The following is a 914,992-nucleotide window of genomic DNA, read 5'->3' as shown; positions in this document are numbered from 1 at the left end:
GCGACGAACCACTCGGTGGTGGACTGTCCCAGGCCGCGGGCTCTGGCCAGCCAAGCCAGAGCCTGGCGCAGAGGTGCGGTAGCGCGCCCAGCAGCGGTGGCATCAGGCAGCCCACATGCGTCGAGCCACAAAGCCACGAGATCGCGCTCGAAGTTGTCGAGCGAGTCCAAATCGTCCGGGCCTTGACCGCCTTGTCGGCGCAGTAAGTCGGCATAGTAGGTAACTGCCACCTCATGCCGTTCCTGTGCCTGGCCGGGCTCTTTGGGCTCGCTACGTGACAGTGCCCCGGTCCAGATGCCCGCCAGTTCTCCGGCCGCCTCGCTCGGGAGCTGTGCAGCGCGGAAGTTGCCCACGCCGTGAATACCGAGGATTTTCATCCGCTGAGTTCCGTTTCCTGGTCCATCACCATGACCTCGGTGCCGAGTCCCAGTACGAGAGCGCCATCTGGTGCAGCTGCTACCGCACTGACCTGAAGGCTCACGGCCACGACGACACAGGCACCGCCAACCAGGTCCCATACCCGCACCGTCTTGTCACTGCTGCCGGTGACCGCGACCGGCCGACCGTCCAGGCTCGTGCACGCCACCGTGTTCACCAGCCAGGTATGGCCGGTGAGGGGCTGCCCGACCGGCTCACCCGAGCGCAGATCCCACACCCGCACCGTTCTATCGGTGCTGCCGGTGACCGCGACGGGCCGACCATCCAGGCTCGTGCACGCCACCGCATCCACCCAGTGGGTGTGGCCGGTGAGGGGGTGCCCGACCGGCTCGCCCGAGCGCAGGTCCCACACCCGCACCGTTGTATCGGTGCTGCCGGTGACCGCGACGGGCCGGCCCTCCAAAACCGTGCACGCCACCGCGAACACCCAGTGGGTGGGACTAGTGAGGGGGTGCCCGACCGGCTCACCCGAGCGCAGGTCCCACACCCGCACCGTTTTATCGTTGCTGCCGGTGACCGCGACGGGCCGACCATCCAGGCTCGTGCACGCCACCGCGTTTACCGATTCGGTGTGGCCGGTGAGGGGGTGCCCGACCGGCTCACCCGAGCGCAGATCCCACACCCGCACCGTGTTGTCATCGCCGCCGGTGACCGCGACGGGCCGACCATCCAGGCTCGTGCACGCCACCGCGAACACCGATTCGGTGTGGCCGGTGAGGGGGTGCCCGACCGGCTCACCCGAGCGCAGGTCCCACACCCGCACCGTTTTATCGTTGCTGCCGGTGACCGCGACGGGCCGACCATCCAGGCTCGTGCACGCCACCGCCTGCACCCACTCGGTGTGGCCGGTGAGGGGGTGCCCGACCGGCTCACCCGACCGCAGATCCCACACCCGCACCGTTGCGTCGTTGCTGCCGGTGACCGCGACGGGCCGACCATCCAAAACCGTGCACGCCACCGCATCCACCGATTCGGTGTGGCCGGTGAGGGGCTGCCCGACCGGCTCACCCGACCGCAGGTCCCACACCCGCACCGTTGCGTCGTTGCTGCCGGTGACCGCGACGGGCCGACCGTCCAAAACCGTGCACGCCACCGCATCCACCGATTCGGTGTGGCCGGTGAGGGGCTGCCCGACCGGCTCACTCGACCGCAGATCCCACACCCGCACCGTTCTATCGGTGCTGCCGGTGACCGCGACGGGCCGGCCCTCCAAAACCGTGCACGCCACCGTGCGCACCGATTCGGTGTGGCCGGTGAGGGGCTGCCCGACCGGCTCACTCGACCGCAGATCCCACACCCGCACCGTTCTATCGGTGCTGCCGGTGACCGCGACGGGCCGACCATCCAAAACCGTGCACGCCACCGCGAACACCGGCCCGATGTGGCCGGTGAGGGGCTGCCCGACCGGCTCACCCGACCGCAGATCCCACACCCGCACCGTTCTATCGGTGCTGCCGGTGACCGCGACGGGCCGACCATCCAAAACCGTGCACGCCACCGCATCCACCGATTCGGTGTGGCCGGTGAGGGGCTGCCCGACCGGCTCACCCGACCGCAGATCCCACACCCGCACCGTTCTATCGGTGCTGCCGGTGACCGCGACGGGCCGACCATCCAGGCTCGTGCACGCCACCGCATCCACCCACTCGGTGTGGCCGGTGAGGGTGTTGTGCAGTGCTGGGGTGAGGGAGTTGCCTGTTGCCCAGCGGGGTCGCCATGTTCCGTGAGGCAGCGGCCGGGTGAGTTGCTCTTGCAGTTGGGTGGCGCGGTGGCGGGCGGCGTCGACAGCCAGGATGGAGCGTCGGGTTTCGGGGTGGGTGGGTCGGTGCTGATGCAGGGACGTGCGGTAGACAGCGGCTGCCAGTACCGCGGGCCTTGAGGCGACGGTGGAAAGCGCTGGGGTGAGGGTGTACGAGTCGGCGTACACGAGGAATTCGGGATCGGTGATCAGAATTTCTGTGTTCTCGGCGTCGATGGCGTGCTCGATGGCGTGGCGGAGCAGGTAGGGGGCGGCGTTGGCCCACACAAGGTGGTCGGCCTGGGTGCGGGGGGTGAGGAGCGTGTCCAGGACACGTTCGGCCGCGGGGATGCTGCCGCGCAGCATGCGGGCAGGGGCCCGCTGGTAGGGGTGGGCGCGGAGGTGGTCGGCGAGTCCTTGGTGGAAGGGGCGGTAGAGGGTGGTGCCGTCGGTGTCGACGTGGGTGCGCAGGTAGAACATGGACTCGTCGAGTACCTGGGGCAGGCTTGTCGGGTCGGCTGTGGGGTGGAGAGATTGGGCGAGGGGGTAGGCGAGTTCGGCGGGGATGCCGTTGCCTTTGGCGTGGGCGATCGCGACCAGGAGGGCGCGGGCAGTGGCGGGGGCGGAGCGGGCGGCGAGATCGAGTTCGAAGACGTCCGGCAGCGTGACCGGCACGTTCTCGCCCAGGTGCCGCGCGGAGGAGAGATTCTCGGCTGCCGGGGTGGAGGCGAGGTAGCTGCTGTAGACCGAGGCGACCAGAAAGGCGCCCCACCTCTCGCCCTGTTGGGGGGTGTGGGCCAGGCGGGCGGCGGCGGTGCGGGCGAGCAGGTCGCGGACCGGGCGGGCCGGTCCGGTGCGGTAGCCGTCGAGGTGGGTGAGGACATCGTCGAGGTAGTCGGCCAGGTCCTCTTCCAACTCGCCTGTGGGGGATCGGTCGAGGTCGATGAGGAGGCCGGTGGTTTCGGCGCGGGTTTGAAGTTCCTGGAACTGCTCCCAGGGGCGCATGCCGAGCAGCATCCTGCACGCCGGTCGCCCATCGGGGCGGCAGTCGTCCGTTAGCGGCAGGAGTAGCCTTTGCGTGAGGTGGCCGGGGTCGACCGCTTCATCGAGTGCGTCGACCACCAGCACCGGCGGTTCCGGCAGCGCCCGTACCGCGTGCATGAAGGCTTCTGGGGTCCACTCGTCGGCCGACGCCGGCAGGTGTAGCTGGCGTGCGAGTGCGCGCAGGACGGCGGGCAGGCTGCGCTGTCGGGCTTGGACGGCTGCCAACTGCTCGTGGAAGGCGGGCCGGCAGGCGCCGGGCAGGCGTTCGCGGATGTGTGCGGCCTGTTCGGCCAGCTGCGGGTGCGCGGCGCACATGAGGGCGCCGAGCAGGGCGGACTTGCCGGTGCCGGGGCTTCCTGTGACCACGCACAGCCGGGCGGCTCCGGGGTCGTCCAGCCAGGGGGCGAGCAGGCGGAGTTGGCTGCGGCGGCCGGTGAAGTGCCGGCCGGGCCGGTCGGTGAAGTGCCGGGCATCGACCGGGTCGAGCTCTTCGACGAAGTCCCTGACCGGCGGGTCGAGGACGCCGCGTTGTGCGCGGACGGGATCACTGGCGAAGGCGGGATGCGCAGGGTTGGGGAAGAACGGCAGGTCCGGTTTGGGAGCACTGGGGTCCATCAGCGTGGCCCGCACGGTCTGCACCCGGCCTCCCGCCTTCTCCAGCCGCATCCCGATGTGCCGGGCCACCAGGTCGAAGTCGACGAACTCCTGCGAGGGGTCGCTGCCGAGTCCCGTTCGGGCGAGGTCGTGGAGAACGTCGGCGACCGCGATGCTGAAACGGCCGTCGTAGGCTTCCTCCCGGCTGTCGGAAGCGGCGATAACCCAGGCGTAGGTCGGCAGCCCGGCCTCGTGCACCGAGGACGAAAGCCTGGCCGCCACGCCCGAGCCGCACAGATCGACCAGGAACAGCGAAGGCCGCTGTTCGGCGTCGCTGTCGGAGATCCACCCAGCGACGTTGGTGTCACGGCCGATCCGCCCGTCGGCAGGCACCATGTCCAGGCGCTTCCGATCGACGTCGGCCTTGCCATGGGAGATCACGTGCACGATCCGGTGCCCGCCGACGGTCTCCGCATCGGCGGGGGAAGGCAACAGAGCATCCCGCAATTCGGTCTGTATGGGGTCGAGGTGGCACCGCACGCGGTAGCCGAGCTCGCTGAGCGCGTCCTGGACGCGAGGGACCACGCAGTCCACGAACTCCAGCGCATCCCAGGTCTGCGTCCCGACCGGCAGCTCCTCACCGTCGGGTAAGGGGCTGCGGAAGGTACCCACCCCGATGATCACCGCATCGCCCTTTTCCATGCGCCCCCCTTATGGCGCTAGCCAGCATGACCTCAAGCGGCACGCGGACTACAGGAATGCAGCATCTCAGGGTTCCCGAAGGCAGGTAAGGCCGTGGCACTGTCGAAGGACGCGTGCGAGCTCCCCTCGATGATGACGCGCCCTGGTTCCACGAGCACATACTGCTTCGGGCGATGCGTCTATGCGTTACGGGCGGTCCTTGTCGCAGTCTTGGGCGATGCCGGGTTCGTGCCTCGGGGCGGGGAGCGGAGTGATGTTCCGGCCCATCTGGCGTAGTTGCTGGAGGAGTTGGGTGTTGGCGGTTTTGAGGTGGGCGTTGTGCAGGGTGAGGGTCTGGATGTGGTCGGCGTAGGTGGCGACGAGGGTTCTCAGCTCGCCGACCGCGGCTGCGTGTTCGCTGCGCAGATGTCGCTCCCGGCGCTTGAGTTGGGCGTTTTCGGCCTTGAGAGTGTCGGTGTCGGGTCGGTGGACATCGGGCTCCGCCAGGATGTCCTTGATGGCTTTGGCGGCTGGCGAGCGGTAGTAGGTGGCGCGGGAGATGCCCGCTTCGGTGCTGATGTTGACGGCGGTGAGTGTTCCGTCGGTTACCTCCGGGCGGCCGGCCATGATGCGTTCGAAGGCGTGCAGGATGGCTTGGTCGGCGGCGGAGGGCGCGATGCCGTTGCCGTGTCGTTCGTAGGCGTGGCGCAACCGCAGCGGGGTGTCAGTCATCGGTTTGGTCCTGTGTGGCTGGGCTGATCTCGGTGATGAGGCGGTCAAGGGTGGCGGTGTAGTCGGTGAGGGCTGCGGTTTGCAGCGGTGGGAGGGGTGTGCCGGAGTTCAGCGGTTTCTGGGCTTGGTCGCGGGCAGCGGTGAGGCGAGGCACATGGCTGGTAGAGCGGCGGGCGTTGGGGCAGGACAGGCACATGTTGAGCAGTGGCAGGGGGCGGCCGAGGGGCTGGGCCCGTTTGGCGCAGACCGCGGCGGCCTCCTGATAGAAGCAGTCGTTGAGCACACCGGGGTGCAGGGTCTTGGTCAGGTGCTGGAGCATCGCGCGCAGCCGGGCGGGACTGGCGATGAGGCCGGGCAGGTCGCCCAGTTCCCGGCGGATGCGTGCGAATTCCGCGTTCACCCGCTGGGCCGCGCCACCGCTGGCTTGGTGTCCCTCGTGCCAGTCGCGGTAGAGCTCCTCGACGTAGTCGAGTTTCGCCACGGCCTTCTCGGAGGCGACTTCGGCGGCGAAGCCGGAGGCAGAGGTGCCGGCATAGCCTTCGAAGACGGCCAGCTCGGCGTGCTGGTACTGCCGTGAGCCGGCCACGATGCCGAACGGCTGGTGGGCGATGTGCCAGGCCAGCGTGCGGCGGAATTGGGAGGTGGTCAGCCGCCAGGGCAGTGGATCGGTGTCCTCGTCGGCGCTGAGGTCGGGGAGGAACTGTTCTTCGGGGGTACTGAAGAGCGTGTTGAGGTGGTCGCGGAATCTGTTCAGCCGCAGGTTGACGGAGCCGAAGACCACGAGGCGGTTTCCGGTGCTGGAGGCACCGCGGTGTCCGAACAGATGGGTGGGGTCGTTGTTGAGCTCGCGGAGTACGGTGACGGCCTGGTGGACGATGTCCAGGACTACCCATTCGGCTTCTTCCCCCGAGAGCTGCTTGCCCTTCCAAACACGTCCGCGGAGCTTGTGGCGCGTCCGCACTCCCCGCTCGGTTTCGGTGAAGGCGCAGTCCGGGGCGAGTTCACGGACCTCCGCGTCGCGCATGCCGGACAGATAGGCGATCACGATCCAGGAGGCGACACGCAGGTACGTGGTCTCGATGCCGAGTTCGCCGGCATCGAGCCGGGGACGCCAGGGACGTCCGCTGTCCGGCCAGATGTTCAGCGGGGCGCGCAGGCCACCGGATTCGTACCCCAAGCTGTGGGCCGCCTCGGCGATCGGGCGTCTGATCTCGGCACTCGGGGCGACGCCCGTCAGCAGGGCGATCAGTGCGACGTTGGGAGCCTGCAGTACACCGTCGATGAGAGGGATGTGCGGGTGTTGGTGGGCCATGTGCGCAGGGAGGGCGGGGATGCCCTGGCCGGCGGTGCGCAGCTCCTCGAGGTAGCGCTCGACTTTCGCCTGGGCCTGCCCGCTGCTGTGGCGGGTGCGGGCAGGTGCTGCGGACTTGAGCGTGGTGAGTTCCCGGCGGGCGGCGGCAAGGTCGCTGCTGGCGGTCTGGACGTAGAAGACGGCCGCTTTCAGGAGGGGGCGGATGATCTCTTCGGGGATGCGGGCGGTGGAGTTCTCCCGGTCACGAGCGACGCCGGCGACTGCATGGCTGGAGCGCCCGTGCCAGGGGTTGATGCCGAGCCGGTCCGCGGTGAGGAACGGACCGTGTGCAAACAGGTACTTGACGGCGGTGACGTGCTGCGCCGCGTTGTCGGCCGAGACGCGTTTCCAGCACGCCAGTGCGGCGTGCAGGTGGTCCGGGGTGACGTCAGCCAGCCGGGGTGCCCCGACTTCCTTCAACGTCGCGAGGGCACTGCGCGCCTTCATGAACACCCCGAAAATCGAGGTGAGTTTCATCGGTCCCCGCCGTTGGGTGGCGGGATTGCCGCGGCGTAGCCGTGAGTAGAGGTACTCCTTGAGTACCAGCGTGGTGACAGGATCCTCAATGGCAGTGAAGACCACCCGTGACATGGGGGCGGTGCGCGGCAGGAACGGCTTGAAGTTCCAGACCATGTCGCCGAAGCGGGGACCGTGCAGGTCACTGCGCTCGCGCAGACGGTCGGGCAGGACCGGTGCGTCGTCCGGGACGGCCTGGGGCGGTGCGGGAGGTGTGCCGGGCAGTGTCATGTCATCAGCTCCAGGATCTGGCCCGGCAGGGACAACCGCGCTCCGCTGTGTTCGGCGATGGCGCGGGCCGTGGCGAGTTGGTCGGCGGTGAACTGCGGAAAGACGCCGGTGGTGAGGCGGTCGAAGGCCAGTCCGTAGCGGGCCTGCCACTCCGGCGCGAGCATCTCCTCACGCTGCTTTCCGAGGAAGTCCAAGAAAGTGATGAGGCTGGGCAGATGGCGCGTGGTGAACACCGCGTTCGGGCACTCCAGACAGCCCCAGAGGGCCACCGGGCAGCCGCTTCCCTGCTTGAGTGCGAACGGTGAGGCATAGAAGTCGGAACAGGAGGCGAGCCACACGTCGCTCTCCCCGCTCAGCGCGGTCTCGACCGTGGCCGGAGCTAGCCCGATCTCTCCGTTGTCGAGCCGGCTGCCGTCCTCGGCCAGCACCACAGGCGGGGCCAGGGCGGCATCCAGGGCCTGTCGCAGGCCGTTTTCGACGGCGTCCTCGTGCACGGTGCGGTGCGCCTCGATGTCGGCGTAGTGCCGGGCGGCCACCCGTTTGCTGTGACCTTCGGTGAAATCCTCCAGCAGCCCTGAAGTCTGCAGGTAGCGACGTGACTTATAGGTCTTGCGCAGCCGCCGCAGGTCGAGCCGCAGACCGCCCTCGGCCAGGGTGTCGAGGTGGTGGCGTTCCATCCACCGGGGCTTTTCGTTCTCCAGCACCGTGCTGTGGAAGGCACCGTAGCTGGCCTTCACCACGCCGTTCCGGTTGACGTGCGTCCACAGCAAGTCGGTGACGGCCACCTGGCGGCCGTAGGCGGTTAGCCGCAGAGCGAGCCGGAGCAGTCCGCCGGGGGTGTGCAGGTTCCCGCCATCCGCGACCCGGAGGGTCTTGTGCGAGTGCCCGTGCGCCCGGTTCTTGGTGTAGGCAATACTGACGTAGCCGCGGGCGGGGTTGACCAGGCAGTCGGCTCGCAGCCGCGCGGCAACATCGGGCTCCAGACCGGTCTTGCCCACCAGCAGCACCAGTAGCGGGACCAGATCGTTCGGCGTGAGGAAGAGGCGGGCGTTGAGCCGGCCCACGCCGCCCAACTCCTGGATACGGTCTCGGACACCGGGCTGGTTTCTGACGTGGGCGGTCAGCGGACCGTGGTGGACGATGTACCAGAGCGCGGACTCCAGGTTCCAGGTGTGCCCGCCGCCCGCGCCCGGGCCCTGGCCGCGGGCGGCGAGACGCTCGCCCTCCAGGATCCGGTCGCGCAGCGCGCGGACATCGGTGAGGGCCGCGGCTTGCATGGCCTCGAACACGGCGTCGGGGTAGGCGTCCAGCCGGTGGGTCCGGTCGTTCGTGGTGCGGGCGGAGGTGAAGGCCAACCGTGCCTGCATCTCCGCGCTCAGTAGCGTGGGCTCCGCCTCGTGCACGATCCGCAGCAGCCGGATGATGTGCTGCATGTGCACGTACGGGACGGTGCTGCGGGTCCGGTAGGCGGCGGCGAGCCGGTGTTCATGGGCGTCGAGCAGCTCCGGCGTCAGCTTCTCGATGCCGAACGCCCCAGCCTCCGGCGCAACCTGGGCGAGGAAGGCTGCCAGGGAGCGGATGGAACGCACGTAGGCGGAGGTGGTATCCACATACGTCTGCCCGTTCTCGGTCCCTGCCAGAGTCGACAGTGCCTGCGTCAAACGCCGCACCAGGCGGGGGCACGGCAGATCGGACAGGTCGAAGTGGCGCTCGCCGCCGTGGGCGAAGTGCGCGGAGAAGGCCACCGGTCCGAGCGTCGGCACCGGCTCCGGTTCAGAGGGCAGATCGTGCGGGGCGGGGAAACGGACACGGCGCGGGCTCATCCGGCCATCTCCAACCCCGGTTCGGTGAGGCGTTCCAGGGCGTCCGCCTGGGCCTCCCACTCGGTCAGGGCTGCCAGCACGATCTCCTGGGCCTCATCCAGCACGTCCAGATAGATATAGACCGTCGACTCCTGGGCGTGGCCCAGGAGTAGCTGCAGCTTGCGCAGCGGATTGCCGATCAGCAGCCGCCGCAGTTCAGCACGGGCCAGCGGAGCGTTCTCCGGCCGCCCCAGGGCGCGGATGGTCTGCCGCAGCAGCAGGCCCAGCATGTGCACGGCGAAGGTATGGCGCAGCGTGTGCGGATGCACCTCGATGTCGATACCGAAGCCCCGGCAGCGCTCGTTGGCGCGGCGGAAGGCGGACTGCCAGGTCGAGGGCGTCAGCGGTGCCCCGTCATCGCCCAGCCACAGCCACAGTGGCCCAACGGGCTGGCCGTCCTGACCGCCATGGACCAGCCGCAGGCGATCGGCGGGCCCGATCCTGGAGTAGGGCCACCGGCGGCTCCCGCCCTCCAAGGTCAGCCCGCTCCGCCCGGTCCTCGCGACCATGAGGACATCCTCGCCCCCCACGCACCTGTCACCCGCCCGGCAGCGCTCGATGATCGCATCTCGCTCGATGGCGACGAAGTGGTGCAGGGCCCGCAGTTTGCGCCGCGGCAGGAAGACCGTGCGGGCCTGGCGGCGCTTGGTCACCGCCGCCGCCAGGCGCACATCTCCCACCATCCGCCGCTCAGTCAGCGGCGGGACCTCAGTGACCAGAAGCGTCCCGCCCTCGCTCAACCGCATTCCGGAGTGGACCAGAACATCGGCGAACAGCCCGTTACGCTCGCCGTGCCGCCCGCGCCATGCCGGGTCCGGGCCCCCTTCCGGCAACTCGCCCCGCAGCCCCACGTTCCGCCACAGCAGGTAGTCCTCGAAGGAGACGAAGCCCACCGGCCCGTCCTCGGGATCGGCGGCGAACTCGGCGTTCACCCGCAACGTCCGCACCCCGTGTGGCGTCGTCACCGTCTTGTCCACATACCGGAACGGCGCGCGGTCCAACAGCCCCTCGTACAGCGACCATTGCACCCACTTGTCCAACGCGGCGATGGACCGATTCCACGTGCCCACCGACACTGTGCCGGGCCCCTCGGCCAGCAGCCGGACCCGCTTGTAGGCGCGGAGGTCCTCCCCCTCGCATTCCCAGATGGACTTGCCGCCCCGCGACTCGGCCAGGAACCGGCAGAACAGCATCAGATCACGGGAGTACCCCTCGACACTGTTGTCTGCTGGCACGCCCCAGCTCGGGAGCTCGCGCAGAAACCGGTTGAGCTCCAGGTCGTAGCTGCCGTCGCTTCCCAGGATGAACGGCTGCCCCTCACGCACTCCCAAATTCTGCAAGGTGCCCTGCAGTTCCGAGCTCGCTCCCGGGCACGAACGCGCTCGGGAGTGGCTGGTGCGGCTCAGTAGAACGGGTGCTGTTCTCGTCATATGGCTCCTCATCCAGTCGTGAGACAGCCCTCACGCGTGGATAACGAGAGAGCCGGTGAGACGGAGTGAACAGCTCACATAAACGGCGAGTTGGTCGTCCCCGTTGCGGGGAGGCTCGACTTCGCCGCGCTGCAGACCCGCGCCCGCTACCGGGGCCGCCGGGCCGAAGGAGCAGCCAGCGCCCAGCCCGCCCAGCTGATCCTTTTCGACCTGCTGGAGCTCCGCGAGAAGGAGCTGCTGGCGCTGCCGTATACGGAACGGCGCGCAGCGTTGGAGGAATTGGCGATGCGCCGCGGTCTGACCGCCCCGTGGGCACTGTCGCCGCACACCACACACCCCGATGAGGCGCGCGAGTGGCTGTCCCCGCAGTGGGGTGCCATCGGCGTGGAGGGCACGGTCATCAAGCCCCTAGCCAGCCGATACCGTCCGGGCGTTCGGGGATGGTCCAAGCTGCGTGCATATCGAACATCGGAGGCCGTCATCGGCGCGGTCACCGGCAGCGTCGACCAGCCGAGCACCACGCTCCTCGGCCGCTACGACAAGACAGCCCGCCTGTGGCTGGTGGCACGCAGCACACTGGTACCCCGCCTGCTTAAGCGGGAACTCGCCGACCTCCTGGTTCCAGCCAGTGCGGAACATCCCTGGTGGAGTGCCCAGTTCTCGGCCGGCTGGGGCACCCGCAACATCCTCGACCATCGCTGTGTACGCCCTGACCTGGTCGCCGAGTTCGAGGGCGATACAGCTGTGGACGCGGGCCGTTTCCGGCACCCGGTGCGCCTGCTGCGGGTGCGCTACGACCTCACGCCGGAGATGGTGTCGCCGCTCGAAGGCTGGTGACGCGGGACCCCGCCGCGTGCCACGGGGGTGAGCTCGCGACGGGGCTGCCGGGACACTACGCGATCAAGATCATCTTGGCTACGCTGCGAGTTTCACGGACAACGCTGATGAACGCTGGGTTTCGGGGCGCGGAGGCACGCCGTTGTACTTGCGTACGGTGCCGATACCCGCGCTGTAGGCGACCCCGGGAGAGCGGACACAGCGCGTTCGGTGGCGCTACTCCACTGTCACGTACCGCCTCCCCGAGGCAGCGCCTTATCGGGGCGGCATACGTCGCACACCGCTGCCGCCCGCCTGCGCTGCAGCTCGACTGCGTGCTCGGTAGTGATGTGCTGCTGCTCCCCACGGGCACCGGCTGGACGAGAACGTCGGCAAGCTGATGCGACACTTCGGCATCGAGTGAAGAGAAGCCCCCGGGGATTTCCGGGGGCTCTTCTCTTTGCCCTTGATTTGTCATGCACAATATGCTTACTCGCGACGGGTCATAGCCTGGAATCCACGACATTAAATCCGGTGTCGGCTGCTTCGTTTTCAAGAACGGCGATGTTAGGCGGTTCCGGTATCTCAGTGAATTCACTCAGAAGACTGTCGTACAGCGTCTCGCATGCCTGAATGTAGTCCGTGGCGGAGGCACGCGTTACGCTGAACTCATCGTCCCATGACTTAGCGTAAATGCGCTCGATGTGGCGAAATGTTTGCCTCATGCGTACGTCGACCCAAAAGTCTTGGGTGGCGAAGTGATAGAGGTGGTGCGTCACTCTGTAGGCGAAAAAGATGGCTAGCCGCGGGTTGGAGAAGACTGCATCCCACGCCGCCTCGAAAGCGCGCTCCGAGACATCGTGGCGCCTTGGCTGCACTGGAGGTTCAGGGCTCTCTGTGCCTGGGTGTGGGGTTCCATCGCGAGGGGGCGAGCCGATGGAGGGTCGCAGGTGAAATGCGTACTCCGCTTGTTCCCGCACTGCGCTGGCCTCAGCCGCGAACTCAACCGACCCGGCCGGCGTCTCCAAGCGGGTCATGCGCTCGAAGGCTCTGTATAGGTGGTTACGCAGGAACCAGGCGAGGACCGCCACCGTCGCTGGCCAGACAGCCGCCTTGAAGAACTCCAACACCAACTTCGCGATCTCCATCAGCCCATCCTGGCACGGCACTTGGGGGCAGTGAAGCGCAGATTGTAGTTGTCATGCCCATAACGTCACTTTGGACACTTTGGTGTAGACGCTCATGGGAAGGCGTCGTTGCTCCCCATCTGCTCTACGCTGGTGTCGCCAAGGGGGTGACTCATGGCCACGAAGGTTATTGAACACCGGAAGACGACATGGGAATACTCGATCCTCACCGCGAGTGCCCCGTCGGCCTCGGAACTGGGGTACGAGGATTTCAACAGCCTCTGCCCCCGTTTCGTGGAAGCGCTGAACAAATGGGGTCAAGATGGTTGGGAGCCCGTAAACATGGCTATATCTCATGCCTTCCCGTCTATGAAGAACGGTCAGCGTTCGGTCGCGATCTTGTTGCGTCGCGAAGTCACCTCATGATCTCTGGCCCACCGCCTCGCCACTCGATCATGGGGGACTGAGCTATCCACTCCTCGTCCACATCTAGACCAGTTCGGCGCAGGAACTCGACAAGATCCCGCATGCCGTAGGCGCGGCCCAGGATCTCGTCGCCCCCGCGAACCCGCCGACCACCTTCCTCGTCGGGCGGGTAGATCACTATGACAGCCATGGGGACAGGCTCACCTTGTGCGGGACCTAGGGCGTTTCTTCTGGATCACCTCGCTGACCAGATGAGGATGCCTGCGATGTGGAGTGCGGCGAGGTAGACGGTTGCGGTCTTGTCGTAGCGGGTGGCCAGGCCGCGCCATTGTTTGAGGCGGTTGATGCAGCGCTCGACGGTGTTGCGTTGCTTGTAGGCGTCGCGGTCGAAGGCGGGTGGTCTTCCCCCGAGGCGACCGCGGCGCTTGCGGTGCGCGGTCTGATCCGCGGGCTGTGGAATCACCGCCCGGATGCCCCGTCGGCGCAGGTGTTCGCGGATGGCGCGGGAGGAATACGCCTTGTCCGCGAGGATCATCTGGGGCGTGATGCGGGGCCGTCCGAGGGGCCGGGGAACCCGCAGACGGGCCATGACCTGTGTGAACGCGGGTGCATCGCCGGCCTGTCCGGCCGTGAGATGGATGGCCAGGGGCCGGCAACGGCTGTCGGCGGCCAGGTGGATCTTGGTGGTCAGTCCGCCGCGGGACCGTCCGAGGGCATGGTCGTGCGGCTCGCCGGCCGGGGCCCCTTTTGACGGGCCCCGGCGGCGTGCTGGTGAGCGCGGACGATGGTGGAGTCCACCGCGACGACCCAGTCCAGGTCGCCCGCGGAGTCCGCCTGGGTCAGCAGGGCGGTGAAGACCTTCTCCCATGTGCCATCGGCGGCCCACTTCCGCAGCCGGTTGTGGACGCCTTTCCAGGAGCCGAACTCCTCGGGCAGATCCATCCACGGACAGCCGGTGCGGTACTTGAACGCGATCGCGTCGATCACCTGCCGGTGATCCCGCCACCGACCGCCCCGCCGGGGCGCCCGGTCCGGGAGTAACGGCTCAATTCGCTGCCACTGCACGTCAGTTAAGGCCACACCTGAACCAACGATCAGATGATCCGAAGGAAACGCCCTAGTAGTGCTTCGTTAGGTGTGCCGTTCATGTCCGGTGCGGAGCATGCTGGCTGGTATGAAGCTGGGGGAAGTGGACGGGCTCCGGGGTGAGTTGGCGGAGTTCGTGGCCGATGTCTTCGGTTCGCTGCCGCGGCGGGATCAGCGGCGGTGGGGTGAGTGTTATCTGCGCGGTTTGATGCTGGAGGGGCGGCGCAAGTCGATCCAGCCGATGGCCGCGCGGTTGCCGGACGGGAACATGCAGGCTCTGCAGCAGTTCGTGAACCAGTCGCCGTGGGATCCGCTGCCGGTGCGCCGGCGGATCGCCCGCCGGCTGACGGACGCAGTCGGCCCGGCAGTGTGGGTGATTGACGATGTCTCGTTTCCCAAGTGCGGCACCACCTCGGTGGGGGTGGCCCGGCAGTACTGCGGTGCGCTGGGCAAACGGGCCAACTGCCAGGTGGCGGTGAGCGTGCACGCGGCCACCGACCAGGCCTCGTGCCCGCTGCAGTGGCGGCTGTATCTGCCGCTCGAGTGGACCGGAGACCGGGCCCGGTGCCGGGCCGTGGGGATCCCCGATCAGGTCATGCCCGCGACCAAGACCCGCCTCGCCCTGGACATCGTGGATGAGCTGGCTTCCTGGCAGCTGACGGCACCGGTGATCGTCGCCGATGCCGGTTACGGTCGCAGCGTCTCTTTCCGACAGGAGCTGGAGGAACGCGGCCTGTCGTATGTGGTGGCGGTCGAGCCCAAGGAGACGGCCCGGCCCGCCACGGCCGTGCCCCACCTGCCGGACTACGGTGGTCTGGGACCGCCCGCCCTGCCGCGTTATCGCGACCGGCACCGGCCGCTGCCCGAACTCCTCGACGAGGACGTGCCGTTCGCCGAGGTGTCCTGGCGCGAGGGCAGCAAGGCAGTCCTGGCCTCCCGGTTCACGGTTGTGGAGATCCGGCCGGCGGGAAAGCTGGCCACCCGGGCCGCGCAGGAGGCCGGCGGCGGCCGCAACCAGTGGGACGGCGTGCTGCCCACCCGCACCCTGCTGGTCGAATGGCCGCAGGCCGCGCCGGCACCCACCGGCTACTGGATCTCCAACCTGCCCGCCACCACCCCCGTCGCGGACCTGGTGCGGTGGGCGAAGATGCGCTGGCGCATCGAGCACGACTACCGCGAGCTGAAACACGGCCTGGGCCTGGACCACTTCGAGGGCCGCAGCTGGCGCGGCTGGCACCACCACGTCACCCTCGTCACCGCAGCCCAGGCCTTCCTCACCATCCGGCGCCTGGACCCAAAAGTCCGCACACCGGCCTGACCCTCTACCAAGTCCTCGATGCTCTGCAGGACCTGCTGAGGTGCTGGACCGGCATCTGCACCACCTGCGGTCGACCCCTCACCCGAGCCAGAACCTAACGAAGCACTACTAGCCCAAGTTGGTGAGGCCGCCGAGGACGTCGCCTACGCCGCCGGCCGCGGGCGGCTGCTGGGGGATGTTCGGGAGGCCGGGGTCGTCTGCTGTGGCCATTCCTGCGCTGCCGAGCAGAGCCAGAGCGGCCAGAGCGACAGCAACCGCAGCGTTACGGATACGCATAGGGACCTCCGGGTTTCGTGGTCTCGTTCGTGCGTCACCACGCTGCCCCGGGCACTCCACACCCACGACGGGAGATGAGCCAACCGAGTGACCGCTCACAGCGGCCCGCCGTAGCGGCCCAGCAGCAGCCACGGCTCCCCATCACGCCCCGCACCGGGCGGCTGCCCTTGTGTGGGCTCGCTCGCGAGGTACAGCCATCCGCCGTGCTCGGCGTATGCGCCCTTAGCATAGATCTCGTCCGGGTCCCACGGTTCGTGTGGCTCCATGATCAGGACTTTAGGGCGCCGGACTGCACAGCTCCATGTTCTCGGCGGGAGTCCGCACGATCGGGTGGATCAGGCTCTAACGGAGCAGGTCAGGGCGCGTTCCTGTCGATGCTCGGGTTCGCTGGCTCCTGTAGGTGATCTCCACTGACGGGAGAAGGACCGTGCGTATCCGATCCGTACTTGCTGCCTCAGTTCTGGCTGGCGTTGCTCTCCTAGGCGGGGCAGCCACCGCCGCCGCTGATCCCGAGCCGCCGTCTTCCACGCCCGATAGTTGGCAGTCTCCCTCCGACTCGACGACCCCCGTCAAGCTCGATGTCCTTGACCACGGCTGGGTGATCTGAAGGAGAGCACCATGCGTATCCCAACTGCTCTTGCAGCTTTGGCCTTGGCCGCTACTGCGGCACTCGGTGGGGCTGGCGCTGCCGCGGCCGACCCCCCGCCGCCTCCGAACCACACCGACATCGTCGAAGTGCCGGTCAACGCTACGGGCGGCTTTCTGAACACCTTCCACCCCCCGAATCACCCGACCGCTAACCAGTAGCTGGCAACGAAAAGAGCCCCCTGCCGAGCCCGAAGGCCCGACAGGGGGTTTCTCTATCTCTCTTCACCAACCGCCTTCTCACGGGCGGAAGTCATGTCACACGAGGTGGCCGCACTGTTCGTCGTGAACGTGCTCAACCGGCTCGGACAGAGCCTGCTCGGTCTTGCGGTCCTCGGTGCGCTGGACGCCCTCACCGATGCCCAGGATGGCAGCGGCAAGGCCCAGCACCAGCTCGACGGGGATGGACGGGACGAAGTGCACCAGCAGCGCCAGGGCGGCGCTGACGACGGCGTACAGACGCGCGGGGTTGGTCGTGATCAGCTCCATGTCAGGGCCCTTACCTGTCGGTTGGTGACCTTCACGGTCTTGTTCTTGGGGTCGTTCACGGCCAGCTCGAACCGGAGGTCTCCGTCCCACGGGGCCTTGGCCTGCGTCGTGAAGTCGACGTACGAGGCGCCCGACGTGGCGGACCGCTCGGCCGAACCGACAAGGAGAGGAACATGGGCCGCAACCCCGGCGACGACGACTACGAGGTGAACGGCTACGACCTCAGCGATCAGGAGATCGTCACTGAGCCCGCGCCCAAGTCGGACGACGAGGACTACGACGAGGATTGATCATGGGCACACGCGACACGGTTCGTGAGTTCCTGAAGAGGGACTTCCCAGACAGGCAGCAGCTCTCTCAGTGGTGCGGCAAGCACGACAAGGCCAAGACACGGCTCATCGGCCGACACTCCTGGGTATGCCTAGCCTGCGTCCGTGACAGGAGCAACGGCGCGTCCTAGCCTCACTGGTCCGCCCCCGCTGTTCGGAGCTCTCCCCCCTAGCCCCGACGGCGGGGGCTTCTCTGTGCCCGGAACCCCCAGTCGTGGCCGAAGTCGCGCTGAGCAAGGGGGTCTCCGCCGACCTGCCGCGCCGGTGCACATGGCCTGTGCTCAGCGCGTGGTCGCGGTGGTGGGCACTGCGTGCGGAGTTCGCGGCGCCGGGATCCGACAACTTCCTGAGTGCTGAACGGTGTTGCGGGGGGGGGGTGCGAGTGCCGTGCTCGCCGACAGCCTCGGGACGCACCTGATCGAGCGGTACGGCAGCGCCGCACGTGACTGCGATCCGCACCAGGCATGGGCCTGGCCCGGCGGTGACAGCGGCGGTTGGCCGTAACGAGAGCGAATACGGGCTCGGCACTCGGTACAGCCAGGGCTCAGCGGGCGCGCCCACCGCCGCGGGTGACCGACGGGGAGGGAGCCTTGTGAGCGGTGCGGCCAGCAGCGCGGCTCGGTGCGGGCGCGGTCCAGGCGCCGGGGAACCAGACGGCGGTGTATTGCTCAATGGCATCGCGCAGTCCAGTGGTCACAGCTCCCTCCCAGGGCGGCCGGCCGGGCCGGAGAGAGGTGTCGATCGTTCCGTACTGCCTTGTGTTCAGGCGGGTGTTGCGGGCTTCGTCACGACGGTGGAAGGTGCCGTGATCCAGGAAGCTGAGTGCGACCGCGTCGATCTCACCGCGGTCCGGGTGGATGACCGCCACGCGAAGTCCCCCGTAGGTGTGCGCATCGATGGTGCGGCTGAAGTCGATCCGCAGCCGCAGCGGTAGATGTCGGTCCGGGGTGGCGTAGTAGGTGTTGCCCACGACGGTGCTGTCGTGGAAGGGCAGGCACAGCTCGGCGAAGAACTCGGGGGCGTGCAGGGACACGAAGGGTCTCCACTCAGAGTCGAGTTGGCGCTATCGGCGCGGGCCGGGCAGGGCCGGTCGGCTGGTGGCACTCCAGCGCGGGACGCTGGGCGTGAGGAGCGCGGTCGGGCGGCGGGCCGCGGCCCGCTGCACGTCCAGTGGGGTAGGTGTCGGCGGTTGCGGCGGGCGGATGGGGGTGAGCTGGGCCCTGTCCTTGATGTAGCTGAAGGTTTCCTCCTGCCAGCGGGGCAGTGGGGCCGGGTCGGCGACGCACTGGGTGAGGACAGCGAGCAGGGCGATGGGGGTGTCGGTGCTGGCGGTCGCGTACCAGACGGTCCGATCGATGGAGTTCCCCGCCCACAGATGCCAGCGGGCGTCACGTGTGGTCAGCTCGGCTTCCGGGTCGAGGTCCCCGCTGGTGAACTCCATGCCGGCGAGTCCGTCCGGGGCCTGGATGGCGAAGACGTCCCGGCGGGGGCGGTCGAACTTCCAGCCCTGTGTGAGGAGCGGGGCGACGGCCAGAAAGGGATCGTGCTCATCAGTTCCAGCTACCGGTCTGGCCAGGTAGGCGTCGGGACCGTGCTCGTACGCCGAGGCGAGAGCGGTGGTGAACGCACGGACAAACTCCGTGGGGGTGCGGTCGTTGAAGCAGGCGCCCCAGATTGGCGGACCGAACGGGTCCTTGTAGGCGTTGATTCGCCAGAGCCCGTCATCCTCGCCCTCGGGTAGATATCCCAGGCGCACCCGCCGGTCGGGAGCGTTCACGTACACGTTGGCGAGGTCGTCGTGCTGCAGGTCCCATCCGAGGTCGAGGAGTGGGGCGAGGGCGGGGTCCCCCGTCCCGGTGGTGGAGGCGAGGTAGCGCGGGGAGACGTAGACGTCCCCGTCGATGTCGTGGCGCGGATCGGTCTGGCTGCTCATCGGTACGTCTCGGTGGTCAGGGTGATCTCGTCGGCGGCGGCGTCGAGACGCGCGTTGACTTCTGCGGTGTCACAGCCGGTGACGATGTAGCACCCGGCTCGGGCAGTGAACAGATCGCCCTCGGGCGGGAGTACGAGCCGGTCGAGGGGGCGAGCAGGCAAGAAGAAGGTTCTCCGAATCGGTGGACGGCAGGGCGCGGCAGGGAGCTGTCAGTCGGCGCGGCGGCGGCGCAGCTCGAAGACGCCGCCCCAGTGGGGGTGCGCGGCGATCATCTTCCGGGCGTAGAGAGCCGTGAAGTCGTTATTCAGCCCGACGACACCGTGCGGGAGTTGGCGACGCAAGTCCTCGAAGAGGTCCTTGAGGCTGATGCGCGTGGCGCCAGCGGCAAGGCGAGCGGCCGTCATACGCTCCAGCGCGCGGTAGATGTGCGGGTTGTGCGCGTCAAAGGCGCGGAACCGCTCGGTGATGGTGCAACCGCTCGCACGGTCTGCCCCGGGAAAAGCAGTGGGCATGAGGAGTTCTCCACAGGCGGGGGAAGCGAAACGGGGGCAAGTGCGCAGGGCGGGATCGGTACGCAGGCAGGCGAAGGCGAGGAACGGTCATCGGGCCGGCAGGGCCGACGGGCTGCTGCGCAGCATCTGCCTGCCGTGCGCGGCGGACGCCCTCGCCTCGCCATCTCCACCTACGGCATCCCGCTCCTGGCGCCTGCGCTCACGCGGCCAGCTCGAGCTCGGAGAGCCGGGCGACCTGCGGATTGGCGGCCAGCCACTGGACCAGAAGGGAACGCGGTCGGGCCAGCTCCGTCTCGGCTCCGGTACTGGGCAGATCCGCGCCCGCCGGGCGGTGGGAGCCCTCGGCACAAGCGGCGACGAGTGAGGACTCCAGAAGGTCCAGGGTGTGCCGTAGGCGCTTGGTGAAGTCGCAGACCCGCATCGGGTAGGCGTGGCGCCGGGCCCACCGGCCGATCGCGTCGTAGACATCGGCCAACTCCGAGCCGGACGCGGTGAGTTCCAGGCCGACGCCGGGCGCGACGTGGGCGAGACCGTGGTCGCGGGCTGCTTCGGTAGCGCGTCGGAGGTGGTGCTCGGAGAGGTCGGGGAGGGTGCCGGCCAGCCGCATTGGCGGTATCGCCCCGTTGTCATCGATCTCGGTGATCAATCGGATCAGGCCGGGCGAGGACAACACGGTGAAAGCGGTGCGGAGTTCGGCGGAGGTGAAGGCGGCAGTCATCGGCGCGGACCTCCCGTCGCGAGCGCCGCCTTCGGCGGTGCGGTCGTGAAGTGGGAGAACAGGTCGTGGTTCTGCCAGGCCGGGCTGGAGGTCCCGCCGTCCTGGGGCGACGCAAGCCGGGTGGGGGCAGGCCGGGACTGGTTGCTCACCCATGGTTTCGGCGTGGGCGCGGCCTGCGGATCTCCCCAGACCGGGTGCTGGGCAGCTCGGGTGAGGGGGTGGCCGGCGGACCATGCGGACAGGGCGCTGAAGACGGGTGCCAGCGCGTCGCCGGCTGCGGACAGGCGGTAGGGCCGGCCGGGTCCCGCGCTATCGACCAGGCCGTCGGCCGTGAGTTGCCTGAGCGGCGGGTAGATGTTGGTCAAGTCGCTGCTGGGCATCACGGTCCTCGCCAGGGCCCGGCCACTGACCTGTTCGCGGGACTTGAGCACCCACAGGATGGCTGCGGCGTGCCGCCGGGTGAGCAGGGTGAGGCTGTCCTCGATCTGCTCGATCGCGGGCAGCGGACGGTCCGCCTGTTCCAGATGCGCCTCGGCCCAGGTGGCGAGCATCGGCAGGACCGGCAGCAGGGCTGCGCCGCGGTCGGTGTGGCCGTAGGTGACGTGTCGCGAGGTGCGTTCGGTGCGCTGGACGAGGCCGGCGTCGCACAGGGATCCCAGCTTGGGGTGGAGCTGGCCGGTGTGCAGCCAGGGCATCTTGGCCGCCAGTTCGCTGTAGCGCTGCGGCGGCCCGGACAGGGCCAGCAGGATCCGCGCGGTCCAGCGCGGAGTGATCATGGCGAGTGCCTCGGTGACCCGGGCGATGTCGGCGTCGGTGTCAGGGGGCAGACCGGTGGGGGCCAAGGGAGGAACTCCTGGATAGGTGGAGTGCGTTGCCGGTGCTTCAGCGGCTTCGCGTGGTGCTCTCGGCAGCGGCGGGCGGAGCCGGTACAGGTGGCGAAGGCTTCGGTGGCGACGGTGCGGGGACGCGGACGAGGCTCTGCAGCACGGCGGAGACCGAGGTGGCCTGGATGTCGCGCACGGCGACCGCTTCGGCGAGCCGGCGGGCGCCGTCGAGCAGGCGGGAGACCTCGTGCCGGCCGATCTGCCGCTCGGGGTGCATGAGTTGGGCCAGGTGGTCGCGGTGGACGTCGATGCTGCGCTCGGCACGCGCGAGGTTGTCGTGCATGCTGAGGAGGGCGGAGAGCATGCCGGGCGGCTGCTCCTGGGCGCGGGCTTCAAGGCCGGCGAGCGGCGCGCCGTACAGGTCCTCGATCCGTCCGGCTATTTCGGTGGACGTGGGGTGGGGCAAACGCGGGCTTTCACGGTCGGCGGGCCCGGGCCGCCCCGGCATGCAGCGGTGCCGGGGCGGCGACGGACGGGGGCGGGGCGGTGACCGGCCTCGACTGCGTGGTGTGGGCGGCGCGGTGCTGCTGGTCGGGCGGGGGCATGGTGCGCAGCAGTTCGCCCAGCGCGGCGCGGTAGCCGTCGCGGGCATCGAGCGCCGCCTCCAGCCACTGCGCGTCCATGCGCAGAGCATCGGCTGACAGCTCGGCCATGTCCCGGTCGGATGCCATCGCCTCGTGTACGCGGTCACGGACACCGGCTACCTGCTCCTCAGCCAGGGCGAGGAAGGAACGCAGTTCCAGAGCGCGGGTCAGCGCCGGTGAGGCGTCGGGTCCGGTCGCCGCCTCATACAGCGCGGCGACCGGCGCGCCGAAGCCCTCCTGCAACGCGCCGTCCGCGGTGCTGGACTTGAGCCGGGCGCTCACAGGGCTGGCCTTCCCGCTCCGGGCACCGACGCCGGCGCAGGTGCAACCGCCGGACGGTGGGGTGCGCTGGTCTGCACCGCCGGGCCCTTCCGAACTCCGCTGAGGCGGGCGAGGCGTTCGGCGGGGAGGCCCTTCTTCCCCGGAGCGTCGGGGTCGAGGAGCCATCGCATGACCAGGGCCCGGCCATCACGAGCAGCGACGGCCGCGTTGACGCGCTGGGCGAGGTCCATCGTCGGGTCGTCGACCTCGCTGGGCTGCGTTTCCAGCGCAGCGAGGAGGTCGTCCTCCGCGCGGTCGAGCACCGACTGGGCGTCGAGGAGGAGACCGTGCCACTTGACGACCCCGGTGGCGTCCGGATTCGCGGTCGGCGCGGCGGCGGCAGCGGCCTTCAACTGATGTATTCCCATACCGAATTGGGCTTCGACCTGTTCGGTGAGCACGCCCACGACATCCTCAGGGCCAGCGGCTATGTCGTCGGACAAAGGAGAACTCCTTATCGCGGAAGGGTGATTGCTGGGCCGAGCGGGGGGTCTTCCGTCGCACCGGTGACTCGGCCAGCTGAAGGGGCGGGGCCGTGCGCCGGTCAGTCCAGGCACATGCGGACGTCGCGGTAGACGTACTTGGCGGAGACCCAGCCCTTGACGCCGGTGGTCTTGTCCTTGATGTAGAGCCAGTTGCCGCTCTTCTTGGCCACGCTGAACTTGTGGCTGCGGGGGAGCACTCCGACTGCGGTGGACTTCGTGGTGGCCTGGGACCGGATGGTCACGGCCTTCGTGTGGACCTTGTACGGCAGCGGCGGCTGAGAATGGCAGCTGCTTGCGGGGGCCGCGGTCGCGGCGGGTGCAGCACTCGCGGTGGTGGCGGACAGCACCGGCAGCGCGAACGCGCCGAGCATCGCCGCGGATACGGCAATTCGGGTGGAGCTCATGCGGATTAACCCTCCGGACAGACGCAGGTATTGCGTGAAAGGCGCCGCGGGCTTGCCCCGGCGGCTGTATAAGAGTCCGGAGAATCGCCGGTTTGGCTAACCGGCGATCGTGGCCTATGTTTCGCCGCTCCCTCCGAATTGGCGCCTACCGCGAGCGGCCGGGCGGGCGCGGGGCAGGGGCTTTCGGCGGGCCGGCCGGGCGGGTGGCTGCCGCTGCCGGGCGGGCCGGAGGGAGGGGGCCGGCCTCGCCGGTGAGCCGGTCGTCGCACCACTGCAGGGCCCCCTCGACCGTGGTGAAGCCGCCCTCGCGCAGGGTGTGGGTCCACGCGTCGGTGTCGACCTCCTCGACCACGACGCGGAACGGCGAGGGGTCTCGCTCGTCCAGGGCGCGCATAGCCACGACGGTGACCATGTCGTCCGGGTCATCCCGGGTGTAGGAGTAGCCCATCGCGTAATGGTCACCGTCGCCGGCGAGGCGCTTTTCCAGCGCCCGCGTCGCCTCATCGGCCGCCGGTGGCCCCAGCTCGGGGTTGAGGCCGATGGAGTCGTGTGGGCAGCCGCGGTGGATCAGCCAGGACTGTGCCATCGCGGGCAGCGGCAGCCCGGCCCGCTCGAAGTCGAAGGTCCGCTTCTCCTGGTCCCGTTGCAGGTGCAGGGCGACGTATTGCGGCATGCCGGGGTGGCCCCAGGTGGCAGATCTGTCGAACAGCACGTAGTAGCTGTTCACGCCGCCGGCACTGTGGTGTTCGGCGAGGGGGACGAGCATGTCCGCCAGGACGTCGACCTGCCGGAAGAAGGCGAGGGAGACGTCCTCGTCGGCATCGAGCTCGTCCACTTCGAAGTCGGCTTCGGGCAGGCTCGGTTGGGTTGGGGACAACAAGGGCCTTTCGGTGGTCAGGGCCGGGGTGCGGGGACGGGCGGCCAAGCCCCGGGGCGTACGGGCGACTTGGCATCGGAGCCGTGGTGGGACGGCGGCGGGCGGCGAACAGCGCGGCACGCCCGGCATCCGTCAGTGCGACGGGCTACCCTGCGTCAGGCTGGCGGGCTCGAACTGCTGCAACACGGCGCAGGGGATGCGGGGGCCGGTGGCAGCGGTCACGCACACCCGGCCGGCCAGCAAGTGTTCGTAGAGCTTGGCTCCGCCGGCGATGGCCAGCAGCACCGCCTGGTCGTGCCGAGAGCGGTCGCCCGACCGGCGCCGGGGCGGTGGCCTCGATGGGCTCCAGGGCGCGCGCGGACCTTCCGTGCAGCGGCGCCGCGTACGCCGGTTGCCTCCTCCAGCTGCTCCACGGTGCGGTCGATGCGCTCCAAGAGGGCGCCCTCGACGGGAAACTCGCCGCTGGAGAGGCGGTGGAGGAGCCGCAGGTGGAAGGCCACGCCCCGCTCGGTTTTGGCCAGCGCGCGGTGCTGGTCGGCCAGGTGCGCATGCGGTGCGTCGAGGACACCGCGGTCGCGGCATGTCCACAGGATGTCCACGTCATGGCCGGTGGCGGCTTCGAGGCGCTGGTCGAGGGAGGATGCCGCGCGCCGGGCCGGGGCCGGCGCGGGGTCAGGGGTCATAGGCGGCTCCGTGTGTTCAACGGGTGTGACGGTGTGCGGAGTTGGGCGCGGGGCGGGGCAGACCCGGCGGCGTGGAAGGCGGCGGACCGGGCCGTGGCACCGGAGCGCCGGTGGTCAGCTGCGGGGGGCGCGAGCGCGCGGCGTGGGTGCGGGCGCTCAGCGGTCGGCGGGCCATCCCCAGGCGCTGGCCGACCTCGTCGTAGACGTCGTTGCCCGCACGCGGCCGTACCGCGACGACGTGGATCTCCCGCTGGTGGGTGGACGCCTCGGGGGCGGAGCGAAGGCCGTAGACGACGCGCCATTCCTTGCGGGAGTCCACGAACAGCTTGCGGTAGCCCTCCAGATCGCCCGTGAGGTGCAGTCCGAAGCACTGCGCATTCACGACTTCCTGCAGGTGGGCGAGGGTGAGGTCGCGGATGTCGGTGGGGGCTTGGAGGAGGTCGGTCAGGGCACGGGGATCGAAGCTCAGGCCGAAGGCCGGCTGTCGTCCTCCGGTCATGACGCCGGCTCGTCCGGCTCGGCGGGTCCGTCCGCCTCCGTGGTCGTCTTCTCCGTACGTACGGACGGCGGCGGGCCGGGCAGGATGCGGTGCGCGGGCCGGTCGGGGGTGGTCATGCAGGCCGACAGCGGTCCGCCCGGCGCGCGGATCGCCGCCATCGCGTGGGTGAGGAAGTCGCGGTGCCACACGAACATGCCGCTCAGGCCGGCCTCGGGGTCCTTGTGCTGCTGGTAGGCGAGCCACAGGGCATGAAGCCAGGCCACGACGTCGTCGTGCTCCTGCCACTGCAGGCACCAGGGCGCCGCGGTGGTGACCTCCGCCCCGTAGACCGGGAGGAGGAAGTCATCGACCCAGTCCGACAAGGCGTCGAGTTCGTCCTCGCGTGCTTCTCCGTCCAGTTCCAGAATGGGGCGCGGCTCCGGCGGCGCAGCAGGGGGCGCTCCGCCGGGCCCCGGCATGCCGAACGCCGCGAACGGCGATGCGCCCGGAGCCGGGGCGGATGCGAGATGGTCGAGCTGCTGGGCCTGCTGCGCCGACTGGTCCATCAGCCTGCGGACGCTCGCCTCGATTCCCTCCAGCTGCGGGTCCGGAAGACGAACCGGCTCCAACTCCCCGCCGTCCGGGGGTTCTACGGATTCAGACATGAAAAGTACGGCCTCCTACGAGACGCGGAAAGGCAGGAAATCGGAAGCGGTGACGCGCGGACCGGCACACGAACCACCGGCGCTCTTCGGCGGGACTCCACCCAGGACTGGAGATGCCGGAATCCGGCACGGGAAGCGCGGTAGCGCGTCAGGCGGTGAGATCCACGTCGTCTTGCGTGAGGGTTTCGCGGACCGTTTCGGTGAGCCGGTCGGCCGCTACGGACGCGTTACGTTCGGTCTTCTCCACGCCGATAAAGTCGCGGCCTTCCAGCAGGGCGGCAACGCCCGTGGAGCCGGAACCGGCGCAGAAATCGAGCACCGTGCCGTGGTCGGGGCTGATCTTGACCAGCTCGCGCATCACGGAGACCGGCTTCTGGGTGATGTGCCGGCGCTTCGCGCCTGAGGGCTGCGACGCCGAGTACATGCCGGGCAAGTAGACGGGGTTCCTAGAACCATCGATGGCCCCCTTCGAGGCCCAGACGATGAACTCGCAGTTCTGGGTGAACCTTCCGCGCTGGGGCCTGGCCTGCGGCTTGTGCCAGGCCAGCACCCCTCGCCACAGCCAGCCTGCGGCCTGAATGGCATCCGTCGTGGTGGGCAGCTGGCGCCAGTCGGTGAACAGCAGCGCCGTGCCGCCGGTCTTCGTGAGGCGGTGGGCCTCGGTCATGATCTGCGTCAACCAGAAACCGTAGCTGCGCTGGTCCATGTTCTCGCCGGTGAAGTCCGGCAGATCGTTCTTGGCGTCGGCGGAGGTGTACTTCTGCTTCGCGGAGCGGGTAGTGCGCTCCTTCGCGGTCCGGCCCCCGCTGTTGTACGGCGGGTCGGTGATGACGGAATCGACGCAGTCGTCCGGCAGGCCGGCGAGGACGGTGAGGGCGTCGCCCTGGTGCAGGGAAAACGGCAAAGAGGAACCCCGATTCGGGTGTGAGAGCAGAGGGAATTGGCCGTCGCGCATACGAGTCCTCGTGGGCCGGAATGGGGGCATGCAGAAGCCCGGGGCCGCAGACCGAGGAGGGCGAGGGAGTCCAAAAACTGTAGACGCGGATGCGCCGACGACCAAGAAGTCCCTTGCGGGTGTGCCGGATTCCGGCACCTCACGCCGTCTTTTTGGTCAACCGCCATTCCGGACCTACTGTTTTTGATCTGCCCGGCGCACACCGCCGCTGGCCACTGCCCCACGCCTCCGGAGGTCTCCCCTGCCCCGGCGCTCCTGATTCACGGCCCGGCCGCGCAGAGCGGGCGGCAACTCGTCCGCGCCCGGCCCATCTTGATTGCCCGCCCCGGCTGCCGTGCCCTTCCACCCCGCCACGCGCACGCGGCACGCCGGACACTGCTCCCGAAGGACACGTCCATGACGTCTCGCTACCCGCCCCTGCCCGAAATTGCTGCTGATGCCTGTGCGGTCCGCTCCGGTTGAAGGCGCTCGCCGCCGGCATCGGCGTCGTCTTCCTCTCCCCGCTCCTGCTCGCCGGCACCGGCATGATGCTGGCCGCCTCCGCCGACGCCGTGCAGAACACCGCCTCCGTCAGCGGCTGCCGGACCGACATCGACTCCGGCAAGGTCGCCAAGCAGGTCGCCAAGATCCTCGACGGGGCGTCCGGCAAGGACGTCCACATCGAGGGCCTGGACCTGCCCGCCGAACAGGTCCCCAATGCCCAGAAGATCGTGGCCGCCGGCCGCTCGCTCGACGTCCCCAAGAAGGGGCAGATCGTCGCACTCGCCACCGCGATGCAGGAATCCCGGCTGCGCAACCTCAACTCGGGCGACCGCGACTCCCTGGGGTTGTTCCAGCAACGCCCCTCCCAGGGCTGGGGCACCACCCAGCAGATCCGCGACCCGGTCCACGCCTCCGAGCAGTTCTACAAGCACCTGCTCGCGATCGACGGCTGGCAGCAGATGACCATCACCCAGGCCGCGCAGGCCGTCCAAAAGTCCGGCTTCCCCGGCGCCTACGCACAGTGGGAGGGCCTGGCCACCGCGTTGCAGAAGGCCGTCACCAAGACCTTCCCCGGCCACGGCAACGACAAGGACACCGAGAAGCCGGACCAGGGTGAAGAGCCTGCGACGGGCGCCACCGGCTGCGCTCCGGCCAAGGACGGCTCCGGCTTCGGCCACATCCCCGAGGGAAGCGTCCCCAAGAGCTACGCCATCCCCAAGAGCACCGACCCGAAGGCGCGCAAGGCCATCGAGTGGGCCATGCACCAGCTTGGCACGCCCTACCAGTGGGCCGGATCCTGCACCGACGCGCACGGACCCGACCCGATGCGCCGCTGCGACTGCAGCTCGCTGATGCAGCAGGCGTACAAGCACGCCGGCGTCACGCTCACCCGCACCACGTACACGCAGGTCAACGAGGGCAAGGAAGTCTCGCCCCGCCAACTCCAGCCCGGTGACCTCATCTTCAGTCGCGGCACCGCGAGCCGTCCCGAACATGTCGCCATGTACATGGGCGAGGGCCTCGTGATCGAGGCCCCGCGCACATCGAAGCCGGTCCGTATCGCCCCCCTTCAGGACACGGACGTGCTCGGCGTCCGCCGCGTCCTCTGACGCCGCCCGCCCGGGACGCCCCGGGCGATCCCCACCGCGGCCATCTGGCGCACCCCGCACCCCTCCCGCCTGTTTCCCTCTCCCGCCGGCCTCTCGGCTGGCCTGCGTATGCAAGGAGCCCCGCCACACCCATGCCCCTCCCCCTCACAGACCGCGTCCTCCAACTCGCCTACGACCCGGGCATCTCACCGAACGGCGGTGGGCTTCCTGGCCTGAGCGTGCTGAAGAACGTCGTCAACTCGATCAATCTCTTCGGAATCGTGGCCGTCGTCGGCGCTCTCGCCGTCTCGCTCGGCGTGTGGGCCTGGGGCCACCACACCGGTGGCCACCAGGCCGAGGCCAACGGCAAGAAGGGCGCCACTGTCTCCGCGGGCGCCGCCCTCGGCCTCGGCGCCGCCAACGGAATCGTCGCGTTCTTCTCGGCCCTCGGCTCCCAAGTCCACTGATGCGGAAGCGATCCCCCTCCCTCAGCCTGTCCTCCTACGGCACCAGCTGGTCGGCCAACAGGCGCATCGCGCTCGTCGCCCTGGTCATCGCCGTCCTGCTCGCCCTCGCCGCCACCGTCGCCTGGCTGTCCGGCAGCGGGAGCGGCCACCAGGACCCGGACCGCCCCTCCCCGGCTCCAACACACAGCCCGTCCGTCCCCAAGGCCGCCGGGTCCGTGCCCAAGCCCCCGCAGACCTCCGAGCCGGTCGCCTACGCCAAGGCCGCAGCCCGGATGCTGTGGTCCTACGACACCCGCGACACCAGCCGGCACCAGCAACTCGCCGGTGTGCGGGCGTGGATGACCGAGGAGCGCAAGTACGCCGACTGGGCGTCCGTCTCCGGTCAGATCCCCGATCCGGTGCTGTGGTCGCGGATGGCCGACCAGGCCCAGCACGCGAGCGCCAAGGTCACCGAAGGACATTTCCCCGGCGCGTTCAAGCAGGCCCTGGCTGACGATCCGTCCGCGATCACCAAGGCGTACATCTACGCCGTCACCGTCAACGGCAAGCAGCAGATCAAGTGGAAGAAGGGCGGCGGCGGAGCCGAGGAACGCGCCGTGACCCTCGCCGTGCAGTGCCGCCCCGGCCACCACTGTTCCCTGGCCGCCATTGCTCCGAACGTCACGCAGTGACCCGCGACTGAGACAAGAAAGGAGGGGCAACTCCCCGTGGGTTTCTGTGATTTCCCCCTGGCCGACAAGCTGTGCACCGTAGGCGACGCGGTCGACTTCGCCTCCGACCCTGGCAAGGCCATCGGCGACTGGATGGCGAAGTCGGCAGGTGAACTGGCCGCTGCGGCAGCCGACTTGGCTGCCAAGGCGGTCGATACCACCACGAAGGTTGACCTGAACGCGGCGTGGTTCCGCGACAACTACGAGATGCTGCTGCCGCTCGGCCTGGTGCTGATCGTTGCGACGTTCTGTGCGCAGCTGGTGAGGGCTGCCGTCCGACGCGACGGACAAGCGCTGACTCAAGCGTTCACCGGCACTGCGTCCGGCGTTCTGTTCGCCTTCTGCGCCATCGCCCTGACCACGGTCGCCGTCGAGGTGGTCGACGCCATCTCCGACGGCCTGTTCAAAGCCGCGCACCTGAGTATCCAATCGGCCGTACGCCGCATCGTGAAGGTGGATCAACTCGCCGCCCTGTCCAGCCTGGGCTGGCTGGTGCCGGTCGTCGTCGGTCTCGGCGCCGCTGCCGGCTCCTTCCTCTACTGGTGCGTGATGATGGTCCGCAAGGTCGGCATCCTCGTCATGGTCACCCTGGCCATCTTCGCCTCGGCCGGCGGCGGCTGGGAGGTCGCCCGGCGCTGGCGCAAGGGCTGGATCGAAGCCACCGCCACTCTCGTGGTCAGCAAGCTGTTGATGACCATCATCTTCGTGCTCGGCATCGCCGCCATGGGCAAGACCGAGGCCAAGGACGGCATCGGCGCCCTCGCCGACGTCATGTCCGGCGTCGTGATCATGGTTCTGGTGCTGCTGTGCCCGTACGCCACGTTCAAGTTCGTGCACTGGGCGGCCGACGGCACCGACGGCGAATCCGTCCACCGCGCCGGCGGCGCCGGAGCGCAGATCGCCAAGGGCCATGCCGAGAAGGCCGCCCGCAAGGCCACGGCAACAGCGGCCACCGCCGGAGCCGGCGGCGCGGCAGCCGGAGCGGGCGCCGCCCCGCAGGGCCCCGACGCCACCGGCCCAGACGGTTTCCCCGGCGATATCGCCGCTGCCCCGACCGCCGGGGGCGGAAGCGGAATTGGCAAGGACGATGCGCAAAGCGGCGGCACAGGCGGCTCACCCGGTGACGAGGCCATCAAGCCCGGCCTGGAGAAGGCCGTCCAGCCCGCGCCGACGAGCGTGTCCGAGAACACCAGCGGCCAGGTGGGCGGCAGCCCGCCGCCGGGCGGCCCCGGAGCGAGTGCCGCATCCGGCCAGGGTGGTGGATGGCAGTCCGTTCCGCCGATCACGGCCCCGCCGCCGCAGGGCGCACCGCCGTCCTCCGATTCGTCGAACGCCACGGCCAGCGGAACGACCGCACCGCCGCCGCCCCCGACCGGCCCCTGACCCTCTGCCCGTCTTCCGGGGCGGGAGGTGCTCTGCGCCTCCCGCCCCGGGGTCCACCCGCGTCTCCAGGACCCGCCCCTTGACTGAACTTTCCGTCGCGCCGGTCACGGTGAAATTCCCCCACCGCTCCCGCCGCGGCATCCTCCTCGGGCTCTCCCTGCCCCAACTCGTCCTCGTCTCCTGCACGCTGGCGCTGCTGCTGATGACAGTGGTCTCCACCGGCCTGCTCGGCGCCCTCGCCCTGACCCCGCTGTGGGCGGCCTCCGGCGCGCTTATCGTGGTCCGCCGGAACGGCCGCTCCCTGATCGACTGGACGCCGATCGTCGCCCGCTACGCACTGCGCCGGCGCACCGGCCAGAGGCTCTGGCTCGCCCGCCCGGTTGCCCGGCCCCGGCAGGACGGCGTCCTGCACCTGCCGGGGACCGCCGCCTCGCTCAAAGTGGTCACCCCCGGCGACTCCTCCCACGGCGGCGCGGCCGTGCACGACCCGCACCGGCAGACGTTGACCTCCGTCGCCCGCGTCACCTCCCGTGCCTTCGCCCTCCTCGATCCCGCCGCCCAGAACCACAACGTGAGCAGCTGGGGACGGGCGCTGGCGGGCATCGCGCGCACCGGGCACATCGCCACCGTGCAGGTGCTGGAGCGCACCGTCCCCGACTCAGGTGACACCCTGGCCCGCCACTGGGCTCAGAACGGGGAGCCTGAGGCCCCGGTCGCCGGGCAGATCTACTCCGAACTGGTCGCCTCGGCCGGCCCGGCCGCCGCCCCGCACGAGACCTACCTCGCCATCTCCCTCGATCTGAAGGCGGCCAAGCGCCTCATCAGTCAGGCCGGCGGCGGGCTGCCGGGCGCGTTCACCGTCATGGAACAGACCACCGCGTCCATTGCCCAAGCCGCCCGCAACGCCGGGCTCATGGTCACCGGCTGGCTGACCTCACAGGAGATCGCCGCCGTCATCCGCACCGCCTACGACCCCAAGGCGCTCGCCGCACTCCAACAGTGGTCCGAGACCGGCCGCGCCGCAGCGGACCCCGCCGCCGCCGGGCCCGTCGTCCAGTTCGAGGAGTACGACCGGCTGACCACCGACTCCGCCCGCCACGCCACGTACTGGGTGGAGAACTGGCCCCGCACCGAGACGCCTACCGGTTTCCTCCACGGGATCATGTTCACCGCCGGAGTGCGCCGCAGCCTCTCGCTCATCTACGCGCCGCAGGCCCTCGATTCGGCGCTGCGGGACGTGCAGCGCAAGAAGGCACAGGTCATCGCCGACGCGAACGAGCGGGCCCGTCGGGGACAGGTCGACCGCGAGGAAGACTCCGTCGAGTACGCCGACGTGAAGACGCGAGAGCGCCAGCTCATCGCCGGACACGCGGACGTGGCCCTGACCGGCCTGGTCACCGTCACGGCCGAGACCGACGACCAACTCGACGCCGCCTGCGCGCAGATCGAAACTCACGCCGTCACCTCGGGCGTCGACCTGCGCCGGCTCACCTACCAGCAGCCCGACGCCTTCGCCCTCACCGCGCTGCCGCTCGCCCGCACCGCCCTGTGACGCCTCCCCGCGCCGCTCCCGCCGGCCCTCACCCTTGCCCGCTGCCCTTCGATCACCCGCGGCGGAGCCACCGTCGCCGCCCCTGCCTCCCGGCAGGAAGGACCACCACCGTTGACCTCTCGCACGCGCCCGGACGAGGCGCACCCCTACCTCCGCGCCGCGAGCGCCGGAGTCCGCCATCACACCCGCGCACTGGCGCGACCGGACCCTCCCGTGCCGGCAGACCGTGCCCACCTGGACGTGCTGCATGCCCACCTCACCGCCCTGCACCAGCTCCTGGATCACCTCGCCGGCAGCACCCGGCCACCGCACCCCGCCGCCGGCCGCCACCTGGCCACCGCACACACCCGCCTCTGGCAGGCCACCAGCGAGATCCACTCCGCCTTCCACCTGCTGTCCAGCACCGCAACGGCTGACGGCGCTGAAGCGAGCGCGTGCCATCCGGAGCGGCTGCCCGAGGGGCCGCCCGTGCTGACCATCTGTCAGCGCCACCTCGCCGCCGGGCACAGCATCCGGCGCAAGACCACCCCCACCGACCTCCGCGCGCACACCACGGCCTGCGTGCGATGAGCACCACCCGCAGAATCGAGGGCCCCCGATGAACCACCGGCCCGCCCGCCGCGCCCGCCGCGCCTCCGCGTCTCCGCTGTTCACTCCCCACGGCACCGACCGGGCCAGTCGCAAGGCCGCCCGCCGCCGGCTCGCCCAGGCCACCGCCAAGGCCCGCGCCGACGCCAGTTCCCACCGGGCGATGGGCACACAGGCCGAGCACGCGACACCCGCCGCGCTGTACCCCGTGAGCGGGCGCCCCGGGCCCGCTTCCGCCCGCAAGAACCGGCTGAAGCTGCCCGCCCACCGCATGACGACCGCCGTGGCCGCCGGCGCTTACCCCTTCCTGGCCGAGGGCGGCCTCGGGGCAGAAGGCATCTACATCGGCCGCGACGTCCACGCCGAAGCGTCCTTCGTGTTCGATCCGTTCGCGCTCTACGGCCGCATCGAGGGGTTCACCAACCCCAACATCTTGTTGGCCGGTGTGATCGGCCAGGGCAAGAGCGCGCTCGCCAAAAGTTTCGCGCTGCGCTCGGTCGCCTTCGGATACCGCGTCTACGTGCCGTGCGACCCCAAGGGCGAGTGGACACCGGTGGCAACCGCCCTGGGCGGACGGTCCGTTGCTCTCGGCCCCGGGCTGCCCGGCAGGCTCAATCCCCTGGACGCCGCCCCGCGCCCGGAAAGTGTCTCCGAGACCGACTGGGCCGGCGAGATCCGCAAACGGCGTCTGCTCCTGGTGGGCTCCCTGGCCCGGACCGTCCTGGGCCGGGACCTGATGCCCATGGAGCACACCGCCCTGGACATCACCCTGGACACCGTCGTCACCCGCGCCGCCGAGACGGGCCGCACCCCGCTCCTCGGTGACATCGCCGCCACCCTCAACAACCCCGGCGCGCTCGACGAAGCCGCGGGGAGGATGTCGGGCCAACTCGGTGACGCTGCACGCGACTTGGCCCATGCCATGCGCAGGCTGGTTCACGGTGACCTGGCCGGCATGTTCGATGCCCCTTCCACCGTCGAGTTCGACCCGAGCGCGCCGATGCTGACCATCGACCTGTCCCGGCTCGGCGGCGCGGGGGACGACACGGCACTCGTCCTGGCGATGACCTGCGCCTCCGCGTGGATGGAGTCCGCCCTCTCCGACCCGCACGGCGGCCGACGCTGGGTCGTGTACGACGAGGCGTGGCGCCTGATGCGGCACGCCGGCCTGCTGCAGCGCATGCAGGCCCAATGGAAGCTGAGCCGCGGCCTCGGCATCGCCAACCTGATGGTGATCCACCGGCTCAGCGATCTGCTCACCGCGGGCGACGCCGGTTCACAGGGCCGTGCTCTGGCCGAGGGCCTCCTCGCCGACTGCAGCACCCGCATCATCTACCGCCAGGAGACCGACCAACTCCACGCCGCTGCCTCGCTGCTGGGCCTGACCTCCGTCGAGATGGACGCCATCGCGCACCTCAACCGCGGCCGGGGCCTGTGGAAAGTCGCCGGACGATCTTTCATCGTGCAGAACCTTCTGCACGGCCGCGAGTTGGCGCTCTTCGACACCGACGCCCGTATGCACTGAACCCCGAGAGGCTCGCGAAACCCGACATCCAGCGCGAACTGATACCGCGCAACGTCACCGTCGACCTTATCGGCGCGTTCAATGCGATGAAGGACAAACTGCTCGCTGCCGCCCAGCAGTGGGAGCTGCTGGATGAGAGCGGACACGTGCCGGCCGCGCCGTCCTACACCGCCTTGCTCCAGCACGCCGCCGATGCGCAGGACCTCTCCCGCGACGTCCTCCGGCTGACTGCTGATTTCGCCCGGAGCCCGCACAGCACGACCCGCGCCGGCGGCGCTGTCCTCGCCCACCTCGCCACGGCGGCCACCATGGCGAACCACGCAGCGCCGCACTTCGCGGAGACCGCGGAGTGCGGCCTTTCTCTGAACTGAGCCCTCGCAGACTTCCAAGTTGGGGAGCTTGCGCAGTCCCTATTCACGCGATCAGACTAACCCGCGTGGCCGGCGGCCCACTTCAAGATGGAGCCTGGCGATAAGGGTTGCGATCCCAAGCAGGCGCCAGAGATAGGTGCAAGGTATGCCAAGTACATCGCCGCCTAGAAGGAATCGCGTCGCAAACGTCGTTTTCCTTAGCGCTGTGGGTATTTTCATTGTGGCGCCTTTGTGGCTCTTGGCGATAACTGTGGCCATTCGATCAAGTCTTTTTGATTTCGATAACGGCGCTCTCAACGCAGAGGAAACCAAAGCCCTATGGGTCTTCATTGCATCCGGCCTAACCGCGGCGGCCACACTAACAGGCATCCTCCTCACTGCGAATCACAACCGCCAATCGGAGAGGCGTCTTGGCTTGGATACAGCCGTGAAAGGGATCGCTCTGACGCATACAGCTGACGGGTCCTACGCAAAGAAGGCAGTGGTTGCCGGAGCTCTCTCGACTCTGGTCCACCTCTACCATCCTGTTATCGCTATGCGCATGCTCGCGGCTATGTGGGAAGAGGGCGCGGTGGACGAAGCAAGCGCCATCTGGCTCCTTGACGAAGCGCTGGAACGCGGAACGCCCGAAAGTAAAATAGAAGCAGCGCGGCTTTTCGATAGGCATGCCGATAAATTGTGCGACACCACTCACGGACAGTACGGGTTTCCTGCAATCCTGGAGAGAGAGTGGCCTTCTGAACTTCCTTACGAAGCACGCTTGGCAATCATATTCGGTATACCTAAGTTGTTGACATCCAAGCCCATGTCATGGTGGGTCAATGGCCACCATTGGGTATGTCCGCTTCTTGAAGCCGCAGTAGAAAATGACAACGATAAGAACATCCAAGCATTCGCCGCAAGGATGCTTGAAATCCTATTGCAGGATGTTGATGAAGAATCGAATAACGGTCACCGTATTGGCGACAAGACGAGAACCCTTGGGGAAATCAAGATCACCCTCAAAGAATATTCGAAGCCAGAGAGGGGATTTAATGACCCTGAGACCAGTGGTCTTTTGGAAAAGTTGGAGGCATGGGGAAAGAAGGATGAGCCTACCACTGGTTCAACCGAGAAGTGAGCTGAGCGAGCTCCCTTCCGCTGCCGCAAGGCTGGCAGAGGGTTTCGACCTCAGCGAAACGAGGTCAACCCTTATCTCTATCCCCGCTGCTGCGGGAGATGACCTGATCAAACCTCGGAATTCCCAAGAATACGCCCGACTCTCTCTGTTGTTTCCGCCTATCGAGTTGCGAAATTTTTTCGTTGGCGGCTGCAGGAGTAGTACAGAGTCCTTCAACTTCGCCTAGCCACCCTTCTCGTTTTGCTTCCTCAATGCGAGCGGTGAGGTTATCGCGGATTTCCACGAGTCGTGGCAGCTCGTCGGGGTCAACAATGAGGACGGGGAATCGAACGCAGGCGTGCTCGTGACCACAATCAACGCCATAGGCGCGTCCGCATTCCCCGAGGGCCAATTTTCTACGCTCGAAGTGGGCGAGGAACTCCTCCTACTCTTCCGGGGTGACCGAACGGTATTCTTCGGGCGGCCTAGTAGACCGTCGGCGGATGAAGGCGCGATGGGACTCGATGGCATCGGCAGGATAGATGGCCGCGTATCCCATGGTGGTACTGATGCTGTCGTGGCCCGCGATGACCTGGGCAACTCCCCGGTCTCCCGTAACCCACCGATCTCGGGCAAGACAAAGCCCTTCAGATCCCTTTCGGGACGTTGTTCATCAGGCATGGCGGGAAGCTAGCAGATAGAGCTTCTGACCTGCACGAATACTCAAATTAGTTCGGTCAACACACCGTCCCTGCTCTGGTCCTCCACCCCGACCGACCGGCACTACCTCAAGAACCGCATGGTCATCGACCACGCCTCGGCGCGGGCCTTCCTGCGGCGCACGTCGGAATCCCTCCGCGACGCGGCCAAGGACCTCAACGACCACCTCGACTTCCACCGCTCCTCACCACGCTCGCCCCTCGGGAAAGCCCGGCGCCTCCGCGCCCCGGCCAAGCGGGCGCCACCGCTAGCCCACACCGCGGCATCCACGCCAGATCCCTCACTAGGAGTTCCCCTGAAACCCGCCCACTTCAGCGACACCGACTGGGCCGAATACCAGCAGCGCCAGGCCGAGCACGACGACTCCATGGCACAGGTCGCCGACCACGAAGCCCTGATGGAACAGGAGCTGATCGGCACCTGCGACGTGTACGAACGCGACGTCGCCCTCGATCCGGAGACCCAGCACCGGACTCCGCCGCCGCACCATGCCCCCACCGCGCGCAGGACAACCCGTGGCCGCTGACGGCAAGGCCACCCTCGATGCCCGCCGAGAGTCTGCGCTCGCGCCGCTCCCCGACCACCGTGACGTGAACACGCCGTGGTGGCAGGAGCTTTGGCGCCGCCACAGCCACATCACCACCCCACTGCGGCAGCACGGGCTGGAGTGCGACATCGAGTTCGGCCTCAGCGCCTACATCGTGCGCCTGTCCCTCCCCGACGCCAGTCACCTGATCATCAGTCCGCCGCAGGAGCCCCCTTCCCAACGTCCTCCCGGGGATCCGATGGGATGGCTCGTGACCCTCGAACACCCGGATGAGCAGGCTCCCTTCGAGGTCGTCTACGACTCGACCCCGTCCACCGACGGCCGTACTCCTGCGCGGCCCGAAGCACGCCACCGGGGCAGCGCGACGCATCTGATCGAGGCGACCGTCCAACGGCTCACCCAGCTCGGGCTGCTGCCCGCCCCCTCACCGGCGCCGCCCCGTACGACACGGCTTCCGCCCCCGCCCTGCCGGCAACGCAGCCGCGACACACGCACTGACGGCCTCGCCACCGCTCGCCAGGACTCCATGACTTCATCCCGAACCGATCTGGCCGACTTCACCCGTGCTGTGGCCGCCCGGCTGCCCGGCAACTGGACCAGCGAGTACCAGCGCCATGCCCGGTACGCAGACCAGATCCATCGGGCAGAACAGCTCTGGGACGTCGGCCACATCCAGCACGTCGTCAGCCAGTACGTCCTTACCCACGACGCCGTCCTCCACGGTCCGGGCAACAGGCGGCTCTACGTCACCGACCGGCCCCGCTACCCGGACCAGTTCGTCGTCGCCCCACTCGCCCCCGACGCGAACGACATCAAGTCCCACCACTTCGACGGTGTAGCAGAGCCCAACGGCATCGCCGTCCCCCACGACCCCGCACGGGCGGCAGCCCTTGTCACCCGGCGGGTACTGCCCCACTACGAGCGAGCCCTGGAAGCGGTATTCGCCAACGCGGCGCACGCACCCGATCCCCCGCACCGGCCCGCCCCACCGCAGGCCGAGCGGATCCTGACCCTGACGTGGTACGGCGACGGAGCCCTGGGCGCGCCGTACGAGAGCGTGCCCCCGGACGCCCGCGCGACACTGGTCGCCCGCGGTTTCCAATACCACCCGCTTCAGGCGGCGTTCCTCCTGCCCACCGCCTACGGGGAGAGCGGCCAAGCACTGCGCGTCCAGTCCGTGGCCCAGCAGCTCGCGGCCCAGGGCATCGGCGTGAACCTGCGACACGCTACGCCCACCACCGCTGCTGGCCTTCCGCCTACACCGCCGAAGTCCGCCCCCGCACACCGCCGTTGACCCCGCCCTGTGCCCCACGGAGCTTTCCTGATTTCCGACTTCGACGGCCTGAGCCAGCTGCGGAGCCTGGCCGAACATATCCACCGCGCAGCCGACGACATGCCCCTCACCGACGCACGGCACTCCGTCAGCGACAACCTCGACGAACTCGAAGACCGGCTCCGCGACATCACCAGACTGATCATCCACGTCACCGGTGCCGCCGCCGTCGCCGACCGCGAAGCCAGCAGCCATACCGGCACGCAGGCTGAAGCGACCCGCCGTCGCGCCACCGCGCTGACGCACACCGTGCGCACCCTCGGCCGCGCCCTGGCTGCCCTCACCGAAGCTGTCGCCGACGCCGGGCTGCTGCACCACGATGCCGCGCTGTCCCGTACGCCGGGCCGTACCCACGAGGCCACGCGCTCGGCACTCGAAGGCCGGCTCAACGCCGCCCGCCGCCAGCTGAACGAGGCGGGCCGCCAACTCCAGCTCGACGCGCACCAGCTCACCCCTCCCGCGATCACCTGGGCACCCGCTGCCGCACCCACCGCCCCGCGGCCCGCCGGCCCCGCGCCCTCATCTCCCCGTACACGCTGACCCGCCCACCTGAAGAGCATTGGCCCCGTCCGCACACGCCGCACTGACCGCCGAGCCCCCTCCGCGACCTGGAGATCTCCCTGTCCACACGTTCCTTCCTCGCCCGGCCCACCGGCACGGGCTACAGCGGTATCTATGTCCATTTCGACGGCGTGCCCAGCCACCACCTGCCCCTGCTCCTGGCCGCGTACCAGCACCGGTTCGGGCCCGATCTGGAGGCGATGTCGCGGCATCTCATCGACGATGTCGCCGTCGGCTGGGACGAGTTGGGCACCGATCTGCTCGACGATGCCCCATCCCCGCTGGTGGCCGCGCTGACCGGCGGCGAGCGCTGGCCCAGCCGCACACTCGACAACCTGATCACCCCGGACGGCTCCCCACCGGCACGCATGACAGTCACCGACGCGACCGCCGATGACCAGGACCTGCAGTGGGGCTACGTCCTGCACCCGCAGGGCATCGAGGTGATCAGCCTGTTGCATGAGGACATCGGCCCGGTCATCGGCTGGGACACCGACCCGCGCACCGCCTTCACCGATCGCCCGGCGGCCTGGCCCTGCGCCCCCGCGCCTGCCATCCGCCGTACCCCGCCCCACAGCGCTCCCGCCGCGCCCCCGACACAGGCCGGCAGCCGACGTCCCGTGCCGCGTCGCTAGCGCCCCTCCCGCACCACCGCCCACACCCCAAGCCTCGGCGAAGCACCGCTGACGGCGCGCAGAGAGGATCCGTCACTGTCTGACCGCTTCCACTTCGGTACCCACCCCGACCACGGCTTCGTGGCCGCCGCCGCGGGGAAGATCCCCGCACACCTTGCCGACTGGTTCCTGGGCCGCGTCCAGTTCGAGCCCGTCCCCGAAACTCCTGGCCTGTACCGGCTCACCGACCCGGCGCAGGACGGAGCCCGCCGTACCCGCCAGGCCGTCCTGGACCTGCGCCGCCAGGGCTACCAGGTACTAGCCGACTACTCCCTCGACCCCGCTCTCGACATGGGTACGCCTCAACCAGCCGAACCAGGCCGGCCGTTGGAGCGCTACAGCCGTCTCGCACAGGCTGCCACCTGCCGCACGACGCAACGTCGCACAGCGCCCACCACCTCGCCGTCGTCCGTCCGGCCAGCCCCTCCACAGCCCACTTCCGCACCTGCCACCCATCTCGCGGCTTCGGAAGGCAGGCGACCGCGTTGACGCCCGGCAGTGATCCCATCTCGGAGACTCTCGATCCACAGCGGCCGAACTCGCGTGCCAGGCACGTGAATTCCGGCTGCGGATGTCGGTCCTCGACGCCGAGACCCAGACCGCGCTCGACGCCACCCGCGACCGCTATGGCCGCACCGTGCAGCCCGGTGCCGCGACGGCCGCCCTCGCGCGCCGCAACCAGGCAGCCGTCAAGGCGTACACCGCGTACCTCGCCCCGTACGCCGAAGCCGTGCTCGATACCGCCGGCCGCGCCCTCGACACGCTGCCGCCGGCCCGGCACACCGCCGGATGGCGGGCCGTCCTGGGGGACTCGGCGCCTCCGCCGCCGAGATCCGCCGGGCCCTGGAGCGGCCCGCTGCGCCCGGTTCGACAGCCGAACGCGCCCAGCACGCGGCCCTGTGGCCCCACTTCGCCGCCTGGGCGGACCACAGCTCGATCCTTAGCAGCCTCGCCGACCAGCGCCAGCGGCCCCAACCCCCGCTGACCGGCGCAGAAGAGCAGCGGTGGACCGCGGCGGCCCAGGCCGCGCAACGGCGGGGTGAACTGGAGCCGACCGAATCCTGGTACGCCGCGTACGGCCAGCAGATCACCCTCGCCCACCTGATCGAGGACGACGACTCGACACTGCTCGCCCTCCACGGCGACCTGGACGCGCCGGACTGGCAGGTGATCGGGCGCTTCGACCACGAGTACGAGGCCGGGCAGGCCCTGCCCGCTCCGGTCCCGCCCGGCGTGCTGCGCGCGGACGTCTCCCGCTTCAACCGCCCGGAGCTGGCCCCCGAGGTGTCGCTGCAAGAAATCATCCGGGACGTCGTCGAGGGGCAGGCCGCGGCGGATGTCTCCAACGCGCTGTTCACCGCCACCCAACGCGGCTACGACGCGGGCCCGATGGCCCGCCTCCAGGCACTCCTGGAGACCACTGGGCAGTTCGCTACCGCGCTGGAGACCGTGCAAGGCCGTCAGCTCGCCGCACGGTTTGCCGCACTCGGCCGACAGGTCGACTTCCTCACCCGCGAAGTCCACGAGGCGGCCGAGGATCTCGGCGCAACCGTCGCCGTTCTGCCACCGCACCGAACCCCACAGCCGCAGGCCCGACCACGCCCCGCCGTGGACACGACACCGCCCCCTAGTCCGCCTCCCACTGCCGCAAGCACGCGGCGCAAAACCTCCTGATCAGGACCTCAAGTCCCCACTCTCACACCGCTTTGAGGAGATTCATCTTTGACTGTCCGTACACAGTGGACCGTCGAGCATTCCTGCTCCCACCCGGTCGTCCACGACCTGTCCAACCGTCCCGCCGACAAGCGGGCCGGATTCGCCCGCTGGCTCGCCACCCGCGACTGCACCGAGTGCTGGAAGGCGGCGCGCGACGCCGACTCGGAGTCCAAGGAGGAACAGCAGGCCGCAGCCGCATGGGCGCAGCAGTTCGCCATGCCGCCGCTGGAGGGCCCGCACAAGACCCTGGACTGGGGTGAGCGATCCCGGCACCAGCTGATGAGCGCCGCGCACACCGCGCTGGTCATCGAAGGGTTCCCTGCCAAGTTCCGCGTGTTGATCGACCGCGCCCTCGATGGCGCTCAGCTTCAACAATTCAAACGACTTCGAAGCCGCTACGAATGCTGAGCAGCCCTCCAGCAAAGCCTTATCGAACTCACCTGCAGCATCATCTGCCTCCGACGACTCATAACCAACTGCCAACTCAACTAACTTCGTTAGCCGCTATAACACCTACACGCAGGCTGCAGGATGTGGGGATCTCCTAGAAACCGACACCGCTCTCATGATGATACGTCCGCAGAGAAACATTGACATATTCGTAGTTTTGGACGAGGCTGTGAGCGATGGCAGCGGTGAGCAAATTCGATCAGCCCAAGCTCGCCGTGGTCGATCTCATCTCGGTGCTTCGATTCACTTACGGTCACATGCTTATTCAACGCGCCCGCTATCAACAACGGCAAATGTGAACGCGTGCTCAATCAGTGAGTGGAGGGGTTCATGCCAACCATTAATGACGTCTACCAGCAGCTCGTGGGCCTCAACGCGAAATTTGGCCAGCTTGTCGATTCTCAGAACGCAACTTTGGCCGTTAATATAGAGATTCGCGATACCGCTGTCGAGGCCAATGCCATGTTGCAGGCTAGCTTCGCTGCGCTGACCGCGGATCTTAAAATGCATACCACCCTTCAGCGGCAGAATCTGGTCGCTCTCGACCATCTGATGAGGCAATCCGAAACACAGATTTGCGCCGCCGAGCACATCTCGGAAAACACGTGCGCAATACGGAACATGGCTACTGATATAGCCCGGGCCGCCTTGGCTGCGGCGTCATCAACGCAGGCCACCAAAGATCTGCTGGAGTTCACTCATCCGGAAGCAGCACTGGCCCTGAGGCGCTCCAGCGAGCTGGAAGCAAAGATTGAAGCGTGCTGTCCTACCCCGGAACTCCCGGTCGAATGTGAGTACCAGCCGTGCCCCTCTCCTGGGCGTCGTCCGGATATCGGAAAGGTCGATCAAAGGCTGGATCTTCCGGAACGGGACACACGATGACTGTCGCGCTGGACATAACGACGATGTACACGCGCTTGGTAACCGATCTCGCTGCGATCGACGGATCAATCGGCGGGCTAGGCGAGAGGGCAGTCCCTGGCAATAACCAGATTGCACAGCTAATCTACTCGCCACCAGCCGGCGTAACGTTACCGCCGACCAGTCAACGATTGAACCTGCTGGCCAACACCGACACCATTCCCGTCCTCGTGTCTGCAGTTCCAAGCAACTTCTACCTCGACACCTTAATTGGAGGACGACCCGAACGGCTTACGTTTAACGGCAACGGCCACACGTGGCGTGGCCTTAACAACGGCAAACCGGTAATCTGGTGCGTCTATGACGGTGGGGACTGTGGTGGCAACGGGATCTGCGTGGAAGCGAACGCCGGGTGGGCGGATACGCCGTACGGCGTATTACTGTATCACGAACTGTCCCACGCCTGGCGCGAGACTCAAGGAACGGCACTTCCTGGACTTGGCGATGAACCCCCCGCAATCGCCGACGAGAATGTGCTCAGGGCTCAACTAGGTGCACAATTGCGGACCGGCATTGGGGCCACCTGCGGAAGCTGCTCCGGACCGTCCCAGTGCCTCGTGGTTACCGCAGCCTACGGATCTGAGCACGAGGCAGAGGTACACAAGCTGCGGAAGATTCGAGACAGTATCGTCCGGCGAAACACCCTCGGACGCCAGCTCCTGGATGAAATCTACCGTGAGTACTACCGCATCAGCCCTGCGATAGCCGCCGAAATGCGCGCCGATGCCCGACTCAGGAACATCATGCGAGATCTGATCGTGCGGCCAATACTCAGCTATTTCCACTTGGTGGAGAGGTACGCACACGGCGGCTGGATGAACGAGGCTCGGTTCGCAACGTTAGCAGAATCAGCCTTGATAGGGTTGCGTAATGAAATATTTCGTGCGACGAATCTCAAGACGTCAGATCTTGAATGGGTCGCTCTGTGGATCCAGGAGACCCTATCCGGGGCGAAAGAAAGGCCACTCTCACCACCAGCGATACCTTCGGCGTCGACCGATTACATCGTGGATTCCCTAAGGGGAATTCCGGTCGACAGTCCGCTGCACTGGGCTCTACTGAAGCCGTTGATGTATCAATGGCAGGTAATTGCGCAAATCGACGATTTCCACAGTGAATCACCGGGCACCCGGAGCCTCACGTTTATCGAGGAGTGGCTGGTGGCAGCACCGCTCGAAACACATGCGCTGGATGCGTGCAAAGGTAGAGACCTTGCGGAGCTAATAGATGCCTTGGTAAACCTGAAAACCAGCGTCTTCGGCAGCCCGGACGTACGCGCTCGGTTCGGATCCCGCATTTCATCTACCGGGCCGTTCCTCCAGGCCCAGGCGCGCGACGCACTCGCGCGAGCAGGATACCTGTAGATTTGGAAGGAGGGCCGTCATGGAGATCGAACTGGTCCAGGCGCAGATATCGGCACCGGCCGAGGCCGTTAGCGAACAATTGCGCGATCAGTTACCCCTGGCTGTCCCGCTGCGACGCACCGTCACCCTCACCATGCGTAACCCAACCAGCTGCACCGCCCATATCTTTGCCAGTCCAAAGAGTGTTGACTTTGACGTAGGTGCTCGACAGCTTTTCCTCGACTTCACCGAGGAGGTGTCCGGGCCAAAAATAGCGCCGCTACTTATCGGGTACTGGGTAAAGATTCGAAGCCAAATAGCCATCCCTGCAGGGGAGACCGCCACCGTAGAATTCACAGTACCCGCGACCATCCACTTTGCCAGACTGACGTCTGAGGAAATTGCACCCCCGGCCGGAGAAGATCCTCTCGGCTCGTTGGCCGGGCTGTCCGCCACGCCGAGACAGATGGAGCTCGACCTCGTCAACAGTGTTCGAGCACGCATACCCGTGAACGACGTACCATTCCAGTTGGGAGAAGACCTCGAAGCGGCGATCGACTCGTGGTCTCAATCCGGCGACGTCATTGAGGCCACCGTAAATGTACCGCCTATCCCCTGACCCGGACAGGTACTTGCGCCTGTTTGTGAATTCTCGGGACCGCTGTTCGGAACCGCTGTCCCGAATCTGCGGAGCCGATCTCCCCGGCACTCGCTTGTCGCTGCCTGAGCCTCAATGATCCGGCGGCCGGGGCTGGGTAGGCAGGATGCGAACAACGAGGTCGGGAGCCGTCAGCTCCTGACGGACCTGACGGTTCTCCACGGTCAACTGGTTGACGACCCTGATCAGGGTTTCGCAGTCTCCCCTCAGTTCGGTCAGCACTTCCTGGTCCGCCCGCCGCAGTTCCTTTAGCTTCACGATCTGCTTGCGCAACCGCACTTCGACGTCGGTCGGCTGCCCTCGCTCCCTGGGCGTAGAACTTGTTCTTCAGGTCCAGATGGCGTTGGGTGAGCGCATTGCGCGGGACATCCGCCTCAGCGGCCAGGGCCACGATGGTCAAGGCACCGTTCGAGCGCTCGGGGGTGCCGGACAGGATGCGAGTCATGGCCGCGCGGATGCGGTCGCGTTCGCCGGAGGCGGAACTCACTGATCAGCCCCCTCTTCGAGAGTGACGCGGTTCTGGTAGTGCCGGTCAAGGGCTTCCCGCAGGCGGGCGGCATTTGCCCGGAGTCGCCTGCCCAGTCCGGCAGGCCGGCCTGAAGACACACAGCAGCAGTGCATGCGGGTTGTCGTGGACGGCGACGTCAGGGTTGGCCAGCATGGCCGCACGGATGCGGTCGCGTTCATCAGGGGCCGGGGTCACGAGCTGGTCTCCTGGTGGGGTGTGATGCGTGTGTTCTCGTGCTCGGAAGCCAGAGCCTTGAGACGTGCTGCGTGACGGCGGAGCCGGTCGGTCAAAGGGCCGGGGGCTGTCTCCGCGTCGGCTTGTTCTTCGAGGGCGGCTGCTCGGTGCATGAGTTGGGCGGCGTGGTCGTCGGTGCGGGCGATGTTCGCGCACGACGGACGGCACCGGTCAAGGCTCGGGCTGTCGGTGGTGTCCAGACGATGGCAGAGGGCTCTGTCGCGGTCGTAGACGCACATCACGAAGGCGTGCGGGTTGTCGTAGACGGCGAGCAGGGGGTTGTCGAGGATGTCGCGGGCCTGCCTGCGGGTGCGGATGGCCCCGGTGAAGGCCGGGGCCTGGCCGGCTGCCCGGATGGCGCGGCGGGCGGCCGGCCCGGAGATGCTGGCGCCCGCTTGGAGATCGCTGTGGAGGACGGCGAGGGTGTCCGCGGTTGCTCGGGCAGTCTCGATGTCCAGGAGTTCGTGAATGCCGTCGCGACTGCGGGAGGCGTAGCCGGCACTAACGGCCGTGCGCATGTGGCCGCACTGGATCGCGAGGGCGACCAGTCCCCCGGGGCGCCGGGCGATGTGACAGGCCAGCGTGCGGCGGAACCGGGCGAGGCCGAGGTCGCCGTGGGGATCGTCGGGGACGGTCTCGTGCGGGCGGCCGAGCCCGGTGGCCAGGTCAGACACCCAGCGGGCGAAGTCCTCGATGCGGGTACGCAGTCCTTCGCAGCCGAGCGAGGTGGCGGTGGCCGCGCGGGTCCGCTGGAAGGTGTGGGCGGCGGAGTCGAAGAGCAGACTTCCTCCTGGCACGAGCGTCTCCAGGACGCGGATCGCTGAGACCACGGGTGGGATGGCCACCCAGGGAACGTCGCGCATCTGTCCGGCGGTTTGGCGACAGAAGAATCGGGTCCCCCACATGAATCCCGGCACGTTCTTCTCGCCCGGCCAGGTCCTCCAGGCCCCTCAGAACCGGCAGCCGCTCCGTCTGCACACTCCGGTCCCGCGGCACCCAGTACGTACGCTACCCAGGCACGACCCCACCCCTACTCGATCCGCTTCAACACGCAGATCAAACAGGGAAGACAACGCCTGGGAAGAGGCGGACTGGGCGGAGCTGGAGGAGAAAGCCCGCTCCATCACCCGCGCCGGATGGTGGATCGACCAGCGGGACGCAGAGGGCACCGACCTGCCCGAACTCCTCGACGCCGCGGGCGAGGGCGACCGCGGCACAGAGAACCCGTTCCGCTGACGCAGGCGCAGGCGCAGGCGCAGGCGCAAAAAAGCGGAACATAGACGGTGTTCGCCGGTTAGCCAAACCGGCGATCCTCCGGACCATTGTTCCTTCACCGCCCGTCCCGCGTGGAAGGAACCGCATGTCCCCGCCCCCCACCACCCCGGTGTTCGCGCCGGCACCCGACCCGCTCACCCCCGACCGGGATGTCACCCACAGCCACTTCCAGGCCGGCGACACGGTCGTCGTCCTCAAGGGCGTGGCCCGCGCAGAACTGTGGGGTGACGCCTTTCGCGTGGTCGCCCCGTCCTGGCACACACCGACCGACGAGGACGGCTGGCGGCTGCGCAATGCGAACGGCGGCGCCCAGTCCTTCATCACCGCCCACCCCCGCTACCTCATGCACCTCACGCGCCGCTGCCCGGACTGTCTGATCCACCTGCGGGCCATGGAGGATGCCCTCCTGCCGAAGTACGTCGGCCGTGACGAGCTGATCGACTGCTGCTGGTACACCATCACCGCCCTCAACCAGCTGGTGCACAACGCCGATGTCCGGGGCGGCCGGTGATCCCCCGCCTGAACGAGCGCACCCACTCCCCGCACGGTCCGCTCACCGAGGCGCTGGGACGTCCGGTGACGGCGGATGAGGGATTGACCGAGCACACCGTCGTCGCCCACTGGCCGGGGCTCGACTACTTCACCCTGGACGATGAGCAGAAGACCTGGGCTTCCGCCCAGTGGGCCGAGCACCTCGAAGACCCCTACCTGGAGCACCCGTTCGCCGCCGGCCCGGACGGCGACCGGCGGGCGATCCTCCACCTCGACGTACGGCTCCACCCCGACGACCGCGAGCTGACCGGTGTCGAATGGTCCGAGGCCGCCCACCGGCTGGCCCGCGCCGCCAGCATCGAAGTCCCCGGCGAGGAGCACGTCTGCCAGTGGATCGCCGTCCAGGCCCGGCCTGGACGCCTCAGCCTGATCGCCAACATGATCCGCTCCGACGGCACTTGGCACACCCCGCCCGCTGACGTCCTGCGTCGCCTCTCGGATGAGTCGCGCCGCATCGAGCAGGACCTGCGTCTGGTCCCCGTACGTAACGCTCCCGGTCAACGGGCCGCCACCCGGCCGGTTCCCATGGCTTCCGCACAGCTCGCGACCGTCCTCACGCAGCTCGCCGACGAGCAGGCCGGCCCGCTGGCCACGGTGCGCGGACTCGTCGAGCACGCCGCCCACCGGATCGCCCGCCAGCCCGCCGACGCGGACACGGCGCACCGCCTGGAGCTGATCGCCCGCCGCCTCCACGCCCTCCAGTACGACCTGGAAATCACGGCAGCCCGCCTGCGCACCTCGGCCCACCTGCGTGTCGCCGCCGCACCGCCCGCTGCCTCGCACGCCCCTCACCGATCGCTGTAGGAGAAACGTCTCTTTGCCCCTCACCGACCGTCACATCGACATCAGCCGCGACCCGCACGCCGATGAACTCCTCGCCCGCGGCGGTGACTCCGAGGCGCACAGCGTCCTGCAGCGCACCGGTTTCGTCGCCGTCGTCCGCGTCCACGAGACCTATCACCGCGCCCCCACCGGTCTCACCGAGGACGCCGAGACCCGTCTCGCCACCGAAGCCGTCGCTCGGCTCCGTTCCGCCGGATACCACGTCGGCTGCGACGAGGACTTCAACACCGCCTCCCGCCCGGCCCGTTACCTGCCGCTGGGCGCCTCCGTGGCCCGCCTCGCCGAGCACATCCGCGAAGCCACCACCACCGAGGAGGCGGCTGAGGTCCTCACCGAGCTGACCGCCCCCAACGACGGCATCCTCGCCGCCCTGGACGTCCTCGCCGCCACCGCCGAACTCCACGACGGACTCGGCGAGGCATCCGACCCGCACACCGCCCGGCGGCTGCACTACCTCGCCGAGGAGCACCTCAACACCATCCGCGCCGACCTCGCCTACACCCGCAACGCCCTCGCCGACCGGCACGCCCCGCACCCCGGCCGCAGCACCTGCACCGCACAGGTCCCCGCCACCGAACGCGAACGCTCCGCCAGGTGCGCCTGCCCGCCCCCGCCGCGCACGCCGCCGGCCCCGCCGCCCCCGGTGGCCGCCGGACTGCGCCACTGACTTCTCTCTCGCCCAAGGACGCCATGCACGACCACGACACCAGCGAGCACCTCGCCACGTACGCCGATGTCCTCGCCGGTCAACTCCCCGACACCTGGAGCAACTCCCACCTCCCGCCGGAGGCCAAGGACGACCTCGCCGACCTGGCCGACCGGATCTGGGGCCTAGACCTGATCGCCGCCTCCCTCGTCGAACACCCGCTCCAGCAGGCCGCCGTCCTGCGCCGCCCGGACGGAGCCCAACTCGCCGTCCTGGACCGGCACCACGAGGGCGACCGGTTCCTCATCGCCGCCGTCGCCCCTCGCGCACTGCCCGACGAGGCATACCGCGCAGTCCCCGAACCCCACGGCATCGCGCTGACGGACGACCCCTTCCTGGCCGCCGAGCAGGTCGCCGGCGACCTGCTCCCCCCGCTACGACACCGCGCTCGCCCAAGTCCGGCACACCGCCCTGGACGGCATCCAGCCCTCCCAGCCGGACCGGACCGTCCTGACCTGGCAGCCCGACGGCAGCATCGCCGCCGTACCCGTCGGCAACAGGGCCGGCGCCGTACTGGAGGCCCACGGCTTCCTCAACGACCCGCACACCGGCATCTACCGCCTCGACGCCGACGACACCAGGGCGCAGGCGCGCGCCCTGCGTGAGATCGGCCCGCAGCTCGACGCGCTCGGCATCGGCACGGCGCTCCAGCACCCCTCAGGCCGGAACACACCCGCCTCCGCCCCGGCTGCCGTACCGCCCGCGGCGGCGCCCCGCACTACCGCCACCAGGGTCCTGTAAGGAACCGGGCCCCCGCAGTACCCCGAAGGAGCCCTCTCATAATCGGCATGCATCACGACAAGGCCGAGGGCGCGCGGCAGACCATGCTGCACCGGGCCGAGCAAATCGACCGCGAACGCACGGAGTTCACCCTCCCGCACGTCTCGGAGGACCTGCCCGCGCTGCGGCACGCCTCCAACGGCCTGTCCGTCCTCAACGACCTGGTCCAAGACGTGTGCGAGGACCTCCATTTCCTCTCCCAGGCCCCTGAACCCACGCCGGCGCTGGACGCGGCCGTCGAAGCCAACTCCCGTGCAGCCGGGCACCTCAGCCAAGCGGTGGGTCACTACGGCGCGGCCCTGCGCCAGTTGGGCTTCCTGCGCCGCCACTCCCAGAGCTGCGAACATCCCCAACTGCGCGAGGCGCGCAGCGCTGCCTTCGCCACCGCCCAGCAGCGCATCGCCGAGACCCGCGACAGCCTCGCCGGCGCACATGCCACGCTCCTCGGCGGCGCCACCGACCTGGAAGACGCACCATCCCTCTCCCAGACAGCCCGCTCCCGCTCCACGCAGCCCGAACACGCCCGCTCTCAGGCCACCGCCGAGGTTGAGCCTGCCGCGGCGCCGAGCCCCGCCCCGGCACCGCTGGCTTGGAGGGATACCCATGGCCAACCTGGCCGACGAATGCGGCACTGACGTCGAGATCTACATCAAGGCCCTGACCACCACCGTCCACGCCGACACCCCCACCGGCGCCCCCGCCACGCTCCACGACCTACTGGAGCAACTCGGCCTGGAGCGCCAAGAAATCCGGACCACCGGCCCCGTCTACGTCTGGCACACCGTGCCCGAACACCTCGGCGCCGACGAGCAAAAGCGCCTGGCGACGCGCGTCATCCCTTCCCTCCTCCTGGCCGGGTACGAGGTCAACTGCAGCCCTGACGTCTTCGACGAGTCCGCCTACCAGCACGCCGTACGCGAGGTCCGGGCCCGCACGCCCCGCCCTGCCGCGCCATACCCGGCACCAGCTCCGTCCCCCTCGTCCCAGGCGCCAGCCCGGCGCTCCCCGTAAAAAGCCCCACCGGGCGGCCCCGGCACCGCGGCCGGGGCCGCCCTCCCCGGACCGCACGACCCATCGGAGAAACCCGTAGCGCCCCGCACACCCCCACCGATTGCCCGGCACCTCACGCCCCGCCTCGCAACAGCCCTGTTCCGCCGCTACTTGCGCACCTGTATCCCCACAGGCCCCGACCGACCCTCCCCACTGGCCGGCGCCCGCCCGGAGGCCGTACTCGCCGAAACACAGCGGACCGAACACCGCGACACCCGTCTCAAGGTCGCTACCGAGCCCGCCACGGCAGCAAAGCCGCCTACTCCCTCACCGCTCGTCGTCCGGCGACACCCATGAAGAAGACGAACGGGTGGTCGGGTTGGAGTACGGGCGAGCAGGCCGAGCAGCACTACCTCGTCCAACCCCGTGCCCTGGCCGGCGGAGGCGACGTCCGGCACATCTCGGAATTCCTGCGCGCCTCAGGATGGCGAGACAGAACCAAGACAGGCGGCCCGCTGGCCATGGAGAGCCCGGACCGCGCGATCCGTATCACCTACGACCCCTACCTCCTGCCCGGCGGCTGGACGCTCCACGGCGCCGCGACCGGCCACAACGACGAGTGGGCGGCGCACCTCGACCGGCAGACACCGGTAGAGATCGTCGCCGGGCTGACCGATGCCCTCACCCGTCCCCGCTCCGCCCACGCCCCCAACGTCTGGGCGCCCCTGGAAGAAGCGCGCTGGCACGCGCACTCCGAGACCGAGCGCTCCACCGCGACCAGCCCCGACCGCAGCGCCTGGCTGCAGTACCACCAGAGCCCGGACGGCGCGGCAATGTGGTGGTCCGGAGCGCAGGACAGCCAAGGCAACGGGTGGAGCGCCCAGTTCACCCCCAGCACCCCGATGCACCTGGTAGCCGCCTTCTCGGCCGAGCTCGCCAGCCCCGACCCCGTGATGCGCCCACGCGGACACGTTCCGCTGAGCGCACAGATCCGCACCCGGTCCGTCTCCGTCCTGCCCTCCCAGCTCCGCGCGTGGCAGCAGGCCCGTGTCACAGCCGCCCGCGCCGCCACCTGGGCCCGCAACAGTGCCCCACACTCCCAGCCGCGCACCACAGCCCGACCCCTCCATCGATTCGGCGGCGCCCGCACCCGCCGCTGACCCCCACTCCCTAAGGAGCTTGATGCCCGCACCCACCCCGGATGCCCTCCGCACCGCAACCGAGACGCTCTCCCGCCTCACCGAATACCTGCGCGAGAACCCCGCACCGGACGAAGTCCTCGACCTGGTCGAGCCGCTGTTGGATGAGGACACGGGCCTGCCCGTCCATCTCGGCGACGCTCTGCGCGCCCTCGCCCGCGCTGTGCAGGTCCATCCCGAGATCCCGCGCACTGCGGAAGTGCGCCGTCTGATCGCGGAACTGCGCGCCGCCGCTTGGGAGCAGAACGACCAGCACTCCCTCCACTACGTCCTGGCCGACCTGCGCGCCCTCTCCGGCAAGGCGCCCGCGAGCGCGCCGGGGCGCGCCTGGTGCTGAACGAAGGGCAGCTTGCTTCCTTCGCGATGCTCACCTTCGGCAGATCCCGCTCGACACCAGCCCTCGCCACCGTCCAGCCGGCAGCGCGCCGCTGATCCGACAGGACCTCTCCCCATCTGCGCCGATCACACCGCACACCGCGACTTCCTCCGCCACCTCGACGGCTACCTGCGCGACAGCAAGCACATCCTCGACGCCTGGGACGCCTACTCCGACGAGCACACCGATCCCGACGGCTGGCCCTACGACGACCGCGCCTACGGACAGCGCGCCAGCCAGCGCGACGCCGACACCCACACGGCGTTCGAGACGCTCCGCACCAGCATCCGTCGCCTGCTGGGCACGGCCGAGACGCAGCTGGCCCACCTACCGCCGAGCACCGTGCAGAGCCGATGGATCTACCAAATGGGCATCCTGCGCAATGCGCTCGACCGGCTCGACGATCTGCACGAGCAGTGGTTGGAGACCCGCGACGCCTTGCCAGCCACCGGCCAGCCCGGCACCCCCGCTTTCGACGACGCCCTCGCGGAGTATCACGCCGAATCGTGGAGCTACCTCGACGACTGGGCCACCCACGGCGGCGCCCTCCGCGAGATCAACTCCACCGCCCGCACAGCGCCGTCGCCGCTGGCCCCCTGACCGACCGCGGCTCCCGCACCCGGCCGGCAAACCCCGGCCAAAACCAGCCGCAGCCGCTGCCCCCTCCCTCCCCTCCCGGAAGCACGATGCCCTTGCCTCCCTCCTCCAACAGCTCCACCGACGGGTACGACCTCGTCCTGCGACTCCTCTTCGGAGCGCTCGCCATCGTCGTGCCCCTGGCTCACCTCGGCTGGCTGTGCGGCAACGCCACCGCGTACGCCACCGGCACCAGCCAAGCGTCGTACGAGCCAACCGACGCCCTGCTCCACCCCGAACAGCTGTGGCCCCAAGTGGGAGAAACGGCCCTGCTGATCGGCGCCCGCGTCGTCCCCGTTCTCCTACTCCTGGCCCTCGGAGCGGGGGTGGGCGTCCTGTGGGCCCGGTACAAGAACCGCGGCGGCCGGAAGAAGAAGATCACCGACATGGCCAAGGCCCGGGACATCGAGCCGCTGATGGCCAAGGCGGTCACCGACAAGGCCCGCTCCCTGCGCCCGAGCCTCAAGGACGCCAAGCACCTCGACGCGAAGGACACCGGCATCCTGCTCGGCAACCTTCAAGGCAGCCGCCACGAAGTGCGGATGGGGTTCGAGGACGTCGCCGTCGCGATCATGGCCCCCCGTTCCGGCAAGACCACGAGTCTCGCCATCCCCTCCATGCTCAGCGCGCCCGGCCCGGTCCTGCTCACCTCGAACAAGGCCGCGGGCGACGCCTTCACCACGGCCTACGAGGCGCGTGCGAAGGCGGGACGGGTGTGGACGATGGACCCGCAGCAAATCGCCCACGCCGCCCGCGAAATGTGGTGGAACCCCCTCGCCAGCGCGAAGACCCTGGACGGAGCCAACCGGCTCGCTGGCCACTTCGTCTCCGCCGCGGTGGACGCATCCCAGCAGGGCGACTTCTGGTCCAAGGCCGGCAGCAACATCCTGAGCCAGTTGCTCCTGGCGGCGGCGCTCGACGAGCGGCCGATCACCGACATCATGCAGTGGCTCGCCTTCCCGGCCGACCGCACGCCCCTCGACATCCTCCGCGACCACGGTTTCGCCGCCGTCGCCGCCCAGCTCAAGGGCACCGTCGAGGGACCGCCGGAAACGCGCGACGGCATTTTCGAGACCGCGCGACAGTTCGCAGCCGCGCTGCTCAACGCCGAGATCGCCGCCTGGGTGACACCGCAGAAGGATGTCCCGGAGTTCCAGCCCGCACAGTTCGTCACCTCCACCGACACACTCTTCCTGCTCAGCAAGGACGGCGGAGGCGGAGCCAGCGCACTCATCGCAGCCTGCGCGGACTCGGTGATGCGCGCCGCCACCGCGCAGGCCGAGCGCGCCGGCGGGCGCCTCGACCCCCCGATGCTGGCGATCCTCGATGAGGCCGCCAACGTCTGCAAGATCAGTGACTTGCCGGACCTCTACTCCCACCTCGGGTCGCGCGGCATCATCCCGATCACGATCCTGCAGTCCTACCGACAGGGACAGAAAGTCTGGGGGGAGACAGGCATGGACGCCCTGTGGTCCGCCGCCACCGTCAAGGTGATCGGCTCCGGCATCGACGACCCGGACTTCGCGGACAAGCTCTCCCGCCTGATCGGCGACCACGACGTGGAGACCACCTCCACCTCGCACTCGGAGTCCGGCAAGTCCACCTCGGTCAGCATGCGCCAGGAACGGATCCTGCCCGCCGACACCATCCGCGCCCTCCCCAAGGGCACCGCGCTCTGCTTCGCTACCGGCATGCGCGCCGCCATGCTCGACCTGCGCCCCTGGTATCGGGAGACCGGCGCTGCGGAGCTGTCCTCTGCGTCCGCTCGCGCATCCCAGGCGATCACCGACCGGGCCGTCGCCAAGCACGCGCCGCAGCAGTCCGACTTCGGGACGGCAGCGTGAGCCAAGACCAACCGCCCAACGCCACTGGCCCAGCCCACCGGAGCCACACCGCCCCCAGGCCCCGGCTCCCTCTGGCAGAACAAGCGCAGCAACTCCATTCCCTGGCAGACGCGTTCGACTCCACCCGGACCCGAGTCCGGAACGTCGGGTACACCCCCGGAAGCGATGCGCTGCGCCAGCTCACGCCGCTCCTGCTCACCGTCCAGGACCTGACGACCACCGCCCTGATCCGCCTCCGCGCGCTCGACAACACTCCCTTTCCCGGCAGCGCTTGCAGCAGCGCCAGCGTGGAGCGTCTGGCCTCGCTCGTGGCCGGTTCCTCCCTGGCCGGCAACGCCCTCGCGAATGCGCTGTACGCCAACCCGTACGGATGCGAGCCGTTCCCCGGCCACGCGGCAGACGACGAGCCGGTACGCATGGCCCGCCGCGCCGCAGCCATCCCGCGGGTGACCGGCCATCTCGCCGACGCCGAAAATCAGTTGGACCTGTGCGCAACCGAATGCCACTCCGTCGCCACCGGCATCACCCGTGTCCTCGCCCCCGCACGTGCTCAAGCGGCGCCCGTGCACGGGCCGTCCAGTCCTCCACCGCCCGGCGCCCCGGCCGCTCGGGCGCCCGCCGACAGAGCTCGCTGACCACCAACTCGTTGGAGTTTCCCGCGTCTTCCGATACCCCCACGGCGCATGACCTCGCCCGCGCTCTGGCCGCCCAGCTCCGACCCGACGCCGCTCCCCGGGACGTGACCGTCGCCTTCAGCGTCCGCCGGCAGGCCGCCGCCGCGTACGACCACCGCTCGCGCGGCGGCCCCGTCACCGTCTTCGCCCAGGCCATGCACGCCCACCTCTTCGGCCTCCCCGAAGACGATGCCCCGCTGCCCGCCGCGCTCGATGCCCTGCTGCAGTCCACCGTCACCGCCATTGGGCCCGAGCAGCACACCGCGATCCTGCAGCAGGTCGCCGACCAGCTGCGCGACGCCACCGAGATCCTCCGCCGCTACCAACACCGGGCGCACTGGGAGCGGTTGCCCGACGAGATCGTCCAACAGCTCCACCACGCCCACGACCAAACCCACCAGGTCGCCCAGGCCCTCGACCGCGTCGCGCCCGCCTTCAGCAGCCGCCCCGACGCGGAACCGCCACCCAGACCGCAACCGCGGAACACCCAGGGCCCGATCCCCCACGGCGCGCCTACGGCCCCGACCGCGCCGGCCGGACGCCGCCGCTGACCAAGACCCTTCGGACCGACCACTTGATACTCGATCTTTTCGCAGGACCGGGTGGCTGGAGCCGCGCTCTCGCCGTGCTCGGAGCACGCGATGTCGGCCTGGAATGGGACCCGTGGGCGTGCAAGACCCGCGCCGCGGCTGGCCAGTTGACAATCCGCACCGACGTGGCCAGGTATCCGGTAGACCCGTTCGTGGGCAAGGTCAGCGGGCTGATCGCGAGCCCGCCCTGTCAGGCATGGTCCATGGCCGGAAAACGCCTCGGCCTGCTCGATCAGCCCCTGGTCCACCAAGCCGTCGCCGACCTCGCCCAAGGCCACGACACCCGCGAGAAGTTGCTCGCCTCATGCCGCGATGCACGCTCGCTCCTGGCCGCGGAGCCCATGCGCTACCTCCACGCCCTGCACACCATCGACGCACCGGAGTGGGTCGCCATGGAGGAAGTCCCCGACGTCCTCCCGCTGTGGCGACAGTACGCCGCGACCCTGCGCGCCTGGGGCTTCTCCACCTGGGCCGGAGTCCTCAACGCCGCCGACTACGGCGTCCCGCAGACCCGGAAGCGCGCGATCCTGCTCGCCTCCCGTACCCGCACCGCCGCTCCGCCCGAGCCCACCCACGCCCAAGTCGCCGAGCCTGAGACCCTGTTCGGCCCCGGACGGCCACAGTGGATCTCCATGGCCCAGGCCCTGGGCTGGGGCGCCACCGACCGCCCGGTACCCACCGTCTGCGCGGGAGGCGGACCCGGCGGCGGGCCCGAGCCCTTCCCCTCCGGTTCCCGCACCACCCTCCACCACGCCCGCGACCGCGGCACCTGGGCACCCCACCCCGCCGCAACCCCGCCCGCACCCGCCCACCGTTGGGTGCTGCGCAGCAACAACCAGGCCCACGCCACCATCCGCTCCCTCGATGAACCCGCCGGCACGCTCTTCTTCGGCCACCGCGCCAACGAATGCGTCTGGAGCCCCGACGCCGCCGCCGAGAAGGCAGCGGCAGGCACCCGGGAGTCGATCAAGATCACCGCCCGCGAAGCCGGCATCCTGCAGACCTTCCCCGCCGACTACCCCTGGGCCGGCAACAAGAGCCAGCAGTTCTCCCAGATCGGCAACGCCGTCCCACCCCGGCTGGCCGCCCACCTGCTCGCCCCGCACCTGGGCAAGACCCTCACCCGCGACGACTTCGACCTGGCCGCCTGATGCCCCACACCCCCGAGCCGCACGACGCCGGGCCCGAAGACCCGCCAGCGCCGGAACCGGCGCACTACGCCGAACAGGCGCTGCTCGGCGCCCTTCTCCTCGAACCACACCGCCTGCCCGCCCTGGGCTCCCTGCGCGCCGAGGAGTTCGGCAGCCACGCCCACCAGGCCCTGTACACGGCGATGCGCGCCGTTCCCGCCCCCGAGCCCGCAGTGCACCGCAAAGACCCGGCATGGCTGGCCACCGTCCTGGAGGCCGCGCTCCCCCACGCCCCCGGCCTCTCCCACGCCTACCTCCACACCCTGGTCAGCCACTGCCCCAGCCCCCAACATGCCGCGGCGTACGCGCAGTTGGTGCGGGCAGAAGCCGCTCGCCGCGTGTTGCGCCGGCACGCCCAGCGCCTCGTCCAGCACGCCAACGACACCACCCACCCGAACCCGGCCGAGCCCACCCTCGAACAGACCGACGCCCTCGGGCAGCACCTGGAGCAGACGGCTCCTCAACTCCCCACGCGCACCGGGGCGCTCCCCCACACCGCGCCGTCACCCCTGCCGCGGGATGCGAGCGCGGAGGCACTGGAGGAAGAACGGCAGCTGCTCGCCACAGTGACTCAAACCCCCGCCGCCCTCGCCCGGATGCGCTGGCTGCACGCCGACGACTTCGCCCTTCCGCTGCACGGGCAGATCTTCCGCTGTCTCACCCAGCTCGCCCGCCGCGGCCACCCCATCGATCCCGTCACCGTGCTGTGCGAGGCCCCGCACCACGGCATCGACACCAGCACGATCGCCCCGGCCGAGCTGATGAACCTGGTCTCAACGCCGGTCGGTGAACCGGAGCACTGGGGCGAACGCATCGTCCAACGGGCCCTTCTCCACCAAGCCCGCGCCACCGGCCGGCACATCGAAGCCCTCACCGAAGACCCCGCCAACACCCCCCAACAACTCCTCCTCGGAGCCCGCCGCGCCCTCGCCCACCTCACCGCCCTGCGCGCCCGGTGGCAGCACAGCACCCGCCCACCCCGGCCACCCACGCACCCCACCAGACCTCGACCACGGCCCACCACCCACGCCAAGCCCGCCCCTTCAACCGCAGCACCCACGGGACACAGCCCGCCCCGAGTCAGAAACTAGAGCCCCGCCATGCCGCACCCGCCACGGACACCCAGATCCGCCTCGATCAGCATCCCGAGCACGCCAGCGCCGTGACCGCCACCGTCACCGGGCCCGCCGCCCACGTGGCCCGCGCCGTACTCACCAGCCACGGCTTCCGCCCCGTTGGAGAACGACTGGTTCTCGCCCGGATCGACCGCGAAGAACCCCACTACGCCGCCCGGGCCGCCGAAGCCCTGCGCACCGACGGCCTGCCCGTCGAGATCGCCCCCGCCCTGCAGGAGGCCATCGAGACCGAGTGGACCTGGGCCAACTACCCCATGCCCTGGCTGACTCGGGTAGAGATCCGCGACGTCTCCGCCGAGGCCCAGCAGATCCACGACGACATCGCGGCCGGCAGGCTCACCATCCACTTGCACGCACACGACGGCTGGACCACCGTGGCCGTCGGCACCTACACCGACGGCCAGAGCGTTCACCTGCACGGCGAGAACCACCTGCGGGTCATCGCCTCCACCTTCACCAGCCCCCGGACAGCCATCGAGAGGTTCCAGCACCTGCACAGCGACGCCACCCGCCCCGGCCCCGCACCAGCCACCGACACCGAACGCGAAGCAGCCGAAGCGCTCACCGAGATCGCCCCACCGACTTCAGCACTCGAGAGCCCCCAGTCGCCCCGACCCCAGGTAGAGACCGTGCCGGTGTATGCGGCCGATCCCGGCGACCACGAGGCGCTGCTCAACGCCTTCCTCGACGCCCACGGCGAGTGGGAGAAGTACCGCACCTGGTCGGACGACACCACCCACGCCAGCCACGAAGACCTCACCCTGCGCGCCGAGTTCGACCACGACGCGGGCCCGCGCGATACCCGATGGACCATCGCCGCCTACGAATCTCCCGTCGGCGACCGGCTCTGGCACGCCACCGCAACCGCCGCCGTACCCCGGCAGCTGATGAGCGCCTTCCTCGAATCGCTCGCCGCCGGCCACGCACAAGAGGACGCACCGCTCACTCACGTCACCGAGCAGACCATCGCCGAAGCCACCCGCCCACTGGCCGACGCCGGCTGGCAAGCCACCGCCGACGGCCGCCACCTGCGCTGGGAAGCCCCCAACGGAGATGCCGCCGGCGCCCTGTTCGACACCTACGCCGCCCAACGACACGACAGCCTGCTCCCCACCTGGACACTTTGGGGCGGCAACACCCCACACCACCCCGACTGGACCATCCAGCTCTCTCGCCACACACCAACCGCGGTACTCCACGACCTCACCGCCGAGACCGCCCTCGGACTCACACAGCGCCCCAAGAACGCCACACCCAGCCCCCTTCAACGGGATTCCATGAAGCCAACTCCCCCTCTCCCCAGGCACACCGCCAACACGGCACCCCGCAGATAGCCGAGTGCGGGAGCCTCGATTGAACCGGCAGAACCGTCTCCTATCGCTTACCTGCACAGGAGCCGGCAGAGCCCAGCTCTGCATGCGCGGGAGGCAAGTTCACGGCGCAGGCCGAGCTCAAGCCCCCGCGACTCCATCCCCGCGTGTGCGGGGAATCGCCGCCCGCCTTGGCCGCCGCCGCGCGGGTCGAGGGTCCGTCCCCGCATGCACGGGGAGCAGGCGGCCGCCACCGCCCGAAAGTTCGCCTTGCTGGGGCCATCCCCGCCTGTGCGGGGAGCAGACGCGGTAGTTGTGGCGGCCGGTGCAGGGGGAGGGTCCATCCCCGCGTGCGCGGGGAGCAGTCCGGGTCCAGGAGGAGGGAGTTGACGTCTTCGGGTCCATCCCCGCGTGCGCGGGGAGCAGCCACGTACACCGGCCCCCGGTGCCGTCGAGGGGGGCCATCCCCGCACGAGCGGGGAGCAAAGCAGCCGCCGCTCGGGGAAGGCCCAGGCGTCGGGTCCATCCCCGTATGCGCGGGGAGCAGTACGACTCGTGGGCCGCGTTCGTTGAAGCCGAGGGTCCACCCTCGCATGCGCGGGGAGCAGGCGACGCAGCCGCTCGTCGATGGGGCGTCGGTGGGTCCATCCCCGCATGCGCAGGGAACAGACGAGGTCGAGGGCGACGTAGCTGTCGTTGATGGGTCCATCCCCACATGCGTGGGGAGCAGTACTGGTGTGTGTCGCCAACCTCGCTAGTCAGGGGTCCATCCCCGCATGCGCGGGGAGCAGCCGCACGCCTTCGCCCGTATCTGCCGGGGGTTGGGGCCATCCCCGCATGCGCGGGGAGCAGCGGTACCAGCGCCGCTCTGCGGGGCGTCTTTCGGGTCCATCCCCGCATGGCGGGGAGCAGGGGCGGGACTCCGCCGGCGCGTTTGTGACGGCGGGTCCATCCCCGCATGCGCGGGGAGCAGGCGACCGCCCAAGCACTCGCGCTGGATGAGGAGGGTCCATCCCCGCGTGCGCGGGAGCAGCAGAGCCTGCTCGCGACCGCCCCGTCGGTCGGAGGTCCATGCCCGCGTGCGCGGCGGGGAGCAGAAGTCGGCGATCCAGTGTTCGGGGTCGGGGTGGGGTCCATCCCCGCGTGCACGGGGAGCAGGTGAGGGCGGCCCATACGGCGGTGCCGGTCCGGGGTCCATCCCCGCGTGTGCGGGGAGCAGCTGACGGAGCTGCGCCGGCGGTTCACCGGTCTGGGTCCATCCCCGCATACGCGGGGAGCAGACGACGAGCACCGCGGTGCGGAACCAACTCCAGGGGCCACCCCCGCGTGCGCGGGGAGCAGAATGTTGCTCCGATCCACTTCGTCCTGCCGAGTCACTCGCACCCCGGGCCCCGCGTCGCATCGCCAACTCGCCTGGCGGGGCACGGTGCTGGGCAGCTGCCCGGAAGCACTCTGCGCCGACGAGGCTGATGGCCAGCAACCCATCTTTGGTCGCTGTCGCTACACGCTGGGCGCGCGATACGCGTCAGTCGGCCAGCACCTCCTGCAGGTGCTGCCTCAGTGCCTGCGCGATGGCGTCCCGGGAACCGGTGGCGGGCACCTTCCAGTCGCGTTCGTCACCCTGTTCGACGGCGTCTTCGGTGCTGAAGCGGATGAGATCCGGAGAGGGGAGGTAGGAGTCTCGCAGCCAGATAATGAAGGCTGCTGCCTCGTCGCTGTTGTTGTCGCTCAGGACGATGCTGTCCCGTCCCTGGGTCATGGCCTGCCCGTCGAGCACCAGGTCGTCACTGATCTCCGCGGAGAACGCCAAGTAGGTGTCGGGGCCGACGGGAGCGTCCTCGTGGATCGCGTAGGTCAGCTCGGGAAAGCCGTCCTGGAGCGCGGCACCGAGGCGTGCAAAGTCAAGGTCCCAGCCGTGCGGGAGTTCTTCGGGCGCGTAGAGCAGGAACGTGGTCTGGTGGTCCTCGAAGTCCATGTGGCGATTCCTTGGGTCGGGCTAGGGGACGTAGCGGCTGTTGCCCTTGGTCCCGTGGAGGGCCATGAGCGTCTGCCAATAGGCTGCGGAGTCCTCGTCATTGGTCATGATCTCCAGGCCGCGGATCTGTTTGTGCTCCGCCATGGCCCCGTTGTATTCCTTCAGCTCTTTGGCGTCCTTGGCAACGAGGATGTCCTTCTTGCTCCACTTCTTCTCCCCGTTGTCCTTGTACTCGTCTTCCAGCTCCAGTGTCGACGGCTTGCGGAACGTGTCGCCCTTCTTGGGCGCCTCGCACTCGGGGTCGGAGTTCTGAACATACTTGGCGTCGATCATGTAGCCGTCCGCGGGCCGCATCCCATCCGCCGCGATGGCCTTCTTCCCCATGCCCTCCGGCAGCGGGATGCGCCGCTCGGGATAGCCGGCGGTGCGGTGCTGGTAGCGGTTCGCCGGGTTGTCCGGGTCTTTCGACCCGCCGAAGTCCAAGGGCCGCAGGCTGTTGACCCAGGTGCTGAACTGCCCCCGTTCCGCCGGCGTCAGGTACTTGGGCGGCGGAACGGGGCCGGGATCGAGGGGGTCCTTCACCGCCACGTTCGGGTTGGGGTCCCGGTAGGCCGCGGGCACGATCGCGGGGGCGCTGCCCGCGAGGGCGACCGGGACCGGAGCCGGCACCGGGACGGGGACCGGCAGGAACGGGATGCCGGGTGGATCGTCCGAGCCCTTGGGGAGCTGGATGCGCCGCTGCGAGGAGTCCAGGGCGTGTGCCACGTCGCCGAGTTGATGTATGTGCGGGTCGCCCAGCACGGCGTCGTTGAGACCGCCGTCGAACCCGTTGCCGCCCCATCGCGGGCTGTCGAAGGGGTTGTCGACGGCGAACAGGTCGACCTTGTGCAGGCTGATCTTCTCGTAGGCGTCATCGACGTGCCCGGCGTAGGTATCGCACGCCTTGGCCAACTGGCCACACGCGGCAGCCAGGTTCGCCACCAGCGTCTCGTCCCCCTGGGCACGGGCGGGCGGGTCACCGAAGCCCACACACCGCTTGAAGTACCGGTCGAAGGCGTCCGCTGCCTCACCTCCGTGCGCGTGGTTCGCCGTACGGGCACACCCCTGCGCCATGCCGAGCAGCCGGTCCAGAATCGTGTGCGCCCTGCGCCAGGAGCCGGCCACATCGCGGGCCTTGTCAGAGTCGCCCCGAAACCGGTCCGCGCCGCCGTACTGCTGATACCAGGCGGTGTCGCCGACAACCTCCGGCAGCTGCCGCCCCTTGCCGAGGAAGGCTTGATCGCAGCCGTCGGAGGGGTCACCCATGTTCTGCGTGAGGTCTTGCTGCTTGCCCAGGAGCGAGGCCGCGGTGTGGCTGTCTTGCGCCATAAACTCCCGCGAGGTGCGCATCAGGCCGGCGCCGGACTGTCCCAACACATAGGCGCTGAAACCGAGTTGATCGAGAGTAGTGCGGGCTGCTGAGGTATAGACCTTGGAGAAGTTGCGGCCGGCGTCGTCGTCACCCGCCATCCCGCCCTGGCGTTCCAGCTCACTGGAGAGAGCGATGGTGGTATCCCGGGCACCCTTCATCACATCGATCAGCCCCATGGACCCTTTGATCATCTCCGACGCGTACAGGTGCATACGGTCGCCCACACTCTCCCCCTCATCCCCGGCCCCCATATAGCAGGCCACTACACCTACCGTATGGCGATCACAAGCGTCGAGGCGAACTCGTGGAGCCAAGACGGGAGTAGAGAAGTGGGCGCCGCCTCAGCCCATTAGGGCGTTTCTTCTGGATCACCTCGCTGACCAGATGAGGATGCCTGCGATGTGGAGTGCGGCGAGGTAGACGGTTGCGGTCTTGTCGTAGCGGGTGGCCAGGCCGCGCCATTGTTTGAGGCGGTTGATGCAGCGCTCGACGGTGTTGCGTTGCTTGTAGGCGTCGCGGTCGAAGGCGGGTGGTCTTCCCCCGAGGCGACCGCGGCGCTTGCGGTGCGCGGTCTGATCCGCGGGCTGTGGAATCACCGCCCGGATGCCCCGTCGGCGCAGGTGTTCGCGGATGGCGCGGGAGGAATACGCCTTGTCCGCGAGGATCATCTGGGGCGTGATGCGGGGCCGTCCGAGGGGCCGGGGAACCCGCAGACGGGCCATGACCTGTGTGAACGCGGGTGCATCGCCGGCCTGTCCGGCCGTGAGATGGATGGCCAGGGGCCGGCAACGGCTGTCGGCGGCCAGGTGGATCTTGGTGGTCAGTCCGCCGCGGGACCGTCCGAGGGCATGGTCGTGCGGCTCGCCGGCCGGGGCCCCTTTTGACGGGCCCCGGCGGCGTGCTGGTGAGCGCGGACGATGGTGGAGTCCACCGCGACGACCCAGTCCAGGTCGCCCGCGGAGTCCGCCTGGGTCAGCAGGGCGGTGAAGACCTTCTCCCATGTGCCATCGGCGGCCCACTTCCGCAGCCGGTTGTGGACGCCTTTCCAGGAGCCGAACTCCTCGGGCAGATCCATCCACGGACAGCCGGTGCGGTACTTGAACGCGATCGCGTCGATCACCTGCCGGTGATCCCGCCACCGACCGCCCCGCCGGGGCGCCCGGTCCGGGAGTAACGGCTCAATTCGCTGCCACTGCACGTCAGTTAAGGCCACACTCGAACCAACGATCAGATGATCCGAAGGAAACGCCCTAGGTGGGTCCATCCCCGCACGCGCGGGGAGCAGCGTGCGGAGCCGGGCGACCATAACAAGGAAGAGGGGCCATCCCCGCATACGCGGGCAGCAGTCACGGCCGACCCCCTCCGCGCAGTATGCGCAGGGTCCATCCCCGCATACGCGGGGAGCAGTGCGGCGTCCTCAACCGGCGCGATGAGGAACGGGGTCCATCCCCGCATGCGCGGGGAGCAGGTTGCTGGTCAGAGGATCGTTACAGGCGCTGAGGGTCCATCCCCGCGTGCGCGGGGAGCAGGTCGCTGCTGCGGTCGGTCGGATCGATCTTCGGGGTCCATCCCCGCATGCGCGGGGAGCAGCTGCCAAGCGAAGGCGTAGCCCAGGTTCTGGGGTCCATGCCTGCGTGCATCGGGAACATCACCAGCACCAAGCCGCCCCACCGGCACCGGAACCCATTCTCGCGTGCGTGGAGAACAGGCCGCCACAGCCTTAGCCCGACCCGCAGTCCTGGGTCCATCCCCGCATGCGCGGGGAGCAGATGATGATGTCGCTAGTTTTGCCCGCGGCCTTGGGTCCATCCCCACGTGCGCGGGGAGCAGGGCAGTGCGGTACTGCCTAGCTCAGAGACATCGGGTCCATCCCCACGTGCGCGGGGAGCAGGCAAGACGGTTCCACCTCGCCACGTCGATTACGGGTCCATCCCCACGTGCGCGGGGAGCAGCATGTGCGCACTCCTTCGGTGGTGGGCGTGGGGGGTCCATCCCCACGTGCGCGGGGAGCAGTCCGTCCTGCCGCCGATGCGCAGCGGGTGGGCCGGTCCATCCCCGCATACACGGGGAGCAGCCGGTCGGCGCTGGCATGGCCGCAGTAGTGCAGGGTCCATCCCCGCATGCGCGGGGAGCAGTTGCGGGCGGTGATGCTCCAGCGGTCGCAGTAGGGTCCATCCCCGCACACGCGGGGAGCAGCCGGACTCCGTCACCCTCGTCTGCGCCTTCTTGGGTCCATCCCCGCACACGCGGGGAGCAGCCCTTTGCGACGGCCCGCGTGACGGTGTCGAGGGGTCCATCCCCGCATACGCGGGGAGCAGCCGCACAGCTCGCCCAACTTCTCCTGCGTGAGGGGTCCATCCCCGCATACACGGGGAGCAGCTTGGTGCCGGCCCGCCGGTGGCACGGTCGAAGGGTCCATCCCCGCATACGCGGGGAGCAGCAGCGACGCCAACCACGATTCATGACGCCGTCGGGTCCATCCCCGCATACGCGGGGAGCAGCACCAGAGGTTGCGGGGTTCGAGGTGGGGGTGAGGTCCATCCCCGCATACGCGGGGAGCAGCTCGTGCCGCACCTCCTGCTGCGGCTGGTGCTGGGTCCATCCCCGCATACGCGGGGAGCAGACTTGCCGACCTGGGCGTTTACCGGACGAGAATGCCCTTCTGAGCAACTATCAGAGATTCGGACATTTCCACCGGTCGGTCGCGCGAGGTGTCGGCGTGCTTCTCGCCGGGGCAGCGTACGCACCGCAAGGCCACCTGAGCGGATACCTCCTGGCAGCGCGTGGAGCCGCCGCGACCCAGGGGTGGGATCCAGCCACTCAAAAGGGTCATAACTCCAACAAACCGCTGAGTAACGGAAGTTATCAGCCAGACAAGATCAGAGGAACGGCGCCTCTCTGCCGTCAGACGATCTAATCATCGGCATGAACGACAGGTGGCCGGACCCGGCGCGACTAGGCGAAGGGCTGTCGCTGCCCGCACGGAAAGTCTGGGCGAAATCCGACCAGCGCGAGGGCGGCAGGAGCGGCGCGTGGTTACCGCTGTGGCGGCACATGGCGGACAGCGGCGCCGTGGCCCAGCGGCTTTGGGACAACTGGCTGCCGCGGCAGGTGCGGCAGACGGTGGCCGAGGCGTTGCCGGCCGGGGAGGCGGACGCGCAGCGGCTGCTGGTGTGGCTGGCGACGGTGCACGATATCGGCAAGGCAACGCCGGCCTTTGCCTGCCAGGTTGAGGATTTCGCCGCTGTCATGCAGGACCACGGGCTGGAGATGCCCACGCGACGGCTGCTCACCGAGCGCAGCGCGGCGCCCCACGGTCTGGCCGGGCAGATCCTCCTGGACGAATGGCTGGACGAGCACGGCGGGCTGTCCAAGGGGGCGCGAGGACAGTTCACCGTGATCGTTGGAGGGCACCACGGTGTCCCGCCCGACGCCGGGCAGGTGAGGCTGCTGCGTGGCAGGGGCGAACTGCTGCGTACACGTGGGGCGAGTGAGGCGAAGTGGAGGGGCGTCCAGACGGAGTTGCTGGACGCCGCCGCAGCGGCGTGTGGCGTGGTGGAGCGGCTGCCGGCTTGGAGGGAGGTACGTCTCCCCCAGCCCGTTCAGGTGCTGTTGTCGGCGGCAGTGATCGTGGCGGACTGGATAGCGAGCAACACCGAGCTCTTCCCCTACTATCCCGACGCGCAGGAGCAGACCTCCGCTGAGCGGATCGGGGCGGCCTGGCGCGGGCTCGATCTCCCGGCGCCCTGGGCGGCAGTTGACCCGCCGCCAGACGCCGATGCCCACTACGGCGCCCGGTTCGCCCTCCCGCCCGGTTCCCAAGTACGCCCGGTCCAGGCCGCGGCGGTGCAGCTGGCCCGCGAACTGCCGGCGCCGGGCCTGTTGATTGTCGAAGCGCCGATGGGTGAGGGGAAGACGGAGGCGGCTCTCGCCGCGGCGGAGGTGTTGGCCGCGCGCTCCGGCGCGGGCGGGTGCTTCTTCGCGCTGCCGACCCGGGCGACCGGCGACGCGATGTTCCCCCGACTCCGGGACTGGCTCGGCCGGTTGCCGGACGAGGATGGGCAGCGGGGCGCGCAGTCGGTATTTCTCGCACACGCCAAGTCCGCACTCAACCCGCACTACACCGCGCTGATGGGTGCCCCCTCCGGCCCGATGGGCGTGGAGACGGACGACCAGCACACGCGAGGCTCGGACCGGGAGGGCGAGCACGTCCGACACACCGCGGAACTCGTGGCGCACCACTGGCTGCGCGGCCGGAAGACGGGGATGCTCTCCTCCTTTGTCGCCGGCACGGTCGACCAGCTTCTGTTCGGGGCGTTGAAGACGCGCCATCTCGCCCTGCGCCACCTGGCGTTGGCCGGCAAGGTGGTCGTGATCGACGAGGCGCACGCGTACGACGCGTACATGGACACCTATCTGGACGCAGCGCTGGCCTGGTTGGGCGCCTACCGGGTGCCGGTCGTGGTGCTCTCGGCGACACTTCCGGCGGCGCGGCGGGAAGAACTGGCCCGTGCCTATGCGGGCCCGCAGGCGTACCCGAAGTCGTTGCGACCGGACGGAACGCCGCACCCATACCCTCTGCTCACAGCGGTCGCACCGGGCGGAACGGCCATCGAGCGGACTCCGGCCGCCTCTGGGCGGGCCACAGAGGTCTACGTCGAAGCAGGGGCGGATGCCCCGGAGTCGCTCGCCGACCGTCTCGTCACCGACCTGGCCGACGGCGGCTGCGCACTGGTCATCCGCAACACGGTCAACCGGGTACGAGAAACAGCGGCCGTTCTGCGGGAGCGCTTCGGTGCGGATGCGGTGACGGTCGCGCACGCGCGCTTCGTGGACTTGGACCGTGCGGCCAAGGACACCGATCTCCGGGAGCGCTTCGGCCCGCCGGAGACCTGCGCCGGGCGACGGCCCGAGACCACACACATCGTGGTGGCCAGCCAGGTCGCCGAGCAGTCGCTGGACGTGGACTTCGACATCCTGGTCACCGACCTTGCCCCGGTGGATCTCCTCCTCCAGCGGATGGGTCGTCTCCACCGCCACCGGCGCGAGCGCCCGCCGCGGCTGAGGACCGCCCGCTGCGTGATCACCGGCATCGAAGCGGATGACGGAAGCGGGGAATGGACTGCCCCTGACGGGCCGCCGCCGGTGCCGGTCCGCGGTTCCACGACGGTGTACGGGGCGTGGCCACTGCTGCGCGCTGCGGCGGTGCTCCGCCCGCACCTGGACGACGGCGGTGAACCGGTCGGGCTTCCTGCGGATATCAGTCCGTTGGTGCAGGGGGCATACGGGGATGCCGTGCAGGGACCTGACGGCTGGCAAGAAGCCGTGGTGGCGGCGGAGCAGACCGACAAGGCCCATCGGGCCGCGCAGCAGAAGAAGGCCGGCGCATACCGGCTCACCGCTCCCAAGCCGCCCGGCCGCTCGCTGTTGGGGTGGCTCGACGCGGGGGTCGGCGATGCCGATGACACTCCGGCCGGCCGGCAGCAGGTGCGCGACGCCGAGGACCCCGTGGAGGTGTTGGTCATCCAACGGACCGCCGAGGGCGCTTTGCGCACACTTCTACATCTGCCGCCGGACGAACACGGGCGGCCCCGTGGGGGCTTGGAGCTGCCTACCGAGGTCCCGCCGGACCCGCACCGCGCCAGAGCGGTCGCGGCCAGCGCCCTGCGGCTGCCGCACCACTTCTGCTTCGCGACCGCGGACCGCGCGGTGGCCGAGCTGGAGGAGCTGTACATCGAGGCATGGCAGGGGCGCGAAAGTCATTGGCTGGCAGGGCAGTTGATTCTCGCGCTCGATGAGGAGTGTCAGTGCTCTCTGGCAGGCTACGAATTGCGCTACTCGTCCGACGATGGTCTGGAGGTGACCCGTGCCCCATGACGCCCCTGCGTCCCCTGCAGACGAGGCGGTTCCCCGCTTCGATCTGGCCTCGCAGCCATGGCTACCGGTGCTGCTACGCGACGGTGTGGAGAAGGAACTGTCGCTGATTGAGGTCTTTGATCGGGCTGACGAGATCCGGCGGGTGACCGGTGACCTGCCCACCCAGGAATTCGCCCTGGTCCGGCTGCTGTTGGCGGTGCTCTACGACGCGCTGGACGGCGATCCGGCAACCCGGGACGCCTGGGAGGAGTTGTGGCAGGCGGGCCCGGAAGGCTTCCCGGCCGGGCAGGTGGCGGCGTATCTCGCGCGGCACAGGGAGCGGTTCGACCTGTTGCACCCGGAGCGCCCCTTCTTCCAGGTGGCGGATCTGCGCACGGCCAAGGACGAGGTCTTCTCGCTGGACCGGATCGTCGCAGACGTTCCCAACAACGACCGCTTCCTAAGCATGCGGGCCCACGGGGCGCAGCGACTCACCTTCGCCGAGGCGGCCCGCTGGGTGGTGCACGCGCACGCCTGGGACGTCTCGGGGATCAAATCCGGCGCCGTGGGCGACAAGGACCGGATCAAGGCGGGCAAGGTCTACCCACAGGGTGTCGGATCAGCGGGAATGCTCGGGGGCGTACTCGCCGAGGGCAACAGCCTGCGCGAGACGCTGCTGTTGAACCTGATTCCCCGTGAGGACGACGATCTGCTCCAGCACGAGGATGCGGACATGCCCGTCTGGCGGCGTCCCCAGCCGCTCGGGGCGGCTCCGCTGCCGGAGACTGAGGCCGCACCGTGCGGACCGCGAGGTCTGTATACCTGGCAGGCCCGGCGGGTGCGGCTGCACCACGACGGCGAGGCGGCGTACGGCGTCGTGCTCGCGTACGGGGACCCCCTCCCCTACCGCGACATGCACGGCAGCGAGCCCATGACCGGCTGGCGGCGCAGCGAGCAACAGGAAAAGAAGCTGGGCAGGAGCCCGGTCTACCTCCCCCGCACTCATGACCCGACCCGCACCGCATGGCGGGGCCTGGCCTCGCTCATCACCGGCTATCCGCCCGCGGCAATGCAGAAGGCCGGCAAGGACGCGGCCCCCGGCATCACACCACGGGTACTGGAATGGCTGGGCCGCATGGCTGAAGACAGCGAAGCTCTGGATCACGATCACCTGGTCCGGGCGCGCCTGTTGGGCTGCGAGTACGGCACCCAGCAGTCGGTGATCGCGGATGTCGTGGACGACAGCCTCAGCCTGTCCGTGGCGCTGCTCTCCCCGCACGACACCGCGCTCCGCGACACCGCGGTGCAGGCCGTGCAACTTGCAGAGACCGCGGTCTGGTTGCTGGGCAACCTCGCCGCGGGGCTTGCCGAGGCCGCCGGCGCTAACCCGGCAACGCCCCGGACGGAGGCCCGCGACCGGGGCTTCGGCGAGCTGGACGGTCCGTTCCGCCAGTGGCTGGCCACGCTGAAATCCGGCGTGGACGCGGATGAGCGGCTGGAGAGCTGGCGGCGCATCACACACGACCGGGTGCGCGCACTCGGCGTGGAGCTGGTGGCCTCCTCCAGCGAGGCCGCCTGGGAGGGCCGCGTACTCCCGACGGCGAAGGGCGGCACGTACTGGCTGAACTCCGCGCACGTGGAGCGCGCATTCCGCGGCGAGTTGCGCAAGCGCGTGCTGGCACCGGCCGATGACGGCCCGCCTGGTTCTGCTGGCGAAGATCCGACACCGAGCCGTCCCGAGGAGCCCACCCCATGACCTCCAGCAGTCCGGCACCCGCCCCCGTCTGGCGAAACGCGTACGAGCCAAGGCTCGTGGGCCGTACGGTGCACGCGTTCCTGGAGCCCCTCCAGCGCGGCTATCTGAAGGCGAACGACGAGGCGTGGGCCGTCGCCCGCCTCGCCCAGCTCCGGCGCGGAGCGGGCAAGGCACCGGAGGAGATCCCGGAGCTGTTCGGCCTGACCGGCACCGAAGAGCTCTACACCGACAACGGCCACTTGAACAGCAGCGAACACGGTCCCACCGCCGTCCATCTGGCGATCACCTTGTACGCGCTGCACCAGCAGTCCCAGCGCACCGACCGGATGCACGTCCCTGGTCGCCACCTCGGCGGCGCTGTCCGCGCGCTGATGCCACAGGGCGAGATCGACGAGGCACTGCGCCGGCGCTTCGTCCGAGTCGCCGGGGCCACCTCGGCGAACGTACTGGCCTACCGGCTGCGCGAGTTGGTCCTGCTGCTGCGCCGTGAAGGCGAGCCGCTGGACTACGCCCGGCTCGCCGACCAGCTCGATCAGGCCCTCGACCCCGGCCGGCGCCTGCAGGTCCGGCAGGAATGGGGGCGGGAGTTCCACTCCGGCCGCCCACGCAAGCACTCCGAAGATACGCCTCCGTCCGACGACAGCGGTTCGTCTGCCACCGACCAGCGCACAGAATGAGGAAGTCCCGTGAGCCGTACCATCGTTGACATCCACGTCCTGCAGACGGTGCCGCCGAGCAACCTGAACCGGGATGACACCGGCACCCCCAAGACCGCCGTCTACGGCGGAGTACGCCGCTCCCGCGTCTCCAGCCAGGCATGGAAGCGCGCCACCCGCACCGGGTTCAAAAGCCTGCTGGATCCTGCCGAGTTGGGGGTGCGGACCAAGAAGGTCGCCGAGCTCATCGGCGACACGATCCGGGAGCTGGATCCGGAGGTGACGCCGGAGGCGTCCTGGGAGCTGGCCAGGGCGGTGGTGGAGGCCGGCACCGGCTCCAAGCTCGTCGTCCCGGAGCGCAAGACGAAGAAGGACAAGGAGGCCGCCGCCGATGCCGAGGAGGCTGGGCCGCAGCCGCCGGAGTCGAAGTATCTGATGTTCCTCAGTGCCCAGCAGCGACGCGGGCTGGCAGAGTTGGCGATCGAGGGCCATGCAGACATCGCCAGCTTCCTCAAGGTCAAGGAGAACAAGGAGCGCGTCCGGGAGATCGCCGACACGCGGCACTCCGTGGACATCGCCCTCTTCGGCCGGATGGTCGCCGACGGCGCCGACATCAACGTGGACGCCGCCGCCCAGGTCGCACACGCCATCAGCGTCCACGCGGTGGAGAACGAGTCGGACTACTACACCGCGGTGGACGACGAGAACACCGACGAAGAGACCGGTGCCGGAATGATCGGCACCGTGGAGTTCAACTCTGCGACGCTGTACCGCTACGCGGCTCTGGACGTGAACCGGCTCGCCGACAACCTCGGACAGGGCCTGGAAGAGAGCGCCGATCCGGCCACGCCGGTGCGCCGCGCGGTGGAGGCGTTCGTCCGCAGCTTCGTCTCCTCTCTTCCCACCGGCAAGGTCAACACTTTCGCCCACCACACTCCGCCGGACGCCGTCGTGGTCAAGCTGCGTGCGAGCCGCCCGGTCAGTTTCGTGGGGGCGTTCGAGGAGCCGACGATGGCCGAATCCGGCAGCGGACACGTGCGGCAGGCCAGCGAGCGGCTGGCTGAGCAAATCACCGATGTGGAAGAGGCATTCGGTGAAGAGGCTCTGTCCAGCTGGGTCGTCCGCGCCGGGCGGAACACCGCCAAGCTCGCCGACGTCGGCACCCCGGTCACGCTCGACGAGCTGGTGGCGGCCGTCGGCGCGGCGGTCGCGGAGCGGCGGGGCGGCACGCAGTGAGTGTGCTGCTGCTCCAACTCGCCGGCCCGCTCCAGTCCTGGGGTGCCGCCTCCCGCTATCCCCGGCGCTCCACGGAGTCCGCACCGACCAAGAGCGGGGTGATCGGGCTGCTCGCTGCCGCCCAGGGCCGCCCCCGCACCGCCGACCTGTCCGATCTCGCCGCACTGCGCTTCGGCGTACGCATCGACCAACCCGGCACCCGCGTACGGGACTTTCAAACCGCGCACCACCAAGTGAGCGACAAGGCAATGCCGGTCACCGAACGCTTCTACCTGGCCGATGCGGTGTTCCTAGCCGCTGTCGAGGGCGAGCGCCCGATGATCGAGGAGCTGCACGCCGCTCTGCGTACACCGCATTTCCTGCCTTTCCTCGGACGCCGTGCTTGCCCGCCCGCACGACCGCTCGACCGGGGTGTACTGCACGAGACAGGGCTGGAGACGGCGCTGCGGGAGCATCCGTGGCTCGCCGCATCCTGGTACCGGAGGCAGACCGCCCGCACCGCCCCCAAGCATCTCCCCGTGCTGCTGGATTCCGCGGCCGACGATCCGCCTGGCGATCTCGTCGCGGATCTGCCACGCAGTTTCGACCCGCGCCACCGTCGCTACGCCCACCGGTCGGTGCGGCACGACACCGTCCCCCGGCCGGGCGCAGAGCCCGCCCCCGCGGTCCCGCTACACGACCCGATGCAGCCGCTGAAGGACGACGACTGATGTACCTCACCCGCTTCCGCGTCAACACCGCACGCACCGGGGCGCGTTTCCTGCTCTCCTCCCCCCAGCGCCTGCACGCGGCGGTGCTCGCAGGTTGCCCCGGCCTGCCTACTGACCCTGCCGAACGGCCCCGTATCCTCTGGCGGCTCGACCACGGCACCCGCACTGAGGTGCAGCTGTACGTCGTCAGCCCCGACCGTCTCGACCTCACGCACATGGTGGAGCAGGCCGGCTGGCCCGCGCTGGCCGAGCCCGGCAATCCCGGCTGGGAGAGCCGCCACTACCGGCCGTTGCTGCAACGCCTGGCCAAGGGCGACCGATGGGCGTTCCGGCTCACCGCCAACCCGGTGCACTCCATCCGCCGCAAGGACGGAGAACCGACCAAGCGCACCGCACACGTCACCCCGCGCCATCAGCTCGGCTGGCTGCTGGAACAGCAGTCCAGGCACGGCTTCGAGCTGCTGCCAGGGGCGGTGCCCGACGCCGAGGACCCGCTGGAGCGGTACGCCACGGTCGTCCACGGCCGCCGCGACCTCGCCTTCCGCAAGCGCCCCGACGATCCCGCACCGGGCACACCTCCGAAGAAGGGGAGCCGACGCGCCAACCCGGTCAACCTGGTCACCGCCGTTTACAGCGGCCGGCTGGAGATCACCGACCCCGACGCGCTGCGAACCGCCCTCACCCAGGGCATCGGCCGCGGCAAAGCTTACGGCTGCGGACTGCTCACACTGGCGCCGGAAGGCTAGACAGGTGACCACCATCAGCAAGCGGGGCGCTTCCTCCCCACGCGAACTCACCCGCATCGGGGACCGGTTGTCCTTCGTCTACCTGGAGCGCGCCGTCATCCACTGCGCTGACAACGCGATCACCGCCGCCGACGGCGACGGCGTACGGCACCTCCCATCCGCGACCATCGGCACCCTGCTACTCGGACCGGGCACGAAAATCTCCCAACAAGCCATCCGGCTGCTGGGCGAGAGCGGCGTGGGCATCGTGTGGGTCGGCGAGCACGGCGTGCGCTACTACGCCGGCGGCCGAGCGCTCTCCCGCTCGGCTGCCCTCTCCGAAGCCCAGGCCCGGCTATGGGCGAATCCGCGGACACGGCTGGACATCGCCCGGGCGATGTACTCGCTGCGTTTCCCCGACCAGGATCCAGCAGGGTGCAGCCGTCGGAAGCTGCTCGGCATGGAGGGAGACAGGGTCAAGGCGTGCTACCACGCCGAAGCTGCACGTACCGGCATCCGATGGCGCGGACGCCGGTACGTCCAGGGCGACTTCGCCTCCGGCGATGCCCCCAACCAGGCGGTCACGGCCGCCGGGCAGTGCATGTACGGCATCGCGCAAAGTGTGGTGGCCGCGCTCGGCTGCATCCCGGGGCTCGGCTTCGTCCACTCCGGGCACGAACTGTCCTTCGCCCTCGACATCGCGGACCTCTACAAAACCGAGATTGGCATCCCGGTCGCCTTCGAAGTGGCAGCCGAAAGCGAGGAGGATGTCGGCGCCCGTGTTCGCCGAGCGCTGCGCGACCGCGTACATGCCGCGGGACTGCTGGACCGCTGCGTCAGCGACATCAAGACGCTGCTCGCCTCCGGGATGGCTGCACGGGTCACCGAGGAGCGCGATGATCCGCTACGCGACCGGGTGACACTCCAGTCCGACCGCGGCGAGGAGCTTCAAGCCGGCCACAACCTCGGCGAGGGACTGATCTGGTGACAGTGATCGTCTTGTCCAACTGCCCTACCGGCCTACGAGGTTTCCTCACTCGGTGGCTCCTTGAGATCTCCCCCGGCGTCTTCGTCGGCAACCCCTCAGCCCGCATCCGGGACGCGCTCTGGGCGGAGGTACGCGAATACGCGCGCGAAGGCCGCGCCATTCTGACGTACAGCACCGACACAGAGCAGGGCTACACCTTCGAGACCCACGACCACCACTGGCACCCCGTCGACCACGAGGGCGTCACCCTCATCCGCCGCCCCTCAGAACAGCCCACCAACCCGAACACCACCACGCGCCCGCCGCGTCAGGGCTGGAGCACCACCGCCAAACGCCGCCGCTACGGTCGCTGAGGGCAGGCCGCACAACCATCTGGCGTGCCCGCCATTTACCCTGGAACTGCCTGCTGCCTGGCAGGTGGAGAAGTTCTGACGTCAGGTTTTTGCTCCCCGCGCACGCGGAGATGGCCCCTACGTGAGGGCTATTGCTGGCTACGGCTTCTCGATGCTCCCCGTGCATGCGGGGATGGTGTGTTCGGCAGTCGCGTCCAGTGCAGTAGCCACGTGGCGCGGCTGCTACTCCTTCTGCTTGTTGGACGACTTCGAGCGGAACACGAAGCGGATGCCTCTCGCCTTCCCGCAGCCATCGCAAACTACGGACAGGCTCACCGGCCTGAGCCACTTGGCCAACCGTCTGCCGCCCTCCGCTAACAGTATGAGCAGCACCGAAGCCACGATCAGCAATTCCATCACTCACTCGCTCCTCATGCTGCGATGAAGTGCGTGCGACGCGAAAGCCGCACCCTGAAACTAGGATGGCCCATCGGACTCATACCGCACAGCGATATCGCCAACTACGTGAGGACAGAAGGCCCGTGGCCCCGATGCCGGCCGCAGGAACAACCTCCGTAAGCCAGCCCACGAAACTGTTGGGTTTGTACCGGTAACGGCAATGAGGCATCGATCCCGGACGCGGCAGCTGGGCCCATGCCGAGGGGCAGCCGAGCACTACGCGACGAACCCGAGCCGGGGCCCATCACCGCGCGCGGGGAGCAGACCCCAACTTCCGTACTGTGCCCCGTTTTCGGGCCTGTCCCCGAATTCGTGAGGAGTAAGTCTCCATCTGCGAGCCGGCCACCTCCGACCGAGATCCTCCCCCGCGTGCGTGGGGAGAAGTCACCGCCGGGCGGACGCGGGTTCCACGCCTCGGGTCCATCCCGCGTGCGCGGGGAGCAGCCGTCGGCATGGGCGGGCGGACGCAGGGTGCCGGGTCCATCCCCTCGTGCGCGGGGAGCAGCGAAGCGGCGGACCGACTCGCGGACCGCGCGGGGGTCCATCCCCGCGTGCGCGGGGAGCAGTCCTCCTGGTCGCGTGCGTTGATGCGGTGCTGGGGTCCATCCCCGCGTGCGCGGGGAGCAGAGCACTGCCCGACGGCGAGCCTTGGGTGCACGGGGTCCATCCCCGCGTGCGCGGGGAGCAGCCCTCGGGGAGGTATCCGCCCTGGTCATACCAGGGTCCATCCCCGCGTGCGCGGGGAGCAGATGTTCTTCAGCAGCGCGAGCAGGTCACCTTTGGGTCCATCCCCGCGTGCGCGGGGAGCAGATCTCTTCGGCTGGAAACTCATCCCAGTTGTCGGGTCCATCCCCGCGTGCGCGGGGAGCAGTGGACTGACACCCCCTCAAGAGCGGTTCCCTGGGGTCCATCCCCGCGTGCGCGGGGAGCAGCCGCCGTCGCCGCCGTTGATGATCCGGGCGTAGGGTCCATCCCCGCGTGCGCGGGGAGCAGTCAACTCGGTTGACCCCGGTTCAGCGGGGTGGGGGTCCATCCCCGCGTGCGCGGGGAGCAGCGTCGAGCCGCGGTGGACCAGCGACGCCAAGCGGGTCCATCCCCGCGTGCGCGGGGAGCAGGGCTGCGCTCGAAGCCATCGAGAACACCGTGGGGGTCCATCCCCGCGTGCGCGGGGAGCAGCCGTTCACGGCCGGAGCGCTCACGCGCTCACGGGGTCCATCCCCGCGTGCGCGGGGAGCAGGACTGGGTGCACTCCTCTCCTGCGTCCAACGAGGGTCCATCCCCGCGTGCGCGGGGAGCAGCCTCTCCGACCTGGGAGTTTTCCGGGAGGAGATGCCGTTCTGAGCAACTATCAGCGATGCAGACATTTCAACCTGCCGATGGGGCGAAGCGTCGGCGTACTCCTCACTGGGACAGCCTAGGCCCAGTTATCCACCCGCCGGGTACCAGGCAGAGGGTGGGGTCGCTGAGTGCTTTAGATCGCACTCTAGTCACTGCAGTATTGGCAACCTCAACAAGCCACCGCATAAAAGGAGTTATTAGAAAGGACTCGCCCGCAGCGTCGCGATTCTCGACCATCACAGGGTCCAGTCGTCGCATGCCGGCAGGTGACCATCGAGTGGTTACGTGACTGCATAGCTCGCGCGGAAGAGGTCTTGCGCTCGCTCCACATCTCTCGGCGTGCGGAGCTGCACCTCCAGGTCGCCCGTCCCGTGGTGGCCGAGTCCGGTCACGTCCCGTGTGAAGCCGGGCACGATATCGACGTGCTTCGGGTCGACCTTCAGGTAGACCAGCAGCTTGCTCCGCTGGGGCGTGCACACGCACGCGAAGTTCCGCAGGCGCTGATATGCCCGGTACTGCTTGCGCTCGACGCGGTTCACGCCGTCGCCAAGGCCCAGCAGCACCTCGTCGACCACGCTCGCCAGCTCCATAATCGGTGCGCCCTGGGCATCGGCCGCGGTTCGCGCGACAGCCTGCCGGCCCGCCGGACGGATGGCCTGCATGCCGCCGCTGACGGACGCCACGGTCTCAAGCCCGAACAGGTCGTCGCCAAAGAGCCGGTAGCGGACCAGGTCGATCGACCGCCTGTGCTCGCTTACCGCGTGCACGTCGTAGCGCGTGAAGTCGCCGGCGATGCAGATGAGGCGCGGCGCGCTCCACAGCACTTGGGACGCGGCTGTCACCCCGAGCCGGTCGCGCACCAGATGTTCGAACTCGGCGCGATGGTCCATCAGCCATGAGAGGTAGAACAGGCCCTGGTTGATGACGCCTGCGTCGGTGCCGCGTTTGTACTCGACGATGACCGGCGATCCGTTCTCGTCCAGGCCGAGTGAGTCGATCCGGCCTCCGTGAACCGGGCCTGTGCCGTACTCACTCGCCAAGAAACGGACGCCAAGCAGCGTTTCCATGTGCGTCTCGACCAAGCCCTGCACGTCCGCTTCGGCCTCAGCAAGACGCGACGTTACCTCGGTAAGGCCGCTAGTCGTCGTATTCGCGCGGAACAACTTCAGGCCCGACACCTGCCCCCTCCTCGACTCAAGGCGCACCAACGCCGAGGAGGGCCAGAATATTTCCGCCGGGTGCGAGAGGCGATTGCCGCCGACCGGCAGCACTCATGTCCCCCTGTTCCCGGGAGTGGCAGAGTGTCGGGCCAACGCCCTTCGCCCCGAGCCTGGGGTGGCGGAGTGGGCCTCTCTCACTCTCGCCACCCCAGCATGCGGGATACGCTGCGCGCCGTCCGGCGTAACTGCAGTCGGTCTCGCTGGGCAGCCACTTTCCCTGGGGAGGCCCTGGGGAGTTTCCGCCTCTCCGGGGAGCGCATGGGGAGTTCCGGCGCCATAACTGCGCACGAACGTGAAACGCCGTGAAAGAAACATTCGCGCAGGTCAGCTACGTCTGCTTCGTCATCTGCGCAGGTCGGCGCCACCTACTGGACGTGTACATCGGTTACTCCATGGGCAGTGCGTTCAGCGCGACCGTCCTCGCCGCCGACACCGACGCGCAAGGGCTGCCCGCCGACAGCGGCTACCAACTGGCCGCGCTGTGCGGCTGCGTGGTCTGGGTGGTCACCGCGCTGGCCGGCTGGCTGCTGGCGCGTACGCCGCGCTCTTCCGGCGCCGCGCGACAGGCCGTTCCGGGCCCCGGGGCGGAACCGGCCGGCAAGTCACGTACGGTAGCCGTGACGGAGAGTGAGAACACATGAGGGCGGAGACGGAGGAACGGTGAGCGGGAGCAGCACGTCGCGCCGCAGGGATTCCGCGCAGAGCCGTGAGCTGCTGCTGCGCGCGGCGGGCGAACTCTTCACCGAGCACGGCTTCGACCGCACCACCATCCGCGACATCGGCCGGCGCGCGGGCGTCGACCCCGCCCTGATCGCCCGGTACTTCGGCGGGAAGACGCAGCTGTATCTGGCCACCGTGGAGACCGAGCGGGGTGAAATCCTGCGGGGCGACCTCCTGGATCCGGACCGGCTGCTGCAGGTCCTCGAACGGGTCGACCGGCGCGGGTTCGTACCGATCCTCCAGGTCGCCGTGCAACGGCTCAGCGATCCGGACGCGGACCGGGCCGCCCGTGCCGAACTGCACGAGCGGATGGTGAAGCCGCTGCACCGGCGCTTCACCGCGGAGGGCCGCGAACGGCCGCTGCTGCACGCCGAGTTGGTGGCCGCGGCCGTGGTGGGGATCGTGCTCGCACGGCGCAGCGGTTCCTTCGAGGAGCTCGGCAAGGTGCAGCCGGAGGAGCTGTCCGGGCTGATCCGGTCGCTGCTCGGCGACGGATACTGACCGCGCCGGATACTGACCGCGCCCGGGACCGAGGTGGGCAGGCCCGCGTCGAGGGCGACGACGCGGCCGGTGGGGGTACGTACGGGCTCACAGATGACCGCTTCACGCATGGTTGCCGCCTGCCTCACGGGGTTCCGTCTCCGTCGTCGAGAGGGAGGTGGCGCCGGGCGCCGGGCGCCGGTTTCCGAGGACGCCCTTGTCCCGGAGCCTCGCGATGTCCGTGGAGTCCAGGCCGAGTTCCGAGCCGAGCGTCTCGTCGGTGTGCTGGCCGATCCGTGGTGAGGGGGCGGGCGGTGCCTGTTCGCCCGCCATCACGACGGGTGAGCCGGGGGCCCAGTGCCGGCCGACGCCGGGCTGCCGTACCTCCGCCATCAGCGGGTTCTCGCGCAGCAGTTGGGCGTCGTCGGCGGCCAGGTCGGCGAAGCTGCGGTAGCGCGACCACAGCACCCGGGTGGGCCGCAGGGCTTCCTCGGCCTCGGCGAGCGTACGGCTCTCGAACCAGCCGGCGACGAGGTCGCCGAGCACCTTGCGGTGCCGGTAGCGCGCCGATTCCTGTGTGAAGTCCTCGCCGAGAGCGGCCGCCAGCGCGGTGACGGCGTCGGTGAGTCCCGTCGCGGCGAGCAGCTCGCGCCAGTGCCGCGGGGTGAGCGCCACGAGCATCAGGTGTCCGCCGTCGGAGGTGGCGACGTCGCGGCCGAAGGTGCCGTAGACGTGGTTGCCGTCGCGTTCCCTTACGGTGCCGGACAGTTGGGCCTCGGCGAGGTAGCCGAGGTTGCCCGCGGTGGCCATGGCGACGTCCTCCAGCGCGACCCGTACCTGCTGACCCTCGCCCGTCAGTCGGCGGTGGCGTTCGGCGGCCAGGAGACCGGTCGAGAGGTAGAGCCCGGCGGCGATGTCCCAGGCCGGCAGCAGGTGGTTGACCGGCCGTACGGAGTCCTCGGGGCCGGTCACCAGCGGGAAGCCGGTGCCTGCCTGGACCGTGTAGTCGACCGCGGTGCCGCCGTCGCGGCGCCCGGTGAGCAGTACGTGGATCAGGTCGGGACGGCGTTCCCGCAGAGTGTCGAAGGTGAGGTCCGCGTACCGTTCGGAGTTGCTGACGACGATGCCGCCACCGTCTCCCCCACTGACGATCAGGTCGCCGACGAGCCGGCGCCCGTCGGCGGTGGACAAGTCGACTTCGACGGCCCGTTTCCCCTTGTTGAGGCCCGACCAGTACAGGCTGGTGCCGCTCTCCGCGAGCGGCCAGCGGGTGCGGTCGGGTGCGCCGCCGGCCGGTTCGACCCGGATGACGTCGGCGCCGAGCTGCGCGAGCGTCATCCCGCACAGCGGCGTCGCCACGTAACTGGAGATCTCCACGATCCGCAGGCCGCGCAGCGGCCGGGAGGGGCCGCCCGCCGCCCCGCTCACAGCCGCTCCCGGGAGCAGCAGGGGCCCGTCATCGGCCGGCCCCCTTGAGCAGCTGCTTGGCGACGATGACGCGCTGGACTTCGCTGGTGCCCTCGTAGATACGGAACAGCCGGGCGTCCCGGTAGAAGCGTTCGGCGGCGACCGAGCGCATGTAGCCCATGCCGCCGTGGATCTGCACCGCCCGGTCGGCGACGCGGCCGACCATCTCCGTGCAGAACAGCTTCGCGCAGGACGGCGCCATCCTCCGGTCGGCACCGCTGTCGTAGTCGCGTGCCGCTTCCAGCACCATCGCGCGGCCCGCGTACGCCTCCGTCTCGCTGTCCGCGAGCATGGCCTGCACCTGCTGGAACTCGGCGATGGGGCGGCCGCCTTGGCGCGTGCCAGCGGCGTGCCGCACGCTCTCCTCGATGAGCCGCTGCGCCATGCCGACGCTGAGCGCGGCGATGTGCACCCGGCCCTTGACCAGCGAGCGCATGGCGGCCGGGAATCCGGCGCCTTCGACGCCGCCGACGAGGGCCGCATGCGGGACCCGTACCTCGTCGAAGAACACCTCGGCGGTGTGGGCGCCGCGCTGGCCCATCTTCTCGTCGGGCGGCCCCACGCTGAGCCCTTCGCTCGCGGCGTCGACGACGAACACCGAGATGCCCTTCGTACCCAGCTCCACGTCTCCCGTGCGGGCGAACACCATGAAGACGTCGGCGACGTCCGCGTTGGTGATGAACCGCTTCTGACCGGTGAGGACGTAACCGTCCTCGGTGCGGGTGGCGCGGGTCCGCAGTCCGCTGGGGTCGGAGCCGGCCTCCGACTCGGTGAGGGCGAAGGAGGCGACTTTCGCGCCACTGGCCAGGTCCGGCAGATACCGCTTCTTCTGTTCCTCGGTGCCCGAGGCCACCAGCACCTGGCCGGCGATGCCGTTGTTGGTGCCGAACATCGAGCGGAACGCGGGCGCGGTGTAGCCGAGTTCCATCGCCAGCCGCACCTCCTCGCTCATGGAGAAGCCGAGCCCGCCGTACTCCTCGGGCAGCGCGTACCCGAACAGGCCCATCTCTGCGGCCTTCTGACGGAGCATCGGCGGGATCTCGTCGGTCTCCTCGATGGTCTCCTCGGCCGGGACGACCTCCTTGCGCACGAAGGTTCTGACGGCGTCGAGTATGTTCTCGAAGTCCGCGGTGTCCATGGTCTTCTCCTCTCCCGGGCTCAGGCGCCCGCGGCGGGGCCGGTCGGGACGGCGGGCTGGGCCGGGGCGGCGGGGTCGGTCGGTACGGCGGGCCGGGTCAGGACGGCCAGGGCGTCCACGGCGACGGCGCCGTCCCCTTCCGCGCCCAACAGCAGGGGGTTCACGTCGAGTTCGGCGATGTCCTCGGACAGGTCGGCGGCCAGCCAGGACAGCCGGACCAGCGCTTCCGCCGCGGCGTCGACGTCGCGTGCGGGCTTGCCACGCACCGCTCCGAACAGCCTGCTGCCGCGCAGGCCGAGGAGCAGCCGCCGCGCTGTCTCCATGTCGACGGGGGCGACGGCGACGCGGCTGTCGGCGAGGGCTTGGACGAGTACGCCGCCCAGGCCGGCCACCACCACGGGACCGAACACGGGGTCGCGTTTGATTCCGGCGATCAACTCCGTTCCGGAGGCGGCCATTTGCTGCACGAGCAGCCGCGCTTCGTCCACGTTCTGCTCGCGGGCGATACGGAACAGGTCGTCGGCGGCTTCCCGTACGGCATCGGCTTCGGTGAGGCCGAGTCGTACGCCGCCGATGTCGCTCTTGTGGCCGACCTGTTCGCTCAGCAGCTTCACGGCGACGGGGCCTTCGAGTTCGTCCGCGGCGGCGACCGCTTCATCGGCGGACCCGACCGGGCGGGAGGCGGCGCAGGGCACGCCGTACGCGGCGACGAGGCGGGTCGCCTCGTGCTCGTCGAGCCGCGAACGACCGGCGGCCCGTACCCCGTTCAGGAGCGTGCGTGCGGCGGCCGCGTCGATGCCGGTGGGCCGCTGCGGCCGCGCCAGTGGGGGCCGCAGGCTGAAGTCCGCGAGCAGTCCCAGGGCGGCCGCGGCCCGCCCCGGGTCTGTGTAGCAGGGGATGCCGAGGTCGCGCAGGCGCTGCCGGGGGCGGCCGCTGCCGCCGGTCCACACCACGACGACGGGCCGGTCCGTGGAGCGGTGTGCCTCGTCGATGGCGTCGATGAGTTCCTCGGCGCAGTTGTCGGCGCAGCCCAGCAGCACGGTGATCATGTCGGTGTCCGGGTGCCGGGCCGCCACCCTCAACGCGCGGCGCAGGATGTCCGGTTCGGCGACGAGCGTGCCGGTCAGGTCGATGGGATTGCGCGGCGATCCGTACGCCGGTATCACGTCGGCCATCGTCCGCTGCCACGTCTCGTCCCACGCCGGGACCTCGATGCCGTACGCGGCCGCCGCGTCGGCCATCAACGCTCCGGCGCCGCCGGAGACCGACAGCGAGGTCAGCCTGCGGCCTCTCACGCGCCGTCCGGTGGCGAAGATCTGCGCGGCGTCCAGCATCGGTTCGGGCCCGTCGACGCGCAGAATGCCGAACTGCCGGGCCGCGCCGTCGAATACGGCGTCCTCCCCGGCCAGCGACGCGGTGTGCGAGTGCGCGGCGCGTGCGCCCGCCGCCGAGCGCCCCACCTTCACGGCGATGACGGGCTTGTCCCGCTCGTGCGCCTCGCGCGCCGCCTCCAGCAGCTTCCGGCCTCCGGTGACGCCCTCCAGATAGGCGAGCACCACTTCGGTCTGCTCGGTACGCACCAGCCCGTCGAGCAACTCGGCGACCGACAGGTCCACTTCGTTGCCGGTGTTGAAGTAGTGCGAGATGCCGATGCCCAGGTTCTGCGACTCGTTGAAGACGAAGCCGCCGAACGCGCCGCTCTGGCTGAGGAATCCCACAGGACCGTCGTGCAGCGGTACGTCCTCGTCCAGCGCGGAGCTGAACGTGGGCACCGCACCGCTCCGTACGCCGATCATGCCGAGGCAGTTCGGACCCAGGACGCGCACCCCGCTCTCCGCGATCGCCGCCTCCAGGTCGCGCTGCAACTCCGCGCCCCTGCCACCCACTTCGGCGAACCCCGAGGCTCCGACGATCGCGGCGGGGATGCCGCGCTTCCCGCACGCCCGTACCGCACCGGCCGTCTGCTCCGCCGACAGCATGATCATCGCCAGGTCGATCTCGCCCTCGATGTCGTCGAGCGCGGCGTACGCGGGCAGGCCCTGCACCTGCCGGCGCTTGGCGTTGACGGGGAGGATACGTCCGGCGAACCCGAAGCGCTTCAGATAGTCCACCGGCCGCCCGGACAACTTCGTCGGCGTATCGGAGGCGCCCAGGATCGCGATCGACTGCGGGTGCAGCAGTCTCCGGAGGGCGTCGTCGTCCCCGTCGGGGTTCACCTGGGAGCTCGGCTCGGGGTGCGGTTCACGCGCGGACACGATGGCAACTCCTTTTCGCAGCGGGACAGTTGGGCTTCTCGCGGCGGTACGGGCGCTCCTCTCGCAGGGGGTACGGACGCTCGCGCGGCTGACCCCGTCCACCGCGAGCCCCGTCCGGGGCGGGGCCCGCGGGCTGATGTGTGAAGGCGGACACGGAAAGACGGGAGGCGGGGCGACGGGGAGAACCCGCCGGTTCTCACAGGTCGGCGGCGGGGCACAGGACGCGCGGTCGGGCCACCAAGGAAGCTAGATCAGCCCATCGGGTCCGTCCAACACCAAAGCCGTGCATGATTGAGTCGCCCACACGTCACAATCGCCTGTGACCTGCGGCGATGTCGGCCGTCCCGCCGGGGGCCGACTATGCCTGTGCCCGCGGCTCCTGCGCCGGAGCGGCGCCGCATTCGCCCGGAGTGGCGCGGTATTCACCCGGAGCGGCGCGGTATTCGCGGGGAACGGGCCTGTATTCGCCCGCCACCTCGGTGGCCACCTCGACGAGGGAACTCAGCGCCGGATTGACGTCGTCGTCCCGCCACACCAACGCCAGCGGCAGCGGCGGGATTTCGGGAACGGGCACCAGCACCACGTCGAGTACGCGAATGTGCCGGGCGGACTCGGGAACGATGCCGATTCCGGCGCCCGCGCCCACCAGCGCCATGATGGCGTGCGTATCGGGCGCTTCCTGAACAATGTTGGAGCTGAGCCCTTTGTGAAGGAACGCGCTCTGGATGTACGGGGTGATGATGGATCCCCGCGACGCCGGATGCCCGATCAACGGCTCGTCCTGGATGTCCTCCAGCGCGATCTGCTCCCGCTCTGCGAGCCGGTGCGCGGCCGGCAGCGCGACGACGAGCGGGTCGCGGGCGATCTCGTGCAGCCCCAGACCGGGCGTCGGGACGGGACACCGGATCAGCCCCGCGTCCACTTCCTCGTTGCGGATCCGCTGCACCATCTCGTACGCGAGGTGCGGGCCCACCGCCTCCAGCCGTACGTTCGGCCGCGACTCGCGGAACTTCCGCACGATGCGCACCATCACCTCCGACGAGGTGGGTCCGCTGTAGCCGAGCCGCAGGGTGCCGATCAGCCCCTCCATGGCCTGACGTGCGACGCGGGGCGCGGCCTGCGCCGCCTTGAGCGCGCGGCGGGCTTCCAGGAGGAACTCCTCACCCCCGGCGGTGAGGACGACCTGCCGGGTCGTACGGCGGAACAGTTCGACGCCCACTTCCCGCTCCAGCCGCTTGATCTGCTGCGACAGAGGGGACTGCGACATCTGCAACCGCCCTGCCGCACGGCGGAAGTTGAGCTCCTCGGCGACGGTGACGAAAGCCTCCATGTGCCGCAACTCCACGGCCGCCGCCCTTCTCGCCGCTCACACGGCACAGTGTCGATTCAACGACTCAATCGTGTCTCCGATTGGTGTTGGACAGCCCACAGTTTCTCTCCGTACCGTCACAGGGCCAACCCCCGTGAACACACCTGTGGTTCGCGGACCTGGGACGGAAGGCCGCAACCGGCTCGACTGGAGTGAGGAAGCGTTGCCCGAGGCAGTGCCGTCAGATGGAGAGTTGTCAGAGGCCGTGTCGTCCGATGGAGAGTTGCCCGAAGCGGTGCCGCCGGCCGACAGCACCACCGGGCTGGTCCGCGTCGACCGCGTGAAGTCCGCCTGCGTGCTGACGATGAACAACCCGGCCAAACGCAACAGCATCGGCATCGGCATGCGCCATCAGCTCACCGACGCCGTACGGGCGGCAGTCGCCGACGACGACTGCCGCGTCCTCGTTCTCACCGGCGCGGAGGGCCACTTCTCGGCCGGTGGCGACTTGTCGGCCCCGTACGTGTCCGGCCGGGTCAACCGCGAGCGCATGCACGCGATGAACGACACCGTCCGCGCCCTGGCGGGCTCGACGAAGCCGGTGATCGCCGCCGTCGAGGGCGCCGCGTACGGCGTCGGCCTCTCCCTGGCCGCGGTCTGCGACCTTGTCGTCGCCTCGGACACCGCGCGGTTCTGCGCGCCCTTCACCGGGGTCGGCCTGACAGCGGACGGCGGCCTGCACCACACGCTCCCCCGCCGCATCGGCGCGGCGCGGGCCCGCCGCATGATCCTCACCGGTACGGTCGTCGACGCCCAACTCGCCGCCGAATGGGGACTGGTCGACATACTCGCGGGCCAGGACGCCCTGGCCGGCGGCCTCGAACTCGCCGAGGAGCTGGCGGCGCGGGCACCCCTGGCGCTCGCCGCCTCCCGGGAGATCCTCGCCCGCCCCGGCCAGTCCCTCGACGACGTCCTCGAAGCCGAACTCGCCGCGCAGGTCTCCCTCATGGACAGCGAGGACTTCCAGGAGGGCAAGGCCGCCTTCTTCGCGAAGCGTCCGCCTCGTTTCGGCGGGAAGTAGCGGGCCTTGACGACTCAGCGCCCGTACGCCCGTGCACGATCGAGGGGAAGTTCACGATGCAGATCACCGAGATCGAGGCGGTCCCGTACTCCGTCCCGTACCGGCACCCCCTCGCCTTCGCCACCGGGGAACTCACCCACGCCCAGCACGTCCTCGTCAGGGTGCACACCAGCGACGGGGTGACCGGCATCGGCGAGGCCGTCGAACGCCCCATGATCTACGGGGAGTCGCAGGCCTCCATCGTCGCGGCGGTACGCGACTGGCTCTCGCCCGCGCTGAGCGGTCTCGACCCGTTCGCGGTCGAGAAGGCCCAGGCGCGCATGGCGGCGGTCGTCGCCAACAACACGGTCAAGGGCGCCATCGACATCGCCCTGCACGACATCCGCGGCAAGGTCACGGGCCAGCCCTGCTGGCGGCTCTTCGGCGGGTCGGGCGAGGCTCTGCGCGTCACGGCCATGCTGTCGCTCGGCACACCCGAGGAGGTCGCCGGGCAGGCGCGCGCGGCCCGGGAGCGCAGCGGGGTCACGGCGTTCAAGCTCAAGGTCGGCCTGGATCCCGCCACCGATGTGGCGGTGGTCGCAGCCGTACGGGAAGCGGTGGGCGACCGGGCGCTGCTGTACGTCGACGCCAACCACGGCTACACCGCCGAGCAGGCCGCGCAGGTGCTGCCGGTGATGGCAGGGCACGGCATCGAACTGGCGGAGGAGCCCAGCCCGGCCGGGGACTTCCTGGGCAGGCAGCGCCTCGCCCGGCAGATCAGCATCCCGGTCATGGCCGACGAGAGCGCCACCACGCTGGCGGACGCCACCCGGGAGGTCTCCCAGGGCGCGGCGCGGGTTCTGAGCATCAAGACCACCCGTACGGGTTTCACCGAGAGCGGCAAGATCGTGGCGATGGCCCAGGCGCTGGGCGCGCGTGCCCTGTTGGGCAATCAGGCCGACAGCGTGGTGGGCACCTCCGCCTCGCTCCACTTCGGGGCGGGGCATCCGTGGGTCGGGCGGGAGGCGGGAGAGCTCGACCTGTTCACTCTCCTGACCGACCAGATCACCGAGCAGCGGCTGACGGTGGAGGACGGGCTGCTCGCCGTACCGGCGGGGCCGGGCATCGGCGTCGACATCGACGCCGCCAAGCTCGACCGCTACCGGGTCGACAAGAGCTGACCGTACGGGCGGACTCTCCGGAACCGTCGTCGAGGCGCTGGTTTCGACCACAGATGCCCGGTATGTACGACGCGGCTAGGGTCGGAGACGGTGCCGCGTGGCCGGGCGCGCCCCCTCCGTATGCGGGGCCGCGCCGCCGGCGCCGGTCGTGAAGGAGTGTGGTCCGCGTGTCCCGTACCCGCCGTCTGATCCTGAGCCCGCCGTCCGAGGTCTGGAGTCTGCTGTCCGACGGCCACCGTTACGGGGAGTGGGTGACAGGCACGCAGCAGATCCTCGCCGTGGACCCGCACTGGCCCGGGGTGGGCGCCCGGCTGCGGGTCAGAGTGGGATTCGGCCCGGTGACCGTCGACGACACCTGCGTCGTGCGCATCTGCGAACCGGAGCGCCGTCTGGAGCTGGAGGCGAAGGCGGACCCGTTCGGCGCGGCCCGGATTGCCATGAAGCTGGTCCCCTGGGGCGAGCACACCCTGATGATCCTCGACTGGCATCCCCTCCGGGGTCCCGGCATCAGGATGCACGGGCTCCCCGTGGACTACGTCGTCGCGGTACGGAACGGCATGATGCTCACGAAGCTCGCCCGTATCGCGGTGTGCGAGCAGCAGGGCGTGCGGAGTTGAACAGCTGAGCGGCCGGGTCGGGAACGGATCAGGAACGGGTCAGGAACCGTTCACGGCTCGCGCGTGACGGGGGCCTGCCACAGGGCGACGATCGCGTCGATCAGGCCCGTCGCGGCGTCGTGCCAGGTCGCGCGGAAGGTGGGGGCGCCGTCGGCGAGGGCGCGTTCCCGCTCCACGGCCATCTGCGTGATCAGGTGCCGTGTCATGGCGGCGCGCTCGGCGTGCACCTCGGCGGGCAGGTCGGGCAGGCACCGGTTCATGCCCTCCTTCAGCGGCTGCATCGACGGCGCCGCTTCGGAGAACTCCTCCCACGTGGCGGCGTGCAGCGCGGGGTCGGCCGAGACCTGGGCGATGAACCGCGCGTACCAGCTGGGGCGGCCGAGGGCTTCCAGGTGCTCGGTCATCGGGCGGACCGCGCAGGCCACCCAGTCCCGCAGATCGGTGGAGTCGCCGATGCCGGCCATCATGTCCGCGCGGATCCGCTCCATCTGCTCGGCGTGCCGACGCGTGATCGCACGGATCAGGTCGGTCTTGGTGCCGAAGTGGTAGCTGACGGCCGTGTTGTTGCCCTGGCCGGCGGCCTCGCTGACCTGACGGTTGGCGACCGTGTGCACGCCGCGTTCGGCGAACAGCCGCTCCGCGGCCGCCAGAAGGGCCTCCCGCGTCGCGCTGACCTGCTCGTCCCGCCTCGTCCTGCCTGCCATCTTCTCCACCACTTCGGGACCTCTCACAGCTCTGCGGCGGCCGGCCCCACGGGACGCCGCAGCTCCCCGGCCGGGCCGGGAAGGCCGAACCACGGAAGCGTACGCAACGAGCGGCGGTGCGCGGCGCACCACCCGACGCCGCTCACCGACGGCCCGCTGGATTCGCCGCCCGAATGGCAACCGCCCGAACGGAAGCAGCTGCGCCGGGAGTGCCCGGCCGCCACCGTCGGCCCGCCCACCGGGGACACCGGCCCGATTCCGAGCCGCTACGACGCGGTCCGGACGCTGCTGACGGACTCCCGCTCCACGCGGCCCACCGTCGAGGACAACGGCGCACGGATCGCCCCGAGGGGCGGGCGGCGTGGCCGCCGACGGTGACGAGTCGCCGGCCGCACCCGGCAAGGGAGAGGAACGCCTGCTCCGACGGCGGCAGATGGGCAAGCACTTCACCGCGCCGGCCCTCGAACTGACCGTACCCGTCGCGGAGTTGGAGCAGGTCGAGGGCCTCAGCGTCGGCGGTCTGCGCGCGGTGCCGGTGCGGTGGTGATCCGGCCCGTACGTCCGGTACCGCGCGGTGGTCCCACAGCATGATCCGGCCGCCGTGCCGTACGACTTGCGAGCGAGTCCGCCCGGGAGGAAAGGGTGATGTGGCGCGGGTGACGGCCGGGACAGGATCGACGGCGTCGGGTCCGGCCGGTCCCGATGTGGCTGTGGGGCCCCGCAGGGCCCAGGGGACACAGGAGGACAGATGGTCAAGCGCGGCAAGGCGGCACTGTGCACGGTGGGCGCGGTGGCGGGGGCGATCGCGCTCACCGTGACGGTGACACCGTCGGCATCGGCGATCATCGGAGGGCACGACGCCACGTCGCCGTACTCGTTCATGGCGAGCCTGCAGAAAGACGGCAAGCACTACTGCGGAGCCTCCCTGATCAAGCGGGACTGGGTCGTGACCGCCGGGCACTGCGCGGTGAACATCGAGGCGAAGCAACTGTCCGTGCGGGTCGGCGACCACGACCGTACGAAGGGCGCCGCGGCGAAGGTCACCAAGGTCGTCGCGCACCCGAAGTTCTCCTACGAGCCGTTCCGCAACGACGTGGCCGTCATGAAGCTGGACCACCCCGTGGATGCGAAGCCCATCAAGGTGGCCGCCTCATCCACGCCGACAGGGACCCGCACCCGGATTCTCGGCTGGGGCATGACCTGCGAGGACGGCAGCGAATGCCCGGATCCGCCGCGGAAGTTGCAGGAGCTGGACACCAGGATCGCCCCCGACGCGCGGTGCAGCGAGAACTACGACGCGGACAACGAGCTGTGCACCGGCAGCACCGAGAAGAACGCGATGGCCTGCATCCTCGACTCCGGCGGCCCGCAGATCAAGGGCCGCCCCGGGAAGTGGGAACTCATCGGGGCCACCAGCCGCGACGGCGACTCCGACCCGAAGTGCGCCACAGGACCCGGCATCTACACCGACCTGACCGCCCACCGCGACTGGATCGGGCAGACCACCGCGAAGTGATCGCCCGCTCCGGTGGCCGCCCTGGTCAGGGGCGGCCACCGGAGCGGCGGCGTACGGCGCCGAGCTGGGCCCGGTCCAGGTCGGTGTCGGTGAACTGGCGTGCCACAGCCCGCAGTACGCGCGCCATCGCCTGCGCGGTGGGAGTGGCCGCGCGCCGCCGGTGCCGGGCCAGCTGAATGTGCCGTACGGGGGCCGGCACGTCCGAGGCGAACGGCAGCAGGCGTACATCGCTGCGCCGGTTCGTCAGCGCGAGGCGCGGCGCGAGCGCGATACCGAGGCCGGCGGCGACCATGGCCTGCGCCTCCTGGTAGTCGTGCGACTCGTAGGCGATGCGCGGTTCGAAGCCGGCCTGGTGGCAGCTGCGCCTCAGCACGTCGGCCACCGGGTGCTCGTCGGCGCGCGTGATCCACTCGTGCTCGTTCAGGGAGGCGAGCCGGACCTCGTCCCGCTCCAGCAGCGCGGAGTCGGCGGGTACGACGAGGACGGTCGGGTCGTCGAGCAGCGGGGTGACGGCGAGTTCGGCGTCGTCGACGCGATTCCAGTCGTACTCCCACATCAGGGCCATCTCGACCTCGCCGGTGTGCAGCATGTCGCGCAGCCGGTCCAGGACTCCGGCCCGTACGACGGTGCGGATCTCCGGGTGCCGCCGGCTGAAGCGGGTCAGCGCGGGCGGCAGCAGCGACGCACTGGCCGTGGGAAAGGAACCGAGCCGCAATGTGCCCCGGTCGAGATGCGCGAACGCCTCCAAGTCGGCCTGAGCGGCGTGCAGTTCGCGGCGGATCGTACGGCCGCGTTCCGCCAGTTCCGCGCCCGCCGCGGTCGGCCGTACGCCGCGCGGCAGCCGCTCCAGGAGGGGCTGACCCGCCTCCCGTTCCAGCTGGGACATCTGCTGGGAGGCGGCGGAGATCGTCATACCGAGCGCCTCGGACGCCGCCGTGAGCGAGCCGCGCTCGGCGGCCTCGGTGAGCAGCAGCAGCCGTCGTACGTTGAGCATGCCCCCGACTTTAGCTCCACTCAAGACCTGTGAAGAACAGAGACATTGTGCTCAACCCTGTGCCCTGCGAAGGTCTACGCAATCCGCCGGACGCCTTCCGTCCCCCGCACAGAAAGACCCTGCTCACATGCACATTCCCGCGACGCTTGTCCGCGGCGGCACCAGCAAGTGCTGGCTGTTCAACCAAGTGCACGTCCCTGCCGAACGCGCGCTCCTGGAGCGCGTACTGGTGGGCGCGTACGGCGCGTCCGACCCGGTCCAGCTGGACGGCGTCGGCGGCGCGACCCCCACCACGTCCAAGGCCGCCGTCGTGGGTGCCAGCCCGCGCCCGGACGTGGATGTCGACTATCTCTTCGCCCAGGTGGGCATCGGCACCGGCACGGTGGAGTGGGGCAGCAACTGCGGAAACTGCGCCACCGCGATCGCCCTGTACGCCGTCGCCAAGGGGCTCGTCCCGATCACCGGGGACCGCACCCGGGTGGTCATGCACAACACCAACACCGGTTCCGTCCTGGAGGCCGAAGTCGACACGGCGGGCGGGGTCGTGCACGAATTCGGCACCCGTACGGTGCCCGGCACGCTCTCCGGCGGAGTCGCCGTCGACCTCACCTTCCGCAATCCTGGCGGCGGCACCACCGGAGCCCTGCTGCCGACCGGCGCGGCCGCCGAGGAGCTCCCCGCCGAGGAACTGCCCGCGGGCGACGGGCCGTTGCGGGTCAGCATGGTGGATGCGGGGGCGCCCGTGGTGCTCGTCGACGCGTTGCGGGCCGGGCGTACCGGCGCCGAGACGCTCGACCGGATGCGTGCCGACGTGCCCTGGCTGCGGGGGGTACGGCATGCGGCCGCCGCTCGTATGGGGCTGCTCCGGCCCGGCCAGGAGCCGGGGGACGCGGCGCCGAAGGCCGGACTCGTCGGGCCGCCCCACCCGTACACCACCACCCTCGGGGAGCACGTCGCCGCCGAGGACCACGACGTGTCCGTCCGCATGCTGTCCATGAACTCCCCGCACCCGGCGATCGGCCTCACCTCCGCCGTCGCCCTCGCCGCCGCCAACTCCCTTTCGGGGACGGTGGTTTCCGAGGCGGTCGCTGCTGGGGCGGTGGCCGTTGGGGTGGGCGCTGGTGAGGTGGGCGCTGCCGGGGCGGTCGCTGCTGAGGCGGTGGCTGCCGGGGCGGTTGCGGCTGAGGCGTCAGGTCGCGTCGGCGGGTTCACGCTGCGCATCGGCACTCCGGCCGGGGTCCTCGCCGTCCGTTCCGAGGGCATGACGGCTGACGGGCCCGCCCGCGTCACCGTCTGCCGTGCCGCCCGCATCCTGTGCGAAGCGGCGATCCTCGTCCCCGACGTGGCCACCACCGCCGCCGCCTGACACCGGGCGACGTCACTCGCGCGGAGGCCCCACCCACAGGCCGCCGCACCCCGGACACGCGCAGGGCCCACCCGCCCCGTGCGCGGTCCGGCCCGGCTTGGGGCCGGACCGACTCGGGGTCGCCCCAACTCGGGGGCCTGTCCCGCCCGTACGGCGCGTCCCCGGCTCGGGCGGCTCCGCCGGCGAGTCCCCGACGTACCCCGCCGCCCCCCACTTGCCGTTCCGTACCCGCCGCTCACGAAGACGTCCGGCGGGCCCGGCCGGCGTCCGCCCGGCGGCCGTTGAGTGCCGCACCCACCCCGCTTCCCCTTCCCCTAGGAGGACGAAGATGTCCCCTGAGCTGGTCTCCATCGGGGCACTGCTCGTCATGTTCGTCGTCGGCACCGTGCTGCCGATCAACATCGGCATCCTCGCGTTCGTCGCCTCGTTCGCGGTCGGCACCGCGTCGCTCGGCCTCACCGAGGAAGAGATCTTCAAGGGCTTCCCGGTGGATCTCTTCATCACGATCGTCGGCGTCACGTACCTGTTCGCCATAGCCCGCCGCAACGGCACTGTGGACCTTCTCGTCTCCGCCGGGGTCCGGTTGGTGCGCGGCCGCATCTCGCTGATCCCCTGGGTGCTGTTCCTGCTGGCCGGGATCCTCACGGCCCTGGGCACCTTCACGCCGGCGGCGGTCGCCATCCTGGTGCCCATCGCGATGAACTTCGCCTTCCGCTACGGCATCAACCCGCTGATGACCGGCATGCTGGTGATCAGCGGCGCGCACGCGGGGGCGTTCTCACCGCTCGCCGTCTCCGGTGCGCTGGTGCTGGGCATGGTCAAGGACACCGATCTCGTCGTCGCCCCGGCAACGCTGTTCTTCGCCAGCTTTGCGGTCAACCTGCTGCTCTCGCTGGTCACTTTCGCCGCGCTGCGCAACCGGACCCTGCCTGCCGACACCGAGGAGGACGCCGAACCGGAGGCGGAGACCACGACACGGCTGACCTGGCATCAGGGGCTCACCCTGGTCGCACTCGCGGCGCTCGTCGTGGGTGCCCTCGGCTTCCAGCTGGAGATCGGCGTACTCGCCCTCGCGGCGGGCGCGGTCCTCGCCCTGCTCGACACCAAACGCCACGAGAAGGCGGTCGACGGCATCAGCTGGCACACGCTGCTGCTGGTCGCCGGCATGATGACGTACATCGCGATGCTGGAGCACGCCGGGATCATCGACAAGATCTCCGAACACGCGGCCGGGGTCGGCACCCCGCTGGTGGTCGCCCTCCTGCTGTGCTTCACCGTGGCGGTCACCTCCGCCTTCGCGTCCTCCACGGCGATCCTCACCGCGATCATCCCCATCGCCGTACCGCTGCTGTTCTCCAGCCACTTGAGTGCCGCCGGCATGATCGCCGCGCTCGCGGTCTCCACCACGATCGTCGACGTCTCCCCGTTCTCCACCAACGGCGCCCTGGTCCTCAGCAACGCGCGCGGCGTCGACCGCAGGCGCTTCTACCGCCAGATCATCGGCTACACCGCCGGCATCGTCGGCGCGGGCCCCCTCCTCGCCTGGGGAGCCCTGGTCGTCCCCTGGTCCTGACGGGCCGTCAGGGGGCGGGGCCTATACGGGAGGGGCGACGCGGCCGGCGTCGCCCCTCCCGTCGCGAACCACACAGGCGCACGGTCACTCGTCGCCCCATGTCCCGCCGCGCCGCTCGCCCTCGGCCTGCTCCACGTCGAGTGCCCGACGACAACGGCGCTCGTCTCGCTTCTTCCACCAATGGAGCCACCATGCGAGGCCCCACTGGGCGGCGAACATGACCGCCAACTCGACGGGGCCGACAGCCGGATCCCTCCAGTCCATGAGAAACGCGAGACCGATGTAAGCCGCCACAACCGTCAACGCGACACGCACTCCCCGGCTCACCGGACGCCGGATCACAGCCCGCCTTCCTCACCGTCGCGCCGCTCTCGTCTCCAGTCGCGGCACATCCGACGGAACCCATGCGCGTAGCTGCCCGCATCCGCCGCATGTGCGTCGACGTCCATGTACCTGCTCAGATACCGGACGATGCGTTCGCCCAGGTAGTACCCGACAGCCCCGCCGGCCACGAGCCCGCCCCCTCCGACGGCCAGCGGATCCAGCCCGAGATGCGCGTACGAGCCGACCACCCCGCCCAAGCCCGCACCGATACCTATGGCCGCAAACATCACCACATCGGACAGGCTGCGGTGGTGCGGCGGTATGAACGGCGGAGGAATCACAAACCGCCCCGGGCAATCACGACGGCAGCGAACACACACAAGCCGACCCCGTACACACCCCACCGCGTATTCCGCCGCGCCCCGGACTCGTAGTCACCCTCGGCCACTTCCGCCGACACGAAGCGCCGCACGACGCCATGCCAGACAACCCATTCGGCCCCCGCCAGGACGACCGCGAAGGCGAGACAGAAGAAGAACGACGACCAGCTTTCGTGACGGTGGTAGGCGGCGATTCCGGGCATGGGCTGACGCTCCATCACGCTTTGTCCGCCCGCGCGCGGCGTATTCGCTGGACGGAGAGGACCACGGCCGCGCCGGAGAACGCGGCATGCCAGAGCGCGGCCCTCAACGGCTCGCCCGTGGCGATGTCCCCGACCAACACGGGCACTGTGATGACGGCCAGGCCGCCCGGCACCAGCCACGCCTTCCAGCCCCGTGAACGCACGGAGGCGTCATGACGCGCCTCGGCCTCCGCCATACGCATCTCCACTTCCTGCGCCGACGGATCGCGCCGCACGATCGTCACCGCAGAGAGAAGGCACAGTACGAGCAGCGCCGACCCGAAAAAGATGTCGTCCGTGGCCTTCGCCTGAATCCCCCTGGCGAGAAGCAGCGCGGACAGAACCGTCACCACGGCAACGGTGATATAGATCTTTCTCTTTTGCTTCACGACTCGACGTTCCTTTTCGCTTCCGGTGGCAGGCCGGCCGTGCGGAGCTCCCGCTGAATACGCCGGATCTCCCGGCCATTACCGACGACAAGCATGGGAACGCAGACGACCCACAGCGCGAACAGCCACACATCGCCGTTGTCCGCAGCGGCCATCAACGCCCCGGTCCCACCGAGCACGCAGCCGACTGTTGACGCCCACAGCGCGCGGACTCTCCGGCGAGGGTTCGCGGGCGGCGGGTTCCACCAGACGTGCCGCCACCAGGCCCGCAGACCGGCCCGTATCCCCGGTGGGCGGCGGTGTCGTCTGCCCATGTCGTCCGTCTCCGATCGGTCCCGTTTGATTGGCCCGGGGACGCTAGGGGACCTGTCGGCACGGCGGAAAACTGATCAAGGTTCCTGTTGCACGGCTCACGCCCGTGGCCACACACAGGCGTACGGGCAGCCTGCCGTGCACGTCTGACACGCTTGGCCGGCGCGGCCTGGAGCATGGGCATCACCGACAGCCCGCAACCTCGGGGAAATCCAAGCGACTTGGCGGGCGACGCACTTCGCGACGGCTGAGTGTGCGCCCACCAGGTGAGCGTCTCGTCGAGGCAGCTCATGGTCGCGTAGCGGAGCGGCGAAGCGTCAGCCCTGGGCCGTGGGGCGGACGACGATGTCGCCGACGTCGACGTTCGACGGCTGCTCGATCGCGAAGGCGATGGCGCGGGCGATGTCGTCGGGGCCGAGGGCGAAGTCGACCGTCGGGGTCTGCGACTTGACGGTGGGGCTGGTGACCGAGTCGGCGAACTCCGTCCCGACGTAGCCGGGCGAGACCATGGTGACCCGCAGGTCGGGCCCGGCTTCCTGGCGCAGTCCCTCCGAGAGGGTGCGGACCGCGTTCTTCGTCGCCGCGTAGACAGCCTGGTTCGGCACGATGCGCAGCCCGGCGGTAGAGATGACGTTGACGAACTGCCCCTTGCGCTGCTCGCGGAAGACGGGGAGTGCTGCGGCGATCCCGTACAGCACGCCGCGGAAGTTGACGTCGATCATCTGGTCCCAGTCCTCGACGCGTAGCTCGTCGAACGGGGAGATGGGGCCGATCCCGGCGTTGTTCACGAGGACGTCGAGCGCGCCGTAGCGCTCGCGGGCGCACGCCACCAGGTCCGCGAGGTCGCCGCGGCGACGCACGTCCGTCGTCGTCCAGGCAGCTGTGCCGCCCTTGGCCTCGATGCGGGCGGCGAGCGCTTCCAGCCGGTCGCTACGACGCCCTCCGAGGACGAGCTTCGCACCGCGCGATGCCAGCAGTAGCGCGCTCGCCTCGCCGATCCCGCTGCCCGCGCCCGTGATGGCCACCACTTTGCCGTCTATCCCTGTCACGCGCGGCCTCCAGCACTAGAAGTAAGAGGGCTATCACTTTTAAAGTAAGAGGTCTCTTACTTCTCGTCAAGGCAGGTGGATGGAGTGGCCGAGGCCGCAGTGGGGGCGGGCATGGAGCGTCCCGCCCGGGGACAGCTCCGCTCGGCGCTGATCGCCGAGAGTTTCGCGCTGCTCTCCGAGAAGGGGATGGCCGGCTTCTCCGTCGCCGAACTCGCCCGCAGACTCAAGGTGAGCACCGCCGCCCCGTACCGCCACTTCCGCAACCGGGAGGCGCTGCTCGCTGTCGTCGCGGCACAGGCCGCCGACGAGCTCACCCACGCCATGGAGACCGCCGCACAGGCGGCCGGCCCCGACCCGGTCGACCGGCTCGCGGCCACCGCAGGGGCATACGTGCGGCACGTGTCCGACCGCGGCGCCGGTCTTGACGTGATCTTCGCCCGGGAGCTGAGGCCGCTGCGCGACGCCGAACTGGCCCGGGCCGGCCGCGACTTGATGACGCTGCTGCTCGACCTCGCACGGGAGGCGGGCCACACCGATCCTGCCCGGGCGCTACTCCTGCTCGAACAGCTCTTCTCCCTGGCCCACGGCTACATCACCCTGGACGCGGAGGACTTCCTGACCCGCTCCCGCCTTTCACCCGAGGATGTCGCCACCCGCGCCACGCACGCGGCCACGGCGCTGCTGCGCGGCAACGCGACGTGAGCACCGGCCGGAAGCGACTCCGCCGTTCGATGGCGGGCAGGGCCGTCAGCCACGTGCGGGGGGGTAGCCCAGTGCCGATGCAGAGCCAGGCGAGGAGAAGCGAGGCGGGGCGACACGGTCCGGCGTCGCCCCTTCGGGTCGGACTACCGTTCTGCGGCGGGGCGTTGTGCGTCGGCCGGCCGGTTCGGCTCCTGTGGGAGGTTGCCGGTCTGCGACGGGGCGAGGTCCGTCTCCAGGGCGGAGGCCTTCATCGGTTCGCGGACGCGGAGGGTGGCGAAGAAGGTCAGCGCGAGGCAGCCCGTCACGTACCAGAAGAACAGCGTCTCGTTGCCGCTCTGCTTCAGGGCGAGGGCGAGGGGCTCGGTGAGGCCGCCGAAGAGCGCGGTGACCAGCGCGTGCGGGAGTCCGACTCCCAGCGCGCGCACCTTCGTCGGGAACATCTCGGCCTTGATGATGGGCGCGAGGGCCGAGTAGCCCGTCACGAAGAACAATCCGAGGGTCATCAGGGCGAACGCGATCCACGGGTTGCCGTTGCCGCCGAGGAAGGTGAGGAGCGGCACGGTCAGCAGCATCAGGCCGATCGAGAAGACGAACATGACCGGGCGGCGGCCGACACGATCGGACAGGGCGCCCACCAGCGGGTGCAGGAGCATGTAGAGGAACAGCGCGGCGAAACCGATGACCGAGACTGTGGACTTGGGGATGCCCGCGGTGTTGACCAGGTACTTCTGCAAGTACGTGGTGTACGTGTAGAAGGTGACGGTGCCGCCGATGGCGAGACCGAACACGGCGATCAGCTCGCGCGGGTACTCGGTGCACAGTGCCAGCAGGCCCCTCCGCTTCCGCGAAATGCCGCCCTGCTCGGCCGACTTGGCCCTCTCCTGCTCGAAGTGTTCCGACTCCGTCATCGAGCGCCGCAGGTATGTGACCACGAGGCCGGCCACGGCGCCGATGACGAACGGAACGCGCCAGCCCCAGCCCTCCATCTGCTGTTCCGTCAGCAACTGCTGGAGCACGATCATCACGACGAGGGCACACAGCTGGCCGAGCACGATGGACACGTACTGGAAGCTGGAGTAGAAGCCGCGCCGGCCCGGCGGGGCGATCTCGGCGAGATACGAGGCGCTGGAGCCGAACTCGCCGCCCACGGACAGCCCTTGGACGAGCCGGGCGAGGACCAGGATCGTGGGCGCCAGCAGGCCTATGGAGCCGTACCCGGGAGCGACAGCGATGGCCAGCGAACCGGCGCTCATCATGGTGACGGACAGGGTGAGCGCGGCCCGGCGGCCGAAGCGGTCGGCGTACAGGCCCAGCAGCCAGCCGCCGAGCGGTCTCATGAGGAAGCCGACGGCGAAGACCGCCGCCGTGGACAGGAGTTGAGCTGTCTGGTCGCCCTGGGGGAAGAAGACGGTCGCAAAGTAGATGCTGAACGTGGCGTAGGCGAACCAGTCGTACCACTCGATCAGGTTTCCCAGGCAGCCGCGGACGACGTTGGACACGACGGCGGGTTTGGCGGGGGCGGGTGTGGGGTGCTGCGACATGGAAAGCTCCGTTGCTCTGGTCGCTGGGGCTGCGCGCGCCGTCCCGGAGCGCGGGCAGGGCGAAGCCGCTCTCCTTCCGGTACGCCGGCTTCGGAGGTGCGGGCCAGGAGGCGCTCATCCGGTCACGGGGCGGCATCCGGGCTCGGGCGGCCCTCATCATGTGGCCTGGGGGCGGCGGCTGAACAATAGAAAGCCGTGATGGCCGAATGCGTGGACGGCATCACGCGTTTCCGCTGCGGTGAACAGCCTCGCGGGGGCGTGAGCCGGGCGGTGGTGGGGCGGCCGGGCGAGACGACGTCGACATCGCCGCGGCCTGACGGGGCGTCGTACGGTGCGGCCCGCCCGGGTGTTCAGCTCGGTGGGGCCGCGCCGCCGCGGTCACCGGGCGCCGGCCGGGAGGGTCACGTTGACCTTTGCCGCGCCGTTCGCCTGGGTGCGGGCGGCGGTCAGGGCCTGGGCTGTGTCCTCCAGCGGGTATGCCGTACCGAGGCAGTGGTCCACGGCGATCTCGCCGCGGCGGATGAGGTCGAGGGCCTCGCGGAAGGAGGCCAGGCCGGGTTCGGACTGGGTTCCGCTGAGCCACTCCATGGTCAGCCGCTTGCGGAAGGCCTGAAGGACCGGGAAGGGGGCCGGGTCCTGCCGTTCCGGATAGCCGAAGAAGCCGATGGTGCCCTGGTCGCGTACAGCTTCGACGGCGGCGGCCCGGCACACGTCGTAGCCGGCGGCCTCGATCACCAGGTCGGCGCCCGCGCCGGCCGTGGCCTCCGACACCGCGTCCACGACGGACTCCTGAGGGCTGCGGACGGTACGTGTGGCGCCGAGCTCGGACGCGTGCCGCAGCCGGCCGGGGTCGAGGTCGGACACGACGACCGTCTCGTAGCCGCGGCGCAGCAGTTGCTGGAGGAAGAACAGCCCTGCCGAGCCGGCGCCGATGATCGCCGCGGTGGCGCCGTCGCGGGCCTCCGGATGCCGGAGGAACTTCTTCAGGGCGTAGACGGTCGTGCCCAACTGCTGTGCCGGGAGCAGCCGTTGAAGGCTCTCGCCGGGGGCCAGCGGGATCACGTAGTCCCCGCTGACGACCTGGAATTCGGCGAAGCAGCCGCCCAGCCGGCCCGGAGGGACCGTCAGCACGCCGGTTCCTTCAGGCAGTCCGGGTACGCGGCTGTCGACGATCACGCCTACGCCCTCGTGTCCGGGATAGCCGGGTGTGCCGAGCCGTTCGGGGCGGTGGAATCCGTCGAAGACGATGTGGACGTCCGACCCGCAGACCGAGGCGTGGTGCATCTCCACCAGGACCTCCCCTGCGGCCGGGGACGGTACGGGGAACTCCCCCACGTCGATCGCGCCCGCGGTGGGCATGAACGCGGCACGCATGTCGCTGGCGGAGCCGGACATCGGCATCACTCCCGGAGTGTCTTGTGGGGCCTCTGCGTGAGGCTGCGGTCAAGTGTCGAGGCCGCCGCGCTTGACGAGTTGGCTTGCGATGACGTTGCGCTGGATCTCGTTGGTGCCCTCGCCGACGATCATCAGGGGGGCGTCGCGGAAGTAGCGTTCCACGTCGTACTCGGTGGAGTAGCCGTAACCGCCGTGGATGCGCACCGCGTTCATGGCGATCTCCATGGCGGTCTCGGACGCGAAGAGCTTGGCCATGCCCGCCTCCATGTCCACGCGGCGTCCGGCGTCGGCCTCGCGCGCTGCGTGCAGGGTGAGCTGGCGGGCCGCGGTGAGTGAAGTGGCCGAGTCGGCAAGGTAGTTGCCGATGGACTGGTGCTTCCAGATGGGCTTGCCGAAGGACTCGCGTTCCTGCGCGTACGCGAGGGAGTCCTCCAGTGCGGCCCGGCCGACGCCGAGGGCGCGGGCGGCGACCTGGAGGCGGCCGGTCTCCAGGCCCTTCATCATCTGCGCGAAGCCCTTGCCCTCGGTGCCGCCGAGGACGGCGCCGGCGGGTGCACGGTAGTCGTCGAAGGCGAGTTCGCAGCTCTCGACGCCCTTGTAGCCGAGTTTGGGCAGGTCGCGGGAGACGGTCAGGCCGGGGCCGTGCTCGACGAGGAGGATGGAGATGCCGCGGTGGGCGGGCTCGGCGTCCGGATCGGTCTTGCACAGCAGGGCGATCAGCTGCGAGCGGCGGGAGTTGGTGATCCACGTCTTCGAGCCGTTGACCACATAGCCGTCGCTCTCGGGCCGGGCGGTGGTGCGCAGGGCCTGGAGGTCGGAGCCGCCGCCCGGTTCGGTCAGGGCCATGGTCGCGCGGATCTCGCCGGTGGCCATCTTCGGCAGATAGTGCCGCTTCTGTTCCTCGGTGCCGAAGTGCAGCAGCAGCTTGGCGACCACGGTGTGCCCGCCCATGGCGCCGGCCAGGCTCATCCAGCCGCGGGCGAGTTCCTCGGTGATGAGGACGTAGCAGGGGGTGGAGACGGGGGTGCCGCCGTACTCCTCGGGGACGGCCAGGCCGAAGATGCCGAGCTGCTTCATCTGCTCGATGAGCGCCTCGGGGTAGGTGTTGGCGTGCTCCAGTTCCCGCACGACGGGCTTGACGTCCTTGTCGATGAAGTCGTGCACCGTGCTGACGATGAACTGTTCGTCCTCGGACAGGATGTCGAGGGTGCTCATGCTGTGCGGCTCCTTGCGGGTGGGGGCGGCGTCCCAGGTGGCGGGCGTGCTCGGATGACGGGGCTGGTTCAGATGACGTGTCCGGCGCGCAGGGCTTCGATCTCCTCGGCGGCGTGGCCGAGTTCGGCCAGCACCGCCTCGGTGTGCTCGCCGGCGGCGGGTACGGGGTCCATGCGCGGCGGCGTGCCGGCCAGGTCCGCCGGCGGCCGGAGTGCGGGTACGGCGAAGCCGCCCGGGATGTGTACGTCCTGCCAGCGGTTCCGGCCGCTGAGCACGGGGTGGGCCAGGAACTCCTCGACATCGTTGACCCCGGCGTTGGCGATGCCCGCCCGGTCGAGGAGTTTCATGGCCTCCTCGCTGTCCGAGGCGCGGAACCGCTCGGCGACGAGCGCGTTCAACTCCTCGCGGTGCGCCACCCGGTCGGCGCCTGTGGCGAACCGCGGGTCGGCGGTGAGGCCGGGGTCGCCGAGGAACTGCTCGCACAGCGCGGCCCATTCGCGTTCGTTCTGGATGGAGAAGAGGACGTCCTTGCCGTCGGACGCGGTGTAGGCGCCGTACGGGGCGATCGTGGCGTGCTGGGTGCCGATGCGCGGAGGCTGAATGCCGCTGTGGCGGGTGTAGTTGGCGGGCTGGCTCATCCATTCGGCGAGCGCCTCGAACAGGGAGACCTCCACGGCGCGGGCCCGGCCGGTCGTCGCCCGGGTGAACAGGGCGGTGAGGATGCCCGAGTAGGCGTACATGCCGGCGGCGATGTCGGCGACGGACACGCCGGCGCGCGCCGAACCGTGTTCGTTGCCGGTCAGCGAGACCAGGCCGGTCTGGCACTGGACGAGCAGGTCGTACGCCTTGCGGTGGGCCCACGGGCCGGTGGAGCCGAAGCCGGTCACGGCGCAGGCGATCAGTGACGGATGCCGCCGCGCGAGCGCGTCCGCGCCGAGGCCCAGCCGGTCCGCCGCTCCCGGTGCCAGGTTCTGTACGAACACGTCGGCCTCGCCGAGGAGTTGCTCCAGGATGTCCCGGCCGCGTTCCGATTTGAGGTCGAGTGTCACCGACTCCTTGGACCGGTTGAGCCACACGAAATAGCTGGACTCGCCGTGCACCGTCGTGTCGTACCGGCGGGCGAAGTCCCCGCCTCCCGGGCGCTCGACCTTGATGACCCTGGCTCCGAGGTCGGCGAGCTGGCGGGTGGCGAAGGGGGCCGCGACGGCCTGTTCGACACTCACCACGGTGATGCCGGCGAGCGGCAGTTCCTCGGTGTGTCCGTCTCCCGTGCGCTCGTCTCCGGCGTGCTGGTCATCGGTGTGCTCGGGGGTGTGTTCGGCAGTGTGCTCGGTCATGCGGACCTCCAGGAGCAGGCGTGTCCCACGGCGAAGTACCATCATGAACACTCATTGATATGCGCGGGAAATAGCAATCACTGATGGCACCATGCGTGGTGCGGATGGAGTCGGGACTGTGGACGTCAAACAGCTCAAGGCGCTCGTCACGGTGGCCGAGGTGGGCAGTGTGACGCGGGCCGCCGAGCTGCTGCACCTCGTACAGCCCGCCGTCACCCGGCAGATCCGCACCCTGGAACAGGAGCTCGGCGCCCCGCTCTTCGAGCGCACCCGGCAGGGCATGCGGCCCACCGATGCCGGCGCGATCGTCGTCGACCGGGCCCGGCGCGCCCTCGGCGAGCTGGAGCGGGCCCGCGCCGAAGTGCAGCCCACCCCCGGCGTGGTGTCCGGCATCGTCACCGTCGGCCTGCTGGAGAGCGCGACGGACCTCCTCGCCGAGCCGCTGGTTTCGGCCGTCACACGCGACCACCCGGGCATCGAACTCCGGCTGATGACCGCCTACTCGGGCTATCTGCAGCAGTGGCTCGACGACGGCGACCTCGACCTGACTCTGCTCTACAACTTGAACAGCACACCCTCGCTCAATGCCCGCCCGCTGGCCCGCGAGCACTTGTGGGCCGTCGCGCCCGCCGACGCCGGGCTGCGGCCCGAGCAGCCGGTGCCGTTCGCCGAGGCGGCGGCGCACCCGCTGGTGATGCCGGCGGCAGGGCACGCGCTGCGTACGCTCATCGACGCGGCAGCGGTGCGAGCCGAGGAGGAGATGGACGTCGTCGTCCAGACCAACTCCATGCGCGTACAGAAACAGCTCGTGGAAGCCGGACACGGCTGGACCATCCTGCCCGGCCTGGGCATCGCCGACGACGTCACCCGCGGAACGCTCAGCGCCGCGCCGCTGTGCGAGCCGGACGTGTGGCGCTCGATCGTGCTCGGTACCGCGCGGGCCGGCCGTACGCCGCCCGCCGTCGAGGTCGTCGCCCGTGAGCTCGTACGGCAGGTCGACTCGGCGGTGGCCGACGGCAGATGGCCCTCGGCGCAGACACAGAGCCCGGAACCCTGGAAAGCGGAGGAAGCCCCATGAGGGAGAGGGCCCGCTGACGGAGAGGGACCGATGACGGAGAGGGAGCGATGGCCGAGAGGCAGCGCGACCCCGGCATGCCGCCGCACGCGCGGCGCGGCCACCTCGTCGCGAGCAACGGGCACGACGCGTGGGACGCCCTCCCCCAAATCGGCGCGCCCACCCTGGTGTTGCACGGCGACCAGGACCGGCTCACCCCGCCCGACAACGCGCCACTGCTCGCCGGACGCATCCCGGGCGCACGGGCCCACCTCTTCCCGGACGCCCGGCACGCGTATTTCCACGAGTGCCGGGAGGAAGCGGGCGCGCTCGTACGGGGCTTCCTCGCGGAAGAGCAGTGAATCCGCCGCCCACTTGCGCCGTCCCGCCGCCGGGCGGCATGACGTCGCCGGGCGGCATGACGGCGGCGCATGAGGCCATCACGGATCGCTCTTGTTCAACGTCATCCATCAGCAGCCATGATGAACAGGACAGTGCGCCGCAGACTGTGAGGACGGAGAGACGATGACGCACGGAACGGCATCCCTCAGCTCGTACGTGGAGTCGTGGGCTCCCGGCCCGGTCAGGGACGAGGATCCGCTGTCGCCCGGCCCGGCCGCGGCGCTGTCCGCGGTCCTGGACCAGCCCGGTACGGTCGCGAAAGCCGGCGATCCGCTCCCGCCGCTGTGGCAGTGGCTCCACTTCCTCACCTGGCCGGCGCAGCGGGAACTCGGCGCCGACGGACACCCGTTGAACGGCCACTTCCTGCCTCCGCTCCCCCACCGGCAGCGCATGTGGGCCGGCGGCCGCTGCGAGATCACCGAACCCCTCGTCCTCGGTACGCCCACCGAGCGCGTCAGCAGCCTGAGTTCGGTGACGGCCAAGCAGGGCCGCAGCGGCGAGATGCTGTTCGTCACCGAACGCCGCGAGTTCCGGCAGCACGGCCGCACCTGCCTCGTCGAGGAACAGGACATCGTCTACCGGTCGGGGCTCAACTCCGGGCAGCAGCCCGCCCTCACCCTCGACGAGGACACCTCCCCCGCCGCCGACGCGCCCTGGCAGCTTCCGCTGCGGCCCGGCCCGCCACTGCTGTTCCGGTTCAGCGCGCTCACCGCGAACGCGCACCGCATCCACTACGACGCCCCGTACGCGCAGGCCCAGGAGGGCTACCCCGGTCTCGTCGTCCACGGCCCCCTGCTGGCGCTGCTCATGCTGGAACTCCCCCGCCGCAACTCCCCCGAACGGCAAGTGCGTTCACTCTCCTACCGGCTGCGGAAGCCCGTGTTCGCCGGGGAGCGGCTGGTGGCCTGCGGTACGCCCTCCGGGGGCGGCCCGGCATCCGGAGGCGGTGCGCCCGTCGGGAACGGTGCGCCCTCCGTGGACGATCCGGCCTCCGGGAACGGTGCGCCCTCCAGGAACGGGCGGACTGCCGAACTGCGCGTCGCCACGCACCGGGACGACCGGCACGCCACCGCGGAGGTGACCTTCGCGTGAGCGATGAACATATGGGTGCCCTCCGCGACCGTGTCGCCGCCGCCCGGAGCCTGCTGTTCGTACCCGGGCACCGGCCTGACCGCTTCGGCAAGGCGGCCTCCTCCGGCGCGGATCTGGCCATCATCGACCTCGAGGACGCCGTCGCCCCCGAGGACAAGGGCCGGGCACGCGACCACGCCGCCGCCTGGCTGGCCGACGGCAACCAGGCGGTCGTACGGATCAACGCGCCCGGAACCCCTTGGTTCGAGGCCGACTTGAGGGCAGCGGCCGACCACGGCGCTCCGGTGATGGTGCCCAAGGCCGAGGATCCGGTCGTCCTCGCGGACCTCGCCTCCCGTACGGCGGGACGCTGCGCCCTCCTCGCGCTGATCGAGACGGCCCTCGGGGTGGAGCGGGCCCACGAGGTGTGTGCCACGCCCGGCGTGGTCCGGGCCGCCTTCGGCAATGTCGATCTCGCCGGGCAGCTCGGCGTCGCCCACGACGACCATCTGGCGCTGGCCACGGCCCGCTCCCGGGTGGTCCTCGCCTCCGCCGCGGCGGGCATCGCCCCGCCGGTCGACGGCGTCACCACCGCCGTACGGGACGACACCGCGCTCGCCACCGACATCGCGCACGCCCGCCGCCTGGGCTTCGGCGGCAAGCTGTGCATCCACCCAACCCAACTCCCGCCCGTCACCGAGGGGTTCGCGCCCTCGACGGAAGAGCTGGAGTGGGCCCGTACCGTTCTCGACGCCGGCGACGCGGTCACCACCGTCGACGGCCAGATGGTCGACAAACCGCTACTGGCCCGAGCCCGCCACCTCCTGGCGAGGGCCGACGGGGCGGCGTGAAAGCGGGGCGACGGCCCGGGAGTTCTAGTCCTCGATCACCAACCCCTTCGCGGTCAGGAGGGGTTCGAGACCGCAGATCTCGGTGACGGTCTTGCCCGCCCGGTATGCGGCGATGAAGTCCGCCTCGGTGTCGACCCGTTCCCGGGACGCGGCTGCCACCTCGGCGGCGTCCTCGCGGCGTACGACGACAGCGCCGTCGGCGTCCGCGCGCATGACGTCGCCCGGCCGGACGAGTACGCCTCCGACGGTGACGGGCTCGCACAGGGGACCGACGGTCTCCTTGACCGTGCCCTTGATGCAGACACTGTGCGAGAAGACGGGGAAGCCCAGCGCGCGCAGTTCCTCGGTGTCGCGGACGCCGGTGTCGGTGATCAGGCCGCCGAGCCCTTTGGACTGGCAGGCGTTGGCGAGGACGTCGCCGAAGGAGCCCGCCTCCTCGTAGGCGCCGGCGGAGACGACGATGACGTCCCCGGGCCTGGCGTGGGCGATGGCGGTCTGCAGCATCAGGTTGTCCCGCGGTGCGCACTGGACCGTGAAGGCGGGCCCGCACAGGGACATCCGGTGGTCGACCGGCTTGATGGTCGAGTCGAGGGCGCCGAGCCGGCCCTGTGCCTCGTGGACGGTCGCCGAGGAAAAGGCGCGCAGCCGCTCGACGAGGGCGGCGTCCGGCCGTTCGAACTTCGTACTGACGCGGATCATGAGGGACCTCTCGGGTGGAGGAGCGGGGTCAGGGTGCCGGTGTCAGCGCTGCGCAGGCCGTCGCGATGCGCGCGCAGGCCTCGGTGAGGATGTCGGCCGACGTGGCGAAGGAGACGCGGAAGTAGCCGGGTGCGCCGTACGCGGCTCCGTGGATCACCGCGACCTGCCGGCTGTCGAGCAGGTGCCGGGCGAAGTCCTCGTCGTCCGCGATCCGGTGCCCCTCCGGGGTGAACTGCCCGATGAGGTCCCGGCAGTTGACCAGGAGGTAGAAGCCTCCGCCGGGGGCCGTGCAGCTCAGTCCGGGGACCTCGTTGAGGAGCTTCACCGTGGCGTCGCGGCGTTCGCGGTAGACGCGCACGGTCTCCGCGACGAAGTCCTGCGGTCCCGTGAGTGCGGCGGTGGCCGCCGCCTGGCTGACGGAGGAGGGGCAGGAGGAGATCTGGGACTGGAGCGTGTTGACCGCTGTCACCAGGTCCGCCGGGCCAGCCCCGTAGCCGAGGCGCCAGCCGGTCATGGCGTACGTCTTGGACACGCCGTTGGTGAGGAACACCCGGTCGGCCAGGCGCGGTTCCACCGCGGCCAGAGAGCGGTTGTTCTCGGGGCGGAACCAGATCTCATCGTAGATCTCGTCGGTGAGGACCCGCACGTGCGGATGCTCCAGCAACACCTGGGCGAGTGCGCTCAGTTCGTCCTCGGTGTAGGCGGCCCCCGTCGGGTTGCCCGGCGTGTTGAGGACGACCCAGCGCGTACGGGCGGTGAGCGCGTCCCGCAGGCGCTGCGGGGTCAGCTTGAAGCCGTCCGCCTCGGGGCAGTCGACGAGGACGGGGGTGCCGTCGTTGGCGCGGACCATGTCGGGATAGGACACCCAGTACGGGGCGGGGACGACGACCTCGTCGCCCTCGTTCAGGGTGGCCATCAGGGCGAGGAAGATGACCTGTTTGGCGCCGCCGCCGACTGTGATCTGCGCGTCGGAGACGTCGAGTCCGTGACGCTCCTTGAGCTTCCCGGCGATCGCCGCGCGCAGCCGCGGGGTGCCGTTCACGGGGGTGTATTTGGTCTCCCCCGTCTCGATGGCCTCGATGGCGGCGTCCTTGACGTGGCCGGGGGTGTCGAAGTCCGGTTCGCCGACGGTCAGATCGAGGATGGTGTGGCCCTCGGCCTTGAGTTCGCGCACGCGCTGCGCCGCGGCCGTGCTGGGCGAGGGCTTGATGCGGCGTACGCGGTCGGCCGTCGTGGTGTCGGTCATCGTGTTCAGCCCTCGCGGCGTTCGAAGTTGAGGCCGCCGGGGACCTGGAAGGTGGGCAGGATCTCGACGTGGCCGATGTTGACGTGCCGGGGCGAGTCGAGGGCGAACTCGATGGAGTCGGCGATGTCCTCGGGCTTCAGCGACTCGTAGCCGTCGTAGAACTGCCGCTGGGCCTCCTCCATGTCGCCGAGGAGCCGGCCGAAGATCTCCGTCTCCACGCGGCCGGGGCAGATCTCCGTGACACGGACCCGGCGGCCGTAGCCGTCGACCCGCAGCTGCCGGGAGAGGGTGTGCACCGCGGCCTTGGTGGCGTGGTAGATCGTGTTGCCGCCGAAGTTGTACACGCCGGCGATGGAGCTGATGTTGACGATGTGGCCCAGGTCCCGCTCGACCATGCCGGGCATGACCAGGCGGACGAGGTGCAGCACGGCCTGGATGTTCACGGCGACCTGCTCGTCGACGGCGAACTCGTCCGCGGTGAGGATGTTCCCCGTGCGTGAGACGCCGGCGTTGTTGACGAGGATGTCGACGTCCAGGCCCGCCAGTTCGGCCGTGAGCGCGTCGGTGTCGGTGATGTCGACGACGTGCGGGATGCAGCCGGTGGTGCGGGCGAGCTCTTCGAGCCGTTCGGCGTTGCGGGCCACGGCGTGCACTTGGAGGCCGCTCTTCGCCAGGCGTTCGACGACGACGGCTCCGATGCCGGTCGAGGCTCCGGTGACGAGCGCCGTCCTGTAGTCGGAAATGGGCATGCTGGAGTGCTCCTTGGTGCGGTCGCGGATGCGGTGCGGGGTTTGCGGGGTTCTCGCGGGTGAGGGCCGGAATCAGGCGTCGCGCAGCGGCTGATGGGCGCGGTCCTTCACGCGGGACACGGCGATGAGCGTGCCGAGAGCGGTGAGGGCGGCGTAGAAGGCCGGCATGTTCACGTTGCCGGTCTTGGCGATGAGGAAGGTCATCAGCATTGGTGCGGCGCCGCCGAAGAGCGCGGAGGAGATGTTGTAGCCCAGGCCGTAGGCGGAGTAGCGCACTCGGGTGGGGAAGAGTTCGACGAGCAGGATGTGCAGGACGCCGGTGTGCCCGGCGAACACGACGGCCATCACGCAGGCTCCGATGACGGCGAGGGCCACGTCGCCGGTGCCGATCAGCAGGTAGCAGGGGATACCGAGGACGGTCATGGCGATCGCGGATCCGGCGATGACCTTCTTCCGGCCGATGCGGTCGGACAGCCGGCCCATGTACGGGATGGCCACACAGATCGCCACCAGGCTGGAGGCGGTGACCAGGAGGCTGTCGACCATGCTGAAGTGCAGTTCACCGCTCATGAAGGTCGGCATGTAGGTGAACAGGACGTAGTAGCCGGAGCCGTTCATCAGGGGGATGAAGAGGGCCAGCAGCATGGCGCGGCGGTGCTCGGCGGAGGTGAAGGCTTCCTTGAGGGGGTTGCGGGACAGCCCGCCCTCTTCTTTCAGCCGGTTGAAGTTGGGGGTGTCGCTGATGGTCTTGCGGATGTAGAGGCCGGCGATGCCGAGGGGGACGGCGAGCAGGAACGGTATGCGCCAGCCCCAGGACTCCATGCGTTCCGCGCCGAGTCCGCTGTTGAGCCCTGCGGCGATCAGCGTGCCGGTGAGCAGGGAGAGGAACGAGGCGATCTGGGCGTAGCTGGTGTAGAGGCCGCGTTTGCCCTCGGGGGCGTGCTCGGCGAGGAAGCTCATGGCGCCGGAGGCCTCGCCGCCGACGGAGAAGCCCTGGGCGATGCGCAGCAGGATCAGCAGTGCCGGGGCGGCGATGCCGATGCTCGCGTACGACGGCAGGATGCCGATGGCGCCGGTGGCGACGCTGATCAGCAGGATGACGAAGACCAGCATCCGTTGGCGTCCGACGCGGTCCCCGAGGTGGCCGCAGATGATGCCGCCGAGGGGGCGGAAGAAGAAGGACACGGCGTAGCCGAGGAAGACCAGTTGGACGGCATCGCCGGAGTCGGGGAAGAAGACGACGGCGAGCGTTCCGGCCATGAAGCCGAAGATGCCGTTGTCGTAGAGCTCGGCGAAGATGCCGACGCACCCGGCGAGGGTGATCTTTCGTGCTGCTCTCGGTGTGACGGTGTTGGGTACCGGGTCTGCGGCCACGGTGGTCATGACGACTCCTGTCGTGCGGCAGGCGTGGGATGAGGGGCGCTGGACTCCGTGCGGGCGGAGAGGGGCGGTCGGGTGGGGTCAGCTGCCGGCGGGCAGGGGGATGCGCAGCGCGTCGAAGGCTGCACGGACACGGATCTTCAGTGCGTCGACGGCGTGCCGCTGTGCGCGGTGTGCGGCGACCGCATGGTCGAGGGGCCGGTGCCGGAAGCGGAGGCTCTGCCCGGGGCGGACCTGGCCGAGGGCGGAGAGTCCGGTGGCGGTCACGACGGCGAGTACGGGGTAGCCGGCCGTCACGCCGCGGCCGCGGTGCAGCACCAACAGCTCGTCGCCCGCGGGTACTTCGACGGCACCGATGGGTACGCCGCGGGAGAGGATCTCGTCCTGGGTGAGGCGACGGGGTACGTGTCCCTGCAGCCGGAGCCCGACATGGTTGCTCTGCGGGCTGACGGTGAAGGGCGCGTCGAACAGTCGGGCTGCGGTGTCGCCGAATTCGGCCCGGTCGGGTCCTTCGGTGACGTCGATGGCCGGGGTGTCGGCGAAGGTGGGCACGGGTGCGTGCAGCCGGAACAGCGGGATCCTCGAGAAGGGGTGGTCGAGGGGCGGGCAGGCGGCGTGCAGGGCGAGTTCGTCTCCGTTCCGCAGGGCGGGGCCGAAGCCCAGGATGGTGTCGGGCGCGCAGCTCCCCTGGAGGTATTCGGCCGCGAAGGAGCCGAGCACACCCAGGTAGACGCGCAGCCCCTGGCGGATGCCGGTGATGCGGACGGTCTCCCCTGCCCGTACGGGCACGGGCTCCCACTGCGGTCGGGACACGCCGTCGACGGTCAGGTCGGCAGGGGCTCCGGCCACGGCGATGAGGGTGTCGCCGGAGGCGCGGCAGGCGAAGTCGAAGGCGGTGATCTCCAGCAGCGGGGCGCGTTCGCCGTTGCCGCACAGGACGTTGGCGACGCGTGCGGAGTGCTGGTCGGCGGCGCCGTTGGCGGGCAGGCCGTAGCGGGAGCTGCCGACGCGGCCGAGGTCCTGCACGGTGGTGAGGCCGGCCGTCAGAATCGTCAGGGTGTCAGCCACGGCAGTCCGCCAGGGTCATGTCGGCGTGCGCTTCCCACTGTTCGGCTCCGATCGGGACGAACCGGAACGTGTCACCGGGCCGGTAGCAGGCGATGGGGTCGCTGTGCAGGTCGAGTATGCGTACGGGCGTGTGTCCGAGGAGTGGCCAGCCGCCGGGCGAGGGCATCGGGCAGATCACCGCCTGGCGTCCCGCGACGGCGATGGCGCCCGGTTCCACGCGGGTGCGCGGCGATGCCAGGCGCGGTACCGGCTTCGGGAAGGCGGGCCCGTCCATCATCGGTGCGCCCGCCGGTGCGCCCATGCAGCGGACGGTGAGGTCGGCTCCGGTGTGGAGGCCGATCACTTCGGCCTCGGTCAGGTCCAGTTGGCCGGCGACTTCGGGCAGGTCGGGCCCGTACGTGCCGCCGTAGACGACGGGGACGACGAAGTGCTGTGCCGGTGTGGCCCGTACGGGGTCCTGCCCGATGCGCGCGGCTTCCTGCGACAGGACACGCCGGAGGGTGTCGTGGTCGGTGCCGGTGCAGTCGAACTCGACGAGCAGGGCGTCGTAGGTCGCCACAAAGCCCTGGACACCGGGGAGTTGCCGTTCGTGCAGTACGTCGGAGAGGGCGTGGACGAGCCGCCAGTTCGTGTCGGCGTCCGTATCCGTGGCCCGGGCGACCAGTGCGGAGTCCCCGCAGTCGGTGAGGGTGAGGGTGAGGGTGCCGTCCATGTCAGGCACCCTTGCCGCTCAGCACCTTGTCGAGGGAGGTGATCTGCACACCTGCGTCGAGGAGTTGCTCCCGGATGCGACCGGCCAGCTCGATCGCTCCTGGGGTGTCGCCGTGCAGCAGGACGGTGTCGCAGGCGACGTCGATGTCCTTGCCGCTCGCGCTGCGGATCACGCCGTCGGTGACCATCCGCAGGGTCCGGCGGGCGATCTCGTCCGGATCGTGGAGCACTGCTCCGGGTTCGGAGCGGGGGACGAGGGTGCCGTCGTCGCGGTAGGCGCGGTCGGCGATGCCGACGATGCCCACGCGCAGGCCGCGGGCGCGGGCGGCGTCGGCGAGTTCACCGTCCTGCGCGAGGACCACCAGCGACTCGTCCAGCGCCGCGACGGCGTCCACGACGGCGCGGGCGTAGTCGGCGCGTACGGCGACCAGGTTGCCGAGGCGTCCGTGCGGGGCGACGTGCCGCACCCGGGTGCCGTGCGCGACGGCGAACGCCTGGAGGGCCCCGACCTGGTAGAGAACGTCGGTACGCACCTCCTCCGGCGTGAGGTCCATCGTGCGGCGCCCGAAGCCGACCAGGTCCGGGAAGCCGGGGTGCGCGCCGACCGCCACTCCGTTGCGCACGCACTCCCGGACGGTGGCGTCCATGATGCGCGGATCGCCCGCGTGGAATCCGCAGGCGACGTTGGCCGAAGTCAGCATCTCCAGAAGGGCTTTGTCGTCGCCCATCGTGTAGGCGCCGAATCCCTCGCCGAGATCGGCGACGAGGTCAACCATGTGCGTCATGACGTCCTCCGGGAGAAGAGCGGAAGCAGGAAAAGGTGGCACGTCGTCGTGCGGCCGGAAACCGGCTCACTGTCCGTCGGCGAACTGCCATACGCCGAAAGGACATTTCCCCGGAAGGGCGCCGAGTCACCATTGCTGCGGGGAATTCCGGGTGCCGATGTGCCAGTCAACTTAATGCGCCGTTCGCAGGACCGCCAATACGCGTTCGCTGTGGCGTTATCGCGAACGACGATGACCTGGCTCACATCTGGGCCCGGGACCGGCTCTGTGCACCCCCGCCACGTCTCCCTACGATGAGGCTCCGCGCCGAGGGAAGGCTCCGCATGGACACCAGACGTCTGTACGCGTTCATCAAGATCATCGATGCGGGGAGCATCACGCGCGCGGCAGACATCCTGCACATCGCACAGCCCGCCCTCAGTCAGCAACTGTCCTCGTTGGAGACCCAGTTCGGGCAGCAGTTGCTGATCCGCAGCAAGCGCGGGGTGGCCCCGACCGAGGCGGGCCGTGCGCTGTACCGCAACGCGCAGCTGATCCTGCGGCAGGTGGACCTCGCGCACGCCGCCGTCGAGGTGTCGGGCAGGGCGCCGGCCGGCAGCGTCTCGGTGGGCCTCGCCCCTTACAGCCTGGGCGCAGCGCTCGCATTGCCGCTGCTCAAGAGCGTACGTGAACGCTGTCCGGACATTCTGCTGCACATCAACGAGAACTTCGGCGGCGTGATCAGCGAGGCCATCATGACCGGGCGGATGGACATGGCCTTCATCTACGGCGCGGGGCCGCTGCGGGGTGTCCAGTTCGACCCCGTCCGCACGGAGGACCTGTTCCTGATCGGCGCGCCGGGCGGAGCGGCGCCGCCCGGCGAGGGCGAGGTGAGCCTGGAGGAGCTCAAGACCGTGCCGCTGCTGCTGCCCAGCCGCATCCATACCATCCGGCAGGTGGTGGACGCCGCCTTCCAGCAGGCGTCGCTCAAGCCGAACGTGGTGGGCGAGGTCGAATCAGCGCTCACGCTCGTCAACGCCGTGGACGCCGACCTCGGTGCGACGGTGCTGCCCTGGTCCGCCGCGCACGCGACCCTCGACGTCCATGCCCTGTCGGTGCGCCGCATCGTGGATCCGGTGATTCCGGTGAAACTCTCCCTGGTGACATCGGACAATCAGCCCCTCTCGGAACCCGCTCAGGCCGTGCACGACATATTCCTCGAACTCGTCACCACCTTCGACGAGTCGGCAGCCGGCAATAAGATTTCGCAATAGCGTCAGAAGAATCCTCTCTTTGTTTCCGGTACGGAGCCACGGCTAGCGTTCCGCACATCCGCCGCCCGGTCGGCACCGCACAGTTCGGCACCGACACCGCACAGTTCGGCACTGGAGACATCGATGAAAACGCGCGTTCTCAGCACTCGTGACCATCTGCCGGGGCAGGGCACGGACCGCCTGTCCGAGGCTGCCGAGGTGGTGTCCTGGTCCGGTTCGGACAAGCCCGCCGCCGGTGAACTCGCCGCGCTCGCGCCCGGCGTACACGGCATCCTGGCGCTGGGCAACGACCCGGTGGACGGCGCGCTGATGGACGCCGCAGGCCCGTCGCTCCAGGTCATCGCGCTGGCGAGCATGGGCTTCGACAACGTGGACCGGGGCGCGGCTGCCGCGCGCGGCATCGTGGTGACCCACACTCCGGGCGTCCTGGCGGAGACCACCGCCGACCTCACGTTCGCTCTGATCCTCGCCGCCCGCCGCCGGCTGGGTGCCGCCACCGCTGCCCTCACGGAGGGGTCGTGGGACGTGTTCCGGATGCACGACCACCTCGGCCTGGACATCCACGGCGCCACCCTCGGCCTGATCGGCTACGGCCAGATCGGCCGCGCGGTGGCCCGCCGTGCCCAGGGGTTCGGCATGCGCGTCCTCCACCACGACCCGTACGCGGCGGAGGACGAACTGTCGTCCGCGGTCGAACTGGCCACGCTGCTGGCGGAGTCCGACATCGTCTCGCTGCACGTACCGCTCACCGAGGACACCCGGCATCTCATCTCGGCCGGCGAGCTGGCCGCCATGAAGCCGACCGCCACCCTCGTCAGCACCTCGCGCGGCGGCGTCGTCGACGAGGAGGCCCTGCTGCACGCCGTACGGGAGGGACGTCTGCACTCCGCCGGGCTCGACGTCTACGAACGCGAACCGATGGGCACCCAACTCTCGCCCCTGGCCGCGGAACCCCACGTGATCACGCTGCCCCACGTCGGTTCTGCCACCGAGGCAACCCGCGCCGCCATGGTCGACCTGGCCGTCGACAACATCCTCGACGTCCTCGCCCGGCGCCCCGCCCGTACACCGCTCCCCCATTCCCCGGCCGTGCCCGGCACACCGGCCGCCACCGCGGAGGCTCCCGCATGAGTCACCCCCTGTTCGACATCAGCGGCGAGACGGCCCTGGTCACCGGCTCCAGCCGAGGCATCGGCAAGGCCCTGGCCCAAGGGCTGCTGGAGGCCGGCTGCACGGTCGTGCTCAACGGCCGGGACGCCGAGACCCTGGAAAAGGCCCGCGCGGAGTTCGCCGGCTCCTTCGGGGACCGTGTCCGCACGGCCGCCTTCGACGTCACCGACTCCTCCGCGGTCGCCGCCGGTGTCGCCCGCATCGAGGAGGAGACCGGACCGATCGGCATCCTCGTGAACAACACCGGGGTCCAACACCGCGCTCCCCTCCTGGAGTTCACCGACGAGGACTGGCACCGGCTGCTCGACACCAACCTCACCAGCGCCTTCTTCGTGGGGCGCGAGGTCGCGCGGCGGATGGCGCCCCGGGGGCGCGGCAAGATCGTCAACATCTGCTCGCTGCAGAGCGAAGCCGTCCGGCCCGGCATCGCCCCCTACTCCGCCACCAAGGGCGGACTGAAGATGCTGACCAAGGGCATGTGCGCCGATCTGGGCCCCTCGGGCATCCAGGTCAACGGCATCGGCCCCGGCTACTTCGACACCGAGCTCACCTCCGCCCTCGTCGACGACGAGGAGTTCAGCGCCTGGGTGCGCCGACGGACACCGGCGGGACGCTGGGGCGACGTCGGCGACCTCGTGGGCACACTCATCTATCTGGCCTCCCCCGCCTCCGACTTCGTCAGCGGACAGGTTCTCTACGTCGACGGCGGCATGCTCTCCGTCCTGTGACGGACGCCGTATACGGAAGCCGCGCACGGAAACCGCGTACGGAAGGAAATCCCCACCATGCGAGCCTGCGTCGTCCACCGGGCAGGAGACCTCCGGGTCGAGCACCGCACCCCCGCCGCACCGGAGCCGGGCCAGGCGGCCGTCACCGTCGCCTTCGGCGGCATCTGCGGCTCCGACCTGCACTACTACCAGCACGGCCGAGTCGGCGACTTCACCGTCCGGGAGCCGATGGTGCTCGGGCACGAAATCGTCGGCCATGTCTCGTCCCTCGGTAGCGACAACGACGGGCCGACCCCCGGCACCCCGGTGGCCGTACACCCCGCCACACCCTGCGACCACTGCCCGCACTGCGCGGAGGGCCGGCGCAACATCTGTTCCGACACCCGCTACCTGGGCAGCGCTGCCCGCACCCCGCACGTCCAGGGCGGCTTCGCCCAGAGTGTGACCGTACCGGCGGAGCAACTGCGCGTTCTTCCGGCAGACTTGAGCCTGCGGCGGGCCGTGCTGGCCGAACCCCTCGCGGTGGCCGTACACGCCGTGCACCGGGCCGGCGAGGTGCACGGCAAACGCGCCCTGGTCACCGGAGCCGGACCGATCGGCTGCCTGGTCGCGGCGGTGCTGCGGCACAGGGGCGCCGCCGAAGTCGTGGTCAGCGACCTCCTCGACATGCCCCTCCGCATCGCCGCCGCCTCCGGAGCCACCGGCACGGTACGCGCCGACGACCCCGAAAGCCCGGCCTGGGGCGGCCCGTTCGACATCGCGGTCGAGGCTTCCGGAGCCCCCGCCGGCCTGCGCAGCTGCGTGGAACGGGCGCGCCGCGGAGGCACCGTCGTCCTCCTGGGCCTGCTGCCGCCCGGCGAAGTCCCCCTGCTGGGCAACGTCGCCGTCACCCGGGAACTGGAACTGCGCGGCGCCTTCCGCTTCGACACCGAGTTCGACGAGGCGCTCGCTCTGCTCGGCGAGGGCCTGCCCGTCGACGCGATCGTCACGCACTCCTTCCCCCTCGCGGACGCCCGGGCGGCCTTCGACATCGCCCACGACCGGACAGTGGCCTCCAAGGTCCTGCTGGACCTGAGCTGATGGCGGGCGCGAGACGCATCACCGGGCCGCAACGTACCGGGGAACGAACTCCTCCTCGATGAACCGTTCGATGGAGGTGGGAGTGGAGGTGCGGACCGTACGCGGCTGCTCCGTCCGCATGTGGCGGGAGTTCACGGCTTCGCCGACTTCGGCCATCATGTCCGCGACGCCGGCGGACACGCCGCTGCCACGGAGTTCCGCGTGGAATTCGGCGAGGCTGGTCCACTCATAGGTGAAGTCGTCCGCACTCACGGCTTTCGCGATCACGCCCACGGCTTCCCGCATGCTCACGTCGCGTTCCCCCTGGAGCTCCAGGACCTCCGTACCGTGCCAGGTGCCGGCGGCGAGTTCCTCCCCCGCCCGTGCCCCGACGTCGGAAGTGGCGACGAAGGGCAGGGGAACGTCGGGATCGAAGGGGGCGCTGACGCGGTGGTGGGCCCTGGCCGCGTCGATGTGGTCCAGCAAGTTCTCCATGAAGTAGCCGGCCCGCAAGAACAGCGTGTCGACACCGGGGACAGCCGAGAGGCGCCGCTCGAAACGGTGGAGCCCTCTGACCGGTCCGGTGCCTTCGGGGTGTCCGGCGCCCCAGCTGCTGAGGCCGACGACGCGGGTCACGCCGGACTCGGCGACCGCCGTGGCCAGGGAGTCCGCCACCTGGTCCTGGAAGCCGCCGAAGTCGGGGTGATCGGCGATGTAGTTGGGCTGGAGCACCGCGTAGACGCCCTCCGCGCCCCGGAAGGCATCCGTCAGCGCGGCCGGGTCGAGGGGGTCGGCTTCCCACACCTCGGCGCCCCGCGCGGCAAGGTCGGCGAGCCGCCGGGCCGACCGGCCGACGACTCGGACGCGGTGTCCGGCCGCGAGCAGGTGTACGGCAGCGGCACGTCCGGTACGGCCATTGGCGCCGGTGATGACGAACATCGATGTATCTCTTTTCCTCGGCGTTCTGTACTGGCTCCGGAAAGCCGGCCGCGGTCGCACGGCGTCCTGCTGCCTTTCCCGGCACGGGCAGGGCAGGCGAGGCCGTGGCTCGGCTGGGATCCGGACCTTTCGGTGAGCGTTCGGCACGCTAGCCAGCCGACGAACGGGGCGGGTAGGAGCGCTGCACCCACCCCCGAGGGTGAGCCCGGCGCCGGTGAACGCCTGGTCCGTACGCTGGCGGTATGAAGGTTTCCGGGCGACACGGCAGAGACGAGCCGCTGGCGGCGTTCCTGCGTGCCAGACGGAGTCGGGTGCGGCCCGAACAGCACCGGCTGGCCGCGGGGCCACAGCGCCAGGTGCCCGGACTGCGGCGGGACGAAGTGGCATTCCTGGCCGGCATCAGCACCGACTACTACGTACGCCTCGAACAGGGAAGGGAACGCCGACCGTCCCGCGCAGTGCTGGAGGGCCTGTGCGAGGCGTTGCTGCTGGACGCCGTATCGGCACGCCACCTGTGTGAACTCTCCGATACCTCCGATACGGGGGCTGCCGTGGACGGCGGCACACCCCGCATGGACCCGGATCGTCTGCGTTCCGTCCGCCGGCTGCTCGACTCCATGACAGTCCCCGCTCTGCTGGTCGACCGATGTCTCGACATCGTGGACAGCAATCCCCTCGGCGATTCCCTCCACGAAGGGCTGGAACCCCGGGACAATTACGCCCGCCTGGTCTTCCTCGCCCCCGGCGCACAGGATTTCTTCACTGAGTGGCCCGAACTCGCCCGCTGCATGGTGGCGGCCCTCCGATCGCAGGCCGGCTCACGTACGGAGCCGGCCCGCCTCACACAGCTCGTGAAGGAACTGTCCGCGCACAGCGACGTCTTCAGAACCGCCTGGGACGAGCACCATCTCTACGAGAAAGCGATCGACAGGAAACTCCTCCGACATCCGAGGGCCGGCACGCTCGCACTCGACCAGCACGTCCTGGACCTGCCGGGAAGCGAGGGCCACAGGATCTGGGCCTTCCACCCGGCGAACGACGCGACCTCGACCGCGCTGCACCGCCTGGCAGCACCCCCGGAAAGCGACCACCCGAACCCGAGGGACACCAACAGACCGCTGCACGCCCCGGGTTGAGCCGCCTCCGGCGCTCATACCCCGCGGCGTGCTGCCCTCCGGAGACATCGGGCACACGGCTCGGCTCCTGCCCGACCGCCCTCACCCCTACTTCGGCCCCACCGTCACCTTCACGCTGTCCGCTCCCGGCTCCAGCGCGAGGGTGAGTGTGGAGGCGTCGGCGTCGGAGGTGACGCGGGCGCCCTCGGCCCGCACCGTGTAGCCCTCGGGGTACTTGTGCGCGGGGACGCGGACCGTGGTGACCGAGCCGGGACCGAACGTGCCACCGCCCGCCTTCTGCGGCGTGTAGCGGAGGCTGAGCGTACGGGCGTCCCGGTCGTACGCGTACGGTCCTGGCGTGCCGGCCACCCTGTTGGGGTGCGGGACGGCCACGGCGTCGAGCTTCTTCCAGTCGACGTTGGCGTCGGCGGGCTTGTGCTTCGGGTTGAAGACCAGGGCCTGTTCGTCACCGGGGCCCGCGGTGGTCGGGTCGTTTCCGGTGTAGGCCCAGTACTGGTGGCCGACCTTGTTCTTCATCGCGAGGTCGGTCTGCGAACGCAGCACGTCCTGCGCGGTGATGGCGCCGAACTCGGTGAGCAGCAGCCCCTGTTGATGTTCGGCCGCCTGCTTCTCCGCGTTGGCGAACACCTGCGCATCGGGGACCTTGCAGCCGAAGTAGTTGTGCAGCACGGCCTGCGAGGTGCAGTAGTCGTGGAAGGACATCGCCAGGTTCCGGCCCGTGAGCTTCACCCGGGTCGGGATGCCGATGTTGAAGAACATCATCGGCTCGTAGTAGATCGTCGTCTCGGAGTCGACGCGGCGGATCGCGTCAACAGCCTTCTGCTGTACGGCGGACAGCCGCGCGTCCTGCTTCCTGCAGCCGGTGGGCAGCATGCAGCCGAGGAAGTCGTTGCCGGGGTGGGGCTCGTTGAACAGGTCGAAGCCCATCACCCCCGGTGTGCCGCGGAAGGTCTCGGCGACGTGTGCCCAGGCGGCGGCGTAGTGGTCGGCGAGGCCGGTGCCGTCGGCGGCGGGGCGGTTCTCGTAGAAGCTGTCGTAGGAGTTCTTCACCCCGAGGTTGAGGAAGTAGTTGGCGGGAAAGCCGGCTTTGATGACGTTGGGCGCGCCCTTGTCGAGGACCGCCCAGTCGGGCCAGCCGTTGCCCTGGAAGCGGGGGTTGACCATGTCCTGGTGGAAGTCGAGCAGCGCGGCGATGCCGTGCCGGTGCAGGATGTCCACGGTCTTCCGGATGCGCGCCAGATAGGCGTCGTCGTACTTGCCGGGCTGCGGCTCCACGCCGGCCCAGATCACCCCGAGGCGTACGGACGTGAAGCCCTCGCGCTGGAGGAAGGCCGCGTCGTCCTCGCCGAAGCCGATGGCGTCGGGGGCGTAAGGGGCGTTCTTCTCCACCTCGTTGATGCCCTGGGTGAGCACCACCCGGCCCTGCTCGTCGGTGAGCCAGCGCCCTTCCGTCCCCCAGCGGGGCGCGGCCTCGCCCGATGGCGCTCCGGGCGGTGCGGCGGACGCGGTGCCGGGCGGGGACGCCGACGCGGTGCCGGGCGCGGCGAGCAGCGCGGCGGTGGCGGTGGACAGGGCCAGGGCGAGCAGACGAGCACTGCGGGCAGCGCGCATGGGGGGCGGCTCCAGAGGTCGGTTCACGCGTTACCCAAGAGTAAGCACGAGTCACTCCCCGGAGTAGACCCCTGTACCGGCCAACTCTCGGACCCCACAGCTCTCCTGAGGACCCGTCAGCTCCGACCGCGGTGGGTCCGTCCCGGCATGTTGATGTTGTACTGCACCATCTTCCGGTAGACGGTCGCCCGGCTCATGCCGAGGCTGTCCGCGGCCTGTGCCACGGTGGTCGAGGGTTCGGACAGACAGCGCACGATCTCGTCGCGTTCCAGGGCCTGCATGCGGCTGAGCCGCCGCCCCGAGCCCGTGAAGACCTCCGCCGGGAGGTGCCGGACGTCGACCACGTCCGTACGGGAGGACGCGTCGCGCACGACGCTCCGCAACTGCCGTACGTTTCCCGGCCAGTGATGGTCCGTCAGCGCCCGGGACGCCGCCGGGGAGAACGAGACCGTACGGCCGCGGTGCTGTCGCGCGAAGTGCCCGGCGAGCGGGAGGACGTCGTCGGGGCGGAAGCGCAGCGCCGGTGCCTCGGCCACGGCGCCGACCAGGCATTGCAGCGGTTCCGGTACGGCCGCGTACTCCTCGGCCGTGACCACGAACGGCTGCAGTCCCCCGGCCTCCCGGCCCGTGCGCAGGCTGGCGGTGAACAGCCGGGCCAGTTCCTCGGCGGCCCACGCGGGCAGCCGGTCGACTCCGGCGACGATGACGCAGGTGTCGTCCTTGGCCAGTTCGGGCGCCCACAGCGTCAGCCATTCGTCGATGCCCTCCGGACCCGGGGGCCGGGCGCACAGGATGCGTTCGCGCAGTCTGATCTCCCGGCGTGCCGCGGAGGCGAGGGCCGCTTTGCCCGCTCCGGCCTCGCCCACGACGGCGAGCGCCTGCCCGCGGGCCATCGCCGTACGGGCCTCCGCGACCGCGTCGGTCCAACGAGCCGAGAGGGACGGGGACTTGTGCACGCCCTCGGTGCGGCTCGCGTACACCTGGAACACCTCGCCGCGCGGAGCGGGCCTCGCCCGCCGGCCGGTGCCGCGCGTCAGCATGAGCGCCGAGGTGTTGGACGCGGCGGCCTGTGCGAGGGCCAGCAGCAGGTTCGGTGAGGAGTCGGACCAGGTCGTCAGGTTCACGCTGCCCGCCAACTCGCCCGTGACGGGGTCGAGTACGGGGACGGCGGCGCAGGTGTAGCCCTTGAGGTCGGTGCAGTAGTGCTCGCCGGCCCGTACGAGGGAGGGCGCGCGGTCGGCGAGGGCGAGGCCGAGGCCGTTGGTGCCCGCGTTGCTCTCGGCGAAGTAGAAGCCGGGCGCCAGATGGACCCGGTCGAGCGACCGGTTGATGGAGGTGTCGTCGCACAGCCGGCACAGCACGAGCCCGTCGCTGCCGGTGATCATCATGCTGACGGGTTCCTCGGAGAGGGTCGTCTGCAGTCCGCGCAGCACCTCGTGCCCGCATTCGTACAGCAGCGAGTCGGTGTCCACGGAGCCGGTGAACACCGGCCGCATCTCCTCCGGCGTCACCCCGTACCGCCGGCTGCGCTGCCAGGAAGCGCGCAGCCGCGGGGCCAGGGCGACCGCTTCGCCGGCTGCCGGGCCCCGCCGGGCGGCCTCCGGTGGCCGCGTGCTCCGGTGTTCCTCCACGGCGACCTCCACTCAACGCGTCGTTGCGCCGGTCCGTGGCCGAAAGACTACTGCGGGCGCGGCCGGGAGCCACCGGTCGCGGTGTCTCAAAGTGAGACACCGGACGGCTCCCCCGTGAACGTCCGTGTGCCTAGCGTCACTGGACAGCAGCCCGCAGTCCCGGCAGCCCGTACTGCCGGCAGTCAGCGATGACGGGCCCGCAATGACGCACAGGGAGGCCGCACATGTACAGCAAGGACGGCGAGAGCTACTTCATCGTCGACGCCCACATCGCCCTGTGGGACGCGCGCCCCGACAACCAGCTCAACATCCACGGAAAGCAGTTCATCGACTGTTTCTACGACTACCACCGCAACCTCAGCCCGGAATCCGAGCTGTGGCCGTACGAGGAGTTCCTGCACTACGGCGGCGACCGGCTCATGAAGGACCTGTTCGACAACGGGTACGTCGATCACGCCATCTTCCAGCCCGCCCGGCTGGCCGCCTTCTACCGCAACGGTTTCGGCCAGACGGAGGCGTCCTTCGCGCTGGCGAGCAAGCACCCCGACAAGCTGACGTACAACCACTGCTGGGACCCGCGGTACGAACAGTCCGGCCTCGACCAGCTGCGGCGGGACGCCGAACGGTTCCAGCTGAAGGGCGCCAAGCTCTACACCGCCGAGTGGTACGGCGACTCCCGCGGCTACAAGCTCGACGACCTGTGGTCGTACCGCTACCTGGAGGCCGCGCAGGAGCTCGGCATCAAGAACATCCACATCCACAAGGGCCCCACCATCCGCCCGCTGGACCGCGACGCGTTCGACGTCGCCGATGTCGACAAGGCGGCAACGGACTTCCCCGACCTGAACTTCGTCGTCGAGCACTGCGGACTGCCGCGGCTGGAGGACTTCTGCTGGATCGCCACCCAGGAGCCGAACGTGCACGCCGGGCTGGCAGTCGCCATGCCGTTCATCCACAGCCGCCCGCGGTACTTCGCCCAGATCATCGGCGAACTCCTCTACTGGCTCGACGAGGACCGCATCCAGTTCTCCAGCGACTACGCGCTCTGGACCCCGCGCTGGCTGATCGAGCGATTCGTCGACTTCCAGATCCCCGAGGACATGACCGAGTATCCGCCGCTCACCGTGGACCAGAAGAAGAAGATCCTCGGGCTCAACGCGGCCGCCATGTACGACATCCCCGTACCCGCCGCCCACACCGCCGGCCGGACCGTGGAGGTGTGACATGACCTCCCCCTCACTGCACGCACGCGCCCTGCGGGCACTCGACGGCGTGTACGACCCCGAACTCGACGAACCGGTCACCGACCTCGGCTTCGTCCGCTCCCTCGAAGCGGACGAGACCGGCGGCGTCACCGTGCACCTCCGGCTGCCGACGTCGTTCTGCAGCCCCAACTTCGCCTATCTGATGGCCTCCGACGCCAAGGACGTCCTCACGGCGCTCCCCGGCGCGGGCCCCGTCACGGTGGTCCTCGACGACCACCACGACTCCGACCTCATCAACCGCGGACTGGCCGCCGACGCCGGCTACGTCGGCACCTTCGGCGCGGAAGCCGACACCGATCTCGACGCGCTGCGGCTCACGTTCCGCCGCAAGGCACACGCCGCCGCCATGGAACGCTCCCTCACCGCGCTGCTGCGCCAGGACTCCCGGCTCCGCGAGGAAGAGCTGCACACCGTGGTGCTGGGCGATCTGCCCGAGGTGGCAACGACCCGCGCGCTGCGGCGCCGTCGGGCAGCGCTCGGATTCGGTACGGAGGCGTCCGCGCCCGTCCTCGTCGACGACCACGGGCAGCCCTTCCCGCCCGGCGAGGCCCCGCTGCGGCTGCGGTTCGCCCGCTCCGTACGGGTCTCGATCGACGGCAACGCCCACTTCTGCCGCGGCCTGCTGCGCACCCGCTACCCCGACTCAGCCCCTGACCAGACCCCACGCGCCGAGGACCCCTCGTGCGCCCGCCCGCCGCACAAGGAGAACGCATCATGAAGGCAGTCCAGGTCGTCGGATACCACAGGAAGCCGGAGTTGACCGAGCTCCCCGTGCCCTCGGTCACCGGACCGTACGACGTGGTCGTGAAGATCGGCGGCGCGGGCGTGTGCCGTACGGACCTGCACATCCTCGAAGGGCAGTGGGCCGAGAAGTCCGGTGTGACCCTGCCGTACACCATCGGGCACGAGAACGCCGGATGGGTGCACGCTGTCGGCAGCGCCGTCACCAACGTCGCCGAGGGCGACAAGGTCATCGTGCACCCGCTCATCACCTGCGGACTGTGCCGGGCCTGCCGGTCCGGCGACGATGTGCACTGCGAGCAGAGCCTCTTCCCCGGCATCGACACCGCCGGCGGCTACGCCGAGTACCTCAGGACCTCGGCGCGCAGCGTCGTCCGCATCGACGACTCCCTGGAGCCCTCCGACGTCGCGGCCCTGGCCGACGCGGGCCTGACGGCCTATCACGCGGTGGCCAAGGCAGCGGGACGGCTGCGGCCCGGCGACACCTGCGTGGTGATCGGCGCGGGCGGGCTCGGACACATCGGCGTCCAGGTACTGCGGGCCCTCACGGCCGCCACGATCGTCGTCGTCGACCGCCACCCCGACGCGGTGAAGCTCGCGTCCACCATCGGAGCCGACCACGGCATCGTCGCCGACGGCCAACAGGCCGAGCATGTACGGGAACTGACGGGCGGTCACGGAGCGGAAGTGGTGGTCGACTTCGTCGGCGAGGGCGGGGCGACGCGCGACGGAGTGCGGATGCTGCGGCGCGCGGGCGACTACTACGTCGTCGGCTACGGCGAGAACATCGACGTGCCGACCATCGACATCATCTCCTCGGAGATCAACTTCATCGGCAATCTCGTCGGCACCTACAACGACCTGTGCGAGCTGATGATCCTCGCCGCGCAGGACCGCGTACGGCTGCACACGGCCACGTACCCGCTCGACCGCTTCCAGGAAGCCCTCGACGACCTCGACGCGGGCCGCGTCCGGGGCCGCGCCATTCTCGTCCCCTGATCCGGACCGGCCGGGAGAAGTCTGTGCCGCGAGAACACCATCCGCACGAAGAATCACAACCCAGTGGAGGAATCATGGCCAGTTCACCGCGAGTTGCGCTCGTCACCGGTGCGGCACGAGGGATCGGCAAGAGCATCGCCCTGCGGCTGGCCGACGACGGCCTCGATGTGGCGGTCAACGACATCGAGGCCAACAGCGGACAGCTCAAGGAGGTCGCCGACGAGATCGCCGCGAAGGGCAGGCGTTCCGCCGTCGTCGTGGCGGATGTGTCCCGGCCGGACGAGACACAGGGCATGGTCGACGGGACGGTGGCCCAGCTCGGGCACCTCGACGTGATGATCGCCAACGCCGGGATCGCCAACGTGAAGCCCCTACTGGAGGTCACGCCCGAGGAATTCGACGAGGTCATGTCGGTCAACGTCCGTGGCGTACACCTCTGTTACACCGCAGCGGCCAAGCAGATGATCAAGCAGGGTGGCGGGGGCAAGATCATCGGCGCGGCGTCGATCGTGGCGTACCGGCCCTTCCCCCTGCTGGCGTCCTACTCGGCGTCGAAGTGGGCGGTCCGCGGGCTCACCCAGGCCGCGGCGATGGAATGGGCGCAGCACGGCATCACCGTGAACGCCTACTGCCCCGGCATCGTCGGCACAGCGATGTGGGACTACATCGACGAAAAACTCGCCGACAACGAAGGGCTGCGCAAGGGCGCGGCGATCCAGAAGTACTCGGAACTCATCCATCTCGGCCGGGTGTCCGTGCCGGAGGACGTGGCCTCCTTCGTGTCGTACCTCGCCTCGCCGGACTCCGACTACATGACCGGCCAGTCGGTGATGATCGACGGCGGCATCCAGTTCTCCTGACTCGCCCCCGGTGGAACGGGGGCGCCGCACCGAGGACAGGACGGCTGGAGGAGAACCGTCGCACGGTCACCTCGGGGAGGCAGTCCATGGCTGCCTCGCCGAGGGCGTCCTCGTCCTCCTCGGTACGGGCCTCCCACGCCGCCCCGGACCGCCCGTCACGCAGCACACGCGCCTAACTCGGACCTGTATTTGCCTAAAGGTATTAGGCACCCGCATAATCGACTTAGCTGAAGGACTCAGCTGAACGAGAGGATGCGGACATGGTGCGCGCGGGGCTGAGCGCGGAGCGGCTGACGCGGGCGGGCGCGGAGCTTGCCGACGAGGTGGGCTTCGGGGACGTGACCGTCTCGGCGCTGGCCAGACACTTCGACGTCAAGGTCGCGAGCCTGTATTCGCACGTGAGGAACTCGCAGGACCTCAAGACCCGCATCGCCCTGCTCGCCCTCGAAGAGCTCGCCGACCGTGGCTCGGCCGCGCTCGCCGGGCGGGCCGGCAAGGACGCGCTGACCGCCCTGGCGAACGTCTACCGCGACTACGCCCGCGAGCACCCGGGCCGCTGGGCCGCGGCCCAGATCCGGCTCGATCCGGAGACGGCGGCCGGCAGCGCCGGAGTCCGGCACGCGCAGATGACGCGCGCGATCCTGCGCGGCTACGACCTGACGGAGCCCGACCAGACCCATGCGGTACGGCTGTTGGGCAGCGTCTTCAACGGCTACGTCAATCAGGAGCTGACCGGCGCGTTCAGCCACAGCGCCCCCGACTCCCAGGAGACGTGGGACCGCACGATGGACGCCCTCGACGCGCTGCTGCGCAACTGGCCCACGGCGTAACGGAGTCCGGCGCGTGACGGCGGAGCCCGGCGCGTAACCGAATCACTGTGACCGACAGTCTGAGGCACTGAACACCATGGACAACTGGACCACCACCCCCCTCACCGCGGACCTGCTGCGCGGCGCGCTCGACGTGGAGCACACCGGGCGCGGCATCCTGCCGCACCGGCTGCCCGCGTGGGCCCGCGCCCAGAACAGCGACGGACAGCTGGCGATGGCGGAGGCCCAACCCTCGGGCGTACGGCTGGCGTTCCGTACCCGGGCGACAGCCGTCGAGCTGGACACCGTCGCCACCAAGCGGGTGTACGTGGGCGCGCCGCCCCGCCCGGACGGCGTGTACGACCTGCTCGTCGACGGTCAACTGGCCGGGCAGGACAGCGTGACCGGCGGCAACACCCTGACCATCGACATGACCGCGGGAACCGCCGAGACCCAGGCCGGGCCGGGCGGCACCGTACGCTTCACCGGCCTGCCCGACCGCCCCAAGGACGTCGAGATCTGGCTGCCGCACAACGAGAACGCCGAACTTCTCGCGCTGCGCACCGACGCCCCCGTCGAGCCCGCGCGCGACCCGGGCCGCAAGGTGTGGCTGCACCACGGCAGTTCGATCAGCCACGGCTCCGACGCGGCGAGCCCGACCACCACGTGGCCCGCGCTCGCCGCGTCGCTCGGCGGGGTGGAACTGGTCAACATGGGCTTCGGCGGCAGCGCGCTGCTCGACCCGTTCACCGCCCGGGCCATGCGCGACACGCCTGCCGACCTGATCAGCGTCAAGCTCGGCATCAACCTCGTCAACGCCGACGTGATGCGGCTGCGGGCCTTCACGCCCGCCGTCCACGGCTTCCTCGACACCCTCCGCGACGGTCACCCCGACACCCCGCTGTTGGTCGTCTCCTCCATCCTGTGCCCCACCCACGAGGACACGCCGGGCCCGCTCGCCCCGGACTTCAGCGGGATGAGCGAGGGCCGGATCGCGTTCCGGGCCACGGGCGATCCGGCCGAACGCGCCGCCGGGAAGCTCACGTTGAACGTCATCCGCGACGAACTGGCGCGCATCGTGGAGCAGCGCGCCGCACAGGACCCGAACCTGCACTACCTCGACGGCCGGGAGCTCTACGGCGAGGCCGACTACGCCGAACTCCCCCTGCCCGACGAGGTCCACCCGGACGCCGCGGCCCACCGCCGCATCGGCGAGCGCTTCGCCAAGCTCGCCCTCACCCCCGACGGCCCCTCCCCACAGCCTGATCCAACCCCACCGCGGCGGCACGGAGTTGGGCGGCGGCTGGCGTCAGCCGTTGCCGTCCATGTCGTCAGCCGTTGCCGTCCGTGAGGTCCTCGGCGAGGAAGGTGTCGCGGCTGGGGCAGGTGGTGTGCGGGACCCAGAGGGCGTGCACCGGTACGAGGACCGCCGGTTCCAGGTCGAGTACGTGGGCCGCGCCGCCGGCCGCCGGGCCCGCGGGCGCCGTCACGAACGCGACGTGGCCGGTGGCGATGACGGCGGTCACCGGAGGCGTGCCCTGAACGGGATTGCGTTCGGTGTCGGGCTCGAAACCGGCCTGCCGGCACAGGCCGATCAGCAGATCCGTATAGCCGGAGCGCCCCGGCTGCCCCCACACCATGATCTGTTCGTCGCGCAGGTCGGTGAGCTGTACGTGGGACCGTTCAGCAAGGTGATGGCCCGCGGGGACGGCGACGCGCAGCCGGTGGGAGGCGATCTGGGCGCGGGTGAGTCCGGCGGTGGGCGGCACGGCGCGGGCCAGCCCGATGTCGCTGGCCCCGCTGAGGAGTTGCTCGCGCAGCTCGTCGGGGAACAGCTGCTGGGCCTGCGCGTGGATGCCGTGCGCCTCGACCCGGGCCCGGGCGAGCAGCCCGGCGACCTCTTCCGCGGTGACGGCCGGCGTGTGCGCGATGCGCAGCCGCTCCTGTTCGCCGCGGCCGATACGGCGGGCCCGCTCCTGAGCGGCCTGCGCCTGCGCCCGCAGCGCACGCGCGTCGTCGACGAGCGCCTGCCCGGCGGGGGTGGGCTCCACGTGCTGGTGCGACCGGTCGAGAAGCCGTACGCCGACCTGCCGCTCCAGCGTACGGATCGAGGTGCTCAGCGCCTGCTGACTCAGATGCAGCCGGGCCGCGGCCCGCGTGAACCCGGCCTCCTCGGCCACCACGATCAAATGCTCCAACCGCCGCAAATCCACGCTCCGGCCCTCTCCCTCTCGTACGCATACGGCCCCGCCCGACGCGACCCACCACCGAAGCGACGCCCAGCGGAGGCCACCGCGACGCCGCGACGCCGCGACGCCGCGACCAGGATGCCGCCTGGCCGCCCGGCGAACGGACAGGCGTCGCCGGTCCGGGGGCCGGGGCCCGGGGCCAGGGGCACCTGGCCGGTCCGGGCGAGCGCGCTCCGGAACCGTACGGCCCGCCCGGGCCGCAAGGGCGCCGGCCCTCAGCGCGACCGCCCGAGGCCCCGCCGTGCCGCCCTCCCCCGTGGGACGGCACGGCGACGCGCCCCGGCCACACGGCGACTCCCGCGACAGCGGATCACCGCGTCGTGTAGCCGCCGTTGGCGAAGATGGTCTGGCCGGTGATCCAACCGCCCTCCGTGGCGAGGAACTTGACCAGCGGGGCGATGTCCTCGATCTGCGTCAGGCGGTTGCCGAGCGCCTGCGACTTGTGGAACTCCACCCGCTGTTCGGTCTCCTGGGGGTAGAAGAAGGGGGTGTCCATCGGGCCCGGGGCCACGTTGTTCACGGAGATGCCGCGCTCCGCGTACTCCTTCGCCGCCGCCCGCGTGAAGTGCTCCAGCGGGGCCTTCCCACCGGCGTACGTCGAGTAGCCGTCGGTGAATGCGGCGAGCAGCGAGGTCACGAGGCTGATGATGCGGCCGTTGTCGTTGAGCCGGTTGCCCGCTTCCTGGAGGAAGAAGTACGCGGCCTTCGAGTTGATCGCGAACATCCGGTCGTACTCCTCTTCCGAGGTGTCCGCGATGGGCTTGCGCAGCACCATGCCGGTGGTGTTCACGGCGACGTCCACGCCGCCGAACGCGTCGACCGCCTTGTCGAACAGGCTGCGTACGCCCGCGACTCGGGTGAGATCCTCCTGCACGAGGGCCGCCTGCGAACCGGCTTCCCGTACGGCCTTCGCCGTGCTCTCCGCGTCGGAGGCGGAGGAGTCGCCGTGGTAGTGCACGACCACGTTCGCCCCGGCCTCGGCGAGCTGTGTGCTGATGAGGCCGCCCAGGTTCTTCGCGCCTCCGGCGACGACTGCCGTCTTGCCCTCGAGCTGCTTGTCACTCATGCCTCTCGGCCCTTCTGCGTGGTGGATGCGCCCGGCACGACCGAGCACCGCCTTGCACCACTCACGCTAGGAACGGCCCGGCCCCCGGCGGAAACAGAAAGATCGAGTAGCCCTACTCGTCACACGGATAACCGCAGGTCACGCACGGTACGAAGCGGGGAACGGGCGACGGGACCGGTTGGTCCGTACGGGCCACCGGCCGGCCCACGCACACCCGGCCCCACACGACACGGGCCCCCACCGGCCCCCAGCCCCGCACCGCGCCGACCGTCACCGAACACCAAGGTCCCACCCCCGGTCCACACCCCAGGCGTAACCTTTCTGCACGATCATCCGTTGTTCCGGTCAGCACGCGCGATGCCGGATCCCTCCGAACTCCCGCTGTTCGAGGGCCTGATCACCCCGCCTGGCGGTCAGGTTCTCGCGTGACGGAAGCGACGTTCCCGGAGACGGACACGGAAGAGAGCGGGCCCATCAGGCGGGGCGGACACCTTGCGAGCGGTGTCCGCCCCGCCCCTCGGCCGTGGCGACACCGACGGGTCAGCCGTGGCGACACCGCCGGGGCCGGAGCCCCCAAGCCCTGGCCGCACCCGAATCCGCAGCCGGATCAGGAGCCCGAACCGAAGCCGTACGCGGCCCAGTTGTCGAGGACGTGCTGCTGGAGCGCGGCCGGGTACGAGGTGCGGAAGGACGCCGTCGTGCCTCGCGTCGTGCCGCGGAAGTTCTCCGGCTGCAGGCAGCTCGTGACGGACTTGCCGCCGCGGCCCGCGGCCGCTTCCTCCGGGGTCAGATAGGGGACCATCGGGATGCCGGGCGCCTGCGGGAAGCAGTGCTCGTTCTCGCCGGGCCGGTAGCGCGTCGCCATCGCCCACACGACCTGGTCGATGTCGGTGATGTCGATGTCGTCGGCCACGAGGATCACCTTGGGCACCAGCCATCCGGTGTGCGAGCCGAACAGGACGTCGGCCACCTGCCGCACCAGTTCACTCTCGGTGGTCCGCATCCGGCCCAGCCGTTCGAGGTCGACGGAGACGACGATCCAGCAGGTGGCCGCCTCGTACGAGCACCAGGCCATGTCGACGGGCAGTCCGGCCGAGCGCAGCACGTCGAGGCTGGTGGCGGAGATCATCGTGCCCCAGATCGTGTGGTTCTCCTCCGGAGGCAGACCGGCGGCGCAGACGGGCAGCACAGGGTCGTCGCGGTGGGTCACCGCCTCCACGTGGAAGAGGGGCTGAGGCTTGCTGTGCGCGAAGGAGTAGCCGTGGTACTCGCCCATCGGCCCTTCCGGCGCGGTCTGTTCGGGGCTGATGTGCCCCTCCAGGACGATCTCCGCGGTGGCCGGTACGTACAGGTCGCTGGTCTCGGCACGGGTCACCTCGACCGGGGTGCCGGTGAGCGCGCCGACGTACCCGTCCTCGTCGACCCCGGCCGGCAGCGGCATGCCCGCCGCCGCGAGCGCCGCGGGCGGCGCGCCGAGGACCATGGCCCACGGGGTCGGCAGCCCCTGCTCGCGCCACATCTGGTGGATCATGCCGATGTGCTGCTGCGGCATGGCGGGTCCCGCGAGGGTGTTGCGGCCGTTCAGCATGGTGCGCGCCACCGACCAGCTCGTCCACTGTCCGTCGGGGCTGCGCACGATGTGGAACCCGTACGTGCCGAAGTAGCGCCCGCCGTCCTCCTGGTGGAGCAGCGGTACGGGGAACTCCTCCAGGTCGACGGCGTCTCCGGTACGGACGTTCTCCTTGCAGGGCGCGCCGGTTCCGGGGACAACGACGGGCGGCAGCGGATCCGCGTGCATCGCGGTGATGAGGTGCTCCAGGATGTCCCGGGGTGTGCTGCGGCGCGGCAGGCCGAAGTGTGCGGCGATCCTGCCGTACGTGCCCCGGTCGGGTGTGCTCAGTCCTGCGGGCGCGCCGAGGATGCGGTGGCCCGGCGCGGATCCGCGCAGGGAGCCGAACAGCGGGGCTGCCGCCCGGGTTTCGTACGCGCGGCGGGTCACCGCGCCCACCTCCAGGTGGGGGTCAACGGTCTGCTCGACGGTGACGGCGTCCCCGGCGGCGTGCAGCTCGTCGACGAAGTCGCGGAAGTTGAGCGCGGGGCCTTGCTGGGTCATACGGGTTCCTTCTCTCGTGTCCCGGCCGGGCCCGGCGGACCGGACCGCTTGGTGCGGCGTACGGGCGCTTTCGGTCACGGCGCCCGCCGGCCGTCGACGGCGCGGGACGGCACGACACGGCACGGGCGCCGCACCACGCGCGGCCGAAGAACGGCTGGCCGTAGCCCTCTTGTCCGCACGCTATGCACGGAATCCGCGGGGTAAGGTGCCGCTGGAGGACATCGAATGAGCAAAAACGGACAGCTTGCGGTCACGGACCTCGCGTTCCCCGCCACGCCGGGAGGCCCGCCCGGTGTGGAGGTCCTCGATTTCGCGGGCCTCGTCGCCGCGGCGCGCGCCCGCGGCACCGACGAGTACGCACCGGTCAGGCCCGCCTTCCACCAGCTGCTCACGGTGCGGTCCGGCGTGGTGTTCTGCGTGGTGGACTCCACCGAGTGCGCGGTCGGCGAGGGCGCGTGGCTGTGGGTCCGGCCGGGCCAGATCCTGCGCTTCACCTCCGGCCCCACCGCGGCCGAGGGAACGGTCGTCCTCTTCCAGCCGAGCTTCCTCGGCGGAACCACGGTCGACCTCGCCCGGCTCGACCGGCGCGCCTGGCGGCTGCCGTTGACGCCCACGGGGCCGGCGGGCGCCGCGGTGCGCCGCACCCTGGAGATGCTGGAGAGCGAGTACCGGCGGCTGGCGGACCTGCCGCTGGAAGTCCATGTCGAAGTGGTCCGGCACCTGGTGGAGATCCTCGTGCTGCGGCTGTCCCACCTGCCGGGCGGACACCGGAACCCGGCGGCCGGCAGCCCCGCGTTCCACCGCTTCCAGCAGGCAGTGGAGGAGGACTTCGCGCGCCGGCACCGCGTGGAGGACTACGCGTCGGCCCTCGGCTACAGCATCCGCACGCTCACCCGGGCCACCCACGCGGCCGTCGGCTGCGGCGCGAAGCGCTTCATCGACGACCGTCTGGTGCTGGAGGCCAAACGCCTGCTGCTGCACACCGACTTGTCCGGTACGGCCGTCGGCGAACGCCTCGGCTTCCCGGAGGGCACCCTCTTCACCCGGTTCTTCCGCCGGCGCACGGGCGAGACCCCGACGGCCTTCCGCCGCCGCGCGACGGGCGCGCGGACGTGAGCGCACGGCAAGGGGCGGGCCAGGCCGGGCCCGTACGGCAACGTCCCCGGAACCGGCGCCAAGTCCCGCCGCCCCGCCCGGCCGTCACCGGTTCGGGGTGTCCCGGGCGGTCGGGCGTGACCTTTCTGCGCGGCCGTACGTTGTTCCGGTCAGCACGCAGGTTCCCGGTTCCTCCGGACACGCGTCGACGAAGGGCCTGACCACCCCGCCTGGCGGTCAGGCCCTTCGTGACGTGGAGCATGCGCCCCGGGCGCGGCCCGTTCAGGCGGCCGCCGCCTCCCGTTCCCCGCCGTCGCGGTGGATCGGCGCGTCCGAGCCGGTCAGCGCGGCCCCCGTACCGCCGCGCCGGGCCGCGACGATCTCCGCCGCGATCGACAGCGCGGTCTCCTCGGGCGTACGGGCGCCGAGGTCGAGGCCGATCGGGGACCGCAGCCGGGACAGCTCACGGTCCGTCAGACCCGCTTCGCGCAGCCGCAGTTCGCGGTCCTCGTGGGTGCGGCGCGAGCCCATCGCGCCGACGAAGGCGACCGGCATCCGCAGGGCCTCCGTCAGCAGGGGGACGTCGAACTTGGCGTCGTGGGTGAGCACGCACAGCACCGTGCGCGGATCCGTCTCGGTACTCCGCAGATAGCGGTGCGGCCAGTCGACGACGATCTCCTCGGCGTCCGGGAACCGGGCGCGGGTGGCGAAGACGGGGCGTGCGTCGCACACGGTGACGCGGTAGCCGAGGAAGCCGCCCGCGCGGGCGAGCGCCGCGGCGAAGTCGATGGCACCGAAAATGATCATGCGGGGTGGTGGCACGCTCGCCTCGACCAGCAGCGTGAGACCGCCGGGGCAGCGCGAGCCGTCCTCCGACAGTTCGACCGTGCCGGTGCGCCCCGCGTCGAGCAGCGCCCGGGCCTCCCCGGCCGCCGTACGGTCCAGCTCCGCGGAACCGCCGAGCCCGCCCTCGTACGCCCCGTCGGGGCCCAAGTAGAGGGCTCCGCCGAGGAGTTCGGCCGGGCCGCGGGCGACCCGGGCCAGCGCCGCCGGCGCGCCCCGCAGGGCGGCCGACAGCGCGGACCGGAACACTGCCCGGGCCGGTGACTGCTCGCGGACCGGCGTGACCAGGATGTCGATGACGCCGCCGCAGGTCAGTCCGACGGCGAAGGCGTCCTCGTCGCTGTAGCCGAACCGCTCGATTGCGGGCTCGCCGTCCCGGAGTGCCTGCTCGCACAGTTCGTACACCGCGCCTTCGACGCAGCCGCCGGAGACCGAGCCGAGGGCTGTGCCCTCGCTGTCGACGGCGAGGGCGGCGCCGGGACCGCGCGGTGCGCTGCCGCCGACAGCGACGACCGTGGCGACGGCGAAGTCCCGGCCCTCCTCGGCCCAGCGGTCCAACTCCCGTGCCAGGTCAAGCATCGCGGGCTCCCGCGCCCGCTCCCGTGCCTCCCTGCAGCACGCGGTCGGGGCGGATGGGCAGGCTGCGGTGGCGTACGCCGGTGGCGTGCCACACGGCGTTGGCGACGGCAGCGGCGGCGCCCACGATGCCGATCTCGCCGATGCCCTTGATGCCGACGGGGTCGTCCGGGTCCGGGTCGTCGATCCAGTCCGCCTCGATCCGCGGTACGTCGGCGTGGGTGGCGACGTGGTAGCCCGCGAGGTCGGCGCCGTAGAGCCCGCCCGAGTTCTGGTCGCGCGTCGCCTCTTCGTGCAGGGCCATGGAGATGCCCCAGGTCATCCCGCCGACGAACTGGTTGCGTGCCGTCAGCGGGTTGACGATGCGGCCCGTCGCGAAGATGCCGAGCATGCGCCGTACGCGGACCTCGCCGGTGGTGATGTCCACGGCGGTCTCCGCGAACTGCGCCCCGAAGGAGTGCCGTTCCTTCTGTGCGAGCGCGCCGATGGCCTCGGAGGTGTCGGACCGTACGGTGATGCCCTCGGCCGGGATGTCGGAGCCCAGGGCGAGCCGCTCGCGCAGTTCGCCGGCCGCGACGTTGACCGCCCACGCCCAGGAGCGAGTGCCCATCGAACCGCCGGCGACCATGGCGGGCCCGAAGTCGCTGTTGCCGATGCGCACATGGACGCGTTCCGGTGCGACGCCGAGCGCGTCTGCGGCGACCAGCGTGAGCGCGGTACGTGCCCCGGTGCCGACGTCCGCCGCGGTGATCCGCACGGTGAACGTACCGTCCGCCTCCGCGGTGACGGCGGCCGTCGACGGCATGGCGTTCGACGGGAAGGAGGCGGCGGCCGTACCGGTGCCGATCAGCCAGCGGCCGTCACGGCGCACCCCGGGCCGCGGGTCGCGGTCCGCCCAGCCGAACCGGCGGGCGCCCTCCTCGAAGCACGTGAGGAGCCTGCGGGTGCTGAACGGCAGCCCGGACACCGGGCCCCGGTCGGGCTCGTTGCGGACGCGCAGCTCGATCGGGTCGATGCCGCACTTCTCGGCCAGCTCGTCGAGTGCCGACTCGATCGCGAACGAGCCGGGTGCCTCGCCCGGCGCGCGCATGAAGGTGGGGGTGGGCACGTTGAGCCGTACGACCCGGTTGGCGGTGTGGTGGCCGTCGGCGTCGTACATCACCCGGCCGACTCCGGCGCTGCCCTCGACGAACTCGTGCACGGTCGAGCTGAGGCTCGTGTTCCGGTGCGCCAGGGCGCGCAGCCGTCCTTCGGCGTCGGCGCCCAGCCGGATGTGCTGGCTGGTGGGGCTGCGGTAGCCGGTGAGGGAGAACATCTGACGGCGGGTCAGCACGACCCGGACCGGGCGCTGCAGCTCGGTCGCGGCCATCACGGCCCCCACCTGGTGTGCGCGCAGGCCCTTGCTCCCGAAGGCGCCGCCGACGTGTTCGGAGCGCACCCGCACCGAGGCCGGGTCGAGCGAGAACAGCTTCGCGAGCTCGTCCGCGACCCACATGCTGCCCTGGTTGGAGTCGACGAGTTCGAGCCGGCCCTCGTCCCAGCGGGCCGTGGCCGCGTGCGGCTCCATCGGGCTGTGGTGCTCTTCCGGAGTGGTGTACTCCTCGTCCACGACGACGGCGGACGCGCCGAGTTCGGCCTCCGGGTCGCCCTTGTCCGTCGTGCCGTCCACCTCGTACGCGTCGGGGTGCGCGGCGGAGAACGCGACGTCGTGCGGCTCGGTCTCGTAGCGCACGACGAGCGCCTCGGCGGCCTCGCGGGCCTGCTCGGAGGTCTCGGCGACGACCAGCGCCACCGGCCAGCCCATGCTGGGCACGCGGTCGTTCTGGAAGACGGCGGCCGTCGGGTCGGGCGCGCCGAGCATGCCCACGTAGTCGGTGTCGACGCGCGGGGCGTTGCCGTGGTGCAGGACGGTGAGGACGCCGGGCATCTCCAGGACGGGCGCGGCCTCCACCGAGCGGATGCGGCCGCGGGTGACGGTGGACAACACCAGCCAGCCGTGCGCGAGTTCGGTGAAGGGGAGCTCTCCGGCGTAGCGGGCCGCTCCGGTGACCTTGTCGCGGCCCTCGATGCGGGTGTGCGCGGTGCCGACGGACCGTACGGCGGCGGAGCTGGTCGTGGTCGTCGTCATCGGGCGTCCTCCTCGGCGAGTCGGGTCAGCTCGGCCACCACGAGGTTGCGCATGAGGTCCACCTTGTATCCGTTGTGCGGCAGGGGCCCGGCGGCGGCCAGTTCGGCGTTCGCGGCCGCGGCGAAGGTCTCCGCGTCGGCCGGCGCGCCGGTCAGCACGCGTTCGGCGGCCAGGGCCCGCCACGGCCGGGAGGCGACCGCACCGAAGGCCAGCCGTACGTCGTGCACGGTGCCGTCCCGTACCTCCAGCGCGGCGGCGATCGAGCCGATGGCGAAGGCGTACGAGGCGCGCTCGCGCACCTTCCGGTAGCGGGAGCGGGCGGCGACCGGTACGGGCGGCAGGGTGACGCCGGTGATCAGGGCGCCGGCCGGCAGCGCGGTCTCCAGGTGCGGGGTCTCCCCCACCGGCAGATAGAACTCGGCGAACGGCAACTCGCCCTGGCCGTCGGCCGTTTCGTAGTGCACGGCCGCGTCGAAGGCGGCGAGCGCCACACCCATGTCCGAGGGGTGCACTGCGACGCAGTGGTCGGAGGCGCCGAGGATGGCGTGGTTGTGGTGCTCGCCCTCGATGGCGGGGCAACCGCTGCCGGGGACGCGCTTGTTGCAGGGCTTGCTGACGTCGGCGAAGTAGCCGCAGCGGGTGCGCTGGAGCAGATTCCCGCCGACGGTGGCCATGTTGCGCAGCTGCCCGGAGGCGCCGGCGAGCACAGCCTGCGCCAGCGCCGGGTAGTTCCGGCGCACTTCGGGGTGCGCGGCAAGGTCGCTGTTGGTGACGGTCGCGCCGATGCGCAGTCCGCCGTCCTCCGTGGACTCGATGCGGTCCAGGGGGAGTTCGCGTACGTCGACGAGCCGCGCGGGCCGCTCGACGCCGGTCTTCATCAGGTCGACGAGGTTGGTGCCGCCGCCGAGGAAGCGTGCGTCCGGGTCGGCGTCGAGGAGCGCGACGGCTCCGGACACGTCGGCGGCACGCTGGTATCCGAACTCTTTCACGCTGCAGCCTCCGTGCTGTCGGTGGATTTCGCCTTGTCGGCTGCCTGTACGGCGGCGGCGCGGCCGACCGCTTCGACGATCGACACGTACGCGCCGCAGCGGCACAGGTTGCCGCTCATCCGCTCCCGGATCTCCTCGGCGGTCAGCGCCGGCGGCCCCGCCTCGGGCCGTACGTCGTCAGTCGCGGCGCTCGGCCAGCCCGCCGCGTGTTCCTCGATCACCGCGACGGCCGAGCAGATCTGGCCCGGCGTGCAGTAACCGCACTGGTAACCGTCCAGGTCGAGGAACGCCTGCTGTACGGGGTGCAGTTCCTCGCCCTCGGCCATGCCTTCGATGGTGGTGATCTCACGCCCCTCGGCGGCCACCGCGAGCTGCAGACAGGCCACGGACCTGCGGCCGTCGAGCAGGACGGTGCAGGCACCGCACTGCCCCTGGTCGCAGCCCTTCTTGGTGCCGGTCAGATCGAGCCGCTCGCGCAGGGCGTCGAGCAGGGTGGTGCGGTGGTCGACAGGCAGCGTGTGCTTCTCGCCGTTGATCTTCAAGGTCACGGCGCTGGACGTCGATTGGTCCATGATCGGCCTTCTTTCGGGTGTCCCGGGCACGCCGGACGGCGTTCCGGCAGACAGACGCGGGGGACGCGGCAGCGGGCGTATCAGGGGAAAGTCGCAGGAGAGCTCATCGGCACGATGTATCGGACAAACAGGGAGGCGGCGCTGTACGCGGCGGCGGGGGCTCGGGAACATGCCGGGTACGGAGGACGGCCCACCGGTCACGGACGTCCCCCACCACCCCCGTCGACCGCTAAGGTAGACCTAAGCGGACAGCTGTCCGCCCACAGGGAAACCTAGCGGACAGTTGTCCGCTTAACAAGCTCGTTCCGGCCAACACCCGGAAAGGAGGACGAGTGCAGGAGAAGAAGGACGCCCCGCAGAAGGACGCGCCGCTGCGCTCGGACGCGCAGCGCAACCGCGAGCGCATCCTGGAAGTGGCGCTGGCCGAGCTGACGCGCTCGGAGGACGTGCCGCTGAGCGCGATCGCGAAGAAGGCATGCGTCGGGCAGGGCACGTTCTACCGCAACTTCCCCGACCGCGAAGCACTCGTCCTCGAGGTCTACCGCTACGAGGTGCAGCAGGTCGCCGACACCGCGCACCAGTTGCTCAACACCCGCGAGCCGGACCGCGCGCTGCGCGAGTGGATGGACCGCCTCGCCCAGTTCGCCATGGCGAAGGCCGGGCTCGCGGACGCGATCCGCAAGGCCACCAGCGGCCCGGGCCACCCGGAGAAGCCCGGATTCGCCCCGGTGACCTCCGCCGCCGAACGCCTGCTCCGCGCCGGCGAGGAGGCCGGCACCATCCGCCCCGACGTGACGGCGGACGACTTCTTCCTGGCCATCGCGGGCATGTGGCAGGCCGTCTCCCAGGACGACTGCGGAGCCCGCCTCACCCGCCTCCTCGATCTCGTCATGGACGGCCTCCGCACGGGAGCCCCCAACCCCCGCTGACACCCGCCCCACCGGCGCCCGACCCCGCCCGGCCCGGGTGGCCGGGCGGGTCCTGCTGTATCCGGACCCGGACGGGTCAGCGGGTGGCGCCTGCCGTGGGCAGGTAGCGGGGCGCGCGCCAGGCGTCGAGGCGGTGTTCCACTGCGGCTCCCAGGGAGAGAAGTCGCGCGTCCTGATGGTTGCCGGCCATCAGGAGGACGCCGACCGGCAGTTCACCCACGGAGCCCGCGGGCACCGACAGGGACGGGTAGCCGGACACGGCCGCGGGCGTGGACGAGGGGATCACGTCGTTGTCGCCGCGCGCGCAGTCGGTCGTCCACGCGGGCGGGTTCGTCGGCGAGGCGATGGCGTCGAGCCGGTGCTTCGCCATGGTCTCGTCGATTGAGCGGCGGGAGAGGTCCTTCAGCTCCGCGCGCTTGGCCTTGTATCCGGGGTCGGTGGTGGGCGGCGCCTTCAGGGCCTGCTCGAACAGCTCCTGGCCCGCGAAGCAGGTCCGCTCCTCGGGGTGGGTGCGGTTGAGCTGGATCAGCGCTTCGAGGTTCCGGGGCCCCTCGCGGGTCGCCAGGTACTTGTCGATGTCCCGGTGGAACTCGCTGAGCAGCGCCGGGAATTCGAGGTCGGCGAGCCGCTTCTGGTACGGCGGGGTCACCTCGACGACCTCGGCGCCGGCCGCCCGCAGCTTCTTCGCCGTACGCGTCATCACCGCGTCGGTCTCCTTGCCGAGCGAGGGCAGCCGCCACAGACCGATCCGCTTGCCGTGCAGCTTGCCGGGTCCGTGCAGGCTGCCGGCGGCGCTCTTCCCCGCGGCCTCACCGCCGCCGATCGCCGAGAGGGTGAGCGCGGTGTCAGTCACGTTGCGGGCCATAGGTCCCGCGGTGTCCTGCTCGGCAGAGATCGGCACCACGCCGGACTGGCTCACGAGACCGAGGCTGGGCTTGTGGCCGACCACCCCGTTCATCCCGGCCGGGCACACGATGGAGCCGTCCGTCTCGGTGCCGATGGCCACTTGGGACAGCGACGCGGCGAGGGCCGCACCCGAACCGGCGGACGAGCCGCACGGATTGCGGTCCAGTACGTACGGATTATTGGTCTGCCCGCCCACCGCGGACCAGCCCGAAGTCGGCTTCGCCGCACGGAAGTTGGCCCACTCGGACAGATTGGCCTTGCCGAGGATCACCGCGCCCGCCTTCCGCAGCCGCGTCACCAAGGCCGCGTCGGTCTTCGGCGGCGCACCGGCCAGCGCCGTCGAACCGGCGGTCGTCGGCATGTCCCGGGTGTTCACGTTGTCCTTGAGCAGCACGGGGATGCCGTCGAGCGGGCCGCGCGTACGGCCGTGCCGGTGCCGGACGTCACTGGCCGCCGCCTGCCGCAGGGCCGAAGGGTCGGTACGCAGCACCGCGTTGATCTTGGGGTCGACGGCCTTGATCCGCCCCAGATAGGCGGCGGTCAGCTCGGACGCGGTCAGCGAACCGTCCGCCATGCGCGCCTGCAACTGCGGGATCGTCACGGTATCGAGGTCGACGCCCAGCCCCGACGACGAACCGGCCCCCGCCGTACCCCTGTTGCCGGATCCGGCGGCTTCCGCCCGCGGCTCCGGCACACTCGTCAACAGGGACCCCACCACCAGCGCGGCGGCCACCGCGGCAACGCATCTCTTCGTCATGAAGGCCACCGCACTACAGTCCAGGCCCCGTGCACAAGAGCGCCGTACGCCACATACGTACCGTAGGTACGCTGACGCCCCGTCAGGACAGCGCATACGCGCGGCAGTTGCTCACTCGCCGGGGGCACCGTCCGCGCCCATGCCGCGGAGCAGGAGGTCCAGGCCGCCGTGGAACTCCTCCTCCGCGCCGACGTTCCGGGCCTGCCGCGCGGTCTCGGCCATGTACGGGAAGTCGCCTGCGGGCAGCTCGGCGAGGGCGACCGTGCCCTCCCCCGAGAGGGGGCCGAGGTGTTCGAGCTGGATGGCCCCGATGACGTAACTGAGCAGCCCCCGCAGGGCGATGACCCGCTGCTCACCCTCGATGCCCGCCTCGGTGAGCACCGCGAGCACCGCTTCCGACCAGCGCAGTACGCCGGGTGAACGGTGCCGGTGGGTGAGGGTGAGCGGTACGGCCGAGGGGTGGGCGCCGACGGTGTCGCGCAGACGCGTGACGAGAAGCCGTACGCGGTCCCGCCACGGCGCCTCCGCGTCCGGCCCGGTGGTGTCCACGGAGCCCAGGACCCGTTCCACGACGAGCCGTTCGAGCTCGTCGCGGTCCCGTACGTACCGGTAGAGGGCCATCGTGGTCAGGCCGAGTTCCTTGGCGGCGGCGCGCATCGACAGCGCGGCGAGCCCGTCGCGGTCGATGACGGTCAGCGCGGCGGAGGCCACCTGGTCGGAAGTGAGGGAACGGGGACGTGGCATGGCGATTGACAGGGTACGTGCCGCACCCGAGCCTGTAGGTGTATGTCGTACACCTACGAGGGAGGCTCCGATGCCCGCACCCGCAAAGCACCTGGAACCCGGCACCGTCGTCCAGTCCCGCCAACTCGCCACGGTCACGGGCGATCCTGTGACCGTCCCCGCCGAAGGCCGCCTGACCCACCTGCAGTTCAGGCGCTTCGCGGGCTGTCCGGTGTGCAACATGCACCTGGCATCCGTCGCCCGCCGGCACGCGGAGATCGAGGCGGCGGGCGTACGCGAAGTCGTCGTCTTCCACGCGCCGGCCGATGAACTCGCCCCGCACACAGGCCATTTACCGTTCCCGGTCGTGCCCGATCCGGACAAGCGGCTGTACGCCGAGTTCGGCGTGGAGAGCTCCCCGCGCTCGCTGCTCTCCCCGCGCGCGTGGCCGGCGATCGCCGCCGCGGTGCTGCGCGGCGTGCGCGACCTCGCCCGCGGGCGCGCCCACCTGCCCGCGCGGCGCCCCACCGGGGGACGGCTCGGCCTCCCCGCGGACTTCCTGCTCGCGGCCGACGGGCGCATCCTCGCCCGCAAATACGGCGAGCACCTCTACGACCAGTGGCCGGTCGACGAACTGCTCGCCCTGGCAGCCCACTTGCAGCCCGTGGGGCAGCCCGGCGCGTAACAGTGGGGCGGCCCCGTACGGCGAACTTCACCGCGAGCGCGGGGCGTTCACCGTACGGGCCTCACCGCGCGGCGGCCGTCACCACCAGCGGACCGGCACCTCGTCGACGCCTCCGGTGACGCGGTCCTCGCGGAAACCGATCTCGTCCACCCCGGCGGCGAGGCGCAGCCCGGGGAAGCGGGCGAACAACGAAGTGAAGACGGTACGCAGTTCGGTCCTGGCGAGGCTGGCGCCGATGCAGAAGTGGGCGCCGTGGCCGAAGGCGAGGTGCACGTTGGGTTTGCGCTCCGGGTCGAACGTGTCGGGGTCGGTGAAGGCCGTCTCGTCCCGGTTGGCCGCCCCGGGCGGGATGAGGACGGCGTCGCCGCGCGGGATGACGGTGCCGCCGTCGAGGGTGATGTCCTCGTGCGCGTAGCGGAGGATGCCCAGCCCGCCGGGTGAGGCGAGGCGGAGCACTTCCTCGACCGTGCTGTTGACGCGGCCCTCGGTGTCGGCGACGAGCGCGTCGCGCCGCGAGAGGTCGGTGAGCAGCATCAGCACGCCGAGGTCGATGCGGTTGACGGTGGTCTCGTGCCCGGCGAAGAGCAGCCCGGCGGCGAGACGGGTGAACTCGTCGTGGGTGAAGGTCGGATCGTCGCGCTGGGCCTGCGCGAGGTCGGTGATGACGTCCTCCCCCGGCTCGCGCAGCTTGGCGGCGGCCAGGACGCCCATGTAGTGCCGGAACTCGTCCATGGCGTCCTGCGCGTCGCTGCCGGTGTCCATCCGGCCGACCCGGTCGGACAGGCCGTGGAAGTACGTACGGTCGCCGTACGGGATGCCCAGCAGTTCGCAGATGACCAGCACCGGCAGCGGGAACGACAGATGCTCGTGCAGGTCGACGGGCGCTTCCGGGTTCCGCGCGTGCGCCTCCTCCATGGCGTCCAGGCAGCCGTCGACCAGCTCCTGTACGTGCTCGGTCAGGCTGCGCATGCGGCGCGCGGAGAACGCCGGGGTGAGCAGCGTCCGCATGCGGGTGTGGTCGGCCTTCTCGGTCGCGTGGTCGCCGCTCGGGCCGCCCAGGATCGCGGCGTCGGAGACGGCCGCGGCCTCTTCCGGGGCCGGATGGGAGCGGCCCAGGCGGGTGTCGCCGAAGAGTTCACGGGCCTCCTGATAGCGCGTCACCAGCCAGGCGTCGTCGCCCGCGGGCGTGCGGACGGGCACCAGCGGGGCCGTACGGCGCAGCACCGCGTACAGGGGCGCGATCTCCAGTGCGTCGGGGCGCTCGAAGGGCAGTCGGGGCGCCTCGTGGAGAACGTCGGTCATCGTTCTTCCTCCTCGCTGTCGGTGATCCCGGCCCGCACGGTCCCGAGCCACTCCAGTTCGGCGCGGATCCGGCGGACCACTTCGTCCAGGGCGGTGCGGTGCCAGCTGCCTTCCTCCTGGGCGGCGCCGAGCGTGTCGATCCGCTCCTGCCGGCGCAGCAGGGCGCGGTGGCGCGCGTCCAGGACGTGCAGCTGCTCACCGGTGTCGAGCCAGCCGAAGTGGCCGAGCCGGGCGAGGAACTCCGCCTCGTCCCCTGCCAGTTCGTCCGGAAGCTCCGCGAGCATGTCGTGCAGCAGCTCACGGCCGACGTCGGTGAGGGTGTAGACGTGCCGGGGCGGGCGGCCGGGCAGCTCCTGGGGGTATTTCTCCACCGCGCCCGCCTCGGCGAACCGGCGCAGCGCCGGGTACAGCGAGTTGTTCGAGAGCGCGTATCCGGTGCGCTCCTCCACCCGTTTCCGCAACTCGTATCCGTGCGACGGCTGTTCCGCCAGATTCGCCAGCAGCACTACATCGACCCACACCTATGTCACGCTAACCTAGGGCACCGTGACACACCAGAGGGCACACGTGTCCCCGGACAAGTGCCGCTCTGTGAGCTGGAGTTACGCCCCCACCGGCAGTGACGGAGAGGCGCACGAGAAGGGCCGCGGGGTCGGAACCCCGCGGCCCTCAGAGCCCGCCCCGTCGGGGCCGTGCCGTCAGCGGACCTCCAGCAGGAGGTCGCCGCCTTCGACCTGCTGTACGGAGTTGATGGCCAGGCGGGTGACGGTGCCGCCCTGGGGTGCCGTGATGGCGGCTTCCATCTTCATCGCCTCGATGGTGGCCACGGTGTCGCCCGCCTCCACCTTGTCGCCCTCGGCCGCCGCCAGGGTGACGACGCCGGTGAACGGGGCAGGTACGTGGCCCGGGTTGGTCCTGTCGGCCTTCTCGGTGACGGGGATGTCGGAAGCCACGGAGGTGTCGCGTACCTGGAGGGGCCGCAGCTGGCCGTTCATGGTGGACATGACGGTGCGGATGCCGCGTTCGTCCGCCTCGCCGATGGCCTCCAGCTCGATGAGGAGCCGTACGCCGGGGTCCAGGTCCACGGCGTGCTCGCGGTCGGGGCGCAGCCCGTAGAAGAAGTCGGCGCTCTGCAGCACGCTGGTGTCGCCGTAGAACTCGCGGTGGGCTGTGAACTCCTTCGTCGGGCCGGGGAACAGCAGCCTGTTGAGGGCCGCCTGACGGTTCGTCCGCAGTTCCTCGCGGTCCTCGGCGGTCAGTTCCTGTACGGGCTTCGGCTCGCTGCGGCCCTGGAGGGCCTTGGTGCGGAACGGTTCGGGCCAGTCGCCGGGCGGGCGCCCCAGCTCGCCGCGGAGGAAGCCGATCACGGAGTCGGGGATGTCGAAGGCCGCCGGGTCGGACTCGAAGTCCTCCGGGGAGACGCCCGTTCCGACCAGGTGCAGCGCCAGGTCGCCGACCACCTTGGAGGAGGGGGTGACCTTCACCAGGTGGCCGAGGATGCGGTCGGCCGCCGCGTACATCGCCTCGATCTCCTCGAAGCGGTCGCCGAGGCCGAGTGCGACGGCCTGGGTGCGGAGGTTGGACAGCTGCCCGCCGGGGATCTCGTGGTGGTAGACGCGCCCGGTCGGCGCGCTGAGGCCGGCCTCGAAGGGCGCGTAGATCTTGCGGACGCTCTCCCAGTACGGCTCCAGTTCGCCGACTGCCTGCAGATCCAGGCCTGTTGGCCGCTCGGAGTGGTCGGTGGCGGCGACGATCGCGGACAGCGAGGGCTGCGAGGTGGTGCCGGCCATGGAGGCGACCGCGCCGTCCACCGCGTCGGCCCCGGCCTGGACCGCGGCGAGGTACGTGGCGAGCTGGCCGCCCGCGGTGTCGTGGGTGTGCAGGTGCACCGGCAGGTCGAACTCGGCCCGCAGCGCGGACACCAGCTTCGCCGCGGCCGGCGCGCGCAGCAGGCCCGCCATGTCCTTGACGGCGAGGACGTGCGCGCCGGCCTCGACGATCTGCTCGGCCAGCTTCAGGTAGTAGTCGAGGGTGTAGAGCCGCTCCGCCGGGTCCGACAGGTCGGAGGTGTAGCAGAGTGCCACTTCGGCGACGGCGCTGCCGGTCTCGCGGACGGCCTCGATGGCCGGGCGCATCTGGCTGACGTCGTTGAGCGCGTCGAAGATGCGGAAAATGTCGATACCGGTCTTTGTCGCCTCCTCGACGAAGGCGTGCGTCACCTCGGTCGGGTACGGCGTGTAGCCCACGGTGTTGCGGCCCCGCAGCAGCATCTGCAGACAGATGTTGGGCACGGCCTCGCGCAGTGCGGCCAGCCGCTCCCACGGGTCCTCGGCGAGGAAGCGCAGGGCGACGTCGTACGTGGCGCCGCCCCAGCACTCCAGGGACAGCAGTTCCGGCAGCGTGTGCGCGACGGTCGGCGCCACGGCCAGCAGGTCCTTGGTGCGGACGCGGGTGGCGAGCAGCGACTGGTGCGCGTCGCGGAAGGTGGTGTCGGTGACGCCGAGCGTCGGGGCGCCGCGCAGCCAGCCGGCGAAGCCCTCCGGGCCGAGTTCGGTGAGCTTCTGCTTGGAGCCGTCCGGCGGGGAAGTGCGGGGCAGCGGGGACAGCTTGGTGGTGGGGTCGATCAGCCGGGGCCGCTCGCCATTGGGCCTGTTGACGGTGACGTCGGCCAGGTAGCTGAGCAGCTTCGTACCGCGGTCGGCGGGGTGCCGGGCGGTCAGCAGGGCCGGGCGCTGCTCGATGAAGGACGTGGTGATGCGGCCCGCGCGGAAGTCCGGGTCGTCCAGCACCGCCTGCAGGAAGGGGATGTTGGTGGCGACGCCGCGGATGCGGAACTCGGCCACGGCGCGGCGGGCCCGGCCGATGGCGGTGTCCAGGTCGCGCCCCCGGCAGGTGAGCTTCACCAGCATCGAGTCGAAGTGCGCGCTGATCTCCGTACCGGCGCTGACCGTTCCGCCGTCGAGGCGGATGCCCGAGCCGCCCGGCGCCCGGTAGGCGCTGATCATGCCGGTGTCCGGGCGGAAGCCGTTGGAAGGGTCCTCGGTGGTGATGCGGCACTGCAGCGCGGCCCCGCGCAGGTACACGTCCTCCTGGCGCAGGCCGAGGTCGGCGAGCGTCTGGCCGGAGGCGATCCGCAACTGGGCCTGTACGAGGTCGACATCGGTGACCTCCTCGGTCACCGTGTGCTCGACCTGGATGCGCGGGTTCATCTCGATGAAGACGTGCCGGCCCTCGCGGTCGAGGAGGAACTCCACGGTGCCGGCGTTGCGGTAGCCGATCTGCCGGGCGAACTTCACCGCGTCGGCGCAGATCCGCTCGCGTACGTCCGGGTCGAGATTCGGCGCCGGGGCCAGTTCGACGACCTTCTGGTGGCGGCGCTGCAGCGAACAGTCCCGCTCGTACAGGTGGATGACGTTGCCGTCGGCGTCGGCGAGGACCTGCACCTCGATGTGGCGCGGCTCGACGACCGCCTGCTCCAGGAAGACCGTCGGGTCGCCGAAGGCGGACTCGGCCTCGCGCGAGGCGGCCTCGATGGACTCGCGCAGCGCCGACGGCTCCTCCACGCGCCGCATGCCGCGCCCGCCGCCGCCGGCGACGGCCTTCACGAACACGGGGAAGCCGAGCTCCTCGGCGGCGGCGGTGAGTTCGTCGATGTCGGTGGAGGGCTGCGAGGAGCCCAGCACCGGTACGCCGGCCTCGCGCGCCGCGGCCACGGCGCGCGCCTTGTTGCCGGTCAGCTCCAGGATGTCCGCGCTGGGGCCGACGAACGTGATGCCCGCTTCCTCGCAGGCGCGGGCGAGATCGGGGTTCTCGGAGAGGAATCCGTAACCGGGGTAGACCGCGTCCGCCTGCGCGGTGCGCGCCGCGTTCACGATCTCGTCGATGGAGAGGTAGGCCCGTACGGGATGTCCGGGCTCTCCGATCTGATAGGCCTCGTCGGCCTTCTGCCGGTGGAGTGAATTGCGGTCCTCGTGCGGGAAGACGGCGACCGTCCCCGCGCCGAGTTCATAGCCGGCGCGGAACGCGCGGATGGCGATCTCGCCACGGTTGGCGATCAATACCTTGCGAAACACGGCTCATCGCTCCTTAGACCCCAACGGCTGCCCGGCACGGTCCCGGCTCCTGCGGCAAGGAAGCAGGAGCCCGCCCGGGGAGGTGTGTGATCGGATCCCACTACCCTCGGTGCATCCGAACAAGTCGTCGTCGTACGTGCGGTTCGTCACTCGTGCGCTGCGCGGACCCGCGTCCACGGGCCGCCGCCGCGCACTTTACGGGGGTCAGGGGCGCGTACGGCTCACCTTGTCGCACGCGTCACACGGGGGCCGCCGCGGGCTGTCCCGGTACGGGCGGCGGCGCCCCGTTGGTCACGCTCAGCTCCCGGTACGCCGGGCCGCACGCCGTTCCGGACATCCCTCACTGAACGCGCCGGCACGGGGCCCGGGCGGGCGGCGCGGGTCCGGAATGCGGGCCGGGGATCCTGTGTTGGCAGGAGATGAGCAATTCGTCCGACGGCGCCGCGAGCGGCGCCCGCGCGTCCGTGCGCGAGCGGCTGGCGGCCGAACGGGCCGGGACACACGCGCAGATCACGGCGCTGAGCCGCGACTTCGACCAGATCGTCGAGGCGAACGAGCTGGTGGCCGTGGACGACGAGCACGACCCCGAGGGGTCGAGCACCGCCTTCGAGCGGGCCCACGTCGCCTCCCTGCTGGCGCGGGCGCGGGAACATCTCACCGAGCTGGACCGGGCACTGGAGCGGCTGGAGCGCGGCGACTACGGCCGGTGCGACGTGTGCGGCGGCCCGATCCCCGCGGAACGCCTGGAAGCCCGCCCGGCCGCGACGACGTGCGTCCCCTGCGCCGGAGCCGGGACCGGCACCGGCGCAGGGGCTCGCTGAGAGCCATCGGGCGGCAGGGCTGCCCGGCCGGTCAAGTACCAGGCGCACAGGGCGAGTTGGGCGCCCGTACGGGTCACGCCCCCGGTTACGTGTCCGTACCGGCCTCGTCCGCCCAGCGCTCGCTCCACGCGTTGAGCGGCTGGAGCGCGTCGACGAGGTCCACGCCCAGCGGCGTGAGGTGGTAGCCGTCGTCCTGCAGAGCGAGCAGGCGCGCGTCGGTGAGCTCGCCGAGCCGCGTACTGAGCACGCTGGACGACATGCGCGCGCATCTGCGCTGCAGTTCGCGGAAGCCGGCCGGACTCTGACTCAGCTCCCACAGGATGCGCAGCGCCCAGCGCCGCCCGAGCAGGTCGAGCGCGGCCATGACCGGCCGGCCCGACTCCGACCCCCGTACCGGTGCGCCCGGTCGCGGCTTCCTCGCTGCCATACCCCACTCCTTGCGCTTCGCCTTCCGAAGCATCATAGTGATGCGAAAATCGAAGCAGGAAGAGGCAGAAGCAGGAAGAGTCAGGGAGGCCGGCATGCCGCGCATCGAACCGCTCAGCCCGCCGTACACCGACGCCATCGACCGGGCGCTGCACCGGTGGATGCCGCCGGGCGTCGCCCACGAGCCCCTGGAGCTGTTCCGGGTGCTGCACCGTCACCCGGAGCTCGCCTCCCGGATGTTCGCCCTGGGATCCGGCCTGCTCGCCCACGGACTGCTCCCCGACGTCGACCGCGAGATCGTCATCGCCCGGGTGACGGCGCGCAGCGGCTGCGCCTACGAGTGGGGCGTGCACGCCGCCGTGTACGCCGACCACGTCGGCCTCACCCCCGCACAGGTGCGGGCGACCGCAGCCAACGAGCCTGCGGACGGGGCCCGTTGGCTGCCTCGGCACACGGCGCTGCTCGCCGCGGTCGACGAACTGCACGACACCTCGCGCCTCTCGCAGCCCGCCTGGGACGCGCTCCGCGCGCACTACGAGGAGGATCAGCTGATCGAGTTCCTCGTGCTGGCCGGCTGGTACCGCACCATCAGCTACCTGGCCAACGGGCTGCTCCTGGACGGGGAATCCTGGGCCGCGCCCTTCCCGGCCCACTGACCCGGCGTACGCCCGGGCTTCGGGCTCAGCGGTAGCCGCTCGCGTCGGCGGGCTTGCCCGGGTCCTGGACCTCGACCATGTACCGCCAGAAGTCGGGGCGGCTGCCGTCGGTGTCGGTGAATCCGTACTCCTGCGCGGCCTGCCCGCTGGACAGCGACTGCCCGTTCCAGCGCGCCACTTGGGGGTCGGCGGCCAGCGCGGCGACGGCCCGGCCGACGTACGACGGCGACTCGGACATGCAGAAGTGCGGTTCCGCCTCCACTGCGTCGCGCCACGTCGCCTCGGTCACGCCGAAGTGGTCGAGCATGATCTCCGAGCGCATCCATCCCGGCGTCAGCGCCACCGCCGTACCGCCGCGCGGCCCCAGTTCCCGGCCGAGCGCGAAGGCCATGCGGAGCACCGAGGCCTTGGCGAGGTCGTAGAAGAACGACACCCGGTAGGTGTCCTTGTTGTACTCGGCGGTGCCGTCGGTCATCTCGACCACCAGGCCGCCCGGGTGGCGCAGCAGCAGGGGCAGGGCGTGGTGGCTGGTGACCGCGTGCGTCTCCACGGCGAGCCGCAGCAGCCGCAGCCCGTCGTCCAAGTCGTGCTCCCACAGGGGCGCTTCCCAGTCGAAGAGGTTCTCGCTCCCCCAGATGTCGTTGACGAGGACATCCAGCCGGCCCTGCTCGGAGGCGATACGGTCCACCAGGCTGCGGACCTGTGAGGGCTCCAAGTGGTCGGTGGGGACGGCGATTCCGTGCCCGCCCGCCGCGGTCACCAGGTCGGCGGTGTCCTCGATGGTCTCCGGACGGTCGTACTCCGAGCGCTGCCCCCGGGTGCTGCGTCCGGTGACATAGACGGTGGCCCCGGCCGCGCCGAGTTCGACCGCGATTCCCCTGCCCGCCCCGCGTGTCGCCCCGGCGACGAGTGCGACCTTGCCCTCCAGTGCTCCGGCCATGTGTGCCCTTCCCTCTCCGCGTACCGCGCCACGTCGCCGCCCGGCCGGACGGCGACGACACGAGGATGGCGCAGATACCGGACAGGTCCCGTCGTGTTTTCCGGGGGTGTCGTCTTTCCAGGGGTGTCGTCTCTCCCGGGGCGTCGTCAGGATTCGCTGCCGGCGGGGCGGCGGGCGATCCAGAGCTGGCGCTTGGAGCGCACCACGAGGTCGTCGCGGTGGCGTACGTCCTGCGCACCGCCGTCGAGGAGCGTGTCCAGCGCGGCGAGATCGGCCGGGTCGACGCGGTCTTCGACGGCGCCACGGATGCGGACGAGGGTGCGGTGCGCGTACAGCCCGGCGCTCTCGGGCAAGGGGGCGCGCACTTCGAGCTGTTCGGTGCGCTCGTGCTCGACGGTGAACCCCGCCGTGGTCAGCAGCGCGCCCCAGTCGGCTCCCAGGTGGGGCACCTGTTCGGCGTGGAGCGCGCTGAGCGCGTCGCGGCAGCGGGCTTCCAGCCCCGGCCGGTCCGGTACGGCGTCGTCGGGCAGGAAGCGCGGCATCCCGTCCAGGTCGGCGACGGCCAGGACACCGCCGGGCCGCAGCCCGGCGAAGACGGCGTCGAGCGCCGCGGCGGGATCGTCCAGGTGATGCAGGGAGGCCGAGGCCCAGACGAGGTCCACGTCGGCGACGCCCGGCAGCCGCTCCCCCGCGTCGGCTTCCAGCGTCTGTACGCGCGCGGCGAGCTTCCGGTCGGCGGCGGTACGGGCCAGCTGCTCCAGCATGGCGGCGTCGCTGTCGACGGCGGTCACCCGGGCGGCGGGGAACCGCTCCAGCAGGGCGAAGGCACCGGTGCCGCTCCCGGCGCCCAGATCCACGATGTGCCGTACGTCGTCCCCGGCGCGTTCGACGACGCTGCGCAACACGGAGTCGAGGTAGGGCGCGAACAACTCGGCGTCGAGGTCGAGCAGTTCGGCCAGACCACCGTCCTGCGGGTCCGTGCCGTGGGCGTGTTCGCCGTGGGAGTGGTCGCCGTGCGAGTGGTCACCGTGGGAGTGGGAGTGGCTGCCGTGGGGTGCGGGTGCGGAGTGCGTCATGGATTCGACGGTACGTGCACCTTGCCCGTACAGCATAAGGTCTTGCTCATGACGCAAGACGCTTCCGATCTCGACAGCCTGGTACGCAAGAGGATCCGCGCGCTGCGGGCCGCCCACGGGTGGTCGCTCGACGACCTGGCCTCCCGCGCCCACCTCGGCCCGTCCACGCTCAGCCGCATCGAAACGGGCCACCGCAGAATCGCGCTCGACCAGCTCACGGCCATCGCCCGCGCCCTGGGCACCTCGCTGGACCAGCTCGTCGAGACCGACGTCGACGACGTCGTCCACAACGCCACCTACGACCCCGGACGGCAGATGAGCATGTGGGCACTGCGCGGCGAGCCGGGCGTCACGGTCGCCCGCATGCGGGTCACCGACCCCCCGCCCGAAGGCCCCACCGCGCTCAAAGCACACCCGGGGCGCGAGTGGTTCACGGTCCTGTCCGGCACAGCCGAACTACTCCTCGGCGAACGCCGGCTGCGCGTCGAACGGGGCCAGGCGGCCGAGTTCCCGACCATGCTCCCGCACGCGGTCGGTGCCGCCGGAGGCCGCCCGGCCGACCTGCTCGGCATCTTCGACCGCGAAGGCCGCCGGTCCCACCTGCGGGAGGGCGACTAACCGGTGGCCCGAGGGCCGGTGGTCCGAGGTCCGGTGGTCCGAGGTCCGGTGGTCCGACGAACAGTCAGGCCGGGGGCAGTCGGGTCGACGGGGGCGCCGGGCGGTCGGGTGCGGATGGCGGCTCGGGGGGTCAGGCCGCCAGACCGACGGGCCGACGGGCCGACGGGCCGACGGGCAGTCAGATCGACGGGGCCGCCAGGCCGTCAGTTCACCGGCCCGCGTTGTGCACGCAGACGAAGAGTACGGCGGGCTTCTCGGACACGACCGGGCCTCTCTTCTCGGGTTTTCTCGGGTTCCTCGGGGACGGTGCCGTACGCCGGGACCGGCGGGCGTCAGTCACGGGTGACATCAGCGGCCGCTGGCGTCAGTCGGCGGTGACGTGAAAGTATCAGCGCATGATGACGTCAGCCAAACCTGAAGCGACGCCGGAAGGCGTCGACCTGATCCGGGTCATCGCGGACCCGCTCAGGTTCCGGATCGTGACGCTGCTGGCCCACGAGACGCTGTGCACCACGCATCTCGTGGAGGAGACCGGCGCGCGGCAGACCAACCTCTCCAACCACCTGCGGGTGTTGCGGGAGGCGGGGGTCGTGGACACCGAGCCGTGCGGCCGCTTCACGTACTACCGGCTGCGGCCCGACGTCCTCACCGCGCTCGCCGGCTCCTTCACGGAGCTGGCCGGGACCGCCCGTACGACCATCGAGACAGACCGGAAGAGGCCCTGCCCGTGACCAGCACGGAATCCGACGCGCCCGCGAGAAGCGCTCCCGGCCGGGATCCGGCCGAGGCGGGAGTCGTCGGCAAGCTCTCCACGCTCGACCGCTTCCTGGCGGTGTGGATCCTCCTCGCCATGGCCCTCGGCCTCGGCCTGGGCCGCGCGATCCCCGGCCTCGGCGACGCGCTGAGCAAGGTCGAGATCGGCGGCATCTCGCTGCCGATCGCCCTCGGCCTGCTGGTCATGATGTATCCGGTGCTGGCCAAGGTCCGCTACGACAAGCTCGACACCGTCACTGGCGACCGGAAGCTGATGATCTCCTCACTGGTCATCAACTGGGTTCTGGGCCCTGCCGTGATGTTCGCGCTGGCCTGGATCTTCCTGCCGGATCTGCCGGAGTACCGCACCGGGTTGATCATCGTCGGACTCGCCCGCTGCATCGCCATGGTGATCATCTGGAACGACCTGGCCTGCGGCGACCGCGAGGCGGCGGCCGTCCTCGTGGCCCTCAACTCCGTCTTCCAGGTCATCGCCTTCGGCGCGCTCGGCTGGTTCTATCTCGACCTGCTGCCGCAGTGGCTGGGCCTCGGCAACGGCGAGGGGCTGGACGTCCCGGTGTGGCACATCGCCCTCAACGTGATCGTCTTCCTCGGCGTACCGCTGCTGGCCGGCTTCCTCACCCGCCGCATCGGCGAGCAGAAGCTGGGCCGCGAGCGGTACGAGAACCGTTTCCTGCCCCGCATCGGCCCGTTCGGCCTCTACGGGCTGCTGTTCACGATCGTGATCCTCTTCGCGCTGCAGGGGAAGACGATCACCTCGCAGCCGCTCGACGTCGCCCGTATCGCGCTGCCGCTGCTCGTGTACTTCGCCGTCATGTGGGCCGGTACGTTCCTGCTCGGCAAGGGCATCGGACTGCCCTACGACCGCACCGCGACCCTCGCCTTCACCGCGGCAGGCAACAACTTCGAACTCGCCATCGCGGTCGCCATCGCCACCTTCGGCGTCACCAGCGGCCAGGCCCTCTCCGGCGTGATCGGCCCCCTCATCGAGGTCCCGGTCCTGGTCGCCCTGGTCTACGTATCCCTCGCCTGGCAACGGAAGTTCACCCCCCAGCCCCTCACCGGCTGACGGGCCCGGCACTCCCCCACCCCCGAACCCAGCGCCCCAGCGGCGGCGTAGCCACCCGGCGACGCCGCCGCTGCGTGCGTGAGGCCCTCACCAGGGCCCACCCCTGTGAGGGGCACACCTTTTACCGGGGCGCGGGCCCTGTGCGGGGCAACCTCTCACGGGAGCGCGTGCGTTGAGTGCGTGGGGATAGACCTCGCGGGTGCGGTCCGGTGGGGGCTGCTGCAGGTCAACCTGTCACCCCAAGCTGCATCAGCCCCTTCGAGTTCGCGCACCAGACATCGGCCTGGCATCACCTTCCGCTCACACTTCGCCCCCACTCACCTCTTGACGTCGCCACACGTCGAGTTGTGCAATCGTTCCCGTAACCGATTGCACAGAGGAGTGTGTGTCATGAATCCCATGGATCTGCGCGGCCTGGTCCCGGCCCCGGTCACCGCGTTCACGCCGGACGGCGAGGTGGATCACGTGGCCAACGCCGAGCTGGCCCGTTGGCTGGTGGCGGTCGAGGGCGTGAAGGGGCTGGTGTGTCTCGGGCATGCCGGCGAGGGCACCTATCTGACAGCCGAGGAGCAGGTCGCGCTGATCCGCACCCTCGTGGAGGCGGTTGGCGACCAGGTGCCGATCATCGCGGGCATCACCGGCGAGGGCACGAGGACCGCAGCACTGGAGGCCCGGCGGGCAGCGGAGGCGGGAGCGATCGGCGCGCTCGTCTACCCCTCGCACGGCTGGCTGCGGTTCGGCTTCCAGCCCGGAGCGCCGCAGGAGCGCTACCAGGCCATCCATGAGGAGTCGGGCCTGCAGTGCATCCTCTTCCAGTACCCGGATGCCACCAAGGCCACCTACGACCTCCCCACCCAACTGGAGATCGCCGGACAGCCCGGAGTGGTGGCCACCAAGAACGGGGTGCGCAACATGCGCCGCTGGGACACCGAAATCCCAGTACTGCGGGAGAACTTCCCGGAACTGCAGATCCTCACCTGTCACGACGAGTACCTGCTGCACACCATGTTTGACGTGGACGGCGCCCTGGTTGGCTATGGCGGCCTGGCCCCCGAGCCGCTCGTAGAGCTGATCGCGGCGGGCAAGTCCAAGGACTATGCGAAGGCCCGCGAGGTCCACGACCGCCTTCTTCCGGTGACCAAGGCGGTCTACCACCGCGGCTCGCACATGGAGGGCACCGTCGCACTCAAGTTGGGCCTGGTCGCCCGGGGCGTACTCAAAGATGCCACTGTCCGTCCGCCGCTACAGCCGCTGGGCGAGGAGGCCGCCGCCGAAGTCGAGTTCGCTCTCAAGCAAGCGCGCCTCGTCTGAATTCACCGGGCGTGCGGCGCCGTCGGCGCCGCACGCCGCGCCTTGCTGCGCCAGCCGCGCCCCGCCCAGGGACGGCCTGCAGGGGGCGCCGACTCCAGCCACAGCGGCCCAGCGGTACGTACGCTGACTCCGTGGCTCGACCTCCCTCTCCCCACCTCAACGGCGAGGAACGACCCATGACGACTTCTGTAACAGACGGGAGCGGTGCGCCCACCGTCAATGCCCAACTGGTCGCCCGTCTAGAACGGATCCCGATCACGCGCCGGTTGCTGCTCATCCGCATCATCATCGGCAGCGCCACCTTCTTCGACGCCTACACCGTGCTGGCCATCGCCTACGCCATGCCACAGCTGGTGGACGAGTGGCATCTCAGCGCCGGCCAGGTCGGCATGATTCTCTCCGCCGGATATGTCGGGCAACTGGTAGGCGCGCTCCTCTTCGGCGCGCTCGCAGAGAGAATCGGGCGTCTGCACACCCTGCTGATCACCATCGTGCTGTTCGTCGCGATGGACATAGCCTGCCTGTTCGCCTGGAGCGGCAGCTCAATGATGGTCTTCCGCTTCCTTCAGGGCGTGGGCACGGGCGGTGAAGTCCCGGTGGCCAGCGCGTACATCAACGAGTTCATCGGGGCCCGCAAGCGTGGCCGGTTCTTCCTGCTGTACGAGGTCATCTTCCCGGCAGGGCTGATGTTCGCGGGCATCGCCGGCTACTTCCTGGTGCCCGTCTTCGGCTGGCGCGCACTGTTTGTCCTCGGCATCATTCCCTGCCTGCTGCTGCTTCCGCTGCGATTCGCGATGCCGGAGTCCCCGCGCTGGCTAGCGGCTAAGGGGCGCTTCGAGCAGGCCGAAAAGGTCGTGGCCAAGCTGGAGAACGATGCGATCAAGCAGGGTCTGCCCCTGGAGGAGCCGGTTACGCGTCCGGTGAGCCCCAAGGCCACGTCGCGTTCCACAGTTCGGGAGCTGTTCCAGGGCATCTACCTCAAACGCACGCTGGTCATCTGGGCACTGTGGTTTACCGCCTATCTGATCAACAACGGCCTGATGACCTGGCTGCCCACCCTTTACAAGCAGGTCTTCGACGTCTCGCTGAAGACCAGCCTGGCCTTCGGCTGGATCACCTCCGCAGTAGGCGTGATCGCTTCGGTCATGTGCGCACTGTTGATCGACAGGGTCGGGCGCAAGCGGTGGTACGCGGCGGCGTTCCTGACAGCTGTCGTGCCACTGGTTGCCCTGACGGCGCTGGGGGCGACGGGCGCGGTACAGGTTCTGATCTTCGCCACGCTGGCCTACGCGATCATCCAGACCATCACGTTCTCGCTGTACCTCTACTCCTCCGAGCTGTATCCCACCCGTCTGCGAGCGCTGGGCACCGGCTTCGGCAGCGCCTGGCTGAGGGCAGGATCCTCCGTCGGGCCCATCCTGGTGGGAGCGGTCGTCTCCGGACTGGGCATCCGCTATGTCTTTACCGTTTTCGCAGCCGTCGCTCTCCTCGGAGCCCTGGTCACCACCGTCTTTGCCATTGAGACCAAGGGCCGTGTCCTGGAAGAGCTCTCCCCCTGAACAGCAGCTGCCGATTCCGCCCCTGCCCCATCCGGTGACCACCCCCTGCACCGGATGGACGGGTGATCAGTGGCCAGGGGCGGGATCACAGCGTGCAGCGGTGCCGGAACAGGTCCCGATGCAATCGATTCCGTCAGTGTTGCACAATGGGTGGCGTCCAGCAGTCAGCACAGGAGGAATGGGGGCGGGATCATGAGCGGGCCGGAGCGTAAACAATCCAGGCAAGCAGTATCCGCAGAAGGCGCACGACCGACCATCATGCACGTGGCTGAGGCCGCTGGCGTGAGCCGCTCGACCGTCTCTCGCGCTCTCAATCGCGAACACCGCTTCTACCGCAGCCCCTCGGCCGCGCGCATTCGCGAAGTCGCCGCCGAGGTCGGCTACGCGCCAAACCCCGTGGCAGCCAATCTCCGGCGCCAGCAGACCAACACCCTCGGCGTGCTGGTGCCCCGCCTGACCGACACGGTGATGGCGACCCTGTACGAGGAGATCGCCTCCGCAGCCCTGGCACGCGGCTACCACGCCCTGGTGGCCACCACCCACGACGACCCTGAACGCGAGTCCGAGCACGGACGGATGCTCCTGGAACGCCGCGTCGACGGCCTGATTCTCACCACGGCCCGCACCGACGGCGGCTTCTGCCAGGAGTTGGCGGACAAGAGCATCCCGCACGTATCAGCTCTGCGTACCTACGGAACCAGCGCGGCCGCTGTTGGCGACGACCGCCTGGGCGGCTACCTGGCCACCCGCCACCTCATCGATCTCGGACACCGGCGCATTGCCCTGGTCAGCGGCCCCACCTATGCTTCCAGCGCTCTGGGGCGCCGAGCCGGCTACGAAGACGCCCTCGCGGAAGCGGGAATTGCCCTCACCGAGGCCCTCGTGCTTCCTTCCACCTTCAGCATGGAAAGCGGCGAGGAGGCAGGTCAGCATCTGCTCTCCCTCGCCACTCGCCCCACGGCCGTCTTCGCCGTCAACGACAACACCGCCATCGGTCTACTCGCCGCCGCCCAGCGCGCCGGAATGCGCACACCCGAAGACCTGTCCGTGGTCGGTTACAACGACATTCCTCTTGCCGCCCGGCTGCCGCGCCCCCTTACCAGCGTGCGTGTCCCTTTCGACACGATCGCCGCGGCGGCTGTCGACCAGCTCATCGACCTCATCGCCGGGGCCCCCGGCCGCATCCGAACGTACGCCCCCACCCTCATCCCGCGCAGCACCACGGCACGGCTCGTCAGCTCATGACCCTTGCAGGCAGGCTCAGTTCGCGCGACCTGGCAGTGTTGCAGCCTCAGCCGCGCTTCCCCAACGCCTCGCGCCGGCGGATCGCGAAGGCGGCCATGGAGAACCATGGGCGCCTCAGGAAGCCGTACTCCCCAGCCGCCTCCTGGGGAGTGGCTAGGGAGTCCGAGCCCCGCCTGGGAGTCTTCCCCGCCGGGCCTGCCGTTGGCGGGCAGCAACGGCTCGACCTTCTCCCACTGCGCGCCCGTCAACTCATGCCGTCGCACCATGCAACACGCCTGCCCAGCCCCAGAATTGATCCACCCACCCCAGCAAGAGCCATCAGAAACGACCTAGGTGGGCCGTTGCCCACACCGAGGCGGAGGGCGAGCCCCACAGCGCAAAACGGCCCCAACTCCCCCCACCACCCTCACCGTTTGCGTGGTCGCGGGTGGGGGTGGGGGCGCAGGGGGCGCCCCGGGACACTACAGCGTGATTTTCGGGCCGTGCACAGCCAATGAGGGCCCAGCCCGAACATGACCGGGGGCGCGGCCCGTAAATCATGCGTCCCGGGGTCCCCCGGAGCCACCACCCCCACCCCCGCACACCGGCAAACCCGCACCCCACCCCGCCCCCCAACCCCCGCCTCACACCGCCGTCGCCGCCGCGGCATCAGAGCGCTCCGCGCTCGACGCGGACTCCTCCCGGCGCCCCGGGAGGAACGCCGCGACGGCGAGGGCGAAGAGGGCGGCAAGGGCACCGATGGCCAGGACGACGCGGAAGCCGTCCTGGGAGGGGACCGAAGCGGAGCCGAGGGTGACGGTCATGCCGGCGAGGACGACGCCCGCGACCGCGCTGGAGAGCGACGTACCGATGGACCGCATCAGGGTGTTGAGGCTGTTGGCCGCCCCGGTCTCGGACACGGGCACGGCCGCCATGACGAGCGCGGGCATGGCGCCGTACGCGAGGCCGACCCCCGCGCCGATGACGCTGGAGGCGATCATGAGCTCCCAGACGCTGGACATCATCACGAGGCTCATGCCGTACCCGGCGGCCACCACGACCGCGCCGGTCATCAAGGTCACCTTGGGTCCCATGGTCCGGGAGATCCTCGCGGACACCGGCGCCATCGCCATCATCACCAGGCCGTTGGGCGCCATCACGAGGCCCGCGGCGAGGATCGTCTGGCCGAGCCCGTAGCCGGTGGACTCGGGCAGTTGCAGCAGTTGCGGGACGACCAGGGACATCGCGAACATCGCGAAGCCGAACACGACGGAGGCGATGTTGGTGAGCAGCACCTGACGTCGCGCGGTGGTGCGCAGATCGACGAGCGGCTGCCGCGTACGGAGTTCCCACCGGCCCCACACCAGCAGCACGACGAGTGCCGCGCCGAGCAGGCCCAGGGTGAGGCCGCTGGTCCAACCCCAGTCCGCGCCGCGGGAGATGGCGAGCAGGAGGCACAGCAGCGCGGCCGACAGGCCCGCCGCGCCGAGGAGGTCGAAGCGCCCGCCGGTACGGACCTCGGACTCGGGGACCATGGCGAGCACGAGAACGGCGGCTGCCGCGCCGAGCCCGGCGGAGGCCCAGAACAGCATGTGCCAGTCGGCCTTGTCGGCGATGAACGCGGCCGCGGGGAGGCCGAGCGCGCCGCCGACGCCGAGCGAGGCGCTCATCAACGCGGTGGCGCCGCCCAGCCGTTCGGGCGGCAGTTCGTCGCGCATGATGCTGATGCCGAGCGGGATGACGCCGGCGGCCAGGCCCTGCAGGGCCCGTCCCACGATCATCGGCGCGAGGGTGTCGGACAGGGCGCAGAGGACGGATCCGGCCACCAGCATTGCGAGGCTGAAGAGCAGCATGCGCCGCTTGCCGTACATGTCGCCGAGCCTGCCAACGGTCGGCGTCGCGACCGCGGCGGCCAGCAGTGTGGCGGTGATCGCCCAGGCGGCGTCGCCGGCCGGGGCGTGGAGGAGCTCGGGCAGCTTGGGCACGAGCGGTATCACCAGGGTCTGCATGAGCGAGACCACGATCCCGCCGAAGGCCAGCACCGGGACGACGGCGCGCGATGCCGTCCGCGCGGTGGCGCCCTCGCCGGGCGGGGTGGTGGGTGCGGTCATGGGGAGAGGGCTCCTGTCGTCGGAGGACGCCGGCTGTCGCCTGAGGGCGTCGAGGCGACCCTGATTAAGTCAGTCGCTTGACTGAAGAGACTAGCGGCCGTTTAACTGATCGGAGTCCGGCAGCGGAGAAGGAGGCGTGTGCGGTGAGTCACACGGACCGGCAGTGCGAAACGGCGCGGTGGTGACCGTGGCCGGCGGAACGGCGCGGGCCGAACGGGCCGGCGCGACACGGGAGTCGATCCTGTCCGCGGCGGAGCGGCTGTTCGCCGAGCACGGTGTGGCGGCGGTCTCCAACCGTCAGGTGAGCGAGGCCGCGGGACAGGGCAACAACACCGCCGTCGCCTACCACTTCGGCTCCAAGGCCGACCTGGTCCGCGCGATCGTGCGCAAGCACCACGAGCAGATCGAGCAGGTGCGCGGCCGGATGGTGGACGACGCCGGCGAGTCCGCCGACGTACGCGACTGGGTGGCGTGTCTCGTGCATCCCACGGCGCGGCATCTCGCCGAACTCGGCGCACCCACCTGGTTCGGCCGCTTCTCCGCGCAGCTCAGCACCGACCCCGCGTACCGGGAGATCATGGCGGACGAGTCGCTGAACTCGCCGTCGCTGGTCCGGGCGCTCGACGGCCTCAACAGGTGCCTTCCCGACCTCCCGCCCCAAGTGCGGGTCGAACGGGGGGACATGGTGCGTCAGCTGATGGTGCACATGATCGCCGAGAGGGAACGCGCGCTCGCCGGGAACGACCCCACTCCGCGCGACACGTGGCAGCAGGCCGCGACCGGGCTGACCGACGCGATCGCCGGCCTGTGGTTCGCGCCCGTCACAGAGCGGCCCTGAGGGCCGGGCCCCGCTCATCGATCCCGAACCGTCCGTATGTGTAAGGAGAACGCACGATGAAGGTCGCCGTCGAAGAGGACAAATGCTGTGGCGCGGGAGCGTGCGTGATGGCCTCCCCCGAGGTGTTCGACCAGCGGGACGAGGACGGCATCGTCGTCCTGCTGGAGGCGCAGCCCTCCCCTGACCTGCACGGAACCGTCCGTGAAGCCGCCGACATGTGCCCCACCCGGGCGATCGGCCTGACGGAGGACTGACCCGGCAGCCGGGCACCTCCGCACTGAACTCCCCCTGCGCAACCACCCTTTGAGGTGCGTGCCGCCCCGCACCCGTGCGGCGGCATGCCCTCCCCCGGAGAAACACAAAGGAAGAGGGACACCCATGTCCTCCCCCCACATCTCGTCCGGACCGCCCGAGGACCCGGAGGACCTCGGGTTCGACCCCGAGGCGCTGCGGGCCCGCTACCGGGCCGAACGGGACCGCAGGATCCGGCCGGAGGGCAGGGAGCAGTACCAGTCCGTCACCGGCCGGTTCGGCTACTACGACGAGGACCCGTACGCGGAGGGCGAGTCCGCCCGGGAGCCGCTGCACGACCGGGTCGAAGTGGCCGTCGTCGGGGGCGGGTTCGGCGGGCTGCTCGCGGGGGCGCGGCTGCGGCAGGCGGGTGTGGAGTCGGTCCGGGTGATCGAGAAGGGCGGCGACTTCGGCGGCACGTGGTACTGGAACCGGTATCCCGGCATCCACTGCGACATCGAGTCGTACATCTACATGCCGCTGCTCGAAGAGGTCGGCTACGTCCCCGAGTGGAAGTACGCGCCGGGCGAGGAGATCCGGCAGCACGCGCAGGCGATAGGCCGGACGTTCGGCCTGTACGGGGACGCCGTGTTCCGTACGCAGGTGACGGGGCTGCGCTGGGACGACGGCGCGGACGAGTGGCTGGTGAGCACCGACCGGGGCGACCGGATACGGGCGCGGTACGTGGTGACGGCCAGCGGCACGCTGAGCGAGGCGAAGCTGCCGGGCATCCCGGGCATCGAGAGCTTCCGGGGGCACACGTTCCACACCAGCCGCTGGGACTACGCGTACACCGGCGGCGACGCGGACGGCGGCCTCGACCGACTCGCGGACAAGCGCGTCGCGTTGATCGGTACGGGCGCGACGGCCATCCAGTGCGTACCGCATCTGGGGGCCGACGCACAGGAGCTGTACGTGTTCCAGCGCACGCCCTCCTCGGTGGACGTACGCGGCAACCGGCCCACGGACCCCGGCTGGGCCGCCTCGCTCTCCCCCGGCTGGACGCGGCGCCGCCGGGACAACTTCCTCGCGCTCGTCACCGGCGGGCAGGTGGACGAGGATCTGGTCGACGACGGCTGGACCAGCAGCGCACGGCTCCAGCAGAAGCTGATCCCGAGCGACAGTTACCGGGACGTGCCGCCCGAGGAGCGCGAACGGGCCTACGAGATCGCCGACTTCCAGAAGATGAACGAGATCCGGGAGCGCGTCGAGGACATCGTCACGGACGCGGAGACGGCGGAGAAGCTCAAGCCCTGGTACCGCTACATGTGCAAGCGGCCCACGTTCAGCGACAGTTACCTCCAGACCTTCAACCGGCCGAACGTCACGCTCGTCGACACGGCCGACAGTCACGGCGTCGAACAGATCACGGAGAACGCCGTCGTGGCGGGCGGCGTGGCGTACGAGGTCGACTGCATCATCTTCGGCACCGGCTTCGAGGTCGGCGTCTCCGGCATCACATCGGGCCGGCTGCCGGTGTACGGCCGCGGGGGCGTCTCCCTCACCGACACGTGGAAGCAGAGCGGGCCCCGTACGCTGCACGGCTTCTACAGCCACGGCTTCCCCAGCCTCTTCCAGCTCGGGCCGCTGCAGAACGCCGCGGCCGTCAACTTCGTGCACATCCTCGATGAGCAGGCGACCCACGTCGCCGAAGTGATCGCCGCGGCGCGGGCGAAGGAGGCCCGGTACGTGGAGCCCGCGCTGGAGGCCGAGGCGGCGTGGGTCGCGACGATCCGCGAGAAGGCCCCCGACCTGCACGCGTTCCAGGCCGAGTGCACGCCCGGCTACTACAACAACGAGGGCATGCCCCGGAAGCGCAGCGAGTCGTTCGGTGACGGGCCCGTCGCCTTCCACGCCCTGCTCCGCGACTGGCGCGAACAGGGCGGCATGGACGAGGTCCTGGTCACCGACGGACAGGGCGGAGCGTGACCATGACGGAGCAGCACAGCCGGTACGGCGGGCCCTCGTACGGGCCGACGGCGCACTCCCGTTGGGAGGCGAGCAGGCTCAACTCTCCCAATCCGCTGTGGGGTTCGAACGGCGTGTCCTTCGGGCCGGACGGGCGGCTGTACGTCGCCCAGTTCCTCGCGGGCCGGATCAGCGCCGTGGACACCGCCAGCGGCGACATCGAGACGGTCGTGCCGATGGACGGCCCCGTACAGTCCCCGGACGACCTCGCCTTCGGTGCCGACGGCTCCATGTACATCGCCGACCTCGTACCGGGGCTGGTGTGGCGGCGCAGTCCGCAGGGCGAGTACACCGTCGTCTCCGACGAGGTGAAGGTGCCCAACGGCATCACCTGCGTGGGCAATCGGCTGTTCGTCAACGAGATGCGGCCGGGCGGCCGGCTGCTGGAGCTGTATCCCGACGGCAGCGGCCCCCGTGTGCTCACCGACGGGCTGGCGCTGGGCAACGCGATGCAGCTCGGCCCCGACGGGCACCTGTACTACCCGCACATGATGACGGGTCAGGTATGGCGCATCGCCCCCGACGGCGGGGCGCCCGAACTCGTCGCGGAGGACGTGCACGAACCGGTCGCTGTGCGCTTCGACCGAGGCGGTGTCCTACAGGTGCTCTCGCGCGGCGAGGCCGGCATCGTCACCCGTATCGACCTGCACGGCAGCGGCTCCCGGACCCTCGTCACCAGCGGGCTCACCAGCCTGGACAACGCGGCGTTCGACGCGGAGAACAGGATGTTCGTCTCCAGCTTCGCCGACGGCGGTGTCACCGAACTGCACCCCGACGGCCGCACCCGCGACATCGTGCCGCGCGGCCTCGGCGGCCCGTACGGGGTGACCGTCGACCTGGCGGGCACGGTGTACGCGGCCGACCACTACCGCGTGGCGGGGCCGGCGCCCCGTACGGCGGACGGTCCCGCTGAAATGACCACCCACCTGCTGCGGCCGTTCGCCCACGGCATCGCCGCCGACGGTCAACTGCTGCATCTCACCTCGCAGTACGGCGAGGTGCGGACGTACGACCCCACGGACGGGACCACCCGCGTACGGGCGAGCGGTCTGCGCGAGCCCACCGGCCTCGCCACCGGCCCGGACGGCACGCTCGTCGTCGCCGAGGCGGGCGCAGGACGGGTGCTGGCACTCGACGCGGACGACACCGTCACCGTGCTCGCCGAAGGACTCGACCACCCCGTGGACGTGGCCCACGACGCCGACGGGCGCTGCTATGTGAGTGACGATCAGCTCGGGGCGCTGCTCAGGATCGACGAGGGGAAGGCCGTCACCGTCGCCGAAGGACTCGACGCGCCGCAGGGTCTGACAGTGCTCGGCGACGAAATCTTCACGGTGGAGACGAGTGCGCGGCGCCTGCGGGCCGTCTCCCTCACCACGGGCGAGCACAGAATCGACGCCGAGGACCTGGCGGTCGGCCTCCCGCCGGGGACCGCCGCCCGTACGCGCCCGGCGCTGTTCACCAACGGCATGCCGGGCGTGGCGAGTTCCTTCGCCGGCCTCACTGCGACCCCCGACGGCTCCCTACTCCTGTCGGCCAACGGCGAGGGAACGGTGCTGCGCCTGACGCCCCGGCGGTGAACTGCCCGGCTGTGAACTCCCCGGCTCACAGCGGGTGGCCGGTGTCCGCTGCGGGGAAGCCGGGGCCCGGGACGGTCCTCGGGCCGGGGACCGGTTCGGGGCCCGAACCGGGTTTCGAGGCGGGCCCCGGTGCCGGGGCGTTCACAGCTCCACCCCGGCCGCGTCGAGGAACGTGCTGAACCGGTCGCCGGTCTCGGCCGCTTCGGCCCAGGGCGAGGACGCGGCGACGACGCCGGCCCCCGCGTACAGCCGCAGGTCGCGTTCGCCCGCGTCGGCGCAGCGGTCGGCGACCACCCACTCGCCGTTGCCCTCGATGTCGCCCCAGCCGACGAAGCCGGTGAACAACCCCCGGTCGAACGGCTCCAGTTCGTGGATGAGGGCACGCGCGTCGGGGGTGGGCGTGCCGCAGACGGCGGGCGTCGGGTGCAGGGCCATGGCGAGTTCGAGCGCGGACGCGGCCGGCTCGGCGAGGTCGCCCGTGACGGTGGTCGACAGATGCCACATCGTCGACGTACGGACCAGGGTGGGCTCGGCGGGCACGTCGAGAGTCGTACAGAACGGTTCCAGGTTCCTGCGCACGGCGTGGACGACGAGGGCGTGTTCGTGCCGGGCCCTGGCCGACTCCAGCAGCCCGGCCGCACGCCGCGCATCCTCGCCGAGGTCGTCTCCGCGCGGTACGGAGCCGGCGAGCGGGTTCGCCACGAGCTGTCCACCGCTGCGGGCGACGAGGAGTTCGGGGCCGGCGCCGAACAGCGTCCGGCCGGGGGCCGAGGGGACGGCGAAGGTGTAGCCGTCGGGGTCGCGGCGGGCGAGCCGCTGGAGCAGCGCCGGCACGTCGACCGGGTTCTCCTGGGCGATCTCCAGGGTGCGGGCCAGTACGGCCTTGCTGAGCTCCCCGGCCCGCATGCGCTTGACAGCGGTGAGGACCGCATCCCGGTACTCGGAGGTCTCCGGCACCTCGCGGATGCGGGTCCCCCCGGTGGCGGGGCCCGGCACGGGCAGCACCGTCAGCGGGTCCTGCGCGAGCGGGGGCGCCGTCGCCACACTCTCCGGCACGGCGAGCGCCGCGGGTGCGGTGCTGTCGAAGGGAACGGCACCGATGACCATCGGATGTTCCTGACGTCCGGTCTCCCGCTGCTCGCACAGCGTGGCCTCGACCCTGTCCGCCAACGGGCGTGCGCCGTGCGGCACTCGGGCCGCGGTGCCGGTGGTCAGGAGGGTACGGGTCGGCCCGGCGAAGAACCGCGCGTGATCCCCGGGGACGTACGAGCCGAGCAGATCGGTCGCGGCACCCGCGTCCCGGTCCGGGTCGGGCAGGCGTGCGATACCGCCTGCGAGTTCGGTTGACTGTGTGGGCAACACGCACACCTCTCCCCAGGGAGATACAAACAATTAGGTAAGCCTTACCTTACCCGACTGTGTGTGGCTGCTTTCCCGGAGGCGCCGGAGGCGGCCCACGCAGCGATTTACCTGCCCAGTACGGGATTTCACGGCCCGCCGAGGGAGACAGGCCGGCAGCCGGCGGCGTCCGGCCCCGCCGCGGCGAGCCCTGACGTGACCCGGGTGGCGACCGTACGGGTGTGGTGGCGCGCCGATCCGGATCCGGCTCCATGCCGGATCCGCATGGAATCGCGCGTACCCGTATTGGACCGCATGACGAGCAGGGAGTGAAGCTGTCGCCGACACCATGGCCATGCCCCGGGAGGGGCCCGGTCACCTCTCCCCCGGTGCGCCCTGCGCGCCGGGGACGACCAGGAGGTTCGGCCCATGCAGCACGCCCGCGCCCGGCGCGCCGTCATCGGCGCGCTCACCGCGTTCACCCTCGTCCCGCTCGCGGCCTGCGGCCAGAGCGCGCCCCCGGCCGCGGAGACCCCGTCCGCCACGAAGACGACCGCCGGAGCGGCGAAGGGCGAACCGGCGAAGCAGCCCACCGCCCAATTCACGGCGCTGGAGCGGAAGTTCGACGCGCGGCTGGGCGTCTACGCCGTCGACACCGGTACCGGCCACGAAGTGACCCACAACGACAACGGACGGTTCGCGTACAACTCCACATTCAAGGCTCTCGCCGCAGGAGAGATCCTGCGGAAGTTCTCCCTGCGCGGGATGGACCGGAAGATCGAGTACCCCAAGGACGACCTGGTCGCCAACTCGCCCGTCACCGAGAAGCACGTGGCGACCGGCATGACCCTGCGCGACCTGTGCGACGCCGCCGTCCGCTACAGCGACAACACCGCCGCCAACCTGCTCTTCGACCAACTCGGCGGCCCCGAAGGCCTCGACGCGGCGCTGAAACGGATCGGCGACGACGTCACACAGATGAACCGCATCGAGCCGGAACTGAGCCGCTGGACCCCGGGCGAAACCCGCGACACGACCACACCCCGCGTGATGACGAAGGACCTGCGCGCGTACGTCCTCGGCGACGTCCTCCACAAGGCCGAACGTACGCAGCTCACGAAGTGGCTCCGCACCAACACCACGGGAGACGGACTCATCAGGGCGGGCGTGCCGAAGAGTTGGAAGGTCGGCGACAAGACGGGGTCGGGCAGCTACCACGGCGCGCGCAACGACATCGCCGTGCTGTGGCGCCCCGGCGGGGCACCCGTCGTCATGGCCGTCATGTCCAACCGCCCCGCGAAGAACGCCGAGTTCGACAACAAGCTGATCGCGGAAGCGGCGTCCGTGGTCGCCGGCTCGCTGAAGTGATCGGTCGACCCGGGGCCGGCACGTGGCACGACATGCCCGCCATCCCGGCGTACGGGGTGGCGGGCATGGCCGATGGAGCGGTGCAGACGGCCGCGTCAGGCGTCCTTGATCGCGGAGATGTCGAAGGTGAGCTTGATCTTGTCGGAGATGAGGACGCCGCCGGTCTCCAGCGTGGCGTTCCAGGTGAGGCCGAAGTCGGAGCGCAGGATCTCGGCCTTGCCCTCGAAGCCGACACGCTCGTTGCCGAACGGGTCCTTCGCGACGCCGTTGAACTCCAGGTCGATGGTGACCGGGCGGGTGGTGCCCATGATCGTCAGGTCGCCCGTGATGCGGTAGTCGTCCCCGCCCAGGGCCTCGGCGGCGGTCGAGCGGAACGTCATCGTCGGGTACGTCTCGACGTCGAAGAAGTCGGCGCTCTTGATGTGCCCGTCCCGGTCGGCCGAGTTGGTGTCGACGCTGTCCATCCGTACGTCGAGGGCAGCGGTGGAACGCGCCGGGTCGGCGCCGTCGAGATGCAGCGAGCCGGAGAAGTCGAGGAAGGCGCCCTTGACGTTCGTGACCATCGCGTGCCGCGCCACGAAGCCGAGCGCGGAGTGCGAGGGGTCGACGGTGTAGTCGCCGGTGAGCGCGGCGAGCTCGGGGTTCGCGGCAGCCGGAGCGGCCGAGGGGGCGGGAGCGGAGGCGGTGGCGGTGGCGGTGGCGGTGTTCTTGCGGCCGAAGAGACCCATGACTGACTCCTTGGGGACGTGGATGCGGCCCGACGCCGATCCTTGTTGAACGTTAAACAACATAGCCCACGAGATATTCCCCCGCATCCTGACTGCTCCGAAAGGCCCGCGCCGCGAGCCTCCGCATGCCCTCCCACCAGGCGGAAGGCACTCGGAGGGCACGCAGCACTGCCGCTAAGCGGAGACCTCCAGGCACTTCCCCGACCGGGTCGACGCGGCCAGCGAGAGCTCCGGCCAGTGGGCGGTGTCGCGGCGCAGTTGCCGGTCGTGGGAGGCGATCACGATCGCCGCCGGGGTCGCCTCCAGCGCCTCGGTGAGTTCGTCGACCAGGGCGATGGAGAGGTGGTTGGTCGGCTCGTCGAGCAGCAGAACGTGCGGACGGGAAGCCAGCGCCAACGCCAGGTCGAGCCGCCGCTGCTGTCCGAGGGACAGCTGCCGCACGGGCTTGTCCAGATCGTGCCGGGGCAGCAGCCCCAGTCCGCCCAGCCCCACGACCTTGTTCTCGTCGAGCCGCCCCGCGGTGACGAGCGCCGCCAGGTGCTCCTCGTACACCTCCCGCGCCCGGCCGCGCGCGGAGTGCGCCGACTCCTGACTCAGCAACGCGACCCGCGCGTGGCGCGCGTGACGCACGCGCCCCGTGTCGGCTTCCAGCTGCCCGGCCAGCACGGCGAGCAATGTGGTCTTGCCGGCCCCGTTCGGCCCGGTGACCACGAGACGCGACCCGGACTGCAGCGTCACGTCCGCGGGTTGGTGCAGGCGCCCACCGACCGCGACACCCTCGGCCCGTACGAGAGTGACCCCCGTACGCGCGGGCAGCTCGGGCGCGCCCAGACTCAACGGCGGCTCGGGCAGCGCCACTTCGTGCCGGGCCAGGTCCCCCCTCCGCCGGTGCACCGAGCGCACCAACCCCGGTGCGCGGGTGGCCCGTTGATGCTTCCCGGTGCCCTTGTCGGGCCGCCAGCCGGTGACCAACCGGCTCTGGGCCGCGGCGAGTTCACCCTCCAGCCGGGTGTGTTCGGCCTGCTGACGCTCGTACTCCTCCTCCCAGCGCTGCCGACTTGCGCGACGACCGGCGACGTACCCGTCGTAGCCGTCCCCGTACACCGCCGGACGGCCGTCCCGGCTCGGATCGAGGTCGAGGACCGTGGTGGCGACGTCCCGCAGTAGCGCCCGGTCGTGGCTGACCACCACCACTCCCCCGTCCCACTCCCGCAGCCGGCGGGTCAGATAGTCCAGGCCCGCCCGGTCGAGATGGTTGGTCGGCTCGTCCAGCAGCAGAAAGTCGTACGCCGCACCGAGCAGACACGCCAGCCGCGCCCGGTAACGCTGCCCGACCGACATCCGCGCCAGCGGCCGCGACCGGTCGCCCACCGCACCGAGCGCTTCGAGCGCGACATCGACACGCCGGTCCGCGTCCCACGCCTCCAACGCCTCGGCGGCTTCGAGCGCCGCCTGGTACGTCTCAGCCGCGCCGTCCCGCTCCTCAGCGAGCGCCTCCGCGCCGGCATCGAGTGCGGCCAACACGGCGCGCGCGTCGGCGAGTTGGGCATCGACGACGTCGCCGACCGTACGTCCGTCGTCGGCCGCCATCTCCTGTTCCGCGACCCCCAGCGTCCCGACCCGCTGCACGGATCCGGCATCGGGAGTCAGCGCCCCGGCGAGGGTGTGCAACAGCGTGGACTTCCCACGCCCGTTCTCCCCGACCACGCCCCAACGCGAGCCGGGCCCAACGGTCATGTCGACACCGGCGAGGACCGGCCGACCGCCACGGGCGAGGTGGACATCGGTGGCGATGAGCTGCGCACGGGCGCGCGCAGGCACAACAAGGCTGTTCATGACGCTCCAAACGGAGACGCTCAACCCGCACAAAGACGGGGAGCGATCTCTTCCTATAGGCGAGAGGACGGCCGAGAACCGGCCAATGAACACGACCCGCACCCCGCACCGCGGATACCTCACGCGGCACGGGCTACGGCAGTCGCCCTCACAGGAAGAAGTAGAAAGTCACGCGCAAACAGTAGCACGAGCCGAACCGCACCGTCTCGCCGCTCGCCCTCTCCCCCGGCGACACTCCTGCCGACCCGGCAGCCGGTGCGTCGTTCGGCGTCCTCGGGGGAATCTCTTGGTCGGGGGTGACGCGTCCGTGCTAAACCGGGCCGCCGGTTTCAGCTACCAGGAGGTCCCCATGCGCCGCCTTGCCGTCTTCCTCGCCTCGTCCGACGGGAACGATCCCGCGCACGCCGAACTGGCCGCGGCGGTGGGCACGGAGCTGGCCCGGCGCGGAATCGGCCTCGTCTACGGCGGCGGCCGCAAGGGGCTGATGGGAGCCGTGGCGGACGGCGCACTCAACGCCGGCGGCGAGGTCATCGGCGTCATGCCGCGCGACATGGTCGAGCGGGAGTGGGCGCACAAGGGCGTGACGGAGCTGCTCCTGTGCGACTCGATGCACGAGCGCAAGGCGATGATGGCCGAGCGTGCCGACGCCTTCGTCGCCCTGCCCGGTGGCCTCGGGACACTGGAGGAGATCTTCGAGGTGTGGTCGTGGCGCCAACTCGGCTTCCACACCAAGCCCGTCGGCTTCCTCGACGCCGGCGCCTTCTGGACGCCCACGCTCAAAGCGCTGCGCGGCATCGCCGCCTCCGGCTTCCTCCCCGCCTCCACCCTCGACGACCTCGCCATCGCCCCCGAACTCCCCGCCCTCCTGGAAGCGTTGGAGGAGCGTCTGCGCCGCGCCCCACAGCCGGCCCACGGAGGCTGAAACCGGTATGCACACGGCGTTCCCTGCTCTCCCGGGATCCATCGCATCGACGCCAATCCGCGAGGGCGAAGGGCCAGAACACGACAGGGAGCCGTCAAGAAGTCCGATCAACATTGCCGTGGTGAGCGCCGGTTGTTATCGGATCGCGTCGGCCCCGGCCGGGTCGGGTACGGCTTGCGGGCCGTTCTGCCGGGACGGCCGGAGCAGCAGGCGGCAGAAGAGCATCGGGAAGATCGTCGGGGCGAGACTCATCGGCCAGATAAGCGCCGTCAGCTCCGCGTGCCCGATCAGCAGGATCGCGCACCCTGTCACAAGGACCGCGCACGCCAGCGCCAGGACCAGGCGGCTCGCGCCCGCGAGGGACGGACGACGCGTCTCCGTCCTGCCCGCGAAGGCGAGGGCGGCCCCGCAGAAGGAGAGCACCGCCAGGAGCGGGGAGCAGTACGTCATCGCCCGGAGCAACTCGGTCATCGGGCCGCCGCCCGTCTCACCCGACGTCAGCGCGAGGACAGTGAACCCGACGTGCTGCAGCACGCAGAAGAGCTCGAGGACGCCGCAGCCTGTCAGGAATCGTCTGACGGTGGCCTCGGTCAGGTGGGTCTTCCCTCTGGTGGTCATCTGCATACCGTGCCTTATCCGCCGGGGGCGACGCCTGGGTGTTCGGTGCTCGCAAGTCGGGCCCTCCGACGTCCTGTCGGGATCGTGGCCGTGTGACGGGGTCTCAACTGGTCGTCCTGCGGGGGCTTCCGCGGAAGGCGACGGAGCTTCAGGACGCGAAGGCCGTGGCGGCCGTGTCGGGCTGACGGCGACACCCGTCGCGACATGGCCTTTTCGTTGCCAACGCGTCTCTCCCGTGACAGGCGGGGAACGGTGCGGACGATCTTTGTCACCGTTCGGGAACAGGGGTGAACCGGTGTGCGAGGGGCTCCGTACAGTCCGGTGCGGCATGACGATCACCGCAGTGATTAGGAACGACGGAAGGAACCCCACATGTCTGGCGGCAACCTGAACATCAGCCCGGACGACATCCGGGACGCGGCGACCTGGCTGCAGAACCAGAAGGAGCAGATGCAGCACAGCCTGCAGGAGGCCAACACCAAGATGGACGAGGTCGTTTCGGCGGCCTACGCGACGCCGGGTTCCGAGACCAAGTTCCGCCCGTTCTGGGAGGAATACAAGAGCGGGACCCACGACGCGATCGAGGGCCTGCACGGCGTCAGCGAGTTCCTGAAGCAGGTCGCCGACGCGTTCGTCGACACCGACGACCAGACGTCCGGCTCCATCGGCTGACGTGTCCCGCACTGTCCGGCCCCGCCCTTTCCGTGAGGGCGGGGCCGGACGGCGGAGCAGGAGGAGGAGAGACCGATGGGTCGCATCAGCGTTCCCGTACAGGACCTCAAGGACACGGCCAACGAGCTCAAGCACGTCGGGACCCTGATCGAGGACACCGCACGGCTCGCCAAGGTCGGGGGCAAGGACATCGTGGGCGACGACGCTCTCGCCGACGCGATCGACGGCTTCGACAAGGCCTGGTACGCGGGCCACGAACGCGTCAAGGACAACGTGAAGAAATTCTCCGAGACCACGGACACGGTCGCCGAGAACTTCACGAAGACGGACGACGACAGCGCCAACGCGCTGGAGGACTCCGGCAAGGACGCCTGACAACAGGCGTCGTACAGAAGGGAAAATGCGTCATGACGCATCCGGTCACGGACGGGCCGCCGGCCTCGCCCGTGGGCTACACACTGCGGTTCCCCGGGTCCTGGTGGCACCTCGATCTCGACCCGAACACCCGGGACGCGTCGATCCGCCGCCGTATCGAACATCAGGTGAAGGGCACGGGCCTGCCCCGCGAGCAGGTGGACCGACTGATCCGCAGTACGCGCGAGACAGCCCGGGACGCTGGCGCGCAGGGGGCACTGCAGGCGGCCGGGATGGTCCGGATCCTCAGCGAGGACCTGGTGTTGAGCGCCACGTCGGTTCTGCTGCGGGTGTCCATCCCCGAGGATGAGTCGGAGGATCTCGCGGACCTCGTCGTCTCGGCCGGCGTGCAGATCGGAATGGACGCGGAGGGCACGGGACTGCCCCCGGGAGAGGTGGAGGTCCTGGACCTGCCCGAGGTCGGTCCGGTCGGCCGGATCACCCGGGTGCAGGACCTGGATCACCGCGGCACGTCCGTCCGGACGGCCATGCGGCACACCCTGATTCCCATGCCGCACAGCAGGACCTATCTGGTGCTCGCCAATTCCACGCCCAACATCGAGCACATGGAGCATTTCTTCGACGTCTTCGACGCGATCGCCGAGTCGTTCCGCTTTGAAGACACGTCAGGCCGGACCCGTCCCTCGACGGCGACCGGCGCGGACAACGCAGCCCCCGCGGGCGAACGAGACAACGGGAAGTGAGGTCGCGGCCATGGTGCGGCCAGCGGTGTCCGAATGGGAAGACATCTTCGGGTTCTCGGACGACCCGACTCCGGGCGACGCGGACACGCTTCAGCAGCTTGCGCGGAACTACCGCTCCGTGGCGAACGACGCGGAGTCGGCTCTCCCCACTGTCACGGGACTGGAGTCCAAGGAAGTGGGCGAGGGCAAATCCATGGAGGCGCTCCGGGAGAAGCTCGGTGATCTCGCCAAACAGGTACGCAAGCTGAACAGTTCGTACGATCAGGCGGCCGACGCCCTCGACGCGTATCAGGGGCATCTGCGCGACGCGCAGAAAGACGCGGACGACGCCCTCGAGAAGGGCAGGATCGCGAAGGCGAAGCTGGCGGACGCCACCGCCGCGGCCCTCACTGCCAGCATGGAGATCGGCACGCTGGACGGCGCCGACCCGCCCCCGCCGGACGACAAGGCGGCGCGGGACAGTGCGCGGAAGGCGATGGAGAAGGCGCAGGACGCCAAGTCCAGTGCGCAGACCAACGCCGACAATGCACAGGCGGATCTCGACGCGGCCCGGATGCTCGCCGAGGACGCGCGGGAGCTGCGCGAGACGAAGGCCGCCACCGCCGCACAGGCCCTGGACGACGCGAAGGGCGAGGCGGTCGAGGGCTACAGCACGCTGGAGAAGATCGGCAAGAAGCTGGGCTTCATACTCGGCATCATCAGCGGCATCCTGGGCATCATCGCCTTCTTCATCCCCGGGCTCCAGGGGCTGGGCCTCGTCCTGTCCGTCGGCAGCTTCCTGACCGGAGCGGCGGCCCTCGGTGTGAACGTGGCCTATATGTCGGAAACAGGGGAATGGGATATCGCCGATATCGTCCTCAGTTCCGCGGGACTTCTCCTCGGCGGGTTCGGGCTCTTGAAGGCCTTCGGCAAGGGCATGGGCGGGCTCATCAAGTCGGTGCCGAAGGATTTGAAGGACCTCGGCGGGACGATCAAGTCCCTTCCGAAGGACATCCGTCTGAATGTCCCCGACGCCATCAAGGGAGACATGTCCACCATCTGGCGGGGCATGAACAAAATTCCGGGTTTCAGCGCGCTTCCCGACACCCTCAGCGCGGCCGGAAAGAACCTCAATACCGCGTTCCAGACCTGGAAGAATCCATCGAACGTGCTGGCGTCCATGATCAACCAATTCAAGGCAGTCAACACCATCAAACTGGGCGCCCCCGGAGCGAACGTCCGGGCGTGGTTCAACAACCCGGCCTTCGACGTGGTCGACCGGTATCTGGCGTTCCCGATCGGCCTGGCCGGGTTCGGCTACGGCATCAGCGGCTACGTCAGCGACTAGTCAGTCGGGCAGCGACTTCCCGCTCCTCCCCATGAGGACGAGGGCCGCACACAAGAGGGCTCCCGCCGAACGCATCGGCGGGAGCCCTCTGTTGTACGGGTCGGGGTCAGGCCCTCACGCGGGGGCGCCCGGCTCCGCGATGACCGTTTCCGGGACCTGGACGGTGCGCAGGACGCCGTCGGCCACGTGCAGGATCGCGCGGCCCGTACGGTCGCCGCCGAGGCGGCTGCGGGGGACCTTGACGCCGATGAGTTCGCCGTCGCTCATGTTCTGCGGCTTCAGCAGCAGACCGCAGCGGTTGCGGCGTGCCTCGGTGTGCCAGCCGGAGTAGCCGGAGGAGAGGCGGTCGGTCTGGCCGGCGATGACCAGGCCCCGGCCGTTCTGCGCACCGGTCTTGGCGATCTCCGTGAGGACGGGCTCGGCACGGGACTTGAGCAGCAGGTCCGCGTCGTCGAGGAGGACGACCGCACCCTCGGGCGCCTTGCCCAGCGCGTCCTCCAGGGCGTCGGGGGCGATGTCCGGCTCGTCGAACACGGCGAGCACGCCCGGCTGTCCGGCGAGGGCGCGCAGCGGCGAGCGGGCCGGGGCGCCGATGACGACCGGCGTGCCGGCCGACAGCAGCGACAGCGCCAGTGTCGAGAGGACGGTGCTGCGTCCCGAACGGGCGGGCCCGGCGACCATGAAGGTCGACGTGGCCGCGAAGTCCGGCCCGTACGCGGTGAGTTCGTCGCCGCCGACACCGGCCGGCGCCCACAGGGCGTGGGGGCGCGGCTGCGGCGCGTACTGCCAGGCCTCCTCGAAGGAGAGCCGGTCCGGCAGGGTGTCCACGCGGAACGGCCGTGGATACTCCGGCAGTCGGGCCACGCCTTCCCGGCACGCGGCGGCGATCTCCTGCAGGGCCGCGGCCTGCGCCTGGCCCTCGGGGTCCGGCGCGAGGAGAGCGATCTGCACCTCGGCCTTGTCGGCGGCGCGCAGTGCCCGGCCCGGGGGGATGTCGTCGGGCACGGCACGCTGCGTCACGCCGATCATCCCGTACTCGGACTTCTCGTTGAGCTTCAGTACGAGCTTGTCCTCGGTGGAGCTGTTGACCCGGCTGGAGAAGAGCGCGCGGTCGCCGCTCATCACCAGGTGGATGCCGGCGCTCGCACCGTCCCGGAGCAGGGCCAGCACGCCGTTCAGCAGATTGCCCGCGTCGTACTCGCCGAGGGTCTTGTCGAAGACCTCCCAGCGGTCGAGGAACACCACGATGTGCGGCGGCCGTTCCTCGGCCGGCAGGGCGCGGCGCAGCTCGGGCAGGTCGGCGCTGCCGCGTGCGGCGAGCAGCTCCTGGCGCCTGCCGAGTTCCTTCGTGAGCCGGGCCAGCAGCCGGGCGATGCGGTCGGGCTGGGTGCGCTGGGTGACGGCGCCGGTGTGCGGCATGCCCTCCAGGGCGAGCAGCGCGCCGTTGCCGCAGTCGATGCCGTACATGTGCAGCTGCGCCGGCGTGTAGGCGCGGGCCATGGTGCCGGCGATGGTGCGCAGCGTCTGCGACCTGCCCTGCCGGGGCGAGCCGATGAGGTGCAGGTGCCCGAGGGTCGCCGGGTCGATGGTGAGCGCGCGGCGTGCCTGCTCCGCGGGGAGGTCGACGACGCCGTACGCGACGGGCGCGAGGTCGTAGCCGTCGGAGGGCGGGGGTGCGGGCAGGTCGCCGAGCACCATCTTCTCCGGCAGCGGGGGCAGCCAGGGGCTGTGCTGCCGGGGGATGTTCATCTCGCGGTCCGCGCCGCGGATCGCCTCGACGAGGCCGGTGAGGTCGGTCTCGACCTCACCGCGGCCCTGGTCCGCGCCGCGGGGGCGCGGCGGGAGCGGTTCGCCGAGCCGGTCCCAGCCGACGGCGACGGCCCAGGGCTCGGGGAGCGTGGAGGCGGAGGCGCCGGGCCGGCGTCCGCCGACCCGCCCGGACTGGAACGGTACGAGCGAGGTCTGCCCGAGCCGTACGTACGCGCGGCCGGGGGTGCCCTGCGAAATCCCGGCGGCCTCCGGCGAGTTGAGCACGTCCTGGCTCTCGCCGGAGTCCGTCACGCGCAGCGCGATGCGCAGGTTGGTGTTGGCGCGGATCTCGGAGGAGACGACGCCGCTGGGGCGCTGTGTGGCGAGGATCAGGTGGATGCCGAGGCTGCGGCCCCGCTGTGCGATGTTGACGAGGCCCTTCACGAAGTCGGGCAGGTCGCGCACCATCGAGGCGAACTCGTCGATGACGATGAGGAGTCGGGGCATCGGCGGGCGGCCCGCCGGCTCCCGCTCCAGCAACTCCACATAGTCCTCGATGTCCTTGGCGCCGGCCGCGGCGAGGATGTGCTCGCGGCGGGTGAGTTCCGCCGTCAGCGACACCAGGGCGCGCTCGACGAGGTGCGCGTCGAGGTCGGTCACCATGCCGACGGTGTGCGGCAGATGCTCGCAGTCCTTGAAGGCGGAGCCGCCCTTGTAGTCCACGAGGACGAAGGTCATGGCGTCCGGCCGGTTGGCGACGGCGAGCGAGGCCACGAGGGTCTGGAGCAGTTCGGACTTGCCGGATCCCGTGGTGCCGGCGACCAGTCCGTGCGGGCCGTCGCGCCGCAGGTCGAGGTAGAACGGGCCGTCGAGGGAGACGCCCACGGCGGCGCGGGTCGAGCGGCCGCCGGCCATCCAGCGGGTGCGTACGTCGGAGGGCTGCGGCGGGTCCATGGCGAGGACGTCCAACAGCCGTGAGGAGGACGGCAGTACGGCGTTCTGTCCGTCCTGGCCGCCCGGGTCGCGCAGCGGTCCCATCGCGCGGGACAGCGAGCGGCACCAGTCGAGGGAGACCGCGTCGGGCCGGATGCCGCGTACGGTGCCGAATCCGGAGCGTCCCACCCGCAGGGTGCCGCCGGGCTCTTCGGCGACGACGGCCAGGCACTCCTCGGGCAGCAGCCGTTCGTCCTCGTCCAGGCAGATGGCGCGGACGCCGACGGCGGGACCGTCGCGCAGGATCTGCACCACGCCGGGGAGGGAGCGCAGGCGCCGGGCGCCGTCGAGGACCACGAGTACGTCGGGTCCCGCGGGCCGCTTGCGCTGTTCCGCCAGTTCGGCGCGTTCCGCGATGAGCGACAGGATTTCCGCGACGCGGCGGGCCGCGGTCTCCGTACCGATGCCGACGTGTGCCGGGGTGTCGCCGGTCTTCCTCCGTACGTGCGGCAGCCACCGCACCCACGACCAGCTGTCCTGCTCGGCGCCGCCGGCCGTGAGCAGGTGGATCTGGAGGTCCCGGGGGCTGTGCAGGACGGCGGCCTGGGCAACTGCCCAGCGGGCCACGGCCCGTGCGGCGGGCCCCTCGCCGGCGATGCCCAGCACGTGGTGCTTGCGCAGCGGCACGGTCACGGGGACGTCCAGCGCGGTCCAGGGGTCCTGCTGCCGGTGCTCGTCCTTGGTGGGGTCACGGAGTACGACGTCGGAGTCCTGGTCGGCGGTCCCGACGCGCAGTTCGAGGAAGTCGCCGTCCGAGGTGCGGCGCTCCCAGAGGCGGCGGCGCGGGCCGACGGCGATGAGTACGACCTCGGCCGGGTCGGGGAACCCGCTGCGCCGCGCGGACCGTTCGGCCTCCAGCGCGGCCTGCGCGTCGCCCTCGATGCGCTCCTTCTTCTCCTCGTGCGCGGCGACCGCCTCGGCGTGCGACTGGCGTCCGCCGCGGCGGTTCGTCAGGAAGTTGCCGATGACGGCCACCGGGGAGAGCAGCCCGAACAGCAGCATCTGCCAGCGTTGCCACAGCAGCGCGCCGGCAATCGCCATCACCAGCGGGACGATCGCCGCGATCCACGGCAGCGGCCGGGGCCTCGGCGCCTCGGGCGGTGCGGGGAGGGTGAAGCGGGTGGCGCGCTCGGCGGGCTGGAGCCGCGGGGGACGGTTGTAGTCCCAGCCGGTGCCGTCCTCGGAGGGCTGTACGGCGGCGTCCGGCTGCTGGGGCGGGGAGAGTTGGAGCAGGCACTCGCCGACGAGGAGCTGTGCCCCGGCCGGCCACGCGGTGTCCTCCTCGATCTCCTCCCGGTCCAGCTGCGGTGTGAGGCCGCCGGTCCGGGAGGCGTCGGGTACGACGTGGCACCGCCCGGCGGGCCCGACCCGCAGGATGGCGCTGGGCTGGTCGGGCAGGGTACTGAGCACCTGCGGGGTGCCGTCACGGCCGAGGCCGATCCGGTACTCACCCATGTCGAGCCGGTGCACGGCGCCGGCCCCCGGCCCACCCACCGCGCGGATCTCCACCAGGCCGGACGGCTCGGTGGACGAGTCGCCGGCCGGGCGGCCGAGGCCCACGACGGAGGCGTTGTGCAGCGGCGAGTCCCGCAGCGTCATGTCCGCGGGCAACAGCCGGTCCCCTGCGTACAGTCCGGATCCCTCCGGGGGCAGCGGGACACCGCCCGCCCGGGCCAGCGATGCCGCTACGGCACCCACGGGAGTGCCGGGGTCGGCATCGAGGTGGACGTCGAACGCGTCACCGCCTCCCTCGACCACGGTCAACATCAACGACACAGAACGTCCTCCAGCCGGGCGTGAATTGGGGGGCCACGGGAGCTCTTCCGCCACTCCCGGCCACTGCTGGGAGCTACGGGCCCCGGCCACGGATGGTTCACACAAAACACAGGTGAACCATCCGGGCTGCCGGTCCGTAGACGTCGTCGGGTGCGAAGGCGCCGCGGTGTGCCGCGGTTCCCGTGCCCGTTTCCGAACTTCCCGGTCTCCGGTCTCCGGTGGCCCGACAAGGAGTCAGCAGATGATGTGGTTCGTCGCTCTGGCAGTGGTGCTGGGGCTGGCGCTCGTCGGCGCCGTGGTCGCGCTGATCGTCACCGAGCGGCGGAACCGCCCGCCGAAGCCCGTCGCCCCGGCGCCCGCCGTCGTGGGACGGGAGTCGCTGGACGTCATCGACGCGGGCCTGAAGAGGCTGACGGGCGAGTGCGTACGGTCCGGCCGTTCCCTGCCCGACCTGTACGCCGTCGTCTACTCCGAGGAGCGGCTCGGCCTGCTGCTCGCGGGTGCCGAGAAGGACGCGCCGCGGCCCTGGACGGTGGAGGAGGACGGCGAACGCTGGTCCACCCCGCCGAAGGCGCTGGAGGGGCGCGGCATGGACGAGCAGGCGCTGCCGTACGCGCTGACCGTGACGGTGGGTCTGGGCGGGCCCGACCGGGTGCTGGTGGACCTGTCGCGGGCCGCGGCAACGATCTCGGTGGCTGGTCCCGACGAGGAAGTGCGCAGCTTCGCGCGGGCCGTCATCACGGAGGTGGTCACCGGGCCCGTGGGCGGTTCCGGCGAGGTCACCCTGGTGGGGTCGCTGGCCGGCGACACGAGGCTGAACGGCAACGGGATGTTCCCCTCGGGTCTGCACACGGCGGCCGACCTGGAGGAGGGCTTCGCCCGTACGGCCGGAGCGCGCGACACCCAGGCTCCCGAAGCGGCCGATGTCACCCAGGTGTTCCGGCTCATCGAGGGACACAGCCAGGCGTCGGTACCGGGCGAGGCGCCGCAGCTGTTCGTCATCGAGGCCACTCAACTGCCGCGCCGCAAGGAGGCGTTGGCCGGTCTGCGGCGCGGGGACGCGCTGCTCGTGCTCGGCGAGGCGCCCGCCGGGTGGCGCTGGCGGGCCGGTGAGGACGGTTCGCTCGACACCGGCCCGCTCGGGCTGGACATCAACAAGCATGCGGGGCGGATGTGATGACGCCCCGTCGGCATGCGGAGGGGTCAGGCCGCGTCCAGGCCCCGGTTGCTGAGGGCTTCGCGCAGGGCGCGGGCCGCGTAGTACGTACGTGACTTGACCGTTCCCGGAGGTACGCCCAGGGCCGCGGCGGTCTGGTTCACGCTGCGGCCCATGTAGTGCACGTGCAGGAGGATCTCCCGCTGGGGCGGGCGGAGGTCCCGGAGCGCTTCGACCACCACCTGGGAGGTGAGGAGCCGGTCCACACCGTCCGAGACGGGGAGATGGACGAGTTCCGGATCGCCGGTCTCGGGTGGCCGGGCCTGGCGGGCCCGGTGGCCGTCGATGACGAGATTGCGCAACACGGTGAACAGCCACGGGCGTACGGATTCCGCGGCCGGGTCGAGGTCCGCGGCATGGTGCCAGGCGCGGATGGCGACTTCCTGCAGCACGTCCTCGGCGCGGTGCCAGTCGCCTTCCAGGCGGCGTGCGGCGAACTGCAGCAAAGCGCTGCCGTGGCATTGGTAAAGAGTTCTCAGGAACTCCTCGGGCTCGGGCGCGGGTTCCTTCGTCCGTTGGCGCGGTATGTGGTTCTCGGGTGAAACCCTTGCCGACAAGGGCCCGTTCCTCTCGGGTCGTGGGGGGCGTTGGGTACGGCCGTCGGCGGTGGCGACCGCGTGCGGGGCGGCGAGACCGGCCGTCCGCACGGAGGGTTCATTTCTACCGGTGCCGTTGCATGGTGAACGCACCCGGGTCCGACTTCCGTTGCCTTCGGAAACGCCTGTAACCGCACGTACTGGGCATAATACGGCGGCGGTTGACGTCCCACGCCGCGCGCGAGCCCCCGTCCGCACTGCCCGTCCGCACGACGTGAGGCCGGGGCGTGCTTCCTCGCACGCCCCGGCCTCACCGGTTCTTCCCCGCCCTCGGGCGGTTCTGCCGGACGCCGGGCCGTACCCGGCGCCCCCGCTCATTCCGCTTCGCCTCCGGTCACTCCGGTTCGCCGCCGGAGAGCGTCTTCGCCTCGTCCGCGTTCAACGCCCGGTCGTAGACGTGCACATCGGCGATGTCGCCCTTCCAGAAGTCGACGGGCTTGCCGCTGCTCATCCCGCGCCCGATCACCAGCGGACCCTCGGGCTTGTTCTGGTTGGTGGCCTGCCTGCTGCCCGCGAGTTCACCGTCCACGTAGATCCGCATCTGCTTGTCCTGCTGGCTGTACGTGGCGGTCAGGTGGTACCAGCGGCCGGCTTCGGGCTTGCCGGCCTTGTCGGCCAGCGCGCGGGCCCCGCTGAAGCTGAACGCGAACCGCTCGTCGGCGCCCGAGTACTGCAGGAAGAAGGCGCTGACGCTCTTGCTGTCCTGGGAGACCGCGGTGCGGAAGTCCTTGAGGTCACCGGAGAGACGCACGCGGGCGGCGACCGAGTAGTCCTTGCCCGCGGTGTCGATGACCTTGTCACCGGCGTTCCCGTACGACTTCTTTCCGTTCAGCCGCAGGGCACCGCCGTTGGGCCCGTCGGTCCACTCCGTGCCGCCGCTGAACACCACGTCGTGCTCGCCGGCCCGGCCGGTGCCCGACTGGTGCAGCGGCCACCAGCCCGTCCCCTGCAGCCCCGGGGTGCCGTCCTTCTCGGGTTCGGTCTTGCCGCCGCCCGGCGCGGCGGACTCGGTGCCGGACGCCTTGTTCTCGCTCTCTCCGCCACCGATGACGATGTAGGTGACGACGAGGGCCAGCGCGACGGCCAGCACGGCGATCAGGGTGATGAGCGACCATCTGCGCGTCATGAGTCTCCCAGGAAGTGCGTGACAAAGGTTTCGCTAGTGATCACGCACGTGATCCGCATACGGTTCACCCCGCCCCGGAGCCCGTCGCCGCCAACCCGCGTCGGCGCGGCGGGGAGCAGACTCACCCCCTCACCGCGCCACCGTTCGGCACGGCTCAGTCCGTGGTCCGCTCCACGGGGATCCACAGTTCGGCCTCCGCCTGTGCCCCGTCCTCGGAGAGCCGGGTGCGCAGGATCTCCGGACCCGGCCTGCTCCGGTACGGGTTGGACGGGAACCACTGCGTGAACACGTCCCGCCACAGGTACTGCAGCGCCTGCGGGAACGGGCCCGAGCTCTCGAAGACGGCCCACGTTCCCGCCGGGACGGTGAGCGTGTCCAGGTCGTCCGACACCTGACGGCTCGTCACCACACCGTGGTAGTAGTCGAGTTCGGTGCCCTCGGCGCGGCTCGGGTCGAGGTCGTCGCTCACCGCGACGAGCCCCTCCGGCTCCTGGTCGGAGAGTGCGGTGATGCGCCGCACCGTCTCCTTCCCGAGACCCCGGACGAACTCGGCGATCGCCGGGTTCACCCCCTCGTGCACGAGCGGGACACGGGCCTTCTTGCCGGCCACGCGGAACTGTTCCCTGTCGATGACCCGGTACTTCATGCTGCTGTTCCCTTCCACGACAAGGCGGAAGGAGATCCGCTGCTGGGAGCTGAGCGCCGCACCGGTACGCCGGGCCTCGCCCGGTCCCACACCGTGCATGGCGCGGAACGCACGCGCGAACGCCTCCCCCGAGCCGTAGCCGTGGCGCACCGCGATGTCGAGCAACGTCCGCTCCCCCGCGAGGACTTCGGCCCCCGCGACGGTGAGCCGCCGGCGCCGGACGTACTCCGACAGGGAGACCCCGGCCAGCGCGGAGAACATGCGGCGGAAGTGATACTCCGACGTCATGGCGATCCGCGCCAGTTCGGCCACGTCGATCTGCTCGTCGAGATGCGACTCGACGTGCTCCAGGGCCTCGTTCAGCCGCTCCAGCACCCCGTTCTCCTTCCTCTGACGCCTCACACGCTAGGGACGCCGCACCCCGCGGGACCCGACATCCTGTGCCCGGTCCGGTCGGGTCGGGCGGTACGGGTCGGGCACGGGCGGTACGGGTCGGGGCGAGGTCACAGGGCACGAGGCCACAGAGCGCGAGGTCACCGGGGTGCGTCCGGCGTTCCGGCGACGTCCCGCGGCTCCAGGCCGGAGGCCCAGACGCGCCCGTGGACCGACAGGTCCCGCAGATGCGCGGTGACTTCCTGCGCCGTGTAGCCGGTGTCGTTCTCCACCCACCACGTCAGCACGCCGGTCAGTTCGCCGGTCCAGGCGCGGGCGATCACATCGAACGGGACGCGCGGCGTGACGCCGAGATGCGCGGCCCGCTCGCGGAAGACCTGCTCCACCCGCTCGCTGATGATCGTCGTGAACTCGCGCAGGGCGCGGCCGTCGCCCTCGCCCCGCAGGATGACCCGGTAGACGGGCTTCTCCTGCTCGGCGTGCTGGAAGATGTAGAGCACCGGCAGCCCGGTGAAGCCCTGCGTCTGCGCCTGTTCCATGGCCGGCAGCAGGCGCTCCCTGTCCTCGGTGAGGTCCCGGACGACGCCGACGAGCAGATCCTCCTTGTCGCGGTAGTGCGTGTAGAAGGTCGCGCGGGCGATGTCGGCGCGGTCGATGATCTCCTCGACCGTCAGCGCGTGGAATCCCTTCTCCAGGACGAGTTCGACCAGCGCTGAGCGCAGCGCGTGGCGGGTGCGGCGGACGCGGCGGTCTCCTGCGGACTTCATGGCCGGATTATTTCCTCTCGCTCCGGACCGTTGACCTGGCGGCTCCCCCAGACTACGTTTCCGAACACTCAATCCGTAAACAGACACAGTGTTCAGTAACTCGGTTGGAGCTCCCATGAACCTCGGCCGGTTCGTACGCCGGACCCGCGCCCACCAGCCCGACGCGGAAGCCGTCGTCTGCGGCGGGACGCGGCTGACGTACGCGATGCTCGACGACGACAGCGACCGGCTCGCCACCGCGCTGCGGGCGCTCGGGCTCCGCGAGGGCGACTGCGCGGCCACCCTCGCCGGCAACCGGGCGGAGCTGGTCGTCACCGAAGTCGCCCTCTACAAGGCCGGGTTGACCCGCGCACCGGTCAACGCCCGGCTCGGCGAGCAGGAAGTGGCGCACCTGCTGCGCGAGTCGGCGGCGCGCGTACTGCTCGTCGACGCGGCCCACTTGGCGGACGCCGCCTCCGCCGTACGGGGCAGCGACGTCACCACCGTCATCTGCTTCGACCCGCCCGGGGACGGGGAACACGACGCGGACCTACAGCCGCGGGGACTCCTCACCTATCGAGGCCTTCTCGACTCCACGCCCGCCGAGCCCGTCGACGTGGACTGCGCGGACGGGGCCGTCGCCGTACTGCACTTCACCTCCGGCTCCACCGGCAAGCTCAAGGCGGCGACGCAGACGTACGGCAACCGCCTCGCGCTGATGCGCAAGACCGTGATGAGTCCCGACACCCGTGTCGGGCCGGGCGACCGGCAGATACTCGCCGGGCCCGTCACACACGCCTCGGGCATGCCGCTGATGGGCATCTTCTTCGCCGGGGGCTGCGCGGTCGTCATGGAACGGTGGGACGCGGAGGCCTTCCTCTCCACCGTCGAACGGGAGCGGGCCACCCACGCGTTCGTCGTCCCGACCATGGTCAACACCGTTCTCGCGCTGCCCCACGCACGCGATTTCGACGTGTCCTCGCTGCGGCAGCTCATCTACGGGGCGGCGCCCATGTCACCCCAACGCATCAGGGAGGCCTGGGAGTTGTTCGGCCCGGTCCTCTCCCAGGGGTACGGCTGCGGCGAGACGACGTCGGGCGTGCTGTTCCTCTCCGCCGAGGACCACCGGCGGGCGCTGGAGGGAGTGGACGAGGAGCTGCTGCTCTCCTGCGGCCGGCCGCGGACCGAGGCGGACGTCGCCGTCGTCGGCGACGACGGGCGGCCGGTGGCCGACGGGGAGATCGGCGAGATCGCCGTACGCGGCCCTGACGTCGTGCCCGGCTACCTCAACGAACCGGACCTGACCGCCGCGTCGTTCCGCGACGGCTGGTTCCTCACGGGTGACCTCGCACGCAGGCGCTCCGACGGCTACGTCTTCATCGTCGACCGCAAGAAGGACATGATCATCTCGGGGGGCTTCAACATCTACGCGGTGGAGGTCGAATCGGTCCTCCACCAGCACCCCGACGTGTACGAGGCCGCCGTCGTCGGCGTGCCCGACGAGCAGTGGGGCGAAGCCGTCAAGGCGGTCGTCGTCCCGCGCGAGGGGGCCGCGCTCACCGAGAGCGCGCTGAGCGACTTCTGCGCCGAGCGGCTGGCCCGCATGAAGAAGCCCCGCTCCGTCGACTTCGTCGACGCGCTCCCCCACAACCCCAACGGCAAGATCGACCGCCGCGCCCTCCGGGACCCGTACTGGGCCGGCGCCGAACGCCGCGTCCACTGAGGCACGTTGCGCCCCGCCGAAGTGTCTTGCCCCGGCTGAGGCGCACGCGTCCGCCCGAAGCCCGTCGCGTACGCCGCACCCCGCGCACGCCGGCCCCGAGCTCCCCGAACAGGAACCCGCCATGACCTTCACCCTCGAACCCGTCCACGACGACAACCCGCGCCTCCAGGACCTGGTGACCCGCCTGCGCGGCTTCCTCCACGACGAACTCGTCCCGTACGAACGCGAACGCGGCATCACCCCCGAGTCGAAGCTGGAGCGGGCCACGCTCGAACACGTCTGGAAGCGCAGCCGCGAACTGGGCTTCTACGGCGTCAGCCTGCCCGCCGAACTGGGCGGCGAGGATCTGAGCCTGGTCGAACTGTGCGCACTGAAAGAGGAGTTGACGGCCTCCGGCGCAGCGCTCTCGCACTCCGTGCTGGGCGACATGGGCGGCCCCCTGCGGGCCGGCGCGATCGCCCGCTACGCCACCGCCGACCAGATGGAGCGGTATCTGATGCCGGTCATCCGGGGCGAGCGCGCCTGCTGCTTCTCCATCACGGAGGAGGACGCCGGCTCGGACGTACGCCGCATGTCCACCACCGCGACCGAGGACGGCGACTCGTACGTGCTGACCGGGCGCAAGGTGTTCAGCTCCGCCGCGCCGTTCGCCGACTTCGCGATCGTCGTCGCCCGCATGGCCGGGACCGAGGAGGTCTACAGCGCCTTCCTCGTCGACCTCGACAGCCCGGGCTGCGAGGTCCTCGACGGTGAAGTCCCCATGTCGGGGCAGCAGATGGAGGGCGACCTCGCCTTCGACGGCTGCCGCGTCCCCGCCGGGAACCTCCTCGGCGAGATCGGCCAGGGTCTGCGCATCGGCATCGGACGCATCACCCTCAACCGCCTCCTGCACTGCCCCTCCCTCATCGGCGCGGCCCGCCGCGCGTGGAACCTGTCGGTGGCGTACTCGAAGGACCGGGTCGCCTTCGGACAGCCGCTCCTCGGGCTCCAGGCCATCCAGCACAAGCTCGCCGAGATGGCCACCGACCTCTACGCGGCACACTCGACCGTCATGGCCACCGCGGCCCGGGGCGACCGCGGCGACAACATCTCGACCGAGGCCAACATGTGCAAGCTGCTCACCGCCGAGTCCTGCTTCCGCGTCGCCGACCAGGCCGTGCAGATCCACGGCAAGGCCGGGCTCACCCGCGGCCACGAGGTCGAGCGGATCTTCCGCAGCCTGCGCATGTTCCGCATCGTCACCGGCACCAGCGAGATCCACAAGAACGCCATCGCCAAGTCCCTGACGTGAACAGGCGTGCCGGGCACCGCAGTTGAACGGGTGTCGTACGCGGCGCTGAAGGTGGCCCCGGGCATTCCGCACGAGCCCGGCACGCCGCGGCCCGCGGCCGGCCCTCCTGCCGCTCCTCCCCACTCTCCCCGGGAGTCCCCATGACCAGCAGCCGCACCGAGCCGGCCCCCGCCCGCCCCGTGAACCCGGCCGGTACGGCCGTCGTCCGGCGCCGGGCGTGGCTGGTCACCGCCATGATCGTCGCCTTCATGGTGCTCAACTTCGCGGACAAGGCCGTACTCGGCCTCGCCGCCCACCCGATCATGGAAGAGCTGGACCTCAGCAAGAGCACGTACGGTGCGATATCCAGCTCCTTCTATCTGCTCTTCAGCCTCTCCGGGCTGGCCGTGGGCTTCGTGTCCACCCGTGTCTCCAGCCGGGTGCTCCTGTGCGTGCTGACCGCGCTGTGGGCGGTGGCCCAACTGCCCGTACTGATCGTGGCGACGGTGCCGACGCTCATCGCCGGGCGGGTCCTGCTCGGGGCCGCCGAAGGGCCCGCGGCGTCGATGTCCATGCACGCCCTCTACAAGTGGTTCCCCGCCGAACGGCGCGGCCTGCCCTCGGCGTTGCAGATCAGCGGCGCCGCGCTGGGCACGCTCATCTCCGCCCCGCTGCTCACGTGGATCATCACCGCGTACGGCTGGCGCTCGGCGTTCACCGTTCTCGCCGCGGCCGGCGCCGTCTGGTGCCTGCTGTGGCTGAAGGTCGGCCACGACGGCCCGTACGGCGAACAGCCCGCACGGCGTGGGAAGTCGACGAAGGATGACCACACGGCCGACGCGGGGCCCGGGCAACGGCTGCCGTACCGGCGGCTCCTGCTCAACGGAACGGTGCTGGGCGGCATTTCGAGCGCGTTCGCCGCCCACTGGGCCCTGTCGCTGAGCAGCGCCTGGCTGCCCGTCTATCTGAGCACCCAGCTCGGCATGTCCCCGGCCCGTACGGCGACCGCCATCAGCGTCATCTCCGGCTGCAGCCTGGCCCTGCTGCTGACCGTCTCCCCCGTCGTGGACGCCCTCAAGTCCCGTGGCGTCAGCAGCCGTTGGTCGAGCGGTGCGCTCCAGGGGGCGGCCGTCATCGTCGCCGGCTGCGCCATGGCCACGTTCCCCTTCGTCGAGGGGGCGGCGCGCCTCGTACTGATCGCCGTGGCCTTCGGCGCGCACGCCATCGCCATTCCGCTGCACTATGTGACCACGGCCGAGGTCACCCCGGCACGGCAGCGCGGCGCGGTCTTCGGCATCGTCGCCGCCACCGGCACCCTCCCCGGCCTGGTCGCCCCGTTCCTCAGCGGCCGCCTCATCGACGGCGCCGCGACCGAACAGACGGGCTACACCACGGCGTTCCTCATCACAGCGGCCATCATGCTGGCCTGCGGCGCCTACGCGACAACGGCCATAAGCCCAGAACAAGACGCCCACCGCCTCCACCCCCGATAAGGGCGCGGGGACCAGCCCCGACAAGGGGCGCGGGGAACTGCGCAAACCCCAGCGCCAACCGCAGCCGCCCACCACACCCACGGGGCACACGAGGCGGCGCAAACACGCCTACGCCCCGCGCAAAAGCTCCGCGATCCGCGCGAAACCACGCCGCTCCGCGTGCCCCAACGCCGTAACCCCGTCCTTATCCGCGATGCCCGCATCCGCCCCGTGGTCCAGCAGCAGCGCGACCACCTTCTGGTGGTCCCGCCCGCCGTCGCCGAGGATGACGGCCTCCAACAGGGCGGTCCAGCCAAGCCTGTTGACGTGGTCGACGTCGACATCGGTGCTGCGCAGCACCTCCCGCACGTACGCGACGTGCCCGTGCTCGCCCGCCGGAATCAGCGACGTACCGCCGTACCGGTTGGTGAGCGTGTAGTCCGGCTTCGCCGGAATCAGCACGCGCGCCATCGCGGCGCTGCCCGTCACCCCGGTGACGAGCCAGGCGCTGTCGTCGCGCTCGTCCCGCGCGTCCGGGTCGGCGTCCGCCTTCACCAGGGCGCGGGCCGCCTCCACGTGGTCGCCGAGGGAGGCGAGCAGCAGCGGCGTACGGCCCCGGCTGTCGCGTGTCTCCGTGTCGGCGCCGGACTTCAGCGCCGCCTCGACGGCCTCGCTGTCGCCCTTGCCCGCCGCGTCGAGCAGCTCCTTGTTCGCCGCGGCGGTCGCCGCCCGGGAGGACGACGACGAGGACGGCGACGAGGAGGACGACGGGGACGAGGTCGCGGAAGGGGACGACGGGGCGGACGACGAGGAGTGCGCCGCCCCACCCCCGCCGTCCCGGGCCGCGCAGCCCGCGAGGCTCACCGCTGCGAGTACGGCGGCGAGAGTCATACCTGCTGTCCTCCTGGCCATCGCCCGGTCCTCACGTGCCGGTCGCGTCACTTGCCGAGCGCGTCGGCGCCGGCCTGCGCGAACTTCTCGTCCAGGTCGCCGCTCGGCGCGCCCGCGACGCCGATGCCCGCGACCGGCGCGCCCTCGGCCTCCACCGGGGCGCCGCCCGCGAGGAACAGCGTGCCGGGGATGTCCTTCAGGTTCGGGGTCTTCTCCAGCCGCTCGGACAGTTCGGAGGTGGGCGCGTTCCAGGAGACCGCGGTGTAGCCCTTCTTCTCGGCCGACTCGTACGACTGCGGGCCGGCGCCGTCGCCGCGCAGTGTCACGAGGGTGTTGCCGTTGCGGTCGACGACGGCGACCGACACCTTCTGGTTCTCCTTCTTCGCGGCGTCGAGCGCGGCCTGCGCGGACTTGGCGGCCGCGGCGACCGTCAGGTGGCTGGAGGTGGTCAAGTCGCTGCTCTGCGCGGCCTGTTGGGCGCCGGCCGGCTGCGACGCGGCGGGTGACGCGCTGGCCGACATGGCGCCGAACGTGCCGACTCCGGCGAGGGCCACGGCGCCGACGGCCGTGCCCACGACGGTCCGGGTGCGGCGGGAGGTGTTCTTCGGGCGGGCGTTCCGCATGGTCGTACTCCTTAAAGAGGCGGTGAGCGGTGCGGACTCGGTTGCCGGCCCGCTGTGTGTCTCCCATCCTCCGGAGCCGGGAGCCCCCGCCGGGTCGCCGTACCGGCTGCCGTCGCGGCGCCCTACGGCTGACACGGGGGTAAACCGATCGGATGATGCCCGGCCCGTGGAGCCCGTGCTACGACTGCTGGAGAGGAACCTCCGCATACGCTCCGACCAGCGGAAACCGTACGCGCTCGACACACAGGAAAGGGGGTGGGCAGTGCCCGCGGAACCGGCCCCGCCCGGCCCGCACCCCGAGGTGCGGCGGCTGGCCCCCGTCATCAATGCGGCGTTCTTTCTGCTGCTCGGCGCCTCGCTGTGGCGGTATCTGCTGCGCCATCCCGACCAGCCGCGCATTCCCTGGATCATCGCGTTGAGCATCGTCCTCGCGCTGCTCCACCTCCTCGGCCCGGTGCTCGGACAGACGACGGGGCCGGAGGCCGGTCCGGGGCGCGGCAGCGTGCGGACCCTGCGTCAACGGGCCTGGCTGGCCGCGGTCGTGGGTGTCTGGGTGCTGCTCGTCCTGCTCGCGCCGAGCTTCGCCTGGTGTGCGGTGCCGCTCTTCTACACGGGGCTGCGGACGCTGCCGCCGCGCGCGGCCGTACCGCTCGTCGCCCTGCTGACCGTCTTCGTCGTCCTCGCCCAACTGCGGCTCGCCGGCGGCTTCGACCCGGATCTCGTGCTCGCGCCGCCCGCCGTCGCGGCGCTGGCCACGGCGGTGTTCCTGCACATGGAGCGGCAGGCCGTACGGCAGCGCGAGCTGATCGACGATCTGCTGCGTACCCGCCGCGAACTGGCCGCCACCGAACGGCGTGAGGGCGTCCTCGCCGAACGCCAGCGGCTCGCGATGGAGATCCACGACACCCTCGCCCAGGGCCTGTCCAGCCAGCAGATGCTGCTCCAGGCCGCGGACCGCACCTGGGACTCGGCGCCCGGTACAGCCCGCGAGCACGTCCGTACGGCCACCGCCATCGCCGGACGCGACCTCGCCGAGGCGCGCCGTTTCGTGCACGACCTCGCGCCGTCCGCGCTCGCCGACGGCACTCCGCTGGAGACGGCGCTGCGCGAACTGGCCGCGGGCGAACGGGAACAGGGCAGCGAAGTCCGCTTCCACCTGGAGGGCACGCCCGTTCCGCTGCCCGAGAGCGTCGCGGCGGCGCTGCTGCGCATCGCGCAGGGTGCCCTCGCGAACGTACGGGAGCACGCGGGCGCCCGCACCGCCGCGCTGACCCTCAGCTACCTCGGGGACCAGGTCGTCCTCGACGTGGCCGACGACGGGCACGGCTTCACCCCCTCCGACGTCCCCACCGGCAGCGCGCGCGGGCACGGACTGCCCGCCATGCGGGCGCGGCTGCGGCGCCTCGGCGGGACGTTCACCATCGAGTCCACGCCCGGAGAGGGCACCGTACTGTCCGCCGCCGTCCCCCTGGAGCCGACACCATGACGGAATCCGCCGCTGCCGCACCCGTACGGCTGCTGCTGTGCGACGACCACGCCGTCGTACGCGCCGGGCTGCTCGCACTGCTCGGCAGCGCACCCGGCGTCGAGGTCGTCGGCGAGGCGGGGACCGGCGAGGAGGCGGTCGCCATGGCCGCCAAACTCCGGCCCGACGTCGTCCTGATGGACCTCCAGCTCGGCGAGGGCATCGACGGCGTGGAGGCCACCCGGCGCATCGTCGCCGCCGGCCCCTCGGAGGCCGGGTCGGTGCCGCGGATCCTCGTGCTGACGACGTACGACACGGATGCGGACATCACCCGCGCCATCGAGGCGGGCGCGACCGGCTATCTGCTCAAGGCGGAGCGCCCCGAGGAGCTGTTCTCCGCGATCCGGGCCGCGGCGGAGGGACGTACGGCACTCTCGCCGCCCGTCGCGCAGTTCGTGATGGACCGGATGCGCGCCCCGCGGCCGACCCTCACCGACCGGGAACGCGACATCCTCGGCCAGCTCGCCCACGGCCTCGGCAACCGCGACATCGCCCGCGCCCTCTTCATCAGCGAGGCGACCGTCAAGACCCACCTGGGCCGCATCTACGACAAGCTCGGCGTCGAGACCCGCGCCGGCGCCGTCGCGGTGGCGAAGGAACAGCGGCTGCTGCCGTAGACGTCCCGAACTTCCGTACAGGACACGGATCGTGACGGTACGTCAGCTGTTGCGCGCTGCGACAGCCGCGGCCCGGCGGTCCGGGTCCGCTGCCAGGTCGAGGCCGGTCCAGGCCATCGCGAGGGCGCCGTCGAGCACCGCGTCGTCTCCCGCGGGGCTCGCGACCTCTTCGGCGAACTGCCGTGTGTGCGGCATCCCCTGGGCCCCCGCCACGCCCAGCCCGGGGTGGATGGCGGGCAGCGCGTGGGTGACGTTGCCCATGTCGGTGGAGCCGCCGGTGCCCTGGGGCAGCGGCCCCGGCCCGGGAACCTCCCGGCCCGCCGCGCGCAGATTGCGGGCGTAGCTCTCCATCAGCGCGGTGTCGTGGCGCAGTTCGAGGTAGTCGGGCTGGATTCCCCCGAGATCCATGGTGGTGCCGGTGGCGAGCGCGGCGCCGCGGAAGCAGTTCAGCACCCGCTCCTTGAGTTCCCCGAGTTCCGCGCCGGTGGGGGTGCGCACCTCGTACTCGAGGACCGTCCGCTCCGGGATGATGTTCGTCCGCTCCCCTCCGTGCCGGACGATGCCCGCGACCCGGTAGCCGTCGCGCAGTTGCTGGCGGAGCTGGCCCACGGCGACCTGCGCGACGACCGCGGCGTCGGCGGCGTTCAGCCCGCCCTCAGGTGCCGCGGCGGCGTGCGAGGAGCGGCCCGTGAAGGTCACCTCGAAGCGGGCCACCGCGTTGCTGGAGCCGCGCGGGTCGACCACGTCGACGGGCGCGGGGTGCACCATCATCGCCACCGTCACATCGTCGAAGGCGCCGCGCTCCAGCATCAGCACCTTGCCGCCGCCCTCCTCCTCGGCGGGCGTGCCCAACAGCTTGATGCGGAAGCCGAGTTCGTCTGCGGCGACCGTCAGCGCGATGGCCGCGCCCGCCCCGGCGGCGCAGATGATGTTGTGCCCGCAGGCGTGCCCGATGTCCGGCAGCGCGTCGTACTCCGCGCACACCCCGACCGTCAGGTCCCCGCTGCCGTACTCCGCGGTCAGCGCCGTGGGCAGCTCGCACGCCCCGCGCTGTACGGAGAAGCCCGCACCGTCGAGCAGGTCCGCGAGCCGGCCGGCGGCGCGGGTCTCCTCGAAGGAGGTCTCCGGGTCGGCGTGCAGATGGTGGCTGAGCTCCAGCAGCCGGTCCTTGTACTCGTCGAGCCGGGCGGCGACACGGTCGCGGAGTGACGGGTCGGCTGCGGGCATGAGGTCCTCCACTCGGACGGCAGCACAGGGTTAAGGAAACGGACCGTTCCCTTTTCGAGGAGGCCCATGTGTACCCGCTCTCCCGGCGTTTGACCAGGGTCCGGTCACGGTGGAACTCCCGGTGTCACGGACAGGTGACTTCTCCCGGGAAACTTGCCGTTCCCTCTTGACGTACCGGCCCGCGTGCCCCCGAATGGGTCCCCATGCCGAACAGCACAGGACGGCGGCCCGCCGGCCGGCCCCGCAGTGACGAGGTCCGTCAGCGGGTCATCGGCGCCGCCTCCGAACTGCTCGCCGAGAGCGGCTATCTCGGCATGACGATGGACGAGATAGCCGTCCGCGCCAACGTGTCCAAGAAGACCCTCTACCGGTGGTGGCCGCACAAAGCCGCGGTGACCGCCGAGGTGCTCGTCGCCCGCGCCGACGTCCGCACCGTGCCCGACCTCGGCGACACCCGTGCCGAACTCCTCGTCGTCTGCGACTACATCGACGACTTCACCCGTCACCACGACGCCTTCACCGTGCTGTGCCTGACCGAGGCGGCAGCCGAGGAGTCAGCGGTCCTGCAGTCGTTCCTCGACATCGTGCTGCACCGCCGGGACCACGCCCGGGCCGCCGTGCAGCGCGGCATCGCACGGGGCGATCTGCCCGCGGACGTGGACACCGACGCACTGCTGGACCTGTGGAACGGCTTCTTCGCCTACCGGAGGTCCTTCCGCCCGGCGCCCGTCGGCGACAGGACGGTCCGTCAGCTCATCGACCTCGCCCTGGCCGGACACGTGCCACGCCTGCCGGTCGGCGGTACGGACACCGGCCCGTCCCCCGCCTGACCTCCGCCTCCCTCCCTTTCCGAACTCTCCGTCCACCGTCCCGGACCGGGCACGCCGCGCCCGGCCCGTACCCCAGCACGCCTTGGAGACCGCCATGTCCCGAAGCGCCTCCCCGGGCAGTACGCCGACGTCCACCGCGTCCGTCGTCGGCTTCCTCGTCTTCATCGAACTGTGCAGCGGCATCCTCCAGGGAGCCGTGCCGGTCGTCCTGCCCCTCATCGGCAGCGAACTCCGCGTCAGCGCGGGCGACTTGAACTGGGTCAACAGTGTCTTCCTGCTCGTCGCGGGCATCTCCGTGCCGCTGCTCTCGCGCCTCGGCGACATCCACGGACACCGCCGGATGATCCGCATCACGATGGTCGCCGTCGCCGCGGGCTCGATCGTCGTCGCGACGGCCGACAGCTTCGCCGTGCTCCTCGTCGGGCGGGCCCTGCAGGGCCTGTTCGCCTGCTGGCTGCCGCTGGACTTCGCGATCGTGCGCGACCGCGTACAGCCCGAACGGGCCGGTGCCGCCATCGGCATGCTCGTCGGCGCGCTCACCCTGGGCGCGACGCTCGGGACGATGGGAGCGGGACTGCTCTCGCAGGCCGTCCAGGACATGCACGGGCTGCTGATGTTCCCGGCCGTCGCCATCCTGCTGTGCCTGCCCGTGGCCTTCCGGCTGATCCCCGAGTCCACCACCCGGGCCGTCTGCCGCATCGACTGGGCGGGTGCCGCCCTGCTCAGCACCGGACTCGCCGCCATCATGATCGGCATGGCGGGCGCGAACAGCGCGGGCCCCGCGCCCACCGCCGCGATTCTCGCCCTCGGCGCCGTCCTCATCGCCCTGTTCGTCCGCACCGAACTGCGGGCCCCGCAGCCCCTGGTGGACGTACGGCTGATGGCCGGGCGCAGCATGGCCCTGCTCTACGTCCTGAGCTTCCTCACGGGTTGCGTGCTCTACGGGGCGCAGACCGCCAACCCGTCCTTCTTCGCCACGCCCGCACGGCTCGGCTTCGGTTTCGGCATGGACACCCTCGGCGTCTCCCTGCTGAACGTCAGCGCCGCCGTGTCCATGGCGCTCGGCGGCACCTTCGCCGACCGTGCCGTGCGCCGGTTCGGCGACCGGCGCACGCTCGTCGGCGGATTCGGCCTCGTGGCCGCCGCGTATCTCGGGATGGCTCTCGTCCACAGCGCGCCGTGGCACATGGCCGTGCTCGGCGTCGTGTTCGGTACGGGGGTCGGCACCGCCATCGCGACCCTGCCGTCCCTGCTCATGCGCCATCTGCCCGCCGACCAGACGGGCATCGGCACCGGCATGTACAACACCCTCAAAACGCTGGCCGGTTCGGTGGCGGGCGCCGTCTTCGCCGCCATCATGAACCGCCTGCTGCTCGACGTACCCGGCGAACACATCGCCTCCGAGGGCGCGTACGTCACCGTGTGGCTCTGCTGCGGAGCGCTCGCGCTGCTGGGCGTCGGCATCGCGTGGCGGCTGGGCGCCGAACACGAGCAGCCCCCGACCCCCGCACAACCCCTCACCGCCACCAAGGACTGAACCGCCCACCCCGGCCCGCCCGGACCGAGCGCGCCGCTCCGTTCCCCGCCGCCCTCAACTCCCCCACCGGCAGGTGGATGCGTCACGCCCGGGATGTAGTTTATGGTTCAACTACAGCCCCGCAAGGGGCCTTGTACCGACGCCACCTACGGAACGGAGGTCGCAGCCGTGACCGCACCCGTCAAGCTCGCCGTCGTCTACTACTCCTCCACCGGCACGATCGCCGAGATCGCCCGCGAGATCGGCCAGGCCGCCGAGAAGGCCGGCGCCGAGGTCCGCCTCCTCAAGGCCGCCGAACTCGCGCCGCAGTCCGCCATCGACTCCAACGAGGCGTGGGCCGCCAACCAGGCCGCCACCGCCGGGCTTCCCGAGGCCGGCCCGGCCGACATCGAGTGGGCCGACGCGGTCGTCTTCGGCACGCCCACCCGCTTCGGTAACGTCGCCTCCCAGCTCAAGCAGTTCATCGACACGCTCGGCGGGCTGTGGGCGGAGGGCAAGCTGGCCGACAAGGTCTACAGCGGGTTCACGTCCTCGGCCACCACGCACGGCGGCCAGGAGTCCACGCTGCTCGCCCTGTACAACACCATCCACCACTTCGGCGGGCTCCTGGTCACCCCGGGCTACACCGACCCGTCGAAGTTCGCGGACGGCAACCCGTACGGCACCTCGCACGTGGACGCGCAGGGCAACAACCCGGTCGACGACCAGACCCGTACCGCCGCAGCCGTCCAGGCCGCGCGCGTCGTACGGCTCGCCGAGGCCCTCAAGAAGGGCTTCGAGGCCTGACACCTCAAACGGGCACGCCTCATACAGGCACGCCTTGAACGGGCACGCCCAGAGGCACGCCCCATACGACGGTGCGCTCACGTGACCCCTCACCGTGAGCGCACCGTTGGGCTCCCGAGCGCGGACCCGCCCGTACGCACGCCTCGTGCGCGTACGGCAAGTCCCGCTGCCCGCCGACCGCCTGACGTCACGTCAGGCCCGTACCGGCGGCAGGCAGTTCGAACGCCGCAGGCGTCAGTTGTTCGAGGACAGGGCCTCGACGAGCGAGCCTGTCGTGGCGTTCGGCAGCGAACGGGCCACGTCCGCGATGGCGACCATGCCGACGAGCCGGTCACCGTCGATCACCGGGAGCCGCCGCACCTTGTGCCGGGTCATCGTCGCGAGGATCTCCTCGGTGTCGTCGTCGGCGCCGATGGTGACCGCTTCCGTCTGATTGAGGCTGCCGGCGGGGAAGGTCCCCGGATCGCGGCCGGGAGCCAGGACCTTGACGACCAGATCGCGGTCGGTGACCACGCCCTTGATCTTGCTGTCCTTCCCGCAGATGGGCAGCGCCCCCACGCCCAGTTCCTTCATGAGCCGCGCCGCGTCCGCGGCCGTCTGGTCGCTCTGCACACAGTCGGCTCCGCTGGTCATGACGTCACGTGCGGTGGTCATCCGGTACTCCTCACTTCGGTCGGCTCGCTTACGGTCCGGCCGCCACGCCCCGCCGCGTTCTCCGCAGGGAACGCGCGCGTGCCTGGCCGGCCGGGTAGCACTGCCGCACCCGCCGAAACCCGCTCCCCGCTCCCGGCCCGTCGCCGGAGACCCTCGCCGGCAACGCGCCGGGGCGCTCTTCGCTGCCATCCGATATGTGCGCAAAGTACAGTTCTGCGCGTATCGTGCCCACCACCGGGAAGGGAACGTGCCATGGCAGGTGGGGACGACACCGAAATCGCCGAGCTGCTGACCGCGACGGCGCAGGAGTCGCCGGTCGAGTCCGTCGACATGATCACCCGGGACCTCGCATGGCGCTTCGGCGCGAGCACGGTGTCCTTCCTCATCGTCGACCTGACGGGGAAGGCGCTGGTACGGGTCAGCGCCGTCGGACCGGCCGGAGAGACCGGACAGAACGGGGAGGCGGAGCGGGTCGAGCTGCACGGCAGCGTCTACGACCAAGTGGTGCGCGCGCAGCGGCCGTTGCACGAATCGCTTCCGGACACCGGCATGCTGCGGCTGATCCTTCCCGTGACGAACCGCGGCGACCCCATCGGTCTGCTCGAACTGACCCTGCCGCCCGACCCCGGCGAGCAGGTGCTGGCCTCGCTGCGCGAGACGGCACGCGTCCTCGCGTACATCGTCATCGCCGACCAGCGCTTCACCGACCTCTACACCTGGGGCAAACGGACCGCCCGGCTCACCCTGCCCGCGGAGATCCAGCACCAGCTGCTGCCGCCGTCGATGTCGTGCGAGGTCGCCGAGTTCGCGCTGTCCGGCGCGCTGGAGCCCTCCGGCGAGATCAGCGGGGACACCTTCGACTACGCCCTGGACCGCGACTGCCTGCACCTGTCCGTCACCGACCCCATGGGCCACGACATCGACGCCGCGCTGCTGGCCACGGTGCTGGTCGGCGCGTTGCGCGGCGCACGGCGCGCCGGGGCCTCGCTGGAGGAACAGGCGCAGCAGGCCCACCGGGCGCTGTGCGCCAACGGCCGCGGACACGCGACAGGTCAACTGCTGCGCATCGGACTGCGCGAGGGCACGGCCGATTTCGTCAACGCCGGCCACCCCCTCCCGCTGCGCCTGCGGGGCGGGACGGTCGAGGAGATCGGCTGCGAGGCCGACCCGCCCTTCGGCTTCCCCTTCCCCCACGACTACCGCGTACAGCGCCTCGACCTGCGCTCCGGCGACCGGCTCGTCCTGCTCACCGACGGCATGCTCGAACGCGGCGCGGAGAGCGTGGACATGCCCGCCATGGTCGAACACACCCGCACCCTGCACCCGCGCGAAGCGGTGCGGGTCCTGACCAACGCCGTGGAGGAAGCCAGCGGAGGCCGGCTCCAGGACGACGCCACGGTAATCTGCCTCGACTGGCACGGCCCCCGAGCAGGCCGCCCTCCGTACACGGCGGGGTGAGCCCCACCGTCAAGCGGGGCCCGGGGGCAGCAGCCCTCCCACCCACCACCAGGCGGGACCCCGGAGCAGCAGCCCTCCCACCCACCGCCAGGTGGAGCCCCGGGGCGGCAGCCCTCACTCCCACCACCGGGTGGGACCCGGGAGCGGCAGCCTTCCCACCCATCACCAGCTGGGGCCCGGGGCGGCAGCCCCGGAAGAAACGGGTAGGGGCGGGTCCGGGGCCAACTCCTCACCGCGGCGCGTGCGTTGCATGCGGGGAGACGCGGCCTCGCGGCTGGCGATGCCCGACATCACCGCGCTGCACGTCCCCGCGGCCGAGGCGGGACGCCGCGCGGTGGAGCGCCTCCTGGCCCTGGCCGACGGCCGCCCGACGGGACCGCCCCACCATCTGCTGCCCGTGGAACTCCTGACCGCCCCCTCCACAGGCACCCCGCCCGCCCCGGGCGACGGTGCCTGATACGTACCCGCTTGCGCGGTCCTCCCGCTTTCGGGCCCGGAGGAGGACACTGAAGGTATGGCCCACCATGCCGCAGGTTCCGGAGCTCGCCGTCCGCGCAGTGCTGGACCGCTCGCGGCGTTGCTGACAGTTCTCGCGCTCGTCGTGGCGCTGCTCGTCGTGGCAGCGCCGGCGCAGGCCGCAGGCCCCTCCACGCCCGAGGAGATCGGCAAGGGACTGCGCTCCCAGCCGGTCTACGTGGACGAGGGGGCGCGCGACCGGCTCAGCACCTCCGAGCAGGACACGCTCTCCAAGAGCATCACCGCCAAGGGCGAGCCGGTCTTCATCGTCGTGCTCCCGGAGGACTCCGCCTACAACAAAAGCACCGTGATCTCCGACATCCGTGAGGCCACCGGCCGCGCCGGCGTCTACGGCGTACTTCTCGGCAACGACTTCGGCGCCAATTCCGACCGCGCGCTGATGCCCGGCAGCCAGGCGCAGAACCTCGCGCAGCAGGCCGACCGGCAGAGCGGGGCCGTCGGATACAGCGCGATGAGCACGTTCGCCGACAAGGCCTCCGACGCGATTGAGAACGGCGGCTCCGACGGCTCCGGCACCGGCCAGCAGAGCACCGGTACGGGCGGTCTCGTCCTCGGCATCCTGATGCTCGGCGGTCTGGCCCTCGCGGTGTTCTTCGTGGCCCGCAGCTCCGTCCGCGTCCGCAAGGAGGCCGCGGCCGACCTGCGGCGGGTGAAGGCCACCGTCGACGAGGACGTCACCTCGTACGGCGAGGAGCTGGACCGGCTGGACTTCGATCCGGCGGCGCCCGGCGGCTCCTCGGAGGAGGAGAACGAGGCGCTGGTCACCGAGTACGGCGAAGCCCTCGACGCCTACGAGGAGGCCAAGCGGGCGATGAACAAGGTGCGTTCGCCCCGCGACGTGGAGGCGGTGACCAGCGCCCTGGAGGGCGGCAGGTTCGCCGTGGCCACACTCCGCGCCCGCCGCGCGGGCAAGCCGCTGCCCGAGCGCCGCGCCCCCTGCTTCTTCGACCCGCGGCACGGTCCTTCGGTCGAGAACCGCCTCTGGCACCCGCAGGGCGGCGAAGCCCGCGACATCCCCGTCTGCGCCGCCGACGCGGCCCGCATCGACGACGGCGAACAGCCGGCCGCCCGCGAGGTCGAGACGGCGACGGGCCGGCGCCCCTACTGGGAGGCGGGCCCGGCGTACGGTCCGTGGGCCGGCGGCTTCTACGGCGGGTTCGGCGGCTCCCTGATGTCCGGCATGCTCATCGGCACGCTGCTCGGCTCCTCGATGGGAACGGGCGGCGCCTGGGCGGGAGACGGCGGCATGGGCGGCGACGGCTTCGGCGGCTCCGGCATGGACGGCGGCGGCGGGTTCGGCGGCGGCTTCGACGGAGGAGGCTTCGGCGGCGGCTTCTGACGGCCCGTCGTCCGGTCACCCGGCGGATGACGGACTGCGCGCCGGCCGGTAACCGAACCGGCCGGCGCGTCCGCGTCGCACGGCTCCCCGCACCGGAGGACCCGTCGTACGGAGGGCCCGCCGTGCCGATCGGCCCCCTCCGAGTGGACAGGCCGTCCCGGGCGCAGGGAAGTGGGAAGTGCGGCTCCGTCGCCCGGACGGGGCCGCTGACCCACGGAGGACCCCATGCAGCGCACCGCCGCGGCGACCACCTGGGCGGTCGCCGTCACCCTGCTCGCCACCGTCACCGCCGGCTGTTCGGACGGCTCGGGCGGCGAGCCGAGTCCCTCGCAGAGCGGACAGACCCGTACGGCCTCCCCGAGCAGCCCGCCGAAGGGGCCCGCCACCGTGGCGGTGAAGTCCACCGGTCTCGGCAAGGTCCTGGTGGACGCCGAGGGCCGCACGCTGTACCTCTTCGAGGCCGACACCTCCGCGAAGTCAACCTGCGACGGCGACTGCGCGACGGCGTGGCCTCCGCTCACGACCAAGGGAAAGCCCAAGGCCGGCAAGGGAGTCGAGGCCGGGAAGCTCGGCACGGGCGCCCGCTCCGACGGCACCAGGGGCGTCACGTACAACGGGCATCCGCTCTACCGCTACGAGAAGGACGAGAAGCCCGGGGACACCAAGGGCCAGAACGTCGACGCGTTCGGCGCCGAGTGGTACGTGCTCGGCCCCGACGGCAAGAAGGTCGAGGGCGGCGGGGGCGACAGCGGTGGCGACAGCGGCGGAAGCGGCGGCTACTGACGGACCGCCGGACACACCCCTGCGACGGCCGTCCTGCGTACGAACGTCAGCCGTGCGGCGGCCGGTTGGTGAGCCGGTGGTCGGCCAGGCTGAGCGCCTCGTCGACGACCCGGCGCAGATGGCCGTCGCGCAGTGAGTAGATGACCCGGCGGCCGTCCTTGCGGGTGTCCACCAGTCCGGCGAGCCGCAGCCGCGCCAGGTGCTGGCTGACAGCCGTACGGGCGGCCCCGCACTGCTCGGTCAGCGTGCTCACGTCGGCCTCCCCGTCACCCAGCGCGTGGAGCAGCGCGAGGCGGGTGCGGTCGCCGAGCAGGGCCAGCAACTCGGCGGCGAGGGCGAGGTGTTCCTCGCCGGGCGTGTGCGGGTGCGCCTCGTGCGCAGATGACAGGTGCATGCGTGCGCTCATACGCACATAATGGAGCCGGGGCGCGGCCGTGTCCACATCCGGGACGTCAGCGGGCCGCGCCGGAAGGAGCCCCGCATGAGCGACCGGCACACCGCCCAGTCCGGCCACATACAGCACGGGCACGATCAGCACGGGCACGCACAGCACGGGCACACGCCGCATGACCACGAGCGGCACGAGCAGCCCGACCACCACCACGGGCACGAGCACGGGCACCCTCCCGTGCGCCGGTGGGCGCGGTGGCGGCACCGGGCCGCGCATCTCGTGCGGCCGCACTCCCACGAGGCCGCCGACAAGACGGACTCCGCGCTGGAGTCCTCGGCGCGCGGCATGCGCGCGCTGTGGATCTCGCTGGGCGTACTGGGCCTGACAGCCTTCGCACAGGCGGCAGTTGTCGTCGCCTCGGGTTCGGTGGCGCTGCTCGGCGACACCGTGCACAACGCGGCGGACGCGCTGACCGCGGTGCCGCTCGGGATCGCGTTCGTCCTGGGCCGCCGCGCGGCCACCCGACGGTTCACGTACGGGTACGGCCGCGCCGAGGACGTGGCCGGTCTCGTCATCGTGCTGACGATCGCTGCGTCCGCGGGCTTCGCCGCCTGGGCCGCCGTCGGGCGGCTGGTCGAGCCGCGGGACATGGACCACGTGGGGGTGGTGGCGGCCGCGGCCGTGCTCGGCTTCCTCGGCAACGAGTGGGTGGCCCGCTACCGCATCCGTACGGGGCGGGAGATCGGTTCGGCGGCGCTCGTCGCCGACGGGCTGCACGCGCGTACCGACGGATTCACCTCTCTCGCCGTGCTGTTGGGCGCGGGCGGCGCGGCGCTGGGATGGCGGTGGGCCGACCCGGTGGTGGGGCTGCTGATCACGGCGGCGATCCTGCTGGTGCTGCGGGACGCGGCCCGCGAGGTGTTCCGGCGGGTCATGGACGCCGTGGACCCGGCGCTCGTGGAGGCGGCGGAGCGGGAGCTGCTGACGGTTCCCGGCGTACGGGAGATCGGCGAGCTGCGGCTGCGCTGGATCGGGCACCGGCTGCGCGCCGAGGTGGCGGTCGTGGTGGACGGGGAGTTGACCGTACGGGCGGCGCACCGGGTGGCAGTGGATGCCGAACACGCCCTGCTGCACGCGGTACCGAAGCTGACGGCGGCGCTGGTGCACGCCGATCCGGCACCCGTACCGGGCGAGGACGACCCGCATCTGACGCTCGCTCACCATGCGGCGTTCTAAGCTCTGTTGCGCTCCCGGGCGCCCCATCTGCCACTGTCAATCGATCCGGGTGGATTCCACCCCATCGGGTTAACTCTGCCTGTGGACAATCGTTCATTCGTTGTGCGCACCACTTCATGCGGTCCTTAATGGACAGCGAAGGCCGTTGCCCCAGACCCCGGTGACATCCCACCACTTGCCACCGGCCGGCTCTGTCAGCGGCCGTGACGACTCCACGGTGATGCCACGATGTCCCTGCACCTCCCGCCTCCCGTACGGACCCGGTTTCTCCGGATGTACCACGTCGACGAGCACGTCGTGCTCGAACTGCACGACGAGATCGACATCGCCGCCGCCCTTCAGGTCCGCCCTCATCTGGACGACGCCACCCGGCACGACCGCCCGTCGCTCGTCATCGACCTGACCCCCGTCACCTTCATCGACTGCGCGGGGCTTGGACTCCTCGCGCACGCGCACCAGCGCGTCACCGAACGACAGGGAAGAATCCGGCTCGTGTGCCCGCATCCGCGGGCCCTCTGGCTCCTGCGCACCACGGGCCTGCACCGCGTCGTGCCGCAGGCCCCGGACGTGGCGACAGCGCTCGGACGGGACGGCCGCGGCGCTCCGCCGCGCGCCGGCGTGTGACGCGCGTAGCCGGCCGCCCGGCGGCCCGACTGCCCGCCGTGAGCCAGGAGTTCAGACTCCGGCCTCTTCGCCGTCCGCCCACCGGATCCTGCCGTCGATCACATCGCGCGCCACCTCGGCGAGCACCCGGCGCCGCGAGCGCGCATGGCTGCGCAGCAGTACGAAGGCCTCGTCGGGCGAGATGGACTTCCGGGCCGCGAGCACGCCCTTGGCCTGCTCGATGACCGTACGGCTGTCGAGGGCCCGCTGCAGCTGCTCGGAGCGGGTCCTGCTCTGCTCCAACTCCCGCACCAGCAGCAGGGAGTTCGCGGTGAAGTCGGCGAGGGACTGCGCCAGCACGAGGGCGTAGTCGGACACGGCGCGCCCCGACCCGTACAGCAGCACCAGCGCCCCGAAGGCGACGTCGCCGTCGCGCAGCGGAAGGGCCGCGGCGCGCGCGAAGTCCAACTCCTGTGCCCACGGGACGTAGCGGGGCCAGCGCTCCTCCGCCGCGGGGTCCGTGAGGTCCGTGGCGGGCAGTGCGGCACCGCCGGCGCGGCACTCGTGGCCGGGGCCCTCGCCCCAGTCGGACGCGGCGAGTTCGAGGGCGCTCACTTCGGGTCCGGATCCGGCCACATGGGGCGGGCCGTCCTTGCCGGGGGCCGCCGTCACGCTCGCGGCGTCGGCGCCCAGCAGTTCGCCGCTGCGGTCCGCGAGGGTGGAGAGGATCCCCGGGACTTCGAGGGAGTTGTCCCGGGTGTCCGCCGCGAGCTCCACGAAGACGTCGGCCAGCCGTTGTTCCCGCGTCGTCATCACATTTCCTCAGGAGTGAGTGCTACGTCTCGTCACATCATGCGGGGTACAGCGGATTCCGGGGAGACCCCCTCGAAAGGGTGTCCGGATCAGTCCCGTACCGGTGCCGTGTCCAGCTGCGCCTCGGCCGACGCCTGGGCGGCGGCCGCCACCCGTGCGTCGGCGCGGCGGAACACGTCCTGCGCACCGGCCGCGGGCCAGTCGTGGGGCAGATGCCGTACGGGCAGGTACGGGTCGGAGCGTACGAGATGCAGCCATTCCGTCAGCAGGCGGAGTTTCACGGCCAGTTCGTCCAGGCCGGGGGCCGCGGCGCCGTCCGCGAAGGCGGACCAGCGGTCGCGGAAGGCGGCGTACCCGGCGGCCTGCGCGGTCAGGTCCCAGGTGTCGCGGACCATGCGGTCGACGTCGGTCGCGGGGTCGGCGGTGGAGCGGAACACCGTGACATGCGGGCCCAGTTCGGGGTCCGCGCCGATGGCGGAGATGTCGGCGTGGCCGGGCGCGATCCACAGGCCGCCGATGAGCGGCGCGAAGCCCGCCCAGGTCAGCTGGGACCGCAGGTCGTGGCGGCGGCGCTGGGCCGCCTCCGGGAGGGAGAACGCCAGCAGGGTCCAGGTGCCGTCCCAGTCGTCGTTGACGGCGCCCTGTTTCCAGATGCGGTCCTCGCCGTCGCGGAGGATGGCCGCGGCCCGGTCGGTGAGCCCGAAGTACACGCGCCGGCCCTCGCGTTGGCGGCGCAGCAGACCCCGGTCGGCCATCCGCGCCAGGGTGGAGCGGGTGGCGTGCTCGCCGACGCCGGTGCGGCCGAAGACCTCGATGATGCTGCCGGAGTAGACGCACAGCCCGGCACCCAGGACGAAGTTGCCGAGGAACGTGAGCATGAGGGACTGCGGCCGGAGCGCGCCTCCGCCGGCCGGTTCGCCCTCCCCGTCCCCGGGGATCTCCTGCCCGCCGGCTCTGCCGTGCCTGCCGTTCTCCGTCACCACGTTCCGCTCCCTCCGTCCGTCCTGCACACGTCCACCATGCCTGGTCCCGGCCGCCGTCCGGCCAGGCGGGCGCCCTCCCGAACATTGTGCACTCCATTGACCACGATGACAGATGTGCATAACGTCGTCGGTGCTCGCAGCGATCACCGGCACCGGCCGGTGCAACCGGCACAAGGAGCGTCACCCATGGATCTATCGGGCAAGGCTGTCGTCGTCACCGGCGCGGGGCGCGGACTCGGGCTCGCCTACGCCCGCGCGCTCGCCGCGGCCGGCGCCTCCGTCGTCGTCAACGACGTGGACAGCGAGGCCGCCGGCGCGGCCGTCAAGCAGATCACCGAGGCCGGCGGCACGGCCGTCGCCGACTCCTCCGCGGTCGGCACCAGCGAGAGCGCCGAGGCGCTGGTCGCCCGCTCCGTCGGCGAGTTCGGCCGGCTGGACGTGATGGTCACCAACGCGGGAGTGCTGCGCGACCGGGTGCTGTGGAAAATGTCCGACGAGGACTTCGACACCGTGCAACAGGTCCATCTGCGCGGCACGTTCACCTGCGCACGCGCCGCCGCCGTCCACATGCGGGAGCGGGGCGAGGGCGGCCGCATCATCGTCGCCGGGTCCCCCGCGGGCCAGCGCGGCAACTTCGGCCAGACCAACTACGCGGCGGCCAAGGCCGGCATCGCCGCCATGGTGCGCACCTGGGCGATGGAGCTGGCCCGCGCCGGGATCACCGCGAACGCCGTGGTGCCCAACGCGGCCACCGAGATGACCCGCACCATGCCGCTGTTCGCCCCGCACATCGACGCGTACGAGAGCGACGGCACACCCTTCCCCGACACGCTGCGCAAGGGCCTCGCGTTCGGCACCGCCGAGGACTGCGCGGGTCTCGTCGTCTTCCTCGCGTCCGAGGCGGCGAAGGACGTCACGGGACAGTGCGTCGGTATCGGCGGCGACAAGCTGTCGCTGTGGTCCCACCCGCAGGAGATCTCCGCCGCGTACACCGACGGCGGCTGGTCGGCCGAGGAAATAGCCGCGGCCTGGCCGGTGTCTGTGGGACAGCACCCGGAAACGTACGGCATACCCGCCCCGACGCTGTGACGGAGGCCCGCCCCATGAGCACCGGTATCGACATCGACGCCGTGACCGCGATCGACGTGCACACCCACGCGGAGGTCTCCTCGCGCGGACAGAGCTCCCTCTCGCCCGAGCTGGAGGCCGCCTCCGCCGAGTACTTCAAGGTGTCCGGCGCACAACGCAAGCCGACACTCCCGGAGATCGCGGCGTACTACCGCGAACGGAACATGGCAGCCGTCGTCTTCACCGTCGACGCCGAGGCCGCCACCGGCACACCGCCCGTCCCCAACGAGGAGATCGCCGAGGCGGCGGCCGAACACCCCGACGTCCTCATCCCCTTCGCCTCGGTCGACCCCGCGAAGGGCAAGGCCGGCGCACGCGAGATCACCCGCCTCGTACGGGACTTCGGAGTGCGCGGCTTCAAGTTCCACCCGAGCGTCCAGGCCTTCTACCCCAACGACCGGTCGGCGTACGTGCTCTACGAGGCCGCCCAGGAGGCCGGGGCGATCACCCTCTTCCACACCGGGCAGACGGGCATCGGCGCGGGCGCGCCGGGCGGCGGCGGCATCCGGCTGAAGTACTCCAACCCGCTGTACCTCGACGACGTGGCAGCGGACTTCCCCGACATGCCGATCATCATGGCCCACCCGTCCGTCCCCTGGCAGGACGAGGCGCTCTCCGTCGCCGTGCACAAACCGCAGGTGTACATCGACCTGTCGGGCTGGTCGCCGAAGTACTTCCCGCCGCAGCTCGTCCAGTACGCCAACTCGCTCCTCCAGGACAAGGTGCTGTTCGGCACGGACTATCCGCTGCTCACCCCCGACCGGTGGCTGTCCGACTTCGAGAAGCTCGACATCAAGGACTCCGTCCGGCCGAAGATCCTCAAGGAGAACGCGGCCCGCCTGCTCGGCCTCGCCAACCCCTGAGCGTCCCGGCCCCGGCATCCCGCGGTCCACACACAAGCAGTCAGCAGGCCGGCCGCCCGGCAGCCCCGGCACCGCGGCTTCCGGCGATGCGAAGGAGCGCCCATGCGCAACCACGGCATCGGTTCCTGGACCCTGCGACGGGCCCGCAAGACCCCGCACCGCACGGCCGTCGTACACCAGGACACCTCGTACACCTACGCGCAGCTGCACGACCGCACCACCCGCCTCGCCCACCATCTCCACGCGCTCGGCGTGCGGCGCGGCGACCGCGTCGCCTTCCTCGGGCCCAACCATCCCGCGTTCCTGGAAACCCTGTTCGCCGCGGGCCACTTGGGCGCCGTCTTCGTGCCGCTCAACACCCGGCTGGCCGGACCGGAGCTGACGCACTGCCTCACCGACTCCGGCGCCTCCGTCCTGATCCACACCCCCGCGCACGCCACCGCGGCGCAGGAGGCCGGCGCCGGGGTGCGGCATCTGCTGGAGACCGGCGAACCGTACGAGAAGGCCCTCGCCCTGGCCGGTACGGACCCGCTCGACGAGCCGGTCACGCACGGCGACCCGGCAATGATCATGTACACCTCGGGCACCACCGGCCGGGCCAAGGGCGCGACCCTCACCCACGGCAACCTCACCTGGAACAGCGTCAATGTGCTCGTCGACAGCGACGTCGCCGCCGACGAGGTGACCCTGCTGTCCGCGCCGCTGTTCCACACCGCCGCGCTCAACATGACCTGCCTGCCCACCGTTCTGAAGGGCGGCACCCTCGTCCTGGAGGAGTCCTTCGACCCGGTCCGCACCCTGGAGCTGGTCGAGGCGCATCGGGTCACGGTGATGTTCGGCGTGCCCGCGATGTTCCAACAGATCGCCACCACACCGCAGTTCGCCTCCGCCGACCTGTCCTCCGTACGCCGCATGATGTGCGGCGGCTCGCCCGTACCCGGCTCGCTGATCCGTACGTACGAGGAGCGCGGCCTCACCTTCATCCAGGGCTACGGCATGACCGAGGCCTCCCCCGGCGTACTGCTGCTCGACGCGGAACACGCCCTGGACAAGGCGGGCAGCGCCGGGCTGCCGCACTTCTTCACCGACGTACGGATCGTCGACGCGGACGGCCACGACGCACCGCGCGGCGAACTCCTCGCCGAGGGCCCGCATGTGATGACCGGTTACTGGGGCCTGCCCGAGGAGACGGCGGCGGCGTTCACGGACGGCTGGTTCCGTACCGGCGACGTCGCCCAGGCCGACGAGGACGGCTATGTCACGGTCGTCGACCGCGTCAAGGACATGATCATCTCCGGGGGCGAGAACATCTACCCCGCCGAGGTCGAGAACGCCCTGCACCGGCACCCCGCCGTCGCCGACTGCGCGGTCCTCGGCGTCCCCGACCCGGACTGGGGCGAAGTGGGCCGCGCCGTCGTCGTCCTCGCCGCCGGCGCGACGGCCGGCGCCGAGGAGATCCTGGCGTCCCTCGACGGGCAGCTCGCCCGCTACAAGATTCCCAAGTCCCTCGTCTTCACCGACGAGTTGCCCCGCAGCGCCGCAGGCAAGCTGCTGAAGTCCCGCATCCGCGCCGCCCACGGCACGGATTAGGGGCGCGGGGAACTGCGCAAAAAGGGGAGCGGGGAACTGCGCACACCACACGCGAACCGCACCCGCACCACACACGCAGGGTCACACGACGCGGCCCCGCACCGACCCGGAGGAAACGCATGACAGCCCACCGCACCGTCACCGGACTCGCCGAGCTCCAGGCCCTCGCGGGCGCCGACTTGGGCCACACCGACTGGATGGAGATCACCCAGGAGCGGATCGACACGTTCGCCGAAGCCACTGGCGACCACCAGTGGATCCACACCGACCCGGAACGCGCCGCGCAGGGCCCCTTCGGCGCCCCCATCGCGCACGGCTATCTGACGCTCTCGCTGATCATCCCGCTCTTCAACGAACTGCTGACCGTCGAGGGCCTCTCCATGAGCCTCAACTACGGCCTGGACAAGGTCCGTTTCCCCAGCCCCGTCCCCGTCGGCGCCAAGCTCCGGCTGCACGGCACCGTCGACTCCGTCACGGAGATCAAGGGAAACGGCGTGGAGATGCGACTCACCTTCACCGTGGAAGCAGAAGGCACCCAAAAGCCCGCCTGCGTAGCCACAACGGTCTACCGCCACTACGCGTGACCCATAAGGGGCGCGGGGAACTGCGCGAAAAGGGGCGCGGGGAACTGCGCAAACCACACGCGAACCGCAGCCGCCCAACAAGTCGACGGGGGCACACAAGTCGGCATGCGGCGACACCCGCCGCTCAAGCGGCGTCCCGCTCGCCACCAAACCGCTCACGATAACCAACAAGGTCATCCTCGGTAATCTTCTGAAAAAGGACCGGCGGCACAACAAACCCCGTCCCCGCCGGCACCGCATCCAGCGCCCGCGCCTCCGCGGCACTCACCCAACGCGCGTCATCCCCCGGAAGGGCAAACGCGCGGCGCATGGCGGCCGCGGAGGCCGGGATGAACGGCTCGGAGACGACGGCGTAGAGATGGATCAGGTTCATGGCGGTGCGCAGCGTGAGCGCCGCCGCCTCCTGGTCCGTCTTGATCTCCAGCCAGGGCGCCTTCTCCTCCAGGTACGTGTTGCCCGCGCTCCACAGCCCGCGCAGCGCGGCGGCGCCCTTGCGGAACCGCAGCCCGTCCATGTGCTCCTGATACTCCGTCAGCAGCTCGGCGGTCTCCCGGCCCAGCCGCTCCTCGGCCGGGCCCGGTGTGCCGCCGGCCGGCACCGTGTCGCCGAAGCGCTTGCGGGAGAAGGACAGGACGCGGTTCACGAAGTTCCCGAGCGTGTCGGCGAGGTCCTTGTTGACCAGGGAGGAGAAGAACTCCCAGGAGAAGGACGCGTCGTCGGACTCGGGGGCCGCGGCCATCAGGAAGTACCGCCAGTAGTCGGCGGGCAGCAGCTCCAGCGCGGCGTCGGTGAAGATGCCGCGCTGCTGCGACGTGGAGAACTTCCCGCCGTAGTAGTTCAGCCAGTTGAAGGACTTGACGACGTCGACCTTCTTCCACGGCTCGCGGGTCCCCAGTTCGGTCGCCGGGAACATCACGGTGTGGAAGGGCACGTTGTCCTTGGCCATGAACTCGGTGTAGCGCACCGTGTCGTCGGCCTCGTACCACCAGGACTTCCAGTCCCGGCTGTCCGGCTGCTCGTCCGCCCACTCCTTTGTCGCGCCGATGTACTCGATGGGCGCGTCGAACCAGACGTAGAACACCTTGCCCTCGGCGGCCAGTTCGGGCCAGGTGTCGGCGGGAACGGGCACTCCCCAGTCCAGGTCGCGGGTGATGGACCGGTCCTGGAGTCCCTCGGTGAGCCACTTGCGGGCGATGGAGGAGGAGAGCACGGGCCACTCGTCGGCGTGCGCGTCGACGAACGCCTCGACCTCACCGGCCAGTTGCGACTGGAGCAGGAAGAGGTGGGTGGTGGACCGCACTTCCAGTTCGGTGCTGCCGCTGATCGCCGAACGGGGCTCGATCAGGTCGGTGGGGTCGAGCACCCGGGTGCAGTTCTCGCACTGGTCGCCGCGGGCCTTGTCGTAACCGCAGTGCGGGCAGGTGCCGATGATGTAGCGGTCGGGCAGGAAACGCCCGTCCACCGCCGAGAACATCTGGCGTACGCCGCGCGCCTCGATGAAGCCGTTCTCGTGCAGCTTGCGGGCGAAATGCTGGGTGATCTCCACGTTCTGCGGCGAGGAGCTGCGGCCGAAGTGGTCGAAGGCGAGGCCGAATCCGTCGTAGATCGCACGCTGTACGGCGTGCTGCTCGGCGCAGAACTCGGCGACCGGCAGCCCGGCCTCCTTCGCCGCCAGCTCGGCGGGCGTACCGTGCTCGTCCGTCGCGCAGATGTAGAGCACCTCGTGTCCGCGCTGCCGCAGATACCGCGCGTACACGTCGGCCGGGAGCATCGACCCGACCATGTTCCCCAGGTGCTTGATCCCGTTGATGTACGGCAGCGCGCTGGTGATGAGGTGTCGAGCCATGCTCGGACGCTCCAAGGGTTCGGGCGGCCCTCCCGGGCGGGCCCGGAGCGCCGCGGCGGTGCGGTCGGCCGGACCGCGGCGGCACCGTCCGCGCCGCCCGCGGCCCCCTTCATCGTAACGATCACCCCGCGCCCGCCCGGAACGCTTTTCCGCCCGTACGGGCCCCGAACTCGGCGGCCCGTCACCGCGCCGCGACGGTCAGCCCGTCACCCGCCGAGCGCGTCCCGTACCGCCTCGTCCGTACGGGCAACCGTCGCCGTTCCGTCGTCCGCGGTGATGATGGGGCGCTGGATCAGCTTCGGATACTCCGCCAGGGCCTTGATCCACCGGTCGCGCTCGGCGGCCTCCCGCGGCCACTCCTTGAGGCCGAGCTCCTTCGCCGCGGCCTCCTGCGTCCGCACGATGTCCCACGGTTCGAGGTCCAGCCGCCCCAGTACGTCCCGCAGTTCGTCCTCGCTCGGCGGGTCGTCGAGGTAGCGGCGCACCGTGTAGTCGGCGCCCTCCTCGTCGAGCAGCGACACGGCGCTCCGGCACTTCGAACACGCGGGGTTGACCCAGATCTCCATGCGTACAGCCTAGACGGCGGGCGTCCGGGGCCGGTCAGAACGTACCGGCGTGCGCCATGTTCTCCATCGTGAGTGTGAGCGTCCTGCTCAGCGCGGCCTTGGTCCGCCGGGCCTGCGGGGTGTCGGCGTAGAGGGTGTTCACGTACAGCCCTGTGGTGTCCCGGTTGAAGAGGAGGCACAGGCCGTTGCTCTGCGGTACCCAGGTGTGTCCGCGCGCGTTCCACCCGGCGCCGGCCTCCCCTCCGGGCGAGTCCCGTGTGTCGACGTACGAGAAGAGGTTCACCGCGTACGGCCAGGAGCTGATCGCGGCGTACTCGGGGGCGAGCAGCTGCCACGCCTTCACGAAGGGCACGCCGGCGTGCCGCATCATCGTCCTGGCGGCGGTCCGTACGTTCCCGAGGGTCGCCTCGAAGTCCCCGGGGTCCAGGGCGAATTCGACCGGCATCGGGTTGACGAACCAGCCCAGGGCCCGCGTGTAGGGTCCGCGGCCGCGTTCGCTGACCGGGACGATGCCCCGGTAGACGTCCGGCCCGCCCTCCGCCCGCAGCGACACGCCGACGGCGGCCAGCGAGGCCAGGAAGAGGCTGGCGTCGGCCGTCTGGCAGCGTGCCTCCAGCGTCTCGGCGTCCTCTCGGGCGAGCAGCAGGTCCGTCTCGTTGACGGCGGGGTACATCCGGCCCTGCTCCAGGCCGAGGTCCAGCGGGAAGGGCGGGAAGAAGCCGCCGTTCCGCTCCATGAACCCCTTCCAGTGGTCCAGCCGGCTGTCGTCGGCGTCCAGCGCCTCGTTCCGCTCCCGCTGCGTACGGCTGAAGGCGAGATAGCTGCCCGCCTCCGGCAGTTCGGGCTCCTCGCCGCGCTCGTACGCCGCGTACGCGGTGACGATGTCCTGCACGGCCACCGGCGCCGACATGCCGTCGTACACGATGTGGTCGAAGGCGAGATACACGGTGCTCGCCTCGTCCCTGACCACCGCGCCCATCACGAACAGCGGGCCGGTGAGGGTGTCGATCTGCCGGAAGAACCGGTGCAGGCAGGACCGGAGTTCACCGGCGGACGCGAAGTAGCCGACGTCGGTCTGGTCGAGGGCGACGTCGTCCGGGTCGAGCGTGTCGCACGTCAGATCCCCGGCGAGCTGCTGGAAGGCGCAGCGCAGCACCTCGTGCCGCCGGACGAAGTGCAGCAGCGCCGCTTCCAGCGCCTTGCGGTCCAGCGTGCCCGGGAGTTCGAAGGTGACCGCCAGCCACGTCGCGACGGACTCGTCCGTACGCTGCGCCTCCCGCGCCGTGCTGAAGTGCTTCTCCTGGTTGTACGAGGTCACGCCGCCGCCCGGCTGCCCGGGCCCGCCGGCGGTCTGCTCTCCCGCGGACCGCATCGTCCAGGTGACGAAGTGCCCGGGGGTGGCGTCCAGTTCCTCGATGGGAAGCTGCAGCACCGGTGAACGTCCTTTCCCTGATGAGTGGTTGCCCTGCCGTGTGCGCCGCCGATTCAGAACGTGCCGCGGTGCACCATGGCGTCCACGGTCCGGTTCAGCGTGCGCACGAACGCGGTCTTGGTGTGCCGCGCCTCCGGTGTGTCGACATAGACGGAATTCACGTACAGGCCCGTGTCGTTGCGGTGGAACCAGAAGCAGATGCCGTTCGTGTGCGAGGCCCAGATGTGCTTCCTGGCGTTCCACTCGACGTGCCACGGCGCGCCCGGCGTTCTGCGGAAGTCGAGGTACGAGAAGAAGTTCACCGCGTACGGCCAGGTGCGCATCTGGTGGTACTCCCTGGGGGCCAGCAGCTGCCACGCCTTCACGAAGGGCACGTCGATGTTCTTCTGCATCTCGGTCGACGCGGTCCGTACGTTGGCCATCACGTCCGCGAACCCCTCGTCCTCCGCGACGGAGAACTCGATGGGCATCGTGTTGATGAACCAGCCCATGGTGTGCGCGTAGGCGCCGCGGCCGCGTTCGTTGACCGGCATGATCCCGCGGTAGACGTCGGGCCCGCCCTCCTTGCGGAGAGTCACGCCGACGGCGGCGAGGATGCCCGCGAAGAGGCCCGCCCCGTGCTCCCGGCAGCGGGACTCCAGCGCCTCCGTCTCGGGGACGGCGAGCAGGGGTTCCATCTCGTTGGCCGAGGGGTGCAGTCCGCCCTCCTCGATCCCCAGGTCCAGCGGGAACCGCGGGAAGAACTCGCCCCGCTCCATGAACTCCCGCCAGTGGTCCAGCCGGCTGTCGCCGGCCTCCATGTCCCGGTAGCCGTCCCGCTGTTCGCGGCTGAAGCGGAGGTAGCTGCCCACCTCGGGAAGCTCCGGCTGTTCGCCGCGGGACAGCGCCGCGTAGGCCGTGGCGATGTCGCGTACGGCTACGGGGGTGGAGATCCCGTCGGTGACCAGGTGGTCGCAGGCGAAGAACACCGTGGTCGTCTCGTCCCGCACCACGGCGCCCATGACGATCAACGGCCAGACCAGCGGGTCGATCCGCTGGAAGAAGCGGTGCAGATACGAGGTGACCTCGCCGGCGGTGCCGATCTCCCCCATGTCGACGAGCTTCAGGGCCACGTCGTCCGGTTCGAGCACGTCGCAGTTCAGGTCGTCGTCGGGCTGCCGGAACTCGCTGCGCAGCACCTCGTGCCGGCGGACGAAGAACAGCAGCGCGTCTTCCAACGCCTGCATGTCGAGGGGCCCTTGGAGGTCGAACGTTCCGGCCACGTACGCGGACACGTGCTCGTCGTCCGCGCTGCGGGCCTCCTGCGCGACGGCGAAGTGCTTCTCCTGGTTGTACGTCGTGGGGTCGTCCGGCTGCCCGTCGTCGGAGTCACGCATCGTCGTCGTGACGAGTCTCCACTCGAAGACGTGTCCGGGAGCGATGTCCACGTCGTCGATGGGCACCTGCAGCATGCTGACTCTCTCTGTTGTCGGGAGCCGTGCCGCACCCGGCCGGTGCGGTCATGGGCAGACGGCAGCGGTGACGAACGTGGTACGCGCGTCGGCTCACGGGCCCGCGCGCGTCACCACGTACCCACCTTCTTCACCCCAACGAGTCAACAGACGTGGGGAAACGGCCGCGATCGACGGATCACCGCACCCTCCGCCGAGAAGGGCAGGCCCGGACCGCGCCCCACCCGCACGTCAACGGCGCACCGCATGCGACAGGCAGCGGTGCGCCGTTGACGGACGATCACGGCGCGGCGTGCCGCCCGTGGCGTTGAGGATCTCGGGGTTCATCTCTTCGGCCGGGCTCGGTGCAGGGGGTGCGGGGCGGGGGGCCGGGTCAGGGGCGCAGGACGACCTTCACCGCTCCGTCGCACTTCTTCTGGAACATCTCGTACGCGCGCGGCGTCTCCTCCAGCGGCAGATGGTGTGTGGCGAAGTCGTCGACGCCCAGCACGTCCTCGTCGGTGAGCAGCGGCAGGATGTCGGGCGCCCAGTGGCGGACGTTGGCCTGGCCCATGCGCAGCCGTATCTGCTTGTCGAAGAGGGTGAGCAGCGGCATCGGGTCGGCCGCGCCGCCGTACACGCCGCTGACCGAGATGGTGCCGCCGCGCCGTACGAGGCCGATGGCCTGGTAGAGGGCGGAGAGCCGGTCGACGCCCGCGGTGGTGGCGGCCTTCTCGGCCAGTTTGCCGGGCAGCATCGCGCCGAGTGCCTGCATGAGTTTGCCGCCGGGGCTGCCGTGCGCCTCCAGCCCTACGGCGTCGATGACGGAGTCGGGGCCGCGCCCGTCGGTCAGGCCGCGTACGGCGGCGCCGAGGTCCTCGTGGTGGGTGAGGTCGAGCACCTCCACGCCCCGTGCCGCGGCCCGTTGCAGCCGTTCGGGGACGAGGTCGACGCCGATGACTCGGGCCACGCCGCGCTGCAGGGCGACGCGGCAGGACATGTCGCCGATCGGGCCGAGACCGAGCACCACGAGGGTTCCGCCGTCGGGAATCTCCGCGTACTCGACGGCCTGCCACGCGGTGGGCAGCACGTCGGAGAGGAACAGATAGCGGTCGTCCGCCGGACCCTCGGGCACCTTGAGGGGCCCGTAGTGCGCCTGCGGTACGCGGAGATATTCGGCCTGGGCGCCGGGTACGGCCCCGTACAGCTTGGTGTAGCCGAACAGCGGGGCGCCGCTGCCGTGTTCCCGCACCTGCGTGGTCTCGCACTGGGTCTGGAGGCCCCGGTCGCACATGAAGCAGGAGCCGCAGGCGATCTGGAAGGGGACCACGACGCGGTCTCCCGGCGCGAGGTGCGGCACGTCGCTGCCGACCTCCTCGACGACGCCCATGGGCTCGTGCCCCAGAATGTCACCCTCGGTCATCAGCGGCGTGAGCACCTCGTACAGGTGCAGGTCGGAGCCGCACAGCCCGGTCGAGGTGATCCGGATGACCGCGTCCGTGGGGTCGCGGAGCTCGGGGTCGGGGACCTCCTCGACCCGTACGTCGCGCTTTCCGTGCCAGACGGCTGCCTTCACTGGTGTCACCTCCGGTCGGGACCCCGCCGGGTACCCACGAGCCGCAGGTCATACGTACGGACCCGGCGGCCGCCCGCGTCCCGGCCGTGCACCCCGTCACCCTCGGTGCACGCGGAAGCGGAGCGTGAAGTGGTCGAGGGTTGCGGGCACGGCCCGTGTCGGGTGGAGGGTCGGCGTGGAGGCGAGCGAGTACGTGTGCCGGTGCAGGAGCGCGGCGAGCAGGCTGCTGACGGTGAGGAGCACCAGGTTCTCGCCGGGGCAGCCCGCCGGGCCCGAACTGAAGGGCACCAGCGCGGGGTTGGTCCGCGCCTCGCCGTCCCGCCAGATGTGGGGCACGAAGCTGTCGCTGTGCGGGGCGGCGGGCTCGGCCCGGTGCAGGTAGGGGGTGTAGAGGATGAACGTCGTGCCGGCGGGCAGCGGTTCGCCTCCCCACCAGGTCTCCTCGGTGCTCTCGCGCAGCAGCAGCGGCGTGGTCGGGAAGAGCCGCACCGACTCCAGGGCGCAGGCCCGCAGGAACGGCAGCTCCTGCGGGGTGCCCGGCTCGTACCCGGCGAGTTCGCCGCGCGCGAGCGCCGCCTGGTCCGGGTGCGAGGCCAGCAGTGCGAGGGCGCGCAGGGTGGCGATGCCGGCCGCGTCGTACGCGAACAGCCAGTGCGGCACCTGGCCGACGGGGTCGGTGCCGGGTTCGGCGGGCATCCGTGCCACCTCCGCCGCGAGGCTGCCGGACTCGGCGCGCCCGAGGTGGTGGCGCAGCCGGTCCATGAAGGCGCCCCGCAGCTCGTGGCGGCGGGAGCTGAGGACGGACCAGTTGGCGGCGGAGCGCAGCCGGTCCAGCTGCGCGGTGAGGACCGTGTCGTCGCGTGCGCCGTCGCCGAGCACGATGCGGCGTACGAGGCGCCACCACGCGGCGTGGAACTCCTCCCAGGCCAGCTCGCCCGACTGCTCGGCGCCGTGCAGGAGTTGGTCCGCTTCCTCGGCGGCCTTGCGGGCCACGTCGCCGGCCATCCGGTGCAGCGGGTGCGGGGTCTGCAGCACGCCTTCGTGGAAGGCGCGGCGCCGTTCCCTGTCCCGGCCCGAGCTGATCAGGACGCCGTGCGGCTGGAACTGCGCCAGGGAGCCGATCTTCTCCTGGCTGGCGGGGGTGAAGGGCTCCGGGGTCTCGGTGAGGATCCGGTGCGCGTCGGCGGGGTCGAGGACGAGGGCGGCCGGGCGGCCGCGTGCGGTGATGTAGAGCGGCCCGGGCCCGTGCCGGTCCCGCAGCGTCCGGGCGAGGTCGATGCCGCGCCGGTCCCACTGGGTGCGCTCGACCAGGTGCATGCCGCGGGGGCGCCGGACGATGACGCCGCCGGCGAGTACGGGGAGCAGCACGTGCGAGGCGACCGACGCGATCTCGGTGGCGCTCGCCTTCGACGGGGTGCCGGACATCCGTTCCGCCGCGTTCATGGTCCGCATGACAACTCCTGCCGGTGGGGGTGAACCAGCGCGGTACCCGCCCCACAAACCCCCAAACGGGATCAATCAGACGCCGGGCGGCACCCCGGCCGGCCCCGTTTCCCGCTGTGACCTCCGGGGCTCCCGGGAAAACAGGAAGAGCAGGTTTGGGAAACGTGCACCGGGGACTCGGTGCGGTCAGCGCATCACCGTTCAGGAGAGGAAGTGAGGTACTGCGACCGACCAGTTGTAGTGAGGAGAGGGATCCGGCCGCGGACACACGGTGCTCCGCGGCCGGAACTCGCTCCGGACGACGGCCCGTTCAGCGGTCGCCCCGGTGGTCGTCTCAGTGGTCGTCGTCGAGTCAGTGGTCGTCGTCGAGGAGGAGGCGCCGGGCGAGGATGTCGTCGGCGACCTGGACGAGGGGCCTGCCCCGCTCGAACGCGTGGGCCCGGATGCGCAGTTGCGCCTCGACGGGCGCCACTCCGAGCTGGGCCGCGACCATGCCGACGGCCTGGTGGAACGCCGAACGGCGGGTGAGCCGCGGCGGCAGCAGGCCCGGCACGCCCTCGCCGCGCCCTTCATGCCCGTCGCATCCGTCGCGCTCGTCGCGTCCGTCGCGCCCGTCGCTGAGGAGCCGCAGGGCCAGTCCGGCGGCGAGGTGACGTGCCGCGTGCAGCCGCTCGGCGTCGGGCAGTCCCGTCGTGGCGCGGTGACCGGTGAGGGCGCCGAGGCAGACGCCGCCGACGAGCAGCGGGAACGCGAGAACGGCGCGGACGTCCAGGGCGAGCAGGTCCAGGGGCAGCGGCACCCAGCGTGAGCACCGTACGAGATCGGACACCAGGACCAGGGCGCTGCGCACGGCGGCCTCCCGGGTGGGTCCCTGGCCGTGCACGTACTGCAAGTCCTCCAGCGCGGCGGTGCGTTCGTCGCTGTACTGGACGAGTTCGGTGGAGCCACCCGGGAGGACGAGGCTCAGCGCGAGCCCGTCGAGCTCCAGCGCCGCGAGGGGTGGCGGCCAGACCGTGTCGGCTTCTCCGGAGCCCCGACTGCTGTCGAGGGTGTGCAGAAAGGCGTCAACAGCGGCGCGCGGCACGGCTACTGCGCCCCTGATCCCTGTCGGACAGGTCCCTGGTGTGCTGTCACAGTCCTCCCCCACTCGCCGGGCGCATCCGCTCCTGGACACGCCTGCCTGCAAGTAGGGACCGTTGGCAGCCGGTGGCTGCGGTTTCCGTCTGGTGGGCCCCTCCACCACGCGGCGAACACTTCGCCCGCCGCGTTTCCCGACTGTACTCCCCACCGGCGACGCTCCGACACCCCGCGCCTACGCGTTGTTCGACAGGGTGTCAGTTCGCGTACGCAGGCGCCCCGTTGGGAATGAGCCCGGGCCGCCGTCCCCGCGGGGACGGCGGCCCGGGCCGGAGTATCCCGGCACGCGGTCCGGGAGTACCGGATCAGTCCACCGCGTAGTCCGCGCCCCTCACCCGGGGGCGAGCGGACCTGGCACCGGGCCGGTCACGGAGTGCACCGGCGAGCGCCGCACAGCAGATGATCGCGGCGAGCACCGCCACGACCGTGGCGAGGACGGGAGGCCCGCCCGCGCCGTCCAGTGCGCGGGTGACCTCCGGCGCCCGGAGTACGTCGCCCAGCAGGTGCCCCGCCGCCAGCATGCCGGGCACCAGCACCCCCGCGACGAGCGCGGGAACGCTGCTCCTGACGCACAGCAGGACCGCCAGCAGCGCGCACAACACGGCCGCACCGGCGGTCAGTCCGTACGCGAGGGACGACGGCGCGCCTCCGAACGGGAAGTGCGCCAGCCCGCACAGCAGGAGGGCCACCGCGGCGGGCCAGCGCAGCCACGCGATCGGAATGACGTCCCCTTCCGCCTCGCGCCCGTCCGGCATGGAAACGGCCGCAGAGGTGAAGTCCTCTGCGGCCGTTGCCGGTTGGCGGGAGTCGGTACTGGCGCCGTCACCGGTGCCGGTACTCGTGGTGCCGCCGCGTTCCTCTTCGAGCCGGGCGATGAGTTCGACCAGATCCTCCACGGGACGACTGGTCGCCGCCGCCTGTACCGCCTGTTCTCCCGCGTGCGCCACGTGCGGGGCGCGGTGCAGGAGCGACATCAGCCGGCTGACTTCCTCGACGGGCCGGTGCTCGGCCGCCGCGCGGATCGCCTCGTCCGCGCTGCCCCCGTGCTCCGGGAGCCGGGCGAGCAGCGCCACCAGTTCGGTGACTTCCTCCACGGGCCGGTCGACGGCTGCCATGCGCAGTGCCTCGAGAGCGACGCGCGCGCCGTCCGGCGACTGTTCCAGCAGGGTGATGAGACGGGTGACCGCGTCCAGCGGCCGGGAGACGACGGCGGTGCGCAGCAGCCCGTCGACGGGGTCGGCGTAGGGGCCCTGGAGGCGCCCCTCCGGCGGGAGTTCACCGTCCGGGGACGGGGACGGTCCGGGGGCCGGGCCGGGCGGCGATTCGGGCGATGTGCCCTGCGACGCGGACGAGGGGGTCTCCCCCGGAGGCGCCGACGATGTCGGGGGGTGAGGGGTTTCCTCGGACGGTATTTCAGGTCTCGCAGAGACTGGGTCGAGCGTCATGTTCCTCTCCACTCCAGGGGCACTGGGCCTCGGTTGGGCCGCCTGACAGTCGTGCGCCCGGACGGTGTTCATTCGTATCCCGGCCCCTCGCGCCTCGCGAGTCGGATCCGCCGCCCGCGGGACCCGCCCCCGAACCCCTTGCGGGGCCCGTGCGGCGCGCCCGTCGGGGCCCGTACGGGACACGCCGCCGGCCCGCACCCGTACGTCCGGCCGCTCCCCTCAACGGGTGACGCCGCCGGCTGACCGGCCGTCACGCGGTGACGAGGCGGTCCAGGAGCGCGTCGAGTCCGGCGGTGAGCTCGTCGGAGGCGTCGTGCTCGCCGGCGAGGGCCGGAGCGGCGGCCCGCAGCAGGGGCAGTTCGCGGGCGGGCATCCGGTGCAGGCCGAGCCGGAAGGAGGGGTCGGTCTCGTCGGGTTCGTCGTCCAGTGCCTGGAGTTCGACGAAGAGGGAGCCCAACAGCCAGGCGGTGAAGGCACGGTGGGCGGCAGCGGTGGCCTCCTCCGTCAACTCGGCCCGGGACAGCAGCTCCAGGATCCGCTCCTGGTGCCGCAGCACGGGCAGCGGCCGGCGTGCCAGCGGCACGGCGAGGAGCCGGGTGGCCAGCAGCGGCACGAGCTGCGGATGCCGCATCGCCGTCCGGCGGGTCTCCCGCGCGATGCGGTGCAGCCCGGCGCGCCACTCGGGCATCCGCGCGGCACGCTTCCGCCCCGGCCCGGCGGCCTTCCCGGAGCCCGCCCCGGGAGCCTTCCCCGGTTCCGGTCCGGCGGCCTCGTCCGGGTCGCCGGCCAGCTTCTCCTCCAGCTCGATGTAGAGGGCCTCGACGAGTCCGTCGAGGAGCGCGTCCTTGTTCTCCGCGTAGCGGTAGAGCGCCATCGCCTCGACGTCCAGCTCGGCCCCGAGCCGGCGCATGCTCAGCGCGGACAGGCCCTCCCTGTCGACGAGCTCGACGGCGGCGGCCAGCATCCGCTCCCTGCTCAGCCTTCCGTAGCGGCCGCGGTCCGCGGCCCGCCGGCCCTCACTCGCGGCTGCGTCGTCGTGCGGCATAGCCGCCTCCCATCGGGACTTCATGTCCGTTTTCTATGAGCTCTTGACGTTATGCGATTCTAGGCGGACTCTGTACGTATACGCCGTAAACGTACGGCATCAGGATACAGCGAATGGCGCTGTCGGGCCCCCGGCCCTGCGCCCCCTTTCCCCTCCCGCCACACCGGGCGGCCCCGGCCTCCTCAAGGACGGTCACCATGCGTATCAGCGTCATCGGCACCGGGTGCGCCGGCCTCGTACACGCCCTCTCCCTCGTCCGCGGCGGACACGAGGTCCTGGGTCTCGACAGGGACGGCGAACGCATCGCCGCCCTCACCCAGGGCCGCTCCCCCGTCCGCGAGCCCGGCCTCGACGAACTCCTCTGCCACGCCCTCGACTCGGGGCGGCTGCGCTTCACGACCTCGCTGAGCGAGGCCGCGTGGTTCGCCGGCATCCACTTCGTCTGTCCCGGCACGCCGCGGCAGCCCGGCCCGTACACCGCGGCCCTGCGGTACGTGGAGGGCGTCATCGACGCACTGGCCCCGCTGCTGCTGCCCGGAGACATCGTCGTCGGCAGGGCAGCCGTGCCCGCCGGTGCCACCACCCGGCTCACCCGGCAGCTGCGCGAGCTCGCCCCCGACGCCGAACTCGCCTGGAACCCGGACTTCCTGCGCGAGGGCTCGGCCGTGGCGGACGCCCAGCGTCCGGAACGGATCCTCCTGGGCGTCTCCTCGCAGTACGCCGAGGACGTGCTGCGCGAGGTGTACGCACCCGCCGCGCACGACGGCGTACGGATCGTCGTCACCGACCCGTCCACCGCCGAACTCGTCGAGGCGGCCGCCAACTCCTTTCTGGCCACGGAGATTTCGTTCGTCAACGCCATGGCCGAGGTGTGCGAGGCCTCCGGTGCCGACGCCGTCGCCCTCGCCGACGCCGTCGGCGCGGACGCCCGCATCGGCCGCCCCTTCCAGGAGCCCGGCCTCGGCTTCGGCCCCGGCCGTCTCCTCCACGACCTGCACGGCTTCACGGCCCGGGCCCGGGAGCTGGGCGCCGGTGACGCGGCGGACCTGCTGCGGCAGATCGACGGCATCAACACCCGGCAGCGCGCCCGCACCGTCACACTGGCCGAGCGGATGCTGGACGGTTCCTGCGCGGGCCGGCGTGTCGCCGTACTCGGCGCCGCGACCGAGCCCGGCAGCGACGACGTACGCAGCTCGCCGGCCCTCGTTGTCGCCGAAGCGATCCGGCAGCGGGGAGCACGGGTCATCGTCCACGACCCCGCCGCGCTGGAGGCCGCACGCGCCGTCGCTCCCGATCTCGAATACGCACCCGACCTCGAAAAGGCCTGCCAGGACGCGGACTTGGTGCTGCATCTGACGGCATGGCCCGTCTACGCGCGCACCGACCCGGCCGCCCTCGCCGCCCGCGTCCGCAGCCCCCGGCTCCTCGACGCCCGCAACACCCTGGACCCGCAGGCCTGGCGCCTGGCCGGCTGGACGGTGTGCGCGCCGGGCCGCCCCCTCCCCGCCGCCCTGTCCGACAGCGCCGCACAGCTCCCCGCCCCCGTGGCGGCCCCGAGCCCGGCGCCGGCCCCGGAACCGGCGGAGGAACGGGCACCCGCGCTTCTCGTGCTCGTGCCCGCACACAACGAAGAGGACTGCATAACCGACGCGCTGGCCGCTCTGGCACGGCAGACCGTACCGCCCGACGACGTGGTCGTCGTCGCGGACAACTGCACCGACCGGACAGCGGAGTTGGCCCGCGCCGCGGGTGCCCGCGTCTTCGAGACGCAGGGCAACACGCACAAGAAGGCCGGCGCGCTGAACCAGGCCCTCGCCGTCCACCTGCCGATGCTCGCGGACGGCGACTGCGTCCTCGTCACCGACGCCGACTGCCGGCTGGACGAGGGATTCGCCGAGCACGCCAGGCCGTACGTACAGGACCCCAGGTACGGCGCGGTGGGCGGCATCTTCCGGGGCGACGCCGGCGGCGGGTTCGTCGGCCACCTCCAGCGCAACGAATACGCCCGCTACCGGCGCGACGTGGAACGGCTGCGGGGCCGCTGCCTCGTGGTCACAGGGACGGCCGCCATGTTCCGCGCCGGCGTCCTCAAAGCGGTGGGAACGGCGCGGCTTTCGGGAGGGCTGCCTCCCGGGAACGGCCGCGGCGGCATCTACGACACGTCGGTGCTGACCGAGGACAACGAACTCTCCTTCGCCGTCCTGACACTCGGCTTCAAGATCATCTCCCCGAAGCAGTGCACCCTCGTCACGGAGGTCATGCCCACCTGGCGGGACCTGTGGAAGCAGCGGCTGCGGTGGAAGCGGGGAGCGGTCGAGAACTGCCTCCAGTACGGCCTGACCCGCGTCACCTGGAAGTACTGGGGCCGCCAACTCCTCGCCATGGCAGGGCTGATCGTCACCACGCTCTACCTGTCCACGATGGCCCTGGCGATCGCCACGGACACGCTGAACATCGCCCCCGTCTGGTTCGCCGTCTCCGGAATCTTCGTGGTGGAACGTGCCATCACCATCAGCCGGCTCGGATGGCGGCAGATGCTTCTCTCCGCCTGCATGTACGAACTCAGCGTCGACTTCTTCCTCCAGGCCTGCCACGCAAAGGCCTATACGGACACGCTGTTCGGAAGGAAAAAGTCATGGTGAACCACGGAATCCGGTACGCCGCGCTCGTCCTTTTCGCCGCAACCTCCTTCGCGGCAGCGGGAATCGTACTTCCGCAGGCCCTGGGGCAGGAGTCCGGAGAATGCACCGGACGGGTGGCCCTGACCTTCGACGACGGCCCGACCGCCGAAACCCGGGGCATCGTGGACACCCTCCGCGAGCACGGGGCGACCGGCACCTTCTACTTCACGGGAAAGTCCGCCGAGGCGGACCCGGCATCGGTGAAGTACGTGGCGGAACACGGAATGCAGACCGGGAATCACTCCTACTCCCACAGAGACCTGTCCGGGCTGAACAGCGCGCAGGTGCTCGCGGAGATCGTCGGCACCAACCAGATCATCGAGCGGCAGACCGGTGAGGCCCCCTCCACCTTCCGGCCTCCCTACGGGTCGCTGAACGGCAACGTCATCGAGCAGGCCCGGAAGACGGACATGATGCCCATGGTGTGGACCGTGGACACCCACGACTACGCGGGGGCCACCGCGAAGGAGATCGTCCGGCAGGCGCAGGTCTCCCGCGACGGCGACGTTCTCCTGATGCACGACGGGAACGGCACCACCACCGACGCGCTCCCGGAAATCCTGGAGGGGCTGAGCTCCCGTGGCCTGTGCACGGGTTCCATATCCGCAGTGAGCGAGAGAGGAGGTGAGAATCATGTATGACAACGCTGGACCGGCAATCGGTGCGGCCACCGGAGGTGGCGCACTCGCAGTAACCGGCATGGGCTTCGTCTGGATCACGCTTGCGGCATTCGCCGTTCTTGCGGTGGGCCTGGCCGTCACCCGCATCGCGCCGAAATTCCGTAAGCACTGAGCACTACGCACAATGGGAGTTGCTCACCCGCAGGGCCCGGAGACCGCCGTGAAAGGCAGCCCCGGGCCCTTTCCCTGCCCGCGGCCACGGGCCCGGCAAGCGGAGCGACCGTACCGCGCCTAGCATGCGAAACCGGACCGGACGATCTCCGCTGCCCGGATCTTGGGGCGCAGGCGAGGAGGCGGTCAATGTGACCCGACCGCACAGGCTGACGGCCGTTCTCCTCGTGCTGGTGGTCCCCTTGACGGCGCTCTATCTGACGGCGCCCGAACGACACACCTCCGCCTGGGCCGCCATCGGCGTCTGCGGGGTCGTCGCGATCCTCCACGGGGTACGGCTGCACCGGCCCGCGCACCGCTGGCCCTGGTTTCTGCTGGCCGCCGCGAACCTGACGTTCACCGCCGGGGACACCGCGTACAACGTCCTCAACAGCTTTCTGGGGCAGGCCAATCCGTTCCCCTCCGTGGCGGACGGCTTCTATCTGGTGACCTATCCGCTGTTCGCCGCCGGGCTCTTCGGCTTCGTGCGGTACAGAACGGCGGGGCGCGACCTCGCGGGGCTGCTCGACGCGCTCGTCCTCACCCTCGGCCTGGCCCTGCTGTCCTGGGTCTACCTCATCAACCCGGTCGCCCAGGCCGCGGAGATGACCTGGGTGCAGCGCACCATCTCGCTCGCCTATCCGCTGGGCGACGTCCTGATGCTGGCGATGCTGGCCCGGCTGCTCACCGCGGGCGGACTGCGCAGCCCCGCGGTCCGCTTCCTCACCGTCGGCACGCTCGGCATGCTGACCTCCGACGCCGTGTACGGCATGCTCCAGCTGCAGGGCACCTGGCAGGTCGGCACCCCGCTCGACCTGGGCTGGGTGGTCTTCTTCACCGCCTGGGGCATGGCGGCCCTGCACCCCTCGATGCGGCAGCTGACGGCGCCGGTGCCCCAGCACCGTACGGGCGTCACCCCCGTCCGGCTGGCGCTGCTGGCCGCGGCCTCGCTGGTGGCTCCCGGCGTACTGCTGTGGCAGGCGCTGCGCGGCGACGCACGCGACGCGTCGGTCATCGCCGGCTTCTCGGCCGCGCTGTTCCTGCTGGTGATGGTGCGGCTGACCGGCATCGTGGCGGCCCACCGCAGGATCCTGGCCCGCGAACGGGCCCTGCGGATGACGGCGGCGTCCCTGGTCGCGGCCGTCACCCCGCAGGACGTGGCCACCGCCGTACGGTCCGCGGTGACCGTCGTTCTCGGCAACGCGGAGCGGCACGACTCGGCCGTACTGGTCGTCGACGCGGACGGCGCCCTGCGCCACGTCGGCAGCCGTACCGGCGACCGCAGCCCGCGCGGCCCGTGGCCCGAGCAGTACCGGGGAGCCCGCTCGCCCTTCCTGACGCCCCGCCGCACCCGGGTGGTCAGCGCCGCGGGGCTGGGCCTGGACGGGGAGACGGCCCTGCTCTGCCCGCTGACACTGCGGGCCTGGCCGGACGGCGCACCGCAGGTCGGTGCGCTGGCGGTGGCCGGACCCGAGGCGCGTCTCGCGGAGCTGTGGGAGCCCTTCGAGGCGCTCGCCCACCAGACGGCTCTCGCGCTCGAACGGGTCGGTCTGAGCCGGGAGATGCTGCGCCGCAACAGCGAGGCGTACTTCCGCACCCTCGTGCACAACGCCTCCGACGTGATCCTGATCCTCGACGACGACGACACCGTCCGGTACGCCAGCCCCTCGGCCGGCGCCCTGCTCGGCGACCGGCCCGTGACCGGCGCGCCGCTGTCGGAGATCGTCGACCCCAGGGACCGGGAGCGGGTCGCGGCCGTACTGCACCGGATGCGGGAGGACGCCGGGCCCGACGGCAAGGACGACTGGCGTATCGAAGGGCCCGCGGGCAGGCCGCTCGACGTGGAGGCGCGCTGCAGCAACCTCCGGCACGACGAGACCGTGCACGGCCTGGTCCTCACGCTGCGGGACGTGACCGAACAGCGGCAGCTGGAGCGCGAACTCGTCCAGCGCGCCTTCCACGACGCGCTCACCGGGCTGCCGAACAGGGCGCTGCTCCTGGAGCGCATCGAGCACGCGCTGCTGCGCGGACGACGCGAGAACTCCCTCACCTGCGTGCTCTTCATCGACCTCGACGACTTCAAGATGATCAACGACACGATGGGGCACTCGGTCGGCGACGAGCTGCTGGTCGAGGTCGCACGGCGGCTGTCGGCCCCGCTGCGCGCGGGCGACACGGCGGCCCGGCTCGGCGGCGACGAGTTCGCCGTACTGGTGGAGGACGCCGCGGAGCCGGCCGACGCCGCCGCCCTCGCCGAACAGCTCGTGCGGGAATTCGACCGGGAGTTCCGGCTCCGTGACGGCGTGGTGTACGTGAACGCCAGCGTCGGCATCGCCACCAGCCGGGACAGCGCCGACGGCGAGGAGCTGCTGGGTCATGCGGACCTGGCGCTGTACGCGGCGAAGACCGCGGGCAAACGGCAGTGGCGGCACTACCAGCCGGTGCTGCACGCGGGGATGCTGGAGCGGCACGAGCTGCAGTCCGGGCTGGAGAACGCCCTGGCGACCGATGCGTTCGCGGTGCGCTACCAGCCCTTCGTGGAGCTGTCGGGCGGCGGCGTCGCCGGCTTCGAGGCGCTGGCCCGCTGGCCGCACGCGCGGCGGGGGCTGGTGCCGCCGGACGAGTTCATCGCGCTGGCCGAGGAGACCGGGCAGATCGTGCCGCTCGGCGCGTGGATGCTCCGCAACGCCGCCGCGGACGTGGCCGGTTGGCAGCGGGCCGCCGGGCCGGAATCCGATCCGCTGTACGTCAGCGTGAATGTGTCGGCCCGTCAGTTCTCCGATCCGGGCTTCCCCGACCTCGTACGGGAGGTGCTGGAGACGTCGGGGCTCGTCCCGCATTCGCTGGTGCTGGAGCTGACGGAATCCGTACTGCTGCGCGGGGACCAGCAGATCCGGACGACGATGGAGGCCCTCAAGGAGCTCGGTGTCCGCATGGCCATCGACGACTTCGGCACCGGCTTCTCCTCGCTCAGCTATCTGCGCGAGTTCCCCATCGACATCCTCAAGATTGACAAGTCGTTCATCGACGGGATCACCGTCGACGAACAGCAAGTGGCGCTCGTCTCGGGCATCGTCGGCATCGCGGACACGCTCGGTCTGCACGTCATCGCCGAGGGCATCGAGGACACCCGGCAGCGCGATCTGCTGCGGGCGATGGGCTGCCGGTTCGGCCAGGGCTATCTGTTCGCGCGGCCCCTGACGGCGGCTCAGGCGGCGCAGTCGCTGCGCGCGGGGCACAGCACCCACCTGCCGCAGCTGATCCGCGCCGCGCCGCAGCCCTCCCTCACGGTCGCCGGCCCGGACGCGGGGGGACATGGCCCGGACGCGGCGGCGCACGGCGCGGACGCAGGGGTGCACGGCCCGGGCCCGGGTGCGCACGGCCCGGGCCCGGGTGCGCACGGCCCGGACGCCGGCGTGCGCGCGAGAGCGGGGGCCGGGCACCCCGTACGGGCCGCGGCGTCCCCGCCGTCCGCAGGTGACGGAGCGCCCTCGGGGCAGGGGGACCCCGAGAGCCGGCACGATCCGCGCTGGGGCGACCTGGAGCGGCTGCGTCGGGCCAGCCCGATGTCGGACGCGGTCATCGACGAGGTGCGCGGCCGGCACATCCGGGTGGGCCGTCACTGGCTCGTCGACTTCGCGTCCTGCAACTACCTCGGCTTCGACCTCGACCCCGAGATCATGGACGCGGTCGAACCGCAGATCCGCCGCTGGGGCACCCATCCCAGCTGGTCGCGGCTGCTGGGCAGCCCCCGGCTGTACCCGGAGATCGAGGAGCGGCTGACCGAACTGCTGCGGGCGCCCGACACGTTGGTGCTGCCCACCATCACGCTCATCCACAACTCCGTCATCCCCGTCCTCGCCGGGGAGGGCCACGTCTTCGTGGAGGCCACCGCGCACCGCACCGTGTACGACGGCAGCATCGCCGCCCGTGCCCAGGGGGCGAGCGTGCACCGCTTCCACGCGGAGCGGCCCGGCGAACTGCAGGCCATGCTGGCGCGCGTGCCGGGCAGGAGTTCCCGCCTCGTCTGCCTAGACGGGGTCAACAGCATGACCGGGAACCTTCCCGATCTGCCCGAACTGGCCGCCGTCTGCCGGGACAACGGGGCGCTGCTGTACGTCGACGACGCGCACGGCTTCGGCGTGCTGGGCGAGCGGGCGGCGGACGAGCCGTGCCCGTACGGCACCCGCGGCAACAGCATCGTGCGGCACCTGGGCGAGACGTACGACGACATCGTCCTGGTCGGCGGCTTCTCCAAGGCGTACTCCTCGCTGCTGGCGTTCCTCGCGCTGCCGACCTGGCTCAAGGAGCATCTGAAGGTCGCCGCGGCGCCCTACCTCTACTCGGGACCGTCGCCGACGGCCTCCCTGGCCACGGTGCTGGCCGGTTTCGACGTCAACCAACAGCGCGGCGACACCCTCCGCGCTGATCTGCACCGCAAGACGGCGCGGCTGCTCGACGCGGTGCGGGAGCTGGGGGTCAGCACCCCGAACACGGCCGAACTGCCCATCGTCGAGCTGCCGTTGGCGGAGGACGCGAATCTGGAGGAGGTCGGGCAGTTCCTCTGGGAGCGGGGCATCTATGTGACGCTGGCCGCGTATCCGCTCGTCCCCCGGCACAGCGTCGGCTTCCGCGTGCAGCTGACGGCGGCCAACTCCGACGAGGACGTCGACCGGCTCATCACGGTGCTCACCGAACTGGACGCGCGGTCCGCGCTGCGGAAGCGGACCTGATGCCGCCGCCCGTACGCAACGACGACGCGGACTGGGACGCCTGGCCGGTGCGGGACTATCTGGCCGAGAACTACCGGGAGCTGCACCCCTCCGATGCCGCGGTCATCCGCCATCACACCGCGTTCTACCGGCAGTTGGGGCCGGACAGCGTCGGGAGGTCCCTGGAGTTCGGCGCGGGGCCCAACCTCTATCCGCTGATGCTCGCGGCGGCGGCCTCCCGGCACATCGACGCGGTCGAGGCCGGTGCGGGAAACGTCGCCTATCTGGCCGGGCAGCTCGACCCGGAACAGGGACCGGACATGTCCTGGCAGCCGTTCTACACGTACTGCCGCAGGCACAACCCCGCGCTGCCGCCCACACTTCCGCAGGCACTGGCCCGCGTACGGGTGGTGCACGGCGACATCCGCGGTGTGCCGGCCGGCCGCTACGGGCTGGCCTCGATGAACTTCGTCGCGGAGAGCGTCACGGAGGACGCGGACGAATTCGCCGCGCTGTGCCGGGTGTTCATCGAGTCCGTACGGCCGGGCGGGCATCTGGTCGCGGCCTTCATGGAGAACATGCCCTCCTACCGGATCGGCCGGGCCGGCCCGGCGCCCGGCTCGCGGCCACTGCGCTGGCCGGGCTTCCCGGTGGACGGGGAGGCGGTACGGGCGGCGTTCGCCCCGTACACCGACGGGCTGCGGATCGGCCGGATCGCCGCCGATCCGACGCTGCCGGACTACGGGGACACCGGCATGGTGGTGCTGGCCGGCCGGCGCGCCGCCTCCTGAAGGGTGAAGGCGGTGTTCACCAGCGCGATATGGCTGGACGCCTGGGGCGTGTTGCCCAGTTGACGGCCCGTCACCGGGTCCCACTGCTCGGAGAGCAGCCCCACGTCGCTGCGTACGGCGAGGACCCGCTCGAAGATCTCCCGCGCCTCCCCCAGCCGCCCGTCGAGGGCCAGCGCGTCCGCGTACCACAGGGTGCAGGCGACGACGGTGCCCTCCCTGCCGCGCATCCCGTCCACCGGATGCCTCCCGTCCGCGCCGTCGGCGCCCGCGTACCGCCGCAGGAAGCCGTGCTCCTCCAGGGAGCGCAGCGCCCCGACGGTGGACCGCACCCGCGGGTCGGCGGCGGGCAGGAACCCCACCTGGGGCATCAGCAGAGCGGAGGCGTCCAGTGCGGGATCCCCGTACGACTGCGTGAACGCCCCCAGGCCCGGGTCCCAGCCGGAGGCGCAGACATCGCGGTGCACTTCTTCGCGCAGGGCGCGCCAGCGGGCCGTCTCGTCGTAGAGCCCGCCCGCGCGCGCCATCCGCATCGCGCGGTCGGCGGCCACCCAGCACATGACCTTCGAGTGCACGAACTGCCGCCGGGGGCCGCGTACTTCCCACAGCCCCTCGTCGGGTTCGCGCCAGCGCGCCTCGACGTCGCTCATCAACTGCCGTACGAGGCTCCACGCGTGGCGCTCCAGGGGCACGCCGGCACGCAGCGACATGTAGAGGGTGTCCAGCACCTCGCCGTGCACGTCCAGTTGGAGCCGGTCCACCGCGGCGTTGCCGAACCGTACGGGCTGCGCCCCCTCGTAGCCGGGCAGCCAGGGCGCCGTGGTCTCGCGCAGCCGCCGCTGCCCGGCCGGGCCGTACACGCTCTGCAGTCCGGTCGGGCTGCCCGCGATGGCCCGCAGCAGCCAGTCGCGCCAGGCCAGCGCCTCGTCGCGGAAGCCGCTACGCAGCAGGCAGGAGAGGGTCAGCGTGGAGTCGCGCAGCCAGCAGTAGCGGTAGTCCCAGTTCCGTTCGCCGCCGGGGCACTCGGGCAGCGAGGTGGTGGCCGCGGCGACGATGCCGCCGGTGGGGGCGTACGTGAGCGCCTTGAGAGTGATGAGGGAGCGCACGACGGCCTCCCGCCAGGGTCCTTCGTACCGGCACTTGGCGGACCAGCCGCGCCAGAACTCCAGTGTCCCGTCGAGGGCTTGGGCCGGTTCCACCGGTTCGGGGGCCGGCAGGTGGGAGGGCGCCCACAGCAGGACGAAGGCGTAGGTCTCGCCCTGCGACACGGTGACGTCGCAGCGGATGTGGTCGTCGGCGGCGCGTGTCCGTACCCGTTCGTCGGCGGTGAGCCACACGGAGTCCGGGCCCGCCGTGGCGACGGAATACGCGCCGCTGGGGTGCACCCACGGCACGACGCGCCCCTGGTGGAAACGGAGCCGCAGGTCGCCGCGGACGGGGACGGCGCCGGAGAGCCCTTGCACGATGCGGACGAGGTACGGCAGCCGGGCGCGCGGCGGCATGAAGTCGGTGACGCGTACGGTGCCGGCGGAGGTCTCCCAGTCGGTGTCCAGCACCAGGGTCCCGCCGCGGTACGCGCGCCGCGTGCACGTGCGGCGCCCCACGGGGGCGAGCCGCCAGGACCCGTGTTCCTCCGTGCCGAGCAGCGCGGCGAAGCAGGCCGGGGAGTCGAAGCGGGGCAGACACAGCCAGTCGACCGACCCGTCGCGGCCCACCAGCGCGGCCGTCTCCAGGTCGCTGATGAGCGCGTAGTCCTCGATCAGTCCGGCCATGGCCCGGCCATGCTAGGCAGCCCGCCCGGCCCCCGCATGCGCGCCGCGCGGGGGCACCCCGTCCGGGCTCGGCGCCGGCCGGGTCCGGCCCGGCCGGCACGGCGGGCCGGCTCAGCGCCGCCTGTCGCCCCGACTGCCCGCGCACGGCGCGCTGTTGGCGGCGCGCGGCGCCTCGTCGACGGGGCGCGGAGGCCGTCCGCGGGCGGTCACGGTCACCCCGTGGGCGGTCTGCTGCCGTGCCTGGAGGGAGCCGCAGGGGCAGCGGACCCACACGGTGGCGCCGCCGCCGGTGGCGTGCCGGGAGACGGTGGAAACGGGCCGGTCGTCGGGGCGGCCGCAGTACGGGCATGCGGACATGACGGCTCCTCGGAGCAGTAGGGGTGGTTGCGGGGGTGAAGTACGGGATCCGGCGGGGCTTCCGTAGGGGATCCCGTGCGGGTACAGCCAGCATCGCCGCCTTCACCGTGCAGGTCCAGGTTCTCTTTCTGCAGACGACCGTGTACAACAGCTTCATGATTGACCTGCGCCGGCTGGCCGTTCTCCGCGCGGTCGCCCACTACGGAACCGTGACCGCCGCCGCCGAGGCGGTGCACATGACGCCGTCCGCGGCCTCCCAGCAACTGCGCCGCCTGGCACGGGAGTTGGACGTACAGCTGCTGGAGCCGAACGGGCGCCGCGTACGCCTGACGCCGTCCGCGCGCAGCCTGCTGCGGCACGCGGACCGGATGGAGACGTACTGGCAGGAGGCGGAGGCCGAGCTGCAGGCCGCCGCCTCGCCGAGGCTGCGCGGAGTGCTGCGCATGGCCGGCATGCCCACAGCCGTCTCCGCGCTGCTGGCCCCGCTCACCACCCGGCTGCGGCGGGACGAGCCCGAACTCACCGTGGCGCTCCGCGAGGCGGAGCCGCGCGAATGCTACGACCTGCTCTTCTCCGGCGAGACCGATCTCGCCGTGGTGGAGGCCACCGAGGAGAGTCCGCCGCTGAACGACGGCCGTTTCGACCAACAGCCGCTGCTGGACGACCCGTACGACCTCCTCACGCACGCCGAGCATCCGCTGGCGGGCCGGCCGGGTACGACGCTGGGCGACCTCGCGGGCGAGCAGTGGATCGTCGGCATGTGCGGCACGGCCTGCCGTCAACTGGTGCTGTCCGCCTGCAATGCCGCCGGCTTCACCCCCGAAGTGGCCCATCAGGCGCGGGAATGGACGCTGGTCGCGACGCTCGTCGCCCACAATCTGGGCATCGCCCTGGTGCCGCGGGTGACGCAACTGCCCCCGCTGCCCGAGACGGTGCGCACACCGCTGACCGGAGCGACCTGCCCTTCCCGGCGGTTCCTGTCGGTCATCCGCAGCGGCAGCGGAGACCACCCGGCACTCTCCACGGCCCGCTCCCTTCTGGACACGCTCGCCGCGGACGTACTGTCAACCCACGGTTGACGCTCGGGGCGTGTCAACCTACGGTTGACACATGACGAATCCGCGCGGCATGACGCCGTCACCACGCCTCGACGACCTGATCGACGCCATCAAGAAGGTGCACACCGACGCACTCGACCAGCTCTCCGACGCGGTCCTCGCCGCCGACCACCTCAGCGAGATCGCCGACCACCTCATCGGGCACTTCGTGGACCAGGCCCGCCGCTCGGGCGCCTCCTGGACGGACATCGGCAAGAGCATGGGCGTCACCCGGCAGGCGGCACAGAAGCGCTTCGTCGCGAAGGACCCCGGAGAGGCCCCGGACCTCGACCCCTCCCAGGGATTCAGCCGCTTCACCGAGCGCGCGCGGAACTCCCTGATGGCCGCGCACAACGAGGCCCACGCGGCGCGGCACACCGAGATGCGTACAGGACATCTGCTGCTCGGCCTGCTCAGCGAACCGGACGCGCTCGCCGCGCAGGCACTGCTCGCCCAGGGCGTCTCCCTGGAGTCCGTACGGGAGGCGGCAGGTGCCGCACTGCCGGAGGCCGCGGACGAGGTGCCCGAACTGATCCCCTACGACGCGGAGTCGAAGAAGGTCCTCGAACTCACCTTCCGGGAAGCGCTGCGCCTGGGGCACAACTACATCGGCACCGAGCACATCCTGCTGGCCCTCCTGGAGTTCGAGGACGGCACCGGCGTCCTCGGCGGCCTCGGCGTCGACAAGGAGGCCGCCTCGGCCACCATCGGCGAGGCGGTCGCCGCGATCGCCGCGGCGGCGGCACGGGAGAACGGGGACGGCGACGGGGGCTCCTGACGGGGCATCAGCGTCCTGCGTACGGACCCGGCACCCCGTCAGAAACGGCGGGGCGCACGGGTGTTGTCGGATAGTCGGCTCCGCACCGGCACCCCCCCCGCCTCACTCGAAGGGATTCCCCCCGGCGTGCCGTCCGGGGCCCGCGTTGACCAGTGTGGTCTGGTCGGCTTCCGGCAACGCACCAGGAGACGGACATGACGGAAACGGCCTTTCACGACAACGCGGTACCGGGGAACCCGGCCGGTGAACCCCTCCCCGAGCTGGACATCCCCGAGCCGGACAAGCAGAACCGGCTCACCGTCCTGCTGCGACTCCTGCTGCTGATCCCCCAGTTCATCGTCCTCTGGGTGCTGGGGATCATCGCCTTCTTCGTGACGGTCGCCGGCTGGTTCTCCGCCCTCGTACTGGGACGGCTGCCGGAACCCATCGAGCGCTACCTGACCAACTACCTCGGCTACACCACCCGCCTGGACGCGAGCTCGATGCTGGTGACGGACCGCTACCCGCCGTTCAGCTTCGGCGGCGCCCCGGACTACCCCGTACAGATCGAGCTGGTGCCGCACGTCCGGCTGAACCGGCTCGCCGTCCTCTTCCGCATCATCCTGATGATCCCCGCCGGGATCGTCACCTACGTCATCGGGACCGGCTGGTGGGTCGTCGCCTTCCTGACCTGGCTGGTCGTGCTCATCATGGGCCGCATGCCGCGCCCGCTGTTCGAGGCGACGGCGGCCGTCCTGCGCTACCGGATGCGCATGGGCGCGTACACGATGATGCTCACGTCCTCGTACCCCAAGCGGCTGTTCGGCGATCAGTCCGCCACCCCGGCCGGTACCGCACCGCGCTCCGCGACCCGCCCGCTCCTGCTGGAGACCGGCGGCAAGGTGCTGCTCGTCATCTTCATCGTGCTGGGCGTGCTCGCCGCCGTCGGCAACGGAGTCCAGTCCGGCACCGCCGACTACGACTACAAGAGCCCCGACACGGTCTCGACTCTGCGCTGACGGCACCGGTCCTGGCCCTGCGTGCCCGGCACCCGCCCGCCACCGAGCGCCCCTTTCCGGACAGCTTCTCCCTCCCCGTCGCCGGAGAGCCGTCGTCGTGACCGGCTACGGAGCGGTCCAACGCGCGGGGATCCGGGCGGGATTCGGGCGGCGGACACCACCGGGAGTGACCGGGTCTGTCTGAATTCCCTTCCGGGCAGATCGACTTGGTGACCGTTCAACCACAAACCGTGACCGATTCGGAGCCCCGCACTCTTCCGGGCCCCCCTTCGGTGATCTATGGTGAAACCCGGAACGCGCCACTTCACATCCCTTTGACGTGCGCTTTCCCCGGCCCCCCAGACCCCGGTGCCGTGACGACCATCCGGCACACAGGCCGGCTGGGCCGCCGCCACCGTGGGCAGTCCAGCCTCGCCCTCCCGGCGGCGATCAGGCGGGGCCCGCGAACACCCCGCCGCCGCAGGAGGGCTGGACGCGAGGGAAGGGGGGAGCCGCCCTCGCGCCCCGGACGGCCGCCTCCGATCCGCAGCGGAGGCGGCCGTCCTCGAACGTTCCCGCCGCCCGGGTCAGGCCTCCAGCCGCGCGGCCGCCGCGTCCCAACGGGCCGTTCCCGTACGCGGCTCGTAGTGCCCTACGTCCTGGGTCTTCGCGACCAGCGCCCGCATCCCGGCGAGGTCTCCCACCAGCCCGTGGGCCCGCGCCTGCAGCAGGATGTTGCCCAGTGCCGTGGACTCGGCCGGGCCCGCCGTGACGGGCAGGCCCGTCGCGTCGGCCGTCCACTGGCACAGCAGCTCGTTGCGGGAACCGCCGCCGACCATGTGCACCCGCCGGATGTCGCGCCCCGACAGCCGCGCCGCGTCCCGCAGCGTACGGCGGTGCGCCAGCGCGAGGCTCTCCAGGACGCAGCGCACCGTGCCGCCGCGCGTCGCGGGCGGACGCTGGCCCGTACGGACCAGGAAGTCCGCGATCCGGCCCTGCATGTCGCCCGGAGCGAGGAACACCGGGTCGTCCGGGTCCACCAGCGCGGCGAACGGCTCGGCGTCCGCGGCCTGTTGGAGCAGCGACGGCAGGTCCGTACGGTCGCCCTGCTGCTCCCAGCCGCGGCGGCACTCCTCCAGCAGCCACATCCCCATGATGTTGCGCAGATAGCGGACGGTGCCGTCGACGCCCCGCTCGTTGGTGAAGTTGGCGGCGCGGGACTCGGCGCTGCGTACCGGCGCGTCCAGCTCCAGACCCGCCAACGACCAGGTGCCGCACGAGATGTAGGCGGCGTCCTCGCCCTCGGCGGGCACCGCGGCCACCGCGGAGGCCGTGTCGTGCGAGGCGACCGTCGTCACCGGCGTCGACTCCGGCAGCCCCGTGGCCGCGGCCACGTGCGGCAGCAGCGTGCCCGCCGGATCGCCCGGCGCGCGCAGCGGCGGGAACAGCGAACGGTCCAGCCCCAGCCGGGAGATGAGCGCGTCCGACCACGTACCGCGCTCCGCGTCGAACAGCCCCGTCGTGGAGGCGTTGGTCTCCTCCGCGCCCACCGTGCCGGTCAGCCAGTGCACCAGCAGGTCCGGTACGAGCAGCAGCGTGCGGGCCGCCGGCCAGGAAGCGGACCGGCGGGCGGCGGCGAGCTGGAACACCGTGTTGAACGGGAGGTGTTGCAGCCCGGTCACCGCGTACAGCTCCTCCGGGCCGCACACGGCGTGCACTTCGGCGGCCGTACCGTCGGTGCGCGCGTCCCGGTAGTGGTACGGCTGGCCGAGCAGCGCCCCGTCGGCGTCCAGCAGGCCGTAGTCGACGGCCCATGTGTCGATGCCGACGGAGACCGGCGGCCGGCCCGAACGGGCCGTCTCCCGCAGCCCGTCGAGGATCCCCTGGTACAGGGCCGCCACATCCCAGTGCAGCCCGGTCGGCAGCCGGACGGGCGTGTTGGGGAAGCGGTGGGCCTCCCGCAGCTCCAGTGTGCCCGGGCCGACCGTACCGGCGATCACGCGCCCGCTGGTCGCGCCCAGGTCGACGGCGGCGAACGTGGCGCCGTCCCCGGCGTCAGCGTCAACTTGCGGCATTCCGGCCCCCGTTCAGCGCAGGAACGCGGCGGCGACGCCGGCGTCCACCGGCACGTGCAGGCCCGTCGTGTGCGTCAAGTCGCCGCCGGTCAGGGCGAAGACGGCGTTGGCGACGTGCTCCGGCAGCACCTCCCGCTTCAGCAGGGTGCGCTGGGCGTAGAACTCGCCGAGCTTCTCCTCCGGCACGCCGTACACGGCGGCGCGCTGCGCGCCCCAGCCGCCCGCGAAGATGCCCGAACCCCGCACCACACCATCGGGGTTGACGCCGTTGACGCGGATACCGTGCTCGCCGAGCTCGGCGGCCAGCAGCCGCACCTGATGCGCCTGGTCGGCCTTGGTCGCCGAGTACGCGATGTTGTTCGGGCCGGCGAACACCGCGTTCTTGGACGCGATGTAGACGATGTCGCCGCCCAGACCCTGCGCCTGCATGAGCCGCGCCGCCTCCCGGGACACCAGGAAGGAACCGCGCGCCATGATGTCGTGCTGCAGATCCCAGTCGGCCGCCGTGGTCTCCAGCAGCGGCTTCGACAGCGAGATGCCCGCGTTGTTGACGACGAGATCGACGCCGCCGAACGCGAGCGCGGCGGCGTCGACGGCCGCGGCGATCTGTTCCTCGCTGGTCACATCAGCCGTCACCGCGATCGCCCGGTCGGGGCCGCCGAGTTCGTCCGCGACGGCGGCGGCGTTCTCCGCGTTCATGTCGGCCACGACCACGCACGCGCCCTCCGCGGCGAGCCGCTGCGCGATGGCCTTGCCGATGCCGGAGCCCGCGCCGGTCACCAGCGCCACCCGGGTGGCGAGCGGCTTCGGCTTCGGCATGCGCCGCAGCTTGGCCTCCTCCAGCGCCCAGTACTCGATGCGGAACTTCTCCGCTTCCTCGATCGGCGCGTACGAGGAGACGGCCTCCGCGCCACGCATCACGTTGACCGCGTTGAGGTAGAACTCCCCCGCCACGCGCGCCGTCTGCTTGTCCTTGCCGAAGGAGAACATGCCCACGCCCGGCACCAGCACGATCGCCGGGTCGGCGCCGCGCATCGCCGGCGAACTGTCGTCGGCGTGCCGCGCGTAGTAGGCGGCGTACTCCTCGCGGTATGCGGCGTGCAGCTCCTTCAGCCGCGCGATCGCCTCTTCCAGCGGGGCGGCCGCCGGCAGGTCCAGCACCAGCGGCCGGACCTTCGTCCGCAGGAAGTGGTCCGGGCAGGAGGTGCCCAGCGCCGCCAGCCGCGGGTGCTCGGCCCGGGCCAGGAAGTCCAGTACGGGCTCGCTGTCGGTGAAGTGCCCCACCTGCGGCCGGTCGGTGGACGCCAGCCCCCGCAGCACCGGCGCCAGCGCCGCGGCCCGCGCCCGGCGCTCCGCCTCCGGCAGCGCGCCGTAACCGTCCAGCAGCGGGCCGAACGGCTCGGCCCTGCCCCGCTCTTCGAGGAACCTCTCCGCGGTACGGATCATGTGCAGGGAGTTGCGCTCGCACTCCTCGCTGGTCTCGCCCCACGCGGTGATGCCGTGCCCGCCCAGAACGCAGCCCACCGCCTGCGGGTTGGCCTCCTTCACCGCGGCGATGTCCAGCCCGAGCTGGAAACCGGGGCGCCGCCAGGGCACCCACACGACGGTGTCGCCGAAGCACTCGGCCGTCAGCTTCTCGCCGTCCGCCGCGCAGGCCAGCGCGATGCCCGAGTCCGGGTGCAGATGGTCCACGTGCGGCGCGTCGACCAGCCCGTGCATGGCCGTGTCGATGGACGGGGCCGCGCCGCCCTTGCCGTGCAGGCAGTAGTCGAAGGCGTCGACCATCTCGTCCTCGCGGTCCACGCCCGGGTACACGTCCCGCAGGGCCCGCAACCGGTCCAGCCGCAGCACGGCGAGCCCGGCCTCGGTGAGCGTGCCGAGATCGCCCCCGGAGCCCTTGACCCACATCAGCTCGGCGTCCCGGCCGGTGACGGGGTCGGTCTCCGTACCCTTCGCGGAGGCGTTGCCCCCGGCGTAGTTGGTGTTACGCGGATCGGAACCAAGAGTGCGCGCCCGCCCCAGAAGATCGGCGACGGCGGGGTGAACGGAGGACATGACGGATTCCTTCGGTGAGAGACGGGACGGGGTGACGGGGGGTCAGGAGGATGGAAGGCCAAACAGGGGCGCGGGCAACGGCACACGAATAAGGGGCGCGGGGAACTGCGCAAAAAGGGGCGCGGGGAACTGCGCAACCGCGCGGCACGCGCGGCCCGCGGGCGCGGCCCGCACGCAAGCCCGCACAGCGGCGCGAGACCCGCGGGGAACCGCACCCCGCACGGGGTTCGTTTCGCGGAACACAGCGCGCGGACACGCGCGTTACGCTCCCCAGCCGGCCTGCTCCCCGCCGACCCGCTCCTTCGCGATCCGCTCCTGGTTGCCGGAGGCGAGGTAGGCCCGCACCGGGTCGCGGCCGAGGCCCGACTCCTCGCGCACGTCGGCCAGCAGCGGCCGTACGTCCGTGTTGTACGCGTCCATCAGCGCCTCGTTGGCGCCGAGCACATCGCCCTCGTTCTGCGTGGTGCGCAGCGCGTCGCGGTCGACGAGGAGCGCCTTCGCCGTCGCCTCCTGCACGTTGAGCACGGAGCGGATGACCGCGGGGATCTTCGCCTCGATGTTGTGGCACTGGTCGAGCATGAACCGCACGTCGTTCGCGGGGTCCAGGCCGCCGTTCCTGACCACCTCGTGCATGATCCGGAACAGCTGGAACGGGTCGGCCGCGCCGGCCATCAGGTCGTCGTCGGCGAAGAAGCGGGAGTTGAAGTCGAAGGCGCCCAGCTTCTTCTCGCGCAGCAGCAGCGCCACGATGAACTCGATGTTCGTACCGGGCGCGTGGTGCCCCGTGTCGACGCACACCCGCGCCTTCTCGCCGAGCTTGAGGCAGTGCGCGTACGAAGTGCCCCAGTCCGGAACGTCGGTGGCGTAGAAGGCCGGCTCGAAGAACTTGTACTCCAGCACCATCCGCTGCTCGTCGCCCAGCCGCGCGTACACCTCGGACAGCGCCTCGGCGAGCCGGTCCTGCCGGGCCGTGATGTCGTCCTGGCCGGGGTAGTTGGTGCCGTCCGCGAACCACAGCTTGAGCGCGTCGGAGCCGGTGGCGTCCATGACGTCGACGCAGTGCAGCAGATGGTCCACGGCCTTGCGGCGCACCGCCGGGTCCGGGTGGGTCACCGAGCCGAGCTTGTAGTCGTCGTCCTGGAAGACGTTCGCGTTGATCATCCCCAGGCGCACTCCACGCTCGCGCGCGTACGCGGCGAGGGCGCCGTAGTCCTCGACGCGGTCCCACGGGATGTGCAGCGAGACGACCGGCGCGATGCCGGTGTACGCGTGCACCTGCGCGGCGTCCTCCAGCTTCTCGAACGGGTCGCGGGGGACGCCGGGCTGGGCGAACACCTTGAACCGGGTGCCGGAGTTCCCGTATCCCCAGGACGGCGTCTCGATCACCTGGGACTTCAGTGCTTCCTTCACGGCCGCACGGGTGGGCTCGGTCATGTCTCTCCCAACGTGAATCGATTCAAACAGACGCTAATGCGTGCCCGAGGGGCTGTCAACGGCCCCTCGGGCACGCGTACTTCATCCCTGGGCCGCGGCCCGCTCCGGCTGCGCGCCGCCCGCCTGCGGAACGGCCTTCCCGGACCGCTCGGACTCGATCAGCTCCAACGACTTCCCCGTGGTGTTCGGCATGAAGAAGCCGAGGACACCGCAGAAGAGCATGCAGGACGTCAGCACGATGGCGACGGGCACGATCCCGTTGGACGCGAGCACCGGCACGAAGAACGACCAGATCCCGAGGATCACCCGGGCCACTCCGAACGAGATGCCCTGCGCGGTCCCCCGCAGCATGGTCGGGAACAGTTCCTGGCTGACGGTCTTGTACACGCCCTCGCCGGCCATGGTCTGCCCGATGCCGAACAGCAGCACATTGAAGATGATCACCGGCACGGTGAACGGCAGGACCACGAACAGCCCGAAGGCGACGACCTGCATCACGGAACCGACGACCCACATCACCTTCCGGTGCCGGTGCCCCCGGTCGGAGAACCGCATGTAGATCGTGACCGTACCGACGATGGCCAGCGCGAAGCCGGCACAGGACAGCGCCACACTCGTGGCCTGACCGCCGGCGCCCAGCGTCCTGACCATGTACGGCGTGAAGATGCCGTTGGTCCCGGCGACGAGGTTCCACGTCAGATAGATGCCGGCGGTCCACAGCAGCGCCCGCAGATTCGGGCCGCTCAGCAGGTCCCGCAGCTTCGCTCGGGCGGCTTGGCCGGACTGCGAAGCGGTCTTCCACACGGCGGACTCGGTCATCCCGCGGCGCATCGCGTACGTCACGATCGCCACCAGGAAGAGGTGCAGGAAGACGATGCGGATGCCGAGCAGATCGAGCGGCGCCAGTGCCCAGGCCAGCAGCAGCACGATCACCGGCCCGAGATTCCAGGTCACTTGGGTGAGCCCGAGCAGTTTCCCGCGTGCCTTCGCCGGCGACAGTTCGCCGACGAGCGCCAGCGAGGTGGGCACGTCCGCGCCCACGGCGACGCCGACCATGAACGTGCCGACGAACAGCATCAGCGGGCTCACCGCGAACGCGATCAACAGGATCGCCGCCGCGTAGACCAGCAGGTCGTACTGGTAGATGCGCTTGCGCCCCAGCTTGTCGCCGAGCCGCCCGCCGATGAACGCGCCGATGGCGGCGCCGATCGCGTTGGGCCCGATGGCGGCGAGCGCGCCGACCCCGCCGTCGGAGAGGCCCAACTCCTTCTGGAACAGGGCCAGTCCGGACCCGAGCGCGACGATGGACCCGGCATCCAGGTACGAGGCCATCCCGGCCAGCGCTGTCCACTTCCACTGCTGCCGCGAGACCCCGCCGCCGTCGGGCGGCGCGGCCTGTGTGCTGTCCGCAGACATCACCGGGACTCCTTCGTCCAGTACGGAACACAACTTGAAACGTATAAAACATGAGGGCCTCGCGGCCCGTCGTCAAGAGGTGTGCGCGAACTCGCAGCGCGCATACGGAGGGTCGCCGAGTGCTTGCACCGAACGGGGTTGACGCCTCCGTTCCGGACACGGTCTACTCGGCGGGCGCCGTATATGAATCCTTTCATTTCCCTGGTGAGGAGCCGGATCCGTGCAACGCGTCTGCTTTCTGCTCAAAGTCCGCGAGGACCGGCTCGAGGAGTACCGGCGCCGGCACGAGTCGGTGTGGCCCGAGATGCAGGACGCCCTGTCCGCCGCGGGGTGGGGCAACTACTCGCTCTTCCTCCGCGAGGACGGCCTGCTCGTCGGCTACTTGGAGACCGAGGACTTCGCCGCGGCACAGGCCGCCATGGAGGCCACGGCCGTCAACGCGCGCTGGCAGGCGGAGATGGCGGAGTTCTTCGAGGGCCTCGACGGCGGCAGCCCGGACGCCGCGATGACCCCCTTGACGGAGGTCTTCCACCTCGCGTGACCCTGCGCGGGCGGCGACTCCGGGCGCCCGGGACCGAACCCGGGGAACGGGTCATGTTCAAAGCCCTAGCGTGACCGACATCGTGCGTCGTGGCGCTCGTTGAACGAGCGGTACGACGCACCACCCTCGGGGGCGGCTCCGCCGCTACTTCTTCCAGGGCCTCGGTTCGTAGAACTTGATGTTCTCGTTCGCGAAGAGGTGGACGTATCCGCAGTGTCGGCAGATCAGGCCGGTGGCGGCCTCGTTGGCCCAGCCGAGGTTCATCAACTCCATGCCGGCGCTGTTGAGTTGCACGGAGCGCTTGCGGAACTCCTCCCCCTGGCAGAACAGACAGCGGATCCACTTGTCCCCGATCGCGGCGAACACCGGCTTGGCCATGCCCCTCCCCTTTCCCGCGTCACCGCGCGGCACAAAAATGCGGTCGGCGCCGGGCCGTACCCGGCGCCGACCGCACCGACGTTAGCGGAAGCACCGCAGACGGGAGCGGCGGGGACACACAGTCGGCGGCCCCGGCCCGGGTCAGGCGTCGATGAGGGAGTCGTCTTCGGTACGGGCCCCGGGGAGATGGAGGCGGGCCGCGATCAGGGCCGCGTCGGCGTCGCTCGTACCGGTGGCCACGCACAGGCTGTACGCGACGTCGTCGAAGCGGCGGCGTACGTCGGGGCTGCCGTTGACCGCGAGCAGGGCCTGCAGCGACTCGTACTGGTCGACGAGGTTCCGCAGAATTGCGGGGTGAGCCATCAGCATGAGTGTCTCTCCTTCCCTCTCGGCGCAGCGGGTGCCTCCGCCGCCCTCACGTAAACACCTGCGCCACACGACGATTCCCGCACGCCGGGCCCAACGGGGGTGATTTCCCCCACCGTTGACCGGCCCGTCGCGCGCGATTCACCCACGTCACAGGCCCGGAGCCGTGCGTCACCGGCCCGCGAGCCGTACGCCCCGGGCCCGGAATCCCGTACGCCCCAGGCCCGAGGGCCGGAGCCCGTACGTCACCGGCCCGCGAGCCGTACCGACGTCTCCAGCAGCAGGGCGTGGACGAAGGCCTGGGGGAGGTTGCCGCGGAGTTGGCGCTGGGCGACGTCGTACTCCTCGGAGTACAGGCCGGGAGGCCCCGTGGCGGCGCGGTTGCGCTCGAACCAGCGGTGCGCCGCGATCTCGCGGCCCTGCTGGTGTTCGGCCAGGGCGACGATGAACCCGCAGAGCAGGAAGGCGCCTTCGGCTTCGGCCAGGGGACGTTCGTCGTGCCGGAAGCGGTAGGCGTGGAAGTCCTCGGTGAGGTGCCGCGTGTACGCGTCGAGCGTGGCCCGGGTGCGCGGGTCTCCGGGCGGAATCCCGCCGCGTACCGCAGGCAGCAGCAGCGCCCCGTCCAGCCGCGGGTCGCCGGGCGAGCGCTGCCAGTGGCCCGCGGGGTGCAGGCTGTGTGCGGCCGTGTCGGCGACGAGCCGGTCGGCGAGGGCGAGCCATTCGGCGGTGCGGGAGGCCGGCGCGGCGCCGCGGTCCACGGCCGCCGCGGCGGCCATCGCGCGCAGGCCGGCGACGCAGATGAGGCGGCTGTGCGCCCACAGCCTGTCATCCAACTCCCAGATGCCGGCGTCGAGTTCGGTGTGCCGCTGGGCGACGGCGTCGGCGGCGGTACGGGCGGCCTGCCAGCCCTCGGCGTCCAGTCGGCCGTGCCGGGCCGCGGCGGCCAGCAGCAACAGGGCCTCGCCGAACACGTCGAGCTGGAACTGTTTGGTGACCCTGTTGCCGACTTGGTCGAACCCGCCCGGGTAGCCGGGCAGTTGGAGTGGCCGCTGGTCGGGGATGCGGCCGCCGTCGACGGTGTACGCGGGGGACAGCCGGGGCCCGTCCTCGTGCAGCCGGGCGGTGACGAACCGTACGGCCTCGTCGAGGAGTTGGCAGTGTCCGGCGGCGGCCGCGGCCTGCCCGGCGAAGCACTGGTCGCGGATCCACACGTACCGGTAGTCGTAGTTGCGGCCCTCCTCGGCGCGTTCCGGGAGGCTGGTGGTGGCCGCCGCGACCATGCCGCCTCCCGAGCCGGTCAGCCCGCGCAGCACCGCGTACGCGTGGCGCGCGTCGCCGGGGGCGATGCTGTCCTCGACGGGCGGTACGGCATGTGCCCACGCGGACCGGGTGGACGCCCACAGCCGGCCGGCGTCCGGCGCCGGCCCGGTCAGGGGCCGGGCTGAGAGCTCCAGTACGAGGTCGTGACGGGCTCCCGCCTCCAGCGTGATCTCGAATTCGAGCCGGGCCCCGTCCGTGCCGGCCGGGCGGGCCCGCCCGCCACCGGTCCAGCGCAGCCGCAGGTCCCCGGCCCGCGCGGTCCACACGCCGTCCTCGTCGCTGCTCCACTCGGTGAACGGCTGCGTACCGAACCCGGTGCGCGGTTCCAGCGTCACCCGCAGCCGGGCGGGCGCGTCGCGGGCGACGAGGCGCCGCAGCACCACGGCGCGGTCCGGCTCGCCGGGGTACGCGAGGGCTTCGTGGCACTCGACGACGCCCTCCTCGGTGACCCAGCGGCCGCACCACACGAGCGAGCCCGGCTCGTACGAACCGCCCCACACGAACCGGCCGGCCGGTGTGACGGCGTAGGTGCCGGAGCCGCCGATGAGGGTGGAGAACACGGCGTCGGAGTCCCAGCGCGGGGCGCACATCCAGGCGAACTCGCCGCGCGGCCCGACGAGGGCGCCGCGTTCCCCGTCGGCGAGCAGCGCGTACTCGCGCAGCGGCTGCGGCATGCACGTGGCTTCCGGCGACAGGCTGTCGCTCATCGGCTGGTCCCCTCTTCTCGCGTGGCCGGCGTGTCCTGCCCCCGGAGCCGGCTCCGGCGCTCACCGGTTTCCCGCACTGCCGCTCTCACTCACGCCCGACCGGGCAACTCCTCGCCGCGGCGGGCCCGATGCGCCGGGCCGCGGGTCCCGGCGGCGCTCCCGCGTGTCCCCGCCCGGCGGCTTCCGTACGCCACCCGCCCGCCCGTACGCCGCCCACCCGTTCGCCGTCGGCACCCGTGCCGACAGCCCGCGTGCCGCCGCGGCTCACTGCTTCCGGTGGCGGACGGTGAAGAGGGCGCCGTCGGGGTCGCTGAGGGTGACGGCGTGTCCGTCGACCGGGGCGGGCTCGGTGAGGGCGCGGCCGCCGGCCGCTTCCGCGGCGGACGCGGCGGCGTCCGGGTCGGCGGCGTAGAAGGAGACGTTCCAGCGGGGCCGCACCCGGGGGTCCGGGGCCGTCTCGACGGCGCCGCCGCTCATGGTGGCGGCGAGGTGGCCGCCGGCCCGTACCTCGACGGTTCCGGCCGTGTCCGCCGCGAAGGTGACGTCGCAACTGCCCGTCCCCTGGCCCCAGTCGAGGACCTCTCCGTAGAAGATGGCGGCGGCGAAGGCGTCCCGGGTGCGCAGGTCGAGCCGTCCGGGAGGCGCCTGCTGCTCGGCGTGCCAGCTGGGCAGTACGGGCCCCTGCCACAGGCCGAACCGGGCCCCGTGCGGGTCGGCGGCCATCAGCGCACGTCCGCCGCCGAGGCGCAGCGGGCCGACGGCGACGGTCGCGGCGCGTTCCGCGATGCGGGAGGCCGCGGTGTCCACGTCGGGGACGGAGAAGTACGGGGTCCAGGCCACCGGGATGTTCAGGGCCCCGGCGATGGCGCCGAGCCCGGCGACCGGTACGCCGTCGCCGTCGTGGGCGACGGTGAAGTCGTCACCGAGGGAGCCGGGACGGAACGTCCAGCCCAGCACCTTGCCGTAGAACTGCTGTGCGCGGTCCAGGCCGTTGGTCGTCAGACTGACCCAGCAGGGGGCGCCGTGGACCGGCTCGATGTGCGCACACATGTCACTCGCCTCGCTGTTCAGGGGGCCGCGGCGGCTCAGAAAGGACCCTGTCTCACTGTGGCCCCACCCACGGGGTGCCTCGCCGCCGGAGCCCCAAACGTCACTCTGCCGAGGGGCATGATCACCCCGCGGAACGGCCGTACGGTGCGGCTCCGCACCCGGTCGGACGGCTCACGCGGCCTCGGGCGGCGGGTGCAGGGCGCCCTGGGAGTGGGCCTGTCCGAACTCGGTCAGCAGCCGTTCCGCGTCGGTGAGCAGCACCCCGTACGTGGGCCACGCGTCGGCGCCGTCGCAGGCGCGGCAGAGGGCGTGGTGGCGGGCCCGGCCGTCCCGCAGGGTGCGGCCGAGCGGTCCGTGGCCGTCGCCGTCCTCGGCGGCGGCGCCGACGGAGCCGGGGGCGCGGCAGACGACGTCGAGGAGCTCGGCGTACGCGCGGAGGAACTCGTCGGAGGGGGCCGCGGTGTCCTCGTCGTCGATGATGCGCAGCAACGCGTAGCAGATGCTGCGCAGTTGTTCGCCGGCGCGGGTGAGGGCGGCCACGAGGGTGCGGTATCCGGTGAAGCTCGTCGGGGTGCTGCCGGGGCGCAGCAGCCTGCGCGGGTTCCAGATGACGCTCTCGTAGCCGGACTCGACGGCCTGCCGGGCGGTGGCGGCGCTCTGGTCCAGCTGTCGTGCGCGCTGGAGCCAGTCGGCGACGGTGTCGCGTTCGGGCATGCCGTCGCGCAGCCCGTCCGCCATGTCGTCCAGCAGGGAACACAGCGTCTGCGAGACCTGGTTGAGGCCGCGCGCGGCGGCACGGTAGTGCAGCGGCGGCATGACGAACAGGGCGACGGCGAGGCCCACGGCGGCGCCCAGCAGCGCCATGAGGACGATCTGCCCGAGCATCGACTCCTGCGTGCCGGACACCGCGTGGTACGCGAAGACGGCGGCGACGGCCACCTGCATGCCCTGGCTGCCCAGCCGCTGCCAGCGGCCGATGACGAGGGCGACGCCGAGCATCACCGCGAAGGCGGCGGCGTTCTCGCCCAGGAGCGGCCCGGCCGCGCCGGCGGCCAGCACCCCGAGCACGACGGCGCCGACGTACCGTACGGACTGCAGCAGCGACCGGTACGCGGTGGACTGCACCACCAGCAGCGCGGTGAACGGGGCGTACGTCGGCTGCGGCGAGGCCGCCACGTAGGTGGCGAACCCCCAGGACAGGGTGCCGGCGAGTCCGCTCTTGAAGAGCAGGGCGAGGGTGTCCCGTTCGGGGCCGCTGTGCCCCTTCGCCCTGCGGAACGCGTCACGGACACGCCGGACGGCGCGGCGGAGCCGCCCCGGGGAGCGTGCTGTGTACTGCCGGCTGTCCGTCGTCTCGGCCGTCTCCCGGCCCATCACACACCGCCTTCGCCTCTCGGACCGACGGGTACGCCGCACGCCGCCGCACGCCGGCGACCGGACCCCGGACACGGATGCCATGCGGCCGGGCGCGTAAACACCGTCCGCCGGCGCGCGGTTGGCGCGCGGCGTTGTTTCCCGCGCGCTTCACCGGAGCGACACCCGGCGGTACGGCGGTGGCAGTCGGGGCGTCGGGAGGCGGCCGTGTCACATCCGCGGGGCGCGGTCCGTCGTGTCGGTGACGGCGCGATCCGGCGCCGAGGCGGTCAAGAGGGCGCGAACAAGAGGGAGATCAACGATGCAGGCACGCATACAGAATCCGGCCACTGTCCTGTCCGGGGTCATGGAGCCCATCCAGGAACTGGTGAAGGTCACGCGGAGCGGCGGCGTTCCGGAGACCACGCTGGAGCTGGTCCACATGCGCGCGAGTCAGATCAACGGCTGCAGCGCCTGCGTGGACTTCGGCGCCCGCACCGCGCTGAAGGCGGGCGAGACGGCCGAGCGGCTCATCGCCGTCTCGGCCTGGCGCGAGGCGCCGTACTTCACCGACGCGGAGCGCGCCGCGCTGGCGCTCACCGAAGCGGCGACGCGCCTCGCGGACAGTTCGGACCCGGTGCCGGACGCGGTCTGGGACGAGGCGGCGGAGCACTTCGACGAGAAGGGCCTCGCAGCGCTGGTCCTCATGATCGGCATGACGAACATGTTCAACCGGTTCAACGCCACGACCCGTCAGCCCGCAGGACAGAACTTCTGAGCCGTACTTCACACGCAGTACGACGGCGCGGTCACCGCTCAGTGCGGTGGCCGCGCCGTTCGCTGTCGCGGGCGGCTCACGCCGTGGCGTCGAGGGTCTCCAACGCCTGGACCAGCGGGGCCAGTACGGGATCGCGGGACGCCTCGTCGAGGGCCTCGCGGAGCGCCGCCGCGTTGGTGGGGCGGGCCTCGGCGAGGAGGGTGTGCCCGGCGTCCGAGACGTTGGTGTAGATGCCGCGCCGGTCGGTCGGGCACAGGTAGCGGGCCAGCAGGCCGCGGTCCTCGAGGCGGGTGACCAGGCGGGTCGTGGCGCTCTGGCTGAGCGTGAGCGCGTCCGCCACCTGCCGCATCTGCAGATGACCGCCGTCCCCGTCGTGCTGCCTGCTGAGGACGTCGAGCAGGGAGAACTCGCGTGCGCTCAGGCCGTGTCCGGCCTGGAGGGCGCGTTCGATGTGCGCCTCGATGCGGCCGTGCAGCAGGGACAGCGCGCACCAGCCCTGGGCCAGGGCGGCGGTGGACGGGACGGTCGCGGTCACAGGTCCTCCTCGGATTGCGAACCGGCTCTCTCTATAGTTGCACATGAGCACAGTCGCGCAGTGCTTATACCCGCGCTTGCATTTATCCCGCGTCTGCAATTATTGTCGTCGCTCGTAAGGCGCACGGTGCTCGTGAAGCACACCAGCACCTGTCAGACGCACTCGCGCCGGCACGGCGCACTCGCATTCCTCTGGAAGGTTCCGCTCATGCCTCTCGCGCTCCTGGCCCTGGCCATCGGGGCCTTCGGGATCGGCACCACCGAATTCGTGATCATGGGGGTACTCCCCGAGGTCGCGGGCGACTTCGGGGTCTCCATCCCCTCCGCAGGATGGCTGGTCACCGGCTACGCCCTCGGTGTCGTCGTCGGCGCGCCGCTGCTGACCGTCCTCGGCACCAAGGTGTCCCGCAAGAAGATGCTGCTGATGCTGATGGGCCTCTTCATCGCCGGCAATCTGCTCTCCGCCGTCGCCCCCGTCTTCGGCGTCATGCTCATCGGCCGCGTCGTCGCCTCGCTCGCGCACGGCGCGTTCTTCGGCATCGGCTCGGTCGTCGCGGCCGGACTGGTGGCACCCGAGAAGAAGGCCTCGGCGATCTCCATGATGTTCATGGGCCTGACCGTGGCCAACGTCATCGGCGTCCCGCTGGGCACGTACGTCGGGCAGGCCGCCGGCTGGCGCGCCACGTTCGCCGGTGTCGCGGCGCTCGGCGTCATCGGCTTCCTCGGCGTGGCGAAGCTCGTCCCCGAGACGGGAAAGCCCGAAGGCGTCCGTATCCGCACCGAGTTCGCGGCCTTCCGCAACGCGCAGGTGTGGCTCGCGATGGCGATGACCGTCCTCGGCTACGGCGGGGTGTTCGCCGCCATCACCTACATCAAGCCGATGATGACCGGCGTCGCCGGATTCGCCCCAACTTCCGTCACCTGGCTGCTGGTGCTGTTCGGCATCGGCATGGTGCTGGGCAACGTCCTGGGCGGCAAGTTCGCCGACCGCGCACTGATGCCCATGCTGTACGTGGCGCTCGGCGGACTCGTGCTGATGCTCGTGCTGTTCACCGTGACGGCGCACAACAAGCCGGCCGCCGCCGTCACGCTGATGCTCATCGGCGGGCTGGGCTTCTCCACCGTGCCGCCGCTGCAGAAGCGGATCCTGGACGAGGCGCCGGCCGCGCCGACCCTCGCCTCCGCCGCGAACATCGGCGCGTTCAACCTGGGCAACGCGCTGTCCGCCTGGCTCGGCGGCCTGGTCATCGCCGCGGGACTCGGCTACACCGCGCCCAACTGGGCCGGTGCGGTGCTCTCCGGCAGCGCCCTGCTGCTCGCGGCGCTCTCCGCGCACCTCGACCGCCGCGCCGCTCCCCCGCGACCCCGGCACCCCGGCACCGTCGCCGCGTCCTCGGCGGCACCAGCCGAGCAGACCCCGCCCGCCCGCACCTGACCCACACCCCGCGTAACCGGCCCCGCCCCGGTGTGGGCACGCGGTCCGCCCAGGGGCGGCTGCGTTGGATGTGCGGCTCCGCCGCGCGGGACGGGCACACCTCCGAGGTGTGGGCAGCTGGTCCGCCCAAGGGGCGGAACGGGTGGGCACACCGGACCGCCAGCCGCGAGGCCACGTCCCCACGCACGCAACGCCCGCGCCGCGGTGAGGGCTTGGCCCCGGCCCCGCCCCTACCCGTTTCTTCCGGGGCTGCCGCCCCGGACCCCAGCCCCGCCCTGCGGGCGGGGAAGAGGGGGAACCGGGGCTACGCCCCGAACCCCCGCCGGGGGGCGGAAGGAGCAACCGGGGCTGGCGCCCCGGGCCCCGCGCGGGGCTCCGCCCCTGCACCCCGCCGCGCTCCGCGCGGAAAGAACGGGGCTATGCCCCGGACCCCAACCCACCGGGGAGGGAGAGAGAAAGAGGGGCTCCCGCCCCGGCCCCCAGCCCCGCCCTGCGAGCGGGAAGAAGAGGGCTGCCACCCCGAACCCCAGGCGCGCCGAGCGCGGAAGGAGGGGCTGCCGCCCGAGCCGCGCTGCGCGCGAGGAGGGAGGGGCCTCCGGACCCCACCGCTCAGGCCGGGAGGAGGACCTGGGGCTACGCCCCAGACCCCGCGCTCCGCGCGAAAGACGCCGGGGCTCCGCCCCGGACTTCCGTACGGGGAACGCCGTACGCCCCGCCTGCCGCGAAGTGCGGCGACGGGGCGTACGCGCGATGTCCGTCAGACCGTGGCCGGTTCGCGCGGGGCCCCGTCCGCGGGGGCCGCTTCCTCGGGGGGCGGCTCCGCTCCGCGGAGGGGGACCTCCTTGATGAACCAGGCCGCGACGAAGCACAGCACCGTGAGACCCGCGGCCACCAGGAACACGGTGTGCGTGCCGGACGCGACGGCGTGCCGGTACAACTCACGGGCCGCGTCGGGGAGTTTCGCCAGCGAGGCCGCGTCGAGCTGCGCGGCGCCCTCGGTGGCCTTGCCGGCCGCGCCGCCCTGGCCGCCCATGGTCTCCTGCACCCGGCTGTTGAAGAGCGCGCCCATGACGGCGACGCCGAACGAGCCGCCGATGGTGCGGAAGAGGGTGGTCGTCGAGGAGGCGACGCCCATGTCCTTGAGCTCCACGCTGTTCTGCGCGATGAGCATGGTCAGCTGCATCAGGAAGCCCATGCCGGCGCCGAAGACGGCCATGTAGAGGCCGGAGGTGAAGCGGCTCGTGCCGACATCCATCTGCGCCAGCAGGAAGAGGCCCACGGGGATCAGCACGCCGCCGGCGATGGGATACATCCTGTACCGGCCGGTCTTCGTGGTGGCCGCGCCGACGATCAGCGAGACGACCATCATCGCCAGCAGCGTCGGGAGCAGCAGCAGGCCGGAGTTGGTGGCCGAGGCGCCCTGCACGGACTGCTGGTAGAGCGGCAGGAATGTCATCGAGCCGAACATCGCGAAGCCCAGCAGGAAGCCGATGCCGGTGATGAGGGAGAAGTTCCTGTTGCGGAACACGCCGAGCGGCAGCACCGGTTCGGCGGCACGGCGCTCGACGAAGAAGAAGCCGAGGAGGGAGGCCACGCCGACGGCGATGAGCCCCAGGATGACCGTCGAACTCCAGGCGTACTCGGTGCCGCCCCAGGTGGTGACGAGCACGGCCGCGGTGATGCCGACGGTCAGCAGCCCCGCGCCGAGGTAGTCGATCCGTCCCGTGGCCTTCCGCTTGGGCAGGTGCAGTACGGAGGTGACCATGACGAGCGCTATCGCGCCCAGCGGGAGGTTGATGTAGAACGCCCAGCGCCAGCCGAGGTGGTCGGTGAGGGTGCCGCCGACGAGCGGCCCGCCGATCATCGCGACGGCCATGACGCCGGCCATCATGCCCTGGTACTTGCCGCGCTCCCGCGGCGGGATCAGCTCGCCCATGATGGACATCGCGCCGACCATCAGGCCGCCCGCGCCCAGCCCCTGGAGTGCGCGGAAGCCGATGAGCTGCCCCATGTCCTGTGCCGCGCCGGAGGCGACGGAGCCCAGCAGGAAGATCACGATCGAGGTGAGGAAGGCGCCCTTCCTCCCGTACATGTCGCCGAGCTTGCCCCACAGCGGGGTGGAGGCGGCGGTGGCGAGCGTGTACGCGGTCACCACCCACGAGAGATGTTCCAGTCCCCCCAGCTCTCCCACGATCGTGGGCATCGCGGTGCCGACGATCATGTTGTCCAGCATGGCGAGCAGCACCGCGACCATGAGCGCGAACACGACCACGTACATGCTGCGCGGTTTGGGGCCGTCCCCGGCCTCCCCCGATATCGCCTGCTGTTCCTTCTGCACCATCTACCTCTCCCCCTGTCTTACTTGCCGACCGGCAAGTGCGTACGATGGAGACAGTAGAGCGACCACTAGCCGGTCGTCAAGCAAGTGCGGGAGGAGCCGTCATGGCCAGGGGAAACCACCGGGGCAACACACGTCAGCGCATCCAGGACGTGGCTCTGGAGATGTTCGCCGAGCGGGGGTACGAGAAGACCTCGCTGCGCGAGATCTCCGAGCACCTCGGGGTGACCAAGGCCGCGCTCTACTACCACTTCAAGACCAAGGAGGACATCCTCGCGGGCATCGCCGAGGACCTCACCCGGCCGGTCACCGAGCTCATCGAATGGGCCGAGGCCCAGCCGCGCACGCTGGAGACGAAGCTGGAGATCCTCCGCCGTTACGCGGCCGCGCTGGACGGGGCCGCGCCGCTGTTCCGCTTCATGCAGGAGAACCAGGCCGCCGTGCGCGAACTCCGCCTCGGCCAGGACATGAAGGACAAGATCGTCGCGCTGTCCGGGCTGCTCCGCGAGGAGGACGCCCCGATGGTCGACCAAGTGCGCGCCCTCACCTCGATGTTCACCATGCACGCCGGCATGTTCTTCGCCCACCACCAGCTGGAGGGCGAGTGGGAGGAGAAGCAGAAGGCGGTCATGGAGGTCGCGCAGGAACTCATCACCCGCGCCGAACTGGGCCGCGGCACAGGCGAGTCGGCGAGTACGGGCGAGTCGGCGAGCGCGGGCGGCGCATAGAGCGAGTCGGCGGGCACCGGCGACGGAACGGCCTGGCTCCGGTCCGCCGCGCGCGGCGGACGTGGCCGCAGACGGGCCGTACGGCGCGGCCGCGCTGTCCGGGAAACGCCTCCACGCCCCGCGCCCCACGCCGGAATACGGTGGAGCCCGGCAGGGATGCCGATACGGCCGGACGTCCCTTGGGGAAAAGGAACACGCTGTGGAGCTCCGCCATCTGAGGTGCTTTCTGGTGCTCGCCGATTCCGGGCAGTTCACCCGTGCGGCGCAGCAGCTGCGGATGGCGCGGTCCGGGGTGTCGGCCGCGGTGAGCCGGCTGGAGGAGGAACTGGCGGCGGAGTTGGTGGTCCGCACCCCGTCCGGGGTCACGCTGACCGCGGCCGGCCGGGCGATGCGCCCCTTCGCGGAACAGGCCGTACGGGCGGCCGCCGCGGGGCGCAGCGCGGTCGCCGACACGCAGGCGCTGCGGACGGGCACGTTCACGCTGGGCGTGCCCCGCATGCTCGGGCCGCACGGCGGGCTCGACCGGGCACTGCCGGAGTTCCGCGCGCTGCACCCCGGGATGGCGGTCCGCGTGCGCGACGGTCACTCCGGCGATCTGCTGGCGCTGCTGCGGGACGGTGAACTCGACCTGGCTGTCGTCTCCTTGCCGCCGGACGCCGTGACGGGCTGCGTGCTCGACGTACTGGAGACGCTGCCGCTGCGGCTGCTGTGCGCGGCGGGGCACCGTCTCGCGGACCGGCCGAGCGTGGCGCTGGCGGAGCTCGCCGGGGAACCGTTCATCGACTTCGGGACCGGCCTCGGCGTACGGCAGTGGACGGACGCGCTGTGCGAGCGGGCCGGCCTGCGCCGCACGCAGGCGTACGAGGTGAGCGACACGCGGTCAGCGCTCGATCTGGCGGTGCGCGGCATGGGCGTCACGCTCGGCCCGCCGCTGCCCGCGACGGAGGTGCCGGGTCTGGCCCGCGTACCGGTCCGGGAGGGCGACGACGCGTTCGCGATCCAGCTGGCGCACCGCGCGGAGGGGCCGCTGTCCCCGGCTGCCGCGGCCTTCCGCACCTGCCTGTCCGCCGAGGCCGGGGCGGCCGTCTGAGCCGGTCCGGTGAGACGGTCCGATCCGAGGGGCGCCGGGAGACCGGGGGACGTTTTCACTCGGCGCGAGACAGGGCACGCAAATAGGATGTGCGGGCGGATCGCCGCTGCGGGGCCACCCGGAGCGGTTCGGACACTTATACACCTCGGAGCGGCTCATGGCCCGGCGTCGTCCCCCGCGCCCGGTGAGCGCCGACGACCTGCTGGTCAGGCTGGGGCGGCTCACCGCGCAAGCGCGTGAGGGGATAGAACTGCAGCAGGCCCGGGTGGAGCTCGCCGAGGCGCTGCAGCGGGAGATGCTCCCAGTGGCCCTGCCGTCCGTGCCGGGCCTGCGGATCGCCGCGCGGTACGCGCCGGCCCGCGACGGGCTGGACATCGGGGGCGACTGGTACGACAGCTTCCGGCTCCCGGACGGTTCGCTCGGGATCTCCATCGGCGACGTTCAGGGGCACGACGTCGAGGCGGCGGCGTTCATGGGGCAGGTCCGCATAGGGCTGCGGGCCGTGGCCGCGACCGCCGTCGGCGCCGATCCGGGCGAGGTGCTGAGCCGGGCCAACGACCTGCTGCTGTCCACGGATTACGACCTCTTCGCGACCTGCGGCTTCTTCCGCTTCGACCCGGTCACGTGGGAGCTGCAGAGCGCCCGCGCCGGACATGTGGCCTCGGTGTGGGCCACTGCCGACGGGCGGGCGTCCATCGCCGAGGACGAGGGCGGGCTGCCGCTGGGCATCCAGGCCGCCGAGGAGTATCCGGTCACCCGCAGACGGCTGACCGCGGAGGGGGCGTTCGTACTGTTCACGGACGGCGTGGTGGAGGGCCCCGCGTTCCCCATCGAGGAGGGGCTGGAGCGGGTGGCGCGGGTGGCCCACGCCTCCGTCGCCGCCGGCGCGGACCCGGGAGACCTGGCGGCCGACGTGATGCAGGTCGCCGAGCTCACCGGCCACTCGGACGACGCGGCCGTGCTCGTCCTCCAGCACGACGGGTCTCCCCCGGCGGACGCCCCGCCGGACCGGGCCGGCTGACGCCCCGAGCCGTACGCCCGCGCGCGAGCGGCGGCTTCCGTACGGGCGGTCTGCGGCTTTCCGGGCAGTACGGCGACTTCCGGCCGGGCAGGGGATGACTTCCGGACGGATCCGGGGAACGCGCCGGGCGGCCGGATAATCCGAGCGCCGGACCAGCGCGTGTCAGCTCCGCCTCCGACCGCGGACGTTGTCTGATGGCTGCTGTGGTGCGCTCAGAACGACTCCGACATCTCTGCGCGACGGGACTCCGTATCCTCGTCGTCGCTCTCCTCTACTACGCCGCCGGGCGGATCGGCCTGGTCAAGCAGGTGCATGTGGAGAGCGCCGTGGTCACGCCGCTGTGGCCGGCCACGGGCGTCGCGCTGAGCTGCCTGCTGTACCAGGGGCTGCGGGTGTGGCCGGGAATCGCCATCGGCGCGCTGCTCGTCGTCATCACGCTCAGCCCCCTGCGCCCCTCCACGCTTCCCGTGGTGGCGGGCAACACCCTCTCACCGGTCTGCGCTTACCTGATGCTCCGTCAAGTGGGCTTCCGCAACGAGCTGGACCGGCTGCGGGACGGGCTGGCGCTGGTGTTCCTCGGTGCGCTGGGCGGCATGCTGATCAGCGCGACCGTCGGGCCCTGCCTGCTGCTGTTCACCGGCAAGATGCCGCCGGCGGAGTTCTGGCCGGTGTGGACGGCGTGGTGGGCCGGGGACGCGATGGGGGTGCTCGTCTTCACGCCGCTGCTGCTCGTGCTGACGCGGATCCGGATGCCGCAGTACTGGTACCGGTGGGCGGAGGCGGCGGCCCTCGCCGTCACCGCGCTCGTCGTCGCCCCCCTGGTCACCAGGGGCGCCCTCGACGTGCTGTTCCTCGTCTTCCCGCTGCTGATCTGGGCGGCACTGCGCTTCCAGCTCGCGGGCAGCGCCCCCTGCGCGGCACTCGTGTCCGTGGCGGCGACGGCGGCGGCGACCGACCAGGTCGGACCGTTCCAGAACCACTCACTGATACACGCCATGGTGAAGCTCCAGGCGCTCAACGGGTCGGCGGCGCTGACCGCGCTGCTGCTCGCGGCGATGGTCACGGAGCAGCGGAACGTCCGCCGCAAGATCGAGCAGGTGTGCCAGGAGCTGGCCGAAGTGGTGGACCACCTCGCTCCCGAGTCGTCGGCGAGGAGCCGCTGGCCGCTGCCGGACGCCAACAAGCGGCGGAACCCGTGACTCCCCTGCCCGTCGCCGCGGTCCACGCGTGACGGCGGGCCGCACCGGTACGCGAACGCTGCGAGCATGGCAGACGGTCCGGAACAGCCCGTGAGAGAGGACGCATGATGAGCAGTCACACGCGGAGCGACGGCGGCCCGGCGGAGCAGGACGGCAACGCCACGTACGGCAAGAAGGCGTTCAAGCGGTCCAAGAGCCACTTCGCCGACCGGATCACCGCGGACGGCCGGGACGGCTGGCCCGTCGAGCCGGGCCGCTACCGGCTCGTGGTCAGCAGGGCGTGCCCGTGGGCGAGCAGGGCGCTGGTGTCGCGGCGGCTGCTGGGCCTGGAGGACGCGGTCTCCCTCGCCGTCACCGATCCGCTGCAGGACGACCGGAGTTGGCGCTTCACGCTGGACCCCGGCGACCGTGACCCGGTGCTCGGCATCCGCTACCTCAGCGAGGCGTACGACGCCCGCGAGAAGGACTACCCCGGCGGGGTGAGCGTGCCCGCGATCGTGGACGTGCCCAGCGGGCAGCTGGTGACCAACGACTTCCAGCAGATCACCCTGGACTTCGCCACCGAGTGGACGGCACTGCACCGCACCGGCGCCCCCGACCTCTACCCGCGGGCGCACCGGGACGAGCTGGACGAGGTGATGGAGGGCGTGTTCCGGGACCTCAACAACGGGGTGTACCGGGCCGGGTTCGCCACGAGCCAGGACGAGTACGAGACGGCGTACGCGGACGTGTTCCGCCGTCTCGGCCTGCTCTCGGACCGGCTCGCGGACCGCCGCTACCTGGTGGGCGACTCCATTACGGAGGCCGACATCCGGCTGTTCACCACGCTGGTGCGGTTCGACGCCGTCTACCACGGCCACTTCAAGTGCAACCGCTCGAAGCTGGCCGAGGATCCGGTGCTGTGGGCGTACGTCCGCGACCTGTACCAGACTCCGGGCTTCGGCGACACGGTCGACTTCGACCACATCAAGCGGCACTACTACATGGTCCACACGGGCATCAATCCGACGGCGATCGTGCCGGCCGGCCCCGACCTGTCCGGCTGGCAGACGCCGCACCACCGCGAACAGCTGGGCGGCAGCCCGTTCGGCGACGGCACTCCCCCGGGGCCGGTGCCGCCCTCCGAAGCGGTACCGGCAGCGCACCGCCCCTGACGCGGCGTCAGGGTCACGCCGTGCGACGGCGCTCAGCCCGCGGCGAGGGGCCGTTCGGCGGCGAGGGCCATGTCCCACGCGTAGTGTGCCGCGCGCATCACCGTCTCGAAGTGCTCGCCGCTGAGCAGGATTTCGAGTCCCAGGACGAAGGCCCACATCAGGTCGGCGGTGTCCGAGGGCTCGGCGCCGTACGCCTCGTCGAGGGTCCGCGCGAGGTACGTGCTGTACGGGCGGGGGACGGCGAGGGTGCTCTCGTCCTTGAGGCGGAACGCCTCGTTGGCGCAGTGCAGGAACTCGCCGTACGTGGTGTCGTCGGTGAGCTGATTCAGCGTGCGCAGCTGGCAGCAGGCCGCCTTGACCTTGAGGGACCAGGCGTCGCACGGGCCGAAGTGCGCTTCCAGCGCCTCGGTCAGGTGGGCCTGACGGGAGAGGTCGTCCACAACGTCGATCATGTTCCATCGCTAACCGCTCGCACGGGTGACACCGGGGAGGCGCGCGGTTTTCCGAACTGGTGTCATCCGGGTGGCGGCCGGAGTGCAGGGCCGGACGGGCGGTCTTCCCGTACGAGTGGAACCGGACGCGGTCCCGCCTCCGTACGGGCGGAATCCCGTAACATCCCTGCTAATGTGTATACAGCTCGTATGCAGTCTATGTGTGCACTGCTCGTGTGCAGTTCTGCGGCGCGTCGGAGCGCCGGTGGGGAGAGAGGTTCGTGGAGTCGGGGCGGCAGAAGGCGTACACCTTCCTCAAGGAGACCGTGCTCACCGATCCCGCCATGCAGGGTGAGTTCCTCTCCGAGCAGATGATCGCCGACCGGATCGGCGTCTCCCGTACACCCATCCGCGAGGCACTGCTGCTGCTCGCCGCCGAGGATCTGGTGTCGCTGGTGCCCAAGCGCGGCGCCTACATCGCGCCGCTGTCGGGCCGGGAGATCGGCGAACTCATGGAGATGCGCGGCCTGTTGGAGCGGTACGCGGCGGAGCGTGCCGTCGCGAACGACTCCGTGCCCGCCGCCGGGATGGGCCGGGTCCTGGACGAACAGGCCGGCCTGCGCGGCGAGGAGAACGCCAAGGAGTTCATCGCCGCCGACCACCGCTTCCACGCCACGCTCGTGGCGTCGACGGGCAACGAGCTGATCACCAAGCAGTACGACGCACTGCGCAGCCGCCAGATCCGCGCGGGCGTGGTCGCCCTCTACCGGTCCGGCGGCCGGCAGGACGAGGTCATCGCCGAACACCGGCGCATCGTCGAGGCGTTGGAGTCGGGCGACGCGGCCGCCGCGTGCGCCGCGATCGACGCGCACATCACGGCGACCCGCCGCATCCTCGCCGAGGGCTGAGCGGGTCGGCCTGACGGCCGGACAGCCGGGCCGGGGGCCGAGCCGGGGCTCCCGCCCCCGCTGCCCGTACGACTCGACGCTGCCCGTACGGCTCGACTGCCGCGCGACCGGCCTGCCCGGACAGCCTCCGATCGGCCGGCCCGGCCGGGCTTTCCGTACGCCCGTCTGCCCGACGGCCCTGCTACAGCCGCCGGTTGTCCAGTACGGCGACGGCCTTGCGGGTGCGCTCGACCTCGTCCGTGTCGACGTCGGCGATCAGCAACTCCGGTGCCGTACCGGCCTGTTCCCTGATCCGGCCGTCCGGGCCCACCAGCACGCTGTGCCCGATCCCGGTGGGGGCCTTGGTCCGCTCCTCGATGTCCGCCTCCGGGTCCGGCGGCGCCTGCCCCGCGGCAGCCAGCCAGATCGTCGCGTCCAGCGCGCGGGCACGGGTCAGCAGCTCCCACTGGGCGAGCTTGCCGGGGCCCGCGCCCCAGGACGTCGGCAGCACGGACAGTACGGCGCCGTCATCCGCGTGCGCGCGGAACAGTTCGGGGAACCGTACGTCGTAGCAGGTGGCCAGGCCCACGCGGACGCCGGCGACCTCGATGGTGACCACCTGCGAGCCGGGGGCCACGGTGTCGGACTCGGAGAAGCCGAACGCGTCGTACAGGTGGATCTTGTCGTAGGAGGCGTCCACGCCGGGCCCGGTGGCGAGCAGCGTGTTGGCGACCCGGTCGTCGTCGGCGGGAGTGAACATCCCGGCCACGACGGTCAGTCCGTGCCGCCGGGCGATGTCCCGCACGCCGTCCGCCCACGGGCCGTCCAGCGGCTCGGCGACCGGCCCGAGCGGGATGCCGAAGCGGGCCATGGCCGCCTCGGGGAAGACCGCGAGCTGGGCGCCCTCACCGGCGGCCCGCTGCGCGAGCGCGTCCATGGAGCGCAGGTTCTCCTGCGGGTCGGTACCGGATGTGAACTGGCACAGTGCGGTGCGCAGCGTCGTCACAGCCACTCCCTTGTCTCTGTCGGATGGTGCGCGGCCCGTACGGTACGCCGCGGCGATCGCGTTCCTCGACACCGGCCGCGCGTCGCCGGTCGCGCGTCACCGGCCGTACGGATGTCGGGGGTTCGGCGTCAGCGGTACTGCTCGGCGGCTGCCGGCGTGGCGGCGGACGTCTGCGCGGCGGAGTCGTCGAGCAGCCGGGTGTACTCCTCGTCCTCGGCGTGGTCCGCGTCCCGGCCCAGCAGCACACCGGTGACCGTCAGCACGGCGGTCAGCACGATGTAACACGCGAGCGGAACCCAGGTACCGAAGGCGCCGAGCAGTGCCGTGAACACCAGCGGGGCGACGGCGCCGCCGATGACACCGGCCAGCGTGTAGGCGAGGGAGGAGCCGGTGTAGCGCAGGCGGGGGCTGAACTGCTCGGCGACGAAAGCGGCTTGCGGCCCGTACATCACGGAGTGGATGACGAGGGCGCCGATGACGCCGAGCACCAGCAGCGCCCACGAGCCGGTGTTGGCCAGCGGGAAGAACACGAACGGCCAGATGCCGGCGGCGACGGCGGCGCCCAGGTAGAGGCGGCGCCGGTTCCAGCGGTCGGAGAGCGCGCCGGCGAGCGGGATCAGGAAGATCTGCAGCGCGGAGCCGACGAGCACCGCGGTGAGGGCCTGGCCGCGTGCCATGCCGAGCTGTTCGGTGGCGTACGTGAGGACGAAGACCGTGAACATCGCGTAGAGCACGTCGGGGGCGACGCGGCACAGGATCGCGGCGATCAGCTGCCGCGGCTGGGTGGTGAACACCTCGCGGATGGGCGCCTCGGAGCGCTCCCCGCCGGCTTCCATCGCCTGGAAGACGGGCGTCTCCTCCAGGTGCACGCGCACCCACAGGCCGAAGGCGACGAGCACGCCGGAGAGCAGGAAGGCGATGCGCCAGCCGAACGAGAGGAACTGATCCTCCGTCAGCAGCGCGCCGAGCGCGGCCAGCGCGCCGTTGGCCATGAGATTGCCGGCGGGCGGGCCCACCTGGGCCGCCGAGGCCCAGAAGCCGCGTTGTCGCGCGTTGCCGAATTCGCTGGTGAGCAGGACGGCGCCGCCCCACTCACCGCCCACGCCGACGCCCTGCGCGAAGCGCAGCAGGACCAGCAGGACGGGAGCGATCGCGCCCACGCTGGAGTGCGTGGGCAGACAGCCGATCAGGAACGTGGCCGCGCCGACGAGGACGAGCGTGGCGACCAGGACGCGTTTGCGGCCGATAACGTCGCCGAGCCGTCCGAAGACGAAGCCGCCGAGCGGCCTGGAGACATAGCCGACGGCGTACGTGGAGAAGGCGAGCAGCGTTCCCGTGAGCGGGTCGTCGGAGGGGAAGAAGAGCTTCCCGAAGACCAGCGCGGACGCGGCGGAGTAGACGGCGAAGTCGTACCACTCCAGAGATGTGCCGGTCAGGCTGGCGGTGAACGCCTTGATCAAGGTCTTGCGGTCCGGGTTCGCCGGTGGGCTCTGCCCGCCCTCCGGCGCCGGGTGCGTCTGCTGGTCCTTCACGGGTGGCCCCCTCGTCGTCGGCCCTTCCTCTGCGGAGCATACTTGCTGTATACAGCTCGTATGCGCAAGCCTGGTGCGCGGAATTTACTTCCGCGCAACCCAGTCCGACCGGAAGGGACCCCCACCATGCCGAGCCTCTCGTTCGCCCTGCCCGACGGCACCAGCCGCACCGCGACCGTGACCCGCCTGCTGAACGCCGGGTACGCCGGCCGCAGCCAGGACGATGTCGCCGCGCACGTGGCGGAACTGTCGGAACTGGGCGTACCGGCCCCCGCCGTCATCCCGGCGCTGTACCCCGTCTCGCCCTACCTCGCACAGCAGACGGAGGCGGTCGCCGCACAGCACGGGAAGACCTCGGGCGAGGCCGAGTGGGCGCTCGTCGTCGACGACACCGGGGAGCTCCTGCTGACCGCCGCCTGCGACCACACCGACCGCGCCCTGGAGGCGCACGGGGTGGCCTGGAGCAAGAACGCGGGCCCCGACGTCCTCGCGGACCGGGCGTGGCGGCTCGACGACGTGGCCGGGCGGCTCGACAGCCTGACCCTGCGCGCGTGGGTGACCGGCGCCGACGGCGCGGAGCAGCTCATTCAGGACGGTACGGCGGGCGAGCTGCTCACGCCCGGCTACTGGGCCGATGTGCTGCGCGGGCGGGGCGAGTTGGAGCCGGGCACGGTCCTGATCTCGGGCACGATCCCGATGCGGCACGGCGTGGACCAGTTCGCCGGGCGGTGGCGGGTCGAGCTCGCCGACCCGGAGACCGGCAACGTGATCGCCCTGGCGTACGACGTGGTGCCGATGCCGGAACCGATCGGCTGACGACGCGGGGCTCCGGGCGTGGCGCCGGCGGCCGCGGGTCAGTCGCCGGTGTCCCCCGGGGCGTCGTACGTGTCCCCCGGCTTGTCGTAGAGGGCGTCCAGCAGACCGTCGAGCGCCGCCATGTCGGGGTGCCGGTGGGCGAAGCGGAGGCCGCGTTCGTGGTCGCGGATGCCGTCGCGGGCCTCGGCGGCCGCCGTCACGTCCACGGCCTCGGCGACGGGGGCCAGCGCCGTGCAGGCGGCCCGCGCGGAGGCGGCCATCCGCTGGAGCAGCGGCTCGTACGCGTCGAGCGCGGGGCGGACGGCCTCCTCGTACAGCTTCCGGAACTCCTCGTCGACGACGGCGAGATGCTCGCCGCGCCGGACGCGGGCGTCCTCGACGGCCTCCGCGGCGTCCGCCGGGGAGAGCCCCGTACGGGCCGCGACGCGGCGGATGAGCTCCTCGATGATGCCGTTCGGGCGCTCGGTCACGTCTCCTCCTCGGCAGCGGGGACGTCGTCCACCTGCAGCCAAGCAAGCCCGGGCGCCCACCGCAAGGGTGCCCGGGTCGGCGTCAGCTCCGTGTCACCTCGCCGTGGCCCCTCCAGGGGCGGGCGAGGGCCGTCAGGGCGAGGCCGGCGCCGGCGACGGAGACCAGCATGATGCAGGCCATCGGCCCCGAACTGTCGTCGCCGAACACCCCGACCAGGGGCGAGGCGACGGCACCGAACAGGAACTGGAGACCGCCCAGCAGGGCGGAGGCGGCACCGGGCGCGGCCCGCCCCAGGGTCTGGCCGAGGCTCATCGTCGCCGGGAAGATCACGCCGATGCCGCACAGGGTGACGAACAGCGACACCCAGGTACCGGCGACGGACTCCCCCACGGCGGCGAGCAGGACGAGTTGCAGCAGCGTGCCGAGGCCGGCGAGGCAGACGAGCGAGAAGAGGGTGAAGCCGGCGGCGCCGGATATCTACGAGGGCGCCCCGTTGACGGCGCCCGAGGTGGATCTGCTCATCCCGCTGCGGCACGCCACCGAACCGGTCATCGCCCGCCGGCTCGCCGACGACCTGGGCCTCTCCCGGGCCGGCATCAGCAAGGCGCTGGCCAAGCTGGAGAAGCGGGGCTTCATCGGCCGCTCTCCCAGCCCCGCCGACCGGCGGGCCGCGCTGGTCACGATCACCGAGGCGGGCAAGGAAGCCGTCGACGCGCTGTTCCCGCGTCAACTCGCCGCGGAGGCCGAGCTGTTGGACGGCCTCGGCGAGGACCGGCAGCGGGTGCTCGACGCGCTGTCCCGGCTCGTCGAGGTGATGGAGAGCCGCTGAGTCCCCGCTGGTAGGGCGCGGGGACGCGAACGCGGGGCGGATTCCCGGGTGTCAGGCGCGTACGGCGCCCGCGTGTTCAGGCGCGTACGGCGGAGGTGACGATTTCGCGGCTCTGCGGGGTCAGCGGGCCGCGTTGCCAGTCGCCGTACTGTGCCTCGACCTTGAGGCCCGCTCCGGTCAGGAACTCCGCGAGCGTGTCCGGGTCGAGGAAGCGCAGCGTGCTGGTGCTCACCAGCGGGCCGTCCCAGCCGGGTCCGGTGAACGTGCTGGAGAACCGTACGAGCCCGCCCCGCACCGGCAGTTCGGTTTCCTGGCTGACGCGCACCACGCCGCCGTCGGGGTCGGGCACTTCCCGCACGTCGTCCGGCCGCCAGCGCTCCCATTCCCGTACGTCCGGGTTCCGCGTCTCGAAAACGAACCGGCCGTCGGCGGTGAGCGCCGAGCGTACGGACGCGAGCGCGGCATGGAGCTGGTCGTCCCCGGTGAGCACCTGGAAGGCGTTGCCGGTCATGACGACCAGGTCGAACTCGCCGTCCCAGGAGGCCGATTCGAGGTCGCCGGGGACCCATTCCACGTCCGGCTGCCGCCGCCGCGCCACATCGAGCATCGCCGGCGCCGGGTCCAGCCCGCACAGCCGGCCAGTGTGGCCGGCCTTCCGGGCGAGGTGCAGCAGCTCGCCCGTTCCGCATCCGGCGTCGAGGACGGACTCCGCCCGCATCACCAGCGGCAGATAGAAGCCGAAGTCGTCCCGCCCGGCGCACACCGCGTCGTAGAGCGCGGCGAGCCGTGCGTCCGTGAAGAGGCGGTCCACCATCCTGTCTGTCTACCAGGATGCGCCAGTGGCCTCCACCGGTTAACTCCCGTCCACTGGCGGCCTGTTCGCGTACGGGCCCCGGCCGCGCGCCGTCAGCGGCGGTCGCGTGCCAGGAGGCTCGCCGCGTTCGCGCCGACGATCGCGGCGATCGCCAGCCATTCTGGGGCGCCGAGTGCCTGGTCCAGTACGAGCAGGCCCACCACTGCGGCGAGGACCGGGTTGAGGCTCATGAAGACGCCGAAGAAGCGGGCGGGGACGCGGCGCAGCGACAGCAGGTCGGAGAGGAAGGGGACGGCGGAGGAGAGGACACCGGCCGTGGCCGCGCACGCCAACGCGCCTGCGGACGGGGTGTGCTGGACGAGGACGACGATGCCGATCGGCAGGAACAGCAGGCCCGACACTCCGGCCGCGGCGGCCGAGCCCTCCGCGCCGGGGAGGCGGCGGCCGACCGTGCGGTTGAGCAGGATGTACGACGCCCAGCACAGGGCCGCCAGCAGTCCGAGGCCGATGCCCGCGTAGTCGGTGGTCGGCTGCGGGCGGGCCAGCACGACCACGCCGAGACCGGCGACCACCGCGCAGATCAGGTCGCGGGCCCGCCGCGAACCGACCAGCGCCACCGTCAGCGGGCCGAGGAACTCCAACGTCACGGCCAGGCCGAGGCCGATGCGGTCGATGGCGCTGTAGAGCGAGAGGTTCATCGTGCCGAACACGGCCGCCAGCAGCAGCACCGGCCACCACTGCGCCCAGGTGAAGGAGCGCAGGCGCGGCCGCCCCACGGCCAGCAGCACCACACACGCCACCCACTGCCGTACGGCCACCACTCCGGCGGGGCCGAGCACGGGGAAGGCCAGCGCGCCCACGGCCGCGCCGGTCTGGTTGGACAGGGCGCTGCCGGTCATCAGCGCGATGCCCGTCAACTGGCCGCGCCCGCCTTCGTGTTCAGGGGGGCCGTCATGTCCGGAGGAGCCGCTGCCGGAGGAGCCGCTGCCGGGGGTGCCGTGGTCGGTTGCTGTGGCCTGCCCCGCACCGGGCCGCCGCGTACGTGCCGTCGTCTGCATGCACCGAGCGTGCGGCGTTCCTGCGGGTGCGCAAAATGCATGGATCGCGTTATCGATACGCTGTGGTTATGGATGTGGAACTGCGACAGCTGCGCTGTCTCGTCGCGATCGCCGACACGGGCAGCTTCACGGACGCGGCGATCGAGCTGGGCATCTCCCAGGCCGCGGTGTCCCGTACGGTCGCCGCACTCGAAACGGCCCTCGGGGTGCGGCTGCTGCGCCGTACCAGCCGGCAGGTCGCGCCGACGTCGACCGGCACACAGGTGCTGGCGCGGGCGCGGCGGCTGCTGGCGGAGGCCGAGGACCTCGTCCGCGAGGCCACCTCGGGGCACTCGCGGCTGCGCATCGGGTACGCCTGGTCGGCGATGGGGCGGCACACGCTGGAGTTCCAGCGGCGCTGGCCCACGCGCTGTCCGGACGTCGAACTGGAGCTGATCCGCACCAACTCGCCCACCGGCGGGCTGGCCGAGGGCGCCTGCGACACGGCCGTCGTCCGTACGGCGCCCGAGCAGCAGCACATCGAGAGCGCGATCGTGGGCCTGGAGCGGCGCTACTGCGCCCTGGCCGCCAGTGATCCGTGGGCCCGCCGCCGCTCCCTCACCCTCGCGCAGCTCAGCGAGCGCACCGTGCTCATCGACCGGCGCACCGGCAGCACCACGACGGAACTGTGGCCGTCGGGGAACCAGCCGGCGATCGAGTACACGCAGGACGTCGACGACTGGCTGACCGTCATCGCGACGGGCCGCAGCGTCGGCATCACGGCGGAGAGCACCGTCGCCCAGTACCCGCGCCCCGGCGTGGTGTTCCGGCCGCTGCGCGACGCGCCGCCCATACCGGTGCGGCTCATCTGGTGGCGCGACGAACCGCACCCGGCCACGTCCGCCGCGGTCGCCCTGCTGACGGAGCTGTACGGGGCGGACGCCAACTGACCTGCGGGGCAGGCCGGTTGCGTACGGGGCACGTCAGCCCACCATGGCGCCCATGGCGGTGAGCACGCCCGGGGCGACGCGGTAGTACACCCATGTGCCGCGCCGGTCGGAGAGCACCAGGCCGGCGTCGCGGAGCTTCTTCAGATGGTGGGAGACGGTGGGCTGGGAGACGCCCAGGTCGCCCAGGTCGCACACGCACACCTCGCCGTCCCCGTGGGAGGCCACCCGGGAGAACAGCAGCACCCGCACCGGGTCGGAGAGCGCCTTGAACATCGCGGCCATGGTCTCCGCGTCCTGCTCCGACAGCTCCGGCGAGGTGATCGGCGGGCAGCAGGGCACGGCTGCCTCGTGGTCCGCGGTGCGCGCGGTCTCCGGTGATTCCTTCAGCTTCGACACTCTTCTATATTGACATCCTTCGATGCCGAGTGCCAGAGTGCGGGACACTGAATAGACAAACTTCGAAACAGGACGAGGGCGGCCCTCATGAGCGAGCACAGCACGAGTGAGCGCAGCGTGAGCGAGCACGGCATGGGCGAGCACGGCATGGGCGGGCAGGACCGGGCGCGGCTTCCGGTGGCCGTGATCGGCGCGGGTCCGGTGGGGCTGGCCGCGGCGGCGCACCTCCTGGAGCGCGGGCTGGAGCCGCTGGTCCTGGAGGCCGGTCCCGGCGCGGGCACGGCCGTACGGGAGTGGGGTCACGTACGGCTGTTCTCGCCCTGGCCGGAGGTGGTCGACCCGGCGGCGGAGAAGCTGCTCGCGCCGACGGGCTGGTCGCGCCCCGAGGGGCCGGCGTGCCCGACGGGCGCCGAGTGGGCCGAGCAGTATCTGCGGCCGCTGGCCGAAGTGCTGGGCGCCCGCGTTCAGTTCGGCGTCCGGGTGACCGGCGTGTCGCGTGCGGGGCGGGACCGTGTGGTCGACGCGGGGCGCGACAAGCGGCCGTTCACCCTGCACGTGACACGCGGGGACGGCGCGGAGGAGCGGCTCCTCGCGCGCGCCGTCATCGACGCCTCGGGCACCTGGTCCTCGCCCGCGCCGCTGGGCGGCGACGGGCTGCCGGCGCTCGGGGAGCAGGCCGCGGCCGGGCGGATCACGTACCGCGTGCCGGACCTGGCCGACCCCGCGGTGCGGGCCCGTTACGCGGGGCGGCGCACCGCCGTACTGGGCTCCGGCGCCTCGGCGTTCACCGCGCTGGCGGGCCTCGCCTCGCTCGCGGACGGGCACCCCGGCACGCACGCGGTGTGGGTGCTGCGGCGCGGTCTGGGCACGGACACCTTCGGCGGCGGCGAGGCCGACCAGCTGCCCGAACGCGGGGCGTTGGGGCTGCGCGCCAAGGCCGCGGTGGAGGCGGGGTACGCGAGCACCGTGCAGGGCTTCCGTACCGCGGCCGTCGAACGGGACGGGGAGCGGCTGGTGCTGGTCTCCGAGGACGGGCGGCGCGGCGAACCGGTCGACGAGGTCATCGCCCTCACCGGCTTCCGTCCCGACACGGCGGTGCTGGACGAGCTGCGGCTGGAGCTCGACACGCGGCTGCAGGCGCCCGTGCGGCTGGCGCCGCTGATCGACCCGAACGTGCACTCCTGCGGGACCGTCTACCCGCACGGCGCCCACGAGCTCGCCCACCCCGAACAGGACCTGTACGTGGCGGGCATGAAGAGCTACGGGCGGGCGCCGACCTTCCTCGCGCTCACCGGCTATGAGCAGGTGCGCTCGATCGCCGCCGCGCTCGCCGGTGACCAGGAGGCCGCCGCACGGGTCGAGTTGACGCTGCCGGAGACCGGAGTGTGCGGCGGAGCCGGGCTGTTCGACGAGCCCGGCGCCGCCGAGCAGGACGAGGGCGGCTGCTGCGGCCCGGGCCCGGGGGTGACGCAGCCCGCCAACGTGCCTGCCGGCGCCGGCTGTTGACCCGTAGGGCCGGGGTCAGCGGGGCCGTGGGGAGAGCGGCTCGGACGGCGGGGCCCGTACGGCGAGCCGGCGGCCGGCACGCCTCACGGACTCCCGCCGTGGGCCCGCCGCGACCGGCGGGAGGCGGGCGCGGCGGGGCCATGGCCAACCAGCCGCCCGTCAGCGCGCGTTCACGCCCGACACGGCTCCCGCTCAGCGCACGCGTTCGGGTCAGCGTGTGTCGCGGCGCAGGAAGTCCGACAGGCCCTCCAGGAGTCGGTCCACGTCGTCGGTGGTGGTGTACGGGGCGAGGCCGATGCGGAGTCCGCCCGTGTCGCCGAGGCCCAGATGGCGGGAGGCCTCCACGGCGTAGAAGCTGCCCGAGGGCGCGTCCACTCCGCGCGCCGCCAGATGCCGGTAGGCGTCCTCGGTGCTCGCGCCCTCCAGGGTCAGCAGCAGAGTCGGGGTGCGGTCGGCGGCCCGCGAGTGCAGGATCACGCGGTCGAAGCCGGCGAGTTCCTTCTCGATACGGCGGCGCAGCCCCTCCTCGTGCTCCTCGATGGCGGCGAACGCGGCCACCAGACGAGACCTGCGGCTGCCCTCCTCGCTGCCGCTGATCCCGGCGAGGAAGTCGACGGCCGCGCGGGTGCCGGCGAGGAGTTCGTACGGGAGAGTGCCGAACTCGAAACGTTCCGGCACGGCGTCGCTGGACGGCAGCAGCTTGTCCGGGCGCAGCGTCTCCAGCAGCGCGGGACGGCAGGCGAGGACGCCCATGTGCGGGCCGAGGAACTTGTACGGGGAGCACGAGAAGAAGTCGGCGCCCAGCCGGTCCGCCGCGACGGTGCCGTGCGCTGTGTAGTGCACCCCGTCCACGTACAGCAGGGCGCCGGCGGAGTGCACCCGCCGGGCGATGTCCGCGACGGGCGGGCGGGTGCCGATCAGGTTGGACGCGGCGGTGACAGCGACCAGCCGGGTGCGGGACGAGAGCAGCGCGCCGATGTGCTCGGACGTCAACTCGCCTGTCCCGGCGTTGAATCCGGCCCACCGCACGGTGGCGCCCGCCCGCTCGGCGGCCTGCACCCAGGGGCGGATGTTGGAGTCGTGATCCAGCCGGGTCACGATGATCTCGTCGCCGGGCGACCACGTACGGGACAGGGTGCGGGAGATGTCGTACGCCAGCTGGGTCGCGCTGCGGCCCAGCACGATGCCGCGCGGGTCCGCGCTCAGCAGGTCGGCCATGGCGCGCCGGGCCTCCAGGACGGACGCCTCCGCGTTGCGTTCGCCCTGGGTCTGCGTACCCCGGTTGGACAGCGGCTGGGCGAGGGTCTCGGCCATCGCTTCGATGACGGGCAGCGGCGTCTGCGTGCCGCCGGGTCCGTCGAAGTGGGCGCAGCCGGCCCGCAGTGCGGGGAAACGGGCACGCAGAGCGGCGATGTCGTACGTCACGGGCAACTCCTCCGGACCGGCGCAGAGATGTGCTGCGGTGACGAGATCTACCCCTCGTACGGCGCCGGTTCAAGACCGCCGACGAGTGCGCCGCCACGGTGTGCGGCGGCGCACCGTGCGCGCTTCAGTCGGCGTAGTCCGGGGCGACGCGGGCGGCGAGCCGCAGCATCGCGGGCCAGGCGAGCTCCACCGCGTCCTCGTTCTCCAGGTCGGTGGCGGCGCCCTCGTTGTTGAGCTGCTTCGCGGCGTACTCGCTGACCTTGTGCGGCGGGACCGTCAGCGGGCCGCCGCCGGACTGTGCCGAGATCTGTATCTCGCACGCCTTGTCGAGGTAGTACATCCGGAGAAAGGCGTGTGCCGCGGTGTGCCCGACGGTGAGCAGCCCGTGGTTGCGGAGGATCATCGCGTGCCGGCCGCCCAGGTCCTCGGTGAGCCGGGCCTGTTCGTCGAGGTTGAGGGCGACGCCCTCGTAGTCGTGGTAGGCGACGCGGCCGTAGAACTGCATGTTGATCTGGTTGAGCGGCAGCAGTCCGCCCTCCTGCGCGGCGACGGCGCAGCCGGCCTTGGTGTGGGTGCGCAGCACGCACTGCGCGTCGGGCCGCGCGGCGTGCACGGCGCTGTGGATGACGAACCCGGCCGGGTTGACCTTGTACGGGGTGGGCTCCACCGGGTTGCCCTGCATGTCGATCTTCACGAGGGAGGAGGCGGTGATCTCCTCGAACAGCAGCCCGTACGGGTTGATGAGGAAGTGGTGTTCGGGGCCGGGCAGCCGCAGGGATATGTGCGTGAAGATGAGGTCGGTCATGCGGAAGTGGGCGACCAGCCGGTAGACGGCGGCCAGTTCGCGCCGCAGCCGCAGCTCTTCCCCTTCCGGGGAGGGGGCCGCGTCGGGGGTCGGGGCCGGGCTGTCGTACGTCTGGGTCATGGGGTCTCCTCGAGCGCAGCGCCAGTGGTGCCGGACTCCCCCAGGATTGATCACCTGACGCCGGATGCCAACGGGTCGGAAGGCTTGCGGGGGCAGAATTCCGACCGGTCGGCATGTCCGTTTGCCGGGGCCTGACGGGTGCCGCGTACGTCAACTGCCCGGCGGGGAGGGCGGGTCCGGGCCTTCCCCGCCGCCTCTCACCCCTTGACGCTGCCGTCGGTCAGGCCGGTGCGCCAGAAGCGCTGGAGGACCAGCATGGCGACGGCCAGCGGGACGACGGACACGAACGCGCCGCCGATGGTGAGGGGATACAGCTCCGGGTACCGGTCCGCCGTCGAACGCCACGTCGCCAGCCCGAGGGTGATCGGATACTTCGTGTCGTCGGCGAGCATCACCAGCGGCAGGAAATAGTTGTTCCAGATGTGCACGAATTGGAAGAGCAGCACGGTCACCAGCGCGGGGCTCATGATGCGCAGCACCAGCGTGAAGAAGATCCGCCCCTCCCCCGCGCCGTCCATCCGGGCCGCCTCCAGCAGCGAGTCGGACACCGCCGACTCCGCGTAAATCCGGCACAGGTACACGCCGAACGGGCTGACCAGCGACGGCAGAAGGACCGCCCAGTAGGTGTTGGTGAGGCCGAGCTTGCCGAACAGCAGATAGAGCGGCAGCGCGAGGGCCGTAGACGGGAGCAGCACTCCGGCGAGGACGCTCTTGAAGACGGTTTCCCGGCCGCGGAAGCGGTACTTGGCCAGGGCGAAACCGGCCGCGCCCGCGAGCAGTGTGGCCAGTACGGCGCCGACTCCCGCGTACAGCGCCGAGTTGAGGGCCCAGCGCAGGTAGATGTGGCCGTCGTAGGCGAACAGGTTGCCGATGTTGTGCAGCCACTGCGGGCGGGAGAACCACAGGCCGAAGCTGCCGAAGAGGCGGTCGGAGTTCTTGGTGGAGGCCACCAGCAGCCAGTAGACCGGCAGCAGGAAGTAGCAGGCGGCCAGGGCGAGGAAGGCGGTCAGCAGGACGCGGCCGGGCCGCAGCCGGCGTTTCGGGCGGCCGGCGGCGGGAGGCCTGTCGCCGGAGGCGCTGTCCGTACGGCCGCGGCCTGCCGGGGGCGCCGTGGTGGTGGAGGTCATCGGCTGCTCTCCTTCGTACGGTCCCGCCGTCGGGCGCGCGTCTCCTTCTTCCGCGGGCCGTCCCCGCGGTTGACCATGCCGAGGAAGCCGAAGGAGAGGGCGCAGGCGACGAGCGCCAGGAGCACGGACTTGGCGGCGGCGAGGGAGATGTTGTTGTTGGCGAACGCGTCGTTGTAGGCGCTGAGGTTGGGCGTGTAGTCGGTGGTGATGCTGGAGGTCAGCGGCTTGAGGAGGAGCGGTTCGGAGAACAGCTGCAGGGTGCCGATGATGGAGAACACCGCGGTGAGCACGAGCGCCGGGCGGATCAGCGGGATCTTGATGCGCAGCGCCGTCTGCCAGGGACCCGCGCCGTCGATCTTCGCGGCCTCGTACAGGTCCTGCGGGATCGACTTCAGCTGGGCGACGATGACGAGCATGTTGTAGCCGGCGAACTCCCAGATGACGATGTTCGCCAGGGACCACAGCACGGTGTCGTACGAGAGGAAGTCCGGGGCCGCGCCGACGCGTCCGAGCAGGTCCGTGATGGGGCTGACGCCCGGGATGTAGAGGAAGCCCCACAGGATGGACGCGATGACGCCGGGCACGCCGTACGGGAGGAAGAACGAGGCGCGCAGCAGGCCCGCCCACCGGTCGCCGACGTGTTCCAGCAGGAGGGCCAGCACGGTGGCGAGGACGAGCATCAGCGGCACCTGGACGACGCCGAACAGCAGCACCCGTCCGAAGCCCTCCAGAAAGTCGGCCTCGCCCAGCGCCAGGGTGTAGTTCTCCAGCCCGGCGAAGCCGGTGGTGGCCCGGCCCAGGCCGAGCGGGCCGTGCCGTTCGGTGCTGAGGAAGGACTGGTAGAGGGCGTAGACGATGGGCGCGGCGAAGGTCAGCACGAAGAGGCCGACGAAGGGCCCGAGGAACCACCAGGCGGCGCGGTCGGGCCGGGTGCCGCGGCGGGCCGTCGGAGCGGGCTTCCCGGACGGGTCCTGTGAACGTGCCGTCTGTGTCCGGGTGTTGGCGGCGGTGTCCGTGGTGCTCATCGCGCGCTCCTTGCCTTGAGGCCCTTGGCCAGCAAATCGTCGACGACGCGTTCCTGGCAGTCGTGCAGCGCCTGGACGAGGGTGCCGCCCTGGGCGACGGCCCGTCCGAAGGTGTCGCTGATGTGGGCGAAGGTCTGGTCGACGGTCGGCGCCCACCGCCAGGAGGTGTCGACCTGCCGGTCGGAGGCGGCGAACACGTCGTTGTACCGCTGGCCGCCGAAGAACGGGTCGGCCTTGTCCAGTGCCGAGCCCTGCGCGGCGTCGCGTGCGGCGGGCCAGCCGTAGCCGGCCTGGACCAGGAGGTCGATGCTCTCCGGGTCGGTGTTGAGCCAGTGCGCGAACTCCAGGGCCTCGCGCGGGTGTTGGCTCCCCTGTAGGACGGCGGTGGAGGAGCCGCCCCAGTTGGCGGAGGTGGAGACGCCGGTCTCCCAGCGGGGCATGGGCGCCACCCGCCAGGTGCCCTTCGTACGGGGCGCGTTGCCGCGCAGCAGCGCGTCGCCCCACTGGGGGCCGACCCAGGTCGCCAACTGGCCGGTCTGCAGGGCCCGATACCAGCCGCTCTGCTGGTCGGCCATGGTCGATACGAGCCGGTCGCGCAGCATCCGGTCCCAGTATTCGGCGACTTCGAGCGAGGCGGGGTGGACGAGGTCGACGATCCACTCGTCGCCCTCGGTGCGGATCCAGCGGGCGCCGTGCTGCCACACCAGGGCGGTGAACCACTGGGACTGGTTGGGCGGGAAGGCGGTGATGAGGGAGCCGCCGCCGCGCCGCTTGATCTTCCGCGCGGCCTGCTCGAACTCGCCCCAGGTCTCCGGGACTTCGACGTCCCAGCGCTCGAAGAGGTCGCGGCGGTAGAACATGCCCATCGGCCCGGACGCCTGCGGCAGCGTGTAGACCTTGCCGCTGAACACGCCCTGGTCCCACTGCCAGGGCACGTACGCGTCACGCAGCTTGTCCGCGCCGTACGCGGAGAGGTCGGTGAGGCCCTGGACGAGCATGAAGTCGGCCAGTTCGTAGTACTCGACCTGCGCGAGGTCGGGCGGTGTCCCGGACTTCAGCGCGGCGTGCATCTTCTGGTAGCCGCCGTTGATGTTGGCGGGGATGATCTGCAGTTCGACTTCTATGTCGTCGTGGGTGCGGTTCCACAGGTCGACGGCCTTGTGCAGCGGGACCCACGTCCAGAAGACCAGTCTGACCTTCTCGCCCTTGCGGACGGTGGCCTGACGGGTCGTCCGGGCGGGACCCTGCGCCTCGCCGCAGCCCGCGAGGGCGGGTGCGGCGAGAGCGGAGGCGGCCGCGCCTTTGAGGACACCTCGGCGGGTCGGGGTCACCCCTCGGACCTCCCCGGGTTTCCGCGCAGGACGGCGACGCCGCGGGCGGGAAGCGTACGGGCGGCCGTCGGGGCCGCGTCCGGGTCGAGAGCGTCGGACAGCGCCTCGGGCAGGGTGACTTGGGCGCTCTCGTCGGTGTGGTTGAGCAGGAAGACGAAACGCCCGTCCTCGCTGCCGCGGACGGTGGCCTGGACACCCTCGGGCAGCCCGGGGAGCACCGGTTCGACGCCGGCCCGCGCCCGTACGGAGTCCGTCAACTGCCGCATGGCGGCGGGCTCCAGCCGGGTGCCCGCGTACCAGACGGTGCCGGCGCCGAAGGTGTGCCGGGTCACGGCGGGACGCCCTGCGAGGTCGGGGTGGCTGTCGTCGAACTCCGCGACGGTTTCGGCCCCTTCGGGCTCGATGGCCTCCGACCACAGGTCCGCGCTGCCGGCGAGCTCGCCGCGTACGCCCACTCGGACCCCGTCCTCCAGCGGCCAGAACTCCTCGACGCGCAGGCCCAGCAGTTCGCGCAGGGGCGCCGGGTAGCCGCCGAGGTGCACGCGGTCGCAGGCGTCGACGATGCCGGAGAAGAAGGCCACGAGGAGGTGCCCGCCGCCGCGTACGTACGCCGTCAGCCATTCCGCGTCGTCCTCGCTCAGCAGATACAGGTTGGGGACGACGACCAGCTTGTACGCGGACAGATCGCGGTCAGGCGGCAGGATGTCGCAGGCGACGCCCGCCTCGAACAGCGGCCGGTAGTGGGCGAGGGACAGCTGCGTCTGGCCGAGCGCGGTGGAGGGGTGCGAGTCGAGCTCCAGCGCCCACCAGCTGTTCCAGTCCACGAGCAGCGCGGTGTCGGCCTGCGAGCGGGTGCCGGCGAGCTCGGGTACGGAGCCCAGCTCCCGCCCCAGCTCGGAGACTTCGCGGAAGATGCGGGTGTCGGTACCGCCGTGCGGCAGCATCGCGGAGTGGAACTTCTCGGCGCCGCCGCGCGACTGGCGCCACTGGAAGTACAGGATGGCGTCGGCGCCCTGCGCCACGGCCTGCCAGCTCCACAGCCGCATCCGGCCGGGCTGCTTGGGGCTGTTGCGGGCCCGCCAGTTGACCGCGCCGGGCGCCTGTTCCAGCAGCATCCACGGCTGTCCGCCGCGGGCGGAGCGCATCAGGTCGAAGTTGTAGGCGGCCTGGATGTGGGTGAGCGGGTCGTACGGGTCCTGGTAGAAGTCCAGCGACATGACGTCCTGGTGGCCGGCCCATTCGAAGGCGTTCACCGGCTTGTGATTCGGCATCAGGTTGGTCGTGACGGGGATGCCGGGGGTGACGCGGTCGAGCACCTGCTTCTCGGTCAGATAGCACTGGAGCAGCGCGTCGTTGCCGAAGCGGCGGTAGTCGAGCTGGTGCGCCGGGTTGGGGAAGGTGGGGGCCTTCCGCGGCGGCAGCACCTCGTCGAAGGAGGTGTAGGCCTGCGCCCAGAAGGCCGTCGACCAGGCGTCGTTGAGGGCCTCGACGGTGCCGTACCGCTCGCGCAGCCAGCGCCGGAAGTCCTCGGCCGACACATCGCAGAAGCACTCGTACGTGTGGCAGCCGTACTCGTTGCCGACGTGCCACAGGGCGAGTGCGGGATGCTCGGCGTAGCGGGTCGCGAGCTTCTCGACGAGACGGGCGGCGTGCTCGCGGTAGACGGGTGAGGAGGGGCAGTAGTGCTGCCGTCCGCCGGGCCAGCTGCGGGTGCCGTCCGCGGCCTCGGGCAGCACCTCGGGGTGCCGGTGGGAGAGCCACGGGGGCGGTGAGGCGGTCATGGTGGCCAGGCACACCTGGATGCCGGCGGCGGCGAGCCGGTCCAGCACGCGGTCGAACCAGCCGAAGTCGTACTCACCCGGGCGGGGTTCGACCTTCGCCCAGGAGAAGATGCCAGCGGTGACCATGGAGACGCCGGCCTCCTGCATCAGCTTGGTGTCCTCGGCCCACACCTCCTCGGGCCACTGCTCGGGGTTGTAGTCGCCACCGAAGTGGATGCGGGACGTGCGGCCTGCGTCTCCAACTGCCATGTGCGGTGCGCTCCTTGACGACGCCGTACTCCGTTGTGACCGGCGAAAAATGATGAATTAACAATTAACCGGAGCGACGGCAATATAAGGAGGCCCGAGATCGGGGGTCAACCCCTTGAGGCGGGTGTTGCGCGGGGGTTCGGAAAGGGTCTCTCGCAGCGTTCTCCGTCACTACGACACCGGTGACGTTTGACGCGCGGAAACATGGGATGTTCCCATCATGGGCGTGATCGCGCCCGGTGGGGCGCGCCGGAGCGGGCCGGAGCGGGCCGGGGACCGGCCGGGGACCGGCCGGGGACCGGCCGGGGACCGGCCGGGGACCGGCCGGGGACGACGGGACAGGGAGAGACGCATGCCGTTGCGGGAGACGCCGCGGATGAATCTGGTGGGCTCCGTCATCGAGCAGATGGAGGAGCTCATCGCCGGGGGCGAGTGGCCCGTCGGCGAGAAGATCCCGCCCGAGCCGGTGCTCGTGGAGCAGCTCGGGGTCGGCCGGAACACCGTGCGCGAAGCCGTACGGGCCCTCGTGCACACCGAGATGCTGGAGCCGCGGCAGGGCGACGGCACGTACGTCCGCGCCTCCAGCGGATTCGGCGCCGCCGTGCAGCGCAGGCTGCGGCACGCGGAGGAGCTGGAGGCGTACGAGGTGCGCGCCTCGCTGGAACGGGACGCCGCGCGCTATGCCGCGCTGCGCCGTACCGACGAGGACCTGGCCGCGCTGCGCGCCGCGCTCGCCGCGCGCGACGGGGCGTGGAACGACCGGCGGGCGCACGACGGCGCCGACGTCGGGACGTTCATCGAGGCGGACATGGAGTTCCACCGGGCCGTCGCCGCCGCGGCGCACAACACCGTACTGGCCGATCTGTACGACCAGTTCAGCGACGGGCTGCGCGCCACGCTGCAGTCCGTCATCGGCGCGCCCGTGCCGGAGGCCGTACAGCACCAGTTCGACGCGCACGGCGCGATCGTCGCCGCCATCGAGGCCGGCGACCCGGACGCCGCCGAACAGGCCGCGCTCGCCCACCTCAACGAGGCGATGGACGCGCTCCGCGGGCTCGGCCCGGACACCCGCACAGGGGACGCAGAGGAACCCCGCACAGGGGACGCAGGAGAAGAGGGAAAGTGACCACACCGCAGACCGGCAGCGCGACCCCCGACGGGGACGCGCCGGCCGACCAGGACGCGATACCTGACCTGGAACGGCAGGCGCCGCCGCCCGCCGGCTCCGCGCCCCCGGGCGCCGTCACGGGGCGGCGCGCCTTGTGGCTCGGCGCGGGCATCGTGCTGCTCGCCCTCAACCTCCGGCCGGCGCTGGTAGCCGTGTCCCCGCTGATGCCGTCCATCCGTACCGACGGCATGTCCGCCACCGCGGCGTCCATGCTGACCTCGCTGCCGCTGCTGTGCTTCGGCCTGCTGGCGCCCGTCGCGCCGCGCGTGGGGCGGCGGTTCGGCATGGAGCGGTCGCTGCTCGGCGCCATGCTCCTCGTCGTCGTCGGCACCGCGGTACGGCTCGTGGACTCGACCCTCGCCCTGTTCGCGGGAAGTGTCGTCATCGGCGCGGGCATCGCGGTGGGCAACGTGCTGCTGCCCAGCCTCATCAAGCGGGACTTCCCGCACCGGGTCGGGCTGATGATGGGCCTGTTCTCCATGACGCTGTTCACCGGCGCGGCCGCCGCTGCCGGACTGACCGTGCCCCTGCAGAACGCCTCCGGCTTCGACTGGCGCACCATGCTGGCCCTTTGGGGCGTGCTCGCCGTCCTGGCGCTCGCGGTGTGGCTGCCGCAGCTGCGCTCCCGTACGCGCGTATCCGCGGACGCGGCCCGACAGGCGGCGCACCCGGTGCGCGGCCTGTGGCGGTCCCCGCTGGCCTGGCAGGTCACCGCCTACATGGGCCTGCAGTCCCTCTCGTACTACGCGGCGACCGCATGGCTGCCGAGCATGCTGGAGGACTCCGGGCTGAGCACCGGCACGGCCGGCTGGATGCTGTCCTTCTCCTCGCTGCTGGGCATCGCCGGCTCGTTCCTCGCGCCGGTCCTCTCCGAACGGCGCATGCGCCCGGCCACGGTCATGGTGCTCGGCACCGTGCTGGTCGCGGCCGGCTTCACCGGCATGCTCGTGGCCCCGGCGGGCGGCGCGTACCTGTGGATGCTGCTGCTCGGCCTCGGCCAGGGCGCGGCCATCAGCCTCGCGCTGCTGTTCATCGTCCAACGCGCCCCCGACACCCGGCACTCGGCGCAGCTCTCCAGCATGGCGCAGTGCTACGGGTACGTGCTCGCCGCGACCGGGCCCGCCGTGCTGGGCGCGGTGCACGACGCCGTGGGCAGCTGGACCGTTCCGCTCGTCGTACTGCTCGTCCTTCTCGTGCCGCAACTGCTCGCCGGTCTCGGCGCGGCGCGGAACCGTCATGTCGCGGGGTACGGCGTGGTGTGAGCACCGGCGCGGCGGAATACTGGCATCGTGCCCGGCGTCGGTATTCCGTAAAGAGCGCTGGGAGCTCTGCATGGCGTCTGTGGGCACTTCTCCGCATGTGCAGCCGGAAGAGAACGAGGCACCGAAGAGACAGAAGAGTCCGGGGTCGGTGGTCATCGACTGGGTGACGACCACCGACCACAAGAAAATCGGAACGCTGTATCTGACGACCTCGTTCATCTTCTTCCTCCTCGGCGGTGTCATGGCGCTGTTCATGCGCGCCGAACTCGCCCGCCCCGGCATTCAGATCCTCTCGAACGAACAGTTCAACCAGGCGTTCACCATGCACGGCACGGTGATGCTGCTGATGTTCGCCACCCCGCTCTTCATCGGTTTCGCCAACTGGGTCATGCCGTTGCAGATCGGTTCACCCGATGTGGCCTTTCCGCGGCTGAACATGCTGTCGTACTGGCTGTTCCTCTTCGGTTCGCTGATCGTGATGAGCGGCTTCATCACCCCCAACGGGGCCGCCGACTTCGGCTGGTTCGCCTACTCGCCGCTCACCGACGAAGCGCACTCACCGGGCGTCGGCGGCGACCTGTGGGTGATGGGCCTGGCGCTGTCCGGCTTCGGCACGATCCTCGGCAACGTCAACTTCATCACCACCATCATCTGCATGCGGGCCCCCGGCATGACGATGTTCCGCATGCCGATCTTCACCTGGAACGTGCTGCTCACCTCGGTGCTCGTGCTGTTCGCCTTCCCGGTGCTGGCCGCCTCGCTGTTCGCGCTGGAGGCGGACCGGAAGCTCGGCGCGCACGTCTTCGACGCGGCCAACGGCGGCGGCCTGCTGTGGCAGCACCTCTTCTGGTTCTTCGGCCATCCCGAGGTCTACATCATCGCGCTGCCGTTCTTCGGCATCGCCTCCGAAGTGATCCCGGTCTTCGCCCGGAAGCCCATCTTCGGCTACATCGGGCTGGTCGCCGCCACCATTTCCATCGCCGGGCTCTCGGTGACGGTCTGGGCGCACCACATGTTCGTCACGGGCGGCGTACTGCTGCCGTTCTTCTCGTTCATGACGTTCCTCATCGCGGTGCCGACAGGAGTGAAGTTCTTCAACTGGATCGGCACGATGTGGAAAGGGTCGCTGTCCTTCGAGACGCCGATGCTGTGGACCGTCGGATTCCTCGTGACGTTCCTCTTCGGCGGGCTGACGGGTGTCATTCTCGCCTCGCCGCCGATGGACTTCCACGTCTCCGACTCGTACTTCGTCGTCGCGCACTTCCACTACGTGGTGTTCGGTACGGTCGTCTTCGCGATGTTCTCCGGATTCCACTTCTGGTGGCCGAAGTTCACCGGAAAGCTGCTCGACGAACGGCTGGGGAAAATCACCTTCTGGACGCTGTTCGTCGGTTTCCACGGCACGTTCCTCGTACAGCACTGGCTGGGCGCGGAAGGCATGCCCCGCCGGTACGCCGACTATCTCGCCGCCGACGGCTTCACCGCGCTCAACACGATCTCGTCCATCAGCTCGTTCCTGCTCGGCCTGTCGATCCTGCCGTTCCTCTACAACGTCTGGAAGACCGCCAAGCACGGCAAGAACGTCGGCGTCGACGACCCCTGGGGCTACGGCCGTTCGCTGGAGTGGGCCACGTCGTGCCCGCCGCCTCGGCACAACTTCGTCACCCTGCCGCGGATCCGCTCCGAATCCCCCGCCTTCGACCTCAACTACCCGTCCGTCGCCGCCATCGAGCAACACGGCCACACCGGGGACAGCGTGACCGTGGCCCCGGCGAGCGGCAAGGAGTGACCCGTGGAGACCGGAGAGGACAACGCCCGCGGTCTCGCCCAGCTCGAGGGATACCTGCTGTGGAACGCGGAGGTCGCCGAAGCCCACCGGCAGGCACGCGCCTTCGCCGACCAGCTGCCGTGGCTGACCGCGGCGCAGCGGGCCGAAGTCGAACGCGTCTACACCGCCGACCGGCTGACGCTGGCCCGTACGACCCTGGCCCGCATCGCGGACCGCGCGAAGGAACTACGGGCCGAATACACCGACCGCTACCGGCAGTTGCGCCTCCGCTGCGTCGTGGCGGTGACCCTCACCACGGCGGGACTGGCCGGAATCACCGCGGCGGTGGTCACGGCGACGGCGCGCGGCTGAGCCCCGAACAGGGGCGCGGGGAACTGCGCGAACGACGACGCGGGACGCGAGTCAGCCCCGAAAAGGGGCGCGGGGAACTGCGCGAACCACAGCGCGATCCGCAGCCGCCCGACACACCCTCGGGGCACCCAACGCGGCACGGGCAAGGAGCCGCTAGACGCACACCGTGCCGACGACGACCGTCGCATACAGCTCGTCGTCGGCGACGACCCGCGCATCCAACCCGTGCCCCGCGAAAGCGGAAACCGCGTCGACCGCCTGGTGTTCGCTCGTCTCGACGAGGAGGCTGCCGCCGGGCGCCAGCCAGTCGCGCGCTTCGGCCGTCACCCGCCGCAGTACGTCGAGACCGTCCGCGCCTCCGTCGAGCGCCACCAGCGGCTCGTACACGCGGGCCTCCTGCGGCAGCAGGCCGACCGAACCGCTCGGCACGTACGGCACGTTGGCGACGAGTACGTCGATCCGGCCGCGCAGGCCGGCGGGCAGTGGCGCGAACAGGTCGCCCTCGTACACGCGGCCGCCGGCCGGGGCGAGGTTGCGGCGGGCGCAGGCCACCGCGGCGGGGTCGACGTCCGCCGCGTACAGCTCGGCACACCCGGGGGCCGCGGCGAGGACGGCCCCGACCGCGCCCGTACCGCAGCACAGGTCGACGGCGACGGCTGCGGGGGTGCGCGTGAGGGGGTCCCTTACGGGGGCTTCCCGTATGAGGGCCGCGGCCTCGCGGGCGAGGAGTTGGGTGCGCCGCCGGGGCACGAACACGCCCGGGTCCACGGCGATCCGCAGCCCGCAGAACTCCGCCCAGCCCAGGACGTGTTCGAGGGGCAGACCCGCGGCGCGGCGCTCCACCATCGCGTCGAGGGCGTCCTCGTCGGGGGCGGTGGCGCTGAGCAGTTCGGCCTCGTCCTCGGCGAACACGCAGCCCGCGGTGCGGAGTCGGGACACGAGCGCTGAACGGAGAACGGGTGAGGGGGAAACCGGCATGGAAGCCTTTCGGGATGCCATCGGCGCTCCCCGGCCGGCTATGCCGTGCGGACCGTGCGTCCGCGCGCGCGTCCGGGGAGAACCCTGCCTGATCGGGCGGTAACGGTTCTCACCTCCTCGGACGTCCCTGCGTGAGACGGTCACCCTACATCGGAGCGCGGGGCGGTGTGACCCTCCTGGCGATCACTGGTGGCGGCCGGAACGTGGCCCGCGACCGTACGGTCGTCGCGGTCGCTCCCCGTGTCCGTGCCACTCGGCGCCCCCTCCTGCTTCATGGCCTTCGCCTCGCTCTTGAGGATCCGCAGGGACTTGCCCAGCGAACGGGCCGTGTCCGGCAGCTTCTTGGAGCCGAACACCAGGACCAGCACCACGGCCACGATCAGCAGATGCCAGGGCTCCAGCCCATTGCGCAGGAACATCGGACGTCCTTCCCTTGTCGAGGGCCGGCGGCATCCCTTGACGACGGCCACCGGCGACTCTCGGCCACGTACATAGTTGCTATATTGCGCAACTATACAACTCCGTACACGGGTGAAGAGGCACATGACAGGCAGTCACAGGCGCGGCAGCCGAGGCAGGAGCGACGGGGCGGACGTACGCCGCCGTCGCGGGCGCCGCAGCCGCGGGCGGATCGCCGGGGCGACGGCGGTGTCGCTGCTCATCCTGGCCACGTCGGGCGCCGGCTGGGTCTACCTCCGGCTGAACGGCAACATCAGTACGTTCGGCACGGACGGCATCAGCGGCGACCGTCCGGACGACGGGGAGGGCGGCCAGAACGTTCTGGTCATCGGCTCCGACTCGCGCGCGGGCAACAACAGTTCGCTGGGCGGGGGCGAGGGATCGGTGGGCCGTTCCGACACCGCGTTCCTGCTGCACGTGTACGGCGACCGCAAGCACGCGGTGGCCGTCTCCTTCCCCCGCGACGCGCTGGTCGACATCCCGTCCTGCAAGGCGCCCGACGGCAGTTGGACCGCGCCGCAGAGCAACGAGATGTTCAACTCGGCCTTCACCGTGGGCAACACGGCCAAGGGCAATCCGGCCTGCACGCAGAACACCGTCGAGAAACTGACAGGCCTGCGCGTCGACCACACGGTCGTCGTCGACTTCAACGGCTTCGCCAAGATGACCTCCGCCGTCGGCGGCGTACCGGTCTGCCTGCCCAACGACATCTACCAGGGCGACATCAACCCGAACCGGGGCTCGCGCGGCGCGCGCGTCTTCACCAAGGGCAAGCAGGAGGTGTCGGGGCAGCAGGCACTGGATTACGTACGGCTGCGGCACGGCATCGGCGACGGCTCGGACATCGGCCGCATCCAGCGCCAACAGGCCTTCGTCTCCAGCCTGATCAAGAAGATCAAGGACGAGGGCTTCACCCCCACGAACCTGCTTCCGCTCGCGAACGCGGCCACCGAGTCGATGACCGTCGACGAAGGGCTGGGCTCCGCCGACAAGATGATGTCGTTCGCGATGTCGCTCAAGAACGTCGACCTGCACAACACCAAGTTCGTCACCGTCCCCTGGCGCTACCAGGGCGCACGGGTCGCCGTCGTGAAACCGCAGGCGGACGCGCTGTGGTCGGCGCTCAAGGCGGACCGCGCGCTGCCGTCGGATGCTCCGAGCGGCGGCGGCAAGTCGTCGTCCCCGTCCCCTGCTTCCCGGTCCGTCTCGGGGGACGGCATCACCGTGTCCGTCACCAACGGCACGTCGGTCACCGGCCTGGCCGCCCGCGCCTCCGACACCCTCACCCAGCGCGGCTTCACCGTGACGGGCACCGCCACGGCCCCCGACCAGAACACCCCCACCACCCACATCACTTACGGGCCCGGGGAGCACGCCCACGCCAAGACCCTCGCCCGCCTCTTCCCCGAAGCGGACCTCCACTCCGGCCCCGCCCCGGGCATCACCCTCACCCTCGGCCAGGACTACGCCAACTCCCCCACCGGCTCCACCCCCGACCCCCCGACCAAGAAACCCCGAGCGGCTTCGGACGACCTCTGCGAGGGGCTGTCGTACGGGTGAGGTGCGGCGGCCCGTACGGGGCGGGCCCGGGTGAGATCGCCTTCGGCGCGCATACCGCAGTATGCTGCACTCATGGCCTCCACGACGCGCATCACGGTCACTCTCCCGACCGAGCAGGTCGAGGAGCTCCGGAACCTGACGGACAACATCTCGGGCTATGTGTCCGAGGCAGTGGCCCGGCAGATCAGACACGAGCTGCTCGGCGAGGACCTCCGGCACCACCAGGAAGAGCACGGCGACTTCACCGAGGAGGAACTGGCGGCCGCCCGGGCCAGGATCGGCTCCGGCCCGCACCACCAGACGGATGCCGCGTGAGCACTCACGTCGAGACAGTGGTCCTCGACGCGGAGGGGCTCTCGGCCTGGGTCGCCCAGGACCGGAAGCTGCTCGCGATGCTGCACGTGTTCCACGCCATGGGGGCCGACGTGGTCGTCGGAGCCAACACCATCGTCGAGGTCAGCCACTCACGGGTAAATCTGCCGCGGCTGAACTGGGTGCTCTCCCGCGTCAAGGTGGAGGCGGTCACCGCGGAGGCGGCGAAGGCGGCAGCGGCTCTGCTGAAGGCGGCCGGGCTTCATGGCCACAAGTACGCGATCGACGCGACGGTGGCGGAAGCCGCCCTCCGCCAGCCCGGCCCCGTCGCGGTGCTCACCTCCGACGCGGACGACATGACCAAGCTCTGCGGAAACCGCGTACACGTGATCGGCCTCTGAACCGCCTCGCCCAGTCCACGGGCCAGTATCCGCAGCTCCTCAAACCTGTGACGCAACTGCCGCTCGGGGGCCGGCCGTACGCCGTCGGCTCGTAATTCGACATTCCTCTATATTGACGCGCTGCCGTCCGAGGGGCACGCTGCTTACATCGACAGATGTCGATACAGAGGAGCCCGGGCGCCGGCCCGGACCCGAGAGGGGGAAGTGCCATGAGCGATCAGTCCACCGATCTGCGGGAGGCCGTCCGCCGCAGCTATGCCGCGGCGGCGACGCAGGTCACCGATGGCGGCACGGCCTGTTGTGGCGAGCAGCGCGTGGAAACCGACGAGAACTTCGGCCGGACGCTCTATGCGGAGGGCGACCGCGAATCGCTGCCCGCCGAGGCCGTCGCCGCCTCGCTCGGCTGCGGCAACCCCACCGCCGTCGCCGAGCTGCACAAGGGCGAACGCGTACTGGACCTCGGCTCCGGCGGCGGCATCGACGTGCTGCTCTCCGCCCGCCGGGTCGGCGCCACCGGCAAGGCGTACGGGCTCGACATGACCGAGGAGATGCTGGCGCTCGCACTGGCCAATCAGAGGAAGGCCGGCGTGGCCAACGTCGAGTTCCTCAAGGGCACCATCGAGGACATCCCCCTGCCCGCGGACACGATCGATGTGGTCATCTCCAACTGCGTCATCAACCTCTCCACCGACAAGCCGCTGGTCTTCGCCGAGATACACCGTGTTCTGGTCCCCGGGGGCCGGATCGGCGTCTCCGACGTACTCGCCGAGGACGCCCTCACCCCGGCGGAGCGGGCCGAACGCGGCGGCTACGTCGGCTGCATCGCCGGGGCGCTCTCCTTCGCCGAGTACCGGCAGGGCCTGCGGGACGCCGGTTTCACCGACGTCGAGATCACGCCGACCCATGCAGTCGCGGACGGCATGCACGCCGCCCTCGTCCGCGCGGCGAAGCCCGCCGGCACGGCAGAGAGCGGCGCCGTGGCGGATGCGGCAGACGCCTGCTGCGGCGTTACCGCCTGCTGCACCTCCGCCGAAGAAGCCGTCGACCCGAACACAACCGTTGCCGGGGCCAAGTCCGCTTCCGGCTGCGGCTGTCAGCGCTGAGGACAGGGCCGTTGACGGTGTCCGGCCGCGCAGACGCGCGTGCCCGCTGCGTTCCGGCGAGGGTGACAACCGGTGTGCGGGCACCGTCAGTTGGTGTGCTGTGACGTGCGGCGGTCATGGTGGCGGCGGGCCCCAGTGAGGGCCGCTCCGTAGAGGGTGAGGATCAGGGCCAGGAGGGCGTAGTACGTCGCGGGGAGGGCGGTCATGCCGAGGAGGGTGCCCAGGGGTGAGAGGGGGAGGAGGATCCCTGTGGTGGCCAGGCCGGCCACCGCGAGGCGGATGGGGGTGGGGGTGCGGCGGTCCGCGGATTCGCGGACGGACCCCTGGGTGCCTCCCTTTGTGGCTCCGCGCATGAGGAGTCGGGCGCCGACCCCCCTGGCTCCGTGTTTCGGGGTTGAGGTGCCGGCCTCCACTGCACCGTGGTCGAGGGGGCCGGCCTCGGCCGTGCCGCGTGTGGTGCGGAGGAGGATCATGACCATGGCCTGGGTGAGGAGGTTCTCCGTGAACCAGCCTGCGTGGAAGGCGTGTTGGCCTCCCGTACCGGAGACGCCGTGCACGGCGAGCGCCAGGAGCGCGAACGTGGCCAGGTCGGCGGTGGCGTTCAGGAGGCCGAAGCCGGTGATGAAGCGCAGCAGGGCGCGCGGGTGGAGAACGGTGGGGCAGCGCAGGGCCGTGGGGGCCGGGCGGTCGAAGGCGAAGGCCAACTGGGCCGCGTCGAAGCACAGGTTCTGCACGAGGACCTGCGTGGGGAACATCGGCAGGAACGGCAGCAGCAGCCCGGCGACGAGCATCGCGATCACGTTGCCGACGTTGGAGGAGAGCGAGATCCGCAGATAGGTCGCGATGTTGGCGCTGCTGCGGCGGCCCGTGGTGACGGCCTCACCGATGGCCGTCAGGTCCTTCGCGGCGAGCACCACGTCGGCGGCATCGCGGGTGACGGGCGCGGCGCCGCGCGGCGCGAGGCCGATGTCGGCCGCCTGGACGGCGGGCAGGTCGTTGACGCCGTCGCCGAGGAAGCCCGTGGTGTGGCCCCGGGAGCGCAGGGCGGCGACGATACGGGCCTTGTGTTCCGGGGTGCAGCGGGCGAACAGCGTGGTACGGGCGGCGAGTTCGGCCAGCGCGGTGTCGCCGAGTGTGTCGATGTGGTCGCCGGTCACGGCGGCGTCGCCGTCACCCGCCTCCGATCCGACGTCCAACCCCAGGTCGCGGCATACCCGCGCCGCCGTGCCGGGGTGGTCGCCTGTGAGGACCTTGACCGTGATGCCGCGTTGGGCGAGGTCGGTGAGGGCTTCGGTGGCGGTGGGGGTGAGGGCGTCTCGGAGGCCGGTGAAGCCGCGGAAGGTGAGGCCGTGTTCGTCGGCGGGCCCGTACGGGGTGAGGCGCGCGGGGCGTTCGGCGAGGGCGACGGCGAGCAGGCGCAGCCCGTCGTCGGCCAGGGCGGTGGCGCGGCGGCGCAGCGTTTCCCGTGCGGCATCGTCGAGTTCGACCCGCTCGCCGTCGGCGCCCCGTACGTGCGTACAGCGGTCCAGTACGTCCTCCGCCGCGCCCTTCACGACGAGCGTGTGCCGGCCGGGGCGGTCCGGGCGGCTGACGACGGCGCACGAGCTGCGGCGTACGGGGTCGAAGGGCAGCGCGCTCACACCGTCGCACGCCCAGGGGTCGGAGTCGGGGGTCGCAGGCGCGCCGCCGGCGTCGACGGCGGAGAGGCCCGCCGAACCGGGGGAACCCCCAACCCCGTCAACGGAACCCGCCGCTTCACCGAGCGCGCCACCCGCGCCGACGGCAGCGGCGCCCGCCACGCCTGACGAACCGTCCAGCCCACCAACGGAATCGACCGTCCCATCGCCCGCCTCCCCCAACACCCCACCCGGCTCCGTAGCCGCCAGCAGCGCTTCGTCCAGGGCGTCCGGGGCGGGGAGTTCGGCGAGGTGGAGGGTCCAGAAGCTGTTGACCGCGGCCCAGTGGGCCACGTGCGGGTCGGGGCGGCCCAACGGGTCGAGGGAGCAGTCGAGGACGGGGGTGCCCTGGCTGAGGGTGCCGGTCTTGTCGGTGCACAGGACGTCGACCGCGCCGAGGTCGTGCAGCGCGGGCAGCCGTTTCACGATGACGTCGCCGCCGCGGGCGAGGAGCGCCGCGCCGCGGGCCAGTGCGGTGGTGACGACGACGGGCAGCATTTCGGGGGTGAGGCCGACGGCGACCGCGACGGCGAACGGCAGGGTTTCCAGGCCGCGTCCGCGCAGTGCGGCGTTGGCCAGCAGGACGAGGGGCGGGGTGAGCAGCATGAAGCGGATGAGGATCCAGGCGATGCCGTTCACCGACCGGTCGAAGGCGCCGGGCCGCAGGTGGCGTGCGGTGGTGTCGCGGTAGGCGCCGGCGAACCGGGTGTCCGCGCCGGTGGCGACGACGACGGCCGTACCGCTGCCGGAGGCGACACTGCTGCCCTGGAAACAGAGGTGCGGCTGGTCGAAGAGGCCGGTGTCCGGGTCGCCGGGTCCGTCGGCGGGGTGTTTGGCGACAGGCGCGGACTCCCCGGAGAGCGCGGCCTGTTCGACGCGCAGTCCGGTGGCGCGGAGCAGGCGTACGTCGGCCGGTACGAGGTCGCCGGGGCCGAGCCGGAGGACGTCGCCGGGTACGAGCTGGTCGACGGGGAGTTCGCGGGTCTCGGGCGGCATGCCCGGTGAGGTGCGCCGTTGCGCGGTGGCGGTGGTGGCGACGAGTTCGCGGAGGGCCGCCGTGGACCGGTCGGCGCGGTGTTCGCCGCCGGCGCGCAGTACGCAGCTGACGCCCACCAGTACGGCGATCACGCAGGCCGTCCCCCAGGAGGCGATGAGGGCGGAGACGAGGCCGAGGGCGAGCAGTACGGAGGTGAACGGGTCGCGCAGGCCGCGCAGAAGGCGGCGCGGCCAGCGGGCGGAACGCTGTGCGGGCAGCACGTTCTCGCCGTACCGGACGAGGCGTTCGTCGGCCTCGGTCTCGGTCAGTCCGCGCGGTCCGCTGTCGAGCCGGCGGAGGGTTTCGAGGAGCGATTCGCGCGCGGTGCGGTGTACGGGGCCGCGGTCGGGTGCGGGGGCGGGGGCGGGCGGTGCGCCGCCCGTACGGGTGCCGTCTGCCGTACGGGTGGTGCCGGTGACTGCCGTGCCCGTGTCAGGCGACGGTGCCACTGGCGCTCCCCCGCGACGGCGCGTGTGACGGGTCCGCGGGCTGTGCGGCGCGGTCGGTCATGCGGTCGACGAGCAGCTGCACCACGTTGACCACGTCCGGATCGTCGACGAGGTAGACGACACGGCGGCCCTCGCGGCGGGAGCGGACGAGTCCGGCGAGCTTCAGTTTCGCCAGGTGCTGGCTGACGGCGGGGAGCGCGCCGCCGACGCGTTCGGCGAGGTGGCTCACGTCGCTCTCGCCCCGCGCCAGGGCCCAGACGATGTGCAGCCGTGCCGGGGAGGCCAGCAGGCCGAAGGCCGCGGCGGTCTCCGCGAGTACCTCCGCCGGCGGGTCGCCGTAGTCGCTCGCGTCCACCGCGGCCCCTCACTCTCCCGTTCGTCCGTTTTCGCGGGACCCAGTGTAGGCGTGGGAGTTGAGCCCTTCGGGCGTCGGGAACGGTCATACACCTGCTAACTTCTACACTGTTGTAGATATCCGCCCGAGCGAACCGGGAGTACGCCATGGCCCTGTGGGACCGCCTCAAGGAATCCGCCCAGTCGATGCAGAGTCAACTGGAGGCGAAGAAGAACGACTTGAAGAGCGGCGCGTTCCGCGACTCCAGCATGGCCATGTGCGCCCTGGTCGCCGCCGCCGACGGCAGCATCGACCCGACGGAGCGGCAGCGGGTCGCGCAGCTGATCACCGCCAACGAGGTGCTGCAGAACTTCCCCGCCGACGATCTGCGGCAGCGCTTCGAGGAGTACCTGGGCAAGCTCATCGCCGACTACGACTTCGGCAAGGTGAGCGTCCTCCAGGAGGTCGCGAAGGTGAAGAAGAAGCCGACCGAGGCGCGCGCCGTGATCCAGATCGGCATCGTGATCGGCGGCGCGGACGGCGACTTCGACGCCACGGAGCGCGGCGTGGTCCGCGAGGCCTGCCACGCCCTCGACCTCCCGCCCGCCGAGTTCGACGTCTGACTCGACGGCTGGCGTACGACCGGGAAGCGGGCGACGACCGGGGCCCCGTGCACCCACCCGCAACGCCCCACCGCCCGGCCGGAGTTCCCGTACGTACGGACAGCCGTCGCCCGCCCCGGACCTGAAAGCCCCGGGGCGGGCCGGGCCCCGTCACCACACGGTGTAGCCGCCGTCCACGACCAGATCCGTGCCCGTGCAGTAGCTCGCGGCGTCGGAGGCCAGGAAGAGGACGGCGGGCGCGATCTCGCGCGGCGCGCCGACCCGGCCCTGCGGGGTGTTGTCCAGCCAGGCCCGGCGCCACTCCTCGTTGCCCATGCCGCGCTGGGTGAGCTCCGTGCCGACGTAGCCGGGCGAGACCGAGTTGACCCGTACGCCGCGGCCCGACCACTCCCCCGCCAGCGATTTCGTGAGGTGGATGACGCCGGCCTTGGACGCGTTGTAAGCGGACTGCGGCTGCGGGTGGTTGGCGATGTGGCCGCTCATGCTGCCGGTGTTGACGATGCTGCCCGAGCCCTGGCGGAGCATGATGCGGCCGGCGGCGCGACAGCAGTAGAACACTCCGTCGAGGTTGACCGACAGCACGCGCCGCCACTCGTCGTCGTCCAGGTCCTCGCTCGGCTTGTTCTGTACGACGCCCGCGTTGTTGACGGCGATGTCCAACGAGCCCGCTGTGGTGGCCACATGGGTGAAGGCGGCGTCGACGCTCGCCGAGTCGGTGACGTCGGCGGCGACGAACTCCACGCCCAGCCGGTCCGACGTCGCCTTGCCGGCGTCCTCGTTGCGGTCGCAGATGAACACCCGGGCCCCGGCATCGCGCAGCACGGTGACGATGGCCTCACCGATGCCCTGCGCGCCGCCGGTCACCAGCGCGGTCCTGCCGTCGAGCGTGAACAGGTCGTTCATGCGGTCTCCGTTGGTTGTCGTGCGGCCCGGGAGAATCGGACCGTACGGCGACCCTCCCCACGCGGCAGCCCCGACACGCGCCGGTACGTGGCCCGTTCACGGAGACCCCCGCGCCCCGGGCCCGGGGCCGTTACGCGTCGTCGGCCGCGTACACCCGCTCGCCGCCCACGTACGTCTGCAGCACGCGCGCCTCCGCGATCGACTCCGGCGGCCCCGCGAACAGGTCCCGGTCCAGCACGGTCAGGTCGGCGAGGTGACCGGCGCGGAGGGTGCCGGTGTCGTCGGCGTGGTTCACGTACGCGCTGCCCGCCGTGTACGCGGCGAGCGCCGAGCCGAGGTCGAGGCACTGTTCGGGCAGGAAAGCGGGAGCGTCGGCGCCGGGGATGCGGCGAGTGACGGCGACCTGCAGCGCGGCGAGCGGGTCGGGGCTGCTGACGGGCCAGTCGCTGCCGGCCGCGAGGGTCGCGCCGGTACGCAGCAGATCGCCGAACGGGTACTGCTGCGCGGTCCGTTCGGGCCCGAGGAAGGGGATGGTGAGGTCGTCCATCTGCGGTTCGTGGGCCGCCCACAGGGTCTGCATGTTCGCCGTCGCCCCGAGTCGGCGGAAGCGGGGTACGTCGTCGGGGTGGACGATCTGGAGATGGGCGAGGTGCGGGCGGGTGTCCGTCCAGCCGTTGGCACCGCGCGCGGCCTCGACCGCGTCGAGGGCTTCGCGGACCGCGCGGTCGCCGAGGGCGTGGAAGTGGACCTGGAAGCCCTCCGCGTCGAGGCGGGTGACGGCCTCGCACAGCGCGGCCGGCTCGACGAAGGAGATGCCGCTGTTGTCGGAGGCGCAGCCGCAGCCCGTGAGGTAGGGGCCGAGGAGTGCCGCGGTGTGGTTCTCCGCGATGCCGTCCTGCATGATCTTCACGGTGTGCACGCGCAGCCGGCCGCCTGCCAAGTCCTTCGCCTTGGCGGCGAGTTCCGGGATCTGCTCGGGGCCGCGGGCCCGGTCCCACCACAGCGCACCGTTCACGCGCGCGGTGAGCAGACCGTCGCGTACGGCCGCCGCGTACGCGGGTGACGGGTCGCTCATGCCGCCGAGCTTCCCGAGCAGCGCGTCCTGCCAGGAGGTCACCCCGTACGAGTGGAGCAGTTCCTGGGCGCGGAGCAGCCCCGCGGTCTGCTCGGCGAGGGTGGGTTCGGGGATCAGGGAGGCGACGAGGCTCATGGCGCCCTCCTGCAACGTGCCGGTGGGGACGCCGTGTTCGTCGCGTTCGACGCGGCCGTCGGCCGGGTCGGAGGTGCCGGCGGTGACGCCGGCCAGGTCGAGGGCGCGGGAGTTGGCCCAGCCGCCGTGGTGGTCGCGGTTGACGAGGTAGACGGGCCGGTCCGGCACGAGCGCGTCGAGGAACTCCCGGGTGGGGGTGCCTCCCGGGAACGCCTCCATGGACCAGCCGCCGCCGGTGATCCACGGCAGGTGCGGGTTCGCGTCGGCGTACGTACGGATGCGTTCGCGGTACGCGTCGGCGGTGACGGCGCCGGACAGATCGCACTGGCCCATCTCGACGCCGCCGCCGACAGGGTGGATGTGCGCGTCCTGGAACCCGGGGAGCAGCAACCGGCCGCGCAGGTCGACGACTTCGGTGCTCGGGCCGATGAGGTCGCGCACCTCGTCGTGGCCGACGGCGACGATGCGTTCGCCGCGTACGGCCAGGCTGCTCGCGCGGCTGCGGGCCGCGTCGGCGGTGTGCACCGGGCCGCCGGTGAGGACGAGGTCGGCGGGACGGTCGTGCTGCATGAGGGGACCTCCGGTAGGGGACTTTCCGAACGGGGCGTCGGGGGCGGGCAATTCAGCGGACAGGGCAGCGGCGGGGAGCGCCCGGACAGCTGACGCGGGCCCGAAAAAGGCTCACCGCCTCAGCCTCCCGCTTGAAGCTCAGCCCTCCCGTTTGAAGAACTCCGCGAGGAGGCGGGCCGTCGCGGCGGGGGCCTCTTCGGGGACGTAGTGGTCGCAGGGGAGGGCCTGGCCCGTCACGTCGTCGGCGTATTCGCGCCACGCTTCGAGAACGTCGTAGTGGCCGCCGACGAAGCCGTGTTCGCCCCACAGGGCCAGCAGCGGGCTCGTCACACGGTGGCCGCGCGCCGCGTCCGCGTCGTCGTGGATCAGGTCGATGCTCGCGGCGGCCCGGTAGTCCTCGCACGAGGCGTGGATGGCGGCCGGGTCGGAGAAGCAGCGCACGTACTCGTCCATCGCCTCGGGCGCGAAGGGGGTGCCGCCGTGGTGTCGGGAGCCCATCCGCGCGCGGATCCAGAACTCCGGGTCCTGGCCGATGAGATGTTCGGGGATGCCGTCGCCGGTGGCGAGGAAGTACCAGTGCCAGTAGCCGAGTCCGAAGGCCGCGTCCGCGTGCCGGAAGGCGTGCCGGGTCGGCACGATGTCGAGCACGGCCAGCGCCGAGACGGCCTCCGGGTGGTCGAGGGCGAGCCGGTGGGCGACGCGGCCGCCGCGGTCGTGTCCGGCGACGGCGAACCGTTCGAAGCCCAGTTCGCGCATCACCAGCAGCTGGTCGCGGGCCATGGCGCGCTTCGCGTACGGGGCGTGGTCCGCGTCCGACTCCGGCTTGTCGCTGTCGCCGTAGCCGCGCAGGTCGGCGAGGACCACGGTGTGCTCCGCGGCCAGCAGCGGCGCCACGTGGTGCCAGATGACATGGGTCTGCGGATAGCCGTGCAACAGCAGCACGGGCGGCCCGTCCCCCGCGACGCGCACGTTGATACGGACATCGCCGGCGGTCACGGTGCGGCGGGCGAACTCGGGCGGCAGCAGTTCCGTCATGCTCCGATCCCAGCACCGGCACCGCGCCCCGTCCAAGTCCCGTTACCGACAATCCTTATAGGCTGCGCTTATCGAGGCTGCGCTTGTCGAGCACCGGCTCGTCGAGGCCGCGCTCACCGAAGACTGCGCGGCACGCGGCGGCCGGTACGCGGCAGCCGGTACACGGCGGCGCGTGGGAAGGCGGGACCGTGGACGTCAGACAGCTGGAGTACTTCCTCGCCGTGGTGGACCACGGCGGCTTCAACCGCGCCGCCTCCGCGCTCTATCTCTCCCAGCCCTCGCTCTCCCAGTCGGTGCGCTCCCTCGAACGGGACCTGGGCAGCGAGCTGTTCCACCGCATCGGAAGGAGAGCAGTGCTCACCGAGGCGGGCACCGCTCTCATCGAGCCGGCGCGGACCGCCGTCCGCAGCCTGGAACTGGCCCGGGCGAGCGTCGAGTCGGTGCACGGACTGCGGAGCGGCCAGGTGGACATCGCCGTCATGCCCACCCAGTCCATCGAACCGCTCACCGGCATGATCCGCCGCTTCGCCGAACGGCACCCGCAGGTGACGCTCTCCGTCCAGGCGGCCTTCACCCCGCGGGACGTGACGGAGCGGGTGCGTACGGGGGTGGCCGAGCTGGGCCTCATCGCCTCGCCCACGCCGTTGGAGAGTGCCGAGGTGGCCGTCTATCCCGTGGTGGAGCAGCAGTTCGTGCTGCTCGCGCCGCCCGGCGGGCCCTTCCGGCGGGGCGAGACGGTGCGGCATGGGCAGTTGAGCGGGCAGCGGCTGATCGTCGGGCAGCACGGTACGGGCATGCGCAAGTTCGTGGACGATCTGCGGGCCTCCGGGGTGGACTGCTCCATCGCGGTGGAGACCGAACACCGGGTGGCGATCCTGCCGTTGGTGCTGGGCGGCGTGGGGCTGGCCGTGGTCACCGACTCCTGGCGGGAGTTCGCGGAGCAGGCGGGCGCCCTCGTGCTGACGGTCGAGCCGACGACAAGCCTGCACATCGCGCTGGTCACCCGGCACACCGCGCTCACCCCGGCGGCAACCGCGTTCCTCGCCTCCGCGAGGGAGCCCGCGTCGACCCGGGACCCGGACCCGGCCGACCTCCCGACTCCCTGAGCGCCTCCTCCCGAGCGCCGCCCACGGCTCTGAGCGATGCGGACCGGCGCACCGCCGCCCCGAGCAGGGCCGTTCCCCGCCACACCCGCACCGCCCGCTCCCTCCCCCGCCCCTTCGCCGCCGGCCGCCCGACCGCCCGATCACGGCCGCCCGACCGGCCGACCCGCTCCCCCACCGATAACCCCCGCCTATAAGCCACATGGGATCTGGGACTTGGACGCGGTCCACCGCGCATTGCTGCAATTCCCGTATGACGACGACCCACCGCATAGCCCTGATCCCCGGCGACGGCATCGGTACCGAGGTGCTGCCGCCCGCCTGCCGCGTGCTGGACACCGTCGGTGCCCGGCACGGGGTGTCCTTCTCGTACGAGAGTTTCGACTGGTCCTGTGAGCGCTATCTGCGCGAGGGCGCGATGATGCCCGAGGACGGGCTCGACCGGCTGCGCGGCTTCGATTCGGTGCTGCTGGGAGCCGTCGGCTATCCCGGCGTTCCGGATCATGTGTCGCTGTGGGGGCTGCTCATTCCGATCCGCCGCACGTTCCGCCAGTACGTCAACGTGCGGCCCATCCGCGTCTTCGACGGCATCGAGAGCCCGCTGCGGAACGCGGCGGCGGGCGAGGTCGACTTCGTCGTCGTACGGGAGAACGTCGAGGGCGAGTACAGCGAGATCGGCGGCCGGCTCAACCGCGGTTTCCCCGAGGAAATGGCCGTACAGGAGGCCGTGTTCACCCGGCAGGGCGTGACGCGGGTGGTGGATCACGCCTTCGGTCTCGCCGCACGGCGCGGCGGGCGGCTGACGTCCGCCACGAAGTCCAACGGCATCGTGCACACGATGCCGTTCTGGGACGAGCTGGTGGCCGAACGTGCGGCACACCACCCGGATGTGACGTGGGATCAGGAGCACATCGACGCGCTGGCCGCCAAGTTCGTGCTGGACCCGGCGCGGTTCGACGTGGTCGTGGGGTCCAATCTGTTCGGCGACATCCTCTCCGACCTGGCGGCCGCCGTGGCGGGCAGCATCGGCATCGCCCCGTCGGCGAACCTCAATCCGGAACGCGACCACCCGTCCATGTTCGAGCCGGTGCACGGTTCGGCGCCGGACATCGCCGGGCAGGGCGTCGCCAATCCGCTCGGCGCGATCTGGTCGGCGGCCATGATGCTCGACCACCTCGGCCACCCGGAGGCGGCGGCCGACGTCACCGCCGCGATGCGCACGGTCCTCGCCGAGACCCCGGTCCGCACACCCGACCTCGGCGGCTCCGCCACCACCACAACCTTCACCGACGAACTCCTCACCCGCCTCTGACCTATGACAGCCCGTCACCCTGCTCCGGCGCACCCCACCCGCACACGTGGAACCTCGCCGGCGCTACGCGCTCAGTTCGGCGATGAGGGTGCGGTAGGTGTCGAAGGCGGGCTTGGGGGTGTAGTCGTCGTGGAGGAGGCCGAAGCGGTCGAAGGTGCCGTCGCCGGCACTGTTCGCGTCGCGGAGACTGAACAGCGAGTAGCCGGTGAGGTGGAGGGATTCGCGGAGCCCGTGCAGGGTGCGGACGATCTCGTCGATGACGGCTGCCTGCCGCTGTTCGGTGCGCCCGGGGCCGGTGGGCCAGCCGTTCTCGCAGACGCGTACGGGTACGTCGGGCCCGATGCCCGCCTGCGCGAGGCTGTCCTCCCGGAACGCCCGGACGACCGCGGCCACCACCTCCGCCAGCTGCCCGTCGGGCACGGGCCGGAAGACGTCCGGGAAGAAGTCGAGCCCGACGTAGTCCAGCGCCCGGTGGAAGCGGTCGTCGGCGAGCGCGCCGAGGTCGCGCCAGAAGGTGTCGGCAGGGTCGAAGGCGAGGACGGCGTTGAAGCCGACGGCGACGTCGTGGCCGTGGGCGCGCGCCTCCTCCTTGGCGGCGATCACGCCCTCGACGAGGGCCTGGAGCACGTTGGGCGTGGACCCGTCGAGCACGGGGAGGTCGGCGTTCGGCTCCTCGCACAGCTGCAGTGACGCCAGCCTGTGCCCTTCCGTACGCACGGTCTCGCGGACGAAGTCCAGCCAGCCGTCGAGGGCGCCCGTCGGCTCACGGTAGTTGAGCACCAGGTCGAGCCGCCGCCCCTCACCCAGCAGCCGCTCCGGGCGGGCCGGGGTGGGCGGCGAGTCGGCGGGGACGGTGGCGGCGAACGGCCGGTACGCGCGCACCAGCAGCGGCGCCGCGGCCTGCCCCTGGAGCTGCCGCAGCGCGTCGGTGATCCGCTCCGGGTCGTCCGGCGTGACGGGGTGGACGGCGCCGGTGTCGGAGCCCAGGAGCGCGCCGGGATACACGCCGAAGGTGAAGGTCATACGGCCCACCCTAGCCGAAATTCTTGGGGTGACTCCAATTTTTCATCTCGCCCATTTTCCCGCCCGACCCCTCCCCCGGGAGCCCGAAGCCCCGAAGCCTCCCCGGCGTCGGGTCGCCACGCCCCACCCCTGACACCCCGTCACCTCCTTCTCGGGGAAGACTGGAAGGGAGCCCGGAAACGGAGGACGCATGCTTGCTTCGGGCGCGTAACGACGATACAAATCACATAGCTTTGTTGCAGCGTGCCGTTGGGGCTGACGGCGCGGCGCACCCCGTCTCGCGCGCCTCGGAGGGCACGATGAGCGACACCGGAACGGAACCCGAACTGTCCGAGCAGGCACCGGAGTTCATGCGCTCACTCCTCGGCGCCACCGCACTGGCCGCTGCCGGGGCGAACGTCATCATGGAGCTGGCGCAACTGCCCGTCGGTCACGGCGTCGCGCTCAGCAAGGTCGAGAGTGGCCGTGCCGATCTGCACCCCCTCAAGCGCGGCCGGACCACCCTCAGTTACATCATGATCGCGATGTTCGGCACCGACCACGAACGGGTCGTCATGCGCGAGGAGATCAACGGCCAGCACCGGCAGGTACGTTCGGAGCCCGGCGCGCCCGTCCGCTACAACGCGCTCGACCGGGACCTCCAACTGTGGGTCGCCGCCTGCCTGTACGTCGGCATGGACGACGTGGCGGAGATGATGTACGGGCCGCTGCCGCCAGGCGCGAAGGACCGCCTCTACCGCGAGTGCTCCCGCCTGGCCACCACCCTCCAGGTGCCCGCGGACATGTGGCCGGCGGACCGCGCCGCCTTCGAGGCGTACTGGAACGAGGGCCTGAAGAAGGTCGAGTTCGACGAGACCACCCGTACGTATCTGTACGACCAGATCGCCTCGTTCGGCATCCTCCCCTTCCCCCTGAACCGGCTCCTCGGCCCGCTGCACCGGCTCATCACGGCCGGCTTCCTCCGCCCGCCGTTCCGCGACGGCATGGGCCTGGCCTGGAACAGGCGCCGCGCGTTCGCGTTCCGCGCCCTGATGGGGACGGTCGCCCGTACGAGCCGCTTTCTGCCGCGCCCCGCCCGCGAGTTCCCCTGGAATCTGTGCCTGTGGGACGCGCGGCGGCGCATCCGCCGGGGCACACCGTTCGTGTGAGGAGCTGCGGGGTACAGATGCGCGTGAGGCGGCTCCGGGGGCAGCGGCGGCGCGCCGCCGGATCACACCGACCCGTCCATATGTCTTGACATGAAATGCGGCCGCCGCACAGACTCACTGACGCACCGCAGCAAGCACTGTCCAGTGAGAGGGATTTCCGTGCCCGTCCAGCCGCTGGCGCTCCACCATGTCACCGTGCTCGTCACCGATGTCGAGAAGTCCGCGGACTTCTACACGCGCCTGCTCGGCCTGGCGCGGCTCCCCGGACGCCCCTCGGACCTCGGGCCCGGCGCCTGGCTCGCGGCGGGAAACCAGCAGCTGCACCTGTCGCTCGGCACTCCGCCCGCTGCCGGCGGCCAGCATTTCGCGCTCCAGGTCGCCGACTTGGACGCGGCGTCCGACGAACTGCGCGGCGAGGGCGTCAAGGTGAGCGCGCCGGTGCGGATCGCCTCCGCGCGCCAGGCGTTCCTCTCCGACCCGGACGGCAACGCGATCGAACTGCACGAGGCGGGGGCCGCGACCTGAGCCGGCGGCCGGAGGCGAGAAGAGGGTACGGCGGCGGGGCGGCCCGTCACTTCCCGGCGTCCTGGACCTGATCGGCGCCCTGCCTCTGATCCTGCCCCGCGTCCTGGCCCTGACCGGCATCCTGGCCCTCGCCCTGGCCTGAGGTCTCCCCGTCGGGATCCTCCGTGCCGCCGTTGTCGTCCGGCTTTTCGACGTCGTTCTTCAGCCGGTCCGTGGTGTTGCCCAGCGTGGTCCCGCTCCCCGGCTCGTTCTTGACGACCGCGGAGATCGGCTTGCCCTGCTGCTGCTCGAAGACTCCGGCCCCCACGAACGGGATGACCAGACCGATCAGGAAGACCAGCAGCGTCAGCCGCACATCGGTCTGGACGAGCAGCACCGTCACCGCCATCAGGGCGCCCGTGCCGGTGAGTCCGGCGAACGTCCCCGTGTCGCCGTAGCGCGCGAGGAACCATGTCGCCGCGGCCCCGATCAGCGCCTCAACCATCCAGCTGAGCAGGATCTTCCCCATCGCGACCCCCGCAGACGCCCTACGCGGCACGGTACTCCGCGGCGCGGTGCCCGTACCCCGCCACGACCAGGGGACTTCACGGGGCGGCGGGCCCCGTCAGACGGTGGCGCCCGCCTTCCACGCGTACTCGAACTCGTGGAGTTCGAAGCCCTGTTGGAAGCGGGCCACGCCCTCGCCCGTACGACGCGCCCCGTGCCGCTCGTAGAAGGCGATGGCGCGGGTGTTGTCGCGCAGGACCTCCAGGAAGACGTCCCGGCCGGGGTGTTCGTCCGCGGCCCAGGCGAGCGAGTGCCGCAGCAGCAGTCCGCCGATGCCGCTGCCCGTACGTCCCGGCCGGGCGTGCAGGTTCTCCAGGAGGATCCGGCCGTCCTCGGCCGGCGCGAGATAGGCGAAGCCCTCGATCGTCTCCCCGTCCACCGCCAGGAACAGGCCCGCGCCGTCCTGCGGTTGGGCGAGCCGGCCCCGCCAGACGGCCAGCCGGTCCTCGTCGAGCGGCCCTTCGAGGAAACTCGGCGGCATCATTCCCGCGTACGCGGTGCGCCAGCTCTCGGCGTGCAACGCGGCGATCTGCTCCGCATCGTCCCGGGTACCTGTTCTGATCTGCATGCCGCCGAGCGTCTCCGATCACACGGACGTTGTCACTTTCACACGCCAACCATCGCTGCCGCCGCCCCGTAAGGCCCCGCGCCAGGCGTCCCGCCTCACGCGTCATGTGTCCCGCGTCAGGCGTCCTGCGGATACCAGCGGAGCTCGACGGTGTTCCCGTCCGGGTCCTCCACGTACAGCGACTGGGCATTGCCGCGTGCCCCGAACCGCTCGCCCGGCCCGTCGAGCACGGTGAACTCGCCGGAGTCGACGACCTTTTGCCAGTCCAGGGGCTCGACGACGAGACAGATGTGGTCGACGTTCGACCCGCTCGCCGCCTCCCCCTCCTGCCGCGCCGCACGATCGGGCTTCCGCTCCACAAGGTCGATGATCGTCGTATCGCTGATCCGCACGGACGCGAACGGCACCTTTCCCGCCCGCCACTCGTCGACCCGGACGGGCTCCAGCCCGAGCGGCCCGCAGTAGAACGCGAGAGCACGCTCGGTGTCGGCGACGTTGAGCACGAGATGGTCGAAGTCGATCACACGCATGAACTCTCCCCGGAAAATCGCCACTTCACAGGACCGGTCCCAGACCTTACCGGCGGCCTCCGACACTCGGCGCCGGCCGGCGCCGCGCCGCAGGTCACATGCCGTCCAGGGCCTTCTCCAGGCCGCGGAGGACCGCCGTGCGCCAGCCGCCGCCCATGATCGTGCGGGCCTTCTGCTGCAGCGGGTCGTCCGGGTCGAAGCCCTCGTGGGCGAGAAACAGGCGGGTGCCGGTGCCCTCCGGCTCCAGCGTCCAGGTGATCGTCCAGTCCACGTCGGCACCGCTCGAAGGGTCGGCGTCCTGCCAGCCGATGCGGAGCATCCGCCGCGGGGTGAAGCCGAGGACCTCCGCCCGGACGGCGCCGGAGAACCCGGTCGCGGGGACGGCCTGCGCCTGGAGGGTGTAGCGGTGGCCGGTCTCCAGGCGGAAGTCGCCGGGCATGAACCACCGCGCGATCAGCTCGGGTTCGGTCAGCGCGCGCCAGACCTTCTCCGGCGGGTGCGGCAGGAACTGGTCGACGTGGACGGCGGTCCGGTCGTCATCGGTCATGGTGCCTCGTCATCCTTCTCGCGCCCGGCGTCGCGGGGCGCACCGGTGCCGTACGTGTCGTGGGGGTCGTCGTCCATGTCGTCGAGCACGTCCCGGAGCCCGGTGAGCTTGCCGCGCCAGAACCGCTCGAAGGGGCTGAGCCAGTCGTGCACTCCCGACAGGGGTCCCGCCTCCAGCCGGTACAGCCGCTGCCGGCCGGCTTTGCGCTCGCTGACCAGGCCCGCGTCCCGCAGCACCCGCAGATGCTCGGAGAGGCTGGGCCGGGCCATGTCGAAGCGGCTCGCCAACTCGGCGACGGGCTGCGGCCCTTCGTCCCGCAGCCGGCGCAGCACCTCACGGCGTGCGGGGCTGGCGAGCGCGGCGAAGATCCGGTCGTGCTCGCGGTCGTGCGCGCTGTTCATGACCCTGAATATACGTAGGGGATTCCCTACCTGTCATCTGGATCTTGAGTCGGCGGCCACGGAGTGATTTGCCTCGTTCGCGGGGGTACGCGCCGCCTGTGGATACGTTGCCGGAGCTCCGGACGGCCGGCGATTTCGAACGAGAGGGTGAGCAGTGATGGCCATCGGTGCGCAGGACGCGGCAGCTGAGGTGTCCGTACAGCTCAGCGGGTGCGAGAAGGAAGACGCGCGGGCTCTGTTCACCGCGCTGGGCAGTGCGTTCGCCTGCGACAGGGAGCCGTCGGAGGTGGCGAGGGCCGCGGGCGGCGGGCATCCCACCGTGTGGTCGTCGGTCTTCGACGTCTCGCAGTCGCGCGGAGAGCCGGGCACCGCCGTGCTGCACGGCTCCATGACCGCGGACGTCCAGGGCACGCCGGGTTCCGTGGCCAAGCTGAAGAAGACGCTCGGCGAGGTGGTCTCGGTCCGCGTGGAGAGCCTGGCGGCCGGCGATCAGGAGCAGGAGGTCCGGCTGCGGCTGGAGAACCGCTGACCGTTCCCCGCCCCGGACCGGCGGCCGGCTGCACGGCAGGGTCCCGCACCGCTGCACCGCGGTGAGGGGCCCTGCCGTGTGGAACGGGGAGACGGGGCGCGTACGGTCAGCGCTCCCGGCCGGCGCCCGCCGTCGCGACGGGCCGGCCATCGGCCTCATCGGCCTGCTCGCCCGGCTGGTCCGTCTGCTCGCCGGACGCCATGTCCGGCGTCCCTTCCGTCTCCGTCGCCGGCCGCGCGGGCGACTGCGGCGGGGTCAGGCCCTGTTCGGCGGCCATCTCCTTGGCGATGCGGGGCGCGGTCCAGAGCGTCGGGAGCATGAGGAAGCCGACGGGGACCGCGGTGACGACGATGAAGGACTGCAGCGCGGTGATGCCGCCGTCGCCGACGACGATCAGTACGGCCGCCGCAGCACCCATCAGCAGGCCCCAGAACGCCCGTACGCCGACGGTCGGTTCGCCGGACTTCGTGCCCGCCGCGGCGATGCTGTACGACATCGAGTCGGTCGTCGTGACGACGAACGTGAGCGTGAGCAGCAGGAGGGCGATGCCGATGACGCCGCCGAAGGGGAACTGGTCGGCGATGGAGACGACCGCCGCGTTGATGCCGGAGGACTTCAGCGGCCCGGAGATGGAGCCGGGGTCCTGCTGCTCGAAGAAGATGCCGGTGCCGCCGAACACGGTGAACCAGACCATCGTCGCGACCGGCGCCACCAGCGAGGAGGAGACGACGAGGTCGCGCAGGGTGCGGCCGCGGGAGATCCGGGCCACGAAGATCGCCATGAGCGGGGCGTAGCCGAGGAACCAGCCGAAGTAGAAGACGGTCCACTGGTTGAGCCAGGCGTGGTCGGTGCGGTTGAGCGCGAGCGGAATGAAGTCCCGTGCGTACTGGCCGAATCCGCCGAGGAACGAGTCCATGACGAAGCCGACGGAGCCGAGCGCCAGGAAGGCGGCCATCAGGGCCACGGCGAGCCAGATGTTCAGCCGGCTGAAGAACTGGATGCCCCGGTCGATGCCGGTGATGACCGACAGTACGGCGATGGCGGTGAGCACGAGGATGACGGACAGCTGCACGGGGTAGCCGTCGGGGATTCCGAAGACGTGCGACAGCCCGTACGAGACCTGGAGTCCGAGGAAGCCGATCGGCCCCACCGTGCCGGCGACCACGGCGATGATGCAGATGATGTCGACGACGGCGCCCAGCTTGGAGTGCCGGATGCGCTCGCCCATCAGCGGGTGGAGCAGCGTACGGGGGCGCAGGGGCATGCCCTTGTCCCGGCCGCGCATCATGACGATGGTGCCGAGGGTGCCGAGGACGGCCCAGGCGAGGAAGCCCCAGTGGGCGAAGCTCTGCGCGAGCGCGTCGCTGCCCGCCTCCTGCGAGCCGGGGGTGACGCCCTTGTAGAGGGGCGGCGTTTCGGCGAAGTGCTGCACCGGTTCACCGGCGGCGAAGAAGACGCCGCCGCCCGCGAGCAGGGTGCACATGACCATGGCGAGCCACTGGAAGCGGCCGTACTCGGGGCGGTCCGTGCCGCCGAGCCGGACCTTGCCGTACCGGGAGAAGCCCAGGAAGAGGGCGACGCCGAACGTGGCGAGCAGCAGCACCTGCCACAGCGGGCCGAACCAGCGTGCCGCGGCGCCGGAGGCGGCGGTGACGGCCTCCCCTGTGGCGGTGGGTGCGACAAGGGCGGCGATGACGAACGCGGCGAGCAGTCCGCCGCCGACCGCCAGTACGGGCAGGTCGGTGCGGCGTCTGCCGTCCCCTGCGGGGGCGGGTGCCGGATCGTGTGCTTCGTCGTCGTCCGGGGCCTCCGCGTCGGTGACGGCGGGGGCTTCAGGGCTGGGCATGGTGTTCCTCGGGTCGTACGGGCGCGCCGCCGGCACAACCGCAGGGCACACCATCGAGCCCAGGACGTCGGCATGCGCACAGGGGCCGGTCCATGTCGCTGCGGTGCTTCGGTTCTGCGGACGGCCGCCGTGTGCGCTGGTCGGAGGGGAGCTTGCTAGGTGTGACCCGATTCGGTCAAATTTTCCCCAACTCTCCGCCCGTGCGGCCGGCCCGCCGCTCACCCCCTGCGAGCTGCCCTTTCGTCAGTCCGTGAGAGTGCCCTCTCAGGCGAACAGGTCGTCCGCGGGCGGGAGTCCGGCGGGGGCGTCGCGGCGGAGGTAGTGCTCCGTGGCGAGCAGACGGGCGCGGGTCTCCTCGGGGAGGGCCGTGAGCATCGAGACACCGGCGCCGCGTTCGATCTCGGAGACGTGCGCGTGCAGGGCGTCCCATTTGCGGTCCGCCCAGGCGGCGACGTCGAGGACGGTGCCGAGCTGCTCGTCGGGTACGCCGGGGACGGGTGTGCCGTGCGCGGCGCCGAACAGGCCGCGCCAGAGCGGTTCGGCGAGAGAACGGGGGAACGTCACCAGCTGGAGGGAGCGGGGCCGCCACGGCTCCCCCGCCTCCGGGTACAGCTGGTCGTGTCCGGCGGCCTCGACGGCGAGGGCCGTGACACGGTGCGCGTGAACGTGGTCCTCGTGCCCGTACCCGCCGTAGCCGTCGTACGTGATCACGACATCGGGCCGGAACTCCCTGATGTGGGCGACGAGTTGACCCACCGCCTCGTCCAGCGGGACGTCGAGGAAGCGCGGGGCGCCGGGCGCGGACTCCGGCACGCGCGCGTCGGCGTGGCCGAGGAGCCGCGGCTTCCCCGCGCCGAGGATCTCCAGGGAGCGCGCCAGTTCGCCGACCCGCCGGGTGCCCTCGGCCCAGGTGCAGGTGACGACGGCCGTTCTGGCCCCGGCTTCGGCGTAGCGCGCGAGGGTGCCGCCGGTCCACAGGGCCTCGTCGTCGGGGTGTGCGTGGACGCACATCAGGCTGGGCTCGGCCACGGTTCCTCCTCCTGGGAATACCTGCACGGCTCGTCGCGTCCGCACCTTAGCGGGACTTGAACGCATGCCCGGGTGGGCGGGGCCCGCCCCTTCCGGGGGACGTTCCGAACCCGCTATCGAAACGTTTGCGTTTCGATTCGGAGTGTCCTAGCCTCTACGAAGAGAACGAAACCGTTTCGGTTCTCTCGTCAGTTTCGCTTCTCCTCAGCACAGCCCTCTTCGCACACCCCCAGGTCAGCAAGGAAGAAATGCCCTCTGCCATGCCCGCTTCCGTACCTCCCCCGGCCGACGAGCCGCGCTGCGGCGCGCGCCGCACCCGGCTCACCGCGGAGCGCGAGAGCGAGCTGTTCACCGCCGTCCTGGACCTGGTCCGGGAGGACGGGTACGAGGCGATGACCATGGACGCCGTGGCCACGAGGTCGCGGTGCAGCAAGGCCACCCTCTACCGGCAGTGGCAGGGCAAGCCCGGCCTCGTGTCGGCGGCCCTGCGGCACATGCGGCCCTTCACCCTCGACGGCCTGGACACCGGATCCCTCCGCGGCGACCTGTACGAACTGGCGCGAAGAATCGGCGGGGTGAAGAAGGACATCGACCTGATGCGCGGCATCGTCCTCGCCATCCGCAAGGACGCGGAGCTCGAGAAGGCCATGCACGCGGCGCTCGTCCAGCCCGAGATCGACGTGATGAACGCGATGCTGGAACGGGCCGTCGCACGCGGGGAGACCGAGCCGGACAATCCGGCCGCCGCGTTCCTCCCGCACATGTTCAGCGGAGCCGTCTTCTCCCGGCCGATGCTGGAGGGACGCGAAGCGGACGCCGCATATCTGACGCGCTATCTGGACGCCGTCGTCCTGCCGGTGCTGCTGCGGAACACCGCCTCGTAACGCGCCACGGCCTCCCGGCCGTACGGAACGCCCCGCGACGACGCGGGGACGGACGTACGCCACGGGGCCGTACCGACACACCACCGCACCGGCGCGCCGGCGCGGAGCCGCTTCGTCACGGAACCGCGGCACCACAGAACCGCCGCGTCTCAGAAGCGCTGTAGCTCAGAACCGCGGCACCACAGAACCGAGTTGAACCGACGCGGACTGACCGACCGCCCGGCCCAGCGGGCCGCCACCACCCTCCGGGGCCGAACCAGAACGAGCAGGACTACGCATGTCAACGACTTCCCTCGACACCCGCGCCGACGGCGCTCCACCGCCCGGCCCGGCACCCGCCGCGAAGGCGGAGCCGGCCCCGCACCACGTGCCGCACCGCTGGTGGGTACTGGTCGTGATCGGCCTGGCCCAGCTGATGGTCGTCCTCGACGCCACCATCGTGAACATCGCGCTGCCCTCGGCACAGCAGGACCTGGGCTTCAGCAACGACGGCCGGCAGTGGGTCGTCACCGCCTACTCGCTCGCCTTCGGCAGCCTCCTGCTGCTCGGCGGGCGGCTGGCCGACCTGCTCGGACGCAAGACCACCCTCCTCATCGGCCTCATAGGCTTCGCCGGTTCCTCGGCGCTGGCCGGAGCAGCCGGTGACTTCTCGGTCCTGGTCGCGGGACGGGCACTGCAGGGCATCTTCGGTGCCGTGCTCGCGCCGTCCGCGCTGTCGCTGCTGACGACGACCTTCACCGACCCGAAGGAACGCGCCAAGGCCTTCGGCGTGTTCGGCGCCATCGCCGGTTCCGGCGGTGCGCTCGGGATGCTGCTGGGCGGTGTGCTCACCGAGCACCTCGACTGGCGCTGGACGCTGTACGTCAACCTCGTCATCGCCGCCGTCGCCATCGTCGGCACGCTGCTCTTCGTCCGCAGGCCCGCCGCCGCGCAGCGGCCCCGGCTGGACCTGCTGGGCACACTGCTGATCTCCGTCGGTCTGTTCTGCGTCGTCTTCGGCTTCTCCAACGCCGAGACGCACTCGTGGGGCAACTGGATGTGCTGGGTCTTCCTCGCGGCCGGTGCCGTGGTGATCCTGCTCTTCGGTGTGTGGCAGACCCGTGCGAAGAACCCGCTGCTGCCGCTGCGGGTGTTCGCCGACCGGAACCGCGGCGCGTCCTTCGCCTCGGTGTTCATCTCCGGCGCCGGCATGTTCGGCGTCTTCCTCTTCCTCACCTACTACCTGCAGCAGATCCAGGGCTACACGCCGGTCAAGACCGGCCTGTCGTTCCTGCCGATGATCGGCATGCTGATGGTGGTCGCGCAGATCGCCACGACCGTGCTCGTCCCGAAGATCGGCCCCAAGCCGATCGTCCCGGTCGGCATGGGCCTGGCGGCCGGCGGTCTGGCCCTGCTCACGCAGCTGGACCTGCACAGCTCGTACGCGCCGCACATCCTGCCGTCCCTGCTGCTGCTCGGCGCGGGACTCGGCCTGGTGATGCCGCCGGCGATGAGCCTCGCCACCCTCGGCGTCGCGCCGAAGGACCAGGGCGTGGCCTCGGCGGCCATCAACACCATGCAGCAGGTGGGCGGTTCGATCGGCACCGCGCTGTTCAGCACCGTGGCCTCCAGCGCCGTCACCAGCTACATGGACGGCCGCGCGCCGACGAAGCTCAACATGGCCAACGCGAGCCTGCACAGCTACTCCACCGCGTACTGGTGGGCGGCCGGGTTCTTCGTCGCCGGTCTCCTCGTCACGCTGTTCCTCTACCGGCGCGGCAAGCCGTACGCCCAGCAGGCCGCGGCTCAGCAGTCCGAGGAGTCCGCGGTGGCCGCTCCGGCTGTCGAGCAGACGGCCACGACGGCCGTGCCGGCGCAGGCCGGGCCTGTCCCGGCCGGTGCCTCCGGTCCCGGCATCCGCGGCCGGGTCGTGGACGAGGGCGGCGCGCCCGTGCCCGGCGCGGCGGTCACCCTCATCGACCCGACGGGCCGTCAGCTGGCCCGCGCCGCGACCGGCCAGGACGGCCGGTACGGGGTGGACGCGCCGGACGCCGGCAGCTACATCCTGGTCGGCTCCGCCACGGGGCGGCAGCCGCGGGTGGCCACGCTCAGCGTGGACGTGACGCCGCTGGACCACGACGTGGTGCTGGCCGGCAGCAGCGGGTTGAGCGGTACGGTCCTCGCCGGCTCCGAGCCGGTCGCGGGCGCGCTGGTCGTGGCCACCGACACCCGCGGCGAAGTCGCCCAGGCGGCCACGTCCGGCGACGACGGCGCGTACCGGCTGACCGAACTGGTCCCGGGCGGCTACACGTTGACGGCCAGCGCGGCCGGCTTCCAGCCCTTCACCAGCTCGGTGGAGGTCGCCGGCGGCGGCCTCACCCACCAGGACGCGCAGCTGCGCTCCGCGGCGGTGCTGCGCGGCACCGTACGGGGAGCGAACGGTTCGCCCCTGGAGGACGCCCGGGTCTCCCTCCTGGACGCGGCGGGCAACGTGATCGCGCTGCGCACGACGGGCAGCGACGGCGCGTACGCCTTCACCGACCTGGCGGAGGCGCAGTACACGGTGGTCGCCAGCGGCTACCCGCCGGCCGCCACGCCGCTCACGGTCACCGACCAGGGCGCGGACGCCTTCGACCTCGCCCTGGAACACACCGACTGACCCCACCGGTCACGAACAAAGGGGCGGCCCCGGCCATGGGAACACCATCGGCCGGAGCCGCCCCCGGGCTTTTCCCGGCGGCAATCGCCCCGCTTACTAGGTGATTTCGCGGACCACGTGGGAATCCCACGGACACCAGTGGCACCCGGGCAGGAACGCGCCGCATGCCTCGTCCAGATGATCCTCGACATACTGCATGTTCGCGTCGCAGACCTCGATCGCCATCTCGAAGAACCGGATGGTCGCCGGGTCGAGGTGGAAACTCCACGTCGGGTTGTACGGCTGCGTACGCTTTATGAGCCTGCCGTGCACGTGGACCTGGGTCTTCTCCTCACCGGAGACGATCCTGCGTGCATGCTTGATCAATTCTTCGTCCTGGACCTCGAAAACGAACTCCTGCCCCGGCTGCTGCATGAAAGCGAATCGTGCCGACATGTTTCCCCCTCCAAGTTCCGTTCGGAACCACTGAGTCGAAGCTATGTCGGCCGAACATGACGGGCCATCACCCGTACGGGTGAACAGAATTGATCAGAGCCTTTTGCGCCAGCCGAAAATGAGCCCGCCCCCGCAATTGACGGAACCACCCCCGCGTGGACGGAACACACAATTCTATTGCGCCGCCCCGACACGGCCTGCCCCACGCCGAGTTCGCATTTCTCCCGACGCACCGCTCCCCCACCCGCCGCCGACGGCACCCCGACGCATCCGGCCTCAACTCGCCGTCGCCGCACCGGCTTCGGGGCAATCAGCCTCCGGGGGCCTTGCCGCCGGGGGCGGGAGGGCTGAGGGTGGGCGGGTGTAGTCCGCCTATCGTGCAGGCGAGCCGGAAGAGGTCCCGTTGAAACCTCCTGTGTTCGAGTACCTGGCACCGCGAAGCCTCGATGAGGCGCTGGAGTTGACGGCCCGGGCGGGTGACGGGACGGTGCCGTTGGCCGGCGGGCAGAGCCTGTTGCCGCTGCTGAACCACCGCAGAGTCCGGCCCGCCACTGTCGTCGACCTCAACGGGCTGCCCGGCCTGGACACCGTGGAGTACACGGGCAGTTCGGTCCGCATCGGCGCGCTCGCCCGGCTGCGCGCTCTGGAGCGGGACACCGCGCTGGCCGCGGCCCTGCCGGTGCTGCGCGAGACCGTACGGCTCGTCGCGCACCCGCAGATCCGCAACCGCAGCACCCTCGGCGGATCGCTGTGCCATGCGGATCCGGCGGCCGAACTGCCCGCCCTGGCCGTCGCGTTGGACGCCCGGCTGCGGCTGCGCTCCGTCGACGGGGAACGCACCGTGGAGGCCCGGGACTTCTACCGGCCCGGTGGGGCGACCGCGCGGCGGCCCGGTGAGCTGCTGGTGTCGGTCGAGCTGCCGCTGCACGACGGGTTCCGGTTCTGCTTCACCGAGGTCACCCGCTCGGGGCAGGGCGGATTTCCGCTGGTGGGAGTCTGCGCCGGCGTCCGGTGCGACGCCACCGGCCGGGTGACCGAGGCACGCCTCGCCGGGGCGGGCGTCGCGGACCGGCCCCTTCGGCTCACCGCGACGGAAGAGGCCCTGACGGGACGGCAGTTCACCCCGCTGCAGGACGACGTGGACGAGGTGGTGACCGCGGCGCGGGGCGAGGCCGACCCGCCGCCGGGCCCGCACGGCAGCAGCGCCTACCGGACGGCCCTGCTGGGCACGGTCGTCCGCCGGGCGCTGGCCCGCCTGACCGGCGAAGGCGACGGCGACGACAGCGAAGGCCGCAAAGGCGACGGCGGAGGGGGCGCGGCATGACCGGGGCACAGATGCGCGAGATCGGCGTGACCGTCAACGGGCAGACGCATACGGCCCGTACGGAGGTGCGTACCCTCCTCAGCGACTTCCTGCGGCACGGGCTGGGCCTCACCGGCACCCATGTGGGCTGCGAGGAGGGGGTGTGCGGCGCGTGCACCGTTCTGCTCGACGGCGTACCCGTACGCGCGTGCCTGCTGCTGGCCGTCCAGGCCGACGGGCACAGCCTGGAGACCGTCGAAGGGCTCGCCGACGGCGGTGAACTCACCGGGCTGCAGGACGCGTTGCGGACCGAGCACGGACTGCAGTGCGGCTTCTGCACACCCGGCATCCTCATGAGCCTCACGGCAGCCGAACGCGAGGGGATGTCCGCGGCGGAGGCCGGTGGCGAGGTGCTGGCGGGCCACCGCTGCCGCTGCACGGGCTACGCCGGCATCCGCGCCGCGGTCGAACGCCGCTGGAAGGAGCGCGCACGGACCGAGGGAGGAACCCGGTGAACGCCCGGCAGACTGCGGGGAGTTCACGTCCCCGGTACATCGGCCGGCCCATGCCGCGTCCCCACGATCCACGGCTGCTGCGGGGCGACGGACGGTACGCCGACGACATCGACGACGCCGCCGCGCTGCACTGCGCCGTCCTGCGCAGCCCGGTCGCGCACGGCCGCATCACCCGCTTCGACGCGTCCGCGGCCCTCGCCGACGGGGACGTGCCGCTCGTCATCGGCCCGGACGACATCGAACGGCACGTGGGGACGCTGCCCACCATCTGGCACATCCCAGGGCAGCGACCCGGCATCCGTCCCGCCGTGCGCACCGTGCGCTACGTGGGCGAGCCGATCGGACTGGTGGTGGCGCGCAGCCGCGCCGCGGCCGAGGACGCCGCCGAACGTGTCGAGATCGCCGTCGAGCCACTGCCCGCCGTGGCCGGCGTCCCGGCAGCGCTCGCCGCGGGGGCACCGCTGCTGTACCCGGAGAACGGCACCAACATCGCGGGCGAACTGCGCCTGGGCGACCCGGAGTCGGAGGTGGAGGCCGCCATGGCCGGCGCCGCGCACATCGTCTCCCGCGAGTTCACCGTGCAGCGGGTGAGCTTCTGCTCCCTGGAGCCGCGCGGCCTCCTGGCCGAGTGGGTGCCGGCTGTGGGACAGCTGTCGGTGTGGAGCAGTACGCAGGTGCCGCACGCCGTACGGTTCGGGCTCGCCACGGCGCTGGGGCTGCGGGTGGACCAGATCCAGGTACGGGTGCCGGACGTCGGCGGCGCGTTCGGCGGCAAGTCCACGCTCTACATCGACGAACTGCTGGTGTGCCTCGCCGCGAAGCTCCTGGGCCGCCGCGTGAAGTGGACCGAGGACCGCACGGAGGCGCTCACCGCGAGCTACCAGGGGCGCGGCCAACGCTCCACCGCACGGCTGGCGTTGGACGATGAGGGGCGCTTCCTGGCGGTGGAGGCGCGGGTGTACGGGGACCTCGGCGCGTTCGCCACCCAGGGCGGCTCGGGCCCGTTCCAGGTGACGGGGCAGACACTGGAGGGCCCGTACCGGTTCGGGCGGGCCGGTGCGACCGTCACCGCCGTCTACACCAACACCGTGCCGACCGGGGCCTACCGCGGCTACGGCATGCAGGAGTCCGCCTGGATCCGGGAACGGCTCGTCGAGGAGGCCGCACGTGAACTGGGCCTGCCTTCAGCCGAGTTGCGCGAACGGAACCTCGTACGCGCCGCGGACATGCCGTACACGACGCGCTCCCAGCTCACGTACGACACCGGCGACTATCCGGCCGCCGTACGCCGCGTCACGGACCTCGTGGGGCGCGCCGCGCCGACGCCCGGTGGCGACGCGCCGCCGTCCGGCCGCGACGCGCCGGGGACGCGTGTCCGGCGCGGGATGGCGGTCACGCCGAGCGTCGAGATGACGGGCTTCGCGCCGACCGCGCTGCTGGAGATGGTCGGCACGGAGGCGAGCGGCTGGGAGGGCGGACGGATCCGTGTCAACGAGGACGGCACCGTCACCGTGTTCGCCGGGGTCGTCTCCATGGGGCAGGGCATCGAGACGGCGCTGACGCAGATCGTCGCCGAACAGCTCGGTGTCGCCATGGAGTTGGTGTCCGTGCAGCTCGGCGACACCGCCACCTGTCCGCACTCGGAGATGTCCTCCCAGGCCAGCCGTTCGGTGGTGCTCTCGGGCGGCGCGCTCCTGCAGGCGGGGGCCCGGATGCGGGAACGCATGGACGGGCTCGCCGCGCGCTATCTGGGCACGGCGACCGAGGACATCCGCCTCGCCGACGGCGTGTTCACCGCGGGCAAGACCGGCGGCACCGCCACCTGGCGGGAGATCGCGGAACGCGGCTGGCTGGGCTGGGGGCGCGCCGAGCACGACCGCATCCAGCTGGAGGAGACCGTCGACTTCGACACGCCGGCGCTCACGTTCGCCTACGCGGCGCACGCCGCGGCCGTGGCCGTCGACCTCGACACCGGAGCCGTCACCGTGGAGGGCTACTGGACGGTGAACGACAGCGGTGTGCTGGTCAACCCGCTCATCGCCGACGGGCAGATCACGGGCGCCGTCGCCCAGGGCCTCGGCCTCGCCCTCCTGGAGGAGTGCACCTTCGACCCGGTCACAGCCCAGCCGCTGGCCACCTCCCTGTGGGACTACGCGCTGCCCGGACCCGCCGATGTGCCCACGGTGGAGGTCGAACACACCGAGACCCGCAGCCAGTTCACGCCGGGCGGCTTCAAGGGCCTCGGTGAGGGCGGCTGCCTCCCGCCGCCGGTGACGGTCGCCAACGCCGTGGCGGACGCCGTACCCGAGATCGCCCCGCATCTGACCGCGACCCCGCTGACGCCGGAGCGCGTGTGGGAGCTGCTGTCCGCGGCGGGGCTCACCTGAGGGGTACGGGGCCGTCCCGCTGAAGCCCGCCCGCCGGGCTCGGGATCCGGCGGGCGGGAGGGTCAACGTGCTGATGGTCAGCGGGAGTTGGGGACCGTCGCGCAGTTGGACAGGGCCGGCTTGCCCGAGAGGCGGTCGGTCAGCCAGGAGATCGCGTCGCCCTGGTCGGTGAGGAGCGGCGCGAGATGGTTCGTGAGGATCTTGTCGCCGAGGTTCGGCAGCTTCAGCCCTTCGTACGTGACGTCGCCGCCCTTGCGGCACCAGTCCACGGCCAACTGGCGGGCCTGCGCGTGCGGAACGATGTCGTCCTCGATGCCGGTGGCCAGCCGTACCGGGCCCGCGGGCTTCAGCTTCCCGATGCGCTGCTTGTCGAGCACTGCCTGGGCGCGGGGCTCGGCGGCGATGATGTCGCCGAGGGACTTGCCGCTGTTGGTCCACTTGGTGCTCTTGGTGAAGCCGTAGCCGAGGATCGCGTCCCCGACGCACATGGTCGACGTGTCCTTCAATGCCTTCCGGCCTTCGGCGTTGACGTTCTCGTCGACGACGTCCTTCAGGTCCGGGTCCGACTGGGCGAATCCGTTGATCGACCAGCCCAGCGCGCCGGCCAGCGCGCTGCCGTCGATGCCCTTCATCACGGCGGTCAGATCGGCGGGCGGCGCCCCGGCGTACGTACCGGCCAGCTTGACGTCCGGCGCGTACGAGGGCTGCAGTTCGGCGGCCGAGGCACCGGCGCCGCCGCCCTGGCTGTAGCCGTACAGGCCGACCCGCGAGTCGTCCCTGATCGACGCCCCGGGTACGGAGCGCGCCGCGCGGACGGCGTCCAGCAGCGCGTGCCCCTCGTCGACGCGGTTGACGTACGTGTGCAGCCGGTCGGTCGCGCCCAGGCCGGCGTAGTCGGTGACGACCACTGCGGCGCCCTTGGCGAGAAGGCGATAGATCGACAGATTCTCGTAACCGACGGACGTGGTCTTGCCGTTGAGTGTCAGCGGGTGCTCCAGTGCCAGGGACGGGGCGCACTGGTCGCCCTGCCCCATCGTGCCGGAGGCGACCGCCACCAGAGGGCGGGGGCCGTCACCCTTCCACTTCGCGGAGGGCTCGATATAGGAGCCGGTCACCGCGACGGGCTTCCCGTTGGAGTCTGTCGACTTGTACATCAGCCGGGTCGCGGTACCCGGCATCGGACGCCCGTCCAGACCGGGAAGGCTCAGCCCGAGGGGCAGCGGCTCCTTGCGGATCAACTCGCCATTGGCGGCGGGCAGTTCGAACGGCGGATCGTAGAATGCGGGGATCGGCACCCCGCGCGACTCTCCCGCCTCCGGGTCGGCGTCGGGTTGACCGGCGTCAGGTTGACCGGCGGCGGGCTCCGCGGTGGAGGCCGGCGTCGTGGCGAAGGCCGACGACGCGGACAGCCCCACACAGGCGGCCGCGGCCACGACGGTGGCCAACAGCCGTACGCGGTCGGGTCTGTGGCGCGGGGCATGCGCGCGGTCGGTCTCGCTTTCCGACACGACGGCGATGGAACGCGAACGGGTTCTCGTGCGGCTCACGACTCACTCCTCGCTCTGCTCCGATGCAGGTGAGCGCAAGCTAGCAGCGGGGTCTTACCGTAGGTAACTCCCCAGTAAGTTACGTTGCGGTAACTATTGCCTCGGGCAACCGTACAGGGGCGGCTGCTCTCCAACTTCCGTCCAGATGCCCCGGCTCACACACCCCCGGCCCGCAACGGCAGTGAAGTGAAGGCGCGCAGCGTGTTGTTGAGGTGGCGGCGGGGCGGCGCCGTCGGCGTGAGCGTCGGTACGCGCGCGGCCAGCGCGGTGAGCAGTGTCTCCGCTTCCAGGCGCGCCACGTGCTGTCCCACGCACTGGTGGATGCCCATGCCGAAGCCCACATGCGCCGACGCGTCCCGGCCGAGGTCGAAGGTGTCGGGGTCCGCCCAATGACGCGGGTCGCGGTTGGCCGAGCCGAGCAGCATCAGGATCTTCCCGCCGCCGGGAACGGTGCACCCGCCGAGGTCGACATCCCGCACGGCGGTACGGAAGAAGGTCTGCACGGGCGACTGCCACCGCACCGCCTCGTCGAACGCCATCCGGGCGAGCCGGGGTTCGGCCCGCAGCCGCTGCCACTCGCCGGGGTGCGTGGCGAAGGCGTGCAGTACGGCGGCCAGCCCGTGCACCGTCGTGTCCACACCCGCCGTGAGCAACGACCGTACGACCAGCGGCGCCTGTTCGTACGTCAGCTCCCCGCGGTCCGCTGCCGCCCAGATCGCCGCCCCGAAACCGTCCCCGTCCAGCGCCTCCCGTGCGCACTGGGCGTTCACCCACGCCGCATGCTCTCCCGCGTGCGCGGCGCCCCGTTCGACGAGGCCGTTACGGGGGCCGAAGGCGTTGAACGCGAAGTCCCCGTACGGCAGCAGGTGTTCGCGCCCCTCAGGCCGCAGGCCGACCGCGTCCGGGAAGACCCGCAGGGGGAACGCCTCGGCGAGCGCCGGTACGGCGTCGAACTCCGGGCCCTGTGCCAGTACCGAGTCGACAAGCTCCTCGGCTGCCGCCGACCACCGTTCGCGCAGCCGCCGCAGCGCTCGCGGCCCGAGCAGGCCGGACAGCACCCGCCGCGGTGCGTCGTGCAGCGGCGGATCGGCTTCGAGCAGCAGACTCGGCGGCCGCCACGGCTGCTCCGTACGGAAGTCGGCGAGGCCGACGCCGGCGGAGGACCGGAGGTTCTGCCAGTCGGTGAGGGCCGCCCGTACCTCCGCGTACCGGGGCAGGGCGTGCACGTCGTACCGGCTCAGATACACAACCGGCCCGGCGGCGCGCAGTTCGGCCTGCAGCGGCAGCGGATCCGACAGGTGGCGGTCCGCGAACGGGTCGGCGTCGTGCACAGGTGAAGCGGATTTCCGTACGGCCGGCATCGGCATCAGGTCTCCCGGGGCAGTCAGAAGTCACAGCACGGTCAGAGGTCGCAGCGCGGTCAGAGGTCGCAGCACGGTCGGTCGGTGGCAGTGCGGTCAGTGGTCTCAGCGCAGTCGGTGGCAGCGCGGTCGAGGTCGCAGCGCAGTCGGTCGGTGGCAGCGCGGTCAGAGGTCTCAGCGCAGGCGATGGCAACGCGGCCGGTGGCAGCGCGGTCGGATCGCCACAGTCAGAGGTCGAGGACGAGGCGGTCGGTGCGGGAGCGGGAGACGCACACGAACATGCAGTCGCCGGCCTCCCGTTCACGGTCGGTGAGGACCGCGTCGCGGTGGTCGGGGCGGCCCGCGAGCACCCCGGTCTCGCAGGTCCCGCACGTGCCCTGCCTGCAGGACGAGAGAACGTCGACACCCGCGCCCCGTACGGCGTCCAGCACGGACACCTCCGGCGGCACCGTGACCGAGGTCCCGGTCCGGGCCAGCTCCACCTCGAACGGCGCGTGCCGTACGGGCGCCGCCGCGGGGGCCGCCGTGAACCGCTCCGTGCGCACGGAGTACGCGGGCCATCCCGCGGCGGCCCCGTCCAGGGCCGCCAGCAGCGGGGCGGGCCCGCAGCAGTACACCTTCGCGCCGGAGCCGGGCCCCGGTTCCGCGAGCCGGCCGGCCAGGTCGAGCAGCCCGTACTCGTCCTCCGGCACGACCCGCACCCGGCCGCCGTACGGGGCGAGTTCGTCCAGGAACGCCATGGAGCTGCGGGTCCGGCCCCCGTACAGCAGCTCCCAGTCGGCCTCCAGCAGGGCCGCCTGACGGATCATCGGCAGCAGCGGTGTGATGCCGATGCCGCCGGCGATGAAGAGATATGTCGAGGAGGGGACGAGGGGAAAGTGGTTGCGCGGCCCGCCGAGGCCGACCGTGTCGCCGGGGGCCAACCGGTCGTGTACGTACGCCGATCCGCCGCGGCCGTCCTGCTCGCGCAGCACGGCGATGCGGTACGTGTGCGCGTCCCAGCGGTCGCCGCACAGCGAGTACTGGCGCGTCTCCCCGTCCGTCAGGAAGAGGTCGATGTGCGCGCCGGGCGTCCAGTCGGGGAGCCGCTTCCCCTCCGGGTGGGCCAGGGTGAGCGCGACCACCCCGTCGGCCACGGTCTGCTTCTCCGCCACTCGCACCGCCGTGGCCTGCCGCGTGACTCTTGTGTCCGCCAACTGCCGCCTCCCCTCACCGGGTTGCCGGCTCCGTCACCGGCTGCTCCGCCGGAAGCATGCGGGGGTGCGCGGCCCGGCCGCGACGGGGTTCTCACTCAGTGGAAGGGGCCGTCGGCATTCGCCGCCGGAGTACGGGACGCGGCGAGTACGCGGGAGATGCCGCGCGCTGCGGCCGTCACCACGGGCACGACCGTACGGGCCGCCGTCCGCTGGTCGTTGGGCACGATCGCGGAGAGCGCGGCCACGACGGTGCCGCGGCCGTCCCGTACGGGGGCCGCGATGCCGAGCACGTTCTCGTGCACGTATCCGGGGCACATCGCGTAGCCCCGGCGGCGGATGTCGTCGAGCACGCCGCGCAGCCGCGCCGGATCGGTGGGGGTGTGCCGCGTACGGGCGGGCAGCGGAGCCCGCAACGTACGTTCCCGCAGGTCGTACGTGCCGTGGGCAAGCAGGACGAGTCCGCTGGAGGACACGTGCAGCGGCATCCTCCCCGCGATGCGGGTGTAGTTGAGCACGGCTCCCGGCGCGGAGAGCCGCTCCAGGAACAGCACGTCGTCGCCGTCCAGTACGCCCAACTGCACGTGGTGGCCGACGCTTTCGTGCACCCCCTCCATGAGGGGCATCGCCGCGTCCCGCAGCCCCAGCGTGGGCGAGGCCCGCATGGCCAGCTCCCACATGCGCACGCCGACCCGCACCCGCCGGTCCGGGCCGCGCGCCAGCAGTCCGTGCCCGACCAGTTCGGCCACCATCCTCGACGCCGTGGCCAGCGGCAGCCCCGAACGGCGGGCAACCTGCGACACGGTCAGACTCGTGTCCTCCGGCGTGAACACGTCGAAGATCCGCACAGCCCGCGACAACACGGACTCCCCACCACGGCCCGTCTCCCCACTCCCCGCACTCACCACCCCATCCTGCGGCACGCTGCCCCGCCCCTCCAGAGCCATGCGCCTGCCGTGGCGGCGCGGGACTTACCGGCCGTGCTTGCGTTTCCAGTCACACCAGAGCTGACGGAACCCCTGTTTCAGGTCGCCTGCTTCACGTACGGGGACGTCAACTTCCATGTACGCGCTGAGGAACTTCACGACGCGCTTGCCCAGGTAGTACCCGGCAGCCCCCGCACCCACGAAACCGCCCCAGCCGAGGGCCATGGGATCCAGGCCGAAGTGCGAGTACGAGCCCACGATGCCGCCGAGGACGGCACCGACAACGGTCATCACAAACCGCACCCCGTCGGAAACACTGCCGGACCCTGAGTACACGTCAGCCCGCCGCCCTCGTTCTTCTGGGCCTTCTCGCCGCCGCTGTCGGACTCCGAACGGGCCCGCGTGATCCGTCGGACGGTCAGGGCGCCGCCGACCACGAGGCCGATCGCAGCCGCAATGGGCCGTGGGACGTCACCTCCCGACATCGCCAGCACGCAGTTCGCAAGAACCAGCCCGGTCCAGACGCCGTACACGACCGCGACGAACGTCCGGACACGACGCTTATGACGCCATGCGACGTCTGCCCAGTCGAGCGCGTAGGCGAAGCACGCGAAGCCGAACACCAGGAAAAAGACGCCGAACAGCCCCAGGACGTCGGAAACAAATACGACGCCGCACACGACGACGGCCGCCAGATAGAGACGAAACTTCCCTTTGGCTGACATCTCATTCGAGCCGTCGAGACTCGCGTCACTCATGACTCACCGTCCTGCTGCGGATCGCTGCCGTCGTCGTCGCTGTAGCCGTACTCCGCGCGGAGCCGCTGAAGCCGCTTGTCTTCCGTGTCGCGTCGTGCGAACCGCCACGTGACCCACGCGGCGCCGCAACCGCTGACGGCCGGGGCCGCATGGGCCAGGGGGCCGGTATGTGGCCCATGGATCGGTCTCCGTTCGGTCTCGTCCTCGGCGATGAATCCGGGGGACCCTAGGAGACCGCGAAGCGACGCGGAAAATCGATCAAGGGATCTGTTGCACGACTCACGTACGCCGACCGACAACCGGCGGACTGTCACCGCAATGACGCCGATTCTGCCTATGCCGCCACCCCACGCACCAGACCCTCAACTCTCCCGCCAGGTAGACGTTTTACTCCCCCGTGAATCCCCCGGCAGGGGCCATTAGCAGAGCCTTTTCGCGAAGCACGGCTTGCCCATGATGGTGGCGAGGTGCCACACGATGAGAACGGTCATAATCACTGAGCCGATCAGGAAGCAGTAGCCGCCGGTCCGGGTGGTCAAGAAGCGGCCGACGAGGCCCAGTTCATCGTCCGGGGTTCGCGTGATGATCCGCGTGACGTTCCATGCGATGCACGCGCACGCGAACACGGCCGCAGCGGATACGGACAGTACGAAGACACCGAACAGCGCCTGCGTGACGCCTCCGGTAAGGGCTGCGCCAAGCACGAGGTACATGATCCGGGTCAGCGTGACCGTGACCTTGCCGGGCTTCTCATCACTGGCACCGGCACCGGGCCCCTGGATCGGGTGGTGGGACATCATGGTTCGGCGGTCCCCTCCGGTCCCGTCAACGTCAGGCCCGCCTTCCGGCGGCGCTCGCGGTGGATTCCGCAGATCTGCCAGAGATTGCTCACGGTCATCGCGCCGTAAAGGGCGGCCGCCAACACGGCCTTCCACGGAGCGCCGTTCACGGAGAATTCCACCACCAGGTAAACCGTGCAGAGCACGAGGATGACCGTGGACGTCCACAGCAACTGCAGTCTCCGGCGGGGCGACATGCGCCGCCAGAGTGGTGTTCTGCCCATGGTTGCGTCTCCGTCTGGTCCGGTCCTCGGTGATGAATCCGGGGGACCCTAGGAGACCGCGAAGAGGAGCGGAAAATCGATCAAGGGACCTGTTACACGGCTCACGTGGTTCAGCAGGCGGATACCCCTCACAACTCGTCCTCCGCGTCGTCGTTGTAGTACTCCGCGCGGAGCTGTGCGAGTCGCTTGTCTTCCGCGCCTCGCCGCGCGATCCGGCGGGCGGCCCATGCACCGCCTACGCCGCCGACGAGCAAAGCCCCACCGGACAGAACGTCGCCGCCTGTTGGGGACAGCCGGAGGACTGCCGACAGCCCCGGCCCAAGGAGTCCACCCAGGAGCACGCCCAGAACGCCGTACACGATCGTGATGCAGCCCGTCGCCTGTCTTTCCGAGAGGTCGCTCCGGCCGAAGGGGTCCTGGAAGAAGCCGTGCGGGGTACCTCCGCCACCGCCACTGTCACTCACAGCTCGCCCTCCCGGAGTTCCCGCTCTCTCAGCTCCCGTTTCATGCGCCGGATGGAGATGACGTTCGCGGTCGACGTCATGCCCAGGGACAGGAGCGGCAGCGCGAAGATCCATGGGCTGTCAGCGAAGAGCGCCGTCACCCCTCCGGTGACCATGAATGCCGCCGAGCTCAGCCCGAGCACCTGCGCGGTACGTATCCTCCGGCGGGTCGGCGGGCCCAGGGGATCCGTCACGAGAGACCTCCTGCACCCTCGGCTGCGCGCTTGCGCCGCTCACGCAGCACCATGACGAACCAGCAAACGAACAGGACGCAGGCTGCGGCACGACCGACCACCTGCAGCACCGAAGCGCCGTCAATGATGTCGAAGACAAACGCGGTCGCGGTCAAAACAATGAACGCTCCGTGTGCCCACTGCGCCCACCGCAGAGTGCGTGGGGAATGCCGCCCGTCATACACGCTCTGGCCACTCACTTTCGCGGTCGCGTTCGGTCTGGTCCTCGGCGATGAATCCGGGGGACCCTAGGAGGCCGCGAAGAGACGCGGAAAATCGATCAAGGGGCCTGTTGCGTGGCTCACGTGCGTCGGCCCTGCGCCGCCGGGATCAATTGGAGCGGCCTTTCCGCCCCTCCCCCGCCGCGAGCCGCGCTCCCCTGCTCTCGGCAATGCGCAGGGCGTCCTCGAGGGCCTCGCCGAATCGCGCGACAAGAAAACGTAGTTCGCGTGTCGACACCGTCGGCTCGTCGAGCATGTGCGCGCCGTGAGTGAGGAGTTCGGCGCCCATGGTCAGTTGCACGGCTTCCAATTCGTCGGCGAGGCGGGCGATGTACCCGCCGTCGCCGGCGGCCGACAAGTAGCACGGTTTGCCGTCCTGGCCGCTCCACGGGAGCAGCCGGAGTGGTGACGCGGCGCGCGCACCCTCCGACCGCTCACAGTCTTCCGCTCGCCATCCGTTCATGTCGGTTCTCCCTGTCCGGAATCGGTGATGCCGTCCAGGCTTCATGTGGGTCGGCGTATCCGGGAGTTGACTGACGGTGACTAGAATCGTTGTCAACGGTCACCACTCCGGAGAGGCAGCGATGGCCGACTTCGCAGAACGGGTCCGTGCCGCCCTCGCCGCACGCCGGCAGACGGTCCGCGGAACCGCCCGTGCCCTCAATTACGACCCGGCCTACCTGTCGCGGGTCCTCAACCGCAGGCAGCTCCCCTCCGCGCAACTCGTCGACGCACTCGACGAGTTCCTCGGCTGCGACGGCTCGCTGCGCGCCGACGTACGGCCGGAACCCCTCGCCGGGCCGGACCGCTCCGCACCGGGCAGCGAAGCCGACCTGGCGTATCTGCGGGAGACCGCCCGGCATCTCCTCGACCACGACAACCGTCACGGCGGCGACCATGTGGCTTCCGTTGCCGTGCAGGTGTGGCAGTCGGCGCAGCGGAAGCTCGACACGGGTGCGGTTCCCGAACGGCATCGGCGCTCGTACGCGTCGGCCGTCGCCGAGCTGGCCGAGATCGCCGGATGGCTCCTGTACGACGCGGACCGGCCGGAGGCGGCCCGTACGGCGACGCTGGAGGCGCACATGCTGGCCCGCGGGGCCGGGGACCGGCCCGCGCAATGGTTCGCGCTGACCAACCTCGCCATGCAGGACGTCGAATACCGCAGGCCGGCGGAAGCACTGCGCATCGCGGACGACCTGCTGTCCGGGCTGCGTGTGCCGCCCCGCGTCGCCCTCCTCGCCCGCGTGCGCCGGGCCAGGGCCCTCGCCCTCACCGGTGAGAGGCGGCGCGGGCGCGACGAACTCGCCGCCGCGCGCGGTGCGCTGGACGACTCGTACACGGCCCGCGACCCGGCTTGGACCCACTGGGTCGACGCGTGTGAACTCACGGGCCACGAAGGCGATCTGCTGCTCGACCTCGGTGAACCGGACGCCGCGCTGACCCGCTTCCGGCAGGGCTTCGACACGCTGGCGCAGTCCGCGGGGCCGAACGGCCGCAGACTGCTCTTCTACACCCTCGCCCTCGTGAAGGCCTCGGCCGCGTGCGGTGCGTGGCAGGAGTGCGAGGCGGCTCTCGCAGAGCTGCCCGCGCAGCTGGAGGAGGTGAGTTCCGGGCGGTTCCGGCGGAGGCTGGGGCCGGTGCTGCGGGACCTTTCGCGGGACCCCGGCGCGCCGGCCGGGGTCGTGTACGCGGCGTGCGATGTGGCACGCCTGGTCCGGGGTGCGCCGCCCTCCGGGGAGGGCGGGGACGGCTGACCGGGCCCGGCCCCGCGCGGGCGTGCGCGGGGCCGGAGTGGGGGTGGGTCAGAGGGAGTTGTGGAGGTGCTGGAGGTGGTTGATCTCCTTGGACTGGGACTTCGCGACGTCGGAGGCGAGCTTCTTGGCCGTCGCGTTGCGGCCCTTGCCGCTCTCCTCCTCGGCCATGTCGATCGCGCCCTTGTGGTGGTCCACCATCAGCTTCGTGAACCGGCGGTCGAACTCCTTGCCGTCGGCCGCCTTCAGGGCCTTCATGTCCTTGTCGGACAGCATCCCGGACATGCTGTGGTCCATTCCGCCGTGGCCGGCGGACGTGGGCTTGCCCCACGACTTGAGCCAGGACTTCATCGTCCTGATCTCCGGACCCTGCGCCTTCTCGATGTCCGCGGCCATCTTCCGGACCTCCTTGTCGGAGGCCCGGTCCGCGGCCAGTTCGGACATCTTCAGCGCCTGCTCGTGGTGCGGGATCATCATCTGCGCGAACATCACGTCCGCGTCGTTGAAGGCCCCCGGCGCCGGGGACTTGCCGGACTTCGGCTGCTGCGAGGAGCCGGAGCCGTGGCCGCTGTGGCCGCTCCCCTTCTCCGTACCGGACTGGGATCCGGACTGCGTGCCGGAGTCGCCGCATCCGGCGAGGACCAGCGCCCCCGCGGCAACGGCTCCCGCGACGGCGAGCAGGCGGCGGTGGGCAGACTTGTGGGCGGTCATGGTGAGACCTCGTTCTCTGTGCTGTCGGTGCTGTGGACGGTCGAAGCGCGCACGCGGAACGGACGCACGTGTGGCGTGCGAGGCGCGTGCGGGCAGCGCGCGGACACGCCCGTACGCAACGGGCGCCCGTACGCGAGGAGTTCGGCCTAAATCCGCAGGATCGACAGCTGAGCGAGGGTGGGCGGACGCGGCGGCGGGTCGGTACGCAGGAGGCGGACCGCGTACGCGAGCAGGTTCGTCGGCAGGCCGCGAAGCCGGACCAGGGCCGCACACAGCAGGCCGGCCAAGGCCCACACGCTGAGCACGGCCAGGCACAGGCCGGTCATGTCCATTCCCTCACCGGGCTCGTGCTGCGCGGCGACCCCGGCGGGGTCGTCGGCGACCGGGCCGGGCGGAACGTCCATGTGCGCGCCGCCGTCGAGCGCGTGGCCGGTGGAGGTGTGGGTTGCGGGGGCGTGACCCGCCATTGCGTTGCCCGCCGCCGAGTGACCGGCCGCGGCGTGTTCCCCAGGGGCGTACGCACCGGATCCCGCGTACGTACCGCTGGCCACGTGCGAACCGGACCCCGCGTGCGTACCGCTCCCCGCGTGCGAACCGGACCCCGCCTCCGCGCCGCTCGCCGCGTGCGCGCCCCCGTGGCTTCCGGAGCCCGAAGAGCCGTCGGGGTGGCCGAGGGTGTGCATCGTGAAGATGCCGAGGACGAGCGCGACAACCAGCAGGAGACGCCGCACGGCGCCGCCCTCCTGTGCGCTTCCGCTCATCCTCATTCCGGTACCTCCCGCCCCGACCCTACCTACCGGGGAGGGGTATCAGCACACACCCCCTCCCGGAACCGGAGCGAGTCCCCCGAGCGCCGCCGACCCGCAGACCCGCCGGACGGCACGGCCCACCAACGGACCAATCACACCGGTTCGGGGCCCGCCCGGCGGAACCTGTAGCACGTTCGTGAGCTACCGCACTACCGGAGGTTTCTGTGCGTCCTTCCCGTGTTTCGGCCGCGCTCGGCGCAGCCGCCGCGTCCCTGCTGCTGGCCGTCACCGGCGTGGCTCAGGCCACGCAGTCCGCGCCGCCCGCCAAGCCGTACGGCACCGTCATGGCGTCGCCCGGCGTGAACGCCCGTCAGTATCTGAGTACCGACTCCTCGGTGCGTGCCGTACTCAAGCACCGCCAGCAGGTGGGGCTGGACTGCAAGGTCCGCGCGCAGAGCGTCGAGGGCAACACCGTCTGGTACAAGCTGCGGGGCGGCCAGCGCTGGGTCCCGGCCCGGTACATCGCCAACACCGGCGAGGTGCCGCTGTGCAAGACCAAGCACCCCGCCAAGCTCTCGCAGAAGGAGAGGAAGCTGTCGGGTCTGGCCAAGGGCTGACCTCCGCCGCGGACCGCCGCCGCGGACCGCCGCGTTCCCGCCACGGGCCCGCGCGTCCGCCGCGGACCGCCGGGTGCGTGACGGCTCCGGCCACGGCTCCCTCGTCCCCGTCCCCTCCCCTCGGGACGGGGACGAGGGCTGTACGGGCCCCTCCCACGGGCGCCCCCTCTCACGGGTGGCCGCTCTCACGGGCCGCCCCTCTCACGGGCGGCCCCTCCCACGGGCGGCCCCTCTCACAGGCGGCCCCTCTCACGGGCGCCCCCTCTCGCGGGCGGCCCGTCACACTCCGGACCCCACCGGGGTGAACCGCACCGGCAGCGAGGCCGGGCCGCGGGTGAACACGCCGCGCTCGACCGGCACATGGTCCTCCTCCAGCCGCATGTCCGGCATGGTGTCGAGGAGTTGACCGACTCCGACCTCGACCTCCGTCTTGGCGAGCAGGGCACCGACACAGAAGTGCCGGCCGAGGGCGAAGGCGAGGTGTCCCGCGGCGGCGGAGAACGCCGTGTCGGCGTCCAGGTCGTCGCGGAACAGGTCGAACGTGTCGGGGTTGCGGAAGCGGCCGCCGTCCCGATTGGCCGCGCCGATGAGGCAGTTGACGGTCGCACCGGCCGGCACCACACCGCCGGAGAGCTTCACGTCCTCCGACGGCTCACGGTTGATCATGTGGACGGGCGGTGTGTAGCGGAGGGTCTCGGCGAGCGCTCTGCCGATGAGTTCTCGGTCGGCCCGTACGGCGGCGAGCTGCTCCGGGTGCTCCAGCAGGTTCCGCATGACGCTGGCGATGGCCTTGTCCGTGGTCTCCCCGCCCGCGGCGAACAGCAGGCTGATGAACGCCTTGATCTCCTCGTCGGTCATGCGCGTCCCGTCGATCTCCGCCTCGCACAGCGAGGACAGCAGGTCGTCGCCGGGGTGTGCGCGGCGGTCGCGGATGACGGGGATCATGTACGCGGCCAGCTCGTCGCGCGTACGGAGGCCGGCAGCGGCGACCTCCGGGTTCTGGGAGAGGTTGGAGAAGAACGCGACGATCGCCGTGTACCAGGCGTGGAAGCGCGGATGGTCCGCCTTGTCGAGGGCGAGCATGTCGACGATGACGTTGATGGGGAACCGGGTGGCGAAGTCGCCGACGAGGTCGGCGCGGCCCAAGTCCCGTACGTTGTCGAGGAGTTCGCGGGCGTTCCGTTCGATGACGGGCCGGAACCGCTCCTCCAGCATCCGCCCGCGGAAGGCGGGCGCCACCAGGGCCCGGCGTACGGCGTGTTCGCGGCCGCTCATCTGGACCATGGTGCGGCCGTGTACGGGCTCCAGCTGCCAGTCGTAGTTCCGCGTCGTGAACACCGGGTCGCGGAAGGCGCGTTGGACGTCCTCGTGCCGGGAGATCAGATAGCTCCCGGTGCCCTCGTGCCAGTGCAGCGGGTACTCCTCCCGCAGGACGCGGTAGGCGGCGTACGGATCCGTCATGAAATCCGTCGAGAGGATGTCGGGCGGGACGGGCCGCGGGGAGGCCGGTGTGGGGGCAGGGGTGGAGGCCATGACGCTCCTCGGCAACTGGAGAGCACGCAGGGGGCGTTGCTCTGACGCCCGCTTACGCTAGGGACCCCCGGCCCCCCGGTCCAGGGCGCGGGCCCGCCTCCGGCCACGCGCCCCTCGCCCCCTCACGCCCCTCGGCGTCCCGCGCCCCCGCGCCCCCTCCGCGCGGCACGGCGGGCCTGGCGGCGCGGCACGGTCAGGGGGCGTCGACGGACTCCCGGGCGTGGGGCTTGGCCGCGGCGACGAAGCCGCCGATCAGCGCACGCGTGCTGTCCCTGCGGGCCTCGAACGCGGCCCGGTCCGACACCTTGTGCATGCCGTCGATGGCCTGGAAAACCTCCTCGGCCTGCGCGACCAGACCGGAGTCGTCGGTGACCATCTGCACGCGGAACAGGGCCTCTTGGGCCTCGGCCCGCAGGTCGTACGAGCGGACGCGGGCCTCGGAGGACTGGTCGCGCAGGGTGTCGCTGTTCTCGCAGAACCAGCGGTGCACCATGCTGCGCCGGAAGTTGACGAGGGTCCCGGCGAAGCCGCTGTAGACGTCGAGGCGCTCCTGGCGGAGCCTCTCGTCCCGGGTGAACGTCTCGCTCCGGGCGGCGGCCCGCTGCTGGAAGCGGTGTGTGAGGCCGGCCCCGAGGAGGGTTCCGAGGACGGCGACGATGCTGGCGGCGAGGGCTTCCACGGGGTCAGTCGAGCACACGCGAGGGAACGGCCGCCAGCCGTCCCCGGTTTCGGCACGGAAGGGGAACCGACGGGTTCCGGTTGCCGTCTTGAGGGGTGGCGGGCCCGCATCAGCCCCGTTGCGGGGGCGGCGCCCGTACGAATCGGGGGATTCGCATGGTCAAGATCCGCTCTTGGGTGGCCGCGGGCGCGGTGGCCCTGTTCTTGTTCGGGGCGACGGCGTGCACCGACGACGTACCCGACCCCGTCCCTTCCATCACCACCTCGGTGCCGGACAGCTTCGACCCGGAGACGTTCGACCCGGACGACCTCGACACCGACGTCCCGCTGCCGGACGATCTCGACACGGACGTTCCGCTGCCGGACGACCTCGATACGGAAGTCCCGCTCTCCGACGACCTCGACACCGACACGTCGCTGCCGGACACCTTCGACCCGGACACCGCACTGCCCGACACCGGCGGCGTGGAGCCCACGCCGGACTACGAGCACGACTGCGGGATCTCCGGCAACCCGGACTGCAACATCACCGTCCCGCCGCCGGACATCGGCCCGTGGGACTGACGACGACCGGACCGTAGGGCCGGACCGTACGCACCACCGGATGCCGCGGGAGGCAGCGTCACGAGCGGGAGTTCTTGTCTACTGGGGCCATGATCTCAACCGGCAACTCCCTCCCCGTTCTTGACGGCGCCGCGCTCGACCGGCTGCTGCCTGTCGGAGACGCCGTCGCGGCGCTGCGCTCGGCCCTGACCGGCGGGCTCGACGTGACGGCCACGCCCGCGCGTACCCAAGTACCGCTCTCGGCAGGGCACTTGCTGCTCATGCCGGCCGAGCACGGTGCGTACGCGGGCGTGAAGGTGGCGGGTGTCGCGCCCGGCAATCCGGAGCGGGGGCTGCCCCGCATCACCGGTACGTATCTCCTGCTGGACGCCGCGTCGTTGCAGCCGCTGGCCGTCCTCGACGGTCCGGAGCTGACGTTGCGCCGTACGTCGGCCGTGTCCGCGCTGGCCGTCGACTGCCTGGCGGAGAAGGACGCGGACCGGCTGCTGCTCTACGGCACGGGGCCGCAGGCGTTCGCGCACGCGACGGCGATCCGCCACGTACGCGAGCCGGCCGTCGTCGACGTGGCGGGCCGGCGCCCGGAGGCTGTCGACGCGCTGGTGAACCAGTGCCGGGCGGCAGGACTTCCGGCCCGCGCCGCGGGACCGGAAGCGCTGGAAGAGGCGGGCATCGTCGCGTGCTGCACCTCCGCGCAGGAGCCGCTCTTCGACGGGCGGCGCCTCGCCCCGCAGGCGACGATCGTCGCCATGGGCTCGCACACGCCCACCGCACGGGAGGTCGACACGGCCACCGTCACCCGCTCCACGGTCGTCGTCGAGGACGCCGCCACGGCCCGGCGGGAGGCGGGCGACATCGTACTGCCCCTGGCAGAAGGCCTCCTGACGGAAGATCAGCTCCTGCCCCTGCAGGACATTGTCCGGGGTACGCACACCGCCGCCCCGGACCGCCCGCGCCTCTTCAAGTCGGTCGGCATGGCCTGGCAGGACCTCACCCTCGCCGCACAAGTGCACCGCGCCGCGTCGTAGCCGCGTTCGCCGCCTCGTAGCCGTGTTCGCCGCGTGCGGGTCGCGCGGATCCGGTCGCGACAGGACATCTCGTTCGGCTCGCCGCCCCCTCAAAAACACGTTGGGCGCACGGCTGATGCCCGGCACCATGGGGAAATGCACACCAGCGAGGACGAGCCCGCGGTGGCCGCCGCGCTGCGCGGCGCCGCGTCGGAAAAGTGGGCGGTCCGCGCCGCCGCCGGACGACTGCTGGCCGCGTGGGTGGAGCACGACGGGGTCTCGCCGGCCCTGGACCGGCTCCTGTTGGATGCCCACGACACGGGCGTCACCCAGGCGACGGCAGAGGCTCTGCTGGAACGGGGCGACCTCGCCGGCTTGCGCGCGGTGCTGTCCGCGCTGTCCCGGGCCGGGCAGTGGTGCACAGTCGATCAGCTCAGCGGCGCGGTGTACTTCCATCAGGATCGGATGCTCGCCCACGGCCGGGCGGACGAGTTCGCCGGGTTCCTCGCGACACTCGCCTCGGACGAGGACCCCGGCGTTCGCGCCGAGGCCGGCATGCTGCTGCATCCCCGGCAGACCCACGACTGAGACATGCGTCCCCTGCACCCCCGCGTACAGCGCTGGGAGTTGTTCCGTACTGGGGTGTTCTGCTGCGTACGCAGTACGGGAATCCGGTGGGGTCGGCCGGTGGAACGATATGCGGAAAGGGGGGCGTCCCGGCGCGGATTCTGGTTCTTCCGAGGTGTACCGTCGCCGGCGAATGCCCCTTTCCCGGCGTGCGTAACGTACTGCCGAACGCATACGCGCGTACGCCGGACTCGCGATCTGGAGGCCCGTCATGAGCCAGTACCTTCCGGAATTCGATGCCGCGTACGCGGGAGAGCCGATGATGGAGGGGCTCGACCACGTTCCGTGGAACATCGGTGAACCGCAGCCGCCCATCGCGCGGATCGTCGACTCCGGTGACGTGCGCGGTCCCGTACTGGACGCGGGCTGCGGCGTCGGGGAGACCACGCAGTACCTCGCGGCGCGCGGATTCGAGGCGGTGGGGGTGGACGCCTCGCCCCACGCGATCGAGCAGGCCCGGGAATCCGCCGGCTCGCGCGGAGGCGCCGTGGAGTTCGAGGTGGCGGACGTGACCGAACTCTCCGGATACGACGGCCGGTTCCGTACGGTCATCGACAGCACCCTTTTCCATTCCATGCCCGTCGAGGCCCGTCCCGCCTATCTCGCCGCCATTGCGCGGTCTTCCGCTCCCGGTGCCGTATTGCACGTACTGGTTTTCTCGAACGCGGCGCAATTCCCCACGGATCAGGGCCCCAACACCGTCGGCGAACAGGAACTCCGGGACGCCGTGGGCGCGTTCTGGACCGTGGACGACGTACAGCCCTCGCACATCACGGCCGTGCTGCCGGAGGAGATCCCCGTCCCGCACGAACGTGACGCGCGGGGCCGCGCCCTCCTCCCGGCGTTCCTGCTGCGGGCACACCTCCCCGGCTGACACCGTCACCCCGCGCCCCGAAAGGGGCGCGGGGAACTGCGCAACGATCAGGGGCGCGGGGAACTGCGCAAACCCCAGCGCGAGCCGCACCCGCCCAGCACCTCCCCGGGCGCACGAAACGGTGCATGCGGCTCGCCCCGGCGGGTTATCCGCGCGGCGTGACCCGTACGCGTGCGGGACCGGTGGCCTGGAGGGTGATGCCGGCGGACAGCGGCACCTCGTGGTCCACGGCCTCCAGGTCGTACGCACGCAGCAGCACGGCCAGGGCGAGGACGGACTCCAGCATCGAGAAGTGCTGGCCGATGCACGCGCGCGGGCCGCCGCCGAAGGGGAACCAGGCGTACCGGTGGCGTTCCGCCTCGCGGTCCGGGGTGAACCGGTCGGGTTCGAACCGGTCGGGGTCCTCCCACAGACCCGGGTGCCGGTGGGTGACCCAGGGGGCGACGACCACGTCGGCGCCCGCGGGAATGAGGTGGCCGTCGATCTCGCAGTCGGCGACGGCACGGCGGCCGATGACGGGCGCGGCCGGATAGAGCCGCATGGCCTCTTTCAGGCAGCGCGTCAGATAGGGCAGCCGCTCCATGTCGGCGGCGGTGGGGTCGCGGTCGCCGAGGACGCGGGCGATCTCCTGCTGGGCGGTGCGCTGTTGTTCGGGGTGCCGGGCCAGCAGGTGCAGGGTGAAGGCCATGGAGGTGGCGGTGGTCTCGTGGCCTGCGAGGAGGAAGATGAGGACCTGGTCGCGGAGTTCGTCCGCGTCCAGTGCGCGGTCCTCGTCGCTGCGGGCGCGGGCGAGCAGCGCGAGCAGGTCGTCGCCCTTGTCGCCGTCGGCGCGGCGTTCGGAGATGATGCGGTCGCACACCCCGTACACCTCGCGGGTCGCCGTCTCGGCGCGCCGGTTGGCGGGCAGCGGCCAGCTGCGGGGCGGGTTGAGCGGGGAGTAACCGCGGCGCAGGACATAGTCGTTGATGACGGGGAAGCAGCGGTGGATGACGTCGACGGCGGCCTCGACGTCGGTGCCGAAGAGGATGCGGGCGACGGTACGCAGCGCGAGCCGGCTCATGTCGCCCACGAGGTCGGTCGTGCCGTCCGGGGTGCGGCTCCAGCGGGCCGCGGCGGCCGAGGCCTCCTCCGCGACGGCCTCGGCGTAGCCGTCGACGCGGCGCTTGGTGAACAGGGGCTGTACGAGGCGCCGTTGGCGCATGTAGTCGCCGTCCTGCGCGGTGAGCAGGCCGTTGCCGAAGGACTCCCTGACCTCGCCGTAGAAGGGGTTGTCCTTGCGGAAGTTGGCGGCTTCGCCGGCGAGGACTCGCTGTGCGCCTGCCGCCGAGAACACTCCGTGGATGACGGTGCGCAGCCCCGGTGGTCCGCCCCACACGCGCACGATGTCCCCGTAGTCGTGCCGTGCGCGCAGGAAGGTATCGAGGGAGTCGCGCTGCAGCGCGAGCATCGAGCCCACGACGGGGAGGCCGGCGGGGCCCGGTATCTCGGTGATGGTCATGAGCGCGATTCTCTCCCGGTCGGCCTCAACGGGCCGTCCACCGTGCGCGGTTGAGCCGCGATACGGCCGGATCCCGACGGGCGGCGGGGCCCGGCACGGTGCTCCGGGGGGCCTGCGACGCCGCTCCGGGTCACCGCTTCCGGGGCTCCTTCCCCGTGCCTGAACCCGTGCCTGAGCCCGCGCCTGAGCCCGTGCCCGGAGCCGTACCCGTGCCCGTTCCGCTGTCCGTACGCGGGGCCGTCCCCGTACGCGTGCCGGTACCCGTACGCGTGCCGGTACCCGTACGCGTACCCGTCCCGTCCGCCGGCACCGACGGCGTACGGACCGCGGTCGCGGCCGCGTGCAACGAGTGCAGCGCGACGAGCAGTACGCCGACGTCGTCGAGGTAGACGGGGTCGGGGATCAGGTCGACGGGCGAGACGGTGTAGATCACGGCGGCCCAGAACAGCGCCTTGTGGCGGAGCGGGATCCCCGCGTCGAGCAGCAGTTTCCTGGCCCGCACCACGCGGACGAGGAGAACGGCCGCGAGAATCGCGACGAGCAGCGCGACGACTGCGGCGACCACGAGCCACGCCTTGGTGTCCATGGCGTCAACCCTGTACCCGGGACGGCCCGTTCGCCCGTATGACGCGCGGCCTCGCCCGTATGAAGTGCGGCTCCGACCGTACGGAACGCGGTCCGGGTCCCGCCCGCTGATGCGCGCGGGTCACGGGAGGAGCCAGCGCTGGTTGTCGCCTCCGTTCCACGGCCACTGGACGATCTGCGCGCCGCCGTCCAGGGAGGCGCCGGACACGTCGAGGACCTGGCCGGAGTGCTTGGCGGTGAAGCGGATGTACTTGTCGCCCGTGTCCTCCATGCGGAAGCGCTGGTTGTCGCCGCCGTTCCAGTCCCACTGCACGACGTGCGCGCCGTCCGCGCCGGACGCGCCGAACACGTCGAGGACCTTCCCGGAGTGCTTGGCGACCAGCCGTACGTACCCGTCGGGCAGCGGCTGGACGAGGAACTCCTGGTTGTCTCCGGTGTTGTTGCGCCACTGGATGAGGTCGGCGCCGTTGTCGTACGAGGCTCCCCGCACGTCGAGGACCTTGCCCGAGTGCCGGACCTGCACCGCCGTTCCCCGGTATCCCCAGCGCTGGCCGGCGTCGCCGGTCCACATCCGCTGCACGAGCGCGGCGCCGTCGTCGGCGGAGGCGCCGAGGACGTCGAGGACCTTCCCGGAGTGCCGTGCCGTCAGCCGTACGTCGTGGCCGCCGACGTCCTCCATCAGGAAGCGCTGGTGCTCACCGCCGTTCCACACCCACTGCTCGGCGGGCGTCCCGTCGTCGGCGGAGGCGCCGCGTATCTGGAGGACCTTGCCCGAGTGCCTGGCGACGGCACGCAACAGGCCGTCGCCCACGGCCTCCAGGCGGAAGCGCTGGTGGAAACCGCCGTGGAAGGGGCCCTGCGTGACGGCGGCCCCGTCGCCCGTCGACGCGCCGGCGACTTCGGCGACCTTGCTGACGTTGCGGTTGACGAGCGGGGTGTCCAGCCACAGCCCGAGGTGCGCGGGCGTGAACTGGCAGAAGGCGAACTCGTTTCCGCGCATGAGACACGTCGTGCCGCCGCCGGGCGCGCAGTTCTGACAGTTGCTGTTGGGCAGTTGGAACCGGCCCCACCTGCCGTCGCACGAACAGCCGCTGCTCGCGTACTCGTCCGGAGCGCCGAAGACGTGCCCGGTCTCGTGCGCGAACACCCGGTCCATATTGTCCGGGCCCCAGCCGTCCAGGGTGTAGTCCATGACCATGTACGGGCCGCCGATGAACGCGTAGGCGAAGTGGTTCAGCGGGTACTTGGAGAAGAACGCGACGTACGTCCAGCGGGTGCCGAGCGTGGTGCGCAGCTGCTCGGCGTACGCGGCGGCACCCGCGCCGCCCGCCGAGTGGCCGAGTGCGGCGAGCGCCGGGTCGCGCCAACGGGCCTCCAGATCCTCGGCGTCGGGATCGGCGGTCACGGTGACGGGCGCGAGGCGGATGTCGTAGTGGAACTCCAGCCGGGCCTGCGGGGCGACGCTCGCGTACCAGCCGAGGCCGTTCTGCACCTCGGCGACCACCTTGTTCTGCTCGGCGCCGCTGAACCGCAGCTCCTCCGTGGGCCCTTGGACGAGAACGATGCCGACGGCGACGCTGCCCTCCAGCCACGAACTGGTCGGCCCCGCGCCGGCGGGCACGGCGGCGAGCCCCTGCGGCGGGGGTACGACGGTCGTGCAGCCGGTCATGTCCCAGCTCTCGCCGGAGCGCGGCCGGGCGTCCTTGCGTGTGCGGTACGCCTCGGACTGGCGGAGCCGCAGTGCCGCGGCGCCCAGCCGCTCCGTGTCGTCCAGCCCTTCGAGTTCGACGGCGCTCAGGTCCGTGGCGGCGCGCAGCGCGCCGGCGGTCTCGGCCGCCGGCGCTGCGGGGTCGCGCTGTACGACGCCGACCCTGCCGTAGCGGTGCACGATCCGGTCCGCGCCGTCCGCCGTCGGCCCGACCGCCCTGCTTCCGAGCGTGATGCCCTCCAGGACCCGCAGATCACCAGCCATCGCCCTCCCCTTCCCTCCGCGGCCGCCCGGCCGCCTTCCGCAGTGAACTCACGTTCCCCGCCCCGGCCGGCCGGGCGCCTCGAACCCGCCCGCATCCCAGTCCAGCCCGTCCCCGGCCCGCGACTTCCGGCTGCGCCGGGCCAGCCACGCGGCAAGGAACTGCCGCTCCCGGGCGTCGAGTTCGACGGCGGGGCGGGTGTCGCTCCCGCGACAGGGGTCAGTCGTGGTTCCGTCCGCGCGGGCCTCGTCGTCGGCCTCGTCCCGCGCGTAGACGCGGGTCACGCCCGGGAGGGCCGCCAGTTCCGTCTCCTCGCCCGCCAGCACCACGGCCAGCCGTGGGGGCAGGACCTGCGTCACGCGGGCTGTGTCGCGGAGCGTGCGGAGCGCGGTGTCCGGGGTGGTGTCGTCGAGGACGACCAGGAACTCGGCTTCCTCCATGGGCACTCCCCTCCACCGCTGCCGGAAGCGCGCCGCGAGTCCGCGCCGGGAATCCGCCCGGGAATCGGAGTCTGCTCCCGCCGCACCGCCCCGGCAATCGGCCGATCGGCGCAGGCGGGGCGGCCGTCGCGGGCCGGGAGGGGCGGGGGCCTGGCGTGGGGCCGGTTGTATCGTGAGGTCCTGGTGAGGGCCCCGGTGAGGGCGGGCGGACAGACGGAGGCGCCGAGGCATGACGGACGACAGCCGCCCGGACGGCGCTGCCCCGGTGCCGGTGCCCGAGGCCCTCGCGTTTCTGGCCGGTACGTGGCACGTGGAGCGCGAGTTGCGCGACGGCGACCGTACGGGGCACTTCACCGGAACCGCGGAGTTCCGCCCGGAGAGCGACGGCAGCGACAACGGCGGAACCGGCAACAGCGACGGCGCCTGGCTGCACGTCGAGGACGGCGTCATGGACTGGGGCGAGGTGTCCCGCGAGGCGGGCCGTACGCTGCGGATGACGCCGCACGCCGACGGCACGGCGGACGTGTTCTTCGCCGACGGCCGGCCCTTCCACACGCTGGACCTGCGCGCCGGACGGTGGACGGCGGTCCACCCGTGCGCGGCGGACCACTACGAGGGCACGTTCACCGTCGTCTCGCCGGACGAGTGGCACCTGCGCTGGGACGTCCGCGGCCCCGCGAAGGACCAGCTCCTCGACTCGGTCTACACCCGCGTACGCAACTGACACCCGCGTACGGCACCGGCCCTCGCGTACGGACCTCACACCCACGTACGGCGCTGACCCCCGGTCGCGTTCGACCGTCTGCCGGCCGGCGACTTCGCTCCGGGGCCGGGCCGTGAACAGGGCGACACCCCGCGGGGGTTGCCCGACCGGCGGCAGCGGGCGGTGCTGCGGCTGCTCGCCGAGGAGCCGGCGTCCCGGGGCGCGCGCCCCCCGTCGTCGACCCCACCGCGGCGCCGGCACGGGCGGCCGTACGCGGGGCCATGGCGCCGGCCACTTCCTGAACGGCGCCGCTCTGTCGCCCCTCCCCTCCCGCGCGGACGGCGAAATACGGGGAGGGGAGGTCGCATCGGGCATTCCTGCGACACACTGCGGCGAAGGGGCCGCCCACGGCGGCCCGGGACGGCCGTGAGGGCCGCCGGGTTTACTTCTACAGTGATGTAGATTTAATGGCCCGGCTCACCGAACACAGCAGGAGGAGAACGTGGGAGTCTCACTCGCCAAGGGCGGCAACGTCTCGCTCAGCAAGGAAGCACCGGGCCTCAACGCGGTGCTGGTCGGACTCGGGTGGGACGTCCGTACGACCACCGGCGCCGACCACGACCTGGACGCCAGCGCGCTGTTGTGCGACGCGAACGGCAAGGTCCTCTCCGACCAGCACTTCGTCTTCTACAACAACCTCGTGAGCCCGGACACGTCCGTGGAGCACACCGGCGACAATCTCACCGGTGAGGGCGAGGGCGACGACGAGTCGGTCAAGGTGAATCTGGCCACCGTGCCCGCGCAGGTCGCGAAGATCGTCTTCCCGGTTTCCATCCACGAGGCCGAGCAGCGCGGCCAGAGCTTCGGCCAGGTCCGCAACGCCTTCATCCGTGTGGTGAACCAGGACGGCGGAGCCGAACTCGCCCGCTACGACCTGTCGGAGGACGCCGCGACCGAGACGGCGATGGTCTTCGGCGAGCTGTACCGGCACGGGGCCGAATGGAAGTTTCGCGCCGTCGGACAGGGTTACGCTTCCGGACTGGCCGGAATCGCGCAGGACTACGGCGTCAACGTCTGACACACCGTCCGCTCCGGCCGTACAGGCCCGGAAAGCACGACTGTTGGGGGACGCCAGCGACATGGGGGACGACGTGACCGGCACCGGCGGCATCGCGGCACGGGACATGCCGGACTTCGAGAGAGCGCTCAACACGGCGCTCAACTCGCCGCAGATCCACGACGCGCTGCAGCGCGTCCCCGAGGCGCCCGGCATCGCCGGACTGCGCACCCGGGCGCGGGACGCCGCCGACACGGTGAACCTTCCGGCCGGCGCCGCGTACGACGCGTACCTCGCGGCGCGGGAGGCGGCCCCCGCGCCGCGCCGCCCCCGGCCGAAGTCCGGCGGGCGGCTGCTTCCCGCGCTCGGCGTGCTCGTTCCCGCCGTGTCGGCGACCGCCGCGGTGGCCCTGCTGCTGCTCGGCCCGGGCCTCGGACTGACCGGTGCCCAGCCGGAGTTGGCCGATTCGCTGACGTCCATGGGCTGGGCCTGTGCCGGCCTCGCCGCACTGTCCGCCGCCGTCGGGCTCACCGCGGTCGTGGTGACGGCGCTGCGCAACCGCGCCGCACCGCCCGGCCGCCCTCCCGGCCCCCGCGATCCGGCCGTACGGCGTGCGCGCGAGGAGTGGATGACGTCGCTGCTGGACGACGGCATGCTGCCCTTCCTGCACGGCGTCATCCGGGAGGCGGCGATGGCGCCCGAAGAGCCCGACGAGGACCAGAGCGCCCAGCCGGGCTACACGGGCCCGGACTTCGCCAGCCCCGACTACGCGGGCCCCGAACTGGGCGGCCACACGAACGAACCGGCCGAACGCGACAGCTGAACGTACCGGCCGGACACGGCAATTGACCCGTACGGGCGGAGCGAGCGGCCCCGCCCGTACGCCCGCCGCGCTCGGTGCCCGCCGCCGCACCCGTACGCCCGCGGCGCGGGATGACGGCATGCGGAACGACCGGCATGCGGGACGGCCGGCGCACGGGAAGACCGGGAAGCCGACACACGGGGAGCCGGTCACCGGCCGGGCACGGTACGGAAATACGGTGGCACCTGTCGTGCCGCCGAACCGAACGGTCTGCCCATGAGCTTTGTCGTCGTCGCCCGCTACCGCACCGTCGCCGGCCGCGAGCAGGACGTACTGTCCCTGCTCGGCACCGCGGCCGAGGCGTCCCGCAAGGAACCGGCCTGCCGCCGCTACCGCGTACACCAGGGCACGGAGGACCCGCGGACCGTGCTGCTGTACGAGGAGTACGACAACGAGGACGGCTTCGCGGCCCACTGCGCCTCCCCGCACTTCAAGGACATCGTGCTCGACCAGGTGCTCCCGCTGCTGGAGGAGCGCGACGTGCTCCGCTGCGCCCCGCAGGGCGAGGAGCCGGACGAGTCCGGCGAGGGGGCCGCGGCGTGAAGACCACGGCAGCCGTCCTCCGCGAGACCGGCACCCCGCGCCCCTACCAGGACACCCGCCCCGTCACCGTGGAGGAACTCACCCTCGGCGGGCCCCGCGAGGGCGAGGTCCTGGTACGGATCGCCGCCGCCAGCCTGTGCCACTCCGACCTGTCCGTGGTCAACGGCGACCGCGTCCGGCCGATGCCCATGGCGCTCGGCCACGAGGCCGTCGGCGTCGTCGAGGAGACCGGCCCGGGCGTACGTCGCGTCGCCGAAGGCGACCACGTGTCCCTGGTGTTCGTGCCCAGCTGCGGCTTCTGCGAACGCTGCGCCGAGGGCCGCCCCGCCCTGTGCCCGGCGGCCGCCGCCGCCAACGGCTCCGGCGGCCTGCTGCACGGCCCGCCGCTGCTCACCGACTCGGCCGGCCGTACGGTCCACCACCAGCTCGGCGTCTCCGCCTTCGCCGAACGCGCCGTCGTCGCCCAGGAGTCGGTGGTGCCCATCCCCCGCGACGTTCCCTTCTCCGTCGCCTCGCTCTTCGGCTGCGCCGTCCTCACCGGCGCCGGCGCCGTCATCAACACCGCGGCGCTGCGCCCCGGTCAGTCCGCCGTGGTGTACGGGCTGGGCGGCGTGGGCCTGTCCGCCGTGCTCGGCGCCCGCGCCGCCGGGGCCTGGCCGGTCGTCGCCGTCGACCCCGTCGAGAGCAAGCGGCAGCGGGCGCTGCGGCTGGGCGCCTCGCACGCGTTCGCGCCCGAGGAGGCGGAGGAGGCCGTACGCGATCTGACCGCGGGCGGCGCCGAGTTGGCCGTGGAAGCGGTGGGCAGTCCCGCCGTCACCGCCGCCTGCCTGCGCGCAGTGGGCCGCGGCGGGCGCGCCGTATCGGTCGGACTGCCCGCGCCCGACCGTGCGTTGGAGGACGTTCCGGCGCTCGCCTTCGCCGGTGAGGGCAAGTCGCTGCTCGGCTCGTACATGGGCGACGCGGTCCCGCAGCGGGACATCCCCCGCTTCCTCGCCCTGTGGCGGTCGGGACAGATGCCCGTCGAGAAGATGCACACCGGAACGGTCCCCCTCACCGGCATCAACGACGCCCTCGAAGCCCTCGCCGACGGCACCGCAGTACGCCAACTCCTAGACACCACCGGCACACTCTGACGCATGAGCTGCGCGGCACTGCGCTGCGGGCGGCCCCCGCCGAGGTGTGGGCACGCGGTCCGCCCAGAGGGCGGCTGCATTGGATGTGCGGCTCCGCCGCGCGAGGCGGGCACACCCCGGTGTGGGCAGCTGGTCCGCCCAAGGGGCGGAACGGGTGGGCACACCGGACCGCACCTGCGCAGGAAACGCACCCCGCACCCAACGCAGGCGCCCCGCGCTGGGGGCGGGCACCGCCCGGTGTGGGCAGCGGTCCGCCCAGAGGGCGGAACGGGTGGGCACACCGGACCGCACCCGCGCAGGGAACGCAACCCCGCACCCATACACAGGCGCCCCGCAGGGACCCCGCCCGCCCACCCCGCAACCGGCGGTGATGTGATGACCCGAAGCGGCGCAAGGAGGCGGACCCCATGGACAACGGACCGGCAAAGAACGAACCGGAGGACAACGGCCCGTCACACGGTGCCAAGGCGGAACTGACCGCGGACCTCACCACGGCACTCCCCGCCGGCCGCGTACTGACCGACCCGGACTCCACGGCCCGGTACCGCCAGGACGAGGCCGAGTGGGCCCCGCACGGGCAGCCCCTCGCCGTGGTCCGCCCACAGTCCGCGGACGAGGTCCGGGATCTCGTGCGGTACTGCGTCGAACACCGCCTGCCCCTCGTACCGCGCGGCGCCGGAACGGGCCTGTCCGGCGGAGCCAACGCCGTGGACGGCTCGGTCGTCGTGTCCTTCGAGGACATGAACCGCGTCCTGGAGATCAACCCGGCCGAGCGGCTGGCCGTCGTACAACCCGGCGTCGTCAACGACGACTTGCGCGCCGCCTGCGCCGAGCACGGGCTCTGGTATCCGCCGGACCCGGCCAGCTCGCCGTGGTCGACGATCGGCGGCAACGTCGCGACGAACGCGGGCGGCATGTGCTGCGCCAAGTACGGCGTCACCCGCGACTACGTGCTCGGCGTCCGCATGGTCACCGGCGAGGGCGAGGACGTGACACTGGGCCGGCGGACCGCCAAGGGCGTCGCCGGGTACGACCTGTGCGGGCTGATGGTGGGCTCCGAGGGCACCCTCGGCGTCCTCACCGAGATCACCGTGCGCCTCCTCCCCCAGCGCCCGCCGGAACGCACGGTCGTCGGCTACTTCGACACGGTCGTCGCCGCGGGCGAGGCCGTCAGCGCCGTCGTCGCCGAAGGGGTCATCCCCTCCGCGCTCGAACTCGTCGACCGGCACTGCCTCGCCGCCGTCGACAAGTGGAAGAACATGGGCCTGTCGACGGACGCGGAGGTCGTCCTGCTGGGCCGCAGCGACGCGCTGGGCGAGGCCGGGGACGCCGAGGCGGCGCGGATGCTGGCCTGCTTCGAGGCGGCGGGCGCGACGTTCGCGGCACAGTCCTCCGACCAGTACGAGGCGGACGCGCTGTTCCAGGCGCGCCGCCTCGCGTACCCGGCGCTGGAACGGCTCGGACCCGTACTGACGGAGGACGTGTGCGTACCCCGCGCCCTCATCCCCGACATGCTGGCCCGCGTCGAGGAGATCGCCGCCCGCCACGACATCCTCGTCGCCAACATCGCGCACGCCGGCGACGGCAACCTGCACCCGCTCATCATCACGCAGCCCGGCGACGACGCCGCCCGCGCCCGCGCGCAGCTGGCCTTCGAGGAGATCCTCGACGCGGCGATCGCGCTGGGCGGCACCGTCACCGGCGAACACGGCGTCGGCGTCCTCAAGATGCGCGGCATGAACGAGGAACTCGGCCCGCAGGCCCTCGCGTTGCAGCGCTCCGTGAAGCAGGCCCTGGACCCGTACGGCATCCTCAACCCGGGCAAGGTCGTGGGCCCCGGCCCGGACTCCCGCACCGGGGCGCCCGCCTGACGGCGGCTCAGCAGAGGATGACTCAGGAGAAATACACCGACCGCACCTTGAGGTCGGCGCTGCCGTAGCCGGTGACGGGCCGGTGCGTGAAGGCGTCGCCGGTGCAGTCGGTGCCGGAGAACACCGTCGCGCTGGATGCCGTCCGGTTCCGCGTGGAGTCCGCCGGTTGCGCCCACGCCTGCCGCGCCTCGGGCAGGTTGATGCACTCGCCGCTCGGCGGGTTCTCCAGCACGCCCCGCTGCGCGCCCGCGACCCCGTGGTACGTGTAGAAGAACTGGCCCTCCGCCGCGGACGACGCGGTGGGCAGGCACAGCACGAGGGCGAGGGCGGCGAGCGGGACGGCGACGACGGAACGCAGACGCATGAGGTGATCCTTCCGAGGGGAACGGGCACTTGCCGTGATCACCTTAGAGCGGAGCGTGACTGGCAGAACGTTTCGCCGCGTACCGTCCCGTGTGTCGCGTCCCGCCGCGCGAACGGCCGCTCCGCCGTACGCCCCGCCACCCCTCCGCCCGTGCCCTGCCCGGCACTTGAGAGTCCTGCCCCCGGTCACTCCAGCGGCAGCCCGACGCCCCGTTCCGCCTCCGGCCGCGGCCCGGTGATGCGGCGCTCGGACTGGTCGATGGCCACGTCGTTGATGCTGGCCTCCCTGCGCCGCATCAGCCCCTCCGCGGTGAACTCCCACAGCTCGTTCCCGTAGCTGCGCCACCACTGGCCGCCCGCGTCCCGGCACTCGTACTGGAACCGCACCGCGATCCGGTCCCCGCCGAAGGTCCACAACTCCTTGCGCAGCGCGTAGTCCAGCTCCCGCTCCCACTTCTCCGTCAGGAACGCGACGATCTCCGCCCGCCCGGTGACGAACCGGTCGCGATTCCGCCACACCGAGTCCTCCGTGTACGCGAGAGCCACCCGCTCCGGCTCACGCGTATTCCACGCATCCTCGGCGGCCTGCACCTTCTGCACCGCACTCGCCTCATCAAACGGCGGAAAAGGGGGCCGTGCTGCCGTCATACATCCGCTCCTTCACTCAGGGCTGACCCGTGTCGTACCACACCCCAACCCGCCCACACGACAAGCCCGTTGCCGTACATACGAGGCGCCGAACAGGGGGGCGCGGGGAACGGCGCGAAATCAGGGGCGCGGGGAACGGCGCAAACCCACAGCGCCACCCGCACCCAAGCACGCCACGCACGAAGAGCGAAACCCGACAAGGGGCGCGGGGAACTGCGCAAACAGGGGCGCGGGGAACGGCGCAAAACCACGACGCCCCGTCAGATCCGATACCGCCGCAACGCCGGCCGCGCCACCGCAAGGCCCAGCATGGCGACAGCCACCAACACGCCGCCCGCCACCGTCGCCCCACGGGCCCCCACCGCCGAGCCCCCCACCCCGTGCAGCAGGTCGGCCAGCCGGGGCCCACCCGCGACGACCACGGTGAACACGCCCTGCATGCGGCCCCGCATCTCGTCCGTCGCCGCCGACTGCAGGATCGCGCCGCGGAACACCATGGACACCATGTCGGCCACGCCGCCGACGGCGAGGAACAGCGCCGCCAGCCACAGATTCCCGCTGAGCCCGAACGCGGCGATGGCCAGGCCCCATACGACCACGGAACCGATGACCATCCGACCGTGCGCGCGGGCACGCGAGAACGTGCCGGACAGCAGTCCCCCGGACACCGCGCCGATGGGGATGGCCGCGAACAGCAGGCCGAGCGCGAAGCCTTCGCCCCACGGCGCGTACGTGGTGGCCGCGAGCTGCGGGAACAGGGCCCGGGGCATACCGAACACCATCGCGATGATGTCGGCGACGAAGGACAGCAGCAGCACCTGGCTGGACGCCATGTAGCGGAATCCGGCGGCCACTTCACGCCATCCCGCACGCTGCCGCCGGGCCGCCCCCGTACCGGCGGTCTTGTTGAGCGGCGGCAGTGCGGGCAGCCGCCATACCGCCCAGACGGCGGCGCACAGGGCGAGGCTGTCGATCAGATACAGCTCGGGCAGCCCGATGACCGGGATGAGCGCCCCGGCGAGCAGCGGGCCGACGATCATGCCGGTCTGGGCGACGGTGGAGCCCAGCGCGTTGGCGGCGGGGAGTTCGGCCTCGGTGACGAGACGGGGTATGGAGGCCTGCCGGGTCGGGGAGTTCATGCCGAAGAAGGCCTGTTGGAGGGCGAGCAGCACCATCAGCAGGACGACGGACTCCGCCCCGGCGAGGGCCTGGATCCAGAACAGCAGCGAGGTGACGGCAATGCCCGCGTTGGTGACGAGGAGCAGTTTGCGCCGGTCCACGGTGTCGGCGACGGCGCCGCCCCACAGGGCGAAGACCACCAGCGGCACCAGCCCGGCGAAGCTGGCGTAGCCGACCCACGCCGAGGATCCGGTGATGTCGTAGATCTGCTTCGGTACGGCGACGGCCGTGAGCTGGCTGCCGACGGCGGTGATGGTGGTCGAGGTCCACAGCCGGCGGAAGGCGGGGTGCCGCAGCGGACGGGTGTCCATCGCCCAGCGCCGCCATCCGCGGCCGCGGCCTTGCACGGGCCCGTCCCCGTCCGGCACTTCTCCGCCCGGCGCCTCCCCGTCCGGCGGCCCGGCAGACTCCCCTTCCGGCGCCCCACCGCCCGGCACCGCACCGCCCGGCACCGCACCGTCGGGCACGGTCCCGTCCGGCGCCTTCCGGCCCTCCGGCACCGTCCCGTACGGCGCTTCCCCGTCCCCCACGGACGGACTGTCGTCGGCTGCTGGTCGCGAGTGGTCCACGGCGTTCCCGGTCCTCCCCGATTTCGTTGTACACGTATCCGGTCGGCCCCCATTCTCGCCATCGCGCCGCACGCGTCCGGAACCGGGACGTACCAGGTCCGGGCGTGATCTCATGGACCCGCACGTCCGCGAGGGGTGGCCCGCAGGTCTCCCCCGTTTTGCGAGGAGGTCGCGAGCATGTCGCAGGAAGTACGCGGGGTTGTCGCTCCGGGGAAGAACGAGCCGGTGCGGGTCGAGACCATCGTGATCCCGGACCCGGGGCCGGGCGAGGCTGTGGTGCAGGTGCAGGCCTGCGGCGTGTGCCACACCGATCTGCACTACAAGCAGGGCGGCATCAATGACGAGTTCCCCTTCCTCCTCGGCCATGAGGCCGCGGGAGTCGTGGAGTCGGTCGGCGAGGGCGTGGACGAGGTCGCCCCCGGCGACTTCGTGATCCTCAACTGGCGTGCGGTGTGCGGGCAGTGTCGTGCGTGTCTGCGCGGCCGCCCCTGGTACTGCTTCGACACCCACAACGCCGAGCAGAAGATGACGCTCACCGACGGGACGGAGCTGTCGCCGGCGCTGGGCATCGGCGCGTTCGCGGAGAAGACCCTGGTCGCCGCCGGACAGTGCACCAAGGTGGACCGGCAGGCGCCCGCGAAGGTGGCCGGGCTGCTGGGCTGCGGCGTGATGGCCGGTATCGGTGCCGCGATCAACACCGGCAGCGTGGGCCGCGGCGACTCCGTCGCGGTCATCGGCTGCGGCGGCGTCGGCGACGCGGCCATCGCCGGGGCCCGGCTGGCGGGCGCGGCGAAGATCATCGCGGTCGATGTGGAGGACCGGAAGCTGGAGACGGCGAAGAAGATGGGGGCCACGCACACCCTCAACTCCCGCTCCACCGACCCGATCGAGGGCATCCGGGAGCTGACCGGCGGCAACGGCGCCGACGTCGTGATCGAGGCGGTGGGCCGCCCCGAGACGTACGAACAGGCCTTCTACGCCCGCGACCTGGCCGGCACCGTCGTCCTTGTCGGCGTGCCCACGCCGGAGATGAAGCTGGAACTGCCGCTGCTGGACGTCTTCGGCCGCGGCGGCGCGCTCAAATCGTCCTGGTACGGGGACTGTCTGCCCTCACGGGACTTCCCGATGCTCATCGACCTGTATCTGCAAGGCCGCCTGGACCTGGGCGCGTTCGTCACCGAGACGATCGAACTCGACCAGGTGGAGAAGGCTTTCGAGCGGATGCACCAAGGCGATGTGCTGCGTTCGGTGGTGACGCTCTGATGGCGGCGCGCATCGACCACCTCGTCACCTCCGGCACCTTCAAGCTCGACGGCGGCGAGTGGGAGGTGGACAACAACGTCTGGATCGTCGGCGACGACCGCGAGGCCCTCGTCATCGACGCCGCGCACGACGCGGACGCCATCGCCGAGGCGCTCGGCGACCGCCATCTGCGGGCCATCGTGTGCACTCACGGGCACAACGACCACATCGACGCGGCGCCCGCGCTCGCGGACCGTACGGGCGCGCCGATCGTGCTGCACCCGGACGATCTGCCGCTGTGGCGGCAGACCCACCCCGACCGCGACCCGGACGGCGAGCTGAGCGAGGGTCAGGCGATCCCCGTCGCCGGTACGGTGCTCACCGTCCTGCACACGCCGGGCCACGCGCCGGGCGCGGTGTGTCTCCACGACGCGGGGCTGGGCACGGTGTTCAGCGGGGACACCCTCTTCCAGGGCGGCCCGGGCGCCACCGGCAAGTCGTTCTCGCACTTCCCGACCATCATCGAGTCGATCAAGACCCACCTGCTGACACTCCCCGAGGAGACAGTCGTACGCACCGGCCACGGCGACTCGACAACAATCGGCGCGGAGGCCCCACACCTACAGGAGTGGATCACCCGAGGCCACTGAAAAGCGCGAACCGCCGTTCCCCACGCCCCAACAGGGGCGCGGGGAACGGCGCAGATAAGGGGCGCGGGGAACTGCGCAAACCCCAGCGCAAACCGCACCCACCAGGGAAACGCAAGAAACAGCGCAAACAGGGGGCGCGGGGAACGGCGCAACCGCCCTCACGGCGCGGCGCCAACCCCCACCCGTCCCCCAACAAGCGCCGCAACCTCCTCCGCACAGCCCCAGGACAACGTCACACCCGACCCCCCGTGCCCATAGTTGTGCACGAGGAGCCCTCCCCGCCCCGTGGTGACCGCCTCCAGCCGTACACCCTCGGCCCGTACGGGCCGCAACGCCGCCCGGTGTTCGAGCACCGGCATGTCCGGCAGCCGCGCGTCGAGCCCGGCGCAGCGCGCGACGATCGCCGCGGCGGTCTCCGCACCGGGCTCGGTGTCCCACGCGCCCTCCTCGGCGGTGCCGCCGAGGATCAGGCTGTCCTCGTGCGGAATGATGTACGCCTCGCCGTCCGGGTGCCCGAAGTCGGCGACGACGCGGTCGATTCCGGGGTTCGCGACGCGCACCCACTGGCCGCGTACGGGGACGAGCCCGGGGTCGTCGGCGAGCTCCCTGGCCGCCATACCGGTGCAGTTGACGACCACGTCGGCCTCGGCCGCGGGCTCGTCCAGTGAACTGACGGTCCGGGTGAGCACGGTGCCACCCCCGTCAAGGAAGCGCCGCATCAGATAGGGCAGATGGACGGGCATGGTGAGGACGGGCTGTGTGAAGACGTACGCGCTGCCGTAGCCTGCCGGCAGCCGGTCCGCCGGGCAGCGGCCGAGGTCGGGCACGGCGCTCGCCCACCAGGGGTCGTCGAGCTCGGTGTCGCGCCAGAGTTGGAGCGAGTCGCGGATGCGTACGCCGGTGCGTTCCGGGTCGTGCGCCATCGCGTCGAAGTGCGTCTTGCTGACGCCGGTCCAGCGCAGCACCCGGTCCACGGGGAAGGCGCGGTAGGGGAACCAGGTGGCGCCGGCGACCGACGACGTGGTGCGTTCGGGCGGTTGGGCCGCCCAGACCGTGACGGGGAATCCCGCCTCCTGCAGGGCGATGCCGGTCGTGAGGCCGATGACCCCCGAGCCGACGACGATGACGTGCGGACCGTCCGACCGGTTCATGTTCACCCTTCCGTCCGTGCGTGTGCCATCAGGGCCGGCGGCTCTCCGTCGCCTTCGGCAGCGGGCCGCGCGCCGGCCCGGCCCCGCATGGCGATCCAGTAGGCGATGCCGGAGACGATCGCGCCGACGACCCACGACACGTCTCCCTGGTGCAGCATGCGGGCGACGGGCCCCTCGTACAGCGCGTTGCTCATGAACGGTATCTGTACGACGAATCCGATCGCGTACGCCGCCATTCCGGGCGCGCTGATCCGCCCGTAGATTCCCCTCGGTTTGAACATCTCCGCGACCTCGTACCGGCCGTGCCGTATCGCGTAGTAGTCGACCAGATTGATGGAGGTCCAGGGAATCATCAGGACCAGCGTGAGGACGAGGAACGTCTCGAAGGAGGAGAGGAGATGGTCCTTCGAGAGGAACGACATATAGGTGGCGAGCACGGCCACCGGGATGATGAAACACAGCCGCAGGACGAGTCCGGTGCGGAACTTCCGGTAGAACGTGCTCGCGAAGGAGAGCGCCGACATGTAACCGCCGTAGATGTTCAGCGCGTTGATGCTCAGCACGCCGAGGATCAGGGCCAGATACGTGAGGTCGGCGAACCAGCCCGCCACACCGTTCGCGACGGTGCCGATTCCGGCGATGGGGCCGCCGGGAAGCTGTTTCTGGAGTGTTGCGCCGAAGACCATCAGCCAGACCCCGCTGATTCCCACTCCGGCGTAGGTGTACCAGAAGACACTGGAGATGGAGGTCTTTTCGGGAAGGTAACGGGAGTAGTCCGCGACGTAGGGCGCGTAACCGAGCTGTGAGGTGGCCGATACGGACACCGCGAGCAGGAACGGGCCCAGCAGGAACCCCTTGTCCGCGTGGGGCGCCGCCGCGGCACCCGCGTGGTGGCCGAGGAACAGCGCCGCCGTGAGCACCAGGAAGACGGCGGCGACGAGCACCGTCAGATACTTCTCGAACTTGTGGATGAGGTTGTAGCCGAAGACCGCGACCAGCGCGCTCAGCGCGGAGAGCACGACGATGCTCGCCGATATGGGAAGACCCGTGAGCGCGGTGAGTGCCTGTGCGCCGAGAACCGCTCCGGCGGCGTAGAAACCGAGATACATGACGACGACGAAAACCAGCGGGAACGCGGCGCCGTAATAGCCGAATTGGGCTCTGCTCTGAATCATCTGGGGCAGTCCCAGATGGGGCCCCTGGGCCGAATGACCGGCCATCAGGAGAGTTCCCGCGGTCACGCCGATGAGGACCGCGACGATCGCCCACGGGAGGCTCATGCCGCTCGCCACGGTGGCGGCTCCGGCCGCGACGACGGGCAGTTCCATGTTGGCGCCGAACCAGACGAAGAGCAGGTCCGACGGTTTTCCGTGTCTGAGTGCGTGCGGTATGAACTCGATGCTGTGCTTCTCGACCAGAAAATTCGCGCGTTGCCCGCTTCCGGGACCGGCATCCATGGCCGGAAGCTAGCAGCCGGATTTCCTCAATACAATGCTTGACCTTCCTGGTTGGGGCGTGGTCCGCTGTGCGCAGACCCTGTCCGGGTGGAGGTTTTCCGAGGAGAGGATGGTGGCCGCGTGGCCGCAGGAGCTGACCCGGTATCGGAGAAAAACCTGGTGGGACTCGGCGACGCGCCGATTCCCCGCTGGCTGACACCGGATCGCACGGGCACGGTGCAGAGCGCCGAGCAACTTCCCTTCCCCGCCGAGGAGTACGCGCTGCGCCTGGCGAAGGTCCGCGAGCGGCTCGACGCCCTCGATGTGGCGGCCCTCATCGTGTTCCGGCCCTCGGCCGTGGAGTATCTGTGCGGGTATCACACGGCGGAGACCGCGCCGCAGCCCCTGCTCGTCACCCGCGACGCCACGTATCTGTACGTGCTCGACCTGGAGATCGGCCGTGCGCTGGCCAGTTCGACCGCGCAGCACGTGCTGTTCTGCAGCTACGCGAATACCCGCAGCAAGGCGGAGCTGATCGCCGAGCACGTGAGCCGTACGCTGCCGCAAGGTGCCCGGCTCGCCATCGAGTTCGGCGGCGCGAGCACCCCGCCGCAGATGATCGACCTGCTGGGCGGCGGCCATCTGACGCTCACTGACGGCGGGTTCCTCGTCGAGAACCTCAAACTCGTGCTGTCCCCCGCCGAGATCGCCCGCATGGAGGAGGCCGCGGCGGTCACCCAGCGTGGTGTCGACGCGGGCGTCGCCGCCGCAGGTGAGCAGGGAGCGAGCGACTCCTCGGTGGCCGCGGCGATCTCCTCGGCCCTGCTGTCCGGCGCCAACTCCGCCTCGGCGTGGGGCCCTCTGGTGGTGACCGAGCCGCGCAGCGGCATCCCGCACTCCTCGTGGAAGGGGGACACGCTCAGCGACACCACGACCTTCCTGGAGTTCGCCGGCACGTCCCACCGCTACCACACGCCGGTCATGCGGACCCTCGTACGCGGCCGTCCGACACCGGAGGTGGACCGCCTGGCGGGGCTGGCGAAGACGGCGCTCGCGGCCGTCCTCGACAACGCCCGCCCGGGCGTGCCCTGTTCGGACGTCGCCCGGCAGGCCCTCAAGGAGCTGGGGCCGCTGCGCGACGACGAGGTGTTCCACCACATGCTCGGCTACCCCGTGGGGCTCGCCCACCCGCCGCACTGGATGGACACGGGCAATTTCTACATCACGGCCGACAACCCGGAGCCGTTGCAGGCCGGCATGGCGTTCCACGTACCGGCGTCGTTCCGCTCGTTCGGCGTGCGCTGCGTCGGCCTCAGCCACACGTTCCTGGTCGAGGAGAACGGCACCCGCCCGCTGACCCACGGCGAGGCCGAGCTCATCAGGATCTGACCAGCACGGTCGGATCCGACCGACGAGCACAGGCCCCAACTACCCTCACCCGCCCGGCTGTTACCGCGCCGCGCCGTCGCCCTCCACCTCGCGTACGAGGTCCAGGGCGCGGCCGAGCGTGGTCAGCCGGGCGTCCAGGGTGTCGCCCGCGGGGTAGAGCCGTACGGTGTCGACACCAGCGTCCTGCCAGACCCGCAGCCGCTCGCGCACCATGTCCTCGGTGCCGATGAGCGTGGTGCCCAGCACCATCTCGTCGGTCACCAGCGCGGCCGCGCCGTCCCGGTCGCCGCCCTGCCAGCGCTCGCGGACGGCCGCCGCGGTGTCGGCCCAGCCCTGCCGGCTGTAGGCGTCGTTGTAGAAGTTGGTGGTGGCGGAGCCCATGCCGCCCAGGCTGAAGGCCAGTTCGCGCTTGCGTCCTGCCACCATCGCGCGCAGCGCGTCCTCGTCCTCCGCGAACGCCACCTCGGCGCCCTGGCAGATGTCGAAGCCGGCGCGGGTACGGCCCGCGGCGGCCAGGCCCGCGTCGAGATGGTCGAAGTAGGCCACCTGGGCGCCCTCGGGGACGAAGCTCGTACCCAGCCAGCCGTCGGCGATCTCCCCGGTGAGCCGGAGCATCTTCGGCGAGAGGGTGGCGAGATAGACGGGGATCTCGTGCTCGGCACGGATCCCCAGCCGCATCGGTTTGGCGTCCCCGCCGGGCAGCGGCAGCGTGAACTCCCGCCCGGAGTAGGTGAGTTTCTCCCCCGCGACGGCCTGCCGCACGATGTCGACGGTCTCCCGCATCCGCGTGAGCGGCCGGGCGAACGGCACCCCGTGCAGCCCCTCGATCACCTGCGGCCCGGACGGGCCGAGCCCCAGCAGGAAGCGGCCTTCGGAGATCTGCGACAGGGTGACGGCCGCGCGGGCGATGGCGGCGGGCGTACGGGTGGCGAGCTGGATGATGCCGGAGCCGAGCAGCATCCGGTCCGTACGGGCCGCGAGATAGCCGAGCGGTGACGGGGCCTCGGCTCCCCACGCCTCGGCCACCCAGCAGATGTCGAGGCCCAGCCGTTCGGCCTCGGTGACGAAGCCGACGGTCTCCTGCCAGTCGGGCCCGGAGGCCTCCACGGTGGTCGCGGTCCGCATCAGTCCGCCTTCTCCGCGCGCTGCTTGAGGGCTTCGAGGGTGCGGGTCATGCCCTGTTCGAACTCCCGCAGCCGCACGTGGACGATCTTCTGTTCCTTGTCCGGCATCCGGTCGATGGCGAGGCACAGCCCCGAGCGCGCCGGACCCATCCGCATCCACTGCCGCAGCACCGTGCCGCCGTCCTTCTCCTCCAGGGTGAACCGCCAGAGCGCCGTGGGGTGTTCGGCATCCTCCACAGCCCAGGCGAACGCCTGCGACGGTGCGCACTCCACGACGTACGAGGTGGTCTCCCACTTCCCCAGCGCCTCGTGCTCGCTGCACCCGAGAAAACGTGCCCCCACGGCGGGCCCGGTCGCGTCGTCGAGCCACTCCGCGGCCGCCAGTTCGGGGCTCAGCTCGGGCATCAGCGCGATGTCGGAGACCAGCTCCCACACCCGTCCCGGCGGGGCCGCGATCCACGTCTCCACCTCGACCGTCGGCTGGTCCACGTAGCGCGCACCGGTCCACTCCATCGGCTGCCTCCTCGCAAAGTCCGTGTCGACCACCAAAGTTGCGTAGATGGACTCACAAGTCAAGATCATGCACAGCAAGAACGCGCGCAGGCATCCTGGGGCCGATCGTGCGCAGGCATCCAGGGCCGAGGGTCAGCTGTTGAACCGCGCCTGGACGTCGGGCCGTTCCGCCAGCCGCTCGGGGTAGCCGGGTCCCTGCCGCGGCCGCGTGTTGTCCGCCGTCATCGGCTCCCCGCAGCCGGCGCACACGACCTGCCCCGCGCTCTCCTCGCCGCAGGTGTCGTGGTGGAAGACGACGGGCGGCCCCTCCTCACCGGCGAGCCAGCGGTCGCCCCACCGGTTCATCGCGACGAGCACCCCGAAGAAATCCCGCCCCTTCTCCGTCAACACGTAGTCGTAGCGCACCGGTTCGTGCTGGTACGGCTGCTTCTCCAGCAGCCCCTCGTCGACAAGTCGACGCAGCCGGTCGGAGAGGGTGTTCCGCGCGATGCGCAGCGACTCCTGGAACCCGTCGAACCGGCGCACCCCGTAGAACGCCTCCCGCAGCACCAGCGGCGTCCACCAGTCGCCGAGCAGGTCCATGGTCCGCGCGATCGAACACGGCCAGTGCGCAAAGGAAGTCCGCCTCATGACCGCCAGCATACGAGGGCGCACCCTGCGCCAACGTCTCCTCCAGGCTGGACAGTTCCACGGGCTACGCTGTCCGGATCGTCGGGGTCACGGAAGTGGACAGAGAGGCCACGGTGGTGCTCCGACTGCACCACAGCACCAGTTCCGAAGGGCTCCATGTCCGAGATATCCGCCAACTCCCCCACCCACGACGCCGGCAGCGACATGGCGCCCGACCCTGCCGTACGGCCCGGCGTCACCGAGGTCGAGACCCACGGCATCGCGCCGATCCCGCCCGAGGCGCAGACCTCCCGCCCGCTGGATCTGTTCCGGCTCGTCTTCGGCGGCGTCAACACCTTCGCCACGATCATCCTCGGCACCCTGCCCATCGCCTACGGCCTCGGCTTCTGGGCCGCCGCGACCGCGACCGTCGCCGGCGTCGTGACCGGTGCGCTGATCCTCATGCCGATGGCGCTGTTCGGACCGGCCAACCACACCAACAACGCGGTGTCCTCGGGCGCCCACTTCGGCGTGGTGGGCCGCTGCGTCGGCTCGTTCCTCTCGCTGCTGACCGCCATCACCTTCTTCTCCATCTCGGTCTGGGTCAGCGGCGACGCGATCGTCGCCGCCGCGAACCGGCTGTTCGGCGTGGACGGCGGCGACACGCTGCGGTCCGTCGCGTACGCGGTGATCGCCCTCGCGGTCCTGGCCGTCTGCCTGTACGGCTTCGCGTTCATGCTGCTCGTCAACAAGATCGCCGTGTTCGCCGGAACGGCCGTGATGCTGCTCGGAGTCGTCGCGTTCGCGGGCGACTTCGACCCCTCGTACGGCGGCACGGGCCACTACGCGCTCGGCGAGTTCTGGCCCACGTGGATGCTGGCCGCGCTCACCGCACTCGCCAACCCCGTGTCCTTCGGCGCCTTCCTCGGCGACTGGTCCCGCTACATCCCCGACCGCTACAGCGCGCGGCGGCTCATGGCCGCCCCGTTCCTCGCCCAGTGCGCCAGCCTGCTGCCGTTCCTGTTCGGCGTCGCCACCGCCACCCTCGTCGCCGACCCGAACGACTACGTGACGGGCCTCGCCCGCATCGCGCCGTTCTGGTACGCGCTGCCGCTCATCGCCATCGCCCTCATCGGCGGCCTCTCCACCGGCACCACGGCGCTGTACGGCACCGGGCTGGACTTCTCCTCGATCTTCACCCGCCTCAGCCGGGTACGGGCCACGGCCCTGATCGGCAGCCTGTCGGTGGCGTTCATCTTCGTCGGCAACTTCGTGTTCGACATCGTCTCCAGCATCAACGCCTTCGCCACCCTCATCGTCATGTGCACCTCCCCCTGGATGGCGATCATGATGATCGGCTACTTCGTCCGCCGCGGCTTCTACCTCCCCGACGACATCCAGGTCTTCAACCGCGGCGGGAAGGGCGGCGCCTACTGGTTCACCGGCGGCGTCAACTGGCGCGGCATGGCCGCCTGGATCCCCGCCGCCGGCTCCGGCCTGATGCTCGCCAACACCCCGCTCATCAGGGGCCCCTGGAGCGGCGTGGCCGGCGGCGTCGACATCAGCCTGCCCGTCACCCTGGCCGTGGCTGCGCTGCTCTACACCGCGCTGCTGTGGGCGTTCCCCGAACCCCGCGCCGTCTTCGGCCCCGCCGGCCCGCGCCTCGTCCCCGCCAAGGACTCCTCCGTCACCCCCATCACCCCCATCACTCCCGTCGCTCCCGTCACCCCGGCCCCGGAACACCGCTGAACTCCCGCCCCGGAACACCTCTGACCGGCGGCGCACACCCCCGGCGGACCCGCCGCGGCGAACCTCCGCGCACGACGCGTACGGAAAACCGCCGGGGGCACTGACAGGGAGGCGGCCATTCCGTGAGAGGTTGCGTCCAACAGCAGTGTCGGCGCTCGAACGGCGCAGGCCGCGCAAGATGTGCGGCTCCCCGCCCGCCATGCCCTGCTGAGAGGTCCACAGGAAGGGAACGAGAGTGAAGCCCTCGGCAGTCCGGCGCTGGCAAGAGCGTCTGCGCTTCGTCCAGGCCATCGTCCGAAAACCGAAGCAGACCGGCGCGCTCTCCCCGAGCTCGCGGAGCCTGGCCCGGGCCGTGGTCGCTCCACTCGCCGGCCACCGCGGGGCCACCGTCGTCGAGCTCGGCGCCGGAGCGGGCGCCCTCACCAGCGACATCCTGGAGCGGATCGGCCCCGAGGGACGGCTGATCTCCCTGGAGGTCGACCCGGACCTGGCCGGCTATCTGCGCCGCTGGAACCCGGAGGCCGAGGTGTGGGAGGCGGACGCCGCCGATCTGACCGAGGTCCTGGAGAAGGCCGGCGTGCAGGAGGTACGGGCCATCGTCAGCGCCCTCCCCTGGTCACTCCTCCCGCCGGACAAGCAGCGGCTGATCCTGGAGCAGACCCGCGCGGCGCTCGCCCCCGACGGCACGTTCGTCAGCATCACCACCGTCACCGCCGGCATGACCTCGGCGGGCCGGCTCTTCCCGACGCTGCTCCCCGAGTTCTTCACCCGCACCTCCCGCCGCTTCGTTCCCGGCAACCTCCCCCCGGCATACGTGAACATCGGCCACCGCCCCATCGCCCCCTCCCCCAACGGCGCCCCCACCGAACACCCCCAAGCCCACCCCGACGCCCTCCCCTGACAACCGCGCCCCGGCCGCGCGGCCGAACCCCGACCCCACGCAAGCCACGGCCTGAGCCCGGGACGCACCGGGTTCCCGCACGCAGCGGGGGGTGCAGGGGCGGAGCCCCGCCGGGGCCTGGGACGGAGCCCCGTCCCCCACGCGGTGCGCGACTGGGGCGCGGGGCGCAGCCCCATGGCGCCGTCCTCTTCTCCGCCTCGCCCGCAGGGCGGGGCCCGGGCGCAGCCCCTCTTCCGCGCACCGCGGTGGGGTCCGGGGCGGAGCCCCATTCTCTTCGCGCGCCAGCGCGGCGGGGCGCAGGGGCGGAGCCCCGCCGGGGTTCGGGGCGGAGCCCCGTTTTCTTTCGCGCGCCAGCGCGGGTGGGGCCCGGGGCGGGAGCCCCGGAAGAAACGGGTAGGGGCGGGTCCGGGGCCAAGCCCTCACCGCGGCGCGGACGTTGCGTGCGTGGGGACAGACCTCGCGGCTGGCGGTCCGGTGCGCCCACCCGTTCCGCCCCTTGGGCGGACCAGCTGCCCACACCTCGCGCGGACCGCGTGCCCACCCCGCGCGGCGGAGCCGCACATCCAACGCAGCCGCCCCTTGGCGGACCGCGTGCCCACACCGGGGCGCGGGCACGGGCCGCAACGGAAATTGCACCCGTTAGCATTGGCGCAACCCCACCCCGCATCACACCCCCGCGAGGAGCCCCCCGTGCGCGCCCACACCCAAGAGCAGGAGTGCGCCGGCCTGAGATGGCTCGTCGTCAGCGGCGACCGCGCGAACGCGTTCCGCGCCCTCGGCGCCGCCGCCCGCGACGACATCCACGCCGTCCAGCAGGACCTCCCGGAAACGGAGTCACTGCGCCGCTGGGCGGCGACCACACACGGCAGGGAGCGGCTCAAGGCGCTGCACCGCGCGACCGCCACGCAACACGCGCCGCAGCTCGCCGAGCTGAACGCACTGGCCGAGGGCGCCGGAGCGGACGCGGACCAGCTGCTGCTGGCCAACCTCCGCGGCGACCTCGGCGGCGACCTCAGCACCGGCGACGGTACGGGCTGCACGGATCTCGCCTGGCGCCGCGAACGCTCGTACGTGGCGCACAACGAGGACGGCGCCCCCGCGCTCGCCGGCCGGCTGTGCCTGCTGACGTTGCGCATCGAGGGCGAGGCTCCGGTGACCGTCCAGTGGTATCCGGGGTTCCTGCCCGCGAACACGTTCACCGTCACGGGGCACGGCCTGGTGTGGGGCATCAATCACGTACAGGCGACACGTCCGGCCGCCGCCGCGGGACGGCACTTCGTCGCCCGCGGGCTGCAGCAGGCGCCGACCCTCGACGCGGCGCTGGCCTACCTCCGGACGCACCCCTCCGCGGGCGGCTTCACGTACACGATCGGCGAGCAGGCCACGGGCCGCGTCGCCGTCGTGGAGGCCGTCGCGGGGCGGACTGCCGTCGTCGAGCCGGGCCCCGGCGACCCGCTGGAGTGGCACACCAACCACCTGCGCCGCCTCCCCGAGCTGGACACGCCCGGCACGCCGACCGCGCCCGACGCGACCGCCGGCGACGCCGCACAGGCCGGCCGCAGCCTGGGCCAGTACGAGGAGAGCGCGGCCCGCGGCACCGTGCTGGACCGGCTGGAGCCGCCGCGAGAGGAGCCGGACACCGGCTGGTTCACGCAGGCGCTGACCGGCGCACCGCTGCCGAGAGGCGTGCACCGCACCGCCGCGGGGTCCGACCCGCTGATGACGCTGTGCACCGCCGTCGCCGACCTCACCGCGGCACAGGTCACGTTCCGCGGCGCCGACGGCACGACCGCCGCGATGTCCCTGCGGGACTGCGCACACGGCGAACCCGCCAACTGAGCGGCGACCCCCGGCACCCCACAGCACCGCACCGCACGCACCGGCCCCGCACCCCAGCCCCCGCACCGCACACACCGACCCCGCGCCCAAGCCTCAGCCCCGGCCCCGCGCACCGGCCCCCGTCCCGACCCCCGGGAGAGAATCCCCGTCATGGCTTCCGCACCCCAGACCTACGACGAGCTGCTGGCCGAGCTGCGCACCCGCGGGTCCACACTCACCCCCTCCCAACGCCTGCTGGCCGACCGCCTCATGGCCGATCCCGAAGGCGTGGCCTTCATGACGGTCTCCGAACTGGCCTCCGCCGTCGGCGTCAACGAGGCCACCGTCGTCCGCTTCGCCGGCAGCCTGGGCCTCGACGGCTATCCGGGCCTCACCCGGCTGTGCCGCGAACGGCTGCGCGAGCAGGCCCAGTTGCTGCGCCGCTACGACAGCCTCGAACAGCTCGGCGCGGAGGGCGGCGACCCCCTGGAGCGGGCCGCGGCCCTGGACCGCGCCAACATCGCCCGCAGCTTCGCCCGGATCGACCCGGACGAGTGGAAGGCGGCCGTCGCCGCGCTCGCCGAGGCGCCGCGCGTGCACGTCATGGGCCTGCGCAAGTGCCATGCCCCCGCGTATCTGCTCGGCTATCTGCTGCGGATGCTGCGCGAGGAGGTGGAGACCCTGACCGCGGGCGCCGGAACGCTCACCGACGAGCTGCGCCGGATCCGCGAGGGCGACTGCTTCGTCGCCCTCTCCATCCACCGGTACGCGGCGGAGACGGTCCGCGCCGCCTCCTGGGCCCACGGCCGGGGTGCCCGCTGCGTGGCCCTCACCGACAACCCGTCCTCCCCGCTGGCCGCCTCGGCCGACCACGTCTTCTACGTCGACGCGGCCGGCCCCTCGGTGCTGCGCTCCCTCACCGCGTTCACCTCGCTCGTCCAGGCCCTCGCGGCCGGAGTCGCCGGATTGCGCGGTCACGACGTCCGCTCGACGCTCCATCAGGAGGAGGAACTGCTCCGCGAGTTCGGTACGTACGACAACGGGGACCGCTGACGCGCCCCGCCGCACAAGGCGCCCCGCCCACCCCGCGAGCCGCCCCTCAGCCGGCGCGGGTGAGGTCCGTGAGGGCGCCGCGCAGATGTGCCAGCGCGTCCCGGATCCAGGGCAGGGCCACGGGGTCGGCGCTGCTCAGGGCCGCCCGGCGTTCCTCGTCTCGCTCCCCGTACAGCAGGCTCGTCGCCACCCGCGCCCGCAGCCCCTCCTCCGTGTCGCCGAACGCCTCGCCCGCCAGCACGCCGACGCCGTACCGCTCCAGCAGCGCGGCGGCCAGTCCGGCCCCCGTCGTGATGCCCTGCCGGGCCAGTACGGGGCGGAGCGGCTCGAAGTCCGGGTAGAGGTAGAACCCGGCCTCGGGCGCCCAGCACACGGCGCCCGCCGCCGTGAACTCGGCGTGCACCGCGGCCGCGACGGCCGCGTGCAGCCCGCGCGCGCTCTCGACGTGGGCGCGTACCTCGGGCGGGTCCCGCAGGATATGCGCGGCCGCCGCCTGCATGGGCGCGGCGAGGCTGGACCACACCTCGCTGGCGACGCCCGTCAGATCCCGCAGCAGCCGCTCGCCCCAGTCGCCCGCGGGAACGCGTGCGAAGCCGACACGCCAGCCGCCGAGCGCCATCGACTTGCTCAACCCGCTGGTGACGACGGTCCGTTCGGGCAGATACGTGCGAGCGCTCGGCGCCTCGCCGGCGTGGCACAGCTCGGCGTAGATCTCGTCCGCGACCACGGCGAGCCCGTGCCGCTCGGCCAGCGCGCAGACCTCCCGCAGATGTTCCGCGCGCGCGACGGTCCCGGTGGGGTTGTCGGGCACGGTGAGTACGAGGATGCCGGGCTCCGCGCCCCCGGCCCGGGCCCGGCGCAGCGCGTCCTCCAGCAGCGCCGGATCGGGTACGCCACCGGCCTCCGCGGGCACCGGCACCGTGACGGTCCGCTTCCCGGCCAAGGCGCTCTGCGCCGCGTAGCTGACCCAGGCGGGACGGGGCAGCACCACGTCGCCGGGCAGGCACGTGAGCAGCGCGAACAGCAGCGCCTTGCTGCCGGGCGCGAAGAGCACCTGGTCCGCGTTGGTTTCCGCGCCGCGCCTGCTGAACCAGCCGGCTGCCGCCTCCCGCGCCTGCGGTGAACCGGCCACCGCGCCATAGCTGTTGAGCCCCGCGGCGTCCGCGAGCATCTCCGCGACCGGCTCGGGTACGGGCAGCCCCGCCTCGCCGAAGCCCAGGTGCAGCACCTTCTCGCCGGCTGCCCGCCGGGCCCGCAGCGTCTCGTCGATGGCCAAGGTCGCCGAATGCATGGTCACGGCGCCCCACTCTCCTCACGAAGGTCGGGAACAGCGCAGATGCAACCGCACCTGCCTTCGCCAGGCTAACTGCAACGAAATTTGCAGAGTCGCGCCGCCCCGCAATCCGCCCCCACGGCCAGGCCCGCGAGGGCGCTCAGCCGCCGCGGACCACCAGGGAGCGCAGCAGCTCCTCGGTCGCCTCCGTGACACGGTCGACGGCCTGGTCGAAGGCGGCGGAGTTGTGCGGCGCGGGCTGCCGGAAGCCCGAGATCTTGCGGACGTACTGCAGCGCGGCGGCACGCATGTCGTCCTCGGTCACATCGTCGGCGTAGGGCGGACGCAGAGTCTTGATGCTTCGGCACATGCCCTGACGGTACGGCGCGGCACGGCGCCCGGCGCGCCGTTCCCGCTCACTCGTTCGGCCTAACCCGGCCGCGCCCGGCATCCCCTTCCCCGGCGGGCACACCCTCGGCACACGGGGGACTCCGGAACGCTCCATCACGCGCGGTGGAGCGGTGCGGGGCGGCGCGCGGTTGCGACGTCGGCGCAGCCGGAGCGTGATGGGTGCTGCGGGTGCCAATCGACAGCGGCTCATGGCTGTCGGCGCTCAACGACAGAGGAGTGGTCTGCATGACAACCGACGGTGAGCTGCAGGGCCTCACGGTCTTCGACAGCGACGGCAGCAAGATCGGGAGTGTCGGTCAGGTGTATCTCGACGACCGCACCGGCCAGCCCGAATGGGTCACGGTCAAGACGGGCCTCTTCGGCTCCAAGGAGAGCTTCGTGCCGCTCGAGGCGGCGCGCCGTCAGGACGACGGGCTGCACATCCCGTACTCGAAGGAAACGGTGAAGGACGCGCCGCGGATGGAGGCGGGCGAGCATCTCGACCAGCCCGACGAGGCGCGGCTCTACAGCCACTATCAACTCTCCGGCTCCGGCAGCCGTGACATGGCGAGCGACACGTCGTCCGACCGGGGCGGCAGGGAGCAGACCTCCGGCATGGCCGGTACGACGGGCACGGCGGGGATGGCCGGTGCCGCCGGCACCGCCGGTCTGGCGGGCGGCGCGATGACCGGGGGCCGCGACACCACGGACCGCGACATGGCGGGCCGCGACACCGCGGGCATGCGGTCCGGCATGGACCGCGACACCGGGGACACCACCGGGCTCGGCCGCCGGAACACGGGGGCGGAGGCCGGTACCGAGGACGGCGAGAGCATGATCCGCTCCGAGGAGCAGCTGCGCGTCAGCACCGAGGAGCAGGAGACCGGCCGCGCCCGGCTGCGGAAGTACGTGGTCACGGAGCATGTGACGACGACGGTTCCGGTGACCCACGAAGAGGTCGAGGTGATCCGCGAGCCGATCAGCGAGAGCGACCGGACCTCGTACAACCGGCCCATCGGTGAGGGCGAGGTCGAGGTGACCCTGCACGGCGAGCAGGCGATGGTGCGGAAGGAATCCGTACCGGTCGAGCGGGTCAGGCTGCACACGGAGAAGGTCACCGAGCAGCAGGAAGTCTCGGCCGATGTCCAGAAGGAGCAGGTGGACTACGAGAACGACGCCGACGCGGAGCGGGGCGGCAAGCACGGCCGCGGCCGGAACAGCTGACCCTTCTCCCGCACTCCGGAATGGCAGGTGGCGCACGGCGTCACCTGCCATTTCCGTGCGCGCGCCCGCAGTCGGGGCCGACGGAAAATAAAGGTGCATCACCCACGCACCAGGGGTGTGCCGCGGGCCGGACAGCAGGGATCATGCTCCGGGCGGGGACCGCAGGCAGCCGACTGTGCGGAGGGTGTGGGCGTGGACTTCGAGTTGACCGGGGATCAGGAGACGATCCGGAGCGCCGTGCGCGAACTGGCGGCGCGCTTCCCCGACACATACTGGGCGGAGCAGGACGAACGGGCCGCGTTCCCGCACGAGTTCTACGAGGCGTTCGCGTCCGGCGGCTGGCTGGGGATGGCCGTGCCGGAGGAGTACGGGGGCGGCGGGCTCGGCATCCTGGAGGCGTCGCTGCTGCTGGAGGAGGTCGCCGCCTCGGGGGCGGGGATGAACGGGTGCAGCACCATGCATCTGACGATCTTCGGGCTCAACACCATTGTGAAACACGGGAGTCCTGAGCTGCGGAAGGAGATCCTGCCGCGTGCGGCCGACGGTTCGCTGCATGTGTGCTTCGGCGTCACCGAGCCCGACGCGGGCACCGACACCACCCGGATCTCGACGTTCGCGCGGCGCGACGGGGACTCGTACGTCATCGACGGGCGCAAGGTGTGGATCACCAAGGCGGGGCAGTCGCAGAAGATGGTGCTCATCGCCCGCACCACACCGCGCGAGGAGGCGGCGAAGCCCACCGACGGGATGTCGCTGTTCCTCGTCGACATCGAGTCGGACGCGGTGCAGTTGCGCGCGATTCCCAAGATGGGCCGCAACGCCGTCCCTTCGTACGAGGTGCTGATCGACGGGCTGCGGGTGCCGGTCTCCTGCCGGGTCGGCGAGGAGGGGCAGGGCTTCCGCTGTCTCCTGGACGGGCTCAATCCGGAGCGCATCCTGCTCGCGCACGAGGCGCTGGGGATCGGGCGTGCCGTGCTGGGGCGCGCGGCGCGGTACGCCGGTGAGCGGGTGGTCTTCGGCCGGCCCATCGGCGCGAACCAGGGCATCGCCTTCCCCCTCGCGGAGGCCGCGACGCGGCTGGACGCCGCGGAGCTGATGGCCCGTCAGGCGGCGTGGCGCTACGACCGGGGGCTGAGCTGCGGCAAGGAGGCCAACATGGCCAAGTGGCTCTGTGCGGACGCCGGTTACCAGGCGGCGGACGCGGCGGTGCAGACGCACGGCGGCATGGGATACGCACGGGAGTACCACGTGGAGCGGTACTTCAGGGAGGCCCGGCTGCTGCGGCTGGCCCCGGTCAGCCAGGAGATGGTCCTCAACTACGTCGCCACTCACGTGCTGGGGCTGCCGAAGTCCTACTGACCGGGGCCGCGTACCGCAGCATTGGGCCTCACTGCTGGGAGCCGATGCGTTCAGTGACCCAGTCGTGGAAGGCGCCGATGTGGTGTTCGCTCGGCACGAGGACGCCGCCCGCCTGATAGGCGCGGGAGGCCATGGCGGGCTGGGTGCGCTCGCAGGCGGCGAAGTCCTGCGTGTTGACCCGGTGGAACAGTTCCACCGACTTCTCCACCCCGGCGCCGGACTCGACGACCTCCGGGGCGTACAGCCAGTCGCACTCGACGACCGTACGGTCGTGGGCCATCGGGAACATGCGGTGCACGATCACGTGGTCGGGGACGAGGTTGACGAACACCTGCGGTTTGACCGTCATGGCGTAGTAGCGGCGGTCCTGGGTGTCCTCCAGGCCGGGGAGCCGGCCGAAGCCCTCGCTGCCGTCCACCGTGAAGCCCGCGGCCTCCTCGGCGAAGGCGGCGCCGTGCCCCACGTAGTACTGCGCGGCCAGGCCGTTCTCGAACTCCGGGAGTACCTCGGTCAGTTCGGGGTGGATGGTGGCGCAGTGGTAGCACTCCATGAAGTTCTCGACGATGAGTTTCCAGTTGGCCCGCACGTCATAGGTGACGCGCTTGCCCAGCGCCAGGCCCTCGGTGCGGTAGCGCTCGATGGAGGCGGTGTCGCCGAGCCGTTCCACGGCCGCGCCGGTCACCGTCTCCTCGAAGTCCGGGGGTTCGGGCGCGAGGCACACCCAGGCGTAGCCGAGCCACTCGCGCAGGTGAACGGGCCGCAGTCCGTATGCGGTGCGGTCCACGTCCGGCATGCCGTTGAGGTTGGGCGCGGCGACGAGCCGGCCGTCGAGGTCGTACGTCCAGGCGTGGTACGGACACTGGAGGTTGCGCCGCACCTCGCCGGTCTCCGCGGTGCACAGCCGGGCGCCGCGGTGCCGGCAGACGTTGAGGAAGGCCCGCAGTTCGTGCCGCCGGTTCCGGGTGATCAGGACGCTCTCCCGGCCGACCTGCACCGTGCGGAACGCCCCCGGTTTGTCCAGGTCGGCGGCGCGTACGGCGCAGAACCAGAGCGACTCGAAGATCTTCTCCTGTTCCTGCCGGAAGACGCCGGGGTCCGTGTAGAAGCGGCCGGGGAGGGTGGAGAGGAGGCTGGTCGCCTCGGGCGTCATCGTCATGGTGCGCTCCGTGCTTCCTGGGCCGCGAGGGCCGGACAGCGGGGGTCGAAGAGGCCGATGGGGGCGTTCCGGGGACGGAGAGGACGCGGGAGTCAGCGGCGGATCCGTGTCATCTTCGGGTCGACGAGGGGCTCTTCGGCGACGGTGGCCTGCACCTTCTCCCCGAAGTATTCGATGTGCACGGCCGTGCCGGGCACCGTGGCGCGGGCCGGCAGCCAGGCGTAGGCGATGCAGCGGCCGATCGTGTAGCCGTACGCGGCGCTGGTGACGCGGCCGACGGCCGAACCGTCCGCGTACACCGGCTCGTTGCCCATCACCACGGACGCCGGGTCGTCGACGGTGAGGCAGGTCAGCCGGCGCGCCGAGGTCTCCTGGCTGCGGCCCTCGATCGCGTCCCGGCCCACGAAGGAGCCCTTGCCGGGGCGTACGGCGAAGGCCAGCCCGGCCTCGTACGGATCGTGCTCGGTCGTCATGTCGGCGCCCCAGGCGCGGTAACCCTTCTCCAGCCGGAGGCTGTTGAAGGCGCTGCGGCCGCCGGCGGTGACGCCGAGGTCGCGGCCCGCCTCCCACAGCGTGTCCCACAGGCGCAGCCCCAGGTCGGCGGTGGTGTACAGCTCCCAGCCGAGCTCGCCGACATAGCTGACGCGCAGCGCGGTGACCGGCACATGGCCGATGTGGGTCTGCCGGGCCTTGAAGAAGCCGAGGCCCTCGTGCGAGAAGTCGTCCCGGGTGAGCGGCTGGACGAGGTCGCGGGCGAGCGGGCCCCACACGCCGACGCAGCAGGTGCCGGCGGTGATGTCGCGGACGCGGACGCCCGGCGGCGCGTTGCGCACCAGCCAGTCGAGGTCGGCGGGGCTGTTGGCGCCCAACTGGAAGCTGTCGGCGGCCAGTCGCGTCACGGTGAGGTCGCTGCGGATGCCGCCCGAGGGGTCGAGGAGCAGCGTGTACGTGACCGAACCGGGCTTCTTGGCAAGCTGGTTGGTGGTCATGAACTGCAGGAAGTCCAGCGCTCCGGGACCGCTGACCTCCAGCCGGCGCAGCGGCGTCATGTCGTACATCGCGACGCGTTCCCGCGTCGCCCTCGCCTCGGCGGCGGCGATCGGCGACCAGTAGCGGGCCGACCAGGCGTCCCGTTCGGGCAGTTCGATGCCCTCGGCGAGCGCGGCGTTGGCCTCGTACCAGTGCGGGCGTTCCCAGCCGCCCGACTCCAGGAAGTACGCGCCGAGTTCGCACTCGCGCGGATAGAACGGGCTGGTGCGCAGCGGGCGCGGGTGCTCCTTGGGCTGGAGCGGGTGGATGACGTCGTACACCTCGACGAAGTTCTGCGCGCCGCGGTCCTCGACGTACGCGGGTGAGCGCTGCGCGTCCTCGAAGCGGTGCAGATCGCACTCGTGAAGGTCGGTCCCGGTGTGCCCGTCGGTCATCAGCTCGGCGACGGCCTTGGCCGCGCCCGCGGCGTGGGTGATCCAGACGGCTTCGGCGAGCCAGAAGCCGCGCAGCGTACGGGACTCGCCGAGCACCGGCATGCCGTCGGGGGTGAAGGAGAAGACGCCGTTGAAGCCGTCCGCCACGCGGGAGTCGGCCAGCGCGGGCAGCAGTCCGACGCTGTCCTTCCAGCTCGGCGCGAAGTCCTCCTCGGTGAAGGGCAGCGAGGACGGCATGACCGGCGCCGCGTCGTAGGCGGGCACGGTGTGCGGGTCGACGGGCAGCGGCCGGTGCGCGTACGAGCCGATGCCCAGGCACTCGGCACCCGGCGTGAGGTGTTCGCGGAAGTACAGGTCGCGGTCCTGGAAGCGCAGGACGGGCCGCCGGGCCTCTTTCAGTCCGTCGCCCTTCCCGTCGAGCGCGGGCAGCGGCGCGGTCGTCGCGTACTGGTGCGCGAGCGGCAGCAGCGGGACGTCGACGCAGGCCATCGCGCCGATGACGGGCCCCCAGAACCCGGCCGCCGACACCACGTGGTCGGCGGGGAACGTGCCCCGGTCGGTGACGACTCCCGTGACCCGGCCGTCCTCCTGCTCGATGCCGGTGACGGTGTGCCGGCCCAGGAAGCGGGCGCCGTGCGCGGTGGCCCGCTCGATCTGCGCGCGGCACGCGGGTACGGCGCGGGCCAGCCCGTCGTCGGGGGTGAACAGGCCGCCCAGCACCGCGTTTTGGTCGAGCAGCGGCCACATCTCGGCGCACCGCTGCGGCGTGAGGAGCTCGGCGCGCCGGCCCCAGGAGGTCGCGAGTCCCGCCTTGCGGTGCAGGTCGGACCAGCGGGCCGGAGTGGTGGCGACCTCCAGGCCGCCGACGGGCAGGAAGCAGGAGTGGCCGTCGGCCTGCAGGGAGCGGAACTTCTCCACGGTGTACGCGGCGAAGTCCGTCAGCGTCTTGGAGGCGTTGGTCGAGAACACCAGGCCCGGCGCGTGCGAGGTCGAGCCGCCGGGGGCGGGCAGCGGACCCTGTTCGAGGACCGTCACCCGGTGCAGGCCGCGTGCGGTGAGTTCGTCCGCGAGGGAGCAGCCGACGATGCCGGCGCCGATGACGACCACGCGGGAGTGGCGTGCGGAAACAGCAGACATACCGCATCTCCTGCAGGAAACGGGGGAGTTCTGTCCTGTGCGGCGGTGCCATGTGCGGAGGAAGCCGGGGTACGGGTGACGCCTGTGTGCGGGTGAAGCCTGTGTGCAGGTAAAGCCTGGTGCGGATGGAGCCTGTGTGCGGTTGTGCGGCGGCACGGCTGCCGTGTGGGGCACGGCCCGGAGGGTCAGGGGACGACGACCGAGCGCAGTACCTCGCCTGTGTGCATCTTGGCGAAGGCGGACTCCACCTCGTGCAGGGTGATCTTCTCCGTGACGAACGCGCGGAGATCGAGCTTGCCGCGGAGATAGCGGTCGATGAGCACGGGGAAGTCCCTGCTGGGCAGGCAGTCCCCGTACCAGGAGGGCTTGATGGCCCCGCCGCGCGAGAAGAGTTCGAGCAGCGGGAGCTCGATGGTGGCTTCCGGTCCGGGCACGCCGACCTGGACCAGGACACCGGCGTGGTCCCGCATGGCCAGCGCCTGGCGGAACGTTTGTGCAGTGCCCACCGCGTCGATGACGACATCGGCCCCGTAGCCGCCGGTGAGCTCCCGTACGGTGTCGACCGGATCGCCGCCGAGTGCCGACACGGCACGCGAGTTGACGGTGTGTGTGGCGCCGAAGCGGGAGGTCACATCCAGCTTGCCGTCGTCGAGGTCGACGCCGATGACCCGCCGGGCCCCGGCGTGCGAGGCACCCGCGATGGCGGCGCAGCCCACCCCGCCGCAGCCGATCACGACGACGGTGTCGCCGCTGCCGACCTGCCCGGTGTGCGTTGCCGCGCCGTACCCGGCCATCACGCCGCAGCCGACGAGGCCCGCCGCCTCGGGGCGCGCCGCCGGGTCGACCTTGACCGCCTGACCCGCGGCGACCAGGGTCTTCTCGGCGAACGCGCCGATGCCCAGGGCCGGGGTGAGCGGGGTGCCGTCGAGCAGCGTCATCGGCTGGGCGGCCTGCGGCGAGGTGAAGCAGTACCAGGGGCGGCCACGGCGGCACGAGCGGCAACTCCCGCACGGCGCACGCCATGCGAGGACCACGAAGTCGCCGGGCCGCGGGTCCTCGACCCCGGGGCCGGTCTCCTCGACGATGCCGGCGGCCTCATGGCCGAGCAGAAAAGGGAAGTCGTCGCTGACGGCGCCTTCCTTGTAGTGCAGGTCGGTGTGGCAGACTCCGCACGCCTGCACGGAGACCAGGACCTCTCCGGGCCCGGGATCGGGCACCGTGATGGTCTGGACTTCGACCGGGGCTTCTCTCTTCGCAGCGATGACAGCACGAACGTCGTGTGGCATGTGCTCACCTCTCGCTGTTGCGCAATGCACTACTGGTTGCGCTATGAGAGACATCGTGAAGAGCACCCAGGGTCACCGTCAAGTGCTGTGGGTTAACCCGTCGTAAAAGCCAGGGCCGCTTTTGGCAAGCCCCCGGCACACATACGGCGCGGGACCGGATCACTCCGGCCCCGCGCTGTGTGACAGGTGCTCAATTCTCTTTTGCGACAGATGGGTTGCCCCAGGTCAGAAGGCGTACCCCATCCGCCGGGAGAGTTTCTCGGCGGCTGCCATCGTGCGCTTCGCCAAATGGGGCAGCCGCTCCTCGTCCAGACGGTACGCGGGGCCCGACACGCTGATGGCCCCGATCACGCCTCCGTCGTGCGCGTAGACGGGAGCGGCGACGGCGTGCAGGCCGACCTCCAGCTCCTCGACGGCGACGGCGAACCCTCGCTCGACGACGACAGCCAGCTCCTCCCGCAGGTCGGCGGCGGAGGTGACGGTCCGTTCGGTGAAGCGCGGCAGCTTCCGCGCGAGCACCCGGTCCTGGCCCGCAGCCGACTCGTACGCCAGCAGAGTCTTCCCGCTGGATGTGGCGTGCAGCGGGGTACGGCGTCCGAACCAGTTCTGCGCGGTGACCGATGAAGGCCCCCTGGCCTGCATGATGTTGACGGCCGCGTCGTCGTCGAGCACTGCGATGTTGGCAGTCTCGCCGAGCTCTTCGGCGAGTTCGCGGCAGACCGGCGCTCCGGCCTGCGAGATGTCGAGCCGCACCGCGGCGGCACCGGCGAGCCGCAGGATGCCGGCTCCCAAGTAGTACTTGCCGCGCTCCTGCTCCTGGGCAATGAGCCCGCGGTTCTCGAGTACACCGATCAGCCTGAAAGCCGTCGATTTGTGTACACCGAGCTCGTCGGCCACTTCCGTGACACCCGCCTCGCCCCGTTGGGCGAGGATCTCCAGCACACTTACCGCACGGTCCACCGACTGCACTGAACCTGCAGGTCCTCGCTGCGCCTTCTCCTCGGTGCCGTCCTCCGTCTTGTTCGTCATACGTCAGTTCTCACCACCCGGCGGCCTGGTGAGGGCCGATATCGCTGGGGACCGCTTGACGCAAGCCTCCCCTATATGGATTCTGTTGCGCATCGCGCATCGGTGCGCGTCATACGAAACTCAATGATACTGAGGAGTATGAGGGGGCCCAATGATTGCCGCTTGCCACCTCGACGACCTGCCCGAGGGCGAGTCCGTACGTATCGCCACAGAACCTCCGATCGCTGTCTTCCGCGCCGAGGGCGAGCTGTTCGCCATCGACGACACGTGCACCCACCAGGACGCCTCGCTCTCGGAGGGGTGGCTGGAAGGCTGTCTGGTCGAATGCCCGCTGCACGCGGCTTCATTCGATCTCCGTACCGGCGCCCCCACCTGCCTGCCTGCCCGCCGGTCTGTGCGCACCCACCCCGTGACCGTCGCGGACGGCATGGTCTACGTCCACCAGAGCGTCGCCGCCCAGGAAGGTTCAGCCGCATGAGGACCGTCACCATCGTCGGCGCCTCGCTGGCTGGACTATACGCCGCGACAGCGCTGCGCTCCCAGGGCTACGACGGCCGGCTGGTCATCGTCGGGGACGAACAGCACCGCCCCTACGACCGCCCCCCGCTCTCCAAGAACTTCCTCACCGGCGCCGCGACGGAGCACCAACTGGCCCTCGCGGACCAGGAGGAGACCGACGAGCTCCGTGTCGAATGGCGGCTCGGGACCCGTGCGACGGGGCTCGACCCCACCGGGCGCGCCGTGCTGCTCGACGGCGGCGGCTCCGTGACCACGGACGGCGTGGTCATCGCGACGGGTGCCACCCCGCGTACGCTCCCCGGGCCCCCGCTCGCCGGCGTACACACTCTGCGCACCCTCGACGACGCGCGGGCACTGCGGGCGAGCCTGTCCCGCGGACTGGCGCGCGTGGTCGTGATCGGCGCCGGCTTCATCGGCGCCGAAGTGGCCTCGTCCTGCTCGACGATGGGGCACCACGTGACGGTCGTCGAAGCGGCCGGGCAGCCGCTCGCGCCGCAGCTCGGCGAGGAGATGGCGGCACACTGCACCGCGATGCACGCCGACCACGGGGTGACGCTCCTGGCCGGTACGGGTGTCGCGGCGCTGCACGGCGACGGCAATCCGCCGGGCGAGGAGGGCGAGCGCGTCGGCTGGGTGGAGCTCGGCGACGGCCGCATGCTGCCCGCCGACGTGGTGGTCGTGGGTATCGGCGTACGGCCCAACACCGACTGGCTGGAGGGCTCCGGGCTGCTGGTCGAGGACGGTGTGGTGTGCGATGCCGGGTGTGTGACCGCGCTGCCGAACGTGGTGGCCGTCGGTGACGTGGCCCGTGTCGGCGGATCGCGGGCCGAGCACTGGACCAGCGCGTCCCAGCAGCCGGAGACCGCCGCGCGGAACCTGCTGGCCGGGGAGACGGTGACGGCGCATCAGGGCGTGCCGTACTTCTGGTCGGACCAGTACGGGGTGCGGATCCAGTTCGCCGGGCGGCGCCAAGCCGGCGACACGGTACGGGTCATGGAGGGTTCGCCGGACGACCGGAGCTTCCTCGCCGCCTACGAGCGCGACGGGCAGACGACGGCTGTGCTCGCTCTCAACCGCCCCCGGCCCTTCACCCGCCTCCGCCGCCAGCTGGGCCGTGCGGCGCAACCTGCCACGGCCTGACAGCTTCTGACGGGGCCTCGTGTTCTGACAGAGCCTCAACTCGCCGCGTCTGTACGTCGCGTCAGCCGGCCCGCCGGCTGACGTGCCGCTCACGCAGCCCCGCCTCGATCTCCTCCAGGGAGCGGCCCTTCGTCTCCGGGACGCACTGCACCGCGAACAGCGCCGTCAGCGCGCACAGACCCGCGTAGAGCCAGAACGTGCCGGAGGCGCCCATGGCCCGCAGCAGGGTGAGGAACGTGAGCGAGACGAGGAAGTTCATCGTCCAGTTCGAGGCCAGCGTCACGCTCATCGCCGTCCCGCGGACCTCGGTCGGGTACAGCTCGGCCGGGATCACGAAGACCACCACGCACAGCGCCGCCGCGGACGCCGCGATGTAGACGGCGACGCAGGCCACGGCCAGCGGGCCGCCGAGCGCGCCGCCGCCGGACACCGCCGTGGCGAGTACGGCGAGCGAGGCCGCCATCACCGAAGTGCCGCCGATGAGGAGGGACTTGCGGCCCACCCGGTCGACGAGGCTCATACCGACGAGCGTGAAGACCACGTTGACCACGCCGACCCCGACCGTCGCCAGTACGGAGCCCGAGGCGCCGATGCCGGCCTCCTCGAAGATGACCGGCGCGTAGTAGATGACCGTGTTGATGCCGCTGGCCTGGCCGAGGATCTGCAGGCCGACACCGGCCACCAGGGCGGGACGGAGCCAGCGGGCGCGCAGCGCCCCCAGTCCCGCGCGGCGGGGTTCGCGGGCCGCGCGGATCGCCGCGAGTTCCTCGTCCGCGTCGGTGCCGGGCCGCAGCCGTTCCAGTACGCGCCGGGCTTCCTCTTCCCTGCCGTGCCCGGCCAGCCAGCGCGGCGTCTCGGGGAGCTTCGCCATGCCGGCCAGCAGCACGAGGGACGGGATGACGGCGAGGGCGAACATCGCCCGCCAGTTGCCGCTGCCGCTGAAGGCGTAGCCGGCGGCGTAGGCGCCCACGATGCCGATGGTGATGAGCAGTTGGTTCACCGAGACGAGCCGGCCCCGCAGCCGGGGCGGGGCGGTCTCGGCGATGAAGACGGGGACGAGCGAGGAGGCGGCGCCGACCGCGATGCCCAGGACGACGCGGGCGCCGGTCAGCATCGGCGCGTTGACGGACAGCGCCGCGAGCACCGATCCGGCGGCGAACAGTACGGCGGCGGCCATGATGAGCCGGCGGCGGCCGAACCTGTCGGCCAGCGGACCCGAGCCGAAGGCTCCGATCATGGCGCCGACCAGGATCGAACTCACCACCACACCCGAGGTGAACGGGGTGAGGCCGAAGTCCTCCGTGAGGTGCGGCAGGGCTCCCGCGATCACGCCGGTGTCGTAGCCGAAGAGGAAGCCGCCGACGGCGGCGGCCAGCGTGATCCCGTACACGACGGGAGGCACGGGCGGCGGCGCCGCGCCGTCGCGGGCCCCGGTCGCGGTGCGTCGGGTGAGAGCCATGCGCGCACTCCTGTCCCTCGGTGAGGTGCCTCGGCGGGTTGTCTCCCTGAGTTCCCGTCGAGGTAATTGGTTCGAACCCTTTTGGCTTCGCGACCGACACTCTGCGCCAACATTGCCAGCATGACAAGAGGTGTTCCGAGCGCCGGACTTTACGATCGCCCCATTGGTTCGTACCCTTCTGAGGAGATCAGGGTGACGACGGTGTGGAGCGGAGCGGCATGGCGGAGCGGAAGCACGACCACGTGCGGGAGCTGCTGGAGCGGGAGGTCGCGGACGCGGCCCCGCACAGCCCGCTGCCGACCGAACGGGAACTGGCCGAGCGGTACGGGGTGAGCCGGTCCACCGTCCGGCAGGCACTCGCCGCGCTCCGCGACGCCGGGCGGGTGTACCGCGTACAGGGCGCCGGGACGTTCACCGCGGACACCGCGATCGCCAAGTCCCTCTCCCTCACGTCCTTCAGCGAGGACATGACGGAGCGCAACCTCACCCCGGGCAGCCGCATCCTCGCCGCCGAACTCCGGCCCGCGGGCGCCGAGACGGGGGCGCGGCTGCGGCTCAGCCCCGCCGACGAGGTCGTCGAACTGCGGCGGCTGCGGCTCGCCGACGGGGTGCCGATGTGCATGGAGACCGTACGGCTGCCGAGCGCACGCTTCCCCGGACTGCTCGACCACGGCCTCGACGGCTCGCTGTACGAACTGCTGCACGCCGAGTACGGCACCGTGCTCTCCCGCGCCGAGCAGGTGATCCGCTCGACCGTCCTCACCCCGGAACAGGCCGAGCTGCTCCAAGTGGCCCCGCACTCACCCGCGTTGGAGGTCGACCGCACGGGCCTGGACCAGCGCGACCGGCCCACGGAGCACACCCTCAGCCTCTACCGGGCCGACCGGTACGAGATCCGCTTCACCGCGCGCCGGGACCAGCCGTGACCGGGCCGTGGCTGCTCGGCGCCGACGTCGGCGGCACGAAGATCGCGACCGGACTCGTACGCCCGGACGGGACGCTGTACGCACGAACGACCGTACCCACACCGGCACATGAGGGACCGTCAGCGCTCCTGGACGCGATTGCCGCGGCGCTGGGCACCGTACGGGCCGCGGCTCCGGACGGGGTGACCCCGGCCGGGATCGGCGTGGGCACCGGCGGGGTGGTGGACCACGCCGCGGGGCGCATCGTGTCGGCCACCTCGCTCCTGGCGGGCTGGGCCGGCGTACCGGTCGCGGACGAGCTGGAGGCCAGGACGGGGCTGCCGGTCCGGGTCGACAACGACGCGAACGCACACGCCCTCGGCGAGCTGCGCTTCGGCGCGGCGGCCGGGCTCGGTTCGGTGCTGTTCGCCGCGGTCGGCACCGGCATCGGCGGCGCCGTCGCCCTGGGCGGCGAACTGCTGCGCGGGCCCTTCCACTGCGCGGGCGAGATCGGACACCTGCCCGTCGCCGAAGCCCGCGGTATCGCGTGCAGTTGCGGGCGTACGGGGCATGTCGAGGCCGTCGCCTCGGGGCCCGGCATGGCCCGTACGTACGCACGCTCCGGCGGTGCGCCCGGTGCGGACCTGCGCGCCGTCGTACGCCGCGCGGAAGCCGGGGAGGAGCCGGCGCGGCGCACAGTCGCGGAGGGCGCGCGGATCCTCGGCTCCACGCTCGGCGGGCTGGTCAACGCACTGGGCCCGCAGGCCGTCGTCGTGGGCGGCGGTGTCGCCGGTATCGGCCCGCTGTACTGGGACGCGCTGGAACCCGCGCTGCGGGGCGAATTGCTGCCGGCCTGCGAGCAGGTCGCCGTCACCCCGGCCCGGCTCGGCGACGGCGCGGCCGTCGTCGGCGCGGCCGCGCTGTGGGCGTGACCGCCCGTACCTCCGCGCGGGGCCGGCGCCCTCGCGCTGCCTCCATGCGGGGCACCCATGAGCGCTCAACCCGCCTTCTCTCGCGGGGAGTTGACCCCGCACCCGCTCGGGGGCCGCTCGGGGCACTCCCCCCGGTGCCGCCCCGGCAGACATGGACATTCGTCGACTTGGAGGATCCGGAAACCTGATGCGTGACAACGACACCCCCCACAGCCCCCGCCCCGGACCTGCCGCCGTCCCGGCGGACACATCGCCCGTGGAGCTGATACGCGGCGGCCTCGTCGTCTCCTGCCAGGCCGACCCCGGCACCCCGCTGGAGGGGCCGGCGCACATGGCGGCGATGGCCCGTGCCGCGGCGGAGGGCGGGGCCGTCGGCATCCGCGCCGAAGGGACCGACGACGTGGCGGCCGTACGGGAAGCGGTCACGCTCCCGCTGATCGGCCTGTGGAAGGTGGGGCGCGAGAGCGTCTACATCACGCCGACCGCCGAACACGCCCTCGCCGTACACCGGTCGGGGGCCGGCATCGTCGCCGTCGACGCCACGGCGAGGGAGCGTCCCGACGGACGTACCTTCCGCGACACGGTGCGTGCCGTGCACGGGGAGGGCGGACTGGTGATGGCCGACGTGTCCACGTACGAGGAGGGTCTGGCCGCCGCGGACGACGGCGCGGATCTCGTGGCGAGCACGCTGTCCGGCTACGCGGGCGGGCTCGCCGCCGGGGACGGCCCCGACGTGGAACTCGTCGCGCGGCTCGCGGCGCGGCTGGACGTGCCCGTCGTCGCCGAGGGACGCGTACACGCACCGGAACAGGCGCGCCGCCTGCTCGACAGCGGTGCCTGGTCGGTGGTGGTCGGCACGGCCATCACCGCGCCGACGTGGCTCACCCGGCAGTTCGCGTCGGCGCTGGCCTGAGGGCGGACCGGCTTTCCGGGCCGCTCCGACGGCGCGGCTGCGCGCACGGCCGGCCGGCCCGTACGGGCTCCGGGCCGGCGGGCCGTGCGCGGCCGGGTCAGGCCGGCGCCGGTTCCGCGGCGCCCTCCGGCACCGCGTCCCACTGGCTCTTGCCGGTCGGGTACCAGCGGCCGTCGCGCTGTTCGGCGAGGCCGTACCGCTCCAGGCCCGTCAGGTGCTTGCGGATGGTGGCGGCGGTGAAGCCGGCACTGTCGCTCAGCTCCCCGACCTCGGCGCCCTTCTGACGGTGCGTCTGCAGTTCGTCCCAGGTGCGCGCAGCGGGCCGACCGAGGCCGCCGTCACGCGCCGCCCGGGTGAAGACCGGCGCGTGTGCCTCCTCCGCGCCGCTTGTCCCCGGCGGGGCCGCGGGGGCTTTGGACGCGGGCGTCGGGGTCTTGGCGGCGGGGGTCTCGGCCGCGGAAGCCTTGGGCTCGGAAGTCTTGGACACGGGAGTCTTGGCCGCCGGGGCCGGGGCCGAAGCCGTCACAGGGGCCGGGGCCGTTGCCGCGGGTGCCTTGGTCACGGGGGTGGCGGCCCGGTCGTGCCGGGCCGGGCCGACGGGACGCGGGGTCCGGTTGACCGTACGGTGCTTGCGCCCCTTCTGCCGCTTGCTCATCGGGCCTCCTCAGGAGTCTCACTGGTGATCACACCGTGCCAACGAGACCGGGGCGTCCGGGGCGCTCCCCCAATCGGTGGTTGCGGCCCCCGCGGGCCGGTGCGGGCGCAGCAGCATCCAGAGGCTGCACAGCACCGTGACCGCCTGAGTACCGATCAGCAGGCCGTAGCCGGCGGCGAATCCGCGCCCGCTCAGCGCGATGGCCAGGCCCATGGCGGTGGGCATGAAAGCGGACACGAGATTGCCCGCGCCGTTGACGATGCCGTACGCCGTACCGACAGCGATTCCCCTGGTGTGGTGCTGCACGAGGGTGGGGATGGCCGGGCCCTGCAGCCCCCAGAAGCCGTTGGCGAGGATCAGCCCGGTGGCGGCGAGCCACACGGAGTCGGCGGAGATCACGAGGGCCACGCACGTACCCGTACCGACGCCGCCGACCGCGAAGAGCAGCGGCACCCGGTGCGCGGGCAGCCGGTCGATGACGAATCCGCCGAGGAAGCCGGAGGCGAGGCTCATCAGGAAGGGCAGGGCCGAGACGGCGCCCATCTGGGCGAGCGAGAAGTGCCGTTCGTCGATGAGGTAGCTCGGCAGCCAGGAGCTGCTGCCCCACAGATAGGCGAGGGTGGCGATCTCGATGAGGAGGATGCAGCCGAGCCGCGGGGTGCGCAGCGCGGCGCGGACGGTGGCCAGGTTCCGGGAGCGGGGTACGGGGCGTTCGGCGTCGGCCGGTGCGGCGGGCGCGACGGGGCCGCCCTGCCGTTCCCGCAGGCCGCCCTGCCGTTCACGGAGACAGAAGAAGATGAGGGGCAGGCCGACGCTGGCGTTGAGCAGCGCGAGGATGAGGAACGACGCGTGCCAGTCGTACTGGTGGACGAGATAGGTGACCAGCGGCAGCCCGACGGCCGTGCCGAGGGAGACGCCCATGGAGCTGACCGCGTTCGGCTTGCCGACCTCGTGCGGCGCGAAGCGGTCCTTGATGTACATCGTCTTCAGCGAGAACAGCGGCCCCTCGGCCGCGCCGAGCAGGAAGCGGCAGACCACGAGGGTGAGCGCGCCGAGCGCGTACGGCGAGACCAGCGTCAGCAGCGACCAGCTCAGCACGGACGCGAACAGGCCGCGCCGTACGCCGAGTACGGACTCGTAGAACGGGGTCAGCGCGAACGCGGCGATGCCGTAGCCGACGAGGAACACCGTCATCAGGGCGCCCTGCACGGCGCGGTCCCCGGTGATGCCGAAGTGGTCCGTGAAGCCCTTGTCCGTGATGAGGACGGAGACGTTGACCCGGTCCACGTACGAGATCAGCACGATGACGAGCAGGGCGAGGACACCGAGCCAGCGGTTCGGCACCGGCTTTCCCGTACGTGCCGGCGCGCTCGTACTCGTGCTGTCCGGGGCCGGTTCGCCCATCGTGTCCGCTCCTCCGCGTGTGCCCCGTCGTCGAGGAGCGACCCTAGGCAGAGTTACTTAAGCGGTCAATGGTTAATTGCTTAGGCTTTAACGACCCGCGTCCGGGCGGAGCAGGGTCCAGGGCAGCCCCGCGCAGTCCTCCCAGCCGGGTCCACTGGGCAGCCGCGTACCGGCGGAACGGTCCGCGGGCGCGAGGGAACCGGCAATGGCTGTCGGGGTGTTGGAGGCGATGACCCGGCCCGAGGCGTTGACCAGCAGCACCGGCGCTCCGTCGGCGGAGTCCAGCAGCGGCAGGACCGCGCGTTCGAAGTCGGTGGCGCGGATGTCCGCCGCGGCCACCCCGAAGAACCCGGCGTCGCCGGCCACCGGGGCCGCGAAGGTGAGGATGTACTCGTCGGTGCCCGCGTAGTCGACGTACGGGCCGACGACCGCGCGACGGCCCGAACTCCGGGGAATCTCGAACCACTCGGCGGCCGGATACTCGTACGCACCGACGCTGTCCGGGTCCAGGTCGACGCAGAGCGGGCACAGTTCCGCACCGCGCGCGGGCCTGCGCCACCACTCCAGCCAGCGCGGCGCGTCCCCGAGCACGCCCGGTGCGGCGATCACGCCGGTGCCCGCACGGAGACCGTCGTCGGCGTCCAACTGACGCAGCACGGTGGGCCGGATCCCGGCGAGGTCGGCCGTCGTCGGCGCCCGCCCCGCGGCGCGGGCGCGCGCGTGCACACCGGCGGCCAGCTCCCGCAGTTCCGCGATGCCCTCGAACACGGCCCGCAGAGTGGCCTCCACACCGGGCGCCGCACGGTCCACGGTCCTCTTCGTTCCGTCCACGGCTCACCCCTTACCCGAGCACCGGTGCGCCACCCCTGCGCGGGGAGCGTACAACGCGCGTTCCCCCGTCAGGTCTTGGCGAGTTGGAGGTGGAAGGCTATGAGGCGGGTGAGGGCGTGTTCTATGTGGGTCTCGGTGAGGGTGCGGGCGCGGGGGGCGTCGCCCGCCTCGATGGCGGCGAGCACCGCGCGGTGCTGCCGCACGGTGTCGGACTGGCCGACGGCCTCACCGAAGGGGATCCACAGCAGTTCGCCGATCTCGCCCTGGAGGTCGATCTCCTGACGGGTCAGCCGCGCCGACTGCGCCGCCGCGGCGGTCTCTATGCGGAACCTGCCGTCGGCCCTTCTGCGCTCGCCCGGTGTGCCGGCCGCGGCGAGTCTGTCCGTCAACTCCCGTAGCCGGGCCAGGTGTTCGGACGAGGCGCGGGCGGCGGCGAGCGCGGCTGCCGTACCCGAGACGGCCAGTTGCTGGTCGCCGATCTCGCGGAGCTCGTGAACGCCGGTGTCCCGCAGCAGCGTCCGCAGCCGTTCCACGGACGCGTCGACGGGCGCCCGTACGAAGCTGCCGCCGCCGCGGCCCCTGCGGGTCTCGATCAGGCCGCGCTGGCGGAGCAGGGCGAGCGCTTCGCGCAGGGTCACCGTCGACACCTGGAGGGCGCCCGCGAGGTCGAGTTCGCTGGGCAGCTGCTCGCCGTCGGCTATCAGGCCGAGGCCGACGGCCTCGCTGATCCTGCGGGCCACGACGTCCACGCGGCCGGCCTCTTCGAGCGGCGCGAAGACGAGGCTGCGTGCCGCGCCGGACACGCCGCTCCCGCTCACAGCGTGCTCCCGTGCGGAGCTTCCGGAGTCCGGGGAGTCAACCCGACCCGCCCCCTTGTCACTTGACATATGAAGTCATATGTTATCGCGCACTCGCCGTAGTACCAGTGGAGGCATCCCAGATGACCGACCCTGACTCCGCCCCTGACGCACACGGCACAGAGCACGGCACCGGGACCGGGACCGGGACCGGTGCAGAGAACGGCGCGGGCCACTCCCCCGTCACCGTCGAGTTCCTCTCCGACTGGCGGAACGCCGCCTACAACTGCTTCTCCTCCGGGCACAAATTCTGCCGGGAGGTCTGCCCCGTCATGCAGGTGACCCGCAACGAGTCGTGGACGCCGACCGCGTTCCACGCCGATGTGGTGGCCATGGAGCAGGGCGAGCTGTCCGTGGAGGACGTCGCCGAGGACTTCGTCAACTGCACCCAGTGCGGCGCGTGCGAACTCCGCTGCCCCAACACGCTGTTCACCGGCGACTTCTACCGCTTCCGCACCCGCACGGTCGACCTGGTGAAGCAGATGCGGGCGCTCGCCGTCGACAACGACGTGCACCAGCCCGGCTATCAGCGCTGGAATCTGCTGACCGACGAGCGCTCCCACGAGCCGGTGCTGGGCGATGTGCCGGTCAGCCAGGAGAACGTACGGGACTGGGCCGCGGGCCTGGACCTGCCGACCGGCGGCGAGACCGTGCTGTTCGTGGACTGCGAGGCGGCGTTCTACCGTACGTCGGTGCCGCGCGCGGTCGCGCAGATCCTCCAACAGGCGGGCGTGGACTTCGGGTTGATGCGGGAGCAGTGGTGCTGCGGCGGCCCGGCCGCCGAGATGGGCTACCGCGAGCAGTCCCGCCGGTTCGCCGAGCACAATCTCGCCGACTGGCGGGCGAGCGGCACCCGCCGGATCCTCGTGCTCGACCCGCACGACTACATCACCTTCACCGAGGACTATCCGGCCTATTTCGGCGAGGACTTCGACATCGAGATCGTGCTCGTGGTGGAGCTGCTGGCCGGGCTCATCGCGGACGGCCGGCTCACCCCGAGCGTCCCCGTGGAACGTGCCGTCACGTACCACGACCCGTGCCGGCTCAACAAGCGCAAGGGCGTGTGGGAGGAGCCCCGCGCGATCCTGAACGCCATCCCGGGGCTGGACTTCCAGGACGTGGACCGGGTGACCCAATGGTCGTACTGCTCGGGCGCCGGCGGCGGACTGCCCGTAGAGAAACCGGAGTTGACCGCGAAGATCAGCGGCAGCCGGATGGACAAGGCCTCCGAACTCGGCGTGGACACCCTGGTGTCGGCCTGCCCCTGGTCGGAGCGGCCCCTCGCGGAAGCCGGCGAGGCGCGGTCGATCGACGTGGTGGATCTGCACGAGCTGCTCGCCGAGTCGCTCGGCATCGAGGTGGGCGGGAGTACGGGAGCCGGTACGCGGGACGGCGCGGAAGGGGGCACGGGCCGATGACGACAACCGCGCCGCAGCTGTCCGACCGGGTGCTCGCCGAACTCACCGACGCGCTGGGCGGCGAGCACGTACTGACGTCGAAGACCGCCCGGATGAACCGGGCCCGCGTCCCCGCCCCGTTCCCCGTGCACCGCTGGCGCGAGCGGGTGCCGGATCTGGTGGTGCTGCCGGGCTCGTCGGAGGAGGTCGCGGAGGTCGTGCGGATCGCGAACGCGCACCGCGTCCCGATCGTCCCCCGCGACGGCGGTACGGGGCTGACCGACGGCGCCGTCCCGGAGCGGCGCGGCATCGTCGTCGACGTCAAGCGGATGAACGCCGTCAAGGAGATCGACACCGACAACCGCACCTGCACGGTGGGCGCGGGCATCAGCATGCTGAAGCTCAACGAGGTGCTGGCGCCGTACGGGCTGATCTATCCCGACGACCCGGCGTCGTACCCCTGTTCGCTGGTCGGCGGGCGGATCGGCACGAGCGGCTGGTCGCTGGTCGGCTCGCGGTACGGGCACTCGCGGGACCTGGTGCTCAGCTTCGAATTCGTGCTGCCCACGGGCAAGTTGATCCGTGTCGGGGACGGCGGCGGACGCAAGGTGTCGAAGAGCTCCAGCGGCTATCAGCTGAAGCATCTGTTCATGGGGCACCAGGGCACGCTGGGCATCGCCACCGAGGCGACGCTGAAGCTGTATCCGAAGCCGGAGGCGGAGTTCTCGCCGTTCTGGGCGTTCCCGGACTACGACAGCGCGCACACGTGCGTGCAGCGGCTCGCGCAGGCCGGTGTGGCGACGTTCGCCGGGGCCGTGCTGTTCGACGAGTGGAAGGTCGCGTATCTGCGGCGGGACGACGAGGCGTACATCCCGCAGCCTGCCGACGTACGCGCCCTCGTGTGCGCCGTCGCGTACGGCAACGAGGACGAAGTCCTCGCCGGCGGGCGGCGGTTCATGCGGATCGCGAAGGACTCGGGCGCCCGCTATCTGGGCGACGAGATCTCGCACGGCGACTGGGCGGCCCGCCACGACCGGTACGCGACGCCGCTGCACGGGCGGACCCGCGAGGGCCAGGTCGCGCCGATGAGCTGGCACTGCGAGGACGCGGCGATCAACTGGACGGAGCTGCCCGCCGTACGGCGCGAGTGGCACGCCATCGTCGAGCGGCTGCGCGAGCGGCACGGGATCTTCGACGACTGGGGCATGTTCTGCTACACGAGCGCCGACACCGGCGTCGACTATCTGACGGAGATCGACGTCGGCATCTGGGAGCAGGAGCTGGACGACACGGCGTGGGCGGCGTGGGTCGACGCCAAGCGGGACATCGCCGCGGTGTCGCTGGCGCACGGCGGTTCGATCAGCGCCTGTCACGGCTCGTGCCGGGAGGGCGAGGTGGACCTCGTACCGCTCGAACTCGGCGGCGGCTACGACGTGATGCTGGACGTGAAGCGCGCCCTGGACCCGAACAACGTGATGAACCCGGGCAAGTACGGGCTGCAGCGGGCGTACGAGGGTGAGCGCGCGGGCGAGGGCGGGCGCACGGGCGAGGGGGACGGCCGATGAGCGGCTACCGGTACGAGGAGGAGCACACGCCGCCGCCCCCGCGCCGCGCGAGCGAGGTCGCGGTGGAGCGCTTCCCGCACATTTTCGAGGTCGATCCGCGGCTGATGACCGTGCATGTGGCGCAGCAGCTCTTCCCCAACTGGGACACGCTGCGGATCGCCGCCTCGCGCGCGGACCATCTGGAGTGGATGCACCGGCACTGGACGGACAAGGTGCTCTCGGGGCAGGCCCTGCTGGACGAAATCGACGCGCTGGACGAACTCGACCCGCTGGACGAACTGGGCGGGCCGAACGGGCAGGACGAGCTGAACGGGCCGCCCCGTGACGGGCGTTGAGCGTCCGGCCGGCGACGGGGCGGCGCGGCGGGACGCCGACGGGGAGCAGCTCGCCGCGCTGGGCTACACGTCGGAGTTCCGTCGGGACATGAGCCTGTGGGCGAACTTCTCCCTCGGCTTCACGTACCTCTCCCCCGTCGTCGGCATCTACACGCTGTTCGCCAGCTCCCTCGCGCTCGGCGGCCCGCCGATGATCTGGAGCCTGCTGCTGGTGGGCGCCGGACAGCTGCTGGTGGCCCTGGTGTTCGGGGAGATCGTGTCGCAGTACCCGGTCGCGGGCGGGCTGTACCCGTGGGCGCGCCGGCTGTGGGGCCGCAAGTGGGCGTGGCTGACGGGGTGGGTGTACGCGATCGCGCTGCTGGTGACCATCGCCAGCGTCACGTACGGCTCCGGCCCGTACCTCGCCGCGCTACTGGGCCTCGACCCGTCGGTGAACACCACGATCCTCTGCGCGCTGGTGATGATCGCGCTGGCCACGCTCATCAACCTGGGCGGCACGAAGGTGCTGGCCCTCGCCGCCGTCATCGGCTTCTCCACGGAGATCCTGGGCGCGCTGGCCGTGGGCGGCTGGCTGCTGATCTCCGAGCGGCACCACGGGCTCGGAGTGCTCTTCGACAGCGCGGGAACGGCGGGCGACGGCTCGTACTTGAGCGCCTTCCTCGCGGCGAGCCTCATCGGGATCTTCCAGTACTACGGCTTCGAGGCGTGCGGCGACGTGGCGGAGGAAGTGCCCGACGCGGGCCGCCGCATCCCCCGCGCCATGCGGATGACGCTGTACGTCGGCGGCGCCGCGGCGACCTTCGTGTGCCTCGCCCTGGTGCTGTCCGTACGGGACTTCGGCGCCGTCGTGTCCGGCGACGACACCGACCCGGTGTCGCACGCGCTCAACGCCGCGTTCGGCGAGTGGGGCGCCCGCGCGGTGCTCGGCGTGGTGCTGGTGTCGTTCCTGTCCTGCGCGCTGAGCCTGCAGGCCGCGGCGAGCCGGCTGATGTACTCCTACGCCCGGGACCGGATGCTGCCGGGCAGCGGGTGGCTGTCCACGTTCTCGCCCGTACGCGGCGTCCCGCCGTACACACTGCTGCTGGCCGCGCTCGTACCGGCGTTGGTGGTGCTCGCGTCGCGGGTGTCGACGGACGCCATCACGAAGATCATCTCCTTCGCGGTGCTCGGCATCTACCTCGGCTTCCAGATGGTCGTCCTCGCGGCACTGCGCGCACGCCTCAAGGGCTGGGCGCCGTCCGGGAGTTTCACCCTCGGCCGCTGGGGCCTGCCCGTGAACACCGCGGCCCTGGCGTACGGGGTGGCCGCCATGGTCAACCTGGTCTGGCCCCGCACCCCGGGCGCCGCCTGGTACGACAACTACCTCACGCTCCTGTCCGGCATCGTGGTCATCGCCGCGGGCCTCCTCGTGATGACCCTCCTCCGCCCGTACCGCCACGGGAGCACCGCGTCAGGCGACGCAGTCCGGCCGACGTCGGAGCCCAAATCCTCCTGACTCGCAGCCCGTTCGGAGCCTCGCCCGCTCAACTCCCGCGTACCACACAGTCCTCGTCCTGCTTCTTCCCCAGCGGCCACGCCAGGCCGACATACCCCAGCCGGCTGGAACCCGCCTTCTCGTCCGGCTGCAGCTTCACCACCGCCAGGGGCTTGTTGTACGGATTGCCCACCGGGGTCAGGCAGATGCGGCCACTGGTGCCGTCGACGCGGTTCTTGGCCTGCATGGTGGCCCAGCGGTTCCCCACCTGCTCGGGGGTCGGGGCCTCCTCGCCGGGGAGCTTGGCACCGCGGATGGCCTCGACCGCCGTACGGACGCCGTCGTGGACCATCATGGTGCGGGAGTCGGCCCTGTCCATGGGGCCGATACTGCCCGCCTTCCGGGCGTTCTCGTTCAGCGCGGCCAGCTCGTTCAGCGGGTCGCGCAGGGAGGCGGGGGCCTGTGCCGCGTCCGGCCGGCGCTTGGTCCGCTTCTCCTCGGCGTCCTGCCACTTCCGCACCTCGGTGCGCCAGGCAGCGGGGTGGGCGGGCGCCGCGTACTGCACGGTCATCTTCGGTGCCCTGGCGTCGTCCAGGAGCTGCGCCCAGTCGTCGTCGGACATCTTGTTCTTCAGCGACGCCGCGTCCGAGCCGGACACCACCGTGAACTGCGTGTCCTCGCACCTGTCCTGGGCCAGGCGCTTCAGGAACAGCCGCAGATGGGTGGAACGCCCCGCGAAGTAGACGGTGTTCGCGCCGGAGCTGCAGATCGTGTCGACCGTCGGGCGGAACTGGTTGTCGACGTCGCCCTCTTCGGCGATGCCGGGAGAGGAGAAGGTCATCGTGTCGGGGCCGTCCGGCCCCGTCTCGTCCTTCTCCAGCTCCTGGAAGGCGTCGGCGAGGGAGTCGACGTACGGATCGGACCTGGTGTCCCGTACGACCACCGTCTGCTCGTTCCTGCGGCTGCCGTTGAAGTCCGCGAGCGCGCGGGCCTGGTCGTCGTTCGTGGGGAGGATGCGGGCCAGCCCCTTGAACCTGCGCTCCTTGCCCTCCTCGTTGGCGAGCGAGCCCGCCGAAGCGCGCGCCACCAGCACCGGCACCTGCTGCTCGGTGAGGCTGCGTATCGCCGCCCGTGTGGAGTCGAGGGACAGGTTGAAGCCGGTCACCGCGCCCAGCCTGTCCTGCGTGGAGTGGGACATCCGGACGAGCTCGGGGACCACCTCGTCCTGCTCCTCGTAGTCCTTGCCGGGGTTGGCGAGGACCAGCCGCACCTTCGGCGCGCCCTCCTCGCGGTTGGCCCGGTACTGCGCGATGTAGGCGCCCTGCAGTTCGCTGCGCAACTGCTGCTTCTCGGCCGTCGACTCCGGCTGCAGCGGGAGCATCATCGCCACGGTGACGTACGTCTTGCCGAGCCTGCCGTTCTCCTCCTTGATCCGGTCGACGACGGGGCTGATCTCCTTGACGCCCCAGTCGTAGCCGGAGCCGTTGATGCCGACGCATTCGTCGCCGGACTCGGTCACGCCGTCGGCGCAGCTTCGCGACTCCTCGAGGAGTTCCTTCACGCCGATGTATCCGCCGACGAGGACGACGACCACCACGGCGCAGGTGATGATCCGCCTCAGCAGCGTCTCCCACGTCTTCTCGTACAGCCAGTTGCCGAAGGTCCGGGACATCTGCTCAGCTCCCCCAACTGATATGGGACGTACAGGCGCAGGGCTGCAACGGGCGCCTGCCGCCGGCGCGTTTGCCCCACTCCCTGGCCCGGTTCGCGAGCACGGGTGCGGCATCGGGGTACGCGAGCGCCAGATCGCCGAGCAGATCCTCCATCTTCTCGGCGGCCGCGGCGTCCGCCGGCCGGGTGCGCTCCTCGCACAGCCACACGGCGTGCAGCAGCTGGTCCAATTGCCGCTCGAGTGTGGTGCCCACGATCTCCGCCACGTTCATCCGGGCATGCCGTACGTCGGGGCCGTCCAGTAACGGGGCCTGGGCGATCGCCAGCAGCTGCTCGCACCACTCCTCGGCCCTCGTGCCGCTCGCCGGGAACTCCGCGGCCAGGTGCCGTATCGCGCGCTCGGGGCCGCCGCCCGCGACCAGGTCGTGGTTGAGGCCGTGCGCGGCGGCGGTGCCGAAGGCGCGGTCCGGGGCCTCGGAGTGGACGCGGTAGTGCGCGTACAGCAGGCTGTGGTTGCGGTGCCAGTCGGTGTGGCCAGGCCCGTACAGGCGGCTCATCAGCAGCTGCCGCAGGCCGAAGTCGCCGATGAAGTGCCGCTCGCAGGCAGGCCAGCCGCTCTCCAGCAGATACTGCTGCACCTGGTCCGCGGTGAGTCCGTCGGCCAGCTGTGCCGGCTCGTCGCTGCGCAGCAGCGTGCGGGCGCAGTCTCCGCTGTGGGCGACCGACAGCTGCGTGAGCAGGTCGAGCCAGTGGCCGGTGTGTCCGACGGGCAGCCGCTCCGGCAGCTGCCGCAGCACCAACTCCTCCAGCAGCACGTCCCGTACCGCCGCGGGGACACCGTCGAGGAGGACCCGGTGGTCCAGCAGGTCCCGGTCGTTGTCCAGCCGGGGCAGCTGAGCGGCCGCCTCCGCCAGCCGCTGCACCATCCGGGGCCGGTGGCCGGAAAGCCGCCGCACCGCGGCCTGGGACCGGAGCAGCAGACCCGCGTTGTCCGCCACGCCCGCCTGATCGAGCACCTGCTGTTTCACCTGTACGGAAGTGAGCGACGGCATGCGCAGCAGCAGCACGGCCTGCCCGAGCTGTCCGCGCGCGGGCGTCTGCTCCCAACTCCCGGGCGGCGCCTGCTCGTCCGGCCGGTAGACCGCGAGCTCCTCGGTGCGCTGCTCCCCCGCCAGAAACAGCGGCTCGGCCATCCGCTCGGTTGCCACGAGCACCGTGCGGCCCCGGTGGCCCTCGGCCCGGTCGTCGAGGGCGGCCGCCAACAGCATTCGTCCCACCGGCCAGTTGGAGTGCTGCAGCAGGATGGCGGGACGGCCGACGCGCCGGAGTCTGCCGCCGGTACCGGAGTAGGCAGCGTCGACGTCCTCCCGCAGGGCGCGGAAGAGGAAGCCCTCGGCGAACCGGCGTCCCTCCTCGTCCCTGCGGAAGCTCTTGGCGAGCAGCCGCAGCCCGGTGGCGGCGACTCCGGCAGCACCCGGATAGCTCCTGTACGTGCCCTGCACCGGCTCGTCGCCCTTTGCCGCCAGCATCTCCAGGAACTCGGTCAGCGCCGCGCCCACCAGCGGCATCGCCGCCGGCGGGGCGACGATCCCCGCCAGCGCGACCAGATACCCCTGCGCCAGGTTCCTGACCATCCTGGCGCCCCACGTCTGCGGGGCGTGCAGCAGCCGGCGGTACCGGGTGAGCTCCTCGTCCAACTCCTGCTGCCGCAGGCCCTGACCGGCCGCCACCGCGGCCATCCCGGCGAAGAACCGGGGAGTGGGCACCGCCCCGCCCGGACCGTCCCACTCCTCCATCCGCTGCGCGACGTCGTACAGCGTCTCCGTCGCGGCGGACCGGCAGGAGGGGCGCTCGCCGGCCTCCCGCTCGTACTGCGGGTCGGCGCAGTTCACCAGGACCACCGGCGCCTTCCCGGCGAACCGGTCGCGCAGCTCCTCCAGCAGTTGCTGCTTGCCCATGCCGGGGCCGCCGGTGAGCAGCACGACGGGGAGGTCGGGGCCGTACGGCTGCGCGCTCATGTGGCCGTGGGCGTTGCGGTCCAGCAGTCGCGGGAAGAAGCGCTCGTCGCCGATCAGCTCCTCGAAACCCAGCGTGGTCGCCATCGGTTCACCCCCGTACCGTGCCTCGTGCCGCGGTTGTCGCACGGCACGAGGTCAACGTCGCGGTGAGTGTAATGGCGTTGCGGGCGGATTCCAGGTCAACTTTCGGAATTCCGCGACGAGTTGGGACGGGGTCAGTACGGTTCCTCGGGGTCCGGGGTGTCGCGTACGGAGTTGACCGTCACACCCGGGCCCAGCCGTCCCTCCGCCACCCTCAGGGCGATGAGGGCCGGGGTGCCGGCCGCCGTGGCGGTCAGCGCGCGCGTCAGGGCTGGGCCAAACTCGCCCGTCTCCGTGACCGTTTCGCCGTGGGCGGCGAAGGAGCGGGCGTACGCGGCGAAGTCGGGGTTGACCAGGCGGGTGCCGCTGACGCGGCCCGGGTAGTGGCGTTCCTGGTGCTGGCGGATCGTGCCGTAGCCGCCGTTGTCGAGGACGAGGATCAGCGGCGCGGCGCCTTCGGCGACGGCGGTGGCGAGCTCCTGGCCGTTCATGAGGAAGCAGCCGTCCCCCGCGACGGACACGACCTGGCGGCCCGGGAACAGTGTGGTGGCGGCGACGGCCGCGGGGATGCCGTAGCCCATCGAGCCGTTGCGCGGGCCGAGTTGGCGCATGCCGTCGCGGTAGGTGAGGAAGCGCTGCGCCCATTTGGCGTGGTTGCCCGCGCCGAACGTGACGACGGCGTCGGCGTCCAGCCGGGAGTCCAGGGCCGCGAAGACGGCGCCCAGGTCGAGGGGGTCGGGGTCGTGCAGCGGGGCGCGGAAGTCGCGGTACGCGGCCCGGTCCCGTTCGGTGCGCTCCGCCCAGCGCGCCGCCCCGGCGGGCTTCAGCGCCCGTACGGCGTCGGCGAACGCCTCGGGCGCGGCGGTCAGGGCGAGTTCGGGCGTGTAGAGGGCGCCGCGCGGCAGGGGTTCGGGGAGTGCCTGTACGAGCCGCGGCCCGTCCCTGCCGGGCCGCCCGAGCAGGGTGAAGCCGTCCGTGTTCACGTCGGAGGGGCCGGTGCCGACGCAGATGAGCAGGTCCGTCTCGCGCATCCGCGCGGCGAGCGCGTCGGAGCGGCCGTAGCCCAAGTGGCCGACGTACACCTCGCAGTCGGACGGTACGAGGTCCTGGCAGCGGAAGTCGACGGCGACGGGCAGCGACCACTCCTCCGCCCAGGCACGGACACCGGCGCGGGCACGGTCCGTCCAGCGGCCGCCGCCGAGCAGCACCAACGGGCGTTCGGCAGCCGCCAGAAGCGAACCGAGCCGGTCCAACTGGCCGTCGGACACGGCCCCTTCGGCAATGGGCAGCGGCGGCGCGTCGGGCACCCGGACGAGGTCGGTGAGCATGTCCTCGGGCAGCCCGAGCACGACGGGCCCTGGCCGCCCCGAGGCGGCGACGGCGTAGGCGCGGGCGACCTGTTCGGGTATCCGCTCGGCGTCCTCGATGGTCTCGACGAGCTTCGCGGTCGCGCCGAACGTGCCCCGCAGGTCCAGCTCCTGGAAGGAGTTGCGCCCGGTGTGGCCGCGCGGCACCAGCCCGACGAAGAGCACCAGCGGGGTGCCGTCCTGGTCGGCCGTGTGCAGGGCCACCAGCGCGTTGGCGGCGCCCGGGCCGCGCGTCGTGAAGCACACGCCGGGTCGCCCCGTGAGCTTGCCGTACGCCTCGGCCATGTAGGCCGCGCCGCCCTCCTGACGGCAGACGACCATCCGTACGGGCGCGTCGTGCAGGGCGTCCAGCACCGCCAGATAGCTCTCGCCCGGCACGCCGTACACCAACTCGGTGCCGTGCCGCAGAAGTTGAGCGGTCAGCACCTGGCCGCCGGTACGGGGCGCGGGGTCGTGCGGGGTGCCGGAGTCGGTCGGGCTGCCCGGATCAGTGGGGGTGGCGGGAGGGAGCGGAGTCATACGGTCGCCTTCGCGGAGTCGGAGCCCGGGTCCGAGTCGGAGCCGGAGCCGGAGTGTGCGGTGCCGGTACGGTCGCCGGGGCCGGTGCCGGTGCCGCGGCGCAGCAGCCGTCCGGCGGCGTACGAACCGGCCGCCGTACAGGCGGAGATGAGGATCAGCAGCAGGACGACGCTCCACGAGCCGCCGCCGGAGAGGTCGAGCAGCGAGGCCGCCACCAGGGGCACGAAGCCGGACAGCACACCGGCGATGTTGTACGACATGGCGACCGCGCTGTAGCGGAACGTCTCGGGGAACAGGCCGGAGACGACGGCCCCGATCGGCGCGTACGGAATGGACAGCGCGGCGATGGCGAGGGTGACGCCGAGGATCACCAGCCCTGTCCGCGCGGTGTCGATGAGCCAGAACGCGGGGAACGCGGCGAGGACGGAGACGCAGGCGCCCACGGTACACACCTTCCAGGCGCCCACCCGGTCCGCGATGCGGCCCGCCACCACCAGGACGACGATCTCGGCGACCGCTCCGACGAGCGTGGCGTTGAGCATCACCGACTTGTCGACACCCAACTCCCCCGTCCCGTACGAGATGATGAAGGTGGTCATCAGGAAGAAACCGCCGATGCCGAGCAGTGCCGCGCCCACCGCCACGAGCATCCGGCCCCAGCTGCGGCGGAACGCCTCGAAGAGCGGCACGGGCGGCGGCCCGTTCCGTTCGCTGTCCTCCAGCATCGCCTTGAAGACCGGGGACTCCTCGACGCGCAGCCGCAGATAGAGCGCGACGAGCAGCAGCACGAAGGCGGCGAGGAACGGCACCCGCCAGCCCCACGAGTGGAACGCGCCGTCCCCCAGTACGCCCGCCAGCGCGAAGGCACCACTGGAGAGCAACGTGCCGACAGGCGAGCCGAGTTGGGGCACCGTGGAGTAGCTGCCGTGCTTCTCGCGCGGGGTGTGTTCCAGGGTGAGCAGCATCGCGCCGCTCCACTCGCCGCCGACCGACACGCCCTGGAGGAAGCGGAGCGCCGCGAGCAGCACCGGCGCCCAGATGCCGAGGGTGGCGTAGCCGGGCAGCAGCCCGATACAGCCCGTGGAGACGCCCATCAGGACCACGGTGATGATCAGCGCGGTCTTCCGGCCGTACCGGTCACCGACGTGCCCGAAAATGGCGGCGCCGACAGGCCGGGCGATGAAGCCGACGGCGAAGGTCATGAACGACGCGATGGTGCCGACGGCCGGGTCCAGGCCGGGAAAGAACAGCTTGTTGAAGACGAGGGCGGCGGCGGTGCCGAAGAGGAAGTAGTCGTACCACTCCAGTGCGGTGCCGATGAAGGCGGCGGAGAGGAGGCGGCGGATGTCGGCGGGGGCGGCGCCTTCCTTGGCGGGGCCGTGCGCTGGGGCCCCGCTCTGTGGTGGGGTTCCTGGTGCTGGTGGGGTTGGTTCGTGGCTCATGCGGTTCTCCTGGGGACGGGGGCGGGGCCTGGCGGGGCGGCCCCTCAACTGCGGCGCGTGCGTTGCGCTGTGGGGTGCGTTGGCCTCGCGGCTGGCGGTCCGGTGTGCCCACCCGTTCCGCCCCTTGGGCGGACCAGCTGCCCACACCTCGCGCGGAGCGCGTGCCCGGGGTCAGGCCAAATGGTGAAGTTGGGCCAGGGGTAGGTCAGTTGCCGGGGCGGTGGCGGTGGGGTGGCCGTCTACGAGGACGGGGCCCGGCTCGCGCGGCACCTCGACGCGCGGGGTGGCGGTGTTGTGCCGCATGTCGGCGCGGGTGAGGCCACGCGTGCCCCGTACCGCCGCATAGCTCAGCCCCTCCGGCAGCGCGCGCCGCGCCGCGGAGTCCTCCAGGGCCTCCCCCGCGACGAAGACCCGGGAGAGCCGGGCCGGCGCGTCACCGAGCGCCCCGTAGTACGGGCGGTACGAGCGCGGCTGCGTGAGCCTCGTGGAGCCGGACCCGGAACCGGTGTTGCCCCAGGCCACGAAGCCGCCCTTCACGACGAGTTCGGGCTTCGTGCCGAACCAGGCGGGGTGCCACAGCACGAGGTCGGCGAGCCGCCCCGGCTGCACGGTGCCGACCTCGTGCGCGAGGCCGTGCGCCACCGCGGGGTTCAGCGTGATCTTGGCGAGGTAGCGCAACACCCGCTCGTTCGCGGGGTGTTCGACGCCGCTCTCCCCCGTCCGCAGGGCCTGTACGTGGGCAAGCTGCCACGTACGGCGCACCGTCTCGGCGATCCGGCCCATGCCCATGGAGTCGGAGTTGACGATGCTGATCGCGCCGAGGTCGTGCAGGGAGTTCTCGGCGGCGATGGCGTGCCCGCGGATGCGGCTGCGGGAGATGGCGACATCGCTCTCGCTGTGGTGGTTCTGCCGGTGCACGGTCATCGTCATCGGGAACAGCTCGTCGACGGTGTTCACGGTGTACGGCACGGTCGGCGTGGTGGAGGACGGCAGGATGTGCGGCTCGGAGAGGATCTCCAGCAGGTCGGGGTGCCCGCCGCCGCCCTCCACGTGGTACGCGTGCACCGTACGGCCGCGCGTCGCGCCGACGGTGTCGGCGAGGTAGCCCGACTCGTTCATCGAGTCCGTGTGCAACGCGACGGGCAGATCGGCGTGTTCGGCCGTACCGAGGCAGGTGTCGACGATGCGCGGCGTAGCCCCGAAATCCTCGTGGATCTTGAAGCCGCCGGCCCCCGCGAGCACCACGTCGTCGAGCAGCGCGCGCGAACTGGACGAACCACGCGCCAGGAACGCCACGTTGAGCGGCGTACCGCGCCAGGCGCTCATCAACGTACGGAGGTTGTGCGCCGGATTGCAGCCGATCTCCCACATCCCGCCGAGGCCCATGCCGACGACGGTCGTCACACCGGAGGAGAGCGCGGCGGGCGCGATCTCCGGGGAGGACAGGTGCACATGGCTGTCGACGATGCCCGGGGTGGCGATGAGCCCTTCGCCGGGGACCATCGAGGTGTGCGAGTCCACGGCGAAGTCGACGGACAGCACATCCGGGTTGCCGACGCCTCCGACGGCGACGACGCGGCCGTCCTTCACCCCGATGTCGGTCTTGCGCACGCCGAGCACCGGGTCCAGCAGCAGCACGCTGGACACGACCATGTCGAGGGCCGAGGCGCGGTCCGAACGGGGCGACGCGAGCAGCCCGTCCCGTACGGTCTTGCCGCAGCCGCCGAGGAGTTCGTCCCCTGCCGTCCCGTCGTCGGCCTCCACCTCCACCCACAGTCCGGTGTCGCCGAGCCGCACCCGGTCGCCCGTGGTCGGCCCGTACAGCGCGTTGTACGTACGGCGGTCGACGTCCGTCATGCGAGCTCCTCCCCCTCTGCCGTGACTCCGGGCGGCCCGGCCCGCAGGCCCGCGTTCTCGTGCCGGGCCGCCACCAGGTCCACCTCGCGCTCCGTGCCGGGTGCGAAGACCAGCGCTGTGCCCGCCGCCACGTCCAGCCGCATGCCGGCCGCCGCCGAACGGTCGAACTCCAGCGCCGTGTTGGCCTCGGCCAGCGGATAGTGCGAGGAGACGTACACCGGGCGGTCGCCCGTGTTGCGTACGGTGAGCCGCATCCGCCGGCGGCCCTCGTTGATGCGTACGGGCTCCGTACCGGTACGCACCTCACCCGGCGCCGGGCCCTCACTCGACGCGGAGCCGGACACGGAGCCCGACGCGGCACCGGACACGGCGATCGGCGTATCCACCGCGACGAGCGCCGTCCCGCTGGGGAACATGGCCTCCACCTGGACGGTGGGCACCATCGCCGGTACGCCTTCCAGCACGTCCCGTTCGGTGAGCACGGAACGCCCCACGGCGATGACGTCGTCCATGCTCATCCCGTCCCAGGCGGCCTCCAGCACCTCGTCGCAGATGAGCGCGATGGCTTCGGGCGCGTTCAGCCGCCGCCCGCGTGCCCTGCGCCGCCGGGCCAGTTCGGCCGCGGTGAACAGCTGGAGTCGTTCGTTCTCGCGGGGAGTCAGATGCACTGTGGGAACCTCCCGGGTGTCCCGCCGGAGCAGGGTCCGTCCTGCGTCGCCCCCAGGATTCCCGGCGTTCGCCCACCCGCCAACGTTGAAATATCGCGGGTCCGTTGACCAGGATTGTGCAGATGCACCCTGCCCTCTCCGTCCTGCCGCCCTCGTCGCCCCGCGTGGCGGAACTCGCCGTCGAGTGCCTGGAGGACATCGGCGGCGTCATCGACGACTGGCTGGAGGCGGTGCGCCCCGTACGGGCCCACTACGCCGACGACGTCCCCGACGACGACTTCCGCACGACGGCACGGCAGGCGTTCGAACTGCTGCTGCGTACGGTCGCGGACCTGCCCGTACCCGACGAACTGGCCGCCGTCTCCGAGCGGATCGGGGAACGCAGGGCCCGCCAGGGCGTGCCGATGGACTCGCTGCTGGCGGCGGCCAGGCTGGACTTCCGCGTGGTGTGGGCCGCGCTGGTGGCACGCGCAGACGACGGCGACAAGGTGCTGCTGGTGGCGTCCGCGTACCACGTGTGGGAGGCCGTGGAACGGCACGTCACCGGGATCATGACGGGCTACCAGCGCACGGTGCTGATGGGGCGGCAGCGGGAGGACGAACGGCGCCTGTGGTGCGCGCGCTTGCTGGAGACCGGCGGCCACAACCCGACCGTGGTCCGCGACGCCGGGCTGGCACTCGGCTTCCGGCAGGGCGCGGAGTTCCTGTGCGCGGCTGCGCTGCCGGAGGCGGGTGCCGCGCTGCGAGACGCCGCGACGGCGCTGCGTACGGCCGGCGCCGCCGTGCAGCAGCAGACCGTCTCCACCGACGCGCTGCTCGTCGTGGAGCTGGGCCGCCGCATGGCGCCCGACGCGGTCCTCGACCGGCTCGCCGGGATCCCCTGCGGGGTGTCACCCGCGGTGTCGGGCCTGGCCGCGGTGCCGCGCGCGGCCGAACTGGCCACGGCGACGGCACACGCCCTCCCCGAGGGCACGGCGCAGCCCTGCCGGCTGGAGGACTCCTGGCTGGACGTCCTGGTGCACCGCGCCGACTCCTTCGGCCGGCACCTCGCGGACGACATGCTCGCCGGGCTGTTCGCGCCGGGCGTGCCGGAGGCCGAGTCGGCGCGGCTGCTGGAGACGGTACGGGTGCACCTCGCCGGGTCCGGGTCGATCGCCGACACCGCCGAGGCGCTCTACTGCCACCGCAACACGGTCCAGCACCGGTTCACCCGGTTCTCAGCGCTCACCGGGCGCGACGTACGCAGGCCCGGCGACGCCACCCTGGTCACGCTCGCCCTGCGGGTCCACGACCGGAGCGCGGAACGGGGCTGACGGAACGGGCCTGACGGAACGCGCCTGACGTACCGCGCCTGACGCCCCGTCAGAGTGCCCCTCACGTACGGCCCGCCGGCTCCTCCGCCGTGAGCGGCAGCGAGATGGCGACGCGGAAACCGCCGGCCGGCCGGGGCCCCGACTCGATGGTGCCGCCCGCCAGCCGGACCCGTTCGCCGAGCCCGATGAGCCCGTGCCCGCCGCTGGGCAGCAGCGGCCCGTCGCCGTCCGCCGCGCTCCCGCCGGGCCGGGGGCGGGAGTTGACGACGCTGACGCTCAGGCCGCCGGCGCCGTAGTCGAGCCGGACCTCCGTGGCCGCGCCCGCCGCGTGCTTGTGCACATTGGTCAGCGCTTCCTGCACGACGCGGTACGCGGCGCGCTCCGCGGCGTCCGGCAGCGGACGCCGCTCCCCCTCGACCGTCAGCTCGACGGGCAGCCCCGCGCTGCGGGAGGAGTCCACCAGCGCGGGGATCTGGTCCAGCCCCGGCTGGGGCCGCTGGTCCTCGGCCCGCTCCCCGTACGCGCCCTCGCCGAACCCCGTGCCGCCGGCCGCACCGTCACCGGAGGCGCCGGACGCAGCGCCGCCGTCACGGGGGCCGCCGTCCTCGTCGGGCGTGCGCCGCAGGACGCCGATCATCTCCCGCAGCTCGTTCAGCGCCTGCCGTCCGGCAGTCCGGATGGTGACCGCGGCCTGCGCCGTCGTGTCCGGGTCGTGGGCCATCGCCTCCAGCGCGTTGGCGTGCACGACCATGAGGCTCACCTGGTGGGAGACCACGTCGTGCATCTCCCCCGCGATACGTGTGCGTTCCTCGACCCGGGCCGCCTCGGCGATCAGCAGCTGCTCCCGCTCGGCGCGTTCGGCACGCTCCACGAGGCCCGCCATCACGGCGCGGCGCGCCCCCACGTACAGCCCGACGAGCAGCGGCGTCAGCACCTGGAGCGGGAAGTTGAACAGGAGCCACCGCATCAGCTCGGACAGGCCGAGGTGCGGCAGGCTGCTCCACGGCGCGAGCACGACCAGGCCGACGGCGGCGGTGCCCCAGGTGAGGAGGCGGTTGCGCGGCCCCCGGTAGGCGCCCACCGCGTAGAAGGCGAACAGGGTGGTGAACACCGCCGCGTGAGCCACATATCCGGCGAGCGCCACGAGGGCCGCCACCTCCGGGAAGCGGCGCCGGACGAGCAGCGGCAGGGGGACGAGCGCCGCGAGGACGTGGTTCATCCACGGTGTGTCCGCCGGGCCGAGCAGCGGGTTCTGGAGACTGCTGGTGAGGGACAGGAACAGCGAGAGCGCCGTCACCAGGATGTCCGCCACCACCGGCCGCCGAAGCCACCGCCAGGCCTTCAGCACCACCGCCGGCACCTCGCCCCGGACTCCTGCCGGCACCTCGCCCCGGCGGTCGTCCGCCGCTTCCCCCGAGTTCCCCGCGTCCCCCGCTGTCACGTCCCGCTCCGTTCCGGCGCTGCCCGTCCGGCTGCTGTTGCTGGTCACCCCTCGAGGGTAGGCAACGGTTCCGTGGCGGCTGCACGCGCGTGGCGGGCACGTCCGCACAGCGGTCCCCGTATTCCGCTCTCCGAATCTCGGACCGCCTTTCATGAACGGCGTTTTGCAATGTCACGTAGTTCTCGCTGCAACGGGTTCGGAGACCGGGATCAGGGTGATCTCGTGGGTCGGGCACACCTTTTCCCGCCACCTCTGGAGTTCCGCCATGACCGATCCCGCTGCGTCCGCCGCCCCACCCGCACGGTTCGCCTACTGGGTGCCCAACGTCAGCGGCGGCCTGGTCACCAGCACCATCGAAAAGCGCACCGACTGGAGTTACGAGTACAACCGCGAACTGGCCGTCCTCGCCGAGAACAACGGCTTCGAATACGCCCTCAGCCAAGTGCGGTACATGGCCAGTTACGGCGCCGAGTACCAGCACGAGTCGACGAGCTTCAGCCTCGCGCTGCTGCTGGCCACGCAGCGGCTGAAGGTCATCGCCGCCGTGCACCCCGGCCTGTGGCACCCCGGCGTGCTGGCCAAACTGGGCGCGACGGCCGACCAGTTGTCGGACGGACGGTTCGCCGTGAACGTCGTCAGCGGCTGGTTCAAGGGCGAGTTCACCGCGCTGGGCGAGCCGTGGCTGGAGCACGACGAGCGCTACCGGCGCGCCGAGGAATTCATCGGGGCGCTCCGCGAGATCTGGACGAAGGATCACGCCGAAGTGGCCGGTGACTTCTACCGGATCCGCGATTTCTCCCTCAAGCCGAAGCCGCTCAATACGCCGGAGCGCCCGCATCCGGAGATCTTCCAGGGCGGAAACTCCACCGCGGCCCGGGAGATGGCGGGCCGGGTGTCCGACTGGTATTTCAGCAACGGAAAGGACTTCGACGGCGTCACCGAACAGATCCGGGACGTACGCGCCGCCGCCGCGGCCGCGGGCCGTACCCCGCCGGGATTCGGCCTCAACGGATTCCTCATCGCCCGCGACACGGAGGCCGAGGCCCGCGACGTCCTGCGGGAGATCGTCGCCAAGGCGGACACCGAGGCGGTGCACGGATTCGAGGCCGCCGTGCAGCAGGCCGGCAAGTCGGCGTCCGACGGCAAGGGCATGTGGCAGGACTCCTCGTTCGAGGACCTCGTCCAGTACAACGACGGCTTCCGTACGGGCCTCATCGGCACCCCGGAGCAGATCGCCGAGCGGATCGTCGCGTACAAGCGGCTCGGCGTCGACCTCTTCCTGCTGGGCTTCCTGCACTACCACGAGGAGGTCGAGTACTTCGGCCGCCGCGTGCTGCCCCTGGTGCGCGAGCTGGAGGCCCAGCAGGCCGCGACCGCCGGCGCCGCCGCACCCGCCCGCGTCTGACAGCCCCGCGACCTCCCCCGTCCCCCGCATAGACAGCAACGCCCACAGCAAGGAGCACCGTCATGAGCGTCACCACATCCACCGACTGGTCATCCCGCCCCGCGCCCGCCGACGCCGAGGGCTGGGTCGAGCGCGCCGCCGAGGTGTCCGCCGTCCTCGCCACCGACGCCGCGTCCCGCGACCGGGCCGGCCGCACCCCGTACGACGAGGTGCGGCTCCTCAAGGACTCGGGCCTGGTCACGCTGCTCGGCCCGGTGGAGCACGGCGGCGGGGGCCAGGACTGGCCCACCGCGTACCGCGTCGTCCGCGAAGTCGCCAAGGCCGACGGCTCCATCGGCCAGCTGCTCGGCTACCACTACCTGTGGAACTGGGCGGCCCGGCTCGTCGGCACCCGCGAACAGTGGGAGGCGGTCGAGGCCCAGGCGGCCCGCGAGCGCTGGTTCTTCGGCGGGGCCGTCAACCCGCGCGACAACGACGTGTCCGTCCGCGACGACGGCGACGAGCTCGTCTTCACCGGCCGCAAGTCCTTCTCGACGGGCAGCAAGGTCTCCGATGTGACCGTCCTGGAGGGCGTGTTCGAGGGCGCCGACCCGGCAGAGCCCGGCAATCACGTGTTCGCCATCGTGCCGTCCGACAGCGCGGGGCTGACCTTCCACGACGACTGGGACAACATCGGCCAGCGCCTCACCGAGAGCGGCAGCGTCACCCTCGACGGCGTACGTACGCCGTGGGCCTCGGCCGCGGGCTTTGTCGACAAGACGTTCCAGCCGCGTGTCTACAACACCCTCAACGTGCCCGTGATCCAGCTGGTGTTCGCGCACTTCTACCTGGGCATCGCCCGCGGCGCCCTGGAGACGGCCAACACCTACACCCGCAACCGGTCGCGGTCGTGGCTGCACGGCGGGTACGAGCGGGCCGTCGACGAGCCGTACGTCATCGACATCTACGGCGATCTGACGGCCAAGCTGTGGGCCGCCGAGGCGCTCGCCGACAAGGTGGCCGAGGAGGGGCAGCGGCTACACGACGACCCGGACGCGGTGACGGAGCAGGACCGCGGCGAGCTCGAGGTGCGGGTCGCCGCGGTGAAGGCGAGGGCGACGGACGTGGCGCTGGAGACCGCGAACCGGGTCTTCGAGGTCACCGGCGCACGGGCCACCGCCACCACCGAGGGACTCGACCGCTTCTGGCGGAACATCCGTACGCACACGCTGCACGACCCGGTCGCGTACAAGCGCCGGGAAGTCGGCCGCTACGTCCTCACCGGTGAACTGCCGCAGCCCACCTGGTACTCCTGACAGCACCCGGCCCGCGCCCGCCTGCCCCGCACCGCCCGAACGCCCGTCGTCCGCCGCTCATCCGCTGCGGTCGATGAGGAACGGGATCAGCGCCAGCATGTCCCGTACGGCCGTCGGCGCCAGTGGCAGTTCGGCCAGGCAGGCGCGGGCCGCGTCGAGTTGGGCGCGGGCCTCGCGCAGTGCGGCGGTCCGCCCGCCCGCCTCCTCGACGAGCCCCGCGGCGGTACGGGCGCCGGCCGCGTCCAGCGGCCGCGGGCCGGTCAGCAGCGCGGCCAGGTGGTACGCGGCGGGCCCCTCGCCGGCGAGCGCGGTGAGCAGCGGGTAGGTTTTCTTGCCCTGCCGCAGGTCGTTGTGCACGGGCTTGCCGGTGGCGGCCGGGTCGCCCCAGATGCCGAGCAGGTCGTCCACCACCTGGAAGGCGACGCCGAGATGGCGGCCCGCACGGTCCAGCCCGTCCACGAGCATCCCCGGCGCGCCGGCCAGCACGGCGCCCAGCGCGAGGGAACAGCCCAGCAGCGCACCGGTCTTGGCCTCCGCCATGGCGCGGTACTCGTCGGGCTCTACGGCGTCCGGGCCCGTCCAGGGGCGGTTCTCGTACCGCAGATCGTCGGCCTGTCCGCGCACGAGGTCGCCGAGCGCACCCGCCAGGTGCCGGACCGCGGTGCCGCCGTGCGCGTGCGGCGTCTCCGCGAGGATCTCCACGGCGAGCGCGAAGAGCGCGTCCCCGGTGAGCACGGCGGGTCCCGTGCCGTACGCCTTCCACACGGTCTGCCGCTGCCGGCGCGTCTCGTCGCCGTCCATGATGTCGTCGTGCAACAGCGAGAAGGTGTGCACGAGTTCGACGGCGACGGCCCCGGCCGCCGCGGTCTCGCCGGGCGCCCCGGCGGCCTCGGCGCCCAGGACGGCGAGCGCCTGCCGTACGCCCTTGCCCGTGCCCTGCGCGGACGGTTCCGGGCTGCCGCCGACCTCGCACCAGCCGAGCGAGAAGCCCGCCATCTCCCCGGTCCACGGGTGCAACCGCCTTACAGCGGAGGCGAGTTGGGGCCGCACCAGTTCCCGGCACCGCTCCAGCACGGCGTACGCGTCGGGCCCGCGGTCACCGCCCTTGAGGTCACTGCCGCCGTACTGGCCGTCGGGGTACTGCTCTTCGATGTGCTCGCCGCCGTACTCGTCGTCCGCCTGCATCGTGTCGCCGGCCGCAGCGTACGCGGTCCGGTCCGTCCCGGACAGCGCCGTCATCGCAGGACCTCCGCGCCCCGCCCGGCCACCGCGCCGACGACGGCGCGGGCATCGAACTCCCCGCCGCCCTCAGGCTGTTCACGACCGCCGGACTGTCCGTCACCGTCGGCGAGCCCCAGCTCCTCCCGGGCCTTGTCGACCATCGCGCACGCGTGCCGCAGCCCGATCGCCTCCAGGGCGACGCGCAGTTCCGCCAGGTCGGCGGCCGTCCGCGCCGCGTCCCTGCCCAGCCGGGCCCGGGACTTGGTGAGACCCAGCCGGGACAGCGCCTCGCCGCGCGGTTCGCCCATCGCGCGGAATTCGGCGAGCGCCCCCTCGTAAACGGTCTGCGCCTCCGCGTAACGCCCGGCGCGGTAGAGGACGTTGCCGCGCATCTTGTGGTTGTAGGCCAGCGCGCTGGACAGGTCCATCGCCCGGCACAGCTCCTCCGCCTCGGACAGCAGCCCGAGCGCGCGCTCCGGGTCGTCGCCGCGTACGGAGAGGATGTCGGCGACGCCGCGCAGCGCCCACGCCCGGCCGCGCCAGTCGTCGGCGTCGCCGGATATCTGCGCCGCCTCGTCGAACATGGCGAGCGCGAGGTCGTACGAGCCGGTGTTGCGGTGCATCTGCGCGATGCCCTCCAGCGCCCACACGGTGTGCCGGGCCTCGCCGCGCCGCCGTGCCTCGGCCAGCAGTTGCTCGTGCAGTTCGCCCACGGCGCGGTAGTCGCCCTGGATGCGGCCGGTCTCCGCCATGCCGGCGAGGGAGTAGCCGCGGGCGACGATGTCCTCGCCCTGTTCGGCCAGTTCGGCCGCCAGGCCGAGGAGCCGGAAGGCCAGCCGCAGCGCGCCCCGCTGCCGCGCCAGCGTGCCGCCGCTCCACACCGCCCAGGCCATCGCGCCCGTGTCCCCGGCGTCCCGCGCCGCGCGGTAACTGGCCTTCCAGGCGCGGTCCGCCTCCTCGACATGGCCGAGCCTGCGGTGCGCCTCGGCGACGGCGAGCCCGCAGCGGGCGGCCTCCCGCCGGTCCCCGGCCCGCTCTGCCTCGCGTACCTGCTCGATCCCGTGAGCGAGTACGTCCTCCACCGAGGAGTTCACCGACAGCGTGCCGAGGGAGCCCTGGTATTCGGGGGCGAATGCCTTGCTGTACATGCGTACCTCTCTGTCTCCGTGCCCGGCCGGACCGCGCCGCTTCACTATACACACGACGTATACACGCAGTGCATAGTTCCCTGGAGTCCACCCCGGATCTCCCGGAGCACGTCCGTGGTCCCTGCGTGTACGCGCCGCGTGCGGAGGTCAGCCCGCGCGGCGAAAGCCACCGTTCTCCGTCAATGACGCACCGTGTGCCTCAGGGGTTGCCTGCTCCCCCAGAAGAATCCGAGTGCACAGGACGCCGGGCCCGGCGGCAGGAAGGATGGGACGTAGCCCCGCAGAGCGGGCAGTCGCACGCGTCACCGATCCGGAGGTCCCGATGAGCCGCTCCGACGCAACACCCGACACCGCCGGCACGTACGACGTGATCGTCCTCGGCGCGGGCCCGGTCGGTGAGAACGTCGCCGACCGCGCCCACGCCGCCGGACTCAGCGCCGTGATCGTCGAACGGGAACTCGTCGGCGGCGAATGCTCGTACTGGGCCTGCATGCCCAGCAAGGCCCTGCTCCGCCCGGTCGCCGCGCTGGCCGACGTGCGCCGCGTCGCCGGTGCCGCGCAGGCCGTCACCGGCAGGATCGACGCGCAGGCCGTGCTGGAGCGGAGGGACGGCTTCGCCTCCCACTGGAAGGACGAGGGCCAGGTCGACTGGCTCACCTCGGCGGGCATCGACCTCGTACGCGGTCACGGCCGGATCGACGGCCCGCGCCGCGTCGTCGTCACCGGCCCCGACGGCAGCCGCACAGCCCTGGAGGCGAGGCACGCCGTCGCCGTCTGCACGGGCAGCCGGGCCGCGCTCCCCGGTACGCCCGGCATCGACAGCGCGCAGCCGTGGACCAGCCGCGAGGCGACCTCCGCGAAGGAGGTGCCGGGCCGGCTGGCCGTCGTCGGCGGCGGCGTGGTCGGCGTGGAGATGGCCACCGCCTGGCGGGCACTCGGCGCCGAGGTCACGCTGCTGGTCCGCGGCGAGCGGCTGCTGCCGAAGATGGAGCCGTTCGCGGGCAAGCTCGTCGCCTCGTCCCTCGTGGAGGCCGGGGCGAACGTCCTGACCGGCGTGTCGGTGGAGCGCCTGGACCGCCCCCTGCCGGACCGCCCGCTCACCCTCTCCCTCAGCAACGGCCGTGAACTCGTCGCCGACGAGGTGCTGTTCGCGACGGGCCGGGCACCCCGCACCGACGACATCGGCCTGGACACGGTCGGTCTGGACGTCGGCACCTGGCTCACGGTGGACGACAGCTGCCGCGTCGACGGCGTCAAGGGCGGCTGGCTGTACGCGGTCGGCGACGCCAACGGCCGCGCCCTGCTGACCCACCAGGGCAAGTACCAGGCGCGCATCGCCGGCGCCGCGATCGCGGCGCGCGCCGCTGGCGTGCCGCTGCTGGAGACCGACCGCTGGGGCGCGCACGCCGCCACCGCCGACCACGACGCGGTGCCCCAAGTGGTGTTCACCGACCCGGAGGTGGCCGCCGCCGGACTCACCGCGGAGGAGGCCGAGGCGCGCGGCCTGCGCGTCCGCGTCGTCGACCAGGACCTCGGCGGCGTCGCGGGCGCGGCCCTGTACGGCGACGGCTACCGGGGCCGCGCCCGCATGGTCGTCGACCTCGACCGCGGGACCGTCGTCGGCGTCACCTTCGCAGGACCCGGCGTGAGCGAGCTCCTGCACTCGGCGACCACCGCCATCGCCGGCGAGATCACCCTCGACCGCCTCTGGCACGCGGTCCCCGCGTACCCCACGATCAGCGAGGTCTGGCTCCGCCTCCTGGAGGCGTACCGGGGCTGAACCCCCGTGTCCCGCGCCCCCGTCCGGCCCCGTACCGGGCGGGGGCGCGGTGCGGGCGGGACGCCCGTGGTGCGGCCCGGATGCCCGCGGGCCACCCTGGAAGTCAGCCCGGACACCGCCGGACCGTCCGGGCGGACGACCCGGTGAGGAGGCCACAGGCCATGGTGGGCACGGAAACAGTCGCCGAGGGAACCGTGAGCGACCTCGTCCGCGCGGCGTCGGCGGCCCCCTCCCTGCACAACTCCCAGCCGTGGCGGTTCCGGTACGCGCGCGGCACCCGCACCCTGTCGCTGCGCGCCGACCCGGAACGGCTGCTGCCGCACACCGACCCCGAGGGCCGCGGCCTCCATCTCGGCTGCGGCGCCGCCCTGTTCAACCTGCGCGTGGCCGCCGTCGACGCGGGGCACCACCCGGAGACGGTGCTCTTCCCCGAGCCGGACGACCCGGACCTGCTCGCCACCGTGCGGCTCGGCGGCCGCGTGGAGGCAGGTGAGACGCGTGGCCTCGGCGCGCTCCGGACCGCCGTGTACGAGCGGCACACCAGCCGCCACCCGTTCTCGCCCCACGGGCTCCCCGCCGCGGCGCAGGCCGCGCTGCGCGACGCGGCGCAGCGCGAGGGCGCCGGGCTGTCGTTCCCCGTGGGCTGGCACCTCCGGCTCGTCCTGGACCTCGCCCAGGAGGCGGAGACCCGCAACCTCTCCGACAGCGGCAGCGAGGCGGAGCTGGCCTCCTGGACACACGCCGCTCCCGCCCCCGGCGAGGAGCGGGGCCCGGCACCGGACGAGGGGGTGCCGGAGTCCGCGTACGGGCCCCGGCGGGGCGGCGGCAAGGCGCCCGTACGGGACTTCGCGGGCGGTCACGCCGTACCGGGCCGCGAGACGGCCGAGTTCGAGGAGACACCGCATCTCGCGCTGCTGAGCACCACCCGCGACAAGCGGGAGGACTGGCTGCGCGCGGGTCAGGCGATGCAGCGGGTGCTGCTGCTCGCCTGTACGAAGGGGCTGTCCAGCTCGTTCGTCGCGCAGGCCCTGGAGTGGCCCGACCTGCGCTGGCCGCTGCGCGAACCGCTGTCCGCGTACGGGCACATCCAGATGGTGCTGCGCTTCGGGTACGGGCCCACCGGGACGGAGACGCCGCGCCGCCCCGTGGAGGAGGTGCTCACGGTCGCACCGTGAGCACCTCGCGTACGGGGCCCGCTCGCGTACGGGGCCCGGATCCTCAGGCGTGCCGCGGGGTGAGCTCCGCCATCTTCGAGAAGCCGTCGCCCGGGATCTCGACGTTGATGATGTCGGGAGTGGTGGCGATGTACTCCGGGATGCTCGCCATGGCGGCCTGGAAGTGCGCGGAGTTCACGTGCTCCTCGCCGGCCTGCGGGGAGGCGAAGCCCTCCAGCAGCACGAACTGGTTCGGGTCGTCCACGCTCCGCGACCACTCGAAGAACACGTTGCCGGGCTCGTTCCGGGTGGCCCGCGTGAAGTCCTCGACGTGCGCGAGCCAGTTGTCGCTGTGCTCGGGACGAACGGTGAACTTGACGGTAATGAAGATCACGACGGCTCCTTGTCGGCCTGGCTGTTCGTGGTGGACGTCAGCCATGGTGGCCTCCGCGCGCGGCATCCGGCGCATGCGGCGCGGCGGATTCCGGCGCTGCCGGAAAATCCGTGCGGCGGCACCCGGAGCGCGCCGTCACGCGTGCCGCGCCGCGGCCTCCGACAGGGCCGCGACCAGCTGCGGGCCGCGCGCGTGGAACTCGCCGGTGGGGACGGAGACGGACAGCGCCCGCGCGCTCTCCCCCTCGCCGTCCCCGGACAGCGGCACGGCCACGCAGGTCAGCGCGAGGTCGAACTCGCCGACGGAGACGGCCACTCCGTCCCGCCGCACCCGTACCGCCTCGCGCTCGAAGCGCGCCGCGTCCGTGATGGTGCGTTCGGTCATCCGCGGCAGCCCGTGCGCGTCGAGGTAGCGGCGCCGCGCGGCACCCGGCAGCGAGGCGAGCAGCACCTTCCCGTGCGCGGTCGCGTGCGCGCGCAGGTCCCGGCCCACCGCGAACGGGTCGCTGCCCTCCACGGCCGGCGCGGTGCTGTCGAGTACGGCGACCTCGCCGCCGCTGTAGGTGCTGAAGTACGCCTCGGCGCCCGTCGTGTGCCGCACCCGCGCGAGCAGTTCCCGTACGTCCTGGCCCACGGACATGTGCCGCTGGTAGGCGCGGTGCAGCGCCGGCACGCGCGGCCCGAGGATGTAGCCGCCGTCGGTCCGGGCGAGATGCCCGCGCTCGGTCAGCGCGCCGAGCACGCTGTACGCGGTCGACAGGGCGCAGCCCAGCTGCCGGGCGAGCGCCTTGGCGGTGACCGGGCGCGGCGAGTGGGCCACGGCGTCGAGGGCGTCCAGGGCGCGGTCGACGGACTGCGGCCCTGTGGCGGGGGTGGACACGGCCGGTTCCTTCCACAAGGGCGAACGGTTCGGACAGGGGCGAGAAACTCGCAGGTTACTGCGTTCTCCCGGGGGATGACCCCCGTACCCCCAGCCGGAAATGCAGGCCCAGGCAGGGCGGCAGGCCCGGACATCACGCGGTGAACCCGAGTAAACGGTCGCACATCTCCGGCCGGTGGCCGCCGCCGGCGAGTGGCGGCCCGGGACGCACGACGGCCGGCGGAGCCCCCTCGGGTCTCCGCCGGCCGCTCCGGTCTCTGCGCCGGCTTCCACGCCGGCTCCCGCGCCGGGCTGCCGTCACTTGCCGACGGCGCGGGCCAGTTGCTGCTTGGTCATCTTCGAGCGGCCCTCGACGCCCCGCTGCTTCGCCTCGTTGTAGAGCTGCTCGCGGGTGGGGCCCTGCGGGCCCTTCCTGTTGCCGGACCGTTCGCCTCCGCGCTTCGGCGCGGGCTTGTCCTGGACGGACGTCTTGCCGGCCTGCCGGGCCTCCCCCTTCTGCGCCCGCTCCTTGTTCACCGTGCGGGATGCGATCTCCTCGGCCCGCCCCTCGGAGGCGCCGCGCTTCTTCTGCCCCTCCTTGATGTGCTCGTACTGCCGCTCACGCTTGGCATTCGCTCCTGCGGGCATCGTCTCTTCCTCCACTGTCGTAGGGACTCGTCCCATGGTTGGACGGCTGCCGCCGCTCAGCCACTCGGCACCGCAGCGCGGGCGCCGGGTACCCGGCGCCCGCGTACGGACACCCGCCCGGAACCGCGCCACCCGGCCAGTCAACGCCCCTGCGCCTCCCGCGCGTTGAGCCGTTCGCGCTGCGGCAGCACCGTGTACTTCGGGTCCTCGGCGGAGGCGATGCCCGCGTGGAACACACCCAGCCGGGTGCACGCCGACGCGGCGAGCAGCGCGGCCCCGCTGACGGCGGCACCCGTACGGCTGCGCCCGCCGCACAGGGCCGCGCCCCCGGCGCCCGCGGCCGACAGCCACCGTGCTGCCCGCATGAGACGCCCGGCCCTGCCCTCCTCGTACACCTCGGCGACCACTCCGAGGCGCCGTTCCATCGCGCGTGCCGTCGCGTTCTCCAGCGCGGCCCCGAACAGGGCCGCACCGCGCGCCGGCGCGTTCTCCGAAAGCGGGGAGGCGAGCAGCGCCAGCCCCGAGGCCGCCTGCGCCGCCGACCCGGTGAACACGTACGGCAGTTCGCGGTGTCCGTCGTGCCAGGCCGGTACGGCGGTGTCGGCGGCCAGCACCGCGGTGTACGCGGCGACCGCCGGGCCGAGCAGCGCGGCCCCTCCCGTGGCGGCGGCGCCGGCACGCGGCAGCCGACCGGAGAGGTCGGCGAGGGCGGCGGCGCCTGCCGCGGGACCGTACGCGGCGAGCAGCCACGAGCCGACGCTCATCGGCGAGGTCGGCTTGATCACCCGCAGCATGTTGGCGAACCGCGAGGGCCTGCCCAGGTCGTGGATGAGCGCGGCCGTGGACCCGGCGACGGCGGCGGTGGAGGAGATCTTGAGCGCCCTCGCCATGGCGGGCCGCCCGGTGAGCTGCGCCCCCGCGGCGAGCACGGACCCGGCTCCGGCGAGCCCGCCGAGGAAGAAGTACCCGGCGATGTTCAGCGGCTGCCAGGCGGGCACGTTGAGCACGGGCCTGCCGTAGTACGAGGTGAACTCGGCCTCGGGTACGACGAGTTGCTCGCCCTTGCCGCGGCCGGAGCGCCGCTTGCCCCGGCGGTGCTTCCCCGGCCCGTGCCCGCCGTTCGCGCCGGGGCGGTCCGGTCCGGCGGCCGCGGGCCGGATGCCCGGCACGTCCGGCGTCCCGTGCCGGCCCGTCACCGCAGCCCCCTGGACGGCAGTCCCCGTCCCGCGCCCCGGCGCCCTGTGCCGCTCGCCGCGACGGCCGCGGCGATGCCGCCCAGCAGAGTCAGCGCCGCCGCCCCCGCGTGCTTCCACATCGCCGGCAGATCGCGGGTGGTGACGACCGGGTCGGGCGGCAGGCCGTACACCTCGGGGTCGTCCAGCAGCAGGAAGAACGCGCCGTCACCGCCGACGCCGTCGTCCGGGTCGTGCCCGTACAGCCGCGCGCCCTCCACGCCGGCCCGCCGCAGCTGTCCGACCCGCTCCTCGGCCTCCTCACGCAGCTCGTCCAGCGGGCCGAAGCGGATGGACTCGGTGGGGCACGCCTTCGCGCACGCCGGCTCCCGCCCCTGGCCGAGCCGGTCGTAGCACATCGTGCACTTGAACGCCCGCCCGTCGTGCGGGCGTTGCTCGATGACGCCGTACGGGCAGGCGGGCACGCAGTAGCCGCAGCCGTTGCAGATGTCCTCCTGGACGACGACCGTGCCGAACTCCGTACGGAAGAGGGACCCGGTCGGGCACACGTCCAGGCAGGCCGCGTGCGTGCAGTGCTTGCACACGTCGGACGACATCAGCCAGCGCATCTCCCCCGGCTCCGCCGCCCCGTCCCCCGACCCCTCCGAGGCGAGGGCGAGGACATCCGTACCGCTGTGATCCACCGGGACGCTCTGCTCAATAAAAGCACTCTGCTCGATAAAGGCCACGTGCCGCCAAGTCGACGCACCGAGCCCCTGGCTGTTGTCGTAGCTCATCCCGGTCAGCTCCAGGCCGTCCTCCGGGATCGCGTTCCACTCCTTGCAGGCGACTTCGCAGGCCTTGCAGCCGATGCAGACCGAGGTGTCGGTGAAGAAGCCGACGCGCGCCGGGTGTTCGCCGGATGTTCCGTGCCCGGCGTCGCCCGCCGGATCGTCCTCGGGTCCCGCGAGCAGATTGCGGCCGACGAGGGAGCTCATCCGCGGACCTCCGTTCCGGTGTCTTCGGTGATGCCCGCGCGTTCCCGGTACGCGGCGAGCAGTTCGGTCAGCGCGGAGCCGCGCGGCCGGCGTCCGGGCACGATGTCCGCGGTCAGCGCCTTGACTTCCTGGATGTGCACGTTCGGGTCGAGCGCGATGGACGTCAGCTCGTTCGCCGAGTCGCCGCGTACGTAGCCGTTTCCGCCCCAGTGGTACGGCAGGCCGATCTGGTGCACCCATCCGCCGCCCACCCGCAGCGGCGCCATCCGTTCGGTGACCAGCACGCGCGCCTCGACGGCGCCGCGCGCGGTGACGACGGTGGCCCAGCCGGTGTGCTCCAGACCGCGCTCGGCGGCCAGCCGGGGCGAGACCTCGCAGAAGAACTCCGGCTGCAGTTCCGCCAGATACGGCGACCAGCGGGTCATGCCGCCCGCCGTGAAGTGCTCGGTGAGCCGGTAGGTGGTGACGACGTACGGGTAGACGCCGGAGCCCGGATCCCGCGCGCCGGGGTGGTAGCGGTTGCCCTCGCGGGCGAACATCTGGCGTACGGGGCTGCGTTGCTGTCCCGTGTGGAGGGGGTTGCGGACGGGCGAGTCCTGCGGCTCGTAGTGCGTGGGCATCGGCCCGTCGACCAGTCCGGCGGGTGCGTACAGCCAGCCCTTGCCGTCGGCCTGCATGATGAACGGGTCGGTGCCCGCGAGCGCCTCGGGTCCCGTCGCGTCGGGGCCGGGCCGGTAGGACGGCGGCCGGTCCGCGATGAAGTCGGGGATGTCGTGCCCGGTCCAGCGCGCGGCCGAACTGTCCCACCACACAAGGGACTTGCGGTCGCTCCACGGCGCGCCGTCCGGGTCGGCGGAGGCGCGGTTGTAGAGGATGCGCCGGTTGGCGGGCCACGACCAGGCCCATTCGGCGGCGATCCAGTCCTGCTCGGTGTGCGGCTTCTTGCGTGCCGCCTGGTTGACGCCGTCCGCGTACACGCCGCAGTAGATCCAGCAGCCGCACTGTGTGGAGCCGTCGTCCTTGAGCTGCTGGTAGCGGGTGAGCGGACTGCCGTCCGGGCCACGCCCGTTGATCTCCGCCAGCACCGCCTCGGCGACCGGCTCCTCCAGCGGCCCCTCCACGGGGTAGTCCCACGTCAGATCCAGAACTGGCCGGTCCCTGGGGTCAGTTGAACCGTGCAGCCGCTCCCGGATGCGCCTGCCCAGGTGGTACATGAACCACAGGTCGCTGCGCGCCTCGCCGTCCGGCTCCTTCGCCGGCCAGTGCCACTGCAGCATGCGGTTGGTGTTCGTGAACGAGCCGGCCTTCTCGGTGTGCGAGGCCGCGGGGAAGAAGAACACCTCCGTACCGATGTCCTCCGTACGCATCTCGCCCGTGTCGGTCTCGGGCCCGTCCCGCCACCAGGTCGCCGACTCGATGAGCGAGAAGTCGCGGACCACGAGCCAGTCCAGGTTCGCCATCCCCCGGCGCTGCAGACGGGAGTTGGCGGAGCCGACGGCCGGGTTCTCGCCGAGCAGGAAGTAGCCCTTGCACTCGCCGTCCAGCTGCGAGAGGACCGTGTCGTACGTACTGTGCGAGCCGGTCAGACGCGGCAGATGGCCGAAGCAGTAGTCGTTGTCCTCGGTGGCGGCCTCGCCCCAGTAGGACTTCAGCAGACTGACCAGGTAGGAACGCATGTTGCCCCAGTAGCCCTTGTCCGTCCGCACGGCCTGCACGAAGGTGTCGAGGTCCTCGTGCTTGTGCGCGTGCGGCATGGGGATGTAGCCGGGCAGCAGGTTGAACAGCGTCGGGATGTCGCTGGAGCCCTGGATGCTGGCGTGCCCGCGCAGCGCCTGGATGCCGCCGCCGGGCCGGCCGATGTTGCCCAGCAGCAGCTGGAGTACGCAGGCGGTACGGATGTACTGCGCGCCCACGGTGTGCTGGGTCCAGCCCACCGCGTACGCGAACGCCGAGGTGCGCTCCCGGCCGGAGTTGGCGGTGAGCGCGCGGCACACCTTCAGGAACGTGTCCCGGGGGATGCCGCAGGTCTCCTCGACCATCTCGGGCGTGTAGCGCGCGTAGTGCCGCTTGAGGATCTGGTAGACGCAGCGCGGGTGTTGGAGCGTCCGGTCGTGCCGCCGCTCCCCGGAGATGGCGGGCCCGCCCGAGCCGTGCGACTCGGCGTGCCCGGTGGTGGGCGGCGCGTGCCGGGTGCGCTCCTCGTACAGTTCGTCGCGCTCCCCCGCCGCCGCCTGCACCAGGCCGCCCTCGTACTGCCAGGACTCGACGTCGTAGTGCCCGGTCTCCTCGTTGAGCCCGGAGAACACCCCGTCGAGGTCCTCGGTGTCCTGGAACTCCTCGCTGACGATCGTCGACGCGTTCGTGTAGTCCAGCACGTACTCGCGGAAGTCCGAGCCGGTGCTCAGCACGTGGTGGATGATGCCGCCGAGGAAGGCGATGTCGGTGCCGGCCCGGATGGGCACGTGCAGATCGGCGAGCGCGCTGGTCCGGGTGAACCGCGGGTCCACATGGATCACTTGGGCGCCGCGGGCCTTCGCCTCCATCACCCACTGGAAGCCGACCGGATGGGCCTCGGCGAAGTTGGAGCCCTCGATGACGATGCAGTCGGCGTGCTGAAGATCCTGCAGAAAGGTGGTCGCGCCGCCGCGCCCGAAGGACGTGCCGAGCCCGGCGACGGTCGAACTGTGGCACACCCGGGCCTGGTTCTCGATCTGCACCATGCCCAGCGCCGTGAACAGCTTCTTGATGAGGTAGTTCTCCTCGTTGTCGAGGGCGGCACCCCGAGCGCCGCGAGCCCCATCGTGCGGTTGACCCGCACCCCGTCCAGCTCGTCCTGCCAGCCCTCCCGCCGGGCGCTCAGCACCCGGTCGGCGACCATGTCCATCGCCGTGTCCAGGTCGAGCCGCTCCCAGTCCCTGCCGTACGGACGCCGGTACAGCACCTCGTGACGGCGCGCATCGCCCGTGGTGAGCTGCAGCGTCGCCGCGCCCTTCGGGCACAGCCTGCCGCGGCTGACAGGAGAGTCCGGGTCCCCCTCGATCTGCACGACCTCGTCGTCCTTGACGTACACCTGCTGCCCGCAGCCGACGGCGCAGTACGGACAGACCGACTGCACGACCCGGTCCGCCGAATCCGTACGCGGCCTCCCGCCGGAGTTCCCCGAGGCGGCAGCGGCGCCGCGGCCCAGCGGATCGTCACCGGTCAGCTGCCGGTAGACGGGCCAGTCCCGGATCCAGGTTCGGACGCCCATTTCGCCGCCTCCCAGCGAGCGCGCGGTGACATGTGCGCGGGACCGGTTCCCCGCTCCCGGCGGCCGACACCTGTCAGGCGGCGGCCGGCTCGTCGTCGGGTGCGGCGTACGGCACGGGCGTGCCCTTGTCGGCGGCCTCGATCTCCTCGCGGATCCGCCGGCAGGACTTGCTGATCAGACGCGACACGTGCATCTGGGAGATGCCCAGCTGGTCGGCGATCCGGGACTGCGTCATCTCGCAGAAGAACCGCAGATAGAGGATCCGCCGCTCCCGCTCCGGCAGATGGCACAGGCACGGCTTCACCGCTTCGCGGTCCACCACCTGTTCGTAGCCGGGTTCTTCGCTGCCGAGGGTGTCCAGCAGCGTGGCGCCGCCCTCCCCGCCCTCGGAACCGCCGGCCATCTCGGCCTCCAGCGACAGCGAGCTGTAGCTGCGCAGCGCCTCCATGCCGAGCTGCACGTCCTCCTCGGCCAGGCCGGTCTGCGCGGCCAGTTCGGACACCGTGGGCGAACGCTCGTCGATGCCGTCGCTCAGCTCCCGGATCCCCGCCCGCACCCTGATGCGCAGCTCCTGTACGCGGCGGGGCACGTGCAGATCCCAGGAGTTGTCGCGGAAGTGCCGCTTGAGTTCACCGGTGATGGTGGGCACGGCGTACGACTCGAAGGCGTAGCCGCGCGACGGGTCGAAACGGCTGACGGCCTTGACCAGGCCCAGCGCGGCGACCTGCTCCAGATCCTCGACGGCCACCCCGCGGTTGCGGAACTTACGGGCCAGCCGCTGTGCCATCGGCAGCCAGGCCGCCGCGACCTCCTGCTGCAGGGCCCGTTTCTCGGGGCCGTCGGGCAGGGTGGCGAGCCGCTGCATGGCGGCAGCCGTGTCGGGGGCGTCGTCGTGGGGGTGACGTGAGCGCTTTTTCGTGCGAGCGGTGTCCATGAGCGTGGCTCTTTCCAGGTCGCCGGCGGGTGGGGCCGGACCGGCGTCGACGGAGGCACTGCGCCCGGCCGTTCAACGGGGGAGAGACCGGGGCCGGAACTCTTGTCCGACGTCTTTCCAACGTGGCAGCTCTCCCGCGGAACGGCATCCGGGCCCGTCGCGCCCCGTCACCGCTTGCGCGGGCAGCCCTTGCGGGAGCGGTCGTTCAGGGCGTGCTCGACGCGCCAGGCGACGCTCGGACGGCCGTGCGCGTCGCCCATCACGCCGACCAGCCCGCCGAGGACTCCGGCGTTCTTCAGGAACTGCGTCTTGTGCTGCGCGCGGACGGCGGGGTCCTCGTTCTGCCACCAGGCGTGGCCCGCGTACGTGGTGGGCACGAGCGACGCGGCCAGCGCGAGCGCGGAGAGCCGCGGGGCCTTGCCGAGGGCGAGCATGCAGCCGGCGGCGAGCTGCACGGCGGCGTTCGCGCGGACGATGATCACGGGGTCCTCGGGGAGGCCCGGGACCATCTCCTGGATCCGCCGCAGGGTGGGGATGGCGAGCTCGGCGGCCGGTTCGGGGTTCTTCAGTACGTCGTAGCCGCTGATGATGAAGACGGAGCCCGTGAGCGGACGGGCGGCCAGGCTGAGAAGTCGCATGGGGGACATGCTCGGCGACGCCCGGCGTGCCCGCGCGCCGAGTACGGGCGGGGCGCGGCGGGCGGCTGACAGCACTGGGCCGAGGGGAGGTCTCCCCTCGGCCCGGTGCTTCGTGGTGCCCTGTGCGCTACTTCGTGTCGGGCGGCGGCGGGGGTGCCGGGGCGCCGGCGGGCGGGCTGATCTTCGCGTACGCGGTGCCGGTTCCGGCCGGGGCCGCGGCCGGCTCCGCCCCGTCCTCGTCCTCGTCGCGCGGGAGCAGCGCGTCGCGGCGCGCTCCGGGGTCCCAGCCGGTGTCGACGACCCGCTTCTGCATGAGGATCGCCGCGGCCAGCACCACCGCGCCGGTGATCAGCATCAGGACGACGCCGCCCGCGCCGCCGGCCTTCGCCGCATAGCCGATGAGCGTGCCGAACCAGCCGAAGTCGGCGTCGCCGAAGGTGGTGTTCTCCTCGCCGAAGGCGCCCAGCACCTTCAGCAGCAGCGCCGGCAGGAAGGTGATCAGCACACCGTTGAGGAACGCGCCGACGGCGGCGCCGCGCCGGCCGCCCGTCGCGTTCCCGTATACGCCGGCCGCGCCGCCGGTGAAGAAGTGCGGGACGAGGCCGGGCAGCACGAGCGCCAGCCCGAAGAGCGGGCCGAACACGGCGGACAGCAGTCCGAGGCTGACCAGGCCGCCGATGAAGCTGGAGATGAAGCCGATCAGCACGGCGTTCTGCGCGTACGGGAAGACGATCGGCGCGTCCAGCGAGGGGACGGCGCCGGGCACGATCTTCGCGGCGATGCCCTGGAAGGCGGGGACGAGTTCGCCGAGGATCGTGCGGACACCGAACAGGATGACGGCGACGGCGATACCGAACTGCAGGCCCTGCATGACGGACGTCATCAGGTAGTTGCCGATGTCGGTCGCCGGGGTGCCGCCGTCCACCGCGAACGCCTTGAACGCCACCGCCTTGCCCGCCTTCCCGAGGAAGATCAGGGCGAGGATGAAGTAGATCAGCACCATGGACAGCGCGGTGGCGACCATCGAGTCGCGCAGGAAGCGCAGTCCCTCGGGCAGCTTCATGTCCTCGGTGCTGCGGCTGCGTTTGCCGACGACCTGGCCCGCCGCGCCGGACAGGATGTATCCCGCGGTGCCGAAGTGCCCGATGGCGACGGTGTTGTTGCCGGTGATGCGTTTCGTCCAGGGGTGCGCGAACGCCGGCATGGACACCAGCATGATGCCGAGCAGCACACCTCCGACGATCACCACGATCACCGACGACTGGCCCGCGATGGCCAGCACGATCGTCAGCAGGGTGGACATGAACAGCATGTGATGGCCGGTCAGGAACACGTACCGGAGCGGCGTGAAGCGGGCCAGCACCAAGCTGATCGCGAAGCCCACGATCATCAGCCAGGCGACCCGGGCGCCGTACTTCTCCTGGGCGATGCCCACGATCGCCTCGTTGGTGGGGATCACTCCGTGTGCGCCGGTCGCGCCCTGCACCATCTCGCCCAGCGGGGCGAGGGCGGCGACGACCAGTCCGGCGCCCGCGGTGATCAGCAGCAGTCCCAGACATGCCTTGATGGCGCCGCCGATGACCTGCCCGGCGGACTTCTTCAGCGCGATCAGACCGGCGGCCGTGATGAGGCCGATCAGATACGCGGGTTGACTGAGCACCTCGTTGACGAGGAACTCGGCGATCGACGCGAGCCAGCCCATGGTGACTTGAGGTTCCCTTCGTCAGACGTCGTAGGTGTCGCGCAGCACGGCGTCGGTCTGGGCGGTGCTCGTGAAGTCGTCGACGACCTTCACGGGCACGCCCACGTCGCCGAGCGTCCGGGCGATCTCGCGGGAGGTGAGGATGGCGACGGCCTCGGAGGCCTTGCCCTTCGCGGAGATCGTGTCGGTGGCCTCCACCGTCACGTACTTCGACCAGCCCCAGCGGTCCAGGACCTGTTCGAGGGTGTTCTTGAGGAAGAGGCTGGTGCCGACGCCGTTGCCGCACACGGTGAGGATCTTGTGCATGCCGTGGCCGCCCCCGCCGGACGCCTTGCCCGCGGACGCCTTGCTCGCGGAGGCGGACGCCTTGCTCGCGCCCTCTGTGCCGGCGCCCTCCTTGCTCGCGCCCGCGGAAGCGGCGGCCTTGTTCGCGTCCTTCCGCTCCTCCGCCTGCTGCCGGCCCTCCAGTACGGCGTGCAGCGCCTCCGGCGTCGGCGCGTCCTCCAGCGACTGCGCCGTGTCGGGGTCGGCGAGCAGCCGGGCGAGGGCCGCCATCGCCGCCGTGTGGTCGCCGGCGTCCTGCGCGGCGAGGGCGACGACGAGGTGCACCGGGTCGTTCGACTCGTGGCCGAACTCCACCGGTTCCACCAGCCGCACCCAGGACATGCCGGAGTGCAGCACCGCGGGTGAGGGGCGGGCGTGGGCGAACGCGAAACCGGGCGCGACGACGATGTACGGCCCGTTGTCCTCGACGTTCCGGAGCATCTCGGCCGTGTACTCGTCCGTGCTGCTGCCCGTCGCGACCAGCAGGTCGCCCGCGGTGCGCACGGCCTCGCGCCAGTCGGCGCACGGCACGTCCAGCCGGACGGCCTCGACGGGGAGGAGCTCGCTCAGTGTCGCCATGGGAAGGATCTTGACATGTTTCCGGCCATCCAGCCGCCGGGAGGTGCCCGCAAGGCCGGTCCGACGGTCCGTCAGTGGTACAGCACTTCTTGGATCTTGGGGTCGTGGAGGGTGCGCTTGTCGTACCAGTAGTAGCCGGTGTCGATGACCTTCGGGAGCTTCTCGCCCTTCCTGGCCTTCAGTGCGGCGGCCACGACCTGCTCCCCGATGGCGATGGGGTTCTGGGTGATCGCGCCGGTCATGCTGCCGTCCTCGATCGCGTTGATCTGCCCCTGCCCGGAGTCGAATCCGACGGTCTTGATGCCTTCGCGGCCGCTCTCCTTGACGCCCTGGATGACGCCCATCGCGGAGCCCTCGTTGGCGCCGTAGATGCCCTTGACGTCGGGGTTGGCGGCGATGATGGCCTTCGTGATGTCGGCGGACTTCGTCTGGTCGCCGCCGCCGTACTGGACGGGCAGCAGCCGCACTCCGGGCGCGTGTTTCCTCATCCACTGCGTGAAGCCGTCGCGTCTGTCGATGCCCGAGCCGCTGGTCTGGCTGTGCACGACCAGGGCGACCTTGCCCTTGCCGCCGACGGCCTTCGCCATGTGCCGGGCGGCCTCGGCGGCTGCCGCCTTGTTGTCGGTGGCGGCCGTGGTGACGGGGATGTCGCTCTCCACGCCGGAGTCGAAGGCGACGACGGGTGTGTCGCGGCGTTCGGCCTTCCGCAGCATGGGTCTGACGGCCTGTGAGTCCAGCGCCGCGAGACCGATGGCATCCGGTTTCCGGCCCACGCTGTTCTCCAGCATGGTCACCTGCGCCTCGACCTCGGTCTCCGTGGCGGGCCCCTGGAAGCTGATGGTCGCGCCGCGCTTCTTCGCCTCCTTCTCCGCGCCCTCCTTGACGGCCTGCCAGAACTGCTGCTGGAAGCCCTTGGAGACGATGGCCACGTACGGCTTGCCGTCGGCCCCGTTCCCCTGGCCGCCGCAGCCGCTCAGCGCGAGCGTCGCGGAGACCAGGACCGCCGCGCCCGTGACGGCGGATCGCCTTGACTGCATCTGCTTCCCACTCCCTTGTCGCGCCTGGGCTGCCTGGTCGCGCGGTGCTGTCTTGTCGCGCGGTGCTGTCGGCGGTGGCGCGGTGTCAGCGTGTGCGTTTCCTGGCCTGGTCCGCGTAGACGGCGAGGACGATGACGCAGCCGAGGATGACGTTCTGCCACTCCTGCGGCACCGAGGTGATCTGCAGCCCGTTGTTGAGCACGGAGATGATGAGGGCGCCGATGACCGTGCCGACGAGGGAGCCCTTGCCCCCGGACAGCGACGTACCGCCGATCACCACCGCGGCGATGGCCTGGAGTTCGTACCCCATGCCGGTGGCGGGCTGGGCCGAACCGAGCCGGGCGGAGATGAGCACGCCGGCGAGGCCGATGAACAGGCCGGACACCACGTACACGGCGATCTTCCACTTGCGGACGTCGACGCCGGAGAGCGCGGTGGCCTCCTCGTTGCTGCCGATGGAGTACGTATAGCGGCCCAGCACCGTCCTGTTGAGGACGATGCCGGCGAGTACGGCGGCCGCGGCGAGGATCAGCACCGCGTTGGGGAAGTCGGCGCCGGGGATGATGCTGCCCGTCGATATGCCGGCGTAGCCGGAGTCCTCGGAGAAGTAGATGGGGGCGCTGCCGGAGATCACCAGGGCGAGTCCCTGCGCGACGAGCATCATGGCCAACGTCGCGATGAACGGCGGCAGTTTGAGCACCGTCACGTTCACCCCGTTGACCAGTCCGACCAGCCCGCCGAAGAGCAGGGTGCCCAGCACACCGAGTGGTACGGGCAGTCCCCATTCGACGATCAGCACACCCGACATGACGGCGCACAGGGCCATGCCGGTGCCCACGGACAGGTCGATGCCGCCCGACACGATGACGAAGGTGGCACCGAGCGCGAGGGCGCCGATGACGACCGTGGAGAACAGAATCGACGTGATGTTGCTGTAGTTGAGGAAGTTCGGGCTGGCCGCCGAGAAGAAGACGAAGACGGCGATGAGGCTCGCGAAGGCCAGCAGCTGCTGGAACCTGTTCATCACCGTTCCGCGGACCCCGGTGCCCGCGGAGTCGTTCCGCTCCTGCCGCTGCGGAGCGGTGGTGGAGGCTGTCATCTCTCTCCTGCCGTCGGATGGCTGGGACCTGCGGTGTTGGTGGGACCTGCGGTGGTGGCGCCGGGGCCGTACTGCCGCCGGGTGGTGGGGAGTTCAGGGCCCGTCGGCGGGGCGCAGGGTCGCGTGGTGCATGACCCGCTCCTGGGTGGCCTCCGCCGCCGTGAGCCGGCCGGTGACGCGGCCCTCGCTCATCACCACGACCCGGTGCGCCATGCGCAGCACCTCGGGCAGCTCGGAGGAGATCATGATGATGGACTTGCCCTGCGCGGCAAGGTCGTTGAGGAGCTGATAGATCTCCTCCTTGGCGCCCACGTCGATCCCGCGGGTCGGTTCGTCGACAATGAGGACATCGCAGTCCTTGACCAGCCAGCGGGCGAGCACGACCTTCTGCTGGTTGCCGCCGGACAGATGCTTCACCGGCTGGTCCACGGACGGCGTACGGATCCGCAGCGACTTCACCTGCTCTTCCGAACGCGCCCTCATCTCCCGGTCCTTCACGAAGCCGAGGGACTGGAACAGCTCCCCCACCGAGCCGATGCCGATGTTGGCGTTGACGTCCCGCTCCAGCATCAGGCCCAGGTTCTTCCGGTCCTCGGAGAGATAGCCGACGCGGTGCCGTGCCGCGTCCGCCGGGGTACGGATGGAGACCTGGCGGCCGTGCAGGGTGACGGTTCCGGCGGTGACGGGGTCGGCGCCGACGAGGGCGCGGGCGAGCTCCGTACGGCCCGCGCCCATCAGTCCGGCGAGGCCCAGTATCTCGCCCTTCTTCAGGTCCAGGCTGACGTCGCGGAGCAGGGCCTTCGTCGTCAGACCGGTCACCGACAGGACGGTCTCGCGGTCCTCGCGGACGCCCTCCGGGCGGGCCCCGGTGGCGAGTTCGCGTCCGACCATGCGCGCGATGACGTCCTGCATCGAGGTCGCGGCGGTCTCCAGCGTGTCGACAAAGCGCCCGTCCCTGATGACGGTGATGCGGTCGGTGAGCGCCTTGAGCTCGTCCATCCGGTGCGAGATGTAGATGACGCCGGTGTCCTCGCCGCGGAACCTGCGGATGAGCCCGTGCAGCACCTCCACCTCTGCGTCGTTCAGCGCCGCGGTGGGCTCGTCCATGATGAGGATCCGCGCGTCGTACGACAGCGCCTTGGCGATCTCGACCATCTGCTGCTGGGCGACGGTGAGTTCGCCGACCCGCCAACGGGGGTCGAGCGGCAGCCCCAGGCGGTCGATCAACTCCCGCGCCTTTTCGTTCAGTTCACGGTCGCGCAGCAGGAGGCGGCCGCGGGGTTCGCGGCCGATGAAGACGTTCTGCGCGACCGTGAGGTCGGGCATCAGGTTGAACTCCTGGTGGATGACGCTGATACCCAGCTCCTGGGCGTGCCGCGGTCCGCGGATCCGGACCGGGCTGCCGTCGAGGACGAACTCGCCCTCGTCCGGAGCGTAGATGCCGGACAGCAGCTTCATCAGCGTCGACTTGCCGGCACCGTTCTCCCCGACGAGCGCGAGGACTTCGCCGTGCCGCAGGTCGAGATGCATGTCCTGGAGCGCCTGCACCCCCGGGAAGCGCTTGGCGGCACCCCGCACCCGCAGCAACACCCCTCCGCCCCCGGCCACCGCACCGTGACCGTCCGCCGCGTCTGCCATGCTTCAGCGCCTCCCGGGCCGTACGGACAAGGACAACGACAGGAACAGCGACCGGCTCCACGTCGAAGAAATCGATTTCGAAGCGCGCTGCGAAGAACGTAAGGAGGCGTTGCCCAGCCGTCAATGACCTTCGCAGCGACGGCTGTTCGGGCCCCGCCGCGGGCCGCGCTCCCGCGCGAGGTGTGGGCAGCTGGTCCGCCCGAGAGGGCGGAACGGGTGGGCACACCGGACCGCACCCGCGAGGTCAACGTCCCCCGCGCACCCAACGCACGCGCCCCCATGAGGGCTTGGCCCCAGACCCGCCCCTACCCGTTTCTTCCGGGGCTGCCGCCCCGGACCCCAGCCGCGCTCCGCGCGAAAGAACGGGGGCCGCGCCCCCCTGCACCCCACCGAGGTGTGGGCACGCGGTCCGCCAAGGGGCGGAACGGGTGGGCACACCGGACCGCACCCGCGCAGGGAACGCACCCCGCCCCCAACACACGCGCCCCGGCAAGGGGTTGAGCCCCGGACCCCACCCGAGGTGGGTGGAGAGAGAACCGGGGCTCCGCTTCAAGCCCCAGCCGCGCTCCGCGCGAAGAACCGGGGCCCACCCCGGAAGGCGGAACGCCCGGCCGACCACAAGGGGCGCACCCCTCCCCGAAGAGGGGAACGCGAAGGGGCTGGTCGCTGAGACGTTTCGGTAGCAGACTCCGGAGTTCGCGCACGAGCCGAGCCACCCCCCGCGCACTGACCGACCGAAGGGACGGCGTGCCATGACAGGCAACAGGGCAGTCGCGTATCTCAAACCGGGAGCCGTGGAGGTCAGGACCATCGACCACCCGACACTCGAGCTGAAGGACGGGCCGGGTGTCGCCCAGGACAACGTGGGGCGCACGTGCCGGCACGGAGTGATCCTCAAGGTGCTCGCCACCAACATCTGCGGCAGTGACCAGCACATGGTGCGCGGCCGGACCACCGCGCCGGAGGGCCTGGTGCTCGGGCACGAGATCACCGGTGAGGTCGTGGAACGCGGCCCGGACGTGGAGTTCGTCGAGGACGGCGACATCGTCTCGGTGCCGTTCAACATCGCGTGCGGCCGCTGCCGGAACTGCAAGGAGCGGCGTACCGGCATCTGTCTGAACGTCAATCCGGCCCGCCCCGGGGCGGCTTACGGATATGTCGACATGGGTGGCTGGGTGGGCGGCCAGGCCGAGTACGTCATGGTGCCGTACGCGGACTTCAATCTGCTCCGCTTCCCCGACCGGGAAGCCGCACGGGAGAAGCTGCTCGACCTGACGATGCTCTCCGACATCTTCCCGACCGGCTTCCACGGCGCGGTGACGGCCGGTACCCAGGTCGGCTCCACGGTGTACGTCGCCGGCGCGGGCCCGGTCGGGCTCGCCGCCGCCGCTTCCGCGCAGCTGCTGGGCGCGGCGGTCGTGATCGTCGGGGATCTGAACGCCGAACGCCTCGCGCAGGCCCGGAGTTTCGGCTGCGAGACGATCGACCTGACCAAGGGTGAGGCCGGCGAACAGATCGCGGAGATCCTGGGCGTACCGGAGGTGGACGCGGCAGTCGACGCGGTCGGCTTCGAGGCGCGGGCACACGGACGGGACGCTCCGGAAGCCCCGGCGACCGTCCTCAACTCGCTGATGGGGATCACCCGTGCGGGCGGCGCACTGGGCATTCCGGGGCTGTACGTCACCGACGACCCCGGCGGTGTCGACAAGGACGCACGGGCGGGAACGCTGAAGGTGCGGCTGGGGCTCGGCTGGGCCCGGAGCCACACGTTCACCACGGGACAGTGCCCGGTCATGCAGTACCACCGGGGTCTGTCGATGGCGATCCTGCACGAGAAGGTGCACATCGCGAAGGCCGTCAACGCCACGGTGATCGGCCTGGAGGACGCGCCGCGCGGCTACGCGGAGTTCGACCAGGGCGCGAGCCGCAAGTACGTGCTGAACCCGCACGGCGCGCTGGACGGGGCACGGGCCGTCTGACCCCTCCCTGTCCGTCCCCGCGCCGGAGGCCGGCGGCATTCCGCACCCCCAGTGCGAGTCGCCGGCCTCCGGTCCGCGTTGGCGCTCCACGAGAGCGCCGTAGGCGCGGCTGTGTGTGCCCCGTACGGCGAGTGAGCGGGTGCGGGTCACGTACGGGTTCGCGCAGTTCCCCGCGCCCCTGTCGGGGCGCGGGTCTTCCCACCAGGCGAAAAGGGCGGAACGCGATCTTCTCAACGGGCCGTGGGCGTGAGAGACATGAGGCGGAGCCGTTCCGCCGGGCGGCTCGCTGAACGCCCTGCGCCCATGAGGGAGAGCCCGTATGACCGAACTCGTACGCCGTGTTCCGCGCCCCCGGGACCTCGCACCGCTGCTGCGGCTCAAGCGGCGGGAGTCCGGCGCGACGCGCCGCAGGCTCGCTGGGGCGCACACGATCCAGGACCTGCGGCGCATCGCCCAACGGCGCACTCCGGCCGGGCCGTTCCACTACGTCGACGGTGCGGCCGACGAGGAGATCGGCATCCGGCGGGCCCGACAGGCCTTCGCCGACCTGGAGTTCCAGCCGGGCATCCTGCGGGACGTGGCGAAGGCCGACATGTCGGTGAACGTACTCGGGGAGCGTTCGGCGCTGCCGTTCGGCATGGCGCCGACCGGCTTCACCCGCATGATGCACGCGGAGGGCGAGCGTGCCGTCGTCTCGTCCGCGGCGCGCGCGGGCGTACCGTACACGCTGTCGACCATGGGCACGACGTCGATCGAGGACGTCGCGGAGGCCTCTCCGCAGGCCCGCAAGTGGTTCCAGCTGTACCTGTGGAAGGACCGCGAACGCTCCCTCGAACTGGTCGCGAACGCGAAGGCGGCGGGCTACGAGGCGCTGCTGGTCACCGTGGACGTGCCGGTCGGCGGCAACCGGCTGCGCGACGTACGGCTGGGCATGACGATCCCGCCGCAGCTCACGCTGAAGACGTTCCTCGACGCCTCGTACCGCTGGGAGTGGTGGTTCAACTTCCTGACCACCGAACCGCTTTCGTTCGCGTTCGACAAGAGCGGCGAGGGCGCGCTGGAGGACGTGATCGGCAAGCTGTACGACCCGACCGTCACCTTCGAGGACCTCGCCTGGATCCGCGAGGCCTGGGACGGGCCGATGCTCGTCAAGGGCATCCAGACCGTACGCGACGCCCAACGGGCCGTGGACCACGGCGCAGACGGCGTCATCGTCTCCAACCACGGCGGCCGCCAACTCGACCGCGCGCCAGTGCCGTTGCACCTCCTCCCCCAGGTCGTCGACGCCATCGGCGAGACCAGCACGGTCATGCTCGACACCGGCATCCTCAACGGCGGCGACATCATTGCAGCCCACGCCCTCGGCGCCGACTTCGCCCTCATCGGCCGCGCCTACCTCTACGGCCTGATGGCCGGCGGCGAGGCGGGCGTAGACCGCGCCGTGGAAATCCTCACCGCCGAGGCCGAACGCACCATGAAACTCCTCGGCGTCACCACGATGGACGAACTCACCCCGGACCACGTGAAGTTGATGACCCGCAGGACTCCACTACCCCTCGGCGACAACTAGGGCGTACGGGCCGCCGGTTCGCATGACGCGCGTCCGGGCCAGGACGGGCCTAACCGCCCACGGTCAGTGATCACCGACAGGGCGACGAAGAGCCTGAGCTTGGGAATCACAGACGATCCAGCTTCGCTGGACTTGATGCTCAGCAACAACGCCTGCTGCAGGGGGCGCTGGACTGGCTCATTTCGCCGCTGTTGACCGCGACTGACTGGCCCACCTGGCATGCATCCGGCACGACTGTGGCACGTGGGCTGCCTCTCTCCTGGCGAACTTGTGGCGAGATACCAGGGAACCGGCTTGGGAGGGTCATCGCGGCTACGCGTCCCCCTCTGGGGAGCCGTCATCGCTACTGCGGGGGAAGAAGCATCGTGCGATCTGGGAAGCGATCCACTGCCCGGCGCCTTGCGCTGCGGCTCCGGCGCATATGGCCAGAGCTAGACGGTCCCACTGCATGCCCCACCGGATGCCGAAGGCCTGAATGGCCATCCCCCCGCAGGAAACGCCGATGGAGGAGACAACGATTTCCCGGGGCGTCTGCTGGCGATGGTGGTTCTTGACCTGCTGTGCGGCCCACCATTCGGCCAGCCACGAAGACAGCCGTGTCTTCTTGGGGTTCACGATGCGGTCTCCGTCCGATCAGTCCGGGCTTCCCCTGTCGATTGGCCTGGGGACGGTAGGTGATGGCGGTGACCTGCGGAAAATCGATCATGGGATGCGCTGAGGCCGGTGGAGCTGCTTCGAGGCGAGAGATCGGGGCCGCTGAGCTGCCTGCGGCTCGGGCAGCACTTCACCTGCCCGGAATTGTCCGAGCGTGGCCCCCGATCTCAGAGGACCGACCACAAGGCAGAGGGTCTGGTTGTTCAGTGCGGGATGCCGTCGATGATGTCGCGGGCACCCTGGCGCAGGAGTTCGGCGCTTACGCGGGAGCCGAGGGTGCCGGGGTCGTTGTCGGTCTCGCCCCAGATGTGGGCGTGGGCGAATTTGGAGCCGTCGCGGGAGAAGACCATGCCGCGTAGGGAGAGTTGGCCGTCCGGTTCGGTGGTGCAGTAGCCGGCGATGGGGCTGTTGCAGTGGCCGCGCAGGCCGTGCAGCATCACCCGCTCCGCCGTCGCCTCGGTCTGGGTGCGTTCGTGATTGAGCTGCTCCAGCAACCCGGCCACAGGGGCGTCGTCACGGCGACACTCCAGCGCGAGCACGCCGGAGCCGACCGCGGGCAGGATCTCGTGCGGGGAGAACTCGTACACGATCCTGTCGGTGAGGCCGATGCGCTCCAGCCCGGCCCGCGCCACGATCATCGCGTGGGCGTCGAGGTCGCCCTTCTTTCCGTCCAGCTTCTCCAGACGGGTGCCGATGGCGCCGCGCACCCGGATGACGTTCAAGTCAGGGCGTACCGCGAGGATCTGCGCCTTGCGCCGTACCGAGGTGGTCGCCACCGCCGCGCCCGACGGCAGATCGGTCAGCGACCACGCGGACGAGCCGTCGGGCACGACCATCACGTCGCGGACGTCGTCGCGCGGCAGCATCGCGGCGAAGACCAGACCCTGCGGCATCGGCTGATCGCCGGGCACGTCCTTGAGACAGTGGATGGCCATGTCGATCACGCCGCGCTGCAGCTGCTGGTCGATGGCCTTGACGAATAGTCCCTTGCCGCCCAACTGGGCAAGGTCACCATGCCATTTGTCGGCCTCGGTCGTGGTGGCCACGACCTCCACCTGCAGCCCAGGGCCGAGCTTCTGGAGCAGGGCGGTGACGAGCTCGGTCTGGGCGAGCGCCATCGGGCTGGAGCGGGTGCCGATGCGCAGGGTGCGGTCGGCGGGGAATTCAGTCACAGCTAAGCCTCTCGGTTTCCAGGTAGTGGCGGCGGTCGGTGTGCGTGAGGACGGGGCGAGGCGGGCGGCGGCCCGCTGGTGCAGCACGAGCGGACCGGGAACTCCCGGCGCCAGGCGGCCAGTTCGCTCTCCTGAAGCTGGATACGGATGCCCGGCCCCGGACGGGGCCCGCGAAGGCGAGCCGCGGCCGGCGGGCGGCTGTGCGCGGTACGACCCCACGGCCAGCAGCCGCCCGGCAGTCACCACAAGCCCCAGTTCTTCGTGGACCTGGCGGCGAGCGGCTCGGCACGGCGACTCCCCCGGTTCAACGAGCCTGCCAGGCAATTGGCCACCCACAACCGGGGACCGGACGTGATGCCGAACAGCTCGCCGCGTCGCCACGCCGCCCGAGCAGCGGCCGGGTTCATCGCGCACGAAGCCAGCCAATCCAGACCATCGCTGCTCATGCCGCACGGTGCACGGGCCGGGCCGCAGCGAGTGCCTGCCGCAGCCGTGCCGGCGAGATCAACGGCGGTTCGGGGCACGGCCGGGGCGGCACTTCCCACCGCACGGGCCACATGTCCGAGATGGGGCTGTCCGGCAGGCCGATATAGACGCCGGCCCCGAGCCCCAGCGTGCCCGGCTCACACCACTGCACAAGCGAAAAACCGAAGCCGGCGCGCGGCTGCCGGCGATCCGCTGAATGGACGCGAGGTGTGGCAGAGCCGCGCGGCGCCCGGGGAGGATGGGCCCGCCCGGCCGGACAGGCGATCGCGCCCCCGGCCGCTTGTCTTTCGCCTGGGACAGGAGCTGCCGTGCCCCTTTCTGAGGCCGCCTTCGCTCTGCGGCCATATACCGAGCAGTGCCGCAGTATCGCCGCGGAGGGCGCCCACGCGATTATCGGTGTCTCTCCGGGAAACAGTCATTTCTCCGCCCAGCGCCTTGTCGCCCTGGCGCATTGGAGTCAGGCCCGCTTCGATCAAGTCGACCTCGTCTACACCGACCTGCACGTGGCCGAGATGCATGAGGCTCTGGGCTACGGTTCCGTCGAGGCACGCCGCAAGGCGGCGAAACAGCTGCGCGGGGTGCGAGCCAAAGTCCATAGAGCCGTCCAGTCGGCCGATCCGGGCGGCCGACGCATCAGGGCCCGACCCATCTCCGAATTCACCGCTCTCCCTGCCTACCGTCAGCTCCACCAGCAAACTCGCGACGCCCTCGCGGCGGACCGGGACGTACGGGCATGTTGCGACCGGCTGATGGAAAGGTTCCTCGCGTCCCGGATCGCGCCGCGCGGGACCATCACGGTTCGGCAGCGGCAGGCGTGCTTGGACTACGTCTGCGCCGAGGTGCCCCTGTTCCTCGACACACCAGCGCTCCTCGGTGTGCCCTCTTCGCTCAACTGCTACCACGAGGCTCTGCCACTGGCCGAGCTTCTGTACGCACGCGGCCCCGGACTCCGCGCCTCGCGCAATCAGGGCCACGGCATCCTCACCCCCGTGCAAGGAGCACCATGACGGCCACGCCCGCCGCAGCCCTGCTCAGCTTCCCCTTCGACTGCAACGGCCTCGCCCTTCCAGCGCCGGTCGAGACGCTGCACGAGCAACCGGTGACGAAGGTTCGTACCATCGCCGGTGCCGAAGCCTGGCTGGTCTCCTCCCACCACCTGTGCAAGCAGGTCTTGGAGGACTCCCGGTTCTCCCTCAAGGACACCGCGGCACCCGGCGCCCCGCGACAGTACGCCCTGACCATCCCGCCGCACGTGGTCAACAACATGGGCAACATCACCGGCGCCGGGCTCCGCCAGTGCGTGATGAAGGCGCTCAACCCCAAAGCCCCAGGACTCCAGGAGTGGATGCGCCGGACGGCCGGGCAGCTCCTGGACGACCTCGTCACCGAGGGGGCGCCCGCTGACCTGCGCAACGGGTTCGCCGAACCGTACTCGGCGCAAATGCACTGCCACATCCTCGGCCTCCCCACACAGGACGCTCCGAGGCTCCTGCGCAGCCTGGACATCGCGTTCATGAACTCGCCCCGGCCGATCGAGGCGGCCCGCCTCAACTGGGACCGCGACATCGCCCACCTGACGGGGCGTTTGGACGACCCGGCCACCACCGGCCTCCTGGCCGACCTCGTGACCCTGCGCCGTGACCCGGACTACGCCCATCTCACCGACGAGATGCTCGCCACCGTCGGCATCACCCTCTTCGGTGCCGGCACCATCTCCACCTCCGCCTTCCTCACCATGGCCGTCGTCGCCCTCATGACCCGCCCGGACGTCCGCCAGGCCCTCACCCACGAGTCCGTCGCCGACGCGCTGGAGGAGCTGCTGCGCATCAACCTCTCCATCGGCGACGGGCTGCCCCGCATCGCACTGGAGGACGTCCGGCTGGGAGACACCCTCATCAAGGCCGGCGAGCTGGTCCTGGTCCTCGTCGAAGGCGCCAACCACGACCCCCAGCACTTCGGAGACCCCCACACCTTCCGTGCCGCACGCCCCAACGCCGCCGACCATCTCTCCTTCGGCGGCGGTGCGCATTACTGCCCCGCCACCGCCCTCGCGAGGAAGCACGCCGAAATCGCCCTGGAAACGCTGCTGGAGCGCCTGCCCGACGTACGCCTGGCGGTGCCGGAGGAACAGCTCGTATGGCGCACGAACTTCATGAAACGTCTGCCCGAACGCCTGCCTGTCGCGTGGTAGCCGCACGATATTCAGCGACGTCGCAGACCACCCCTGCGCTCGGGCCGCAGCGGCCGGCCGTCGTCCGCTTCGCCCGCCCCAGTGGGTCAACCCATGGACCCGAAGGAAAACTGGGCCTTGTACTGCGGTGATGGCCTCTCCGGTGCGCAGAACAAGTCCTACGTGGAGTCCCGGGAATGCTCGCGGTTCGTACTCTTGGACGCGTGCCCGCCAACACCAAGACCTGGTGCTCACCTGCGCCTTCACCGAACTACTGGCCGACGGGGTACGCGGCGTGATCTCCTTCGCCGCCCCCGTGCCATGCCGCAACGCCGCGGGAGAACTGATCGCCGTGGGGCACGTCGGCACGATCTGCCAGGCAGCGAACGCGGTCTACACCGGCCGGGCCACACCCCGGACCTTGCAACTACTGCCGGACGGCACGGTGTTGCACGGCCGGGCCGCACAGTTCCCGTGCGTCTCGATCAGCACTGACGCTGTGGCTATGGGGCAGGTGAGGTCTGAGTTCGAGTTTGCGAGCGACTTCGGGTTCCGGGGTCGGATTCCGAGCTGAGGGTGAGGCTGAGTGCTCCGGCCAGCAGGTAGAGGGCGACGAAGGTCCAAATGATGGCTGTCATGTGGGCGGTGCCGCCCAGCAGGCCGACGAGGGCGGGGCCGACGAAGGCGGAAAGCCCGGCGGCGAGGCTGTAGACGGCGAGTGCGTTGGGGCTGTCGGAGGTGCGGACCATGCTGGGCATGAGGGCGGTCAGGGGTACGAAACCGGCGAGGCCGATGCCGAAGACGGCCCAGCACAGCAGTGTCACGGTGAAGTTCGGGCCGACCGCCTGCGGCACGTAGTAGAGGAGCAGCATGCCCACCGCGCACATGACGCAGCCGAACCAGGTGACGGTGCGCCGCCAGCCCAGCCGGTCTCCGACGATGCCGAACAGCAGGTTGGCGAAGATGTTCGCGGTGTAGACGCAGGTGACCAGGAGCAGGTAAGTGCCCTGGGAGAAGCCGATGGTGCGGGTGAAGTAGATCGGGGCGATGACGAACAGGGCGAAGTTCGGCGCGGTGTTGACGAGGCGGACGAAGGCGCCGACGCAGATGCGGGGATCGCGCAGGATGGTGACGCCCCGGGCGAGTTCACGCAGCGAGGAGCCGTCTTCCGCTCCGGTGGGGCCGGAGTGGTCGAGGTCGCGGATGCCGAGCAGGGCGCAGGCCGCGCCGAGTACGACGAGTGCGGTGGCGACCCAGAAGGTGGCGTATTCACCGATCAGCGGGATGGTCGCGCTGGCGACCAGGGAGCCGAGGGTGGGCAGACCGGCGCCGAAGACGAACCAGAACCACCCCACGGAGGTGCCGCGTTGGTGTGCGGGCGTGGCGCGGGTGAGCCAGACGAGGAAGGCGAAGGCGAAGAACGGATAGCCGATGCCGCGGAGTCCGTAGAGGACGGCCACCAGGGTTCCCGAATGGCTGGGTATCGCGAGCGTGAGGAGCAGGGCTTCGAGGAGGGTCCAGGTGACGGCGCCGATCAGCATGACCCGGCGGGGGCCGAGGACGGCCGAGAGGGCTCCGGCGAGCCAGGAGCCGACGGCGACGAAGATGCCGTAGACGCTGATGGTGGTGGCGACGTGTCCCGGAGGGAAGCCCTGGTCCTCCAGGAAGGGTGAGAGGTAGTTGCTCTCGACCCCGTCGCCGATCATGAAGAGCAGGACACCGACGTAGCCGAGCAGGAGCGGGGCAGGAAGTCCCAGCTTCTCCAGCACACGGGATGAAGGCGCAACTGTCTTGCCGGCAGGGTTCGATGACATGGTGCTTCCTTCGACGTTGAAGGGAAGGGCGGTGCGTGGGGTCGGCTGCGGCTCGCGCCGTGCGATGTCGCCTCCGGCGGCCTGGAGCATCGGCAGCAGTAGTGCTGCTGCCCGTGGAAGCCGGTGGAAGCCGGTGGAGGAGAGTACGGGCGGGTGTGCGGTCAGCTCCTGGTGAGCGGCGTGCCGGGGCGCCGGTTCGAGACCGTTGGGGCCAGGGCTGTGGTGGCGTCGATGTCCCAGCCGATGGCCGTGGCTGCAAGCAGTGCCGCGCCGACGGCGGTGACTTCGGGTTCGGAGATGACCGTCACGGGGTCGCCCGTCACGGCCCGTTTGATGTCGATCCATCCGGCCGAGCGGGCCCAGCCGCCTGCCGTGTAGACCTTGGCGTCGGGGGAACCGAGAGCGGCGACCGTTCGCACTGCCTGCCCGCCCCGCTTGGCCAGTGCCCAGAGTACGGCGGAGGCACGGGAGACGGGGGCTGTGGGGGCGTCCGCGGTGTAGGCGGGTTCGGCGCCGCCCGCGGCGCCGGGCAGGAACGTGTCGGTCAGCAGGTGTTCGTCGGGAACCAGGTCGCCGGAGATGAGGCGCTGCAGGGCCTCGGCGACCGCGGGGTCCTGAGAGGCCCATTCGACGTTCCGGGCCAGTTCTTCCACGCGCAGGACCGTCGTGCCGGTGTTGCGGATTCCCGGGGCTGTATCGGTTCCCGCAGCCGGACGCCCAAGTGTGCCGGGCGACTGGGTGACGACGACTTCGGCGGTTCCCATGGAGTCCAGCACGGCGCCGGGGTGGAGCCGGTCGACGCCCCAGCCGCCCACCGGATGGTCGTGGCCGCCGGCGACGACCACAGCGTCAGGGGCCAGCACCCCGGCTCTGCCCAGGCGTTCGGAGCGCAGCGGGCCGACGAGCGCACCGGTGGGCAGTACGTCGGGCAACAACTCCTGTGTCCCCAGGGTGAGTTGTACGCGTTCGTCGATCCAGCACCGGCCGGCGGTCCGCCAGGCCGCGGTGCGGGCGGCCAGGGTGTCACTGAGGAAGGGAGAGGCGGACCAGCGGCAGGAGGCGTAGTCGGTCAGGGACAGCCACGCTGCCGCCCGGTCCGCCCCGGCCTGGCGGCGGGCCCACGCCCAGCCGACGAGAGTGCGGGCCGGGTCGGGGGCCGTACCGGTGTCGTCGGCGGGCGCGAGGTGGGGCCGCAGTTCCTCGAACAGCGCGGGGCGCCGCGGGTCGAACCAGGCCAGAGCAGGCGTGAGCGGCCGGAGCGCGTCGTCGACGAGCACCCCGTCCTCCCCCACGCCCGCCACGCAGATCGCCCGTACCGCCAGCCGGCCTCCGCAGACCTCCAGGACCAAGTCCTCGATGAGGTCGAAGAGTTCGGCGGCGTCGACGGAGGGGGCGGCGTCACGGCGGGGCGTCGCGCGACGGGCCCGGGCCACGACGCGCCCCGCGGTGTCCAGCGCCGCGACCTTGGTGTTGGTGCTGCCGATGTCGACGCCGAGTACGGCGTCCACCCGTGCCGACGGTGTTCCCACGTGCCGTTCTCCTTTGACCGACGCTGGCGGTGGCTGTCCCCGGTGCGGATCAGTCCGTGAAGCTGACGCTGCGGGTCAGGGAGGCGACCTCGGCCATGACCTTGTCGGCCTCTTCGCGTTCGCGCTGCCAGATGTTACGGCCGACGATGACGCCGCGCGCACCGGCCCGGATGGTCTCGCCGATGGCGTCGACGGTCTCGGCGGGCTCGCCGCTGAGCGGGCCGCCGGCGATCACGAGCGGGACCTGAAGCTCGTCGACGAGGCGGCGGGTGCGCTCCTCGCCCGGGAACGCGATCTTGATGATGTGGGCGCCGAGGTCGTAGGCGATGCGGGCGACCTTCTCCTCTTCCACGATGACCTCTTCGGTGCGGGGCGCACCCATGAGGACGGGCTCGAGGACCAGCGGGATGTCCCAGGCGTCGCAGGCGGTGACGACCTGGCCGACGCGGGTGCACATGGCCGCGCGCTCGGCCCGGGACATGTTCCAGGGGAAGAGCATCTTGACCGCGTCGACGCCCATGCGCACGGCCTCTTCGACGGTGGTGATGAGGCTGTGCGAGCCGCCGCCGTCGAGGTTGTCGAACTCGTAGTAGGTGTCGATGGTCAGCACGCGGGTCAGGTGCGGGTTGCGGGCGAAGAAGCCCTCGGTCTGCTTGACCTGGCCGGGGGTCATCATGAAACCGGTGACGTCGCTGTTCGCCCAGTCGGCGAAGGGGGCCGAGGGGGTCTCCAGGCCCTTGATGCGGTTGAAGATCAGGCCGTGGTCGACGGGCATGATGATCGCGGCACGGTCGCTGGGGAGGGTACGGCGCATCCGGTATTCCATGGACATTGGCTGTCTCGGCCTTTCGTCGAACGCCTCGCAGGCATCTCCGCGACACCCGGACGGCTACTGGTACGTCTTGTACGTACAGTCTGTACTAGGTGAACACTAGGCAGTAGCGTGTGAGGGCGTCAACACCTGCGAAGGGAACAGCCCCGTGAAACGCCACCTGTTGAATCAGCCGGAGAACGCCGTCGCAGAGGCCCTGGAGGGCTTCGCGCTCACGCATCCTTCGGCCGTCACCTACGACCGCGAGGCCGGGATCGTCACCCGGGCGACACCGGCCCGGAACAAGGTCGGCCTGGTCTCGGGCGGCGGATCCGGACACGAGCCGCTGCATGCCGGGTTCGTGGGCACCGGCATGCTCGATGTCGCCGTGCCGGGAGCGCTCTTCGCCAGCCCGACCGCGCTGCAGGTGCAGCAGGGCACCGTGGCGGCCGACTCCGGCCGCGGTGTGCTGCAGATCGTGAAGAACTACACCGGCGACGTGCTCAACTTCCAGATCGCCGGCGAGCTGGCGGGCGACGACGCCGTGAAGACGGAGAGCGTCCTGGTCGACGACGACCTGGCCACCGACACCGAGGAGGACGGGCCGGGCCGCCGCGGCACCGCGGCCGTGCTGGCGGTGGAGAAGATCTGCGGCGCGAGCGCGGAGGCCGGCGCGGACCTCGCCGACGTCGCCGAGCTGGGGCGCCGGGTGGCCCGCAACGCCCGTACGCTCAGCCTGGCGCTGGAGGCCGGCACCCACCCCGGGGAGACCGAGCCGGCCTTCACGCTGCCCGAGGACGAGGTCGAACTGGGCGTGGGCATCCACGGTGAACGCGGTACGGGCCGGGTGCCGTTCGCCTCGGCCGACGCCCTCACCGACCAGCTCATCGATCCGCTCGTCGCCGAACTCGGCCTGCAGCGGGGCGCGTCGGTCATCGCCATCGTCAACGGCCTCGGCGGCGCCTACCCGATGGAGCTGAGCATCGGCGCCCGCGCCCTGCACCGCCGCCTCGACGGCCTCGGCATCACCGTCGCCCGCTCCCTGGTCGGCAGCTACGTCACCTCCCTCGACATGCACGGCCTGTCCGTCACCCTGCTGCCCGCCGACTCCGACCTGCTCCCGCTGTGGGACGCCCCCGTGCGCACCCCCGCCCTGACCTGGTGAAGGACTCCCCCATGGACACCACTTTGACTCCTGATCTCGGCCGCCACTGGGTCGAGGCCCTCTTCGAGGCGATCCTCGACCGCGGCGCCTCGCTCGGTGACCTCGACCGGCAGTCCGGCGACGGCGACTTCGGCACCAACATCACCTCGGCGCTGGACCGCGCCCGCGCGGACATCGACGCCAACCCGCCGCAGGACTACGCGGGTTGGCTCACCGCCGTCTCCCGCGGCTTCCTCGGCACCGGCGGGACCAGCGGCCCGCTCTTCGGGATGTTCTTCCGGGAGCTCGCCCGCTGCGCCGCGGACGGGCAGCCCACCCTCGCCGAGTTCTCCCGGGGGCTGACGGCCGGGCTCGCGACCGTGCAGCGCTACGGCAAGGCCGAGGTCGGCCACAAGACCATGGTCGACGCGATCGCTCCGGCCGCGGCCACCCTGGAATCCCTCGACCTCGCCGCCGTCGCACCGGCCGACGCCCTCACCCAGGCCGCGCAGGCGGCGGTGGACGGCGCCCGCAGCACGGCCGAGCTCGTCGCCCGCCGCGGCCGCGCCAGCTACGTCGGGGAGGTCGCCCGCGGCGTCCTCGACCCCGGCGCGGCGGCCGCGGCGATCGTCGTACAGGCTGCCGCTGCCGCCCAGTCCGGCACCAAGGCCGACACCGACTGGGTGAGCAGCTGAGGGGACAGCCAAGCTGACGTCTCGTGGGCAGGGGCGCGGCGGGGCGCAGTCCAGTTGTGGGATGCGCCGTCAGCCGCCCCCTGCCGTGTCCCGCGGGGCGGTCCCGGCACTCATAAACGGTCGAACTGTTCGTCCGTACAGTACGGACGAATTACGATGGCTCCCATGCTTTGGTCACCGCCATCGCCGGCTCAGCGGAGGGAGCACGCAGCGTGACGACAACCGCGGTCATCGACCGCCAGTCCTCGATGCCGTACTACCAGCAGCTCGTCAGCGTGCTCGAACAGCGCCTCGGCACGGGCACGATCGCGGCCGGGGACCGGCTCCCGAGCGAGAACGAGCTGTGCACCGAGTTCGGCCTCTCCCGGGCGACCGTGCGGCAGGCACTGCGGGAGCTGGAGACCCGGGGCCTGGTCTCGCGCGTCGCGCGCCGCGGCGTCTTCGCCACCGAACCCGCCACCGAGCGGGGCTGGGTCATCCAGGAACGCGAGGGCTTCCTGGAGAACGCCATCGGCCATCAGAACGCCTCGGTCACCACCAAGGTCCTCAGCCACGGCCCCGCCCTGCTGCCCGCATCGGTCTGCCGCGACCTGCACGTGCAGGAGAACACCGCCGGCTTCGAGCTGATCCGGCTGCGCCTCCTCAACGGCGCCCCCGCGCTCTACAGCATCAACTACAGTCCCCCGGCCCTGGTCCCCGTGGTCGCCGGCATGCAGGAAGTGCTCGACGGACGGGCCTCGTTCAGCGAGGCGCTCGCCGGCGCCGGGTACGTCCTGGGCGGCGCCCACCGCGCGATCCGGGCCGTGGCACCGTCCCGCGAGATCGCCGAGGCCCTCGAAGTGAGCCCGACGGCGCCGACGTTGCACATCCGCTCCACGTCCTGGACGCCGCAGGAGGAGCGCTTCGACGTGTACGACACGTGGGTGCGCAGCGACGTCGTCCCGCTGGAGGTCAACGTCGACGCCACCTCCCCCGCCGGGAACTGACGCGGCCCGCGCCACACGTCGTCTGCCGCGCACACCTGTGAGTTGGCCCCGTCCGGAACACCGGGCGGGGCCAACTCACAGGCGCGAGCCTGCGGTTGATCAAGGTCCTGTACTGCCCGCGGGGGTCTCCATCAGCGGCTTGCCCTCCTCGACCGCGTGCTGGGAGGCGTCGGGGATCTGCAGCCGGCGGACACCGACTGCCGCCAGGACGTACATCGCGGCGAAGATGACCGTGACCCCGCCCGGGCCGAGCAGGCCGAGGAACGCGGAGACCACCAGCGGTCCCACGAACGTGGCAGCGCCCGCACCGAGGTTGAGGACCGCGATCGCGTTCCCCTTCTGTCCGGGCGCCATCAGCGACATGAGAACCGAGATGGGCGTGAAGCCGGCGAGTGTCACGCCGAAGAACGCGGCACAGAGCACCGCGACCCAGTACTCGTCGCTCACGTACCGCGGCACGAAGTACAGGCACAGGGCGCTGATCGCCGAGGCGACACAGCCGAACCAGCGCAGCGTGCGGTGCCAGCCCAGGCGGTCGCTGAGGACGCCGAAGAACAGGTTGGCGAAGATGTTCGCCGCGCCCAGGATGAACACCAGCCGCAGCCACCTCGCGGTGCCGAAGCCGAGGTCGTCGGCGAAGACCGTCGGCAGGAACACCAGGAACCCGAACTGCGGCGCGGTGTTGGCGACCCGCACCAGACAGCCGATGGCGATCCGGGGCTGCGAGAACGCGATGGCCACGCTGTTGAAGATGCTGCGCCCGGTGGAGACCTCGGGCGGCGCGAGGCGGTCACCGCCGCTCGCGCCCCGGATGCCGGCCAGGGCCGCGATGCCACCGACGATCACCAGCGCGAGGGACAGCCACAGCGTCTGGTACTCGTTCAGCGGGGGCTGCACCCCGCTGGCCAACAGCGAGCCCAGAGTGGGCAGTCCGCCGGTGAAAGCGAAGTAGAACCAGCCCACTGCCGAACCCAGCCGGTGGGCCGGACTGGCAGCCAGGATCCACACCAGGAACCCGTACGCGAAGAACGGGTAGCCGAAACCGCGCAGGCCATAAGTGACCAGCAGCAGCGTGTAGTTCTCCGACGGCAGGGCGACGCCCAGGAAGACGACTTCCAGTACGCCCCAGATGGCCAGCCCCAGCAGCATGACCCGCCGCGGCCCCCATACGTCGGAGAGCGCGCCGGACAGCCACGAGCCGGCCGTGACCATCGCGCCGTACACCGTGATGATCACAGCGGCCCCGGTGGGCCCGCCGGCGCCGTGTTCCGCGAGGTAGGGCGAGATGTAACCGGACTCGACGCCGTCCCCGATCATGAACAGCAGGAGGCCGACAAACCCCCAGACCAGCGGGCGCGGCAGGCCGAGGCGGTCTATGACCCCGCGCCGGCCGTCAACTTCGGTCGTGGCTGCAGACATTCGGAAATTCCAATCGTGAACTGCGCGGCGTCACTGCTGCGGCAGGATGTGGACCTTGCGCGCGCTGTCGGAGCGCGCCGTCTCGAGCGCCTCGGCGTACTCGGCGAGCCCGAAGGTGTGCGTCACCATGCGCGTGGCGAGGTCGGGGAGCCCGGCGATGGCGTGGACTCCCTCCGCGAAGGAAGCGGCGAGGGACTGGGATCCCACCAGCGTCAGCTCACGGTCGAACAGGTCATAGGGATGCAGGTCGATCGCGGCCTCGGGGCTCACGACTCCCATCTGCAGGAGCGTTCCGCGCTTGTCGAGGCGCGCGAGCGCATCGGACACCGCCGAGGGGTGGCCACTGGCCTCGATGACGAGGTCGACGTCGCGGGCGCCGGGGCGTTCGCCCGGCCCGTGTACGACGTCCGCTCCGAACTCGACCGCCGCGTCCCGCCGGACCGCGCTGGGCTCGACGACGCCGACCGAGGCCGCTTTCTGGGCGCGGGCGTAGGCGACGGCCAGCAGCCCGATGGACCCCGCGCCGTAGACGAGGACCCGCCGGCCGGTCAGCGGACCAATGCGCGATGCGGCGTGCAGGACGCAGGCGAACGGCTCGATCAGAGCGCCGGTGCCGGCATCCAGCGCGTCGGGCAGGTCGTGGACGACCTTCTCGGGCACCCGCACCAGTTCGGCACACGCCCCGTCCGCAGCCACCCCGATCGGTACCAGGTTCGGGCAGAGATTCACGGCTCCGGCGAGGCACTGCGTACACGAGCCGCATGCCACGTTCGGGTCCACGCACACCCGCCGGCCGGGGGCGAAAGCTGTCACGTCGGAACCCACCGACACCACGGTTCCGGCGAACTCGTGACCGGGGACCACCGGAAAGCGCCCCGTCGGATAGTCCCCCACGGCCAGGTGCAGGTCGGTTCCGCAGATACCCACCGCCTCGGGCGCGATCACCACGTCCGAGCGGCCCGGCTCGGGATCGGGCACTTCACGGACCTCCGCCGCTCCGCGCCCGTCCAGGACTACAGCACGCATCCTCGCGTCCTTTCCTCGTCCCGGCCGGGCGCGGATGCCCGGCCGGGGAGTCAGCTGGCCCAACCGGCGGCCGCCCAGCGCTTACGGCACGAAGGTAAGACGATTGGTAGACCCTGTCCATACATTGCGGTCTGTACGTACAAGAAAGTTCGATGTGAATCCTGCGTCGATACCCGCGATGCGCGAGCGTGTACGGCGGGTGTTCGCCGAAAGGCGGTGGTCCCAGGGCGTCTCTCGCACGCGCTGGGCCCGTTCACCCCTGCAGGGATGAACGGGCCCAGGTGCCGTGGTGTTGACGGTGTATCAGGCGGGTGCGGCGCTCTCCTTCTCCTCGGTACGGGCGCCGGGGACGGGAGTGCGTGCGCGGCGGTACTGCGGGTCGTCGGGACTCTTGAGTACGTGGGTCATGGCGGCTGCCGCGAGGTAGAGCAGGGTGAAGATCCACACCAGACCGTGTACTCCCACCAGCGGGCGGAAGACGGTGACCAGGGCCGGGCCGACGAAGGCGGCCAGCCCCGCGCCGAGGCTGTAGATGGCGAAGGCGCTGCCCCGGTCCTCGGGGCGGCTCATGGAGAGCAGCAGGGCCGGGATGGGGGTGAAGCCGGAGAGGATGAAGCCCCACAGCATCGCGCACACGGCGGCGACCAGGAAGTTGTCGCGGATCGCCAGGGGGCCGTAGTAGAGGGTGAGGGTCGCCACGGCGCAGCCGACGCAGCCGAACCACATGACGGTGCGGCGCCAGCCGACGCGGTCGCCGAGGGCTCCGAAGATCAGCCCGGCGGGCAGGTTCGCCGCGTACATGAGGGTGACCATCAGCAGGTACTGCGACAGGGACAGCCCGATGGTCTTGGTGAAGAAGGCGGGCAGGAAGACGAAGAACCCGTACTGCGGCGCGGTGTTGATGATGCGGACGATGCCGGCGACCGCGGTCTTCGGACTGCGCCACAGGATGTCGATGCCGCTGATCATCTGGCCCTTGAAGGTGGCGTTCTCCACCATCGGCTTGCTGCCCGTGGGTTCCTTCAGCCCGATGCCGCAGATCAGGGCACCGGCCACCACGAGGGCAAGGGCCACCCACAGCGTGCCGTACTGGCCGACCACGGGGATGGATCCGCTGGCCACGAGGGAGCCGAAGGTGGGCAGGCCGCCGGTGAAGCCGAACCAGAACCAGCCGATGGCCGTGCCCACGCGCTCCACGGGTGCGACGGCGATGACCCAGATCAGGAAGCTGAAGGCGAAGAGGGGATAGCCGAACCCGCGGACGGCGTAACTCAGCATGACGACGGTGTAGTTGTCCGTCGGCAGCGCCACCGTGAGGAAGACCAGCTGGAAGACGGCCCAGATGCCGGCGCCGAGCCACATGACGCGCTTGGGTCCCCACAGGGCGGAGAGGGTGCCGGAGAACCAGGCGGCGATGGCGGCGGCCACGCCGTAGGCGGTGATGACCGAGGCCGCCTGGCCGTCGGTGAAGCCGCGGTCGGACAGGAACGGTGAGAGGTAGTTGGACTCGACCCCGTCGCCGATCATGAAGAGCAACAGGCCGATGTAGCCCCACATGAGGGGGCGGGGCATTCCCAGCCGGGTGGTCCAGTGGGGACGGACACCGGGAGATGCGTCAGTGGATGGTGCGGCAGGTGGTGTTGGAGTGCTGGACATGGCGGTCCTAAGCGGCTCGGAGGGGGTGGTGAGGGTGTGCCGGGGGACCCCGTGGCAGGCGCGGTGCGGACAGTGCGCGTACGACGGGGGCCGGGGCAGCGGGTAAGGCGGGGCCGGTCACCAGCAGACGTAGCCGCCGTCGACGATCAGGTCGGCGCCGGTGCAGTACGCCGCGGCGTCGGAGGCGAGGAACACGGCGGGCCCGACCAGGTCCACCACCTCGGCGTTCCGCCCCAGCGGGGTGTCCTCCGCGTACCGGGCCAGCCGTTCGGCGACCTCGGGGCGGGCGTTCATGGGGGTGTAGGTGTTGCCGGGGCTGATCGCGTTGACGCGGATGCCCCGGTCCGCCCATTCCGTGGCGAGGCTCTTCGTCAGATGGACGACGCCCGCCTTGGAGGAGTTGTAATGCGCCTGCAGCAGACCGCGGTTGGCGATGGTCGCGGACATCGAGGCGACGTTGACGATGGAGCCGCCGCCGTGCTCCAGCATCACGCGGGCCTCCGCCTGGGCGCTGAGGAAGACGCCGGTGAGATTGACGTCCACGACGCGGCGGAACTCCTCGGCACTCATCTCCTCGGCGGCTGTCGCTCCGGCGACACCGGCGCAGTTGACGGCGGCCCGGAGGGGGCCGAGTTCGTCCACGGACCGCTGGACGGCGGCTGACAGGGCGTCGGCGTCGGTGGTGTCGCCGCTGACGGCCACCGCGCGGCGCCCGGTGGCGAGGATCTCCTCGGTGGTCTCCTTGGCGGCGTCCTGGTTGCGGTCGAAACAGGCGACGTCCGCGCCGCAGGCGGCGAGGCCCAGGGCGATTCCGCGGCCGATGCCGCTGCCGGCGCCGGTGACGAAGGCCGGCTTGCCGTGCAGGGAGAAGAGGTCGGGGCTGAAGGTGTTCATGAGCGGTTCTCTTTCGTACGGAGTGGGTCGGACGGGCGCGTTCCTCAGCTCATGAACATGCCGCCGTCGATGTTGAGGGTCTGCCCGGTGACGTACTCGGCCGCGTCGCTGGCCAGGAAGAGCAGCACGTTGGCGATGTCGTCCGGGGTGCCGGGACGTCCGGCGGGGATGCCCTCGACCCACTCGGCCATCAGCTCACCCGGCTTGTAGTCACCCAGCAGGGCGCCCCAGTGCCGGTCGTTGTAGTCCCACATCTCGCTGCCGACGATGCCGGGCGCGTACGCGTTGACGGTGATGCCTTCGGGCGCCAGCTCCTTGGCGAGGCTCTGGGTGATCCCCATGACGCCGAACTTCGATGCCGCGTAGTGCGGGGTGTAGACGAAGCCCTGACGGGACTGTCCGGAGGCGGCGTTGAGGATCCGGCCGCGTACGCCGTGCCGGCGCATGGCGGCGGTGGCTTCCTGGGCGCACAGGAACACGCCCTTGGTGTTGACCGCCATCACGCGGTCCCAGTCCTGCTCGGACAGGTCGGCGAGCCTGCTGATGCTGATCACGCCGGCGTTCTGCACGGAGACGTGCACCGCGCCGAACTCCCGCTCCGCGGCGGCGTACAGGGCCTTCACCTGTGCGGCGTCGGTCACGTCGGTGGGTACGGCGAGCGCTGTGCCGCCGTCCTTGCGTATGAGGTCGGCGGTCTCGTGCACGGCCTCGTCCAGGTCGGCGACGACGACTCGCGCGCCCTCGCCGGCGAAACGTGTCGCGATGCCGCGGCCGATGCCGCGGGCCGCGCCGGTGACCACGACGGTCTTTCCGGCATAGCGCTGTTCAGTCATGGGTCCTCCAACTTCGTTGTTGTAAGGGGGTTTTCCGCTGTTGAGGGAGTTGCCGGGTCAGGCGGCGTCGCCGGACCCGCTTGCGCGGGAGCGGGCGACCGCGTCGCGCCAGCCCCGCATCCGCGCCTCGCGCCACTGCGCGTCGTGGGTGGGGGCGAAGGGCGTACGGGGCGGGCAGAGCGCGTCGAGATCGCCCGCGCTCCACAGCCCCAGCGCCGTACCCGCGAGCTGCGCGGCGCCCAGCGCCGACGTCTCGGGGCGTCCGGCGCGCTGCACCGTGCGACCGATCAGGTCCGCCTGGAAGGACATCAGCAGGTCGTTGCCGGTCGCGCCGCCGTCGGCGCGCAGCTCGGAGACCGGCCCCAGCGCGGTGTCGAACCGGCTGAGGGTGTCGGCGACTTGGTACGCGACGGATTCCACGGCAGCGCGTGCGACCTGGGCGGGTCCGCTGTCCAGGCCGAGCCCTACGAGCAGGGCACGCGCCGAGCGGTCCCAGTAGGGCGCGCCGAGCCCGGAGAACGCGGGGACGAGGAACAGGTCGCCGGCGGCGGCCTGTTCCGCCAGGCGTGCCACGCCCGCACTGTCGGTCCCCAGCAGCGTCGCCGCCCAGCGCACGGCCGTGCCGGCGGCGGCGATGTTGGCCTCCAGGGCCTGTTCCGGTTTCTCACCGGCGCGCTGCCAGGCGAGGGTGCGGCTGACTCCCTCGGGCGTGGTGGCGCCGGGCGGGCACAGCACCATGAGCGAGGAACCGCTGCCGTACGTCGCCTTGACCACGCCCGCGTGGCCGTGGCTCTGGGCGAACAGTGCCGCGTGCGAGTCGCCGAGCACCGCGCCCACCGGGAGGCCGTCGGGCAGCCCGGGTACGTCACGGACGCGGCCCAACTCGCCGGTGGAGGGCACCACATGGGGCAGTGCCGCGCGGGGGACGCCGAACAGCTCCAGCAGTTCCTCGTCCCAGTCGGCCGTGTCCAGTGCGAGCAGCTGCGTACGGGCGGCGCACCCCGCTTCGATGGCGCCGCCGCCCTCGGGTCCCGCGGTGCCGCCGGTGAGGCGGTGGAGCAGCCAGGAGTCGACGGTGCCGATGCGGATGCGGCCGGCGCGGGCCAGCGCACGGTCGGGGTCGAGGTCGTCGAGCAGCCGGGCGGCCTTGGTCGCCGAGAACATCGGGTCGACCGGCAGCCCGGTCCGCTCGGTGATCAGCTCGGCCTGCGGGCCGGCGGCCAGTGCACGGCAGCGTTCGACGGTGCGCCGGTCCTGCCAGCTGACGAGCGGGCTCAGCGGCTCACCGGTGACCGGGTCCCAGGCCAGGACCGCCTCGCGCTGGGCGCTGAGGGAGAGCCCGGCGAGCGGTCCGGCCGAGGGGTCCGCGGCCAGGTCGGCGATGGTTCCGAGGATGCCGCGCCAGATCTCCTCCGGGTCCTGCTCGACGTGGTCGGGCAACGGGTAGTGCTGGTCGAGCGCGCGGTGGGCGGTCGCCGTCACCGAGCCGTCCTCGGCCACCAGGAGCGCCTTGGTGCCGCTGGTGCCCTGGTCGAGGGCGAGCAGCGCTCCCCTGCCGTGGGACGGCGCGCCGCTCATGCGAGGGCCGCCGCGGTCTGGTCGGTGCCGGTCTCCAGCAGCTCGTCCGCCGCCCGCAGCACTCCCTCGGCGGTGATGCCGAAGTACTCGGCGAGGAAGGCCGCGCTGCCGGTGGGGGTGAACTCGTCGCCGACGCCCAGAAGCCGCATGGGCACCGGGTGGTGCGCGACGACGGTCTCGGCCACGGCGCTGCCCAGGCCGCCGTGCACGTTGTGCTCCTCGATGGTGATGATCCGGCCGGTCTCACGGGCGGCGGCCAGTACGGCGTCCTGGTCGAGAGGCTTGATGGTGGACAGGTTCAGCACGCGGGCCCGTACACCTGCCGCCGCCAGTTTGTCCGCTGCTTCCAGCGCGGTGGGCACGGTGGTGCCCGCGCACACGAGGGTCAGGTCGTCGCCGTCCCGCAGCCGCGCGGCCTGCCCGGCGCGGAAGGGAACGTACGGCTGGGTCTCGGGCACCTTGGTGCGGCCGATGCGCAGGTACACGGGGCCGTCGTACTCGTGCGCCCACAGCAGCGCCTCACGGGTCTCGGCCGGCCCCGAGGGCACCAGCACCGTCAGCTCCGGAAGGGTGCGCAGCCAGGCCAGGTCCTCCACACCGTGGTGCGTCGGACCGAGCTGGCCGTAGGCGAATCCGGGGCTCATGGAACACAGCTTCACATTGGTGCGCGAGTAGGCGACATCGGCCTTGATCTGTTCCAGGGCGCGGCCGGTGAGGAAGGGGGCAGCAGCGCACACGTACGGGATGCGTCCGCCGTTGGCCAGGCCGGCGCCCGCGCCGACCATGGTCTGCTCGGCGATGCCGACGTTCACCAGCTGCTGCGGGAAGCGGGCGGCGAAGTCCTTGAGGTTGCTGGAGCCGACCGAGTCGTTGCACACGGCGACGGTCCGCGGGTCGCTCTCGGCGAGTTCCTGGAGGGTCTGCGCGAACGCCTTGCGGCAGTCGTGCAGTTCGGCGGCGGCGTTCGCGGTGGTCATCAGGCAAGCTCCTGAAGTGCTGCGGTGGTCTGTTCGGCGGTGGGGACCTTGTGGTGCCACTCGACGCGGTCCTCGATGAAGGACACGCCCTTGCCCTTGAGGGTGTCGGCGATGAGGCAGGTGGGGCGGCCCGGCTCGGCGGGGCCTGCGGAGAGCGCCTGGTAGAGGGCCTCGTGGTCGTGGCCGTCGACGTGGCGGACGGCGAAGCCGAATGCGGCCCACTTGTCGGCCAGCGGCTCAAGACCGGCGGTCTCCTCGGTGCCCGCGCCCTGCTGGAAGCGGTTGCGGTCGACGATGACGGTGAGCCGGTCGAGCCCGTACTGGGCGGCGGTCAGCGCGGCCTCCCAGTTGCTGCCCTCCTGGAGTTCGCCGTCGCCGGTGAGGACGAAGGTGCGGCGCGCGGAGCCGTCCAGCTTGGCGGCGAGCGCGGTGCCCACGGCGACCGGCACGCCGTGTCCGAGCGGCCCGGTGTTCGTCTCCACGCCCGGCACCTTGCGCCGGTTGGGGTGTCCGTTGAGCGCGGACAGCGGCTCCATGTAGGTGTCCAGCTCGGCGTCGGCGAAGAACCCGGCGTGCGCCAGCGTGGAGTAGAGGATCCCGGAGGCGTGCCCCTTGCTCTGGATGTAGCGGTCGCGTTCGGCCCACTCGGGCTGCTCGGGGTCCACGTCGAGGACGGCCAGGTAGAGCACGGTGAGGATGTCGGCCGCCGAGAGGTCGCCGCCGATGTGGCCCTGCCCCGCCCCGCTGATCATCTTCAGGTCGCGGCGCCGGACGGCGTCGGCCTCCGCGTGCAGGGCATGGGCCCGTTCCGCGGCCGGGGCGGCGCGCAGCGCGGCGCGGCGCTCACGCAGCCGGGAAGCGGCGCCCGGCTCGGCAACAAGTCCGCCCGGTTCGACAAGTGGCATGTGAATACCTATTCAGCTCGGAATTTCTATTCAGCAGCAGTAAAACCGCAGCCCCGGCGGCCGTCAACCCCCCTTCCTCGGCGCAGACATCGCGCGCTCCCGCCGCCGTGTCCACACCGCTGCTGCCGTACCGTTGCCCGGACGACACCCGAGCCCACGAGGCCGGGCGGTGCCGAAGGGGAGATGGATGACCTCGCGCGAAGAGCTGCGGATCATGACCCGCGTAGCGCGCATGTACTACTCGGAGCAGGTGCGCCAGCCCGAGATCGCCGCGCGCCTGGACCTGTCGCAGGCGAAGGTCTCGCGGCTGCTGAAGAAGGCGCAGCAGGAGGGCATCGTGCGCATCACGGTGGCCGCGGCGCCGGGCACCAACCCCGAACTCGAACACCGCCTGCAGGAGTCCTACGGCCTGCGCCTCGCCCTGGTCATCGACACCGACCCGGAGGACGAGAAGACCCTGATGGCCGATCTGGGCGCGGCCGCTGCCTACTACCTGCAGACCACGCTGCGCTCCGGCGACGCGGTGGGCATCTCCTCCTGGAGTGCCTCCCTGCTGGCCACCGTCGAGGCGATGCAGCCGGTGCCGGGCCTCAGCGGCGTCCGCGTGGTCCAGGCGGTCGGCGGCCTCGGTGACCCGTCGACCGCCGGGCACGCCTCCCGGCTCACCGGCACCCTCGCCGACCTGGTCGGCGGCGAGGCCGTCTACCTTCCCGCACCGGGACTGGCCGGCTCCCCCGAGAGCGCCCGGGCACTGCGCGAGGACCCGTTCGTCGCCGAGTCCCTCGCCGTACTCGACGAACTCACCCTCGCCCTCGTCGGCATCGGCGAGGTGGAACCCTCCAGCACTCTCGCCCGCAGCGGAAACGCCTTCTCCCGCGAGGAGTTGGGCTTTCTGGAGCAGCAGGGAGCCGTGGGCGATGTGTGCCTGCGCTTCTACGACGCGGCCGGCACGCCGTTGCGCACCGAGCTCGACGACAGGGCGGTCGGCATCAGTGCCGACCAGCTGAAATCCGTACACCGGACCGTCGGTGTGGCGGGCGGCCGACGCAAGGAAGCCGCCATCCGCGGGGCGCTGCGCGGCGGCCTGGTCCACGTCCTGGTGACCGACCGCGCCACAGCGGAGAACCTGCTCGGCCAGTAGCGGCCGGACGCACCGCCACCGACCCGGAACGCCGCGAACGTGCCCCGCCCCGCGCATATGTGACCGCCACTCAGGTCGGCGGCGGCCCGACGCGAGCCAGCAACTCGGCCTCGTACCGCACCTGTTCCTCGGTCATCCCCAAGGCGGTGCCACGGCGAGTGGGCCGCTGGCGCGGCATCTGGGTGCGATCGCGTGGGGTATCCGCGGGGCCCGCACGCGGCCCGTGGTGCTTCAGGGTGGGCCCGGGTGGGCCGGGCGGCCGCGCGCGATCGGCCGCGGGGGCTGCGGGAGGCGGTGGAGATCCTGAGCGGATGCGTTTGCGCCTGACGGCCGCGCCCCGTTTCGCGCAGTTCCCCGCGCCCCTTATCTTGCGCAGTTCCCCGCGCCCCCTTCTTCGCACCGTTGTCCGGGTCCCTCTAACAGGTCCGTGGGCCTGGCGGGACTCGGGGCTTCTGGTAGATTGGTCTAAACCACTGTTGAGGACTCGAGATCGGCAGGACCGCGTGGAAGTTGTCATCGTTCCCAACGCCGTCGCTGGCGGCGAACTCATCGCCGAGTCCCTTGCCGGGCTGCTGCGGCGCAAGCCCGAGGCACTGCTCGGCGTGGCCACGGGCTCGACCCCGCTGCCGGTCTACGAAGCGCTGGCCGGCAAGGTCCGCAGCGGCACGGTCGACGCGTCGCGTGCGCGCGTGTGCCAGCTCGACGAGTACGTCGGCCTGCCCGCCGGGCACCCCGAGTCGTACCGCTCGGTGGTGCTGCGCGAGGTCGTGGAGCCGCTCGGGCTCACCGAGGAGCGGTTCATGGGTCCGGACGGCTCGGCCGAGGATGTGCAGGCGGCCTGCGACGCGTACGACTCGGCGCTGGCCGAAGCGGGCGGCGTGGACGTGCAGTTGCTCGGCATCGGCACCGACGGGCACATCGGCTTCAACGAGCCGTGCTCCTCGCTCTCCTCCCGTACCCGGATCAAGACGCTGACCGAGCAGACGCGGGTGGACAACGCGCGCTTCTTCGACAGCCTCGACGACGTGCCGCACCACGTGATCACGCAGGGCATCGGCACGATCCTGGAGGCCCGGCACCTGGTGCTGCTGGCCACCGGCGAGGCGAAGGCGGAGGCCGTGGCGCAGGCCGTCGAGGGCCCGCTCGCCGCGCTCGTCCCGGCCTCGGCGCTGCAACTGCACCGGCACGCCACGGTAGTTGTGGACGAGGCGGCGGCGTCCAAGCTGAAGCTCGCCGACTACTTCCGGGCCACCTACGCCGCCAAGCCCGCCTGGCAGGGCATCTGACGGACCATCGGCGGACGCGTCGTCCGCCGCGAAGAGGCCGCCGCGAAGGGGCCGCCGGGCACTCGCCCGGCGGCCCCTTCGGCTTTCCGCGCCTGTCCATACGGCCCGCCCGTACGGCCGCCCCGCTCAGGTCTCCGTGGCCCGTTCGCGGGTGAAGTCCTCCAGGGTGCGGGGCGGTTGGCCGCCGTAGCGGAGGATCGTGCCGGTGACCTCGTACAGCTCGTGGTGGCTGCCGATGGTACGGAAGAGCTCCCACAGCTTGTCGAGGTGGGCGACGGCGTGGGCGTCCTGGTAGAGGTCCATGGCGCGCCGGCGCCACTCCTCCGGGGGCGCGTCGGTGTACTTCAGGCCCTGTCCCGTGGCCCGGCCGTACGTCTCGGCGACCTCTCCGACGGTGCGGATCTCGCCGCAGAGCAGCACCACCGGCGGTGCGGCGGGGGCCGGTTCCGCGAGCAGTCCCGCGGCGACGCGTGCCACGTCGGAGCCGGCGACCAGCGGCAGTACGGTGTCCTGCGGGCCGAGCGGGACGGTGAGTTCGCGGCCCGCGCCGGCCCGTACCAGGAAGTCCAGGTTCTCGAAGAACACCCCGGCACGCAGGTGCACCGCGCCGACGCCGGCCCAGTCGAAGACCTGCTCGGACACCCAGTGCAGACGCATCCGGGGCGTGCCGGCCTCCGGGTCGGCGGCGAGCTGCGACACCTCGACGACGCGTTCCAGCCCCTCTTCGCGGGCCGCGGCGGCGAAGGCTCCGGTGGCTTCCAGCAGTCCGTCGGTGACGGGATACGTGAAGTAGGCCCGGCGGACGCCCCGTACGGCCGCGCGGACGTCGGTGATCTCCCGCAGGTCGCCGGTCACGACCTCGGCGCCGAGTGCGCGCAGCTCTTCGGCCCGGGCGTCGTCGGTGTGCACGAACGCCCTTACTGGCTCGCCCCGTTGGCGCAGCAGCTCCACCACGTGCCGCCCGGTGGAGCCCTGTTGGCCGCCCGCGGCACCGGTGACGAGGACGGGTGCGGTCATGGCGGTCACCTCTCCTGGCCGTGTGCGGGCTGCGGAAGGGTGACGGTGAAGGCGCCGAGCTCCTGCAGGGTGTGCAGGAACGGGCCGGCGGCGAACGCCTCGGCGGGTGCGAGCACGCCGCTCTTCGACGGGCCCCGCCCGTCCGTGAGCCGCACCGCGCCCTCGACCGAGGCCAGCGCCCCGGCCCGCCACAGATCGTTGCCCGTCAACTGGCCCGCGCCGCCCCCGCCTTGGGAGCCGGACCGGCCGGCGATGGCCTGCACGGCGATGGTGAAGTCCGTACGGGCCCGCTCCGCGGGTCCGGCGTCCTCCGCCTCGAAGACGCCCTCCTCCTCGAACGTACCGGCCGTCAGCAGCAGTTCCACGTTCCGGGCCGGCACGTGCCGGGGAATGGTGACGGCCTCGCAGGACGGCAACGGCTTGATCATGGTGCGCGGGCCGAGCGGCGGCGGGAAGGCGAACACCACATTGGTGGGTTCGAGGTACTCCACCCGCTGCGCGCCGTCAGTGAAGGTGATCCGTTCCGTCTCGGCGAACAGCTGGGCCGCGGTCTTCTTGGCGCCGGGAGTGAGCCGCCAGCCGCTGACCGCGTACGCGACGACGATCCGTTCCAGCGCGCCGAGTCCGTCGGTGACGGCGGAGGCGAGGAGGTCGCCGAGGCCGCCGTAGAAGCTCAGCCCGGGGACCATCACAGCCCCGGTGCGCTGCGCGGTCGCCTGCTGGGTGTCGAAGACGTGCTTGACGTGGTGGGCCTCGATGGCGTGGTCGATGTAGTGGCAGCCGGACTCGGCCGCCGCGGCGGCGACCGGCGCGCCCGTGACGGAGAACGGGCCCGCGCAGTGGATCAACACGGCGGCGTGCGCGGTGAGTTCGCGGAGCCCCGCCGTGTCGTCGACGGACACGGTGTGCGTACGGATCCGGTCGGGCGCGTCGAGTTCCGCCGCGAGCGAGCCCAGGGCCGCGCCGTCGCGGCCGGCGAGGACGACATCCCGGCCGCGGGCGAGGAGTTCGGCCGTGACGAGCCGGCCCGTGTGGCCGTACGCGCCGTAGACGGCGATGCGCGGTGCCGTCACGGCCGGACTCCGTGCGGCAGTTTGTGCTGCGCGTGCTTGTGGGCCTTCGGCGGTTTCGGCGCCTTCGGGAGCTTCGCCGGCTTGCCCATGTGGGCGTGCTGTGCCGGTGCCGACCGGCCACGGGCGCGGAGCAGCCGCGGCACGACCGTGCCCAGCAGCAGCCCGGTCAGCGGCACGATGAGGTCGGTCCAAGGGCCGTGGATGGGCTTGAACTCGGCGCTGCCGTCCTTCACTTCGATGAATCCGAGCGGCTTGGCGCCCGCGCCGCCCCCTCCCCCGCCGCCTTCGCCGGTCTTGGCCGCGGACTCCTCGCGGCCGGTTCCGGCGCCGAAGCCGAAGCCCGTACGGGCCACGGGGATGAGGGTGACGCCGTCGCAGTGCACGGGTTCGCCGTACACGGAGGTCACCGAGGCCCTGCCGCCGAGCCGGTCGGCGAGGCGTTCCAGCAGGCTCGCGGCGGCGTCCGCTGCGGCCCCCGCGGGTGCCCGTACGGCCGCCGCGGTCTCTGTGCCGTGCTCTTCCTTCGTGCCCTTCTCGTTCGCGGGCACACTGTCCTGAGCCTTCTTCGAAACGGTCATGGGTGTCCTGTCCGTCCTGGTAGGGGGACGACGGAGAGCGGTGGAGGGCCCAGTGTCGCAGTGCCCGTCCCGGGGCTGAACGCCCCGCGCGTGCCTGCCGGTTCGAACGGTCCCCGTGCCGGGGCGGGGGTCAGCCGCCGTACGTAGGCGGCACGCGCAGCCAGGTACCCAGGACACGGATGTGCCGGATGTGCCGCGGGCCCACGACCCGTGCTGCCGCGGCGAGTTCGCCCCGGGACAGCGGCGTCGGGGTCATACGGCGCGTTCCGCGTCGGTGGTCGTCAGCCGTGCGTAGGCGGCCGGGTCGCGGCGGCGGATGCGCAGCGCGCGCAGGACGCCGACGGCGAACAGCACGGGAAGGGGCGCCACCAGCGCCGCGTTGACGCCCGGCGAGGCGGCGGTCAGCAGGTCGAGGTTGGCGCACACGAGCACGATGAGCACCGCCAGTCCGGCGCAGGCCACGAGCGGCGCCGCCGTCACCCGCCAGTGGGGCATGCCGCGCCGGTCGCGGCGGAAGAAGCCGTACACGGCGAGCGCGGTGAGCGCCTGCAGCAGCATCACGCCGAGGATGCCGGAGCCGTTGGTCCACAGGAAGGTCACCGCGTACGGGTCGGTGCCGGCGGCCAGTGTCACCAGGACCACCACGAGCGCGAGGGCCGACTGGAGGACGACCGCCGCCGCGGGCGAGTCCGTACGGGCCGTGACCGTGCCGAGGCGGCGCGGCAGCAGCCCCTCGCGCCCGAGGGCGTAGAAGTAGCGTGCCGCGCCGTTGTGGAAGGCGAGGGTGGCGGCGAAGGCGCTGGTGATGAGCAGGACATGCATCGCGTCGGAGGCCCAGGCGCCGGTGAACCGCTCGGTGGCGGTGAACACCATGGCGTCGCCGCCCCCGGCGTTCGCGACGGACTGCGCGCGGTCCGCGCCGTACGCCGTGATGACCGTCCAGACGGTGAACGTGTAGAAGAGCGCGAGGAATCCGACCGCGATGCACGTGGCGCGCGGCACGGTGCGTTCCGGGCGGCGGGCCTCCTCGGCGTAGATCGCGGTGGCCTCGAAACCGATGAACGCGCCGATGGCGAGGACGAACATGCCGCCCACGCCCGGGTTCAGCAGGTGGGAGGGCGAGAGCACGCCGAGGTCGGGGCCGTGCGGGCCGCCGCCGTGCGCGAACACGCCCGCCTCGAACACCAGCAGTACGAGCACTTCCAGCGCCAGTGCCACACCGAGCACCTTCGCACTGAGGGTCACCTGGAGGTAGCCGAGGACACCGATGGCCGCGACGCCCGCCAGCGCCCAGATCCACCAGGGGGCGCTCACCCCGGCGACCTCCTGGAGGCCGGACTCGGTGAACCAGCCGAAGGCGACGAGCAGTCCCACCTCGATGGCGTTGTACGAGAACAGCGCCACGTAGGCCGCGCCCGTACCGGCGGGACGGCCCAGACCGCGGCCGACGTACGCGTAGAACGCGCCGGCGTTGCGCACGTATCTGCTCATCGCGGTAAACCCGGCGGCGAACACGAGCAGCAGCAGGCCCGACACCAGATAGCCCAGCGGCGCGGCCTCCCCTGCCATGCCGATGGCCAGCGGGGCGACGCCCGACATCACGGTGAGCGGAGCCGCGGCGGCGACGACGAAGAACACGAGGTCGCCGGTGCCGATGGCGCCGCGCCGCAGCGCCGCCGGTTCACCGGAGGGGCCGCCGCCCGGAGACGGGGAGGTGGTGGTCGCGGCGGACCCGGACTGCTCCGGCTCGGTCACGTGTGCGTCCTCCCTGGTCGGGGCTGCGCAGGACCGTAACCTGACGCGGCTGGGCGTGTGAAGGGCGCACGGGAGTACGCGCCCGCGGTCGTCGGCGCCTCAACTCCCGTGACATGACCGGACGTTCGGGGACAGACTGGGGCGGAGCGCCCGGGTACCGGGCGCCAGGGGAGGGAGACCGGCATGACTGTCGAGTACATCCGTTACCGCATCCCCGGGGACCGGACCGCCGAGTTCGAGGCGGCGTACGCCCGCGCCGCCGCCGCGCTGGAGCGGGCACCGCAGTGCGTCGACTACGAACTGGCGCGCTGCGAGGAGGAACCCGTCTGCCACACCCTGCGGATCACCTGGACCTCGACCCGCGACCACCTGGAGGGCTTCCGCACCAGCGAGCCGTTCCGGGCCTTCTTCACGGAGATCCGGCCGTACGTCGAGTACATCGAGGAGATGCGGCACTACGCGCCGACCGCCGTCCGCGGTACGGGCGGTTCGGTGCCCACGCTGTACGAATGGGCGGGCGGGGAAAGGGCGTTGGCGCGCCTGACGGAGGCGTTCTATCTGCACGTACGGAAGGACGAGCTGCTCGCCCCGCTGTTCGCGGAGATGTCCCCCGACCATCCGGAGCACGTCGCGGTGTGGCTGGGCGAGGTGTTCGGCGGTCCTGCCCGCTACACGGAGGAGCACGGCGGCTATCCGCACATGGTCACCCGCCATCTGGGCCGGGCGATCACGGAGCCGCAGCGCCGCCGCTGGGCCGCGCTGCTGATGGACGCGGCGGACGAGGCGGAGCTGCCGGACGATCCGGAGTTCCGGTCGGCCTTCGCCGCGTATATCGAGTGGGGGACGCGGCTGGCGCTGGCCAATTCCCGGCCGGGCGCGGAACCGCCCGCCCGGGCACCGGTCCCGCGCTGGGGCTGGGGCGTGGCGCCGCCGTACGCGCCCCGCTCCGCGGCGGACAAGCCCTGACACACGAAACCGCGCCGGGACGGAAGTCCCGGCGCGGCATCAGGGGCGCGGCCTCAGGGGCTCGGCATCAGGGGCGCGGTCTCAGGGGCGCGGGGAACCGCGCGGATAAGGGGCGCGGGGAACTGCGCACACCACAGCGCAAGCCGCACCACCCGCCCCTGACGGAACACAGCCGCACCCGGGACGCGCGAACCGCGTCAGCGGCGCCCGCTCTTGGCCCGGTCGACGGCTCCGACGCCCACCGCGGCGAGGACGACCTGGATCAACAGCTCGATCCAGTCGATGCCCCTGGTGTCCGCGACACCGAGCCCTACGGCGATCGCGGTCCCGACCAGAGCGGCGACGATGCCCACGACGACGGTCAGGATCACGCCGATGCGCTGCCGCCCCGGCAGCACGAGCTTGCCGAGGAGGCCGATGACGATACCGATGATGATCGCGCTGATGATGCCCGTGATCTCCATGACTGCCTCTCTTCGTGTTGTTCCTCCCCCTCATGGTTGCTCACGGATACGCAGATCGCCTGATTGCGTGCCGCCCGGTGGGTGCCGTTGGATACGGCTCACCCCTGGAGTGGGGGAACAGCACAAATGAATACTGTGGGGGGACATATGACTGTGCGTCTCAGACGGCTCACCGGGGCGGCCGTGGTGCCCGTGTGCGCGGCACTGTGCGCCGGAGCCCTGTTGGCGGCGCCCGCCCAAGCGGCGCCGGACGAGGGCAAACCGGGCCAGGGGAAGAGGGCCTCCGTCGAACGGCTGAGTGTGACGGCGGACGGGGCGCAGGCGGACGGCCCGTCGTCGGACGCCGCGCTCAGCGCTGACGGACGGTACGCGGCGTTCTCGTCGAAGGCGCCGAACATGGGCGCCGACTTCTTCCACACGCTGCTGCTCAAGGACCTGCGGACCGGCGAGCTCGGCACGGTCCCCCTCGCAGCCGGCTACTACGGCGACACGGTGGCGCTGAGCGCCGACGGCCGCCGGCTCGGATACAGCGCGGGCGCCCGCTACCCGAATCCGTACGTGCTCGACCGCGTCACCGGTACGACGCAGCGGCTCAACCCCGCCGATCCGCCCGGCGGTTCGGAGATCAGCAGGCTCGTCTCGCTCAGCGCCGACGGTGGGCACGCCGCCTACACGGCCACGAACCGGCACCCCAACTCGCCGGTCGCGCTGTACGTACGGAATCTCGTCACCGGCACCGACGTCCTGGTCAACCCGCCGGACGCGCAAGGCTCGTACGACAGGCCCACCGGCGGCTCGCTCACCGCGGACGGCGGAACGGTGCTGTACGGCGTGGTGAAGCGGGACGGCGGCCCGTCCCCGGTGTTCACGCGTGACACCACGACCGGCACGGTGGAACGGGTCGACGTCGCACCCGACGGCTCCCCCGCCGACGCCTCGTCCTCGCCCGTGCAGCTGACCGCCAACGGCCGCTACGCGGTGTTCAATTCGGCGGCCGGCAACCTGGTGGCGGACGCACCGTCCGGCTGGAACGCGTACGTACGGGACCTGCGTACGGGCGAGACCCGGCGGGTCGGCGAGGCCGGTGCGGCGGCCCGTGCGGTCAGCGGCGACGGCAGGAAGGTGCTGCTGCGCGAGGCGGACGGGCTGCGGCTGCTGGATCTGCGCAACGGCAAGCGGACACCCGTCGGCCCCGCCGAAGCGCAGGCCGGGACCGGCTCCTTGGACACGCGTGGCCGCTCGGCCGTCTTCAGCACCCCTGACGCGACGCTGGTCCCCGACGACACGAACGCGGAGTCCGACGTGTTCCTGCGCCGCAAGTGAACCCCGACGGCCGGGCCGCGGGCGGAACGCACCCCCGCGGCCCGGCCGTCCGGCAGGACGTGGCGTTCAGGCGGCAGGGGCATCGCCGGAGAAGTAGCGGCGGGGCACGTGGACGAGCATCTCGTCGATCTGCTCCTCCGTGACGCCCTGTTGGCGTACGTAGGGCAGCACGTCGTTGTGGATGTGCAGGTAGTTCCACTGCGGCAGCGCGGCCTCGGCGAGGCCCGGTTCCAGCCAGTCGTTGTAGCAGGACGCGTCCTGGGAGAGCACCATCTGACCGGCGTGGCCGCGGCGGCACATCTCCACCAGCGTGTCGGCGCGCGCTTCGAAGGTGGTGTCGACGTTGATGCCGAACCGGTCCATGCCGAGCACGAATCCGGCCTCGGCGAGCTCCGACAGATGGTCCACGTCCGTGGTGTCGCCGCTGTGCCCGAGCACGATCCGGCCCGGCGGTACGCCCTCCTCCTCGCACAGGACGCGCCGCACTTCGAGCCCGGCGCGGGTGCCCGGGTGGGTGTGCACGGTGATGGGCGTACCGGTACGGCGGTGGGCCGCCGCCACGGCGCGCATGACACGTTCCACGCCGGGCCGCAGCCCCTCGCTGTCGATGGCGCACTTGAGCAGCCCGGCCCGTACGCCGGTGTCCCCGATGCCCTCCTCGATGTCGCGGACGAACAAGTCGACCATGGGCTCGGGCTGTTCGGCGCCGAGCACCTCGTCGAGCGCGGGGCCGCGGTGCTTGAACCAGAACGGCAGGTCGTTGTAGGTGTACAGGCCGGTCGCCGCCACGATGTTGAGCTCCGGCACCTGCTCGGCGACGCGCTGGACGCGCGGAACGCACCGGCCGAGTCCGACGACGGTGGGGTCGACGACGGTGGTGATCCCCTGCGCGGCGAGTTCCTTGAGTCTGCCCACCGCGTCGGCGACGCGCTGTTCCTCGCTCCCCCACTCCTCGGGGTAGTTGGCCTGCATGTCGGCGCTCAGCACGAAGATGTGCTCGTGCATGTACGTACGGCCGAGTTCCTCGGCGCCGACGGGCCCTCGGACGGTTTCCACCTGGCGCATTGAATCTCTCCTCCCACGCACCGGCGGTCACAAGCGGAACCACCTTCGGCACAGGTGACAGTGACGTCAATATTGCGCTCGGGCCACGGGCGTGTTTCCTTGCCGGTTGCAGGTACCGAGCAGAGAGGCTCCAGCATGGTCAGTGTTCTCGACCCGGTCCGGCACCACGCCGACACCTCGCCCGATACCCCCGCACTGCGCGGCCCCGGCGGCCCGTGGACATACCGTCAACTGCTCACCTCCGCCCGGCAGTACGCGGGCGCGCTGCGTTCCGCCGGCCTGTCCACGGGCGACCGCGTTCTGCTGGTGGCCCCGTCCACACCGGAGTTCGTGGTGGCCTATCTGGGCATCCAGGCGGCCGGCTGCGTCACGGTGCCGGTCAACACCATGTCGACGGAAGCGGAGCTCGACCATTTCCTCGGCGACGCGGGCTGCAAGCTCGCCGTCGTGTGGCACGAACTGTCCGGCGCCACCGAGGAGTCGGCGACCCGGTACGGCATCCCCGCGTGGACGCTGCACCCGGGCGCGGACGCCGGGAGCACGTACGGACAGGGCGCCGCGGACGCCGCACTGCCCGCGGTCGTCGAGCGGGATCCCGGCGACACGGCGGCGATCCTCTACACGTCGGGCACCACGGGCCGCCCCAAGGGTGCCCAGCTGACCGTCGGCAATCTGCTGGCCGGCGGCGAAATCGGCGCCTCCGTCAGCAGGGTGACGAGTTCCGACCGGATGGGTACGGCGCTGCCGCTGTTCCACGTGTTCGGCCAGGCGGTCGTGATGATGGCGGCCTTCACCGGCGGCGGTTCGCTGTCCCTGCTGCCCCGCTTCGAACCGGCGGCGCTGCTGGAGATGCTGCGGCGCGACCGGCTCACCGTCATGGCGGGCGTGCCGACCATGTGGAACGCCGTGCTGCACACGCCCAGTTCGGCGGTCGGCGACGGAAGCGACACCGAAGGCTTCGGACAGCTGCGGATCGCCATCTCCGGCGGCGCCTCCCTTCCCGAAGAGACGGCCCGCGCCTTCGAGGCGCGGTTCGGCTGCTCCCTCCTGGAGGGGTACGGGCTCACCGAGACCTGCGGCTTCGGTACGTTCAACGATCCGGACCGCGGCCCGGTGAGCGGCTGGACCGGGCGGGCCGTACCGCGGCTGGAGGTGCGGGTCCGCGACGAGCACGGGGCGCCGTGTCCGCCCGGCACGGTCGGCGAGGTGTTCCTGCGCGGCGCGACGGTGATGAAGGGGTACTGGCAGCGGCCCGGTGCCACGGAGGGGGTGCTGTCAGGGGACGGCTGGTTCCGTACGGGTGACCTCGGCGAACTCTCCGCGGAGGGCGACCTCCGCATCGTGGACCGGCTCAAGGACCTGATCATCCGCGGCGGTTACAACGTGTACCCCCGGGAGGTCGAGGAGGTGCTGTACGAGCACCCCGACATCGTGGAGGCCGCGGTCGTCGGGGTCCCCGACAGCCACTACGGGGAGGAGATCGCCGCCGTCGTGGCGGTCAGGGCCGGCGCGGAACTGGACGCGGCGGCGGTCACCGCGTGGGCCAGGGAACGGCTCTCCGCGTACAAGATCCCCCGAGTGGTCCGGTTCACCGACGCACTCCCGAAGGGACCGAGCGGCAAGATCCTCAAACGCTCCCTGGACCGCGAGGCGCTTGTACGGGCCCCGGCCCCCTGAGCCCCGACAGGGGCGCGGGGAACTGCGCAAACCCCAGCGGAACCGCACCCGCCCTCTCCCGGACCACACGAAGCGGCACACGCGGATCGGCACACGCGGAGCGCCCCCGCACAGGCCGCGTCAAGACGGGACCCGTACTCGTCAACGGCACGTCAGCGGACGGTCCCCCACGCGCTGCTCAGGCATAACGTCGGCTGAGCCAACTGCGCACCGCGTCAGGAAGGACCCGCACCATGAGTGCAGACCCGCTCCAGGAAGACCCCGAGCCCGGTGAACGCGCCCCGGCCGGGCCGCTGTTCGTACCGGTACGGGCGGGCGCGGCGGGCGACGCCGTCCGCCTGTTCCGTACGCCGCTGGGCGAGCGCACCGCCGTCGGCTTCACGTCCGTACAGCGGCTCACGGCAGCACTCGGGCCGCGGCAGCGGTGGACGCGGATCTCGGAACCGGCGCTGCGCGCACTGGTCGCGCCGCTGGGGGACGTGTGCCTGACGGTCGATCCGCGGTTCACCGCGCCGTCGCCGTCCGGGGTGGGCGCGTTGCGTGCCGCGGCGGAACGCTCGGCGGACGCCGTCGCGGCCGGTCTCGGCCTGCGTACGGTCTGAGGGGCGGCCGTCATGACCACAATTCCCCTCGGTACGGCCGGAGTCGGGACCACGGACGCGGAACTGCCCCTGTGGCCCGCGTCCACCGGACATGCCACCGCACACGGCGGACTGCGCGTCGGCGGTGTGGCGCTGACCGAGCTCGCCGGGCGCTTCGGCACGCCCTGCTATCTCCTCGACGAGGACGAGGTGCGCGGCAGGTGCCGCACCTACCGGCACGCCTTTCCCGAGGCGGAAGTGCTGTACGCGGCCAAGGCGTTCCTGTGCCGGGCCGTCGCGCGCTGGGTCGCGGAGGAGGGGCTGGGGCTCGACGTGTGCTCGGCCGGTGAACTGGAGACGGCGACCGCCGCGGGGTTCCCGATGGACCGGGTGCTGCTGCACGGCAACGCCAAGAGCCCGGAGGATCTGCGCGCCGCCATAAGGCACGGGGTGGGCCGGATCGTCATCGACAGCACCTCGGAGATCGCCAGGATCGCCGCGGGCACCCCGCCGGGGCAGCGGCAGAAGGTGCTGCTGCGGGTGGTGCCGGGGATCGCGGCGGGCGGGCACGAGAAGGTGCGTACGGGCGTCGACGGGCAGAAGTTCGGCCTGTCGGTGGCGGACGGCTCGGCGCAGCACGCCGTCGCCCGCATCCTGGACCAATCCCGTCTCGAACTGGCCGGGCTGCACTGCCACTTGGGGTCCCAGATCACCTCCGCGCAGCCGTATCTGCGGGCCGTGCGGCGGCTGGTGGGGCTGCGGGCGCGGATACGGGAGACGCACGGTGTCACGCTGCCGCAGCTGGACATCGGCGGCGGGCACGGCATCGCGTACCGCGTGGGCGATCCGGCGCTGGATGTGACGGCACTGGCCGCGAAGGTGCGGGCCGAACTCGTCGAGAGCTGCGCGGCGAACGGGATGCCCGTACCGCGCCTGGTGATCGAGCCGGGCCGGGCCCTCACGGGTCCCGCCGGAGTGGTGCTGTACCGGGTGCTGTCGGTGAAGCGGAGCGGCGGTTCGGTGTTCGTCGCCGTGGACGGCGGCATGAGCGACAATCCGCGTCCCGCGCTGTACGGGGTGCGGTACGAACCGCGCCTGGTGGGGCGGGAGACGGCCGCGCGGCGGGAGCGGGTGACGGTGGTCGGCCGGCACTGCGAGGCGGGCGACGTGCTGGCCGAGGACGTGCCGCTGCCGGGCGACGTACGGCCGGGTGATCTGCTGGCGGTGCCGGTCGCGGGCGCGTACCAGGTGTCGATGGCGTCCGGCTACAACCAGGTCGGCCGGCCTCCGGTGGTCGCCGTCGGGGACGGCTGTGCGCGGCTGTTGGTGCGCCCGGAGTCGCAGGCGGATCTGCGGGTGCGGGATGTGAGCGGGTAGCGGGCCGTGCCGCCCCTGTCGGGCCTCCGGGCCCGGTCCTGCCGCGGTGCGGACAGGGCCGGGCCCGGAGGGTGCTCGCCGGTGCTCACCGGTTCCGGTGCGTACCGGTTCCGGTGTTCACCGGTGCCGGTGGTTACCGTGCCAGCGGCGCGGTGACCCACTGCCGGGCCACGTAGCCGTCGGCGTCGACGACGTCGATGAGCTTGCGGGCCACGAGGTAGGCCTCGTTGCCCTCGATCTCGTAGCCGACCTCCATGCTGTCGGGCACGTCACGGACCTCGCCGCGGATGCCGTCGGAGTTGGTGCGGATGTCGAGTTCGGCCACCACCCGCTGCTGTGCGGCGGTGAGCGCCTCGGCGGGCGGGGTCATCGGCGGGGTCGCCGGCGGCTCGCCCGCGCCACCCGGCTCGGAAACGTTCGACCGCATGTCGTTGCTGGTGCGCACGGCCTCGCGGGTGGAGATGTTGGCGGAGACGACGGTGCCGTCGTTGTCGACGGACACCCGGATCTCGCCGCGTCCCGGGGTGATGACCGGCAGACCGTCGAAGGTCTGACGGAACGTCACCAGGGTTTCCAGGCTCTGCGGCTGCTCGGCCTCGCCGTCCTTGGCGCCACAGCACTGCATGAGCTCGTGGACGCTTTCCAGCACCATGTCGCCGTCATGCTGCCGGCCGGCGAAGTCGCGGGCGATCTCGACCGCGCGGTCGTTGCTGATCGGCTCGGTGTTGCCGTGGTTGGCGTCGGCGAGCTTCAGATGGCGGTTCGCCTGCGGCCCTGTGGCGATGTGCCGGTCGTCGTGTTCGGCGCTGACGACGCCGAGCGCGTCGACGCGTACCTCGGACAGCGCGCGCTCGCCGATCCCGGCCGTCTCGCCCAGCTTCGCCATTTCCTCACTGGGCGTACGGGGCAGGAGCTGCACGACGGAGGGGCGGTCGGGTACGCGCATGGACGGTGCGCGGTCCATGTCGGCGGCGGCGTTGTACCAGCGCCACGCGTACCAGTCGTCCGGCACGTGGTCGGCGGACATCAGCCGCTCGGTGTTGAGCCGGTTCACGGCCTCGTCGCGGGTGGCGCCGCAGGCGGCGACGGACGGGGCCTGCTTGGTGTAGATGCGCCAACTGGCGTCCAGCCAGGCGGTGCTGAAGGTCTTGTTCTTCCGCCACTCCTCCCAGAAGAACTTGCCGTAGTTCGGGTCGTCGATGCTGACGGTCTCGAAGCCGAACAGCATCCGGAAGCCGAGGTTCGACCCGCCCCAGGTGCGCGTGGGGGTGTGCCCCGCGAGGACCCGGCAGGACAGACAGGTCGAGAAGAAGACGTAGTTGACCTTCTCGTTGCCCAGCCGCATGGTGGTCGACCGCGCTTCGGTGCGGTTGTCCCAGCTGGCACCCATGGGGGCGACGAAGGTGCCGTCGTTCAGCATGGTGCCGTGGCCCGAGTGGTAGGCCGCCATGACGGCGTCCATGCCGTAGCGTCCCTGCCAGTTGTCGTACGTCTCCTCGTACGCCCACACGGCGACGCCGGAGTCGGCGAACCAGAAGTTCCGGTCGTCGAACTGCACCAGGTAGGCGAGCCAGCCGGTGGCGTCCTCGTGCGTATAGCGCAGTGAACTCGCACTCGCGAACGTCTCGATGCTGAAGGCACCCCACTTGCCGGCGGTGCCGTCGCGGGTCAGGTCCCCTTCGGGCTTCTGGACATCGAGTGGTGAGGGGCCCCTGTCGTGGTAGATCATGCGCATGTGACTCTCCCCCTGAGGTGTGGAGAACCGGTGGGTCCCCATGCCCACCGAGCGGGGGCGTAGCGTGTCACCGGCCCAGATACCCGACAAGGGCGACTTCCGGCGCTCTTCCCCCAACTCTGGTGAAACGTCCGCCTCATCCGTACGAGATCCCCGCGGGCCGGCGCGGGTCCGTGCCACGTCGGAGGCTCGCGGGGGCGTTCGCCGGTCGCGGCAACTCCCGTTCGCGGATGGCCGGTTCCGCAAATCGGCGGTAAAGATCGCGTCATCACTGAGGCTTGACTCACCGGGAAACTAGTTGCCTTGGGATACCACCTTGTAGCGTGCGGCACAGGAGCGCGGCGTTCCGGTTTTCCGGCGCCGCGCCCCTTTCCCTGACCGCACCAACAGCACGGAGGTGCCCGTGACGGACCAGCAGTGGGACATCGTGACCGGAGTGGGAGTGACGGCTCTGGCGGTCGCCGCGGGCAGAGCGATCGAGTCGGGCCGGCCCGATGCCCTGATGAACGATCCGTACGCGGCGCGCTTCGTCACCGAGGCCCAGGCGGACGCCCCCTTCCCCGCACTGCCCGGGGACCTCGACGGCTCCGGCGCCGGGGACGAGGAGTCCGATCCGACCGGCATATGGTCGATGACCTCGGAATACATGGGTGTCCGGTCCCGGGTCTTCGACGACTTCCTCTCCGGTGCCGCGGCCGAGGGCGTCGCCCAGGTGGTGATCCTCGCCTCGGGTCTGGACACCCGCGGCTTCCGGCTGGCGTGGCCGGCCGGCACCCGCTGCTTCGAACTGGACCAGCCGGCCGTGCTCGACTTCAAGCTGCGCGTCCTGAAGGAAGAGGGCGCGGAGCCCTCCTGCGACCACCACCCCGTCGCCGTCGACCTGCGGGACGACTGGGCGGCCGCACTGGAGGCCGCGGGCTTCGACCGCACCCGGCCCACGGCCTGGCTGGCGGAGGGACTCCTCCCCTATCTGCCGCCGGAGGCCGAGACCCGGCTGTTCTCCGAGATCACCCGGCTGTCCGCGCCGGGCAGCCGGTTCGCCGTGGAGCAGATCAACGACATGACCGCCTCGCTCGAGGACCCGATGATCCAGGAGAGCCAGGAGGCCCTCGGCGTGGACCTCCCGTCGCTGTTCCCGGACGGCGAACGGGAGCCCGTGGACACCCAGCTGACCGCACTCGGCTGGGCGCTGCGGCACGTACAGGCCGAGGAGTCCGCCACCGCGTACGACCGGACCCTGGAGTCGGCGCCGCTCTTCGCCCGGCACATCGTGCACACCTTCGGCGTCCTGTCCTGACCTCCGCCGCACCGGCCCGGGAGCGCCGCGCGTCCGCCCTGGTGCGGCGCGCGGCGCTTCGGGACGCCTGAGCCCCGCGCGGCTCTCCCGGCCCCTCTGTTTCATGTCGCACGCTCCGGAAACCCGGGCGCTGCCGTACGCCAAGGAACCGAGGTGAGCCGCCGGCCGGGACGAACCCGGCCGGCGGTCAGGGAGGTGGCAGCGCATGACCACCGGACAGCCGGGCCCGGGGGGCTCCGGCGAGGACCCGCTGGAGGAGTTCCTCGCCCGCTTCCTCGGGGCGAAGGCCCCCGGGAAGCCCCGCCCCGACACGCACTACTTCGACTTCCTGCGGCTGATGAGCGAACCGGCGCGGCGTCTCGTGTCCAGCGCCGCCAGCTACGCGGCGCAGCACGGCAGCCCGGACCTGGGTACCGAGCATCTGCTGCGGACGGCGCTCATCACCGAGCCGACCCGCGGCATGGTCGCCGGCGCGGGCGCCGATCCGGACGCCATGGCCGCCGAGATCGACCGGCGGATGCCGCCGGAGGGGAAGCCGAGCTCGGCACTGAACATCAGCCCCGCCGTGAAGCGGGCCCTGCTGGACGCGCACGAGTGCGCGCGGGCGAACCGCGCCCCGTACATCGGGCCCGAGCATCTGCTGACGGCCCTGACCGGCAACCCGGACTCGGCCGCCGGGCAGATCCTGGACGCCGCGCACTTCGACCCGGGGGCCGGACGGTCCTCGTGGACGCAGCGGGGCAACGGCTCGGGATCCCATCAGGGCACGGGCCAGGAGCAGCCGGGCGCGCCCCAGGGCAGCGAGCTGCGGACGCCCCAACTCGACAAGTACGGGACGGACTTGACGGAGCGGGCCCGCGAGGGCCGGATCGACCCGGTGATCGGCCGGGAGGAGGAGATCGAGCAGACCGTCGAGGTGCTGGCCCGCCGCGGCAAGAACAACCCCGTACTGATCGGCGAGGCCGGCGTCGGCAAGACCGCGGTGGTGGAGGGCCTCGCGCAGCGCATCGCGGACGGCGACGTACCGGACAATCTGCTGGGCCGGCACGTCGTCCAGCTCGATCTGACCGGCGTCGTCGCCGGCACCCGCTACCGGGGCGACTTCGAGGAGCGGATGAACGCGATCGTCGAGGAGATCCGGCGGCACTCCGACCAACTGATCGTGTTCATCGACGAGTTGCACACAGTCGTCGGCGCCGGCGGCGGCAGCGAGGGCGGCTCGATGGACGCGGGCAACATCCTCAAGCCCGCGCTGGCCCGCGGCGAACTCCACGTGATCGGCGCGACCACGATGGAGGAGCACCGCCGGTACATCGAGAAGGACGCGGCCCTGGCCCGCCGATTCCAGCCGATCATGGTGCCGGAGCCGTCCGTCGCGGAGGCGGAGGAGATCCTGCGCGGGCTGCGCGACCGGTACGAGGCGCACCACCAGGTGCGCTACACCGACGAGGCGCTGACCGCCGCTGCCGAGATGTCGGAACGCTATCTGACCGGGCGCTATCTGCCGGACAAGGCCATCGACTTGATCGACCAGGCCGGCGCCCGCGTACGGCTGCGGAACACCACACGGGACTCCGGCGTACGCGCCATGGAGCGCGAGGCCGAACAGCTGGAGCGGGACAAGGCGCAGGCCGTCGCCGACGAGGACTACGAACAGGCGCAGCGGCTCCGCGACAGGCTGGCGGACCTGGCGCGGCAGATCACCGAACAGCAGGGCGGCCAGAACCCGCTGCCGGTATCGGAACGCACCGCGGAGGTGACCGTCGCGGACATCGCCGACGTCGTGTCCCGGCAGACCGGCATCCCCGTCAGCAACCTCACGCAGGAGGAACGGGAGCGGCTGCTCGGCCTGGAGGAGCATCTGCGCGAACGGGTCGTCGGCCAGGACGAGGCCGTCACCGCCGTCGCGGACGCGGTGCTGCGCTCGCGCGCCGGACTGTCCAGCGGGGAACGGCCGATCGGCAGCTTCCTCTTCCTGGGGCCGACCGGCGTCGGCAAGACCGAACTCGCCCGCGCCCTGGCCGAGTCGCTGTTCGGCAGCGACGACCGCATGGTGCGCCTCGACATGAGCGAGTTCCAGGAACGGCACACCGTCTCCCGCCTGGTGGGCGCCCCGCCCGGCTACGTCGGACACGACGAGGCGGGGCAGCTCACGGAGACGGTGCGCCGCACCCCGTATTCGCTGCTGCTGCTCGACGAGGTGGAGAAGGCCCACCCGGACGTCTTCAACATGCTGCTCCAGGTGCTGGACGACGGGCGGCTGACGGACGCTCAGGGCCGCACGGTCGACTTCACGCACACGGTGATCGTGATGACCAGCAACCTCGGCTCGGAGGCCATCACCGGCCGGGGCACGTCGCTGGGCTTCGGCGGCGGCGCGGACGACGAGGCCGACGAGAAGGAGCGCCGGGAGCGCGTACTGCGGCCGCTGCGGGAGCACTTCAAGCCGGAGTTCCTCAACCGCATCGACGAGATCGTCATCTTCCGCAGGCTGACGGACGAACAGCTGCGGCGGATCACCGACATGCTGCTGGACGAGACCCGGCGGCGCCTCGCCGAGCAGGACGTGGAACTCACCTTCACGGACGCCGCCGTGGACTGGCTGGCCCACCGCGGCTACCAGCCCGAGTACGGGGCCCGTCCGCTGCGCCGCACCATCCAGCGCGAGGTCGACAACCGGCTGTCGCGAATGCTCCTGCGCAACGAACTCCCCGCGCACTCGGAGATGGTGGCGGACGTGGCCGACGACGAACTCACCTTCACACCCGCCGGCGGCGCGGGCAGCTCCCCGGCAGAACCGACCACCCCATAGGGGGGCGCGGGGAACGGCGCGGTCTTCAAGGGGCGCGGGGAACGGCGCGACATATGGGGCGCGGGGAACTGCGCAGAGGGGCGAAGCCCCGACAAGGGGCGCGGGGAACTGCGCGAACCCCGACGAGGGCCGCGGCCACCACGCAATCGCGCGGGGCAACCAAGCCGACAACGGCACTACCGCGCGGAGCCCTCCCGCAACCGCCGACACCGCTCCATACACCCCGAAAGCGCCATCTCGAACGCCGCGTCCGCCCGCGCCGGCCCCGTCCCGGCGAGGGCGGACGCGAGGTTCGGGGTGGCCGACTCGTCGGGAAGTTCCCACATCTGCTCCGGCGCCGCCATGTCGAGCGCCGAGCCGAGCACGACGTTCTCCACCGCGGTCAGCACACTCATCACGGAGCCGCTCGGGAAACCCGCGCCGAGCAGTATCTCCACGGCCCGTTCGTACTGGGACAGCACCTTCGGCGTGCGCACCGGTGAGGTGGTGAGCAGCGGGATCGCACGGTGGTGCGCGGCGAACGCGGCGCGGTAGGACCGGGCCCAGCCCTCCAGCGCCGTGTCCCACGGAGCCGCGTCGAGCGTCGCGGTGTCGATGCCTTCGCTGATGCGCTCGCGGAGCAGCTCGATGATGCCGGCGCGGCCCTCGACGTGGTGGTAGACGGAGCCGGTCTGCACGCCGAGCCGGCGGGCGACGGCGGGGACGCTGAAGTCTCCGGTGGCGTCGACCAGTTCCAGCGCGACGGCACCGATCCGCTCGCGGTCCAGCAGGGCCTTACGCGGCCGTCCCATCGTTCACTCCCACCGTTCCTATGGTGATTGGCCGGGGTTGGCCAATGCTGGCATTCCGGGTAGCGGGGGTTGCTGGCCGGGGATGCTGGGCCCCCGAACGGTCTTGGGGCCTGCGGACGGGTGCTTTCCGGGCCGGGCGGCCTGCGTCTGACGCGCTGCCGCACCCGGTGGTGCGGCAGCGCTGCGCGGGGTCCTGGCCGGAGCTGCCTGCCGCGCGCGGAGCGGGGGGCGGTGACTCGGCGGTGTGGGGGCGGTTGGCCCGGCACGATCCTCTGGTCGTGCGGCCCCCACCGCTGCCCGCGCACGTATCGTCGCGGGGGCGGTGGGGGTTTGGCGGGCTCCGTCATTCCTGCGCCGGGCCGTGCATCCCAGGCCCCGCCTGCCGATCACGACCGCGGCGGCATGATGCCCCGTGATGGCGGTCGTGTCGGAAGTCTGTGTGGTGTGCTCCTGCAGGGGGCGTAGCCAGTGCTGCGCACCCCAGCTGCTGCTGTACGCGGGGTCGACCGCGATCACCGAGAGCCCGGCGTGGTGTGCCATGCCGGTGAGGCGGTCGCGGAACCGGGCGGTCGGGATGCCCGCCACCGTGCGGCGGAAGGACTTGCCGCGTCTGCCGCGGCCGAGTTTCTCCCGGCCGGTGGCGCGGGCGTCGGCGAAGTCCAGGTTCTCGATCACGATCGCCGCGCAGCCGTGGAGGTGGGCGAGGCCGATCAGTTGGGTGACGGCTTCGCGGAGGCGGGCATCACGGGTGGAGGAGGGCAGCCCGTCCAGCTCCAGCGGGAGAGTGTGAGGGCTGCCGGCGGGGTTGCCGTAAATGTCGAGGCGCCAGACGGCGAGGTGGCCGGCGTTCAAGTCGACGGCGAGGACGGGGTGTTGCCGCAGCGCCTGCAGCGTCGGCGCCGGGCCCTTCACCGTCGCCCACGAGGCATCGATGTACCACCTGCCGCGCTCAGGGGCGTAGTGGATGTCGTAGCGCACCGATCCGCCCGCGGCGATCCGGTCCGCCCACTCCCGACCCTGGTGGGTGAACTGAGCCCGGGCGTCCAGGACGTAGCGGCCGCGCGGGGCATTCGCGAACCGGGCGCGCAGCGGTTCGGGCAGCACCATCGCGACGGTGCCGTCGACCGGGTCGACGTTGAGGGTGTAGTTGCCGAAGGGGGCTCCGGCCTCGCCGTCGGCGGTCAGAAACCAACGGCGCGCCTGCCACCGCTCCCGCCAGGCAGCGTATTCGGCCTGCCAGGTCTCCTCCGTCAGCGGCCTGGGTCCCGCGGCCGTCTCGTAGAGGTGGTGGCGGGTATTCAGTAGGTGGCGCCCGCCGCGGGTGATGCGCACCGCACCATCGGCCCACTCCCGCAACGCGTTGCGCAGCCGGGCCTGAAGGATCTGCAGGCGCTGCTGCTTGGCGTAGCGCTCGGCCCGGTCGGCATAGCCGCGCACCATCCGCCGCCCTTGCCGCACGGCAGTTCCGGCCGGGACGGCGAGGCGGGCCTGGATGGCTTTGACCGCGCGGCGCAGCGAGGCGATGTGGTCGTGCAACGCCCGCCGGGCCAGCCGGTATTGGTCCTCTGAGGTGCGGGTGATACTCCCGGCCCAGCGCGAGGAGGAGTGGCGGGTGAGGGCCTTCTTCCGCTCCGCCCGCCGGTTCTGCGCCGCCGGGACGTCACCGATCCGCACCCGGGCCGCCACATCCGCCCCCGCCAGCGCCCCCAGATGCTCCCCCGCTGCCTGCAGCACCACCTCGTCGACGGCGGACAGCCGCAGCCGGGTACGGATACGGCAACCGGCGGGCGGCGCGACCACGAACGGATCCGCCAACGAACGCCAGGGACGCACCGGGCGCCTCATCCCGCCCCGCACCGCTGCGGCCATCACCCGCCACCCCGCTCCTCGACCGTTCATCCGTCGATCACACCAACGAGCCACCCCGCCCGACGTCACACCCGAACCCCGAAAAAACCTTCCCAACACCCCACCCCGGCACGGAGGTTGTCCGATATGACCCACCGTGACCAACGACCCCGGGAGCCGTTGCCAACCCGTTCGAGGTCTTCCGTGATCGTACGGGCGGGGGATACATTGCCGAAACCGAAAGGCTTTAGGTTTACGCGTTCCGGTCCCGGCAGCCAGTCCCACCCCTTCGCTGCGCCGGGCCCGTGCTCCCCTCCCGCCGCAGAAGGGCACCGCCTCATGACCGCAGAGCCCACGACGTACGACCCAGGCGCCGGCGGCAGCCCGGCCGCCGCGCCTCCGGGAAGTCCCGCCCCCGACGGGGATGCCGGCGCCTCCGGGCTGCGACGGGGCACGCTCGGCGTCGCCGACATCGCCTTCTTCGTCGTCTCCGCCGCAGCGCCGCTGACCGTCATGGCGGGCGTCGCCCCGCTGGCCATCGGCATGGGCGGCATCGGCGCGCCCGTCGGCTATCTGCTCGCCGGCGCGACCCTCGCCCTCTTCGCCGTCGGCTTCACGACCATGTCCCGGCACGTGCGCAACGGCGGCGGTTTCTACGCGTACATCGCCCGCGGCCTCGGCCGGCCCGCGGGGCTGGGCGCCGCACTGCTGGCGCTCCTCGCGTACAACGGCATGCAGATCGGTGTGTACGGACTGCTCGCGACCGGCACGCAGGACGCCGTGCGGGCGCTGTGGGGCGTGCACATACCGTGGCAGGCCATCGCGCTCGGCGGGGTCGTCGTCATCTGGTATCTCGGCTTCCGCAGCATCGACTTCGGCGCGAAAGTCCTCGGCATCCTGCTCGTCGCCGAGACCGGGATCCTGGTGCTGCTCGCCGGCGGCGTGCTGCTGGACGGCGGCGCCGACGGGCTCGCCCTGGACTCGTTCACCCCGGGGAACGTCCTGGTGCCGGGCACGGGAGCGGTGCTGGCGTTCGCGTTCGCCGCGTTCACCGGCTTCGAGTCCACGGCCATCTACCGGCGCGAGGCCCGCAGGCCGAGCCGCACGATCCCGCGCGCCACCTACATCGCGGTCGCCTTCCTCGGGCTCTTCTACGCGTTCGCCGTCTGGATCGTCATCCAGGCGTACGGGACGGACGTCATGCGGGCGGTCGCCGCGGACCCGGCAGGACTGTTCTTCGACGCGACGACCGAGTATGTCGGCGGCTGGGCCGCCGACTTGATGCACATCTTCATCGTGACCAGCATCATCGCCTCGCAGTTGGCCTTCCACAACGCCATCAACCGCTACGGCCTGGCCCTCTCCCACGAGGGCGTGCTGCCGCGCGCCGTGGGCCGGGTGCACCCGCGCCACCAGTCGCCGTACGTCGCGGGGATCCTCCAGAGCGTCCTCGCCGTGCTCGTCGTGACGGGCTTCGCGCTGGCGGGGGCCGATCCGTACCGGCAGCTGCTGCTGTGGGTGAACACCCCGGGAATGGTCGGCCTGTTGGTGCTCCAGGCGGTCACCGCCGTCGCCGTCGTGCGGTACTTCCGGCGGGTCCAGCACCACGAGGGCGCCTGGCGTACCCGTGTCGCCCCCGTGGCGGCCATCGTGCTGATGGCCGGTGCGCTGTGGCTCGTCGTCAGCAAGATAGGGCTGATGACGGGGGCGCCGTTCGCCACGAACGCCGCGCTGGTGCTGACCGTTCCGGCCGCGTTCCTGGTCGGCATGGCGTACGCGCGACGGCTGCGCAGGCACCGCCCCGGCGTCTACGCGGCCTTCGCGGAGGAGCCGGTGGGCGCGGAGGATGCGGACGACCCGGAGGGCGCGGAGAGCGCGGACGAGGAGGCCGCTGCCGGTCACCGGGGCGCGGGTCCGGCTGGGAGCCACGCTGACGAGCCGGCCGGGAGCCCCGCCGGAGAGCCTGCCGGGGCTGCCGGGGAGCGTGCCGCGCCGGCCCGGGAGTGACCGTCCCCCTGAGAACGACCACCGCCGGGAGCCGTCCGTGACGCGGCGCTCGGCCCCGCAACAAAGCCCCCACGAAGGAGAGTTCACGTGTCCGCTGCCGACATCATTCTGACCGGCGCCCACATCCGTACCCTCGATCCGGGCCGCCCCACGGCGGGCGCCGTCGCCGTGCGCGACGGGCGGATCGCCGCGGTGGGCGACGCGGCGGACGTACGGGACTGGCGCGGACCGCACACCGACGTGCTGGACCTCGGCGGGGCCACCCTCACCCCGGGGCTGACCGACAGCCACAGCCACCCGGTGTGGGGAGCCGAAATGGCCACAGGCGCCGACCTGTCGGGCTGCCGCGACCTGGCGGACCTGCGCGCCGCGCTGGACCGGGCCGTACGGGCGGCCGCGCCCGGGGAGTGGGTGCTGGGCTGGGGGCTCGACCACAACGTGTTCGGCGGGGCGCCCGTGCACCGCGACCTGATCGAGGAAGTCCTGGGCGGCGCACCGGCGTTCCTCCGCCTCTACGACGGCCACTCCGCGCTCGTCAGCGGCGCCGCGCTGAAGGCCGCCGGCATCGAGGGGCCGCGCCGCTTCGAGCAGCACGCCGAAGTGGTCTGCGACCCGGACGGCAGGCCCACGGGTCATCTCGTCGAGCACGCCGCCATGGACCTGTTCGACGGCGTTCTCCCCCGCCCCGCCGACACCGAACGCGCGGAACGACTGCGGGCCGTCCTGGCCGGCATGGCCGCGAATGGGCTGACGGGCACTCATGTCATGGATATGGACGACACGTTCGTGCCGGCGCTGCTGGCCGGCATGGAGGAGGACGGGGAGCTGCCGGTACGGCTGCGACTCGCGCCCTGGTGCATGCCCGGCGACGGTGAGAAGGAACTCGACCACCTCGTCGAGCTGCAGGAGCTCGGCGGCCGGCACTGGCGGGTCGGCGGGGTGAAGTTCTTCATGGACGGCACGGTGGAGGGCGGCACCGCGTGGCTGGAGCACGCCGACTGCCACGGCCAGGGCACGGACGCGTTCTGGCCGGACCCGGCCGAATACACCCGCGCCGTACGGCACTTGGCGGCCGCCGGCGTCCGTACCGCCACGCATGCCATCGGTGACGCGGCCGTCCGGCACGTCCTGGACACCGTGGCCGGGCTCGGCGCGGACCAGCGCGGCCGGCACCGCATCGAGCACATCGAGACCCTCCCGTCCGACCAGATAGCCCGCTTCGGCCAGTTGGGCGTCGCCGCGTCCATGCAGCCCACGCACACCGCGTACACCCGCGCCGACCACACGGACGAATGGTCGAAGCGCGTCGGCGACGAGCGGGCCGCGCGGGCGTGGCGCTGCCGTGACCTGCGGGACAGCGGCGCGGTGCTGGCGCTCGGCTCGGACTGGCCGATCGCGCACCACGACCCGCGCTCCGTGCTGGCCGCCGCGCGGCTGCGGCGGCTGCCGGGTGCGGTGTCCACCGAGCCGGTGACGCCCGGTCAGGCGCTCACCGGGCTGATGGCGCTGGAGGGCGTCACCTCGCACGCGGCGCTCGCAGCGGGCGAGGCCGCGGAGGCGGGCCGCATCGCGCCGGGCTACCGCGCGGACCTCACGGCCCTCGCCGTCGACCCCGTCACAGCCCCACCCGACGAACTCGGCGACGCGCCGGTCCGCCTCACGATGACGGGCGGGCACGTGGTGCACCGCGGCTGACCTGCCTCGCGCACGAGGGGGCCCGCCCCGGGTGAGGGGGCGGCCAGGCCGCGGCTCCGCAACGCGGGATGAGCCCCGCCCCCGGTGTGGGCCGGCGTCCGCCGAGGTGTGGGCAGCTGGTCCGCCCTTGGGGGCGGGACGGGTGGGCACACCGGACCGGCACCCGCCAGGTCTGTCCCCCGCGCACCCAACGTCCGCGCCGCGGTGAGGGGTTGGCCCCAGACCCGCCCCTACCCGTTTCTTCCGGGGCTGCCGCCCCGGACCCCAGCCCTGCCCTGCGGGCAGGGAAGAGGGGGAACCGGGGTCCCGCCCCGGACCCCGCCACCGCGCTCCGCGCGAAACAACGGGGCGCAGCCCCCGGACGCGGGAGGAACGGGCTGCGCCCGGACTCCGGTGTGCCCACCCTCCCCCAGCCACCGCTGGGAGGTGCCCCCTCCACCCCAAGGGCGGACCAGCTGCCCCACCCGGAGGCGCGGGTCCGCGGGCCCGTGGGGGTCTTGACCGCGGCCGACAGGGCGCCTAGCTTCGGGGCGCAGCGCAGACATCAGACGTCTGATGCCCCCGCAGGGAGGTGGACCGTGCCGCTGTCCGAGGAGATCGCCGAGCGTCTGCTGACGTCGGTCATCGACGGTCACTTCCCGCCGGGTGCGGCGCTGCCGCCGGAGGGGGTGCTGGCGGAGGAGTACGGGGCGAGCCGGCTCACCGTCCGCGAAGCGGTGAAGGTGCTGCGCTCGCAGAACGTCGTCCGTATCCACCGCGGCCGCGGCACCTACGTGAACGCGCCCGACCAGTGGACCGCGCTGGAGCCGATGATCCGGGCCGCCGCGACCTCACCGGCCGCCACCTCCCCCACCGGCGGCTCCCCCGCCGGCGGTTCGGTCTCCGAGAAGCTCATCGAGGCCCGCGAACTCATCGAGGTCGGCGCGGCCCGGCTCGCCGCGTCCCGTCGTGGGGAGGCCGACCTCGCCGAACTCGCCACCGCACTCGACGAGATGAGAGCCGCGGCGGACGCCGCCGACACCGACGCCTTCGTCCACGCCGACATCGCCTTCCACGAAGTGATCATGCGCGCTTCGGGAAACGCCTTCGTGCCGCTGCTCTTCGAACCGTTCGGCCGGCTGCTGATCGACGCCCGCCGGGAGACCTCCGCCGTACCGGAGATCCGCCGCAACGCCCTCGCCCACCACGAGGCCCTCCTGGACGCCCTGCGCGCGGGAGAGCCCGACCGCGCGGGCCGCGCCATGGAGGGGCACATCGCCCAGACCGCCGACGATCTGCGTACCCACGTCCTCGGAGCGGACGACGGAACCGAAGGGACCTGACCGGCCCCGCCCCTCTTCCGCCCGCCCCTGATCCGTTCCCGCCCGTACGCGCCCACTCCGTACGGGCCGTCCTCCCTGCCGCGCACAGGAACCCGCACAGAAACCCGCACACAGGAAGCAGCGTCGCCATGCCGCAAACCCCCGTTCCCGAGAGCGAGTTGCTCGCCGGACTGCCGCCCGTACGGGAGGTGGCGGCCGCCGAGGTCGCCGCCGCCGTCGCCGGCGGGCCCCGCCTCGTACTCCTCGACGACGACCCGACCGGCACCCAGACCATCGCCGACATCCCGGTCCTCACCTCCTGGGCCGTGGACGACCTGCGCTGGGCGCTGCGCCAGGACAGCAACGCGTTCTTCGTCCTCACCAACACCCGCAGCCTCGCGGCCGACGACGCCGCCGAACGCAACCGGCAGATCGTACGGGCGCTCGCCGAGGCCGCCCGCGCAGAAGGCACCGAGTACGTCCTCACCAGCCGCAGCGACTCCACGCTCCGCGGTCACTTCCCGCTCGAAATGGACGTGCTTGCCGAGGAGTTGACGGCGGTCGGCGCCGGGGAGACCGACGGTGTGGTGCTGGTGCCGGCCTATATCGAGGCGGGCCGGTACACGGTCGACTCGGTGCACTGGATGCGCACAGCGGACGGCATGCTGCCCGTCGGCGAGAGCGAGTTCGCGCGGGACGCGACCTTCGGCTATTCCGCCTCCCGGCTCCCCGAGTGGGTCGAGGAGAAGACCGGCGGACGCGTCTCCGCCACGGACGTCCTGCGCATCACCCTCGACGACCTGCGCACCGGCGGGCCCGACCACGTCGCGGACCTGCTCGGCAGGCTGACGGGCGGGCGTACGGCGGTCGTTGACGCCGTGTGCGACGACGACCTGCGGGTGCTGGCGCTGGCCCTGGCGCGGACGGAACAGCGCGGGGTGCGGCTGCTGTACCGGTGCGGGCCCTCGTTCGTACGGGCCCGCACCGGACAGCCCGCCCATCCGCCGCTCACCGCCGCCACCCTCGGGGCGCGGTCCGAACGGCACGGGCTGGTCGTCGTCGGGTCTCATGTCGGCCTGACCACACGGCAGTTGGACCGGTTGCGGGAACGGGGCGGCATCGCCGAGTACGAGCTGGATGTGCACGCGCTGCTGGACCCGCGGCGGCGCGACGCGCACATCGCGGACGTGGCGCGGGCCTGCGCCGACGCGATGGCGTCACGCGACGCCGTCATCCGTACGAGCCGCACCGTCGTCACCGGCAAGGACGCCGACGACTCGCTCTCCATCGCCCGCAGCGTGTCCTCGGCGCTGGTCGAGACGGTCCGCGCGGTCACCGCGGCGCGCACGCCCGCGTTCGTCGTCGCCAAAGGCGGCATCACGTCCAGCGACACGGCGACGGAGGGCCTGGAGATCCGGCGGGTGTGGGCCCGCGGGACGCTCCTCCCCGGCATCGTGTCCCTGTGGGAGCCGGTAGACGGGCGCGTGCCGGGGGTGCCGTATGTGGTCTTCGCGGGGAATGTGGGGGACGACTCGGCGCTGGTCGCTGCGCTTGCGGTGCTTCGCGGGTCTTGAGGGCCAAGTCCTCGGGGCGGCGCGGGCGTTGTGTGCGGGGCCCCGTTCTTTCCCGCGGCGAGCGGCCCAGCGCCCTTCCCTTCGCGCGCAGCGCGTGGCGCGCAGCGCCCTGCTTTCGCGCGCAGCGCGTGGGGCGGAACCCCCAGTTCCCCGCGGCGTGTGGGGCGGAGCCCCCTTCCTTCGCGCGCAGCGCGTGGGGCGGAGCCCCTTTTTTCGCGCGGCGAGCGGCCCAGTCCCCTTCCCTTTGCGCACAGCGCGCAGCGCGTGGCGGCCTTCTTTCGCGCGCAGCGCGGTGGGGGCCGGGGCCGGGCCCCGGGAGAAACGGGTAAGGGCGGGGCCGGGGCTCAACCCCTCACGGCGGCGCGTGCGTTGCGTGCGCGGGACAGATCTCGCGGGTGCGGTCCGGTGTGCCCACCCGTTCCGCCCCTTGGCGGACCGCCTGCCCACACCTTGGCGGATGGCTGCCTACACCTTGTTAAGGAGAGTTATGTCTGACTCAAGTGCACTGCCTCGTACCGCCGTTGTTGGGTTGGGGGCCATGGGGTTGCCTATGGCCTCGTGGTTGGGGGTGGGTGGGTTTTCACTTGGCGTGTTCGATGTCGACCCCGCTCGGCGTGCGCAACTCGCCGACAGTGCGGGGGCGGTGAGCGCCGCCACCCCCGCGGAGGCCGCGCGCGACGCGGACGTCGTCGTACTCGCGGTGCGCGACCAGGAGCAGGTGGATGCCGCCCTGTTCGGCGAGGGCGGCGCCGCTGCCGCGCTCAGCGAGGGGGCCGTGGTCGTGCTCACCAGCACCGTCGGCCCGGACGCGGCCCGGGCCACCGCCGCCGCACTCGCCCCGTACGGGGTGTCCCTCGTGGACGCGCCGGTCAGCGGCGGGCCGGCCCGCGCCGGCAGCGGCGATCTGCTGATCGTCGTGGGCGCCGAGGAGGGTCCGCTGGCGGCGGCCCGCCCCGTACTGGACCGGCTGGCCTCCACGCTCACCGTCATCGGCGGCGCGCCCGGCGACGGCCAGTCGCTGAAGGCGGTCAATCAGCTGCTGGCGGGTGTGCACATTGCCGCGGCGGCGGAAGCGGTGGCGCTGGCGCGGGAGTTGGGGCTCGATCCGCAGACCGTCATCGACAGTCTGGGGCAGGGTGCGGCGGGTTCGTTCATGTTCTCGGACCGCGGTCCGCGGATGGCGCAGGCGTACCGCGACGAGGAGGTCGAGGTCCGGTCGCGGCTGGACATCTTCGTCAAGGACATGGGCATCGTCACGGGTGTCGCGAAGGGTGCGCACGTGCCGGTGCCGTTGGCTGCTGCGGCGGAGCAGTTGTATGTGCTTGGTGAGCGGGCGGGGTTGGGGGCGTGTGATGACTCCAGCGTGGTGACGTTGCTTTCGCCTGTGGGCCGGGAGGCGCGGGAGGCGCGGGGCTGACGCGGAGCCGTACGGGGGCGCGGGCGTTGCGCGGGTGGGGACAGACCTCGCGGCTGGCGGTCCGGTGTGCCCACCCGTTCCGCCCCTTGGGCGGACCAGCTGCCCACACCTCGGCGGGACGCCGGTCCACACCTCGCGGTTAGCCCTCCTGGCGGTCCGCTGCGTCTAGGACCGCGTCGAGGAGGCCCGGGAAGCGGGTGTCGAGGTCGGCGCGGCGGAGGCAGTTGAGTTTTGACGTGCCGCGGTAGCACTGGTTGATGACGCCGGCCTCGCGGAGCACGCGGAAGTGGTGGGTGCTGGTGGAGGGGGAGACGGGGATGTCGACCTGGGAGCAGGTGGCGCCCTTGCCCTCCCCCTCGCCGTAGGCGGAGAGCTTGCACACGGCGAGCAGCCGCATGGGGTCGGCGAGTGCGTGCAGCACCGCCTCCAGCCGGATCTCGTCCCGCGCCGGGTGCGGGAGTTCACGTACAGCGGTCGTCGTCGGCACGGCTGCGGCTCACTCTCCCTCTGCTTTCCCTGACTTGCCCTGACTGTCCCTCAGTGCGGCGGCTTGCCCCTCCGCTGCGGGCTCCATCTTACGAGAACCATCGTAGTTTGACACGCGCCGTACTACGAGGGTTATCGTACTTCCCGTTCCGCCCTACCCGGACCATGGATTGGAGCGCGCCGTGAGCGCACTGTTCGAGCCCCTGACGCTGCGGTCGGTGACCGTCCCGAATCGCGTGTGGATGGCCCCCATGTGCCAGTACTCCGCCGCGCCGGACGGCCCCGAACAGGGCGCACCGACGGACTGGCACCTGGCACACCTCGGCGCGCGTGCCGTCGGCGGTGTGGGCCTGGCCCTCGTCGAGGCGACCGGCATACGCCCCGACGGCCGGATCAGCCCGTACGACCTGGGGCTGTGGAACGACCGCCAGCAGGAGGCCTTCTCCCGCATCACCCGCTTCCTGTCCGAGCACGGCACCGTGCCGGGCATTCAGCTCGCGCACGCCGGCCGCAAGGCGTCGACCGAGCGCACCTGGGTGCGCCGCGGCGCGCCGATCGCCGCCGGGGACGAGCACGGCTGGCAGCCGGTCGGCCCGAGCCCGCTGCCCTTCGACGGGGCCTCGACGACGCCGGACGAGCTGACGAAGGACGACATCCAGGTCCTGGTGCGGCAGTTCGCGGACGCCGCGCAGCGCTCGTACGCCGCCGGCTTCAAGACCGTCGAGATCCACGGCGCGCACGGCTACCTCATCAACGAGTTCCTCTCGCCGTTCACCAACCACCGCACCGACGAGTACGGCGGCTCCTTCGAGGGCCGTACGCGCTTCGCGCTGGAGGTCGTCGACGCGGTGCGCGCCGTGTGGCCGGAGGAACTGCCGCTGCTGTTCCGCATCTCCGCGACCGACTGGCTGAGCGAGAACCCGGAGGACGGCCGCGAGGGCTGGACCGCCGAGGACACGGTCCGCATCGCCAAGGAGCTGCAGGCCCGCGGCGTCGACCTGCTCGACACCTCCACCGGCGGCAACGCCCCCGACGCGAAGATCGTCCCGGCCCCCGGCTTCCAGGTGCCGTTCGCCGAGCGGGTGCGGAACGAGACGGGCCTCGCGGTCGGCGCCGTCGGCGAGATCACCGAGGCCCGCCAGGCCGAGGAGATCCTCACCTCGGGCCGCGCCGACGCGGTGCTGCTCGGCCGCGAGCTGCTGCGCCGTCCGTACTGGACGAACGAGGCGGCCCGCGAACTGGGCGCCGAGGCCCGCTGGCCCGACCCGTACCACCGCGCGGTCTGAGACCGCACGGCCTGGAAGCCGACGGCCTGAACTCCCGTACGCCGGCGGCCCGTTCACCGCGAGCGGCCCGCCGGCGTACGGCCCGGGTCTCCGCGCGTGCGCTCCTCCCCCTGCGCCGGGAGCGCACGCGCGGACGTGCGTCCGCGGGCTTGTGGACGGTGGCCGTAGCGGCGTTGTCATCTCCGCTTGCTAGCGTCTGTCGCGGCCGTCCGACCGTGATCGAGGAGCTTCCGCCGTGATACGCGCCCGCAGTCCCCGCGTCGCCCTGGCCACCGCCAGACCGAGGCCGGACATCAGCACCGACCACGACCTGCCGCTGCTGCGGGACGCCGTCACCGGCGCCGGAGCCGAGACGACCGTCGCGTTCTGGGACGACCCGGACGTGGACTGGGCCGGTTTCGACCTGGTCGTGGTGCGGTCCACCTGGGACTACGTACTGCGCGCCGGGGAGTTCCTGGACTGGGCCGACCGGTGCGGCGAGCGGACCGTGCTCGCCAACCCGCCGTCGGTGCTGCGCTGGAACGCCGACAAGCGCTACCTCGGCGAGCTCGCCGCACACGGCGTGCCCACCGTGCCGACGCGGTACACCGCGCCCGGCGAGCCGGTGGAACTGCCGCTCGACCACGAGTACGTGATCAAGCCGACCACCGGGGCCGGCGCCCGGTACGCGGGCCGCTACCGGCCCGACGGCAAGGACGACGCGCTGCTCCACGTACAGCGCATGCACGCCGAGGGCATGACGGCCATGGTGCAGCCGTACCTGCGGCAGATCGACACCACGGGCGAGCGGGCGCTGGTCTTCTACGGCGGCCGGTTCGTGCACGCCATCCGGAAGAACGCCGTGCTCGCCCCGGACGTCGCCTACGACGAGAAGAAGAACGCCCATCCCGGGAAGCAGCCGTGGACCCCCACCGCGGCGGAACTGGCCGTCGCCGAACAGGCCCTGGCAGCCGCCCCGGACGCGGACCGGCTGCTGTACGGGCGGGTCGACCTCGCCGATGACGACCTGGGGGAACCGCAGGTCATGGAGCTCGAACTGATCGAGCCGAACCTCTTTCTGACAGTGAACGACGACGCGCTGCCCACGGTGGCCAAGGCGATCGTGCGTGCCGCGGAGGCCCCCGTACGGGGCGAAGCCCGCTGAGCACCCCGCCCCGCCGACCGGCCCGCACGGGCGGCGGGGCACCATGTGATCCACACTTCGCACACCAGTGTCCGGGCAGCGGGGACGTCGTTGGGCCCGTCATGGGCCATGCACCTCCGCTCCGACGCGGGCCCACGGGCCCGTGTCCGCCGCTCCCGGACGGAAGGAGGTCCGGATGACGGCGCGGCCGGTGACGATGCTGCGCGACCGCCTCGGCGGATGGCTCGGGCGCAGGTATCTCGCCCGGGTGGGGCGGCGGGGCATCGACGCCTCGACCCTCGCACTGGTGCCGGAGGAGGTTCTCGCGCATTTCCGGCGCGACGGCCTCGACCCCGTGCACGGTGCCGCCGGGGACGCGGCCGCGGAGCCCATGACGAAGGTGTCCCTGCCGTTCGGCGTGGACGCCTGGCTGGTGACGGGGTACGACGAGGTGCGCCAAGTCCTCGCGGCCCCGCGGTCGTTCAGCAACGACTTCACGACCCTCGCGGGCACCCCCGAGGCCGTGCAGAAGCCCAACCCGGGCGGGCTCGGCTTCAGCGACCCGCCCGCGCACAGCAGGCTGCGGCGCATCCTCACCCCCGAGTTCACCGTGCGGCGGCTGCAGCGCCTCGCGCCGTGGATCGACGACATCGTGACGCAGCAGCTCGACGCCATGGAGGCCGACGCCAGGGCCGGCCGGCCCGTCGACCTGGTGTCCTCGTTCGCCTGGCCCATCCCGTCCCTGACCATCTGCGAACTGCTGGGCGTGCCGTACGAGGACCGCGAGGAGTTCCAGCGCCTCAGCACCCAGCGCTTCGACCTGCTGGACGGGGTGGACGCCGCGTTCGGCGCCATGTCGTCCTCGTCGGACTATCTGTACGAAGTGGTCCAGCGGCAGCGGAAGTCCCCCGGCGACGGGCTGCTCGGCATGATCGTGCGGACGCACGGCGACGAGGTCGACGACCACGAACTCGCCGGCCTCGCCGACGGCGTCCTCACCGGCGGCCTGGAGACCAGCGCCAGCATGCTCGCCCTCGGCTCGCTCGTGCTGCTCCGCAACCCGGAGGCGTTCCGCACCCTGCGCGACGAGGACGGCGCGGCCGACGACATGGTCGAGGAACTGCTGCGCTATCTGTCCGTGGTGCAGATGGCCTTCCCCCGGTTCGCCGTCGAGGACCTCGACATCGGCGGCAACCGCGTCGAGACCGGCGACATCGTGCTCTGCTCCCTGCTGCGCGCCAACCGGGACGCGGGACTCGCCGGCGGCCCCGGCGCCCCCATGGGCGAGTTCGACCGCAACCGGGGCAAGCTGCCGCACCTCGCGTTCGGGCACGGCATCCACCGCTGCATCGGCGCCGAGCTGGCCCGCATGGAGCTGCGCGCCGCCTACCCGGCACTGGTCAGGCGGTTCCCCGACATGCGGCTCGCCGCCGGCCCCGAGTCGCTGAACTTCCGCAAGCTGTCCATCGTGTACGGCCTCGACGCGCTCCCCGTCACCCTCCGCTGACCCTCGGCACCTCTCTGCCCCGTCACCCTCCGCCGGCCTTCGACCCGTTTCCCGTCGCGCTCCGCTGACGGCTCGGCGCCTTCCTGCCCCCCGCTCCGGGAATCACGCCCGTCCGACCGGGGCACTCGGCGAGGACGCCCGGCCCCGCAGGGCACAGGCTGGGCGGGGCAAGCGTCGAAGGAGGTGCGTCCGTGGCCGGCACCGGCGGCAAGCAGGCGCGGGGAACCGCGGCCCAGCAGCTGATCGCGTCCCATCTCGTCGAGGGGACGGCGGAGCCCGGCGAGGAGATCGGGCTGCGCGTCGACCAGACCCTCACCCAGGACGCCACCGGCACCCTGGTGATGCAGGAGCTGGAAGGGCTCGGCCTGGACCGGGTACGCACCGAGGTCAGCGTGCAGTACGTGGACCACAACATCCTCCAGGCCGACGAGCGCAACGCGGAGGACCACACGTTCCTGCGGTCCGCCGCCCGCCGCTTCGGCGTCTGGTACTCCAAGCCCGGCAACGGCGTCTCGCACCCCACCCACATGCAGCGGTTCGGCCTCCCCGGCCGCACCCTCGCGGGATCCGACTCGCACACCTGCGCCGCCGGCTCCCTCGGGATGCTGGCCATCGGCGTCGGCGGCCTGGAAGTCGCGCTGGCCATGGCGGGCCGCCCGCTGTACGTACGGATGCCGCACCTCTGGGGCATCCGGCTGACCGGTGAACTGCCGCCGTGGGTCAGCGCCAAGGACGTCATCCTGGAACTCCTGCGCCGGCACGGGGTGAACGGCGGCGTGAACCGGATCCTGGAGTACCACGGCCCGGGGCTGGACTCCCTGACCGCCATGGACCGGCACGTCATCGCCAACATGGGGGCCGAACTCGGCGCCACGGCAAGCGTGTTCCCCGCCGACGACGCGGTGCGCGCCTTCCTGCGCACCGAGGGCCGCGAAGACGACTTCACCCCGCTCGCCGCCGAACCCGACGCCGTGTACGACCTGGACGAGGAGATCGACCTCGGCACCCTGGAGCCGCTGATCGCCAAGCCCTCGTCGCCGGGCAACGTGGTGCCCGTACGGGATGTCGCCGGCGAACCCGTCGACCAGGCCGTCATCGGTTCGTCCGCCAACCCCGGGCTGCGGGACTTCGCCGTCGCCGCCGCCATGGTGCGCGGCCGGACCACCGCCGACGGGGTCAGCTTCGACATCAACCCGACCTCCCGCGAGATCCTCCAGGACCTCACCCGCTCCGGCGGCACCTTCGACCTCGTCGGCGCCGGCGCGCGGCTGCACCAGAGCGGCTGCCTGGGCTGCATCGGCATGGGCCAGGCACCCGCTGCGGGCCGCAACTCGCTGCGTACGTTCCCCCGCAACTTCCGCGGCCGCTCCGGCACCGAGGACGACGCGGTGTGGCTGTGCTCCCCGGAGACCGCGGCGGCCTCCGCGCTGACCGGCGTCATCACCGACCCCCGCGACTGGGCCGCCGACGCCGGCATGGACCCGCCGGCCCTGGAGCTGCCGGACCGGGCGAGCGTCAACACCGGCATGCTGGAGGCTCCCCCGCCGCCCGAGGAGGCCGCGGGCGTACGGCTGGAGCGCGGGCCCAATGTGTCGGCGCTGCCCGAACTGGACGCGCTGCCCGACGAGTTGGAGGGACCCGTCCTGCTGAAGGCCGGGGACAACGTCTCCACCGACGACATCTCCCCGGCCGGTGCGCGGGCCCTCCCGTACCGGTCGAACATTCCGAAGCTCGCCGAGTTCACCTTCACCCGCCTCGACCCGGACTATCCGAGCCGTGCCGCGGCGCACGACGGGCCGCACTTCGTCGTCGGCGGCGACAACTACGGGCAGGGCTCGTCCCGCGAACACGCCGCGATCACCCCGCGGCACCTGGGGCTGCGGGCCGTACTCGCCAAATCGTTCGCGCGCATCCACTGGCAGAACCTCGCCAACTTCGGTGTGCTGGCCCTGGAGTTCGAGAACGCGGACGACTGGGAGCGGATCGACGCCGGTGACACGCTGCGGCTCGAAGGGCTGCACGCGGCGCTCGACGGTTCCGCCTCCGTCGACGGCTCCGGCGACGACGGTGGGGCGCTGCGCGTACGGAACGTGACGCGGAACGAGGAGTACGCCGTACGGCACCGGCTCTCGCCGCGGCAGCGTGAGGCCGTGCTCGCGGGCGGCATCATCCCCGCGCTGGCGTCCGAGACCGTGTCCGCGTCCGGCCGGGAAGGCACCGGCGGCCCCGACGGCCGCTCCGCGACACCCCGTTGACCCGCACGACCGCTCACCGAGGAGGCATCCCGATGGCCATCGCCACCGTCAACCCCACCACCGGAGAGACGCTCCGGACCTTCGACGCGCTCACCGACGCGCAGGTCGAGGAGCGCGTCGCACGCGCCCACGAGGCGTTCCACCGGCACCGCAGGACGGGCTTCGCGCACCGTGCGGGGCTCATGCACCGCGCCGCGGAACTCCTGGACGAGGACCAGGAGGAGATCGCCCGCACCATGACCACCGAGATGGGCAAGACCCTCAAGGCGGCCCGCGCGGAAGCGGCCAAGTGCGCGAAGGCGATGCGGTGGTACGCGGACCGCGCGGAGGGTCTGCTCGCCGACGAACACCCCGACCCGCTGGACGTGCAGGACAGCGGCGGCGCCCGCGCGTACGTACGCTACCGGCCGCTCGGCGTGGTGCTCGCCGTCATGCCGTGGAACTTCCCGCTCTGGCAGGTCGTCCGGTTCGCCGCGCCGGCGCTGATGGCGGGCAACACGGGGCTGCTGAAGCACGCGTCGAACGTGCCGCAGACCGCGCTGTACGTCGAGGACCTGTTCCGCAGGGCCGGGTTCGAGGAGGGCTGTTTCCAGACCCTGCTGATCGGTTCGGGCGCGGTGGAGAACATCCTGCGCGACCGCCGGGTCGCCGCGGCGACCCTCACCGGCAGTGAGCCCGCGGGGCGTTCGGTCGCCTCCACGGCGAGCGACGAGATCAAGAAGACGGTGCTGGAGCTGGGCGGCAGCGACCCCTACCTCGTGATGCCGTCCGCGGACGTCGCGCGCGCCGCGGAGGTCGCGGTCACCGCGCGGGTGCAGAACAACGGGCAGTCGTGCATTGCCGCGAAGCGGTTCATCGTGCACGAGGACGTGTACGAGGAGTTCGCGCGGCGCTTCACCGAGGGCATGAAGGCGCTGGTCGTCGGCGATCCGATGGCCGACTCCACGGACGTCGGCCCGCTCTCCAGCGAACAGGGGCGGGCCGATGTCGAGGAGCTCGTCGAGGACGCGAAGAAGCTCGGCGCGGACGTGCTGTGCGGGGGCGGGCGGCCCGCGGACCGCGGAGCGGGGTGGTTCTACGAGCCGACGGTCCTCGCGGGGATCACCCGCGACATGCGGATCCACCAGGAGGAGGCGTTCGGGCCCGTCGCGTCGCTGTTCCGCGTCGCGTCTCTCGACGAGGCGATCGAGCTGGCCAACGACACGCCGTTCGGGCTGAGTTCGAACGTGTGGACGCGGGAGCCCGCGGAGCAGGCGCAGTGCGTGGCCGACGTGCAGGCGGGCGGCGTCTACTTCAACGGCATGACGGCCTCCCACCCGGGCATGCCCTTCGGCGGCGTCAAACGCTCCGGCTACGGCCGCGAGCTGGCCGGCCACGGCATCCGCGAATTCTGCAACGTGACCACGGTGTGGCTCGCCCCGTAAGCCCGTGGGGCGCGCCCCTCACGTGACGGCCGCACCCCACGGCGCCTCCACCCCGCGCGGGGCACGCCCCCGCTCCGATCCGCCGCAGCGGCGGGCGAGTTGCGCGGGGCCGCTCGGCGGTGAACGCGCGTCGCGCCCACACCGCCGGGCAGCCCCGCGGGCCTACTCGCCGTCGCGGCGGAGAAGGAGTACGGAGCGCTCTCAGTGTGGGAGTTGCGTCGCGTTGTTGCGTAGGTCGTGGATGGTCGGGGACGTGGAGTGGGGTAGCAGGTTTTGGGGGTCGGGTGGGGTGTGGAGGTGGACTTGGACGTGGTCCGCGAAGCGGTAGGGGCGGTGGGCCAGGAGGCCGCCCAAGTGGCGTCGCAGGCGGGAGAGTTCGGCGCGGACCGTCACCGTACGGGCCGCGTCCCCGAACAGGTCGAGGGCCAGCTGCGCCGCCGTACGCCCCTCGGGGTGCGCCGCGAGCAGCAGCAGGAGTTCCGCGTGACGGGGGCTCAGGTCGCGGGACCAGCCCGCGTGTTCGCCGGTGACGGTGAGGGTCCACGTACGCGGGCCGCTGAGGTCCAGGACGGCGCGGCCGGGCGCCGGCACCTCGCCGGCTTCCGCGCCGGGCCGGATGAGCCACCCGCCGGGCAGCGGTTCGAGCGCGCAGAGGCCGAGGGAGGGGATCCACACGCGTTCCGCGCGGGGCTCCTTGGGCAGCGGTACGCGGTCGAGCGGCGGCATGCCGGAGACGGCCGCCGTCCAGCCGTGCCCGTCCACGACGAGGGCCCGCCCCGGCATGCGGCTGAGGAGCGGCGCGGCGAGGGAGCGGAGCCGTTCGAGGCCGGCCTGGTGCGCGGTGCGCAGTTCGGATTCCATGAGCCGGGTCACGGCGGTGACGAGCGCGAGGGTGGCGGGGTGCGCGGTGGCGGTCGGCCCGCTGACGTCGACGGCGCCGAGGAGCCGGCCGTCCTTGGGGTCGTGGACGGGCGCCGCCGCGCACGTCCAGGGGTGGTGGGTGCGGACGAAGTGCTCGGCGGAGTACACCTGGACGGGCCGCCGGGCGACCAGCGCGGTGCCGATGGCGTTGGTGCCGACGAGGTCCTCGGCCCAGCCGGCTCCCTCGGCGAAGCCGAGTCCGTCGGCGCGGCGGCGTACGGCGGTGTTGCCGTCGCGCCACAGCACGTGCCCTTCCGCGTCGGTGACGACGGTGATGGAGCAGCCGGGGTCGGCGACGGGCAACAGGCTGTCGCGCGCGGTCTGCAGGACGTCGACGAGGGGTGACACGCGGCGGCGGCGCTCCAGTTCGTCGACGGGCAGCGGCCGGGTGTCCGCGCCGCGGTCGGGGTCGAGTCCGGCGCGCAGCATGCGGCGCCAGGAGTCCCCGATCACCTGCCGGGGCGGTACGGGCGGGCGCTGTCCGGAGAGTGCCGCCTCGTGGGCGTGCGCGAGGAGCCGCGCGTAGCGGCGCGGGTCGTCGCCGGGTCCGGGCGTACCGCTCTCGTCGTGCGGCGCCGCAGGAAGGGGTACGGCGCGGCGGCCCGTACCCGCGCCGTGCGCGCCCGCCTCCCGCGTCGTCTCCGGCGTGTACGTCTCCTGCGTCCCGTGTGTCTCGCGCACGCTCGGCTCCCGGTCTCGTCCGGCGCGGGAACCCCGTCGTCCCGCCCCAGGGCCGATGGTGCGCGTCCCGGCGCGGGCGGTAAAGGCCCGCGCCGGGCGGGCGGCCGCGGAGGCCGCCGTGCGCTGACCGCGTGCGCCGTCCACACGCGGTCAGCGTGCTCGGGCGAGGGCCCGTTCGACGGCGGCCCTGACCTGGCGCGGTGCCTCCATGTGCACCATGTGCCCGGCCCCTTCGGCGTACTGGATCACGGTGTTCCCCGGTGGCACGGACGCCCCGTTGGCGGCGGGGAGGATCCGGTCCTGGCTGCCCCAGACGACTTCGACGGGGACGTCGGTTCCCGTCAGCAGCGCTGCCGCGTCGAGGGCTTGTACGTTCCCGTCGCCCTCGCCGCCGAGGAGCGTGCGCAGCAGGGTTTCCAGCGCCTCCCCCACGCCGTCGAGGCGTTTGTACCTGAGCAGGTCGTCGGCGAGCTGTCGGGTCGCGAGCTGCTCGTCGGCGAACAACTGGGCGAGGTGCGGCCGCAGTTCGCGGCGGGACGTGGCGTGCGCGAAGCCGCGGAGGTAGCCGCCGTTGACCTCGGTGCCGTAGCCGGCGGGGGCCAGCAGGGTGAGCGACCGTACGCGTGCGGGGGCCGCTGCCGCCGCGGCAGTGACGACGGCGCCGCCGAGCGAGTGGCCGACGAGGTGGGCCCGTTCGACGCCGAGCGTGTCGAGCAGGCCGAGGACGGCGCGGGCGAGCGTGCCGAGGCTGCCGTCGCCCACGTCCTTGCCCGAGGTGCCGTGCCCGGGCAGGTCGAGGGCGACGGTCGTGGCGTGTGCGGCGAGGGGTTCCTGGACGAACAGCCAGGAGTCCTTGTCGCCGCCGTAGCCGTGCACGAGCAGAACGGTCTCCTCGCCGTCGCCGAGGCGGGTGTAGGCGAGGGTGCGGCCGTCCACGTCGGCGAACTGCTCCGGGTCGGGGGCCTGTTCACCGCCGCCGGTGTCCGCCGCGGCGAACTCCTCGCGTACGCGCGCCGCGTAGGCGTCGACTTCCTCGTCGGGCACGTCGGCGGGGGCCAGTACGGCGAGCGGGGCGCCGACGGCGACCTGCGTTCCGGGTCCTGCGACGATGCGGCGCAGCAGCCCCTCCTCGGGGGCCTCCAGCACCCCGGCGATCTTGTCGGTGTCGATCTCGGCGAGGTCGTCGCCCTTGGCGATCTCGGTGCCTTCGGGGACGTACCACTCGAGCACTTTTCCGCTCTCCATGGACAGCCCCCACTTGGGCATCACGACCGCGCGCAGCCGCGCGCCGTCGGACTCGTCGGCGGACTCGTTGCCTGTCATGCGGGGACGGCTCCTTTCCCGGCGGGGGCGCTGTCGGTGACGGCCTGCACGGCGTTGACGACGCGTCGGGCGTCGGGAACGTAGAGGTCTTCGAGGACCGGGCTGAACGGCACCGGCGTGTGCGGTGGGGTGACCGTCTGTACGGGCGCCCGGAGCGCGGAGAACGCCTCGCGTGCGGCGAGCGCGGCGATGTCGGCGGCGAAGCCGCAGCGGGGTGACGACTCGTCGACGACGACGAGCCGGCCGGTGTTCTCGATGCTCTCGACGATCGTCTCGGTGTCGAGGGGGCTGGTGGTGCGCGGGTCGACGACCTCGCAGGAGATGCCGGCGGCGGCGAGTTCGGCCGCGGCCTCCTCGGCGACGCGCACCATCCGGCCGAGCGCGACGACGGTCACGTCGCTGCCGTCGCGCACGATGTCGGCCTCGCCGAAGGGCAGCGTGTAGCTCTCCTCGGGGACGTCGCCGACGGTGTCGTACATGGCTTTGTGCTCGCAGAAGATGACGGGGTCGTCGTCGCGGATGGACTGGAGCATGAGCCCCTTGGCCGCGTACGGGGAGGATGGCACGGCGACCTTGAGACCCGGGATGTGGGTGAACACCGGGTACAGGGCCTGCGAGTGCTGTGCGGCGGCGCGCAGTCCGGCGCCGTACATGGCGCGGATGACGACGGGGGTGACGGCCTTCCCGCCGAACATGTAGCGGAACTTGGCGGCCTGGTTGAAGATCTGGTCCAGGCAGACGCCGAGGAAGTCGATGAACATGAGCTCGACGACGGGCCGCATGCCGCGGGTGGCCGCGCCGATCGCCGCGCCGATGAACGCCGATTCGGTGATGGGGGTGTCCAGGACGCGTCCGGGGAAGCGGTCGTAGAGCCCCTTGGTCACGCCGAGGACGCCGCCCCAGGCGTCGCTCGCGCCGGGCGCGCCCGCGCCGCCGGCGTTGTCCTCGCCGATGACGAGGACGTTCGGGTCGCGTTCCATCTCCTGCGCGAGTGCCTCGCCCAGCGCCTCGCGGTAACTGATGCTGCGTGCCACGGAGTTCGCCTCCTTGCGGTCTGCGGATGCGCGGTATGCGGGTGCGCGGTCAGCGCGTGCGCCTACGGTCTGCGGATGCGGTCTGCGGGTGCCGGGGTTCAGTACGTGACGTAGACGTCGGTCTCCAGGTCCGCCGCGGTGGGCAGCGGGGCCGCTTTGGCCTCGGCGACGGCCTCGTCGACGAGCCGGGCCGTCTCCTCGTCGACGCGGTCCATCGCGGACACGTCCAGCAGGCCCTCGCCGGTGGCGCGTTCGCGGAAGCGGGTGAGGCAGTCGGTGGTGCGCTTGGCGGTGGCGACCTCGTCGGCGCGGTAGGCCTGCTGGTCGCCCTCGAAGTGGCCGTAGTAGCGGGTGAGTTCGACTTCGAGGAGGGTGGGTCCGCCGCCGGTACGGGCGCGTTCGACGGCCTCGCCCGCGGCGTCGTACACGGCGAAGAAGTCGAAGCCGTCGACGGTCACGCCGGGCATGCCGAAGCCTGCGGCACGGTCCGCGATGTGCTCCGCGGACACCGACCAGGAGGCGGCGGTGGCCTCGGCGTACCCGTTGTTCTCGGCGACGAAGACGGCGGGCAGCTGCCACACGGAGGCGAGGTTCAGCGCCTCCAGGGTGGTGCCCTGGTTGGAGGCGCCGTCGCCGAAGAAGGCGACGCCCACTCCCCCGTCGCCGCGCACCTTCGCGGCGAGCGCGGCCCCGCAGATCAGCGGCGGCCCGCCACCCACGATGCCGTTGGCGCCGAGCATGCCCTTGCTCAGGTCGGCGATGTGCATGGAGCCGCCCTTGCCGCGGCAACAGCCCGTCGTACGGCCGTAGATCTCGGCCATCATGGCCTTCACGTCCACACCCTTGGCGATGCAGTGGCCGTGGCCGCGGTGGGTGCTGGCGATGCTGTCGCGGTCGTCGTCCAGGTGGGCGCAGACCCCGGCGGCCGACGCCTCCTCGCCCGCGTACAGGTGGACGAAGCCGGGGATGTCGCCGCTCGCGAACTCGTCGTGCAGCCGGTCCTCGAAGACACGGATCGTCCGCATGGTCCGGTAGGCGTCCAGCAGTGCCGCTTCGGTCAGCTTCATGGGCGGCCCTTCCGTGAGGGTTTCCGGGCGATGTCAGCCCCGCCGCACGCGGGTCCCGTTGTGCGTGTCCCGCTGCTCCGGTCCGTTGCGCTGGTCCCGTCGCGTGCACGTGAACGGGGCTGCTGCCATGCGACCGCGCGGCGCCGCGCCGGGCCAGAGTTGCGGAGAGTTGCAGTGCGGGAAACGGCGGATGACGGGCGGTGCCGCCGGGCCGTACGGGAAGCGGCGGCCTGGTGCGTCAACAGGGAGCGCGACCAGGGGAGTTGGGCCGCACGGCGCGGAGTGGGAGGCGCGTTGCGGGGCCGGCGAGCGGGCCGCGCGCTCGGCCGTCCGGGTGATTCCGGGGGCCGGGCGGCCGCCGCCGGGTGAGGACTCCCCGGTTCACGGCCCGCGCTGTGGTCTCGTAACGCCATGTCTCACAGCAATTCAGCCGACAGTTACGCGGCGATGACCGCCGTACTCTCCGAGACCTTCGGGCTGAGCGAGGAGTATCTCCGTTCGGGGACCACGCTGGCCTCCCTCGATCTCGACTCGCTCTCCGTGGCCGAGCTGACCGTGGTCATGGAGGAGAGAGCAGGCGTACGGATCGACGACCTCGACCCGTCGACGACTCTCGACGAGGTCGCCCAGCTCCTGGACGAGGCCCTCATCGACGACGATCCGGCGGACGAGCCGGTGTAGGCCCCCCGTTCGTACGACGGAGGGCCCGCACCGGCGTCCCGTTACGGCTGTCAGGCGCCCGTCCAGTGCGGGGCCCGCTTCTCCGCGAAGGCGCGCGGCCCCTCCTCCGCGTCGGCGGAGCGGAGCATCGCGGCGTACCGCGGCAGGCCGCCGTCCCGCATCCGGGCGTACCCGTCGGCGATCCCCAACTGCTCCGTCTCGCGCAGCACTTCCTTCACCGCGGCGAGGGCCAGCGGCGCGCCTTCGCACATGGTGTGGGCAAGGGCGAGGGCCCGTTCCAGAGCCGACTCGGTCCCGTCGGCGACCTCCGTCACCAGCCCCCAGCGCGCGGCCTCCGCCGCGCCCATCCGGCGCCCCGTCAGCAGCAGCTCCGTCGCCACGGCGCGCGGCAGCCTGCGCGGCAGCCGCAGCACTCCCCCGGAGTCGGCGATCATGCCGACCTTCACCTCGGGCAGCGCGAACTCGGCGTGCGCGTCGGCGACGATCAGGTCGGCGGCCAGGGCGAGTTCGAAGCCGCCGCCGAGGGCGAGCCCGTTCACCGCGGCGATCACCGGCTTGTCGAGCGTGAACAGTTCCGTCAGCCCGGCGAAGCCGCCCGGGCCGTGGTCCGCGTCGATGGCCTCGCCCTCCGCGGCGGCCTTCAGGTCCCAGCCCGCGGAGAAGAACCGGTCCCCTCCGCCGGTGAGCACCGCGGCGCGCAGCGTGTCGTCGCGGCGCAGCCGGTCGAAGGCCTCGTACAGGGCGTGACTCGTGGGCGCGTCCACGGCATTGGCCTTCGGCCTGTCCAACGTGACGACCAGCACGCCGTCGCGGACTTCCTGCCGTACGGGGCCGTCCTCGCTTACTGGACTGTTCTCGCGTACCGGACTGTCCTCGCGTGCGGCCCCGTCTTCACGAACCGGATGCATGGGGCTCCTCTCCTACTGTGGCGCGGCGCGCCTGATGAGTACGTCCGCGGCGACGGCGCCCCGTCCTTCGGGCAGCACCAGCAGCGGGTTGACGTCGAGTTCGGTGACCGCGTCGTGGTCGCGTACGTACGTGGCGACGGCGTGTACGGCGTCGACGGCGGCCGGTATGTCGCCGGCGGGGCGGCCCCGGAAGCCGCGCAGCACCGGCCAGATCCGCAGGGACGCGAGCGCCGTCTCGATCTCCGTACGGTCCGCGGGCAGCAGCAACGTGGCCGTGTCCCGGACGAGTTCGACGAGGACGCCGCCCGCGCCGAGGGTCAGCGCGGGCCCGAACCGGGCGTGCCGGTGCACGCCCACGATGAGTTCGGCGACGGCGTCCGGGACCATCTCCTCGATCAGGAACCGGTCGGCGAGCCCGGACATCGCCGACACGGCCTCGTCCACGGCCTGTTCGCTGTCGAGCCCGAGGCGGACACCGCCCGCGTCGCTCTTGTGGGCGAGTCCGGGGGCGAGGGCCTTGGCGACGACGGGGAAGCCGATACGGCGTGCGGCCCGCGCCGCCTCGCCAGGCGGAACGGCGGCCCCTTCGGGGATGCGCGCGCCGTATCCGGCGAGCTCCAGCTTCCCGGCCCGCTCGTCGAGCACCTCGCCCCCGGCTGCCGTGCGTTCGGGTACTGCGTCGAGCGGGAGCCGCCCCTGCGGGGCGTGCCGTGCGGCGCCGATGCGCCGGGCCGCGGCGATGGCCCGTACGCAGTCCGCCATGCCCTGCATGGGTGCGATGCCCGCCGCGAGCAGCTCCCGGGCCTCCGGTTCCGGCACCCCCTCGGGCAGTGAACTGACCACGCACGCGGGCGCTTTGGTGTCGTCCTGTGCCGCGGTGAAGGCGCGCAGCGTCGTGGTCCACGGGTCGCCGTCGCACCGGTCGGCGCGCGGCATGTCGAGCAGCAGCACGTTCATGTCGCAGCCCGCGCCGAGCAGCGCCGTGAAGCACTCGCGCTGCGCGGCGAAGTCGCCCCAGATGAACGTGTGATAGTCGAGCGGGTTGCGGACGTGCACCCGGTCGCCCAGCACGTCGTGCAGCCGGGCCGCGGATTTCTCGGGCAGTGGCGGCAGTTCGACGCCGTGCCGCTGTGCCGTGTCGGCCAGCAGGGCCGCCTCGCCGCCGGAGCAGCTGGCGGAAGTGATGCGCGCGCCCTCCGGGGCGCAGCCGCCCAACGGGCCATGGACGTGCAGCAGTTTGAGCGTCTCCACGAAGGTGCTCACCTCGTCCACCCGTGCCACGCCCGTCCTGCGGAACAGCGCGTCGCACAGCACGTCCGATCCGGCGAGGGAACTGGTGTGACTCATGGTGGTCTGCGCGCCGAGCTCCGAACTGCCCGTCTTGAGCGCCACGACGGGCACGCCGCGGCGCAGCGCGGACAGCGCGGCGCGGGAGAACGCGGGGGCGTCCGCGATCCCTTCGAGGTGCAGCCCGATGGCGGTGACCCGCGGGTCCTCCAGCAGCGCCTCGACGAGCTCCGGTATCCCCGTCACGGCCCCGTTCCCCGCTGTGATCATGTAGGCGAGCGGGAGGGCGCGGCGCTGCATGGTGAGGTTCTGGCCGATGTTGCCGCTCTGCGTGATGACGGCGACGCCGCTGTCCGTACGGGCGCCGCCGTGCTGGTCGGCCCAGAGTGCCGTGCCGTCCAGGTAGTTGAGGACGCCGATGCAGTTCGGGCCGATCACCGGCATGTCCCCCGCGGCATCCCGCAGCCGGTCCTCCAGCGCGGCGCCGCGCGGCCCGTCCTCCGCGAAGCCCGACGCGTGGCACACCGCTCCCCCGGCTCCACGGGCCGCGAGTTCGGCGAGGACGGAGACGGTGGCCTCACCGGGTACGGCGAGGAACGCGGCGTCCGGCGCCGCCGGCAGCGCGGCCGTGTCCGGGTAGCAGGGCAGCCCCTCGATGTGCTCCCGCTTCGGATTGACGGGCCACAGCTCGCCCTCGTAGCCGACGGCACGGCACTGGCGTACGGCCTCGGCAGCGGACTCGCCGCCGTACAGGGCGATGTGACGGGGTGACAGCATCCGCGCCAGGTGGTGGGCGCCCGCCATCAGGAGCCCAGGGGGCGCAGCAGGGAGCGCGAGATGATGTGCCGCTGGATCTCGCTGGTGCCGTCCCAGATGCGTTCGACGCGGGCGTCGCGCCAGTAGCGTTCGATGGGCAGCTCCTCCATGAGGCCCATGCCGCCGAAGGTCTGCAGCGCCTGGTCGGTGATGCGGCCGAGCGCCTCGGACGCGTACAGCTTGGCCATCGCCGCGTCCCGGTCGGTCATGGTGCCCTGGTCCTGCTTCCAGGCGGCGCGCAGCGTGAGCAGTTCGGCGGCCTCCAGCTCCGTCGCCATGTCCGCGAGCGGGAAGCTGACGCCCTGGAAACGTCCGATGGGCTGCCCGAACTGCTCGCGTTCCGCCGCCCATTCGAGGGTCAGGTCGAGAACGCGGCGGGCCCGCCCGATGCTGGTCGCGGCGACCTGGAGGCGGCTGGCGCCCAGCCACTCCCCCATCAGCTCGAAGCCGCGCCCCTCCTCGCCGAGCCGCTGCGCGACGGGCAACCGTACGTCGGTGAAGGTCAGTTCGCACTGGTGGTAGCCGCGGTGCGACACGCAGCCGGAGCCGCGCCGCACCTCGACGCCCGGCGCGTCGAGGTCCACGAGGAAGGCGGTGATCAGGTTCTTGGTGCCGCGCTGCGTCTCCTCCGTGCCGGTGGCCGCGAACACGATGGCGAAGTCCGCCATGTCGGCGTGCGAGATGAAGTGCTTGGTCCCGCTGAGGAGATACGCGTCACCGTCGCGTACGGCACGGGTGCGCATCGACCGTACGTCGGAGCCCGCGCCCGGCTCGGTCATGGCGAGGCAGTCGTGCCGTTCGCCGCGGACCGTCGGGTACAGGTACCGGGTGCGCTGCTCGCCCTCGCACGCCTCCAGGATGTTGCTGGGGCGGGCGACGAGCATCTGCAGAGCGAAACTGGTCTTGCCCAGCTCCCGTTCGACGAGCGTCATGCTGACCGCGTCGAGTCCACCACCGCCGATCTCCTCGGGCATGTTCGCCGCGTACAGCCCGGCGGCGAGGGCCTTCTCGCGGATGCCGCGGGCCAGTTCGGGCGGTACGTCGTCGAGTTTCTCCACCTCGTCGGCGTGCGGGTCCAGTTCGGTCGTCACGAACTTGCCGACCGTGTCCACGATCATGCGCTGCTCGTCGGTGAGCTCGAACTCCATGGTCTTCTCTCCTCAGTTCGTGCGGGGGCTTGTACGGGGGGCCGTCCGGCGGCTGCGGTCGGCGGGGATGCCCATGGGCCGGCCCGCGCTCTCCGGCATGTCCAGGACGTCGTGCGCGGTCTGGATCGCGGCGAGCCGGTGCAGCAGCGTGTCCGGCAGCGGGCAGGCGCGCCCCTTTGCCGTGTCGACGTGCAGCAGCATCTGTTCGGCCGTGGCCAGCAGGGTGCCGTCGGCCGCGTGCCACATCTCGTGGAAGACGTGCACCCGCTTCGCGTCGTGGTCGAGGAGCCGGAGCGTGAGCCGCAGCGGCTCGCCCTCGGCCACTTCGCGCTTGTTGTGGAGGTGGGTCTCCACCGTGTAGAGCGAGCCGCCGTTCGCCCGGTACTCCTCGTCGATGCCGAGGTAGCGGAAGAACGCGTCGGAGTTGTCGCCGAAGACGAGCAAGTAGCACGACTCGCTCATGTGCCCGTTGTAGTCCACCCATTCCGGCTTCACCGGTGTCGCGTGCAGGGCGAGCGGCGCCGGTACGGGCGCCTCGTCGTCCCATGCCCGCCGGCCCGTCCCCTCGTACGGGGTGACCACGCGTGCCGCGTTCTCTGCCATCTGCCCACCTGAGCTGTCGTCGCCCGGCGGCAAGCCGCCGGGCTGGTGTCGCGTACCTCTGTCGCGTTTCGCCGTCGCACAATGTGCGTCGCTTGTTCGCGATGCGCGACGCTACGGGGGCGGGCTTCGGCGCGTCAAGACGCGTGCCGGACCCGTACCGGACCTCCGGCGCACGCGCGGACCTGCGGGTACGTGGGGGCGGGCCGCGAGCCGCGGCTAGGCTGCCGGGAGCGGAACGGCACGGCGGAACAGCACGGCGGAGGGAACGGAATGGACGCGGCACACGCCCCGGACGAGCAGGACAGGGCGCGGCCCGGCGGGGGCCGGGTGCAGTCACTGGAGCGGGCGATCGCCCTGCTCAACGCCGTCTCGGACAGTGCGCCCGAAGGCCGCCCCGTGGCCGAACTCGCCGCGTCCTGCGGCCTGAACAGGGCCACCGCGTGGCGGCTCCTCGCCACGCTCGAACACCACGCGCTGGTCGAGCGCGACCCCGTGGCCAACCGCTACACGATCGGTTCCGCGATCAGCCGGATGGCCTCGACGGCGGGCGTGGAGGGTCTGATCCGCCGCTCGCACGACGTACTGCAGCGGCTGTGCCGGGAGACCGGCGAGACCGCGAACCTCGCCGTCGCGCAGCGGCTCGGCCTCACGTACGTGGACGAAGTCGTGCCGCCCACCGTGCTCAGCGCCCGCTGGCTGGGCCGCCAAGTCCCCGTCCACGCCTCCTCCGCCGGCAAGGCGCTGCTGGCGTGGCAGTCGTCCGACGAGGTGGACGCGCTGCTCTCCGGGCCGCTCGCCGAGTACACGGAGACCACCCGCACCGACCGGCAGGCCCTGCACGCGGAACTCGCCAAGGTCCGCGCACAGGGCTACAGCGTCAGCGTCGGCGAACTGGAGCCGCAGCTGTACGGAGTGGCCGCGCCGGTCCTCGACGCCGGTGACCGGCCGGTCGCCGTGGTCAGCGTGTGGGGCCCGCGCGACCGCGTACCGGAGTCCCGCTTCGCGGAGTTGGGCGCGCAGGCGCAGCAGGCCGCCACCGACATCCGGGCCCGCATCACCCCGGGCGCGGAGCCGCCGGCGGCGGGGTGAGACCGCGCGGCGCGGGCTTTTCGGGACCGCGGGTCGGTGAGGGGCTTGGGTCCTTGGAGGTCAGCTGCCGGTGACGGCGCGGTCGAGGGCGTGGCTGTCCTCGTACATGTGGTACCGCACGACGAGCCCTTCCTCGACGGTGAGGTGCAGCGCGAACTGCCCTTCGAAGGGGCGGCCGTTGGACCGTACCGTGTAGGCGAACCGGCCCAGCGCGACACCGTCCGCGCCCTCCACGACCAGCTTCGTCAGCTCGAACGACCGGGGCGCCAGATGGTCGCGCAGCATCGCGAAGAACTCGGCGACCTCAGCGCGGGTGGAGCGGCGGCCGGTCCACGGCACGGCCTCGGAGCCCGGCACGTAGTGGTCGACGGCGTCGGCGAACATGTCGCTGATGTCCTCGCCGGCGCCCAGCCTGCGGAAGAAGGTCTCGATGGTGTGGCGGGTGGACTTCTCCTCGGTCATGGTGCCAACTCCCGTTCCCGCGTCGCCTGTGGTCTCGCCGCGCCGGGTGCCCGGCGGCCGGCGGTTCCAAATCCGCGCGAGGCGCCCCACCGGGACGGCGGCGAGTCGGACCGGGGCTCAGCGCAGCACGCTCAGCGTCGCACGCTCAGCGTCGCACGTTCAGCGTCGTACGTTCAGCGTCGTACGAGGCCGAGTTCGAGGCCCTCGGGCATCAGGGTGAGGCGTTCGGCGACGCGCAGCCCGTAGCCGGGATCGGGGATCAGGTCGTACCGGCGCAGCAGCAGACCCAGCACCAACGTGGCCTCGTGCAGGGCGAATTGACGCCCGATGCACGCGCGCGCTCCCGTACCGAACGGCTTGTAGACGTGCGCGGGACGGGCCCGTACGGCGGCCGGCGCGAACCGGTCCGGGTCGAACGTCTCCGCGTCCTCGCCCCACGCGGCCGGATCGCGGTGCAGCATCAGCGTCAGCACGAGCGCCCACGCGCCCCGCCGCATCGGATGCTCGCCGCCGAGCGTCGTGTCGGCGACGGCCTCGCGGGCGAACGCGGGGGCCGTCGGCCACAGGCGCAGCGCCTCGTCGAGCACACGGCGTACGTAACGGAGCTTGGCGACCTGCGCGTACCCCGGCTCCTCCGTGCCCCACACGCGGTCCACTTCCTCGCGGGCGCGGGCCAGTACGTCGGGGTTGCGCGAGAGGTAGTGCAGGGCGAACGACAGGGCGCCCGAGGTGGTTTCGTGCCCGGCGACGAGGAACGTGATGACCTGGCGGCGGATGTTCTCCGTACTCATCCGCTCCCCCGTCTCCGGGTGCGCGGTCTCCAGCATCCGGTCCAGCAGATCGCCCTGCCTGCCGGAGTCGCCCGCGCCGCGACGGGCCTCGATCACCTCGTCGACGGCCTGGTTGAGGTACGCCATGTCCGCCGCGTTCCGCCGGGTGGCGCCGCGCAGCAGTACGGGAGCCAGCAGCGGCGGCACAGTGTTGCGGCGCTGCGCGAAGGACAGCGTGCCGACCATGGCGGTCACGAACGGGTGCGGCCGGGCGCGCTCGAAGGACCCGAAGTCGTGCCCGAACCCGGTACGCGCGATGGTCTCCAGCGTCAGCTTCGTCATGTCACCCGGCACGTCGACGCGGGCGCCCGCGGCCTCCCGCTCGTCCCAGTGCGCCATCAGCCGGCGCGCCACGTCGAGCATCAGCGGGTGGTAACCCTCCATGGCCGCGCGGCTGAAACCCGGCGCCAGAATGTCGTGCGCCAGCTGCCAGTTGGGCTCGTGGTTGTACGCCGTGAACAGGCCGTCCCCGGCGACCGGCCGCAGATTGGCCACCCCCAGCCCCACGTGCTTCGCGAACCGCGACTCGTCGGCAAGCTCCGCCGCCGCCTCCGCGCCCCACACGAACACGATCTCCTTGCCGAACCCCTTCCGCCGGAACACGGGCCCCAGCTTCCGGGCCAGCCGCATCGAATCCTGCACAGGCGTCCGGACATTCGCCCCCACAACGTCCCCAACCACCGGCACCCGGTACGGCGGATGCGGGATGCGATGCAGCTCCGGCCAGCCGTGCTCCGCGCTGCGGAAGCCCTTGGGGAGGGTGGGGGCGGCGGGGTCCGCGGGGGCGCGGTCGGCGGGGGCGTCGCTGCGGTCGGCGGGCGGGTCGGTGCGGGTGGGGGCGACGCCCTCGGCGGGGGCGGACCCGTTGGCGGTCGCCGGCCCGCCGGCCTCGCTCCCCGCCGTCGTCGCCGCGCTACCCCTCGCCCCGCCGGTCCCGCCACTCATCTGCCGTACCCCGCCCGTCCGTTGAAGGCCCCCAGCACGCCGCCGCACACCGACCGACGCCTGTTACACATGGATTCAATAGCGCTCCCAAGTCTGCGACCCCTATTGAACCCACGTCAACCAATCCGCCCCGGGGTTCGAGTCGGGGGTGGTGCGTCGTACCGCTCGTTCAACGAGCATTACGACGCACCACCCCGCCTACGGAGAGCCCCGGCACCAGCCCCGCGGGGGTCACGTACGGTGTGGCGCATGGTCGTTGGGGAGGGAGAGCGGGTCGCGGCGGGGCGGAAGCGGCGGCGGTTGAGTACCGGGGAGCGGCGGGAAGAGCTGCTGGCGGTGGGCGCGAAGCTGTTCGCGCAGGGGCCGTACGACGACGTGTTGGTCGAGCGGGTCGCGGAGATTGCCGGGGTGTCCCGGGGGTTGATGTACCACTACTTCCCCACGAAGCGGGACTTCTTCGCCGCGGTCGTGCAGCGCGAGAGCGAGCGGATGCTGCGGCTGACGGCCGCCGTCCCGGGCGTACCGCTGCGGGAGCAGATCGGCGCGGGGCTGGACACGTTCCTCACGTACGTGGAGACGCACGCGCAGGGGTTCCGGGCCTTTCACGGGGCGGCCGCGGCGGGCGATCCGGCGGTGCGGACGGTGTACCGGGAGGGGCTGGCCGCGCAGGAGCGGCAGATCCTCGACGCGCTCGCGGCCGACCCGGAGTTCGCGGCGCGCGGCGAGAGCACGGCGACGCTGCGGCTCGCGGTACGTGGGTGGTTGGCGTTTCTGGTGTCGGTGTGTCTGGAGTGGCTGGACGAGCCGGACATGCCGCGCGCACAGGTACGGGACCTGTGCGCACGGGCCCTCCTCGGAGCGGTGGCCCCGCAGGGGCGCGACTGACCCATGCGGCGTGGGCGCCGCGCACGGTAACGCGACGCCCAGCCCTGCCGGTTCACCGTCACGCGGCGCCCCGCCTCACTCCGACGCCATCGCCCCTCCCCGGCGCTCCGCGGAGCCGGCGCGCAGCCGCCCCGCCGTGCCGAGGACGAGCAGGATCAGGACCGTGCCCAGGGTGAACACCTCGAAGGTGGTGCGGGAGACGCCCCACGTGCCGCGGAAGTCGTACGCCACGCCGAGCAGCCACTCCAGCGTGCCGGGGAACAGCGCCGACCAGGATCCGACGAGGATCCAGGCGTAGACGAGGACCGCGCTTCCGTAGAAGCCCGCGTCGCCGAACGGCACCCGGTAGGGCCGTACGGTCGACCGGTCGCGGCGGCGGAGCGCCACCAGCGCGGGCACGACCACGAGGTAGGAGAGCAGGAGGGTGGTGACGGCGACGGTGAGGACCACGCCGAAGACCGCGCCCGCTCCCCCGCCTCCCGCGAGGTTCATCGCGGCGAGCATGAACACGGTCGCGGTCACGCCGGACAGCAGGTTCATGCGTACGGGGGTGCCGAGCCGTTCGTGGAAGGCGCCGAGGCCGCGGCTGAAGAAGCCGCCGTCGGCCGCGACCATCGCCTGCATCCGGTCGCTGACGATCATCCAGGCGCTGCCCTGGGTGAGCAGCGCGAACACGAACATGACCGCGGCGGTGGTGAGCAGCGGGCCGCCCCAGCCGCCGTACACGCCGAACACCAGCCGGGCCGCGTCCATGAAGCCGCCGATGCCGGTGACCTTTCCGGGCGGGGTGACGGCGAGGATCGCAGCGACGGGCAGCAGATAGCAGCAGGCGGCGACGAACGCCGAGACGCCGACGGAGACGGGGATGTCGCGCTGCGGATCGTGCATTTCGTCGCCGGCCGCGTTCGGCGCCTCGAAGCCGACGAACGCGAACAGCAGGACGGGTACGAGCGCGAGGAAGCCCGCCGTGGTCGGCGCGAGGTGCGCGCCGCCGAGCCCGGCGAAGCCGTGCTGCATCCCGTACGCGAGGGCTGTGGCCGTGAATCCGGCCATGGAGCCGACCTTCACGACCGCACCCGCCGTCGTGATCCACTTTCCGCGGCGCAGGGACACGACCGCGGTGAGGATCGACGCCCAGATGAACAGCAGCTTGAACGTGTAGTCGGCGACGGTGCCGTGGCCGAGCGGGGAGATGAAGCCGTCCCAGGTCTCGGCGGCGAGGAAGACGAGCGAACCGCCCAGCCACACGGGGTTGGTGACCCAGTAGAAGAGGGTGGTCAGCGCGGCGGCGAAGCGGCCGAAGGCGAGCTTCACCCAGACGTACGGGCCGCCCTCCTGCGGGTACGCGGCGCCGGTCTCGGCGAACAGCAGCGCGTACGGCAGCAGGAACAGCACCGCGATGACGGCGGTCCAGGTGACGGCCTCGCCGCCGCCGGTGGCGATCTGGCCGAGCACGTCGAAGGAGATGACGGCGGCGATGCCCATCGCCATGATGTCGAAGCGGCGGAGGCTGCGCTTCAGTTGGGGAACCGGTGGGGAGTCCGGGTCCGTACCGGGTGCTCCGGGGGCGCCGGCCGGGGGTTCGGCCGGCACCCCGCTCCCGGTTCTGCCTGGTGGAGCGGGGTTGGCTGGCACGAGGGCCTCCAGAGTGCGTCAGCGGCGGATCTCGCCGGTGGGCAGGGTGCGTTCGAGGACGGAGCGGAGGGCCGCGCCGATCTCCTTGGCCTCGCCGTCGCCGAGGATCAGCGGCGGCGACAGCACAATGCTGTGCGCGGAGTCCCGCACGATCACGCCCGACTCGCGGCGGATCACGTCGTGCGGCATCTGCTCGGGGCGTACGGGCAGCGGGGTGCGGCTCTCCTTGTCGGTGACCAGCTCGACGGCGAGCATCATCCCCACCGACCGCACCTCGCCGACGATGTCCAAGTCACCCAGCTGCGCCTCCAGTTCACGGTGCAGCGCGGCACCGCCCGTGACCGCGCGGGCCAGCAGCCCCTCGCGTTCGATGACGTCGAGGTTGGCGAGGGCCACGGCGGCGGCGACGGGGTGCCCGTTGTACGTGTAGCCCATCGGGAAGCCGTGGTCGGCCAGCAGCCGCTCCGCGACGTGGTCGCCGACGAGCAGCGCGCCGAGGGGGATGTAGCCGGAGGTGATGCCCTTGGCGGTGACGATGATGTCGGGGGTGACGCCGAAGTGCTGCGCGGCGAACCATTCGCCGGTCCGCCCGTACGCGGTGACGACCTCGTCGAAGATGAGCAGGATGCCGTGCCGGTCCAGGACCTCGCGCACGCGCGGCCAGTAGTCGTCCGGCGGGACGAGCATGCCGCCGACGCCCATGATGGGCTCGCCGATCATCGCGGCGATGTTGCCGGGGCCGATCTCCGCGATGCGCTCCTCCAGTTCGCGGATGAGGAAGTCGCAGGGGTCCTCGCCGCCGTACAGCTCGGTGCGGTACGGCCACGGCGGGGTGAGGTGGCTGACGTGCGGCATCATCGGCGCGAAGCCCTCGTGGTACACCGGGAATCCGGTGGCGGAGCCGCCGCCGTAGGCCACGCCGTGGTACGCCTTGTCGCGGGCCAGGATCCACGTGCGGTCGGTCTCGCCGCGCCGGTGGTGGTAGTAGCGGGCCATCTTGATGGCCGCCTCGTTGCCCTCGGAGCCGCCGGACGTGAAGTAGACGTGCCCCATGCCCTCGGGCGCCAACTCCGTGAGGCGCACGGCGAGTTCGACGGCGCGGTCGTTGGAGAACTCCCAGAAGCTGGTGAAGTACTCCAGCCTGCCCATCTGTTCGGCCGCGGCGCGGGCGATCTCCTCGCGCCCGTGCCCGATCTGGGCGAGCCACAGGCCGCCGGTGGCGTCGAGGTACGAGTTGCCCTCGGCGTCGGTGAGCCGGCAGCCGGAGCCCTCGGTCATCACGACCCGCTCCTCGGCGGTGCCGGGCAGATAGGGGTGGATGATCCGCGCACGGTCGGCGGCGGCGAGCTGCGCCGCGGTGGAGAGATCGGGGGTCATTCGGGGTTCCTTTCTGAGCAAATGTCGGTCATGCGGGTGCAGTTGAGTCGTACGGAGTACGTGCCGGCGTTGGTTACGGGGACGTCAGGGAGACCGCCGCCAGGGCGAGGGCCTTGGCGGTGTCGGTGAGGTCGGTGACGGTGACGTACTCGTCGACGGTGTGCAGCGTCGCCGAGCCGTCGGGCCGGGTCGCGGTGGGGCCGAGGCACACCGCGGGGGTGCCGGCCAGCCGGGTGAGGGTGGCCGCGTCGGTCCACGAGGGCTCGCCCAGGGGCTTCGAGACGCGGCCGGCCCCCGCCGCCGCGACCGCCATGCGGCGTACCAGTTCGTGCTCCAACGGCACCTCGGCCGGCGGAAGTTCGGTCTCCCAGCGGAAGGTCGGCGGGTGCGCGGCGAGCCAGCCGTCGCCGGCGACGGCCGCCCGTACCTCCTCCTCGATCTCGCGGCGTACGGCCGAGGCGAAGCCGTCCGCGTCCGCCTGGACGGGCAGATACGTGACGTCCAGATCGACGGAGCAGGACGCCGGATACGTCACCCACCACTCCCCGCCGCGGATCATCGTGGGCACGAGGGACGGCACCGGCAGCAGCGGGTGGGCGTGCTCGGGGTCGTCCGCCCAGCGTTCGCGGAGCGCGCGGAGGGCCGCGAGGACGGGGACGGTCTGCTCGATGGCGTTGACGGCGCCGCCGTGGCGCCAGTCGCCCGGCGGGTATTCGGCGTGCCCGGGGCGGCCCTCGACGGTGACCGTGCCGCCGAGGATGCCGCGTTGGGAGACGACGGTGTCGAGGTCGGTGGGCTCCGGTACGACGGCGGCGTCGGCCCGTACGCCGTGTGCCACGGAGGCGAGCGTGCCGGCGCCGTTCCACTCTTCGTCGGTCACGGTGTTGAGCAGCAGGTCACCGTCGAGGGCGATGCCGAGGGAGGTCAGCGCCTCCACCGCGATGACGGCGGCGGCGATGCCGCCCTTCATGTCGCAGGTGCCGCGCCCGTACAGCCGGCCGTCGCGCACCTCGGCGCGGAACGGGTCGCTCGTCCACGCCGTACGGGGTTCCGCGGAGACCACGTCGATGTGCCCGTTGAACAGCAGGCTCGGCCCGCGGCCCGTGCCGGGGATCCGCGCGGCGAGCTGGGGCCGCCCGTCGAAGCCGAGCCCCGGCGGCGTCTGCGGCGACGCGGGCAGATCGCCCGGGCGCGGCGTGAACACGTCGACGGTGGCTCCGGCGGCGCGCAGCCGCCCGGCCAGATACTCCTGGAGGTCCGCCTCGTCGCGCGGCTTCTCGTCCGCGTCGCCGCGCACGGTGGTGTCGAACGAGACGAGCGCGGCGGTGAGTTCGACCAGCTCGTCGGTGCGGCGCGCGATCTCGTCGGTGATCCGCCGCGCGGTGTCCGGTGGCCGGTCCGCCATGGGGTGCGCGCCCATCAGTAGCTGATCCAGGTCGTCTTGAGGCCGGTGTACTTGTCGAAGGAGTGCGCGGAGAGGTCCCGGCCGTAGCCGGACTGTTTGAACCCGCCGAAGGGGGTGCGCGGGTCGAGGGCGTCGACGGTGTTCACGGAGACCGTTCCGGCGTGCAGCGCGTCGGCGACGCGGTGGGCGCGGGACAGGTCGCGGGTCCACACGGAGGCGGCCAGCCCGTACGCGGAGTCGTTGGCGATCTGTACGGCCTCGCTCTCGTCGGTGAACGGCAGCACCGTGAGGACGGGCCCGAACAGCTCGTGCTGCGCCATCCGGTCACGGGCCGTCAGCCCTGTGACGACGGCCGGCTCCACGTACGCGCCCTCCCGCGCGGGGCGGGTCCCGCCGTGCACGGTGCCGCCGCGCTGCCGTGCGCCGTCCAGTTCGGCGGTGAGCCGGTCGACCTGCGCGGCGTCCACGAGGGGGCCGAAGGCGGTGTCCGGGTCGAGCGGGTCGCCGGGGGCGATGGCCGCGGCGTGCCGGACGACCTCGGCGGTGAACTCCTCGGCGATGTCCGCCTGTACGAGCAGCCGGGTGTTGGCCGAGCAGATCTGCCCGCCGTTGTACGTGAAGCCCCAGGCGGCACGCTCGGCGGCGGCCTCCAGGTCGGCATCGGCGAAGATCACGTTGGGGCTCTTGCCGCCGCATTCGGGCCATACGGCCTTGAGGTTGGACTCGCCCGCGTAGCCGAGGAACAGCTTGCCGACGTCCGTCGACCCCGTGAAGGCCAGTACGTCCACGTCGGGGTGCAGGCCCAGCGCGCGCCCGGCCGTCTCCCCGTACCCGGGCACGACGTTCAGCACCCCGTCGGGGATGCCTGCCTCCAGGGCCAGTTCGGCCAGGCGCAGCGCGGAGAGGGGTGACTGTTCGGCGGGCTTGAGGACGACGCTGTTGCCGGCGGCGAGGGCGGGCGCGAGCTTCCAGGAGGCCATGTCGAGGGGGAAGTTCCACGGCACGACGGCGCCGACGACACCGAGCGGGACCCGCCGCACGAGGGCGAGTTCACCCGGCGGCAGGGGCGCGGTCTCGCCGTACATCTTGTCGGCGGCCTCCGCGTGCCAGGCGAAGCAGGCGGCGGCGCCCGGCACGTCCGCGCCGTACGTCTCCGAGATGGGCTTGCCCATGTCGAGGGTGTCGTACAGGGCGAGTTCGGGCCCGTTCGCCTCGATGAGCGCGGCGAGCCGCAGCAGCCGCGCCTTGCGCTCGGCGGGCGCGAGCCGCGACCAGCGGCCGTCGTCGAAGGCGGTGCGCGCGGCCCGTACGGCGGCGTCGACGTCGGCGGTGTCGCAGGCGGCGACCTCGGCGGTGGTCTTGCCGGTGGCGGGGTCGACGGTCGGGAAGAGGGCGCCGGAGACGGCGGTACGGGGCGCGCCGTCGATGAACGCGCGGGTACGGGGGCTCAGTTGGGCTGCGGACTGCTGCCAGTCCGCCAGGGTGCGGCGTGTCATGCTGCGGCTCCGGTACGGGGCGGGGTGGGCGTCTTGGGTGCGGTGGAGGTGCGGCGGCGCGCGGAACGGCGCACCGCGAACAGGTAGGCGGGCAGGGAGAAGAGGAGTCCGGCGAGCCACCCCAGGTCGGTGCCGCCGAGCGCGGCGGCGACGGGGCCCGTGTACATCGTCTGCGCCATGAAGGGGAACTCCACGGCGACACCGAGCAGATACACGGTCAGCGCCGGCCAATTGACGCGGCCGTAGCGGCCTCCGTCGCGGGCGAAGAAGTCCGCGACGTCGTAGTGGCCGCGCCGGACGAGGTAGAAGTCGGCGAGGTTGATGGCCGTCCAGGGGACGAGCAGGTACTGCAGGACGTAGAGGAAGTTGAGGTAGCTGTCCATGAAGCTGCCCGCGAAGGCCAGCGCGAGGACGGCGGACAGCGCGCAGAGCCCGGCCCCCAGCAGCGCGCGGCCGAGGCTGCGCGGGAACCAGCGGGTGGCGAAGGTCTGCACGGTGGTGACGACGCACAGGACGGCGCCGTACAGGTTCATCGAGTTGGTCAGCATCGTCACCAACGCGAAGCACCAGAGCGTGAGTTGGGCGAGCGGACCGCCCAGCAGCTGGCTCTGCGCGGCGACCGGATCGGTGCCCGTCATGGCGAGTCCGACGGCCGCGCCGACGGTCATCGGCAGCAGGCTCCCGAGGACCGTGCCCCAGTAGGTGCACCAGAAGGTGGAGCGGACGCCGGCCGTGGAGGACGGCATGTAGCGGGAGTAGTCCGAGACGTAGGGCGCGTAGGCGATCTGCCACAGCGCGCCGACCGACACCATTCCGAGGAACCCGCCGAGGCTGAACCCGCCGCGGGTGAGGAAGTCGTGCGGCAGCCCGCCGAACAGCAGCCATGCCGCGCCGGCGATCTGCACGGCGCCGAACAGCCAGCTGGAGACGGCGCCGACGCGGTGCATCAGCCGGTATCCGACCACGGCGACGGCGAGGCTGACGGCGGCGCCGAGCGCGATCCCCGCGTCCAGGGACACGGCCGGGACGACCTCGCGCAGCGACTGGGCGCCGACGACGAGGTTCGACGCGAAGAAGCCCTGGTACATCACGATCACCGCGAGGACCACGACGAGCGCGCCCACGGTGCCGAACTGGCCCCGGCTCTGGATCATTTGGGGTACGCCCAGCCTCGGCCCCTGCGCGGAGTGCCCCGCCATCAGGACGCCGCCGCCGAGGTGCCCGACGAGCAGCGCCGCGAGGCTCCACCAGAAGGACAGCCCGAAGGCGGAGGGCCCGAGCGCTCCCGTGACGAGGGTGAGCGGGCCCAGGTTCGCCGAGAACCAGATGGTGAACAGGTCCCGGGTCCGTCCGTGCCGCTCGCTCTCCGGGACGACGTCGATGGTGCGCTGCTCCACCACGCCGCCGGGGGCCGGTGGTGGTGCCGGAGTCTCGCTCATGCCACACCCTTCGCCAGTTCTTTGAGCCGAGATTCAAACAACGGCGACAGGGGTCGTCAATGGGGTGGACGGAAAGAACTTGCTTTCCTTGATGCCGGTAACAGAGAATTAACCGCATGGGGAGACCGAAGAACCAAGGCGCCAGGCGCGAGGCCCTCGTCGACGCGGCGGGGCGCGCGATCTCGGTGCGCGGGCTGGCCGGGCTGCGCATCAAGGACATCGCGGCGGAGGCCGGGGTGTCCGCGGGCTCGGTGCTGTACTACTACCCGGAGCTCGACGAACTCGTTCTGGAGGTCCACCGGGGCGCGGTGGACCGCTTCCTGGCGGACCGTCACGCGTGCACGGACGGCGTGGCGGACCCCGTGGAGCGGCTGCGCGCCGCCGTCGGGTCGGGCCTGCCGTCGGGCCCGGATGACGCCGGGCACGGTCTGCTGTACGAGCTGCACAGCCGCGCGGACCGCAGCGCGGGGCACGCGGCGCTGATGGCCTCGCTCTTCGCGCGGGAGGTCGCGCTCTACACGACGGTGCTGGAAGTGGGCGCGGCGACGGGCGAGTTCACGCTGGCCGCGGCGGTGGGCGAGGTCGCCCGCAATCTTGTGGCGCTGGAGGACGGGTACGGGTTGCACATCGTCAGCCGTAATCCGGAGATTACGCCGGGGGCGGCCCGCGACCTGCTTCTTGGCTTCGCCCGCGCCGCGACGGGGTGTGCGCGGCTCTGAGGGCAGGAGCTTGCGCCGTTCCCCGCGCCCCTTGGTTGCGCCGTTCCCCGCGCCCCTTACCGGTACCCGCTGTGCCTCGGCGGGTGTCTGGCCGCTGCGGTGCCGCTGGGGTTTGCGCCGTTCCCCGCGCCCCTTATTCCGCGTCGTCGTCCGGGACTCGGTAGCCGGCTACGGACGGCCAGCGGACTGTGAGGACGACGGACTCCTCCTCCGCCGTCCACGAGTGGTCGACGCCCTTGCCCCACACCACGTAGTCGCCCTGTTCGCTGAGGACCACGTCGCCGTCCGGGAACTCCATCCGGAACCGGCCGCTGATCAGCACCAGGAGGGCCGTACGGACCTCTCCCGTGGCCCACTGGGCACGCGTGTCGCCGGGCGGGTGGACACCCCACTTGATCTCGACGTCCTCGCTGTGCCGGGGGTCGTCCACGTCCTTGAAGTGGCCGAGCAGCCAGCCCCGGTCCAGCGCCGCGTCCTTCGCGGCCCTGCCCACGTACACGTTGTCGTTCATGCCAACGGACGCTAGCAGGCACGCGGTACGCCCCAGCCGCGCGGTCACGCCGGGTGACCGCGGTCACGTCGCATTCCCGGTCACATCGCGTTCGCGGTCACGTCGCGTTCGCGGTCATGTCAGATCGTCGATGATCTCCTTGGCCGCCCGCTCCCCCTCCACGGCGCCGCCGTTCATGAAGCCCTGGAAGTCGTACGAGGTGTGCTCGCCGCCGAGGTGGATGTTGCCCTGCCGGGTCCCCTCGTAGCCCGCGTAACGGTGCAGATAGCCGACGGGCCAGTACGAATAGGCCCCGTACGCATACGGGTTGAGGTGCCACGCGGACAGCTGGGCGCGGCCCGTCCAGGCGGCGCGGGTGCCGGGGAAGAAGCGGTCCGTCTCCATGAGGCGCCGCTCGGCGAGGGCGCGGACGTACGGGTCGGACTCGGTGGCGAAGGGCGCGCCCGGGGTGAGGGACCGGGCGAGGGATCCCGCGCCGTACTGGATGAGGATGCCGCCGGTGCCGGGCTGGGCCTTCGTGGTGTCCCAGGTCTGCTGTACGTCGAGGTCGGTGAAGCAGTCGCCGGCGCTGACGCCGGGCCAGGGGCCGCTGCCGCGCCAAGGGCGGGACGCGCACTGCATGTTGAGCTTGGTGCAGTGGCCCATGCGGGCGTCCCGCAGCAGGGCCGTCATCCGCGGGTCGAAGCCGGCGCCGGAGAGGTCGAGGCGCTGCAGCACGCCCAGCGGCACGGTCAGGACGGTGTGGTCGGCGGTGACGGTCCGGGTCGCGCCGCCCTCGGTGAAGGTGAGGGCCTGGGTGCCGTCGGGCCGGGCGCGCACGGCGTCCAGGGACCAGCCGTGGCGCACGGTGCCGGCGGGCATTGACGCGGCGATGGCGTGCGGGAGTTGATCGTTGCCGCCGGTGATGTGGTACCGCTCGTCGGACTCTCCCCACACGCTGAAGTGGCCGGGCCGGGGCTGGTAGCCCATGAGCAGGACGAGCGCGAGGGCGGACTGTTCGGCGGTGTCGGCGCCGTACTCGACGGTGTAGGCGACGTCGATGAACCGGCCCAGCGGGGAGGCCGTTCCGCCCGGGACGCGGGATTCGATCCACTCCCGCAGCGGCATGTTGTCGAGCACAGTGCCGGCCGGGGTGGTCTTCTTCCACGTCACCTCGCCGGCGCCCTTGAGGTCGCGGTGCAGCGCCTGGAAGACGTCCTTGAAGTCCTCGTCGGCCTTCTCCCGCGGGTAGTAGGCGCCGCCGAACCAGAGTGTCTCCTCGGCCCCCTTGGGCCCGGCGGCGGCGAAGTCCTGCACGGGGAGGCGGAATCTGCGGCAGAGTTCGAGGATCTTCTTGTGACTGGTGTCGATCAGTTCGCCGCCGATCTCGGACGTCTGGCCGTCCGCCCAGTGGTCCCGCTGGGTCCACATGCGGCCGCCGGTCCGCTCCGGGTCCGCCTCGTAGAGGGTGCAGCGCAGCCCGGCGTCCTGGAGGGTGAGCGCGGTGGTCAGGCCCGCGATGCCGGCGCCGACGACGGCGATACGGGGTGCGGCGCCGGACGGCCCCGACCGTACGGACGCCGCCGCCGGCGCGGCACCCGCCGCGGCGGCGGGTCCGGCCGCTCCGACGGCGATCCCCAACGCGGCGGCCCGGCGCAGCAGTTGACGGCGGTCGAGGGAACGTACGGCGTCCGGGGGCAGCCGCAGGTCCGCGGCAGCACGGTGCTCGGCGGCCATCCGGCGCAGCGCGCGCATCATCGGCGTACGTGCCATGGGGGTCTCCTCGGGGAAGGGGCAGGGGGCAACGGGGCCGGGAACAGGGGGTGTTCAGCCGGGGCCGGTGGGGCGGAGGCGTCAGCCGGGGCCGGCGGATACGGCGCCCGGCGACGGGTCGCCGTCCGGAGCGGCACCGGACCCCGCCCCACCGTCACCGTCGGAACCGGAACCGGACTCAGGATCGGAACCGGCCTCCGACTCGGAATCGGCGCCGGGCCCCGGCCCGGCCTCGCGTTCCGCCGCGTCCTCCAGGACGATGCGGCCGATCACCTCGTAGCGTGCGGGGCGCCGGGCGCGGAGGTAGAGGGCCAGTCCGAGTCCGCCGAAGAAGACCAGCCCGACGATCCACGGGATGAGCGGGAAGAAGGGGGAGCCGGCGGCGTCCCCGGCGGCGGTCCGCATGTTGACGAGCAGCAGCACCACGACGGCGATCATGCCGATGCCGCCCAGCAGCGGCGCCGTGAACGTGCGGAACCAGTGCCGGTCCTCGGGATGGTTGCGGGCGAAGTAGCCGATGACGGCGAAGGAGCAGAGGGTCTGGACGATGAGGATCGCCATCGTGCCGAGGATGGCGAGCAGTGTGTAGAGGTGCACGTACGGGTCCTGCCCGGTGATCCAGAAGCCGCCGACGAGGAGCGTGGCGATGCCGGTCTGGACGTACGAGGCGAGGTACGGGGAGCCGTGCCGGGCGTGCGTGCGGCCCAGCGCCGGGTGCAGGAAGCCCTCCCGGCCGATGGCGTACAGATAGCGCGAGGCGCACTGGTGGAAGGCCATGCCGCAGGCGAACGAGCCGGTGAGCAGCAGCCATTGGAAGGCGTCGACGGCCCAGCCGCCGATGAAGGTGTCCGTGGGCGCGAAGAACAGGTCGAGCGGGTTCGCCGACTGCGAGATCTTCTCGGACTGTGCCAGGCCGTTGCCTGCGATGGTCATCCAGGAGACGGCGATGTAGAACAGGCCGACGCCGACGACGGAGATGATCGTGGCGCGCGGGATGACCCGCTTGGGGTCGCGGGACTCCTCCCCGTACATGGCGGTCGACTCGAAGCCGACCCACGACCAGAACGCGAAGAACAGGCCGAGTCCGGCGGAGGTGCCGGTGAAGGCGTTGAGCGGGTTGACCGGTTCGGCGGGGATGCCGTCGGGGCCGCCGCCGTGCACGGCGACCGCCACCGCGACGGCGGCCAGTACGGCGATCTCGGCGACGAGCATGACGCCGAGGGCCTTCGCCGTGAGGTGGATGTCGAAGTGGGCGAGGACGGCGGTGACGGCGAGCATGGCCGCCGCGTACACCACCCACGGGACGTCCAGGCCGAGTTGGTCGGACACGGTGGTCTTCGCGAAGTACGAGAAGACGCCGACGATCGACGCCTCGAAGACGATGTACGCGAGCACGGCGAGCATCCCCGAGGCCATGCCGGCGATCCGGCCGAGGCCGTGCGAGATGAAGCCGTAGAACGCGCCGGCGGCGGTGATGCGGCGGGCCATCGCCACGTAGCCGACCGAGAAGATGGTGAGGACGGCCGTCGCGAAGAGGTAACCGGCGGGCGCGCCCGTGCCGTTGCCGGAGCCGACCGCGATGGGGAGGTTGCCGGTCATCGCGGTGATGGGGGCCGCGGTGGCGACGGCCATGAAGACGACGCCGACGAGCCCGACGGACCCGGCCTTGAGCCGGTGCACCTCCGGACGCGCGTCCTGCTGGCCCTCTGGTGTACCCGTGTCGCTCATGCCACCCCTCGCCTGTGGTCCGGCCTGCGGTTCGGTGAAGGCGTCAGCCTCGCCGCAGGAAGGTGCAGCCCACAACCGTCGTGGGGGCACGTCTTGCCGGGCGCGGGCCGACGGTGTGTCGGGGAGCACGCGGGACAATCCGGGCACGGACGGTCCGGCCGGACCACTTCGGCGGATCCCCTCGTCGGATCACCTCGGCGGATCACCTCGCCCACCGAGACCTCGGAGACCTCCGAGACCTCCGAGACCTCCGAGACCTCCGAGACCTCCGCGACCTCCGAGACCTCCGAGACCTCCGCGAGACGTGCAACAGGCCTGGCTGTGGGTAGCGTTCGCCGCTATGGCAGCGGAAACGGGCAGGGCCCCGGCGGAGCGCCGCGGGCCCGCGGAGAGCACCGGGAGCGGGCACGGAGCGGGGGAACGGGACGACGCGGAGGTGACCGTGCGCGGCGCCCTCGCGCTGCCCTCACTGCGGCGCGGCCTGCCGGAGGTGCTGGTCGGCGAGGACGATCTGGAACGGACCGTCCGCTGGGTGCACGCCGGCGAGGTGCCGAACATCGCCTCGCTGCTGAAGGGCGGCGAGCTGCTCCTGACGACGGGGCTCGGGCTCGGCGTACGCCCCGCGGAGCAGCGCGCGTTCGTCCGCAGGCTCGCGGACCGCGGCATCGCCGCGCTCGTCGTGGAACTCGGCGCCCGCTTCGACGCGTTGCCGCCCGCTCTCGTCGACAGCGCCCGCGCGCACGGACTGCCGCTGATCCAGCTGCACCGCGAAGTGCCGTACGTGGCCGTCACCGAGGAGATCCACACCGAGATCGTCAGCCGGCACTACACACGGCTGCGCCGCGCCGACGACGTGCTGCGCCGCTGTACGCAGACGCTGGTGCGGGGCGGCGGAGCGCCCGAAGTGCTGGAGCTGCTGGCGGAGTTCACCGGCAGCCCGGTCTGTCTGGAGGACCCCGAAGGGCGTCCCCTGTACGCGGCGGAGCCCGGCGGACGGGCGGCGGACGAGGCCGGGCCGCTCCGGGTGTGGGAGGGGCTGCGCGGCACCGGGGTGCGGCTCGACGTGCCCGGCGGCGGGCACGGCCCGGACGCGGTGCGCGCCCGGATCGTCCTGCTGCCGGCGCACGGCGCCCCCTCCTCCGAACACCGGATGGTCGCCGAACGGGCCGCCAATCTGCTCGCCGTCGTCATGCTCCAGTCCCGGCAGGAGGACATGCTCGCGGCGCGCGGCCGGGGCGACTTCCTCGCCGGCCTCGCGGAGGGCCGCATCACGGCGGAGGAGGCCCCGGGGCAGGCCGCGCTGCTCGGCTTCCGGCCCGGCGCGGGCCCCGACCGGGTGCTGCCCGTCGTACTGCGGCTGCCCTCCGGGCCTCCCGCCTCGGGCAGTTGGGGCGTGCTCGCCCGGGCCCTGCGCGAGGGGCTCACCGCGCGCTGCGGCCGGCCGCTGCTGCCGGGCGTGCGGCCCCTGGAGGGGCAGATCGTGCTGCTGGCGGGCCTGCGGGACGGTGCGGAGCGCGAGGCCGTGGCCGACGAGGTGGCAACCGCGCTGCGCGACGCCGTCGTCCGGGCCGGGCTGGTGCGTGCGGCAGGACCGGAGCCGCTGGTCGTCGTCGGCCCGCCGGGCGACTGGGCCGCGGCGGGGCCGGGCCTGCGGCATGCGGCGGAGGCCGCGGAGGCGGCGCGGGGACTGCCGGGCGCGCTCTGGTACGACGCGCACGGTCTCGACGTCGAGCTGCTGCTGTGGCGGATGCGGGAACGCGAACAGGACGGCCTGGCCGCCTTCGTGGACCGGGCCATCGGCCCGCTCCTCGACCACGACCGGACCGCGCGCCAGCCGCTGCTGCCCACCCTGGAGGCCTACCTCTCGCATGCGGGCGGCAAGGCGGAGACGGCCCGCGACCTGCGGCTCAACCGGCAGACCCTGTACGACAGGCTGTCCCGCATCGCACAGCTCCTCGCCGTCACCCTCGACGACCCGCAGACCGGCCTCGCACTACGGCTCGCCCTCAAGGCCCGGCGCCACACAGGCGGTTGAGCTCCAAAGGCCCCTCGCACCACCAGAGGCGCGATATCAGGGGCACGGGGAACTGCGCAAAGAAGGGGCGCGGGGAACTGCGCAAGGGGCGAAGCCCCGAAAGGGGCGCGGGGAACTGCGCGAACCACAGCGCGGGCCGCAGCCGCCCCGCACCCGCAGCAGGGCGCACAAGGCGGCGCCCCCACACCGAGGTCACTCGCACCGAAGCACCGTATGGACCGGCGCCCGCAGCGAAACGCGCCGCGTGCTCCCGTAGCCGAGCCGCAGCAGCATCTGCGGATGCCGCGGGCCGCCTCCGGGGCGGCGCAGCGATGCCCGCAGGTCGGGCCACTCCAGCGCCTGGTGGAACAGGGAGGCGCGCAGTCCGTCGGCGGTGGCCGTCAACAGCACGTGTTCCAGGGCCTGTCCGGCCCGCAGCCAGTCCACCGGCCGGTCGTGCTCGGTGGCCAGCGCCGCGACCAGCGGCCGCTCCTCGAACGGTTCGGCCTCCGCCTGCCGTGGCGGCTCCGCCGCGGTGAAGTCCCGTACCGGCAGGCGGCCTCCGGCGTCGGCCGGGCCGAGGGTCTCCGGCGGCAGCCCGAACCTGCCGCCGTGCGCGCCCTGTTCCACCCACCGGCGGCTCTCCCCGCTGCGCTCCGGGTCGGCCGCCGTACGCTGCTCGCCCGCCGCCGTCACGGCCAGCAGTCGTGCGGTCTCGCGCGGCGGTGTGAACGTGAGCGCCGCGCCCTCCACCCGCGCCGCTTCGGCCAGTCCGGTCCGTACGGACGCCGGGACGGGGGTGCCGGAGAAGGGCCGTCTGCTGGAGTGCCGGCGCCACAGCGCCTCGTACAGGCCGGGCCGGTAGGCGGCCGAGCGCCGCGCCGTCCGCGGGGCGAGCCGGACTGTGGCGAGTACGGGGCCGTGCGGGTCGGCGCGCTGCTCGCGGGGCAGCAGCCGTACCACCGGCGCGAAGCCCGCCCGGTGCGCTGCGACGCGCAGGTTGAACAGGGCGGCGCCGACCGACACGTGCAGCGCCCGGCCCGACGGGTCGGTGGCGGGCAGCGCCCGGCCCCGGGCCGCGTACACGCGCAGCGTCCGGCTCTCGTCGTCGAAGCGGAACGACCACGGCTGGGTGTTGTGGACGGACGGGGCCGCCGCCGCGGCCGCCACGAGGGCGGACACGGCGGCCGCGTCCAGCGGCCTGTCGGCGGGTGCGGCAGGCGCGGGCATGGAGGCTCTCCTGTCGGTGGGCGCGGACGGTCGACTCAATGTTCCGTCCACCCGCCGCCCACCGGAGGGGACCAACGTCACCCGTCGCCGGGACTTCCGTCCCGCGGGACAGCGCCCCAGCGACCCGGCCGGCCCGGCCCGGAGCCGGACGCCCCTCAGGAGCCGGACGCCGCTCAGGAGCCGGCGAACGCGTTCAGCAGCGGCTCGCCCGCGGCGTGACGCCGCACCTGCTCGACGACGAGACGTTCCGCGCGCGGCCCGAACGCGTCGGAACCGCCCGCCACATGCGGGGTGACGAGCACTCCGGGCGCCTCGCGCAGGGGGTGGTCCGCGGGCAGCGGCTCGGGGTCTGTGACGTCGAGCGCGGCGCGCAGCCGGCCCGTCCGGGTCTCCGCGAGCAGGGCCTCCGTGTCGAGGGTGCGGCCCCGTCCGACGTTGACGACGAGGGCGCCGTCGGGCAGCGCCGCCAGGGCCTCCTTGCCGAACAGGCCCACCGTGCCCGGGTTCTCGGGCAGCACCAGCACCGCGATGTCCGCATCGGCGAGCAGCCGCGGCAGTTCGTCAATGGGGTGTACGTCCTGCTCGGGACGCGCCCGCCGGGCGATCCGTACGACCTCGGCCTCGCACGCCACGAGCCGCTGTTCCAGCGCGGCGCCGATCGACCCGTACCCCACGACAGCAACACGGCAGTCGGCCAGTGAGCGGGTGAAGTGCGGCTGCCAGCGGCCCTCGTGCTGGTCCGTCACCCACTGCGGGATGTCGCGCTGCGCGGCGAGGATCAGCCCGAGCGCGTGCTCGGCGGCACTGGCGTCGTGCAGGCCGCGGCCGTTGTGCAGGCTCACGCCCGCGGGCAGCTTCGGCTGGAGCTTCTCCACGCCCGCGCTCAGCGACTGCACGGCACGCAGCGCGGGCAGCCGCGGCAGCAGCCGGTCGGCGTCCGGCACGGCGTACGGCATGACCCACAGGCCGACCCGTTCCAGCGCCTCCTCCGGCAGGGTGTCCGGGTCGGTGAGCCCGTCCCACACGTGGACGCGGACGCCGTCCGGCCACGGCCCGTGCCGCTCGTCGAGTCCGGCCCAGGGAACGAGCACGTCCAAGGCCCCCTCCGCGACCGCGTTCTCCCCGTACGGGCTGCTGTCCGTCATCGCACGCCTGCCTCTCCTCAACCGGTCGCCGGCGTCGCCGTCGGCCATTGACCGGACCGGCGCACGCTCGTAACGTCTTCCCGCCCAGTGAAACACTTTCCATGTCACGGAAATAAGGGGGTCAGGGAATGACAGAGCCGTCATCGCCCACCCGGACCGCAGCCGCAGCGGGAGGCTTCTGGTCCTCGTCCCGCGCGCGCTACTTGATGCCGATCGCGTTCGTCACGTACTCGCTCGCCTACCTCGACAAGTCCAACTACTCCATCGCCTCGGCGGGCGGCATGGCCGAGGAACTGCACCTCTCGGCCGGCCTCGACTCGCTCATCGCGGCCTCGTTCTTCCTCGGCTACTTCCTCTTCCAGATACCCGGCACCATCTACGCCGAGCAGCGCAGCGCCCGCCGCCTCGTCGCCTGGTCCACCGTCGCGTGGGGCTTTCTCGCCGTACTCCAGGGCCTGTTGAGCAGCCCGGGCCAGCTGATCGCGGTGCGCTTCGCACTCGGCGTCGTCGAGGGCGCGGTGCTGCCGTCGATGGTGATGCTGCTGGGCCGCTGGTTCACCAAGGGCGAGCGCGGACGCGCCAACACCCTGCTGATCCTGGGCAATCCGGTCACCGTGATGTGGCTGTCCGCCGTCTCCGGCTGGCTCGTGTCGGCCTCCGACTGGCGGGTCATGTTCATCGTCGAGGGCGCCCCGTCCATCGTGTGGGGGCTGCTCTGCCTGCGCCTCATCAAGGACCGCCCGGCCGATGCCGGCTGGCTGGGCACGGCCGAACGTACGGACCTGGAGAGCGCCCTGGAGGCCGAACGGGCCGCGCAGGGACGCGCGTTGGGCAAGCCCCGCGACGAGTACCGGAAGGTGCTGCGGTCCCGCCCGGTGCTGCTGATGTCGGCCCAGTACTTCTTCTGGTCCTTCGGCATGTACGGCTTCGTCTTCTGGCTGCCCGCCATCGTCAAGCAGGGCTCCGGTTCCGGCATCGGCGCCACGGGCATGCTGTCCGCCGTCCCGTACGCCTTCGCCGCCGTCGCCATGCTGGTCAACTCCCGCCTCTCCGACCGTGCCGGGCGGCGCAGGGCCGCCGTGTGGCCGTGGCTGGGCGCGGGCGGGCTCGCCCTCTTCGCCTCGTACGCGGCCGGCGCGAACTTCCCGCTCGCCTTCGTCCTGCTGGTGATCGCCGGCCTGTGCATGTACGCCCCGTACGGCCCGTACTTCGCGCTCGTCGCCGAACTCGCCCCGGCCGGTGTCGCCGGCGCGGCCATCGCCTGCGTCAACTCCTTCGGCGCGCTCGGCTCGTTCGCCGGCACCTACCTCGTCGGCTGGATCCGCGGCACCCCGCTGGGCTCCGCCGGCGCCTTCGCCCTCATGGCGGTCTGCGCGCTCGCCGCGGCCGGACTGACCCTGACCGTACGGGAACCGCGCGCCCCGCTGCCGACGGCCGCGGATACGGTGGAACCGGCAGACACGACGGAATTCCCGGCAGACACCGGGGAACCGGCAGACGAGGGAACGGCGAGCGGATCCGGGGCCGCGGCACAGGCACCGGCCGGGACCGGCGCGAGCGCCTCGACCGGCGCCAAAGGGAGCGAAGTGCGGTGAGCGGAGCGACCGGTGACGACATGCTCGGCAGGGGGCTGCGGCTGCTCACCGTGCTGGCCGACCACCCCTCGGGCCTCGGCGTCAGCGCCGTGGCCCGGGCCGCCGCGCTGCCCGTGAGCAGCGCGCACCGGCTGCTGGGACGGCTCGCGGAGGAACGCTTCGTGGCGTACGACGAGGACACCCGCCGCTACGCGCTCGGCGTCCGCGTCCTCGAACTCTCCCGCGCCTTCCAGCGCTCCCCCACCGGCTATTCGGCCGCGTCCGGGCCGATGCGGCAGCTCGCCTCCCGCACGGGACTGCCCGCCATCGCGGGCATCCTCGACGGCAGCGACGTACTGCTCGTACTGACCGTGCAGGGCACCCAGCACCTCCAGCTGCGCAGCGCCGAGGGCACCCGCAACCCGTGGCACGCCACCGCGCTCGGCAAGGCGCTCGCCGCGGCCCTCCCCGAACACGAGCGGGAGGCCCTGCTCAAGGGGCCGCTCCCGCGGGCCACTCCGCGTACGCTCACCGACCCGGACGCGCTCCGCGCCGACCTGGCGCGCATCCGCGAACGGGGCTGGGCCGAGGTGACGGAGGAGAACGAGGCCGGGGTCCGCGCCATCGCCGTCCCCGTCCCCGCCGACCCCGACCGGGGCCGCCCGCACCTCGCGGTCTCCCTCGGCGCGACGGTCGTCCTCACCACGGACGACGAACTGCACACGCACGTTCCCGCGCTGGTCGCCTGCGCGGAGCACATGGCTGCCCGGCTCGACTGAATGCGACGGCGTACAAGGGGTACCCGGACGTCTCAAGGCACCCTCGTACGTGAGGAGGCGCCCATGAGCAGCGACAGTGCCATGGACAAGATCAAGGGCAAGGTCAAGGAGATGGCCGGCAAGGCCACCGGGAACGACCGGATGCGGGCCGAGGGCCGTACGGACCGTGCCAAGGGCACGGCCAAGCAGGCCCCCGAACAGGCCCGCGGGATCAAGGACTCCCTCACCGGCGGACGCTCCCGCCGCGAGCCCTGACCCACCGCGACACGGAGCCCCCCGCCCCCTCCCCCGGGCGGGGGGCTCTGTGCGCGGTGCGGGCCGACCCCGCCAAGGTGTGGGCAGCTGGTCCGCCCAAGGGGCGGAGGGGGCACCTCCCAGCGGTAGCTGGGGGAGGGTGGGCACACCGGACCGCACCCGCGCAGAGAACGCACCCCGCACGCAAAGCAGGCGCAGCCGTTGCGTACAGGGCGCGGACCCCTTCGCGGGTGCGGTCCTGCGCTGTGCCCACCCTGCGCCCCCGGCGCAGACTGCCCACAGCGCAGTTGCGACTCGGCGCACGTCCACGGCAAGGTCAACGAATGCCCACACTCCTGATCGTGCACCACACCCCCTCCCCCAACCTGGAAGCAATGTTCGACGCCGTCGTCAACGGCGCCACCACGGACGAGATCGAGGGAGTAGAGGTCGTACGGCGCCCGGCACTCGGCGCGACCGCCTCCGACGTCCTCGCCGCCGACGGCTTCCTGCTGGGCACCCCCGCGAACCTCGGCTATATGTCGGGCGCCCTCAAGCACTTCTTCGACCAGGTCTACTACCCGTGCCGGGACGCGACGCAGGGCCGCCCGTTCGGCTACTACGTGCACGGCGGCAACGACGTGACCGGCACCGTACGCGGCATCGAATCCATCACGACAGGCCTCGGCTGGACGCAGGCCGCGGAGCCCGTCACCCTCACCGGCACCCCCGACAAGGCGGGCCTGCAAGCCTGTTGGGAACTCGGCGCGACGCTCGCCGCGGGCCTCATGGACTGACCCTGCCCGGCTGCGGCCCGGAGGCGCCGGGCCGCGCGGGCGACTTCGTCAGAGCAACCGCCGCGTCACAGCGTCCGGGTCATGAACGCGCTGTTCGGGTCGGGCCGGTAGTCGGCGAACGGCTCGCAGTAGCCGAAGCCGAACTTCTCGTACAGCTTCCGCGCCGGCAGGAAGAACTCGTCCGAGCCGGTCTCCAGACTCACCCGCGTACAACCGGCGCTCCGCGCCTCGTCGAGGATGTGCTCCAGCAGCAGGGACGCGACGCCGCCGCGGGCACGCCGCGGCGCGGTGCGCATCGACTTCAGCTCCGCGTGGTCCGGGTCCAGCCGCTTGAGCGCGCCGCAGCCGACCACGGTGCCCCCGTCCAGGACGGACCAGAACGTGACGTCCGGCTTGCGGAGCCCGTCCAGGTCCAGGGCGTGCTTGCTCTCCGGAGGGGAGACGGAGCGCATCTGCCGCACGTGCTCGGCGAGGAATGCGGCGATTTCCGGCCCGGACAGGTCGTCCACCACGATCTTCACGTCGCGCTCCTCGTCTGCGGGCCCCGGTGGTGTCCACGGTGGTCCCGCCCCTGCCCCGGGCACGTACAGCCCGGAACGTCACCCGTTTTGTGCGATGACCCTGCCATGTACGCACACCCGCCCCACGGGGGCAACTCCCTTTCGCGCGCGCTCCGCCGGCTGCCCCGCCCCCTGTGATGGGATGCGGATCATGGCCTCTCGCGTGCTGTACCTGTTCGGCTCCGCCGCCCCGCCCGTTCTCGACCTGCCCGGCGTCGTACGGGACGCACAGCAGCGGGGCTGGGAGGTGTGCGTCGGCCTGACCCCCGCCGCCGCGCTCTGGCTGGAGGATCAACTGGCCGCACTGGAGGACCAGACGGGCCGCCCCGTACGCAGCGCGCTGCGCATGCCCGGCGAGACGGACCCGTGGCCGCCGGCCGACGCGGCGGTACTCGCCCCGGCGACGCTCAACACGGTCAACGCCGCGGCCCTCGGCCTCACCCACGGCTTCGTGACCGGCTACATCGCCGAAGCCATCGGCAAACGCCGGCCGTTGACCGTCATGCCCTGCGTCAACGCGGCCTACGCCACGCACCCCCAGTTCCCCCGCAGCATCGACACCCTCCGCGCCGCGGGAGTCCAAGTCCTCTACGGCGAGGGCGGCTTCCGCCCCCGGCCCCCGGGCCAGAACCCCCGCGAGGACTACCCCTGGCACCTGGCCCTGGACGCGGCCGGCGCCGCCCGCGCTTGAGGTCCGGCCCCGGACAGCAGCCGAGCGCCTCCCGGGCCAACGGGGTTGGGCCGGGAGGCGCGGGGCTGTTGCCGTGGGGGATGGGGTCAGCGGATGTGGTGGCCCGATATGGCGCGGGCTATGACCAGGCGTTGGATCTCGCTGGTGCCTTCGAAGATGGTGTAGATCTTGCTGTCGCGGTACATGCGCTCGACGGGGTGCTCGCGGCTGTAGCCCGCGCCGCCGAGGACCTGGATGGCCTTCTCCGTTGCGCTGACGGCGAGTTCGCCCGCGCGGAGCTTGGACATGGAGCCCTGTCCCGCGTCGAACTGCTTGTCGTTGCGGGCCATCCACGCGGCCTGCCAGATCAGCAGCCGTACGGACTCGATCTCAGTACGGAGGTCGGCGAGGGCGAAGGCGATGGCCTGGTTCTCGATGATGGGGCGGCCGAACGCGACGCGTTCGCGGGCGTAGTCGAGGGCGTACTCGTACGCGGCCCGTGCGATGCCCAGCGCCTGCGCGCCGACGGTGGGGCGGCTGACCTCGAACGTCGCCATCGCCGCCTGGCCCTTGGCCTTGCCGCCCTCGCGGGCGCGGGCGAGCCGCGCGTCGAGCTTCTCCTTTCCGCCGAGCAGGCAACTGCCCGGCACCCGCACCTCGTCGAGGAAGACGTCCGCGGTGTGCGAGGCCTTCAGACCCAGCTTCTTGATCTTGCGGTTGCCCTCCAGGCCCGGCGTGCCCGGCGGCACGATGAAGGCGGCCTGGCCGCGGGAGCCCAGCTCGGGGTCGACGGAGGCGACGACGACGTGGATGTTGGCGATGCCGCCGTTGGTGATCCACGCCTTCTGGCCGTGCAACACCCACTCGTCCTTGGCCTCGTCGTAACGGGCCCGCGTACGCATCGCCGACACGTCGGAACCGGCCTCGGGTTCGGACACGCAGAACGCCGCCAGCTTCGGGTCCGTCTCGTCGCCGAAGCACTGCGGCACCCATTCGGCGAGCTGGTCCGGCGTACCGGCCGAGAAGATCCCGGCGACGGCGAGCGAGGTGCCGAACAGGGACATGCCGATACCGGCGTCGCCCCAGAACAGCTCCTCGTTGGCGATCTGCAGGGAGAGTCCGCTGGGGTCGCCGAACATGTCGGCCAGCGACTCGAATCCGTACAGGCCGATCTTCGCGGCCTCCTGGATGACGGGCCAGGGCGTCTCCTCCCGCTCGTCCCATTCGGCCGCGGCGGGGCGTACGACGTCGGCGGCGAAGCCGTGCACCCAGTCGCGCAGGTCCCGCTGGTCCTCGGAGAGTTCGAGTGAGAATCCGGACATGTGGCAGCGCTCCTCAGACCTTCGGGAGGTCGAAGTACCGGGTGAGCCCGGAGGCCAGCGCGACGTCGCCGGCGACCTTGAGCTTGCGGGTCATGAACATCGTGACGGGGTTGGCGTTGCCGGAGACCAGCTTGAGGAACTCGGCGTCGGCCATCACCAGCGTCACGCGCGGCTCGCCGTCGCTGCGGCCCTCCCGTACGGTGCACTCGCCCTCGGATATCCGGGTCTCGTACACCGCTTCGCTCTCGCCGGTCACCTTCCAGCGGATCAGCGCTTCCAGCGAGCCCGCGGCGTCCGGGCGGAACTGGCGCTCCATCCGCCCGAACACCTCGCCCAGCACGCGCTCGCGCAACTCGCCCTGCATGACGCGGGACAGGTCCTTCGCGGAGACCTTCTTCACGATCCGCGCGAACTCCTCCGGGGAGACGGACGCGAAGTCCAGCTCGGCCAGCTCTTCTGCCAGGTCAGCCATCAACTGCTCCTTCGGCGGTTGCGCCGTGGCCCCTTGGCGTTGGGCGGTGGGCAACCTTCTTACTGAGAAGTAAACTTACTAGAGGGTAAGATAATCGCGCACGGACGGGACAGGCAAGAGTGGACGCTCACGGCGAGGACAGGAACGGGCCGACGGGGAACGGGCGGGCCGGGGACGGGCCGCCCGGAGACGAGCCGGCCGGGAACGGGCCGACGGGGAACGGGCCGCCCGGGAACGGCGGGGCGCGTCGGCGGCGGATGCCGCGCAGGGAGCGGGAGCGGCAGATCGTCGACGTCGCGGTACGGGTCTTCGCGCAGCGCGGCTACCACGCCGCGTCCGTCGACGAGATCGCCGAACTGGCGGGCATCTCCAAGCCGATGGTGTACCTGTACCTCGACTCGAAGGAGGGGCTGTTCCTCACCTGCGTACGCCGCGAGGCGGGGCGGCTCACGGCCGCCTTCCAGGACGCCGCGCGCGAGGCGGACGCGGCGGCGCCCGAACTGCGGCTGCGCGCCGGGCTGTCCGCGTTCTTCGCGTTCGTCACGGAGCACCGCGACGCGTGGGTGGTGCTGCACCGGCAGGCCGCGCGGCTGAGCGACGCCGCGACGGAGGAACTCGGCAGCGCGCGGCGCGCCGTGATGGGCGAGGTGGCGGGGCTCGTACGGGACAGCGTGCCGGCGCGTACGGGCACGGTCGAACTGGACGCGACCGAAACGGACTTCGTCGCCCACGCGCTGGTCGGCGCCGCCGACACCCTCACCGACTGGATGGACAACCACCCCCGGGAAACCCCGGACCGCGTCACACTCCGCCTCATGAACATGCTCTGGATAGGCATGCGCAACGTCCTCCGGGGCGAAACCTGGCCGTCCTGACGGCCGGGGTTCCCCGCGAAGCCGCCAGTCCCCTGCTGCGCATGGGTCGCGCCGATACCTGCGGTCCCGCTGTGGTGTGCGCAGTTCCCCGCGCCCCTACAGGCGGGCGGTCGCGTTCCGGACGAAAGGCGTCAAGTGGCGGCGGGGTGGAGCGCGGGAGCGAAATTCGTGGGTGCGGGGGATTGATTTCGGCTTACGCATAAGTAAGTTGACCCGAGAGTAAGTTCCCGGGCCCGCGGCCCGGCACCGCATCGGCATCAGGAGTGGCACCCATGGCATCGGCCGGGCGACGCGTCGCCATCGTCGGAGGCAATCGCATCCCCTTCGCCCGTTCCGACGGGCCCTACGCCACCGCGTCCAACCAGGAGATGCTCACCAGCGCGCTGGCCGGGCTGACCGGCCGGTTCGGACTGGACGGGCAGCGCGTGGACGAGTTCGTCGCCGGCGCCGTGCTCAAGCACAGCCGCGACTTCAACCTCGCACGCGAAACGGTGCTCGGCAGCCCCCTCGACCCGCGTACTCCCGCGTACGACATCCAACAGGCCTGCGGTACGGGCCTGGAGGCGGTCATCCTCGTCGCCAACAAGATCGCCCTCGGCCAGATCGAGGCCGGCATCGCGGGCGGCGTCGACACGGCGAGCGACGCACCGCTCGGCGTCAACGACGAGCTGCGCAAGGCCCTGCTGGCCGCGCGCCGCGCCAAGAGCCTCCCGCAGCGCCTCGCCGCGCTCGCCAGGGTGCGGCCGGCACACCTCGTACCGGACATCCCGCGCAACGCCGAGCCCCGCACCGGACTGTCCATGGGCGAGCACGCGGCACGTACGGCACGCGAGTGGGGCGTCACGCGCGAGGCGCAGGACGGGCTGGCGGCGGCCAGTCACCGTAAGCTGGCCGCGGCGTACGAACGGGGCTTCCTCGACGATCTGTTGACAGCCTTCCGGGGCCTGGAGCGGGATCAGAACCTGCGTCCTGACAGCTCTCCGGGAAAGCTCGCCCGGCTCAGGCCGGTGTTCGGCGCCCGCGAGGAGGGCGCCACCATGACCGCCGGCAACTCCACGCCGCTGACCGACGGCGCCTCCACGGTGCTGCTCGCGAGCGAGGAGTGGGCCGCGGAGCGCGACCTGCCCGTCCTCGCGTATCTGACCGCCTCCCGCACGGCGGCGGTCGACTACGTGGACGGTCCCGACGGGCTGCTGATGGCGCCCGCGTACGCGGTGCCGAAGCTGCTCGACGACGCGGGCCTCCAGCTCGGCGACCTCGATCTGTACGAGATCCACGAGGCGTTCGCCTCCCAGGTGCTGGCCACCCTCGCCGCCTGGGAGGACCCGGACTTCTGCGAACGGCGGCTCGGCCGGGAGAAGCCGCTGGGCCCCGTGGACCGGGACCGGCTCAACGTCGCCGGGTCCTCGCTGGCCACCGGCCACCCCTTCGCGGCCACCGGCGGCAGGATCGTCGCCACCCTCGCGAAGCTGCTGCACGAGCGGGCACGGCGGCGGGACGACACCGAGGGCGACGGCGGCCCCGTACGCGGCCTGGTATCGGTCTGCGCGGCGGGCGGCCAGGGCGTGACCGCTCTCCTGGAAACCCCTTGAGACACCCCAACTCCGGTACGGAACACCGGAGTTGGGGTCACGCACTCCTTGACACCCCGCCCGCCGGGCACCGCACCGTTCCCGTACCACTCCCTCTCCCAGCGCGAGCCGTGAACAGGAGCCGAAAATGGGCGTACGGAAGGACCTCAAGACCGCGCAGCGGCGCACCGACCTGGCCGGTCGGGTCTCCGTCGAACTGACCCGGGAGGAGGGGGTCGTACGGGAAGTGCACACATCCGTCCTCGTGAAGCCGGAGGGTTCGGGCTCCCTCGCCGACATCCCGTTCACCAACGCGTCGGAGGCGCCGACGGACGTGGTCATGCGCCGCAAGGAGGGCGACGTCTGGCGTCCCGTCACCGCGGCGGCCTTCGCACAGGAAGTCACCTCCGCGGCGAAGGGCCTCATCGCGGCCGGGCTCGAACCGGGCGGCCGGGTGGGCCTCATGTGTCGCACCCGGTACGAGTGGTGCGTCCTGGACTTCGCGATCTGGGCGGCGGGCGGCCAGAGCGTGCCCGTCTACCCGACCTCGTCCGCCGGCCAGATCAGCTGGATCCTCGGCGACTCGGGCACCCGCTTCATGCTCGTGGAGAACGCCGAGAACGCGCGGACCGTCCGGGAGGGCAGCGCCGCCCTTCCGGAACAGCCGCGGCTGTGGGAGATCGACGGCGGCGCGCTCGCCGAACTGACCGCGCTGGGCCGGGACATACCGGATGAGGACGTCACCAAGCGGCGCGCCGCCCTCACTCCGGACACGGTCGCCACGCTCTGCTACACGTCCGGGACGACGGGCCGCCCCAAGGGCTGCGTCCTCACGCACGGCAACCTCCAGGCGGAGGCCGGCAACACCATCGAGCTGCTGCACCCGGTCTTCACCGAGATCACCGGACAGACGGCGTCCACACTGCTGTTCCTCCCGCTCGCGCACGTACTGGGCCGCACCATCCAGATCTCCTGCATGCGTGCCCGCATCGAGTTCGGCCACTGCCCCAGCATCAAACCCGACGAGCTGCGGCCCGAACTCAAGAGCTACAGGCCGACGTTCATCGTCGGCGTGCCGTACCTCTTCGAGAAGATCCACGACACCGGCCGGGCCATGGCGGAGAAGATGGGCCGCGGCTCCTCCTTCGAGCGGGCCGACGGGATCGCCGTACGGTACGGGCAGAAGCTCCTGGACCGGCTCGACGGCAAGGGCCCGGGGCCGAGCGCCGGCCTCTCCCTCGCCCACGGCCTGTACGACCTGCTGGTGTACCGGCGGATCCGCAACGAGCTGGGCGGACGCCTGCGGTACGCGATCTCCGGCGGCTCTCCGCTGGACAGCAGGCTCAATCTGTTCTTCCTGGCCAGCGGCATCATCATCTACGAGGGCTACGGGCTGACGGAGACGTCGGCCGCCGCCGTCCTCAGCCCGCCGCTGCGGCCCCGGCCCGGCACCGTGGGCCAGCCCGTCCCCGGTACGACGGTGCGGATCGCCGACGACGGAGAGGTGCTGCTGAAGGGCGGGGTGGTGTTCACCGCGTACTGGAACAACACCGCCGCGACCGAAGAGGTCCTGGACGACGGGTGGTTCGCGACGGGCGACCTCGGGGAACTCGACGACGAGGGCTATCTGCGCATCGTCGGCCGCAAGAAGGACATCCTCATCACCAGCGGCGGCAAGAACGTCTCCCCCGCGCAGCTGGAGGACCAGCTGCGCAGCAGGCCGCCCGTGGGCCAGTGCATGGTCGTCGGCGACGGCAAGCGGTACGTGTCCGCGATCATCACCCTCGAACCGGACGCCGTGGAGCACTGGCTGGCCGTCCGCAAGCGCCCCGCGGACACACCGACGGCCGAACTGTGCACGGACCCGGAGATGATCGCCGACGTGCAGAAGGCCGTCGACTACGCGAACCAGTCCGTGTCGGCCGCCGAGTCGATACGCAAATTCCGCCTCGTTCCCGGCGAGTTCACCGAGGACAACGGGCTGCTCACGCCCTCACTGAAGATCAAGCGCACGGCCGTGGCCGACGCGTACGCCGACGAGATCGAGGCCCTGTACGCGAGCTGAGGCACCGTCACACGAACAAGGGAGTCGGCACTGCAATGGCGCACTACGACTACGACGTGATCGTGATCGGATCCGGCTTCGGCGGCGCGGTGTCCGCGCTGCGGCTGTCGGAGAAGGGCTACCGGGTCGGGGTGCTGGAGGCCGGCCGCCGCTTCACCCGCGACACCCTGCCCAGGAACTCCTGGGACCTGCGGAAATACCTGTGGGCACCGCGTCTTGGCCTGTACGGGATCCAGCGCATCCACACGATGAGCAATGTCATGATCCTGGCAGGCGCGGGGGTGGGCGGCGGTTCGCTGAACTACGCCAACACGCTGTACGTACCGCCGCCCGCCTTCTTCCAGGACCCCCAGTGGGGCCATATCACCGACTGGCAGGAGGAGTTGAAGCCGTACTACGACCAGGCGCAGCGGATGCTCGGCGTACGGCTCAACCCGACCACCACCGAAGCGGACCGCTATCTGCGGGACACCGCGGAGAGGATGGGCGTCGGCGACAGCTTCCATCTCACCCCGGTCGGCGTGTTCTTCGGCGACGGGAAGGACGCGGGCGGCGCGGTGGAGGGGCAGGCCGGTGAGGCCGTGCCCGACCCGTACTTCGGCGGCGCGGGCCCCTCCCGCACGGCGTGCACCGAGTGCGGGAGCTGCATGACGGGCTGCCGGCTCGGGGCGAAGAACACCCTCAACGAGAACTATCTGTATCTGGCGGAGCGGGCCGGCACCGTCATCCACCCGCTCACCACGGTCACCGGCCTGGAGGAGCACGGCTCCGAAGGCCGGGACGGCTTCACCGTCACCACCGTGCCGACGGACAAACGGCGCCGGGGACGGGAGAGAACGCTGCGCTGCCGCAAGGTGATCGTGGCGGCCGGTACGTACGGTACGCAGACGCTGCTGCACCGGATGCGGGACGAGGGCTGGCTGCCGCGGCTGTCGCCGAAGCTCGGCGAGCTGACCCGTACCAACTCCGAGGCGCTGGTGGGCGCGGTGACCTTCCCGCACCGCTACCGCAAACGGGCCGGCAAGGGCGCGGAGCTCGACTTCACCAAGGGCGTCGCCATCTCCTCGTCCATCCACCCGGACGAGAACACGCACATCGAGAACGTGCGGTACGGCAAGGGGTCCAATCTGATGGCCCTCATCTGCGTGCCCCAGTACAAGGTGGACGGCAAGCTGCCCAAGTGGATGGCGGCGGCAGGGGCGTTCCTGCGGCATCCGGTGCTGGTGGCGCGGGTGGCGACCACGTACCGCTGGTCGGAGCGGACCATCATCGGGCTCGTCATGCAGTCCCTGGACAATTCGCTGACCACGTTCCGCAAGGAAAAGGGCCTGGGCAAGGGCCTTCTGTCGGCCCGTCAGGGGCACGGCGCGCCGAACCCGGTGCACATCCCGGAGGGCGCGGAGGCGGTGCGGCACCTCGCGGACCGCATCAACGGCTTCGCCGGCACGAACCTCGGGGAGCTCTCCAACCGGCCGCTCACCGCGCACTTCCTGGGCGGCTGCCCCATCGCGTCGGACGCCGACCACGGCGTCATCGACCCCTACCACCGCCTCTACGGCCACCCCGGCATCTCCGTCGTCGACGGCTCCGCCGTCTCCGCCAACCTCGGCGTCAACCCCTCCCTCACCATCACCGCACAGGCCGAACGCGCCCTGTCCCTGTGGCCCAACAACGGCGAGGCCGACACGCGGCCCGCGCAGGACGCGGAGTACGTACGCCTCGACCCCGTCCCGCCCCGCCAACCGGCCGTCCCCGAGGGCGCGTTCGGGCAGCTGCTGCTCCCCGTACCGAAGGTGCCGCGGCGGGGGTCCGAGGGCGTGTGATCCGGATGCGCCGTGACGGGGCGTCGGCGGGTGCGGTTTCGCCGGGGGTTCGCGCAGTTCCCCGCGCCCCTTATAGGGGTCAGGTCTGTCGGGCGGTGTAGAGGTCGCGCAGCAGGCAGATCTCCGCGCCGTGGTGGAACACCTCGCGCTGGATGTGCAGCACCAGCGCGGCCATCGGCCGCTCCCCGTACGGCTCTTCGGCCGCCCCGCACGGCTCGGCGAGCCCCGCCTCACCGAGCCCGCGCACCCCGTCGGTCCAGCGCGCGTACGCCTCGCCGAGCCGCGTCAGGGCCTCGGCCGCCGTGGTGGCGTACACGGCGCTCTGGTAGTCGACGGGCGGCCCGCCGAAGTGGCCGGCGTTGCGGATGCCGAACACGCCCACCTCGAGGTGCGCCATCCGCCACGCGATGGTGGTGAACGGCGCGGGCACCGGCTCCGGATGGGCGAAGTCCACCAGAAGCTCCCCTGCCCCGGCGGCCATCGGCGTCTTCGCCTCCGCCCGGGGCCGCAGGCTCCAGCAGCCGGGCACGGGCTCCCAGAAATACTCGTCGTCGGTGAGCCCTTCGAGGCGGGGCCACAGCAGATGCTCCCAGTACCACTCCAACTGGTCCCGCAGCCGCGCGTTCCAGCCGAGCGCTTCGGTGTTCACGGTGCCGACCGGGTTGCCGGGGTCTGAAGCCATGCGCCCACGCTAGGCCGTCCCGGGTGGGCGGGACGGCCTTACGCGCGGAACGGGCCGGGTCAGAACGGGTAGTGGGGCTGTTCCGTGTGGAGGGTGAGCCAGCGGGTGTCGGTGAAGGACTCGATGCCCCAGCGGCCGCCGAACCGCCCGTAGCCGGAGGCCTTCACGCCGCCGAACGGCACCTGGGGTTCGTCGGCGACCGACTGGTCGTTGACGTGCACGATGCCGGTCCGTACGCGGCGGGCGACGCGCAGCCCGTGCGTGCCGTTCTCGGTGAGGATGCCGCAAGTGAGGCCGTGGTCGGTGTCGTTGACGAGGCGGACGGCCTCGTCGTCGTCGGAGAACGGGACGACCGTGCACACGGGCCCGAAGGCCTCCCCGTAGTAGAGGTCCATCTCCTTGGTGACACCGGTGAGGACGGTTGCCGGGTAGACCGCGCCGTCCGGTTCGCCGCCGCCCGTCAGGGCCTTGGCGCCCTTGCCGGTGGCGTCCTTCACGAGTGCGGCGACGCGCTGCGCGGCGGACGCGTTGACGAGCGGGCCGATCACGGTGTCCGGGTCGGTGGGCGCGCCCTGCGGCAGCGCGGCGACCTTCGCGGTGAAGCGTGCCGTGAACTCCTCGGCCAGCGACTCGTGGACGAGGATCCGGTCGCCGGACATGCAGATCTGGCCGGCGTTCATGAACACGCCGAAGGCGGCGGCGTCCACGGCGTGATCCAGGTCGGCGTCGTCGAGGACGACGATGGAGTTCTTGCCGCCGAGTTCGAGGACGGCGGGCTTCAGATGCTGCGAGGCGAGGTTGCCGATGACGCGGCCGACGCCGGTGGACCCGGTGAAGTTGACGGCCCGTACGCGCGGATCGCCGACGAGGGTCTCGGCGACGGTTGCCGCATCGTCCGGGGCGTTGCTGACGACGTTGAGCACGCCGGCCGGCAGCCCGGCCTCGTGCAGCACATCGGCGAGGAAGTAGCCGCAGGCCAGCGGCGCGTCCTCGCTGGGCTTCACCACGACGGTGTTCCCCGCGGCCAGCGGCGCGGCGACGGCGCGGATGCCGAGGATGAGCGGCGCGTTCCACGGGGCGAACGCGGCGACCACGCCGACGGGTTCACGTACGGCGAGGCTCAGCGTGCCGTCCTCGGACGGGGTGAGCACCTCGCCGCGCGGCGCGGACACGGCGGCGGCCGCCTCGCGCAGGATGCCGGCGGCGAGCGCCACGTTGAACAGCGCCCAGGGGCGGGTGCCGCCGGCTTCCGCCGCCATGAGCGCGGCGGCGTCCTCGCCGCGCCCGTCGAGGAGGTCGGCGGCCTTCAGCAGGATCGCCCTGCGGGCCCCGGGCCCGGTGGCGGCCCACGCCTCACGCGCTTCCTCCGCGGCGTCGACCGCCTTCGTGACATCGGCCGCTCCGGCGGCGGCGACGGTGGCGTACACGTCACCGGTGTACGGGTTGACGTCCTCGGTCGTGCGCGCGGACTCCGCGTCCACGTGCGCTCCGCCGATGAACAGCTTCCGCTGTACGGTCACTTCTTCTCCTTTTGAGCGTGTTGTTCCACCCTCACACGGCGCTGGTCTCCCGCGCGGAAGGGGTGGCTCCGGAACCGTCGCGGGTGCCGCGCCGGGCCCGGACCGCCAGGGGGACGAGGGCGATGGTGAAGGCGCCGAGCAGACCGGCGGCGGCGAAGGCGGTGAAGCCCCAGCCGGCCGTGCCGTTGGCGAGGACCGCGCCGCCCAGCCACGGCCCCACGATGGCGCCCGCGCGGCCGACTCCGGTCACCCAGCCGAGTCCGGCGGCCCGTTCGGCCACCGGGTAGGTCGCGTTGCTCGCCGCGTACACCATCACCTGCGCGCTGAACAGCCACACTCCGGTGATGAACACGACGGCGTAGGTCAGGCCGACGGGCATCTGTTCGCGCAGCAGCAGCGCCCCGCCGGCGGTCAGGACGAACCAGATCGCGGAGACCCGTACGGCGCCGAACCGGTCGGCGGTACGGCCGGCGACGAGCATGCCGAGGATGCCGCCCGCGTTGATGACGAGCAGGAAGCTGACCGACGAGGTGAGCCCGTAGCCGGAGGCGCGCATCAGCTGCGGCAGCCACGTGCTGACTCCGTACACGAGCAGCAGTCCGCAGAAGGACGCCGCCCACAGCAGCGGGGTCGCCCAGCGGGTCTCGCCGCGGAACAGGCCGAGCACCGCGGCGACGGTGCCCTTCGCGCTACCCTCGGGGGCCTCGGCGGGGGCCGGGCGGGACAGTCCGTACCGGTCGGCGACGGCGTACGCGGCGTCCGTGCGCCCGCGCGCGAGGAGCACGGTGGGCGATTCGGGCAGCAGCTTCAGCAGCAGCGGTACGGCGATGACCGCGGGGAGTACGCCGGCCCAGAACACCCAGCGCCAGCCGGCGGAGGGGCCGAGCAGCATGCCGATGCCCGTGGCCGCCATACCGCCCGCGTGGTACGAGGTCATGAGCAGTCCGGTGGCGAGCGCGGCCCGCTTCGGCGGGGCGAACTCGGCGACCATGGCGAGGCAGATGGGCATCAGGCCGCCCAGTCCGAGTCCGGCGAGGAAGCGTCCGCCGCCGAACACGGCCGCGGACGGCGCGAGGGCGCACACGGCGGATCCGGCGGAGAAGAGCAGCACGCTCCACACGAGGATGGGCCGGCGGCCGAGCCAGTCGGTGAGAGTGCCGCCGGCGAGCGCGCCGATCAGCATGCCGAAGGTGGTCCAGCTGCCGACGGTGCCGGCGGAGGACTCGGTGAGTCCGAGGTGCGGGTCCTCCAGGAGGTGCGGCATGACGGCGCCGTAGATGTTGACGTCCATGCCGTCGAAGAAGACGGCCAGCCAGCAGAGCGCCAGGACGGGGCCGACGGTACGGAAGCTGCGCGCGGCGGGCGGGATGGACGGTCTCGCGTCGTTGGGAGACATGGAGCGGTATTCCGTTCTGCGCGGGGGCGGTCGGGCTGTCAGTCGAGGGGGAGGCCCGTGTAGTTCTCGGCAAGGTCGGCGGCGGCGTGCCGGGACGTGGCGATGCGCTCCAGCTGGGCGACGCTGAGCCGGTCGTCGAAGGGAGTGGCGTCGGGGTGCCGGTGCAGCATGGTCGTCATGAAGTAGCTGAACCGTTCGGCCTGCCAGACCCGCCGCAGACAGGTCGCGGAGTACGCGTCGAGCAGCTCGTCGGAGCCGGTCCGCTGCCGGTGTACGAGGGCGCGGGCGAAGGTGACGGCGTCGCTGACGGCGAGGTTGAGGCCCTTGGCGCCGGTGGGCGGCACGATGTGCGCGGCGTCGCCGGCGAGGAACAGGCTGCCGTGCCGCATGGGCTCGTGCACGTAGGAGCGCATGGGTGTGACGGAAGTCGACGTGATGGGGCCGCGTTTGAGGCTCCAGCCGTCGTCGGTGGCGAGCCGGCGGTCCAGTTCGTCCCAGATCTCGTTGTCGCTCCAGTCCTTCGGGTCGGTGTCCGAGGGCACTTGGAGGTAGAGCCGGGAGACCTGGTGGCTGCGCATGCTGAGCAGGGCGAAGCCGCGGTCGCTGCGGTTGTAGACGAGTTCGTCGTGGGAGGGCGGCACGTCGGCGAGGATGCCGAGCCAGCCGAACGGATACTCGCGCTCGAACACGCGCGACAGCTCCGCCGGGACGGCCTCGCGGGAGACGCCCCAGAATCCGTCGCAGCCGACGACGTAGTCGCACTCCAGGGTCTGTTCGGTGCCCTCGTGGGTGAAGTCGACGCGGGGCCGGTCGGATTCCGCGTCGCGCACGGCGTGCGCCTTCGCCTCGAACAGCACCGGTACGCCGTCCTGCGCGTGCAGCGCGACGAGGTCTTTGACGACCTCGGTCTGCGCGTAGACCATCACGGACCTGCCGCCGGTCAGGCCGGGGAAGTCGATGCGGTGCCGGCGGCCGTGGAAGCGCAGCTCGATGCCGTCGTGCGGGATGCCCTCGCGGTCCATCCGCTCCGCGGCGCCGCATTCGCGCAGCACGTCGACGGTGCCCTGTTCGAGGATCCCGGCCCGCTGCCGCTGCTCGACGTACGCACGGTCGCGTGCCTCGAGGACGGTGCAGTCGATGCCCGCGGTGTGCAGCATGCGCGCGAGCAGGAGTCCGGCGGGACCGGCCCCGATGATGCCGACGGTGGTGCGCATCGGTCTTCCCTTCGTGCGTGTGCGCCGTACGGCGCTTTTCCCTTTGTCGCGCTGTCCGGCCCTGGCGTTGCCGGGCTTGTCGTCCGGTCTCGGCGTCATCCGGTCTGGCGTTGTTTTCGGTGGGGCTCTTCACACAGGCCTGTTCGCCTGGTGAACTTTCGTTCATAATGTTCTTGGCGGGAGTCTCCGGCTGCCGGGAGCCGGTGTCAACGGTCTTGCGGGGTCCGGTTTTCCGGCGCCCCTGCCGGCCGGCAGCGGAGGCGTGCCCCGGGGCGAGCGAGGAGATGCGGAACGGATGACGGCACAGCAGGGGCGGAACGGCCGCGGCAAGGCGTCCGGCGCGGCGGACTCCGGTACGGCAGAAGATCCCGCGGCGGAGAGCGCGGCGGTGTCCGTACGCCCGCTGGAGCGCGGGCTCGCGGTGCTACGCACCATGTCCTGGCCGGGCTGGGAGAGCGCGCGCCCCGGGGAACTGGCCCGCGAGACGGGCCTGGCCCGCTCGACGGTGGACCGGATCGTCGCGACCCTGGACCGGCTCGGCTGCCTCCGCTTCGACGGGCGGCAGGCGGAGCTCGCCGTGCCGCTGATGGAGCTGGGCAACGCGTATCTCGCGGCGAGCGGCCTCCCGGACGCGCTCGCCGCCGATGTGGAGGAACTCGCCGACCGGTTCGACGAGTCGGTGTCCCTCGCCGTGCCGGACGGTGACGGGGTGCGGTTCATCGCGCAGGCGACACGGCGGCGTTCGATGTCGCTCGCGTTCCGCATCGGCGACGCGCTGCCGGCCGAACGGTGCGGCCCCGGCGCGGTGTTCGCCGCCACCTGGGGTACGCCGGAGTGGGCGGCGTGGCGGGCCCGGCACGCGGCGGACCCGCACGACACGGGGTTTCCCGCGGTGCCGGCCCGTCAGGAGCCGGAGTGCGAGCAGGACTTCGCACGCCGCGCCGCGCACGCCCGCAGCGAGGGCTGGGCGCCGGACGACCAGCTGATCGAGCCGGGCCTGGTGGCGGTCGCCGTGCCGGTGCACGCCCCGGACCGCACCGTGGCGTGCGCCCTGAGCACGGTCAGCCATACGAGCAGGCACTCGGCGGAAGGCCTGGCCGAGGCGGTACTGCCGGCGCTGCGACGCGCCGCGGCGACGATGGAACGCACCCTCGCGGAGCGGGCGGGCGAACAGGCCGACAGGGCAGGCGACTTGGACTCCGCACAAAGCCTCCCCCTGGACGGAAAGGCCGAGTTGGGGGCCGGGTTCCTGCAGTCGCTCGCCCGTGGACTCGCGGTCCTGCGCGCGCTGGGCGCCGCGCGGGGCGGCGGGATGCCACTGACGGCCGTGGCGGAGGCCACGGGGCTGCCGCGGGCCACGGCACGCCGAGCCCTGCACGCGCTGCGGGGGCTGGGCTATGTCGCCTCCGACGACGGCCTGTTCCGGCCCCTCCCCCGGGTGCTGGAGCTCGGCTACGCCCATCTGACGGGCCTGCCGTTCCCCGACATCGTGCAGCCGCACCTGCGCGAACTGGTCACCCGCGTCCACGAGTCGGCCTCCGTGACGGTCCTCGACGGGACGGACATCCTGTACGTGGCGCGGGTGCCCACGATCCGCATCATGAGCGCCAACATCACGCTCGGCACCCGCTTTCCGGCGTACCCGACCGCCATGGGCCGCGTGCTGCTCGCCGGGCTGCCGCCCGCGGAGAGCGCCCGCCTCCTGAAGGAGTCGGAGCCGCGGCCCGTGACCCGGCACACCGTGACGTCGCTGCCGGAGCTGCGCCGCATCGTGGCGGACACCGCGGCGGCCGGACACGCCGCCGTGGACGAGGAGTTGGAGGAGGGCCTGCGCTCGGTCGCCGTCCCCCTGCACGGCGCGGACGGCCACGTGGTGGCCGCGCTCAACGTCGCCGGCCACTCCGGAACGGCCCCCCTGGACACGACCCGCGAAGCGCTCCTTCCCGCGCTTCGTGAGACGGCCACGGCGATCGAGACCGACCTCCGGACGGCGTCCCGCCATCACCGTCTGCGGATCCCCTGACGGGGGCGCGCCCCCTGTGCGGGGCAACCCCCCTCAGCGGGGCGCGGGCCCTGTGCGGGGCAGCCCCTTAGCGGGGCGTGGCTGCGCCTGCTTTAGGTGCGGGGGACGTTGACCTCGCGGGTGCGGTCCGGTGTGCCCACCCGTTCCGCCCCCAGGGCGGACCAGCTGCCCACACCGGGGTGGGGCACCGGGCCCACACCGGGGTGGGGCGTTGGTCCGACAGCGCAGAGCGGGCCGGCTGCCCACGCCGGGGCGGGAGGCGGGCCCCACAGCGCAAAGCGGGCCCCAGCCCCCCTCCCACCCCCACCTTTGCGTGACCGCGGGTGGGGGTGGGGGCGCAGGGGGCGCCCCGGGACAATAAAGCGTGATTTTCGGGCCGTGCACAGCCAATGACCGGCCGGCCCGAACATGACCGGGGGCGCGGCCCGTAAATCATGCGTCCCGGGGTCCCCCGGAGCCACCACCCCCACCCCCGCACACCGCAAACCGCCCCCACCGCCGCACCCCAACCCCACCGCAACCATTGACAAGCTTGTGCAACACTGCGAATCATGACGCCCGTTGCCCCACCAACCCGCCCCACCCGCACCGCGAGGGGAGTGTCATGACGGCCACGCTCACCGATGTCGCCAAGCGCGCCGAGGTCGCACTCTCCACCGCTTCCCGCGCGTTCAGCGAACCCCGCAGACTCGGCCCCGAGACCTTGCGCAAAGTCCTCACCGTTGCACAAGAGTTGGGCTACGAGCCCCCCGCACCCCGCGCCGCCGAACAGCGCGCCGAGACCGCGACGACCGCGACGGCCACCGTCGCGGTCGTCGTCCCGGACATCGCCAACCCCGTGTTCGGCGCGTTCGTCCAGGCCGCGCAGAACGAGGGCTGGTACCGGCGGCAGACCGTCGTGCTCGCCGCCACGGACTTCAGCCCGGACCGCGAGCGCGAAGTGCTCACGCATCTGCGTGACCAGGCGGACGGCCTCGTGGTGTGCTCGCCCCGGCTCGACGCCGACGAGGTGCTCGCCCTGTGCGGCCGTACGCCCGCCGTCCTCGTGAACCGCGAGACCGGCGGCGCCGACTGCGTGATCACCGACGCGGCGGACGGGCTGCGCCAGACGGCCGACTATCTCGCGGCGCTCGGGCACCGGAGAGTCGCGTACGTACAGGGCACCCCGCACTCGTGGTCCAACGCGCACCGTGTGGAGCTGCTGCACGCCCAGGCGGAGCGCTCGGGGCTCGAACTGGAGCTGCTGGGCTGGCAGTCGGAGACCGTGGCCGGCGGTACGGCCGCGGCGGCCGGGGTGCTGGCCTCCGGCGCGTCCGCCGTCATCACGCACAACGACCTGGTCGCGCTCGGCGTGATCTCCGGGGCGCGGGCGCTGGGCGTGAGCGTCCCGGACGACCTGAGTGTTGTCGGCGTGGACGACATCCCGTTCGCCGAGGTCTCGCATCCGGCGCTGACCAGCATCGCGGTGCCGATGGGCCGCGCCGGCTCGCTCAGCCTCGACTTGCTGGGCCGCTCACTGTCCGGCGACCGGCACACTCCGCGCACGCTGCGGCTGCCGACGCAGCTCGTCGTCCGCGGCTCGACGGGGCCCGCAGCGCCTCAACTTCCGCAACAGACCCGCGTATCCGCAGGAAGGAAGTGACGTGCAGAACGCACAAGGGAGTCCAGCGACAGACGGCGGCGGCATACGAACCAACGGCGGCGAAAGCTCCGATCCCCTCCACGTGGTGGTCACCGACTCGAATCTCGCCCCGCTGCGCGAGGAGTTCGAGGCCGCACTGCCCGCGGGCACCGCGACAAGCTGGCCGGACACGCGGGACACCGCGGCGGTCGAGGCCGCACTGGAGGACGCGGATGTCCTCGTGTCGAGCGTGTGCACGGCCGCAACGGCCGCCGCGGGCAAGGGACTCCGGCTGGTGCACGCCGCAGGCGCCGGCACCGACAAGATCGACGTCGCCGCGCTGCCCGCCGGCACGCAGGTCGCCAACACCTTCCACCACGAGGACTCGATCGCCGAGTACGCGCTGTCCGCCGCCGTGCTGCTGCGCCGCGGCTTCCTGCGGCAGGACGCGGCGCTGCGGCGCGGCGAGTGGGACTCTCCCGCGTACGACCCGAGTTCGCCGTGGCGGAATTCGCTGGCGGGGGCAACGGTCGGGTTCGTGGGCTTCGGGCACATCGGTGCCCGCGCCTGGGAACGGTTCCACGCGTTCGGCGCGCGGGGCGTGGCCGTCACAGGCCGCGGCGGCACCGACGCCGAGGCGCACGGCCTGGACTGGTCCGGCACGACGGACGACCTCGGAGCGCTGCTGGAGTCCTCCGACGTGGTGCTGGTCTCCGCGCCGCTCACCCCGGCGACCACGGGCCTGCTCGGCGCACCCGAACTCGCCCTGATGAAGCCGGACTCCGTACTCGTGAACGTCGGCCGGGGCCCGCTCGTCGACGAGGACGCGCTGTACGCGGCGCTCCGCGACCGCACGCTCGGCGCCGCCGCGATCGACGTCTGGTACGGCTACCCGGCCACAGGTCACACGGCAGCCCCCAGCCGGCACCCCTTCGACCAGTTGGACAACGTCCTGATGACACCGCACTCCTCCGGGCTCACCCGGCAGACCTTCACGGGCCGTGCCGCCGACATCGCGGCGAACATCACCCGGCTCGCCGCCGGCCGGCAGCCGCACAACGTGGTGGCGGTGGCCCGATGACCGGCCAGGACACGATCGTCTCGGCCGAGGTGCTGGTCACCAGCCCGGGCCGGAACTTCGTCACCCTCAAGATCACCACAGCGGACGGTGTCGTCGGCTGGGGCGACGCCACCCTCAACGGGCGTGAACTCGCCGTCGCCTCCTACCTCCGCGACCACCTCGCGCCACTGCTGACCGGCCGCGACCCGGCCCGTATCGAGGACACCTGGCAGTACCTCTACCGGGGCGCGTACTGGCGGCGCGGGCCCGTCACCATGACGGCGATCGGCGCGGTCGACCTCGCCCTGTGGGACATCAAGGGCAAGGTCACCGGGCAGCCCGTCTATCAACTGCTGGGCGGCGGCGTACGGGACCGCATCCTGTCCTACACGCACGCGACCGGCTGGGACGTACCGCAGCTCCTGGACTCCATCGACGCACAGCGCGAGCGGGGCTTCCGGGCCGTACGGGCACAGTCCGGGGTGCCGGGCCTGGACAAGGTGTACGGGGTGAGCAAGGGCGCGAAGGGCTACGAGCCGGCGGGCCGCGGAGCAGCGCCCGTCGAGGAGACGTGGGACACCGACGCGTATCTGCGGCACGCCCCGCACGTACTGGCCGCCGCGCGTGAACACGTGGGCCCCGAGCTGAAGTTGCTGCACGACGTGCACCACCGGCTGACCCCGAACGAAGCGGCGCGGCTGGGCCGCGATCTGGAGGACGTGCGGCTGTTCTGGCTGGAGGACGTCACCCCGGCGGAGAACCAGCAGGTGCTGCGGCACGTACGGCAGCACACCACCGTGCCGCTCGCGATCGGCGAAGTGTTCAACACGGTCTGGGACTTCCAGTCCCTCATCACCGAGCAGCTCATCGACTACGTCCGTGCGTGTGTCTCGCACGCCGGCGGCATCAGCAACCTGCGGCGCATCGCGGCCCTCGCGGACGTGTGGCAGATCCGGCTCGGCCCGCACGGTCCTTCGGACGTGTCGCCGGTCGCGCTCGCCGCGTCGCTGCACACCGGGCTGGCCACGCCGAACTTCGCGATCCAGGAGTACATGGGCTACGAGCCGCTGGTGCACGAGGTGTTCCGGCACGCCTGGAGCTTCGAGGACGGCCATCTGCACCCCGGGGACGCGCCCGGCCTCGGTATCGAGGTCGACGAGGAACTGGCCGCGCGCCACCCGTACGAACCCGCCTACCTGCCCGTGGCGCGCCGCCGCGACGGCTCGATGACGGACTGGTGACCGCGACCGTGCGACAGACCCAGCAGACTCAGCACGCTCAGCAGCAGGCAGGGCAGCAGGCCGCCCTCCCCCGCCTCGGTGCCGTCACCGTGCCACCGTCGGCACTCACCCAGCCGCACGTCCCGGAGCGCACCGGCATCGTGCACCTCGGCCTCGGCAATTTCCACCGCGCCCACCAGGCCGTCTACACGGCCGAGGCACTCGCGCACGAGGACGGCCCCTGGGGAGTTCTGGGAGTCGCCAACCGCTCGGCCGGTATCGCGACAGCGCTGCGCGAACAGGACATGCGCTATGCGGTGGTCGAGATCTCCCCCGAGAACACCCGCGTCTCCGTTCCGGCCGTGCACACGGACGCGCTCGTCGCCGCACAACAGCCGGACGCCGTACTGGACGCGATCGCGGCCCCGGACACGGCGATCGTCTCCCTCACGGTGACCGAGCACGGCTACACGTACTCGCCGCGCACCCACGGACTCGACCTCGACTCCCCTGCCGTGCAGGCGGATCTGCGCGGCGACGGGCCGCCCGGCACCACCATCGGGCAGATCGTCCGCGGTATGCAGCGCCGACTGCGCTCCCACGCACGGCCGGTCACCGTGCTCAGCTGCGACAACCTGATGAGCAACGGAGCTCAAACACGCCGTCTGGTACGGGAGTTCACGGCCGCACTGCCCAGGGCCGAAAGGGATGAACTGGCACGCTGGCTGGACAGCGAGGTCACGTTCCCCAACTCCATGGTCGACCGGATCGTGCCCGCCACCACGGACGCCTACCGCGACGCCGTCGCGGAACACCTGGGCGTACGGGACGCGGTGCCGGTGCCCGCGGAACCGTTCACCATGTGGGTCATGGAGGACCGGTTCGCCGCGGGCCGGCCCCCATGGGAGCACGGCGGCGCGGTGTTCACCGACGACGTCGAACCGTACGAACTGCTCAAGCTCCGCCTGCTGAACGGCACGCACTCGCTCATCGCCTACCTGGGCGCACTGGACGGCTGCGGCACCATCCCGGAGTCGGTCCACCGTCCGTTCGTCGCGGACGCGGCACGCCAGGTCCTGTACGGCGACTACCTGCCGACGCTCACCGTGCCGGACGGCGTCGAACTCGACGCGTACGTACAGCAGTTGTTCGGCCGCTGGGCCAACACGGCGCTCGGGCACCGCACCCGGCAGGTCGGCTCGGACGGTTCGGTCAAGCTCCGGCAGCGCGTACCGGAACCGGCACTGCTCCACCTCCGCAACGGGCGGATGCCGCACCATCTGGCGCTCACCGTGGCCGCGTACCTGTGCTGTGTGGCGCCGCCGGACGGCTTCGAACCCGGCCCGCACGCGGCCCAGATGGAAGATCCGGCACGCACCGCACTGGCGGCGACAGCGGGCCGCGACATCCGCACACACGTGGACGCGGCGCTCAGCACCGGACTGCTCGGCGACGAACTGCCGCACCGCCCCGAGTTCACGGCCCGCGTGGCCGAACTCGCAGACGTCATCGTGCGCCACGGCCCCGCAGCCGCGGCAGCCGAGGCCGCCCAGGCATCCGAAACGGGGTCGCAACCGGCCCACTGACCCAGCCCCTCCCCGGCAAGCTCCCCTCCCCTCACAAGGACGTGAGACTGTGACAGCTCCCGCCACCACCCGAGCCGCCGTCCTGCACGCCGCCGGTGAACTCCGCGTGGAAGACGTGCCGTTGAGGGCCCTCGGCCCGGACGACGTCCTCGTCGCCGTCGACGCCGTGGGTGTCTGCGGCTCCGACATGCACTACTTCCACGACGGCAGGAACGGCCAGAACGTCCTGCGCACGCCCACCGTCCTCGGCCACGAGGCGTCCGGCACCGTCACCGCCACCGGCCCCGGGGTGTCCCTGGACGTCGGTACGCGCGTCGCCGTGGAACCGGCCGTGGGCTGCGGCACCTGCGCCGTCTGCCGCTCCGGGCGCTACAACCTGTGCCCGGACGGCACGTGCTACGGCTCGCCGCCCACCCACGGGGCGTTCTCCGAGTACGTCATCGCCCCCAGCCGCGCCGTACATCCGCTGCCGGACTCCGTGTCCCTCGAACTCGGCTCCCTCATCGAGCCGTTGGCGGTCGCGGTATGGGCGGTCCGCCGGGCCGAAGTGAGCTTCGGCGACCGTGTGCTGGTCACCGGCGCGGGGCCGATCGGCATCCTCGTCACCCAGGTGGCCCGCGCGGCCGGCGCCACCGAAGTCATCGTCACCGACGTCAACGACGCGCGGCTGGCACGCGCCCGCGAACTGGGCGCGACCGACGTGGTCAACACGGCCGATCACGACCTCGAACTCACGGGCATGGACCGCCTCCTGGAGTGCTCGGCCCACCCGGCCGCGCTCTGGCAGGGCCTGCGCACACTGCGGCCCGCGGCCCGCGCCACCGTCGTCGGCCAGGCCCCGCCCACGGTGGACGGGCTCCCCCTGGCCCACCTCCAGCGCTGGGAGATCGACCTGGTCACCGCGTTCCGCTACGCGCACGCGTTCCCCGCTGCGCTGGCGCTTGCCGCGGACGGCCGTGTGGACCTTGCCGGCGTCCTCACCGGCCGTTTTCCGCTCTCCCGCACGGTGGAGGCGCTGCGCGCGCCCGCGGAGGACCCCACCCACCTCAAGGTCATCGTCCGCCCCTCCGACGCAACGACCTGACACCGAGGTGTGGGCAGTCGTTCCGCAGGGGCGGAACGGGTGGGCACACCGGAACCGCCAGCCGCGAGGCCACGTCCCCACGCACCCAACGCCCGCGGCACAGCCGCACACCGCGCAGCGTCCCCGCACCGAGGTGCGCCTGCTTTGCGCGCGGAGGACAAATCTGGCGTGTGCGGTCCGTGTGCCCGCCCTCCCCCAGCTACCGCTGGGAGGTGCCCCCTCCGCCCCCAGGGCGGACCAGCCGCCCACACCGCGTCCCAACACCTTCAAGGAGGAATGTGTCATGGACAGCACAGGTACATCCACCCAACCCCCACCCGTCCCCGACTCCCACACCCCCGCCGACCCCCGCGCCGTACGCCGCGCCGCCTGGGCCGGCCTCATCGGAACCGCTCTGGAGCAGTACGACTTCGTCATCTACGGCACGGCCTCCGCGCTCATCTTCAGCGAGCTGTTCTTCCCCAATGTCTCGCCGGCCGTAGGCATGCTGGCCAGCTTCAGCACGTACGCGGTCGGCTTCGCCGCGCGCCCGCTCGGCGGGCTGTTCTTCTCCCGCTTCGGCGACCGGCTGGGCCGCAAGTGGGTGCTGGTCACCACGTTGCTGCTGATGGGCGGTTCGACCCTGGCGATCGGCCTGCTCCCGACGTTCGGCCAAGTAGGGCTGCTGGCACCCGTACTGCTGCTGATATGCCGAATGGCGCAAGGCTTCGGCGCCGGCGCCGAACAGTCCGGCGGTGCCACGCTGCTCACGGAGACGGCGTCGCTGGGCCGCCGCGGCAGACTGTCGTCCCTCGTGATGACCGGCGCGGCGCTCGGTACGGCGCTGGGCGCGGTCGCCTGGGTGCTGGCCCAACTCCTGCCCGAGGAGCAGCTGATGAGCTGGGGCTGGCGGCTCGTGTTCGGCAGCAGCCTCTTCGTCACGGTCATCGCGATGGTCATCCGGCGCAGGCTGCACGAGAGCCCGGTCTTCCAGGAGCTCAAGGAGCAGCAGGAGGAGCCCAAGTCGCCGGTGAAGGAGGTGTTCCGGCACGGGAGGAGGCCGCTGCTGCTGGTGCTCTTCATGAACATCGGGGCCAGCGCGCAGTCGTACACGTACCAGGTCTTCATGGCGTCGTATCTGGTGTCGTCCGTGGGCGTCGACAAGGATCTCGTGCCGAAGGTGCTGCTGATCGGCGCGCTGTGCGGCGGTGTCGCGGCGTTCGGTTTCGGCGTGCTGTCCGACCGGCTCGGGCGCAGGCCGGTGTACTCCGCGATCCTGGCGGCCATGGTGCTGATGCCGGGCCCGGCCTTCATCGCGATGAACACCGGCTCGACCGTCGCGATCGTCGTGGTGATCGTGCTGGGCTTCGTCACGGCCTGTCACGGCTGCGTGGGCGTGCAGATGAGCTATTTCCCCGAACTGTTCGGCACCCGCTACCGGTACGCGGGCGTCACTCTGGGCCGCGAGTTCTCCTCCGCGCTCGGCGGGGGTGTCGCGCCGCTGCTGTGCTCGGCGCTGCTGACGGCATTCTCCGGCTCCTGGATCCCGGTGGCCGCCTACATGTCGCTGATCACCGCGGTCAGCCTGGTCGCGACGCGGATGAGCCCGGAGACCCTGGACCGCGACCTGACGACCGCGGACGACGCGGGCGCGCTGTCCGCCATCACGGCGGACAGCACTGCCAAAGCAGCGACGGGCTCCTGACGCAGGGTCACCGGGCCGTACCGAGGTACCCGTTCCGCGCGGCCGGGCCGACCGGCCCGGCCGCGTGCGCACCGTCTGCCCAATCTCCGTCCGGTGCGCTAGAACGGCGCGGAGCACACCCGCGGGGCGCGCCGCGGACCGAAGGCGTGCCCGACTCGCGGGCCGATACGAGGAGTTGAACGCTGTGTCCGACCCGGCCACGCCGCTGACCCGCGACATCCCGACGGTCCCCGTCACACCAGGCGTTCCCGCGCCCGCGACGGGGGCGCTCGGCACCGGCGCGTGTCCGCGATGTCCGGCGTCCACGCTGTGAGCGGGGCCGGTGGGGCTGTCCTGCTGGTACTCGGCATACTCGCGGGGGCCGGCAGCCAGCGGGTGACGGGGCTCGGGTTCGCGCTGGTGAGCGCGCCGTTGATGGCGCTGGTGGTGGGCCCGTACGACGGGGTGCTGCTGGCGAATCTACTCGGCGTCGGCGTGGCCGCGAGTACGCTCGCCGCGACGTGGCGTGCGGTGGAGGTACGGCGGGCGCTGTCGCTGGCGCTGCCGGCGCTCGCGACGGTGCCGCTCGGCGCGTTCACCGCGCAGACGCTGCCGGAGCCGCTGCTGATGACGGTCGTGGGCGGGGTGACCGTACTGGCCCTGTGCACGGTCGTGTTCAGCGGACGGCTGCGCATCCCGGGCGGTCCGATGGGCACGATTACCGCGGGCGGGGCCAGCGGCTTCATGAACGCCGCGGCCGGCGCCGGCGGCCCGCCGCTCGCCCTGTACGCGGTCGGCACCGACTGGGAGCACCACCGCTTCGTGCCCACCACCCAACTGTGCATGCTGATGGTGAGCACGGCCTCGGTGACGGTGAAGGGCCTGCCGAGCCTCCCGGGTCTCGAACTGGCCCTGGCCTTCGTCGCGTTGGCAGCAGGCATCGCCGCAGGCCACGTACTCGCGGCCCGCATCCCGACGTCCGCGGCCCGTAAGGCAGTAATCGCCATAGCCCTGGCAGGCTCCACCCTGACCACACTAAAGGGCGTCCTGGCCTGGTAGCCCCCACCCAGGTGTGGGCAGTCGTTCCGCAGGGGCGGAACGGGTGGGCACACCGGAACCGCACCCGCGCAGGGAACGCACCCCGCACGCAACGCCCGCGCCCCGCAAGGGGGTTGGCCCGTCAACCGTGGGCGCACCGCGCCCCGCGTCACGTCATCGCGTCAACCCCCGTAAGCGCCCGCCCAATAATCAGCTTCTGCACCTGACTCGTCCCCTCATAAAGCGTCAACACCCGCGCATCCCGCAGATACTTCCCCACCGGATACTCGTCGATGAAGCCGTAACCCCCGAACGCCTGCAGACAGTTGTTGCTGACCCGCACAGCCGCCTCACTCGCGTGGTACTTCGCGATGGACGCCTCCGTCGCGTACTCCTTCGGGGAGACGCCCGCGTCGGCCATCCGCGCGACCTGGTGGGTGAGCAGCCGCGCGGCCCGTACGTCCACGGCGGAGTCCGCGAGCAGCTCCTGCACCAGCTGGAACGAGGCGATCGGTTTCCCGAACTGCTCGCGTTCGCCCGCATATTGGACGGCCGCGTCGAGCGCGCCCTGGGCGAGTCCGACGGAGCCGGCGGCCACCGAGATCCGGCCGCGCGACAGTGCGCCGAGGGCGATGCCGAGGCCGCGGCCGGTCTCGCCGAGGCGGGCGGAGTCGGGCACCCGTACGCCCTCGTAGGTGAGTTCGGCGGTGGCCTGGCCGCGCAGGCCGAGCTTGCCCTTGATCTCGGTGGCGGTGAAGCCGGCGCTGTCCGTGGGCACGAGGAAGGCGGTGATGCCGTCCTCGCCGGTGCGGGCGAAGGTGAGCGCGACGTCGGCGACGTTGCCGTTGGTGATGAACATCTTGCCGCCGTCGAGGATCCAGTCGTCCCCGTCACGGCGGGCGCGGGTGCTGAGCGACCCGGCGTCGGAGCCGGTGCCCGGTTCGGTCAGCGCGAAGCACCCGAGCGCGTCGCCGCTGGTCAACTGCGGCAGCCAGTAAGCCTTCTGCGCGTCCGTGCCGTACGCGTTGATGGTCTTGGTGACCAGGCCCAGGGAGACCGAGACGATGCCCCGCACGGAGGAGTCGCCGCGCCCCAGCTCCTCCGTGGCGAGGATGTACGACAGCATGTCGGCCTCCACCCCGCCGTACTCCTCGGGGAGTGTGAGGCCGAGGAAGCCGAGTTCGCCTAGGCGCTTCACGATGCCGGGGTCGACCTGTTCGGCCCGGTCCCAGTCGCGGATGTGCGGCACGATCTCCGCGTCGACGAAGTCCCGCGCCATGTCGCGGACGTCGCGCTGGGTCTCGGTGAGCCCGAAGTCCCGTATGTCCATGGGGTGTTCCACTCCTCGTGTGCTGAGTTCCTCGTGTGCCCGGGCCGTACGGGCGGGTCAGTGCCGTACGGCGACCCGGCGTCAGGCCAGGTCCGGCATCGGCGCGGTCAGGGGCAGCCCGAGCCGGGCGCGTTCGGTGACCCACCGGGTGGGGCGGTAGCGGGGGTCGCCGGTCGTGGCGTACAGGTTCTGGTGCAGCGTCAGCATCCGTGCCGGGCCCACCCGTTGGCCCCAGGCGAGCGGCCCGTACGGGTAACCGAGGCCCGCGGTGACCGCGAGGTCGATGCCCTCGGGTGTCGCGATGCCGCGCTCGGCGATGGACGCGGCCACCGACACGACGGACGCCAGCAGCCGCTGCGCGACGGACCCCGGGCCGTCCCGTACGACGGTGACCGCCGCTCCGCCCCGCGCGAGGACGGCCGCGGCATCACGCCGTACGTCCCCGTCCGTCGCCGGTGTCACGGCGAACACCCGGCGCCCCGTGCCCGGTTCGGCCTCCGCCGACAGGGGGTCGACGCCCACGGTGCGCTCCGGTGGCAGCCCCTCCGAGGCGACGGCGTCGGCGACGGTGCCGCCCCACACGGGCGCGAGCACCAGCGCCTCCGCACTTCCCTGCGGGGCGAACTGGACGCCCTCCGCGCGCAGTACGTGCCGCAGCCGCTCGGCGTCCGGCCCGTCGCCGGCCACCGTGACGGCCCGCCCGGCGTCGCCCGTCACGGCCGGTTCGGCGGGCACGTCCTGCCGCCCGTCAGCGTCGTACGCGTACCAGCCGCGGCCCGTCTTGCGGCCGTGCAGGCCCGCGGTGACGCGGTTCGCGGTCAGCGAGGAGGGCCGCAGCCGGTCGGAGTGCCGGAAGCCCCGCCACACGGTGTCGGTGACGGAGGCCGTCACGTCGAGCCCGGTGAGGTCCATCAGCTCGAACGGGCCCATGCGCAGCCCCAGTACGTCGCGGGCGACCCGGTCGATCGACGCGGCATCGGCCGTGTTCTCCTCCAGCAGGGCGAGGGCCTCCGTGACGAGTCCGCGGCCCGCGTGGTTCACGAGGAAGCCCGGCGTGTCGGCGACGGTCACGGCCCGGTGCCCGCACCCCTCCACGAACTCGGCGAGCAGGTGCGGCAGTTCGGCCCGGGTGTCCGCTCCCGGCACCACCTCGACGATCTTCATCAGCGGGACGGGATTGAAGAAGTGCAGGCCCGCGAGCCGCCCCGGATCGGCCAGCCGTGCGCCGATCTCCGTCACCGACAGCGAGGACGTGTTGGTGGCGAACAGGGTCCGCACCGGCAGCACTTTCTCCAGCCCGGTGAAGACCTCCGCCTTGGTGTCCAGGTCCTCCCGTACGGCCTCGATCACCAGCTCCGGCGCTGACTCCCCCGCCGCGTACGGCGAGTCCAGCGGCACCAGCCGGGTCCGCGCGGCCTCCGCCTCCGGCGCGGTCATCCGGCCCTTCGCCACGGCCCGCTCCAGCATGCCCGCGACGAAGTCGCACGCCTCGCCGACCGACTCGGGGCGCGCGTCGGCCAGTTCGACGGTGTGCCCGCCCGTCACGGCCCACTGGGCGATCCCCCGCCCCATCACGCCCGCCCCGACAACCCTGACCCGCATAAGGCCTCCCGCCCTCTCAACCAGACACCGTCAAGAAACCGCGCCCCGACAGAGACACGGGGAACCGCGCACCAATAGGGGCGCGGGGAACTGCGCAAACCCACAGCGTGAGCTGCACGCCCCGACAGGGGCGCGGGGAACTGCGCAATCCACACGCGGACCGCACCCGCCCACCCGTGGCAAGGGGCACACGACGCGGCACACACGACACACCTACCGCAGGTAGACCCGTTCCGGATCCACCGACTCCCGCAGCAACCGCAGTTCGTCCGCGCCCGGCGCGCCCACCGCGCGAACCGTGTCCGCGACGGCAAGCTCCCACCCGGTCGCTTCCCGTACCTCGTCGGCGGTCACGCCGGGCTGCACGGCGACCAGCCGCAGCTCCTCCCCCACCCCCTCGCGGGCGAGGACGCCGAGCTCCGTGATGACGCGGGTGACGCCGGCCCCCAGGGGGCTGATGCCGTCCTCCAGCGCCCGGTCGGGCCCCGGCGACGTACAGAAGTCGAGCTGTCCGGTGAGGGATCGCGGGGTGTGCCGGCGCATGACGACGAACACTTCCCGCGAGTTGGCCATCACCTCGGCGGCGCCGCCGGAGCCGGGCAGCCGGACGTCGGGGCGTTCCCAGTCGCCGATGACGGAGGTGTTGAGGTTCCCCCACCGGTCGATCTGCGCCGCGCCGAGGAAGCCGACGTCGATGTGCCCGCCCTGGAGCACGGAGCCGAACAGCGTCGGCATGGACAGCACCGCCTCGGCGCCGGTGATCAGGACCGCGTCGGCGATGGTCTCCGGCAGCCGCTCCGGGTGGGCGCCGCACACCCCGGACTCGTACACGATCTCCAGCCCGGGCGCGACGGTCAGATGCGCGAGGGAAGCGGCCAGCGTCGGCAGCCCGATCCCGGCGAACACCGTGCGCCGGCCCGCGAGTTCGCGGGAGGCCACGACGGACAGCAGCTCGGACGAGGTGACCGAGCCCCCGGCCGCGCCCTCGACCGCCCCGGCCCCGTCCCCGGCCGCACCCCCGCCGGGACCCACAGCCGGACTCGCCCCCGTACGCGCCTCCGCGCTCATATCCGCCTCCCGTAGTTCACCGGCAGGCTCATCGCCTCGCCGACGGCCAGCCGCTCCCATTCCGCCTCGCCGAGCTTGTCCACGTACGCGGCGTGGTCCTCCGTCCCGTACACCCACTCCGCCAGCCACGCGTCCAGCCGCTCCTTGTCGCGGCTGATGCCCGACCAGGCGCGGTAGAAGGCGTTGTCGCGGTCGTAGTAGCCCTGCGCGAAGGACGGATGGGCGCCGCGCGGGCAGGCCACCACGGCGTCCACGGCGTGCGCGGGGATCACCGTACGGTTCGGGTCGGAGCGCACGACGTCGTCGTCGACGATCTCCTCGACGGTCACCACGGCCCGCCGCGCCGCGAACACGGCCTCGGCCTGTACGCCGGTGAGGCCCCAGATCTGCGTGTTGCCGCGCCGGTCGGCGCGCTGCGCGTGCACGATCGTCACGTCGGGGGTGACGGGCGGCACCACGTAGATCTGCTCCTCGCCGCCGTCAGGGCCCGGATAGGGCGAAGTGACCTTCCGCAGCGCCGGGTTGACCTGCGGCAGATCGCTGCCGCCGTACGAGCGGAGCGGGTAGAAGGGCAGCCGCTGCGCCCCGGCGAGGTAGCGGCACAGCAGCCCGTAGTGGCTGTACTCCTCGAACTCCAGCGGTTCCGGATCCGCCCGCTCCACTCTGCGGCGCAGCTCACCGAGCGCACCCGCCGAGGAGTTGCCGACGAAGGACGAGACCAGCCGGCGTACGCAGCCGGCCGCCAGCATCTGGTCGACGACGATGTCGGCGGTCATCCGGACCACGGTCAGGTCGCGGCGGCCCTGCCGGATGATCTCGTGGCCCGCGGCGACGGGGATGAGGTGGGTGAAGCCCTCCAGGGCAACGGTGTCACCGTCCCGCACGTACGCGGCCACGGCGTCCCGCATGGTCATCGTTTTGTCCACAGCCGCACGCTGTCAGCACCCATTGATCCGGGTCCAATACCGAATTAGGGTCAGTTTGAGACGCCCGGCAGCTCAATCGGCTCCCGCCGGGCCTCTTTCACATCCAGACCGGCTCGACGAGGAGCGGACCTGCCGTGGAACTGCGCCATCTGTCCTCCTTCGTCGCCGTAGCCGAGGAGCTGCACTTCGGGCGCGCGGCGAAGCGGCTGCACATGGCGCAGCCGCCGCTCAGCCAGCAGATCCGGCAGCTGGAACGGGGCCTGGGAGTGCAGCTCTTCGAGCGCAGCACCCGGTCCGTACGGCTGACGAGCGCCGGCGAGGCCTTCCTCCAGCCGGTGCGTACGGTCCTGGAGGACCTGGAGATCGCCACCCGCGTCGCGCAGGCCGCGGGCCGCGGCGAGTACGGGCGGGTCAGCGTCGGCTTCGCCGGGGCCTCCAGCCACACCACGCTCCCGCTGCTCACCCGCGCCGTACGGGCCGCGCACCCGGGCATCGAACTCGTCATGCAGGGCCAGACGTACGCGAACAGGGCGCTGGCCCGGGTCGCGGACGGCTCCCTCGACCTCGGCTTCGTCCGCATGCCGGCGCCCCAACCGGGCGTCGCGACACGGGTGATCGACCAGGAGGAGCTGGTCTGCGCGCTGCCCGCCGATCACCGGCTGGCGCAGCGCGACCGGATAGCCGTAGCCGACCTGGCGGGCGAGCCGTTCGTCAGCTTCCCGTCCAACGCCGGTTCCAGCCTGCGCGACTGCATGCTCCAGGCGTGCGAGGACGCGGGACACAGCGCCCGCATCGTGCAGGAGGCGCCCGACTCGTACACGATCCTCGCGCTGGTCGCGATGGGCGTCGGCGTGACGCTCACCCTCACCTCCTGTATGCACATCCAGCAGACGGGCCTCGTCTACCGGCCGCTGTCCGGCCCGCCGGTCGTGCAGGAGGCCGCGCTGGCCTGGCGTACGGACAACCCGTCCGCCGCACTGCGCGCCGTCCTCGCCGTCGCCGAGGAGGCCCTGCCGACGCCCGAGAACTGAACTGCCGCGCTCCGTACGCCACTTGCCGGGATGCGGCTTGGCGGGATGCGGCTTGGCGGGATGCGACTTGCCGGCGGGCTCGCGGGCCGACGGACTCGCGGGTCGGCCGCTCCCCGGCGTGCGCCGCAGTGCCCGTCCGCTCGCAGTCCGGGAGCCCGCGGGAAGGGCGTTCACGGGCCGGGCGGTCGCGGTCCGGGCGCTCGCAGTCCGGGCTCCCGCGGTCCAGGCTCTTGAGGTCGGGGCGCTGGGGGTCCGGGCGCTCGCGGGATGCGTCCCCATGCTCGTCCGCCGCGCGGCCCGGGCGCTTCCGGAACGCGTCCCGGCACCGTCCGCGCGCGATCGCCCCCGCACTCGCCCCCCCCCGCTCGTCTCAGTGCGATACGGAACCGGTATTGGACCCACCGCACCGTACGGTGCCAGGGTCGGCGCGTCAGCAACCCCGCCGTCGAAGGGCTCCGACCGTGGACTCGGGCGACATCGTCATCAGCCACCCGCTGCGCACCCCCATCGGCCGGTTCGGCGGCGCCCTCTCCGGACAGCGCCCGGCCGCGCTCGCCGCCCTGGTGATCGCCGGGATCGTGGAACGCGCGGGGCTCGACGGGCACCAGGTGGACGAGGTCATCCTCGGCCAGGCGTACCCGAGTTCGGACGCCCCGGCCATCGGCCGGGTGGCCGCGCTGGACGCCGGGCTGCCGCAGACGGTCACGGGCACGCAGGTCGACCGCCGGTGCGGGTCCGGACTCCAGGCGGTGCTGGACGCGGCGATGCAGATCAGGTCCGGGTTCAGCGAAGTCGTCATCGCGGGCGGCGTCGAGGTGATGAGCGCCGCGCCCTACTACACGCACGAGGGCCGCTGGGGCATCAAGGGCCCCGGCCTCCAGCTGCACGACTCCCTCGCCCGCGGCCGCGTCACGGCCGGCGGCATGCACCACCCGGTGCCCGGCGGCATGCTCGAGACGGCGGAGAACCTGCGCCGTACGTACGCGATCTCGCGCGCCGACCAGGACGCGCTGGCCCTGCGCTCGCAGCGGCGGGCCGGACAGGCCCTGGAAGAAGGCCGGTTCGCGGAGGAGACGCTGCCGGTCACCGTCCACGGCCGCAAGGCGGACACCGTCGTGGACACCGACGAACACCCGCGACCCGGCACCACGGCCGAGCAACTCGCCGCGCTGCGCCCCGTACTGGGCAAGGAGGACCCGGAGGCGACGGTCACCGCGGGAAACGCCAGCGGCCAGAACGACGCCGCCGCGGCCTGCCTCGTCACCAGCGCGGAGACGGCCCGCCGCCTGGGCCTCACACCCCTGCTGCGGCTGGTGTCCTTCGCCCGGGCCGGTGTGCCCGCCGCGACGATGGGCCTGGGCCCGGTGGGCGCCACCCGCTGGGCGCTGGACCGGGTCGGACTGTCCGTCGCCGACCTCGACCTCATCGAGCTCAACGAGGCCTTCGCCGCCCAAGTCCTCGCCTGCACACGGGAACTGGGCCTCACCGACGACGACCACGAGAAGCGCGTCAACGTGAACGGCTCCGGCATCTCCCTCGGCCACCCGGTCGGCGCCACCGGCGCCCGAATCCTCACCACCCTCGCCCACGAAGTACGACGCCGAGAGGCCCGCTACGCCCTGGAAACCATGTGCATCGGCGGCGGCCAGGGCCTGGCCGCAATCTTCGAACGAGCAGAAAACTGACAACGAGCACCGAGACCCGGGGGCGCGGAGAACGGCGCAAATAAGGGGCGCGGGGAACGGCGCAAACCCGAGCGCAACCGCACCCGCCCGCTGATCCTGCACGCCGGCGACGAACTCGTGATGCGCTGCGCCCTCGGCGGCCTGCCGGGATAACAGCCGGCCCGGGCCCGAGGCCCCGTCGGGCGGGGCCGCACCCCGGGGAAATCCGGCGACATGGCACGGCTCCCATGCGAAGCTCCCCGCATGTTGGACCACTTCGGCATCCCGGTACGGAATGTGGCCGCCGCTGCGGCCTTCTACGACATCGCCCTGGCACCGCTGGGCGCCAAACGCGTGAAGGAGTTCGGCGAGCTCGTCTGTTTCGGCACCACGGCCCACACCCTCTGGCTGGTCCCGGCCACAGAGGAGGACAGCCGCCCCGAGCTCCATGTCGCTTTCGCGGCACCCGACCGCGAGACGGTCGACGCGTTCTACGAGGCCGCGGTGGGCGCCGGATACGAGTCCCTGCACGCGCCGGCCGTGCACCCCGAGTATCACGAGACGTACTACGGCGCGTTCGTCCGCGACCCGGACGGCAACAACGTGGAAGCGGTCTGCCACACACCCCCTCAAACCACGTAACGCCACCAATCGGACCCGGGCCCCGAGAAAGGGGCGCGGGGAACTGCGCAGAGGGGCGAAGCCCCGAGAAAAAGGGGCGCGGGGAACTGCGCAGAGGGGCGAAGCCCCGAGACAAGGGGCGCGGGGAACTGCGCAAACCCAAAGCGCAACCGCAACCGCGCCCCTCAAGTCTCGTAACGCCACAAGTCGCGTCCGGCCTCAACCGCACGCGCCAGCAACGCCGCCGCCTCGTCCACGGCCGCGGTAAGCGCATCGGGGCCCGGGCCGAGACCCGCCAACACCCCGTCGACAGCGCGCAGCCCCGCCCGGTCGACGAGCTGCTTCTCGTTGGTGACCCACTCGCCGCGCGCCGCGAGCACCGCGTGCGCGGCCTGGCAGGCGGCGGTGGCGATCGCGCCCGCCGTGTCGGAGAGACGGCCGCGTTCGGCGTGGGCCGCCCGCGCGTAGTCGAGGGTGAAGCGGGCGTTCCCCCACCACACGTCCGTGGCGGTGCGGCGCAGCGCCTCCGGGTAGTCGGGGCGGGGCATCTCCCCGTACAGCACGCGGTTCACGGCGAGTTCGGCCACCACGAGGTACGTGGGGATGCCGGCGAGGTGGAACATCAGCCGTTCGATGCCGAACCGCCCCTCGCGGGCCTCCGCCAACTGGTGCTCCACGTCGGCGAGATCGCGGTAGTGGACGTCGATGTGCCGTCCGTCTGCCGTGAGCCACGCGCCGCCGTTGAACACGCCTCCGCCCCACTCGCCGATCCCGGAGACCTCGCCCTCCCAGCCGACGGCGCGCAGCGCGTCGGGCGAAAAGCCGTCGCGGTAGTAGACGGCGAAGTCCCAGTCGCTGTCCGGCCGGTGAGTGCCGGCGGCGCGTGACCCGCCGAGCGTCACGGCCTCCACTCCGGGGAGGGCCGCGAGGCGGTCCACGACGTGGTACGGGAAGTCGTGGTCGTCGTAGGCGTTCATCACCGCGAGCATAGGCCGCCCCGGCACTCGGCGGCCCGAGGGGCCGCACGGCGCGCGAGGGTCTCGCCCCGGCACGGGGCCGCGCACACGCACAGCACCCGGAGGACCCCGCCCGACAGCAAGAGTTCCCGGCGCACAGCCCCCGGAGGGCCCCGCGCGGCACGCGAGGATTCCGCTCCGCCGCACGGCGCCGCCCGGAGGGCCCACGCGGCGCGGGAAAGTTCCCGCGCCGACAAGCAGCACCCGGAGGGCCCACGCGACACGCGAGGGTTCCGCCCCGCCGCACGACGCCCGTAGGGCCCGCGCGGCGCGGCAGGGTTCCGCTCGCACCACGCCGCCCCGCGGCGTCCCGCGCGGCGCGGGAGCCTACACCCGCGGCACCCGCCCGTCCCCCGTATCGCGCGCATCGTGAGTGCTCCTCACCGGGCAACTGCCCCGCCCTGTACTCCTGTTCGGCGAGGCACGGCGTGCGGTCGCCCCGGTCACCCCCTGCGGCCGCACACCCCTCACCGGTAGGTCCCGAACACGTACGCCCCGGATACGCCCCCACACACGTACGCCCCACGGGCACGCAGCACAGGAGGCAGCAGTGACGCACCGCCGGAAGAGCAAGAGGCCCTATGTCATGGCCGGAGCCAGCGCTGCCGCACTCGCGGCGGCGGTGATCATGCTGCCGTATGCGAATGCCGGGCCCGGCGGCCCCGGGCCGGACCGCCGGACCCTCACAGTGCGGGATGCTGCCACCCTCGGCAGCGGGCTCACCTCGGAGCTCGGTGCCAAGGGTGCGGGCTGGTACTTCGACGGTGACCGCGGCCGGCTGGTGATGAACGTCCTCGACGACGAGGCGGCCGACCGGGTACGCGAACAGGGCGGCACCGCACGCGTCGTCCGCAACAGCAAGGCCGAGCTGACGTCCGCCGCCGGCACCCTCTCCGCGAAGGCGGCCGTACCCGGCACCGCCTGGTCGGCCGACCCGAGAACCAACAAGGTCGTCGTGCTCGCCGACCGTACGGTGGACGGGGCCGGAATGGCCGAACTGCGCCGCACCACAGACCGGTTGGCGGAAACCGTCACGGTCAAACGCTCCCGGGGCGAGTTCCGCCCCTTCCACGACAACGGCGGCCAGGGCGACGGCGGCAGCCAGAGCGGCGGGCAGGACGGCAGCGGGGGCCAGGGCGGAAGCGGCTCCCAGGGCAGTGGCGGCCACGGCGCCGGCACTCCCGCCGCGGGCGAGGGCCCGGCAGGCGGTGACGCCGTCTTCGGCGGCGGCGCGCGCTGTTCACTCGGCTTCAACGTGTCCCTCGACGGCGCCCCCGCCTTCCTCACCGCGGGACACTGCGGCAACGCCTCCGCCGCCTGGACGTCCGACGAGCAGGGGCAGACGCCGCTGGGCACCGTCGCCGAATCCCGGTTCCCCGAGAGCGACTTCGCGCTCGTACGGTACGACGACCCGGCCGCGGCCCCGCCCAGCGCCGTCACCGTGGGCGACGCACAGCAGGAGATCACCCGCGCCGAGGAGGCGGCCGTCGGTATGAAGGTGCAGCGCAGCGGCAGCACCACCGGAGTGTCGGACGGCACCGTCACCGGGCTGAACGCCACCGTCAACTACGGCAACGGCGACATCGTCGACGGCCTCATACAGACCGACGTGTGCGCCGAACCGGGCGACAGCGGCGGCGCGATGTTCTCCGGCGACGCGGCGGTCGGCCTCACGTCCGGCGGCAGCGGCGACTGCACCCAGGGCGGCGAGACGTTCTTCCAGCCGGTCACCACGGCCCTCGAAGCGACCGACGCACAGCTCGGCACCAGCGGCCAGTGACCAGTGACTGGGCGCCCCGGGTACGGGGAACTTCCCCTCCCGTACCCGGGGCCAGGTGTGACAGGCGCGGCGGTCAGCCGACCTGGACGTCCGTACAGGCGTAGAAGGCGTTGGAGGTGTCGGCGATGTTCCACACCGCGAGCACCTTCTGCTTGCCGGACAGGTCACCGAAGTTGACCGAGTGGGTGACGGTCTCGCCCGGCTTCGCGCCGTTGTCGTTGAACTCGGCGATCTTCTTGCCGCCGGCGAAGTACTGCCAGGTGCTGGTGGCGTGACGTGCCGTCAGCTTCCACTGGAAGTTCGCCGTCTTGCCGACGGGGGTGACCTTCCAGCCCTTGCTGTCGTCGTCGAGCTCCTTGTAGCCCTCGTTGCCGCCGCTGCAGCTCGTCAGGCCCTTGGGCCCTTCGACGGACTGCGGTTCGTACTTGATGGAGCCGCACTCGACGGTGCCTGCGGCGCACTGGGCCTGACGGCTGGGCGGGTTCGACACGTACCCGTGCGCGCTGGCCTGCGCTGCGGGGAGGGTGAGGACGAGAACCGGGGCCATGCCGGCCCCGAGGAGAGCGGCGATCCTGCGCTTCTTGTGCATGCCAACTCCTTCACGGTGAGCCGCCCGGGGAGGGGCGTCTCGTGTATGGGGGGTGTGCTGCGTCACCGCGGGAACGACATCGCGGGGACGAGCGGTGGAGCCGTGCGTGAAGCCGTACGTGAAGCCGTGCGGAAGAAGGTGCCGCAGCGCCGCGAGGGCACCGTGCGCCGACTGGTCCAGACTTTAGCGCTCCCCCGGAATTGGTCAAGACCAGCGGCAGACACGGGAGTTGGCACGCGTCGCAGGAACGGGCGGGGCCGCAGGTCGCACAGGGCCGGTACGCGGAAGGACCGGTACGCGAAGGCGCGGAGCCGCGCCGGGTCGCACCGCGGCGGACCCCGGAAGGCCGGACCCGCGGCGGTCACGGAGAAGCAGCGGTCACACGGGAACAGCGTCACAGGGGAACGGCGTCACACGGGAACGGCATCACAGGGGAACGGCGTAACGCCGGGGCCGCGTCACGCCGGCACGGCGTCCCAGCGGGGCCGGGTCCACTCCAGGGTCTCGCGGTACGCGGCGTACCCGGCCTCGTACAGCGCGCGGTGCCGCGGATCCGGCTCGATCACCTCGTGCCCGGCGTGCCAGCGCTCCTCGTCCACGGGGTCGCCCAGGAAGCTCCGCGCGACGAGGGCCGCACCCTTCGCGCCGACCTCGGCCTCCGCGGGGATCCGTACGGGCCGGCCGAGGATGTCGGCGAAGGTGCGCATCCAGCCGCGGGAGCGCGTTCCCCCGCCGCACGCGGCGAGTTGGCCGGAGAGACCCGCGGCCTCCAGGCAGTGCCGCGCCGCGTAGCCGACGCCCTCGCACATGGCGCGCACCAGGTCGGCGGGTCCGTGCGCGAGGCTGATGCCGTCGAATCCGGCCCGGGCGCCCGGCGCGACGAACGGCGCCCGCTCCCCCGCCTCGGAGAGGAACGGCAGCGCGGTGACGCCGGAGGCACCCGCGGGGCTCCGCTCCAACAACCCTTCCAGGTCGGCCGTTTCGGCCCCCACGGTGGCCAGCGCCCAGTCGATGCCGGCCGTACCGGTCATGGCGGGCATGGCCCGCAGCCACCTGCCGGTGTCGGGGGTGCACAGCCACATGCCGGCGGGTTCGGCGCCCGGTCCGCGCGCGGCGGCGCCCGGTATCCGGTCCGTGAGCACCTGGCAGGCCAGGGTCGTACCGACGGTGAGTAGCCCCTCGCCCACCTCCCGCACTCCGCTGCCGAGGGCGCAGGCGGGCAGGTCGTACGGGCCTGCGGTGAGCGGCAACCCGGCGGGCAGGCCGAGGAGTTCGGCACCGCGCGGGCCGAGGGCGAGGACGGTGCCGGGCGCGGCGGGCTCGGGCAGCAGCCGCGCCAGGTCGGCGATGCCGCAGGCGTCGAGGGCCGCGGCCGAGTAGGTGCGCGTCGCGGGGTCGAGGAAGGGGAGGGTGGCGTCGGAGGCGTCGACTCCCGTGGTGCCGGTGAGGTGCTGGGCGACAGCGTCCACGCAGTATCCGGCGACGGCGGCGCGCTCCAGACTGTCCGGTTCGTGTTCCTTCAGCCAGCGCAGCAGCGGGGCGTGACAGCCGGGGAACATGCCGGATCCGGTGTGCCCGTACACCTGTTGGACGGTGCCGTCCTGCTGCCAGGCGGCGACGGTGTCCGCGGCGCGGCCGTCCATCCAGGAGATCATCGGGCGTACGGGACGCCCTTCGGCGTCCCGCAGCCACAGCCCGTCGCCCTGTCCGGTGAGGGCCAACGCGACCGGGTCACAGGGGAGTTGCCCCGCGACCTCGCGGACGACTTCGCCGACGGTGCGCAGGACTTCACCGAGGTCCTGCTCGACGATGCCGCCGGGGGCGCGGGCGAGGGTGGAGCGGCGGGCCGCGGAGTGCAGGGCGTGTCCGTCGCGGTCGAAGGCCACGGCTTTCGTGACGGAGGTGCCGATATCGACGCCGAGAATGACCGTCATGTCCTGTTTCTCCGTTTCGCCGTAGCCTCGTTGCCACACAGATGCTGTTAGATTTAACGTAGTTGACGTGAAGAGGCAAGGGAAGGACAGGCCACGATGACCGCCCGGCTGCTGCTCGTACGCCATGGACAGACGACATGGCACGCCGAGAACCGCTATGCGGGGATCACCGACGTCCCGCTCACCGACGAGGGCGCACGGCAGGCGCGCGAGCTGGCCGCCTGGACGGTGCGCAGGGGCGGCGTGGACGCGCTGGCCTGCTCCCCGCTCAGCCGCGCCCGGCTCACCGCGCAGCCGGTCGCCGAGGCGCTCGGTCTGGAGCCCGAAGTGGCCGAGGGGCTGCGGGAGGTGGACTTCGGCTGGGGCGAGGGCCGTACGACGGCGGAGATGGCGGCGGAGGACCCGGAGGTGCTGCGGGCGTTCCGGGAGGACGCGGAGCTCGGCGCGTTCCCCGGCGCCGAGCCGGTACGGGACGCGGCGGCCCGGGTGTGCGGAGCCCTGCGCGAGCTGGCCGGCGGCCACCCGGACCGTACGGTGCTGGTCGTCGCGCACAACTCCGCGCTGCGCATCGGCCTGTGCGCACTGCTGGGCATCCCCCTCGGCCGGTACCGGCTGGTGCTGCCCCGGCTGGACAACGCCGCGGTCACCGAGCTGGAGCTGGACAAGGAGGAGGGCGGCCGCGCCGCGCTGCGCTCCCTCAACGTGCCGACGGGGAGCGCTTCATGACGGCCCGTCAGGCGTCCGGTACGGACCGGTCCGCGCCCGCCGGTTCGGCGCGCTCGCAGGAGCAGCGCCGCCAGGCCATCTCCGAACACGTCCTGGACCAGGGCACGGTGACCGTCACCGAGCTCGCGTCGCTGACCGGCGTCAGCGTGATGACCGTCCACCGCGATCTGGACGAGCTGTCCCGGCGCGGGGTGCTGCGGCGCTTCCGCGGCGGGGTGTCGGCGCTGCCGTCCAGCGTCTTCGAGAGCAACCTCGACTACCGGCTCGGCGTGCACATCACCGAGAAGGAAGCCATCGCGCGGGAGGCCGCGCGGCTGGTGGAGCCCGGCATGTCGGTGATGATCGACGACTCGACGACCGCGCTCGCACTGGCCCGACTGCTGCCCGGTACAGGCCCGTTGACGGTGCTGACGAACGCGCGCCGGGTGGTCGACGTGTTCGCCGGGCACGAGGAGATCCGGCTGATCGCCCTGGGCGGCGAGTATTCGCACACGCACGACTCCTATCTGGGCGTGCCCTGCGTGGAGGCGGTCGAGGCGATGGCCGTGGACCTGGTGCTGGTGAGCACCTCGGCCATGAACGCGCGCATGACCTACCACCAGGAGCAGGACGTGGTGCTGGTCAAGCGGGCCATGCTGGGCGCCGGTACGCGCACGGCGCTGCTGATGGACCACTCGAAGACGGCCCGTACGGCGCTCCACCGGCTGTGCCCCGTCGCCGACTTCGACCATGTCGTGGTCGACGACCGGATCGACGAACCCCTGCTGACCGAGCTGCGCGAGCAGACGGACGTACGGATCGCACCCGGCGCGTGAGCCCCACCGTATAAACCCCTGCGTGTGAAGTTCACAGACACGATGAGCCTCACCGCACACGAGAAGGGAATCGCCGCAGCATGAGCCCCTCGTCCCCCGCCCCCTCCGGCACCCCGGTCGTCGCCGGCATCGACGTCGCCACGGCCCACGTACGGGTGCTGTGCGCCGACGCGCACGGCCGTGTCCTCGCGGAGGGCGGCGCCGAACTCCCGCAGCCCGTACGGAACGAGGGCGGCCGCAGCGAACAGGACGCCGCTACGTGGTGGCCCGCCGCCGCGAAGGCGCTGCGCCAGGCGACGTCCGCACTGCCCGGACAGGGCCGGGAAGTCGTCGCGGTGGCCTGCTCGGCGACCTCCGGCACGCTGGTGCTCACGGACCCGGACGGACGCCCGCTCGGCCCGGCGCTCATGTACGACGACCGGCGCGGTGCTCAACTCAACGCCCGCGCACAGGAGTCCGGCGCGGAACGCTGGGCCGCGCTGGGGCTGACGGTCGGCCCGACGGCGGCCCTGGGCCGGGTCGCCTGGTACGCGCGGGAGTCCGGCGCGGCCCCCGGCCGGCGGGTACTGCACACCCCCGACGTCCTCGGCCGCGCACTGACGGGCGGACCGGTCGCGACGGACTGGAGCCACGCGCTCAAGACGGGCTACGACCCGCTGCGCGGCGAGTGGCCCGGCGAGGTCCTCGACGCGCTGGGCATCCCCGCGGAGTGGCTGCCCGCCGTACAGGCCCCCGGTACCGAGTGCGGCACGGTCAGCGCGGAGGCCGCTGCCGAGACGGGCCTGCCCGAGGGCTGCTCGGTACGGCTCGGCATGACCGACGGCTGTACGGGCCAGCTCGCCACCGGCGCTGTACGGCCGGGGCAGTTCGTGGGCGTGCTCGGCACCACGTACGTACTGAAGGGCGTCGCCCGCGAGTTGCCCGTCGACCCGGCGGGCGCCGTCTACAGCCACCGGCACCCGGACGGCTGGTGGCTGCCGGGCGGCGCGTCCAACATCGGCGGCGAAGCCCTCGCCGACGTGCCCCGCGACCGGCTGGCAGCCCTCGACGCGGCGGCGGCCCGCCGCGGCCCCGCCTCCCATGTGCACTATCCGCTGCGCCGCGAGGGCGAGCGCTTCCCCTTCCTCAGCGGCGAGGCCCGCGGCTTCACCCTGGGTGAGCCCGCCGACGAGGCGGACCGGCACCGTGCCGCGCTGGAGGGCGTCGCCTTCGTGGAACGCCTCGCGCTGGAGCGCGTACGGGAGTTGGGCATCCCCGTCACGGGCCCGCTGCACGCGGCGGGCGGCGGCAGCCGCAGCCCGCTCTGGACCCGCATCCGCGCCACGGTCCTCGGCCTACCCCTACGGGTCGCGCCGCGCGCCGAAACCGCGTTCGGCGCCGCACTCCTCGCCGCCGCCGACACCCTGCACGGCTCCCTGGCGGAGGCGGCGGAGGCCATGACGGGCAACGGCGACCAGATCACCCCCGTGGAGACAGAACGCGCCGCCCTCGACGCCTCCTACACCCGCTTCACCACCGAACTCCGCGACCGAGGCTGGCTGCAGGGCTGAACCAGGGGCCGGGGGGAGCGCCAATAAGGGGCGCGGGGAACGGCGCAAAGAAGGGGCGCGGGGAACTGCGCAGGCAGCAGGGGCGCAGCCCCGCCTCCCTCCCCGCGCGGAGCGCGGAAAAGGGGCCCGGGCACCCCCGAAAGAAACGGGTAGGGGCGGGACCGGGGCACCCGCCACACAGGGCGCACCCCGCAAGGCCCCCGTCCCCACCCGATACCGAAGCGAGACCTCCCCCACCCTGGACCGACGGCCCCACCCACGCCACACTCCGTGTCCGACTCACCACGGACCCCGGACGCCCGGGGAGGGCCCGGGCACCCGGGGAGGGGACGGACTCGTGCGGCACACACGACAGCGGCACACACGGCAGAGGCACACACGGCAGAGGCACACACGGCAATGGGCACTGCTCGCAGCGGCATTCACCCTCACCGCCGCACTGACCGGCTGCGGCACGTCCGCCACGGGTAACGGACCCGGCACGGCGACACTGCGGCTCGTCGTAGCCGAGCACGGCGACCGCTCCGGGAACAGCTCGAAACGCTACTGGGACCGGATCGCCGGGGAGTTCACCCACCGGCACCCGGGCATCACCGTCGACATCGACATCTACGACCGGGACGAGGTCGACGAGAAGGTCGCCGCCATGGTCGCCGACGGACGGGCCCCCGACCTCGCCCAAATCGGCGGCTCCTACGCCCCGTACGCCACCCGCGGCAAGCTCTACAGCGCCACCGAGGTGCTCTCCACCCCCACCCAGGCGTCGTTCGTGCCCTCCCTAGCGGACGCCGGAACGGTACGGCGCGTGCAGTACGGGCTCCCGTTCGCCGCGGCCACCCGCGCGCTCTTCTACAACAAGAAGCTGTTCGCCCGCGCGGGCCTCACCTCCCCGCCCCGCACCTGGGACGAACTGCACGACGACGCGCAGGCGTTGCGCGCCTCGGGCGTACGTACGCCGTTCAGCCTGCCGCTCGGCTCCGAGGACGCCCAGGCCGAGGCGCTCAGCTGGATCCTCGCGGGCGGCGGCAGCGGCTACACCGACGACGCCGGCGGCTACACCATCGACACCAAGCAGAACCGCACCACGTTCGCGTGGCTGCGCGACAAGCTGGTCGGCGAGGGCCTCACCTGCGAGGCGCCCGCCGCGACGGACCGCGAGGAGGCGTACGGCGACTTCGTGCACGGCAAGGCGGCCATGGTCAACGGCCACCCCACGCTCATGGAACGCGCCCTGGAGAACGGCGTCGACTTCGGCACGGCGCCCCTGCCGGGCCGCACGGGCCCCGCGGCGGAAACGGCGGGCGTCACGGACTGGCTGGTCGCCTTCAAACAGCGCGGCCACCGCGAACAGGTGCGCTCTTTCCTGGACTTCGTCTACCGCGAGAGCCATGTGCGCGACTACGCCGAGCAGTACGACCTGCTGCCCGTCACAGTCCCCGCCTCCGACGCGATGCGCGCCGCGCCCGAACAGCGCGCGATGCGGCCCTTCCTCGACTCCCTGGACTCCGCGGTCTTCTACCCCCTGGGCAGCCCCTCCTGGCCCTCGGTCTCCCGCGAACTCCGCCTCACGATAGGCGAAGCGGTAACCCCCACCGGCAACCCCGCCAAGGCCCTGGCTCAAATCCAACACAAAGCAACCCAAGCCGAATCCAAGACAGCACCGTCCCCCTGACCACCCCGAAGCGCGGGGGCACAGCCCCGCCTCCCTCCCGCGCGAAGCGCGGGCCGCCGGACGCCGGGCTCAGCCCAACAGGCCGCAACACCCGGGACGCAGGAGCGCTCCCCTCCCCGCGCGAAGCGCAGGGGCGCCGCTGCGCGGGGCGGCGGTGCGCCGCTGCGCGGGGGCGCAGCCCAACGGGCTGCAAGGCCCGGGCGCAGGAGCGCTCCCCACCCCGCACGAAGCGCAGGCGCAGGGCGCAGGGGCACGGCCCTCCCCGTCCCGCGGGGCGCGGGGCGCAGCCCAACGGGGCCGCAAGGCCCGGGCGCCGCCCCGCCTTACCCTCCCGCGCGAAGCGCGAATATGGGCCCCGGGGACCCCCGGAGAAACGGGTAAGGGCGGGACCGGGGCACCCAACAGGCGCGAACCCGCACCCCAACAGACCGCAACGCCAGAGGCGCAACCCCACCTCCCTTCCCACCCGGAGCGCGGGCCGCAGGGGCGCAGCCCCGCCTCCCTTCCCGCGCGAAGCGCGAAAACGGGGCCCGGGCACCCCCGGAAGAAACGGGTAGGGGCGGGACCGGGGCACCCCAACAGGCGCAAGCCGACAGCCCAGCCGGGGGCAAAGGGGCACCACCCCGGGGCGCGGGGCACAGCCCGCCAAAGGGACCAGGGAGCAGGGGACCAGGGACCGACGGGACCCGGACCCAAGGGGACCAGGGCCCAAGCGCCGGGGCCCAACACGCCGCGCCCCGAGCCGGCGTCAAGAACGCGCCCCGTCACCGCCCGCCCCCAACACCGCCCCCAACGAATACCGCACAGGAATCTCCAGCTGCCCATACCCGCAAGAGCCCGCCGCCCGGTCGAACCGCCACCGCCGAAAGACCACCGTGTGCCGGAACCGCCCACCCTGCACATGGTCGAAGGCGACCTCACACACCCGCGAGGGCGTCAACGGCACCCACCCCTGGTCCTTGCCCGCGTTCCAGCGGTGCGGCGCCCCGGGCAGCCGCGCCGTCTCGTGGGCCGCCGAGTCCCGCCACGCCGCCCAGGGGTGTTCCTCGACCCGAGCCACCAACGGCCGCAGCTCGTCGAGCAGTTCACGCCGCCGCCGGTCACTGAACGCGCCGCATGCTCCGACGTACTGCAGCGTGCCCTCGTCGTCGTACAGCCCCAGCAGCAGCGAGCCGACGCCTTCACCCGTCCGGTGCGGCCGCAGACCGGCCACCACACAGTCCGCCGTGCGTTCGTGCTTGACCTTCACCATGGCCCGCTCGCCCGGCCGGTACGGCAGCCCGAGCGGTTTCGCCACGACCCCGTCGAGCCCCGCCCCTTCGAACCGGCCGAACCACTCGCGCGCCACCTCGATGTCCCGCGTCGCGGGCGCGAGGAACACCGGATCACCGGAACCGCTCATGACGTCCTCCAGCGCGGCCCGCCGTTCGCTCAACGGGCGCTCCAGCAGGCTCTCCTGACCGGACGCCAGCAGGTCGAAGGCGACGTACGACGCCGGAAGGGCGGACGCAAGCTTCCGTACGCGGGATTCCGCGGGGTGGATCCGCTCCTGCAGCGCGTCGAAGTCCAGCCGCCCGTCGCGCGCGACGACGATCTCGCCGTCCAGGACACAGCGTTCGGGGAGCCGTTCCCGGAGCGCGGCGACGAGTTCGGGGAAGTAGCGCGTGAGCGATTTCGTGCTGCGGCTGCCGAGTTCCACCTCGTCGCCGTCCTTGAAGACCAGTCCGCGGAAGCCGTCCCATTTGGCCTCGTACTGCATGCCGTCGGGGATCCGCGCCGCGGCCCGGGCGAGCATCGGTTTCACGGGCGGCATCACGGGAAGATCCATGTTCGCGATTCTGCGTCCCCTGCCCGCGGACCGCCCGCCGGAGCGGGCCCGCTAGGGTACGGGGGAACGCATGTGCCACAGGGGGAAGCGGAGTTTCGTGGAGACCGACGGGGACCGGCTGGTGGCCGGAAGGTACCGGCTCACCGAGCGCATCGGCCGCGGCGGCATGGGCACTGTATGGCTCGCCGAGGACGGCCTGCTCGACCGCCTCGTCGCGGTCAAGAAGCTGCGCCTGCCACCGCAGTTGGAGGACGACGAGCGGTCGCGGATGCTGGAGCGCACCCGCCGCGAGGCACGCAGCGCGGCCCGCATCAGCCATCCGAACGTCATCGTCGTGCACGACGTCGTCGAGGACGCCGGGCTGCCGTGCATCGTCATGGAGTACGTGCCGGCCCGTTCGCTGAGCGACGTCATCAAGGAGGACGGTCCGCTCTCCCCGCAGGCCGCGGCCCGTACGGCGCTGGCGATGACCGCCGCGCTGCGCGCCGCGCACGAGGCGGGCGTGCTGCACCGCGACGTGAAACCCGCCAACGTGCTGATGTCCGACGACGGACGGCGCACCGTCCTCACGGACTTCGGCATCGCGGCCGCTTCCGGCACGGCCACACTCACCCGCACCGGTGAGTTCGTCGGCTCCATGGCGTACACCGCGCCGGAGCGTTTCCGCGGCGGCGATTCGAGCCCCTCGACCGACGTGTGGGCGCTGGGCGCCACGCTGTACGAGGCGGTGGAGGGCCGGTCGCCCTTCCAGCGGGACACCTGGGTGGAGACCGCGTACGCCGCGGCGGGCGAGCCCCCGCACCCCATGCGGCGCGCCGGCCGGCTGGCGCCGGTGCTGGAGCGGCTGCTGTCCAAGGATCCCGCCGGCCGTCCCGCGCTGGACGAGGCCGAGCGGCTGCTGCGCCAGTCGGAGGAGCACGGCCCGGACGCGGAGCAGACGGAGCGTCAGCGTCCGCGCCCCGCTCCGCTGGAGACCACGGCCGGCGCCACCGCGGTACGGCACACCCCCGGTCCCGAGCCCGCCCCGCGTCCCGGGTACGAAGCCGACACCCGCTCGGGTGCCGTACCGGAACCGCCGCGCCGCCGCCGGGGCGCCCGCGTGCTGGCCTGGACAGCCGCGGCGCTGATCGTGACCGGCTCGGCAGCGGCCGGCGGCTGGTGGCTGGCCCGCGACGACACGGCACGCGCCGACTCCCCGTCCGCCAACTCCTCGCCGTCGCCGGACGCTTCGGCCTCGCCCCGCCCGGCGACGCCCGCGGGCTATCACCGGGTGAAGGACCCGCTGGGCTTCTCCGTGGACGTCCCCGACGGCTGGAAGCGGCAGCAGAACGCGGCGGGCACCGACGTCGACTTCATCTCCCCGTCCGGCAGGACCGGACTGAAGTTCAGCGTGCTGGACTTCGCGGACACCAGCCCCCTGCGGCACTGGCGCCAACTGGAGCCGGAGGTGCGGAAGTTGTCGCCCGGGTACGAGCGGCTCCGCATGAACTCCACCCGCTACCAGGGCCGGCCCGCCGCGCTGTGGGAGTACAAGTGGCAGGGCAGGGTGCGGGATTACCGCGCGATAGACCTCGGCTGGGGCAAGGCGGGAGAGCGGCAGTACGCCGTCTATCTGTCCGCGCCGGAGGAGGCGTGGGCCGCGTCCAAGCCGTTCTTCGACACGGCCACCGCGTCCTTCCGCGCCACCGGCGACTGAGCCCCGCCACCCGAAGACCGAGCCCCGCCCTCCGACGACTGAGCCCCGCCCTCCGCGGACCGGGCACACCGCCGGGCCGGCACCCGGGTCAGCTCCCCGCGGAGCCCTCCCCGCCGGCGTCGGTCCAGTGCTGCCGGCCCACGCTGATCAGCCGCATCTGACGGCGCGCCGTACGGGCCACGCTCTCCTCGTCGGGCCCCTCCCCCTGTGCCGCCTCCAGGAACGCGGAGGCGGTCATCACCATGTGGTCGACGTACAGTTCGCCGAGCATCCGCATGTCCTCCGCGCTCCACCCCTGTGACGCCTTGTCGGAGGCCAGCGCCTGCACCACCTCGCCCGCGAATCGGTCCAGTTCGACACCGATCGCCGCCCGTACGGCCGGCACCCCGCCGTGCCGCTCGCGCGCGAAGAAGCGGATGTGGGCCGGGTGGTCGCGTACGTACGCGGCGATGCTGCCGACCGACTCGTCTATCCGCTCCCCGTCCTCGCCCCCTTCGGCGAGCACGGCCCGGATCACCGCGTGCAGGCTGCCGAGGGACTCCTCGACGAGGGCCACTCCGAGGTCGCTCATATCGCGGAAGTGCCGGTAGAACGCGGCCGGGGCGATGCCCACGGCGCGGGTGAGCTCGCGCAGTCCGAGGCTGCTCAGGCTCTGGTGCTCCAGCAGTTCGAGGCCCGCGTCCAGCAGGGCACGGCGGGTTCTGGCTTTCTGCGTCTCGCGGAGTGTGGGGGTGCTGCTCATGAACTCCAGTAAACAGTTGTGCACCCGGCCCTCGCAATGGTGTAGCCTCGATCTCAGTGAACAGTTGTCACACCAACTGTTCACTGAGATCCGATCATTGGCCCCATCGGACCGCACTGGGAGACCCCACCGGACCGAGTGGGGGGAAAGGCCAGAAATGATCTTCCTCGTTGCCGCGTTTCTGCTGCTGGGGGTATTCGTGGGCACCGCAGCCCACCTGCCCCTCCCGGCGACCGCCCTCGCGGCCACGGTCATCGGAGCCTGGCTGCTCGTCTTCGCCATCCGCGAGCGCAAGCACCGGCAAGGGAGCTGACCATGAACGCGATGAACACCCTGACCCATCCGGGCACTTCGGACAACCGCGACACGGGTGAGCCGCACGGCAGCGACGCCGTGCGGGAACAGACCCGGACAGAGCGGAAGCCCCGGGGCCTGCGCGACACCGACGGCATGGCCGTCGCCTCGTTCGTGCTCGGCCTCGCCGGCCTGCTGGTCTTCAACCTCGTGCTGGGCCCGTGCGCACTCGTGCTCGGCGGCCTGGCCCTCAGCCGCGGCACCGCACGCCGCGGCCGCGCGCTGCTGGGCATGGCCCTCGGCGCGGCCGACCTGATCGTCCTCGCGGCCGTCGTGACCGCGAGCGGCAGCTCGGTCTGGAGCGTCACCGGCTGACCACGCGTCACCCGGAGCACACAACGGGCGCGGCCGGTCCCCCACTCGGGGAACCGGCCGCGCCCTGTCGTCCGTACGGGAGCCGTACGCGCCGGAACCTGCCCGGCCCGCGGCCCGCGCTCCGGGTCAGCCGCGTACTGCGGCGTCCTCCTTCGGACGCTCCTGCTCACCGGCCGGCACGCCCGCGCCCTCGCGCGGCCGGGGCAGCACCGCGTGCAGCGCCGCGGCGATCAGGATCGTCGCCAGCCAGCCGAGCCCGTTCCGCCCGATCCACGTCGTGGCCAGCGGCCCCGTGAACCAGTCGACCGTCGTGCAGCAGATGCCGAACACCAGCGCCACCGCCCAGGCCGTCATGGCCTGCCAGCAGAAGCCGCCCACGTACCAGTAGCGGCTGGTGCGGCTGGTGTCCATCAGCCCCTCCGGGTCGTACGGCACGTCCATGTGCCGCCGCCGGAACATGTCCACCCCGTACACGCCGACCCAGGCGGAGAAGGACACGGCGAGCAGCGTGAGGAAGGTGATGAAGGAGCCGTAGAAGCTCTTCGCGACGATCATCAGCAGCAGCCCGCCGACCAGGCTGATCACGGCGTTGATACTGACGGCGTACGCACGGCGCAGCTTGACGCCCATCGTCTGCGCGGTGAAGCCGGCGGAGTACATGGAGAGGCTGTTGATCAGCAGCATGCCGACCAGCGCGGTGATCAGGTACGGCACGGAGAGCCACATCGGCAGCGCGTCGCCGAGAAAGGAGACCGGGTCCTTGGCCTCGGCCAGGTCCGGAATGCCCACGGCCATCACGCCGCCCATCATCACCATCGGCACCATGACGAGCCCGGCACCGGAGACGGTGGCCGTGACGATCCGCCCGCCGCGCGCACTGTGCGGCAGATAGCGGGCGAAGTCCGGTCCGGTGGGGATCCAGCTGATGCCGCCGGCCGCGATGGTGCCGATACCGGCGATCATCAGCGCGGTGCTGCCGGCCGGCTTCCCGAAGACCGAGCCCCAGTCCGTCGAGCCGATCAGATAGACCAGCACGAGCACGCTGAACAGCCCGAAGAGGTACGTCGACCACCGGTTGCAGAGGTTGAGCACCTTCCGGCCCATCCCGCTCACCAGGAAGGTGGTGCCGACGAAGGCCAGCAGCGTCACGATGACCAGCGGGGTGCTGCTCTCGATCCCGAACAGCAGCTTGAGCACGGTCAGTACGGCGTACGCGCCGGTGACCGCGTTGATGGTCTCCCAGCCGAAGCGGGCGACCCAGAGGATCATGCCGGGGAAGTAGTTGCCGCGGACGCCGAAGGCGGCCCGCGAGAGCATGGCGCCGGGGGCTCCGCCCCACTTGCCGGAGACGGACAGCACCCCGCAGATCCCGAACGAGATCGACGCGGCGAGCGCGGCGACGATCAGGACCTGCCAGAAGTTCAGCTTGTTGAAGACGACCAGGCCCGCGCCCATCGTCAGCAGCAGCACGCTGATATTGGCGGCGACCCAGGTGGGGAACAGCTCGCGGACCCGGCCGCGGCGTTCCTCGTCGGGCACCGGTTCGATGCCGCGGGTCTCGATGGTTTCGTCCGGCATTGCGGGCGCGTCGGTGGCGTCTGCCATGGAAGGGGCTCCGTGCGGTGGTTACAGGCGCTGAGATGCGTCTTTACGCGACATGGGCATGCCCCTGATCGAGGAGCGAGTGGGACTCTACGCGCGTTGAGGGACGCCCTTCCATCGTACATTGATCCAGTGGCGCCCCTCCCGTTTTTGGAGCTTCGTCCAAGTGCGCAGGGCAGGACCGGTCGGCTCCGCGGAGACGACCGGAACCGCCGTGCGCAGCCCTCTGTTTGCCCCGCGGGCGCCCGGCTACCCGGGGCGCCGTGAGGGACATCGAGATCACCCGGCCGGAGAAGGTCCTCTTCCCCGACGACGGCATCACCAAGGACGAACTCGCCAAGCACTACCGGCGGGTGGCGAGCCGCGCCGTACCCACGCTGCGCGGCCGGCCGCTGATGATGGAGCGGCACCCGGACGGCATCGGCGGCGAACCGCTGATGCAGAAGAACGTGCCCGACTACTTCCCCGACTGGATCCGCACCGCCACCCTCCCCAAGGAGGGCGGCAAGGTGCACCACGTGATCTGCGAGAACGCGGACACCCTGGTGTATCTCGCGGGCCAGGCGTGCATCACGCTGCACCGCTGGCTCTCCCGCGAGGACAAGCCCGAGCACCCCGATGTCCTCGTCTTCGACCTCGACCCGAGCGGCAAGGCCGGCTTCGACGACGTGCGCTACGCGGCACGCTGCGTCGGCGGACTGCTGGAGGAAGTCGAGCTGCCGACCCGGCTGATGACGACCGGCTCGCGCGGACTGCACGTCCTGGCGCCGCTCGACCGCGGCGCCGACTTCGACACGGTCCGGGAATTCGCCCGGCAGGTGTCCACCGTGCTCGTCGAGCGGGAGTCCGACCGGCTGACGGACGAGCCGCGCAAGAACAAGCGCGGCGACCGCGTCTATCTGGACATCCAGCGCAACGCCTACGCGCAGACCGCCGTCTCCCCCTATTCCGTACGCGCGAAGCCGGGCGCTCCCGTCGCCACCCCGGTCTCCTGGGGCGAGCTGGACGACTCCGCTCTCGCCCCGGACCGCTGGACGGTGCGGAACATCGAGGACCGGCTGCGGGAGACCGACCCCTGGGCACGCGCCGACACCCGCGGCCGCTCGGTCCGCGCCGCGCACAAACGGCTGGACACCCGGGTGAAGCGGCGCGGCTGACCCACCGGCCCGCCGCCGGTCAAGGAAGCGGATTCGAGGGGGACTTGGGGCACCCGTGACGGGTGCCTTCCGCTGTGATTCGATGCTCTGTCATGACCATCGAACGGCGGGGAATTCTCAGAGGTGCGGTGGCCGTCTCCACGGCGGGCCTGCTCGGCACGGGGGCCGTGGCGGCATGGACGGCGACGGCGAAGCCGCTTCCGGGCCCGGAGCAGTGGCTGTCGGGCCTGCCCGACAGCACGCGCCTGCAGCAGCTGACGCTCCCGGGCACGCACGACTCCGGGGCGCGGCACGGGGGCCCGTGGACGGAGTGCCAGAACACCTCGCTCGACGCCCAACTGGCAAGCGGCATCCGCTTCCTGGACATCCGCTGCCGCGCCTTCGAGGGCGCGTTCACCATCCACCACGGCGCCTTCTACCAGCACCTCAACTTCGACGACGTACTCCGCTCGTGCCAGGGCTTCCTGCGCGCCCACCCGTCGGAGACGGTGCTGATGCGCGTCAAGCAGGAGTACTCGGACGAGAGCCCGGCACGCTTCCGCGAACTGTTCGACGGTTATCTGGACGGCAAGGGCTGGCGCTCGCTGTTCCACCTCGGCACGGCGCTCCCCGCGTTGGGGACCGCACGCGGCAAGGTGGTACTGCTGGGCGACTCCGACGGCCTGCCCGGTGTGCGCTACGGCAACGCCGAACTCTTCGACATCCAGGACGAGTTCATGGCCCAGCCGGGGCACAAGCTGGAGCTCGTCGAGGCCCAGTTCCGCAACGCCGTGAAGACGCCGGGAAAGCTGTTCACCAACTACGTGAGCACGGCGGCCCTGTGGCCCCCGCACGCCACGTCCGACTGGCTCAACCCGCGGGTGAAGCGGCTGCTGGGCAGCGAGGCCAACCGGGAGTGGCGCGGCCTGGGCATCGTGCCGATGGACTTCCCCAACGAGCACGGCATGGCCGCGGCCCTCATCCGGCACAACGCCGCACTCGCGGCCTGACACGACTCGCGGCCCGACACCGCTCGCGGCCCGGCACACGAACGTCCCGCCCCTCCGGGGGAGGTGAGGGGCGGGACGAGTCCGGTGGACGCCCTGCGGTCAGACGGTGGTGGGCACCATCACGACGGGGCAGTGCGCGTGGTGCAGCACGGCGTGCGCGGTCGGCCCGATACTCATGCTCATGCCGAGCTTGTGCTGACGCCGGCGCGCGGTGAGCACCAGTACGTCCGCCGCGCGGCTCGCCTCGATCAGTGCCCCCGCCGCCGAACCCGGCTGGGCCTCTTCGGACACGCTGACGCCGGGGTGGCTCTTGGCGAACGGGGCGAGCTCCCTGCGCATCTCCGCGCGCGCGGCCTCGGCGCCCTCGGAGTCCTCGTGCGGGGGCCGCTGGAGCACGCCCGGCATCCGCGGCGGCGCCCACGAGTGCAGCACCCGCAGCTTGGCGTCGGCGCGTTCGGCCTCCTCGAAGGCGTACCGCACCGCTTCCTTGTCCTTGTCCGACGCATAGCCGACGAGGACGGTGCCGCGGTGCGCTTCCTGACCCCCGGAGTGGTCGGCGCGCACGACCATCAGCGGCCCCTCGCAGTGTGCGGCGACGCGCAGGCTGACCGAGCCGACCAGCAGCCCGGCGAACCCGCCGTACCCGCGGGTGCCGACGACGGTCAGCGCCGCGGTACGGGTGGCCCGCACCAGCGCGTCGGCCGCCGACACCTGGACCTGGGTGGAGGGCACGATGCGCAGGTCCGGAGCGTACTGCCGGGCACGCTCAGCCGCCTCGTCGACGATCCTCGCCGCCTGCTGGAGCATCCGCTCCTGGTCGGACTCGGTGATGGGAACAGCGGAGCGCTTCGGCCACACCCCGCCGCACAGGATCTGGAGTTCGGTGCCGCGCCGGTGCGCCTCCTGCGCCGCCCTGTCGAGTGCCCGCAGCGACTGCTCGGACCCGTCGACACCGACGACGACGCTGCCCTTTGCGGCCGGGGCCGCGGACTGCTCGTTCATGTCAGCCAACTCTCCTTCGTCTCGCCCGGATCGCCCCGGGTTCCCGTGGGCCTGCCGCTCACTCCTGCTCCCGCCCCGCCGACTGCTCGGGGGTCGCGCCCGCTCCGCCCGAGTGCCGTACGGAGCACACGAGGGAATTGTCCTCGACGTCGGCGACGATGGTGTCCCCTTCGCCCACTTCGTCGCTGAGCAGCAACGACGCGATGCGGTTGTCGAGTTCGGTCTGGATGGTGCGGCGCAGCGGGCGGGCGCCGAACTCCGGCTGGTGCCCGTGCACGATGAGCAGCTTCCTTGCCGCCTCCGTCACCTCCAGGCCGATGTCCTGGGCGCGCAGCCTGCGGACGCTGCGGTCCAGCATCATGTCGAAGATGCTGCCGAGGTCCTTCTCGCCCAGCCCGTGGAAGATGATGATGTCGTCGATCCGGTTGAGGAACTCCGGCAGGAACCGGCCGTGCAGATCCTCCATCAGCTGTCCCCGGATGTCGTCGACGCTGCCCTGGTGGGCGAGGATCCGCTGGGCGCCGATGTTGCTGGTCATGATGACGACGGCGTGCCGGAAGTCGACGGTGCGGCCCCGTGCGTCGGTGAGCCGGCCGTCGTCGAGCACCTGGAGCAGCGAGTTGAAGACGTCCGGGTGCGCCTTCTCGATCTCGTCGAAGAGCAGCACACTGTACGGCTGGCGGCGCACCTTCTCGGTGAGCTGCCCGGCCTCCTCGTGGCCGACATAGCCGGGAGGGGCGCCGACGAGGCGGGAGACGGTGTGCTTCTCCTGGAACTCGCTCATGTCGAAGCGCACGAGGCGGTTCTCGTCGCCGAACAGCAACTCGGCCAGTGCCTTGGCGAGTTCGGTCTTGCCGACGCCGGTCGGGCCGAGGAAGAGGAAGGAGCCGACGGGCCGGTTGTCGTCGCCCATGCCGGCGCGGTTGCGGCGTACGGCCTGGGAGACGGCGGTGACGGCCTCGTCCTGGCCGACGACGCGGCTGTGCAGTTCGGACTCCAGCTTCAGCAGCCGGGCCCGCTCGCTCTCGGTGAGCTGTGCGACGGGGATGCCCGTACGGCGGGAGAGCACGTCGGCGACGTCGTCGACGGTCACCGACATCACGCCCTCGCGACGCTCCTCGACCCCGGCGAGTTCGGCCTCGACCTCGGCGATCTGCTTCTTGATCTCGGAGGCCTTCTCGAAGTCCTCGCGGGAGACGGCCTGTTCCTTCTCGCGGTCGAGCCGTTCGATGCGGTCCTCGCGGGAGACGACCTCGGTGGACCGGCCCAGGGACCGCAGCCGCACCCGGGCGCCGGCGGTGTCCATCAGGTCGATGGCCTTGTCGGGCAGGAAGCGGTCGCTGATGTAGCGGTCGGAGAGCTCGGCGGCGGCGCGCAGCGCCTCGTCGGTGAAGCGGACCTGGTGGTGCGCCTCGTACGAGTCGCGGAGCCCGTCGAGGATCTGCACGGTCTCCTCGACGGTGGGTTCGGGGATCATGACGGGCTGGAAGCGGCGTTCGAGCGCGGCGTCCTTCTCCACGTGCTGCCGGTATTCGTCGAGCGTCGTGGCGCCGATGACGTGCAGTTCGCCGCGGGCGAGCGCGGGCTTGAGGATGTTGCCCGCGTCCATCGAGCCGTCGCCGCCGGACCCGGCGCCGACGACGGTGTGCAGTTCGTCGATGAACAGGATCGTCGAGTCGGTGGCGTTCCTGACCTCGTCGATGACGCTCTTCAGCCGCTCCTCGAACTCGCCGCGGTACTTGGATCCCGCGACGAGTCCGGTGAGGTCGAGGGCGACGACCCTCTTGCCCTCGAGGGTCTGCGGCACCTCCCCGGCGATGACGCGCTGCGCGAGGCCCTCGACGATGGCGGTCTTGCCGACGCCGGGTTCGCCGATGAGCACCGGGTTGTTCTTGGTGCGCCGGGAGAGGATCTCGACGGTCTGCTCGACCTCTTCGGCCCGGCCCACGACGACGTCGAGTTTCCCGGCCTTCGCCTCCTCCGTGAGGTCGCGGCCGTACTCGTCGAGGGTCGGTGTGGCCGAGGCGGAGCCCCCGCCGGCCCCGCCTCCCTGGCCTCCCGTACCGCCCTCGCCGCGGGCCGCGCCGGAGGCGTCGCGGAGCACCCGGTCCGGGTCGGCGCCGAAGGAGTCCAGGGCCCTGCGCGCCGCCGAGCCCGGGTCCTCCAGCAGCGCGGCGAGGATGTGCTCGGGGCCGATGTAGGAGACGCCCGCCGCCTGGGAGTGGGCGTGCGCGGACTTCAGCACCCGTTTGGCGGCGGGGGTGAGACCGGGCTCCGCCGACGGCGTGCCGCTCTCGCCGGGCAGGGCCTTGGCGAGAGCTTCGGCGAACGCGTCGGGGTCGGTGCCCGCCCGGTCCAGCAGGCTGCGGGCCGGCTCCACCTGGGTGCACGCCCAGAGCAGGTGCGCGGTGTCCAGGTCGGGACTGCCGTCCTGCTGGGCCCTGTTGGACGCCTGCGCGATCAGTTCCCTGGACGCGTCGGTCAGCAGGCGTCCGATCGGTACCCGCTGCATCGCGGGCGGCGACGACATGGGGGACATCCCGAAGAACCGGTTGAGCAGGTCGGAGAACGGGTCGGACGCGGAGCCGTACGGGGGCATCGACATGTGGAGACTCTCCGGCGAAGGGCACCCATCGGGGTCGTACGGGCCCACTACACCAGCAGCCGAAATAACCCGCAATTGCTCAGGAAAGGGGCTATTGCGCCTGGAATGCGGGGTGCTGCTCCAGGTTCCGCAGATGCGCGCCGACGTGCGGACCCGGCGCGGCGGACCCTCCCGTACCGGCCCTGCCGCCGGCCGCGCAGTGGGCCCACAGCCGGATGTCGGCGGTGGTCAGGTCGGAGCCGAAGAGGTGGGTACGGGCGCCGAGGCGGGCCTCGGCGAAGGCGAGGGCCTCCTCGGGCCGCAGGTCGAGCAGCTCCTCGAACGCGTCGATGTCCGGGCCCAGCCGGGCCGGACAGAGGTCGGGGGCCACGGGCGGGCGGAAGCGCAGGACGAGGTCCCGGACGATGTCCGGGGTGTGGTTGCTGACGATGCGGCCCGTCCAGTCGTCGCTGAGTACGGGAGCGATGAAGGGGCCGGGGTGCCGGTGCCGGGTCGCCTCGTACAGGCCGTGCAGCGCCGGGTGGCCCCGGCCGTCTCCGGGGGCCGGGGGCAGCGGCACCACGGGGAGGACGGCGGCGAGGCCCAGCAGCCGGTGGACGACGGCGACGGTCGCGGAATCCGGACAGCCGTCGGCGAGATGCAGCCGGTAGCGGTGCGGGGCGGCGGGGAATCCGCTGCCGGGGCTGCGGCCGATCCGGCCGCGCAGGGCCTCGGCGGGGCGGGACGGAGCGGAGGGCAGGGGCAGGGTCGCGGACATGGCTCTCCTCGGGTGCGAACGGGGCTGGAGCACTGGTCGCCGCGGTGCGGCGGACGTCAGTGGCTCGCGCTGCACACCCGGAGCAGGTCGATGTGCCGGCGGCAGGTCAGAAGCCAGCCGCGGCGGACCACCGGGGAGAGGGAGGAGCGGAGGAGAGAAAGGGTGGAGAAGCGGGCCGGACAACCGGCCGCGGGTCCTGCGCCGTTCATGACACCCACCCCCTCACGGGGATTGTGCTGCGGCGCGGAGGGAGGCGTCAACGGCGCATGGGCCGGATCGTCACTGCGGAAGGTCTGTTCACCGCTGACCGCGGCGTGGAATCTCGCCGCGCTGCCAGTCGTCCGCGACATCGCGGAGCCATGCCGGCTTGTCGGCTATCTCCAGCAGCAGGAGGAGCCGCGTGAGCGGATCGTCCCACGTCGTCTCCGCCGGCCCGTCGAGCGCGTCGAACGCTTCGGGGACGGTGGGTCGTTCGGTGCCTTGTGCGGTCACGGGGGCTCCAGGACGCGAGGTGGGAAGGATCACTGACTCCGCTGTCTCGCCTACGAGTTGGGGCCGTTGCTCTGGCGGGGTCATTCTGGCGGATGCGTTCTTACGGATGCAAGCACATCTGCAATTGCATCCGTAAGAACGCGTCACGTGAGAAGGTGGTCAGCCATCGGGGCCGGAACACCCCTGTACGGCCTGCAAGTTGCGGACGGTGACGGAGAGGGCATATGCACATCGACAACGGCGTGGAGGCCACCCGACTGCGCGGCGTGACCTGGCGCAAGAGCGCGCGCAGCAACCCCAACGGGAACTGCGTCGAGCTGGCCGGGCTGCCCGACGGCGGATTCGCCGTGCGCAACTCCCGCCACCCTTCGGGCCCCGCGCTCGTTTACACGGCAGCCGAGATGGCGGCGTTCCTCCAGGGTGCGAAGGACGGCGACTTCGACGATCTCGTGCCCGCGGAGTGAACAGTTGACGGGTAATGACGCCGTACGGCGGTAACTGCGCACATCCCGGCCATACTTGGCGCCACACTTGGCCCTGGCACATGGCCGGGGTATGTGCACTCTGCATGACTGTACGAGCGGCTCGACGGGTGGGACACTGAGCGCCCGACTGGCTACTCAGGGGAGCAAGGGCAGGCGTGATGTCAGCACAGCCGCAGCGCGAATCGGTCAGGCGTTTCCTCGACCACCCGCGGGGCGGGCCGACGATTCTGCGTATCGTGCTCGGTACGCAGCTGAGGCGGCTCCGCGAGGACCGCGGTATCTCGCCCACGGCGGCGGGTGACGCGATCCGCGGCTCGCACGCGAAGATCAGCCGACTGGAGCTCGGCCGGGTCGGCTGCAAGGAGCGGGACGTCGCAGACCTGCTCTCGCTGTACGGAGTGCACGACGAGGACGAGCGCGAGGCCTATCTCGCGCTGGCCAGGCAGTCCGGCACGCCCGGCTGGTGGCAGAAGTACAGCGACGTGATGGCGCCGTGGTTCGACAGGCTCCTGGGCCTGGAAGAGGCCGCGGCCATCATCCGTACGTACGAGGTGCAGTTCGTACCCGGTCTGCTGCAGACCCCCGACTACGCCCGCGCCGTCGTCCAGTTGGGCAACCCGCGCGCCTCCGTGAAGGAGATCGAGCGCCGCGTCAGTCTGCGGATGGAGCGGCAGCACATGCTCACCGCTCCGCACTCCCCCAAGCTGTGGGCGGTCGTTGACGAAGCCGCGCTGAAGCGTCCCCTGGGCACGACGGACGTGATGCGCGGCCAGGTCAGGCATCTGCTGGACATGGCGGAGAACTCCAATGTCACCATCCAGATCGCGCCGTTCGAGCTCGGCGGGCTCGCCGCCGCCGGCGGCCCCGTGACGATCCTGCGGTTCCTGGAGCCGGACCTGCCCGACGTGGTCTACCTGGAGCAGCTCACCAGCTCGCTCTACCTCGAGAAGCGCGAAGAGGTGGAGAACTACATGGTGGTCATGGACCGGCTGTGCGCCACGGCGGAACCGCCGGACAAGTCGGTCAGGTTCCTGAGGTCACTGCTGGAGGACACGCCCGAGCCGGCGTGACCGGCCCGGGCGCCGCCCGCTGTTCCGTTCCGGAAGCTCCGGACCCCGCTCGTCCGGAAGCCGCGGACCCCGCGCGCTCACAGCTCGCGGGGTCCTTTCGTGCGCTCAGCTCTTGCGGGCCACTCCGCCGAACTCCCACCACTCCTCGGTGAGCTGACGGGGGCCCAGGTCGCTCTCACGGTGCCAGTCGTCGATCCAGCCGAGGCCCGGCTCCAGCACGTCCAGCCCCTCGAAGTAGCGGGCGACCTCGAACTCCTCGCGCACCCGGCCCCAGTTGCCGTGGGTGCTCTCGTCCATGAACTCCGTGACCGAGTCCCGGACTTCCTTGTGGGGGCTCACCAGCTGGTTGACGACCACGTAGCTGCCCGACGGGATGCGGTCCAGGACCCGCTCCAGCAGCTCGACGGGGCCGCCGCGGTCCGAGTCGTCGGGGATGCAGTGCATCACGGAGACGAACAGCACCGCGACGGGCTCCGACAGGTCGATGAGCCGCTGGACCTCCGGGTTGCCGAAGATCCCCTCGGTGTCCCGCATGTCGGCCGTGATGACCGTGGTGTTGTCGTTCTCCTGCAGCAGGGCGCGGCCGTGCGCGAGCACGATGGGGTCGTTGTCCACGTAGACGACGCGCGAGGCGGGGTCCACACGCTGCGCGACCTGGTGCACGTTGTCCTGGGTGGGCAGGCCTGACCCGTGGTCGAGGAACTGCCGCACGCCGTGGTCCTCGGCCAGCACGCGCACCACGCGCTGCAGGAACCGGCGGTTGTTCAGCGCGAGCGGCCGGGTGCTGGGCACCACTTTGTCCAACTCGGCGACCGCTGCCCGGTCCACCTCGTAGTTGTCCCTGCCGCCGAGGTAGTAGTCGTACATCCGCGCGACGCTCGGGACATTCATGTCCACCCCTTGCCCCGCCGCGAACTGGGTCTCCCGGTCGTCCCGCATCCGTGCCTCACCGTCTCACCGCGTGTGTTCCGTCGCGCTGAAGCATCCCACGGTCAGGTCACATGAATCCACGTCAAGTGCACTACGGGATAAGGAAATTCGGGCTCACCGGCGCACGCCGCCGGCGCCTCAGGTGGTGCCGCGCAGCTCCGCCCAGACGACCCTGCCCAGCGGTCCGCCGTCCCCCAGCACGCCCCACTGCTCCGCCAGCGCGCTGACCAGGTGCAGTCCGCGGCCGTCGGTGTCGTCCCCGGCGGCCTCGCGGGGCGTGACCTCGCCGCTCCCGCCGCCCTCGTCGGTGACCTCTATGCGCAGCATCTCCCCGTCGGCGTGCAGCCGGCAGCGGACCTGGCCGCTCTCGGTGTGCACCACGGCGTTGGTGAAGAACTCGGAGATCACCAGCTGTGCCGTGTGCCCGAGCTCCTCGGGGAGATTCCAGCGTCTCAGCTGCCCGCACACCCGCTCCCGCGCCTGGGCGACGGCCGAGGCATGCGCGGGGAGCTCAAAGTCCTCCCGGCGCACATCTGGCCCCCGCTCGGGAGCGGGGCCGTGCTCGGACGAGGACGACGAGAACTGAGTCACAGCACTCACTATGCTCGCCGCACATCACACATGGCAAGGCTAGTTCTGCAATTCGCAGAATCGGAGCCGCACTCTGGCCGCCACAATACGTGCATGGCACACTGCTCCCCCGGGAGAGCAGCAGAGGAGGAAGCCGTGGCGGAAAGCCGGTCCGCGCCGACCGTGGGACAGATGGTCCTCGGGCTCCGGCTCCGCGACCTGCGCGAGAAGGCCGGGTGTTCCTTCACGGACGCGGCGCACGCGCTCAGCGTCAACACGACGACGGTGCGGCGCATGGAGAAGGCCGAGGTCGGCCTCAAGCCGCCGTACGTCGAGAAGCTGCTGCGCACCTACGGCGTGCCCGCGCAGGAGGCGGACGCCTTCATGACGCTGGTCGACGAGGCGAACCGGCCCGGCTGGTGGCACAACTTCCGCGACGTACTGCCCCCCTGGTTCAGCCTCTACGTCAGCCTGGAGGGCGAGGCCAGCCTGATCCGCGCGTACGAGCCGCACTGCGTGCCCGGGCTGCTGCAGACCGCCGACTACGCGCGCGCTCTGCTGCGCACCGGCTTCCCCGGCGCGGACAAGCGGGAGCTGGACCGCCGGGTCGCGCTGCGGATGGAGCGCCAGTCGCTGCTGGAACGTTCGAATCCGCCGAAGCTGTGGGCGGTGCTGGACGAACAGGTCCTGCGCCGGCACATCGGCGAGCCGGCGATCATGCGCGGCCAGCTGGACCGGCTCGCCGAGGTGTGCGCGCTGCCCCATGTGACGCTGCAGATCATCCCGTTCACGGCGGGTGCGCATCCCGGCATGTTCGGACCGTTCCAGCTCTTCCGGTTCGACATCCCCGAACTTCCGGACATCGTCTACTCCGAGAGTCTGACGGGTGCCGTCTATCACGACGAACGTCCGGACACAGCGGCCTATCTGGAAGTCCTCGACCGCATGGGGACACAGGCCGCGCCCGCACAGCACACCGAGGCCCTCCTCGGTGAGATCCGCAAGGAGTTCTGAGCACATGGACCAGCACACCGGCCACGTCTACAACGGCATGCCCGCGGCCGAACTCGGCACGGACGGCTGGCGGAAGCCGTGGAGCGGCCCCAACGGCGGCAACTGCGTGGAAGCGCTGCGGCTCGCCGACGGCCGGGTGGCCCTGCGCCAGTCCACCGATCCGGACGGCCCCGCGCTGATCTACACCTCGCGCGAGATCGAGACCTTCATCCACGGGGCCAAGCACGGGGCAGCGGACTTCCTGCTGCACGGGAGCGGCCGATGACGGAGCAGTGCCAGGCGCCGGCGGACATCTCACCGGCCCGTGAGGCGGACCGCGCCAACCGCGACTTCCTGCGGCGCGCGGTCCGCTGGCTGACCGCGGAGGCGGGCGTACGGCAGTTCCTCGGCTTCCGCTCGGGCGCGTCCGCCGAGCCGGATCTGCGGGAGCTCGCCGGCGCCGCCGCGCCCGACGCGCGGGTCGCGTATCTGCGGCGCGAGGTGACCTGCCCGGAGAGCGTCCTGGACGCGCCGGAGCTGAGCGACGCGCTGGACCTCGGGCGGCCCGTCGCGCTGGCGGTCAACGCGCTGTTCCCCTTCGTGCCGGACGGGCGCGACCCGTACGGGATTCTCCGGGAGCTGCTCAACGCGCTGCCCGCGGACAGTTATCTGGTGCTCACCCATGGTGGCCGGGCCGAGGTGGCGCGGTTCTTCGAGGGGCTGGAGCCGGTGGAGCCGGGCATCGTCGTGCCGCAGCACTGGCGGGCGGACGCCGTGCCGCCGCGGCAGCTGGGCGACAGCGACATTCCGGGTTACGCGGGGGTCGCCCGCAAGCCCTGATCCGACGACGGTGTGCACACCTCTTCCCGGTGCGGCTGGGGCTGTTGATACTGAGCGGACTGCTCAGTGACTGGCCCTGCCAGTTGTTCCCCGGAGCGGGCCCCGGAGCGAGAGAGGCGCGTGTCGTCGCATGTACCAGCCGGATCTCTCCCCTGTCGGGGACAGTCTGGGACTGTCCTCCCTCGTGGCGGCGCTGCCGCTGCTGACCCTGTTCGTCCTGCTGGGCGGGCTGCGCTGGAAGGCGCACTGGGCCGGTCTCGCGGCGCTCGGCGTGTCCCTGGCCGTCGCGGTCGCCGCGTACGGGATGCCGGTGGATCTCGCGCTGCTGGCCGGTACGGAGGGTGCCGCCTTCGGGCTCTTCCCGATCATGTGGATCGTGCTGGCCGCGCTCTGGGTGTATCAACTGACCGTCGTCAGCGGCCGGTTCGAGGATCTGCGGCGGGCCTTCAACCTGGTCAGCGACGACCCCCGGGTGCAGGCGCTGATCATCGCGTTCTGCTTCGGCGCGCTGCTGGAGGCGCTGGCCGGCTTCGGCGCGCCCGTCGCCATCACCGGCGTGATGCTGATGGCGCTCGGCTTCTCCCCGGTGCGCGCCGCGGTGACCGTGCTGGTGGCCAACACCGCGCCGGTGGCCTTCGGCGCCATCGCCACTCCCATCATCACCGCAGGCAGCCTCACCAGGATTCCGTACGAGGACATCGGCGCCTACGTGGGCCGGCAGACGCCGCTGCTCGCACTGTTCGTGCCGTTGGTGCTGGTCGCCCTCGTCGACGGGATCCGCGGGATACGGCAGACGTGGCCGGTGGCGCTGGTGTGCGGCGGCGCGTTCGCCGTGGCGCAGTTCGTCAGCTCCAACTACGTGTCGGTGGAGCTCACCGACATCATCGCCTCCCTCGTCGGCCTGGCGGCCGTGGTGCTGTTCCTGCGCGTGTGGCAGCCGCAGGAGAGCGAGCGGGTGCGGGGCGCGCTGCGGGCCGCGGCGGCGGCCGAGGCGGCCGGGTCTTCTGGAGAGACCCCTGCCGGAGGAGCCGCCGGGGCCGGGGCTCCCGCGGGCGGGTCCTCCGCGGGTGCGGCGCCCGAGGGGAGCGTGCGTACGGACTCCGAGGGGGCCCAGCCGGCCGACAGGGCACGGATTCTGATGGCCTTTCTGCCGTACCTCGTCATCATCGCGGTGTTCTCGGTGGCCAAACTGTGGGACCCCGCAAAGGAGTTCCTGGCCGGCACCGACGTCGAGGTGCACTGGCCGGGGCTGGACGGTCAAGTCCGCACGGCCGACGGGGAGATGGCGAGCACGACCGTCTACCTCTTCCCGTGGCTCTCCTCCCCCGGCTCACTCCTGCTGCTCTGCGGGATCGCCGTGGCCGCCGTGTACCGGGTGCGGCCCGTGGCCGCGGTACGCGAATTCGCCGCCACCGTCGTCCAGTTGCGCTGGGCCCTGCTGACGGTCGGCTCCGTACTGGCCCTGGCGTACGTGATGAACCTGTCCGGGCAGACCATCACCATCGGCACGTGGATCGCCGGTACGGGCGCGGCGTTCGCCTTCCTGTCGCCGATCCTCGGCTGGCTGGGCACCGCCGTCACCGGCTCGGACACCTCGGCCAACGCGCTGTTCGCGACCCTCCAGCAGACCGCGGCGGGCAAGGCGGGGCTGGACCCGACGCTGCTGGTCGCCGGCAACACCTCGGGCGGCGTCGTGGGCAAGATGATCAGCCCGCAGAACCTCACCATCGCAGCCGGCGCCGTCGGCCTCCTGGGGCGCGAGGCGGTGCTGTTCCGCAGCGTGTTCAAGTGGAGCGTGCTCCTGCTGCTCGTGGTGTGTGTGCTGGTGTTTCTCCAGTCGCACGTCCTCGCCTGGATGCTGCCCTGACGATTGACAGCGCCGCTGACCACTGCGAGGTTCCAGACACGGAAAGCTCTCGGAAGTCCTCCTGGCCGGCCAGGTGCCCACGGCGGCGCGCCCGCACTTCGCGGACGCAGCGCCGCCATCCGGAACACGCGTTTGGCGAGCAGAGGACGATCCACCATGTCGTCAGCCATCGAAGACCCCACGGCCGGTGCAGGCGAGAGCACCAGCATCCCGCCGGCAGGTGCCGACTTCGGCGAGATCCCCGGCTCCGAGGCCGCCGAGACCGCCGATTTCACGCTCCCCGGGCAACAGAGCTCCGGCCGCCAGGGCCAGCAGAGCCCAGGCCAGCACAGTACGAACCAGCCGTCGGCCGTCCGGCAGACGCGACAGGACGGCAGCCTGGAGGAGCCGGGCGCCGGACACAACGGCACGTTGCAGGGCCTGCCCGGCGACGAACGCGCACTCGCCTCGGAGTCCGAGGCGGCCGCGTACCAGCTCACCTACGGGCGCTACCGCAGCGGCGGCACCACCGGCTATCAGCTGGAGCTGCGCGTCGACACCGACGGGTACCGTCCGCTGCGCAAGCTCAGCGCCGACTTCTTCGCGATCAGCGGCGGGACGACGAGCTACTACGGCTCGTTCGTGGTCAACACCGTGACGATCAGTCAGACCGCGGCGTACACCGTCATCCGCGGCGTCGGCGCGTTCACCTGGGCGGCCAGCTATCCGATCGTCGAGGTCAGCATTCCGCGGCTGGCGGTCACACAGCCGCACGCCGCCGCGACGCTCACGTTCTACAAGTCGGCGACCGAGAAGGGCGCGAGCTATCTGTGCCCCTTCACCTCGCCGTACTACCGCACAGTGACGTGGGAGCAGGACTCGGTCGCCGGCAAGGTGCCGTTCGTGTCGTACAACACCGGTTCCCTGCCGCAGCCTCCCGGCTCCCCCGCCCGCATCCTGACCGTGCCCGGCGCCTTCGCGGAGAACGGTGTGGAGCTCCAGGTCTCCGGTGCGGCCAACGTGCTGGCCGACAACGCCAACGGCTGGACGGACAGCGAGCTGCACGGCGCCATGCAGACCAACTTCAGCCTGTGGAAGGACATTCCGCAGTGGAAGGTGTGGCTGCTGGTCGCCAGCAAGTACGAGGGCCTGGCAGGCGTGCGCGGCATCATGTTCGACTCGAGCGACGCCTACCAGCGGCAGGGCTGCGCGGTCTTCTACGACATGATCGGCGGCAATGACGCGGTACGGCAGCGGTCGGCGCTCCGTACGTACGTGCACGAACTGGGCCACGCCTTCAACCTGTTGCACTCGTGGCAGAAGAACCTGGCCACTCCCCCGGCCCCGCTGGGACCCAACCAGGGCTTCGCCGACCTGTCGTGGATGAACTATCCGCAGAACTACAACCCGGGCGGCGGCGCACCCTCCGGCGAGACGGCGTACTGGGCGAACTTCCCGTTCCAGTTCACCAACAACGAGCTCCAGCACCTGCGGCACGGGTTCTACAAGAACGTGGTCATGGGTGCCAACGCCTTCACCAAGGGCGCGGCGGACATCGACGCCGAGCAGTTCGACGAGCCGGTACGGGACCAGTCCGGGCTGCGGCTGGAGCTGCGCGGCAAGCGGGCCTACGAGTTCGGCGAGCCGCCTGTCATCGAACTCAAGCTGGAGACCACGGATCTGCGGGGCACGCAGACGCACAGCTATCTGCACCCGCACAACGACCTGGTGAGCATCGCGATCCGGCAGCCCTCGGGCCGTACGGTCGTCTTCCGGCCGCTGTTGCGGCGCTGTGTCGACGAGACGCGCAGCGTCCGGCTGGACCGCGGCAAGCCGGCGATCTACACCAGCGCGTACATCGGGTACGGCAAGGAAGGGCACTACTTCCAGCAGCCCGGCACGTACGAACTGCGGGCCATGTACCTGGCCTCCGACGGTTCGCGTGTGGTCTCGCCGGTCATGCGCACCACGGTGCGGCACCCGATGAGCCGTGCGGACGAGCAGCTGGGCGAACTGATGATGGGTGAGGAGCAGGGGCAGCTGTTCACGCTGCTGGGCTCCGACTCGCCGCATCTGAAGGCCGGCAACGACGCGCTGCAGCAGGTCATCGAGCAGCACGGCAAGCACCAGTTCGCGGTGTTCGCGCGGATGGTGAAGGGGCTCAACGCGGAGCACGAGTTCAAGAGCCTGAGCCCGGAGAAGGACGCGCTGGCGGTGCGTCCGGCCGACACGAAGGAGAGTGTCCAGCAGCTGAAGCCGGTCGTCGACGCTTCCATGCAGGGGACGGGCGTGGACAACGTGACGCTGAACATGGTGACGCGCAGGCTGGCGCGCGCCGAGGCGAAGCAGGGCGACCTGGAGCAGGCCACGTCGGTGCTGGACCGGATGGTCGGGCACTTCGAGGAGCAGCGGCTCAACCAGCACGTCGTGGACACCATCCGCGACGAGGCCGAGACGGAGAAGGCCAAGCTGACCACGGAGTACGGCAGCTGACCCGGCACGCCCGGCTGCCCTGAGAGCAGCACGCCGCGCCGGTCCCTCACGGTCTGAGGGACCGGCGCAGCACCTTGCCCAGATGGTTGCGGGGCAGCGGGGTGGTGCGGAACTCGACGATGCGGGGCACCTTGTAGGCCGTCAGATGGCGGGCGCAGTGGGCGAGGAGGCCGGGGACGGTGAGGGTGGCTCCGTCCCGTACGACCACGCACGCCTTGACGGTCTCCCCGCGGTACGGGTCGGGGGCCGCGACGACGGCGGCCTCGGCGACCGCGGGATGCGCCTGGAGCACCTCCTCGATCTCGGAGGGGAAGACGGAGAAGCCGCTGGCGTTGATGACGTCCCGTTTGCGGTCGATGACGGTGACGAAGCCGTCCGGGCCCATGACGGCGATGTCGCCGGTGAGCAGCCAGCCGTCGCGCAGGACGCGCGCGGTGTCGGCGGGGTCGCCCCAGTAGCCGGCGAAGAGCTGCGGGCCGCGTACGGCCAGTTCGCCGGCCTCGCCGCGGGGCAGCGTCCGGGCGGGGTCGTGTTCGTCGACGACACGTACGTCGGTGCCGGGGAGCGGGATGCCGACGGTGCCGGGACGGGCGTTGGCGTTCAGCGGGTTGGCGAGGACGACGGGGGACGCCTCCGTCAGTCCGTACCCCTCGACGAGGTGGCCGCCGGTGGCCGTACGGAACCGGTCGACGGTCTCGGGCGGCAGCCGCATGGCGCCGGACAGACAGCTGCGGAGTGTGCCGAGGGCCTCCAGCTCTTCGGGGGTGCGCTCCAGCAACCGGTCGTAGAGGGGCGGCACTCCGGGCAGCAGGGTGGGTTTCCAGCGGCGCGCGGCGCGCAGCAGCAGCCGGGCGTCGAAGACGGGCAGCAGGACGGTACGGGCGCCGGCGAGCAGTCCGACGTTCAGGCCGAGGGTGAGCCCGTAGATGTGGAACAGCGGCAGCACGCTGATGCCCGTCTCGCGGCCCTCGCGCAAGTCGGGGTACCAGGCGCGCAGTTGGTGGGCGTTGGCGACGAGGCCGCGGTGTGTGAGGACGGCGCCCTTGGGGGTGCCCGTGGTGCCGCCGGTGTACTGCAGGAGGGCGGCGCCGGCCGGGTCGAGGCGCGGGCGGGGCGCGCGGCGCGGCGGGTGCCGGGAGAGCAGCCGCCGGTACTCCTCCGTGTGCGCGCCGGGCGGCAGGCCGGGGTCGAGGCGGGCGCGCAGTGCCCGCGCGCGGGTCAGCGGTGCGCGCAGGAAGAGCCGCAGCCACCACGGGAGTTCGTGTGCGAGGGCTGTGGTGACGACGTGCCGCAGTGCGGTGTCGTCGCGCACGGCGGTGACGGCCGGACAGCCGCCGTCGTGCACCACGGCGACGGTGGCGCCGGAGTCGGCGAGTATGTGGCGCAGTTCGCTCTCCGTGTAGAGCGGGTTGACGGGTACGGCGATGGCTCCGGCGCGCAGAGTGCCGTACAGGGCTGCCACGAACTGCGGGCAGTTCGGCAGGATCAGCGCGACCCTGTCACCGTTCCGCACCCCGAGCGCGTACAGGGCCGCGGCGAATCTGTCGGCGGTGCGGCGCAGTCGGCGGTAGCGGGTGCGGCGGCCGAAGAAGACGAGGGCGGTACGGCGGGGTCTGCGTGCGGCCGCCTCGTCGAGCAGCGCGGTGAGCGGAACGGCGGGTATCCGCAGGTGCCGTGGGACGCCGGGCGCGTAGAAGCGGTGCCAGGGGCGGTCGCTGTCCGTCCGGTACGTCCGTGTCCGCACTCCGCCCTCGTCTCCGCAGGGGATCGGCCTCAGGACGTACCGTGCTCGACTGCGCGCGCCGGCGTCTTGTTCTCCGCGGACAGCCCGGCTGTGCGGATGTGATAAACAGTCACAACTTAACTCGTCGGTAATGCAGGGGAAACGGCATTCTCCCGGCGGTATCTTCCCACGCATCAGGAGAGCTCCCCCGTATCGGAAGGAGCGTCAGAACCGGTGAGTGACAGTCATCTTCCCTATGATCCCTTCACCGATTTCCCCCCGGAACTCCCCGGCCAGCTGCGGCCGTACCTGTCCGATCTCGTCGACGACGTCGTGGCGGAGATCCAGCAGGGCATCCCCGAGTACGCACGCCCCCAGGACGACACGTACATGCGCACCCTGCGTACGGGTGCCGAACAGGCGCTGGGGCTGCTGCTCGACAGGATGACCAAACCGCAGGAGGGCTGGGAGGCGGTGGCGCAGACCTATCACAGCATCGGCCGCGGCGAGGCGAACGAGGGCCGCAGTCTCGACGCCTTCCAGCAGGCCATGCGGATGGGTGCGCGGATCGCCTGGCGGCGCATCAACTCGCTCGCCGACGAACAGGTGCTGCCGCGGGGCGTACTGGTGTCGCTCGGCGAGGCGATGCTCGTGCACCTCGACGAGATCATCGAGGCGACGGCGAGCGGCTATACGGAGGCCCGGCTGCGCGCGGCAGGTGAACTGCAGCGCAGACGCGACCGGTTGCTCGACCTGCTGACGGCCGATCCGCCCGCGTCCTGCGAGGCGATCTCCGACCTGGCGCGCGCCGCGCAGTGGACGGTGCCGCGCAGGCTGGCGGTGGTGCTGGTGGACGCGCCCCCGGGCGAGAACGGCGCGGAGCCGGAGCGGCCCATCACCCCGCCCGACGTCCTCGTACGGACGGACCGCCTGCCGGTGTGCATGGTGGTGCCGGACCCGGACGGACCGGGGCGCGCGCGGTCGGTCTCGCTGGCGCTGCGCGGACAGCGGGCGGTGATCGGGCCGACGGTCGGCGTCTCGGACGGCAGCAGGTCGGCGCGGCTGGCGGCGGAGGCCCTGGAGCTGGCGCAGCGGGGCATCATTCCGCGCCGGGAGGTGATCCGCTGCGAGGACCACCTGTCGACGCTGCTGCTGTTCCAGGACGAGACGCTGCTGGACGTGCTGGCGGAGCGGCACATGGGCCCGCTGGAGCAGGTGCGCGCGCCGCACCGGCACCGGCTGGCGGAGACGCTGCTCGCCTGGCTGCGCAGCGGCCACAACACGATCGAGGTGGCGAAGCGACTGGCCGTCCACCCGCAGACGGTGCGCTACCGGCTGCGTCAGCTCGACGAGCTGCTCGGCGACCGGCTGCAGGACCCGGACACGCTGTTCGAGATGGAACTGGTGCTGCGGGCACGGCAGCTGGCCCGTCAGGGGCAGGAGCTGTCCGGACCTTCCGCCGCCGGCCCGGCGGCCGCGCTGAGACCGACGGGGACGTAGTCGCCCGGTCCGGGGCGTTGACAGCCGCGGCCGTACCGAACCAGGATAAGCAAGCGCTTAGTCCTCGACCGGGATCGGATCACCGCCATGGCCTCACGCTCGCTCCTGCTCTCCCGCCGTGACCTCGATTTCCTGCTCCACCAGTGGCTGGACACCGGGGAGCTGCTGCGCAGGCCGCGCTTCGCCGAGCACAGCAGGGAGACGGTCGACGCCGTGCTCGACCTGAGCGAGCAGCTGGCCGAGCGGCACTTCGCCCCGCACAACAAGAAGAACGACCAGGAGGAGCCGTCCTTCGACGGGGAGCGGGTGCACACCATCCCCGAGGTGAAGGAGGCCCTGGAGGCGTTCGCCAAATCGGACCTGCTGACCGCGTCCATGGACGCCGAACTCGGCGGCGCGCAGCTGCCGCAGACCGTGGCGACGGCCTGCTTCGGCTTCTTCCAGGCGGCCAACGTGGGCACCTCGTCGTACCCGTTCCTGACCCTGGGGAACGCGCGGCTGCTGTGTGCCCACGGGTCGGCCGAACAGATCGACACCTTCGTCCGGCCCATGCTGGAGGGGCGGTTCTTCGGCACGATGTGCCTGTCCGAACCGCAGGCCGGCTCGTCCCTCGCGGACGTCGCCACCCGCGCCGAAGCACAGGACGACGGTACGTACCGGCTGTTCGGCAGCAAGATGTGGATCTCCGGCGGGGACCACGAACTGTCCGAGAACATCGTCCACCTGGTGCTCGCCCGCATCCCCGGAGGCCCGCCCGGGGTGAAGGGCCTCTCGCTCTTCATCGTGCCCAAGTACCTGGTACGGCCGGACGGTTCGACGGGCGAGCGCAACGACGTCGTCCCCGCGGGCCTCAACCACAAGATGGGCTACCGCGGCACCACCAACGCACTGCTCAACTTCGGCGAGGGCCAGCACACCATCGACGGTGCGCCCGGCGCCGTCGGCTATCTGGTGGGCGAACAGCACCGCGGACTCGCGTACATGTTCCACATGATGAACGGCGCCCGCATCGGCGTCGGCGCGGGCGCCATGGCACTCGGCTACACCGGCTACCTGAAGTCCCTGGAGTACGCCCGGGAACGCCCGCAGGGTCGGCCGGTCGCCACCAAGGACCCCTCGTCCGGCCAGGTGCCGATCGTCGAACACGCCGACGTGCGCCGCATGCTGCTCGCGCAGAAGTCGTACGTGGAGGGCGCGCTCGGCCTGCTGCTGTACTGCTCGCGGCTGGTCGACGAACAGCGCACCGCCGAGTCGGAGGAGGACCGGGAGCGGGCCGGACTGCTGCTGGACGTGCTCACCCCGATCGCCAAGAGCTGGCCGTCCCAGTGGTGCCTGGAGGCCAACAACCTCGCCATCCAGGTGCACGGCGGCTACGGCTACACCCGTGAGTACGACGTGGAGCAGCACTACCGCGACAACCGGCTGAACCCCATCCACGAGGGCACCCACGGCATCCAGGCCATGGACCTGCTCGGCAGGAAGGCCGTCATGGGCGGCGGCGCAGGACTGCTGGCGCTCGGCGAGGCCGTCGGCGAGACGGTGGAGCGGGCCTCCGCCGCCGGCAGCGAGGCCGCCGAACTCGCCGCCACACTGCGGGACACCTGGAACCGGGTGACAGCGGTGACGGCCAAACTGTGGGAGACCGGCGACCCGGAGACGGCCCTGGCCAACGCGTCGGTGTACCTGGAGGCCGTCGGACACACCGTCCTCGCCTGGATCTGGCTGGGCCAGTTCCTCGCGACCGGCGACGAACAGGACGCCTTCCACCAGGGCAAGAGGCAGGCGGCGCGGTACTTCTTCCGGCACGAACTGCCCCGGACCGGGCCGCAGTTCGACCTGCTGGCCAGCCGGGACGTGACCACCCTGGAGACGGACCCCGACTGGCTGTGACCCCACCCGGCCGCGGCTCAGGAGCTGCTCGTCTGCTCCTTACAGCCGCCGACACGGTCCCCGGTGAGCGCCGCGCCCTCCACGCTGTTGCGGTCCTCGACGACCTTCTTCGCCTCGGCGCCGCGCTCACCGGGCCACACCGTGGCGTTCACCGAATGACCGGGCACCAGGCTCATCTTGGCGCCGGGCAGCGCCGTCGCCACGACCTGCGCCTGCGGCTCGTTGGCGGGGTTGTACGTGATGCGGGTGCGGCCGTCGGGCGACTGCGCGGCGGCCGGCACCGGGCCCTCGACGATGCGGAACCCGTTCTTGCGCAGGCCGTCCTCCAGCCGCTGTGCGCGCGCCCCAGTGCCCGCCACCTGTACGGGAACGGTCGAGGGCGGCAGGGACACGGCCCGTACGCCGGGCGGCGGCCGGTGGTGCGGATTGGCCGTCAGCGACCGGTCCTCGCGCAGGTCGCGGAAGAGCTCCGCGGCGCGTTTCCTGTCCCACTTGAGGGAGGACCCCCACCCCGGCACGCGCAGGTCGAAGTCCGCCATCGGCACAGTGGCGAACTCCGTCCGACGGGCCGTCAGCCCGTGCAGCTCGCTGCCCAGTTCGGCCATCCTCGCGGCGGTCAGCGTGCCGTCGGTACGTACGGACTTGCGCAGGGCGTTCACCGTACGGGCCATCGCCGCCGGGTCGGACTGTGCGCGGTCTCCGGTGAGCGCGGTCAGCATGGAGGTCAGCACGTACTGCTGACGCCGGTTGCGCCCCAGGTCACCGGGCGGGGACACATGGCGGGCACGCACGTACCGGAGCGCCTTCTTGCCGTCCAGGTCGTGATGCCCCGCCTTCAGGTCCAGCCCGGAGTTGAAGTCCCACAGCGGCTGGTCGGTGCACACTTCGGCACCGCCCATGTCGTCCACCGCGCGGACGAAGCGCGAGAAGTCCACCTGCGCGTAATGGTCGACGTGCACACCGGTGTTCAGTTCCACCGTGCGCTTCGCCAGCTCGGGCCCGCCGTGCTTGAACGCCGCGTTGATCTTTCCGCGTTCCGGCGCTCCCTTCTGCCGGGCGAAGGGCACGTACGAGTCGCGCGGGATGCTCACGCCGGACACCCGCTTACGGTCGCCGGACAGATGCAGCAGCATCATCGTGTCCGTGCAGTTGCACTCTTTCCCGTTGACGTGCAGCCGGTCCTTCTCCGCGCCGGACATGCCGCGCCGCTGGTCGATGCCCGTCAGCAGGATGTTGACGCCCTTGTCGTCAGCGGAACCGGACCCCGCACCGTTCCCCTCCCCCGAGCCCGGCAGCAGGCCGCACGACGGCACGGCGCCGCACAGCAGCGCACCGCCGACCGCTGTCGCGCACAGCCCGCGGCGCAGCCGTGCCCTTCCGGAGAACACGGACAGCCCGGGGAACACGCGCAGTCTGGAGAACGCGGACGTCCTGGGAAACGCGGACAAGAACAACACCTCCGGCGGAACAGTCCGTTCGGAGGCTAGAGGCGGTGCACGGTCACGTACGGCTCATCGGCGGCCGGCCCCGCCGTGTCCACCCGTCAGGCCCAATCCCCCTGCTGGTCGCCCTGTGGCACCTCGTGCTCGGGGCGCCGTTCCAGCGGGCGGGTCGCGGGCCCCTGTATGACCTCGCCCTCCGTGCCGAAGCGCGAACCGTGGCAGGGGCACTCCCAGGCGCCCTCCTCGTCGTTGAACCGCACCAGGCAGCCCAGATGGGTGCAGCGCGGCGACACGGCGCGGAGCTCGCCCTCGGGCGTACGGTGCACCGCCGAGCGCCGCCCCTCGATGCGGACGATCGCCCCCGTGCCCGGCGCGATCTCGTCCACGCTGTCCACGTACGACGAGCGCAGTCTGTCCGCCACGAAGCGCCGTGCGACGGCCGACTGGAACCGCAGCATCGCCGGCGCCTCCCGCGGGCTCAGCCGGCGCGGCTCGTACAGCCGGGCCCAGGAAGGGAGTTCACCGCCGGTGATGTGCGCGGCCAGCAGCTGCCCCGACAGCACACCGCTCGCCATGCCCCAGCCGCCGAACCCGGTGGCCACCCACGTGTGCTGGGCCGCGGGGTGGAAGCGGCCGATGTACGGGACGCCGTCCGTGGTGTCGTTGTCCTGGGTGGCCCAGCGGTGCACCATGCGCGCGTCGGGGAAGCGCTCGTACATCCACGCCGCGAGCCGCTCGTACCGCGCGCCCACGGAACCTATGCCCGTGGTGCCCGGCGTGAACTTCTCGCCGGTCACGATGAGCAGCCGCTGCCCGTCCCGGAAGGGGTACGGCGCGGTGCGCACCGAGCGGGTGCGGCGCTCCGGGGTGAGGTAGCAGCCGCCCGGATCCTGCTCCTCCGGCAGCAGCGCGGAGACGACCAGCTCCCTGCGGGGTTCGAGCCGGGAGAACATCAACGCCCGGTCGAAGACCGGGTAGTGGGTGGCCACGACTACGTCGCGCGCGACGACCTCCGCGTCGTTCTCCGTGCTGACGCGGCACGGGTCGCCCGCGTCCAGCCCGGTGACACGCGTGCGTTCGTGGATGACACCGCCGCGCCGGCACAGGTCGGCGGCGAGGGCGAGGAGGTACTTGCGGGGGTGGAACTGGGCCTGCCCTGCCACCCGTACCGCCGCGTGCACCGGGAACGGGAGGCCGGTGCGGGTGACGTACGAGGCGGGCAGGCCGGCCTCCTGGGCCGCCTCCGCCTCGGCGCGGATCTCCGCGGCGTGCCGGGACGACTCGACGAACGTGTAGCCCGGAACGCGCTCCAGTTCGCAGTCGGCGCCCAACTGCCGCGCCGTGTCCGCGAGATGCTCGACGGCCTGCTGCTGGGACAGCGCGTACTGGCGGGCCGCCTCGGGCCCCTGGGCATCGCGCAGTCTGGCGTAGATCAGCCCGTGCAGGACCGACACCTTCGCGCTCGTGTGGCCGGTCACCCCGGCGGCGATCCTGTCGGACTCCAGAACGGCCACCGTCTGGCCCGCACAGGTGAGTTCCCACGCGACCGACAGTCCGGCCATACCGCCGCCCACGACGACCGTGTCCACCTCCAGGCGGCTGCCCGGCGCGAGGGGCGGATGGGGCGACCCCGCCGCGGAGAGCATCCAGTACGACTCGTAGCCGACGGGCAGTGTCGTCACGACCGCGCTCCCTCCTCGGCCTCCCCCACGCGGTGACACACGCCGACGGACCGGTCTCTTGTTCGTCTCCACTCTGTCGTTCCCTTTTGCACGCGAGTCATCCACATTCCGCATGGGCCGGTGAGCGGGGGATTTCGCCCGGCGGCCCGGAGTTTCCCCCGATCCGCCCCGCGCGGCGTACCGGCGGCGCTACCGTGGCTGCCCGCGGGGATCAGTCGGTTGAAGTGTGCCGGGAGGGATCCCAGATGCGTGAGGAAACAGAGCTGACGCCTGCTCAGCGACTCCAGGGACTGCTGGCCAGGTCCCGCAATCCGTTCGACGTGTCCGACGCCATGCTGGAACGCCTGGAGCGGTCCGTCGTGCACGAGGTCGCGCCCGACCACGGGCAGCCGCAGTACGCACGGCCCTGGGACACCGGGGAGGCGTGGTGGGGCTGCTTCCGCCACGTCTTCCTGCTCAGGGACGGCAGCAGCGAACTGCTGTGGGAGCTGTGCTACGAGGACCAGGACGGCGACGGACAGCTGGTGTCCGAGGTGTACGAACGCGAGCACGAGATGCGGCAGTCCGAGCGGCGCGTTCACGGCGGCGTCGGGTCCGGCGGTGAAGTCCTCGCGGACGGCGGCACGCACGGGGAGCTGTACGGCGGCGCCCGCGACGACACGTACGGCGAGGACGCCGGCGCCGCCGGGGAGGCGGACATACAGGGGGAGCCCGAAGTGCCAGGCGGTGCGGCCCCGTTCGGGCTCGTACCGCAGGCGGCCTGGCTGCCCCGGCAGCGCGGCTACGTACAGCACGACTCCCCCGACCACGCCCGCCGGCTGCTGCGCCGCGCGGAGAACGAGGACCGCCCCGGCGAGGACGTACTGCGCCTGCTGTCCGGCGCACAGGGGCACGAGATCGTGCACGTGCCCCGGCCGCACGCGCTGGTCCGCGAGTGGCACATCTGGTGCTCGCTGTACCAGCACGCCTTCCTGCTCGCCGACGGCAGCGAACTCAGCCTGTACGAGCTGGAGCACGATCTGACGGGTTCGGGGCGGCTGGTGTGCGAGGTGTACCTGGACGAGGCACACGCCGACCGGGCCGCACACCGGCACGCCCGTGAACACGGATTCGAACTGTGACCTTGTGACCTTCGGAGGGGTGCGCCTATCGTGGGCGCGCTCGGCAGCAACTCCCCGCAGTGTGTGTCCACTTACGCAGTGTCTCCACTCGACCGGAGGAACGGCTATGTCCGCACGGGGCCGCCACCGCCGCCACAAACCCGGCTCCGTCGCCCGGGCCTCGCTCCGCGTCACCGTCGGCGGGGCGGGCATCGCCATCCCGCTGGCGAGCGTGAACTTCGCGCACGCCGCGCCGGAGGACACCTGGAACAAGGTCGCGGCCTGTGAGAGCAGCGGCTCCTGGAACGTCAACACGGGCAACGGGTACTACGGCGGGCTGCAGTTCACCCAGAGCACGTGGCAGGCGTACGGCGGGACGGCCCACGCGCCGCGCGCCGACCTGGCGACGCGGGACGAACAGATAGCCGTCGCCGAGAAGGTGTTACGGGCCCAGGGCCCCGGCGCCTGGCCCCAGTGCGGCCCCCGGGCCGGACTGTCGCGCACGGCGGCGGACCCCGGCCCGGCCCCCGCCGCACGCCCGGCCGCACAGGAGCGGGAACGCGCACAACGGGACGACGGCGACAGGGACAACGTCAGCCGGGACAGCGGCAACAGGAATGCCGGCGGTGACAGCGGTGACGAGGCGCGGAAGCGCGCCGAGCGGGCCCGGCAGGCCAAGGCCGACCGGGCGAAACAGCCGACGACGTACGAAGTGGTCGGCGGCGACAGTCTGTCCAGCATCGCGCAGCGGCGGGACGTGTCCGACGGCTGGCGAGGGCTGTACGAGCGCAACCGGCCGGTCGTCGGACGCGACCCCGACCTGATCCGCCCCGGACAGCAGCTCGACCTCCGCGGGAAGGCCGCCCGGAGCGAGGCGAAGGCGCCGTCCCGGGCGAAACAGCCGTCGACGTCCCGTTCGGCACCGGAGAAGAAGCGGACCGCACCGGAGAAGAAGCGGGCAACGCCGGAGAAGAAGCGGGCCGCGTCACAGGGCACCGCCGGCAAGCCGGCCTCGTACACGACGCCCGTCCAGGGCGCGGACACGGGGACGGGCTACCGGGTACCGGGCAGCAGCTGGTCCTCGGGCTACCACACGGGCGTGGACTTCCCCGTCGCCACGGGCACGGCCGTACGGGCGGTCAGCGGGGGCACCGTGGTGTCGGCGGGATGGGCCGACGCGTACGGCTATCAGGTGGTGCTGCGGCACACCGACGGCAAGTACAGCCAGTACGCGCACCTTTCGGCCATCGCGGTACGGGAGGGCGCGCAGGTCGGCAGCGGGCAACGGCTGGGCCGATCCGGCGCGACGGGCAATGTGACCGGCCCCCACCTGCACTTCGAGATCCGTACGGGGCCGGCCTTCGGCACGGACATCAACCCCCTCGCCTACCTGCGCGAGCGCGGCGTCTCCCTCTGAGGGGTTCCCGTCAGAGGGCGCTCCCGTCTGCCGGCGGTCAGCGTCGGCGGCGCATGCGCATCCGGATGACCAGCAGGTCGGCCACGGCGAACGCCGTCAGTGCGCCGCAGAGCACGGTCAGCAGGAGCAGCGTGTCGCTGGTGGGGACGTTGTCGGGGCCGGCCCGCACCGTCCAGTACCAGAGCAGCCCGGTGCCGAGGGCGAACAGGGGCGTGAACAGCAGGGAGAGGGCCAGCCGCAGCCGGAGGTCGCTCCGGGCGGTGAGCGGCTCGGTCCCGGAACGTTCCACGGGAGCCGGACGCGGCCCCTGTGTGCCCGGCTCCCCCGGCCGGCGGGCGTGTGCCCACGAGTGACGCGTCCACCAGTGGGACGCCTGCGGGTGATGCATCTGCGGGTGACTGGACATGATGCGGTCACCTCCTCCCGCACTTCCAGTGTCCCTCAGCCGGCGCCTTCGGCGCGGCCCGTCACAGCTCCGCGTGCTCGAGGGTCCGGTCGCACCAGCGGGTGAGAAGGGGCCGGTCATGGCCGACGGCGAGGAGTGCCGCGCCGGTCGCGTCCCGGTACGCCTCGACCGCGGCGACCAGGGAGGCCGTCGTCGACGCGTCCAGCATCGCCGTCATCTCGTCGCACACCAGGACCCGCGGCCGCAGCACCAGCGCGCGGGCGAGGCACGCCCGCTGCAGCTGTCCGTCGCTCACCTCGTGCGGTCTGCGGGTGAGCAGGTCGCCGCCCAGGCCGACGGTCTCCGCCAACTCGCCGACCCTGTCCGGGATTCCTGCGGCCGGCTGCCGTGTCGCCCGCAGCGGCTCCGCGATCAGGTCGGCCAGGACGAGCCGCGGGTCGGCGGCCATCCGCGGCTGCTGGAAGACGACGCCGACGGCGGTGCGCTGCGCGCGGGGCGCACGGTGCCGCCAGCCGCGTACGGGTTCGCCGGCGATGCGGACGCTGCCCGCCGCGGGGCGGTGCAGCAGCGCCGCGACCTTCGCGAGGGTCGACTTGCCGCAGCCGCTCGGACCGAGCAGCCCCACCGCCTCCCCCTCGCGCACGGTCAGGGAGACGCCCCGCAGCACAGGGGTGCCCTTGTCGTATCCGGCGGTGATGTCGTGCAGCTCAAGCACGGTCGGCGCCCCCGTGGTCCGCGCCCGGCCCGCCCGGCACCCCGACCGGCGCTCCGAGCGGATGGTGGCAGGCGGCGCCGTCACCGAGCTCCGGCACGGCGTCGCACTCGTTGCTCGCACGCTCGCAGCGCGGCGCGAAGGCGCACCCCTCGGGCAGGGCACCCAGCTCCGGCGGCATGCCGGGGATGGGCCGGAAGGCACGCTCGGGCAGCGCCTCCAGCAGCCCGCGCGCGTACGGGTGGCGTGGTCCCGGTTCGCCGAAGAAGCCCTGTGCCCCGGTGAGTTCGACGATCCGTCCGGCGTACATGACGGCGACCCGGTCGGCTATGCGCTCGGCGGCGGCGAGGTCGTGGGTGATGATGAGCAGCCCGCGGCCCTCGCCGGTGTGGGAGCGCAGTTCGTCGACGGTGCGCTCGACGAGGTCCCGGTCCAGGCCCGTCGTCGGTTCGTCGGCGATGAGCAGGGGCGCCTCGCCGACGAGTGCCATCGCGGTCGCGGCGCGCTGGGCGAGGCCGCCGGACAACTCGTGCGGGTAGCGGTCCAGATGGCCGGCCGGGAAGGCCGCGCGTTCCGCTGCCTCGACGGTGGCCCGGTCGAGCCCGTCGCGGCCGGTGCCGGTCAGCTCCCGTACGGTCTCGGCCAGTTGGGACCGTATGGTCCGCACGGGCGTCAGATGGGCGGCCGGGCTCTGCGGTACGAGGCCCACCTGCCGGCCGCGCACCGTACGGGCGAGGGTGCGCTCGTCGGCGGTCAGCAGGTCGAGGGGGCCGGACCCGCCGTCGCCCGCGAGGGCCGTGCCGCGCGTCTCCGCGTTGGCGGGGAGCAGCCCGAGCAGCGCGGAGGCGAGCACGGACTTGCCGCAGCCGCTCTCCCCCACGAGCGCGAGACACTCGCCGGCCGCGAGGTCGAACGACACGTCGGTGACGGCGGCGACGGACGCGCCGTGCCGCATCCGGAACCGTACGGACAGCTCCCGCACGGACAGCAGCGGTGGTGCGGGGGCGCTCACAGCATCAGCTCCGATCGGCGGCGCGGGTTGATCCGCTCCCGCCAGGCTCCGGCCAGTCCGGCGACGGCGAGGGTGGGGACGATGATGAACAGCCCGGGGAAGAGCGTGGGCCACCAGTCGCCCGCCAGCAGGGTGCTGCGTGCGTCCTGGACCATGTTGCCCAGGCTGGCCCGGTGGGTGGGCAGTCCGAGGCCGAGGAACGACAGTGCGGACTCGTGCCACACGGCGTGCGGCACCATCAGTACGGCGGCGAGTCCGGCCTGCGGCAGCACGCCGGGTACGAGATGCCGAATGGTGACCCGCCAGCGGGAGGCTCCTCCGGAGACGGCGGCGTCGACGTACGGGCGTGCGCGCAGCGACAGCACTTCGGCCCGCACGATGCGCGCGGTGGAGAGCCAGTGGGTGAGCCCCACGGACACGATGACCGGCCACACTCCGGGCCGGAACATGGCCACGATGAAGATGCCCAGCAGCAGGTGCGGTACGGAGGAGAACACGTCCACGACGCGCATCACCATCCGGTCGGCACGTCCGCCCAGCGCGCCCGCGCACGCGCCGACCGCCGTCCCGATGACGGTGGCCGCCAGGGCTGCCACGACGCCGACGAGCAGGGAGACGCGCAGCCCGTAGACGCAGCGCAGCAGGACGTCGCGCCCGTTGTCGTCGGTGCCGAACAGATGGGCCGTCGAGGGGTGTTGCAGTTTGGCCGCCAGGTCGACGGCCTGTTCGTCCAGTGGGAAGAACAGCGGTACGAGCAGCACGGTGGCCACGACCGCGGCGACGAGTACGCCGGACGCCCACACGCGCAGGGCGCGCGGGGAGCGGCGCCCCCCGGCGCCGCTCCCGGTCGCGCGCGTGCGCCGGCCGGCCCGCACAGGCCGAACTGTCCTGTCGTTCGGTGCAGTTCTGACGTTCCGTGCAGTGCTGCCGTTCTGTGCGCTGCCGTTCTGTGTGGCCGTCACATCTCCTCCAGCGGTACGCGCGGGTCGGCCAGTCCGTACAGCAGGTCGGACAGCAGATTGCCGGCGAGGACGGCTGCCGTGGCGAGGGTGGTGAGCGCGGCCAGCAGCGGGAAGTCCACCGAGGTCGCGGCCTCGACCGTCGCGGAGGCGATGCCGGGCCAGCTGAAGACGGTCTCCACGAGCAGCGCGCCGGTGATGAGTTCGGGCACGCGGGAGCCGACCAGGGTCAGTACGGGCAGCAGTCCGAACCGCAGGGCGTGCCCCAACAGCACGGTGCGCTCCCGCAGTCCGCGCGCGCGGGCGCCGCGTACGGCGTCCTCTTCGAGCGCGTCGGCGACGCCCTGCCGTACGTACAGCAGGAACCACGGCAGCTGAGACACCGCCAGCACCGTTGCGGGCAGGGCGAGATGACGTACGAGTGCGCCCGCCGTGACGACGTCGCTGCCCGTGTCGGTGAGGCCCCCGGCGGGCAGGACGCCCAGTTTCAGCGCGAACAGCCAGACGGCGAGCAGGCCGAGCCAGAACGGTGGCGCGGCCTCCAGCGTGTAGGCGGCCGAGGTGACGGTGCGGTCGAACCAGCCGCCCTGCCGGCGTGCGGCGAGGATCCCGAGCACGGTGCCGGCCAGCACGGCGAGCGTGAACCCGACGGCGCACAACAGCACGGACCAGCCGAGCCGTTCGCCGATGACCTGCGACACGGGCTGCCGCAGTGCGGTGGAGTCGCCGAGGTCGCCCTGCAGTGCGTTGAGCGCCCAGTGCCACCAGCGTTCCGGGAACGGGCCGTCGACGTGGAGGTTCTCCCGCAGCTGGTCCAGGGTCCGCTGGGAGGCGTTCAGTCCGGCCGAACCGGCGTACTGCTGCACGGGGTCGAAGGGCGAGGCGGCCGCGATGGCGAACACGCCGAAGGTGACGGCGGCGAGCACGGGGACGGCGGCCAGCAGCCGGCGGCCCACGAGCCGGGCCGCCGGGACCCACAGGGAGCGGCGGCCCGCGCGCGGGTCGCCACGGGGCGGTGCGGGTGCTGCGGTGGTCACTTGGACGGCTGCCAGTCCTGCACGTTCCACCAGGGGCCGGCGCCGATGCCGTGGTCGTGCGGCTCGGTCTGGGTGGTGAGGTCCTTCCAGCCGTCGTCGACGACGTACACGTGGTCGATGTGGTCGAGGAAGGTGTAACCGGGGTCCTTCTCCAGTTCCTTCTGGACCGTGTCGTACGCCTTCTTGCGCACGTCCTTGTCGCCGGTCCTGCGGCCCTCGTCGAGTGCCTTGTCGACGGCCTTGTTGTCGTACTGCGCCATGTTGTTCCAGCCGTCGCCGGCCTGGGACGAGTGCAGCGCCGGGTAGAGGTCGAAGTCCGGGTCGGCGGGGAAGCCGTTGCCGGCCAGCAGGGCGTCGTGCTTGAGCTTCGGCTGGATGACCTCGCGGCTGCCGGCCTGCACCTTGACGTCGATGCCGGCCTTCTTCGCGTCGGACGCGTAGGCGAGCGCGTGGTCCTGGCGGAGCTTGTCGCCGGAGAAGTACCAGAGGGTGAACGAGGCGCGCCTGCCGTCCTTTTCGCGGATGCCGTCCTTGCCGGGCTTCCATCCGGCCCTGTCCAGGATCTTCTTGGCGGCGGACAGGTCGTGCTCGCGCTCGGTGCCCTTCGCGAACCAGGGGCTGTCGGTGGCCAGTGGCCCGTACGCGGGCTTGCCGGCGCCGTTGAGGATGGACTTCACCATGGCCCCGCGGTCGACGGCGACGTCGAGGGCGCGGCGTACGTCCTTGTCCCCGGTGACCTTGTTGCCGGACGGCAGGGTGACGGCGCGGTAGTCGGCGGTCTTGGCGCGCAGGGTGCGCTTTCCGCTGTCGCTCCGGAACGGCTCGGCCAGGTTGGGCGGCAGGATGGCGCCGTCCAGGTCGCCGGAGCGCAGCCGGGTGGCGCGCACGTCGTCGTCCTCGATGACCGCGACGGTGAACTTCTTCACCGCGGGTTCGCCACCCCAGTAGTGCGGGTTGGCCTTGAGGCTCAGCTTCTCGCCCTTGCGCCAGTTGGTGAGGACGTACGGGCCCGTGCCGACCGGCTTGGTGTTGTACGGGCCGGTGTTGACGTTCTGGCCGCCGGCGTCCTCGTGGGAGGCGATGGGCAGGACGGTGCGCTCGGCGAAGGGCGCGTAGGGGTACTTGAGCTTGAAGACGACCTTGTGGTCGCCGTCGGCGCGCACGCTGTCCAGTGCGTCGAGTTCGCTCTTGGAGGCGTTGTTGGTCTTCTTGTCGAGGATGGTGCGGTAGGTGAACACCACGTCCTCGGCGGTGAACGGCTTGCCGTCGCTGAACTTCACACCCTTGCGCAGCGTGTACGTGTAGGTGGTGCCGCCGTCGCCGACCTCGGGGAGCTTCGTGGCGAGCGCGGGTCTCAGTCTCATCCGCGCGTCGTGGGTGAGCAGCCCGTCGAATATCTTCGAGTTGCCCTCCTTGCCGTACCCGAGCAACGGGCTGAGGGTTTCCGGTTCCTGGGCCACGCCCACCGTCACGGCGTCCTTGCCGCCGCTGCCTCCCGCGCCCTCACCGCCGGGTGCCGAACAGGCCGCGGCGCCGGTCAGCACCGCCGCTGTCGTCGCCGTCGCCGTCAGCGTCCGTACCGTCCGGGCAGCCATGCGTTCCCGTCCTCTCCCACTCTGCTGAACATCAAGCGTTCTTGCGCCCTGCTGAACATCAAATGTTCTTGCGAACGGCTCGCAATTAAACCGCACGGGGGTGCCGCCCCGTCCACCCGGCCCGGGTCCCGGCGGACGGGTGGCCGGGAAGGTCGGGCAGTGACTGAAGTGACGGTTTTCTGGGCTTCCGTGCTGTTTTCCCGTTACCGGCCCGGGTACCTCGGCGGCGTCGCCCCCGGGAGGCGGACCCGTACGCAGGACCCGAGGCACGACCGAGGAGGGACCTCAAGTGGCAGACAGCGACGGCGATGTGGTGACCCTGCTGCTCAAGCAGCACGAACTCATCCGTGAGCTGTTCGGCGAGGTGACACGTCAGGAGGGTGAGGCACGCCGCGACGCCTTCGAGCGTCTGGTGCGGACGCTCACCGTCCACGAGACCGCCGAGGAGGAGATCATCCACCCGTACGCGCGGCGCCATCTGGAGAAGGGCGAGCACGTGGTCGGGCAGCGGCTCGAAGAGGAGAAGCAGGTCAAGGAGGCGCTGAGCGCGCTGGAGCGGATGGACCCGCACGACCCGGACTTCACGACCCGGCTGGAGGCGCTGCGGCAGGACGTGGAGGCGCACTCGGCCGCGGAGGAACGGGACGAGTTCCACTGCCTGCAGCAGATCACCGACAACCGTGACCGCCGGGCGCTCGCCGCGGGCATCAAGGCGGCGGAGAAGATCGCGCCGACCCATCCGCGGCCGGGCACCGAGTCCGGCGTGAAGAACGCGGCGCTCGGCCCGCTCACCGCGGTCGCCGACCGTACGCGCGACGCGATACGCGGCGCGGTGCGCTGACCCGGACAGCACCTCCCCGCACGACCGGGCCCAACCCGCGCCGTACGACGCGGGTTGGGCCCTTCGTACAACGCCGCCGGGGTGCCCCGGGCGGGCCGGCGGAAAGGACCGGGCCGTCCGGGGCACCCCGGAGCTCCTCGCAGCACACGCTTGCGACGCCTTCGCCGCGGCACCCGCCCTGCTGGTGCGGGTACGCGGGCCGCGGCCAGGAGAGGGGTGCAGGTCCTCTCCGGCCGCTCCCAGCTGCCGTGCGCCTGCTCGCAGTTGCTCCGAGGGCGCCGGGGAGGCCCACTCTGGGTCTCCCCTCGTGTGCGGTGTGTCAGGAGGGCCGGGTTTCACACTGTCCCCGGCGTAAACAACACAGACCCCGGTCACTCAGAGCAGCGAAGTCACCGTGAGGACCGCCCCGGTGGCGGCGGCGCGCAACACGGAGGGCGCATTCGGGTCGCGGGACCGGCGCGCCGCACTCCGCGCGCGGGTGGACTGCCCCCGGCCGTACTGCCCGCGGGCGGCGGCCAGTTGCCGCGCTCCGCGTACGCCGGGCGCGGCCGGGCAGGGGACACCGTGGACGGGACCGGGCGCATGCCGGGGTGCTATGCCCGGAACCTCCCGCACCGGAGGACAAGATCCGGCCGCAGACTTCCGGATTCCTTCCTTCTGCCGCAGCCGGGTCAGTAGCCTCATGCCCGAAGGGGAGCCGCCGCGAGCTGAACGAAGCCTGGAGAGCACTGGATGGAACGTCCCGCCTGGGCCCCACAGGGCATAGACCTGAACGTGCCGAGCGTGTCCCGGATGTACGACTTCTACCTCGGCGGGTCGCACAACTTCGAGGTGGACAGGGACGCGGCACGCAGTGCGATCGCGGCCTGGCCCGGACTGCCGAAGATCATGCAGGCGAACCGCGCCTTCATGCGGCGCGCCATCCGGTACGCCGTCGGCGAGGGCATCACGCAGTTCCTGGACATCGGTTCGGGCATCCCCACCTTCGGCAACGTCCACGAAGTGGCGCAGGCTCTCGATCCGTCGGCACGCGTCGTGTACGTCGACAACGATCCGGTGGCCGTCGCGCACAGCCGCGCGGTGCTGGAGGGTGACGAGCGGACGGACATCGTGTCGGCCGACTTCCGCTCCCCGCAGGACATCCTGTGCAGTCCGGAGGTCCGCAGGGTGCTCGATCTGGAGCAGCCGGTGGCCGTCATGGTGGTCGCCCTGCTGCACTTCGTGGAGGACAAGGACGACCCGGGGAAAGCTCTCAAGGAGCTGTCCGACGCGTGTGTGCCCGGCAGTCTGCTGGTGCTCAGCCACGCGTCGACGGAGCACGGTCCGGGCCGGGACGGAGGAACCGGGATCCAGCGGGTCTACCGCAAGGCGAGCGCGCCGCTGGTCATGCGCTCGTACGCGGACATCGAGAAGTTCTTCGAGGGGTTCCCCCTCGTCGAACCCGGCGTCGTGCCGCTTCCGCAGTGGCGGCCTGACGGCTCACCACACGTGGAGGATCCCGTGGTCTTCAGCGGCTGCGCCGGCGTGGGACGCAAGACGGCACAGGGGCCCGTGGGGTGAACTCCGGCCCGAACGAGCACTCCAGGCTCGACAAGACCCCCGCACCGCACGACGGGCTGCGCCGCTTCGCGACCATCTGGAGCCGCGCCGTCTACCCGGCGACGCAGACGTCGATGAGCCGGGCCGAACTCGCGGACTATCTCTACCCGTTGGCCTGCCGGCTGAGCGAGGCGCTGCACTCCCAGCCGTTCTCCCCCGCGGCCGGACGGGACGTGGGCCACGCGCTCGTGGAGGCGCACTGCACGAGCCCGGACGCGCTGCCGCACCTGCTCGGCGTCATCGAGTCGTACCTCGTGCTGTACGGCACCGCGCCGGACAGTGAGCGGGCGTTGCCCTCCGACGAGGCGCGCGCCCGCTGTTCCCGTCTGCAGCACGCCATTTCGGCCGGCTTCTCCCGTGCGCTGCGCGACCGTACGCTCGCCGAGCAGGAGTCGCTCTCGCGTGCCGCGCTGGCCGCGCAGAGCGCCGTCGAGGAGGCGCTGCACGCGAGCGAGACGCGGTTCCGCGCGGTATTCAAGGACGCCACGATCGGCATCGGCATCGCGGACATGGACGGCCGCATCCTGGACGCGAACGGGGCGCTGGCCCGGATGTTCGGGCGTTCCGAGGAGGAGATGCGCCGCCGCAACGTGCACGACTGGGTGCACCCCGACGACTCTCCCGAAGTGTGGCGGCTGCACCGCGAACTGGTCCGCGGTGAACGGGACCATCTGCGCGTCGACAAGCCGTACCAGCGGCCCGACGGCACCGTGCTGTGGACCAATCTGACGATGTCCCTGCTGCGGGACGCCGAGGGTGCGCCGCGCTATCAGCTGGCGCTCATGGAGGACATCACCGAGCGCAGGCTGCTGCATCTGCGGCTGCGCTACGAGGCCACACACGACGAGCTGACGGGCCTGCCCAACCGCACGCTGTTCGCCGAACGCCTGGACCGCATCCTGGCGTCGGGCAGCGGTGTCAGCCGGTTCGGGCTGTGCTACCTGGACATCGACGGCTTCAAGGCGGTGAACGACAGCCTGGGGCACGCCGTGGGCGACCAGTTGCTCATTTCGGTCGCCGAGCGGCTGCAGTCCTGTGCGTCGGCGCCGGGTCATCTGGTGGCCCGGATCGGCGGGGACGAGTTCGTGGCGCTCATCGCCGACCCCGCCGGCAGCGAGGAGGTCACCGATCTGGCCCGGCAGGCCCTCGCGGCGCTGGCAACGCCGATAACGGTCGACGGGCGCGACCTGTCCGTACGGGCCAGCATCGGCATCGTCGAGGGCGCCAGCGGGGAGCTCCGTCCCGAAGAGGTGTTGCGCAGCGCGGACATCACGATGTACCGGGCGAAGGACGGCGGCGGGAACCGCTACGAGCTGGCCGACCCCGACTCGGACGCGCGTGCCATAGACCGGCACAGTCTGACCAACCATCTGCCGGCGGCGCTGGAGCGGGGCGAGTTCTTCCTGGAGTACCAGCCGCTGATCCGGATGAGCGACGGCACGGTGGACGGCGCCGAGGCCCTGGTGCGCTGGAAGCACCCGGTGCACGGCAGGCTCGGCCCGGACCGGTTCATCCCGCTCGCCGAACACACCGGTCTCATCGTGCCGTTGGGCCGGTGGGTGCTGGAGCAGGCCGTACGGCAGGCGTGCGCGTGGCACGATCAGGAGCACGGTCCGGGCGGGGCCGCGCGGCGTCCTCTGCGCATGAACGTCAACCTGTCGCCGCGTCAGCTGCACCATCCGGATCTGGTGCAGGACACCGTGGCCGTGCTGGAGGCGGCCGGTGTGCCGCCGTCCTCGCTCTGCCTGGAGGTCACCGAGAGCGCGCTGATAGGCGCCGACGAGGACGAGCTGAAGCCGCTGCGCCAACTGGCCGAACTGGGCGTGGACATCGCCCTCGACGACTTCGGCACCGGCTACTCCAACCTCGCCAACCTGCGGCGGCTGCCGGCGACCACCCTGAAGCTCGACCGGTCCTTCACCCAGGGGCTGCAGCAGCATCCGGCCGACCCGGTGGACGTGACGTTCGTGGAGGGCATCGTGTCGCTGGCGCACGCCCTCGGCCTCGCGGTCACCGTGGAGGGCGTCGAGACGGAGCACCAGGCGGACCAGCTGCGCGAGTTGGGCTGTGACACGGCTCAGGGCTGGTTCTACGCACGGCCGGTGTGCGCGGGGGAGTTCGCCGACGAGTGGGCGGCGCGGCCGGCCTGAGGAGGGCCCGGCGCCCCGGGCCGCCCCTCGAACCGCCGCCCGTGGCGTGTCAGACGTGCTTGCCGATCCACTGGAGCAGGTCCGTCTGGACCTCGTCCCGGTTGGTCTCGTTGAGGATCTCGTGCCGGGCGCCCGTGTAGGCGCGCCAGGACAGCTCGCGCAGGCCCAGGTAGCGGAAGTCCTCCAGGAGTTCGTACACGAGCGTCATGCCCTGGTTGCACGGGTCCTGGTCGCCGACGGCGATGTGCACGGGCAGGTCGCGGGGGATCCGTTCCAGCTGCGCGGGATCGTTGATCTTGCGGGAGCCGCGTACCCAGTCGAGCGACAGGCCCGCGCTGAACGGGAAGCCGCACGCCTCGTCGTGGACGTACGTGTCGACCTCGTCGCCGTCCCGCGAGAGCCATTCGAAGCCGGTGCGGTGCTCGTACGGGTCGTTGAAGGCGCCGAACAGTTCGGGCACGAAGTCCGACAGTGCTTCCCTGCCGCTCTTCGCGATCTCCCCCTCCAGCCGCCGGATGTCGGTCTCGGCCTCGCTGCCGGGCAGCGAGCGGAAGGTGCCGGACAGTACGAGGGCTGCCAGCCCGCTCCCGTACTCCTGCGCGTAGTCACGGGCCAGCTGTGAGCCCATGCTGTGACCGAGGAGCACCAGCGGGGTACCGGCGGGCAGTTCGGCCCGTACGCGGTCGCCCACGGCCTTCAGGTCGGCGACCGTGGCGCGCCAGCCCTCCTCGCCGACGACGCCGTACCCGCCCGTGTGCTGAGCCGTACGGCCGTGGCCGCGGTTGTCGGAGGCCGCGACGGCGTAGCCGTGACCGGTGAGGAAGCGCGCGAACCGGTCGTAGCGCAGGCCGTGTTCGGCGGCGCCGTGTGCGATCTGCACGAGGGCGCGTGGGGCTCCCCCGGGGAGCCATGTGTACGTGCCGACCTGTGTGCCGTCCGCCGCTGTGGTGAAGTCCTGCCGAACGCCGCTGTCCGCCGCCACTTCGCCCGCCTCTCTCTTGTGCCCCGGTTCTCTTGTGCCCGGTGCCGCGCCTCGTGCTGTGGGCCGGCACCGTGCGTTGATCCGCAGCCGGTAACCGTAGCGGTGCGCACGGTCCGCGTGAAGCAGGTGCCCGCCCGCCGTGGCGGTCCCGCCGGTGACGTTCCGGCCGTCGTGAGCGCTCGGTTCACGCCAAGCGCGACCCGGCCGGCCGCCGCCCGTGCGCCCGTGCAGATGGCCCGTGCGCCTGCAACGGGGGCGGGTGCGTACCGGTGGACGGCGTACAGTCGCGCCTCCTCCGGGAGGCTCGTTCACTGTTCACCCACATGAAGACACCGGCTTTCACACCTCGCGAGGAGATGAAGTGTGGGCGACCCCGCGTCGGCCGCCGGGAGACGGTGCGGCCGGGACGGGAGGAGGCCACGGGGCCGCAGGGGCGCGGCACGTCCGGCGACGCCGGCTTCCCGTGGCCGGCGCCCGGGTATTTCTCTCTTCGCACGGGTGGATGTGCGGTAGCCACCCGACTGCCAGTCGGCGGGTGCGGGGGTACGGTCGGGCCGGCGCTCCCGTAGCCGGGACGGTGAAGCGCCAGGGGCCCGCTGCCGGGGCCCGAGGGCCGACGGTAGCGCCAATTCCCCTTCAGCGTCCGGCAGTACGGCGAGTCGTCGCGGTTCCCCCGCAGCGCGTAAGCGGAGGCACGGAACGATACGAGAGCCGCGCACGCGGGCGCTTGGTTGATCGCAACGGCGCACAACTCGGCGTCGCACGCCCTCACTTCGACGGCGCCGTGCGCCGCCTCCCGCCCGCCGGCGACGGCCCCGCCTGCGAGAACTCCCCCGCCGGCAGCCCGAACTCCGCGCTGCGGCAAGGCCCTCACTGCCATACCCCACCGCACGCCACAGACACCAAGAGCCTTCAACGGCTCCACACGGCTACTCTCACCACTCGGGTGTCGAACAGGGCGGAATGTCCGCACGAACTCCACATCCTCGTGCGGTAGTTCGGCTATGCCAGTGGGTAATGCTGCTCGGGTACCGAACGGGGTCAGGTCGGCGACAACGCCAACTCCCGCCCTCACACAAGCGGGTCGTGATTGCAAGAAGAGAGAGCGAATCAGCCAAAGCCCCAAGGTGATCTTGAAGTAACGGCAGGCTCGGTCCATATTTGCTCACGGCCAGACCAGGGACGGGACCGCAACCGAGAAAGGCCCCCCACAGGGCGGCCAAGCGGAAGCAACCGCGGAGGAGGGCTCGTCATGGATCGCTACTTCACGGACCATCGGCACAAGCAGCTGCGCACCGTCGTACGTGACTTCGCCGAGCGCGAGGTCAGGCCACGGATACCGGAGATGGAGGCGACCCGGGCCGCCTCCCTCGGGCTCTCCCGGCTGATCGCCCGTCAGGGGTGGATCGGCGCCACTGTCCCGAGCGCATACGGAGGCATGGGCGCAGGCCATCTGGCCAAGACCGTCATCATCGAGGAACTCTCCCGGGTGAGCGGCGCGATGGGCGCCATGGTGCAGGCCTCACAGCTCGGCGTCGCAAAGATCATTCACTTTGGCAACGAGGAGCAGAAGAAGACCTGGCTCCCCGCAATTGCCTCCGGCGACTGCCTCCCGACCATAGCGGTGACAGAACCCGGCTCCGGCGGCCACGTCCTCGGCATGACGAGCTCAGCCGTCAGAGACGGCGACAGCTACATCCTCAACGGCAGCAAGACCTACGTCGGCAACAGCCATGTCGGCGATCTGCACGGCGTCGTCGTGCGCACCGGAGAGGGCTCCGGCGGGCTCTCCGCTTTCCTCGTGGAGGCCGGGCGGCCCGGCTGCCATCTCGCCGAACAGCGCCCTTCCATGGGCCTGCACGGCTTCAGCTTCGGTGAGCTCGTCTTCGACAACTGCCGGGTCCCCGCGGCGAACATGCTGGGCGGCGAGGGAGACGGACTGCCTGTCGCCTACTCGTCCAGCGTGCTCTACGGCCGTGCCAACCTGGCAGCGGTCTCGCTCGGCATCCACCAGGCCATTCTGGACGAGACGACGACGTTCTGTGCGGAAAGGCAGCGATACGGCGCACCGTTGGCCGACCTGGGAGCCGTGAAGCTGAAGCTCGGCCAGATGCAGTCCCGGCTGATGACGGCCCGGCTCGCCCTGTACCACGCGGTGCGTCTGCTCGACGAGGGACAGCCCTGCGACGCGGAACTGATGAACGCCAAGCTTGTGAACGTCGAGTACGCCCTCGACTCGGCGCGCGAAGCGATGGAAGTTCACGCCGCCTGCGGCCTGTTCACCGACCGGCCCGTGGAGCGCTACCTGCGCGACGCGCACCACATCTTCGCGCCGGCCGGCACCTCCGACGTACAGAAACTGCGGCTGGGCGAGGTGGCCCTCGGCAGGGCCAAGGGCTCGTGGTCGCACCGGCTCTCGGAGCTGGTGCAGACGGAGGAGCCCAGCCCCGTACTGTCCTGACGGCAACTGCCGGGGTCCGGACAGCACTCGGCCCCGCCGGACCCTGGGGATCCGGCGGGGTCTGCTGCGGTGACCCCGCACCCGGCGTACGTGCGTACGCGGCGCTCCCGCGTACGCCGGGCGTCAGGAGCCTTCGCGCTCCCGGCGGTGGATGCGGTCCACCATGTCGGCGGCCATTGACTTGATGGTCTCCAGGCCCTGCCGGCCCCACGGCCGCGCCTCCTGGTCGACCACGCAGACGGTGCCCAGCGCCATCCCGGTGTGGTCGATCAGCGGGGCACCCATGTAGGAGCGGATGCCGATCTCGTCCACCACGGGATTCCCGGCGAACCGCGGATAGTCGCAGACGTCCTCCAGCACGAGGGCCTTGCGCCGTACCACGACGTGCGGGCAGTACCCGTGGTCCCGGGCCATCACCCGGCCCGGCTGGGCGGCCGAGGGAGCCGTCGGGTCCAGCTCCACCGCCTGGTCGGAACCGGGCGTGTAGAGCCCGGCGAAATACTGCCGCCGCTCGTCGATGAAGTTCACCATGGCGTACGGCGCTCCGGTGATCCGCGCCAGCTCGCGCGCGAACTCGTCGAACTCCGCGACCGGCGCGTCGCCGATCCCCAAGTCCCGCAGCCGCACGACCCGGTTGGGCGCCTCGGTGTCCTCGGGAGTGAGCAACAGGTGGCTGGTGGGGTCAAATGACATCGGTGCCATGGGCGCTCCTTGAATCGAGCAGATGCTGTACGAGGGAAACCAGGACCTGAGTGCCGGAGCTGCCGTGCCGGGCGTCGCAGAGCACCACCGGCACCTCAGGTTTCAGATCTATGGCGGCCCGCACCTCGTCCGGGTCGTACCGGAAGGAGTCGTCGAACTCGTTGACCGCCACGATGAAGCCGATACCGCGGCGCTCGAAGAAATCGACGGCGGCAAAACAGTGTTCGAGGCGCCGGGTGTCGGCGAGCACCACGGCCCCCAGCGCGCCCGCGGACAGTTCGTCCCACATGAACCAGAAGCGCTCCTGTCCGGGCGTGCCGAACAGATAGAGCACGTGGTCCGCACTGAGACTGATCCGTCCGAAGTCCATGGCGACGGTGGTGGTGGACTTGTCCTCCACTCCCTCCAGGCTGTCCGTCGCCGCGCTGACCTGGGTCAGCAACTCCTCTGTGCTCAACGGCTCGATCTCGCTGACGGCGCCCACGAACGTGGTCTTGCCGACCCCGAAGCCCCCCGCGATGAGGATCTTCAGCGCGGTCGGAAAGGGATCGGCGCCGTGCGGCTGCGAGTGCCGCGGTTCCAGGGGGACGCCCCCGGTGCTGCGCAGCGTCTCAGAGTCGTTTACGGAGCCCATCCAGCACCGCCTCCAGCAGGTCTCGGTCATTCGGATTCGGCCCCAGCGGCGCGCGCGGTGCCCTTGCGGCGACGGCCCCGCAGTCGACCAGGTCCGAGAGCAGCACCTTGGTCACCACAGCGGGCTGACGTATCTGTGCGGCGAGTTCGGCAACCGACACCGGCGGGCCGCCGCACAGGCCCAGCACGTGGTTGTGGTCCGGGCCCAGGTAGCCCTGCGGCCGGCTGCCGGTTGCCATCACGAGCGTCAACAAGTCGAATTTCGCCGTGGGTTCGGTCCGCCCGTTGCTGACGGTGTACGGACGGACCAGACGCCCCGCGGCGTCGTCGAGCCACGGACCTTCGACGGGACCCTCTGCGGGGTCGGATCGCATGGGCAGGGACCTCAGTGTCCCGCCGGCTGCCGGGCCGGCGTCGCGAGGTACGGCCGCACACTCTTCACCAGCATCGCCATCTCGTACCCCAGCACGGCAGCGTCGGCCTCACGCCCGGCGATCACGGCCAGGCAGGCGCCCTGCCCGGCCGTGGAGACGAAGAGGAGCGAGCTGTCGAGCTCGACCACCACTTGACGCACCTCGCCGCCCTCGCCCAGCCGTACTCCCGCGCTGCGCGCCAGGGAGTACAGCCCCGAGGCGAGGGCCGCCATGTGGTCGGCGGTGTCGGGCTCCAGGCCGTGCGCGGACTTCACCAGTCCGTCCGAGGACAGCAGGAGCGCGCTGCTCGTGTGCGGCACACGCTGGACGAGTCCGGACAGCAGCCAGGAAAGGTCGGTCGGCTGCCCGATGGGTGCTTCGCTCACCATGATCGCGTTCTTCTCCTTGGGGACGGGGCCGCACTACTGGGCCGGCCGGGCACCGGGCTCCGAGCCGGCTCCCTGGCCCTCGTTGCCATCGGTCTCCTCGGCGAGGCTGGTGCCACGCCGGAAGGCCGCCATCAGTCCGGGGTCGTGCCCCTGGTCCGCGTCGTCCGCCGAGCCGCCGTCGCTGCCGGCGTGCGGGGGCGTACGGGGCGCGTCGCGCAGCTCGGGCACGAGGTGCTCCTGGCGCCTGCGCTTGGGAAGCAGGGGCCGTTCGCTGTTGGGCACTTCGGCCGCCGGCCCGGCTGCCGCCTCGGGAGGTTCGCTGTCGGCCCGCACGAAGGCGCGGGGGCGGTCCTGCCCGTTCCGCGGCTCACCGTGCTGCGGCTCGCCCTGCGGCACGTGGCCGTGCTGCGAATCGGCGTGCTGCGACTGCCCGTTGGCCACGTGCCCGTTCGAGGGCACCGCGTTCCACTCCGGCGCGGACTGGCGCTGCTGCACCGGTATGGACGGAGCCGCGGGCGGAACCTGCGCCGGGGCCTGCCGGCCGCCGCCCGCCGCGGGGGTGGGGATGTCGCGCTCGGCCCGGACCCGGGCGGCCTGCGCGGCGGCGCCTGCGGCCGTGGCCTGAGCCTGCGATCCGCCCGCCGGCTGGACCGCGGCGCGGGGCGCGGACTCGTTGCCGTGCTCGGGCTCCTCGCCGAGCAGCCCGCCGGGCAGGACGAGGACGGCCTGGATGCCGCCGTAGATGTTGCTCTGCAGCTGGACCACGACGCCGTGCCTGCGGGCCAGCGCGGAGACCACGAACAGGCCGATGCGGCCGTCCTGGAGGAGCTCGCCGACGTCGATCCGCTCGGGGTCGGAGAGCACGGCGTTCATGCGGTTCTGCTCGGCGGCGGTCATGCCGAGGCCGCGGTCCTCGACCTCGATCGCCAGACCGGCCGTCACATACTGGGCGCGCATCAGGACCTGGGTCTGCGGCGCGGAGAAGATGGTGGCGTTCTCCACGAGCTCGGCGAGCAGGTGGATGACGTCGGCGACGGCGTGCCCGCGCAGCGTGCCCTCGACCGGCGGCACCAGCTTGACCCGGGGGTACTGCTCGACCTCGGCGATGGCGGAGCGCAGCACCTCGGTCATGGTGACCGGGCGGCTCCACTGCCGGCGGGAGACGGCGCCGCCGAGGACGGCGAGGTTCTCCGCGTGCCGGCGGATGCGGGTGGCGAGGTGGTCGACGTGGAACAGGCCCTTGAGCAGGTCCGGGTCCTCGACCTCGTTCTCCAGCTCGTCGAGCAGCTCGATCTCGCGGTGCACCAGGGACTGCAGCCTGCGGGCGAGGTTGACGAAGACCTCGACCTTCTCCTCGCTGCCGCTGGAGCTGCTGCGCATCAGGGCCGCGGTCTCGGTGACGGCGGTCTCGGCGGCGCGCTGCGAGAGGGTGAGCTCGTGGGCGAGCAGTTCGAGTGCGTCCGCGTCGGCCGAGGGCTCGGGCAGCGGGGGCTGGGGGCGGTTACGGGGCCGCTCTCCCTGCTCGAACCCGCGGACCAGCGTACGGATTTCGGTCTGGCCGCGGTCCACGGTGCGGCGCAGCTGCGCGTACCGCTCCACCGTGCTGCGGGCCTCCGAGGTGGCGAACAGCGCCGCGGCGACGACGGCCCCGCACACGAGCAGCAGGGCTGCGCCGAGTATGACCCACAGGGTGGCGCCGTCGGCGCCGGGAGCGGGGGCCCCCGCGGCGTCGACGGCTCCCCTGGCCGTCATCACATAGGCCACGACGGCGGCGGCGACCACGGCGACCGCCCCCGCGGGCAGCACCGCGAGCCGCACCATGCGGTGGCGCACCACCGTGTCGCTCGGGCTCTCGGGGACGGGCGCCCTGCCGTGCCGCCGCCGCGTACCGTTCGCACCGTTCACGGTGGGCGGGGCGGGCGTCTCCGCGGGGCGGGGCCCGGGGGGACGCGCGGGAGCGGACGTTCCCCTTCCTGTCTGCACCGCATGGCTCGGGGGTTCAGGCATCGGAATCCTCGGTCGAGTTGGGCGGGTTGACGAAGGCGACGGGCGCGCGCACGGCATGCCGTCCGGGCTCAGCGCGTGGCCACGCTATGCCTCGGGACAGCCGGGCGCAGACGCGGATGACATATTCGCCACCCCTCGCCAGCTCCCATCGAGTGAACCCACCGCTCGTGTGTTCGACAGCTTCACGCGGGGGCAACTCCCGGGCGGAGTACGGAAGTTATCACTCCGCGGGAGTGCGTTTGTCCCCGCGTTCACCTTGCCGGGACCCCCGGGAAACGGTGTTCGCGCTGTACAGACCGGTGCCGGACGGGGCTGTCGGTGATCGCGAGAACGACCGAAACGGAACGTGGGGCCCCGGATGACGGCGGGAGAAACACCGGCACTTCCGTGCCTTCGGCAGGATCCCGGCACATACCGGCTCGGCATATGCGCAAGCGTCACGCCCGAGGTGCGACGTCGTACGCCACGGCGCGGGGTGGTACGCCACCGGGTGCGCGTCACGGCCGCGCGCCCCACGCATGCCACCCCGCCCGGCTCCGTACATCCGACCCGGACGGCCTTGCTGATTCTCAATTCAGTACGGCCGTGATCAGGGGCGATATTGACATGCTGTTCGGCGCCTCACGATACTGACTGGAGATTCAGTTGCCGTAGCGTTCCAGCACCCTGGAGGGTCCGTGCCCGTCGTCAGTTCCGCGTCAGCAGCCCGCGCCGCGCCCCGTACGGGCGGGGAGGCGCTCGTGCGGGCCCTCGCCGCGCACGGCGTCGAGCAGGCCTTCGGCATCCCCGGCACGCACAATCTGGAGATCTACCGCCACCTCGCGGCGCACGGCATCCGGCACACCGCCCCGCGCCACGAACAGGGCGCCGGCTACGCGGCCGACGGATACGCGCGGCTCACCGGCCGCCCCGGCGTCGCCGTCACCACCACGGGTCCGGCCCTGCTCAACATCGCGGCAGCGGTGGGCCAGGCGTACTCGGACAGCGTGCCGCTGCTCGTGATCTCACCCGGCATGCCCCTGCGCCACCCCGTGCTGCCGACCGGCCTGCTGCACGAGATGCGCAGCCAGACCGAAGCGCTGCGCGGGGTCGCCGCGTTCAGCCACCGGGTGTCCACCGTGGCGGAGATCGGGCCCGCCGTGGCCCGCGCCTTCGCCCTGTTCGGCGGCGGACGGCCGCGCCCCGCGCACATCGAGATCCCGCTCGACCTGCTGGAGGCGGCGGAGCCCACGGGCCCCGTACCCGTCGCTCCCCCGCTCCCGCCGGCCCGCCCGGGACCGGACGCCGTCGCACGGGCCGCCGACACGCTGGCCGCCGCGGGCCGTCCGGCGCTGGTGCTCGGCGGCGGCGCGCGCGGCGCGGCGGCCGAAGTGCGGGCGCTGGCCGAGCAGTTGGGCGCCCCCGTCGTCACCACGGCGAACGGCAAGGGCGTCCTCGACGAGCGCCACCCGCTCTCCCTCGGCGTCTCCCTGCACAGCCCCGCCGTACGCGACTGGCTGGCGGACCGCGACGCGGTCCTCGCCGTCGGCACGGAACTCGCCGAGGCCGACACCTGGGTGGACCGGCTCACCCTGCGCGGCGCGCTGCTCCGCGTCGACGTGGACCGCGACCAGATGTACGCGGGACAGCCCGCCGATCTGCCGCTCGTCGGCGACGCGCAGCAGACCCTCGCAGCACTGCGCGACGCGGCCGGCGCGCTGCGCTCCCCCGCGGGCCCGGACACCGAGGCGCTGCGCGCCGTGCACGCCGAAGTCGCCCGCGTACGGGCCGGCCGGGACGCGGAGACCGCCGCGCGGGACAGCCGCTGGCTGCCTCAACTGGCCGCGCTGCGCGCCGTACTGGACGACGACGCGGTCGTCACCTCGGACAGCGCACAGTGCTGCTACTACGGCGCGCTCCCCCACCTGCCCCTCGGCCCCGAGGGCCGCTATCTGCACCCGACGGGCTTCGGCACGCTCGGCTACGCACTGCCGGCCGCCGTGGGCGCCAAGGCCGCGGCACCGCACCGGCAGGTCGTCGCCCTCAGCGGCGACGGCGGACTGCAGTTCAGCGTGCAGGAGCTCGGTACGGCCGCCGCGCTCGGACTGCCGCTGCCCGTCGTGGTGTTCGACAACGGCGGCTACGGGGAAATCCGCGACGGCATGCTCGCCCGGGGCGACACCCCGGAGGCCGTGGACCTGCCGGCCGTCGATCTGCCCGCGCTGGCCCGCGCGTACGGCGGTCACGGCAGCCACGCGGACACCGCCGGGGAGCTCGCCGCCTGCCTGCGCCGGGCGCTCGTCACCCCGGGCCCCACCGTCATCACCGTCCCCGAGACCGCCACACCTCGGACCGCCCCACAGGACACCCGGCACGGCGGCACCGCCGCCGGTACCCGTCAGGAGACCACCGCATGACCACCGCACCGCTCCTCTCCACCACCTGGACCGACCCGGTCACCGGCCGCCGCGGCCACCTCGTCGTCGACCGCCTGGTACGCGGCGTCGCCAGCGGCGGGCTGCGCATGCGGGCCGGCTGCACGCTGGACGAAGTCGCAGGCCTCGCGCGCGGGATGACGGCCAAGGAAGCCCTGCACTACGACCCGGAGGCCCGCTACATACCGCTCGGCGGCGCGAAGGGCGGCATCGACTGCGACCCGCACGACCCGGAGGCGTACGGCGTGCTGGTGCGCTTCCTGCGCGCGATGCGGCCGTACGTGGAGAACTTCTGGACCGTCGGCGAGGACCTGGGACTCACCCAGGACCTCGTCGACAAGGCGGCAGCCGAGGCCGGACTGGTCTCCTCCATCCAGGCCGTGTACCCGCTGCTGGACGACGAGGCGGCAGCCCGGCAGCGGCTCGACGACGCGTTCCGGGTCGAGGTCGACGGCCTCGGGCTCGACGAACTGGTCGGCGGCTGCGGCGTCGCGGAAGCCGTACTGGCCACGCTCGACCGGGCCGGCGTCGAACGCGCGGGCGCGCGCGTCGCGTTGCAGGGGCTCGGCACCATGGGCGGCGCGACGGCGCGCTTCCTGGCCCGGGCGGGGCTCAGGGTCGTGGCGGTTGCCGACGTGAAGGGCACCATGGCGAACCCGGCCGGGCTGGACGTCGAGGCGCTGCTCGCCGCGCGGGACGGGCACGGCGCGGTGGACAGGTCGGCCCTGCGGGACGGCGACACCCAACTGCCGGGCGACGCCTGGCTGTCGGCGGAAGCGGACGTGCTGGTGCCGGCCGCCGTGTCGTACGCGATCGACGCGGACAACCAGCGCGAGGTGACCGCGCGCTGGATCGTGGAGGCCGCGAACATGCCGGTGCTGCCCGAGGCGGAGACGCTGCTGACGGCGCGCGGCGTGACCGTGCTGCCGGACGTGGTCGTCAACTCCGGTACCAACGCGTGGTGGTGGTGGACGCTGTTCGGCGATGTCACCGCCGACGCGGACGACGCGTTCGCGCACACGCGGCGGGCGATGCGGAAGCTGATCGACGCGATGCTGGCACGGGCGGAGGCGGACGGCTCCACGCCGCGCGCGGCGGCCCAGGCCCTCGCCGCGGACCGCGTGCCGCTGCTGGAGGCCCGCTTCGGCACGTACCGCTAGCCGCGGGGGCGACGCCACGCTGAACTCCGGCCCGGCACCTGCTCTCCCCGAGCGGGCGCCGGGCCACACGCATGCGCCCACGCACGCTGCGCCAACGCCCGGGCCGCGTCCCGCTGTCACCGCCGGGCGGTAGCCGTGGGGCTGGCCGCCGCTGCGGCGGGAAGGGGTGCACGGTGTGTCAGTCCTCGGGATCCGCAGGCTCCGGCGGGCCGGAAAGGTGCGGGGTGTGGAACGGACAGGGCCCCGGAACGGAAGCCGTTCCGGGGCCCTGTCGTGTGGGTCTCAGGCGCCGAAGCGGCCGGTGAGGCCGTTCACGTCGCCGGCGACGCCGCTGACGCTGTCGGTCACGCCACCGACGCCGGCGGTCACGCCGCTGACGCTGTCGGTCACGCCGCCCACGCCGGACAGCACGCCGCCCGCGGCGCCGACGGCGGAGCCGACGCCGCCGCCGATGCCGCCGGCCACGTTGTCCAGGTCGGCGTCGGTGAGCTCAGCGGTCTCGATACGAGTCTCGTTGATCATGGGGGGATCCATTCCTCAGTGTGAACCAACTGGCCGGAACCACCAGTTGTGATCGAATCTGATCACGTCGGCAGGATCGGTGGCCACTTGGGACCGGGCTCTTCGCGAGATCCTCACAAGATCTGAAGAGTTGAGTGCGAACCAAGCGGGAACCGACGGCGTCTCCCGCACGAGGGACTACTCCGTACCGGACCCTGTACCGGACCCCGTACCGGCTTCCCTCCGGCGCGCGGCTGCCCGCGTCTTGCGGCCCAGGGCGTAGAACAGCAGCCCCACCGCCAGGAACAGCGCGAGCGGCAGCACTTGGCTGAGGGTGTAGGCGAGACGCTGCCCCTCGAAGCCGGCCGGAAGCGAGTCGGCGGGGTCGCCGTCCGTGCCGAACCAGCCCACCCCGAAACCGGGCCAGAGCAGCACGATCACGGTGAAGAAGACAAAGCCTGTCGCCAGGGCCGTGACCACCCACGCACCCACGCGTCCGCCCGGTACCGCGTAAGGGCGCGGCGTGTCGGGGAACTTGCGCCGCAGCACCACCAGCGACGGGAACGTCAGCACGTACGAGATGAAGGTCGTGCAGATCGTCAGCGAGATGCCGGCGGCGAAGTACTTCTCCGCGTCGCCGCTGGTGAGGTTCAGCGTGACGACGAACAGGATCGAAGCGAGCACGGCGGACAGCAGGTTGACCCGCACCGGGGTGCCGTGCCGTTCGGAGATCTTGCCGAGCCACGCGGGCCCCGCACCGTCCGCACAGGCGACGGCCTGTGCGCGGTGTGCGCCCATCGCCCAGGTGACGCCGCTGGTGAGCAGCGCGACGATCAGCCCGGCCGCCGCGATGCCCCCGAACACCGCGCCGGCGCCGGTCAGAGTGACGGTCCCGTCGGCCGCGATGTGGCCGCCGTACACCGTGAAGGCCGCCTTGCACGCGTCGATGAACCCGCCGAGGCTGCCGATCGCCTCGGACGGCAGGACGAACAGGATGCCCAGGATGGGGCCGCCGTAGAGCAGGAACGACGCGCAGCCGGCGCGCAGAATGGCCAGCGGGATGTCCTTCTTGGGGTTCTTGACCTCCTCCGCCGCCGTGCTGGGCAGTTCGAAGCCGACGTAGTTGAAGATGAGCACGGGGACGAGCGCCACGAACCCGCCGTACGTGGGCACGAACTCGCCCGCGGGCAGCGAGTGCACACCGTTCCGCACCGCGTACACGACGACCGAGACGAGGAAGAAGCCGAGCAGCACGATCCGTGCGACAGCGCCGGCGATGGGCACCCACTTGCCGACCCGTACGGACTGCACGACGCACAGTGCGCCCAGCCAGATGAAGGCGAGCCCCGCCACGTACCGCGTCGCACCCGGCAGCGCCGTGAAGAACTGCTCCCACGTGGTGAGGGCGACGATGCACAGACTGCCGCCCACCCAGACGGGGTTGGTGATCCAGTAGAGGATCTGGTTGACCCCGGCGGCCATCCTGCCGAAGGCGAGCCGCGTCCAGACGTACGGTCCGCCCTGCACGGGAAACGCGGAACCCAGTTCGGAGACCAGCAGCCCGTACGGCAGGAAGAACACGAGCGCGAGGATCAGCATCCAGGTGAGCCCCTGCGGGCCCTCCGCGGCGACCGAGCCGATGGTGTCGATGCCGACGAGGGTGCACAGCAGGAAGAAGAAGACGTCGGTGCGCCGCAGATCCTTGCGGAGGCTGCCGCGCTGCTCGCTCCAGCCCCGGTCGAGATCGGGCGCGCCGCCGGGCTCCTCCGGCGCCGCGGTACGCCGCGGGCGCGCCTTCTGCTCCGGTATCGCTGTCGTCGGCTCTCCGGCAGGATGTACGGCCGTCACAAACGCGCTCCTTCTTCGGCTGTCGGGTGCGCCGCCGGGGCGCGGCCCCGGTCGGACTGTCGATCCGCTGCTGCCCGGTTACTTACCGGTCAAACAGTTACTACTGATCGGCGGATCAATAGCGCTCGACCTTTCACCAGCAAGGAGAGCCCGTCAAGAGGCCGTTGCACGGCCGTGACCAGCGCAGCCACGGGTCCGGTGTGTAGGGTGACGGCGTGGCAAGGGTGCGGTTGAGCGTGGCGGAGCGGCGCGAGGAACTCCTGCGGGCTGCTGTACGACAGTTGGAGGAACGCGGCGTCGCGGCACTGCGCATCGCCGACGTCGCGAAGGAGCTCGGCATCAGCAACGCCCTGGTGCTGTACCACTTCGACACCAAGGAGAAGCTGGTCTCCGCGGCCTTCACGCACGCCGCCGAGAGCGACCTGGCCACCCTGCGCACCCTCCTCGACCGGCGCGGCAGCGCCCTCAAACGGCTGCGTGCCGCGGTGCGTTGGTACGCGCCGACCGGCCAGGCCAAGGGCTGGCGGCTGTGGATCGAGGGCTGGGCGGCATCCCTGCGCGAGCCCGAGCTGCGCGCGGTCAGCGAGAAGCTGGACAAACAGTGGAAGTCGGCACTGGCCGAGGTGATCGCGCAGGGTGTGGCGGACGGCGAGTTCCAGTGCGCCGACCCGCGGGGCGCGGCCTGGCGGCTCACGGCACTGCTGGACGGTCTGGCCGTCCAGATGACCGCGTACCCGCGCGCTCTGGGCCGGCGCCGGATGGAGGGCTGGGTCGACGAGGCGCTCATGCGCGAACTCGGCCTGGACGGGCCCACAGGGTAGGCGGCGGCCCGTACAGGGTACTGATTGCCTACGGCACCCATGTCGTATGGTCGACAGGGACGGATCCCCCGCACGAGGAGCGCCCGTGACCCAGCAGCAGTCCGCCGAACCCACGCTCACCGGCGTACGCAACTTCCGCGACGTCGGAGGGCTGCCGACCTCCGACGGGCGCCGCCTGCGGCACGGTGTGCTGTACCGCAGCGGCCACCTCGCCCACGCGAGCGAGGAGGACGCCGCCTTTCTCGGCGAGCTCGGACTGCACACGGTCTTCGACTTCCGGAACTCCGCCGACCAGGCCCTGGAGGGGCCCGACGTGGAGATTCCCGGCGTGCGGAACGTCAACATCCCGCTGACCGACCCGGCCGACGGTGCGGAGTTCTGGCGGATGGTGCGCGAGGGCGAGCTGGACCAGCTGCGCGCCGCCCTGTCCGACGGCCAGGCCGCGGACCGGATGATCTCCTCGTACCGGGGCATCATCCGGCACCGCACCGCCGAGCACAGCCGGCTGCTGCACGCGCTCGCCGAGGACAGCGTGCCGGCGCTGATGCACTGTGCGGCGGGCAAGGACCGTGCGGGCCTGTCGGTCGCCGTCACTCTCCTCGCCGTCGGCGTGGACCGGGAGGCCATCGAGACGGACTATCTCGCCTCCAACTCCCCGCACCGCCGCTACAAGGTGCACCGCAGTTCGTCCTCGCAGGCCGGCATGTCGCCCGAGGTGCTGGAGCTCCTGGCGCCGCTGTTCGACGCGCGGACCACCTACCTGGACGCCGCCTTCACCGCCATCCAGGAGACCTGGGGCGGAGTCGAGACGTATCTGACGGACGGCCTGCAGCTCAGCACGGCGACGCGGGAACAGCTGCGCGACCGCCTGCTGGAGGACTGAGCTCCGGCCGGCGGGCCGGCGTCACTGCCGGCCCGCCGGGTCTTGCTGCCGCGCCGGGGGATGCGGCTGCGGCCGCGCTGTGGGTCTGCGCAGTTCTCCGCGCCCCTGTACGGCGCAGCCGCGCCGCTAGCGGGCGGCCATCGCCTGTTTCACGAGGGTCCGGCCGAAGTCCCAGATCAGGCCGCCGCCCTGGTGTGCGTCGTCCATCACCTCGGTGAAGGCGTCCACGAACCGGTCGACCTCCCGCTCACCGATGATCAGCGGCGGGATGAGCTTGATGACCTCCAGTTCGTCGCCGGAGACCTGGGTGAGGATGCGGTACCTGTGGAACAGCGGCGCCACGACGAGCTGCGCGAACAGGCCCTTCCGCGCGGTCTGGAGCATCGTCCAGCGGCCGCGCAGCGCAAGGGACTTGGGCCGGCCGAACTCGATGCCGACCATCAGCCCCCTGCCCCGCACCTCGTGCAGCAGTTCGTACTGGGGGACGAGCGCCGAGAGCCGGTCCCGCAGCAGATCGCCGGTGCGCCGGGCGTGCGCCGTGAGGTCCTCGTCCTCCATGACGGCGAGTGTCGCCAGACCGGCGGCCATGGCCTGCGCGTTGGCGCCGAAGCTCGCGGAGTGCACGAGCACCTTGTCCATCGAGGAGTAGACCTTCTTGAAGATCCAGTCCTTGCCGAGTGTCGCGCCGACGGGCACATAGCCCCCCGACAGCGCCTTGGCCACACAGACCAGGTCGGGGTCGACTCCGTCCTCCCACTGGTAGGCGAAGAAGTCGCCGGTGCGGCCCAGCCCGGTCTGCACCTCGTCGACGACGAGCAGCGCACCGTGCCGGTGCAGCAGCTCGCGTGCCTCCCGCAGATAGCCGGGCGGCGCGGCGTGCACACCCTTCCCCTGGACGGGTTCCACGATCAGCGCCGCCACGTCGCCGCTCCGCAACTCCCGCCGCAGCGCGTCCAGATCGCCCAGCGGTACGGGAGTGTCGGGCAGCAGCGGCCCGAATCCCTTACGGAAACCGTCCTCCCCGTTGACCGACAGCGAGCCGGTGGTCAGACCGTGGAAGGAGTGGTCGCAGTGCAGTACGCGCGACCGTCCTGTGGCCCGGCGGGCGAACTTGAGCGCGGTCTCCACGGCCTCCGTGCCGCTGTTGCCGAAGAAGACCCGGTCCAGTTCCGGCGTGTGGGAGAGCAGCTTCTCGGCGAGGAGCCCGGGCAGCGGCGGACAGTCGAACCGCGTCAGGTCGGCCAGTTGGGCGTCGAGCACGTCGTGCAGGGCGCGCCGTACGACGGGATGGTGGCGCCCGAGTCCCATGACGCCGAAACCGGCGAGCATGTCGAGATAGTCGTTGCCCTCGGTGTCGTAGAAGTAGGCGCCCTCGGCGCGCTCGTAGACCTTGTCGAAGCCGATGGTGTGCAGCATGCGCGGCAGTTGGTGATTGAGATGGCGCGTGTGCAGGTCGTACCGCTCGCCGCCCCGTTCGGTGAGCAGTTTCGCCAGATCGAAGTCGGTCACGCGGTGCTCTCCTCACTGGCCTCGACGGCCCGCGTACGGTCGACGGTCCGCGTACGTCCGATGGTGCGTTCGGCGGGCCGCGTACGCAGGAGGGTCGCCGCGACGCGCCCCGCGACCTCCGCCGGGGTGAGGCCGAGGTCGGCGAGCAGTTCGCTCCGTTTGGCGTGCGGCTGGAAGGCCGCGGGGATGCCGAGCGAGCACAGCGGCATGTGCACCCCGGCGTCGCGCAGCGCCTGGTCGACGGCCGAACCGACGCCGCCCGTACGGCAGTTGTCCTCCACCACCGCGACGGCGCCGAAGCCGGAGGCGAGCGGCGGCAGTTGTTCGTCGACGGGCTTCACCCAGCACGGATCGACGACTGTCGCGCCGATTCCGCGTCCCGCGAGCAGGGCTGCGGCCTCCATGCAGACCTGTGTCATGGCACCGACGGCGACGATCAGGACGTCGCGGTCGACGTCCTCGTACAGCACATCCATGCCGCCGATGCGCCGCAGTGCCGGAATCTCCTGTCCGACGGTCTCCTTGGGGAAGCGCACCACTGTCGGCGCGTCGTCGACGGTGACGGCTTCGCGCAGTTGCTGCCGGAGCCGGTCGGCGTCGCGCGGGGCCGCGATGCGCAGTCCGGGGACGACCTGGAGCATGGACAGGTCCCACATGCCGTGGTGGGAGGGCCCGTCGGGTCCGGTGATGCCGGCCCGGTCGAGGACGAACGTGACGCCGCAGCGGTGCAGCGCGACATCCATCAGCACCTGGTCGAAGGCCCGGCCGAGGAACGTGGCGTACACGGCGACGACCGGGTGCAGCCCTCCGGCCGCCATGCCGGCGGCGCTGACGGCCGCGTGCTGTTCGGAGATGCCGACGTCGTACACGCGGTCCGGGAAGGACTCCGCGAAGCGCGTCAGTCCGACCGGGTCGAGCATGGCCGCCGTGACGGCGACGATGTCGTCCCGCTCCGCGCCGAGCCGCACCATCTCGCCGCCGAACACCGAGGTCCAGGACGGCCCGTGAGAACCGCCCACCGGTTCGCAGGTGGCCGGGTCCATCCGGCCCACCGTGTGGAACCGGTCGGTGTCGTCCGCGAGCGCGGGCCCGTATCCGCGGCCCTTCTCGGTGCGGCAGTGCACCAGGACAGGACCGCGGAACCGTTTGGCGCGGCACAGCGCCGACTCGACGGCTGCGACATCGTGCCCGTCGACAGGGCCGATGTACTTCAGGCCGAGGTCCTCGAACATGCCGCGCTGCGGCGCGACCGCGTCCTTGAGTCCCTTCTTGGCGCCGTGCAGCGCCTCGTAGAGCGGCGGGCCGACCACCGGGGTGCGCTGCAGCAGCCGTTTGCCCCACGACAGGGTGCGCTCGTAGGCGTCGGTGGTGCGCAGCGTGGCCAGATGGTCGGCGAGACCGCCGATGGTGGGCGCGTACGAGCGCCCGTTGTCGTTGACGACGATGACCAGCGGCCGGTCCTTGGCCGCCGTGATGTTGTTCAGCGCCTCCCAGGCCATGCCGCCGGTCAGCGCCCCGTCGCCGGTGACCGCGACGACGTGCCGGCGGCTGCCGCGCAGCGCGCCGGCCTTGGCGAGACCGTCGGCCCAGCCGAGCACGGTCGAGGCGTGACTGTTCTCGATCACGTCGTGCTCGGACTCGTCCCGCGACGGATAGCCGGACAGGCCCCCCTTGCCCTTGAGCTTGGAGAAGTCCTGCCGCCCCGTGAGCAGTTTGTGCACGTAGCTCTGGTGCCCCGTGTCCCACAGGATGCGGTCGGCGGGCGAGTCGAACACCCGGTGCAGTGCGAGGGTCAGTTCGACCACACCCAGGTTGGGCCCGAGATGACCCCCGGTACGGGACACCGCGTGCACGAGGAACTCGCGGATCTCCGCGGCCAGTTCCGCCAGTTCGCCGGGGGTCAGCGCGTCGAGATCGCGCGGCCCGTTGATCTTCTCCAGCAAGGACATGAGCGTCCCCCTCTTCTCGGCTCGGCCTCGCCCGCTCGTTTCCCGAACAGCAGCTCTCTCCGGACAGCTGCCCTCTCCGGACAGCCGCCTACGCCGTCGTGGTCACTTGCCGCCGCTGATGACGGTCTCCCGGGCGGCCCGCAGGGACTCCTTGAGGGAACCCATGGTCGCCAGGACAGCGGTCGGCTCGTAGCCGCAGTGCGCCATGCAGTTGGCGCACCGGGGGTCCTTGCCGCGCCCGTACTTGCTCCAGTCGGTGTCCTCGATCAGTTCCTTGTACGTGGCCACGTAGCCGTCGCTCATCAGGTAGCAGGGCCGCTGCCAGCCGAAGAGCGAGTAGTTGGGGATGGCCCAGGCCGTGCACGCGAAGTCCGCCTTGCCCTCGAGGAAGTCGAGGAAGAGCGGGCTGTGGTTGAGGCGCCAGCGGGCGCGGTTGCCGCCCGCGAAGGACTTCTTGAACAGCTCCCTGGTCTGCTCGACGCCGAGGAAGTGCTCCTGGTCGGGCGCCTTCTCGTAGGCGTAGGCGGGCGAGATCATCATCTCGTCCACCTTCAGCTCGTCATTGAGGTAGTTGAGGACGTCGATGACGGTCTGCGGGGTGTCGGTGTTGAAGAAGGTGGAGTTGGTGGTGACGCGGAAGCCGCGCCGCTTGGCCTCCTTCATCGCCTCCACCGCCTCGTCGAAGACGCCTTCCTTGGCGACGGACTCGTCGTGCCGCTCGCGCAGTCCGTCGATGTGCACGGCGAAGGCGAAGTAGGGCGACGGCGTGAACTCGTCCATCTTCTTGCGCATCAGCATCGCGTTGGTGCACAGGAAGACGTACTTCTTCCTGGCGACGAGCTGCCGCACGATCTCGCCGATCTTCGGGTGCATCAGCGGTTCGCCGCCGGCGATGGAGACCATCGGCGCGCCGGACTCGAGGACGGCGCCGACCGCTTGTGCGACCGGCATCCGCTGCTTGAGCACCCCCGCGGGATGCTGGATCTTGCCGCAGCCCTCACACGAGAGGTTGCAGGCGTACAGCGGCTCCAACTCCACGATGAGCGGGAACTTCTCGCGGCGCTTGAGCTTCTGCTGGAACAGGTAACTGCCGATGCGGATCGTCTGGCGCAGAGGCATGGCCATGTCGAGTTCTACCTCCGTGGGAGCAGAATTGCGTGCTGCCAATTGATGAATGCCGGTACAGCACTACGAAGCACGTTGAATGCTGATATTCCACCGCGAAAGGTGCCAAACCGGATCAGTTCGTGCCCTGGAGCGTCCACCACCACCCGTACGGCCGCAACCGGGCGGCCGACGGCGGTACACGTTGCGGTCTCCAGGACGGCGGCCGACTCCATGTCGACCGCGAGGGCGCCGGTCGTCTCCCGCAGGGAGGCGCGTTCGGCGTCCCGGACAATGTGTCCCGACCCCGCGAGCAGGCCGGTGTGCACGGTGCGGGCACTCTTGTGCCCGGCGAGCGCCCGCATGAGCACGCCGGTACCGGCGCACTCCGTACGGACATCCGCGGCCGCCTCTCCCCCGTCGTCGCCGAGGGTGGCCTCCGCGACGACGAGGTCACCGGGGCGCATGCCGGGGACGAGCCCCGCGCAGAAGCCGGTGGCCAGGACGGAGGTCCGCCCCGGCTCCGGCTCCGTACACAAGGCGCGTGAGACCGCGTCGCGCGCCGCGTCCGGGCCCATGCCCGTCCGCAGCACCGTGACAGGTCCCGGTGCGGAGCGGCCCGCCCGCCGTGCCGGGGCCCCGCGCAGCGCGAACCGCTCGATGCCCAGCGCGCAGGCGAGGAGCAGCGGTGCCCCGGCGGCGGACGGGCCGCTCACCGGAGTTCACCCCGCGCGGGCGGCCCCGGGTACGGCACCCGCCCCCGTGACCGCTTTCTTCCGGCGCCGGCCGGCCCCCCGTGACGGCGCATCAGGCGCCCTTGCGGGGCAGCCCGTCGCCGTGGAGATAACGGCCCAGCGCGGTGACGGGGAAGACCATCCGGTACAGGTGGTAGTTGATGGAGAAGTCCCAGGGGAAGCCGGTCCCGGTGAACCAGGGCTCGTCCCAGGAGCCGTCCTCCTGCTGGGTCCCGGCGAGCCACTCGATGCCGCGGGACACCGCTTCGGAGTCCCGCTCCCCCGCCGCGAGCAGCGCGAGCAGCGCCCACGCGGTCTGCGAGGCGGTGGACGAGCCGTTCGCCGCCCATTCGGAGTCGATGTAGGAGCGCAGGTCCTCGCCCCAGCCGCCGTCCTCGTTCTGCACGTTCGCCAGCCAGTCGACCGCGCGCCGCAGTGCCGGATGGGAGACGGGCAGTCCCGCGGCGACCAGCGCGGGCACCACGGACCCGGTGCCGTACAGGTAGTTGACGCCCCAGCGGCCGAACCAGGAGCCGTTGCTCTCCTGTTCGGCCAGCAGCCAGGCGACGGCCTCGCGGGTGCGCGGGTCGTTCTGCATGCCCTCGGCTGCGAGCATCTCGACGACGTGCCCGGTGACGTCCGCCGACGGCGGGTCGATGACCTCGCCGAAGTCGCAGAACGGCAGCCGGTTGGGGAACGGGCTGGTGTTGTCGACGTCGAAGGCGCCCCAGGGGCCGCCCTCGGACTGCATGCCCAGCGTCCAGCGGGCCGCGCGCGCGACGGCCTCGTCCACCCGGCCGGTGTCGGGGTGCTGTACGCGGCGCAGCGCGAGGGCGACCTCGGCGGTGTCGTCGATGTCGGGGTAGTTGTCGTTGTGGAACTCGAACGCCCAGCCGCCGGGCGGCAGTTCCGGCCTGCGCACGGACCAGTCGCCGGGGCGGTCGATCTGTTCGCCGAGCATCCATTCGGCGGCCTTCACCAGTGCCGGATGGTCGCGCGGCACGCCGGCGTCGGCGAGTCCGATGACGGCGAGGCAGGTGTCCCACACCGGGGACTGGCAGGCCTCGATCATGCGGCTCTCGTGCTTCTCGTCCCACACGGTGTACCGGTCGAGGGACTCCAGCCCGGCCCGCATGACGGGGTGGTCGAGGTCGTAGCCGAGCAGCCGCAGCGCGATCAGCGAGTAGACGGCGGGCGGCTGGATGCCGCCCCAGCAGCCGTCGTTCTCCTGCCGTTCGATGATCCAGCGCGCCGCGTCCTTGAGCGCGGACCTGCGCAGCGAACGGACGGCGACCTTGCGGTACTTGTGCAGCATCCGGTCGAGCCGCTGGAAGACGCCGTCCCAGCTGTTGACCGGGGCGAACCGCTGCGGCGGGTTGGGCCGCACCGGGTCGCGGTGCAGTTCGTCGAGGAGGAACGGCGCGGGATGTACGGGCCGCAGCGCGGAGACCACGGTGAGCGGCACGATCGTCTGCCGCGCCCAGCACCCGAAGTCGTAGATGTTGAGCGGGAACCACTTCGGGAAGTAGATGATCTCCGGCGGCAGTTCGGGCAGATCGTCCCACTTCCACCAGCCGAACAGGGCGAGCCAGATACGAGTGAAGACCCGGCTGGACGCGACACCGCCGCGCTCGCGGACGAACGCGGCGGCGCGGGCCATGTGCGGCGCGTCGGGCGCGTCCCCGGCGAGCCGCAGCGCGACGTACGCCTCGATGGTGGTGGACAGATCGCCCGGGCCCCCGAAGAAGGTGGCCCAGGTGCCGTCCTCGCGCTGCTGTGACCGTACGAACCGGGCGGCCGCCTGCGTGGTCTCCTCGTCGCGGATGCCGAGGAACTCGCGCAGCAGCAAGTCCTCGGCGTCCATGGTGACGTTGGTCTCCAGGTCGCCTTTCCACCAGCCCTGACCGTCCTGCCGGGCGAGCAGGTTCTCGACGGCGCGGTCCGTGGTCCGCTCCGCGAGGGTGGTCAGGCCCTCAGGGGTGCCGAGGAGAGCACCGGAGGCGGCCGCTCCGGCGCCCCCGTCGGTCGTGGCTGTCATCTCTTCCCCTTTCCGACGTGTCCGACGTACTCGAAGTGTCTGGATTCAGCGAGTCTGCCCCCATGCGGGCGGTCCGGCCAGCCCCCTGCCGTACAGCGTTACGGCGTGTTGCCCTACGGCGTCAGTTCTGCCGCACCACGACGAAGTCGGCCAGCGCGACGAGTTGGTCCCGCACCCGGCCCGGCATGTCGACGGTGTCCAGCGCGGCGATGGCGGTGGTGTGCTGCCGTTCCGCCTCCTGCGAGGTCCACTCGCGGCCGCCGGCCTCCTCGATGAGCGCGGCGCGGGTGGCGAACTCCGCCTCGTCGAAGTCCTCGAACTCGGCCTGGGTCTTCTTCGCGTCGGTGGTCATCAGCTCGGCCAGCTTCTGCGCGGCGGGCCCCTGTCCGTCGAGCGCGGCGACGACCGGCAGGGACTTCTTGCGCTGCCGCAGGTCGCTCCACGCCATCTTGCCGGTGGCCTCCGGGTCGCCCCAGATGCCGAGCAGATCGTCGACCGCCTGGAAGGCGAGGCCGAGGTGGTAGCCGTACGACTCGAGCGCGTCGGCCGTACGGTCGTCGGCACCGCCGAGGACGGCACCGATGGACACGGCGCAGGCGAGCAGCGCGCCCGTCTTGTTGCCCTCCATCTCCAGGCACTCGCTGACGGTGACGCGTTCGCGGTGCTCGTAGGAGATGTCCTGCGCCTGCCCGTCGATGAGCCGGCGGGTCGCGGTGGTCAGCCTGCGGGTGGCGCGGCCGGCCTCCACGGTGCCGAGCTCCAGGAGGAGTTCGTTGGCGAGGGCGAAGAGCGCGTCGCCGACGAGGATGGCCTGCGCGGGGCCGTGCACCTTCCAGACGGTGTCCCGGTGCCTGCGTTGTTCGTCACCGTCCATCAAGTCGTCGTGCAGCAGCGAGAAGTTGTGCACCAGCTCGACGGCGACGGCACCGGGGATGCCGGTCTCCGGCGCCGCGCCGGCGGCTTCGGCGGAGAGCAGGGCGAGCGCCGGGCGGACGGCCTTGCCGCCGTCGCCCTCGGAGGGCCTGCCGTGCTCGTCGATCCAGCCGAAGTGGTACGCGGCGACGGTGTCCATCGGGGGCGCCAGCCGGTCGACTGCGGACCGCAGCACCGGCATGGCGAGCGTACGGCCGCGGTCCAGCAGCGTCCGTACGCTCGCGGTGTCGACGGTGCGCTGGTTCGCCGGGATCACAGGGTCTCCTCTGCGTTCTGTGCTGGCTGCCTCTAGCGGGCTGTCGATGGTCATGCCATCGCCCTTCCTTCCGTGCCGGGCACCGGGTCGTCGTCGTACGGGCGGCCCACGGCGACGAGGGCCTCCCTTGCGGCGGACGCCCCACTGCGAACAGCGCTTTCCATGGTTGCCGGCCAGCCAGTATCGGTCCAAGCTCCCGCGAGGAAGACACCGGGCACCCCGGTACGGGCGCCGGGGCGCAGCCGTCCGACGCCGGGCGCCGGGTCGAAGGTCGCGGTGCGCTCGCGGGTGACGAAGAAATCGCGGACGACGGCGTCGCGTGCGGCGGGCAACAGCCGTGCCAGTTCCGGAAGATAGCGCTCGCGGAGCGCGGCGACCGGCTGGTCGATCTCCTCGCCCGCCGCGGACTGGGACAGCGCGAGATACTGCCCGTCGGTGAGCCCGGAGGGCTCCGTACGGTCGAACACCCACTGGACGGGGCTGCCGAGCGCGGCGAAGAAGGGCCGGCGCAGCACCTTGCGGTCGTAGACCACGTGGATGTTGAGGATCGGTGCGGTGCCGATGTCCAGCAGCCGGTCCGGGTGCTCCAGCGCGCCGTCGGGCAGCAGGCCGTGGGCCTCCGTCTGCGGGACGGCGAGCACGACGGCGTCCGTCTCCAACTGCTCGGCGGGTCCCGTCCCGTTCTCCAGGGAGACCTGCCAACCGCCGCCCGGCAGCGGGGAGATGGAGCGTGCGCGGGTGCGCAGCAGGGTGCGTACGCCGGCCTTGTCGAGGGCTGTGCGGGCGAGCGTGTCGTGCAGCTCGCCGAGCGGCACGCTGGAGACGCCGATGTCGGCGGCGCCGGGGTCGGACAGCAGCCCCGTCTTGAACACCATGGCGGCGAGCCCCATGGAGGCGTGCGGGGCGCGCGCGTTGAGCGTCGCGGTGCCGACGAGGTCCCACAGGGCCTCGATGGCGCGGTCGGACTGTCCGTTGCGGTGCAGCCAGGTGGCGAAGTCGATGCCGTCGAGCGCGGGGTCGGCCGGGTCGATGTTCTGCAGCGCGAGCGCGGCACGCCCCACGGCGACGCGTTCGGACAGCGACAGGTGCGGATAGGTGGCGAGGCTGCCGAGCAGGTGCAGCGGGACGGGCAGCGCGGTGCGCCGCAGCCTGCCCAGCCGCGGCCGGTCCGGGGCCACGTCGAGGACCGGTACGTCCAGCCTCCGCTGGAGCGGGGCGAGTCCGGCGCCGCCGACCCGGTCGAGGAACCATTCGTACGCGGTGCAGCACCGCAGGTGCACATGCTGGCCGTTGTCGATGGTCAGGTCGCCCGCCGGGGAGTTGCGCCGGAAGGAGAAGGCGAGGCCGCCGAGCCGCGGCCGGGTCTCGGCGAGGGTGACGGACACACCGGCGTCGGCGAGCCGCAGGGCCGCCGTGGTGCCGGCGAGTCCTCCGCCGATGACCAACGCGCCCGTGCGCCCCCCGGGTTGAGCCTCAGACAAGGTCACGGCACCACGCTCCGGCGGGCCGCCTGCCGCGCGTCCAGGCCTGAGAGGCCGCGCGCCGCGACGTACGCCTTCTCGCGGGCGGGGAGGCTGACGCGCTGCCGCAGCACCGCGTACGGGTCGGCGGCGATCCTGCTGAGCAGCCGGTGGTAGATGCCCGCCATCGCGGCGACGCAGGCGCCGGATCGGCGGTCGAGCATGGGCAGCAGCTGGAATCCCTCGGCGAACAGGGCGCGGGCGCGCCGTACTTCGAATTGCACCAGGCCGGTGAAGTCCGCTCCGGCCTGCGGCACGCCACCGGCGAACCCGGTGGCACAGCCGAATTTCTCAAGGTCCTCCGTCGGCAGATACGTACGTCCGTTGTCGGCGTCTTCCCGAACATCCCGGAGAATATTGGTGAGTTGGAGGGCGAGTCCCAATGTATCGGCGTATTCAGGGGCGCGCGAAGCATCGCGCACGCCCGGTAGCGTACCGAATACACCGAGCGAGAGGCGGCCGATCGCGCCGGCCACACACCGGCAGTAGTCCTGCAGGTCCTCCCAGGTCGCGTACGTGGCGCCGTGCACGTCGAGCAGCACGCCGTCGATGAGTTCGTCGAGCCCGCCGAGCGGGATCGGGAAGTGCCCCGCCGCATGACTGAGGGCGACAGCGACCGGGTCGGTGTCGCCCTCGGTGACATCGCCGGCGCGGATGCGGACGAGGAGCGCGCGCGTCTCCTCCAGGCGCGCCTCCTTGGCGGCCTGCTCCAGCGCGCCGTCACCGATGTCGTCGACGCGGCGGGAGAAGGCGTACAGCGCCGACATGGCCTGCCGCTTGGCGGTGGGCAGGAGCCGGATGCCGTAGGCGAAATTGCGGGCCTGCTGACCGGTGACGGTCTCGCAGTAGCTGTACGCGGCTGTCACCGAGGGAGGCAGCTGCGCCGCCGGCCGGGGTCTGTCCACTTCTCAGTCACCCCTCTCTGCGCAGGGTCGCGACCACCTCGCGCACCAGGGCGCGCTTGGTGGGCCGGGGAGTTCCGGTCAGTACGTCGAATCCGGCGTCCCGCAGGGCGCGCACGGCGGCGCGGCCGCCGCCGGTGAACCCGGCGAGCAGCAGCCGGAGTCGTCCGCCGACGCTGTGCGCCAGCGGAGTTCCGTGGTGCAGCAGCCGCAGCGCCTGGTCCGCCTCGTACGCGACGAGCGCGCGCAGCGAGGCACCGGCGTACGGTGCCGCGAGATCGGCCTCGGACACCCGGAATCTCTCCATGTCCTCGGCCGGCAGGTAGATGCGGTCCCGGACGAGGTCCTCGGCCACGTCCTGGAGGTGCTCGACGATCTGCAGTCCGGTACAGACGGCGTCGGAGTGGCGCACGCGTTCCGGTGTGGTGGTGCCGGTGATGGCCAGAACCAGACGCCCGACCGGGTTGGCGGACAGCTCGCAGTAGGCGAACAGGTCGTCGCGGCCGGCGTAGCGGCGGACCTTCTGGTCCTGCCGGTTGGCCTCGATGAGCCCGAGGAACGGTTCGGGAGTGAGGGCGGCCCGGCGCACGGTGGGCACCAGCGCGGTGAGCAGCGGGTGTTCGGGCGGACGTGCGCCGTGTTCCGCGGCGTCGAACGTACGGCGCAGCTCCGTCTCGAAGGCGTCGAGGACGGCGAGCCGGTCGCCGGCCCGCTCCGGTGGGACGCCGAGCAGTGCGGCGTCGCGCCCGCCGGGAGGCAGGTCGCCGTCGCCGATGTCGTCGACAAGGCGCGCGTAGCCGTAGACCGCCATCAGGTCGTCGCGCCAGGCCCGGGGCAGGAAGCGCGGTGCGACAGGGAAGTTCTCCCGCGCGGCCTTGGCAAGAAGTGCGCGCGCGTCCGCATCCGCCTCCGCGGTCACCACGTGCTGCCAGTAGCCATTGCCGTCACAACTCCGTTTCTACACTGTCACCCCATAACAGCCTATTTCGGACACGCCGCACGAAGTAGGCTTACGGTTCCCCCCAGCGACAAGGCAGCACACGGGCCGCATCCGCTGACATCTCCCCGTCCAGTACGCGCACAGCCTACGCCGTAGGCCATGACGCCGTACGGGCAGGGAGAGTTGAAATCTGGTCAAGGTGCGGTAAGCCCGGCAATGGTCACGGACAGGGCGTGTTCCACCATCACGTCGATCTGATCACCGGCGAAAGCGGAGAGCGGGCCGTCGAGAAGGAGCACCGACATTCCGTGCACCGCGGCCCAGGCGGTGACCTCCGCGCCGGGCCGGCGCGCGGGCGGCATGGCGCCGGATTCGACGAGCGCGTCCAGCGCCTCGATCAGCAACACGAAGGAGTTGTCCGCCCATTCGGCGCCCCCGGGGAGTGCCCCGTCCCCGCCGAGCTCGGACCCCTCGGCCAGCGGCGTACGGCAGAAGGCGACGCGGAAGAGCCCCGGCTCCGCGCGGGCGAAGGCGACGTAGCCCCGCCCGATGGCGCGCAGCCGCTCGGCCGCCGCCTCGCGCGCGCCGCGGTTCCCGCGGGAGCGGCCGGCCCGGCCCCCCGTACGCCGCGCGGCTTCTGACGCGGCGTCGGCCGCCTCCATGGAGCGCACCAGCCACTGCTGCCCGCACTCCTTCACGGCGCCCAGCAGGTCGGCCTGCCCGGCGAAGTGCCGGTAGGCGGCCGTGGGCGACACTCCCACCCGGCGCGCCGCGGCGCGGAGCACGACCGCCTCGGGGCCGCCCTCGCGGGCCAGCACGACGGCGGCCTCGACCAGCGCGTTGCGCAGATCGCCGTGGTGATAGCCCTCCTTGGTGCGCCGCCCCGCGCCGTCACCCGCGTCCACGCCCGCTCCCTTACTCGTCGCCATACCTTCATCCTGCCCGATGTTGACAGGATTAACATCCCCTGGAACAGTCCAAGTTGACGCTGTTCACATTGGATCGCGTCCACGCACTCTTCCAGGGGGGACGACGTGCTCACGCGTATCGCTGAACTGGCCCTGCACCGGGCCCGCACCCTGCTTCTCCTCACCCTCGCCGCCGTGTTCGCCATGGCGGCCGTCGGCTTCGGCGCCTTCGACAAGCTCCAGGGCGGCGGCTTCGAGGACCCCTCCGCGCCCTCGACCCGCGCCGAGGCCCTCATCGACCGCGAGTTCGGCGGCGAGAGCGACCTCGTCCTGCTGGTCGCCGCCGACGGCGGCCGCGACCTGGGCTCCCCCGCCGTCGACCGGGCGGGCCGGGACCTCACGGCGGAGCTGAGGAAGGACTCCCGGCTGGAGCACGTCACTTCCTACTGGGACACCGGCAGTTCGGCCCTCACCTCGCGGGACGGCACCCAGGCCCTGATCGTCGCGCACGTCAACGGCGACACTCCCGCCGTCGCCGAGGAGATCAGCGACGAACAGGGCGGCGACCGCGGCGCGGTCACCGTACGGGCCGGCGGCCCCGCGGCACTCGACATGGACGTGACCGAGCAGGTCACAGAGGACCTCGCCGTCGCCGAGATGATCGCCGTCCCGGTCACCCTCGTGCTGCTCGTCCTCGCCTTCGGCAGCCTCGTCGCCGCGCTGCTGCCCCTGGCCATCGGACTGATCGCCATCCTCGGCACCTTCGCCGAGCTCTATGTGCTCGGCAGCGTCACCGACGTGTCCGTCTTCGCCATCAACCTCACCACCGCACTCGGCCTCGGACTCGGCATCGACTACGGGCTGCTGCTGGTCAGCAGGTTCCGCGAGCGCCTCGCCGAGGGCGACGAAGTCCCCGACGCGCTGCGCACCACCGTGCGCACCGCCGGCCGCACCATCGCCTTCTCCGCCGCCACCGTGATCGCCGCGCTCGCCGCACTGCTGGTCTTCCCGCTCTACTTCCTGCGCTCGTTCGCCTACGCAGGCATCGGCGTCGTCGCCATCGCCGCCCTGTCCGCGCTCCTCGTGGTCCCCGCGCTGCTGGCGCTGCTCGGCCACCGCGTCAACGCGGGCAAACTCCCGTGGGCCAAGGCCGTACGCCGCGCCGACGCACCGCTGTGGGGCCGTCTCGCGAGCATCGTCATGCGCCGCCCGGCGCTGACCGCGCTGCCGGTGCTCGCCCTGCTGCTGCTCGCCGCGAGCCCGCTGCTCGGCGTCACCTTCGGCACACCCGACGAGCGGGTACTGCCCGAGGAGCGGGAGAGCCGCCAGGTCGCGACCGCGCTGCGGGACGGCTTCAGCGGCAGCGACACGGACGCGCTCCAGCTGGTCACGACGGGACCGGCGGGCCCCGCCGCGGTCGGCCCGTACGCGGACCGGCTCTCCCGGCTCGACGGCGTGACCCGCGTACAGGCCACGACCGGCACGTACACCGACGGACAGCGCACACCGGCCGGACCGGCGAACACCGCGCTCGGCAACGGCGACGCGCAGCGGCTCACCGTCACCGCGTCCGCCGCGCCCAAGTCGGAGACGGCGCAGGAGCTGGTGCGCACGGTCCGCGCGCTGCCGCCGCCCGGGGGCACCGACGTGCTCGTCGGCGGTACGGACGCCCGGCTCGTCGACTCCAAGCAGTCCATCGGGGACCGGCTGCCGCTCGCCATCGGCATGGTCGCGGTGACCACGTTCATCCTGCTGTTCCTCTTCACCGGCAGCGTCACCCAGCCGCTGCGCGCACTCGTACTGAACGCGGTCAGCCTGTCCGCGTCGATCGGCATCATGGTGTGGATCTTCCAGGACGGCCATCTGGCCTCGCTGCTGGGCTTCACGCCGATGCCGATGGACACCTCGATGACGGTGCTGATGTTCTGCATCGCCTTCGGACTGTCCATGGACTACGAGGTGTTCGTCACCAGCCGGATGAAGGAGCTCCACGACGCCGGGGCGGACCACCGCACCGCCGTCGTCCAGGGCCTCTCGCACACCGGACGGATCGTCACCATGGCGGCCGGGCTGCTCGCGGTGAGCTTCTTCGCCTTCGGCACCAGCGGCGTCAGCTTCCTGCAGATGTTCGGCCTCGGCAGCGGCCTCGCCATCCTCATCGACGCGGTCGCCGTACGCGGCGTCCTGGTCCCCGCGGCCATGCGGCTGCTGGGCCGGCGCGCCTGGTACGCGCCGAAGGCGCTGCGGCGGCTGCACAGCACGGTGGGTCTGGCCGAGAAGACGCCGGAGGAACGCACCTCCGCCGGGGTGTGAACCCGCCTGCCGGAGTCTGAACTCCCGTACGCAGAACGGCTGCCCCGGCGCTGAGCGCCGGGGCAGCCGTCGTACGTCAGGCGCGGGCTACTTGCCCGTGAACTTCTCGTACTCCTTGAGGACTTCCTCCGTCGGGCCGTCCTGCACCAGCTCGCCCTTCTCCAGCCACAGCACCCGCTCGCACGTGTCACGGATGGACTTGTTGTTGTGGCTGACGAGGAAGACGGTGCCGGCCTCCTTGCGGAGCTCCCGGATGCGCGCCTCGGAACGCTTCTGGAACTTCTTGTCGCCGGTGGCCAGCGCCTCGTCGATCATCAGCACGTCGTGGTCCTTGGCCGCCGCGATCGAGAAGCGCAGCCGCGCCGCCATGCCGGACGAGTACGTCCGCATGGGCAGGGTGCTGAAGTCGCCCTTCTCGTTGATCCCGGAGAACTGGATGATGTCGGCGGCGCGCTCGTTGATCTCCTCGCGGGACATGCCCATCGCGAGACCGCCGAGCACCACGTTCCGCTCGCCCGTCAGGTCGTTCATCAGCGCCGCGTTGACACCCAGCAGCGAGGGCTGCCCGTTGGTGTAGACGAGCCCCGACTCCGGCGGCAGCAGCCCCGCGATGGCGCGCAGCAGCGTCGACTTGCCGGAGCCGTTGGTGCCGATCAGGCCGATGGCCTGGCCCTTGTACGCCGTGAAGCTGACGCCCTTGACCGCGTGCACCTCGCGCACACCGCCGCCCGGCTTCCGCTTCACAATGCGGTTGAGCGCGGCGGTCGCGCTGCCCTTGCCCTTCGCCCCGCCGTACACGCGGTAGACGATGTGCAGGTCCTCCGCGATGACGGTCGGCACCCACGGACCGGCCGGCGTCTCCCCGGCAGCCGGCCGCGGCGCGTCCTCGGCCTTCTTCGTGTCCTCAGCCACGGCCATAACGCTCCTCCGCCTTCCAGAAGAAAACAAATCCGCCGATGCCGAAGATCAGCGCCCAGCCGACCGCCAGCGTCCACACGTGCGGCGGGAGGTCGCCCCGCTGGTATCCGTGGATGAAGGCGAAGCGCATCAGGTCCATGTACACGGCGGTCGGGTTGGCCTGCACGAGGTCGGTCAGCCAGTCCGGGGCGTGGGCCCGCACCGTCAGCATGTAGTGCAGCGGGAACATCACGCCGGACGCGTACATCCACGTACGCGTGACGAAGGGCATCAGCTGCGCCAGGTCGGGAGTCTTGCTCCCCATCCTGGCCATGATCAGTGCCAGCCCCGTGTTGAACAGGAACTGCATGGCCAGCGCCGGGACCATCAACAGCCAGGACCACATGGGGAAATGGCCGAAGCAGAGGAGGATGACGACCAGGACGATCATCGAGTACAGCAGCTGCTGGAGCTGCTGCAGGCAGATGGAGATGGGCAGCGAGGCCCGGGGGAAGTGCAGGGCCCGCACGAGGCCCTGGTTCCCGGAGATGGCGCGCACACCGTTCAGCACCGAGGTCTGGGTGAAGGTGAAGATGAAGACGCCCGTGACCAGGAACGGCACATAGTTTTCCTTGCCGCCCGGGACACCGGCCCGGCCCCCGAGGAGCAGGCCGAAGATGAAGTAGTAGACCGCCGCGTTCAACAGCGGGGTGGCGACCTGCCAGAGCTGGCCCAGCTTGGCCTGGCTGTACTGCGCCGTCAGCTTCGCCCGGGAGAAGGCGAGGATGAAGTGGCGACGGTCCCACAGCTGTCGTACGTATTCGGTCAGTGTCGGCCGCGCTCCGCTGACCGACAGGCCGTACTTGGCCGCGAGTTCGGCCGGTGCCAGCCGGTCGTCCGATGACGGCGGCGGCGCCACGCCGACCGCACCGCCGTTCGTTGTCTCGCTCACGTTGGAAACTTTCGTCCTCACACTGCGCAGGTGGGCTGTGTCAGTTGTGCCGTCGGATCTGGACCGATGCTCTCAGATCCGAGCCTGTCAGATGACCGGAGGCCGACCGAGCCGGGTCAGCCGCCATACCGTACGCCACCGCATCGGCCTGCGCGGTCCACAGGGTGTCGTCCAGCCCTCCTTGAAACCGCCCAGCCACGCGCGCAGCGCGGGCCGCGACGGACGGCGGGCCAGCGTGAGCAGAAGCCACACACCCAAGTACACCGGGACCAGCGGCGCGGGCAGGTTGCGGCGGGCGAGCCAGACGCGGTTGCGGGCCACCATGCGGTGGTAGACCGCGTGCCGGCTCGGCGCCGTCGTCGGGTGGTTGAGCACCATGTCCGCGCGGTAGTCGATGGCCCAGCCCGCGTTGAGCGCGCGCCAGGCCAGATCGGTCTCCTCGTGCGCGTAGAAGAAGTCCTCCGGCAGCCCGCCGACCTCCGCGAACACCTTCGTGCGCACCGCGTTGGCGCCGCCCAGGAAGGTGGTCACGCGGGAGGAGCGCAGCGGGTCGGAGGCCCGCAGCCGCGGCACGTGCCGGCGCTGCGTCTCGCCCGTGTCCGGGTCCGCGATGCGGAAGCTGATGATGCCCAGCTCCGGGTCCGCCTCGAAGGCCGCCCGGACCAGCTCCGCCGTGTCGTTGCCCGGCAGCAGCCCGTCGTCGTCGAGGAAGAGCAGCCCGTCGACCTCGGCGCCCGAGGGGCCGAACGCCTCGATGCCGACATTGCGGCCGCCGGGGATCCCGAGATTTTCCGCAAGTTCGACCGTCCGTACACCTTCGGGCAACGCGGGCAACGGCGCGCCGTTACCCACCACGACGACCTCGACCGGGTCGCCGTCCTGCTTGGCCACGGAGTCGAGCAGCGCACGGAGTTCCTCGGGGCGGTTGCCCATGGTCAGGATGACCGCGCCCAGCTTCATGGCCGTACCGGGCCCCGAGCCCCCGGCGCCGGCGGCCATCGCCGCCTTCTCGGCCTGTGCCGCGCGGAGCGCCTGCTGCGCCCTCGCGGCGTCGTCGCCGTCCATCTTCCGTACTTCCTCCCTCACTTGAGCCTGCTCGAGACGAGTACGGACACCAGGTGCAGCAGCGTCTGCAGGACCGCGATGCCCGCGAGGACCGCGACGCCGAGGCGCGAGAAGAACAGATCGCCGCGGACCGTGTCGAGCACGGACAGCAGCAGGATCAGCAGCGAGGCCTCGATGCCGAGGATCAGCCGGTGGAACTGCAGCGCCGCGGCGGCCTTGCGGGCCAGCGCCATACCCGACGAACGCGGTACGGCCGCCGCCTCCTTGACCGGCGGCAGCCCGCCCTGGTGCCGGGCGACCCCGACGAGGTCGGTCTCGGCCTTGATGAGGACGGCGCCGAGGGCCGCCAGGGTTCCGAGGAAGGCCCACATCCAGTCGATGCGCCCCTCGCCCCACAGGTCGGCGGCCCGCATTCCGAAGCCCAGCAGGACCGCGGCGTCGCACAGGTAGGCGGCGACCCGGTCCAGGTAGACCCCGGACAGCGAGAACTGCTTCTTCCAGCGGGCGACTTCGCCGTCGACACAGTCGAGCAGCAGATACAGCTGCACCGCCAGCACGCCGAGCACGGCGCCCCAGATGCCGGGTACCAGCAGGGCCGGCGCCGCCAGGGCGCCGGCCACCGTCATCAGGTACGTCAGCTGGTTGGCCGTGACCCGCGTGTTCACCAGGTGCCGGTCGACACGCAGCGAGAGTTCGCGCATGTAGAGACGTCCGGCCCAGTGCTCACCGCTGCGCCTGTCCTTCACGCCCTCGGGGTGAACGACAGGGCGGAGTTCAGCTACTGACGGCTTGTGCATAGTCGGCGTACGCGTCCCTGATCTGGTCTGCGGACAGGTCGAGGTGTTCCAGGATCGTGTACCGGCCGGGGCGGGTCTGCGGCGCGTACTCCACCACCTTGACGAACTCCTCGACGGAGAAGCCCATGTCGGTGGGCAGCACCGGCAGCCCGTGCCGGCGCAGCACCTGCGCCATCAGGAGCGAGGTCTCCCTGTCGCCGCGCAGATGCGTGGCGAACGCCGCCGCCATGCCGCACTGTTCGCCGTGGCTGGCCGCACGCTTCGGGAAGAGCAGGTCGAAGGCGTGGTTGATCTCGTGGCAGGCGCCGGAGGCCGGACGGCTGTCGCCGGCCACCGACATGGAGATGCCGGTGAGCACCAGACCCTCGGCCAGCACCTGGAGGAACGCGTCGTCGCCGACGCCTCCCGGGTGCCGCAGCACGGCCTCGCCGGCCTGCCGGGCGAGGGCGGCGGCCAGGCCGTCGATGTCCTCGCCGCGCACCTCGTGCGCCAGCTCCCAGTCCTTGACCGCGGAGATGTTGGAGATCGCGTCGCCGATGCCGGAGCGCACGAAGCGCACCGGCGCCTCGCGGATCACATCGAGGTCGATGACGACCGCTATCGGGTTCGGCACCCCGTACGAGCCGCGGCCCGCGTCGTTGTCCAGGGTGGCGACCGGCGAACACAGGCCGTCGTGCGAGAGGTTGGTCGCGACGGCGACCAGCGGCAGGCCGATGCGCGCCGCGGCGAACTTCGCACAGTCGATGATCTTTCCGCCGCCGAGGCCCACGACCGCGTCGTAGCGCCCGGACTTCATGGCGTCGGCGAGCTTGATGGCGTCGTCGATGGTGCCGCCGCCGACCTCGTACCAGTCGGCGTTGGGCAGCTCCGGGGAGAACCGCTCGCGCAGCGCGGCACCGGAGCCGCCGCTGATCGCGAAGGCCAGCTTGCCGTTGGAAGAGATCCGCTGATCAGCCAGCAGGCCCGCCAGGTCGTCCAGGGCGCCGCGGCTGATGTCGACGACAACCGGGGACGGGATGAGGCGGGTCAGTACTGGCATGCGATCTCACGGCCCTTCGCGAGGTCGTCGTGGTTGTCGATCTCGACCCAGGAGACGTCGCCGATGGGCGCCGTGTCGATCTTGAAGCCGCGGTTCACGAGCTCCTGGTAGCCGTTCTCGTAGAACTCCTGCGGGTCCCGCTCGAAGACGGCCTGCAGGGCGTCGGCCAGCTCCTCGGCGGCCTCGGCCTCGATGAGGGTGACGCCGATGTACTCGCCGTCGGCCTCGGACGGGTCCATCTTCTTCGTGATCCGGGTCATGCCCTTCTCACCCTCGACGACGACCTTCATCTCCTCGTCGGCGAGGTCCTTCACGGCGTCCACCGCGAGGATGATCTTCTGGCCCTTGCCGCGCTCGGCGAGCAGAGTCTTCTCGACGGAGACCGGGTGCACGGTGTCGCCGTTGGCCAGCAGCGCGCCGTTCTTGATGACCTCACGGGCGCACCACAGGGAGTAGGCGTTGTTCCACTCCTCGGCCTTGTCGTTGTCGACGAGCGTGAGCTTGACGCCGTGCTTCTGCTCCAGCGCCTCCTTCCGCTCGTACACGGCCTCCTTGCGGTAGCCGACGACGACGGCGACATCGGTCAGACCGACCTCGGCGAAGTTGCTGAGCGCGATGTCGAGGACCGTGGTGGCCTCCTCGCCCTCCTGCTCGGGGCCCACCGGCACCAGGGCCTTGGGAAGGGTGTCGGTGTAGGGGCGCAGACGCCGTCCGGCGCCGGCGGCCAGCACGAGGCCGATCATTGGGGTTCTCCTGTTTCGTCGTGTACGGCGGGTGCTTGCGAGGACACCCAGAAGCGGATGCTCTCGAAGAGCACCGCGGCCGCGATGACCACGGCGAATGCGGTCAGCGCGATGGTGAAAATCTGCCCGGGGCCGCTCTCGCCGCCGAGCCACAGGGCAGCGGCGGCAGTGACCACCAGGGTCCGTCCTTCGTGCCCCCCGATCGCCTGCACCAGCCGGTGCGGAGGCGCTCCGGTGCCGCCGCGGATGCGGTACACCGTGTCGTAGTGATGGTAGGCGACCGCCGCCACCAGCCCGAACGCGGCGGGAACCGCGCCACCTGCCCCGGAACGGGCGGCGATGACCAGAATGACGGTGTATTCGGCCGCCCGGAAGAGGGGCGGAACGAGCCAGTCCAGCGAGCCCTTGAGGGGGCGCGCGACGGCCAGCCCGGACAGCACGGCCCAGCCGAGCGCGGCCAGACACAGCCAGGGGGTGCCGACGGGGGCCCAGTACGCGGTGGCGAGCAGCCCCGCGGCGCCCAGCAGCGCCACGGCGGGCGCGCCGAAGCGCGGCAGCCGGACACGGTGGAAGGCGCCGGAGAAGCCCTGCGCGAGGGGACCGGAGTCGGCGAGGTCGGCGAGCGCGACGGCCGCCCGGTCCGTACGCCGGGCCCGCCGGGTCAGCGAGCGCAGCAGCCGGCCCGCCGTGGTGTAGCAGCCGGCCAGGGCGCAGCCGATGAGCAGCACAGTGAAGGTGACGCGCGGCGTGGTGCAGGCGGTGAGCACGGCGATCAGCGCCCAGCGCTCCCCGATCGGCAGCACGATCATGCGGCGCAGCCACACGGTCCAGCCGACACGGTCCAGCCGCCGGGAGAGCGCCGCCGTGGGGCTGCCCTCCTGAGAGTTCGCTGCCGCGGTGGCGTCGTGGTTCGCCTCGTTGAAGGAGAAGTCGACGATGTGCCGTACGGACTGCAGCACCATCGCGCCGAGGGCCAGCGCCCACGCGTCGTCGCCCGTGCGGGAGGCGCCGAGGGCGAGGCCCGCGTAGAAGGAGTACTCCTTGGCGCGGTCGAAGGTGGCGTCCAGCCAGGCGCCGAGGGTGGAGTACTGGAGGTCGTAGCGGGCCAGCTGTCCGTCCGCCGCGTCCAGCACGAAGGAGGCGAGGAGCAGCACGCCGGCCGCGATGAAGCCGCCGCGCGTGCCGGTCGCGGCGCAGGCCGCGGCGATCAGGGAGACCAGCAACGAGGCCGTGGTGACCTGATTCGGCGTCAGGCCGCGCCGGGCGCACCAGCGGGCGACGTACTTGGAGTAGGGGCTGACGCAGAAGGTGGTGAAGAACCCGTCGCGGGACTTCACGGCGGAGCGCAGCCGTACGGACTCGTCGTCGACGGCGGCGGTCGCCGCCTCGGCCTCGGCGCGCGCCGCGTCGTCGGCCGGTACGGCGGCGACGAGCACGCCGAGTTCGGGCCGCTGCACGGTGACGCCCGCGGCGTCGAGGGCGGCGGTGACCGCGTCGGGCAGTACGGCGTGACCGGCCTCGCACACCGGGGCTGCCGTACGCGCCGCCGCGGCGGGGGCCGTCGCGGGGTCGTCGGAGCGGTCGAGCTCGTCGAGCGAGACGGAGAGGTCCTCGGTGGCGGCGGTGGCCGCGCCGCGGCCGGCGGCCCGCGCGGAGGTCGCGCCGCTGGGGGTACGCCCTGCCGCGGTCCGCTCGGGCTCGCCGGCGGCGGCGGACACGGCGCGGGTCAGCGCGGCGCGCGCCTCCGGCTGCGCGGTGACCGCGCCGGGAGCGGCGGCGGCGGGGAACCGGGGGTCGGTCAGGGAGAGCCGGAGGCTGTGCACATGGCCGGTGAAGCGGGGGTCGACGAGGGCGACCCGCTCGCGCGCCGGTACTCCTGCGAGCAGACCCGGCACCTCGGCGGCCTCCGCCGCCACACACACGTCGAACCCGAGCGACCGCAGGTCGCCCTCCAGTGGCGACCCGGCGACCGGCGGACCGGTGAGAATGGCGGTCGACAGAACGAACTCACTCCTTGGAAGCTTCGCGCGTCCGCGGAACCGGGCCTGGGGAAAGGGCCGGGCAGCGGATCAGAACACACCGTCACCCGGTCGGGTGGGGGTGCGTCGGCTGAGGCTATCCGATCGACGGAGCGAGCTTTCACTACGCGTTCACCGGATCAGTGTTGCTCGGCCGGAGCACAGCATGGTCGATCATGGCCATGGCGCACAAACCTGCAATCCGCCGGTGCCGTGCGCGGCGCCGGATAGGGTGCCGATATGACGTGGTTGATCACAGGTGGGGCGGGTTACATCGGCGCGCATGTGACGCGGGCGATGGTCGAGGCCGGTGAACGGGCCGTCGTGCTGGACGACTTCTCCAGCGGCGTACCGGAACGGCTGGAGCGGCTGAGGGGATTGGGGGCGCATGAGGGAGATGTCACGCTGGTCCGCGGCTCGGTGGGGGACCGCGAGCTGCTGGACCGTACGTTCGCCGCGCACGAGATCGACGGAGTGATCCATCTCGCGGCGAAGAAGCAGGTCGGCGAATCCGTCGAACAGCCGCTGCGGTACTACGAGGAGAACGTGCACGGTCTGACCGTGCTGCTGGGGGCGGTCGTGGCCGCGGGCGTACGGCGGTTCGTCTTCTCGTCGTCCGCCGCCGTCTACGGCATGCCGGATGTGGACCTCGTCACGGAGGACACCCCCTGTGTGCCGATGAACCCGTACGGCGAGACGAAGCTCGCCGGCGAGTGGCTGGTCAGGGCAGCGGGGCGGGCGCACGGGCTGAGCACGTCCTGTCTGCGCTACTTCAACGTGGCGGGCGCGGCCGAGCCGGAGCTGTCCGACACCGGGGTGTTCAACATCATCCCGATGTTCTTCGACGCGCTGACCCGTGGCGTACCGCCGCGGATCTTCGGTGACGACTATTCGACACCGGACGGCACCTGTGTCCGGGACTACATCCATGTGCAGGACCTCGCCGAGGCGCACGTGGCCGCCGCGCGGCGGCTCGACGGCGCGGGCACGTCCGGCGACCTGACGTTCAACATCGGCACCGGGACCGGCGTCTCCGTACGGGAGATGGCGGACCTCGTCGCGGAGATCAGCGGAAAGCGGGAGCCGGCGGCGGAGGTCTCGCCGCGCCGCGCGGGCGACCCGGCGCGGGTCGTGGCCTCCGCCGAGCTCACCGCGAAGGAGCTCGGCTGGAGCGCCCGGCACGACGTGCGCGACATGGTGGCCTCGGCCTGGGAGGGCTGGGTCCGGCGGCACCCGGAAGCGGACTGACGGACTGTGGAATCCCCTGACCTGCGGGGACGAAACCGCAGGTCAGGGGAATGACAACGGTATTCGGCTTCGCGTTGCCAGATACCGCCGGGCCCTAGTTCACTGATCTCGTCGGACGCGGTCGGGACGAGGGAGGGGCAACAGCGATGGGTGCCGGACACGATCACGGCGGACCGCCGCCCGCGGGCGGCGGAACCGCTGCCGCCGCGTACCGCACGCGGCTGCGCACCGCGCTGTGCATCACCCTCGGGGTCCTCGTGCTCCAGGTGGTCGGCGGCGTCCTCGCGGACTCGCTGGCGCTGCTCGCCGACGCGGGGCACATGGCCACCGACGCGCTGGGGCTGGGCATGGCGCTGCTGGCGATCCACTTCGCCAACCGTCCCGCCACCGAGCGCCGCACCTTCGGCTTCGCCCGCGCGGAGATCCTCGCCGCGCTCGCCAACTGCCTGCTGCTGCTCGGCGTCGGCGGCTACATCCTCTTCGAGGCCGTGGACCGCTTCCTGCATCCCGCGGAGACCGACGGCAAGCTGGCGATCGCGTTCGCCGCTGTCGGCATGGTCGCCAACATCGTGTCCCTGTCGCTGCTGATGCGCGGGCAGAAGGACAGCCTCAATGTGCGCGGGGCGTTCCTGGAGGTGCTGGCCGACACCCTCGGATCGCTGGCGGTGCTGGTCTCCGCGACCATCGTGCTGGCCACCGGCTGGCAGCAGGCCGACCCGATCGCCTCTCTCGTTATCGGCTTGATGATCGTGCCGCGTACGGTACGGCTGGCGCGCGAGGCCCTGGACGTCCTGCTGGAGTCCGCGCCGAAGGACGTCGATCTGAGCGAAGTCCGGTCGCACATCCTTGCCGTCGACGGGGTGCAGGATCTGCACGATCTGCATGTCTGGACGATCACTTCGGGCATGCCGGTGCTCTCCGCGCACGTCGTCGTCGCACGTGAGGCGCTCAACTCCCGCGGCCAGGAACGGATATTGCACGAGCTGCAGGACTGCCTCGGCGGCCATTTCGACGTCGAGCACTGCACGTTCCAGTTGGAGCCGCACGGACATGCGGCGCATGAAGCGAAACTGTGCCACTGAGGTACGGCAGACTGGGGAGCATCCGGCCCTCCCCGACTGAAGGATGCACATGGCGAACAGCGCAGCGGCCCCGATCATGCTCGAACTTGTCGACGAGGACGGCAGGACGATCGGCACCGCCGAGAAGCTCTCCGCCCATGTCGCCCCGGGCAGGCTGCACCGCGCCTTCTCCGTCTTCCTCTTCGACACGGAGGGACGGCTGTTGCTCCAGCGGCGCGCCCTGGGCAAGTACCACTCCCCCGGCGTCTGGTCGAACACCTGCTGCGGGCATCCGTATCCGGGGGAGCCGCCGTTCGTGGCCGCCGCGCGGCGCACGGGCGAGGAGCTGGGGGTGACGCCGGCGCTGCTGCGCGAGGCGGGCACGGTGCGCTACAACCACCCGGACCCGGAGTCGGGGCTGGTGGAGCAGGAGTACAACCATCTGTTCGCGGGCCTGGTGACGGCTCCGCTGCGCAGTGACCCCGAGGAGATCGCCGAGACGGCGTTCGTGACGCCGGGTGAGCTGAAGGAGCGTCAGCGGGAGAGCACGTTCTCCGCGTGGTTCGACACGGTGCTGGACGCGGCGCGCCCTGTGGCGCGCGAGGTGACGGGCAGCGCGGCAGGCTGGTGAGCCGCGCCGGCCGTTGAGCGGGGAGAGTTGCGCGGACGGGTCGTACGGGCGGGTCAGGCGGACGGGGTCATGCGGGCAAGGGGCCCGACAGGGGCAGTGCGGCCCAGATCACCTTGCCTCCCGCGCCGGTCGGTTCGACGTCGCACACGCCGCCCGACTCGATCGTGAGCGTCTTCACCAGCAGCAGGCCGCGGCCTCCGGTCTCCTCCTGGTCCGGGTCGGAGATCAGCGCCTTCGGCCGGTACGGATGGCTGTCCTCGACGGACACCTTCAGCCAGCCGCCGGCCAGCGACACCTCGACCCCGATCTCCGGTGACAGCAGTGCCGCGTGCCGCACGGCGTTGGTGACGAGCTCGGAGAGGATCAACAGGGCGTTGTGCAGCACGTCGTCGGGCAGCAGGTCGCCCTGACGGCGCAGCAGATCCTTGACGACATGGCGCAGTTCGGGCACCGAGCGGTCGTTCGCGGGCGCCGTGAATCTCCACGCGCCCTCCTGCGCGCGCTGCGGCTGTGCGGCCTGGGGCTGGGCGGCGTGTGCGGCCTGGGGCTGTGTCGTCTGGGACTGGGCGGTCTGGGACTGGGCGGCTTGAATGCGTGGAGCGGTCTCCAGCAAGCCGGTACGTTCCTGCACCGGTCTGACCGCAGGGGTCACCACCGGTGTGGCCACCGGCGCCTGTCCGCCCGCGTCCGGCGGGAAACTCCCGCGGCTCTCCATGTCTCCTGGCACCCCGCTCTCTCGGTGTACTTGCATCTGTACGTGCACCGAGTGTTGTGTTGCGAAGCCCCTGGTCCGGTCCTCTGACTGCAAGTCGGCACTTATCGATGGCATTTGACAACAGATTTACGCACCGATCAGTTCTGTGACTGATCTTGCATCGCTGTTGTCACTCTCGAAGCACCCTCGCTGGATACGATCCGGCCATGGAGCCCGACCTGCTCAGTGAGCCGCCGGCCGACGGTATCGCCACCGTCACCATCCGGAACCCCGCCAAGCGGAACGCGATGACACCGGACATGTGGCGCCGGCTGCCCGTGCTGCTCAAGGAGCTCGCCGCGGACACCTCCGTACACGTGCTCGTGCTCGCCGGGGACGGCGGCACCTTCTGCGCGGGCGCCGACATCTCCTCGCTGCGCGAGTCGACGGGCCCCTCGCAGGGCCTGGCGGTCGCGGCGGAGGAGGCCCTGGCGGCCTTCCCCAAGCCGACACTGGCCGCCGTACGCGGGCACTGCGTCGGCGGCGGCTGCCAGCTGGCCGTCGCCTGCGACCTCCGGTTCGCCTCCGAGGACGCGCTGTTCGGCATCACCCCGGCCAAGCTCGGCATCGTCTATCCGCGCTCGTCCACCGAGCGGCTGGTACGGCTGACGGGCCCGGCGACGGCCAAATTCCTGCTCTTCTCCGGCGAACTCACCGGCGCGGACCGGGCCCTGCGCACCGGACTCGTCGACGAGGTGCACCCGGAGGACCAACTCGACGCCAGGGTCGCGGAGTTCGCGCACACCCTCACGCAGCGGTCCCGGCTGACGCAGGCGGCGGCGAAGGAGTTCGCCGACGGACGGGCCGACGCCGGGCGCACCGCGCACTGGGAGCGCGAGGCCGCGGCGTCCGGCGAGGCGGCGGAGGGAATCGCCGCCTTTCTGGAACGCCGGGGTCCGCGGTTCCCCTGGACGACCTGAACTGCTGTGGACCGCCTCTTCAGACCCGGATTACCGAGGGGTAGCGTTCGGGCATGACGACTCTCCCGGAGCGCGCCGGGCGCCGGTGCCACAACGTGATCAATCCCCTCCACTCCACGGTCTACTTCTCCCCCGAGCTGGGCAAGGAGCTGGCCCCCTACGGCATCGAGGACCGGAGCGCCGTCTACCTGGCGGGCCGGGCGGCGCCGCTGGGCGCGGTCGGCCCGGGCGCGGTGACCGCGACCTTCTACAACTTCAGTCACGCCATGGTGGCCAGCGCCCTGCCGGGCGTGTGGGAGCACGCCTCCCCCGACACCGTGATCGCGGCACGGCTGCGCGCGGTGGACGCGACGCTGCGCCGTCTCCTGGGCGAGGAGCACCTCTCCTCCCCCGAACTCGCCGAGGCCGCCCGGCTCGCGCTGCGCGCGGCGGAGGGCTGCGACCGCCCCGGGCGCCCGCTGTACGCCGCCAACGCCGACCTCCCCGTACCGGACGCGCCGCACCTCGCCCTGTGGCACGCCGCGACACTGCTGCGCGAGTACCGCGGCGACGCGCACATCGCGGCGCTCCAGCGCGCCCGGCTCGACCCGCTGGAGGCGCTGGCCAGCCACACCGCGAGCGGCCGCGGCATGGCGCCCAAGTGGGTGCTGGAGACCCGCGGTTACAACCAGCAGGACTGGGCCGCGGCACAGCAGCGGCTCCGGGACCGCGGGCTGCTCGACGAGGCGGGCGAGCTCACCGAGGCCGGTGCGGCGCTGCGCAAGGAGCTGGAGGACGAGACGGACCGGATGGACACGGCACCGTACGAGCACCTCGGCGCGGAGGGCGTCGCGCGGCTGACCGAGCTGGGCACGCGCTTCACGGGCGCCGTGCTGGAGGCGGGCGCGTTCCCCGCCGACCTCTTCGGCAAGGGCTGAGGCCGGCGAGGGCTGAGTTCCGCTCCGCCGGGTACGGGAACCTCACCCGCGGGACCACCACAGCACGCCGGAACGGTGGTGGTCCCCCGGGTGTCGGCGCCACCTGCCAGAATGCAGGCGCACGGGGGACAACCAGCACCGAGAAGGCGGAACGAACCATCGTGACGACGACCATCGAAGGCAGGATCGCCGAGGAGCTCGGCGTACGCGAGCGGCAGGTCAAGGCCGCGGTCGAGCTGCTCGACGGCGGGTCGACCGTGCCCTTCATCGCGCGCTACCGCAAGGAGGCGACCGAGACTCTCGACGACGCCCAGCTGCGTACTCTCGAGGAACGGCTGCGCTATCTGCGGGAGCTGGAGGAGCGCCGCGACGCGATCCTGGAGTCCGTGCGGTCGCAGGGCAAGCTCGACACGGAGCTGGAGGCCCGGATCCGGGCGGCCGATTCCAAGGCCCGCCTCGAGGACATCTACCTCCCGTACAAGCCCAAGCGCCGGACGAAGGCGCAGATCGCCCGCGAGGCCGGTCTGGAGCCGCTGGCCGAGGGCCTGTTGAGCGATCCGTCCGTCGAACCGCAGGCCGCTGCCGCCGCGTTCGTCGACGCGGACAAGGACGTCAAGGACGCTGCCGCCGCGCTGGAGGGCGCCCGCGCCATCCTCGCCGAGCGGTTCAGTGAGGACGCCGACCTGATCGGCGAGCTGCGCGAGCGCATGTGGACGCGCGGCCGGCTCGCGGCGAAGGTGCGGGACGGCAAGGAGGAGCAGGGCGCCAAGTTCAAGGACTACTTCGAGTTCGCCGAGCCCTTCACCGCGCTGCCCTCGCACCGCGTGCTGGCGATGCTCCGCGGCGAGAAGGAGGAGGTCCTCGACCTCACGCTGGAGCCGGAGCCCCCGGAGGACGTGACCGAGGGCGTCCCGTCGGCGTACGAGCAGTCCGTGGCCCGGCACTTCGGCGTCAGCGACCAGGGCAGGCCCGCCGACGCGTGGCTGGCGGAGACGGTGCGCTGGGCGTGGCGCACGCGGATCCTCGTGCACCTCGGTATCGACCTGCGGCTGAGGCTGCGCACCACGGCCGAGGACGAGGCCGTGGACGTCTTCGCGTCGAACCTGCGCGATCTGCTGCTCGCGGCCCCCGCCGGTACGCGCGCGACGCTCGGCCTCGACCCGGGCCTGCGTACGGGCGTGAAGGTGGCCGTCATCGACGCGACGGGCAAGGTCGCCGCGACGGACACCATCTACCCGCACGCGCCGGCGAAGAAGTGGGACGACGCGCTGGTGAAGCTGGCCGCGCTGGCGAAGGAGCACCAGGTCGAGCTGATCGCCATCGGCAACGGCACGGCCTCCCGGGAGACGGACAAGCTCGCGGGTGAACTCATCGCGAAGCAGCCCGAGTTGAAGCTGACGAAGGTGATGGTCTCGGAGGCCGGCGCGTCCGTGTACTCCGCCTCCGCCTACGCCTCGCAGGAGCTGCCGGAGCTGGACGTGTCGCTGCGCGGCGCGGTGTCGATCGCGCGGCGCCTCCAGGACCCGCTGGCCGAACTGGTGAAGATCGACCCGAAGTCGATCGGCGTCGGGCAGTACCAGCACGATCTGGCCGAGGTGAAGCTGTCGCGTTCGCTGGACGCGGTGGTCGAGGACTGCGTGAACGGCGTGGGGGTCGACGTCAACACCGCGTCGGCGCCGCTGCTTTCGCGGGTCTCCGGCATCGGTTCGGTGCTCGCGGAGAACATCGTCGCGCACCGCGACAGCAACGGCCCGTTCGGCAACCGCAAGGAGCTCAAGGACGTCGCGCGGCTGGGCCCGAAGGCCTTCGAGCAGTGCGCGGGCTTCCTGCGCATCCGCGGCGACGACCCGCTGGACGCGTCCAGCGTGCACCCCGAGTCGTACCCGGTGGTGCGGGAGATGGTGCGGGCCGCGAACACCGAGGTGCCGTCCCTCATCGGCAACACGGCGGTGCTGCGCACCCTGAAGCCGCAGGACTTCGTCGACGACACGTACGGGCTGCCGACGGTCAGCGACATCCTCAAGGAACTGGAGAAGCCGGGGCGCGACCCGCGGCCGGGCTTCAAGACGGCCAGCTTCAAGGAGGGCGTCGAGAAGCTCGCCGACCTGACGCCCGGCATGACCCTGGAGGGCGTCGTCACGAACGTCGCGGCGTTCGGCGCCTTCGTGGACGTCGGCGTCCACCAGGACGGCCTGGTGCACGTGTCCGCGATGTCCAAGCAGTTCGTCAACGACCCGCGGGACGTGGCGAAGCCGGGCGACATCGTGAAGGTGAAGGTGCTGGACGTCGACGAGGGCCGGAAGCGGATCTCGCTGACGATGCGGCTGGACGACGAGGCGGGCGCCGAGCCCGGGGCCGGGGCCTCCGGTGAGGGGCGCCGTGCTCGGGGTGGCGGTGGCCAGCGTGGGGGCGGTGCGCGTGGGGGCGGTGCGCCGCGGCAGCGTGGTGGCGGGTCCGGGGCGTCCGGTGGGTCCGGAGCGGCCGGTGGGTCCGGAGCGGCCGGTGGGTCCGGTGGCAAGGGCGCCAAGGGTGGCTCGGGCAAGGATGCCCAGGGTGGTCAGCGGCGGGACAAGTCGCCGGGGAACAGTGAGATGGCTGATGCGTTGCGGCGGGCGGGGCTTGCCTGACGGCTGCGTGTTGCGCGTGTATGCGTGAGGGCGCCCGTCCTGTGCCGTGTGTTGGTGCGGGGCGGGCGCGTTTGCGTGTGCGTCTGCGCGTGCGTTGGGTGCGGGGTGCGGTTCCCTGCGCGGGTGCGGTCCGGTGTGCCCACCCGTTCCGCCCTCTGGGCGGACCGCCGCCCACACCTCGGTATTTCGTTTGCCTGGTCCCTGCGCGGGGCGTAGCTTCTCAGTGGTTCTGTTGTCTGCGTCTGGAAGTCCATTGCGCATCTGAGGTCCGAGACACCGTGTGCCCTACGGCAGTGCGTGCCGCACTGTGCCGTGCCGCGAGTGTGACCTCATGAGGCGAGCGGCTTCCGTCCTCTCCCCTTCCGCCCCTGCCGGGGGCGCGGTGTCTCCACGTGTAGCTGGTCTGTCACATCCACCACGTACACGGGGAGGCCCCATGTCCACGTCCTTTTCTCCCGCCCCCTTCATCACCTGCCGCGGGCTCACCTTCGGCTGGCCGGACGGCACCGGCGTCTTCGACGGCTTCGAGATGACCGCCGGCCCGGGCCGTACCGGTCTGATCGGTCTCAACGGCACAGGAAAATCCACCCTGTTGAAGCTGATCGCCGGAGAACTCACCCCGTCCGACGGCTCGGTCCGGGTCACCGGCGAGGTCGGCTATCTGCCGCAGAACCTCACCCTCGACACGGGGCTGCGCGTCGACGAGGCGCTGGGAGTGGCCCGTACGCGGGCCGCGCTGCACGCCATCGAGGCGGGCGACGTGTCCGAGGAGAACTTCGCGGCGGTCGGCGACGACTGGAACGTGGAGGAGCGCAGCCGCGCCACTCTCGACCAGCTGGGCCTCGGCCACGTCTCCCTGGACCGCACCATCGGCGAGGTGTCCGGCGGCGAGTCGGTGCTGCTGCGGCTGGCTGCCCTGCTGCTGCGCCGTCCCGACGTACTGCTGCTCGACGAGCCGACGAACAACCTCGATCTGTACGCGCGGCAGCGGCTGTACGACGCCGTGTCCGCGTGGACCGGCATGCTCGTGGTCGTCAGCCACGACCGTGAACTGCTGGAGCGCGTCGACCAGATCGCCGATCTGCGGGGCGGCACGGTGCGCTGGTTCGGCGGCACTCTCTCCGCGTACGAGGAGGCCGTCGCCGTCGAACAGGCCGCGGCGGAGCGGATGGTGCGGGTGGCCGAGGCCGATATGAAGAAGCAGAAACGCGATCTGCAGGAAGCACAGCAGAAGCTGGCCGCACGGGCCCGCTTCGGGAAGAAGACCGAGGCCAGCAGGAGCCAGCCGAAGATCGTCATGGGCGGCAAGAAGCGCGCGGCGCAGGTCTCGGCAGGCAAGCACCGCATCATGCACGAGGAACGCCTGGAGGAGGCGAAGGAGCGGCTCGGCGAGGCGGAGGAACACGTCCGGCAGGACGACGAGATCCGCGTCGACCTCCCCTCGACCGCTGTGCCGCCGGCCCGGCAGGTGCTCACGCTGCGCGGGGTGGAGCTGCTGTACGGGGCGCGGGCCACGCTCGATGTGCACGGTCCCGAGCGGATCGCGCTGGTCGGCCGGAACGGCTCGGGCAAGTCGACGCTGCTGCGGACGATCGCGGGCGAAGTGGAGCCCGTTGCCGGGGAGTTGCTGGCCCATGTGCCGCTGCGCCACCTGCCGCAGCGGCTGGATCTGCTGGACGACGAGTTGTCGCTCGTACGGAACATGGCACGGTTCGCGCCGGGTGCGAACGGTCAGCGGGTGCGGGCGCAGCTGGCCCGCTTCCTGTTCCGGGGCGCGCGTGCCGATCAGATGGTGGGCACGCTCTCGGGCGGGGAGCGGTTCCGGGCGACGCTGGCCGCACTGATGCTGGCGGAGCCGGCGCCGCAGCTGCTGATGCTGGACGAGCCGACGAACAACCTCGATCTGGCGAGCGTGCGTCAGCTGCGGTCGGCGCTGGCGTCGTACCGGGGCGCGCTGATCGTGGCCTCGCACGACATGCCGTTCCTGCGGGGTATCGGGGTGACGCGGTGGTTGCGGCTGGACGGTGAGCTTGCCGAGTTCGACGGCGACGAGACGCTGGGCTGAGTGCGCCCTTTCGTGTGCGGCAGGTGGGGCGGGGCGCTGCGGATCCGTTGTGGGTTTGCGCAGTTCCCCGCGCCCCTTGTTCGCGCCGTTCCCCGCGCCCCTGACTGGGAGCGGGCGGGTGCGGTTCCGCTGTGGTTTGCGCAGTTCCCCGCGCCCCTTATCTGCGCTGTTCCCCGCGTCCCTTAGTCGGGTGCGGGTGTCGTAGTCACTCGTACGCTGCTGGTCGTGCGGGCGACCACGAACGCCTGGCCGCGCGCCGCCTTCCCGTCGAGGGCGAGGGTGTGCGTGCCGGCGTCCAGCGTGTCGTCCAGGATTTCGTGGGCGTGCGTGCGGTGGAACCGGTCCAGCCGGTACGCGGTGATCCGTACCCGGCACGCGGCGCCGACCTCCACGGTCACCTTCCCGTCCGTCGCCGTCAGGTCCGCCAGCTGCCGCTGCGCGAACCCGCCCGGTTCCAGGGCCTGTTCGATCTGCGCCGCCAGGACCGGGACGACGGGCGCGAGCCCGGACACGAAGACGGCGCGGGACCCGGCGGACGCGCAGGCGGCCCGTACGGCCTGCCGGTCCTCCTCGGGGATGCCGCGGCCGAAGGCGACCGCATCGTAGCCGCGCAGTTCCTCCGGCAGGGCGCCGGCCGCGTCGTGGGTGGTCTCGGCGGCGATGCCCATCTGCCGCAGCGCCTTGGCCAGTTGGGCGAGGACGGCGGCGCGGGCGCCGACCAGCAGCACCCTGCGCGGCGCGGCGTCCGTACCGCCCGTACCGAGGGCCTCCCGCAGTGCCGCGCGGTACTCGTCGCCGCGGAAGCGGAAGGGGCCGATGCCGGGGTAGCCGTCCCGTTCCGGGTCGGCGACGACGTCCGTCTGCCAGGCGAAGTCCCGCCAGATGACGTCCTGTCCGTCCTGTTCGAGCACGGCCGTGACGGCGCCGCAGTCGAGTCCCTCGCACTCGGGACAGCCGTAGAGGACGTACCGCCCGTCCGGCAGTGGCGGCTCGGTCTCCAGGAGCAGCCGGCGTACGTGCGTCGTGAACACCGTGGGGCCCAGATCTGCGGCGAGCGGGGAGACGCCGTCGACATCGTCGAGCCGCAGCAGCAGCGGACGGCCGTCGACGATGAAGTCGAGGAACTCGCGGTGCGCGTCGTACTCGCCGCCGGGCAGCACTCCCCCGGTGCGCACGGCCGGGGCGAGCGCGAAGGACGCGTACTCACCGGGCCGTTCCGGCGGTCCCGTGCGCGGTTCCCCCGCCGGTCCGCCGCTCGGGCCGGGGGGCCGGGGGTCGTCCCCCGAGAAGACGCGGTCGGCATGCATGGTCCGAGTATTCCCATGAGCGGCCGGTTCTGTGCCCGGCGGCGTGTATTCCGGATCTCTGTGCGGTTAGCGTCGTGTGCATGGTTGAGACGATCGTGGTGGGCGGCGGAGTCATCGGGCTGACGACGGCAGTTCTGCTCGCGGAGCGCGGGGATCCCGTACGGGTGTGGAGCCGCGACCCGGCGGCCGACACCACCTCGTCGGTGGCGGGCGGGCTGATCTGGCCGTACCGGATCGAGCCGCGGGAGCGGGCACTGGACTGGGCGGTGCGCTCGTTCCCCGTCTTCGCGGAGCTGGCGACCCAACCGGAGCGCACCGGTGTGCAGTTGATGCGCGGCACGATGCAGGAGGACGGCGGGACGCCGCCGGAGTGGACGGCGCTGGTCGGCAGCCCGCCGCGCACCCCGCTCGTCGACATGCGGACATATCTGCCCTATCTGCGGGACCGGCTCGAAGTCGCGGGCGGCACGTACGAGCAGCGCACCCTCGGGTCGCTCACCGAGGCGGCGGGAGAGGCCCGCACCGTGGTCAACTGCACCGGGCTGGGCGCCCGCGAGCTGGTCCCCGACCCGGAGATGCGGGCGGTGCGCGGGCAGCTCGTGATCGTGGAGAACCCCGGTCTCGAGGAGTGGTACGTGGCCAAGGACGAGGGTCCCGGCGAGAGCACGTACATCCTGCCGCAGCCCTTCGGGGCGATCCTCGGCGGCACCGCGCACGAGGGCATGGAGATGCGGCAGCCCGACGCGGCCGTCGCGGAGGGCATCCTGCGCCGCTGCACCCGCATCCGGCCGGAGCTGGCGCAGGCGCGGGTGCGGGAACACCGGGTGGGGCTGCGTCCGTACCGCTCCAGCGTCCGGCTGGAGGCGGTGCCGCAGCCGGGCGGCGGGCTCCTGGTGCACAACTACGGGCACGGCGGGGCGGGGGTCACGGTTTCGTGGGCCTGCGCGGAGGACGCGGTGCGGTTTGTGCCGCGGGCGGAGGCCGAGGCGGTCTGAGCTTTCGCGGGACCGGGGGGGCTGCGGTTCGCGTGTGGTTCGCGCAGTTCCCCGCGCCCCTTATTCGCGCCGTTCCCCGCGCCCCTTTCGGGGCGCGGGAACGCTCAGGCGCAGGTCTTTGCCGGGGTGGCTGGGGTCAGTTTGTATTGGGCGTTCTCGTCCAGGAGGAGGGGGATCAGGTTGCGTTGGGACTGGCGGAGGGGGACGAGGGCTCCGTCGTTGGCGGCCGGCTCGGAGCGGACGCCGTGCAGGGCGAGTTCGTCGCGTACGTCGTCGTACTGGGCGGCGGTCAGCCGGTAGCCGCAGGGCGGGTCCTGGAGGATCTGGTCCTTCGCGGGCGCGTCGTTGTCGGCGCCGCCCAGATAGACCGGGCCGCGGTCGGCGAGTCCCTTGGTGCGGGCCGCCGTGGTGGCCGCCTCGATGCGGGCGCGGTGCCCGTTCGCGAAGTCGAACGCTCCCTTGAGGCCCGCGAGTTGCGAGTCGACGCGGCGCTTGTTGTTGACTGCCGGGTCGGCCTTCTCCTCGTCGGTGAGGGGGTCGGTGCGGGTCTCGACGAGCTGCCCGACGGAGTGCTTGACGCCGACGGTGTTGCGCATGATCCGTTCCTGGCCGTCACCGGCGACCTGCTTGATGGGCTCGCCCGTCTGCGGGTCCGTCCAGATGCCGTAGATGCCGGTGCTGAAGCCCGCCTTCTCGGCGTACGGGCGGACGAACTGCTCGGACAGCGCCTCCGATTCGCGGTGCACGCCGTCGGCGGTGTTGAGGTTCCGCGGCCACAGTGACAGCAGGTCCTTCACGTAGTACGGCTTCTGCGCGCCGTACTCGTGCAGGTCGTAGACGGTGTCGGGGCGGTAGTCGCGGAAGAGTTTCGCGAAGGTGCGGGCCTCGCGGGTCTTCAGGGCGATGTGGTCGCGGTTGATGTCGACGCCGTCGGCGTTCTCGCGGGTGTCCGCGGCGCGCCCGTCGGGGTTCGCGGTGGGCACGACGAGCACGCTGGTGTGCGACAGGAACCGCTGGGTTTTCGCGTCCCGGGCGAGCGCGAGGTCCCGCACCGTGGACAGACACGCCTCGCGGCCAGAGGGTTCGTCACCGTGCTGGGAACAGGTGAGCAGGACGGAGTTGCCGCCGCGTACCCGGTCGGCGGTGGGCGGTGCGGTGGCGCCGATCCGGACGAGTTGCAGCGGGCGGCCCTGCCCGGTGGTGCCGACGGTGTCCACTGCGGTCCGCCCGCTGGCGCGGTCGACGGCGGTGAGGAACTTCTGCTCGTCGGGCTGGGAGGTCCACTCCTTGCCGCCGCTGCGCTCGAATCCCGTACGGGGCCCCTCGTCCTGGGTGCCGGCCGCGCCGGCGGGAGCGGCGAGGGCGAGCGGCACGAGGACGGCGCCCGCGGCGCCGAGGACGGCAGTTCTCCACGAAGTGCGGTTGTACCGCGCAGGTTTCGGCATGCGGAGGACGCTATCCACGGCGACTCCGGCGGGGAAGAGCGCGGAACGGATCTTCACTTCTCGGGCCGGCGCCACGAAACCGGCTGATGACAGTCCCGTGCTGCCGCCTGATGACAGTTCCATGAAGGGATGCACTGTGGACATGTCAGGCGATGCAGGAGTACATAACCTTCGTGGCAGGTGACACCTGACATCTTGTGAGGCACCGCGACACCGCGGTGCCGTAAGGGGGTTGGATTCGTGAGGTACAGATACGCGGCACCGGTCGCGGCCGCCGCCGCGCTGATGCTGGCGGTACCGGCGTCGGCGGCGCAGCCGTCCCCGGGCGCTCCGGGTGCGGGAGATCCCTACTACCCGGACTACGGCAACGGCGGGTACGACGTCTCGCACTACGATCTGCGGCTCCGCTACCAGCCGAAGACCGACAGGCTGGAGGGGACCGCGACGCTGCTGGCGACCACCACGCAGGAACTGTCCCGGTTCAACCTGGACTTCGCGCTCGACGTGAGCGAGATACGGGTCAACGGGCAGAAGGCGTCGTTCCGTACGTCCGGCGCGCACGAGCTGGAGGTGACGCCCGCGGCGCCGCTCGCGAAGGGGCAGCGCGCGACCGTCGTCGTGCGGTACGCGGGCACGCCGTCCAAGGTGAAGGTGAACGGGCTGACCTCCTGGCACCGCACCAAGGACGGCGGGGTGGCCGCCAACGAGCCGGAGGCGGCGTGGTGGTGGTTCCCCAGCAACGACCATCCGTCGGACAAGGCGACGTACGACGTGAGTGCCGCCGTACCGGACGGCAATCAGGTCATCAGCAACGGCACGCTCCGCTCGAAGCGTTCGGAGGCGGGCTGGACCCGCTGGCAGTGGCGGTCCGCGTCACCGCAGGCGACATACCTGGCGACGCTCGCCGCGGGCAAGTTCGACATCTCCGAGGGCAAGACCGACAGCGGCGTGCCGGTCCTGAACGCCTACAGCAAGGACCTCGGCGAGAACGAGGGCGCGGCCCGCGCGAGCATCGACCGCTCGGGCGAGGTCACCGACTATCTGGAGAAGTACCTGGGCAAGTACCCCTTCGAGTCCGTGGGCGGCTATGTGCCCAACGTGGACGCCGGGTTCGCGCTGGAGACGCAGACCCGGCCGTTCTACGGGACGGGCGCGTTCAGCCGGGGAGCCAACGTGTCGGTCGTCGTCCACGAGCTGGCGCACCAGTGGTACGGCGACAGCGTGTCGGTGCGCGGCTGGAAGGACATCTGGCTCAACGAGGGTTTCGCGTCGTACGCCGAGTGGCTGTGGTCCGAGGACCAGGGCGAGGGCACGGCGCAGGAGTTGGCGGACTACACGTACGCGCAGCACCCCGCCGACGATCCGTTCTGGAAGGTGGCGCCGTCCGACCCCGGTCCGGAGAACCAGTTCCACGCGGCCGTCTACGACCGCGGTGCCATGGCGCTCCAGGCGCTGCGGAACCGGATCGGCGACAAGGACTTCTTCGAGATCCTGAAGGGCTGGCCCGCACGGCACGCCGGCGGGAACGCGACGGTCGGCGAGTTCATCGCGTACGCGGAGCAGGTGTCCGGTGAGCAGCTGGACGGTCTGTTCGACACGTGGCTGAACCAGAAGGCACGGCCGGCGTCGCCCGCGGCGCAGGCCGCCGGCTTCGGCAAGAGCGAGAGCGAGAGCAAGGCGGAGCGGCCGAAGTCCTGGACGGCGATCCAGGACGCGCACCGGACGCACAAGCACTGAACGAGCGCCGTACCGCCGCCCGTTGACCACGGGCGGCGGCACGGCGGTGCGTCAGAGCCCCCGCGGAGGCGACCCTCCACAGGGCAGCCCTCACGGTGTGCCGAGGGGCTCGCGGGCGGCCGGGTCGGTGCCGGGCTTGTGGGTGTTCCAGTACGCGATGAACATCGCCAGTGCGAGGCGCAGCGGCGGCGGCACCAGCGTGATGAGGACGCGCGTGAGGCGGGCGAAGCGACGCAGGGCGCGTTCCTGCCGGGCGGTGAACTCCAGCCCGAAGCGTTCGCGGAGCACGGGCGGCAGGGAGCCGACGGTGACCAGCAGCGCGTAGTGCGCGGCGACGGCGGCGAAGGGCCGCCACAGGAGCTTCGGCATCCACCACACCGGGGGCTTCTGCGGCCGGGAGAGTTCGTCGAGCACGTCCCGCACTGACTGGTTCATCTCCAGTCTGTCCGCGACCATCCCGTCGTAGTAGGTCTCGAACGCGGCCCAGTCCGCGGGCAGATGGTGGTCCTTGAGCCCCCAGACGCGGCCCACGTCGCGCATCTCCCGGTAGTAGTCCTCGCGTTGGGCCGGAGTCAGTCCCTTGCCGAACAGCCGGTGCGCGTCGACGGCTCCCTTCACGAGGGTCGCGTGCACCCAGTGGTACGCCTCCGGGTTCAGCGCGTGGTAGCGGCGGCCCTGGCCGTCCACGCCCTTCATCGGCTTGTGCAGCCGCAGCAGGCGCTCGGCCTCGGCGGTGGCGGCGCGCTGCCCTCCGTAGACGACCGTGCTGAGCGAGCTCAGGGTGCGCCACAGCCGCTGCCAGGGCTCGGCGCGGAAGTCCGAGTGCTCCTCGACCCCGGCGCCCACCACGGGGTGTGCGACCTGGAGCAGCAGCAGCCGGGGCGAGATCAGCGTGCAGCGGGCGTCGCCGAAGAAGCGCCAGGCCGTGCCGCCGCGCCGGGGCGCGCGGACGGCCGACGCCTGGGTACGGTCCGCGCCGCGGGCCGTGCGGGGTGCCGGTGTCGTCGTCATCCCGGGCCTCCGTTCCTCTCCGTCTGCCGGGGAATTCCTGCCAGTTGAATCTCTGTCAGGAGTGTTGACGCCGCCAGAGAAACAAGTCAATAGTCTGTGTAACTTTGATTCACCCTGCTCGTGAATCACCCGGCCGGGTCCAGCGCACTCACTCGATGAAGAGGAGCCGTCATATGGCCATGGGGACACAGGAGTTGACGGAGACGGAGGCCGCCGCGAGAGCGGGCGGACCGCCCGAGGGGCGCATCCGCTGGAAGCGCACCGCGTGCATGCTGGTGCCCGGGGTGCTGTGCATCGGCGCCGTCGGCGTGGCACTGGCGCAGGGTGCGGTGGCCGCCTCGTTCGCCGTCTCCGGGAAGAACGTGAAGGCCAGCGTCAAGGAGCTGAACGGCTCCGGCATCACCGCCTTCCCCACCTCCACCAGCGGCAAGGGCGGCAAGGCCCACCCGGTGATGCTGGCCACCGTCAAGGAGGGCCGGGCCAAGGGCGTCTGCGCGTCGATGGTGCAGAAGGTGCCGGTCCTCGGGAACATCTCGATCGTCGTACGGGCCGCCGAGAGCAAGCCGGCCCAGGCGAACAACGTCATCGTCAACGCCGACGCGCTGCTCGACGGCGAGGGCGAGGTCTCCGGGGCGCAGGTCGGCAAGGACGCCTCCAGCCTCTCGGGCATCCCCGGAAGCGCGGGCCCGCAGGGCCTGTTCGGCATCCAGGCGGACCACGCCGTCGCCAAGAACATCAAGGGCACCGCCTGGGCCGCGAACGGGGGTTCGCTCAAGGCGAGCGGACTCAAGGTGGAAATGCGCCAAGACGGCGCCGAGTGCTACTGATCTGCCGGAGAGGAACGACCCGTGCTCACCTTCGTCTTCGGCTTCCTGGCCGAACTGCGGCGGGAGACCGGCTCCTGGCTGGACCGCGTTCTCCCCTTCCCCCACCTGCGCGGGCCCGCGCGCCGCTGGCGCCGCAGCCGCCCGCTGTGGCCCGGGCTGCTCACCGTTGTCGCGGGCTGTGTGCTGATCGCGCCGCCCATGGCGCCGCTGCCGCTGATGCTCCAGGTCGGCATCGGTGCGATGTCGGGCGTCGGGATCGGCGCCGTACTGATCGCCGGCGGCATCTGCTTCGTCGTCGCGCCCAGCCAGCGGCTGTTCGCCTCGGTGGTCACCGCCATCGCCTCCATCACCTCACTCGCCACCAGCAACCTCGGGGCGCTGGGCGTCGGTTGCGGCCTGGGCCTGCTCGGCTCGTCGCTCGCCTTCGGCTGGACCCCGGACCCGCCCGGCGCCGCGGCAGCGCAGCCGCCAGCGGACCGCGGTACGGGCACGGCCCTGGCGGACGAGGCGGACGAGGCTGACGAACCGGACGAGGCGGATGAGCCGGACGGCGCGCACACCACGGAGTCCGGGTCCGTACGGGACGAGGCAGCCGTACACACGGCGGGCTCCGCGACGCCGGACGGGCCCGAACCGGTCGGCGCCGTACAGGAGTCGGGGGTGAACCGCCCAAAAGCGCGCGGGGGCAGCGGTAGGCGGGGTATGACGGCGCTGTCCCTCGGCATGCCCCTCGTGCTGGCCGTCGGCCTCACCGCCGCGCTGCCCGCGCACACCGCGACCGCCGACTCCTGCTCGGACCGCCCCACTTGGCCGCTCACCGACGTCCCCCTCCCCGGCCTGTCCGGCGACTGCGAGGACAGCGGTACGGGCGGCGGATCCGGCGACAACGGCGGGGGCGGCAAGGGCGGATCCGCCGGCCTGCCGCTGCCCGGCACCGGGTCCGGCAAGGGCCGCGACGGGGAGGAGAAGCCCGGCAAGGACGCCTCCGACAGCCACGACAGCACCGACAAGGACGACCCCCGACAGGGCCCGGCCCGCTGGCAGGTGCCGTGCGGGCCTGACGTCGAGACGGGCGGCGCGAAGAACCCGCCGACCGGCGAACCCCCGTCCGGGGGAGGCAAACCGCAGGACCCCGAAGTCGCCGAGCGGGGCGAGATCAACGATGACGACGACTACACGCCGCGCCGCCCGCCGCTGGTCCTCGGCGACCAGCCGGGCCCGGGCCGCGCGCAGTATCCGGTCTCCCCGCGCTATCCGGAGGTACGGGCCGACCGGCTCACCGCGTACAACGCCGTCATCCACGGGTCGACCTATCTGAAGACCGCCAAGGGGCGGATCAAAGTGCTGTGGGTGCACGCAGACCGGCTCGTCGCCAAGAACTACCACCTCGAAGTGCGCGGTTCCGACGGCACCAAGCACGTTCTCGACACTCAGCTCGACATTCCCAACGTCGATGTCTACGCGACCTATCTGAACGGTTCCGTCGAGATTCCCAAGCTGAATGTGAACACCCCGAAGATCTGCATCGGCGCGAACGCCCTCCCGGCGAATCTGCCCGTCGCGGCCCAGCTCCCCGTCCTGACCATGGACCCGGTACGGGCAGGTCAGGTGCTGGTCGACGCCGGCCGGGTCGGATTCTCCGGGATGAAGACGCGCCCCGAAAAGAAGTGAGCAGCCGAGCGGACACCTCCGCCAGGGAAGGGAGCCGACCCGATGGGCCGCTACAGCCGGATGCGCCGGATCCAGCGGATGGACCCGGAACGCGACTACGAGGAGATCTTCCGCATGATCTCCCTCTACGAGTTCCCCTGGGACTATCAGCAGGGCGTGAGCATCGCCTTCCTGCGCGACTACGGCATTCCCCGGATATCGGAACTCCTCGACCGGACCCAGGAGTTCGAGAAGGCGGGACAGAAGCGGTACGACGACACGCTGCTCTTCGCCTACGAGATGTCCATCGACGGCTTCGGCTCCGAGCGCGGCCGGGACGCGGCCCGGCATCTGAACCGGATCCACGGGAAGTACCGGATACCCAACGAGGACTTCCTGTACGTGCTGGCCACCACCGTCGTCGGGCCGAAGCGCTGGCTGGACAGGTTCGGCTGGCGGCCGCTGTGCGCCAACGAGAAGGCCGCCATCGCGCTCGTCGGTCACAGGATGGCCCTCTCCATGGACATTCACGGCGCACCGCGCACGATGGAAGGGTTCGAGCGGCTCCTCGACGACTACGAGGCGGAGATGTTCGCCTATCACCCGGCCAACAGGCGCGTCGCCACCGCGACGTTCCGCGTGATGGCCCACTGGTATCCGGCGCCGCTGCGCCCGCTCGTGGGCAGGTTCTCGCTGGCCCTGCTCGACGAGCCGCTGCTGCGCGCGCTCGGCTTCCCCGTACAGCCCGCCTGGCTGCGCTCCGCGGCGGCTGCCGCGCTGCGGCTGCGTTCCGCGCTCGTACGGCTGGGGCCCGCGCGTCCGAAGCGGCGGCCCGCCCAACTGAAGCTGCGGTCCTACCCGTTCGGCTACACGCTCGACGATCTCGGGCCCGCCTGGGCGCACAACCGTCCGCTCAAGCCGCTTCCGGAAGAGGAGCCGGACGGCACCGCTTCCGCATCCCGCGAGGCATCCCGCACGGCATCCCCGGAGGCGGCTTTCCCCAAGGCAGCGTTCCCCAAGGCCGCGTCCTCCGAGGCCGCGTCCACCGAAGGAGAGGCCACATGACCACGACCGGGTCCACGAGCGGCGGCACCTTCACCTCCCTCTCCCCCGTCACCGGCGGGCAGTTGGGCGACTATCCCGTGCACGGCGCGGAGGACGTCCAGGAGGCGGTGGCCGCCGCGCGCGCTGCGACGGCCGGCTGGGCCGCCGCCGGATGGAAGGGGCGGAAGGCGGCGCTGCTGTCCTTCAAGCGGGCGCTGGCGTCCCGGATGGACGAGTTCGCGCGGACCGTCTCCGACGAGACCGGCAAGCCGGAGCACGACGCGCGGGCCGAGGTGCTGCTGGCCGTCGTGCACCTGGACTGGGCGGCGCGGAACGCTCAACGTGTGCTGCGCAGGCGGCGGGTGGCGTCGGGGGCGCTGTCCGTGCACCAGCGGGCCCTGGTGGCGTACCGGCCGCTGGGCGTCGTCGGGGTCATCGGGCCGTGGAACTATCCGCTCTACACCCCCATGGGCTCCGTCGGCTACGCGCTGGCGGCCGGCAACGGCGTGGTCTTCAAACCGTCCGAACTCACCCCGGGCGTCGGCGTGTTGCTGGCCCGGGTGTGGCGGGAGACGGTGCCGGAGCACGCCGGTCTGCTGCGGACCGTCACCGGCATGGGCCCCACGGGCGAAGCGCTGGCCCGCTCGGGCGTCGACAAGGTGGCCTTCACCGGCTCGCCCGGCACGGCCCGCAAGGTGGCGGCGGTCTGCGCGGAGTCGCTCACGCCGATGGTCGCGGAGGGCGGTGGCAAGGACGCGGTCCTGGTCGGCGCGGACGCGGATCTGGACGAGGCCGCCGACGCGGTGGTGTGGGGCGCGATGTCCAACGCCGGGCAGACATGCGCGGGCGTGGAGCGCGTGTACGCCGTCGCCTCCGTACACGCGGAGCTGTGCGAGCGCATCGTACGGCGCGCCCGTGACCTGCGTACCGGGAACGATCCGCGTCCGGGGGCCGATCCGCGTCCCGCCGGCGAGCAGAGCGGCGAAGTGCCGGGCCACTACGGCCCGTTGACGCTGCCCTCGCAGGTCGGCACGGTCGAGTACCACGTCAAGGAGGCGGTGAGCGCGGGCGCGCGGGCGCCGCTGGGCGGCCCGGAGTCCGTACGGCCGCCGTACGTGCATCCCATCGTGCTGGTGGACGTGCCGGAGGACTCCCCCGCGATGCGCGAGGAGACCTTCGGCCCGGTGGTGGCCGTGAACGCCGTACGGGACCTGGACGAGGCGGTGTCGCGCGCCAACGCGTCGCGCTACGCGCTGGGCGCCGCGGTGTTCACCGGGACCCGGAAAGAGGGCGTCGCCGTGGCCGAACGGCTGCGCGCGGGCATGGTGTCGGTGGGTTCCGTACTCGGTTTCGCGGCGATCCCGGCACTGCCGTTCGGCGGCTCGGGAGAGTCCGGCTACGGGCGCGTCCACGGCGACGAGGGCCTGCGGTCGTTCGCGGCGCCGCGGTCGCTGACGGTGCGCCGGATGCGGCCCCTCGTGGACCTCACCTCGTACGCCACACCGCCCGCGACGGCGGCCCGCGCGGTGGAGCTGGCGCGCCGCCTGCACACGCGCCGCTGACGGACGTGGCCGGCCGCCGCGGCCGGCCCTGTCACCGGCGCAGGCCCGGTCACTGGTGCAGGAGCGGTCACTGGTGCAGGAGCGGTGCCAGATAGCGGCGGACGAACGTACGGGCCTGGTCCGCGTCGTCGAGCTCGAACACGCTGACCGGGTTCAGCAGGAAGGACACCGTGATCCGCACCATCAGCTCCGCGACGGGGGTCGGGTCGCTCTCGGTGAGCCCCTCCTCCCGCTGCGCCCGCCGCAGCCGTGTCGCCAGATACTCCCGCATGGCGACGAAGGTCGGCCCGGACTCGACGGTGAGGAACGGCAGCATCGTCTCCGGCTCCAGGTGCAGCAGGCCGCCGATGAGCGGATGGTCGCGGAAGTGCCGCAGCAGGAGGACGAAGCCCTCCTCCATCCGCTGTTCCATGGTGGGCAGTCCGGCGACCGCGGCGTCCACCTCGGCGGTGAAGCGCCGGTATTCGCGCATCAGGCACTCCTGGACGAGCTCGTCCTTGTTGCCGATGCGGCGGTACACGGTGACCCGGGAGACCCGGGCCCGCTTGGCGACGTCGTCCACGGTGGACCGGCGCAGTCCGAAGGTCATGAACTGCTCGCGCGCGGCGTCCAGGATCTTCTCGCGCAGCTCGTCCCCTTCGGGCGCCGGCGCGAGCGCCCGCGCGAAGAGCGACCCGTCGCCGCCAATCTGACTGTCCTGAACCGCCATCGGCCCTCCCGAACTCTTCCCACAACTCAACCACACACCCGAAGCTACATGGATACTATCTCCATCACTTTGTTTCTCACCCCAGTGCAGGAGGCTGCAGTGCCGATCGCCCTCACTCCCGAGCAGCACGAATTCGCCGCCGCCGTACAGGACTTCGCCCGCCGCGAGTGCGGCACCCGCGCCCAGCGCGACGCGCTCACCGCCGAGGCGGGCGGTCCGCACAGCCCGGAGCTCTACCGCAAGCTCGCCGCGCTCGGCTGGCTCGGCGTGTGCCTGCCCGAGGAGTTCGGCGGCGGGGGCGGCGGCATGACCGACGCCTGCCTCTTCCTGGAGGAGACAGCCCGCGGCCTCGTCCCCGCGGGCGGCTTCGTCACCTCCGTCATCACCGCCAAGGCGTACGACCGGTTCGGCAGCCCCGCGCAGCGGAAGGAGGCCGTCGGCGGCGCCGTCGCGGGGCAGGTGCTGTCCATCGCCATGTCCGAGCCGGAGGCCGGCTCCGACGTCGCCGCGCTGCGCTGCGCCGCCGTGCGCCGCGAGGACGGCGGCTGGACCGTCGACGGGCACAAGACCTGGATCTCCAACGCCCATATCGCGAGCCACATTCTGCTCGTCGCCCGCACCGACTCCTCGGGCGGGAAGCACGAGGGGCTGACGATGTTCCACGTGCCGGCCGACACCCCCGGACTGGACATCCGCGGCATCGGCACCATGGCCGGACGCGAGGTGAACGACGTGTACCTCACCGGCGTGCGGCTGCCCGTCGACACCGTCGTCGGCACCGTCGGCGAGGGCTGGAACCAGCTGATGGCGGGCCTCAACGCCGAACGCCTCTTCCTCGCCGCGAACATGCTCGGCCTCACCCGCCGCATCTTCGACGACACCGTCGAATACGTCCGCAACCGCGAGCAGTTCGGCCGCCCCGTCGGCTCCTTCCAGGCTCTCCGGCACCGCCTCGCCGACCTGGCCACCGAGCTGGAGTGCGCCCGGCTGCTCGTGTACGACGTCGCTGCCCGGTGCGACGCGGAGCCGGAGAAGCTGTTCCCCCGCGAGGCGTCCATGGCGAAGCTCAAGGCCACCGAACTCGCCAAGCAGGCGGCCCTGGAGGGCATGCAGATGATGGGCGGCTACGGATACGCCACCGAGTACGACATGGAGCGGCACCTGCGGCAGGCCGTCGTCTCCACGGTGTACGGCGGCACGAGTGAGATCCAGCGCGACATCATCGGCAAGACGTACGGGCTCTGACGGTCCGGCCGCCTGTCCGGGTGCTCCGCGCCGTTCCCCGCGCCCCTTGTCGCGCAGTTCCCCGCGCCCCTGATTCGCGCCGTTCCCCGCGCCCCTCACCCGTCTCTTCGTCCGGCCCGGTGTGCGTACGTCGCATCGGGCCGGACGCCTGCCCGGACCTGCGCCGGGGCGCCGTTCCGGGATCCCACCCACCCCACCGCCCACGCGTGTACCTCAACTCACATATATTGGTCAGGCGTTCATCGGACCCTGCGGCCCTTCCTCCCCCCCCCTGCCCGGACCTGACCGTCCCCGAGGACCCTGATTGATGACCCCCGACATATCCGCGCCGCGCCAGCCCCCGCCCACCGGCCCGGCCGGCGGGCGGTCCCCGAGGCCCGCGACCGCGGCCGCCGTCGCGCTGCTCGCCACCCTGGCGGTGACGGCCACCGCGTGTCTCGTCACCGTCTCCAGTGCGCCGCTCGCCCAGCGCGCAACCCTGGCCTGGTACGGCTCCGTTACCGCCGTACTGCTCTGCGCGGCCGTCACCACCGCCGCCTACCACCATTACGGGGCGCGCCGGCTGCGTACTCTCCTCGCCGCCAAGGACGCCGAGATCGCCTCCCGGGACGCGGCGGCCGCCGAACGGGAGGCGGCCGGCGAGCGGTTCGCCCGTACCACCGTGCCGTTCGTCGTGGAGCGGCTGCGCCAGGGCGCCTCCGCCGAGACCGCGCTCGCCGCGGCGCCGCCCACCGAGAACGGCGCCCAGCGCGGCGTACTGACCACCCTCGCCACCGAAGTGCACCGCGGCGAGGGGCTGCGCGCCTCCGCGATGTCCGCCTGCGCCAACGCGGCGGGCCGGGTCCAGGCCCTCGCCACGAGCATGGCCGCCGACCTGCGCGACATGGAGCACCGGCACGCCGACGAGGACGTGCTCGGCGACCTGCTGCACCTCGACCACCGCACCGCGCAGGCGGGCCGGCTGGCGGACAGCATCGCCGTGCTGACCGGGGCCCGTTCGGGGCGGCGCTGGGCGAAACCCATCGTCATGGAGAGCATCCTGCGCGGCGCGCTGGGCCGGATCAGCGGCTATCAGCGCGTACGGCTGCACTCCACCAGCACGGCCGCCGTCGCGGGGCACGCCGCCGAGGGCGTCATGCACCTGCTGGCCGAACTGATGGACAACGCCGCGAACTTCTCCCCTCCGACGTCCGAAGTGCACGTGTACGTCGAGGAGGTGACGGCCGGTGTGGTCGTCACCGTCGAGGACGGCGGCCTGGTGATGGGCGAAGTCGCGCTGCGCCGCGCCCAGCAGGCCGTGTCCGGCGAGGCGTTCGACCTGTCCGCGCTCTCGGGCTCCCGGCTCGGCCTCGCGGTCGTCGGCCGCCTCGCACGCAAGCACGGCCTGTCCGTGTCGTTCCGGCCGTCCGCACACGGCGGTACGGGGGTGGTCGTGATGCTCCCGCAGGAGCTGATCACCGAGATCCGCAGGCCGGACCGTACGCCGGCGCCCGACACCGGTTCGGACACCGGCCGGGGGAACGGCTCGCGCACCGGCTCCGGCACCGCGGACGGTCAACGCCCCGACAGCGCACGGGAGAACGCGGCCATTCCGCTGCCGCCGCAGACCCCGCCGCCCCGGCCGAAGTCCACATCCGAGGGCACGTCCGAGGGCAGGGCCGAGGCCACGTCCGACGCTGAACCGGCCCCGGAGGGGCGGCAGAAGCCCGCGGAGCAACCGCGGTCCGCCGAGCACACGGCCACCGCCGACAGCACCGCCGAAGCGACCCGCCCGGCGCCCGGGGACCCGGCGCCCGCGACGTCCGGCGCCCCGGCCCGAGAGGCCCGGGACGCCCAAGAGGCCGCCCCCGAGCCGGAGTACGGCGAGAGCGGGCTGCCGAAGCGGCGCCGCGGCCAGACCCTCGCCTCGGCACAGCGGCAGCGCGCCGCCGGGGACGGCGGCCGCCCGGCGGCACCCCGCCGTACGCCGGAGCAGTCCGGTTCCCGCCTCGGCGCGTTCCGCCAGGCCGTACAGGGCGCGCAGCAGGCCCGTACGGGTCTGGCCCGGGACGGCGGCGATGGCGACGGCGCGGCGGGGACGGACGCGCAGGACGCGCCGCACACCGCGGATGCCGCGGACCCACCGGCCAGGGACGCCCCCGCGGAGCGCCCCGACTCCCCCACGACCGCCTCGCCCCGCCCGGAGGACACCCCCGAATGATCACCGACAGCAAGCTCGACTGGCTGCTGGAGAACCTGCTGGAGCGGACGCCCGGCACCCGGCACGCCCTCGTGCTGTCCCGCGACGGACTGAAGCTGTGCCGTACGCCCGAACTCACCGAGGACCAGGCCGACCAGCTGGCCGCGATCTCCGCGGGCATCCAGAGCCTGTCGCACGGCGCGTCCGTGGAGTTCGGCCACGGCGACGGCGGAGTGCGGCAGGCCATGGCCGAGTTCTACGGCGGCATCCTGTTCGTCGTGGAGGCCGGGGCCGGCGCGCATCTGGCGGCCGTCGCGGACGAGGACTCCGACGTCGGCCTGATCGGGCACAACATGAACGAGCTCGTGGAGCAGTTGAGCGAGCATCTCAGCGCGCCGCCGCGGGGCGACGGCGCCGGCGGCGGCGCGGCATGACGCGCCCGGGCCGGGACGACGACCCGGACCGGCTGTACACCCTCACCGGGGGCCGCAGCCGGTCCGACGCGGACACCTTCGACCTGGTCACGCTCGTGGTCGGCGAGTGTGACCCGGCCCCCGGAATGCAGTCGGAGCACGCGGCCATCCTGCGCATCTGCCGGCACCCGACGGCGGTCGTGGAACTCGCCTCCGACCTGGGCCTGCCGGTGAGCATCGTCCGCATCCTGCTGGGCGATCTGCACGCCACGGGCCGGATCACCGCCCGCCATCCGCGCGTTGCCGAGGCGGCCGACAGCCTCCCCGATCCCGACGTCCTGAAGCAGGTGCTCGTTGGACTCCGCAACATCTGAATCCGAAGCCGCCCCCGTACCGGCGTCCGGACACGCCGACGACCGCCCGCCGTTGACCGACGCCGCCGTCAACGGCCTGAAGATCGTGATCGTCGGGGGCTTCGGCGTCGGCAAGACCACGATGGTCCGCTCCGTCAGCGACATCCGTCCGCTGAGCACGGAGGAGACGATGACCCGCGCGGGCGAGGGCATCGACGATCTGACCGATGTGTGGGGCAAGTCGACGACCACCATCGCCTTCGACTTCGGCCGGATCAGCCTCAGCGAGGAGACCATCCTCTATCTGTTCGGCGCGCCGGGTCAGGAGCGCTTCTGGTTCCTGTGGGACCGGCTGTTCAGCGGCTCGCTCGGCGCGGTCGTCCTCGTCGACACGCGGCGGCTCATCGACTCCTGGTACGCCATCGACCGGCTGGAGCAGCACGGCACGCCGTTCATCGTCGCGCACAACGACTTCGGCGGCCCCCGGCACACGCCCGCGCAGATCCGCGAGGCGCTGGACCTCTCCGACGACGTCCCCCTCGTCAGCTGCGACGCGCGCTCCCGGCCCTCCAGCAGGGACGTGCTGATCGCGCTCGTGGACCATCTGTACGCCCTCTCGACCGCCGCCGCGGGAACCGCCGGCACAGCCTCCCCGGCAGCGGGGCCGCCGGCAGAGCCGCCGCTGCGGGGGGCCACCCCCGCGGTCGCCCCCACCGCCGGCACAGCCGCCGGCTCCACCGCCGAAAAAACTGCATCCTCCGCGTCCGCCGACCGGGAGACCACACCGTGACAACGCCCCGCCCGCAGCCCGCCGTCGACGTCTCGCAGACAGCGCAGGATCCACAAGAGGGACACGAGGCGCAGGCCGCGCCCCCGGGCTGCCCCGCGCACGCCGGTTTCGAGGGCGCCGAGCCGATGAGCGGCCCGCGCTTCCAGAACGACCGCGCCGACCTCTACCGCGACCTGCGCCGCGAGCACGGCGCCCTCGCCCCGGTGACGCTGCCGGGCGACGTACCGGGCTGGCTGGTCCTCGGCTACCGGGAGCTGCTCCAGATCACCAGCAACCCGCAGCTGTTCAGCAGGGATTCGGACCTGTGGAACCAGTGGCCGCGGATCCCCGCCGACTGGCCGCTGATGCCGATGGTCGGCCGCCAGCCGTCGATCCTGTACGAGGTGGGCGAGCGGCACGCCAGGCGGTCCGCGCTGGTCAGCGACTCGCTGGAAGCCGTCGACCCGTTCGAACTGCGCCATCACGCCGAGTACTTCGCCGACCGGCTCATCGACGCGTTCTGCGGCCGCGGCGACGCCGACCTGATCGGCGAGTACGCCAAGCTGCTGCCGGCGCTGGTGCTCGGCCGGCTGTACGGCTTCCCTGACGAGGAGACGCCGGCCCTGGTCCGCGCCGTCAACGACATGATCGACGGCGGCGCCGACGCGCTGGCGGGCCGGGACCACAACATGGCCGCCATGCGGCAGTTGCTCGACACACGGCGGGAGCAGCCCGGCGCCGACGTGGCGACCCGCATGCTGCTGCACGAGCACTCCGGGGAGTTCTCCGCCGAGGAGATCCTCGAGGACATGATGGTCAACATGGCGGCCGGTCATCAGCCGACCTCCGACTGGATCGGCAACTCGCTGCGGCTGATGCTCACCGACGACCGGTTCTCCGCGTCCCTGACCGGCGGCCGGCACAGTGTCGGCGAGGCCATGAACGAGGTGCTGTGGGAGGACACCCCCACCCAGAACATCGCGGGCCGCTGGGCCACCCGTGACACGCAGCTCGCGGGCCGCCGCATCCAGCAGGGCGACCTGCTCGTCCTCAGCTTCGCCGCGGCCAACGCCGACCCCCAAGTGCGCCCCGACCAGTCCGCGTTCACCGGCGGCAACAACGCGTTCTTCTCCTTCGGCCACGGCGAGCACCGCTGCCCCTACCCGGCGCAGGACATCGCCGAGGGCATCGCCCGTACGGGCATCGAGGTGCTGCTGGACCGGATACCCGACGTGGACCTGGGCGTGGCGCCCGGCGCACTCGTGTGGCGCGCCTCGCCCTGGCTGCGTGGACTGGAGTCGCTGCCCGTCGAGTTCACCCCGACCGCCGCCGTGGGAGGACGTTCATGACCGGATGCCCCGTGACCGGGCAGGCCGCAACCGTGCCCGACGAGGACCGCATCGTGCTCGACCCGCTCGTCCGCGACCTCGTCGGCGAGGGCGCCCGGCTGCGCGCCGCGGGCCCCCTCGCGGCCGTCGAACTCCCGGGCGGGGTCACGGTGTGGGCGGTGACCCGGCACGCGGAGGCACGCCGGCTGCTCACCGACTCCCGGCTGGTGAAGGACATCGGCCGCTGGGACGCCTGGAACCGCGGCGAGATCCCCAGGACGTGGCCGCTGATCGGGCTCGCCGACCCGGGCCCCTCCATGCTCACCTTCGACGGCCCGGAGCACCGCAGGCTCCGCACGCTGGCCGCGCAGGCGCTGACTCCGCGCCGGGTGGAGCAACTGCGGCCGCGCATCGAGGAGATCACCGCCGAGCTGCTGGACGCGCTCGCGGCGGAGGCGGCTTCGAGCGGCGGGCACGTCGACCTCAAGAGCAGCTTCGCCTACCGGCTTCCCATGAACGTCATCAGCGAGCTGATGGGCATCGACACGGCGGACCATCCGCGGCTGCGGGAGCTGTACGACGGCTTCTTCTCCAGCGTCACCCCGCCGGAGAAGGTCCCGGATATCATCGCCGAACTGTTCGGGTTCTTCACGGACGTCGTACGGCGGAAGAAGAGCGCGCCCGGCGACGATCTGACCAGCGCGCTGCTCGAAGCCGCCGAGGACGGCGACCAGTTGACCGAGGAGGAGGTCGTCGCCACCCTCCAGGTGATGATCGCCGCCGGTCACGAGACGACGATCAGCCTCATCGTGAACGCCGTCGTCGCGCTGCTGACCCATCCGGAGCAACTCGCCCTGGTCCGCTCCGGCGAGGTGGACTGGGACGCGGCCATCGAGGAGACGCTGCGCTGGAACGCGCCCACGACCCATGTGCTGATCCGCTTCGCGACGGAGGACGTCGAGGTCGGGGACGCGGTCGTCGGCAAGGGCGAGGCACTGATCGTCGCGTACGGGGCGATCGGCAGGGACGAGGAGCAACACGGCGCGGACGCCGAGGAGTTCGACGTCACCCGCTCCCCCAACCGGCATCTGTCCTTCGGCCACGGCCCGCACGTCTGCCCCGGCGCGCCCCTCTCGCGGCTGGAGGCGCGCGCCGCGCTGCCCGCGCTCTTCGACCGGTTCCCCGGGCTGTCCCTGGCGGTCCCGGCCCCGGAGCTGCGCAACAAACCGGCCATCACCCAGAACGAGCTGTACGCGCTCCCGGTGCGGCTGGGCTGATCGCCCCGCGTACATACGCCGTGTGCCCGGCCGGTCCGTGACGGACCGGCCGGGCACACGGCGGAGAGCCTGCCGGGCGTACGGCAGGAGGGGGTCAGCGCTCCAGCGGTTCCTTCTCGCCGTCGGCGATCTCCCGGACCCGGCCGCGTACGAAGTACCAGCCCACGACCAGGGCCACGGCGATGAACGGGATCAGCATGACCGTCTTGCGGCCGACCTCCGGATCGGCCCACATCAGCGCGATGATGCCGAGCAGGAAAGCGATCGTGACGATCTCGGTGACCGGGGAGAACGGCAGCCTGAAGTGCGGCCGCTCCAGCAGGCCGGCCTTGGCCCGGCGGACGAACACCAGGTGACAGAGCATGATCGTGCACCAGACGGCGATGATGCCGAGCGAGGCGATGTTGAGGACGATCTCGAACGCCTTGCCGGGCACGACGTAGTTGAGGCCGACGCCGAGCACGCACACCGCGGAGGTGAGCAGGATGCCGCCGTACGGCACCTGGCTGCGGTTCATGCGCGCGGTGAACTTCGGCGCCGAACCGGCCATCGCCATCGACCGCAGGATCCGGCCCGTGGAGTACAGGCCGGAGTTGAGGCTGGACATGGCGGCGGTGAGCACCACGAGGTTCATCACGTCGCCCGCGCCCGGCACGCCGACCTTGGAGAGGACCGTCACGAACGGGCTCTGCCCGTCGGTGTACTCGCCCCACGGCAGCAGCAGCGCGAGCAGCAGCACCGAGCCGACGTAGAAGATGCCGACCCGCCACATGATCGCGTTGACGGCCTTCGGCACGACCTTCTCGGGTTGGGCGGTCTCGCCCGCGGTGACGCCGACGAGCTCGACGCAGGAGTATGCGAAGACCACGCCCTGCATGACGATCACGACCGGCATGACGCCCTTGGGGAAGAACCCGCCGTGGTCGGTGAGCATGTGGACGCCGGGTGTCTCGCCGCCCACCGGGTGCGCGGTGACGATCAGGGCGATGCCGATCAGCATGAAGATCACCAGGGCGGCGACCTTGACGATGGAGAACCAGAACTCCAGCTCACCGAAGATCTTCACGGAGATCATGTTGATCGCGAGCACGACGGCGAGCGCGATCAGCGCCAGTGTCCACTGCGGGATGTCCGTGAACAGACTCCAGTAGTGGGTGTAGAGCGCGATGGCCGTGATGTCCGCGATCCCGGTCGTCGACCAGTTGAGGAAGTACATCCAGCCGGCCGCGTAGGCGCCCTTCTCGCCGAGGAACTCCCGCGCGTACGACACGAAGGAACCGGACGAGGGCCGGTGCAGCACCAGCTCGCCGAGGGCCTTGACGACGAAGAAGGCGAAGAGGCCGCACACGGCGTACGCGACGGCGAGCGCCGGCCCCGCGGAGGCGAGTCTTCCGCCCGCCCCGAGGAACAGCCCGGTGCCGATCGCGCCGCCGATCGCGATCATGTTGATGTGGCGGGCTTTCAGGTCCTTGCTGTAGCCGGTGTCGCCGGCGTCCTTCGGGACCTGCGAGGTTCCCGACGCCGACCCGCCGGATGGCGGCGGGACATCGGCCTGGAGAGTCTCTTTGCTCACAGCTGGTTCAACTCACTCTGGAGGGGCCTGGACTCGGCCGTTACCTCCCGTAAGGGCGGCGTAGACCGAGCGGACACCTTTCCGTGCGTTGACCAACTACGCGGTGGCGTACATCACATCGCGGCTCATCTCACATACCGGAACGCCCCGCCATCGACCCCGCGTCACCGCACACCACCCCCGTGTCACGACGGGCCGGCTCCTTCCGCGTACAAGCCGTCGATGACGGGCGAGTATTTGTCGCGGATGACGCGGCGGCGGAGCTTCAGGGACGGGGTGAGCTCGCCGGTCTCCGGGCCCCACTCCTCGGCGAGGAGGCGGTACCGCTTGACCTGTTCGGTGCGGTTGAGGCGGGAGTTGGCGGCCTCGACGGCGCGGGTGACCTCCTCCCGTACGGCGGGGTGCTCCGCGAGCCCCTCCGGGCCCGCCTCGACGCCCCGGGCGCGCGCCCACGCGGGGGCCATCTCGCCGTCCAGCACCAGGAGGGCGACCAGATACGAGCGGCCGTCGCCGTGCACCAGGGCCTGGCCGATGAGGGGGTGCTCCTTGAGGGTGTTCTCGACCAGCGCGGGCGAGACGTTCTTGCCCGAGGAGGTCACGATCATTTCCTTCTTGCGGTCGGTCAGCCAGAGGTAGCCGTCCTCGTCGATCCGCCCGATGTCGCCCGTCGGGAACCAGCCCTCGGCGTTTGTGCCGGGCGCCAGCGAACCGTCGCCGAGCAGATAGCCCTCGAAGACGGTCCGGCCGCGCACCTCGATCTCGCCGTCGTCCGCCGTACGGATCTCCAGACCGTCGATCGGGCGGCCGACCGAGCCGAGCCGGAACGCCTGCGGGCTGTTCGTCGTGGTGACGCCGACCGTCTCCGTCAGCCCCCACGCATCCATGATCACGATGCCGAAGCCCGCCCAGAACCGCACCACGTCCTGCGGCATCGGCGCCGACGCGCTCGCCGTCCACACGAGACGGTCGAACCCGGCCATGGCCAGCAGCGGTTCGAGGACCTCGCGCCGCGCCCTGCGGTAGGCCTCCTCGATCTCCGCGGGCGGCTCCTCGCCGCGTTCGCGGTAGCCGACGTGGGTACGGGCCGTCTCGCTGGCCTCCTCGACCGCCGCCTGCCGGTCCGAGGGCAGCATCGCGAGACCGGCCCGTACGGAGGCGGCCAGCTTCTCCCACACCCGGGGCACGCCGAAGAACTGCGCGGGGTGCAGCTCCCTGGCCGTCTCCGCGACCTGCGCCGGATCGGCGCAAAGATGGATGTGGGAGGCGCGGAAGACGGAGAGGTAGATGCCGAGCATGCGCTCGGCGATGTGCGCGAACGGCAGGTAGCAGATGTGCTCGACGTGGTCGGGGAGTTCGACGGCGGCGTCCAGGGAGATGCCGTTGAGCACGACGTTGCGGTGGCTGACCACGACGCCCTTGGGGTCGCCTGTGGTGCCGGACGTGTAGACGACCGTGACCGGGTCGGTGGCCCGGATGCCGCGCCAGGTCTTCTCGAAGGACTCCGCGTCGTACGGCCGGGCGATCCCCGCGTACGGGGTGTGCCCTCCGACCGCGTCCGGCTCGACGACCACCAGCCGCTCCAGCCGGCCCTCGTGCTCCAGCATCGGCTCCCAGCGCGCCACTTCGCCCGCGCCCTCGATCACCGCGATACGGGCGCGGCTGTGCCGGACGATGTGGGCGATCTGCTCCGGCGCGGCGGTGCCGTACACCGTGACGGGCACCGCGCCCAGGTGCACGAGGGCGAGGTCGGACAGCCAGTGCTCGGGGCGATTGCCCATCATCAGCAGCACGTGCTCGCCGCTCTCGACGCCCAGCGCCGTGTAGCCGGCGGCCAGTTCGGCGACGCGCTCGCGCACCTCGGCCCAGCTGAGCGTCGACCAGCCGGCCGCGTCCTGCGTACGCCAGGAGAGCGCGGGGAGCTCGCCGTGGTCCTCGGCGTTGCGCAGCAGGAGTGCGGGGACGGTGAGTTCGGCCGGGTCTTCCCCGGGCAGTCGCAGAATCGTGGTCATGGCGGCCTCCGGACGAGGGGCGGGCTGGTGCCGTGCACGGTGGAGCTGCAGATGCGGGAAGCCGGGCGACCGGACGGGGCCGGGGACTTCCCCCGGGAGCATTGGATTACAAGAATGGTGCGACAGCAATACTGTTGAACACGATTCGATGCGCCGGAGAGGCCGAGCGAGAGGGAGCCGCAGCCGATGGAGCAGCAGCAGGGGGAACAGCAGGAGGAGCGGGAGTCGCTGACGGTGGACCAGCTCGCGGCGCGGGCCGGGGTCACCGTCCGGACGGTCCGCTTCTACAGCACCCGCGGCCTGCTGCCGCCGCCCGACATCGGCCCGCGCCGGGTGGGCAGGTACGGCCCGGACCATCTGTCCCGGCTGGCGCTCATCGAGGAGCTCCAGAACCAGGGCATGACGCTGTCCGCCATCGAGCGCTATCTCCAGCGGCTGCCGGACGACATGACGCCGCACGATCTGGCCATCCACCGTGCCCTGGTGGCCTCCTGGATGCCGGACACCGTGGACGAGGCGACCCGTACGCAGCTGGAGCGCCGCGTCGGGCGGGAGCTGACCGACGAGGACCTCAAGCGGCTGGAGGCGATGAGCGTCCTCGCCGCTACCGAGGACCCGGAGGTCTTCCGGATCGACCCGAGCCTGGTGCACCTCGGGGTACGGCTGCTGGACGTGCCCATCTCGCAGGAGACGCTGCTGGCGGCGCGCGAGGTGATGATGGAGCACACGCGGTCGGCGGCGCGGGAGTTGAGCCGGCTGTTCAAGGACGAGGTGTGGGAGCCGTACCGGGACGGGGAGGCCGACCCGGAGCAGGTCGAGCAGATGAAGGCCCTCTCGGCCCATATGCAGCCGATGGTGCTGCAGGCCCTGGTGACCGCCTTCCAGCGGTCCCTGAATGAGGAACTCCGGGGCGCCTTCCCCGAGGAGAAGGCGCCCCGGCTCACGGGCTGACGCACGCCCGGCGGCGGCCCGGCGGCTCCGGTACCCGGGCCGCCCTCCGCCCGGCCCGGGCCCCGACTCCCGCCGCACCGCGGGCAGTTCCGTACGGGCCGCCGGGTGTGCGCCCCGGCGGCCCGCACATCCGAACGGCGGCCCGCGTCGGACCGGCTTCGGCCCCGTGTCCTCAGACGTCGCGGAAGGTCTCGCCCTGGCGGGCCTTCTCCTCCAGCAGCGCCGGGACGGCGAACCGGTCGCCGTACCGGTCCTGGAGCTCACGGGCGCGGGCGATGAAGCCCTGGAGGCCGCCCTCGCCGCCGGTGATGCTCTCGTAGCCGTTGATGTACTGGATGACGCCGCCGGTCCACGGCGGGAAGCCGATGCCCATGATGGAACCGATGTTGGCGTCGGCGACCGAGGTGAGCACGCCCTCCTCGAAGAGCCGGACGGTGTCCAGCGCCTCGGAGAACAGCATCCGCTCCTGCATGTCGGCGAACGGGATACCCGGGTCCTCACTCTTGGCGAAGTGCTCGCGCAGGCCCGGCCACAGCTTGCCGCGCTTGCCGTCCTCGCCGTAGTCGTAGAAGCCCGCGCCGCCGCTGCGGCCCGTCCTGCCGAACTCGTCGACCATCCGGTCGATGACGCCGTCCGCCGGGTGCGCCGGCCACGCGACGCCCTCCGCCTCCAGCGCCCGCCGCGTCTCGTCGCGGATCTTGCGCGGCAGGGTGAGGGTCAGCTCGTCCATCAGGGAGAGCACCTTCGCCGGGTAACCGGCCTGGCCCGCCGCCTGTTCGACCGTGGCGGGCTCGACGCCCTCACCGACGAGCGCCACGCCCTCGTTGATGAAGTGGCCGATGACGCGCGAAGTGAAGAAGCCGCGCGAGTCGTTGACCACGATCGGGGTCTTCTTGATCTGCTGCACCAGGTCGAAGGCCCGGGCCAGCGCCTCCTCGCCGGTCTTCTCCCCCTTGATGATCTCCACCAGCGGCATCTTGTCGACCGGCGAGAAGAAGTGCAGACCGATGAAGTCCCCGTCCCGCTTGACCCCTTCGGCGAGCGTGGTGATCGGCAGGGTGGAGGTGTTGGAGCAGAGCAGCGCGTCCGGCGCGACGACGTCCTCGATCTCCTGGAAGACCTTGTGCTTGAGCGAGGGGTCCTCGAACACCGCCTCGATCACGGCGTCACAGCCCGCCACACCCTGCGGGTCGGAGGTCGCGGTGATGCGCGCGAGCAGTGCGTCCTTCTTCTCCTGCGTGGTGCGGCCGCGCTGCAGCGCCTTGTCGAGCAGGCCCTCCGAGTACGCCTTGCCCTTGTCCGCGGCCTCCTGCGAGACGTCCTTGAGGACGACGTCGATCCCGGCCTTCGCGCAGGAGTACGCGATGCCGGCGCCCATCATGCCGGCGCCGAGCACCGCCACCTTCTCCACCTTGCGCTGCGGCACGCCCTGCGGGCGGCTGCGCCCCGCGTTCACCGCCTGCATGTCGAAGAAGAACGCCTGGATCATGTTCTTCGAGATCTGGCCCGTGACCAGCTCCACGAAGTACCGCGCCTCGATGACCTGCGCGGTCTCGAAGTCGACCTGGGCGCCCTCGACGGCGGCGGCGAGGATGTTGCGCTGCGCCGGGTACGGCGCGCCGCCGGTCTGCTTCTTCAGGCTCGGCGCGAAAGCGGGCAGCGTACCGGCCAGCTTCGGGCTCGCCGGAGTGCCGCCGGGGATCTTGTAGCCCTTGACGTCCCAGGGCTGCTGCGACTCGGGGTTCGCGTCGATGAAGGCGCGGGCCGCGGCCAGCATCTCCTCGCGGGTGTCCACGACTTCGTGGACGAGACCGATCTCCTTGGCCTTCGCCGGGAAGTACTGCTTGCCCTCCAGCAGCACCTTCATCAGCGCGTCGGCGATGCCGAGCAGCCGCACCGTACGGGCGACGCCGCCGCCCGCGGGCAGCAGGCCGAGCGAGGACTCGGGGCAGCCGATCTTGCTGCCCTTGGCGTCCAGCGCGACGCGGTGGTGACAGGCGAGGGCGATCTCCAGACCGCCGCCCAGCGCGGCGCCGTTCATGGCGGCGACGACGGGCTTGCCGAGGGTCTCGATGCGGCGCAGATCGCGCTTGATGCCCATGCCGGCCTCGAAGACCTGCTCGGCCTGCTCGGGGCGGGCGGCGATGAGGTCGTTGAGGTCGCCGCCGGCGAAGAAGGTCTTCTTCGCGGAGGTGACGATGATGCCGCGGATGGAGTCCCGCTCGGCCTCGGCCCGGTCGGCGATGGCGGAGAGCGAGGACTTGAACGCCGCGTTCATGGTGTTGGCGGACTGGTTCGGATCGTCGAGCGTGAGGGTGACGACGCCGGTGTCGTCCTGGTCCCAGCGGATGGTCGTGGACTCGGGCATGAGGGGTTCTCCAAGAGGTCTTTCAGGGCGAGTGGACGCGGCTTCGGCCGTGCGGGCCCGGGGCCCGGGCCGTGCGGCCTACAGGCGTTCGACGACGGTGGCGATCCCCATGCCGCCGCCCACGCACAGCGTGGCCAGCCCGTACCGCTGGTCGCGCCGCTCCAACTCGTCGACGAGGGTGCCGAGGATCATCGCGCCGGTCGCGCCCAGCGGATGACCCATCGCGATGGCGCCGCCGTTGACGTTGACCTTCTCCAGCGGAAGGCCCATGTCCTTGACGAACCGCAGCACGACCGCGGCGAACGCCTCGTTGATCTCGACGAGGTCCATGTCGTCGACGGTCAGCCCGGCCTTGGCGAGTGCCTTGCGGGAGGCCGGCGCGGGACCGGTGAGCATGATGGTCGGGTCGGCGCCGGAGACGGCCGCCGAGACGATCCGGGCGCGCGGCCGCATCCCGTACCGCTCCCCCGCCGCGCCGCTGCCGATGGCGACCAGCGACGAACCGTCCACGATGCCCGAGGAGTTGCCCGCGTGGTGGACGTGGTCGATCTCCTCGACCCAGTGGTACTTCTGCAGCACCGTCGCGTCGAAGCCGCCCATCTCGCCGATGCCGGCGAAGGAGGGCTTCAGGCCGGCGAGGGAGTCCGCCGTCGTACCGGGACGGATGTGCTCGTCGCGGTCGAGCACGGTCAGACCGTTGCGGTCGGTGACCGGGACGACGGAACGCTCGAAACGGCCGGCCTTCCACGCCTCGGTGGCCAGCTCCTGGGAGCGCGCCGCGAACTCGTCGACGTCGCGGCGGGAGAAGCCCTCGATGGTCGCGATCAGGTCGGCGCCGATGCCCTGCGGTGCGAAGCCGGTCTCGAAGCTGGTCATCGGGTCCATCGCCCAGGCGCCGCCGTCGGTGCCGAGCGGCACCCGCGACATGGACTCGACGCCGCCCGCGAAGACCATGTCCTCCCAGCCCGAACGGACCTTGGCAGCGGCCAGGTTGACCGCTTCGAGGCCGGAGGCGCAGAAGCGGTTCTCCTGGACGCCGGCCACCGTGTCCGGCAGCCCGGCGGCGATCGCGGCGATCTTCGCGATGTCGGAGCCCTGATCGCCGATGGGGCCGACGACGCCGAGGACGATGTCGTCGATGGCGGCCGGGTCCAGATCGGGGAACCGGCGGCGCATTTCGTGGATGAGCCCGACGACGAGGTCGATGGGCTTGGTGCCGTGCAGGGCGCCGTTGGCCTTGCCGCGCCCGCGCGGGGTGCGGATGGCGTCGTAGACGTACGCTTCGGTGCTCACGGTCAGCAGCCTTTCGGGGTGCGGGGATTCGTACGGAGCCGGCGGGGCGGCCGGGGCCGCGGGGTCAGCCGAGCAGCGAACGGCCGATGATCTCCTTCATGATCTCGGTCGTGCCGCCGTAGATGGTCTGGATCCGCCCGTCGGTGAAGGCGCGGGCGACCCTGTACTCGTTCATGTACCCGTATCCGCCGTGCAGCTGGAGGCAGCGGTCGGCGACGCGCTTCTGCAGCTCCGTCGCCCACCACTTGGCCATCGAGGCGTGCACGGCGTCGAGTTCGCCCTTGGCGTGCTCCTCGATGCAGCGGTCGAGGAAGCTGCGGGTGACGGCGCACTCGGTGGCCATCTCGGCGATCTCGAAGCGGATGTGCTGCAGCTTGGCGAGCGGACGGCCGAACGCTTCGCGCTCCTTGACGTAGTCCTTCGTGAGCTCCAGGACATCCTCGGCCGCGGCGATGGCCGCCACCGCGATGGCCATCCGCTCCTGCGCCAGATTGGTCATCAGATGGAGGAAGGCGCCGTCCAGTTGGCCCAGGAGGTTCTCCTTGGGCACCTTGACGTCGTTGAAGAACAGCTCCGCCGTGTCCTGCGACTTCTGGCCGATCTTGTCGAGGTTGCGGCCGCGCTCGAAGCCTTCCGCGCCCCGCTCGACGACGATCAGGCTCAGCCCCTTGGCGCCGCCGTCCGGCGTCGTCTTGGCGACGACGATCACCAGGTCGGCGAGGATGCCGTTGGAGATGAAGGTCTTCGCGCCGTTCAGCAGCCAGTGGTCGCCCTTGTCCTCCGCCGTCGTACGGATGCCCTGCAGATCGGAACCGGCGCCGGGCTCCGTCATGGCGATCGCCGTGATCGTCTCTCCGGTGCAGAACCCGGGCAGCCAGCGGCGCTTCTGCTCCTCGGTGCCCAGGCCGGTCAGATAGGGGCCGATGATGTCGTTGTGCAGGCCGACGGCGAGCCCGGAGGCGCCCGCACGGGCGAACTCCTCGTGCAGCACGGCCGCGTAGCGGAAGTCCTCGACACCTCCGCCGCCGTACTCCTCGGGCACGGCCGTGCCCAGCAGCCCCTGCCGGCCGGCGGCGCGCCAGGCGTCACGGGAGACGATGCCGTCCTTCTCCCACTGCTCGGCGTACGGCTCGACCTCCTTGGCGAGGAAGGTGCGGACGGTCTGCCGGAAGGCCTCGTGGTCCTCCGTGAAGATCTGACGCTTCATGTGACGGGTGCTCTCCTTCGGGGACAGAGCTGTAACGGCATGGCTCAGAGCCAGCCCTTGACCTTCTCGATCAGCGCTGCGGGATTGTCGTCGACGGGAGTGACGTTGAGCATGGTGACGCCGGCCTCGCGGAACGCCTCGATGCGCTCGCGGACATAGCCCTCGGGCCCGCAGAGCGAGACCAGTTCGCAGAACTCGTCGGGGACGGCGGCCTCGGCCTCCTTCTTCTTCCCCGCGAGATACAGGTCCTGGACCTTCTCGGCGGCCTCCTCGTATCCGTAGGCGCGGGCGACGTCGTTGTAGAAGTTCTTGCCCTTGGCTCCCATGCCGCCGATGTAGAGGGCGATCATGGGGCGCATGAAGTCCCGGCAGGCCTCGGTGCCTTCGCCGACGGCGATGATGGTGCCCGCGGAGATCTCCAGCGGGCCGCGCTCCGGACCGCGCTTCGCCGCACCCTCCGCCAGCGGGGTGCCCCACACGTCGTTCGCCTTCTCCGGGATGAAGAGGTGCGGCAGCCAGCCGTCGGCGATCTCGGCGGTCATCCGCACATTGGCGGGCCCCAACGAGGCGATGTACAGCGGGATCTCGTCGCGCACCGGCTGGGTGAGCATCTTCAGCGGCTTGCCCAGCTTGCCGCCCTTCTCGGCGGGCAGCGGCATGTCGGTGATGCCGTGGTGGTCGATGCGCTCGCGCCGCCAGATGCGACGGCACAGCTCGACCGTCTCGCGGGTGCGGCCCAGCGGCTTGTCGTACGCCTTGCCGTGCCAGCCCTCCACGACCTGCGGTCCGGAAGCGCCGAGGCCGACGATCGCGCGGCCGTCGGAGAGGGCGTCGAGTCCGGCGCCGGTCTGGGCGATGAGGGCGGGAGTGCGCGAATAGACGTTGAGGATGGCGGAGCCGATCTGCACCCGTTCGGTGCGGGCGGCCAAGTAGCCCATGACGGTGGGCGAGTCGAAGCCGTATGCCTCGGCGACCCAGACCGCGTCCAGGCCCGCGGACTCCAGCCGGGCGATCCGGTCGGCGGCCTCGCGGGGATTCTCCGCGTACTGCAGCGAGGTGGAGATCTTCATGCGTCGGCGTCCTCGGATTTCTGGTCGGCGGTGGCGGGGTGCTCGGCGGAGGCGGGGTCGAGAACCGGCAGATTCCAGTCGCGCGCGACCTCCGCGCCGTCGGCGCCGGGCAGCGCCGGGGGCCGGGTGACGGCACCGGGGGTGACGGAGAAGCGGGGGGCGGGAGCCGGCTGGGTGATGCCGCCGTGGTCGGTGAAGGTGCCGCGCGCTGCGAGATGCGGATGGTGCGGGGCCTCGCGCAGGGAGAGGACCGGGGCGACGCAGGCGTCGGAGTCCTGGAAGATCTCCGTCCACTCGTCACGCGTACGGGACGCGAAGCGCTCGGCGATCGCGGTGCGCAACTCGCCCCACGCCGCGAGGTCGTCACGGCCGGGCGCCGTCTCCCCGATGCCGAGCAGCCGGACGAACTCGGCGTAGAACTGCGGCTCCAGCGCGCCGACCGCCATGTACCCGCCGTCGGACGTCTCGTACGTGCCGTAGAAGGGGCTGCCGCCGTCCAGCAGATTGGCGCCGCGCCGGTCCTGCCAGCCGCCGGCGGTCATCATGCCGTGGATCATCGCGGTGAGATGGCTGGTGCCGTCGACGATGGCGGCGTCGACGACCTGTCCCTCCCCGCCGTCGGTGCGGGCGTGCTGGAGGGCGGCGAGGATGCCGATGACGAGGTAGAGCGAACCGCCCGCGTAGTCACCGAGCAGGTTCGCGGGAACGGAGGGCGGGGCGCCGGGCGCGCCGATCATGCCGAGCGCGCCGGTCAGCGCGATGTAGCCGATGTCGTGTCCGGCGCGCTGGGCGAGCGGGCCCTCCTGGCCCCAGCCGGTCATACGGCCGTAGACCAGCTGCGGATTGCGGGCGAGACAGTCGTCGGGGCCGACCCCCAGCCGCTCGGCGACGCCGGGCCGGTAACCCTCGATCAGGACATCGGCACGCTCGACGAGTTCGAGAACGGTGTCCCGCTGGGCAGGATCCTTGAGATCGAGGACGACGGACCGCTTGTTGCGGTTGGTGACGTCGTACGCGGGGTCGATCCCGAGCACCGGTTTGCCGGGACGGTCGACGCGGACGACGTCGGCGCCCAGGTCGGCGAGGACCATGGCCGCGAAGGGGCCGGGGCCGATGCCCGCCAGCTCCACCACCCGCACGCCGTGCAGCGGGCCGCCGTTTCCGTGCCCCTGCGCACTCGTCCCCGTCGTCGGTGATGCCGCCGTTGCCATCGAGCCCCCAGCCGTGTGACACAACTGATGTAACACCAAGGATGCTAAGAACGCGTTTCACTTTCCACAAGCCCCTCCGTCCGGGCCGCTTGCCGCGTTCCGGAGTGGCGTCCGCCACAACACACCCCCGCGACGGGGCACTTGGGGCAGGACGAGTGCCGTGTCCGGAATCCGCCGACCCGGGGCCGGGCGGACGGCGCAGCCTGACGACATGGACACACGCACCCCACACGAGCGCAGGGCGTCGACAAGGCACTGGCCGGCATCTTCGCCGACCCGCTTGTGGCGGCCGTGCACGTGCGGGCCGTCGGCTTCGGCTGCTTCCACCTGGAGACGCGGCGCCGCTGACCGTCGGCGCCGCGGCACCGGCGGTCAGGGTATGGACTCTCCCGCGGAGCCGTGACCGGTCTCCGATGCGGCCCGCTGGCGGGGGAGTTCGGGCCAGCGGCCGCCGTTGCGCCAGTAGCCCTGGATCTCCTCCAGCTGACGGCCCTTGGTCTCCGGCGCGGTGACCGCGGTGAACAACAGGGCCAGCAGCGCCAGGACGCCCAGCCCGGCGAAGGTCACGGAAGCCCCCGCCCAGGACATCAGAGAGGGGAAGAACTGGGCGATGAGCATGTTCGCCACGAGGTCGGCGGTGAGCATCACGGACGCGCCGACCGCCCGGTACCGCGCGGGGAACGGCTCGCTGGCGTAGACCCAGATGAGCGAGCCGAAGCCGAAGTTGTACGCCGCGGTGAACAGCAGCACGGCGGTGAAGCCGAGCCAGGTCGCGGATCCGCTGACCGCGCCGGTGCCGAAGACGGCCGTGAGCACGGCGAGCATCGCCAGCATCGTGGCGATCCCGGACAGCAGCACCCGGCGCCTGCCGAGGCGGTCGATGATGAGCACGGCCAGCACCGCGGCGGCGAGCCCGGCCAGTTGGACGAAGGCGGGCAGCAGGAAGCTCTGCCCGGCGCCGGTGAAGCCCATCTCCCGGAAGATGGCCGGGCTGTAGTAGGTGACGGCGTTGATACCGGTGATCTGGCAGAAGAAGCCGAGCCCGACGACGAAGACCGCGGCGCGCGCGTACGGCCTGCGCAGCAGCGCGAGGGCTGATCCGCCGCTCTCCTCGCCCAGCGCCGAGGCGATCGCCGCGACCTCCGCGCGCGGCTCCACGTCGGGGTCGGTTCTGGCGAGCACCCGTTCCGCCTCGCTCGTACGGCCCTTGAGCACGTACCAGCGGGGAGTGTCGGGCAGTCGCAGCAGGGGGACGACGAGGAGCGCGGCCGGGACGGCGGACAGGCCGAGCATCCAGCGCCAGTGACCGCCGTCGGACAGGCCCCAGTTGACGAAGTAGGTGAGGGTGATGCCGGCGACCGTCGCCACCTGGTAGGCGGCCACCGAGGCGCCGCGGATCCGGGCCGGGGTCGACTCGGCGATGTAGAGCGGCGCGGCGACGATCGAGATGCCGATGGCGACACCGAGCAGGAACCGCACGAGATCGAGGACGAGCACGTTCGGCGCGACCGCGGAGAGCGCGACGAAGACGGCGTAGGACCCGGCCACGGTGAGCATGGCGGCCCGGCGACCGAAGGCGTCGGCGAACTTGCCGCCGACGAGGGCTCCGAGGATCGAGCCCAGCACGAGAATGCTGTTGACCAGGCCCTGTTCGGTGGAGCTGAGGCCGAAGTCCTTGCTGAGGAAGACCAGGGCTCCGGAGATGCTGCCCGTGTCGTATCCGTAGATGACGCCGACGACGGCGCCGGTGAGGGCGAAGAGGCGGCCGGTCCGGTAGTCCCCGGATGCCGGCGGCGCTGCTGGCATTGCTGTGGTCATGGGGGGCTCTCAGGCGTGGATCAGTGCTGCGGCTGATGGAGTCGACTGATTGATCACGTCACTATTCGCTCGGCTTAACGCAGCTGTCAACACCCCTCTTCCGGGCTCCGCGCAGGCATCGGGCCATGAGAAATCGCCCTCAATCGCCATGAACCGTCCGCACCGCAGCGGAAATCGCTCACCCGCACGAGGGATGGACCGCCTCGGGAATCTGCGTACTATTGATTGCAGCGAAGCAGATCGAAGCATTTCCCGTCACTGCCGAGGAGGCCCCGTGAGCGAGACCGTGCACATGGAGGAGGAGCTGCGCAGCCAGCCGGAGACCTGGCGCGAGGCGGCCGGGATGGCGGCGGCCGCGCCGCTGCCCGGTCCGGGCCGGCGCGTCGCGGTCGTCGGCTGCGGCACCTCGTGGTTCATGGCGCAGGCGTACGCATCGCTGCGCGAGACCGCCGGGCTCGGCGTGACCGACGCGTTCGCCGCGTCGGAGGCCGCGCTGGGCGCCGCCCGCGGCTATGACGACGTCGTCGCCATCACCCGCTCCGGCACGACGACCGAGGTGCTGCGGCTGCTCGGAGAGCTCCGGGGCCGGATCCCGACGGTGACCGTGCTCGGCGATCCGGACACGCCCGCGACGGAACTGTCCGGATCGGTCGTCGCGTTGCCCTTCGCCGACGAGAAGTCCGTCGTCCAGACCCGCTTCGCCACCACGGCACTCGCCCTGCTCCGCGCCCACCTCGGCGAGGACCTCACGGCAGCGGCGCGGGACGCCGAGGAGGCGCTGACCCGCCCCGTGGAGCAGGCGTGGGTGGACGCCGAGCAGTTCACCTTCCTCGGCACGGGATGGACGGTCGGTCTGGCCAATGAGGCGGCGCTCAAGATGCGGGAGGCCTCGCAGAGCTGGACCGAGTCCTACCCGGCCATGGAGTACCGGCACGGTCCGATATCCATCGCCGCCCCCGGCCGTGTCACCTGGGCCTTCGGCCGCGTCCCCGAGGGGCTGGCGGAGGAAGTGGCCCGCACCGGGGCGCAGTTCGTCCGGCACGACCGCGATCCGATGGCCGATCTGGTGCTGGTCCAGCGGGTCGCCCTGGAGCGGGCCCGCGCCCGCGGACTGGACCCCGACAGCCCGCGCAGCCTGACCCGTTCGGTGATGCTCGACGGCTCCTGACGCCCCGCTCCCCCGCCTCATCCGCCCCTCGCACAAGGGAGTTCACGGCTCATGCCCCTTGTTCCCACCGCATCCGTCGTCGACGCGGCCCGGACCGCAGGCTCCGGGGCCGCCGCCTTCAACGTCATCCATCTGGAGACCGCCGAGGCGCTGGTCTCGGCCGCCGAGCGCACCAACAGTCCCGTCATCCTCCAGCTCAGCGAGAACTGCCTCGCCTATCACGGCAGTCTGCTGCCCCTCACCCGCGCCACCCTCGCGCTCGCCGAGGAGTCCACCGCCGAGGTCGCGGTCCACCTCGATCACCTCACCGACGCGGCGCTGGTCCGTGAGGGCGTGGCGGCCGGTGCCCGCTCGGTGATGTTCGACGCCTCCGCCCTGCCCTACGAGGAGAACGTCGCCGCCACGGCGGAGCTCACCTCCTGGTGCCACGAGCACGGCGTCTACGTCGAGGCCGAGCTCGGCGAAGTCGGCGGGAAGGACGGCGTCCACGCACCCGGCGCCCGTACGGACCCGGCGGAGGCGCTCGCTTTCGTGGCGGCGACGGGCGTGGACGCGCTCGCCGTCGCGGTCGGCTCCTCACATGCGATGCGGGAGCGGACCGCGGTCCTCGACAAGGAGCTGATCCGCGCGCTGCGCCGGCAACTGCCCGTTCCCCTGGTGCTGCACGGCTCGTCCGGGGTGCCCGACGACGAGCTGCGTGCCGCGATAGCCGCGGGCATGACGAAGATCAATATCTCCACGCATCTGGTGTCGGTCTTCACCCGGGAGATACGCGGGATCCTCACCGAGGATCCGCTGCTGATCGACTCGCGCAAGTATGTGGGCCCGGCGCGCGAAGCGGTGGCGCGGGAGGCGGCGCGGCTGCTGGGGGTGGTCGGGGCGCCGGGCCTCGCCGGATAGGCTCCGGGCAGGATCAACGGACACGGGAGAAGACGACGTGCTGCACTTCCCGGGGGACAGCCCCCGGCCCTCCGGCCGGGCGAGCAGGCCGGCACACCGGACCGGCACGCCGGCGCGGGGAGCAGTCCAGTGAAGCGCCACGAGCGGATGAACGCGCTGCTCGAACTCCTCGGGGAGCGGGGGCGGGTCGAGGTCGAGGAGGCCGCCACCACCCTGGAGGTCTCGGCGGCCACCATGCGCCGCGACATGGACGCGCTCGCCGAGCAGCAGCTGCTCACGCGCACCCGGGGCGGGGCGGTGCTCAGTTCCGTCACCTATGACCTGCCCCTGCGCTACAAGCGCGGCCATCACTCCGCGGAGAAGGAGGCCATCGCCCAGGCGGCGGCCAGGATGGTGGAGCGGGGCGACGCGGTCGGCCTCTCCGGCGGGACCACGACCACGGAGATCGCCCGGGCGCTGGCCACCCGCCCCGAGTTCGCCGAGCCGGCGCCCGAGCCCCATCTGACGGTGGTGACCAACTCCCTCAACATCGCCAACGAGCTGGCGGTGCGCCCGCAGATCAAGATCGTGCTGACCGGCGGGGTGGCGCACTCCCGCTCGTTCGAACTCATCGGCCCCTACAGCGAACTGGTGCTGCAGCAGATCTCCATGGACATCACCTTCATCGGTGCCAACGGCATGGACCCCGCGATGGGGGCGACCGTCCACGACGAAGCGGAGGCGCGGATCAACCGGCTGATGGCCGAACGCGCCGCCCGCTCCGTGGTGGTGGCGGACTCCTCGAAGGTCGGCACCCGCTGTTTCGCCCGTGTCGGCGATGCCGATGTGTTCTCCACCTTCATCACCGACAGCGGTATACGGGAGCCGGCCCGCAGGGAGTTCACGGAACGCGGTCTGCGGGTGGTGACGGCGAAGCCGTCTCCGGAGGACGACTGACGGCCAGATGGTCCTCCGTGCCGGTGTCGGCGTTCCGGTTGACGAGCCGGTTGAGGCGGACGGGCACGTTGAAGCCGACGAGCACGATCACGACCGCTGTCAGACCACAGGTGAGCAGGGCCAGGGCCTGGCCGAGCGGCATGCCCTTGGCCAGGCTCGCCCCCAGCACCGGGGCGACGGCCCCGCCCAGCGCGCCGACGTTGTAGACGAAGCCGAGTGACGCCGCCCGGGTCTCCACGGGGAAGTGCCCGGCGATGTACTTCGGCAGGATCCCGGAGATGCCCTGGCTCAGCGCCAGCAGTCCGAACAGGAGGAGCCCCAGGCCGACCAGACTGTCGCGCACCCCGAAGACGGGGAAGATGAACGCGAGCGAGGCCAGCAGAGTCCAGGCGTACGCCCGCCGGGTGCCGAACCGGTCCCCCACGAACCCGGCCAGCCAGCAGCCGAACATGGTGCCGAAGCCCGCGTAGTACATGACGTCGGCGACTTCCCCCGGCGCATAGCCCAGTTCGGTCTTCAGATACGTCGGCAGGAGCGACTGGATGGGCCACGAGTAGAGGAAAGCGCAGAAGACCGTGACCATCAGCGCCACATACAGCATCCAGTGCCGCCGGCCGCCCAGTTGTGCGGCGAAGGCGACCAGACATCCGGTGGCGACGAGCGCCAGCGGCCAGATCATCCCCGCGCCCAGCGGGGTGAAGACCACGAACAGCGCGACCGTGGCAGCCGCCGCCAGAAGGCAGTTGACCGTCGCCCTGCGCCGCCCGGCGAACAGCTCGCGGAACGGGTTGGGGCGGACGGGGGCCTCCGCCATCTCGGCGTTCCAGTCGTCCGCTTCGGGCAGTGCACGGCGTACCCACAGCGCCACCAGAACCGGCAGCACACCGATCCAGAACATCCACCGCCAGCCGAGCGCAGGCACGACCCACTGGTAGACCTCGGCGGCGAGCACCGTCCCCGCCGCGTAGCCGGAGATGAGGAAGCCGGAGGCGCGGTTGCGTACGCGGGTGGGCCAGCTCTCCAGCACATAGGTGGCGCTGGCGCTGTACTCCCCCGCCATGCCCATCCCGATGGCGAGGCGGGCGGCGAACAGGCTGTGGTAGTTCCAGGCGAAGCCGCAGGCGAACGTGCCGAGCGAGTAGAGGAGGATGCTGGCGACCATCGCGGGCTTGCGGCCGTACCGGTCACCGAGCGCGCCCAGCACGGCCCCGCCCAGCCAGCGGGTGATGAACGCGCCGGAGACGAGGCTCGCGGCCTCCACGGTGCTGAGCCCGAACTCGTCGGCGATCTCGGTGAGGACGAGGGTGATGAGGACGAAGTCGAAGCCGTCGAGCAGATAGCCGAGCCAGGCGGCGAACATCGCCTTCCAGTGGGAGACCGAGACCTCCCGGTACCACGGTATGGCGGAGCCCCGGGACGGGCGGGCGGCGTTCACAGGAGTCCCGCCTCCTCGAGGAGTTCGCCCACCCGCTTCACCGAGCTGTCGTCGAGCGGCACCTGGGGAGCGGCGGTGGTGCCCTCGGCGATCGTGCCCAGCAGCCGCAGGGCCGCCTTGAAGCCGCCGATGGCGGACGAGTTGCGGCCCATGACGTCCTCGGGCCCCGTGTCGACGAGGGCGAACAGCGCGGCGAGCCGGTCCTGTTCGGCTGCTGCCTCGTCCCAGCGGCCGGCGCGTGCGTGCTGGTAGAGCCGCACATAGCCGTCCGGGTCGACGTTGCCGAGGCCGGGCACCACGCCGTGCGCACCGGCCAGCAGGGCGCCGTCGACGGCGAGTTCGGAGCCCGTCAGCACGGAGAAGCTCTCCAGCAGGCCCCGTCCGCGCAGCGTCACGAGCAGCCGCCGCAGCGCCCCGTCGTCCCCGCTGCTGTCCTTGAGGCCGGCCAGTGTGCCGTCCTGGGCGAGCTCCAGCACCGTGTCGCCGGGCAGCTTGCTGTGGACGGACACCGGGATGTCGTACGCGAAGAGCGGCAGCGGGACGGCGGCGCGCAGCCGGCGGAAGTGGGCGGCGATCTCGACGGGGTGGGTGCGGGTGTAGAACGGCGCGGTGGCGACCAGCGCGTCGGCGCCCTCCTCGGCCGCGGCGCGGGCGTGGTCGAGCACCCGCGCCGTGGTCATGTCGATGACGCCTGCCAGTACGGGCACCCGTCCGTCCGCCGCTTCGACGACCGTGCGCAGCACGGTGCGCCGCTGGGCGTCGTCGAGGTAGGCGGTCTCGCCGCTGGAGCCGAGGGCGAACAGCCCGGCGACACCGGCGTCGGTCAGTCGTTCGACGAGTGCGCTCAGGGAGCGGGTGTCGACGTCCCCCTCGGCCGTCAGCGGAGTGCACAACGGCGGGACGACGCCGGTGAACGGGACAGGAAGCTGACGCGGCATTGCGGCTCCAAGAGAGGGCGAAACAGCATGAGTTGGACATGGGACGTCCTATGTCCAACGGTGAATCTGCCCGTGGCCGGCAGACCTGTCAAGGGTTGGATTCCGTCGCGGAGTCAACAGACGGGAAGTGAACAGACGGTTGCGGAGGGCGGATTCACCCCCGCACGGCCTCCGCACGGGGCCACCTCTCAGCGGCGGCCCGCGGGAAGCGCTCGCGCGGTCGCAGCGCCCGCGCGGCCCCGTTCTCCGGCGGCGGCCTTCACCCGAATCTCACCCGTCAGGTGTCAGAATGCCCGATATGGAGCGAGCTTCAGTACAGGCGGTGACCAGTCCGGACGGCACGGCCGCAGAAGGAGCGGGCAGTACGGGCGGCGGCAGCACACAGCACACCGGCGCGCGGCACAGTGACACGGCGGGCACGAGCGCGGAGGGTGGCGGCACGGCACACGCGTGGCGTGCGCTCGGCGGGGAGGAAATGCTGCTGGAGCGCGTCCTGCACACGTACAGGGAGGGGACGCTGCCCGCACGGCTGCCGGTGAGAGAGCTGGCCCGTTCCACCGTGGCCGCATGTGCTCTGGCGGCGGCCGAACTGTCCGCCGTCCGCGCGTCCAGCAGTCGTGTTCCGGCGGTCCGTGTGGACGACGGTGCTGTCGCCGCCGCGTTCACCAGTGAACGGCACCTGCTCATCGACGGGCGCGCTCCCGTGAACTTCGCGCCCCTGTCGCGCTTCTGGCGCACCGCCGACGGCTGGGTGCGCACACACGCCAACTACCCGCATCACAGGGCCCGGATGCTCGCCGCCCTGTCACTGCCCGAACGGGGCGAGGACAGCGACACGCTGTCCCGGAAGGTCGGCGCACTGCTGGCGGAACGCCGGGCCGAAGAGGTACAGGAGTCCGTACAGGCGGCAAGAGGGCTCGCCGTCGCCGTACGGTCACCGGAGGACTGGACACGTCATCCGCACGGCGCGGCGGTCGCGAAGCGGCCGCTGCTCTCCGTCGACGCGCTCGACTGTGCGCCGCCGCTGCCCTGGGCGCCGGATGCCGGCAAGGCAGGGCTGCCGCTCGCCGGTGTACGGGTGCTGGACCTCACGCGGGTCATCTCCGGCCCCGTGGCCACCCGCACGCTGGCGCTGCTGGGTGCCGATGTGCTGCGCGTCGACTCGCCCACGCTGCCGGAGTTCCCGCACGCGCACGCCGACACGGGGTTCGGGAAGCGGTCGGCCGGACTGGACCTCGACAGCCGTTCCGGGCAGGCGGCGTTCGAGGAGCTGCTGTCCTCCGCTCACGTGGTGCTCACCGGCTACCGTCCGGGGGCACTCGACCGGTTCGGCCTGGCTCCGGAGTCACTGACGGACCGTCGGCCGGGCCTGGTCGTCGGACAGTTGAGCGCGTGGGGCTGCCACGGGCCGTGGCACCGCAGGCGCGGTTTCGACAGCATCGTCCAGGCGGCGACGGGCATCGCGCTCACCGAACAGGGCGCGGACGGCTCCCCGGGAGCACTGCCCGCGCAGGCCCTGGACCACGGCACCGGCTATCTGCTGGCCGCCGCTGTGCTGCGGTCGCTGACGGACCAGCAGCAGGGCCGGCCCGGTTCGCGTGTCGTACGGCTCTCCCTCGCACAGACGGCGCACTGGCTGCAGCACGTCCTCCCACACGGCGAACAGCACAACGAACAGCAGACCAGCACACAGCTCCGCGCAGACAGCGGCCCGCAGGACGGCAGGACTGACGACGAGCAGCAGGGCGACACGTACGATCCGGCGGACTGGCTGACGGAGAGCGACAGTGCGCTGGGCCGACTGCGGCACGCCCGGTCGCCCGTCGGCTTCGAGGGCGGCCCCGTCAACTGGCAGCGGCCTCCCGGCCTTCCGGCCACGGACGCCCCCGTGTGGTGAGGGGCCCGGGCTATTCGGAGCCGTGCCACCGCTGGTGGGGCAGGTGCGAGGACGGTGCCGTACGGTCGCCGTCCGTCTTGCGGGCCTTGCGTTCGTCCCGCAGGCGCTTCTTCTCGGCGCGGGTGGGCTTGCGTTCGCTGGCCACACCGCCCCACACGGCGACACCTGTGACGACGACACGCGGTGCGCCGGGGACGCCCGTTCCGCCGGCGTCGGCGTCGAAGCCGCCCATGATGCCGATGCCGCGGACCTCCAGCTCGACCTCCGGGGGCACGATCACATTGATGCCGCCCATGAACACGAAGCACCGGATCTCGACCACCTGTTGCTCGAACCGCGCCTCACGCAGGTCGAGTTCGCCGCCTCCCATGACGGCGATGCCTGTGAAGACGCGGGGCGCCGTCCAGTGGCCCTTGCGGCCGAAGCCGCCGAGCAGGGCGATGCCCCAGCGGGAGGTCGCCGTGCCGCCGATGCGGTCCTTCCAGGAGCCGCGGAGGGCGGGCGCGGACTCCGGTCCGCTCGCGGGCCCTTCGTCCGCGACGGCGGGCAGGTCCCGCACGAGCGGCAGCAACTCCCCGCGCGTCCGGGCCCGGTAGGCGCTGTCGAGGCGTTCCTGGAACTCCTCGAGGCCGAGCCTGCCCTCGCTCACCGCGTCCTTCAGCACTTCGGCGACCTGTTCGCGCTCCGCGTCCGAGGCCCGCATGTCCCGTACGGGTAAGTCCTCCGTCATGGCGGCAGCCTACGCCGCCCCCACGGCGAACGGGCCCGCCGCGCGGGCCCGTTGCGGCGCTCCCGTCCCGTGCGTCCCGCGGGCCCCGTCAGGCGGCGGACAGCATGCGTTCGGCGAGTACGACGGCCCCGAAGCCGAGCACGAGCACGCCCGTCGCCACCCTGGTGCGTCCGCGGCGGCTGAGCACGATGGCCGTACCGGAGAGCACGAGCGCCATGCCGTAGAAGCCGACGGTGAGCACCGAGGGAGCGGTGCCCAGCCGGATGACGAGCGCGACGGCCACCGCCGTCATCACGACGGCCGAGACGACTATCCGTACGCGCCGGGCCTGTCGCGGTGTGAGACCGGGTCGGTCCGCAGGGCTGTCGTCCGTGCGGTTGTCATCGGATGTGGCGTCGTCGGATGTGGCGTCGTCGGGTGTGACGTCGACGGCTGTGGCGTCGGGTCTGTCGTCCGCGTCGGTGAGTTCGTCGGTGTCGGTGTGGTCCTCGGTGCCGAGGTCGTCGGTGTCGGTTCCGGTACGGTTTCCGGCGCCGGAGTGAGCGGTGGTGTCCGGTTTCGGGACGGAGTTGGCTTCGGGCATGCCCCGGAGAGTATCCGTCCGGGACGGAAAGTGCCGGAGCCGTCCTGTGCGACGGCTGCGCGGGCGGCGCGGGCGAGAGTGCGCCGGCCCGCCCGGTCGGCGGCCGGGAGGGGCGGCAGCACGGTGACCTCCGCGACGAGCCCGCGTGCCGCGACCACCCTGCGCAGGGAGGCCGCGAGGGTGTCCGCACCGACGAACGCCGGTGTGACAGTGGGCAGTCCGGAGCCGCGGACGTAGCGGACCGCGACCGGCCGTACGGGCACTCCCGCGTCCAGTGCCGCCTGGAACAGCGCGGGCCGGAAGGCACCCTGCCCTCTGCCGCACCAGGTGCTGCCCTCGGGGAAGACCACGACGGACGTCCCGTCGCGCAGCTGTGCCGCAATCCGGTCGACGGTCGCGGGCAGGGTGCGCAGCCGCTCCCGGTCGATGAAGACGGTCCCGCCGCGTGCCGCCAGCCGGCCGAGCACGGGGTAGGCGGCGACCTCCGTCTTGGCCACCATGTGTGCGGGCCGTACGGCGGCCAGCAGGGGCACGTCGAGCCAGGAGATGTGGTTGGCGACGAGCAGTTCGGGCCCCTCGTCCCTCCCGCACACCCACGTGATCCGCACCCGTACGCCGGCCGCACGGACCACTGTGCGCGCCCACGCCCGTACGGCCCGGTCGTACCGGCGGCCGACTGGTGCGCACACGATGCCCGTCAGCAGGACGGCCGTCAGGGCCGCCCAGCGGGCCGCACGCAGTACGGGCCCGGCCTCGGACCTGCCGCCGGGCGGCGGCAGGCAGCGCTCCGTCGTGCAGGGCGAACCGGGCATCCAGGCGTGCGTGCCCTCCCCCGCGGCGGGGCCGGACATCAGGCGGACGCGGGGGCGAGGGACAGGAAGTGCCGCAGGTAGCGCGGGTCGGTGTCGCGCAGCGACAGCAGTACGTACAGGTCGGCGACGCCGAACTCCGGGTCGTGTGCGGGCGCCCCGCAGATCTGCGCGCCGAGCCGCAGGTAGCCGCGGAGCAGCGGCGGCAGGGTGTAGCGGGGGACGGTGACGGTCCGGGTGACGTCCGCGGGCGGGTGCCAGCGGTGCAGCGGCTGGACGCGGTGCTGTTCGGGTGCGAGGTGCCGTGCTGCGACGGTCTGCCAGATGTGTGCGGCCAGTTGTCCGCCGTCGGCGAGCGGTATGGAGCAGCATCCTGCCAGCCAGTTGTGGCCGGTCTTCTCCAGGTAGCGGGCGATGCCGGCCCACATGAGCCCGATGACGGCGCCGTCCCTGTGGTCGGGGTGCACGCAGGAGCGGCCGACCTCGACCAGGTCGTCCCGCAGCGGGGCGAGGCTGCCGAGGTCGAACTCGCTCTCCGCGTAGAGCCGTCCGGCGGCCCTGGCGCGGTCGGGAGGCAGCAGCCGGTAGGTGCCGACGACGTGTCCCGTACGGTCGTCGCGGACGAGCAGGTGGTCGCAGTGGACGTCGAACGGGTCGATGTCCAGGCCGGGTTCGGGGCTGTGCAGGCGGGCGCCCATGCCGTCGGCGAAGACGGTGTGGCGCAGTCGCTGTGCCGCGCGCACCTCGTCCTCGTCGCGGGCGAGGGACACCGTGTAGCGGGGCGCCGGGGCGGTGGGCCGGGCGGGTGCGGGAGCGTGGCCGATGGACACGGGATGTTCTCCTGAACGGCGGGGACGGACTGTCACTGCCTGGATGTCCGTCCCGGCTGGACTGGAGTTGACGCTGTCGGAGAGCGCGGATGTGCGCTCCCTTAACGTCTGCGTCCCCTGTGGCCGGATCTCGCGGTGTCCCCGGGGCCCGTACCGGTCCGTGCGGTGCCCCGGCCGCCGCCCGGCCCGGGGTTCACTCGGCTCCGGCCCACTCCTTCAGCGCGGCGCGGCTGTCGAAGGCGCCGGCGTTCTTGTCGATCGGGTGGTTCGTGTACTGGTGGAACTTCCAGGGGTGCTGGATGCCGGGGTGACCGGGATTGCCGTTGTAGCGGGCGATCCACAGGCCGTCGCCGGCGAAGGACGTGGTGTCCCTGTTCAGCCAGAAGTTCACGTTGCAGTACAGCAGGACCTTGTGCGAAGGGCGCTGCTCCTGCACGTACTTGATCCAGGAGTCCTTCTGTCCGTTGCTGACGGAGCCGTCCTCCCAGTCGAGGACGAGCATGTCGCCGGCCACCAGATTGACCTTCGAGAGGAAGTAGTCGGCCTGTGTCTTCATGTCGCCGGAGCGGGCGAAATGGTAGAAGCCGGTGGCCAGTCCGGCGTCCCGTGCGGTCTTGCGCTGGCCGACCCATTTCGGGTTGGTGTACGACTTCCCCTCAGTGATCTTGATGAAGACGAAGTCGAGTCCCTTCGTGCTGTAGTTCTCCGGCTGGTACGAAGCGACATCGATACCCCAGATCATGACCTTCCCCGCTTCCCTCTCTCGGCTCCCGGACCCACCCGGTGCTTCTCGTACGGCTACCGGACCGATACCCCGTGCGGGTCCGCGGGTACCGAAGACCGCGCACATGTCCTCTCCGCACTCTCCCCTCGCGCACCGCCAGTTGGCACAATCCCACGCAGACCGGCGACCGGCCTGCTCCACCTCGACCCCCTGAGGGAACCTCGAACGGAAGGTGGCAACCGTGCGGTTCAGCTACGCAATGCTTCCCGACTACCCGCTGCAGCAGTCCCTGGCGTCCATCAGGCTCGCGGACGAGCTCGGATTCCACGCCTGCTACGCGGCGGACGAGACGTGGCACAAGGACATGTGGCTGCTGTTCGCGGCGGCCGCGGGACAGACGGAGCGGATCCGCTTCGGCCCGAGCGTCACTCCGGTGACGCTCCGCGAACCGAGTCTCATCGCGCAGGCGCTGGCGACCCTGGACGAACTGTCGGACGGGCGGGCCGAAGGAGTGCTGTCCAGCGGCAACTTCGGACTCCTCGCGCAGTACGGCATCGACTGGGCGCGCAACCGGCCACTGTCCCGCACCAAGGAGGCACTGGCCGTCGTGCGCACACTGCTCGACGAGGGGACCATCACGCGCCAGGGCGAATTCTTCTCGTACGACGGCCTGTTCACGTTCGCCCGGCCCGTGCAGGAGCGGCTGCCGCTCAAACTGGGCGCGATGCGCGGCCCGAAGTCCTTCGAGGCGGCGGGCGAACTGTCCGACGGCTGCCACCACGCGCTGAGTTACACGCCCGAGGCGTACGACTACGCCGTGCGGCACATCCGCGCGGGCGCCGAGCGGGCCGGGAAGGACTGGCGCGACCTCGACATCGGGGCGTGGGTGGTGTTCGCGACGGGCCGGGACGGCGCGAAGGCGAAGGAGGCGGCACGCAGCATGGTCGGCATCTACGCCTCGTCCATGCCGGCCGAACAGCTGCTGCGCAACGGCGTCGACCCGTCCGAACTCAAGCCCGTCATCGACGCGATCGGCGCGGGCGACCTGGCCCGCGGCGTCGAGCTGACCACGCCGGAGATCGCCAAGCGGCTGTCCGTCGCGGGGACTCCCGAGGAGTGCGCGGAGAAGATCCGCCGCGACATCGCCCCCAGCGGCGTCAACCACATGATCTGCGCGATCACCGACCGCGATCTGGTGCGTACGTTCACCGGCCGCGACCTGGAGGGCGCGGCGGACGTCAACACGCAGCTGCGGCTGATCCACGACGAGGTGATGCCGGCCTTCGCGTGAGGGCCGCGGCCGGCAGGACTGCTAGCAGCTCTGCCGCCAGACACCGAGGGGCAGCCGCTTGCGCAGGGAGCTCAGCCCGAGCTTGCGGGACGTGGGGCAGAACTCCGCCGCGGGTACGGCGTATTCGACGTGGAACACGGCCTTCTCCCGTTCGATGAACGGGGTGAGGGCCGCGCACTCGCCGAATTCGGCGCACTCCTCGTTGACGGCGAAGTCGAAGTCGCCGACGAGCTGCGGGATCTGGTCGAGGTCGTTCTTCAGACCGATGGCCAGACCCCGCTGGTGCGCGAGCCGGGCCAGCATCCGGTTGTAGGCGAGCTGGTGCGCGGCGGTGAGCGGGAAGCCGGTGCGGTTGCGGTAGGCGTCGAGCAGGTCGGGTTCCACGGCGTCGAAGCCCTTCTTGACGCACATGTCCATCCGGGCCGCCATGAGCGGCCGGAGCGTGCCGCGGCGGCGGATGTCCAGCCAGCGTTCGCCGGCCCAGCCGTTGCCGCGGCCCCGCAGCTCCCGGGGGAACTTGTGGGCGTCGGGCCGGTAGCTCTCCCAGGCGCCGGTGTTCAGATAGCAGATGACCTTGCGCCCGCGCGCGTGCAGCCTGTCCACGGTGCGGGCGGTGTTCTCGAAGCCGTCGATGTCGTAGACGGGGACGTCCACGCTCATGTCGATCCGGCCCGACAGCTGCCACTGCCAGTCCGTTCCGGGGCGCGGCTGCCAGCGCGGACCCGGACGTCTCTCCTGCCGGTCGTCCTCGTCGGGCTGCAGTGCGGTGCAGCCCGTCAGCAGAGAGACCAGAACGAGGAGGAGTACGCCTACACGCCGAGCGGTGCGTGCTGCCACGGGTTCGCCCCCTCTCCGGGGACGGCGCAGTGCACTGTCGCGCCGCGGTCCCCCGCCAGCAGGGACACCTCGGTGCCGTGCCCCTGCGGCACGGCGTACACCAAGTGGCAGGACACGCCCGTGCGGTGGGCCGGCGGACTGCCTGCACTGTCCTGCGCCCACGGCGGTACGGCGCCGGCCGGCCGGTAGGTCTGCCAGGTGCCCTCGAACGTGACCACACAGTCGGCGATCTCCGCGTACCCGGGGTCCGGGGGCGTGCCCGGGTTGAGGACCACGGTGCGCGCGCCCAGCAGCCGGGCGGCGCGCGCCAGGCGTGCGTACCGGGGCAGCAGCGCTCCCCCGGCCGGCGTCTGGTCGAAGAACACGCCGTCGGTGCCGTACCAGCGCCGGTGGCGTGCGACGTCCCGCAGGACAGCACGCCGTTGACGCCGGCCGTAATCCGTGTCCACGTAGCCGAGCAGGGGCACACCCTTCTCACGCAACTGCCGTGCCGCGACCCGGAGTTCCGGGTCGGGTCGCGGGCCGGGGCCGTTCGCGCTGTTGAGCACCACGCCGTACAGCCGGTCGGCGGCGCGCAGCAGTGCGCGCCACGCGTCCGGACCGACGGCAGGATGGACGTACATCGGTACCAGCAGCCGCCGTTGGGAGCCGCTCACGTGCGGGTGGTTCACCGGGCCGCATCCAGCAGCACCTTGGCGGTGTCGGACTCCCACAGGTCGGCCAGGGAGCGCTGCAGCCCGTGCACCGGTTCCCAGCCGAGCGCCGTACGCGCCGCCGTGATGTCGGCGCACTGCCAGGAGACGGCGGCGGAGCGTGCGGAGCCCTCACCGCGCTCCAGCACGCGCCCCGTGTAACCGGAGGCGCGCACCAGGCCGTCGGCCACCTCGCGCACCGGACGGACTGTGCCGCTGCCGATGTTGAGCACCGGCGGCACGCGGGTCGCCTTGCCGGGCTTGCCGAGGGCGGCCAGCGCGGCGGCCTCGGCGACATCGCGCACGTCGACGAAGTCCCGGTACGAGGAGAGGTCGCCGACCTGCACGACGTTTCCCGGCTCATCGGGCCCGCCGCCCAGCGCGAGGGCGCGGCGCAGTGAGCCGGCCAGCCGGCCGGGCAGCGACTCGCCGGGCGCGCCGGGGCCGACGGGGTTGAACACCCGCAGTACGACGGCCTGCAGGCCGGATCCGGTGACGGCCAGAGTGCCCGCCAGTTTGGTCGCGCCGTACATGCTCAGCGGCGCCGCGGGGGCGTCCTCCCGCACCGGTTCCCGCGCCTCGTTCGCCCCGTACTCGGCGGCCGAGCCGAGGTGCACGAGCCGTGCGGTGGGCGCGGCGCGGCGCAGCGCCTCGCACAGTACGGCGGGTCCGCGGGCGTTCACGGAGGCGAGGGTGGCCGCGCTGCCGCCCACCACACCGGCGCAGTTGACGACCACGTCGGGGCCGATGGCCCGCAGCGGACGCGCGAGTTGCGCGGGGTCGGCGGTCGCCAGGTCGACGTGCAGGGAGGCACCCGGCGAGCGGCCGCCGAGGACCGCCCGCACGCCGTGCACGTCCCGCAGGACGCGCACGACGTGCCCGCCCAGATAGCCGCTTGTTCCCAGTACGAGAATGCGCACGGTACCGCTCACGCTCCCTTGATCAGTTGATCGCGCAGGGTGGTGAATTCGGCGTTCGCCCGGTCGTAGTCGTCCGGGCGGCCGATGTCGAGCCAGTAGCCGTCGAAGTCGTAGGCGTTCGGCGGTGTGCCGGCGCCCAGCAGATCGAGCACCAACTCGTCGAAGCCCAGCGGAAGTCCGGGCGTGTAGCGCGCCAGCGCGTCGCGGGAGACGCCGTAGACGCCCATGGACACCCGGTAGTCGATGTTCGGCTTCTCGGTGAAGCCGGTCACCCGACCGTCCTCAGTGGTGAGCACGCCGAAGTCTATGTTCACCTGGCGGGCGTAGGTGGCGATGCTCAGCGGCGCCTTCGATTCCTCGTGGCTGCGCAGCACGTCGCCGAAGTCGAGGTCGGTCAGCACGTCGCCGTTCATGGCGAGGAAGTGCTCGGGCAGCCGGTCGAGCATGGTCAGCAGCGGCCCCATGGTGCCGAGCGGGCTGTCCTCCGTCGCGTAGCCGACGCGCAGGCCCCACTGGGAGCCGTTGCCGACGTAGGCGCGGATGATGTGGCCGAGGTGGCCGATGGCCAGCGTGACACTGGTGAACCCGGCGCCGGCGAGCTGCCGCAGCACGATCTCGAGGATGGCGTGCTGGTCGCCGATGGGGACGAGGGGCTTGGGCAGCGCGGTGGTGTAGGGGCGCAGACGTACGCCCTTGCCGCCGGCGAGGATGACTGCGTGCATGCGGAGTGCCGTCCTTCGGAAGATGTCGGTGAGGTGGCGGTGCGCGGAACTGTCAGACGGTGCGGATCTGTCGGACGTGCGGAACTGTCGGACGTGCGGAACTGTCGGACGTGCAGGGCAGTCGGACGGTGCGGAACTGTCAGACGTTGTAGATGCCGGTCTTGTAGCGCGCGAGGTTGGCCGGGTCGCGGAAGAACGCGATGGTGGCGAGCAGACCCTCCTCGAGGCTGTGCGCGGGTGCCCAGCCGGTCGCGGCGCGCAGCCTGCTCGCGTCGCACACCAGCCGCATCACTTCGGAGTCGGCGGGACGGATGCGCTGGGTGTCCTCGCGCACGTCGACGTCCGTCTCCATGAGCTTGCCGACGAGTGCCACCAGGTCGCCGACTGAAATCTCGCCGCCGGTACCGGCGTTGAACGTGCTCCCCGTGACCTGCTCGGCGGGCGCGGTGCCGACGGCGAGGAACGCCGCGGCCGTGTCCTTGACGAAGCAGAAGTCGCGGGTGGGCCGCAGGTCGCCGAGGGTGACGGTGGTCTCCCCCGCGGCCAGTTGACCGATGACGGTGGGGATGACGGCCCGCATGGACTGCCGCGGCCCGAAGGTGTTGAAGGGCCGCAGGGTGACCACGGGTGTACCGAAGCTGGCGTGGTAGCTGTCGGCCAGCCTGTCTCCGCCCGCCTTCGAAGCGGCGTACGGCGACTGGGTGTTGATGGGGTGGTCCTCGGAGATCGGCACGGTCTGCGCGGTGCCGTACGTCTCGCTGGTCGAGGTGTGCACCAGTCGCGGGATGTCCAGATGGCGCACGGCCTCCAGGACGTTGAGCGTCCCGGTGACGTTGGTCTCGATGTAGCTGTGCGGCGCGCGGTACGAGTACGGGATCGCGATCAGCGCGGCCAGGTGGTAGACGGCCTCGGTGCCCTTGACGAGCCCGGTGACGGAGCCGGGGTCGCGCACGTCGCCCAGCACGACCTCCACCTGGTCCATGACGTCGGCGGGCAGGTTCTCCAGCCAGCCGTACGAGGAGAAGGAGTTGTACTGCACCATGGCGCGGACCGTGTGGCCGCGGGCGACCAGCGCCTCGACCAGGTGCGAGCCGATGAACCCTTCGGCGCCGGTGACGGCGACGGTGCCGCTGCCCGGGGCGGGTGCGGTGGCGGGAACGGTGGATGCGGTCATGCGGGGTTGCTCCGTTTCTGGCTGTTTTCCGGACGGCTTCCGGACGGCGTCCGGACAGCGGTGTGCGGGTCTGCGTGTGGTGCGGAATGGTGCGGCGGTGCGTACGGCGGGTCAGCGGTGCGTGGTGACCCGGCCGAGCAGGAAGGCGGCGGTCACGGCCAGCACGGCCGATGCGGCGCCGCAGACGGCGAGTTGGGCGAGGGCCGGTACGAGGGTGTCCCGTACGAGGAGCGCCGCCTGGCTCCCGGCGGCGGCCAGGACCAGCAGCGCGGGCCACCAGGCGCCGCCGAGGGCCTGCAGCAGCAGACCCGTCCACAGCGCGGCGCCCAGCGCCAGCACTCCCGCTGCTCCGGTGGTGCCCAACTGCGGCGCGTCCGGCCACAGAAGTGTTCCGGCGGCCAACAGGACGGCGAGCGCGACGAGATAGCCGCCCAGGCACAGCGCGAGGACGCCGGCGGCACGCAGCCGCAGTCCGTACGAGGAGCGGCTGCGGGCCAGTGCGGACAGTGCCGTGCCGCGGCAGCGGTACAGCAGCCATTCGGCGACGCCCATGCTGAGCGTCAGCGCCACCACGACGGGCCCGGCCACTCCCGCCGACGTGCCGTACTGCAACACCTCGCCGAGCGTCGCGGCTGCCGTCAGGACGGCGCAGCCGATGCCGAACAGCCCGTACGGCAGGGACGCGACGAGCCGCACACGGTCCGTGCCGGACTGTGCGCCGGCTGCCTTGTCCTGTGCCGCGCGACGGCCGGACGGGGCTCCGGTCTGCCGGGCCTTCCGCGCCCGGCGTGCACGTTTGCCGCGCCGCCGCACGCTCCCTGACGGTCCGTCGGTGTGCGCCTCGCCGTCTGCTGCCGTGCCCGCGTTCCGTGGCGCTGCGGTCTCCCGTACGGCGGCGGTCACCACTGCGGTCAGGGTGCACAGCAGCAGCACGCCGCGTACGGCGGGCGGCATTCCGGTCACCGGCAGCAGGGCAGCACCGGCGGTCATGGGCAGCAGCGTGTACAGCAGCAGCCGTTCCCGGCCGAGTACCAACAGGGCTGTCGCGGCGGCCAGATAGCAGACCTGCCCGGCGGCGAAGCCGAGCGCGCCGGCGGGACCGCCGCCCGCGGGCAGCAGCAGTGTGCTGCCGAACGCGAGGAGCACGCCGAACGAGCCGCCCCACCGCAGGCACCGGCCCGCCGCCGTGCGGCCGCCCGCGGCGAGCACGCTGTAGGCGCGGTGCGCGAGGGCCTGGTTCCAGCCCCATGCGACGAGCGCGGACAGTACGAGCGCGGCGGTGCCGGGAGGCAGCCCCCAGATGCCCGCCGTGCCGGGGGCGCCCGTGAGGAAGGGTGCGGCCAGCGCGTAGGCGAGTCCGGGGAGGGTGAAGACGAATCCGCGCAGCAGACACGTGAACACGCTGATCCGCCACGGTCCCGCGCCGCGCTGTCCCTCGGGGTGGGTGCGCGGCACGCGCGCCCACAGTTCCTCGGCGACCTCGAACACGTCGTTCAGGCCGTACCGTCGTGCGATCTGCTCGCCGGTGAGCCCGTCGGCCTCCAGTACGGCTGCTATCTGGTCGGGGTGGACGGCCTGCGCGCACAAGTCGGCGTGCTGGCGGGCGAGTTCGTCCAGCGGTCCGCTGCCGGGCACCGGGCGTACGCGCAGTGCCATGGTGGCCGTCGGGTCGCCGGGTGCCGGTTCCGGGGCGCCGGGTACGAGGCGCAGGGTGCCGCTCATCGCGCACCGCCGGCGTACTGCCGCAGCGCCATGGTCTCCGTGACGCCGTACTGCTCGCCGGCCAGGGTCGTCTCCTGCCGTACGGTGCCGAGTTCGTGGTAGATGTCGCGGAAGGCGGTGATGGTCTGCCGCAGGGTGAACTGTTCGATGACGCGCAGCCGCGCCTCCTCGCCCATGCGGGCGCGCAGGGGGGCATTGCCGAGCAGCGTCAGGGCGGCCTCCGCCATGCGTTCCGGGTCGCGGGGCGGGACGACGAGGCCCGCGTCGCCGACGGCTTCGCGTACTCCGCCGACGTCCGTGGAGACGGTGGGCCGTCCGCACGACATGGCTTCGATCAGGGTGAAGGGGAAGCCCTCGCTGATGCTGGACAGCATGACGACGGAACCCGCCGCGTAGGCGTCACGGATGTCCTCGACGCGCCCCTCGAAGGTGACGGCGTCGCCGGCGCCCAGGCTGTCGGCGAGCTTCCGGCAGTCGTCGCGGTAGTTCTCCGCACCGCGCGCGGTGCCGCCGAACAGCCGCAGCCGGGCGGCGGGTTCGCGCTGCCGCACGAGGGCGAAGGCGCGGATGAGGGTTTCCAGGTCCTTGATGGGGTCGATGCGTCCGGCCCAGCTGAGCACGGGCCCCTCGGGCTCGGGTCCCGCGGGCGGGAAGGCGGCGGGGTCGACGCCGTTGTAGACGGTGCGGATGCGGTCGGCGGGGGTGCCGCCGTGCTCCTCCCAGCGCCGGTTGTAGCGGTTTCCGGGGGTGACGAGCGCGGCGGTGCGGTAGGTCTCGTGGGCCAGTTCGCGGAAGAAGCCGAGCATCAGCGCCTTGACCGGCCAGCCGTACGGCTCGGCGCGGAAGCCGAGATAGCGCTCCCGCAGATAGACGCCGTGCTCCGTGAGCAGCAGCGGCGTGCCGTGCTGCTGGTACGCCAACAGGCCGGGCAGGGCCGCCAGTCCGCCGCTGACGGCGTGCACGACTCCGTCGGCGGGCGGCTCGGCCGCGAGCGGGCGGAGGGCGTGCTCCAGCAGGTCCGTCGCCTGCAGTGCGTCGAGCAGGGTGGGGCGCGCCGCCGCGGTCGGGAGGTCCGGACTGTTCCACACGCGCACCAGCAGCCGTGCGGCCTCTTCGGTGCGCAGCGCGGCCGACAGCGTGCGGCCGGGCCCGTAGGAGGCGAGCTGGTGGAACGCCGCCGGGAACGCCTCGTGGCCCGCGGGGTCGATGACGGCGTGCAGGAAGCGTTCGTAGCGGGCGAGGAAGCGGCGCAGCGGGCGGCCGCGCAGGGCGCGCCCCTCGGGCGGCGGGCCCCACATCGGCAGCACTTCGAGGTCGCGCACGTTGGCGGGCAGGGTCCAGGCGAGCGGTTCGCGCCCGGTGCCGGTGACGGCCAGGACGCGGAACGGGATGTCCGGCATGCCGCGCACCAGTTGGTCGCACCAGACGCTGACCCCGCCGGGGCCGTGCGGGTAGGTGCCCTCGGTGAGCAGGGTCACCGAGGGGGAGCCGGGCTCGTGCCCGACAGCGAGTTCGTCCATGACGATGGTCGTGTCTCCGGGAGAGAGGGTGGGGTGCGGGCGGCCGTGCGGAACGAGGTGGTTCAGCGCGCGGTGCCGGCACCGCCCGTCTGCGGGAGCGTGAAGACGCTCTGCTCTCCGGCGGCCGTGCGTGCCGTCCATCCGGACTGCCGTCCGGCGTACGCGCTGCCGAACTGTGCGCTGCCGCCGCCCTGCTGGAGGGTGGTGCCCGTCGGTACGGTGGCGGGCGCCTGTGCGCCCTCGGGTGCGCTGACGGTGACGGTGTCGCCGATGCGGTAGGCGGTGACCTCTCCCGCGTCGAGCGCCTTGTCCCAGGCGGCGCGCCGCCGCAGCTCGTCCCCGGTGTCCTTCATGCGCATGTTGACCAGGGGCGCGCTGTCGTCGAACAGGGCCGCGTAGTCGTCCAGGACCTTCTCCACGACCGGGTAGGCGATCCGGTCCTCGGCGAGGTTCGACTGGTGGATGAAGTGCGGCCGCGGGTCGTTGCCCAGGGCGTGCCGGAGGGCGATGCGGGACTCCAGCGGCACGATGTACGAGGTGTAGCCGGTGGCGGGGTCCAGCGGTTCCTTCAGGCACGTCGTGTTGGTGGAGGTCTCGCAGTGGCCGCTGCCGCCGTCGGCCTTCGTGCCGTAGATCCAGTTGTACTCGTCGACCTGTTCGGAGGCGCGGCCCGCGTTGTAGAAGACGTTCATCGGGTAGCGCGGGACGGTCAGCGCCTGCCCGACGGTGCGCTGTCCGTACTCGCGGGAGGTGTCGCTGGCGAGCGACGTCACTCCGGTGTCGACGAGCGCGGGGGCGAGCTCCGGGTTGTCGGTGGGCTGCTGGGGCGTGGTGACGAGGCCGGAGTGTTCGCCGGTGACGAGTTCCTGTGCGTCCAGGGCGAGTTCGTTGCGCTTGGCCCAGTCCAGGTTGTCGCGGATCTGTGCGGCGATGACAGTTTTGCTGACCCAGACGGTGTTGCCCAGTCCGTCGGTGGCGCACTTCCAGGGCACGACGCTGGTGTCCTGCTCGCAGCCGAGGAAGGGGTGGTTGTAGGTGTGGTTGATCCAGCGGAAGTCGCGCTGATCGGCGAGCAGCCGGTCGGCCAGCGGGTCCTTCCCGCCGTTCTCGTCGCGGAAGGCCTCGCTGCCGCCCGCGTTGTAGGCGAAGTCGAGGGGGAAGCCGTGCGAGCGCGACCAGTCACGGGCGTACGCGGCGTCGGCGTCCGTCATCCGGATGGGGTCGCTCTCCACGCCGTTGCCGGCTTCTCCGCAGTCCACGTCGCCGGGGGTGCAGTTGAGTTCGCTGTCCCAGCGGTCGTCGGCGGCCAGTACGTCGTCGACGTGGACGGCGAAGTAGTTCCGGGCCGCGCCGAGATGGACACCCTGGGTCGCCCAGTCGACGATCCCGCGGGCCAGCTGCCGGAAGCTGCTCTGCCACTTGTTGTAGACGAAACTGACGACCAGTTCGCGGCGGCCGTCGTGTGCGTACTCGCCCACCAGTGAGCCGCGCCCGCCGCCGGGCAGCGGCGCTTCGACGTAGGTGGTGTACGCGGCGCCCTCGGCCTGCTTCTCCAGGGGCACCGCGATGTGGCCGTAACTCTCGCTCACCTGAGGGTCGTTGTCGTCGAACGGCACCTTGCCGTCGAGATAGCCGAACGGTCCCGCGGTGCCCTCCGCCGTGACCTGTGCCGTGCTGCCGTCGAGGGTGCCGGAGTGCCCCACGGTCTCGGTGGTCTGCAGTCCGACCGCGGGACGGGCGTACGTGTAGGCGTCGACCTGCGGGATGGCGAAGCGCTTCTCGTACGCGGCGAGCGCGTCCGCCTCGGCGGAGCCCGCGCCGAACGGTGCGTCGTCGGGCAGCACGACAGCCTGGAACTTGGCGCGCGGGCGGCCGTCGACAGTGTCGCTGAGGAACTCCGCGTCGAGCACGGGACGGTCGTCGTCCGCAAGCTTGACGGTGGTGTACGGGGTGCCGGAACCGCGCAGTTCGTCGGCGATCGCGGTGGTGGCGGGGCCGCCGTCGTCGACGACGAGCACGCGCAGGTCGATGCGCGGCGGTCCGTCGGCGGCCAGGGCCGGCACGGCGCCCGCAACGGACAGCGGCACGATGAGCAGAGCCGCTGCGGCACAGGCCACGGCGGCGCGGGTCGGTCGACCCATGAGTCTTCTCCCCCCGGGACAGCGCGCGGATGGGCGCGACAGTCCGGACACGGCAGTTGCGGCGGATACAGCACGGTGGTGCACAGAAGCGCGGCGCTGCGCTCGGCGGAACTGTCACGCGTCGGCGGGGATCCGGCCGCGGACACCGGCCGGTACGGGGCTCCCCCACCCCCTACCGACAGGCACTGCAGTCGTACGACGGTTTCCGGAGGAGCCGGAGCGTCTCCGGAAGCCCTCCATATCTTGCGGCATGTCCGGACCTTACGGACGCCATACGCTTCAGATTTCCGGCCGAACAGGCGTGTCGATGACCGGATTTGATCGCTCACGGACGCCTTCCGTCCGCTTCGCCCCACCGTCGGACACCTCGGACAACGGGCAGGTCAGACCCGTGGGAACCGCACCACTGGTGCGCGTCTCCCCCACCCGGCCGCCTGCCACCAACGGTCCCGGACGCGCTCACACGGCAGTGAAAATTCCGTGAAGACGGCTGAATCCCCACCGTCCGGCATGCGAGACATCCTCCGTTCCGCACTTCGGCGCGTCGCCCTGTGCCCTGCGGCGTCCGGGGCGGAGGATCGGAGAGGCGGCCCGGGAACACACCGTGCCCGGCATCCGTCCCCCTCAGACGTACCGCACACCCGAGACAGAGAGAGGGTCAGCATGGCCACCACGCGCACAGCGCACACCGTATGGAGCGGCAACCTCATGGAGGGGACGGGCACCGTCACCTTCGACTCCTCCGGTATCGGCGACTTCGCCGTCTCGTGGCCCGCCCGGGCCGAGGAGCCGGAGGGCAAGACGAGCCCCGAGGAGCTGATCGCCGGTGCGCACTCCAGCTGCTTCTCCATGGCGCTCTCCAACGGCCTGAACAGCGCGGGCACTCCGCCCACCCGGCTGACCACGCAGGCCCAGGTCACCTTCCAGCCGGGCACCGGCATCACCGGCATCCACCTCACCGTCGAGGGCGAGGTCCCCGGGCTGGAGGACGCGGACTTCCGGGCCGCCGCCGAGGACGCCAAGGCCAACTGCCCGGTCAGCCAGGCCCTCACCGGCACCACCATCACGCTGGACGCCAAGCTCGCCTGACACGGGCCGCGGGCGACGAGGAGGAGCGAAGCCGTGCCGGAACTCCCCGAGGTGGAGGCCTTGCGGGCCTTCCTGGACGGGCGGCTGTCGGGCCGCACTGTGGAGCGGGTACTGCCGGTGGCGGTCAGCGTGCTGAAGACGTTCGACCCGCCGCCGGACGCGCTGCACGGCCGGACGGTCACCGGTGTCGCGCGGCACGGCAAGTTCCTCGACATCACGACGGGCGGCGACGTCACGGCGGGCGGCCCGGCCGGAGCCCCGGAGGGCGACCCTCTGCACCTGGTCGTCCATCTGGCCCGGGCGGGCTGGCTCCGCTGGCAGGACGCGCTGCCCCAGGCCCCGCCGCGGCCCGGCAAGGGGCCGCTCGCCCTGCGCGTCGCCCTGGGCGAGGGGCGCGGGGACGGCTTCGACCTGACGGAGGCCGGTACGCAGAAGCGGCTCGCCGTGTACTGCGTGACCGGCCCCGCACAGGTGCCGGGCATCGCACGGCTGGGCCCCGACCCGCTCGCCGCGGACTTCACCCCCGAGGTGTTCGCGGGACTGCTGCACGGCCAACGCCACCGCATCAAGGGCCTGTTGCGCGATCAGAGCGTCATCGCGGGCATCGGCAACGCGTACTCCGACGAGATTCTCCACGCGGCACGCATGTCGCCGTTCCGGATGGCGGGCGACCTGACGGACGGCGAACTGGCAGCCCTGTACGACGCCACCACCGCCACCCTGCACGCCGCCGTCGAGCGGGCACACGGGCTGGCGGCAGGAGAGCTGAAGGCCGGCAAACGGTCGGGTATGCGGGTGCACGGCCGCACCGGCGAACCGTGCCCGGTGTGCGGCGACACCATCCGCGAGGTGTCGTTCAGCGACTCGTCCCTGCAGTACTGCCCCACCTGCCAGACAGGCGGCAGGCCCCTCGCGGACCGGCGGATGTCCCGTCTGCTCAAATAGCCCGCATGGCTGAAACCGACACCGCCCGTACCGCGGAGGACGCAGCACAGGAACGCCCCTACGACATCGTGCTGTTCGGTGCGACCGGCTTCGCCGGCGAGCTGACGGCGGACTATCTGGCCGCCCACGCACCCGCCGGCTGCCGCTGGGCCGTGGCCGGGCGCGACCGTCACAAGCTGGAGCGGCTGCGCAACCGCCTCGCCGCGGACAGGCCCGAGCTCGCCTCGCTCCCCCTGCTGCACGCCGACGTGCGCGACCCCGGCTCGCTGCGCGAACTGGCCGCCCAGGCCCGCGTGGTGGCCACGACCGTCGGTCCGTACATCCGCTACGGCCTGCCCCTCGTGGCCGCGTGCGCCGAGGAGGGCACCGACTATGTGGACCTCACGGGCGAACCGGAATTCATCGACCTCGTCTACCTGCGCCACCACGCGCGCGCCCGCGAGACCGGCGCCCGTCTGGTGCACGCCTGCGGCTTCGACTCGGTGCCGCACGACCTCGGCGCACGCTTCACCGTCGAACAGCTGCCGGAGGGTGTGCCCCTGCGTGTCGACGGCTACGTCCGCACCAACGCGGCCTTCTCCGGCGGCACGTTCGACAGCGCGCTGACCGCCTTCTCACGGGCCGACCGGATGATCCGGACCGCCCGTGAACGGCGCCGCGCCGAGCCGCGCCCCGCGGGCCGTACGGTGAGCACCCCGCTGGACCGGGTGCGCCGCTCCCGGGACACCGACAGCTGGGCGGTGCCGCTGCCCACCGTGGACCCGCAGATCGTGGGCCGTTCGGCGGCGGCGCTGGAGCGGTACGGACCCGACTTCCGGTACCGCCACTACGCGGCCCTCACCAGCCTGCCCCTGGTCGCGGGCGGACTCGTGGGTGCCGGCGCGGTGTTCGCGCTCGCGCAGGTCCCGGCCACCCGCCGGCTGCTGGCCTCCCGCGTCAGCCCCGGCCAGGGGCCCGACGCGGAGCGCCGCGCGAAGAGCTGGTTCTCGGTCCGCTTCGTCGGTACGGGAGGCGGCCGCCGTGTGGTCACCGAGGTGTCCGGCGGCGACCCCGGGTACGACGAGACGGCCAAGATGCTCGCCGAGTCGGCGCTGTGCCTGGCCTCCGACTCGCTCCCCCGTACGGCGGGCCAGGTGACGACCGCCGCCGCGATGGGCGAGGCGCTCACGGAGCGGCTCGTGCGGGCCGGTCTCTCCTTCCGGGTGCTGGAGGACTCCGCCGCCGTCTGACGGGGCCGCCCCTCGAAGAGGGGTGCCCCCGAGGAGCCCCCGAGGAACCGCCTGAGGGGTCGTCAGACACTCCCGGCAGAGGCCGTGTTGCGCCCCCATGTGCAGCCATCCGTTCACTCTCCCGGCGCCATTTCCCCGCAGGACCGCTGACAGCGGTGACTGCGGTGGAAGCACTGCATCAAGCCGCGAGGACAGCGATGCGGAGGCGGAACGCCATGGCACGTCAAACGACGCGCAGAACGGTACTGCTGGGGGCGGCTGTGCCCCTGATCGCAGTGACGGGATGTCAAGTACGGACGGGGCTGGCCGATTCGGCGGCCGCTCGGTCCCCGTTCACCGGACAGGACGGCAAGGGCGGCCACGTGCTCGCCGTCAAGATCGACAACATTCCCTCGGCCCGCCCGCACACCGGGCTCGAACAGGCCGACATCATCTATGCCGAGCAGGTGGAGGCGGGGCTGAGCCGTCTGATGGCGGTCTACTCGTCACAGCTCCCGAAGTCCGTCGGCCCGGTGCGCAGCGCACGCGAGTCGGACCTCGAACTGCTGCGCCAGTTCGGCAAACCGGCGCTCGCCTACTCCGGCGTGCAGTCGAAGCTCCAGCCGGCGCTGGACAAGGCACCCCTGACGCCCCTCGTTCCGGAGCACACGAAGGGCGTCTACGAGCGCCGTTCGGACCGGGTGTCCCCGCACAATCTCTTCCTCCGCCCGGAGAACGCCGTACGGGCCGCGCCGGGCACCGCCGCGCCGGCCGACATCGGCTTCCGCTTCGGTGCCGCGCCGGCGGGCGGTACGCCGACGACGCACCAGAGCGTCCGCTTCCCCGACGCGCGCTTCGACTTCGACTGGTCGCCGCGGGAGAAGCGCTGGCTCGTGTCGATGGACGGCGAACCGGCGCGCAGTTCGGAGGGCAACAGGCTCGGCGCGCCGACCGTCGTCCTGCAGCACGTGACGGTCCGCGACTCCTCCCTGCACGACGTGAACGGTGAGATCTCGCCGTACACCGAGTCGGTGGGCGCGGGCACCGCGACAGTTCTGCGGGACGGCAAGGCACACACCGCGCACTGGTCGCGGCCCTCCCCCGCCACCGGCACCTCGTTCACCACGCCGAAGGGCGAGCGCATGACCTTCGCGCCGGGGCAGGTCTGGGTGGTGCTGGCCCCCAAGCGGTGACACGTTCGCCGTCGGTGACACGCCGCCGTTCGGTGGCACAGGGCCGCCGGAGCCGCACGTACGGGACCACATGTGCATCACAGGTCCCGTACGGCGACTCCGGCGGCTTCTGCAAACTCCGGGCAAATTCCACAACGTCCGGCACGGAAAGCCCTGTTGACTCATTGTCAGCTCAGTCGCAGGGCTGACATTCTCTCCTCGCCGTCACCGCCGCCTGGCAGCCCGAGGAGTGCGCATGACAGACACCACCTCCCGCAGAACCGTGCTCCGGGCCGGAGCGGGAGCCGGGCTCGCGGGCTGGGCGGCGGCCCACGCGGACACCGCACAGGCCCGCCCTCAGCAGGGCGCACAGGAGCCGGACGCGTCGCGGGAGGTCGGCCCGTACCTCGTGGGCCGGGGCGTCGCCGACGCCACGGGCGAGGTGGCCGAGGTCGGCATGATGGGCTACGGGCGCGTCGACCAGCAGGCCGAGGGGCTGCACATACGGCTGCGCGCGCGGGCGTTCGCCATCGTGGATCAGCACAGCGTGGATCAGCACAGCGCCGAACAGCACAGCGCCGAACGGGACAGCGGCGAGCGGGACAGCGCCCCACAGGACGGCAGCGACCGGGTTCTGCTGATCGTCGTCGACTCCCCGATGATCTTCGAGAGCGTACGGCAGGAAGTGCTGCGACGGCTGACGGACCGTTATGGCGGCCTGTACACCTCCCGGAACGTGCTCATCAGCGCCACCCACACACACGCGGGCCCCGGCGGCTACTCCCACCATCTGCTCTACAACCTCACCACCCTCGGCTTCCACCGCGGCACCTTCGACGCCATCGCCGACGGCATCACGGAGGCCGTCACCCGCGCACACGACGACCTCGCGCCCTCCGGACTCACCCTCACCCACAGCGAGTTGCACGGCGCCAGCGTGAACCGCTCGCGTACGGCCTTCGCCCGCAATCCGGCCGACATCCGGCAGCACTTCCCCGACGCCGTCGACCCGCAGACCACCGTGCTGCGCATCGAACGGCAGGGGCGCGCGGTGGGCGCCGTCAACTGGTTCCCTGTGCACGGCACCAGCATGTCCGGCGACAACCACCTCATCAGCTCCGACAACAAGGGCTACGCCGCGCTGCACTGGGAGCGCGAGGTCGAGCACGTCGACTATCTCGATGACGCGGACGGTGCGGGCCCCGCCTTCATCGCCGCCTTCGCCCAGACGAATTCGGGCGACATGTCGCCCAACCTGGACCTCCAACCGCCCACCACCCCGCAGGACTTCGCGCACACGCGGACCAGCGGACTGCGGCAATACAGTGCTGCGGCCGGACAGCTCGACCAGCGCGGTACCGAGGTCACCGGAGGGGTGGACGCGCGGCTCGTCTACATCGACCTGTCCGACGTCACCGTCCGGCCGGAGTTCACGGGCGACGGGCGCACCCACGGCACCTCAAAACCGGCCATCGGCGCGTCCATGGCGGCGGGCAGTCTGGAGGACGGTCCCGCGTTCCCCGGGTTCAAAGAGGGCGATAACCCGCTGTGGGACACCGTCTCCGACTCGGTGCTCTACAAGGCCTCGCCCGAACTGCGCGCCGCGCAGGCCCCCAAGGGCATCTTCGTGCCCGTGGGCGAGATGAACCACCTCTACCCGTGGGTGCAGGAACAGGTGCCCGTCCAGCTGCTGCGCATCGGCGGGCTGTACCTCGTGGGCATCCCCGGTGAGGTCACCATCGGCGCCGGGCTGCGGCTGCGCCGTACCGTCGCCCGCATCACAGGCGCCCCGCTGCGCGACGTACTGGTCGCCGGATACGCCAACGCCTACTTCCACTACGTGACCACGCCCGAGGAGTACGACGCGCAGCAGTACGAGGGCGGCAGCACCCTGTTCGGCCGCTGGCAGCTGCCGGCGCTCCAGCAGACGGCCGCGCAGCTCGCGGAGGCCATGCGGGACGGGCGGGAGCTGCCGCCGGGCCCAGTGGCGCCGGATATCGCGGACAAGACGCTGTCGTTGCAGCCCGGCGTGGTGCTCGACGCGCCGCCCCCGGGACGGCAGTTCGGCGACGTACTGACACAGCCGCGTGCCGCGTACAGACCGGGCGAGCGGGTCACCGCGGTGTTCGCCGGCGCCCATCCGGGCAGCGCGCCGCACCGCGGCGGCACCTTCCTTCAGGTCGAACGGCGCGAGGGCGACGGCAGTTGGCGGCGGATCGCGGACGACGGCGACTGGGCGACGGCCTTCCGCTGGAAGCGCGACGGCGTCGCCGCCTCCCGCGTGACCCTCACCTGGGACGTCCCCGAGGACACGGCGCCCGGCACGTACCGGATCGTCTACACGGGGCACGCGAAACGGATCGCCGGCGAGGCCCGCGCCGTGTCGGGCACGACGCGCGGCTTCACGGTGCGCGGGAACGCCGCCCGCTGACCGGAGGCCGCGCCCTGCCGCTGCCGCGTGCTCCGGCGCCGGTAACGTCGAAGCTGCCGGTAACGTCGGGCGGGGCCCGGACCGGGTCCTGTGCCGAAGCCCGTACCGGGGCCGGAGTGAAGGTGGTTGAGGGATGCGGCTGACCGTGCTGGGCGGCGGAGGATTCCGGGTGCCGCTGGTGTACCGGGCACTGCTGGAGGACAGCGAGCGGGGCCGCGGCGCCTGCACGGAGCTCGTGCTGTACGACACCGACGCGGCGCGCCTCGACACCGTCCGCGCGGTGCTCGCCCACCAGTCGGCGCGCAGCAGCGCGGACCGTCCGCACGCGGCAGGCCCCTCCGTACGCACCACCACCGACCTGGACGAGGCCCTGCGCGGCGCGGACTTCGTGTTCTCCGCGATCCGCGTCGGCGGGCTGGAGGGCCGCGTCCGTGACGAACGGATCCCCCTCGCGGAGGGCGTGCTGGGGCAGGAGACCACGGGTGCGGGCGGCGTGCTGTACGGGCTGCGCACCCTGCCGGTCGCCATGGAGATCGCGCACCGTGTGGCCGCCGTGGCGCCCGACGCGTGGGTCATCAACTTCACCAATCCCGCGGGCATGGTCACCGAGGCGATGAGCCGCGTGCTGGGCGACCGCGTCATCGGCATCTGCGACTCGCCCGTCGGACTGTGCCGCCGTGCCGCACGCGCGGTGGGCGCCGACCCCGACCGGGCCTCCTACGACTATGTGGGCCTCAATCACCTGGGCTGGCTGCGCCGGCTCACCGTCGACGGGCACGACATGCTGCCCGGGCTCCTCGCCGACAGCGACCGGTTGACGTCCTTCGAGGAGGGCAAACTGTTCGGCGCCGACTGGCTGCGCACGCTGGGCGCCGTGCCGAACGAGTATCTGCACTACTACTACTTCCAGCGGGAGGCCGTCGCCGCCGTGCGCGAAGCGGACGCCACCCGCGGGGAGTTCCTGCACACACAGCAGGCACGGTTCTACGCCGGACCGCACGGTGACGTGCCGGAGGCGGCGTTCGCGGCGTGGGAGGGCGTACGGCGCGAGCGCGAAGAGACGTACATGGCGGAGAACCGTCAGGCCACCGGCGGCTGGGAGCGCGACAGCTGTGACCTGGACGGCGGCGGCTACGACAGGGTGGCGCTGGCCCTCATGCGTGCCGTGCACCACAACGAGCGCACCACCCTCATCCTCAACGTCCCCAACCGCGGCGCCGTACCGGGCCTCGACGACGACGCGGTGGTCGAGGTGCCCTGCCTGGCCGACGCCGGGGGCGCCCGTCCGCTGGCGGCCGGGCGCGTCGCACCGGACCAGCTGGGCCTGATGCTCTCCCTCAAGGCGGTGGAGCGCGCCGCCATCGAGGCGGCCGGGACGGGGTCGCGCAGTGCGGCGGTCCGGGCCCTCGCCCTGCATCCGCTGGTCGACTCCGTGCACACTGCCGAGCGCGTCCTGGCGGCGGCAGGCCCCCTCTGACACCCGCCCGCCGGCGTGCGCGGGCGCCCGCCTAGAATCGCCTCTCGGCCGCGTCGGCGCGCCCACGCACCGAGCGCACAGCCGCCGTCAGCCGACGTACGGTCCCGTCTCTGCCCGACCGTACGGAAGCACAGCTCTGCCATGCCCACGCAGCACGCCCCCACCCCGCAGGCGCCCGACGCCGCGGGCCACCGTCTCGCCGAGCCCGACGCCTACGCCCGCAAGGCGGTCCTCGCCTCGGCGGTCGGCTACGGGCTGGAGGGCTTCGACCTCCTCATCCTCAGCTTCGCGCTGTCCGCCGTCGCCTCCGGACTGCACCTGAGCACCGCGCAGTCCGGTTCGCTGACGACACTCACGCTCGTCGGCTGTGTCGTCGGCGGGCTGCTGTTCGGCATGCTCGCCGACCGGCTCGGGCGGATACGCGTGCTCACCTGGTCCATCGTCGTCTTCGCCGTCTTCACGGGACTCACCGCGCTCGCGCAGGGCTACGCGGATCTCGCCGTGTACCGGTTCGCGGCCGGCATGGGCATCGGCGGCGAGTTCGGCATCGGCATGGCGCTGGCCACCGAGGCGTTCCCCAGCCGCAAGCGGGCGCGCGGCTCCTCGTACGTCGGGCTCGGCTGGCAGGCGGGCGTGCTCGCCGCGGCACTGGTGTCCGCGCCCGTGCTCGAATCGTGGGGCTGGCGCGGCCTGTTCGCGCTGGGCGTGCTGCCCGCGGTGTGCGCGTTCCTCTTCCGGCGGACCATGCACGAACCGGCTGCCTTCGCCGAGAGCGCGTCCCGCGGCCGCTCCGCCTCGGCGCCGCTGCGGGAACTCGTGGCCACACCGGCCGCCCGGCGCGCGTCGCTGGGAGTGCTGGTCCTCACCTCGGTGCAGAACTTCGGCTACTTCGGCATCATGACGTGGCTGCCGACCTATCTGTCCAAGAATCTCGGCTACAGCCTCACGCAGTCCGGTACCTGGACGGCCGTCACCGTGCTCGGCATGGCCGCCGGCATCCTCGCCTTCGGACAGCTCGCCGACCGCCTCGGCCGCCGCCCCACTTTCTGGCTCTTCCAGGCGGGCGCGGTGCTCTCCGTCCTCGCCTACAGCCAGCTGACGGGCCCCGCCGCGCTGCTCGTCGGCGGGGCCGTGATGGGCGCGTTCGTCAACGGCATGACGGGCGGCTACGGGGCGCTCATCGCCGAGCTCTACCCGACGTACGCGCGCGCCACCGCACAGAACGTGCTGTTCAACCTCGGCCGCGCGGTCGGCGGTCTGGCGCCACTGGTTGTCGCTCTGGTGGCCGGCACGTACGGCTTCCCGAAGGCGATCGGGCTGCTGGCCTTCATCTACGTGCTCGACATGGCGGCCATGCTGCTCATCCCCGAGCGCAAGGGCGCGGAGCTCGACCAGCAGCTGTGAACCGACGGCCGTGCGGTCCGCCGGTTCAGGCGGCCGCGGTCCATTCGTCGACGACTGTCAGCACGTCCTTCAACGAGGCGACCGTGGCGTCCGGTTCGGCCGAGTTGGCACCCCGCTCGTCGTCCGGGATCGCACTGTGCGGTACCCAGACCGTGCGCATGCCGGTCTCGCGCGCCCCGTAGATGTCCTCGAACAGCCGGTCCCCGACGAACGCGCAGGACTGTGGGTCGGTGGCGCCCAGCCGCTCCATCGCCAGCCGGAAGATGTCCGGATGGGGCTTCGTCCACGGCACGTCGCTGGAGTACACGGAGGCGTCGATCAGGTCGAGCACGCCGTCCCGTTCGAAGATCTCGTGATGCCAGTCGGCCTCCCACAGCGTGTTGGACAGGATGCCGACGCGCAGACCGCGCTCACGCAGACCGCGCAGCAGTCCGGCCCCGTCGGCGTCCAGATAGGTGTGCGCTTCCCAGGCACGCCGGTACGCCGCGAGCACATCCGCGTCCGGTACGACGCCGGCCGCGCGGAACACCTCGTCGAGCGTGCCGGAGCACTGGGTCTCCCGGCAGCGGGCGGCCAGTTCACGTTCGGCCTCGAACAGCCGCTCCCCTGTGCGTACCGCGTCGTCGGGCGCCGCGGCCCGTGCGGTCTCCTCCCAGATGCCGGGCACGTCCACGGTGTGCCACGGGGTGAGCGTTCCCGCCCAGTCGAAGATGACGTGCTGTACGTGCGGTGCGGACATGCGGGATCTCTCTCCTGCGTGCGTGGTGTGTGCGGTGCTGAAAGGCGACGCGGGCGGTACGCGGGTGTCATGTCCTGTCGCGGCTCACGGCCGTGAGGAACTCCCGCAGCGCGGCGGTGAATTCGTCCGGCCGTTCCAGGTTCGGCATGTGCCCGGCCCCCTCGATCACGACGAGGGTGGAGTCCGGCAGCTGTGCGTGCAGGAACTCCGCCTCGGCGACCGGCGTGTACGTGTCGTCGGCGCCGACCGCCACCAGGGCCGGCACCCGTGCCTGCGCCAAACCGGCGCAGTAGTCGGGCCGTTCGGCCCGGCCGCGCAGTGCCGCGGCCGCTCCCTCGGGTGCCGTCGTGCGCATCATGGTGAGCACGGCGTCGGCGACGTCCGGCAGTCCGGTGACGTTGTACGGGGCGAGCATCTTGCCGATCACTTCGGAGGCGTAGCCGCCCATGCCGTCGGCGAGCAGCCGGCCCGCCATCGCGTTGCGCACCGCCTTGCCCTCGTCCGTCTCGGCGCGCGGCGACGTGTCGGCGAGCAGCAGTCCGGTGACCCGTTCCGGGAACAGCCGGTGGAACTCCATGACGATCTGTCCGCCCATGGACAGCCCGCCGAGCACGGCCTGCCGGACGTCCAGGTGGTCCATCAGGGCCGCCACGTCGCGGGCGAAGGTGTCGAACGCGGTGACGCCGGGCACGACGTCGCTGGCGCCGTAGCCGCGCAGGTCGGGGGTGATGACGCGGTATCCCTCGCGGGCCAGTTCGACAGCCTGCGGGGCCCACATGCTCCGGTTGAACGGATGTCCGTGGACGAGTACGACGGGGAGTCCGCCGGCGGGCCCCCGCACGGTGTAACCGACCGTGATGCCGTTCAGCACAGCTGAGTTCATACCCGAACCCTAGGTGTGCGTCGGCCACAGCTGTACCGGATATCGCGGTGGCCGGACTCCCCGTCGTAGCTGTCATACGGACTGCCGGTGCCTGTCCCACGGACTGCCGTCCGGCTACGGGACGAGCAGCACTTTGCCGGTGGTGTTCCGGTTCTCCAGGTCCGTGTGCGCGGTGGCCGCGCGCGACAGCGGGTACGTCTGGATGCCGGGAGTCAGGCTGCCGTCGGCGGCCGCCGCGAGGGCCCTGCGCTGGAGGGCGGGGGCGTCCTCGGGGTGGTCGAGCATCCGCAGCAGCGCGCTCGTCGAGGTGATCCGGCGGCTCTTCAACTCCTCGGGGCCGGGCTCGAATCCCGTCCCCGAGGTGCTGCCGATGGTCACGTACCGGCCGCCGTCGGCCAGCAGTCCGAACGCCGCCCTGCCCTTGTCGCCGCTGACACCGTCGAGCACGACTGTGGCCCGGTTTCCGCCGAGGGCCGCGCGGACCGACTGCTCCCAGTGCGGCTCGTCGTAGTCCACGGCGATCTGGGCGCCGAGCGCGCGGACGGCCTCCGTCTTGACGGGTCCGCCCGCGGCTACGACGACCCGTGCGCCGGCATTGCGCGCGTACTGCACGGCCAGCCGGCCGATGCCGCCCGCGGCCGAGGTGATCACCACAGTGTCGTCGGCGGTGAGCCGGGCGACGTCCAGCAGCCCGAGCGCCGTGGCCCCGGTCATGACCATGGCGGCGGCCGTCTCGTGGGACAGGCCCTCGGGGACGGGGTGCAGCGAGTCGGCGGCGGCGAGCGCCAGTTCGGCGTAGCCGCCGGTCGTGGCGGCGGTGGTCACCACGTCGCGTCCGGTCCATGAGGGGTCGGTTCCGGGGCCGACGGAGTCGACGGTGCCCGCCACTTCGACGCCGAGGACAGCGGGGAGCTCGGGCGGCGGCGGGGCGAAGCCGCTGACGGTTCCCGTCCGCATCACGGTGTCCACGTAGTGCACCCCGGTCGCCTTGACGACGATGCGCACCTGGCCGGGACCCGGTTCGGGATCGGGCACCGTTTCGTACCTGAGGTTCTCGGCGGGTCCGTGAGTGTGCAGAACAACGGCGTGCATGAGCGCTCCCTGGGGACGTGCCGGACTGACACTCGAAGCCTCTTACTTAAACAACACTTCAAGTCAACCGGACCGAGCCTCCGAGCGGCTGATGACAACGATTTTCATCTGACGGCTTTCGTGGCTAGGCTGCCGCCATGACTGCGACCGACGACAAACGGCTGCCCGTCACCGTGCTCTCCGGTTTCCTCGGAGCGGGCAAGACGACGCTGCTCAACCACGTGCTCCACAACCGCAGCGGCCTGCGCGTCGCGGTCATCGTGAACGACATGAGCGAGGTCAACATCGACGCGGCACTGGTCCGCGGCGGCGAGGCGGCACTGTCGCGCACGGAGGAGCGGCTGGTCGAGATGACCAACGGGTGCATCTGCTGCACCCTGCGCGACGACCTGCTGGAAGAGGTCGAACGGCTGGCGCGCGAGGGCCGGTTCGACTATCTCCTCATCGAGTCGAGCGGCATCTCGGAGCCGATGCCGGTCGCGGCGACGTTCGCGTTCCCGCAGGACGACGGCGCCACTCTCGGCGAGCTCGCGGAGCTCGACACGATGGTGACCGTGGTGGACGCGGCGAACTTCCTGCCGGAGCTCGCGGGCGGCGACGAGCTGGCGGCCCGCGGCCTCGACCAGTACGAGGACGACGAGCGCACCGTCAGCGATCTCCTCATGGACCAGGTCGAGTTCGCCGACGTGATCGTGCTGAACAAGCTCGACCTGGTCGACGAGGAGCAGCAGGCGCGCCTGGAGGCGGCGCTGTCCCGGCTGAACCCGGCGGCGCGCGTGGTGCCCGTCCTGCACGGCCGCGTCGACCCCGCCGACGTACTGGGCACCGGCAGCTTCGACCTGGAACGCGCACAGCAGGCGCCGGGCTGGGTCATGGAGCTCAACGGCGACCACACGCCGGAGACCGAGGAGTACGGCATCTCCGGCACGGTCTTCCGGTCGCCGCTCCCGTTCCACCCGGGCCGGCTCTGGGAGTTCGTGAGCGAGGGCCTCGACAGCGGCGCGTACGGGGAGGTGCTGCGCTCGAAGGGCTTCTTCCGGCTGGCGTCGCGCCCCGGCGTGACGGGGCTGTGGTCCCAGGCGGGCGCGGTCGCCCGCTTCGAACCGTCGGAGGCGCACGGCCCAGGCGCGGACCACGGACAGGAGCTCGTGTTCATCGGCACGGGCCTGCGGTCCGACGCACTGCGCGAGGCCCTGGAGCGGTGCCTCCTGTCCCCCGGGGAGCCGGCTCCACCGGCGGCCGACGACCCGTTTCCCGCGTGGGACACGTACGGACTCGACGAGGCCTGCGACCACGAGCCCGCACTGCAGGGCTGACGCGGCGCACGGCTGACGTCGCGCAGGGCTGATGTCGCGCAGGACTGCCGACCGTGACGCAGGGCTGACCGCCCCGCGGAGAAGACCGATCACCCCTCGCGGCGCGCGGACTTGGCCTCGATCCGGCGCGCGTCGGGCCAGCGCACCTCGGTGGCCCAGCCGCGCTTCTCGAAGAGGCGGATGAGCCGGGCGCTGGAGTCGATCTGTCCGCGCAGCACGCCGTGCCGGGCCGACGTCGGGTCCGCGTGGTGCAGGTTGTGCCAGGACTCCCCGCCGGAGAAGGGCGCGAGCCACCACACGTTGCCCGACCTGTCGCGCGACCGGAAGGGCCGCGAACCGCTCACATGGCAGATGGAGTTGACGGACCAGGTGACGTGGTGCAGCAGCCCGACCCGTACGAGGCCCGCCCAGAAGAACGCCGACCAGGCGGCACCCGCGTCCCACAGACCGTCGCCCCACAGACCGCCCGCGACGGCCGGCGCCGCGTACGAACAGAGCACGATCAGCCCCTGCCACTGTCCGACCCGCACCAGGTCACGGTCGGCGAGGAGATCGGGCACGTAGCGCTGCTGGTTGGTCTTCTCGTTGTGGAAGGTCCATCCGACGTGCGCCCACACCATGCCCTTCAGCACCGCCGGTACGGAGGTGCCGAACCGCCACGGTGAGTGCGGGTCGCCGGGGCGGTCGGCGTACTGGTGGTGACGTCGGTGGTCGGCGCACCAGGTGACCGGGTCGCCCTGGACGGCCATCGTGCCGGCCACGGCGAGGGCCACCTTCAGCGGCCGTGCGGCCCGGAACGCCCTGTGGGTGAACAGCCGGTGGAATCCGACGGTGACGCCGTGCATGGTGACCGCGTACAGCACGGCGCCGATCACCACGTCGTGCCAGGTGATGCCCCAGCCCCACAGGGCGACGGCGGACACGAGGACCGCGGCGAACGGCACGCCGACGAACACGCCGACCACCACACGGTCCGCGGTCCCCATCGGCTCGCCCCACGCGGCGTCCTGATTGCCGGCCGGCGCTGCTCCGGTCTGTGCCATACGGCCCTCCTCGGTCGGTGCGAGTGCGCCGGACACTACGGACGGCTCCGCACCGCCTCTACGCAACACCCGCACACCTGCGCCCCCTTGCCTCCTCACCGCACTGACAAGGCCCCTCCCGTACGCGGCACCGGGAGCCGTCCTGCCGGTCACAGTGAGCCCCGTCTCCTTCTTTTGCACATAGTTGCAAAAGGGTGTGGCGGCCCGCTACAACTGACCCGACGACACCGCCAAGGGAGGCGCCGCATGAGCCCCGACAGCCCGTATCCGCACCTGCTCAGCCCCCTCGACGTGGGCCCCTTCACCCTGCCCAACCGGGTCCTGATGGGCTCGATGCACGTCGGGCTCGAAGAGGCCGAGCGCGGATTCGAGCGGATGGCGGCCTTCTACGCGGCGCGCGCCCGCGGCGGCGTGGGCCTCATCGTGACCGGCGGCTTCGCGCCCAACGCGGAGGGCGCGGTCATGGACGGCGCGGCCAAACTGACCACCGAGGCCGAGGCCGGACAGCACACCGCGGTGACCGAGGCCGTGCACCGCGAGGGCGGCAGGATCGCCCTCCAGGTCCTGCACAGCGGCCGCTACGCGTTCTCCGAGAGCCTGGTCGCTCCGAGCGCGCTGCAGGCTCCCATCAACCCGTTCACCCCGCACGCGCTCACCGACGACGAAGTCGAGCAGACCGTCGAGGACTTCGTCCGCACCGCGGAACTCGCCCAGCGGGCGGGCTACGACGGCGTCGAGATCATGGGCTCCGAGGGCTACCTCATCAACGAGTTCATCTCCGCCACGACCAACCAGCGCACCGACCGCTGGGGCGGCACGTACGAGAACCGGACCCGCTTCCCGCGCGAGATCGTGCGCCGCGTACGCGAGCGCGTGGGCCCCTCGTTCCTCGTCATCTACCGGCTCTCCATGCTCGATCTGGTGCCGGGCGGCTCCACGCTGGACGAGGTCGTCACGCTCGCCAAGGACATCGAGGCGGCCGGCGCGAACGTCCTCAACACCGGCATCGGCTGGCACGAGGCCCGCGTGCCGACCATCGCCACCTCCGTGCCGCGCGGCGCGTACACCTGGGTGACGCGGCGCCTGATGGGCTCCGTCAGCGTCCCTCTGGTCGCCGTGAACCGCATCAACACCCCCGAGAAGGCCGAGGAGTTGCTGGCCGAGGGGCACGCGGACATGGTGTCGATGGCCCGCCCCCTGCTCGCCGACCCGGAGTTCGTCGCCAAGGCACAGCAGAACCGCAGCGCGGCCGTCAACACCTGCATCGGCTGCAACCAGGCCTGCCTGGACCACACGTTCGCCGGGAAGATCACCTCCTGCCTGGTCAACCCGCGCGCGTGTCACGAGACCGAACTGGTCCTCTCCCCCACCCGCCGCGCCAAACGCGTCGCCGTCGTCGGCGCCGGGCCCGCGGGTCTGGCCTGCGCCGTCTCCGCCGCCGAACGCGGCCACGCCGTCGCCCTGTTCGACGCGGCCGACGAGATCGGCGGCCAGCTGAACCTGGCCCGCCGCGTGCCCGGCAAGGAGGAGTTCGACGAGACACTGCGTTACTTCCGCACGCGCCTGACGGAACTCGGCGTGGACGTACGGCTCGGCACCCGCGTCACGCCGGAGGACCTCACGGAGGAGGCGTACGACGAGACCGTCATCGCCACCGGCGTCACCCCGCGCACCCCCGCCATCCCCGGCGTGGAACACCCCAGCGTGGTCAGCTACTTCGACGTGCTGCGGCACGGCGCCGAGGCCGGCGAACGGGTGGCCGTCGTCGGCGCGGGCGGCATCGGCTTCGACATCGCCGCCTATCTGACCGATCCGGGCGACCGCGCGAGCCTCGACACGGAGACGTTCGCGCGCAACTGGGGCATCGACCTCACCCACTCCTCCCCCGGCGGCCTCCGCGCCCCCGAACGCGCCACGCCGGCCCGCACCGTACAGCTGCTCCAGCGCAAGACGAGCAAGGTCGGCGCGGGTCTGGGCAAGACCACCGGCTGGATCCACCGCAACGAACTGCGGCACCGCGGCGTCACGATGACCAACGGCGTGACGTACGACCGGGTGGACGACGACGGACTGCACGTCACCGTCGACGGCGAACAGCAGGTGCTCCCCGTCGACACGGTCGTCCTGTGCACCGGGCAGGAGCCGCGGCGCGACCTGTACGACGCGCTGGTGGCGACGGGCCGCGAAGGCGTCCACCTGATCGGCGGGGCCGACGTCGCGGCGGAGCTCGACGCCAAACGGGCCATCCTCCAGGGCACGGAACTCGCCGCGGCACTGTGACGGTCTCCGTCAGCGCGGTCCTGTGCGATGCGGCCGGGTGCGGTGCGGTCCGGTGCGCCGGGCCGTACCGGCCGGTCCGTCCCTAGGATGCTGGCATGTCACTGCCGCACGCGATCCTCACAGCCCTGCTCGAGAAGCCGTCGTCGGGGCTGGAGCTGACACGGCGGTTCGACAAGTCCATCGGCTACTTCTGGTCCGCCACCCACCAGCAGATCTACCGCGAGCTGAACAGGCTGGAACAGGCCGGACACGTCCGCACGCTGCCCACCGAACGGCCGGCACGCGGACAGAAGAAGGAGTACGAGGTGCTGCCCGCCGGACAGCAGGAGCTCGCACGCTGGACGGCCGAACGGCAGGACCCCAAGCCCGTACGGGACGCCCTCCTGCTGCGCATGCGGGCCGCCGCGGTCGTCGGCACCGACGGCCTGGAGGCCGAACTGCGACGCCATTTGGAACTGCACCGGCAGCAGCTGGCCGAGTACACGGCCATCGAACAGCGCGACTTCCCCGCCGGGCGCGACGGTACGGAGGGAGACCGGCTGCGGCACCTCGTCCTGCGCGGCGGGATCGACATGGAACGGTTCTGGGAGGCCTGGCTCACCGACGCGCTGACGGAGCTTCAGGACCTGCGCGGCAGCGGCTGAACGGCGACCGTCCGGCCCCCGGGGCACATACACGCACAACAGTGTGAGCAACAGCACAGCTCCGCCGGACCGGGGAATCCGGCAGGCTGCCGTCGTGCCGTACGGCCGCATCGGCGGTTCCGGCTGCACGCTGAGGGGGACACACGCCGCCAGCAAGGATCGGGAAGCCATGCCCAAAGCCATTGCCTTCACGGAGTACGGTCCCGCCGACGTGCTCCACCCCGTCGACACCGACCAGCCGCAGCCCGGCCCGGGCCAGGTGCGGATCGCCGTCCGTACGGCCGGAGTCAACCCGATCGACTGCAAGATCCGCAGCGGTGCCATGCAGCGGGCGTACCCGGTGGAGTTCCCCTCCGTGCCGGGCAGGGAGGCCGCCGGCGTCGTCGAGGAGCTCGGCGAAGGCGTCACCGAGCTGCTGACCGGCGACGAGGTGCTCGGCCCCACCCTCACCGGGGCGTACGCGGAGAGCGCGCTCGCCGACGCGAACTCCCTCGTGATCCGGCCCGGTTCGCTCTCCTGGGAGGAGGCGGCCGCGATCCCCGTCGCGGCCCGCACCTCCTACCGCATCCTCGACATGCTGAATCTGCACCCCGGCCAGACCGTCCTGCTGCACGGCGCGGCGGGCGGAGTGGGCACCGTGGCCGTCCAGTTCGCACGCGCGCGCGGGCTGCGCGTCATCGGGACCGCCAGCGCCGCGAACCACGACTATCTCCGCTCCCTCGGCGCCGTACCCGTCGAGTACGGGGACGGGCTCACCGAGCGGGTGCGCGCGGCGGCCCCCGAGGGCGTGGACGGCGTGCTCGACCTGGCGGGCAAGGGCAACGTGCTGCCGCTCTCCGTCGAACTGACGGGCAGCGCCGACCGGGTGGTCACCATCGCCGACCCGCTGGCCGAGCAGTACGGCGTCCGCTTCTCCGGCGGCGAGGGCGAGATCGACCAGACCCGCCGGGCGCTCACGGCCGCCCTCTCCCTGCAGACCGCCGGCACGCTCCAGGTGCCGGTCCACCGCACGTACCCGCTCGCGGAGGCGGCCGAGGCACACCGCGAGAGCGAACAGGGCCATCTGGCCGGAAAGATCGTCCTGACGGTCTGAGACCACCGCTCCCGGCAGCCCACCCCGAGAGGCCGCCGGGAGCGGTTCACACGGCGCACGGTCCGGTGCACCGGGCCGTCCAGCGCGCGGCACCCACATCGGCGTACAGTCCGGCACCCGCACCGCGGGACCGCGTGCGGCAGAAAGGCGAGCCGGTCCACGCCCGCACCGGCCTCGCGTACCGGCCTCCCGTACCGCGGCGGAACACGGCCGGACAGCACGCCGGACAGCAGGCGGGGGCGCGCACCGCCCCGTTCGGCAGCCGGCACGCCCACGTCTGCTTTCAACACGTTCAACATCCCTCACCCGCACACAGGATGTCGCTGCGGCCCCGCGCCGGGGCCCAATGGACGTACCCGCTCCGGTTCCACGGACCCTCCGGCCGTACCGCCGGAGCGGGCCGCGGCACCGCGGGAGGGCGGCGATGGACACCTCACAGCACAGCAGTCTGCGCGAGCTGGCGGGAGTCCGGGCCGCCCGGGAGCACGGGCTGACCCTCCACCCGCTCTTCCGACGACTGGCCGACAACCGGACGCCGGCCACCGAACGGCTCGCGGTGCTGCGCCCCCTCGCGCCCCTCGCGATGGGCTTCACGGACGTCGCCCGCTGGGTGCTGCCCTTCACCCGGCCGCGCGGCGCCCTCGAACTCGCCGCCACCGCACGGGCGGAGGAGAACGCGGCACACGCGTCCCTCTATCTGTACGACTGGCGTGTGCTCGGTTTCGACGAGGTGCCGGGCTGGGACGCGGCCGGCGCCCTCTCGTGGACGCTCCGCGACCCGCACACGCTCCCCGCACGCCGGTGCCTCGCCCAACTGGCCCGCATCCCCCGCACGGACCACGGGGACCCCGCCCTGCGGCTCCTCCAGTGCGCGGTCCTCCAGGACGCCTGCGCCGTCTTCTGCACACACTGCGCACCCCTCGCACAGGCGCACTATCCGGAACTGCTGTACGCGGGACGCCACCATCTGGAACAGGAGACCACGCACACCGCCGCCGAACAGGCCGTCCAGGACGTGCCCCTGACGCTGTGGCAGACCGCGCGCGGGACGCTGCTCGTACACCGCCTCTTCGACCGGTTCGAGGACCTGTTCACCGGTCTGCTGTCCTGGCTCGACGGTACGAACGGCAGCGCAGGCCCGCCGGTGACCGGCGGGCCTGCGGGCTGGACGTCCTCCTGGACACTGCAGCGGTGCTACGCGGACCCGGCGATGGCGCCACTGCGCTGGCAGCACCTGTCCGGCCTGGCCGGCGCCGCACTGCCCGTACCGTGCCCGGGACCGCCCGACACGGAACCGTCCGACCCGGACACCGCCGAACTCGCCCGCCTGTACCGCGGCATGACGGAGCGCCGGCTGTGACGATCCCCGGCAGTGAGCGGTCGGCCGGACTGACCGGTCCGTCGGACTGTGTCCGGTCAGCCTGTGCGACGGCCCATCAGATCCGCGAAGGACTCCGGATCGCTGTCGAAGGTCCGGAAAGCATCGCGGAACTCCCACTGCCCGCCCTCGCTCCGTACGAACTCCGCGACGGTCGCCGCCGTCGCGCCGGAGGCCGCCCCGAAGTCGTTCCGCGTCAACTCGGTGATCCCCTCCAGGATGCGCACCTGCGTGTTCGTCACCTCACCGAAGGTCTTGCGGCCCTCGCGCTGCTGGATGGCGACACCGACGACAACGCGCGCGTACGACTCCGCCAGCCGGTCCAGCTCCAGCGTCATCACCTCGTCCGCACCGAACCCCTGCCCGGTGCGGCTGTCCCTGTTGAGGGTGATGGTGCCGTCGGGCGCACGGGAGTCGAAGTGCACCAAGTACACCGGCTCACCGTACGGATCGGCCGCGTCGTACGTCCCGGCGACGATGTCGAGATCGTTGGTCGGCTGCCCCGCGGGGCTCGGGTCCCACTTGAGTGACACCTCGACCTTCCCGATGCCCTTGTTGACCGTGCTCACTACCGGCTCCCCTCCTGCCGCGTTCACCCTCTTCCACGGCCAACTCTATTCCCTGCGCGCCCCGTTGCCCCGGCTGCCATGCGCGAATCCGGACGGCGGCCGCCCCGGAAGACGGCCAGATCAGGGGGTGGCGGGGTCGGGAGGCGGGTCGCAGGCGGGGCTCAGTCGCAGGCGGGGCTCAAAGGGGCAGGCAGCTCAGCAGGCGGCGGTCAGGGCGCTGCCACGTCGCCGTCGACGTACACCCAGGCGCCGTCGTGGCGTGCGAACCGGCTGTGCTCCTCCAGCACTCCCGTGGAGCCGCCCTCGGTGTAGTGCGCGCGGAACGTCACCGTGCCGGTGCTGTGGAACGCGCTGCCGCCGTCGGTCGCCACGATCTCCAGGCCCGTCCAGCGGGTCCCGCCGTCCAGGCCGAGGCGCGGCGGACGCGTGTCGGGGTGCCACGTACGCAGCAGATAGGCCTCGTCGTGCACGGCGAAGGCGCAGTAGCGCGAGCGCATCAGTGCTTCGGGCGAGGCGGCCGCCGACTCACCGGAGTGCAGCCTGCCGCAGCACTCCCCGTACGGGGAGGCCGAGCCGCACGGGCACGGCGCGGCGGCGTCGGGGGCCGAGGGGACGGCCCGGGACGGCGTACGGGAAGGGCCCTTCCGGGAGGTTCCCTTCTGGGAGGGGCCGGAACGGGAACGGGGGCGGGGCCTGCGCGACGACATGCCCCCATGATCCCCGAAGGCCCCGCACACAGCGGACGGGGCCCGCACCGTGAGGTGCGGGCCCCGTCTCAGGGCTGTGCCGAGCGTCAGGCAGGCAGAATGTTCTCGGCCTGCGGGCCCTTCTGGCCCTGCGTGACGTCGAAGGTCACCTTCTGGCCCTCGTGGAGCTCACGGAAGCCAGAGGTGGCGATGTTCGAGTAGTGGGCGAAGACGTCCGCGCCGCCACCCTCCTGCTCGATGAAGCCGAAGCCCTTTTCCGAGTTGAACCACTTCACGGTGCCGTTAGCCATAACGTTCCTCCATATCGGGGGTCGTGCGAAGCCCGCACCCTGCGGACTTCAGGTCGCTGCAATGCCCCCATCCGGAAGGACCGGAAAAACAAAAACGCGCCTGATGATCATCTCGTCAGGCGCTCACTAAGTTCCGTGGGTACCAAAACCGCAACGTCACCTACCGTAGCACGCTCATGCCGCAGCACGAGTGACGCGCGACACGGAAGTTGCCCGGCACCGGCATCTCCCGCCCCACGAACACCCTGCGCACCGCGACACCGAGCACCAGTTCGGCTTACCCGGCCCCGCCCACGCGCGAGATCTTGACAGCATGCTGTCGCTTCGACAGCATGCTGCATATGGAGCCCCGCGAGCACGGCCACGCGCACGCACCGGAGACAGTCCGCACCGTCTATGCGGCGGTGTACGACACCTGGGCCGACTGGGAAGCCGGTCACGCCCTCGCCCACATCAACGGCCCGCAGTGGCAGCGCCGCCCCGGCCGCTACCGGGTCCGCACCCTCGGCGCGGACCAGAGCCCCGTGACGACTGCCGGCGGCGTACGGATCACGCCCGACGTCACCCTGGCCGACGTCTCGCCGCAGGACGCGGCGCTGCTGATCCTGCCGGGCGCCGGGCTGTGGGACGCCGAGGGCGACCCGCTGGCCGAGTTCGCCGTCCTGGCACGGGACTTCCGCGCCGCGGGCGTGCCGGTCGCGGCGATCTGCGGGGCGACGGCGGGCCTCGCCCGCGCGGGCCTGCTGGACGAGCGCCCGCACACCAGCGGCGCCGCGGAGTACCTCGCCGCCACCGGATACCGGGGCGGCGCCCACTACCGCGAGGCGGACGCCGTCACCGGCGACGGTGTGATCACGGCGGGTCCGACCGCGCCGGTCGGCTTCGCCCGCGAGGTCTTCGCCGAGCTCGATCTCTACGAACCGCACGTGCTCGACGCCTGGTACCGGCTGCACGCCCACTCCGACCCGAGCGCCTACCCGGTGCTGATGGCTGCCGCGTGAGCGAGGAGCACAAGACCCCGGATCTGCTCTCCGGTACGGCCCTCGCCGTGTTCCGGCTGAACGGCCAGTTCCTCGAGGCCTCCGAACGCATGGCGCGGCCCGCGGGACTCACCGCCGCGTGGTGGCAGGTCCTCGGCGCGGTCCTGCACGGACCGCAACCCGTCTCCGGAATCGCCCGCACGATGGGCATCACCCGGCAGAGCGTGCAACGCATCGCGGACCTGCTGACCACAAAGGGCCTCGCCGAGTACGTACCGAACCCGGCACACCGCACCGCCAAACTGCTCCGCCCCACGGACGCGGGCCGGGCCGCCGTACGCCGCATCATCCCCGCCCACGCGGAACTGGCCGAAGCCCTCCTCGCCGAACTCGGCGAGGAGGGCTTCACCGACACGTTGCGCACCCTGGAACGCCTCTCGAAGGCGATGGACGCGATCCGCGAACAGAGCGACACCGCTTCCTGACACGCCACCGCCACCCGGCCGCCCGGCCACCCGGCCACACGCAGAACGGCCGTTCATGAACGGCACGTTGCCCCGCATTGCGATCACATGGCGCACCCCCGCGCGCCCTTCCACCAGCACGGCGCGCCTGCCTAATGTCGAACCAGTCAGTCACGTTGGCCGTGTGCCCGAGTGGTTGAGGGGCTCGCCTGCAAAGCGAGTTACGCGGGTTCGATTCCCGCCACGGCCTCTTTCAGGACAGCCGCGCCGGTTCGCCGGTGCGGCTGTTTGCGTGGGGCGCGGTGCGGGCGGGTCAGCTGTCGGCGGGGTGGGGGTCGTTTGTGGCGGTGGCCGGGGTGGGGGCGGTCCAGCTGGCCAGGAGGCGGAGGGATTCGGCCGAGGTGGAGCCGGGTTCCGCGTGGTAGGTGAGGAGCCGCTGGCCGGGGTCGCCGGGGAGAGAGAGCATCTCGTACGCGAGGGTCAGCGGGCCGACGACGGGGTGGTGGAGTTCCTTGACGCCGAAGCTCTTCTCGCGGACGTCGTGCGCGGCCCACAGGCGGCGGAAGTCGTCGCTCTTGACGGAGAGTTCGCCGACGAGGGAGCAGAGCCGGGCGTCCTCCGGGTAGCGGCCCGCGTCCCAGCGGAGGCTGGCGACGACGTCGGCGGCCTTGGCCTCCCAGTCGGCGTAGAGGTCGCGGGCGTCCGGGTCGAGGAAGACGTGCCAGGCGAGGTTGCGCTGTTCCGGGGGCAGCGCGGCGAGGTCGCCCATGAGGGCGCAGGCGAGGCGGTTCCAGCCGATGATGTCGAGCCGGCGGCCCACCACGTAGGCGGGGATGCCGTCCATGGCGTCGAGCAGGTGCTGGAGTGCGGGCCGTACGCGCTGCGGGCGCTGCGTGGCGCGGCGGCGCCGGGAGACGGGGCGTACGAGGTGGGTCAGGTGGTCGCGCTCGGTCTGGTTGAGCCGGAGCGCGTTGCTGATGGCGTCGAGCACGGCGGTGGAGACGTTCTGGCCGCGCCCTTGTTCGAGCCGGGTGTAGTACGCGACGCTCACTCCGGCGAGCTGGGCCAGCTCCTCGCGCCGCAGCCCCGGTACGCGGCGGCGGCCGCCGTGCTCGGGCAGGCCCACGTCCCCGGGCTGCAGCCGTCCGCGGCGGGAACGGAGGAACTCGCTCAGTTCGGTGCGCTGGTCCATGCCTTCCATGATGCGGGCACGGGGCAGGGGGCCGGACACCGTGTGGGTGGTACTGCCAGTGGTAGGCACGGCAGTCGTACGTTCAAGGGGGATCTGGCTGGCACGGCCGCTGACCGGCACGGTTGCCCGTATGACGCACAACTCTGTCCCCGCTTACGCAGCACCCGCACCGAAGGCTCCGCTGGAGCGCACCACCATCGAGCGCCGGGCGCTGGGTGAGCACGACATCCTCATCGACATCAAGTACGCAGGCATCTGCCACTCCGACATCCACACTGTGCGCGCCGAATGGGGCGACGACGCGCAGTTCCCGATCGTGCCGGGGCACGAGATCGCGGGCGTCGTCTCCGAGATCGGATCCGGCGTCACGGCGTACGCGGTGGGCGACCGGGTCGGCGTCGGCTGCTTCGTCGACTCGTGCCGCGAGTGCGACAACTGCCGCGCCGGTCTTCAGCAGTACTGCACCGGCGAGACCGGCATGATCGCCACCTACGCGGGCACCGGCCGGGACGGCGAGCCGACGCAGGGCGGCTACTCCACGCACATCGTCGTGGACGAGAACTACGTGCTGGGCATCCCCGAGGGGGTCGGGCTGGACGCCGCCGCGCCGCTGCTGTGCGCGGGCGTCACGGTCTACTCGCCGCTGGCCCACTGGGGCGCGGGCCCGGGCAAGCGGGTCGCCGTCGTCGGCCTGGGCGGTCTCGGCCACATGGCCGTGAAGATCGCGCACGCGATGGGCGCCGAGGTCACGGTGCTCAGCCAGTCGCTGCGCAAGAAGGACGACGGGTTCCGGCTCGGCGCGGACGACTACCGCGCCACCTCCGACCCGGCCACCTTCGAGGAGCTGGCAGGCCGCTTCGACCTGATCCTCAACACGGTCTCCGCGGACCTCGACATGAGCGCCTACTTCGGGCTGCTGCGCACCGACGGCACGCTCGTGCAGCTCGGTGTGCCGGAGAACCCGCTGCCGGTCGTCCCGTTCTCCCTGATCGGCGGCCGCCGTTCGTTCGCCGGGTCGCTCATCGGCGGCATCCCGGAGACGCAGGAGATGCTGGACTTCTGCGCCCGGCACGGCATCGGCTCGGACATCGAGGTGATCGACGCCGCGCAGATCAACGAGGCGTACGAGCGGGTACTCGCCAGCGACGTGCGCTACCGGTTCGTCATCGACACGGCGACCATCTGACGCCGGTCAGCAGGTGACCCGACGCACCATCTGACGCGGTCAGCATGTGCACCGGTCCGCACTCTGACGCGGTCAGCATGTGACCCGGCCCGCAGTCCGACGCGGGTCAGCGTGTGACGCGGTTCGGCCGTCGTCGTGGAGCTCAGTGCTCCGCGGCGGCGGCCTTTCTGCGTTCCAGGACGTCCGCCGCGCGCAGGCACCACGCGCGGGTCTCGGTCTCGTAGCGGTGGCCGCGGTCGCAGGTCAGATAGGGGCCGACACGGTCGCCGGCACGGAGGAACTCGTCCTCGTCCAGGTCGCCGCGCAGATGCCGGAGGATCTTCTCGAAGAGCTCCACCTTCGCGCCGGCCACCTCGCCCCGCTCCCGCAGCTGCTCGATGACGGGGCCGGCGCCGACGTGGTCGACGGCGTACACCTTGACCAGCAGGTCGTCCCGGACGAACGACGGTTTGGCAGAGCCGGCCGCGAAGCGTTCCAGTTCGGCGAGTCCGTCGTCGGTGACGGTGAACAGCCGCTTGTTGGGACGGCCCTCCTGCACGACTTCCCTGCCCCGCACCAGGCTGTCCTTCTCCAGTTTGGAGAGCTCCAGATAGAGCTGCTGGGGCTGCGCGTGCCAGAAGTTGGCGACGCCGATGTCGAAGTCCTTGGCCAGTTCGTAGCCGCTGCGCTCCCCGTCGAGGAGCGCGGTCAGCACCGCGTGGCGCAGCGCCATGCCCCAACTCCCTGTCCGTGCCGTGTCCGTCAGCTGTGCGAGTCCATCTTAGTCACAGTCTTGAGTAGTCATAATATTGACTATGAAGTGGCGGGGCGCCCACACTGCGGAGCAGTAGCCCGACGCACTCCAACTGCCCTGCGGGGCACGACGTCTGGAGCACACCATGGCCCGGAAGAACGCCTATCTCGGCGGCTTCGCACCTGTGCGCGAGGAGGTCACCGCCTTCGGTCTGCCGGTGACCGGGCGCATCCCCGACGAGCTCAACGGCCGCTATCTGCGCAACGGTCCGAACCCGATGAACGCCGACGACGCCCGCCTGCACCTGTTCCTCGGCGAGGGCATGGTGCACGGCGTACGACTGCGGGAGGGCCGCGCGGAGTGGTACCGCAACCGCTGGGTGCGCTCCGACGACGTGGCCACCGCGCTCGGCGAACAGCCGCGCGGCGGCGCCCCCGTGAACCTCGCCGACTTCGCGAGCAACACCCACGTGATCGGCCACGCGGGCCGCACGCTCGCGCTGGTGGAGTCCGGGCCGCGGCCGTACGAGCTGACGTACGAGCTGGACACCGTGGGGCGCTGCGACTTCGGCGGCACGCTGCCCGCCGGCTTCACCGCGCACCCGAAGCTCGACCCGGAGACGGGCGAACTGCACGCGGTCACCTATCAGTTCGGCGACGCGACCGTGCGCTATCTCGTCGTGTCGCCCGAGGGCCTTGTCACGCGCGCGGTCGACATCCCGGCGCCGCACCTGCCGATGATGCACGACTTCGCCCTCACCGGACGGTACGCGGTGCTGTACGACCTGCCCGTCACCTTCAGCGAGGAATCCGTACAGGCGGGTGCGCAGTTGCCGTACGCATGGGAGGAGGGCCGCGGGGCGCGGATCGGGCTGCTGCCGCGGAACGGCACACAGGTGCGCTGGTTCGAGATCGACCCGTGCTGGATCTTCCACACGCTGAACGCGTACGACGACGGGGACACGGTCGTCATCGACGCCGTGCGCTACCGGCACATGATGCGCGGCGCCCAGTTGGAGGACAGTCCGCTGCCCACCCTGGAACGCTGGACGCTCGACACGGTGACCGGCAAGGCCACCCAGTCGCGCATCGACGACAGGCCGCAGGAGTTCCCCGTCGTCAGCCCGCGGCAGGTCGGCGCGGCGCACCGCTACGGCTACGCGGCGGTCACCCCGGACCTGAACGCGCATCTGGGCACCGAGGAGGAGCTGGAGTCGCTGCCGGACTCGGCGTTCGGCAACACGCTGCTCAAGCACGACCTCGTGAACGGCACTGTCGGGGAGCAGCAGTTCGCGCGCGGCGCGTACGCCGGTGAGCCCTTCTTCGTGCCGGCGGAGTCCGGCACGGCGGAGGACGACGGGTACGTCCTCTCGCTCGTGCACGACCCGGAGCGCGGCGCGAGCGATCTGGTGATCCTCTCCGCGCGGGACTTCACGGCGGCACCGCTCGCGCGGGTGCACCTCCCCGCCCGGGTACCGCTGGGCTTCCACGGCAGCTGGATCCCGGACGAGGCGTGACTGCGGCCCGGCCGGGCGCGACAGATGGACGAGCGGGCGTCGGTCTGCGCGCAGAAAGGCGTCAACCTGCGCACCGAACGGGCGTCAGCCTGCGCGCAGTTCGCGGTCGACGGCGCGCAGCAGGGTGAGCAGCATGCGGTTGAGCGGTACGTCGATTCCGTGCCGTTCGGCCGCGCGCACGACGGCCCCGGTGATGTGCTCGTGTTCCAGGGGCCGGCCGGACAGCCGGTCGTACAGCATGGACGTGCCGCCGTCGGACGGTACGGAGGTGTTCTGCCGGAGCGCGCGCTGCACGTCCTCCTCGCCGACGTCGGCGCCTTCGGCGCGGGCGACGACGGCGGCCTCGCGCAGGATGTCACCGGCGAGCGCCAGCATGTCGGGCTCGCGGAACAGGTGCATGCGCTGCTGCAGCAGGGCGGTGACCGGGTTCGCGGCGAGGTTGGTGAACATCTTGCGCCAGGCCGCGGTGGTGAAGTCGGCGACGGGCCGTACGTCGAGCCGGCTGCCCTCCAGCAGGGTGCGCAGCCGTTCGCCCGTGTCCCCCTCGGGGACGTGGAGCTGGTTGGCGGTGTGGTGCACGATGCGGCCGGGCGCGGTGCGTTCGACCGCCATGTAGGCGAGGGTCGGCAGGACCGGGGTGCCGGACGGCAGCAGCGGGGCGACACGGTCCGCGTGGTCGACGCCGTTCTGCACGACGGCGACGGACGTGTCAGGGCCGCACAGGGCGGTCAGCCACTCGGCGGCGCCCGCGGTGTCCTGGGCCTTGGTGGTGAGGAACACCCAGTCGACGGGCGTCACTTCGAGGGGCTTGGCCGCGAACCGGACGCCGGCGTGCAGGACTTCGCCGTCCGTACGGACTGTCAGCTCGTCGATGGGGGTGCGCACGCACAGGGTGACGTCGTGCCCGCTCTCGTGCGCGAAGGCGGCGAGGAGCCCGCCGATCGCTCCGCCACCGATGACCGCTATCCGGGCGGGGGAGGTGGTTGCAGGGTGCATGCGGGAATCCTATGGGCCCTGTACGGCAGGGGGAACGACGCTTCGGCAGCCCGTCCGCACAGCGGGGCCGCGACTCCGAACGGGTGATCCTGAGCGACGGCTGCAACCCCGCTCCGTGCACGCGTCGTGACAGAGGGCAGCACATCAGCTGCTTCCGCCGGTCGCGGCGGAGCGAGAGGAGACGGTTCCCATGACGGAGTGCCACGTCCCGACGAAACGATTCGCTACGGAGTACGCGTCCGCCCCCGAACGTGCTCCGGGGCTGCGCGCCCGCGACGCCCACCGGCTCACGCTGCAGACGAAGCTCACCGAGTTCGGCATCCCGCCGGCCCCCGAAGACCGCGGCGCGCTGCGGCAGTTGGCGGAGCTGGACGAGGGGTCGATCGACGCCGTGGTCCGCTGGCTGACCTGCGCGGCCACGACGGCGGCGACAGCGCGCGCCGCCCGCGCCGCCGTCGCGGCGCCGTACTCCTCCGCGCCGGAACCGGAGTGGCAGCCGCCGGCCGAACCGTGCCCCGTGCCCGACCGGCGCCCTGTGCCCGAGCCGTGCCCGGTGGCCGAGCGGCAGCCGGTGCCGGACCCGGAACCGGGCACCGACCCGCGGCTGGTCGCCTGGTGAGCGCGGAACACGGCCCGGCAGGCCGGTGCCCGTCCCGGCGCCGGCCCGGCCCGTACGCGGGACGGACCTGCCGTCCGGCGCTCGACGCGCGGCGCCCGGCGTACGGAACCCGCTGTCCGCCGCTCAGGGTTCGACGACGTCCGCGGCCGGGCCGTCGGTGAGCGGGCTCTCCAGGGCCGGGCCGCCCACGGCGTCGCCCTCCCAGGTGAGGGCCTTCCAGCCCTGGTCCGGTGCGCCGTCGAGGACGACGACGCCGGTGTTGCTCAGCGGGTGCGTCGCCGCGAACTCCACGTCCAGGTTCTGCGCGCGGGCCGCCGTCCACATACGGATCACCGCGCCGTGGCTGACGAGCGCCACGGTCTCCTCGTCCGTCGCCGCGGCCTCCGCGACCACCGCGTCGAAGCGGGCCAGCGCCTCGTCGCCGCTCTCGCCGCCGGGCATCCGCAGCTGCGTGTTCCCCTCCGACCAGGCGAAGGCCGTCGTCATGTAGGTCTGTGCGGCCTCGTCGTCGGTGCGCATCTCCATGTCGCCCGCCGACAGTTCCCTGATGCCCGCACGGACCGCGACCTCCAGCCCGAGCGCGGACGCCAGGGGCGCGGCGGTCAGCTGGGTGCGGACCAGCGTGGACGCGTACAGGGCGCCGATCCGCTCGTCGGCCAGCGCCGCGGGGAGGGCCGCGGCCTGCTGCTCGCCCAGCTCGGTCAGGCCGGGGCCCGGCGTCCCGGTGTCGAGCGCGTGGACGAGGTTGGAGGGGGTCTGGCCGTGGCGGATCAACAGCAGGCGCATGGTGCGGGAAGGACTCCGGTCTCATAGGGGACGGGCGCGTACGGGTGTACGACACCGCCCTGTCGACTCTAACCGGAGGTCACAGCGGACCTCCCCCACCGCCCGCGCCCCTCAGAAGAACCCCGTCAGCGGTGGCCCTTCGCCGTTCAGCAGGAAGTCGCCGACCACTCGCGCCTTGTGCGGAACGGGGTTGTGGCTCGCGAGGGTGCGGGCGTTGCGCCAGTGCCGGTCGAGGTTGAGGCCGCCGCGCGTGGCGGAGGCGCCGCCCACGTCGTACAGCCGCTCGGCGGCCCGCAGCGAGGCCTGCGCGGCGATCACCTGTGCCTGGGAGACCTCGACGGACGCGGCGCGCAGCCCGTCGTCCTCGCCGGCGATCCCGTCGGCGGCCGTCACGGCGATCGCGTCGTCGATGGCGGAGGCGGCGCGCAGTACCGCCGCCTCCGCTCCGTAGCCGAGCGCCGCGATCTCCCCGACGGCGTGCTGCACCAGCGGGTCCTGCACGGCGGTGTCGACTCCCGCGTGCTGTACGGCCCGTGCGCGGTCGCGCGCGTACGCCGTCGCGTCGCGCAGGGCGTCCTTGGCGATGCCCACCTGGACGGCCGCGAGATAGAGCTGGTGGTACGGGCCGAGATGGGTGCGCCGGTCCCGTACGGTCCACTCGACCGTCACCTCTTCCTCGGCGACCGGCACCGCGTCGAGCACGGTGGTGCCGCTGGCGGTGGTGCGCTGGCCCATGCCGTCCCAGTCGTCGAGCAGCCGCACCCCGTCGCGGTCGACGGGCAGGACGACGCGCACTCTGCGGTCCTCCTCGTCGACGGCCGCGACGACGACGAAGTCCGCGAACAGGCTGCCGGTGCTGTAGAACTTGGTGCCGTTCAGCCGGTAGCCGGGCGCTCCCCCGGTCCCGGCCGACGGGTCGCGCGTCAGCAGGGTTTCGATCTGGCCCGGGTGCTTGGTGCCGGTCTCCCCCGTGGCGTTGCCGAACAGGGCGCCGCGCAGCACCACTTCGTACCGGCGCCGCCTCTCCTCCTCGCCGGCGCCGCCGATGAGTTTCTCGACGTAGCCGAAGTGCGGGCGCAGCGCCTGCGCGACGTTGGAATCGGCCTCCGCGAGGTCGACGACGAGCTGGAACAGGTCGCGCAGGCGGGCGCCGGGGCCGCCGTACCGCTGCGGTACGCGGAGGGCGCCGAGGCCGCTGTTGCGTACGCGTTCCACGGAGCCGTACGGGAGTTCGCGCTCGGCCTCCCGCTGGGCCGCGCCGTCGGCGAGCCGGGCGGTGAGGCGCGGTACGCGGGCGAGCAGTTCGTGCAGTGCGGGGGTGTGCCGGCCCGGGGTGCCGTTCCCGGCGGGTGCCTGTGTGGTGAGCGGCATGGCGGTCATCCCTTCTCGCTGCCGGCCGCGGCTCCGGCCCCGGCCACGGCGGTCTCCGGCGCGCGGTCGGGCTGCGGGAGGCCCAAGTGGTCGCGGAGTGTGCTGCCTTCGTAGTCCTCGCGGAAGGCGCCGCGGGCGCGCAGCAGCGGCACCACGTGGTCGACGAAGGCGTCCAGGCCGTCCGGCAGCGCGTCCGGCACCAGCGTGAAGCCGCTCACGAGGCCGGCCTCCCACCAGCCGGTCAGGTCGTCGGCGAGCTGTTCGGGGGTGCCGGTGACGACGCGGTGGCCGCCGAGGGTGCGCGCTGCGAGCCCGGCGAGGGACAGCCCTTCGCGTCGGGCGAGGCCGGTGAGGGCGTGGAAGAACCCGGTGGGCAGCCGGTCCGGCGGCGGTCCCGCGAGCTGAGCGTCCGTCAGTGGCGCGTCGGGGTCGGTGTGTTCGGGGTCGAGGCCCAGGGTCCGCGCGGTACGGGCCAGTTGGCGTGCTCCGTCCCGTACGCCGTCCTCCAGGCGGGCGAGGCGGGCGCGTGCTTCGGCCTCCGTACCGCCGAGGACGGGGACGACGCCGGGCAGCAGCCGGATGTCATCCAACGACCGTCCGGCGCGGGCCGCGTGGGCGCCGAGCCGGGTGCGGTAGTCGCGTGCGGCGTGCTCGTCGAGCAGCGGCGCGTAGACCGCCTCGGCCCACTTGCCGGCCAGCGCGATGCCCCGTTCGGAGGCGCCGGCCTGGAGCTGTACGGGGCGGCCCTGCGGGGAGCGGGGCAGGTTGAGGGCGCCGTCGACGCGGAAGAACTCCCCGTCGTGCGCGGCCGGACGGATACGGGACGGGTCGGTGAACTCGCCGCTCTCCACGTCCGCGAGGAGTGCGCCCTCGTCCCAGGAGTCCCAGAGACGGTGTACGAGTCCGGTGAACTCATCAGCCCTGCGGTAGCGCTCCCCCGGCTCGTACGCCGCGTCGCGGCCGAAGTTGCGGCCCGCCTCGGGGAGGAAGGTGGCGACGGCGTTCCAGCCGGCCCGGCCCTCGGAGGCGTGGTCGAGGGAGAGGATCCTGCGGGCCAGGTTCCAGGGCTCGTTGAAGCTGGTGGAGGCGGTGACGACGAGTCCGGTGCGCTCGGTGGCCGCGGCGAGGTAGGAGAGCAGGACGGAGGGTTCCAGCGCCTGACCGGGGCCGTCGCCGACCCCGTCGAGCAGTGCGGGGATGTCGGCGAGGAACACCCCGTCCAGGGCGCCGCGTTCGGCGGTGCGGGCGACGGCGGCGTGCCGGTCCGGGTCGACGTACGCGCCGGGTTCCTGCCCGGGGAGGGTCCAGCCGCCCGGGTGGTGCCCCGTGCCGGTGATGTTGACGAGGAAGCTGAGCTTCCGCGGGGGTGTGGCGGGCATCAGGCGGCGGCCTCCGTCCGTACAACCGGTGCAGTGCGGGCCGGGCGGTGCAGGCCGAAGTGCGAGCGCAGCGTGGCCCCTTCGTACTCGGTGCGGAACAGGCCGCGGCGGCGCAGCTCGGGCAGGACGTGCTCGCAGAACGCGGTGAGCCCGGAAGGCACCACGTCCGGCATGAGGTTGAAGCCGTCGGCGGCGCCCGCGGTGAACCACTCCTCGATGCTGTCGGCGATCTCCTGCGGTCCGCCGACGAGGAGCCGGTGCCCCGAGCTGCCGCCGAGCCGGCCGATGAGCTGCCGCGGGGTGAGGCGTTCACGGCGGGCCAGTGCAGTGGCGGTGGCGTAGAAGCCGTGCGAGGCGCGCTGTTCGTGGACGGGCCCGAGGAGGTGCCAGGGCAGTTCGGCGTCCGGGTCGAGGTCGGCGGGGTCGAGCCCGAGCATCCCGGCGAGTCTGCTCAAGCCGAGGTCGAGCGGGACGAGGGAGGTGAGCTGGTGCCACCGTTCCAGTGCCTCGTCCCGGGAGCCGGCCACGACCGTGGACAGGCCGGGCAGCACCCGGACTTGGGACGGATCGCGGCCGAGCTCTTCGGCGCGGGCACGCAGCGAGCGCGCGTACTCCACGCCCTCCTCAATCGTCTGCGCGGCGCTGAAGACGGCTTCCGCGTGCCGTGCGGCGAGTTCGCGTCCGCCCGCCGAGCCGCCGGCCTGCACAAGGACGGGCCTGCCCTGCGGCGGGCGCGGTGTGTTGAGGGGGCCGCGTACGCGGAAGAACTCGCCGTCGTGGTCGACGGGACGGATGCGGCCGGTGTCGGCGAAGCGGCGGCCCCGTACGTCGCCGACGAGCGCGTCGTCGTCCCAGCTGTCGAAGAGCGCGGTGACGACCTCGGCGAACTCGCCCGCGCGGCCGTACCGTTCGTCCCGGTCCGGCTCCCGGTCGAGGCCGAAGTTGCGGGCCGGTGCGGGGCCCGCGGTGGTGACGATGTTGAGTCCGGCGCGGCCGCGGGAGAGATGGTCGAGCGCGGCGAAGCGGCGGGCGATGTTGTACGGCTCGTTGTACGTGCTGGACACGGTGCCGATGAGGCCGATCCTGCTGGTACGGGCGGCGACGGCGCCGAGGATGACCGTCGGCTCCAGCGCGTACTCGGGGCGCTGCCGGATGTCCGGCCCCAGGACCGGGGTGTCGGCGAGGAACAGCGCGTCCAGCTTCGCCGCCTCGGCGATGCGCGCCGCGGTGATGTAGTGGCCGATCGAGAAGGCGGCGTACGGGTCGCCGTCGGGGGCGCGCCAGGCGCTGTTGAACAGGCCGGACTGCAGCACGTTGACGTTGAGTTGGAGCCGTCGGCCGGGTGTCCCTGTCATCGCTGCGCTCCGTCCTTTCCGTGCGAGGTTCCGTGCGAGGTTCCGTGCGGGATGGTGTGGCGGGCCGGACGGGTCTCGGCGTCCTGCTCGCGCTCGATGTACGCGTCGAGCCGCGGGTCGGAGAAGGCGCGCCGCAGACTGCGGACGGCGCCGTCACCGGCGTGTGCGTCGGCGACGACGAGCTGGATGGCGAACCGCGGGTCCGCGGGGGGCGTCACCAGCCGCTGCCGCGCGGGGATCTTGGCGACGCGGAACTTGTAGGCGTAGTTGACCGCCGCGTCGACGTCGGCGAGGGAGCGGGAGACCGCGTCCAGGCCGACGGGGTGCCAGGTGAGGTGCCTGGGGTTCTTCTCGATGTCGTCGGTCTGCGCGGTGAGCGGATCGATGTCCTTGTCGAGGGTGATCAGACCGAGGCGCTGGAGTACGAGCAGCGCCTGGGTCTGGTTGGCCGGGTCGTTCGGCAGGGTGACGGTGGCACCGTCGGGCAGATCCCGCAGGCTGCGGTGCTTGGCCGAGTAGAGGGCGAACGCCTGCGTGAAGACGGGTTCGACGGCCCGCACCTTGTAGCCCTCGTTGGCTTTGATGACCTTGAGCCATTCGGCGTGCTGGGTGATGTTGGCGGCCAGATCGCCGTCCTGTGTCGACCCGTTGACCTGGTTGGCGTCGTTGACGGGCACGGGGACGACGCGGATGCCGTACCGCTGGTCGAGGTGACGTGCGACGTACTTGACGACGCCGCTCTGCGGGATGCTGCCCTGGTTGTAGCCGACCCGCAGGGTGTTGCCGAGCGGCTTCTCCGCGGGCCCGCCGGCGAGCCGTACGGCGGCGAAGCCGGTGGTGAGCAGCACGACGGCAGCGGCGGCCGCGGTCAGCGCGATACGGCGGGGCCGACGGTTCTTCAGCTCGAAGCCGTGGTCGTGCGGAAAAGACATGGTGGTCCTCACGGGGCGTACGGGCGCGGCGAGTTGGCGTACTGCGCCGCGGGGCGGGCGGACCGGTGGGCGGCGCGCGAGGGGGCAGTGGCTTCAGTGGGTGAGGCGGCGTACGACGCGGTCCCCGGTGAACTGCACGGCCAGCACCAGCAGTACGAGGGTGACGATGGTCGCGGCCATCACCGTCCCGTCGAAGCGCTCATAGCCGTAACTGATGGCCAGATAGCCGATGCCGCCCGCGCCGATGGTGCCCGCGATGGCGGAGAACTCCAGCATGCCGACCACCGCGATGGTGAGGCTGCCCACCAGCGCCGGCAGCGCCTCTGTGAGCTGCACGGATCCGATCACCTGGAGGCGTGAACCCCCGGCGGCGCGGCCCGCGTCGGAGGCTTCCGGCGGTACGTCGCGCAGGGCCCGTTCCACGAGGCGCGCGAAGTACGGGATGCCGGCGAGGGCCATGGGGACGATGGCGGCGGCCACGCCGATGGTGGTGCCGGTCAGCAGCCGGGTGAAGGGGATGACGGCGGCCATCAGGATCACGAACGGCAGGGACCGGCCGAGGCTGACGACCCAGCTGACGGCGGCCTGCGGTCCGGGGCGCGGAAAGAGGCCGCCCGGCGCGAGGTTGTGCAGCAGGACGCCGAGCGGGGTGCCCGCGACGAGGACGATCAGCATCACGACGCCGACCATCTGCAGCGTCTCGGCGAGTGCGGGCAGCAGCAGCGGCCACAGCTCCCCGAGGGGGCGCCCGGCGGCGAGCTGCGTCCCACCGGTGGCGGCCGTGGTGTGCAGGTCTGCGGCGTACAGGGTGGCGGCGCTCATGCGGCGGCCTCCGACGCGGCGGCGGCCGGCAACTTGCCGCCGGCCAGGGCCCGTTCCGGCGTGTGCGCGTCCCCGTGGGCTGCCGCTTCCGGCGCGGCCCGTTCCGTGTCCAGCCCCCAGCCGTGCAGGGCCCGTTCGAGGCGTGCCGTGTCGTGTTCCGGTACGGCGACGAGGGCGCGGCCCGCGGCCCGTCCTCCGAGGCCCTCCACCGTCGCGGACAACAGCCGTACGGACAGGCCGTGTTCGGCGCCGAGCCGGGACAGCCAGTCCAGCGGCGCGTCCGGGTCCCGGTACGTGACGCGGCGCAGGGCGAGCCCCTCGGCGGGCGCGGCGGGCGGCCGGTCGGGGAACAGTTCCCTGCCGAGCGCCGAATGCGGGTCGGACACCAGGCCGGCCACGGGGCCCGATTCGGCGACGCGGCCCTCGCGCAGCAGCACGGCGGTGTCCGCGATCTCCCGTACGACGTCCATCTCGTGGGTGATGAGCAGCACGGCCAGGCCGAGGTCGTCGCTGAGTTCGCGGAGCAGCGCCAGTACGGACCGGGTGGTCTCCGGGTCGAGACCCGAGGTGGCCTCGTCCGACACCAGCGCGGTGGGCCGGAGCGCCAACGCGCGGGCGATGCCGACCCGTTGGCGCTGCCCGCCGGACAGCTGCCGCGGATAGTGGTCCGCCTTGCCGGCCAGGCCCACCCGTTCCAGCAGCTCCGCGACGCGTGCCCGCACCTGCCGGTCGGTGACGCCGAGGAAATGGAGCGGCAGGGCGACGTTCTCGGCTGCCGTACGGCGATTGAGGAGGTTGGCGGACTGGAAGACGGTGCCGATCGCCCGCCGTGCGTGCCGCAGTTCGCGTTCGGGGAAGTCCGTCACGTCGATGCCGGCGAGATGCACCCGCCCGCCCGTGGGGCGTTCGAGGAGGTTGACGCAGCGGGCCAGGGTGCTCTTGCCGGCGCCGCTGCGGCCGACGACGGCTCCGATGGTGCCCGCCTCGATCTCCAGATCGACGCGGTCCAGGACACGGTGTTCGGCCGCGCCCGTATGGAAGGTCTTGCTGAGCTGCTCGGCTCGTATCACGGAGGCTCCATGACGCTCGGGGTGACGCTCAGGGGAAGAGACGGCGAGAGTCAGGGCGCCGGACAGCCCGCGCTGGTGATCACCATGTGATCCACGGCGCGACGGCGGGTCAGGGAGCGGCTCCTCAGCATGGCCACGATGCTCACCCTCCACGTCACCGCAGGTCAATGGCTTACGGGGCACCGCAGCACGGCTGTAGGACGCCGGTCACACGCCCGCAATGCCCGTTCATGGAACGGGGCTCGGCGAGGGCGCGGCACGCGGACCGCTTGACGACGGCGCGAGGCACGCGGCGCTCTCGCGCTGAGCGCGCGTGCGGCCGGTGCCGCGTTGTGTGCCCCGCGCGTTTGCCGGGCGGCTGCGGTTCGCGTGGTGTTCGCGCAGTTCCCCGCGCCCCTATCGGGGGCGGCTTGACGCCGGCCCAACTGCCCGGGACGCAGCACCCGGTGCGCCTCCCGCAGCGCCTGTACGGGGTCGGCCAGGTGGTAGAGCATCCACAGGGCGGCAGCGCCGTCGAACCGGCCGTCGCGGAACGGCAGTCGGAGCGCGTCCGCGCACACCGCGGGGCGGGGCGCGTCGGCGAGGCGCCGGGCCCGGTCGACGACCACGGCGCCGACGCCCTCGTCGGCCGGCAGCGCGGCGAGCGTGCCGTTGCCGCCGCCGATGTCGACGGCTCCGGGGCCGGCTCCGGGGGCCTTGCCGGGGCGGCTCATGGACCGGGTCTGTCCGCGACCGCCGCTCTCCGCACGCGCGACGCGGCGGCTTGACCGTAACGGGTCCCGTACGGCGGGGAGTTACTCCCCCAGCGCCGCGGCGAGGCGGTCGAGGGACGGGAGGGCGCGGTTGATCGCGGCGCGGTCGGCGGACGAGAGCGTGGCGAGCGCGTCGTCGAGGGTCTGGCTGCTGGCGCGGTCGTAGCGCTCCAGGAGTTCGAGAGCGGCGGGTGTCGCCGAGAGGCCGACGGCGCGCAGGTCGGTCTCCGAGGCGTGCCGTTCGACGAGGCCCTGCGCGGTCATCGCGCGGACGAGATTGCTGACCGTCGACGGGGACACCCGCAGCTGTGCCGCCACGGCGCGGGTGCCGAGCGGGCCCTCGGCGGAGAGCACCCGCAGCAGTTCGATGTGCGCCTCGGGCAGGTCCGGGAGGTCCTCGGCGGCGCGGGTCGCGCGCAGCACGGCCCGGCGCAGGGGGCCGAGCAGGCGGGAGAGGTCGGCGGCGGTGTCCATGGGGCGATTCTGTCATCGTGATCGTTTTGTCACGCAGTTGTTTTGTCTCACATCTATTTTGCTGCACACTTGTTTTGCTGCAAACTATGTTTGTGGCAAAATGAAAGTGCGGTCGCAGCCGGCGGCCGCACACAGCACAGAAGGAGGCACCCCATGACCGTCATGACCCCCACCACCGTGGCGAACCCCGTTCCCCCGCAGGACCTCTCCGGCCTCGCCGGGAAGCGGTTCATCTACACGTACGCCAACGGCTGGCAGTACGAGATGTACGTGAAGAACGCCCGCACCATCGACTACCGGATCCACACCGGCATGGTCGGCGGGCGCTGGGTCAAGAACCAGGCGATCGACCTGGTCCGGCTCGACGAGGATGTCTACAAGGTGTCGTGGACCGAGCCGACCGGCACCTCGGTCAGCGTGAACGTCTCCCCCGCCAAGCGGCAGCTGCACGGCGTGATCTTCTTCCCGCACTGGGTCGAGGAGCACCCCGAGCGCACCGTCTGCTTCCAGAACGACCACCTGGCCGAGATGGCCGCGTACCGCGACGCGGGCCCCACCTACCCGCTGTACGTCGTCCCGGAGTTCGCGAAGATCACCCTGTTCGAGCACGTCGGCGAGGACGACGAGAACGTCGTCGCCACGGGCCCCGCCGACCTCCCGGCAGACTTCGCAAACCGCACCAACTGAGCGGCCCCGTACACCCGTACGCCTGTCGTGCGCTGAGCGGTCGTAGGGTGAAGCGCGGCCGGGCGGGGTGCCGTTCGTACGGGGCACAGTTCGTACGCCGGAACGGCAACCCGCCCCGGCGTACGGCCTGTTCGTGGAGTGAGGGGACTGGATGCGGTACATCGTCATCGGGGCGGGAGCTGTCGGCGGCGCCGTCGGGGGGCGGCTGCACGAGAGCGGGCACGAGGTGGTGCTGGTCGCGCGGGGCGCGCACGCGCAGGCGCTGCGGGACGGCGGACTCTCACTGACGACGCCCGACGGGACGCTCCGGTTGGACGTGCCCGTCGCCGAACGGCCCGAAGAGGTCGCACTGCGCGAGGGCGACGTGCTCGTCCTCGCGGTCAAGACGCAGGACAGCGTGGCCGCGCTGGACGCCTGGGCGTGCCGCCCGGTGGCCGGCGGCGGCACGGCGGCCGAACGGCTGCCGCTGGTGTGCGCGCAGAACGGCGTGGAGAACGAACGGCTGGCGCTGCGCCGCTTCCGCCACGTGTACGGGGCGTGCGTGTGGCTGCCCGCGACGTATCTCACGCCGGGCGCGATCGTCGCCCCCTGCGCCCCGTACACCGGCGCGCTCCTCCTCGGCCGCCACCCGGCAGCGGGCGGCGACGGGAACGGGGACGGCGACGACGGGACCGTGCAGGAGATCGCCGCCGGGCTGCGGAAGTCGCGGCTGATGGCGCCCGTCGTGCCGGACGTGATGCGCTGGAAGTACGGCAAGCTGGTCGGCAATCTCGTCAACGCCGTCGAGGCCGTGTGCGGCCCGGACGCCGGACCGGGCGCGGCCGGCTTGACCGCGCGCGCCCAGGCGGAGGCGGCCGCCGTCCTCTCCGCGGCGGGCATTGCATGGACAAGTCCGGACGAAATGGCTGAACTGCGCGGCGATTCCATCGACGTTCAGCCCCTGGAGGACGCCGGTCCGCGGCTCAGCTCCTCCGCGCAGAGCCTCGTCCGCGGCGCGGGCTCCATCGAGACCGACTATCTGAACGGGGAGATCGTGCTGCTGGCCCGCGAGTGCGGTGTGCCGGCCCCGGTCAACGAGACGCTCCAGCACGCCGCGAACGAGAGTGCCCGTACGGGCCGCGCACCGGGCGGTGTGACGCCCGAACAGATCCTCGCGCTCGCCGACGGCGAGGCGGCCACCACTCCCTGAACGCCTGCCCCTCCCCCTCCGCCGGGGTGCCGCCCGTCACAGAAACGTGACGGGCGGCACCCCGGCGACACGTGTCATGCACGCGGACTGGCAGGATCCGCGTAAGACACAGGTGTAGAGCGGCGTCCGCGCCCGGCGGACGCCGGCACGACCGACAGACACGAAGACCGACAGACACGAAGGGGGAATCGTGGCGCGGGCCGAAAAGGCGAAGCAGGCCGCGAGGACGGCCGCACGGGACGTCGCGGAAGGAGCCGATCCGCGGGCCGCCGCGGAGGAGGAACTCCGGCGGCGCACCGGCAGGGACGCGGGACGGCAGCAGCCGGAGGACGAGGGAATGGACCCCTCCGACTTTCCCGCGGCCCGTGAACAGGGCGGCAGCATCGACACGTTCATGGCGGAACAGACCGTCCCCCTGGACGAGGCCGGCGAGGAGCTCAACCGCAGCGACCAGCGGCGGGAGGACGGGCAGATGGTGCACGCCATCTGCCCGATGGTGATCCCGAAGGGCCGCTCGTTCGTCCGAATGCTGCCCGTGCTGTCGCTGCTGGTCATCGGCGCGATCGGCGGGTCCGTCGTGGGCGCGACGGGCAGCGACGTGGTCACCAATCCGCTGTTCGGCGTGCACTACTGGGTGTTGTCCGTGCTGGCGGTGGCCTTCGTGTGGTGGCGGCAGGGCATGGTGATGGTGCCGGACGGCTGCCAGGCGCTGATCACACGCTTCGGGAAGCTGGAGCAGGTCGTCGGCCCCGGCCGGGTGATCCTGCTCAACCCGTGGAAGCGGGTCTCGTACATCGTCAACACCACCCGCGAGTACCCCTTCAACGCGCCCGTGCGGGAAGCCCCGACGAAGGGCGGCGTGAAGGCGTCCATCGATCTGTTCATCCAGTTCCGGATCAGTGACCCGGTCGAGTTCGTGTACACGCTGGGCGCGGTGCGCGGCTTCCAGGAGAAGCTGAACAACGCGGTGAGCGAGACGATCCGCAGCCTCATCTACGAGCAGCAGGCCGCCGCGATCTACGACATGGTCGGTGAGGACACGAGCCGGCTGCTGGAACAGCTCAACAGCCAGTTCCGCCCGGCGGTCGAGCTGACCAACGCCAACATCACGCACGCCGAACCGTCCGACCGCAGCTACCGGATGGACCTGGCGGCCCCGGAGATGGTGCGGGTCGCGAAGGAGGCGTACACCCACGAGTACGCGCTGCAGCTGCGCAAGGAGCAGGACGAGGGCGACCTGACGAAGGAGCTCGCGTCCCAGCACGAGGAACTCTCCGCGATCCAGGCGGACATCGCGCAGTACCAGGCGCAGATGGACACCGCCGTCGAGCGGGAGACGAACCGCGCGGAGGCGCTGGCCCGGCAGCGGTACGTACAGGCCGAGTCGGAGGCGAACGCCAACGCGGCACTGCTGGAGGCGCAGTCGCTGGACATCCGCGCGGTGACGGCGGCCGAGGCGCCGGAGATCCTCGAATACCGGTACCAGCAGCAGGTGCTGGACACCCTGGAGCAGGTCGCCGACCATCTGCCGCGGCTGGTGCGGATCGGCGGCTCCGGCGAGAACGGCGCCGCCGGCGTCGACTTCCTGGCGCTGGCCCGCGAGTTGGTGGGCGAGCACGGCACGGAGCTGTTCAGCGAGGCGGACATGGCGGCGGTACGGGACCGGCTGCCGGAGGTGTCGGCGCGGATCGCCGAGCGCGAGCCGCAGATCAGCGCCCTGCTGGAGGCGGAGCGGCCGACCGTTCCCGCCACGCGGGACACGGCGGAGAACGCGGAGGCCGGCGGTGTGCCCGGCGGCGCCCGCGGTGAGGACGACGAGAACGAGGAGGCCGGTCAGTGAGCAGCACCCGTATGAGGTCGGTCATCTCGGAGAAGGTCGCGCCCTGGAGCGACGTGGCCCAGCTGCTGCGGGCCGGCGAGTCCGGGAAGCTCGTCCCGGTCATCATCCCCAAGCACCGGCGCAGGGTCTGGTGGATGCTGCCGCTGTGGCTCGGCGTGTTCGCGCTGCTGTGCGGCGTGCTGCTGAACGCCGGGCCCGACGACGGTCTGACGGCCGCCGTACAGGGCACGTTGGCGGTGGTCGCCTGGTGCGCCGGGATCGTGCTGCTGGCGGTCGGCGCGCTGTGGTGGTGGCGGTCGTCCATCATCGAGATCGAGCAGGGCACGGTCGGGATCCTCACCCACTACGGGGCGATCTCCCGCACCCTCGACCCGGGCCGGCACTACCTGTGGCACCCCTGGTCCCGGGTGGACTTCGTGGTGGACGTCGCCACCGAGAACCCGTACTCGGCGCCGGTGGTGGCCTGCCCGACGCGGGAGAGCGTGCCGCTGCGCTCCATCGAGTTCTTCCTCAAGTTCCGCATCACGGACGCGGTCCAGTTCGTACGGACCATCGGCGCGGGCAACTTCGACCTGGTGCTGTCCAGCGCCGTGCAGGACGCCATCCGGCAGCGGGGCCGCCTCGTGCAGACGGAGCGCGCGTACGACCTGCGCGGCTCGGACGTGGCCGACATGCAGGACCTGCTGAACCGTCAGCTCGAACGGTACGGGGTGCGCGTCACCGGCTCCAACATCCCCGATGTGCAACTGCCCGCGCAGTACCAGCAGCACCTGGCGACGCAGGAGCGGGTCGCGAAGGAGCGCACCGCGTACGAGCAGGAGTGGGGCCTCACGCGCAAGCGCCGCATCGACGGTCTGACGATGGACATCGAGCGGGCGAAGAAGGTGCGGGACGCCCGCATCGTCGAGGTGAAGGCCGCGCTCAACAAGGCCCGTGAGGACGTCGCCCAGCTGCTGGAGCGGCAGGAGACGCAGGCGCAGCGGGTGCGGTTCGAGATCGAGACCCGCGGCCGCAGTGGGCTGATCTCCGCGGAGAACGAGGCCCGCGCGCAGCGTGCGCTGGCGCAGGCGTACCGCGACAACCGTGCGGTGCTGCAGTACGAACTGGCCCGCAAGCGGCTGGACGTCGGCGCGGCGCTCGCGGGCAAGGCCCCGCAGCCGGTCGTCGTCCGTACCGACGGCGGACCGGGCGGCAGCGACACCTCCGCGCTCTCCACCCTGCTGGCCGCGCAACTCCTGCCGGGCATCACGTCCGGCGGCTCCGGCGCGGTCTCCATGGACGGCGAGCAGGCGCGGCGCGCCGCGGAGCGGCTGGTCAACGGCAACGCCGACGCGCAGGCATGACGCCGCGGGCCGTACGGGCGGGGGCGACCCCGCCCGTACGGCCCGCGTTTCGGCGTCTGCCGACGCGTTTCAGCGTTTGGCGACGGCTCAGAGCTTGCTGACGACTCCGCGCCAGGTCCAGCCCGCCGTGAGGACCGCGTCCCGCAGCGGGTCCTTCAGCTCGGCGCTGTCGAAGCGGAAGGTCTCCTCCACCTCGAAGCCGCCTTCTTTCCCGCGCCCGACGGTCCACCGCACGGACTTCTGGTTCACCGGGCCGCGTCCGTACTCCTTCGACACCGGTACGCCCTCGACCCAGTCGACCTTCCACTGTTCGTCGAGCGCGCGGACCACGTGCTCCTTCGGCAGGAACCGCATCCGGATCCGGATCCGGCGGCTCAGCTGCGAACGGGCGAAGAAGGACTGCCAGGCCGGCTCCATGAGCCGCCACTCGGCCACCAGATCGACGCCTTCCGGCGCACCGTCCCGTACGACGTACGGCACGTCCGGCCCGTTCAGCCCGAGCAGCGCGGCCCGCAGATCCGCCACGGACTGCGCCGGAACGTCGCTCCCGGGCCGCTTGGTGCCGGTCAGTTTGTCGAAGATGCCCATGGAATCCGCTCGCTTGTCTCCAGCTCCCCGCGTCGGCTCAGAGCTTGCCGGCCACCACTCCGCGCCAGGTCCATCCGGCCTTGAGAACCGCGTTCTGCAGGGGGTCCTTCATCTCCGAGCTGTCGAAGCGGAACGTCTCGGTCACTTCGAGCCCGCCGCCCTTCCCGCGGCCGATCGACCATTCCCGGGAGAACGTCTTCGCCGGCCCGCGGCTGTACCTCTTCGACATCGGCTTGCCCCCGGTCCAGCCGATCTCCCACTGCTCCTCGACGACCCGGACCTCGTGGCTCTCCGGAACGAATCGCATCCGGATCTCCAGGGCGCGGCCCAACTGGGAGCTGGCGAAGACGCCCTGCCACGCCGGTTCCTCGAGCCGCCACTCCGCGACGAGATCGACGCCTTCCGGCGCGCCGTCGCGTACGAGATAGGGCACGTCCGGCCCGTTCAGGCCCAGCAGCGTGGCCTGCAGATCCGCGCGAGGCTGCGCCGGGACATCCCTGCCGGGTCGTTTCGTGCCGTTGAATCTGTCGAAGAAGCCCATCGGATCAACCTAATCGAGTGTCTGGTCGTCGGAACACGTCCTCCCGCCGCACTGGGACGTGTCAGGAGGCCGCCTCGCCCTCCGGGCGGACAGTGCGTACGAATTCCCGGAAATCCACCAGAACGGTGTCATGTTGGGCCGTGGTCGCGGTCAGGGACAGCCGGATCACCGCGCGGCTGCCGGGGTCGGCGTCCGGCATGGAGAGATACACCTGGGACTGGACGAGGTCCCGGTGCTCACCGCCGGCGCCGGAAGAGAAGGTCAACTCCTGCGTCAGGCCGGGCGCTTCGGCGGAACCGACCTCGTTGCGGCCGGCGACCGCCACCGACTCGGCGACCTCGCGCATACGGTCCACCGATTCGTCGGCGATATCGGCCAGCGTGGTGGCGTGCGGCCGGCTTTCGCCGTCGATGGTGATGTTGGCGGTGAACCCGGCCTCCGGCTGAGGGTGCAGTGCGACGAAGGCCACACCTGGAGCACCCACTTCCTCGGGAGGCGCCGGACGCCAGCCTTCCGGCAACCGGAATTCGATGGGCACCGGCAATGTCGTGGGCATCCCGGCCCCTCCTCTCGTCACGTGGCAGCTTGAATCAGCGCGTCAGCACAGTACGTCAGAACAGGCCGACGACCGCGTCCTTGGCCGACCCGGCGGCGTCTCCGATACCGCCCGCCACATCGCCCACCGCGTCGGCCGCGTCGCCCGCGGTGTCGGCCACCTTGCCCGGGTCGATGGTGAACTCCATGCCGATGGCACCGCCAAGGCCGGGGGCCACGCCTCCCTTGGCGCCGATATGGAACTTGCCGTCCTCTTTCTTCCCGAAGGTGAAGTCGGCCTCCGCGCCCGCGCCGGCCCAGCCCTCGGCCGTCACTCCGGCGCCGATCCCGCCGGCCTCCGCACCGCCGGTGACGCTGCCTTTCGCTCCGGCGAACGCCTCGGCGCCGGAGTGGAACCCGTCGGCACCGATCCCCGCGTTGAGCCCGGCCTCACCACCGGCGAATCCGGTCGCCCGCCCGTAAGCAGAGGCGACGTCGGTGCCGGCGCGCCCCTCGGCCATGGCCCGTCCGCCCGCGGACACTTCGGCGTTGCCGGAGATGCCCTCGTCGGTCATGCCGGCACTCGCGGTGCCGCGCGCACCCGCGTAGGCATCGGCGATCCCCGACAGTTTCATCGATCCGTTGGTCATCGAGCCCTGTGCCGTCGCGTGGCCGAGGTCGGCGTAGGCCTTGAGCATGCCCTGCTTGCCGTAGCCGAGGCCGGTGGCGGAGGCGCCGACGTCGGGGCCGTTGGCCTTGGCGTCGCCCTCGCGCTTCCAGCCGTCGGTCTGCGTCTTGACCTGGGAGTCGGGGACTCCGGCCTTGGCCAGGTCGCCCTCGGCGTGCGCGTTGAAGCCGCCGAAGCCGCTGCCGTCCAGTGAGACGTCGGCCACCGCGCGGGACAGCGCACGCTTCACGCTCTGGTCGGCCTCGTCGACCGCCCGCACCGCTTTGGCGATCTTGCTGGTCCACTGCCGCTCGGCCTCCGCGGTGGCCTCCGCGTAGCCGGGGTCGTGGCGGGCGGCCTGCTTCTCGTCCTCGGAGAGCTTGTCGAAGCCGACGTACTTCGCCCTGCCGGCGTCGTCGACCTTGTAGTCCTTCTCCTCCGCGTCGGCGACGAGGTCCTTGACCTCTTTCTGCAGCCGCGTCAGCTCGGTGTGCCCCTCGCGCAGGATCTGCGCGACGGCCAGCGCCTCCTTCTTCGCCGCCTCGTACTCGTAGGCGGTCGCCTGGGAGGTGTTCTGGTGCGCGCCGAAGGCCAGACCCTGCCAGTTCCCGTTGTCCAGCGCGCGCGGTACGTGCGTCGTGTAGTCGCCCTTCAGCTCACCGAAGCGCTCGCCCATGGTCTTCCAGGCCTTGGAGACGTCCGACAGCGACGACAGATCAGCGGTCAGCACGTTCTGGTAGCTCAGTGGCACGTCAAGTCCCCCGGAATCACATGCGGTTGAGGCGGCTGGGGTACAGCGGCGGCTGTCCCGGCCCCGTCGGGCCGAACTGCGAGCCGGTGGTGAGGTCCTGGCCCTGGAAGAGGGTGTTCGTGCCGCGCAGGGCCTTCAACTCGCCCTGCAGCTTGCCCATGAGCCGGCCCACCTGGCCCTGCCACACGGGCATCGCCTCGGACAGGCCCGCCTCCGTGGCCCAGCCGGAGAGCTTTTCCAGACCGGTGTCCGGCTTCAGCACACCCGCTCCGGGCGCCGTCACGCCGGGGGCCGTGGGGCCCACGAGCGGAGGCCGCACCGAACCGCCGCCGTCCGCCATCCGGCCCGCGGCCTGGGTGTCGGGCAGAAGGTGCTTCTCCATGAACGACGCGGCGCGCTTCTTGTCGCCCGCGGAGCTCGCGAGGTTCCCCTGGCCGCCGGCACCGCCGCCGCCCGGTCCGCCGCCGCCGTCGGCCTGGGCCAGGTTCATCTGCGGATCCGCGAATTCGCCGGAACTCATGGCCGGTTCCCTCCCGTTGGCACTTCCCCGTCCTCGGCGCCGGACACGGTGCCGAGCTGGTGCCCGGAAGGCACCTTACCGCGATCTGATCTGCGCTTTCGTCGGCGTGCACAACCGGCCGACGTTGATGTGTACAGACCCATCGGCCCACACCGTACGCGCTCGCGGGGCCCGTTCGTACGGCAGGTGGCCGGATCCCGCCCACAAATCGGACGAACAGCCTCCGAACGGGGGTGCACGGGTAGGCTGCGGCGGTGATCAGCACTGGGGTACGGGCGCGGCGCGCCCTCATCGGCGGCCTGGCCGCGGTCCTGACCGGAACGCTCCTCGCGGGCTGCGAGGGCGGCGGCCCGCTCGGCGACGCCAAGCAGTCGGATCCGCCCGCCCCTTCGGCGGGGTCCGGGACCGGTACGGGCCCGCTCGGCAATCCGGACGGTACGAAGCCGGGACTGGGGGCCGTCACCTCCGCGCAGGACAAGGCGAAGGCCAGGAAGCTGATCGGCACGGTGGCGGTCAAGGGCCGCGGGCCGAAGACCGGTTACGAGCGGGACGCGTTCGGCTACGCCTGGATGGACACCGCCGACGGGGTGCCACTGGCCCGGAACGGCTGCGACACGCGGAACGACCTGCTGAAGCGGGACGGCAAGGACCTCTCGTACCGCTCGGGCTCCGACTGCGTCGTCACGGAGATGACGCTGGACGACCCGTACACGGGCCGCACGCTGGACTGGCGCAAGCAGCAGGCCACGGCGGTGCAGATCGACCATGTGATCCCGCTGTCGTACAGCTGGCAGTTGGGGTCGGCGCGCTGGCCCGAGGACCGGCGGAAGCAGCTCGCCAACGACCCGCTCAATCTGCTGCCCGTCGACGGCCCGGCCAACAACGCCAAGCGCGACTCCGGACCCGCGTCGTGGCTGCCGCCGAGCAAGCGGATCCGCTGCGCGTACGTGACGCGGTTCGCGCAGGTCGCCGTCAAGTACGAATTGCCGGTCACCGGCGCGGACAAGCGGATGATGCTTGCGCAGTGCGGGGGGCGCTGAGCGCGCCGTCGCCGCCCCCCCCCGGAGTCGGATTGGCGGGTGCGGTTCGCGTTCTGGCCGTTCGCGCAGTTCCCCGCGCCCCTTATCGGCGCGCAGTTCCCCGCGCCCCTGGGGGCGCGTCGTCGGGCCCTTCGCGGGGCAAGGGACATCCGACACGGCTCGTTCCGCTTCCGGAGGCTTCCTGTGACCAGTACGCACACGCGGGCCGGCGCTCCCCCGCGCCGGGCCCTGGTGGCCGGCTCGGTGGGCAACTTCATCGAGTGGTACGAGTTCGGCGTCTACGGCTACTTCGCCACCGTCCTCGCCGCGAACTTCTTCACCCCGGACGGCGGCAGCGAGGTGGAGGGGCTCGTCAAGACGTATGCCGCGTTCGCGCTCGCGTTCTTCTTCCGGCCCGTCGGCGCGGCCCTGTTCGGCCGGCTCGGCGACCGGATCGGCCGCCGGCCGACCCTGATCCTGGTGCTGCTGATGATGACGGCCGCCACCACGCTGATCGGGGCACTGCCCACGTACGCGACGGCCGGTGCGGCCGCACCGTGGCTGCTGACCGCGCTGCGCGTGATTCAAGGGCTGTCCGCCGGCGGGGAGTTCGGCGGAGCCGTGGCGGTGATGACGGAGTTCGCGCCGACGGGGAAGCGCGGACTGTACGGAGCCTGGCAGTCGTTCACGGTGGGGCTGGGGCTGCTGGCCGGCGCCGGGGTCGCGGCTGTGCTGGCGACAGTCCTCGACGAGGGCACGCTGAACGGCTGGGGATGGCGGCTGCCGTTCCTGCTGACGCTGCCGCTCGGACTGGTCGCCCTGTGGGTGCGGCTCAAGCTCGACGAGACCCCCAACTTCGCCCGTACGCAGGGGCGTGAGGCCGCGGAACCCGACGCGCCGGAGCCGGAGGCGGTCACAGTGCCGTCCCGGGGCGAGACCCTGCGGGCGATCGTGCTGGGCGCCGGACGGATCATGGGCTGGTCGGCGGCGGGCTACACGTTCCTCGTCGTCATGCCGTCGTATCTGCAGTCCACGCTGGACGCCACGTTCCAGCAGGCGCTGATCGCGACGGCGCTCGCGAACGCCGGGTTCGCGGCCGTGATCCTGCCCGCCGGCTGGCTGAGCGACCGGATCGGACGGCGAGCGGTGATGCTGACGGGGGCCGTACTGGTGGCGGTGCTGTCCCTGCCGCTCCTCAACCTGCTGCAGGATCCGGACGCTTCGCGGGCCGCGCAGGGGGGCGCGGTGTTCACCGCCGGAGTAGTGGTCGGCCTGATGGCGGGCCCGGGCCCCGCGATGCTCGCGGAGATGTTCCCGACGACGGTGCGCTACACAGGCCTCGGCCTCGCGTACGCGCTGTCCAACGCGGTGTTCTCCGGCTGCGCGGGACTCCTCATCACGGAGGCCGTGAACCGTACGGGCAACACCGACATCCCCGCGTACTATGCGGCCGTGGCCTGCGCACTCAGCGCTCTGGCGCTGCTGTCGCTGCGCGGCGACGACCACCGCCGGGCACTGCGCGACTGACACCGGCGCGGGCCGGCGAGCTGAAGTGACGGGAAGGGAACGGCTGTTGCGCGTGATCGGCCTGATGTCGGGCACCTCCTACGACGGCATCGACGCCGCGGCGGCCGACCTCGTACGCGACGGCGACACGCTGACCCTCTCCCCGCTGGGCATGCTGACCGAGCAGTACGACGAAGACCTGCGCACGACGCTGGCCGACGCACTGCCCCCGGCCGCCACGACCCTGCACGACGTGTGCCGGCTGGACACGCGCATCGGGCAGGCCTTCGCGCGCGCCGCGGCCCGCGCCGACCGTGAACTGTGCGACGGGCGTGCCGACTTGGCGGTCTCCCACGGCCAGACGGTCTACCACTGGGTCGAGGACGGGCAGGTGCACGGCACGCTCCAGCTCGGCGAGCCGGCGTGGATCGCCGAGGCCACCGGGCTGCCCGTGGTGTCGGGCCTGCGCACCCGCGACGTGGCGGCGGGCGGCCAGGGCGCGCCACTGGTCAGCATCGTCGACCTGCTGTGGCTGCGCGGCCGCCCCGGCACACCCGTCGCCCTCAACCTCGGGGGCATCGCCAACGTGACGGCCGTACGCGACGACTCGCCCCTCGCCTTCGACACGGGCCCCGCCAACGCGCTGCTCGACGCGGCCGTCACCTGGCTCACCGACGGCCGCCTCCACTACGACAGGGACGGCGCCCTCGCGACGCGCGGAACGGTGCACGAACCGCTGCTCCGGGCCCTGCTGGACGAGCCGTACTACGCGCGGCCCGCGCCCAAGACGACCGGCAAGGAACTCTTCCATCTGCCCTATCTGCGGGCGGCACTCGACGGTTTCCGGCTGCCCGTGGAGGACGTCGTCGCGACGGTCACGAAGCTCACCGCCGTCACCGTCGCGGACGCCGTACGCGGGCTCGCCGCGACGGAGGTCGTCGCCTCCGGCGGCGGCATCCGCAACCCGGCCCTGATGGCCGTGCTGCGCGCCGAGTTGGGCGCGGACCTGCCCCTGCACACGTCGGACGCGCTCGGTCTGCCCTCGGCGGCCAAGGAGTCGTACGCGTTCGCCGTCCTCGGCTGGCTGACGGCCCACGGCCTGCCCGGGACGGTCCCCTCGTGCACGGGTGCCGGGCATGCTTCCGTACTGGGGGCCCTCACGCCGGGACGCGACGGTCTGCGTCTGCCTCCGCAGGACGACGCAAGACCCCCGGCACAGCTGCACATCAGTCACGTTCATGGGGGTGGTGCGTCGTAACGCTCGTTCAACGAGCATTTCGACGCACCAACCCCCTCGCCACCGCTACCTACTGCTGGCCCGCGAAGCGTGGGCGTTCCGGCGGGGTGAAGGCGGCCGCGTCGGCGTCGGTGAGCCGGTCAGGGGCGAAGCCCTCCAGCAGCGCGTCCCGTTCCCCGTACAGGATCTCCCTCGCGGCGAGGCGGCCCACCAGGGGTGCGAGGGTGATGCCGCTGTGGGTGGCCACGGTGTAGACCCGTCCCCGCAGGCCGGGTTCCCCGGTGCGGAGGAAGCCCGCCACCGTCAATCCGTCAGCCGGCATGGAGCGTTGACCGACCCTCATCGAGTCCACGCGGACTCCCTCCGCCCCGTGGAGGAGGTCCCCGAGGCGGGCCAGGAGCTCCGCGGCGAGGGGTCCGTCCGGCGCCGGCGGAGCGGCGGGGTCGGCGTGCACGTCGAGGTCGAGGCCCTGGAGGACGAGGCGGCCGCCGCCGTCCGGGCGGACGTTCAGCCGGGGCGTGGTCAGTACGGAGCGCAGCCGTGCCGCGGCGGGTGTGGTGTGGCCGAGGAGGCCGACGGTCGCGGAGCCGGCCGTGTCGGCGGCGGCCATCGGTACGGGCGTCCCGGTGAGGGACGTGGTGTCCGCGGTCCAGCGTCCGGTCGCCGTCACCACGCGGTCGGCGCGGTCCGTCGTGCCGTCGGCGAGCCGCAGCCGTACGCCTCCGGGCCCGGCGTCGAGGCCCACCACCTCGGCGGGGCACCGGAGTTCGGCGCCGTGGTCGCGGGCCTCGCCCCACAGTCGCGCGAGCAGCAGGTGCGGCAGGACGTACCCCTCGTCGGGGAAGAGCGCGATGTCCCGGACGCCGTCGGGCACCCGCAGGTCGGGCACCTGCCGCACGGCCTCGTCGGGGGTGATCCACCGCCACGGGTAGCCGCGGTCCGTCAACTCCTGGAGCGCTGACGCCAGTCGGGCGGTGCCGTCGGCGTCGGCGGCCCATTCGAGGTTGCCGCCGGGGAAGAACCAGCGGGGCGTGGGCCCCTCCGTGCGGGCCAGCTCGTGGTGTTCGGCGACGCCGGCGGTGTTGAGCGCGTGGTAGCGGAACGGGTTCTTGGCATGGGAGTTGACCCAGGCGAACGTCGTACCGGTGGTGCCGGCGGCGGGCGCGGACCGCTCGTACAGGGTGACTTGCGCGCCGTCGGCGGCGAGCGAGCGGGCTGTGGCGGCGCCGAGGACGCCGCCTCCGATCACGGCGACGGACGGGCGGCCGGCGGCGGGGCGGCGGCCTGCGGGGCGGGTGGTGGCGGTCATGCGGAGGTGCTCCGTTCCAGTGCGGGGTGGTCGTCCCCGGTGGGGGCTGCGGTGGGCCGGGGCCCGGCAGTGGCGGCGCACACCAGCAGTACCAGCACCGAGGCGGCGATTCCGTAGACGGCGTACGGCACGGTGGTGCCGGCGAGTTGGGCCGTGCCGCAGCCGACGAGCCCGGCGAGCATGGTGGCGAGGGCTGCGCGCGGGGTGAGCCGGAAGCGGCGGCGCAGCGCGTAGCCGAGGAAAACGGGTGCGGCGAGGGCCGCCGCCGAGTAGGCGTAGGTGGCGACGAGCCAGGTGAGCGCGCTGGGGAAGGCGATGGCCAGCGCGGCGGCGACGACGGTCACGGCGACGGTGCACAGCCGGGACAGGCTGACGAGTCTCCGGTCGGCGGCGCGGCCCCCGGCGACGTTGCGGTAGAGGTCGCGGACGACGTTGGTGACGACGGACTGCAGGGCGCTGCCGGACGTGGAGACGATGGTGGCGACGAGGAACGCGCCGTACGTGACGAGCAGCAGCGGCGGAAGCTGCGTGATGAGCCAGCCCGCCGCGTCCTCGGGGTTGTCGAGTCCGGGATGCCGGGCGCGTACGGAGAGGCCGATGGCCGCCGCGTAGACGCCGCCGACGAGGACGGTGAGCCCGCTGAGGACGATGCCGCGGCGTGCGTCGGAGAGCTTCGCCGTGGCGAAGATGCGCTGGTAGTAGAGCTGGTTGGTGAGGGTGCCGGGGAGGATCGCGGCGAGCCACAGCCACAGTTGCGCGCTGCCGGCGGCGAAGATGCCGCTCGGCTGCCAGAGCCGTTCGGGGACGTGTCCGGTGATGCCGCTCCAGCCGCCGGCGGCGTGCACGGCGTAGCCGGCCACGACGAGCGACATCACGATCTTGAAGATGCCGAAGACGAAGTCCGTCCAGGCGACGGACGTCAGCCCGCCGGGCAGCACGAAGAGCAGGGACGCGGCGGCGATGACGGCGATGAGCAGCGCCGGCGAGAGGCCGGTGAGCTGCCCGAACAGCTGGGAGAACGCCACGAATTGGGTCGCGAGCCAGCCGAACGGGACGACGAGCGAGCAGAGTCCGGCGAGAGCGACGACAGTGCGGTTGTGCCCGAAGAGCCGCGTGATGACGTCCGGAACGGTGGAGAAGCGCTGCCGGCGCAGCCAGCGCGCGAGGAAGGCGAGGCCGAAGAAGCCGAGGACGACGCAGAGTTCGTACGCGAAGACGGACCAGCCCGAGGCGTACGCGATGCCGACGTGGGCGATGAGGACACCGCCGCCGGACGCGGTGGCGAACTGCGTGATGACCACGACGACCAGCGGCAGCGACTCGTTGGCGGACAGCCAGTCCGTGGAGTCCTTGGCGCGACGCCCGAAGTAGACGGAGAGCAGGGCGCCGGCAGCGATGATCAGCAGGCCCGCGACGACGATGGCGGCGATCTGGGCGGTGGAGTGATGAGGCGTGTGAGGCATGGAGTCACACTCCGCGGGAGGGGGAAGGGGGTGGGGCTCGTTGGTGTGTGGGGGGTGCAGTTGCGGTGTGCGTGGTCGCTGTGCGCTGTGCGGGATGCGTTGTGTTGGGGGTGTGTTGCGGTGTGCGGGGGTGGGGCCGGTGGCTCCGGGGGACCCCGGGGCGCATGATTTACGGGCCGCGCTCCCCGTCACGTACGGGCTGGGGAGCCATTGGCTGTGCACGGCCCGAAAATCACGCTGTAGTGCCCCGGGGCGCCCCCTGCGCCCCCACCCCCACCCGCGACCACGCAAACGGTGAGGGAGAGGAGGGGGTGGGCCAGCCCCCGCCCCGGTGTGGGCAGCTGGTCCGCCCTGGGGGCGGAACGGGTGGGCACACCGGACCGCACCCGCGCAGGGAACGCACCCCGCACCCACCGCACGCGCCCCGGTGAGGGGCACACAACGGCGTGGGATCACGCAACCGTTGAGGTGGGAGGGGTGGGGTGCCCACTTCGCTTCTGGGCTCAGGTGCTGAAGCGGCTCGGGGCCAGGAAGGCGAGGTCGGGCCCCGTCGGCTTGCCGTCCGTCAGCTGCTCGGCGACCAAGTCGCCGAACGCGGGGGCGAGCTTGAAGCCGTGGCCCGAAAAGCCCGCCAGGAGTGTCGCGTTGGCGGCACCGGGGAGCCGCCCGACGAGGGCGTGCTCGTCGGAGGTGAAGGCTTCCGCGAAGACGCCGATCCGCACCGGGTGTGGCACCAGCCCCGGCAGCAGCGCGTCGACGGCCGCGGACGCGGCCCGCGCGGAGCCGGCGTCGGCGGTACGGGGCAGCGCGTCCGGTCCCGCGAGGTCGGGCCAGCCGAGATGGTGCGGGACGATCTTCACGGAGGTGCCGTCGAGGACGGGGAAGCAGGAGAACCCGGCGTCGGTGTGCCGCCTGACGGCCACGGGCAGCCGGTCCGTACTGTGCGCCGGCACGTCGCGCGCCGCGAACCAGTAGGCGGTGATCTGCCGTGCCGCCAGGGGCAGTTGGGCCAGGCGGGCGAAGGAGCGCGCCCACGGTCCGGGGCAGAGCACGACGTGGTCCACGTCGTACGGGCCGCCCTCGGCGGTGATCCGCCAGCCGTCGCCGCGTTCCGTGAGGTCGGCGACGGGGTGGTACGGCAGCAGCCGGGCGCCGTGTGCCGCGGCGCGGTGCAGCGCGGCCTGTACGGAGGGTTCGGGGCGGAGCACGCCGGCCTGCGGGTCGAGGACGGCGATCTCGCCGTCGTCCAGCCGGTGCTGCGGGTAGCGGCGGCGGGCCTCCGCGGTGTCCAGCACCTCGTGCGGCAGGCCGTGTTCCTCGGCACTGCGGCGTACGGCGCGCAGGTCGGGATGGTCCTCGGGGCCGAGGGTGAGGCCGCCGCACAGGGTCAACAGGTCGCGTTCCGCGTCCTGTTCGAGGTCGCGCCACAGGGCGTACGCGTGGCGGAGCAGCGGAACGTAGGCGGAACCCTCCTTGTAGGCGGTGCGGAAGATGCGGGACTCGCCGGCGGAGGCGCCGCGGTCGTGTCCCGGGCCGTAGGCGTCGAAGGCGAGGACGTCGGCGCCGCGCGCGGCGAGCCGCCAGGCGGTCATGGCGCCGACGACTCCGGTGCCGACGACGGCGACGCGCGGGGCCGGGCCTCCGGGCGCGGCTGCTCGGGGTGCGGAAACGGGCATGGTGGGACCGTTCCTTCCGTTGCGGGGACCCGGGGGCGGCGGCCGCTCAGGGGCCGCCCGGCAGATCCAGCACCGACTGCTCGACGTAGAACTCGGTGACGCCCGGGCGCATCAAGTGCCACATGGCTTCGGCGAGTCGTCCGTCGGCGAGCCAGGTCAGCCTCCGGAGCCGGAGCACGGGGGTGCCTGCCGGGGTGTCCAGCAGGGCGGCCGTGTCCTCGTCGAGGACGTCCGGCTCCACGTACATCCGGGAGGTGCTGACCGGGACGCCGGTGCGGTGGAAGTAGTGCAGGACAGTGAGCTGTTCGAGGTCCTCGCCGAGCAGGCGGGGAGCCAGTGCGAAGGGGACGGCGGTGAGTTCGGCGGCGAGGGGCGCACCCCGCTCGTCGTACTTGGTGCGGCGCAGTTCGCTGACGGGGGTACCGGGGTCGATGCCGGGCAGGGTGACCCCGGCGTCGGACGCGGGGACGACCCGGGCCGACCGGACAGTGTGCGGCCCGTGCACCTCGGGACCGGTCTGCCGCATGTCGGTGAACCGCAGCAGGTTCTCCCGGCGGGCGCCGTCGGCGACGAAGGTCCCCCGTCGCCTGTAGCGCACCACCAGTCCGGCGCGGGCGAGTTCGTGCAGGGCGCGCTGCGCGGTGGCGCGGCTGACCCCGTACCGCTCCTGCAGCTCGGCCTCGGTGGGGATCCGGGAGCCGGGCGGCAGTTCGCCCGTGTGGATCCGCGCCTCGATCTCGGCCCGGATCCGCTGGTACTTGGGTACGGCCATTTCTTTGATCCAACCATTCGCCAATTGACCGGTCAATAGCTGCGGCACGCTTCGCGCTCCGCGAGTGGCCGCGTGTGCCGACTCGTGTGCCCCGCCCGGGTGTTGGGCGGCCGCGGCTCATGCTGTGCCCGGCGCCGCGCGGTTCCCCGCACCCCTTCGGGGCGCGGTTCCGTCCGGGTACGTGCCTGTCAGGCCATGCCGCCGCAGTCGCGCAGGACGCGCGCCGCATTGTCGTGCAGGACCTGGCGCAGCCAGTCGTCCCCCAGGTCCAGCCGGTCCAGCGCGGCGAGCTGATCGGCGTACGGGTAGGGGATGTTGGGGAAGTCCGAGCCGAGGACGATGCGGTCCGCGAGGGCCTTGAGCTGGGTGCGCAGCTCCGGCGGGAAGGGCGCGATGCGCTCCGTGTAGTCGGTGAAGACCATCGTCGTGTCCAGCAGGATGTTCGGGTACCGGTCGGCGAGTTCCAGGAACTCCGCGTAGTCCGGCATCCCCATGTGGGCGATCACCAGCACGAGATCCGGATGCCGGCGCAGCACGTCCTCGATGGGGCCCGCGCCGGTCACCCGGCCGGGCTCGGGCCCGTGGCCGCAGTGGCAGACGACGGGCACGCGCGCGTCTTCGAGCATGCCCCACACCGGGTCCAGCAGCGGGTCCCTCGGGTCGTAACCGCCCACCTGCACATGGGACTTGAAGACGCGCGCGCCGTCGCGCAGCGCCTCCCCCACGTAGTCGCCTGCGCCCGGTTCGGGGAAGAACGTGCCCGAGGGGATGCAGCCCTCCGTGGCGGCGGCGAAGTCCCGCGCCCAGCCGTTGAGCCAGGTCGCCATGCCTGGCTTGTGCGGGTACGACAGGGCGGTGAAACGGCCGACGCCCAACTGCCGCAGCCGTCGGACGCGTTCCTCGTCGGGCAGCCGGTAGTGGACGGGCCAGCCGACGCCGAACCGTTCCTCGGCGGCGTCGAAGTACTGCCACACCTTGCGCATGACCCGGTCGGGCATGAAGTGCACGTGCAGATCGATGAGTTCGTCGAGGCCCAGCGCGTCACGGAACGCCGGCACCCCCTCGTCGGTCAGCTCCACGCCCCGCCCTCCGTTCCCTGGCCCTTCCCCACACCCCCACCCCAGCACGCTCCCCGCGGCGCGAAAAGCCCCCGGTGGGGATGGGGAGGGGACTGTGGGGCGGGGCGCCGGGCAAGAGGCTGGGGTGAGACGGGGCTAGGCCTCGGGGCGGGGCCGGGCGAGCCGGCCGGTGAGGAGTCAGATTGCGCGAGACGGGCGGCCGCCGGGGGGCGGCAGCCGCCGGGGCCGCGGGGCGGGCGGACAGGGGGCGGGAGCCGCCGGGGGCGCGAGCCGTTCGGGGCGGGGTCGGGGCGCGGGGCCGAGGCCGCTCCGGGGTGGGGCTGTGGTCTTGTGTGCCGGGTGGGGGGTGCTTAGCGTTCCGGCTCAGGGCAGCCGCCGCGTCGCCGAGTGAGGTCTCCATGCCGTTGAACGGACACGTCTCCTTCTGGTACCGCCAGACCGGCTTCCCCGTGCGCCGCCCGCCCCTGGACGGGGACCTCGACTGCGACGTGTGCGTCGTCGGCGGCGGCTTCACGGGGCTGTGGACCGCGTACTACCTGAAGAAGGCCGACCCGACGCTCGACATCGCCGTCGTGGAGCGGGAGTTCGCGGGGTTCGGCGCGTCCGGGCGGAACGCCGGCTGGCTCAGCAGCAAGATCGCGGGCTCCGCCGGCACGTACGCGCGGGCACGCGGCCGGGATGCCGTGCTGCGCATGCAGCGGGCCATGGAGGAGACCGTCGACGAGGTGATCTCCGTGGCCGCCGCGGAGTCGGTCGACGCGGACATCGTCAAGAGCGGCTACCTCACTGTCGCGCACCGTCCCGCCCAACTCCCGCGGCTGCGCGCCGCGTACGAGTCGGCCGCGCGCTGGGGCGTGCACGACCAGAAATGGCTCGACGCCGGCGAACTCGCCGGACGCGTACGGCTGGACGGCGCCCTCGCCGCCATCCACAACCCGCACTGCGCCCGCGTCCAGCCCGCCCGGCTGGTACGCGGCCTGGCCGCCGCCGTGGAGGCGCTCGGCGTGCGCGTCGTGGAGTCCACGCCCGTGACCGCGATCGCGCCGGGCCGCGCCGTCACCCCCTTCGGCACGGTGCGCGCGCCCCGGATCCTGCGCGCCACCGAGGGGTTCACCAGCAGTCTGGACGGCGAGCGCCGCACCTGGCTGCCGATGAACTCCTCGATGATCGTGACGGAGCCGCTCTCCGCGGAGCAGTGGGAAAGCATCGGCTGGCAGGGCCAGGAGCTGCTGAGCGACATCACCCACGCGTACACGTACGGGCAGCGCACGGCGGACGGCCGTATCGCGGTCGGCGGACGCGGAGTTCCGTACCGGTTCGGCTCCCGCACCGACCGTTCAGGCCGCACCAGTGCCCGGACGGTGCAAGCGCTGCGGGACATCCTCACCGGGTTCTTCCCGGTGACCGCCGGGGTGCGCGTCGACCACGCCTGGTCGGGCGTGCTGGCGGTGCCCCGCGACTGGTGCGCCTCCGTCGACTTCGACCCCGGGACCGGACTCGGCTGGGCCGGCGGCTACGTCGGGCACGGTGTGGCGGCCACGAACCTCGCGGGGCGCACGTTGCGCGATCTCGTGCTGGGCCGGGACACGGAGCTGACGGGGCTGCCCTGGGTGGGCCACCGCACCCGCGCCTGGGAGCCCGAACCGGCCCGCTGGCTGGGCGTGCACGGCATGTACGCGGCGTACCGCGCCGCCGACCGCGCCGAGGCGGCCCGCCGCACCACGACCTCCCCCATCGCCCGCGTCGCCGACCGCATCTCGGGCCGGTGACCGGCGGGCGGTGAACGGCGCCGGTGACCGGCAAGCGGTGAGAGGCCCCGCGGGTCAGTCCGTACGGGCCTCCGCTCGCTCCTTGGTGCCGTTCTGCGCCGGGAGGCTCGCCGGCGCCGGGGACGCGGCGCGGGCTGAACGGCGCCCGGGGCACCACCAGTTGGCGCGGCCCGTCAGGCGCATCACCGCGGGGACGAGGAGGCCGCGCACCAGGGTGGCGTCGACGAGGACGGCCAGGGCGAGGCCCACGCCGAGCTCCTTGAGCATCAGCACCCGCGAGGTGGCGAGGGCGCCCATGGCGACGGCCACCGCCAGGGCCGCCGCGGTGAACAGCCGGCCGGTGCGGGCGATGCCGTGTACGACGGCATACGTGTTGTCGCCGGTCTCCCTGTAGGCCTCCTGGATGCGGGAGACGAGGAAGAGTTCGTAGTCCACAGCGAGCCCGAAGGCGACGCAGAACAGCAGTATCGGGATGGTCATGTCGAGCCTGCCCGACGCGGTGAAGTCGCCCACCAGCGCGTACAGATTGCCGTCCTGGAAGATGTGCACGACCGCGCCGAAGGCCGCGGTGAGGCTGAGCGCGCCCACGGCGACGACCTTGAGCGGCACGAGGACGCTGCGGGTGAACAGGAAGACCAGCAGCGCCGTCCCCGCCGCGGCGAGGCCCGCCGCCCAGGGCAGCCGCGCGGTCAACGCGTCGCGGGAGTCGGCCACTTCGGCGGCACGCCCGGCGACGTACGCGGGGCCGGGCGCGTCCGCGTCCCGTACGTGCCGCACCAGTCCGGCGGCCTCGGGGGACTGCGGGTCGGCACGCGTGGTGACGGCGAGGACCGTACCGCGGCCGGAACCTGCGGCGGCGGCACGGGAGTCGGGACCCGGCGCCACACGGCGCCCGTCCCGGTACGTTCCCGTCGCGGCGCGCACGCCCGACGCGTCCGGCAGCGCGGACAGCCGCCGCGCGTACCCGTCGACGGCCGCCGGGTCCTCACGTGTCGCCGCCCCGCGCGCCGCGGCCGCCTCCGGGAGGGTGACGGTCAGCGTGCCGTCCGGGGAGGCGGCGAAGTCGCGCTGGAGGGCGTCCGCCGTGGAGTGCGCCTGTGAGGTCGCGGGGAGGATCTTCGCGTCGGGCAGCCCGAGTTGTACGTGCCCGAACGGCACGACCATCGCCGCGAGCAGCAGCGCGCAGCCCAGTCCGTACGGCACGGGCCGGCGGGTGACGGCCTCCGCCGTGCGCCGCCACAGCGGGCTGTCGCCGCCGACGGTGGGCCGCGGGGCCCAGCGCAGCCGGGCGAGCGGGTCGAGCCGCCCGACGCGGTCCCCGAGCAGGACGAGGCAGGCGGGCAGCACGGTCAGCGCGGCCACGGCGGACAGGGAGACGACGAGCATGCCAGCGTACGCCATGGACCGCAGGAAGGGGAAGGGGAAGAGCAGCAGCGCGGCGAGCGCGGCCGTCACGATGCAGGCGGAGACGGCGACCGTACGTCCCGCGGTGCGCAGGCTCCGCTGGACGGCGAGCGGCGGCGGCAGCCCGCGGGCGGTCTCCTCGCGGAAGCGGGAGACGAGGAACAGGGCGTAGTCGACGGCGAGTCCGAAGCCGAGCGCCCCGATGAGGTTCACGGCGAACACGGACACGTCGGTGAGCTCGGTGAGCGGGCGCAGCACGGCCGCGGCCCCCACGACGGAGATCCCGCCGAGCAGGACGGGCAGCGCCGCGGCGACCACGGAGCGGAAGGCGAGGGCGAGGAGGACGAACGTGAGGGGGCCCGCGATGAGTTCGGCGCGCAGCAGGTCGTGCCGCGCCTGCCGGGAGGCGTCCGCGGTGATCCACGCGGCTCCGGTGGCGCGGACGGTGACCGCGCCCCGCTCTCCGGTGTAGTGCGGGACGAGCCGTTCGGCGGTGTGTGCCGAGTCATTGTCGTCGCCGTGCAGCCGGGCGAGGATCAGCGCGCTGCGGCCGTCCTCCGCGAGCAGCGCGGGGTCGCGCCCCGCCCAGTACGACCGCACGCTGTCCACGCCCTGTTCGGCGGCGAGCCGGCGGGCGAGCCGTTCGCCGTCCCGGGCCGCGGCCGGTGCCGTCGCCGCCCGCGCGGACCCCGGCCCGGCGGCGGACGGGCGTACGAGCAGGGCGAGTTCGGCCCGGTCGGCGCCGTACGGGGCGGCCGCCGCCTCGTCCCGCTCGGCGCGGGTGCCCGTCGCGGCGTACCCGCCGGCGGCCAGCCGGTCGCCGAGACCGGCGGCGACGCCCGCGCACAGGACGCACAGCAGCGCGGTCAGCACCAGGACCGGTACGGGGCGGCGTACCGGCCACGACGTGCGGGCCCGGTCCCGGCCCGGCACGGTACGGCGCGGCTGTCCTGTCACGGCGCGGCGAAGCTGCCTTGTCACGGCGCTGCGAGGCTGCTCTGTCACGGCGCGGCGAGGATGAGGACGGCGTTCTGGCCGCCGAAACCGAGGGAGTTGGAGACGACGGCCTCCATCTCCCGGGGGCGGGGCACCTTGGCGACGACGTCGAGCCCGAGCTCGGGGTCGGGCCGGTCGAGGTTGGCGGTGGGCGGGATGAGCTGGTGTTCCAGGGTGAGGACGCTGATGACGGCCTCGATGGCGCCGGCCCCTCCGATGGCGTGTCCGAGGATGCTCTTGTTGGCGGTCACCGGGGGCGGGGTGCCGAAGACCCGGTGCAGGGCGCGGGCTTCGACGGAGTCGTTGGTGCGGGTGGCGGTGCCGTGCGCGTTGACGTGCGCGATGTCGCGGGGGGACATCCCGGCGTCCTGGAAGGCGGCGGTGGTGGCCCGTTCCAGTCCCGCACCCTCCGGGTGCGGCGAGGTCGGGTGGTGGGCGTCGGCGGAGAGCCCGTAGCCGGCGAGGTGGGCGCGGACGGGGGCGCGGCGTGCGCGGGCGTGTTCGGCGCGTTCCAGCACGAGCAGTCCGGCGCCCTCGCCGAGGACGAAGCCGTCGCGGTCGGCGTCGAACGGCCGGGAGGCGCCCTCCGGATCGTGCCCGCGGGTGGACAGCGCCGTCATCCGGGAGAAGGCGAGACTGGTCATCGGGCTGGAGCGGGGCGACTCGCTGCCGCCGGCGAGCACGATGTCGCAGGCGCCCGCCTCGAGGAGGGCCTTGGCCGTGCCGATGGCCGTGGCGCCGGAGGCGCAGGCCGTGCTGACGGCCAGGTTCGGGCCGCGGGCGCCGAGGGCGATACCCACTTCGCCCGCGGCCATGTTGGGGACACTGCGCGGCAGGGCGAGCGGGGAGACCCGGCGCAGCGCGCCCGACTCGACGTGCCGGAACTCCGGATGCCAGGTCTCCATGCTGGTCGAGCCGACGCCGATGAGGACGCCGACGCGGTCGCCGTTCCAGCTGTCCGGGTCGAGGCCGGCGTCGGTGACGGCCTGCCGGGCTGCGCAGACGGCGAGTTGGACGAAGCGGTCCATCCGCCACGCGCCGCGGCCCGCCGCGGCGACCGGGTCGAAGTCGTCGAGGTGGCAGGAGAAGTCGACCGGCATGCCCGCGAGGGCCGGGTCGGTGCGGCAGACGGAGCGGCCGGCACACAGGGTCTCCCAGTTCTGCCGGGTGCCGGTGCCGGCGGGGGTCACCAGGCCGAGCCCGGTGACGGCGATCCCCTCCCGCTTCACCGCGCGCCCTGCCCTGCCGTGGTCGCCGCTCCCTGGCTGCCGTCGAGGCCGTGACTGCCGTCGAGCGCGCCGTCGTCCCCGCCGGAACCGAAGCTCCGCTCCAGCCAGACGGCGACCTCGGCGAGGGTGCTGTCCGGCCCGGGACCGTCCGGGCCCTCCAACTCCACCGGCTGCTCGTACTCGTTCTCCAGGATCGTGACCAGCTCCAGCAGGGCCAGTGAATCCAGCCCCACTCCGCTGAGCGTCGACTGCGGTGTCAACTCCTCTTCGGGAACGTTGAATTGCCCGGTGAGCTGTTCTACGAGTACGCGGTACATGTCCGGCATCGGCGAATCCCACATTTCAGCTGCTCGGCGAATTTCTGCGCCGGAAACTATCAGCGCACGCGGACCCTGTGAGCAGGACACGCACCCCGGTGCGCCGGTCATACGAAGCCCATGATGCGGACAGCGGGAAATGCAATCATGGGAATTTTCCCGGGCCCGGCGCGTCGCTCACGGAAATGCGTCCGGCAGCGCGGACGGTATATTCCGGCCGCCCGTTCCGACGGTGCAATTCCGGCCTCGAAGACGATCTTCCGGCCCAACCGCCGTACGCCAGAAGGAGATTCCGCATATGCGCCAGGCCGGTGTGCCCAGCGGTGCGTCCGACACGACGGTGATGACGGGCGCCACCGGCTTCCTCGGATCGCACCTTCTCGCGCGGCTGTTGCGCTCGGACGCCACCGGGCGCGTGGTGTGCCTCGTACGGCAGGAACCGCCCGTCGCCTCGGCCCGGCTGCGGGCCGCGCTGCGTGCGACAGGCGTGCCGGTCACGGACGCGCAGGCGGAGCGGATCGTGCCGGTCCGGGCCGACCTCACCCATCACCGACTCGGTCTGGACCGCGGCACGTACGAGGATCTGGCGGCCCGCACCTCCGCCGTCTGGCACGCGGCGGCCGTCATCCGGCTGGAGGCGGGTCCCGCGGAGCTGGACCGCGTCAACGTCGACGGGACCCGGCACGTCCTCGACTTCGCGGCGGCCTCGGCACACCGCCCGCGCGTGCTGCACGTCAGCACGGCGTACGTGGCGGGCAGCCGCCGGCACGGCCATGTCGCGGAGGGCGAACTCGACGGCTCGGCGGGCTTTCTGACGGAGTACGAGCGGTCCAAGTTCCGCGCGGAGGAGCTGGTCCGCGAGTGCTCGGCGCGCAGCGGTACGCGGGTGACGGTGTTCCGGCCCAGCGTGCTCTGCGACGACCGGCCGGCCCGGTCCGGCGGCCCGTACGGTCCGCACACGGTGCTGGCTGCCCGGCTGGCGCGGCTCGGCCGCTGGCTGTCGGGCCCGACCGCCGGGCGGCTCGGCCTGTCGTCCGGCGGGGTGACCGTGGCGCACGTGCCGGGCGACCCGGAGGCGAGGCTGAACGTGCTGCCGGTGCAGAGCGCCGCCGACACGATGACGCACCTCGCCCGGCGGCAGGAGGGAGACGGGGTGACGACGTATCACGTGGTGCATCCCCACGAGACGCCCGTGCAGAGCCTGCTCGACGCGATGACGTACCACGCGCCGTGGCTGCGGGTCCGGATCGCGCCCGAAGGGGGCGTCCCGCAGGGCGAGTTGGAGGACCTGCTGATCCGGCAGAGCGCGGGCGTGTCCGCGTACGCGCGCCTGCACCGCACCTACGACAGGTCACGGAGCACGGCGCTCGCGGCGCCGGAGCCGCCCGCGCTGGACTCCGCCTACCTGCGCGCCAGCTTCGCGCCACCGGTCGCGGGCTGACGGGGCCCGGACGGCGCGCACACCCGGCGGACATCACACGGCGGGGCGCGGGGGCGCGGCCCGTGCCCCGCCCCTGCCGTGTCCACAGCGGTGACCGGTATGCGGACACCTGTGCGGTTGCCTCAGGCACGTTGCTTACCATTCCGCGGAACATCTGGTTCCGTTCCGCATCGGAAGGCCCCCGTGAGCTCCACCCCTCCCCCGTCCGCCGCGCCCGAGGAGATATCACCTCCCGCGGCGTCGTCCCCCGAGGCGGCCTCCCCGGAGACGGCGTCCGGCACGGTACTGATCCGTTCCGCTGCCGACGTCTCCGATCTGGTCAACTCGGGGACGGCGCGCGGCCGGCACGCCCGCATGATCGTGATCATCGCGCTCGGCGGGATCTTCCTCGACGCGTACGACCTGAGCTCCCTGGCGTACGGGCTGCCGGACATCACGAAACAGTTCGGCCTCAGCTCCGCCATGGCGGGCATGGTCACCGCGTCGATCAGCGTCGGCTCGCTGGTGGGCGCCCTCATCGGCGGCTGGCTGGTCGACCGCATCGGCCGCTACCGGGTGTTCATGGCGAACATGCTGTTCTTCGTCGTCACCGCGCTGGTCTGCGCGGTGGCGCAGGACGTGTGGACGCTCACCGCGGCGCGCTTCGTGATGGGCATCGGCGTCGGCATGGACATCCCGGTCGCCATCGCGTTCCTCGCCGAGTTCTCCCGGCTGCGCGGCAAGGGCAGCAAGGGCTCGCGCACGGCCGCCTGGTCGCCCGCCTGGTACGCCGCCACCAGCGGCTGCTACCTCGTGATCATGCTGCTGTACTTCCTGCTGCCGGAAGCCCAGTTGGGCTGGCTGTGGCGGTTCACCGTCGGCTTCGGCGCGGTGCCCGCGCTGATCGTGCTGCTGCTGCGCCGGCGCTATATGAACGAGTCCCCCACCTGGGCCGCCGACCAGGGCGATCTGGAGGGCGCGGCGAAGATCCTGCGGCAGTCGTACGGTGTGGACGCGCGCGTCGCCGACGATGTCCCCGCCCGGGCGGCCCGCCCGCCGCGCCCCGGACTGGCCGCGTACGCCCGGCTGTTCGCCCGGCCCTACCGGGCCCGCACCGTCCAGTCGGTGACGGTCGGCGTGGCCGAGACCTTCGGCTACAACGCGGTCGCGTTCGGGCTGCCGATCATCATCGCCACGCTGATGACGCAGGGTCCGCTGACCACGATCGCCTCCTCCTTCGCGCTGAACCTCGTCTTCGCGCTGACCGGCGGGCTGCTCGGCATCCGCTGGGCGTCGACAAAGGGCGCCTGGCCGATGATGACGCTGGGCTTCGCGATCCAGCTCGTCGCCATCGCGGTGCTCGGGTTCATCGGGGAACCGTCCGGCACGGCGGTCGTGACCGCGGGGATCCTGATGCTCGGCGCCTTCATGTTCGCGCAGGGCTTCGGCCCCGGCGCGCACATCATGAGCTACGCCTCGCTGGGCTTCCCGACGTCGATGCGCGGGGTGAGCATCGGCTTCAACCAGGCGGTGCTGCGGCTCGGTTCGACGCTGGCGCTGTTCTTCTTCCCCGTCCTCAGCAGCGGTCTGGGCACGGACGTGTACTGGGTCATCCTGGTGGCTCCCGTCCTCGGCCTGGTCGCGCTGCTCGTGAAGCGCTGGGAGCCGGTCGGCTTCGACGCGGACGCGGAGGAACGGGAGCTCAGGGCGCCGGAGACGGCCCGGAGCTGACCCCAGGAAAGGCCGCCGGATCCCGTCAGCACGCTGCCCTTGTCCTCCACCCGGAAGTGGAGGACAAGGGCAGTCGCATGCGGTCTCTGCCGGTTGGCCGGCCTCCTCCTTACGTCTCGGCCCCGGTCCGCCGCGTCGTGGCCGCGCAGGCGAGCCCGAGGCAGAAGGTGACGGCACCGATGACGATGTTGTTCCAGATCACCCCGGTGTCGGGCGCGGTGCCGACGATCCAGGGCGAGAGCGCCATCCACACGCCCATGGCGCACATCGCCCAGCTCAGCCCGTACATGCGTGCCGGGGAGAGAGTGAAGCCGAGTGCCATGAGGGCGATGGCCGCCCCGATGATGAAGTTGTGCGTCACGAGGTCGGGCTGACTGCCCGTGAAGTGCACAACCCAGGGGGAAATGGCGCAGTACAGGCCGATGAGGAACACCGGTCCGTCCACGAACGCCACATCCCGGCCGCCCAGCATGCGCGCATACCGGGCCTGCATTTCTGATACGTCGGGGTGACCTGCGAGATCGCCCCTGTGGTGAGAGACGTCGGCCATGCGACTCGCCCCCTTCGGACGGAGAAAGAACGCTCTGAGGCCTTCGTCCTTATTGTCCTCCCGAAGGCGGTGAACCGGTAGAGCTGCGGGACTCCTGTGCTTTCTGGTTCCGGGTACGCAGTGGTCCGGCCTCGGCGGAGTGCCGGTAGCCGTACCAGGCGTAGACGAGCAGCCCGAGCACCATCCAGGCGGAGAACCGCAGCCAGGTCACCGGGTCGAGATTGCCGATCAGCCACAGCGAGAACGCCACCCCGACGAGCGGCACGAACGGCACCAGCGGCGTACGGAACGACCGGGGCAGGTCGGGCCGCGTACGGCGGAGCACGACGACGGCGACCGCGACGACGATGAACGCCGCCAGGATGCCGATGTTCGTCAGATCGGCCGCCTCCCGGATGGGGAGGAAGCCCGCGATGACGGCGGAGCCGATGCCGACCGGCCAGATGACCCGGGTCGGTACGTGCCGCCGCGGGTGGTTCCGGGCGAACCAGCGCGGCAGCAGCCCGTCCCGGCTCATCGAGTACCAGACGCGGGAAACCGCCAGCATGTTGGCGAAGGCGGAAGTCGTGATGCCGATGACGGCGCCGATCGCGACGACCATGCCGAGCCCGGCAAGCCCCACATCGGCCAGCGCGGTGGAGAACGGGCTCCGTACGTCGATCTCCCGGTAGTCCTGCATGCCCAGCAGCACGGCACACACCAGCAGATAGATCACCGCGGCGATGCCGAGGGAGATCACGATCGCCTTCGGCAGCACCTTCTTCGCCTCGGCGCTCTCCTCCGCCGCCGCGCTCATCGCGTCGTAGCCGTAGACCGCGAAGAACGTCGTGGCGGCGCCCGTCACCGCGCCGCCGATGCCGAACGGCAGGAAGGGCGTGTAGTTCCCGGCGGAGATGTGGAAGGCGCCGGCGACGACGACCAGCGCCACGATGCCGATCTTGATGACGACCAGGATCGTCTCGAACCGGGCCGACTCCTTCGTACCGCGGGACAGCACGAACGCCAGCAGCAGACACAGCAGTCCGGCGAAGAGATCGACCCGGTGGCCCGGGCCGGTGCCGGGCGCGCCGAGCATCCACGCGGGCAGGTCGATGCCCACCTGGAGCAGGATGTACGAGAGATAGCCGGACACCGAGATGGCGACGACCGCGACGATCGCCGTGTATTCCAGCAGCAGATCCCAGCCGATGGCCCAGCCGACGATCTCGCCGAGCGCGGCGTACGAGTACGTGTAGGCGGATCCGGCCTTCGGGATGGTGCCGGCGAACTCCGCGTAGCACAGGGCCGCCGCGCTGCTGGCGATGATCGCCAGCGCGAAGGAGAGCATCACGCCGGGCCCGGCGTCCTCGTGGGCGACGACTCCGGCGAGCGAGAACACCCCGGCGCCGACGAGTCCGCCGAGGCTGAGCGCGACGAGCTGCCACAGGCCCATGGTGCGGCGCAGCCCGCCGGTCTCCTCCTCCTCGGAGGAGTCCACGGGCTTCAGGCGGAACACCCCGGACCGGGACAGCAGTCCGCCCGGGCGGTCCTCGGGCCCTGCAGGCGCTGCGGAACCGCGGTCTGTCGGTTGCGTACGGGACATCGGGCCCCCTCAGAGGACGAACCCGTGCGGGAACGGGTCGGCGGGGTCGAGGAGTTGGTTCGCCGTACCGGTGATCCACGCCCGTCCGGAGAACTCGGGCAGCACCGCGCCCGGCACGCCCGTGCTGTCGTCGGTCCCGGTGAGGCGGCCGGTGAAGCGGGTGCCGATGAACGACTCGTTCACGAACTCGGTGTGCAGCGGCAGTTCGCCCCGCGCGTGCAGCTGCGCCATGCGCGCGCAGGTGCCGGTGCCGCACGGCGAACGGTCGAACCAGCCGGGGTGGATGGCCATGGCGTTGCGCGAGTGCTTCGCGTCGGAGCCCGGCGCGATGAACTGCACGTGCTTGCAGCCGTTGATGAGCGGATCGCCGGGATGCGCGGGGCGGTTCTGCTCGTTGACGGCCTCCATGATCGCGAGACCCGCCTTGAGGATCTCGTCCTTGCGGCCCCGGTCGTACGGCAGCCCGGTCCGGTCCAGATCGACGATGGCGTAGAAGTTGCCGCCGTACGCCATGTCGTACGGGATCGCGCCCAGTCCCGGAACGTCCACGGACGCGTCCAACTGGAGCGCGAACGCGGGCACGTTGCGCAGGGTGACCTCTTCGGCGACGCCGTCCCGTACGCGCACCCGGGCCTCCACGAGACCGGCCGGCGTGTCGAGACGGACGGTGGTCTCCGGCTCGGACACCTCGACCATGCCCGTCTCCACCAGCACCGTCGCCACGCCCACCGTGCCGTGCCCGCACATCGGAAGGAAGCCGCTCACCTCGATGTAGAGCACGCCGAAGTCCGCGTCGGGGCGGGTCGGCGGCTGCAGGATCGCGCCGCTCATGGCGGGGTGCCCGCGCGGCTCGTCGACGAGGAACCGCCGCAGCTCGTCGAGGTGTTCGACGGCGTACCGGCGTCGCTCCGCCATCGTGGCGCCCGGAACCGGCGCCACTCCCCCGGTGACGACACGGGTGGGCATGCCCTCGGTGTGCGAGTCGACACAGCTGATCGTCCGCAGCGAGCGCATCAGAGCACCGCCGCCGAACGCTTCGTGAGCGCGGCGACGGCACGGTCCATGTCCGCGTCCACTTGGGCGAGTTGGTCCGGTGACAGCGGGCCGCGCGGCGGCCTGCACGGTCCGCCCGTGCGGCCGACTCTCTCCATGCCGCGCTTGATGGCCTGTACGAACTCGGTACGCGAATCCCAGCGGAACGCGGCCACGAGCGGCTCGTACAGCGCCCTCGCCTCCTCCAGCCGGCCGTCCAGCGCCAGCCGGTACAGCTCCGCCGACTCGGCCGGGAACACGTTCGGGAAACCGGCGAACCAGCCGCGGGCGCCCATCAGCAGACTCTCCAGCACGACGTCGTCCGCGCCGCTGATCACGTCCACGCCCGGCGCGCGCTCCCGGATCTCCAGCACGCGGCGGACGTCGCCCGAGAACTCCTTCACCGCGACGACGTTGTCGATCGCGGCGATCTCCGCGAGCACGCCGGGCGTCATGTCGACCTTGGTGTCGATGGGGTTGTTGTACGCCATGACCGGCAGCCCGACGGCGGCGACGGCCTCGAAGTGCGCGATCACCTCCCGGGGGTTGGCGCGGTACATGGTCGGCGGCAGACACAGCACGCCGTCCGCCCCGTCCTCGGCCGCCGCCTCCGCCCAGCGCACCGCCTGATGCGAACCGACGCCGTGCACCCCGACGATGACGCTGCCCGCGCCGTCCACCGCGTCGATCGCGGTACGGGCCACGGTGCGGCGCTCCTCGTCCGTCAACGACGAGTACTCCCCCAACGACCCGTTCGGCCCGACCCCGTCACACCCGTTCGCCACGACCCACCGGCAGTGCGCGGCGTACGCGTCGTAATCGACAGCGAGACCGGCGGGAGCGCCGGCGTCCTCCCGATACGGAAGAGCGGTCGCCACAACGACCCCACCAAGGGGATGATCACTACTACTCATGCTCAGCGCTCCTTCACTAGAGAACCACGAGGTGTGGGCGGCGTTCCGCCCAGAGGGCGGAACGGGCGGGCACACCGGACCGCACCCGCGCAGGGTTCGCACCCCGCACCCAACAGAGGCGCACGCCGTGAGGGGCCGTCACGTCGGCGGCTCCGCCGCCAGTTCGGCCAGGCGTATCGGGTGGGCCAACGGCCGCTGGTGCGGGCCGGGCGGGGCCGGCGCGCCGAGGTGGGTCGAGAGTTCGGCGACCGTCGGCCCGCACACACGCCCCTGACACACCCCCATCCCCGCCCGGGAAGCCAGCTTCGTGACCCGCGCATCCGCACCCCCCGGCGCGGCGACAGCCGCACAAAGCGCCCCGTAGGACGTCCCCTCACAGCGGCAGACGACCGTGTCGGACCGCAGCCAGCCCGGCCACGCCGAACCCGTCGGGTGCGCCGCGGCCAGCCGGCGGCCGAACGCGCGCCCCTGATCGCGGCTGCGCCGCAACGCCCGCAACGCCCGCAGCCGCGAAGCCGACGCGTCGCCGCCGCCCGCGATCCACCCCGCGAGCGCGCCCTCCGCGCGAGCGGCCGGCGCGCCGGCGATGCCGGTGATCTCGCCCGCCGCGTACACGCCGGGGCAGCTCGTGCGCTGGTCGTCGTCGACGGCGACGAACACGTCGGCCGGCCCCGACGCGCCCGCCCCGTCGCCGCCCCGCAGCGCGCAGCCCGCCGCGACGGGCAGTTCCAGCTGCGGGGTGAAGCCGTGGCCGACGCACACCGCGTCGGCGGGGACGGTCCGTTCGGTGCCGGGGATCACCGACCAGTCGGCGCGCAGCCGCGCGGTGACCGCCTCTTCCACCTGCCCGTCGCCGCGCGCCTCGATCACGGCGCGCCCCGTACGGACCGGGACGCGGTGGCGGGCCAACAGGGCGGCGTAGCCGAGGAGTTCGGTCCCCTTGCCGAGCTGCGCGGCGAGCTCCCAGCCGCGGCGGCCCCAGCCTCGGGCGAGCGTGGCGGGCGTGTTGGCCTCCAGAAGTTCCGTGACGCTCGCCCCGGCCTCCAGCAGGGACGCCGCGACGGGCAGCAGGAACGGGCCCGTACCGGCGACGATCACCCTGTCGCCGATCACCACCCGCTCGCCCTTCGCGAGGGCCTGCGCCGCGCCCGCGGTGAACACGCCGGGCAGGTCCCAGCCCGGGAACGGCAGCACCCGGTCGTGGGCGCCCGCGGCGAGGACCAGCGCGTCGGGGTGCAGCACCTGCCGTTCCCGGCCCGTTCCGTCGGCCGGGCCCCGCAGCAGGTGGACGAGCGGCGGGCCCGCGGGCTCCCCCTCCTGTGTGCGTTCCAGTGCCCAGACGGCCGTCTCGGGACGCCAGTCGCAGCGCGGATGGCCGAGCACCCGCTGCCGCCGCCGGTCGAACGCGTCCCAGCCGTGGTGCAGTTCACCGGGCCGCTCCGCCTCGTACGCGGCGGGCAGCATGCGGTGGAACTGGCCGCCGGGGCGGGGCGCCGAGTCCACGAGCGTCACCCGCGCGCCGGCCGCGAGCGCGGCGTCGGCTGCCGCCAGCCCGCCGGGGCCCGCACCGACGACAAGTACGTGACGTGCCGTCATATCTCCTCCTGCGGCAGGGTTTCCGATGCCGTGGACTGCGTTTCCGGTGCCCGGGACCGGGTTTCCGGCGCCCGCGACTGCGTGGTGAGCACGTCCCCGTCGCGGGCCGGCCTGCGGCAAGCGCGCACGTCGCGCTCGGCGTTGACGGTGACGAGGCAGTCGGAGCAGGCGCCGATTCCGCAGAACACGCCGCGCGGGGCGCCGGAGGGGCCGCGCCGCCAGGAGAGCCGCCCCGAGGCGAGCAGCACCCCGGCGAGGCTCTGGCCCTCGATGCCGGACAGGGGCTCGCCGTCGACGGTGACGGTGAGGGGCCGGTCGCGCCGCCGGACGCGGTCGGCGCCGGAGCCGACGATCCTCGGACTCATGTGTGCGCTCCTCTCTCGGGTACGTGCGGCTACGCGGGGTCCCAACTGCCCACCACGGCGGGCCTGTCGGCGCGGAACGGCGCCGTGTCGATCTCCGGTGCGCGCTCCAGGAGCAGGTCGGCCAGGAGGCGCGCGGTGCCCACGGAGAGGCCGATGCCGGCCCCTTCGTGTCCGGTGGCGTGCCACAGTCCGGCGAGCCGCGGATCGCCGCCGATGACGGGCAGATGGTCGGGTACGTACGGCCGGAATCCGCCGTACGCGCGCATCACCGGGACGCCGGACAGACTGGGGAACAGCCGCAGCGCCTTGCGCGCGACGGCGGACAGCACGCCGGGGCGGAGCCGCTCGTCGAAGCCGACGCGGCGGCGGGAGGAGCCGATGAGGACGCTGCCGCCGTGCGTCGACTCGACCACGGCCGAGGTCTGCAAGTCCTCCGCGCTGCTGCCGACCGCGCCCACGTAGTCGGCGTCGTAGACCTTGTGGAAGACGGTGGGCGGCAGGGGGGTGGTGACGAGGACGTCGCCGCGCCGGGGCTGTACGTCGACGGGTGCGCCGAGCCGCGCGGACAGTTCGCCCGCCCAGGGGCCCGCGGCGTTCACGAAGGCGTCCGCTTCCAGGCGTTCGCCGCCCGCCAGCCGGACGGCGGCGAGCCGTCCGCCGCGCAGGTCCGCGCCGGTCACCTCGCGGCCGGTACGCAGCCGGGCGCCGCCGGCGAGGGCGTCGCCGAGCAGTGCCGCGGCCGCTCCCGCGGGCTGCACCTGGGCGTCCTCGGGGTAGTACAGCGCGGCCGAGTGGTCCTTGGTGACGAAGGGCTCGGCCTCCGCCACCTCGGCGGGGCCCAATGCGTCGGCCTGCACGCCCGCTTCGCGCTGGCCGGCACCGAAGGCGGTGAGCGCGTCGGCGCCCTCGTCGGTGGTGGCGAGGACGAGACCGCCCTTGGGGTCCCACTCCGCCTGCCGGACGCGGCGTGCGTGTTCCGGCCCCCGCCCGGCGGCCGCGGCGAGCACCTCGGGCCACAACCTGCGGGAGAGCTGGGCCAGTTGGAGCTCCGCTCCGGGGCCCTTGTCGGAGACGAGGACGTTCCCCTCGCCGTGCGAGGTGGTCGCGGAGGCGGCGCCGTGCCGGTCGACGAGGACCACGTCGGCCCCGGCCCGGGTGAGTTCACTCGCGCAGGCGGCGCCGATGATTCCGGCGCCGAGGATCGCCACGCGCATTCCGTTCATGGAACCCCCTGCGTTCTCTTTACCGAACGCCCAGAGGTTATGAGCGGCCCTGAACCGTGTCAACGGTCACACCGTCATTCGCTCTGCCGAACACCTGGGCCCCGCAGGCGAGTTGCGGCGCAAGCGTGCCGGTCAGTGCCGGAGGAGGGGCTGCTCCCCCTGTCCGGGGCGGTAGTGCAGCAGCAGCACCGAGCGCACGGTGCCGTCCAGCGCCTCGTACGCGTGCGGCCGCGTGGCGTCGAACGCGACGTAGTCGCCGGGGCCCAGCTCCACCTCCTGCCCGTCCACGGTCACGCCGAGCCGGCCCTCCTGCACCACCGTGTGCTCGCGGCCGACGTGCCCGAGGGAGTCCTGCCGGCAGTCGGCGCGCACCTGTTGGTCGTAGACCTCGACGATGAGGTCGCCCGCCTCGATACGCTGCAGCGGACGCAGATCCACCCCCTCGCCGCTGAGCACCTCGACCTCCGCGCCGCGGACCACGGTCAGATCGTCGACGGCCCGCCGCTCCAACAGGTCGGAGATCGGCATCTCCAGCGCGCGGGACAGGCTGAACACGGTCTCGATCGTGGGGTTCCCGGTGCCCGACTCCAGCTGCGACAGTGTCGCCTTGCTGATCCGCGACATCCGCGCCAGCTCCGAGAGCGACAGTTCCTTCCGGGTCCGCGCCTTGCGCAGATTGGCCGCCAACATGTCCCGGATCGGGCCGTCTTGGGGACTCACGGACACTCCTCCCACCCAGATGTTCCGTTCGCTATAACGTACACCGCGCCACTGTCGACCGTTCGTTGTACCGAACGGCCGAGGATGCCCCCGCCTGCCGCCGGCACCCGCTCCGTACGGGCGCGCCGGGCCGCCGTTGTCGGAGGGCCCGGCTAGCGTGTGCCGCAACCGCCGCGGCCGCGGGAGCCGACGGGCGGCACCGGCAGAGAGGCGACGCCCATGGCCACCGCAGACGACGTCCGGACGGCCGCGCTCGCGCTGCCGGAGACGGCGGAGAAGCTCGCGTGGGGGATGCCGACGTTCCGGGTGGGCGGGAAGATCTTCGCGTCGCTGGACGACGACGATGCGGCGGTCGGCGTCAAGTGCCCCAGGGAGGAGCGCGACGAGCTGATCCTCGCCGAGCCGGAGAAGTTCTTCGTCCGCGAGGGGCACGACGACAACTTCGCGTGGGTGCGGGTGCGGCTCGCGGCCCTGGAGGATCTCGCGGAACTGCGCGCGATCCTCGCCGACTCCTGGCGCCAGGCCGCACCCCGCAAGGTGGCGCACGCACACCCCGAGGTGGGCGGCGCGGGCGCGTGAGCCGGGAAGCGCCCCGGTGTGACGGAGCAGTGCAGTCGGCGGGCGGGAAGGGCGCCGTACGACTCCGAGTCGTTCACGCCATGTCCCTGATCTTTACATCACATTCTCGTGCGAGCCCTGTGTCACTGGCTACACTCGCGCCCCATGCGGACCACGAATCGGGGTAACTGGCCTCCGCCACAGCGGAATTGCCAGATATTCGTCGACCCAGCAGGCCGACGCAGAAAGATCTTCCGGTGGGCGGCCCTGGTGATCGGATGCGCATGCGCCGGGTATCTGCTCCTCACCGCCGTCGTGCTGGGAGGCATGGAGCAGCCCGCGGGGAAGGCGCCGCCCACGACGACGGCCCCTGGCGGGGCCCCTGACCGGTGAGCCCACGGCATGCGCGGCATCCCGTACCGCGCGCGCACTGGCTGCTTCTGCTCATCCTGCTTCCCGCCGTGGCCGCCGCACTGCTCTTCGAGGGCTGGACCACCCACGAAGTCGACGCGGCCACGACCAAACAGACCTGTACGTCCCCCATCCCCAAGTCCGCGGACACCGGTGAACCGGTGCTGCGGCTCGACGGCAGCTCGGTGGAGACCGCCGGGATGCCCGCCCGTACCGTCGCGCTGACCTTCGACGGCGGGCCCGACCCGGTGTGGACCCCGCGCATGCTCGACCTGCTGCGCTCACACCGCGCGCACGCCACGTTCTTCCTCAACGGCAGCCGTGCGGCCCGCTATCCGGATCTGGTGCGCCGGATCCGGGCCGAGGGCCACGAGATCGGCTCGAACACGTACACCGGCGCCGACCTGGGCACGTCCTCCCGCCTCCGCTCCCGTATGGAGCTGTCCCTGACCCAGACGGCTCTGGCGGGCACGGCGGGGGTGCACACCCGGATGCTGCGCATGCCGCACACCACGGCCGTGGACACGATGTGCGGGCCCGAGTGGCACGCGGCCGAACGCGCCGCAGCGGAGGGCTACTTGCTGGTCGCGGCCGACCATCCGCGCCGCAGGGCAGCGCAGGGCCTGATCCGCCAGTACAACAGCACCGGCAGCGGCTTCCGTGCCGCACAGCGGATGCTCGGGCATCCGGCCGTCGACAAATTCACCACCGTGACGGGCGGCCTGGGGCGGCCCTCGGTGGACACCCCCGTGTCCACCGTGCGCCGCGTCCAGGGCAAGGCGCTGGTGTGGGCGCAGTCCGCCGGGCACACTTTCGCGCACACCATGGCCTGGGTGCTGGGCATCGCCGGGGCGTTGGGCGTGCTGCGGCTGATGCTGCTCGTCGTGTTCGCCCGTGCCCACGTACGCCGCACGCACCGGTTCCGGCCGGGCGCGCCCTGGTTGCGGGAGGTCACCGATCCGGTGACGGTGCTCGTGCCCGCGTACAACGAGGAGGCGGGCATCGAGGCCACGGTGCGCTCGCTGCTGGCCTCCACGCACGGCGCGCTGCAGATCGTCGTGATCGACGACGGTTCCACGGATGCCACGGCGCAGATCGCCGGGCGGATCCCGGACGGGCGGGTGACGGTCGTCCGGCAGGTCAACGCGGGCAAGGCGGCCGCGCTCAACACCGGCCTGGGCCACGCCCGTCACGACATCGTGGTGATGGTCGACGCCGACACGGTCTTCGACCCGCACGCGCTGTACCGGCTCGTGCAGCCGCTCGCCCATCCGGCCGTCGGCGCGGTCAGCGGCAACACGAAGGTCGGCAACCGGCGCCGGCTGCTGGGCAAGTGGCAGCACCTGGAGTACGTCCTCGGCTTCAACCTCGACCGGCGCATGTTCGAGGTGCTGGAGTGCATGACGACGGTGCCGGGCGCCATCGGCGCGTTCCGCAGGGACGCGCTGATGGGCGTGGGCGGCGTCAGCGAGGACACCCTCGCCGAGGACACCGACCTGACGATGGCCCTGTGGCGGGCCGGCTGGCGGGTCGTGTACGAGGAGTCGGCGCTGGCGTGGACCGAAGTGCCGGAGACGCTGGGCCAGTTGTGGCGCCAGCGGTACCGGTGGTGCTACGGCACGCTCCAGTCCATGTGGAAGCACCGCTCGGCCGTGACGGAGCTGGGCCCTGCGGGCCGGTTCGGCCGGCGGGGGCTGACGTACCTCGCGCTGTTCCAGGTCGCGCTGCCGCTGCTGGCGCCGGTCGTGGACGTGTTCGCCGTGTACGGCGTGCTGTTCCTCGGCTCGGGGCAGGCCGTCGCGGTGTGGCTCAGCTTCCTCCTCGTCCAGCTGGTCACGGCCGGCTACGGCCTGCGGCTGGACCGGGAGCCGCTGCGGGCGCTGTGGTGGATGCCGCTCCAGCTGTTCGTTTACCGGCAGTTGATGTATCTGGTGGTGATCCAGTCCGTCGTCACGGCGCTGCTCGGCACCCGTCTGCGGTGGCAGCGCATGCGGCACTCCGGCCATGCGGCCGAACAACTCCTCCGTCAGCCGTTCCGGCACCAGGGCCCCGTCGAGGGTTCCGGTGCCGAGGGGCGGGTGCTCGGAGGTTCTGTTGCGGGAGGTCCTGTGGGGGGTCCTTTCGTCGATGATCCTGTCGTCGAAGCGAGCAAGGGACGTGGACCATGACCACATGGCCGCCCGGCTGGTCAGCGGAGGACCGGCACGGCACCCGAACACCCCACACCACCCCCGTCGCCGGGCCGCCCCGGCACGTCGGGGACGGCCCTCCCCCGGAGGCGCCCCGGCAGCCCGGTGCGTACGGGGCCCCCGAGGCGTACCGCCATCCCGGCACGCACCAGCCCGAGCCGTACGGTCCCGACGTGCCGCCGCCCGACGCGTCTCAGCAGCCCGTCGCGTACGCGGCCCCCGAGGCGTACCGGCCCGCGCCGCCTCCGCCGCCCGTCCGGCGGACGCGGAAGGGCGCCAGGCGCCGCCCGCGGCCCCGGCGTTGGGGCCGGAGGATCCTGACCGTCGTGCTCTGCGCGCTCCTCGCCTCGGGGGCCGGCACCTTCGTGTGGGCGGACACCCGGCTCAACCGGACCGTCGACCTGACCGCCGTCCCCGGCCGGGACACCCTCCCGGGCAAGGGCACCAACTATCTGATCGTGGGCTCCGACAGCCGCTCGGGACTGTCCCAGCGGGCCCGGAAGGACCTGCACACCGGCTCGGCCGGGGGCCGGCGCACGGACTCGATGATCCTGCTGCACACGGGCGCGCACGGGGCCACGATGATGAGTCTGCCGCGCGACTCATGGGTGACCGTCCCGCGCTATCTGCGCACCCAGACGGGCAAGCGGTACGGCCCGGCGCCCAACAAGCTGAACGCCGCGTTCGCCATCGGCGGGCCCGAGCTCCTCGTTCGTACCGTCGAGCACAACACGCGGCTGCGCATCGACCACTACGCGGAAGTCGGCTTCGCCGGCTTCGTGAACATCGTCGACTCCGTCGGCGGCGTACGGATGTGCCTGGACCGCGACATCCGGGACCGTAAGTCCGGCACCGATCTGCGGCGGGGCTGCCAGCGGCTGAACGGCGCCCAGTCCCTCGCCTTCGTCCGCCAGCGCCACCAGGAGGCCGACGGCGATCTGGGCCGCACCCGGAACCAGCAGCGGCTGCTGTCCGCGCTGGCCCAACAGGCCGCGGCCCCGGGCACGATGCTCGATCCGTCGAAGCTGTACACGACGGCGGGCGCGGGCCTCGACACGCTCATCGTCGACAAGGACATGAGCCTGCACACCCTCACGTCGCTCTTCCGCGCCATGGAGAGCGTCGCGGGCGGCACCAGCCGCCGGATCAACGTCCCCGTCACGGGCCGCGGGCTGCAGACCGACAAGGGCAGCGCGGTCCAGTGGGACAGGCCGCGTGCCGAACGGCTCTTCGCCCAACTCCGCGAGGACCGGCCGGTGTCCACCTCGCGCTGAGCGGTACGCGGGGACGCCCGCGGGAACCGCCCGCCTCGTGTGTACCGCGCTCGGGGCGGGCGGGTGCGGTTCGTCCTGTGGCCGGGTTCTCGCGCAGTTCCCCGCGCCCCTTGTGGTGCGCCGTTCCCCGCGCGCCCTTGGGGTGCGCAATCCCCGGTGAACTCTTGCCAAATGCTCGGCGTGACTGATCTCATGAGCGCGGATTGCAGACCATCGGATTGTCAACAATCCACCGGAGCCCGCGAAATCGTGCGCCCCGGTTCCCTCCCCCAGCCGCGCATCTTCCTTGCCGGTCCCCAGAGTTCAGCGGAGGTAGCACCCCGCGATGAGTCCTGTCCCACCCGCGCGGCCCGACGCCGCGCAACCCCCGGCGGGCGAACCCGCCGTCGACAAGAAGACCCTGCACCGTGTCGTGGCCGCCTCGGCCATCGGCAACGCCATCGAGTGGTTCGACTACGGCATCTACGGCTTCCTCGCCGTCTACGTCGGCCACGCGTTCTTCCCCGCGGGCGACACCTTCACCCAGACCCTGTCCACCTTCGGCGTGCTGGCCGCGTCGTTCGCGGTGCGCCCGTTCGGCGGGCTGGTCTTCGGGCCGCTCGGCGACCGCATCGGCCGGCAGCGGGTGCTCGTACTGACACTGCTGCTGATGTCGGTGTCCACCTTCCTGATCGGCGTGCTGCCCACGTACGCGACGATCGGCGTCTGGTCCCCGCTGCTGCTGGTGCTCGCGCGCCTCCTGCAGGGCTTCTCCACGGGCGGCGAGTACGGCGGCGCCGCGACGTTCATGGCGGAGTACGCGCCGGACCACAGGCGCGGTTTCTACGGCAGCTTCCTGGAGTTCGGCACCCTCGTCGGGCTGACGAGCGGCGCCGCGCTGGCCACGTTCATGACGGTCTTCGTCGACGAGGCGACCGTCTCCGCGTGGGCCTGGCGGGTGCCGTTCCTGCTGGCGCTCCCGCTCGGCGCCGTCGGGCTCTACCTGCGCATGCGCCTCGAAGACACCCCGGTCTTCCGGGAGATGGCGGCCACCGGCGACACCACGAAGGTGCCGCTGCGCGAGACGCTGCGGCACTGGCGGCCCATCCTCATCCTGATGGGCTTCACGCTGCTGCTGAACGTCACCGACTACGGGCTGCTCACGTATATGCCCACCTATCTCAAGTCCGTGCTGGGCGTGAGCGATGTGGCCGGTGACGTCATCCCGATGGTGGTGATGGTCGCCATGATGGCGGTGATCACCCCGATCGGCGCGCTCACCGACCGGGTCGGCCGCAAGCCCGTGATCCTCACGTCCTGTATCGGCTCGATCGTGCTGTCCGTGCCGATGGTCTGGCTCATCGGACAGGGCAGCGTGATCACGACGGCGCTCGGCGTCGGCATGCTGGGCCTGCTGCTGGTGATGCTCCAGGCCGCCGTCGCCTCCACGCTGCCCGCGCTGTTCCCCGCCCATGTGCGCTACAGCGCCTTCGCGATCGGCTACAACACCGCGACGTCGGTGTTCGGCGGCACCACGCCGCTGATGGTCACGGCCCTCATCGCCGCCACGCACGACCACCTGATCCTCGGCTACTACATGGCGGGCGCGGCCGTCGTCGCCCTGATCCCGCTGCTGTGCATGCGGGAGACGGCGGGCCGCTCCCTCCGCGCCGAGCCCCGCGGCACGCCCGCGACAACGGCCCCCACGTCAGAACCCGCCCACACCTGAGCCCCTGAGCCCCGCGCACCCCGGCCCCGTACGGAACTCCCGCACGGGGCCGGGCCGTTGAGGGGGGCCCGGGGCTCGGGGCCTGAGGTCGGAGCCCCGAGAGATTCGGGGTCCGGGGCGGAGCCCCTTACGGGGCGCGGGCGTTGGGTGCGGGGGACGTTCCCTGCGCGGGTGCGGTCCGGTGTGCCCACCCGTTCCGCCCCCTAGGGCGGACCAGCTGCCCACACCTTGGCGGGGTGCAGGGGCGGAGCCCCGTTGGAGCCGGGGCTCGGGGGCGGAGCCCCCGAGGGGGTCCGGGGGCTTGCCCCCGGTTTCGGGAAGGGGTGGGTCAGGGGCCCGGAGTCCGGGGCGGAGCCCCGCGGGGTCCGGGGGCGGAGCCCCTCAGGGGGCCGGGGTCTCACCGGATTCGGGTAGGGGCGGGTCAGGGGCGGGGGGCCTCGTGCAGCGCGTCGCGGAGCACTTCCGCGAGGTGGCGGGGGCGGTGGTCGGAGAGTTGGCTGATCTGCGTACGGCAGCTGAAGCCGTCCGCCAGCACCACCGTCTCGGGCGCGGCCTCCCGCAGCGCGGGCAACAGCACCTGCTCCCCCACCTGCACCGACACGTCGTAATGCCCGCGCTCGAAGCCGAAGTTGCCGGCCAGGCCGCAGCAGCCCGAGTCGAGCCGCCCGCTGTCGACGCCCGTACGGGCCAGCACCCGGTCGTCGGCGGCGCTGCCGAGCGTGGCGTGCTGATGGCAGTGGGTCTGCGTCATGGCCGGGGCGTCCAGCCGTCCGAACTCCGTGCCGGGGGCGCGCTGGTCGAGGAGTTCGGCGAGGGTGACGGTCTGGTCCGCGGCCCGCTGCGCCCGTTCGTCGCCGGCCATCAGCTCGGTGCCGTCGCTGCGGAACAGCGAGGTGCAGCTGGGCTCCAGGCCGACCAGCGGGATGCCCTGCCGGAGGTACGGGTCGACCGCTTCCAGCGTACGGTCCAGCACCCGGCGGGCCGTCCCGAGCTGGCCCGTCGTGAGCCAGGTGAGGCCGCAGCACAGCCGGTCGGGCGGCAACAGCACCTCGAAGCCCGCGTGTTCGAGGACCTCCACCGCGGCCTGCCCCACCTCGGGGCTGAAGAACTCGGTGAACGTATCGGGCCACAGCAGCACCTGCTGCCGCCCCTCCCCGACCTCCGGAGCAGCGGTCTCCGGAGCAGCGGCCTCCCGTACAGCGGGCTGCGCGGCGCGCGAGGTGCGGTTCGTAAACCAGCTGCGGAAGCGGCGCGGCGCGAACTCCGGGATCGGCCGCTGGGGCGCGATGCCGCCGGCCTTCTTGAGCACGGCGGCGGCCGCCTTGTTGCGGGTCACGGCGTTCACCAACCGGGGCGCACGGCCCGCCAGTTGGGACCACAGCGGCAGCCAGCCGAGCGAGTAGTGCGTGACGGGGCGGAGCTTCCCGCGGTAGTGCTGGTGCAGGAACTCCGCTTTGTACGTGGCCATGTCGACGCCGGTCGGGCAGTCGCTCTTGCAGCCCTTGCAGGACAGGCACAGGTCCAGGGCCTCGCGCGCCTCCTCGGACTTCCAGCCGTCGGTGACGACGTCGCCCTGCACCATCTCGTACAGCACCCGGGCGCGCCCGCGTGTGGAGTCCTTCTCGTCGCCGGTGGCGCGGTAGCTGGGGCACATCACGCCGCCGGACGACGTACGGCACTTGGCGATGCCGACGCAGCGGCGCAGGGCGCGGCTGAAGTCGCCGTCGTCCTCGGCGAGCGCGAGGGTGGTGGCCATCGGCAGTTGGGGCCGGTGCCCGGGCCGGATGCGGAGGCGTTCGTCGGCGGGCCGCGGGTGGACGAGGATGCCGGGGTTGAGCCGGTTGCCGGGGTCCCAGGCGTGTTTGAAGGCGGCGAAGGCGTCCATCGCCTCGGGGCTGTGCACGAGCGGCAGGAACTCGGCGCGGGCCTGCCCGTCGCCGTGTTCGCCGGAGAGGGTGCCGCCGTGCCGGCCGACGAGTTCGGCGGCGTCGGCCATGAACGCGCGGAAGGTCCGGACGCCTTCGGGTGTCTCGTGGTCGAAGTCGATGCGGATGTGGACGCAGCCCTCGCCGAAGTGCCCGTAGGGGGTGCCCTGCAGGCCGTGCGCGGCCAGCAGGCGTTCCAGGTCGCGGAGGTAGTCGCCGAGGTGTTCCACGGGGACGGCGGAGTCCTCCCAGCCCGGCCAGGCCTCGGAGCCGTCGGGGGCGCGGGTGGCGAGGCCGGAGCTGTCCTCGCGTATCCGCCACAGCGCGGCCTGTTCGGCGCTCTCCTGCACGAGCCGTACGCCGACGGCCCCGGTGTCGCGCTGGAGCGCGGCGGCCCGCTCCTCCTCGGCGCGCGGGTCAGGTTCGGCGTCGTCGTGCCCGAACTCGCAGAGCAGCCAGCCCTTTCCGGCGGGCAGCAGCTTCTCGGGCTCGGCGTCGGGGACGTTGCGGCGCAGCGCGGCGACCTGGTCGCCGCCGAGGCCCTCGCAGGCGATGGGCTCGTGCGCCAGGACGTGCCGGGCCGCGTCGCCGGCGGCGGGCAGGTCGGCGAAGCCGAGCGCGACGAGGGTGCGGCGGGCGGGCAGCGGGACGAGCCGTACGGTGGCCGCGAGGACGACGGCGCAGGTGCCCTCGGTGCCGACGAGCCCCGCGGCCAGGTCGAAGCCGCGCTCGGGCAGCAGGTGTTCCAGGCTGTAGCCGGACACCTGGCGGCGGAACCGGCCGAACTCGGTGCGCAGCAGCGCCAGATGGCCGTCGCGCAGCTCGCGCAGCCGCTCGTGGATCTCGCCGCGCCGGCCGCCCTCGTCGATGATCTGCTGCAGCTCGTCCGCGGTGCGGGAGCGCAGCGTCATGCGGGTGCCGTCGTAGGTGAGGACGTCGAGTTCGACGACGTTGTCGGCGGTGCGGCCCCAGGCGACGGAGTGGGTGCCGCAGGCGTTGTTGCCGATCATTCCGCCGATGGTGCAGCGGGCGTGGGTGGAGGGGTCGGGGCCGAAGCGCAGCCCGTGCGGGCGGCAGGCGCGCTGGAGGTCGTCGAGGACGACGCCCGGTTCGACTCGGGCCGTACGCGCCTCCGGGTCGATGTGGAGGATGCCGCCGAGGTGCCGGGAGGTGTCGATGACGACGCCGTCGCCGACGGCCTGGCCCGCGATGGAGGTGCCGGCGCCGCGCAGGGTGACGGCGACGCCGAGGCGGTGACAGGCCGTCAGCGCCGCGGCGAGCTCGTCGGTGCGGGAGGGGAGGACAACGGCGGCGGGGACCTGCCGGTAGGTGGAGGCGTCCTGCGCGTACTCGGCGCGGCGGCGCCGTCCGAAGGCCACCTCGCCGTGCGGGACGGCGGCACGCAGGTCCGCCTCCAGCCGCGTGAGGGTCTGCGGGTCCGGCGTATCGGTACGCGGCGCGGCGGCCGTGGCCATCAGGGCTCAACTCCTCGTAAGGGGACGGAACTTCAAGGGCGCGAAAAGCGCCCCGTAAGGGGCGCGGGGAACTGCGCGAACCCACAGCGGCGCGGAGGCCGCCGACGCACCGCACGGGGCACCCCGTAGGGCGCCCCGCGGCAGCGGCGGACGAACAGGGCGAGGGCGGGCTACGCCCCGAAGACCGCGTCCACGGTCTCGCGCCAGAGGAGAATCGCCTCGTCGATCTGGTCCTCGTTCACGACGAGCGGCGGCAGCATCCGTACGACGTTGCCGTGCGCGCCGCAGGGCAGCAGCAGGAGCTTCCGCTCGGCCGCGGCGGCGAGCAGCTCGGCCGCGGTCGCGCCGTCGGGCTTGCCCTCGCCGTCGACGATCTCCGAGGCGAGCATCAGGCCCAGGCCGCGGACGTTGCCGATGCCGCCGACGCCCTCGGCCGCGGGGTGTGCGGCGGCGACCTCGCGCAGGCCGGCGACGAGTTGGGCCCCGCGCTCGGCGGAGTTCTCGACGAGCTTCTCCTCCTGGATGACGTCGAGGGTGGCGAGGGCGGCGGCGCAGGAGACGGCGTTCCCGCCGTAGGTGCCGCCCTGCGAGCCCGGCCAGGCCTTCGCCATGAGCGCCTCCGGAGCGGCGATCGCCGACAGCGGGAACCCGCTGGCCAGGCCCTTCGCCGTGACCAGGATGTCCGGCCGCACGCCGAAGTGGTCGTGGCCCCAGAAGCGTCCCGTACGGCCGAAGCCGGCCTGTACCTCGTCCAGGATGAGCAGGATGCCGTGCCGGTCGGCGCGCTCCCGCAGGCCCTGGAGGAACGCGGCGTTCGCCGGGACGAAGCCGCCGTCGCCGAGCACCGGCTCGATGATGAACGCGGCCGTGTCCGCGGGCGCGCTGACGGTGGCGAGGAGCTGGTCCAGCTCGCGCAGGGCGAACTCGGTGACCGTCTCCTCGTCCCAGCCGTAGTAATAGGTGTTCGGGAACGGCGCGATGGCCACGCCCGGCATCAGCGGGGCGAAGCCGGAGCGGACCTTGGCGGCGGACGTGGTCAGGGAGGCGGCGCCGATCGTCCGGCCGTGGAAGGAGCCCTGGAACACCACGACGTTGGGCCGTCCGGTCGCCTGCTTGGCGAGCCGCATCGCCGACTCGACGGCCTCACTGCCGGAGTTGGCGAAGAACAGCGAGTCGAGGCCCTCGGGGAGCACGTCGCCGAGCCGCTCGGTGAGGGTGAGCAGCGGCTGGTGCATCACCGTCGTGTACTGGCCGTGCACGAGCTTGCCCACCTGCTCCTGGGCCGCCGCCGTCACCTTCGGGTGGCAGTGGCCCGTGGAGGTGACGCCGATGCCGGCGGTGAAGTCCAAGTAGGCCTGGCCGGACTCGTCGTAGAGGTGGACACCCTCGCCGCGGACGGCCGTGACCGGTGTGGCCTGCTTGAGGGCGGGGGACAGACTGCTCATGAACGGCTCCTCATTCGGACGGTGCGGTGGCGGGCCCTGCGGGGGCGGGAACGGCGCGGAAACCGCGGTGGCGCCGCACCCGCCGACGCGCCGCGAGGGGCAGCCGCGTACCGCGTTCTCCGGCGCGCCCCGCGGGGCTCGTCGTAGGATTGTCAACAACCTGCACTCATGCAAGCATGCAATCCCGACGCTGTCCATGAGCGAGTTGAGCTGGGAGTACACGTGAGCGCTGGCACGGAACACGAGCAGGCCGTCGTCGATGCCGTACCGGACGGGCTGTTCATCGGCGGGAGTTGGCGCCCGGCCGCCTCCGGCGCGGCCTTCCCCGTCGAGGACCCGTCGCTGGCCCGGGAGCTGCGCACGGTCGCCGACGCCGGCGCGGAGGACGCGCGCGCCGCGGGCGAGGCGGCGGCCGCGGCCCAGCAGGAGTGGGCGGCCCGCGCGCCGCGCGAGCGCAGCGAAATCCTGCGCCGCGCCTACGAGTTGCTGCACGCCCGCAGCGACGAGCTGGCGCTGCTGATGACGCTGGAGATGGGCAAGCCGCTCGCCGAGGCGAAGGGCGAGGTGGCGTACGCGGCGGAGTTCTTCCGCTGGTTCGCCGAGGAGGCCGTCCGTATCGACGGCGGATACCAGACCTCGCCCGACGGCAAGGACCGCTTCGTCGTCATGCAGCGCCCCGTCGGCCCCGTCCTGCTCATCACCCCGTGGAACTTCCCGCTCGCCATGGGCACCCGGAAGATCGGCCCGGCCATCGCCGCGGGCTGCACCATGGTGATCAAGCCCGCCGAGCAGACGCCGCTGTCCATGCTGGCGCTGGCGCAGGTCCTCACCGAGGCCGGCCTGCCCGAGGGCGTGCTCAACGTGCTGACCACCAGCCGTCCCGGCGAGGTCGTCGAACCGCTGCTGCGCGGCGGCCACATCCGCAAACTGTCCTTCACCGGCTCCACCCAGATCGGCAAGCTGCTGCTGGAGCAGAGCGCGGAGCAGGTGCTGCGGGTCTCCCTCGAACTGGGCGGCAACGCCCCGTTCCTCGTCTGCGCCGACGCCGATCTGGACAAGGCCGTCGAGGGCGCCATGGCCGCCAAGATGCGCAACATCGGCGAGGCCTGCACCGCCGCCAACCGGATGTACGTGCACGAGAGCGTGGCCGCCGAGTTCTCCGAGCGGCTCGCGGCGCGCATGGGCGCGCTGACCGTGGGCCGCGGCACCGAGCCCGGCACCGACGTGGGCCCGCTCATCGACGAGGCCGGCCGCGGCAAGGTCGACGAGCTCGTCGCCGACGCGGTCTCGCGCGGCGCGAAGGCACTCGTCGGCGGCGAACACGCCCCCGGCGACGGCTACTTCTACAAGCCGACCGTGCTCACCGGCGTGCCCGACGACGCCGCCATGCTGCACCAGGAGATCTTCGGCCCGGTCGCGCCGATCCTCACCTTCCGTGACGACGACGAGGCCGTCGCCGCCGCCAACGACACCGAATACGGCCTGGTCTCCTACCTGTTCACGGAGAACCTCGACCGCGCCTTCCGGCTCTCCGAGCGGCTGGAGACCGGCATGGTCGGCCTCAACAAGGGCGTCGTGTCCAACCCGGCGGCCCCCTTCGGCGGCATCAAGCACTCCGGCCTCGGCCGTGAGGGCGGCCGGATCGGCATCGACGAGTTCCTGGAGACCCGCTACCTGGCGATGCCGCTCGGCTGACGCCCGCGCCCGCCGCCCCGCTCCCCCACCCGTACGGAACGAACCGGAGAATCCCTGAGATGGACCGCTTCATAGAGCTCTCGCTGCCCAAGCGCGGCGTCTCCTGCACCGCCAAGCTCCTGGCCGACAAGGCCCCCATCACCTGCGCGGCGGTGTGGAACGCGCTGCCGCTCGGCGGCGACGTCTACCACGCGAAGTACGCGCGCAACGAGATCTACACCCTGGTGCCGACGTTCGCCCCGGAGGAGCCCCCGCTGGAGAACCCCACGATCACGCCCATCCCCGGCGACCTCTGCTACTTCACCTTCACCGACACGCAGTTGAACACCTCGTCGTACGGCTACGAGGCGGCCGCCGAGCAGCAGGGCGCGGAGGCCGCGCACGCCCAGCGGACCACCGTCGTCGACCTCGCGCTGTTCTACGAGCGGAACAACCTGCTCATCAACGGCGACGCCGGCTGGGTGCCCGGCATCGTCTGGGGCACCGTCGTGGACGGCCTCGACCGGATGGCCGACGCCTGCCAGGACCTGTGGCGGGCCGGAGCGCTGGGCGAGTCCCTCACCTTCCGCCGCGCCTGACACGGCAGTTCGCAGAAGGAGGGGCGGGCCGGGAAGTTCCGGCCCGCCCCTCCTTCGCGTACGCGGGTCAGCCGACCGGGGCGGTCGACACCGTGCCCTCCCGGACCAGCGCCTGCTGCACCAGGTGCGAGGCCTTCAGCACCAGCGCGTCCCCGTGCCGGGCCGCCACGAACTGCGCGCCCACCGGCAGCCCCTCGTCCGTCGTGCCGCAGGGCACCGTGGAGGCGGGCTGCTGCGTCAGGTTGAAGGGGTAGCTGAACGGCGTCCAGCCCGTCCACCGCTCCAGTCCGCTGCCCTCGGGCACCTCGCGGCCCGCCTCGAAGGCCGTGCCCGGCAGGGTCGGCGTGAGCAGCAGGTCGTACGTCTCGTGGAACGCGCCCATCCGTACGCCCAGCGCCATCCGCTCGTCGACGGCGCCCAGGTAGTCCAGCGCGCTCTTCGCCGCGCCCTGCCGGCACACCTCCTGCAACCCCGGGTCGAGCTGCGCGAACTGCTCCGGCGTCAGGTGCTCGACGACCTTCGCCGCGCCCGCGAACCACAGCGTGTGGTACGCCTCCACGGGGTCGGGGAAGTCCAGCTCGACCTCCTCGATCTCGGCGCCCAGTTCCCGCAGCAGCTTGGCCACCCGCCGCACGCGCACCGCGACCTGCGGATCGACGTCGGCTCCCGCGAGGGTCTCGGCGTACGCGACGCGCAGCCCGGACAGCGAGCCGTCGCCCGCCTCGACGGCGGCCCGGAAACTGCCCTCCGGCGGCGCCAGTTGCGACCAGTCGCGGCTGTCGGCGCCGCAGACGACGTCCATGAGCAGCGCCGCGTCCGCGACGGTCCGCGTCATCGGCCCGGCGTGCGCCAGCGTCCCGAACGGGCTGGCCGGGAAGAGGGGGATGCGCCCGTAGGTGGGCTTCATGCCGAAGATCCCGCAGAAAGAGGCGGGGATGCGGACCGAGCCGCCGCCGTCGGTGCCCACCGACAGCGGGCCCATGCCGGCGGCAACCGCCGCCGCGCTGCCGCCGGACGAGCCGCCCGATGTCCGGGTGCTGTCCCACGGGTTGCGGGTCACACCGGTCAGCGGGTTGTCGGTGACGCCCTTCCAGCCGAACTCCGGCGTGGTCGTCTTGCCGGTGAACACCGCGCCGTGCTCCCGCAGCCGCGCCACGCACGGCGCGTCGGCCTCCCACTCCTGGTCGGCGCCGATGCTGAGGGAGCCGCGCAGGGTGGGCCAGCCGCGGGTGTAGAACAGGTCCTTGATCGAGGTCGGTACGCCGTCGAGCAGCCCCTCGGGCGCGCCGCGCCGCCACCGCTCCTCACTCGCCTTCGCCTGTTCCAGCGCGGCCGCGCGGTCGACGACGCAGAACGCGTTGAGCTCCGGGTCGGCCTCGTCGATGCGGTCGAGCACCGCCTCGGTGGCCGCGACGGGCGACACCTCGCCGGACGCGTACGAGGCGAGCAGTTCGGTGGCGGTCAGCGCGGTGAGGCCGGCCGGTGCGGCGGACCGCCCGGTCGCGTCCTGCGGCTTGTCCTGCAGTTCGGTCATCGGGTGCCTTCCTCTGTTGCGGCCGCGTCCGGCGCGGCGACCGGAACGTATCCCAGCTTCTTGTCCACCACGTTGCGCATCGGCCGACCGTCCCGCCGGCGCGCGAAGTTGTCGGTGAAGACCTCGGCGAGGTCCTCCAGCCAGCCGTCGGTGTCGGCCGACATGTGGGGAGACACCAGCAGGTTGGGCGCGTCCCACAGCGGGCTGTCGGCGGGCAGCGGCTCCTCGCGGAAGACGTCGAGCGCTGCGCCGCCCAACTGGCCGTCCTCCAGGGCCGCCAGAAGGTCCTTCTCCACGACGATGGGGCCGCGGCCGACGTTGAGGAAGCGCGCGCCGCGCTTCATGCGGGCGAAGGCCGCCGCGTCGAACATGTCCTCCGTCTGCGGTGTCAGCGGCGCCGCGCTCACCACCCAGTCGGCGTCCGGGAGCAGCCCGTCGAGCTCGTCGAAGGCGTGTACGCGGCCCACCTCGGGGTCGTTGTCGCGTGCCGTGCGGCCGACCAGGGAGACCCGCAGGCCGAGCGCCGTCAGAGTGCGCGCGGTGGCCCGGCCGATGGGGCCGCCGCCGACGACGACGGCGCGCGTCCCGGCGACACGCCCGGTGACCCGGTGCTGCCAGACGCGGTTCAGCTGCCGGCTGTGCGTACCGGCGAAGTCCTTTGCCAGCGCGATGATCTGGCCCGCCACATATTCGGCGATGGGCTGCTCGAAGACACCGCGCGCGTTGGTGACGACCGCGTCCGAGGCGGTCAGCGCGGGGAACATGAGCCGGTCCACGCCGGCGCTCGCGGTGTGCACCCAGCTCGGGCCGCCGCGTTCGGGCCAGGCGGCGGGCAGCGCGTCGGTGCCGAAGTCCCACACCAGCAGGACGTCGGCGCCGGGCAGCTCACCGGCGAGTTCCGCCTCGGAGATGATCCTCAACTCGGCCTGCCCGGCGAGGGGTTCGAGGCCCGGTGGTGACTCGTCGGCGAGCACGAGGACACGCGGGGGCGGGGTGTTCGACATGGTCGGTCGTCCTTCGCGTCGCAGTGCGGTGATCCGCCGGAGCGCGCCCGGAAGGGCCGGCCGGAGCCGTGTGCCGGGAGCGCCGGGAGTCACCGAAATTACCGCCCTCACCAGGGGATTGACACGCTAGGCAAGCGATCTTTAGATTGTCAACAATCTACTTGGCCGGACCCGTCACCGGGAGGCCGGCCGTCGGATTCTCCCCGTCGGCCGCGTGTTGCAGGGCATGCCCAAGGTCCCCCTCGCAGGTGACGGCCGCGTCTCCATGTCCACCACGGCGTACGGGCCGCGCGCAGGCCCGCGCGCGTGTGTCACGAAGGGGCCCTGCATTGGACATCACCAGCCTTGGCGGACCGCTGCCGCAACGCGGCGTCGGCGTCGTCGCGCCGTTCGACTTCGCCCTCGACCGTGAACTGTGGCGCTGGGTCCCCGAGGAGGTCTCGCTCCACATCACCCGCACTCCGTTCGTCCCGGTCGAGGTCAGCCTCGACATGGCCCGGCTCGTCAGCGAGCACGAGACGCTGCGCGCCGCCGTGTCCGCGCTGCACGCGGTCAAGCCGCAGTCCCTGGCGTACGCCTGCACCTCGGGCAGCTTCGTCGGCGGCCTCGCCGGGGAGAGCGCGATGTGCGCGGAGATGAGCCGCACCGCGGGCGGACTGCCTGCCGTCACCACCTCCGGCGCGCTGCTGGAGGCCCTCGCGGAGCTGGACGTCCGGCGCGTCGCCGTGATCACCCCGTACACCAGGTCGGTGACCGACTCGCTGGCGGACTTCCTCGGCGCGGCGGGCGTCGAGGTGACGGGGCGTGAATATCTGGGCCTGACAGGGGAGATCTGGCAGGTGCCCTACCGGGACGTGGCCGGCATGGCCCGCCGTGCCGAACTCGACGGCGCGGAGGCGCTGTTCGTCAGCTGCACCAACCTGCCCACGTACGACATCATCCCGCAGCTGGAGGCGGAGCTGCGGATTCCGGTGATCTCGGCGAACCAGGTGACGATGTGGTCGGCGCTGCGGCACGCCGGCGTCCGCCCGGTCGGCGCCTACCAGGCGCTCACCGACCCGCAGGCCCGCGCCGCGCTGAAGCCGGGCGAGGACGCGGCCCGGGAGGCGTACGAGGAGTGCGAGGTGGACGCGGGCCAGGGCGACGGCCTCCCCGCGCTTCCGGAGGACCCCGGCGGCGACGGGCTCAACTGACCCTCCGTTCCCGCATGTTGCCGGCCGGCGCCCCCGGGCCTCCGGAGCGCCGGCCGGATTGCCGAATGTCAACAATCTGCTTCGTGGCCCCTCGGCGGCGATTAGACTGCCCCGTACGAAAGGAAACTGAACTGATGACCGACCGGACCGTATGCGTGGGCTTCCTCTACCCGGGCTTCTCGGCCGAGGACGACTACCCCCTGCTGGAGCGCAAGCTCGGCGGCGGGGTGCGGCTGCCCCTGGTGCACACCGACATGGGCGAGGACGCCCACCGGGTGGACGCACTGCTGGAGATGGGCTCCACGCACCGGCTGGCCGACGGGCTGACCGAGCTGTCCCGCTCCGCCCCGGACGCGGTCGTCTGGGCCTGCACCAGCGCGAGTTTCATCTACGGCCCGGAAGGCGCCCGCCGCCAGGTCGAGGAGCTCGCCGAGGCCGCGGGCCTGCCCGTCTCCGCCGTCTCCTCCACGTCGTTCGCCTTCGCGCACGCCGTCGAGGCGCTCGGCGTGCGCAAGCTCGCCATCGCCGCCACCTACCCCGACGATGTGGCGGGGTACTTCGTGCGGTTCCTGGAGGCGTCGGGCGCCGAAGTCGTCCAGGTCTCCGGCCGCGGGATCATCACCGCGGCCGAGGTCGGTACGCTGGAGCGCGAGCAGGTGCTGGAGCTGGCCCGGTCGAACGACCACCCCGAGGCGGATGCGATCCTGCTCCCGGACACCGCGCTGCACACCATCGCCTGGCTCGACGAGCTGGAGGAGACGGTCGGCAAGCCGGTCCTGACGGCGAACCAGGTCTCGGCCTGGGAGGGCCTGCGCCTCGCGGGCGACACGCAGCCGCGGGACGGTCTCGGTTCGCTCTTCCGGCTCGTACGGCACCCGCACCCGACGGCCGCCGCGGTGTAATCCGCACGACGGCCCCGACAAAGGACGAACTCAATATGGCGGAAGCGAGAAACCTGCAGCCGGTGAAGAGAGAGCCGGCCGCGATAGCGATCGCCTCCCGGCTGACCGACGCCATCATGGACGGCACCCTCCCGCCCGGCCACCAGCTGGGCGAGGCCGAACTGGCGAGCCAGCTCGGCGTCAGCCGGGGTCCGCTGCGCGAGGCCATGCAGCGCCTCGTCCAGCAGGGCATCGCGGTCAGCGAGCCGCACCGCGGGGTCTTCGTCACCCGGCTCGACGAGGACGATGTCCGCGACATCTACTTCGCCCGCACCGCCATGGAGTCCGCGGCCTGCCGCCTCGTCCTGCGCCAGAGCCCGCAGCGTACGGCGGACCGCCTGGCCAAGGTGCACCGCGCCATGGCCACGGCGGCCCGCCGCAAGAACATGACCGCGCTGAGCGCCGCCGACATGGAGCTGCACCAGACCCTCGTCGAGGAGTCCGGCAGCCACCGGCTGCGGCGCATCGCGGAGACCCTGTTCGTCGAGACCCGGATGTGCCTCTCCGCGCTCACCGACCGGCATCCGGATCCGGCCGCGATGGTCGAGGAGCACGCCGCGCTCATCGAGGCCCTCCGCGCCGAGGACGAGGAACGGCTGCTGGCCCTGCTCGACGAGCACATGCAGGACGCGGTCCGCCGCCTCACCGGCCAGAACGACGACGGCGCCGCCCCCGTCCCCGCCTGACGCCCCGTCCGTCGCGCGCGCCCGCCACGCCGCCGTCGACTCGTACAGCCCCACCTCCACCCGGCCGGAACGGCCCGGGGCGACGGAGTTGCGACCCGAGCCGGGGGCCGGTGTCGGAAAGGGGGCGGCACGAGATATCTTGATATCGAGACGACGTAGACGTGAAGCGGAGTACCGGTGACTGACTCGACCATCATGTACACGCAGACTGACGAGGCCCCGGCCCTGGCGACGTATTCGTACTTGCCCGTGGTGCGGGCGTACGCCTCGACGGCCGGGGTTACCGTGGAGAGCCGCGACATCTCGCTGGCCGGGCGCATCATCGCCCTCTTCCCGGAACGCCTGCGGGAGGACCAGCGCGTCGAGGACGCCCTCGCCGAGCTCGGCGAACTCGCCAAGACGCCCGGCGCGAACATCATCAAGCTGCCGAACATCTCGGCCTCGATCCCCCAGCTCAAGGCGGCCATCGCCGAGCTGCAGGAGAAGGGCTACGCGCTGCCGGACTACCCGGACGAGCCGTCGACCGACGAGGAGCGCGCCGTCCGCGCCCAGTACGACAAGGTCAAGGGCAGCGCCGTGAACCCCGTACTGCGCGAGGGCAACTCGGACCGCCGCGCCCCCGCCTCGGTGAAGAACTACGTCAGGGCGAACCCGCACCGCATGGGCGCCTGGACCCCCGAGTCCAGGACCAACGTCGCGCACATGAACGCCGACGACTTCCGTTCCACCGAGAAGTCCGTGATCGTTCCCGCCGACGGTTCGCTGCGCATCGAGCTGGCCGGTGACGACGGCAGCACCACCGTGCTCCGCGAGTCGGTGCCGGTGCTGGCGGGCGAGGTCGTGGACGCGTCTGTCATGCGCGTCGCCGCGCTGCGCGCGTTCCTCACGGAGCAGGTCGCCCGCGCCAAGGCCGAGGGCGTGCTGTTCTCCGTGCACCTGAAGGCCACGATGATGAAGGTCTCCGACCCGATCATCTTCGGCCACGTGGTGCGCGCCTTCTTCCCGAAGACCTTCGCCAAGTACGGCGAGACGCTGGCCTCCGCGGGTCTGACCCCGAACGACGGCCTCGGCGGCATCTACAAGGGCCTGGAGTCGCTGCCCGAGGGCGCCGACATCAAGGCCTCGTTCGACGCCGAGCTCAACGAGGGCCCCGACCTGGCCATGGTCGACTCGCACAAGGGCATCTCCAACCTGCACGTGCCGAGCGACGTGATCGTCGACGCCTCCATGCCGGCGATGATCCGCACCTCCGGCCACATGTGGAACAAGGACGACCAGGAGCAGGACACCCTGGCCGTCATCCCGGACAGCAGCTACGCCGGCATCTACCAGGTCGTCATCGACGACTGCCGCGCGAACGGCGCGTACGACCCGTCCACGATGGGTTCCGTGCCGAACGTCGGTCTGATGGCGCAGAAGGCCGAGGAGTACGGCAGCCACGACAAGACCTTCGAGATCCCCGCCGCCGGTACGGTGCGGGTCCTCGACGGCGCCGGCGAGGCCGTGCTGGAGCAGGCCGTCAGCCCGGGCGACATCTTCCGCATGTGCCAGACCAAGGACGTGCCGATCCGCGACTGGGTCAAGCTCGCCGTCACCCGCGCCCGCGCGACCGGCGACCCGGCCGTCTTCTGGCTCGACGAGGGCCGCGCCCACGACGCGAACCTCATCACGAAGGTCGAGCAGTACCTCCCGGAGCACGACACCGAGGGCCTGCAGATCGAGATCATGTCGCCCGAGGACGCGATCGCGTTCTCCCTGGAGCGCATCCGCCGCGGCGAGAACACCATCTCCGTCACCGGCAACGTGCTGCGCGACTACCTGACCGACCTGTTCCCGATCCTCGAACTCGGCACGAGCGCCAAGATGCTCTCGGTCGTCCCGCTGATCAACGGCGGCGGCCTGTTCGAGACCGGCGCCGGCGGCTCCGCGCCGAAGCACGTCCAGCAGCTGGTGAAGGAGAACTACCTCCGCTGGGACAGCCTGGGCGAGTTCCTCGCGCTGGCGACCAGCTTCGAGCACCTGGCGCAGACCACGGACAACGCGCGTGCGCAGATCCTCGCGGACACGCTCGACCGTGCGACCGGCACGTTCCTCCAGGAGAACAAGTCGCCGAGCCGCAAGCTGGGCAGCATCGACAACCGCGGCAGCCACTTCTACCTGGCGCTCTACTGGGCGCAGGAGCTGGCGGGCCAGACGGAGGACGCGGCGCTCGCCGAGTCGTTCGCGGCGCTCGCCGCCTCGCTGGCCGAGCAGGAGCAGACCATCGTCGACGAACTGCTCGCGGTGCAGGGCCACCCGGCCGACATCGGCGGCTACTACAAGCCGGACGACACCAAGGCCGGTGCCGTGATGCGCCCGTCGAAGACCCTCAACGAGGCGCTCGCCACCCTCGACAAGCGCTGAGCGGGGGCGGCACAGCCGCACCATAAGCACCACAGCAAGGCCCCCGGGGCCGTCCCAGCGACGGACCCGGGGGCCTTCGCCGTACGTTGCTGACAGCTCGTCAACTACCCCTGGTAACAAGGGAGTCGGCGTCCAGGCCCGGGCCCGCGAGTACCCGGCGTGCGAACGGCGGGTGAACATCCTGAAAATGAACTGCCGCCGCCCCCACGGGGGTTCGACCCCGTACGTGTTCCCGGGACTGCGCACGGTGATCATGGCGACCCCTGTGTGCCGGTCTGCACCGGTGTGCGACGGCGGGCACTCCCCCGCGCGGGCACCCGAGGGCCGTGTGCGTACCAAGATCAGGTGCGGCTAAGCTGCCCGGGACTCGGAGAGTTGGGGCATCACACCAGGTCATCCACGACTTGTCACCGCCCCGGGTCCGTGCGCAGAACGACCGGACAGCGCTGTCGGCGAACGCCGCGAACCTCCTTGTCGTACCTGCTCTCTCGACGATTTGAGGATGCTGATGGTTCGTGCCGCATCGTCACCCGGAGGCCGGCGACCGGCCTCCGTCGCGGCGTGGTCGGTGCCCGCCGGTGTCACCGCCGCGGCCGGGGTGATAGCCGCCACGCTCGCGCCCGCGGAGGCGCGGGCCGCGGTCATCTGGTGCGCGGTGGTGGCGACCGTCGCCGTGGCCCTCCTCACCGCCGAAGTGGCGCGCCGCGGGCGGGCGTTGGACGCGCTGCGCGCGGAGAGCACGGAGCGGGAGTCCGCACTGCGCCGGCAGCTGGAGCGGCAGGAGGACGTGACCGTCCGGCTGACGCAGGAGCAGCTGCCCGAGGCGGTGAACAGGCTCCAGGAGGGCGAGTTCGCCGAGGACGTCCTGATGTCGATGGCGGACGAGGGCGAGGGGCTCAGCCCCGAGTTCCTGACCGCCCATCAGGAGCTGCTGCGTGCCGTCGTGGAGGCCGTGCAGGCCGAGGAGAGCATGCGCGACTCGGCGCAGCGCGGTGTCGTCAACATCGCCCGCCGGGTGCAGGCCATCGTCCACCAACAGGCCACCGACCTGCGGGCGATGGAGGACCGGCACGGGCAGGAGCCGGAGTTCTTCGCCGACCTGCTGCGCCTCGACCACGGCACGGCGCTGATCGGCCGGCTCGCCGACAGCATCGCCGTGCTCGGCGGGGCCCGTCCGGGACGCCAGTGGGGCAAGGCCGTACCGCTCTACAGCGTGCTGCGCGGCGCCATGTCGCGGATCCTCGACTACCAGCGGGTGGAGCTGCATTCGGTCGCGGAGGTCGCCGTGGTCGGCCCCGCCGTCGAGCCGCTCATCCACGCGCTCGCCGAGCTGCTGGACAACGCCACCCGTTACTCGCCGCCGAAGACGCGCGTCCATCTGACCGCGGGCGAGGTCCACATGGGCATCGCCATCGAGATCGAGGACGGCGGCGTCGGCCTGAGCGAGGAGGCGCGGGCGCGCGCCGAGCGGATGCTCAAGGAGGCGCGGGCCGGCATCGACCTGAACGACCTGGGTGAATCGCCGCGTCTGGGGCTCGCCGTGGTCGGCCGGCTGGCCCAGGCGTACGACCTGCAGGTCTCGCTGCCGCCGTCCGCGTACGGCGGTGTGCGTGCGGTGCTGTGCATCCCGAAGAACCTCATCACCACCGCACCCGCCACAGGAAAGGCGCACGGTATCGGCACCTCCTCCGGGCCGCGGCCGGCCGGGGAACCCGCCGGCCAGCACGGCCCGTCCGTACAGAACGGCCCGTCCTCGCAGGAGGGCAGCCAGGCCCCCGCTACGGCGCCGGTGCCGGGGCCGCGGACCGCTCCGGACGCGGCCGATACCGCCGACTCCCCCGCCCCGGCGGGCAGTCCGGCCCCGACCGGGCCCGTACGGGCCGAGGAGGACGAGGCGCCCGCTGTGGCCGAGCGGACCGCCAACGGGCTGCCGCAGCGGCGCCGGCGCCGCCCGGACGCCGCGGCCGGCACGGGCCCCTCACCGTCCCGCACGTCCACGCCGCGCCCCCCGCAGCCGGGTCCGGCGGCCACGGCGTCCGAAGAACCCGCGCCCGGCGTGTGGATGGCCGAGTTCCAGAGCGGGCTCTCCGGGGGGCAGCCGAAGCCGGCGCCCGGCCGCGGGAGCAGCGACACGTCAGACAAGGGTGAATGACCGATGGATCAGCACGCGGACATGGACTGGATGCTCAAGGACCTCGCGGAGAGCGTCCCGCAGACCCGGCACATCGTGGTGCTGTCCTCGGACGGCTTGTGCATGGCCCGGTACGACACGGACATGGACGCCGCCGACCGGCTGGCCGCGATCGGGTCGGGCCTGCAGAGCCTCTCCGTGGCGGTCGCGTCCGAATTCCCGCACAGCGAGGGCCGGATGCGGATGGTCGTGATCGAGGTGAGCGGCGGCTTCATGTATCTGATGGCGGCCGGCGCCGGCGCGCACCTGGCGGTGCTGGCCGACGAGGGAGTCGACGCCGGGCTCGTCGGGCAGTGCATGCGCGACCTGGTGGCCCGTATCGGCGCGCACCTGACCACCCCGCCGCGTGCCGACGGACAGGTGACATGAGCGAAACCGGTCAGGAGTGGGACGAGGGCAGCCCCGAGCGGCTCTACGTGATCACCGGAGGCCGGGGGGACGTGTCGGAGGAGGCCGGACTGGATCTGGTCACCCTGATCGTCGCCCGCGAGGAGCCGCAGGTGGGCATGCAGCCCGAACTCGCCTCCATACTGCGGGTCTGCCGCTCCCCGCTGTCCGTCGCCGAGGTCTCGGCGCATCTGGTCCTGCCCCCCAGCGTGCTCAGCGTGCTGCTCGCCGATCTGCTGGCCGACGGACGGGTCGAGGCCCGCGCGCCCGCGGCCCCGTCGACCCCCGACATCGCACTGATTGAGGCGGTAATCCATGGACTCCAGAAGCTCTGAGCCGGCCGTGGGGCCGCGGAGCGAGGACCGGCTGCCGTCGTCGGCTGCCTCCGCGGTCAAGATCGTGATCGTGGGCGGGTTCGGCGTCGGCAAGACCACGCTCGTCCGGTCGGTGAGCGACATCCGGCCCCTGACGACCGAGGAGACGATGACGCAGGCCGGCGCCGGCGTCGACGACATCGCGGGCGTGGAGCGCAAGACCGCGACCACGGTGGCGATGGACTTCGGGCGGATCAGCCTGAACGAGGAGCTGGTGCTCTATCTGTTCGGCACGCCCGGACAGCAGCGCTTCTGGTTCCTGTGGAACGGCCTGTTCGAGGGGGCGTTGGGCGCGGTCGTGCTGGTCGACACCCGGCGCCTGGAGGTCAGTTTCGACGTGATCGGGCGGCTGGAGGAGTCCGGTGTGCCCTTCGTGATCGCGGTCAACGCCTTCCCGGACTCCGGCTCGTACCCCACCGAGGAGCTGCGCGCCGCGCTGGACCTCCCCGAGAAGGTGCCGATCGTGGTGTGCGACGCCCGCCGGCGCGAGTCCAGCCGGGACGTCCTGATCGCCCTCATGCGCTATCTGCGCTCGTTCGCCCTCACCACGGAGCCGATGTGACCGCCCCCTCCTCCGAGCACGACCCCGCCGTCCCGCCGCCCGGCTGCCCCGCGCACGGCATGGCTCCGGACGCCCTGCGGCGGCTGTACGGGAGCGCGGCCGAGGCCGATCCGATGCGCCTGTACGAGGAGTTGCGCGCCGAGCACGGCCCGGTCGCGCCGGTGCTGGTGCACGGCGACCTGCCGGCGTGGCTGGTGCTGGGCCACCGGGAGAACCTGGAGGTCGTACGCACCCCGAGCGTCTTCTCGCGGGACTCGCGGCGCTGGCGCGAGATGCGGCGGGGCGAGGTCGGGGCCGATCATCCGCTGGCGCCTGTGACCACGTGGCAGCCGTTGTGCGTGTTCGCCGACGGGGAGCAGCACGAGCGGCTGCGCGGAGCGGTGACCGACAGCCTGGGACGGTTCGAGGCGCGGGGCATCCGGCGCCATGTCACCCGTTTCGCCCGGCAGTTGGTCGACGAGTTCGCCGGGTCGGGACGCGCCGATCTGGTGGGCCAGTTCGCCGCACAGCTGCCGCTGCGCGTGATGACGCAGCTCTTCGGGATGCCGGACGCGTACGGTCCCGCGCTGGTCGAGGCCGTCCAGGACGTGCTCAACGGCACGGACACCGCGCCGGCGAGCAACGACTACATCACCAGGACGCTCCAGGAGCTGGTGGAGAGCAAGCGTGCCCAGCCGGGGCACGACTTCCCCTCCAAGCTGATCGAGCACCCCGCCGGCCTGGGCGACGACGAGGTCCGCGAACATCTGCGGCTCATCCTCACCGCCGCGAACGAGACGACGGTCAACCTGATCGCGAACGCCCTGCGGATGGTGCTCACCGACCACCGCTTCCGCGCGAACCTGGCGGGCGGTCACATGACGCTCCCGGACGCCCTGGAGCAGGTCATGTGGGACGAGCCGCCGATGATGACGCTGCTCGGCCGGTGGGCCACGAGCGACACGCAGCTCGGCGAACAGTCCATCAAGGCCGGGGACATGCTGCTGCTCGGGCTCGCCGCGGGGAACACCGATCCGGCGATCCGTCCGGACCTCTCGGCCCCCGTGCACGGCAACCGTTCGCATCTCGCCTTCAGCGGCGGCCCGCACGAGTGCCCGGGCCAGCACCTCGGCCGGGCCATCGCGGACACCGCCATCGACACGCTGCTCACGCGGCTGCCCGATCTCCAGCTGGCCGTGCGGGAGGACGAACTGGAGTGGACGTCCTCGCTCATGTACCGCCATCTGGCCGCGCTGCCCGTGGAGTTCACGCCGCCGCGCCGCACCCGGGCCGCCGCGCAGCCGGCGGACGGCGCGGCTCCGGCGGCGGTGGGCCGGGCCGCGCTGCCGCCGCCCCGGCCGCATCCGTCCACGGCGCCCGCACCGGCGGCCGGCGCGGCGGAGGCGCCGGGCCCCCGGTGGAAGCAGTGGGTACGGCGGCTGGGCAACTGACATCCCTCCCGCCGGCCCCGAGGTGACGGGCCCCTCCCGCCGGACTGCCCGGCGGGAGGGGCCCGTTGCGGTGTGCGGGCGTCCCCTGTGTGCGGTCCCGGCCGCGCCCCGCGTCAATGGCATATGCCACACGATGAGCTGCACCGTTCCGTCTTCAACTGGTGCCGATGTGGGCAGTGTTGCTTCGGAATGCAGACGGGTTGTGTGGTGCGGTGGCTCGCGAGGGTCCGCCGTACGGGAAGGACTCCGCGTACACCTGACGGCCGACACGCACGCGCAGCGCCGCGCGTGCCACGCAACTCCGTTGCGGGAGGTACCTCTCCCCTGACCTCCCGCGCTCATCACCGATCCCACGCCGCGCGCTGAATCCCCCCTGCGCGAACGCGGCCTGTCCCCGTGGAGCCAGTAATGGACATGAGCATGCCCACGTTCTGGAGCGATCCCGACCCCGCCCCCCGTGACGCGTCACTCCCCCTCCTTCTCGCCCGTCAGGCGGCCCGCACCCCCGACAGCCCCGCCGTACGCGACGGGGACCGGTGCCACTCCTACCGCGAACTCGACGAGCACTCGGACGTGTTGGCCCGCTCCCTCACGGCCACGGGTGTCCGGCCCGGGGACACCGTCGGCGTGCTCGGCGTGCGCTCCTGGGAGGCGACGGTCACCGCCGCCGGCATCCTCAAGGCGGGCGCGGTCTGCCTGCCCGTCGACGCCCAGTACCCCGCGGCCCGTTCCGCCCAGATGCTCGCCGACGGCGACGCACGGCTGACCGTCGTCCTCCCCGGGCACTCCGCCGCGCTCCCCGAAAGTGACCCGCCGGCCGAATGGCGCGCGTACGACGAGCTGTTGGCCGCCGCGCCCGACGGTCCGGCCGGTCGCGTCCCCGGCCCCGGGGACGGAGCGGACCGTACGAGCGAGACCGGCCGTACGGGAGAAGACGTCGCCTACGTGCTGTTCACGTCCGGCACCACCGGCCGGCCCAAGCCGGTGGCCTTCCCGCACCGCGCCGTGACCCGGCTGGCGGACGGCGGCACCCCCTGGTGCGCCGGGGACGGCAAGCGCGTCCTGCAGACGTTCGGGCTCTCCTTCGACGGCTCGCTCTTCGAGACGTGGGCGACCCTCCTCAACGGCGGCTGCCTCGTCGTGGCGGGCCGGGACGTCCTGCTCGACACGGACGCGCTGGGGCGGATGCTCGACGCCGAGCGGATCACCCATGTCTTCATGACCACCAGCCTCTTCCACCACACGGTGCGCGGCCGGGCCGGAATCTTCGGCGCCCTGGACATGGTGCTGATCGGCGGCGAGGCGATGGACACCGCGCTGACGAAGGCCGTACTGGACGCCGGGGGCCCGCGCCACCTCATCAACGGCTACGGGCCCACCGAGGGCGGCATCATGGTGACCGCGCAGGACGTGACCCGCGTCGCGACCGACGCGACGTCCGTCTCCATCGGCCGCCCCGTGGCCCGCAGCAGCTGCCACCTGCTGCGGCCCGACGGCAGCCCGGTCGCGGCCGGCGAGGAGGGCGAGATATTCATCGGCGGCGACGGTGTGGCGCTGGGCTACCGGGGCCGCCCCGAGGAGACGGAGCGCGCCTTCGTCACCCGTACCGTCGCCGGCGGGGAAACCGTCCGCCTGTACCGCAGCGGCGACCGCGCCCGGCAGCACGCCGACGGATCGCTGGAGTTCCTCGGACGCGTCGACCGGCAGGTCAAGATCCGCGGGTTCCGGGTCGAACTGGAGGCCCTGGAGGCCCTGTTGCGCGCCCACCCCGACGTGGCCGAGGCGGCCGTCCTCGTGCGCGGCAACGACGGGATCGGCAAGGGCCTGAGCGCGTACGTCACCTCCGCCGACCCGGCGCGCCCCGCGGACCCCGAGGTGCTCCGCCGGCACCTCAGCGGCCGGCTGCCGGCCCACGCGATCCCCGCGCCCCTCACCCCGCTGGACCGCTTCCCCCTCACGGACAACGGGAAGATCGACTACCTGATGCTGGGCACGTCCGCGCCCACGCCCGGAACCGCGGCCGGTCAACCGGACGGCGCGGGCCGCGACGACGTGCTGGCCGGCATCTGGTCCGAGGCGCTCGGCACGCCGGTCACCGACGCCACCGACTTCTTCGCCGAGGGCGGCAACTCCCTCCTCGCCGCGCAGGTCGTCAGCCGTACGGTCGGCGCGCTCGGCCTGCCCCCCGAACGGTTCGCGCCCCTGCTGCGCCGCATGCTGAACGCGCCCACCCTCACGGCGTACCGCGCCGCGGCCCACGCGGGACCGGCATCGTACGGCGACACCGAACCCGCCCCGGGGCAGCCGGACTTCGAGGCCGAGGCACGCCTGGGCCTCGACCTTCCCCCGGCCGGTACGGGCCCCGTCCCCACGCCCACGCGGGCCCGGCACATCCTGCTCACCGGCGCCACCGGGTTCGTCGGCGCGTTCCTGCTGGACCGCCTGCTCCGCGACACCGGCGCCACCGTGCACTGCCCCGTACGCGCCGCCGGGCCCGGACAGGCGGAGCGGCGCGTCCACGACGCACTGCGCCACTACGGCCTGCCGCTCCCCGCACCGGGACGGATCCGGGCGCTCCCCGCCGACCTGGCCCAGGAGGGACTCGGCCTGGCACAGGGCGACTTCGACGAGCTCGCGGACACCGTCGACCTCGTCCTGCACAACGCCGCACAGGTCAACTTCCTCTATCCGTACCGCGAGTTGCGGGACGCCAACGTGGAGGCGGTCCGCACCCTCATCGGTCTCGCCGGACGGCGCCGCGTCCCCCTGCACTACGTCTCGACGACGGCGCTGCTGGCGGGCAGCGGCGTGGGCGGGGTGCGGCGCGTCGACGAGTCCACTCCGCTCAGCCACCCCGAACTGATCAGCATGGGCTACCCGGAGACCAAGTGGGTGGCCGAACGCCTGCTGGGGAACGCCGCGTCGGCGGGCCTGCCGGTCACCGTCCACCGGCCGTACGAGATCACCGGCGACAGCCGTACCGGCGCCTGGAACACGGACAGCGCCATCTGCACGGTCTTCGACGCGATCGTCCGGCTCGGCGCGGCCCCCGACGTCCCCCTCCCCCTCGACCTGGTGCCCGTCGACCACGTCACCGGCGCGATCGTCGGCATCGCCACTCAACTCCCGCACCTGGGCGGCGTCATCCATCTGACCAACCCCCGGCCCGCGGTGCTGGGCGACATGGCCGACCGGCTGCGCGCCGCAGGGCACCCCGTCGAGAACGTCAGCTACAAGGAGTGGGTCGACGCCCTCCTGGAGCATCTGCGGGACCACCCCACGGCGCCGATCGCCCCGTTCGCCCCGCTCTTCATCACCCGCGCCAACGAGGCGGACTTCAGCGTGAAGGAGATGTACTTCGACGGGGTCTTCCCCGAGGTGGCGCGCGTACGCACCGACCAGGTCTGGCCCGCCTGGGCCCGCACCTGCCCCCCGGTGGACGCCCCCCTCCTCGACCACTACATCACCGCCCTCACCCACAAGGGCCTCCTCAACACCCCCACCCCCGCAACGGTCTGACCCCACCCCACCTCCGGGCCCGGCCGTCCCACTGACGGCGGGGCCCGGAGCCGTGCGCTCCGGCGGCGTCAGCGGCCCGCGCGCTTCCAGGCGTCGACGAACTCGCGGTAGAGGAAACGCTGGAACGGCTGGGCGCCGGAGAAGCTGAACTGCTTTCCCAGCACACGCGCGCTGAGCCAGAGGCCGTTCACCACGGGGACCCCCGACGCCACCTGGGCCACCGACTCGACGGAGGCGGCGAGTTCGGTCTCCACCGCGGACATCGCGACGCGGCGCAGCCCGAGACGTTCCAGCAAGTGCCGCTTCACCGCCTCGATGTCGCGGGCGAGCCGGAGGCAGTCTTCGTCCGTCACACACAGTTCGACAGCCCGCCGCAGGGACTCGGACCGGTCGCGGTAGTCCTGTACGCGGTCCACGACGAAGGCGATCCAGTCCGGATCGCTGAGCCGGCAGGTGTCCCCGGGCTTCCAGAGCCTCCCGCCGAGCAACGGGAGTTCCAGCTGAAGCAGCTGGACCCGGTGGGCACCGTCCTGCCCCGCGGCCTCCCGGAGCGTGCCGTGAATGCCGCGCACGGCCTGGATGACGTCGAGCACGACGTCGTCGGACACGCCGTCCCGGGTCAGTTCGAAGGTGAGGGAGAAGTCGCGGCGCAGCGGATGGGACTGGTACGAGGTGCCGCACGCCTCGGACCGCGCCTGGTACTTCATGCCGCGGGCGAGGGTCGCCATCAGGTACTTCCCCTGCCCGGGCACGGCGATCCCCTCCAACGGGCCGGCCAGCGTGACGGCGGCGGCGCGCGCCCATTCGCCGAACGCGTCCTCCTCGACGCCGTCCCGCGTGGGGATGCGGTCGCGGTGATGGCCGGCCGTGGACCGGACGCGTCTCTCCTGGAAGGCGCTCCACTCGTACATCCGCCCGGACAGTGCCGCCTGGCCGCCAGAATTGACATTGTCGATGGCGAAAGCCTGTTTCACGAACCGGAGCACGCTGGAATTTCCGTGCACACTCTCCAGATCCTGGACGACCGCGGCTTCGAGTTCCTGCGCGAGGCGTCGCTCGGCCGGGTCCAGCTGGAGCGAGTGCACAAGCCCGGCGCGCATCAATTCGCGCAGGAGGAGCGGGCGTTCACCGAAATCATCGGGGCGCGGATTGTGCAGCACCGGGTGCGCCACATGGACCGTGGACATGAATATCAGCGACTGGACGACTTCGACGAAGGACTGCTGGGCGAACGGGTCCGCGGGCTTCCCCCTGTGGTTCTGTGCCAGCAGGAAATCCTCGGCGCTGATGAGTGAGGTGATGTCCAGCACGACGCCGGTGCTACGTCGTTGCACAGTGAGTCACTTCCAGGAACCAGGACACTACCTCCGTTCGCCCCATGACCGTGGACGCGAAGGTCGGCTCCGCCGCACTCAGGAGTTCGGGTCCCGGAGAGAGAGGATTCTCGTTCTCGTCACAACTGCGGAGTCCGGCGGCGGCACCCAGACAGAGTCCGGCCAGCCCGTCCCAGACTTTCTGTTCACGACGCCAGAACAAGTCGAATCCGGGCAGCGCCGGTTCGGTCACCGGGGAGATGTCGACCGCGGTGCGCACCATGTCGAGCGTCTGCGACGTCGTCCGTTTCTTCACTTCGTAGCCGCACTGCTCCGCCTCCTCGTCGAAGGGGCGGCCGGCCTCGTCTCCACTGCGCGTCGCGGAGAGCCGCTTCGTCGCGGCGCCCGGGGACGGGACCGTGTCACGGCCCCGGTTGACCGTGATCGCTCCGGCCGGGGCGTCGGCGGTGACCGAGAGCGGCGTCCGACCGGTGCCCAACTCGGGTGCCAGGACGAACGCTTCGGCCGGCTGCCAGTCCTCCAGCAGGCACACCACCGAGCAGAATTCGCTGCTGTCGGGCCGTATGAATTGTGCCGTCCCGTCGATCGGGTCGATCACCCATACCCGGCCGTCCCCGGAGAGCACTTCCTCACGCGTTCCGGTGCGGGCGTCCTCCTCGGCGATGATCGTGGATTGCGGATCGCGGCAGCGGATCTCGTCGACGATGAGCCGCTGCACTTCCACGTCCGCTTCCGTCAGGAGAGTCCGGTCCGCCTTGCGGTGCACGGGGAGCTCGGAGATCCGGCTGCGGTAGTGCGAGAAGACCGGGATGAGCTGTTTCTCGAGTTCGGCCCAGAGCGCGGTGATGGGCACGGCGCGGTCCCCCTATACCGTGTGCATTGACTGCGGCGCCAAGTCTTCCACTCGCACGGGCCGCCGTATAGCGGGCCACATGGCAGCAGAACCACTGGTGCGGTACAACCGCACCCTTTACGCGCCATGAAGGAAGTTTTTCGAAAGGCATAGGCCTTGTGCCTATTCAGCGCGGCAGCCTGTTTGTTGCGGGCCGTCCGGGCCGGTGTGGTGCATTTTCCTCACGTCTCACCAACGGCCGGCGCGCGCAGAGGACACGCCCCGTCCCGGTGCGGGAGCCGTACGGGGGCGGGGCGTTGGGTGGGGTGGCGGTGAGGAGGGGTCAGACGATGTCCTCGCCGATGAGGTCGAGTTCGCGGTCGTCGCCTGCCGCCTTGGGGGCCCGGTAGGCGCCGCGGCCTGCCAGCTTCCACCAGACCGTGGCGAGCAGGAGGACCGCGGCGAGGGCGACCGGGGCGTAGTTGAAGGAGCCGCCCGTCACGGGGCTGGTCTGCGGGAGGCAGAAGAGGACCGTCACGAAGAGCACCCAGGTGACGGCGATCCAGCCGATGGGGACGCTCCAGCGGCCCAGGTGCCACTTGCCGCGGCGGAACTTGTCGCGGTGCCGCAGCCGCAGGTAGATGGGGACGGCGTAGGCGGGGGTGATGCCGATGACGTTGATGGCGGTGACGGCGCCGTACGCGGTGTCGCTGTAGAGCGACGGCAGGGCGAGGACCGCGGCGACGGCTACGGAGAGCCACACGGCGCGGCCCGGTGTGCCGGTGACGGGGCTGACGCGGCGCCACTGTGCGGAGAACGGCAGGGCGCCGTCGCGGGAGAAGGCGAACACCATGCGGCTGGCAGCGGCGACTTCGGCGTTGCCGCAGAAGAGCTGGGCCACGATCACGACGAGCAGGAGGAGTTTGGCGCCGGTGACGCCGAGGTTGTCGAGGAAGATCTGAGCGGGTGGCACGCCGGTGGCGCTGTTGGCGGTGCCCGCGTAGTCCTGGATGGCGAAGGTGAGCCCGGCGAGCAGGACGAAGCCGGCGACCCAGGACCAGCCGATGGCGTGCACGATGCCGCGCGCCGCGCTGACTTCGGCGCCGGTGGTCTCCTCGGACAGGTGGGCGCTGGCGTCGTAGCCGCAGAAGGTGTACTGCGCGAGCAGCAGGCCGATCATGACGACGTACAGGTGGCTGGACCAGCCGGTGTGGTTGGCGAACTCGCCGAACACGAAGGCGGGCGAGCGGTGTTCGGAGGGGACGAGGGCGAGCACCGACACGATGACGGTGACGCCGGCGATGTGCCACCAGACGCTGAGCGAGTTGAGGATGCTGACCAGCCGCACGCTGAACAGGTTGAGGCCCGCGTGCAGCAGGAGGATGCACAGGTAGACCGTCATGAGGATGCCGGGGGTGGGTTCGATGCCCCACTGGAGGTGCATCAGCGCGCCGGTGAACAGGGCGGCGCCGTAGTCGATCCCGGCGATGGCGCCGAGCAGTCCGAGGAGGTTCAGCCAGCCGGTGTACCAGCCCCAGCGGCGCCCGCCGAGCTGGTCCGCCATGTAGTAGAGGGCGCCGGACGTGGGGTACGCGCTGGTGACCTCGGCGAGCCCGGCGCCGACGAACATCACCATCAGTCCGACGACGACCCAGCCCCACAGCATGACCGCGGGGCCGCCGGTGAGCAGGCCGAAGCCGTACAGGGTCATACAGCCGGACAGCACGGAGATGACGGAGAAGCTGATGGCGAAGTTGCCGAACGGGCCCATCCGGCGGATGAGGACGGGCTGGTAGCCGAGGTCCCGCAGTTTTGCGTCGTCGTCGGGAGCGGGGGCGGGGGCGGCGCGGTGGGACGCGGGGGCGGTGGGGGCTGTGCGCGGGGGAGGCAGCACGGAACTCCTCGGTGACGGGCGGGGAGAGACGGGGTGTCAGCCGTGGGAGGCCAGGGACTGGGTACGGGCTCTGAGGAACTCCCTCTTGGCGGCGCCGGGCCGGGTCGGACTGTCGCTCATGTACTCCCAGGGTTGCCGGGTGTAGTACGGGCCGAGCGCGGTGAACACGCGTGCCGCCTCGTCGAGCCAGTGGGCCGCCCAGACGGCGTGTGCAAGGTAGTTGAGGTCCATGACGGACTGTTCGGCGGGTCCCGTACGGGCGAACCAGCCCATCAGCGCGCTGCGGGTGTCCAGGGCGATGGGTTCGTCCGCCCACCGGCGGCGCAGCCATCCGTCCGTACTGCCGGCCGCGACCTGCCGGCGGAACTGTTCGGCGTACGCGTACAGCGGCAGCACCAGCAGCGGGGAGCCGACGGGCGCCCAGGAGGACACCCAGCGCATGAAGTCGATGGCCGCGGCGTGCGAGGTGTCGGTGCCGGCGGCGCAGGCGTTGAGGAAGTGCAGCATGCGGTGGTGGGCTTCGCGGTTGTAACGGTCGCGTTCGCACACCCGGTACAGCAGTCCCCACGGACCGGCGGGCAGCATGGGCTCGTTGGCCTGCTGGCGGTGTTCCGGGCGGCGCTGGTGCACGTCGACCTGTGCGAGGGCGAGGAGGCAGACCCAGGGCACCGGGTCGGCGGGCAGCAGCCGGGCCGCCGCGATCGCCGCCTCACGGGCCTCGTTCTCCAGATCGCGGGCGCTGTGGTGCTGTTCGCGGTGTGCCCGCAGTGCGCGTTCCACGCTGACGCGGGCCCGCATGACGTGCGCGTTCGGGTCCCGCGGCTCCTCGGCGAGCCACGCCTGGACGACCTGGGAGCGGGCGGCGAGGACACCGAGGACCTGCGTACGGGACGTCCGCAGGGCCCAGTCGTCGCCGGTGTCGTGCAGCAGGGACTGCATGACTCTCCAGCGTCCCGCTTTGATCTCCTCCAGCGCGCCGCGCAGCGGGGTGTCGAATCCGGCCGGACTGTAGACGGGCCGGAAGCCGCCGGGCTCGTGCCGGGTCCCCCTCGGGGGCATCAGTGCAGCCGAGTGGACCGGAGGTGCGGGGGCACGGATCGGCGTGGTGGTACGGGTGGTTCGGCGTGCGTCATCACGAACAGTCCTCAACGGCAGGCAAGCTGGCGGGCGAGCAGACAGGCGGTGCGCAGGAGGTGCCGGCCCGGCGGAGGGTCGGGTACGCCGGACGGAGGGACAGGCTCCCGTTGTGTAAGGACAACCTAACTCCCTGGAGTCGCCTGGTTCCAGAGGGGCTGGTGATGTTCTTGAACAGTGGAGCCGTTCCGCGCCCGGCCTGTCCAAGTCGCCCTTTTCCGCGCGGATTTCGGCCTTCAGGTTCGGAACGGGCCCCGGGGCGCCCCGAGTCGGCCCCGGAAGAGCCGCATCGGCCGGAGGCAGCCGTGTCGGCCCCGGAGCGGGTCAGCCCTGGAGCAGTCCCAGGCGTACGGGCCCGCCCTCCGGGTCGTAGCCGGACAGCAGCCGCCACGGCACACGGAACACCCGGCCCGGGGCCGCGGTGAGCGCTGACCGGTGGCTGCCGAGCAGCCGTCCGTCCTGCCGGAGCGCCACGCGTGGGCGGCGTACGGTCTCGTCCGCCCACGCGAGCAGGTGCCCGCGCGGGGGCGCGGGGGCGCCGGCCGTGAGCTGTCCGGGCGCGACCCAGCGGAAGGGCGGGTCAGCACGCAGCGGGACGCCGACTGCCGCCGTCCCTTCACTTGTTGACAACATGTCAGTAGCTTCCGGCGGGCTGCCGGCCAGCCACCGTTCCACCTGTCCGGCCACGTGCCGGCCGTCGAGTGCCGCGATGTCGGCGGTGTCCACGGGGTGCAACACGTTCCCCGCTGCGAACACTCCGGGGCGCGAGGTGTGCAGCGCGGTGTCGACGAGCGGCCCCTTGGTGCCGGGGTCCATGTCGAGGCCCGCGCTGCGGGCGAGTTCGTGGTCGGGGATCCAGTCGCCGGTGAGGACGAGGGTGTCGCAGTCGACAGTGCGGCGCGCCCCGGTGCCGGTGTGCTCGATCTCCACGGAGGACAGCCGGCCGCGCCCGGTGATCCGGGTGACGCGCGTACGGGTGGCCACGGGCACCTTCAGCAGCGTGCGGCCCGCGAACGTGAACGGGGCCGGGGAGTCGGCCACCGGATGCGCCGTCGTCATCAGTGCCGTACGGCAGCCCGCTTCGCGCAGGGTGAGCACCGCCGACCAGCTGACGGGTTCGGCGCCGACGATCACGGCGCGCCGGCCGGGGCGCCGGCCGTGCAGATGCACCAGGTTCTGCAACTGGCCCGTGGTGTAGACCCCTTGGGGCCGGTCGCCGGGGATGAGGCGTGCCGCGCGGGGCCGTTCGCGTGCCCCGGTGGCGAGGACGACGGCCCGGCCCTCGACCCGCAGCCGTCCCTCGGGCGTGGTGACGTCGAGCGTGCGCTCCCCGCTCCAGCCGGTGACGGTCGCGGAGGTACGGATGCGGGCTCCGGCGCGTACGGCACGGTCGGCGAGGCGGCGGGCGTAAGCGGGGCCGGACAGGAAACGTCCGAGGTCACGGATGCCGTACCCGGGGTGGTGGCTGTGCCGGGGAATGCCGCCGGCCTCCGCCTCCCGGTCCAGCACGAGCACGCGCCCCGGCCCCAGCCGCGCGGCGAGCCGCGCCGCGGCGGTCAGCCCGGCAGGCCCCGCGCCGACGACGACGGCCTCGTAAATGACCTGCTGCGGCCCGGAGTTCGGTTCGTTCGGCGGGGTCATGCGGGGCCCTCCGGGGTGGGGCGGTCGGTAGGAACGGGACGGCCGGAACGGCCGGAACAGTCGGCGTGCCCGGCGCCCTCCGCGCGGCCGACGCGCGGGGCAGGCTCACCGCGCTCACCGCTCCCAGCGCGAGCGGAAGGCTCGGGGCCGATCGCGCCGTCGGCGCCCTCCACGCGAGCGGAACGCTCGCAACCCTCCGCGCCGTCGGCGCGCATCGCGTCGAGCAGCGCCTCGACCGTCGCGCCGCAGTAGAAGCCCTGGCAGCGGCCGTTCGTGGCGCGTGTTCTGCGGCGCAGGCCGTCCAGGTCCGCCGGGGGCAGGGGCGCGGCGCAGGCGTCGCGGATCTCGCCTTCCGTGACGCGTTCGCAGAAACAGACGACGCGGCCGTACGCGCTGTCGGCCGCGATGAGCGCGTCGTCCTCGTACGGACGGGTGCCCGTCTCGCCGAGGTCCGGCATCCGCGGCGGGTCCGGCAGGGCGGCGCGGACCGTCAACTCCAGTCCGGCGTCGGCGAGTTGCTCCCGCACGTGTTCGGCGATGGCGAGGGAGGCACTGAGCCCGGTGGAGCGGATGCCGCCCGCGACGAGGTAACGCCGTTCCGGGTCGGCGGCGATGAGATAGTCGCTCTGGCCGATGGCGGCGCGGACTCCGGCGTAGCTCGCGGTGACCTCTTCCTCCAGCAGGCGCGGCATGAGGCGGGCGCCGTGGGAAAGGAGGAAGTCGAAGCCGGGCGCGGAGGTTCCGGTGTCGCCGGGGTCGTCGAGATCCTCGGCGGTCGGCCCGAGCATGACGTTGCCGTAGATGGTGGGGCTGATGAGTACGCCCTTGCCGCGGGCCGTGGGCACGGGCAGCACGATGCAGTCGACGAGTTTGCGGGCGAACTTGTCGTAGACGAGGAGTTCGCCGCGGCGCGGCACGACGGTGAAGCGGTCGTACCCGAAGAGCCGGTCGAGCCTGTCGGCGGCGAGCCCGGCGGCGTTCACGACCCACCGGGCGTGGACATCCCCGCGCGGAGTCCGCAGCACTGTCACGCCGTCACCGGCATCCACGCCCGTCACCCGGCGACCCAACAGCACGTCGGTGCCCCGCGCTTGGGCGTCGGTGGCCAGGGCGAGGACCGTCGTCCAGGGGCAGATGACCGACTCGTCGGGGACGGTCAGCCCGCCGAGCGCTCCGGGGCCGAGCGAGGGAACGCGCCGGTAGACCTCCTCGGCGGGTACGGGTTCGCAGTCCGTGTAGCCGTTCTTCTCGGCCTTCTCCCGCAGTCCCGGCAGCGCGGCGAGCTGTTCGTCGGTCCAGGCGACGAGGAGTGCTCCGGTGCGCTCGACGGGGATGCCGGTGTCCTGCGCGTACCGGGACAGCAGCGTGTAGCCGCGGCGTACGAGCCGGGATTCGAGCGTGCCCGGTGTGGCGTCGAAACCGGTGTGCAGGATCGCCGTGTTGGCCTTGCTGGTGCCGTTGCCCACGTCGTCCTGCGCGTCGAGCAGCGCCACGCGCAGTTCGTACGCGGCGAGTTCGCGGGCGATCGCGGACCCGACGACACCGGCCCCGATGACGGCGACGTCGTACGGGTCGGTCGCGTCGTACGTCTGCGGCGGGCTGTGCTGCGTCATGGTGCTGCGGGCTCCTGCGGGGTGAGGGCGGCGGAGGTCACGGCGTGCCGCCAGCGGGCGAGATGGTCCGCGGCACGCTCCGCCGGCCAGCTCGGCTCCACCGTACGGCCCGGCGCCCAGGCCGGAACGGCCTCCTCCGGCTTCATGCCCGGATGCACGGCGAGCCGGGCGAAGGCGACGGCGCCGAGCGCCGTCGCGTGCGCCGACGGGTAGACGTCGACGGGGACTTGGGAGAGGTCCGCCTGGGCCTGCACCAGGGTGCGGCTGCGGGTGAGGCCCCCGTCGACGCGCAGCCGTGTCAGCGGTGTGCCCAGGTCGTCGTCGACGAGCGCGGTCAGTTCGGCGACCTGTGCGGCGATGCCCTGGAGTACGGCGAGGACGAGGTGTTCCCGCCGGGTGGAGAGCGTCATGCCGGTGAAGGCGGCCGTCGCGTCGGGCCGCCACCAGGGCGCGGCGAGCCCGGCCAGGGCCGGCACGCACAGCACTCCCGCGGCGTCCGAGGCCGCCACCCGGTCCATGTCGGCGGGTTCGTCGATGAGGCCGAGGTCCTGGAGCCAGCGGACGGCGGAGGACGCCGTGTAGACCTGTCCGTCGACGCAGTACGCGGTCTCCCCGCGTACCCGCCAGGCCACGGACGAGGTCAGTCCGGAGCCGGAACGCAGCGCCTTTCTGCCGGTGTTGGCGAGCAGGAACGCGCCCGTACCGTACGTGCACTTGGCCGTGCCGGGCGCCGTACAGCCCTCCGCGAGCAGCGCCGCCTGCTGGTCGACGGCGAGTCCGGCGACGGGCACCGGGGGGCCGAAGGCGGTCGTGGTGCCCACCGTCGCGTCGCAGTCCACGAGTTCGGGCAGCGCGTCGACGTCCAGCCCGAACAGGCCGGCGAGTCCGGGGTCCCAGGCGGCGGTGTCCAGGTCGAGCAGCAGTGAACGGCTCGCGGTGGAGACGTCGGTGACGTACGCGCCGGTCAGCTGGTGCAGCAGCCACGTGTCGGTGGTGGTGACGACGCCGTCGCGGGTCAGGTTCTCCCGGATCCAGGCCATCTTGGGCGCGGAGAAGTAGGGGTCGAGGACCAGCCCCGTACGCTGCGCGACCCGTTCCCGTTCGGCGGCCAGCGCAGTGCAGATGCCCTCGGCGCGCCGGTCCTGCCACACGACGGCGGGTGTCAGGGGGCGTCCGGTGTGCCGGTCCCAGGCGAGGACGGTCTCCCCCTGGTTGGCGAGCGCGACGGCGCCCAGGGTGGGCCGGCCGGCGCTCTCCAGTGCGCGGCGGCCCGCGGTGAGGACGGAGTCCAGCAGCTGCTGCGGGTCCTGTTCGACGCCGCCGCCGGTCAAGTACGCGGGTGTGACGGGCACTTCGGTGACGGCGAGCACGTTGTCGTCGGCGTCGACCACGACGGCCTTTGTCGCGGATGTGCCCTGGTCGAGGGCGAGTACGACGGTCACAGGTCGTCGGCCCCCGCTCCGGGCTCGCTGGTCAGCTGTGTACGGCGGGTCACCCAGACGACGGCGAACACGACGGCGCCGACGACGAGGGTGCCCAGCGCGTACAGCTGGGCCTCGCGGAAGTCGCCCGGGATGGTGAAGATGCACAGTTCGACGACGAGCCACAGTGCGGCGCCCGCCACGACGGGCTTCTCCCACTTGCCGAGCCGGAAGTCGTCCTCGCGCGGGGTGTACTTGCGGCGGGTGGCGATGAACAGGGCGACGGTGCCGGCGTAGAGGATCGCGGGCATCAGCGTGCCGGCGCTGAGGAGCTGGGGCAGCGCGTCGGGGTTGGTGCCGAACCCGGCGACGATGGCGATCGATGTGAGCGCGACGGTGACGGTCGCCCAGGCGGGGCCGCCGGTGGGGCGCGGCACGCGGCTGAGGACGCCGGAGAACGGCAGCCGTCCGTCACGTGCCATGGCGTGCACGAGGCGGCTGTTGCTCACCATGATGACCATGCCGCAGGCGAAGATGGCGATGCTCACGACGACCAGCATCACCGAAGCGGCGGTGTGCCCCAGCGTGCGCTCGATGATGTCGGCGACGGGTGCCGAACTGTCCGTCAGCGCGGCCACGTTGCCGCCCGCGCCGACCGTGATCACGATCAGGAAGAGCATGCCGATGACGCCGCTGAGCACGATGGCGCGGACCATCGCGCGGGGCACGACCTGCTTCGGATTGTGCGTCTCCTCGGCCAGGTTGGCCGCGGACTCCCAGCCGACGAGGGTGAACGCGCCGAGCAGCGCGGAGAGCATGAACGGGCCGAGGAAGCCGTAGTAGCCCGCGTCGGGCGCCGCGCCGTGCGAGGCGAGGTTGCCCCAGTCGCCCTTGTCGGTGAGGACGACGGCCCCGGCGATCAGCAGCGTCAGCCCGATCATGGCGATGACCTCGGCGCCCACCGCCATGTTGTTGATCCGGGTGGTCAGCGGCGTGGACCAGATGATCAGCGTCATCTGGAGCAGCAGCACGATGACCGTACCGACCGCGCCTGCCGTCGCCGTGTACTCGATGCCCAGCAGCGGGAACAGGGCGACCTGCGTCAGCCCGTAGTCGACGGCCACGACGACGATCGACAGGAACGCGAACGACACCCATCCGAACCACCAGCCCAGCACGGGCGACGCCAGGCGGCTGGCCCACTGGTAGCTGTAGCCGGACAGCGGGATGCGGCTGGCGAGCATCCCGTACACAAGGGCGACCAGCGCGGTGCCGACGGTGACCACCGGCCAGGTCCAGATGCCGGCGGGTCCGCCGTAGCCGAGGACCGTGCCGTACGTCGTGAACAGTCCCGTCGTGATCGATATGAACGAGAAGGCCACGGCGAACGATTCGAATCTGCTGAGCGTACGGGCGAACTGCCGCTGATAGCCGGCGTGCCGCACGCTCGCTTCCGCGTCGGACGAGCCGGGGTCGGCCGCCGGCTCGACCGCTGTGTCCGTACCGCTGGGCGGCTGCTCCATCGAGTGCTCCTTACCGGGGGTGGGAACCGGGTGCGGGCCGGCCTGCGACGCTATCCGACGATGATCACATCCCGCAGCCCGCCAGGGGCCGGAAGTTGGCGATCAGACCGGCCCAACGCCCGTTTTCCGAGGCTGCGTTGGCCGTACACCGTCGGTCGTACGCCGTCGGGGGTGACTCCCGTCGGGCCATCGGGGCCACCCGGACCGTACGTACGGGCCGCGCCGTTGACCGGGGACCCGGGCAGCAGGACGTTCCAGGTGACGCGCCGCGAACGCGGGACAACGGGGTTCCGCGGAACCGGCGTGCAGTGACTGGGGGCAGACTCATGGCAGCTCGACCGACAGACCGCATCCTCGACGACCTGGTGAAGAACACCGGCAGGGGTGCCCCGCTGCGCAAGAAGCTCGTCGCCAACAAGAGCCGCAACTGGTTCCTGGCCATCGTTCTGCACAGCTGCGCGAAGTTCGCCAACGGCGCGGAGCTCACGGACCTCGAGAAGCTCGTCGTGACGTCGTTCCGCAAGAGCGGGCTCACGGACGAGGAGATCAAAGCGCACGGCGAGATCGACCGGAAGGTGCCGCAGCAGCTGCGCGGCGAGATGTTCCCGCGCCGGTTCGCGCAGCTCGACGTCAAACAGTCCTACTCGATGAAGGACCTGGCGAACGACGCGCCGGAGATCGTGAAGACGGTCCTGGAGATGCCGAACGTCACGCAGGTCGACGTACCCGCGATCCACGCGGGCACCGCGGAACTGCGCGACTTCCCGATGCCGTCGCGCGAGGTGCAGCGTGAGCACGCGGGCTCCATGCTCGTGGCGCTGGAGCCGGCGGATGCGCTGGAGACCGCGGCACCCGTGACGTCCCGCGTCAGCATCAAGGGCGCGTCGTTCAAGTGCACCGACCGGCAGACCGACAGCATCTTCGACCCGTCCAACGAGCCGTACTGGATCTTCGCCTCGCTCGGCAACAACACGGCTCTCACCACGCGTTCACGTGTCTTCGAGGACGTCGACAACGGCGAGTCCCGGACCTTCTCCTCCACCGACGGCTGCATCTGGGGCCAGAACTGCGCGGCCCAGGCGCTCCCCGAGGGCGAAGTCGGCTCGCTCGTCTCGCTGTTCGAGCACGACGAGGGCGACACCGAGAAGATCAGGGCGGGTGTCGCGGCGGCGTTCCTGGCGGCGGCCGGGATCCTCGCGGCCACCGGTGTGGCGGCATGGGTCGCCGCGGTCGTGGCCGGCGCCGGCGCCGTCATCCAGTGGCTCATCGGCTTCCTCGACGACGACCACATCGCCGACAACACCTTCGTCTTCACACGCGAGGTCGTGCTGAAGCAACTGCCCAACGTGGGCTCGTCGTTCAACGTGACACGGCGCTTCACGGACGGCGACGGCGACTACACGCTGACGCTCCGGGTGGCCCGCGCCAGCTGACCGGAGGAAACCCCCCACACTCCCCCGGGCCGGGGCCGCCCGGCCCGGGGCACCCCGCTCACGCGTGCGGGGCGCTCACGCGTGCGCGGCACCCGCCGTCGTACGAGGTCAGGGCTTGATGCCGAGGCCCGCCCACACGCCGACCTCCGACGCGTCGATCATGCCGGGCAGCTGTGCCATGCCCTCCGCGGCGAACTCCGGACGCCAGTCGCAGGTGGGGACGAGGCCGGGGTCGACGAGGTCCAGCCCGTCGAAGAAGTGCAGCACCTCTGCGTGGGTCCGGAAGCGCGTGGTCACCCCGCGCGCGTTGTACGCGTCCGCGAGGGCCTGCATGCCCGGGTCGAGGTCGACGGTGCCGTGGGTGAGCGCCAGCGACGACCCCGGAGGCAGCGCCTCCACGAGTTGCTTCACGAGGCCGAACGGGTCGTCCTCGTCGTCGAGGAAGTGGAACAGCGCGATGACGGACAGCGCCACGGGCTGCTCGAAGTCCAGGAACGTACGGGCGTGTTCGAGGATCCGCTGCGGCTCGCGCACATCGGCCTCGACGTAGTCGGTGGCGCCTTCGCTGGTGCCGGTCAGCAGCGCCCGCGCGTACGTGAGGACGATCGGGTCGTTGTCCGTGTAGACGACCCGGGACTCCGGGTGCTCGGTCTGGGCGACCTGGTGCAGATTGGGCTCGGTGGGGACGCCGGTCCCGATGTCGAGGAACTGGCGTATCCCGCGCTCGCGGCCGAGGTAGCGCACCACACGGTGCATGAAGGCACGGTTCTGACGCGCGGCGACGGTCGCGTTCGGGTACGCCTGCAGCGCGGCCACCGCGGTCTCCCGGTCGACCTGATAGTTGGTCATGCCGCCCAGGAAGTAGTCGTACATCCGCGCCGTGTGCGGCCTGCGCAGCCCCAGTTCCTCGTCGACGTCCTCGATGCCCCGGCCGCTGCCGACGTGGTGTCCGCTGTCGCCGCTGGCCATGTCCTGCCTCCTGTGTTCGTGCCGGTCCCCGGCGGATGTGTGCATGCCGTCCCCCGGCGTGACCCGCGAGAACTTTTCCGCTCAACAAGCTTTCCGCATCGGCGCGTTGAGGAAAAGGGGAACGGGTGGGCGAAGCCCGTACGCACACAGGATCTCTCCCGCCCCTTCCCGTACGACCTCCCTCACGCGTGTTCGACGTCCTGCGGCAGGTCCGCCGTCGGCGCCAGCTCGTCCAGCAGCGCGCGGGTGTGCGCGGGCAGTTCGCCCGCCGGGCCGTGCACGCTGCGGTTCCGCTGCACGACCCACCCCACGGCCCGGTCCAGCCGCGCACCCTCACCGGTGGCGTGCGCGGTGCGCAGCAGCTCGTTCCACAGCCGCTCGTCGGCCGGGGCGGTGCCCAGCGCGCTGTAGACGGCCTGTTCGGCGTGGTCGGCACGCTGGTGGCGCAGGTGCTGCGCGGACAGTTCCAGCGCCAGCTCCGCGACGATCAACTGCTGCTGTACGGGGGCGACGTCGTGTGCCAGCCAGCCGTACCGCCCCTGGGGGCGTTCCGCCAGCAGCGGTCCGCGGGACAGGCCGAGCGCGTCCGTCAGCTGCCGCGCCCGCAGGACGCCCGACAGTTTCGCACCACGGTCGCCTGTGGCGCTGTGGTGCAGCGTGCGCAGCACGTCCCAGTCCGACACGACGGACGCGGGCAGAACGAGGCGGCCCCGGTCGTCGGTGTGCAGTCTGGGCGTGCCGTCGGGTGCGTCGCCGAGCCACAGGGTGAGCTGTTCGATCAACGTGTCGCGCACACCGTTCGTGACACCCTCGGGCCACAGTGCGGACGCGAGGACGCGCGGGTGGACGCCTTCGCGGTTCAGCAGCAGAAGAGCGAGCGCCTCCCGCAGCAGGGCGTCACGGGCACCGTCCGGCTCGTCCAGCCCGATGATCTCGTACGGGCCCATTAGCCGTACGTACACGTCGGGCCGCCCACGGTCGCTCAGATCGGCACGGAACCGCGGACCTGTCCCGCTCTTGAGGCCCGTCAGGGGCGACAGCCCGGCCTCCGGGCCGGACCAACTCTCATCGCCAGCCTCCTCCGGACGGCCGGCACCGGCAAAAAGGTCGACGACTGCCTCGCGCACGGGCGCGGGCAACAGCTGTGCACGGAGCTCAAGCCCCATCCGCGGCGCCCTCAGCTGCCGGTCCCCCGTGATGCCGAACTCCCACAGCGCGCCGGGGAGTTCGGGACGTCCGGTCGCGACGAGACAGCCGATGCCCAGCCGGCCGGCCCCTTCGACCAGCCCGGCCAGCCTCCCGGCCTCCTCGTCGCTCGATTCGGCACCGACAAGGACGAGGTGCGGCGCCCACTGCGGGCCTTGCGTACCCTCCGTACGACCGGTCAGGACGGTGGTCTGCCCGGCGGTACGCAGTGCGGCACGCCGTCGCTCCGTCTCGTCCTCCAGCACGTCGAACAGTCCGGCCATGTCCGCCACATGCCGCACACGCGCGGGAGCGAGCGCCGTCAGATCCTCGCCGAAGCCGACGAGCGTGACGGTCAGCCGGTCCGCCCACCCGGCGGTCGCCAACTCGGCGGCCAGGGACGCCAGTACGCCCGTACGGTGCTCAGCGCTGCCGCTGACCGACACCAGCCCCGGCACGGCCTCCAGGTTCAGCAGCAGCCGCCCCTCGTCGCGCACACCGAGACTGACGAGCGCGGGGTACGGGGCGGGCAGCCGAGCACTGTTCTGCACGCGATTCCGGTCACTGTGTGGACCGTTCTCGCGGTCCTCCACCTCGGTGACATCTGCGCGGGTCACACTCCAGAAGTCGGGGAGGTCCTCGGCGACGCGCCAGGGCGGCGGGGGTCCGGGGGTCTCGCGGGCGAGCTGCAGATGCAGTTCGTCCCCGGCCAGCCAGGCGGCGTAGACGGTGGGCAACGGGCGCTTCCGGGCGGCCAGTTCACGACTCAGGACACGCAGGGCACGGTCGAGGAACCGCGCCGACTCCGGATCCGCCCCGACGAACAGCGCGTCACGGGCGGCCGCGGCCGGCTCGTCGGGCGCGGGCGCCATGTCGCGCGCGACACCCCCAAGGCCGGGGCCCGCCGCGCCGGCGGCCTGCCGCAGGGCGCTGCGCTGCCGCCGCCCGAGCGCGGTCAGCGCGCCGGAGGCGAGCAACGGCGCACCGACGAGAGGCTCGGCCCAGCCGAACGATTCGGCGCCGACGACGGGTGCCTTGCCGGCCGGCACAGCGGGAGCGGTCCGGGTGCTGCCCCCGACGCCGGGACCCCGTATCGCATCCCGCGGATCCGCGCCCTTCCGGTCGACCGCCGCCCCGCTCCGCATGAACGTTTTCCTCCCCGTTGCCCCGACCCACCCCGGGGAACCGCCTCCACCCTGCCCCGGAAGGCTACCGAGCAACACGCCCCACACGTCACATCGGTGCACCACTCACCAGTAACCCCACAGGGAAACGGACACCCCGTCAGGACCGGCCCCGGCGGCACAAGGAGCAGGACAAAACCAACTCGGAGCGGCGGCCCAACCAGCGGAACGAAATCCCGGGTGTAGCCGGACATCCGAAAATCAAGGACGCAGGCACGGGCAAGAACACGGGCAACAACCCAATGAATTCACGTCATCACCCTGGGCATGCACCCCACCCATTCCCGGCATTCGGAAGTTCGCACACTCGCAGGAGAACCCCGAAGGGAACGGACAAGAAAGGAACGGACAAGAAATGACAACACCCCCTCGGCCGGGTAGTTGGCCGAGGGGGTGGAGACAGCCGAGCGGACTCGGACCGTTCGGCGATTCAGCCGCCGGTGACGGTGAGCTGGGCGCCGTCCTGCAGGCTCGCGCCACCGGTCACGTCGACACCGTGACCGGCCAGGTTGACGCCGCCGCTGCCGGCGACGCCGCCCGGCAGGGAGTCGAGGGAGAGGCCGGCCGCCCCGCCCGCCACGGCGTCCAGGTCGTTCTCGGAGATCTCGCGGGTCTCGATCTGGTTGTAGCTCATGACGCACGTCCTTCGGTGGTGAGTTTCTGCGGGATACGGCCGGGACATCTCCAAAGAGGTTCCGACCGTGGGGAGTTGTCCGGCACCGGGGGATTCAGCGCCGGCCACACAGCCCGCTCACGAACATCGATATTCAAACATGCGGACTGAACGCCGAACACCCGGGACCGGCCCCTCGCGGGAAGTTCGAATTACCGCTCACAACTGGACGGTTTTGCCCGATACATGAGCACGAGGTCTTCACATGCTTCACCTCCGCGGCATGCGCAATTCGGGCAGAAACCCGGGAAGAAGCGGTGTCGTACGTGTCCCCGGAAGCCCCCAAAGCCGTCCCCCGGCACGGCTGTTCCACCCCTGGGCCCCACACGACACGTATCCCCCGAAACCCCATTTACACCCCGCACGAGCAGCGCCCACAGCCCAACACGCGCAGTGCCCGACGCCCCGTCACCCCGCACGCCGTCACCACACGCCTCGTCCCCACCCCTGGTTCAGCACGATGTCCTCACACTCCAGGTCCACGAGGGCCCCGGTCTCGGACCGGTGGTACGCGCGGCCGTCCCGGCGTCTCCCCTCCGTACCGTCCGGCACAGCACGGAACCACCGCGGACACACCTCCACGGGCCGCAGCCACCGCTCCCCCGGCACCGGCTCGAAGGACCGTGACGAAGGCTCCGCCTCCACCCACCCCTGCGTCACCACATGGATGCCCCGCACCCGCCCGGCCGTCTCCACAGCCGAATCTCCGTGATTGGTCACTGCCAACAGGCCGGCACGGTCCCCCACTTGACTGAGACTGTCGCCCCACGTGCCCTCGACGAGGTCGCGGGAGTCGATGAGATACAGCCACCACGCCACGTCGTCCCCGACGGAGAACGGCCTACCGCAGCACTCCATCTCCCAGTCCACGTACAGCACGCGCCTCACCATCACACCCCCACCATGCAGCGCGTCCGGCGCGCCCCGCGCGGGGATTTCCTCGTGGCGTGGCAATGCGGGGCCCTGCGGGGTCCAGCTACCGCTGGGAGGTGCCCCCTCCGCCCCAGGGCGGATTGCGTGCCCACACCTCGGCGGGACGCCGTCTAGCGCGCAGCGCGGCTGGGGGCGGGAGGGACCTCGGCTCCCCCTCTTCCCTGCCCGTAGGGCAGGGCTGGGGCCCGGGGCGGGTGCCCCGGAAGAAACGGGTAGGGGCGGGTCTGGGGCCAAGCCCTCATCGCGGCGCGGGCGTTGGGTGCGGTGGGACAGACCTCGCGGGTGCGGTCCGGTGTGCCCACCCGTTCCGCCCCTTGGGCGGACCAGCTGCCCACACCGAAGTTCTCCCTCACTGTTTGCGTGGTCGCGGGTGGGGGTGGGGGTGTAGGGGGCGCCCCGGGACAATAGAGCGTGATTTTCGGGCCGTGCACAGCCAATGAGCGGCCGGCCCGAACATGACCGGGGGCGCGGCCCGTAAATCATGCGTCCCGGGGTCCCCCGGAGCCACCACCCCCACCCCCGCACACCGACAAACCCGACCCCACCCGCACCGCGCCCGCCGCTGTTCGTACTCCGTACCGGCGACCGGCCCCCGTTCCTGACCGATTGTCAGTGGCGTCTGCTCCACTGGTCGGTGGACGCGGGGACACGTTCCGGCCTCGAGGGGGAGGCACGCATGGTGGCGGTCAGGGGTTACGAGAAGCAGGACGGTACGCAGGTCCGGGCGCACAGCCGCATGGCGCCCGGCGCAGGGAAGCAGCTCGCCGTGCTCGCGGCGGTCGTCGTCGCGGTGTTCGCGTTCTCCGGCGGAGGCGGCGCCGGAGAAGGGGCGAACGGCGGGCGGCACGGAGACGGCAGGGCGGACCGCGCCGACGAAGGCGCGGACACAGCCACAGGCACAGGCGCGGACACAGCCGGGAAGTCCGGCCCCACGGCGGACAGTTCGAGGCACGGAGGAGGCGTCCCGGTCGTCCGGATCACGTTCCCGGACGCACCGGTCGAGGGGGCGGACCGGTGAGCGGCCGCGCACGCCGCCCCGTGAGGAGCGCAGCGGCGGCACGGCGAGGCCAGGCAGCGCGCAGGACGCGCAGGACCACGGGCACACGGCGGACCCCGACACGCAGGCGCCGGACAACCCGCCCCACCGCCGGGCCGCGACAGCGGCAACCGCAACGGCGGCGACAGAGCCAACGTCAGAGCGACGAGCGACTGGTCATGCTCGTCGCCATCGGAGGCGGCGCCTTCCTCTGTGTCGCGCTGGTGCAGTGGCTGCTGACGCACTGGTGGATTCTCGCCGCGCTCGCCGCGGCCGCCGTCGTGGCGGGCGCGTGGTGGTGGCAGCGGCGTGGCAGGCGGCAGGAGTGGGAGCGGGCACGGTCCGACGGACTGCGGTACGGGCTGCCCCAGTTGGACGCCCTGCACCACACGCAGTTCGAGTACGCGGTGCGGGACCTGCTCCGCAGGGACGGCTGCGCGGACGCGGAACGGGTGGGCGGCCGCGGCGACTTGGGGGCCGACGTGATCGCGACGGACCCGCAGGGCAGACGCTGGGTGGTGCAGTGCAAGCACCGGCGCGACGGGACGGCCGGTTCTCCCGTGGGCTCACGGGACCTGCAGGCGGTGAACGGGACGGCGCGGCCGGTGCACGGGGCGGATGTCGTCGTGGTGGCGACGAACGGGAGGTTCACGCGGGACGCGGCCGCGTTCGGCGGCAGCCAGAGCATGCATCTTGTGCCGCGTGAGCTGCTGGGCCGCTGGGCCGGCGGTTCGTGGCCGCTGTGGGACCTGCTGCGACACATACCGCCGCGCCCGGCGGGACTGTCGGGACCGCGCAGCCCTGACGGAACCGGTCCGCACGCGTCCTGACCACCGCAGGAGAACGTCACAGGGGAGAGCCCACAGGGGCTCGCAAACGGGCCGCCCCGAACCACCGTCCCGACGCCGACGCCCGCGAAACCGCAAAAGGCGAACCCTCGCGGGACGCGCACACACGCACAGCACACACGCGCGCAGCACGCGCGCAGCGCACACCGCGGACGGCGAAGGACACACACGGCAAAGGTCCCGCGCAGCGAATCGCCCGGGCCCGGAACGCTACTTGGGTTCCGGCCGCCCGAACAGCGGCGCGTGCCCCGGAGGGAGGTGCGCGAGGATCCGGCGGATGAGCGCCTCGTCGGCGCGGGAGGCGATCGCGCCGAGGACGGCGTCCGCGTCCCGGCGGGCCATTTCCGCGCTGCCGCCGTCCCGCGCGGCGAGTTCGTCCAGGAGCCGCTCGGGCGTGAGCGGTTCCGCCGGCGGCTCGTCGGAGCCGGCGTCGATCAGCAGCGGGGCGCAGAGCGGGGGCAGTGCCAGGGCGAGGCGTGTGCGCTCCTCCCCGCCCAGGTGCGCGCCCAGAGTTTCGAGTACGGCCTGTGTGGCGCGGGCGGCCTCTTGCGCGGTCGGGTACTCGCCGCGTTCTGTGACCTGCGCCAGCAGCCCCTCCAAACTCTCGTCCATCCAGTGCTCCTTGTCGTGGTGGTCCAGGGCAGCCTGCCCATCCGGGCACCCTCTCATGACGCCCGTGTCGGACTCACCGCTCCGACGCCGCCCGAAAGGCACCCCGGCGCCACCCCGAAGAAGCCCCGAAAGGGCCCCGAAGAGGCCCCAAGGACCTCTCGTCGCCGTCCCGAAGACGCCCCCACAGCGCCTTCGGGACGGCGCCCTCACGGCGCCCCGAAACAGCCCTCCCCCACGTCACCCCGGATGCGCCGACAGCCCCAGCCCCAACCCGCCGGCCAGCAGCGGCCACGAGGCCCGGAACTCCCGCTCCCAGTGCGGCCATGCGTGCGCCCCGCCCCGGTAGAGGTGGACGGTGGCGGGGATGCCGAGGCGTTCCAGCCGGTCGGCGAAGGACTTGTTGGCCGGCCACACCGAGCTCTCCAGAATGCGCCCGTCCGGCGGGTCCGTACTGTCGCCGCCGCCCAGCAGGCCGGTGCCCGCCGACACGTAGAGCGGTGTGCCGCGCAGCGCCTTGGCCTGCGTGTACGGGTCGTGGGCCGCCCAGTTGCGGTGCTGGAGGACGGGGTTGCCCCACAGGGAGGAGGGGGCGGCCAGTTCGCGGGCGACGATGGCGGACAGCAGGCTCGGCACGCCGGTGAGCCGGGTGTGCGGGAGGCCGCTGTAGGAGGCCGCGGCGGTGAAGGTGCCGGGGCGCCGGGCGGCGAGGGCGAGCGCCCCGTAGCCGCCGGTGGACACGCCGGCGACGACGCGCGGGCCGGCCGCACGGAAGCGGTGCCGGAGTACGGCCATGACCTCGTCGGCGTGGAACGTCTCGTAGTCCTCGCCGCCGCGTCCGCCGTGCCACCAGTCGGTGGGGATGCCGGTCTTACCGGATTCCGGCATGACGGTGATGAGGTCCTTGCCGCGGGTGAAGCTCTCGATGCCGGTCTCCCGGGTCCACGACGTGTACGTGTCGTGGGCGCCCTGCAGCAGGTGCAGGACGGGCCAGGTGCGGTCCGGGTGCCGCCGCCAGTCTGTGGGCAGCAGCACCCGGACGGGCAGGGTGCGGCCGGCCGCCGGGGAGGCGATGCGCAGGTCGACCGTGCGACCGTCCGCCCACTCCTCACCGACGACACGCGCGCCACCCGCACCGGGAACAGCAGAGTCCGGCCGGGAGCCGGCGGGTGCGCCGGAGGCGGCGTGTACGGCGGTCAGTCCGCCCGTTCCCGCGAGCACGCCGGCAGCCGCGGTGAGCAGTCGTCGGCGGGAGGGTCTGCGGTGTTGGGCGGGACTGTCACCGGTGCGGTTGCTGCTCATCGGTCAGGTCACCTTTCGGACTGTGCGAGGTAGGCGGAGAGGTGCCGGCCCAACAGGTCGACGGCGGGCGGGTCGAGCAGTGACAGGTGGTGCCCGTGTACGGGGACGACGGTCAGGTCGTCGCAGTACGCGTTCCAGCCGAGCGATTCGTCGTCCCGCTCGTACCGTTCGTCGCGCACTGTGTGGGGCGCGGCTTCCGTCGCCCGTACGAGCAGCGTGCGGCCGGCGTAGGGGCCGGGTGTGTGCTGTTCGCCGCTGCGCAGGTCGAGGTACGAGGTGCGCTGGTGTTCCAGTACCGCGGCGGGCGGATCCACGGCCTGTTCCAGCGCCTTGACCACGAGGTCGACCTGTCCGCGGTCGTCGAGGAGGGCGAGTTCCTCGTACGGGAGGGGCAGCGGCGCGCCGTACGTGCGCTCCACGTACGCGGCGAACTCGGTGAAGCGGCGGCGGGCCTCGTCCTGCGGGGACAGCTGTGGGGCCGGCAGCGGCAGCACACTGTCGATCAGGACGAGCGCCGCCACGGTGCCGCCTTCCGCGGTCAGCAGGCGCGCGGTTTCCTGTGCGACCAGTCCGCCGTACGACCAGCCGCCCAGCATCCACGGTCCGCCGGGATGCGCCTCCTGGACCAACCGGGCGTATGCGCGGGCGCGTTCGGGGACGGAGTGCAGTTCGGGGAGGCGGTCGAGGCCGTGGCAGGGCCTGCCGGGTCCGAGGCGTTCGGCGAGCGGCAGATAGACGGCGGTGGAGCCGCCCGCGGGGTGGGCGAGGAACAGGGGGCTGCCGGTTCCGCCCTCGGTCAGAGTGCGGAGGGTGCCGCGGTCGGGCCCGCCGAGGTGGGGGCGCAGCCGTTCGGCGATCGTCTCCACGGAGAGCGGAGGTGCGAGGAGTTCGGCCGGTCCGGCCTGCGCCCCTGTACGTGCGGCGACGTCGTCGGCGAACCGGGCGGACTGTGCGCGAGACGGCTCCGACAGGGGTTCGCGGGCGCCGGGTGCGGGTCCGCCGAGTACGGTCTGCCAGGCGGCGGAGACGGCCCGTTCGACGGCGTCGCGCGGGGTCACGCGGTCGGGGCTCTCACCTTCCACTGTCGCAAGCCCCGCTGACGCCACATCAGCAACCGACCGGCTGCGCGCGGCCTCACCTTCTACAGTTTGGCGCGGGGCCACACGACCGACGTGCTCATGTCCCGTTGACCCAGCGCCCGGTGACGACGTGTCAGCGCCCCCACGACCGCGTGCGGCCTCGCCCTCCGCCTCCAGCCAGCGGGCCACGCCCGCGAGGGTGCCCTGCCGCAGGAGGACCTCCAGGGGGACGGTGAGGGCGAACTCCCGCTCCACGAAGGTGCGGATGCGGGCCGCCATGAGGGAGTCGAGGCCGAAGTCCGCCAGCGGAAGGTCCGGGTCCAGCCGGCCGGGGGCGTAGCCGAGCACCTGCCCGACGCCTCCCGCGAGCCGGTCCAGCACGGTGGCCGGACCGCCGTCCGGCTCCGCGGCGCGGACCGGGCCCCCGTCCCGCTCCGTGGCGCGAGCGCCGGATTGCGCATCCGCCACCGGGGTGCCGGACTGTGGCTCCCCGTACGGGTCTTCGGGGTGCGGCCGTCCGTCCTGCGGGACGGCCGCACCGTACAGACGGCCCGTCGTCCAGTGCGGACGGTGCCACCACCGGGGGCCGGGTACGTCGGTGACCCTGCCGCCCGGATGCAGCGCAGCCCGGTTTGCGGGCATGCCGTGCGCCAGCAGGGTCGCCAGCGCGTCCCGGAACGTACGGGCGTCGTCCGTCCCGCGGCGCAGCGTGGGGACGAGCAGCGGACCGTCAGCAGCGGCCGACGGCTCCCCGGACACGGCGGACTCCCCGCACACGGCGTGCAGTGTCTCGGCGAGCGGGTGCAGTTGGGTGGGGTGCGGGGAGATTTCGACGAACGTACGGTGCCCGTCCTCGGCCGCGGCCGTCACGGCCTGCGCGAACCGTACGGGGCGCCGCAGGTTGGCCGCCCAGTAGTCCGCGCCGTATCCCGGCAGGTCCCGCGGCGCGTCCAGCACCGTGGTGTACAGCGGTACGTGCGGTGCCCCGGGGCGCAACCCCTCCAGCCCGGCGGCCAGTTCACCGAGGAGCGGGTCGACGTGCGGCGAGTGTCCTGCGACGGTGACGGGGAGGGGGCGGGCCAGCCCGCCGCATGAGGTCACATGGGCGGCGATGCCGGTGATGTCGTCGTCCGTGCCGGTGACCACGCACTGTGTGGGCGAGGCGTGCACGGCGACCCGCACGCTGGGGAACCGTGCCGAAAGGTGCGCCACTTCTTCCGGCCGCAGTTCGACGGCGGCCATGGCGCCGCCCCGCTGCCGGGCGAGGAGCCGCGACCGTACGGAGATGACCCGCGCGCCGTCCTCCTCGCTCAGTGCGCCCGCCGTCACGGCGGCGGCGACCTCGCCCATCGAGTGCCCGATGACGGCGGCGGGTTCAGCGCCGTGGGCGCGCCACAGTGCTGCCAGGGCGACCTGCAGTCCGTACAGCACGGGCATCACCACGTCGGGCGTGTCCAACTGTGCTTCGGTACCGAGGTGTTCGCGCAGGGAGAGCCCGGCGTGTTCGCGCAGCAGGGGTTCCAGCCTGTCGACGGCCTCCGCGAAGGCGGGTTCCGTGTGCAGGAGCCGCTCCCCCATGCCGGGCCACTGTGTGCCGTATCCGGAGAACACCCACACGGCGTCCTGCCAAGAAGCCTCGGCACCGGTGGCGACCTGTGCCCCGGGGCGTCCCTGGGCGTAGGCGGCGAGCTGCCGCGCGGCGTCGGCGGTGTCCTCCGCGACGACAGCTGCACGGTGCCGTCCGCGCCCAGTTCTGCCGGTCAGTGTCTGCCCCAGGTCGTACGGGTGCACGGTGCGCCCGGCGACGGTGCCCAGCCAGTCGGCGAGTTCACCGGCGTACGTGCGCACCCGTTGCTCCGTGGCGCCGTCCAGCAACAGCACTGCGGGCGCGCCCCCTTCGGCCGGGAGGCCGGCGGGTCGTACGGAGGGCCGGTGTTCCTGCAGAACGGCGTGCGCGTTCGTGCCGCCGAAGCCGAAGGCGGACACGCCGGCGGTCGCGGTGCCGGAGTAGCGGGGCCAGGGCTCCGGGTCGGCCGCCACCCGCAGCCGCAGCGCGTCGAAGTCGATGTGCGGGCTGGGCCGTTCGAAGTGCAGGCTGGCCGGAATCTCGTCGCGGTGCAGCGCGAGCACGGTCTTGACGAGTCCCGTGATGCCGGCTGCCGCTTCCAGGTGCCCGAGGTTGGACTTGACGGAGCCGATGAGCAGCGGCCGGTCCGCGTCCCGTCCCGCACCCAGTACGGCGCCGAGCGCGCCGGCCTCGATGGGGTCGCCGAGGGGTGTCCCGGTGCCGTGCGCCTCGACGTGGTCCACGTCGGCTGCCCGTACACCGGCCGCGGCGCAGGCACGCTCCAACAGGGCCTGCTGTGCCTGCGGGTTGGGGGCGAGCAGCCCGTTGGAGCGGCCGTCGGAGTTGACGGCGGTGGAGCGGACGACGGCCAGGACGCGGTCGCCGTCCCGTTCGGCGTCCGTCAGCCGTTTGAGCACGACCACCGCGCAGCCCTCACCGCGCACCATGCCGTCCGCGTCGGCGTCGAAGGCACGGCAGCGGCCGTTCGGGGCGAGCGCGCCCATCCGCTGGAACGCGAGGGTCAGCGCGGGCGACAGCAGCAGGTTGGCCCCGCCGGCGAGCGCCGTGTCGCACTCGCCCGTGGCGAGACTGCGCACGGCGTGGTGCACGGCGACCAGCGAAGAAGAGCAGGCCGTGTCGAGGGTGAGGCTGGGGCCGCGCAGATCGAGGGCGTACGACAGCCGGTTGGCGGCGATGCTGAGGGCCGCGCCGGGCGGGGTCCAGGCGTCGACGGCGTCCCACTGCGCGGTGGTCAGCTGTGCGTACTCGTTGCCGCTGACGCCGACGTACACGCCGGTCGCCGTGCCGGCCAGCGAGGGCGCTGGGACGGCGGCGTGGTCGAGGGCTTCGCGGGCGACCTCCAGCAGCATGCGCTGCTGCGGGTCCATCACGGCCGCCTCGCGGGGCGGGATGCCGAAGAACTCGGCGTCGAACCCGGCGACATCGTCCAGATAGCCGCCCTGTCTGCTGACGCTCTCCAGAGCGCCGTGCTGTTCCGGTTGCGGGGCTCCGTGCTGTGCGGTGAACGCGTCCCAGCGTCCCCCGGGCACCTCGCCGACAGCGTCGCGGCCCTCGGTGAGCAACTGCCAGAAGGCGTCCGGCCCTTCGGCCCCCGGCAGTCGGCAGCCCACCCCGACGACGGCCACCGGGGGCAGGTCCGGCACGCCGGGGGCGCCGGGGGCGCCGGGTGGACCGGACAGCTCCGCGGCGGGGGTCACGCCGTTCCGGAGCTGTCCGGACTCCCCCGCGCCGCCGGACTGTGCGCCGCGGTGTTCCGGCGGTGTCCGCAGCCGCTCCCGCAGCCGGCCGAGCGTGGGGTGGTCCCACAGCAGTGTGGCGGGCAGCGGTTCGCCGGTGAGCAGGCTCAGTTCGGAGGCGATGGCCACGGCGTCCCCGGAGGCCAGGCCGAGTTCGGCGAACGGCCGGTCGTCGCCGATGTCCTCGGGCCGCAGGCCGTACCGTTCGCACAGCCGCGTCACCACGGTGCGCCGCAGCAGCTCCTCCCGGCCCCGGGAACCGGCGCCGGACGGAGCGCCCTCCGCCACCGTCCCCTCCGACCGTTCCGCCACCGGCTCCTCTGCCGCTGTCGGGTCGACTGCCGGAAGGTTCACACCCGTCCGGCCCGCCGTCGGAGTGCCGCCTGCTGCCCCGGTGGTGCTGTTCACCGTCTCGCTGTCCGTCACAGTGCCCCCTCCAGGTAGCGGGCGCGGCAGGCGGAGCGGGAGACCTTTCCGCTGGAGGTGCGCGGTATCGAACCGGGCGGCACCAGCCGGAAGTCGGCGAGCCGTACGCCGTGGCCGCCGGAGACGACGGCGCGTGCCGCGTCCCGTGCGGAGGTGCGGTCGCTCTCGTCGGGTTCGGCGTCCCGCAGGTGCTCGGCGACGACGACCAGGACCTCCGTGCTCTCCTGCGGGTCCTCGACGGGCACGGTGAACGCCGCCGTGCGGTCGCGGCGCACCACGGGGAGGGAGTCCTGCACGGACTCCTCGATGTCGTGCGGGTAGTGGTTGCGCCCGTCGACGATGACGAGGTCCTTGAGGCGTCCGGTGACGAGCAGCGCGCCGTCGTGCAGTGCGCCCAAGTCGCCTGTACGCAGCCACAGTCCGTCCTCGCCGGGCAGCCGCGCCGCGAAGGTCTCGGCGGACTGCCGCGGCCTGTTGCGGTAGCCGCGGCCGGTGTTGGGCCCCTGCAGCCAGATCTCTCCGACCTCGCCGTCGGGCAGTCCGACGCCGGTGTCCGGGTCGACGATGCGCAGCCGCTGGCCGGCCGGTGTGCCGCAGGTGACCATGTGCACGGCGGCCGTGTCGTCGCCGTCCACGGGCAGCACTTTGCCGTCGCTGAGTGCGGCCCTGTCGACGGACAGCCGTACGGGCGGCCGGCCCGGCGGGTCGGCGCACACGAACACGGTGGCCTCGGCCAGTCCGTACGACGGACAGTGCGCTTCGGGCCGCAGTCCGTACGGTGCGAAGGCGCGGGTGAAACGGTCGACGGTCGCGGGCCGTACGGGTTCGCTGCCGTTGATGAGCGCCCTGACACGTTCCAGCCGGAGCCCGTCGCGTTCGCCCTGCCGCACGCGGCCGGCGCAGTAGTCGTACGCGAAGTTGGGCGCGGCGCTCACCGCGCCGGGGTAGCGGGACAGCAGCCGCAGCCAGCGGACGGGCAGTTCGAGGAAGGCGACGGGGTCCATCAGGACGGACGGGAAGCCGCCGTACAGGGGGGCGGCGACGCTCAGGACGAGGCCCATGTCGTGGAAGAGCGGCAGCCAGCCGACGGTGGTCGTCGCCGAGGGGTCCGCCGCGTACGCCTCCACGGCCTGCCGCGCGTTGGCGACGACGTTCCGGTGCGAGATGACGACGCCCGCGGGTGTGCGGGTGGAGCCGGAGGTGTACTGCAGATAGGCCGCGTCCTCCGGCCCTGGCGTACGGCGCACCGCCTGACCGTCCGTACCGGCCAACTGGTCACCGCCATCCACCATTTGACCACGCGCCAAACTGTCGACGGCGATGACCGTCGCACCGCTGTGACAGTCCCGTACGGCCTCCAGCGAACCCGTGTCGGTGAGCAGGCACGCCGGCCCGCAGTCCTCCAGTACGGCGGCGAGCCTCCCCTCGTGTCCGGGCAGCCCGGGGGCGAACAGCGGGACCGCCACCACTCCCGCGTACAGGCAGCCGAGGAACGCGGCGACGTAGTCGAGCCCCTGGGGCAGCAGCAGGGCGGCCCTGTCTCCCGGCGCCGTCTCCCTCGTGAGCCGTCCGGCGATGCCGAGCGCACGGCTGCGCAGGGCGCTCCAGGTGACGGAGCGGTGGGTGCCGGGTGCGGCCAGGTCGGGGAACTCGACCGCGGTGAACGCGCGCCGTGCGCCGCGCTCTTCGGCCCAGCGGTCGAGCATGCCGGTCAGCAGGGGATCCTGTGGGGAGAGTGCGGGAGACATGAGAAGGACCTCCACGTTGCGGGGGAGACCCCAGGCTCACGAGGGAGCGTCGGTGCGCAAATAGCGGCGCCTGACAAATGTCCCGCGGGAAGCTGTGAGCGGAATGCGAAGACACCTCCATACGCCCAGGTCACCCTGTGGGGCGGAATCCTGATGACCCGTCACGGAGACGTACGGCACACCGGCCGGACTGTGCGCCGTTCTCCGTCCCGCGGTGACAAGCGGCACCGGGCGGCTTGTCACACGTGAAGGAATTGCGGCGGCCGTGCGGACGCGCGTCCGGCGCCGCGGCTAGGGTCCGCGGCCATGAGCCGTGCCCGTTCGACCGCCGTGCTCGCCACCGTGGCACTGTCCGGCTTCATCGCCATGCTGGACAACACTGTCGTGCACGTCGCCCTGCCCTCCCTCCAGCGCGAACTCGCCCTGTCCGCCGAGGAGCTGGAGTGGGTGGCGATCAGCTATGTGCTGACGTTCTCCACTCTGATGCTGCTCGGCGGACGACTGTCGGACCTGGCAGGACGGCGCACCGTGCTCGTGACGGGGCTCGCCGTCTTCACCGGGGCCTCGGTGCTCGCGGGCCTGTCCGGCAGCGGCACCGCACTGATCGCGGCGCGCGCCGTACAGGGCGCGGGCGCCGCGTGCGTGATCCCGGCCTCGCTGGCCGTCGTGGCGGGCGATGTGCCGGAGAAGCGGCGCACGTTCGCCATCGGCGTGTGGACGGCGGCCCTCGCCGTGGCGCTCGCCTCCGGGCCCGTGCTCGGCGGTGTGGTGACCGAACGCTGGGGCTGGGAGTGGGTGTTCCTCCTCAACCTCCCCTTCGGCACGCTCGCCGCGGTGCTCGCCCTCGCCGTCCCGCCGCCCACGGTGCCGTCCCGCCGGCCTGCCGCACTGCTGCGCGTCCTCGACCTTCCCGGCGTCGCACTGTCCGGCGTCGCACTGTTCTTCCTCACGTACGGACTGGTGGAGGGCGGCGAACAGGGCTTCCGTACCGACCCGGTGCCGGCGTGCCTGATGACGGCGGCGGTCGCGGGTCTCGCCTTTCTGCTCGTGGAGGCACGCGCGTTCACCCCGCTCGTCGACCCGCGCGCCTTCCGCATCCGCACGCTCACCGGCGGCGCGGCGGCGCAGGTGCTGTGGGGAGTCGGCGTCAACGGGGTCTTCTTCTTCACGTCCCTCTACCTCCAGCAGATCCTCGGCCTGTCCCCCACCGAGGCCGGACTGGTCTTCCTCCCCCTCGCGCTGGCCCTGCTCGCCATGACGCCCGCCGCGGAGCCTCTCGCCCGCCGCGCGGGCGCCAACTGGGTCATCGCCGCCGGGCTCGCGATGGTCGCGGGTGGACTGCTGTACGTGTCGGCGGCCGGTTCCGGCGCCACGTACGCGAGTCTCCAGCCGGGACTGCTCCTCATCGGCGTGGGCTCGGCGTTCACGGCGCCGATGACCGTGGCGGCGCTCGCCGACGTGCCCGCGGGGCGGTCCGGTACGGCCTCGGGTCTGGTCAGCACGGCACGCGAAGCCTCCGGTGTGTTCGGGGTGGTGCTCGTCGGCGTCGTCCTCGCGCGCCGGCAGCGGGACGCGCTGGCCGCGGGCAGCACGCCGGACGCGGCGTTCCTCGACGGCTACGAGGCGGGGCTGCGGCTCGCCGCGCTGCTCGTGCTGTGCGGTGCGCTCGTCGCGGCGACGACCCTGCGGCGCACCGGACGGCACCGTGGAGCGCGGGCCCCGAAGACCGGACACGGAGCGGCCAGGTCCGGAATGACAGGATCCGGAAGATTCTCCCCGGATGCCGATGAGTTGCACGGCGCCCGGCGGTCTCCCCCTCTGTAAGCCCCGCACACCGGCGGGGCGGATGAGGGAAGGAACGCCATGTCCACCAAGATCTTCGTGAACCTGCCGGTGAAGGACCTGGACCGCTCGCGGGACTTCTTCACCAAGCTCGGCTTCGCCTTCAACCCGGAGTTCTCGGACAGCAACGCGGCCTGTCTGATCATCGGCGACGACATCTACGCGATGCTGCTGACCGAGCCGTTCTTCCGGAACTTCACCAAGAAGCAGATCGCCGACTCCACCACGACGACCGAGTGCATCACCGCGCTCGGCGTGGAGAACCGCGAAGAGGTCGACAGGCTCGTCGAGGCGGCACTCGCCTCCGGCGGCAGCGCCTCCAACGAGACGATGGAGGAAGGGCCCATGTACGGCCGCAGCTTCCAGGACCCGGACGGCCACCTGTGGGAGGTCATCCACATGGACCTGCCCGCCGCCCCGTAACCCCTCCGCCTCCTCCGCACGTCGCGTGGCCCGGGGACCGCCGTCGCGCGGGAGCGTTCTCATCAGGGGGTGTGAGAACGTTCCCAATCGCCGTACACTGTCGCCGGAACCCGCCCCAACGGGCCGGAGAAGCACGGCAGTCGGGCCACGAGGAGGAGCATGAGCACGCAGCGGCGGATCGCGATCGTGGGAGGCGGAGTGCTGGGGGCCGCCCTCGCGCACCGGCTGACGGAGGCGGGGGCGCGGGTCGTCCTGCTGGAGCGCGAGCGCCCGGGAAGCGGCGCCAGCCGGTGGAGCCTGGCCTGGCTGAACTCCAACGCCCGGACGTCGCACGCCTATCACGGGCTGCGCGTGCGCAGCATGGCCGAGTGGGCGAAGCTCGCCGAGCGGGCCGGCGGCGACGGCTGGTACCGCCCCGTGGGCAACCTCCGCTGGTACGGCGACGCCGGCCGGCAGGCCGAATACGCCGCGCAGGTGGGCCTGTTGCGCGAGTGGGGGTACGAGGCGGAGCTGGTGGACCGCGACAAGGCGGCTGCCCTGGAGCCCGCGCTGGAACTCCCGGACGGCGTCGGGGAGGTGGGCTGGTTCCCCGGTGAGGGCTATGTGCTGACGGAGCGGTTCGTCGACGGGCTGCTGCGGCGCGCGGAGGACGCCGGCGCGGAGATCCGTACCGGCGCGGCGGGGCACGCCGTGACGGTCGGCGACGGAGTGGTCGGGACGGCGGACGGCGCACGCCTGCACGCCGACACGGTGGTGTGCTGCGCCGGCCGCTGGACCCCCGAGGTGACCAGGACAGCGGGCGCCGAGGTACCCATCGTCGACCCGTCCCCGCCGGGCTCGGAGTCCCCCGCGCTGGTCGTACGGGTCGGGCCGGTCGCGGCGCCGCCGCTGCGTGTGCTGCACACCCCGCTGGTCCACATGCGGGCGCACGGCGTGGACCTGGTGCATCTGGAGGCCGGGGACATCGACGTCGATCTGCACACGCCCGACGGGGAGTTGGACCGCCTGGCGGCGCTCCTCCTCGACCGGGCCCGCGCCGTCGTACCGGCGCTGCGCGGCGCGGAGGTCGTGGACCGGCAGGTGTGTGTGCGCCCGATGCCGCTGGACGGACTGCCGGCGGTGGGCCACGTGAGCGACCGTACGTACGCGATGGTGACGCACAGCGGCGTGACGCTCGCGGCGGGTCTGGCGGACCTCGCGGCGCGTGAACTCCTGGAGGACGTCCGGCTTCCGGAGCTGGCCCCCTTCCGCCCGGAACGCTTCGGCTGACGGGCAGCGCGAGGACGGAAGGAGCCCGCGTCGTACGGCGTGGAGGTCACGCACTCAGCGGCGTGTCCCCCACGTGCCGTTCCATGAGGGTGAGCAACTCGCGCAGCCCCTCGGACAGTTCGTCCCGGTGACCGGGTGCCAGTCCGGACAGCAGGTCGGCCTCGTAGGCGAGCTGTTTGGGCAGCACGCCGTCGACCAGAGTGCGTCCGGCGTCGGTCAGCGACAGATGGGCGACGCGGCGGTCGCGTCCGTCGGGGCGGCGGGAGACGAGCCCGCGGGACTCCAGTTCCTTGAGGCGTTTGGTGACCGCGGCGCCGGAGGCGAAGGTCTCGCGGGCGATCCGTCCGGGCGTGAGTTCCTCGTCGACGCGGCGCAGCGTGCCGAGGATGTCGAACTCCGGCCTGGTCAGGCCCTCCTGGCGCAGCGGTGCGTCGACGGCCTGCTGGAGGAGCGCCGCGCAGCGGTTGAGGCGGCCGATGAGCGCCATGGGCGCGGTGTCGAGTTCGGGGTGGACGCGGTGCCACTGGCGCAGCACGCCGGCGACGATGTCCTCCCCGTCCTCCGCGCGGTCCGTTCCGCGGCCACCTTCCGCCTGTTGTGCGTCGTGGTCGTTCTCAGCGGCGGTGTCCCCGTTCACGGCCTCTCCTTTCACCTTGGCGGCGCTCCATTGTGCCGCTCTGTTCACGCCGCCATCACCGGAGGGTGGAGTCGGCGTGTGAGCTGTGCGAGCTCGCGGTGTCCCTGGCGTTCCGTGCGGGACACCTGCTCCTCGGGGAGGGCGCGCTGCCACCATTCGCCGGAGGCGGCGTCCATGGCGTCGCGCAGTTCGACCAGTGCGGCCGACAGGTCGTCACGTACGATGCGGGCGGCGTCCGTGCCGAAGGGTGCGCCGGGGGCGAGGAGTTCCCGTACGGCGGTCCGCGCGTCGTCGGCCTGCCGCAGCGCCTTCTCCATGCGGTGCGAGGCCCGGCGGTTGGTGACGACGATGCTGCACAGCAGCCCGATGGCGACGCCGAGCAGGGTGTCGATCCAGCGGTCGGTGACCAGTTCGCCCGGTGCGGTGCGGCTGCCGAACTCGGTCAGCATGAGCGCCATCGGGGTCACACAGACCGAACCCAGCCAGTAGTTGCGGCTGATGAACGCCTCGGCGCCTATCTGGCAGGCGAGCACCAGCAGGATCATCGCCACGTGGCCGGTGTCGATGACCGGCAGCAGCGCGGTGAACAGGACCAGGCCGAGCAGATTGCCGAGGGTGCGCTGGACGGCGCGCTGCCAGGTGACGGTGGTGTTGATCTGGAAGATGGCGGCCGCGGTGACGACGGCCCAGTAGGGGCGTCCGACGCCGAGCGCCAGGGAGGCCCAGCCGGCGAGTGTGCAGCCGACGACGACACGCGCGCCGATCGGCAGCAGTGGCGAACCGGGGGCGAGGCGCCGGAGCACGGCCCGGAAGCCCTGTCCCGCACGGCGTGTCTCCCGGTCCTCGGCGGCGATGCCGTCGAGCTGTGCGGCCTGGGCCGGGGTGAGTTCCACCTCCGGTACGGGCCGGCCGCCGCGCAGGTCGCGGGCCCATCCGGCGCACAGTTCGGCCTCGGCCGCCGCTTGCCGCGCGTCGCCGGCGTCCGGCTGCGTACCTAGTGCCCATTCGGCGCGTACGAGGAGCCGCCGGAGCCCGGCCGGTGCGCCGGGCGCGGCGAGCAGGGTGTGCCAGGCGGCGTTCACGGCGGCGGCCGCGGCGTGCCGCGTACGGGCGGCTCCGTCGTCGCCGTCGGTGCGCAGCAGGGCGGCGGCGGCCTCCAACGCGCGCGCTGTGGCGATGCGTTCGGGTCCGCGCGGGCGGACGAGGGCGGGTGCCATGCAGATGAGCCAGGCGACGGCGCCGCCGAGGAGGGCGACTCCGAGGTGCGCGGGGATCTCGCCGAGCCGCTGGGGGAAGAAGAAGGCGGAGGCGGCGATGAAGGTGAGGACGACGTTGCCGGGCGGGCCGATGCGCGTCGCGTCGCACACCGTCTTGTGCAGCGCGGCGACGACGGAGGCGAGCAGCACGAGGACGGCGGCGGAGTCGGTCAGCGCGGAGGAGAGCAGTCCGATGCCCATGCCGCCGACCATGGCGAGCACGACCCAGACGAGGGCGCGGGCGCGGCGGGCGTACGGCATGCCATGCGCGTAGAGCGCGCACATGGCGCCGCCGGCGCCGTAGATGACGAGGTCGAGGCGGTCGAGTCCGTAGAGCGTGAACAGCACCAGGGCCATGGCGACGGCGGCGCTGAAGGCGTGCTTGTGCCAGATGTCGAGGACGGGCCGCAGCCGCACGGTGCTCTTGACGGGCAGCGGACGGACGCGGGTGGTGACGCTGTGGTCGGCAGGTCTGGCGTGGTTCCCCATGACGTCCAGACTAGCATATATTTCACGCGTAAAATACCTGCGCTCGCACCCTCAGCCCCGCATTCCCCCAGCACACAGCGGCGCGCCGGGGGCAGAACGGGTTCCGTGGACCCGTCCCACCCCCGGCGCGAGAACGCGGGGACTGCCGGCGCGGACGCCGACTCCCGGCCTACCTGCCGGCGCCCGCCATCTGGCTGTTCCGCGACTGGAGGCGGAAGTCCTGGCGTACGGGGTGCCCCTCACGCACCACCACGCGGGCGACCGAGGCGAGCCGGTCGGGCGAGCTGGCGATGACGTTGACGACGCTGCTGTCGGGCAGGCCGGTCGCGGCGTACTCGCCGTTCTGGTCGCTCATGGCCCGTACGAGCTCGCGGCCGTGCGTACCGGTGACCGTGATGGCGACGCCGCTCAGCGCACTGCCGTGCTGGTCGGTGACGCGGCCGGTCAGCATGGGCTCGCTCTGGCCGAACTTGTGCGTGTGCGGGGCGATGGCACTCGGCCCGGGCATCTCGATCGAGGGGTCCTCGACGGGCGGTTCGGCCACCGCCTCCTCGTCCGCACCCTGCTTGGCGAGCGCGCGGCGCTCCTTCCAGATGCCGAGGCCGTGCAGCACGGCGGCGAGCACGAGCCAGCCGACGATCACCCAGATGTGCCGCCAGACCTCGAGGTTGTGGAAGTAGAAGTGACCGCGCAGGGCCTCGATCAGATTGCCCATCGGCATGATCGGATGCAGCGCCCTGAAGAAACCGGGCACCATCTGGACGGGAATCGCGCCACCGCTCGACGGCATGCTGAGCAGCACGAAGATGCCCATCGCCACACCGGGGAAGAACTGCTTCGTGAACGGCACCAGCGCGAGTGATGTCTGCGCGACCGCCTGGGACATCAGGAAGAGGAAGAGGATCGCCAGCGGCTTGGCCGGGATCACGTCCATGCCGAGCGCCACGAAGTACGCGACGACGCTCATGACGGCACTGGCGGCCATCAACGTGACGATCTTCTTGCGCCGGCTGAAGTTCGTCGCCCTCAGCAGCATCATCACCATGACGTACGACGGGATGGTGCACGCCAGCACCAGGTAGAACAGTCCGGTGCCCATGCCGTCGCCCGGGGCCGTCGGTGCGACCTCGTGCATGTGGAGCGGGCTGCCCGACTGCTGGCTGACCGAGGTGAAGGTCTTCTGCAGCACCGACTCCAGGGAGTACCCGTCGGCCTTCGCGGTGAAGAGGTGCGAACCGTCGGTGCCGGGCACGAAGCCGGCGACGGCGTCACGGTCGGTGACGGCTGACTTCGCGGCGGCCGGGTCGGCGACCTGCTTGATGTCGAAGGCGCCCGGGCTCTTCTGGTCCAGCGCGTGCTGGAGCTGCACGGCGGACTGCCCGGGAACCGCCACCTCGACGTGGTGCGGGACCGGGTTGTGGAACGGCAGCAGGTAGCAGACGAGGAAGCCCACGAAGAAGAACGCGGGGAACCAGAGCGTCTGTACCAGCGTGCGCGCCGTCTCGCCGATGGACGAGCGCTTCTCCTCGGCCGCCGCGCCGGCCTCCGCGTCCTCGGCGGCACCCTTCTCGGTGCCCGTCTGCGTCTGGTCCTCCGCCATGGACGTGGTCCGCCTCCCTGGGTGCGTGTGTGAGCTGTGCCTCGGTTACATGGCACAGCCAATAATTAGTAACGCTAACAGAAACATGCAGCCGTGCAAAAATGCACTACTGTAGAGACGTCGAGGAAGACGGCCCAGGCGGCAAGGGACGGGTGAGAGCGCGCACCATGAGCACCATGGATCCGGAGGCCCCCGCGAGCCTGCGCGAGCGCAAGAAGCTGGAGACGCGGAACGCGCTGCGCAGCGCCGCCGTACGGCTGTATCTGGAACACGGTCCCGACGCCGTGACGGTGCACGGCATCTGCGAGGCGGCGGGCGTCTCCCCGCGCACCTTCTTCAACTACTTCGAGACCAAGGACGACGCGGTCTTCGACTGGGACCACCGGCTGACTCACCAACTGGCGACCGGCGTACGCGAACGCCCCGCCGACGAGAGCCCGTTGGACGCGCTGCACCGCACCGTCCACGAGGCCATCCCCGCTCTCGTCGCCGACCCCGGCTGGCGCGACCGCGGCAAACTGCTGCGCGAACACCCCGAGCTGGTGCCGAAGCTGCTGCACAGCAACCGCCGCATGGAAGAGGCCATCGCCTGCGAGGTCGCCGCACGGACCGGCGCCCCCGCGGACGCCCGCTACCCGCGGCTGCTGGCCGCCGCCGGGCTCGCCGCGCTCCGCACGGCCATGCGCGACTGGGACCCGGACAGCGGCGCCGAAGGGCTCCTCGCGCTGACCGACGAGATGTACGGCATGCTCGCCGGCGGACTGCGGCCGCCCGGCACGGACGACGGCTGACCGTCTGTCATCCGGCTTTCACATTCCCGCGGACCCGCGCGCGTGTCAGCCGGGATGCGGGGTGCGGGTCAGCACTTCGCAGCCGTCGGGAGTGACGAGCGCCGTGTCGGAGAAGGCGTACCGGCCCAACTGGCCGTCGAGCAGCCAGGACTGGATGTGGAACGTCATCCCGGCGCGCAGCTCCATGTGGTTGCCGGGCCGGAGCGTACGGCTGCCGCCCATCCAGCCGGGCGGGAAGCCGATCCCGATGAGGTAGCCGCAGTGGTGCCGTTCGTACGTGCCGCCGATGGCCTCGTCGAGGACGGACCGCCAGGTGTGGAAGACCTGTTCGGCGGTGGCGCCCGGCCGCAGGGCGGCGCACAGAGTGCGCATCGCGGCGTGCGAGGCGTCGGCCGCGCGGGCGTTCCGCGCGGCCTCGCGCGGGCCGGGATACCGGAGCCGGGCGAGCGGCGCGTGGTAGCGCCCGTACGCGGCGGACAGTTCGAGGAACACTCCGTCCTGCGGCCCGAACTGCCGTCGTGACCAGGTGAGATGCTCCTGGTCGAGCCGGTCGGTGCTGCGGACGAGCGGGGCGAAGCCCGGCACGTCGCCGCCGGCGCGGTACATGGCGTCGTGCACGGCGGCGGCCACCTCGTGCTCGTACGCCCCGGCGGTCGCGGCCGCGAGACCCGCGCTCATGGCGGTGTCCGACAGGCGGGCCGCCGTACGGATGTGCGCGACTTCGCGCGCGGTGTGCACGGCGCGCTGCAGGGTGAGCAGCTCGCCGCAGTCCGACCAGTCGACGTGCGGCGCACCCGTACGCAGCCTGTCCCATGCGGCGGGCGGCAGACTGAGCGAACCGGCCTGGTAACCGGCTCTCCGTACCGGCGGGGCGAGTTGAGTGAACGCGTCGAACAGTGCCGCGTCCGGGGTGACCGTGTCCGCGTAGCCGTAGTGCTCGCAGCCGTGCGTCTGGGCTGCCGCCGTGGGGGCCTCCATGGCGCGTTCGACGAGAACGGGCGTGCCGTGCAGCGGCAGCAGCAGGGCGGTGAGCGCGAAGTGTCCCTGGTGGTCGAGGCCGGACAGATAGTGGATGTCCTCGGGCGCCGTGACGAGCAGGGTGTCCAGTCCGTCCCGCTCCATCGCGGCACGGGTCCCGGCCCTGCGCTCCTCGTACTCCTCGGCGGGGAAGGCCGGTTCGGGCAGCGGGCCCCCTGGGCCGGAGGATTCGGGACCGGGGGCTTCGGGGCCGGGCTGTTCGGCGCCGGACTGTTCGGCGCTGCGCCGGTCCGCGTGGGGCTGGGGTGACGGCATGCGCCCAGTGTGCGCCGCCGGAGCGGCGCACACGAGGTCACACGCTGAGGGCTTCGCGGACCGCGCTCTCCGCGTGCGCGTCGCCCGCGCCGGACGACGTGATGCGCCCCGCCTCCAGCACCGAGTACCGGGCGGCCGCGCGCAGCGCGAAGCCGATGTGCTGTTCGACGAGCAGGACGGACAGTCCCCCGCGGGCGGCCAGGGAGAGCACCGTCTCCTCGATCTCGGCGACGACGGACGGCTGGATGCCCTCGGTCGGCTCGTCCAGCAGAAGCAGCCGCGGCCGGGTGATCAGAGCGCGGGCCAGGGCGAGTTGCTGCCGCTGCCCGCCGGACAGCAGTCCGGCACGCCGTCCTGTGAACTCGCGCAGCGCGGGAAAACTGTCGAGCGCCTCGGACATCGCCTCACGGGCGCGCGGCTGTCCGTCGGCGACCAGCCGCAGGTTCTCCCGGACGGTGAGCTGCGGGAAGCTCTGCTGTCCCTGCGGTACGTACGCCATGCCGCGCCGTACCCTGCGGTGCGCGGGCAGCCGTGTGATGTCCTCGCCGTCGAGCCAGACTGTGCCCGTTCTGGCCTTCAGCAGTCCTGCGGCGACGCGCAGCAGGGTGGACTTGCCCGCGCCGTTGTGTCCGAGGACGGTGGCGACGCCGTCGGCGGGGGCGGTGAGGGAGACGCCGTGCAGCACTGCGGTGCGGTCGTAACCGGCCGTCAGGTTCTCGATCTCCAGCAGCGGTTCGGCGGGCCGGCCGGACTGTGGTTCGGTCATCGGGTCAGGCCTCCTGGGGCACGGCGGGAGCGGGCAGTTCGGGGGCCGCGGCCGTACCGAGGTAGACCTCCTGCACCTTCGGGTCGGCCTGCACCTCGGACACGGTGCCCTCGCTCAGTACGGCGCCGGCGTGCAGCACGGTGACGCTCTGCGCGAAGGCGCGCAGGAAGTCCATGTCGTGCTCGATGACGACGACGGTGCGCTCCTCGGCGATCTCCTCCAGCAGCCGCCCTGTGGCGTCCCGTTCGGCGGCGCTCATGCCGGCGACGGGCTCGTCGAGCAGCAGCAGCCGTACGTCCTGGACGAGGAGCATGCCGATCTCCAGCCACTGCTTCTGGCCGTGTGCGAGGGTGCCGGCGAGTGCGTCCCGGCGGTCGGTGAGACCGATGGTCTCCAGGGCGCGTTCGACGCTCTCGGGCACGGAGGTGCGCTGCCGCAGCAGGGTGCCGATGCCGCGGCCCGCGCCTGCGGCGATGTCGAGGTTCTGCAGGACGGACAGTTCCTCGAAGACGGTGGCGGTCTGGAAGGTGCGGCCGATGCCCGTACGGGCGATCTTCTGCACGCTGCGGCCGAGCAGTTCGCGCCCGTCGAAGCGGACCGAGCCGGTGGCCCGGGCCAGCCCGGTGACGGCGTCGACGAGGGTGGTCTTGCCCGCGCCGTTGGGGCCGATGAGGAAGCGCAGATCCCCGGGCCGCACGTCCAGGCTGACGCCGTCGACAGCGGTGAACCCGTCGAAGGTGACGCGCAGTTCGCGGACATTGAGGCCGCCGCGCCGGTCCGTCGCGGCCCGTCCGTCCGGCTGTCCTGCCGCTTCCCGGCCTGCCGCGTCCCGGTCCGCCGTACGTGCTGTCGTGTGGTGTTCCGTCATGCCGTCTGTACCTCCTTCTCCTGAGGTGCCGCCGTGTCCCGCGCCGCCGGTGCGCCGGCGTCCGGGGTGCCGGAGGTGCGTCGCGTACGGCCGCGCACAGTCCGCACGAGCGAGGCGAGGCCGCCGGGCAGGAAGGCCACGACGACGATGAACAGCAGCCCCTGCACGTACGTCCAGGCGGCCGGGAACTCCTCCGACAGCGCGCTCTTCGCCCACGCCACCGCGACCGCGCCGAGGACCGCGCCGAGCATGCTGGCCCGGCCGCCGATCGCCGCCCCGATGACGAACTCGATGGACGGCACGATGCCGATCAGCGCGGGCGAGATGATGCCGACGGCGGGCACGAACAGCGCTCCCGCCAGGCCGGCCGTCCCGGCGGCCGCGACGTACGCGGCGAGCTTCACGTTCGCCGGGTCGTAGCCGAGGAAGCGGACCCGCTCCTCGGAGTCCCGGACGGCGACGAGCAGTTCGCCGTAGCGGGAGCGGAACAGCTGCCGTACGAGCACCATCAGGGCCAGCAGCACCCCGGCGGTGAGGAGGTACACGGCGCGCTGGTTGGCGGGGTCGTTCAGGTCGTAGCCGAAGAAGCCCCGGATGTCGGTGAGCCCGTTGGTGCCGCCGGTGGACAGCTGCTGGCCGACCAGCCACAGGGCGAACGCGGCGGTGAGCGCCTGACTGAGGATGGCGAAGTACGCGCCGCGCACCCGGCGCCGGAAGACGAGCGCCCCGACGGCCGCGGCGACGGCCATCGGCAGCACCAGTACGGCGGCGACGGCGAAGACGGGACTGCGGAACGGCTCCCACCACCACGGGAGTTCGGTGCCGCTGCCGTACAGCCGCATGAAGTCCGGCAGATTGCCGGGGCCCGCGTCGGCGAGCTTCAGATGCATGGCCATGGCGTAGCCGCCGAGGCCGAAGAAGAGGCCCTGGCCGAGGGTGAGCATCCCGCCGCGGCCCCAGGCGAGGCTGATGCCGAGCGCGACCATGGCGACGCAGAGGTACTTGGCGAGCAGTCCGAGGCGGAAGCCGGACAGTACGAGGGGCGCGAGGACGAACAGCACGACGGCGCCCAGGGCGAATCCCAACAGTGCACGGTGGCGCCGCAGTCGGTGCAACAGGTCAGAGGTCATGCGAGGCTCCGGGTGCGCAGGGTGGTCAGCCCCTGGGGCCGCCACTGGAGGAAGGCGACGACGGCCACGAGCACGCACACCTTGGCGATGCTGACCGTGGTCGTGTACTCGAACACCGCCTGGAGGAGGCCGAGGACGAAGGCCGTGATCACGCTGCCCTTGAGCTGTCCCAGCCCGCCGACGACCACGACGAGGAAGGCGTCGATGATGATGTTGGTGCCCATGGCGGGTCCGATGGGGCCGACCAGCGTCAGCGCGACACCGGCCACACCGGCCAGTCCCGACCCGATGAAGAAGGTCGTACGGTCCACGCGGGCGGTCGGAATGCCGGACGCCTCGGCCAGATCGCGGTGCTGTACGACGGCGCGGATCCGGCGTCCCAGCGACGTGTGGCGCAGTGTCAGCGTGAGGGCCGCGAGGGCGGCGAGCGCGAGGCCGAGGATGAACAGCCTGCTGTTGGGCAGCGTCAGATCGCCGCTGACGGTGGTGGCTCCCGTGAACCATTCGGGCGCCGTGGTCTGCACGTTGGGGGCGCCGAAGACGTCCCGTGCGAGCTGTTGCAGCAGGAGGGACACGCCCCAGGTGACGAGCAGCGTGTCGAGGGGGCGTGCGTACAGCCGGCGGATCAGCAGCAGTTCGAGCAGCGCGCCCATCGACCCGGCCACCACGAAGGCGACGGGCAGGGCGAGCAGCAGCGGCAGTCCTGCACCGCCCATGGCCTGCTGGAGGACGTACGCCGTGTAGGCGCCCGCCATGATGAACTCGCCGTGCGCCATGTTGATGACGCCCATCTGACCGAAGGTCAGGCTGAGGCCGAGGGCGATCAGCAGCAGGACGGCGCCGATGCTGATGCCGGTGAAGGACTGGGTGAGCAACAGGGTCACGGAGCGGCTCCGGAGTCGGGGGTGGGGAGGCCCGAACAGCGCGGCGGTGCGGGGCAGTTCGAGGACCGGGTACGACGGGACGGTCCGCGGCTCAGGAGAGGCCGGCGGCCCAGGCGTCGCGCTTGAGGAAGGGATCGGGGCGGATGGCCTTCTCCGAGCGCCACACCTCGCGGATGAGTCCGTCGCCGCCGATCCGGCCGATGCGCGCCGTCTTGTGGAGGTGCTGGGTCCGCCCGTCGACCCGTACGCGCCCCTCCGGCGCGTCGTACTCCACTCCGTCCGCGGCGCGGCGCACCTTCTCCGGGTCGAAGCTGCCGGCCTTCTCGACCATGGCCTTCCACAGGTGCACGGAGGTGTAGGCGGCCTCCATGGGGTCGGAGGTGGGCTTGCCGCTGCCGTAGCGCTTCTTGTACGCCTGCACGAAGCGGGCGTTCTTGTGGCCGGGTGTCGTCTGGTAGTAGTTCCAGGAGGTCAACTGGTCCTTCAGGTACTGCGGTCCGATGCCCTTGACCTCCTCCTCGGCGAGCGAGACGGAGACAACGGGCATCTTCCGCGGCGTCAGCTGCGCCGATTTGTACTCTTTGAAGAAGGCCACATTGCTGTCGCCGTTCAGGGTGTTGAAGACCGCGTCGGCCTTGGCGGCCTTCACCTTGTTGGCGATCGTGCTGAACTCCGTGGAGCCCAGCGGCGCGTAGTCCTCACCGACGACCTTCATGCCGTGGCTCGCCGCGTACGCACGGATGATCTTGTTTGCGGTGCGCGGGAAGACGTAGTCGCTGCCGACCAGATAGAGCGTCTTCTTGCCCTGCTGCCGCAAGTAGTCCAGCGCCGGGACGATCTGCTGGTTGGTCGTGGCGCCGGAGTAGAAGATGTACGGGGACTGCTCCATCCCCTCGTACTGCACCGGGTAGAACAGCAGCGACTTGTTGCGTTCGAAGACCGGTTTGACGGCCTTGCGACTGGCGGACGTCCAGCAGCCGAACGTCGCCGCGACCCGGTCCCGGCTGGTCAGCTTCTGCGCCTTCTCCGCGAACGTCGGCCAGTCGGAGGCCCCGTCCTCGCTCACCGGCACGACCTTGCGCCCCAGCACCCCGCCGTCCGCGTTGATCTCGTCGACGGCGAGCCGCAGGGCGTCCCGTACGGTCACCTCGCTGATCGCCATCGTGCCGGACAGCGAGTTGAGCATGCCGACCTTCACCTCGTCGTCCGAGACGGCGAGTTGCGCAGGGCGCGCGGCGGTGCGCTGCGGCTCGCCGCCTCCGCCCTCCCCGGTACGGGCGCCGCAGCCGCCGAGCGTGACGGCCAGCGCGGCGGCGAGGGCCGCGCAGACCGCGGTCCGCACGGTACCGGGGCACCCGCGCGCGGGTGCGCCGGGGAGGGCGTCGTGCGGGGGATCCCCGTGGGCGGCTCTGTGCATGGAGTCTCCTTGGCGTGGACTCGACACAGCTTCAAGTCGCCCTGTTTCCCCGGCGTTTCGGACCCTTTACGGTCCGCGCACACCTCCCGCGCGGCCCTGCCGGAGGCCGCGGGGCTGTCTACGATCAGCGCGCGGGCGTGCGGGAACGGGCCCGTGCGACCGCTTCCCGTACGGGACAGGCTCCTGCGGGGCGCGGGTCAGGAGACCGCCTGGGCCGCGGCGCGGCCCGCCGCGCGGCCGGAGAAGATGCAGCCGCCCAGGAAGGTGCCCTCCAGCGAGCGGTAGCCGTGCACGCCGCCGCCGCCGAACCCGGCCGCCTCGCCCGCCGCGTACAGGCCGGGCACGGGGCTGCCCCGGCCCGTACCGGAGTCCGCGGACGCCTCGTCGCCCTGTTCCAGCACGCGCGACGACAGGTCGGTCTCCAGCCCGCCGAGGGACTTGCGGGTGAGGATGTTCAGCCGTACGGCGATGAGCGGGCCCGCCTTCGGGTCCAGCAGCCGGTGCGGAGCGGCGACGCGGATGAGCTTGTCACCGAGGTACTTGCGTGCCCCGTGGATCGCCGTCACCTGGGAGTCCTTGGTGAACTTGTTCGTCATCTCCCGGTCCCTGGCGGTGATTTCGCGGCGCACCTGGTCCTCGTCGAGGAGCTTGTCGCCGGTCAGCTCGTTCATGCGGCGCACGAGCGCGGACAGGTCGCGCTCGATGACGAAGTCCGCGCCGTGGTCCATGAACGCCTGCACGGGCCCCGGTGCGCCGCCCCGCGCCCGGCCCAGCACCTGACGGATGTCCTTGCCCGTGAGGTCCGGGTTCTGTTCGGACCCGGAGAGGGTGAACTCCTTCTCGATGATCTTCTGGCTGAGCACGAACCACGTGTGGTCGTGGCCGGACTTCATGATGTGGTCCAGCGTCCCGAGCGTGTCGAAGCCGGGGAACAGCGGCACGGGAAGCCGCCGCCCCGTGGCGTCCAGCCACAGGGAGGACGGTCCGGGCAGGATGCGGATGCCGTGCCGCGCCCAGATCGGGTTCCAGTTCTCGATGCCCTCGGTGTAGTGCCACATGCGGTCGCGGTTGACGATGCTCCCGCCGGCCCGTTCGGTGATGCCGAGCATCAGTCCGTCCACGTGTTCCGGTACGCCGGACAGCATCCGCCGGGGCGGAGTGCCCAGCCGTTCGGGCCAGTTGGCGCGTACCAGGTCGTGGTTGCCGCCGATCCCGCCGGACGTCACGATGACGGCCTGTGCGCGCAGTTCGAAGGCGCCCGCGACTTCGCGCCCGCTGGCCGTACCGCGCGCGGCGCTGCTCGGCTCCAGCACCTCACCGGTCACCGTGTCGACGCTGCCCGCGCTCCGCGAGAGGCCGGTGACCCGGTGCCGGAAGCGCAGTTCGACACGTCCGCGTGCGACGCCGGCCCGTACCCGGCGCTCGAAGGGGGCGACGACGCCGGGGCCCGTACCCCAGGTGATGTGGAAGCGGGGCACCGAATTGCCGTGCCCCGTCGCGTCGTAGCCGCCGCGCTCGGCCCAGCCGACGACGGGGAACAGCTGCAGTCCCTGCTGCCGCAGCCACGACCGCTTCTCCCCCGCCGCGAAGTCCACGTACGCCTCCGCCCAGCGGCGCGGCCAGTAGTCCTCCTGGCGGTCGAACGCGGCGGTGCCCAGCCAGTCCTGCCAGGCCAGTTCGCGGCTGTCGCGGACGCGCAGGCGGCGCTGCTCGGGCGAGTCGACGAGGAACAGACCGCCGAAGGACCAGTGCGCCTGGCCGCCCAGCGACTGCCCGGGCTCCTGGTCGAGCAGGATCACCTTCCGTCCGGCCTCGGCGAGTTCGGCGGTGGCGGCCAGTCCCGCGAGCCCCGCCCCGATCACGATCACATCGGCGTCGTACGCCATGTCCTCCACCTGACCCGTCCGTACGGCAGCACCTGGTTTACGGGAGAGTAACCGTTGGCCCCGCGGCCGCGGCACCCCCGGCGCGGATCGTGCGACGGGGCGCGGATGGTGGGATGGGCGCATGACGGAGCAGGCGCGTTCGGCTGACGAGCTGTTGGACATCGTGGACCGGGACGACCGGGTGACGGGAGTGGCCCGGCGCGGGGAGGTGATGGAACGCCGGCTGCGGCACCGCTGCGCGTCCGTGCGGGTGCGCGATCCGCAGGGCCGCATCTTCGTGCACCGGCGCACCCCCAACAAGATCGTTTTCCCGTCGATGTACGACGTGGTCGTGGGCGGCGTCGTCGGCGCGGGCGAGAGCTACGACGAGGCGGCGTTGCGCGAGGCGGAGGAGGAGCTGGGTGTCAGCGGGCTGCCGATGCCGCAGGCGCGGTTCACGTTCCTCTTCGACACTCCGGAACACAGCTGGTTCATCCGCGTGTACGAGGTGGAGTGCGCGCTTCCGGTGCGGCCGCAGCCGGAGGAGGTCGCGTGGTGGGACTTCCTGGAGGAGTCCGAACTGGAGCGCCGGCTCCCGGAGTGGAACGTCGTCCCCGACGGCCTGGAATGCCACCACCGCCTCAACGCGTGCCCGCCCTCCGGCCGGTGACGCCCCGACCCCCTGTCCCGCCGCAGCGGAACGCGCCCACAGCGGCACGCTCCGGCGGTCTGAACGCGACCCGCGCCCACCCACCGCCGACCGGCCCCGCCGAACACCCTTCCCGCTGCGGCGGAAAGAAGGTGCGGTCTCCTCCCGCCGCGACGGGAAAAGGGGTCGCACCCCACTCCGCCGCAGCGGGACTCCCCCGCGGCAGTACGCTCCGGCGGAATCGGCGGGACGCGGCCACACCTCCGGCCGGTCGCGCCGAACCCCCTTCCCGCTGGGGCGAATGGGACGGGTTTTCGCGCGGCAGAGGCGCGTCCCGCGAGGCGCGCCGCGCAGGAGGCGTCCCGTAGGGGCGCCGCCCCGGATCCGGTGGCCCCCACCGGACCGTGGCCCTCCGCACAGCGCGCAGCGACCCCGCATAGGGTCGGGGCATGTTCGAAAGAGTGGTCGCGACGCTGCGGCTGTGGTTCCGTCCGGAGCGTATCCGGGACGAGGGAAGCACCCCCGACTACCGGTTCTCCCTCGCCAACGAGCGCACCTTCCTCGCGTGGGTGCGCACCGCTCTGGCCCTGGTGGCGGGCGGTATCGCGGTGGACCAGTTCCTCACGCACCTGCGCTGGGGCTTCCGGACGACCGTCGCCGTCCTGCTGCTGGCCGGTGCCGTCGCGTGCGCGGTGCGCGCGATCAACCACTGGGCGCGCTGCGAGCGTGCGATGCGCCGCAAGGAGGATCTGCCCGTCTCGCGCTTCCCCGTGTGGCTGGCGCTCGCCACGGCCCTCGCCTCCGTGATCGTCGCCGTCGCCGTGGTGCTGGGCTGGGCCGGCGCGTGAGCACGGCCGGGGCGGACACCGAACGGTCCCCGCGCGACCCCGGCGCGCAGCCCGAGCGCACCCGTCTCGCGTGGCGGCGCACCACACTGTCGTTCGCCGTGTGCGTCGGTCTGACCGTGCGCAAGGCGCTGACCGACGGCAGTACGGCCGGGGGCGTCGCGGCCGTACTGGGTCTGGTCGCGTGGCTGGGTTTCCTCGCCGTGGCGCACCGCCGCATCGCGAACATGGCCGCGGCCCGCCCGCATGAGATGCCGGGCAGGCTGGTACAGGGGGCGGTGCTCTGTACGCTGGCGATGACGATCGTGGGAGCGGTGATGCTGTGGTAGACGGACAACGGGAGCCGCTGGTCGTGGTGATGGGCGTGTCCGGCTCGGGCAAGTCCACCGTCGGGACCGCGCTCGCGGAGCGGCTCGGCGTACCGTACGCGGACGCCGACGACTTCCATCCGGCGGCCAACGTGCGGAAGATGTCCGCCGGTACGCCGCTGACCGACGAGGACCGCAGGCCCTGGCTGGACGCGATCGCCGACTGGCTTGCCGGGCGCGCCGGTTCGGGCGGCGGAGTGGTCAGCTGCTCGGCGCTCCGGCGCCGTTACCGTGACCGGCTGCGCGAGGCGTCCGACGGTGTGTTCTTCGTCCATCTCGACGGCCCGGAGTCCCTGCTGGCGGAGCGCATGGCGGGGCGCAAGGGGCACTTCATGCCGAGTGCGCTGCTGCGTTCCCAACTGGACACGCTCGAACCGCTGGAGAGCGACGAGCCGGGCCGCGCGGTGTCCGTCGACGGCACTCCGGACGAGGTCACGGAACGCGCCGTGGAGGTCCTGCCCGGCTGATCCGCACCGGTCCGCGCGTTCTCCGGTACGAGACTCACGGAGCCCCGTACGAACGGGGCGCCGCGACCGTTGTGGGCTCTGTCTCGTCGTGACTCGTGCACAACCTCTGGACTCCATACCGACTAGTCGGCATGATCGAACCGGTTGCCACGTCCACCTCCCCCACCTGAGGAGCGCGCACGATGAGTGAGGAGAATCCGCCGGGTCTCGACCTGGCCCGGTTCGGCGAGTTTCTGGAGCGCGAGCGGCCCGGCCTCGCCCAGGGACCGCTGCGCGCCGAGGTGGTGCAGGGCGGACGGTCCAATCTGACGTACCGGGTCACCGACGGCACGTCCCGCTGGGTGCTGCGCAGGCCCCCGCTCGGCCATGTGCTCGCCACGGCGCACGACATGACGCGCGAGTTCCGGGTGATCAGCGCCCTGCACGGCACCGACGTACCGGTGCCGGAGACGCTGCTGCTGTGCGAGGACACGGACGTCATCGGGGCACCGTTCTACGTCATGGAGCACGTGGACGGCACTCCGTACCGCACCGCCGACGAGCTGGAGCCGCTCGGCCCCGAGCGCACCCGGCAGCTCGTCCTCGCGCTGCCCGACACGCTGGTCGCGCTGCACGCCGTCGACCCGGCGAAGGTCGGACTGTCCGACTTCGGCCGTCCGGAGGGCTTCCTGGAGCGTCAGCTGCGGCGCTGGGGCAAGCAGTTGGACGCGTCGCGCAACAGGGATCTGCCGCGCGTGGACGAACTGCACGAGGCTCTGGGGCGCGAGCTGCCCGAGTCGCCCGAACCGGCCATCGTGCACGGCGACTTCCGCCTGGACAACGTGCTCGCCGACTCCGACGACCGGATCGCCGCGGTGCTCGACTGGGAGATGTCCACCCTGGGCGACCCGCTGACCGACCTGGGTCTGCTGGTGATGTACAGCGAGCGGCAGCACGTACCCGACTCGCCTGTCAGCACCACCTCCGGCGCGCCCGGCCATCCGGACGCCGCCGAACTGGTCGCGCGGTACGCCGAGCTGTCGGGCCGCGACGTGTCCCGCATCAACTGGTACACGGCGTTCGCCTACTTCAAGCTCGCCGTGATCCTGGAGGGCATCCACTACCGCTACACGCTCGGCCAAACGGTCGGACCGGGCTTCGACCGGATCGGCGATCTCGTTCCGGTCTTCATCGACAACGGACTCACCACTCTGCGGAAGGGCTGACGGCCACATGGACTTCGCATTCGACGCCCGCACGGAAGAGCTCCGCGAGCAGCTGCTGGCCTTCATGGACAAGCACGTCTACCCGGCGGAGGCGGTGGCCGAGGAGCAGCGTGCGGCGCTGACGAACCCCTGGGAGACCGTGCCCGTCCAGGAGGAGCTCAAGGAGACGGCGCGCCGGCAGGGCCTGTGGAACCTCTTCCTGCCGGACAACACGTACGGCGCGGGGCTGACCAATCTGCAGTACGCGCCGCTGTGCGAAATCCTCGGCCGCAGCCCCCAGTTGGCGCCCACGGCGCTGAACTGCGCGGCCCCGGACACCGGCAACATGGAGCTCCTCACGCAGTTCGCCAACGCGGAGCAGCGGCGGAAGTGGCTGGACCCGCTGCTCGCGGGGGAGATCCGTTCGGCGTTCGCGATGACGGAGCCGGAGGTCGCCTCCTCGGACGCGACGAACATCGAGACCCGCATCCGGCGCGAGGGCGATGACTATGTCATCAACGGCCGCAAGTGGTTCATCTCCGGGGCCATGCACCCCGACTGCAAGATCTTCATCGTGATGGGCAAGACCGACCCGGACGGCGAGGACCAGCGCCGCCAGCAGTCGATGGTGCTCGTCCCGCGCGACACCCCGGGCCTCGAAGTGCGGCGCGCCATGCAGGTGTACGGCTACGAGGACCACTACCACGGCGGTCACGCCGAGGTGCTGTTCGACAACGTGCGGGTGCCCGCGGCGAACCTCGTCGGCGAGGAGGGCGGCGGCTTCGCCATCGCGCAGGCGCGGCTCGGCCCGGGCCGTATCCACCACTGCATGCGGCTGATCGGCATGGCGGAGCGCGCCATCGAGCTCATGTGCCGCCGCGCGCAGGGCCGTACGGCCTTCGGCAAGCCGCTGGCCGCGCAGGGCGTGGTGCAGGAGTGGATCGCGGACGCGCGGGTGGAGGTCGAGCAGCTGCGGCTGCTGGTCCTGAAGACCGCCTGGCTGATGGACACGGTCGGCAACCGCGGTGCGCACACCGAGATCCAGTCCATCAAGATCGCGACTCCGCGCGCGGTGGTCGGCATTCTCGACAAGGCCGTGCAGCTGCACGGCGCCGGCGGCGTAAGCCAGGACTTCCCGCTGGCCCACCTGTGGGCGGCGGCCCGTACGCTGCAGCTGGCCGACGGTCCGGACGAGGTGCACCAGCGCTCCCTGGCCCGCCGCGAGCTGAAGCAGTACGCGTGACGCGCTGAAGGCTCCTGAACTGCCGCACCCCGCGCCCGGATCCGGGCGCGGGGTGCGGCAGTACGAGCAGCGGGATCAGGGGGTGACGACCACGCGTCCCGTGGTGACGCCGTCGAAGACGCGCTGCACGGCGTCCGCCGCGTCCGTCATGGGTACGCGCTCGCTCACCAGCGGCCGTACGGCGCCGTCCGAGGCCAGCTTGGTCAGCTCCTCGTGGCAGGCGGTGATGGCGGCCGGGTCCTTCGCGTTGTAGAGGCCCCAGTGCAGGCCGAGGACCGAATAGTTCTTCACCAGCGCGTGGTTGAGGGCTGCCGCCGGGATGACGCCGCTGGCGAAGCCGACGACCACGATGCGGCCCTCGAAGGCGATGACCTTCGTGGACTGCTTGAACGCCTCGCCGCCGACCGGGTCGTAGACGACGTCCACGCCGGCCTTGCCCGTGGCCTCCTTGACCGTGGCGATGACGTCCTGTTCGCGGCGGTCGACCACGAGGTCGCAGCCGAGTTCCCGCGCGGTCTCCGCCTTCGCCGCGCCGCCGACGACACCGATGACACGTGCGCCGGCCGCCTTGCCCAACTGCACGGCGGCGCTGCCCACTCCGCCGGCCGCCGCGTGCACGAGCAGCGTCTCGCCGGGCTGCAGCGCGGCCCTGCGGTGCAGGCCGAACCAGCCGGTCTGATAGCCGATGTGCAGCGCCGCGGCCTGCGCGTCGTCCAGCGCCGCGGGCGCGGGGCGCACACTGGCGGCGCTCACGACGGCCTGTTCGGCGAACCCGCCGGACGGCAGCACCGGCTGGGCGATGACCCGCTCCCCCACGGCGGGCGCCCCGTCCGTACCGGGGCCGGCCGCCAGGATGTCGCCGCACAGTTCGACACCCGGCGTGAACGGGAAGTCGGGGCGCACCTGGTACTCGCCCCGGCACATCAGCGCGTCGGGGAAGTTCACGTTCGCCGCCCGCACCCGCACGAGCAGTTCGCCCTCCCCGGGGGACGGCGGCTCCGGCGTCTCCTCGAGCCGCATCACGTCACGCGGCTCACCGTTCGAATGGACGCGCCATGCCTTCACTGGGGGCTCCCTTGAGTCTCGTCCGTACGTGTGCGAGCGGGCGCTACGGGCGCAGCGCCCGCAGCAGCAGGTCCGCGAGGTGGCCGGCGACCTCGTCAGGCGCGAGCCGGCCGTCCGGGCGGTACCAGCTGCTGAGGTGGTGGACGGAGCCGAAGTGGTAGTCCACCACCAGGTCGGCGGGGGTGTCCGTGGTGAACACCCCGTCCTTCTGGCCCTCTTCGATGAGTGCCCGGAAGCCCTCGTGGTAGCGGCGCCGCTCGGCGCGCACCTGCTTCTGCTTCTCGGGGCTGAGCTGGTGCATGGACCGGAAGAAGATCGAGGCGTCGTCGAGGTTCTCGATGGTGGTGACGACGACGTCGGCCGCGGCGTCCCGCAGCCGCTCCTGCACCGGCTTCTGCGACGCCGCGATCGAGTCGAGGCGCTGCTGCTGGAGCCGCAGCAGCCGGCCGTAGATCTCGTGCAGCAGATCGTCCTTCGAGCCGAAGTAGTGGTAGAGGGCGCCCTTGGTGACGCCCGCCGCCTCGACGATCTCCTGTACGGAGGTGCGGTCGTAGCCGCGCTCGGCGAAGAGGCGGGTGGCGGCCTCCATCAGCCGCTGCGGAACAGGCGCAGCTCCCTTGCCGGACGGGCCGGCACCGCTGCCCTTGTCCGCTGCCCTGGCCGTGGCCATGGCCGTCACCTGCCTCTCTCGTCCGCTCCTGCGGCGTTCGTCCTATGCGGGGTGGCGGGGCTGTGAACGCAGTTCCCGCCGCAGGATCTTCCCACTGGTCGTCTTGGGCAGCTCCGGCAGGATCTCCACCGACCGCGGGTACTTGTACGCGGCGAGCTGCTCCTTGCAGTGCGCGATCAGCTCCTGCTCCCCGGTCTCCTCGCCGGGCCGCAGGCTGACGTACGCCTTGACCGTCTCGCCCCGGTAGCTGTCCATCTCGCCGACGACGGCCGCCTCGTGGACCGCCGGGTGCAGATAGAGGACGTCCTCCACCTCGCGCGGCCACACCTTGAACCCGGACGCGTTGATCATGTCCTTCTTGCGGTCCACGACGTACAGCCAGCCGTCCAGGTCCATGAACCCGATGTCGCCGGTGCGCAGTTCACCGTCCGGCAGGGCCGCGGCCGACTCCTCGGGGCGCCGCCAGTAGCCGGGCACTACCTGCGGGCCGCGTACGGCGATCTCGCCGAGCTCGCCGAACGGCACCGGCTGCCCCTCGTCGTCGAGGATGCGCACGACGGTGTCGGGTCCCGGCACGCCGACGGCGAGGGTGCCCGAGGCGGGGTCGACGGGTGCCTCCTTCTCCGGGGGTACGGAGGCGCAGGGCGCGGTGCACTCGGTGAGCCCATACCCGTTGCGCAGATAGAGGCCGTACGCCGCCCGGAACTTCTCGACCAGCGCGGGCGGCAGCGGCGCCCCGCCCGAGGACACGAACTCGAAGGACGCGAAGTGCTCGCGGGTGACGGCCGGATGGGCGGCGAGCGCCATGTACGCGGTCGACGGGCCGACGGTGAACGCCGGCTTGTGCTCCAGGAAGGCGTCCAGGACGACGCCCGCCTCGAAGCGGTACGCGAGGGCCAGGGTGCCCCTGTTGGCCACCGTTCCGGCCAACTGGGCGACCATGCCGGTGATGTGGAACAGCGGCGCGAGCGCGAACACGCACGAGCCCTCGTGCAGCCGTCCGCCGGTGCGCTGCCGTTCCGCGTTGTACATCAGGTTGGCGTGCGTGTTCATCGCGCCCTTGGGGGCGCCGCTGGTGCCGGAGGTGTAGCTGACCAGCGCCGTGTCGCCGCTGGTGAGCGGGCGGCCCCCGGGTGCCGGACTGCCGCTGCGGGCGACGGCGAGCAGGTCGTGCGCGTCGTCGGCGGGCGCGGCCCGTTCGAAGTCGAGCACACGAGTGTCGTCGCGGGTCTGCAGGTCGAGTTCGCATGCGGTGAGCACCGTACGGACGGGCGAGTCCGCCGCGGTCGCGCGCAGGTACGCCTCCCACGCGCGGTCCGAGCACACCAGCGCGGACACCTCGGCGTCGTGCAGGACGTGCGCGACCTCCCGCTGCTTGTACATCGGGTTGACGGGGACGGCGATGCCGCCCGCCTTGTAGATGCCCAGCAGTGCGAGGACGAAGTGCGGACTGTTCTGCAGGATGAGCGCACATCTGCCGCCGTGCTCCAGCCCGTTGGCGGCCAGATGGGCGGCGATGCCGTCGGTCAGACTGTCGGTCTCCGTGTAGCTGAGCCGCCCGTCGAAGTACGCGAGGAAGGTGCGGTCGGGCGTCCTCTCGACGGCGGTGCGGAACGCGTGCAGCAGCGTCTCGGGCGGCTGCACGGGGGCCCGTTGGGCCTCGCTGAGCTGAGCGAGCCAGGGCTTGTCCTCGTACGTGGTCACCTGGCCCCCTCCTCGCCCGCGGTCTGCGGGGCGCTCTCCCCGAGCCGTGCCTCCAGCTTCTGCTGCAGCCGGTTCATGCCGCCCAGCCATTTGTCCGTGTCGGCGGCGCGGCCCGCGTACATGCTGTCGGTGCCCTCGCTCGGGAGGACCATGAAGCGGCCCTCGTCCATGGCGTCGAACAGTGCGTCGGCGACGTCGGAGGCCTCGATGGCGCCCGGGAGGAGCACCAGTTCACCGGCCGCGCCCGACCCGTCGAGGATGTCCGTACGGACGCCCTGCGGGCAGATGGCGTGTACGTCGATGCCGCGGTGCCGGTAGGTCACCGACAGCCATTCGGCGAAGGACACGGCGGCGTGCTTGGTCACGCTGTACGGCGCGGCGCCGACCATCGTCAGCAGTCCGGCGGCCGAGGCGGTGCCGACGAACCGGCCGTGCCCGCGCTCCAGCCACTCGGGCAACAGCTCGCGCGCCGCGCGGACATGGGCCATGACGTGCACGTCCCACGCCGTCTCCCACACCTCGTCCGGGGCCTCGGGGCCGCCGCCCACGGACAGTCCGGCGTTGGCACAGAACGTGTCGATGGGCGTGCCGCCGAGCGCCTCGCGGGCGGCCGGTACGACGGTGGAGGCGTCGCCCGGTACGGCGATCCCGCCGATCTCGCCGGCGACGGCCTTCGCCTTGTCCGCGTCCAGGTCGTTGACGACGACTCTGGCCCCCGCCGCGGCGAACCGCCGGGCCAGCGCGGCGCCGATGCCGCCTCCGCCCCCGGTGACGACCACTCCGCTGTCGCGCAACGACTCCATACCGGCTCCTCTTTCACGCAGGTTGTCCTGGTGTTGCCGTTTCCTGCCGCCCGGCCGGCCCGCATCTCCGGCCGGGGTCCGGGGTCGCCCCCGGGGAAACGCAGCACGTGCGCCTTCGCATGTGCGGCCCCCGCGAGCGGCAGACTAACCAGTCGGTATGTCACGGGGGAAGAGCCGGAACCCAACTCGGCCGCTCCCCCGCCCCAGGGCTCTCCCCTCCTTGCGGGCCTCCTCCCCGTACGGATCCGGCCACCGCCCGGCGGTGTCACGCCATACGCGGCAAACACTCGGCAAGGGTCCGGCAAAGAGCGCGCACCCGCTCGGCAAACCTCGCGGCAGCGACGACCCCGCAGCCCCCGCATGACGGGCTTTCCGCTCATCACCGGCCCTGCCATGCCGAGTTGGTGTCACCGGGAACCAAGATCTAATCTCGTAGGTGGTTGGCTCAGGCAACCTTTTTGCGGGGTGCTCCGGCACGGTGCCGCCCACCCCGTACTCGACCACTTTCATGAACACCCCGCCGGCGTGCGAGGACGCGCGCGCCGGCACAGGAGGAACACAGATGCCCGTCGCCGCACCGCACTTCAGCAGTCATGTCGAGAAGAACCTCGGCGCACTGCGGGACATCCCCGACCGGGAGGTCCTGGTGCACGGCAGCCACCGCGTCACCGCCGGCGAGTTCCACGACCTCGTGTACAGGATGGCGCGGGCCATGCGGGCACAGGGCATCGAGCGGGGGCAGACCGTCACGCTGCTGAGCGGGAACCTGCCGGAGACCGTCGCCGCGCGCTACGCGGCCAACATCCTCGGCTGCCGCGTCAACCACCTCTACAACAAGCTGTCCGCCGACGTGCAGGCCGCCATCGTCCGCGACGTGGAGACCGCCGCGCTCGTCGTCGACCCGCGCTCCGCCGAACGCGCCGCGGAGATCACCGAGTCGGCACCCGTGGGCAACGTGCTCGTGCTCGGCCCGGCGAAGCAGGGCGAGGACCTGCTGGAGCTGGCGGCGCAGGAGTCCGCCGAACCGTTCGAGAGCCCGGCACGCCCCGAGGACGTGTGCACCATCCGGCACACCGGCGGCACCACCGGCCACCCGAAGGGCATCGTCAGCACCTTCCAGGCCGTGCACGACATGTACGAGGCCCGGCAGTTCCGCGCCGACGGCGACACGACGCCGCGGCAGCTGGTCTGCACGACCCTCGCGCACGCGGCCGGCTACATGGCCGACACCGTGCTGGAGTCCGGCGGCACCGTCGTCCTGCTGGACGACTTCGACCCGGCCGAGGTGCTCGCGGCGATCGAGCGCGAGCGCATCACGCTGATGTTCCTGCTGCCGCCGCTGCTGTACCAGCTGATGGACCACCCGGACTCGGCGTCCACCGACACCTCCAGCCTGCACCGCGTCATCTACGGCGGCTGCCAGTCCTCCCCCGCCCGGATCGCCGACGCCGTACGCCGCCTCGGCCCCGTACTGGCCCAGGGGTACGGGCAGAACGAGTCGGGCGGCATCAGCATCCTGCCCGCCGAGGACCACGACCCCGAGCGTCCCGAACTGCTGCGCTCCGCCGGCAAGATCCTGGACGGCGTCGAGGTCGAGGTCCGCGCCGAGGACGGCTCCACCGTGCCGAACGGCGAGCTCGGCGAGATATGCGTGCGCTCCGCGCACGTCATGCAGGGCTACTGGAAGCAGCCCGAGCTGACCGCCGAGGTGCTGCGGGACGGCTGGCTGCACACCGGCGACATCGGCCACCTCGACGACGAGGGCTACCTCACGGTCGTCGACCGCATCAAGGACATGATCGTCGTGGTGGGCGGTCACGTGTACACGACCGAGCTCGAGGACGTCCTCAACTCCCATCCGCAGGTGCTGCAGAGCGCCGTCTTCGGCGTCCGCGACGAGGACAACATGGAGCAGGTGCACGCCGCGGTGGTGCTCGCGCCGGACGCGGACACCACCGCCGAGGACCTCCGCGCCATGGTGCTGGAGGAGCGCGGCGCCATGTACCGGCCGGCCCGCATCGCGTTCCTGGACGAGCTGCCGCTCACCGACGCGGGCAAGCCGGACAAGAAGCAGCTCCGCCTGGCGACCACGGAGGGCTGACGGCCGGCTGACGGCCGCGGCCCGGCGTACGGGCGTGCCCTACATCACCGTGCCGATGTGCCAGGGGACGAACTCCTCCTCCCCGTACTCCATCGACTCGCTCTTGGTGGGCTCGCCCGACGCCACCGCCAGCACCCGGTCGAGGATCTCCGCACCGAGGTCCTCGACCGTCGTGGTGCCGTCCGCGATGCCGCCGGCGTTGATGTCCATGTCGTCGCTCATGTGCTCGTACAGCGGTGTGTTGGTGGCCAGTTTGAGGCTGGGCACCGGCGCGCAGCCGAAGGCCGAGCCGCGGCCCGTGGTGAAGCAGACGACGTTGGCGCCCCCGGCGACGATCCCGGTCACGGACACGGGGTCGTAGCCGGGGGTGTCCATGAAGACGAAGCCCGGTGTGGTCACGGGCGCGGCGTAGTCGACCACGTCGGCGAGGGTCGTGGTGCCGCCCTTGGCCACCGCTCCCAGGGACTTCTCCAGGATGGTGGTCAGCCCGCCGGCCTTGTTGCCGGGCGACGGGTTGTTGTCCATGGAGCCGCCGTTCTTCGCGGTGTACTCCCGCCACCAGTCGATGCGTTCGAGCAGTTTCCTGCCGACCTTCTCGGTGGCGGCGCGGCGCGCCAGCATGTGCTCGGTGCCGTAGATCTCGGGGGTCTCGCCGACGACACCTGTGCCGCCCTGGTGCACGAGCCGGTCGACGGCGTTGCCGAGCGCCGGGTTGGCGGTGAGGCCCGAGTAGGAGTCGGAGCCGCCGCAGTTGGTGCCGAGCACGATGCGGCTCGCGGGCAGCGTCGTACGCCGGGCGCGGTCCGCCTCGGGGAGCATCTCCGTGAGCCGTTCGACGCCCGCCGCCACGGTCTTCCGCGTACCGCCGATCTCCTGGATGGTGCTCGCGAAGACGGGCAGTCCGGGCCGTACGCCGACGCCTTCCGTGAGTTCCTTGATCTGGTTGTCCTCGCAGCCGAGCCCGAGGACGACGAAGCCGCCGAAGTTCGGATGGGTGAGGTAGCCGCGCATCACGCGCCGCAGCACCTCGATGCCCTCGCCGTCGGGTGCCATGCCGCAGCCCTGTCCGTGGGTGAGGGCGACGACTCCGTCGACGTGCGGGTAGTCGTCCAGGATTCCGGAGTACCGCATCTTCGCGGCGATCTGTTTCGCCGCTGTCGCCGAACAGTTGACGCTGGTGAGGACGCCCAGATAGTTGCGGGTGCCGACCTTGCCGTCGGAGCGCAGATAGCCCTGGAACGTGGCCTGTTCGGCCTCCGGGAGCACGGGTTCCGTCCGCGCGTCGGCGGCGAAGCTGTACTCCCTCTCGAATTCGCGGTAGCCGAGATTGTGCAGATGGACGTGTTCCCCGGGGGCGATGGGACGGTCCGCGAATCCGATGATCTGCCCGTAGCGCAGCACCGGTTCGCCTTCCCGGATCGCGCGCAGTGCGACCTTGTGGCCGCGGGGGACGGCGTCCCGTACGACCGGTCCGCCGGCTCCCGGGTCCGCCGTGCTGCCGGGTGCGATGTCGGTGGTGGCGATGGCGACGTCGTCGGAGGGCTGGAGTCGGATGACCGGTACGGTGTGCGGCTGCGTCATGGAGACCTCACGGCTGAGCGTCCGATGGGGCTGGGCGTCCGAAATGACCGGACTTCCGGGGCGACTGGGCGTCCGAAATGCCGAACCTGGTGCGAAATTCCGGCTCAACGTAGGTCCGGGCTGTGATCATGTCAACAGGCCCTGCGGGGCTGCCGGATGAGCGTCGTTACATCCGCCTTACACGCGGCGGGAATTCTGGCGGACGCTCCTTCGTCCTCAGGGGTAGAGCCGCGATATGGGGGTACTCCGCCCGTTCCGAGCGGCTTTGCGCAATGGCGCGCACGCGAAAGAGATCATGGCTCGGCGGGATCCGATGCGGCAGCCCGTACGTCACATCCCCGACGAGTCGGTCCTCTCCGTCGGAGGTGGGATGATTGGCCGGATTCAGAGCCCTCGCACAGCAGGTCCGCGACCCGGGCCGGGACGCGTCCCAGCGCCGTCAGGCGCTCCGCAAGTGTCTTGAACGCTTCGCACCGTACGGGCACCGCGCGACATGGCACCACCTGTGCGCGGGCGTCGGCATCGACCCCGACGACAGGGAGCCCGATCCGGTGCTGCTGGTCACGGCGTTGGACGAACTGGAGGAGGCCCGCACAGTCTGGCTCGCCTACGAGGCGGAGGTCAGGACCCGGCGCAGGCGGGAGAAGCGGGACGGGATCAGACAGCCGACGGAACTCGACGAATGGCACCGTCTGACCTGGGGCGGACGAGCCCTGCTGCCCTGTGACCCCTCGGCTCCGCCGACCCCGCGGCTGGCCGATGTGCTCCGCCGCATGATCGCCGCGATGGACGCCCACTCAAGTCTCGCGCTGCGGAAGGGGGCACGGTTCGGCGCGAACGCCAAGACCGTGGTCACCCCCTGAGACCGGTGCGAGGATTCGCCGTACGACCGACCGGCCCAGCCCATGCGTCACATCGGACGCGTGCGGCGTGAGCGTGAGGGAACTGACGGCGATGGCCCAGCTGCACGATCTGACAGCGACCGAGCAGGCGGAGGCGGTACGGGCGGGCACAGTCTCGCCCGTCGAGCTGACCGCGCACTATCTGGACCGCATCGAACGGCTGGACGCACAAGTGGGCGCGTTCATCACCGTGACACCCGAACTCGCCCGCAAGCAGGCGGCGGAGGCCGAGAACGAGGCGCTCGCCGCGCGCCACGAGGGCCGGGAACTGCCGCCGCTGCACGGCGTTCCCGTGCCCGTGAAGGACCTCAACCACGTGGCGGGAGTGCGCTGCACCTTCGGCTCCGCGGCCTTCGCCGACTACGTGCCCGAGACCGACGACCACATCGTCCGGCTGCTCCGCGACGGCGGCAGTCCCATGCCGGGCAAGACCAACACCCCCGAGTTCGGCCTCCCCTGTTACACCGAGAACGAGGTCGCCCCGCCCGCGCGCACCCCCTGGGACACGGACCGCTCGGCGGGAGGGTCGAGCGGCGGAGCGGCCGCCGCCGTCGCGGCCGGCCTCGCCCCCGTGGCGCAGGCCAGCGACGGCGGCGGTTCGATCCGCATCCCCGCGTCGGTCTGCGGCCTGTACGGCATCAAGCCCAGCCGCGGCCGGGTGAGTTCGGGCCCCGTCCTGCACGACGTGACCGGCCTGTCCACATCGGGACCGCTGGGCCGCACGGTGCTGGACACGGCCACCCTGCTGGACGTACTGGCCCGCCAGATGCCCGGCGACCCGTACGGCGCCCCGTCGCTGCCCGAGGGCGAGACCTTCCGGGCGTACGCGGATGCGGAGCGCGCCCCGGCACGGCTGCGTATCGCGCGGCTGACCCGGTCCGCCGTACCGGGTGTCGAAGTGCACCCCGAGTGCGAGGCGGCGTCCCTGGAGACCGCGGAACTGCTGCGCGGGCTGGGACACGAAGTGGAGGACCTCGAACTCCCGGCGAACGACCAGTTGCTGGGCGCCTTCACGAAGGTGTGGTCGGTGATGGCCGCCATGCGGCCGGTGCCGGAAGGCGGTGAGGAACTGCTGATGCCGCTGAGCCGCTATCTGCGGGAGCGCGGAAAGGACGTCCCGGGGCCGGAGTTCGCCCAGTCGCTGTACGCGCTGCGCGCCACCGCACAGCTCATCGCCGACGCGCTGATGGCACCGGGCACCGGCTACGACATGATCCTCTCCCCGACCCTCGCCCAGCTGCCCGCGCCGGTGGGCGGACTGCGCCACCCCGGCGACCCGCAGGCGGAGTTCGCCGGGCTGTCGCACTTCACCCCGTTCACCGCGCTCTACAACTCCACGGGCCAGCCTGCCGTGTCGCTGCCGCTGCACTGGACGGAGGGCGGGCTGCCGGTCGGCGTGATGCTCGCGGGACGGTACGGCGAGGATGCCCCGCTCATCGCGCTGTCCGCGCAACTGGAGGCGGCCCGCCCGTGGAGCGCGCGCAAGCCGTCCATGTGGTGACCGCCGGCCCGCCGACCGGTGCGGAACGGTGCGACGTGACGGGGCCGACGCGGCAGACGTGACGGGGCCGACGCGGCACGGGCGTTGACACCGGCGGGGCTCCGCGACAATGCTGACCAACCGCTTAGTATTTCGCACACGCGGGAGGTTGTACGGATGGCGGAGCCCCGGGTCTTCACCTCGACGGACGAACTGTCGGCGGCGGTCGGCGAGGAGTTGGGCGTCAGCGACTGGCTGGAGATCGACCAGAAGCGCATCGACCTGTTCGCGGACGCGACAGGCGACCACCAGTGGATCCATGTCGATCCGGAGCGCGCCGAGAGCGGCCCGTTCGGCACGACCATCGCGCACGGCTACCTGACGCTCTCTCTGCTGCCCTCGCTCGTGCCGCAGGTCATGCGCGTCGAGGGCGTCAAGATGGGCGTCAACTACGGCACCAACAAGGTGCGTTTCCCCTCCCCCGTGCCGGTCGGCTCGCGGGTACGGGCACGCGCCGAGCTGCAGGACGTCTCGGACGTCGGCGGCGGCGCCGTACAGGTCACCGCGAAGGTGACCATCGAACGCGAGGGCGGCGACAAGCCGGTGTGCGTCGCGGAGTCGGTGAGCCGCTACTTCTGGTGAGCCCCGCTGCGGCTAGTCCGTAGGTCCGGCCGCCGCCGCGCCCACCATGCGCAGGACGAGATCGGCGTACAGTGCGCCGATCTCGTCCGGTGTGCGCTGTCCCCGCGGGCTGAACCAGCGGGCGACGTCGATGCACAGCGACATCACCGCGAGCGACGTGCCCCGGATGTCCGGGATCGCGAACTCCCCCGCGGCGTCCCCCTCTTCGAGGATGCCGCGCAGGATCTCCTCGCTGCGCCGCCGGAGGGTGACGATCTGCGCGTAGTGCTCCTCGTTGAGCGCCGTCAGTTCGTACTGCACGACCCGCGCCGTCGTGTGGTGTTCGGCGTGCCAGCGCACGAAGGAACGCACCGCGGCGGTGAGCCGGACTGTGGCCGTTCCCTCGCCGCCGGCCGCCTCGCTCAGGATGCCGACCGAGCGCTCGTGGCCGACCCGGCTGATCTGGAAGAGCAGCTCTTCCTTGGTCTTGTAGTGGATGTACAGCGCCGCCGGGCTCATGCCGGCGCGGCCCGCGATGTCCCGGGTCGTCGTGGCGTGGAAGCCGCGCTCCGCGAACGCCTCGACCGCGCCGAGCAGCAGCCGCCGGGCGGCGTCCGGCGTGACCCCCGCGAACGAGTCGTCGGCCTGCGCCGTACCGGCTCCGCCTTCCGCACGGGGCTCCGTGTCAGCTGCCATCTCTCGCCCGCCCTTCCCGTCGACCGGGCGAACACCATACATCGCGTCCTGAGCGACTGCTTAGCGCTGCCCGCTCAGTGTCCGGCGTCCTACGATGTGGCGCATGGCCCGCCCGAGGAAGCCCCTGCTCAGCCGCGAACGGATAGTGCGCTGTGCGCTGGCGCTGGTGGACGCCGAGGGGCTGCAGGCGCTGTCCACCCGCAGGCTCGCCGCCGAACTCGGCGTGAGCGGCCCCTCCCTCTACAACCACTTCCGCACCAAGGACGAACTGCTCGACGCGGTCGCCGACGAGGTGAGCTCGCAGGTCGATCTGTCGATGTTCGAGGACGGTACCGACTGGCGGGAGGCCCTGCTGGCGTGGGGCCGCTCCTACCGCGCCGCGCTCCGGGCACACCCGCACATCGTGCCCCATCTCGCACAGGGCCCGGGGCGGCGGCCCAGCCAGCTGCGCATGGCCGACGCCGTGTTCGGCGCGATGACGGCCGCCGGCTGGCCGAAGGCGCACGCCACCCATATCGGCGCGCTCATGCGGTACTTCGTGGCGGGTTCGGCGCTCGGCTCGTTCGCCGGCGGCTTCATCGACGACGCGGCCGTGTACGGCTCCGCCTATCCGCACCTGGACGAGGCGCATCTGCTGGCGGACCGTCAGCGTCAGGTGGACGAGGGCGCGTTCGAGACGGGGCTGCACGCCCTGGTGGACGGGCTGGCGGCCCGCTATGCGGACCGCCTCGACCGCTGACGTCCTTCGGCCCGGCGTGCCGGGGCCGTCAGAAGACGATCAGCGCGCGTCCCCCGCGGCCCGCCGTCATCGCGTCGAACGCCGCCGGGATCCCGTCCAGCCCGATCCGCTCCGTCACCAGGGCGCCCAGGTCCAGTTCGCCGGCGCGTACGTGCTCGGCCAGTACGGGGACGTCCCGCGCCGGGTCGGAGTTGCCGTACACGCAGCCCGTCAGGGTGCGCGCGAAGTAGAAGATCTCCAGGGCGTTCAGCGTGACCTGCTGCTCCTTGCCGCCGATGCCGACGACGGTCGTACGGCCGCCGCGCCGCGTGGAGTTCCAGGCCGTGTGGATGGTGTCGCCGCGGCCCACGCACTCGATGGCGACGTCCGTGCCGAGCCCGCCGGTCAGCTTGCGGATCTCCTTGGCCGTCGTGTCGGAGGCGAGCACGTAGTCGGTGGCGCCCGCCGCGCGGGCCAGCTTCTCCTTCTCCGCGGACACGTCGACCGCGACGATCTTCTCGGCGCCCGCGATCCGGGCGGCCTGCAGGGTCGCCAGCCCGACGCCTCCGACACCGAACACGGCCACCGTCTCCCCCGCGCGCACGCGCGCGCTGTGGTGCACGGCGCCGTAACCGGTCAGCATCGCGCAGCCCAGCAGCGCCGCGTCGGTGAGCGGCACACCGTCCGGCAGCGGCAGCACGGCGTGCGCGGGGACGACGGTCTCCTCGGCGAACGCGGCGGTGGACAGCCCGGGGTACAGGTCGGCACCGGCGGCGTCGCGGGCGTACGGGACGGTGGTCGCGGCGTTGGCGTTGACGCACAGCCAGGGCTCGGACAGCCGGGCGCAGAAGTGGCACTCGCCGCAGGACGGCGCCCAGTTGAGGACGACAGGATCACCCGGGGCCACCGCGTCGACGCCCTCGCCGACGGAGACGACGGTCCCGGCGCCCTCGTGGCCGAGCACCGCCGGAACGGGCTGCTTGAGCGTGCCGTTGGAGAGCGACAGGTCGGAGTGGCAGACACCGGCGGCGGCCAGGCGTACGCGCACCTGGCCGGGGCCCGGCTCGGGCAGGTCGATCTCGGCGAGTTCGAGAGGTGCTCCGACGGCGGGCAGTACGGCGGCGCGGACCATGTGGGGCTCCGTGAGGTGCGGGCCGGCCCGGGGGCCGGGGCGGGTCCCGGTTCCGGTTCCGTGAACAGGAGGGCCGGGACAGGGCGGTCTGGGTGCGGCAACGCCCTTACGGATGCGGCGACTCGGCACCGGGACACGTACCCCCGGCGTCCGTACGGCCGTGTACCTGCACGCACTCCAAACTAGCGCCGCTAGTTTGAGGTGTCAGTACGCGTACCAGTGCCGTGGATCACGTCCGGCGTCCCGACTCACGTGTCCCCGGGGCCCGTTCCGGCGCGGGCCGCCGCGCCGGAGGCGCCCAGCAGCAGCGCGCCGAGCAGCACGAAGGGTGCCGCCGCGCCGGCCACGCCCGCCGCGAGACCCGCGCCCGCGGGGGCCGCCACCTGTCCGAGCCGGTTGCCGGTCAGCCGCAGCGCCAGCGCGGTGGACCGGGCACCGTCGGGTGCGGCCTGTACGACGGTGGTCATGGTGAGCGGCTGTCCGACACCGAGGCAGAAACCGAGCAGCAGCAGAGCAACTCCCAGCGCCCACACGGGAACCGGGACAGCCAGCAGGACGCACAGCGCTCCGGCGGCCAGACAGCTGACGACGAGCAGCACTTGGCGGCCCAGCCACTTCGCCATGGGCGGCAGGATGAGCCGGGACAGCACGGAGGCGCCGGCCCGCAGACTGAGCAGCACTCCGACGACAGCGGGGGCGATGTGCCGTTCCTCGCCGACGACGGGCAGATAGGCCGTCAGGACGTCGGTGGCCGACAGGACGGCCAGGCTGGTGAAGATGCCGGACGGTACGCCCTTCGCGCGCAGTATCTGCCCCACGGCGACCGGGCCGCCCTCGCCGACTGCCGCTTCCGCGCTCCGTGCGAGGGCCGCCGTGTCCTCGATGCGCCACAGGGACGCGTAGGCGCACAGGGCCAGCACTCCGGAGCCGAACAGGGCGAAGGCGCTGCCCTGTTCGCTGCCCGCGACGGCTCCGGCCCCGCCTGCCGCGCCGCCCTCTCCGCCGACCAGCCAGCCCGCCAGCAGCGGGCCGATGAGCTGGCCGAGGGAGGCGCCGATGGTGAAGTGGCCGAAGTTCCGGTCGTGTTCGCCGTCGGCGCTCTGCCGTGCGACGAGCGACTGGGCGCCGATGACGAAGGACAGGTGCCCGAGCCCCATCACCGCGCTCCATACGGCCAGCCAGACCAGGGAGTGCGCCGTGCCGGACAGTGCGCAGCCGGCGGCGATCAGGGCGACACCAATGGGCAGCAGCGGACCACAGCGCCCCCGGTCCGTGCGCCGCCCGAGGGGGACGGCGACGGCCAGGGGCAGCAGCGCGTAGACCGCGGTGACGACACCCACCGCGCGGGCGTCGGCGCCGAGCGCCAGCGCGTGGTACGAGACGGCGGGCCGCGCCATGGACACGGCGCCCTGCGCGAACGCGAAGGCGAGGACCAGGCGCAGCAGCCAACCGCGCGACGGCGCGGGCACGTTCACTTGATTCTCCTTGTGGGGGAAGGCCAGTTCACCACGCCGGCCCGCCTGTTCTGCCGGGGGCCCGGGGTTCCCCCGGCGCTTCCCCGGGGGCAAGTCCCCCGGGGAAGCGCGGTCACAGGATCCCGAAGAGCAGGCCCGCGCCGAGCACCACGAGGGAGGTGAGCGTGGCCCATTTGACGGTGAACTTGGTGTGGTCGCCGAACTCCACCTTGGCCATGCCGATCAGCACGTAGACGGCGGGGACCAGCGGGCTGGACATGTGCAGCGGCTGTCCGACGAGCGAGGCCCGGGCGATCTCGACGGGGCTGACACCGTGTGCGGCACCGGCCTCCGCGAGGATCGGCACGATGCCGAAGTAGAAGCCGTCGTTGGACATGAAGTACGTGAACGGGATGCTCAGAATGCCGGTGACCACGGTCATGTACGGGCCCAGGCCGTCCGGCAGGGCGTTGACCAGCGAGCGGGCCATCTGCTCGACCATGCCGCTCTCGGTGAGCACACCGGTGAAGACGGCCGCGGCGAAGACCATCCCGACGACGTTGAGGACGTTGTCGGCGTGTGCGGCGATCCGTTCCTTCTGCGCCTTGATCTGCGGGAAGTTGACGGTCAGCGCGATGGCGGCGCTGATCATGAACAGCACCTCGATCGGCATGAGCTGGGCGATCAGCAGGACGAGCAGCGTCACGGTCAGCAGCGCGTTGAACCAGTACAGCTTGGGCCGCAGTGTGGCGCGGTCCGGGGCGAGGCCCACCAGCTTGTCGTCATCGTCGTCGGCCGTGTCGCCGCCGCCGGTAGCGCCGCCGGCCGGGCCGGACTTCCGGTCGCCCGCCTTGCCGTTTCCGGCGCCCGCGCCGACGAGGACCTTCTCCTCCTCGGGCTGTTCGGCGTTCTCGTCGTGGACGGTCTCGTCGTGCAGGGTGAGGACGCCGACCCGGCGCCGTTCGCGCAGGCCGAGGATCCAGGCGAGACCGATCACGGCGAGGAGACCGACCAGGAGCGCGGGGATCATCGGGATGAAGATGTCGCCCGCGTCGAGCTTCAGCGCGGTCGCGGCACGCGCCGTCGGACCGCCCCAGGGCACGGTGTTCATGACGCCGTTGGCCGTCGCGGCGACGCCGGTCAGCACCAGGACGCTCATCTTGAGCCGGCGGTAGAGCGGCAGCATGGCCGAGACGGTGATCATGAACGTGGTCGAGCCGTCGCCGTCGAGCGAGACGATCGCGGCGAGCACGGCCGTACCGACGACCACCCGCATCGGGTCCGCTTTACAGAATTTGAGAATGCCCCGGACGATCGGGTCGAACAGCCCGACGTCGATCATCACCCCGAAGTAGATGATGGCGAACATCAGCATCGCGGCGGTGGGCGCGAGGTCACCGATGCCCGAGAGGATGTAGTCCCCCAGGTGCGCGCCCTTCCCCGCGATCACACAGAAGACCGCCGGGATGAGCACCAGGGCCGCCAGTGGCGACATCTTCTTCGACATGATCAATGCGAGGAATGTCGCAATCATGACGAAGCCGAGAATTGTCAGCATCGAAACCTCACGTTCGCCCTTGAACTCCTACTGCGGCTGGACGACCGTAGGCGGCGCGAAAACACGTCCACAAGGCTTGACGCCGTGAACAATACGAGCAAAACCCCAGTTCAGAGGCTTTCTCTTGATCCTCTCAAGGGGTGGGACGGATTTGCGGCGCGAGCACGTCGCACAACACCGCACGCGGCCGGGCCACTTCACCGGGCGATCAGGACCCGTCCCGGGGGCAGCCGTTGATCCTGCCGCCCGCGGCGTGGATCCGCACATACGTCCGCCACCAGGGGCGGACCCGTGGTGGCGGACGGTGGGCGGCGTTCCCCGCGGCCCGGCGCGGACGTCAGTCCTGGCGCGGGCGGCGGTCGCGCGCCTCGGGCAGCGGCAGCAGACGCCACAGGAGACGGACGAGCCGCGGAGAGCGACGGCGGTGTGCGGGCGGGGAGTTGTGGTGCGTGGAGATCTCGGCCTGGAGGAAGGGATCATTCATGGTTCGACCGTCCGCAGCCGCCGGGGGCCGGGCCACTCGGGAGCGGCTGAACGGACGGCGCACCTTCTTTCGGGTGACGGCGGGGCACACGCACTCCGGCGCGTGCGCCCATGCGCCCTCCCGTGTCCCCACGCACCGGGGGAACAACATCACCATGGACATCAACGAGCGCGAACCCAATGACCGGCTGCGTGCTCTGCTGCGCGACGCCGGGTGGACACAGGAGGGGCTGGCACGTGCCGTGAACGCGCTCGGCGGTGAGATCGGTGACGATCTGCGGTACGACCGCTCCGCCGTCGCGCACTGGCTCACCGGCACCGAGCCGCGCGGCCCCGTCCCGCAGCTCGTCGCCGAGGCGCTCTCCCGCAGGATGGGACGCACCGTCACCCCGCAGGAGGCGGGCTTCCGTTCGGACCCCGCGACGGACCGGCCCGAGGCGCCGGGCACCGACCCGCTGGAAGGCATCGCCGCGCTGCACCGGGCGGCCACCGGCACCTCCGGCAGGCCGCCGCTGCAACGGCGGCCGTACCGGGCAGCGGACGCGCAGGTGCCCCCGCGGCCGGTTCCCAGGCCGCCCGTCCCGCCGGGCCGCCGCGAGGACCCGGCGGAACGGACCTTCCCCTCGCCGCGCGTCGCGGCACTGGACGACGCGGTGCGCTTCTTCGCCACGGCCATCGACGCGCACGGCGGCCTGCACGCCCGTACGGCGCTGGCCGCCTATCTGGCCGACGACGTCGCCCCGCTGCTGCGCACCCCGATGGCGTCCGGCGAGCGCTCGCAGATCCTCGTCACCTCCAGCCGGCTCTGCATGCTGCTGGGCAGGATGTACGCGGACGGCCTCCAGCAGGGCGTCGCACAGCACTACTTCACGTACGCGCACCAGTTGGCCGGCGAGGCCGGTGACCAGGACGCCTGGGCGACGGTGCTGCGCATGATGAGCTCACAGGCGCGCCGTCTCGGGCACACCGCGGACGCGCTGCGGCTCGCCGAGGCGGCGGCAGAAGCGGTCACCTCGTCGGCCCCCGCACGCCGCGCCTTCGTCCACGCCCAACTGGCCGTCGTACAGGCCGAGGCCGGTGACGGCCACGCGGCCCGGGCCACGCTGGCGGCAGCGGAGAGCGCGGCCGGACAGGCGCCCCACGAGCCACACGTACCGGACACCCCGGACGCGCCGCCCGCGCCGGACAAGCAACCGGCCTCGCACGTACAGCAGTCGGCCACGCAGGAGTCGTCGCACGCGGAGCAGCAGGAGCCCTCCGCGGAGACCGGCACGGCTGCCGTACGACATACCGCCGACGGCCCCTTCGACACGTATCCGGCCGCCGCACTCTCCTTCCAGCGCTCCCTCGTGCTGGAGGCGCTGGGCGACATGCCCGGCGCGGCCTCCGCCCTGGAGCGCTCCCGTTCGCTGCGCGCGCCCTCCGACGTACGCGGCCGCGCCCTGTCCGAGGCGCGGCTCGGCCGGGTGCTGCTGCGCCAGGGACGGCTGGACGAGGCCTGCCACGCGTGGCACGGCTTCCTCGACCACCACGACAGGCTGAGCTCCGGCGAGGCCCGGCGGGAGCTGTACGAGGCGCGCCGCGCGCTGCGCCCGTACCGCACCCACCGTGCGGCAGCGCTGCTGCTGGAACGCGCCCGCCGGCACACCCTCTGACTCGTCCGCACCCGGACGCGCTCTCCCCCGGCCGCGTTCTTCCCCGGCCGCGCTCTCCTCCGGCCGCGTTCTCCTCCGGCCGCGTTCCCCTCCGAACCTGCGCACCCCGCGGGGCCGCACGCCGGAGTGCGCGCCGACTCCCGCACGGCCGGGCCTCATTGACGCCGTCACCCCTGATTCCTATGGTCTTGCAGAGGAATCCATACGGCGGGAGCACGCGATGAGTCTGGGCACGGACCACACCGGCGAGCAGGCACGCAAGACAGCGGAGGGCCTGACCTGCCTCTCCGGCTTCGGCAACCAGCACAGCAGCGAGTCCGTCCCGGGCGCCCTGCCGCTCGGCCGCAACTCCCCGCAGCGCGCCCCGCTGGGCCTGTACGCCGAGCAGTTGAGCGGCAGCGCGTTCACCGAGCCGCGCGCGCACAACCGCCGCTCCTGGCTGTACCGGGTGCGCCCGTCGGCCGCGCACCCGCGCTTCGTCCGTGCGGACAACGGCACGCTGCGCACCGCCCCGTTCACCGAGGCGGTGCCCGATCCGAACCGGCTGCGCTGGGGCCCGCTGCCGGACCCGGAGCCCGGCACCGACTTCCTGGCCGGACTGTGGACGCTCGGCGGCAACGGGGACGCCGCACAGCGCACCGGCATGGCCGTCCATCTGTACGCCGCCGACTCCCCCATGACGGACCGGGTGTTCAGCGACGCGGACGGCGAGCTGCTGATCGTGCCCGAGCGCGGCGGACTGCTGCTGCGCACCGAGTTCGGCCTGCTGCACGCCGAACCGGGGCACATCGCGCTGATCCCGCGCGGCGTGCGCTTCCGCGTCGAGCTGACCGACGGCCCCGCGCGCGGGTACGTCTGCGAGAACTACGGACAGCCCTTCGCGCTGCCCGAACTGGGCCCCATCGGCGCCAACGGGCTCGCGAACCCACGGGACTTCCTCGCCCCCACGGCCGCCACCGACGAGGACGTCGACCGCCCTGTCGAGGTGGTCAACAAGTACTGCGGCAACCTCTGGACGGCCCGCTACGACCACTCGCCCCTCGACGTCGTCGCCTGGCACGGCAACCACGTCCCGTACGTGTACGACCTGCGCCGCTTCAACGTGCTGGGCAGCATCAGCTACGACCACCCCGACCCGTCCCTGTTCACCGTGCTGACCTCGCCCTCGGACACCCCGGGGCTGGCCGGTGTGGACTTCGTCGTGTTCGCGCCGCGCTGGCTGGTGGGCGAGGACACGTTCCGGCCGCCGTACTTCCACCGGAACGTCATGAGCGAGTACATGGGCCTCATCGAGGGCGCGTACGACGCGAAGGCCGAGGGCTTCGTGCCGGGCGGCGGCTCCCTGCACAACATGATGTCCGCGCACGGCCCGGACAGGACCACGTTCGACAGGGCGAGCGAGGCCGAACTGGTCCCGCAGAAAGTCGACGACGGGCTGGCGTTCATGTTCGAGACGCGCTGGCCGGTGCTGCCCACCGCACAGTCCCTGGAGGCCGCCCACCTGCAGCAGGGCTACGACGACGTATGGCAGGGTCTGCAACGCCACTTCGGGCGCTGAGCACACGCGCCGGCGGCCGGCCGGGCAGGCCGGCCGCGCAGAGAGAGGGAAGGGCTGCCGTGACCGTCTTCGCTCCCGACTCGCTGGAGCTGAACCGCAAACTCCCGCTCTGGTACCAGGTTTCGCAGTCCCTGCGCGCCTCCGTCCTCGGCCGGCCACCCGGCGCGCCCCTGCGGCTGCCCACGGAGGAACAGCTCGCGGAGCACTACGGAGTGAGCGTGCTGACCATGCGTCAGGCGCTCAAGGAGCTGGAGGCGGAAGGACTCATCAGCCGGCACCGGCGGCGCGGCACCTTCATCGAACCGGACGCGCGGCGCGAGCGCGACGTGCGCGTCATGGGCTCCGTCGACGCGATCGTCGCGCAGCAGACCGGCGACCGTACGGTCCTGCTGGAGCACGGCCCCGTGCCCGTACCGGCCGAACTGGCCCACTGGTTCCCGGAGCCGGACGAGGACGGCACCGTGCACGGCTTCCGCAGGCTGCGGCACGACGCCACCACCGACGAACCCACCAACTGGGCCCAGAACCTTGTCCGTCCGGACATCGCCCGCCATGTCGACCCGGCGCTGCTGGAGCGCGGCTGGCCCATGACGAAGGTCCTGCGGGACGCGGCCGGCGTGCGGATCAGCCGGATCACGGACTCGGTGGAGGCCAGGCTGGCCGACCCGGAGACGGCAGGACTCCTCCACGTCCCGCTGCTCAGCCCGATACTGCACTACACGGGCGTCACCTGGGACGAACATGCGCGCGTGGTGGACGTGGTGCGCATCCACTACCGCGGCGACCGGTTCTCCTTCTCGGTCACCGTGGATGCGCCCTGAACCGAGCTCGTAGCATCGAGCGGTGACCGACAACGCACCGCTGCCCCATCTGCCGCTGCTCGACGACGTGATGCCCTGGTCGGTCGCCCCGCTGCGGACGGGGCGAGGCTGGGTGCTGGCGCCGGACCGGGCGAGCCTGCCGCGGCGCTGGAGCGCCCTCATACGTGCCGACGGCGAGGCCGCCCGCACGGCGCTGTTCCGGCCGAGCCGGGCCCGTACGCCGCGCACCGCCGTCGCCCCGCTGCCCGGCATCCCCGCACCGGCCGCCGCACGGCTGCGCGACGAGACGGGCGGCTGCCCGGAACCCGTACAGATCCTCCACGGCCCCTTCGACCAGCAGTGGCTGATCCCCGATCACCGGCTGCTCGACGCGGCCAGGGCCGAACTGTGGCGGGTGCGGGACGAGCACCAGCTGCACCTCGTGGAGGCCGCGGCCGACCCCCGGCTGAGCGGCGACACCCTGACGTTCAGCGCGCTGCTGCCGGACGGCCACTCACCCGCGGGCAGACCGGGCCGGATCCGCCCGCTCTACCGCCGGCGCGGCGGCCGCGAACCGAACCTCGCCCCCGGCCTGTCGGACCTGCTGACGGAGCGGCTGGGGCTGCGCGCCGGCCCGGAGGACGTCTTCGCGTGGATCGCCGCACTCGGCTCCCACGAAGTGCCGTTCACCGCCGACCCCGAACTGTGGCGGCACGGCGTGGAGTCGGGGCGGCGCGTGCTCCGCCTGCACACCCGGGGCGACCGCTGCGCGGACGCGGACGGCGCGGGCTCCGCGGGCAGACCGCGGCTGCCGGGCGGCCAACGGCCGTACGTACGGGCCCCGCTCGACATCGCCACCCCTCCGGAGGAGCTGCGCTACGACGAGGAGGAGCGGGCACTGTGCTTCGGGGAGAGCGGCCGGGTGGCGCCGGTCGACCGGGCGGCGTGGGAGTACGAGACGGGCGGCGTACGAGTGCTGGAGAGCTGGTTCACGGAGCGCACCGGCCCGCGGGAGCCGGGCACTCTGGCGGCGGTGCGGCCCCGGGAGTGGCCGCAGGAGTGGACGTCGGAACTGCTGGAGCTGATCACGGTGCTGACGCTGCTGGCACAACTGCGCGACGAACGGCGGGCCGTGGCGGCGTCGGCCCTGGAAGCCCCCGCCGTGACGGCGGCGGAGCTGCGTGCGGCGGGGGTGCTGCCGCCGGCGGCGGCAGCACGCGTCCCGGCCTCGGTCCTCGACCTGGAGGAAGAGGGCCCGGAGGGGCAGCTCACGCTGCTCTAGCGGCGGACGGGCGGACAGACGGGGGTGAGGGGCACGGCCCGGCGGAGGTCGAAAGACCTCCGCCAGCCGCACAGGGCTCGACCCGAATTCAGTCGCGCCCGCCGAACAGGCTGCGCCGCAGCTTCCGCAGCGGCGCCAGCAGCGACACCCGCGCCCCCCGGTTCCTGGACCGGCTCCGCGCGGCGTCCCGCTGTGTTATTTCCCGCATCAGCGTGGTCGCTTCCTGCGTCTCGCCCTGTGGCACAGCGGGGCCCGCGAGCACGGCCAGATGCCGGTCGAGGCGCGAACTGGTCGCCCCCGTCCCGCATTTGATCGCAGGCACTCGCGCCCTGCTGCTCACTGTTATCTGTTCCATGACACTCCCCACCCGTACGAGGGCACCCGGCCGCCCGGGCAGAGTAACCCTATCGCCCGAGCACGACACACGTGTATCCCGGTCACCGGATTCACCTGCCCCACACGCCGGTTGACGAACATGGCGGCAGCGCTCAGCATCCGAGCACCGGGGGAACGAGGGGGCGCCATGAGCGCAGAGCGGGTCTTGGCAGGGCGGTACCGGCTGCGCGACGAACTGGGGCGCGGCGGCATGGGCGTGGTCTGGCGGGCGTACGACGAACGGCTGGCCCGCGACGTCGCGGTGAAAGAGGTCAGGGCACCCGACGTACTCAGCGAACATGACGTGCATCACCTTCACTCGCGCCTCGAACGGGAGGCGTGGGCGGCCGGCCGGATCGCCCATCCGAATGTGGTCACTGTGTACGACGTGGTCACCGAGGACGGCCGCCCGTGGATCGTGATGGAACTCGTACGCGGCCTGTCGTACGACCAGGTGCTCGCAACGGAGGGGCCACAGCCCCCCGAACGGGCCGCGGCCACCGCTGCGGAGGTCCTGTCCGCCCTGCGCGCGGCGCACTCCGTGGGTGTACTGCACCGGGACGTGAAACCGCCCAATGTCCTGGTCGGAAACGACGGCCGTACGGTGCTCACCGACTTCGGCATCGCCGTCGTCGAGGGCAGCAGCCATCTGACGCTGACGGGACAACTGGTGGGCTCGCCCGAGTATCTGGCGCCGGAGCGCGCCATGGGGCGGCCGCCGGGGCCGGCTTCCGACCTGTGGTCGCTGGGCGTGCTGCTGTACGCGGCGGTCGAGGGCCGGGTGCCGTTCCGTTACGACTCGGTGCTCAGCACGATGCGCGCCATCGTGGACGAGGAGCCGCGGGTGCCGCTGCACGCGGGACCGCTCACTCCCGTCATCGAGGGACTGCTGCACAAGGAGCCGGACGACCGGTTGTCCGCCGAGGAGACGGCGCGGCTGCTGGGCATCGTGGCTGCCGGCGGCGACCCGCGGGATCCGGAGACGGAGCTTCAACACCCCGCGCCCGCCCCGCCGGTGGCGTACTCGCCGACATCGCTGAGCTCCGGTTCGTGGGGCGCGTCCCCGGCCGCCGCCACGACGGGGGCGACCGGCGGGAGCGGCAGCTTCGGCCCCGCGGTCTTCCCGTCCGAGCCGCGGCCCACCGGCGAGACGCCCCGTCCGCGGACAGGGCGCCGCCGGGCGGTCTGGCTGCTCGCCGCGGCCCTGGTCGCCGTGCTCGCCGTGGCCGGCCTCGTATGGGGGCTGAGCGGCGACAAAACGCCCGCGTCCAAGGGCGGTTCGGGGGACGGCGGACAGCAGAACGGCGGCAACTCCGGCGGCACGGACGGCGGAGGTGACGGCGGCGGCGACGGCCAGGGGCAGAAGGTCACCGCGAGCCTGAAGGCCGTACGGGACAGCTTCACGGGCGACTGCCCGCCGCCGTGGTCCCGGGCGCCGTACTTCACCGGCACGCTGACGGTGCGGAACCTGCCGGTGAAGGTGAGCTACACCTGGGTGACGGGTGACGGCGCCTCGTCCACCAAGGTCGTGGACTTCACTTCCGGCGGCCCGAAACAGCGCACAGTCCGTCACACCGAAACAAGCCACAATCCGGACGGCGCACTTGAGGGCTGGGTCGCCCTGCGGGTCACCTCGCCCGGGAAGTCGGAGTCGCAGCACGTCCCGTTCAGCGTCAAGTGCGCGCAGGACGACGGTTACACGGAGTCGGCGGACCCGTACTCCACTCCGGAGGACAGCGCCGACGAAAGCACCCCGCCGAGCTACTCGCCGACACCCGACGAGACCCCCACGACCAGCACTTCACCGACCCACACGGCGAGCCCGGAAGCGACCCGGCCCAGCACCTATCAGTCACCTTCACCGTACCGACTTGACGGAAGCACGCCCGCCACGTCACATTGAATCGTCGCATCCTGCGGCATCCTTCGCTTCAGGGGGCATTCCGGGGGGACCAGCCACCAATGCAGATCTTTGAGAGATCCAACACGGGCATATCCGGGGGCGGTTCGGAGTCGGACGGCCCCCAGCGGTCCACGGGGACCGCACGGGTGTCCGGGTTAGGAGAATCGCTTCCGCTGGCGGCCGGCGCGGCCGTCGGAGTGGGCGGTGTGGGGGCGGCACTCGCGCTCGCGGACGTGGACTCTCCGCTGCGCGCGCCGTTCGCGCTGTTCTTCCTGTTCGCGGCTCCCGCCGCGGCCATCGCCGCCGCGCTGCCGCGGCTCGACATCCTCACTCGCGCGGTGGTCGCCGTCATCGGCGCCGCGGCGTTCGACCTGCTCGTCGCCCAGGTGATGATCGCGACGCATGTGTGGTCCTTCCGCGGCGGGGTACTCACCGTCGCCGTGCTGAGTGCCGCGCTTCTGCTGACCACTCTGGCCTACGGGCCCCCGGGCTCCGGACGCAGCGACGGCCGCGCCAGACAGGACGGCTGACGTGGAGATCCAGGTGTACCGCCCGGGCGAGCTGACCGCCGCCGACCGGGCGGCATGGTCCGCGTTCCAGAGGAAGGCCCATCTGCACGGTGCGCCGCAGCTGGCCGACCCGTTCCTGTCACCGGAGTTCTCGCTCGCCGTGTCCCGCAGCAGGGGCGGCGTGCGCGTCGCCGTGTACCGCGACCAGAACGGCGAGCCGGCGGCCTTCCTCCCGTACCAGCGGGGGACGTTCGGCGTCGGGCAGGCCGTCGCGCTCGGCTACTCCGACGCGCAGGGCATGGTGCACGGACCGGGCTTCACGTGGGACGCGCGCCAACTCCTGCGCGCCTGCGGGCTCGCCATGTGGGAGTTCGACCATCTCGTCGAGGACCAGCAGGCGTTCGGCTCCGGTGTGACGGGTGAATTCGACTCACCGGTGATCGACCTGGACCAGGGCTTCGACGCGTATCTCGCGTATCTGCGCGGCAAGTCGGCGTCCTCGGTGCGCAGCATGCGCTACAAGGAACGCAAGATGGGCCGCGAAGCCGGCGAGGTACGCTATGTGCACGACGAGCGCGACCCGGCCATGCTGCGGGTGCTGATGGACTGGAAGTCCGCGCAGTACCAGCGGACGGGGCGCGGCGACAGGTTCGCGAAGGACTGGATCGTACGGCTGGTGGACCAGCTGTTCCACACACGGTCGGAATCCTTCGCCGGACAGCTGTCGATGCTGTACGCGGGCGGCAGGCCCGTGGCGGGCAACTTCGGACTCCGCTCGGACCGCGTGCTCACCTGCTGGTTTCCCGCGTACGACCCGGAGTTCGGCCGCTACTCGCCCGGCCTGGCTACCTTTCTGCACATGGCCGAGGAGTCGGCGGCCGAGGGCCTGTCGTATCTCGACCTGGGCCGCGGCCGGAAGGCCTACAAGGACACCCTCAAGACCCGCGCGATCACTGTGCGGGAGGGCTGGGTGACCCGTCCGCACCCGGCGGCCGTGGCACGCCGTCTGCAGCGCGCCCCTCTGCGGGCCGCACGCAACAGCGTGGAGCGGCACCCCGAACTGTTCGGCCCCGCCGACAGGGTGCTCAAGCGCGTGGGTTCCATCCGTTCTAGGAGGAGGTGAGGCCGCGCCCGTGACAAACCGGGAGCTGACGCTCCAGGTCTTGCCATCGGGACTGAAGGGTCAATACTGTCGTACATCCACCCGCATCAGCCCCATCGACTGGGGGCTCACTGGCGACGGCTCTGGGGAGGGCACAGCCGAAGTGAGCAGTAGAAGCGGGGCGCGGTAGGGGGGTGCCGTATCCGACGGGACAGCACTGTGGTGGACACACCGCGGTGGCTGCTGCCGGAATGCGGGCCGCGCGGGAAGTTACGTATGCCAGCGCTCCACTGGACGTGGAGCAGCAACCCCCCTTTCGAACCGGACACAGATCCGGACCGCCCGGGGGTGGGCGGTCCACCGGACGAGAGGGAACAACAAAATGACCTTCGTTGCGCGGCCGTTAACAGAGCCGACTCCCGAAGAACCGCAGCTCCCGGAGTACCGACCGGTCTCCACCCACATGGCGATAGCCCCGCTCATCAGCGTGGTCATCCCGGCCATGAACGAGGCGGAGAACCTTCCGTACGTCTTCAAGTCCCTGCCCGACTGGATCCACGAAGTGGTCCTGGTCGACGGGAACTCCACCGACGACACCGTCGCCGTGGCGCGCGAACTGCGCTCCGACGTCGTCGTCGTGCCGCAGCGCGGCAAGGGCAAGGGCGATGCGCTCATCAGCGGCTTCGCCGCCTGCACGGGCGACATCGTGGTGATGACCGACGCCGACGGCTCGATGGACGGCGAAGAGATCATGCGGTACGTCTCCGCGCTGGTCGGCGGTGCCGACTTCGCCAAGGGCTCCCGTTTCGCCAACGGCGGCGGTACGGACGACATGACGCCCATCCGCAAGCTGGGCAACTGGGTGCTCACGAGCGTCGTGAACCGCAAGTTCGGCGCCCGTTACACCGACCTGTGCTACGGCTACAACGCCTTCTGGCGGCACTGCCTGGACGACATCACGCTCGACTGCACCGGCTTCGAGGTCGAGACGCTGATGAACATCCGGGTCGTCAAGGCGGGCCTGCGTGTGCAGGAAGTGCCCAGCTACGAGTACGAGCGCATCCACGGTGTCAGCAACCTGCGCGCGGTGCGCGACGGTATCCGCGTGCTCAAGGTGATCCTGCGCGAGCGGGGCGGCCGGCACAGCCGCGGCGTCGCCTCTCCGAGCGCCGTGCGCGCCGCGACACTGCGGGAGGGCAGGTGACCGAAGCGCACGCCGGCGGGCAGCCACTGCCCGCCGGCCGGTCCCGGCAGTTCTCGGTGGTGATCTGCGTCTACACGGAGGACCGCTGGGGCGACATCCTCGCCGCGGTGGACTCCGTGCGCGAGCAGTCCCTGCCGGCTCTGGAGACGCTGCTGGTCGTCGACCACAATGCGGTGCTGCGGGAACGGCTGGAGAAGCACTACGCGGACGACACGTTCGCTTCCGGCACCGCGGCGGAGGTGCGGGTGCTCGCCAACGCGGGCCCCCGTGGTCTCTCCGCGGGACGGAACACCGGAATCGCGGAGTCCGCGGGCGAGTTCATCGCGTTCCTCGACGACGACGCGGTCGCGGAGCGCGACTGGCTGCGGCACTTCGCGGACGGCTACGACGATCCGCGGGTGCTGGCCGTCGGCGGGCGTACGGAGCCGGCCTGGGACTCGGGCCGGCGTCCCGCCTGGTTCCCCGAGGAGTTCGACTGGGTCGTCGGCTGCATGTACAAGGGGCATCCGACGGGCCGTGTGCAGGTACGCAACGTGCTGGGCGGCAACGCGTCGTTCCGGCGCGTCGCGTTCGACGCCGCGGGCGGTTTCGCCAGCGGCATCGGGCGGGACGGCAACGGTCTTCCGCTGGGAGGCGAGGAGACCGAGCTGTGCATCCGCCTGCGGCAGGCCCGGCCGGATGCCGTGCTGCTGATCGACGACCGAGCGGTCATCCACCACAGGGTGCCCGCCGACCGCGAGAGGTTCCGCTACCTGCCCAAGAGGGCGTACGCGGAGGGGATTTCGAAGGCGCTGGTGGCTGCCAGCGTCGGTGCGCAGGACGGACTGGCGACCGAGCGCAGTTACACCACGCGGGTGCTGCCCGCCGGTGTGGCGCGCGGTATGCGCGACTGGCTGCACGCCCGGCCGGGCGGCGCGGGACGCGCGGGCGCCATCGTGGCGGGCGTCGCGGCGGCGGCCGCCGGTTACGCGGTGGGCGGTCTGCGCGCACGGCGCGGGGGCGTCCGGTTCGCGGTGGCCGGACTGCCGCAGGACGGCACGGACACTGCGGACTCCGGCACGGACGGCGCGGCGCAGAAGGGGGCTGCCGGATGAGCGGACACACACAGCACGACGGCATGCGCAGACCGGTGCCGGTCCTCATGTATCACGCGGTCGGACACGCCCCCACGGAGGCGGCGTTCGAACTGTCCGTCTCGCCCGAGGCGTTCGCGGAACAGATGAACCTGATCTCCGAGTACGGCGGTACGCCGCTGACCACGGCCGAGCTGGGGCACGCCTGGCGTACCGGCGGCACGCTGCCGGACCGTCCGGTGCTCGTCACCTTCGACGACGGGTACGAGGGCGTCCACCGGCACGCGCTGCCCGTCCTGCGCCGGCACGGGTTCGGCGCCTCGCTGTTCGTCTCCACGGGCTGGCTGCGCGGCCAGTACGACAACGGCAAGGCCCTGGACACCATGCTCGACTGGGACCAGGTGCGCGAACTGGCCGAGCAGGGCGTCGAGATCGGCGGGCACAGCCACACCCATCCGCAGCTCGACCAGCTGGACGACGAGGTGCTCGCGTACGAGATCGAGCGCTGCCGCGAGCTGGTGGCCGTGGAGACCGGCGTCAAACCGGTCTCCTTCGCCTACCCGTACGGCTACTCCAGCCGGCGGGTGCGGCAGGCCGTCCGGAGCGGCGGCTTCGACCAGGCGCTCGCCGTCAACAACGCGCTGGCGGGCGGCAGTCAGGGCCCGTACTCGCTGACCCGGCTGACGGTGCGGCGCTCCACGGACGCCGCCGAGTTCCGGCGGCTCATCGAGGGGCACGGCATCGGCCGGAACTTCGCCCGCGACCAGGTGCTCACCAAGGGGTACGCGGTGCTGCGGCGCTCCCGCGGGGCACTGCGCGCCGTACGGCAGTTCACCGCTTCCGGGGACGGCAACCGACAGCATCGCAACCGAGGGACGCAGAGCACGTGACTGACACCACCACTCCGGTACGGTCCGCTGCCGGCCAGGGCACGGCGGGCGGCGGACCGGGCACCAAGGGCGGCAAGGGCACCGGCGCCGGCGGCAAGGGCGGCGGCAACCAGCTCTTCCGGAACGCCTATGCGCTGATGCTGAACACGGGCATCTCGGCCGTCCTGGGGCTCGGCTACTGGGTGGTGGCGGCGCGGTACTACAGCGACGACGCGGTGGGCCAGGGTTCGGCGGCGATCGCGGCGATGAAGTTCCTCGCGGGACTCACCGCCGTGACGCTGATCGGCGCGCTGGCCCGCTTCATACCCGTGGCGGGCCGCACCACACGCGGGCTGATACTCCGGGTGTACGGGGCGAGTTCGGCCATCGTCGCCTTCGCGGCGTTGCTCTTCCTGATCACGCTCGACTGGTGGGGCCCCTCGTACCGGTTTCTGCACGGCTGGCTGACCGGCCTCGGGTTCCTCGCCGCCGTCCTCGCCTGGTCCCTGCTGACCCTGCAGGACGGTGTGCTGACGGGGCTGCGCAGTGCGAAATGGGTGCCGGTCGGCAACACCGTGTTCTCCACGGCGAAGCTGATCCTGCTCGTCGTGCTGGCGGCGGCGATCCCCACGACAGGCGTCTTCGTCTCGTGGGCGGTCGCCATTCTGCTGTCCACGGTGCCGCTGGGCTGGCTGGTCTTCCGCAAACTGGTGCCGATGCACGTGCAGGCCACCAAGGAGACGGCGCAGCCCGCCGGTTACCGGGAGATGGGCCGCTTCCTCGCGGGCGACTACACGGGCGCGCTGTTCTCGCTCGCGGTGGTCTATCTGGTGCCCGTCATCGTGGCCTCGCAGATCAGCTCGGCCGACAACGCGTACTTCTACATCACGTCCGTCATCGGCGGCACGATCAACCTGCTGGCCATCAACATGGGCGCCTCGCTGACCGTCGAGGGCTCGCACCATCCCGGAGCGCTGGCGGCCAACTGCCGTGCCGCGCTGCGCCGGATGGCGATCATCATGGTGCCGGTCTGCGGCTTCCTGTTCGTCTTCGCGCCGCAGATCCTCGGCGTCTTCGGCGACGGCTACGCGGACGCGGCGACACCGCTGCTGCGCTGGTACGCGGTCGGCGCGCTGCTGCGCGTCGTCATCGAGGTGTACTACGGGGTGCTGCGCGCGCAGAGCCGCACCTCCGGACTCGCCTGGCTGCAGGGCCTGTTGTGCGTCATGGTGCTGTCCCTGACCGTGGGCCTGCTGCCGAAGATGGGCCTCACCGGCGCCGGCGTCGCGGAGATCAGCAGTCTGGCGCTGATCGCGTCCATCGCGGGCCGGAAGCTGTACGTGGTGCTGAGGACGGCGCCGAAGGTGTCGCACGGCGCCGCGGCGGCGCCGGACGGCGACCTGGCCGACCTGGCCGTGCACGGCGACGCGGGGGACGCCGGGGACGGCGTCGAGGACGGGGACGGCAAGGGCGGCGGCAAGCGCCCGCCGAGCTGGGCGCACACCCGGTACGAGGCGGAGGAGCCGACTCTCCAGCTCCGCGCCGACGTGGACCATTTGGAGCGCTACCCGAGCGTGACCCCGCCCCGCGGCACACCGATGCCCGAGGAACCACTGCGTCCGGGAGCGCAGATGCACCGGCTGCTGGACCTGCTGGACCGCCTGCGCGGCAGCCCCGGCACCGCCCTGTGGGCGCTGCTGGGCGTCGCCATGGCGCTGTACTGGCTGCCGCTGCGCGGCATGGGCGAGGCCGAACTGGAGAAGATCGGCGGGCTGGGGCTCGTCACCGTGCTGCCGGCGGCGACCCTGGTGGGTGCCGTGCTGCTGGTGTGCGCGTTCGCGGGCGGTCTGTGGGTGGCACGGCAGCACCGTACGTTCCTCGCGGTGGCGCTGATCCTGACGGTGATCTCGCTGCACGCCGTGCCGTCCCTGATGGAGGGTCAGCCGCGGTTCCCGACGGCCTGGCAGCACCTGGGCTTCATGGACTTCATCGAGCGGACCGGCACCACGGCGCCCGACATGGACGCCCGCTGGAGCTGGCCGGGCTTCTTCGCGGGTGCCGCGTTCCTCGCGCAGGCCGCGGGAGTCGACGATCTGTCCGGGCTGATCCGCTGGTGGCCGACCGTCATCCAGCTGGCCTATCTGGCGCCGCTGGCCGTCCTGTTGAAGGCCGTCAAGGCGCACTGGCGTGCCAAATGGTGCGCGGTCTGGTTCTTCGCCCTGTGCGGCTGGGTCGGCCAGGACTACTTCTCCCCGCAGGGCTTCACCCTGCTGTTCTATCTGCTGTTCGTGGCACTGCTGCTGGTGTGGTTCCGGGAGCCGCGGCCGCTGCGCCGCGGGAAGCTCCAGCCGGGCGAGACGGACGACGTACCCGGGCCCGAACGGCGCGGCGAGCGCGCGGTGCTGCTGTGCGTCCTGCTGTCCCTGTTCATCGCGTCCGTCGCCGGCCACCAGCTCACCCCGTTCGTCATGGTGGGCGTGCTGATCGGTCTGGCCATCGCGCGGCGCACCACGCTGTACGGACTGCCGCTGCTGTGCGGCGTACTGGTCACCGTGTGGGTCGGTTTCCTCGCGGAGCCGTACTGGGCGGGCCACTTCGAGGAGCTGTTCGGCGGCGTCGGCGGCGTCGGCGGCAACGTGACCTCGTCCGTGTCCGGCCGTATCGAGGGCGGCAGCGAGACGCACAAGCTGGTGCTGTACGTACGGGTCGCGCTGGCGGGCGGCACCCTGGTGTTCGCCGCCTTCGGCCTGCTGCGGCGCCGGCTCGCGGGCTTCTCCGACCGTTCGCTCGCGGTGCTCATGGGGCTGCCGTTCCTCGCCTTCGGCGCCCAGTCGTACGGCGGCGAGATCGCCCTGCGGGTGTTCCTCTTCGCGGCTCCCGCGGCCTGTGTGCTGGGGGCGTTCGCGTTCTGGCCGCGCCCCTCGGGGCACCGGGACGGGGCACGCTGGCGTGCCCATGTGCCGCCGCTGTGCGCCCTGTTGGCGGGCATCGTCCTGATGGGCGGCTTCTTCGTGGCGCGCTGGGGCAACGAGTCCTTCGAGCGCGTACGGGCCGGCGAGGTCGAGGCCATGCAGTACGTGTACGCGCACGACAAGCCGACCGCACGGCTGCTGTGGATGACCAACGACACCGTCGAGGACGTCACTCCGGCGATGCCGTGGGGCGCGAAGGACGCCGAGCGGGTGGAGTACAGGCCCACTCTCGCGCCGCTGAACCCCACCAAGGCATCGCCGGTGGTGGAGGCGCTGCGGGAGGCCGGGCCCAACTCGTATCTGATCCTCAACGAGAGCCAGTCGACCTATCTCAACCTCAAGGCCGGTTACGCGGCCGACTGGCAGCAGCGGCTCACCGACACGCTGGACAAGCGCAAGGAGCTGCGCCGGGTCATGGTCAACGAGGACGCGGTCATCTACACGCTGCGCGACCAGAAGTCCGGCAAGGCGGAGGCCGCCGACCCCGGGCCCATCGGTCCGCAGATCACGTGGACTTCGTGGTCGGTGATGGGCGGCCTGGCGGCGGTGGCGCTGATCCTGCTGCTGGGCGCGCGGGAGATCGTGCGGGTGGCGGTCCGGCCGAGCGAGCGCAAGTCGGCCTGGCTGCAGAGCACCCTCTGGTTCTCGCTGCCGCTGCTGCTGCTCTTCCTCGGCGTGCTGGTCCAGCGCTTCTGGACGATGTCCTGACGCGGAGGATGCCGAGTCCGACGCGGTAATGCCGAGCCTGACGCAGTGATGCCGGGTGCCCGAACGGGCGCCCGGCATCACTGTGTTCGCCGCCGTGCGGCGGAGCGGTCAGTCCTTGCGGTCCAGCCAGCGCACCCCGTAGCCCTTCATCTCGAAGGACTGTCCGTCGACCTTCGCCTGGATCTTCCGGCCGAGCTTGTTGACGACGAGCACCGCGTCGTCGTCGGCGAGCACCGACACATTGGGCCGGTCATCGGCGGCGACGGACACCTTCTCGAAGTCGGTTCCGGGGCCGAACTCCTTGTCGAACCGGGCCAGCAGGCGCATCATCGGCAGTTCGCCGCCGCCGTCGCCGAGCCCGGTGCTGCGCCACAGACAGCCGGCGCACTTCGCGCCCTGGTTCTGCGGGTTCCAGTAGAAGGCGGTGGCGGTGCCGCCGCGGGCCATCGCCGCGAGCCCGGCCGCCTGGACCGCCAGCCGGTGCTGCTCGCTCCAGCTGTCCCGCTCGTCGTTCTCGTCGCCGGTCTCCACGTACCATTCGGCCCACCACAGGGGCAGTTTGGTCTCCTTGCGGACCCACTTGCTGACGGCGGTCAGCTTCTCCGTCGCGGTGAACTCGTCCGGCACGTACCGGTCGTCCATCGAGTAGGTGGGGCCGTCCACGACGGCGAAGTCGGCGCCCTTCTTGTGCTTGTTCCAGTACCGCACCACGTCGAGCGCGCGCTGGTCGAGCGCGCCCCAGGGGCCGGTCTCGTCCGACGCGTTGACGCTGGCCTTGCCCACGCTGTCCATCACGACGTACGGACCGCCGACGAGGTTGTCCTGGTTGACCTTCTTCAGCTCCGTGTAGACGCGGTTGTAGAGGCGGGTGTACCCCTCGTAGTCCCACTGCCCACGGCTGTCGTCGTAGAAGCCCTTGAGCTCGTTCCACACGATGAAGTGCCGTACGTCCGGGTAGCGTTTGGCCACCTTCCCGGCGAGCTCGGCGAAGTCGTCGTAGTAGCGCGGGCTGGGCGCGGTCTCCAGCTCGCCCCAGTCCGTCTTGCCCTGCTTGCCGTCCTCCTTCATCCAGTCCGGCGCGCAGCACAGGGTGATGACGGGCGGCTTGCCGGTGCGCCGCATCAGGTCGACACGCCGGTCCAGGTCGGAGAAGTCGTAGGAGCCGGGCGAGGGTTCGGGGTTGGCCGCGCCCCAGCCCATGATGTGCTGGTTCTGCGGCAGCTTCACGTCGTCCAGCACGCCTGCCGCTCTGTCGACGGCCTTCTTCTCGCCCTCGTCCGCGCTGTCCGCGGTGTGCGTGAAGCCCCAGCCGAGCTCCGTGCCGGGCCGCGTCGTGAGGGGCGTCGGCTCGCCGAACACGCCCTCGCCGCCCTGTCCGCCGGAACTCCCCTGCGGGAAGCCGCACGTCGCCAATAAGAGCCCCGCCACCACGATGGCGGCCCCCGCTATTCCCGCCATGCGTGATTTCGCCACGTTCATCGTCGCCCGTCCCCCACTGTGCCGCCCCACTGTCCTCCCGCCGTGCCGCTCTCCCCTACGCCACCGTCGGACCGTCCGTGACAGCGTATCGGGGCGGATGGTCCGAATGCCCGGTTCTGGAAAACGTGTGCGTAACATCCCCGTGCGTCACATCCGGCATTCCCTGCGCATCACGTGGAATGGGTGTGCACGACCGGGGTCACATGCCGGATCATGTGCGCCATGTCTGCGCACCGCCGACCGCTGTCCACACCTGACGACAGGAGTGACCCCCTGACTTCTCCGGTCCCGCCCGAGGACGCCCTCCAGGCCCGCCTCTCCATCGACGACACCGACTCGCCCTCCGACGTGATCGACGCCCTGTTCCTGGGCCGGTTCACCAGGGGGGTGCAGCCGTACACGCGCGCCCAGTCCGTGGACCGGGTGAAGAAGGGCCGCACCCTGCTGCCGCCGGGCGCGACGGTGCTCCGCGAGGCGCGGGCCGAGGGCCGCGTCACGACCCTCGCCGAGGGCGAGGGCTGGACCGCGCTGGTGGCCGTGTGGCAGCACGGCGCGGACGTGACGATCTCGGCGGTGAGCGACGAGCTCGCCAAGGAGAAGCTGGAGGCCGCGGTCGAGGGCGCGGAGGACGAGCCGGAGCCGCAGTCCGACAAGGTCTCCATGGGCTTCTGGTACCACTCCCCCATGCGCGGCCCGCGCCGTACGACGCGCACCATCACGGCCGGCACCTGGCAGGAGGTGCGGTCCAACTACACGGCGCCGGTGGCCACGTCCATGGACGAGCTGATGAAGCTCACCCCGGACGACATCTCGGGCCGGCTGCTCCTGCTGCACGGCCCGCCCGGTACGGGGAAGACCTCCGCGCTGCGGACGCTCGCCCGGTCCTGGCGCGACTGGTGCCAGGTGGACTGTGTGCTCGACCCGGAGCACCTGTTCAACAACATCGGCTATCTGATGGACATCGCCATCGGCGCGGACGACACCGAGGCGGAGGAGGGCCGCTGGCGGCTGCTGCTCCTCGAGGACTGCGACGAGCTGATCCGCGGCGAGGCCAAGCACGCGGCGGGGCAGGCGCTCTCCCGGCTGCTCAACCTGACGGACGGGCTGCTCGGCCAGGGCCGCAACGTCCTCGTGGGGGTCACCACCAACGAGGACCTGGAGCGGCTGCACCCGGCGGTGGTTCGCCCCGGCCGCTGCCTGGCCCGCATCGAGGTCGGCTCGCTGACCCGCAACGAGGCGGTGAACTGGCTGGGCACGGAGGACGGCATCGGCCGGGAGGGCGCGACGCTCGCCGAGCTGTACGCGCTGCGCAAGGGCACCTCCCCCAACTCCCTTCCGGCCCAGTCCGACCGCGAGGGCGCAGGCCTCTACCTGTGACGCGGCGAGGGCGGGGCACGGGCGCCCGGCCCGTACCCCGCCCTCGTCCGCGGTTCCGCCGCTCTCAGCTCGTCCCGGCGTCCCGCATCCGTCCGTACGCGTACACGCACCCGGCGAGCGCCAGCATGGCCAGCAGCATGTAGCCGATCGCGTAGGACTCCTTCGCGCTGTAGATCGCGCCCATGACGATGGGCGGCACGAATCCGCCGAGTCCGCCGACCGCGCCGACGATCCCTGTGACACTTCCCACCTGTGCCTGCGGCGTGACGCGGGACACGAGCGCGAACACGCTGCCGCTGGTGGTGCCCAGTCCGGCCGCCATCACGAGCAGCGCAATGGTGCCCATGGGGGCGAGGTGGGGGTCGAAGGACTGGACGATGGCGAACAGCGCGACGATGCCCAGCGCCCACGCCGTCACGACCGCCGGGTGCACCCGGTCGGACAGGAAGCCGCCGACGGGCCGGAAGATGACGGTCACCAGGGCGAAGCCCGCGGCCTTCGTGCCCGCGTCCGTCGGCGACAGTTCGTACCAGGTCTTCAGGTACGTCGGCAGGTAGACGCCGAACGCCACGACGCCGCCGAAGCCGATCGCGTACAGCGCGGACAGCTCCCAGGTGACCCGCAGTTCGCCCGCCTCCGCCAGCCGTTTGCCCAGCGGTTCGGTGGGCACCTTGCGGTCCGGTCTGTCGGTCACCAGCAGCGCGCCGAGCACCGCGCAGGTCGCCAGCGCGATGGCGACCACGAAGAACGGCAGGTTGGCTCCCTGCGTGTACATCCGCGGCGTGAAGTAGCCGGACAGAGCCACACCGCCCATGCCCATGCCGAAGACGCCCAGTGCCAGACCTCTGCGGGCGGGCGGGAACCAGGAGTTGACCAGCGGGATGCCGATGGCGAAGGTCGTGCCGCCGAGGCCGAGGAAGAACCCGACGATGATCAGCCCGGCGAACGAGTCCTTCACGACCGTCAGCAGCAGCACGGGGACGATCGTCAGCGCGGTCACCGCGGGGAACATCACCCGCGCCCCGTACCGGTCGGTCAGCGCGCCCGCCGGCACCCGGCCCAGCGAACCGACGAGGACCGGAACGGCGACCATCACGGACTGCGCGAAGGACGAGATCCCGACCTTCGCCGCGAAGTCCGCGCCCAGCGGCGCGATGAGGTTCCACGCCCAGAACGTCACGGCGAACAGCACCGTCGCGACGATCAGGTTGCGGTACGCCACTCCTGACGGGGCGTCGTCCGCGGCCGGGGCCGGTGCGTGTCCGGGAGAGACTTGCGCGTTCACTGGACCCGCTCCCAACCGCGGCGTTCGGCACGAGCCGCCAACTGGCTCTCGTCCCGGCTGCGATAGACGATGTACGGCCTGAAGAGGTACTGCACGGGCGCGCTGAACATGTGCACGAGCCGCGTGTACGGAATGAGCGCGATCAGGACCAGCCCGACCACCATGTGGATCTGGTAGAGCACCGGCACGCCCTCCATCCGGGCGGTGTCGGGCTGCAGCGTGAACAGGCTGCGCGTCCAGGGGCCGATCGTCTGGCGGTAGTTGTAGCCGTCGCCGCCCGCGTGCGCGAGCTTGGCCCACATGCCCATCACGATCGCGCCGAGCAGCACGAGGTACATCAGCTTGTCGTTGACCGTGGTGGCCCGGAACACGGGCCCGTTGGTGCGCCGCCGGTAGACCAGCAGCGCGATGCCCAGCACGGTCAGCACACCCGCCAGCGTCCCGCCGTACAGCGAGAACAGGTGGTACACGTGCTCGTTGATGCCCACCGCGTCCGACCATGCCTGCGGGATGAACAGGCCGACCAGGTGCCCCACGAGGACGAACAGGATGCCGTAGTGGAAGGCCGGCGAGGCCCAGCGCAGCAGCGTCGACTCGTACAGCTGCGAAGAGCGCGTCGTCCAGCCGAACTTGTCGTAGCGGTAGCGCCAGACGGTGCCCGCGACGAGCAGCACGACGACGACGTACGGCAGGGCGGTCCACAGGAGGGTGTGCATCACTGCTCTCCGGTCAGTACGGGGAGTTGACGGTCGGCGTCGGCGGCTGCGGGGGTCTGCCCGTACGGGACGAGACCGACCGTCTCCTGCGGGGGCCCGGTGCGGGCCATCGCCCGGGCTGCGGCCCGGTCCCTGGGCGAGGCGCCGGGGAGCGTCCCGCACACGGACTCCAGCAGCCGCGCATACGGGGTGTCCGCCTCCGTCAGCGAGAGCCGCAGCAGTTCCAGCCCCGGCCGGTGCTCGCGCAGCAGCTCGTCGGTGCCGGCGAGCGCCGAGAACTCCAGGACGGCGGGCAGGAAGTCGGGCAGTTCCTCGCCGTCCTCGAACGTGAACCCGTGTGCGCGGTATGCGGTCTTGAAGCAGACGAGGCTCTCCCCGCGCCGCCGGGTGTCCCCGTCGGTCCACCAGCTGAGGTACATGCAGCGGCGGTTCTTGAAGTCGAAGACCTGCACGTAGTGCTGCTCCAGCTGCTGCTGTCCCGTGGCCTCCGCGTAGTCCAGGAAGGCGCCCACCTCGCGCGCGGGTGCGCCGCGCCGCCCCTTCAGCGCCTTGCGCAGCACCGGCAGGTCCGCGCGGAACTGTGCGTCGGGGTAGGTCAGACAGCGCGCCGCCGCCTGGTGCTCGACGGCGTACGACCGCCTGCCGTGCTTCATGCTGCGCTTCACCGTGCGCCCCCTTCCGGGCCCTTCGGTCCTTCCTCGGCCTTCTCGGACGGGAACAGCCCGTCGGGACGCCCGTTGCCGTCCCAGTTCAGGAGGTTGACGCGGCCCTTGGTGGGGTCCGCCGGGTCGTCGGCCGTCTGCCGGTCGCGCAGCACGTGGAAGTTCTCGACGGCGACGGGTACGGGCCCGCTCCCGGACTCCTCGCCCACCGGGCCCGAACCGCCCATGCCGGGGCCGCCGTCGAAGTCGAGGCTGCACGTGTCGGGCAGCGCCGTCTCCTCCAGCCGCTGCGCGTCACCCACGGCTGCGGTCGGGATGACGTACCGCTCCTCGTACTTGGCGATCGCCAGCAGCCGGTACATCTCCTCCAGTTCGCGCGCGCTCATGCCCACCGCGCGTGCTGTCTCCTCCTCGGCGATGCCGCTCTCCTCGCCGAGGTTGACGCGGCGCATGTGGGAGCGCATCGCGGCGAGCTTCTCCAGCGAGGCACGAACCGGGCCCGTGTCGCCCGCCGTGAACAGTTCGGCGAGGTACTCCAGCGGGATGCGCAGGGTGTCGATGGCGCCGAAGAGATTGCCGGCGTCCTCCCCGTCGAAGCCGGTCTCGGTGAGCGCGTCCACGACCGGCGAGAGCGGCGGCACGTACCAGACCATCGGCATGGTGCGGTACTCCGGGTGCAGCGGCAGCGCCACCTTGTACGTGCTGATCAGCTTGTGCACGGGTGAGCGCCGCGCCGCCTCGATCCAGTCGTACGTGATGCCGTTCCGCTCGGCGTCCCGCCGCACTTCGGGGTCCTCGGGGTCGAGGAACACGCCCAGCTGCGCGTCGTACAGGTCCGTGTCGTCCGGCGTGGTGGCGGCCTCGGTGACCTTGTCGGGGTCGTACAGGATGACGCCGAGGTAGCGCAGCCGTCCGACGCAGGTCTCGGAACACACGGTGGGCAGGCCGACTTCGACGCGCGGGTAGCACAGTGTGCACTTCTCGGCCTTGCCGGTCTTGTGGTTGAAGTAGACCTTCTTGTACGGGCAGCCGGACACGCACATCCGCCAGCCCTTGCACTGGTCCTGGTCGACGAGCACGATGCCGTCCTCGGCCCGCTTGTACATCGCGCCGGACGGACAGGACGCCACGCAGGACGGGTTGAGGCAGTGCTCGCAGATGCGCGGCAGATAGAACATGAAGGTCTCTTCGAAGGCCGTCCGCACCTTCTGCTGCGTGGACTCGCGCACCTTGCTGACCATCGGGTCCTGGTCGCTGACCTCGCTGAACCCGCCCAGGTTGTCGTCCCAGTTGGCGCTCCACTCGATCTTCATGGGCTTGCCGGAGATCAGGGAGCGCGGCTCGGCGACGGGGATGTCGTCGCCCAGCGGCGCGTCGGTGAGGTTCTTGTAGTCGTACGTCCAGGGCTCGTAGTAGTCCTTGATGTTCGGCAGCTTGGGGTTGGCGAAGATGGTCGCCAGCTTCTTGAACCGGCCGCCGCCCTTGAGCCTGAGCTTCCCCTTCTTGTTCAGCTCCCAGCCGCCGCGCCAGGTCTCCTGGTCCTCGTACCGGCGCGGATAGCCCTGGCCAGGGCGGGTCTCGACGTTGTTGAACCAGACGTACTCGACGCCGCCGCGGTTGGTCCACGCCTGCTTGCAGGTGACCGAACAGGTGTGACAGCCGATGCACTTGTCGAGGTTCATCACCATGGCGATCTGCGCCATGACCCGGCGGCCCTGCTGCTGTCCCTTCCGGCGCGCCATCAGTACGTCACCTCCTGCCCGCGGCGGCGGATGACCGTCACCTCGTCGCGCTGGTTGCCGGTGGGGCCCAGGTAGTTGAAGGCCCACGAGAACTGCCCGTAACCGCCGATGAGATGGCTGGGCTTGAGGATGAGGCGGGTCAGCGAGTTGTGGATGCCGCCGCGTTTGCCCGTCGTCTCGGTCTTCGGAGTGGAGACCGTGCGGTCCTGCGCGTGGTGCATGTAGACCGTGCCGCGCGGCATGCGGTGCGAGACGACCGCGCGGGCGACGACGACCCCGTTGCGGTTGACCGCCTCGATCCAGTCGTTGTCCCACACGCCGATCGCCTCGGCGTCCTGCGGGGACATCCAGATGTTCTGGCCGCCGCGGGAGAGCGCCAGCATGAACAGGTTGTCCTGGTACTCGGAGTGGATGGACCACTTGCTGTGCGGGGTGAGATAGCGGACCGTCACCTGCTTCTCGCCGTCCGGCCCGATCTCCGGCTCACCGAACAGCTTGTTCATGTCGAGCGGTGGCCGGTACACGGGCAGCGCCTCGCCCAGTTCGTGCATCCAGTCGTGGTCGAGGAAGAAGTGCTGACGTCCCGTCAGCGTGTGCCAGGGCTTGAGGTGTTCGGTGTTGAGGGTGAACGCCGTGTAGCGGCGGCCGCCCGCTTCGCTGCCCGACCACTCGGGCGACGTGATGACGGGCACCGGGGCCGCCTGCGTGTCGGCGTAGCTGATCCGCTTGCCCTCGTGCTCGGCGGCGAGGTGTGCCATCTCCTGCCCCGTGCGGCCCTCCAGCGTGTGGAAACCCTGGGTGGCGAGGCGCCCGTTGGTGGTGCCGGACAGGGCGAGGATCGCGTCGCAGGCCTTCACGGCGGTGTCGAGCAGCGGGCGGCCGTCGGCCGGGCCGCCGTGCTGCACCCCGTTGCGCTGCCGCAGCTGTTCGACCTCCTCGTCGGGACGGAAGGCGATGCCCTTGGAGGGCAGACCGAGCTTCTCCACGAGCGGCCCGAGGGTGGCCATCTTCGCGGCGACCGCCGGATAGTCCCGCTCGACGACGGTGAGCTGCGGCATCGTCTTCCCCGGCACCGGCTCGCAGTCGCCGGCCCGCCAGTCCCGTACGACGCCGCCGGGCTGTGCGGTCTCCGCCGGCGTGTCGTGCTGCAGCGGGGTGGCGACCAAGTCGCGGCGTACGCCGAGGTGTTCGCGTGCCAGGTCGCTGAACCGGCGGGCGATGGCGTGGAAGGCGTCGAAGTCGGAGCGCGCCTGCCAGGGCGGGTTCACGGCCGGGGTGAAGGAGTGCACGTAGGGGTGCATGTCCGTGCTGGACAGATCGTGCTTCTCGTACCAGGTGGCGGCCGGCAGGACGACGTCCGACATGAGGGTCGAGGACGTCATGCGGAAGTCGAGGGAGAGCAGCATGTCGAGCTTTCCCTCGGGTGCCTGCTCGTGCCACTTCACGTTCTGCGGCCGCACCTCCGGGGGCGCTTCCTGCGCGCTGAGCGACGAGTCGGTGCCGAGCAGGTACCGCTGGAAGTACTCGGCACCCTTGGCGGACGAGCCGAGCAGATTGGCACGCCACAGTGTCAGCACCCGCGGCCAGTTGGCGGGGTCGTCGGGGTCCTCGCAGGCGAACCCGAGCCGCCCTGCGCGCAGTTCGTCCACCGTGTGCGCTACGGCGTCGCCCTCCCCTGCCTCGTCGGCGAGGTCGAGGGGATTGCGGTCGAAGGTGGGGTACGAGGGCATCCACCCCGTACGGGTGGCCAGCGCCAGACAGTCCGCGCCGGTCATCCCCTCGAACGCGCCGGTGCCCAGCGGCGAGGACATCACGTCGGCGGTGAACCTGTCGTACCGCCACTGGTCGGTGTTGAGGAACCAGTACGCCGTGCCGATCATCTGGCGGGGCGGGCGCGACCAGTCGTTGGCCGAGGCGAGGGAGGCCCAGCCGGTCGAGGGGCGGCACTTCTCCTGGCCGACGTAGTGCGCCCAGCCGCCGCCGTTCCGGCCCTGGCAGCCCGTCAGCTGGAGGAGGGCGAGGAACGTGCGGTAGATCGTCTCCGAGTGGAACCAGTGGTTGGTGCCGGCGCCCATGAGGATCATGCAGCGCCCCTCGGACTGTTCGGCGGTCTGCGCGAACTCCCGGGCGATACGGGCCGCTTGGGCCGCGGGGACGGAGGTGTGGGTCTCCTGCCAGCCGGGAGTGCCCGGCGTCCGCGTGTCCTCGTAGCCGTCGGGCCACTCGCCGGGCAGCCCGTCGCGGCCGACGCCGTACTGCGCGAGCAGCAGGTCGAAGACCGTGGTGACCAGTGGACCGTCCTGGCTGCCGAGCCGGGTGGCGGGCACGCCGCGGCGTACGGTGTCGCCGCGGCCCTGTCCGTGCGCGCCGCCGTCGGTGTCGAAGCGGGGCAGCAGCACCTCGGCGGAGGCGGCGAACTCGTCGCCGTACAGCGACAGTTTGGGCGTGACCTCCCCCAGGTCGAGGTTCCACCTGCCCTTGCCGCTCTCCGTCCAGCGGAAGCCCAGCGAGCCGTTCGGCACGGCGGGCAGGCCGCTGTTCTCGTCCAGGACGACGGTCTTCCAGTCGGCGCCCTCGCTGCCGTCGCCCAGGTCGGACGCGCGGACGAACTTGGCCGGCACGTGCGCGCCGTCCCGTTCCTCCAGCGTGACGAGGAACGGCAGGTCGGTGAAGCGGCGTACGTAGTCGTCGAAGAAGGGCGTGCGCTTCTCGACGAAGAACTCCTTCAGGATGACGTGCCCCATCGCGAGGGCGAGCGCCCCGTCCGTACCGGGGTGCGGATGCACCCACTCGTCGCCGAACTTGGCGTTGTCCGCGTAGTCCGGGGCGACGACCACGACCTTCTGGCCCCGGTAGCGCGCCTCCGCCATCCAGTGCGCGTCCGGTGTGCGGGTCACCGGCACGTTGGAACCCCACATCAGCAGATACGCGGCGTCCCACCAGTCGCCCGACTCGGGTACGTCGGTCTGGTCGCCGAACACCTGCGGGGAGGCGACGGGAAGGTCGGCGTACCAGTCGTAGAACGACAGCATGGGCGCGCCGATCAGCGACATGAAGCGGGCGCCCGCGGCGTGCGACACCATCGACATCGCCGGGATCGGGGAGAAGCCGGCCACCCGGTCCGGGCCGTACTTCCGGATGGTGTGCACATGGGCCGCCGCCACCATCTCGACGGCCTCGTCCCAGCTCGCCCGCACCAGGCCGCCCTTGCCGCGCGCCTTCTGGTAGCGGCGCCGGCGCTCGGGGTCCTGCTGGATGTCCGCCCAGGCCAGCACGGGGTCGCCGGTGCGCTGCTTCGCCTCCCGGTACATCTCCTGGAGGACGCCGCGCACGTACGGGTAGCGCACGCGCGTGGGCGAGTAGGTGTACCAGGAGAACGCGGCGCCCCGCGGACATCCGCGGGGCTCGTACTCGGGGCGGTCGGGTCCGACGGACGGATAGTCGGTCTCCTGGGTCTCCCAGGTGATGATCCCGTCCTTGACGTACACCTTCCAGCGACAGGACCCGGTGCAGTTGACCCCGTGCGTGGAGCGGACCACCTTGTCGTGGCTCCATCTGTCCCGGTAGAAGACGTCGCCGCCGCGCCCGCCCTCCTTCGACACGGTCCGCAGGTCGCCCGAGACGACTCCGCTGGTGAAGAACCGGCCCGTACGCAGCAGCAGTTCGCTTGCCGCGCCGTCCAGACCCGGCTTGGTCCTGCTCGGACTGGCTGTCACTGACCCTCCTCGGCGGCGGACTCGCTCAGTCCGGCTCACGCTAGGACCGGCCCCGGAGGGGTCGCGCGCGGCGCCGGTCCACACGAGTGACAGGGCGTCAGACGGGCGACGGGGCGTCAGGCGAGGGGCACGGCGACGGCCGGATGACGGGGCGTCAGCGCCGCACGGTCGGTACGCGAACCGTAAATGCGTCGTGGTTTGTCAGTCCCGCCTGAAAGACTCACGGAATGGACGTCGCCGAACTGACCGAGCGCACTGCGCGCGGGGAGCGCTTCAAGTACCTCTGGTTCTGGGGGCACCGTCCGCTGCGCGACGGGAGCGCCGGCAAGGGCTGTCTCAGCCAGTGGTGGCAGGCGCCGTTCACGGTGGACGGGGTGGAGTACGCCACGGCGGAGCACTGGATGATGGCCGGCAAGGCGCGGCTGTTCGGCGACGCCGAGGCGGAGCGGCGCGTGCTGGCGGCGGCCCATCCGCGCGAGGCGAAGTCGGCGGGCCGCCAGGTCCGCGGCTTCGACGAGGCGGTGTGGGAGCGGGAGCGCTTCGGACTGGTCGTCGACGGCAGCACGCACAAGTTCGAACAGCACACGGAGCTGCGGGAGTTCCTGCTGGGGACGAGCGGGCGGGTGCTGGTGGAGGCGAGCCCGCTGGACCGGATATGGGGCATCGGACTGCCCGTCGACGACCCCCGCTCCCACGATCCGGCCCGCTGGCGGGGGCTCAATCTGCTGGGCTTCGCCCTGATGGACGCGCGCACACGGCTGCTGAGCCACACGGGCGTGTGGGGTGCGCCGGCCCGCGCGGCGGCGGTGGCACGGACGGAGAACCCTCCGGCGTGAACGGCCAGGTGCCCACGGTCAGGTGTGAACGGTCAGGCGTGAGCCGCTGAGCGGCTGTCGGCCCGTCAGTCGTCGGTCCGTCAGTCGTAGGTGGCGCGCAGGGCTTCCTCGACGGCGGCGCGGGCCGTGGCGTGGTCGAGGCCGAGGCGCTGGGCGCGCTGGGCGTACGCCTGCGCGGCTTCGGCCGCCTCGCGCGACGCGGCGTCGTCCGCCGCGGCGACGAACGTGCCGCGCCTGCCCCGGGTCTCGATGACGCCGTCCGCCTCCAGCGCGCGGTACGCCTTGGCGACGGTGTTCGCCGCGAGGCCGAGCTCTTCGGCGAGCCCGCGCACGGTCGGCAGCTTGTAGCCGACGGGCAGTTCGCCCTCGCGGGCCTGCCCCGAGATCTGCGCGCGCAACTGCTCGTACGGTGCCGTGGTTCCGGCCGGATCGATGCTGATCTTCAACGCCACGGGGTCATTCTCCATGCCGGGGAGCGGAAATGGTGCGGCGGCGGGGTCGGCGGGCGCGTAGCGTGCGGCGGCATGGTGACGACCGTGCGGGGGCTGGAGCGCGACGGGGACGCGGAAGCGGTGGCCGGGGTGCGCGAGGCGGCGGTGCCCCATCTCGTGTGCACGGGCGCGGCGGTGGCGTGGACGGCGGCTGCCGCACCCGCGTCCCAGCGGCTGCGCTGGCTGCTGGCGGAGGACCGGGCCGGGCGCGTCGTGGGCTGCGCGGACGCCGGACTGCACTTCGACAGTACGGAGCCGGGGCAGGGCTTCCTGCACATCGCGGTCCGCCCCGAGGCGCGCGGGCAGGGCGTCGGCGCGGCGCTCGCCCGGGCCGGTGAGGCGTATCTGCGCGGGCTCGGCGCGGCGCGGCTGCACACGTGGGTGGCGGAGGACGGCGGTTCGCCCGGGTTCGCGGAGCGGCGCGGCTGGCTGCCCGGGCCCCGCGCCCGCTTCCTGTCCCTGGACCTGGCGACGGCGCGGCTTCCGGAGCCGGAGAGCGGTGAACTCCCGGAGGGCGTACGGCTGTGCGCCGTGGCGGACTTCGGGGACGCGCTGCGTCCGCTGTACGAGGCGGACCTGGAGTGCGCCGGGGACGAGCCGGGCGAGGTGCCGGCCGGGGCCCTCCCGTACGAGGACTGGCTGACGCTCAACTGGCGGCGCCCCGACTTCGACGCGCGGCTGTCGGCGGTCGTCGTGGCGGACGGCGAGGTGGCGGCGTACAGCGTGGCGCAGACGGACGGCCGGGACCGCTACTGGTCGGCGATGACCGGCACCCGGCGGGCCCACCGCGGCCGCGGTCTGGCGCGGCTGGCGAAGACGGCGGCGCTGCGGCGGGCCCGCGAGGCGGGCTACAAACGCGCGTTCACGGGCAACGACGCGACGAACGCCCCGATGCTCGCGGTCAACAAGGCACTCGGCTACGAACTGACCGCCACAGAACGCCGCCACACCAAAACCCTGTGAGGACCCGGGCCCGCACGGGCCCGGGCCGTGCCCCGCCGCCGAGCGTGTGCGGCGACCTGACCGCCCGGCCCCGCCCCTCCCCGCCGCAGCGGCGGCCTCCCGAGCGGCGCCGGTCGGCGGTGTAAGCGGCGCTCGGCGTACGGACCGCGCCGCGCTGTCACCGCCGACCAGTGCCGCTGGCCTGCTCGCCGTCGCGGCGGAGGGAGTGGACGGCGACCTGACAGGTCAGTCTCGGCCCTCCTGCCGAACCGGCCCGGCCCGCCCGTGCGCGCAATCCTTCCCCGCCGCAGCGGCGGTCCCGCGCGCGGATCCGGTCGGCGGTGTGAGCGCGGCTCGGGGTACAGGGCAGGGCGGCGGCACCCCGCAGGGGCCCGCCTAGCCGAGCTGGACGGAGCGTTTGGCGAGGCCGCCCCAGAAGCCGTCGATGACGGTGCGCTGGCCGGCGAGGTCGGTCTCGCCGGCGCCGAGTGTGACGAACAGCGGCGCGAAGTGCTCGGTACGCGGGTGCGCGTACCGGCCCGCGGGGGCCCGGTGCGGGAAGTCGAGCAGCGCGTCGACGTCCTGCCGGTCCAGCGCCTCCTTGCCCCACGCGTCGAACTCCCGTGACCAGCCCGGCGCTTCGCCGGGCCCCGTGCCCCACGTCATGCCGTCGAGGTTGTGCGTGAAGAAGCCGCTGCCGACGACGAGATACCCCTCGTCGCGCAGCGGGGCGAGCTTGCGCCCCAGGTCCAGCAGCCGCTCCGGGTCGAGCGTGGGCATCGACATCTGGAGCACGGGAACGGAGGCGTCCGGATACATCTCGACCAGCGGTACGTACGCGCCGTGGTCGAGGCCGCGGTCCGGCGCGTCGTGCACGGGGGTGCCGGTTCCGGAGAGCAACCCGCGGACCCGCGCGGCGAGTTCCGGGGCCCCGGGTGCCGCGTACCGCACGCGGTAGTAACGCTCCGGAAAGCCCCAGAAGTCGTAGACCAGCGGCACCGTCTCCGTCGCCGAGAGCGTGACGGGCGCCGACTCCCAGTGCGCCGACACCATCAGCACGGCCCGGGGCCGCGGCAGCTTCGCGGACCAGTCCGCGAGCTGGGAGGTCCACAGCGCGTCGTCGGCGAGCGGCGGCGCCCCGTGGCTCAGATAGAGGACGGGCATCCGGTCCGGCCGTTCCTGCCGGTCCCGGGTGTCAACGGTGCTGCTGGTCATGGGCGTTCGGCCCTTCTCTCGGTTCTCGCAGCGGCCGGTCCGGCCGCCGGCTTCCCTGTCGTCGGGTCACCGGCGACCGGGTCACCCGGCCGCGGAGCACGCTCAGTTGCGGATCAGAAGGGTGCCCGCTGCCAGGACGACGGCGAGCACGACGGCGGCCGCCCCGTACGTGAGCCGGTGCGAACGCAGGCCGGGCAGCACGCGGTCGACGGCGTACCGGCCGGGCCCTGTCAGCGCGAGCGCCGCGGCGCCGGCGGCGAGCAGCACCGCGAACTCCACGCCCTCGGGCGCGAACCAGCCGCCGCTCGCCGACACGGAGATGGCGTTGATCATGGTGCCGAGGACGGCGGCGCCGGCCAGCGGCGTCAGCAGGCCCAGTACGAGGCCGAGGCCGCCGAGGGCCTCGGTGAGTCCGGCGACGGCGGCCATCGCCTTGCCCGACGGGTAGCCCATGCCGGCGAAGGCCTTGCCGGTCCCTTCGAGGCCGTGTCCGCCGAACCAGCCGAACAGCTTCTGCGCACCGTGCGCGGCGATGGTGAGGCCGAGCACGACCCGGAGCAGCAGCAGGCCGGCGTCGTACGCGTGGACCGAGGCGGCCGGCGCGGGGCCGCCGGTCTGGTCGGCGGTGATCGGGGCGTCGAGCGTGGCGCGGGGGGATGACATGAGCGGAGCTCCCTACGTCAGGTGGACCGGGGCCGGTCGTGGGGACCGGGATCCGTGTACTTCACATGCTTCGTTCTGTGCGCCGCCGGGGACGGTGGCGGCGGTCCGCTCTCGGCGGCGGTCCACTTTCGAACGCCCTTGTTCAAATTCGAACCATGCTCGCGACGATAGCCGACGGTTTGAATTTGAACAACCGCGTACGATGGCGTCATGACTGACACCCGGTGGCTGGACGAACAGGAGATGGCGGCCTGGGAGGGATTCCTGGAGGCCACCAACCGGGTGGAACAGCGGCTGGCGCAGCAGCTCAAGGAGGAAGCGGGGCTCTCCCACCCGCAGTACGAGATCCTCACCCGGCTCTCCGCCGCACCCGAGGGCGAGATCCGGATGACCGAGCTCGCCAACCTGCTCATCACCTCCAAGAGCGGCCTCACTTACCAGGTCGGCCAGTTGGAGAAGCGCGGTCTGGTGCGGCGGCGCAGCTGCCCGGAGGACGTACGCGGCGTCCTCGCGGCCCTCACCGACGAGGGCTGGAAGGTGGTGCGGCAGGCCGCGCCCGGCCACGTCGCCACCGTGCGCGAAGCGCTCATCGACGTCCTCGACAGGGACGAACTGGCCGTCATCGCCGAGAGCCTCGGCCGCGTCGGCCGCCGGCTCCGCGAGACGGACTGACGGCCGCGCGGGGGCGGACTGCGGGGCGGGCCGACGGCTCGACGGGACGGGCTGACGGCTCGACGGGACGGACCGACGGCGCGGATCGGACCGCGTACGGGGCGCCCCGCCATGCATGCACTCCGTCACATGTGGAACCGCACAGGCGGTCCCCGGCGTTCTGTCCAGCAGCGGCGCCTTCGCCCGGGAACGGCCGGAGACACGCGACAAGACCGGACACCCGCCACGGCACCGTGGCGGCCGAGCCCCACAGACACGGCGAAGACGAAAGGGGAGCCCCGTGAACCTCCTGGATCTGCTCCTGATCCTCGCGGTCGTCCTCTTCGCGATCTCCGGATACCAGCGCGGACTCGTGGCCGGCGTCTGCTCGCTCGCCGGTTTCGTCGGCGGCGCCGTCCTCGGCGTCTGGCTGCTGCCGTTCACCCTCGAGTACGTGGAGAAGGGCACCACGGCGGCCACCGTCGTGGCGCTGCTCACCGTCCTGCTCCCGGCCGCCGCCGGGCACGCCATCACCTCCCCGCTGGGCTACCGGCTGCGGGAGGCGCTGAGGTGGGCGCCGGTGCGGTGGGCCGACGGCGTCGGAGGCGCCGTCGTGAACGGGCTCGCGGTCCTGGTCGTCGGCTGGATGGCGGCCAGCGCCCTCGCCTCGTCGCCCTCGCCCATGCTGAACCAGGCGATCCGCGGCTCCTCCGTCCTGGGCACCGTGCACGACAGGCTGCCCGACCAGGCCTCGACCTGGTTCAACAGGGCGTCGGGCGCGCTCACCACGGCCGGCTTCCCGCCGGTGTTCAACCCCTTCGAGAACGAGCCCGGCACGTCCGTGGCCAAGCCCTCCGGCGACTCGGTCACCCCCGCGGCGACCCGCGCGGCACAGCGCAGCACCGTCAAGGTCGAGGGCGTCGCCGACGTCGACGGGCGGCGGCAGGGCCAGGAAGGCAGCGGGTTCGTCTACGCCGACGACCACGTCATGACGAACGCGCACGTCGTCGCCGGCGTCGACGACCCGACCGTACGGGTGGGCGGCACGGGCCGTGCCGTGGAGGCCGAGGTCGTCCTCTTCGACCCCAAGACCGATGTGGCCGTCCTCGACGTACCGGGGCTGGACGCGCCGTCCCTCGACTTCGCGGGCGACGCCAAGCGCGGCGACCCCGGCGTCGTCGCCGGCTACCCGGAGAACGGCGGGCTCGACCTGCGCGCCGCGACCGTCGCCGGGCGGGTACAGGCCCAGGGCCAGGACATCTACGGCACCAGCCTCAGCACCCGCGACATCTACTCGCTGCGTGCGAACGTGCGCCCCGGCAACTCCGGCGGCCCGCTGCTCACCACGAACGGCGATGTCTCCGGCGTCATCTTCGCCCGCTCGACCAGCGAGAACGCGACGGGCTACGCGCTCACGGCCGACCAGGTCCGCGAACAGGCGGCCCGCGCGGCGAACGCCAGCCAGCCGGTCGACACCGGCAACCGCTCAGCGCTTTAGCGTCCCGGCGGGAAGCCGTGCGCCACCTCGGGTGTCTCCGTGAGAGGGATGGCGGCTGCGGTCTGCGTGGGGTTTGCGCAGTTCCCCGCGCCCCTTTCGGGGCGGTCTTGACGGTGGTCTGGGGCGTGTTTAGCGTCGTGCCGCTTGGCTGACTCGCCGTCAGTCGCAGGTCAGACCCCCTCCGAAAGGACGTCGGCGCCTTCATGGCCTCCTCCCCCGCCCAGCCCCCGCTCCGTATCGGCATCATCGGCGCCGGGGTGATGGGCACCTCGCATGCCGGGTTCCTCGCCGCGGAGGAGGGCGCCGTCCTCGCGGGCGTCTCCGACCCGTACACCGACAGGCTGGCCCGGGAGAGCGGCGTCCCGTACTTCACCGACCACCGTGAACTCCTCGCGCAGCCGGGCCTCGACGCGGTCGTCGTCGCCAGCCCGAACGCCGCGCACGTCAGCACGGCCGTCGACTGCGTACGCGCCGGTGTGCCCGTGCTGCTGGAGAAGCCGGTCGCCACCTCGCCCGCCGAGGCGGGAACGCTGCTCGCCGCGCAGGCCGAGCAGGCGACGCCGGTCCTGGTCGGCCACCACAGGCGGCACCATCCGGCCGTACGGGCCGCGCGGTCGCTGCTGCGCGAGGGCGGGCTCGGGAAGCTGCTCGCGGTCAACGGCGTGTGGCTGACGCGGAAGCCGGACGCGTACTTCGAGCAGGCGTGGCGCCGGGAGAAGGGCGCGGGCGTCATCCTCATCAACCTCGTGCACGACCTGGATCTGATGCGGCACCTGTGCGGCGAGATCACCGCGGTGCAGGCCCGTACGAGCAACGCGGCGCGCGGCCACGAGGTGGAGGACACCGCCTGCGTGACGCTCACCTTCGAGAGCGGTGCTCTCGGCTCGTTCGTGATCTCCGACAGCGTCGTCGCGCCGTGGGGCTGGGACCAGGCGACGGAGGACGATCCGGGCTTCCCGTACCGGCCGGGCAACTCCTGCTACACGTTCTCCGGTACGTCCGGCTCGCTGTCCTTCCCGGACCTGGCGCACCACTACCACCAGGGCACCTCCGACTGGAACCACCCGCTCAGCACCCGCTTCCTGCCGCGGGAGACCGGCGACTCCTACTCGGGCCAGCTGCGGCACTTCCTCGACGTGGCGCGCGGCGAGGCCGAGCCGCTGGTGTCCGTGGCGGACGCGGCCCGGACGCTGGCGGTCGCCGAGGCCGTACGGACGGCCGGCGAGTCCGGCGCGGCCGAACCCGTACGGCACGGCGCCGAGTCGGGCTCGTGACCGGGCACCGGACCGTGCCGCGGAGCGCCCGCCGTGCCGAAGTGCCGTGCGCGCAGGGCTGATTCGGATACCGGAGTGATCTGAGTAGCTCTACTCAGATCACTCCGGGGGCCATCGCTCATGTCGCGCCGCCGCCGTTCTCCGATCATGAAAGGGAACAGGCAGGCGAACAGGGAGCGAGCATGCGACATCGGGGCTGGGCCGGGAAGGCACTGTCGGCCATATCGGACAACTGGATCTCCCGGTCCTACTTGAGCGTGTGCGCGGTGCTGGTCATCTGGGCGGCCGTGGACGCCGCGTTCGTCCCGCACGCCGACGCGTCCCTGGCCGGCGTCTGGCCGGCCTTCGCCACAGCGCCCACGAGTCTCCTGCTGCTGTCGCTGCCGGGGATGGACGGGCCGCTGCTGCTCATCGGCATCTCCGCCGCGGCCTTCGTCAACGCCTCGGTGCTCGGCCTGCTGGTGCGCTCGGTACGCCGGAACCGGACGTCCTGCCCCTGACCCGCGCGCCGCGGTCACTCCCCAACGGGGCCTCCGTCTGCGGGACTTCCGCGGGCTCGGCTGCCCGCCCCGCTGTCTGTCCGGCCGCCTGTCCGGCCGCCTGTCCTGCCGCCTTCCCCGCCGTCTCCCGGCCGCGGAACGTGCGCCGGTAGGCGGCCGGGGTGGTGCCCAGTGCCCGCCGGAAGTGCTGGCGCAGGCCGTCCCCTGTGCCGAGGCCGCTGCGTTCGGCGACGGAGTCCACCGGCAGATCGGTGCACTCCAGCAGCTCCCGGGCCCGGGCCAGCCGCCGCTGGTTGAGCCACTTCAGCGGGGTCGTCCCGACCTCGCGGGTGAAGTACCGCCCGAAGGTACGGGTGCTCATCCCCGCGCGGGCCGCCAACTCCCCCGTGGTCAGCGGCTCGTGGAGCCGTTCGACCGCCCAGTCCAGTACGGGCCCGAGCCCGTCGGCCCGCGCCGGTACGGTGCCCGGAGCCGGTACGTACTGCGCCTGGTCGCCCTCCCGGTGCGGGGCCACCACGAGCCGCCGGGCCACCTCGGACGCGTACACCGCGCCGAAGTCGCCGCGCACGATGTGCAGGCACAGATCGAGGGCCGCGGCCGTACCCGCGCTGGTGAGGACGGCGCCGTCGTCGACGTACAGCGACTGTTCGTCGACCCGCACCCGCGGGTGGCGGCGGCGCAGTTCGGCCGCGAACATCCAGTGCGTCGCCGCCGTCCGCCCCTCCAGCAGGCCCGCCTCGGCGAGGACGAAGGCCCCGGTGCACAGCGCGGCGACGCGGGCGCCGCGGGCGTGCGCCGCGCGCAGCGCGTCGAGCAGCGCGGGCGGGGTCGCGCCGCCGTCCATCACGCAGGCGGGCACCACCACGAGGTCGGCGTCGTCCATCGCGTCGAGGCCGCGTTCGGTCTCCAGCCGGAGCCCGCCGCGCGCGTGCTGCACACCGGGCACGGCGGTGCCGCAGAGCGTCAGCTCGTAGTACGGATCCTCGAACACGGCGCAGGGCACGGCGAGTTCGAGGAGGGAGGTGTGCTCCAGGACGGGGACGACGACCCGTACGGGCCGCTGCTCCCCGCCCGGCACGTCGTACGTGTCGGACTCCCGGTCTTCCACTTGCGCGGTGCGCTCCGCTCTCGAGGCCATGGCGTAAATCTACGGGACCCTGTCATTTACGCCAATGGTCGAGCCGGGGCGCGGTGCGGAGGCTGAGCACATGAAACGCTCCGTGACGTTCTCCGCCCCCTCGACCCCGCTGCGGCTGACCCTCGCCGGCATGGGCGCGATCGGTGTCTCCTTCGGCTTCGCGCGCTACGGCTACGGCCTCTTCCTGCCGGAATTCCGCGCGGAGTTCGGGCTGTCCGTCGCACTCACCGGCCTCATCGGCAGCCTGAGCTACACCGGCTATCTGATGGCGCTGCTGGCGGCGGGCGGACTGGTCGCCCGCTTCGGGCGGGCTGCGGCTCGTGCACACCGGTCTGTTCGCGGGGATGGCCGCCGCGGTCGCCCTCCTGGCCGCGGCCCCGGGAGCGCTGCCCGCCGTGCTGGGCCTCCGCCGTGCTGTACGGGCCCTGCTTCATGGCCGGTTCGGGCCTGCTGGCCGTGTGGAGCCACCACGTGTACCCGGATCAGCCCTCGACGGGCTTCAGCGCGACGGTCCTCTTCCTCGGCCTCGGCACCCTCGCGGGCCCGGCCGCCGCGGGAGCGCTCGCCGACACGTACAGCCTCCGAACCGCCTTGCTGACCACAGCCGTTCTGGGAACAACCTCCCTCATGACCCGTCCACCCCGCCGCACACCGGCCACCGGCCCACCTGTCGCCGGCGCCCCCACCGAAGCGCCCACCGAGGGACCCGCGCTTAACCGCCTGTGAGGCGGTCCTTAAGCGCGTCATAAAGATCGTCGGGAGGGCTCTTCGGGGCCTGGAAACGGGGCTGACGCGGTCTAACGTGCTGGACGCCAGGCGGGATTCGGCAGCCGGCGCCGCCACCGGGGGACGGCGCCGACGGCGGATTCCGACCCCCCACACCAGCAGTCCACCGTAAGGAGACCGCACCATGACCGCTCGCCAGAAGGCCGCAGGCATCGCAGCCCTCGGGATCGCGCCGATAGCCCTCGGTGTGCTGAGCGCGAGCCCGGCCGCGGCCCACGGCTCGATGGAGGACCCCGTCAGCCGGGTGTCCACCTGTTTCGCCGAGGGTCCGGAGAGCCCCCAGTCGGCCGCGTGCAAGGCCGCGGTCAAGGCCAGCGGCCCGCAGGCGTTCTACGACTGGAACGAGGTCAACATCGCGGACGCCGCCGGGAAGCACAAGGAGATCATTCCCGACGGGAAGCTGTGCAGCGCGGGCCGCGACAAGTACAAGGGCCTGGACCTGCCGCGCGCGGACTGGCCGGCGTCGAAGATGACCGCGGGCAAGCACACGTTCTCGTACAAGGCGACGGCGCCGCACAAGGGCACCTTCACGCAGTACATCACCAAGGACGGCTACGACCCGGCCAAGCCGCTCAAGTGGTCGGACCTGGAGTCGAAGCCGATCTCCACGGT

General features: G+C 71.7%; 794 protein-coding genes, 1 tRNA gene, 9 pseudogenes and 2 CRISPR repeat arrays (2 of these 806 running past the window's edge). Of the genes and pseudogenes, 377 read left to right on the top strand and 427 right to left on the bottom strand.

Going from position 1 to position 914,992, the window contains the following annotated elements; genetic code table 11:
- From AC3AGO_RS31240 to AC3AGO_RS31215, 6 genes are all read right to left on the bottom strand, one after another.
- Positions 1–377, bottom strand: the 5' portion of a protein-coding gene (locus tag AC3AGO_RS31240; protein WP_487823626.1) for a hypothetical protein. Its footprint begins 457 nt before the window's first position; the window shows 377 of its 834 coding nt (coding positions 1–377); it begins with the start codon at positions 375–377; its stop codon lies off the left edge, out of view.
- Positions 374–4,516 carry an AAA family ATPase gene (locus tag AC3AGO_RS31235; RefSeq protein ID WP_487823625.1) on the bottom strand — a complete coding sequence of 1,381 codons (4,143 nt, stop codon included), beginning with the start codon at positions 4,514–4,516 and terminating at the stop codon, positions 374–376. The genes AC3AGO_RS31240 and AC3AGO_RS31235 overlap by 4 nt, the downstream gene beginning before the upstream one ends.
- A 186-nt stretch (positions 4,517–4,702) precedes the next feature.
- Positions 4,703–5,227, bottom strand: a complete 525-nt coding sequence (locus AC3AGO_RS31230; protein WP_487823624.1) for a hypothetical protein — start codon at positions 5,225–5,227, stop codon at positions 4,703–4,705.
- Complete coding sequence (locus AC3AGO_RS31225; RefSeq protein WP_487823623.1) at positions 5,220–7,325, bottom strand: hypothetical protein; 2,106 nt, start codon at positions 7,323–7,325, stop codon at positions 5,220–5,222. The genes AC3AGO_RS31230 and AC3AGO_RS31225 overlap by 8 nt, the downstream gene beginning before the upstream one ends.
- Positions 7,322–9,148: a hypothetical protein gene (locus AC3AGO_RS31220; RefSeq protein ID WP_487823622.1), complete on the bottom strand. Its 1,827-nt coding sequence runs from the start codon at positions 9,146–9,148 to the stop codon at positions 7,322–7,324. Before AC3AGO_RS31220 ends, AC3AGO_RS31225 begins: the two co-directional genes overlap by 4 nt.
- Complete coding sequence (locus tag AC3AGO_RS31215; protein WP_487823621.1) at positions 9,145–10,512, bottom strand: tyrosine-type recombinase/integrase; 1,368 nt, start codon at positions 10,510–10,512, stop codon at positions 9,145–9,147. Before AC3AGO_RS31215 ends, AC3AGO_RS31220 begins: the two co-directional genes overlap by 4 nt.
- Positions 10,513–10,707: 195 nt before the next feature.
- On the opposite strand from AC3AGO_RS31215, the gene AC3AGO_RS31210 reads away from it, so the two are divergent.
- On the top strand, positions 10,708–11,454 hold the full coding sequence (locus tag AC3AGO_RS31210; RefSeq protein WP_487823620.1) for an ATP-dependent DNA ligase: 747 nt from the start codon (positions 10,708–10,710) through the stop codon (positions 11,452–11,454).
- 482 nt (positions 11,455–11,936) lie between these two features.
- On the opposite strand, the gene AC3AGO_RS31205 is transcribed toward AC3AGO_RS31210, so the two are convergent.
- Positions 11,937–12,581: a hypothetical protein gene (locus AC3AGO_RS31205; RefSeq protein ID WP_487823619.1), complete on the bottom strand. Its 645-nt coding sequence runs from the start codon at positions 12,579–12,581 to the stop codon at positions 11,937–11,939.
- A 153-nt stretch (positions 12,582–12,734) separates the two neighbouring features.
- Here AC3AGO_RS31205 and AC3AGO_RS31200 point away from each other — a divergent pair, with 153 nt between their 5' ends.
- A complete protein-coding gene (locus tag AC3AGO_RS31200; RefSeq protein ID WP_487823618.1) occupies positions 12,735–12,986 on the top strand; it encodes a hypothetical protein in 252 nt (83 codons plus the stop codon).
- On the opposite strand, the gene AC3AGO_RS31195 is transcribed toward AC3AGO_RS31200, so the two are convergent.
- A complete protein-coding gene (locus AC3AGO_RS31195) occupies positions 12,976–13,176 on the bottom strand; it encodes a hypothetical protein (protein ID WP_487823617.1) in 201 nt (66 codons plus the stop codon). The genes AC3AGO_RS31200 and AC3AGO_RS31195 overlap by 11 nt on opposite strands.
- Before the next feature lie 45 nt (positions 13,177–13,221).
- Positions 13,222–14,081, bottom strand: a protein-coding gene (locus AC3AGO_RS31190; protein WP_487824879.1) for an IS5 family transposase whose coding sequence is annotated in 2 segments (ribosomal slippage) — positions 13,222–13,736 and positions 13,736–14,081 — 861 coding nt in all. Because the reading frame shifts where the segments join, the coding sequence is not laid out codon by codon here.
- A gap of 79 nt (positions 14,082–14,160) precedes the next feature.
- On the opposite strand from AC3AGO_RS31190, the gene AC3AGO_RS31185 reads away from it, so the two are divergent.
- A complete protein-coding gene (locus AC3AGO_RS31185; protein ID WP_487823616.1) occupies positions 14,161–15,390 on the top strand; it encodes an IS701 family transposase in 1,230 nt (409 codons plus the stop codon).
- A 108-nt stretch (positions 15,391–15,498) separates the two neighbouring features.
- Here the strand turns inward: AC3AGO_RS31185 and AC3AGO_RS31180 are convergent, their stop codons facing one another.
- From AC3AGO_RS31180 to AC3AGO_RS31095, 18 genes are all read right to left on the bottom strand, one after another.
- Positions 15,499–15,666 (bottom strand): hypothetical protein, encoded by a 168-nt coding sequence (locus AC3AGO_RS31180; RefSeq protein WP_487823615.1) that lies wholly within the window; start codon positions 15,664–15,666, stop codon positions 15,499–15,501.
- Positions 15,667–15,761: 95 nt separating this feature from the next.
- A complete protein-coding gene (locus AC3AGO_RS31175; RefSeq protein WP_487823614.1) occupies positions 15,762–15,932 on the bottom strand; it encodes a hypothetical protein in 171 nt (56 codons plus the stop codon).
- Positions 15,933–16,569: 637 nt separating this feature from the next.
- A complete protein-coding gene (locus tag AC3AGO_RS31170) occupies positions 16,570–16,800 on the bottom strand; it encodes a hypothetical protein (protein WP_487823613.1) in 231 nt (76 codons plus the stop codon).
- An 873-nt stretch (positions 16,801–17,673) separates the two neighbouring features.
- Positions 17,674–18,162 carry a hypothetical protein gene (locus AC3AGO_RS31165; RefSeq protein ID WP_487823612.1) on the bottom strand — a complete coding sequence of 163 codons (489 nt, stop codon included), beginning with the start codon at positions 18,160–18,162 and terminating at the stop codon, positions 17,674–17,676.
- 30 nt (positions 18,163–18,192) lie between these two features.
- Positions 18,193–19,062 (bottom strand): SPDY domain-containing protein, encoded by an 870-nt coding sequence (locus AC3AGO_RS31160; RefSeq protein ID WP_487823611.1) that lies wholly within the window; start codon positions 19,060–19,062, stop codon positions 18,193–18,195.
- Complete coding sequence (locus tag AC3AGO_RS31155; RefSeq protein ID WP_487823610.1) at positions 19,059–19,223, bottom strand: hypothetical protein; 165 nt, start codon at positions 19,221–19,223, stop codon at positions 19,059–19,061. The genes AC3AGO_RS31160 and AC3AGO_RS31155 overlap by 4 nt, the downstream gene beginning before the upstream one ends.
- Before the next feature lie 48 nt (positions 19,224–19,271).
- Positions 19,272–19,574: a hypothetical protein gene (locus AC3AGO_RS31150; protein ID WP_487823609.1), complete on the bottom strand. Its 303-nt coding sequence runs from the start codon at positions 19,572–19,574 to the stop codon at positions 19,272–19,274.
- Between the two features lie 199 nt (positions 19,575–19,773).
- The gene (locus AC3AGO_RS31145; RefSeq protein WP_487823608.1) at positions 19,774–20,292 is read right to left on the bottom strand and encodes a regulator; all 519 of its coding nucleotides are present in this window, start codon (positions 20,290–20,292) and stop codon (positions 19,774–19,776) included.
- Positions 20,289–21,134 carry a winged helix-turn-helix transcriptional regulator gene (locus AC3AGO_RS31140; RefSeq protein WP_487823607.1) on the bottom strand — a complete coding sequence of 282 codons (846 nt, stop codon included), beginning with the start codon at positions 21,132–21,134 and terminating at the stop codon, positions 20,289–20,291. Before AC3AGO_RS31140 ends, AC3AGO_RS31145 begins: the two co-directional genes overlap by 4 nt.
- 40 nt (positions 21,135–21,174) lie before the next feature.
- Complete coding sequence (locus tag AC3AGO_RS31135) at positions 21,175–21,582, bottom strand: hypothetical protein (RefSeq protein WP_487823606.1); 408 nt, start codon at positions 21,580–21,582, stop codon at positions 21,175–21,177.
- Positions 21,583–21,592: 10 nt separating this feature from the next.
- Complete coding sequence (locus AC3AGO_RS31130; RefSeq protein WP_487823605.1) at positions 21,593–22,042, bottom strand: hypothetical protein; 450 nt, start codon at positions 22,040–22,042, stop codon at positions 21,593–21,595.
- On the bottom strand, positions 22,039–22,524 hold the full coding sequence (locus AC3AGO_RS31125; protein WP_487823604.1) for a hypothetical protein: 486 nt from the start codon (positions 22,522–22,524) through the stop codon (positions 22,039–22,041). Before AC3AGO_RS31125 ends, AC3AGO_RS31130 begins: the two co-directional genes overlap by 4 nt.
- Positions 22,525–22,625: 101 nt before the next feature.
- Entirely contained in the window at positions 22,626–22,937 is a 312-nt protein-coding gene (locus tag AC3AGO_RS31120) for an SH3 domain-containing protein (protein WP_487824878.1), read from the bottom strand.
- A 178-nt stretch (positions 22,938–23,115) separates the two neighbouring features.
- On the bottom strand, positions 23,116–23,850 hold the full coding sequence (locus AC3AGO_RS31115; RefSeq protein WP_487823603.1) for a hypothetical protein: 735 nt from the start codon (positions 23,848–23,850) through the stop codon (positions 23,116–23,118).
- A gap of 129 nt (positions 23,851–23,979) precedes the next feature.
- Positions 23,980–24,132, bottom strand: coding sequence for a hypothetical protein (locus tag AC3AGO_RS31110; protein WP_487823602.1), 153 nt, complete (start codon positions 24,130–24,132; stop codon positions 23,980–23,982).
- Positions 24,133–24,546: 414 nt separating this feature from the next.
- Positions 24,547–25,029, bottom strand: coding sequence for a hypothetical protein (locus tag AC3AGO_RS31105; RefSeq protein WP_487823601.1), 483 nt, complete (start codon positions 25,027–25,029; stop codon positions 24,547–24,549).
- Complete coding sequence (locus tag AC3AGO_RS31100; RefSeq protein ID WP_487824877.1) at positions 25,026–25,574, bottom strand: DUF4913 domain-containing protein; 549 nt, start codon at positions 25,572–25,574, stop codon at positions 25,026–25,028. The genes AC3AGO_RS31105 and AC3AGO_RS31100 overlap by 4 nt, the downstream gene beginning before the upstream one ends.
- A 247-nt stretch (positions 25,575–25,821) precedes the next feature.
- The gene (locus tag AC3AGO_RS31095) at positions 25,822–26,577 is read right to left on the bottom strand and encodes a DNA-methyltransferase (protein WP_487824876.1); all 756 of its coding nucleotides are present in this window, start codon (positions 26,575–26,577) and stop codon (positions 25,822–25,824) included.
- A gap of 509 nt (positions 26,578–27,086) precedes the next feature.
- On the opposite strand from AC3AGO_RS31095, the gene AC3AGO_RS31090 reads away from it, so the two are divergent.
- From AC3AGO_RS31090 to AC3AGO_RS31000, 19 genes are all read left to right on the top strand, one after another.
- Positions 27,087–28,220 carry a C40 family peptidase gene (locus tag AC3AGO_RS31090; protein ID WP_487823600.1) on the top strand — a complete coding sequence of 378 codons (1,134 nt, stop codon included), beginning with the start codon at positions 27,087–27,089 and terminating at the stop codon, positions 28,218–28,220.
- Between the two features lie 131 nt (positions 28,221–28,351).
- Entirely contained in the window at positions 28,352–28,666 is a 315-nt protein-coding gene (locus tag AC3AGO_RS31085) for a DUF6112 family protein (protein WP_487823599.1), read from the top strand.
- A complete protein-coding gene (locus AC3AGO_RS31080) occupies positions 28,666–29,337 on the top strand; it encodes a hypothetical protein (RefSeq protein WP_487823598.1) in 672 nt (223 codons plus the stop codon). Before AC3AGO_RS31085 ends, AC3AGO_RS31080 begins: the two co-directional genes overlap by 1 nt.
- 36 nt (positions 29,338–29,373) lie before the next feature.
- Positions 29,374–30,759, top strand: a complete 1,386-nt coding sequence (locus tag AC3AGO_RS31075) for an SCO6881 family protein (RefSeq protein ID WP_487823597.1) — start codon at positions 29,374–29,376, stop codon at positions 30,757–30,759.
- A gap of 79 nt (positions 30,760–30,838) precedes the next feature.
- Positions 30,839–32,311: an SCO6880 family protein gene (locus AC3AGO_RS31070; protein WP_487823596.1), complete on the top strand. Its 1,473-nt coding sequence runs from the start codon at positions 30,839–30,841 to the stop codon at positions 32,309–32,311.
- A 111-nt stretch (positions 32,312–32,422) separates the two neighbouring features.
- Positions 32,423–32,881 (top strand): DUF6238 family protein, encoded by a 459-nt coding sequence (locus AC3AGO_RS31065; protein WP_487823595.1) that lies wholly within the window; start codon positions 32,423–32,425, stop codon positions 32,879–32,881.
- Positions 32,882–32,909: 28 nt separating this feature from the next.
- Positions 32,910–34,424 (top strand): ATP-binding protein, encoded by a 1,515-nt coding sequence (locus tag AC3AGO_RS31060; RefSeq protein WP_487823594.1) that lies wholly within the window; start codon positions 32,910–32,912, stop codon positions 34,422–34,424.
- 86 nt (positions 34,425–34,510) lie between these two features.
- On the top strand, positions 34,511–34,795 hold the full coding sequence (locus tag AC3AGO_RS31055; protein ID WP_487823593.1) for a hypothetical protein: 285 nt from the start codon (positions 34,511–34,513) through the stop codon (positions 34,793–34,795).
- A 205-nt stretch (positions 34,796–35,000) separates the two neighbouring features.
- Positions 35,001–35,915, top strand: coding sequence for a hypothetical protein (locus AC3AGO_RS31050; protein ID WP_487823592.1), 915 nt, complete (start codon positions 35,001–35,003; stop codon positions 35,913–35,915).
- Between the two features lie 778 nt (positions 35,916–36,693).
- Complete coding sequence (locus AC3AGO_RS31045; protein ID WP_487823591.1) at positions 36,694–37,140, top strand: hypothetical protein; 447 nt, start codon at positions 36,694–36,696, stop codon at positions 37,138–37,140.
- Positions 37,130–38,455, top strand: a complete 1,326-nt coding sequence (locus AC3AGO_RS31040; RefSeq protein WP_487823590.1) for a hypothetical protein — start codon at positions 37,130–37,132, stop codon at positions 38,453–38,455. The genes AC3AGO_RS31045 and AC3AGO_RS31040 overlap by 11 nt, the downstream gene beginning before the upstream one ends.
- A gap of 9 nt (positions 38,456–38,464) precedes the next feature.
- A complete protein-coding gene (locus AC3AGO_RS31035; protein ID WP_487823589.1) occupies positions 38,465–39,034 on the top strand; it encodes a hypothetical protein in 570 nt (189 codons plus the stop codon).
- 152 nt (positions 39,035–39,186) lie between these two features.
- Positions 39,187–39,690: a hypothetical protein gene (locus AC3AGO_RS31030; RefSeq protein WP_487823588.1), complete on the top strand. Its 504-nt coding sequence runs from the start codon at positions 39,187–39,189 to the stop codon at positions 39,688–39,690.
- Positions 39,691–40,518: 828 nt separating this feature from the next.
- Complete coding sequence (locus tag AC3AGO_RS31025) at positions 40,519–41,403, top strand: hypothetical protein (protein WP_487823587.1); 885 nt, start codon at positions 40,519–40,521, stop codon at positions 41,401–41,403.
- A 48-nt stretch (positions 41,404–41,451) separates the two neighbouring features.
- Positions 41,452–41,853: a hypothetical protein gene (locus AC3AGO_RS31020; protein ID WP_487823586.1), complete on the top strand. Its 402-nt coding sequence runs from the start codon at positions 41,452–41,454 to the stop codon at positions 41,851–41,853.
- A 218-nt stretch (positions 41,854–42,071) separates the two neighbouring features.
- A complete protein-coding gene (locus tag AC3AGO_RS31015) occupies positions 42,072–42,194 on the top strand; it encodes a hypothetical protein (RefSeq protein ID WP_487823585.1) in 123 nt (40 codons plus the stop codon).
- A 31-nt stretch (positions 42,195–42,225) separates the two neighbouring features.
- Positions 42,226–42,777: a hypothetical protein gene (locus AC3AGO_RS31010; protein ID WP_487823584.1), complete on the top strand. Its 552-nt coding sequence runs from the start codon at positions 42,226–42,228 to the stop codon at positions 42,775–42,777.
- On the top strand, positions 42,774–44,180 hold the full coding sequence (locus AC3AGO_RS31005; protein WP_487823583.1) for a CFI-box-CTERM domain-containing protein: 1,407 nt from the start codon (positions 42,774–42,776) through the stop codon (positions 44,178–44,180). Before AC3AGO_RS31010 ends, AC3AGO_RS31005 begins: the two co-directional genes overlap by 4 nt.
- 19 nt (positions 44,181–44,199) lie before the next feature.
- On the top strand, positions 44,200–44,778 hold the full coding sequence (locus tag AC3AGO_RS31000) for a hypothetical protein (RefSeq protein ID WP_487823582.1): 579 nt from the start codon (positions 44,200–44,202) through the stop codon (positions 44,776–44,778).
- 111 nt (positions 44,779–44,889) lie between these two features.
- Here AC3AGO_RS31000 and AC3AGO_RS30995 read toward each other — a convergent pair whose 3' ends face one another.
- The gene (locus tag AC3AGO_RS30995) at positions 44,890–45,090 is read right to left on the bottom strand and encodes a hypothetical protein (protein ID WP_487823581.1); all 201 of its coding nucleotides are present in this window, start codon (positions 45,088–45,090) and stop codon (positions 44,890–44,892) included.
- A gap of 426 nt (positions 45,091–45,516) precedes the next feature.
- A complete protein-coding gene (locus tag AC3AGO_RS30990; protein WP_487823580.1) occupies positions 45,517–46,404 on the bottom strand; it encodes a hypothetical protein in 888 nt (295 codons plus the stop codon).
- 58 nt (positions 46,405–46,462) lie between these two features.
- Here AC3AGO_RS30990 and AC3AGO_RS30985 point away from each other — a divergent pair, with 58 nt between their 5' ends.
- The 16 genes and pseudogenes from AC3AGO_RS30985 to AC3AGO_RS30910 all read left to right on the top strand — a co-directional run bounded on the left by AC3AGO_RS30985 (position 46,463) and on the right by AC3AGO_RS30910 (position 59,684).
- Complete coding sequence (locus AC3AGO_RS30985) at positions 46,463–46,795, top strand: hypothetical protein (RefSeq protein ID WP_487824928.1); 333 nt, start codon at positions 46,463–46,465, stop codon at positions 46,793–46,795.
- Between the two features lie 124 nt (positions 46,796–46,919).
- The gene (locus AC3AGO_RS30980) at positions 46,920–47,345 is read left to right on the top strand and encodes a hypothetical protein (RefSeq protein WP_487823579.1); all 426 of its coding nucleotides are present in this window, start codon (positions 46,920–46,922) and stop codon (positions 47,343–47,345) included.
- Positions 47,342–48,190, top strand: coding sequence for a relaxase/mobilization nuclease (locus tag AC3AGO_RS30975; protein ID WP_487823578.1), 849 nt, complete (start codon positions 47,342–47,344; stop codon positions 48,188–48,190). The genes AC3AGO_RS30980 and AC3AGO_RS30975 overlap by 4 nt, the downstream gene beginning before the upstream one ends.
- A gap of 13 nt (positions 48,191–48,203) precedes the next feature.
- A complete protein-coding gene (locus tag AC3AGO_RS30970) occupies positions 48,204–48,896 on the top strand; it encodes a hypothetical protein (RefSeq protein ID WP_487823577.1) in 693 nt (230 codons plus the stop codon).
- Positions 48,897–48,919: 23 nt separating this feature from the next.
- A pseudogene (locus AC3AGO_RS30965) lies at positions 48,920–49,676 on the top strand (hypothetical protein).
- 47 nt (positions 49,677–49,723) lie between these two features.
- Positions 49,724–50,350, top strand: coding sequence for a hypothetical protein (locus AC3AGO_RS30960; RefSeq protein ID WP_487823576.1), 627 nt, complete (start codon positions 49,724–49,726; stop codon positions 50,348–50,350).
- Entirely contained in the window at positions 50,319–50,726 is a 408-nt protein-coding gene (locus tag AC3AGO_RS30955; RefSeq protein WP_487823575.1) for a hypothetical protein, read from the top strand. Before AC3AGO_RS30960 ends, AC3AGO_RS30955 begins: the two co-directional genes overlap by 32 nt.
- 332 nt (positions 50,727–51,058) lie before the next feature.
- Positions 51,059–51,865, top strand: coding sequence for an SPDY domain-containing protein (locus AC3AGO_RS30950; protein ID WP_487823574.1), 807 nt, complete (start codon positions 51,059–51,061; stop codon positions 51,863–51,865).
- 22 nt (positions 51,866–51,887) lie between these two features.
- Positions 51,888–52,241: a hypothetical protein gene (locus AC3AGO_RS30945; protein WP_487823573.1), complete on the top strand. Its 354-nt coding sequence runs from the start codon at positions 51,888–51,890 to the stop codon at positions 52,239–52,241.
- 12 nt (positions 52,242–52,253) lie between these two features.
- A complete protein-coding gene (locus AC3AGO_RS30940; protein ID WP_487823572.1) occupies positions 52,254–52,880 on the top strand; it encodes a hypothetical protein in 627 nt (208 codons plus the stop codon).
- 86 nt (positions 52,881–52,966) lie between these two features.
- The gene (locus tag AC3AGO_RS30935; RefSeq protein ID WP_487823571.1) at positions 52,967–54,760 is read left to right on the top strand and encodes a type IV secretory system conjugative DNA transfer family protein; all 1,794 of its coding nucleotides are present in this window, start codon (positions 52,967–52,969) and stop codon (positions 54,758–54,760) included.
- A 287-nt stretch (positions 54,761–55,047) separates the two neighbouring features.
- Entirely contained in the window at positions 55,048–55,395 is a 348-nt protein-coding gene (locus AC3AGO_RS30930) for a hypothetical protein (RefSeq protein ID WP_487823570.1), read from the top strand.
- A 104-nt stretch (positions 55,396–55,499) separates the two neighbouring features.
- Entirely contained in the window at positions 55,500–55,985 is a 486-nt protein-coding gene (locus AC3AGO_RS30925; RefSeq protein ID WP_487823569.1) for a hypothetical protein, read from the top strand.
- Between the two features lie 23 nt (positions 55,986–56,008).
- Positions 56,009–57,175 carry a DNA cytosine methyltransferase gene (locus tag AC3AGO_RS30920; protein WP_487823568.1) on the top strand — a complete coding sequence of 389 codons (1,167 nt, stop codon included), beginning with the start codon at positions 56,009–56,011 and terminating at the stop codon, positions 57,173–57,175.
- Positions 57,175–58,305 (top strand): DnaB-like helicase N-terminal domain-containing protein, encoded by a 1,131-nt coding sequence (locus AC3AGO_RS30915; RefSeq protein WP_487823567.1) that lies wholly within the window; start codon positions 57,175–57,177, stop codon positions 58,303–58,305. The genes AC3AGO_RS30920 and AC3AGO_RS30915 overlap by 1 nt, the downstream gene beginning before the upstream one ends.
- A gap of 71 nt (positions 58,306–58,376) precedes the next feature.
- The gene (locus AC3AGO_RS30910; protein WP_487823566.1) at positions 58,377–59,684 is read left to right on the top strand and encodes an SPDY domain-containing protein; all 1,308 of its coding nucleotides are present in this window, start codon (positions 58,377–58,379) and stop codon (positions 59,682–59,684) included.
- Between the two features lie 1,501 nt (positions 59,685–61,185).
- On the opposite strand, the gene AC3AGO_RS30905 is transcribed toward AC3AGO_RS30910, so the two are convergent.
- The 3 genes from AC3AGO_RS30905 to AC3AGO_RS30895 all read right to left on the bottom strand — a co-directional run bounded on the left by AC3AGO_RS30905 (position 61,186) and on the right by AC3AGO_RS30895 (position 64,310).
- Positions 61,186–61,635 (bottom strand): hypothetical protein, encoded by a 450-nt coding sequence (locus AC3AGO_RS30905; RefSeq protein WP_487823565.1) that lies wholly within the window; start codon positions 61,633–61,635, stop codon positions 61,186–61,188.
- Positions 61,636–61,656: 21 nt separating this feature from the next.
- Positions 61,657–63,270 (bottom strand): restriction endonuclease fold toxin-2 domain-containing protein, encoded by a 1,614-nt coding sequence (locus AC3AGO_RS30900; RefSeq protein ID WP_487823564.1) that lies wholly within the window; start codon positions 63,268–63,270, stop codon positions 61,657–61,659.
- Positions 63,271–63,414: 144 nt separating this feature from the next.
- Positions 63,415–64,310 (bottom strand): IS5 family transposase gene (locus AC3AGO_RS30895; RefSeq protein WP_487824875.1). Its coding sequence is split into 2 segments (ribosomal slippage): positions 63,415–63,929 and positions 63,929–64,310, totalling 897 coding nucleotides; the frame shifts between segments, so codons are not numbered across the junction.
- 476 nt (positions 64,311–64,786) lie between these two features.
- A CRISPR array of direct repeats spans positions 64,787–65,669; the repeat unit is 28 nt; unit sequence GGTCCATCCCCGCATACGCGGGGAGCAG.
- Positions 65,670–65,971: 302 nt separating this feature from the next.
- Between AC3AGO_RS30895 and cas3 the strand changes: the two genes are divergently transcribed.
- From cas3 to cas2e, 8 genes are read left to right on the top strand one after another with little or no spacing between them, the layout of a single operon-like run.
- Positions 65,972–68,923, top strand: a complete 2,952-nt coding sequence (gene cas3, locus AC3AGO_RS30890) for a CRISPR-associated helicase Cas3' (RefSeq protein ID WP_487823563.1) — start codon at positions 65,972–65,974, stop codon at positions 68,921–68,923.
- The gene (casA, locus tag AC3AGO_RS30885) at positions 68,913–70,658 is read left to right on the top strand and encodes a type I-E CRISPR-associated protein Cse1/CasA (RefSeq protein WP_487823562.1); all 1,746 of its coding nucleotides are present in this window, start codon (positions 68,913–68,915) and stop codon (positions 70,656–70,658) included. Before cas3 ends, casA begins: the two co-directional genes overlap by 11 nt.
- Positions 70,655–71,335 carry a type I-E CRISPR-associated protein Cse2/CasB gene (gene casB / locus AC3AGO_RS30880; RefSeq protein WP_487823561.1) on the top strand — a complete coding sequence of 227 codons (681 nt, stop codon included), beginning with the start codon at positions 70,655–70,657 and terminating at the stop codon, positions 71,333–71,335. Before casA ends, casB begins: the two co-directional genes overlap by 4 nt.
- A gap of 9 nt (positions 71,336–71,344) precedes the next feature.
- Entirely contained in the window at positions 71,345–72,550 is a 1,206-nt protein-coding gene (gene cas7e, locus AC3AGO_RS30875; protein ID WP_487823560.1) for a type I-E CRISPR-associated protein Cas7/Cse4/CasC, read from the top strand.
- Positions 72,547–73,260 carry a type I-E CRISPR-associated protein Cas5/CasD gene (gene cas5e / locus AC3AGO_RS30870; RefSeq protein ID WP_487823559.1) on the top strand — a complete coding sequence of 238 codons (714 nt, stop codon included), beginning with the start codon at positions 72,547–72,549 and terminating at the stop codon, positions 73,258–73,260. Before cas7e ends, cas5e begins: the two co-directional genes overlap by 4 nt.
- Positions 73,260–74,006, top strand: coding sequence for a type I-E CRISPR-associated protein Cas6/Cse3/CasE (gene cas6e / locus AC3AGO_RS30865; RefSeq protein WP_487823558.1), 747 nt, complete (start codon positions 73,260–73,262; stop codon positions 74,004–74,006). The genes cas5e and cas6e overlap by 1 nt, the downstream gene beginning before the upstream one ends.
- 4 nt (positions 74,007–74,010) lie before the next feature.
- Positions 74,011–74,973, top strand: a complete 963-nt coding sequence (gene cas1e, locus AC3AGO_RS30860) for a type I-E CRISPR-associated endonuclease Cas1e (protein WP_487823557.1) — start codon at positions 74,011–74,013, stop codon at positions 74,971–74,973.
- Complete coding sequence (gene cas2e, locus AC3AGO_RS30855; RefSeq protein ID WP_487823556.1) at positions 74,970–75,326, top strand: type I-E CRISPR-associated endoribonuclease Cas2e; 357 nt, start codon at positions 74,970–74,972, stop codon at positions 75,324–75,326. Before cas1e ends, cas2e begins: the two co-directional genes overlap by 4 nt.
- A gap of 222 nt (positions 75,327–75,548) precedes the next feature.
- Here cas2e and AC3AGO_RS30850 read toward each other — a convergent pair whose 3' ends face one another.
- Entirely contained in the window at positions 75,549–75,722 is a 174-nt protein-coding gene (locus tag AC3AGO_RS30850) for a hypothetical protein (RefSeq protein WP_487823555.1), read from the bottom strand.
- A 518-nt stretch (positions 75,723–76,240) separates the two neighbouring features.
- Positions 76,241–77,062: direct repeats of the CRISPR family, unit length 29 nt; unit sequence GGGTCCATCCCCGCGTGCGCGGGGAGCAG.
- 321 nt (positions 77,063–77,383) lie between these two features.
- Positions 77,384–78,280 (bottom strand): DUF5655 domain-containing protein, encoded by an 897-nt coding sequence (locus AC3AGO_RS30845; protein ID WP_487823554.1) that lies wholly within the window; start codon positions 78,278–78,280, stop codon positions 77,384–77,386.
- 344 nt (positions 78,281–78,624) lie between these two features.
- Here AC3AGO_RS30845 and AC3AGO_RS30840 point away from each other — a divergent pair, with 344 nt between their 5' ends.
- Both AC3AGO_RS30840 and AC3AGO_RS30835 read left to right on the top strand, forming a co-directional pair.
- The gene (locus AC3AGO_RS30840) at positions 78,625–78,963 is read left to right on the top strand and encodes a hypothetical protein (RefSeq protein WP_487823553.1); all 339 of its coding nucleotides are present in this window, start codon (positions 78,625–78,627) and stop codon (positions 78,961–78,963) included.
- Between the two features lie 19 nt (positions 78,964–78,982).
- Positions 78,983–79,543, top strand: a complete 561-nt coding sequence (locus AC3AGO_RS30835) for a TetR family transcriptional regulator (protein WP_487823552.1) — start codon at positions 78,983–78,985, stop codon at positions 79,541–79,543.
- Positions 79,544–79,645: 102 nt separating this feature from the next.
- On the opposite strand, the gene AC3AGO_RS30830 is transcribed toward AC3AGO_RS30835, so the two are convergent.
- From AC3AGO_RS30830 to AC3AGO_RS30815, 4 genes are all read right to left on the bottom strand, one after another.
- Positions 79,646–80,950, bottom strand: a complete 1,305-nt coding sequence (locus AC3AGO_RS30830; RefSeq protein WP_487823551.1) for a CoA transferase — start codon at positions 80,948–80,950, stop codon at positions 79,646–79,648.
- Positions 80,951–80,978: 28 nt separating this feature from the next.
- Complete coding sequence (locus AC3AGO_RS30825; protein WP_487823550.1) at positions 80,979–82,127, bottom strand: acyl-CoA dehydrogenase family protein; 1,149 nt, start codon at positions 82,125–82,127, stop codon at positions 80,979–80,981.
- 20 nt (positions 82,128–82,147) lie between these two features.
- Positions 82,148–84,382, bottom strand: coding sequence for an acetate--CoA ligase family protein (locus tag AC3AGO_RS30820; protein WP_487823549.1), 2,235 nt, complete (start codon positions 84,380–84,382; stop codon positions 82,148–82,150).
- 358 nt (positions 84,383–84,740) lie between these two features.
- A complete protein-coding gene (locus AC3AGO_RS30815) occupies positions 84,741–85,712 on the bottom strand; it encodes a LysR family transcriptional regulator (RefSeq protein ID WP_487823548.1) in 972 nt (323 codons plus the stop codon).
- A 244-nt stretch (positions 85,713–85,956) separates the two neighbouring features.
- Here AC3AGO_RS30815 and AC3AGO_RS30810 point away from each other — a divergent pair, with 244 nt between their 5' ends.
- The 3 genes from AC3AGO_RS30810 to AC3AGO_RS30800 all read left to right on the top strand — a co-directional run bounded on the left by AC3AGO_RS30810 (position 85,957) and on the right by AC3AGO_RS30800 (position 88,549).
- Positions 85,957–86,772 carry an enoyl-CoA hydratase/isomerase family protein gene (locus AC3AGO_RS30810; protein ID WP_487823547.1) on the top strand — a complete coding sequence of 272 codons (816 nt, stop codon included), beginning with the start codon at positions 85,957–85,959 and terminating at the stop codon, positions 86,770–86,772.
- Between the two features lie 56 nt (positions 86,773–86,828).
- The gene (locus AC3AGO_RS30805; protein WP_487823546.1) at positions 86,829–87,932 is read left to right on the top strand and encodes a mandelate racemase/muconate lactonizing enzyme family protein; all 1,104 of its coding nucleotides are present in this window, start codon (positions 86,829–86,831) and stop codon (positions 87,930–87,932) included.
- A 167-nt stretch (positions 87,933–88,099) separates the two neighbouring features.
- On the top strand, positions 88,100–88,549 hold the full coding sequence (locus AC3AGO_RS30800) for an SRPBCC family protein (protein ID WP_487823545.1): 450 nt from the start codon (positions 88,100–88,102) through the stop codon (positions 88,547–88,549).
- Positions 88,550–88,599: 50 nt separating this feature from the next.
- Here the strand turns inward: AC3AGO_RS30800 and AC3AGO_RS30795 are convergent, their stop codons facing one another.
- The gene (locus tag AC3AGO_RS30795; RefSeq protein WP_487823544.1) at positions 88,600–89,253 is read right to left on the bottom strand and encodes a TetR/AcrR family transcriptional regulator; all 654 of its coding nucleotides are present in this window, start codon (positions 89,251–89,253) and stop codon (positions 88,600–88,602) included.
- 361 nt (positions 89,254–89,614) lie between these two features.
- Here AC3AGO_RS30795 and AC3AGO_RS30790 point away from each other — a divergent pair, with 361 nt between their 5' ends.
- Both AC3AGO_RS30790 and AC3AGO_RS30785 read left to right on the top strand, forming a co-directional pair.
- Positions 89,615–89,800, top strand: coding sequence for a hypothetical protein (locus AC3AGO_RS30790; protein WP_487823543.1), 186 nt, complete (start codon positions 89,615–89,617; stop codon positions 89,798–89,800).
- 201 nt (positions 89,801–90,001) lie between these two features.
- Entirely contained in the window at positions 90,002–90,769 is a 768-nt protein-coding gene (locus tag AC3AGO_RS30785) for a S1 family peptidase (protein ID WP_487823542.1), read from the top strand.
- 25 nt (positions 90,770–90,794) lie between these two features.
- On the opposite strand, the gene AC3AGO_RS30780 is transcribed toward AC3AGO_RS30785, so the two are convergent.
- Positions 90,795–91,763 carry a LysR family transcriptional regulator gene (locus AC3AGO_RS30780; RefSeq protein WP_487823541.1) on the bottom strand — a complete coding sequence of 323 codons (969 nt, stop codon included), beginning with the start codon at positions 91,761–91,763 and terminating at the stop codon, positions 90,795–90,797.
- A gap of 127 nt (positions 91,764–91,890) precedes the next feature.
- On the opposite strand from AC3AGO_RS30780, the gene AC3AGO_RS30775 reads away from it, so the two are divergent.
- Both AC3AGO_RS30775 and AC3AGO_RS30770 read left to right on the top strand, forming a co-directional pair.
- Complete coding sequence (locus AC3AGO_RS30775; protein WP_487823540.1) at positions 91,891–93,129, top strand: PrpF domain-containing protein; 1,239 nt, start codon at positions 91,891–91,893, stop codon at positions 93,127–93,129.
- A gap of 328 nt (positions 93,130–93,457) precedes the next feature.
- Positions 93,458–94,702 (top strand): SLC13 family permease, encoded by a 1,245-nt coding sequence (locus tag AC3AGO_RS30770; RefSeq protein ID WP_487823539.1) that lies wholly within the window; start codon positions 93,458–93,460, stop codon positions 94,700–94,702.
- An 84-nt stretch (positions 94,703–94,786) separates the two neighbouring features.
- On the opposite strand, the gene AC3AGO_RS30765 is transcribed toward AC3AGO_RS30770, so the two are convergent.
- The 6 genes from AC3AGO_RS30765 to AC3AGO_RS30740 all read right to left on the bottom strand — a co-directional run bounded on the left by AC3AGO_RS30765 (position 94,787) and on the right by AC3AGO_RS30740 (position 97,398).
- Complete coding sequence (locus AC3AGO_RS30765; protein WP_487823538.1) at positions 94,787–95,044, bottom strand: hypothetical protein; 258 nt, start codon at positions 95,042–95,044, stop codon at positions 94,787–94,789.
- The gene (locus tag AC3AGO_RS30760; RefSeq protein WP_487823537.1) at positions 95,041–95,313 is read right to left on the bottom strand and encodes a hypothetical protein; all 273 of its coding nucleotides are present in this window, start codon (positions 95,311–95,313) and stop codon (positions 95,041–95,043) included. The genes AC3AGO_RS30765 and AC3AGO_RS30760 overlap by 4 nt, the downstream gene beginning before the upstream one ends.
- A gap of 50 nt (positions 95,314–95,363) precedes the next feature.
- A complete protein-coding gene (locus AC3AGO_RS30755) occupies positions 95,364–95,609 on the bottom strand; it encodes a hypothetical protein (RefSeq protein WP_487823536.1) in 246 nt (81 codons plus the stop codon).
- Between the two features lie 14 nt (positions 95,610–95,623).
- Positions 95,624–96,037: a hypothetical protein gene (locus AC3AGO_RS30750; protein WP_487823535.1), complete on the bottom strand. Its 414-nt coding sequence runs from the start codon at positions 96,035–96,037 to the stop codon at positions 95,624–95,626.
- On the bottom strand, positions 96,034–96,216 hold the full coding sequence (locus tag AC3AGO_RS30745) for a hypothetical protein (RefSeq protein WP_487823534.1): 183 nt from the start codon (positions 96,214–96,216) through the stop codon (positions 96,034–96,036). The genes AC3AGO_RS30750 and AC3AGO_RS30745 overlap by 4 nt, the downstream gene beginning before the upstream one ends.
- A 450-nt stretch (positions 96,217–96,666) precedes the next feature.
- Positions 96,667–97,398 carry an SDR family oxidoreductase gene (locus tag AC3AGO_RS30740; RefSeq protein ID WP_487823533.1) on the bottom strand — a complete coding sequence of 244 codons (732 nt, stop codon included), beginning with the start codon at positions 97,396–97,398 and terminating at the stop codon, positions 96,667–96,669.
- An 84-nt stretch (positions 97,399–97,482) separates the two neighbouring features.
- Between AC3AGO_RS30740 and AC3AGO_RS30735 the strand changes: the two genes are divergently transcribed.
- Entirely contained in the window at positions 97,483–98,100 is a 618-nt protein-coding gene (locus tag AC3AGO_RS30735; protein ID WP_487823532.1) for a TetR/AcrR family transcriptional regulator, read from the top strand.
- A 143-nt stretch (positions 98,101–98,243) separates the two neighbouring features.
- Here AC3AGO_RS30735 and AC3AGO_RS30730 read toward each other — a convergent pair whose 3' ends face one another.
- The 4 genes from AC3AGO_RS30730 to AC3AGO_RS30715 all read right to left on the bottom strand — a co-directional run bounded on the left by AC3AGO_RS30730 (position 98,244) and on the right by AC3AGO_RS30715 (position 103,588).
- Positions 98,244–99,641, bottom strand: coding sequence for an MFS transporter (locus AC3AGO_RS30730; RefSeq protein WP_487823531.1), 1,398 nt, complete (start codon positions 99,639–99,641; stop codon positions 98,244–98,246).
- 378 nt (positions 99,642–100,019) lie between these two features.
- A complete protein-coding gene (locus AC3AGO_RS30725; RefSeq protein WP_487823530.1) occupies positions 100,020–101,036 on the bottom strand; it encodes a zinc-binding dehydrogenase in 1,017 nt (338 codons plus the stop codon).
- A 48-nt stretch (positions 101,037–101,084) separates the two neighbouring features.
- Positions 101,085–102,251: an acyl-CoA dehydrogenase family protein gene (locus tag AC3AGO_RS30720; RefSeq protein ID WP_487823529.1), complete on the bottom strand. Its 1,167-nt coding sequence runs from the start codon at positions 102,249–102,251 to the stop codon at positions 101,085–101,087.
- 68 nt (positions 102,252–102,319) lie between these two features.
- Positions 102,320–103,588, bottom strand: a complete 1,269-nt coding sequence (locus AC3AGO_RS30715) for a CaiB/BaiF CoA transferase family protein (RefSeq protein WP_487823528.1) — start codon at positions 103,586–103,588, stop codon at positions 102,320–102,322.
- Between the two features lie 118 nt (positions 103,589–103,706).
- Between AC3AGO_RS30715 and AC3AGO_RS30710 the strand changes: the two genes are divergently transcribed.
- The 4 genes and pseudogenes from AC3AGO_RS30710 (at position 103,707) to AC3AGO_RS30695 (ending at position 106,966) form a co-directional block, all read left to right on the top strand.
- Positions 103,707–104,666 carry a LysR family transcriptional regulator gene (locus tag AC3AGO_RS30710; protein WP_487823527.1) on the top strand — a complete coding sequence of 320 codons (960 nt, stop codon included), beginning with the start codon at positions 103,707–103,709 and terminating at the stop codon, positions 104,664–104,666.
- A 65-nt stretch (positions 104,667–104,731) separates the two neighbouring features.
- A pseudogene (locus AC3AGO_RS30705) lies at positions 104,732–105,004 on the top strand (alpha/beta fold hydrolase); the annotation flags it as partial.
- 163 nt (positions 105,005–105,167) lie between these two features.
- Entirely contained in the window at positions 105,168–106,136 is a 969-nt protein-coding gene (locus tag AC3AGO_RS30700; protein WP_487823526.1) for an HTD2 family dehydratase, read from the top strand.
- Positions 106,133–106,966: an HpcH/HpaI aldolase/citrate lyase family protein gene (locus AC3AGO_RS30695; RefSeq protein ID WP_487823525.1), complete on the top strand. Its 834-nt coding sequence runs from the start codon at positions 106,133–106,135 to the stop codon at positions 106,964–106,966. The genes AC3AGO_RS30700 and AC3AGO_RS30695 overlap by 4 nt, the downstream gene beginning before the upstream one ends.
- A gap of 24 nt (positions 106,967–106,990) precedes the next feature.
- Here the strand turns inward: AC3AGO_RS30695 and AC3AGO_RS30690 are convergent, their stop codons facing one another.
- The 7 genes from AC3AGO_RS30690 to AC3AGO_RS30660 all read right to left on the bottom strand — a co-directional run bounded on the left by AC3AGO_RS30690 (position 106,991) and on the right by AC3AGO_RS30660 (position 113,604).
- On the bottom strand, positions 106,991–107,665 hold the full coding sequence (locus AC3AGO_RS30690; protein WP_487823524.1) for a 4-carboxy-4-hydroxy-2-oxoadipate aldolase/oxaloacetate decarboxylase: 675 nt from the start codon (positions 107,663–107,665) through the stop codon (positions 106,991–106,993).
- A gap of 28 nt (positions 107,666–107,693) precedes the next feature.
- A complete protein-coding gene (locus AC3AGO_RS30685) occupies positions 107,694–108,911 on the bottom strand; it encodes an aspartate transaminase (protein ID WP_487823523.1) in 1,218 nt (405 codons plus the stop codon).
- A 5-nt stretch (positions 108,912–108,916) separates the two neighbouring features.
- Positions 108,917–109,660: an SDR family oxidoreductase gene (locus tag AC3AGO_RS30680; RefSeq protein WP_487823522.1), complete on the bottom strand. Its 744-nt coding sequence runs from the start codon at positions 109,658–109,660 to the stop codon at positions 108,917–108,919.
- 72 nt (positions 109,661–109,732) lie between these two features.
- Positions 109,733–111,043 carry an MFS transporter gene (locus AC3AGO_RS30675; RefSeq protein WP_487823521.1) on the bottom strand — a complete coding sequence of 437 codons (1,311 nt, stop codon included), beginning with the start codon at positions 111,041–111,043 and terminating at the stop codon, positions 109,733–109,735.
- Between the two features lie 78 nt (positions 111,044–111,121).
- The gene (locus AC3AGO_RS30670) at positions 111,122–112,108 is read right to left on the bottom strand and encodes a 5-oxoprolinase subunit C family protein (protein ID WP_487823520.1); all 987 of its coding nucleotides are present in this window, start codon (positions 112,106–112,108) and stop codon (positions 111,122–111,124) included.
- Positions 112,101–112,820, bottom strand: coding sequence for a 5-oxoprolinase subunit B family protein (locus AC3AGO_RS30665; RefSeq protein ID WP_487823519.1), 720 nt, complete (start codon positions 112,818–112,820; stop codon positions 112,101–112,103). The genes AC3AGO_RS30670 and AC3AGO_RS30665 overlap by 8 nt, the downstream gene beginning before the upstream one ends.
- 1 nt (position 112,821) lies before the next feature.
- A complete protein-coding gene (locus AC3AGO_RS30660) occupies positions 112,822–113,604 on the bottom strand; it encodes a LamB/YcsF family protein (protein ID WP_487823518.1) in 783 nt (260 codons plus the stop codon).
- A 323-nt stretch (positions 113,605–113,927) separates the two neighbouring features.
- On the opposite strand from AC3AGO_RS30660, the gene nac reads away from it, so the two are divergent.
- The 4 genes from nac (at position 113,928) to AC3AGO_RS30640 (ending at position 117,835) form a co-directional block, all read left to right on the top strand.
- Entirely contained in the window at positions 113,928–114,857 is a 930-nt protein-coding gene (nac, locus tag AC3AGO_RS30655; RefSeq protein WP_487823517.1) for a nitrogen assimilation transcriptional regulator NAC, read from the top strand.
- Between the two features lie 123 nt (positions 114,858–114,980).
- Positions 114,981–115,988 (top strand): 2-hydroxyacid dehydrogenase, encoded by a 1,008-nt coding sequence (locus AC3AGO_RS30650; protein WP_487823516.1) that lies wholly within the window; start codon positions 114,981–114,983, stop codon positions 115,986–115,988.
- Positions 115,985–116,755 carry an SDR family oxidoreductase gene (locus AC3AGO_RS30645; RefSeq protein ID WP_487823515.1) on the top strand — a complete coding sequence of 257 codons (771 nt, stop codon included), beginning with the start codon at positions 115,985–115,987 and terminating at the stop codon, positions 116,753–116,755. Before AC3AGO_RS30650 ends, AC3AGO_RS30645 begins: the two co-directional genes overlap by 4 nt.
- A gap of 57 nt (positions 116,756–116,812) precedes the next feature.
- Positions 116,813–117,835 (top strand): L-idonate 5-dehydrogenase, encoded by a 1,023-nt coding sequence (locus AC3AGO_RS30640; protein ID WP_487823514.1) that lies wholly within the window; start codon positions 116,813–116,815, stop codon positions 117,833–117,835.
- An 18-nt stretch (positions 117,836–117,853) separates the two neighbouring features.
- Here AC3AGO_RS30640 and AC3AGO_RS30635 read toward each other — a convergent pair whose 3' ends face one another.
- On the bottom strand, positions 117,854–118,753 hold the full coding sequence (locus AC3AGO_RS30635) for an NAD(P)H-binding protein (protein WP_487823513.1): 900 nt from the start codon (positions 118,751–118,753) through the stop codon (positions 117,854–117,856).
- A 242-nt stretch (positions 118,754–118,995) separates the two neighbouring features.
- Between AC3AGO_RS30635 and AC3AGO_RS30630 the strand changes: the two genes are divergently transcribed.
- Positions 118,996–119,889 carry a helix-turn-helix transcriptional regulator gene (locus AC3AGO_RS30630; RefSeq protein WP_487823512.1) on the top strand — a complete coding sequence of 298 codons (894 nt, stop codon included), beginning with the start codon at positions 118,996–118,998 and terminating at the stop codon, positions 119,887–119,889.
- Between the two features lie 87 nt (positions 119,890–119,976).
- Here AC3AGO_RS30630 and AC3AGO_RS30625 read toward each other — a convergent pair whose 3' ends face one another.
- Together AC3AGO_RS30625 and AC3AGO_RS30620 are read right to left on the bottom strand one after the other, a co-directional pair.
- Positions 119,977–121,500: a cellulase family glycosylhydrolase gene (locus AC3AGO_RS30625; protein WP_487823511.1), complete on the bottom strand. Its 1,524-nt coding sequence runs from the start codon at positions 121,498–121,500 to the stop codon at positions 119,977–119,979.
- A 116-nt stretch (positions 121,501–121,616) separates the two neighbouring features.
- Positions 121,617–123,131, bottom strand: a complete 1,515-nt coding sequence (locus AC3AGO_RS30620) for an AAA-type ATPase lid domain-containing protein (protein ID WP_487823510.1) — start codon at positions 123,129–123,131, stop codon at positions 121,617–121,619.
- Between the two features lie 224 nt (positions 123,132–123,355).
- Between AC3AGO_RS30620 and AC3AGO_RS30615 the strand changes: the two genes are divergently transcribed.
- From AC3AGO_RS30615 to AC3AGO_RS30590, 6 genes are all read left to right on the top strand, one after another.
- Positions 123,356–124,354 (top strand): amidohydrolase family protein, encoded by a 999-nt coding sequence (locus AC3AGO_RS30615; protein WP_487823509.1) that lies wholly within the window; start codon positions 123,356–123,358, stop codon positions 124,352–124,354.
- A 1-nt stretch (position 124,355) separates the two neighbouring features.
- Entirely contained in the window at positions 124,356–125,114 is a 759-nt protein-coding gene (locus AC3AGO_RS30610; RefSeq protein ID WP_487823508.1) for a metal-sulfur cluster assembly factor, read from the top strand.
- Complete coding sequence (locus tag AC3AGO_RS30605) at positions 125,111–126,136, top strand: NAD(P)-dependent alcohol dehydrogenase (RefSeq protein ID WP_487823507.1); 1,026 nt, start codon at positions 125,111–125,113, stop codon at positions 126,134–126,136. Before AC3AGO_RS30610 ends, AC3AGO_RS30605 begins: the two co-directional genes overlap by 4 nt.
- Before the next feature lie 74 nt (positions 126,137–126,210).
- Positions 126,211–126,996, top strand: a complete 786-nt coding sequence (locus AC3AGO_RS30600) for an acetoin reductase (protein ID WP_487823506.1) — start codon at positions 126,211–126,213, stop codon at positions 126,994–126,996.
- Positions 126,997–127,256: 260 nt separating this feature from the next.
- Positions 127,257–127,826: a TetR/AcrR family transcriptional regulator gene (locus AC3AGO_RS30595; RefSeq protein ID WP_487823505.1), complete on the top strand. Its 570-nt coding sequence runs from the start codon at positions 127,257–127,259 to the stop codon at positions 127,824–127,826.
- Positions 127,827–127,902: 76 nt separating this feature from the next.
- The gene (locus AC3AGO_RS30590) at positions 127,903–129,156 is read left to right on the top strand and encodes a GDSL-type esterase/lipase family protein (RefSeq protein ID WP_487823504.1); all 1,254 of its coding nucleotides are present in this window, start codon (positions 127,903–127,905) and stop codon (positions 129,154–129,156) included.
- Here AC3AGO_RS30590 and AC3AGO_RS30585 read toward each other — a convergent pair.
- The 3 genes from AC3AGO_RS30585 to AC3AGO_RS30575 all read right to left on the bottom strand — a co-directional run bounded on the left by AC3AGO_RS30585 (position 129,137) and on the right by AC3AGO_RS30575 (position 133,233).
- Positions 129,137–130,003, bottom strand: coding sequence for a LysR family transcriptional regulator (locus AC3AGO_RS30585; protein ID WP_487823503.1), 867 nt, complete (start codon positions 130,001–130,003; stop codon positions 129,137–129,139). The two genes, AC3AGO_RS30590 and AC3AGO_RS30585, sit on opposite strands and share 20 nt — an antisense overlap.
- Positions 130,004–130,364: 361 nt before the next feature.
- On the bottom strand, positions 130,365–131,120 hold the full coding sequence (locus AC3AGO_RS30580; protein WP_487823502.1) for an SDR family oxidoreductase: 756 nt from the start codon (positions 131,118–131,120) through the stop codon (positions 130,365–130,367).
- A 607-nt stretch (positions 131,121–131,727) separates the two neighbouring features.
- Entirely contained in the window at positions 131,728–133,233 is a 1,506-nt protein-coding gene (locus tag AC3AGO_RS30575) for a UbiD family decarboxylase (protein ID WP_487823501.1), read from the bottom strand.
- Positions 133,234–133,458: 225 nt separating this feature from the next.
- Between AC3AGO_RS30575 and AC3AGO_RS30570 the strand changes: the two genes are divergently transcribed.
- On the top strand, positions 133,459–134,349 hold the full coding sequence (locus AC3AGO_RS30570; protein WP_487823500.1) for a helix-turn-helix transcriptional regulator: 891 nt from the start codon (positions 133,459–133,461) through the stop codon (positions 134,347–134,349).
- A 261-nt stretch (positions 134,350–134,610) separates the two neighbouring features.
- On the opposite strand, the gene AC3AGO_RS30565 is transcribed toward AC3AGO_RS30570, so the two are convergent.
- The 4 genes from AC3AGO_RS30565 to AC3AGO_RS30550 are packed head-to-tail and all read right to left on the bottom strand — an operon-like array spanning position 134,611 to position 139,436.
- Positions 134,611–135,750, bottom strand: a complete 1,140-nt coding sequence (locus tag AC3AGO_RS30565; protein ID WP_487823499.1) for an XdhC family protein — start codon at positions 135,748–135,750, stop codon at positions 134,611–134,613.
- A complete protein-coding gene (locus AC3AGO_RS30560; RefSeq protein WP_487823498.1) occupies positions 135,743–137,875 on the bottom strand; it encodes a xanthine dehydrogenase family protein molybdopterin-binding subunit in 2,133 nt (710 codons plus the stop codon). Before AC3AGO_RS30560 ends, AC3AGO_RS30565 begins: the two co-directional genes overlap by 8 nt.
- The gene (locus AC3AGO_RS30555) at positions 137,872–138,864 is read right to left on the bottom strand and encodes an FAD binding domain-containing protein (protein WP_487823497.1); all 993 of its coding nucleotides are present in this window, start codon (positions 138,862–138,864) and stop codon (positions 137,872–137,874) included. Before AC3AGO_RS30555 ends, AC3AGO_RS30560 begins: the two co-directional genes overlap by 4 nt.
- Positions 138,861–139,436 carry a 2Fe-2S iron-sulfur cluster-binding protein gene (locus tag AC3AGO_RS30550; protein WP_487823496.1) on the bottom strand — a complete coding sequence of 192 codons (576 nt, stop codon included), beginning with the start codon at positions 139,434–139,436 and terminating at the stop codon, positions 138,861–138,863. Before AC3AGO_RS30550 ends, AC3AGO_RS30555 begins: the two co-directional genes overlap by 4 nt.
- A 332-nt stretch (positions 139,437–139,768) precedes the next feature.
- Here AC3AGO_RS30550 and AC3AGO_RS30545 point away from each other — a divergent pair, with 332 nt between their 5' ends.
- Positions 139,769–140,365, top strand: coding sequence for a TetR/AcrR family transcriptional regulator (locus tag AC3AGO_RS30545; RefSeq protein ID WP_487823495.1), 597 nt, complete (start codon positions 139,769–139,771; stop codon positions 140,363–140,365).
- Between the two features lie 76 nt (positions 140,366–140,441).
- On the opposite strand, the gene AC3AGO_RS30540 is transcribed toward AC3AGO_RS30545, so the two are convergent.
- Complete coding sequence (locus AC3AGO_RS30540) at positions 140,442–142,028, bottom strand: amidase family protein (protein ID WP_487823494.1); 1,587 nt, start codon at positions 142,026–142,028, stop codon at positions 140,442–140,444.
- Positions 142,029–142,139: 111 nt separating this feature from the next.
- On the bottom strand, positions 142,140–142,772 hold the full coding sequence (locus AC3AGO_RS30535) for a TetR/AcrR family transcriptional regulator (RefSeq protein ID WP_487823493.1): 633 nt from the start codon (positions 142,770–142,772) through the stop codon (positions 142,140–142,142).
- 70 nt (positions 142,773–142,842) lie between these two features.
- Between AC3AGO_RS30535 and AC3AGO_RS30530 the strand changes: the two genes are divergently transcribed.
- A complete protein-coding gene (locus AC3AGO_RS30530) occupies positions 142,843–143,436 on the top strand; it encodes a peroxiredoxin-like family protein (protein ID WP_487823492.1) in 594 nt (197 codons plus the stop codon).
- 78 nt (positions 143,437–143,514) lie between these two features.
- Here the strand turns inward: AC3AGO_RS30530 and AC3AGO_RS30525 are convergent, their stop codons facing one another.
- The 3 genes from AC3AGO_RS30525 to AC3AGO_RS30515 all read right to left on the bottom strand — a co-directional run bounded on the left by AC3AGO_RS30525 (position 143,515) and on the right by AC3AGO_RS30515 (position 148,811).
- Positions 143,515–144,738, bottom strand: coding sequence for a cytochrome P450 (locus AC3AGO_RS30525; RefSeq protein WP_487823491.1), 1,224 nt, complete (start codon positions 144,736–144,738; stop codon positions 143,515–143,517).
- Positions 144,735–145,259: a PadR family transcriptional regulator gene (locus tag AC3AGO_RS30520; protein WP_487823490.1), complete on the bottom strand. Its 525-nt coding sequence runs from the start codon at positions 145,257–145,259 to the stop codon at positions 144,735–144,737. Before AC3AGO_RS30520 ends, AC3AGO_RS30525 begins: the two co-directional genes overlap by 4 nt.
- Positions 145,260–145,436: 177 nt before the next feature.
- Entirely contained in the window at positions 145,437–148,811 is a 3,375-nt protein-coding gene (locus AC3AGO_RS30515) for a pyruvate carboxylase (protein ID WP_487823489.1), read from the bottom strand.
- 419 nt (positions 148,812–149,230) lie between these two features.
- On the opposite strand from AC3AGO_RS30515, the gene AC3AGO_RS30510 reads away from it, so the two are divergent.
- Positions 149,231–149,632: a TraR/DksA family transcriptional regulator gene (locus AC3AGO_RS30510; protein WP_487823488.1), complete on the top strand. Its 402-nt coding sequence runs from the start codon at positions 149,231–149,233 to the stop codon at positions 149,630–149,632.
- Between the two features lie 85 nt (positions 149,633–149,717).
- On the opposite strand, the gene AC3AGO_RS30505 is transcribed toward AC3AGO_RS30510, so the two are convergent.
- Positions 149,718–150,059: a winged helix-turn-helix transcriptional regulator gene (locus AC3AGO_RS30505; RefSeq protein ID WP_487823487.1), complete on the bottom strand. Its 342-nt coding sequence runs from the start codon at positions 150,057–150,059 to the stop codon at positions 149,718–149,720.
- Positions 150,060–150,153: 94 nt separating this feature from the next.
- On the opposite strand from AC3AGO_RS30505, the gene AC3AGO_RS30500 reads away from it, so the two are divergent.
- Positions 150,154–150,714 (top strand): carboxymuconolactone decarboxylase family protein, encoded by a 561-nt coding sequence (locus AC3AGO_RS30500; RefSeq protein ID WP_487823486.1) that lies wholly within the window; start codon positions 150,154–150,156, stop codon positions 150,712–150,714.
- Positions 150,715–150,739: 25 nt separating this feature from the next.
- Here AC3AGO_RS30500 and AC3AGO_RS30495 read toward each other — a convergent pair whose 3' ends face one another.
- Together AC3AGO_RS30495 and AC3AGO_RS30490 are read right to left on the bottom strand one after the other, a co-directional pair.
- Positions 150,740–151,654 carry an SDR family oxidoreductase gene (locus AC3AGO_RS30495; RefSeq protein ID WP_487823485.1) on the bottom strand — a complete coding sequence of 305 codons (915 nt, stop codon included), beginning with the start codon at positions 151,652–151,654 and terminating at the stop codon, positions 150,740–150,742.
- A 146-nt stretch (positions 151,655–151,800) separates the two neighbouring features.
- A complete protein-coding gene (locus AC3AGO_RS30490; RefSeq protein ID WP_487823484.1) occupies positions 151,801–152,730 on the bottom strand; it encodes a class I SAM-dependent methyltransferase in 930 nt (309 codons plus the stop codon).
- A 48-nt stretch (positions 152,731–152,778) separates the two neighbouring features.
- Between AC3AGO_RS30490 and AC3AGO_RS30485 the strand changes: the two genes are divergently transcribed.
- The 6 genes from AC3AGO_RS30485 to AC3AGO_RS30460 all read left to right on the top strand — a co-directional run bounded on the left by AC3AGO_RS30485 (position 152,779) and on the right by AC3AGO_RS30460 (position 159,306).
- Complete coding sequence (locus AC3AGO_RS30485) at positions 152,779–153,348, top strand: helix-turn-helix domain-containing protein (RefSeq protein WP_487823483.1); 570 nt, start codon at positions 152,779–152,781, stop codon at positions 153,346–153,348.
- Between the two features lie 398 nt (positions 153,349–153,746).
- A complete protein-coding gene (locus AC3AGO_RS30480) occupies positions 153,747–154,079 on the top strand; it encodes an ArsR/SmtB family transcription factor (protein WP_487824874.1) in 333 nt (110 codons plus the stop codon).
- Complete coding sequence (arsB, locus tag AC3AGO_RS30475; RefSeq protein ID WP_487823482.1) at positions 154,076–155,191, top strand: ACR3 family arsenite efflux transporter; 1,116 nt, start codon at positions 154,076–154,078, stop codon at positions 155,189–155,191. The genes AC3AGO_RS30480 and arsB overlap by 4 nt, the downstream gene beginning before the upstream one ends.
- Positions 155,192–155,581: 390 nt before the next feature.
- Positions 155,582–156,502 carry a dihydrodipicolinate synthase family protein gene (locus AC3AGO_RS30470; RefSeq protein WP_487823481.1) on the top strand — a complete coding sequence of 307 codons (921 nt, stop codon included), beginning with the start codon at positions 155,582–155,584 and terminating at the stop codon, positions 156,500–156,502.
- A 176-nt stretch (positions 156,503–156,678) separates the two neighbouring features.
- On the top strand, positions 156,679–158,061 hold the full coding sequence (locus AC3AGO_RS30465; RefSeq protein WP_487823480.1) for an MFS transporter: 1,383 nt from the start codon (positions 156,679–156,681) through the stop codon (positions 158,059–158,061).
- Between the two features lie 258 nt (positions 158,062–158,319).
- Positions 158,320–159,306, top strand: a complete 987-nt coding sequence (locus tag AC3AGO_RS30460; RefSeq protein WP_487824873.1) for a LacI family DNA-binding transcriptional regulator — start codon at positions 158,320–158,322, stop codon at positions 159,304–159,306.
- A gap of 623 nt (positions 159,307–159,929) precedes the next feature.
- Here AC3AGO_RS30460 and AC3AGO_RS30455 read toward each other — a convergent pair.
- Complete coding sequence (locus tag AC3AGO_RS30455) at positions 159,930–161,396, bottom strand: MFS transporter (protein WP_487823479.1); 1,467 nt, start codon at positions 161,394–161,396, stop codon at positions 159,930–159,932.
- Positions 161,397–161,559: 163 nt separating this feature from the next.
- Between AC3AGO_RS30455 and AC3AGO_RS30450 the strand changes: the two genes are divergently transcribed.
- The 4 genes from AC3AGO_RS30450 to AC3AGO_RS30435 all read left to right on the top strand — a co-directional run bounded on the left by AC3AGO_RS30450 (position 161,560) and on the right by AC3AGO_RS30435 (position 166,073).
- A complete protein-coding gene (locus AC3AGO_RS30450; RefSeq protein WP_487823478.1) occupies positions 161,560–162,234 on the top strand; it encodes a TetR/AcrR family transcriptional regulator in 675 nt (224 codons plus the stop codon).
- Positions 162,235–162,290: 56 nt separating this feature from the next.
- Positions 162,291–162,488, top strand: a complete 198-nt coding sequence (locus AC3AGO_RS30445) for a ferredoxin (protein ID WP_487823477.1) — start codon at positions 162,291–162,293, stop codon at positions 162,486–162,488.
- A gap of 124 nt (positions 162,489–162,612) precedes the next feature.
- Entirely contained in the window at positions 162,613–164,454 is a 1,842-nt protein-coding gene (locus tag AC3AGO_RS30440; RefSeq protein ID WP_487823476.1) for a flavin-containing monooxygenase, read from the top strand.
- A 2-nt stretch (positions 164,455–164,456) separates the two neighbouring features.
- Positions 164,457–166,073, top strand: coding sequence for a hypothetical protein (locus AC3AGO_RS30435; RefSeq protein WP_487823475.1), 1,617 nt, complete (start codon positions 164,457–164,459; stop codon positions 166,071–166,073).
- Positions 166,074–166,214: 141 nt separating this feature from the next.
- Here the strand turns inward: AC3AGO_RS30435 and AC3AGO_RS30430 are convergent, their stop codons facing one another.
- Entirely contained in the window at positions 166,215–167,399 is a 1,185-nt protein-coding gene (locus AC3AGO_RS30430) for an isochorismate synthase (protein ID WP_487824872.1), read from the bottom strand.
- Between the two features lie 441 nt (positions 167,400–167,840).
- On the opposite strand from AC3AGO_RS30430, the gene bla reads away from it, so the two are divergent.
- Positions 167,841–168,779 carry a class A beta-lactamase gene (gene bla, locus AC3AGO_RS30425; protein ID WP_487823474.1) on the top strand — a complete coding sequence of 313 codons (939 nt, stop codon included), beginning with the start codon at positions 167,841–167,843 and terminating at the stop codon, positions 168,777–168,779.
- Positions 168,780–168,874: 95 nt separating this feature from the next.
- On the opposite strand, the gene AC3AGO_RS30420 is transcribed toward bla, so the two are convergent.
- The gene (locus tag AC3AGO_RS30420) at positions 168,875–169,507 is read right to left on the bottom strand and encodes a YceI family protein (protein ID WP_487823473.1); all 633 of its coding nucleotides are present in this window, start codon (positions 169,505–169,507) and stop codon (positions 168,875–168,877) included.
- 174 nt (positions 169,508–169,681) lie between these two features.
- A complete protein-coding gene (locus AC3AGO_RS30415; RefSeq protein ID WP_487823472.1) occupies positions 169,682–171,343 on the bottom strand; it encodes an ABC-F family ATP-binding cassette domain-containing protein in 1,662 nt (553 codons plus the stop codon).
- 349 nt (positions 171,344–171,692) lie between these two features.
- Between AC3AGO_RS30415 and AC3AGO_RS30410 the strand changes: the two genes are divergently transcribed.
- Positions 171,693–172,265 (top strand): LOG family protein, encoded by a 573-nt coding sequence (locus AC3AGO_RS30410; RefSeq protein WP_487823471.1) that lies wholly within the window; start codon positions 171,693–171,695, stop codon positions 172,263–172,265.
- 135 nt (positions 172,266–172,400) lie between these two features.
- Here AC3AGO_RS30410 and AC3AGO_RS30405 read toward each other — a convergent pair whose 3' ends face one another.
- Positions 172,401–172,883: a hypothetical protein gene (locus AC3AGO_RS30405; RefSeq protein WP_487823470.1), complete on the bottom strand. Its 483-nt coding sequence runs from the start codon at positions 172,881–172,883 to the stop codon at positions 172,401–172,403.
- A 372-nt stretch (positions 172,884–173,255) separates the two neighbouring features.
- Here AC3AGO_RS30405 and AC3AGO_RS30400 point away from each other — a divergent pair, with 372 nt between their 5' ends.
- The 4 genes from AC3AGO_RS30400 to AC3AGO_RS30385 all read left to right on the top strand — a co-directional run bounded on the left by AC3AGO_RS30400 (position 173,256) and on the right by AC3AGO_RS30385 (position 176,000).
- Positions 173,256–173,555, top strand: a complete 300-nt coding sequence (locus AC3AGO_RS30400) for a WXG100 family type VII secretion target (RefSeq protein ID WP_487823469.1) — start codon at positions 173,256–173,258, stop codon at positions 173,553–173,555.
- A gap of 75 nt (positions 173,556–173,630) precedes the next feature.
- Positions 173,631–173,930 (top strand): DUF6317 family protein, encoded by a 300-nt coding sequence (locus AC3AGO_RS30395; RefSeq protein ID WP_487823468.1) that lies wholly within the window; start codon positions 173,631–173,633, stop codon positions 173,928–173,930.
- A gap of 32 nt (positions 173,931–173,962) precedes the next feature.
- Positions 173,963–174,673, top strand: a complete 711-nt coding sequence (locus AC3AGO_RS30390; RefSeq protein WP_487823467.1) for a hypothetical protein — start codon at positions 173,963–173,965, stop codon at positions 174,671–174,673.
- Between the two features lie 25 nt (positions 174,674–174,698).
- On the top strand, positions 174,699–176,000 hold the full coding sequence (locus tag AC3AGO_RS30385; protein WP_487823466.1) for a putative T7SS-secreted protein: 1,302 nt from the start codon (positions 174,699–174,701) through the stop codon (positions 175,998–176,000).
- A gap of 114 nt (positions 176,001–176,114) precedes the next feature.
- On the opposite strand, the gene AC3AGO_RS30380 is transcribed toward AC3AGO_RS30385, so the two are convergent.
- On the bottom strand, positions 176,115–180,509 hold the full coding sequence (locus AC3AGO_RS30380) for an FtsK/SpoIIIE domain-containing protein (protein ID WP_487824871.1): 4,395 nt from the start codon (positions 180,507–180,509) through the stop codon (positions 176,115–176,117).
- A gap of 250 nt (positions 180,510–180,759) precedes the next feature.
- Here AC3AGO_RS30380 and AC3AGO_RS30375 point away from each other — a divergent pair, with 250 nt between their 5' ends.
- On the top strand, positions 180,760–181,695 hold the full coding sequence (locus AC3AGO_RS30375; protein ID WP_487823465.1) for a hypothetical protein: 936 nt from the start codon (positions 180,760–180,762) through the stop codon (positions 181,693–181,695).
- A gap of 26 nt (positions 181,696–181,721) precedes the next feature.
- On the opposite strand, the gene AC3AGO_RS30370 is transcribed toward AC3AGO_RS30375, so the two are convergent.
- The 4 genes from AC3AGO_RS30370 to AC3AGO_RS30355 all read right to left on the bottom strand — a co-directional run bounded on the left by AC3AGO_RS30370 (position 181,722) and on the right by AC3AGO_RS30355 (position 185,262).
- On the bottom strand, positions 181,722–182,291 hold the full coding sequence (locus AC3AGO_RS30370) for a sigma-70 family RNA polymerase sigma factor (protein ID WP_487823464.1): 570 nt from the start codon (positions 182,289–182,291) through the stop codon (positions 181,722–181,724).
- Positions 182,292–182,664: 373 nt separating this feature from the next.
- On the bottom strand, positions 182,665–183,456 hold the full coding sequence (locus tag AC3AGO_RS30365; RefSeq protein ID WP_487823463.1) for a LamG domain-containing protein: 792 nt from the start codon (positions 183,454–183,456) through the stop codon (positions 182,665–182,667).
- Positions 183,457–183,610: 154 nt separating this feature from the next.
- Positions 183,611–184,477: a GyrI-like domain-containing protein gene (locus AC3AGO_RS30360; RefSeq protein ID WP_487823462.1), complete on the bottom strand. Its 867-nt coding sequence runs from the start codon at positions 184,475–184,477 to the stop codon at positions 183,611–183,613.
- Positions 184,478–184,635: 158 nt separating this feature from the next.
- Positions 184,636–185,262, bottom strand: a complete 627-nt coding sequence (locus AC3AGO_RS30355; protein ID WP_487823461.1) for a TetR/AcrR family transcriptional regulator — start codon at positions 185,260–185,262, stop codon at positions 184,636–184,638.
- Positions 185,263–185,377: 115 nt separating this feature from the next.
- On the opposite strand from AC3AGO_RS30355, the gene AC3AGO_RS30350 reads away from it, so the two are divergent.
- The 3 genes from AC3AGO_RS30350 to AC3AGO_RS30340 all read left to right on the top strand — a co-directional run bounded on the left by AC3AGO_RS30350 (position 185,378) and on the right by AC3AGO_RS30340 (position 189,727).
- Positions 185,378–186,964, top strand: a complete 1,587-nt coding sequence (locus AC3AGO_RS30350; RefSeq protein ID WP_487823460.1) for an acyl-CoA synthetase — start codon at positions 185,378–185,380, stop codon at positions 186,962–186,964.
- 121 nt (positions 186,965–187,085) lie between these two features.
- The gene (locus tag AC3AGO_RS30345) at positions 187,086–188,255 is read left to right on the top strand and encodes an acyl-CoA dehydrogenase family protein (RefSeq protein ID WP_487823459.1); all 1,170 of its coding nucleotides are present in this window, start codon (positions 187,086–187,088) and stop codon (positions 188,253–188,255) included.
- 140 nt (positions 188,256–188,395) lie between these two features.
- Entirely contained in the window at positions 188,396–189,727 is a 1,332-nt protein-coding gene (locus AC3AGO_RS30340; protein WP_487823458.1) for an MFS transporter, read from the top strand.
- A 108-nt stretch (positions 189,728–189,835) separates the two neighbouring features.
- On the opposite strand, the gene AC3AGO_RS30335 is transcribed toward AC3AGO_RS30340, so the two are convergent.
- Both AC3AGO_RS30335 and AC3AGO_RS30330 read right to left on the bottom strand, forming a co-directional pair.
- Complete coding sequence (locus AC3AGO_RS30335; RefSeq protein WP_487824870.1) at positions 189,836–190,408, bottom strand: ankyrin repeat domain-containing protein; 573 nt, start codon at positions 190,406–190,408, stop codon at positions 189,836–189,838.
- 236 nt (positions 190,409–190,644) lie between these two features.
- The gene (locus tag AC3AGO_RS30330) at positions 190,645–191,220 is read right to left on the bottom strand and encodes a GlcG/HbpS family heme-binding protein (protein ID WP_487823457.1); all 576 of its coding nucleotides are present in this window, start codon (positions 191,218–191,220) and stop codon (positions 190,645–190,647) included.
- Positions 191,221–191,482: 262 nt separating this feature from the next.
- Here AC3AGO_RS30330 and AC3AGO_RS30325 point away from each other — a divergent pair, with 262 nt between their 5' ends.
- Both AC3AGO_RS30325 and AC3AGO_RS30320 read left to right on the top strand, forming a co-directional pair.
- Positions 191,483–192,706: a sensor histidine kinase gene (locus tag AC3AGO_RS30325; RefSeq protein WP_487823456.1), complete on the top strand. Its 1,224-nt coding sequence runs from the start codon at positions 191,483–191,485 to the stop codon at positions 192,704–192,706.
- Positions 192,703–193,362, top strand: a complete 660-nt coding sequence (locus AC3AGO_RS30320) for a response regulator (protein WP_487823455.1) — start codon at positions 192,703–192,705, stop codon at positions 193,360–193,362. The genes AC3AGO_RS30325 and AC3AGO_RS30320 overlap by 4 nt, the downstream gene beginning before the upstream one ends.
- Positions 193,363–193,404: 42 nt before the next feature.
- On the opposite strand, the gene AC3AGO_RS30315 is transcribed toward AC3AGO_RS30320, so the two are convergent.
- The gene (locus AC3AGO_RS30315) at positions 193,405–194,589 is read right to left on the bottom strand and encodes a M20 family metallopeptidase (protein ID WP_487823454.1); all 1,185 of its coding nucleotides are present in this window, start codon (positions 194,587–194,589) and stop codon (positions 193,405–193,407) included.
- Positions 194,590–194,792: 203 nt separating this feature from the next.
- Here AC3AGO_RS30315 and AC3AGO_RS30310 point away from each other — a divergent pair, with 203 nt between their 5' ends.
- The 3 genes from AC3AGO_RS30310 to wrbA all read left to right on the top strand — a co-directional run bounded on the left by AC3AGO_RS30310 (position 194,793) and on the right by wrbA (position 197,742).
- Complete coding sequence (locus AC3AGO_RS30310) at positions 194,793–195,419, top strand: TetR/AcrR family transcriptional regulator (protein WP_487823453.1); 627 nt, start codon at positions 194,793–194,795, stop codon at positions 195,417–195,419.
- A gap of 94 nt (positions 195,420–195,513) precedes the next feature.
- Positions 195,514–196,956: an MFS transporter gene (locus tag AC3AGO_RS30305; RefSeq protein ID WP_487823452.1), complete on the top strand. Its 1,443-nt coding sequence runs from the start codon at positions 195,514–195,516 to the stop codon at positions 196,954–196,956.
- Between the two features lie 168 nt (positions 196,957–197,124).
- Positions 197,125–197,742 (top strand): NAD(P)H:quinone oxidoreductase, encoded by a 618-nt coding sequence (gene wrbA / locus AC3AGO_RS30300; RefSeq protein WP_487823451.1) that lies wholly within the window; start codon positions 197,125–197,127, stop codon positions 197,740–197,742.
- A gap of 234 nt (positions 197,743–197,976) precedes the next feature.
- On the opposite strand, the gene AC3AGO_RS30295 is transcribed toward wrbA, so the two are convergent.
- Positions 197,977–198,396 (bottom strand): CBS domain-containing protein, encoded by a 420-nt coding sequence (locus AC3AGO_RS30295; protein WP_487823450.1) that lies wholly within the window; start codon positions 198,394–198,396, stop codon positions 197,977–197,979.
- 252 nt (positions 198,397–198,648) lie between these two features.
- Here AC3AGO_RS30295 and AC3AGO_RS30290 point away from each other — a divergent pair, with 252 nt between their 5' ends.
- The 4 genes from AC3AGO_RS30290 to AC3AGO_RS30275 all read left to right on the top strand — a co-directional run bounded on the left by AC3AGO_RS30290 (position 198,649) and on the right by AC3AGO_RS30275 (position 202,513).
- Positions 198,649–199,854 carry a PP2C family protein-serine/threonine phosphatase gene (locus AC3AGO_RS30290; protein WP_487823449.1) on the top strand — a complete coding sequence of 402 codons (1,206 nt, stop codon included), beginning with the start codon at positions 198,649–198,651 and terminating at the stop codon, positions 199,852–199,854.
- 250 nt (positions 199,855–200,104) lie between these two features.
- Positions 200,105–200,311, top strand: a complete 207-nt coding sequence (locus AC3AGO_RS30285; protein WP_487823448.1) for a substrate-binding domain-containing protein — start codon at positions 200,105–200,107, stop codon at positions 200,309–200,311.
- Positions 200,312–200,431: 120 nt separating this feature from the next.
- Complete coding sequence (locus AC3AGO_RS30280) at positions 200,432–201,730, top strand: hypothetical protein (RefSeq protein ID WP_487823447.1); 1,299 nt, start codon at positions 200,432–200,434, stop codon at positions 201,728–201,730.
- 225 nt (positions 201,731–201,955) lie between these two features.
- On the top strand, positions 201,956–202,513 hold the full coding sequence (locus AC3AGO_RS30275) for a COG4315 family predicted lipoprotein (RefSeq protein ID WP_487823446.1): 558 nt from the start codon (positions 201,956–201,958) through the stop codon (positions 202,511–202,513).
- Between the two features lie 46 nt (positions 202,514–202,559).
- Here AC3AGO_RS30275 and AC3AGO_RS30270 read toward each other — a convergent pair whose 3' ends face one another.
- Entirely contained in the window at positions 202,560–202,919 is a 360-nt protein-coding gene (locus AC3AGO_RS30270) for an ArsR/SmtB family transcription factor (protein ID WP_487823445.1), read from the bottom strand.
- Positions 202,920–202,994: 75 nt separating this feature from the next.
- On the opposite strand from AC3AGO_RS30270, the gene AC3AGO_RS30265 reads away from it, so the two are divergent.
- Positions 202,995–204,140 carry a cation diffusion facilitator family transporter gene (locus tag AC3AGO_RS30265; RefSeq protein WP_487823444.1) on the top strand — a complete coding sequence of 382 codons (1,146 nt, stop codon included), beginning with the start codon at positions 202,995–202,997 and terminating at the stop codon, positions 204,138–204,140.
- Between the two features lie 228 nt (positions 204,141–204,368).
- A complete protein-coding gene (locus tag AC3AGO_RS30260) occupies positions 204,369–204,764 on the top strand; it encodes an STAS domain-containing protein (protein WP_487823443.1) in 396 nt (131 codons plus the stop codon).
- A 51-nt stretch (positions 204,765–204,815) separates the two neighbouring features.
- On the opposite strand, the gene AC3AGO_RS30255 is transcribed toward AC3AGO_RS30260, so the two are convergent.
- A complete protein-coding gene (locus AC3AGO_RS30255; protein ID WP_487823442.1) occupies positions 204,816–205,556 on the bottom strand; it encodes an ANTAR domain-containing protein in 741 nt (246 codons plus the stop codon).
- An 89-nt stretch (positions 205,557–205,645) separates the two neighbouring features.
- The gene (locus AC3AGO_RS30250) at positions 205,646–206,539 is read right to left on the bottom strand and encodes a PaaX family transcriptional regulator (RefSeq protein WP_487823441.1); all 894 of its coding nucleotides are present in this window, start codon (positions 206,537–206,539) and stop codon (positions 205,646–205,648) included.
- A 186-nt stretch (positions 206,540–206,725) separates the two neighbouring features.
- On the opposite strand from AC3AGO_RS30250, the gene AC3AGO_RS30245 reads away from it, so the two are divergent.
- From AC3AGO_RS30245 to AC3AGO_RS30230, 4 genes are all read left to right on the top strand, one after another.
- Complete coding sequence (locus tag AC3AGO_RS30245) at positions 206,726–207,628, top strand: SDR family NAD(P)-dependent oxidoreductase (RefSeq protein WP_487823440.1); 903 nt, start codon at positions 206,726–206,728, stop codon at positions 207,626–207,628.
- 14 nt (positions 207,629–207,642) lie between these two features.
- A complete protein-coding gene (locus AC3AGO_RS30240; RefSeq protein WP_487823439.1) occupies positions 207,643–208,530 on the top strand; it encodes an amidohydrolase family protein in 888 nt (295 codons plus the stop codon).
- A 102-nt stretch (positions 208,531–208,632) separates the two neighbouring features.
- Entirely contained in the window at positions 208,633–210,120 is a 1,488-nt protein-coding gene (locus AC3AGO_RS30235) for an acyl-CoA synthetase (RefSeq protein WP_487823438.1), read from the top strand.
- 119 nt (positions 210,121–210,239) lie between these two features.
- Positions 210,240–210,704, top strand: a complete 465-nt coding sequence (locus AC3AGO_RS30230) for a MaoC family dehydratase (protein WP_487823437.1) — start codon at positions 210,240–210,242, stop codon at positions 210,702–210,704.
- 124 nt (positions 210,705–210,828) lie between these two features.
- Here the strand turns inward: AC3AGO_RS30230 and metG are convergent, their stop codons facing one another.
- From metG to AC3AGO_RS30185, 9 genes are all read right to left on the bottom strand, one after another.
- Positions 210,829–212,550 carry a methionine--tRNA ligase gene (gene metG, locus AC3AGO_RS30225; protein ID WP_487823436.1) on the bottom strand — a complete coding sequence of 574 codons (1,722 nt, stop codon included), beginning with the start codon at positions 212,548–212,550 and terminating at the stop codon, positions 210,829–210,831.
- A gap of 206 nt (positions 212,551–212,756) precedes the next feature.
- On the bottom strand, positions 212,757–213,116 hold the full coding sequence (locus AC3AGO_RS30220; protein WP_487823435.1) for an arsenate reductase family protein: 360 nt from the start codon (positions 213,114–213,116) through the stop codon (positions 212,757–212,759).
- Positions 213,117–213,150: 34 nt separating this feature from the next.
- Positions 213,151–214,548, bottom strand: coding sequence for a condensation domain-containing protein (locus tag AC3AGO_RS30215; protein WP_487823434.1), 1,398 nt, complete (start codon positions 214,546–214,548; stop codon positions 213,151–213,153).
- Positions 214,549–214,601: 53 nt separating this feature from the next.
- Positions 214,602–215,999: a condensation domain-containing protein gene (locus AC3AGO_RS30210; RefSeq protein ID WP_487823433.1), complete on the bottom strand. Its 1,398-nt coding sequence runs from the start codon at positions 215,997–215,999 to the stop codon at positions 214,602–214,604.
- 373 nt (positions 216,000–216,372) lie between these two features.
- Positions 216,373–217,554 (bottom strand): zinc-dependent alcohol dehydrogenase, encoded by a 1,182-nt coding sequence (locus AC3AGO_RS30205; RefSeq protein ID WP_487823432.1) that lies wholly within the window; start codon positions 217,552–217,554, stop codon positions 216,373–216,375.
- Between the two features lie 96 nt (positions 217,555–217,650).
- Entirely contained in the window at positions 217,651–219,006 is a 1,356-nt protein-coding gene (locus tag AC3AGO_RS30200; protein WP_487823431.1) for a cytochrome P450, read from the bottom strand.
- A 343-nt stretch (positions 219,007–219,349) separates the two neighbouring features.
- Entirely contained in the window at positions 219,350–220,081 is a 732-nt protein-coding gene (locus tag AC3AGO_RS30195; protein WP_487823430.1) for an ANTAR domain-containing protein, read from the bottom strand.
- Positions 220,082–220,439: 358 nt separating this feature from the next.
- Positions 220,440–221,579: a hypothetical protein gene (locus AC3AGO_RS30190; protein WP_487823429.1), complete on the bottom strand. Its 1,140-nt coding sequence runs from the start codon at positions 221,577–221,579 to the stop codon at positions 220,440–220,442.
- Between the two features lie 250 nt (positions 221,580–221,829).
- Complete coding sequence (locus AC3AGO_RS30185; RefSeq protein WP_487823428.1) at positions 221,830–222,648, bottom strand: TetR/AcrR family transcriptional regulator; 819 nt, start codon at positions 222,646–222,648, stop codon at positions 221,830–221,832.
- Positions 222,649–222,821: 173 nt separating this feature from the next.
- On the opposite strand from AC3AGO_RS30185, the gene AC3AGO_RS30180 reads away from it, so the two are divergent.
- From AC3AGO_RS30180 to AC3AGO_RS30160, 5 genes are all read left to right on the top strand, one after another.
- Positions 222,822–225,266 (top strand): nucleotide sugar dehydrogenase, encoded by a 2,445-nt coding sequence (locus AC3AGO_RS30180; protein ID WP_487823427.1) that lies wholly within the window; start codon positions 222,822–222,824, stop codon positions 225,264–225,266.
- Entirely contained in the window at positions 225,260–225,946 is a 687-nt protein-coding gene (locus AC3AGO_RS30175; RefSeq protein WP_487823426.1) for a polysaccharide deacetylase family protein, read from the top strand. The genes AC3AGO_RS30180 and AC3AGO_RS30175 overlap by 7 nt, the downstream gene beginning before the upstream one ends.
- The gene (locus tag AC3AGO_RS30170) at positions 225,939–226,097 is read left to right on the top strand and encodes a hypothetical protein (protein WP_487823425.1); all 159 of its coding nucleotides are present in this window, start codon (positions 225,939–225,941) and stop codon (positions 226,095–226,097) included. The genes AC3AGO_RS30175 and AC3AGO_RS30170 overlap by 8 nt, the downstream gene beginning before the upstream one ends.
- Positions 226,098–226,287: 190 nt before the next feature.
- Positions 226,288–230,868, top strand: coding sequence for an aminotransferase class I/II-fold pyridoxal phosphate-dependent enzyme (locus tag AC3AGO_RS30165; protein WP_487823424.1), 4,581 nt, complete (start codon positions 226,288–226,290; stop codon positions 230,866–230,868).
- Positions 230,868–231,638, top strand: coding sequence for a class I SAM-dependent methyltransferase (locus tag AC3AGO_RS30160; protein ID WP_487823423.1), 771 nt, complete (start codon positions 230,868–230,870; stop codon positions 231,636–231,638). The genes AC3AGO_RS30165 and AC3AGO_RS30160 overlap by 1 nt, the downstream gene beginning before the upstream one ends.
- Here the strand turns inward: AC3AGO_RS30160 and AC3AGO_RS30155 are convergent.
- A complete protein-coding gene (locus AC3AGO_RS30155) occupies positions 231,587–233,407 on the bottom strand; it encodes a glycoside hydrolase family 15 protein (protein WP_487823422.1) in 1,821 nt (606 codons plus the stop codon). The genes AC3AGO_RS30160 and AC3AGO_RS30155 overlap by 52 nt on opposite strands.
- Before the next feature lie 111 nt (positions 233,408–233,518).
- Complete coding sequence (locus tag AC3AGO_RS30150; protein WP_487823421.1) at positions 233,519–233,764, bottom strand: hypothetical protein; 246 nt, start codon at positions 233,762–233,764, stop codon at positions 233,519–233,521.
- A 155-nt stretch (positions 233,765–233,919) separates the two neighbouring features.
- Between AC3AGO_RS30150 and AC3AGO_RS30145 the strand changes: the two genes are divergently transcribed.
- The 3 genes from AC3AGO_RS30145 (at position 233,920) to AC3AGO_RS30135 (ending at position 236,637) form a co-directional block, all read left to right on the top strand.
- Entirely contained in the window at positions 233,920–234,843 is a 924-nt protein-coding gene (locus tag AC3AGO_RS30145; RefSeq protein WP_487823420.1) for a LysR family transcriptional regulator, read from the top strand.
- Between the two features lie 31 nt (positions 234,844–234,874).
- The gene (locus tag AC3AGO_RS30140; RefSeq protein ID WP_487823419.1) at positions 234,875–235,639 is read left to right on the top strand and encodes a Clp protease N-terminal domain-containing protein; all 765 of its coding nucleotides are present in this window, start codon (positions 234,875–234,877) and stop codon (positions 235,637–235,639) included.
- 194 nt (positions 235,640–235,833) lie between these two features.
- Positions 235,834–236,637, top strand: coding sequence for a DUF4389 domain-containing protein (locus AC3AGO_RS30135; RefSeq protein WP_487823418.1), 804 nt, complete (start codon positions 235,834–235,836; stop codon positions 236,635–236,637).
- Between the two features lie 566 nt (positions 236,638–237,203).
- On the opposite strand, the gene AC3AGO_RS30130 is transcribed toward AC3AGO_RS30135, so the two are convergent.
- From AC3AGO_RS30130 to AC3AGO_RS30115, 4 genes are all read right to left on the bottom strand, one after another.
- The gene (locus AC3AGO_RS30130) at positions 237,204–238,691 is read right to left on the bottom strand and encodes a rhamnulokinase (RefSeq protein WP_487823417.1); all 1,488 of its coding nucleotides are present in this window, start codon (positions 238,689–238,691) and stop codon (positions 237,204–237,206) included.
- Between the two features lie 12 nt (positions 238,692–238,703).
- Complete coding sequence (locus tag AC3AGO_RS30125) at positions 238,704–240,746, bottom strand: bifunctional aldolase/short-chain dehydrogenase (RefSeq protein ID WP_487823416.1); 2,043 nt, start codon at positions 240,744–240,746, stop codon at positions 238,704–238,706.
- Positions 240,747–241,007: 261 nt separating this feature from the next.
- Entirely contained in the window at positions 241,008–242,180 is a 1,173-nt protein-coding gene (gene rhaI / locus AC3AGO_RS30120; protein ID WP_487823415.1) for an L-rhamnose isomerase, read from the bottom strand.
- Between the two features lie 81 nt (positions 242,181–242,261).
- Positions 242,262–243,596, bottom strand: a complete 1,335-nt coding sequence (locus AC3AGO_RS30115; RefSeq protein ID WP_487823414.1) for an MFS transporter — start codon at positions 243,594–243,596, stop codon at positions 242,262–242,264.
- A 220-nt stretch (positions 243,597–243,816) separates the two neighbouring features.
- On the opposite strand from AC3AGO_RS30115, the gene AC3AGO_RS30110 reads away from it, so the two are divergent.
- On the top strand, positions 243,817–244,137 hold the full coding sequence (locus tag AC3AGO_RS30110) for an L-rhamnose mutarotase (RefSeq protein ID WP_487823413.1): 321 nt from the start codon (positions 243,817–243,819) through the stop codon (positions 244,135–244,137).
- A gap of 144 nt (positions 244,138–244,281) precedes the next feature.
- Here AC3AGO_RS30110 and AC3AGO_RS30105 read toward each other — a convergent pair whose 3' ends face one another.
- The 5 genes from AC3AGO_RS30105 to AC3AGO_RS30085 form a co-directional block, all read right to left on the bottom strand.
- Complete coding sequence (locus tag AC3AGO_RS30105; RefSeq protein WP_487823412.1) at positions 244,282–244,515, bottom strand: hypothetical protein; 234 nt, start codon at positions 244,513–244,515, stop codon at positions 244,282–244,284.
- Between the two features lie 141 nt (positions 244,516–244,656).
- A complete protein-coding gene (locus AC3AGO_RS30100; protein WP_487823411.1) occupies positions 244,657–244,884 on the bottom strand; it encodes a DUF5133 domain-containing protein in 228 nt (75 codons plus the stop codon).
- A 242-nt stretch (positions 244,885–245,126) separates the two neighbouring features.
- A complete protein-coding gene (locus AC3AGO_RS30095; protein ID WP_487823410.1) occupies positions 245,127–246,908 on the bottom strand; it encodes a glycoside hydrolase family 15 protein in 1,782 nt (593 codons plus the stop codon).
- A gap of 264 nt (positions 246,909–247,172) precedes the next feature.
- Positions 247,173–247,958, bottom strand: coding sequence for a VOC family protein (locus AC3AGO_RS30090; protein ID WP_487823409.1), 786 nt, complete (start codon positions 247,956–247,958; stop codon positions 247,173–247,175).
- A 171-nt stretch (positions 247,959–248,129) separates the two neighbouring features.
- Positions 248,130–249,332, bottom strand: coding sequence for an FUSC family protein (locus AC3AGO_RS30085; RefSeq protein WP_487823408.1), 1,203 nt, complete (start codon positions 249,330–249,332; stop codon positions 248,130–248,132).
- A gap of 301 nt (positions 249,333–249,633) precedes the next feature.
- Here AC3AGO_RS30085 and AC3AGO_RS30080 point away from each other — a divergent pair, with 301 nt between their 5' ends.
- A complete protein-coding gene (locus AC3AGO_RS30080) occupies positions 249,634–250,089 on the top strand; it encodes a carboxymuconolactone decarboxylase family protein (protein ID WP_487823407.1) in 456 nt (151 codons plus the stop codon).
- A 76-nt stretch (positions 250,090–250,165) separates the two neighbouring features.
- Here the strand turns inward: AC3AGO_RS30080 and AC3AGO_RS30075 are convergent, their stop codons facing one another.
- Positions 250,166–250,624, bottom strand: a complete 459-nt coding sequence (locus AC3AGO_RS30075) for a MarR family winged helix-turn-helix transcriptional regulator (RefSeq protein ID WP_487823406.1) — start codon at positions 250,622–250,624, stop codon at positions 250,166–250,168.
- 207 nt (positions 250,625–250,831) lie between these two features.
- Here AC3AGO_RS30075 and AC3AGO_RS30070 point away from each other — a divergent pair, with 207 nt between their 5' ends.
- On the top strand, positions 250,832–252,058 hold the full coding sequence (locus tag AC3AGO_RS30070; protein WP_487823405.1) for an MFS transporter: 1,227 nt from the start codon (positions 250,832–250,834) through the stop codon (positions 252,056–252,058).
- A 757-nt stretch (positions 252,059–252,815) separates the two neighbouring features.
- On the opposite strand, the gene AC3AGO_RS30065 is transcribed toward AC3AGO_RS30070, so the two are convergent.
- Positions 252,816–254,399 (bottom strand): MDR family MFS transporter, encoded by a 1,584-nt coding sequence (locus AC3AGO_RS30065; RefSeq protein ID WP_487823404.1) that lies wholly within the window; start codon positions 254,397–254,399, stop codon positions 252,816–252,818.
- A gap of 101 nt (positions 254,400–254,500) precedes the next feature.
- Here AC3AGO_RS30065 and AC3AGO_RS30060 point away from each other — a divergent pair, with 101 nt between their 5' ends.
- From AC3AGO_RS30060 to AC3AGO_RS30040, 5 genes are all read left to right on the top strand, one after another.
- The gene (locus AC3AGO_RS30060) at positions 254,501–255,124 is read left to right on the top strand and encodes a TetR/AcrR family transcriptional regulator (RefSeq protein WP_487823403.1); all 624 of its coding nucleotides are present in this window, start codon (positions 254,501–254,503) and stop codon (positions 255,122–255,124) included.
- 199 nt (positions 255,125–255,323) lie between these two features.
- Positions 255,324–256,214 carry a LysR family transcriptional regulator gene (locus tag AC3AGO_RS30055; RefSeq protein WP_487823402.1) on the top strand — a complete coding sequence of 297 codons (891 nt, stop codon included), beginning with the start codon at positions 255,324–255,326 and terminating at the stop codon, positions 256,212–256,214.
- A gap of 157 nt (positions 256,215–256,371) precedes the next feature.
- A complete protein-coding gene (locus tag AC3AGO_RS30050; RefSeq protein ID WP_487823401.1) occupies positions 256,372–257,235 on the top strand; it encodes a PP2C family protein-serine/threonine phosphatase in 864 nt (287 codons plus the stop codon).
- Positions 257,236–257,438: 203 nt separating this feature from the next.
- Positions 257,439–258,434 carry an MASE1 domain-containing protein gene (locus AC3AGO_RS30045; protein ID WP_487823400.1) on the top strand — a complete coding sequence of 332 codons (996 nt, stop codon included), beginning with the start codon at positions 257,439–257,441 and terminating at the stop codon, positions 258,432–258,434.
- A 107-nt stretch (positions 258,435–258,541) separates the two neighbouring features.
- Positions 258,542–259,588, top strand: coding sequence for a glutathione S-transferase family protein (locus tag AC3AGO_RS30040; protein WP_487823399.1), 1,047 nt, complete (start codon positions 258,542–258,544; stop codon positions 259,586–259,588).
- 32 nt (positions 259,589–259,620) lie between these two features.
- On the opposite strand, the gene AC3AGO_RS30035 is transcribed toward AC3AGO_RS30040, so the two are convergent.
- Entirely contained in the window at positions 259,621–260,040 is a 420-nt protein-coding gene (locus tag AC3AGO_RS30035) for a hypothetical protein (RefSeq protein ID WP_487823398.1), read from the bottom strand.
- Positions 260,041–260,300: 260 nt separating this feature from the next.
- Here AC3AGO_RS30035 and AC3AGO_RS30030 point away from each other — a divergent pair, with 260 nt between their 5' ends.
- Positions 260,301–260,927, top strand: coding sequence for a GntR family transcriptional regulator (locus AC3AGO_RS30030; RefSeq protein ID WP_487823397.1), 627 nt, complete (start codon positions 260,301–260,303; stop codon positions 260,925–260,927).
- A 181-nt stretch (positions 260,928–261,108) separates the two neighbouring features.
- Here AC3AGO_RS30030 and AC3AGO_RS30025 read toward each other — a convergent pair whose 3' ends face one another.
- Together AC3AGO_RS30025 and AC3AGO_RS30020 are read right to left on the bottom strand one after the other, a co-directional pair.
- Complete coding sequence (locus tag AC3AGO_RS30025) at positions 261,109–261,903, bottom strand: carbon-nitrogen hydrolase family protein (RefSeq protein ID WP_487824869.1); 795 nt, start codon at positions 261,901–261,903, stop codon at positions 261,109–261,111.
- Between the two features lie 137 nt (positions 261,904–262,040).
- Complete coding sequence (locus AC3AGO_RS30020; RefSeq protein ID WP_487824868.1) at positions 262,041–263,369, bottom strand: MFS transporter; 1,329 nt, start codon at positions 263,367–263,369, stop codon at positions 262,041–262,043.
- A 201-nt stretch (positions 263,370–263,570) separates the two neighbouring features.
- On the opposite strand from AC3AGO_RS30020, the gene AC3AGO_RS30015 reads away from it, so the two are divergent.
- Positions 263,571–264,260 carry a DUF2848 domain-containing protein gene (locus AC3AGO_RS30015; RefSeq protein WP_487823396.1) on the top strand — a complete coding sequence of 230 codons (690 nt, stop codon included), beginning with the start codon at positions 263,571–263,573 and terminating at the stop codon, positions 264,258–264,260.
- Positions 264,261–264,298: 38 nt separating this feature from the next.
- On the opposite strand, the gene AC3AGO_RS30010 is transcribed toward AC3AGO_RS30015, so the two are convergent.
- Both AC3AGO_RS30010 and AC3AGO_RS30005 read right to left on the bottom strand, forming a co-directional pair.
- Positions 264,299–264,730: a hypothetical protein gene (locus AC3AGO_RS30010; RefSeq protein WP_487823395.1), complete on the bottom strand. Its 432-nt coding sequence runs from the start codon at positions 264,728–264,730 to the stop codon at positions 264,299–264,301.
- 82 nt (positions 264,731–264,812) lie between these two features.
- A complete protein-coding gene (locus tag AC3AGO_RS30005; protein ID WP_487823394.1) occupies positions 264,813–265,121 on the bottom strand; it encodes a hypothetical protein in 309 nt (102 codons plus the stop codon).
- 64 nt (positions 265,122–265,185) lie between these two features.
- Between AC3AGO_RS30005 and AC3AGO_RS30000 the strand changes: the two genes are divergently transcribed.
- A complete protein-coding gene (locus AC3AGO_RS30000) occupies positions 265,186–265,560 on the top strand; it encodes a MarR family winged helix-turn-helix transcriptional regulator (protein WP_487823393.1) in 375 nt (124 codons plus the stop codon).
- Between the two features lie 76 nt (positions 265,561–265,636).
- On the opposite strand, the gene AC3AGO_RS29995 is transcribed toward AC3AGO_RS30000, so the two are convergent.
- On the bottom strand, positions 265,637–266,374 hold the full coding sequence (locus AC3AGO_RS29995; RefSeq protein WP_487823392.1) for a class I SAM-dependent methyltransferase: 738 nt from the start codon (positions 266,372–266,374) through the stop codon (positions 265,637–265,639).
- A gap of 92 nt (positions 266,375–266,466) precedes the next feature.
- Positions 266,467–267,432: an EamA family transporter gene (locus AC3AGO_RS29990; RefSeq protein ID WP_487823391.1), complete on the bottom strand. Its 966-nt coding sequence runs from the start codon at positions 267,430–267,432 to the stop codon at positions 266,467–266,469.
- 68 nt (positions 267,433–267,500) lie between these two features.
- Between AC3AGO_RS29990 and AC3AGO_RS29985 the strand changes: the two genes are divergently transcribed.
- The gene (locus tag AC3AGO_RS29985) at positions 267,501–268,361 is read left to right on the top strand and encodes a LysR family transcriptional regulator (RefSeq protein ID WP_487823390.1); all 861 of its coding nucleotides are present in this window, start codon (positions 267,501–267,503) and stop codon (positions 268,359–268,361) included.
- Positions 268,362–268,394: 33 nt separating this feature from the next.
- Here the strand turns inward: AC3AGO_RS29985 and AC3AGO_RS29980 are convergent, their stop codons facing one another.
- Positions 268,395–268,748, bottom strand: coding sequence for an ArsR/SmtB family transcription factor (locus tag AC3AGO_RS29980; RefSeq protein ID WP_487824867.1), 354 nt, complete (start codon positions 268,746–268,748; stop codon positions 268,395–268,397).
- Between the two features lie 156 nt (positions 268,749–268,904).
- On the opposite strand from AC3AGO_RS29980, the gene AC3AGO_RS29975 reads away from it, so the two are divergent.
- Positions 268,905–270,263 (top strand): FAD-dependent oxidoreductase, encoded by a 1,359-nt coding sequence (locus AC3AGO_RS29975; RefSeq protein WP_487824866.1) that lies wholly within the window; start codon positions 268,905–268,907, stop codon positions 270,261–270,263.
- A 210-nt stretch (positions 270,264–270,473) separates the two neighbouring features.
- Here AC3AGO_RS29975 and AC3AGO_RS29970 read toward each other — a convergent pair whose 3' ends face one another.
- The 6 genes from AC3AGO_RS29970 to AC3AGO_RS29945 all read right to left on the bottom strand — a co-directional run bounded on the left by AC3AGO_RS29970 (position 270,474) and on the right by AC3AGO_RS29945 (position 278,126).
- Positions 270,474–271,688 (bottom strand): cysteine desulfurase-like protein, encoded by a 1,215-nt coding sequence (locus AC3AGO_RS29970; RefSeq protein ID WP_487823389.1) that lies wholly within the window; start codon positions 271,686–271,688, stop codon positions 270,474–270,476.
- A 124-nt stretch (positions 271,689–271,812) separates the two neighbouring features.
- Positions 271,813–272,613: a class II aldolase/adducin family protein gene (locus AC3AGO_RS29965; RefSeq protein ID WP_487823388.1), complete on the bottom strand. Its 801-nt coding sequence runs from the start codon at positions 272,611–272,613 to the stop codon at positions 271,813–271,815.
- Between the two features lie 197 nt (positions 272,614–272,810).
- On the bottom strand, positions 272,811–273,740 hold the full coding sequence (locus tag AC3AGO_RS29960; protein WP_487823387.1) for a carbohydrate ABC transporter permease: 930 nt from the start codon (positions 273,738–273,740) through the stop codon (positions 272,811–272,813).
- Positions 273,737–274,765, bottom strand: coding sequence for a carbohydrate ABC transporter permease (locus tag AC3AGO_RS29955; protein ID WP_487823386.1), 1,029 nt, complete (start codon positions 274,763–274,765; stop codon positions 273,737–273,739). Before AC3AGO_RS29955 ends, AC3AGO_RS29960 begins: the two co-directional genes overlap by 4 nt.
- A complete protein-coding gene (locus tag AC3AGO_RS29950) occupies positions 274,762–276,096 on the bottom strand; it encodes an ABC transporter substrate-binding protein (protein ID WP_487823385.1) in 1,335 nt (444 codons plus the stop codon). Before AC3AGO_RS29950 ends, AC3AGO_RS29955 begins: the two co-directional genes overlap by 4 nt.
- Positions 276,093–278,126, bottom strand: a complete 2,034-nt coding sequence (locus tag AC3AGO_RS29945; protein ID WP_487823384.1) for a beta-galactosidase — start codon at positions 278,124–278,126, stop codon at positions 276,093–276,095. The genes AC3AGO_RS29950 and AC3AGO_RS29945 overlap by 4 nt, the downstream gene beginning before the upstream one ends.
- A 352-nt stretch (positions 278,127–278,478) precedes the next feature.
- On the opposite strand from AC3AGO_RS29945, the gene AC3AGO_RS29940 reads away from it, so the two are divergent.
- The 4 genes from AC3AGO_RS29940 to AC3AGO_RS29925 all read left to right on the top strand — a co-directional run bounded on the left by AC3AGO_RS29940 (position 278,479) and on the right by AC3AGO_RS29925 (position 282,696).
- Positions 278,479–279,252, top strand: coding sequence for a FadR/GntR family transcriptional regulator (locus AC3AGO_RS29940; RefSeq protein WP_487823383.1), 774 nt, complete (start codon positions 278,479–278,481; stop codon positions 279,250–279,252).
- Positions 279,249–280,556, top strand: a complete 1,308-nt coding sequence (locus tag AC3AGO_RS29935; protein WP_487823382.1) for a CynX/NimT family MFS transporter — start codon at positions 279,249–279,251, stop codon at positions 280,554–280,556. Before AC3AGO_RS29940 ends, AC3AGO_RS29935 begins: the two co-directional genes overlap by 4 nt.
- Positions 280,557–280,626: 70 nt before the next feature.
- The gene (gene ctaD, locus AC3AGO_RS29930; RefSeq protein ID WP_487823381.1) at positions 280,627–282,345 is read left to right on the top strand and encodes an aa3-type cytochrome oxidase subunit I; all 1,719 of its coding nucleotides are present in this window, start codon (positions 280,627–280,629) and stop codon (positions 282,343–282,345) included.
- Between the two features lie 3 nt (positions 282,346–282,348).
- The gene (locus AC3AGO_RS29925) at positions 282,349–282,696 is read left to right on the top strand and encodes a hypothetical protein (protein ID WP_487823380.1); all 348 of its coding nucleotides are present in this window, start codon (positions 282,349–282,351) and stop codon (positions 282,694–282,696) included.
- Between the two features lie 153 nt (positions 282,697–282,849).
- Here AC3AGO_RS29925 and AC3AGO_RS29920 read toward each other — a convergent pair whose 3' ends face one another.
- On the bottom strand, positions 282,850–283,674 hold the full coding sequence (locus AC3AGO_RS29920; RefSeq protein WP_487824865.1) for a putative protein N(5)-glutamine methyltransferase: 825 nt from the start codon (positions 283,672–283,674) through the stop codon (positions 282,850–282,852).
- A gap of 140 nt (positions 283,675–283,814) precedes the next feature.
- The gene (gene tatA, locus AC3AGO_RS29915; RefSeq protein ID WP_487823379.1) at positions 283,815–284,093 is read right to left on the bottom strand and encodes a Sec-independent protein translocase subunit TatA; all 279 of its coding nucleotides are present in this window, start codon (positions 284,091–284,093) and stop codon (positions 283,815–283,817) included.
- 124 nt (positions 284,094–284,217) lie between these two features.
- Between tatA and AC3AGO_RS29910 the strand changes: the two genes are divergently transcribed.
- The 4 genes from AC3AGO_RS29910 to arsM all read left to right on the top strand — a co-directional run bounded on the left by AC3AGO_RS29910 (position 284,218) and on the right by arsM (position 287,509).
- Positions 284,218–285,693, top strand: a complete 1,476-nt coding sequence (locus AC3AGO_RS29910) for an LCP family protein (protein ID WP_487823378.1) — start codon at positions 284,218–284,220, stop codon at positions 285,691–285,693.
- Positions 285,694–285,765: 72 nt separating this feature from the next.
- Complete coding sequence (locus AC3AGO_RS29905) at positions 285,766–286,008, top strand: type II toxin-antitoxin system CcdA family antitoxin (RefSeq protein ID WP_487823377.1); 243 nt, start codon at positions 285,766–285,768, stop codon at positions 286,006–286,008.
- Positions 286,005–286,406: a DNA-binding protein gene (locus tag AC3AGO_RS29900; protein WP_487823376.1), complete on the top strand. Its 402-nt coding sequence runs from the start codon at positions 286,005–286,007 to the stop codon at positions 286,404–286,406. The genes AC3AGO_RS29905 and AC3AGO_RS29900 overlap by 4 nt, the downstream gene beginning before the upstream one ends.
- 209 nt (positions 286,407–286,615) lie before the next feature.
- Entirely contained in the window at positions 286,616–287,509 is an 894-nt protein-coding gene (arsM, locus tag AC3AGO_RS29895) for an arsenite methyltransferase (protein WP_487823375.1), read from the top strand.
- 86 nt (positions 287,510–287,595) lie between these two features.
- On the opposite strand, the gene AC3AGO_RS29890 is transcribed toward arsM, so the two are convergent.
- Complete coding sequence (locus AC3AGO_RS29890) at positions 287,596–290,670, bottom strand: HAD-IC family P-type ATPase (RefSeq protein ID WP_487823374.1); 3,075 nt, start codon at positions 290,668–290,670, stop codon at positions 287,596–287,598.
- Entirely contained in the window at positions 290,654–291,025 is a 372-nt protein-coding gene (locus tag AC3AGO_RS29885; RefSeq protein ID WP_487823373.1) for an ArsR/SmtB family transcription factor, read from the bottom strand. The genes AC3AGO_RS29890 and AC3AGO_RS29885 overlap by 17 nt, the downstream gene beginning before the upstream one ends.
- Before the next feature lie 146 nt (positions 291,026–291,171).
- Between AC3AGO_RS29885 and AC3AGO_RS29880 the strand changes: the two genes are divergently transcribed.
- Positions 291,172–291,627, top strand: coding sequence for a tellurite resistance TerB family protein (locus AC3AGO_RS29880; RefSeq protein ID WP_487823372.1), 456 nt, complete (start codon positions 291,172–291,174; stop codon positions 291,625–291,627).
- A gap of 150 nt (positions 291,628–291,777) precedes the next feature.
- Here the strand turns inward: AC3AGO_RS29880 and AC3AGO_RS29875 are convergent, their stop codons facing one another.
- The 3 genes from AC3AGO_RS29875 to AC3AGO_RS29865 all read right to left on the bottom strand — a co-directional run bounded on the left by AC3AGO_RS29875 (position 291,778) and on the right by AC3AGO_RS29865 (position 295,345).
- Entirely contained in the window at positions 291,778–292,530 is a 753-nt protein-coding gene (locus AC3AGO_RS29875; protein WP_487823371.1) for an SDR family NAD(P)-dependent oxidoreductase, read from the bottom strand.
- 130 nt (positions 292,531–292,660) lie between these two features.
- Positions 292,661–294,310, bottom strand: coding sequence for an amidohydrolase (locus AC3AGO_RS29870; protein WP_487823370.1), 1,650 nt, complete (start codon positions 294,308–294,310; stop codon positions 292,661–292,663).
- Positions 294,311–294,448: 138 nt separating this feature from the next.
- A complete protein-coding gene (locus AC3AGO_RS29865) occupies positions 294,449–295,345 on the bottom strand; it encodes an alpha/beta fold hydrolase (RefSeq protein WP_487823369.1) in 897 nt (298 codons plus the stop codon).
- Between the two features lie 188 nt (positions 295,346–295,533).
- Between AC3AGO_RS29865 and AC3AGO_RS29860 the strand changes: the two genes are divergently transcribed.
- Both AC3AGO_RS29860 and AC3AGO_RS29855 read left to right on the top strand, forming a co-directional pair.
- Complete coding sequence (locus AC3AGO_RS29860; RefSeq protein ID WP_487823368.1) at positions 295,534–296,451, top strand: LysR family transcriptional regulator; 918 nt, start codon at positions 295,534–295,536, stop codon at positions 296,449–296,451.
- Positions 296,452–296,701: 250 nt separating this feature from the next.
- The gene (locus AC3AGO_RS29855; RefSeq protein ID WP_487823367.1) at positions 296,702–297,760 is read left to right on the top strand and encodes a tartrate dehydrogenase; all 1,059 of its coding nucleotides are present in this window, start codon (positions 296,702–296,704) and stop codon (positions 297,758–297,760) included.
- Between the two features lie 63 nt (positions 297,761–297,823).
- On the opposite strand, the gene AC3AGO_RS29850 is transcribed toward AC3AGO_RS29855, so the two are convergent.
- The gene (locus tag AC3AGO_RS29850; RefSeq protein ID WP_487823366.1) at positions 297,824–298,783 is read right to left on the bottom strand and encodes a hypothetical protein; all 960 of its coding nucleotides are present in this window, start codon (positions 298,781–298,783) and stop codon (positions 297,824–297,826) included.
- A gap of 299 nt (positions 298,784–299,082) precedes the next feature.
- Here AC3AGO_RS29850 and AC3AGO_RS29845 point away from each other — a divergent pair, with 299 nt between their 5' ends.
- A complete protein-coding gene (locus tag AC3AGO_RS29845; RefSeq protein ID WP_487823365.1) occupies positions 299,083–299,931 on the top strand; it encodes an oxygenase MpaB family protein in 849 nt (282 codons plus the stop codon).
- Between the two features lie 159 nt (positions 299,932–300,090).
- Entirely contained in the window at positions 300,091–300,456 is a 366-nt protein-coding gene (locus tag AC3AGO_RS29840; protein WP_487823364.1) for a VOC family protein, read from the top strand.
- 46 nt (positions 300,457–300,502) lie between these two features.
- On the opposite strand, the gene AC3AGO_RS29835 is transcribed toward AC3AGO_RS29840, so the two are convergent.
- From AC3AGO_RS29835 to AC3AGO_RS29815, 5 genes are all read right to left on the bottom strand, one after another.
- A complete protein-coding gene (locus tag AC3AGO_RS29835; protein ID WP_487823363.1) occupies positions 300,503–300,964 on the bottom strand; it encodes a hypothetical protein in 462 nt (153 codons plus the stop codon).
- A 96-nt stretch (positions 300,965–301,060) separates the two neighbouring features.
- The gene (locus AC3AGO_RS29830) at positions 301,061–301,570 is read right to left on the bottom strand and encodes an N-acetyltransferase family protein (protein ID WP_487823362.1); all 510 of its coding nucleotides are present in this window, start codon (positions 301,568–301,570) and stop codon (positions 301,061–301,063) included.
- A 116-nt stretch (positions 301,571–301,686) separates the two neighbouring features.
- On the bottom strand, positions 301,687–302,100 hold the full coding sequence (locus AC3AGO_RS29825; RefSeq protein WP_487823361.1) for a VOC family protein: 414 nt from the start codon (positions 302,098–302,100) through the stop codon (positions 301,687–301,689).
- Between the two features lie 94 nt (positions 302,101–302,194).
- Complete coding sequence (locus AC3AGO_RS29820) at positions 302,195–302,647, bottom strand: SRPBCC family protein (protein WP_487823360.1); 453 nt, start codon at positions 302,645–302,647, stop codon at positions 302,195–302,197.
- On the bottom strand, positions 302,644–303,048 hold the full coding sequence (locus AC3AGO_RS29815; protein WP_487823359.1) for an ArsR/SmtB family transcription factor: 405 nt from the start codon (positions 303,046–303,048) through the stop codon (positions 302,644–302,646). Before AC3AGO_RS29815 ends, AC3AGO_RS29820 begins: the two co-directional genes overlap by 4 nt.
- 157 nt (positions 303,049–303,205) lie before the next feature.
- Here AC3AGO_RS29815 and AC3AGO_RS29810 point away from each other — a divergent pair, with 157 nt between their 5' ends.
- A complete protein-coding gene (locus tag AC3AGO_RS29810) occupies positions 303,206–303,577 on the top strand; it encodes a hypothetical protein (RefSeq protein ID WP_487823358.1) in 372 nt (123 codons plus the stop codon).
- 106 nt (positions 303,578–303,683) lie between these two features.
- Here the strand turns inward: AC3AGO_RS29810 and AC3AGO_RS29805 are convergent, their stop codons facing one another.
- Together AC3AGO_RS29805 and AC3AGO_RS29800 are read right to left on the bottom strand one after the other, a co-directional pair.
- On the bottom strand, positions 303,684–305,423 hold the full coding sequence (locus tag AC3AGO_RS29805) for a BCCT family transporter (protein ID WP_487823357.1): 1,740 nt from the start codon (positions 305,421–305,423) through the stop codon (positions 303,684–303,686).
- Positions 305,424–305,687: 264 nt separating this feature from the next.
- Positions 305,688–306,452, bottom strand: a complete 765-nt coding sequence (locus AC3AGO_RS29800) for a PIG-L family deacetylase (RefSeq protein ID WP_487823356.1) — start codon at positions 306,450–306,452, stop codon at positions 305,688–305,690.
- A gap of 260 nt (positions 306,453–306,712) precedes the next feature.
- Here AC3AGO_RS29800 and AC3AGO_RS29795 point away from each other — a divergent pair, with 260 nt between their 5' ends.
- The 3 genes and pseudogenes from AC3AGO_RS29795 to AC3AGO_RS29785 all read left to right on the top strand — a co-directional run bounded on the left by AC3AGO_RS29795 (position 306,713) and on the right by AC3AGO_RS29785 (position 309,974).
- Complete coding sequence (locus AC3AGO_RS29795; protein ID WP_487823355.1) at positions 306,713–307,336, top strand: TetR/AcrR family transcriptional regulator; 624 nt, start codon at positions 306,713–306,715, stop codon at positions 307,334–307,336.
- 277 nt (positions 307,337–307,613) lie between these two features.
- A pseudogene (locus AC3AGO_RS29790) lies at positions 307,614–309,110 on the top strand (DHA2 family efflux MFS transporter permease subunit); the annotation flags it as partial.
- Positions 309,111–309,143: 33 nt separating this feature from the next.
- Positions 309,144–309,974 carry an MSCRAMM family protein gene (locus AC3AGO_RS29785; protein WP_487824864.1) on the top strand — a complete coding sequence of 277 codons (831 nt, stop codon included), beginning with the start codon at positions 309,144–309,146 and terminating at the stop codon, positions 309,972–309,974.
- 96 nt (positions 309,975–310,070) lie between these two features.
- Here the strand turns inward: AC3AGO_RS29785 and AC3AGO_RS29780 are convergent, their stop codons facing one another.
- Positions 310,071–310,409, bottom strand: coding sequence for a BP74-related protein (locus AC3AGO_RS29780; protein ID WP_487823354.1), 339 nt, complete (start codon positions 310,407–310,409; stop codon positions 310,071–310,073).
- A gap of 403 nt (positions 310,410–310,812) precedes the next feature.
- Here AC3AGO_RS29780 and AC3AGO_RS29775 point away from each other — a divergent pair, with 403 nt between their 5' ends.
- The 3 genes from AC3AGO_RS29775 to AC3AGO_RS29765 are packed head-to-tail and all read left to right on the top strand — an operon-like array spanning position 310,813 to position 314,614.
- Positions 310,813–311,733, top strand: a complete 921-nt coding sequence (locus tag AC3AGO_RS29775; protein ID WP_487823353.1) for an FAD binding domain-containing protein — start codon at positions 310,813–310,815, stop codon at positions 311,731–311,733.
- Positions 311,730–312,227: a (2Fe-2S)-binding protein gene (locus AC3AGO_RS29770; RefSeq protein ID WP_487823352.1), complete on the top strand. Its 498-nt coding sequence runs from the start codon at positions 311,730–311,732 to the stop codon at positions 312,225–312,227. Before AC3AGO_RS29775 ends, AC3AGO_RS29770 begins: the two co-directional genes overlap by 4 nt.
- Before the next feature lie 50 nt (positions 312,228–312,277).
- Positions 312,278–314,614: a xanthine dehydrogenase family protein molybdopterin-binding subunit gene (locus tag AC3AGO_RS29765; protein ID WP_487823351.1), complete on the top strand. Its 2,337-nt coding sequence runs from the start codon at positions 312,278–312,280 to the stop codon at positions 314,612–314,614.
- A gap of 77 nt (positions 314,615–314,691) precedes the next feature.
- Here the strand turns inward: AC3AGO_RS29765 and AC3AGO_RS29760 are convergent, their stop codons facing one another.
- The 12 genes from AC3AGO_RS29760 to AC3AGO_RS29705 all read right to left on the bottom strand — a co-directional run bounded on the left by AC3AGO_RS29760 (position 314,692) and on the right by AC3AGO_RS29705 (position 322,882).
- Positions 314,692–316,161 carry a lipase family protein gene (locus AC3AGO_RS29760; protein WP_487823350.1) on the bottom strand — a complete coding sequence of 490 codons (1,470 nt, stop codon included), beginning with the start codon at positions 316,159–316,161 and terminating at the stop codon, positions 314,692–314,694.
- 155 nt (positions 316,162–316,316) lie between these two features.
- A complete protein-coding gene (locus tag AC3AGO_RS29755; protein ID WP_487823349.1) occupies positions 316,317–317,528 on the bottom strand; it encodes a cytochrome P450 in 1,212 nt (403 codons plus the stop codon).
- 221 nt (positions 317,529–317,749) lie between these two features.
- Positions 317,750–318,718 carry a PDR/VanB family oxidoreductase gene (locus AC3AGO_RS29750; protein WP_487823348.1) on the bottom strand — a complete coding sequence of 323 codons (969 nt, stop codon included), beginning with the start codon at positions 318,716–318,718 and terminating at the stop codon, positions 317,750–317,752.
- A gap of 95 nt (positions 318,719–318,813) precedes the next feature.
- Positions 318,814–319,578: an IclR family transcriptional regulator gene (locus tag AC3AGO_RS29745; RefSeq protein ID WP_487823347.1), complete on the bottom strand. Its 765-nt coding sequence runs from the start codon at positions 319,576–319,578 to the stop codon at positions 318,814–318,816.
- 108 nt (positions 319,579–319,686) lie between these two features.
- Entirely contained in the window at positions 319,687–319,932 is a 246-nt protein-coding gene (locus AC3AGO_RS29740) for a hypothetical protein (protein ID WP_487823346.1), read from the bottom strand.
- Entirely contained in the window at positions 319,932–320,399 is a 468-nt protein-coding gene (locus AC3AGO_RS29735) for a hypothetical protein (RefSeq protein ID WP_487823345.1), read from the bottom strand. Before AC3AGO_RS29735 ends, AC3AGO_RS29740 begins: the two co-directional genes overlap by 1 nt.
- Positions 320,400–320,818: 419 nt before the next feature.
- Complete coding sequence (locus AC3AGO_RS29730) at positions 320,819–321,199, bottom strand: hypothetical protein (RefSeq protein ID WP_487823344.1); 381 nt, start codon at positions 321,197–321,199, stop codon at positions 320,819–320,821.
- The gene (locus tag AC3AGO_RS29725; protein ID WP_487823343.1) at positions 321,196–321,462 is read right to left on the bottom strand and encodes a hypothetical protein; all 267 of its coding nucleotides are present in this window, start codon (positions 321,460–321,462) and stop codon (positions 321,196–321,198) included. The genes AC3AGO_RS29730 and AC3AGO_RS29725 overlap by 4 nt, the downstream gene beginning before the upstream one ends.
- A 128-nt stretch (positions 321,463–321,590) precedes the next feature.
- Positions 321,591–321,926, bottom strand: coding sequence for a hypothetical protein (locus AC3AGO_RS29720; RefSeq protein ID WP_487823342.1), 336 nt, complete (start codon positions 321,924–321,926; stop codon positions 321,591–321,593).
- Positions 321,923–322,159, bottom strand: coding sequence for a hypothetical protein (locus AC3AGO_RS29715; RefSeq protein WP_487823341.1), 237 nt, complete (start codon positions 322,157–322,159; stop codon positions 321,923–321,925). The genes AC3AGO_RS29720 and AC3AGO_RS29715 overlap by 4 nt, the downstream gene beginning before the upstream one ends.
- On the bottom strand, positions 322,156–322,314 hold the full coding sequence (locus tag AC3AGO_RS29710) for a hypothetical protein (RefSeq protein WP_487823340.1): 159 nt from the start codon (positions 322,312–322,314) through the stop codon (positions 322,156–322,158). Before AC3AGO_RS29710 ends, AC3AGO_RS29715 begins: the two co-directional genes overlap by 4 nt.
- Before the next feature lie 214 nt (positions 322,315–322,528).
- Positions 322,529–322,882 carry a hypothetical protein gene (locus AC3AGO_RS29705; RefSeq protein WP_487823339.1) on the bottom strand — a complete coding sequence of 118 codons (354 nt, stop codon included), beginning with the start codon at positions 322,880–322,882 and terminating at the stop codon, positions 322,529–322,531.
- A 121-nt stretch (positions 322,883–323,003) separates the two neighbouring features.
- Between AC3AGO_RS29705 and AC3AGO_RS29700 the strand changes: the two genes are divergently transcribed.
- Positions 323,004–324,173 carry a helix-turn-helix domain-containing protein gene (locus tag AC3AGO_RS29700; RefSeq protein ID WP_487823338.1) on the top strand — a complete coding sequence of 390 codons (1,170 nt, stop codon included), beginning with the start codon at positions 323,004–323,006 and terminating at the stop codon, positions 324,171–324,173.
- A gap of 48 nt (positions 324,174–324,221) precedes the next feature.
- Here AC3AGO_RS29700 and AC3AGO_RS29695 read toward each other — a convergent pair whose 3' ends face one another.
- Complete coding sequence (locus AC3AGO_RS29695) at positions 324,222–324,881, bottom strand: DUF305 domain-containing protein (protein WP_487823337.1); 660 nt, start codon at positions 324,879–324,881, stop codon at positions 324,222–324,224.
- 146 nt (positions 324,882–325,027) lie between these two features.
- Positions 325,028–325,642: a hypothetical protein gene (locus AC3AGO_RS29690; protein ID WP_487823336.1), complete on the bottom strand. Its 615-nt coding sequence runs from the start codon at positions 325,640–325,642 to the stop codon at positions 325,028–325,030.
- 212 nt (positions 325,643–325,854) lie between these two features.
- Between AC3AGO_RS29690 and AC3AGO_RS29685 the strand changes: the two genes are divergently transcribed.
- Positions 325,855–326,247, top strand: coding sequence for an SH3 domain-containing protein (locus AC3AGO_RS29685; protein ID WP_487823335.1), 393 nt, complete (start codon positions 325,855–325,857; stop codon positions 326,245–326,247).
- Between the two features lie 279 nt (positions 326,248–326,526).
- On the opposite strand, the gene AC3AGO_RS29680 is transcribed toward AC3AGO_RS29685, so the two are convergent.
- Together AC3AGO_RS29680 and AC3AGO_RS29675 are read right to left on the bottom strand one after the other, a co-directional pair.
- Complete coding sequence (locus AC3AGO_RS29680) at positions 326,527–327,780, bottom strand: cytochrome P450 (protein ID WP_487823334.1); 1,254 nt, start codon at positions 327,778–327,780, stop codon at positions 326,527–326,529.
- Between the two features lie 193 nt (positions 327,781–327,973).
- Positions 327,974–328,459 carry a hypothetical protein gene (locus AC3AGO_RS29675; RefSeq protein ID WP_487823333.1) on the bottom strand — a complete coding sequence of 162 codons (486 nt, stop codon included), beginning with the start codon at positions 328,457–328,459 and terminating at the stop codon, positions 327,974–327,976.
- Positions 328,460–328,614: 155 nt separating this feature from the next.
- Here AC3AGO_RS29675 and AC3AGO_RS29670 point away from each other — a divergent pair, with 155 nt between their 5' ends.
- The 4 genes from AC3AGO_RS29670 (at position 328,615) to AC3AGO_RS29655 (ending at position 331,527) form a co-directional block, all read left to right on the top strand.
- Complete coding sequence (locus AC3AGO_RS29670) at positions 328,615–329,022, top strand: hypothetical protein (RefSeq protein WP_487823332.1); 408 nt, start codon at positions 328,615–328,617, stop codon at positions 329,020–329,022.
- Between the two features lie 89 nt (positions 329,023–329,111).
- Positions 329,112–330,047 carry an ornithine cyclodeaminase family protein gene (locus tag AC3AGO_RS29665; protein WP_487823331.1) on the top strand — a complete coding sequence of 312 codons (936 nt, stop codon included), beginning with the start codon at positions 329,112–329,114 and terminating at the stop codon, positions 330,045–330,047.
- A 135-nt stretch (positions 330,048–330,182) separates the two neighbouring features.
- Positions 330,183–330,614: a hypothetical protein gene (locus AC3AGO_RS29660; protein ID WP_487823330.1), complete on the top strand. Its 432-nt coding sequence runs from the start codon at positions 330,183–330,185 to the stop codon at positions 330,612–330,614.
- A 250-nt stretch (positions 330,615–330,864) separates the two neighbouring features.
- Positions 330,865–331,527 (top strand): class I SAM-dependent methyltransferase, encoded by a 663-nt coding sequence (locus AC3AGO_RS29655; protein ID WP_487823329.1) that lies wholly within the window; start codon positions 330,865–330,867, stop codon positions 331,525–331,527.
- 145 nt (positions 331,528–331,672) lie between these two features.
- Here the strand turns inward: AC3AGO_RS29655 and AC3AGO_RS29650 are convergent, their stop codons facing one another.
- From AC3AGO_RS29650 to AC3AGO_RS29635, 4 genes are all read right to left on the bottom strand, one after another.
- The gene (locus AC3AGO_RS29650) at positions 331,673–333,025 is read right to left on the bottom strand and encodes a cytochrome P450 (RefSeq protein WP_487823328.1); all 1,353 of its coding nucleotides are present in this window, start codon (positions 333,023–333,025) and stop codon (positions 331,673–331,675) included.
- Positions 333,026–333,155: 130 nt separating this feature from the next.
- Positions 333,156–333,611: a YkvA family protein gene (locus tag AC3AGO_RS29645; RefSeq protein ID WP_487823327.1), complete on the bottom strand. Its 456-nt coding sequence runs from the start codon at positions 333,609–333,611 to the stop codon at positions 333,156–333,158.
- A 120-nt stretch (positions 333,612–333,731) separates the two neighbouring features.
- Complete coding sequence (locus AC3AGO_RS29640; protein ID WP_487823326.1) at positions 333,732–335,582, bottom strand: RICIN domain-containing protein; 1,851 nt, start codon at positions 335,580–335,582, stop codon at positions 333,732–333,734.
- 48 nt (positions 335,583–335,630) lie between these two features.
- Positions 335,631–336,020: a hypothetical protein gene (locus AC3AGO_RS29635; protein ID WP_487823325.1), complete on the bottom strand. Its 390-nt coding sequence runs from the start codon at positions 336,018–336,020 to the stop codon at positions 335,631–335,633.
- A 229-nt stretch (positions 336,021–336,249) separates the two neighbouring features.
- Between AC3AGO_RS29635 and AC3AGO_RS29630 the strand changes: the two genes are divergently transcribed.
- The 6 genes from AC3AGO_RS29630 to AC3AGO_RS29605 all read left to right on the top strand — a co-directional run bounded on the left by AC3AGO_RS29630 (position 336,250) and on the right by AC3AGO_RS29605 (position 342,189).
- The gene (locus AC3AGO_RS29630) at positions 336,250–336,744 is read left to right on the top strand and encodes a DUF6314 family protein (RefSeq protein WP_487823324.1); all 495 of its coding nucleotides are present in this window, start codon (positions 336,250–336,252) and stop codon (positions 336,742–336,744) included.
- Between the two features lie 481 nt (positions 336,745–337,225).
- On the top strand, positions 337,226–337,801 hold the full coding sequence (locus AC3AGO_RS29625) for a TerD family protein (RefSeq protein ID WP_487823323.1): 576 nt from the start codon (positions 337,226–337,228) through the stop codon (positions 337,799–337,801).
- A 61-nt stretch (positions 337,802–337,862) separates the two neighbouring features.
- Positions 337,863–338,603 carry a hypothetical protein gene (locus AC3AGO_RS29620; protein WP_487823322.1) on the top strand — a complete coding sequence of 247 codons (741 nt, stop codon included), beginning with the start codon at positions 337,863–337,865 and terminating at the stop codon, positions 338,601–338,603.
- 255 nt (positions 338,604–338,858) lie between these two features.
- The gene (locus AC3AGO_RS29615) at positions 338,859–339,185 is read left to right on the top strand and encodes a putative quinol monooxygenase (protein ID WP_487823321.1); all 327 of its coding nucleotides are present in this window, start codon (positions 338,859–338,861) and stop codon (positions 339,183–339,185) included.
- Positions 339,182–340,318: an alcohol dehydrogenase catalytic domain-containing protein gene (locus AC3AGO_RS29610; RefSeq protein WP_487823320.1), complete on the top strand. Its 1,137-nt coding sequence runs from the start codon at positions 339,182–339,184 to the stop codon at positions 340,316–340,318. Before AC3AGO_RS29615 ends, AC3AGO_RS29610 begins: the two co-directional genes overlap by 4 nt.
- A 407-nt stretch (positions 340,319–340,725) precedes the next feature.
- Positions 340,726–342,189: an FAD-binding oxidoreductase gene (locus tag AC3AGO_RS29605; protein WP_487823319.1), complete on the top strand. Its 1,464-nt coding sequence runs from the start codon at positions 340,726–340,728 to the stop codon at positions 342,187–342,189.
- A 22-nt stretch (positions 342,190–342,211) separates the two neighbouring features.
- Here AC3AGO_RS29605 and AC3AGO_RS29600 read toward each other — a convergent pair whose 3' ends face one another.
- The 3 genes from AC3AGO_RS29600 to AC3AGO_RS29590 all read right to left on the bottom strand — a co-directional run bounded on the left by AC3AGO_RS29600 (position 342,212) and on the right by AC3AGO_RS29590 (position 344,747).
- Positions 342,212–342,553, bottom strand: coding sequence for a hypothetical protein (locus AC3AGO_RS29600; RefSeq protein ID WP_487823318.1), 342 nt, complete (start codon positions 342,551–342,553; stop codon positions 342,212–342,214).
- A gap of 185 nt (positions 342,554–342,738) precedes the next feature.
- Positions 342,739–343,200, bottom strand: a complete 462-nt coding sequence (locus AC3AGO_RS29595; RefSeq protein ID WP_487823317.1) for a nuclear transport factor 2 family protein — start codon at positions 343,198–343,200, stop codon at positions 342,739–342,741.
- Between the two features lie 260 nt (positions 343,201–343,460).
- Positions 343,461–344,747, bottom strand: a complete 1,287-nt coding sequence (locus AC3AGO_RS29590; RefSeq protein WP_487824863.1) for an MFS transporter — start codon at positions 344,745–344,747, stop codon at positions 343,461–343,463.
- A 378-nt stretch (positions 344,748–345,125) separates the two neighbouring features.
- Here AC3AGO_RS29590 and AC3AGO_RS29585 point away from each other — a divergent pair, with 378 nt between their 5' ends.
- Together AC3AGO_RS29585 and AC3AGO_RS29580 are read left to right on the top strand one after the other, a co-directional pair.
- Entirely contained in the window at positions 345,126–346,211 is a 1,086-nt protein-coding gene (locus AC3AGO_RS29585) for an S-(hydroxymethyl)mycothiol dehydrogenase (protein ID WP_487823316.1), read from the top strand.
- A complete protein-coding gene (locus tag AC3AGO_RS29580) occupies positions 346,211–346,840 on the top strand; it encodes an MBL fold metallo-hydrolase (RefSeq protein ID WP_487823315.1) in 630 nt (209 codons plus the stop codon). Before AC3AGO_RS29585 ends, AC3AGO_RS29580 begins: the two co-directional genes overlap by 1 nt.
- 158 nt (positions 346,841–346,998) lie before the next feature.
- Here AC3AGO_RS29580 and AC3AGO_RS29575 read toward each other — a convergent pair whose 3' ends face one another.
- The gene (locus tag AC3AGO_RS29575) at positions 346,999–347,991 is read right to left on the bottom strand and encodes an FAD-dependent oxidoreductase (protein ID WP_487823314.1); all 993 of its coding nucleotides are present in this window, start codon (positions 347,989–347,991) and stop codon (positions 346,999–347,001) included.
- A gap of 2 nt (positions 347,992–347,993) precedes the next feature.
- A complete protein-coding gene (locus AC3AGO_RS29570; RefSeq protein ID WP_487823313.1) occupies positions 347,994–349,448 on the bottom strand; it encodes a purine-cytosine permease family protein in 1,455 nt (484 codons plus the stop codon).
- Between the two features lie 120 nt (positions 349,449–349,568).
- On the opposite strand from AC3AGO_RS29570, the gene AC3AGO_RS29565 reads away from it, so the two are divergent.
- Positions 349,569–350,816, top strand: a complete 1,248-nt coding sequence (locus tag AC3AGO_RS29565) for a M24 family metallopeptidase (RefSeq protein ID WP_487823312.1) — start codon at positions 349,569–349,571, stop codon at positions 350,814–350,816.
- 60 nt (positions 350,817–350,876) lie between these two features.
- On the opposite strand, the gene AC3AGO_RS29560 is transcribed toward AC3AGO_RS29565, so the two are convergent.
- The 3 genes from AC3AGO_RS29560 to AC3AGO_RS29550 all read right to left on the bottom strand — a co-directional run bounded on the left by AC3AGO_RS29560 (position 350,877) and on the right by AC3AGO_RS29550 (position 353,083).
- Positions 350,877–351,941 (bottom strand): LLM class flavin-dependent oxidoreductase, encoded by a 1,065-nt coding sequence (locus AC3AGO_RS29560; RefSeq protein ID WP_487823311.1) that lies wholly within the window; start codon positions 351,939–351,941, stop codon positions 350,877–350,879.
- Positions 351,941–352,453: an SRPBCC family protein gene (locus AC3AGO_RS29555; protein WP_487823310.1), complete on the bottom strand. Its 513-nt coding sequence runs from the start codon at positions 352,451–352,453 to the stop codon at positions 351,941–351,943. The genes AC3AGO_RS29560 and AC3AGO_RS29555 overlap by 1 nt, the downstream gene beginning before the upstream one ends.
- 132 nt (positions 352,454–352,585) lie before the next feature.
- Positions 352,586–353,083 carry a winged helix-turn-helix transcriptional regulator gene (locus AC3AGO_RS29550; protein WP_487823309.1) on the bottom strand — a complete coding sequence of 166 codons (498 nt, stop codon included), beginning with the start codon at positions 353,081–353,083 and terminating at the stop codon, positions 352,586–352,588.
- A gap of 204 nt (positions 353,084–353,287) precedes the next feature.
- On the opposite strand from AC3AGO_RS29550, the gene AC3AGO_RS29545 reads away from it, so the two are divergent.
- The 4 genes from AC3AGO_RS29545 to AC3AGO_RS29530 all read left to right on the top strand — a co-directional run bounded on the left by AC3AGO_RS29545 (position 353,288) and on the right by AC3AGO_RS29530 (position 358,583).
- Entirely contained in the window at positions 353,288–354,811 is a 1,524-nt protein-coding gene (locus AC3AGO_RS29545; RefSeq protein WP_487824862.1) for a purine-cytosine permease family protein, read from the top strand.
- 235 nt (positions 354,812–355,046) lie between these two features.
- Positions 355,047–355,712, top strand: coding sequence for a class I SAM-dependent methyltransferase (locus AC3AGO_RS29540; RefSeq protein ID WP_487823308.1), 666 nt, complete (start codon positions 355,047–355,049; stop codon positions 355,710–355,712).
- A 690-nt stretch (positions 355,713–356,402) separates the two neighbouring features.
- Positions 356,403–357,551, top strand: coding sequence for a C45 family autoproteolytic acyltransferase/hydrolase (locus tag AC3AGO_RS29535; RefSeq protein WP_487823307.1), 1,149 nt, complete (start codon positions 356,403–356,405; stop codon positions 357,549–357,551).
- Between the two features lie 150 nt (positions 357,552–357,701).
- The gene (locus tag AC3AGO_RS29530; RefSeq protein WP_487823306.1) at positions 357,702–358,583 is read left to right on the top strand and encodes a MurR/RpiR family transcriptional regulator; all 882 of its coding nucleotides are present in this window, start codon (positions 357,702–357,704) and stop codon (positions 358,581–358,583) included.
- A 46-nt stretch (positions 358,584–358,629) separates the two neighbouring features.
- On the opposite strand, the gene AC3AGO_RS29525 is transcribed toward AC3AGO_RS29530, so the two are convergent.
- Positions 358,630–359,880 carry a pyridoxal phosphate-dependent aminotransferase gene (locus AC3AGO_RS29525; RefSeq protein ID WP_487823305.1) on the bottom strand — a complete coding sequence of 417 codons (1,251 nt, stop codon included), beginning with the start codon at positions 359,878–359,880 and terminating at the stop codon, positions 358,630–358,632.
- A 136-nt stretch (positions 359,881–360,016) separates the two neighbouring features.
- On the bottom strand, positions 360,017–360,226 hold the full coding sequence (locus AC3AGO_RS29520) for a DUF2277 domain-containing protein (RefSeq protein ID WP_487823304.1): 210 nt from the start codon (positions 360,224–360,226) through the stop codon (positions 360,017–360,019).
- A gap of 266 nt (positions 360,227–360,492) precedes the next feature.
- Here AC3AGO_RS29520 and AC3AGO_RS29515 point away from each other — a divergent pair, with 266 nt between their 5' ends.
- Both AC3AGO_RS29515 and AC3AGO_RS29510 read left to right on the top strand, forming a co-directional pair.
- Positions 360,493–361,470 (top strand): DUF2382 domain-containing protein, encoded by a 978-nt coding sequence (locus AC3AGO_RS29515; protein ID WP_487823303.1) that lies wholly within the window; start codon positions 360,493–360,495, stop codon positions 361,468–361,470.
- 192 nt (positions 361,471–361,662) lie between these two features.
- Positions 361,663–362,829: an acyl-CoA dehydrogenase family protein gene (locus tag AC3AGO_RS29510; RefSeq protein ID WP_487823302.1), complete on the top strand. Its 1,167-nt coding sequence runs from the start codon at positions 361,663–361,665 to the stop codon at positions 362,827–362,829.
- 28 nt (positions 362,830–362,857) lie between these two features.
- Here AC3AGO_RS29510 and AC3AGO_RS29505 read toward each other — a convergent pair whose 3' ends face one another.
- The 4 genes from AC3AGO_RS29505 to AC3AGO_RS29490 all read right to left on the bottom strand — a co-directional run bounded on the left by AC3AGO_RS29505 (position 362,858) and on the right by AC3AGO_RS29490 (position 368,861).
- Positions 362,858–363,985 (bottom strand): aromatic ring-hydroxylating oxygenase subunit alpha, encoded by a 1,128-nt coding sequence (locus AC3AGO_RS29505; protein WP_487823301.1) that lies wholly within the window; start codon positions 363,983–363,985, stop codon positions 362,858–362,860.
- Positions 363,986–364,077: 92 nt separating this feature from the next.
- Complete coding sequence (locus AC3AGO_RS29500) at positions 364,078–366,546, bottom strand: GcvT family protein (RefSeq protein WP_487823300.1); 2,469 nt, start codon at positions 366,544–366,546, stop codon at positions 364,078–364,080.
- 185 nt (positions 366,547–366,731) lie between these two features.
- On the bottom strand, positions 366,732–367,832 hold the full coding sequence (locus AC3AGO_RS29495) for an S-(hydroxymethyl)mycothiol dehydrogenase (protein WP_487823299.1): 1,101 nt from the start codon (positions 367,830–367,832) through the stop codon (positions 366,732–366,734).
- 225 nt (positions 367,833–368,057) lie between these two features.
- The gene (locus tag AC3AGO_RS29490; protein WP_487823298.1) at positions 368,058–368,861 is read right to left on the bottom strand and encodes an IclR family transcriptional regulator; all 804 of its coding nucleotides are present in this window, start codon (positions 368,859–368,861) and stop codon (positions 368,058–368,060) included.
- A 151-nt stretch (positions 368,862–369,012) separates the two neighbouring features.
- Here AC3AGO_RS29490 and AC3AGO_RS29485 point away from each other — a divergent pair, with 151 nt between their 5' ends.
- Positions 369,013–369,339 (top strand): bifunctional 3-phenylpropionate/cinnamic acid dioxygenase ferredoxin subunit, encoded by a 327-nt coding sequence (locus AC3AGO_RS29485; RefSeq protein WP_487823297.1) that lies wholly within the window; start codon positions 369,013–369,015, stop codon positions 369,337–369,339.
- Complete coding sequence (locus tag AC3AGO_RS29480) at positions 369,336–370,520, top strand: NAD(P)/FAD-dependent oxidoreductase (RefSeq protein ID WP_487823296.1); 1,185 nt, start codon at positions 369,336–369,338, stop codon at positions 370,518–370,520. The genes AC3AGO_RS29485 and AC3AGO_RS29480 overlap by 4 nt, the downstream gene beginning before the upstream one ends.
- A 61-nt stretch (positions 370,521–370,581) precedes the next feature.
- Here the strand turns inward: AC3AGO_RS29480 and AC3AGO_RS29475 are convergent, their stop codons facing one another.
- On the bottom strand, positions 370,582–371,979 hold the full coding sequence (locus AC3AGO_RS29475; protein ID WP_487823295.1) for a sugar porter family MFS transporter: 1,398 nt from the start codon (positions 371,977–371,979) through the stop codon (positions 370,582–370,584).
- Between the two features lie 218 nt (positions 371,980–372,197).
- On the opposite strand from AC3AGO_RS29475, the gene AC3AGO_RS29470 reads away from it, so the two are divergent.
- From AC3AGO_RS29470 to AC3AGO_RS29460, 3 genes are all read left to right on the top strand, one after another.
- Positions 372,198–372,905 (top strand): GntR family transcriptional regulator, encoded by a 708-nt coding sequence (locus AC3AGO_RS29470; protein WP_487823294.1) that lies wholly within the window; start codon positions 372,198–372,200, stop codon positions 372,903–372,905.
- Entirely contained in the window at positions 372,902–373,816 is a 915-nt protein-coding gene (locus AC3AGO_RS29465) for an ROK family protein (RefSeq protein ID WP_487823293.1), read from the top strand. The genes AC3AGO_RS29470 and AC3AGO_RS29465 overlap by 4 nt, the downstream gene beginning before the upstream one ends.
- A gap of 187 nt (positions 373,817–374,003) precedes the next feature.
- Positions 374,004–374,729: an N-acetylmannosamine-6-phosphate 2-epimerase gene (locus AC3AGO_RS29460; protein WP_487823292.1), complete on the top strand. Its 726-nt coding sequence runs from the start codon at positions 374,004–374,006 to the stop codon at positions 374,727–374,729.
- Positions 374,730–374,826: 97 nt separating this feature from the next.
- On the opposite strand, the gene AC3AGO_RS29455 is transcribed toward AC3AGO_RS29460, so the two are convergent.
- From AC3AGO_RS29455 to AC3AGO_RS29440, 4 genes are all read right to left on the bottom strand, one after another.
- The gene (locus tag AC3AGO_RS29455) at positions 374,827–375,384 is read right to left on the bottom strand and encodes a hypothetical protein (protein WP_487823291.1); all 558 of its coding nucleotides are present in this window, start codon (positions 375,382–375,384) and stop codon (positions 374,827–374,829) included.
- An 18-nt stretch (positions 375,385–375,402) separates the two neighbouring features.
- Positions 375,403–376,788: an MFS transporter gene (locus AC3AGO_RS29450; RefSeq protein WP_487823290.1), complete on the bottom strand. Its 1,386-nt coding sequence runs from the start codon at positions 376,786–376,788 to the stop codon at positions 375,403–375,405.
- A gap of 87 nt (positions 376,789–376,875) precedes the next feature.
- Entirely contained in the window at positions 376,876–377,619 is a 744-nt protein-coding gene (locus AC3AGO_RS29445) for a cache domain-containing protein (protein ID WP_487823289.1), read from the bottom strand.
- A gap of 68 nt (positions 377,620–377,687) precedes the next feature.
- Entirely contained in the window at positions 377,688–378,437 is a 750-nt protein-coding gene (locus tag AC3AGO_RS29440) for a FadR/GntR family transcriptional regulator (protein WP_487823288.1), read from the bottom strand.
- Positions 378,438–378,559: 122 nt separating this feature from the next.
- On the opposite strand from AC3AGO_RS29440, the gene AC3AGO_RS29435 reads away from it, so the two are divergent.
- Genes AC3AGO_RS29435 through AC3AGO_RS29420 form a run of 4 tightly spaced genes read left to right on the top strand, consistent with a single transcriptional unit; the run spans position 378,560 to position 383,268 of the window.
- Complete coding sequence (locus tag AC3AGO_RS29435; protein WP_487823287.1) at positions 378,560–379,894, top strand: (Fe-S)-binding protein; 1,335 nt, start codon at positions 378,560–378,562, stop codon at positions 379,892–379,894.
- On the top strand, positions 379,891–381,438 hold the full coding sequence (locus AC3AGO_RS29430) for an FAD-binding oxidoreductase (RefSeq protein WP_487823286.1): 1,548 nt from the start codon (positions 379,891–379,893) through the stop codon (positions 381,436–381,438). Before AC3AGO_RS29435 ends, AC3AGO_RS29430 begins: the two co-directional genes overlap by 4 nt.
- Positions 381,435–381,773: a hypothetical protein gene (locus AC3AGO_RS29425; RefSeq protein WP_487823285.1), complete on the top strand. Its 339-nt coding sequence runs from the start codon at positions 381,435–381,437 to the stop codon at positions 381,771–381,773. Before AC3AGO_RS29430 ends, AC3AGO_RS29425 begins: the two co-directional genes overlap by 4 nt.
- Entirely contained in the window at positions 381,760–383,268 is a 1,509-nt protein-coding gene (locus AC3AGO_RS29420; RefSeq protein WP_487823284.1) for an APC family permease, read from the top strand. The genes AC3AGO_RS29425 and AC3AGO_RS29420 overlap by 14 nt, the downstream gene beginning before the upstream one ends.
- Positions 383,269–383,296: 28 nt before the next feature.
- Here AC3AGO_RS29420 and AC3AGO_RS29415 read toward each other — a convergent pair whose 3' ends face one another.
- The 6 genes from AC3AGO_RS29415 to ureA form a co-directional block, all read right to left on the bottom strand.
- Complete coding sequence (locus AC3AGO_RS29415; protein WP_487823283.1) at positions 383,297–384,919, bottom strand: ABC transporter substrate-binding protein; 1,623 nt, start codon at positions 384,917–384,919, stop codon at positions 383,297–383,299.
- A gap of 4 nt (positions 384,920–384,923) precedes the next feature.
- The gene (locus AC3AGO_RS29410) at positions 384,924–387,020 is read right to left on the bottom strand and encodes a hypothetical protein (protein WP_487823282.1); all 2,097 of its coding nucleotides are present in this window, start codon (positions 387,018–387,020) and stop codon (positions 384,924–384,926) included.
- A 131-nt stretch (positions 387,021–387,151) separates the two neighbouring features.
- Positions 387,152–388,903, bottom strand: a complete 1,752-nt coding sequence (locus tag AC3AGO_RS29405) for a thiamine pyrophosphate-dependent enzyme (RefSeq protein ID WP_487823281.1) — start codon at positions 388,901–388,903, stop codon at positions 387,152–387,154.
- Positions 388,900–390,345: an MFS transporter gene (locus AC3AGO_RS29400; RefSeq protein ID WP_487823280.1), complete on the bottom strand. Its 1,446-nt coding sequence runs from the start codon at positions 390,343–390,345 to the stop codon at positions 388,900–388,902. The genes AC3AGO_RS29405 and AC3AGO_RS29400 overlap by 4 nt, the downstream gene beginning before the upstream one ends.
- A gap of 171 nt (positions 390,346–390,516) precedes the next feature.
- A complete protein-coding gene (locus AC3AGO_RS29395; protein WP_487823279.1) occupies positions 390,517–392,202 on the bottom strand; it encodes an urease subunit alpha in 1,686 nt (561 codons plus the stop codon).
- Entirely contained in the window at positions 392,199–392,870 is a 672-nt protein-coding gene (ureA, locus tag AC3AGO_RS29390) for an urease subunit gamma (protein ID WP_487823278.1), read from the bottom strand. The genes AC3AGO_RS29395 and ureA overlap by 4 nt, the downstream gene beginning before the upstream one ends.
- Before the next feature lie 122 nt (positions 392,871–392,992).
- On the opposite strand from ureA, the gene AC3AGO_RS29385 reads away from it, so the two are divergent.
- Positions 392,993–394,183, top strand: a complete 1,191-nt coding sequence (locus tag AC3AGO_RS29385) for an RsbRD N-terminal domain-containing protein (RefSeq protein WP_487823277.1) — start codon at positions 392,993–392,995, stop codon at positions 394,181–394,183.
- Between the two features lie 61 nt (positions 394,184–394,244).
- On the opposite strand, the gene AC3AGO_RS29380 is transcribed toward AC3AGO_RS29385, so the two are convergent.
- Entirely contained in the window at positions 394,245–395,672 is a 1,428-nt protein-coding gene (locus tag AC3AGO_RS29380) for a sensor histidine kinase (RefSeq protein ID WP_487823276.1), read from the bottom strand.
- Between the two features lie 217 nt (positions 395,673–395,889).
- Here AC3AGO_RS29380 and sfnG point away from each other — a divergent pair, with 217 nt between their 5' ends.
- Together sfnG and AC3AGO_RS29370 are read left to right on the top strand one after the other, a co-directional pair.
- Positions 395,890–397,029 (top strand): dimethylsulfone monooxygenase SfnG, encoded by a 1,140-nt coding sequence (sfnG, locus tag AC3AGO_RS29375; RefSeq protein WP_487823275.1) that lies wholly within the window; start codon positions 395,890–395,892, stop codon positions 397,027–397,029.
- Between the two features lie 62 nt (positions 397,030–397,091).
- Positions 397,092–398,324, top strand: a complete 1,233-nt coding sequence (locus AC3AGO_RS29370; protein ID WP_487823274.1) for an acyl-CoA dehydrogenase family protein — start codon at positions 397,092–397,094, stop codon at positions 398,322–398,324.
- A 57-nt stretch (positions 398,325–398,381) separates the two neighbouring features.
- Here AC3AGO_RS29370 and AC3AGO_RS29365 read toward each other — a convergent pair whose 3' ends face one another.
- Positions 398,382–399,563 (bottom strand): polyprenyl synthetase family protein, encoded by a 1,182-nt coding sequence (locus tag AC3AGO_RS29365; RefSeq protein ID WP_487823273.1) that lies wholly within the window; start codon positions 399,561–399,563, stop codon positions 398,382–398,384.
- Positions 399,560–400,693, bottom strand: coding sequence for a tetratricopeptide repeat protein (locus AC3AGO_RS29360; protein ID WP_487823272.1), 1,134 nt, complete (start codon positions 400,691–400,693; stop codon positions 399,560–399,562). Before AC3AGO_RS29360 ends, AC3AGO_RS29365 begins: the two co-directional genes overlap by 4 nt.
- A gap of 322 nt (positions 400,694–401,015) precedes the next feature.
- Between AC3AGO_RS29360 and AC3AGO_RS29355 the strand changes: the two genes are divergently transcribed.
- Together AC3AGO_RS29355 and AC3AGO_RS29350 are read left to right on the top strand one after the other, a co-directional pair.
- Positions 401,016–402,473: a dihydrolipoyl dehydrogenase family protein gene (locus tag AC3AGO_RS29355; protein ID WP_487823271.1), complete on the top strand. Its 1,458-nt coding sequence runs from the start codon at positions 401,016–401,018 to the stop codon at positions 402,471–402,473.
- Between the two features lie 161 nt (positions 402,474–402,634).
- Positions 402,635–403,648 carry an Acg family FMN-binding oxidoreductase gene (locus AC3AGO_RS29350; RefSeq protein ID WP_487823270.1) on the top strand — a complete coding sequence of 338 codons (1,014 nt, stop codon included), beginning with the start codon at positions 402,635–402,637 and terminating at the stop codon, positions 403,646–403,648.
- 43 nt (positions 403,649–403,691) lie between these two features.
- Here AC3AGO_RS29350 and AC3AGO_RS29345 read toward each other — a convergent pair whose 3' ends face one another.
- The 13 genes and pseudogenes from AC3AGO_RS29345 to AC3AGO_RS29285 form a co-directional block, all read right to left on the bottom strand.
- The gene (locus AC3AGO_RS29345; RefSeq protein ID WP_487823269.1) at positions 403,692–404,021 is read right to left on the bottom strand and encodes a putative quinol monooxygenase; all 330 of its coding nucleotides are present in this window, start codon (positions 404,019–404,021) and stop codon (positions 403,692–403,694) included.
- A gap of 135 nt (positions 404,022–404,156) precedes the next feature.
- Positions 404,157–404,900: an IclR family transcriptional regulator gene (locus AC3AGO_RS29340; RefSeq protein WP_487823268.1), complete on the bottom strand. Its 744-nt coding sequence runs from the start codon at positions 404,898–404,900 to the stop codon at positions 404,157–404,159.
- A 297-nt stretch (positions 404,901–405,197) separates the two neighbouring features.
- Positions 405,198–405,527, bottom strand: a complete 330-nt coding sequence (locus AC3AGO_RS29335) for a plasmid stabilization protein (protein WP_487823267.1) — start codon at positions 405,525–405,527, stop codon at positions 405,198–405,200.
- Between the two features lie 140 nt (positions 405,528–405,667).
- Positions 405,668–406,723 carry an NrfD/PsrC family molybdoenzyme membrane anchor subunit gene (gene nrfD / locus AC3AGO_RS29330; protein WP_487823266.1) on the bottom strand — a complete coding sequence of 352 codons (1,056 nt, stop codon included), beginning with the start codon at positions 406,721–406,723 and terminating at the stop codon, positions 405,668–405,670.
- Positions 406,720–407,697 carry a 4Fe-4S dicluster domain-containing protein gene (locus tag AC3AGO_RS29325; RefSeq protein ID WP_487823265.1) on the bottom strand — a complete coding sequence of 326 codons (978 nt, stop codon included), beginning with the start codon at positions 407,695–407,697 and terminating at the stop codon, positions 406,720–406,722. Before AC3AGO_RS29325 ends, nrfD begins: the two co-directional genes overlap by 4 nt.
- A pseudogene (gene fdh, locus AC3AGO_RS29320) lies at positions 407,694–410,947 on the bottom strand (formate dehydrogenase). The gene AC3AGO_RS29325 and the pseudogene fdh overlap by 4 nt, the downstream one beginning before the upstream one ends.
- A gap of 73 nt (positions 410,948–411,020) precedes the next feature.
- Positions 411,021–411,881 carry a SigB/SigF/SigG family RNA polymerase sigma factor gene (locus AC3AGO_RS29315; RefSeq protein ID WP_487823264.1) on the bottom strand — a complete coding sequence of 287 codons (861 nt, stop codon included), beginning with the start codon at positions 411,879–411,881 and terminating at the stop codon, positions 411,021–411,023.
- Positions 411,882–412,048: 167 nt separating this feature from the next.
- A complete protein-coding gene (locus AC3AGO_RS29310) occupies positions 412,049–412,519 on the bottom strand; it encodes a DoxX family protein (RefSeq protein WP_487823263.1) in 471 nt (156 codons plus the stop codon).
- Positions 412,520–412,646: 127 nt separating this feature from the next.
- Positions 412,647–414,221: a PTS ascorbate transporter subunit IIC gene (gene ulaA / locus AC3AGO_RS29305; RefSeq protein WP_487823262.1), complete on the bottom strand. Its 1,575-nt coding sequence runs from the start codon at positions 414,219–414,221 to the stop codon at positions 412,647–412,649.
- Between the two features lie 21 nt (positions 414,222–414,242).
- A complete protein-coding gene (locus tag AC3AGO_RS29300; RefSeq protein WP_487823261.1) occupies positions 414,243–415,124 on the bottom strand; it encodes a PTS sugar transporter subunit IIAB in 882 nt (293 codons plus the stop codon).
- Between the two features lie 71 nt (positions 415,125–415,195).
- The gene (locus AC3AGO_RS29295) at positions 415,196–416,161 is read right to left on the bottom strand and encodes a substrate-binding domain-containing protein (protein WP_487823260.1); all 966 of its coding nucleotides are present in this window, start codon (positions 416,159–416,161) and stop codon (positions 415,196–415,198) included.
- 85 nt (positions 416,162–416,246) lie between these two features.
- Complete coding sequence (locus AC3AGO_RS29290) at positions 416,247–417,260, bottom strand: ABC transporter permease (RefSeq protein ID WP_487823259.1); 1,014 nt, start codon at positions 417,258–417,260, stop codon at positions 416,247–416,249.
- A gap of 93 nt (positions 417,261–417,353) precedes the next feature.
- On the bottom strand, positions 417,354–418,898 hold the full coding sequence (locus AC3AGO_RS29285) for a sugar ABC transporter ATP-binding protein (protein WP_487823258.1): 1,545 nt from the start codon (positions 418,896–418,898) through the stop codon (positions 417,354–417,356).
- A gap of 752 nt (positions 418,899–419,650) precedes the next feature.
- Between AC3AGO_RS29285 and fdhA the strand changes: the two genes are divergently transcribed.
- Positions 419,651–420,877: a formaldehyde dehydrogenase, glutathione-independent gene (gene fdhA / locus AC3AGO_RS29280; protein WP_487823257.1), complete on the top strand. Its 1,227-nt coding sequence runs from the start codon at positions 419,651–419,653 to the stop codon at positions 420,875–420,877.
- A 319-nt stretch (positions 420,878–421,196) separates the two neighbouring features.
- Positions 421,197–422,447: an alpha-hydroxy acid oxidase gene (locus tag AC3AGO_RS29275; RefSeq protein WP_487823256.1), complete on the top strand. Its 1,251-nt coding sequence runs from the start codon at positions 421,197–421,199 to the stop codon at positions 422,445–422,447.
- 312 nt (positions 422,448–422,759) lie between these two features.
- On the opposite strand, the gene AC3AGO_RS29270 is transcribed toward AC3AGO_RS29275, so the two are convergent.
- From AC3AGO_RS29270 to AC3AGO_RS29260, 3 genes and pseudogenes are all read right to left on the bottom strand, one after another.
- Entirely contained in the window at positions 422,760–423,062 is a 303-nt protein-coding gene (locus AC3AGO_RS29270) for a hypothetical protein (RefSeq protein ID WP_487823255.1), read from the bottom strand.
- Positions 423,063–423,304: 242 nt separating this feature from the next.
- On the bottom strand, positions 423,305–424,273 hold the full coding sequence (gene hemC / locus AC3AGO_RS29265; RefSeq protein WP_487824861.1) for a hydroxymethylbilane synthase: 969 nt from the start codon (positions 424,271–424,273) through the stop codon (positions 423,305–423,307).
- Between the two features lie 189 nt (positions 424,274–424,462).
- Positions 424,463–424,654 (bottom strand): annotated as a pseudogene (locus tag AC3AGO_RS29260) (NUDIX domain-containing protein); the annotation flags it as partial.
- A gap of 413 nt (positions 424,655–425,067) precedes the next feature.
- Between AC3AGO_RS29260 and AC3AGO_RS29255 the strand changes: the two are divergent.
- Both AC3AGO_RS29255 and AC3AGO_RS29250 read left to right on the top strand, forming a co-directional pair.
- Positions 425,068–425,766 carry a cyclodityrosine synthase gene (locus AC3AGO_RS29255; protein WP_487823254.1) on the top strand — a complete coding sequence of 233 codons (699 nt, stop codon included), beginning with the start codon at positions 425,068–425,070 and terminating at the stop codon, positions 425,764–425,766.
- Complete coding sequence (locus AC3AGO_RS29250; RefSeq protein WP_487823253.1) at positions 425,763–426,950, top strand: cytochrome P450; 1,188 nt, start codon at positions 425,763–425,765, stop codon at positions 426,948–426,950. Before AC3AGO_RS29255 ends, AC3AGO_RS29250 begins: the two co-directional genes overlap by 4 nt.
- Before the next feature lie 482 nt (positions 426,951–427,432).
- On the opposite strand, the gene AC3AGO_RS29245 is transcribed toward AC3AGO_RS29250, so the two are convergent.
- The 3 genes from AC3AGO_RS29245 to AC3AGO_RS29235 all read right to left on the bottom strand — a co-directional run bounded on the left by AC3AGO_RS29245 (position 427,433) and on the right by AC3AGO_RS29235 (position 431,086).
- Positions 427,433–428,743 carry an MFS transporter gene (locus tag AC3AGO_RS29245; RefSeq protein ID WP_487823252.1) on the bottom strand — a complete coding sequence of 437 codons (1,311 nt, stop codon included), beginning with the start codon at positions 428,741–428,743 and terminating at the stop codon, positions 427,433–427,435.
- Positions 428,744–428,904: 161 nt separating this feature from the next.
- Positions 428,905–430,272, bottom strand: coding sequence for an FGGY-family carbohydrate kinase (locus AC3AGO_RS29240; protein WP_487823251.1), 1,368 nt, complete (start codon positions 430,270–430,272; stop codon positions 428,905–428,907).
- A 49-nt stretch (positions 430,273–430,321) separates the two neighbouring features.
- Entirely contained in the window at positions 430,322–431,086 is a 765-nt protein-coding gene (locus AC3AGO_RS29235) for a class I fructose-bisphosphate aldolase (protein WP_487823250.1), read from the bottom strand.
- A gap of 166 nt (positions 431,087–431,252) precedes the next feature.
- Between AC3AGO_RS29235 and AC3AGO_RS29230 the strand changes: the two genes are divergently transcribed.
- The 3 genes from AC3AGO_RS29230 to AC3AGO_RS29220 all read left to right on the top strand — a co-directional run bounded on the left by AC3AGO_RS29230 (position 431,253) and on the right by AC3AGO_RS29220 (position 433,908).
- Positions 431,253–432,248 carry a dihydroxyacetone kinase subunit DhaK gene (locus tag AC3AGO_RS29230; protein ID WP_487823249.1) on the top strand — a complete coding sequence of 332 codons (996 nt, stop codon included), beginning with the start codon at positions 431,253–431,255 and terminating at the stop codon, positions 432,246–432,248.
- An 11-nt stretch (positions 432,249–432,259) separates the two neighbouring features.
- Positions 432,260–432,922 (top strand): DAK2 domain-containing protein, encoded by a 663-nt coding sequence (locus tag AC3AGO_RS29225; protein WP_487823248.1) that lies wholly within the window; start codon positions 432,260–432,262, stop codon positions 432,920–432,922.
- 212 nt (positions 432,923–433,134) lie between these two features.
- The gene (locus tag AC3AGO_RS29220) at positions 433,135–433,908 is read left to right on the top strand and encodes a GntR family transcriptional regulator (RefSeq protein ID WP_487823247.1); all 774 of its coding nucleotides are present in this window, start codon (positions 433,135–433,137) and stop codon (positions 433,906–433,908) included.
- Positions 433,909–434,007: 99 nt separating this feature from the next.
- Here the strand turns inward: AC3AGO_RS29220 and AC3AGO_RS29215 are convergent, their stop codons facing one another.
- The 8 genes from AC3AGO_RS29215 to AC3AGO_RS29180 form a co-directional block, all read right to left on the bottom strand.
- Positions 434,008–435,327: an MFS transporter gene (locus AC3AGO_RS29215; RefSeq protein ID WP_487823246.1), complete on the bottom strand. Its 1,320-nt coding sequence runs from the start codon at positions 435,325–435,327 to the stop codon at positions 434,008–434,010.
- 30 nt (positions 435,328–435,357) lie between these two features.
- On the bottom strand, positions 435,358–436,353 hold the full coding sequence (locus tag AC3AGO_RS29210) for a zinc-dependent alcohol dehydrogenase (RefSeq protein ID WP_487823245.1): 996 nt from the start codon (positions 436,351–436,353) through the stop codon (positions 435,358–435,360).
- Between the two features lie 303 nt (positions 436,354–436,656).
- The gene (locus AC3AGO_RS29205; protein ID WP_487823244.1) at positions 436,657–437,925 is read right to left on the bottom strand and encodes an MFS transporter; all 1,269 of its coding nucleotides are present in this window, start codon (positions 437,923–437,925) and stop codon (positions 436,657–436,659) included.
- A 201-nt stretch (positions 437,926–438,126) separates the two neighbouring features.
- A complete protein-coding gene (locus AC3AGO_RS29200; protein ID WP_487823243.1) occupies positions 438,127–438,903 on the bottom strand; it encodes an SDR family oxidoreductase in 777 nt (258 codons plus the stop codon).
- Between the two features lie 44 nt (positions 438,904–438,947).
- On the bottom strand, positions 438,948–439,736 hold the full coding sequence (locus AC3AGO_RS29195) for a glucose 1-dehydrogenase (RefSeq protein WP_487823242.1): 789 nt from the start codon (positions 439,734–439,736) through the stop codon (positions 438,948–438,950).
- 57 nt (positions 439,737–439,793) lie between these two features.
- On the bottom strand, positions 439,794–441,314 hold the full coding sequence (locus tag AC3AGO_RS29190) for an FGGY family carbohydrate kinase (protein WP_487823241.1): 1,521 nt from the start codon (positions 441,312–441,314) through the stop codon (positions 439,794–439,796).
- Complete coding sequence (locus AC3AGO_RS29185; protein ID WP_487823240.1) at positions 441,311–442,291, bottom strand: transketolase family protein; 981 nt, start codon at positions 442,289–442,291, stop codon at positions 441,311–441,313. Before AC3AGO_RS29185 ends, AC3AGO_RS29190 begins: the two co-directional genes overlap by 4 nt.
- Entirely contained in the window at positions 442,291–443,196 is a 906-nt protein-coding gene (locus AC3AGO_RS29180) for a transketolase (protein ID WP_487823239.1), read from the bottom strand. Before AC3AGO_RS29180 ends, AC3AGO_RS29185 begins: the two co-directional genes overlap by 1 nt.
- Positions 443,197–443,383: 187 nt before the next feature.
- Here AC3AGO_RS29180 and AC3AGO_RS29175 point away from each other — a divergent pair, with 187 nt between their 5' ends.
- A complete protein-coding gene (locus AC3AGO_RS29175; RefSeq protein WP_487823238.1) occupies positions 443,384–444,337 on the top strand; it encodes a sugar-binding transcriptional regulator in 954 nt (317 codons plus the stop codon).
- A 503-nt stretch (positions 444,338–444,840) separates the two neighbouring features.
- Positions 444,841–445,623, top strand: a complete 783-nt coding sequence (gene nagB / locus AC3AGO_RS29170) for a glucosamine-6-phosphate deaminase (RefSeq protein ID WP_487823237.1) — start codon at positions 444,841–444,843, stop codon at positions 445,621–445,623.
- Positions 445,624–445,749: 126 nt separating this feature from the next.
- On the opposite strand, the gene AC3AGO_RS29165 is transcribed toward nagB, so the two are convergent.
- From AC3AGO_RS29165 to AC3AGO_RS29145, 5 genes are all read right to left on the bottom strand, one after another.
- Positions 445,750–446,640, bottom strand: coding sequence for an NmrA family NAD(P)-binding protein (locus AC3AGO_RS29165; protein ID WP_487823236.1), 891 nt, complete (start codon positions 446,638–446,640; stop codon positions 445,750–445,752).
- Between the two features lie 5 nt (positions 446,641–446,645).
- A complete protein-coding gene (locus AC3AGO_RS29160; protein WP_487823235.1) occupies positions 446,646–447,713 on the bottom strand; it encodes a saccharopine dehydrogenase NADP-binding domain-containing protein in 1,068 nt (355 codons plus the stop codon).
- Complete coding sequence (locus AC3AGO_RS29155) at positions 447,710–448,291, bottom strand: spore germination protein GerW family protein (RefSeq protein WP_487823234.1); 582 nt, start codon at positions 448,289–448,291, stop codon at positions 447,710–447,712. Before AC3AGO_RS29155 ends, AC3AGO_RS29160 begins: the two co-directional genes overlap by 4 nt.
- A 130-nt stretch (positions 448,292–448,421) precedes the next feature.
- On the bottom strand, positions 448,422–448,547 hold the full coding sequence (locus AC3AGO_RS29150; protein ID WP_487823233.1) for a hypothetical protein: 126 nt from the start codon (positions 448,545–448,547) through the stop codon (positions 448,422–448,424).
- On the bottom strand, positions 448,544–450,046 hold the full coding sequence (locus AC3AGO_RS29145) for an APC family permease (RefSeq protein ID WP_487823232.1): 1,503 nt from the start codon (positions 450,044–450,046) through the stop codon (positions 448,544–448,546). Before AC3AGO_RS29145 ends, AC3AGO_RS29150 begins: the two co-directional genes overlap by 4 nt.
- 183 nt (positions 450,047–450,229) lie before the next feature.
- Here AC3AGO_RS29145 and AC3AGO_RS29140 point away from each other — a divergent pair, with 183 nt between their 5' ends.
- On the top strand, positions 450,230–451,012 hold the full coding sequence (locus tag AC3AGO_RS29140) for a globin domain-containing protein (RefSeq protein ID WP_487823231.1): 783 nt from the start codon (positions 450,230–450,232) through the stop codon (positions 451,010–451,012).
- A 197-nt stretch (positions 451,013–451,209) separates the two neighbouring features.
- Here AC3AGO_RS29140 and AC3AGO_RS29135 read toward each other — a convergent pair whose 3' ends face one another.
- Positions 451,210–451,476 carry a GlsB/YeaQ/YmgE family stress response membrane protein gene (locus AC3AGO_RS29135; RefSeq protein ID WP_487823230.1) on the bottom strand — a complete coding sequence of 89 codons (267 nt, stop codon included), beginning with the start codon at positions 451,474–451,476 and terminating at the stop codon, positions 451,210–451,212.
- Between the two features lie 147 nt (positions 451,477–451,623).
- Between AC3AGO_RS29135 and AC3AGO_RS29130 the strand changes: the two genes are divergently transcribed.
- Positions 451,624–452,799, top strand: coding sequence for a TolB-like translocation protein (locus AC3AGO_RS29130; RefSeq protein ID WP_487823229.1), 1,176 nt, complete (start codon positions 451,624–451,626; stop codon positions 452,797–452,799).
- Positions 452,800–452,865: 66 nt separating this feature from the next.
- On the opposite strand, the gene AC3AGO_RS29125 is transcribed toward AC3AGO_RS29130, so the two are convergent.
- Positions 452,866–453,864 (bottom strand): phosphotriesterase family protein, encoded by a 999-nt coding sequence (locus AC3AGO_RS29125; protein ID WP_487823228.1) that lies wholly within the window; start codon positions 453,862–453,864, stop codon positions 452,866–452,868.
- Between the two features lie 135 nt (positions 453,865–453,999).
- Between AC3AGO_RS29125 and AC3AGO_RS29120 the strand changes: the two genes are divergently transcribed.
- The 3 genes from AC3AGO_RS29120 to lysA all read left to right on the top strand — a co-directional run bounded on the left by AC3AGO_RS29120 (position 454,000) and on the right by lysA (position 457,499).
- Positions 454,000–455,541 (top strand): AMP-binding protein, encoded by a 1,542-nt coding sequence (locus AC3AGO_RS29120; protein WP_487823227.1) that lies wholly within the window; start codon positions 454,000–454,002, stop codon positions 455,539–455,541.
- A gap of 233 nt (positions 455,542–455,774) precedes the next feature.
- On the top strand, positions 455,775–456,143 hold the full coding sequence (locus AC3AGO_RS29115) for an SAV_915 family protein (protein ID WP_487823226.1): 369 nt from the start codon (positions 455,775–455,777) through the stop codon (positions 456,141–456,143).
- A gap of 12 nt (positions 456,144–456,155) precedes the next feature.
- Positions 456,156–457,499: a diaminopimelate decarboxylase gene (lysA, locus tag AC3AGO_RS29110; RefSeq protein WP_487823225.1), complete on the top strand. Its 1,344-nt coding sequence runs from the start codon at positions 456,156–456,158 to the stop codon at positions 457,497–457,499.
- A 133-nt stretch (positions 457,500–457,632) separates the two neighbouring features.
- On the opposite strand, the gene AC3AGO_RS29105 is transcribed toward lysA, so the two are convergent.
- Positions 457,633–459,234 carry a DUF6345 domain-containing protein gene (locus tag AC3AGO_RS29105; protein WP_487823224.1) on the bottom strand — a complete coding sequence of 534 codons (1,602 nt, stop codon included), beginning with the start codon at positions 459,232–459,234 and terminating at the stop codon, positions 457,633–457,635.
- A gap of 403 nt (positions 459,235–459,637) precedes the next feature.
- Here AC3AGO_RS29105 and AC3AGO_RS29100 point away from each other — a divergent pair, with 403 nt between their 5' ends.
- Positions 459,638–460,531, top strand: coding sequence for a class I SAM-dependent methyltransferase (locus tag AC3AGO_RS29100; RefSeq protein WP_487823223.1), 894 nt, complete (start codon positions 459,638–459,640; stop codon positions 460,529–460,531).
- Positions 460,532–460,736: 205 nt separating this feature from the next.
- Positions 460,737–463,343 carry an ATP-dependent Clp protease ATP-binding subunit gene (locus AC3AGO_RS29095; RefSeq protein WP_487823222.1) on the top strand — a complete coding sequence of 869 codons (2,607 nt, stop codon included), beginning with the start codon at positions 460,737–460,739 and terminating at the stop codon, positions 463,341–463,343.
- A gap of 176 nt (positions 463,344–463,519) precedes the next feature.
- Here AC3AGO_RS29095 and AC3AGO_RS29090 read toward each other — a convergent pair whose 3' ends face one another.
- Entirely contained in the window at positions 463,520–464,134 is a 615-nt protein-coding gene (locus AC3AGO_RS29090) for a TetR/AcrR family transcriptional regulator C-terminal domain-containing protein (protein WP_487823221.1), read from the bottom strand.
- Between the two features lie 18 nt (positions 464,135–464,152).
- Positions 464,153–465,967 (bottom strand): hypothetical protein, encoded by a 1,815-nt coding sequence (locus AC3AGO_RS29085; RefSeq protein ID WP_487823220.1) that lies wholly within the window; start codon positions 465,965–465,967, stop codon positions 464,153–464,155.
- Positions 465,968–466,321: 354 nt separating this feature from the next.
- On the opposite strand from AC3AGO_RS29085, the gene AC3AGO_RS29080 reads away from it, so the two are divergent.
- From AC3AGO_RS29080 to AC3AGO_RS29060, 5 genes are all read left to right on the top strand, one after another.
- Complete coding sequence (locus AC3AGO_RS29080; protein ID WP_487823219.1) at positions 466,322–467,989, top strand: APC family permease; 1,668 nt, start codon at positions 466,322–466,324, stop codon at positions 467,987–467,989.
- An 87-nt stretch (positions 467,990–468,076) separates the two neighbouring features.
- Positions 468,077–469,684 carry an amidohydrolase gene (locus AC3AGO_RS29075; protein ID WP_487823218.1) on the top strand — a complete coding sequence of 536 codons (1,608 nt, stop codon included), beginning with the start codon at positions 468,077–468,079 and terminating at the stop codon, positions 469,682–469,684.
- A 578-nt stretch (positions 469,685–470,262) separates the two neighbouring features.
- On the top strand, positions 470,263–471,006 hold the full coding sequence (locus tag AC3AGO_RS29070) for a FadR/GntR family transcriptional regulator (RefSeq protein WP_487823217.1): 744 nt from the start codon (positions 470,263–470,265) through the stop codon (positions 471,004–471,006).
- Between the two features lie 128 nt (positions 471,007–471,134).
- Positions 471,135–472,559 carry a four-carbon acid sugar kinase family protein gene (locus AC3AGO_RS29065; RefSeq protein ID WP_487823216.1) on the top strand — a complete coding sequence of 475 codons (1,425 nt, stop codon included), beginning with the start codon at positions 471,135–471,137 and terminating at the stop codon, positions 472,557–472,559.
- 457 nt (positions 472,560–473,016) lie between these two features.
- Positions 473,017–473,976, top strand: coding sequence for an NAD(P)-dependent oxidoreductase (locus AC3AGO_RS29060; protein ID WP_487823215.1), 960 nt, complete (start codon positions 473,017–473,019; stop codon positions 473,974–473,976).
- A gap of 139 nt (positions 473,977–474,115) precedes the next feature.
- Here the strand turns inward: AC3AGO_RS29060 and AC3AGO_RS29055 are convergent, their stop codons facing one another.
- Positions 474,116–474,463 (bottom strand): ArsR/SmtB family transcription factor, encoded by a 348-nt coding sequence (locus tag AC3AGO_RS29055; RefSeq protein ID WP_487823214.1) that lies wholly within the window; start codon positions 474,461–474,463, stop codon positions 474,116–474,118.
- A 181-nt stretch (positions 474,464–474,644) separates the two neighbouring features.
- On the opposite strand from AC3AGO_RS29055, the gene AC3AGO_RS29050 reads away from it, so the two are divergent.
- From AC3AGO_RS29050 to AC3AGO_RS29030, 5 genes are all read left to right on the top strand, one after another.
- A complete protein-coding gene (locus AC3AGO_RS29050) occupies positions 474,645–475,748 on the top strand; it encodes an NADH:flavin oxidoreductase/NADH oxidase (protein WP_487823213.1) in 1,104 nt (367 codons plus the stop codon).
- Between the two features lie 235 nt (positions 475,749–475,983).
- Positions 475,984–476,892 carry an ATP-grasp domain-containing protein gene (locus AC3AGO_RS29045; protein WP_487823212.1) on the top strand — a complete coding sequence of 303 codons (909 nt, stop codon included), beginning with the start codon at positions 475,984–475,986 and terminating at the stop codon, positions 476,890–476,892.
- A gap of 175 nt (positions 476,893–477,067) precedes the next feature.
- Entirely contained in the window at positions 477,068–478,378 is a 1,311-nt protein-coding gene (locus tag AC3AGO_RS29040) for a cytochrome P450 (RefSeq protein ID WP_487823211.1), read from the top strand.
- A 191-nt stretch (positions 478,379–478,569) separates the two neighbouring features.
- Positions 478,570–480,633: an aconitate hydratase gene (locus tag AC3AGO_RS29035; RefSeq protein ID WP_487823210.1), complete on the top strand. Its 2,064-nt coding sequence runs from the start codon at positions 478,570–478,572 to the stop codon at positions 480,631–480,633.
- A 32-nt stretch (positions 480,634–480,665) separates the two neighbouring features.
- A complete protein-coding gene (locus AC3AGO_RS29030; protein WP_487823209.1) occupies positions 480,666–482,057 on the top strand; it encodes an NADP-dependent succinic semialdehyde dehydrogenase in 1,392 nt (463 codons plus the stop codon).
- 201 nt (positions 482,058–482,258) lie between these two features.
- Here AC3AGO_RS29030 and AC3AGO_RS29025 read toward each other — a convergent pair whose 3' ends face one another.
- The 4 genes from AC3AGO_RS29025 to AC3AGO_RS29010 all read right to left on the bottom strand — a co-directional run bounded on the left by AC3AGO_RS29025 (position 482,259) and on the right by AC3AGO_RS29010 (position 487,083).
- Positions 482,259–483,659, bottom strand: a complete 1,401-nt coding sequence (locus AC3AGO_RS29025) for a GAF domain-containing protein (RefSeq protein WP_487823208.1) — start codon at positions 483,657–483,659, stop codon at positions 482,259–482,261.
- Positions 483,660–483,809: 150 nt separating this feature from the next.
- Positions 483,810–484,982, bottom strand: a complete 1,173-nt coding sequence (locus AC3AGO_RS29020) for an acetoin dehydrogenase dihydrolipoyllysine-residue acetyltransferase subunit (protein ID WP_487823207.1) — start codon at positions 484,980–484,982, stop codon at positions 483,810–483,812.
- Positions 484,979–486,016, bottom strand: a complete 1,038-nt coding sequence (locus AC3AGO_RS29015; protein ID WP_487823206.1) for an alpha-ketoacid dehydrogenase subunit beta — start codon at positions 486,014–486,016, stop codon at positions 484,979–484,981. Before AC3AGO_RS29015 ends, AC3AGO_RS29020 begins: the two co-directional genes overlap by 4 nt.
- Positions 486,017–486,114: 98 nt before the next feature.
- Complete coding sequence (locus AC3AGO_RS29010; RefSeq protein WP_487823205.1) at positions 486,115–487,083, bottom strand: thiamine pyrophosphate-dependent dehydrogenase E1 component subunit alpha; 969 nt, start codon at positions 487,081–487,083, stop codon at positions 486,115–486,117.
- A 411-nt stretch (positions 487,084–487,494) separates the two neighbouring features.
- On the opposite strand from AC3AGO_RS29010, the gene AC3AGO_RS29005 reads away from it, so the two are divergent.
- The gene (locus AC3AGO_RS29005; protein ID WP_487823204.1) at positions 487,495–487,764 is read left to right on the top strand and encodes a phosphopantetheine-binding protein; all 270 of its coding nucleotides are present in this window, start codon (positions 487,495–487,497) and stop codon (positions 487,762–487,764) included.
- Between the two features lie 50 nt (positions 487,765–487,814).
- Here AC3AGO_RS29005 and AC3AGO_RS29000 read toward each other — a convergent pair whose 3' ends face one another.
- From AC3AGO_RS29000 to AC3AGO_RS28985, 4 genes are read right to left on the bottom strand one after another with little or no spacing between them, the layout of a single operon-like run.
- The gene (locus AC3AGO_RS29000; protein ID WP_487823203.1) at positions 487,815–488,672 is read right to left on the bottom strand and encodes an enoyl-CoA hydratase-related protein; all 858 of its coding nucleotides are present in this window, start codon (positions 488,670–488,672) and stop codon (positions 487,815–487,817) included.
- Positions 488,673–488,684: 12 nt separating this feature from the next.
- The gene (locus AC3AGO_RS28995; protein WP_487823202.1) at positions 488,685–490,736 is read right to left on the bottom strand and encodes an acetate--CoA ligase family protein; all 2,052 of its coding nucleotides are present in this window, start codon (positions 490,734–490,736) and stop codon (positions 488,685–488,687) included.
- A 26-nt stretch (positions 490,737–490,762) separates the two neighbouring features.
- A complete protein-coding gene (locus AC3AGO_RS28990) occupies positions 490,763–491,923 on the bottom strand; it encodes an acyl-CoA dehydrogenase family protein (protein WP_487823201.1) in 1,161 nt (386 codons plus the stop codon).
- Between the two features lie 12 nt (positions 491,924–491,935).
- A complete protein-coding gene (locus AC3AGO_RS28985; protein ID WP_487823200.1) occupies positions 491,936–492,526 on the bottom strand; it encodes a thioesterase family protein in 591 nt (196 codons plus the stop codon).
- A 270-nt stretch (positions 492,527–492,796) separates the two neighbouring features.
- On the opposite strand from AC3AGO_RS28985, the gene AC3AGO_RS28980 reads away from it, so the two are divergent.
- Positions 492,797–493,615 carry an IclR family transcriptional regulator gene (locus AC3AGO_RS28980; protein ID WP_487823199.1) on the top strand — a complete coding sequence of 273 codons (819 nt, stop codon included), beginning with the start codon at positions 492,797–492,799 and terminating at the stop codon, positions 493,613–493,615.
- A gap of 60 nt (positions 493,616–493,675) precedes the next feature.
- Here the strand turns inward: AC3AGO_RS28980 and AC3AGO_RS28975 are convergent, their stop codons facing one another.
- Both AC3AGO_RS28975 and AC3AGO_RS28970 read right to left on the bottom strand, forming a co-directional pair.
- Positions 493,676–494,077, bottom strand: a complete 402-nt coding sequence (locus AC3AGO_RS28975) for a nuclear transport factor 2 family protein (RefSeq protein ID WP_487823198.1) — start codon at positions 494,075–494,077, stop codon at positions 493,676–493,678.
- 173 nt (positions 494,078–494,250) lie between these two features.
- Complete coding sequence (locus AC3AGO_RS28970; RefSeq protein ID WP_487823197.1) at positions 494,251–495,852, bottom strand: cytochrome P450; 1,602 nt, start codon at positions 495,850–495,852, stop codon at positions 494,251–494,253.
- A 249-nt stretch (positions 495,853–496,101) separates the two neighbouring features.
- On the opposite strand from AC3AGO_RS28970, the gene AC3AGO_RS28965 reads away from it, so the two are divergent.
- Entirely contained in the window at positions 496,102–496,737 is a 636-nt protein-coding gene (locus AC3AGO_RS28965; protein WP_487823196.1) for a TetR/AcrR family transcriptional regulator, read from the top strand.
- Positions 496,738–496,812: 75 nt separating this feature from the next.
- On the opposite strand, the gene AC3AGO_RS28960 is transcribed toward AC3AGO_RS28965, so the two are convergent.
- From AC3AGO_RS28960 to AC3AGO_RS28940, 5 genes are all read right to left on the bottom strand, one after another.
- Complete coding sequence (locus tag AC3AGO_RS28960; RefSeq protein ID WP_487823195.1) at positions 496,813–498,330, bottom strand: APC family permease; 1,518 nt, start codon at positions 498,328–498,330, stop codon at positions 496,813–496,815.
- Positions 498,331–498,390: 60 nt separating this feature from the next.
- Positions 498,391–499,749 (bottom strand): aminotransferase family protein, encoded by a 1,359-nt coding sequence (locus AC3AGO_RS28955; protein WP_487823194.1) that lies wholly within the window; start codon positions 499,747–499,749, stop codon positions 498,391–498,393.
- Between the two features lie 73 nt (positions 499,750–499,822).
- Positions 499,823–501,169, bottom strand: a complete 1,347-nt coding sequence (locus tag AC3AGO_RS28950) for a M20 family metallopeptidase (RefSeq protein ID WP_487823193.1) — start codon at positions 501,167–501,169, stop codon at positions 499,823–499,825.
- On the bottom strand, positions 501,169–502,650 hold the full coding sequence (locus tag AC3AGO_RS28945; protein WP_487823192.1) for an aldehyde dehydrogenase: 1,482 nt from the start codon (positions 502,648–502,650) through the stop codon (positions 501,169–501,171). The genes AC3AGO_RS28950 and AC3AGO_RS28945 overlap by 1 nt, the downstream gene beginning before the upstream one ends.
- The gene (locus tag AC3AGO_RS28940) at positions 502,647–504,089 is read right to left on the bottom strand and encodes a purine-cytosine permease family protein (protein WP_487823191.1); all 1,443 of its coding nucleotides are present in this window, start codon (positions 504,087–504,089) and stop codon (positions 502,647–502,649) included. The genes AC3AGO_RS28945 and AC3AGO_RS28940 overlap by 4 nt, the downstream gene beginning before the upstream one ends.
- Before the next feature lie 116 nt (positions 504,090–504,205).
- Here AC3AGO_RS28940 and AC3AGO_RS28935 point away from each other — a divergent pair, with 116 nt between their 5' ends.
- A complete protein-coding gene (locus tag AC3AGO_RS28935; RefSeq protein WP_487823190.1) occupies positions 504,206–504,808 on the top strand; it encodes a TetR/AcrR family transcriptional regulator in 603 nt (200 codons plus the stop codon).
- A gap of 133 nt (positions 504,809–504,941) precedes the next feature.
- Here the strand turns inward: AC3AGO_RS28935 and AC3AGO_RS28930 are convergent, their stop codons facing one another.
- The 3 genes from AC3AGO_RS28930 to AC3AGO_RS28920 form a co-directional block, all read right to left on the bottom strand.
- On the bottom strand, positions 504,942–505,319 hold the full coding sequence (locus AC3AGO_RS28930) for a cupin domain-containing protein (RefSeq protein ID WP_487823189.1): 378 nt from the start codon (positions 505,317–505,319) through the stop codon (positions 504,942–504,944).
- A 114-nt stretch (positions 505,320–505,433) separates the two neighbouring features.
- Entirely contained in the window at positions 505,434–507,071 is a 1,638-nt protein-coding gene (locus AC3AGO_RS28925) for a flavin monoamine oxidase family protein (RefSeq protein ID WP_487823188.1), read from the bottom strand.
- Between the two features lie 81 nt (positions 507,072–507,152).
- The gene (locus AC3AGO_RS28920; RefSeq protein ID WP_487823187.1) at positions 507,153–508,799 is read right to left on the bottom strand and encodes an APC family permease; all 1,647 of its coding nucleotides are present in this window, start codon (positions 508,797–508,799) and stop codon (positions 507,153–507,155) included.
- Between the two features lie 340 nt (positions 508,800–509,139).
- Here AC3AGO_RS28920 and AC3AGO_RS28915 point away from each other — a divergent pair, with 340 nt between their 5' ends.
- A complete protein-coding gene (locus AC3AGO_RS28915; protein WP_487823186.1) occupies positions 509,140–510,834 on the top strand; it encodes a PucR family transcriptional regulator in 1,695 nt (564 codons plus the stop codon).
- Between the two features lie 192 nt (positions 510,835–511,026).
- Here AC3AGO_RS28915 and AC3AGO_RS28910 read toward each other — a convergent pair whose 3' ends face one another.
- Together AC3AGO_RS28910 and AC3AGO_RS28905 are read right to left on the bottom strand one after the other, a co-directional pair.
- Entirely contained in the window at positions 511,027–512,043 is a 1,017-nt protein-coding gene (locus tag AC3AGO_RS28910) for an Acg family FMN-binding oxidoreductase (protein ID WP_487823185.1), read from the bottom strand.
- A 173-nt stretch (positions 512,044–512,216) separates the two neighbouring features.
- The gene (locus AC3AGO_RS28905; protein ID WP_487823184.1) at positions 512,217–513,188 is read right to left on the bottom strand and encodes a 2-hydroxyacid dehydrogenase; all 972 of its coding nucleotides are present in this window, start codon (positions 513,186–513,188) and stop codon (positions 512,217–512,219) included.
- A gap of 128 nt (positions 513,189–513,316) precedes the next feature.
- Here AC3AGO_RS28905 and AC3AGO_RS28900 point away from each other — a divergent pair, with 128 nt between their 5' ends.
- From AC3AGO_RS28900 to AC3AGO_RS28885, 4 genes are all read left to right on the top strand, one after another.
- Complete coding sequence (locus tag AC3AGO_RS28900) at positions 513,317–514,783, top strand: MFS transporter (protein ID WP_487823183.1); 1,467 nt, start codon at positions 513,317–513,319, stop codon at positions 514,781–514,783.
- The gene (locus AC3AGO_RS28895; protein ID WP_487823182.1) at positions 514,780–515,541 is read left to right on the top strand and encodes an IclR family transcriptional regulator; all 762 of its coding nucleotides are present in this window, start codon (positions 514,780–514,782) and stop codon (positions 515,539–515,541) included. Before AC3AGO_RS28900 ends, AC3AGO_RS28895 begins: the two co-directional genes overlap by 4 nt.
- Before the next feature lie 63 nt (positions 515,542–515,604).
- On the top strand, positions 515,605–515,796 hold the full coding sequence (locus tag AC3AGO_RS28890) for a CsbD family protein (RefSeq protein WP_487823181.1): 192 nt from the start codon (positions 515,605–515,607) through the stop codon (positions 515,794–515,796).
- 323 nt (positions 515,797–516,119) lie between these two features.
- On the top strand, positions 516,120–516,572 hold the full coding sequence (locus tag AC3AGO_RS28885; protein WP_487823180.1) for a flavodoxin family protein: 453 nt from the start codon (positions 516,120–516,122) through the stop codon (positions 516,570–516,572).
- Positions 516,573–516,637: 65 nt separating this feature from the next.
- On the opposite strand, the gene AC3AGO_RS28880 is transcribed toward AC3AGO_RS28885, so the two are convergent.
- Positions 516,638–517,093, bottom strand: coding sequence for a GNAT family N-acetyltransferase (locus tag AC3AGO_RS28880; RefSeq protein WP_487823179.1), 456 nt, complete (start codon positions 517,091–517,093; stop codon positions 516,638–516,640).
- 190 nt (positions 517,094–517,283) lie between these two features.
- Between AC3AGO_RS28880 and AC3AGO_RS28875 the strand changes: the two genes are divergently transcribed.
- Entirely contained in the window at positions 517,284–517,823 is a 540-nt protein-coding gene (locus AC3AGO_RS28875; RefSeq protein WP_487823178.1) for a flavoprotein, read from the top strand.
- A gap of 86 nt (positions 517,824–517,909) precedes the next feature.
- Here AC3AGO_RS28875 and AC3AGO_RS28870 read toward each other — a convergent pair whose 3' ends face one another.
- Both AC3AGO_RS28870 and AC3AGO_RS28865 read right to left on the bottom strand, forming a co-directional pair.
- Entirely contained in the window at positions 517,910–519,124 is a 1,215-nt protein-coding gene (locus tag AC3AGO_RS28870; RefSeq protein ID WP_487823177.1) for an acyl-CoA dehydrogenase family protein, read from the bottom strand.
- Positions 519,125–519,137: 13 nt separating this feature from the next.
- Positions 519,138–519,596, bottom strand: coding sequence for an SCP2 sterol-binding domain-containing protein (locus AC3AGO_RS28865; protein WP_487823176.1), 459 nt, complete (start codon positions 519,594–519,596; stop codon positions 519,138–519,140).
- Between the two features lie 257 nt (positions 519,597–519,853).
- On the opposite strand from AC3AGO_RS28865, the gene AC3AGO_RS28860 reads away from it, so the two are divergent.
- The 4 genes from AC3AGO_RS28860 to AC3AGO_RS28845 all read left to right on the top strand — a co-directional run bounded on the left by AC3AGO_RS28860 (position 519,854) and on the right by AC3AGO_RS28845 (position 525,930).
- A complete protein-coding gene (locus tag AC3AGO_RS28860) occupies positions 519,854–520,471 on the top strand; it encodes a TetR/AcrR family transcriptional regulator (RefSeq protein WP_487823175.1) in 618 nt (205 codons plus the stop codon).
- Positions 520,472–520,743: 272 nt separating this feature from the next.
- On the top strand, positions 520,744–522,063 hold the full coding sequence (locus AC3AGO_RS28855) for an acetyl-CoA C-acetyltransferase (protein ID WP_487823174.1): 1,320 nt from the start codon (positions 520,744–520,746) through the stop codon (positions 522,061–522,063).
- Between the two features lie 127 nt (positions 522,064–522,190).
- Positions 522,191–524,107 carry an AMP-dependent synthetase/ligase gene (locus AC3AGO_RS28850; protein ID WP_487823173.1) on the top strand — a complete coding sequence of 639 codons (1,917 nt, stop codon included), beginning with the start codon at positions 522,191–522,193 and terminating at the stop codon, positions 524,105–524,107.
- A gap of 35 nt (positions 524,108–524,142) precedes the next feature.
- Positions 524,143–525,930: a GMC oxidoreductase gene (locus tag AC3AGO_RS28845; protein WP_487823172.1), complete on the top strand. Its 1,788-nt coding sequence runs from the start codon at positions 524,143–524,145 to the stop codon at positions 525,928–525,930.
- 79 nt (positions 525,931–526,009) lie between these two features.
- Here AC3AGO_RS28845 and AC3AGO_RS28840 read toward each other — a convergent pair whose 3' ends face one another.
- The 4 genes from AC3AGO_RS28840 to AC3AGO_RS28825 are packed head-to-tail and all read right to left on the bottom strand — an operon-like array spanning position 526,010 to position 530,742.
- Positions 526,010–526,612: a DinB family protein gene (locus AC3AGO_RS28840; protein WP_487823171.1), complete on the bottom strand. Its 603-nt coding sequence runs from the start codon at positions 526,610–526,612 to the stop codon at positions 526,010–526,012.
- Positions 526,613–526,671: 59 nt separating this feature from the next.
- Positions 526,672–528,132 (bottom strand): aldehyde dehydrogenase family protein, encoded by a 1,461-nt coding sequence (locus tag AC3AGO_RS28835; RefSeq protein ID WP_487823170.1) that lies wholly within the window; start codon positions 528,130–528,132, stop codon positions 526,672–526,674.
- Positions 528,133–528,163: 31 nt separating this feature from the next.
- The gene (locus AC3AGO_RS28830) at positions 528,164–529,528 is read right to left on the bottom strand and encodes an MFS transporter (RefSeq protein ID WP_487823169.1); all 1,365 of its coding nucleotides are present in this window, start codon (positions 529,526–529,528) and stop codon (positions 528,164–528,166) included.
- A 38-nt stretch (positions 529,529–529,566) separates the two neighbouring features.
- Positions 529,567–530,742, bottom strand: coding sequence for a 4-hydroxybenzoate 3-monooxygenase (locus AC3AGO_RS28825; protein WP_487823168.1), 1,176 nt, complete (start codon positions 530,740–530,742; stop codon positions 529,567–529,569).
- A gap of 295 nt (positions 530,743–531,037) precedes the next feature.
- Here AC3AGO_RS28825 and AC3AGO_RS28820 point away from each other — a divergent pair, with 295 nt between their 5' ends.
- From AC3AGO_RS28820 to AC3AGO_RS28785, 8 genes are all read left to right on the top strand, one after another.
- A complete protein-coding gene (locus AC3AGO_RS28820; RefSeq protein WP_487823167.1) occupies positions 531,038–532,765 on the top strand; it encodes an IclR family transcriptional regulator domain-containing protein in 1,728 nt (575 codons plus the stop codon).
- A 604-nt stretch (positions 532,766–533,369) separates the two neighbouring features.
- Positions 533,370–534,407 (top strand): LacI family DNA-binding transcriptional regulator, encoded by a 1,038-nt coding sequence (locus AC3AGO_RS28815; RefSeq protein ID WP_487823166.1) that lies wholly within the window; start codon positions 533,370–533,372, stop codon positions 534,405–534,407.
- A gap of 85 nt (positions 534,408–534,492) precedes the next feature.
- Positions 534,493–535,467 carry a 2-hydroxyacid dehydrogenase gene (locus AC3AGO_RS28810; RefSeq protein ID WP_487823165.1) on the top strand — a complete coding sequence of 325 codons (975 nt, stop codon included), beginning with the start codon at positions 534,493–534,495 and terminating at the stop codon, positions 535,465–535,467.
- Entirely contained in the window at positions 535,464–536,687 is a 1,224-nt protein-coding gene (gene manD, locus AC3AGO_RS28805; protein WP_487823164.1) for a D-mannonate dehydratase ManD, read from the top strand. Before AC3AGO_RS28810 ends, manD begins: the two co-directional genes overlap by 4 nt.
- Positions 536,684–538,252, top strand: coding sequence for a mannitol dehydrogenase family protein (locus AC3AGO_RS28800; protein WP_487823163.1), 1,569 nt, complete (start codon positions 536,684–536,686; stop codon positions 538,250–538,252). Before manD ends, AC3AGO_RS28800 begins: the two co-directional genes overlap by 4 nt.
- A gap of 49 nt (positions 538,253–538,301) precedes the next feature.
- Positions 538,302–539,336 (top strand): NAD(P)-dependent alcohol dehydrogenase, encoded by a 1,035-nt coding sequence (locus AC3AGO_RS28795; RefSeq protein ID WP_487823162.1) that lies wholly within the window; start codon positions 538,302–538,304, stop codon positions 539,334–539,336.
- 283 nt (positions 539,337–539,619) lie between these two features.
- The gene (locus AC3AGO_RS28790; RefSeq protein WP_487823161.1) at positions 539,620–541,020 is read left to right on the top strand and encodes an MFS transporter; all 1,401 of its coding nucleotides are present in this window, start codon (positions 539,620–539,622) and stop codon (positions 541,018–541,020) included.
- 309 nt (positions 541,021–541,329) lie between these two features.
- On the top strand, positions 541,330–542,058 hold the full coding sequence (locus AC3AGO_RS28785; RefSeq protein ID WP_487823160.1) for a TSUP family transporter: 729 nt from the start codon (positions 541,330–541,332) through the stop codon (positions 542,056–542,058).
- A 148-nt stretch (positions 542,059–542,206) separates the two neighbouring features.
- Here AC3AGO_RS28785 and AC3AGO_RS28780 read toward each other — a convergent pair whose 3' ends face one another.
- The 4 genes from AC3AGO_RS28780 to AC3AGO_RS28765 all read right to left on the bottom strand — a co-directional run bounded on the left by AC3AGO_RS28780 (position 542,207) and on the right by AC3AGO_RS28765 (position 546,951).
- Complete coding sequence (locus tag AC3AGO_RS28780; RefSeq protein ID WP_487823159.1) at positions 542,207–543,367, bottom strand: acyl-CoA dehydrogenase family protein; 1,161 nt, start codon at positions 543,365–543,367, stop codon at positions 542,207–542,209.
- A gap of 81 nt (positions 543,368–543,448) precedes the next feature.
- Entirely contained in the window at positions 543,449–544,969 is a 1,521-nt protein-coding gene (locus AC3AGO_RS28775) for a 3-hydroxyacyl-CoA dehydrogenase (RefSeq protein ID WP_487823158.1), read from the bottom strand.
- Between the two features lie 213 nt (positions 544,970–545,182).
- Positions 545,183–546,037: a CoA-transferase subunit beta gene (locus tag AC3AGO_RS28770; RefSeq protein ID WP_487823157.1), complete on the bottom strand. Its 855-nt coding sequence runs from the start codon at positions 546,035–546,037 to the stop codon at positions 545,183–545,185.
- A complete protein-coding gene (locus AC3AGO_RS28765; protein ID WP_487824860.1) occupies positions 546,034–546,951 on the bottom strand; it encodes a CoA transferase subunit A in 918 nt (305 codons plus the stop codon). The genes AC3AGO_RS28770 and AC3AGO_RS28765 overlap by 4 nt, the downstream gene beginning before the upstream one ends.
- Before the next feature lie 146 nt (positions 546,952–547,097).
- Here AC3AGO_RS28765 and AC3AGO_RS28760 point away from each other — a divergent pair, with 146 nt between their 5' ends.
- From AC3AGO_RS28760 to AC3AGO_RS28750, 3 genes are all read left to right on the top strand, one after another.
- Positions 547,098–547,994, top strand: coding sequence for a LysR substrate-binding domain-containing protein (locus tag AC3AGO_RS28760; RefSeq protein WP_487823156.1), 897 nt, complete (start codon positions 547,098–547,100; stop codon positions 547,992–547,994).
- Positions 547,995–548,455: 461 nt separating this feature from the next.
- Positions 548,456–549,679, top strand: a complete 1,224-nt coding sequence (locus AC3AGO_RS28755; protein WP_487823155.1) for an acetyl-CoA C-acetyltransferase — start codon at positions 548,456–548,458, stop codon at positions 549,677–549,679.
- A gap of 243 nt (positions 549,680–549,922) precedes the next feature.
- Entirely contained in the window at positions 549,923–550,300 is a 378-nt protein-coding gene (locus AC3AGO_RS28750) for a VOC family protein (protein WP_487823154.1), read from the top strand.
- A 164-nt stretch (positions 550,301–550,464) separates the two neighbouring features.
- Here AC3AGO_RS28750 and AC3AGO_RS28745 read toward each other — a convergent pair whose 3' ends face one another.
- A complete protein-coding gene (locus AC3AGO_RS28745; RefSeq protein WP_487823153.1) occupies positions 550,465–551,256 on the bottom strand; it encodes a nucleotidyltransferase domain-containing protein in 792 nt (263 codons plus the stop codon).
- A gap of 625 nt (positions 551,257–551,881) precedes the next feature.
- Between AC3AGO_RS28745 and AC3AGO_RS28740 the strand changes: the two genes are divergently transcribed.
- Positions 551,882–553,075: a S1 family peptidase gene (locus AC3AGO_RS28740; protein WP_487823152.1), complete on the top strand. Its 1,194-nt coding sequence runs from the start codon at positions 551,882–551,884 to the stop codon at positions 553,073–553,075.
- Between the two features lie 73 nt (positions 553,076–553,148).
- Here AC3AGO_RS28740 and AC3AGO_RS28735 read toward each other — a convergent pair whose 3' ends face one another.
- Both AC3AGO_RS28735 and AC3AGO_RS28730 read right to left on the bottom strand, forming a co-directional pair.
- Positions 553,149–553,664, bottom strand: a complete 516-nt coding sequence (locus AC3AGO_RS28735) for a lytic polysaccharide monooxygenase auxiliary activity family 9 protein (protein WP_487823151.1) — start codon at positions 553,662–553,664, stop codon at positions 553,149–553,151.
- 458 nt (positions 553,665–554,122) lie between these two features.
- Positions 554,123–555,598 carry an FGGY family carbohydrate kinase gene (locus tag AC3AGO_RS28730; RefSeq protein WP_487823150.1) on the bottom strand — a complete coding sequence of 492 codons (1,476 nt, stop codon included), beginning with the start codon at positions 555,596–555,598 and terminating at the stop codon, positions 554,123–554,125.
- A 96-nt stretch (positions 555,599–555,694) separates the two neighbouring features.
- Here AC3AGO_RS28730 and AC3AGO_RS28725 point away from each other — a divergent pair, with 96 nt between their 5' ends.
- The 4 genes from AC3AGO_RS28725 (at position 555,695) to AC3AGO_RS28710 (ending at position 560,361) form a co-directional block, all read left to right on the top strand.
- Positions 555,695–556,324 carry a histidine phosphatase family protein gene (locus tag AC3AGO_RS28725; RefSeq protein ID WP_487823149.1) on the top strand — a complete coding sequence of 210 codons (630 nt, stop codon included), beginning with the start codon at positions 555,695–555,697 and terminating at the stop codon, positions 556,322–556,324.
- On the top strand, positions 556,321–557,139 hold the full coding sequence (locus AC3AGO_RS28720) for a DeoR/GlpR family DNA-binding transcription regulator (protein WP_487823148.1): 819 nt from the start codon (positions 556,321–556,323) through the stop codon (positions 557,137–557,139). The genes AC3AGO_RS28725 and AC3AGO_RS28720 overlap by 4 nt, the downstream gene beginning before the upstream one ends.
- Positions 557,140–557,219: 80 nt before the next feature.
- Positions 557,220–558,689, top strand: coding sequence for an FGGY-family carbohydrate kinase (locus AC3AGO_RS28715; protein WP_487823147.1), 1,470 nt, complete (start codon positions 557,220–557,222; stop codon positions 558,687–558,689).
- A gap of 337 nt (positions 558,690–559,026) precedes the next feature.
- Positions 559,027–560,361: an extracellular solute-binding protein gene (locus tag AC3AGO_RS28710; RefSeq protein ID WP_487823146.1), complete on the top strand. Its 1,335-nt coding sequence runs from the start codon at positions 559,027–559,029 to the stop codon at positions 560,359–560,361.
- 748 nt (positions 560,362–561,109) lie between these two features.
- Here AC3AGO_RS28710 and AC3AGO_RS28705 read toward each other — a convergent pair.
- Positions 561,110–562,189, bottom strand: coding sequence for an ATP-dependent DNA ligase (locus AC3AGO_RS28705; protein WP_487823145.1), 1,080 nt, complete (start codon positions 562,187–562,189; stop codon positions 561,110–561,112).
- Between the two features lie 97 nt (positions 562,190–562,286).
- Here AC3AGO_RS28705 and AC3AGO_RS28700 point away from each other — a divergent pair, with 97 nt between their 5' ends.
- The gene (locus AC3AGO_RS28700; RefSeq protein WP_487823144.1) at positions 562,287–563,885 is read left to right on the top strand and encodes a serine/threonine-protein kinase; all 1,599 of its coding nucleotides are present in this window, start codon (positions 562,287–562,289) and stop codon (positions 563,883–563,885) included.
- An 88-nt stretch (positions 563,886–563,973) separates the two neighbouring features.
- On the opposite strand, the gene AC3AGO_RS28695 is transcribed toward AC3AGO_RS28700, so the two are convergent.
- A complete protein-coding gene (locus AC3AGO_RS28695; protein ID WP_487823143.1) occupies positions 563,974–564,627 on the bottom strand; it encodes a TetR family transcriptional regulator in 654 nt (217 codons plus the stop codon).
- Between the two features lie 157 nt (positions 564,628–564,784).
- On the opposite strand from AC3AGO_RS28695, the gene AC3AGO_RS28690 reads away from it, so the two are divergent.
- Positions 564,785–564,940: a hypothetical protein gene (locus AC3AGO_RS28690; RefSeq protein WP_487823142.1), complete on the top strand. Its 156-nt coding sequence runs from the start codon at positions 564,785–564,787 to the stop codon at positions 564,938–564,940.
- A 2-nt stretch (positions 564,941–564,942) separates the two neighbouring features.
- The gene (locus tag AC3AGO_RS28685) at positions 564,943–565,296 is read left to right on the top strand and encodes a DUF4190 domain-containing protein (RefSeq protein ID WP_487823141.1); all 354 of its coding nucleotides are present in this window, start codon (positions 564,943–564,945) and stop codon (positions 565,294–565,296) included.
- A gap of 126 nt (positions 565,297–565,422) precedes the next feature.
- On the opposite strand, the gene AC3AGO_RS28680 is transcribed toward AC3AGO_RS28685, so the two are convergent.
- The gene (locus tag AC3AGO_RS28680; RefSeq protein ID WP_487823140.1) at positions 565,423–566,901 is read right to left on the bottom strand and encodes a purine-cytosine permease family protein; all 1,479 of its coding nucleotides are present in this window, start codon (positions 566,899–566,901) and stop codon (positions 565,423–565,425) included.
- Positions 566,902–567,161: 260 nt separating this feature from the next.
- Between AC3AGO_RS28680 and ligD the strand changes: the two genes are divergently transcribed.
- A complete protein-coding gene (ligD, locus tag AC3AGO_RS28675) occupies positions 567,162–568,055 on the top strand; it encodes a non-homologous end-joining DNA ligase (protein WP_487823139.1) in 894 nt (297 codons plus the stop codon).
- Positions 568,056–568,147: 92 nt separating this feature from the next.
- Positions 568,148–569,044 (top strand): phosphatidylinositol-specific phospholipase C, encoded by an 897-nt coding sequence (locus AC3AGO_RS28670; RefSeq protein WP_487823138.1) that lies wholly within the window; start codon positions 568,148–568,150, stop codon positions 569,042–569,044.
- 99 nt (positions 569,045–569,143) lie between these two features.
- On the opposite strand, the gene AC3AGO_RS28665 is transcribed toward AC3AGO_RS28670, so the two are convergent.
- The 5 genes from AC3AGO_RS28665 to AC3AGO_RS28645 all read right to left on the bottom strand — a co-directional run bounded on the left by AC3AGO_RS28665 (position 569,144) and on the right by AC3AGO_RS28645 (position 573,900).
- On the bottom strand, positions 569,144–570,046 hold the full coding sequence (locus AC3AGO_RS28665; RefSeq protein ID WP_487823137.1) for a universal stress protein: 903 nt from the start codon (positions 570,044–570,046) through the stop codon (positions 569,144–569,146).
- A 58-nt stretch (positions 570,047–570,104) separates the two neighbouring features.
- A complete protein-coding gene (locus tag AC3AGO_RS28660) occupies positions 570,105–572,651 on the bottom strand; it encodes an ATP-dependent Clp protease ATP-binding subunit (protein WP_487823136.1) in 2,547 nt (848 codons plus the stop codon).
- Positions 572,652–572,742: 91 nt separating this feature from the next.
- Entirely contained in the window at positions 572,743–573,408 is a 666-nt protein-coding gene (locus tag AC3AGO_RS28655) for a glutathione S-transferase family protein (RefSeq protein ID WP_487823135.1), read from the bottom strand.
- Between the two features lie 56 nt (positions 573,409–573,464).
- A complete protein-coding gene (locus AC3AGO_RS28650) occupies positions 573,465–573,617 on the bottom strand; it encodes a hypothetical protein (RefSeq protein WP_487823134.1) in 153 nt (50 codons plus the stop codon).
- An 88-nt stretch (positions 573,618–573,705) separates the two neighbouring features.
- On the bottom strand, positions 573,706–573,900 hold the full coding sequence (locus AC3AGO_RS28645) for a hypothetical protein (RefSeq protein ID WP_487823133.1): 195 nt from the start codon (positions 573,898–573,900) through the stop codon (positions 573,706–573,708).
- A gap of 224 nt (positions 573,901–574,124) precedes the next feature.
- On the opposite strand from AC3AGO_RS28645, the gene AC3AGO_RS28640 reads away from it, so the two are divergent.
- Both AC3AGO_RS28640 and AC3AGO_RS28635 read left to right on the top strand, forming a co-directional pair.
- Positions 574,125–574,364 carry a DUF397 domain-containing protein gene (locus AC3AGO_RS28640; RefSeq protein ID WP_487823132.1) on the top strand — a complete coding sequence of 80 codons (240 nt, stop codon included), beginning with the start codon at positions 574,125–574,127 and terminating at the stop codon, positions 574,362–574,364.
- Positions 574,365–574,543: 179 nt separating this feature from the next.
- Positions 574,544–575,455 (top strand): helix-turn-helix domain-containing protein, encoded by a 912-nt coding sequence (locus tag AC3AGO_RS28635; RefSeq protein ID WP_487823131.1) that lies wholly within the window; start codon positions 574,544–574,546, stop codon positions 575,453–575,455.
- 105 nt (positions 575,456–575,560) lie between these two features.
- On the opposite strand, the gene AC3AGO_RS28630 is transcribed toward AC3AGO_RS28635, so the two are convergent.
- Positions 575,561–576,394: an SAM-dependent methyltransferase gene (locus tag AC3AGO_RS28630; protein WP_487823130.1), complete on the bottom strand. Its 834-nt coding sequence runs from the start codon at positions 576,392–576,394 to the stop codon at positions 575,561–575,563.
- Positions 576,395–576,523: 129 nt separating this feature from the next.
- Complete coding sequence (locus AC3AGO_RS28625) at positions 576,524–576,976, bottom strand: ATP-binding protein (RefSeq protein ID WP_487823129.1); 453 nt, start codon at positions 576,974–576,976, stop codon at positions 576,524–576,526.
- Between the two features lie 135 nt (positions 576,977–577,111).
- On the opposite strand from AC3AGO_RS28625, the gene AC3AGO_RS28620 reads away from it, so the two are divergent.
- The 5 genes from AC3AGO_RS28620 to AC3AGO_RS28600 all read left to right on the top strand — a co-directional run bounded on the left by AC3AGO_RS28620 (position 577,112) and on the right by AC3AGO_RS28600 (position 583,127).
- A complete protein-coding gene (locus AC3AGO_RS28620; RefSeq protein ID WP_487823128.1) occupies positions 577,112–577,969 on the top strand; it encodes a helix-turn-helix domain-containing protein in 858 nt (285 codons plus the stop codon).
- 4 nt (positions 577,970–577,973) lie between these two features.
- Positions 577,974–578,234 carry a DUF397 domain-containing protein gene (locus AC3AGO_RS28615; RefSeq protein ID WP_487823127.1) on the top strand — a complete coding sequence of 87 codons (261 nt, stop codon included), beginning with the start codon at positions 577,974–577,976 and terminating at the stop codon, positions 578,232–578,234.
- Positions 578,231–578,788 carry an SAM-dependent methyltransferase gene (locus tag AC3AGO_RS28610; protein WP_487823126.1) on the top strand — a complete coding sequence of 186 codons (558 nt, stop codon included), beginning with the start codon at positions 578,231–578,233 and terminating at the stop codon, positions 578,786–578,788. Before AC3AGO_RS28615 ends, AC3AGO_RS28610 begins: the two co-directional genes overlap by 4 nt.
- Before the next feature lie 130 nt (positions 578,789–578,918).
- A complete protein-coding gene (locus AC3AGO_RS28605; RefSeq protein ID WP_487823125.1) occupies positions 578,919–580,655 on the top strand; it encodes an L-lactate permease in 1,737 nt (578 codons plus the stop codon).
- A 156-nt stretch (positions 580,656–580,811) separates the two neighbouring features.
- Positions 580,812–583,127 (top strand): hypothetical protein, encoded by a 2,316-nt coding sequence (locus tag AC3AGO_RS28600; RefSeq protein WP_487823124.1) that lies wholly within the window; start codon positions 580,812–580,814, stop codon positions 583,125–583,127.
- A 46-nt stretch (positions 583,128–583,173) separates the two neighbouring features.
- Here AC3AGO_RS28600 and AC3AGO_RS28595 read toward each other — a convergent pair whose 3' ends face one another.
- Complete coding sequence (locus AC3AGO_RS28595; protein ID WP_487823123.1) at positions 583,174–584,871, bottom strand: AMP-binding protein; 1,698 nt, start codon at positions 584,869–584,871, stop codon at positions 583,174–583,176.
- 213 nt (positions 584,872–585,084) lie between these two features.
- Between AC3AGO_RS28595 and AC3AGO_RS28590 the strand changes: the two genes are divergently transcribed.
- Positions 585,085–586,350, top strand: a complete 1,266-nt coding sequence (locus AC3AGO_RS28590; protein WP_487823122.1) for a PucR family transcriptional regulator — start codon at positions 585,085–585,087, stop codon at positions 586,348–586,350.
- An 87-nt stretch (positions 586,351–586,437) separates the two neighbouring features.
- Positions 586,438–588,240, top strand: a complete 1,803-nt coding sequence (locus AC3AGO_RS28585) for an acyl-CoA dehydrogenase (protein WP_487823121.1) — start codon at positions 586,438–586,440, stop codon at positions 588,238–588,240.
- Between the two features lie 17 nt (positions 588,241–588,257).
- Here AC3AGO_RS28585 and AC3AGO_RS28580 read toward each other — a convergent pair whose 3' ends face one another.
- Both AC3AGO_RS28580 and AC3AGO_RS28575 read right to left on the bottom strand, forming a co-directional pair.
- On the bottom strand, positions 588,258–589,688 hold the full coding sequence (locus AC3AGO_RS28580) for an LCP family protein (protein WP_487823120.1): 1,431 nt from the start codon (positions 589,686–589,688) through the stop codon (positions 588,258–588,260).
- Positions 589,689–589,783: 95 nt separating this feature from the next.
- Positions 589,784–591,364, bottom strand: coding sequence for an FAD-dependent oxidoreductase (locus tag AC3AGO_RS28575; RefSeq protein WP_487823119.1), 1,581 nt, complete (start codon positions 591,362–591,364; stop codon positions 589,784–589,786).
- Positions 591,365–591,609: 245 nt separating this feature from the next.
- On the opposite strand from AC3AGO_RS28575, the gene AC3AGO_RS28570 reads away from it, so the two are divergent.
- The gene (locus AC3AGO_RS28570) at positions 591,610–592,485 is read left to right on the top strand and encodes a DUF6227 family protein (RefSeq protein WP_487823118.1); all 876 of its coding nucleotides are present in this window, start codon (positions 591,610–591,612) and stop codon (positions 592,483–592,485) included.
- A gap of 106 nt (positions 592,486–592,591) precedes the next feature.
- A complete protein-coding gene (locus tag AC3AGO_RS28565) occupies positions 592,592–593,881 on the top strand; it encodes a transglycosylase family protein (RefSeq protein ID WP_487823117.1) in 1,290 nt (429 codons plus the stop codon).
- A 37-nt stretch (positions 593,882–593,918) separates the two neighbouring features.
- Here the strand turns inward: AC3AGO_RS28565 and AC3AGO_RS28560 are convergent, their stop codons facing one another.
- From AC3AGO_RS28560 to AC3AGO_RS28535, 6 genes are all read right to left on the bottom strand, one after another.
- On the bottom strand, positions 593,919–594,287 hold the full coding sequence (locus AC3AGO_RS28560) for a DUF6343 family protein (protein WP_487823116.1): 369 nt from the start codon (positions 594,285–594,287) through the stop codon (positions 593,919–593,921).
- A 61-nt stretch (positions 594,288–594,348) separates the two neighbouring features.
- Complete coding sequence (locus AC3AGO_RS28555) at positions 594,349–595,002, bottom strand: ABC transporter ATP-binding protein (RefSeq protein WP_487823115.1); 654 nt, start codon at positions 595,000–595,002, stop codon at positions 594,349–594,351.
- Positions 594,995–595,954 carry an ABC transporter ATP-binding protein gene (locus tag AC3AGO_RS28550; RefSeq protein WP_487824859.1) on the bottom strand — a complete coding sequence of 320 codons (960 nt, stop codon included), beginning with the start codon at positions 595,952–595,954 and terminating at the stop codon, positions 594,995–594,997. The genes AC3AGO_RS28555 and AC3AGO_RS28550 overlap by 8 nt, the downstream gene beginning before the upstream one ends.
- 53 nt (positions 595,955–596,007) lie before the next feature.
- The gene (locus AC3AGO_RS28545; protein ID WP_487823114.1) at positions 596,008–596,886 is read right to left on the bottom strand and encodes an ABC transporter permease; all 879 of its coding nucleotides are present in this window, start codon (positions 596,884–596,886) and stop codon (positions 596,008–596,010) included.
- 83 nt (positions 596,887–596,969) lie between these two features.
- Complete coding sequence (locus AC3AGO_RS28540; protein ID WP_487824858.1) at positions 596,970–597,950, bottom strand: ABC transporter permease; 981 nt, start codon at positions 597,948–597,950, stop codon at positions 596,970–596,972.
- Between the two features lie 53 nt (positions 597,951–598,003).
- The gene (locus AC3AGO_RS28535) at positions 598,004–599,602 is read right to left on the bottom strand and encodes an ABC transporter substrate-binding protein (RefSeq protein ID WP_487823113.1); all 1,599 of its coding nucleotides are present in this window, start codon (positions 599,600–599,602) and stop codon (positions 598,004–598,006) included.
- Positions 599,603–599,891: 289 nt separating this feature from the next.
- On the opposite strand from AC3AGO_RS28535, the gene AC3AGO_RS28530 reads away from it, so the two are divergent.
- The 3 genes from AC3AGO_RS28530 (at position 599,892) to AC3AGO_RS28520 (ending at position 604,192) form a co-directional block, all read left to right on the top strand.
- A complete protein-coding gene (locus tag AC3AGO_RS28530; RefSeq protein ID WP_487823112.1) occupies positions 599,892–600,443 on the top strand; it encodes a hemerythrin domain-containing protein in 552 nt (183 codons plus the stop codon).
- Between the two features lie 732 nt (positions 600,444–601,175).
- Entirely contained in the window at positions 601,176–602,003 is an 828-nt protein-coding gene (locus AC3AGO_RS28525; protein ID WP_487823111.1) for an SAM-dependent methyltransferase, read from the top strand.
- Positions 602,000–604,192 carry a putative bifunctional diguanylate cyclase/phosphodiesterase gene (locus AC3AGO_RS28520; protein ID WP_487823110.1) on the top strand — a complete coding sequence of 731 codons (2,193 nt, stop codon included), beginning with the start codon at positions 602,000–602,002 and terminating at the stop codon, positions 604,190–604,192. The genes AC3AGO_RS28525 and AC3AGO_RS28520 overlap by 4 nt, the downstream gene beginning before the upstream one ends.
- Before the next feature lie 49 nt (positions 604,193–604,241).
- On the opposite strand, the gene AC3AGO_RS28515 is transcribed toward AC3AGO_RS28520, so the two are convergent.
- On the bottom strand, positions 604,242–605,174 hold the full coding sequence (locus tag AC3AGO_RS28515; protein ID WP_487823109.1) for an alpha/beta fold hydrolase: 933 nt from the start codon (positions 605,172–605,174) through the stop codon (positions 604,242–604,244).
- 1,252 nt (positions 605,175–606,426) lie between these two features.
- Between AC3AGO_RS28515 and AC3AGO_RS28510 the strand changes: the two genes are divergently transcribed.
- Positions 606,427–607,635 (top strand): acyl-CoA dehydrogenase family protein, encoded by a 1,209-nt coding sequence (locus AC3AGO_RS28510; RefSeq protein ID WP_487823108.1) that lies wholly within the window; start codon positions 606,427–606,429, stop codon positions 607,633–607,635.
- A 123-nt stretch (positions 607,636–607,758) separates the two neighbouring features.
- On the opposite strand, the gene AC3AGO_RS28505 is transcribed toward AC3AGO_RS28510, so the two are convergent.
- Genes AC3AGO_RS28505 through AC3AGO_RS28485 form a run of 5 tightly spaced genes read right to left on the bottom strand, consistent with a single transcriptional unit; the run spans position 607,759 to position 611,677 of the window.
- Positions 607,759–608,328: a GAF domain-containing protein gene (locus AC3AGO_RS28505; RefSeq protein ID WP_487824857.1), complete on the bottom strand. Its 570-nt coding sequence runs from the start codon at positions 608,326–608,328 to the stop codon at positions 607,759–607,761.
- On the bottom strand, positions 608,318–608,971 hold the full coding sequence (locus AC3AGO_RS28500) for a GTP-binding protein (protein ID WP_487823107.1): 654 nt from the start codon (positions 608,969–608,971) through the stop codon (positions 608,318–608,320). The genes AC3AGO_RS28505 and AC3AGO_RS28500 overlap by 11 nt, the downstream gene beginning before the upstream one ends.
- Positions 608,949–609,344, bottom strand: coding sequence for a DUF742 domain-containing protein (locus AC3AGO_RS28495; protein ID WP_487823106.1), 396 nt, complete (start codon positions 609,342–609,344; stop codon positions 608,949–608,951). The genes AC3AGO_RS28500 and AC3AGO_RS28495 overlap by 23 nt, the downstream gene beginning before the upstream one ends.
- Positions 609,345–609,355: 11 nt before the next feature.
- The gene (locus tag AC3AGO_RS28490; protein WP_487823105.1) at positions 609,356–609,772 is read right to left on the bottom strand and encodes a roadblock/LC7 domain-containing protein; all 417 of its coding nucleotides are present in this window, start codon (positions 609,770–609,772) and stop codon (positions 609,356–609,358) included.
- Positions 609,773–609,805: 33 nt separating this feature from the next.
- Positions 609,806–611,677: a sensor histidine kinase gene (locus AC3AGO_RS28485; protein WP_487823104.1), complete on the bottom strand. Its 1,872-nt coding sequence runs from the start codon at positions 611,675–611,677 to the stop codon at positions 609,806–609,808.
- Between the two features lie 779 nt (positions 611,678–612,456).
- Here AC3AGO_RS28485 and AC3AGO_RS28480 point away from each other — a divergent pair.
- Together AC3AGO_RS28480 and AC3AGO_RS28475 are read left to right on the top strand one after the other, a co-directional pair.
- Positions 612,457–614,175 (top strand): 5-guanidino-2-oxopentanoate decarboxylase, encoded by a 1,719-nt coding sequence (locus AC3AGO_RS28480; protein ID WP_487823103.1) that lies wholly within the window; start codon positions 612,457–612,459, stop codon positions 614,173–614,175.
- Complete coding sequence (locus AC3AGO_RS28475) at positions 614,172–615,353, top strand: Glu/Leu/Phe/Val dehydrogenase dimerization domain-containing protein (protein WP_487823102.1); 1,182 nt, start codon at positions 614,172–614,174, stop codon at positions 615,351–615,353. Before AC3AGO_RS28480 ends, AC3AGO_RS28475 begins: the two co-directional genes overlap by 4 nt.
- 282 nt (positions 615,354–615,635) lie before the next feature.
- On the opposite strand, the gene AC3AGO_RS28470 is transcribed toward AC3AGO_RS28475, so the two are convergent.
- Both AC3AGO_RS28470 and AC3AGO_RS28465 read right to left on the bottom strand, forming a co-directional pair.
- Positions 615,636–615,875: a type A2 lantipeptide gene (locus AC3AGO_RS28470; RefSeq protein WP_487823101.1), complete on the bottom strand. Its 240-nt coding sequence runs from the start codon at positions 615,873–615,875 to the stop codon at positions 615,636–615,638.
- 177 nt (positions 615,876–616,052) lie between these two features.
- Positions 616,053–617,702, bottom strand: coding sequence for an APC family permease (locus tag AC3AGO_RS28465; protein WP_487823100.1), 1,650 nt, complete (start codon positions 617,700–617,702; stop codon positions 616,053–616,055).
- A gap of 215 nt (positions 617,703–617,917) precedes the next feature.
- On the opposite strand from AC3AGO_RS28465, the gene AC3AGO_RS28460 reads away from it, so the two are divergent.
- Positions 617,918–618,523, top strand: a complete 606-nt coding sequence (locus tag AC3AGO_RS28460) for a TetR/AcrR family transcriptional regulator (RefSeq protein WP_487823099.1) — start codon at positions 617,918–617,920, stop codon at positions 618,521–618,523.
- Between the two features lie 85 nt (positions 618,524–618,608).
- Entirely contained in the window at positions 618,609–619,406 is a 798-nt protein-coding gene (locus tag AC3AGO_RS28455; RefSeq protein ID WP_487823098.1) for a tyrosine-protein phosphatase, read from the top strand.
- A gap of 126 nt (positions 619,407–619,532) precedes the next feature.
- Here the strand turns inward: AC3AGO_RS28455 and AC3AGO_RS28450 are convergent, their stop codons facing one another.
- From AC3AGO_RS28450 to AC3AGO_RS28405, 10 genes are all read right to left on the bottom strand, one after another.
- On the bottom strand, positions 619,533–620,915 hold the full coding sequence (locus tag AC3AGO_RS28450; protein WP_487823097.1) for an aspartate aminotransferase family protein: 1,383 nt from the start codon (positions 620,913–620,915) through the stop codon (positions 619,533–619,535).
- Positions 620,912–622,864, bottom strand: coding sequence for a 1-deoxy-D-xylulose-5-phosphate synthase (gene dxs / locus AC3AGO_RS28445; RefSeq protein ID WP_487823096.1), 1,953 nt, complete (start codon positions 622,862–622,864; stop codon positions 620,912–620,914). The genes AC3AGO_RS28450 and dxs overlap by 4 nt, the downstream gene beginning before the upstream one ends.
- Positions 622,865–622,966: 102 nt before the next feature.
- A complete protein-coding gene (hpnH, locus tag AC3AGO_RS28440) occupies positions 622,967–623,989 on the bottom strand; it encodes an adenosyl-hopene transferase HpnH (protein ID WP_487823095.1) in 1,023 nt (340 codons plus the stop codon).
- Positions 623,990–623,997: 8 nt separating this feature from the next.
- Positions 623,998–624,684, bottom strand: a complete 687-nt coding sequence (locus AC3AGO_RS28435; RefSeq protein ID WP_487823094.1) for a phosphorylase family protein — start codon at positions 624,682–624,684, stop codon at positions 623,998–624,000.
- Positions 624,685–624,775: 91 nt separating this feature from the next.
- Positions 624,776–626,740 carry a squalene--hopene cyclase gene (shc, locus tag AC3AGO_RS28430; RefSeq protein ID WP_487823093.1) on the bottom strand — a complete coding sequence of 655 codons (1,965 nt, stop codon included), beginning with the start codon at positions 626,738–626,740 and terminating at the stop codon, positions 624,776–624,778.
- 121 nt (positions 626,741–626,861) lie between these two features.
- Positions 626,862–627,983 (bottom strand): polyprenyl synthetase family protein, encoded by a 1,122-nt coding sequence (locus tag AC3AGO_RS28425; RefSeq protein WP_487823092.1) that lies wholly within the window; start codon positions 627,981–627,983, stop codon positions 626,862–626,864.
- Positions 627,980–629,416 (bottom strand): hydroxysqualene dehydroxylase HpnE, encoded by a 1,437-nt coding sequence (gene hpnE, locus AC3AGO_RS28420; protein ID WP_487823091.1) that lies wholly within the window; start codon positions 629,414–629,416, stop codon positions 627,980–627,982. Before hpnE ends, AC3AGO_RS28425 begins: the two co-directional genes overlap by 4 nt.
- The gene (gene hpnD, locus AC3AGO_RS28415; protein WP_487823090.1) at positions 629,413–630,354 is read right to left on the bottom strand and encodes a presqualene diphosphate synthase HpnD; all 942 of its coding nucleotides are present in this window, start codon (positions 630,352–630,354) and stop codon (positions 629,413–629,415) included. The genes hpnE and hpnD overlap by 4 nt, the downstream gene beginning before the upstream one ends.
- A 7-nt stretch (positions 630,355–630,361) precedes the next feature.
- Positions 630,362–631,273 (bottom strand): squalene synthase HpnC, encoded by a 912-nt coding sequence (hpnC, locus tag AC3AGO_RS28410; protein ID WP_487823089.1) that lies wholly within the window; start codon positions 631,271–631,273, stop codon positions 630,362–630,364.
- Between the two features lie 212 nt (positions 631,274–631,485).
- Positions 631,486–632,220 (bottom strand): TetR/AcrR family transcriptional regulator, encoded by a 735-nt coding sequence (locus tag AC3AGO_RS28405; RefSeq protein WP_487823088.1) that lies wholly within the window; start codon positions 632,218–632,220, stop codon positions 631,486–631,488.
- A gap of 105 nt (positions 632,221–632,325) precedes the next feature.
- Here AC3AGO_RS28405 and AC3AGO_RS28400 point away from each other — a divergent pair, with 105 nt between their 5' ends.
- On the top strand, positions 632,326–634,512 hold the full coding sequence (locus AC3AGO_RS28400; protein WP_487823087.1) for an MMPL family transporter: 2,187 nt from the start codon (positions 632,326–632,328) through the stop codon (positions 634,510–634,512).
- An 87-nt stretch (positions 634,513–634,599) separates the two neighbouring features.
- On the opposite strand, the gene AC3AGO_RS28395 is transcribed toward AC3AGO_RS28400, so the two are convergent.
- From AC3AGO_RS28395 to AC3AGO_RS28365, 7 genes are all read right to left on the bottom strand, one after another.
- On the bottom strand, positions 634,600–635,430 hold the full coding sequence (locus tag AC3AGO_RS28395; RefSeq protein WP_487823086.1) for an ABC transporter ATP-binding protein: 831 nt from the start codon (positions 635,428–635,430) through the stop codon (positions 634,600–634,602).
- Positions 635,417–636,361 (bottom strand): ABC transporter permease, encoded by a 945-nt coding sequence (locus tag AC3AGO_RS28390; protein ID WP_487823085.1) that lies wholly within the window; start codon positions 636,359–636,361, stop codon positions 635,417–635,419. The genes AC3AGO_RS28395 and AC3AGO_RS28390 overlap by 14 nt, the downstream gene beginning before the upstream one ends.
- An 87-nt stretch (positions 636,362–636,448) precedes the next feature.
- Complete coding sequence (locus AC3AGO_RS28385) at positions 636,449–637,321, bottom strand: glycosyltransferase family 2 protein (RefSeq protein WP_487824856.1); 873 nt, start codon at positions 637,319–637,321, stop codon at positions 636,449–636,451.
- A gap of 122 nt (positions 637,322–637,443) precedes the next feature.
- Positions 637,444–638,223, bottom strand: coding sequence for a CDP-alcohol phosphatidyltransferase family protein (locus AC3AGO_RS28380; protein ID WP_487823084.1), 780 nt, complete (start codon positions 638,221–638,223; stop codon positions 637,444–637,446).
- A complete protein-coding gene (locus AC3AGO_RS28375; protein WP_487823083.1) occupies positions 638,201–639,262 on the bottom strand; it encodes an iron-containing alcohol dehydrogenase family protein in 1,062 nt (353 codons plus the stop codon). The genes AC3AGO_RS28380 and AC3AGO_RS28375 overlap by 23 nt, the downstream gene beginning before the upstream one ends.
- A complete protein-coding gene (locus tag AC3AGO_RS28370) occupies positions 639,250–640,005 on the bottom strand; it encodes a phosphocholine cytidylyltransferase family protein (protein ID WP_487823082.1) in 756 nt (251 codons plus the stop codon). Before AC3AGO_RS28370 ends, AC3AGO_RS28375 begins: the two co-directional genes overlap by 13 nt.
- Positions 640,002–641,927 (bottom strand): DUF5941 domain-containing protein, encoded by a 1,926-nt coding sequence (locus AC3AGO_RS28365; protein ID WP_487823081.1) that lies wholly within the window; start codon positions 641,925–641,927, stop codon positions 640,002–640,004. Before AC3AGO_RS28365 ends, AC3AGO_RS28370 begins: the two co-directional genes overlap by 4 nt.
- Positions 641,928–642,263: 336 nt before the next feature.
- On the opposite strand from AC3AGO_RS28365, the gene galE reads away from it, so the two are divergent.
- The 3 genes from galE (at position 642,264) to idi (ending at position 644,963) form a co-directional block, all read left to right on the top strand.
- Positions 642,264–643,271: a UDP-glucose 4-epimerase GalE gene (galE, locus tag AC3AGO_RS28360; RefSeq protein ID WP_487823080.1), complete on the top strand. Its 1,008-nt coding sequence runs from the start codon at positions 642,264–642,266 to the stop codon at positions 643,269–643,271.
- A 146-nt stretch (positions 643,272–643,417) separates the two neighbouring features.
- Positions 643,418–644,353, top strand: coding sequence for a cation diffusion facilitator family transporter (locus AC3AGO_RS28355; protein ID WP_487823079.1), 936 nt, complete (start codon positions 643,418–643,420; stop codon positions 644,351–644,353).
- 49 nt (positions 644,354–644,402) lie between these two features.
- Positions 644,403–644,963 carry an isopentenyl-diphosphate Delta-isomerase gene (gene idi, locus AC3AGO_RS28350; RefSeq protein WP_487823078.1) on the top strand — a complete coding sequence of 187 codons (561 nt, stop codon included), beginning with the start codon at positions 644,403–644,405 and terminating at the stop codon, positions 644,961–644,963.
- Positions 644,964–645,030: 67 nt separating this feature from the next.
- On the opposite strand, the gene AC3AGO_RS28345 is transcribed toward idi, so the two are convergent.
- On the bottom strand, positions 645,031–645,555 hold the full coding sequence (locus AC3AGO_RS28345) for an ATP-binding protein (RefSeq protein WP_487824855.1): 525 nt from the start codon (positions 645,553–645,555) through the stop codon (positions 645,031–645,033).
- A gap of 329 nt (positions 645,556–645,884) precedes the next feature.
- On the opposite strand from AC3AGO_RS28345, the gene AC3AGO_RS28340 reads away from it, so the two are divergent.
- The 4 genes from AC3AGO_RS28340 to AC3AGO_RS28325 all read left to right on the top strand — a co-directional run bounded on the left by AC3AGO_RS28340 (position 645,885) and on the right by AC3AGO_RS28325 (position 652,246).
- A complete protein-coding gene (locus tag AC3AGO_RS28340) occupies positions 645,885–646,637 on the top strand; it encodes an enoyl-CoA hydratase/isomerase family protein (protein ID WP_487823077.1) in 753 nt (250 codons plus the stop codon).
- A gap of 53 nt (positions 646,638–646,690) precedes the next feature.
- The gene (locus AC3AGO_RS28335) at positions 646,691–647,554 is read left to right on the top strand and encodes an SCO6745 family protein (protein WP_487823076.1); all 864 of its coding nucleotides are present in this window, start codon (positions 646,691–646,693) and stop codon (positions 647,552–647,554) included.
- Between the two features lie 161 nt (positions 647,555–647,715).
- Positions 647,716–650,181, top strand: a complete 2,466-nt coding sequence (locus AC3AGO_RS28330) for a Tex family protein (RefSeq protein WP_487823075.1) — start codon at positions 647,716–647,718, stop codon at positions 650,179–650,181.
- 436 nt (positions 650,182–650,617) lie between these two features.
- On the top strand, positions 650,618–652,246 hold the full coding sequence (locus tag AC3AGO_RS28325) for an ABC-F family ATP-binding cassette domain-containing protein (RefSeq protein WP_487823074.1): 1,629 nt from the start codon (positions 650,618–650,620) through the stop codon (positions 652,244–652,246).
- Between the two features lie 182 nt (positions 652,247–652,428).
- Here AC3AGO_RS28325 and AC3AGO_RS28320 read toward each other — a convergent pair whose 3' ends face one another.
- On the bottom strand, positions 652,429–653,553 hold the full coding sequence (locus AC3AGO_RS28320) for an oxidoreductase (RefSeq protein ID WP_487823073.1): 1,125 nt from the start codon (positions 653,551–653,553) through the stop codon (positions 652,429–652,431).
- A gap of 80 nt (positions 653,554–653,633) precedes the next feature.
- On the opposite strand from AC3AGO_RS28320, the gene AC3AGO_RS28315 reads away from it, so the two are divergent.
- Positions 653,634–654,548 (top strand): FAD-dependent oxidoreductase, encoded by a 915-nt coding sequence (locus tag AC3AGO_RS28315; RefSeq protein WP_487823072.1) that lies wholly within the window; start codon positions 653,634–653,636, stop codon positions 654,546–654,548.
- A 104-nt stretch (positions 654,549–654,652) separates the two neighbouring features.
- On the opposite strand, the gene AC3AGO_RS28310 is transcribed toward AC3AGO_RS28315, so the two are convergent.
- Entirely contained in the window at positions 654,653–655,993 is a 1,341-nt protein-coding gene (locus AC3AGO_RS28310; RefSeq protein WP_487823071.1) for a M14 family metallopeptidase, read from the bottom strand.
- A 285-nt stretch (positions 655,994–656,278) separates the two neighbouring features.
- On the opposite strand from AC3AGO_RS28310, the gene AC3AGO_RS28305 reads away from it, so the two are divergent.
- Positions 656,279–657,730, top strand: coding sequence for a M1 family metallopeptidase (locus tag AC3AGO_RS28305; protein WP_487824854.1), 1,452 nt, complete (start codon positions 656,279–656,281; stop codon positions 657,728–657,730).
- Positions 657,731–657,820: 90 nt separating this feature from the next.
- Here the strand turns inward: AC3AGO_RS28305 and AC3AGO_RS28300 are convergent, their stop codons facing one another.
- Positions 657,821–658,741: an oxygenase MpaB family protein gene (locus AC3AGO_RS28300; protein WP_487823070.1), complete on the bottom strand. Its 921-nt coding sequence runs from the start codon at positions 658,739–658,741 to the stop codon at positions 657,821–657,823.
- Between the two features lie 173 nt (positions 658,742–658,914).
- Here AC3AGO_RS28300 and AC3AGO_RS28295 point away from each other — a divergent pair, with 173 nt between their 5' ends.
- From AC3AGO_RS28295 to AC3AGO_RS28280, 4 genes are read left to right on the top strand one after another with little or no spacing between them, the layout of a single operon-like run.
- Positions 658,915–659,568, top strand: a complete 654-nt coding sequence (locus tag AC3AGO_RS28295) for a DUF6230 family protein (protein ID WP_487823069.1) — start codon at positions 658,915–658,917, stop codon at positions 659,566–659,568.
- 21 nt (positions 659,569–659,589) lie between these two features.
- Complete coding sequence (locus AC3AGO_RS28290) at positions 659,590–661,239, top strand: DUF6114 domain-containing protein (RefSeq protein ID WP_487823068.1); 1,650 nt, start codon at positions 659,590–659,592, stop codon at positions 661,237–661,239.
- Between the two features lie 42 nt (positions 661,240–661,281).
- Complete coding sequence (locus AC3AGO_RS28285; RefSeq protein ID WP_487823067.1) at positions 661,282–662,283, top strand: oxygenase MpaB family protein; 1,002 nt, start codon at positions 661,282–661,284, stop codon at positions 662,281–662,283.
- Entirely contained in the window at positions 662,280–663,824 is a 1,545-nt protein-coding gene (locus AC3AGO_RS28280; RefSeq protein ID WP_487823066.1) for an aldehyde dehydrogenase family protein, read from the top strand. Before AC3AGO_RS28285 ends, AC3AGO_RS28280 begins: the two co-directional genes overlap by 4 nt.
- A 67-nt stretch (positions 663,825–663,891) precedes the next feature.
- Here AC3AGO_RS28280 and AC3AGO_RS28275 read toward each other — a convergent pair whose 3' ends face one another.
- On the bottom strand, positions 663,892–664,533 hold the full coding sequence (locus AC3AGO_RS28275) for a TetR/AcrR family transcriptional regulator (RefSeq protein WP_487823065.1): 642 nt from the start codon (positions 664,531–664,533) through the stop codon (positions 663,892–663,894).
- Positions 664,534–664,632: 99 nt separating this feature from the next.
- On the opposite strand from AC3AGO_RS28275, the gene AC3AGO_RS28270 reads away from it, so the two are divergent.
- The 7 genes and pseudogenes from AC3AGO_RS28270 to AC3AGO_RS28240 all read left to right on the top strand — a co-directional run bounded on the left by AC3AGO_RS28270 (position 664,633) and on the right by AC3AGO_RS28240 (position 672,097).
- Positions 664,633–665,778 (top strand): acyl-CoA dehydrogenase family protein, encoded by a 1,146-nt coding sequence (locus AC3AGO_RS28270; RefSeq protein WP_487823064.1) that lies wholly within the window; start codon positions 664,633–664,635, stop codon positions 665,776–665,778.
- A 307-nt stretch (positions 665,779–666,085) separates the two neighbouring features.
- A complete protein-coding gene (locus tag AC3AGO_RS28265; RefSeq protein WP_487823063.1) occupies positions 666,086–667,978 on the top strand; it encodes a sensor histidine kinase in 1,893 nt (630 codons plus the stop codon).
- Positions 667,975–668,391, top strand: coding sequence for a roadblock/LC7 domain-containing protein (locus tag AC3AGO_RS28260; RefSeq protein ID WP_487823062.1), 417 nt, complete (start codon positions 667,975–667,977; stop codon positions 668,389–668,391). The genes AC3AGO_RS28265 and AC3AGO_RS28260 overlap by 4 nt, the downstream gene beginning before the upstream one ends.
- Complete coding sequence (locus tag AC3AGO_RS28255) at positions 668,388–668,744, top strand: DUF742 domain-containing protein (RefSeq protein ID WP_487823061.1); 357 nt, start codon at positions 668,388–668,390, stop codon at positions 668,742–668,744. The genes AC3AGO_RS28260 and AC3AGO_RS28255 overlap by 4 nt, the downstream gene beginning before the upstream one ends.
- Positions 668,725–669,363: pseudogene (locus tag AC3AGO_RS28250) on the top strand (GTP-binding protein); the annotation flags it as partial. The gene AC3AGO_RS28255 and the pseudogene AC3AGO_RS28250, both read left to right, overlap by 20 nt.
- A gap of 275 nt (positions 669,364–669,638) precedes the next feature.
- Positions 669,639–670,841, top strand: a complete 1,203-nt coding sequence (locus tag AC3AGO_RS28245; protein WP_487824853.1) for a cytochrome P450 — start codon at positions 669,639–669,641, stop codon at positions 670,839–670,841.
- Positions 670,838–672,097, top strand: coding sequence for a cytochrome P450 family protein (locus AC3AGO_RS28240; RefSeq protein WP_487823060.1), 1,260 nt, complete (start codon positions 670,838–670,840; stop codon positions 672,095–672,097). The genes AC3AGO_RS28245 and AC3AGO_RS28240 overlap by 4 nt, the downstream gene beginning before the upstream one ends.
- A gap of 94 nt (positions 672,098–672,191) precedes the next feature.
- Here AC3AGO_RS28240 and AC3AGO_RS28235 read toward each other — a convergent pair whose 3' ends face one another.
- Together AC3AGO_RS28235 and AC3AGO_RS28230 are read right to left on the bottom strand one after the other, a co-directional pair.
- Entirely contained in the window at positions 672,192–673,670 is a 1,479-nt protein-coding gene (locus tag AC3AGO_RS28235; protein WP_487823059.1) for an amino acid permease, read from the bottom strand.
- A 185-nt stretch (positions 673,671–673,855) separates the two neighbouring features.
- Positions 673,856–675,679, bottom strand: a complete 1,824-nt coding sequence (locus AC3AGO_RS28230; protein ID WP_487823058.1) for an AMP-dependent synthetase/ligase — start codon at positions 675,677–675,679, stop codon at positions 673,856–673,858.
- 186 nt (positions 675,680–675,865) lie between these two features.
- Here AC3AGO_RS28230 and AC3AGO_RS28225 point away from each other — a divergent pair, with 186 nt between their 5' ends.
- A complete protein-coding gene (locus AC3AGO_RS28225) occupies positions 675,866–676,630 on the top strand; it encodes a MerR family transcriptional regulator (RefSeq protein WP_487823057.1) in 765 nt (254 codons plus the stop codon).
- A 172-nt stretch (positions 676,631–676,802) separates the two neighbouring features.
- Here AC3AGO_RS28225 and AC3AGO_RS28220 read toward each other — a convergent pair whose 3' ends face one another.
- The 5 genes from AC3AGO_RS28220 to AC3AGO_RS28200 form a co-directional block, all read right to left on the bottom strand.
- Positions 676,803–678,998 carry a 3-hydroxyacyl-CoA dehydrogenase NAD-binding domain-containing protein gene (locus AC3AGO_RS28220; protein ID WP_487823056.1) on the bottom strand — a complete coding sequence of 732 codons (2,196 nt, stop codon included), beginning with the start codon at positions 678,996–678,998 and terminating at the stop codon, positions 676,803–676,805.
- A 78-nt stretch (positions 678,999–679,076) separates the two neighbouring features.
- Positions 679,077–680,291, bottom strand: a complete 1,215-nt coding sequence (locus AC3AGO_RS28215; RefSeq protein ID WP_487823055.1) for an acetyl-CoA C-acetyltransferase — start codon at positions 680,289–680,291, stop codon at positions 679,077–679,079.
- A 64-nt stretch (positions 680,292–680,355) separates the two neighbouring features.
- Positions 680,356–681,498 carry an acyl-CoA dehydrogenase family protein gene (locus AC3AGO_RS28210; protein WP_487823054.1) on the bottom strand — a complete coding sequence of 381 codons (1,143 nt, stop codon included), beginning with the start codon at positions 681,496–681,498 and terminating at the stop codon, positions 680,356–680,358.
- A gap of 44 nt (positions 681,499–681,542) precedes the next feature.
- Complete coding sequence (locus AC3AGO_RS28205) at positions 681,543–682,568, bottom strand: LLM class F420-dependent oxidoreductase (RefSeq protein WP_487823053.1); 1,026 nt, start codon at positions 682,566–682,568, stop codon at positions 681,543–681,545.
- The gene (locus AC3AGO_RS28200) at positions 682,565–683,779 is read right to left on the bottom strand and encodes a CaiB/BaiF CoA transferase family protein (RefSeq protein WP_487823052.1); all 1,215 of its coding nucleotides are present in this window, start codon (positions 683,777–683,779) and stop codon (positions 682,565–682,567) included. Before AC3AGO_RS28200 ends, AC3AGO_RS28205 begins: the two co-directional genes overlap by 4 nt.
- Positions 683,780–684,025: 246 nt before the next feature.
- Between AC3AGO_RS28200 and AC3AGO_RS28195 the strand changes: the two are divergent.
- Positions 684,026–684,127: pseudogene (locus tag AC3AGO_RS28195) on the top strand (DUF1203 domain-containing protein); the annotation flags it as partial.
- 24 nt (positions 684,128–684,151) lie between these two features.
- Here the strand turns inward: AC3AGO_RS28195 and AC3AGO_RS28190 are convergent.
- Complete coding sequence (locus tag AC3AGO_RS28190) at positions 684,152–685,597, bottom strand: sugar porter family MFS transporter (RefSeq protein ID WP_487823051.1); 1,446 nt, start codon at positions 685,595–685,597, stop codon at positions 684,152–684,154.
- A 274-nt stretch (positions 685,598–685,871) separates the two neighbouring features.
- Between AC3AGO_RS28190 and AC3AGO_RS28185 the strand changes: the two genes are divergently transcribed.
- From AC3AGO_RS28185 to AC3AGO_RS28175, 3 genes are all read left to right on the top strand, one after another.
- Positions 685,872–686,765 carry an SIS domain-containing protein gene (locus AC3AGO_RS28185; RefSeq protein ID WP_487823050.1) on the top strand — a complete coding sequence of 298 codons (894 nt, stop codon included), beginning with the start codon at positions 685,872–685,874 and terminating at the stop codon, positions 686,763–686,765.
- Between the two features lie 51 nt (positions 686,766–686,816).
- Positions 686,817–687,665: a class II fructose-bisphosphate aldolase gene (locus AC3AGO_RS28180; protein ID WP_487823049.1), complete on the top strand. Its 849-nt coding sequence runs from the start codon at positions 686,817–686,819 to the stop codon at positions 687,663–687,665.
- 129 nt (positions 687,666–687,794) lie between these two features.
- Complete coding sequence (locus AC3AGO_RS28175) at positions 687,795–688,601, top strand: DeoR/GlpR family DNA-binding transcription regulator (RefSeq protein WP_487823048.1); 807 nt, start codon at positions 687,795–687,797, stop codon at positions 688,599–688,601.
- Here the strand turns inward: AC3AGO_RS28175 and AC3AGO_RS28170 are convergent.
- Complete coding sequence (locus AC3AGO_RS28170; RefSeq protein WP_487823047.1) at positions 688,546–690,036, bottom strand: sialate:H+ symport family MFS transporter; 1,491 nt, start codon at positions 690,034–690,036, stop codon at positions 688,546–688,548. The genes AC3AGO_RS28175 and AC3AGO_RS28170 overlap by 56 nt on opposite strands.
- Positions 690,033–690,974: a dihydrodipicolinate synthase family protein gene (locus tag AC3AGO_RS28165; protein ID WP_487823046.1), complete on the bottom strand. Its 942-nt coding sequence runs from the start codon at positions 690,972–690,974 to the stop codon at positions 690,033–690,035. The genes AC3AGO_RS28170 and AC3AGO_RS28165 overlap by 4 nt, the downstream gene beginning before the upstream one ends.
- A 298-nt stretch (positions 690,975–691,272) precedes the next feature.
- Here AC3AGO_RS28165 and AC3AGO_RS28160 point away from each other — a divergent pair, with 298 nt between their 5' ends.
- Entirely contained in the window at positions 691,273–692,871 is a 1,599-nt protein-coding gene (locus AC3AGO_RS28160) for a CoA transferase (RefSeq protein WP_487823045.1), read from the top strand.
- Positions 692,872–692,881: 10 nt separating this feature from the next.
- Here the strand turns inward: AC3AGO_RS28160 and AC3AGO_RS28155 are convergent, their stop codons facing one another.
- The 5 genes from AC3AGO_RS28155 to AC3AGO_RS28135 all read right to left on the bottom strand — a co-directional run bounded on the left by AC3AGO_RS28155 (position 692,882) and on the right by AC3AGO_RS28135 (position 696,565).
- Positions 692,882–693,601 carry a DUF1707 SHOCT-like domain-containing protein gene (locus tag AC3AGO_RS28155; RefSeq protein ID WP_487823044.1) on the bottom strand — a complete coding sequence of 240 codons (720 nt, stop codon included), beginning with the start codon at positions 693,599–693,601 and terminating at the stop codon, positions 692,882–692,884.
- An 88-nt stretch (positions 693,602–693,689) separates the two neighbouring features.
- Positions 693,690–693,893 (bottom strand): hypothetical protein, encoded by a 204-nt coding sequence (locus AC3AGO_RS28150; protein WP_487823043.1) that lies wholly within the window; start codon positions 693,891–693,893, stop codon positions 693,690–693,692.
- Positions 693,894–693,910: 17 nt separating this feature from the next.
- A complete protein-coding gene (locus tag AC3AGO_RS28145; RefSeq protein WP_487823042.1) occupies positions 693,911–695,035 on the bottom strand; it encodes a lysophospholipid acyltransferase family protein in 1,125 nt (374 codons plus the stop codon).
- A complete protein-coding gene (locus tag AC3AGO_RS28140; protein WP_487823041.1) occupies positions 695,035–695,823 on the bottom strand; it encodes a GNAT family N-acetyltransferase in 789 nt (262 codons plus the stop codon). The genes AC3AGO_RS28145 and AC3AGO_RS28140 overlap by 1 nt, the downstream gene beginning before the upstream one ends.
- A 193-nt stretch (positions 695,824–696,016) precedes the next feature.
- Positions 696,017–696,565, bottom strand: coding sequence for a glycoside hydrolase family 25 protein (locus tag AC3AGO_RS28135; protein ID WP_487823040.1), 549 nt, complete (start codon positions 696,563–696,565; stop codon positions 696,017–696,019).
- A gap of 223 nt (positions 696,566–696,788) precedes the next feature.
- On the opposite strand from AC3AGO_RS28135, the gene AC3AGO_RS28130 reads away from it, so the two are divergent.
- The gene (locus AC3AGO_RS28130) at positions 696,789–697,838 is read left to right on the top strand and encodes an LLM class flavin-dependent oxidoreductase (protein WP_487823039.1); all 1,050 of its coding nucleotides are present in this window, start codon (positions 696,789–696,791) and stop codon (positions 697,836–697,838) included.
- A gap of 21 nt (positions 697,839–697,859) precedes the next feature.
- Here the strand turns inward: AC3AGO_RS28130 and AC3AGO_RS28125 are convergent, their stop codons facing one another.
- The 8 genes from AC3AGO_RS28125 to AC3AGO_RS28090 form a co-directional block, all read right to left on the bottom strand.
- Positions 697,860–698,675, bottom strand: coding sequence for an endo alpha-1,4 polygalactosaminidase (locus AC3AGO_RS28125; RefSeq protein ID WP_487823038.1), 816 nt, complete (start codon positions 698,673–698,675; stop codon positions 697,860–697,862).
- Positions 698,648–699,331 (bottom strand): spherulation-specific family 4 protein, encoded by a 684-nt coding sequence (locus tag AC3AGO_RS28120; protein ID WP_487823037.1) that lies wholly within the window; start codon positions 699,329–699,331, stop codon positions 698,648–698,650. The genes AC3AGO_RS28125 and AC3AGO_RS28120 overlap by 28 nt, the downstream gene beginning before the upstream one ends.
- 11 nt (positions 699,332–699,342) lie before the next feature.
- Positions 699,343–700,287: an NAD-dependent epimerase/dehydratase family protein gene (locus AC3AGO_RS28115; RefSeq protein WP_487824852.1), complete on the bottom strand. Its 945-nt coding sequence runs from the start codon at positions 700,285–700,287 to the stop codon at positions 699,343–699,345.
- A gap of 8 nt (positions 700,288–700,295) precedes the next feature.
- Complete coding sequence (locus AC3AGO_RS28110; protein ID WP_487823036.1) at positions 700,296–701,009, bottom strand: nucleotidyltransferase family protein; 714 nt, start codon at positions 701,007–701,009, stop codon at positions 700,296–700,298.
- A gap of 139 nt (positions 701,010–701,148) precedes the next feature.
- Positions 701,149–702,183, bottom strand: a complete 1,035-nt coding sequence (locus AC3AGO_RS28105) for an SDR family NAD(P)-dependent oxidoreductase (protein ID WP_487823035.1) — start codon at positions 702,181–702,183, stop codon at positions 701,149–701,151.
- A gap of 111 nt (positions 702,184–702,294) precedes the next feature.
- The gene (locus AC3AGO_RS28100; RefSeq protein WP_487823034.1) at positions 702,295–703,905 is read right to left on the bottom strand and encodes a hypothetical protein; all 1,611 of its coding nucleotides are present in this window, start codon (positions 703,903–703,905) and stop codon (positions 702,295–702,297) included.
- On the bottom strand, positions 703,902–705,425 hold the full coding sequence (gene pelF, locus AC3AGO_RS28095) for a GT4 family glycosyltransferase PelF (protein ID WP_487823033.1): 1,524 nt from the start codon (positions 705,423–705,425) through the stop codon (positions 703,902–703,904). The genes AC3AGO_RS28100 and pelF overlap by 4 nt, the downstream gene beginning before the upstream one ends.
- Before the next feature lie 62 nt (positions 705,426–705,487).
- On the bottom strand, positions 705,488–707,566 hold the full coding sequence (locus AC3AGO_RS28090; RefSeq protein ID WP_487823032.1) for a hypothetical protein: 2,079 nt from the start codon (positions 707,564–707,566) through the stop codon (positions 705,488–705,490).
- 663 nt (positions 707,567–708,229) lie between these two features.
- On the opposite strand from AC3AGO_RS28090, the gene AC3AGO_RS28085 reads away from it, so the two are divergent.
- From AC3AGO_RS28085 to AC3AGO_RS28055, 7 genes are all read left to right on the top strand, one after another.
- The gene (locus AC3AGO_RS28085; protein ID WP_487823031.1) at positions 708,230–708,655 is read left to right on the top strand and encodes an OsmC family protein; all 426 of its coding nucleotides are present in this window, start codon (positions 708,230–708,232) and stop codon (positions 708,653–708,655) included.
- Positions 708,656–708,688: 33 nt separating this feature from the next.
- A complete protein-coding gene (locus tag AC3AGO_RS28080; RefSeq protein WP_487823030.1) occupies positions 708,689–709,600 on the top strand; it encodes an Fpg/Nei family DNA glycosylase in 912 nt (303 codons plus the stop codon).
- 5 nt (positions 709,601–709,605) lie between these two features.
- Positions 709,606–710,829 (top strand): saccharopine dehydrogenase family protein, encoded by a 1,224-nt coding sequence (locus AC3AGO_RS28075; RefSeq protein ID WP_487823029.1) that lies wholly within the window; start codon positions 709,606–709,608, stop codon positions 710,827–710,829.
- Between the two features lie 275 nt (positions 710,830–711,104).
- Complete coding sequence (locus AC3AGO_RS28070; protein ID WP_487823028.1) at positions 711,105–712,001, top strand: DUF3048 domain-containing protein; 897 nt, start codon at positions 711,105–711,107, stop codon at positions 711,999–712,001.
- Between the two features lie 235 nt (positions 712,002–712,236).
- Positions 712,237–714,411 carry a neutral/alkaline non-lysosomal ceramidase N-terminal domain-containing protein gene (locus tag AC3AGO_RS28065; protein ID WP_487823027.1) on the top strand — a complete coding sequence of 725 codons (2,175 nt, stop codon included), beginning with the start codon at positions 712,237–712,239 and terminating at the stop codon, positions 714,409–714,411.
- A gap of 133 nt (positions 714,412–714,544) precedes the next feature.
- Positions 714,545–715,888, top strand: a complete 1,344-nt coding sequence (locus AC3AGO_RS28060; protein WP_487823026.1) for a 6-phospho-beta-glucosidase — start codon at positions 714,545–714,547, stop codon at positions 715,886–715,888.
- A 141-nt stretch (positions 715,889–716,029) separates the two neighbouring features.
- Entirely contained in the window at positions 716,030–717,292 is a 1,263-nt protein-coding gene (locus tag AC3AGO_RS28055) for an MFS transporter (RefSeq protein ID WP_487823025.1), read from the top strand.
- 25 nt (positions 717,293–717,317) lie between these two features.
- Here the strand turns inward: AC3AGO_RS28055 and AC3AGO_RS28050 are convergent, their stop codons facing one another.
- From AC3AGO_RS28050 to AC3AGO_RS28040, 3 genes are all read right to left on the bottom strand, one after another.
- Positions 717,318–718,031: an HAD family hydrolase gene (locus tag AC3AGO_RS28050; RefSeq protein ID WP_487823024.1), complete on the bottom strand. Its 714-nt coding sequence runs from the start codon at positions 718,029–718,031 to the stop codon at positions 717,318–717,320.
- Positions 718,032–718,098: 67 nt separating this feature from the next.
- Entirely contained in the window at positions 718,099–718,914 is an 816-nt protein-coding gene (locus AC3AGO_RS28045) for an alpha/beta fold hydrolase (RefSeq protein ID WP_487823023.1), read from the bottom strand.
- Positions 718,915–719,028: 114 nt separating this feature from the next.
- Positions 719,029–720,006 (bottom strand): zinc-binding dehydrogenase, encoded by a 978-nt coding sequence (locus tag AC3AGO_RS28040; protein WP_487823022.1) that lies wholly within the window; start codon positions 720,004–720,006, stop codon positions 719,029–719,031.
- A gap of 137 nt (positions 720,007–720,143) precedes the next feature.
- Here AC3AGO_RS28040 and AC3AGO_RS28035 point away from each other — a divergent pair, with 137 nt between their 5' ends.
- On the top strand, positions 720,144–721,322 hold the full coding sequence (locus AC3AGO_RS28035; protein WP_487823021.1) for a GTP-binding protein: 1,179 nt from the start codon (positions 720,144–720,146) through the stop codon (positions 721,320–721,322).
- 89 nt (positions 721,323–721,411) lie between these two features.
- Here the strand turns inward: AC3AGO_RS28035 and AC3AGO_RS28030 are convergent, their stop codons facing one another.
- Positions 721,412–722,365 (bottom strand): acyl-CoA desaturase, encoded by a 954-nt coding sequence (locus AC3AGO_RS28030; protein ID WP_487823020.1) that lies wholly within the window; start codon positions 722,363–722,365, stop codon positions 721,412–721,414.
- A gap of 246 nt (positions 722,366–722,611) precedes the next feature.
- Here AC3AGO_RS28030 and AC3AGO_RS28025 point away from each other — a divergent pair, with 246 nt between their 5' ends.
- From AC3AGO_RS28025 to AC3AGO_RS28010, 4 genes are all read left to right on the top strand, one after another.
- Positions 722,612–724,645 carry an oxidoreductase gene (locus tag AC3AGO_RS28025; RefSeq protein WP_487823019.1) on the top strand — a complete coding sequence of 678 codons (2,034 nt, stop codon included), beginning with the start codon at positions 722,612–722,614 and terminating at the stop codon, positions 724,643–724,645.
- A 95-nt stretch (positions 724,646–724,740) separates the two neighbouring features.
- The gene (locus AC3AGO_RS28020; protein ID WP_487823018.1) at positions 724,741–725,289 is read left to right on the top strand and encodes a PadR family transcriptional regulator; all 549 of its coding nucleotides are present in this window, start codon (positions 724,741–724,743) and stop codon (positions 725,287–725,289) included.
- Between the two features lie 169 nt (positions 725,290–725,458).
- Positions 725,459–726,382, top strand: coding sequence for an NADP-dependent oxidoreductase (locus tag AC3AGO_RS28015; RefSeq protein WP_487823017.1), 924 nt, complete (start codon positions 725,459–725,461; stop codon positions 726,380–726,382).
- Between the two features lie 424 nt (positions 726,383–726,806).
- Positions 726,807–727,742 (top strand): hypothetical protein, encoded by a 936-nt coding sequence (locus AC3AGO_RS28010; protein WP_487823016.1) that lies wholly within the window; start codon positions 726,807–726,809, stop codon positions 727,740–727,742.
- 56 nt (positions 727,743–727,798) lie between these two features.
- Here the strand turns inward: AC3AGO_RS28010 and AC3AGO_RS28005 are convergent, their stop codons facing one another.
- The 3 genes from AC3AGO_RS28005 to AC3AGO_RS27995 all read right to left on the bottom strand — a co-directional run bounded on the left by AC3AGO_RS28005 (position 727,799) and on the right by AC3AGO_RS27995 (position 729,326).
- The gene (locus tag AC3AGO_RS28005; protein ID WP_487823015.1) at positions 727,799–728,329 is read right to left on the bottom strand and encodes a TerD family protein; all 531 of its coding nucleotides are present in this window, start codon (positions 728,327–728,329) and stop codon (positions 727,799–727,801) included.
- A 209-nt stretch (positions 728,330–728,538) separates the two neighbouring features.
- On the bottom strand, positions 728,539–729,036 hold the full coding sequence (locus tag AC3AGO_RS28000; protein ID WP_487823014.1) for a YchJ family protein: 498 nt from the start codon (positions 729,034–729,036) through the stop codon (positions 728,539–728,541).
- Between the two features lie 86 nt (positions 729,037–729,122).
- On the bottom strand, positions 729,123–729,326 hold the full coding sequence (locus tag AC3AGO_RS27995) for a cold-shock protein (protein WP_487823013.1): 204 nt from the start codon (positions 729,324–729,326) through the stop codon (positions 729,123–729,125).
- Positions 729,327–729,658: 332 nt separating this feature from the next.
- Between AC3AGO_RS27995 and AC3AGO_RS27990 the strand changes: the two genes are divergently transcribed.
- The 3 genes from AC3AGO_RS27990 (at position 729,659) to AC3AGO_RS27980 (ending at position 731,020) form a co-directional block, all read left to right on the top strand.
- On the top strand, positions 729,659–730,327 hold the full coding sequence (locus AC3AGO_RS27990; RefSeq protein ID WP_487823012.1) for a DJ-1/PfpI family protein: 669 nt from the start codon (positions 729,659–729,661) through the stop codon (positions 730,325–730,327).
- On the top strand, positions 730,324–730,791 hold the full coding sequence (locus AC3AGO_RS27985) for a MarR family winged helix-turn-helix transcriptional regulator (RefSeq protein WP_487823011.1): 468 nt from the start codon (positions 730,324–730,326) through the stop codon (positions 730,789–730,791). The genes AC3AGO_RS27990 and AC3AGO_RS27985 overlap by 4 nt, the downstream gene beginning before the upstream one ends.
- Positions 730,792–730,948: 157 nt before the next feature.
- Positions 730,949–731,020, top strand: a tRNA-Cys gene (locus tag AC3AGO_RS27980).
- 63 nt (positions 731,021–731,083) lie between these two features.
- Here AC3AGO_RS27980 and AC3AGO_RS27975 read toward each other — a convergent pair.
- Positions 731,084–731,962, bottom strand: coding sequence for a helix-turn-helix transcriptional regulator (locus AC3AGO_RS27975; protein WP_487823010.1), 879 nt, complete (start codon positions 731,960–731,962; stop codon positions 731,084–731,086).
- 130 nt (positions 731,963–732,092) lie between these two features.
- On the opposite strand from AC3AGO_RS27975, the gene AC3AGO_RS27970 reads away from it, so the two are divergent.
- Entirely contained in the window at positions 732,093–733,148 is a 1,056-nt protein-coding gene (locus tag AC3AGO_RS27970; RefSeq protein ID WP_487823009.1) for an NAD(P)-dependent alcohol dehydrogenase, read from the top strand.
- Positions 733,149–733,290: 142 nt separating this feature from the next.
- On the opposite strand, the gene AC3AGO_RS27965 is transcribed toward AC3AGO_RS27970, so the two are convergent.
- Positions 733,291–733,860 (bottom strand): PadR family transcriptional regulator, encoded by a 570-nt coding sequence (locus tag AC3AGO_RS27965; RefSeq protein ID WP_487823008.1) that lies wholly within the window; start codon positions 733,858–733,860, stop codon positions 733,291–733,293.
- Positions 733,861–734,026: 166 nt separating this feature from the next.
- Here AC3AGO_RS27965 and AC3AGO_RS27960 point away from each other — a divergent pair, with 166 nt between their 5' ends.
- Entirely contained in the window at positions 734,027–735,397 is a 1,371-nt protein-coding gene (locus AC3AGO_RS27960; RefSeq protein ID WP_487823007.1) for a carotenoid oxygenase family protein, read from the top strand.
- An 84-nt stretch (positions 735,398–735,481) separates the two neighbouring features.
- Here AC3AGO_RS27960 and AC3AGO_RS27955 read toward each other — a convergent pair whose 3' ends face one another.
- Complete coding sequence (locus AC3AGO_RS27955) at positions 735,482–736,393, bottom strand: 2-dehydropantoate 2-reductase (RefSeq protein WP_487823006.1); 912 nt, start codon at positions 736,391–736,393, stop codon at positions 735,482–735,484.
- Between the two features lie 190 nt (positions 736,394–736,583).
- Between AC3AGO_RS27955 and AC3AGO_RS27950 the strand changes: the two genes are divergently transcribed.
- Positions 736,584–737,012, top strand: a complete 429-nt coding sequence (locus AC3AGO_RS27950) for a hypothetical protein (protein WP_487823005.1) — start codon at positions 736,584–736,586, stop codon at positions 737,010–737,012.
- A 123-nt stretch (positions 737,013–737,135) separates the two neighbouring features.
- Here the strand turns inward: AC3AGO_RS27950 and AC3AGO_RS27945 are convergent, their stop codons facing one another.
- The 9 genes from AC3AGO_RS27945 to AC3AGO_RS27905 all read right to left on the bottom strand — a co-directional run bounded on the left by AC3AGO_RS27945 (position 737,136) and on the right by AC3AGO_RS27905 (position 745,953).
- On the bottom strand, positions 737,136–737,798 hold the full coding sequence (locus AC3AGO_RS27945; RefSeq protein ID WP_487823004.1) for a histidine phosphatase family protein: 663 nt from the start codon (positions 737,796–737,798) through the stop codon (positions 737,136–737,138).
- Between the two features lie 111 nt (positions 737,799–737,909).
- Complete coding sequence (locus AC3AGO_RS27940; RefSeq protein ID WP_487823003.1) at positions 737,910–739,169, bottom strand: acyl-CoA dehydrogenase family protein; 1,260 nt, start codon at positions 739,167–739,169, stop codon at positions 737,910–737,912.
- Between the two features lie 5 nt (positions 739,170–739,174).
- Entirely contained in the window at positions 739,175–740,548 is a 1,374-nt protein-coding gene (locus tag AC3AGO_RS27935) for an NtaA/DmoA family FMN-dependent monooxygenase (protein WP_487823002.1), read from the bottom strand.
- The gene (locus AC3AGO_RS27930) at positions 740,548–741,903 is read right to left on the bottom strand and encodes an LLM class flavin-dependent oxidoreductase (RefSeq protein ID WP_487823001.1); all 1,356 of its coding nucleotides are present in this window, start codon (positions 741,901–741,903) and stop codon (positions 740,548–740,550) included. Before AC3AGO_RS27930 ends, AC3AGO_RS27935 begins: the two co-directional genes overlap by 1 nt.
- Entirely contained in the window at positions 741,900–742,835 is a 936-nt protein-coding gene (locus AC3AGO_RS27925) for a MetQ/NlpA family ABC transporter substrate-binding protein (RefSeq protein ID WP_487823000.1), read from the bottom strand. Before AC3AGO_RS27925 ends, AC3AGO_RS27930 begins: the two co-directional genes overlap by 4 nt.
- Before the next feature lie 93 nt (positions 742,836–742,928).
- On the bottom strand, positions 742,929–743,657 hold the full coding sequence (locus AC3AGO_RS27920) for a methionine ABC transporter permease (RefSeq protein WP_487822999.1): 729 nt from the start codon (positions 743,655–743,657) through the stop codon (positions 742,929–742,931).
- Positions 743,654–744,727 (bottom strand): methionine ABC transporter ATP-binding protein, encoded by a 1,074-nt coding sequence (locus tag AC3AGO_RS27915; protein ID WP_487822998.1) that lies wholly within the window; start codon positions 744,725–744,727, stop codon positions 743,654–743,656. Before AC3AGO_RS27915 ends, AC3AGO_RS27920 begins: the two co-directional genes overlap by 4 nt.
- Positions 744,728–744,891: 164 nt before the next feature.
- On the bottom strand, positions 744,892–745,440 hold the full coding sequence (locus AC3AGO_RS27910; RefSeq protein WP_487822997.1) for a class I SAM-dependent methyltransferase: 549 nt from the start codon (positions 745,438–745,440) through the stop codon (positions 744,892–744,894).
- Between the two features lie 81 nt (positions 745,441–745,521).
- Entirely contained in the window at positions 745,522–745,953 is a 432-nt protein-coding gene (locus AC3AGO_RS27905) for a MarR family winged helix-turn-helix transcriptional regulator (protein WP_487822996.1), read from the bottom strand.
- A gap of 153 nt (positions 745,954–746,106) precedes the next feature.
- On the opposite strand from AC3AGO_RS27905, the gene AC3AGO_RS27900 reads away from it, so the two are divergent.
- From AC3AGO_RS27900 to AC3AGO_RS27885, 4 genes are all read left to right on the top strand, one after another.
- Positions 746,107–746,640, top strand: a complete 534-nt coding sequence (locus AC3AGO_RS27900) for a phenolic acid decarboxylase (RefSeq protein WP_487822995.1) — start codon at positions 746,107–746,109, stop codon at positions 746,638–746,640.
- 151 nt (positions 746,641–746,791) lie between these two features.
- Complete coding sequence (locus AC3AGO_RS27895) at positions 746,792–747,829, top strand: ketopantoate reductase family protein (protein ID WP_487822994.1); 1,038 nt, start codon at positions 746,792–746,794, stop codon at positions 747,827–747,829.
- Between the two features lie 190 nt (positions 747,830–748,019).
- Positions 748,020–749,669 (top strand): SPFH domain-containing protein, encoded by a 1,650-nt coding sequence (locus AC3AGO_RS27890; protein ID WP_487822993.1) that lies wholly within the window; start codon positions 748,020–748,022, stop codon positions 749,667–749,669.
- Between the two features lie 11 nt (positions 749,670–749,680).
- A complete protein-coding gene (locus AC3AGO_RS27885; RefSeq protein WP_487824851.1) occupies positions 749,681–751,012 on the top strand; it encodes an SPFH domain-containing protein in 1,332 nt (443 codons plus the stop codon).
- Positions 751,013–751,099: 87 nt separating this feature from the next.
- Here the strand turns inward: AC3AGO_RS27885 and AC3AGO_RS27880 are convergent, their stop codons facing one another.
- From AC3AGO_RS27880 to AC3AGO_RS27860, 5 genes are all read right to left on the bottom strand, one after another.
- Positions 751,100–751,600 (bottom strand): hypothetical protein, encoded by a 501-nt coding sequence (locus tag AC3AGO_RS27880; RefSeq protein ID WP_487822992.1) that lies wholly within the window; start codon positions 751,598–751,600, stop codon positions 751,100–751,102.
- Between the two features lie 37 nt (positions 751,601–751,637).
- The gene (locus tag AC3AGO_RS27875) at positions 751,638–752,141 is read right to left on the bottom strand and encodes a hypothetical protein (protein ID WP_487822991.1); all 504 of its coding nucleotides are present in this window, start codon (positions 752,139–752,141) and stop codon (positions 751,638–751,640) included.
- Positions 752,142–752,202: 61 nt separating this feature from the next.
- Entirely contained in the window at positions 752,203–752,697 is a 495-nt protein-coding gene (locus AC3AGO_RS27870; RefSeq protein ID WP_487822990.1) for a hypothetical protein, read from the bottom strand.
- Between the two features lie 55 nt (positions 752,698–752,752).
- Complete coding sequence (locus tag AC3AGO_RS27865; protein ID WP_487822989.1) at positions 752,753–754,093, bottom strand: hypothetical protein; 1,341 nt, start codon at positions 754,091–754,093, stop codon at positions 752,753–752,755.
- A 16-nt stretch (positions 754,094–754,109) separates the two neighbouring features.
- The gene (locus tag AC3AGO_RS27860; RefSeq protein WP_487822988.1) at positions 754,110–754,613 is read right to left on the bottom strand and encodes a hypothetical protein; all 504 of its coding nucleotides are present in this window, start codon (positions 754,611–754,613) and stop codon (positions 754,110–754,112) included.
- A gap of 254 nt (positions 754,614–754,867) precedes the next feature.
- On the opposite strand from AC3AGO_RS27860, the gene AC3AGO_RS27855 reads away from it, so the two are divergent.
- From AC3AGO_RS27855 to AC3AGO_RS27845, 3 genes are all read left to right on the top strand, one after another.
- Positions 754,868–755,653 carry an HNH endonuclease family protein gene (locus tag AC3AGO_RS27855; protein ID WP_487822987.1) on the top strand — a complete coding sequence of 262 codons (786 nt, stop codon included), beginning with the start codon at positions 754,868–754,870 and terminating at the stop codon, positions 755,651–755,653.
- A gap of 183 nt (positions 755,654–755,836) precedes the next feature.
- A complete protein-coding gene (locus AC3AGO_RS27850; protein WP_487822986.1) occupies positions 755,837–757,159 on the top strand; it encodes an MFS transporter in 1,323 nt (440 codons plus the stop codon).
- Between the two features lie 46 nt (positions 757,160–757,205).
- Positions 757,206–758,396 (top strand): anhydro-N-acetylmuramic acid kinase, encoded by a 1,191-nt coding sequence (locus tag AC3AGO_RS27845; protein WP_487822985.1) that lies wholly within the window; start codon positions 757,206–757,208, stop codon positions 758,394–758,396.
- Between the two features lie 49 nt (positions 758,397–758,445).
- Here AC3AGO_RS27845 and AC3AGO_RS27840 read toward each other — a convergent pair whose 3' ends face one another.
- The 5 genes from AC3AGO_RS27840 to AC3AGO_RS27820 form a co-directional block, all read right to left on the bottom strand.
- A complete protein-coding gene (locus AC3AGO_RS27840; RefSeq protein WP_487822984.1) occupies positions 758,446–759,684 on the bottom strand; it encodes an NAD(P)/FAD-dependent oxidoreductase in 1,239 nt (412 codons plus the stop codon).
- A complete protein-coding gene (locus AC3AGO_RS27835) occupies positions 759,681–761,147 on the bottom strand; it encodes a sodium:solute symporter family protein (RefSeq protein ID WP_487822983.1) in 1,467 nt (488 codons plus the stop codon). Before AC3AGO_RS27835 ends, AC3AGO_RS27840 begins: the two co-directional genes overlap by 4 nt.
- A gap of 503 nt (positions 761,148–761,650) precedes the next feature.
- A complete protein-coding gene (solA, locus tag AC3AGO_RS27830; RefSeq protein WP_487822982.1) occupies positions 761,651–762,823 on the bottom strand; it encodes an N-methyl-L-tryptophan oxidase in 1,173 nt (390 codons plus the stop codon).
- A 46-nt stretch (positions 762,824–762,869) separates the two neighbouring features.
- Positions 762,870–763,595, bottom strand: coding sequence for a GntR family transcriptional regulator (locus AC3AGO_RS27825; RefSeq protein WP_487822981.1), 726 nt, complete (start codon positions 763,593–763,595; stop codon positions 762,870–762,872).
- A 188-nt stretch (positions 763,596–763,783) separates the two neighbouring features.
- Complete coding sequence (locus AC3AGO_RS27820; protein ID WP_487822980.1) at positions 763,784–764,674, bottom strand: amidohydrolase family protein; 891 nt, start codon at positions 764,672–764,674, stop codon at positions 763,784–763,786.
- 398 nt (positions 764,675–765,072) lie between these two features.
- Between AC3AGO_RS27820 and AC3AGO_RS27815 the strand changes: the two genes are divergently transcribed.
- Positions 765,073–766,443, top strand: coding sequence for an NAD(P)/FAD-dependent oxidoreductase (locus AC3AGO_RS27815; RefSeq protein WP_487822979.1), 1,371 nt, complete (start codon positions 765,073–765,075; stop codon positions 766,441–766,443).
- Positions 766,444–766,497: 54 nt separating this feature from the next.
- Here AC3AGO_RS27815 and AC3AGO_RS27810 read toward each other — a convergent pair whose 3' ends face one another.
- Genes AC3AGO_RS27810 through AC3AGO_RS27800 form a run of 3 tightly spaced genes read right to left on the bottom strand, consistent with a single transcriptional unit; the run spans position 766,498 to position 770,398 of the window.
- A complete protein-coding gene (locus tag AC3AGO_RS27810; protein WP_487822978.1) occupies positions 766,498–768,828 on the bottom strand; it encodes an MMPL family transporter in 2,331 nt (776 codons plus the stop codon).
- A gap of 20 nt (positions 768,829–768,848) precedes the next feature.
- Entirely contained in the window at positions 768,849–770,072 is a 1,224-nt protein-coding gene (locus AC3AGO_RS27805; protein WP_487822977.1) for a beta-ketoacyl-[acyl-carrier-protein] synthase family protein, read from the bottom strand.
- Complete coding sequence (locus AC3AGO_RS27800; RefSeq protein ID WP_487822976.1) at positions 770,069–770,398, bottom strand: acyl carrier protein; 330 nt, start codon at positions 770,396–770,398, stop codon at positions 770,069–770,071. Before AC3AGO_RS27800 ends, AC3AGO_RS27805 begins: the two co-directional genes overlap by 4 nt.
- Before the next feature lie 289 nt (positions 770,399–770,687).
- Between AC3AGO_RS27800 and AC3AGO_RS27795 the strand changes: the two genes are divergently transcribed.
- Both AC3AGO_RS27795 and AC3AGO_RS27790 read left to right on the top strand, forming a co-directional pair.
- The gene (locus AC3AGO_RS27795) at positions 770,688–771,830 is read left to right on the top strand and encodes an SDR family oxidoreductase (RefSeq protein ID WP_487822975.1); all 1,143 of its coding nucleotides are present in this window, start codon (positions 770,688–770,690) and stop codon (positions 771,828–771,830) included.
- 183 nt (positions 771,831–772,013) lie between these two features.
- Positions 772,014–773,540 carry an MFS transporter gene (locus tag AC3AGO_RS27790; RefSeq protein ID WP_487822974.1) on the top strand — a complete coding sequence of 509 codons (1,527 nt, stop codon included), beginning with the start codon at positions 772,014–772,016 and terminating at the stop codon, positions 773,538–773,540.
- 109 nt (positions 773,541–773,649) lie between these two features.
- Here the strand turns inward: AC3AGO_RS27790 and AC3AGO_RS27785 are convergent, their stop codons facing one another.
- From AC3AGO_RS27785 to AC3AGO_RS27750, 8 genes are all read right to left on the bottom strand, one after another.
- A complete protein-coding gene (locus tag AC3AGO_RS27785) occupies positions 773,650–774,090 on the bottom strand; it encodes an SPW repeat protein (RefSeq protein ID WP_487822973.1) in 441 nt (146 codons plus the stop codon).
- Between the two features lie 49 nt (positions 774,091–774,139).
- A complete protein-coding gene (locus tag AC3AGO_RS27780; protein ID WP_487822972.1) occupies positions 774,140–775,672 on the bottom strand; it encodes an amino acid permease in 1,533 nt (510 codons plus the stop codon).
- A 9-nt stretch (positions 775,673–775,681) separates the two neighbouring features.
- Positions 775,682–776,686: a proline racemase family protein gene (locus AC3AGO_RS27775; RefSeq protein WP_487822971.1), complete on the bottom strand. Its 1,005-nt coding sequence runs from the start codon at positions 776,684–776,686 to the stop codon at positions 775,682–775,684.
- Entirely contained in the window at positions 776,686–777,618 is a 933-nt protein-coding gene (locus tag AC3AGO_RS27770) for a dihydrodipicolinate synthase family protein (RefSeq protein ID WP_487822970.1), read from the bottom strand. The genes AC3AGO_RS27775 and AC3AGO_RS27770 overlap by 1 nt, the downstream gene beginning before the upstream one ends.
- Positions 777,619–777,756: 138 nt before the next feature.
- The gene (locus tag AC3AGO_RS27765; protein WP_487822969.1) at positions 777,757–779,214 is read right to left on the bottom strand and encodes an FAD-dependent oxidoreductase; all 1,458 of its coding nucleotides are present in this window, start codon (positions 779,212–779,214) and stop codon (positions 777,757–777,759) included.
- Positions 779,211–779,579, bottom strand: coding sequence for a (2Fe-2S)-binding protein (locus AC3AGO_RS27760; protein ID WP_487822968.1), 369 nt, complete (start codon positions 779,577–779,579; stop codon positions 779,211–779,213). Before AC3AGO_RS27760 ends, AC3AGO_RS27765 begins: the two co-directional genes overlap by 4 nt.
- 29 nt (positions 779,580–779,608) lie before the next feature.
- The gene (locus AC3AGO_RS27755) at positions 779,609–780,802 is read right to left on the bottom strand and encodes an NAD(P)/FAD-dependent oxidoreductase (protein WP_487822967.1); all 1,194 of its coding nucleotides are present in this window, start codon (positions 780,800–780,802) and stop codon (positions 779,609–779,611) included.
- Between the two features lie 132 nt (positions 780,803–780,934).
- Positions 780,935–781,522, bottom strand: a complete 588-nt coding sequence (locus AC3AGO_RS27750) for a helix-turn-helix domain-containing protein (RefSeq protein WP_487822966.1) — start codon at positions 781,520–781,522, stop codon at positions 780,935–780,937.
- A 219-nt stretch (positions 781,523–781,741) separates the two neighbouring features.
- Between AC3AGO_RS27750 and AC3AGO_RS27745 the strand changes: the two genes are divergently transcribed.
- The 4 genes from AC3AGO_RS27745 to AC3AGO_RS27730 all read left to right on the top strand — a co-directional run bounded on the left by AC3AGO_RS27745 (position 781,742) and on the right by AC3AGO_RS27730 (position 787,662).
- Positions 781,742–782,101: an MmcQ/YjbR family DNA-binding protein gene (locus AC3AGO_RS27745; protein ID WP_487822965.1), complete on the top strand. Its 360-nt coding sequence runs from the start codon at positions 781,742–781,744 to the stop codon at positions 782,099–782,101.
- A gap of 368 nt (positions 782,102–782,469) precedes the next feature.
- Complete coding sequence (locus AC3AGO_RS27740; protein ID WP_487822964.1) at positions 782,470–784,659, top strand: bifunctional polysaccharide deacetylase/glycosyltransferase family 2 protein; 2,190 nt, start codon at positions 782,470–782,472, stop codon at positions 784,657–784,659.
- A complete protein-coding gene (locus tag AC3AGO_RS27735) occupies positions 784,656–785,954 on the top strand; it encodes an LCP family protein (protein WP_487822963.1) in 1,299 nt (432 codons plus the stop codon). The genes AC3AGO_RS27740 and AC3AGO_RS27735 overlap by 4 nt, the downstream gene beginning before the upstream one ends.
- A gap of 325 nt (positions 785,955–786,279) precedes the next feature.
- The gene (locus AC3AGO_RS27730) at positions 786,280–787,662 is read left to right on the top strand and encodes an MFS transporter (RefSeq protein ID WP_487822962.1); all 1,383 of its coding nucleotides are present in this window, start codon (positions 786,280–786,282) and stop codon (positions 787,660–787,662) included.
- Positions 787,663–788,083: 421 nt separating this feature from the next.
- Here AC3AGO_RS27730 and AC3AGO_RS27725 read toward each other — a convergent pair whose 3' ends face one another.
- On the bottom strand, positions 788,084–791,062 hold the full coding sequence (locus tag AC3AGO_RS27725) for an FAD-binding and (Fe-S)-binding domain-containing protein (RefSeq protein ID WP_487822961.1): 2,979 nt from the start codon (positions 791,060–791,062) through the stop codon (positions 788,084–788,086).
- 170 nt (positions 791,063–791,232) lie between these two features.
- On the bottom strand, positions 791,233–792,507 hold the full coding sequence (locus AC3AGO_RS27720) for an aspartate aminotransferase family protein (protein ID WP_487822960.1): 1,275 nt from the start codon (positions 792,505–792,507) through the stop codon (positions 791,233–791,235).
- 222 nt (positions 792,508–792,729) lie between these two features.
- Between AC3AGO_RS27720 and AC3AGO_RS27715 the strand changes: the two genes are divergently transcribed.
- Positions 792,730–794,202, top strand: a complete 1,473-nt coding sequence (locus tag AC3AGO_RS27715; RefSeq protein ID WP_487822959.1) for an NAD-dependent succinate-semialdehyde dehydrogenase — start codon at positions 792,730–792,732, stop codon at positions 794,200–794,202.
- 59 nt (positions 794,203–794,261) lie between these two features.
- Entirely contained in the window at positions 794,262–794,780 is a 519-nt protein-coding gene (locus AC3AGO_RS27710; protein WP_487822958.1) for a DUF3830 family protein, read from the top strand.
- A gap of 67 nt (positions 794,781–794,847) precedes the next feature.
- On the opposite strand, the gene AC3AGO_RS27705 is transcribed toward AC3AGO_RS27710, so the two are convergent.
- Both AC3AGO_RS27705 and AC3AGO_RS27700 read right to left on the bottom strand, forming a co-directional pair.
- On the bottom strand, positions 794,848–796,314 hold the full coding sequence (locus AC3AGO_RS27705; protein WP_487822957.1) for an amidase: 1,467 nt from the start codon (positions 796,312–796,314) through the stop codon (positions 794,848–794,850).
- Positions 796,311–797,318 (bottom strand): D-2-hydroxyacid dehydrogenase, encoded by a 1,008-nt coding sequence (locus AC3AGO_RS27700; protein ID WP_487822956.1) that lies wholly within the window; start codon positions 797,316–797,318, stop codon positions 796,311–796,313. The genes AC3AGO_RS27705 and AC3AGO_RS27700 overlap by 4 nt, the downstream gene beginning before the upstream one ends.
- 329 nt (positions 797,319–797,647) lie before the next feature.
- Here AC3AGO_RS27700 and AC3AGO_RS27695 point away from each other — a divergent pair, with 329 nt between their 5' ends.
- From AC3AGO_RS27695 to AC3AGO_RS27650, 10 genes are all read left to right on the top strand, one after another.
- Complete coding sequence (locus AC3AGO_RS27695) at positions 797,648–798,511, top strand: maleate cis-trans isomerase family protein (protein WP_487822955.1); 864 nt, start codon at positions 797,648–797,650, stop codon at positions 798,509–798,511.
- A 134-nt stretch (positions 798,512–798,645) separates the two neighbouring features.
- The gene (locus AC3AGO_RS27690) at positions 798,646–799,413 is read left to right on the top strand and encodes a maleate cis-trans isomerase family protein (protein WP_487822954.1); all 768 of its coding nucleotides are present in this window, start codon (positions 798,646–798,648) and stop codon (positions 799,411–799,413) included.
- Between the two features lie 35 nt (positions 799,414–799,448).
- Entirely contained in the window at positions 799,449–800,138 is a 690-nt protein-coding gene (locus tag AC3AGO_RS27685; RefSeq protein WP_487822953.1) for a GntR family transcriptional regulator, read from the top strand.
- 177 nt (positions 800,139–800,315) lie between these two features.
- Positions 800,316–802,541: an NADP-dependent isocitrate dehydrogenase gene (locus AC3AGO_RS27680; protein ID WP_487822952.1), complete on the top strand. Its 2,226-nt coding sequence runs from the start codon at positions 800,316–800,318 to the stop codon at positions 802,539–802,541.
- Positions 802,542–803,049: 508 nt separating this feature from the next.
- Positions 803,050–804,693, top strand: a complete 1,644-nt coding sequence (locus tag AC3AGO_RS27675) for a sensor histidine kinase (protein WP_487824850.1) — start codon at positions 803,050–803,052, stop codon at positions 804,691–804,693.
- Between the two features lie 3 nt (positions 804,694–804,696).
- Positions 804,697–805,101, top strand: a complete 405-nt coding sequence (locus AC3AGO_RS27670; protein ID WP_487822951.1) for a roadblock/LC7 domain-containing protein — start codon at positions 804,697–804,699, stop codon at positions 805,099–805,101.
- The gene (locus AC3AGO_RS27665) at positions 805,098–805,454 is read left to right on the top strand and encodes a DUF742 domain-containing protein (protein ID WP_487822950.1); all 357 of its coding nucleotides are present in this window, start codon (positions 805,098–805,100) and stop codon (positions 805,452–805,454) included. The genes AC3AGO_RS27670 and AC3AGO_RS27665 overlap by 4 nt, the downstream gene beginning before the upstream one ends.
- Positions 805,435–806,055, top strand: coding sequence for a GTP-binding protein (locus AC3AGO_RS27660; protein WP_487822949.1), 621 nt, complete (start codon positions 805,435–805,437; stop codon positions 806,053–806,055). Before AC3AGO_RS27665 ends, AC3AGO_RS27660 begins: the two co-directional genes overlap by 20 nt.
- The gene (locus AC3AGO_RS27655; protein ID WP_487822948.1) at positions 806,052–807,485 is read left to right on the top strand and encodes a cytochrome P450; all 1,434 of its coding nucleotides are present in this window, start codon (positions 806,052–806,054) and stop codon (positions 807,483–807,485) included. The genes AC3AGO_RS27660 and AC3AGO_RS27655 overlap by 4 nt, the downstream gene beginning before the upstream one ends.
- A 414-nt stretch (positions 807,486–807,899) precedes the next feature.
- Complete coding sequence (locus tag AC3AGO_RS27650; protein ID WP_487822947.1) at positions 807,900–811,004, top strand: non-ribosomal peptide synthetase; 3,105 nt, start codon at positions 807,900–807,902, stop codon at positions 811,002–811,004.
- Positions 811,005–811,072: 68 nt separating this feature from the next.
- Here the strand turns inward: AC3AGO_RS27650 and AC3AGO_RS27645 are convergent, their stop codons facing one another.
- From AC3AGO_RS27645 to AC3AGO_RS27610, 8 genes are all read right to left on the bottom strand, one after another.
- Positions 811,073–812,338 carry a hypothetical protein gene (locus AC3AGO_RS27645; RefSeq protein WP_487822946.1) on the bottom strand — a complete coding sequence of 422 codons (1,266 nt, stop codon included), beginning with the start codon at positions 812,336–812,338 and terminating at the stop codon, positions 811,073–811,075.
- A complete protein-coding gene (locus AC3AGO_RS27640) occupies positions 812,325–813,191 on the bottom strand; it encodes an inositol monophosphatase family protein (RefSeq protein ID WP_487822945.1) in 867 nt (288 codons plus the stop codon). Before AC3AGO_RS27640 ends, AC3AGO_RS27645 begins: the two co-directional genes overlap by 14 nt.
- Positions 813,192–813,513: 322 nt before the next feature.
- A complete protein-coding gene (locus tag AC3AGO_RS27635) occupies positions 813,514–815,064 on the bottom strand; it encodes an amino acid permease (protein ID WP_487822944.1) in 1,551 nt (516 codons plus the stop codon).
- Between the two features lie 36 nt (positions 815,065–815,100).
- A complete protein-coding gene (locus AC3AGO_RS27630) occupies positions 815,101–816,123 on the bottom strand; it encodes a hypothetical protein (protein ID WP_487822943.1) in 1,023 nt (340 codons plus the stop codon).
- A gap of 399 nt (positions 816,124–816,522) precedes the next feature.
- Positions 816,523–817,839 (bottom strand): NAD(P)/FAD-dependent oxidoreductase, encoded by a 1,317-nt coding sequence (locus tag AC3AGO_RS27625; protein WP_487822942.1) that lies wholly within the window; start codon positions 817,837–817,839, stop codon positions 816,523–816,525.
- Positions 817,836–819,452 (bottom strand): NAD(P)/FAD-dependent oxidoreductase, encoded by a 1,617-nt coding sequence (locus tag AC3AGO_RS27620; protein WP_487822941.1) that lies wholly within the window; start codon positions 819,450–819,452, stop codon positions 817,836–817,838. Before AC3AGO_RS27620 ends, AC3AGO_RS27625 begins: the two co-directional genes overlap by 4 nt.
- A complete protein-coding gene (locus tag AC3AGO_RS27615; RefSeq protein ID WP_487822940.1) occupies positions 819,449–820,894 on the bottom strand; it encodes an FGGY family carbohydrate kinase in 1,446 nt (481 codons plus the stop codon). The genes AC3AGO_RS27620 and AC3AGO_RS27615 overlap by 4 nt, the downstream gene beginning before the upstream one ends.
- Positions 820,891–822,396, bottom strand: coding sequence for an amino acid permease (locus AC3AGO_RS27610; RefSeq protein WP_487822939.1), 1,506 nt, complete (start codon positions 822,394–822,396; stop codon positions 820,891–820,893). Before AC3AGO_RS27610 ends, AC3AGO_RS27615 begins: the two co-directional genes overlap by 4 nt.
- Before the next feature lie 326 nt (positions 822,397–822,722).
- Here AC3AGO_RS27610 and AC3AGO_RS27605 point away from each other — a divergent pair, with 326 nt between their 5' ends.
- The gene (locus AC3AGO_RS27605) at positions 822,723–823,829 is read left to right on the top strand and encodes a hypothetical protein (RefSeq protein ID WP_487822938.1); all 1,107 of its coding nucleotides are present in this window, start codon (positions 822,723–822,725) and stop codon (positions 823,827–823,829) included.
- Positions 823,830–823,937: 108 nt separating this feature from the next.
- Here AC3AGO_RS27605 and AC3AGO_RS27600 read toward each other — a convergent pair whose 3' ends face one another.
- The 4 genes from AC3AGO_RS27600 to AC3AGO_RS27585 form a co-directional block, all read right to left on the bottom strand.
- On the bottom strand, positions 823,938–824,798 hold the full coding sequence (locus tag AC3AGO_RS27600; RefSeq protein WP_487822937.1) for an SAM-dependent methyltransferase: 861 nt from the start codon (positions 824,796–824,798) through the stop codon (positions 823,938–823,940).
- Between the two features lie 182 nt (positions 824,799–824,980).
- Positions 824,981–827,128: an AfsR/SARP family transcriptional regulator gene (locus tag AC3AGO_RS27595; protein ID WP_487822936.1), complete on the bottom strand. Its 2,148-nt coding sequence runs from the start codon at positions 827,126–827,128 to the stop codon at positions 824,981–824,983.
- Between the two features lie 469 nt (positions 827,129–827,597).
- Positions 827,598–827,801 carry a hypothetical protein gene (locus tag AC3AGO_RS27590; RefSeq protein WP_487822935.1) on the bottom strand — a complete coding sequence of 68 codons (204 nt, stop codon included), beginning with the start codon at positions 827,799–827,801 and terminating at the stop codon, positions 827,598–827,600.
- 462 nt (positions 827,802–828,263) lie between these two features.
- Entirely contained in the window at positions 828,264–828,731 is a 468-nt protein-coding gene (locus tag AC3AGO_RS27585; protein WP_487824849.1) for a DUF6578 domain-containing protein, read from the bottom strand.
- A 718-nt stretch (positions 828,732–829,449) separates the two neighbouring features.
- Here AC3AGO_RS27585 and AC3AGO_RS27580 point away from each other — a divergent pair.
- Both AC3AGO_RS27580 and AC3AGO_RS27575 read left to right on the top strand, forming a co-directional pair.
- On the top strand, positions 829,450–829,791 hold the full coding sequence (locus tag AC3AGO_RS27580) for a hypothetical protein (RefSeq protein WP_487822934.1): 342 nt from the start codon (positions 829,450–829,452) through the stop codon (positions 829,789–829,791).
- A gap of 197 nt (positions 829,792–829,988) precedes the next feature.
- Positions 829,989–830,639 carry a restriction endonuclease gene (locus AC3AGO_RS27575; RefSeq protein ID WP_487822933.1) on the top strand — a complete coding sequence of 217 codons (651 nt, stop codon included), beginning with the start codon at positions 829,989–829,991 and terminating at the stop codon, positions 830,637–830,639.
- Positions 830,640–830,867: 228 nt separating this feature from the next.
- Here AC3AGO_RS27575 and AC3AGO_RS27570 read toward each other — a convergent pair whose 3' ends face one another.
- The 4 genes from AC3AGO_RS27570 to AC3AGO_RS27555 form a co-directional block, all read right to left on the bottom strand.
- Positions 830,868–831,269, bottom strand: coding sequence for a DUF2267 domain-containing protein (locus tag AC3AGO_RS27570; protein WP_487822932.1), 402 nt, complete (start codon positions 831,267–831,269; stop codon positions 830,868–830,870).
- 237 nt (positions 831,270–831,506) lie between these two features.
- Positions 831,507–832,568: an alpha/beta hydrolase gene (locus AC3AGO_RS27565; RefSeq protein ID WP_487822931.1), complete on the bottom strand. Its 1,062-nt coding sequence runs from the start codon at positions 832,566–832,568 to the stop codon at positions 831,507–831,509.
- An 8-nt stretch (positions 832,569–832,576) separates the two neighbouring features.
- Positions 832,577–837,397, bottom strand: coding sequence for a beta-ketoacyl synthase N-terminal-like domain-containing protein (locus AC3AGO_RS27560; RefSeq protein ID WP_487822930.1), 4,821 nt, complete (start codon positions 837,395–837,397; stop codon positions 832,577–832,579).
- Positions 837,394–839,145, bottom strand: coding sequence for a fatty acyl-AMP ligase (locus AC3AGO_RS27555; protein WP_487822929.1), 1,752 nt, complete (start codon positions 839,143–839,145; stop codon positions 837,394–837,396). Before AC3AGO_RS27555 ends, AC3AGO_RS27560 begins: the two co-directional genes overlap by 4 nt.
- A 306-nt stretch (positions 839,146–839,451) precedes the next feature.
- Between AC3AGO_RS27555 and AC3AGO_RS27550 the strand changes: the two genes are divergently transcribed.
- From AC3AGO_RS27550 to AC3AGO_RS27540, 3 genes are all read left to right on the top strand, one after another.
- Positions 839,452–840,969, top strand: coding sequence for an MFS transporter (locus tag AC3AGO_RS27550; protein WP_487822928.1), 1,518 nt, complete (start codon positions 839,452–839,454; stop codon positions 840,967–840,969).
- A 39-nt stretch (positions 840,970–841,008) separates the two neighbouring features.
- Positions 841,009–841,410, top strand: a complete 402-nt coding sequence (locus AC3AGO_RS27545) for a VOC family protein (protein ID WP_487822927.1) — start codon at positions 841,009–841,011, stop codon at positions 841,408–841,410.
- A gap of 159 nt (positions 841,411–841,569) precedes the next feature.
- The gene (locus AC3AGO_RS27540; protein WP_487822926.1) at positions 841,570–842,679 is read left to right on the top strand and encodes an NAD(P)/FAD-dependent oxidoreductase; all 1,110 of its coding nucleotides are present in this window, start codon (positions 841,570–841,572) and stop codon (positions 842,677–842,679) included.
- A 46-nt stretch (positions 842,680–842,725) separates the two neighbouring features.
- On the opposite strand, the gene AC3AGO_RS27535 is transcribed toward AC3AGO_RS27540, so the two are convergent.
- The 3 genes from AC3AGO_RS27535 to AC3AGO_RS27525 all read right to left on the bottom strand — a co-directional run bounded on the left by AC3AGO_RS27535 (position 842,726) and on the right by AC3AGO_RS27525 (position 846,661).
- A complete protein-coding gene (locus AC3AGO_RS27535) occupies positions 842,726–843,226 on the bottom strand; it encodes a MarR family winged helix-turn-helix transcriptional regulator (RefSeq protein WP_487824848.1) in 501 nt (166 codons plus the stop codon).
- A 134-nt stretch (positions 843,227–843,360) separates the two neighbouring features.
- Positions 843,361–845,061, bottom strand: coding sequence for an FUSC family protein (locus AC3AGO_RS27530; RefSeq protein WP_487822925.1), 1,701 nt, complete (start codon positions 845,059–845,061; stop codon positions 843,361–843,363).
- 169 nt (positions 845,062–845,230) lie between these two features.
- On the bottom strand, positions 845,231–846,661 hold the full coding sequence (locus AC3AGO_RS27525; RefSeq protein WP_487822924.1) for a carboxypeptidase regulatory-like domain-containing protein: 1,431 nt from the start codon (positions 846,659–846,661) through the stop codon (positions 845,231–845,233).
- A gap of 167 nt (positions 846,662–846,828) precedes the next feature.
- Here AC3AGO_RS27525 and AC3AGO_RS27520 point away from each other — a divergent pair, with 167 nt between their 5' ends.
- The gene (locus AC3AGO_RS27520; protein ID WP_487822923.1) at positions 846,829–847,452 is read left to right on the top strand and encodes a TetR/AcrR family transcriptional regulator; all 624 of its coding nucleotides are present in this window, start codon (positions 846,829–846,831) and stop codon (positions 847,450–847,452) included.
- A gap of 45 nt (positions 847,453–847,497) precedes the next feature.
- Here AC3AGO_RS27520 and AC3AGO_RS27515 read toward each other — a convergent pair whose 3' ends face one another.
- From AC3AGO_RS27515 to AC3AGO_RS27485, 7 genes are all read right to left on the bottom strand, one after another.
- Positions 847,498–848,745, bottom strand: coding sequence for a M24 family metallopeptidase (locus AC3AGO_RS27515; protein ID WP_487822922.1), 1,248 nt, complete (start codon positions 848,743–848,745; stop codon positions 847,498–847,500).
- A 37-nt stretch (positions 848,746–848,782) separates the two neighbouring features.
- On the bottom strand, positions 848,783–849,511 hold the full coding sequence (urtE, locus tag AC3AGO_RS27510; RefSeq protein ID WP_487822921.1) for an urea ABC transporter ATP-binding subunit UrtE: 729 nt from the start codon (positions 849,509–849,511) through the stop codon (positions 848,783–848,785).
- Between the two features lie 4 nt (positions 849,512–849,515).
- Positions 849,516–850,379: an urea ABC transporter ATP-binding protein UrtD gene (gene urtD / locus AC3AGO_RS27505; RefSeq protein ID WP_487822920.1), complete on the bottom strand. Its 864-nt coding sequence runs from the start codon at positions 850,377–850,379 to the stop codon at positions 849,516–849,518.
- Positions 850,376–851,509, bottom strand: coding sequence for an urea ABC transporter permease subunit UrtC (urtC, locus tag AC3AGO_RS27500; protein WP_487822919.1), 1,134 nt, complete (start codon positions 851,507–851,509; stop codon positions 850,376–850,378). Before urtC ends, urtD begins: the two co-directional genes overlap by 4 nt.
- Complete coding sequence (gene urtB / locus AC3AGO_RS27495; RefSeq protein WP_487822918.1) at positions 851,506–852,393, bottom strand: urea ABC transporter permease subunit UrtB; 888 nt, start codon at positions 852,391–852,393, stop codon at positions 851,506–851,508. Before urtB ends, urtC begins: the two co-directional genes overlap by 4 nt.
- 91 nt (positions 852,394–852,484) lie before the next feature.
- Positions 852,485–853,810, bottom strand: a complete 1,326-nt coding sequence (urtA, locus tag AC3AGO_RS27490; protein ID WP_487822917.1) for an urea ABC transporter substrate-binding protein — start codon at positions 853,808–853,810, stop codon at positions 852,485–852,487.
- A gap of 197 nt (positions 853,811–854,007) precedes the next feature.
- Positions 854,008–855,696 (bottom strand): FAD-binding dehydrogenase, encoded by a 1,689-nt coding sequence (locus AC3AGO_RS27485; protein WP_487822916.1) that lies wholly within the window; start codon positions 855,694–855,696, stop codon positions 854,008–854,010.
- A gap of 121 nt (positions 855,697–855,817) precedes the next feature.
- On the opposite strand from AC3AGO_RS27485, the gene AC3AGO_RS27480 reads away from it, so the two are divergent.
- The 6 genes from AC3AGO_RS27480 (at position 855,818) to AC3AGO_RS27455 (ending at position 860,431) form a co-directional block, all read left to right on the top strand.
- Complete coding sequence (locus tag AC3AGO_RS27480) at positions 855,818–856,345, top strand: NUDIX domain-containing protein (protein ID WP_487822915.1); 528 nt, start codon at positions 855,818–855,820, stop codon at positions 856,343–856,345.
- Positions 856,346–856,773: 428 nt separating this feature from the next.
- On the top strand, positions 856,774–857,172 hold the full coding sequence (locus AC3AGO_RS27475; RefSeq protein ID WP_487822914.1) for a YidH family protein: 399 nt from the start codon (positions 856,774–856,776) through the stop codon (positions 857,170–857,172).
- Complete coding sequence (locus AC3AGO_RS27470; protein WP_487822913.1) at positions 857,169–857,498, top strand: DUF202 domain-containing protein; 330 nt, start codon at positions 857,169–857,171, stop codon at positions 857,496–857,498. Before AC3AGO_RS27475 ends, AC3AGO_RS27470 begins: the two co-directional genes overlap by 4 nt.
- A 29-nt stretch (positions 857,499–857,527) precedes the next feature.
- Entirely contained in the window at positions 857,528–858,004 is a 477-nt protein-coding gene (locus AC3AGO_RS27465) for a gluconokinase (RefSeq protein ID WP_487824847.1), read from the top strand.
- Positions 858,005–858,186: 182 nt separating this feature from the next.
- Positions 858,187–859,209, top strand: a complete 1,023-nt coding sequence (locus AC3AGO_RS27460; protein ID WP_487822912.1) for a phosphotransferase family protein — start codon at positions 858,187–858,189, stop codon at positions 859,207–859,209.
- 7 nt (positions 859,210–859,216) lie between these two features.
- Complete coding sequence (locus AC3AGO_RS27455; protein ID WP_487822911.1) at positions 859,217–860,431, top strand: acyl-CoA dehydrogenase family protein; 1,215 nt, start codon at positions 859,217–859,219, stop codon at positions 860,429–860,431.
- Between the two features lie 75 nt (positions 860,432–860,506).
- On the opposite strand, the gene AC3AGO_RS27450 is transcribed toward AC3AGO_RS27455, so the two are convergent.
- The 4 genes from AC3AGO_RS27450 to AC3AGO_RS27435 form a co-directional block, all read right to left on the bottom strand.
- Positions 860,507–861,496, bottom strand: coding sequence for an NADPH:quinone oxidoreductase family protein (locus AC3AGO_RS27450; protein WP_487822910.1), 990 nt, complete (start codon positions 861,494–861,496; stop codon positions 860,507–860,509).
- 43 nt (positions 861,497–861,539) lie between these two features.
- The gene (locus AC3AGO_RS27445) at positions 861,540–862,085 is read right to left on the bottom strand and encodes a TetR/AcrR family transcriptional regulator (RefSeq protein ID WP_487824846.1); all 546 of its coding nucleotides are present in this window, start codon (positions 862,083–862,085) and stop codon (positions 861,540–861,542) included.
- A 123-nt stretch (positions 862,086–862,208) separates the two neighbouring features.
- Positions 862,209–863,870 (bottom strand): AMP-binding protein, encoded by a 1,662-nt coding sequence (locus AC3AGO_RS27440; protein WP_487822909.1) that lies wholly within the window; start codon positions 863,868–863,870, stop codon positions 862,209–862,211.
- On the bottom strand, positions 863,867–864,673 hold the full coding sequence (locus AC3AGO_RS27435) for an SDR family oxidoreductase (RefSeq protein ID WP_487822908.1): 807 nt from the start codon (positions 864,671–864,673) through the stop codon (positions 863,867–863,869). Before AC3AGO_RS27435 ends, AC3AGO_RS27440 begins: the two co-directional genes overlap by 4 nt.
- A 562-nt stretch (positions 864,674–865,235) precedes the next feature.
- Here AC3AGO_RS27435 and AC3AGO_RS27430 point away from each other — a divergent pair.
- Entirely contained in the window at positions 865,236–866,774 is a 1,539-nt protein-coding gene (locus tag AC3AGO_RS27430) for an AMP-binding protein (RefSeq protein WP_487822907.1), read from the top strand.
- A gap of 39 nt (positions 866,775–866,813) precedes the next feature.
- Here the strand turns inward: AC3AGO_RS27430 and AC3AGO_RS27425 are convergent, their stop codons facing one another.
- Positions 866,814–868,355, bottom strand: a complete 1,542-nt coding sequence (locus AC3AGO_RS27425) for a UxaA family hydrolase (RefSeq protein WP_487822906.1) — start codon at positions 868,353–868,355, stop codon at positions 866,814–866,816.
- A 374-nt stretch (positions 868,356–868,729) separates the two neighbouring features.
- On the opposite strand from AC3AGO_RS27425, the pseudogene AC3AGO_RS27420 reads away from it, so the two are divergent.
- The 3 genes and pseudogenes from AC3AGO_RS27420 to AC3AGO_RS27410 all read left to right on the top strand — a co-directional run.
- A pseudogene (locus AC3AGO_RS27420) lies at positions 868,730–869,149 on the top strand (hypothetical protein); the annotation flags it as partial.
- Positions 869,150–869,309: 160 nt separating this feature from the next.
- Entirely contained in the window at positions 869,310–870,758 is a 1,449-nt protein-coding gene (locus AC3AGO_RS27415) for an amidase (RefSeq protein WP_487824845.1), read from the top strand.
- 156 nt (positions 870,759–870,914) lie between these two features.
- Entirely contained in the window at positions 870,915–871,379 is a 465-nt protein-coding gene (locus AC3AGO_RS27410) for a MaoC family dehydratase (RefSeq protein ID WP_487822905.1), read from the top strand.
- A gap of 12 nt (positions 871,380–871,391) precedes the next feature.
- Here AC3AGO_RS27410 and AC3AGO_RS27405 read toward each other — a convergent pair whose 3' ends face one another.
- Positions 871,392–872,054: a TetR/AcrR family transcriptional regulator gene (locus tag AC3AGO_RS27405; RefSeq protein ID WP_487822904.1), complete on the bottom strand. Its 663-nt coding sequence runs from the start codon at positions 872,052–872,054 to the stop codon at positions 871,392–871,394.
- 103 nt (positions 872,055–872,157) lie between these two features.
- Here AC3AGO_RS27405 and AC3AGO_RS27400 point away from each other — a divergent pair, with 103 nt between their 5' ends.
- Positions 872,158–872,793: a TetR/AcrR family transcriptional regulator gene (locus AC3AGO_RS27400; RefSeq protein WP_487822903.1), complete on the top strand. Its 636-nt coding sequence runs from the start codon at positions 872,158–872,160 to the stop codon at positions 872,791–872,793.
- A gap of 28 nt (positions 872,794–872,821) precedes the next feature.
- Here the strand turns inward: AC3AGO_RS27400 and AC3AGO_RS27395 are convergent, their stop codons facing one another.
- From AC3AGO_RS27395 to AC3AGO_RS27380, 4 genes are all read right to left on the bottom strand, one after another.
- Positions 872,822–873,904, bottom strand: a complete 1,083-nt coding sequence (locus AC3AGO_RS27395; RefSeq protein WP_487822902.1) for a Zn-dependent alcohol dehydrogenase — start codon at positions 873,902–873,904, stop codon at positions 872,822–872,824.
- Between the two features lie 248 nt (positions 873,905–874,152).
- The gene (locus AC3AGO_RS27390) at positions 874,153–875,379 is read right to left on the bottom strand and encodes an MFS transporter (protein ID WP_487822901.1); all 1,227 of its coding nucleotides are present in this window, start codon (positions 875,377–875,379) and stop codon (positions 874,153–874,155) included.
- A 112-nt stretch (positions 875,380–875,491) separates the two neighbouring features.
- On the bottom strand, positions 875,492–876,916 hold the full coding sequence (locus AC3AGO_RS27385) for a CitMHS family transporter (protein ID WP_487822900.1): 1,425 nt from the start codon (positions 876,914–876,916) through the stop codon (positions 875,492–875,494).
- Between the two features lie 337 nt (positions 876,917–877,253).
- Positions 877,254–877,400, bottom strand: coding sequence for a hypothetical protein (locus AC3AGO_RS27380; protein WP_487822899.1), 147 nt, complete (start codon positions 877,398–877,400; stop codon positions 877,254–877,256).
- Positions 877,401–877,554: 154 nt separating this feature from the next.
- Between AC3AGO_RS27380 and AC3AGO_RS27375 the strand changes: the two genes are divergently transcribed.
- The 4 genes from AC3AGO_RS27375 to AC3AGO_RS27360 all read left to right on the top strand — a co-directional run bounded on the left by AC3AGO_RS27375 (position 877,555) and on the right by AC3AGO_RS27360 (position 882,694).
- Positions 877,555–879,054: an NsdA family TPR-like regulatory protein gene (locus AC3AGO_RS27375; protein WP_487822898.1), complete on the top strand. Its 1,500-nt coding sequence runs from the start codon at positions 877,555–877,557 to the stop codon at positions 879,052–879,054.
- A 220-nt stretch (positions 879,055–879,274) separates the two neighbouring features.
- Positions 879,275–880,612, top strand: coding sequence for a homogentisate 1,2-dioxygenase (gene hmgA / locus AC3AGO_RS27370; protein ID WP_487822897.1), 1,338 nt, complete (start codon positions 879,275–879,277; stop codon positions 880,610–880,612).
- A 59-nt stretch (positions 880,613–880,671) separates the two neighbouring features.
- Entirely contained in the window at positions 880,672–881,433 is a 762-nt protein-coding gene (locus tag AC3AGO_RS27365) for a GntR family transcriptional regulator (protein WP_487822896.1), read from the top strand.
- Between the two features lie 70 nt (positions 881,434–881,503).
- Positions 881,504–882,694 (top strand): type ISP restriction/modification enzyme, encoded by a 1,191-nt coding sequence (locus AC3AGO_RS27360; RefSeq protein WP_487824844.1) that lies wholly within the window; start codon positions 881,504–881,506, stop codon positions 882,692–882,694.
- Positions 882,695–882,782: 88 nt separating this feature from the next.
- On the opposite strand, the gene AC3AGO_RS27355 is transcribed toward AC3AGO_RS27360, so the two are convergent.
- Complete coding sequence (locus AC3AGO_RS27355; RefSeq protein ID WP_487822895.1) at positions 882,783–883,049, bottom strand: hypothetical protein; 267 nt, start codon at positions 883,047–883,049, stop codon at positions 882,783–882,785.
- A gap of 168 nt (positions 883,050–883,217) precedes the next feature.
- Here AC3AGO_RS27355 and AC3AGO_RS27350 point away from each other — a divergent pair, with 168 nt between their 5' ends.
- From AC3AGO_RS27350 to AC3AGO_RS27320, 7 genes are all read left to right on the top strand, one after another.
- The gene (locus AC3AGO_RS27350; protein ID WP_487822894.1) at positions 883,218–884,972 is read left to right on the top strand and encodes a serine/threonine-protein kinase; all 1,755 of its coding nucleotides are present in this window, start codon (positions 883,218–883,220) and stop codon (positions 884,970–884,972) included.
- Positions 884,973–885,118: 146 nt separating this feature from the next.
- On the top strand, positions 885,119–885,502 hold the full coding sequence (locus tag AC3AGO_RS27345; protein ID WP_487822893.1) for a hypothetical protein: 384 nt from the start codon (positions 885,119–885,121) through the stop codon (positions 885,500–885,502).
- Position 885,503: 1 nt separating this feature from the next.
- Positions 885,504–886,604 (top strand): GNAT family N-acetyltransferase, encoded by a 1,101-nt coding sequence (locus AC3AGO_RS27340; RefSeq protein ID WP_487822892.1) that lies wholly within the window; start codon positions 885,504–885,506, stop codon positions 886,602–886,604.
- Positions 886,605–886,965: 361 nt separating this feature from the next.
- A complete protein-coding gene (locus tag AC3AGO_RS27335; protein ID WP_487822891.1) occupies positions 886,966–887,787 on the top strand; it encodes a glycosyltransferase family 2 protein in 822 nt (273 codons plus the stop codon).
- Positions 887,784–888,881: a glycosyltransferase family 2 protein gene (locus AC3AGO_RS27330; protein ID WP_487822890.1), complete on the top strand. Its 1,098-nt coding sequence runs from the start codon at positions 887,784–887,786 to the stop codon at positions 888,879–888,881. Before AC3AGO_RS27335 ends, AC3AGO_RS27330 begins: the two co-directional genes overlap by 4 nt.
- Positions 888,878–889,750, top strand: coding sequence for a polysaccharide deacetylase family protein (locus AC3AGO_RS27325; RefSeq protein WP_487822889.1), 873 nt, complete (start codon positions 888,878–888,880; stop codon positions 889,748–889,750). Before AC3AGO_RS27330 ends, AC3AGO_RS27325 begins: the two co-directional genes overlap by 4 nt.
- Positions 889,747–893,409 carry a lipopolysaccharide biosynthesis protein gene (locus tag AC3AGO_RS27320; protein ID WP_487822888.1) on the top strand — a complete coding sequence of 1,221 codons (3,663 nt, stop codon included), beginning with the start codon at positions 889,747–889,749 and terminating at the stop codon, positions 893,407–893,409. Before AC3AGO_RS27325 ends, AC3AGO_RS27320 begins: the two co-directional genes overlap by 4 nt.
- Before the next feature lie 108 nt (positions 893,410–893,517).
- Here the strand turns inward: AC3AGO_RS27320 and AC3AGO_RS27315 are convergent, their stop codons facing one another.
- A complete protein-coding gene (locus tag AC3AGO_RS27315; RefSeq protein WP_487822887.1) occupies positions 893,518–894,867 on the bottom strand; it encodes a xylan 1,4-beta-xylosidase in 1,350 nt (449 codons plus the stop codon).
- A 234-nt stretch (positions 894,868–895,101) separates the two neighbouring features.
- Here AC3AGO_RS27315 and AC3AGO_RS27310 point away from each other — a divergent pair, with 234 nt between their 5' ends.
- Positions 895,102–896,265 (top strand): DUF5925 domain-containing protein, encoded by a 1,164-nt coding sequence (locus AC3AGO_RS27310; RefSeq protein ID WP_487822886.1) that lies wholly within the window; start codon positions 895,102–895,104, stop codon positions 896,263–896,265.
- A gap of 64 nt (positions 896,266–896,329) precedes the next feature.
- On the opposite strand, the gene AC3AGO_RS27305 is transcribed toward AC3AGO_RS27310, so the two are convergent.
- From AC3AGO_RS27305 to AC3AGO_RS27285, 5 genes are read right to left on the bottom strand one after another with little or no spacing between them, the layout of a single operon-like run.
- Positions 896,330–897,550, bottom strand: coding sequence for an MFS transporter (locus AC3AGO_RS27305; protein WP_487822885.1), 1,221 nt, complete (start codon positions 897,548–897,550; stop codon positions 896,330–896,332).
- Positions 897,547–898,266, bottom strand: coding sequence for a respiratory nitrate reductase subunit gamma (narI, locus tag AC3AGO_RS27300; RefSeq protein ID WP_487822884.1), 720 nt, complete (start codon positions 898,264–898,266; stop codon positions 897,547–897,549). The genes AC3AGO_RS27305 and narI overlap by 4 nt, the downstream gene beginning before the upstream one ends.
- On the bottom strand, positions 898,266–898,919 hold the full coding sequence (gene narJ / locus AC3AGO_RS27295; RefSeq protein WP_487824843.1) for a nitrate reductase molybdenum cofactor assembly chaperone: 654 nt from the start codon (positions 898,917–898,919) through the stop codon (positions 898,266–898,268). Before narJ ends, narI begins: the two co-directional genes overlap by 1 nt.
- An 8-nt stretch (positions 898,920–898,927) precedes the next feature.
- The gene (narH, locus tag AC3AGO_RS27290; RefSeq protein ID WP_487822883.1) at positions 898,928–900,670 is read right to left on the bottom strand and encodes a nitrate reductase subunit beta; all 1,743 of its coding nucleotides are present in this window, start codon (positions 900,668–900,670) and stop codon (positions 898,928–898,930) included.
- Entirely contained in the window at positions 900,670–904,386 is a 3,717-nt protein-coding gene (locus AC3AGO_RS27285) for a nitrate reductase subunit alpha (RefSeq protein ID WP_487822882.1), read from the bottom strand. The genes narH and AC3AGO_RS27285 overlap by 1 nt, the downstream gene beginning before the upstream one ends.
- A gap of 227 nt (positions 904,387–904,613) precedes the next feature.
- Here AC3AGO_RS27285 and ybiA point away from each other — a divergent pair, with 227 nt between their 5' ends.
- On the top strand, positions 904,614–905,222 hold the full coding sequence (gene ybiA, locus AC3AGO_RS27280) for a riboflavin biosynthesis intermediates N-glycosidase (RefSeq protein ID WP_487822881.1): 609 nt from the start codon (positions 904,614–904,616) through the stop codon (positions 905,220–905,222).
- A gap of 80 nt (positions 905,223–905,302) precedes the next feature.
- Here the strand turns inward: ybiA and AC3AGO_RS27275 are convergent, their stop codons facing one another.
- A complete protein-coding gene (locus tag AC3AGO_RS27275) occupies positions 905,303–905,689 on the bottom strand; it encodes a GntR family transcriptional regulator (RefSeq protein ID WP_487822880.1) in 387 nt (128 codons plus the stop codon).
- Positions 905,690–905,746: 57 nt separating this feature from the next.
- On the opposite strand from AC3AGO_RS27275, the gene AC3AGO_RS27270 reads away from it, so the two are divergent.
- Positions 905,747–906,676 carry a GNAT family N-acetyltransferase gene (locus AC3AGO_RS27270; RefSeq protein ID WP_487822879.1) on the top strand — a complete coding sequence of 310 codons (930 nt, stop codon included), beginning with the start codon at positions 905,747–905,749 and terminating at the stop codon, positions 906,674–906,676.
- A gap of 375 nt (positions 906,677–907,051) precedes the next feature.
- Here the strand turns inward: AC3AGO_RS27270 and AC3AGO_RS27265 are convergent, their stop codons facing one another.
- Both AC3AGO_RS27265 and AC3AGO_RS27260 read right to left on the bottom strand, forming a co-directional pair.
- Positions 907,052–907,870 (bottom strand): dioxygenase family protein, encoded by an 819-nt coding sequence (locus AC3AGO_RS27265; protein ID WP_487822878.1) that lies wholly within the window; start codon positions 907,868–907,870, stop codon positions 907,052–907,054.
- Positions 907,871–907,972: 102 nt separating this feature from the next.
- A complete protein-coding gene (locus AC3AGO_RS27260; protein ID WP_487822877.1) occupies positions 907,973–908,533 on the bottom strand; it encodes a DoxX family protein in 561 nt (186 codons plus the stop codon).
- A gap of 210 nt (positions 908,534–908,743) precedes the next feature.
- On the opposite strand from AC3AGO_RS27260, the gene AC3AGO_RS27255 reads away from it, so the two are divergent.
- The 4 genes from AC3AGO_RS27255 (at position 908,744) to AC3AGO_RS27240 (ending at position 912,456) form a co-directional block, all read left to right on the top strand.
- Positions 908,744–909,205, top strand: coding sequence for a MarR family winged helix-turn-helix transcriptional regulator (locus tag AC3AGO_RS27255; protein ID WP_487822876.1), 462 nt, complete (start codon positions 908,744–908,746; stop codon positions 909,203–909,205).
- Positions 909,206–909,485: 280 nt separating this feature from the next.
- Entirely contained in the window at positions 909,486–910,682 is a 1,197-nt protein-coding gene (locus AC3AGO_RS27250; RefSeq protein WP_487822875.1) for a MarP family serine protease, read from the top strand.
- A 203-nt stretch (positions 910,683–910,885) separates the two neighbouring features.
- Positions 910,886–911,956, top strand: coding sequence for a Gfo/Idh/MocA family protein (locus AC3AGO_RS27245; RefSeq protein ID WP_487822874.1), 1,071 nt, complete (start codon positions 910,886–910,888; stop codon positions 911,954–911,956).
- Positions 911,957–912,138: 182 nt separating this feature from the next.
- Entirely contained in the window at positions 912,139–912,456 is a 318-nt protein-coding gene (locus tag AC3AGO_RS27240; protein ID WP_487822873.1) for an SCO4225 family membrane protein, read from the top strand.
- 115 nt (positions 912,457–912,571) lie between these two features.
- Here AC3AGO_RS27240 and AC3AGO_RS27235 read toward each other — a convergent pair.
- Positions 912,572–913,594 (bottom strand): annotated as a pseudogene (locus AC3AGO_RS27235) (GlxA family transcriptional regulator); the annotation flags it as partial.
- 432 nt (positions 913,595–914,026) lie between these two features.
- On the opposite strand from AC3AGO_RS27235, the gene AC3AGO_RS27230 reads away from it, so the two are divergent.
- Both AC3AGO_RS27230 and AC3AGO_RS27225 read left to right on the top strand, forming a co-directional pair.
- Complete coding sequence (locus AC3AGO_RS27230) at positions 914,027–914,320, top strand: hypothetical protein (protein ID WP_487822872.1); 294 nt, start codon at positions 914,027–914,029, stop codon at positions 914,318–914,320.
- 184 nt (positions 914,321–914,504) lie between these two features.
- On the top strand, positions 914,505–914,992 hold the start of the coding sequence (locus AC3AGO_RS27225) for a lytic polysaccharide monooxygenase auxiliary activity family 9 protein (protein ID WP_487822871.1). Its footprint extends 523 nt past the window's final position; only the first 488 of its 1,011 coding nucleotides appear in the window; the start codon lies at positions 914,505–914,507; its stop codon lies off the right edge, out of view.

It is taken from the genome of Streptomyces sp. BL1, assembly GCF_057628045.1.
Note: the sequence above shows the minus strand (reverse complement) of the source record. Positions and strands in the feature narration are given on the sequence as shown.

Bases quoted from the DNA above. Each gene is read 5' to 3' on its own strand.
- AC3AGO_RS31235 (WP_487823625.1), bottom strand. From the start codon at position 4,516: ATGGAAAAGGGCGATGCGGTGATCATCGGGGTGGGTACCTTCCGCAGC.
- AC3AGO_RS31230 (WP_487823624.1), bottom strand. From the start codon at position 5,227: ATGACTGACACCCCGCTGCGGTTGCGCCACGCCTACGAACGACACGGC.
- AC3AGO_RS31225 (WP_487823623.1), bottom strand. From the start codon at position 7,325: ATGACACTGCCCGGCACACCTCCCGCACCGCCCCAGGCCGTCCCGGAC.
- AC3AGO_RS31220 (WP_487823622.1), bottom strand. From the start codon at position 9,148: ATGAGCCCGCGCCGTGTCCGTTTCCCCGCCCCGCACGATCTGCCCTCT.
- AC3AGO_RS31205 (WP_487823619.1), bottom strand. From the start codon at position 12,581: ATGGAGATCGCGAAGTTGGTGTTGGAGTTCTTCAAGGCGGCTGTCTGG.
- AC3AGO_RS31200 (WP_487823618.1), top strand. From the start codon at position 12,735: ATGGCCACGAAGGTTATTGAACACCGGAAGACGACATGGGAATACTCG.
- AC3AGO_RS31195 (WP_487823617.1), bottom strand. From the start codon at position 13,176: ATGGCTGTCATAGTGATCTACCCGCCCGACGAGGAAGGTGGTCGGCGG.
- AC3AGO_RS31185 (WP_487823616.1), top strand. From the start codon at position 14,161: ATGAAGCTGGGGGAAGTGGACGGGCTCCGGGGTGAGTTGGCGGAGTTC.
- AC3AGO_RS31180 (WP_487823615.1), bottom strand. From the start codon at position 15,666: ATGCGTATCCGTAACGCTGCGGTTGCTGTCGCTCTGGCCGCTCTGGCT.
- AC3AGO_RS31175 (WP_487823614.1), bottom strand. From the start codon at position 15,932: ATGGAGCCACACGAACCGTGGGACCCGGACGAGATCTATGCTAAGGGC.
- AC3AGO_RS31170 (WP_487823613.1), bottom strand. From the start codon at position 16,800: ATGGAGCTGATCACGACCAACCCCGCGCGTCTGTACGCCGTCGTCAGC.
- AC3AGO_RS31160 (WP_487823611.1), bottom strand. From the start codon at position 19,062: ATGAGCAGCCAGACCGATCCGCGCCACGACATCGACGGGGACGTCTAC.
- AC3AGO_RS31150 (WP_487823609.1), bottom strand. From the start codon at position 19,574: ATGCCCACTGCTTTTCCCGGGGCAGACCGTGCGAGCGGTTGCACCATC.
- AC3AGO_RS31145 (WP_487823608.1), bottom strand. From the start codon at position 20,292: ATGACTGCCGCCTTCACCTCCGCCGAACTCCGCACCGCTTTCACCGTG.
- AC3AGO_RS31120 (WP_487824878.1), bottom strand. From the start codon at position 22,937: ATGCTCGGCGCGTTCGCGCTGCCGGTGCTGTCCGCCACCACCGCGAGT.
- AC3AGO_RS31105 (WP_487823601.1), bottom strand. From the start codon at position 25,029: ATGACCGGAGGACGACAGCCGGCCTTCGGCCTGAGCTTCGATCCCCGT.
- AC3AGO_RS31100 (WP_487824877.1), bottom strand. From the start codon at position 25,574: ATGGACCAGTCGGCGCAGCAGGCCCAGCAGCTCGACCATCTCGCATCC.
- AC3AGO_RS31085 (WP_487823599.1), top strand. From the start codon at position 28,352: ATGCCCCTCCCCCTCACAGACCGCGTCCTCCAACTCGCCTACGACCCG.
- AC3AGO_RS31080 (WP_487823598.1), top strand. From the start codon at position 28,666: ATGCGGAAGCGATCCCCCTCCCTCAGCCTGTCCTCCTACGGCACCAGC.
- AC3AGO_RS31060 (WP_487823594.1), top strand. From the start codon at position 32,910: ATGAACCACCGGCCCGCCCGCCGCGCCCGCCGCGCCTCCGCGTCTCCG.
- AC3AGO_RS31055 (WP_487823593.1), top strand. From the start codon at position 34,511: ATGAAGGACAAACTGCTCGCTGCCGCCCAGCAGTGGGAGCTGCTGGAT.
- AC3AGO_RS31045 (WP_487823591.1), top strand. From the start codon at position 36,694: ATGGTCATCGACCACGCCTCGGCGCGGGCCTTCCTGCGGCGCACGTCG.
- AC3AGO_RS31025 (WP_487823587.1), top strand. From the start codon at position 40,519: ATGGCGGGCCGTCCTGGGGGACTCGGCGCCTCCGCCGCCGAGATCCGC.
- AC3AGO_RS31015 (WP_487823585.1), top strand. From the start codon at position 42,072: ATGGCAGCGGTGAGCAAATTCGATCAGCCCAAGCTCGCCGTGGTCGAT.
- AC3AGO_RS31010 (WP_487823584.1), top strand. From the start codon at position 42,226: ATGCCAACCATTAATGACGTCTACCAGCAGCTCGTGGGCCTCAACGCG.
- AC3AGO_RS31005 (WP_487823583.1), top strand. From the start codon at position 42,774: ATGACTGTCGCGCTGGACATAACGACGATGTACACGCGCTTGGTAACC.
- AC3AGO_RS31000 (WP_487823582.1), top strand. From the start codon at position 44,200: ATGGAGATCGAACTGGTCCAGGCGCAGATATCGGCACCGGCCGAGGCC.
- AC3AGO_RS30985 (WP_487824928.1), top strand. From the start codon at position 46,463: ATGAATCCCGGCACGTTCTTCTCGCCCGGCCAGGTCCTCCAGGCCCCT.
- AC3AGO_RS30980 (WP_487823579.1), top strand. From the start codon at position 46,920: ATGTCCCCGCCCCCCACCACCCCGGTGTTCGCGCCGGCACCCGACCCG.
- AC3AGO_RS30960 (WP_487823576.1), top strand. From the start codon at position 49,724: ATGCATCACGACAAGGCCGAGGGCGCGCGGCAGACCATGCTGCACCGG.
- AC3AGO_RS30955 (WP_487823575.1), top strand. From the start codon at position 50,319: ATGGCCAACCTGGCCGACGAATGCGGCACTGACGTCGAGATCTACATC.
- AC3AGO_RS30950 (WP_487823574.1), top strand. From the start codon at position 51,059: ATGAAGAAGACGAACGGGTGGTCGGGTTGGAGTACGGGCGAGCAGGCC.
- AC3AGO_RS30945 (WP_487823573.1), top strand. From the start codon at position 51,888: ATGCCCGCACCCACCCCGGATGCCCTCCGCACCGCAACCGAGACGCTC.
- AC3AGO_RS30935 (WP_487823571.1), top strand. From the start codon at position 52,967: ATGCCCTTGCCTCCCTCCTCCAACAGCTCCACCGACGGGTACGACCTC.
- AC3AGO_RS30915 (WP_487823567.1), top strand. From the start codon at position 57,175: ATGCCCCACACCCCCGAGCCGCACGACGCCGGGCCCGAAGACCCGCCA.
- AC3AGO_RS30905 (WP_487823565.1), bottom strand. From the start codon at position 61,635: ATGGACTTCGAGGACCACCAGACCACGTTCCTGCTCTACGCGCCCGAA.
- cas3 (WP_487823563.1), top strand. From the start codon at position 65,972: ATGAACGACAGGTGGCCGGACCCGGCGCGACTAGGCGAAGGGCTGTCG.
- casB (WP_487823561.1), top strand. From the start codon at position 70,655: ATGACCTCCAGCAGTCCGGCACCCGCCCCCGTCTGGCGAAACGCGTAC.
- cas6e (WP_487823558.1), top strand. From the start codon at position 73,260: ATGTACCTCACCCGCTTCCGCGTCAACACCGCACGCACCGGGGCGCGT.
- AC3AGO_RS30850 (WP_487823555.1), bottom strand. From the start codon at position 75,722: ATGGAATTGCTGATCGTGGCTTCGGTGCTGCTCATACTGTTAGCGGAG.
- AC3AGO_RS30825 (WP_487823550.1), bottom strand. From the start codon at position 82,127: ATGGACACCGCGGACTTCGAGAACATACTCGACGCCGTCAGAACCTTC.
- AC3AGO_RS30815 (WP_487823548.1), bottom strand. From the start codon at position 85,712: ATGGAGGCTTTCGTCACCGTCGCCGAGGAGCTCAACTTCCGCCGTGCG.
- AC3AGO_RS30805 (WP_487823546.1), top strand. From the start codon at position 86,829: ATGCAGATCACCGAGATCGAGGCGGTCCCGTACTCCGTCCCGTACCGG.
- AC3AGO_RS30795 (WP_487823544.1), bottom strand. From the start codon at position 89,253: ATGGCAGGCAGGACGAGGCGGGACGAGCAGGTCAGCGCGACGCGGGAG.
- AC3AGO_RS30785 (WP_487823542.1), top strand. From the start codon at position 90,002: ATGGTCAAGCGCGGCAAGGCGGCACTGTGCACGGTGGGCGCGGTGGCG.
- AC3AGO_RS30780 (WP_487823541.1), bottom strand. From the start codon at position 91,763: ATGCTCAACGTACGACGGCTGCTGCTGCTCACCGAGGCCGCCGAGCGC.
- AC3AGO_RS30775 (WP_487823540.1), top strand. From the start codon at position 91,891: ATGCACATTCCCGCGACGCTTGTCCGCGGCGGCACCAGCAAGTGCTGG.
- AC3AGO_RS30770 (WP_487823539.1), top strand. From the start codon at position 93,458: ATGTCCCCTGAGCTGGTCTCCATCGGGGCACTGCTCGTCATGTTCGTC.
- AC3AGO_RS30760 (WP_487823537.1), bottom strand. From the start codon at position 95,313: ATGTTTGCGGCCATAGGTATCGGTGCGGGCTTGGGCGGGGTGGTCGGC.
- AC3AGO_RS30755 (WP_487823536.1), bottom strand. From the start codon at position 95,609: ATGCCCGGAATCGCCGCCTACCACCGTCACGAAAGCTGGTCGTCGTTC.
- AC3AGO_RS30730 (WP_487823531.1), bottom strand. From the start codon at position 99,641: ATGTCGCAGCACCCCACACCCGCCCCCGCCAAACCCGCCGTCGTGTCC.
- AC3AGO_RS30725 (WP_487823530.1), bottom strand. From the start codon at position 101,036: ATGTCCGGCTCCGCCAGCGACATGCGTGCCGCGTTCATGCCCACCGCG.
- AC3AGO_RS30720 (WP_487823529.1), bottom strand. From the start codon at position 102,251: ATGAGCACCCTCGACATCCTGTCCGAGGACGAACAGTTCATCGTCAGC.
- AC3AGO_RS30715 (WP_487823528.1), bottom strand. From the start codon at position 103,588: ATGACCGAGCACACTGCCGAACACACCCCCGAGCACACCGATGACCAG.
- AC3AGO_RS30700 (WP_487823526.1), top strand. From the start codon at position 105,168: ATGACGCACGGAACGGCATCCCTCAGCTCGTACGTGGAGTCGTGGGCT.
- AC3AGO_RS30690 (WP_487823524.1), bottom strand. From the start codon at position 107,665: ATGATCCGCGTCAGTACGAAGTTCGAACGGCCGGACGCCGCCCTCGTC.
- AC3AGO_RS30685 (WP_487823523.1), bottom strand. From the start codon at position 108,911: ATGACCGACACCACGACGGCCGACCGCGTACGCCGCATCAAGCCCTCG.
- AC3AGO_RS30680 (WP_487823522.1), bottom strand. From the start codon at position 109,660: ATGCCCATTTCCGACTACAGGACGGCGCTCGTCACCGGAGCCTCGACC.
- AC3AGO_RS30675 (WP_487823521.1), bottom strand. From the start codon at position 111,043: ATGACCACCGTGGCCGCAGACCCGGTACCCAACACCGTCACACCGAGA.
- AC3AGO_RS30665 (WP_487823519.1), bottom strand. From the start codon at position 112,820: ATGGACGGCACCCTCACCCTCACCCTCACCGACTGCGGGGACTCCGCA.
- AC3AGO_RS30660 (WP_487823518.1), bottom strand. From the start codon at position 113,604: ATGACGCACATGGTTGACCTCGTCGCCGATCTCGGCGAGGGATTCGGC.
- nac (WP_487823517.1), top strand. From the start codon at position 113,928: ATGGACACCAGACGTCTGTACGCGTTCATCAAGATCATCGATGCGGGG.
- AC3AGO_RS30650 (WP_487823516.1), top strand. From the start codon at position 114,981: ATGAAAACGCGCGTTCTCAGCACTCGTGACCATCTGCCGGGGCAGGGC.
- AC3AGO_RS30645 (WP_487823515.1), top strand. From the start codon at position 115,985: ATGAGTCACCCCCTGTTCGACATCAGCGGCGAGACGGCCCTGGTCACC.
- AC3AGO_RS30640 (WP_487823514.1), top strand. From the start codon at position 116,813: ATGCGAGCCTGCGTCGTCCACCGGGCAGGAGACCTCCGGGTCGAGCAC.
- AC3AGO_RS30635 (WP_487823513.1), bottom strand. From the start codon at position 118,753: ATGTTCGTCATCACCGGCGCCAATGGCCGTACCGGACGTGCCGCTGCC.
- AC3AGO_RS30630 (WP_487823512.1), top strand. From the start codon at position 118,996: ATGAAGGTTTCCGGGCGACACGGCAGAGACGAGCCGCTGGCGGCGTTC.
- AC3AGO_RS30625 (WP_487823511.1), bottom strand. From the start codon at position 121,500: ATGCGCGCTGCCCGCAGTGCTCGTCTGCTCGCCCTGGCCCTGTCCACC.
- AC3AGO_RS30615 (WP_487823509.1), top strand. From the start codon at position 123,356: ATGTACAGCAAGGACGGCGAGAGCTACTTCATCGTCGACGCCCACATC.
- AC3AGO_RS30610 (WP_487823508.1), top strand. From the start codon at position 124,356: ATGACCTCCCCCTCACTGCACGCACGCGCCCTGCGGGCACTCGACGGC.
- AC3AGO_RS30605 (WP_487823507.1), top strand. From the start codon at position 125,111: ATGAAGGCAGTCCAGGTCGTCGGATACCACAGGAAGCCGGAGTTGACC.
- AC3AGO_RS30600 (WP_487823506.1), top strand. From the start codon at position 126,211: ATGGCCAGTTCACCGCGAGTTGCGCTCGTCACCGGTGCGGCACGAGGG.
- AC3AGO_RS30595 (WP_487823505.1), top strand. From the start codon at position 127,257: ATGGTGCGCGCGGGGCTGAGCGCGGAGCGGCTGACGCGGGCGGGCGCG.
- AC3AGO_RS30590 (WP_487823504.1), top strand. From the start codon at position 127,903: ATGGACAACTGGACCACCACCCCCCTCACCGCGGACCTGCTGCGCGGC.
- AC3AGO_RS30580 (WP_487823502.1), bottom strand. From the start codon at position 131,120: ATGAGTGACAAGCAGCTCGAGGGCAAGACGGCAGTCGTCGCCGGAGGC.
- AC3AGO_RS30575 (WP_487823501.1), bottom strand. From the start codon at position 133,233: ATGACCCAGCAAGGCCCCGCGCTCAACTTCCGCGACTTCGTCGACGAG.
- AC3AGO_RS30570 (WP_487823500.1), top strand. From the start codon at position 133,459: ATGAGCAAAAACGGACAGCTTGCGGTCACGGACCTCGCGTTCCCCGCC.
- AC3AGO_RS30565 (WP_487823499.1), bottom strand. From the start codon at position 135,750: ATGCTTGACCTGGCACGGGAGTTGGACCGCTGGGCCGAGGAGGGCCGG.
- AC3AGO_RS30560 (WP_487823498.1), bottom strand. From the start codon at position 137,875: ATGACGACGACCACGACCAGCTCCGCCGCCGTACGGTCCGTCGGCACC.
- AC3AGO_RS30550 (WP_487823496.1), bottom strand. From the start codon at position 139,436: ATGGACCAATCGACGTCCAGCGCCGTGACCTTGAAGATCAACGGCGAG.
- AC3AGO_RS30540 (WP_487823494.1), bottom strand. From the start codon at position 142,028: ATGACGAAGAGATGCGTTGCCGCGGTGGCCGCCGCGCTGGTGGTGGGG.
- AC3AGO_RS30535 (WP_487823493.1), bottom strand. From the start codon at position 142,772: ATGCCACGTCCCCGTTCCCTCACTTCCGACCAGGTGGCCTCCGCCGCG.
- AC3AGO_RS30530 (WP_487823492.1), top strand. From the start codon at position 142,843: ATGCCCGCACCCGCAAAGCACCTGGAACCCGGCACCGTCGTCCAGTCC.
- AC3AGO_RS30525 (WP_487823491.1), bottom strand. From the start codon at position 144,738: ATGACCGACGTTCTCCACGAGGCGCCCCGACTGCCCTTCGAGCGCCCC.
- AC3AGO_RS30510 (WP_487823488.1), top strand. From the start codon at position 149,231: ATGAGCAATTCGTCCGACGGCGCCGCGAGCGGCGCCCGCGCGTCCGTG.
- AC3AGO_RS30505 (WP_487823487.1), bottom strand. From the start codon at position 150,059: ATGGCAGCGAGGAAGCCGCGACCGGGCGCACCGGTACGGGGGTCGGAG.
- AC3AGO_RS30500 (WP_487823486.1), top strand. From the start codon at position 150,154: ATGCCGCGCATCGAACCGCTCAGCCCGCCGTACACCGACGCCATCGAC.
- AC3AGO_RS30495 (WP_487823485.1), bottom strand. From the start codon at position 151,654: ATGGCCGGAGCACTGGAGGGCAAGGTCGCACTCGTCGCCGGGGCGACA.
- AC3AGO_RS30490 (WP_487823484.1), bottom strand. From the start codon at position 152,730: ATGACGCACTCCGCACCCGCACCCCACGGCAGCCACTCCCACTCCCAC.
- AC3AGO_RS30485 (WP_487823483.1), top strand. From the start codon at position 152,779: ATGACGCAAGACGCTTCCGATCTCGACAGCCTGGTACGCAAGAGGATC.
- AC3AGO_RS30480 (WP_487824874.1), top strand. From the start codon at position 153,747: ATGACGTCAGCCAAACCTGAAGCGACGCCGGAAGGCGTCGACCTGATC.
- AC3AGO_RS30470 (WP_487823481.1), top strand. From the start codon at position 155,582: ATGAATCCCATGGATCTGCGCGGCCTGGTCCCGGCCCCGGTCACCGCG.
- AC3AGO_RS30465 (WP_487823480.1), top strand. From the start codon at position 156,679: ATGACGACTTCTGTAACAGACGGGAGCGGTGCGCCCACCGTCAATGCC.
- AC3AGO_RS30460 (WP_487824873.1), top strand. From the start codon at position 158,320: ATGCACGTGGCTGAGGCCGCTGGCGTGAGCCGCTCGACCGTCTCTCGC.
- AC3AGO_RS30455 (WP_487823479.1), bottom strand. From the start codon at position 161,396: ATGACCGCACCCACCACCCCGCCCGGCGAGGGCGCCACCGCGCGGACG.
- AC3AGO_RS30445 (WP_487823477.1), top strand. From the start codon at position 162,291: ATGAAGGTCGCCGTCGAAGAGGACAAATGCTGTGGCGCGGGAGCGTGC.
- AC3AGO_RS30440 (WP_487823476.1), top strand. From the start codon at position 162,613: ATGTCCTCCCCCCACATCTCGTCCGGACCGCCCGAGGACCCGGAGGAC.
- AC3AGO_RS30435 (WP_487823475.1), top strand. From the start codon at position 164,457: ATGACGGAGCAGCACAGCCGGTACGGCGGGCCCTCGTACGGGCCGACG.
- bla (WP_487823474.1), top strand. From the start codon at position 167,841: ATGCAGCACGCCCGCGCCCGGCGCGCCGTCATCGGCGCGCTCACCGCG.
- AC3AGO_RS30420 (WP_487823473.1), bottom strand. From the start codon at position 169,507: ATGGGTCTCTTCGGCCGCAAGAACACCGCCACCGCCACCGCCACCGCC.
- AC3AGO_RS30415 (WP_487823472.1), bottom strand. From the start codon at position 171,343: ATGAACAGCCTTGTTGTGCCTGCGCGCGCCCGTGCGCAGCTCATCGCC.
- AC3AGO_RS30410 (WP_487823471.1), top strand. From the start codon at position 171,693: ATGCGCCGCCTTGCCGTCTTCCTCGCCTCGTCCGACGGGAACGATCCC.
- AC3AGO_RS30405 (WP_487823470.1), bottom strand. From the start codon at position 172,883: ATGACCACCAGAGGGAAGACCCACCTGACCGAGGCCACCGTCAGACGA.
- AC3AGO_RS30400 (WP_487823469.1), top strand. From the start codon at position 173,256: ATGTCTGGCGGCAACCTGAACATCAGCCCGGACGACATCCGGGACGCG.
- AC3AGO_RS30395 (WP_487823468.1), top strand. From the start codon at position 173,631: ATGGGTCGCATCAGCGTTCCCGTACAGGACCTCAAGGACACGGCCAAC.
- AC3AGO_RS30390 (WP_487823467.1), top strand. From the start codon at position 173,963: ATGACGCATCCGGTCACGGACGGGCCGCCGGCCTCGCCCGTGGGCTAC.
- AC3AGO_RS30380 (WP_487824871.1), bottom strand. From the start codon at position 180,509: ATGTTGACCGTGGTCGAGGGAGGCGGTGACGCGTTCGACGTCCACCTC.
- AC3AGO_RS30375 (WP_487823465.1), top strand. From the start codon at position 180,760: ATGATGTGGTTCGTCGCTCTGGCAGTGGTGCTGGGGCTGGCGCTCGTC.
- AC3AGO_RS30365 (WP_487823463.1), bottom strand. From the start codon at position 183,456: ATGACGCGCAGATGGTCGCTCATCACCCTGATCGCCGTGCTGGCCGTC.
- AC3AGO_RS30355 (WP_487823461.1), bottom strand. From the start codon at position 185,262: ATGAAGTCCGCAGGAGACCGCCGCGTCCGCCGCACCCGCCACGCGCTG.
- AC3AGO_RS30350 (WP_487823460.1), top strand. From the start codon at position 185,378: ATGAACCTCGGCCGGTTCGTACGCCGGACCCGCGCCCACCAGCCCGAC.
- AC3AGO_RS30345 (WP_487823459.1), top strand. From the start codon at position 187,086: ATGACCTTCACCCTCGAACCCGTCCACGACGACAACCCGCGCCTCCAG.
- AC3AGO_RS30340 (WP_487823458.1), top strand. From the start codon at position 188,396: ATGACCAGCAGCCGCACCGAGCCGGCCCCCGCCCGCCCCGTGAACCCG.
- AC3AGO_RS30330 (WP_487823457.1), bottom strand. From the start codon at position 191,220: ATGCGGAACGCCCGCCCGAAGAACACCTCCCGCCGCACCCGGACCGTC.
- AC3AGO_RS30320 (WP_487823455.1), top strand. From the start codon at position 192,703: ATGACGGAATCCGCCGCTGCCGCACCCGTACGGCTGCTGCTGTGCGAC.
- AC3AGO_RS30315 (WP_487823454.1), bottom strand. From the start codon at position 194,589: ATGCCCGCAGCCGACCCGTCACTCCGCGACCGTGTCGCCGCCCGGCTC.
- AC3AGO_RS30310 (WP_487823453.1), top strand. From the start codon at position 194,793: ATGCCGAACAGCACAGGACGGCGGCCCGCCGGCCGGCCCCGCAGTGAC.
- AC3AGO_RS30305 (WP_487823452.1), top strand. From the start codon at position 195,514: ATGTCCCGAAGCGCCTCCCCGGGCAGTACGCCGACGTCCACCGCGTCC.
- AC3AGO_RS30295 (WP_487823450.1), bottom strand. From the start codon at position 198,396: ATGACCACCGCACGTGACGTCATGACCAGCGGAGCCGACTGTGTGCAG.
- AC3AGO_RS30290 (WP_487823449.1), top strand. From the start codon at position 198,649: ATGGCAGGTGGGGACGACACCGAAATCGCCGAGCTGCTGACCGCGACG.
- AC3AGO_RS30285 (WP_487823448.1), top strand. From the start codon at position 200,105: ATGCGGGGAGACGCGGCCTCGCGGCTGGCGATGCCCGACATCACCGCG.
- AC3AGO_RS30275 (WP_487823446.1), top strand. From the start codon at position 201,956: ATGCAGCGCACCGCCGCGGCGACCACCTGGGCGGTCGCCGTCACCCTG.
- AC3AGO_RS30270 (WP_487823445.1), bottom strand. From the start codon at position 202,919: ATGAGCGCACGCATGCACCTGTCATCTGCGCACGAGGCGCACCCGCAC.
- AC3AGO_RS30265 (WP_487823444.1), top strand. From the start codon at position 202,995: ATGAGCGACCGGCACACCGCCCAGTCCGGCCACATACAGCACGGGCAC.
- AC3AGO_RS30260 (WP_487823443.1), top strand. From the start codon at position 204,369: ATGTCCCTGCACCTCCCGCCTCCCGTACGGACCCGGTTTCTCCGGATG.
- AC3AGO_RS30255 (WP_487823442.1), bottom strand. From the start codon at position 205,556: ATGACGACGCGGGAACAACGGCTGGCCGACGTCTTCGTGGAGCTCGCG.
- AC3AGO_RS30245 (WP_487823440.1), top strand. From the start codon at position 206,726: ATGGATCTATCGGGCAAGGCTGTCGTCGTCACCGGCGCGGGGCGCGGA.
- AC3AGO_RS30240 (WP_487823439.1), top strand. From the start codon at position 207,643: ATGAGCACCGGTATCGACATCGACGCCGTGACCGCGATCGACGTGCAC.
- AC3AGO_RS30235 (WP_487823438.1), top strand. From the start codon at position 208,633: ATGCGCAACCACGGCATCGGTTCCTGGACCCTGCGACGGGCCCGCAAG.
- AC3AGO_RS30230 (WP_487823437.1), top strand. From the start codon at position 210,240: ATGACAGCCCACCGCACCGTCACCGGACTCGCCGAGCTCCAGGCCCTC.
- metG (WP_487823436.1), bottom strand. From the start codon at position 212,550: ATGGCTCGACACCTCATCACCAGCGCGCTGCCGTACATCAACGGGATC.
- AC3AGO_RS30220 (WP_487823435.1), bottom strand. From the start codon at position 213,116: ATGGAGATCTGGGTCAACCCCGCGTGTTCGAAGTGCCGGAGCGCCGTG.
- AC3AGO_RS30210 (WP_487823433.1), bottom strand. From the start codon at position 215,999: ATGCTGCAGGTGCCCATCGACGACGTGGACATCGCTCCCGGACACGTC.
- AC3AGO_RS30200 (WP_487823431.1), bottom strand. From the start codon at position 219,006: ATGCGGACCATGAACGCGGCGGAACGGATGTCCGGCACCCCGTCGAAG.
- AC3AGO_RS30190 (WP_487823429.1), bottom strand. From the start codon at position 221,579: ATGACGCTCGACCCAGTCTCTGCGAGACCTGAAATACCGTCCGAGGAA.
- AC3AGO_RS30185 (WP_487823428.1), bottom strand. From the start codon at position 222,648: ATGAAGTCCCGATGGGAGGCGGCTATGCCGCACGACGACGCAGCCGCG.
- AC3AGO_RS30180 (WP_487823427.1), top strand. From the start codon at position 222,822: ATGCGTATCAGCGTCATCGGCACCGGGTGCGCCGGCCTCGTACACGCC.
- AC3AGO_RS30175 (WP_487823426.1), top strand. From the start codon at position 225,260: ATGGTGAACCACGGAATCCGGTACGCCGCGCTCGTCCTTTTCGCCGCA.
- AC3AGO_RS30170 (WP_487823425.1), top strand. From the start codon at position 225,939: ATGTATGACAACGCTGGACCGGCAATCGGTGCGGCCACCGGAGGTGGC.
- AC3AGO_RS30160 (WP_487823423.1), top strand. From the start codon at position 230,868: ATGCCGCCGCCCGTACGCAACGACGACGCGGACTGGGACGCCTGGCCG.
- AC3AGO_RS30155 (WP_487823422.1), bottom strand. From the start codon at position 233,407: ATGGCCGGACTGATCGAGGACTACGCGCTCATCAGCGACCTGGAGACG.
- AC3AGO_RS30150 (WP_487823421.1), bottom strand. From the start codon at position 233,764: ATGTCCGCATGCCCGTACTGCGGCCGCCCCGACGACCGGCCCGTTTCC.
- AC3AGO_RS30145 (WP_487823420.1), top strand. From the start codon at position 233,920: ATGATTGACCTGCGCCGGCTGGCCGTTCTCCGCGCGGTCGCCCACTAC.
- AC3AGO_RS30140 (WP_487823419.1), top strand. From the start codon at position 234,875: ATGACGAATCCGCGCGGCATGACGCCGTCACCACGCCTCGACGACCTG.
- AC3AGO_RS30135 (WP_487823418.1), top strand. From the start codon at position 235,834: ATGACGGAAACGGCCTTTCACGACAACGCGGTACCGGGGAACCCGGCC.
- AC3AGO_RS30130 (WP_487823417.1), bottom strand. From the start codon at position 238,691: ATGCCGCAAGTTGACGCTGACGCCGGGGACGGCGCCACGTTCGCCGCC.
- AC3AGO_RS30125 (WP_487823416.1), bottom strand. From the start codon at position 240,746: ATGTCCTCCGTTCACCCCGCCGTCGCCGATCTTCTGGGGCGGGCGCGC.
- rhaI (WP_487823415.1), bottom strand. From the start codon at position 242,180: ATGACCGAGCCCACCCGTGCGGCCGTGAAGGAAGCACTGAAGTCCCAG.
- AC3AGO_RS30115 (WP_487823414.1), bottom strand. From the start codon at position 243,596: ATGTCTGCGGACAGCACACAGGCCGCGCCGCCCGACGGCGGCGGGGTC.
- AC3AGO_RS30105 (WP_487823412.1), bottom strand. From the start codon at position 244,515: ATGGCCAAGCCGGTGTTCGCCGCGATCGGGGACAAGTGGATCCGCTGT.
- AC3AGO_RS30100 (WP_487823411.1), bottom strand. From the start codon at position 244,884: ATGCTGATGGCTCACCCCGCAATTCTGCGGAACCTCGTCGACCAGTAC.
- AC3AGO_RS30095 (WP_487823410.1), bottom strand. From the start codon at position 246,908: ATGAGCGACAGCCTGTCGCCGGAAGCCACGTGCATGCCGCAGCCGCTG.
- AC3AGO_RS30090 (WP_487823409.1), bottom strand. From the start codon at position 247,958: ATGTGTGCGCACATCGAGCCGGTCCACGGCGCCCCCTGCTGGGTCAGT.
- AC3AGO_RS30085 (WP_487823408.1), bottom strand. From the start codon at position 249,332: ATGGGCCGGGAGACGGCCGAGACGACGGACAGCCGGCAGTACACAGCA.
- AC3AGO_RS30080 (WP_487823407.1), top strand. From the start codon at position 249,634: ATGCAGGCACGCATACAGAATCCGGCCACTGTCCTGTCCGGGGTCATG.
- AC3AGO_RS30070 (WP_487823405.1), top strand. From the start codon at position 250,832: ATGCCTCTCGCGCTCCTGGCCCTGGCCATCGGGGCCTTCGGGATCGGC.
- AC3AGO_RS30065 (WP_487823404.1), bottom strand. From the start codon at position 254,399: ATGGTGCAGAAGGAACAGCAGGCGATATCGGGGGAGGCCGGGGACGGC.
- AC3AGO_RS30060 (WP_487823403.1), top strand. From the start codon at position 254,501: ATGGCCAGGGGAAACCACCGGGGCAACACACGTCAGCGCATCCAGGAC.
- AC3AGO_RS30050 (WP_487823401.1), top strand. From the start codon at position 256,372: ATGGCCCGGCGTCGTCCCCCGCGCCCGGTGAGCGCCGACGACCTGCTG.
- AC3AGO_RS30040 (WP_487823399.1), top strand. From the start codon at position 258,542: ATGAGCAGTCACACGCGGAGCGACGGCGGCCCGGCGGAGCAGGACGGC.
- AC3AGO_RS30035 (WP_487823398.1), bottom strand. From the start codon at position 260,040: ATGATCGACGTTGTGGACGACCTCTCCCGTCAGGCCCACCTGACCGAG.
- AC3AGO_RS30015 (WP_487823396.1), top strand. From the start codon at position 263,571: ATGCCGAGCCTCTCGTTCGCCCTGCCCGACGGCACCAGCCGCACCGCG.
- AC3AGO_RS29995 (WP_487823392.1), bottom strand. From the start codon at position 266,374: ATGGTGGACCGCCTCTTCACGGACGCACGGCTCGCCGCGCTCTACGAC.
- AC3AGO_RS29990 (WP_487823391.1), bottom strand. From the start codon at position 267,432: ATGCAGACGACGGCACGTACGCGGCGGCCCGGTGCGGGGCAGGCCACA.
- AC3AGO_RS29985 (WP_487823390.1), top strand. From the start codon at position 267,501: ATGGATGTGGAACTGCGACAGCTGCGCTGTCTCGTCGCGATCGCCGAC.
- AC3AGO_RS29975 (WP_487824866.1), top strand. From the start codon at position 268,905: ATGGGCGGGCAGGACCGGGCGCGGCTTCCGGTGGCCGTGATCGGCGCG.
- AC3AGO_RS29965 (WP_487823388.1), bottom strand. From the start codon at position 272,613: ATGACCCAGACGTACGACAGCCCGGCCCCGACCCCCGACGCGGCCCCC.
- AC3AGO_RS29960 (WP_487823387.1), bottom strand. From the start codon at position 273,740: ATGACCTCCACCACCACGGCGCCCCCGGCAGGCCGCGGCCGTACGGAC.
- AC3AGO_RS29955 (WP_487823386.1), bottom strand. From the start codon at position 274,765: ATGAGCACCACGGACACCGCCGCCAACACCCGGACACAGACGGCACGT.
- AC3AGO_RS29945 (WP_487823384.1), bottom strand. From the start codon at position 278,126: ATGGCAGTTGGAGACGCAGGCCGCACGTCCCGCATCCACTTCGGTGGC.
- AC3AGO_RS29940 (WP_487823383.1), top strand. From the start codon at position 278,479: ATGCCGTTGCGGGAGACGCCGCGGATGAATCTGGTGGGCTCCGTCATC.
- ctaD (WP_487823381.1), top strand. From the start codon at position 280,627: ATGGCGTCTGTGGGCACTTCTCCGCATGTGCAGCCGGAAGAGAACGAG.
- AC3AGO_RS29920 (WP_487824865.1), bottom strand. From the start codon at position 283,674: ATGCCGGTTTCCCCCTCACCCGTTCTCCGTTCAGCGCTCGTGTCCCGA.
- tatA (WP_487823379.1), bottom strand. From the start codon at position 284,093: ATGTTCCTGCGCAATGGGCTGGAGCCCTGGCATCTGCTGATCGTGGCC.
- AC3AGO_RS29910 (WP_487823378.1), top strand. From the start codon at position 284,218: ATGACAGGCAGTCACAGGCGCGGCAGCCGAGGCAGGAGCGACGGGGCG.
- AC3AGO_RS29905 (WP_487823377.1), top strand. From the start codon at position 285,766: ATGGCCTCCACGACGCGCATCACGGTCACTCTCCCGACCGAGCAGGTC.
- arsM (WP_487823375.1), top strand. From the start codon at position 286,616: ATGAGCGATCAGTCCACCGATCTGCGGGAGGCCGTCCGCCGCAGCTAT.
- AC3AGO_RS29880 (WP_487823372.1), top strand. From the start codon at position 291,172: ATGGCCCTGTGGGACCGCCTCAAGGAATCCGCCCAGTCGATGCAGAGT.
- AC3AGO_RS29875 (WP_487823371.1), bottom strand. From the start codon at position 292,530: ATGAACGACCTGTTCACGCTCGACGGCAGGACCGCGCTGGTGACCGGC.
- AC3AGO_RS29870 (WP_487823370.1), bottom strand. From the start codon at position 294,310: ATGCAGCACGACCGTCCCGCCGACCTCGTCCTCACCGGCGGCCCGGTG.
- AC3AGO_RS29865 (WP_487823369.1), bottom strand. From the start codon at position 295,345: ATGACGGAACTGCTGCCGCCCGAGTTCGCCCGCCGCACCGTGACCGCC.
- AC3AGO_RS29855 (WP_487823367.1), top strand. From the start codon at position 296,702: ATGACGACGACCCACCGCATAGCCCTGATCCCCGGCGACGGCATCGGT.
- AC3AGO_RS29850 (WP_487823366.1), bottom strand. From the start codon at position 298,783: ATGACCTTCACCTTCGGCGTGTATCCCGGCGCGCTCCTGGGCTCCGAC.
- AC3AGO_RS29845 (WP_487823365.1), top strand. From the start codon at position 299,083: ATGAGCGACACCGGAACGGAACCCGAACTGTCCGAGCAGGCACCGGAG.
- AC3AGO_RS29835 (WP_487823363.1), bottom strand. From the start codon at position 300,964: ATGGGGAAGATCCTGCTCAGCTGGATGGTTGAGGCGCTGATCGGGGCC.
- AC3AGO_RS29830 (WP_487823362.1), bottom strand. From the start codon at position 301,570: ATGCAGATCAGAACAGGTACCCGGGACGATGCGGAGCAGATCGCCGCG.
- AC3AGO_RS29825 (WP_487823361.1), bottom strand. From the start codon at position 302,100: ATGCGTGTGATCGACTTCGACCATCTCGTGCTCAACGTCGCCGACACC.
- AC3AGO_RS29820 (WP_487823360.1), bottom strand. From the start codon at position 302,647: ATGACCGATGACGACCGGACCGCCGTCCACGTCGACCAGTTCCTGCCG.
- AC3AGO_RS29815 (WP_487823359.1), bottom strand. From the start codon at position 303,048: ATGAACAGCGCGCACGACCGCGAGCACGACCGGATCTTCGCCGCGCTC.
- AC3AGO_RS29810 (WP_487823358.1), top strand. From the start codon at position 303,206: ATGGCCATCGGTGCGCAGGACGCGGCAGCTGAGGTGTCCGTACAGCTC.
- AC3AGO_RS29805 (WP_487823357.1), bottom strand. From the start codon at position 305,423: ATGCCCAGCCCTGAAGCCCCCGCCGTCACCGACGCGGAGGCCCCGGAC.
- AC3AGO_RS29795 (WP_487823355.1), top strand. From the start codon at position 306,713: ATGCCCGCTTCCGTACCTCCCCCGGCCGACGAGCCGCGCTGCGGCGCG.
- AC3AGO_RS29780 (WP_487823354.1), bottom strand. From the start codon at position 310,409: ATGTCGGCACGATTCGCTTTCATGCAGCAGCCGGGGCAGGAGTTCGTT.
- AC3AGO_RS29770 (WP_487823352.1), top strand. From the start codon at position 311,730: ATGACCGGGGCACAGATGCGCGAGATCGGCGTGACCGTCAACGGGCAG.
- AC3AGO_RS29765 (WP_487823351.1), top strand. From the start codon at position 312,278: ATGCCGCGTCCCCACGATCCACGGCTGCTGCGGGGCGACGGACGGTAC.
- AC3AGO_RS29755 (WP_487823349.1), bottom strand. From the start codon at position 317,528: ATGCCGATGCCGGCCGTACGGAAATCCGCTTCACCTGTGCACGACGCC.
- AC3AGO_RS29740 (WP_487823346.1), bottom strand. From the start codon at position 319,932: ATGACCGTTGTCGGTGCCGTCCTCGGCGGCATCGTGGGCTCGTACTCG.
- AC3AGO_RS29735 (WP_487823345.1), bottom strand. From the start codon at position 320,399: ATGAGTGACGCGAGTCTCGACGGCTCGAATGAGATGTCAGCCAAAGGG.
- AC3AGO_RS29730 (WP_487823344.1), bottom strand. From the start codon at position 321,199: ATGATGTCCCACCACCCGATCCAGGGGCCCGGTGCCGGTGCCAGTGAT.
- AC3AGO_RS29725 (WP_487823343.1), bottom strand. From the start codon at position 321,462: ATGGGCAGAACACCACTCTGGCGGCGCATGTCGCCCCGCCGGAGACTG.
- AC3AGO_RS29705 (WP_487823339.1), bottom strand. From the start codon at position 322,882: ATGAACGGATGGCGAGCGGAAGACTGTGAGCGGTCGGAGGGTGCGCGC.
- AC3AGO_RS29700 (WP_487823338.1), top strand. From the start codon at position 323,004: ATGGCCGACTTCGCAGAACGGGTCCGTGCCGCCCTCGCCGCACGCCGG.
- AC3AGO_RS29695 (WP_487823337.1), bottom strand. From the start codon at position 324,881: ATGACCGCCCACAAGTCTGCCCACCGCCGCCTGCTCGCCGTCGCGGGA.
- AC3AGO_RS29690 (WP_487823336.1), bottom strand. From the start codon at position 325,642: ATGAGCGGAAGCGCACAGGAGGGCGGCGCCGTGCGGCGTCTCCTGCTG.
- AC3AGO_RS29680 (WP_487823334.1), bottom strand. From the start codon at position 327,780: ATGGCCTCCACCCCTGCCCCCACACCGGCCTCCCCGCGGCCCGTCCCG.
- AC3AGO_RS29670 (WP_487823332.1), top strand. From the start codon at position 328,615: ATGGTCAAGATCCGCTCTTGGGTGGCCGCGGGCGCGGTGGCCCTGTTC.
- AC3AGO_RS29665 (WP_487823331.1), top strand. From the start codon at position 329,112: ATGATCTCAACCGGCAACTCCCTCCCCGTTCTTGACGGCGCCGCGCTC.
- AC3AGO_RS29660 (WP_487823330.1), top strand. From the start codon at position 330,183: ATGCACACCAGCGAGGACGAGCCCGCGGTGGCCGCCGCGCTGCGCGGC.
- AC3AGO_RS29655 (WP_487823329.1), top strand. From the start codon at position 330,865: ATGAGCCAGTACCTTCCGGAATTCGATGCCGCGTACGCGGGAGAGCCG.
- AC3AGO_RS29650 (WP_487823328.1), bottom strand. From the start codon at position 333,025: ATGACCATCACCGAGATACCGGGCCCCGCCGGCCTCCCCGTCGTGGGC.
- AC3AGO_RS29645 (WP_487823327.1), bottom strand. From the start codon at position 333,611: ATGGACACCAAGGCGTGGCTCGTGGTCGCCGCAGTCGTCGCGCTGCTC.
- AC3AGO_RS29640 (WP_487823326.1), bottom strand. From the start codon at position 335,582: ATGGCTGGTGATCTGCGGGTCCTGGAGGGCATCACGCTCGGAAGCAGG.
- AC3AGO_RS29635 (WP_487823325.1), bottom strand. From the start codon at position 336,020: ATGGAGGAAGCCGAGTTCCTGGTCGTCCTCGACGACACCACCCCGGAC.
- AC3AGO_RS29630 (WP_487823324.1), top strand. From the start codon at position 336,250: ATGACGGACGACAGCCGCCCGGACGGCGCTGCCCCGGTGCCGGTGCCC.
- AC3AGO_RS29620 (WP_487823322.1), top strand. From the start codon at position 337,863: ATGGGGGACGACGTGACCGGCACCGGCGGCATCGCGGCACGGGACATG.
- AC3AGO_RS29615 (WP_487823321.1), top strand. From the start codon at position 338,859: ATGAGCTTTGTCGTCGTCGCCCGCTACCGCACCGTCGCCGGCCGCGAG.
- AC3AGO_RS29605 (WP_487823319.1), top strand. From the start codon at position 340,726: ATGGACAACGGACCGGCAAAGAACGAACCGGAGGACAACGGCCCGTCA.
- AC3AGO_RS29600 (WP_487823318.1), bottom strand. From the start codon at position 342,553: ATGCGTCTGCGTTCCGTCGTCGCCGTCCCGCTCGCCGCCCTCGCCCTC.
- AC3AGO_RS29595 (WP_487823317.1), bottom strand. From the start codon at position 343,200: ATGACGGCAGCACGGCCCCCTTTTCCGCCGTTTGATGAGGCGAGTGCG.
- AC3AGO_RS29585 (WP_487823316.1), top strand. From the start codon at position 345,126: ATGTCGCAGGAAGTACGCGGGGTTGTCGCTCCGGGGAAGAACGAGCCG.
- AC3AGO_RS29580 (WP_487823315.1), top strand. From the start codon at position 346,211: ATGGCGGCGCGCATCGACCACCTCGTCACCTCCGGCACCTTCAAGCTC.
- AC3AGO_RS29575 (WP_487823314.1), bottom strand. From the start codon at position 347,991: ATGAACCGGTCGGACGGTCCGCACGTCATCGTCGTCGGCTCGGGGGTC.
- AC3AGO_RS29570 (WP_487823313.1), bottom strand. From the start codon at position 349,448: ATGGATGCCGGTCCCGGAAGCGGGCAACGCGCGAATTTTCTGGTCGAG.
- AC3AGO_RS29560 (WP_487823311.1), bottom strand. From the start codon at position 351,941: ATGCGGACCGCGACCACCGTGGAGGCCTCCGGGCCCGACTGGCAGGAG.
- AC3AGO_RS29555 (WP_487823310.1), bottom strand. From the start codon at position 352,453: ATGGAGTGGACCGGTGCGCGCTACGTGGACCAGCCGACGGTCGAGGTG.
- AC3AGO_RS29550 (WP_487823309.1), bottom strand. From the start codon at position 353,083: ATGAGGCGGACTTCCTTTGCGCACTGGCCGTGTTCGATCGCGCGGACC.
- AC3AGO_RS29545 (WP_487824862.1), top strand. From the start codon at position 353,288: ATGGCGCCCGACCCTGCCGTACGGCCCGGCGTCACCGAGGTCGAGACC.
- AC3AGO_RS29530 (WP_487823306.1), top strand. From the start codon at position 357,702: ATGGCTTCCGCACCCCAGACCTACGACGAGCTGCTGGCCGAGCTGCGC.
- AC3AGO_RS29520 (WP_487823304.1), bottom strand. From the start codon at position 360,226: ATGTGCCGAAGCATCAAGACTCTGCGTCCGCCCTACGCCGACGATGTG.
- AC3AGO_RS29515 (WP_487823303.1), top strand. From the start codon at position 360,493: ATGACAACCGACGGTGAGCTGCAGGGCCTCACGGTCTTCGACAGCGAC.
- AC3AGO_RS29505 (WP_487823301.1), bottom strand. From the start codon at position 363,985: ATGACGATGACGCCCGAGGCGACCAGCCTCCTCTCCACCCTCCCCGGC.
- AC3AGO_RS29500 (WP_487823300.1), bottom strand. From the start codon at position 366,546: ATGTCTGCTGTTTCCGCACGCCACTCCCGCGTGGTCGTCATCGGCGCC.
- AC3AGO_RS29495 (WP_487823299.1), bottom strand. From the start codon at position 367,832: ATGCCACACGACGTTCGTGCTGTCATCGCTGCGAAGAGAGAAGCCCCG.
- AC3AGO_RS29490 (WP_487823298.1), bottom strand. From the start codon at position 368,861: ATGACGAACAAGACGGAGGACGGCACCGAGGAGAAGGCGCAGCGAGGA.
- AC3AGO_RS29485 (WP_487823297.1), top strand. From the start codon at position 369,013: ATGATTGCCGCTTGCCACCTCGACGACCTGCCCGAGGGCGAGTCCGTA.
- AC3AGO_RS29480 (WP_487823296.1), top strand. From the start codon at position 369,336: ATGAGGACCGTCACCATCGTCGGCGCCTCGCTGGCTGGACTATACGCC.
- AC3AGO_RS29475 (WP_487823295.1), bottom strand. From the start codon at position 371,979: ATGGCTCTCACCCGACGCACCGCGACCGGGGCCCGCGACGGCGCGGCG.
- AC3AGO_RS29470 (WP_487823294.1), top strand. From the start codon at position 372,198: ATGGCGGAGCGGAAGCACGACCACGTGCGGGAGCTGCTGGAGCGGGAG.
- AC3AGO_RS29460 (WP_487823292.1), top strand. From the start codon at position 374,004: ATGCGTGACAACGACACCCCCCACAGCCCCCGCCCCGGACCTGCCGCC.
- AC3AGO_RS29455 (WP_487823291.1), bottom strand. From the start codon at position 375,384: ATGAGCAAGCGGCAGAAGGGGCGCAAGCACCGTACGGTCAACCGGACC.
- AC3AGO_RS29450 (WP_487823290.1), bottom strand. From the start codon at position 376,788: ATGGGCGAACCGGCCCCGGACAGCACGAGTACGAGCGCGCCGGCACGT.
- AC3AGO_RS29435 (WP_487823287.1), top strand. From the start codon at position 378,560: ATGACCGACCCTGACTCCGCCCCTGACGCACACGGCACAGAGCACGGC.
- AC3AGO_RS29430 (WP_487823286.1), top strand. From the start codon at position 379,891: ATGACGACAACCGCGCCGCAGCTGTCCGACCGGGTGCTCGCCGAACTC.
- AC3AGO_RS29425 (WP_487823285.1), top strand. From the start codon at position 381,435: ATGAGCGGCTACCGGTACGAGGAGGAGCACACGCCGCCGCCCCCGCGC.
- AC3AGO_RS29415 (WP_487823283.1), bottom strand. From the start codon at position 384,919: ATGTCCCGGACCTTCGGCAACTGGCTGTACGAGAAGACGTGGGAGACG.
- AC3AGO_RS29410 (WP_487823282.1), bottom strand. From the start codon at position 387,020: ATGGCGACCACGCTGGGTTTCGAGGAGCTGATCGGCGACGAGCGCTTC.
- AC3AGO_RS29405 (WP_487823281.1), bottom strand. From the start codon at position 388,903: ATGACTCCGCTCCCTCCCGCCACCCCCACTGATCCGGGCAGCCCGACC.
- AC3AGO_RS29400 (WP_487823280.1), bottom strand. From the start codon at position 390,345: ATGAGCCACGAACCAACCCCACCAGCACCAGGAACCCCACCACAGAGC.
- AC3AGO_RS29395 (WP_487823279.1), bottom strand. From the start codon at position 392,202: ATGACGGACGTCGACCGCCGTACGTACAACGCGCTGTACGGGCCGACC.
- AC3AGO_RS29385 (WP_487823277.1), top strand. From the start codon at position 392,993: ATGCACCCTGCCCTCTCCGTCCTGCCGCCCTCGTCGCCCCGCGTGGCG.
- sfnG (WP_487823275.1), top strand. From the start codon at position 395,890: ATGACCGATCCCGCTGCGTCCGCCGCCCCACCCGCACGGTTCGCCTAC.
- AC3AGO_RS29370 (WP_487823274.1), top strand. From the start codon at position 397,092: ATGAGCGTCACCACATCCACCGACTGGTCATCCCGCCCCGCGCCCGCC.
- AC3AGO_RS29365 (WP_487823273.1), bottom strand. From the start codon at position 399,563: ATGACGGCGCTGTCCGGGACGGACCGGACCGCGTACGCTGCGGCCGGC.
- AC3AGO_RS29360 (WP_487823272.1), bottom strand. From the start codon at position 400,693: ATGTACAGCAAGGCATTCGCCCCCGAATACCAGGGCTCCCTCGGCACG.
- AC3AGO_RS29355 (WP_487823271.1), top strand. From the start codon at position 401,016: ATGAGCCGCTCCGACGCAACACCCGACACCGCCGGCACGTACGACGTG.
- AC3AGO_RS29350 (WP_487823270.1), top strand. From the start codon at position 402,635: ATGGTGGGCACGGAAACAGTCGCCGAGGGAACCGTGAGCGACCTCGTC.
- AC3AGO_RS29335 (WP_487823267.1), bottom strand. From the start codon at position 405,527: ATGCCCGCAGGAGCGAATGCCAAGCGTGAGCGGCAGTACGAGCACATC.
- AC3AGO_RS29325 (WP_487823265.1), bottom strand. From the start codon at position 407,697: ATGAGCTCCCTCGTCGGCCGCAATCTGCTCGCGGGACCCGAGGACGAT.
- AC3AGO_RS29315 (WP_487823264.1), bottom strand. From the start codon at position 411,881: ATGGACACCGCTCGCACGAAAAAGCGCTCACGTCACCCCCACGACGAC.
- AC3AGO_RS29310 (WP_487823263.1), bottom strand. From the start codon at position 412,519: ATGCGACTTCTCAGCCTGGCCGCCCGTCCGCTCACGGGCTCCGTCTTC.
- ulaA (WP_487823262.1), bottom strand. From the start codon at position 414,221: ATGGGCTGGCTCGCGTCGATCGCCGAGTTCCTCGTCAACGAGGTGCTC.
- AC3AGO_RS29300 (WP_487823261.1), bottom strand. From the start codon at position 415,124: ATGGCGACACTGAGCGAGCTCCTCCCCGTCGAGGCCGTCCGGCTGGAC.
- AC3AGO_RS29295 (WP_487823260.1), bottom strand. From the start codon at position 416,161: ATGCAGTCAAGGCGATCCGCCGTCACGGGCGCGGCGGTCCTGGTCTCC.
- AC3AGO_RS29290 (WP_487823259.1), bottom strand. From the start codon at position 417,260: ATGACAGCCTCCACCACCGCTCCGCAGCGGCAGGAGCGGAACGACTCC.
- AC3AGO_RS29285 (WP_487823258.1), bottom strand. From the start codon at position 418,898: ATGGCAGACGCGGCGGACGGTCACGGTGCGGTGGCCGGGGGCGGAGGG.
- fdhA (WP_487823257.1), top strand. From the start codon at position 419,651: ATGACAGGCAACAGGGCAGTCGCGTATCTCAAACCGGGAGCCGTGGAG.
- AC3AGO_RS29275 (WP_487823256.1), top strand. From the start codon at position 421,197: ATGACCGAACTCGTACGCCGTGTTCCGCGCCCCCGGGACCTCGCACCG.
- AC3AGO_RS29250 (WP_487823253.1), top strand. From the start codon at position 425,763: ATGACGGCCACGCCCGCCGCAGCCCTGCTCAGCTTCCCCTTCGACTGC.
- AC3AGO_RS29245 (WP_487823252.1), bottom strand. From the start codon at position 428,743: ATGTCATCGAACCCTGCCGGCAAGACAGTTGCGCCTTCATCCCGTGTG.
- AC3AGO_RS29235 (WP_487823250.1), bottom strand. From the start codon at position 431,086: ATGCGCCGTACCCTCCCCAGCGACCGTGCCGCGATCATCATGCCCGTC.
- AC3AGO_RS29225 (WP_487823248.1), top strand. From the start codon at position 432,260: ATGGACACCACTTTGACTCCTGATCTCGGCCGCCACTGGGTCGAGGCC.
- AC3AGO_RS29215 (WP_487823246.1), bottom strand. From the start codon at position 435,327: ATGTCTGCAGCCACGACCGAAGTTGACGGCCGGCGCGGGGTCATAGAC.
- AC3AGO_RS29210 (WP_487823245.1), bottom strand. From the start codon at position 436,353: ATGCGTGCTGTAGTCCTGGACGGGCGCGGAGCGGCGGAGGTCCGTGAA.
- AC3AGO_RS29205 (WP_487823244.1), bottom strand. From the start codon at position 437,925: ATGCCCCGCCCCCTCATGTGGGGCTACATCGGCCTGTTGCTCTTCATG.
- AC3AGO_RS29200 (WP_487823243.1), bottom strand. From the start codon at position 438,903: ATGAACACCTTCAGCCCCGACCTCTTCTCCCTGCACGGCAAGCCGGCC.
- AC3AGO_RS29195 (WP_487823242.1), bottom strand. From the start codon at position 439,736: ATGACTGAACAGCGCTATGCCGGAAAGACCGTCGTGGTCACCGGCGCG.
- AC3AGO_RS29190 (WP_487823241.1), bottom strand. From the start codon at position 441,314: ATGAGCGGCGCGCCGTCCCACGGCAGGGGAGCGCTGCTCGCCCTCGAC.
- AC3AGO_RS29185 (WP_487823240.1), bottom strand. From the start codon at position 442,291: ATGACCACCGCGAACGCCGCCGCCGAACTGCACGACTGCCGCAAGGCG.
- AC3AGO_RS29180 (WP_487823239.1), bottom strand. From the start codon at position 443,196: ATGCCACTTGTCGAACCGGGCGGACTTGTTGCCGAGCCGGGCGCCGCT.
- AC3AGO_RS29175 (WP_487823238.1), top strand. From the start codon at position 443,384: ATGACCTCGCGCGAAGAGCTGCGGATCATGACCCGCGTAGCGCGCATG.
- AC3AGO_RS29165 (WP_487823236.1), bottom strand. From the start codon at position 446,640: ATGACCGCACCCGTCCTCGTCACCGGTGCCGCGGGCGGCCAACAGGGC.
- AC3AGO_RS29155 (WP_487823234.1), bottom strand. From the start codon at position 448,291: ATGACCGTTTCGAAGAAGGCTCAGGACAGTGTGCCCGCGAACGAGAAG.
- AC3AGO_RS29150 (WP_487823233.1), bottom strand. From the start codon at position 448,547: ATGACCCCGACGCCGCTGTCCCGGGGCGAACTCGCCGCGGCAGCACGG.
- AC3AGO_RS29140 (WP_487823231.1), top strand. From the start codon at position 450,230: ATGACTGTCGAGTACATCCGTTACCGCATCCCCGGGGACCGGACCGCC.
- AC3AGO_RS29135 (WP_487823230.1), bottom strand. From the start codon at position 451,476: ATGGAGATCACGGGCATCATCAGCGCGATCATCATCGGTATCGTCATC.
- AC3AGO_RS29130 (WP_487823229.1), top strand. From the start codon at position 451,624: ATGACTGTGCGTCTCAGACGGCTCACCGGGGCGGCCGTGGTGCCCGTG.
- AC3AGO_RS29125 (WP_487823228.1), bottom strand. From the start codon at position 453,864: ATGCGCCAGGTGGAAACCGTCCGAGGGCCCGTCGGCGCCGAGGAACTC.
- AC3AGO_RS29120 (WP_487823227.1), top strand. From the start codon at position 454,000: ATGGTCAGTGTTCTCGACCCGGTCCGGCACCACGCCGACACCTCGCCC.
- AC3AGO_RS29115 (WP_487823226.1), top strand. From the start codon at position 455,775: ATGAGTGCAGACCCGCTCCAGGAAGACCCCGAGCCCGGTGAACGCGCC.
- lysA (WP_487823225.1), top strand. From the start codon at position 456,156: ATGACCACAATTCCCCTCGGTACGGCCGGAGTCGGGACCACGGACGCG.
- AC3AGO_RS29105 (WP_487823224.1), bottom strand. From the start codon at position 459,234: ATGCGCATGATCTACCACGACAGGGGCCCCTCACCACTCGATGTCCAG.
- AC3AGO_RS29095 (WP_487823222.1), top strand. From the start codon at position 460,737: ATGACCACCGGACAGCCGGGCCCGGGGGGCTCCGGCGAGGACCCGCTG.
- AC3AGO_RS29090 (WP_487823221.1), bottom strand. From the start codon at position 464,134: ATGGGACGGCCGCGTAAGGCCCTGCTGGACCGCGAGCGGATCGGTGCC.
- AC3AGO_RS29080 (WP_487823219.1), top strand. From the start codon at position 466,322: ATGACCGCAGAGCCCACGACGTACGACCCAGGCGCCGGCGGCAGCCCG.
- AC3AGO_RS29065 (WP_487823216.1), top strand. From the start codon at position 471,135: ATGCCGCAAACCCCCGTTCCCGAGAGCGAGTTGCTCGCCGGACTGCCG.
- AC3AGO_RS29060 (WP_487823215.1), top strand. From the start codon at position 473,017: ATGGCTGCCTACACCTTGTTAAGGAGAGTTATGTCTGACTCAAGTGCA.
- AC3AGO_RS29040 (WP_487823211.1), top strand. From the start codon at position 477,068: ATGACGGCGCGGCCGGTGACGATGCTGCGCGACCGCCTCGGCGGATGG.
- AC3AGO_RS29030 (WP_487823209.1), top strand. From the start codon at position 480,666: ATGGCCATCGCCACCGTCAACCCCACCACCGGAGAGACGCTCCGGACC.
- AC3AGO_RS29020 (WP_487823207.1), bottom strand. From the start codon at position 484,982: ATGACAGGCAACGAGTCCGCCGACGAGTCCGACGGCGCGCGGCTGCGC.
- AC3AGO_RS29010 (WP_487823205.1), bottom strand. From the start codon at position 487,083: ATGAAGCTGACCGAAGCGGCACTGCTGGACGCCTACCGGACCATGCGG.
- AC3AGO_RS29005 (WP_487823204.1), top strand. From the start codon at position 487,495: ATGTCTCACAGCAATTCAGCCGACAGTTACGCGGCGATGACCGCCGTA.
- AC3AGO_RS29000 (WP_487823203.1), bottom strand. From the start codon at position 488,672: ATGCATCCGGTTCGTGAAGACGGGGCCGCACGCGAGGACAGTCCGGTA.
- AC3AGO_RS28995 (WP_487823202.1), bottom strand. From the start codon at position 490,736: ATGCTGTCACCCCGTCACATCGCCCTGTACGGCGGCGAGTCCGCTGCC.
- AC3AGO_RS28990 (WP_487823201.1), bottom strand. From the start codon at position 491,923: ATGGAGTTCGAGCTCACCGACGAGCAGCGCATGATCGTGGACACGGTC.
- AC3AGO_RS28985 (WP_487823200.1), bottom strand. From the start codon at position 492,526: ATGGCAGAGAACGCGGCACGCGTGGTCACCCCGTACGAGGGGACGGGC.
- AC3AGO_RS28980 (WP_487823199.1), top strand. From the start codon at position 492,797: ATGGACGCGGCACACGCCCCGGACGAGCAGGACAGGGCGCGGCCCGGC.
- AC3AGO_RS28975 (WP_487823198.1), bottom strand. From the start codon at position 494,077: ATGACCGAGGAGAAGTCCACCCGCCACACCATCGAGACCTTCTTCCGC.
- AC3AGO_RS28970 (WP_487823197.1), bottom strand. From the start codon at position 495,852: ATGAGTGGCGGGACCGGCGGGGCGAGGGGTAGCGCGGCGACGACGGCG.
- AC3AGO_RS28965 (WP_487823196.1), top strand. From the start codon at position 496,102: ATGGTCGTTGGGGAGGGAGAGCGGGTCGCGGCGGGGCGGAAGCGGCGG.
- AC3AGO_RS28955 (WP_487823194.1), bottom strand. From the start codon at position 499,749: ATGACCCCCGATCTCTCCACCGCGGCGCAGCTCGCCGCCGCCGACCGT.
- AC3AGO_RS28950 (WP_487823193.1), bottom strand. From the start codon at position 501,169: ATGGGCGCGCACCCCATGGCGGACCGGCCACCGGACACCGCGCGGCGG.
- AC3AGO_RS28945 (WP_487823192.1), bottom strand. From the start codon at position 502,650: ATGACACGCCGCACCCTGGCGGACTGGCAGCAGTCCGCAGCCCAACTG.
- AC3AGO_RS28940 (WP_487823191.1), bottom strand. From the start codon at position 504,089: ATGAGCGAGACTCCGGCACCACCACCGGCCCCCGGCGGCGTGGTGGAG.
- AC3AGO_RS28935 (WP_487823190.1), top strand. From the start codon at position 504,206: ATGGGGAGACCGAAGAACCAAGGCGCCAGGCGCGAGGCCCTCGTCGAC.
- AC3AGO_RS28930 (WP_487823189.1), bottom strand. From the start codon at position 505,319: ATGAACGACAACGTGTACGTGGGCAGGGCCGCGAAGGACGCGGCGCTG.
- AC3AGO_RS28925 (WP_487823188.1), bottom strand. From the start codon at position 507,071: ATGGCACGTACGCCGATGATGCGCGCGCTGCGCCGGATGGCCGCCGAG.
- AC3AGO_RS28920 (WP_487823187.1), bottom strand. From the start codon at position 508,799: ATGAGCGACACGGGTACACCAGAGGGCCAGCAGGACGCGCGTCCGGAG.
- AC3AGO_RS28915 (WP_487823186.1), top strand. From the start codon at position 509,140: ATGGCAGCGGAAACGGGCAGGGCCCCGGCGGAGCGCCGCGGGCCCGCG.
- AC3AGO_RS28910 (WP_487823185.1), bottom strand. From the start codon at position 512,043: ATGCCCGCGCCTGCCGCACCCGCCGACAGGCCGCTGGACGCGGCCGCC.
- AC3AGO_RS28905 (WP_487823184.1), bottom strand. From the start codon at position 513,188: ATGACGGACAGCAGCCCGTACGGGGAGAACGCGGTCGCGGAGGGGGCC.
- AC3AGO_RS28900 (WP_487823183.1), top strand. From the start codon at position 513,317: ATGACAGAGCCGTCATCGCCCACCCGGACCGCAGCCGCAGCGGGAGGC.
- AC3AGO_RS28890 (WP_487823181.1), top strand. From the start codon at position 515,605: ATGAGCAGCGACAGTGCCATGGACAAGATCAAGGGCAAGGTCAAGGAG.
- AC3AGO_RS28885 (WP_487823180.1), top strand. From the start codon at position 516,120: ATGCCCACACTCCTGATCGTGCACCACACCCCCTCCCCCAACCTGGAA.
- AC3AGO_RS28875 (WP_487823178.1), top strand. From the start codon at position 517,284: ATGGCCTCTCGCGTGCTGTACCTGTTCGGCTCCGCCGCCCCGCCCGTT.
- AC3AGO_RS28870 (WP_487823177.1), bottom strand. From the start codon at position 519,124: ATGTCCGGATTCTCACTCGAACTCTCCGAGGACCAGCGGGACCTGCGC.
- AC3AGO_RS28865 (WP_487823176.1), bottom strand. From the start codon at position 519,596: ATGGCTGACCTGGCAGAAGAGCTGGCCGAGCTGGACTTCGCGTCCGTC.
- AC3AGO_RS28860 (WP_487823175.1), top strand. From the start codon at position 519,854: ATGCCGCGCAGGGAGCGGGAGCGGCAGATCGTCGACGTCGCGGTACGG.
- AC3AGO_RS28855 (WP_487823174.1), top strand. From the start codon at position 520,744: ATGGCATCGGCCGGGCGACGCGTCGCCATCGTCGGAGGCAATCGCATC.
- AC3AGO_RS28850 (WP_487823173.1), top strand. From the start codon at position 522,191: ATGGGCGTACGGAAGGACCTCAAGACCGCGCAGCGGCGCACCGACCTG.
- AC3AGO_RS28845 (WP_487823172.1), top strand. From the start codon at position 524,143: ATGGCGCACTACGACTACGACGTGATCGTGATCGGATCCGGCTTCGGC.
- AC3AGO_RS28840 (WP_487823171.1), bottom strand. From the start codon at position 526,612: ATGGCTTCAGACCCCGGCAACCCGGTCGGCACCGTGAACACCGAAGCG.
- AC3AGO_RS28830 (WP_487823169.1), bottom strand. From the start codon at position 529,528: ATGTCTCCCAACGACGCGAGACCGTCCATCCCGCCCGCCGCGCGCAGC.
- AC3AGO_RS28825 (WP_487823168.1), bottom strand. From the start codon at position 530,742: ATGCGCACCACCGTCGGCATCATCGGGGCCGGTCCCGCCGGACTCCTG.
- AC3AGO_RS28820 (WP_487823167.1), top strand. From the start codon at position 531,038: ATGACGGCACAGCAGGGGCGGAACGGCCGCGGCAAGGCGTCCGGCGCG.
- AC3AGO_RS28815 (WP_487823166.1), top strand. From the start codon at position 533,370: ATGACGGCCACGCTCACCGATGTCGCCAAGCGCGCCGAGGTCGCACTC.
- manD (WP_487823164.1), top strand. From the start codon at position 535,464: ATGACCGGCCAGGACACGATCGTCTCGGCCGAGGTGCTGGTCACCAGC.
- AC3AGO_RS28790 (WP_487823161.1), top strand. From the start codon at position 539,620: ATGGACAGCACAGGTACATCCACCCAACCCCCACCCGTCCCCGACTCC.
- AC3AGO_RS28780 (WP_487823159.1), bottom strand. From the start codon at position 543,367: ATGGACATACGGGACTTCGGGCTCACCGAGACCCAGCGCGACGTCCGC.
- AC3AGO_RS28775 (WP_487823158.1), bottom strand. From the start codon at position 544,969: ATGCGGGTCAGGGTTGTCGGGGCGGGCGTGATGGGGCGGGGGATCGCC.
- AC3AGO_RS28770 (WP_487823157.1), bottom strand. From the start codon at position 546,037: ATGAGCGCGGAGGCGCGTACGGGGGCGAGTCCGGCTGTGGGTCCCGGC.
- AC3AGO_RS28765 (WP_487824860.1), bottom strand. From the start codon at position 546,951: ATGACCATGCGGGACGCCGTGGCCGCGTACGTGCGGGACGGTGACACC.
- AC3AGO_RS28750 (WP_487823154.1), top strand. From the start codon at position 549,923: ATGTTGGACCACTTCGGCATCCCGGTACGGAATGTGGCCGCCGCTGCG.
- AC3AGO_RS28745 (WP_487823153.1), bottom strand. From the start codon at position 551,256: ATGAACGCCTACGACGACCACGACTTCCCGTACCACGTCGTGGACCGC.
- AC3AGO_RS28740 (WP_487823152.1), top strand. From the start codon at position 551,882: ATGGCCGGAGCCAGCGCTGCCGCACTCGCGGCGGCGGTGATCATGCTG.
- AC3AGO_RS28735 (WP_487823151.1), bottom strand. From the start codon at position 553,664: ATGCACAAGAAGCGCAGGATCGCCGCTCTCCTCGGGGCCGGCATGGCC.
- AC3AGO_RS28730 (WP_487823150.1), bottom strand. From the start codon at position 555,598: ATGACGGTCATTCTCGGCGTCGATATCGGCACCTCCGTCACGAAAGCC.
- AC3AGO_RS28725 (WP_487823149.1), top strand. From the start codon at position 555,695: ATGACCGCCCGGCTGCTGCTCGTACGCCATGGACAGACGACATGGCAC.
- AC3AGO_RS28720 (WP_487823148.1), top strand. From the start codon at position 556,321: ATGACGGCCCGTCAGGCGTCCGGTACGGACCGGTCCGCGCCCGCCGGT.
- AC3AGO_RS28715 (WP_487823147.1), top strand. From the start codon at position 557,220: ATGAGCCCCTCGTCCCCCGCCCCCTCCGGCACCCCGGTCGTCGCCGGC.
- AC3AGO_RS28705 (WP_487823145.1), bottom strand. From the start codon at position 562,189: ATGGATCTTCCCGTGATGCCGCCCGTGAAACCGATGCTCGCCCGGGCC.
- AC3AGO_RS28695 (WP_487823143.1), bottom strand. From the start codon at position 564,627: ATGAGCAGCACCCCCACACTCCGCGAGACGCAGAAAGCCAGAACCCGC.
- AC3AGO_RS28690 (WP_487823142.1), top strand. From the start codon at position 564,785: ATGATCTTCCTCGTTGCCGCGTTTCTGCTGCTGGGGGTATTCGTGGGC.
- AC3AGO_RS28685 (WP_487823141.1), top strand. From the start codon at position 564,943: ATGAACGCGATGAACACCCTGACCCATCCGGGCACTTCGGACAACCGC.
- AC3AGO_RS28680 (WP_487823140.1), bottom strand. From the start codon at position 566,901: ATGGCAGACGCCACCGACGCGCCCGCAATGCCGGACGAAACCATCGAG.
- AC3AGO_RS28670 (WP_487823138.1), top strand. From the start codon at position 568,148: ATGACCATCGAACGGCGGGGAATTCTCAGAGGTGCGGTGGCCGTCTCC.
- AC3AGO_RS28665 (WP_487823137.1), bottom strand. From the start codon at position 570,046: ATGAACGAGCAGTCCGCGGCCCCGGCCGCAAAGGGCAGCGTCGTCGTC.
- AC3AGO_RS28660 (WP_487823136.1), bottom strand. From the start codon at position 572,651: ATGTCGATGCCCCCGTACGGCTCCGCGTCCGACCCGTTCTCCGACCTG.
- AC3AGO_RS28655 (WP_487823135.1), bottom strand. From the start codon at position 573,408: ATGTCCGCGACCCTGCCCCTGCCCTCCGCTCCGTCCCGCCCCGCCGAG.
- AC3AGO_RS28650 (WP_487823134.1), bottom strand. From the start codon at position 573,617: ATGAACGGCGCAGGACCCGCGGCCGGTTGTCCGGCCCGCTTCTCCACC.
- AC3AGO_RS28640 (WP_487823132.1), top strand. From the start codon at position 574,125: ATGCACATCGACAACGGCGTGGAGGCCACCCGACTGCGCGGCGTGACC.
- AC3AGO_RS28635 (WP_487823131.1), top strand. From the start codon at position 574,544: ATGTCAGCACAGCCGCAGCGCGAATCGGTCAGGCGTTTCCTCGACCAC.
- AC3AGO_RS28630 (WP_487823130.1), bottom strand. From the start codon at position 576,394: ATGCGGGACGACCGGGAGACCCAGTTCGCGGCGGGGCAAGGGGTGGAC.
- AC3AGO_RS28615 (WP_487823127.1), top strand. From the start codon at position 577,974: ATGGACCAGCACACCGGCCACGTCTACAACGGCATGCCCGCGGCCGAA.
- AC3AGO_RS28610 (WP_487823126.1), top strand. From the start codon at position 578,231: ATGACGGAGCAGTGCCAGGCGCCGGCGGACATCTCACCGGCCCGTGAG.
- AC3AGO_RS28605 (WP_487823125.1), top strand. From the start codon at position 578,919: ATGTACCAGCCGGATCTCTCCCCTGTCGGGGACAGTCTGGGACTGTCC.
- AC3AGO_RS28600 (WP_487823124.1), top strand. From the start codon at position 580,812: ATGTCGTCAGCCATCGAAGACCCCACGGCCGGTGCAGGCGAGAGCACC.
- AC3AGO_RS28585 (WP_487823121.1), top strand. From the start codon at position 586,438: ATGGCCTCACGCTCGCTCCTGCTCTCCCGCCGTGACCTCGATTTCCTG.
- AC3AGO_RS28570 (WP_487823118.1), top strand. From the start codon at position 591,610: ATGCGTGAGGAAACAGAGCTGACGCCTGCTCAGCGACTCCAGGGACTG.
- AC3AGO_RS28565 (WP_487823117.1), top strand. From the start codon at position 592,592: ATGTCCGCACGGGGCCGCCACCGCCGCCACAAACCCGGCTCCGTCGCC.
- AC3AGO_RS28560 (WP_487823116.1), bottom strand. From the start codon at position 594,287: ATGTCCAGTCACCCGCAGATGCATCACCCGCAGGCGTCCCACTGGTGG.
- AC3AGO_RS28550 (WP_487824859.1), bottom strand. From the start codon at position 595,954: ATGCGGCACGGCGCGTCCGTCGCCGCCGTCACCGACGTGTCGTTCGAC.
- AC3AGO_RS28535 (WP_487823113.1), bottom strand. From the start codon at position 599,602: ATGGCTGCCCGGACGGTACGGACGCTGACGGCGACGGCGACGACAGCG.
- AC3AGO_RS28525 (WP_487823111.1), top strand. From the start codon at position 601,176: ATGGAACGTCCCGCCTGGGCCCCACAGGGCATAGACCTGAACGTGCCG.
- AC3AGO_RS28510 (WP_487823108.1), top strand. From the start codon at position 606,427: ATGGATCGCTACTTCACGGACCATCGGCACAAGCAGCTGCGCACCGTC.
- AC3AGO_RS28505 (WP_487824857.1), bottom strand. From the start codon at position 608,328: ATGTCATTTGACCCCACCAGCCACCTGTTGCTCACTCCCGAGGACACC.
- AC3AGO_RS28500 (WP_487823107.1), bottom strand. From the start codon at position 608,971: ATGGGCTCCGTAAACGACTCTGAGACGCTGCGCAGCACCGGGGGCGTC.
- AC3AGO_RS28495 (WP_487823106.1), bottom strand. From the start codon at position 609,344: ATGCGATCCGACCCCGCAGAGGGTCCCGTCGAAGGTCCGTGGCTCGAC.
- AC3AGO_RS28490 (WP_487823105.1), bottom strand. From the start codon at position 609,772: ATGGTGAGCGAAGCACCCATCGGGCAGCCGACCGACCTTTCCTGGCTG.
- AC3AGO_RS28475 (WP_487823102.1), top strand. From the start codon at position 614,172: ATGACCACCGCACCGCTCCTCTCCACCACCTGGACCGACCCGGTCACC.
- AC3AGO_RS28470 (WP_487823101.1), bottom strand. From the start codon at position 615,875: ATGATCAACGAGACTCGTATCGAGACCGCTGAGCTCACCGACGCCGAC.
- dxs (WP_487823096.1), bottom strand. From the start codon at position 622,864: ATGTCCTTGCTGGAGAAGATCAACGGGCCGCGCGATCTCGACGCGCTG.
- hpnH (WP_487823095.1), bottom strand. From the start codon at position 623,989: ATGGCCATGCCTCTGCGCCAGACGATCCGCATCGGCAGTTACCTGTTC.
- shc (WP_487823093.1), bottom strand. From the start codon at position 626,740: ATGACAGCCACGACCGACGGGGGCGCCGGAGCGGCCGCCTCCGGTGCT.
- AC3AGO_RS28425 (WP_487823092.1), bottom strand. From the start codon at position 627,983: ATGACCATCGACAGCCCGCTAGAGGCAGCCAGCACAGAACGCAGAGGA.
- AC3AGO_RS28405 (WP_487823088.1), bottom strand. From the start codon at position 632,220: ATGGCGACGAGTAAGGGAGCGGGCGTGGACGCGGGTGACGGCGCGGGG.
- AC3AGO_RS28395 (WP_487823086.1), bottom strand. From the start codon at position 635,430: ATGGCCGTGGCTGAGGACACGAAGAAGGCCGAGGACGCGCCGCGGCCG.
- AC3AGO_RS28385 (WP_487824856.1), bottom strand. From the start codon at position 637,321: ATGAAGCTGGGCGCGGTCATCCTGACCATGGGCAACCGCCCCGAGGAA.
- AC3AGO_RS28380 (WP_487823084.1), bottom strand. From the start codon at position 638,223: ATGCACAAGCCGTCAGTAGCTGAACTCCGCCCTGTCGTTCACCCCGAG.
- AC3AGO_RS28375 (WP_487823083.1), bottom strand. From the start codon at position 639,262: ATGCCAGTACTGACCCGCCTCATCCCGTCCCCGGTTGTCGTCGACATC.
- AC3AGO_RS28370 (WP_487823082.1), bottom strand. From the start codon at position 640,005: ATGATCGGCCTCGTGCTGGCCGCCGGCGCCGGACGGCGTCTGCGCCCC.
- galE (WP_487823080.1), top strand. From the start codon at position 642,264: ATGACGTGGTTGATCACAGGTGGGGCGGGTTACATCGGCGCGCATGTG.
- AC3AGO_RS28355 (WP_487823079.1), top strand. From the start codon at position 643,418: ATGGGTGCCGGACACGATCACGGCGGACCGCCGCCCGCGGGCGGCGGA.
- idi (WP_487823078.1), top strand. From the start codon at position 644,403: ATGGCGAACAGCGCAGCGGCCCCGATCATGCTCGAACTTGTCGACGAG.
- AC3AGO_RS28340 (WP_487823077.1), top strand. From the start codon at position 645,885: ATGGAGCCCGACCTGCTCAGTGAGCCGCCGGCCGACGGTATCGCCACC.
- AC3AGO_RS28335 (WP_487823076.1), top strand. From the start codon at position 646,691: ATGACGACTCTCCCGGAGCGCGCCGGGCGCCGGTGCCACAACGTGATC.
- AC3AGO_RS28325 (WP_487823074.1), top strand. From the start codon at position 650,618: ATGTCCACGTCCTTTTCTCCCGCCCCCTTCATCACCTGCCGCGGGCTC.
- AC3AGO_RS28320 (WP_487823073.1), bottom strand. From the start codon at position 653,553: ATGCATGCCGACCGCGTCTTCTCGGGGGACGACCCCCGGCCCCCCGGC.
- AC3AGO_RS28315 (WP_487823072.1), top strand. From the start codon at position 653,634: ATGGTTGAGACGATCGTGGTGGGCGGCGGAGTCATCGGGCTGACGACG.
- AC3AGO_RS28310 (WP_487823071.1), bottom strand. From the start codon at position 655,993: ATGCCGAAACCTGCGCGGTACAACCGCACTTCGTGGAGAACTGCCGTC.
- AC3AGO_RS28305 (WP_487824854.1), top strand. From the start codon at position 656,279: ATGCTGGCGGTACCGGCGTCGGCGGCGCAGCCGTCCCCGGGCGCTCCG.
- AC3AGO_RS28300 (WP_487823070.1), bottom strand. From the start codon at position 658,741: ATGACGACGACACCGGCACCCCGCACGGCCCGCGGCGCGGACCGTACC.
- AC3AGO_RS28295 (WP_487823069.1), top strand. From the start codon at position 658,915: ATGGCCATGGGGACACAGGAGTTGACGGAGACGGAGGCCGCCGCGAGA.
- AC3AGO_RS28285 (WP_487823067.1), top strand. From the start codon at position 661,282: ATGGGCCGCTACAGCCGGATGCGCCGGATCCAGCGGATGGACCCGGAA.
- AC3AGO_RS28280 (WP_487823066.1), top strand. From the start codon at position 662,280: ATGACCACGACCGGGTCCACGAGCGGCGGCACCTTCACCTCCCTCTCC.
- AC3AGO_RS28275 (WP_487823065.1), bottom strand. From the start codon at position 664,533: ATGGCGGTTCAGGACAGTCAGATTGGCGGCGACGGGTCGCTCTTCGCG.
- AC3AGO_RS28265 (WP_487823063.1), top strand. From the start codon at position 666,086: ATGACCCCCGACATATCCGCGCCGCGCCAGCCCCCGCCCACCGGCCCG.
- AC3AGO_RS28260 (WP_487823062.1), top strand. From the start codon at position 667,975: ATGATCACCGACAGCAAGCTCGACTGGCTGCTGGAGAACCTGCTGGAG.
- AC3AGO_RS28255 (WP_487823061.1), top strand. From the start codon at position 668,388: ATGACGCGCCCGGGCCGGGACGACGACCCGGACCGGCTGTACACCCTC.
- AC3AGO_RS28245 (WP_487824853.1), top strand. From the start codon at position 669,639: ATGAGCGGCCCGCGCTTCCAGAACGACCGCGCCGACCTCTACCGCGAC.
- AC3AGO_RS28240 (WP_487823060.1), top strand. From the start codon at position 670,838: ATGACCGGATGCCCCGTGACCGGGCAGGCCGCAACCGTGCCCGACGAG.
- AC3AGO_RS28230 (WP_487823058.1), bottom strand. From the start codon at position 675,679: ATGACCACGATTCTGCGACTGCCCGGGGAAGACCCGGCCGAACTCACC.
- AC3AGO_RS28225 (WP_487823057.1), top strand. From the start codon at position 675,866: ATGGAGCAGCAGCAGGGGGAACAGCAGGAGGAGCGGGAGTCGCTGACG.
- AC3AGO_RS28220 (WP_487823056.1), bottom strand. From the start codon at position 678,998: ATGCCCGAGTCCACGACCATCCGCTGGGACCAGGACGACACCGGCGTC.
- AC3AGO_RS28210 (WP_487823054.1), bottom strand. From the start codon at position 681,498: ATGAAGCGTCAGATCTTCACGGAGGACCACGAGGCCTTCCGGCAGACC.
- AC3AGO_RS28205 (WP_487823053.1), bottom strand. From the start codon at position 682,568: ATGAAGATCTCCACCTCGCTGCAGTACGCGGAGAATCCCCGCGAGGCC.
- AC3AGO_RS28200 (WP_487823052.1), bottom strand. From the start codon at position 683,779: ATGGCAACGGCGGCATCACCGACGACGGGGACGAGTGCGCAGGGGCAC.
- AC3AGO_RS28190 (WP_487823051.1), bottom strand. From the start codon at position 685,597: ATGACCACAGCAATGCCAGCAGCGCCGCCGGCATCCGGGGACTACCGG.
- AC3AGO_RS28180 (WP_487823049.1), top strand. From the start codon at position 686,817: ATGCCCCTTGTTCCCACCGCATCCGTCGTCGACGCGGCCCGGACCGCA.
- AC3AGO_RS28165 (WP_487823046.1), bottom strand. From the start codon at position 690,974: ATGCCGCGTCAGCTTCCTGTCCCGTTCACCGGCGTCGTCCCGCCGTTG.
- AC3AGO_RS28160 (WP_487823045.1), top strand. From the start codon at position 691,273: ATGGAGCGAGCTTCAGTACAGGCGGTGACCAGTCCGGACGGCACGGCC.
- AC3AGO_RS28155 (WP_487823044.1), bottom strand. From the start codon at position 693,601: ATGACGGAGGACTTACCCGTACGGGACATGCGGGCCTCGGACGCGGAG.
- AC3AGO_RS28150 (WP_487823043.1), bottom strand. From the start codon at position 693,893: ATGACGGCGGTGGCCGTCGCGCTCGTCATCCGGCTGGGCACCGCTCCC.
- AC3AGO_RS28145 (WP_487823042.1), bottom strand. From the start codon at position 695,035: ATGTCCGGCCCCGCCGCGGGGGAGGGCACGCACGCCTGGATGCCCGGT.
- AC3AGO_RS28135 (WP_487823040.1), bottom strand. From the start codon at position 696,565: ATGATCTGGGGTATCGATGTCGCTTCGTACCAGCCGGAGAACTACAGC.
- AC3AGO_RS28110 (WP_487823036.1), bottom strand. From the start codon at position 701,009: ATGCACGCAGTCATCCTCGCCGGCGGCAAGGGCGTACGTCTGCGCCCC.
- AC3AGO_RS28105 (WP_487823035.1), bottom strand. From the start codon at position 702,183: ATGACCGCATCCACCGTTCCCGCCACCGCACCCGCCCCGGGCAGCGGC.
- AC3AGO_RS28100 (WP_487823034.1), bottom strand. From the start codon at position 703,905: ATGAGCGGCACCCTGCGCCTCGTACCCGGCGCCCCGGAACCGGCACCC.
- pelF (WP_487823033.1), bottom strand. From the start codon at position 705,425: ATGGACGAACTCGCTGTCGGGCACGAGCCCGGCTCCCCCTCGGTGACC.
- AC3AGO_RS28090 (WP_487823032.1), bottom strand. From the start codon at position 707,566: ATGGGTCGACCGACCCGCGCCGCCGTGGCCTGTGCCGCAGCGGCTCTG.
- AC3AGO_RS28085 (WP_487823031.1), top strand. From the start codon at position 708,230: ATGGCCACCACGCGCACAGCGCACACCGTATGGAGCGGCAACCTCATG.
- AC3AGO_RS28075 (WP_487823029.1), top strand. From the start codon at position 709,606: ATGGCTGAAACCGACACCGCCCGTACCGCGGAGGACGCAGCACAGGAA.
- AC3AGO_RS28065 (WP_487823027.1), top strand. From the start codon at position 712,237: ATGACAGACACCACCTCCCGCAGAACCGTGCTCCGGGCCGGAGCGGGA.
- AC3AGO_RS28060 (WP_487823026.1), top strand. From the start codon at position 714,545: ATGCGGCTGACCGTGCTGGGCGGCGGAGGATTCCGGGTGCCGCTGGTG.
- AC3AGO_RS28055 (WP_487823025.1), top strand. From the start codon at position 716,030: ATGCCCACGCAGCACGCCCCCACCCCGCAGGCGCCCGACGCCGCGGGC.
- AC3AGO_RS28050 (WP_487823024.1), bottom strand. From the start codon at position 718,031: ATGTCCGCACCGCACGTACAGCACGTCATCTTCGACTGGGCGGGAACG.
- AC3AGO_RS28045 (WP_487823023.1), bottom strand. From the start codon at position 718,914: ATGAACTCAGCTGTGCTGAACGGCATCACGGTCGGTTACACCGTGCGG.
- AC3AGO_RS28040 (WP_487823022.1), bottom strand. From the start codon at position 720,006: ATGCACGCCGTTGTTCTGCACACTCACGGACCCGCCGAGAACCTCAGG.
- AC3AGO_RS28035 (WP_487823021.1), top strand. From the start codon at position 720,144: ATGACTGCGACCGACGACAAACGGCTGCCCGTCACCGTGCTCTCCGGT.
- AC3AGO_RS28030 (WP_487823020.1), bottom strand. From the start codon at position 722,365: ATGGCACAGACCGGAGCAGCGCCGGCCGGCAATCAGGACGCCGCGTGG.
- AC3AGO_RS28025 (WP_487823019.1), top strand. From the start codon at position 722,612: ATGAGCCCCGACAGCCCGTATCCGCACCTGCTCAGCCCCCTCGACGTG.
- AC3AGO_RS28020 (WP_487823018.1), top strand. From the start codon at position 724,741: ATGTCACTGCCGCACGCGATCCTCACAGCCCTGCTCGAGAAGCCGTCG.
- AC3AGO_RS28015 (WP_487823017.1), top strand. From the start codon at position 725,459: ATGCCCAAAGCCATTGCCTTCACGGAGTACGGTCCCGCCGACGTGCTC.
- AC3AGO_RS28010 (WP_487823016.1), top strand. From the start codon at position 726,807: ATGGACACCTCACAGCACAGCAGTCTGCGCGAGCTGGCGGGAGTCCGG.
- AC3AGO_RS28000 (WP_487823014.1), bottom strand. From the start codon at position 729,036: ATGTCGTCGCGCAGGCCCCGCCCCCGTTCCCGTTCCGGCCCCTCCCAG.
- AC3AGO_RS27995 (WP_487823013.1), bottom strand. From the start codon at position 729,326: ATGGCTAACGGCACCGTGAAGTGGTTCAACTCGGAAAAGGGCTTCGGC.
- AC3AGO_RS27990 (WP_487823012.1), top strand. From the start codon at position 729,659: ATGCTGCATATGGAGCCCCGCGAGCACGGCCACGCGCACGCACCGGAG.
- AC3AGO_RS27975 (WP_487823010.1), bottom strand. From the start codon at position 731,962: ATGGACCAGCGCACCGAACTGAGCGAGTTCCTCCGTTCCCGCCGCGGA.
- AC3AGO_RS27970 (WP_487823009.1), top strand. From the start codon at position 732,093: ATGACGCACAACTCTGTCCCCGCTTACGCAGCACCCGCACCGAAGGCT.
- AC3AGO_RS27965 (WP_487823008.1), bottom strand. From the start codon at position 733,860: ATGGCGCTGCGCCACGCGGTGCTGACCGCGCTCCTCGACGGGGAGCGC.
- AC3AGO_RS27960 (WP_487823007.1), top strand. From the start codon at position 734,027: ATGGCCCGGAAGAACGCCTATCTCGGCGGCTTCGCACCTGTGCGCGAG.
- AC3AGO_RS27955 (WP_487823006.1), bottom strand. From the start codon at position 736,393: ATGCACCCTGCAACCACCTCCCCCGCCCGGATAGCGGTCATCGGTGGC.
- AC3AGO_RS27950 (WP_487823005.1), top strand. From the start codon at position 736,584: ATGACGGAGTGCCACGTCCCGACGAAACGATTCGCTACGGAGTACGCG.
- AC3AGO_RS27945 (WP_487823004.1), bottom strand. From the start codon at position 737,798: ATGCGCCTGCTGTTGATCCGCCACGGCCAGACCCCCTCCAACCTCGTC.
- AC3AGO_RS27940 (WP_487823003.1), bottom strand. From the start codon at position 739,169: ATGCCGCTCACCACACAGGCACCCGCCGGGAACGGCACCCCGGGCCGG.
- AC3AGO_RS27935 (WP_487823002.1), bottom strand. From the start codon at position 740,548: ATGCCCGCCACACCCCCGCGGAAGCTCAGCTTCCTCGTCAACATCACC.
- AC3AGO_RS27930 (WP_487823001.1), bottom strand. From the start codon at position 741,903: ATGACAGGGACACCCGGCCGACGGCTCCAACTCAACGTCAACGTGCTG.
- AC3AGO_RS27925 (WP_487823000.1), bottom strand. From the start codon at position 742,835: ATGTCTTTTCCGCACGACCACGGCTTCGAGCTGAAGAACCGTCGGCCC.
- AC3AGO_RS27920 (WP_487822999.1), bottom strand. From the start codon at position 743,657: ATGAGCGCCGCCACCCTGTACGCCGCAGACCTGCACACCACGGCCGCC.
- AC3AGO_RS27910 (WP_487822997.1), bottom strand. From the start codon at position 745,440: ATGAGCCGCCCCGGCAAGGCCCCCGGAGCCGGCCCCGGAGCCGTCGAC.
- AC3AGO_RS27905 (WP_487822996.1), bottom strand. From the start codon at position 745,953: ATGGACACCGCCGCCGACCTCTCCCGCCTGCTCGGCCCCCTGCGCCGG.
- AC3AGO_RS27900 (WP_487822995.1), top strand. From the start codon at position 746,107: ATGACCGTCATGACCCCCACCACCGTGGCGAACCCCGTTCCCCCGCAG.
- AC3AGO_RS27895 (WP_487822994.1), top strand. From the start codon at position 746,792: ATGCGGTACATCGTCATCGGGGCGGGAGCTGTCGGCGGCGCCGTCGGG.
- AC3AGO_RS27885 (WP_487824851.1), top strand. From the start codon at position 749,681: ATGAGGTCGGTCATCTCGGAGAAGGTCGCGCCCTGGAGCGACGTGGCC.
- AC3AGO_RS27880 (WP_487822992.1), bottom strand. From the start codon at position 751,600: ATGGGCATCTTCGACAAACTGACCGGCACCAAGCGGCCCGGGAGCGAC.
- AC3AGO_RS27875 (WP_487822991.1), bottom strand. From the start codon at position 752,141: ATGGGCTTCTTCGACAGATTCAACGGCACGAAACGACCCGGCAGGGAT.
- AC3AGO_RS27870 (WP_487822990.1), bottom strand. From the start codon at position 752,697: ATGCCCACGACATTGCCGGTGCCCATCGAATTCCGGTTGCCGGAAGGC.
- AC3AGO_RS27860 (WP_487822988.1), bottom strand. From the start codon at position 754,613: ATGAGTTCCGGCGAATTCGCGGATCCGCAGATGAACCTGGCCCAGGCC.
- AC3AGO_RS27840 (WP_487822984.1), bottom strand. From the start codon at position 759,684: ATGACCGCCACCACCCGCCCCGCAGGCCGCCGCCCCGCCGCCGGCCGC.
- AC3AGO_RS27835 (WP_487822983.1), bottom strand. From the start codon at position 761,147: ATGCCTCACACGCCTCATCACTCCACCGCCCAGATCGCCGCCATCGTC.
- solA (WP_487822982.1), bottom strand. From the start codon at position 762,823: ATGCCCGTTTCCGCACCCCGAGCAGCCGCGCCCGGAGGCCCGGCCCCG.
- AC3AGO_RS27825 (WP_487822981.1), bottom strand. From the start codon at position 763,595: ATGGCCGTACCCAAGTACCAGCGGATCCGGGCCGAGATCGAGGCGCGG.
- AC3AGO_RS27815 (WP_487822979.1), top strand. From the start codon at position 765,073: ATGCCGTTGAACGGACACGTCTCCTTCTGGTACCGCCAGACCGGCTTC.
- AC3AGO_RS27800 (WP_487822976.1), bottom strand. From the start codon at position 770,398: ATGCCGGACATGTACCGCGTACTCGTAGAACAGCTCACCGGGCAATTC.
- AC3AGO_RS27795 (WP_487822975.1), top strand. From the start codon at position 770,688: ATGCGCCAGGCCGGTGTGCCCAGCGGTGCGTCCGACACGACGGTGATG.
- AC3AGO_RS27785 (WP_487822973.1), bottom strand. From the start codon at position 774,090: ATGGCCGACGTCTCTCACCACAGGGGCGATCTCGCAGGTCACCCCGAC.
- AC3AGO_RS27780 (WP_487822972.1), bottom strand. From the start codon at position 775,672: ATGTCCCGTACGCAACCGACAGACCGCGGTTCCGCAGCGCCTGCAGGG.
- AC3AGO_RS27775 (WP_487822971.1), bottom strand. From the start codon at position 776,686: ATGCGCTCGCTGCGGACGATCAGCTGTGTCGACTCGCACACCGAGGGC.
- AC3AGO_RS27770 (WP_487822970.1), bottom strand. From the start codon at position 777,618: ATGAGTAGTAGTGATCATCCCCTTGGTGGGGTCGTTGTGGCGACCGCT.
- AC3AGO_RS27765 (WP_487822969.1), bottom strand. From the start codon at position 779,214: ATGACGGCACGTCACGTACTTGTCGTCGGTGCGGGCCCCGGCGGGCTG.
- AC3AGO_RS27760 (WP_487822968.1), bottom strand. From the start codon at position 779,579: ATGAGTCCGAGGATCGTCGGCTCCGGCGCCGACCGCGTCCGGCGGCGC.
- AC3AGO_RS27755 (WP_487822967.1), bottom strand. From the start codon at position 780,802: ATGAACGGAATGCGCGTGGCGATCCTCGGCGCCGGAATCATCGGCGCC.
- AC3AGO_RS27745 (WP_487822965.1), top strand. From the start codon at position 781,742: ATGGCCACCGCAGACGACGTCCGGACGGCCGCGCTCGCGCTGCCGGAG.
- AC3AGO_RS27735 (WP_487822963.1), top strand. From the start codon at position 784,656: ATGACCACATGGCCGCCCGGCTGGTCAGCGGAGGACCGGCACGGCACC.
- AC3AGO_RS27730 (WP_487822962.1), top strand. From the start codon at position 786,280: ATGAGTCCTGTCCCACCCGCGCGGCCCGACGCCGCGCAACCCCCGGCG.
- AC3AGO_RS27725 (WP_487822961.1), bottom strand. From the start codon at position 791,062: ATGGCCACGGCCGCCGCGCCGCGTACCGATACGCCGGACCCGCAGACC.
- AC3AGO_RS27720 (WP_487822960.1), bottom strand. From the start codon at position 792,507: ATGAGCAGTCTGTCCCCCGCCCTCAAGCAGGCCACACCGGTCACGGCC.
- AC3AGO_RS27710 (WP_487822958.1), top strand. From the start codon at position 794,262: ATGGACCGCTTCATAGAGCTCTCGCTGCCCAAGCGCGGCGTCTCCTGC.
- AC3AGO_RS27705 (WP_487822957.1), bottom strand. From the start codon at position 796,314: ATGACCGAACTGCAGGACAAGCCGCAGGACGCGACCGGGCGGTCCGCC.
- AC3AGO_RS27700 (WP_487822956.1), bottom strand. From the start codon at position 797,318: ATGTCGAACACCCCGCCCCCGCGTGTCCTCGTGCTCGCCGACGAGTCA.
- AC3AGO_RS27690 (WP_487822954.1), top strand. From the start codon at position 798,646: ATGACCGACCGGACCGTATGCGTGGGCTTCCTCTACCCGGGCTTCTCG.
- AC3AGO_RS27685 (WP_487822953.1), top strand. From the start codon at position 799,449: ATGGCGGAAGCGAGAAACCTGCAGCCGGTGAAGAGAGAGCCGGCCGCG.
- AC3AGO_RS27675 (WP_487824850.1), top strand. From the start codon at position 803,050: ATGGTTCGTGCCGCATCGTCACCCGGAGGCCGGCGACCGGCCTCCGTC.
- AC3AGO_RS27670 (WP_487822951.1), top strand. From the start codon at position 804,697: ATGGATCAGCACGCGGACATGGACTGGATGCTCAAGGACCTCGCGGAG.
- AC3AGO_RS27665 (WP_487822950.1), top strand. From the start codon at position 805,098: ATGAGCGAAACCGGTCAGGAGTGGGACGAGGGCAGCCCCGAGCGGCTC.
- AC3AGO_RS27660 (WP_487822949.1), top strand. From the start codon at position 805,435: ATGGACTCCAGAAGCTCTGAGCCGGCCGTGGGGCCGCGGAGCGAGGAC.
- AC3AGO_RS27650 (WP_487822947.1), top strand. From the start codon at position 807,900: ATGAGCATGCCCACGTTCTGGAGCGATCCCGACCCCGCCCCCCGTGAC.
- AC3AGO_RS27630 (WP_487822943.1), bottom strand. From the start codon at position 816,123: ATGCCCCCGAGGGGGACCCGGCACGAGCCCGGCGGCTTCCGGCCCGTC.
- AC3AGO_RS27625 (WP_487822942.1), bottom strand. From the start codon at position 817,839: ATGACCCCGCCGAACGAACCGAACTCCGGGCCGCAGCAGGTCATTTAC.
- AC3AGO_RS27620 (WP_487822941.1), bottom strand. From the start codon at position 819,452: ATGACGCAGCACAGCCCGCCGCAGACGTACGACGCGACCGACCCGTAC.
- AC3AGO_RS27610 (WP_487822939.1), bottom strand. From the start codon at position 822,396: ATGGAGCAGCCGCCCAGCGGTACGGACACAGCGGTCGAGCCGGCGGCC.
- AC3AGO_RS27605 (WP_487822938.1), top strand. From the start codon at position 822,723: ATGGCAGCTCGACCGACAGACCGCATCCTCGACGACCTGGTGAAGAAC.
- AC3AGO_RS27600 (WP_487822937.1), bottom strand. From the start codon at position 824,798: ATGGCCAGCGGCGACAGCGGACACCACGTCGGCAGCGGCCGGGGCATC.
- AC3AGO_RS27595 (WP_487822936.1), bottom strand. From the start codon at position 827,128: ATGCGGAGCGGGGCGGCGGTCGACCGGAAGGGCGCGGATCCGCGGGAT.
- AC3AGO_RS27590 (WP_487822935.1), bottom strand. From the start codon at position 827,801: ATGAGCTACAACCAGATCGAGACCCGCGAGATCTCCGAGAACGACCTG.
- AC3AGO_RS27585 (WP_487824849.1), bottom strand. From the start codon at position 828,731: ATGGTGAGGCGCGTGCTGTACGTGGACTGGGAGATGGAGTGCTGCGGT.
- AC3AGO_RS27580 (WP_487822934.1), top strand. From the start codon at position 829,450: ATGGTGGCGGTCAGGGGTTACGAGAAGCAGGACGGTACGCAGGTCCGG.
- AC3AGO_RS27575 (WP_487822933.1), top strand. From the start codon at position 829,989: ATGCTCGTCGCCATCGGAGGCGGCGCCTTCCTCTGTGTCGCGCTGGTG.
- AC3AGO_RS27570 (WP_487822932.1), bottom strand. From the start codon at position 831,269: ATGGACGAGAGTTTGGAGGGGCTGCTGGCGCAGGTCACAGAACGCGGC.
- AC3AGO_RS27565 (WP_487822931.1), bottom strand. From the start codon at position 832,568: ATGAGCAGCAACCGCACCGGTGACAGTCCCGCCCAACACCGCAGACCC.
- AC3AGO_RS27555 (WP_487822929.1), bottom strand. From the start codon at position 839,145: ATGTCTCCCGCACTCTCCCCACAGGATCCCCTGCTGACCGGCATGCTC.
- AC3AGO_RS27550 (WP_487822928.1), top strand. From the start codon at position 839,452: ATGAGCCGTGCCCGTTCGACCGCCGTGCTCGCCACCGTGGCACTGTCC.
- AC3AGO_RS27545 (WP_487822927.1), top strand. From the start codon at position 841,009: ATGTCCACCAAGATCTTCGTGAACCTGCCGGTGAAGGACCTGGACCGC.
- AC3AGO_RS27540 (WP_487822926.1), top strand. From the start codon at position 841,570: ATGAGCACGCAGCGGCGGATCGCGATCGTGGGAGGCGGAGTGCTGGGG.
- AC3AGO_RS27530 (WP_487822925.1), bottom strand. From the start codon at position 845,061: ATGGGGAACCACGCCAGACCTGCCGACCACAGCGTCACCACCCGCGTC.
- AC3AGO_RS27525 (WP_487822924.1), bottom strand. From the start codon at position 846,661: ATGGCGGAGGACCAGACGCAGACGGGCACCGAGAAGGGTGCCGCCGAG.
- AC3AGO_RS27520 (WP_487822923.1), top strand. From the start codon at position 846,829: ATGAGCACCATGGATCCGGAGGCCCCCGCGAGCCTGCGCGAGCGCAAG.
- AC3AGO_RS27515 (WP_487822922.1), bottom strand. From the start codon at position 848,745: ATGCCGTCACCCCAGCCCCACGCGGACCGGCGCAGCGCCGAACAGTCC.
- urtE (WP_487822921.1), bottom strand. From the start codon at position 849,511: ATGACCGAACCACAGTCCGGCCGGCCCGCCGAACCGCTGCTGGAGATC.
- urtD (WP_487822920.1), bottom strand. From the start codon at position 850,379: ATGACGGAACACCACACGACAGCACGTACGGCGGACCGGGACGCGGCA.
- urtC (WP_487822919.1), bottom strand. From the start codon at position 851,509: ATGACCTCTGACCTGTTGCACCGACTGCGGCGCCACCGTGCACTGTTG.
- urtA (WP_487822917.1), bottom strand. From the start codon at position 853,810: ATGCACAGAGCCGCCCACGGGGATCCCCCGCACGACGCCCTCCCCGGC.
- AC3AGO_RS27485 (WP_487822916.1), bottom strand. From the start codon at position 855,696: ATGGCGTACGACGCCGATGTGATCGTGATCGGGGCGGGGCTCGCGGGA.
- AC3AGO_RS27480 (WP_487822915.1), top strand. From the start codon at position 855,818: ATGACGGAGCAGGCGCGTTCGGCTGACGAGCTGTTGGACATCGTGGAC.
- AC3AGO_RS27475 (WP_487822914.1), top strand. From the start codon at position 856,774: ATGTTCGAAAGAGTGGTCGCGACGCTGCGGCTGTGGTTCCGTCCGGAG.
- AC3AGO_RS27465 (WP_487824847.1), top strand. From the start codon at position 857,528: ATGGGCGTGTCCGGCTCGGGCAAGTCCACCGTCGGGACCGCGCTCGCG.
- AC3AGO_RS27460 (WP_487822912.1), top strand. From the start codon at position 858,187: ATGAGTGAGGAGAATCCGCCGGGTCTCGACCTGGCCCGGTTCGGCGAG.
- AC3AGO_RS27455 (WP_487822911.1), top strand. From the start codon at position 859,217: ATGGACTTCGCATTCGACGCCCGCACGGAAGAGCTCCGCGAGCAGCTG.
- AC3AGO_RS27445 (WP_487824846.1), bottom strand. From the start codon at position 862,085: ATGGAGGCCGCCACCCGCCTCTTCGCCGAGCGCGGCTACGACCGCACC.
- AC3AGO_RS27435 (WP_487822908.1), bottom strand. From the start codon at position 864,673: ATGGAGTCGTTGCGCGACAGCGGAGTGGTCGTCACCGGGGGCGGAGGC.
- AC3AGO_RS27430 (WP_487822907.1), top strand. From the start codon at position 865,236: ATGCCCGTCGCCGCACCGCACTTCAGCAGTCATGTCGAGAAGAACCTC.
- AC3AGO_RS27425 (WP_487822906.1), bottom strand. From the start codon at position 868,355: ATGACGCAGCCGCACACCGTACCGGTCATCCGACTCCAGCCCTCCGAC.
- AC3AGO_RS27415 (WP_487824845.1), top strand. From the start codon at position 869,310: ATGGCCCAGCTGCACGATCTGACAGCGACCGAGCAGGCGGAGGCGGTA.
- AC3AGO_RS27410 (WP_487822905.1), top strand. From the start codon at position 870,915: ATGGCGGAGCCCCGGGTCTTCACCTCGACGGACGAACTGTCGGCGGCG.
- AC3AGO_RS27405 (WP_487822904.1), bottom strand. From the start codon at position 872,054: ATGGCAGCTGACACGGAGCCCCGTGCGGAAGGCGGAGCCGGTACGGCG.
- AC3AGO_RS27400 (WP_487822903.1), top strand. From the start codon at position 872,158: ATGGCCCGCCCGAGGAAGCCCCTGCTCAGCCGCGAACGGATAGTGCGC.
- AC3AGO_RS27395 (WP_487822902.1), bottom strand. From the start codon at position 873,904: ATGGTCCGCGCCGCCGTACTGCCCGCCGTCGGAGCACCTCTCGAACTC.
- AC3AGO_RS27385 (WP_487822900.1), bottom strand. From the start codon at position 876,916: ATGCTGACAATTCTCGGCTTCGTCATGATTGCGACATTCCTCGCATTG.
- AC3AGO_RS27380 (WP_487822899.1), bottom strand. From the start codon at position 877,400: ATGAATGATCCCTTCCTCCAGGCCGAGATCTCCACGCACCACAACTCC.
- AC3AGO_RS27375 (WP_487822898.1), top strand. From the start codon at position 877,555: ATGGACATCAACGAGCGCGAACCCAATGACCGGCTGCGTGCTCTGCTG.
- hmgA (WP_487822897.1), top strand. From the start codon at position 879,275: ATGAGTCTGGGCACGGACCACACCGGCGAGCAGGCACGCAAGACAGCG.
- AC3AGO_RS27360 (WP_487824844.1), top strand. From the start codon at position 881,504: ATGCCCTGGTCGGTCGCCCCGCTGCGGACGGGGCGAGGCTGGGTGCTG.
- AC3AGO_RS27355 (WP_487822895.1), bottom strand. From the start codon at position 883,049: ATGGAACAGATAACAGTGAGCAGCAGGGCGCGAGTGCCTGCGATCAAA.
- AC3AGO_RS27350 (WP_487822894.1), top strand. From the start codon at position 883,218: ATGAGCGCAGAGCGGGTCTTGGCAGGGCGGTACCGGCTGCGCGACGAA.
- AC3AGO_RS27335 (WP_487822891.1), top strand. From the start codon at position 886,966: ATGACCTTCGTTGCGCGGCCGTTAACAGAGCCGACTCCCGAAGAACCG.
- AC3AGO_RS27325 (WP_487822889.1), top strand. From the start codon at position 888,878: ATGAGCGGACACACACAGCACGACGGCATGCGCAGACCGGTGCCGGTC.
- AC3AGO_RS27315 (WP_487822887.1), bottom strand. From the start codon at position 894,867: ATGGCGGGAATAGCGGGGGCCGCCATCGTGGTGGCGGGGCTCTTATTG.
- AC3AGO_RS27310 (WP_487822886.1), top strand. From the start codon at position 895,102: ATGTGCGCCATGTCTGCGCACCGCCGACCGCTGTCCACACCTGACGAC.
- narI (WP_487822884.1), bottom strand. From the start codon at position 898,266: ATGCACACCCTCCTGTGGACCGCCCTGCCGTACGTCGTCGTCGTGCTG.
- narJ (WP_487824843.1), bottom strand. From the start codon at position 898,919: ATGAAGCACGGCAGGCGGTCGTACGCCGTCGAGCACCAGGCGGCGGCG.
- narH (WP_487822883.1), bottom strand. From the start codon at position 900,670: ATGGCGCGCCGGAAGGGACAGCAGCAGGGCCGCCGGGTCATGGCGCAG.
- ybiA (WP_487822881.1), top strand. From the start codon at position 904,614: ATGGACGTCGCCGAACTGACCGAGCGCACTGCGCGCGGGGAGCGCTTC.
- AC3AGO_RS27275 (WP_487822880.1), bottom strand. From the start codon at position 905,689: ATGGAGAATGACCCCGTGGCGTTGAAGATCAGCATCGATCCGGCCGGA.
- AC3AGO_RS27270 (WP_487822879.1), top strand. From the start codon at position 905,747: ATGGTGACGACCGTGCGGGGGCTGGAGCGCGACGGGGACGCGGAAGCG.
- AC3AGO_RS27265 (WP_487822878.1), bottom strand. From the start codon at position 907,870: ATGACCAGCAGCACCGTTGACACCCGGGACCGGCAGGAACGGCCGGAC.
- AC3AGO_RS27260 (WP_487822877.1), bottom strand. From the start codon at position 908,533: ATGTCATCCCCCCGCGCCACGCTCGACGCCCCGATCACCGCCGACCAG.
- AC3AGO_RS27255 (WP_487822876.1), top strand. From the start codon at position 908,744: ATGACTGACACCCGGTGGCTGGACGAACAGGAGATGGCGGCCTGGGAG.
- AC3AGO_RS27245 (WP_487822874.1), top strand. From the start codon at position 910,886: ATGGCCTCCTCCCCCGCCCAGCCCCCGCTCCGTATCGGCATCATCGGC.
- AC3AGO_RS27240 (WP_487822873.1), top strand. From the start codon at position 912,139: ATGCGACATCGGGGCTGGGCCGGGAAGGCACTGTCGGCCATATCGGAC.
- AC3AGO_RS27230 (WP_487822872.1), top strand. From the start codon at position 914,027: ATGGCCGGTTCGGGCCTGCTGGCCGTGTGGAGCCACCACGTGTACCCG.